General features: G+C 70.8%; 832 protein-coding genes, 6 tRNA genes, 14 pseudogenes and 2 riboswitches (2 of these 854 cut by a window edge). Of the genes and pseudogenes, 402 read left to right on the top strand and 450 right to left on the bottom strand.

Annotation, left to right across the window (positions count from 1 at the left end; translation table 11 throughout):
* Together MNOD_RS09445 and MNOD_RS09440 are read right to left on the bottom strand one after the other, a co-directional pair.
* Positions 1–1,019 carry the 5' portion of a sensor histidine kinase gene (locus MNOD_RS09445; protein WP_015928631.1) on the bottom strand. The gene continues 130 nt to the left of window position 1, outside the view, so the window shows 1,019 of its 1,149 coding nt (coding positions 1–1,019); its start codon is at positions 1,017–1,019; its stop codon lies beyond the left edge, outside the window.
* A gap of 119 nt (positions 1,020–1,138) precedes the next feature.
* Positions 1,139–1,444 (bottom strand): hypothetical protein, encoded by a 306-nt coding sequence (locus MNOD_RS09440; RefSeq protein WP_015928630.1) that lies wholly within the window; start codon positions 1,442–1,444, stop codon positions 1,139–1,141.
* Between the two features lie 243 nt (positions 1,445–1,687).
* Between MNOD_RS09440 and MNOD_RS09435 the strand changes: the two genes are divergently transcribed.
* On the top strand, positions 1,688–2,563 hold the full coding sequence (locus MNOD_RS09435) for a dienelactone hydrolase family protein (protein WP_015928629.1): 876 nt from the start codon (positions 1,688–1,690) through the stop codon (positions 2,561–2,563).
* A gap of 63 nt (positions 2,564–2,626) precedes the next feature.
* Here MNOD_RS09435 and MNOD_RS09430 read toward each other — a convergent pair whose 3' ends face one another.
* Positions 2,627–3,013, bottom strand: coding sequence for a MerR family transcriptional regulator (locus tag MNOD_RS09430; protein ID WP_015928628.1), 387 nt, complete (start codon positions 3,011–3,013; stop codon positions 2,627–2,629).
* Positions 3,014–3,293: 280 nt separating this feature from the next.
* On the opposite strand from MNOD_RS09430, the gene MNOD_RS09425 reads away from it, so the two are divergent.
* Entirely contained in the window at positions 3,294–3,557 is a 264-nt protein-coding gene (locus MNOD_RS09425) for a hypothetical protein (protein WP_015928627.1), read from the top strand.
* A gap of 176 nt (positions 3,558–3,733) precedes the next feature.
* Here the strand turns inward: MNOD_RS09425 and MNOD_RS09420 are convergent.
* Positions 3,734–3,808: transfer RNA gene (locus MNOD_RS09420), tRNA-Val, on the bottom strand.
* Positions 3,809–4,041: 233 nt separating this feature from the next.
* Here MNOD_RS09420 and MNOD_RS09415 point away from each other — a divergent pair.
* The 5 genes from MNOD_RS09415 to MNOD_RS09395 all read left to right on the top strand — a co-directional run bounded on the left by MNOD_RS09415 (position 4,042) and on the right by MNOD_RS09395 (position 17,289).
* Complete coding sequence (locus MNOD_RS09415) at positions 4,042–6,207, top strand: glycosyltransferase family 2 protein (RefSeq protein ID WP_015928626.1); 2,166 nt, start codon at positions 4,042–4,044, stop codon at positions 6,205–6,207.
* Positions 6,208–6,316: 109 nt separating this feature from the next.
* Entirely contained in the window at positions 6,317–7,708 is a 1,392-nt protein-coding gene (locus tag MNOD_RS09410) for a UDP-glucose dehydrogenase family protein (RefSeq protein ID WP_015928625.1), read from the top strand.
* Positions 7,709–7,732: 24 nt separating this feature from the next.
* Positions 7,733–7,969: an Lrp/AsnC ligand binding domain-containing protein gene (locus tag MNOD_RS09405; protein WP_015928624.1), complete on the top strand. Its 237-nt coding sequence runs from the start codon at positions 7,733–7,735 to the stop codon at positions 7,967–7,969.
* 399 nt (positions 7,970–8,368) lie between these two features.
* Complete coding sequence (locus MNOD_RS09400; RefSeq protein WP_015928623.1) at positions 8,369–15,823, top strand: type I polyketide synthase; 7,455 nt, start codon at positions 8,369–8,371, stop codon at positions 15,821–15,823.
* A 98-nt stretch (positions 15,824–15,921) separates the two neighbouring features.
* Complete coding sequence (locus MNOD_RS09395) at positions 15,922–17,289, top strand: aminotransferase class I/II-fold pyridoxal phosphate-dependent enzyme (RefSeq protein WP_015928622.1); 1,368 nt, start codon at positions 15,922–15,924, stop codon at positions 17,287–17,289.
* 116 nt (positions 17,290–17,405) lie between these two features.
* Here MNOD_RS09395 and MNOD_RS09390 read toward each other — a convergent pair whose 3' ends face one another.
* Positions 17,406–18,254, bottom strand: coding sequence for a formyltransferase family protein (locus tag MNOD_RS09390; RefSeq protein WP_015928621.1), 849 nt, complete (start codon positions 18,252–18,254; stop codon positions 17,406–17,408).
* A 30-nt stretch (positions 18,255–18,284) separates the two neighbouring features.
* The gene (locus MNOD_RS09385; protein WP_015928620.1) at positions 18,285–19,052 is read right to left on the bottom strand and encodes an SDR family NAD(P)-dependent oxidoreductase; all 768 of its coding nucleotides are present in this window, start codon (positions 19,050–19,052) and stop codon (positions 18,285–18,287) included.
* 299 nt (positions 19,053–19,351) lie between these two features.
* On the opposite strand from MNOD_RS09385, the gene MNOD_RS09380 reads away from it, so the two are divergent.
* Positions 19,352–21,220: a capsular polysaccharide biosynthesis protein gene (locus MNOD_RS09380; RefSeq protein WP_244424690.1), complete on the top strand. Its 1,869-nt coding sequence runs from the start codon at positions 19,352–19,354 to the stop codon at positions 21,218–21,220.
* Between the two features lie 517 nt (positions 21,221–21,737).
* Here MNOD_RS09380 and MNOD_RS09375 read toward each other — a convergent pair.
* Both MNOD_RS09375 and MNOD_RS09370 read right to left on the bottom strand, forming a co-directional pair.
* Positions 21,738–22,805, bottom strand: a complete 1,068-nt coding sequence (locus MNOD_RS09375; protein WP_015928618.1) for a phytanoyl-CoA dioxygenase family protein — start codon at positions 22,803–22,805, stop codon at positions 21,738–21,740.
* 424 nt (positions 22,806–23,229) lie between these two features.
* On the bottom strand, positions 23,230–24,597 hold the full coding sequence (locus tag MNOD_RS09370; protein ID WP_015928617.1) for a capsule biosynthesis protein: 1,368 nt from the start codon (positions 24,595–24,597) through the stop codon (positions 23,230–23,232).
* Positions 24,598–25,251: 654 nt separating this feature from the next.
* Between MNOD_RS09370 and MNOD_RS09365 the strand changes: the two genes are divergently transcribed.
* Positions 25,252–26,484: a polysaccharide biosynthesis/export family protein gene (locus MNOD_RS09365; RefSeq protein WP_015928616.1), complete on the top strand. Its 1,233-nt coding sequence runs from the start codon at positions 25,252–25,254 to the stop codon at positions 26,482–26,484.
* Here the strand turns inward: MNOD_RS09365 and MNOD_RS09360 are convergent.
* Positions 26,474–27,457 carry a D-2-hydroxyacid dehydrogenase family protein gene (locus MNOD_RS09360; RefSeq protein ID WP_015928615.1) on the bottom strand — a complete coding sequence of 328 codons (984 nt, stop codon included), beginning with the start codon at positions 27,455–27,457 and terminating at the stop codon, positions 26,474–26,476. The two genes, MNOD_RS09365 and MNOD_RS09360, sit on opposite strands and share 11 nt — an antisense overlap.
* Positions 27,458–27,611: 154 nt before the next feature.
* Positions 27,612–30,662, bottom strand: coding sequence for an esterase-like activity of phytase family protein (locus MNOD_RS09355; protein ID WP_015928614.1), 3,051 nt, complete (start codon positions 30,660–30,662; stop codon positions 27,612–27,614).
* A gap of 219 nt (positions 30,663–30,881) precedes the next feature.
* Between MNOD_RS09355 and MNOD_RS09350 the strand changes: the two genes are divergently transcribed.
* The gene (locus MNOD_RS09350; RefSeq protein WP_043748392.1) at positions 30,882–31,985 is read left to right on the top strand and encodes a branched-chain amino acid ABC transporter substrate-binding protein; all 1,104 of its coding nucleotides are present in this window, start codon (positions 30,882–30,884) and stop codon (positions 31,983–31,985) included.
* 317 nt (positions 31,986–32,302) lie between these two features.
* Here MNOD_RS09350 and MNOD_RS09345 read toward each other — a convergent pair whose 3' ends face one another.
* The 43 genes from MNOD_RS09345 to tuf (MNOD_RS09135) all read right to left on the bottom strand — a co-directional run bounded on the left by MNOD_RS09345 (position 32,303) and on the right by tuf (MNOD_RS09135) (position 69,904).
* A complete protein-coding gene (locus MNOD_RS09345) occupies positions 32,303–33,586 on the bottom strand; it encodes an aspartate aminotransferase type Ic (RefSeq protein WP_015928612.1) in 1,284 nt (427 codons plus the stop codon).
* A 146-nt stretch (positions 33,587–33,732) separates the two neighbouring features.
* The gene (gene rplQ / locus MNOD_RS09340; RefSeq protein WP_015928611.1) at positions 33,733–34,155 is read right to left on the bottom strand and encodes a 50S ribosomal protein L17; all 423 of its coding nucleotides are present in this window, start codon (positions 34,153–34,155) and stop codon (positions 33,733–33,735) included.
* A 117-nt stretch (positions 34,156–34,272) separates the two neighbouring features.
* Positions 34,273–35,292 carry a DNA-directed RNA polymerase subunit alpha gene (locus MNOD_RS09335; RefSeq protein WP_015928610.1) on the bottom strand — a complete coding sequence of 340 codons (1,020 nt, stop codon included), beginning with the start codon at positions 35,290–35,292 and terminating at the stop codon, positions 34,273–34,275.
* A gap of 356 nt (positions 35,293–35,648) precedes the next feature.
* Positions 35,649–36,038, bottom strand: coding sequence for a 30S ribosomal protein S11 (gene rpsK, locus MNOD_RS09330; RefSeq protein ID WP_015928609.1), 390 nt, complete (start codon positions 36,036–36,038; stop codon positions 35,649–35,651).
* A gap of 124 nt (positions 36,039–36,162) precedes the next feature.
* Complete coding sequence (gene rpsM, locus MNOD_RS09325) at positions 36,163–36,531, bottom strand: 30S ribosomal protein S13 (protein WP_015928608.1); 369 nt, start codon at positions 36,529–36,531, stop codon at positions 36,163–36,165.
* A gap of 218 nt (positions 36,532–36,749) precedes the next feature.
* The gene (locus MNOD_RS09320; RefSeq protein WP_015928607.1) at positions 36,750–37,349 is read right to left on the bottom strand and encodes an adenylate kinase; all 600 of its coding nucleotides are present in this window, start codon (positions 37,347–37,349) and stop codon (positions 36,750–36,752) included.
* A gap of 187 nt (positions 37,350–37,536) precedes the next feature.
* Entirely contained in the window at positions 37,537–38,874 is a 1,338-nt protein-coding gene (secY, locus tag MNOD_RS09315; RefSeq protein WP_015928606.1) for a preprotein translocase subunit SecY, read from the bottom strand.
* A gap of 109 nt (positions 38,875–38,983) precedes the next feature.
* The gene (rplO, locus tag MNOD_RS09310; protein ID WP_015928605.1) at positions 38,984–39,472 is read right to left on the bottom strand and encodes a 50S ribosomal protein L15; all 489 of its coding nucleotides are present in this window, start codon (positions 39,470–39,472) and stop codon (positions 38,984–38,986) included.
* A 10-nt stretch (positions 39,473–39,482) separates the two neighbouring features.
* On the bottom strand, positions 39,483–39,674 hold the full coding sequence (gene rpmD, locus MNOD_RS09305) for a 50S ribosomal protein L30 (RefSeq protein ID WP_015928604.1): 192 nt from the start codon (positions 39,672–39,674) through the stop codon (positions 39,483–39,485).
* Positions 39,675–39,685: 11 nt separating this feature from the next.
* The gene (gene rpsE, locus MNOD_RS09300) at positions 39,686–40,261 is read right to left on the bottom strand and encodes a 30S ribosomal protein S5 (protein WP_015928603.1); all 576 of its coding nucleotides are present in this window, start codon (positions 40,259–40,261) and stop codon (positions 39,686–39,688) included.
* A gap of 243 nt (positions 40,262–40,504) precedes the next feature.
* Positions 40,505–40,867: a 50S ribosomal protein L18 gene (gene rplR / locus MNOD_RS09295; protein ID WP_015928602.1), complete on the bottom strand. Its 363-nt coding sequence runs from the start codon at positions 40,865–40,867 to the stop codon at positions 40,505–40,507.
* 12 nt (positions 40,868–40,879) lie between these two features.
* Entirely contained in the window at positions 40,880–41,413 is a 534-nt protein-coding gene (gene rplF / locus MNOD_RS09290; protein WP_015928601.1) for a 50S ribosomal protein L6, read from the bottom strand.
* A gap of 30 nt (positions 41,414–41,443) precedes the next feature.
* Positions 41,444–41,839, bottom strand: a complete 396-nt coding sequence (gene rpsH / locus MNOD_RS09285) for a 30S ribosomal protein S8 (RefSeq protein WP_015928600.1) — start codon at positions 41,837–41,839, stop codon at positions 41,444–41,446.
* A 16-nt stretch (positions 41,840–41,855) separates the two neighbouring features.
* A complete protein-coding gene (rpsN, locus tag MNOD_RS09280; RefSeq protein ID WP_015928599.1) occupies positions 41,856–42,161 on the bottom strand; it encodes a 30S ribosomal protein S14 in 306 nt (101 codons plus the stop codon).
* A 43-nt stretch (positions 42,162–42,204) separates the two neighbouring features.
* Positions 42,205–42,771 carry a 50S ribosomal protein L5 gene (gene rplE / locus MNOD_RS09275; RefSeq protein ID WP_015928598.1) on the bottom strand — a complete coding sequence of 189 codons (567 nt, stop codon included), beginning with the start codon at positions 42,769–42,771 and terminating at the stop codon, positions 42,205–42,207.
* Positions 42,764–43,081, bottom strand: a complete 318-nt coding sequence (gene rplX / locus MNOD_RS09270) for a 50S ribosomal protein L24 (protein ID WP_015928597.1) — start codon at positions 43,079–43,081, stop codon at positions 42,764–42,766. The genes rplE and rplX overlap by 8 nt, the downstream gene beginning before the upstream one ends.
* Positions 43,081–43,449, bottom strand: coding sequence for a 50S ribosomal protein L14 (gene rplN, locus MNOD_RS09265; RefSeq protein ID WP_012330332.1), 369 nt, complete (start codon positions 43,447–43,449; stop codon positions 43,081–43,083). The genes rplX and rplN overlap by 1 nt, the downstream gene beginning before the upstream one ends.
* 297 nt (positions 43,450–43,746) lie before the next feature.
* The gene (gene rpsQ, locus MNOD_RS09260; RefSeq protein WP_015928595.1) at positions 43,747–44,004 is read right to left on the bottom strand and encodes a 30S ribosomal protein S17; all 258 of its coding nucleotides are present in this window, start codon (positions 44,002–44,004) and stop codon (positions 43,747–43,749) included.
* A gap of 12 nt (positions 44,005–44,016) precedes the next feature.
* Positions 44,017–44,232: a 50S ribosomal protein L29 gene (gene rpmC, locus MNOD_RS09255; RefSeq protein ID WP_015928594.1), complete on the bottom strand. Its 216-nt coding sequence runs from the start codon at positions 44,230–44,232 to the stop codon at positions 44,017–44,019.
* 13 nt (positions 44,233–44,245) lie between these two features.
* Positions 44,246–44,659: a 50S ribosomal protein L16 gene (rplP, locus tag MNOD_RS09250; RefSeq protein WP_015928593.1), complete on the bottom strand. Its 414-nt coding sequence runs from the start codon at positions 44,657–44,659 to the stop codon at positions 44,246–44,248.
* Positions 44,660–44,690: 31 nt separating this feature from the next.
* Complete coding sequence (gene rpsC / locus MNOD_RS09245) at positions 44,691–45,446, bottom strand: 30S ribosomal protein S3 (protein WP_015928592.1); 756 nt, start codon at positions 45,444–45,446, stop codon at positions 44,691–44,693.
* Positions 45,447–45,456: 10 nt separating this feature from the next.
* Positions 45,457–45,840: a 50S ribosomal protein L22 gene (gene rplV, locus MNOD_RS09240; protein ID WP_015928591.1), complete on the bottom strand. Its 384-nt coding sequence runs from the start codon at positions 45,838–45,840 to the stop codon at positions 45,457–45,459.
* Between the two features lies 1 nt (position 45,841).
* Positions 45,842–46,120 carry a 30S ribosomal protein S19 gene (rpsS, locus tag MNOD_RS09235; protein WP_015928590.1) on the bottom strand — a complete coding sequence of 93 codons (279 nt, stop codon included), beginning with the start codon at positions 46,118–46,120 and terminating at the stop codon, positions 45,842–45,844.
* Between the two features lie 19 nt (positions 46,121–46,139).
* On the bottom strand, positions 46,140–46,976 hold the full coding sequence (rplB, locus tag MNOD_RS09230; protein ID WP_015928589.1) for a 50S ribosomal protein L2: 837 nt from the start codon (positions 46,974–46,976) through the stop codon (positions 46,140–46,142).
* A 26-nt stretch (positions 46,977–47,002) separates the two neighbouring features.
* Positions 47,003–47,299, bottom strand: a complete 297-nt coding sequence (locus tag MNOD_RS09225) for a 50S ribosomal protein L23 (RefSeq protein ID WP_015928588.1) — start codon at positions 47,297–47,299, stop codon at positions 47,003–47,005.
* Positions 47,296–47,916 carry a 50S ribosomal protein L4 gene (rplD, locus tag MNOD_RS09220; protein WP_015928587.1) on the bottom strand — a complete coding sequence of 207 codons (621 nt, stop codon included), beginning with the start codon at positions 47,914–47,916 and terminating at the stop codon, positions 47,296–47,298. The genes MNOD_RS09225 and rplD overlap by 4 nt, the downstream gene beginning before the upstream one ends.
* On the bottom strand, positions 47,916–48,671 hold the full coding sequence (gene rplC, locus MNOD_RS09215; protein ID WP_015928586.1) for a 50S ribosomal protein L3: 756 nt from the start codon (positions 48,669–48,671) through the stop codon (positions 47,916–47,918). The genes rplD and rplC overlap by 1 nt, the downstream gene beginning before the upstream one ends.
* Before the next feature lie 53 nt (positions 48,672–48,724).
* On the bottom strand, positions 48,725–49,033 hold the full coding sequence (gene rpsJ, locus MNOD_RS09210) for a 30S ribosomal protein S10 (RefSeq protein ID WP_012330343.1): 309 nt from the start codon (positions 49,031–49,033) through the stop codon (positions 48,725–48,727).
* An 86-nt stretch (positions 49,034–49,119) separates the two neighbouring features.
* Positions 49,120–50,310, bottom strand: a complete 1,191-nt coding sequence (gene tuf / locus MNOD_RS09205; protein WP_015928572.1) for an elongation factor Tu — start codon at positions 50,308–50,310, stop codon at positions 49,120–49,122.
* A gap of 116 nt (positions 50,311–50,426) precedes the next feature.
* Positions 50,427–52,502, bottom strand: coding sequence for an elongation factor G (gene fusA, locus MNOD_RS09200; RefSeq protein WP_015928585.1), 2,076 nt, complete (start codon positions 52,500–52,502; stop codon positions 50,427–50,429).
* 33 nt (positions 52,503–52,535) lie between these two features.
* Positions 52,536–53,006, bottom strand: coding sequence for a 30S ribosomal protein S7 (rpsG, locus tag MNOD_RS09195; protein ID WP_015928584.1), 471 nt, complete (start codon positions 53,004–53,006; stop codon positions 52,536–52,538).
* 117 nt (positions 53,007–53,123) lie between these two features.
* The gene (rpsL, locus tag MNOD_RS09190; RefSeq protein WP_015928583.1) at positions 53,124–53,495 is read right to left on the bottom strand and encodes a 30S ribosomal protein S12; all 372 of its coding nucleotides are present in this window, start codon (positions 53,493–53,495) and stop codon (positions 53,124–53,126) included.
* A 424-nt stretch (positions 53,496–53,919) separates the two neighbouring features.
* Entirely contained in the window at positions 53,920–58,122 is a 4,203-nt protein-coding gene (rpoC, locus tag MNOD_RS09185; RefSeq protein WP_015928582.1) for a DNA-directed RNA polymerase subunit beta', read from the bottom strand.
* Positions 58,123–58,299: 177 nt separating this feature from the next.
* Positions 58,300–62,424: a DNA-directed RNA polymerase subunit beta gene (gene rpoB, locus MNOD_RS09180; RefSeq protein WP_015928581.1), complete on the bottom strand. Its 4,125-nt coding sequence runs from the start codon at positions 62,422–62,424 to the stop codon at positions 58,300–58,302.
* 300 nt (positions 62,425–62,724) lie between these two features.
* Positions 62,725–63,105 (bottom strand): 50S ribosomal protein L7/L12, encoded by a 381-nt coding sequence (gene rplL, locus MNOD_RS09175; protein WP_015928579.1) that lies wholly within the window; start codon positions 63,103–63,105, stop codon positions 62,725–62,727.
* 55 nt (positions 63,106–63,160) lie between these two features.
* Entirely contained in the window at positions 63,161–63,688 is a 528-nt protein-coding gene (gene rplJ, locus MNOD_RS09170; RefSeq protein ID WP_015928578.1) for a 50S ribosomal protein L10, read from the bottom strand.
* Positions 63,689–64,221: 533 nt separating this feature from the next.
* Entirely contained in the window at positions 64,222–65,850 is a 1,629-nt protein-coding gene (locus MNOD_RS09165) for a B12-binding domain-containing radical SAM protein (protein ID WP_015928577.1), read from the bottom strand.
* Positions 65,851–66,003: 153 nt separating this feature from the next.
* On the bottom strand, positions 66,004–66,711 hold the full coding sequence (rplA, locus tag MNOD_RS09160; RefSeq protein ID WP_015928576.1) for a 50S ribosomal protein L1: 708 nt from the start codon (positions 66,709–66,711) through the stop codon (positions 66,004–66,006).
* A gap of 10 nt (positions 66,712–66,721) precedes the next feature.
* Complete coding sequence (gene rplK, locus MNOD_RS09155; RefSeq protein WP_015928575.1) at positions 66,722–67,171, bottom strand: 50S ribosomal protein L11; 450 nt, start codon at positions 67,169–67,171, stop codon at positions 66,722–66,724.
* A 192-nt stretch (positions 67,172–67,363) separates the two neighbouring features.
* Positions 67,364–67,897, bottom strand: coding sequence for a transcription termination/antitermination protein NusG (gene nusG / locus MNOD_RS09150; RefSeq protein ID WP_015928574.1), 534 nt, complete (start codon positions 67,895–67,897; stop codon positions 67,364–67,366).
* A gap of 13 nt (positions 67,898–67,910) precedes the next feature.
* Positions 67,911–68,222: a preprotein translocase subunit SecE gene (gene secE / locus MNOD_RS09145; RefSeq protein WP_015928573.1), complete on the bottom strand. Its 312-nt coding sequence runs from the start codon at positions 68,220–68,222 to the stop codon at positions 67,911–67,913.
* Positions 68,223–68,437: 215 nt separating this feature from the next.
* A tRNA-Trp gene (locus tag MNOD_RS09140) sits at positions 68,438–68,514 on the bottom strand.
* A 199-nt stretch (positions 68,515–68,713) separates the two neighbouring features.
* A complete protein-coding gene (gene tuf, locus MNOD_RS09135) occupies positions 68,714–69,904 on the bottom strand; it encodes an elongation factor Tu (protein WP_015928572.1) in 1,191 nt (396 codons plus the stop codon).
* 190 nt (positions 69,905–70,094) lie between these two features.
* On the opposite strand from tuf (MNOD_RS09135), the gene MNOD_RS09130 reads away from it, so the two are divergent.
* Genes MNOD_RS09130 through MNOD_RS09120 form a run of 3 tightly spaced genes read left to right on the top strand, consistent with a single transcriptional unit; the run spans position 70,095 to position 71,338 of the window.
* Complete coding sequence (locus tag MNOD_RS09130; RefSeq protein ID WP_015928571.1) at positions 70,095–70,373, top strand: acylphosphatase; 279 nt, start codon at positions 70,095–70,097, stop codon at positions 70,371–70,373.
* Positions 70,374–70,386: 13 nt separating this feature from the next.
* Positions 70,387–71,088, top strand: coding sequence for a DUF599 domain-containing protein (locus tag MNOD_RS09125; protein ID WP_015928570.1), 702 nt, complete (start codon positions 70,387–70,389; stop codon positions 71,086–71,088).
* Positions 71,066–71,338 carry a DUF3253 domain-containing protein gene (locus tag MNOD_RS09120; protein ID WP_015928569.1) on the top strand — a complete coding sequence of 91 codons (273 nt, stop codon included), beginning with the start codon at positions 71,066–71,068 and terminating at the stop codon, positions 71,336–71,338. The genes MNOD_RS09125 and MNOD_RS09120 overlap by 23 nt, the downstream gene beginning before the upstream one ends.
* Positions 71,339–71,478: 140 nt before the next feature.
* Here MNOD_RS09120 and MNOD_RS09115 read toward each other — a convergent pair whose 3' ends face one another.
* The 4 genes from MNOD_RS09115 to epmA form a co-directional block, all read right to left on the bottom strand.
* Complete coding sequence (locus MNOD_RS09115) at positions 71,479–72,180, bottom strand: ribonuclease activity regulator RraA (protein WP_015928568.1); 702 nt, start codon at positions 72,178–72,180, stop codon at positions 71,479–71,481.
* Positions 72,181–72,323: 143 nt separating this feature from the next.
* Positions 72,324–72,944 carry a glutathione S-transferase family protein gene (locus tag MNOD_RS09110; RefSeq protein ID WP_015928567.1) on the bottom strand — a complete coding sequence of 207 codons (621 nt, stop codon included), beginning with the start codon at positions 72,942–72,944 and terminating at the stop codon, positions 72,324–72,326.
* On the bottom strand, positions 72,920–73,990 hold the full coding sequence (locus MNOD_RS09105; protein ID WP_015928566.1) for a lysine-2,3-aminomutase-like protein: 1,071 nt from the start codon (positions 73,988–73,990) through the stop codon (positions 72,920–72,922). The genes MNOD_RS09110 and MNOD_RS09105 overlap by 25 nt, the downstream gene beginning before the upstream one ends.
* Positions 73,987–75,039 (bottom strand): EF-P lysine aminoacylase EpmA, encoded by a 1,053-nt coding sequence (epmA, locus tag MNOD_RS09100; RefSeq protein WP_015928565.1) that lies wholly within the window; start codon positions 75,037–75,039, stop codon positions 73,987–73,989. Before epmA ends, MNOD_RS09105 begins: the two co-directional genes overlap by 4 nt.
* A gap of 129 nt (positions 75,040–75,168) precedes the next feature.
* Here epmA and efp point away from each other — a divergent pair, with 129 nt between their 5' ends.
* Entirely contained in the window at positions 75,169–75,735 is a 567-nt protein-coding gene (gene efp, locus MNOD_RS09095) for an elongation factor P (protein ID WP_015928564.1), read from the top strand.
* Positions 75,736–75,748: 13 nt separating this feature from the next.
* Here the strand turns inward: efp and MNOD_RS09090 are convergent, their stop codons facing one another.
* On the bottom strand, positions 75,749–76,753 hold the full coding sequence (locus MNOD_RS09090; RefSeq protein WP_015928563.1) for an acetyltransferase domain-containing protein: 1,005 nt from the start codon (positions 76,751–76,753) through the stop codon (positions 75,749–75,751).
* 298 nt (positions 76,754–77,051) lie between these two features.
* On the opposite strand from MNOD_RS09090, the gene MNOD_RS09085 reads away from it, so the two are divergent.
* The 3 genes and pseudogenes from MNOD_RS09085 to MNOD_RS09075 all read left to right on the top strand — a co-directional run bounded on the left by MNOD_RS09085 (position 77,052) and on the right by MNOD_RS09075 (position 79,330).
* On the top strand, positions 77,052–77,669 hold the full coding sequence (locus MNOD_RS09085; protein ID WP_043748370.1) for a cold-shock protein: 618 nt from the start codon (positions 77,052–77,054) through the stop codon (positions 77,667–77,669).
* 10 nt (positions 77,670–77,679) lie between these two features.
* The gene (locus MNOD_RS09080; RefSeq protein ID WP_043748367.1) at positions 77,680–78,156 is read left to right on the top strand and encodes a DUF192 domain-containing protein; all 477 of its coding nucleotides are present in this window, start codon (positions 77,680–77,682) and stop codon (positions 78,154–78,156) included.
* Positions 78,157–78,618: 462 nt separating this feature from the next.
* Positions 78,619–79,330: pseudogene (locus tag MNOD_RS09075) on the top strand (DNA helicase).
* A gap of 246 nt (positions 79,331–79,576) precedes the next feature.
* Here the strand turns inward: MNOD_RS09075 and MNOD_RS09070 are convergent.
* From MNOD_RS09070 to MNOD_RS09055, 4 genes are all read right to left on the bottom strand, one after another.
* On the bottom strand, positions 79,577–79,999 hold the full coding sequence (locus tag MNOD_RS09070) for a gamma-glutamylcyclotransferase family protein (RefSeq protein ID WP_015928560.1): 423 nt from the start codon (positions 79,997–79,999) through the stop codon (positions 79,577–79,579).
* Between the two features lie 13 nt (positions 80,000–80,012).
* Entirely contained in the window at positions 80,013–82,034 is a 2,022-nt protein-coding gene (locus MNOD_RS09065; RefSeq protein WP_015928559.1) for an acetyl-CoA carboxylase biotin carboxylase subunit, read from the bottom strand.
* A gap of 175 nt (positions 82,035–82,209) precedes the next feature.
* The gene (locus tag MNOD_RS09060; RefSeq protein ID WP_015928558.1) at positions 82,210–82,650 is read right to left on the bottom strand and encodes a hypothetical protein; all 441 of its coding nucleotides are present in this window, start codon (positions 82,648–82,650) and stop codon (positions 82,210–82,212) included.
* 268 nt (positions 82,651–82,918) lie between these two features.
* A complete protein-coding gene (locus tag MNOD_RS09055) occupies positions 82,919–83,497 on the bottom strand; it encodes a L,D-transpeptidase (protein WP_015928557.1) in 579 nt (192 codons plus the stop codon).
* A gap of 197 nt (positions 83,498–83,694) precedes the next feature.
* Between MNOD_RS09055 and MNOD_RS09050 the strand changes: the two genes are divergently transcribed.
* Positions 83,695–84,624 (top strand): histone deacetylase family protein, encoded by a 930-nt coding sequence (locus MNOD_RS09050; RefSeq protein ID WP_015928556.1) that lies wholly within the window; start codon positions 83,695–83,697, stop codon positions 84,622–84,624.
* 355 nt (positions 84,625–84,979) lie between these two features.
* Here MNOD_RS09050 and ribB read toward each other — a convergent pair whose 3' ends face one another.
* The 4 genes from ribB to MNOD_RS09030 all read right to left on the bottom strand — a co-directional run bounded on the left by ribB (position 84,980) and on the right by MNOD_RS09030 (position 89,241).
* Positions 84,980–86,278 carry a 3,4-dihydroxy-2-butanone-4-phosphate synthase gene (gene ribB / locus MNOD_RS09045; protein WP_015928555.1) on the bottom strand — a complete coding sequence of 433 codons (1,299 nt, stop codon included), beginning with the start codon at positions 86,276–86,278 and terminating at the stop codon, positions 84,980–84,982.
* Between the two features lie 54 nt (positions 86,279–86,332).
* A complete protein-coding gene (aroC, locus tag MNOD_RS09040) occupies positions 86,333–87,448 on the bottom strand; it encodes a chorismate synthase (RefSeq protein WP_015928554.1) in 1,116 nt (371 codons plus the stop codon).
* 63 nt (positions 87,449–87,511) lie between these two features.
* Positions 87,512–88,117: a DUF3578 domain-containing protein gene (locus MNOD_RS09035; protein WP_015928553.1), complete on the bottom strand. Its 606-nt coding sequence runs from the start codon at positions 88,115–88,117 to the stop codon at positions 87,512–87,514.
* Positions 88,114–89,241, bottom strand: coding sequence for an anhydro-N-acetylmuramic acid kinase (locus tag MNOD_RS09030; protein ID WP_043750738.1), 1,128 nt, complete (start codon positions 89,239–89,241; stop codon positions 88,114–88,116). The genes MNOD_RS09035 and MNOD_RS09030 overlap by 4 nt, the downstream gene beginning before the upstream one ends.
* A gap of 110 nt (positions 89,242–89,351) precedes the next feature.
* On the opposite strand from MNOD_RS09030, the gene tyrS reads away from it, so the two are divergent.
* Positions 89,352–90,626, top strand: a complete 1,275-nt coding sequence (gene tyrS / locus MNOD_RS09025) for a tyrosine--tRNA ligase (protein WP_015928551.1) — start codon at positions 89,352–89,354, stop codon at positions 90,624–90,626.
* Between the two features lie 372 nt (positions 90,627–90,998).
* Here tyrS and MNOD_RS09020 read toward each other — a convergent pair whose 3' ends face one another.
* Entirely contained in the window at positions 90,999–92,090 is a 1,092-nt protein-coding gene (locus tag MNOD_RS09020; protein ID WP_015928550.1) for an AI-2E family transporter, read from the bottom strand.
* Between the two features lie 284 nt (positions 92,091–92,374).
* Between MNOD_RS09020 and MNOD_RS09015 the strand changes: the two genes are divergently transcribed.
* The 14 genes from MNOD_RS09015 (at position 92,375) to MNOD_RS08950 (ending at position 105,306) form a co-directional block, all read left to right on the top strand.
* Positions 92,375–92,662: an acyl carrier protein gene (locus MNOD_RS09015; protein ID WP_015928549.1), complete on the top strand. Its 288-nt coding sequence runs from the start codon at positions 92,375–92,377 to the stop codon at positions 92,660–92,662.
* A gap of 23 nt (positions 92,663–92,685) precedes the next feature.
* The gene (locus MNOD_RS09010; RefSeq protein ID WP_015928548.1) at positions 92,686–93,165 is read left to right on the top strand and encodes a 3-hydroxyacyl-ACP dehydratase FabZ family protein; all 480 of its coding nucleotides are present in this window, start codon (positions 92,686–92,688) and stop codon (positions 93,163–93,165) included.
* Positions 93,162–94,304: a beta-ketoacyl-ACP synthase gene (locus MNOD_RS09005; protein ID WP_015928547.1), complete on the top strand. Its 1,143-nt coding sequence runs from the start codon at positions 93,162–93,164 to the stop codon at positions 94,302–94,304. The genes MNOD_RS09010 and MNOD_RS09005 overlap by 4 nt, the downstream gene beginning before the upstream one ends.
* Positions 94,304–95,575 carry a beta-ketoacyl-ACP synthase gene (locus MNOD_RS09000; protein WP_043750736.1) on the top strand — a complete coding sequence of 424 codons (1,272 nt, stop codon included), beginning with the start codon at positions 94,304–94,306 and terminating at the stop codon, positions 95,573–95,575. Before MNOD_RS09005 ends, MNOD_RS09000 begins: the two co-directional genes overlap by 1 nt.
* Positions 95,572–96,342, top strand: a complete 771-nt coding sequence (locus MNOD_RS08995; protein WP_015928545.1) for an SDR family oxidoreductase — start codon at positions 95,572–95,574, stop codon at positions 96,340–96,342. Before MNOD_RS09000 ends, MNOD_RS08995 begins: the two co-directional genes overlap by 4 nt.
* 85 nt (positions 96,343–96,427) lie before the next feature.
* Entirely contained in the window at positions 96,428–96,709 is a 282-nt protein-coding gene (locus MNOD_RS08990; protein ID WP_015928544.1) for an SH3 domain-containing protein, read from the top strand.
* Positions 96,710–96,957: 248 nt separating this feature from the next.
* A complete protein-coding gene (locus tag MNOD_RS08985; RefSeq protein ID WP_015928543.1) occupies positions 96,958–97,980 on the top strand; it encodes a zinc-binding dehydrogenase in 1,023 nt (340 codons plus the stop codon).
* A 264-nt stretch (positions 97,981–98,244) separates the two neighbouring features.
* Positions 98,245–99,261, top strand: a complete 1,017-nt coding sequence (locus tag MNOD_RS08980) for a lipid A biosynthesis lauroyl acyltransferase (RefSeq protein ID WP_043750734.1) — start codon at positions 98,245–98,247, stop codon at positions 99,259–99,261.
* A gap of 7 nt (positions 99,262–99,268) precedes the next feature.
* Positions 99,269–100,003, top strand: a complete 735-nt coding sequence (locus MNOD_RS08975) for a DUF1223 domain-containing protein (protein WP_015928541.1) — start codon at positions 99,269–99,271, stop codon at positions 100,001–100,003.
* 182 nt (positions 100,004–100,185) lie between these two features.
* Positions 100,186–100,659, top strand: a complete 474-nt coding sequence (locus MNOD_RS08970; protein ID WP_015928540.1) for a MarR family winged helix-turn-helix transcriptional regulator — start codon at positions 100,186–100,188, stop codon at positions 100,657–100,659.
* The gene (locus MNOD_RS08965) at positions 100,656–102,698 is read left to right on the top strand and encodes an FUSC family protein (protein WP_015928539.1); all 2,043 of its coding nucleotides are present in this window, start codon (positions 100,656–100,658) and stop codon (positions 102,696–102,698) included. Before MNOD_RS08970 ends, MNOD_RS08965 begins: the two co-directional genes overlap by 4 nt.
* Positions 102,698–102,901 carry a DUF1656 domain-containing protein gene (locus MNOD_RS08960; protein ID WP_015928538.1) on the top strand — a complete coding sequence of 68 codons (204 nt, stop codon included), beginning with the start codon at positions 102,698–102,700 and terminating at the stop codon, positions 102,899–102,901. The genes MNOD_RS08965 and MNOD_RS08960 overlap by 1 nt, the downstream gene beginning before the upstream one ends.
* 9 nt (positions 102,902–102,910) lie before the next feature.
* The gene (locus MNOD_RS08955; protein ID WP_015928537.1) at positions 102,911–103,861 is read left to right on the top strand and encodes an efflux RND transporter periplasmic adaptor subunit; all 951 of its coding nucleotides are present in this window, start codon (positions 102,911–102,913) and stop codon (positions 103,859–103,861) included.
* 119 nt (positions 103,862–103,980) lie between these two features.
* Positions 103,981–105,306, top strand: coding sequence for an MFS transporter (locus MNOD_RS08950; RefSeq protein ID WP_015928536.1), 1,326 nt, complete (start codon positions 103,981–103,983; stop codon positions 105,304–105,306).
* A gap of 361 nt (positions 105,307–105,667) precedes the next feature.
* On the opposite strand, the gene cbiB is transcribed toward MNOD_RS08950, so the two are convergent.
* The gene (gene cbiB, locus MNOD_RS08945) at positions 105,668–106,657 is read right to left on the bottom strand and encodes an adenosylcobinamide-phosphate synthase CbiB (RefSeq protein ID WP_015928535.1); all 990 of its coding nucleotides are present in this window, start codon (positions 106,655–106,657) and stop codon (positions 105,668–105,670) included.
* Between cbiB and cobD the strand changes: the two genes are divergently transcribed.
* The 4 genes from cobD to glgX all read left to right on the top strand — a co-directional run bounded on the left by cobD (position 106,656) and on the right by glgX (position 111,862).
* A complete protein-coding gene (gene cobD, locus MNOD_RS08940; RefSeq protein WP_015928534.1) occupies positions 106,656–107,645 on the top strand; it encodes a threonine-phosphate decarboxylase CobD in 990 nt (329 codons plus the stop codon). The two genes, cbiB and cobD, sit on opposite strands and share 2 nt — an antisense overlap.
* A 231-nt stretch (positions 107,646–107,876) precedes the next feature.
* Positions 107,877–109,178, top strand: a complete 1,302-nt coding sequence (locus tag MNOD_RS08935) for a KpsE/RkpR family capsule polysaccharide export protein (RefSeq protein ID WP_015928533.1) — start codon at positions 107,877–107,879, stop codon at positions 109,176–109,178.
* 10 nt (positions 109,179–109,188) lie between these two features.
* On the top strand, positions 109,189–109,458 hold the full coding sequence (locus MNOD_RS08930) for a hypothetical protein (protein WP_015928532.1): 270 nt from the start codon (positions 109,189–109,191) through the stop codon (positions 109,456–109,458).
* A gap of 130 nt (positions 109,459–109,588) precedes the next feature.
* Positions 109,589–111,862, top strand: a complete 2,274-nt coding sequence (gene glgX, locus MNOD_RS08925; RefSeq protein ID WP_043748358.1) for a glycogen debranching protein GlgX — start codon at positions 109,589–109,591, stop codon at positions 111,860–111,862.
* A gap of 48 nt (positions 111,863–111,910) precedes the next feature.
* On the opposite strand, the gene MNOD_RS08920 is transcribed toward glgX, so the two are convergent.
* The gene (locus MNOD_RS08920) at positions 111,911–112,588 is read right to left on the bottom strand and encodes a DJ-1/PfpI family protein (RefSeq protein WP_015928530.1); all 678 of its coding nucleotides are present in this window, start codon (positions 112,586–112,588) and stop codon (positions 111,911–111,913) included.
* Positions 112,589–112,663: 75 nt separating this feature from the next.
* On the opposite strand from MNOD_RS08920, the gene MNOD_RS08915 reads away from it, so the two are divergent.
* Positions 112,664–113,632 carry a GlxA family transcriptional regulator gene (locus MNOD_RS08915; protein WP_083786348.1) on the top strand — a complete coding sequence of 323 codons (969 nt, stop codon included), beginning with the start codon at positions 112,664–112,666 and terminating at the stop codon, positions 113,630–113,632.
* Here the strand turns inward: MNOD_RS08915 and gluQRS are convergent.
* Entirely contained in the window at positions 113,599–114,483 is an 885-nt protein-coding gene (gluQRS, locus tag MNOD_RS08910) for a tRNA glutamyl-Q(34) synthetase GluQRS (protein WP_015928528.1), read from the bottom strand. The genes MNOD_RS08915 and gluQRS overlap by 34 nt on opposite strands.
* Before the next feature lie 34 nt (positions 114,484–114,517).
* On the opposite strand from gluQRS, the gene MNOD_RS08905 reads away from it, so the two are divergent.
* Both MNOD_RS08905 and MNOD_RS08900 read left to right on the top strand, forming a co-directional pair.
* The gene (locus MNOD_RS08905; protein WP_015928527.1) at positions 114,518–115,207 is read left to right on the top strand and encodes a DNA-3-methyladenine glycosylase family protein; all 690 of its coding nucleotides are present in this window, start codon (positions 114,518–114,520) and stop codon (positions 115,205–115,207) included.
* A gap of 30 nt (positions 115,208–115,237) precedes the next feature.
* Positions 115,238–115,912 (top strand): alpha/beta hydrolase, encoded by a 675-nt coding sequence (locus MNOD_RS08900; protein WP_015928526.1) that lies wholly within the window; start codon positions 115,238–115,240, stop codon positions 115,910–115,912.
* A 33-nt stretch (positions 115,913–115,945) separates the two neighbouring features.
* On the opposite strand, the gene MNOD_RS08895 is transcribed toward MNOD_RS08900, so the two are convergent.
* Complete coding sequence (locus MNOD_RS08895; protein ID WP_015928525.1) at positions 115,946–116,731, bottom strand: HpcH/HpaI aldolase family protein; 786 nt, start codon at positions 116,729–116,731, stop codon at positions 115,946–115,948.
* Between the two features lie 438 nt (positions 116,732–117,169).
* Here MNOD_RS08895 and purC point away from each other — a divergent pair, with 438 nt between their 5' ends.
* Positions 117,170–117,964, top strand: a complete 795-nt coding sequence (purC, locus tag MNOD_RS08890) for a phosphoribosylaminoimidazolesuccinocarboxamide synthase (RefSeq protein WP_015928524.1) — start codon at positions 117,170–117,172, stop codon at positions 117,962–117,964.
* Positions 117,965–118,030: 66 nt separating this feature from the next.
* Here the strand turns inward: purC and MNOD_RS08885 are convergent, their stop codons facing one another.
* From MNOD_RS08885 to MNOD_RS08870, 4 genes are read right to left on the bottom strand one after another with little or no spacing between them, the layout of a single operon-like run.
* A complete protein-coding gene (locus tag MNOD_RS08885; protein ID WP_015928523.1) occupies positions 118,031–119,626 on the bottom strand; it encodes a glycosyltransferase family 2 protein in 1,596 nt (531 codons plus the stop codon).
* Complete coding sequence (locus tag MNOD_RS08880) at positions 119,623–121,581, bottom strand: glycosyltransferase family 2 protein (protein ID WP_015928522.1); 1,959 nt, start codon at positions 121,579–121,581, stop codon at positions 119,623–119,625. The genes MNOD_RS08885 and MNOD_RS08880 overlap by 4 nt, the downstream gene beginning before the upstream one ends.
* Before the next feature lie 17 nt (positions 121,582–121,598).
* The gene (locus MNOD_RS08875) at positions 121,599–122,201 is read right to left on the bottom strand and encodes a hypothetical protein (protein ID WP_015928521.1); all 603 of its coding nucleotides are present in this window, start codon (positions 122,199–122,201) and stop codon (positions 121,599–121,601) included.
* A 15-nt stretch (positions 122,202–122,216) separates the two neighbouring features.
* Positions 122,217–122,717, bottom strand: coding sequence for an invasion associated locus B family protein (locus tag MNOD_RS08870; RefSeq protein WP_015928520.1), 501 nt, complete (start codon positions 122,715–122,717; stop codon positions 122,217–122,219).
* Between the two features lie 212 nt (positions 122,718–122,929).
* Here MNOD_RS08870 and MNOD_RS08865 point away from each other — a divergent pair, with 212 nt between their 5' ends.
* Entirely contained in the window at positions 122,930–123,301 is a 372-nt protein-coding gene (locus MNOD_RS08865; protein ID WP_015928519.1) for a hypothetical protein, read from the top strand.
* Between the two features lie 324 nt (positions 123,302–123,625).
* On the opposite strand, the gene MNOD_RS08860 is transcribed toward MNOD_RS08865, so the two are convergent.
* Together MNOD_RS08860 and MNOD_RS08855 are read right to left on the bottom strand one after the other, a co-directional pair.
* The gene (locus tag MNOD_RS08860) at positions 123,626–124,369 is read right to left on the bottom strand and encodes a M48 family metallopeptidase (protein WP_015928518.1); all 744 of its coding nucleotides are present in this window, start codon (positions 124,367–124,369) and stop codon (positions 123,626–123,628) included.
* Positions 124,370–124,430: 61 nt separating this feature from the next.
* A complete protein-coding gene (locus MNOD_RS08855) occupies positions 124,431–125,699 on the bottom strand; it encodes a polyhydroxyalkanoate depolymerase (protein WP_015928517.1) in 1,269 nt (422 codons plus the stop codon).
* A gap of 255 nt (positions 125,700–125,954) precedes the next feature.
* Between MNOD_RS08855 and MNOD_RS08850 the strand changes: the two genes are divergently transcribed.
* Both MNOD_RS08850 and MNOD_RS08845 read left to right on the top strand, forming a co-directional pair.
* Positions 125,955–127,334, top strand: coding sequence for an ActS/PrrB/RegB family redox-sensitive histidine kinase (locus MNOD_RS08850; RefSeq protein WP_015928516.1), 1,380 nt, complete (start codon positions 125,955–125,957; stop codon positions 127,332–127,334).
* Positions 127,335–127,375: 41 nt separating this feature from the next.
* Positions 127,376–127,975: an ActR/PrrA/RegA family redox response regulator transcription factor gene (locus MNOD_RS08845; protein WP_015928515.1), complete on the top strand. Its 600-nt coding sequence runs from the start codon at positions 127,376–127,378 to the stop codon at positions 127,973–127,975.
* 292 nt (positions 127,976–128,267) lie between these two features.
* Here the strand turns inward: MNOD_RS08845 and MNOD_RS08840 are convergent, their stop codons facing one another.
* Entirely contained in the window at positions 128,268–129,248 is a 981-nt protein-coding gene (locus MNOD_RS08840; protein WP_015927424.1) for an IS110-like element ISMno29 family transposase, read from the bottom strand.
* A gap of 226 nt (positions 129,249–129,474) precedes the next feature.
* Positions 129,475–131,073 (bottom strand): gamma-glutamyltransferase family protein, encoded by a 1,599-nt coding sequence (locus MNOD_RS08835; protein ID WP_043750722.1) that lies wholly within the window; start codon positions 131,071–131,073, stop codon positions 129,475–129,477.
* 191 nt (positions 131,074–131,264) lie between these two features.
* On the opposite strand from MNOD_RS08835, the gene MNOD_RS08830 reads away from it, so the two are divergent.
* Positions 131,265–131,453 carry a hypothetical protein gene (locus tag MNOD_RS08830; protein WP_425277506.1) on the top strand — a complete coding sequence of 63 codons (189 nt, stop codon included), beginning with the start codon at positions 131,265–131,267 and terminating at the stop codon, positions 131,451–131,453.
* 8 nt (positions 131,454–131,461) lie between these two features.
* Positions 131,462–133,021 (top strand): OpgD/OpgG family glucan biosynthesis protein, encoded by a 1,560-nt coding sequence (locus MNOD_RS08825; RefSeq protein ID WP_015928512.1) that lies wholly within the window; start codon positions 131,462–131,464, stop codon positions 133,019–133,021.
* 207 nt (positions 133,022–133,228) lie between these two features.
* Here MNOD_RS08825 and ilvD read toward each other — a convergent pair whose 3' ends face one another.
* Both ilvD and MNOD_RS08815 read right to left on the bottom strand, forming a co-directional pair.
* Entirely contained in the window at positions 133,229–135,058 is a 1,830-nt protein-coding gene (gene ilvD, locus MNOD_RS08820; RefSeq protein WP_015928511.1) for a dihydroxy-acid dehydratase, read from the bottom strand.
* A gap of 200 nt (positions 135,059–135,258) precedes the next feature.
* The gene (locus MNOD_RS08815) at positions 135,259–135,612 is read right to left on the bottom strand and encodes a hypothetical protein (RefSeq protein ID WP_015928510.1); all 354 of its coding nucleotides are present in this window, start codon (positions 135,610–135,612) and stop codon (positions 135,259–135,261) included.
* Between the two features lie 240 nt (positions 135,613–135,852).
* Between MNOD_RS08815 and MNOD_RS08810 the strand changes: the two genes are divergently transcribed.
* Entirely contained in the window at positions 135,853–136,437 is a 585-nt protein-coding gene (locus MNOD_RS08810; protein WP_043748347.1) for a cation efflux transmembrane domain-containing protein, read from the top strand.
* Between the two features lie 4 nt (positions 136,438–136,441).
* On the opposite strand, the gene glmS is transcribed toward MNOD_RS08810, so the two are convergent.
* Together glmS and glmU are read right to left on the bottom strand one after the other, a co-directional pair.
* A complete protein-coding gene (glmS, locus tag MNOD_RS08805; RefSeq protein WP_015928508.1) occupies positions 136,442–138,268 on the bottom strand; it encodes a glutamine--fructose-6-phosphate transaminase (isomerizing) in 1,827 nt (608 codons plus the stop codon).
* A gap of 224 nt (positions 138,269–138,492) precedes the next feature.
* Entirely contained in the window at positions 138,493–139,842 is a 1,350-nt protein-coding gene (gene glmU / locus MNOD_RS08800) for a bifunctional UDP-N-acetylglucosamine diphosphorylase/glucosamine-1-phosphate N-acetyltransferase GlmU (protein ID WP_015928507.1), read from the bottom strand.
* A gap of 179 nt (positions 139,843–140,021) precedes the next feature.
* Between glmU and MNOD_RS08795 the strand changes: the two genes are divergently transcribed.
* From MNOD_RS08795 to MNOD_RS46245, 3 genes are all read left to right on the top strand, one after another.
* Positions 140,022–141,665 (top strand): OpgD/OpgG family glucan biosynthesis protein, encoded by a 1,644-nt coding sequence (locus MNOD_RS08795; protein ID WP_015928506.1) that lies wholly within the window; start codon positions 140,022–140,024, stop codon positions 141,663–141,665.
* Positions 141,641–143,776 carry a glucans biosynthesis glucosyltransferase MdoH gene (gene mdoH, locus MNOD_RS08790; RefSeq protein ID WP_043748342.1) on the top strand — a complete coding sequence of 712 codons (2,136 nt, stop codon included), beginning with the start codon at positions 141,641–141,643 and terminating at the stop codon, positions 143,774–143,776. The genes MNOD_RS08795 and mdoH overlap by 25 nt, the downstream gene beginning before the upstream one ends.
* Positions 143,777–144,360: 584 nt before the next feature.
* On the top strand, positions 144,361–144,516 hold the full coding sequence (locus MNOD_RS46245; protein ID WP_015928503.1) for a hypothetical protein: 156 nt from the start codon (positions 144,361–144,363) through the stop codon (positions 144,514–144,516).
* Here the strand turns inward: MNOD_RS46245 and MNOD_RS08785 are convergent.
* Positions 144,472–145,755: an FAD-dependent monooxygenase gene (locus MNOD_RS08785; protein ID WP_015928502.1), complete on the bottom strand. Its 1,284-nt coding sequence runs from the start codon at positions 145,753–145,755 to the stop codon at positions 144,472–144,474. The genes MNOD_RS46245 and MNOD_RS08785 overlap by 45 nt on opposite strands.
* A 138-nt stretch (positions 145,756–145,893) precedes the next feature.
* On the opposite strand from MNOD_RS08785, the gene tesB reads away from it, so the two are divergent.
* From tesB to MNOD_RS08765, 4 genes are all read left to right on the top strand, one after another.
* Positions 145,894–146,775: an acyl-CoA thioesterase II gene (tesB, locus tag MNOD_RS08780; protein ID WP_015928501.1), complete on the top strand. Its 882-nt coding sequence runs from the start codon at positions 145,894–145,896 to the stop codon at positions 146,773–146,775.
* Positions 146,776–147,048: 273 nt separating this feature from the next.
* Complete coding sequence (locus tag MNOD_RS08775; RefSeq protein WP_015928500.1) at positions 147,049–147,387, top strand: P-II family nitrogen regulator; 339 nt, start codon at positions 147,049–147,051, stop codon at positions 147,385–147,387.
* A 73-nt stretch (positions 147,388–147,460) separates the two neighbouring features.
* Positions 147,461–148,963, top strand: coding sequence for an ammonium transporter (locus tag MNOD_RS08770; protein ID WP_015928499.1), 1,503 nt, complete (start codon positions 147,461–147,463; stop codon positions 148,961–148,963).
* 250 nt (positions 148,964–149,213) lie between these two features.
* Entirely contained in the window at positions 149,214–151,772 is a 2,559-nt protein-coding gene (locus MNOD_RS08765) for an FtsK/SpoIIIE family DNA translocase (protein WP_015928498.1), read from the top strand.
* Positions 151,773–151,855: 83 nt separating this feature from the next.
* Here MNOD_RS08765 and MNOD_RS08760 read toward each other — a convergent pair whose 3' ends face one another.
* On the bottom strand, positions 151,856–152,428 hold the full coding sequence (locus MNOD_RS08760) for a type 1 glutamine amidotransferase domain-containing protein (RefSeq protein ID WP_015928497.1): 573 nt from the start codon (positions 152,426–152,428) through the stop codon (positions 151,856–151,858).
* 154 nt (positions 152,429–152,582) lie between these two features.
* On the opposite strand from MNOD_RS08760, the gene MNOD_RS08755 reads away from it, so the two are divergent.
* Positions 152,583–152,789 (top strand): hypothetical protein, encoded by a 207-nt coding sequence (locus tag MNOD_RS08755; protein WP_015928496.1) that lies wholly within the window; start codon positions 152,583–152,585, stop codon positions 152,787–152,789.
* 7 nt (positions 152,790–152,796) lie between these two features.
* Here MNOD_RS08755 and MNOD_RS08750 read toward each other — a convergent pair whose 3' ends face one another.
* A complete protein-coding gene (locus tag MNOD_RS08750) occupies positions 152,797–153,186 on the bottom strand; it encodes a hypothetical protein (RefSeq protein ID WP_015928495.1) in 390 nt (129 codons plus the stop codon).
* A 144-nt stretch (positions 153,187–153,330) separates the two neighbouring features.
* On the opposite strand from MNOD_RS08750, the gene MNOD_RS08745 reads away from it, so the two are divergent.
* The 5 genes from MNOD_RS08745 (at position 153,331) to MNOD_RS08720 (ending at position 155,886) form a co-directional block, all read left to right on the top strand.
* Complete coding sequence (locus tag MNOD_RS08745; RefSeq protein WP_015928494.1) at positions 153,331–153,651, top strand: DUF6496 domain-containing protein; 321 nt, start codon at positions 153,331–153,333, stop codon at positions 153,649–153,651.
* A gap of 127 nt (positions 153,652–153,778) precedes the next feature.
* Complete coding sequence (locus tag MNOD_RS08740) at positions 153,779–153,985, top strand: hypothetical protein (RefSeq protein ID WP_015928493.1); 207 nt, start codon at positions 153,779–153,781, stop codon at positions 153,983–153,985.
* A 194-nt stretch (positions 153,986–154,179) separates the two neighbouring features.
* Positions 154,180–154,389, top strand: a complete 210-nt coding sequence (locus MNOD_RS08735) for a cold-shock protein (RefSeq protein ID WP_015928492.1) — start codon at positions 154,180–154,182, stop codon at positions 154,387–154,389.
* 140 nt (positions 154,390–154,529) lie between these two features.
* Positions 154,530–154,757, top strand: coding sequence for a hypothetical protein (locus tag MNOD_RS08730; protein ID WP_015928491.1), 228 nt, complete (start codon positions 154,530–154,532; stop codon positions 154,755–154,757).
* Between the two features lie 646 nt (positions 154,758–155,403).
* Entirely contained in the window at positions 155,404–155,886 is a 483-nt protein-coding gene (locus tag MNOD_RS08720; protein WP_015928490.1) for a Ros/MucR family transcriptional regulator, read from the top strand.
* Between the two features lie 166 nt (positions 155,887–156,052).
* Here the strand turns inward: MNOD_RS08720 and MNOD_RS08715 are convergent, their stop codons facing one another.
* Complete coding sequence (locus tag MNOD_RS08715; protein ID WP_015928489.1) at positions 156,053–156,973, bottom strand: alpha/beta hydrolase; 921 nt, start codon at positions 156,971–156,973, stop codon at positions 156,053–156,055.
* A gap of 268 nt (positions 156,974–157,241) precedes the next feature.
* Here MNOD_RS08715 and MNOD_RS08710 point away from each other — a divergent pair, with 268 nt between their 5' ends.
* Together MNOD_RS08710 and MNOD_RS08705 are read left to right on the top strand one after the other, a co-directional pair.
* Complete coding sequence (locus MNOD_RS08710) at positions 157,242–157,694, top strand: cupin domain-containing protein (protein ID WP_015928488.1); 453 nt, start codon at positions 157,242–157,244, stop codon at positions 157,692–157,694.
* A gap of 94 nt (positions 157,695–157,788) precedes the next feature.
* Positions 157,789–158,646, top strand: a complete 858-nt coding sequence (locus MNOD_RS08705; RefSeq protein ID WP_015928487.1) for a branched-chain amino acid aminotransferase — start codon at positions 157,789–157,791, stop codon at positions 158,644–158,646.
* Positions 158,647–158,871: 225 nt separating this feature from the next.
* On the opposite strand, the gene MNOD_RS08700 is transcribed toward MNOD_RS08705, so the two are convergent.
* The 3 genes from MNOD_RS08700 to MNOD_RS08690 form a co-directional block, all read right to left on the bottom strand.
* Complete coding sequence (locus MNOD_RS08700; protein WP_015928486.1) at positions 158,872–160,680, bottom strand: NADPH-dependent assimilatory sulfite reductase hemoprotein subunit; 1,809 nt, start codon at positions 160,678–160,680, stop codon at positions 158,872–158,874.
* A gap of 205 nt (positions 160,681–160,885) precedes the next feature.
* A complete protein-coding gene (locus MNOD_RS08695) occupies positions 160,886–162,667 on the bottom strand; it encodes a diflavin oxidoreductase (protein WP_015928485.1) in 1,782 nt (593 codons plus the stop codon).
* A 109-nt stretch (positions 162,668–162,776) separates the two neighbouring features.
* Positions 162,777–163,277: an Lrp/AsnC family transcriptional regulator gene (locus tag MNOD_RS08690; protein ID WP_015928484.1), complete on the bottom strand. Its 501-nt coding sequence runs from the start codon at positions 163,275–163,277 to the stop codon at positions 162,777–162,779.
* A gap of 223 nt (positions 163,278–163,500) precedes the next feature.
* On the opposite strand from MNOD_RS08690, the gene MNOD_RS08685 reads away from it, so the two are divergent.
* The 7 genes and pseudogenes from MNOD_RS08685 to MNOD_RS08660 all read left to right on the top strand — a co-directional run bounded on the left by MNOD_RS08685 (position 163,501) and on the right by MNOD_RS08660 (position 170,531).
* Positions 163,501–164,295, top strand: a complete 795-nt coding sequence (locus MNOD_RS08685; RefSeq protein ID WP_015928483.1) for a phosphoadenylyl-sulfate reductase — start codon at positions 163,501–163,503, stop codon at positions 164,293–164,295.
* On the top strand, positions 164,292–165,230 hold the full coding sequence (gene cysD, locus MNOD_RS08680) for a sulfate adenylyltransferase subunit CysD (RefSeq protein ID WP_015928482.1): 939 nt from the start codon (positions 164,292–164,294) through the stop codon (positions 165,228–165,230). The genes MNOD_RS08685 and cysD overlap by 4 nt, the downstream gene beginning before the upstream one ends.
* Positions 165,230–166,642: pseudogene (gene cysN, locus MNOD_RS48865) on the top strand (sulfate adenylyltransferase subunit CysN); the annotation flags it as partial. The gene cysD and the pseudogene cysN, both read left to right, overlap by 1 nt.
* Complete coding sequence (locus tag MNOD_RS48860; protein WP_425277505.1) at positions 166,625–167,653, top strand: sulfate ABC transporter substrate-binding protein; 1,029 nt, start codon at positions 166,625–166,627, stop codon at positions 167,651–167,653. The pseudogene cysN and the gene MNOD_RS48860, both read left to right, overlap by 18 nt.
* Positions 167,650–168,528, top strand: coding sequence for a sulfate ABC transporter permease subunit CysT (cysT, locus tag MNOD_RS08670; protein ID WP_015928480.1), 879 nt, complete (start codon positions 167,650–167,652; stop codon positions 168,526–168,528). Before MNOD_RS48860 ends, cysT begins: the two co-directional genes overlap by 4 nt.
* Before the next feature lie 7 nt (positions 168,529–168,535).
* Positions 168,536–169,399 carry a sulfate ABC transporter permease subunit CysW gene (gene cysW / locus MNOD_RS08665; protein ID WP_083786665.1) on the top strand — a complete coding sequence of 288 codons (864 nt, stop codon included), beginning with the start codon at positions 168,536–168,538 and terminating at the stop codon, positions 169,397–169,399.
* A 1-nt stretch (position 169,400) separates the two neighbouring features.
* Positions 169,401–170,531 (top strand): sulfate/molybdate ABC transporter ATP-binding protein, encoded by a 1,131-nt coding sequence (locus MNOD_RS08660; protein WP_015928478.1) that lies wholly within the window; start codon positions 169,401–169,403, stop codon positions 170,529–170,531.
* A 63-nt stretch (positions 170,532–170,594) separates the two neighbouring features.
* Here the strand turns inward: MNOD_RS08660 and MNOD_RS50555 are convergent, their stop codons facing one another.
* The 14 genes from MNOD_RS50555 to MNOD_RS08590 all read right to left on the bottom strand — a co-directional run bounded on the left by MNOD_RS50555 (position 170,595) and on the right by MNOD_RS08590 (position 184,607).
* Positions 170,595–171,167, bottom strand: coding sequence for a PulJ/GspJ family protein (locus MNOD_RS50555; protein ID WP_083786346.1), 573 nt, complete (start codon positions 171,165–171,167; stop codon positions 170,595–170,597).
* Positions 171,142–171,582, bottom strand: coding sequence for a type II secretion system major pseudopilin GspG (gspG, locus tag MNOD_RS08650; protein ID WP_043750713.1), 441 nt, complete (start codon positions 171,580–171,582; stop codon positions 171,142–171,144). Before gspG ends, MNOD_RS50555 begins: the two co-directional genes overlap by 26 nt.
* Before the next feature lie 94 nt (positions 171,583–171,676).
* Entirely contained in the window at positions 171,677–172,894 is a 1,218-nt protein-coding gene (locus MNOD_RS08645; RefSeq protein WP_015928475.1) for a type II secretion system F family protein, read from the bottom strand.
* Complete coding sequence (locus MNOD_RS08640; RefSeq protein ID WP_015928474.1) at positions 172,891–173,469, bottom strand: prepilin peptidase; 579 nt, start codon at positions 173,467–173,469, stop codon at positions 172,891–172,893. Before MNOD_RS08640 ends, MNOD_RS08645 begins: the two co-directional genes overlap by 4 nt.
* A 210-nt stretch (positions 173,470–173,679) precedes the next feature.
* Positions 173,680–176,034, bottom strand: coding sequence for a type II secretion system secretin GspD (gene gspD, locus MNOD_RS08635; protein WP_015928473.1), 2,355 nt, complete (start codon positions 176,032–176,034; stop codon positions 173,680–173,682).
* A 223-nt stretch (positions 176,035–176,257) separates the two neighbouring features.
* Positions 176,258–176,926, bottom strand: coding sequence for a hypothetical protein (locus tag MNOD_RS08630; RefSeq protein ID WP_015928472.1), 669 nt, complete (start codon positions 176,924–176,926; stop codon positions 176,258–176,260).
* Positions 176,923–177,486 carry a type II secretion system protein GspM gene (gene gspM / locus MNOD_RS08625; protein ID WP_015928471.1) on the bottom strand — a complete coding sequence of 188 codons (564 nt, stop codon included), beginning with the start codon at positions 177,484–177,486 and terminating at the stop codon, positions 176,923–176,925. Before gspM ends, MNOD_RS08630 begins: the two co-directional genes overlap by 4 nt.
* Entirely contained in the window at positions 177,483–178,550 is a 1,068-nt protein-coding gene (locus MNOD_RS08620; RefSeq protein WP_015928470.1) for a PilN domain-containing protein, read from the bottom strand. The genes gspM and MNOD_RS08620 overlap by 4 nt, the downstream gene beginning before the upstream one ends.
* A gap of 9 nt (positions 178,551–178,559) precedes the next feature.
* Positions 178,560–180,194: a GspE/PulE family protein gene (locus tag MNOD_RS08615; protein ID WP_015928469.1), complete on the bottom strand. Its 1,635-nt coding sequence runs from the start codon at positions 180,192–180,194 to the stop codon at positions 178,560–178,562.
* Positions 180,195–180,377: 183 nt separating this feature from the next.
* The gene (locus MNOD_RS08610) at positions 180,378–181,241 is read right to left on the bottom strand and encodes a type II secretion system minor pseudopilin (RefSeq protein ID WP_015928468.1); all 864 of its coding nucleotides are present in this window, start codon (positions 181,239–181,241) and stop codon (positions 180,378–180,380) included.
* Positions 181,238–181,984, bottom strand: a complete 747-nt coding sequence (locus MNOD_RS08605; protein ID WP_015928467.1) for a PulJ/GspJ family protein — start codon at positions 181,982–181,984, stop codon at positions 181,238–181,240. Before MNOD_RS08605 ends, MNOD_RS08610 begins: the two co-directional genes overlap by 4 nt.
* Complete coding sequence (locus MNOD_RS08600; protein WP_157091407.1) at positions 181,974–182,453, bottom strand: general secretion pathway protein GspH; 480 nt, start codon at positions 182,451–182,453, stop codon at positions 181,974–181,976. Before MNOD_RS08600 ends, MNOD_RS08605 begins: the two co-directional genes overlap by 11 nt.
* Before the next feature lie 131 nt (positions 182,454–182,584).
* Positions 182,585–183,358: a heme-binding protein gene (locus MNOD_RS08595; RefSeq protein WP_244424689.1), complete on the bottom strand. Its 774-nt coding sequence runs from the start codon at positions 183,356–183,358 to the stop codon at positions 182,585–182,587.
* A gap of 667 nt (positions 183,359–184,025) precedes the next feature.
* Positions 184,026–184,607, bottom strand: a complete 582-nt coding sequence (locus MNOD_RS08590; protein WP_015928464.1) for a glutathione peroxidase — start codon at positions 184,605–184,607, stop codon at positions 184,026–184,028.
* A gap of 204 nt (positions 184,608–184,811) precedes the next feature.
* Here MNOD_RS08590 and MNOD_RS08585 point away from each other — a divergent pair, with 204 nt between their 5' ends.
* Both MNOD_RS08585 and MNOD_RS08580 read left to right on the top strand, forming a co-directional pair.
* Entirely contained in the window at positions 184,812–185,009 is a 198-nt protein-coding gene (locus MNOD_RS08585; protein ID WP_015928463.1) for a hypothetical protein, read from the top strand.
* 103 nt (positions 185,010–185,112) lie between these two features.
* Entirely contained in the window at positions 185,113–185,715 is a 603-nt protein-coding gene (locus MNOD_RS08580) for a TetR/AcrR family transcriptional regulator (RefSeq protein WP_015928462.1), read from the top strand.
* Positions 185,716–185,984: 269 nt separating this feature from the next.
* Here MNOD_RS08580 and MNOD_RS08575 read toward each other — a convergent pair whose 3' ends face one another.
* From MNOD_RS08575 to MNOD_RS08565, 3 genes are all read right to left on the bottom strand, one after another.
* Positions 185,985–186,809 carry a Bax inhibitor-1/YccA family protein gene (locus MNOD_RS08575; RefSeq protein WP_015928461.1) on the bottom strand — a complete coding sequence of 275 codons (825 nt, stop codon included), beginning with the start codon at positions 186,807–186,809 and terminating at the stop codon, positions 185,985–185,987.
* 200 nt (positions 186,810–187,009) lie between these two features.
* Positions 187,010–189,601, bottom strand: a complete 2,592-nt coding sequence (locus MNOD_RS08570) for an ABC transporter permease (protein WP_015928460.1) — start codon at positions 189,599–189,601, stop codon at positions 187,010–187,012.
* A gap of 13 nt (positions 189,602–189,614) precedes the next feature.
* Complete coding sequence (locus MNOD_RS08565) at positions 189,615–190,310, bottom strand: ABC transporter ATP-binding protein (RefSeq protein WP_015928459.1); 696 nt, start codon at positions 190,308–190,310, stop codon at positions 189,615–189,617.
* A 176-nt stretch (positions 190,311–190,486) separates the two neighbouring features.
* Here MNOD_RS08565 and MNOD_RS08560 point away from each other — a divergent pair, with 176 nt between their 5' ends.
* Positions 190,487–191,083 (top strand): arylesterase, encoded by a 597-nt coding sequence (locus MNOD_RS08560; protein ID WP_050783497.1) that lies wholly within the window; start codon positions 190,487–190,489, stop codon positions 191,081–191,083.
* 12 nt (positions 191,084–191,095) lie between these two features.
* Complete coding sequence (gene thpR, locus MNOD_RS08555; protein WP_015928457.1) at positions 191,096–191,635, top strand: RNA 2',3'-cyclic phosphodiesterase; 540 nt, start codon at positions 191,096–191,098, stop codon at positions 191,633–191,635.
* A gap of 23 nt (positions 191,636–191,658) precedes the next feature.
* On the opposite strand, the gene MNOD_RS08550 is transcribed toward thpR, so the two are convergent.
* Positions 191,659–192,867, bottom strand: a complete 1,209-nt coding sequence (locus tag MNOD_RS08550) for a PQQ-dependent sugar dehydrogenase (RefSeq protein WP_015928456.1) — start codon at positions 192,865–192,867, stop codon at positions 191,659–191,661.
* Between the two features lie 74 nt (positions 192,868–192,941).
* On the opposite strand from MNOD_RS08550, the gene MNOD_RS08545 reads away from it, so the two are divergent.
* From MNOD_RS08545 to MNOD_RS08495, 11 genes are all read left to right on the top strand, one after another.
* The gene (locus MNOD_RS08545; RefSeq protein WP_015928455.1) at positions 192,942–193,661 is read left to right on the top strand and encodes an alpha/beta hydrolase; all 720 of its coding nucleotides are present in this window, start codon (positions 192,942–192,944) and stop codon (positions 193,659–193,661) included.
* 152 nt (positions 193,662–193,813) lie between these two features.
* Complete coding sequence (locus MNOD_RS08540) at positions 193,814–194,047, top strand: hypothetical protein (RefSeq protein WP_015928454.1); 234 nt, start codon at positions 193,814–193,816, stop codon at positions 194,045–194,047.
* 3 nt (positions 194,048–194,050) lie between these two features.
* Complete coding sequence (locus MNOD_RS08535; RefSeq protein ID WP_015928453.1) at positions 194,051–194,299, top strand: hypothetical protein; 249 nt, start codon at positions 194,051–194,053, stop codon at positions 194,297–194,299.
* Positions 194,300–194,415: 116 nt separating this feature from the next.
* Entirely contained in the window at positions 194,416–196,752 is a 2,337-nt protein-coding gene (locus MNOD_RS08530) for a sensor histidine kinase (protein ID WP_015928452.1), read from the top strand.
* Positions 196,753–196,784: 32 nt separating this feature from the next.
* Positions 196,785–198,554, top strand: a complete 1,770-nt coding sequence (locus MNOD_RS08525) for an ABC transporter substrate-binding protein (RefSeq protein WP_015928451.1) — start codon at positions 196,785–196,787, stop codon at positions 198,552–198,554.
* A gap of 316 nt (positions 198,555–198,870) precedes the next feature.
* Positions 198,871–199,158: a co-chaperone GroES gene (gene groES, locus MNOD_RS08520; protein WP_015928450.1), complete on the top strand. Its 288-nt coding sequence runs from the start codon at positions 198,871–198,873 to the stop codon at positions 199,156–199,158.
* 91 nt (positions 199,159–199,249) lie between these two features.
* Positions 199,250–200,896, top strand: coding sequence for a chaperonin GroEL (gene groL, locus MNOD_RS08515; RefSeq protein WP_015928449.1), 1,647 nt, complete (start codon positions 199,250–199,252; stop codon positions 200,894–200,896).
* A 375-nt stretch (positions 200,897–201,271) separates the two neighbouring features.
* Complete coding sequence (locus tag MNOD_RS08510; protein ID WP_015928448.1) at positions 201,272–202,006, top strand: helix-turn-helix transcriptional regulator; 735 nt, start codon at positions 201,272–201,274, stop codon at positions 202,004–202,006.
* Positions 202,007–202,084: 78 nt separating this feature from the next.
* Entirely contained in the window at positions 202,085–202,690 is a 606-nt protein-coding gene (locus MNOD_RS08505) for an acyl-homoserine-lactone synthase (protein ID WP_015928447.1), read from the top strand.
* Positions 202,691–202,730: 40 nt separating this feature from the next.
* The gene (locus MNOD_RS08500) at positions 202,731–202,943 is read left to right on the top strand and encodes a hypothetical protein (protein WP_015928446.1); all 213 of its coding nucleotides are present in this window, start codon (positions 202,731–202,733) and stop codon (positions 202,941–202,943) included.
* A gap of 174 nt (positions 202,944–203,117) precedes the next feature.
* Positions 203,118–204,287 carry a Bcr/CflA family efflux MFS transporter gene (locus tag MNOD_RS08495; RefSeq protein WP_043748327.1) on the top strand — a complete coding sequence of 390 codons (1,170 nt, stop codon included), beginning with the start codon at positions 203,118–203,120 and terminating at the stop codon, positions 204,285–204,287.
* 15 nt (positions 204,288–204,302) lie between these two features.
* Here MNOD_RS08495 and MNOD_RS08490 read toward each other — a convergent pair whose 3' ends face one another.
* From MNOD_RS08490 to bcsS, 3 genes are all read right to left on the bottom strand, one after another.
* Positions 204,303–205,643 carry a carbohydrate porin gene (locus MNOD_RS08490; protein WP_015928444.1) on the bottom strand — a complete coding sequence of 447 codons (1,341 nt, stop codon included), beginning with the start codon at positions 205,641–205,643 and terminating at the stop codon, positions 204,303–204,305.
* Positions 205,644–205,954: 311 nt separating this feature from the next.
* Positions 205,955–206,821, bottom strand: a complete 867-nt coding sequence (locus MNOD_RS08485; RefSeq protein WP_015928443.1) for a methionyl-tRNA formyltransferase — start codon at positions 206,819–206,821, stop codon at positions 205,955–205,957.
* Positions 206,822–207,008: 187 nt separating this feature from the next.
* A complete protein-coding gene (gene bcsS, locus MNOD_RS08480) occupies positions 207,009–207,722 on the bottom strand; it encodes a cellulose biosynthesis protein BcsS (protein ID WP_015928442.1) in 714 nt (237 codons plus the stop codon).
* A gap of 373 nt (positions 207,723–208,095) precedes the next feature.
* Here bcsS and MNOD_RS08475 point away from each other — a divergent pair, with 373 nt between their 5' ends.
* Together MNOD_RS08475 and MNOD_RS08470 are read left to right on the top strand one after the other, a co-directional pair.
* Positions 208,096–208,365 (top strand): usg protein, encoded by a 270-nt coding sequence (locus MNOD_RS08475; RefSeq protein ID WP_015928441.1) that lies wholly within the window; start codon positions 208,096–208,098, stop codon positions 208,363–208,365.
* A gap of 293 nt (positions 208,366–208,658) precedes the next feature.
* The gene (locus tag MNOD_RS08470; RefSeq protein ID WP_043748325.1) at positions 208,659–209,234 is read left to right on the top strand and encodes an exopolysaccharide biosynthesis protein; all 576 of its coding nucleotides are present in this window, start codon (positions 208,659–208,661) and stop codon (positions 209,232–209,234) included.
* 25 nt (positions 209,235–209,259) lie between these two features.
* On the opposite strand, the gene MNOD_RS08465 is transcribed toward MNOD_RS08470, so the two are convergent.
* The 10 genes from MNOD_RS08465 to MNOD_RS08420 form a co-directional block, all read right to left on the bottom strand.
* The gene (locus tag MNOD_RS08465; protein ID WP_015928439.1) at positions 209,260–209,859 is read right to left on the bottom strand and encodes a nucleotidyltransferase family protein; all 600 of its coding nucleotides are present in this window, start codon (positions 209,857–209,859) and stop codon (positions 209,260–209,262) included.
* Positions 209,856–210,881 carry a molybdopterin-binding protein gene (locus MNOD_RS08460; RefSeq protein ID WP_015928438.1) on the bottom strand — a complete coding sequence of 342 codons (1,026 nt, stop codon included), beginning with the start codon at positions 210,879–210,881 and terminating at the stop codon, positions 209,856–209,858. The genes MNOD_RS08465 and MNOD_RS08460 overlap by 4 nt, the downstream gene beginning before the upstream one ends.
* Positions 210,882–210,891: 10 nt before the next feature.
* Positions 210,892–211,620: an XdhC family protein gene (locus MNOD_RS08455; protein ID WP_015928437.1), complete on the bottom strand. Its 729-nt coding sequence runs from the start codon at positions 211,618–211,620 to the stop codon at positions 210,892–210,894.
* Between the two features lie 15 nt (positions 211,621–211,635).
* A complete protein-coding gene (locus MNOD_RS08450; protein ID WP_015928436.1) occupies positions 211,636–211,959 on the bottom strand; it encodes an XdhC family protein in 324 nt (107 codons plus the stop codon).
* A 48-nt stretch (positions 211,960–212,007) separates the two neighbouring features.
* On the bottom strand, positions 212,008–213,195 hold the full coding sequence (locus MNOD_RS08445; RefSeq protein WP_015928435.1) for a vWA domain-containing protein: 1,188 nt from the start codon (positions 213,193–213,195) through the stop codon (positions 212,008–212,010).
* Positions 213,192–214,094, bottom strand: a complete 903-nt coding sequence (locus tag MNOD_RS08440; protein ID WP_015928434.1) for an AAA family ATPase — start codon at positions 214,092–214,094, stop codon at positions 213,192–213,194. Before MNOD_RS08440 ends, MNOD_RS08445 begins: the two co-directional genes overlap by 4 nt.
* Before the next feature lie 118 nt (positions 214,095–214,212).
* Positions 214,213–215,016, bottom strand: coding sequence for an FAD binding domain-containing protein (locus MNOD_RS08435; RefSeq protein ID WP_015928433.1), 804 nt, complete (start codon positions 215,014–215,016; stop codon positions 214,213–214,215).
* Between the two features lie 16 nt (positions 215,017–215,032).
* Positions 215,033–217,402 (bottom strand): xanthine dehydrogenase family protein molybdopterin-binding subunit, encoded by a 2,370-nt coding sequence (locus tag MNOD_RS08430; RefSeq protein ID WP_015928432.1) that lies wholly within the window; start codon positions 217,400–217,402, stop codon positions 215,033–215,035.
* A 77-nt stretch (positions 217,403–217,479) separates the two neighbouring features.
* The gene (locus tag MNOD_RS08425) at positions 217,480–217,980 is read right to left on the bottom strand and encodes a (2Fe-2S)-binding protein (RefSeq protein ID WP_015928431.1); all 501 of its coding nucleotides are present in this window, start codon (positions 217,978–217,980) and stop codon (positions 217,480–217,482) included.
* A gap of 348 nt (positions 217,981–218,328) precedes the next feature.
* Positions 218,329–218,793, bottom strand: coding sequence for an SRPBCC family protein (locus tag MNOD_RS08420; RefSeq protein ID WP_015928430.1), 465 nt, complete (start codon positions 218,791–218,793; stop codon positions 218,329–218,331).
* Between the two features lie 229 nt (positions 218,794–219,022).
* Between MNOD_RS08420 and MNOD_RS08415 the strand changes: the two genes are divergently transcribed.
* The 10 genes from MNOD_RS08415 to MNOD_RS08370 all read left to right on the top strand — a co-directional run bounded on the left by MNOD_RS08415 (position 219,023) and on the right by MNOD_RS08370 (position 227,477).
* The gene (locus tag MNOD_RS08415) at positions 219,023–219,943 is read left to right on the top strand and encodes a branched-chain amino acid ABC transporter permease (protein ID WP_015928429.1); all 921 of its coding nucleotides are present in this window, start codon (positions 219,023–219,025) and stop codon (positions 219,941–219,943) included.
* Positions 219,943–221,367 (top strand): high-affinity branched-chain amino acid ABC transporter permease LivM, encoded by a 1,425-nt coding sequence (gene livM, locus MNOD_RS08410; protein ID WP_015928428.1) that lies wholly within the window; start codon positions 219,943–219,945, stop codon positions 221,365–221,367. Before MNOD_RS08415 ends, livM begins: the two co-directional genes overlap by 1 nt.
* Entirely contained in the window at positions 221,367–222,224 is an 858-nt protein-coding gene (locus tag MNOD_RS08405) for an ABC transporter ATP-binding protein (RefSeq protein ID WP_015928427.1), read from the top strand. Before livM ends, MNOD_RS08405 begins: the two co-directional genes overlap by 1 nt.
* Entirely contained in the window at positions 222,221–222,835 is a 615-nt protein-coding gene (locus tag MNOD_RS08400) for a LysE family translocator (RefSeq protein WP_015928426.1), read from the top strand. The genes MNOD_RS08405 and MNOD_RS08400 overlap by 4 nt, the downstream gene beginning before the upstream one ends.
* Positions 222,832–223,608: an ABC transporter ATP-binding protein gene (locus MNOD_RS08395; RefSeq protein ID WP_015928425.1), complete on the top strand. Its 777-nt coding sequence runs from the start codon at positions 222,832–222,834 to the stop codon at positions 223,606–223,608. The genes MNOD_RS08400 and MNOD_RS08395 overlap by 4 nt, the downstream gene beginning before the upstream one ends.
* On the top strand, positions 223,608–223,982 hold the full coding sequence (locus MNOD_RS08390) for a DUF6867 family protein (RefSeq protein ID WP_015928424.1): 375 nt from the start codon (positions 223,608–223,610) through the stop codon (positions 223,980–223,982). Before MNOD_RS08395 ends, MNOD_RS08390 begins: the two co-directional genes overlap by 1 nt.
* Positions 223,983–224,110: 128 nt before the next feature.
* Positions 224,111–225,238, top strand: a complete 1,128-nt coding sequence (locus tag MNOD_RS08385; RefSeq protein WP_015928423.1) for a branched-chain amino acid ABC transporter substrate-binding protein — start codon at positions 224,111–224,113, stop codon at positions 225,236–225,238.
* 255 nt (positions 225,239–225,493) lie between these two features.
* Positions 225,494–225,772 (top strand): translation initiation factor IF-1, encoded by a 279-nt coding sequence (gene infA, locus MNOD_RS08380; RefSeq protein ID WP_012335131.1) that lies wholly within the window; start codon positions 225,494–225,496, stop codon positions 225,770–225,772.
* A 79-nt stretch (positions 225,773–225,851) separates the two neighbouring features.
* Positions 225,852–226,535: a ribulose-phosphate 3-epimerase gene (rpe, locus tag MNOD_RS08375; protein ID WP_015928422.1), complete on the top strand. Its 684-nt coding sequence runs from the start codon at positions 225,852–225,854 to the stop codon at positions 226,533–226,535.
* A 114-nt stretch (positions 226,536–226,649) separates the two neighbouring features.
* Positions 226,650–227,477, top strand: coding sequence for an alpha/beta hydrolase (locus tag MNOD_RS08370; protein ID WP_015928421.1), 828 nt, complete (start codon positions 226,650–226,652; stop codon positions 227,475–227,477).
* A gap of 62 nt (positions 227,478–227,539) precedes the next feature.
* Here MNOD_RS08370 and MNOD_RS08365 read toward each other — a convergent pair whose 3' ends face one another.
* Positions 227,540–228,940, bottom strand: coding sequence for a serine protease (locus tag MNOD_RS08365; protein WP_015928420.1), 1,401 nt, complete (start codon positions 228,938–228,940; stop codon positions 227,540–227,542).
* A 264-nt stretch (positions 228,941–229,204) separates the two neighbouring features.
* Here MNOD_RS08365 and MNOD_RS08360 point away from each other — a divergent pair, with 264 nt between their 5' ends.
* Complete coding sequence (locus MNOD_RS08360; RefSeq protein ID WP_015928419.1) at positions 229,205–234,481, top strand: alpha-2-macroglobulin; 5,277 nt, start codon at positions 229,205–229,207, stop codon at positions 234,479–234,481.
* Positions 234,482–234,487: 6 nt separating this feature from the next.
* Here MNOD_RS08360 and MNOD_RS08355 read toward each other — a convergent pair whose 3' ends face one another.
* Positions 234,488–235,384 carry a LysR family transcriptional regulator gene (locus MNOD_RS08355; protein ID WP_015928418.1) on the bottom strand — a complete coding sequence of 299 codons (897 nt, stop codon included), beginning with the start codon at positions 235,382–235,384 and terminating at the stop codon, positions 234,488–234,490.
* Positions 235,385–235,624: 240 nt separating this feature from the next.
* Here MNOD_RS08355 and MNOD_RS08350 point away from each other — a divergent pair, with 240 nt between their 5' ends.
* Both MNOD_RS08350 and pbpC read left to right on the top strand, forming a co-directional pair.
* A complete protein-coding gene (locus tag MNOD_RS08350) occupies positions 235,625–236,611 on the top strand; it encodes an aldo/keto reductase (protein ID WP_015928417.1) in 987 nt (328 codons plus the stop codon).
* A gap of 337 nt (positions 236,612–236,948) precedes the next feature.
* Positions 236,949–239,066, top strand: a complete 2,118-nt coding sequence (gene pbpC, locus MNOD_RS08345) for a penicillin-binding protein 1C (RefSeq protein WP_015928416.1) — start codon at positions 236,949–236,951, stop codon at positions 239,064–239,066.
* A gap of 23 nt (positions 239,067–239,089) precedes the next feature.
* Here the strand turns inward: pbpC and hemC are convergent, their stop codons facing one another.
* The 3 genes from hemC to MNOD_RS08330 all read right to left on the bottom strand — a co-directional run bounded on the left by hemC (position 239,090) and on the right by MNOD_RS08330 (position 240,624).
* Positions 239,090–240,025, bottom strand: a complete 936-nt coding sequence (hemC, locus tag MNOD_RS08340; protein ID WP_043748316.1) for a hydroxymethylbilane synthase — start codon at positions 240,023–240,025, stop codon at positions 239,090–239,092.
* A gap of 72 nt (positions 240,026–240,097) precedes the next feature.
* Entirely contained in the window at positions 240,098–240,283 is a 186-nt protein-coding gene (locus tag MNOD_RS08335; RefSeq protein ID WP_015928414.1) for a hypothetical protein, read from the bottom strand.
* 41 nt (positions 240,284–240,324) lie between these two features.
* Entirely contained in the window at positions 240,325–240,624 is a 300-nt protein-coding gene (locus MNOD_RS08330; protein ID WP_015928413.1) for an antibiotic biosynthesis monooxygenase family protein, read from the bottom strand.
* A gap of 205 nt (positions 240,625–240,829) precedes the next feature.
* Between MNOD_RS08330 and MNOD_RS08325 the strand changes: the two genes are divergently transcribed.
* Positions 240,830–241,255 (top strand): hypothetical protein, encoded by a 426-nt coding sequence (locus tag MNOD_RS08325; protein WP_015928412.1) that lies wholly within the window; start codon positions 240,830–240,832, stop codon positions 241,253–241,255.
* Between the two features lie 493 nt (positions 241,256–241,748).
* On the opposite strand, the gene MNOD_RS08320 is transcribed toward MNOD_RS08325, so the two are convergent.
* Positions 241,749–242,216: an Hsp20 family protein gene (locus MNOD_RS08320; protein ID WP_015928411.1), complete on the bottom strand. Its 468-nt coding sequence runs from the start codon at positions 242,214–242,216 to the stop codon at positions 241,749–241,751.
* Positions 242,217–242,439: 223 nt separating this feature from the next.
* Between MNOD_RS08320 and MNOD_RS08315 the strand changes: the two genes are divergently transcribed.
* Complete coding sequence (locus MNOD_RS08315; protein ID WP_015928410.1) at positions 242,440–243,441, top strand: alpha/beta hydrolase; 1,002 nt, start codon at positions 242,440–242,442, stop codon at positions 243,439–243,441.
* A 180-nt stretch (positions 243,442–243,621) separates the two neighbouring features.
* Here MNOD_RS08315 and hisN read toward each other — a convergent pair whose 3' ends face one another.
* The 4 genes from hisN to MNOD_RS08295 all read right to left on the bottom strand — a co-directional run bounded on the left by hisN (position 243,622) and on the right by MNOD_RS08295 (position 248,657).
* On the bottom strand, positions 243,622–244,410 hold the full coding sequence (hisN, locus tag MNOD_RS08310) for a histidinol-phosphatase (RefSeq protein ID WP_015928409.1): 789 nt from the start codon (positions 244,408–244,410) through the stop codon (positions 243,622–243,624).
* A gap of 75 nt (positions 244,411–244,485) precedes the next feature.
* Complete coding sequence (locus MNOD_RS08305; RefSeq protein WP_015928408.1) at positions 244,486–246,528, bottom strand: AI-2E family transporter; 2,043 nt, start codon at positions 246,526–246,528, stop codon at positions 244,486–244,488.
* Between the two features lie 231 nt (positions 246,529–246,759).
* On the bottom strand, positions 246,760–248,052 hold the full coding sequence (pncB, locus tag MNOD_RS08300) for a nicotinate phosphoribosyltransferase (RefSeq protein ID WP_015928407.1): 1,293 nt from the start codon (positions 248,050–248,052) through the stop codon (positions 246,760–246,762).
* Between the two features lie 95 nt (positions 248,053–248,147).
* Positions 248,148–248,657, bottom strand: a complete 510-nt coding sequence (locus MNOD_RS08295) for a pyridoxamine 5'-phosphate oxidase family protein (RefSeq protein ID WP_015928406.1) — start codon at positions 248,655–248,657, stop codon at positions 248,148–248,150.
* A gap of 189 nt (positions 248,658–248,846) precedes the next feature.
* Between MNOD_RS08295 and MNOD_RS08290 the strand changes: the two genes are divergently transcribed.
* The 6 genes from MNOD_RS08290 (at position 248,847) to MNOD_RS08265 (ending at position 255,606) form a co-directional block, all read left to right on the top strand.
* Positions 248,847–249,194, top strand: a complete 348-nt coding sequence (locus MNOD_RS08290) for a hypothetical protein (RefSeq protein WP_015928405.1) — start codon at positions 248,847–248,849, stop codon at positions 249,192–249,194.
* 164 nt (positions 249,195–249,358) lie between these two features.
* Positions 249,359–252,739: a helicase-related protein gene (locus MNOD_RS08285; RefSeq protein WP_043748313.1), complete on the top strand. Its 3,381-nt coding sequence runs from the start codon at positions 249,359–249,361 to the stop codon at positions 252,737–252,739.
* Between the two features lie 7 nt (positions 252,740–252,746).
* On the top strand, positions 252,747–253,028 hold the full coding sequence (locus MNOD_RS08280) for an RNA-binding S4 domain-containing protein (RefSeq protein WP_015928403.1): 282 nt from the start codon (positions 252,747–252,749) through the stop codon (positions 253,026–253,028).
* Between the two features lie 134 nt (positions 253,029–253,162).
* Complete coding sequence (gene fdxA, locus MNOD_RS08275; protein WP_015928402.1) at positions 253,163–253,501, top strand: ferredoxin FdxA; 339 nt, start codon at positions 253,163–253,165, stop codon at positions 253,499–253,501.
* Positions 253,502–253,910: 409 nt separating this feature from the next.
* Positions 253,911–254,504 (top strand): CarD family transcriptional regulator, encoded by a 594-nt coding sequence (locus MNOD_RS08270; protein WP_015928401.1) that lies wholly within the window; start codon positions 253,911–253,913, stop codon positions 254,502–254,504.
* 220 nt (positions 254,505–254,724) lie between these two features.
* Positions 254,725–255,606, top strand: coding sequence for an RNA polymerase factor sigma-32 (locus MNOD_RS08265; RefSeq protein ID WP_015928400.1), 882 nt, complete (start codon positions 254,725–254,727; stop codon positions 255,604–255,606).
* Positions 255,607–255,610: 4 nt separating this feature from the next.
* Here the strand turns inward: MNOD_RS08265 and MNOD_RS08260 are convergent, their stop codons facing one another.
* A complete protein-coding gene (locus MNOD_RS08260; protein ID WP_015928399.1) occupies positions 255,611–256,342 on the bottom strand; it encodes a 4'-phosphopantetheinyl transferase family protein in 732 nt (243 codons plus the stop codon).
* Positions 256,343–256,538: 196 nt separating this feature from the next.
* Entirely contained in the window at positions 256,539–257,504 is a 966-nt protein-coding gene (locus MNOD_RS08255) for a LysR family transcriptional regulator (RefSeq protein ID WP_015928398.1), read from the bottom strand.
* A gap of 257 nt (positions 257,505–257,761) precedes the next feature.
* On the opposite strand from MNOD_RS08255, the gene argJ reads away from it, so the two are divergent.
* The 3 genes from argJ to MNOD_RS08240 all read left to right on the top strand — a co-directional run bounded on the left by argJ (position 257,762) and on the right by MNOD_RS08240 (position 260,222).
* Entirely contained in the window at positions 257,762–259,012 is a 1,251-nt protein-coding gene (argJ, locus tag MNOD_RS08250; protein ID WP_015928397.1) for a bifunctional glutamate N-acetyltransferase/amino-acid acetyltransferase ArgJ, read from the top strand.
* Positions 259,009–259,731 (top strand): SIMPL domain-containing protein, encoded by a 723-nt coding sequence (locus tag MNOD_RS08245; protein WP_015928396.1) that lies wholly within the window; start codon positions 259,009–259,011, stop codon positions 259,729–259,731. The genes argJ and MNOD_RS08245 overlap by 4 nt, the downstream gene beginning before the upstream one ends.
* A 74-nt stretch (positions 259,732–259,805) precedes the next feature.
* The gene (locus MNOD_RS08240) at positions 259,806–260,222 is read left to right on the top strand and encodes a (deoxy)nucleoside triphosphate pyrophosphohydrolase (RefSeq protein WP_015928395.1); all 417 of its coding nucleotides are present in this window, start codon (positions 259,806–259,808) and stop codon (positions 260,220–260,222) included.
* 35 nt (positions 260,223–260,257) lie between these two features.
* On the opposite strand, the gene MNOD_RS08235 is transcribed toward MNOD_RS08240, so the two are convergent.
* Genes MNOD_RS08235 through MNOD_RS08225 form a run of 3 tightly spaced genes read right to left on the bottom strand, consistent with a single transcriptional unit; the run spans position 260,258 to position 262,182 of the window.
* Entirely contained in the window at positions 260,258–260,623 is a 366-nt protein-coding gene (locus MNOD_RS08235) for a DUF427 domain-containing protein (RefSeq protein WP_015928394.1), read from the bottom strand.
* Positions 260,624–260,625: 2 nt separating this feature from the next.
* Entirely contained in the window at positions 260,626–261,504 is an 879-nt protein-coding gene (locus tag MNOD_RS08230) for a methyltransferase domain-containing protein (protein WP_043750681.1), read from the bottom strand.
* 48 nt (positions 261,505–261,552) lie between these two features.
* Positions 261,553–262,182 carry a class I SAM-dependent methyltransferase gene (locus tag MNOD_RS08225; protein ID WP_015928392.1) on the bottom strand — a complete coding sequence of 210 codons (630 nt, stop codon included), beginning with the start codon at positions 262,180–262,182 and terminating at the stop codon, positions 261,553–261,555.
* Positions 262,183–262,395: 213 nt separating this feature from the next.
* Between MNOD_RS08225 and MNOD_RS08220 the strand changes: the two genes are divergently transcribed.
* On the top strand, positions 262,396–263,190 hold the full coding sequence (locus MNOD_RS08220) for a ComF family protein (RefSeq protein ID WP_015928391.1): 795 nt from the start codon (positions 262,396–262,398) through the stop codon (positions 263,188–263,190).
* On the opposite strand, the gene cynS is transcribed toward MNOD_RS08220, so the two are convergent.
* Both cynS and MNOD_RS08210 read right to left on the bottom strand, forming a co-directional pair.
* Positions 263,177–263,665, bottom strand: a complete 489-nt coding sequence (gene cynS / locus MNOD_RS08215; RefSeq protein ID WP_015928390.1) for a cyanase — start codon at positions 263,663–263,665, stop codon at positions 263,177–263,179. The genes MNOD_RS08220 and cynS overlap by 14 nt on opposite strands.
* A 128-nt stretch (positions 263,666–263,793) precedes the next feature.
* Entirely contained in the window at positions 263,794–264,921 is a 1,128-nt protein-coding gene (locus MNOD_RS08210) for an acyl-CoA dehydrogenase family protein (RefSeq protein ID WP_015928389.1), read from the bottom strand.
* A 194-nt stretch (positions 264,922–265,115) separates the two neighbouring features.
* Here MNOD_RS08210 and MNOD_RS08205 point away from each other — a divergent pair, with 194 nt between their 5' ends.
* Both MNOD_RS08205 and zwf read left to right on the top strand, forming a co-directional pair.
* The gene (locus MNOD_RS08205) at positions 265,116–265,952 is read left to right on the top strand and encodes an SDR family NAD(P)-dependent oxidoreductase (protein WP_015928388.1); all 837 of its coding nucleotides are present in this window, start codon (positions 265,116–265,118) and stop codon (positions 265,950–265,952) included.
* A gap of 113 nt (positions 265,953–266,065) precedes the next feature.
* A complete protein-coding gene (gene zwf / locus MNOD_RS08200) occupies positions 266,066–267,547 on the top strand; it encodes a glucose-6-phosphate dehydrogenase (RefSeq protein ID WP_043750675.1) in 1,482 nt (493 codons plus the stop codon).
* Here zwf and MNOD_RS08195 read toward each other — a convergent pair.
* Both MNOD_RS08195 and MNOD_RS08190 read right to left on the bottom strand, forming a co-directional pair.
* Complete coding sequence (locus MNOD_RS08195) at positions 267,541–268,011, bottom strand: DUF992 domain-containing protein (protein ID WP_015928386.1); 471 nt, start codon at positions 268,009–268,011, stop codon at positions 267,541–267,543. The two genes, zwf and MNOD_RS08195, sit on opposite strands and share 7 nt — an antisense overlap.
* A gap of 116 nt (positions 268,012–268,127) precedes the next feature.
* Positions 268,128–268,967: an FkbM family methyltransferase gene (locus tag MNOD_RS08190; protein ID WP_050783297.1), complete on the bottom strand. Its 840-nt coding sequence runs from the start codon at positions 268,965–268,967 to the stop codon at positions 268,128–268,130.
* A 272-nt stretch (positions 268,968–269,239) separates the two neighbouring features.
* Here MNOD_RS08190 and MNOD_RS08185 point away from each other — a divergent pair, with 272 nt between their 5' ends.
* Positions 269,240–269,878, top strand: a complete 639-nt coding sequence (locus MNOD_RS08185; RefSeq protein WP_015928384.1) for an invasion associated locus B family protein — start codon at positions 269,240–269,242, stop codon at positions 269,876–269,878.
* Positions 269,879–270,159: 281 nt separating this feature from the next.
* Positions 270,160–271,425, top strand: a complete 1,266-nt coding sequence (locus MNOD_RS08180; RefSeq protein WP_015928383.1) for an MFS transporter — start codon at positions 270,160–270,162, stop codon at positions 271,423–271,425.
* Between the two features lie 74 nt (positions 271,426–271,499).
* Here MNOD_RS08180 and MNOD_RS08175 read toward each other — a convergent pair whose 3' ends face one another.
* Entirely contained in the window at positions 271,500–272,135 is a 636-nt protein-coding gene (locus MNOD_RS08175; protein ID WP_015928382.1) for a glutathione S-transferase family protein, read from the bottom strand.
* Between the two features lie 223 nt (positions 272,136–272,358).
* Here MNOD_RS08175 and MNOD_RS08170 point away from each other — a divergent pair, with 223 nt between their 5' ends.
* Both MNOD_RS08170 and tsf read left to right on the top strand, forming a co-directional pair.
* A complete protein-coding gene (locus tag MNOD_RS08170) occupies positions 272,359–273,408 on the top strand; it encodes a 30S ribosomal protein S2 (protein WP_015928381.1) in 1,050 nt (349 codons plus the stop codon).
* Positions 273,409–273,529: 121 nt separating this feature from the next.
* A complete protein-coding gene (tsf, locus tag MNOD_RS08165) occupies positions 273,530–274,453 on the top strand; it encodes a translation elongation factor Ts (RefSeq protein ID WP_015928380.1) in 924 nt (307 codons plus the stop codon).
* A gap of 95 nt (positions 274,454–274,548) precedes the next feature.
* Here tsf and MNOD_RS08160 read toward each other — a convergent pair whose 3' ends face one another.
* From MNOD_RS08160 to chpT, 7 genes are all read right to left on the bottom strand, one after another.
* Complete coding sequence (locus MNOD_RS08160) at positions 274,549–274,776, bottom strand: hypothetical protein (protein ID WP_015928379.1); 228 nt, start codon at positions 274,774–274,776, stop codon at positions 274,549–274,551.
* Between the two features lie 412 nt (positions 274,777–275,188).
* A complete protein-coding gene (locus MNOD_RS08155) occupies positions 275,189–276,058 on the bottom strand; it encodes a CheR family methyltransferase (protein ID WP_015928378.1) in 870 nt (289 codons plus the stop codon).
* A 40-nt stretch (positions 276,059–276,098) separates the two neighbouring features.
* A complete protein-coding gene (locus tag MNOD_RS08150) occupies positions 276,099–277,268 on the bottom strand; it encodes a protein-glutamate methylesterase/protein-glutamine glutaminase (protein WP_015928377.1) in 1,170 nt (389 codons plus the stop codon).
* A gap of 100 nt (positions 277,269–277,368) precedes the next feature.
* Entirely contained in the window at positions 277,369–277,734 is a 366-nt protein-coding gene (locus MNOD_RS08145) for a response regulator (protein ID WP_015928376.1), read from the bottom strand.
* Positions 277,735–277,748: 14 nt separating this feature from the next.
* The gene (locus MNOD_RS08140) at positions 277,749–278,258 is read right to left on the bottom strand and encodes a chemotaxis protein CheW (RefSeq protein ID WP_015928375.1); all 510 of its coding nucleotides are present in this window, start codon (positions 278,256–278,258) and stop codon (positions 277,749–277,751) included.
* Between the two features lie 52 nt (positions 278,259–278,310).
* Complete coding sequence (locus tag MNOD_RS08135; RefSeq protein ID WP_015928374.1) at positions 278,311–280,947, bottom strand: hybrid sensor histidine kinase/response regulator; 2,637 nt, start codon at positions 280,945–280,947, stop codon at positions 278,311–278,313.
* Between the two features lie 248 nt (positions 280,948–281,195).
* A complete protein-coding gene (gene chpT, locus MNOD_RS08130; protein WP_015928373.1) occupies positions 281,196–281,843 on the bottom strand; it encodes a histidine phosphotransferase ChpT in 648 nt (215 codons plus the stop codon).
* 196 nt (positions 281,844–282,039) lie between these two features.
* Between chpT and MNOD_RS08125 the strand changes: the two genes are divergently transcribed.
* Complete coding sequence (locus MNOD_RS08125; RefSeq protein WP_015928372.1) at positions 282,040–282,876, top strand: 3'(2'),5'-bisphosphate nucleotidase CysQ family protein; 837 nt, start codon at positions 282,040–282,042, stop codon at positions 282,874–282,876.
* Between the two features lie 46 nt (positions 282,877–282,922).
* Here the strand turns inward: MNOD_RS08125 and MNOD_RS08120 are convergent, their stop codons facing one another.
* Complete coding sequence (locus MNOD_RS08120) at positions 282,923–283,405, bottom strand: YHS domain-containing (seleno)protein (protein WP_015928371.1); 483 nt, start codon at positions 283,403–283,405, stop codon at positions 282,923–282,925.
* A 134-nt stretch (positions 283,406–283,539) separates the two neighbouring features.
* On the opposite strand from MNOD_RS08120, the gene MNOD_RS08115 reads away from it, so the two are divergent.
* The 3 genes from MNOD_RS08115 (at position 283,540) to MNOD_RS08105 (ending at position 285,556) form a co-directional block, all read left to right on the top strand.
* Positions 283,540–284,142 carry a DUF1134 domain-containing protein gene (locus tag MNOD_RS08115; protein WP_015928370.1) on the top strand — a complete coding sequence of 201 codons (603 nt, stop codon included), beginning with the start codon at positions 283,540–283,542 and terminating at the stop codon, positions 284,140–284,142.
* A gap of 43 nt (positions 284,143–284,185) precedes the next feature.
* Complete coding sequence (locus MNOD_RS08110) at positions 284,186–285,196, top strand: coiled-coil domain-containing protein (protein ID WP_244424687.1); 1,011 nt, start codon at positions 284,186–284,188, stop codon at positions 285,194–285,196.
* A gap of 96 nt (positions 285,197–285,292) precedes the next feature.
* On the top strand, positions 285,293–285,556 hold the full coding sequence (locus MNOD_RS08105) for a 3',5'-cyclic-nucleotide phosphodiesterase (protein WP_015928368.1): 264 nt from the start codon (positions 285,293–285,295) through the stop codon (positions 285,554–285,556).
* 372 nt (positions 285,557–285,928) lie between these two features.
* Here the strand turns inward: MNOD_RS08105 and MNOD_RS08100 are convergent, their stop codons facing one another.
* Positions 285,929–288,034 (bottom strand): ATP-binding protein, encoded by a 2,106-nt coding sequence (locus tag MNOD_RS08100; protein ID WP_015928367.1) that lies wholly within the window; start codon positions 288,032–288,034, stop codon positions 285,929–285,931.
* A gap of 501 nt (positions 288,035–288,535) precedes the next feature.
* Between MNOD_RS08100 and MNOD_RS08095 the strand changes: the two genes are divergently transcribed.
* From MNOD_RS08095 to MNOD_RS08080, 5 genes are all read left to right on the top strand, one after another.
* Positions 288,536–288,823: a hypothetical protein gene (locus MNOD_RS08095; protein ID WP_043748306.1), complete on the top strand. Its 288-nt coding sequence runs from the start codon at positions 288,536–288,538 to the stop codon at positions 288,821–288,823.
* Positions 288,824–289,127: 304 nt separating this feature from the next.
* A complete protein-coding gene (gene lysA, locus MNOD_RS08090; protein ID WP_015928365.1) occupies positions 289,128–290,420 on the top strand; it encodes a diaminopimelate decarboxylase in 1,293 nt (430 codons plus the stop codon).
* Between the two features lie 110 nt (positions 290,421–290,530).
* Positions 290,531–290,707 (top strand): hypothetical protein, encoded by a 177-nt coding sequence (locus tag MNOD_RS41290; RefSeq protein ID WP_157091405.1) that lies wholly within the window; start codon positions 290,531–290,533, stop codon positions 290,705–290,707.
* A gap of 88 nt (positions 290,708–290,795) precedes the next feature.
* Positions 290,796–293,417 carry a TIGR02302 family protein gene (locus tag MNOD_RS08085; protein WP_015928363.1) on the top strand — a complete coding sequence of 874 codons (2,622 nt, stop codon included), beginning with the start codon at positions 290,796–290,798 and terminating at the stop codon, positions 293,415–293,417.
* Between the two features lie 158 nt (positions 293,418–293,575).
* Complete coding sequence (locus MNOD_RS08080; protein WP_015928362.1) at positions 293,576–293,761, top strand: twin transmembrane helix small protein; 186 nt, start codon at positions 293,576–293,578, stop codon at positions 293,759–293,761.
* Between the two features lie 52 nt (positions 293,762–293,813).
* Here MNOD_RS08080 and MNOD_RS08075 read toward each other — a convergent pair whose 3' ends face one another.
* From MNOD_RS08075 to MNOD_RS08065, 3 genes are all read right to left on the bottom strand, one after another.
* Positions 293,814–294,860 carry a sensor histidine kinase gene (locus MNOD_RS08075; protein ID WP_015928361.1) on the bottom strand — a complete coding sequence of 349 codons (1,047 nt, stop codon included), beginning with the start codon at positions 294,858–294,860 and terminating at the stop codon, positions 293,814–293,816.
* Positions 294,861–295,388: 528 nt separating this feature from the next.
* Positions 295,389–296,567 carry a pyridoxal phosphate-dependent aminotransferase gene (locus MNOD_RS08070; protein ID WP_015928360.1) on the bottom strand — a complete coding sequence of 393 codons (1,179 nt, stop codon included), beginning with the start codon at positions 296,565–296,567 and terminating at the stop codon, positions 295,389–295,391.
* A 16-nt stretch (positions 296,568–296,583) separates the two neighbouring features.
* Entirely contained in the window at positions 296,584–296,790 is a 207-nt protein-coding gene (locus tag MNOD_RS08065; RefSeq protein WP_015928359.1) for a hypothetical protein, read from the bottom strand.
* A gap of 284 nt (positions 296,791–297,074) precedes the next feature.
* On the opposite strand from MNOD_RS08065, the gene MNOD_RS08060 reads away from it, so the two are divergent.
* Positions 297,075–298,886: an IlvD/Edd family dehydratase gene (locus MNOD_RS08060; protein ID WP_015928358.1), complete on the top strand. Its 1,812-nt coding sequence runs from the start codon at positions 297,075–297,077 to the stop codon at positions 298,884–298,886.
* Positions 298,887–299,311: 425 nt separating this feature from the next.
* Here the strand turns inward: MNOD_RS08060 and purQ are convergent, their stop codons facing one another.
* Together purQ and purS are read right to left on the bottom strand one after the other, a co-directional pair.
* Entirely contained in the window at positions 299,312–299,998 is a 687-nt protein-coding gene (gene purQ, locus MNOD_RS08055; RefSeq protein WP_015928357.1) for a phosphoribosylformylglycinamidine synthase subunit PurQ, read from the bottom strand.
* Positions 299,995–300,237, bottom strand: a complete 243-nt coding sequence (gene purS, locus MNOD_RS08050) for a phosphoribosylformylglycinamidine synthase subunit PurS (protein WP_015928356.1) — start codon at positions 300,235–300,237, stop codon at positions 299,995–299,997. Before purS ends, purQ begins: the two co-directional genes overlap by 4 nt.
* 148 nt (positions 300,238–300,385) lie before the next feature.
* Between purS and MNOD_RS08045 the strand changes: the two genes are divergently transcribed.
* Positions 300,386–300,946 (top strand): sugar O-acetyltransferase, encoded by a 561-nt coding sequence (locus MNOD_RS08045; protein WP_015928355.1) that lies wholly within the window; start codon positions 300,386–300,388, stop codon positions 300,944–300,946.
* A gap of 24 nt (positions 300,947–300,970) precedes the next feature.
* Here the strand turns inward: MNOD_RS08045 and MNOD_RS08040 are convergent, their stop codons facing one another.
* Complete coding sequence (locus tag MNOD_RS08040) at positions 300,971–301,807, bottom strand: DUF1206 domain-containing protein (protein ID WP_015928354.1); 837 nt, start codon at positions 301,805–301,807, stop codon at positions 300,971–300,973.
* A gap of 10 nt (positions 301,808–301,817) precedes the next feature.
* On the bottom strand, positions 301,818–302,363 hold the full coding sequence (locus MNOD_RS08035) for a tellurite resistance TerB family protein (protein ID WP_015928353.1): 546 nt from the start codon (positions 302,361–302,363) through the stop codon (positions 301,818–301,820).
* 136 nt (positions 302,364–302,499) lie between these two features.
* Here MNOD_RS08035 and MNOD_RS08030 point away from each other — a divergent pair, with 136 nt between their 5' ends.
* Positions 302,500–303,294: a DUF3750 domain-containing protein gene (locus MNOD_RS08030; RefSeq protein ID WP_015928352.1), complete on the top strand. Its 795-nt coding sequence runs from the start codon at positions 302,500–302,502 to the stop codon at positions 303,292–303,294.
* Between the two features lie 210 nt (positions 303,295–303,504).
* On the opposite strand, the gene MNOD_RS42775 is transcribed toward MNOD_RS08030, so the two are convergent.
* From MNOD_RS42775 to MNOD_RS08010, 4 genes are all read right to left on the bottom strand, one after another.
* Positions 303,505–303,678, bottom strand: a complete 174-nt coding sequence (locus MNOD_RS42775) for a CsbD family protein (RefSeq protein ID WP_015928351.1) — start codon at positions 303,676–303,678, stop codon at positions 303,505–303,507.
* Positions 303,679–303,878: 200 nt separating this feature from the next.
* Positions 303,879–306,992 carry an efflux RND transporter permease subunit gene (locus tag MNOD_RS08020; RefSeq protein WP_015928350.1) on the bottom strand — a complete coding sequence of 1,038 codons (3,114 nt, stop codon included), beginning with the start codon at positions 306,990–306,992 and terminating at the stop codon, positions 303,879–303,881.
* Positions 306,993–307,033: 41 nt separating this feature from the next.
* Positions 307,034–308,224 (bottom strand): efflux RND transporter periplasmic adaptor subunit, encoded by a 1,191-nt coding sequence (locus MNOD_RS08015; RefSeq protein WP_015928349.1) that lies wholly within the window; start codon positions 308,222–308,224, stop codon positions 307,034–307,036.
* A complete protein-coding gene (locus MNOD_RS08010; protein ID WP_015928348.1) occupies positions 308,224–308,895 on the bottom strand; it encodes a TetR/AcrR family transcriptional regulator in 672 nt (223 codons plus the stop codon). Before MNOD_RS08010 ends, MNOD_RS08015 begins: the two co-directional genes overlap by 1 nt.
* A gap of 104 nt (positions 308,896–308,999) precedes the next feature.
* Between MNOD_RS08010 and MNOD_RS08005 the strand changes: the two genes are divergently transcribed.
* Positions 309,000–309,179, top strand: a complete 180-nt coding sequence (locus tag MNOD_RS08005) for a hypothetical protein (RefSeq protein ID WP_015928347.1) — start codon at positions 309,000–309,002, stop codon at positions 309,177–309,179.
* 303 nt (positions 309,180–309,482) lie between these two features.
* Here MNOD_RS08005 and MNOD_RS08000 read toward each other — a convergent pair whose 3' ends face one another.
* From MNOD_RS08000 to efeU, 4 genes are all read right to left on the bottom strand, one after another.
* On the bottom strand, positions 309,483–310,463 hold the full coding sequence (locus tag MNOD_RS08000; protein WP_015927424.1) for an IS110-like element ISMno29 family transposase: 981 nt from the start codon (positions 310,461–310,463) through the stop codon (positions 309,483–309,485).
* Between the two features lie 245 nt (positions 310,464–310,708).
* On the bottom strand, positions 310,709–311,950 hold the full coding sequence (efeB, locus tag MNOD_RS07995; protein ID WP_015928346.1) for an iron uptake transporter deferrochelatase/peroxidase subunit: 1,242 nt from the start codon (positions 311,948–311,950) through the stop codon (positions 310,709–310,711).
* Positions 311,951–311,959: 9 nt separating this feature from the next.
* The gene (efeO, locus tag MNOD_RS07990) at positions 311,960–313,075 is read right to left on the bottom strand and encodes an iron uptake system protein EfeO (RefSeq protein ID WP_043750672.1); all 1,116 of its coding nucleotides are present in this window, start codon (positions 313,073–313,075) and stop codon (positions 311,960–311,962) included.
* 36 nt (positions 313,076–313,111) lie between these two features.
* Positions 313,112–313,948 carry an iron uptake transporter permease EfeU gene (gene efeU / locus MNOD_RS07985; RefSeq protein WP_015928344.1) on the bottom strand — a complete coding sequence of 279 codons (837 nt, stop codon included), beginning with the start codon at positions 313,946–313,948 and terminating at the stop codon, positions 313,112–313,114.
* Between the two features lie 236 nt (positions 313,949–314,184).
* On the opposite strand from efeU, the gene MNOD_RS07980 reads away from it, so the two are divergent.
* The 4 genes from MNOD_RS07980 to MNOD_RS07965 all read left to right on the top strand — a co-directional run bounded on the left by MNOD_RS07980 (position 314,185) and on the right by MNOD_RS07965 (position 318,064).
* A complete protein-coding gene (locus tag MNOD_RS07980) occupies positions 314,185–314,838 on the top strand; it encodes an ABC transporter ATP-binding protein (protein ID WP_015928343.1) in 654 nt (217 codons plus the stop codon).
* A gap of 58 nt (positions 314,839–314,896) precedes the next feature.
* Entirely contained in the window at positions 314,897–316,138 is a 1,242-nt protein-coding gene (locus MNOD_RS07975; RefSeq protein WP_015928342.1) for a KpsE/RkpR family capsule polysaccharide export protein, read from the top strand.
* Positions 316,139–316,154: 16 nt separating this feature from the next.
* Positions 316,155–316,835, top strand: coding sequence for an SHOCT domain-containing protein (locus MNOD_RS07970; RefSeq protein WP_015928341.1), 681 nt, complete (start codon positions 316,155–316,157; stop codon positions 316,833–316,835).
* A 167-nt stretch (positions 316,836–317,002) separates the two neighbouring features.
* Entirely contained in the window at positions 317,003–318,064 is a 1,062-nt protein-coding gene (locus tag MNOD_RS07965) for a spore photoproduct lyase family protein (protein ID WP_015928340.1), read from the top strand.
* Positions 318,065–318,071: 7 nt separating this feature from the next.
* Here the strand turns inward: MNOD_RS07965 and MNOD_RS07960 are convergent, their stop codons facing one another.
* Both MNOD_RS07960 and MNOD_RS07955 read right to left on the bottom strand, forming a co-directional pair.
* Entirely contained in the window at positions 318,072–318,380 is a 309-nt protein-coding gene (locus MNOD_RS07960; RefSeq protein ID WP_015928339.1) for an ETC complex I subunit, read from the bottom strand.
* A 26-nt stretch (positions 318,381–318,406) separates the two neighbouring features.
* Positions 318,407–318,483, bottom strand: a tRNA-Pro gene (locus tag MNOD_RS07955).
* 319 nt (positions 318,484–318,802) lie between these two features.
* On the opposite strand from MNOD_RS07955, the gene MNOD_RS07950 reads away from it, so the two are divergent.
* The 3 genes from MNOD_RS07950 (at position 318,803) to MNOD_RS07940 (ending at position 320,852) form a co-directional block, all read left to right on the top strand.
* Positions 318,803–319,600, top strand: coding sequence for an ABC transporter permease (locus MNOD_RS07950; RefSeq protein WP_015928338.1), 798 nt, complete (start codon positions 318,803–318,805; stop codon positions 319,598–319,600).
* Between the two features lie 275 nt (positions 319,601–319,875).
* Complete coding sequence (locus MNOD_RS07945; protein WP_015928337.1) at positions 319,876–320,577, top strand: glutathione binding-like protein; 702 nt, start codon at positions 319,876–319,878, stop codon at positions 320,575–320,577.
* Positions 320,578–320,603: 26 nt separating this feature from the next.
* The gene (locus MNOD_RS07940) at positions 320,604–320,852 is read left to right on the top strand and encodes a hypothetical protein (protein ID WP_015928336.1); all 249 of its coding nucleotides are present in this window, start codon (positions 320,604–320,606) and stop codon (positions 320,850–320,852) included.
* Between the two features lie 29 nt (positions 320,853–320,881).
* On the opposite strand, the gene MNOD_RS07935 is transcribed toward MNOD_RS07940, so the two are convergent.
* A complete protein-coding gene (locus MNOD_RS07935) occupies positions 320,882–321,361 on the bottom strand; it encodes a GNAT family N-acetyltransferase (RefSeq protein ID WP_015928335.1) in 480 nt (159 codons plus the stop codon).
* Positions 321,358–322,980, bottom strand: coding sequence for a glucan biosynthesis protein G (locus tag MNOD_RS07930; RefSeq protein ID WP_043748293.1), 1,623 nt, complete (start codon positions 322,978–322,980; stop codon positions 321,358–321,360). The genes MNOD_RS07935 and MNOD_RS07930 overlap by 4 nt, the downstream gene beginning before the upstream one ends.
* Before the next feature lie 660 nt (positions 322,981–323,640).
* Between MNOD_RS07930 and MNOD_RS07925 the strand changes: the two genes are divergently transcribed.
* Positions 323,641–324,807: a type III PLP-dependent enzyme gene (locus MNOD_RS07925; RefSeq protein ID WP_015928333.1), complete on the top strand. Its 1,167-nt coding sequence runs from the start codon at positions 323,641–323,643 to the stop codon at positions 324,805–324,807.
* A gap of 183 nt (positions 324,808–324,990) precedes the next feature.
* On the top strand, positions 324,991–325,554 hold the full coding sequence (locus MNOD_RS07920) for a GNAT family N-acetyltransferase (RefSeq protein WP_015928332.1): 564 nt from the start codon (positions 324,991–324,993) through the stop codon (positions 325,552–325,554).
* Between the two features lie 75 nt (positions 325,555–325,629).
* Here the strand turns inward: MNOD_RS07920 and MNOD_RS07915 are convergent, their stop codons facing one another.
* Positions 325,630–325,842, bottom strand: a complete 213-nt coding sequence (locus MNOD_RS07915) for a hypothetical protein (protein ID WP_015928331.1) — start codon at positions 325,840–325,842, stop codon at positions 325,630–325,632.
* A gap of 273 nt (positions 325,843–326,115) precedes the next feature.
* On the opposite strand from MNOD_RS07915, the gene MNOD_RS07910 reads away from it, so the two are divergent.
* From MNOD_RS07910 to MNOD_RS07890, 5 genes are all read left to right on the top strand, one after another.
* Entirely contained in the window at positions 326,116–327,546 is a 1,431-nt protein-coding gene (locus MNOD_RS07910) for a homospermidine synthase (protein WP_015928330.1), read from the top strand.
* A 120-nt stretch (positions 327,547–327,666) separates the two neighbouring features.
* Positions 327,667–328,233, top strand: a complete 567-nt coding sequence (locus MNOD_RS07905; RefSeq protein ID WP_015928329.1) for a Uma2 family endonuclease — start codon at positions 327,667–327,669, stop codon at positions 328,231–328,233.
* Positions 328,234–328,248: 15 nt separating this feature from the next.
* A complete protein-coding gene (locus tag MNOD_RS07900; protein ID WP_015928328.1) occupies positions 328,249–328,587 on the top strand; it encodes a hypothetical protein in 339 nt (112 codons plus the stop codon).
* A gap of 242 nt (positions 328,588–328,829) precedes the next feature.
* Complete coding sequence (locus MNOD_RS07895) at positions 328,830–330,221, top strand: amidase (protein ID WP_015928327.1); 1,392 nt, start codon at positions 328,830–328,832, stop codon at positions 330,219–330,221.
* A gap of 40 nt (positions 330,222–330,261) precedes the next feature.
* Positions 330,262–332,250 carry an SDR family NAD(P)-dependent oxidoreductase gene (locus MNOD_RS07890; protein WP_015928326.1) on the top strand — a complete coding sequence of 663 codons (1,989 nt, stop codon included), beginning with the start codon at positions 330,262–330,264 and terminating at the stop codon, positions 332,248–332,250.
* A 462-nt stretch (positions 332,251–332,712) separates the two neighbouring features.
* Here MNOD_RS07890 and MNOD_RS07885 read toward each other — a convergent pair whose 3' ends face one another.
* Positions 332,713–333,747 carry a DUF2865 domain-containing protein gene (locus tag MNOD_RS07885; protein WP_015928325.1) on the bottom strand — a complete coding sequence of 345 codons (1,035 nt, stop codon included), beginning with the start codon at positions 333,745–333,747 and terminating at the stop codon, positions 332,713–332,715.
* A 160-nt stretch (positions 333,748–333,907) separates the two neighbouring features.
* Between MNOD_RS07885 and MNOD_RS07880 the strand changes: the two genes are divergently transcribed.
* Complete coding sequence (locus MNOD_RS07880) at positions 333,908–334,429, top strand: CreA family protein (protein WP_015928324.1); 522 nt, start codon at positions 333,908–333,910, stop codon at positions 334,427–334,429.
* Between the two features lie 25 nt (positions 334,430–334,454).
* Here MNOD_RS07880 and MNOD_RS07875 read toward each other — a convergent pair whose 3' ends face one another.
* On the bottom strand, positions 334,455–334,790 hold the full coding sequence (locus tag MNOD_RS07875) for a hypothetical protein (protein WP_015928323.1): 336 nt from the start codon (positions 334,788–334,790) through the stop codon (positions 334,455–334,457).
* A gap of 344 nt (positions 334,791–335,134) precedes the next feature.
* Here MNOD_RS07875 and cysS point away from each other — a divergent pair, with 344 nt between their 5' ends.
* Positions 335,135–336,517 carry a cysteine--tRNA ligase gene (gene cysS, locus MNOD_RS07870; protein WP_015928322.1) on the top strand — a complete coding sequence of 461 codons (1,383 nt, stop codon included), beginning with the start codon at positions 335,135–335,137 and terminating at the stop codon, positions 336,515–336,517.
* 30 nt (positions 336,518–336,547) lie between these two features.
* Here cysS and MNOD_RS07865 read toward each other — a convergent pair whose 3' ends face one another.
* Positions 336,548–337,141: an LOG family protein gene (locus MNOD_RS07865; RefSeq protein WP_015928321.1), complete on the bottom strand. Its 594-nt coding sequence runs from the start codon at positions 337,139–337,141 to the stop codon at positions 336,548–336,550.
* Positions 337,142–337,358: 217 nt separating this feature from the next.
* On the opposite strand from MNOD_RS07865, the gene MNOD_RS07860 reads away from it, so the two are divergent.
* Positions 337,359–338,714 carry a LysM peptidoglycan-binding domain-containing protein gene (locus tag MNOD_RS07860; RefSeq protein WP_015928320.1) on the top strand — a complete coding sequence of 452 codons (1,356 nt, stop codon included), beginning with the start codon at positions 337,359–337,361 and terminating at the stop codon, positions 338,712–338,714.
* A 291-nt stretch (positions 338,715–339,005) separates the two neighbouring features.
* Here MNOD_RS07860 and MNOD_RS07855 read toward each other — a convergent pair whose 3' ends face one another.
* From MNOD_RS07855 to MNOD_RS07815, 8 genes are all read right to left on the bottom strand, one after another.
* Positions 339,006–339,539: a gamma carbonic anhydrase family protein gene (locus MNOD_RS07855; RefSeq protein WP_015928319.1), complete on the bottom strand. Its 534-nt coding sequence runs from the start codon at positions 339,537–339,539 to the stop codon at positions 339,006–339,008.
* 128 nt (positions 339,540–339,667) lie between these two features.
* Complete coding sequence (locus MNOD_RS07850; protein WP_015928318.1) at positions 339,668–339,940, bottom strand: acyl carrier protein; 273 nt, start codon at positions 339,938–339,940, stop codon at positions 339,668–339,670.
* A 30-nt stretch (positions 339,941–339,970) separates the two neighbouring features.
* Positions 339,971–341,140 (bottom strand): FAD-dependent monooxygenase, encoded by a 1,170-nt coding sequence (locus MNOD_RS07845; RefSeq protein ID WP_244424685.1) that lies wholly within the window; start codon positions 341,138–341,140, stop codon positions 339,971–339,973.
* Between the two features lie 274 nt (positions 341,141–341,414).
* Positions 341,415–342,308 (bottom strand): IclR family transcriptional regulator, encoded by an 894-nt coding sequence (locus MNOD_RS07840; protein WP_015928316.1) that lies wholly within the window; start codon positions 342,306–342,308, stop codon positions 341,415–341,417.
* A 145-nt stretch (positions 342,309–342,453) separates the two neighbouring features.
* Positions 342,454–343,155: a di-trans,poly-cis-decaprenylcistransferase gene (locus MNOD_RS07835; protein ID WP_015928315.1), complete on the bottom strand. Its 702-nt coding sequence runs from the start codon at positions 343,153–343,155 to the stop codon at positions 342,454–342,456.
* 62 nt (positions 343,156–343,217) lie between these two features.
* Complete coding sequence (locus MNOD_RS07830) at positions 343,218–343,580, bottom strand: winged helix-turn-helix domain-containing protein (RefSeq protein ID WP_015928314.1); 363 nt, start codon at positions 343,578–343,580, stop codon at positions 343,218–343,220.
* Positions 343,573–344,190 carry a hypothetical protein gene (locus tag MNOD_RS07825; protein WP_015928313.1) on the bottom strand — a complete coding sequence of 206 codons (618 nt, stop codon included), beginning with the start codon at positions 344,188–344,190 and terminating at the stop codon, positions 343,573–343,575. The genes MNOD_RS07830 and MNOD_RS07825 overlap by 8 nt, the downstream gene beginning before the upstream one ends.
* 436 nt (positions 344,191–344,626) lie before the next feature.
* A complete protein-coding gene (locus MNOD_RS07815) occupies positions 344,627–346,243 on the bottom strand; it encodes an ATP-binding protein (RefSeq protein WP_015928311.1) in 1,617 nt (538 codons plus the stop codon).
* A gap of 392 nt (positions 346,244–346,635) precedes the next feature.
* On the opposite strand from MNOD_RS07815, the gene trxA reads away from it, so the two are divergent.
* A complete protein-coding gene (gene trxA / locus MNOD_RS07810) occupies positions 346,636–346,959 on the top strand; it encodes a thioredoxin (protein ID WP_015928309.1) in 324 nt (107 codons plus the stop codon).
* 262 nt (positions 346,960–347,221) lie between these two features.
* Here trxA and MNOD_RS07805 read toward each other — a convergent pair whose 3' ends face one another.
* The 6 genes from MNOD_RS07805 to MNOD_RS07780 form a co-directional block, all read right to left on the bottom strand.
* Positions 347,222–348,079, bottom strand: a complete 858-nt coding sequence (locus tag MNOD_RS07805; protein ID WP_015928308.1) for an outer membrane protein — start codon at positions 348,077–348,079, stop codon at positions 347,222–347,224.
* 210 nt (positions 348,080–348,289) lie between these two features.
* Positions 348,290–349,615: a bifunctional folylpolyglutamate synthase/dihydrofolate synthase gene (locus tag MNOD_RS07800; RefSeq protein WP_015928307.1), complete on the bottom strand. Its 1,326-nt coding sequence runs from the start codon at positions 349,613–349,615 to the stop codon at positions 348,290–348,292.
* 385 nt (positions 349,616–350,000) lie between these two features.
* Entirely contained in the window at positions 350,001–350,906 is a 906-nt protein-coding gene (gene accD / locus MNOD_RS07795) for an acetyl-CoA carboxylase, carboxyltransferase subunit beta (protein WP_015928306.1), read from the bottom strand.
* 13 nt (positions 350,907–350,919) lie between these two features.
* Positions 350,920–351,756, bottom strand: coding sequence for a tryptophan synthase subunit alpha (gene trpA, locus MNOD_RS07790; protein ID WP_015928305.1), 837 nt, complete (start codon positions 351,754–351,756; stop codon positions 350,920–350,922).
* Positions 351,757–351,840: 84 nt separating this feature from the next.
* Complete coding sequence (locus MNOD_RS07785) at positions 351,841–352,794, bottom strand: ABC transporter ATP-binding protein (protein WP_015928304.1); 954 nt, start codon at positions 352,792–352,794, stop codon at positions 351,841–351,843.
* 10 nt (positions 352,795–352,804) lie between these two features.
* On the bottom strand, positions 352,805–353,080 hold the full coding sequence (locus MNOD_RS07780) for a hypothetical protein (protein WP_015928303.1): 276 nt from the start codon (positions 353,078–353,080) through the stop codon (positions 352,805–352,807).
* 339 nt (positions 353,081–353,419) lie between these two features.
* Between MNOD_RS07780 and MNOD_RS07775 the strand changes: the two genes are divergently transcribed.
* Positions 353,420–354,400, top strand: a complete 981-nt coding sequence (locus tag MNOD_RS07775; protein WP_012631021.1) for an IS110-like element ISMno29 family transposase — start codon at positions 353,420–353,422, stop codon at positions 354,398–354,400.
* A gap of 148 nt (positions 354,401–354,548) precedes the next feature.
* Here the strand turns inward: MNOD_RS07775 and MNOD_RS07770 are convergent, their stop codons facing one another.
* A complete protein-coding gene (locus tag MNOD_RS07770; RefSeq protein ID WP_015928302.1) occupies positions 354,549–355,445 on the bottom strand; it encodes a LysR family transcriptional regulator in 897 nt (298 codons plus the stop codon).
* Between the two features lie 104 nt (positions 355,446–355,549).
* Here MNOD_RS07770 and MNOD_RS07765 point away from each other — a divergent pair, with 104 nt between their 5' ends.
* The 3 genes from MNOD_RS07765 to MNOD_RS07755 all read left to right on the top strand — a co-directional run bounded on the left by MNOD_RS07765 (position 355,550) and on the right by MNOD_RS07755 (position 359,246).
* Positions 355,550–356,170, top strand: a complete 621-nt coding sequence (locus MNOD_RS07765; protein WP_015928301.1) for a cysteine hydrolase family protein — start codon at positions 355,550–355,552, stop codon at positions 356,168–356,170.
* Between the two features lie 470 nt (positions 356,171–356,640).
* Positions 356,641–356,985, top strand: a complete 345-nt coding sequence (locus tag MNOD_RS07760) for a DUF2293 domain-containing protein (RefSeq protein WP_015928300.1) — start codon at positions 356,641–356,643, stop codon at positions 356,983–356,985.
* Positions 356,986–357,053: 68 nt separating this feature from the next.
* The gene (locus tag MNOD_RS07755) at positions 357,054–359,246 is read left to right on the top strand and encodes a primosomal protein N' (RefSeq protein WP_043748278.1); all 2,193 of its coding nucleotides are present in this window, start codon (positions 357,054–357,056) and stop codon (positions 359,244–359,246) included.
* A gap of 25 nt (positions 359,247–359,271) precedes the next feature.
* Here MNOD_RS07755 and MNOD_RS07750 read toward each other — a convergent pair whose 3' ends face one another.
* Positions 359,272–359,472 (bottom strand): Trm112 family protein, encoded by a 201-nt coding sequence (locus MNOD_RS07750; protein WP_015928298.1) that lies wholly within the window; start codon positions 359,470–359,472, stop codon positions 359,272–359,274.
* A gap of 192 nt (positions 359,473–359,664) precedes the next feature.
* Here MNOD_RS07750 and MNOD_RS07745 point away from each other — a divergent pair, with 192 nt between their 5' ends.
* A complete protein-coding gene (locus MNOD_RS07745) occupies positions 359,665–359,967 on the top strand; it encodes a hypothetical protein (protein WP_244424684.1) in 303 nt (100 codons plus the stop codon).
* Positions 359,964–360,104: a hypothetical protein gene (locus MNOD_RS46240; RefSeq protein ID WP_015928296.1), complete on the top strand. Its 141-nt coding sequence runs from the start codon at positions 359,964–359,966 to the stop codon at positions 360,102–360,104. The genes MNOD_RS07745 and MNOD_RS46240 overlap by 4 nt, the downstream gene beginning before the upstream one ends.
* 24 nt (positions 360,105–360,128) lie before the next feature.
* On the opposite strand, the gene addA is transcribed toward MNOD_RS46240, so the two are convergent.
* The 7 genes from addA to ahcY form a co-directional block, all read right to left on the bottom strand.
* Positions 360,129–363,602, bottom strand: a complete 3,474-nt coding sequence (gene addA / locus MNOD_RS07740) for a double-strand break repair helicase AddA (RefSeq protein ID WP_015928295.1) — start codon at positions 363,600–363,602, stop codon at positions 360,129–360,131.
* A gap of 356 nt (positions 363,603–363,958) precedes the next feature.
* Positions 363,959–365,017 (bottom strand): hypothetical protein, encoded by a 1,059-nt coding sequence (locus MNOD_RS07735; protein ID WP_210161792.1) that lies wholly within the window; start codon positions 365,015–365,017, stop codon positions 363,959–363,961.
* A 415-nt stretch (positions 365,018–365,432) separates the two neighbouring features.
* Positions 365,433–368,546 (bottom strand): double-strand break repair protein AddB, encoded by a 3,114-nt coding sequence (gene addB, locus MNOD_RS07730; RefSeq protein WP_015928293.1) that lies wholly within the window; start codon positions 368,544–368,546, stop codon positions 365,433–365,435.
* A gap of 406 nt (positions 368,547–368,952) precedes the next feature.
* Positions 368,953–369,699: a nucleotidyltransferase family protein gene (locus tag MNOD_RS07725; protein WP_015928292.1), complete on the bottom strand. Its 747-nt coding sequence runs from the start codon at positions 369,697–369,699 to the stop codon at positions 368,953–368,955.
* A 33-nt stretch (positions 369,700–369,732) separates the two neighbouring features.
* Positions 369,733–371,262 (bottom strand): tRNA (adenosine(37)-N6)-threonylcarbamoyltransferase complex ATPase subunit type 1 TsaE, encoded by a 1,530-nt coding sequence (gene tsaE / locus MNOD_RS07720; protein WP_244424683.1) that lies wholly within the window; start codon positions 371,260–371,262, stop codon positions 369,733–369,735.
* A 455-nt stretch (positions 371,263–371,717) separates the two neighbouring features.
* Entirely contained in the window at positions 371,718–374,210 is a 2,493-nt protein-coding gene (locus MNOD_RS07715; RefSeq protein ID WP_015928290.1) for a sensor histidine kinase, read from the bottom strand.
* Between the two features lie 412 nt (positions 374,211–374,622).
* On the bottom strand, positions 374,623–376,029 hold the full coding sequence (gene ahcY / locus MNOD_RS07710; RefSeq protein ID WP_015928289.1) for an adenosylhomocysteinase: 1,407 nt from the start codon (positions 376,027–376,029) through the stop codon (positions 374,623–374,625).
* A gap of 474 nt (positions 376,030–376,503) precedes the next feature.
* Here ahcY and MNOD_RS07705 point away from each other — a divergent pair, with 474 nt between their 5' ends.
* From MNOD_RS07705 to nagA, 4 genes are all read left to right on the top strand, one after another.
* Positions 376,504–378,123 carry an ABC transporter substrate-binding protein gene (locus MNOD_RS07705; RefSeq protein ID WP_015928288.1) on the top strand — a complete coding sequence of 540 codons (1,620 nt, stop codon included), beginning with the start codon at positions 376,504–376,506 and terminating at the stop codon, positions 378,121–378,123.
* 229 nt (positions 378,124–378,352) lie between these two features.
* Positions 378,353–379,264: an N-acetylmuramic acid 6-phosphate etherase gene (locus MNOD_RS07700; protein WP_015928287.1), complete on the top strand. Its 912-nt coding sequence runs from the start codon at positions 378,353–378,355 to the stop codon at positions 379,262–379,264.
* Complete coding sequence (locus MNOD_RS07695) at positions 379,261–380,298, top strand: SIS domain-containing protein (protein WP_015928286.1); 1,038 nt, start codon at positions 379,261–379,263, stop codon at positions 380,296–380,298. Before MNOD_RS07700 ends, MNOD_RS07695 begins: the two co-directional genes overlap by 4 nt.
* Positions 380,295–381,467 carry an N-acetylglucosamine-6-phosphate deacetylase gene (gene nagA / locus MNOD_RS07690; protein WP_015928285.1) on the top strand — a complete coding sequence of 391 codons (1,173 nt, stop codon included), beginning with the start codon at positions 380,295–380,297 and terminating at the stop codon, positions 381,465–381,467. The genes MNOD_RS07695 and nagA overlap by 4 nt, the downstream gene beginning before the upstream one ends.
* A 96-nt stretch (positions 381,468–381,563) precedes the next feature.
* Here nagA and MNOD_RS07685 read toward each other — a convergent pair whose 3' ends face one another.
* Positions 381,564–384,839, bottom strand: a complete 3,276-nt coding sequence (locus MNOD_RS07685; protein ID WP_015928284.1) for a TRCF domain-containing protein — start codon at positions 384,837–384,839, stop codon at positions 381,564–381,566.
* Between the two features lie 252 nt (positions 384,840–385,091).
* Here MNOD_RS07685 and MNOD_RS07680 point away from each other — a divergent pair, with 252 nt between their 5' ends.
* The 3 genes from MNOD_RS07680 (at position 385,092) to MNOD_RS07670 (ending at position 390,137) form a co-directional block, all read left to right on the top strand.
* Complete coding sequence (locus MNOD_RS07680) at positions 385,092–386,873, top strand: SLC13 family permease (RefSeq protein ID WP_015928283.1); 1,782 nt, start codon at positions 385,092–385,094, stop codon at positions 386,871–386,873.
* Positions 386,874–387,115: 242 nt separating this feature from the next.
* Positions 387,116–387,976 carry an SIR2 family NAD-dependent protein deacylase gene (locus MNOD_RS07675; protein WP_015928282.1) on the top strand — a complete coding sequence of 287 codons (861 nt, stop codon included), beginning with the start codon at positions 387,116–387,118 and terminating at the stop codon, positions 387,974–387,976.
* 247 nt (positions 387,977–388,223) lie between these two features.
* Entirely contained in the window at positions 388,224–390,137 is a 1,914-nt protein-coding gene (locus MNOD_RS07670; protein WP_015928281.1) for a potassium transporter Kup, read from the top strand.
* 162 nt (positions 390,138–390,299) lie between these two features.
* Here MNOD_RS07670 and MNOD_RS07665 read toward each other — a convergent pair whose 3' ends face one another.
* Positions 390,300–391,241, bottom strand: coding sequence for a LysR family transcriptional regulator (locus MNOD_RS07665; protein ID WP_015928280.1), 942 nt, complete (start codon positions 391,239–391,241; stop codon positions 390,300–390,302).
* A gap of 98 nt (positions 391,242–391,339) precedes the next feature.
* Between MNOD_RS07665 and MNOD_RS07660 the strand changes: the two genes are divergently transcribed.
* Positions 391,340–391,696 carry a hypothetical protein gene (locus tag MNOD_RS07660; RefSeq protein ID WP_015928279.1) on the top strand — a complete coding sequence of 119 codons (357 nt, stop codon included), beginning with the start codon at positions 391,340–391,342 and terminating at the stop codon, positions 391,694–391,696.
* Positions 391,697–391,987: 291 nt separating this feature from the next.
* Here MNOD_RS07660 and MNOD_RS07655 read toward each other — a convergent pair whose 3' ends face one another.
* Positions 391,988–393,151, bottom strand: coding sequence for a demethylmenaquinone methyltransferase (locus MNOD_RS07655; RefSeq protein WP_015928278.1), 1,164 nt, complete (start codon positions 393,149–393,151; stop codon positions 391,988–391,990).
* 1,663 nt (positions 393,152–394,814) lie between these two features.
* Between MNOD_RS07655 and MNOD_RS07645 the strand changes: the two genes are divergently transcribed.
* The 13 genes from MNOD_RS07645 (at position 394,815) to MNOD_RS07595 (ending at position 404,727) form a co-directional block, all read left to right on the top strand.
* The gene (locus tag MNOD_RS07645) at positions 394,815–395,669 is read left to right on the top strand and encodes a DUF1206 domain-containing protein (RefSeq protein WP_015928276.1); all 855 of its coding nucleotides are present in this window, start codon (positions 394,815–394,817) and stop codon (positions 395,667–395,669) included.
* A gap of 547 nt (positions 395,670–396,216) precedes the next feature.
* Entirely contained in the window at positions 396,217–397,056 is an 840-nt protein-coding gene (locus MNOD_RS07640) for a class I SAM-dependent methyltransferase (protein WP_015928275.1), read from the top strand.
* 272 nt (positions 397,057–397,328) lie between these two features.
* On the top strand, positions 397,329–397,814 hold the full coding sequence (locus MNOD_RS07635; RefSeq protein ID WP_015928274.1) for a DMT family transporter: 486 nt from the start codon (positions 397,329–397,331) through the stop codon (positions 397,812–397,814).
* Positions 397,815–397,871: 57 nt separating this feature from the next.
* Entirely contained in the window at positions 397,872–398,849 is a 978-nt protein-coding gene (locus tag MNOD_RS07630) for an AraC family transcriptional regulator (RefSeq protein ID WP_015928273.1), read from the top strand.
* 304 nt (positions 398,850–399,153) lie between these two features.
* A complete protein-coding gene (locus MNOD_RS46235; RefSeq protein ID WP_015928272.1) occupies positions 399,154–399,315 on the top strand; it encodes a hypothetical protein in 162 nt (53 codons plus the stop codon).
* Positions 399,316–399,453: 138 nt separating this feature from the next.
* The gene (locus MNOD_RS07625; protein WP_015928271.1) at positions 399,454–399,804 is read left to right on the top strand and encodes a DUF4396 domain-containing protein; all 351 of its coding nucleotides are present in this window, start codon (positions 399,454–399,456) and stop codon (positions 399,802–399,804) included.
* A gap of 63 nt (positions 399,805–399,867) precedes the next feature.
* The gene (gene adh, locus MNOD_RS07620; protein ID WP_015928270.1) at positions 399,868–401,388 is read left to right on the top strand and encodes an aldehyde dehydrogenase; all 1,521 of its coding nucleotides are present in this window, start codon (positions 399,868–399,870) and stop codon (positions 401,386–401,388) included.
* A 189-nt stretch (positions 401,389–401,577) separates the two neighbouring features.
* On the top strand, positions 401,578–402,042 hold the full coding sequence (locus tag MNOD_RS48850) for a hypothetical protein (RefSeq protein ID WP_244424682.1): 465 nt from the start codon (positions 401,578–401,580) through the stop codon (positions 402,040–402,042).
* Complete coding sequence (locus MNOD_RS48845; RefSeq protein WP_244424681.1) at positions 402,021–402,443, top strand: tyrosine-type recombinase/integrase; 423 nt, start codon at positions 402,021–402,023, stop codon at positions 402,441–402,443. The genes MNOD_RS48850 and MNOD_RS48845 overlap by 22 nt, the downstream gene beginning before the upstream one ends.
* A 15-nt stretch (positions 402,444–402,458) precedes the next feature.
* On the top strand, positions 402,459–403,133 hold the full coding sequence (locus MNOD_RS07610) for a DsbA family oxidoreductase (protein ID WP_244424680.1): 675 nt from the start codon (positions 402,459–402,461) through the stop codon (positions 403,131–403,133).
* Between the two features lie 398 nt (positions 403,134–403,531).
* Positions 403,532–403,861 (top strand): hypothetical protein, encoded by a 330-nt coding sequence (locus MNOD_RS47950; protein WP_015928267.1) that lies wholly within the window; start codon positions 403,532–403,534, stop codon positions 403,859–403,861.
* Complete coding sequence (locus MNOD_RS07600) at positions 403,842–404,549, top strand: DUF7986 domain-containing protein (RefSeq protein ID WP_015928266.1); 708 nt, start codon at positions 403,842–403,844, stop codon at positions 404,547–404,549. Before MNOD_RS47950 ends, MNOD_RS07600 begins: the two co-directional genes overlap by 20 nt.
* Before the next feature lie 101 nt (positions 404,550–404,650).
* A tRNA-Arg gene (locus tag MNOD_RS07595) sits at positions 404,651–404,727 on the top strand.
* An 83-nt stretch (positions 404,728–404,810) separates the two neighbouring features.
* Here MNOD_RS07595 and MNOD_RS07590 read toward each other — a convergent pair.
* Positions 404,811–405,011 (bottom strand): phage terminase, encoded by a 201-nt coding sequence (locus MNOD_RS07590; RefSeq protein ID WP_015928265.1) that lies wholly within the window; start codon positions 405,009–405,011, stop codon positions 404,811–404,813.
* A 70-nt stretch (positions 405,012–405,081) separates the two neighbouring features.
* Between MNOD_RS07590 and MNOD_RS48840 the strand changes: the two are divergent.
* From MNOD_RS48840 to MNOD_RS47945, 5 genes and pseudogenes are all read left to right on the top strand, one after another.
* Positions 405,082–405,276 (top strand): annotated as a pseudogene (locus MNOD_RS48840) (transposase); the annotation flags it as partial.
* Between the two features lie 206 nt (positions 405,277–405,482).
* Positions 405,483–405,995, top strand: a complete 513-nt coding sequence (locus tag MNOD_RS07585) for a hypothetical protein (RefSeq protein WP_015928264.1) — start codon at positions 405,483–405,485, stop codon at positions 405,993–405,995.
* 965 nt (positions 405,996–406,960) lie between these two features.
* Positions 406,961–407,179, top strand: a complete 219-nt coding sequence (locus MNOD_RS07580) for a DUF6894 family protein (protein WP_015928262.1) — start codon at positions 406,961–406,963, stop codon at positions 407,177–407,179.
* Between the two features lie 788 nt (positions 407,180–407,967).
* Entirely contained in the window at positions 407,968–408,456 is a 489-nt protein-coding gene (locus MNOD_RS07575) for a hypothetical protein (protein WP_015928260.1), read from the top strand.
* 358 nt (positions 408,457–408,814) lie between these two features.
* Positions 408,815–408,970, top strand: coding sequence for a hypothetical protein (locus tag MNOD_RS47945; RefSeq protein WP_015928259.1), 156 nt, complete (start codon positions 408,815–408,817; stop codon positions 408,968–408,970).
* Positions 408,971–409,335: 365 nt separating this feature from the next.
* Here MNOD_RS47945 and MNOD_RS07570 read toward each other — a convergent pair whose 3' ends face one another.
* The 3 genes from MNOD_RS07570 to MNOD_RS07560 all read right to left on the bottom strand — a co-directional run bounded on the left by MNOD_RS07570 (position 409,336) and on the right by MNOD_RS07560 (position 412,126).
* On the bottom strand, positions 409,336–409,764 hold the full coding sequence (locus MNOD_RS07570) for a PsiF family protein (RefSeq protein WP_244424679.1): 429 nt from the start codon (positions 409,762–409,764) through the stop codon (positions 409,336–409,338).
* A 747-nt stretch (positions 409,765–410,511) separates the two neighbouring features.
* On the bottom strand, positions 410,512–411,537 hold the full coding sequence (locus MNOD_RS41285; protein ID WP_015928256.1) for a calcium-binding protein: 1,026 nt from the start codon (positions 411,535–411,537) through the stop codon (positions 410,512–410,514).
* A 328-nt stretch (positions 411,538–411,865) separates the two neighbouring features.
* The gene (locus MNOD_RS07560; protein WP_015928255.1) at positions 411,866–412,126 is read right to left on the bottom strand and encodes a PsiF family protein; all 261 of its coding nucleotides are present in this window, start codon (positions 412,124–412,126) and stop codon (positions 411,866–411,868) included.
* Between the two features lie 166 nt (positions 412,127–412,292).
* On the opposite strand from MNOD_RS07560, the gene MNOD_RS41280 reads away from it, so the two are divergent.
* Positions 412,293–412,661: a hypothetical protein gene (locus tag MNOD_RS41280; RefSeq protein WP_015928254.1), complete on the top strand. Its 369-nt coding sequence runs from the start codon at positions 412,293–412,295 to the stop codon at positions 412,659–412,661.
* A gap of 335 nt (positions 412,662–412,996) precedes the next feature.
* On the opposite strand, the gene MNOD_RS07550 is transcribed toward MNOD_RS41280, so the two are convergent.
* The 6 genes from MNOD_RS07550 to MNOD_RS07525 all read right to left on the bottom strand — a co-directional run bounded on the left by MNOD_RS07550 (position 412,997) and on the right by MNOD_RS07525 (position 417,537).
* Positions 412,997–413,251 carry a hypothetical protein gene (locus tag MNOD_RS07550; protein WP_015928253.1) on the bottom strand — a complete coding sequence of 85 codons (255 nt, stop codon included), beginning with the start codon at positions 413,249–413,251 and terminating at the stop codon, positions 412,997–412,999.
* Positions 413,252–413,644: 393 nt separating this feature from the next.
* Positions 413,645–414,091 (bottom strand): hypothetical protein, encoded by a 447-nt coding sequence (locus tag MNOD_RS07545; RefSeq protein WP_015928252.1) that lies wholly within the window; start codon positions 414,089–414,091, stop codon positions 413,645–413,647.
* 43 nt (positions 414,092–414,134) lie between these two features.
* Positions 414,135–414,365, bottom strand: a complete 231-nt coding sequence (locus MNOD_RS07540) for a hypothetical protein (RefSeq protein WP_015928251.1) — start codon at positions 414,363–414,365, stop codon at positions 414,135–414,137.
* A gap of 220 nt (positions 414,366–414,585) precedes the next feature.
* Positions 414,586–415,200, bottom strand: coding sequence for a GDSL-type esterase/lipase family protein (locus tag MNOD_RS07535; protein ID WP_015928250.1), 615 nt, complete (start codon positions 415,198–415,200; stop codon positions 414,586–414,588).
* Positions 415,197–416,177 (bottom strand): hypothetical protein, encoded by a 981-nt coding sequence (locus tag MNOD_RS07530; protein WP_015928249.1) that lies wholly within the window; start codon positions 416,175–416,177, stop codon positions 415,197–415,199. Before MNOD_RS07530 ends, MNOD_RS07535 begins: the two co-directional genes overlap by 4 nt.
* A complete protein-coding gene (locus tag MNOD_RS07525) occupies positions 416,164–417,537 on the bottom strand; it encodes an MBOAT family O-acyltransferase (protein ID WP_015928248.1) in 1,374 nt (457 codons plus the stop codon). The genes MNOD_RS07530 and MNOD_RS07525 overlap by 14 nt, the downstream gene beginning before the upstream one ends.
* A gap of 256 nt (positions 417,538–417,793) precedes the next feature.
* On the opposite strand from MNOD_RS07525, the gene MNOD_RS07520 reads away from it, so the two are divergent.
* On the top strand, positions 417,794–418,345 hold the full coding sequence (locus tag MNOD_RS07520; RefSeq protein WP_015928247.1) for a PaaI family thioesterase: 552 nt from the start codon (positions 417,794–417,796) through the stop codon (positions 418,343–418,345).
* Positions 418,346–418,366: 21 nt separating this feature from the next.
* Here the strand turns inward: MNOD_RS07520 and MNOD_RS07515 are convergent, their stop codons facing one another.
* Positions 418,367–418,861, bottom strand: coding sequence for a Ros/MucR family transcriptional regulator (locus MNOD_RS07515; protein ID WP_015928246.1), 495 nt, complete (start codon positions 418,859–418,861; stop codon positions 418,367–418,369).
* A 417-nt stretch (positions 418,862–419,278) separates the two neighbouring features.
* On the opposite strand from MNOD_RS07515, the gene MNOD_RS07510 reads away from it, so the two are divergent.
* The 4 genes from MNOD_RS07510 (at position 419,279) to MNOD_RS07495 (ending at position 422,422) form a co-directional block, all read left to right on the top strand.
* Positions 419,279–419,833 carry a metallophosphoesterase gene (locus MNOD_RS07510; RefSeq protein ID WP_015928245.1) on the top strand — a complete coding sequence of 185 codons (555 nt, stop codon included), beginning with the start codon at positions 419,279–419,281 and terminating at the stop codon, positions 419,831–419,833.
* 100 nt (positions 419,834–419,933) lie between these two features.
* Positions 419,934–420,206, top strand: coding sequence for a helix-turn-helix domain-containing protein (locus MNOD_RS07505; RefSeq protein WP_015928244.1), 273 nt, complete (start codon positions 419,934–419,936; stop codon positions 420,204–420,206).
* 135 nt (positions 420,207–420,341) lie between these two features.
* A complete protein-coding gene (locus MNOD_RS07500) occupies positions 420,342–422,048 on the top strand; it encodes a SulP family inorganic anion transporter (RefSeq protein WP_015928243.1) in 1,707 nt (568 codons plus the stop codon).
* A gap of 107 nt (positions 422,049–422,155) precedes the next feature.
* Positions 422,156–422,422 (top strand): hypothetical protein, encoded by a 267-nt coding sequence (locus MNOD_RS07495; RefSeq protein ID WP_015928242.1) that lies wholly within the window; start codon positions 422,156–422,158, stop codon positions 422,420–422,422.
* A gap of 49 nt (positions 422,423–422,471) precedes the next feature.
* Here MNOD_RS07495 and MNOD_RS07490 read toward each other — a convergent pair whose 3' ends face one another.
* Positions 422,472–423,140: a sigma-70 family RNA polymerase sigma factor gene (locus tag MNOD_RS07490; protein ID WP_043750634.1), complete on the bottom strand. Its 669-nt coding sequence runs from the start codon at positions 423,138–423,140 to the stop codon at positions 422,472–422,474.
* A 389-nt stretch (positions 423,141–423,529) separates the two neighbouring features.
* Between MNOD_RS07490 and MNOD_RS07485 the strand changes: the two genes are divergently transcribed.
* Positions 423,530–423,787, top strand: coding sequence for a hypothetical protein (locus MNOD_RS07485; RefSeq protein WP_015928240.1), 258 nt, complete (start codon positions 423,530–423,532; stop codon positions 423,785–423,787).
* Between the two features lie 146 nt (positions 423,788–423,933).
* Positions 423,934–424,380 carry a VrrB protein gene (locus tag MNOD_RS07480; RefSeq protein WP_015928239.1) on the top strand — a complete coding sequence of 149 codons (447 nt, stop codon included), beginning with the start codon at positions 423,934–423,936 and terminating at the stop codon, positions 424,378–424,380.
* A 99-nt stretch (positions 424,381–424,479) separates the two neighbouring features.
* Here the strand turns inward: MNOD_RS07480 and MNOD_RS07475 are convergent, their stop codons facing one another.
* Positions 424,480–424,728, bottom strand: a complete 249-nt coding sequence (locus MNOD_RS07475; protein ID WP_015928238.1) for a hypothetical protein — start codon at positions 424,726–424,728, stop codon at positions 424,480–424,482.
* 258 nt (positions 424,729–424,986) lie between these two features.
* Here MNOD_RS07475 and MNOD_RS07470 point away from each other — a divergent pair, with 258 nt between their 5' ends.
* The 7 genes from MNOD_RS07470 (at position 424,987) to MNOD_RS07440 (ending at position 431,493) form a co-directional block, all read left to right on the top strand.
* The gene (locus MNOD_RS07470) at positions 424,987–425,616 is read left to right on the top strand and encodes a TetR/AcrR family transcriptional regulator (RefSeq protein WP_015928237.1); all 630 of its coding nucleotides are present in this window, start codon (positions 424,987–424,989) and stop codon (positions 425,614–425,616) included.
* A gap of 29 nt (positions 425,617–425,645) precedes the next feature.
* Complete coding sequence (locus MNOD_RS07465) at positions 425,646–426,887, top strand: metal-dependent hydrolase family protein (RefSeq protein ID WP_015928236.1); 1,242 nt, start codon at positions 425,646–425,648, stop codon at positions 426,885–426,887.
* A gap of 49 nt (positions 426,888–426,936) precedes the next feature.
* On the top strand, positions 426,937–428,154 hold the full coding sequence (locus MNOD_RS07460; RefSeq protein WP_015928235.1) for an ABC transporter substrate-binding protein: 1,218 nt from the start codon (positions 426,937–426,939) through the stop codon (positions 428,152–428,154).
* Positions 428,155–428,277: 123 nt separating this feature from the next.
* Positions 428,278–429,141, top strand: coding sequence for a branched-chain amino acid ABC transporter permease (locus MNOD_RS07455; protein ID WP_015928234.1), 864 nt, complete (start codon positions 428,278–428,280; stop codon positions 429,139–429,141).
* Entirely contained in the window at positions 429,141–430,025 is an 885-nt protein-coding gene (locus MNOD_RS07450) for a branched-chain amino acid ABC transporter permease (protein ID WP_015928233.1), read from the top strand. The genes MNOD_RS07455 and MNOD_RS07450 overlap by 1 nt, the downstream gene beginning before the upstream one ends.
* On the top strand, positions 430,022–430,780 hold the full coding sequence (locus tag MNOD_RS07445) for an ABC transporter ATP-binding protein (protein WP_015928232.1): 759 nt from the start codon (positions 430,022–430,024) through the stop codon (positions 430,778–430,780). The genes MNOD_RS07450 and MNOD_RS07445 overlap by 4 nt, the downstream gene beginning before the upstream one ends.
* Positions 430,777–431,493: an ABC transporter ATP-binding protein gene (locus tag MNOD_RS07440; RefSeq protein ID WP_015928231.1), complete on the top strand. Its 717-nt coding sequence runs from the start codon at positions 430,777–430,779 to the stop codon at positions 431,491–431,493. The genes MNOD_RS07445 and MNOD_RS07440 overlap by 4 nt, the downstream gene beginning before the upstream one ends.
* Before the next feature lie 4 nt (positions 431,494–431,497).
* Here the strand turns inward: MNOD_RS07440 and MNOD_RS07435 are convergent, their stop codons facing one another.
* From MNOD_RS07435 to MNOD_RS07420, 4 genes are all read right to left on the bottom strand, one after another.
* Positions 431,498–432,163, bottom strand: a complete 666-nt coding sequence (locus MNOD_RS07435) for a response regulator (RefSeq protein WP_015928230.1) — start codon at positions 432,161–432,163, stop codon at positions 431,498–431,500.
* Positions 432,164–432,308: 145 nt separating this feature from the next.
* Complete coding sequence (locus tag MNOD_RS07430) at positions 432,309–432,809, bottom strand: secondary thiamine-phosphate synthase enzyme YjbQ (RefSeq protein ID WP_015928229.1); 501 nt, start codon at positions 432,807–432,809, stop codon at positions 432,309–432,311.
* Positions 432,806–434,518 (bottom strand): cisplatin damage response ATP-dependent DNA ligase, encoded by a 1,713-nt coding sequence (locus tag MNOD_RS07425; protein ID WP_015928228.1) that lies wholly within the window; start codon positions 434,516–434,518, stop codon positions 432,806–432,808. Before MNOD_RS07425 ends, MNOD_RS07430 begins: the two co-directional genes overlap by 4 nt.
* Positions 434,515–435,552, bottom strand: a complete 1,038-nt coding sequence (locus tag MNOD_RS07420; protein ID WP_015928227.1) for a ligase-associated DNA damage response exonuclease — start codon at positions 435,550–435,552, stop codon at positions 434,515–434,517. Before MNOD_RS07420 ends, MNOD_RS07425 begins: the two co-directional genes overlap by 4 nt.
* A gap of 77 nt (positions 435,553–435,629) precedes the next feature.
* Between MNOD_RS07420 and MNOD_RS07415 the strand changes: the two genes are divergently transcribed.
* From MNOD_RS07415 to MNOD_RS07395, 5 genes are all read left to right on the top strand, one after another.
* Entirely contained in the window at positions 435,630–436,568 is a 939-nt protein-coding gene (locus MNOD_RS07415; RefSeq protein ID WP_015928226.1) for a class I SAM-dependent DNA methyltransferase, read from the top strand.
* 151 nt (positions 436,569–436,719) lie between these two features.
* On the top strand, positions 436,720–437,442 hold the full coding sequence (gene pyrH / locus MNOD_RS07410; RefSeq protein ID WP_015928225.1) for a UMP kinase: 723 nt from the start codon (positions 436,720–436,722) through the stop codon (positions 437,440–437,442).
* Between the two features lie 121 nt (positions 437,443–437,563).
* Positions 437,564–438,127, top strand: a complete 564-nt coding sequence (frr, locus tag MNOD_RS07405) for a ribosome recycling factor (protein ID WP_015928224.1) — start codon at positions 437,564–437,566, stop codon at positions 438,125–438,127.
* Between the two features lie 71 nt (positions 438,128–438,198).
* The gene (locus MNOD_RS07400; protein WP_015928223.1) at positions 438,199–438,972 is read left to right on the top strand and encodes an isoprenyl transferase; all 774 of its coding nucleotides are present in this window, start codon (positions 438,199–438,201) and stop codon (positions 438,970–438,972) included.
* Entirely contained in the window at positions 438,972–439,856 is an 885-nt protein-coding gene (locus MNOD_RS07395) for a phosphatidate cytidylyltransferase (RefSeq protein WP_015928222.1), read from the top strand. The genes MNOD_RS07400 and MNOD_RS07395 overlap by 1 nt, the downstream gene beginning before the upstream one ends.
* A gap of 33 nt (positions 439,857–439,889) precedes the next feature.
* Here the strand turns inward: MNOD_RS07395 and MNOD_RS07390 are convergent, their stop codons facing one another.
* The gene (locus MNOD_RS07390) at positions 439,890–440,753 is read right to left on the bottom strand and encodes an MCP four helix bundle domain-containing protein (RefSeq protein WP_015928221.1); all 864 of its coding nucleotides are present in this window, start codon (positions 440,751–440,753) and stop codon (positions 439,890–439,892) included.
* 293 nt (positions 440,754–441,046) lie between these two features.
* Between MNOD_RS07390 and dxr the strand changes: the two genes are divergently transcribed.
* From dxr to lpxB, 8 genes are all read left to right on the top strand, one after another.
* Positions 441,047–442,210 (top strand): 1-deoxy-D-xylulose-5-phosphate reductoisomerase, encoded by a 1,164-nt coding sequence (dxr, locus tag MNOD_RS07385; protein ID WP_015928220.1) that lies wholly within the window; start codon positions 441,047–441,049, stop codon positions 442,208–442,210.
* Between the two features lie 166 nt (positions 442,211–442,376).
* The gene (gene rseP, locus MNOD_RS07380) at positions 442,377–443,537 is read left to right on the top strand and encodes an RIP metalloprotease RseP (RefSeq protein WP_015928219.1); all 1,161 of its coding nucleotides are present in this window, start codon (positions 442,377–442,379) and stop codon (positions 443,535–443,537) included.
* A 352-nt stretch (positions 443,538–443,889) separates the two neighbouring features.
* A complete protein-coding gene (gene bamA / locus MNOD_RS07375) occupies positions 443,890–446,424 on the top strand; it encodes an outer membrane protein assembly factor BamA (protein WP_043748258.1) in 2,535 nt (844 codons plus the stop codon).
* A gap of 141 nt (positions 446,425–446,565) precedes the next feature.
* The gene (gene lpxD, locus MNOD_RS07370; protein ID WP_015928217.1) at positions 446,566–447,624 is read left to right on the top strand and encodes a UDP-3-O-(3-hydroxymyristoyl)glucosamine N-acyltransferase; all 1,059 of its coding nucleotides are present in this window, start codon (positions 446,566–446,568) and stop codon (positions 447,622–447,624) included.
* Between the two features lie 132 nt (positions 447,625–447,756).
* Positions 447,757–448,221: a 3-hydroxyacyl-ACP dehydratase FabZ gene (fabZ, locus tag MNOD_RS07365; RefSeq protein WP_244424678.1), complete on the top strand. Its 465-nt coding sequence runs from the start codon at positions 447,757–447,759 to the stop codon at positions 448,219–448,221.
* A gap of 2 nt (positions 448,222–448,223) precedes the next feature.
* Complete coding sequence (gene lpxA, locus MNOD_RS07360; protein WP_015928215.1) at positions 448,224–449,048, top strand: acyl-ACP--UDP-N-acetylglucosamine O-acyltransferase; 825 nt, start codon at positions 448,224–448,226, stop codon at positions 449,046–449,048.
* Between the two features lie 9 nt (positions 449,049–449,057).
* Entirely contained in the window at positions 449,058–449,903 is an 846-nt protein-coding gene (locus tag MNOD_RS07355) for an LpxI family protein (RefSeq protein ID WP_015928214.1), read from the top strand.
* Positions 449,900–451,099: a lipid-A-disaccharide synthase gene (gene lpxB / locus MNOD_RS07350; RefSeq protein WP_015928213.1), complete on the top strand. Its 1,200-nt coding sequence runs from the start codon at positions 449,900–449,902 to the stop codon at positions 451,097–451,099. Before MNOD_RS07355 ends, lpxB begins: the two co-directional genes overlap by 4 nt.
* Before the next feature lie 146 nt (positions 451,100–451,245).
* Here lpxB and MNOD_RS07345 read toward each other — a convergent pair whose 3' ends face one another.
* The 3 genes from MNOD_RS07345 to gltX form a co-directional block, all read right to left on the bottom strand.
* Entirely contained in the window at positions 451,246–452,406 is a 1,161-nt protein-coding gene (locus MNOD_RS07345; protein WP_043750061.1) for an IS481 family transposase, read from the bottom strand.
* A 150-nt stretch (positions 452,407–452,556) separates the two neighbouring features.
* A complete protein-coding gene (gltA, locus tag MNOD_RS07340; RefSeq protein WP_015928212.1) occupies positions 452,557–453,849 on the bottom strand; it encodes a citrate synthase in 1,293 nt (430 codons plus the stop codon).
* 282 nt (positions 453,850–454,131) lie between these two features.
* Complete coding sequence (gene gltX, locus MNOD_RS07335; protein WP_198157629.1) at positions 454,132–455,559, bottom strand: glutamate--tRNA ligase; 1,428 nt, start codon at positions 455,557–455,559, stop codon at positions 454,132–454,134.
* 131 nt (positions 455,560–455,690) lie between these two features.
* On the opposite strand from gltX, the gene MNOD_RS07330 reads away from it, so the two are divergent.
* The 7 genes from MNOD_RS07330 (at position 455,691) to MNOD_RS07300 (ending at position 462,811) form a co-directional block, all read left to right on the top strand.
* The gene (locus MNOD_RS07330; RefSeq protein ID WP_015928210.1) at positions 455,691–457,901 is read left to right on the top strand and encodes a ComEC/Rec2 family competence protein; all 2,211 of its coding nucleotides are present in this window, start codon (positions 455,691–455,693) and stop codon (positions 457,899–457,901) included.
* A gap of 300 nt (positions 457,902–458,201) precedes the next feature.
* Complete coding sequence (locus MNOD_RS07325; RefSeq protein WP_015928209.1) at positions 458,202–458,498, top strand: hypothetical protein; 297 nt, start codon at positions 458,202–458,204, stop codon at positions 458,496–458,498.
* 47 nt (positions 458,499–458,545) lie between these two features.
* A complete protein-coding gene (locus MNOD_RS07320; RefSeq protein WP_015928208.1) occupies positions 458,546–458,959 on the top strand; it encodes a hypothetical protein in 414 nt (137 codons plus the stop codon).
* A 407-nt stretch (positions 458,960–459,366) separates the two neighbouring features.
* On the top strand, positions 459,367–459,624 hold the full coding sequence (locus MNOD_RS07315; RefSeq protein WP_015928207.1) for a (2Fe-2S)-binding protein: 258 nt from the start codon (positions 459,367–459,369) through the stop codon (positions 459,622–459,624).
* A gap of 89 nt (positions 459,625–459,713) precedes the next feature.
* Positions 459,714–460,922: an MFS transporter gene (locus MNOD_RS07310; RefSeq protein ID WP_015928206.1), complete on the top strand. Its 1,209-nt coding sequence runs from the start codon at positions 459,714–459,716 to the stop codon at positions 460,920–460,922.
* Positions 460,923–461,088: 166 nt separating this feature from the next.
* Positions 461,089–461,568, top strand: a complete 480-nt coding sequence (locus tag MNOD_RS07305) for a response regulator (protein ID WP_015928205.1) — start codon at positions 461,089–461,091, stop codon at positions 461,566–461,568.
* Positions 461,569–461,680: 112 nt separating this feature from the next.
* Positions 461,681–462,811, top strand: coding sequence for a Ppx/GppA phosphatase family protein (locus tag MNOD_RS07300; protein ID WP_015928204.1), 1,131 nt, complete (start codon positions 461,681–461,683; stop codon positions 462,809–462,811).
* Between the two features lie 89 nt (positions 462,812–462,900).
* On the opposite strand, the gene MNOD_RS07295 is transcribed toward MNOD_RS07300, so the two are convergent.
* Complete coding sequence (locus MNOD_RS07295; protein WP_015928203.1) at positions 462,901–463,086, bottom strand: hypothetical protein; 186 nt, start codon at positions 463,084–463,086, stop codon at positions 462,901–462,903.
* 193 nt (positions 463,087–463,279) lie between these two features.
* Between MNOD_RS07295 and MNOD_RS07290 the strand changes: the two genes are divergently transcribed.
* Positions 463,280–464,047, top strand: coding sequence for an RlmE family RNA methyltransferase (locus tag MNOD_RS07290; RefSeq protein WP_015928202.1), 768 nt, complete (start codon positions 463,280–463,282; stop codon positions 464,045–464,047).
* Positions 464,022–464,345 carry a hypothetical protein gene (locus tag MNOD_RS07285; RefSeq protein ID WP_015928201.1) on the top strand — a complete coding sequence of 108 codons (324 nt, stop codon included), beginning with the start codon at positions 464,022–464,024 and terminating at the stop codon, positions 464,343–464,345. Before MNOD_RS07290 ends, MNOD_RS07285 begins: the two co-directional genes overlap by 26 nt.
* On the opposite strand, the gene MNOD_RS07280 is transcribed toward MNOD_RS07285, so the two are convergent.
* The 7 genes from MNOD_RS07280 to MNOD_RS07250 form a co-directional block, all read right to left on the bottom strand.
* The gene (locus MNOD_RS07280; RefSeq protein ID WP_015928200.1) at positions 464,333–464,566 is read right to left on the bottom strand and encodes a hypothetical protein; all 234 of its coding nucleotides are present in this window, start codon (positions 464,564–464,566) and stop codon (positions 464,333–464,335) included. The two genes, MNOD_RS07285 and MNOD_RS07280, sit on opposite strands and share 13 nt — an antisense overlap.
* A 798-nt stretch (positions 464,567–465,364) precedes the next feature.
* Positions 465,365–466,312 carry a 2-hydroxyacid dehydrogenase gene (locus MNOD_RS07275; RefSeq protein ID WP_015928199.1) on the bottom strand — a complete coding sequence of 316 codons (948 nt, stop codon included), beginning with the start codon at positions 466,310–466,312 and terminating at the stop codon, positions 465,365–465,367.
* On the bottom strand, positions 466,309–467,913 hold the full coding sequence (locus MNOD_RS07270) for an ABC transporter ATP-binding protein (protein ID WP_015928198.1): 1,605 nt from the start codon (positions 467,911–467,913) through the stop codon (positions 466,309–466,311). Before MNOD_RS07270 ends, MNOD_RS07275 begins: the two co-directional genes overlap by 4 nt.
* Positions 467,910–468,752 (bottom strand): ABC transporter permease, encoded by an 843-nt coding sequence (locus tag MNOD_RS07265; protein WP_015928197.1) that lies wholly within the window; start codon positions 468,750–468,752, stop codon positions 467,910–467,912. The genes MNOD_RS07270 and MNOD_RS07265 overlap by 4 nt, the downstream gene beginning before the upstream one ends.
* Entirely contained in the window at positions 468,749–469,720 is a 972-nt protein-coding gene (locus MNOD_RS07260; protein ID WP_015928196.1) for an ABC transporter permease, read from the bottom strand. The genes MNOD_RS07265 and MNOD_RS07260 overlap by 4 nt, the downstream gene beginning before the upstream one ends.
* Before the next feature lie 3 nt (positions 469,721–469,723).
* Positions 469,724–471,274, bottom strand: coding sequence for an ABC transporter substrate-binding protein (locus tag MNOD_RS07255; RefSeq protein ID WP_015928195.1), 1,551 nt, complete (start codon positions 471,272–471,274; stop codon positions 469,724–469,726).
* Positions 471,275–471,384: 110 nt separating this feature from the next.
* A complete protein-coding gene (locus MNOD_RS07250; protein WP_015928194.1) occupies positions 471,385–472,143 on the bottom strand; it encodes a class II aldolase/adducin family protein in 759 nt (252 codons plus the stop codon).
* A gap of 118 nt (positions 472,144–472,261) precedes the next feature.
* Here MNOD_RS07250 and MNOD_RS07245 point away from each other — a divergent pair, with 118 nt between their 5' ends.
* Together MNOD_RS07245 and MNOD_RS07240 are read left to right on the top strand one after the other, a co-directional pair.
* Entirely contained in the window at positions 472,262–472,993 is a 732-nt protein-coding gene (locus MNOD_RS07245) for a GntR family transcriptional regulator (RefSeq protein ID WP_015928193.1), read from the top strand.
* Between the two features lie 63 nt (positions 472,994–473,056).
* Positions 473,057–474,082 carry a histone deacetylase family protein gene (locus MNOD_RS07240; RefSeq protein WP_015928192.1) on the top strand — a complete coding sequence of 342 codons (1,026 nt, stop codon included), beginning with the start codon at positions 473,057–473,059 and terminating at the stop codon, positions 474,080–474,082.
* A 33-nt stretch (positions 474,083–474,115) separates the two neighbouring features.
* On the opposite strand, the gene MNOD_RS07235 is transcribed toward MNOD_RS07240, so the two are convergent.
* Complete coding sequence (locus tag MNOD_RS07235; protein WP_015928191.1) at positions 474,116–474,508, bottom strand: response regulator; 393 nt, start codon at positions 474,506–474,508, stop codon at positions 474,116–474,118.
* 313 nt (positions 474,509–474,821) lie between these two features.
* Here MNOD_RS07235 and MNOD_RS07230 point away from each other — a divergent pair, with 313 nt between their 5' ends.
* Entirely contained in the window at positions 474,822–475,613 is a 792-nt protein-coding gene (locus MNOD_RS07230) for a class II glutamine amidotransferase (RefSeq protein ID WP_015928190.1), read from the top strand.
* A 115-nt stretch (positions 475,614–475,728) separates the two neighbouring features.
* Here MNOD_RS07230 and polA read toward each other — a convergent pair whose 3' ends face one another.
* A complete protein-coding gene (polA, locus tag MNOD_RS07225; RefSeq protein ID WP_043748249.1) occupies positions 475,729–478,779 on the bottom strand; it encodes a DNA polymerase I in 3,051 nt (1,016 codons plus the stop codon).
* Positions 478,780–479,062: 283 nt separating this feature from the next.
* On the opposite strand from polA, the gene MNOD_RS07220 reads away from it, so the two are divergent.
* The 3 genes from MNOD_RS07220 to MNOD_RS07210 all read left to right on the top strand — a co-directional run bounded on the left by MNOD_RS07220 (position 479,063) and on the right by MNOD_RS07210 (position 480,814).
* Positions 479,063–479,533, top strand: coding sequence for a hypothetical protein (locus MNOD_RS07220; RefSeq protein WP_015928188.1), 471 nt, complete (start codon positions 479,063–479,065; stop codon positions 479,531–479,533).
* Entirely contained in the window at positions 479,530–480,180 is a 651-nt protein-coding gene (locus tag MNOD_RS07215; RefSeq protein WP_015928187.1) for a ribonuclease T2 family protein, read from the top strand. Before MNOD_RS07220 ends, MNOD_RS07215 begins: the two co-directional genes overlap by 4 nt.
* An 88-nt stretch (positions 480,181–480,268) precedes the next feature.
* Positions 480,269–480,814: a hypothetical protein gene (locus MNOD_RS07210; protein WP_015928186.1), complete on the top strand. Its 546-nt coding sequence runs from the start codon at positions 480,269–480,271 to the stop codon at positions 480,812–480,814.
* An 84-nt stretch (positions 480,815–480,898) separates the two neighbouring features.
* Here the strand turns inward: MNOD_RS07210 and MNOD_RS07205 are convergent, their stop codons facing one another.
* The 9 genes from MNOD_RS07205 to MNOD_RS07165 form a co-directional block, all read right to left on the bottom strand.
* On the bottom strand, positions 480,899–482,017 hold the full coding sequence (locus tag MNOD_RS07205; RefSeq protein WP_015928185.1) for a site-2 protease family protein: 1,119 nt from the start codon (positions 482,015–482,017) through the stop codon (positions 480,899–480,901).
* A gap of 74 nt (positions 482,018–482,091) precedes the next feature.
* Positions 482,092–482,925: a CDP-diacylglycerol--serine O-phosphatidyltransferase gene (pssA, locus tag MNOD_RS07200; RefSeq protein ID WP_015928184.1), complete on the bottom strand. Its 834-nt coding sequence runs from the start codon at positions 482,923–482,925 to the stop codon at positions 482,092–482,094.
* A gap of 212 nt (positions 482,926–483,137) precedes the next feature.
* A complete protein-coding gene (locus MNOD_RS07195; protein ID WP_015928183.1) occupies positions 483,138–483,851 on the bottom strand; it encodes a phosphatidylserine decarboxylase in 714 nt (237 codons plus the stop codon).
* A gap of 289 nt (positions 483,852–484,140) precedes the next feature.
* On the bottom strand, positions 484,141–486,084 hold the full coding sequence (locus tag MNOD_RS07190) for an ABCB family ABC transporter ATP-binding protein/permease (protein ID WP_015928182.1): 1,944 nt from the start codon (positions 486,082–486,084) through the stop codon (positions 484,141–484,143).
* Between the two features lie 111 nt (positions 486,085–486,195).
* A complete protein-coding gene (locus MNOD_RS07185; protein ID WP_015928181.1) occupies positions 486,196–486,705 on the bottom strand; it encodes a ferritin-like domain-containing protein in 510 nt (169 codons plus the stop codon).
* 190 nt (positions 486,706–486,895) lie between these two features.
* On the bottom strand, positions 486,896–487,315 hold the full coding sequence (locus MNOD_RS07180) for a flagellar biosynthesis repressor FlbT (protein ID WP_015928180.1): 420 nt from the start codon (positions 487,313–487,315) through the stop codon (positions 486,896–486,898).
* A 112-nt stretch (positions 487,316–487,427) separates the two neighbouring features.
* Entirely contained in the window at positions 487,428–487,736 is a 309-nt protein-coding gene (locus MNOD_RS07175; RefSeq protein ID WP_015928179.1) for a cupin domain-containing protein, read from the bottom strand.
* Between the two features lie 112 nt (positions 487,737–487,848).
* Complete coding sequence (gene rpsU / locus MNOD_RS07170; protein WP_015928178.1) at positions 487,849–488,139, bottom strand: 30S ribosomal protein S21; 291 nt, start codon at positions 488,137–488,139, stop codon at positions 487,849–487,851.
* Between the two features lie 297 nt (positions 488,140–488,436).
* A complete protein-coding gene (locus MNOD_RS07165; protein ID WP_015928177.1) occupies positions 488,437–489,651 on the bottom strand; it encodes a polyhydroxyalkanoate depolymerase in 1,215 nt (404 codons plus the stop codon).
* Between the two features lie 316 nt (positions 489,652–489,967).
* Between MNOD_RS07165 and MNOD_RS07160 the strand changes: the two genes are divergently transcribed.
* Positions 489,968–490,624, top strand: a complete 657-nt coding sequence (locus MNOD_RS07160; RefSeq protein WP_015928176.1) for a glutathione S-transferase — start codon at positions 489,968–489,970, stop codon at positions 490,622–490,624.
* Positions 490,625–490,683: 59 nt separating this feature from the next.
* Here MNOD_RS07160 and MNOD_RS07155 read toward each other — a convergent pair whose 3' ends face one another.
* From MNOD_RS07155 to dapA, 4 genes are all read right to left on the bottom strand, one after another.
* The gene (locus tag MNOD_RS07155) at positions 490,684–491,427 is read right to left on the bottom strand and encodes a carbonic anhydrase (RefSeq protein WP_015928175.1); all 744 of its coding nucleotides are present in this window, start codon (positions 491,425–491,427) and stop codon (positions 490,684–490,686) included.
* An 88-nt stretch (positions 491,428–491,515) separates the two neighbouring features.
* Positions 491,516–493,516, bottom strand: a complete 2,001-nt coding sequence (locus tag MNOD_RS07150; RefSeq protein ID WP_015928174.1) for an OmpA family protein — start codon at positions 493,514–493,516, stop codon at positions 491,516–491,518.
* 383 nt (positions 493,517–493,899) lie between these two features.
* A complete protein-coding gene (smpB, locus tag MNOD_RS07145; protein WP_015928173.1) occupies positions 493,900–494,373 on the bottom strand; it encodes an SsrA-binding protein SmpB in 474 nt (157 codons plus the stop codon).
* A gap of 28 nt (positions 494,374–494,401) precedes the next feature.
* Positions 494,402–495,304: a 4-hydroxy-tetrahydrodipicolinate synthase gene (gene dapA, locus MNOD_RS07140; RefSeq protein ID WP_015928172.1), complete on the bottom strand. Its 903-nt coding sequence runs from the start codon at positions 495,302–495,304 to the stop codon at positions 494,402–494,404.
* A gap of 163 nt (positions 495,305–495,467) precedes the next feature.
* Between dapA and MNOD_RS07135 the strand changes: the two genes are divergently transcribed.
* The gene (locus MNOD_RS07135) at positions 495,468–497,750 is read left to right on the top strand and encodes a lytic transglycosylase domain-containing protein (RefSeq protein WP_015928171.1); all 2,283 of its coding nucleotides are present in this window, start codon (positions 495,468–495,470) and stop codon (positions 497,748–497,750) included.
* Between the two features lie 541 nt (positions 497,751–498,291).
* Here the strand turns inward: MNOD_RS07135 and MNOD_RS07130 are convergent.
* From MNOD_RS07130 to MNOD_RS07100, 7 genes are all read right to left on the bottom strand, one after another.
* A complete protein-coding gene (locus MNOD_RS07130; protein WP_015928169.1) occupies positions 498,292–498,597 on the bottom strand; it encodes a hypothetical protein in 306 nt (101 codons plus the stop codon).
* 8 nt (positions 498,598–498,605) lie between these two features.
* Positions 498,606–500,444: an OmpA family protein gene (locus tag MNOD_RS07125; protein ID WP_015928168.1), complete on the bottom strand. Its 1,839-nt coding sequence runs from the start codon at positions 500,442–500,444 to the stop codon at positions 498,606–498,608.
* Between the two features lie 167 nt (positions 500,445–500,611).
* Positions 500,612–502,195 carry a porin gene (locus tag MNOD_RS07120; protein ID WP_015928167.1) on the bottom strand — a complete coding sequence of 528 codons (1,584 nt, stop codon included), beginning with the start codon at positions 502,193–502,195 and terminating at the stop codon, positions 500,612–500,614.
* A gap of 504 nt (positions 502,196–502,699) precedes the next feature.
* Positions 502,700–504,523 (bottom strand): ABC-F family ATP-binding cassette domain-containing protein, encoded by a 1,824-nt coding sequence (locus tag MNOD_RS07115; RefSeq protein ID WP_015928166.1) that lies wholly within the window; start codon positions 504,521–504,523, stop codon positions 502,700–502,702.
* A 204-nt stretch (positions 504,524–504,727) separates the two neighbouring features.
* The gene (locus tag MNOD_RS42755; RefSeq protein WP_015928165.1) at positions 504,728–504,928 is read right to left on the bottom strand and encodes a hypothetical protein; all 201 of its coding nucleotides are present in this window, start codon (positions 504,926–504,928) and stop codon (positions 504,728–504,730) included.
* Positions 504,929–504,985: 57 nt separating this feature from the next.
* Positions 504,986–505,300 carry a polyhydroxyalkanoic acid system family protein gene (locus MNOD_RS07105; RefSeq protein ID WP_015928164.1) on the bottom strand — a complete coding sequence of 105 codons (315 nt, stop codon included), beginning with the start codon at positions 505,298–505,300 and terminating at the stop codon, positions 504,986–504,988.
* 157 nt (positions 505,301–505,457) lie between these two features.
* Positions 505,458–505,832 (bottom strand): septal ring lytic transglycosylase RlpA family protein, encoded by a 375-nt coding sequence (locus tag MNOD_RS07100; protein ID WP_015928163.1) that lies wholly within the window; start codon positions 505,830–505,832, stop codon positions 505,458–505,460.
* A gap of 351 nt (positions 505,833–506,183) precedes the next feature.
* Here MNOD_RS07100 and MNOD_RS07095 point away from each other — a divergent pair, with 351 nt between their 5' ends.
* On the top strand, positions 506,184–507,374 hold the full coding sequence (locus tag MNOD_RS07095) for a site-specific DNA-methyltransferase (protein ID WP_280113451.1): 1,191 nt from the start codon (positions 506,184–506,186) through the stop codon (positions 507,372–507,374).
* 213 nt (positions 507,375–507,587) lie between these two features.
* On the opposite strand, the gene MNOD_RS07090 is transcribed toward MNOD_RS07095, so the two are convergent.
* From MNOD_RS07090 to MNOD_RS07075, 4 genes are all read right to left on the bottom strand, one after another.
* Positions 507,588–507,821 carry a DUF2171 domain-containing protein gene (locus tag MNOD_RS07090; RefSeq protein ID WP_015928161.1) on the bottom strand — a complete coding sequence of 78 codons (234 nt, stop codon included), beginning with the start codon at positions 507,819–507,821 and terminating at the stop codon, positions 507,588–507,590.
* A gap of 147 nt (positions 507,822–507,968) precedes the next feature.
* Positions 507,969–508,217, bottom strand: a complete 249-nt coding sequence (locus tag MNOD_RS07085) for a hypothetical protein (RefSeq protein ID WP_015928160.1) — start codon at positions 508,215–508,217, stop codon at positions 507,969–507,971.
* A 142-nt stretch (positions 508,218–508,359) separates the two neighbouring features.
* Positions 508,360–508,563, bottom strand: a complete 204-nt coding sequence (locus MNOD_RS07080) for a hypothetical protein (RefSeq protein ID WP_015928159.1) — start codon at positions 508,561–508,563, stop codon at positions 508,360–508,362.
* A 248-nt stretch (positions 508,564–508,811) separates the two neighbouring features.
* The gene (locus MNOD_RS07075) at positions 508,812–509,384 is read right to left on the bottom strand and encodes a PepSY domain-containing protein (RefSeq protein WP_015928158.1); all 573 of its coding nucleotides are present in this window, start codon (positions 509,382–509,384) and stop codon (positions 508,812–508,814) included.
* 252 nt (positions 509,385–509,636) lie between these two features.
* On the opposite strand from MNOD_RS07075, the gene MNOD_RS07070 reads away from it, so the two are divergent.
* The 8 genes from MNOD_RS07070 to MNOD_RS07035 all read left to right on the top strand — a co-directional run bounded on the left by MNOD_RS07070 (position 509,637) and on the right by MNOD_RS07035 (position 518,967).
* Entirely contained in the window at positions 509,637–510,377 is a 741-nt protein-coding gene (locus tag MNOD_RS07070) for a FadR/GntR family transcriptional regulator (protein WP_050783295.1), read from the top strand.
* Positions 510,378–510,529: 152 nt separating this feature from the next.
* Positions 510,530–511,993, top strand: a complete 1,464-nt coding sequence (locus MNOD_RS07065; protein WP_015928156.1) for an FAD-binding oxidoreductase — start codon at positions 510,530–510,532, stop codon at positions 511,991–511,993.
* A gap of 29 nt (positions 511,994–512,022) precedes the next feature.
* The gene (locus MNOD_RS07060) at positions 512,023–513,354 is read left to right on the top strand and encodes an MFS transporter (RefSeq protein ID WP_015928155.1); all 1,332 of its coding nucleotides are present in this window, start codon (positions 512,023–512,025) and stop codon (positions 513,352–513,354) included.
* A gap of 9 nt (positions 513,355–513,363) precedes the next feature.
* Positions 513,364–514,464, top strand: a complete 1,101-nt coding sequence (locus MNOD_RS07055) for a four-carbon acid sugar kinase family protein (protein ID WP_015928154.1) — start codon at positions 513,364–513,366, stop codon at positions 514,462–514,464.
* Complete coding sequence (pdxA, locus tag MNOD_RS07050; RefSeq protein WP_015928153.1) at positions 514,461–515,498, top strand: 4-hydroxythreonine-4-phosphate dehydrogenase PdxA; 1,038 nt, start codon at positions 514,461–514,463, stop codon at positions 515,496–515,498. Before MNOD_RS07055 ends, pdxA begins: the two co-directional genes overlap by 4 nt.
* Positions 515,495–516,622, top strand: a complete 1,128-nt coding sequence (locus MNOD_RS07045) for an iron-containing alcohol dehydrogenase (protein WP_015928152.1) — start codon at positions 515,495–515,497, stop codon at positions 516,620–516,622. The genes pdxA and MNOD_RS07045 overlap by 4 nt, the downstream gene beginning before the upstream one ends.
* A 13-nt stretch (positions 516,623–516,635) precedes the next feature.
* Complete coding sequence (locus MNOD_RS07040; RefSeq protein WP_015928151.1) at positions 516,636–517,556, top strand: dihydrodipicolinate synthase family protein; 921 nt, start codon at positions 516,636–516,638, stop codon at positions 517,554–517,556.
* A gap of 205 nt (positions 517,557–517,761) precedes the next feature.
* Positions 517,762–518,967, top strand: a complete 1,206-nt coding sequence (locus MNOD_RS07035) for an acyltransferase family protein (RefSeq protein WP_015928150.1) — start codon at positions 517,762–517,764, stop codon at positions 518,965–518,967.
* A gap of 425 nt (positions 518,968–519,392) precedes the next feature.
* Here the strand turns inward: MNOD_RS07035 and MNOD_RS07030 are convergent, their stop codons facing one another.
* A complete protein-coding gene (locus MNOD_RS07030) occupies positions 519,393–520,199 on the bottom strand; it encodes a GntR family transcriptional regulator (RefSeq protein ID WP_015928149.1) in 807 nt (268 codons plus the stop codon).
* Between the two features lie 124 nt (positions 520,200–520,323).
* On the bottom strand, positions 520,324–521,625 hold the full coding sequence (locus MNOD_RS07025; protein ID WP_015928148.1) for an MFS transporter: 1,302 nt from the start codon (positions 521,623–521,625) through the stop codon (positions 520,324–520,326).
* Positions 521,626–521,772: 147 nt separating this feature from the next.
* Here MNOD_RS07025 and MNOD_RS07020 point away from each other — a divergent pair, with 147 nt between their 5' ends.
* From MNOD_RS07020 to MNOD_RS07005, 4 genes are all read left to right on the top strand, one after another.
* Entirely contained in the window at positions 521,773–522,609 is an 837-nt protein-coding gene (locus MNOD_RS07020; RefSeq protein WP_015928147.1) for an isocitrate lyase/PEP mutase family protein, read from the top strand.
* Positions 522,610–522,717: 108 nt separating this feature from the next.
* Complete coding sequence (locus MNOD_RS07015) at positions 522,718–524,154, top strand: FAD-binding oxidoreductase (RefSeq protein WP_015928146.1); 1,437 nt, start codon at positions 522,718–522,720, stop codon at positions 524,152–524,154.
* Positions 524,151–524,918 carry an SDR family NAD(P)-dependent oxidoreductase gene (locus MNOD_RS07010; protein ID WP_015928145.1) on the top strand — a complete coding sequence of 256 codons (768 nt, stop codon included), beginning with the start codon at positions 524,151–524,153 and terminating at the stop codon, positions 524,916–524,918. Before MNOD_RS07015 ends, MNOD_RS07010 begins: the two co-directional genes overlap by 4 nt.
* A 43-nt stretch (positions 524,919–524,961) precedes the next feature.
* Positions 524,962–526,302 (top strand): MFS transporter, encoded by a 1,341-nt coding sequence (locus MNOD_RS07005; protein ID WP_015928144.1) that lies wholly within the window; start codon positions 524,962–524,964, stop codon positions 526,300–526,302.
* 182 nt (positions 526,303–526,484) lie between these two features.
* On the opposite strand, the gene MNOD_RS07000 is transcribed toward MNOD_RS07005, so the two are convergent.
* Entirely contained in the window at positions 526,485–527,105 is a 621-nt protein-coding gene (locus tag MNOD_RS07000) for a CGNR zinc finger domain-containing protein (protein ID WP_015928143.1), read from the bottom strand.
* A gap of 260 nt (positions 527,106–527,365) precedes the next feature.
* Here MNOD_RS07000 and MNOD_RS06995 point away from each other — a divergent pair, with 260 nt between their 5' ends.
* The 3 genes from MNOD_RS06995 to MNOD_RS06985 all read left to right on the top strand — a co-directional run bounded on the left by MNOD_RS06995 (position 527,366) and on the right by MNOD_RS06985 (position 530,023).
* Positions 527,366–528,217 (top strand): alpha/beta fold hydrolase, encoded by an 852-nt coding sequence (locus tag MNOD_RS06995; protein WP_015928142.1) that lies wholly within the window; start codon positions 527,366–527,368, stop codon positions 528,215–528,217.
* Positions 528,218–528,303: 86 nt separating this feature from the next.
* Positions 528,304–529,275 (top strand): zinc-binding alcohol dehydrogenase family protein, encoded by a 972-nt coding sequence (locus MNOD_RS06990; protein WP_015928141.1) that lies wholly within the window; start codon positions 528,304–528,306, stop codon positions 529,273–529,275.
* A 70-nt stretch (positions 529,276–529,345) separates the two neighbouring features.
* On the top strand, positions 529,346–530,023 hold the full coding sequence (locus MNOD_RS06985; RefSeq protein ID WP_015928140.1) for a haloacid dehalogenase type II: 678 nt from the start codon (positions 529,346–529,348) through the stop codon (positions 530,021–530,023).
* Positions 530,024–530,080: 57 nt separating this feature from the next.
* Here the strand turns inward: MNOD_RS06985 and MNOD_RS06980 are convergent.
* Positions 530,081–531,349 (bottom strand): annotated as a pseudogene (locus tag MNOD_RS06980) (dihydroxy-acid dehydratase); the annotation flags it as partial.
* Positions 531,350–531,351: 2 nt separating this feature from the next.
* On the opposite strand from MNOD_RS06980, the gene MNOD_RS06975 reads away from it, so the two are divergent.
* From MNOD_RS06975 to MNOD_RS06965, 3 genes and pseudogenes are all read left to right on the top strand, one after another.
* The gene (locus tag MNOD_RS06975) at positions 531,352–532,218 is read left to right on the top strand and encodes a cation:dicarboxylate symporter family transporter (RefSeq protein WP_083786343.1); all 867 of its coding nucleotides are present in this window, start codon (positions 531,352–531,354) and stop codon (positions 532,216–532,218) included.
* Positions 532,219–532,374: 156 nt separating this feature from the next.
* A pseudogene (locus MNOD_RS42335) lies at positions 532,375–532,743 on the top strand (VOC family protein); the annotation flags it as partial.
* Between the two features lie 330 nt (positions 532,744–533,073).
* Entirely contained in the window at positions 533,074–534,063 is a 990-nt protein-coding gene (locus MNOD_RS06965) for a ketopantoate reductase family protein (protein ID WP_015928138.1), read from the top strand.
* A gap of 29 nt (positions 534,064–534,092) precedes the next feature.
* On the opposite strand, the pseudogene eno reads toward MNOD_RS06965, so the two are convergent.
* From eno to MNOD_RS06950, 4 genes and pseudogenes are all read right to left on the bottom strand, one after another.
* Positions 534,093–534,239: pseudogene (eno, locus tag MNOD_RS48835) on the bottom strand (phosphopyruvate hydratase); the annotation flags it as partial.
* 26 nt (positions 534,240–534,265) lie between these two features.
* Positions 534,266–535,678, bottom strand: coding sequence for a pyruvate kinase (gene pyk, locus MNOD_RS06960; RefSeq protein ID WP_015928137.1), 1,413 nt, complete (start codon positions 535,676–535,678; stop codon positions 534,266–534,268).
* 309 nt (positions 535,679–535,987) lie between these two features.
* A complete protein-coding gene (locus MNOD_RS06955) occupies positions 535,988–537,064 on the bottom strand; it encodes a tartrate dehydrogenase (RefSeq protein ID WP_015928136.1) in 1,077 nt (358 codons plus the stop codon).
* A gap of 35 nt (positions 537,065–537,099) precedes the next feature.
* Positions 537,100–538,398 (bottom strand): MFS transporter, encoded by a 1,299-nt coding sequence (locus MNOD_RS06950; RefSeq protein ID WP_015928135.1) that lies wholly within the window; start codon positions 538,396–538,398, stop codon positions 537,100–537,102.
* 164 nt (positions 538,399–538,562) lie between these two features.
* On the opposite strand from MNOD_RS06950, the gene MNOD_RS06945 reads away from it, so the two are divergent.
* Complete coding sequence (locus tag MNOD_RS06945; RefSeq protein WP_015928134.1) at positions 538,563–539,267, top strand: GntR family transcriptional regulator; 705 nt, start codon at positions 538,563–538,565, stop codon at positions 539,265–539,267.
* A gap of 109 nt (positions 539,268–539,376) precedes the next feature.
* Here the strand turns inward: MNOD_RS06945 and MNOD_RS06940 are convergent, their stop codons facing one another.
* On the bottom strand, positions 539,377–539,772 hold the full coding sequence (locus MNOD_RS06940) for an Lrp/AsnC ligand binding domain-containing protein (RefSeq protein ID WP_244424769.1): 396 nt from the start codon (positions 539,770–539,772) through the stop codon (positions 539,377–539,379).
* A gap of 204 nt (positions 539,773–539,976) precedes the next feature.
* On the opposite strand from MNOD_RS06940, the gene putA reads away from it, so the two are divergent.
* The 4 genes from putA (at position 539,977) to MNOD_RS06920 (ending at position 546,161) form a co-directional block, all read left to right on the top strand.
* Positions 539,977–543,672 carry a trifunctional transcriptional regulator/proline dehydrogenase/L-glutamate gamma-semialdehyde dehydrogenase gene (putA, locus tag MNOD_RS06935; RefSeq protein ID WP_015928132.1) on the top strand — a complete coding sequence of 1,232 codons (3,696 nt, stop codon included), beginning with the start codon at positions 539,977–539,979 and terminating at the stop codon, positions 543,670–543,672.
* A 763-nt stretch (positions 543,673–544,435) separates the two neighbouring features.
* Positions 544,436–544,867, top strand: a complete 432-nt coding sequence (locus MNOD_RS06925) for an anthrone oxygenase family protein (protein WP_015928130.1) — start codon at positions 544,436–544,438, stop codon at positions 544,865–544,867.
* A gap of 303 nt (positions 544,868–545,170) precedes the next feature.
* Entirely contained in the window at positions 545,171–545,332 is a 162-nt protein-coding gene (locus MNOD_RS46225) for a transposase (RefSeq protein ID WP_157091670.1), read from the top strand.
* A gap of 316 nt (positions 545,333–545,648) precedes the next feature.
* Entirely contained in the window at positions 545,649–546,161 is a 513-nt protein-coding gene (locus MNOD_RS06920) for a hypothetical protein (RefSeq protein ID WP_015928129.1), read from the top strand.
* A 331-nt stretch (positions 546,162–546,492) separates the two neighbouring features.
* On the opposite strand, the pseudogene MNOD_RS46220 reads toward MNOD_RS06920, so the two are convergent.
* The 3 genes and pseudogenes from MNOD_RS46220 to MNOD_RS06910 form a co-directional block, all read right to left on the bottom strand.
* Positions 546,493–546,653: pseudogene (locus tag MNOD_RS46220) on the bottom strand (IS3-like element ISMtsp5 family transposase); the annotation flags it as partial.
* A 214-nt stretch (positions 546,654–546,867) separates the two neighbouring features.
* Complete coding sequence (locus tag MNOD_RS06915; RefSeq protein ID WP_015928128.1) at positions 546,868–547,074, bottom strand: hypothetical protein; 207 nt, start codon at positions 547,072–547,074, stop codon at positions 546,868–546,870.
* Between the two features lie 34 nt (positions 547,075–547,108).
* Complete coding sequence (locus MNOD_RS06910) at positions 547,109–547,426, bottom strand: hypothetical protein (RefSeq protein ID WP_043748237.1); 318 nt, start codon at positions 547,424–547,426, stop codon at positions 547,109–547,111.
* Positions 547,427–547,520: 94 nt separating this feature from the next.
* On the opposite strand from MNOD_RS06910, the gene MNOD_RS06905 reads away from it, so the two are divergent.
* Together MNOD_RS06905 and MNOD_RS06900 are read left to right on the top strand one after the other, a co-directional pair.
* Positions 547,521–548,009, top strand: coding sequence for a hypothetical protein (locus MNOD_RS06905; protein WP_015928127.1), 489 nt, complete (start codon positions 547,521–547,523; stop codon positions 548,007–548,009).
* Positions 548,010–548,798: 789 nt separating this feature from the next.
* Positions 548,799–549,176, top strand: a complete 378-nt coding sequence (locus tag MNOD_RS06900) for a hypothetical protein (protein WP_244424675.1) — start codon at positions 548,799–548,801, stop codon at positions 549,174–549,176.
* 174 nt (positions 549,177–549,350) lie between these two features.
* Here MNOD_RS06900 and MNOD_RS06895 read toward each other — a convergent pair whose 3' ends face one another.
* From MNOD_RS06895 to MNOD_RS06885, 3 genes are all read right to left on the bottom strand, one after another.
* Positions 549,351–549,767, bottom strand: a complete 417-nt coding sequence (locus tag MNOD_RS06895; RefSeq protein ID WP_015928125.1) for a response regulator — start codon at positions 549,765–549,767, stop codon at positions 549,351–549,353.
* 604 nt (positions 549,768–550,371) lie between these two features.
* Positions 550,372–550,947: a hypothetical protein gene (locus MNOD_RS46215; protein WP_015928124.1), complete on the bottom strand. Its 576-nt coding sequence runs from the start codon at positions 550,945–550,947 to the stop codon at positions 550,372–550,374.
* A gap of 409 nt (positions 550,948–551,356) precedes the next feature.
* Complete coding sequence (locus tag MNOD_RS06885) at positions 551,357–551,953, bottom strand: phasin family protein (RefSeq protein ID WP_015928122.1); 597 nt, start codon at positions 551,951–551,953, stop codon at positions 551,357–551,359.
* A gap of 1,009 nt (positions 551,954–552,962) precedes the next feature.
* On the opposite strand from MNOD_RS06885, the gene MNOD_RS42735 reads away from it, so the two are divergent.
* From MNOD_RS42735 to MNOD_RS06865, 4 genes are all read left to right on the top strand, one after another.
* On the top strand, positions 552,963–553,766 hold the full coding sequence (locus MNOD_RS42735; protein WP_015928120.1) for a Crp/Fnr family transcriptional regulator: 804 nt from the start codon (positions 552,963–552,965) through the stop codon (positions 553,764–553,766).
* A gap of 43 nt (positions 553,767–553,809) precedes the next feature.
* On the top strand, positions 553,810–554,157 hold the full coding sequence (locus MNOD_RS06880; RefSeq protein ID WP_015928119.1) for a DUF6894 family protein: 348 nt from the start codon (positions 553,810–553,812) through the stop codon (positions 554,155–554,157).
* 390 nt (positions 554,158–554,547) lie between these two features.
* Positions 554,548–554,793, top strand: a complete 246-nt coding sequence (locus tag MNOD_RS06875; RefSeq protein ID WP_015928118.1) for a hypothetical protein — start codon at positions 554,548–554,550, stop codon at positions 554,791–554,793.
* A 2,786-nt stretch (positions 554,794–557,579) separates the two neighbouring features.
* Positions 557,580–558,008 (top strand): hypothetical protein, encoded by a 429-nt coding sequence (locus MNOD_RS06865; protein WP_015928115.1) that lies wholly within the window; start codon positions 557,580–557,582, stop codon positions 558,006–558,008.
* A 74-nt stretch (positions 558,009–558,082) separates the two neighbouring features.
* Here the strand turns inward: MNOD_RS06865 and MNOD_RS42725 are convergent.
* A pseudogene (locus MNOD_RS42725) lies at positions 558,083–558,443 on the bottom strand (transposase); the annotation flags it as partial.
* Between the two features lie 16 nt (positions 558,444–558,459).
* Positions 558,460–558,621 (bottom strand): annotated as a pseudogene (locus MNOD_RS50550) (IS5 family transposase); the annotation flags it as partial.
* 252 nt (positions 558,622–558,873) lie between these two features.
* Here MNOD_RS50550 and MNOD_RS06850 point away from each other — a divergent pair.
* Both MNOD_RS06850 and MNOD_RS06845 read left to right on the top strand, forming a co-directional pair.
* Positions 558,874–560,043, top strand: a complete 1,170-nt coding sequence (locus MNOD_RS06850) for a hypothetical protein (protein ID WP_015928113.1) — start codon at positions 558,874–558,876, stop codon at positions 560,041–560,043.
* Positions 560,043–560,474, top strand: a complete 432-nt coding sequence (locus tag MNOD_RS06845) for a hypothetical protein (protein ID WP_015928112.1) — start codon at positions 560,043–560,045, stop codon at positions 560,472–560,474. The genes MNOD_RS06850 and MNOD_RS06845 overlap by 1 nt, the downstream gene beginning before the upstream one ends.
* 99 nt (positions 560,475–560,573) lie before the next feature.
* Here the strand turns inward: MNOD_RS06845 and MNOD_RS46205 are convergent, their stop codons facing one another.
* The 7 genes from MNOD_RS46205 to MNOD_RS06810 all read right to left on the bottom strand — a co-directional run bounded on the left by MNOD_RS46205 (position 560,574) and on the right by MNOD_RS06810 (position 567,463).
* On the bottom strand, positions 560,574–561,137 hold the full coding sequence (locus MNOD_RS46205; RefSeq protein ID WP_157091400.1) for a site-specific integrase: 564 nt from the start codon (positions 561,135–561,137) through the stop codon (positions 560,574–560,576).
* A gap of 109 nt (positions 561,138–561,246) precedes the next feature.
* A tRNA-Leu gene (locus MNOD_RS06835) sits at positions 561,247–561,331 on the bottom strand.
* Positions 561,332–561,419: 88 nt separating this feature from the next.
* Positions 561,420–562,832 carry a 3-isopropylmalate dehydratase large subunit gene (leuC, locus tag MNOD_RS06830; protein WP_015928111.1) on the bottom strand — a complete coding sequence of 471 codons (1,413 nt, stop codon included), beginning with the start codon at positions 562,830–562,832 and terminating at the stop codon, positions 561,420–561,422.
* A gap of 139 nt (positions 562,833–562,971) precedes the next feature.
* Positions 562,972–563,850 (bottom strand): carbohydrate ABC transporter permease, encoded by an 879-nt coding sequence (locus tag MNOD_RS06825; RefSeq protein ID WP_015928110.1) that lies wholly within the window; start codon positions 563,848–563,850, stop codon positions 562,972–562,974.
* A gap of 12 nt (positions 563,851–563,862) precedes the next feature.
* The gene (locus MNOD_RS06820; RefSeq protein ID WP_015928109.1) at positions 563,863–564,807 is read right to left on the bottom strand and encodes a carbohydrate ABC transporter permease; all 945 of its coding nucleotides are present in this window, start codon (positions 564,805–564,807) and stop codon (positions 563,863–563,865) included.
* 91 nt (positions 564,808–564,898) lie between these two features.
* Complete coding sequence (locus MNOD_RS06815) at positions 564,899–566,209, bottom strand: ABC transporter substrate-binding protein (RefSeq protein WP_015928108.1); 1,311 nt, start codon at positions 566,207–566,209, stop codon at positions 564,899–564,901.
* Positions 566,210–566,368: 159 nt separating this feature from the next.
* Positions 566,369–567,463 carry an ABC transporter ATP-binding protein gene (locus MNOD_RS06810; protein ID WP_015928107.1) on the bottom strand — a complete coding sequence of 365 codons (1,095 nt, stop codon included), beginning with the start codon at positions 567,461–567,463 and terminating at the stop codon, positions 566,369–566,371.
* 261 nt (positions 567,464–567,724) lie between these two features.
* On the opposite strand from MNOD_RS06810, the gene MNOD_RS06805 reads away from it, so the two are divergent.
* The 3 genes from MNOD_RS06805 (at position 567,725) to MNOD_RS06795 (ending at position 570,688) form a co-directional block, all read left to right on the top strand.
* Complete coding sequence (locus tag MNOD_RS06805) at positions 567,725–568,684, top strand: 2-hydroxyacid dehydrogenase (RefSeq protein ID WP_015928106.1); 960 nt, start codon at positions 567,725–567,727, stop codon at positions 568,682–568,684.
* Positions 568,681–569,445, top strand: coding sequence for an AprI/Inh family metalloprotease inhibitor (locus tag MNOD_RS06800; protein WP_015928105.1), 765 nt, complete (start codon positions 568,681–568,683; stop codon positions 569,443–569,445). Before MNOD_RS06805 ends, MNOD_RS06800 begins: the two co-directional genes overlap by 4 nt.
* Before the next feature lie 61 nt (positions 569,446–569,506).
* Positions 569,507–570,688 carry an iron-containing alcohol dehydrogenase gene (locus tag MNOD_RS06795; RefSeq protein ID WP_015928104.1) on the top strand — a complete coding sequence of 394 codons (1,182 nt, stop codon included), beginning with the start codon at positions 569,507–569,509 and terminating at the stop codon, positions 570,686–570,688.
* Here MNOD_RS06795 and MNOD_RS46200 read toward each other — a convergent pair.
* Positions 570,657–570,821 carry a hypothetical protein gene (locus MNOD_RS46200; RefSeq protein ID WP_015928103.1) on the bottom strand — a complete coding sequence of 55 codons (165 nt, stop codon included), beginning with the start codon at positions 570,819–570,821 and terminating at the stop codon, positions 570,657–570,659. The genes MNOD_RS06795 and MNOD_RS46200 overlap by 32 nt on opposite strands.
* Positions 570,822–571,052: 231 nt before the next feature.
* A riboswitch (cobalamin riboswitch) is annotated at positions 571,053–571,245 on the top strand.
* A gap of 259 nt (positions 571,246–571,504) precedes the next feature.
* On the opposite strand from MNOD_RS46200, the gene MNOD_RS06790 reads away from it, so the two are divergent.
* A complete protein-coding gene (locus MNOD_RS06790; protein ID WP_015928102.1) occupies positions 571,505–573,622 on the top strand; it encodes a TonB-dependent receptor in 2,118 nt (705 codons plus the stop codon).
* A 21-nt stretch (positions 573,623–573,643) separates the two neighbouring features.
* Positions 573,644–575,041 (top strand): PepSY domain-containing protein, encoded by a 1,398-nt coding sequence (locus MNOD_RS06785; RefSeq protein WP_244424674.1) that lies wholly within the window; start codon positions 573,644–573,646, stop codon positions 575,039–575,041.
* A gap of 19 nt (positions 575,042–575,060) precedes the next feature.
* On the opposite strand, the gene MNOD_RS06780 is transcribed toward MNOD_RS06785, so the two are convergent.
* From MNOD_RS06780 to MNOD_RS06760, 5 genes are all read right to left on the bottom strand, one after another.
* Positions 575,061–575,831, bottom strand: coding sequence for an SDR family NAD(P)-dependent oxidoreductase (locus tag MNOD_RS06780; RefSeq protein ID WP_015928100.1), 771 nt, complete (start codon positions 575,829–575,831; stop codon positions 575,061–575,063).
* 109 nt (positions 575,832–575,940) lie between these two features.
* Positions 575,941–576,861, bottom strand: coding sequence for a bestrophin family protein (locus MNOD_RS06775; protein ID WP_015928099.1), 921 nt, complete (start codon positions 576,859–576,861; stop codon positions 575,941–575,943).
* Positions 576,862–577,013: 152 nt separating this feature from the next.
* A complete protein-coding gene (locus tag MNOD_RS06770) occupies positions 577,014–577,655 on the bottom strand; it encodes an OmpA family protein (protein WP_015928098.1) in 642 nt (213 codons plus the stop codon).
* Between the two features lie 404 nt (positions 577,656–578,059).
* The gene (locus tag MNOD_RS06765) at positions 578,060–578,536 is read right to left on the bottom strand and encodes a lysozyme inhibitor LprI family protein (RefSeq protein ID WP_244424672.1); all 477 of its coding nucleotides are present in this window, start codon (positions 578,534–578,536) and stop codon (positions 578,060–578,062) included.
* 107 nt (positions 578,537–578,643) lie between these two features.
* On the bottom strand, positions 578,644–579,663 hold the full coding sequence (locus MNOD_RS06760) for a substrate-binding domain-containing protein (protein WP_015928095.1): 1,020 nt from the start codon (positions 579,661–579,663) through the stop codon (positions 578,644–578,646).
* 206 nt (positions 579,664–579,869) lie between these two features.
* Between MNOD_RS06760 and MNOD_RS06755 the strand changes: the two genes are divergently transcribed.
* Positions 579,870–580,550 (top strand): hypothetical protein, encoded by a 681-nt coding sequence (locus tag MNOD_RS06755; RefSeq protein ID WP_015928094.1) that lies wholly within the window; start codon positions 579,870–579,872, stop codon positions 580,548–580,550.
* A gap of 25 nt (positions 580,551–580,575) precedes the next feature.
* Positions 580,576–580,800, top strand: coding sequence for a hypothetical protein (locus MNOD_RS06750; protein ID WP_015928093.1), 225 nt, complete (start codon positions 580,576–580,578; stop codon positions 580,798–580,800).
* A gap of 325 nt (positions 580,801–581,125) precedes the next feature.
* Here MNOD_RS06750 and MNOD_RS06745 read toward each other — a convergent pair whose 3' ends face one another.
* The 7 genes from MNOD_RS06745 to MNOD_RS06715 form a co-directional block, all read right to left on the bottom strand.
* Positions 581,126–582,133, bottom strand: a complete 1,008-nt coding sequence (locus MNOD_RS06745) for a TonB family protein (RefSeq protein WP_015928092.1) — start codon at positions 582,131–582,133, stop codon at positions 581,126–581,128.
* 5 nt (positions 582,134–582,138) lie between these two features.
* Positions 582,139–582,609 carry a protein TolR gene (gene tolR, locus MNOD_RS06740; RefSeq protein ID WP_015928091.1) on the bottom strand — a complete coding sequence of 157 codons (471 nt, stop codon included), beginning with the start codon at positions 582,607–582,609 and terminating at the stop codon, positions 582,139–582,141.
* Between the two features lie 18 nt (positions 582,610–582,627).
* Positions 582,628–583,314, bottom strand: a complete 687-nt coding sequence (locus tag MNOD_RS06735) for a MotA/TolQ/ExbB proton channel family protein (RefSeq protein WP_015928090.1) — start codon at positions 583,312–583,314, stop codon at positions 582,628–582,630.
* 46 nt (positions 583,315–583,360) lie between these two features.
* On the bottom strand, positions 583,361–583,831 hold the full coding sequence (locus MNOD_RS06730; protein WP_015928089.1) for a hypothetical protein: 471 nt from the start codon (positions 583,829–583,831) through the stop codon (positions 583,361–583,363).
* A 256-nt stretch (positions 583,832–584,087) separates the two neighbouring features.
* Positions 584,088–585,173: a glucokinase gene (locus MNOD_RS06725; RefSeq protein ID WP_015928088.1), complete on the bottom strand. Its 1,086-nt coding sequence runs from the start codon at positions 585,171–585,173 to the stop codon at positions 584,088–584,090.
* A gap of 712 nt (positions 585,174–585,885) precedes the next feature.
* Positions 585,886–586,248: a hypothetical protein gene (locus MNOD_RS06720; protein ID WP_015928087.1), complete on the bottom strand. Its 363-nt coding sequence runs from the start codon at positions 586,246–586,248 to the stop codon at positions 585,886–585,888.
* Between the two features lie 24 nt (positions 586,249–586,272).
* Positions 586,273–586,680, bottom strand: a complete 408-nt coding sequence (locus tag MNOD_RS06715) for a response regulator (protein ID WP_015928086.1) — start codon at positions 586,678–586,680, stop codon at positions 586,273–586,275.
* A 262-nt stretch (positions 586,681–586,942) separates the two neighbouring features.
* Here MNOD_RS06715 and MNOD_RS06710 point away from each other — a divergent pair, with 262 nt between their 5' ends.
* The 3 genes from MNOD_RS06710 to MNOD_RS06700 all read left to right on the top strand — a co-directional run bounded on the left by MNOD_RS06710 (position 586,943) and on the right by MNOD_RS06700 (position 589,879).
* The gene (locus tag MNOD_RS06710) at positions 586,943–587,956 is read left to right on the top strand and encodes a WD40 repeat domain-containing protein (RefSeq protein WP_015928085.1); all 1,014 of its coding nucleotides are present in this window, start codon (positions 586,943–586,945) and stop codon (positions 587,954–587,956) included.
* 6 nt (positions 587,957–587,962) lie between these two features.
* Complete coding sequence (locus MNOD_RS06705) at positions 587,963–588,232, top strand: hypothetical protein (protein WP_015928084.1); 270 nt, start codon at positions 587,963–587,965, stop codon at positions 588,230–588,232.
* 420 nt (positions 588,233–588,652) lie between these two features.
* A complete protein-coding gene (locus MNOD_RS06700; RefSeq protein ID WP_015928083.1) occupies positions 588,653–589,879 on the top strand; it encodes a hypothetical protein in 1,227 nt (408 codons plus the stop codon).
* A 72-nt stretch (positions 589,880–589,951) separates the two neighbouring features.
* Here the strand turns inward: MNOD_RS06700 and MNOD_RS06695 are convergent, their stop codons facing one another.
* The 5 genes from MNOD_RS06695 to MNOD_RS06675 form a co-directional block, all read right to left on the bottom strand.
* Positions 589,952–590,374 carry a metallopeptidase family protein gene (locus MNOD_RS06695; protein WP_015928082.1) on the bottom strand — a complete coding sequence of 141 codons (423 nt, stop codon included), beginning with the start codon at positions 590,372–590,374 and terminating at the stop codon, positions 589,952–589,954.
* 112 nt (positions 590,375–590,486) lie between these two features.
* Positions 590,487–591,218 carry a pyrimidine 5'-nucleotidase gene (locus MNOD_RS06690; RefSeq protein ID WP_015928080.1) on the bottom strand — a complete coding sequence of 244 codons (732 nt, stop codon included), beginning with the start codon at positions 591,216–591,218 and terminating at the stop codon, positions 590,487–590,489.
* A 102-nt stretch (positions 591,219–591,320) separates the two neighbouring features.
* Entirely contained in the window at positions 591,321–592,235 is a 915-nt protein-coding gene (gene argB / locus MNOD_RS06685; RefSeq protein ID WP_015928079.1) for an acetylglutamate kinase, read from the bottom strand.
* Between the two features lie 259 nt (positions 592,236–592,494).
* Positions 592,495–593,265, bottom strand: coding sequence for an ethanolamine ammonia-lyase subunit EutC (gene eutC, locus MNOD_RS06680; protein WP_015928078.1), 771 nt, complete (start codon positions 593,263–593,265; stop codon positions 592,495–592,497).
* On the bottom strand, positions 593,262–594,641 hold the full coding sequence (locus tag MNOD_RS06675; RefSeq protein ID WP_015928077.1) for an ethanolamine ammonia-lyase subunit EutB: 1,380 nt from the start codon (positions 594,639–594,641) through the stop codon (positions 593,262–593,264). The genes eutC and MNOD_RS06675 overlap by 4 nt, the downstream gene beginning before the upstream one ends.
* 239 nt (positions 594,642–594,880) lie before the next feature.
* On the opposite strand from MNOD_RS06675, the gene MNOD_RS06670 reads away from it, so the two are divergent.
* Positions 594,881–595,138, top strand: a complete 258-nt coding sequence (locus MNOD_RS06670) for a DUF6894 family protein (RefSeq protein WP_015928076.1) — start codon at positions 594,881–594,883, stop codon at positions 595,136–595,138.
* Between the two features lie 85 nt (positions 595,139–595,223).
* On the opposite strand, the gene MNOD_RS06665 is transcribed toward MNOD_RS06670, so the two are convergent.
* From MNOD_RS06665 to MNOD_RS06655, 3 genes are all read right to left on the bottom strand, one after another.
* Positions 595,224–595,766, bottom strand: a complete 543-nt coding sequence (locus MNOD_RS06665; RefSeq protein WP_015928075.1) for a hypothetical protein — start codon at positions 595,764–595,766, stop codon at positions 595,224–595,226.
* Positions 595,767–596,212: 446 nt separating this feature from the next.
* Positions 596,213–597,073 (bottom strand): SDR family oxidoreductase, encoded by an 861-nt coding sequence (locus MNOD_RS06660; RefSeq protein ID WP_015928074.1) that lies wholly within the window; start codon positions 597,071–597,073, stop codon positions 596,213–596,215.
* A gap of 93 nt (positions 597,074–597,166) precedes the next feature.
* Positions 597,167–597,442 carry a hypothetical protein gene (locus MNOD_RS06655; protein ID WP_015928073.1) on the bottom strand — a complete coding sequence of 92 codons (276 nt, stop codon included), beginning with the start codon at positions 597,440–597,442 and terminating at the stop codon, positions 597,167–597,169.
* 350 nt (positions 597,443–597,792) lie between these two features.
* Between MNOD_RS06655 and MNOD_RS06650 the strand changes: the two genes are divergently transcribed.
* A complete protein-coding gene (locus MNOD_RS06650; protein WP_015928072.1) occupies positions 597,793–598,470 on the top strand; it encodes a GntR family transcriptional regulator in 678 nt (225 codons plus the stop codon).
* Positions 598,471–598,503: 33 nt separating this feature from the next.
* Here MNOD_RS06650 and MNOD_RS06645 read toward each other — a convergent pair whose 3' ends face one another.
* Together MNOD_RS06645 and MNOD_RS06640 are read right to left on the bottom strand one after the other, a co-directional pair.
* Positions 598,504–599,007: a type III secretion system chaperone family protein gene (locus tag MNOD_RS06645; RefSeq protein ID WP_015928071.1), complete on the bottom strand. Its 504-nt coding sequence runs from the start codon at positions 599,005–599,007 to the stop codon at positions 598,504–598,506.
* A 264-nt stretch (positions 599,008–599,271) separates the two neighbouring features.
* Positions 599,272–599,562 carry an accessory factor UbiK family protein gene (locus tag MNOD_RS06640; protein ID WP_015928070.1) on the bottom strand — a complete coding sequence of 97 codons (291 nt, stop codon included), beginning with the start codon at positions 599,560–599,562 and terminating at the stop codon, positions 599,272–599,274.
* Positions 599,563–599,711: 149 nt separating this feature from the next.
* On the opposite strand from MNOD_RS06640, the gene MNOD_RS06635 reads away from it, so the two are divergent.
* Both MNOD_RS06635 and MNOD_RS06630 read left to right on the top strand, forming a co-directional pair.
* A complete protein-coding gene (locus MNOD_RS06635) occupies positions 599,712–600,467 on the top strand; it encodes a response regulator (protein WP_015928069.1) in 756 nt (251 codons plus the stop codon).
* The gene (locus tag MNOD_RS06630) at positions 600,464–601,828 is read left to right on the top strand and encodes an ATP-binding protein (protein WP_015928068.1); all 1,365 of its coding nucleotides are present in this window, start codon (positions 600,464–600,466) and stop codon (positions 601,826–601,828) included. Before MNOD_RS06635 ends, MNOD_RS06630 begins: the two co-directional genes overlap by 4 nt.
* A 331-nt stretch (positions 601,829–602,159) precedes the next feature.
* On the opposite strand, the gene ruvA is transcribed toward MNOD_RS06630, so the two are convergent.
* Complete coding sequence (gene ruvA / locus MNOD_RS06625; RefSeq protein ID WP_015928067.1) at positions 602,160–602,777, bottom strand: Holliday junction branch migration protein RuvA; 618 nt, start codon at positions 602,775–602,777, stop codon at positions 602,160–602,162.
* Between the two features lie 100 nt (positions 602,778–602,877).
* Between ruvA and MNOD_RS06620 the strand changes: the two genes are divergently transcribed.
* The 5 genes from MNOD_RS06620 to MNOD_RS06600 all read left to right on the top strand — a co-directional run bounded on the left by MNOD_RS06620 (position 602,878) and on the right by MNOD_RS06600 (position 609,835).
* Positions 602,878–603,516, top strand: coding sequence for a YceI family protein (locus MNOD_RS06620; protein WP_015928066.1), 639 nt, complete (start codon positions 602,878–602,880; stop codon positions 603,514–603,516).
* 148 nt (positions 603,517–603,664) lie between these two features.
* The gene (locus MNOD_RS06615) at positions 603,665–605,206 is read left to right on the top strand and encodes a class I adenylate-forming enzyme family protein (RefSeq protein WP_015928065.1); all 1,542 of its coding nucleotides are present in this window, start codon (positions 603,665–603,667) and stop codon (positions 605,204–605,206) included.
* An 89-nt stretch (positions 605,207–605,295) separates the two neighbouring features.
* The gene (locus tag MNOD_RS06610; protein ID WP_015928064.1) at positions 605,296–606,759 is read left to right on the top strand and encodes a M81 family metallopeptidase; all 1,464 of its coding nucleotides are present in this window, start codon (positions 605,296–605,298) and stop codon (positions 606,757–606,759) included.
* A complete protein-coding gene (locus MNOD_RS06605) occupies positions 606,756–607,886 on the top strand; it encodes a M20/M25/M40 family metallo-hydrolase (RefSeq protein ID WP_015928063.1) in 1,131 nt (376 codons plus the stop codon). Before MNOD_RS06610 ends, MNOD_RS06605 begins: the two co-directional genes overlap by 4 nt.
* 125 nt (positions 607,887–608,011) lie before the next feature.
* Positions 608,012–609,835 carry an MBL fold metallo-hydrolase gene (locus tag MNOD_RS06600; RefSeq protein WP_015928062.1) on the top strand — a complete coding sequence of 608 codons (1,824 nt, stop codon included), beginning with the start codon at positions 608,012–608,014 and terminating at the stop codon, positions 609,833–609,835.
* A 407-nt stretch (positions 609,836–610,242) separates the two neighbouring features.
* Here the strand turns inward: MNOD_RS06600 and MNOD_RS46195 are convergent, their stop codons facing one another.
* Complete coding sequence (locus MNOD_RS46195) at positions 610,243–610,386, bottom strand: hypothetical protein (protein ID WP_157091399.1); 144 nt, start codon at positions 610,384–610,386, stop codon at positions 610,243–610,245.
* 407 nt (positions 610,387–610,793) lie between these two features.
* On the opposite strand from MNOD_RS46195, the gene oxlT (MNOD_RS06595) reads away from it, so the two are divergent.
* The 7 genes from oxlT (MNOD_RS06595) (at position 610,794) to MNOD_RS06565 (ending at position 618,507) form a co-directional block, all read left to right on the top strand.
* Positions 610,794–612,080, top strand: coding sequence for an oxalate/formate MFS antiporter (gene oxlT, locus MNOD_RS06595; RefSeq protein ID WP_015928061.1), 1,287 nt, complete (start codon positions 610,794–610,796; stop codon positions 612,078–612,080).
* A 280-nt stretch (positions 612,081–612,360) separates the two neighbouring features.
* Positions 612,361–613,263: an alpha/beta fold hydrolase gene (locus MNOD_RS06590; RefSeq protein ID WP_015928060.1), complete on the top strand. Its 903-nt coding sequence runs from the start codon at positions 612,361–612,363 to the stop codon at positions 613,261–613,263.
* Positions 613,264–613,366: 103 nt separating this feature from the next.
* A complete protein-coding gene (locus MNOD_RS06585; RefSeq protein WP_015928059.1) occupies positions 613,367–613,738 on the top strand; it encodes a YciI family protein in 372 nt (123 codons plus the stop codon).
* A 14-nt stretch (positions 613,739–613,752) separates the two neighbouring features.
* The gene (locus MNOD_RS06580) at positions 613,753–614,985 is read left to right on the top strand and encodes an RNA polymerase sigma factor (RefSeq protein ID WP_425277504.1); all 1,233 of its coding nucleotides are present in this window, start codon (positions 613,753–613,755) and stop codon (positions 614,983–614,985) included.
* A 222-nt stretch (positions 614,986–615,207) separates the two neighbouring features.
* On the top strand, positions 615,208–616,026 hold the full coding sequence (proC, locus tag MNOD_RS06575) for a pyrroline-5-carboxylate reductase (RefSeq protein ID WP_015928057.1): 819 nt from the start codon (positions 615,208–615,210) through the stop codon (positions 616,024–616,026).
* Positions 616,027–616,233: 207 nt separating this feature from the next.
* Entirely contained in the window at positions 616,234–616,977 is a 744-nt protein-coding gene (locus MNOD_RS06570; protein ID WP_015928056.1) for a TetR family transcriptional regulator, read from the top strand.
* 78 nt (positions 616,978–617,055) lie between these two features.
* A complete protein-coding gene (locus MNOD_RS06565; protein WP_015928055.1) occupies positions 617,056–618,507 on the top strand; it encodes an MmgE/PrpD family protein in 1,452 nt (483 codons plus the stop codon).
* Between the two features lie 98 nt (positions 618,508–618,605).
* On the opposite strand, the gene MNOD_RS06560 is transcribed toward MNOD_RS06565, so the two are convergent.
* The gene (locus tag MNOD_RS06560; protein WP_015928054.1) at positions 618,606–618,953 is read right to left on the bottom strand and encodes a DUF3088 domain-containing protein; all 348 of its coding nucleotides are present in this window, start codon (positions 618,951–618,953) and stop codon (positions 618,606–618,608) included.
* Positions 618,954–619,147: 194 nt separating this feature from the next.
* On the opposite strand from MNOD_RS06560, the gene MNOD_RS06555 reads away from it, so the two are divergent.
* Positions 619,148–620,617: an MDR family MFS transporter gene (locus tag MNOD_RS06555; RefSeq protein WP_015928053.1), complete on the top strand. Its 1,470-nt coding sequence runs from the start codon at positions 619,148–619,150 to the stop codon at positions 620,615–620,617.
* A 41-nt stretch (positions 620,618–620,658) separates the two neighbouring features.
* Here MNOD_RS06555 and MNOD_RS06550 read toward each other — a convergent pair whose 3' ends face one another.
* Complete coding sequence (locus MNOD_RS06550) at positions 620,659–622,074, bottom strand: amidohydrolase (protein WP_015928052.1); 1,416 nt, start codon at positions 622,072–622,074, stop codon at positions 620,659–620,661.
* Positions 622,075–622,317: 243 nt separating this feature from the next.
* On the opposite strand from MNOD_RS06550, the gene MNOD_RS06545 reads away from it, so the two are divergent.
* From MNOD_RS06545 to MNOD_RS06525, 5 genes are all read left to right on the top strand, one after another.
* The gene (locus MNOD_RS06545) at positions 622,318–624,108 is read left to right on the top strand and encodes a peptide ABC transporter substrate-binding protein (RefSeq protein ID WP_015928051.1); all 1,791 of its coding nucleotides are present in this window, start codon (positions 622,318–622,320) and stop codon (positions 624,106–624,108) included.
* Between the two features lie 27 nt (positions 624,109–624,135).
* Complete coding sequence (locus MNOD_RS06540; protein WP_015928050.1) at positions 624,136–625,095, top strand: ABC transporter permease; 960 nt, start codon at positions 624,136–624,138, stop codon at positions 625,093–625,095.
* The gene (locus MNOD_RS06535; protein ID WP_015928049.1) at positions 625,061–625,984 is read left to right on the top strand and encodes an ABC transporter permease; all 924 of its coding nucleotides are present in this window, start codon (positions 625,061–625,063) and stop codon (positions 625,982–625,984) included. Before MNOD_RS06540 ends, MNOD_RS06535 begins: the two co-directional genes overlap by 35 nt.
* A 386-nt stretch (positions 625,985–626,370) precedes the next feature.
* Positions 626,371–628,212 (top strand): ABC transporter ATP-binding protein, encoded by a 1,842-nt coding sequence (locus MNOD_RS06530; RefSeq protein WP_015928048.1) that lies wholly within the window; start codon positions 626,371–626,373, stop codon positions 628,210–628,212.
* 239 nt (positions 628,213–628,451) lie between these two features.
* Positions 628,452–630,269 (top strand): patatin-like phospholipase family protein, encoded by a 1,818-nt coding sequence (locus MNOD_RS06525; RefSeq protein ID WP_015928046.1) that lies wholly within the window; start codon positions 628,452–628,454, stop codon positions 630,267–630,269.
* A 22-nt stretch (positions 630,270–630,291) separates the two neighbouring features.
* Here the strand turns inward: MNOD_RS06525 and MNOD_RS06520 are convergent, their stop codons facing one another.
* Both MNOD_RS06520 and flaF read right to left on the bottom strand, forming a co-directional pair.
* Complete coding sequence (locus MNOD_RS06520) at positions 630,292–630,648, bottom strand: hypothetical protein (protein ID WP_015928045.1); 357 nt, start codon at positions 630,646–630,648, stop codon at positions 630,292–630,294.
* 69 nt (positions 630,649–630,717) lie between these two features.
* On the bottom strand, positions 630,718–631,083 hold the full coding sequence (gene flaF, locus MNOD_RS06515; protein ID WP_015928044.1) for a flagellar biosynthesis regulator FlaF: 366 nt from the start codon (positions 631,081–631,083) through the stop codon (positions 630,718–630,720).
* 150 nt (positions 631,084–631,233) lie between these two features.
* Between flaF and MNOD_RS06510 the strand changes: the two genes are divergently transcribed.
* Positions 631,234–631,512, top strand: a complete 279-nt coding sequence (locus tag MNOD_RS06510; protein ID WP_425277497.1) for a hypothetical protein — start codon at positions 631,234–631,236, stop codon at positions 631,510–631,512.
* A gap of 238 nt (positions 631,513–631,750) precedes the next feature.
* Here MNOD_RS06510 and MNOD_RS47940 read toward each other — a convergent pair whose 3' ends face one another.
* From MNOD_RS47940 to MNOD_RS06495, 4 genes are all read right to left on the bottom strand, one after another.
* A complete protein-coding gene (locus tag MNOD_RS47940) occupies positions 631,751–631,897 on the bottom strand; it encodes a hypothetical protein (RefSeq protein WP_015928042.1) in 147 nt (48 codons plus the stop codon).
* 83 nt (positions 631,898–631,980) lie between these two features.
* Positions 631,981–632,307, bottom strand: coding sequence for a hypothetical protein (locus MNOD_RS06505; protein WP_015928041.1), 327 nt, complete (start codon positions 632,305–632,307; stop codon positions 631,981–631,983).
* Positions 632,308–632,445: 138 nt separating this feature from the next.
* The gene (locus MNOD_RS06500) at positions 632,446–632,967 is read right to left on the bottom strand and encodes a metallophosphoesterase (RefSeq protein WP_015928040.1); all 522 of its coding nucleotides are present in this window, start codon (positions 632,965–632,967) and stop codon (positions 632,446–632,448) included.
* A gap of 49 nt (positions 632,968–633,016) precedes the next feature.
* Positions 633,017–633,778, bottom strand: a complete 762-nt coding sequence (locus MNOD_RS06495) for an SDR family NAD(P)-dependent oxidoreductase (RefSeq protein ID WP_015928039.1) — start codon at positions 633,776–633,778, stop codon at positions 633,017–633,019.
* 218 nt (positions 633,779–633,996) lie between these two features.
* Here MNOD_RS06495 and MNOD_RS06490 point away from each other — a divergent pair, with 218 nt between their 5' ends.
* On the top strand, positions 633,997–634,779 hold the full coding sequence (locus MNOD_RS06490) for an endonuclease/exonuclease/phosphatase family protein (protein ID WP_043748209.1): 783 nt from the start codon (positions 633,997–633,999) through the stop codon (positions 634,777–634,779).
* Positions 634,779–635,795, top strand: coding sequence for a lysylphosphatidylglycerol synthase transmembrane domain-containing protein (locus MNOD_RS06485; protein WP_015928037.1), 1,017 nt, complete (start codon positions 634,779–634,781; stop codon positions 635,793–635,795). The genes MNOD_RS06490 and MNOD_RS06485 overlap by 1 nt, the downstream gene beginning before the upstream one ends.
* Here the strand turns inward: MNOD_RS06485 and MNOD_RS06480 are convergent.
* Positions 635,737–637,167: a phospholipase D-like domain-containing protein gene (locus MNOD_RS06480; RefSeq protein WP_157091398.1), complete on the bottom strand. Its 1,431-nt coding sequence runs from the start codon at positions 637,165–637,167 to the stop codon at positions 635,737–635,739. The genes MNOD_RS06485 and MNOD_RS06480 overlap by 59 nt on opposite strands.
* A gap of 327 nt (positions 637,168–637,494) precedes the next feature.
* On the opposite strand from MNOD_RS06480, the gene MNOD_RS06475 reads away from it, so the two are divergent.
* From MNOD_RS06475 to MNOD_RS06465, 3 genes and pseudogenes are all read left to right on the top strand, one after another.
* A complete protein-coding gene (locus tag MNOD_RS06475; protein WP_015928035.1) occupies positions 637,495–637,776 on the top strand; it encodes a hypothetical protein in 282 nt (93 codons plus the stop codon).
* Positions 637,777–638,024: 248 nt separating this feature from the next.
* A complete protein-coding gene (locus MNOD_RS06470; RefSeq protein ID WP_043748207.1) occupies positions 638,025–638,273 on the top strand; it encodes a hypothetical protein in 249 nt (82 codons plus the stop codon).
* A pseudogene (locus MNOD_RS06465) lies at positions 638,258–638,566 on the top strand (helicase-related protein); the annotation flags it as partial. The gene MNOD_RS06470 and the pseudogene MNOD_RS06465, both read left to right, overlap by 16 nt.
* An 18-nt stretch (positions 638,567–638,584) precedes the next feature.
* Here the strand turns inward: MNOD_RS06465 and MNOD_RS06460 are convergent.
* The 5 genes from MNOD_RS06460 to MNOD_RS06440 all read right to left on the bottom strand — a co-directional run bounded on the left by MNOD_RS06460 (position 638,585) and on the right by MNOD_RS06440 (position 646,180).
* Positions 638,585–641,719, bottom strand: coding sequence for an efflux RND transporter permease subunit (locus tag MNOD_RS06460; RefSeq protein WP_015928034.1), 3,135 nt, complete (start codon positions 641,717–641,719; stop codon positions 638,585–638,587).
* Between the two features lie 152 nt (positions 641,720–641,871).
* A complete protein-coding gene (locus MNOD_RS06455; RefSeq protein WP_015928033.1) occupies positions 641,872–642,753 on the bottom strand; it encodes an efflux RND transporter periplasmic adaptor subunit in 882 nt (293 codons plus the stop codon).
* 105 nt (positions 642,754–642,858) lie between these two features.
* Positions 642,859–643,527: an OmpA family protein gene (locus tag MNOD_RS06450; protein WP_015928032.1), complete on the bottom strand. Its 669-nt coding sequence runs from the start codon at positions 643,525–643,527 to the stop codon at positions 642,859–642,861.
* Between the two features lie 142 nt (positions 643,528–643,669).
* Entirely contained in the window at positions 643,670–645,238 is a 1,569-nt protein-coding gene (locus tag MNOD_RS06445; RefSeq protein ID WP_015928031.1) for a caspase family protein, read from the bottom strand.
* Positions 645,239–645,643: 405 nt separating this feature from the next.
* A complete protein-coding gene (locus tag MNOD_RS06440; protein WP_015928030.1) occupies positions 645,644–646,180 on the bottom strand; it encodes an OmpA family protein in 537 nt (178 codons plus the stop codon).
* A gap of 382 nt (positions 646,181–646,562) precedes the next feature.
* Here MNOD_RS06440 and MNOD_RS06435 point away from each other — a divergent pair, with 382 nt between their 5' ends.
* A complete protein-coding gene (locus MNOD_RS06435; RefSeq protein ID WP_043748193.1) occupies positions 646,563–647,360 on the top strand; it encodes a PP2C family protein-serine/threonine phosphatase in 798 nt (265 codons plus the stop codon).
* Positions 647,357–649,186: a serine/threonine-protein kinase gene (locus MNOD_RS06430; protein ID WP_015928028.1), complete on the top strand. Its 1,830-nt coding sequence runs from the start codon at positions 647,357–647,359 to the stop codon at positions 649,184–649,186. The genes MNOD_RS06435 and MNOD_RS06430 overlap by 4 nt, the downstream gene beginning before the upstream one ends.
* 6 nt (positions 649,187–649,192) lie before the next feature.
* Here MNOD_RS06430 and MNOD_RS06425 read toward each other — a convergent pair whose 3' ends face one another.
* The 5 genes from MNOD_RS06425 to MNOD_RS06405 all read right to left on the bottom strand — a co-directional run bounded on the left by MNOD_RS06425 (position 649,193) and on the right by MNOD_RS06405 (position 658,183).
* Complete coding sequence (locus MNOD_RS06425; RefSeq protein WP_015928027.1) at positions 649,193–649,462, bottom strand: hypothetical protein; 270 nt, start codon at positions 649,460–649,462, stop codon at positions 649,193–649,195.
* A 339-nt stretch (positions 649,463–649,801) separates the two neighbouring features.
* Entirely contained in the window at positions 649,802–653,170 is a 3,369-nt protein-coding gene (locus MNOD_RS06420) for an autotransporter outer membrane beta-barrel domain-containing protein (RefSeq protein WP_015928026.1), read from the bottom strand.
* 559 nt (positions 653,171–653,729) lie between these two features.
* A complete protein-coding gene (locus MNOD_RS06415; RefSeq protein WP_015928025.1) occupies positions 653,730–654,779 on the bottom strand; it encodes an HD-GYP domain-containing protein in 1,050 nt (349 codons plus the stop codon).
* Between the two features lie 507 nt (positions 654,780–655,286).
* Positions 655,287–656,180, bottom strand: coding sequence for an efflux RND transporter periplasmic adaptor subunit (locus MNOD_RS06410; RefSeq protein ID WP_015928024.1), 894 nt, complete (start codon positions 656,178–656,180; stop codon positions 655,287–655,289).
* 203 nt (positions 656,181–656,383) lie between these two features.
* The gene (locus MNOD_RS06405; protein ID WP_015928023.1) at positions 656,384–658,183 is read right to left on the bottom strand and encodes an AsmA family protein; all 1,800 of its coding nucleotides are present in this window, start codon (positions 658,181–658,183) and stop codon (positions 656,384–656,386) included.
* 352 nt (positions 658,184–658,535) lie between these two features.
* Here MNOD_RS06405 and MNOD_RS06400 point away from each other — a divergent pair, with 352 nt between their 5' ends.
* Positions 658,536–660,722, top strand: coding sequence for a caspase family protein (locus MNOD_RS06400; RefSeq protein ID WP_015928022.1), 2,187 nt, complete (start codon positions 658,536–658,538; stop codon positions 660,720–660,722).
* Positions 660,723–660,884: 162 nt separating this feature from the next.
* Here MNOD_RS06400 and MNOD_RS06395 read toward each other — a convergent pair whose 3' ends face one another.
* The 10 genes and pseudogenes from MNOD_RS06395 to MNOD_RS06350 all read right to left on the bottom strand — a co-directional run bounded on the left by MNOD_RS06395 (position 660,885) and on the right by MNOD_RS06350 (position 671,108).
* Positions 660,885–661,637 (bottom strand): ABC transporter ATP-binding protein, encoded by a 753-nt coding sequence (locus tag MNOD_RS06395; RefSeq protein WP_015928020.1) that lies wholly within the window; start codon positions 661,635–661,637, stop codon positions 660,885–660,887.
* Positions 661,634–662,614 (bottom strand): FecCD family ABC transporter permease, encoded by a 981-nt coding sequence (locus tag MNOD_RS06390; protein ID WP_015928019.1) that lies wholly within the window; start codon positions 662,612–662,614, stop codon positions 661,634–661,636. The genes MNOD_RS06395 and MNOD_RS06390 overlap by 4 nt, the downstream gene beginning before the upstream one ends.
* Complete coding sequence (locus tag MNOD_RS06385; RefSeq protein ID WP_015928018.1) at positions 662,611–663,504, bottom strand: ABC transporter substrate-binding protein; 894 nt, start codon at positions 663,502–663,504, stop codon at positions 662,611–662,613. The genes MNOD_RS06390 and MNOD_RS06385 overlap by 4 nt, the downstream gene beginning before the upstream one ends.
* A 1-nt stretch (position 663,505) precedes the next feature.
* On the bottom strand, positions 663,506–665,680 hold the full coding sequence (locus MNOD_RS06380; protein WP_015928017.1) for a TonB-dependent receptor: 2,175 nt from the start codon (positions 665,678–665,680) through the stop codon (positions 663,506–663,508).
* Positions 665,680–666,471, bottom strand: coding sequence for a class I SAM-dependent methyltransferase (locus MNOD_RS06375; RefSeq protein ID WP_015928016.1), 792 nt, complete (start codon positions 666,469–666,471; stop codon positions 665,680–665,682). Before MNOD_RS06375 ends, MNOD_RS06380 begins: the two co-directional genes overlap by 1 nt.
* A 105-nt stretch (positions 666,472–666,576) precedes the next feature.
* Positions 666,577–666,789, bottom strand: a riboswitch (cobalamin riboswitch).
* 144 nt (positions 666,790–666,933) lie between these two features.
* Positions 666,934–667,575: a DUF1826 domain-containing protein gene (locus MNOD_RS06370; protein WP_050783293.1), complete on the bottom strand. Its 642-nt coding sequence runs from the start codon at positions 667,573–667,575 to the stop codon at positions 666,934–666,936.
* Positions 667,576–667,861: 286 nt separating this feature from the next.
* Positions 667,862–668,089: pseudogene (locus tag MNOD_RS06365) on the bottom strand (GTP-binding protein); the annotation flags it as partial.
* Between the two features lie 446 nt (positions 668,090–668,535).
* Complete coding sequence (locus MNOD_RS06360) at positions 668,536–669,468, bottom strand: hypothetical protein (RefSeq protein ID WP_015928013.1); 933 nt, start codon at positions 669,466–669,468, stop codon at positions 668,536–668,538.
* A 5-nt stretch (positions 669,469–669,473) separates the two neighbouring features.
* Positions 669,474–669,911 (bottom strand): PRC-barrel domain-containing protein, encoded by a 438-nt coding sequence (locus tag MNOD_RS06355; RefSeq protein WP_015928012.1) that lies wholly within the window; start codon positions 669,909–669,911, stop codon positions 669,474–669,476.
* 72 nt (positions 669,912–669,983) lie between these two features.
* Positions 669,984–671,108 (bottom strand): MFS transporter, encoded by a 1,125-nt coding sequence (locus MNOD_RS06350; protein WP_015928011.1) that lies wholly within the window; start codon positions 671,106–671,108, stop codon positions 669,984–669,986.
* A gap of 312 nt (positions 671,109–671,420) precedes the next feature.
* On the opposite strand from MNOD_RS06350, the gene MNOD_RS06345 reads away from it, so the two are divergent.
* Together MNOD_RS06345 and MNOD_RS06340 are read left to right on the top strand one after the other, a co-directional pair.
* On the top strand, positions 671,421–672,434 hold the full coding sequence (locus MNOD_RS06345; RefSeq protein ID WP_015928009.1) for an aldo/keto reductase: 1,014 nt from the start codon (positions 671,421–671,423) through the stop codon (positions 672,432–672,434).
* Between the two features lie 166 nt (positions 672,435–672,600).
* Positions 672,601–672,933 (top strand): SWIB/MDM2 domain-containing protein, encoded by a 333-nt coding sequence (locus MNOD_RS06340; protein WP_015928008.1) that lies wholly within the window; start codon positions 672,601–672,603, stop codon positions 672,931–672,933.
* 184 nt (positions 672,934–673,117) lie between these two features.
* Here the strand turns inward: MNOD_RS06340 and MNOD_RS46190 are convergent, their stop codons facing one another.
* From MNOD_RS46190 to MNOD_RS06320, 5 genes are all read right to left on the bottom strand, one after another.
* A complete protein-coding gene (locus MNOD_RS46190; protein WP_157091395.1) occupies positions 673,118–673,519 on the bottom strand; it encodes a hypothetical protein in 402 nt (133 codons plus the stop codon).
* Positions 673,520–674,036: 517 nt separating this feature from the next.
* Complete coding sequence (locus MNOD_RS06335; RefSeq protein ID WP_015928007.1) at positions 674,037–675,698, bottom strand: porin; 1,662 nt, start codon at positions 675,696–675,698, stop codon at positions 674,037–674,039.
* Between the two features lie 1,216 nt (positions 675,699–676,914).
* Positions 676,915–677,712, bottom strand: coding sequence for an SDR family NAD(P)-dependent oxidoreductase (locus MNOD_RS06330; protein WP_015928006.1), 798 nt, complete (start codon positions 677,710–677,712; stop codon positions 676,915–676,917).
* A 107-nt stretch (positions 677,713–677,819) separates the two neighbouring features.
* Positions 677,820–679,187, bottom strand: a complete 1,368-nt coding sequence (locus MNOD_RS06325; RefSeq protein ID WP_015928005.1) for an MFS transporter — start codon at positions 679,185–679,187, stop codon at positions 677,820–677,822.
* Positions 679,188–679,218: 31 nt separating this feature from the next.
* Positions 679,219–680,355 carry a D-alanine--D-alanine ligase family protein gene (locus MNOD_RS06320; RefSeq protein WP_015928004.1) on the bottom strand — a complete coding sequence of 379 codons (1,137 nt, stop codon included), beginning with the start codon at positions 680,353–680,355 and terminating at the stop codon, positions 679,219–679,221.
* A gap of 220 nt (positions 680,356–680,575) precedes the next feature.
* On the opposite strand from MNOD_RS06320, the gene MNOD_RS06315 reads away from it, so the two are divergent.
* The 6 genes from MNOD_RS06315 (at position 680,576) to MNOD_RS06290 (ending at position 687,837) form a co-directional block, all read left to right on the top strand.
* Positions 680,576–681,538, top strand: a complete 963-nt coding sequence (locus tag MNOD_RS06315) for an adenylate/guanylate cyclase domain-containing protein (protein ID WP_015928003.1) — start codon at positions 680,576–680,578, stop codon at positions 681,536–681,538.
* Positions 681,539–681,722: 184 nt separating this feature from the next.
* Positions 681,723–683,693, top strand: coding sequence for an ATP-binding protein (locus tag MNOD_RS06310; protein WP_244424671.1), 1,971 nt, complete (start codon positions 681,723–681,725; stop codon positions 683,691–683,693).
* Positions 683,694–683,877: 184 nt separating this feature from the next.
* Positions 683,878–684,741: a universal stress protein gene (locus MNOD_RS06305; RefSeq protein WP_015928001.1), complete on the top strand. Its 864-nt coding sequence runs from the start codon at positions 683,878–683,880 to the stop codon at positions 684,739–684,741.
* A 149-nt stretch (positions 684,742–684,890) separates the two neighbouring features.
* Positions 684,891–685,229 carry a c-type cytochrome gene (locus tag MNOD_RS06300; protein WP_015928000.1) on the top strand — a complete coding sequence of 113 codons (339 nt, stop codon included), beginning with the start codon at positions 684,891–684,893 and terminating at the stop codon, positions 685,227–685,229.
* Between the two features lie 90 nt (positions 685,230–685,319).
* Positions 685,320–685,688 carry a hypothetical protein gene (locus tag MNOD_RS06295; RefSeq protein WP_015927999.1) on the top strand — a complete coding sequence of 123 codons (369 nt, stop codon included), beginning with the start codon at positions 685,320–685,322 and terminating at the stop codon, positions 685,686–685,688.
* A 40-nt stretch (positions 685,689–685,728) separates the two neighbouring features.
* The gene (locus MNOD_RS06290) at positions 685,729–687,837 is read left to right on the top strand and encodes a TonB-dependent receptor family protein (protein ID WP_015927998.1); all 2,109 of its coding nucleotides are present in this window, start codon (positions 685,729–685,731) and stop codon (positions 687,835–687,837) included.
* Positions 687,838–687,921: 84 nt separating this feature from the next.
* Here the strand turns inward: MNOD_RS06290 and MNOD_RS06285 are convergent, their stop codons facing one another.
* Complete coding sequence (locus tag MNOD_RS06285; RefSeq protein WP_015927997.1) at positions 687,922–688,140, bottom strand: hypothetical protein; 219 nt, start codon at positions 688,138–688,140, stop codon at positions 687,922–687,924.
* 151 nt (positions 688,141–688,291) lie between these two features.
* On the opposite strand from MNOD_RS06285, the gene MNOD_RS06280 reads away from it, so the two are divergent.
* Positions 688,292–689,275: an extensin-like domain-containing protein gene (locus tag MNOD_RS06280; protein WP_015927996.1), complete on the top strand. Its 984-nt coding sequence runs from the start codon at positions 688,292–688,294 to the stop codon at positions 689,273–689,275.
* On the opposite strand, the gene MNOD_RS06275 is transcribed toward MNOD_RS06280, so the two are convergent.
* The 3 genes from MNOD_RS06275 to MNOD_RS06265 all read right to left on the bottom strand — a co-directional run bounded on the left by MNOD_RS06275 (position 689,238) and on the right by MNOD_RS06265 (position 691,138).
* Positions 689,238–689,696, bottom strand: a complete 459-nt coding sequence (locus MNOD_RS06275) for a hypothetical protein (protein WP_015927995.1) — start codon at positions 689,694–689,696, stop codon at positions 689,238–689,240. The two genes, MNOD_RS06280 and MNOD_RS06275, sit on opposite strands and share 38 nt — an antisense overlap.
* A gap of 129 nt (positions 689,697–689,825) precedes the next feature.
* On the bottom strand, positions 689,826–690,164 hold the full coding sequence (locus MNOD_RS06270; protein ID WP_015927994.1) for a GCG_CRPN prefix-to-repeats domain-containing protein: 339 nt from the start codon (positions 690,162–690,164) through the stop codon (positions 689,826–689,828).
* A 224-nt stretch (positions 690,165–690,388) separates the two neighbouring features.
* Positions 690,389–691,138: a lysophospholipid acyltransferase family protein gene (locus MNOD_RS06265; protein ID WP_015927993.1), complete on the bottom strand. Its 750-nt coding sequence runs from the start codon at positions 691,136–691,138 to the stop codon at positions 690,389–690,391.
* A 300-nt stretch (positions 691,139–691,438) separates the two neighbouring features.
* Here MNOD_RS06265 and gph point away from each other — a divergent pair, with 300 nt between their 5' ends.
* Positions 691,439–692,140 (top strand): phosphoglycolate phosphatase, encoded by a 702-nt coding sequence (gene gph, locus MNOD_RS06260; RefSeq protein ID WP_015927992.1) that lies wholly within the window; start codon positions 691,439–691,441, stop codon positions 692,138–692,140.
* Positions 692,141–692,171: 31 nt separating this feature from the next.
* Here gph and MNOD_RS06255 read toward each other — a convergent pair.
* Both MNOD_RS06255 and guaA read right to left on the bottom strand, forming a co-directional pair.
* Positions 692,172–692,246, bottom strand: a tRNA-Val gene (locus tag MNOD_RS06255).
* Between the two features lie 625 nt (positions 692,247–692,871).
* On the bottom strand, positions 692,872–694,428 hold the full coding sequence (guaA, locus tag MNOD_RS06250; protein ID WP_015927991.1) for a glutamine-hydrolyzing GMP synthase: 1,557 nt from the start codon (positions 694,426–694,428) through the stop codon (positions 692,872–692,874).
* A 152-nt stretch (positions 694,429–694,580) separates the two neighbouring features.
* On the opposite strand from guaA, the gene MNOD_RS06245 reads away from it, so the two are divergent.
* Positions 694,581–694,820, top strand: coding sequence for a hypothetical protein (locus MNOD_RS06245; RefSeq protein WP_015927990.1), 240 nt, complete (start codon positions 694,581–694,583; stop codon positions 694,818–694,820).
* 140 nt (positions 694,821–694,960) lie between these two features.
* Here MNOD_RS06245 and MNOD_RS06240 read toward each other — a convergent pair whose 3' ends face one another.
* A complete protein-coding gene (locus MNOD_RS06240) occupies positions 694,961–696,022 on the bottom strand; it encodes an alpha/beta hydrolase (protein WP_015927989.1) in 1,062 nt (353 codons plus the stop codon).
* A 131-nt stretch (positions 696,023–696,153) separates the two neighbouring features.
* Positions 696,154–697,437 carry an RsmB/NOP family class I SAM-dependent RNA methyltransferase gene (locus MNOD_RS06235; protein WP_015927988.1) on the bottom strand — a complete coding sequence of 428 codons (1,284 nt, stop codon included), beginning with the start codon at positions 697,435–697,437 and terminating at the stop codon, positions 696,154–696,156.
* A 111-nt stretch (positions 697,438–697,548) separates the two neighbouring features.
* Here MNOD_RS06235 and MNOD_RS47935 point away from each other — a divergent pair, with 111 nt between their 5' ends.
* Positions 697,549–697,716 carry a hypothetical protein gene (locus tag MNOD_RS47935; RefSeq protein ID WP_015927987.1) on the top strand — a complete coding sequence of 56 codons (168 nt, stop codon included), beginning with the start codon at positions 697,549–697,551 and terminating at the stop codon, positions 697,714–697,716.
* 275 nt (positions 697,717–697,991) lie between these two features.
* On the opposite strand, the gene guaB is transcribed toward MNOD_RS47935, so the two are convergent.
* Positions 697,992–699,485 (bottom strand): IMP dehydrogenase, encoded by a 1,494-nt coding sequence (gene guaB / locus MNOD_RS06230; RefSeq protein ID WP_015927986.1) that lies wholly within the window; start codon positions 699,483–699,485, stop codon positions 697,992–697,994.
* Positions 699,486–699,790: 305 nt separating this feature from the next.
* A complete protein-coding gene (locus MNOD_RS06225; RefSeq protein ID WP_015927985.1) occupies positions 699,791–699,994 on the bottom strand; it encodes a hypothetical protein in 204 nt (67 codons plus the stop codon).
* Positions 699,995–700,110: 116 nt separating this feature from the next.
* Between MNOD_RS06225 and chrA the strand changes: the two genes are divergently transcribed.
* Both chrA and MNOD_RS06215 read left to right on the top strand, forming a co-directional pair.
* Positions 700,111–701,346 carry a chromate efflux transporter gene (chrA, locus tag MNOD_RS06220; protein WP_015927984.1) on the top strand — a complete coding sequence of 412 codons (1,236 nt, stop codon included), beginning with the start codon at positions 700,111–700,113 and terminating at the stop codon, positions 701,344–701,346.
* Positions 701,347–701,534: 188 nt separating this feature from the next.
* On the top strand, positions 701,535–701,900 hold the full coding sequence (locus MNOD_RS06215) for an Hpt domain-containing protein (RefSeq protein ID WP_015927983.1): 366 nt from the start codon (positions 701,535–701,537) through the stop codon (positions 701,898–701,900).
* Between the two features lie 148 nt (positions 701,901–702,048).
* Here MNOD_RS06215 and MNOD_RS06210 read toward each other — a convergent pair whose 3' ends face one another.
* On the bottom strand, positions 702,049–703,185 hold the full coding sequence (locus tag MNOD_RS06210; protein ID WP_015927982.1) for an alpha/beta hydrolase fold domain-containing protein: 1,137 nt from the start codon (positions 703,183–703,185) through the stop codon (positions 702,049–702,051).
* A 112-nt stretch (positions 703,186–703,297) separates the two neighbouring features.
* Positions 703,298–703,981 (bottom strand): HAD family hydrolase, encoded by a 684-nt coding sequence (locus tag MNOD_RS06205; RefSeq protein WP_015927981.1) that lies wholly within the window; start codon positions 703,979–703,981, stop codon positions 703,298–703,300.
* Positions 703,982–704,142: 161 nt separating this feature from the next.
* Between MNOD_RS06205 and MNOD_RS06200 the strand changes: the two genes are divergently transcribed.
* Positions 704,143–704,544 carry a hypothetical protein gene (locus MNOD_RS06200; RefSeq protein ID WP_015927980.1) on the top strand — a complete coding sequence of 134 codons (402 nt, stop codon included), beginning with the start codon at positions 704,143–704,145 and terminating at the stop codon, positions 704,542–704,544.
* A 558-nt stretch (positions 704,545–705,102) separates the two neighbouring features.
* On the opposite strand, the gene MNOD_RS06195 is transcribed toward MNOD_RS06200, so the two are convergent.
* Positions 705,103–705,549, bottom strand: coding sequence for a Ros/MucR family transcriptional regulator (locus tag MNOD_RS06195; protein WP_015927979.1), 447 nt, complete (start codon positions 705,547–705,549; stop codon positions 705,103–705,105).
* A gap of 442 nt (positions 705,550–705,991) precedes the next feature.
* On the opposite strand from MNOD_RS06195, the gene MNOD_RS06190 reads away from it, so the two are divergent.
* Entirely contained in the window at positions 705,992–707,302 is a 1,311-nt protein-coding gene (locus MNOD_RS06190) for an MFS transporter (protein ID WP_015927978.1), read from the top strand.
* Positions 707,295–708,164, top strand: a complete 870-nt coding sequence (locus tag MNOD_RS06185; RefSeq protein ID WP_043750541.1) for an amidohydrolase family protein — start codon at positions 707,295–707,297, stop codon at positions 708,162–708,164. Before MNOD_RS06190 ends, MNOD_RS06185 begins: the two co-directional genes overlap by 8 nt.
* 1 nt (position 708,165) lies before the next feature.
* Here MNOD_RS06185 and MNOD_RS49905 read toward each other — a convergent pair whose 3' ends face one another.
* From MNOD_RS49905 to MNOD_RS06150, 8 genes are all read right to left on the bottom strand, one after another.
* Positions 708,166–708,294 (bottom strand): hypothetical protein, encoded by a 129-nt coding sequence (locus MNOD_RS49905; protein WP_015927976.1) that lies wholly within the window; start codon positions 708,292–708,294, stop codon positions 708,166–708,168.
* Positions 708,295–708,375: 81 nt separating this feature from the next.
* Positions 708,376–709,092, bottom strand: a complete 717-nt coding sequence (gene dnaQ, locus MNOD_RS06180; RefSeq protein WP_015927975.1) for a DNA polymerase III subunit epsilon — start codon at positions 709,090–709,092, stop codon at positions 708,376–708,378.
* Positions 709,093–709,142: 50 nt separating this feature from the next.
* Positions 709,143–709,355, bottom strand: a complete 213-nt coding sequence (locus MNOD_RS50545; RefSeq protein WP_425277503.1) for a type II toxin-antitoxin system HicB family antitoxin — start codon at positions 709,353–709,355, stop codon at positions 709,143–709,145.
* A gap of 128 nt (positions 709,356–709,483) precedes the next feature.
* Positions 709,484–710,107, bottom strand: a complete 624-nt coding sequence (gene coaE, locus MNOD_RS06170) for a dephospho-CoA kinase (RefSeq protein WP_015927973.1) — start codon at positions 710,105–710,107, stop codon at positions 709,484–709,486.
* Positions 710,104–710,976, bottom strand: coding sequence for a shikimate dehydrogenase (locus tag MNOD_RS06165; protein WP_015927972.1), 873 nt, complete (start codon positions 710,974–710,976; stop codon positions 710,104–710,106). The genes coaE and MNOD_RS06165 overlap by 4 nt, the downstream gene beginning before the upstream one ends.
* A gap of 7 nt (positions 710,977–710,983) precedes the next feature.
* The gene (locus MNOD_RS06160; RefSeq protein WP_015927971.1) at positions 710,984–711,598 is read right to left on the bottom strand and encodes a Maf family protein; all 615 of its coding nucleotides are present in this window, start codon (positions 711,596–711,598) and stop codon (positions 710,984–710,986) included.
* 75 nt (positions 711,599–711,673) lie between these two features.
* The gene (locus tag MNOD_RS06155) at positions 711,674–711,949 is read right to left on the bottom strand and encodes a hypothetical protein (RefSeq protein ID WP_015927970.1); all 276 of its coding nucleotides are present in this window, start codon (positions 711,947–711,949) and stop codon (positions 711,674–711,676) included.
* 83 nt (positions 711,950–712,032) lie between these two features.
* Positions 712,033–712,863, bottom strand: a complete 831-nt coding sequence (locus MNOD_RS06150) for a pyruvate, water dikinase regulatory protein (RefSeq protein ID WP_015927969.1) — start codon at positions 712,861–712,863, stop codon at positions 712,033–712,035.
* Between the two features lie 497 nt (positions 712,864–713,360).
* On the opposite strand from MNOD_RS06150, the gene hemE reads away from it, so the two are divergent.
* From hemE to MNOD_RS06135, 3 genes are read left to right on the top strand one after another with little or no spacing between them, the layout of a single operon-like run.
* Positions 713,361–714,443 carry a uroporphyrinogen decarboxylase gene (gene hemE, locus MNOD_RS06145; protein WP_015927968.1) on the top strand — a complete coding sequence of 361 codons (1,083 nt, stop codon included), beginning with the start codon at positions 713,361–713,363 and terminating at the stop codon, positions 714,441–714,443.
* Positions 714,444–714,465: 22 nt separating this feature from the next.
* On the top strand, positions 714,466–714,891 hold the full coding sequence (gene hemJ, locus MNOD_RS06140) for a protoporphyrinogen oxidase HemJ (RefSeq protein ID WP_015927967.1): 426 nt from the start codon (positions 714,466–714,468) through the stop codon (positions 714,889–714,891).
* Between the two features lie 12 nt (positions 714,892–714,903).
* Positions 714,904–715,761: an alpha/beta fold hydrolase gene (locus MNOD_RS06135; RefSeq protein ID WP_015927966.1), complete on the top strand. Its 858-nt coding sequence runs from the start codon at positions 714,904–714,906 to the stop codon at positions 715,759–715,761.
* A 185-nt stretch (positions 715,762–715,946) separates the two neighbouring features.
* On the opposite strand, the gene MNOD_RS06130 is transcribed toward MNOD_RS06135, so the two are convergent.
* From MNOD_RS06130 to MNOD_RS06085, 10 genes are all read right to left on the bottom strand, one after another.
* Positions 715,947–717,188 (bottom strand): acyl-CoA dehydrogenase, encoded by a 1,242-nt coding sequence (locus MNOD_RS06130; RefSeq protein ID WP_015927965.1) that lies wholly within the window; start codon positions 717,186–717,188, stop codon positions 715,947–715,949.
* A gap of 122 nt (positions 717,189–717,310) precedes the next feature.
* Complete coding sequence (locus MNOD_RS06125) at positions 717,311–717,946, bottom strand: PRC-barrel domain-containing protein (RefSeq protein ID WP_015927964.1); 636 nt, start codon at positions 717,944–717,946, stop codon at positions 717,311–717,313.
* Positions 717,947–717,998: 52 nt separating this feature from the next.
* Positions 717,999–718,883: a sn-glycerol-3-phosphate ABC transporter permease UgpA gene (ugpA, locus tag MNOD_RS06120; RefSeq protein ID WP_015927963.1), complete on the bottom strand. Its 885-nt coding sequence runs from the start codon at positions 718,881–718,883 to the stop codon at positions 717,999–718,001.
* A gap of 4 nt (positions 718,884–718,887) precedes the next feature.
* A complete protein-coding gene (gene ugpB / locus MNOD_RS06115) occupies positions 718,888–720,228 on the bottom strand; it encodes a sn-glycerol-3-phosphate ABC transporter substrate-binding protein UgpB (protein WP_015927962.1) in 1,341 nt (446 codons plus the stop codon).
* A 502-nt stretch (positions 720,229–720,730) separates the two neighbouring features.
* Positions 720,731–722,410, bottom strand: coding sequence for a thiamine pyrophosphate-binding protein (locus MNOD_RS06110; RefSeq protein ID WP_043748183.1), 1,680 nt, complete (start codon positions 722,408–722,410; stop codon positions 720,731–720,733).
* 28 nt (positions 722,411–722,438) lie between these two features.
* The gene (locus MNOD_RS06105) at positions 722,439–723,611 is read right to left on the bottom strand and encodes a CaiB/BaiF CoA transferase family protein (RefSeq protein ID WP_015927960.1); all 1,173 of its coding nucleotides are present in this window, start codon (positions 723,609–723,611) and stop codon (positions 722,439–722,441) included.
* Between the two features lie 128 nt (positions 723,612–723,739).
* Complete coding sequence (locus MNOD_RS06100) at positions 723,740–724,813, bottom strand: ABC transporter ATP-binding protein (protein WP_015927959.1); 1,074 nt, start codon at positions 724,811–724,813, stop codon at positions 723,740–723,742.
* A gap of 18 nt (positions 724,814–724,831) precedes the next feature.
* Entirely contained in the window at positions 724,832–725,674 is an 843-nt protein-coding gene (gene ugpE / locus MNOD_RS06095) for a sn-glycerol-3-phosphate ABC transporter permease UgpE (protein ID WP_015927958.1), read from the bottom strand.
* A gap of 16 nt (positions 725,675–725,690) precedes the next feature.
* Positions 725,691–726,686, bottom strand: a complete 996-nt coding sequence (locus MNOD_RS06090) for an adenosine kinase (protein ID WP_015927957.1) — start codon at positions 726,684–726,686, stop codon at positions 725,691–725,693.
* A gap of 141 nt (positions 726,687–726,827) precedes the next feature.
* On the bottom strand, positions 726,828–727,151 hold the full coding sequence (locus MNOD_RS06085; protein WP_015927956.1) for a hypothetical protein: 324 nt from the start codon (positions 727,149–727,151) through the stop codon (positions 726,828–726,830).
* 141 nt (positions 727,152–727,292) lie between these two features.
* On the opposite strand from MNOD_RS06085, the gene MNOD_RS06080 reads away from it, so the two are divergent.
* A complete protein-coding gene (locus MNOD_RS06080) occupies positions 727,293–728,174 on the top strand; it encodes a protein-methionine-sulfoxide reductase heme-binding subunit MsrQ (protein ID WP_015927955.1) in 882 nt (293 codons plus the stop codon).
* Between the two features lie 40 nt (positions 728,175–728,214).
* Here the strand turns inward: MNOD_RS06080 and MNOD_RS06075 are convergent, their stop codons facing one another.
* The gene (locus MNOD_RS06075) at positions 728,215–728,628 is read right to left on the bottom strand and encodes a hypothetical protein (RefSeq protein ID WP_015927954.1); all 414 of its coding nucleotides are present in this window, start codon (positions 728,626–728,628) and stop codon (positions 728,215–728,217) included.
* A 534-nt stretch (positions 728,629–729,162) separates the two neighbouring features.
* Here MNOD_RS06075 and MNOD_RS06070 point away from each other — a divergent pair.
* Positions 729,163–730,545 (top strand): class II 3-deoxy-7-phosphoheptulonate synthase, encoded by a 1,383-nt coding sequence (locus tag MNOD_RS06070; protein ID WP_015927953.1) that lies wholly within the window; start codon positions 729,163–729,165, stop codon positions 730,543–730,545.
* Between the two features lie 268 nt (positions 730,546–730,813).
* On the opposite strand, the gene MNOD_RS06065 is transcribed toward MNOD_RS06070, so the two are convergent.
* Together MNOD_RS06065 and MNOD_RS06060 are read right to left on the bottom strand one after the other, a co-directional pair.
* Positions 730,814–731,479, bottom strand: coding sequence for a winged helix-turn-helix domain-containing protein (locus tag MNOD_RS06065; protein WP_050783291.1), 666 nt, complete (start codon positions 731,477–731,479; stop codon positions 730,814–730,816).
* A 334-nt stretch (positions 731,480–731,813) separates the two neighbouring features.
* A complete protein-coding gene (locus MNOD_RS06060; protein WP_015927951.1) occupies positions 731,814–732,086 on the bottom strand; it encodes a hypothetical protein in 273 nt (90 codons plus the stop codon).
* A gap of 297 nt (positions 732,087–732,383) precedes the next feature.
* On the opposite strand from MNOD_RS06060, the gene MNOD_RS06055 reads away from it, so the two are divergent.
* The 3 genes from MNOD_RS06055 (at position 732,384) to MNOD_RS06045 (ending at position 735,636) form a co-directional block, all read left to right on the top strand.
* Complete coding sequence (locus MNOD_RS06055; protein ID WP_015927950.1) at positions 732,384–734,138, top strand: ATP-binding response regulator; 1,755 nt, start codon at positions 732,384–732,386, stop codon at positions 734,136–734,138.
* Between the two features lie 121 nt (positions 734,139–734,259).
* Positions 734,260–735,276: a KpsF/GutQ family sugar-phosphate isomerase gene (locus MNOD_RS06050; RefSeq protein ID WP_015927949.1), complete on the top strand. Its 1,017-nt coding sequence runs from the start codon at positions 734,260–734,262 to the stop codon at positions 735,274–735,276.
* 126 nt (positions 735,277–735,402) lie between these two features.
* A complete protein-coding gene (locus MNOD_RS06045; protein WP_015927948.1) occupies positions 735,403–735,636 on the top strand; it encodes a hypothetical protein in 234 nt (77 codons plus the stop codon).
* A gap of 303 nt (positions 735,637–735,939) precedes the next feature.
* On the opposite strand, the gene MNOD_RS06040 is transcribed toward MNOD_RS06045, so the two are convergent.
* The 11 genes and pseudogenes from MNOD_RS06040 to MNOD_RS05990 all read right to left on the bottom strand — a co-directional run bounded on the left by MNOD_RS06040 (position 735,940) and on the right by MNOD_RS05990 (position 751,170).
* Positions 735,940–736,803 (bottom strand): UPF0280 family protein, encoded by an 864-nt coding sequence (locus tag MNOD_RS06040; RefSeq protein ID WP_015927947.1) that lies wholly within the window; start codon positions 736,801–736,803, stop codon positions 735,940–735,942.
* 5 nt (positions 736,804–736,808) lie between these two features.
* Positions 736,809–737,276 (bottom strand): MarR family winged helix-turn-helix transcriptional regulator, encoded by a 468-nt coding sequence (locus MNOD_RS06035; RefSeq protein WP_015927946.1) that lies wholly within the window; start codon positions 737,274–737,276, stop codon positions 736,809–736,811.
* Entirely contained in the window at positions 737,273–738,781 is a 1,509-nt protein-coding gene (locus MNOD_RS06030; protein WP_015927945.1) for a hypothetical protein, read from the bottom strand. Before MNOD_RS06030 ends, MNOD_RS06035 begins: the two co-directional genes overlap by 4 nt.
* The gene (locus tag MNOD_RS06025; RefSeq protein ID WP_015927944.1) at positions 738,778–741,522 is read right to left on the bottom strand and encodes a molybdopterin-dependent oxidoreductase; all 2,745 of its coding nucleotides are present in this window, start codon (positions 741,520–741,522) and stop codon (positions 738,778–738,780) included. Before MNOD_RS06025 ends, MNOD_RS06030 begins: the two co-directional genes overlap by 4 nt.
* Entirely contained in the window at positions 741,522–742,370 is an 849-nt protein-coding gene (locus MNOD_RS06020) for an FAD binding domain-containing protein (RefSeq protein ID WP_083786661.1), read from the bottom strand. The genes MNOD_RS06025 and MNOD_RS06020 overlap by 1 nt, the downstream gene beginning before the upstream one ends.
* Positions 742,370–744,059: pseudogene (locus MNOD_RS06015) on the bottom strand (hydantoinase B/oxoprolinase family protein). The gene MNOD_RS06020 and the pseudogene MNOD_RS06015 overlap by 1 nt, the downstream one beginning before the upstream one ends.
* Complete coding sequence (locus MNOD_RS06010; protein ID WP_015927942.1) at positions 744,056–746,095, bottom strand: hydantoinase/oxoprolinase family protein; 2,040 nt, start codon at positions 746,093–746,095, stop codon at positions 744,056–744,058. The pseudogene MNOD_RS06015 and the gene MNOD_RS06010 overlap by 4 nt, the downstream one beginning before the upstream one ends.
* A 325-nt stretch (positions 746,096–746,420) precedes the next feature.
* Positions 746,421–747,131, bottom strand: coding sequence for an ABC transporter ATP-binding protein (locus tag MNOD_RS06005; RefSeq protein WP_015927941.1), 711 nt, complete (start codon positions 747,129–747,131; stop codon positions 746,421–746,423).
* Positions 747,131–747,913, bottom strand: a complete 783-nt coding sequence (locus MNOD_RS06000; RefSeq protein WP_015927940.1) for an ABC transporter ATP-binding protein — start codon at positions 747,911–747,913, stop codon at positions 747,131–747,133. The genes MNOD_RS06005 and MNOD_RS06000 overlap by 1 nt, the downstream gene beginning before the upstream one ends.
* The gene (locus MNOD_RS05995) at positions 747,910–749,796 is read right to left on the bottom strand and encodes an ABC transporter permease (RefSeq protein ID WP_015927939.1); all 1,887 of its coding nucleotides are present in this window, start codon (positions 749,794–749,796) and stop codon (positions 747,910–747,912) included. The genes MNOD_RS06000 and MNOD_RS05995 overlap by 4 nt, the downstream gene beginning before the upstream one ends.
* Positions 749,797–749,949: 153 nt before the next feature.
* Positions 749,950–751,170 carry an ABC transporter substrate-binding protein gene (locus tag MNOD_RS05990; RefSeq protein WP_015927938.1) on the bottom strand — a complete coding sequence of 407 codons (1,221 nt, stop codon included), beginning with the start codon at positions 751,168–751,170 and terminating at the stop codon, positions 749,950–749,952.
* A gap of 361 nt (positions 751,171–751,531) precedes the next feature.
* Here MNOD_RS05990 and glpD point away from each other — a divergent pair, with 361 nt between their 5' ends.
* Positions 751,532–753,079 (top strand): glycerol-3-phosphate dehydrogenase, encoded by a 1,548-nt coding sequence (glpD, locus tag MNOD_RS05985; RefSeq protein WP_015927937.1) that lies wholly within the window; start codon positions 751,532–751,534, stop codon positions 753,077–753,079.
* A 100-nt stretch (positions 753,080–753,179) separates the two neighbouring features.
* Positions 753,180–754,688 (top strand): glycerol kinase GlpK, encoded by a 1,509-nt coding sequence (gene glpK, locus MNOD_RS05980; RefSeq protein ID WP_015927936.1) that lies wholly within the window; start codon positions 753,180–753,182, stop codon positions 754,686–754,688.
* Between the two features lie 47 nt (positions 754,689–754,735).
* Here the strand turns inward: glpK and MNOD_RS05975 are convergent, their stop codons facing one another.
* The gene (locus MNOD_RS05975) at positions 754,736–756,196 is read right to left on the bottom strand and encodes a pyridoxal phosphate-dependent decarboxylase family protein (RefSeq protein ID WP_015927935.1); all 1,461 of its coding nucleotides are present in this window, start codon (positions 756,194–756,196) and stop codon (positions 754,736–754,738) included.
* 69 nt (positions 756,197–756,265) lie between these two features.
* Positions 756,266–756,820 carry a L,D-transpeptidase gene (locus MNOD_RS05970; RefSeq protein WP_015927934.1) on the bottom strand — a complete coding sequence of 185 codons (555 nt, stop codon included), beginning with the start codon at positions 756,818–756,820 and terminating at the stop codon, positions 756,266–756,268.
* A 504-nt stretch (positions 756,821–757,324) separates the two neighbouring features.
* Between MNOD_RS05970 and oxlT (MNOD_RS05965) the strand changes: the two genes are divergently transcribed.
* From oxlT (MNOD_RS05965) to MNOD_RS05955, 4 genes are all read left to right on the top strand, one after another.
* Entirely contained in the window at positions 757,325–758,599 is a 1,275-nt protein-coding gene (gene oxlT, locus MNOD_RS05965) for an oxalate/formate MFS antiporter (protein WP_015927933.1), read from the top strand.
* Between the two features lie 235 nt (positions 758,600–758,834).
* Complete coding sequence (locus MNOD_RS05960) at positions 758,835–759,122, top strand: hypothetical protein (protein WP_015927932.1); 288 nt, start codon at positions 758,835–758,837, stop codon at positions 759,120–759,122.
* Positions 759,123–759,298: 176 nt separating this feature from the next.
* Positions 759,299–759,454, top strand: coding sequence for a hypothetical protein (locus MNOD_RS47930; RefSeq protein WP_015927931.1), 156 nt, complete (start codon positions 759,299–759,301; stop codon positions 759,452–759,454).
* A 296-nt stretch (positions 759,455–759,750) separates the two neighbouring features.
* On the top strand, positions 759,751–760,443 hold the full coding sequence (locus tag MNOD_RS05955; protein WP_015927930.1) for a GntR family transcriptional regulator: 693 nt from the start codon (positions 759,751–759,753) through the stop codon (positions 760,441–760,443).
* Between the two features lie 155 nt (positions 760,444–760,598).
* Here the strand turns inward: MNOD_RS05955 and MNOD_RS05950 are convergent, their stop codons facing one another.
* On the bottom strand, positions 760,599–761,339 hold the full coding sequence (locus MNOD_RS05950) for an SDR family NAD(P)-dependent oxidoreductase (RefSeq protein ID WP_015927929.1): 741 nt from the start codon (positions 761,337–761,339) through the stop codon (positions 760,599–760,601).
* Between the two features lie 133 nt (positions 761,340–761,472).
* Between MNOD_RS05950 and MNOD_RS05945 the strand changes: the two genes are divergently transcribed.
* The 3 genes from MNOD_RS05945 to MNOD_RS05935 are packed head-to-tail and all read left to right on the top strand — an operon-like array spanning position 761,473 to position 764,580.
* Positions 761,473–762,381 carry an aldo/keto reductase gene (locus MNOD_RS05945; RefSeq protein ID WP_015927928.1) on the top strand — a complete coding sequence of 303 codons (909 nt, stop codon included), beginning with the start codon at positions 761,473–761,475 and terminating at the stop codon, positions 762,379–762,381.
* Complete coding sequence (locus MNOD_RS05940; protein ID WP_015927927.1) at positions 762,371–763,231, top strand: NADPH-dependent F420 reductase; 861 nt, start codon at positions 762,371–762,373, stop codon at positions 763,229–763,231. Before MNOD_RS05945 ends, MNOD_RS05940 begins: the two co-directional genes overlap by 11 nt.
* Complete coding sequence (locus MNOD_RS05935) at positions 763,228–764,580, top strand: NTP/NDP exchange transporter (protein ID WP_015927926.1); 1,353 nt, start codon at positions 763,228–763,230, stop codon at positions 764,578–764,580. The genes MNOD_RS05940 and MNOD_RS05935 overlap by 4 nt, the downstream gene beginning before the upstream one ends.
* Positions 764,581–764,594: 14 nt before the next feature.
* On the opposite strand, the gene MNOD_RS46185 is transcribed toward MNOD_RS05935, so the two are convergent.
* Positions 764,595–764,783 carry a hypothetical protein gene (locus MNOD_RS46185; RefSeq protein WP_157091394.1) on the bottom strand — a complete coding sequence of 63 codons (189 nt, stop codon included), beginning with the start codon at positions 764,781–764,783 and terminating at the stop codon, positions 764,595–764,597.
* A gap of 44 nt (positions 764,784–764,827) precedes the next feature.
* Between MNOD_RS46185 and MNOD_RS50540 the strand changes: the two are divergent.
* Together MNOD_RS50540 and MNOD_RS48830 are read left to right on the top strand one after the other, a co-directional pair.
* Positions 764,828–764,896, top strand: a pseudogene (locus tag MNOD_RS50540) (hypothetical protein); the annotation flags it as partial.
* An 81-nt stretch (positions 764,897–764,977) separates the two neighbouring features.
* Positions 764,978–765,172, top strand: a complete 195-nt coding sequence (locus tag MNOD_RS48830) for a hypothetical protein (protein WP_043748167.1) — start codon at positions 764,978–764,980, stop codon at positions 765,170–765,172.
* 79 nt (positions 765,173–765,251) lie between these two features.
* On the opposite strand, the gene MNOD_RS05925 is transcribed toward MNOD_RS48830, so the two are convergent.
* On the bottom strand, positions 765,252–766,202 hold the full coding sequence (locus tag MNOD_RS05925) for an acetamidase/formamidase family protein (RefSeq protein ID WP_015927925.1): 951 nt from the start codon (positions 766,200–766,202) through the stop codon (positions 765,252–765,254).
* 346 nt (positions 766,203–766,548) lie between these two features.
* On the opposite strand from MNOD_RS05925, the gene mtoX reads away from it, so the two are divergent.
* The 3 genes from mtoX to MNOD_RS05910 are packed head-to-tail and all read left to right on the top strand — an operon-like array spanning position 766,549 to position 769,369.
* Entirely contained in the window at positions 766,549–767,871 is a 1,323-nt protein-coding gene (gene mtoX / locus MNOD_RS05920) for a methanethiol oxidase (protein ID WP_015927924.1), read from the top strand.
* Positions 767,872–767,916: 45 nt separating this feature from the next.
* Entirely contained in the window at positions 767,917–768,654 is a 738-nt protein-coding gene (locus MNOD_RS05915) for an SCO family protein (protein ID WP_015927923.1), read from the top strand.
* 34 nt (positions 768,655–768,688) lie between these two features.
* On the top strand, positions 768,689–769,369 hold the full coding sequence (locus MNOD_RS05910; RefSeq protein WP_015927922.1) for an RraA family protein: 681 nt from the start codon (positions 768,689–768,691) through the stop codon (positions 769,367–769,369).
* Between the two features lie 18 nt (positions 769,370–769,387).
* Here MNOD_RS05910 and MNOD_RS05905 read toward each other — a convergent pair whose 3' ends face one another.
* From MNOD_RS05905 to MNOD_RS42710, 5 genes are all read right to left on the bottom strand, one after another.
* Entirely contained in the window at positions 769,388–770,020 is a 633-nt protein-coding gene (locus MNOD_RS05905; RefSeq protein WP_015927921.1) for a TPM domain-containing protein, read from the bottom strand.
* Complete coding sequence (locus tag MNOD_RS05900) at positions 770,010–770,771, bottom strand: TPM domain-containing protein (RefSeq protein WP_015927920.1); 762 nt, start codon at positions 770,769–770,771, stop codon at positions 770,010–770,012. Before MNOD_RS05900 ends, MNOD_RS05905 begins: the two co-directional genes overlap by 11 nt.
* 99 nt (positions 770,772–770,870) lie before the next feature.
* Positions 770,871–771,506: a LemA family protein gene (locus tag MNOD_RS05895; protein ID WP_015927919.1), complete on the bottom strand. Its 636-nt coding sequence runs from the start codon at positions 771,504–771,506 to the stop codon at positions 770,871–770,873.
* A 181-nt stretch (positions 771,507–771,687) separates the two neighbouring features.
* Positions 771,688–772,449, bottom strand: coding sequence for a Crp/Fnr family transcriptional regulator (locus MNOD_RS05890; RefSeq protein ID WP_050783290.1), 762 nt, complete (start codon positions 772,447–772,449; stop codon positions 771,688–771,690).
* The gene (locus tag MNOD_RS42710; protein WP_043750517.1) at positions 772,446–772,829 is read right to left on the bottom strand and encodes a response regulator; all 384 of its coding nucleotides are present in this window, start codon (positions 772,827–772,829) and stop codon (positions 772,446–772,448) included. The genes MNOD_RS05890 and MNOD_RS42710 overlap by 4 nt, the downstream gene beginning before the upstream one ends.
* Before the next feature lie 220 nt (positions 772,830–773,049).
* On the opposite strand from MNOD_RS42710, the pseudogene MNOD_RS48825 reads away from it, so the two are divergent.
* Together MNOD_RS48825 and MNOD_RS05880 are read left to right on the top strand one after the other, a co-directional pair.
* Positions 773,050–773,217, top strand: a pseudogene (locus MNOD_RS48825) (Crp/Fnr family transcriptional regulator); the annotation flags it as partial.
* A gap of 156 nt (positions 773,218–773,373) precedes the next feature.
* Positions 773,374–774,114 (top strand): sigma-70 family RNA polymerase sigma factor, encoded by a 741-nt coding sequence (locus MNOD_RS05880; RefSeq protein ID WP_015927918.1) that lies wholly within the window; start codon positions 773,374–773,376, stop codon positions 774,112–774,114.
* Positions 774,115–774,430: 316 nt separating this feature from the next.
* On the opposite strand, the gene MNOD_RS05875 is transcribed toward MNOD_RS05880, so the two are convergent.
* On the bottom strand, positions 774,431–775,483 hold the full coding sequence (locus MNOD_RS05875; protein WP_015927917.1) for an ornithine cyclodeaminase: 1,053 nt from the start codon (positions 775,481–775,483) through the stop codon (positions 774,431–774,433).
* Between the two features lie 2 nt (positions 775,484–775,485).
* Positions 775,486–776,415, bottom strand: a complete 930-nt coding sequence (rocF, locus tag MNOD_RS05870; RefSeq protein WP_015927916.1) for an arginase — start codon at positions 776,413–776,415, stop codon at positions 775,486–775,488.
* A gap of 124 nt (positions 776,416–776,539) precedes the next feature.
* Between rocF and MNOD_RS05865 the strand changes: the two genes are divergently transcribed.
* On the top strand, positions 776,540–776,977 hold the full coding sequence (locus MNOD_RS05865; protein ID WP_015927915.1) for an Lrp/AsnC family transcriptional regulator: 438 nt from the start codon (positions 776,540–776,542) through the stop codon (positions 776,975–776,977).
* A 146-nt stretch (positions 776,978–777,123) separates the two neighbouring features.
* Here the strand turns inward: MNOD_RS05865 and MNOD_RS05860 are convergent, their stop codons facing one another.
* Positions 777,124–777,684, bottom strand: coding sequence for a MarR family winged helix-turn-helix transcriptional regulator (locus MNOD_RS05860; RefSeq protein ID WP_015927914.1), 561 nt, complete (start codon positions 777,682–777,684; stop codon positions 777,124–777,126).
* A gap of 567 nt (positions 777,685–778,251) precedes the next feature.
* Between MNOD_RS05860 and MNOD_RS05855 the strand changes: the two genes are divergently transcribed.
* From MNOD_RS05855 to MNOD_RS05810, 10 genes are all read left to right on the top strand, one after another.
* Positions 778,252–779,448, top strand: coding sequence for an ABC transporter substrate-binding protein (locus MNOD_RS05855; protein WP_015927913.1), 1,197 nt, complete (start codon positions 778,252–778,254; stop codon positions 779,446–779,448).
* 34 nt (positions 779,449–779,482) lie between these two features.
* Positions 779,483–780,403: a branched-chain amino acid ABC transporter permease gene (locus MNOD_RS05850; RefSeq protein WP_015927912.1), complete on the top strand. Its 921-nt coding sequence runs from the start codon at positions 779,483–779,485 to the stop codon at positions 780,401–780,403.
* The gene (locus tag MNOD_RS05845) at positions 780,400–781,404 is read left to right on the top strand and encodes a branched-chain amino acid ABC transporter permease (RefSeq protein ID WP_015927911.1); all 1,005 of its coding nucleotides are present in this window, start codon (positions 780,400–780,402) and stop codon (positions 781,402–781,404) included. Before MNOD_RS05850 ends, MNOD_RS05845 begins: the two co-directional genes overlap by 4 nt.
* Positions 781,401–782,153 carry an ABC transporter ATP-binding protein gene (locus MNOD_RS05840; RefSeq protein WP_015927910.1) on the top strand — a complete coding sequence of 251 codons (753 nt, stop codon included), beginning with the start codon at positions 781,401–781,403 and terminating at the stop codon, positions 782,151–782,153. Before MNOD_RS05845 ends, MNOD_RS05840 begins: the two co-directional genes overlap by 4 nt.
* Positions 782,153–782,854, top strand: coding sequence for an ABC transporter ATP-binding protein (locus MNOD_RS05835; protein WP_015927909.1), 702 nt, complete (start codon positions 782,153–782,155; stop codon positions 782,852–782,854). Before MNOD_RS05840 ends, MNOD_RS05835 begins: the two co-directional genes overlap by 1 nt.
* Positions 782,855–782,905: 51 nt before the next feature.
* Positions 782,906–783,364, top strand: a complete 459-nt coding sequence (locus MNOD_RS05830; RefSeq protein ID WP_015927908.1) for a cupin domain-containing protein — start codon at positions 782,906–782,908, stop codon at positions 783,362–783,364.
* Between the two features lie 4 nt (positions 783,365–783,368).
* Positions 783,369–784,622 (top strand): flavin-dependent oxidoreductase, encoded by a 1,254-nt coding sequence (locus MNOD_RS05825; protein ID WP_015927907.1) that lies wholly within the window; start codon positions 783,369–783,371, stop codon positions 784,620–784,622.
* 88 nt (positions 784,623–784,710) lie between these two features.
* The gene (locus MNOD_RS05820) at positions 784,711–785,472 is read left to right on the top strand and encodes an SDR family NAD(P)-dependent oxidoreductase (RefSeq protein WP_043750509.1); all 762 of its coding nucleotides are present in this window, start codon (positions 784,711–784,713) and stop codon (positions 785,470–785,472) included.
* A gap of 67 nt (positions 785,473–785,539) precedes the next feature.
* A complete protein-coding gene (locus MNOD_RS05815) occupies positions 785,540–786,373 on the top strand; it encodes an enoyl-CoA hydratase family protein (RefSeq protein ID WP_015927905.1) in 834 nt (277 codons plus the stop codon).
* Position 786,374: 1 nt separating this feature from the next.
* Positions 786,375–787,520 carry an acyl-CoA dehydrogenase family protein gene (locus MNOD_RS05810; protein ID WP_015927904.1) on the top strand — a complete coding sequence of 382 codons (1,146 nt, stop codon included), beginning with the start codon at positions 786,375–786,377 and terminating at the stop codon, positions 787,518–787,520.
* 559 nt (positions 787,521–788,079) lie between these two features.
* On the opposite strand, the gene MNOD_RS05805 is transcribed toward MNOD_RS05810, so the two are convergent.
* Positions 788,080–790,422: a bifunctional salicylyl-CoA 5-hydroxylase/oxidoreductase gene (locus tag MNOD_RS05805; protein WP_015927903.1), complete on the bottom strand. Its 2,343-nt coding sequence runs from the start codon at positions 790,420–790,422 to the stop codon at positions 788,080–788,082.
* A gap of 271 nt (positions 790,423–790,693) precedes the next feature.
* Between MNOD_RS05805 and MNOD_RS05800 the strand changes: the two genes are divergently transcribed.
* The 3 genes from MNOD_RS05800 (at position 790,694) to MNOD_RS05790 (ending at position 793,719) form a co-directional block, all read left to right on the top strand.
* Entirely contained in the window at positions 790,694–792,334 is a 1,641-nt protein-coding gene (locus MNOD_RS05800) for an AMP-binding protein (protein WP_015927902.1), read from the top strand.
* A gap of 106 nt (positions 792,335–792,440) precedes the next feature.
* Positions 792,441–792,860, top strand: coding sequence for a RidA family protein (locus MNOD_RS05795; protein ID WP_050783288.1), 420 nt, complete (start codon positions 792,441–792,443; stop codon positions 792,858–792,860).
* Between the two features lie 16 nt (positions 792,861–792,876).
* Positions 792,877–793,719, top strand: a complete 843-nt coding sequence (locus MNOD_RS05790; protein ID WP_015927900.1) for an alpha/beta hydrolase — start codon at positions 792,877–792,879, stop codon at positions 793,717–793,719.
* Positions 793,720–793,835: 116 nt separating this feature from the next.
* Here MNOD_RS05790 and MNOD_RS05785 read toward each other — a convergent pair whose 3' ends face one another.
* Complete coding sequence (locus tag MNOD_RS05785; RefSeq protein WP_015927899.1) at positions 793,836–794,288, bottom strand: MarR family winged helix-turn-helix transcriptional regulator; 453 nt, start codon at positions 794,286–794,288, stop codon at positions 793,836–793,838.
* 154 nt (positions 794,289–794,442) lie between these two features.
* Here MNOD_RS05785 and MNOD_RS05780 point away from each other — a divergent pair, with 154 nt between their 5' ends.
* From MNOD_RS05780 to MNOD_RS05740, 9 genes are all read left to right on the top strand, one after another.
* Positions 794,443–795,396: an MBL fold metallo-hydrolase gene (locus tag MNOD_RS05780; protein WP_015927898.1), complete on the top strand. Its 954-nt coding sequence runs from the start codon at positions 794,443–794,445 to the stop codon at positions 795,394–795,396.
* Positions 795,397–795,455: 59 nt separating this feature from the next.
* Positions 795,456–797,120 carry an FAD-dependent oxidoreductase gene (locus tag MNOD_RS05775; RefSeq protein ID WP_015927897.1) on the top strand — a complete coding sequence of 555 codons (1,665 nt, stop codon included), beginning with the start codon at positions 795,456–795,458 and terminating at the stop codon, positions 797,118–797,120.
* An 8-nt stretch (positions 797,121–797,128) separates the two neighbouring features.
* Positions 797,129–797,350 (top strand): DUF2783 domain-containing protein, encoded by a 222-nt coding sequence (locus MNOD_RS05770; protein ID WP_085984970.1) that lies wholly within the window; start codon positions 797,129–797,131, stop codon positions 797,348–797,350.
* Positions 797,351–797,433: 83 nt separating this feature from the next.
* A complete protein-coding gene (locus MNOD_RS05765; RefSeq protein ID WP_015927895.1) occupies positions 797,434–798,651 on the top strand; it encodes an ABC transporter substrate-binding protein in 1,218 nt (405 codons plus the stop codon).
* Positions 798,652–798,683: 32 nt separating this feature from the next.
* Entirely contained in the window at positions 798,684–800,045 is a 1,362-nt protein-coding gene (gene hmgA, locus MNOD_RS05760) for a homogentisate 1,2-dioxygenase (protein WP_015927894.1), read from the top strand.
* Positions 800,045–801,352: a fumarylacetoacetase gene (fahA, locus tag MNOD_RS05755; RefSeq protein ID WP_015927893.1), complete on the top strand. Its 1,308-nt coding sequence runs from the start codon at positions 800,045–800,047 to the stop codon at positions 801,350–801,352. Before hmgA ends, fahA begins: the two co-directional genes overlap by 1 nt.
* Positions 801,349–801,984, top strand: a complete 636-nt coding sequence (maiA, locus tag MNOD_RS05750; protein ID WP_015927892.1) for a maleylacetoacetate isomerase — start codon at positions 801,349–801,351, stop codon at positions 801,982–801,984. Before fahA ends, maiA begins: the two co-directional genes overlap by 4 nt.
* A gap of 125 nt (positions 801,985–802,109) precedes the next feature.
* Positions 802,110–803,315 (top strand): ABC transporter substrate-binding protein, encoded by a 1,206-nt coding sequence (locus tag MNOD_RS05745; RefSeq protein ID WP_015927891.1) that lies wholly within the window; start codon positions 802,110–802,112, stop codon positions 803,313–803,315.
* Positions 803,316–803,320: 5 nt separating this feature from the next.
* A complete protein-coding gene (locus MNOD_RS05740; protein ID WP_015927890.1) occupies positions 803,321–804,535 on the top strand; it encodes a cytochrome P450 in 1,215 nt (404 codons plus the stop codon).
* A gap of 3 nt (positions 804,536–804,538) precedes the next feature.
* Here MNOD_RS05740 and MNOD_RS05735 read toward each other — a convergent pair whose 3' ends face one another.
* On the bottom strand, positions 804,539–804,910 hold the full coding sequence (locus tag MNOD_RS05735) for a hypothetical protein (protein WP_015927889.1): 372 nt from the start codon (positions 804,908–804,910) through the stop codon (positions 804,539–804,541).
* Positions 804,911–805,184: 274 nt separating this feature from the next.
* On the opposite strand from MNOD_RS05735, the gene MNOD_RS05730 reads away from it, so the two are divergent.
* Positions 805,185–805,382: a hypothetical protein gene (locus MNOD_RS05730; RefSeq protein WP_043748151.1), complete on the top strand. Its 198-nt coding sequence runs from the start codon at positions 805,185–805,187 to the stop codon at positions 805,380–805,382.
* A gap of 15 nt (positions 805,383–805,397) precedes the next feature.
* Positions 805,398–806,621 (top strand): DUF305 domain-containing protein, encoded by a 1,224-nt coding sequence (locus tag MNOD_RS05725; protein ID WP_015927888.1) that lies wholly within the window; start codon positions 805,398–805,400, stop codon positions 806,619–806,621.
* 131 nt (positions 806,622–806,752) lie between these two features.
* Here the strand turns inward: MNOD_RS05725 and MNOD_RS05720 are convergent, their stop codons facing one another.
* A complete protein-coding gene (locus tag MNOD_RS05720) occupies positions 806,753–808,189 on the bottom strand; it encodes a mannose-1-phosphate guanylyltransferase/mannose-6-phosphate isomerase (protein WP_015927602.1) in 1,437 nt (478 codons plus the stop codon).
* A 114-nt stretch (positions 808,190–808,303) separates the two neighbouring features.
* On the bottom strand, positions 808,304–809,806 hold the full coding sequence (locus MNOD_RS05715; protein ID WP_015927887.1) for a phosphomannomutase/phosphoglucomutase: 1,503 nt from the start codon (positions 809,804–809,806) through the stop codon (positions 808,304–808,306).
* Between the two features lie 325 nt (positions 809,807–810,131).
* Between MNOD_RS05715 and MNOD_RS47920 the strand changes: the two genes are divergently transcribed.
* The 3 genes from MNOD_RS47920 to MNOD_RS05705 all read left to right on the top strand — a co-directional run bounded on the left by MNOD_RS47920 (position 810,132) and on the right by MNOD_RS05705 (position 811,379).
* Positions 810,132–810,293: a hypothetical protein gene (locus MNOD_RS47920; protein WP_015927886.1), complete on the top strand. Its 162-nt coding sequence runs from the start codon at positions 810,132–810,134 to the stop codon at positions 810,291–810,293.
* Between the two features lie 2 nt (positions 810,294–810,295).
* Entirely contained in the window at positions 810,296–810,535 is a 240-nt protein-coding gene (locus tag MNOD_RS05710; protein WP_015927885.1) for a hypothetical protein, read from the top strand.
* A 229-nt stretch (positions 810,536–810,764) separates the two neighbouring features.
* Positions 810,765–811,379: a TetR family transcriptional regulator gene (locus MNOD_RS05705; protein ID WP_015927884.1), complete on the top strand. Its 615-nt coding sequence runs from the start codon at positions 810,765–810,767 to the stop codon at positions 811,377–811,379.
* 323 nt (positions 811,380–811,702) lie between these two features.
* Here MNOD_RS05705 and MNOD_RS05700 read toward each other — a convergent pair whose 3' ends face one another.
* Complete coding sequence (locus tag MNOD_RS05700; protein ID WP_015927883.1) at positions 811,703–813,820, bottom strand: TonB-dependent receptor; 2,118 nt, start codon at positions 813,818–813,820, stop codon at positions 811,703–811,705.
* Between the two features lie 394 nt (positions 813,821–814,214).
* On the opposite strand from MNOD_RS05700, the gene MNOD_RS05695 reads away from it, so the two are divergent.
* The gene (locus tag MNOD_RS05695; protein ID WP_012631098.1) at positions 814,215–815,162 is read left to right on the top strand and encodes an IS110-like element ISMno7 family transposase; all 948 of its coding nucleotides are present in this window, start codon (positions 814,215–814,217) and stop codon (positions 815,160–815,162) included.
* A 468-nt stretch (positions 815,163–815,630) separates the two neighbouring features.
* On the opposite strand, the gene MNOD_RS05690 is transcribed toward MNOD_RS05695, so the two are convergent.
* From MNOD_RS05690 to MNOD_RS05680, 3 genes are all read right to left on the bottom strand, one after another.
* Complete coding sequence (locus tag MNOD_RS05690) at positions 815,631–816,419, bottom strand: SDR family NAD(P)-dependent oxidoreductase (RefSeq protein WP_015927882.1); 789 nt, start codon at positions 816,417–816,419, stop codon at positions 815,631–815,633.
* Positions 816,416–816,874, bottom strand: a complete 459-nt coding sequence (locus tag MNOD_RS05685) for a cupin domain-containing protein (RefSeq protein WP_015927881.1) — start codon at positions 816,872–816,874, stop codon at positions 816,416–816,418. Before MNOD_RS05685 ends, MNOD_RS05690 begins: the two co-directional genes overlap by 4 nt.
* A 327-nt stretch (positions 816,875–817,201) precedes the next feature.
* Positions 817,202–818,068 (bottom strand): UTP--glucose-1-phosphate uridylyltransferase, encoded by an 867-nt coding sequence (locus MNOD_RS05680; RefSeq protein ID WP_015927880.1) that lies wholly within the window; start codon positions 818,066–818,068, stop codon positions 817,202–817,204.
* Positions 818,069–818,209: 141 nt separating this feature from the next.
* On the opposite strand from MNOD_RS05680, the gene galE reads away from it, so the two are divergent.
* The 3 genes from galE (at position 818,210) to MNOD_RS05665 (ending at position 821,925) form a co-directional block, all read left to right on the top strand.
* Positions 818,210–819,202 carry a UDP-glucose 4-epimerase GalE gene (gene galE / locus MNOD_RS05675; protein ID WP_015927879.1) on the top strand — a complete coding sequence of 331 codons (993 nt, stop codon included), beginning with the start codon at positions 818,210–818,212 and terminating at the stop codon, positions 819,200–819,202.
* Between the two features lie 4 nt (positions 819,203–819,206).
* A complete protein-coding gene (locus MNOD_RS05670; RefSeq protein WP_015927878.1) occupies positions 819,207–820,385 on the top strand; it encodes a lytic murein transglycosylase in 1,179 nt (392 codons plus the stop codon).
* Positions 820,386–820,467: 82 nt separating this feature from the next.
* On the top strand, positions 820,468–821,925 hold the full coding sequence (locus tag MNOD_RS05665) for an SGNH/GDSL hydrolase family protein (protein WP_015927877.1): 1,458 nt from the start codon (positions 820,468–820,470) through the stop codon (positions 821,923–821,925).
* 16 nt (positions 821,926–821,941) lie between these two features.
* On the opposite strand, the gene MNOD_RS05660 is transcribed toward MNOD_RS05665, so the two are convergent.
* The 3 genes from MNOD_RS05660 to gltB form a co-directional block, all read right to left on the bottom strand.
* Positions 821,942–823,375 (bottom strand): glutamate synthase subunit beta, encoded by a 1,434-nt coding sequence (locus MNOD_RS05660; protein WP_015927876.1) that lies wholly within the window; start codon positions 823,373–823,375, stop codon positions 821,942–821,944.
* A gap of 48 nt (positions 823,376–823,423) precedes the next feature.
* Entirely contained in the window at positions 823,424–824,038 is a 615-nt protein-coding gene (locus MNOD_RS05655) for a glutathione S-transferase family protein (protein WP_015927875.1), read from the bottom strand.
* 239 nt (positions 824,039–824,277) lie between these two features.
* Complete coding sequence (gene gltB, locus MNOD_RS05650) at positions 824,278–828,969, bottom strand: glutamate synthase large subunit (RefSeq protein ID WP_015927874.1); 4,692 nt, start codon at positions 828,967–828,969, stop codon at positions 824,278–824,280.
* 611 nt (positions 828,970–829,580) lie between these two features.
* On the opposite strand from gltB, the gene MNOD_RS05645 reads away from it, so the two are divergent.
* Positions 829,581–830,642, top strand: a complete 1,062-nt coding sequence (locus MNOD_RS05645) for a threonine aldolase family protein (protein ID WP_015927873.1) — start codon at positions 829,581–829,583, stop codon at positions 830,640–830,642.
* 9 nt (positions 830,643–830,651) lie between these two features.
* On the opposite strand, the gene MNOD_RS05640 is transcribed toward MNOD_RS05645, so the two are convergent.
* Positions 830,652–831,362 (bottom strand): carboxymuconolactone decarboxylase family protein, encoded by a 711-nt coding sequence (locus MNOD_RS05640; RefSeq protein ID WP_015927872.1) that lies wholly within the window; start codon positions 831,360–831,362, stop codon positions 830,652–830,654.
* Between the two features lie 191 nt (positions 831,363–831,553).
* On the opposite strand from MNOD_RS05640, the gene MNOD_RS05635 reads away from it, so the two are divergent.
* Positions 831,554–832,447, top strand: coding sequence for a hypothetical protein (locus MNOD_RS05635; RefSeq protein WP_244424669.1), 894 nt, complete (start codon positions 831,554–831,556; stop codon positions 832,445–832,447).
* Between the two features lie 53 nt (positions 832,448–832,500).
* Here MNOD_RS05635 and MNOD_RS48610 read toward each other — a convergent pair whose 3' ends face one another.
* Entirely contained in the window at positions 832,501–832,665 is a 165-nt protein-coding gene (locus tag MNOD_RS48610) for a hypothetical protein (protein ID WP_210161791.1), read from the bottom strand.
* A gap of 131 nt (positions 832,666–832,796) precedes the next feature.
* Between MNOD_RS48610 and MNOD_RS46170 the strand changes: the two genes are divergently transcribed.
* Positions 832,797–833,003, top strand: coding sequence for a hypothetical protein (locus tag MNOD_RS46170; protein ID WP_198157583.1), 207 nt, complete (start codon positions 832,797–832,799; stop codon positions 833,001–833,003).
* A gap of 37 nt (positions 833,004–833,040) precedes the next feature.
* Here the strand turns inward: MNOD_RS46170 and MNOD_RS05630 are convergent, their stop codons facing one another.
* A complete protein-coding gene (locus MNOD_RS05630) occupies positions 833,041–833,493 on the bottom strand; it encodes an OsmC family protein (protein WP_015927869.1) in 453 nt (150 codons plus the stop codon).
* Between the two features lie 266 nt (positions 833,494–833,759).
* Between MNOD_RS05630 and MNOD_RS05625 the strand changes: the two genes are divergently transcribed.
* From MNOD_RS05625 to MNOD_RS05595, 7 genes are all read left to right on the top strand, one after another.
* On the top strand, positions 833,760–834,974 hold the full coding sequence (locus MNOD_RS05625) for an ABC transporter substrate-binding protein (RefSeq protein WP_015927868.1): 1,215 nt from the start codon (positions 833,760–833,762) through the stop codon (positions 834,972–834,974).
* Positions 834,975–835,056: 82 nt separating this feature from the next.
* Complete coding sequence (locus MNOD_RS05620) at positions 835,057–835,929, top strand: branched-chain amino acid ABC transporter permease (protein WP_015927867.1); 873 nt, start codon at positions 835,057–835,059, stop codon at positions 835,927–835,929.
* Between the two features lie 51 nt (positions 835,930–835,980).
* The gene (locus tag MNOD_RS05615) at positions 835,981–838,017 is read left to right on the top strand and encodes a branched-chain amino acid ABC transporter ATP-binding protein/permease (protein ID WP_015927866.1); all 2,037 of its coding nucleotides are present in this window, start codon (positions 835,981–835,983) and stop codon (positions 838,015–838,017) included.
* 4 nt (positions 838,018–838,021) lie between these two features.
* On the top strand, positions 838,022–838,744 hold the full coding sequence (locus tag MNOD_RS05610; RefSeq protein ID WP_015927865.1) for an ABC transporter ATP-binding protein: 723 nt from the start codon (positions 838,022–838,024) through the stop codon (positions 838,742–838,744).
* A gap of 177 nt (positions 838,745–838,921) precedes the next feature.
* Positions 838,922–839,716, top strand: a complete 795-nt coding sequence (locus tag MNOD_RS05605; protein ID WP_015927864.1) for an enoyl-CoA hydratase/isomerase family protein — start codon at positions 838,922–838,924, stop codon at positions 839,714–839,716.
* Positions 839,717–839,830: 114 nt separating this feature from the next.
* The gene (locus MNOD_RS05600; protein WP_015927863.1) at positions 839,831–840,430 is read left to right on the top strand and encodes a nitroreductase family protein; all 600 of its coding nucleotides are present in this window, start codon (positions 839,831–839,833) and stop codon (positions 840,428–840,430) included.
* Between the two features lie 79 nt (positions 840,431–840,509).
* Positions 840,510–842,144, top strand: coding sequence for an AMP-binding protein (locus MNOD_RS05595; RefSeq protein ID WP_015927862.1), 1,635 nt, complete (start codon positions 840,510–840,512; stop codon positions 842,142–842,144).
* Between the two features lie 19 nt (positions 842,145–842,163).
* Here the strand turns inward: MNOD_RS05595 and MNOD_RS05590 are convergent, their stop codons facing one another.
* The 3 genes from MNOD_RS05590 to MNOD_RS05580 form a co-directional block, all read right to left on the bottom strand.
* Positions 842,164–842,547 carry a response regulator gene (locus MNOD_RS05590; protein WP_015927861.1) on the bottom strand — a complete coding sequence of 128 codons (384 nt, stop codon included), beginning with the start codon at positions 842,545–842,547 and terminating at the stop codon, positions 842,164–842,166.
* A 75-nt stretch (positions 842,548–842,622) separates the two neighbouring features.
* Positions 842,623–843,210 carry a hypoxanthine phosphoribosyltransferase gene (hpt, locus tag MNOD_RS05585; protein ID WP_015927860.1) on the bottom strand — a complete coding sequence of 196 codons (588 nt, stop codon included), beginning with the start codon at positions 843,208–843,210 and terminating at the stop codon, positions 842,623–842,625.
* On the bottom strand, positions 843,207–843,920 hold the full coding sequence (locus tag MNOD_RS05580; protein ID WP_015927859.1) for a DUF3426 domain-containing protein: 714 nt from the start codon (positions 843,918–843,920) through the stop codon (positions 843,207–843,209). Before MNOD_RS05580 ends, hpt begins: the two co-directional genes overlap by 4 nt.
* Positions 843,921–844,061: 141 nt before the next feature.
* Here MNOD_RS05580 and ftsE point away from each other — a divergent pair, with 141 nt between their 5' ends.
* The 3 genes from ftsE (at position 844,062) to MNOD_RS05565 (ending at position 846,695) form a co-directional block, all read left to right on the top strand.
* Positions 844,062–844,781: a cell division ATP-binding protein FtsE gene (gene ftsE / locus MNOD_RS05575; protein ID WP_043748147.1), complete on the top strand. Its 720-nt coding sequence runs from the start codon at positions 844,062–844,064 to the stop codon at positions 844,779–844,781.
* Between the two features lie 79 nt (positions 844,782–844,860).
* Positions 844,861–845,814, top strand: a complete 954-nt coding sequence (locus MNOD_RS05570) for a cell division protein FtsX (RefSeq protein WP_015927857.1) — start codon at positions 844,861–844,863, stop codon at positions 845,812–845,814.
* Between the two features lie 143 nt (positions 845,815–845,957).
* Positions 845,958–846,695 (top strand): YdcF family protein, encoded by a 738-nt coding sequence (locus tag MNOD_RS05565; RefSeq protein WP_015927856.1) that lies wholly within the window; start codon positions 845,958–845,960, stop codon positions 846,693–846,695.
* Between the two features lie 41 nt (positions 846,696–846,736).
* Here the strand turns inward: MNOD_RS05565 and MNOD_RS05560 are convergent, their stop codons facing one another.
* From MNOD_RS05560 to MNOD_RS05545, 4 genes are all read right to left on the bottom strand, one after another.
* Complete coding sequence (locus tag MNOD_RS05560) at positions 846,737–847,054, bottom strand: hypothetical protein (protein WP_015927855.1); 318 nt, start codon at positions 847,052–847,054, stop codon at positions 846,737–846,739.
* A 10-nt stretch (positions 847,055–847,064) separates the two neighbouring features.
* Positions 847,065–847,532: a PTS IIA-like nitrogen regulatory protein PtsN gene (gene ptsN / locus MNOD_RS05555; RefSeq protein ID WP_015927854.1), complete on the bottom strand. Its 468-nt coding sequence runs from the start codon at positions 847,530–847,532 to the stop codon at positions 847,065–847,067.
* Positions 847,533–847,616: 84 nt separating this feature from the next.
* Positions 847,617–848,204, bottom strand: a complete 588-nt coding sequence (gene hpf / locus MNOD_RS05550; RefSeq protein ID WP_015927853.1) for a ribosome hibernation-promoting factor, HPF/YfiA family — start codon at positions 848,202–848,204, stop codon at positions 847,617–847,619.
* Positions 848,205–848,346: 142 nt separating this feature from the next.
* Positions 848,347–848,856 carry an OsmC family protein gene (locus MNOD_RS05545; protein WP_015927852.1) on the bottom strand — a complete coding sequence of 170 codons (510 nt, stop codon included), beginning with the start codon at positions 848,854–848,856 and terminating at the stop codon, positions 848,347–848,349.
* A 426-nt stretch (positions 848,857–849,282) separates the two neighbouring features.
* Here MNOD_RS05545 and MNOD_RS05540 point away from each other — a divergent pair, with 426 nt between their 5' ends.
* The 4 genes from MNOD_RS05540 (at position 849,283) to rpoN (ending at position 855,552) form a co-directional block, all read left to right on the top strand.
* Positions 849,283–852,078, top strand: coding sequence for a [protein-PII] uridylyltransferase (locus tag MNOD_RS05540; protein ID WP_043748143.1), 2,796 nt, complete (start codon positions 849,283–849,285; stop codon positions 852,076–852,078).
* A gap of 57 nt (positions 852,079–852,135) precedes the next feature.
* A complete protein-coding gene (grpE, locus tag MNOD_RS05535) occupies positions 852,136–852,816 on the top strand; it encodes a nucleotide exchange factor GrpE (RefSeq protein WP_015927850.1) in 681 nt (226 codons plus the stop codon).
* A gap of 136 nt (positions 852,817–852,952) precedes the next feature.
* Positions 852,953–853,801, top strand: a complete 849-nt coding sequence (gene lptB / locus MNOD_RS05530) for an LPS export ABC transporter ATP-binding protein (RefSeq protein WP_015927849.1) — start codon at positions 852,953–852,955, stop codon at positions 853,799–853,801.
* A gap of 212 nt (positions 853,802–854,013) precedes the next feature.
* A complete protein-coding gene (gene rpoN / locus MNOD_RS05525; RefSeq protein WP_015927848.1) occupies positions 854,014–855,552 on the top strand; it encodes an RNA polymerase factor sigma-54 in 1,539 nt (512 codons plus the stop codon).
* A 24-nt stretch (positions 855,553–855,576) separates the two neighbouring features.
* Here the strand turns inward: rpoN and msuE are convergent, their stop codons facing one another.
* Positions 855,577–856,158 carry an FMN reductase gene (gene msuE / locus MNOD_RS05520; RefSeq protein WP_015927847.1) on the bottom strand — a complete coding sequence of 194 codons (582 nt, stop codon included), beginning with the start codon at positions 856,156–856,158 and terminating at the stop codon, positions 855,577–855,579.
* 267 nt (positions 856,159–856,425) lie between these two features.
* Positions 856,426–857,109, bottom strand: coding sequence for an HAD family hydrolase (locus MNOD_RS05515; RefSeq protein ID WP_043748138.1), 684 nt, complete (start codon positions 857,107–857,109; stop codon positions 856,426–856,428).
* Between the two features lie 144 nt (positions 857,110–857,253).
* Here MNOD_RS05515 and MNOD_RS05510 point away from each other — a divergent pair, with 144 nt between their 5' ends.
* Both MNOD_RS05510 and msrA read left to right on the top strand, forming a co-directional pair.
* A complete protein-coding gene (locus MNOD_RS05510) occupies positions 857,254–857,574 on the top strand; it encodes a hypothetical protein (protein ID WP_015927845.1) in 321 nt (106 codons plus the stop codon).
* 145 nt (positions 857,575–857,719) lie between these two features.
* The gene (msrA, locus tag MNOD_RS05505) at positions 857,720–858,385 is read left to right on the top strand and encodes a peptide-methionine (S)-S-oxide reductase MsrA (RefSeq protein ID WP_015927844.1); all 666 of its coding nucleotides are present in this window, start codon (positions 857,720–857,722) and stop codon (positions 858,383–858,385) included.
* A gap of 3 nt (positions 858,386–858,388) precedes the next feature.
* Here msrA and mepA read toward each other — a convergent pair whose 3' ends face one another.
* Complete coding sequence (mepA, locus tag MNOD_RS05500) at positions 858,389–859,312, bottom strand: penicillin-insensitive murein endopeptidase (protein ID WP_015927843.1); 924 nt, start codon at positions 859,310–859,312, stop codon at positions 858,389–858,391.
* Between the two features lie 217 nt (positions 859,313–859,529).
* Here mepA and MNOD_RS05495 point away from each other — a divergent pair, with 217 nt between their 5' ends.
* Complete coding sequence (locus MNOD_RS05495) at positions 859,530–859,904, top strand: PRC-barrel domain-containing protein (RefSeq protein WP_043750489.1); 375 nt, start codon at positions 859,530–859,532, stop codon at positions 859,902–859,904.
* 112 nt (positions 859,905–860,016) lie between these two features.
* Here the strand turns inward: MNOD_RS05495 and MNOD_RS05490 are convergent, their stop codons facing one another.
* Genes MNOD_RS05490 through MNOD_RS05475 form a run of 5 tightly spaced genes read right to left on the bottom strand, consistent with a single transcriptional unit; the run spans position 860,017 to position 862,085 of the window.
* Positions 860,017–860,379, bottom strand: coding sequence for a hypothetical protein (locus MNOD_RS05490; protein WP_015927841.1), 363 nt, complete (start codon positions 860,377–860,379; stop codon positions 860,017–860,019).
* Positions 860,376–860,789: an EVE domain-containing protein gene (locus tag MNOD_RS05485; protein ID WP_015927840.1), complete on the bottom strand. Its 414-nt coding sequence runs from the start codon at positions 860,787–860,789 to the stop codon at positions 860,376–860,378. The genes MNOD_RS05490 and MNOD_RS05485 overlap by 4 nt, the downstream gene beginning before the upstream one ends.
* A 41-nt stretch (positions 860,790–860,830) precedes the next feature.
* Entirely contained in the window at positions 860,831–861,004 is a 174-nt protein-coding gene (locus MNOD_RS46165; protein ID WP_015927839.1) for a hypothetical protein, read from the bottom strand.
* A 5-nt stretch (positions 861,005–861,009) separates the two neighbouring features.
* Positions 861,010–861,936: a site-specific tyrosine recombinase XerD gene (locus MNOD_RS05480; RefSeq protein WP_015927838.1), complete on the bottom strand. Its 927-nt coding sequence runs from the start codon at positions 861,934–861,936 to the stop codon at positions 861,010–861,012.
* On the bottom strand, positions 861,933–862,085 hold the full coding sequence (locus MNOD_RS05475) for a hypothetical protein (RefSeq protein WP_015927837.1): 153 nt from the start codon (positions 862,083–862,085) through the stop codon (positions 861,933–861,935). Before MNOD_RS05475 ends, MNOD_RS05480 begins: the two co-directional genes overlap by 4 nt.
* 208 nt (positions 862,086–862,293) lie before the next feature.
* On the opposite strand from MNOD_RS05475, the gene MNOD_RS05470 reads away from it, so the two are divergent.
* Both MNOD_RS05470 and aroB read left to right on the top strand, forming a co-directional pair.
* Positions 862,294–862,896 carry a shikimate kinase gene (locus MNOD_RS05470; protein WP_015927836.1) on the top strand — a complete coding sequence of 201 codons (603 nt, stop codon included), beginning with the start codon at positions 862,294–862,296 and terminating at the stop codon, positions 862,894–862,896.
* Complete coding sequence (gene aroB, locus MNOD_RS05465) at positions 862,893–864,005, top strand: 3-dehydroquinate synthase (protein ID WP_015927835.1); 1,113 nt, start codon at positions 862,893–862,895, stop codon at positions 864,003–864,005. The genes MNOD_RS05470 and aroB overlap by 4 nt, the downstream gene beginning before the upstream one ends.
* A gap of 104 nt (positions 864,006–864,109) precedes the next feature.
* Here aroB and lpdA read toward each other — a convergent pair whose 3' ends face one another.
* The 10 genes from lpdA to zapE all read right to left on the bottom strand — a co-directional run bounded on the left by lpdA (position 864,110) and on the right by zapE (position 876,693).
* Positions 864,110–865,510 (bottom strand): dihydrolipoyl dehydrogenase, encoded by a 1,401-nt coding sequence (gene lpdA, locus MNOD_RS05460; protein ID WP_015927834.1) that lies wholly within the window; start codon positions 865,508–865,510, stop codon positions 864,110–864,112.
* Between the two features lie 72 nt (positions 865,511–865,582).
* Entirely contained in the window at positions 865,583–866,326 is a 744-nt protein-coding gene (locus tag MNOD_RS05455) for an SDR family oxidoreductase (protein ID WP_015927833.1), read from the bottom strand.
* A gap of 115 nt (positions 866,327–866,441) precedes the next feature.
* On the bottom strand, positions 866,442–867,704 hold the full coding sequence (gene odhB, locus MNOD_RS05450) for a 2-oxoglutarate dehydrogenase complex dihydrolipoyllysine-residue succinyltransferase (protein ID WP_015927832.1): 1,263 nt from the start codon (positions 867,702–867,704) through the stop codon (positions 866,442–866,444).
* 31 nt (positions 867,705–867,735) lie between these two features.
* On the bottom strand, positions 867,736–868,065 hold the full coding sequence (locus MNOD_RS05445; protein ID WP_015927831.1) for a YciI family protein: 330 nt from the start codon (positions 868,063–868,065) through the stop codon (positions 867,736–867,738).
* 11 nt (positions 868,066–868,076) lie between these two features.
* Positions 868,077–871,034, bottom strand: a complete 2,958-nt coding sequence (locus tag MNOD_RS05440) for a 2-oxoglutarate dehydrogenase E1 component (protein WP_015927830.1) — start codon at positions 871,032–871,034, stop codon at positions 868,077–868,079.
* A gap of 139 nt (positions 871,035–871,173) precedes the next feature.
* Positions 871,174–872,058: a succinate--CoA ligase subunit alpha gene (sucD, locus tag MNOD_RS05435; RefSeq protein ID WP_015927829.1), complete on the bottom strand. Its 885-nt coding sequence runs from the start codon at positions 872,056–872,058 to the stop codon at positions 871,174–871,176.
* 39 nt (positions 872,059–872,097) lie between these two features.
* Entirely contained in the window at positions 872,098–873,294 is a 1,197-nt protein-coding gene (gene sucC, locus MNOD_RS05430; RefSeq protein ID WP_015927828.1) for an ADP-forming succinate--CoA ligase subunit beta, read from the bottom strand.
* 122 nt (positions 873,295–873,416) lie between these two features.
* The gene (gene mdh, locus MNOD_RS05425) at positions 873,417–874,379 is read right to left on the bottom strand and encodes a malate dehydrogenase (RefSeq protein WP_015927827.1); all 963 of its coding nucleotides are present in this window, start codon (positions 874,377–874,379) and stop codon (positions 873,417–873,419) included.
* 248 nt (positions 874,380–874,627) lie between these two features.
* On the bottom strand, positions 874,628–875,356 hold the full coding sequence (locus MNOD_RS05420) for a TetR/AcrR family transcriptional regulator (protein WP_015927826.1): 729 nt from the start codon (positions 875,354–875,356) through the stop codon (positions 874,628–874,630).
* Positions 875,357–875,499: 143 nt separating this feature from the next.
* Positions 875,500–876,693: a cell division protein ZapE gene (zapE, locus tag MNOD_RS05415; RefSeq protein ID WP_043750486.1), complete on the bottom strand. Its 1,194-nt coding sequence runs from the start codon at positions 876,691–876,693 to the stop codon at positions 875,500–875,502.
* A 206-nt stretch (positions 876,694–876,899) separates the two neighbouring features.
* Between zapE and MNOD_RS05410 the strand changes: the two genes are divergently transcribed.
* Both MNOD_RS05410 and MNOD_RS05405 read left to right on the top strand, forming a co-directional pair.
* Positions 876,900–877,469: a GNAT family N-acetyltransferase gene (locus MNOD_RS05410; protein ID WP_015927824.1), complete on the top strand. Its 570-nt coding sequence runs from the start codon at positions 876,900–876,902 to the stop codon at positions 877,467–877,469.
* A gap of 42 nt (positions 877,470–877,511) precedes the next feature.
* Complete coding sequence (locus MNOD_RS05405) at positions 877,512–878,198, top strand: SDR family NAD(P)-dependent oxidoreductase (RefSeq protein WP_015927823.1); 687 nt, start codon at positions 877,512–877,514, stop codon at positions 878,196–878,198.
* A 45-nt stretch (positions 878,199–878,243) separates the two neighbouring features.
* Here the strand turns inward: MNOD_RS05405 and MNOD_RS05400 are convergent, their stop codons facing one another.
* The 3 genes from MNOD_RS05400 to MNOD_RS05390 are packed head-to-tail and all read right to left on the bottom strand — an operon-like array spanning position 878,244 to position 880,192.
* Positions 878,244–878,564 carry an AzlD family protein gene (locus tag MNOD_RS05400; RefSeq protein ID WP_015927822.1) on the bottom strand — a complete coding sequence of 107 codons (321 nt, stop codon included), beginning with the start codon at positions 878,562–878,564 and terminating at the stop codon, positions 878,244–878,246.
* The gene (locus MNOD_RS05395; RefSeq protein WP_015927821.1) at positions 878,561–879,268 is read right to left on the bottom strand and encodes an AzlC family ABC transporter permease; all 708 of its coding nucleotides are present in this window, start codon (positions 879,266–879,268) and stop codon (positions 878,561–878,563) included. The genes MNOD_RS05400 and MNOD_RS05395 overlap by 4 nt, the downstream gene beginning before the upstream one ends.
* Positions 879,269–879,307: 39 nt before the next feature.
* Positions 879,308–880,192 (bottom strand): C40 family peptidase, encoded by an 885-nt coding sequence (locus MNOD_RS05390; protein WP_015927820.1) that lies wholly within the window; start codon positions 880,190–880,192, stop codon positions 879,308–879,310.
* A gap of 264 nt (positions 880,193–880,456) precedes the next feature.
* Between MNOD_RS05390 and MNOD_RS05385 the strand changes: the two genes are divergently transcribed.
* The 4 genes from MNOD_RS05385 to MNOD_RS05375 all read left to right on the top strand — a co-directional run bounded on the left by MNOD_RS05385 (position 880,457) and on the right by MNOD_RS05375 (position 882,804).
* The gene (locus MNOD_RS05385; RefSeq protein WP_043748133.1) at positions 880,457–880,804 is read left to right on the top strand and encodes a hypothetical protein; all 348 of its coding nucleotides are present in this window, start codon (positions 880,457–880,459) and stop codon (positions 880,802–880,804) included.
* 205 nt (positions 880,805–881,009) lie between these two features.
* The gene (locus MNOD_RS48820) at positions 881,010–881,135 is read left to right on the top strand and encodes a hypothetical protein (protein ID WP_244424668.1); all 126 of its coding nucleotides are present in this window, start codon (positions 881,010–881,012) and stop codon (positions 881,133–881,135) included.
* Between the two features lie 487 nt (positions 881,136–881,622).
* Complete coding sequence (locus tag MNOD_RS05380; RefSeq protein WP_043748129.1) at positions 881,623–882,084, top strand: MarR family winged helix-turn-helix transcriptional regulator; 462 nt, start codon at positions 881,623–881,625, stop codon at positions 882,082–882,084.
* 234 nt (positions 882,085–882,318) lie between these two features.
* Entirely contained in the window at positions 882,319–882,804 is a 486-nt protein-coding gene (locus MNOD_RS05375) for an NUDIX hydrolase (RefSeq protein WP_050783490.1), read from the top strand.
* Between the two features lie 147 nt (positions 882,805–882,951).
* Here MNOD_RS05375 and MNOD_RS05370 read toward each other — a convergent pair whose 3' ends face one another.
* Positions 882,952–884,328 carry an 8-oxoguanine deaminase gene (locus MNOD_RS05370; protein ID WP_015927816.1) on the bottom strand — a complete coding sequence of 459 codons (1,377 nt, stop codon included), beginning with the start codon at positions 884,326–884,328 and terminating at the stop codon, positions 882,952–882,954.
* 269 nt (positions 884,329–884,597) lie between these two features.
* Here MNOD_RS05370 and MNOD_RS05365 point away from each other — a divergent pair, with 269 nt between their 5' ends.
* The 3 genes from MNOD_RS05365 (at position 884,598) to MNOD_RS05355 (ending at position 887,728) form a co-directional block, all read left to right on the top strand.
* The gene (locus tag MNOD_RS05365) at positions 884,598–885,278 is read left to right on the top strand and encodes a LuxR C-terminal-related transcriptional regulator (protein WP_043750472.1); all 681 of its coding nucleotides are present in this window, start codon (positions 884,598–884,600) and stop codon (positions 885,276–885,278) included.
* Positions 885,279–885,602: 324 nt separating this feature from the next.
* The gene (locus MNOD_RS05360; RefSeq protein ID WP_015927814.1) at positions 885,603–886,730 is read left to right on the top strand and encodes a PAS domain-containing protein; all 1,128 of its coding nucleotides are present in this window, start codon (positions 885,603–885,605) and stop codon (positions 886,728–886,730) included.
* A 47-nt stretch (positions 886,731–886,777) separates the two neighbouring features.
* Positions 886,778–887,728, top strand: coding sequence for an alginate O-acetyltransferase AlgX-related protein (locus tag MNOD_RS05355; protein ID WP_015927813.1), 951 nt, complete (start codon positions 886,778–886,780; stop codon positions 887,726–887,728).
* Positions 887,729–888,042: 314 nt separating this feature from the next.
* On the opposite strand, the gene MNOD_RS05350 is transcribed toward MNOD_RS05355, so the two are convergent.
* From MNOD_RS05350 to MNOD_RS05300, 11 genes are all read right to left on the bottom strand, one after another.
* Positions 888,043–888,549 (bottom strand): DoxX family protein, encoded by a 507-nt coding sequence (locus MNOD_RS05350; RefSeq protein WP_015927812.1) that lies wholly within the window; start codon positions 888,547–888,549, stop codon positions 888,043–888,045.
* A 66-nt stretch (positions 888,550–888,615) separates the two neighbouring features.
* Positions 888,616–889,953 carry a multidrug effflux MFS transporter gene (locus MNOD_RS05345; protein WP_015927811.1) on the bottom strand — a complete coding sequence of 446 codons (1,338 nt, stop codon included), beginning with the start codon at positions 889,951–889,953 and terminating at the stop codon, positions 888,616–888,618.
* A gap of 169 nt (positions 889,954–890,122) precedes the next feature.
* Positions 890,123–891,142 carry a 5-oxoprolinase subunit C family protein gene (locus MNOD_RS05340; RefSeq protein ID WP_015927810.1) on the bottom strand — a complete coding sequence of 340 codons (1,020 nt, stop codon included), beginning with the start codon at positions 891,140–891,142 and terminating at the stop codon, positions 890,123–890,125.
* Positions 891,139–891,873, bottom strand: a complete 735-nt coding sequence (locus MNOD_RS05335) for a 5-oxoprolinase subunit B family protein (RefSeq protein ID WP_015927809.1) — start codon at positions 891,871–891,873, stop codon at positions 891,139–891,141. The genes MNOD_RS05340 and MNOD_RS05335 overlap by 4 nt, the downstream gene beginning before the upstream one ends.
* On the bottom strand, positions 891,870–892,637 hold the full coding sequence (locus tag MNOD_RS05330) for a LamB/YcsF family protein (RefSeq protein ID WP_015927808.1): 768 nt from the start codon (positions 892,635–892,637) through the stop codon (positions 891,870–891,872). Before MNOD_RS05330 ends, MNOD_RS05335 begins: the two co-directional genes overlap by 4 nt.
* Positions 892,638–892,715: 78 nt before the next feature.
* Positions 892,716–893,420: an ABC transporter ATP-binding protein gene (locus tag MNOD_RS05325; RefSeq protein WP_043750464.1), complete on the bottom strand. Its 705-nt coding sequence runs from the start codon at positions 893,418–893,420 to the stop codon at positions 892,716–892,718.
* Positions 893,413–894,150 carry an ABC transporter ATP-binding protein gene (locus tag MNOD_RS05320; protein ID WP_043750461.1) on the bottom strand — a complete coding sequence of 246 codons (738 nt, stop codon included), beginning with the start codon at positions 894,148–894,150 and terminating at the stop codon, positions 893,413–893,415. The genes MNOD_RS05325 and MNOD_RS05320 overlap by 8 nt, the downstream gene beginning before the upstream one ends.
* Positions 894,151–894,176: 26 nt before the next feature.
* The gene (locus MNOD_RS05315) at positions 894,177–895,208 is read right to left on the bottom strand and encodes a branched-chain amino acid ABC transporter permease (RefSeq protein WP_015927805.1); all 1,032 of its coding nucleotides are present in this window, start codon (positions 895,206–895,208) and stop codon (positions 894,177–894,179) included.
* On the bottom strand, positions 895,208–896,086 hold the full coding sequence (locus MNOD_RS05310) for a branched-chain amino acid ABC transporter permease (protein ID WP_015927804.1): 879 nt from the start codon (positions 896,084–896,086) through the stop codon (positions 895,208–895,210). The genes MNOD_RS05315 and MNOD_RS05310 overlap by 1 nt, the downstream gene beginning before the upstream one ends.
* Before the next feature lie 101 nt (positions 896,087–896,187).
* Complete coding sequence (locus MNOD_RS05305; protein ID WP_015927803.1) at positions 896,188–897,438, bottom strand: ABC transporter substrate-binding protein; 1,251 nt, start codon at positions 897,436–897,438, stop codon at positions 896,188–896,190.
* Between the two features lie 33 nt (positions 897,439–897,471).
* Positions 897,472–898,132, bottom strand: the 3' portion of a protein-coding gene (locus MNOD_RS05300) for a putative hydro-lyase (protein WP_015927802.1). Its footprint extends 155 nt past the window's final position; only the last 661 of its 816 coding nucleotides appear in the window; its start codon lies beyond the right edge, outside the window — the gene reads right to left on this strand; it ends in the stop codon at positions 897,472–897,474.

The following is an 898,132-nucleotide window of genomic DNA, read 5'->3' as shown; positions in this document are numbered from 1 at the left end:
GCGAGGTCGAAACCCGCGGGCAGGCCGACTCCGTCATCCGCCACGGTGAGGGACAGGCGTCCATCGGTCAGCCGCTCGCTCTCGACCCGGATCTCGCCGCCTTCGGGATAGGCGTGCTTGAGGGCATTGGTGACGAGTTCGTTGACGAAGAGCCCGAGCGGGATCGCGAGGTCGGCGGGCATCGTCAGGTGGTCGATCCGGCACCGAATGGCGTGGTTGGGCGCGCTGTCGGCGAGGCGCTCGCACAGGGTTTCGAGGAAGGGCGCGATATCGACCGCGGCGAGGTCCGGCTGGCGCCAGAGCTGGTCGTGCACCTGCGCCACGGCCTCGACCCGGGACTGCGCGTCCGCGAGGGCGCGCCGCACGTCCTCGTTGTCCGCCGCCCGGCCCTGGAGGGTGAGCAGGCTCGCCACGATGGCGAGGCTGTTCTTCACCCGGTGGCTCATCTCGCGCGAGAGCAGTTCCTGCCGTTCCAGCGCCGCCTGCAGCTGAGCCTCCGAGCGCTGGCGCTCGATGGCGCCCCCGAGCAGGTTGGCGAAGCCCTGCATGAAGGCGATGTCCGCCGCTGCGAACTGCCCTCCGCGCGTGTCGTCGACTTCCAGCACCCCGAAATCCCCGGCCCGATTGCGGATGAGGACGTTCACCGCCCGTCGGATGCCGTGGTCGGCCATGATCTTGGGCGTGCGGAAGCGCTGCTCGTTCTCCAGGTGATTGGAGATCACCGGCCGGCCGGTCTTGAGGGCGAAGCCGGCGGGCGAGGCGAGGTCGGCGCCGATCACCGCCTTGCCCACCACCTCGGGTCCCCAGCCGACCCCCGCAACGACGAGGAAGATGTCGGCGTCACGCTTGTACTCGAGCGCCTTGCAGAACTGGGCGCCCATTCCCTCGGCGCACATCTCGGTCGCCCGCTGCAGCAGCCGGCCGAAATCGTCCTCACGCAGTGCCTCCACCCCGAAATCCGAGAGGAGCGTCTGCTGATGCAGGCGAAAGTCAAGCTCCGAGCGCGTGAGATCGGCCATTCCGCAGAGATTCCGTCAGTCCCGGGATCGTTACCCAATAAACGGTTCTGCCGTCCATTCAAACCGGGCAAGGACAGGACCGGGGCATCCGGGGAGCGGCCTCCAGCGGAACCCGCCTCTCACGTCCTCGCGCGCGCGTGATGCCGTCCGTGCCGGGAAGGCGGCGCGGCGCGCGACACACAGCGCTGCCACCCCCAATGCTCGAACGGCGTGGTGGGTGCGGCCTCGCACCAGCCCGTGCGGCGCAGGCGATCCGCGTAACGCTGCCGGTCCTGGCATGCCTGCTCGGTCATCGCCGAGGCCGGGAGCGCGCAGGCCGAATCGGCCCGCTCCCACTTCGCGACGAGATCCTCCCCGGCGGCGGCCATGCCGGCCGAGAGAACGAATCCGATCACCAATCCTGGGCAGATGAGGTCACGGACCATGGCTCGGATTCCACCTCGCGCCTGCGGCGATTGCAGGGTCGGGACTGCCGCATATCATGGCCGCGCCGTTCGGCAAGACGGCCGGATCCTCGAGCCCGGCAGGCTCCCGGGCGCTTCTTCAAGTGCTCGGGAGCCTGCCCCGGATTTCGACATGGCGCGGCGGCTTCACCGCGCCGGGGCGGCTCCTAGGTTCGGGCCTGAGGGATGATCCTGTCCCTCCGCACACCTTTGGGGAAGTCCCTCATGAGTGCCTTCGATGCCGACCTGCGGAGCCTTGCGGGCCAAGCCGCGCTGTCACGCCGCACGGTCGTGGTGACGAGCCTCGCGACCGGTTTCGCGATGGCGGTCCAGCCGATCGCGGCCCAGACGGCGATCACCACGGATGCGAACGGCCTTGAGGCCGGGGAGGTTCGGATCGCGACGCAGGACGGCGAGATCCCCGCCTACCGGGCGATGCCGGCGACAGGCGGCCCCTTCCCGACCGTGCTCGTGGTGCAGGAGATCTTCGGCGTGCACGAGCACATCAAGGATGTGTGCCGCCGCCTCGCCAAGCTCGGCTACTTCGCCGTCGCGCCGGAGCTCTATGCCCGCCAGGGCAATGTCGCGACGATGCCGGACGTCCAGCAGATCGTCCGCGAGGTCGTGTCCAAGGTCCCGGACGCGCAGGTGATGGCCGATCTCGACGCCGCCGTGGCCTTCGCCAAGGCATCGGGCAAGGCCGACACGGCGCGGCTCGGGATCACCGGCTTCTGCTGGGGCGGGCGCATCGTCTGGCTCTACGCCGCGCATAATCCCGGCCTGCGGGCCGCGGTCGCGTGGTACGGCCGGCTCGCGGGCGAGACCACTCCGCTGATGCCGAAGAATCCCGTCGACCTCGCCCCGGCTCTGAAGGCGCCGGTTCTGGGGCTGTATGGCGGAGCGGATCAGGGCATTCCGGTGAGCACGATCGAGCAGATGAAGACGCGCTGCCAGGCGGCCGGGAAGACCTGCGAGTTCGTGGTCTATCCGGATGCGCCGCACGCATTCCATGCCGATTATCGCCCGAGCTACCGCTCCGAGCCGGCTCACGACGGGTGGCGCCGGCTCCAGGCCTGGTTCAGGCAGCACGGCGTCGCCTGACCGCCGGAGGTCGTGTGCCTGGCGCGGCCCGTCCGGCCGCGCTCAACCCGGCGGGCGCGCCGGTCAGGGCACTCTTTGGGCCAATGCGGTGAATGCGAGCGTCGCCCGCTCGGCCTGCTGCTGCCACCAGTCCCGGGACCGCCGCAGTTCCTCGACCATATCCTTGAGGCCAGAGATCTGCGTCTCCGCAGCCGTGAGCCGCAGGCGCAGTTCGACGAGCTCGGCCCCTGCGTGGCGGTCCGCCGGTCCCTGCTCCGGACGGGCGGCCCTCGCGCCGCCGGCTCCCTCGCCGTCGAGCGGGAAGACCCGGTGCAGTTCCGCAAGCGCGATGCTGATGCCGCCCTCCGGATCGCGCTGGGCCCTGAGGCGTCCCGCACTGATCGCCCGCCAGATCGCGGATTTGCCGACGCCGGCCCGCCTGGCCGCTTCCTGAAGACTGAGCCCCGCCATGATCATGGTTCCGATTCGTCGGGAGACGGCTGGCCTCCCGGGATCGGGTGACCAGATCAGCCGCAGCTGCGAAAGAGAAGAGCCCGCGAGGCCGGCCGATCGTCCGGGCCGCTCGCCGGGGCGCGACGGCCTGACGCGGCCGCGCTTCGGGTCCTCGCGCCGTCACGGCGGGACCGGCCGGGCTCCGGCAGCTGCGGTAGGAAGCGGGAGTGACTGAAAGGCCCCGGCCGTGCTTCCTCTGCACTGGCCCGGCTGCCCCGGTCATGTCACGACGGGCCGCATGATCCGCCTCCTGAAGCATGTGCTCATCGAGTACGGCCCCGACCGTGACGCGCATATCGAAGCCGCGGCAGCCGCGATCCTGGAGACTTTCCCCGAGGCCGAGATCGAGGTGGCGCAGGGCCTGCTCGACGACGATCTTCTGCTCGAGGTCAGGATCCCGATCAGCCGGATGGGGGAATGGCCCGCGGTGAGCCGCAGGGCGCACGCCTTTTCGCCGGCGGGGATGGCGGTGTCGCTGCACGCCCGGAGCGCGCCTGCATAATCGCGCGGGCGCGCCCGCAATCCAGTCGAGGACGGTCGGAGAGCGGCCGGCAGATCGGGATCAGGCGAATCTCGCCGCCCCGCCTCGAACTGCGCCTCACAGGCCCATTGAGCCTGCGCTCATACCGCGAGCCGGATCTGTCTGGGATCGATCCTGAGCAATCTCAGGAGGCTGGATGGTGGGCGCGACAGGGATCGAACCTGTGACCCCTACGATGTCAACGTAGTGCTCTCCCGCTGAGCTACGCGCCCGCCGGAGCCGCCATGCGGGAAGCGGCTCCGATGTGAGGCGCCGTATAGAGGGTGCAGGCCCCGGTTGGCAAGCCGGTTTCGAGACGGCTTTGCGGAAAAGATCCGGCTCTTTATCGTCTAGGGGTACCTGGGATAGGAGGCCGCCCATCAGCAGCAGGACGGGGGCGAGCGTGACGAGCGAGCGCGCAGGTCGGGTCCGCGCGGGCGCGGCCCGCCCGGTGGAATTGCAGGCGATGATCGTGCCGCTCCGGGGATCCGGCACGACGCGCGCGTTTGCCGCCGATCCGCATGATGCCGCCGCGCTCCTCCTCGACCTGCGCGGTGCCGGTCTCGGCGGACGCTGGGTGGAGATCAGTTTTCGCGATGAGGGCCGCGGCTCGTTCAGCCGGGTCGAACTCGCCGCGGTCGCCGAGGGCCTGAGCGAGCACGAGACCACCAGCCTCGCCGAGCGCGCCTTCGGCAACGGCCGCTTCACCTGGATCGGGCGGCTGCCCGCGGGCCTCGTCGCCCTCCGGCTCACGCCGATGCTCGGCGAGACCGAGGTGACGCTGACCGATCTCACCATCCGGGTACGCAGCCGCCTCGCCCTCCTGGGCCGGGGCGCCCTGCGCCGGCCGGACCTCGCCGCGCAGGCGGTGCTCTGGCGCAGCCTCGGCAAGCGGGTGCGCGCGCGCAACCGGCTGACGCGGGCGATCACCCCGCCGGGCCTCACGGGCTACGACACCTGGGTGCGCTGCTTCGACACCCTGTCGGATGATGATCGCGCACGGATCCGGGCCGAGGTCGCGGCGATGACCGATCCACCGCGGATCTCGGTGGTGATGCCGGTCTACAATCCGGCGCCGAAGGTGCTGGAGGAGGCGCTCCGCTCGGTCCGTGCGCAGCTCTATCCGCATTGGGAGCTGTGCATCGCCGACGATGCATCGACGGATCCGGCGGTGCCACGCCTCCTCGCCCGAATCGCCAAGGAGGAGCCGCGCGTGAGGCTGGTGCGCCGCCCGGAGAACGGGCATATCGCGCGGGCCACCAACACGGCGCTGGAGCTCGCGACGGGCGCCTTCGTCGCCTTCATGGATCACGACGACGTGCTGCCGGAGCACGCCCTGTTCGAGGTCGCGAAGGCCATCCTGCGCGAGCCGCAGCTCGATCTCGTCTACACCGACGAGGACAAGATCGACGTCAAGGGCCGGCGCTTCGAGCCGCATTTCAAGTGCGACTGGAATCCCGAACTCCTCTACGCCCAGAACTACATCAACCACCTGACCGTGGTGCGGACCAGCCTGGTGCGCGAGGTCGGCGGCCTGAAAGTCGGCTTCGAGGGCAGCCAGGATCACGACCTGCTCCTGCGCCTCAGCGACCGCCTGTCCCGGGACCGCATCCGGCACCTGCCGCAGGTGCTCTATCATTGGCGCGCGGCGATCGGCTCCGGCACCTTCTCGGACACGGCGCTCGAACGCGCCGAGGCCGCCCGGCTCCAGGCCCTGCGCGACCTGATCGCCCGGCGCGGCTGGCCGCACCGCGCCGAGCGCGGGCCGCTCGGGTTCAACCGCCTGGTCCGCGCCCTCCCCGCCCCCGCCCCGCGCGTCTCGGTGGTGATCCCGACCCGCGACCGGGCGGAACTTTTACGCGTCGCCCTGAGGGGGCTGCTGCACGAGACCGCCTATCCGGACATCGAGGTGATCATCCTCGACAACGACAGCCGTGAACCCGAGACCGCGGCGCTCCTGGCCGAGGCCGCCACCGATCCGCGGGTCCGCGTCCTCACGAGCCCCGGCGCCTTCAACTTCTCGGCCCTGTCGAATCAGGGGGCGGCGGCGGCGACCGGGCCGCTCATCCTCTTCCTCAACAACGACGTGGAGGTGACGCAGCCGGGCTGGCTCACCGAGATGGCCTCCATCGCCGTCGAGCCGACCGTCGGCGCCGTGGGCGCGAAGCTGTCCTATCCGGACGGCACGCTCCAGCACGGGGGCGTGGTGCTGGGGGCGGGCGGCGTCGCCGGCCACAGCCATCCCGGCATCGGGCCGGACGATCCGGGCTATTTCGGCCGCATGGTCATGGCGCAGGAGGTCTCCGCCGTCACCGGCGCCTGCCTGATGATGCGCCGCAGCGTCTTCACGCAGGTGGGCGGCTTCGACGCGGAGCGCCTCACCGTGGCATTCAACGACGTCGACCTCTGCCTGCGCATCCGGCAGGCGGGTTATCTGATCATCTGGACGCCGCATGCCAGCCTGATCCACCACGAATCGAAGAGCCGTGGCCTGGAGGACACGCCGGCCAAGCGCGCCCGCTTCGAGGCCGAGGTGATGACGATGCTGGACCGCTGGGGCCCGCAGCTGCGCAACGATCCCTACTACAACCCGAACTTCGCGCGCGCGAAGGCGCAGTTCCGGCTATGGTGAGCGCGGGCCGGCCTCGGTTGCCGGCCGCAGATTGCCCCGCTAGAGGATTGCTCCGGATCGGAACCCAGGCGGCGTGCCGGGCCGGCCGAAGCGCAGGACGGGGGTCGAGATGCGCGTGGCAATGGTGGGATCCGGCTATGTCGGTCTGGTTTCGGGGGCCTGCTTTGCCGATTTCGGCCACAATGTGGTGTGCGTCGACAAGGACCCGGCCAAGATCGAGGCGCTCACGGCCGGCCGCATGCCGATCTTCGAGCCCGGCCTCGACACCCTGGTGGCTGACAACGTCCGCCAGGGCCGGCTCTCCTTCACCACCGACCTCGCCGCCGGCGTGGCGGATGCCGATGCGGTCTTCATCGCGGTGGGCACCCCCTCCCGCCGCGGCGACGGCTTTGCCGATCTCAGCTTCGTGTTCCAGGCCGCCCGCGACATCGCCCAGGCGCTCACCCGCTTCACCGTGGTGGTCACCAAGTCCACCGTCCCGGTCGGCACCGGCGACGAGGTCGAGCGCATCATCCGCGAGAGCCGCCCCGCGGCCGAGGTCGCCGTGGTCTCCAACCCCGAATTCCTGCGCGAGGGCGCGGCCATCGCCGACTTCAAGCGGCCCGACCGCATCGTCATCGGCGCCGAGGAGGCCCGCGCCGCCGAGGTGATCAGCGAGCTCTACCGCCCGCTCTACCTCAACCAGGCGCCGATCCTGGTGACCAGCCGGCGCACCGCCGAGCTGACCAAGTACGCGGCCAATGCGTTCCTGGCCACCAAGATCACCTTCATCAACGAGATGGCCGATCTGTGCGAGCAGGTCGGCGCCGACGTGCAGCAGGTGGCCCGCGGCATCGGCCTCGACAACCGGATCGGGCCGAAATTCCTGCATGCGGGCCCGGGCTATGGCGGCTCCTGCTTTCCCAAGGACACGCTGGCGCTGGTCAAGACGGCGCAGGATGCCGGCAGCCCGGTGCGGCTGGTGGAGACCGTGGTGGCGGTCAACGACAGCCGCAAGCGGGCGATGGCCCGCAAGGTGATCCTGGCCTGCGGGGGCAGCGTGCGGGGCAAGCGGATCGCGGTGCTGGGGCTGACCTTCAAGCCGAACACCGACGACATGCGCGACGCTCCCTCCCTGGCGATCATCGCCGGGCTCCAGGATGCGGGAGCGCGGGTGGTGGCCTACGACCCCGAGGGGATGGAGCAGGCCCGTCCGCTTCTGAGCGGGGTGGAGTATGCGGAGGATCCCTATTCCTGTGCGGAGAAAGCGGACGCGCTGGTGATCGTGACCGAGTGGAACGCGTTCCGGGCCCTCGACCTCGCTCGGCTGCGGGCCGTGATGGCGGCCCCGGTCCTCGTCGACCTGCGCAATGTCTACCGGCCCGAGGATGCCCGCCGGTACGGCTTCGCCTATACCAGCGTCGGACGCGCCCCTGAGCGCGGCGCGGTGATGTCCGCCGAAGAGGTCCCGCACCGCGACGGCGCGTCTGCCGGGGGCGGGACGGGCCTTCCGCCCGGTTGAGTCGATTGCGGAGCCTGAAAGCCGATGCAGACCTTCTTCGTCGAGATCAAATGCCGGCTCGGGCGCACCTACTCGGTCGCCAGCGCCCTCGCCGACCGGGAGATCGCGTCCGAGATCTATTCCACGGCCGGGCATTACGACGTGCTGGCGAAGTTCCACGTCGACGACGACGTGGATATCGGCCATTTCGTGGCCGCGCAGGTGCAGACGATTCCCGACATCCAGGACACCCGCACCATCATCACCTTCAAGGCCTTCTGAATCCGGCCTGTCCGGTGGTCGCGCCCCAGGCCCGCCCGCGCCGCAAGGCGGTCCATTTCGCCCTGCCCGACCCGCGGCTGCCGCAATACGACCCGAATTTCACGTTTATTGTTCACCCGGGCGAGCACAGGGCGGAGCGGCGTTAACTTAACCGTACCCCTGCCCCGTGCCAACTTGAGAAACTTGTCGATGTGCTGCGGATGAGGGCAAGCTGCCACTCTTTGCGACACAAGTTTGACTGATGAAGATGTGCAACACTGTTCGCGTATTGGTACGGATGGTGGGATTACGGCGGCCTCCGGGGGTTGGCCTCGGCTCAGGTTGCATACTATGGCTTAGGAAGGTCCGCGTCGGCACGAAACCGCCGGCTTCCCCAATGAGCGAGCGTGCGTACCGAACGTGAGACATCGTCCTGACATCGCGATCATCGGCCGAGCCTGCCGGCTCCCGGGTGCAACCGGTATCGACGGCCTCTGGCAGCTTCTCGTGGAGGGTCGCTGCGCCGTCTCGCGGATTCCGGAGGACCGCTGGTCGCTGGAGCGTCTCGGCCATCCGCGGGCGCAGGAGCGTGGCAAGAGCTACACCTGGGCCGCCGGCGTGCTCGACGACATCTGGTCCTTCGACCCGACCGTCTTCGGCATCTCGCCGCGCGAGGCGGAGCAGATGGACCCGCAGCAGCGTCTGCTGCTGGAGCTGACCTGGGAGGCGCTCGAGGATGCGGGCCTGCGCCCCTCCGCCATCGCGGGCAGCGAGGTGGGCGTGTTCGTGGGCGCCTCGTCGCTGGATTACGGCAACCTGCGGGTGCTCGACGTGGCCTCCGGCGACGCCTATGCGGCGACCGGCAACACGCTGTCGATCCTCTCGAACCGCATCTCCTACATCTTCGACCTGAAGGGGCCGAGCTTCACCCTCGACACGGCCTGCTCCTCGTCGCTCGTCGCCCTCGACGCCGCCGTGGCGGCGATCGCCTCCGGCCGCATCGACACGGCGGTGGTCGCGGGCGTCAACGTGCTCGCGAGCCCGTTCAACTTCGTCTCCTTCTCGAATGCCTCGATGCTGTCGCGCACCGGGCTGTGCCGCGCCTTCTCGTCGAAGGCGGACGGCTATGTCCGGGCGGAGGGCGGCGTGGTCCTGGTGCTGCAATCGGCAAAGGCCGCCGCGCGCGCCGGCGCCAGCGTGCGCAGCGTCATCGCGGCCTCCAAGGTCAACTCGGACGGGCGCACCACCGGCATCTCGCTTCCCTCCGGCTACGCCCAGGGCGTGCTCCTCGAAGAGATCTACCGCGAGGCCGGGATCGACCTCGATGCGGTCTCCTTCGTGGAGGCGCACGGCACCGGCACGCCGGTTGGCGACCCGATCGAGGCCGGCGCCATCGGCGCCAAGCTCGGCCGCGCCCGCTCGGCCCCGCTGCCGATCGGCTCGATCAAGACCAATATCGGCCATACCGAGCCGGTCTCGGGGCTGGCCGGGCTGCTCAAGGCGAGCCTCGCCCTCGAGCACGACCTGCTGCCGCCCTCGCTGCATTGCGACGAGCTCAATCCCGGCATCCGCTTCGACGAGCTGAACCTTTCGGTCAACACGGCCCTGCGGCCCCTGCCCCGGACCGGGCCTGAGCGCTTCGCGGGCGTGAACTCCTTCGGCTTCGGCGGGACGAACGCCCACGTCATCCTGACCGACCCCAAGGTGACCGACACCAAGGGCGCGGCGAAGCCCGTCCGGCCGGCCGGGGCGACGCCGGCTCCCGCTCCCGAGGTGCTGCTGGTCTCGGCGCAGACGAGGGCCGCCCTCAACGACCTCGCGGAGGCCTATGCCGACCGGCTGGAGGGAGCCGAGCCGGCGGAACTCGCCCGGATCGCCGCCGCCGCCGCCCACCGCCGCGAGCGCCTGCCCGCGCGCCTCGCCGTTCCGCTGACCGATCCCGCCGCAATCGCCGAGACCCTGCGGGCCGTCGCCGCTGCGGAAGAGCCGCAGGGCGCCGCCCTCGGCACCGCGGTCGAGCGCGCCGGGCCGGTCGCCTTCGTGTATTCGGGCAATGGCAGCCAGTGGGCCGGCATGGGCCGGGACGCCTACGCGACGAGCGCCGTCTTCGCCGCGTGCTTCGACGCGGTCGATGCCCTGTTCGGGCCGCTCTCGGGCTGGTCGCTCAAGGAGGCGCTGTTCGCCGAGGATCTCGACCAGCGCCTTGCGCTCACCAGCGTATCGCAGCCGCTGATCTTCGCGATCCAGAGCGCCTCGACCGCTTCCCTGCGCGCCCTCGGCCTCAAGCCCGGCATCATCCTCGGCCACTCGGTCGGCGAGATCGCAGCCGCGGAAGCGGCCGGCATCCTCAGCCTCGACCAGGCCGTGCGGGTGATCTTCAACCGCTCGAAGCACCAGGAGAGCACGCGCGGCCTTGGCACCATGGCGGTGCTGCTCGCGCCCGTCGAGGAGGTGGAGAGCTTCCTCGTCGATTTTCCGGACCTCGACATCGCGGCGTTCAACAGCCCGAAGGCCGTGACGGTGGCCGGCCCCGTCGATTCGATCGAGGCCGCCATGAAGGCGATCGCTCGCAAGCGCCGCCGCGGGCGCAAGCTCGACCTCGACTACGCCTTCCATGGGCGCCTGATGGATCCGATCGAGGGGCCGCTCCTGCGCGACCTCAAGGGCCTGACGCCTGCGGCCGGCACGGTCCCGCTCGCCTCGACGGTGACGGGCGATGTGCTGCCGGGCGAGCGCTTCGATGCCGGCTACTGGTGGCGCAACATCCGCGAGCCGGTGCGGTTCAGCGAGGCGGTGCAGGCGGCTGCGAAGGCCGGGGCGCGGGTGTTCGTGGAGGTCGGGCCGCGTCCGACCCTGCTGCCGCATATCGGCGACTGCCTGGAGCCGCTCGGCATCGATGGCGCCACGGTCGGCGTGCTGCAGAAGAAGCCGACCGACCGCGATCCCTTCCTGCAGGCGCTGGCGAGTGCCCTGGTGCAGGGCGCGGCTTTGGACGAGGACGTCGCCTTCGGGGCCGATCCGGCCGGCGCGGTGGCGCTGCCCACCTATCCGTGGCAGCGCAAGACCTTCCGGCTCGCCGAGACCACGGAGGTGCTGAGCCCCGCGAGCCCGCGGCCCTACCACCCGCTGATCGGCTCGCGCCTGTTCGCGGGCGGGCTGGAATGGCAGGCGCATCTCGACCTCGCCACCAACCCGGACCTCGACGATCACCGCATCGACGGACAGGCGATCCTCCCGGGCGCCGCCTTCGTCGAGATGGCCCTGGCGGTCGCCCGCGAGCATCTGGGCTCGGACGCCGTCACGCTGGCGGATGTCGAGATCCAGCAGCCGATGATCTTCTCCGAGGAGGCCCTGCGCGAGGTGCAGGCGCGGTTCGCGCCCGGCATCAACCAGGTGCAGATCCTCTCCCGGCCGCGGCTCGCCCAGGCGGCGTGGCAGCTCCACGCCGTGGCGAAGATCGTGGAAGGCGAGCGGCCGGCTCCGCCTCCGGTGACGGTGGCGCTTCCCGACGAGCAGGTCGTCGAGGGCCACGAACTCTACCAGCGGGCGCTGCGCTCAGGGCTCGGCTTCGGCCCGAGCTTCCGGCAGGTGGCCCGCAGCGCCCGGATCGACGAGACGACGATCGTGTCGGAACTCGTGCCGGCGGAGGCGAATCCCCGCTTCGGCCTGGTGCCGTCGCGCCTCGATTCCTGCTTCCACGGCCTGATCCTGCTCTTCGCGGATCTCCTCGGCGAGAGCGCCACCAAGGCCTATGTGCCGGTGCGCTTCGGCGAGGTGCGGCTGCTGCGGCCCGGCACCGTGATCGCCCGCGCGGTGATCCGCACCCTGCGCTGCAACGAGCGCAGCATCCTGGCGGACTTCACCCTCCTCGATGCCGAGGGCGCGGTGATCGCCACCCTGCGCGAAGGCCGCTTCCAGGCCCTGCGCGGCAAGGCCGGCGGCGACCTCGACGCCTACCTGATCCGGCAGTCGACGGAGCTCGCCACCGAGCCGACCGCGATTCCGCTCGAGCCACAGCCCTCGGTCGCGACGATCGTCCGGCGGCAGGCGCCGAGCGTGATCGCTGAGGGCGAGGCCGTGCTCGCGCCCGGCCACATGCTGCTCGAAGGCTGGGCGACGGCGCTCGCCTACCGGCTCGCCCGGGGCCTGTCCCGCGGGGGCATGATCGACCTCGCCGCCACCCCCCAGGTGCCGGCGGCGCTGCGGGCGTGGTTCGTCAATCAGCTCATCGCCCTCGAAGGCAGCGGCCTCGCAGAGAGCACGGAGAACGGCCGCTGGCGGCTGCGCACCGACGTGACGCTGCCCGATCCCGACGAGATCATGCGCTGGATCGCGGCGGACCATCCCGACCTCTCGGCGGAGCTGCTGCTCTGCGCGGATCTCGGCGCGGTGGTGGGCCGTCTCCTCGACGGGGCCCTGACGCAGCCGCCGGTCCTGCCGCAGGCGGCCCTGGACGGCTTCGCGCTGCGCGGCGCCACGGTGCGCGCCTCGGCGGCGACGCTGATGCGGCTCCTCGAGCGCAGCCAGTCGGCGCTGCCGCGCGACCGGGCGTTGCGCCTCCTCCAGATCGGCTACGGCCCGCTCTCCGCGCAGGTCGCGGCCTTCGCGGCCGCCTGCGAGGCGAAGCTCACCGTGTTCGAGGCGGATCATCGCCTCGCCGAGCGGGCCCGGCTCGCCCTCCCGGCCGGCGTCAGCGTGATCGAGGATGCGGCGGAACTCGCCCCGGCCAGCGTCGATGCGGTGCTGGCGAGCGACGTGCTCCACCGCAGCGACCGGGATCTCCTCGGGCGGCTCGCCGCGAGCCTCGCGACCGGCGGCCTCTTCGCCGCCGTGGAGCCCGCCGCCTCCCTGTTCCGCGATCTCGTCTTCGGGCTCAGCCCCGGCTGGTTCGAGGGCGAGGCCACCCTGCCGGTCGGACGCCTCGACGATGTCGCGGGCTGGCAGCGGACGCTCTCCGCCGCCGGTCTCGTGAAGGTCGCGGCCGACCGGGCCGCCACGGAGGCCGGCAACGATCTCCTGCTGCTCGCCGAGGCGCCGCCGCGTCCCAAGCCGGCGCCGGGCCAGACCTTCGCCTTCATCATCGGCTCGAACGACGAATTCGCGGCCGAGACCGCGTCCTCGCTGGCGACGCTGCTCGTCGCGAGCGGCGTGCATGTCTCGATCATCCTCGATTCCGAGGTGTCGCTGCGGGAGCTGGCGCGGGAGACCCCCGATACGGTGGTGTATCTCGCGGGAGCCTTCGCGCGCGGCGGCGATCCGGCCGAGCACCTGCGCGACCGCTGCCTCAGCCTGAAGCGCTGCGTCGAGCATCTCGGCACCCGTCCCACGCGGCTCTGGGTCGTCTGCCCCGGCGCCACCCGCGACCACGGCGGCCAGATCTGCAGCGTCGAGACGGGCGTCTGGGCCTTCACCCGAACCCTCGCCAACGAGGTGGCGAGCCTTGATGTGCGCCGGATCGACCTGTCGTCGGCCCTCTCCTCCAAGCGCTCGGCCGAGCGCCTGCGCGACCTCATCCTCTCGGGCACCCCCGAGACGGAGATCGTGCTGGACGAGGACCGCACCCGGGTGGTCCGCTTCTCGCCGGGATCGGGTGGCCTGCGCTTAGGTCCCGACGCGGCCGCGGCACCCGCGGCGCGCCTGGAGCGCAGCGCCGTCGGCGGGCTCAACGAGATGCGCTGGGGACCGGCCGAGCGCGTCGCGCCCGGGCCGGGCCAGGTGGAGATCGCCGTCGAGGCAACCGGCCTGAATTTTCGCGATGTGCTCTGGGCGCTCTCGATGCTGCCCGAGGAGATCCTGGAGGACGGCTTCGCCGGCCCCCGGCTCGGCCTCGAATGTGCGGGCCGCGTCGCCGCGGTGGGCCCGGGCGTCACCGCCGTCGCCCCGGGCGACGCGGTGGTGGCCTTCGCCCAGTCCGGCTTCGCCACCCATGTGGTGGTGCCGGAGATGGTGGTGGCCCGGGCGCCCAAGGGCATCAGCCTTCAGGCCGCCGCCACGACGCCGGTCGCCTTCCTCACGGCCTATTACGGCCTCGTCACCCTCGCCCATCTCAAGGCGGGCGAGTGGGTGCTGGTCCATGGCGGGGCGGGCGGCGTCGGCCTCGCGGCCCTGCAGATCGCCTCGTTGCGCGGGGCCCGGGTGATCGCGACGGCCGGCTCGACCGAGAAGCGCGCCCTCGTGAAGGCGCTCGGGGCCGAGCGCGTGCTCGATTCCCGCTCGCTCGCCTTCGTGGACGAGATCCGCCGCATCACCGGCGACGGCGTCGACGTGGTGCTCAACAGCCTCTCGGGCGAGGCGATGGAGCGCAGCCTCAACGTCCTCAAGCCCTTCGGCCGCTTCGTGGAGCTGGGCAAGCGGGACTACGTGGCCAACACCCATATCGGCCTGCGCCCCTTCCGCCGCAACCTGTCCTATTTCGGAGTCGATCTCGACCAGCTGCTGCAGTTCCAGCCCGAGGAAGGCCAGCGGCTGTTCCGCGAGGTGATGGCCCTGTTCGCGGACGGGGCGCTCAAGCCCCTGCCCTACCAGCCCTTCGCGGCCGAGGAAGTGTCGGACGCCTTCCGGCTGATGCAGCAGTCGGGCCATGTGGGCAAGATCGTGATCGCGCCGCCGAAGCCCGGCACGATCCCGGCCGAGACCCGCCGCCCCTTCGTGGTGGCGCCCGACCGCAGTCACCTCGTCACCGGCGGTCTCGGCGGCTTCGGCATCGAGGCGGCGCGCTGGCTCGCCGATCGCGGCGCCCGGCACATCGTGCTCGTGGGCCGCAAGGCTCCGACGGGCGAGGCGGCGCTCTCGGCCATCGCCGAGCTGAGGGGAAGCGGCGTGAACCTGCGCGTCGCCTCCTGCGACACCACGGACCGGGAGGCGGTGGCTCGCCTTCTCGACGAGGTCGAGGCGGAGGGCCCGCCGCTTGCCGGCATCATCCACGGCGCGATGGTGCTTCAGGACGGGCTCATCGCCAATCTCGACCCGGCGGCGCTGGAGGCGGTGCTGGCGCCGAAGGTGACGGGGGCGAGCCACCTCGACGCCCTGACCCGCTCGCGCGATCTCGACTACTTCGTGCTGTTCTCCTCGGCCACGACCTTCATCGGCAATCCCGGCCAGGGCGCCTATGTGGCGGCGAACGGCTTCATGGAGGGCCTCGCCCGTCAGCGCCGCCGCCTCGGCCTGCCGGCGCTGGCGGTGGCCTGGGGGGCGATCGGCGATGTGGGCGTGCTCGCCCGCAACCGGGCCGTGATGGAGACCCTCTCCGAGCGCGTCGGCGTGACGCCGGTCGAGGCGCGCAAGTCCCTCGACCTGATGGCCGAGGCCCTCGGGCTCCAGGGGCCCGCCCCGGACGATGCGGTGGTGGCGATCGCCGCGATGCATTGGGGCAAGGCCCGCGAGCGCCTCGCGACGCTCAAGGCGCCGAGCTATGCGGCGCTTGGCTCCGAGCAGCAGGCGGAGGCCGGCGGCGTCACCGCGATCAGCATCCCGTCCCTGCTGCGCAGCCTCGACATCGACGAGGTGCGCAAGGTGGTGGCGGATGCCATCGTGGAGGATGTCGCGCGCATCCTGCGCCTGCCGAAGGACGATCTCAGCCGCGTGCGGCAGCTCTCGGAGATCGGCCTCGACTCGCTGATGGGGGTCGAGCTCGGCGCCAGCCTGCAGGAGCGCTTCGGCCTCGAGGCACCGCCGGCGGGCGTGTCGAGCGGCCAGACCATCGTCGAGCTGGCCGACACCCTGATCCAGTCGGTGGCGGCGCCGATCGACGAGGGGGCCGCCGCGGTGCTCAGCCTCGCGCAGCGCCACGCGGGCGAGAGCCTGGACGCGAGCCAGCTCGATCCGCTTCAGGCCCTCGTCGAAGAGAAGAGCCGCGAGATCAAGGTGATCCTGTGAGCACGCCGGCGCGGCGCAAGCCGCGCCGGTTCCGGATCATCCCGATATCGCCGCACTCGTCTTGTAGGTGACGAGCCTGTTCACGGATTGATGCTGAGATGACCGGATCCACCAAACCCTCCGGCGGACGCGAGGCCCTGGCCGGCTTCGTGGCGGCCCGCCTCGGCAAGGCCCCGGCGCGCCCCACCGCCGCGCGCCCCGCTTCGACGCCCGCCCTCGTGCCGGCGCAGGATTTCGAGAGCCTGCCCGGCTACAAGGAGCTGAAGCTCCAGCGCTCCGCCGCCGAGCTCATCGGCCTCGGCAATCCGTTCTTCCGCGTCCACGACGCGAAGGCGGGGGCGACGACCCGCATCGACGGCGAGACGCTGATCAACTTCTCGTCCTATGACTATCTCGGGCTCAACGGGCACCCGGAGGTGACGGCGGCGGCCCAGGAGGCCCTCATGGCCTTCGGCACCTCGGCCTCGGCGAGCCGCGTGGTGGCGGGCGAGCGGCCGGGCCATCTCGCCCTCGAGCGCGCGCTCGCCGCGCATTACGGCACCGAAGCCTGCGTGGCGATGGTGAGCGGGCACGCCACCAATGTCGCGACGATCGCCGCCCTGATGGAGCCGGGCGACGTGATCTATCACGACGCCCTGATCCACAACAGCGTGGTGACGGGTGCGCAGCTCTCCGGCGCGCAGCGCCGCAGCTTCCAGCACAATGATCTGTCGGCGCTCGAAGCCCTCCTGCACGCGACCCGCCACGAGCACCGCCGCGCCCTCATCGTCATCGAGGGCCTGTACAGCATGGACGGGGACGCCCCCGACCTCGCGGGCTTCGTCGCCCTCAAGGAGCGCTACGGCGCCTGGCTGATGGTGGACGACGCCCACGGCCTCGGCGTGCTGGGGCGGAACGGCCACGGGCTGCACGAGCATTGCGACGTCGACCCGCGCTCCGTCGACATCTGGATGGGCACGCTCTCGAAGACGCTCTCGTCCTGCGGCGGCTACATCGCCGGCTGCGCGCCGCTCGTCGAGTACCTCAAATGCACCGCAGGGGGCTTCGTCTACTCGGTCGGCCTGTCGCCGCCGCTGGCTGCGGCGGCCACCGCGTCGCTCGCGGTGATGCGGCGCGAGCCCGAGCGGGTGGAGCGCCTGCGCCGCAACGGCAGCCTCTTCCTGGCGGAGGCCCGCAGCCGCGGCCTCGATACCGGCACGAGCCTCGGCCTCGCGGTGGTTCCGGTGATCATCGGCGACTCGCTCAAGGCCGTGACCCTGTCCGACCGGCTGTTCAAGCGCGGCATCAACGTCCAGCCGATCATCCACCCGGCCGTGCCGGAGCGCTCCTCGCGCCTGCGCTTCTTCATGACCTCGGAGCACACGCCCGAACAGATCCGCACCTCGATCGCGGCGCTCGCCGACGAGGTGGAGGAACTGAACCGCGGCGGCTCGCTGGTCGAGCGGTTGATCGCGCGGCGCTCGTAGGATCATCGGGCGGGTGATCCGGTTTTCCGGTTGATCCGTTCGGAGACAGGAGGGCGCGGGAACCGCGGGAACCCCTCTCCCGTGCGGGAGAGGGGTTCCGTGGTGCTCCCCGATCCTCACCGCCGCACGGACAGGCTCAGCGCCTCGCCGAGATCGCGCGCATCGACCAGGCGCCGCCCCCGCCGCTTCAGGTCGCGCAGCTGCGCGCGCGTGGGAAAGCCGCAATAGGGCAGCAGCGGCAGGGCTCGCCCGGCCGGGATCCGGCCGTCCCGCCGCACCTCCGCCAGCACCCTGTCGAGGAGGGGCCGGCCGGCCTCGTGCAGCTGCATGGCCGCGCGCGAGGCGGTGACGTCGCCGGGCAGCGTCACGGCCTCCTGCGCCAGGATCCCGCCGGCATCGATCGCCGGCGCGAGGCGGTGCACGGTCACGCCGAAGGTCGGCGTCTCGTCGAGCAGCGCGTGAAAGGTCGGCACCGGCCCGCGGAAGCGCGGCAGCAGCGAGGGATGGAGGTTGATCCCGCCGAGGGGCACTGCCGCCAGGGTGGCGGCAGCGAAGATCTGGTCGAAGTGGAACGAGACGATCAGGTCGGCCCGATGCTCGGCCAGGAGCGCGGCCGTCCCGGGCGCGTTCACGTCCTCGATCACCGCATGCGGCAGCCCGAGGCGGTTGCAGAGGCTGTGCAGGGGCGTCGCCTCCGGCACGTCGAGGGAGCCGCCGAGCCGCTGAGTTGCCGGCGCGAGGCCCCGCAGCAGGTCCGGCAGGCCGAAATTCACCGCCAGATAGGGCAGGAATCCCGGCCCCGACCGGAGAAGATGGCGCCGCACCTGACCGGTGAGGCCCCCGACGCCCGGCCGTTCCGGATCCGACAGCCCGACGACGGCGATCTCGCCCGCGTGATCCGCCACGAAGCGGCGCACCGCCCGGGCATTGGCGAGGGCTTCGAGGGTGAACAATGCGATCCGCAACGCGGGACTCCCGGTTCGCGGCGAGCGGCCTCAGCCGCCCGCGCGGATCCTGAAGGTGAAGCCGCTCATGCCGAGGCGGCGCAGGCGCTCGGGCAGCAGCGAGGCCCCCCGCGCCGCCGCCGCCAGCGCCGCCGGGAAGGCGATCACCGCCTCGTCGCGGTCGAGCCCCCTGGCGATCCGGCGGGCCGCCGCCTCCGCGGTCATCTCCAGAGGCCGCCAGCCCTGGTAGTTGCCGCCCATCGCGGTCTTCACGTAGCCGGGGCAGACGACGTTGATCCGCACGCCCAGCGGGGCGACCTTCTGGCGCAGGGCAAGACCATGGGCGAGCAGGGCCGCCTTGGTGCCGCTATAGGCCGGGGCGTCCGGCAGCGGCGCGATGGCGGCGAGCGACGAGATCAGGGCCACCTGCCCCCGCCCCGCCGCCTGCATGCGGGTGATGGCGGGCAGCGCCACGTTGAGCGCCCCGAACAGGTTGACCTCCACCACCGTGAAGGCGGTGTCCTCGGTCTCGACGCTGCCCTCCGGGTGACCGCCATTCACCCCCGCATTGGCGATCGCCAGGTCGAGCCCGCGGCGGGTGGCGACGTCGCCGATCCAGGCGCGCACGGCGCCGCGGTCGCGCACGTCGAGGGCGCGGGTCTCGACCTCCGCACCGGCCTGGCGGCAGGTCTCCGCCACCGCCTCCAGGCGATCCGCGCCCCGCGCGTTGAGGACGAGCGTGGTCCCGGGCGCCGCGTAGTGCTGAGCGAGGGCGGCGCCGATCCCGCTCGACGCGCCGGTGATCAGGATGACGGGCATGCGGCCGGCTCCTCTCTCGGAGCGGGCGCATGCCCGCCCGGCGGCCCGGCTATAGCCGCCCGGCGGGCACACCGGAAGCACCGCAGGGCGATTGCCCCGGGATGGAGTGCCGCCACGCTTGACGCCGCCATGCCGATATGGAACGGGCGCATACCCGCGGCGAGCGCAGACCCGCCCGAGGCGAGCAACGGATGGATCACGGCAAGCTCAAGCGGTTCTGGCCCCGGACTCCGTCCGACAGCGAGGCTCCGACACCGGGCCGATCGCGGCGGTTGGGCAGCGATCCGACCTCGCGGCGCGTGCGCTTGACGGACCGCTGGGACGAGGGCTTCCTGCGCCTTCCCGAGCCCAAGGGCGTGCGGGATCTCAGTTCCATCGTCGATGGGCTCGGCATCTACTACGACGCCACCGCCCCGAGCGAGCTCGAGATCATGCTCGAAGAAGGGGGCTGGGAAACGCCCGAGATCCTGGCCCGGGCCGGCGCCTGCATCGCACGCCTGCGCACTGAGCGGCTGAGCCTCGACAACGACCCCCGCCGACGCGCACTCTCCGACCTCATCGGCGCGCCGGCGCCCGGGATCCGGCGCGTCGCCATCATCGATCAGGCCCGCACCGATCCGACGATCGGCTTCGGGCTCGCCGGCGCGACCTGCTTCAGCGCCATGCTGGCAGCGGCAGCGGCCGAGCATCCCGGCGCCGAGCGCGTCGTGGTGATGGATCCGTCCGCGCCCTTCGGCGCTGCGGGCCATATCGGCGCCGAGGACGCGCAGCGGCACGGGGCCCGCCTCGTGACCGAGCCCGTCTCGGCCTGGTCGCTGGCGGATGCCTGCGACCGCCTGTTCGTCGTCACAAGCCATGTTGGCTTCGAGGCGTCGCTGGCGGGCCGGTCCGTCACCTGTTTCGGGCTGCCGTTCTACGCTGGATGGGGCTTCACGGACGACCGGCTCCACCTCGCCCGCCGCTCGCGCCGGCGCCGGCCCGAGGAGGTCTTCGCCGCCGCCTACATCGTCTGCTCGCGCTACTTCGACCCCTATGGCGACGAGGCCTGCCGGCTGGAGGACGCCCTCGACGTCCTGTCCCTGGTGGTCGCCCGGCAGCGCGAGAACGCGGCCCGCACGCTCTGCCTCGGCTTCTCCGCCTGGAAGCGGCGCTCCGTCTCCGAGACCTTCGCGTCGCCCGGCAACCGGCCGGTGATCGCGCGCCCCATGGAGCGCGTCTCGGCCGCGGATCTCCAGGGCTTCGAGCGGGTCATCGCCTGGGCCAGCCGGATGCCGGACGGCACCGAGGCGACCTGCCGCGAGGCCGGTCTGCCACTGCTGCGGATGGAGGACGGCTTCCTGCGCTCGATCGGGCTCGGCGTCGCCCTGCGCCCCGGCGCCTCGCATGTGCTCGACCGGAGCGGGGTCTATTACGACGCCACGCGTCCGAGCGACCTGGAGGAGATGCTTCAGACCGCACGGTTCGACGAGGCGATGCTCGCCCGGGCCGCGCGGCTGCGCGAGGCGATCGTCGCGGCCCGGGTCAGCAAGTACAATGTCGGAGGGGCACCGATGCCCCAGCCCCCGCGGCCGGGCCCCGTGGTGCTGGTGGCCGGTCAGGTCGAGAATGACGCCTCGATCCGCCTCGGCACGCTCGACCTGCGCACCAACGCCGCCCTGCTGCGCAAGGCCCGGGAGCGCCACCCGGAGGCGATCATCGCCTTCAAGCCGCATCCGGATGTCGAGGCGGGGCTGCGCCCCGGCTCGGTGCCGCCGGAGGAACTGGCGGCCCATGCCGACATGGTGCTGCGCGACGTCTCGGCAGCGGACGCGATCGATGCGGCCGACCATGTCGAGACGCTGACCTCGCTGATCGGCTTCGAGGCGCTGCTGCGGGGCAAGACCGTGACCACCCACGGCTTGCCCTTCTATGCCGGCTGGGGCCTCAGCGAGAGCCCGCCCTGCCCGCGCCGCACCCGCCGGCTCACCCTCGACGAGCTGGTGGCGGGCGCATTGATCGCCTATCCGCACTACATTGATCCCCGCACCGGCCTGCCCTGCTCGCCGGAGGTACTGGTGCGCCGGCTTGCCGAGGGCGATCCCGCCCTCACGCGGCGCACGCTCACGCCCGAGGCGGTGATGAAGCAGGTCTGGTCCCTGCTCTGGCGCCACGTCCTGCACCGCGGGTGATCCGGTTCCGGACGGTTCGTTCGGGGAGTGGATCACAGGTTCTCCGCCCCTTCCGGATTCTCCGCCTCTGTCCCGCTCCCTCTTTCCGGGCCCGTTCGGGCCTGCACGACTGCAGCGCCAGCGGAAGGAGATCCGGGACCCAGCATGAGGACCTGCCGCGAAGCGACCGCTCTCCGCAACGGTGCTGAAAGGCGGAGCCGCTGCGCGGCAAGGTCTCGTGCTGGATCCCGGGTCGCATTCCGCTGACGCTGCATGCGCCCGGGACAGGGAGAGCAGGCGAGGGGAAGCCGGGCGAGACGATCCTCGATCGTCTCCGGACACGTCAGGCGAACGTCGTCGCGCGGGCTGACGCGAACCTGAGGTGCGGGAAGCCGCCGCGCTCCTCAGCATGAGGGCCGTCGGGGCCTCCACGACCGTCTTCTCAGGATGCGCCCCACGTCATGCCTCACCCGAAGAGGGTGAGTTCTCGATCGAGGCCCGGCCGCAGGGGTCGGGCCTGCCACCCGGCGGGCCGCGCTTACACCTGCGCGGGAGCGTCGACCGGCACCGGACCGACCGGCCTCCAGGGGGCGCCGCGCCCGGTGAGCCGCCGCTTCAGATCCTGGAAGCCCAGGTAGAGCGACAATTCGCGACCGCGCAGGCCCGGCAGCGCCTTGGGATCCAGCCCGGTCCAGGGGAGGAACGGGTTGCGCCGGATATAGGTGTGCACGGTCACGCGGGTGCTCGCCCGCAGGCTCGGGGCGCGGGCATGGAAGCCGAAGGTGTCGGCGATCACCAGCGTGTTGGCCGGCACCGCCACCCGGACCGGCTTTCCGTAGCCGAGCGCGCCGAGCTCCTCCTCGCGGATGCGGAAGGACCCGGCGGCATGATGGCTGTTGGCGGCGCTCCGCGCCGCGATGCTCTGCTCCCGTTCCCAGGCGAGCCGCTCCGGGGTCGCGCGGTGCGACCCCGGCACGTACACGAAGGGGCCGTCCTCCTCCGCCACGTCATGCAGGAAGAACCAGCCCTTGGTGGTGGCGTGGAAGGTGTCGGCGTGCAGCGCGGTCTGGGGATCGTTCGGGCCGTCGGGCTCCGCCACCACGGTCTGCAGGTAATAGACCGGCTCGCCGGCCCGGGAGGCGGCGTAATAGGTCAGGCCGCGCAGGGTCGGGTTCCGGGTGAGCGCAGCGAGCTGCGGCAGCCCCGGAAGATTGTCCCGCCCGAGCGGCACCATCCGCTGGACGGCCTGGCCCTGGCGCAGCTCCCGCGCCGGGAAGGAGCGCCCGAAGACCTCCTCCTTGAGCGCCCGGAAGGCTTCGGGATCCAGGAAATCTCGCTTGATGACGATGCCGTCGCGATCGAAGGCGGCGCGATCCGCCGGATCGATCAGGGCGCCCAGGCGGGCGCGGCGGCGCTCTGCCATGCGGCCCGCCAGTTGCACGCGCGCCACGTGGAGGCCGAGGCGGTTGAGCGTCGGATTGCCGAGGATCGGGTTCTTCGAGAACGACTTGTCGGCCCCGGCGACGCCCGCGAGCCAGATCGGCACGCGGGCGACCGATGCGAGGGCTCCGGCCGCGCGGGCGGCTGTATGGGTCAATGCGGCCATGCTTCGTTCGGCTCCTTGCCTCCCGTCCGGCCATCGCGGGTGGACGGTCGACCGGTTCCCGCCGCGACGGCGAACCCTGCGCTGCTCGCGAATCTTCGCGACCGAACTGTGGCCTGTTCCCTCGTCCGCCACGACCTAACGGTAAAATCGGCAGGATGTGACCAAACTGCCAAAGCAAGACTGATCTTCCCCGGCAGAACGAGCGCCAGTCGACCAACATATGGCAGCCCCAGCCGGCATCGGGGCGGCTTGCAGGTCCGGTGCGACGGACGCGCTGCCGGAACGCCCTGTTCAAGGAGGCGGGTGCAGCCACCGGCCGGACCAGGGGCTCCGGGCATCCCTGAATGCGACGAAGCCGGCCCGTCGTGGATAGGCCGGCTTCGTCGCTCGCTGCACGCTGCTGGACACCGATCCGGCGAGGGAATCAGACGTTCTGGATCGCCTCGATGGCGCCGAGCTCCGGCTGCCGGGAGGGCGCTTCGCGCTGGCGGCGGGCGGCCCGGCTGCGGACTTCGAGCCAGGTGCCCTGCGCGAGGTCGAGACGGGCGGCGCCGGCCTCGACCGCGGCGTCGAGCCCCTCGCGCCGGTAATACACGCCGCGTATCTGGATATTGGCCACGATCGCCTTGATGAAGGCGTCCCACAGGTCCCGCCGCGGCGGCTGCGCCTCGGTCCAGAACCGGTCGAGCGAGCCCTGATAGGTCAGCCCCTCGATGTCGTAGACGGCCGCCCCCAGCGTCATGGTGGGCTTGCCGGCGCGCATCGCCCACATCCCGACCGTGCTGTTGACCGTGACGACGCCGCTTGCCCCCTCCAGCATCGCCGCGAGCTGGCCGCCATCGATGTAGTCGACCCGGTCGGCGACGTTCCACTTCACCGCCGAGCGACGCACGATGCGCCGCCAGTTGCGGATGTTCGGATCGAGCGGGTGGATCTTGATCAGGAGCCGCGACCCGGCCGGCGCATGGGCCGCGAAGGAGCGGATCACCATGTGGATCGGCGTCTTGAGGTCGAAGAAGGGCGAGTAGGCCCGCAGCTGGAAATCGTTCTCCATCTGCAGGGGCATCACGTAATAGGGCGTGCCGGCCGCCCGCAGGGACTCGACCAGCCGGTCCCCCTTCGGCCCCGTGCGCTTGGCGCGCAGAATATGGAGCGCGGTGGACAGGTAGACGAGCGCCGGGTGATGCACCTGGTGCGAGCGGTAGCCGGGATAGAGCCACCAGAGCCAGTTGCTCATCAGGTGGTAGGCCATGTCCCAGATGATCTGGGTGACGAAGCTGTCCCGGTAGCGCGGCGCGAGATCGGGCTCCGGCACGTCGCGGGCGAGTTCCATCACCGCCTCGGGATCGCGCGGGAAGCAGCTGTCGCCGGACATGCCGTCGCGCTCGAAGGTGATCCAGTCCGGCCGCAGATAGCCGAAATCCGTCACCGTCACCTTGAGATCGCGCGCCTTCGCGACCGCGATCGCGACCTTGTGGTAGAAGCGCTGCTCGCCGAGCAGGACGAGATCCGTCACGCCCTCGCGGTCGATCAGGTCGGCCACGAAGGCCGGCCACTTCTCCCGCGAGCCGCGGAAATCGATGCCGCCCGGGCGGCGCCAGAACAGCCAATCCCCGAAGCAGAGATTGACGCGCAGGCAGCGGTGGCCGCGCGCCTCGAGCGCGTCGGCCATCTCCGCGAAGAACGGCGAGATCGGGCCCTGCAGGAACAGGAAGACCTGGCGCTTGGTCCGGTCCAGCTTGGACCGGCCCGCCTGTCCGGCTCCACCGTGTCTCGCAGCATCAGCTCTCACGCGGGCACCTCGGGGCTGTTTGCAGGACGGCGGGGCGGCAACGCCGCGTCACAACTTAAGGGTACGGACCACCCCCGGTAGGGCAATGGCATTCCCGCAACACTCCCCGAAATTCAAAGGGGGCGGGCGCAGCGGGAACGGCCGTTGTCCGGCCGGAGACGGGCGGGGAGCGGCGGCGCGCTTCCGGAGCGGCAGGAACTCCGCAATCGCGGCAGGAACAAGGAAACACGATGATCTGCCGATGGTTTTCCCCGCTGTGCCATGGGCCGGCCGGCGCCGCCATAGGAGCGTCGCATTCCTGCTCGACCAAGCGCGGCCGTCGGCCCGCATCGCCGCCCCGCCTCGCGGCGGCCTGTGGACTCGGTGCAACACAGGTCCTGGCTCCCACGCCCGGAGGCCCCCAGACCGGTCTGTTCAATCGATTGTGGCAAGGCTCCCTGCTAGGTTGCCCGCCGCCGGAGCCGCTGCGGTGCCGCGATGCTCCGGCTGGTGATCCGCGGCCGCGGGACCGTCCGGACCCGGACAGGTTCCGCTCTGGAAGATGAGTTCGGGCGCGGATGTCGTCCCGCGGTGCTGCCGCGGACCTTTAGCGCCTTTAAGGACGATGAACGTCCGCGCGGCTCCGGCCGGCGGCGTTCGGTGTGGAGGACCTGTATGGTGCGCGTCGGACCGCTCGCAGTCCTGGGAGCTCTCCTGCTCTCCGGCTGCAGCAATTTCCTGCCCGCGGCCGGCCCCACGGCCAGTGCCGTGACCGAGGGTGCGGACGTCGCCACCGACCAGGGCCTGCTGGCCCGCTACGAGATCATCGACGTCAACCCCGCCGTGGTCGAGGCCCTGCGCGGCCGCCCTCTCGACAGCCTGCTCGCCTCCTTCGGCGACCGCCGCCCCTCGATCGCACCGGTGATCGGCATCGGCGACGCGATCACGGTGACGATCTGGGAGGCCGGCACCGGCGGCCTGTTCTCCGGCCCGGTGATCGCCGACCGCTTCTCGGCCGGCTCGAAATCCTCGACCATCCCGGAGCAGATCGTCGGCCGCGACGGGGCGATCACGGTGCCCTATGCGGGCCGGATCCCGGTCGCCGGCAAGCGCGTGCAGGAGGTGCAGGCGCAGATCGAGCAGGAACTCGCCGGCAAGGCGATCCAGCCGCAGGTGCTGGTCACCGTGACCTCGCCGCTCAGCTCGAGCGTGACGGTGCTGGGCGAGGCGGCGAGCGCCGGCGGCGGCGCCCGCCTCTCGGCGGCGGCTTTGCGCGGGCCGGTCTCCTCGATCGGCGGCGGCCGGGTGCCGCTCACCGAGCGGGGCGACCGTCTCCTCGACGTGATCGCGTCGGCCGGCGGCGTATCGGCCCCCGTGAACGAGACCTTCGTGCGCCTCTCCCGCGGCCGGACCACTGCCACCGTGCCGCTGCTCACCGTCGTGTCGAACCCGCGCGAGAACATCTATCTGCGCCCGGGCGACACCGTCACGCTGGTGCGCGACCCGCAGACCTTCCTGGCGATCGGTGCGCTCGGCGCCCAGGCCGAGATCCCGTTCAGCGCCGACGGCATCACGCTGGCGCAGGCGCTGACCAAGGCGCGCGGCCTGTCGGACTTCCAGGCCGATCCGGCGGGCGTGTTCCTGTTCCGGTTCGAGCCGGCCTCCGTGGTGCGCCGCCTGCGCCCCAACAGCCCGCTTCTCGGCGCGCCCCAGGTTCCGGTGGTCTACCGCGTCAACATGCGCGACCCGAACAGCCTGTTCGTCAACCAGGCCTTCCGGATGCGCAACCGCGATCTCGTCTACGTCTCGAACGCGCCCTTCACCGAAGTCCAGAAGGTGCTCAGCGTCTTCTCGACCGTGACGGCGCCGCTCGCGGCCGGCGCCTCGATCTACAGCGTCACGCGCTGACGACGGGCGCCACCACCCGGATCGGGGCGCCCCGCCGCCATGCGGCGATCGCCTCGACCGTGTCCTCGTAGAACATCCGGTAGGTGGCGCCCGTCACGTAGCCGAGATGGGGCGTCAGCACCGCGTTCGGCAGGCCGCGCAGGGGATGGTCCGGCGGCAACGGCTCCTGGTCGAAGACATCGAGGCCGGCGGCCCGCAGCCGCCTCTCGCGCAGGGCCGCGATCAGGGCCTGCTCGTCGATCAGCGGGCCCCTCGCGGTGTTGATGAGGATCGCGTCCGGCCGCATGAGGCCGATCTCCGTCGCGCCGACGATGCCGCGGGTCGATGGTCCGAGGACGAGGTGCAGGCTCACCACGTCGGAGTCGCGGAACAGGGTCTCGCGTGACACCAGGGCCGCACCACCCGCTGCCGCGCGCTCGGGCGTGAGATTCGGGCTCCAGGCCACCGGCACCATGCCGAAGGCCGCACCGATCCGCGCCATGCGGCTGCCGATGCGTCCAAGCCCGACGAGCCCGAGGGTGCGCCCGTCGAGCACCGTGCCGATGCTCTCCTGCCACCGCCCTTCCCGCATGCGGGCGAATTCTGCCGGGAGATGCCGCGCGCAGGCGAGGATGAGCGCGAAGGCGAGTTCGGCGGTGGCGACGCCCCCTTCGCCGGTGCGGGTGTGGCAGACCGTGACCCCGGCGGCGGCGAGCGCCGCGACATCGAGGGAGTGCGTGCGCCCGCCCGTGAACACCACGAGCCGCAGATTGGGGAGCGCGGAGACCAGCTCCGCCTCGAGCGGCATGCGCTCGCGCATCAGGCAGAGCACCGCGTAGGGCGCGAGCCGCGCCGCCGCCTCCGCGCGCGGCACGGGGCGATCGAAGACGTCGACGGCGACCTCCGGACCGAGGCTCGCCCAGTCGGCGAGGCCCATGGCGGCCCTCTGATAATCGTCCAGGACCGCGACCCGGATCGGAGCGCCTTCCGTCATCCCGTTCTCCCTCGGCCTACGCCGCGAGGGCGCCCCGGAAGGCGCCGTCGCGGAGCGATGCCGGGGATCCTGGCGCATCGCGGAGCCTCGCGAAAGGCGTGCAGCCGCGGGGCGCCGCAACCCGGCGCCCCGCCGACGGGATCGGCCCGAGCTGTCAGACGAAGCGCAGATTGGCCTCCGTCAGGCTCGCGACGGTGGTGTTCAGGATGGTGACCGAGGTCTCCGCACCGAGGGTGATCACCACCGCGGAGCCGGCCTGCGCGCTCGCGGCCCACACCTGGTCGACGCGCGTGAACACGCCGCCGTTGAAGGACAGGATGTCGGCCTCCGGCCCGCCCGCGACGAAATCCTGCACCACGTCGCGGCCGTCGCCGCGCCCGAAGGCGAAGATGTCGCGCCCGGCACCGCCGACCAGCGCGTCGTTCCCGGCATTCCCGAACAGCACGTCGTCGCCGTCCTCACCGTTGAGGCCGTCGTCTCCGGCCCCGCCCGACAGCATGTCGCTGCCGGCCCCGCCCCCGAGGAAGTCGTTGCCCTCGTTGCCGAGCAGGAGGTCGTTCCCGATGCCGCCGAAGACCTTGTCGTTCCCCTGCTCGCCCGACACCGTGTCGTTCCCCGCATCGCCCGTGAGGAAATCGTTGCCGGTGCCGCCATAGACGCGGTCGTTGCCCGCCTCGCCGTAGACGCCGTCATCGTCGTCGTCGCCGAACAGCAGGTCGTTGCCGTCCTCGCCATGGACCTCGTCCCGGCCGAAGCCGCCCGAGGCGAAATCGTCCCCGGCGCCCGCCCCGATGAAATCCCGCCCGTTCTCCCCGAAGAGCAGGTCGTTGCCGAGCGCTCCGAACACCACGTCGTCGCCCCAGCCGCCCCGCAGGGTGTCGGCAGCGTCCGTCCCCGTGAGGCGCTCCGCGGCCGCGGGCGGGATCGGGTCGTCGACCTCGACCGCGAAGGCGAGCACCTGCGTCACCTGGGACGCGGCGAAGTTGTTGTCCGAGACCATGATCAGGCTCTGGCGGCTATCCGCGAGGCGCGGCCCGAAGGTCAGCCCCTCGACGTTGTCGAGGGTGATGCCGAGGGTGTCGAGATCGAGCAGCAGCTCCTTGCGCACCGGCGTGACGCCGTCGACCTGGATCGCCCCGTTGACCGCGCGGGCCGGCAGGGCGGCGATGCCAGACACATCCGTCGCCCCGGCGAGATCGATCTTGTAGAGCTTGATCCCGTTGCCGATGCCGGTCGAGAAGGAGCGTTCGAGGGCGAGCAGGTGGGTGCCGTTGTCGACCGCGAGCAGGTCGACGAGCCCGTTGGTGCTGAAGCCGCTCGCCGGGTTGGCCGCCCGGGCCACCGGGTCCGTGAGGTACACGAACTCGCCGGTGGCGCGGCCCGAAGCGAGATCATAGCGCAGGATGCGCGAGGCGGTGCCGTTGGCGGGGGTGGCGGCCGGCCCGTCCTGGGCGAGCGCGTTCTCGGTCGCCGTATAGAGCGTTCCCTGGTCCGGCGTGACCGTCAGGCTCTCGAAGGCGAGATTGTTGCGCACCCCGGTCGCGCCGGTCGGGCTCGGGCGGTACTTCGCATCCACCGGCAGCGCGGCGGTCTCGCGCCCGTCGAGGCCGAACAGGCGCACGAAGGGGTCGGTGAAGCGCCCGGAGGCCGCATCCGCCTCGCCCTCGGAGGAGACGAAGAGACCGCGGCCGGTGACCGCGATCCCCTCCGGATCGAGGGACAGGGCCGGGAAGGTGGCGCCATCCGCCTGCCGCAGGGCCGTCTGGCCGCGCAAGGTGACGTCGCCCTGGTCCAGACGCCCATCCGACAGGTCAATGCCGAGCCGGTAGAAGCGCGCCGGACCGAACTGGCTGCGGTCATCCGAGACGGCGAAGTACTGATCGGTGGTGCGATCGTAGCTGAGACCTGAGAGACCGCCGAGCTCCGTTCCGTCCGCCCGGAAGCCGGTCGGGAAGGTGGCCTGGCCGAGGAAGCTCACGCGGCCGAGGCGGCGCTCGGTATCATCGGTGACCGCCAGATCCATCGCGACGAGCCGGTGGTCGGAGCTCGGGAAGCCGCCGGGCAGGCTCGGCGTGTAGGTCCCGACCAGGGGGAAGGTCGGGTCGCTGCTGCGCGGCCAGAACACGCGGCCGGCGACCGGATCGAGACCGTTGAGAGAGGGAAGGACGTAGTCCACCCGCAGGTTGCCCGGCGCCGTATCGGCGAAATCGGCGGTGTCGAAGCGGGGATCGCCGGCCTGCCGGCTGTTGGCGCCGCCCTGCAGGGCCGCCTGCTCGGGACCGCCGAGGCTCGCGGGCGTGACGCTCGCGTCGACGAGCGGCGCGTCGAGGAGCTGGCGCGCCGCCTGGCCGACGCTGTCGCCGTCGAACGGATCGGCGTTCATGTCGCCGACGATCACGAAGCGCTCGCCGGCCTTAAGCCCGCCGCGGCGGCCCCGGTCGTCCACGATGTAGTCGCCGCGCCCGGGCTGGACGTAATCCGCCAGGAAGCGGATCTCGTCGGCGTTGCGCAGGCCGTTCCGGTCCTCGGGCCCGTCGAAAGTCGGGGGCGTCGGATGGGCGGCGAGGATGTGGATGGTCTTGCCATCGACAGTGACCGGCACGTCCCAGTGGCTCTTCGAGGACAGCCGGAAGACGGCGAGTTCCTCAGGCGAGTAGAAATCCTGCGGCGCCGGCGTCGCGGCATCGTCGGGCAGGCGGGCGCCCGGCATGTCCTTCCAGAGGAAATTCTGGAACGTGCGCGCGGAGGCGGCGTCGATCGGATAGCGCGAGAACAGCGCCATGCCGTACTGGCCCGGGAACTCGCCGAAGCCGAACGAATCGTCACCGTAGCCCCGGCCGCCCGGGGTCGAGACCGTGCGGCCGTCGTTGTTGAGGTCGAATCCCGAGGCGAGGCCGGTGTTGGACGGCGCGACGAAGACGTAGGGGTAGTCGATCCCCACCTGTCCGTTCTGGCCGACGGACAGGTAGTTGCGGCGGAAGAGGTCGGCCGCCAGGGACGAGCCGTTGGGACCCCTGTTGTCGTAGTCGAACTCGTTGATCAGGACGATGTCCGGCGCGCTGCGCTGGATGATCTCCGCGACCGTGCGGGCCTGCGGGTTGTCGGGCGTGCCGAGGTCGGTGATCAGCCGCCCCTCGGCCGCGCGGTTGAGCGATGCATTGAAGGTGGCAACACGGAGCCTGTCGGGAGCGGCGGAGGCGGCCATTGTCGAATTCCCCGGTCGGCCACGTCCGGGGCCGCGCCCCTGCGCGCCCCTCGTCGTGGCATGCGCGTTCTGAAGCCTGCCCCTTACGTCAATGTGACAGATCGCTTGCGGGGGGCAGCGGCCCCAAGGGCGCGGCGGACAGGAGGCCGCCGGCCGTGCTATGGCGCGGTTCACATGAGGTGCGGAGGATATGACGTGGAGCAGAGGGGCGCGGTCAGGATGACGCGGAGCAGGGCCGTGGCCCTGTGGCTCGTGATCGCCGGGCTGTTCTGCGCCGCCCCCGCCTGCGCCGAGGTGGTGGTCGGCGTCGCCGTGCCCCGCTCCGGGGCGGTGGCGGGAATCGGCGAGCAGGTGCTTCAGGGCGTGCAGGCCGCGGTGAAGGACGCCAACGGCCGCGGCGGCCTCGCGGGCGAGCCGATCGTGCTCGACATAGAGGACGATGCCTGCGAGCCCGGGCAGGCCGTCGAAGTGGCGGAGCGATTCGTCCGGACGGGGGTTCGCCTCGTCGTCGGCCATGTCTGCTCCAGCGCCTCGCTCGCGGCCTCCGACGTCTATGCGGCGAACGGCGTGGTGATGATCAGCCCGGCCTCCAATGCCGCGCGGCTGACCGACCGCGGGCTGTCGACCATCTTCCGGGTCTCCGGGCGCGAGGACGACCAGGGGCGGCTCTCGGCCACGATCCTGGCGGAGCGGTTCCGCGACAAGAAGATCGCGATCCTGTACGACGACACGCCGCTCTCGCGCAGCCTCGCGGATTCGACGAAGGCCAATCTCAACAAGATCGGCCAGAACGAGGCCCTGTTCGCCGCCATCGTGCCGGGCCAGACGGACGATGCTGCGCTGATCAAGCGCCTGCAGGCTTCCGGCATCGAGGTGGTCTATTACGGCGGCCACTACCAGGAGATGGGCAAGCTGGTGCGGACCGCCGCCGAACAGGGCTACCGGCCGCAATGGTTCGGCACCTCCGGCATCGCCACCAAGGAGTTCGGCACCCTCGCCGGCCCGGCCAGCAACGGGGTCCTCATGACCTTCAATCCGGACCTGCGCCGCAAGCCGGAGGCCGCCGCCGCCGTGAAGGCGCTCCAGGCCGACGGGATCGATCCCGGCGGCTTCGTGCTCTATGGCTATGCGGCCATGCAGGCGCTGGTCGAGGCCGGCAACTTCGCCAAGTCCACCGATCCGAAGGCCATCGCGGCCACGCTCCATGCGGAGCGGTTCAACCTCGTGCTCGGCAATGTCGGCTTCGACCAGAAGGGCGACGTCACGGCGCCCGGCTACGTGCTCTACGTCTGGCGCGACGGAGCCTTCACCTACGCGAATTGACGGCGCGCGATCATGAGCGAGCAGCCGGACGACTGATACGGCTTCCGGTTGATCCGTTTGGAGACAAGAGGGCGCGGGAACCGCGGGATCCCCTCTCCCGAGCGGGAGAGGGGTAGGGGTGAGGGTCCCGGACCGTGCCGCCAGAATCACTGAGCGTGGTGCTGGCAGCGGCCCGGTTCAGGGTCTCAGCGGACCCACCTGGACCCTCACCCCTGCCCCTCTCCCGCACGGGAGAGGGGTTCCCCGCGCGGACTCGTCTCGGAAGAAATCAACCGAAAACCGAATGATACCGGCCGGGAGGAAACCCCGCGGCCGCCCTACCGGGCCTGCCTGATCCGCGCCTCGGTCGCGGCGAGCAGCGTGCAGAGAGCGATAACCTCCGCGGCCGCCTCTACCTCGGCGAGGCTCGGATAGGAGGGGGCGAGCCGCAGCGTGCGGTCCTGCGGATCGCGGCCATACGGATGGGTGGCGCCCGCCGGCGTCATCGCGAGGCCGCAGCCGGCCGCAAGCTCCACCACCCGGCTGGCGCAGCCCTCCGGCACCTCCAGCAGGATGAAGTAGCCGCCCTGCGGGATCGTCCAGCGGGCCGCCCCCGTGCCGGCGAGATGGCGCTCCAGCGTGTCGGTGACGGCCTTGAACTTCGGCGCGAGCAGCCGGCGGTGGCTCTCCATCAGCCGGTCGAGCGCGCCCTCCTGGGCGAGGAAGCGGGCATGGCGCAGCTGGTTGAGCTTGTCCGGCCCGATGCTGCGCTTGCCCACATTGGCGAGGTACCAGCGCAGGTTCGCCGGAGAGGCGGCGAAGAAGGCGAGGCCGGCGCCCGCGAGCGTCACCTTGGAGGTCGAGGCGAAGACGAAGGGCCGCTCCGGCTGGCCAGCGGCTGCGGCCGCCTCCAGCACGTTGCGCAGGACGGGCCGGTGCTCCGTGAGGTGGTGGAGCGCGTAGGCATTGTCCCAGAACAGCCGGAAGTCCGGCGCGCCGGTCCGCATGCCGGCGAGGCGCTCGACGGTGTCGTCCGCGTAGGTTTCGCCGCCCGGGTTGGAATATTGCGGGACGCACCACATCCCCTTCACGCGCGGGTCCCGGACGCGGTCTTCGACCGCGCCCATGTCGGGGCCGTCCGGCGTCATCGGGACCCTCTCCATGATGATCCCGTAGGTCTCGCACAGGGCGAAGTGGCGGTCGTAGCCGGGGACCGGGCAGAGGAAACGGATCTCGCCCTCGCGCGACCACGGACCGGCGCCGCCCGGCACCCCCTTCAGCAGGGCGTAGACGAGGCAGTCGTGCATGAGCGCCAGGCTCGAATTGTTGCCGACCGCGATCTGCTCGGGCGGAGCGCCGAGCACGCCCGAGAAGAGGCGCCGCACCTCGGCCAGCCCCTGGATGCCGCCGTAGTTGCGGGCGTCCTCCCCCGCCTCGGTGAAGTGGTCGCGGTTGCCCGGAAGCGCGAGGAGCCCTTCGGAGAGGTCGAGTTGCTCGGGCGCCGGCTTGCCGCGCGTCATGTCGAGCTTGAGGCCCCGCCCCTTCAGCACCGCGTAGCGCTCCTGCAGGACGGCGAGGGAGGCGCGGAGGGTTTCGGGCGACTGATCGGACAATGGGCGCATGGGCTCGCTCGAATCGGCAGCCCCACCCTCTCCCACCGCGCTCGACGGGTCCAGAGGCTTGACGCCATGGCATCACCGCATGGCGCGCGCACGAAAAAAGGCGGCCCGCAGGGCCGCCTTTCGCGGTCGCCGAAAACGGATGTGCCTTACGCGGCCTCGGTCTGGGAGGCGGCCGCCTGGGTCGGGCCGGAATCCTGGCCGCGGGCGTTGACGTCGCGGTCCACGAACTCGATCACCGCCATCGGGGCGTTGTCGCCGTAGCGGAAGCCGGCCTTCATGATGCGGCAATAGCCGCCCGGACGGGTCTGGTAGCGCGGACCCAGCACCTCGAACAGCTTCTTGACCATGGCCTCGTCGCGGATCTGCGCGATGGCCTGGCGGCGGGCATGCAGGTCGCCCCGCTTGCCGAGCGTGATCAGCTTCTCGACCACCGGACGCAGGTCCTTGGCCTTCGGCAGGGTGGTGATGATCTGCTCGTGCTTGATCAGCGCGGCCGACATGTTGGCGAACATCGCCTTGCGATGCTCGACCGTGCGGTTGAACCGGCGGCCCCGGAAGCCGTGACGCATGGCTGTCTCCTTTGATTCTCGGCCGCCGTGCCACGGGCCGGCCGGTGTTGATTGATGGGGATGACGGGCGGGGAGGACGCGCCTCCCCGGGGGAGGGCTGCCCTCCCCGCGCCCGCCTCAGTAGTGCTCCTCGAACCGCTTGGCGAGGTCCTCGATGTTCTCCGGCGGCCAGCCGGGAACGTCCATGCCGAGGTGCAGGCCCATGGCGGCGAGCACCTCCTTGATCTCGTTGAGCGACTTGCGGCCGAAATTCGGCGTGCGCAGCATCTCGGCTTCCGTCTTCTGGATGAGGTCGCCGATATAGACGATGTTGTCGTTCTTCAGGCAGTTCGCCGAGCGGACCGACAGTTCGAGTTCGTCCACCTTCTTGAGCAGCGCCGGGTTGAAGGGGAGCTGCGGCGCAAGCGGTGCGGCCTCCTCCTTGCGGGGCTCCTCGAAGTTCACGAAGATCTGGAGCTGATCCTGGATGATGCGGGCCGCGTAGGCGAGCGCATCCTCCGGCGAGACCGCGCCGTTGGTCTCGACCGTCATGGTCAGCTTGTCCTTGTCGAGATCCTGGCCCTCGCGGGTGTTCTCGATGCGGTAGGACACCTTGGTGACGGGCGAGAACAGGGCGTCGACCGGGATGAGGCCGATCGGCGCGTCCTCGGGCCGGTTGCGGTCGGCCGGGACGTAGCCCTTGCCGGTGGCGACCGTGAACTCCATGCGGATCTCCGCCCCTTCGTCGAGCGTGCAGAGCACGAGATCGGGGTTGAGGATCTGGATGTCGCCGATCGTGCTGATGTCGCCCGCCGTGACGAGGCCCGGCCCGGTCTTGCGCAGCGTCATGCGCTTGGGCGTGTCGCTGCTCGACCGGATCGCGATGGTCTTGATGTTGAGGACGATGTCGGTGACGTCCTCGCGCACGCCGGGGATCGACGAGAATTCGTGCAGCACGCCGTCGATATGGACCGAGGTCACGGCCGCGCCCTGGAGCGAGGACAGCAGCACGCGGCGCAGCGCGTTGCCGAGGGTCGTGCCGAAGCCGCGCTCAAGCGGCTCGGCCACCACGGTCGCGATGCGCTTGGGGTCGTGCCCCGGGGCGACTTCGAGCTTGTTCGGCTTGATCAGCTCTTGCCAGTTCTTCTGAATCACCACGATCACACCTCTCGTCGACCTGTCGGACCCGCCCGCGCCCGGCCAGCCCGCGAATCGTCCTGACAGTCCCAATCCCAAAGGGAAGCGGATGCGGTCAGGACGCCGCGCTCAGACGCTTCCGCGCTCTCATCCCAACGGCCCGGGCTGCTGACGCAGCGGGCCGTTGACCCATCTCGCATTGTCGACATCAAGCCAAAGGCTTGGCGGCTATGCGAGAGCGGAACCAACGGTCACAAGAAAATGCCCGTTGGTATCAACAGAGAAGCCCAGCGTCCTCGCGGAGGACGCCGGGCGAACCGTTCCTGCTCCTGATCCCGACCGACGCCGCCATGGCGCGTGGGATGCGGCGCGCCGGATCAGACGCGGCGGCGCTTGCGCGGCCGGCAGCCATTGTGCGGGATCGGCGTCACGTCGCGGATCGACGTCACCGTGAAGCCCGCAGCCTGCAGCGCGCGGAGAGCCGATTCGCGGCCCGAGCCGGGGCCGGAAACCTCAACCTCCAGGGTGCGCATGCCGTGCTCGGCCGCCTTGCGGCCCGCATCTTCCGCCGCGACCTGGGCGGCATAGGGGGTCGACTTGCGCGAACCCTTGAAGCCCATCGCGCCCGCGGACGACCAGGAGATCGTGTTCCCCTGCGCATCCGTGATGGTGATCATCGTGTTGTTGAACGAGGCGTTCACATGCGCGACGCCGGAGACGATGTTCTTGCGTTCGCGACGGCGGACGCGGGTAGCTTCCTTGGCCATATTCTCTTTCGATCCTTCAGGCGCGCCCGTGGTGCCAGGCGCTCGGGACGGTATCGGACAAGCGGCGGTAAGGCGCCGCCGAACATGCGGGAGCGGAACCTCAGGGCCCCTCCCCCGCGGCGGATCACTTCTTCTTGCCGGCGATCGGCTTCGCCTTGCCCTTGCGGGTGCGGGCGTTGGTGTGCGTGCGCTGGCCGCGCACCGGCAGGTTGCGGCGGTGGCGCAGGCCACGGTAGCAGCCGAGATCCATCAGGCGCTTGATGTTCATCGCGACCTCGCGGCGCAGGTCGCCTTCCACGATGTAGTCGCGGTCGATGGCCTCGCGGATCTGCAGCACCTCGGCGTCCGTGAGCTGGTTCACGCGGCGCTCGGCCGGGATCCCCACCTTCTCGGTGATCTCCTCGGCCTTCTTGGGGCCGATGCCGTGGATGTACTGGAGCGCGATGACGACGCGCTTGTTGGTCGGGATGTTGACGCCTGCGATACGGGCCACGGGTAAGCTCTCCATTGCGTCCGGGGCGGACAGCCCTCACGGACGATCTCGTTTGGTTGTCGCGCGCGTCCGGTGGAGCCCGGCCCCTGCGCGCCGTCCCGACGGCAAATCGGCCCGCGCGGCCTCCCAGGAGGCACGCCGGGCCGTCCATGTCTGAACGAAGGAGGGCGGCCTAGCGCGGACGCACCGGCTTGTCAACCGGTCCGCCCGCCGCCCCGTCATGCCGAAACCGGCTGCAGGCCGCGCAGCAGCACCTCGACCGCACGGCTGACGTCGTCGATCGGGGCCATGCCGTCGATCGGCCGCAGGAGACCGGTCTGCGCGTAGTAGTCCGAGACCGGCGCGGTCTGGCTGCGATAGGCGTCGAGCCGGGTCTTGAACACCTCCGGCGTATCATCCTTGCGCACCGCCTCGCCGCGGGCGAGGGTCTCGGCGGCCCGCTTGGCAATGCGCCCGAGGAGGGCCTCCTCGTCCACCCTGAACTCGATCACGGCGTCGAGGCTGAGGCCCTTGGCCGCAAGCATCGCATCGAGGGCCTTCGCCTGCGCGACGGTGCGCGGAAAGCCGTCGAGGATGAAGCCCTTGCGGGCATCCGCCTCGTCGATGCGGTCCGCCACGATGCCGACCACCACCTCGTCCGGAACCAGCCCGCCGCTCTCCATGATGCTCTTGGCCTGGAGGCCGACGGGCGTGCGCGCCGCGACGGCGGCCCGCAGCATGTCGCCGGTCGAGAGCTGGGGGATCCCGAACTGCTCGACGATCCGTGCCGACTGCGTGCCCTTCCCGGCGCCCGGCGGGCCGAGGAGAATGATCCGCATAACCTGTTTCTCCCTTGCGCCCCGCGGGCGCTGGCGCCGCCCCGGGGCCGTTGTTCTAGAACGCCGCGGCGGGCCGAACCATCCGACCATGCTCCAAGCCGCGCAAGCACACCATGGCGAGTCGCATCCCGGACAATGATGATCAAGAGGGCCGGATCAGGAAAGCCACCCGGCCCTCGACGATGGACTAACGACGCCGGGCCCCGCGGAGCTTCGCCTTCTTCACCAGGCCCTCGTACTGGTGCGCCAGAAGATGGCCGTGAACTTGAGCAACCGTATCCATCGTGACCGAGACCACGATCAGGAGCGAGGTTCCGCCGAAGTAGAAGGGCAGCGAGGCGTAGGAGACCAGGATCTCCGGGATCAGACAGATCAGGGTGAGGTAGGCGGCGCCGATCACGGTGATGCGGCTCAGCACCTTGTCGATGTATTCCGCGGTGCGCTCGCCGGGCCGGATCCCCGGGATGAAGCCGCCATGCTTCTTGAGGTTCTCGGCCGTCTCCTGCGGGTTGAACACCACCGCCGTGTAGAAGAAGGCGAAGAAGATGATCAGCGCCGCATACAGGATCATGTAGAGCGGCCGGCCATGGCCCAGATAGGTCGCCAGCGTGGCGACGATGCCGGTGCCGTTCGGATCGGTCTGGAAGCTCGCCGCCGTGGCGGGCAGCAGCAGCAGCGAGGAGGCGAAGATCGGCGGGATCACGCCCGGCGTGTTGAGCTTGAGCGGCATGAACGAGGTCTGGCCCTCATACATGCGGTTGCCGACCTGGCGCTTCGGGTAGTTGATCAGGAGACGGCGCTGCGCGCGTTCCATGAACACGATGAAGTAGACCACCGCCGCGGCCATGACGGCGACGCCGAGGATCACGGCGGTCGAGAGCGCGCCCTGACGGCCGAGTTCGAGCGTGCCCGCAATGGCGGAGGGCAGATGCGCAACGATGCCCGCGAAGATGATCAGCGAGGAACCGTTGCCGATGCCCCGCGAGGTGATCTGCTCGCCGATCCACATCAGGAACAGGGTGCCGCCCGTGAGCGTGATCACCGTGGAGATGGCGAAGAACGGCCCGGGCTCCTGAACGATGCCGCCGGAACTCTGCAGGCCGACCGCGATGCCCCAGGCCTGGAAGACGGCGAGCACAACCGTGAGGTAGCGGGTGTACTGGTTGAGCACCTTGCGGCCCGACTCGCCCTCCTTCTTCAGCGCCTCGAGGGAGGGCAGCACCGAGGTCAGGAGTTGCACGATGATCGAGGCCGAGATGTAGGGCATGATGTTGAGCGCGAAGATCGCCATGCGCTCGACCGCCCCGCCCGAGAACATGTTGAACAGCCCGAGCACGCCGCCCTGCGCATTGGCGAAGCTCTGCCGGAGCGCGTCGGGGTCGATGCCCGGCAGCGGGATGTAGGTCCCGAGCCGGTAGACGATGAGGGCGCCGAGGGTGAACCAGATGCGCTTCTTGAGCTCCTCCGCCTTGGCGATGGCGCCGAAGTTCAGGTTGGCGGCGAGCTGCTCGGCTGCAGAGGCCATGACAGGGTCCTTGAGGGAACGGCAGCGATGAATCGCGCTCAGAAACAGGACGGCGGCCTCGCGCTGGTCGCACGGGCCGCCGCCGATCTCGATCGACTTAAGGTCTGCCTTACGCCGACGCAACCGCGCCGTCGGTCGCGGCGAGCGACTGGGTCACCGACCCGCCGGCCTTCTCGATCGCGGCGACCGCGGACTTCGACGCGCGGGCGACCTGGAAGGTCAGCTTCGCGCTGAGCTCGCCGACGCCCAGGATCTTCACGCCGTCGCGCACCCGCGAGACGATGCCCGCGGCGAGCAGCGCCTCGACCGTCACCGGAGCAGAGGGATCGAGCTTGCCGGCATCGACCGCCTGCTGGATGCGGCCGATATTGACCTCGTTGAGGTCGGTCGCCCCCGGATTGGTGAAGCCGCGCTTCGGCAGGCGCCGGTGGAGCGGCATCTGACCGCCCTCGAAGCCCTTGATCGCCACGCCGGTGCGGGCCTTCTGGCCCTTCACGCCGCGGCCCGCGGTCTTGCCCTTGCCCGAGCCGATGCCGCGCCCGACGCGCATCCGGTTCTTGGTCGCGCCTTCGTTGTCGCGAATTTCGTTCAGCTTCATGACGCCCTCCTCACGCCGCGTCGTCGAGGACGCGCACGAGGTGATGCACCTTCGCGATCATGCCGCGCACGGACGGGGTGTCCGGGAGTTCGGCGATGCGGTGGAGCTTGTTCAGCTTGAGGCCGATCAGCGTCTGGCGCTGGCTGGCCTCGCGGCGGATCGGCGAACCGATCTGCTGAACCCGCAGGGTCTTCTCTGCCATCAGACGCCTCCTTACGCCGCGTCGGCCGCGTCGGCGCCCGGCTCCGCATCGCGGCGGCGGGCCTGGAGGGTCGAGACCTTGAGGCCGCGGCGCGCCGCGACCGCCCGCGGCGAGTCCTCGCGCTTGAGGGCGTCGAAGGTGGCGCGGATCAGGTTGTAGGGGTTCGACGAGCCGAGCGACTTCGCCACCACGTCCTGCATGCCGAGAGACTCGAACACGGCGCGCATCGGGCCGCCCGCGATGATGCCGGTGCCCTGGGGCGCGGCGCGCAGGATGACCTTGCCGGCGCCGTGACGGCCGGCGACGTCGTGGTGGAGCGTGCGGCCCTCGCGGAGCGCCACGCGGACGAGGCCGCGCTTGGCCGCCTCGGTGGCCTTGCGGATCGCCTCGGGCACCTCGCGGGCCTTGCCGTGGCCGAAACCGACGCGGCCCTTCTGGTCACCCACGACCACGAGCGCCGCGAAGCCGAAGCGCCGGCCGCCCTTCACCACCTTGGCGACGCGGTTGATGTGGACCAGCCGGTCCACGAACTCGCTGTCGCGCTCCTCGCGGTCGTCGCGGCGACGACCTTCACGTTCACGTGCCATCAGATCACTTCCGGTTCACTGGCGCGGGCGGCGGTCCCGCTCGCATCGTTCGTTGTCCGCCGTGGCGCGGGGCACTAAGGGGCGCCCCGGTCCGGATCATCATTCCCATCAGCCCCAGGCTGCTAACGTAAGCCAAGTGCTGACGCAGCGGGCTGCTGACCATCTGGGATTTTCGATGCCGAGCCTTTGGCTCGACGAAAATCCGAGAACGGAACCAAGGGGCCTTGACAGGCCCCCTTGGTGTCAGAAATCCAGGCCGCCCTCGCGGGCCGCATCGGCGAGCGCCTTCACGCGGCCATGGTAGAGGTAGCCGGAGCGGTCGAAGATCACCTTGGTGACCCCGGCCGCCTTGGCGCGCTCGGCCACGAGCTTGCCGACCTCCGCCGCCGCCGCCTTGTCGGCACCGGTCTTGAGGCGGGCGCGCAGGTCCTTGTCCAGGCTCGACGCGGCCGCCAGCGTGCGGCCGTTCGCGTCGTCGATGACCTGAACGTAGATCTGCTTCGAGGAGCGGAACACCGAGAGGCGCGGGCGCCCGTTCGCCGCCGCGCGGATCGCCCGGCGGACGCGCGCGCGGCGCCGGTCGAGCAGGTCGATTTTGCGTGACATCGTCGGCCGCCCTTACTTCTTCTTGCCTTCCTTGCGGAAGATGAACTCGTCGGCGTACTTCACGCCCTTGCCCTTGTAGGGCTCGGGACTGCGATACTCGCGGATCTCCGCGGCGATCTGGCCGACGCGCTGCTTGTCGATGCCGGCCACGATGATCTCGACCGGACGCGGGGTCGTGATCGTGATCCCGGCCGGGATCTCGTACTCGATGTCGTGGCTGTAGCCGAGGGACAGCTTCAGCACCTTGCCGGCGACCGCGGCGCGGTAGCCGACGCCATTGATCTCCAGCTTCTTCTCGAAGCCCTTGGTCACACCCTCGACGAGGTTGGCGACCTGGGCGCGCGAGAGGCCCCACAGCGCGCGGGCCTCCTTGGTCTGCGAGCGGGGCTGGACCGAGATTGCGCCGTTCTCGTGCGTGACCGCCACCTGGTCGGGCACGCGGAACTGCAGCTCGCCCTTCGAACCCTTGACCTTCACGGTCTGGCCATCGACGGTGGCGGTGACGCCGGCCGGGACGGGTACGGGCTTCTTGCCTACGCGGGACATGTTCGTCTCTCCTGGTCGGGTACGCGCAGGTCAGAAGACCTTGCAGAGCACCTCGCCGCCGACGTTGCGCTCGCGCGCCTCGTGGTCGGCCATGACGCCCAGCGGAGTGGACACGATGGTGATGCCTAAGCCGTCAGCGACGCGCGGCAGGGTATCGACCGACGAATAGACCCGGCGGCCGGGCTTCGAGACGCGCTCGATGGAGCGGATCACGGGCGCGCCGTCGTGGTACTTCAGCTCGATCGCGAACTCGGTGCGCCCGTTGCCGTAATCGGTCGTGGCGTAGTCGCGGATGTAGCCCTCGGCCTTGAGCACGTCGAGGATGCGGGCGCGGAGCTTGGAGCCCGGCGTCTGCACGACGTTGCGGCGGCGCTGCTGGCCGTTGCGGATGCGGGTGAGCATATCGCCCACGGGATCGGTGATCATCGGTGGCGCCCTCCCCTCACCAGCTGGACTTCACGAGGCCCGGGATCATCCCGCGCGAACCGAGCTCGCGCAGCGCGACACGCGAAATGCCGAGCTTGCGGTAGAAGGCGCGGGGACGGCCCGTCATCTCGCAGCGGTTGCGGATGCGGGTGGGATTGGCGTTGCGGGGCAGCTCCGCCAGCTTGAGGCGCGCCTCGAAGCGCTCCTCCATCGGCAGCGACTCGTCGTTCGCCGTGGCGAGCAGCGCTTCGCGCTTGGGCGCGTAGCGCTTCACCAGCTCCCGCCGCTGCTTGTTTCTCTCGATCTTGCTCTTCTTTGCCATCTCTAAAGCTCTCCGGTTGCCGCGTCTGAGAAGCGGGCGCTCCTCACTGCCGGAACGGGAAGTTGAAGTGCTTCAGCAGGGCGCGGGCCTCGGCATCGGTCTTCGCCGTCGTGGTGACGACGATGTCCATGCCCCAGGCATTCTGCGCCTTGTCGTAGTTGATCTCCGGGAACACGAGGTGCTCGCGCAGGCCCAGCGCGTAGTTGCCGCGCCCGTCGAACGACTTCGGATTCAGGCCCCGGAAGTCGCGCACGCGCGGCAGCGCGATGGTGATCAGCCGGTCCATGAACTCGTACATGCGCTGCCTGCGCAGCGTGACCTTGCAGCCGATCGGCATGTTCTCGCGGACCTTGAAGGTCGCGATGGCCTTGCGGGCCCGGGTGATCACCGGCTTCTGGCCGGCGATCAGGCCGAGATCCTCGGCGGCGATCGAGGCCTTCTTGGAATCCTGGGTCGACTCGCCCACGCCCATGTTGATCGTGATCTTCTCGATCGTGGGCACCTGCATGGGGTTCGTGTAGCCGAACTCCTGGATCATCTTCGCACGCACGACCTCGTCGTAGTGCTTCTTGAGCCGCGGCGTGTAGCCGTCCTTGCGCGCCTCAGCCATCGATCAGATCTCCCGAGCGCTTCGCGAAGCGCACCTTGCGCCCGTCCTCCAGGATGCGGAACCCGACCCGGGTGGGCTTGCCGTCCTTCGGGTCGGCGACCGCGAGGTTCGACAGGTCGATCGCAGCTTCCTTCGAGATGATGCCGCCCTCCTGCGCCTGGGTCTGACGCTGGTGGCGCTTGACGAGGTTCACGCCGCGGACGAGCGCGCGGTTCTCCTTCGGCATCACCTGGATCACTTCGCCGGAGCGGCCCTTGTCGCGCCCGGTCAGGACGACCACCGTGTCGCCCTTCTTCACCTTCGCGGCCATCACAGCACCTCCGGGGCGAGCGAGATGATCTTCATGTGGTTGCGGGCGCGCAGCTCGCGCGGCACCGGCCCGAAGATGCGGGTCCCGATCGGCTCCTTCTGATTGTTGATCAGCACCGCGGCGTTGCGGTCGAAGCGGATCACCGACCCGTCCGGACGGCGCACGTCCTTGGCGGTGCGCACGACGACCGCCTTCATGACGTCGCCCTTCTTCACGCGGCCCCGCGGAATCGCCTCCTTCACCGACACCACGATGATGTCGCCGACGCCGGCGTACTTGCGCTTGGATCCGCCGAGCACCTTGATGCACATTACGCGACGCGCGCCGGAATTGTCGGCGACGTCCAGATTCGTCTGCATCTGGATCACGGCCCAACACCCTTTCCTTGTTTCAGGCAGGTCTCCGCGGCGCGGGATCGCGGCGCGGACGGCAGCCTGATGGGGATCTGACGTCCCCGCCATTGACGAGACCGCGCTGCGGCCGATCGGCCGGCGCGGTCAACGAACGCGACGATGGGCGCGAGCACCCGTTCGGTCTGTCGTGGAGGCCGGTCGGTTACACCGGATCGGCCCGCAATTCAAGCGGCAAATCGAGATGCCGCCCGATTCATGGGTGGCGCTGAACCCCTCTCCCGTGCCGGAGAGGGGATCCTGCCTCCGACCCGGTTACGCCTCGCTGGCGACCGCCTCGGCCCCGCCCTCGACCAGCTTCCAGGTCTTGAGCTTGGAATAGGGCCGCGACTCCTCGATGAACACCGTCTGGCCGACCTTGGCCACGTTGTTCTCGTCGTGGGCGTGGTAGTTCTTCGACCGGCGCACGGTCTTCTTCATCACCGGGTGGGTGAAGCGGCGCTCCACCTTGACCACCACGGTCTTGTCCTGCTTGTCGCTGATGACGACGCCCTGCAGCACGCGCTTCGGCATGGGCCCCTCTCCTTAGCCTTGCGCCGCCTGCAGCGTCTTCTGGCGCTGCAGGGTCCGGACGCGGGCGATGTCCCGGCGCACCTCGCGGATGCGCGCGACGTTCTCAAGCTGGCCCGTCGCCCGCTGGAAGCGCAGGTTGAACTGCTCCTTCTTCAGGTTGACGAGCTCCTCGCCGAGCTGATCGGGCGACATCGCGCTCAGATCAGACAGCCGCTGAGTCGACTTCATGGTGATGCCTCCCTCAGTCCACGATGCGCTGAATGAAGCGCGTGCGGACCGGCAGCTTGGCGGCGCCGAGCCGCAGCGCCTCGCGGGCGATGTCCTCGGCGACGCCGTCGATCTCGAACATGACCCGGCCCGGGTGGACACGGGCCGCCCAGTATTCGGGCGAGCCCTTTCCGGAGCCCATCCGGACCTCGGTCGGCTTCTGGGTCACGGGGACGTCCGGGAAGATCCGGATCCACACGCGGCCCTGGCGCTTCATCTCGCGGGTGATCGCGCGGCGGGCCGCCTCGATCTGGCGCGCGGTGACACGCTCGGGCTCCAGGGCCTTGAGGCCGTAGGAGCCGAAGTTCAGATCCGTCCCGCCCTTCGCGGCGCCGTGGATGCGGCCCTTGAACTGCTTGCGGAACTTCGTCTTCTTGGGTTGCAGCATCGCAGCCTCTCAAATCTCGGGGCGTGGCGGATCAGGCCGCGTGGTCGCGCCCGCCGCGATCGCCGCGGTCGCCACGTTCCGACCCGCGCTCACGCTCGCGACGCCCGCCCGAACGGCCGCCCTCCTCGTGGGCGCGCTTGTCCTGCGCCATCGGGTCGTGTTCGAGGATCTCGCCCTTGAACACCCAGACCTTGATCCCGCAGGTGCCGTAGGTGGTGAACGCGGTGGCCGTGCCGTAATCGACGTCGGCGCGCAGCGTGTGCAGCGGCACCCGGCCCTCGCGGTACCATTCGAGGCGCGCGATCTCGGCCCCGCCGAGGCGGCCCGAGCAGTTGATGCGGATGCCCTCGGCGCCGAGACGCATCGCCGACTGCACGGCGCGCTTCATGGCGCGCCGGAAGGCGACGCGGCGCTCGAGCTGCTGGGCGATCGAGTCGGCGACGAGCGTCGCGTCGATCTCGGGCTTGCGCACCTCGACGATGTTGATCGTCACGTCGGCCTTGGTCATCGTGCCGACGAGCTTGCGCAGCTTCTCGATATCCGCGCCCTTCTTGCCGATCACCACGCCGGGACGGCCCGAGTGGATGGTGACGCGGCACTTCCGGTGCGGGCGCTCGATCACGATCTTGGAGACCGCCGCCTGCTTGAGCTGCTTCATCAGCGCCTGGCGGATCGCGACGTCCTCATGCATGAGGCGGGCATACTCGCCCTTGTTCGCGTACCAGCGCGAGTCCCAGGTCCGGTTGATGCCGAGCCGGAGACCGATCGGATTGACCTTCTGTCCCATCAGTTCCTCCTCACGCGGCCTCGGCCCGGACCTCACGCACCACGATGGTGAGGTTCGAGAACGGCTTCAGGATGCGGGCACCCCGGCCGCGGGCGCGGGCATGGAAGCGCTTCAGCACGAGCGCCTTGCCCACATAGGCCTCCTTGACCACGAGGTCGTCGACATCGAGGTCGTGGTTGTTCTCGGCGTTGGCGATCGCGCTCTCGAGGCACTTCTTGACCTCGACGGCGATGCGCTTCTGCGAGAACTGCAGGTCGGCGAGCGCGGTCGCGACCTTCTTGCCCCGGATCAGCTGCGCGACGAGGTTGAGCTTCTGCGGGCTGACGCGCAGCATGCGCGCGACAGCCTTCGCCTCGTTCTCGGGGAGCGCGCGGGGTGCTGCTGCCTTGCCCATCTTAGCGCCTCTTCGCCTTCTTGTCGGCCGCGTGACCGTGGAAGGTCCGGGTGGGCGAGAACTCGCCGAACTTGTGCCCGACCATCTCCTCGGAGACGTAGACCGGAATGTGCTTCTGCCCGTTGTAGACCCCGAAGGTCAGGCCAACGAACTGCGGGAGGATCGTGGAGCGGCGGCTCCAGATCTTGATCACTTCGCTGCGGGTGGAGCCGCGGGCGGCCTCCGCCTTCTTGAGGAGGTAGCCGTCGACGAACGGCCCCTTCCAGACTGAACGTGCCATGGGTCGAAGCTCCTTCGCCCTACTTCTTGCGGTTGTGGCGGCTCGACACGATGAAGGTGTCGGTCCGCTTGTTCGAGCGGGTCTTCTTGCCCTTGGTCGGGAAGCCCCACGGGGTGACCGGGTGACGGCCGCCCGAGGTGCGGCCCTCGCCGCCGCCATGCGGGTGATCGATCGGGTTCATGGCTACGCCGCGGTTGTGCGGACGCCGGCCGAGCCAGCGCTTGCGGCCCGCCTTGCCGAGCGAGATGTTCATGTGGTCGGGGTTCGAGACCGCGCCCACAGTGGCGTAGCACTGGCCGTGCACGAGGCGCTGCTCGCCCGAGTTGAGGCGCAGCGTCACGTAGCCCTGGTCGCGGCCGACGATCTGGGCGTAGTTGCCCGCCGAGCGGGCGATCGCCCCGCCCTTGCCGATCTTCAGCTCGACATTGTGCACGATCGTGCCCACCGGCATGTTGCCGATCGGCATGGCGTTGCCCGGCTTGATGTCGACCGAGTCGCCCGACACGACCTTGTCGCCGGCCTTCACCCGCTGCGGCGCCAGGATGTAGCTCTGGGCGCCGCCCTCATAGGTCACGAGCGCGATGAAGGCGGTGCGGTTCGGATCGTACTCGATCCGCTCCACGGTCCCGACCTTGCCCGCATGCTCCCGCCGCTTGAAGTCGACGTTGCGCAGCGTGCGCTTGTGGCCGCCGCCGCGGAAGCGGACGGTCACCCGGCCGAGGTTGTTGCGCCCGCCCGAGGAGATCTTGCCCTCGGTGAGCGCCTTCACCGGCTTGCCCTTGTAGAGCTCGGACCGGTCCACGATCACGAGCTGGCGAAGGCTCGGCGTGACCGGCTTGAATGTCTTCAAAGCCATCGTCTTGATCCCTTAACGCCGTTCCATCACAGCCCGGTCGTGACGTCGATGGTCTGCCCCTCCTCGAGGGTGACGATCGCCTTCTTCACGTCCGAACGCTGGCCGCGCTGACCGCGGAACATCTTGGTCTTGCCCTTGGTGACGAGCGTGTTGACGCTCTTCACCTTGACCTCGAACAGCTTCTCGACCGCTTCCTTGATCTGCGGCTTGGTGGCCTTCGGGGCGACCCGGAAGACGACCTTGTTCAGCTCCGAGAGGTTGGTGGCCTTCTCGGTGATCACGGGAGCGACGATCACGTCGTAGTGGCGCGGATCCGCACTCATTTGAAACGCGCCTCCAGCGCATCGACGGCCGCGCGCGTCAGGACGAGCTTGTCGCGCCGCAGGATGTCGTAGACGTTGATGCCCTGCACCGGCAGGACGTCGATGGACGGCAGGTTGCGCGCCGCGCGGCCGAAGTTCTCGTCCACCTCGGTGCCGCCGATGATGAGGGCGTTCGACAGGCCGAGCTTGCCGAAGCACTCCTTGAGCGCCTTGGTCTTGCCGTCCTCGAGCCGCACGTCGTCGACGACGATCAGCGACGCGTCCTTGGCCTTGGCCGACAGCGCGTGCCGCAGCGCCAGCGCCCGCACCTTCTTGGGCAGGTCATGGGCATGGGAGCGCACCACCGGCCCGAAGGCGCGGGCGCCGCCGCGGAACTGCGGCGCCGAGGCCGCGCCGTGACGGGCGTTGCCGGTGCCCTTCTGCTTGTACATCTTCTTCGTGGTCCGGCTGATCTCGGACCGCGTCTTCACCTTGTGGGTGCCGGCCTGGCGCTTGGCGAGCTGCCAGCGCACGCAGCGCTGCAGCAGGTCGGCGCGGGGCTCCAGCCCGAAGATGGCCTCGTCGAGCTCGACCGAACCGGCGTCAGCGCCGTCGAGCGTCGTGATCTCGAATTTCATCACGCGTTCTCCTCAGCGGCCGGGGCCTCGGGGGCGGCTTGCGCCGCCTGCACGGCTCCGGCGGGGGCCGCGCCGTCGGCGAGTTCTCGGAACTTGCCCGGCATCGGCGCCTCGGCCGGCAGCTTGCGCTTGACCGCGTCGCGGACATGGATCCAGCCGCCGGCGACGCCCGGCACCGCACCCTCGACCAGGATCAGGCCGCGCTCCGGATCCGTGCGCACGACGCGCAGGTTCTGGGTCGTGACCCGCTCGACGCCGAGATGGCCCGGCATCTTCTTGTTCTTGAAGGTCTTGCCCGGGTCCTGACGGCCGCCGGTCGAACCGATCGAGCGGTGCGAGATCGAGACGCCGTGCGACGCCCGCAGACCGCCGAAGTTCCAGCGCTTCATGCCGCCGGCGAAGCCCTTACCCGTGGTGATGCCCGTCACGTCGACGAACTGGCCCGGGATGAAGTGGTCCGCAGTGATCTCGGCGCCGACCGGAATCAGCGCGTCCTCGCTGACGCGGAACTCGGCGAGCTTGCGCTTCGGCTCGACCTTGGCGATCGCGAAGCGACCGCGCTCGGCCTTGGACACGTTCTTGACCTTGGCCTTGCCGACGCCGACCTGCAGCGCGACGTAGCCGTTCTTCTCGACCGTGCGGTGGGCCACCACCTGGCACTGATCGACCTTGAGCACGGTGACCGGAACATGCTCGCCGGCGTCCGTGAAGACGCGGGTCATGCCGACCTTCTGTGCGATGACTCCTGAGCGCATGGTTCTCCCCCGCGCAGTTCTGCCCGAAAGCTCCAAGGATCCGCCAGGATCCCCTAGAGCTTGATCTCCACGTCCACGCCCGCGGCGAGGTCGAGCTTCATCAGCGCGTCCACGGTCTGCGGGGTGGGGTCGACGATGTCGAGCACGCGCTTGTGGGTGCGCATCTCGAACTGCTCGCGCGACTTCTTGTCGATGTGCGGCGAGCGGTTGACGGTGAAGCGCTCGATCCGGGTCGGCAGCGGGATGGGCCCGCGGACCTGCGCACCGGTCCGCTTCGCCGTCGAGACGATCTCGCGGGTCGACGAATCCAGGATGCGATGATCGAACGCCTTGAGGCGAATGCGGATGTTCTGGCCGTTCATGGGTCTTTAAGTCCTCGCGACGGGGAAGGGGCGGGCTCGAGGGCCCGCCCCCTCACCTGTCCCGTTGGCGTTGAGCGGCGGAGCGCTTAATCGGCGATGGAAGCGACGACGCCGGCGCCGACGGTGCGGCCGCCCTCGCGGATGGCGAAGCGCAGCTTCTCCTCCATCGCCACCGGCACGATCAGCGTCACGTCCATGGTCACGTTGTCGCCCGGCATCACCATCTCGGTGCCTTCCGGCAGCTGCACCACCCCGGTCACGTCCGTGGTGCGGAAGTAGAACTGCGGCCGGTAGTTGGTGAAGAACGGCGTGTGCCGGCCGCCCTCCTCCTTGGTCAGGATGTAGGCCTCCGCCTTGAACTTGGTGTGCGGCTTCACCGATCCCGGCTTGCACACCACCTGCCCGCGCTCCACGTCCTCGCGCTTGGTGCCGCGCAACAGCACGCCCACGTTGTCGCCGGCCTGGCCCTGGTCCAGCAGCTTGCGGAACATCTCGACGCCGGTCACCGTCGTCTTGGTGGTCGGACGGATGCCGACGATCTCGACCTCCTCGCCCACCTTGATCACCCCGCGCTCCACCCGGCCCGTCACCACCGTGCCGCGGCCCGAGATCGAGAACACGTCCTCGATCGGCATCAGGAACGGCAGGTCGATCGGCCGCTCCGGCTGCGGGATGTAGCTGTCGACGTGGCTCATCAGCTCCAGGATCGCGTCGTGCCCGATCTTCGGCTCCCGGTTCTCCAGCGCGCACAACGCCGAGCCCTTCACGATCGGGATGTCGTCGCCCGGGAAGTCGTACTTCGACAAAAGCTCGCGCACCTCAAGCTCGACCAGATCCAAAAGCTCCGGATCGTCCACCATGTCGACCTTGTTCATGAACACCACCAGCGCCGGCACGCCCACCTGGCGGGCCAGCAGGATGTGCTCGCGCGTCTGCGGCATCGGCCCGTCCGCGGCCGACACCACCAGGATCGCCCCGTCCATCTGCGCCGCGCCCGTGATCATGTTCTTCACGTAGTCGGCGTGCCCGGGGCAGTCCACGTGCGCGTAGTGCCGGTTCTGCGTCTCGTACTCCACGTGCGCCGTCGAGATCGTGATCCCGCGCGCCTTCTCCTCCGGCGCCTTGTCGATCTGGTCGTAGGCCGTGAAGGTGGCGCCGCCCGTCTCCGCCAGCACCTTCGTGATCGCCGCCGTCAGAGACGTCTTGCCGTGGTCAACGTGCCCGATCGTCCCGATGTTGCAGTGCGGCTTCGTCCGCGAAAACTTTTCCTTGGCCATGGCCAGTCTCCGTAACGGTCTGATGTGAGGGGTCGGGCTGCGCTAAAGAAGCGCGTCAGGCCCTGTCATCGTCCGGACGCCCGGCCGCTTGAGCGGCCGGGGCCCTCGGTTCGTCGTCAGGCGTACTTCGCCACCACCTTCTCGGCCTCGCCGCGCGGGACCTCCTCGTAGTGGTCGAACTGCATCGTGAAGTTTGCACGCCCCTGGGTGAAGGAGCGGAGCTGGTTCACGTAGCCGAACATGTTGGCGAGCGGCACCATCGCGTTGATGACGGTGGCGTTGCCGCGCATGTCCTGGCCCTGGATCTGGCCGCGCCGGGAGTTCAGGTCGCCGATGACCGAGCCGGTGTAATCCTCGGGGGTCACGACCTCGACCTTCATCACCGGCTCGAGCAGGACCGAGCCGCCCTTCTGCAGCGCCTCGCGGAGCGCGGCCCGCGAAGCGATCTCGAAGGCGAGCGCCGAGGAGTCGACCTCGTGGTAGGCGCCGTCGATCAGCTCCACCTTGATGTCGACCACCGGGAAGCCCGCCAGGATGCCGGCGGTCATCACGCTCTGGAGGCCCTTCTCGACGCCCGGGATGTACTCCTTGGGCACCGCGCCGCCGACGATCTTCGACTCGAACGAGTAACCGGCGCCCGGCTCGTTCGGCTCGACCACCAGCTTCACCCGCGCGAACTGACCGGTGCCGCCGGTCTGCTTCTTGTGGGTGTAGTCCACCTCGGTGCGGCGGGTCAGCTTCTCCCGGTACGCCACCTGCGGCTGGCCGATATTGGCCTCGACCTTGTAGGTGCGCTTCAGGATGTCGACCTTGATGTCGAGGTGGAGCTCGCCCATCCCCTTGAGGATGGTCTGGCCGGATTCCGGATCGGTCGAGACGCGGAAGGACGGATCCTCGGCGGCGAGCTTCGAGAGCGCGATGCCGAGCTTCTCCTGGTCCGCCTTGGACTTCGGCTCGACCGCGATCTCGATGACCGGCTCGGGGAACTCCATCTTCTCCAGGATCACGGCCTTGTTCGGATCGCAGAGGGTATCGCCCGTGCGGGTGTCCTTCAGGCCGGCGAGCGCGACAATGTCGCCCGCATAGGCCTCCTTGATGTCCTCGCGGTTGTTGGCGTGCATCAGCAGCATGCGGCCGACGCGCTCGCGCTTGTCGCGGGTCGAGTTCAGGAGGTTCGCACCCGACTCCACCTTGCCCGAGTAGATGCGGCAGAAGGTGATCGTGCCGACATGCGGGTCGTCCATGATCTTGAAGGCGAGCATGGAGAACGGATCGCTGTCGGAGGGCTTCCGGACGACCTCTTCCTCGGTCTTGTAGTCGATGCCCTTGATCTCGCCGCGATCAGCGGGCGAGGGGAGGTAGTCGACGACGGCGTCGAGGAGGGGCTGCACGCCCTTGTTCTTGAAGGCCGAGCCGCAGAGCACCGGGTGGAAGGCGCGCCGCTGCACCGCAACGCGCACGAGCTTGCGCAGCGTGGCCTCGTCCGGCTCGACGCCGTCGAGATAGGCGGCCATGGCGTCGTCATCCAGCTCGACGCAGGCTTCGATGAGCTTGGTGCGGTACTCCGCTGCCTGCTCGGCGAGGTCGGCCGGGATCTCCTCCTCGGAGAAGCTCGCGCCGAGCGCCTCGCCCGACCAGATGATCGCCTTCATCTTGATCAGGTCGACCACGCCGCGGAAGCTGCTCTCCGCGCCGACGGGCAGTTGCAGGCAGACCGGCTTGCCGGCCACGCGGTCGATGATGTCGGCGACGCACTTGAAGAAGTCGGCGCCGATCTTGTCCATCTTGTTGACGAAGACGACGCGCGGCACGTCGTACTTGTCGGCCTGGCGCCAGACGGTCTCGGTCTGGGGCTCGACACCCTGGTTGCCGTCGAGCACGCAGACGGCGCCGTCGAGCACGCGAAGCGAGCGCTCCACCTCGATGGTGAAGTCGACGTGGCCGGGGGTGTCGATGATGTTCAGGCGCTTGTCGCGCCAGAAGCAGGTGGTCGCAGCCGAGGTGATCGTGATGCCACGCTCCTGCTCCTGCTCCATCCAGTCCATGGTGGCGGCGCCCTCATGGACCTCGCCGATCTTGTGGGACTTGCCGGTGTAGTAGAGGATCCGCTCGGTCGTCGTGGTCTTGCCGGCATCAATGTGCGCCATGATGCCGAAGTTGCGGTAGTCCTCGATCGCATGCGTGCGGGGCATCGGGGGGCTCCTGAAAGCGAGAGACCGCGGGTCTTACCAGCGGTAATGCGAGAAGGCGCGGTTGGCCTCGGCCATCCGGTGTGTGTCTTCCCGCTTCTTGACGGCGGCGCCGCGGTTGTTGGCGGCATCGAGGAGTTCGGCGGAGAGGCGCTCGACCATGGTGCGGTCGTTGCGCGAGCGCGCGGCCTGGATCAGCCAGCGGATGGCCAGGGCTTGGCGGCGCTCGTGACGGACCTCCACCGGCACTTGGTAGGTGGCGCCGCCGACGCGCCGCGAACGCACCTCGATCGCCGGGGCGACGTTGTCGAGGGCGGCGCGGAACACCTCGATCGGGTTCACGCGGGCGCGGCTCTCGATGATGTCGAAGGCGCCGTAGACGATGCTCTCGGCGACCGACTTCTTGCCCTCATACATGACCGAGTTCATGAACTTGGTCAGCACGACGTCGCCATACTTGGCGTCCGGGATGATCTGGCGCTTCTCGGCAGAGTGGCGGCGGGACATCGCACGCTTCCTTCAGGTCTCAAATACGATCTGGTACGCCCCGCGCAGGCCGCCTTGAGCTTGTTCAAGGCCGGCGGCATCCTTGCGGGGCAGGCGATAAGGAACTCGAGGCGACGCTTACTTCGGACGCTTCGCGCCGTACTTCGAGCGGCGCTGCTTGCGGTTCTTGACGCCCTGGGTGTCCAGCACGCCGCGCAGGATGTGGTAGCGCACGCCGGGCAAGTCCTTCACGCGGCCGCCGCGGATCATGACCACCGAGTGCTCCTGGAGGTTATGGCCCTCGCCCGGGATGTAGCCGATCACCTCGAAGCCGTTGGTCAGGCGGACCTTGGCCACCTTGCGCAGCGCCGAGTTCGGCTTCTTCGGGGTGGTGGTGTAGACGCGGGTGCAGACGCCGCGCTTTTGCGGGCAAGCCTCGAGGGCCGGCACCTTGTTGCGGCTCTTCTGGATCTTCCGCGGATTGGCGATCAGCTGGTTGATCGTCGGCATGCCATTCCTCTCACAACGCATCGCCGTCCGGGGCGACCGTCAAATTCAATCTCGTCCGGGCGGACCGGCGCTGGACATACAGCAACGCAAATCGCGCCCCAGGCTGCTGTCCAGCCTTTGGCGCGCCATGCGAGCAGAGGACCACCGGAGCGAAGCCCCCGCGGTCATGCCGGTCTGACACGTGTCAGTCGGTTTGAAGTTCGGTCGCGTTTAGGCGGCGTGGATCGAGGCTCTTGGGGCACGTCGATCAGCTGCCGCCTACGGCCAGCCGTTCAGTGGGGTGCGTCCTAGTCCGTGGGAGGCGCGGTGTCAAGCCTTTATGGCCGGCCTCCGCGCCGTCGCCGGCCACCCGCCCCGAACAGGAAGGGGCCGGCGCCGCCTCTCGGCGGCGCCGGCCCCGTCTCTCGTGCCGAACTGCCCTCGCCTATTCGGCGGCGGGCAGTTCCGGCAGGGCCGCCCCGCTCTCGGCGGCCTTCTGGGCCATGATCAGGTCGTCGCGGCGGCGCGCGATCGACTTGATATCGGCGATCATCGCACCCGTGCCGGCCGGGATCAGCGAGCCGACGATCACGTTCTCCTTCAGGCCCTCCAGCGTGTCGACCTTGCCGTTGACCGCCGCCTCGGTGAGGACGCGGGTGGTCTCCTGGAACGAGGCCGCCGAGATGAAGGAGCGGGTCTGCAGCGAGGCCTTGGTGATGCCGAGCAGGACGGGAACGCCCTGCACCGGCTTCTTGCCCTCGGCGATCAGCTGCTCGTTGATCTCCTGCAGCTCCGTCCGGTCGATCTGATCGCCGGTGAGGATCTCCGAATCGCCGCTATCGGTGATCTCCACTTTCTGCAGCATCTGACGGACGATCACCTCGATGTGCTTGTCGTTGATCGACACGCCCTGCAGCCGGTAGACCTCCTGGATCTCGTTGACGAGGTAGGCGGCGAGCTCCTCCACGCCCTTGATCGCCAGGATGTCGTGCGGCGCCGGGTTCCCGTCGACGATGAAGTCGCCGATCTCGACCACGTCCCCATCCTGCAGGTGGATGTGCTTGCCCTTGGGGATCAGGTACTCGACCGGCTCCGACCCGTCATGCGGGGTGAGCGTCAGGCGGCGCTTGTTCTTGTAGTCGCGCCCGAACGAGATCGTGCCCGACTTCTCGGCGATGATGGCGGCGTCCTTCGGGCGCCGCGCCTCGAACAGCTCCGCCACCCGCGGCAGACCGCCGGTGATGTCGCGGGTCTTGGCGCTCTCGGTCGAGACGCGGGCCAGGATGTCGCCGGCCTTGACCCGGGCGCCCGGATCCACGCCGATGATCGCGTCCACAGGCAGCAGGGCGCGGGCGTCGGAGCCGCGGGGCAGCTTCTGCACCTTGCCGGTCTGGTCGTGGATGGCGATCGCCGGACGCAGGTCGGCGGTGCGCGCCGAGCCCCGCCAGTCGATGACGACGCGCTTGGCGATGCCGGTCGACTCGTCGGTGGTCTCGGTGATCGACTGGCCGTCGATCAGGTCCTCGTAGGCGACGATGCCGTCCACCTCGGTCAGGATCGGCCGGGTGTAGGGGTCCCACTCGGCGATGCGCTGGCCGCGCTTGATCTGGTCGCCCTCGTCGACCCGCACGCGGGCACCGTATTGCAGGCGGTGGACCGCCCGCTCGGTGCCGTCCGGCCCGACGATCACCACGGCCACGTTGCGGCCGATGGCGACGAGGTCGCCGTCCGAGTTGCGGGCGAGGCCGCGGTTGCGGATCCTCACCGTGCCCTCGAAGCTCGACTCGATGAAGGACGAATCCGCGATCTGAGCCGCGCCGCCGATGTGGAAGGTCCGCATCGTGAGCTGCGTGCCCGGCTCGCCGATCGACTGCGCCGCGATGACGCCGACGGCCTCGCCCTGGTTGACGGGCGTGCCGCGGGCGAGGTCGCGCCCGTAGCAGGTGGCGCAGACGCCGTTCTTCGTGGCGCAGACCAGCACCGAGCGGATCTTCACCTCCTGGATGCCGGCCTTGCTGATGGCCTCCAGGTGGCGCTCCTCGATCATCTGGCCCTTCGGCACGATGATTGTGCCGTCCGGCGCGACCAGATCCTCGGCCGTGGCGCGGCCGAGAATGCGGGTCGCGAGGGTGGCCACGACCTGACCCGCATCGATGATTGCCCGCATGCGGATGCCGTTCTCGGTGCCGCAATCCACCTCGCGGATGACGGCGTCCTGCGCCACGTCGACGAGGCGGCGGGTCAGGTAGCCCGAGTTCGCGGTCTTCAGGGCGGTGTCGGCGAGGCCCTTGCGGGCGCCGTGCGTCGAGTTGAAGTACTCGAGCACGTCCAGACCTTCCTTGAAGTTCGAGATGATCGGGCTCTCGATGATCTCGCCCGAGGGCTTGGCCATCAGGCCGCGCATCGCCGCGAGCTGCTTCATCTGCGCCGGCGAGCCACGGGCGCCGGAGTGGCTCATCATGTAGATCGAGTTGACCTGCTTGTCGGCGCCGTTCTCGTCCTTCTGCACCGACGAGATCCGGTTCATCATCTCGCTGGCGAGCCGGTCCGAGCACTTCGCCCAGGCGTCCACGACCTTGTTGTACTTCTCACCCTGGGTGATCAGGCCGTCCTGGTACTGCTGCTCGTAATCCTTCACGAGCGCGCGGGTCTCGTCGACGATCGACCACTTGTTCTCCGGCACCACCATGTCGTCCTTGCCGAACGAGATGCCGGCCTTGAAGGCGTGGCTGAAGCCGAGGCCCATGATGCGGTCGCAGAAGATCACCGACTCCTTCTGACCGCAATGGCGGTAGACGATGTCGATCATCGCCGAGATCTCCTTCTTGGTCATCAGCTTGTTGACGACGTCGAAGGGGACCTTGGGGTGGCGCGGCAGCACGCTGGAGAGGATGACGCGGCCCGGCGTGGTGTCGTAGGTGCGCGAGATCTCCTCGCCGTCCGGGCCGAGGCCCTTCCAGCGCCACTTGATCCTGGAATGCAGCGTGACCGCCCGCGAGGCCAGCGCGTGCTCCAGCTCGCCGAAATCGCCGTAGACGCCCTGCATCGGGTTCTGCGGGTTGTTCGGCTTGTACTCGCCCGGCGCGCCGTCGGCGACGATGGACAGGTAGTAGAGCCCGAGCACGATGTCCTGCGAGGGCACGATGATCGGCGCGCCGTTCGCCGGGTGCAGGATGTTGTTCGTCGACATCATCAGCACGCGCGCTTCCAGCTGCGCTTCGAGCGACAGCGGGACGTGCACGGCCATCTGGTCGCCGTCGAAATCCGCATTGAAGGCGGCGCAGACCAGCGGGTGGAGCTGGATCGCCTTGCCCTCGATCAGCTTCGGCTCGAAGGCCTGGATGCCGAGGCGGTGGAGCGTCGGCGCGCGGTTCAGCATCACCGGGTGCTCGCGGATCACCTCGTCGAGGATGTCCCAGACCTCCGGCTTCTCCTTCTCCACCAGCTTCTTGGCCTGCTTCACCGTGGCGGAGAAGCCCTTGGCGTCGAGGCGCGCGTAGATGAAGGGCTTGAACAGTTCGAGCGCCATCTTCTTGGGCAGCCCGCACTGATGCAGCTTGAGCTCGGGACCGACCACGATGACCGAGCGGCCCGAATAGTCGACGCGCTTGCCGAGCAGGTTCTGGCGGAACCGGCCCTGCTTGCCCTTCAGCATGTCGGCGAGCGACTTCAGCGGGCGCTTGTTGGCGCCCGTGATGACGCGGCCGCGGCGGCCGTTGTCGAACAGGGCGTCGACGGCCTCCTGCAGCATCCGCTTCTCGTTGCGGATGATGATGTCCGGCGCGCGCAGCTCGATCAGCCGCTTCAGGCGGTTGTTGCGGTTGATGACGCGGCGGTAGAGATCGTTGAGGTCCGAGGTCGCGAAGCGGCCGCCGTCGAGGGGCACGAGCGGGCGCAGATCCGGCGGGATCACCGGCACGACCGTCAGGATCATCCATTCCGGCCGGTTGCCCGACATCTGGAACGCCTCGATGATCTTGAGGCGCTTCAGGAGCTTCTTGGGCTTCAGGTCGGAGGTGGTAGTGGCGATCTCCTGGCGCAGGTCCGCCGCGATCTTCTCCAGGTTGAGGTCCTGGAGGATGCGCCGGATCGCTTCCGCACCGATCATCGCGGTGAAGCTGTCCTCGCCGTACTCCTCCTGCGCGCGCAGGTACTCCTCCTCCGAGAGGAGCTGACGCTCCTTCAGCGGCGTGAGACCCGGCTCGATGACGACGTAGGACTCGAAGTAGAGGATGCGCTCCAGGTCCTTGAGCGCCATGTCGAGCAGCAGGCCGATGCGGCTCGGCAGCGACTTCAGGAACCAGATATGCGCGACCGGCGCGGCGAGCTCGATATGGCCCATGCGGTCGCGCCGCACCCGCGCCAGCGTCACCTCGACGCCGCACTTCTCGCAGATCACGCCCTTGTACTTCATGCGCTTGTACTTGCCGCACAAGCACTCGTAATCCTTGATCGGCCCGAAGATCCGCGCGCAGAACAGACCGTCCCGCTCGGGCTTGAAGGTGCGGTAGTTGATCGTCTCCGGCTTCTTGATCTCGCCGTAGGACCAGGACAGGATCTTCTCAGGCGACGAGATCGAGATCTTGATCTGGTCGAAGCTCTGAGGCTGAGCCTGCTGGTTGAAAAGATTCATGACCTCTTGGTTCATGATCATCTCCTTGAAGCGGACGGAACGCCCCTTTGGGCCGGTGGGGCGAGCGTCGCGCTTGAAATCCGTGAAGGCGTCGGGCGTCCGGACGAAGCGGCGGGCCTCGTCCGGAAGCGGGAAGCGGGCGCGCCGACGCGGGAGCGATCCCGCGGCGCGCCCGCATCATCGGGGCGGTCCTTACTCGGCAGCCTCCGGCGGCGCTTCGAGCTGGTCGTTGGCCGCGCGCTTGGAGGAGATCAGCTCGACGTTGAGCCCGAGCGAGCGCATCTCCTTCACCAGCACGTTGAAGCTCTCGGGGATACCCGCCTCGAAGGTGTCGTCCCCGCGCACGATGGCTTCGTAGACCTTGGTGCGGCCGGCGACGTCGTCCGACTTGACGGTGAGCATCTCCTGCAGGGTGTAGGCCGCCCCGTAGGCTTCGAGCGCCCACACCTCCATCTCGCCGAAGCGCTGGCCGCCGAACTGCGCCTTGCCGCCCAGCGGCTGCTGGGTGACGAGGGAGTAGGGACCGATGGAGCGCGCGTGGATCTTGTCGTCCACGAGATGGTGCAGCTTCAGCATGTAGATGTAGCCCACCGTGACCTTGCGGTCGAAGGGCTCGCCGGTGCGCCCGTCATAGAGCGTCGACTGCCCCGAGCGGTCGAGCCCGGCCATCTCCAGCATCGCCTCGATGTCGGCCTCCTTGGCGCCGTTGAAGACCGGCGTCGCCATCGGCACGCCGCGGCGCAGGTTGTTGCCGATCTCGGCGAGGTCCTGGTCGGACAGGCCGTCGAGCTCCGCCTCGCTGTAGATCCTGCGCATCTGCTCGCGCAGCGGCGTGGCGTCATGGCTGCGCAGATACGCATCCACCGCCTGCGCCACCTGGCGCCCGAGACCCGCGGCCGCCCAGCCGAGATGCGTCTCGAGGATCTGGCCGACATTCATGCGGCTCGGCACGCCGAGCGGGTTGAGCACGATGTCCGCATGCGTGCCGTCCTCCAGGAACGGCATGTCCTCGATCGGCACGATCCGGGACACCACGCCCTTGTTGCCGTGGCGGCCCGCCATCTTGTCGCCGGGCTGGATCTTGCGCTTCACCGCCACGAAGACCTTGACCATCTTCATGACGCCGGGGGGCAATTCGTCGCCGCGCTGCAGCTTCTCGACCTTGTCGAGGAAGCGCTGCTCCAGCCGCTTCTTCGACTCGTCGTACTGCTTCTGCATCGCCTCGATCTCGGTCATCAGACGATCGTCGACGACCGCGAACTGCCACCATTGCGAGCGGGGATAGTCGGCCAGGCCCTCGCGGGTGAGAACCGTGTCCTTCTTGAACCCCTTCGGGCCGGCGACCGGGGCCTGCCCCACCAGCACGTCGGCGAGACGCGCATAGGTGTTGCGGTCGAGGATCGCCTGTTCGTCGTCCCGGTCCTTGGCGAGACGCTCGATCTCCTCGCGCTCGATGGCCTGGGCGCGCTCGTCCTTGTCGACCCCGTGCCGGTTGAACACCCGCACCTCGACGATGGTGCCGGTGACGCCCGGGGGCACCCGCAGCGAGGTGTCGCGGACGTCCGACGCCTTCTCGCCGAAGATGGCGCGGAGCAGCTTCTCCTCCGGCGTCATCGGGCTCTCGCCCTTCGGCGTGATCTTGCCGACCAGGATGTCGCCCGCGTGGACCTCGGCCCCGATATAGACGATGCCGGCCTCGTCGAGGTTCTTGAGCGCCTCCTCCGAGACGTTCGGGATGTCGCGGGTGATCTCCTCCGGCCCGAGCTTGGTGTCGCGGGCCATCACCTCGAACTCCTCGATATGGATCGAGGTGAACACGTCATCCTTCACGATCCGCTCGGAGAGCAGGATCGAATCCTCGAAGTTGTAGCCGTTCCACGGCATGAACGCGACGAGCACGTTGCGGCCGAGCGCCAGCTCGCCGAACTCGGTCGAGGGACCGTCGGCGATGATGTCGCCCTTGCCCACCTGCTCGCCCACCCGCACCAGCGGCTTCTGCGTGATGCAGGTCGACTGGTTCGAGCGCTGGAACTTCTGCAGCCGGTAGATGTCGACGCCCGGCTTGGTCGGGTCGGTCTCCTCGGTGGCGCGGATGACGATGCGGGTGGCGTCCACCTGATCGACGATGCCGCTGCGCCGCGCCGCGATGGCCGCGCCCGAATCGCGGGCGACCACCGACTCCATGCCGGTGCCGACGAAGGGCGCGTCGGCCCGCACCAGCGGCACCGCTTGGCGCTGCATGTTCGAGCCCATGAGGGCGCGGTTGGCGTCGTCGTTCTCCAGGAACGGGATCAGCGCCGCGGCGACCGACACGAGCTGCTTGGGCGACACGTCCATCAGGTCGACCCGGTCGGGGGCGACCACGATGACCTCGCCGGCGCGGCGGCAGACCACGAGATCCTCCGTCAGGCGGCGGTTCTCGTCCATCGCGGCGCTCGCCTGCGCCACGTAGTAGCGCGCCTCCTCCATGGCCGAGAGGTAGACCACCTCGTCGGTCACGACGCCGTTCTTCACGCGGCGGAACGGGGTCTCGATGAAGCCGTACTTGTTCACCCGCGCGAAGGTGGCGAGCGAGTTGATGAGGCCGATATTCGGGCCTTCCGGCGTCTCGATCGGGCAGATGCGGCCGTAATGGGTCGGATGCACGTCGCGCACCTCGAAGCCGGCGCGCTCGCGGGTCAGACCGCCCGGGCCGAGAGCCGACAGGCGGCGCTTATGCGTCACCTCGGAGAGCGGGTTGGTCTGGTCCATGAACTGCGAGAGCTGCGACGAGCCGAAGAACTCGCGCACCGCCGCCGCCGCGGGCTTCGCGTTGATGAGGTCCTGCGGCATCACGGTGTCGATGTCGACGGACGACATGCGCTCCTTGATGGCACGCTCCATGCGCAGGAGGCCCAGACGGTACTGGTTCTCCATGAGCTCGCCGACCGAGCGCACGCGGCGGTTGCCCAGATGGTCGATGTCGTCGATCTCGCCCTTGCCGTCGCGCAGATCCACCAGCGCCTTGACGACCGCGAGCATGTCGTCGCGGCGCAGCGTCCGCATCGTGTCGGGCGCGTCGAGGTCGAGGCGCATGTTCATCTTCACGCGGCCGACGGCCGAGAGGTCGTAGCGCTCGGCGTCGAAGAACAGCGAGTGGAACATCGCCTCGGCGGTGTCGAGCGTCGGCGGCTCGCCCGGGCGCATCACCCGGTAGATGTCGAACAGCGCGCCCTCGCGGTTCGAGTTCTTGTCCACCGCGAGCGTGTTGCGGATGTAGGGGCCGACATTGACGTGGTCGATGTCGAGCACCGGGATCTCCTCGATCCCGACATCGGCGAGCCCCTTCAGCAGCTTCTCGCTGATCTCGTCGCCCGCCTCCGCGTAGATCTCGCCGGTCTTGTAGTTGACCATGTCCTCGGCGATGTACTGGCCGATCAGGTCCTCGTCGGTGGCGCGCAGGGCGGTGACGCCCTTCTCGGCGATCTGCCGGGCGGACCGGGCGGTCAGCTTCTTGCCGGCCTCCAGCACCACCTCGCCCGAATCGGCGTCGATGAGGTCCGTCGAGGCCTTGAAGCCCTTCAGGCGCTCGGCGTCGTAGGGCACGCGCCAATCCGCGCCGTCGCGGGTGTAGCTGATGCGGTTGTAGAAGGTGGACAGGATCTCCTCGCCGTCGAGGCCGAGGGCGAACAGCAGCGAGGTGACCGGGATCTTCCGCTTCCGGTCGATGCGCGCATAGACGATGTCCTTGGCGTCGAACTCCACGTCGAGCCAGGAGCCCCGGTAGGGGATGATGCGCGCAGCGAACAGGAGCTTGCCCGAGGAATGGGTCTTGCCCTTGTCGTGGTCGAAGAAGACGCCCGGCGAGCGGTGCATCTGCGAGACGATCACGCGCTCGGTGCCGTTGACGATGAAGGTGCCGTTCTCCGTCATCAGGGGCATGTCGCCCATGTAGACGTCCTGCTCCTTGATGTCCTTGACCGACTTGGCGCCGGTATCCGGATCGACATCGAACACGATGAGGCGCAGCGTCACCTTCAGCGGGGCGGCGAAGGTGATGCCCCGCTGCCGGCACTCGTCGACATCGTATTTCGGCGCCTCGAAGGTGTACTTCACGAACTCGAGCAGCGCGGTCGAGGAGAAGTCGGAGATCGGGAAGACGGACTTGAAGACCGATTGCAATCCTTCGTCAGGACGGCCGCCCTCGGGCTCGTCCACCATCAGGAACTGGTCGTAGGACGCCTTCTGGACCTCGATGAGGTTCGGCATCTCGGCGACTTCCCGGATCTTGCCGAAGAACTTGCGAATGCGCTTGCGACCGACCAGCGTGTTGGCCATAGGTGACCTCGCTCCTCATCCACCGCGTCACGGGCCCGGAGGGACGCGGGGGACCCCTCCCGTGGGACCCTTGCCGCATCGACCTCGCCCGGCCGGACCGCCCGCGGCGATCCTCACCCGAACGGAAACATATGGGGATCCATGCCCAGGATCCCGAGGGGGCGCCGAAGCGGCAGGCACTTCGCCGGAAAACGCTCTAGCCCGCGGGCGCGGGCCCGCGGGCTGGAGGGGCGGCCGCGGCGCACCGACGTGAGCCGGCGGCCGCGACGCGGGTTGCGGGCCTCTAAGGCCCGCATCGCCTTACTTGAGCTCGACCTTGGCGCCGGCCTTCTCGAGCTGGGCCTTGATCTTCTCGGCCTCGTCCTTGGCCACGGACTCCTTGACCGGCTTCGGAGCGCCCTCGACGAGGTCCTTGGCCTCCTTGAGGCCGAGGCCGGTGATCGCGCGGACCTCCTTGATGACCTCGATCTTCTTGTCGCCGGCGCCAGCCAGGACGACGGTGAACTCGGTCTTCTCCTCGACGGCCGGAGCGGCAGCGCCACCCGCGGCCGGGCCGGCGGCCACGGCGACGGCGGCGGCGGCCGAGACGCCCCACTTCTCCTCGAGCATCTTCGCGAGCTCGGCGGCCTCGAGGACGGTCAGGGACGACAGGTCGTCGACGAGCTTGGCAAGATCAGCCATTTCCAGTTCCTGCGTGTTGTCGGTTTGAACGTTTGAGTGTGAAAGCGAAGAGCCGTCAGGCGGCCTCATCCGTCTTGGCACTGTCGGCATAGGCCCCGAACACGCGGGCGAGCTTGGCCGCCGGCGCGTTGACGACCTGAGCGATCTTGGTCGCGGGAGCCTGCACGAGGCCCACGATCTTGGCGCGCAGTTCGTCCAGGGACGGCAGCGTGGCCAGGGCCTTCACGCCGTCCGGGTTCAGGGCCGTCGCGCCCATGGCGCCGCCGAGGATCACGAGCTTGTCGTTGGCCTTGGCGAAATCCACCGCCACCTTCGCGGCCGCGACCGGATCGCTCGAATAGGCGAGCAGGGTCGGACCCTTCAGGAGGGGCTTGATGGAGGCGACGTCCGTGCCATCGAGAGCGATGTTCGCGAGGCGATTCTTCGCGACCTTCACGGTGGCGCCGGCCTGCTTCATCTGCGAGCGCAGCTTCTGCATGTCGGCGACCGTGAGGCCCTTGTAGTGGGCCACGACGACCAGCGAGGTGGTGGAAAACACCCCGTTGAGCGTCGCGACGAGATCAGCCTTTGCTGCTCTGTCCACCGGGCTCTCTCCGGTTGGCGGAACCGGGATCGGTCCCGCCGGTTGCGTTTGCCGCCCACGCGTGAGCCTTGGGTAGAAGACCGCGGCGGCGCGAGCGACGCTTCACGGCCCTGTCCCCGGTCCGGCGGCGGATGCCGACGCCCCGGGCGAGATGGTTCAAACCGACGTCCTGCCCGCCCACGAGGGTGGCCGGGACGGTGAAACTCGGTCTTCCCCGTCTGTGCAGGCTTGGCGATTAAGCCGGCGAGCCGGCGCCTGCAGTCTCGGACAGGACATGGCCGGACGGGGCGCGAGGGGAGACCCCCTTGAGCCCGCCGGCCATTCGTCACCCGGTCTCCCGGGGACGTCTCGTCAGGCCACGACCAATCGGCCGAGTCCCTTCAATGGTGTGAAAACGTGGAGCGCGGTCTATAGCGGCGTGCAAGCGCCCTGCCAAGTGTCCGGATGAGGATATTCGGTCGCAGGGGACACCTCCCCTCGCCCCGGGGCGAGGGGGGATCGCACGCCGTCCGCGGCCGGCCCGGCGGCAAACCTCAAGCCGCCTTGCGCTCCGGACGTCGCCGCCACCAGCCGCCGCTGCGGCCACCGCTCTGCTCCACGGCCTTCGTCGCATAGAAGGAGGCGTTCTGCTCGCCGCGCAGGGCCTCCCGGGTGAAGCGGATCAGGTGATGGGCGACGAAGCCCATGTTGAACACCGCCTCGATCTGGCCGCGCCGCAGCGCATAGCCCGCCGCCCGCCAGAACGCCCGCCGGTAGTCGGACAAGAGCCCCACCCGCAGCGCGATGTTGAAGCCGAGGACGAGCCCGCGGCGCAGATTGGCGCGGGTGAGCCGGGTCTTGGCCGGGGTCTCGATCCGGCGGCTATAGGTGTGGTCGATCTGGTGGCGGAAGCGGTCGAAGAGCCGCTCGGGCGCATAGGCGTGGGCAATGGCCCGGCGCCAGCTCGCCACCACCTCGTCGTGCGGCCGCAGGAAGCGGACGTTCGATTCGAGGCGCGGGTCGTCCACGAGGCGCCCCTCCCTGGCGAGCCGGTCCCACAGGGGCGTGCGCGGCAGCGCCTGGAGCAGGTTCATGGTGAGGACCGGCACCCTCGAGCGGTCGATGAAGGCGATCAGCCGCTCCTCGGATTCCGCCGTGTCGGTGTCGAGCCCGAGGATGATGCCCGAGGTCACCTCCAGCCCGTAGGAGTTCAGGGTCGCGATGCCCTCCAGCATCGGCACGGCGGCATTGTGCTGCTTGTCGATGCTCTTGAGCGCGTCGAGCTCCGGCGTCTCGATACCGACGAACACCGTGATGAAGTTGGCCTGCCGCATCAGCTCGAGGATCTCGGGCTGCTTGGCCATGTTGAGCGTGGCCTCGCAGGCGAACTGGAGCGGGTAGCCGTTCCGCTTCTGCCACTCCACGAGATGCGGCAGCATCTCCCGGGTGGCCTTGCGGTTGCCGATGAAGTTGTCGTCGACGAAGTATACCACCGCCGGGTGCCCGGGCTGGGCCACGATGGCGTCGAGTTCGGACAGGAGTTGCTCGGGCGTTTTCAGCCGCGGCTGGCGGCCGTAGAGGGCCGGGATGTCGCAGAACTCGCAGCGATAGGGGCAGCCCGAGGAGAATTGCAGCGAGCCGATCAGGTAGCGCTTGAGCGGCACCTGGTCATAGGCCGGGGCCGGGAAGTCGGCGAGGCCGAGCCGCTCCTTCGTCTCCAGCCGCACCTGGGCGGGCGGGCGGCCCGCATCGGCGTCGAGCCGGCGGATCAATTCGTCGGTGGCGTCGCCGATCTCGCCGATATGGAGGTAGTCGAAGCCCGGATACTGCTCGGGCGAGCCCGACACCGAGGGACCGCCCAGCACCGCGACCCGGCCCGCCGCATGGGCGCGCTCGGCGATGTCGCGGATCTGCGCGGCCTGGACGTGCATGCCGGAGACGAACACCGCATCCGCCCAGGCGAGATCCGCCGGGGTGGCCCGCCCGATGTTCTCGTCGATGAAGCGGACCTGCCAGGTCTCCGGCAGGTAGGCGGCGATCAGGAGGAGTCCCTGCGGCGGCATGAACGCCTTGACCCCGCCCATCAGCGGATAGGCGTGAGAGAAGGTGCCGAAGGACGGCGTGTAGGCGGGGAAGACGCAGAGAACGCGTCGCGTGGAGGAGACCGGGACGGTGCTACGCATGGCCTCCTATTTAGCACAGCGCTGCCGGAAGGCGCCCCCGGGATGCGGGATTTCCGCTCACGATCAGCCGAGCGGCGGGGGTGTTGGCGACAGCGAAAAGGCCCGCCCCGTTGCCGGAGCGGGCCTTTCGGACCGTCAGATTGGCGCCGGCGCTCAGGCCGTCGCGGCGGCGAGCACGCTCGCCGGGTCGACCTTGATGCCCGGGCCCATCGTCGAGGAGACGGCGATGCGCTGGATATAGGTGCCCTTGGCGCCCGAGGGCTTGGCCCTGGCCACCGCATCCGCGAAGGCGCGGGCGTTCTCGACGATCTTCTGATCGTCGAACGACACCTTGCCGATGCCGGCATGGACGATGCCGGCCTTCTCGACGCGGAACTCGACCGCGCCGCCCTTGGCGGCGCCGACCGCGCCCTTCACGTCCATGGTAACGGTGCCGACCTTCGGGTTCGGCATCAGGCCGCGCGGGCCCAGCACCTTACCGAGACGCCCGACGAGAGGCATCATGTCCGGGGTCGCGATGCAGCGGTCGAAGTTGATGGTGCCGCCCTGGATCGTCTCCAGGAGGTCCTCGGCGCCCACGATATCCGCGCCCGCCGCCTTGGCCTCGTCGGCCTTGGCGCCGCGGGCGAAGACCGCGACCCGCACCGTGCGGCCCGAACCGTTCGGCAGGTTGCAGACGCCGCGGACCATCTGGTCGGCGTGGCGCGGATCGACGCCGAGATTCATCGAGATCTCGAAGGTCTCGTCGAACTTGGCCTTCGCGCGCTCCTTGATGAGCTTCACCGCATCGGCGAGCGAGTAGACCTTGGTCGGGTCGATGCCCTCACGGGCGGCGCGGATGCGCTTGCCTTCACGTGCCATGACACCCTCCTCAGCCGGTGATCTCGAGACCCATGGCCCGGGCGGAGCCGCGGATCATGGCGACGGCGGCATCGACCGAATCGCAGTTCAGGTCGGGCATCTTCTTCTCGGCGATCTCGCGGATCTGCGCCTCGGTGACCTTGCCGGCGGGCGCGCCCTTGCCGGGGGTCTTCGAGCCGGAGGCCGGCTTCTTGCCGATCTTCAGCCCGGCCGCCTTCTTGAGGAAGAACGACACCGGCGGCTGCTTCATCTCGAAGGTGAAGGAGCGGTCCTGATACGCGGTGATGATCACCGGGATCGGGGTGCCCTTCTCGATCTGCGCGGTCTTCGCATTGAAGGCCTTGCAGAATTCCATGATGTTGAGGCCGCGCTGACCGAGCGCGGGGCCGATCGGCGGCGACGGATTGGCGGCGCCGGCCGGCACCTGAAGCTTCACGTAGCCCGTGATCTTCTTCGCCATGGGACTGCTCCCGTTGGTTGCCTGCCCTCCGGGCCGACGGCCGGCGGAGCGTGCGAGGCGGTTGCAGGTCGCGGTGCGGCCCGTCGGCCCCGGCGGCGAACCGGGCGGGCCTCCCGCGGGTGGAGACGAGCGGCGAAGGGCGGAGGGGCCTTAAAGCTCAAGGCCCCTCCGCCCTTCGCCGCCGCCAAACGTTCAGACCTTCTCGACCTGACCGTATTCGAGTTCGACCGGGGTCGCCCGGCCGAAGATGGAGACCGCCACCTTGAGGCGGGAGCGGCTCTCGTCGACCTCCTCCACGACGCCGTTGAACGACGCGAAGGGGCCGTCGGAGACGCGCACGGACTCGCCGACCTCGAAGGAGATCGACGCCTTCGGGCGCTCGGTGCCCTCGGCGACCTGGCCCTTGATGCGCTCGGCCTCGGCGTCCGGGATCGGCACCGGCTTCGACTTGTCGGCCCCAAGGAAGCCCGTGACCTTCGGGGTGTTCTTGATGAGGTGGTAGACCTCATCCGTGAGGTCGCACTTCACCAGCACGTAGCCCGGGAAGAACTTGCGCTCGGCATCGACCTTGCGGCCGCGGCGGACCTCCACGACCTTCTCGGTCGGGACCATCACCTCGTCGAACTTGTCGAGCAGGCCGCGCTGCGCGGCCTGGTCCTTGATCGACTGCGCGACCTTGTTCTCGAAGTTCGAGTAGGCGTGGACGATGTACCAACGCTTCGACACGACGTCTCTCTCCTCAGGCCCCGATCCCCAGGACCAGGGTCACGAGGTAGCGCAGCACCTGATCGACGACCACGAAGAACAGGCTCGCCAGCACCACCATGACGAAGACCATCAGGGTGGTGATCAGGGTCTCCTTCCGGGTCGGCCACGTGACCTTGCGGCCCTCGTCGCGCACCTGCTGCAGGAACTCGAACGGCCCGACGCGCTTCTGCGTGGGCCGGGCGGGCGGTGTCGGCGCCCCGCCTCCGCTGCCGCGGGGCGCAGGCGTGCCGCGGGCCGCATTGCGCCCGAGGTCCACTTTCTTGGTCGCTTCGTTCGATGCCATGGTCCGACAAACCGTCGCCGCTCGAAACCAACAGAGGCGCGGAGCCTGGACAACCCCCAAGCCCGCGCCGCCGCCCTGTTCGATCTGGGATGGCGATGCCTCTAGCGCAGTTGCGCGGGCTTGTCGATGGCCCTGCATGGCGGGGATGCGGCGGCCCGGCGACGGCGATGAGGGATATAGCATGCGGAGCGGCGATAAGTCAGTCCCGCGGTCCCTGGCAGGAGTGGAGGGACTCGAACCCCCAACCCCCGGTTTTGGAGACCGGTGCTCTGACCAGTTGAGCTACACTCCTGCGGCGCCGCAGCGCGACCGCTCCTTGCCGCATTGCCGGCCCGGATGCAAGAGGGATCATCACCCGCAAGGCCGGATCGGATGTCCGGGCCGCGGAACTCGGCCGGAGCCGGAGCCGGAACGCAAGCGGGGCGGACGCCTGCGGCGCCCGCCCCGCCCGAAAGGCCCGGATCCGAGATCCGGGCCCGCTGAGGTTCCGCTTAATCGGCGATGGAAGCGACGACGCCGGCGCCGACGGTGCGGCCGCCCTCGCGGATGGCGAAGCGCAGCTTCTCCTCCATCGCCACCGGCACGATCAGCGTCACGTCCATGGTCACGTTGTCGCCCGGCATCACCATCTCGGTGCCTTCCGGCAGCTGCACCACCCCGGTCACGTCCGTGGTGCGGAAGTAGAACTGCGGCCGGTAGTTGGTGAAGAACGGCGTGTGCCGGCCGCCCTCCTCCTTGGTCAGGATGTAGGCCTCCGCCTTGAACTTGGTGTGCGGCTTCACCGATCCCGGCTTGCACACCACCTGCCCGCGCTCCACGTCCTCGCGCTTGGTGCCGCGCAACAGCACGCCCACGTTGTCGCCGGCCTGGCCCTGGTCCAGCAGCTTGCGGAACATCTCGACGCCGGTCACCGTCGTCTTGGTGGTCGGACGGATGCCGACGATCTCGACCTCCTCGCCCACCTTGATCACCCCGCGCTCCACCCGGCCCGTCACCACCGTGCCGCGGCCCGAGATCGAGAACACGTCCTCGATCGGCATCAGGAACGGCAGGTCGATCGGCCGCTCCGGCTGCGGGATGTAGCTGTCGACGTGGCTCATCAGCTCCAGGATCGCGTCGTGCCCGATCTTCGGCTCCCGGTTCTCCAGCGCGCACAACGCCGAGCCCTTCACGATCGGGATGTCGTCGCCCGGGAAGTCGTACTTCGACAAAAGCTCGCGCACCTCAAGCTCGACCAGATCCAAAAGCTCCGGATCGTCCACCATGTCGACCTTGTTCATGAACACCACCAGCGCCGGCACGCCCACCTGGCGGGCCAGCAGGATGTGCTCGCGCGTCTGCGGCATCGGCCCGTCCGCGGCCGACACCACCAGGATCGCCCCGTCCATCTGCGCCGCGCCCGTGATCATGTTCTTCACGTAGTCGGCGTGCCCGGGGCAGTCCACGTGCGCGTAGTGCCGGTTCTGCGTCTCGTACTCCACGTGCGCCGTCGAGATCGTGATCCCGCGCGCCTTCTCCTCCGGCGCCTTGTCGATCTGGTCGTAGGCCGTGAAGGTGGCGCCGCCCGTCTCCGCCAGCACCTTCGTGATCGCCGCCGTCAGAGACGTCTTGCCGTGGTCAACGTGCCCGATCGTCCCGATGTTGCAGTGCGGCTTCGTCCGCGAAAACTTTTCCTTGGCCATATCCCTCACCTGCGGCAAGCCCGCCCACGACGTCACGAGCCGGGCGGAAGGCGCGGCCCGCTTAGAGGGTTAGCGTCGCGCGATCAAGCCCGCCCGTCCTCTCCCCCGCGCCTCGGGCCCACATTCTCACCCGCATTCCGCCATGCTACCTGAGCGGGACGAGCGGGATGGGAGGCGGGCCTCAGCCGTGATGGGGAATAGAACCGTCAAGGTCGTGATCAGCGGCCGCGTGCAGGGCGTGGGCTTCCGGGCCTGGACGCGCGGGGAGGCAGCGCGGCGCGGTCTGTCGGGGCATGTGCGCAACCGACCGGATGGGACCGTGGAGGCGCTCCTCGCCGGGCCGTCCGACGCGGTGGAGCAGATGATCGCGGCGCTCCGCGGCGGTCCCGTGGGCGCCCGCGTCACCGCCGTCGCGGTCGAGGCGGCGTCCGAGGCCCCGCCCGCCGGCTTCATCATCCTGCGCGGGTGAGGCCGGCGCGGGCGTGGGCGACTTCTCCTCTCTCGATCTCGCCGCAGTGGTGACCTTCCTCGTCGCCTGGATCGGCTACAGCGCCGCGGTCGAGAAGCGGCCCAGGAGCCGGGAGAGCCTCAACCAGATAATGAACCGGTATAGGCACGCCTGGACCGATCAGCTCGCTATGCGCGAGAACCGGGTGGTCGACACCACCATCAACGCCTCGCTGCAGAACGGCACCGCCTTCTTCGCCTCGACCTCGCTGATCGCGCTCGGCAGCGTGCTGACGCTGACGCGCTCGGCCGACGACGTGCTCACCCTGTTCGCCACCCTGCCCTTCGGCATGCAGACCACCCGCACCACCTGGGAGATCAAGGTGGCGGGGCTGGCGCTGATCTTCGTCTATGCGTTTTTCAAGTTCGCCTGGGCCTACCGGCTGTTCAACTACGGCGCCATCCTGATCGGCGCGGTGCCGCCGCGCGGCAGCGACCCGGAGGAAATCGGCCGCGCCGCAGGCCGCGCCGCGCGCATGAACGTGGTCGCGGGCGGCCACTTCAACCACGGCCAGCGGGCCTTCTTCTTCGCGCTCGCCTATCTGGGCTGGTTCGTCAGCCCCTACGTGCTGTTCGCCACCACGGCCGCCGTGGTCTATGTGATGGGGCGTCGCCAGTTCACCTCCGATGCGCTCCGCGCCCTGCAGGACACCGATGAGCCCGGACCGCCCCGATGACGCCGCCATCGCCGAGACCCTGCTCCGGCTCGTGGAGGAGCGGGGGCCCGGCCGGAGCGTCTGCCCCTCGGAGGTCGCCCGCGCGCTCGGCGGGCCGCATCCGGAGGGCTGGAGCCCGCTGATGCAGCCGGTCCGCCGGGAGGCGGTGCGTCTGATGAAGCAGGGCCGGATCGCGATTCTGCGCAAGGGGCGCGTGGTTCCCGATCCGGACGATTTTCGCGGCGTCTACCGCCTCGCGCTGCCGCGCTGATACCAACGGTCATTTTCAATGACCGTTGGTTCCGTTCTCGAATTTTCGCTAAGCCTCTTCAATAAAATCTCTGGCTTGGCACCGGAAATTCGAGATGGGTCAATGGCCCGATGCGTCAGCATCTTGGGCCATTGGTATGACTACTGGCCCGTCTCGGCCTCGTAGCGCGCCCTGGTCTCGGCATTCGGCGGATAGAGGCCGGGCAGCGGCACGCCCTTCTCCACCTCGCGCATGATCCAGAGTTCGAGCCGCTCCTGCTCGACGGCGGCGAGCGCCACATCCTGGGCGATGGCGGCCGGGATCACCACGGCGCCGTCCCCATCCGCCACGATGATGTCGTCCGGGAACACCGCGACGCCGCCGCAGCCGATCGGCTGGTTCCAGCCCACGAAGGTCAGGCCGGCGACGGAGGCCGGCGCCGCGACGCCCGCGCACCAGACCGGCAGGCCGGTGCCCGCGACGCCCTCGCCGTCGCGCATCACCCCGTCCGTGACCAGGGCGGCGACGCCCCGCTTCCGCATCCGCGCCGCCAGGATGTCGCCGAAGATGCCGGCCTCGGTGATGCCCATCGCGTCCACGACCGCGATACAGCCTTCGGGCATCGCCTCGATGGCGCCGCGGGTCGAGGTCGGGCTCGACCAGGATTCCGGCGTGGCGAGGTCCTCGCGCGCGGGCACGAAGCGCAGGGTGAAGGCCGGCCCGACCACGCGGGTGCCCGCCGCGAAGCGCGGCTGCGGCCCCTTCATCCAGCAGCGCCGGATGCCCTTCTTGAGCATCACCGTGGTGAGGGTCGCGGTGGTGACGGCCTGCAGCGCGTCGATCAGCGTCTTGTCGAGGGGCATGGCGGGGGTCCTATGGGCGGGGGCCCTGGGGAGGAAAGGCCTTCAGCGTAGGCCCATAGACGATGAACCTGCCGCGCAGAAGGCCCGCGGCCCCCGCCCTCCCGCGCAGGATCGACGGCGGCCGGGACCCGGAGCGCGGGCCGTCAGGTGATCGGCGTCGTCAGGACCGTGGCCGCCGCCGGGCGGGCGGCGACCCGTGCATACCAGGCCAGCAGATGCGGGCGGGGCTGCCGGTCGACGGCGAGATGCAGCCAGCGATGTGCCGCGCAGCCGAGCGCGATGTCGGCAGCCGTGAAGGCGTCGCCCACCGCGAAGCTGCGCCCCGCGAAATGCGCGTCGAGAATGGAGGCGGCCTCCTCGGTCGCGGCGACGGAGCGGGCGATGAGCCCGGCATCGCGCTCACCGGCGGGCACGCGGACCGTCTGCCAGAAGGCATCACGCATCGCGGGCGTGAAGGTGGTGGCCTGCCAGTCGAGCCACTGGTCGACATGGCCCCGCACCCGCAGGTCCTCCGGCCAGAGCGTGCCGCGCCCATGCCCGCTGGCGACGTAGCGCAGGATGGCGTTCGACTCCCACAGGACGTAGCCGTCCTCCTCGAGGACCGGCACGAGGCCGTTCGGGTTGAGGGCGAGATAAGCCGGCTCGCGCACCCGCCCGAAGGCGCCGCCCGCCTCCACCCGCTCGTAAGCGAGGCTCAGCTCCTCCAGCGCCCAGACCGCTTTCTGCACGTTGACGGAGCTCAAGCGTCCCCAGAGTCTGCGCATTGGCCCTCCTCCTCCGGCGGATAGGCGTGCTCGCGCCCGTCCGGATCGGTGACGGTCCAGCCCGCGCCCCGTGGCGCAAGGTAGCCCGGCCCCACCGGCACCTTGCCGTGTCCGCCCGGAATGTCGAGGACGTAAGTGGGCTGGCAGAGGCCCGAGACGCGTCCGCGCAGAATCCGCATCAGCGCCTGCCCCTCGGCGAGTCCGGTGCGGAAATGCCCCGTGCCGGGCGCGAGGTCGCCGTGGTGCAGGTAGTAGGGCTTCACCCGGTTCTCGACGAAGGCGCGCATCAAGAGGCCGAGCGTCTCGGCATCGTCGTTGACGCCCCGCAGCAGCACCGATTGCGACACCAGCGGGATCCCGGCATCGACGAGCCGCGCCAGGGCGGCGCGGGAAGCGGGCGTGAATTCCCGCGGGTGGTTGGCATGGAGCGCCACGAACACCGCCCGGCCGAAGGCCTTCAGGGCGGCGACGAGCGCCGCATCGACCCGGGCCGGATCGACCACCGGCACGCGGGTGTGGAGGCGCAGCACCCGGACATGCTCCATGCCCCCGAGCGCCGCGGCGATGCGCTCCAGGCGCCGGGGCGCGAGCAGGAAGGGGTCGCCCCCGGTCACCACCACTTCCCAGATCTCCGGCCGCGCCGCGATATAGGCGAGGGCCGCATCGAGCTCCGCCTCGCCGAGCGAGCCCACCCCTTTCGGCCCCACCACCTCGCGCCGGAAGCAGAACCGGCAATAGACCGGGCAGACATGGAGCGGCTTGAGCAGCACCCGGTCCGGGTAGCGGTGCACGATGCCCGGCAGCGGCGCATGCGCGTTGTCGCCGATCGGGTCCGCCCGCTCGCCGGGCGCTGTGTCCAGCTCCTCGGCGCTCGGCAGGAACTGGCGGCCGATCCCGTCCTCCGGCGCCTCGATCAGCTCGGCCATGTCGGGCGTGACCGCAACGGCGTAGCGCGCGGCCACCCGCTCCAGCTCGGGGAGCCGGGCGGCCGGCACCAGCCCCGCCGCGGCGAGGGCAGCGGGATCGCGCAGGGTCCGGCGGCTCACCGCGGCGCCTCCGCGACGGGGGTCCAGATCACCTCCTCGATCCGGCGGGCGCCCGTCGCCAGCATGACGAGCCGGTCGAAGCCGAGGGCGATGCCGCTCGCCTCGGGCATCCGGGCCAGCGCCGCCAGGAAATCCTCGTCGAGCGGGTAGCGCTCCCCGTAGATGCGCTCCTTCTCGTCCATCTCGGCCATGAAGCGGCGGCGCTGCTCGTCCGCATCCGTGAGTTCGCCGAAGGCGTTGGCGAGCTCGACCCCGCAACAATAGAGCTCGAACCGCTCGGCCACCCGCGGGTCGTGCGGGCTCGGGCGGGCGAGGGCCGCCTCGGGAATCGGGTACTCGCACAGGATCGTCGCCCGGCCCTGCCCGAGCTCCGGCTCGATGCGCTCGACGAGGACGCGGCTGAACAGGTCGGCCCAGGTATCGTCGGGAGCGGTGCGGATGCCGGCGCCCGCGACCGCCGCCTGGAAAGCCGCCCGGTCGGTGGTGCCGTCCGCCGCCACGGTGGCGAGGAGGTCGATGCCGGAAAAGCGCCAGAAGGCCTCCGCGACGGTGAGCCGCTCGGGCTCGGCGAGGGCGTCGGCCTCGCGGTCCCGAAACCGGAACCTGTCCGTGCCGGCCGTCTCGGCCGCGAGCGCGAGGAGCGCTGCGCAGTCGCGCATCAGCACGCCGTAGGGTTCGCCCACCCGGTACCATTCGAGGAGCGTGAATTCCGGATGGTGCAGCGGGCCGCGCTCCCGGTTGCGGTAGACGGGCGCGAAGCTCACGAGCCGCCGCTCGCCCGCGGCGAGAAGCTTCTTGCAGGCGAATTCGGGCGAGGTGTGGAGATAGAGCGGCATGCCCCGCCCGTCCGGCCCGATCGCCCGGGTGGCGAAGGCGGAAAGATGCGCCTCGTTGCCGGGCGAGACCTGGAGGGCGGCGGTGTCGACCTCGACGAAGCCGCGATCGGAAAACCAGGACCGCAGGGCCGCCTTGATGCGGTTGCGGGCAAGAAGGCGGGGGCGACGGTCAGCGTGGACATGGGGAGTCCACCAGGGGGAGACGGAGGTCATCGGTCGAACCGGTCGCGACTGGCGGTCGCGCGTCAGATGCGATAGGGCGGGCGCTCGGGCACCCGCAGCCGGCAGCGGCTTGCGGGACGCCGACCGATTCTGTCAACGCTCGCTCTTAGGACCCGACCCGTGAAGGTGATCGCCAGCTCGCTTCGCAAAGGCAACGTCGTCGAGAAGGACGGCCGCCTCTACGTGATCCTCTCCGCCGAGAACATCCATCCCGGCAAGGGCACCCCGGTGACCCAGCTCGACATGCGTCGCATCACCGATGGCGTGAAGGTCTCCGAGCGCTACCGCACCACCGAGCAGGTCGAGCGCGCCTTCGTGGAGGACCGGGAGCACACCTTCCTGTACTCGGACGGCGAGGGCTTCCACTTCATGAACCCCGAATCCTACGAGCAGGTGGCGGTGCCCGAGGACGTGATCGGCGACCAGGCCGCCTACCTGCAGGAGGGCATGGCGGTGATGCTCTCGCTCCACAACGGCGTGCCGCTCGCCATCGAGCTCCCCCAGCGGGTGACCCTCGAGGTCACCGAGACCGAGCCGGTCACCAAGGGCCAGACCGCCTCCTCCTCCTACAAGCCCGCCACGCTCTCGAACGGCGTGCGCACCCAGGTGCCGCCCCACATCACGGCGGGCACCCGCGTCGTCATCATGACGGCGGACGGCTCCTACGTGGAGCGCGCGAAGGACTGACGGTCCCTCCCCCTCATTCGGCCTGTTCCATGAAGCAGGCCTGAGAGAGCGCCACGGCCCGGGCGCGCTGCTCCTCCGTGAGCGCGCCCTGCTCGGCCGCCTGCCACAGCCCTTCCTCGCGCAGGCGCCCGAGCAGGCAGCGCGCTGCCACCCGGCAGCTTTCCGGGCTGCCTCCGGCCGTGGCGCAGTTGTCCCGGTAATCCCGCAGGAAGCTCGCCTCGCCCGCCCGGGGATGCGGCCCGGTCATCACCACCACGCCGGACAGGAGCCCGAGCAGCACCGGCTGGTGGACGAGGTAGAAAGCGAGGCTGTGCCGGCCGGCCCCCGCGAGGATCCGGCCGCCGCGGGATGAGGGCCTCCAGGCTCCCAGCCGGGACCGGGCGAGGCGCGGCAGGCCGATCCGCGCGAGGCAGATCCCCGCAAGAACGCAGCCGAACCAGGGAAACAGCGGCACGTAGTCGTTCGTGGACGGAACCGCGCGGCCGAGTCCGAGGAACAGCAGGGCCGGCGCGTCGAGCAGGGCCGGGGCCGCATCGCTCCGGGCGAGGATCGCAGGCGCCGCGAGCACGGCGAGCGCCGCCCCGGCGACGAGCCACGGGGGCAGCCGCAGGGCCGGCAGGGCGAGCAGGCTCGACAGGGCGATGCAGTGCAGGATCCCGAAGAAGATCCAGCTTTCCGGGAAGGCGATCCAGGTCGCGAGCGAGATCACCGCCGCGGCCGTCCCGATGCGCGCGATCCGGGCGAGGAAGGGCCGTGGCCGGAAGGTCTTGCCCTGCCCCAGGACGAGGCTCACGCCGACCAGGACCAGGAAGCTGCCGGCGATGCCGTGCGCGGCGGCCCGCCCGGCCGGCGTCAGCGCGGCATTCTCGGGGGTCAGCCGCAGGAAGCCGAGATCCCAGGTCAGGTGGTAGAGCGCCATGGCGACGAGCGCCGTGCCGCGGGCCGCGTCGACAATCGCGAACCGGCCGGCCGCCGGGGCGGCGAGGAGGCGGCGACCCAGCGCCGCGAGAACGGACATCACGGCAGCACCGGCTCCGCTTGGCCCGCCGCTCCTAGACGACGCGCCCAATCCGGTCGACCCCTGCGACACAACCGCGCGGCACCGGGAATCGCGGGAATCCAGCGTGCGGCGCCTGCACGCCGCCGTGGCGACCTGCCCGACCGGGATGCAGATCCGGCCGAGAATCGTCCCTGTTCCGCTGTCCGCGGTGCCGACCCGGCCAGGGATAAGGCAATGATTCGGGCTTTCCCGAAGTCATGACTTTGTTAAGCTCCGGGGTGAATCGCCACCCGCGATTCGGTGTGGGTTGCTTACGATGTCGGACGAATTCGGTTCAGGCCCGCTCGGCCCGAGGCCGGGGAGCATGTTCGAGACCAGCGCTCGACGCGCCGGCACGGACACCGAGACGGATGCGCCGCTCGACCTCGTGGAGATCAGCGGCCGCATCAAGTGGTTCGACGTCGCCAAGGGGTTCGGCTTCATCGTGCCGGACAACGGCGCTCCGGACGTGCTGCTGCATGTGACCTGCCTGCGGCGCGACGGCCATCAGAGCGCGAGCGAGGGCGCGCGCGTCGTCGTGGAGGCGGTGCAGCGGGCGCGCGGCTGGCAGGCTTTCCGGGTGATCTCCCTCGACCAGTCGACCGCGACGCATCCGGCGGAGCTGCCGATGCCGCGCACCCATGTCACGGTGGTGCCGACGAGCGGGCTCGAGACCGCGGTCGTGAAGTGGTTCAACCGGCTGCGCGGCTTCGGCTTCCTGAGCCGCGGCGACGGCACGCCGGACATCTTCGTCCACATGGAGACCCTGCGGCGCTACGGCATCGCCGAGCTGAAGCCCGGCGAAAAGGTCATGGTGCGCTATGGCGACGGCTCCAAGGGCCTGATGGCCGCCGAGGTGCGCCTGGCGGATGGCGCCCTGCCCGCCTCGCACTAGCGGTCAGCCCATGTCGATCCGGTTCGTGCGGCCCAGCGCCGCGGCGGCGCTCGCCGTCCTCGTCCTCGTCCTGGCGCTCGCGCCGTGGCCTCTGCGGGCCGAAGGTCCGACCGAGCCCCTCACCATCGTGTCCCGCAGCGGGCGCCACGCCTTCCAGGTGGAGGTGATGCGCGACGATGCCGGCCGCGCCCAGGGTCTGATGTTCCGCCGCAGCATGGCGCCGGATCACGGGATGCTGTTCGATTTCGCCCAGGTGGCGCCCGTCACCATGTGGATGAAGAACACCTACCTGCCCCTCGACATGCTGTTCATCCGGGCCGATGGCACCGTCGCCCGCATCGCCGCCGACACCGAGCCGCTCTCGACGCGGACGATCTCGTCCGGCGGACCGGTCCTGGCCGTGCTCGAACTCAATGCCGGCACGGCCGCGAAGCTCGGCCTGCGGCCCGGCGACAAGGTGGAGCACCCGCTGTTCAAGGGGCGGTAGACCGCCGCGGCCAAGGCACGTCTGGCTGACCTGCGCTAGCGGACGCCGCGCTCCCGAACATCTTCTGCATCATCAGTGGCAGCTTCGTTGACGTCTCAGCATTGGTGCGATTGGCAGCGCCAGCCGATATGCGTCCCACTTGACGACAGATGGCGTCGGCTTTCGACACAATGCGGACCTCTTGCCAGTTCGCGAGAGTGCCATCATCAGCGTCGCAAAAGTTGGATGCGAAACTGTCGTTTTAATCGGGAATTTTGCGACATGCACATGAGCATGGTCGGCTACCCTGCCCTTGTTAAGACCTCCGTTCTCAAGCTATAAATCAGCGAACAGGCTTGGCCCGCGCCTCCTCCCTCCCATTGGGGAAGTATCGTTCATACGGGGTATTGAGATCATCGAACCATCTGTTCGAGCGCCGCATAAGGAGGGATTGCGTTTCCTGCTCGGAATGGAGGTTCTTTGATGAAGCTGTCCGCTCCAATCTACCAACTGAAACGTCGAGCCAAGTTGATGGCTCGTGATGAAAAGATTCCGCTGCACACGGCGTTAGATCGCATAGCGCGCGAAAGGTTTTGCAGGGTGGAGCCTGCTTTCCGCCCGAGTTGCAAAGGGCGCGACGGCGAATGAAATGCTGTCCCGGCTTTCCGATGGCGATCTGCTCCTGCTGGGAGCACGGCCCGGACACGGAAAGACCCTGCTGGGGCTTCAGCTCTTGCTCGATGCCGTCCGCGACGGCAGGAAAGGTGTATTCTTCACGCTCGAATACACCGAGCAAGAGACCCGAGAGCGCATTCAGTCACTGGCGGGCGAAACGTCGAGTCTTGGTGATATTCTGGAAATCGTGACCTCTGACGATATTTGCGCAGACTATATCATCCGCCATCTTGCCGATGCCTCCCGTGGGACAGTCGCCGTTATCGACTATCTGCAAATTCTCGATCAACGGCGAAACAAGCCTGAGCTTTCCGAACAAATAGATGCCCTGCAAAGATTCGCGCGAAAGACCGGAATCGTTCTCGCCTTCATCACCCAGATTGACCGTTCATATGACCCAGAGACAAAGCCTCTGCCGGATATGCAAGACATACGCTTGCCCAACAAAGTAGATGTGGGCCTTTTCTCGAAAGCATGCTTCTTGCACGAAGGTAAGGTTCAGTTTCAAGCGATAGCCTGATATGCTGATCTGCCGGGGCGCTTACTTCGCGCTCCGGCAGGTTACGCCTTGTCACGAAAATCCTGATTTTCGCGGCTAAATCGACCGTACTGGGAACTCACGGGAAATTCTGTCGCAAAACACGCTCGCAAAAGTGGTTCACGAAAAGCTGATTTTTGCGACAGGCCAAAGGCGGCTCTCCACCCGTTTCAGACTCTGCGGGGACGGGGACGCCCTCAACGTGGTGAGGTTCAAGGCTCCGTGCTCTTACGGCGCCCGCAGCAACGCCCCCAGACTCCGCAGATACGCCTCCGGCAGCCCGGCCTCCCGGGCCGCCGCGATCACGCCCTGGAGATAGCCCGGCCGCGGCACGCCGCCCTGGCTCCGGCCGAGATAGACGAGCGCCCGGCGCACGCCCCCGTCCGTGACGACCGGCTGCTGCGCCTTGAGGTAGAGGCCGCTCGCCACACCCTCGTAGCGGTCGAGGGACGGCACATCGGCGAGCGCGAGGTCCCAGACGAGGCCCCAGACCGTCGCGCCGGGATCCCGCACCACCGAGGCGTAGCCCTCCCGCATGATCACGAAGCGGTGGCGGTGCAGGCGAGCGATGCCCCGCACCGTCGAGGCGGGGCAGCGCCGGGCCATGGCGGCCCGGTCCATGTTGGAGCCGTACGCGAAGTAGAGCGGCACGGCCCAGCCGCCCTCAGGCGAATTCGAGGATCACCGCATCGACCGCGAGGCTGTCGCCCTCCTTGGCCTGGATGGTCTGCACCGTGCCGTCGCGCTCGGCGCGCAGCACGTTCTCCATCTTCATGGCCTCGACGATGGCGAGCGGTTCGCCCGCCTTCACCTCCTGGCCGGGCGTAACCATGATGCTCTTCACGAGGCCGGGCATCGGGCAGAGCAGCTGCTTGCCCGAGCCGCCGACCTCCTTGATCGGCATCAGCGCCGCGAGCTCCGCCTCGCGCCGCGTGTAGACCCGCGCCTCGGCGGCCGCGCCCGCATGCTGCAGGAAGACGCCGTTGAGGAGGGGGCGCACCTGGATCGCCGCCCGGGCGCCGCCGATCGTGCCCGTCCAGACCGGCTCGCCCGGCCGCCACCCGCTCTCGACCGTCCAGGTCGTGCCGTCCGCGAAGGCGACCGCGATCCCGTTCGCCGGCCCTCGGCCGGCCTCGATCGTCTCCACCGTCGCCTCGAAGCGCTGGTCGCCGAGCCACACCACCCGGTCGCGCTCGAAGCGCAGGTGCTTGGGGTCGCGCATCTGGCCCGAGATGCCGCGCTTGCGCTCGTTGAGCACGTGGTCGATGACCGCCGCCGCCGCCACCATCCGCAGGGCTACCTCGCCCGCCGGCACCGGCGCCTCGAAGCCGTTCGGGAATTCCTCCGCGATGAAGCCGGTGGAGAGCCGGCCCTCCTGCCAGCGCGGATGCTGCATGAGCGCGGCGAGGAACGGGATGTTGTGGCGGATGCCGTCGATGGCGAAGGCGTCGAGGGCCTCTCCTTGCGCGCTGATCGCCTCGTCGCGGGTCGGCGCCCAGGTGACGAGCTTGGCGATCATCGGATCGTAGTGGATCGCGATCTCGCTCCCCTCCTCGACTCCGGTGTCCTTGCGGATGATGGCGCTGCCATGCGCGCCCTCCGCCGGCGGGCGGTAGGTGGTGAGCCGGCCGATCGAGGGCAGGAAGTTGCGGGTCGGGTCCTCGGCGTAGACGCGGCTCTCGACCGCCCAGCCGTCGAGTCTCACGTCGTCCTGGGTCAGCGGCAGCATCTCGCCGGCCGCCACCCGGATCATCAGCTCGACGAGATCGAGGCCGGTGATCATCTCGGTCACCGGGTGCTCCACCTGGAGCCGGGTGTTCATCTCCAGGAAGTAGAAGGACTTGTCCTGGCCGGCGACGAACTCGACGGTGCCGGCGGAATCGTAGTGCACCGCACGCGCCAGCGCGACCGCCTGCTCGCCCATCCTGCGGCGGGTCTCCTCGTCGAGGAGGGGCGACGGCGCCTCCTCGATGACCTTCTGGTTGCGGCGCTGGATCGAGCACTCGCGCTCGCCGAGATAGATCACGTTGCCGTGCTTGTCGCCGATGACCTGGATCTCGATGTGGCGCGGGTCGGTGATGAACTTCTCGATGAAGACCCGGTCGTCGCCGAAGGACGAGGCCGCCTCCGAGCGGGCGCGGGCGAAGCCCTCCGCCACCTCGGCCGCCGAATGCGCGATGCGCATGCCCTTGCCGCCGCCACCCGCCGAGGCCTTGATCATCACCGGATAGCCGATCTCGTCGGCGATCTGGACCGCATGCTCGGGGCTCTCGATCACGCCGAGGAAGCCCGGCACGGTCGAGACGCGTGCCGCGGAGGCCGCCTTCTTCGACTCGATCTTGTCGCCCATCGCGGCAATCGCGCCCGGGTTCGGGCCGATGAACACGATGCCGGCCTCGGCCAGCGCCTTCGGGAAGGCCTCGCGCTCGGAGAGGAAGCCGTAGCCCGGATGCACCGCCTGCGCGCCGGTCCTCTTGCAGGCCTCGATGATCTTCTCGATCACGAGGTAGGACTGGGCGGCGGGCGCGGGGCCGATATGGACGGCCTCGTCGGCGAGCGACACGTGCACCGCGTCCCGGTCGGCGTCGGAATAGACCGCGACCGTCTTGATCCCCATCCGCCGCGCCGTCTTGATGATGCGGCAGGCGATCTCGCCCCGGTTTGCGATCAGGATCTTGTCGAACATCGAAGCGCGCACTCGAGCCGTGAGAAGGACCAAGCCGGGCCGAAAATGCCCAAGCTCATTCCCGTTAATGCATCGGGGCGCGCCGCGAAAGCAGCGAAAAGGCGAGTCGGGCCGAAGGACCTGGCCCCGATTGGTCGAAGGTCGGGCGAGACACCGGCCGCTGCGGCGGCCGGCGTCAGGCCGCGAGCGCGACCGGGACGTCCGGCTCCTCCGCGCCGGCGCGCCGGCCGTTGAGGCGCAGCGCGAAGGCGACGAAGTCCGGGTCGGTCGTCTGGGCCTCCCGCACCACCTCGACGGCGATCCGGGCGCCCGTCCGGGTGGGACCGGTGCCGCAGGAGAGCGAGGCGGCGAGCCACCGGGCGGTGTCGGCGTCGATCCGGCCGGTCGGGCGCGTACCCCAGACCGCGAAATCGACCACGCAGGCGACCAGGAAATCGGAAAAATCCGGATCCGCCTCCGGCACCGCCCGATCGAGGCCGAGCAGCATATCGGCCTCCTCGCGGCACATCAGCCCATCCGGCAGCACCGTGCGGGCCAGTTCGCGCACGTCGTCATGCGAGATCGCGCCCTTGGCGACCATACGGTTGCAGAAGTCTTGCAGAGAAATCTGGATCATCTGTCGTGCCTCCCCGGCTTTTTTGATGCCGGTGTTTGTCCCTGTGTGAGAAGGACTATGCGCGACGGTGATCGCTTGAGCGGTTAACGCCGGAATCTGAATCCGTGTTCAGGTTAAGCCAAGGCAAGCAGGCAGCGTTGCGAAACGGTTTCGGCCCTGCCCGGCTTTAGAGCAGGATCCGTTCACGGTGGAACGGATCCTGCTCTTAGGTTTTTGATTTTGCCGCATTTTCTGCGACGAACCGGGATCCACCTCGTCGGAAAATGCTCTAGCGCACGATGACCCTCGCATCGAGGCCGACGCGGTTGTAGAGATCGACGACGTCGATGTTGCGCATCCGGATGCAGCCCGAGGAGGCCGCCTGCCCGATCCGCTCCGGCTCGTTGGTGCCGTGGATGCGGTAGAGCGTGTCGCGATTGCCGTCCGCGAGGTAGAGGGCGCGGGCGCCGAGCGGGTTCTCCGGCCCGCCCTTCATCGGGTGGACATGCGGCCAGCGCTTGACCATCTCGGCGGGCGGGTTCCAGTCCGGCCAGGCGGCCTTGCGGAACACCCGGGCGGTGCCAGTCCAGCCATAGGCCTCGTCGCCCACCGTCACGCCGTAGCGCACGGCCTTGCGGTCGGGGAGCACGTAGTAGAGCTGCCGCTCCTTCGTCTCGACCACAATGGTGCCGGGCGGCTCGCCGGTCGGATCGTCGGTGAGATAGCGGGCGAAGCGCGGATCGGCCTCGGCCTCCGGCACCATCGCCATCCAGGCGGCGTCCTGCGCGGACAGCGCCGGATCCGGAATGCTCTTGTAGCTGCAGCCGGAGAGCGCCAGGGCGGCGAGGACGAGGGCGTGACGGCGCATCGAAACAGGATCCCGCTCCCGGTCAGCCAGAGGACGTCATGGTTGACCGATGGTTACTCCTAAGGCTCGGCCGTTCGGCTGCGAAGTCGCAGCAAGCTCGCTCCAGCACGAATGCACGCATGTGTTGCGTCGCGGTCAGCCTCCTGCCACGTTGTATGCCACACTCACGGGAGGGGGCCCTCGGGCCAGGACAAGGCATGACGACGCTGTATCTCAGCCACCCGGCATCCCTCGACCACACCACGCCCCTCGGCCATCCCGAACGCCCCGATCGCATCCGGGTCATCGAGCAGGCGCTGGAGGATGAGCGGTTCTCCGCCCTGGTGCGCGAGCAGGCGCCGCGGGCGGAGCTCGCGGTCGCGACGCTCGCCCATCCGGAGGCCTATGTGGAGGCCATCGCCGAGGCCGCGCCCCAGGCCGGCCTGGTGGCGATCGATTCCGACACCGTGATGTCGCCCGGCACGCTCGAAGCGGTGCTGCGGTCGCTCGGGGCCGCCCGGCAGGCCGTCGACGAGGTGATGGCCGGCAAGGTCGCCAACGCCTTCGCGGCCATGCGTCCGCCCGGCCACCACGCCGAGCGGAGGCGGGCCATGGGCTTCTGCGTCTTCAACCAGGCGGCGGTCGCCGTCCGGCATGCCCAGAAGAGCTTCGGCGCGGAGCGCGTCGCCCTCGTGGATTGGGACGTCCATCACGGCAACGGCTCGCAGGACATCTTCTGGAGCGACCGTTCGGTGCTGTACTGCTCGACGCACCAGATGCCGCTCTACCCGGGCACGGGCGCCGCCTCCGAGCGGGGCGACCACGACACGATCGTGAACGTGCCCCTGCGCCCGGGCGACGACGGCGACCGCTTCCGCGAGGCATTCGAGCAGGGGATCCTGCCGCGGGTCGATGCCTTCCACCCGGACCTGATCGTGATCTCGGCGGGCTTCGATGCCCATTGGCGCGATCCGCTGGCCAATCTCCAGCTCACGGAGGCGGATTTCGCCTGGGCGACCCGCCGCCTCATGGCGATCGCCGACCGGCGCGCGGGCGGTCGGGTCGTGTCGGTCCTGGAGGGCGGTTACGACCTCGACGGATTGTCGAAGTCGGTCGCGGCCCATGTCGAGGCGCTGATGGGACACTGAATAGAAACGGACGTGAGTGGCAGCCGCCCCGCTCCTCATGATGCTGAGGTGCTGGCGATCGCAGATCGCGCAGGCTGCCTCGAAGCACGCCGGACCGGTGCTCCCATCCGCCAGAGCCTCGGACCAGCGCTCAGGCGTGCTTCGAGGCAGCCTGCGCGATCTGCGATCGCCAGCACCTCAGCGTGAGGACCCGTGGGGCTGCCATCGGGGGGCCTTGCGGCCAGTTTCGTCCGTCAGGGTCGGCAAAGGCCGGTGGAGAACTCATACCAACGGCCCAGGATGCTGCCGCGCATGCTCGCGCATCGGGCCGTTGACCCATCGCCGCCGAACCGGAGGACCGCCCGGAGGAGGTCGCTCAGCCGTCCAGCGGCTCGTCGCCCAGGAGTTCGATCCCGAAGCCCGACAGGCCGACATAGGAGCGCGAGGCGGTGGCGAGATTGCGGATCGAGACCACGCCGAGGTCGCGCAGGATCTGGGCCCCGAGCCCGACCTCGCGCCACTGGCGGACCCGGGCGGCCTCTGCGCCGTCGCCATGCTCCTCGCGGAAGCTCGTGAGCGGGACGCCCGCGGTGCCGTCGCGCAGATAGACCAGGACGCCGCGCCCCTCGTCGGCGAAGCGGCGCATGACGCACTCGATCACCCGGCCGCCCTCGATCACGTCGGCCACCACGTTCGAGCGGTGCAGGCGCACCAGCATGTCGCGCCCGTCGCCGATCCGCCCATGCACGAAGGCGAATTGCTGCATCGACTCGAAGGGCGTGGTGTAGGCATAGCCGGTCAGGCTTCCCCATTCGGTCTTCACCGGGAAGCTGCCGATCCGCTCGACGAGCTTCTCGCGGGCCTGCCGGTAGGCGATGAGCTCCGCCACCGAGATCTGGCGCAGGCCGTGCCTCTCGGCGAAGGCCTCGATCTGCGGCCCCTTCATCACCGTGCCGTCGTCGTTGGCGAGTTCGCAGATCACGCCGACCGGCGGCAGCTTCGCCAGCCGGCAGAGGTCGACCGCCGCCTCCGTGTGGCCGGAGCGCATCAGCACGCCGCCGTCCCGGGCGATGAGCGGGAAGATATGGCCCGGCCGCACGAAGTCCGCGGCGCCCATGTTGCCGTTGGCAAGCGCCCGCACGGTGTTGCAGCGCTGCTCGGCCGAGATGCCGGTGGTGAGCCCGTGCTTGACGTCGACCGTGACCGTGAAGGCGGTGCCGAGCGGCGCGTCGTTCGAGGCTACCATCGGCTCCAGGCGCAGGCGCTTGGCCTCCGCGCCCGTGATCGGCGCACAGACGATCCCGCAGGTGTTGCGGATGATGAAGGCCATCTTCTCCGGCGTGCAGAGGGAGGCCGCGACGACGAGATCGCCCTCGTTCTCGCGGTCGTCGTCATCGGTGACGATGACGATCTCGCCGCGGGCGAAGGCCTCGATGGTCTCGACGACGGAAGCGTGGGGCACGGGCATCTCCTGCCGTGGGGCGTTCAGGCCCAGGAAGTCGTTCGGCGTCACGGCGCCGCCAGTCTCGCGGGCGACGAGCGCCGCGGTCTCGCGCGACAGCCACGCAGCGGGATTGTTGCACAGGCCCGTCACCGCCGCGGGGGAGAGCCCGCAGCGCCGTGCGAAGTCGATGCGGGACACGCCCTGATGCCGAAGCCAGTCGCCGAGTTTCACGGGGCGATCATAGCCAGCGGCGGATTTCAGCGAAACTGAAATCGTCGCCGCACTTCAACCCTCTCGAAACGGCGCCCGCTCGCCCACCTGCCCACGGTGGCGCAGGTAATGATCGGCGAGCACGCAGGCCATCATCGCCTCGCCGACCGGCACGGCGCGGATGCCGACGCAGGGGTCGTGGCGCCCTTTCGTCACCACCTCGGCCGGCCGGTTGTCGCGGGTCACGCTGGCGCGGGGCGTCAGGATCGACGAGGTCGGCTTCACGGCGAAGCGGCAGACGATGGGCTGCCCGGACGAGATGCCGCCGAGGATCCCACCCGCATGGTTGGCGAGAAAAGCCGGCGCGCCGCCATTGCCGGGCCTCATCTCGTCGGCATTCTCCTCGCCCCGCAGGGTCGCTGCCGCGAAACCGTCGCCGATCTCAACGCCCTTGACCGCATTGATCGACATCATGGCGGCGGCGAGATCCGCATCGAGCTTGCCGTAGACCGGGGCGCCGAGGCCCGGCGGTACGCCCTCGGCCACCACCTCGATCACGGCGCCGATCGACGAGCCGTCCTTGCGGATCTCGTCCAGGATCTCCGCCCATTGCACAGCCGCCACTGCGTCCGGGCAGAAGAAGGGATTGTTGCCGACCTCGTTCCAATCGAAACGCGCCCGGTCGATGGCATGGGGCCCGAGCTGGACCAGAGCGCCCCGGATGGTGACGCCCGGCAGCACCTTGCGGGCGATGGCGCCCGCCGCGACCCGCGCCGCTGTCTCCCGGGCGGAGGAGCGCCCGCCCCCGCGATAGTCGCGGATGCCGTACTTGGCCTCGTAGGTGTAATCGGCATGGCCCGGCCGGTAGGTGTCGCGGATCTCGGAATAATCCTTCGAGCGCTGATCGACGTTCTCGATCATCAGCGCGATCGGCGTGCCGGTGGTGAGCTGGCGCCCGCCCGTGCGGTCGTCGGCAAAGACCCCCGACAGGATCCGAACCGTGTCGGGCTCGCGGCGCTGCGTCGTGAAGCGCGACTGGCCCGGCCGGCGCCGGTCGAGTTCCGCCTGGATCTCGGCGGCCTCCAGCGGGATGAGCGGCGGGCAGCCGTCCACCACGCAGCCGAGGGCCGGCCCGTGGCTCTCGCCGAAGGTCGTGACACGGAAGAGGTGGCCGAAGCTGTTGTGCGACATGATGGCGGTCTAGCGCGGGATGCGGGCGGGGACAAACGCCGCGATCACCCGGTCGTCATTCGGTCATGGCGGATGCAGGCCCGCAAGCCCGCCCCGCGCCTTCAGCGCCCGGTAGGCATCGAGCCCCGTCGCAAGGTCCCGGCGCAGCCGCCGCTCGTCATCGAGCGCGGCGAGGGCGTAGGTGACGCCCAGGATATGCGCCGCCTCGTAGCCCCGCGGCAGCTCGCCCGCAGCCCCGAGCCCGATCGCCGTCGCCGGCAGCCGCTCCGCGAAATCGGAGAGACGCGCCCGCAGGCGGGGGCCATCGGCGCGCAGGGCCGCCTCGGCCCGCATCCCATGCGCGCGGATCGCCGCCACCGTGCCCTGCGCCAGCGAGAGATGCACCGCCTCGCGGTCGGCCGGGAACAGGTAGACGAGGTAGAAGCCCTGCGTGGCGCTCGTGGTCACGGCCGGATCGAACACGGCGATCCAGGGCACCGCCGCCCAGTGCAGGCCCCGTCCGGGGCTGCCCTTGACGAGGAGCCCGGGCGCTCCGGCGGGAAGGGCGGCCCGCACCTCGTCGGGCGCTCCCCGGCGGATCACGTGGGCGAGGGGATGGCCGGGCAGCGGGTCGAGGCGCGCGAGCGGATATTCGCGGATGATCCGGCGCAGCGCGTGGCCGAGGCTCACGGCCGCGCCGTCACGCCCCCGGTCATCGGCGCGCTCACCCCGGTCGTCGACGGGAAGGTGATCGGCAGGCCGTTCCAGGCGCGCACCGCGAGATGCGCGAAAGCTTGCGCCTCCAGGAAGGCGGAGGACCAGCCGATCTCGTCGGCGGGCGTCACCTCGGCCCGCAGGTGATGGCGGAGCAGGCGCAGCATCTCGTCGTTGCGCGCCCCGCCCCCGGCCACGATCCAGCGCCGCGGGGGTTCGGACGCGAAATCGAGGGCGCGGGCGACGGCGCGAACCGTGAAGGCCGTGAGGGTCGCGGCACCGTCCTCGGTCGAGAGAGGGCCCACGAGCCTGTGCGAAAAAGAGTTCCGGTCGAGGGATTTGGGCGGGCGGCGGGTGAAATAGGGATGCACGAGAAGCCAGGCCAGCAGCGCCTCGTCGGGCCGGCCCGCGGCGGCGGTGCTCCCCCGCGCGTCGAAGGGCCGTGAGGCACGCTCGCTCATCCAGTCGTCGATCAGCGCGTTGCCCGGTCCGGTGTCGAAGGCGAGGAGATCGCCGTTGCCCGCGATCAGCGTGACATTGGCGACGCCGCCGATATTGAGGATCGCGAGGCTGCCCTCGAAGCCCGAGGCCCGGGCCAGGGCGCGGTGGAAGATCGGCACCAGCGGCGCCCCCTGCCCGCCCGCCGCGACGTCGGCCTGCCGGAAATCCGAGACGACCGGGATCCCGAGATGGCGGCTGAGCCGCGCGCCGTCGCCGATCTGCACGGTCAGCCCCTGGCCGGGCCGGTGGATCACGGTCTGGCCGTGGAAACCGATCAGGTCGATGTCGGCGGGCGTGAGGCCATTCTCGGTCAGGAAATTCTCGACGGCCTCGGCGTGGAGACGCGTCACGCGCTCCTCCGCCTCGCGCAGGCAGCCCGGCCGGTCGGTGCGCACAGCGATCGCCTCGGCCTCCGCCAGGGCCCGGCGCAGCAAGGCCCGGTCCTCGTCCGAATAGGCCCGGTAGCCGGTGGGGCCGAGCGGCCCGATGCGGCCGTTATGCCCGCGCCGCACCCGCACCGTCTCGCCGTCGCTCTCGATGAGCGCGACGTCGATGCCGTCGAGGGAGGTGCCGCTCATCAGGCCGATCGCCCGCATCATCATCCGCCCCCGTGCCTTTCGGGCCGCACGCTGCTATGAGCGCCGCGCATCCGATCGAGCTAGCACGGCGGCACGGGGTTGTCCTGCCGCCTCACGAGACCTTGACGCCCATGGCTGCGCCCATCGACTTCGCGCCCCGCTCCGACTTCCTGAAGGTCCTGTTCGAGCGCGGCTACGTCCACCAGTGCTCCGATTTCGCGGGCGTGGACGCGGCCGCCCGCGAGGGGCGGCTCACGGCCTATGTGGGCTATGACTGCACGGCCCCCTCGCTGCATATCGGGCACCTGCTCTCGATCATGATGCTGCATTGGCTGCAGGCGACGGGCGGCAAGCCCCTGGCGCTGATGGGCGGCGGCACGACGCGGGTCGGCGACCCCTCCGGCCGCGACGAGAGCCGCAAGATCCTGACGCTCGAGCAGATCGACGCCAACAAGGCCGAGATCCGCAAGACCTTCACGCGCTTCCTGCGCTTCGGCAAGGACCTGCGCGACGCGATCATGGCCGACAACGCCGAGTGGCTGACGCAGCTCAACTACATCGAGATGCTGCGCGACATCGGCCGCCACTTCTCTGTGAACCGCATGCTGTCGATGGACAGCGTGCGCCTACGGCTGGAGCGCGACCAGGAGCTGTCCTTCCTGGAATTCAACTACATGATCCTGCAGGCCTACGACTTCGTGGAGCTGAACCGCCGCTACGGCGTGACGCTGCAGATGGGCGGCTCGGACCAGTGGGGCAACATCATAACGGGCATCGATCTCGGACGGCGCCTCGGCACGCCGCAGCTCCACGCGCTCACCTGCCCGCTGATGACCACGGCCTCGGGCGCCAAGATGGGCAAGACGGCCTCGGGCGCGGTCTGGCTCAATCCCGACATGCTCTCGCCCTGGGATTACTGGCAGTTCTGGCGCAACACCGAGGACGCCGATGTCGGCCGCTTCCTGCGGCTGTTCACGCTGCTGCCGCTCGACGAGATCGACCGGCTCGCCGCGCTCGGCGGCGCCGAGATCAACGAGGCCAAGAAGGTGCTGGCGACCGAGGCGACGGCCCTGCTGCATGGCCGCGAGGCAGCCGAGGCCGCCGCCGAGACGGCGCGCCGCACCTTCGAGGAGGGCGCCGCGCCCGAGACCCTGCCGACCGTCGAGGTGCCGCGTGCCCTCCTCGCCGGGGGCCTCGGGGTGCTCACGGCCTTCGGGCCCGACCATGCCAAGCTCCTGCCCTCGACGAGCGAGGCGCGTCGCCAGGTGCGCAGCGGCGGCCTCAAGGTGAACGACGCCGCGGTCACGGATGAACGGGCGGTGCTCGGCGAGGCCGACCTCACCGCGGACGGCGTGATCAAGCTGTCCTTCGGCCGCAAGAAGCACGTGCTGCTGCGGCCGGTCTGATCCCTGCGGCCCAGGCTGCCGATGCAGCGGGTGCTGACGCATCAGGCCGTTAAATTGAAGCGGCCCTGCGTGGCGGCCGCCCCCTCTCCTCATGCTGAGGTGCTGCGTAGCAGCCTCGAAGCACTCCGGACCGGTGCTCCCATCCACCAGAGCCTCGGACCAGCGGTCAGGCGTGCGTGCCGGCTGATGCCGGCCAGAGGCTCCGTGCGATCTGCGATCGCCAGTGCGATGTGCGATCGCCAGCACCTCAGCATGAGGAGCGGGGTTGACTGCCATGAGCGGGAGCGCTCAGTCAGCCGGCTTCATCCCTCAGGGTCGGCCCGGCCGGTGGTGGACTGATACGGTCACCGAACTGATCGTCCGGAGACCGGATCACACCGCCGTCTCGCCTTCCCCAGCCGTAAAATCCCGCCAGAGCAGCACCAGGGCCGCCATCACGGCCGGCCCCAGGAACAGCCCGAGCAGCCCGAAATTCTCGACCCCGCCCAGGATGCCGAGCAGCACCCAGAGGAAGGGCAGCCGCGTCGCGCCGCCGATCAGGGCCGGGCGCACGAAATGGTCGGCCACGAAGGTCACGACCATCCCCGCGATCACCACCACCGCCGCCGCGGCGACGCTGCCATTCACGGCCGCCAGCACCGCCGCAAGCCCGAACACCACGACCACCGCGAAGGGGATCATGGCCGCGAGCGCGGTGGCGGCGCCGAGCAGCACCGGATGCGGCACGCCGGCGAAATGGTACACGAGGCCGAGCAGGAAGCCCTCGCCGAGGCCGACGAGGACGAGGCCGTCCACGGTGCCGTGAACCGACGCCGCCATCTGGCGGGCGACCCGCTCGCCCCGCGATCCGAACAGGCGGCGGCAGGCGACGAGGCCCTGCTCGGCCACCGCCGGCCCGTCGCGGAAGAGGAAGAACAGGGTCAGGAGCGTGAAGCCGAACAGCACCACCCGGTGGGCGATCTGCTTTCCGAAGCTGCCGCCGAGGCCGATCAGCGACGAGCGCTCGATCCGGTGCAGCAGGTCCGAGGTGCCCGCCGGATGACCGAGATTCTCCTGCCACCACGCGGAGACCTGCGCGGCGCCGAAAGGCAGGTGCGCGACCGCCTCCGGCACCGGCCAGCCCTGCTCCTCGATCTGACGCCAGAACTGGAGGACGTCGTGGGCCTCCCGGGCGGCCTGGACGGCCACGAAGGCGAGCGGCACCAGGATGACAAGGGCGAGCGCCAGGGTGAACAGGCTCGGCCACAGCAGGTTGTGGCGGCCGCCGGGAAACCGCCGGGTGAGGCGCGCATAGAGCGGCCACAGCGCGATGGTGAGGATGACGGCCCAGACCAGGGCCGGCAGGAAGCCGTGCAGGGTCCAAAGGCCGATGGAAGCGAGGCCGAGCACCATCGCGGCCCGCGCCACGGCATGCGACCGCTCGGTCTCCCGGCGCGCGCTCGGCAGCGACGTGACGTGTTCCATTCCGGTTCCTCCGCTAGGGGCAGGATCGCCCGCCCGGTGCATCAACGCCGGACGTGGTCGTCCGCCGCGCTGTTGCCCGTCGCTCCCCCCTCGTGTATGCGGACCCCTCGACCGGGGCGGCGGTGCGCGAGTGCAGCTGGCCCGATCCGGCTCGCCGGCTCCGGCGGAGTGAAACCTGACAGCTCGAGGCCGCCTGAAAGAGCGGTTCGTGACCGGGGGCTCGGGCGGAGGTCCATTGGTCGCGTGGTCGAGCCAGACCTGATCACGAAAGCGGCTGCACGCCCATGTCCGACACCTTCGACCGCGTTGCCGACATCATCGCCGAGACGGCCGACATCCCGCGCGACTCGATCACGCCGGAGAGCCACGCGATCGACGATCTCGGCATCGACAGCCTCGCCTTCCTCGACATCGCCTTCGCGATCGACAAGGCCTTCGGCATCAAGCTGCCCCTCGAACAATGGACCCAGGAGGTCAACGAGGGCAAGGTGCCGGCCGAGCAGTACTTCGTGCTGAAGAATCTCTGCGCCCGCATCGACAGCCTGGTGGCCGAGAAGGCCGCCAAGGTCTGAAGCGCGCTCGGGCGGGCCGGCGCATGCGCCTCGAATATTTCGAGATGATCGACCACGTCGTGTCCATCGACCGGGAGGCCGGGCGGATCGACGCGCGCGCCACCGTGCCGATGGCAAGCCCGGTCTTCGAGGGGCACTTCCCTGGCCATCCCCTCGTGCCGGGGGTGCTCCTCACCGAGACCATGGCGCAGGCCTCCGGCTACCTGCTCCTCGCCCGTTCGGGATTCAGCCACATGCCGTTCCTCATGGGCGTCGACAAGGCGCGCTTCCGCTCCTTCGTGGGGCCGGGCGCGGAACTCGCGGTGGAAGCGAGCCTGGAGCATGACGGCTCGGGCTACGCCGTCACCAAGGCGGCCATCCGCGCAGAGGGCAAGCCGCTCTGCAATGCGGAGCTGCGCTTCAGGACCATGCCGTTCCCGGCGGGCCTCGACGGGCCGATGCGGGAGCGCGCGCGGGCCATCGGGCTCCTCGACGGGGCCGCCGCGGACGGGGCCGCCGCGTGAGCGCCCGGGAGGTCGTGATCACCGGGCTCGGGCTGGTATCCGGGGCAGGCGAGGGCGTCGCGGCCCATCAGGCGGCGCTTGCTGCGGGCCGGCCGCCGCGCAAAGATGCCGAGACCTTCGCGCCCTGGCCGGTCCATCCGGTGGCGCCACTCGCCCTCGACAGTCAGATCCCCAAGAAGGCCGACCAGCGGCAGATGGAGCCCTGGCAGCGCCTCGGCGTCTACGCCGCCGGCCTCGCCCTCGATGCGGCCGGCCTCAAGGGGGATGCGGCGCGAAAGGGCGCCATGCATCTCATCGTGGCGGCGGGCGGCGGCGAGCGCGACTACGCGGTCGACGGGCAGATCCTCACCGGGCTTCGCGCCGCCGCCGATCCGGGCGCCTTCCTGAACGAGCGGCTGCAGAACGACCTACGTCCGACCCTCTTCCTCGCCCAGCTCTCGAACTTGCTCGCCGGCAACATCGCCATCGTGCACGGCGTGACGGGCGCCTCGCGCACCTTCATGGGCGAGGAATCGAGCGGCGTCGACGCCCTGCGCATCGCCCAGGCCCGCATCGCCGCCGGACAGGTCGACAGCATGCTGGTCGGCGGCTCCTACAATGCCGAGCGGGCGGACGTGCTGCTCGTCCACGAGATGGGCGGCTTCCTCTACCGGCCGGATTACGCGCCCGTTTTTCGCCGCGAGGGCACGGGCGGGTTCATCTTAGGAAGCGGCGCCGCCTTCCTGGTGCTGGAATCCGCCGACCACGCCGCCGCCCGCAGGGCCGCTCCGCTCGCCCGCCTCGCCGCCGTGGCGAGCGACCGCTCGCGGCGGGCGCCGGGCAGCGTCGGCGCGAGCCTGACCGCGCTCTGGCGGCAGGCCGGCCTCGCCGATCCGGATGCCGTCATCTCGGGCGCCACCGGCTGCGCCGGGATCACCGGCGAGGAGGCAGCCACGCTCGCCACGCTCGCACCCGGCGCCCGGGTGAGCGCGCTCGGCGACCTCACCGGCCACACCCTCGAAGTCACGGCCCCCTTCGGGGCCGCCCTCGCGGCCGCCCTGGTGGCTTCGGGCGCGGCCCGCGAGGTCGCCGTCACGGCGGTCGGGCACCGCCGCGGCGAGGGTGTCCTCCGCATCCTGCCCGCCGGGAGCTCCGCATGATGCGCGCCTATCGGGACGCCAAGGGCCGGCCCCTCGTCGCCGTCACGGGGATGGGCGTCGTCACCTCCCTCGGGCAGGGCGTGGCGGAGAACTGGTCGGCGCTGACGGCGGGGCGCTCGGGCATCCACGCCATCACCCGCTTCCCGACCGAGGGTCTGCGCACCCGCATCGCCGGCACGGTCGATTTCCTCAAGGCCGAGCCGATGGTGGCGCCTTTGCTCTCCGAGCGCCTCGCCGCCGCCGCCGCCGAGGAGGCAGTCGCCGAGGCCCGGATCCCGGGCGACTTCCCCGGCGCGCTGTTCATCGCCGTCCCGCCCGTCGAGATGGAATGGCCGCAGCGCCAGGCTCTTGCCGAGGCGGCGGGGGTGTCCGGCGACATCACCTACGCGGACCTGCTGCGGGCCGCCTCCACCCGCCGCTTCGACGACTGGCACGACCTGTTCATCTTCGGCACGGTGGCCGACCGCATCGCCGACCGCTTCGGCACCAAGGGGTCGCCGATCTCGCTCTCGACCGCCTGCTCGTCGGGCGCCACCGCGATCCAGCTCGGCGTCGAGGCGATCCGCCGCGGCGAGATGACGGCCGCCCTCTGCATCGGCACCGACGGCTCGGTGAATCCCGAATCGCTGATCCGCTTCTCGCTCCTTTCGGCCCTGTCGACCCAGAACGACCCGCCGGAGGCGGCCTCCAAGCCTTTCGCCAGGAACCGCGACGGCTTCGTGATGGGCGAGGGCGCCGCCGCCCTGGTGCTGGAGGATGCCGCAGCGGCTTCCGCCCGCGGCGCCCGGATCCTCGGCTACGTGCTCGGCTGCGGCGAGAAGGGCGACGGCTTCCATCGCACCCGCTCGAGCCCGGACGGCGCGCCGATCATCGCGGCGATCCAGGACGCTCTCGACGATGCCGGGCTCGCGCCGGATGAGATCGACACCGTGAACGCCCACGGCACCGGCACGCCGGAGAACGACAAGATGGAGGCGCTCGGCTGCCTCGCAGTCCTGGGCGAGCGCATGCGCAGCGTCCCGATCTCCTCCAACAAGTCGATGATCGGCCATACGCTGACCGCGGCCGGGGCGATCGAGGCGGCCTTCTCGCTCCTCACCATCGCGACCGGACGCGTGCCGCCGACGCTCAACTACGCGGTGCCGGATCCCGCAATCCCCCTCGACGTGGTGACGGCGGCCCGCGACCTGCCGGTCCGGACCGTGCTGTCGAACTCCTTCGGCTTCGGCGGGCAGAACACCTGCCTCGTCCTCGCGGCGGAGCCGGCGTGAACGGGCCCGCATCCGCGGCCGGCCGGATCCTCGTCACCGGCGGCGCCCGGGGCCTCGGGGCCGCGATCGTGCGGGCGCTCGTGGCCGCGGGCCACGACGTGGACTTCACCGTCCGGCAATCGGGCGAGGCCGCCGGGGCCCTGGCGGCGGAGCTCGCGGCCACCCATCCGGGCCGCAGGCTGCGTGCCTTGCCCGTCGATCTCGCCGACCGGACCGCCCTCGACGCCTTCTGCGAGCAGGCGGCGGAGGAGGGCTATGGCGGGTTCGTGCACAATGCCGGCCAGTCTTACGACGCGCTCGCGGCGATCCTCGACCAGGACCGGGCCGAGGCGGCCATGCAGGTCAATTTCTGGTCGCTGACGCGCCTCGCCAAGGCGCTGGTGCGGCCGATGACCCGGGCCAAGGCGGGGCGGATCGTGGCGATCGGCTCGGTCGCGGCGCTGCGGGGCAATCCGGGCAACGCCGCCTACGCGGCCTCGAAGGGCGCGCTGATCGCCTATTGCCGCACGCTCGCGCTCGAATGCGCGCGGCGGGGCGTCACTGTGAACGTGGTGGCGCCGGGCTTCATCGACACCGCCATGATGGCGCCCTACGCGGCCCACCGCGCCGCCATGGAGAAGCAGATCCCGGCCGGGCGCTTCGCCGCACCGGAGGAGGTCGCGGCCCTCGTCGCCTTCCTGATGGGGCCGGGCGCAGCCTACATCACCGGGGCGGTGCTGCCGGTCGATGGCGGGCTCACCGCGATGATGGGCGTCCACCGCGGCTGAGCGCCCGATCCTTGATTCCGCCGCATTCGCTGCGCCGAAGCGGGCTCGCGCCGCAGGTCGGCGCGTGATGAAGAGGCCTTGCGCGATGCGTCGCGTCCGACTGGCGGCCTCCCTCCTCGTGCTGACGGGGGGAGCGGCCTTCGCCCAATCCGAAACCTTCCGGGTCGACGACGTGGCCCCGGGCGATTCCTTAAGCATCCGCGAGGCTCCGGACGCCGCGGCGCCCACGGTCGGGCGGGTGCCCTGGGACGGGCGGCTGCGCGGCTTCGGCTGCACCACCGACACACCGAGCGGGCGCACGTGGTGCCGGGTGAAGTACGGCCGCATCGTCGGCTGGGCTCGCCGCAAGTTCCTGGCGCCGGAGTGATGCGGCTTCCGGTTGATCTTTTCGAGACGAGTAAGCGCGGGGAACCCCTCTCCCGCGCCCTCTTGTCTCGGAACAGATCAACCAGAAGCCGTATCAGTCGTCCGCTGGAAGCTGTTCACGCTGCCCGACAGGGTTGTCGGACGAGCGATCGGATCCATGGCGGAGCCGGATCGCGCGGCACTCGCGACCCGTCTCGGCCACATTCTCCTGTCACCGGACCCGTCGTCCTCCCAAGCCCGAGTTTGACCATGCAAGCCCTGCAGATCTTCGGCGATCGCGACCTGCGCCTGTCGCAGGTCGAGGCGCCGCCCCCGCCCGGCCCGGGTGAGGTCGAGGTGCGGATCCGGGCGGTCGGGCTCAACTTCATCGACGTGTGGGGCTTCCGCGGCATGGCCTTCGCCAAGCGGAAGCTGCCGCTCACCGTCGGGGCCGAGGCGGCCGGCGAGATCTCAGGCCTCGGCGAGGGCGTCGAGGGGCTTAAGGTCGGCGATCCGGTGGCGCTTTACGGCGCGCTCACCTGCGGGCGCTGCCGGGCCTGCCGCGAGGGCCGCGACAATCTCTGCGAGGAGGTGGGCGGCGTGATGGGATTCCACATCGACGGCTTCGCCCGCGAGCGGGTCGTCATGCCGGCCCGCCTCGTGGTGCCGGTGCCGGCCGGGGTGAGCGCCGTCGAGGCCGCCTGCGCGCCCATCGCCTTCGGCACGGTCCAGCACATGCTCTTCGACAATGCCCGCCTGGAGCCGGGCGAGTCGATCCTGGTGCATGCGGGCGGCTCCGGCATCGGCACCGCCGCGATCAAGATGGCCAAGGCGATCGGCTGCACCGTCTTCACCACCGTCGGCGACGACGCCAAGGGCGAGAAGGCCCGCGCGCTCGGCGCCGACCACGTCATCAACTACCGCACCGAGCGCTTCGAGGGCGAGGTGCGGCGGCTGACCAAGCGCAAGGGCGTCGACGTGGTCTTCGAGCATGTGGGCGCCGATACCTGGAACGGCTCGCTCCTGTGCCTCAAGCGCGGCGGGCGGCTGGTGACCTGCGGCTCGACCTCCGGTGTCTCCGCCACCATGAACCTGATGCAGCTGTTCCAGCAGCAATACCGCATCACGGGCTCGTTCGGCTGCCGGATCGACAACATCCGGCAATCCCTGGCCAAGATGGCCGAGGGGCTCACCCCGGTGATCGACACGGTGCTGCCGCTCGCCTCCTTCGAGGAGGGGCTGGCGCGGCTCGAATCGCGGCAGGTCTTCGGGAAGATCATCGCCACGCTCTGATGCCAACGGCCCGGGCTGCTGACGCAAGCCAAGTGCTGCCGCGCATGCTCACGCAGCGGGCCGTTGACCATCTCGGATTTTCGATTCCAGGCCAAAGGCTTGGCGAAAATTCGAGAACCGAACCAACGGTCACATGGAAACGACCGTTGGCATGAGGGCCGCGCGGACCATCTTCCGCGTCACCCCTTGCAACTCTATGAGGGACCGACGACCTGCCGGCTCGGCGCCTCCGCCTGCGCCGTCGCCACCCCTCGTGAGATGTCCGTGCTGCGCCTGAAGCTGAGGCTGTACCGTTTCGTTTCCCGCCTCGCCGGGCTGCCGATGATCTGGCTCGTGCGCCTGCTGTTCGGTATCGCGAGCCTGCTCGGGCCGCAGCGGGCCGGGGGGTTCGGGGCCTGGCTCGGCCGCACGCTCGGACCCCGCCTGCCCGCGCACCGCACCGCCCTCGACAACCTGCGCCACGCCTATCCGGACCGCAGCCCTGAGGAGATCGCCGCGATCGCCCGCGGTGCCTGGGAGAATCTCGGCCGCACCGGCGCCGAATACGCGCATCTGGCCGAGATCTTCGACTACGACCCGCAGGCGGCGACGCCCGGCCGCATCGAGGTCGCGGGCATCGAGCACTTCTTCGCGCTGCGCGACGACGGCAAGCCGGGCCTGATCTTCTCGGCCCACCTCGCCAACTGGGAGCTGCCGGCGATCTGCGCGGCCCGCTTCGGCCTGGAGGCGAGCGCGGTGTTCCGGCCGCCGAACAACCCGGCCGCGAAGGAACTCGTGCAGGAGGTGCGGCGCTCCACGATGGGCGGCCTCACGGCGGCCGGGCCCGGCGCCGCCTTCGCCATGCAGGGCGTCATCGACCGCGGCGGCCATCTCGGCATGCTCGTCGACCAGCATTTCACCCGCGGCGTGGTGGTGGAGTTCTTCGGGCGTCCGGCCCTGGTCAACCCGCTGCTCGCCAAGCTCGCCCGGCACTACGAGTGTCCGGTGCACGGCGTCCGGGTGATCCGGCTGCCGGGCGGCCGGTTCCGGCTCGAACTGACCCCTCCCCTCGACCTGCCGCGCGACGCCTCCGGCGCAGTCGACGTTCAGGCCACCATGCAGGCGATGACGCGGGTGATCGAGGGCTGGGTGCGGGAGCATCCGGAACAGTGGATGTGGATGCACCGGCGCTGGCGCCCCGCCATGCTGCCGCGGGCGGCGCAGCCCGTCGCGGGGCAGCCCGTCACCGGCCTGGCGGCTCAAGCTAACGTGACTTCCGTCAGTCCGGCCGCCGGGGCTTGATGAGGCCATGACCTGCGCGGCATCCCATTGGCTCCTGCTGGTTCTGCTCCTCGGCGGTTCCTTCCCGGCTGCGGCCGGGGATGCCCCCCGGGCGGTGGTCGAGCTCTTCACGAGCCAGGGCTGCTCGGCCTGCCCGCCGGCCGACCGCATCATCGGCGACCTGTCCCGGGACCCGAGCGTCATCGCGCTGAGCCTGCCCGTCACCTATTGGGACTATCTCGGCTGGAAGGATACGCTGGCCCGTGCGGCCTTCACCGAGCGCCAGCGCGCCTATGCGGGCGTGCGGGGCGACCGGCAGGTCTACACGCCGCAGGCGGTGATCAATGGCGCCTTGGCGGTGGTGGGCTCCGACCGCAACGCGCTCGAACACACGATCCGTGATCCCGGCACCGCCGTGAGCCTGCCGGTTCCGATCCGCAGCGAGCTGGAGGGCGACCGTATCCGGATCGACATCGGCGCCGCGCCCGATGCGGGCCGCAAGGCCGAGCTCTGGCTGCTGCCGGTGGCGCGCGCGCGCGAGGTCGCCATCGCGCGCGGCGAGAACCGCGGCAAGACCGTGACCTACCGCAATGTCGTGCGCGGCATGCATCACGTCGGGAGCTGGTCGGGCGCGCCGGCCCATTACGAGGTGCCCCGGACCATCCTCCAGTCGGGGGATGCCGATACCTACGTGCTGGTGCTGCAGGCGGAGTATGGCGGGCCGGGCCGGATCCTGGGCGCCGCGAAGGGGCCGGGCCTGTAGCCCGTCCGGAGGGGGCTTAAGCCCGCCTACCGGCCCGAGGGGCCGCGCATCCCGGCCGCTATCCCGAGCCCGGCGACGCCCTCCCCCGACGGAGGCGCATGGCTCAGAGGGTGCCAAGCAATCGATAGTATCCTATCTATCAGCCCTTGCAACGGCCCCGCTCACCGTCGCGTTCTCCTGCCATGCGCCATACCCTTCTCCAGAGTCTCACGCTCGGCCTCGTGCGCGCCGGCCGCACTTGGCGGCGGGCGGCGGACGCGGTGGTGACCGCCTACGGTCTCACCGAGGCCACCGCCCTGCCGCTGCTGCTCATTGGCCGGCTCGGCGGCGACCCGCGCCAGACCGCCCTCGCCGAGGCCCTGGGCATCGAGGGGCCGACCCTGGTGCGGCTCCTCGATCAGGTCGAGGAAGCCGGTCTCGTCACCCGGCAGGAGGATCCCACCGACCGCCGTGCCAAGGTGCTGCGCCTCACCGAAGAGGGCCGGGCGCGGGTCGGCGCCATCGAGGCGGAATTCGACCGGCTGCGCACGCGCATCTTCGCGGAGGTGCCCGACGAAGACCTGCTCGCGGCCCTGCGCGTGCTGCGGGCGCTTCGCGACGGCACCGGCGACCGCTCCGGCCCCGAACTCCTGCCGCCCGCGAGGGCCGCGTCATGACCCTGCCCGGCTGGCGCGCCTGGCTCTTCGCGGGCAAGACTGCGGGGGCGGCGATCCTCGCCCTCTGGATCGCCCTGTGGATCGACCTGCCCCGCCCCTACTGGGCGATGGCGACGGTGTTCATCACCGCGCAGGCGCTCTCGGGCGCGACCCGCTCCAAGGCCGCCTACCGGGTCGGCGGGACGCTGATCGGCGTCGTGGCCGCCGTGGCGATGGTGCCGAACCTCGTCAACGCGCCGGAACTGCTCACCCTGGCGCTCGCGCTCTGGACGGCCGGCTGCCTCTATCTCTCGCTCCTCGACCGCACGCCGCGCAGCTACCTGTTCATGCTCGCCGGCTACACGGCGGCCCTGATCGGCTTCCCGGCCGTGAGCGAGCCCGGCGCGATCTTCGACACGGCGATCGCGCGGGCGGAGGAGATCACCCTCGGCATCCTCTGCGCCGCCCTGGTGTCGAGCCTCGTCCTGCCCCAATCCGTCGCGCCGGTAGTGGCCCAGCGCATCGCCGCCTGGCTCGCCGAGGCCGGCCGCTGGACCGGCGAGGTGCTGGCGGGCGAGGCGGAGGAGCCGGCGGTGCGCGCCCGGCGCCTGCGGCTCGCCGCCGATGCGGGCGAGATCGACGTGCTCGCCGCGCATCTCGCCTACGACACCTCCGAGCAGGCCGCCGCCGCGCCCTGGGTGCGTCTGCTGCGAGGGCGCATGCTCCTGCTGCTGCCGGTGCTCTCCTCCTTAGGCGACCGGATCGCGGCCCTGCGCGGCCTCCGGGCCCTCACCTTCGACCTGCGCGAGCTGCTGCAGGCCCTCGACAGCTGGGCGAAGGCCGGCGCTCCGGTGCAGGGCGTGGCGGAGCTGACGGCGCGGATCGAGGCCGCCGAGCGGGGGCTTGCCGCCGATCCGGGCTGGGCGGCGCTCATGCGCGCGAGCCTCCTCGACCGCCTGCGCGACCTCGTCGCCCTGTCGCGGGACTGCCGCACCCTGGAGGAGCACATCGCTCGCGGCGGCGGGCGCCTGCGGGCGCCCCTCGCCTATGGGGGCGAGTTCGCCGCCTGCCCGCCGCGGCACCGCGATCACGGCATGGCGCTGCGCTCCGCCCTCGGCGTCCTGATCTCGGCGGCGGTGTGCGTCGGCCTCTGGATCGCCACCGCCTGGCCGGACGGCGCCACGGCCGCCATGATGGGCCTCGTGCTCTGCTGTCTCTTCGCCGCGCAGGACGACCCCACCCCCTCGATCCTCGGCTTCGCGCGATGGTCGGCCGCCGCCGCCGTCGCGGCCGGCCTGCTGCTCTTCGGGGTGCTGCCGCGGGTCCACGATTTCACGATGCTGACCCTCGCCGTCCTGCCGCCGCTGATGCTCTGCGGCCTGCTGATGAGCCACCCGCGCACGGCCGCGGCCGGGATCGCACTCGGCGTCAACGGCAATGCGCTGCTCGCCCTCCAGGACCGCTACAATGCCGAGTTCTCGGCCTTCGTGAATTCCAGCATGGCGCTGCTCGCCGGCATCTGGATCGCGGCGCTCGTCACGAGCCTCATCCGCTCGATCGGCGCCGAGCAGGGCGCGTGGCGGCTGCTGCGCGCGAGCCGGCGGGATCTCGCCCGCGCGGCGGCCCGGCGCGGACGCGGCGACCGGGTCGCCTTCGCGGCCCTGATGATGGACCGCCTCGGCCTCCTCGTGCCGCGCATCGCCGCCGCGCCGCCCGACAGCGCGCTGCGCCGGGTCGACACGCTGGCGGAGCTGCGGGTCGGCATGGTGCTGGTCTTCCTGCGTCGCGCCCGCCACGGGCTGCCCGCCGATCAGGTGGCGGCCCTCGATCGGGTGCTGGACGACCTGGCCCGCCACTACCGCCGCGAGACGGAGACGGCGGACCCGCTGATGCTGGAGCGCATCGACGCGGCGCTCCGCCTAATCGGGGCGCATCCCGGGCCCGAGGAGCGGCGTGACGCCCTCCTCGGCCTTGCCGGCCTGCGCCGCGCCCTTTTCCCCGAGGCCGCTCCCTACGACCCGGCACGGCCTCGCGCGGACGCGATCCGGGAGGCTGCCTGATGCCCGACATCGACATCTACGGAGTCTTCCTGCCGGCCCTCCTCGTCTACGCGGTGCTCGCCTTCGGGGTGAGCCTCGTGCTGCGCCGCCTGATCGCCTGGGCCGGGCTCTACCGCTTCGTCTGGCACCGGCCGCTCTTCGACCTCGCCCTGACCATCACCTGCCTCGGCGGCATCGTCGCCCTGGCCCCGCGCCTCACCTGAGCCTTCGTCATGACCCGCTTCCTCGCGTTCGTCGGCCGCTTCGCCGTCACGGGATTGCTGCTGCTCGCCGCCCTGGTGGTCGGGGCCGCCCTCTGGGACTACTACCTGGAGGCCCCCTGGACCCGGGACGGGCGGGTGCGCGCCGAGGTGGTCGGCGTCGCGCCCGACGTGTCGGGGCTCGTCCGCGCGGTCGAGGTGCGGGACAATCAGGAGGTGAAGCGCGGCGACGTCCTGTTCCGCATCGATCCGGAGCGCTTCGCGCTGGCGCTGCGGCAGGCGGAGGCGGTGGTGGCCGGCCGCAAGGCGACCCTGACGCAGGCGGAGGCCGACCTCGCCCGCTACCAGCAGCTCAGCGACAACGTCGTGTCGCAGCAGCGCCTCGAAGCGGCCCTGGCGACCGAGCAGGGCGCCCGTGCGGCCTACGACCAGGCGGTGGCGGACCGCGACCTCGCCAAGCTCAACCTCGCCCGCTCCGAGGTGCGCGCCTCCGTGAACGGCCGCATCTCGAACCTGGAGCTGCGGCCCGGCACCTATGTGGCGACCGGCAAGGCCGTGATGGCCCTGGTCGACAGCGACACGCTCCATGTCGAGGGCTATTTCGAGGAGACCAAGCTCGACCGCATCCGCATCGGCGACCCCGTCACCGTGCACCTGATGGGCGACAGCCACGACTTCACCGGCCGGGTCGAGAGCGTGGCGGCCGGCATCGAGGACCGGGAGCGCAGCGCCGGCGCGAACCTCCTCGCCAACGTCAACCCAACCTTCGCCTGGGTGCGGCTCGCCCAGCGGGTGCCGGTCCGGGTCGCGCTCGATCCCACGCCGGAGGCCGCCCGGCTCACCGCCGGGCGCACGGCGACCGTGGTGGTGCATCCCGGGGGCACGGCGGAGCCGCGCCCCCTCGACGGGCTCTGGCGGCGCTGGGAGGCGCTCAAGGGCAATCTCGCGGCGCATAAGGGCTGAACGCCCTGGAGGGCCGATCGCGCGCCCGCTTCCCGCGAGACCGGCGGACCCTATTTGCCGATCCCAAACCGGCCTCGACGAGCCGGCTCCGGGAAGGATCGGTCCGGGAGGGACGCACCATGGCAGACCACGCGCCGGACGCGCTCGGCACGCGCACGCTCGACCGCATCACCTGGCGGCTGATGCCGCTCCTCGGCCTGATGTACCTCATCGCCTACATCGACCGGCAGAACGTCTCCTACGCCAAGCTCCAGATGGTCGGCGATCTCGGTCTCAGCGAGGCGGCCTATGGGCTCGGGGCGTCGCTGTTCTTCGTCGCCTATTTCCTGTTCGAGGTGCCGGCGAACGTGATCCTCGAACGGGTGGGCGCGCGGCTCTGGTTCACCCGCATCATGGCGAGCTGGGGCCTCGTCACCGTGCTGCTCGGATTCACGCAGGGCACGGCGATGTTCTACATCCTGCGCTTCCTCCTCGGCGCCGCGGAGGCCGGGTTCTTCCCCGGCGTCCTGTTCGCGCTCACCCTGTGGTTCCCGCAGAGCCACCGCGGGCGGATGGTGGGCTGGTTCATGATCGCGAGCGCGGTGGCGAACGCCATCGGGGCGGCGATCGGCGGGGCGCTCCTCGACCTCGACGGGCTACTCGGCCTGCGCGGCTGGCAATGGGTCTTCCTCGCCACCGGGCTCCCCGCCCTGCTGCTGGCCGTGGTGGTGTTCTTCATCCTGCCGGAAGGACCGGAGCGGGCGCGCTGGCTGCCGGCGGAGGAGAAGAAGTGGCTCGCCGACACGCTCGCCCGCGAGGCGGCCGCGACGGCCCACACGGAGCACCCCAACCCGTTCCGGGTCCTCCTCGATCGCCGGGTGATGATCCTCGCCCTGCTCTACGTCGCCTTCCCGCTCGCGGCCTATGGCCTGAGCTACTGGCTGCCGACGGTCGTGAAGGGCTTCGGGGTCTCGAACACCGTCAACGGCTTCCTGAACGTGATTCCCTGGGTGGCGGTCGCCCTTGCGCTCTGGTGGGTGCCGCGCCACGCGGCCAGGACCGGCGAGACGACCTGGCACATCGCGGGGCCCGCCCTCATCGGCGCCGCGGCCCTGACGCTCAGCGTGATCGTGCCGGGCTCGGCGCTCAAATTCGCCTGCCTGTGCGTGGCGGCGGCCGGCATCTTCTCCGGTCAGCCCGTCTTCTGGTCCCTGCCCCCGACCTTCCTGCGCGGCGCCACGGCGGCGGCCGGCATCGCAGCGATCAACTCGGTCGGCAATCTCGGCGGATTCATCGCCCAGAATGCGGTGCCGTGGATCCGCGATCGCACCGGCAGCGACCTCACCCCGATGCTGTTCCTCGCCGCCTGCCTGCTCGGCGGCGTGGTGATGGTCTTCGTGGCGAAGGCGGTCCTGCGCCGCCCCACCCCCCCGGCGGAGGCGGACATGAGGCTCGCGCGGCGGTGAGGCCGGCGCGTCCTGCCGCAGCGGAAGCGTGATACGGTTTCCGGACGCCCGGGTCGGAGATCCGTGTCACCGAGCCCACGCGGCAACCTTTCGTCTGACGCGTCCGGAGACGATCGGCTCACCCGGCCTCCCGTCGCCCGCTCCCTCTTTCCCGGGTCGCATTCCGCTGCCGCTACAGTCGTCCGGGAAAGAGGAAGCGGGACGGGGCGGAGAATCCGGGAAGGGGCGGAGACCCTGTGATCCGGTCTGCGAAAGATCCCGGATCATCGAGCCCGCGCGGCGCCGGGCAGAGCTCTGCGTCCCCTAAAGCAAAGCCGGCATCCGCATGACCAAGCAATTGGATGTTGGGGGACCCGGCCGGTCAGGCGGCCAGGGCGAGGCCCGCCAGCGCCGCCACGAGCCCCCACATCGCGCCGACCGCGGTCCGGTAGAGCGCAAGCGCCCGGTCGATATCCGCCGCCGTCGCCTCGGTGCGGCCGTCGCCCATCCAATGGTCCTCGACCCGGATCGTGCCGTAGACCCGCGGCCCCGCGAGCCTTAAGCCCAGCGCGCCGGCCATGGCGGCCTCGGGCCAGCCGGCATTGGGCGACCGGTGCCGGCCCGCATCCCGCAGGACGGCCCGCACGGCGCCGGCCGCCGAGCAATCCGCCCGCAGGGCGGCCGCCGCGACGAGGAGCGCCGCGGTCAGGCGCGAGGCCGGCAGGTTCACGAGATCGTCGAGGCGCGCGGCCGCCCAGCCGAAGGCGGCGTGGCGCGGGGTGCGGTGGCCGATCATGCTGTCGGCGGTGTTGACCGCCTTGTAGAGCGCCCCCCCGGGAAGCCCCGCGGCGGCGGTCCAGAATGCGGGCGCCACCACGCCGTCGGAAAAGTTCTCGGCGAGGCTCTCGATCGCGGCCCGGCACAGGGCCGCCTCGTCGAGCGTCTCCGGGTTGCGGCCGACGATCATCGAGACCGCGCGGCGGCCGCCCGGCAGGCCCTCGCGGCGCAGATCGGCCGCGACCCGGGCCACGTGCTCGTGCAGGCTGCGCTGCGCCGGCAGGCTCGCCGCGAGGAGGCCGCCGAGCAGAAGGGGAAGCCCGCAGGCCTGCGCGGCCGCGGCGAGGAGAAGCGCCGTCCCCCCGGCAGCCAGGAGCACGAGGGCGAGCCCGAGGATCCCGGCCGCGCGCCGCAGGGCCGGGGGATCGCCCTCGCGGTTGAGCCCGCGATCGAGGACGGCGATCAGCCGGCCGATCCAGGTGACAGGATGGCCGAGCGCCCTGTACAGGCGGTCGGGGTAGCCGATTGCCGCCTCCGCCGCGAGGGCGATGGCGAGCAGGATCAGGCTGTCGGGCGGGTGAAGCGAGGCGGGCATGGTGGCTCGAGAGACGATCCGGCACGGAGGCGATCTCGGCGAGGCGCAGCGGCTGTTCCCGGATGCCCCGACGCCCTGGATCGACCTCTCGACCGGCATCAACCCGGTCCCCTATCCGTGCCCGGCGCTGGAGGCCAGCCTCCTGAGCCGCCTGCCCGCCGCCGAGGATCTGCGCGCGCTCGAAGCCGCAGCGGCGGCGGCCTATGGCGCCGACCCCGCCCATATCGTCGCGGCCCCGGGCACGCAGGCGCTGATCGGCTGGCTGCCGGCCTTGCGGCCGGCGAGCCGCGTCGCCGTGGTGGGGCCGACCTATGCGGAGCACGCGGCCGCGTGGCGCGGGGGCGGCCATGCCGTCGAGACCGTGCCGGATCTCGACGCGGCGCTCCGAGCCGAGGTCGCGGTGGTGGTCAATCCCAACAATCCGGACGGCCGGGTGACGGGACGCCGCACGCTCGACGCAGCCGCGGCGGAGCTCGCGGCCCGCGGCGGGCTCCTCGTCGTCGACGAGGCCTTCGCCGATCTCGAGCCGGTGGAGAGCCTGTGCGGCGCGGTTCCGCCCGGCGCGGTGGTGCTGCGCTCCTTCGGCAAGACCTATGGGCTCGCGGGGCTGCGCCTCGGCTTCGCCGTCGCACGCCCGCCCCTCGCTGACCGGCTGCGGCGGGCGCTCGGGCCCTGGGCGGTGTCGGGGCCGGCGATCGCGATCGGTCGGGCGGCGCTCGCCGACCGGGCCTGGCGGGAGGCCGCTTCCGCCGCACGGGGGCGGGACGCTGCCCGCCTCGATGGCCTCCTCGCGCGGGCGGGCGGGCGCCTCGTCGGCGGCACCCGCCTGTTCCGCACCGCCGCCTTCGCCGAGGCGCCCGCCCTGTTCGCGCGGCTCGGCCGGGCCGGCCTGTTCGTGCGCCGCTTCGACGAGGCGCCCACCCGCCTGCGCTTCGGCCTGCCGGGTTGCGAGGTGGGCTGGGCGCGGCTCGAACGCGCCCTGGTGTGAAACCTCCGCGATACGCCCGCGCCATCAAAAAGGCCGAAAAAACCGGGATCTCCAGGGCAGCCGGCAGGGCCGGTCTCGCCTCGCGTCCGGTCCCGGGCGCGCCTCGTTGACCCCCGCCAGGGTTGGGCCGCATAAGCCAGCTTGGCCGCTTCGGCGGACCGGACGATCCGGCGCGGCGGGACGCGGGATGTCGGGAATCGGCCGGGCGAGCGGAAGCGGGAACGAGACGGCATGAGCGTGGACGAGGTCAAACGGCGCGACAAGCTCGGCAGCGTCATCGCCTTCGCGCGGCGCTCCCTGCCCGAGCTGCGCCGGGACGCCGAGACGATCGAGCCCGTCGACGCGCCGCGTCCGCGGCGCATGTTGCAGCTCCTCAAGCCGCTCCGCTGGACCCGCCTCATCCGCACGGAGGAGGATGTCCATCCCCGGCGCGCGGGGGCGGGCCTCATCCGCGGCTTCGGAATCTTCGTCCTGCTGCCGACGGCTTTGGCCGGCTTCTACCTGTTCGTCCTCGCGTCGGACCAGTACGTGGTCGAGGCCCGGTTCGCCGTGCGCGGCGAGGTGCTGCCCCTCGGCGAGGTCAAGGTCGGCGAGTTCGCGAGCGTCATCCAGAAGAACAACAGCCAGGACACCTACATCGTCGCGGAGTACATCCGCAGCAAGCCGATGCTGGAGAGCGCCCAGCAGACCCTCGACGTCAAGACGATGTTCATGCGCCACGAGGCCGATTTCTGGGCGCGGTATTCCGGCAAGGCACCGATCGAGGAGCTGCTGAAGTACTGGCGCAAGCAGGTGCAGGCCTCGATCGACCTGATCTCGGGCATCATCACCCTCAAGGTGACGGCCTTCACGCCGCAGGACGCGCTCGCGATCGCCAACCACATCGTGGCCCGCTCCGAGAACCTGATCAACGGCATCTCGGAGCGCGCCCAGGAAGACATGCTGCGGCACAGCCGCGAGGAGGTCCAGAAGGCCGGCGAGCGGCTCACCCGGGCGCATCTCGCCCTCAAGGAGTTCCGCAACCGCTGGGGCATCATCGACCCGGCGAAATCGGCCGAGGCCACCTACATGACCCTGATCGATCTGCGCAAGGAGAAGATCAAGCTCGAGAACGACCTTCAGGTGCTGCGCTCGTCCTCGCTCGACGAAAAATCCCGCTCGATCCAGGCCCTCGTCGCCAACGTCGCGGCGATCGACCAGCAGATGAAGCACCTGCAGCAGACGCTCACGAACGACGCGATGGCCGTCGACACACCCAACGCGGCCCAGGCCCTGCTCGAATACGAGCGCCTCGTGATCGAACGCACCGTCGCCGAACGCCTGAACGAATCGGCAGTGGGCATGTACGAACGCGCCCGCATCGCCGCGAGCAAGCAGTCGATCTACCTCGCGACCTTCGTGCCCCCGGCCGCCCCCCAATACGCGGCGCTGCCGCAGCGGCCCGAGAGCCTGTTCGTGATCTTCTTCTGCCTCCTCGTGACCTGGGGCAGCGCCACCCTCCTCGTCGAGGGCGTGAAGGACCACAATATCTGAGGCCGCCCCGATGCCGGACTCGGACTTCACCGATCTGATCGCCCGCGCGATCTCCCCCACCATGTCGCGCGAGGAGCGCGAGACGGTCTACCAGGTCGTGCGCCAGGCGGTCCTCCGGCTCCAGGAGCGCGATGGGGTGAGCCGGGACGACCCGCGCGCCGAGCTGCAGGCCCACCTCATCGAGGAGACGATCGGCGAGGTCGAGGGCATGGTCAGCCGCTACATCGCCCGGCGGACGATCGACACCGCGGCCAGCGAGCAGGCGCCGCCGAGGACGTGATGCCGGCGGCCGGGAGCGCCGCCGAGGATGGGCTGGGGAAAACGCGCCGCGCAGGGGACCCCGGATGGCGGGCAGCGCGTTCAGTCTCCCGTCTGGCTTTCGCCCCTGCCACAGATCATCCGGCCCGATCATGACCAAGCCTCCCTCCCCGACCCCGTCTCCTGCGGAACCGGCGGTGATCCGCCGCCCGCGCATCCGGGAAGGGCAGCCCTTCCCCCTCGGGGCCACCTGGGACGGGCTCGGCGTCAACTTCGCGCTGTTCTCCGCCCATGCGACGCGGGTGGAGCTCTGCCTGTTCGACGATGACGGCGAGACGGAGATCGCGCGCATCGACCTGCCCGAATACACGGACGAGGTCTGGCACGGCTACCTGCCGGATGCCCGCCCGGGCACCATCTACGCCTACCGGGTCCACGGCCCCTACGAGCCGGAGGCCGGCCACCGCTTCAACCCGAACAAGCTCCTGCTCGATCCCTACGCCAAGGCCCTGGTCGGCTCGGTGCGCTGGGACCCGGCCCTGTTCGGCTACGTGATGGAGAGCGGCGACGACCTCACCTTCGACGAGCGCGACAGCGCCCCCTTCATGCGCAAGAGCCGGGTGATCGACCCGGCCTTCACCTGGGGCCGCGACCAGAAGCCGGACGTGCCCTGGGACCGCACAATCATCTACGAGGCCCATGTCAGGGGCTTCACCAAGCTCCACCCCGCCGTTCCCGAGCGCCTGCGCGGCACCTATGCGGGCCTCGGCACCAAGCCGGTGCTCGACTACATCCGCAGCCTCGGCGTGACCGCAGTCGAGCTTCTGCCGGTGCATTCCTTCGTCAACGACAGCTACCTGCTCGACAAGGACCTGGTGAATTACTGGGGCTACAATACGTTGTCATTCTTCGCGCCGGCGCGGCGCTACGCGGCGGTGCCCGACTTCGCCTTCTCCGAGTTCAAGGAGATGGTGGCGCGCCTGCACGGCGCCGGGCTCGAGGTCATCCTCGACGTCGTCTACAACCACACCGCCGAGGGCAACGAGCGCGGGCCGACCCTCTCCTTCAAGGGCATCGACAACGCCTCCTACTACCGCCTGCTGCCCGACCAGAAGCGCTACTACATCAACGACACCGGCACCGGGAACACCGTGAACCTGTCGCACCCGCGGGTGCTGCAGATGGTGACGGATTCCCTGCGCTACTGGGCGACGGAGATGCGGGTCGACGGTTTCCGCTTCGACCTCGCCACCATCCTCGGCCGGGAGCCCTACGGCTTCGACGAGGGCGGCGGCTTCCTCGATTCCTGCCGCCAGGACCCCGTCCTCTCCTCCGTGAAGCTGATCGCCGAGCCGTGGGATTGCGGCCCGGGCGGCTATCAGGTCGGCGGCTTTCCGCCGGGCTGGGCGGAGTGGAACGACCGCTTCCGCGACGACATGCGCGCCTATTGGCGCGGCGACGAGGGCATGCTGCCAGATCTCGCCTCGCGGCTCACCGGCTCGGCCGACAAGTTCAACAAGCGCGGCCGCAAGCCCTGGGCCTCGGTGAACTTCCTCACCGCGCATGACGGCTTCACGCTGCACGACACGGTGTCCTATAACGACAAGCACAACGAGGCGAACGGCGAGGACAACCGCGACGGCCACTCGCATAATCTCTCGTTCAACTACGGCGTCGAGGGGCCGACGGACGATCCCGAGATCCGCGCCTTGCGCTTCCGCCAGATGCGCAACATGCTGGCGACGCTGTTTCTCTCAAGCGGGACGCCGATGCTGCCGGCCGGCGACGAGTTCGCCCGCTCGCAGCAGGGCAACAACAACGCCTATTGCCAGGACAACGAGATCTCCTGGATCGACTGGCAGGGAATCGGGCCGGAGGAGAGGGATCTGGCGGATTTCGCCCGCCGCCTCCTGACCCTGCGCAAGGCGCTTCCGATGCTGGGCCGCGGACGCTTCCTCACGGGCGCCTTCGACGAGGAGCTCGGGGTCAGGGACGTCACCTGGCTCACCCCGGCCGGTCATGAGATGACCCCCGAGAACTGGAACGAGAGCGGCGCGCGGGCGCTCGCCGTGCTGCTCGATGGGCGCGCCCCGACGAGCGGGCTGCGCCGCCGGGGCTCGGAGGCGACGCTGCTGCTCTTCCTCAACGCCCATCACGATCTCGTACCCTTCACGCTGCCGGAGGTGGTGGGCGGGCATTCCTGGGTGCGCCTCGTCGACACCAACCTCCCGGATGAAGACGAACTCGCCCGCTTCGCCATCGGCGATACCTACGATGTCACCGGGCGCTCGCTCATGCTCTTCGTCCTGCGGCCCGACGAGGCGGATCACGCGAGCGAGACGTGGCGTTCCTTTCAGCACGTCATCCAGGCCTTCGAGCGGGCCCATTCGGAAGCGGTCGTCTTCGCGGTGCCGGAGGAGGGCTGACCCTTTCGCCGCTTCGGGTGACCCCGACCGGCGTGGCCTGAGCGCGCCTCAGGCCGGGTGCTTCAGGCGGGCCAGGATCGCCTCGCGTGCGGCCCGGGAGCCGGCGAGCCGCTCGCGTGCCTGCGCCAGGATGGCGGGCGGCGCCTGCCCGGGCGTGCCGGCCGCGAAGGGCGGCGCGGGAGCGTATTCGAGGCAGAGCTGGACCGTCTGCGCCTCCGCCTCACCCAGCAGCGCCGCCACCACGGCGAGCCCGAAATCGATCCCCGAGGTGACTCCGCCCGCCGTGATGAGGGATCCGTCCCGCACGATGCGGTCCTCGACGGCGGTCGCGCCGAACGCGGCGAGGAAGTCGAGGGCGTTCCAGTGCGTCGTGGCGCGCCGTCCCGCGAGCAGCCCGGCCGCGCCGAGAACCAGCGACCCGGTGCAGACCGAGGTGACGAAACGGGCCGCCGCCGCCCGTTCGCGCAGGAAGCGCAGGGTCGCCTCGTCCTCCAGGAGCGCGTTGATCCCGCTGCCGCCCGGCACGCAGAGCACATCGAGGGGCGGGCAGGTCTCGAAAGTAGCCGTGGGGTTGAGCGTCAGGCCGGTGGCGGAGACGACCGGCGCGAGATCCTTCCAGACGAGGTGGACCTCGGCGCCCGCGGCGGAGGCGAAGACCTCGTAGGGTCCCGTCAGGTCGAGCTGCTGGACGGCCGGAAAGACGAGGATCCCGAAGCGCAGGGACATGACGGCGGCTCCCGATTGACGGCCCGGATGCTACCGGCGCAGGCTTTGGCGGAGACGCCAAACATCCCTCGCTTCATGCCAAACGCACGCCGCATCGAGATCCTGGCCTTTCCCGATGTCCAGCTGCTCGACGTGGCCGGGCCGCTCCAGGTCTTCTCCACCGCCAACGACATCGCGGCCGCAGGAGGCGCGCCGCTCCCCTATGCCCCCACCGTGGTCGCGGCCGAGGCCTCGGTGACGAGCACGGCCGGCCTCGCGCTCGCCACCGAGCCCCTGCCCCCGGCCGACGCGCCCCTGCACACGCTGATGGTGGCGGGCGGGCGCGGGGTCGATGCGGTGAGCGAGGATCCGGCGCTGCTCGCCTGGGTCCGGCGCCGAGCCGATGCGGCGATCCGCACGGCCTCCGTCTGCAGCGGTGCCTTCGTGCTCGCCGGGGCGGGGCTCCTCGACGGCCGGCGCGCGGTCACCCATTGGGGTCGCTGCGCCCAGTTCGCCGCGCGCTTTCCCGCCGTGCGGCTCGATCCCGATCCGATCTTCGTCCGGGACGGCAGCGTCTGGACCTCCGCGGGGGTCACGGCGGGCATCGACCTCGCCCTCGCCCTGGTGGAGGACGATCTCGGCCGCGCCACTGCCCTGGCGGTGGCCCGCCAGCTCGTCATCTTCCTCAAGCGCCCCGGCGGGCAGGCGCAGTTCAGCACGCTCCTCGCCCTCCAGGAGGCGGGACGCTTCGACCGGCTCCATGCCTGGATCGCCGAGAACCTGAGGGCCGACCTCTCGCTCGCGGCCCTGGCGGACCGGGCCGCCATGAGCGCCCGCAGCTTCTCGCGCCATTACCGGCAGGCGACCGGGCGCACGCCCGCGCGGGCGGTCGAGGAGATCCGGGTCGAGGCGGCCCGCCGGCTGCTGGAGCAGGGCGCGCCCGTGGCGCGGGCGGCGGCCCAGTGCGGGTTCGGATCGGAGGAGACCATGCGGCGCGGCTTCCTGCGGGTGATCGGCACCGGGCCGCGGGCCTATCGCGAGCGCTTCTCGGGGCGCTCCGCGTGAGCCTCGGCGGCAAAGCCCCATTGCGCGCGCAGCTCCGCGGCGGTGACGCCCCGGGCGCGCAGGGCCGCAAGCGGCTCGGAGCCGCGCGATTTCGCGAGCTTCCCGCCCTCCGCATCAACCAGGAGGGCATGGTGATGGTAGCGGGGCGCCGGCAGGCCGAGCAGGGCCTGGAGCAGGCGGTGCAGGTCGGTGGCGGCATCGAGATCCCGGCCCCGCACCACATGGGTGACGCCCTGCAGCGCGTCGTCATGGACCACGGCGAGATGATAGCTCGTCGGCGCGTCCTTGCGGGCGAGCACCGCGTCGCCCCAGCGCTCCGGTGCGGCGAGGCGCTGCGTGACCGCGCCCGCCTCATCGAAGCTCTCGATCACGAGCGGCCCCGGGCACGCGGCGCGGGCCTGCCCCATGTCGAGGCGCCATGCATGCGGCTCTCCCGCCGCGATTCGGGCTTCAGCCTCCGCCGCGGCGAGGCTCCGGCAGGTGCCCGGGTAGAGCGGCGCCCCGTCCGGGTCGCGGGCATGGCTCGCCGCCGCGATCTCCCGGCGCGAGCAGAAGCACGGATAGACGAGGCCGCGCGCCCGCAGCCGGTCGAGGGCCGCCGCGTATTCCGCGAAATGCGCGGATTGGCGCCGCACCGGCTCCTCGAAGGGCAGGCCGAGCCAGCGCAGGTCGTCGAGCATCGCCGCAATCAGCTCCGGCCGGCAGCGCGTGATGTCGATATCCTCCAGGCGCAGGATGAGGCGGCCCTGCATTCTGTCGGCGAAGGCCGCGTTGAGCAGGGCCGAATAGGCATGGCCGAGATGGAGGCGCCCGTTGGGGCTCGGGGCGAAGCGGAAGACCGGAGGAGACACGGCGGCGATGGGACGAAGAGCGGCTGAGCCACAGATGGGGATTGCTGCCGGCGCCGTCGATGCCGCGGGCCCGCCCGCGCGGCTCCTCGATTCGGAGGCGGTGCTGCATGAAGGCGTCGAGGCCCTCACCGCCTGCGACCCGGTGATGGCCCGCATCGTCGCCGCAGGCGCGGTGCCACCCCTGCGCAAGCGCCCGCCGGGCTACGAGGGCTTGGCCGGCATCATCGTCGCCCAGCAGCTCTCGACCGCGAGCGCGGGCGCGATCTGGGGCCGCCTCAAGCGCCTGCTGCCGGACCTGACCCCTGAGACCTTCGCGGCCGCGGCGGACCCGGATCTCAAGGCGGCCGGCCTCTCCGGGCCGAAGATCCGCACCCTGCGAGCGGTGGCGGAGGCGGTGGGGACGGGCCGGCTTCCGCTCGACGCGCTCCACATCCTCGGTGCCGACGAGGCCCACCGCCTGATGGTCGCGGTGCACGGCATCGGCCCCTGGACGGCTGATGTCTACCTGCTGTTCTGCCTCGGCCATCCGGACGCCTTTCCGGCGGGCGACCTCGCGCTCCAGGAGGCAGCCCGCCTCGCGGACGGCCTCGATGCCCGGCCGGGCGCCGCGGCGCTCAAAGAACGCGCCGAGCTCTGGCGCCCCTGGCGCGGGGTCGCCGCCAAGGTGCTGTGGGCGTATTACCGCGTGGCCAAGGCGCGCGACGCGGCGCCTCTTCCCTCCTGAATTCCGCCCTCCTGATCCCGAGGTCTCGCGATGACGACGCTCACCGGCCCGCGCCTCCCGCCCCGTTCGGGCCGCCCGCGCCAGCTCGTGGTGCTGCTGCACGGCTTCGGGGCCGACGGCAACGACCTGATCGATCTCGCCCACGCCTGGCAGCCGCTCCTGCCCGATGCCGCCTTCGTGTCGCCGCACGCGCCCGAGCCCTGCCTCCAGGGCTTCGGCCGGCAATGGTTCCCCCTCACCTTCCGGGACCCGCACGAACGCTGGCGCGGCGTGAACCGGGCCGCGCCCACGCTGGATGCCTTCCTGGACGCGGAGCTCGCCGAGACCGGGCTCGACGAGAGCCGCCTCGCCCTGGTGGGGTTCAGCCAGGGCTGCATGATGGCGCTCCACGTCGCCCTGCGGCGCAAGCGGCGCCTCGCGGCCCTGGTCGGCTTGTCCGGGATGCTGGTGATCGAGGAGGGCAAGGGGCCCGAGAGCCTCAAGCCCGCGATCCGCTCCGTGCCGCCGGTCCTCCTCGTCCATGGCGATCAGGACGACGTCATCCCGGTCGAGGCGCTCTTCCTCTCGGCCGACCTGCTCTCGGGCGCTGAGGTGCCGGTGGAATGGCATCTCTCGGCCGGCATGGGCCACGGCATCGACGAGGGGGCGCTGCACCATGCGGGGCTGTTTCTGGCGCAACGGCTCGGTGAGAGCCTCCCCCGGTGAAAGCAGGGATCGATCCGGGGATCCGGCCTGCCTCTATCCCCGCACTTCCTTCAGCGCCGCCTGGGCGCCGAGCCGCAGCAGCCCGGCATCGCCCATGAGCGCGATCAGGTCGAAGCCCTCCTGAACGTTCTCGCGGGCGCGGGCCGCCGAATGGGCATAGACGCCGATCCGCTTGCCCGCCGCGCGGGCCCGGGCCCGGGCGTGGTCGAGGGCGGCGCGCACCACGGATCCGCCCGGGTCGAGGCCGGCCCCGCCCGAGAGCGCGATCGACAGGTCGGAGGGCCCGATGAAGATGCCGTCGATCCCCTCGACCGCCAGGATCGCATCGACGGCGTCGAGCGCCTCGCGGGTCTCCACCATGGCGAGCGACAGGCAGAACCCGTTCGCCTCCCTGAGGTAGGAATCGGCCGGGAGCCCCGAGAGCGCGAGGGCCGGCAGCGGCCCCCAGCTGCGCGCGCCAAGCGGCGGATACTTGGCGAAGGCGGCGAATTGCCGGGCATCCTCGGCGCTGTTGACCATCGGGGCGATCACCGCCGACACACCCGCATCGAAGAGCCGCGAGACGGTGCTGAAGGCGCCCACCGGCACCCGCGCGATGGTCGGCTTGCCGCGGGCCGCCACCAGCGGGACGGTCCGTGCGATACTGTCGAAGTCGTGGGCGCCGTGCTGCATGTCGAGCGTGACGGTATCGAAGCCGGGCTCGGCCGCGAGCAGTCCCGCCACGGCCGGCTCGGCGATCCCGCACCAGGCGGAGACGAGAGGCGTGCCCTCCCGAAACCGCGCCGCCAGGGCGGCGACCGCCCCACCCCGTTCCGCCATGCCGTTTCTCCCTGTCCGCTCCGGCGCTCCGGCCGGTCCCGCCCGAGCTTAAGCATCCTTCGCCGACGTGTCCCGCGGCTCGGCGATCAGAATGATGCGGAAGCAAAGAAATCCAAGCAGCGGGGCGCAGCCGCGCCGGCTTGAGCGGCGGACCGGGCCGCGTCGAGGCGGCTTGATCCGCGCCGAAAATCGGCGATTCTTGACATGCGGACTGCCCGGAACCACATGCCGGGCATTGCAGCGCACGACAGGGAGGGCGGCCCCGATCCGCCCGGAGAGCTTGGGACGAGCCGCCCGCCGCGGCCCGGCCGATGCGTTGTGCTGCCTTCCCGCTTCGGGTAGTTTGCAACCGGCTGCCGGGACGATCACGTCCCCGGCCCGACCTGGTTTCGGGTCGCCGCGCCGCGGGCCTCACATCTTATTTGGAGCCACGGCCCCATGGATTTCCTCAAACCACGGTACACGCCTATGAACCGCCGCCGTCGCATCTACGAGGGCAAGGCGAAGGTCCTCTACGAGGGGCCGGAGCCGGGCACGCTCATCCAGCACTTCAAGGATGATGCGACCGCCTTCAACGCCAAGAAGCACGAGGTGATCGACGGCAAAGGCGTGCTGAACAACCGGATCTCCGAGTTCATTTTTCAGCATCTCAACGACATCGGCGTGCCGACTCATTTCATCCGCCGCCTCAACATGCGCGAGCAGCTGATCCGCGAAGTCGAGATCATCCCGCTTGAGGTCGTGGTGCGCAACGTGGCGGCCGGATCCCTGGCAACCCGGCTCGGTCTTGAAGAGGGCACGCAGCTCCCGCGCTCGATCATCGAGTTCTATTACAAGAACGACCAGCTCAACGACCCGATGGTGTCGGAGGAGCACATCACCGCGTTCGGCTGGGCGACGCCCCAGGAAATCGACGACATCATGGCCCTGGCCATCCGGGTCAACGACTTCCTGTCCGGTCTCTTCCTCGGCGTCGGCATCCGCCTCGTCGACTTCAAGATGGAGACGGGCCGGCTCTGGGAAGGCGACCTGATGCGCATCGTCGTCGCCGACGAGATCTCTCCCGATTCCTGCCGTCTCTGGGACATCAAGAGCCAGGACAAGCTCGACAAGGACCGCTTCCGCAAGGATCTGGGCGGCCTGATCGAGGCCTATTCGGAGGTGGCGCGCCGCCTCGGGATCCTCGGTGAGAACGAGAAGGTTCAGAGCGGCGGCCCGCGGCTCGTCCAGTAGCCTCGGGGCCGGCCTCAGCGGCGTTCATGGAACGGGGCTGCCGATCGGCGGCCCCGTTTCGTTTGCCTAGCGCAAGGGTGAGGCGTCGGGCGGCGGCCCGAGGCGCGTATAGGTCGGGGCCTGCGGGTCGAAGCCCGGGTGATACCAGGGATCGGCGGCGAGCGCCGCGTCCCAGCGGGCCCGCAGGGCGGCGACCTCGGCCGCGTGGCGCACCCGCGCCTCCGGCGTCCAGCGGCGGCTCGCCGCCTCGCGGTGATGCAGCACCGCGCCCGGCACCATCAGGGTACGGTAGCCCGCGCGATCGAGGCGCAGGCAGAGGTCGACGTCATTGAAATCGACCGCGAAGGCGGCCTCGTCGAAGCCGCCGACCTGCGCGAATTTCCGCGCCTCCACCACGAGGCAGGCCGCCGTGACGGCCGAGACCCGGTGCGTCGCGGCAAGCCGGTGGAGGTAGCCCGGCGCATCGCCCGGGAAGTGGCGGTGGGCATGGGTGACGAGCCCGCCCGTGCCCAGCACGATGCCGCCATGCTGGATGCGTCCGGCCCCGTCGAGGAGCTTCGCCCCCACGGCACCGACCTCCGGCCGCAGCGCCTCCTCGGCCATCCGCCGCAGCCAGTCCGACTGAGCCGCCTCGACGTCGTTGTTGACGAAGCCGAGGAGTTGGCCGCGGGCGATCGAAGCCGCCCGGTTGTTCATGGCCGCGAAGTTGAACGGACCCGGGCAGGCGAGCACCCGGGCGGCTCCCGCCGCTTCGAGTTCCCGGAAACAGGCGAGCGTCTCGGGCTCGCGGCTGTCGTTGTCGCAAACGATGATCTCGAGGGCGGGCCAGTCGGTGCAGGCCCGCAGGCTGTCGAGGCAGGTGCGCAGGAGATCGACCCGATCGCGGGTCGGCACGATCAGGCTCGCCAGCGGCAGCGGGTCTGGCAGCGGGCGGCGGATCGCCAGCACCCCGTCCGGCCCGGTCTCGACGACGGCGCCCGGAACGCGGGCCTGTGCGAGGGCGCGGCGCGCCTCGCGGACGGCCTTGCTCGGCCCAGGCGGCTCCGCCGCGAAAGGCCGCCACAGCGAGAGCATCCGCGGCAGATGCCGCACGGCCCGTGGGCCGTGCCGGTCGTGGAGCGCCAAGAGCAGCGCCGGCCCCTCCGCAGGACCGGCCTCCTCCAGGGCGGAGCGCCGGACCGCCACGACCGGTCCCACCGCATCGACCGCGAGCAGGAAGTCGGGGTCGAAGGCCGGGCGCAGCAGCGGCAGCAGCGGCGCCCCGTCGGCCCCGAGAACCAGCGCGTCGCCGTAGAGCGCCTGCAGCGACGGCTCCGCGCGGAAGGCGTCTTCGATGAGGGCGACGGCCCCCGCCGCGAGGCTGTGGCCGGGCGGGCAGAGGATGACCGGAAAGGTGGCGGGCGCGGCCTCTGGCCCTGCCTCCGGGACGGGATGCGGATGCAGCCGGTGCGCGGCGCCGAGGAGCGCCGTCGCGAGATTGCGAGCCCGCACGCGCTTGCCGCCGAGCCACGCCCGCGCGATGGCGAGCGCCTCCCGCGGATGCCGGACGAGCAGTCTCAGCGCCGCAAGCCGGCGCCAGGGCGAGGGCCGCAGCGGCTCGGCGAAGCGCAGCGCGTCGAAGGCGGCGTGCGGGGGGAAGCGCAGCGGACCCGGCGCCCTCACTCCAGATCCTCCCCGAAGGTCGTGACCGAGAAGGCCGGATGATAGTAGGGGTCGTCGCGGATCACGCCGCGCCAGCGGGCGGCGAACCGCTCCGCCTCCGCCTCGAAGCGTACCCGCGCGGCGCCGACGGAGGGGCCGCGGCTCACGGATTCGTGGTGATCGAGCACCGCGTGCGGCGTCCAGAGGTTGCGCAGACCCGCCTCGCGCAGGCGCAGGCAGAAGTCGATGTCGTTGAAGTCGACCGCGAAGTCCTCCGCATCGAAGCCGCCGACCCGGTCGAAGGCCGCGCGCGTCACGGCGAGGCAGGCGGCGGTGACGCCCGCGACCTCATGCGTGACCCGCAGGCGGCCGAGATGGCCCGGCGTATCCGCCGGACGGTTGCGGAGGATATGGCCCGCCCGGCCGCCGAGCCCCACGACCACGCCGGCATGCTGCAGGCGCCCATTCCCATACAGGAGCTTCGCCCCCACCGCACCGATGCCGGGGCGCACCGCAAGCCGCACCATCTCGGCGAGCCAGCGCGGCTCGCGCACGGCGACGTCGTTGTTGAGGAGCACCACCACGGCCCCGCGCGATGCCGCCACGCCCGCATTGACGAGCGCAGAGAAGTTGAACGGCCCGGGCCGGTCGAGACGGCGCACCCGCGCATCGGTGGCGAGGCCCGCATAGAAGGCCGCGACCTCGGGATCGACCGAGCCGTTGTCGACGAGGACCAGTTCGAGCGCCGGGTAGTCGGTCTCTTCCAGCACGCCCCGCACCGCGACGCGGATCAGGTCGGGACGGTCGCGGGTCGGGATCACCACCGAGACGAGAGGCGGCGGCGCGGGCAGCGGCCAGAGGAGATCGGCGCCCTCCCGCCGCAGCGTCGCGGTCGAGCCTGCCCGCTGCAGGGCCGCCGCGAGGTCCGCAACCGGCTCCTCCGGCGCATCGGGGCGGCGGCAGAGCAGGCGGGCGACGTGGCGGACGCGCTCCGGGGCAACGGCCAGGAAGGCGGCGGGGGCTAAGGCCCGGAGCCCCTGCGCCGGATCCCAGCCGCAGGATTCGAGGAGGGGCCGCGCGATCAGCAGCGGCCGGCCGGGATAGCCCGTCGCAAGGGCGAGATCGGGGCTCCAGGCGGGCTTGAGGCGCGGACGCAATCCGGCGCCGGTCTCGACCTCCTCGTCCGCATAGACGAGATCGGCCTCATCCAGCGCATCCGCCAGCTGGGCGAGGGCGTCGGGCGCCAGCACATCGCCCGGATGCAGGACGCCCACCGCCTCCGCCTCGGGGAAGCCGGGGCCGGACAGGATCCGGGAATCCTGCGGCAGACTGCCCTGGCCGGGCGGCGCCCCGCGCCACGCCAGGGCGAGACGCCAGTCGCGGTGGCTCTGGGCGAGCAGCGCCGACAGGCTGCGCCGCACGGCGGCAAGCTCGGTGGCCTCGGCTTCGAGCCGAAGGCCGATGCGCCGGGAGGACGGCGCGCGCCGGTCGAGGGCGGGCTCGAAGGCGCGGGCGCGCTCGGCCCGCCAGGCGGCGTAGCCGTCGAGCGGGGTCACGGCGGCGGCGATGCGCAGCATGGTGTGGAAGCGCCGCAGGTCGCGCCGCCCCGCATGGAACAGGGCGGCGGCGAGCATGGCGGGCCGGCGCCTTGAAGCCCGGGCGAGCACGGAAGTCAGGCCGAGGAGCCGCGCCGCCTCGATCCGGACCTCCCCGGCCGGCGCGGCGAGCAGGATGGCGGTGGTGCCGCGTGGGACCGGCCCGAGCCAGGAGGCCCGCCCGAGCACGGGGCCGGGCAGCAGAACATCCGCATGCCCCTCCGCGCGCAGAAAGCGCAGCATCGGGCGGCTCGGCCGCGCGAAGCGGTTCGCCGCGAGGGTCAGCGACAGCCAGCGCCCGCCCGGGTCGCGCGGCAGGACGAGGCGGCGGGTGAAGTCCGGGTCGTCATGGGGGGCGAGGCGGAGCGGCGGCGCGGACACGGGGCCTGGGCCGGGGCTCAGCCGGCAGGCGCCGCCGCGGCGGGCTTGCGGCTGCGGCGGGCGGGCTTGGAGGCGCCGCCACCGAGGCCCACCTCGATCTCGAAATCCGCCGCGGCGGTCGCCGGCACCGTGATGCCGTCCTCCACGAAGGCGAAGGTCGCGCTCGCCGCGCCAGTCGGGATCGTGACGGCGGCGCGCCGGCTGCGGCGGGCGAGAATCGTGCTGCCGTGCTTGACGGTCACGGTGACGGGCGCCTCGAAACGCCCCGGCGATCCGCCGGGCCCGAGCAGCGCCCGCCCCTGGACGCCCACCTTGACGAGGACCGAGCCGCCCGGACCGGGCGCACATTCGCGGCTCACCTGTGCCAGGGCGATCTGGTGGCGCACCGTCCCGCCCGCGAGCGATTGCAGGGAGGCACCGCCCTCCGGGATGTCGATGATCGGGCAGTAGGTGTCGTCGGGATTCGGCGGCGCCTCCGGCGGCTTGGTGGTGCCGCCGTACCGGAGGATGTTCAGGAACGGGTTGCTGCCGTCGTCCTCCTGGGCCCGGGCCGGGCTCCCGGCGAGCGCCGCCCCGCAGAGAAGAACCGCGCACCCCTTCAGAAATCCGCCTGCCGTCACGATGCTGTCCTCAGGCTATTGCAGCTTGTCGAACCCGGTCGCGAAGCCCTTGAGCGAAAGCGGGATGCCCACGCCCTCCTCGGGGGTCTGGAACACGATGAAGGTCGCCTGCTGGCCGGACTTGAGCTGCTTGATCAGGTTCTCGTCCATCACGACCTCAGCGACGCAGCCGGTGGAGAGACAGCGCACGAACAGCGTGCGGCCGATATCCGCCTGATCGATCTTGAGCCCTAGCCCTGAGGGCAGCAGGATGCCGAGCGGCGCCACCACCCGCAGCAGCGTGCCGCGGTTGTCGGCGGTCTTCAGCACGATCACCGCCAGGGTGAGGTTCGGGCGGTCCTCGGCCGCGACGTACTGGACGAGGGCGCATTGCTCGGCCTTGGCGCCGGCCGGCGTCTCGCACCGCAGCTGCCAGTCGTCGAAGGTCTGCTTCACCGCCCCCTGGGCCGCGGCCGATCCGGCGGCGAGCCCCGCCGCGAGCAGCAGGGCCGCCAGGATCCCGGCCCATCGCACCATGTCTCGCACGCCTCTCCCGCTCCGTTCTGCGCCGTCGGGCGCCGCATCCCGGGCGGCTTCCGACCACGGGGACCCGTGACTGTCAAGCGAAGGAGCGTCACGGCAGCAAAGACACAGACGCCGCCCAAGCGCCGGACTGCCTGCGCCGCAGCTTTCTCCGGCACCGAGGCCGCCCTAGATTGAGCTCACACTTGTCCGACCGGATGCCGCCGATGCGCCCGCCCCTGAGAGCCGTCTCCTTCGCCCTGCTGCTGGCCGCACCGGCCCTTGCCCATGCCGATCCGCTGCCGGTGGAGGACACGACCTACATCGAGCGCTCGCTCAACCGTTACGCGCCGCTCACCATCGAGCACCCTCCCGTCCCGCGCAATCCGCGGGGACGGCGGGCGGCCCGCTCGGCGGAGATCGCGGGCTTCTGCCGCGACGGCGGCCTGATCCGCCGCCGGGACGAGATCGGCGTGGTGATCATCCGCCAGCGCGAGATCTGCGACGCGATCGCGCCGCGCACGCTCGCTCCGGGCCAGATCGATCCCCGGCCGACCTGGCCCTCGGTGACCTCGGTCGTGGTGCGCACGAAGGGCTGAGCCGGCGCCTCCCCGCCGTTCCCGGGCGTCTGAAGCGGCCGCGGACAGGAGACAAGGATCCGGCACAAGCCTTCCGACGCGCGTGGATCCTCCGACGCTCGTGGCAGCCGCCCCGCTCCTCATGCTGAGGTGGCCGGCGGAGCCGGCCCTCGAAGCACGCCTGACCGCTGGTCCAAGGCTCTGGTGGCTGGGAGCACCGGTCCGGGGTGCTTCGAGGCAGCCTGCGCGATCTTCGATCGCCTGCACCTCAGCACGAGGAGCGGGGCGGCTGCCGCGCAGGTCAGGTTCGCTTGAGACGAACCGACACAGCCAAGGCCGACCACCCTAGCCGTAGCGGTGCAGCTCCGTGCCGTGGCGCTTGAGCCAGCGCTCGGCCTCATCGACCCGCGGATAGAGGCGCTCGAGCAGGCTCCAGAACCGGTCGGAATGGTTCATCTCGGCGAGATGGGCGACCTCATGGGCGGCGAGGTAGTCGAGCACGAAGGACGGCGCGAGGATCAGCCGCCAGGAGAAGTTGAGGTGGCCCTGGGCCGAGCAGGAGCCCCAACGGCTGCGCGTGTCGCGCACTGTCAGGCGCCTCGGCGCGCGGCCGAGCGCCCGCGCGTGACGGGTGACCGCCTCGCGCAGGTCCAGGCGGGCTTCGGCTTCGAGAAAGTCCCGCACGCGGCGCCCGACATGGGGCGGCTGGCACGCGACGGCGATGATGGGGGCATCGGTCCCATCGCGGGTCGCGACGGTCGCGCCCGAGGTCACGGACCAGTGCAGGATGCGGTGCGGCACGCCCCGCAGCGGGACCATCGCCCCCGGTTCGAGGGCGACCCGGGCCGGCACCTTGGCGACGCGTGCGGCAATCCAGCCGGCATGCGCGTCGGCGAAAAGCTGCGCGGTCGAGACGGCGGTGCGCTCGGGCAGCGTGAGGACCACCTCGCCGGTCGCGCTCGAGACCCGGAGCGTGATCCGGCGGGCGCTGGCGCGTCGCCGCATCGCGACGCGAAAGCTGGTGCCTTCATGCACGACCGTGAGGTGGGTGGGATCGGGCGCCGACCGGCGCAGCAACGCGACTCGCATAGGGGCATTCTAGGCGGTCGGCAGGGCTCCTGTCAGCTTGCCGGTTGCGGGTCGGCGCGCCTCAGCTTGCCTGGAGCAGCACCGGAACCGCGGTGCCCTGCATCTCGTGCATGAAGGCCGAGATGCGCGGCAGGATGTGGGTGCGGAAGCGCGAGCCGTTGAACACGCCGTAATGCCCCACGCCCTGCTGCAGGTGGTAGAGCTTGCGGTGCTCCGGCAGGTTCACGGCGAGTTCGAGCGCGGCCCTGGTCTGGCCGACGCCGGAGATGTCGTCCTTCTCGCCTTCCACCGCCATGATGGCGCAATGGCGGATCGCCGCCGGATCGACGATCGCGCCGCGGTGGCGCATCTCGCCCTTCGGCAGGGCATGCTCCACGAACACGGTCTCGACGGTCTGGAGGTAGAACTCCGCCGTGAGATCCATCACGGACAGGTACTCGTCGTAGAACTCGCGGTGCTTCTCGGCCGAGTCGCCGTCGTTGCGCACGAGGTGCTTGAACATGTCCCAGTGCGCCGTCAGGTGCCGGTCGAGGTTCATGCCCATGAAGCCGGAGAGCTGGAAGAACCCCGGATAGACCTCGCGCCAGGAGCCCGGATAGCCCGGCGGCACCACCGTGATGCAGTTGCGCTTGAACCAGCTCATGCCGCGCTCGGCGGCGAGGCAGTTCACCGCGGTGGGCGAGCGGCGGGTGTCGATCGGCCCGCCCATCAGCGTCATGGAGGTGGGCACGCCCGGAAGCCCCTCCGCCTCCATCCGCGCCACCGCGGCGAAGACCGGCACGGCCGGCTGGCAGACCGCCATCACGTGCAGGTCGGGGCCGAGATGCTGGAACAGCTCGATCAGGTAGTCGATGTAGGTGTCGAGGTCGAAGCGGCCCTCGTCGAGCGGCACCATGCGGGCGTCGACCCAGTCGGTGATGTAGACCTCGTGAGCCGGCAGCAGCGCCTCGACGGTGCCGCGCAGGAGCGTCGCGTAGTGACCCGACATCGGAGCGACGACGAGCACCTTGGGCTGGGCCCGCAGGGTCGGGCGCTTCAGCGCCCGATCGAAGGCGATCAGGCGACAGAACGGCTTCTCCCAGACCAGCCGCTCCGTCACCTCGACGGTCAAGCCCTCCACCTCCGTCGTCGGCAGGCCGAAGGCCGGCTTGCCGTATCGGCGCGTGGTGCGCTCGAACATCTCGCAGGCTGCCGAGACCGTGCGGCCGTAGGGCGTGTAGGAGATCGGGTTGACCGGGTTCTGGAACACGAGCTGGGTCGCATCGGCTGCGGCGCGTGCCGGCGTCAGCATCCAGTGGGCTGCTTCGTACCAGAAATAAGAGAGATCCATGCCGCCACCGCCCGTTCTCGGAACCAGCAGCGCCGGGACGCCGCCAAAGAGCCCGGTCCCAACTGCTGATTCTAAGTTATGGTTCCACTGAGCGGACGCAAGGGCAAGAGACTCGACCAAAGTGCAATATCATACCAAAGAGACAGCGCTGTGCCATTTTCGTCGCAGGCATGCCCGCGAGATCGGCATTATCCTGCCGCGCCTTCGGCGGCGGCAGCCTCTGGCCGGCAGCCTTTCCCGCGCTATCGTGGTGGCATGACAGAGGCCACGCCGATCGATCTCGTGCACGATGCGCGCCACCTGCGCCTCGACACCCTCGTGCGCCTGCGCTGGCTCGCCATCACGGGGCAGAGCGCGGCCGTGGCGGGCGCGCATTTCGGCCTCGGCCTGCCCCTGCCCTTCGGCTGGTGCTTCCTCGTCATCGCCGCCTCGTCGTGGCTCAACCTGCTGCTGCGGGTCCGGTTTCCTGCGAGTTACCGATTGAGCGACACCGCCGCCGCCCTGCTGCTGGCCTTCGACATCGTGCAGCTCGCCGCTCTCCTGTTCCTGACGGGCGGATTGCAGAATCCGTTCTCCCTGCTCTTCCTCGCCCCGGTCCTCATCTCGGCGACGGCGCTGCCGCCGGTCCACACGCTCGCCCTCGGGCTGTTCGCGGTGGGTCTCTCGACGCTCCTCGCCCTCGTTCACCGCCCGCTGCCCTGGTTCTCGGCGGAGAAGATGGAGTTCCCCTTCCTGTATGTGTCGGGGGTCTGGACGGCGATCCTGCTCGGCATCGCCTTCACGGGCGTCTATGCGTGGCGGGTCGCCGAGGAAGCGCGCCAGCTCGCCCAGGCCCTCGCCGCGACCGAACTCGTCCTCGCCCGCGAGCAGCACCTCTCGCAGCTCGACGGGCTCGCGGCAGCGGCGGCGCACGAGCTCGGCACGCCGCTCGCCACCATCACGGTCGTCGTCAACGAGCTCGACCGGGCGCTCGGCCCCACCGCCACGCCCGCCGTCGCCGAGGACCTGAAGCTCCTGCGCGAGCAGGTGGAGCGCTGCCGCGGCATCCTCTCGAAGCTGACCTCCCTCGACGACGACCAGTCGGGCTTCCTCGAGACGATCACCCTCAGCCACCTCGTGGAGGAGCTGGTGGCCCCCCAGCGGGCGCTCGGCATCGTGCTCGACATCTCGGCCCGCGGGGACGGGCCGGAGCCGACCTGCCGGCGCAATCCGGGCGTGCTCTACGGCCTATCGAACATCGTCGACAACGCCGTCGACTTCGCGGAGAGCCGGGTGATCATCGAGGCGCGCTGGAATGCCGACCGGGTCTGGCTGGAGATCCGGGACGACGGCCCGGGCTTCGCTCCCGACGTGCTGCTGCGGGTGGGCGAGCCCTATGTCACCACGCGCGGCGCATCCCGGACGGACAGCCAGGAGGGCGGGTCGGGCCTTGGCCTCGGCCTGTTCATCGCCAAGACCCTGATCGAGCGCTCGGGCGCCCAGATCATGCTCGCCAACGCCGCCGCCCCCTCGACCGGCGCCGTGGTGCGGATCGCGTGGCCCCGTCACGTTTTCGAGAGGGAGGTGACTGTGCGACGATTCGGGGGGACGAACGGACCCCTCCCCCTGACGCAGGCCCGCGATGTTCCTATATAAGGTGCTGAAGAAACAGAACGAATGGTGAGGAGCGTCGCTTGATGACGCAGCACGGAACCTTGAGCACGCCGGCGAGTTCCGGCACCGTCCCGGAGGGCGATCCGCTCGCCGCTCATGCGGATCGCAGCCTGCTGATCGTGGACGACGACAAGCCGTTCTCGACCCGGCTCGCCCGCGCCATGGAGGCGCGCGGCTATCAGGTGCAGGTGGCCGAGAGCGTGGCCGAGGGCGTGTCGCTGGTGGATGCCCATCCGCCGGCCTTCGCGGTCATCGACATGCGGCTTGCGGACGGCAACGGCCTCGACGTGATCGCCCGCCTGAAGGAGCGCCGCCCGGAGGCCCGGGGCGTGATCCTGACGGGCTACGGCAACATCGCGACCGCCGTGACGGCAGTGAAGCTCGGCGCGTTCGACTACCTCGCGAAGCCCGCCGATGCGGACGAGATCCACGGCACGCTGATGGCCCAGCCGGGCGAGCGGGCCGACCCGCCGGAGAACCCGATGTCCGCCGACCGGGTGCGCTGGGAGCACATCCAGCGCGTCTACGAGCTGTGCAACCGCAACGTCTCGGAGACGGCCCGCCGGCTCAACATGCACCGCCGCACCCTGCAGCGGATCCTGGCCAAGCGCGCGCCGCGCTAAGCAGGTTTCGGAACAGTGCCTTGCGGTTTTCCGTCAAAACCTGCGACCCAGCAAAAGCCTAAGCGGACGAAGGGGTGGCACGCCCCGCCAAGTCTGCTTAGGGCCGCCCGAGATGCCCGGGGGCACCACAACCCCTCGCCCGTCACCGGGAGAGGGGTTTTTCGTATGATACCCGCATGATCGCTTCGTCCTGCTGAGACCTGACGATCCGACCCGCGGCAGAGCTTCCCTCCCTGTCCCGGCGCATGCAGCGTCAGCGGAAGGAGATCCGGGAAAGCATCTGTGTTTGGCGTCAAGCCTGTTGGGGCTGATTTGGCGTCCAGAGGCGGTCCTGAGCGATGAGGCTGTTGGCCAGCACGGCGAGCTTGCGGGCCACGGCGATGATGGCGCACTTTGGCTTCTTGCCGTTGGCGATCAGGCGTTCGTGGAAGGCTTTCAGGCCGGCGTTGTGGCGGGCGGCCGAGAGCGCCGCGAGGTAGAGGACGCGGCGCACGGGCGGGCGGCCGCCCCAGATGACCCGCACGCCCTGGCGCGCGCCGGAATCGTCGGCGACCGGCGCCAGGCCCGCCAGCAGGCCGATCTGCCGGCTGCTGCAGGTGCCCAGCTCGGCCAGGCTGGCCACCAGGGTGGCCGCGATCGTGTCCCCGATCGAGGGGATCGAGACCAGGATGGCATGCCGCCGGGCCAGTCCGGGATCGGCCGCGATGAGCCGGCGGATCTCGCCGGCAAGGGCCTCGATGTCCGCGGCGATCCTGGCCAGACGGTCCTGGAGCTGGCGGATCAGGAACGGGCTTGCGGCCGCGGCCAGCTGGTTCTTGAGGGCGGTTTGTTCGGCCACGGCGCTGTCGCGGGCCGCGACCAGTTCCTGGAGCGCTTCGAGCGCGTCCGAGGCCGGCGGGCGCTGCGGGGGGGCCATCACCGCGGCAAACTGCGCCAGCACGCGGGCATCGAGCCGATCGGTCTTGGCCCAGATGCCTTGCGCCTTGGCGAACATGCGCACCCGAAACGGATCGACGACGGCGACCGGCAGGCCCGAGGCATGCAGGCTGCGGCGGGTCTGGCGGTGCCACTTGCCGGTGGCCTCGACCACGACCAGCCCCAGAGCAAAGCGCCCAAGCCAGCGCTTGAGCTGCCGGATGCCGACCTCGGTATTGGCGAACCGCTGGGCTTGGCCGGAGGGGAGGACGTGGACGTCGAGCCAGCTCTTGCTGACGTCGATCCCCACGCTAGACTTGCCCGCGGTCTCTTGTTTGGACACTTCCTTGCCTTGCATACGGGACTTGCTCCCCAGCATCTGTTCAGGACAAGAGCCAGAGGGCGGCCGGATCCTGCTTTCCCACGGTGCCAATCCTAGAGGGAGATCGATCCCGGCCGCCCGCGTCGCGGCCGGTGGCCACCGGCCGCGACGCACCTCACAGCTTGGTGCGCTGGTCGGCCCGTCAAACATGCAAGAGGGAGCGGGAAGAGCGGAGCGCGCCTGCCGCGAACCGGATCGCGGGTCAGATCCCGGCCGCCCCGCCATCCGAGCGCGGATCGTGCGTCGCCTCGACCCGCCCGTTGCCGGGATGGCGCACCAGCAGTCCCGCATGGCCGAGCGAGTCGACGTAGGAGCCGCCGAGCTCCTCGATCTCGTGGCCGAAGCGGCGCAAAGCGGCGATGCAGGAGGGATCGAAGCGGTCCTCCACCTTCACGGTCATCGATTCGGCGCCCCAGGTGCGCCCGAAGAGGAGGCGCGGCGCGTCGACCGCATCGGCGACGCCCATCCCGTACAGGGCGTAGCGGGTGAAGACCTGCGCCTGGAATTGCGGCTGCCCGTCCCCGCCCATGCTGCCATAGGAGACTACCCGGCCGTCATCGAGGACGGCGAGCGCCGGGTTGAGCGTGTGGAAGGGCTTGCGGCCGGGCTCCAGCGGGTTGGTGGCCTTGGGATCGAGCGAGAAGGAGGTGCCGCGGTTCTGCCACACGATGCCGGTCGCCGGCAGGACGAGGCCGGACCCGAATTCCCAGTAGACCGACTGGATGTAGGAGACGGAAAGGCCGCTGCCGTCGATCGCGCCCATCCACACCGTGTCGCCATCGCCGGACGCACGCAGCGGGTAGGCCGCGGCACGGTCCATCGCGATGGCGGCGGCCTCCCGGGCGAGGCGCTCGGGGGTGAGGAAGGCGGCGGGGTCGTGCCGCAGCCGGTCGAAATCCGTCACCACCGCGTCGCGCACCCGGAAGGCGCGCTTCGTCGCCTCGATCAGCGCGTGGCACCAGGCCGGCGTCTCGGGCGGGATCGATCCCAGCTTCTCGACGATCCCGAGGATCATCAGGGCGGCGAGGCCCTGGCTCGGCGGCTGGCAGTTATAGACCGTGGCCTTGGCGAGCCGCACCGCGAGCGGCGCGCGGGCCAGCGCCCGGTAGCCGTCGAGATCGGCGCGTGTCACCGGGCTTCCGGCCCGCTCCAGGTCGGCCGCGATCTCGCGCCCCACATCCCCCCGGTAGAAGTCGTCGAGCCCCGCATGGGCGAGCTGCTCCAGGGTCGCGGCGAGCGCCGGCAGTGCGCGGATCGCGCCGGCCTGCGGCGGCTTGCCGTCGATCAGGAAGGTCGCGGCGAAGCCCGGCTGGTCGTAGAGCGTATCGAGCTCCTTCGGAGCATAGCGGGCCTCGGACGCCGAGACCGCGACGCCCTCCCGGGCGTGCCGGATCGCCTCGCCGAGCAGGAGGGACAGCGGCAGCCGCCCGCCGAGGGACCCGGCGAGTTCCCGCGCTAGGGCCCAGCCGCCGACCGCGCCCGCCACCGTGACGGCGGCGTCCGGGCCGCGGTCGGGGATCGAATCGTAGCCCTTGTCGCGGTAGCGCCGGATCGTCGCGAGGGCGCCGGCCGGGCCGCAGGCCTCGATGGTGTGGACACGCCCGCCCGGCTCGCGCACCAGCCAGAAGCCGTCGCCGCCGATGCCGTTCATGTGCGGGTAGACCACCGCGATGGTGGCCGCCATGGCGAGCATCGCCTCGACGGCGTTGCCGCCCTCGGCCAGGACGGCGCGGCCGCTCTCGGCAGCCAAATGGTGGGGGGCCGCACAGGCTGCACGGGCGAAGACGGGCGTCTCGGGCATGTCGCTCTTCGAGGGCGTGACGATGGCGCGGGTTGCGCCGGAGGGGGGCTTCACGCTACTGCCGCGCGGCGCCGAACGGAATACGATCCGGCCCGATCCGCGGCTGTGCCGCTCCCCGCCAGAAGGTGTCGCCCGTGTCCGCCCCCTCCGGATCCATCAGCACCCGCAACCTCGTCACTCTCATCAGCATCATGGTGCTGGTGGGCACGGAGGTGTTCGGCGTGGCGGTTGCGGCGGGCTGGGCCATCGCCGGTCTGTTCGAGCTCGGCGACCTCGTCGGCCATATCCTGATGGGCGCCTTCAGCCTCATCGCCCTCTACATCATGGTGCAGCTCTGGCGCCGTGCCTCCAGCATCGAGCCGATCCGCATCCGGCGCTGACGCCCCCCATGCTCAACCGCCGCACGTTCCTCTCCGGAGCCGCGCTTCTCGTCGGCTCCGGCCTCCCCGCCGCAGCCTCCGGCCTGCCGCTCGGCGCCCCGGCCCCGTTCAGCTTCGAGAGCCTGAAGGACCGGGCCCGCGCCCTCGCCGCCGCCCCCTATGCGGCGCCCGCGATCCCCGACCGCGAGGTGCTCCAGGCGATCGACTACGATGCCCACGGCAAGCTCCGGTTCAAGCCGGACCACGCCCTGTGGGCGGACGGCCCGAGCGCCTTCCCGGTGACCTTCTTCCATCTCGGCCGCTACTTCCAGAAGCCGGTGCGGATGCACGCGGTCGAGGGCGGGCAGGCCCGTGAGATCATCTACGACCCGAACGCCTTCGAGATGCCGGCGGATTCGCCCGCCCGGCGCCTGCCGCCGAATCCGGGCTTTGCGGGCTTCCGCTTCCAGGAGCGGCGCGGCGGCGCCCTCGACTGGCGGCGGAACGACTGGGTCGCCTTCCTCGGCGCCTCCTACTTCCGGGCCATCGGCGAACTCTACCAGTACGGCCTGTCCGCGCGGGGGCTGGCCCTCGACACGGTGATGCCGGACCGGCCCGAGGAATTCCCGGACTTCACTCATGTCTGGTTCGAGACGCCGGCACCGGATTCCGACACCGTGACGGTGATGGCGCTCCTCGACGGCCCGTCAGTCGCGGGCGCCTACCGGTTCCGCATGCGGCGTACCAAGTCGGTGGTGATGGAGATCGAGGCGCAGTTGCATCTGCGCCGGGATGTGGGGCGTTTCGGCCTCGCTCCCCTCACCTCCATGTACTGGTTCTCGGAGACGGCCAAGCCCAACGCCGTCGACTGGCGGCCGGAGGTGCACGATTCGGACGGGCTCGCCCTCTGGACCGGCACCGGCGAGCGCATCTGGCGGCCGCTGCGCAACCCGCCCCGCACCATGGTCTCGGCCTTCTCGGACGAGCGCCCCCGCGGCTTCGGCCTGATGCAGCGCGACCGCGTCTTCGACCACTACCAGGACGGGGTCTATTACGACCGCCGGCCCTCGCTCTGGGTCGAGCCGCTGGGCGATTGGGGTCGCGGCAGCGTGCAGCTCGTCGAGAATCCGACCGACGACGAGATCCACGACAACGTCGTGGCGATGTGGGTGCCGGCCGAGCCGGCCCGCGCCGGCAGCGTGCACGACCTCGCCTATCGGCTGCATTGGGTAGCGGACGAGCCCTACCCCTCGGCCTTCGCGCGCTGCGTGGCGACCCGCGAGGGCAATGGAGGACAAGCGGGGACGGAGCGCCCGAAGGGCGTGCGCAAGTTCGTGGTGGAGTTCCTCGGCGAGCCGCTGGCGCGCCTTCCCGCGGGGGTGAAGCCCGAGCCCGTCCTCACCGCCTCGCGCGGCGCCTTCCCGCTCGCCCGCACCGAGGCGGTGCCCGACGACGTGCCGGGCCATTGGCGCACCGAGTTCGACCTCGCGGTGACGGGGCCCGAGCCGGTGGAGCTGCGCCTGTTCCTGCGCCGGGGCACCGAGACCCTGAGCGAGACCTGGACCTACCAGTACATCCCGCCAGGCTAGCGTCTTTCATTCGACATCCGGTCGATGGCTTCGCCATACGGGATGGCCTCGCCATGCGGATCTCGGCTTCGCTTGGGTGCGGGCGGAGTTCTGCCTCCGCCCCTTCCCACTCCCTCCTTCCCGGATCTCCTTCCGCTGTCGCTGCATGCGCCCGGGACAGGGGGGAGCGGACGAGAGGAGGCCGGCGAGAGGGGCGCGCCACTGCCCTCAGAGCTTCCGCACCGCCCCCTGCGCGGCACTGGTGGTGAGCATGGCGTAGGCGCGCAAAGCCGCCGACACCTTGCGCTTGCGCGGCACGGCCGGCTGCCAGCCGCGGGCCTCCTGGGCGGCCCGCCGCCGCTCCAGTTCGGCCTCGTCCACCGCGAGGTGGATGCGCCGGTTGGGGATGTCGATCTCGATCCGGTCGCCCTGCTCGACGAGGCCGATCAGGCCGCCCTCGGCCGCCTCCGGCGAGACGTGGCCGATCGACAGGCCCGAGGAGCCGCCCGAGAAGCGTCCGTCCGTGACGAGGGCGCAGGCCTTCCCCAGGCCCTTCGACTTCAGGTAGCTCGTCGGATAGAGCATCTCCTGCATGCCGGGCCCCCCGCGCGGCCCCTCGTAGCGGATCAGCACCACCTCGCCGGCCTTCACCCGCCCGGAGAGGATCCCGTCCACCGCCGCGTCCTGGCTCTCGAAGACATGGGCTGGCCCGGCGAAGGCGAGGATGCTCGCATCGACGCCGGCGGTCTTCACGATGCAGCCGTCCGTCGCGAGGTTGCCGTAGAGCACGGCGAGGCCGCCGTCGCGCGCATAGGCGTGCTCGGCATCGCGCACGACGCCCCCCGCGCGGTCGAGGTCGAGCGCATCGAATCGCGCCTCCTGCGAGAAGGCCGTCTGGGTCGGCACCCCGCCGGGGGCGGCGCGGTAGAAGGCGTGCACGGTCGGGCTGTCGCTGCGCCGGACATCCCAGCGCTCGAGGGCGGCGGCGAGGCTCTCCGCATGCACGCTGCCGACCGATGTGTCGAGGAGACCGGCCCGGTCGAGCTCGCCCAGGATCCCCATGATGCCGCCGGCCCGGTGCACGTCCTCCATGTGCACGTCGGGCACCGCCGGGGCGACCTTGCACAGCACCGGCACCCGCCGGGAGAGGCGGTCGATATCGGTCATGCTGAAGGGCACGCCAGCCTCGTGGGCCGCGGCCAGCAGGTGCAGCACCGTGTTGGTCGAGCCGCCCATGGCGATGTCGAGGGTCATCGCGTTCTCGAAGGCAGCGAAGCTCGCGATCGCGCGCGGCAGGACGCTGTCGTCGTCCTGCTCGTAGTAGCGCCGCGCCAGATCCACGATGAGGTGGCCGGCCTCGACGAAGAGCCGGCGCCGGTCCGCATGGGTGGCGAGCACCGAGCCGTTCCCCGGCAGCGACAGGCCGAGCGCCTCGGTGAGGCAGTTCATCGAGTTCGCCGTGAACATGCCCGAGCAGGAGCCGCAGGTCGGGCAGGCCGAGCGCTCGATCACCTGCAGGTCCGCGTCGCCGACCCGGTCGTCGGCGGCCGCCACCATGGCGTCGACGAGGTCGAGCTTCTTGCGCGCCCCGCCGAGCACCACCTTGCCGGCCTCCATCGGCCCGCCGGAGACGAACACCGCCGGGATGTTGAGGCGCAGAGCCGCCATCAGCATGCCGGGGGTGATCTTGTCGCAGTTCGAGATGCACACCATCGCGTCGGCGCAATGCGCGTTGACCATGTACTCGACGGAATCCGCGATCAGCTCGCGCGAGGGCAGCGAGTAGAGCATGCCGTCGTGGCCCATCGCGATGCCGTCATCGACCGCGATGGTGTTGAACTCCTTGGCGACGCCGCCGGCCTGCTCGATCTCGCGGGCCACCAGCTGTCCCAGATCCTTCAGGTGCACGTGGCCGGGCACGAACTGCGTGAAGGAATTGACCACCGCGATGATCGGCTTGCCGAAATCGGCATCCTTCATGCCGGTGGCGCGCCAGAGGCCGCGGGCGCCGGCCATGTTGCGGCCATGGGTGGTCGTACGGGAGCGGTAGGTGGGCATCGATCGGTTCCAGACTGCTGGCGCCTTCTGCGCGCGACGGCGCCCGCATTCAAGGCCGCAATGGTCGCGCTTCCCCGTCCCCCAGGGCGGCGCCCCTTGGAGCGCTCCCCGCCGAAGTGGAGGCCGGTTCGGCGTCAGGAAGCACGTCACATCAAGAGCTTGAGAGCCGCAGACCTGATGCAATCAGGTCGGGAACGGCTCTAGTAATCCTGTGCGAGGGGCTCGCCGCTCTCCAGCCGGAAGTCCCGGGCATAGCCCCAGAGCACGAGGCCCGCCTGATCGGGATCCGCCAGCTGGACGTTCCAGATCAGTCCGCTCGCCGTCGTGGTGGTCTTAGGGAGGCGCCGAACCGTGACGCCGCCCGTGGCGCGAAGGCAGCCGTTCTCGGCCAGCCAGCGGGAATCCTGCGCCGCCCTGGCCGCTACCGGGAGGCTGTAGGGCGAGACGCACAGGAGCGCGCCCTCACGCACCAGGAAGCGCTGCCCGGATGGCCCCTGCCCGAGGGCCGCGAGCGGAAGGCCGGCGGCGGCCAGAGCGATCACACCTCGCCGCATGGGTCCTCTCTGCCTCCGGCGGCACGCGCGGGCCGGCCTCGGGGCGGACCATGCCACAGAGGGGCCCGCATCGTGAACCGGATGGCAGGTGCGGGGAACGCCATGCGGCATGAGGCCCTTGGCGGCGCGAGGCCCTTGATCCCCTCTCCCGTTTCGCCGATCCGCGGGACGGCAACCGCTCCGGCAACAGGGGCCGCGCAGCCTCCGAACGGGAGACGAGTATCGATGATGCGGCCCGCAATGGGTGAGGCCGGCCTGCGGCGCGCGGTGGCGCTCGTGGCGGCACTCAACCTCAGCTATTTCGGCGTCGAATTCGCCGTGGCGGTGGCGATCGGATCGGTGTCGCTGTTCGCCGACAGCATCGACTTCCTGGAGGATGCCTCGATCAACCTGCTGATCCTGGCGGCGCTGGGCTGGCGCGCCCGCAACCGCGCCCGGGTCGGCATGATGCTGGCGGCGATCCTGCTGGTGCCGGGTCTGGCGACGCTCTGGACGGCCTGGGAGAAGTTCAACGCGCCGGTTCCGCCGCAGGCCCTGGCGCTGTCGCTGACAGGTCTCGGCGCGCTCGCGGTCAACCTCGCCTGCGCGGTCGTGCTCGCCGCCTACCGGAGGCAGAGCGGCAGCCTGACCCGCGCCGCCTTCCTGTCGGCCCGCAACGACGCCGTCGCCAACGTGGCGATTGTCACTGCTGGCCTCGTCACGGCCTTCCTGTGGCGCTCGGCCTGGCCCGACCTGCTGGTCGGGCTCGGGATCGCGGCCATGAATGCCGATGCGGCGCGCGAGGTCTGGGAGGCCGCGCGGGAGGAGCACCGCGCGGAGGCGTGAGCCGTCACTCCACGGTGACGGACTTGGCGAGGTTGCGCGGCTGGTCGACGTCTTTGCCGAGCACCACGGCGGTGTGGTAAGCCAGCAGCTGGATCGGCACCGCGTAGACGATCGGCGCCACCACCGGGTCGAGATCCGGCATCATCAGCGTCGCCAGCGTGTCGAGGCCGGCCGCAGCCGCCCCCCGCGCATCGCCGATCAGCACGATCCGCCCGCCGCGCGCCGCCACCTCCTGCATGTTCGACACGGTCTTCTCGAAGATCGCGTCGTGCGGCGCGATCACGATCACCGGGACGCTGTCGTCGATCAGCGCGATCGGGCCGTGCTTCAGCTCGCCCGCCGCATAGCCCTCCGCATGGATGTAGGAGATCTCCTTGAGCTTGAGCGCCCCTTCGAGCGCCATCGGGTAGGCGGTGCCGCGGCCGAGATAGAGCACGTCGCGCGCCTTGGCGATCTCGCGCGCCAGCCCCTCGATCTCCGCCTCGCGCTTGACCGCCTCCGCCATCAGGCCCGGCACCGTGATGAGCGCGTCGATCAGCCGGCGCTCCGCGGCCGCATCCAGGCTGCCCCGCGCCCGGCCCGCCGCGATGGCGAGACACAGCAGCACCGTGAGCTGGCACGAGAAGGCCTTGGTCGAGGCCACCCCGATCTCGGGGCCGGCCAGCGTCGGCACCACGGCGGAGGCCTCGCGCGCGATGGTCGAGGTCGGCACGTTGACCACCGCCAGCACGGGCTGGCCCTGGCCCTTGGCATAGCGCAGCGAGGCCAGCGTGTCGGCCGTCTCGCCCGATTGCGAGATCACCAGCGTCAGCCCGTCCGTCGCGAGGGGCGGCTCGCGGTAGCGGCTCTCCGAGGCGACGTCGATCTCGACCGGCAGCCGCGCCAGCTGCTCGAACCAGTACTTGGCGACCAAGCCCGCATAATAGGCGGTGCCGCAGGCGGTGATCGACAGGCGCGAGAGCCTGGCGAAGTCGAAGGGTAGCGCCGCGGGCAGGGCGATGCGGCCGCTCGCGAGGTCGACGTAATGGGCCAGCGTGCGCCCGACCACCTCCGGCTGCTCGTGGATCTCCTTGGCCATGAAGTGGCGGAAATTGCCCTTGTCGATCAGGAAGGCCTGGGTCGCGATCTTCTGCCGGGGCCGGGCGACGATGGTCCCCGCCTGGTCGCGGATCTCGGCGCCCGCGCGGGTGAGGATCGCCCAGTCGCCCTCGTCCAGATAGGTGATCTCGTCCGTGAAGGGGGCGAGCGCCAGCGCGTCGGAGCCCAGATAGGTCTCGCCGTCGCCAAAGCCGATGGCGAGCGGGGCGCCGTGGCGGGCGCCGATCAGAAAGTCCTCCTCGCCCGCGAACAGGAAGGCGAGCGCGAAGGCACCGCGCAGGCGCGGCAGGGTGGCGGCCACGGCCGCCTGCGGCGTCATCTGCTGGTCGAGCTGGCGGCTGACGAGCTGGGCGACCACCTCGGTGTCGGTCTCGGTCTCGAAGACGCAGCCCTGCGCCTCGAGCTCGGCCTTGAGCTCGCGAAAATTCTCGATGATGCCGTTATGCACCACCGCGAGGCGCGCGGTGGCGTGCGGATGGGCGTTGGTCTCGTTGGGCCGGCCATGGGTGGCCCAGCGGGTGTGGCCGATGCCGATGGCGCCCGAGAGCGGGTTCTGCAGCAGCTTCAACTGCAGGTTGGTGAGCTTGCCCTCGGCGCGCCGCCGCTCCAGGCGGCCGCCCTCCAGGGTGGCGATCCCGGCCGAGTCGTAGCCGCGGTATTCGAGCCGCCGCAGCGCATCGATCACCTGTCCCGCCACGGCCTCACGGCCGACGATTCCCACGATGCCGCACATGCTGACCGCCTCGATTCTGGACGGCGGCATCCCGATCCGGGGCAGCCGCGCGCCTGCCTGCCTGGCCCGGCGCAAGCTCCGGACCGCCCCGTGCGGGGCCTCGACCGCAGCAATGTAGCCGGTCCGCCCCCGGTCCCGCCAGTCGGCGCGGAGGGGAGCCGCGCGGTGCGGGCGCGCGGCTAAGCCCGAGTCGTTTCCGAACGAGGCGCGCGGCGCCTCCGGCCTCACGCCTTCCCCTTGCCCTTTGCCCAGCCCGGCTTGACGACCTGACGGCCGCGGCCGAGGGCCAGCGCCTCGGCGGGGACGTCGTCGGTCACCACCGAGCCCGAGCCCACATAGGCCCGCGCCCCGATCGTCACCGGCGCGACGAGGGCCGAGTTCGAGCCGACGAAGGCCCCCGCCCCGATCACCGTCCGGTGCTTGTTCACGCCGTCGTAGTTGCAGGTGATGGTGCCGGCCCCGAGATTGGCGCCCGCCCCGACCTCGGCGTCGCCGACATAGGAGAGGTGGTTGACCTTGGCCCCGGCCCCGATCGCGGCGTTCTTCACCTCGACGAAGTTGCCGATGCGCGCCCCGCGGGCGAGATGCGCGCCGGGCCGCAGCCGGGCATAGGGGCCGATCTGCACGCCCGGCTCCAGGACGGTCTTCTCCAGATGCGAGAACGCATGGATGGTGCAGCCGTCGCCCACGACGACCCCCGGCCCGAACACCACGTGCGGTTCCACCACCACGTCGCGCCCGAGCCGGGTGTCGTGGCTGAGGAAGACGGTCTCGGGCGCGATCAGCGTCGCGCCGGCGAGCATCGCCTCCCGCCGCAGGCGCGCCTGGATGACGGCTTCCGCCGCGGCGAGCTGGACCCGGTCGTTGACGCCCTGCGCCTCCGCCTCCTCGACCGGGACGACCGCGACCCGCTCGCCGTCGGCGACCGCGAGGGCGACCGCATCGGGCAGGTAGTACTCGCCGGCGGCATTCGCATTGCCGATGCGCCCGAGGAGATCGAGGGCGAGCCTTCCTGAGAGCGCCATCAGGCCCGCATTGCTCAAGCTGACCCGGCGCTCCTCCGGGCCCGCATCCTTCTCCTCGCAAATCGCGACGACGCGGTCGCCGTCGGTCAGCACCCGCCCGTAGCCGGTCGGATCCGCGGCCTCGAAGGCCAGGACGGCGACGCCTGCGCCCTCGGCGAGGGGCGCGCGCAGGCGGGCGAGGGTCTCGGGCCGGATCAGGGGCGTGTCGCCGAAGGCGATCACCACGTCGTCGCAGCCCGCCTCCAGGGCCGGACGGGCGGCGAGCACCGCATGGGCGGTGCCGAGGCGCTCGGCCTGCGGGAAGACCTGCGCGCCGGGGGCGGCGACCTCGACGGCGGCGGCGACATCCGCCCGGCCGGGCTCGATCACCACGGCGACCGCGTCCGCCCCTGCCGCGCGCACGGCGGCGAGCACGTGGCCGAGCATCGGCCGGCCGGCCAGGGGATGGAGCACCTTCGGCAGGTCGGAGCGCATCCGCGTGCCCTTGCCGGCGGCGAGCACGACACAGAGGAGCGAGCGGGCGCCGGGGGCGGTCGGGGTCGAGGTCATCGGGCTCTTGGTCCGGCTGCGGGGGCCCCGGTCTAGCCGAATCGCGCGCGCGGGCAAACGCGGGCCGCCGACCGCAGGCCGCGCCGCCGGCCCGCGATCTTAACCCCCAATTCATCTTCCGGCGTGGTAAACGGCCCGTGAGCCCTGCCCTGTCCGATCCTCACGCCTGACGAGATCGCATGACGCGACACCGCCCCGCCTCCCCCCGGACGACCGACGACAGAAGCGGGCTCGACCGTCGCGCGGTGCTGGCGCTCGCCGGCGCCGGTCTCGCCGTCGCGGGCGGCGCCCGGGCCGAGGACCCGCCGGCTGCGACCTTGAATGACGGCGACCACTTCGATCCCGGGACCGTCGTGGCGCTCGCCCGCGCCCTTGCCGCCAAGGCCTACGCCGCCCCGCCGAACGACCTGCCGGATGCCTTCGGCAAGCTCTCCTACGAGCAGTACGTGGCCATCCGGCCCAAGCCCGAGCTGCTCGTCTGGCGCGACGAGGGCCGCGGCTTCGTGGTCGAGCCCCTGCACCGGGGCTACCTGTTCACCAACCCGGTCGCCCTCCACACGGTGGAGGACGGGATCGTGCGGCGCATCGCCTACGACCGCAGCCGCTTCGAGTTCCGCAAGGCCAGCCCGCCCGAGGAGGGCCGCGACCTCGGCTTCTCGGGCTTCCGGCTCTATGCGAGCTTCGGCGGCGGGCCGCCCACCGATTGCGCCATCTTCCAGGGCGCCTCGTTCTTCCGGGCGCTGGCGGCGGGCCAGAGCTACGGCGTCACCGCCCGCGCCCTCACCCTGCGCCCGGCCGAGGCGCGGGGCGAGGAATTCCCGATGTTCCGGGCCTTCTGGCTGGAGCGCCCGACGCCCGCGAGCGGGCAGATCGTGATGCATGCGCTGCTCGATTCCGAATCGGCGGCGGCGGCCCTGCACATGACCCTGCGCCCGGGCGACGCCACCATCGTCGACATCGAGGCGACGCTCTTCCCGCGCAAGACCCTCGACCATGTCGGCATCGGCGGCATGACCGGCGCCTTCCTGTTCGGCCCGACCGACCACCGCAACGTCGACGATGCCCGCACCGCGGCCCACGAGGTCGGCGGCCTGCAGATCCGCAACGGCTGGGGCGAGGCGATCTGGCGGCCGGTGCAGAACCCCGAGACCCTGCAGATCTCCTCCTTCCTCGACCAGGATCCGAAGGGTTTCGGGCTGGTGCAGCGCGACCGCGACTACGCGGCCTTCCAGGACGACGTGCAGCGCTGGGAACGCCGGCCGAGCCTGTGGGTCGAGCCCTACAACACCTGGGGGCCGGACCGGGAGCAGCGCCCCTGGGGGGCGGGCGCGGTGCAGCTCATCGAGATCCCGAGCGAGTCCGAGGTCAACGAGAACATCCTGGCCTACTGGCGCCCGAAGGAGCCGGTCACCACGGAGACCGCGTTCAGCTACCGGCAGTTCTGGTGCTGGGACGTGCCCGGGGCGCCGCCGCTCGCGCGCTGCACCGGCACGCGGGTCGGCAAGGGCAGCGGGGGCAAGCGCCGGCTCTTCCTGGTGGACTTCACCGGGGAGGCGCTCTTCGCGCCGGGCACGGCACCCGAGGCCCTGAAGCTGTCGGTCACCGCGTCGCCGGGCGCCATCGTGCAGCCGAAACCCGACGCGCCACCGGTGAAGCGGGATCCCCAGTTCCGGCCCCTGCTCTACCTCTATCCCGAGCGCAAGACGGTGCGCGCCGTCTTCGAGCTCGATCCCGGCGGCGAGACCGCCTGCGAGATGCGTCTCGTCGTCAAGAACGGCGACCAACCCGTCAGTGAGACATGGCTGTATCGTTGGACCCCGTGACGCCGGTGGCGTCCCTCGCCCCCGCTGTGCCGCCCGAGGCCCCGCTCGCCATGCCGGTGCAGGACCTGCGCCGCTGGTCGCCGGAGGACGGGCACCGGGAGGGGCCGCACCCGACGCCGTGGCCGGCACGGCTCTTCGTGTTCGGGGCGGCGGCGCTGCTCACCGCCTACGGTGCCTACGAGATGTACCAGGTGGTCTCGGTGGCGGGCAGCGCGACCTGGCTGCAGTTGCTGCTGCTGCTGCTGTTCACGCTGAATTTTTCCTGGATCGCGCTCGCCTTCACCTCGGGGCTCCTCGGCTTCGTGGCGCTCCTGCGCCAGCGCCGCCCCGCCCCGCCGCCCGGCCCCCTGACGAGCCGCACTGCGGTGGTGATGCCCGTCTACAACGAGGCCACGGCCCGCACCTTCGCGGCGATCGAGGCGATCCGCGAATCGATCGAGGCCACCGGCCAGGGCGCCCGTTTCGACTACTGGGTCCTGTCGGATTCGACGCAGAGCGATGCCTGGATCGCCGAGGAGCGGGCCTACCTCACCCTGCGCGAGAAGCTCGGGCCGGGGGCGCGCCTCTATTACCGCCACCGGCCCAAGAACCACCACCGCAAGGCGGGCAACATCGCCGACTTCGTCAGCCGCTGGGGCGGTCACTACGACCACATGCTGGTGCTCGACGCCGACAGCCTGATGAGCGGCGAGTGCGTCCTGCGCCTCGCCGCCGCCATGGAGGCGGATCCGGATGCGGGCATCATCCAGTCGCTGCCGCTCATCATCAACCGCAACACGCTCTTCGCCCGCGTGCAGCAATTCGCGGCGCGGATCTACGGGCCGGTCATCGCCACCGGCCTCGCGCTGTGGTCGGGCCGGGACGGCAATTACTGGGGCCATAACGCGATCATCCGGACCCGGGCCTTCGCGGCCCATTGCGGCCTGCCGGACCTGCCCGGCAAGCCGCCCTTCGGCGGCCACGTGCTCAGCCATGACTTCGTCGAGGCGGCGCTGATCCGGCGCGCGGGCTGGGGCGTCTACATGCTCCCCGACCTCGCCGGATCCTACGAGGAGAGCCCGCCCTCCCTCATCGACATCGCCATCCGCGACCGGCGCTGGGCGCAGGGGAACCTGCAGCACGCCCGCGTCATCGGCACCGCGGGCCTTCGGCTCCCCTCGCGCCAGCACTTCGCCACCGGCATCGCGAGCTACGTCGCCTCGCCGCTCTGGGCGGCGCAGCTCGTGGTCGGCGTCGCCCTCGTCCTCCAGACCGCCTATATCCGTCCGGAATACTTCCCGAGCGAGTTCCGGCTCTACCCGATCTGGCCGCGCTTCGATCCGGTGCGCGCGCTCCAGCTCTTCGGGCTCACCATGGGGATCCTGCTCGCCCCGAAGCTGTTCGGCCTGATCCTCGGGCTCCTCGACGGCGCGGTGCGGCGCGCGAGCGGGGGCGCCATGCGCCTCGTCCTCTCGGCCCTGATCGAGACGCTGCTCTCGGCGCTGATCGCCCCGATCGCCATGCTGATCCAGTCGGGCTCGGTGCTGCAGATCCTGCTCGGGCGCGACACCGGCTGGAACCCGCAGCGGCGCGACGACGGCTCGATCCCGTTCCGCGACATCGTGCGCCGCCACCGCTGGCACGCGATCCTGGGCCTCGTTACCGGGGCGGCGGCTTTCGCGATCGCGACCTCGCTGTTCCTCTGGATGTCGCCGACCATCCTCGGCCTCGTGCTCGCCATCCCGATCTCCTGGGCGAGCGGTCAGCTCGCCTGGGGCCTCGCCCTCAAGCGCCTCGGCCTGCTGATGACGCCCGAGGAGCGGGTGCCGCCGCCGATCGCGCTGCGCGCCAAGGCCCTCGAGGCCGAGAATGCCGCGCGGGGCTTCGACGACGCGGACGCGATCGGCGCGCTCCATGCCGATCCCGCCCTGCGCGAAGGCCATCTCGCCATGCTGCCGCCGCCCTCGGCCCGGCCGCGGGGTCGGATCGACCCGGACCGGACGCTGGCCGAGGCGAAGCTCGCGGAGGCCGTGAGCGCCGCGGAAGCCGCCGCGTGGCTGACCCCGAAGGAGCGGATGGCCGCGCTGCACGATCCGCGCCTCGTGGAGACGCTGGCGGGGCTGCCGGAATAGGGGGCGGATGCCGCATCGGTCTCGCGGGCCGGGGCGCCGCCCTCCCCTGAACCAGGCATCTGCAGCCTCCGGCTCCATCCCGCCCGCGGCCTTATCCTGAGCTGCTCCGAAGGAGCCTCGAAGGACGGCTCCAGGAATCACAGCGCTCTCTGGAGCCCTCCTACGAGGCCGTGCGATCTCTGATCGCCAACATCTCAGCCTGAGGGGCGTGGCCGCTTCCACGCATGTCAGGTTCGATTGAGACCGCGTCAGCCCAGGCGGCCCACGCGAGGACGTCCGCTCCTCCCTGTCCCGGGCGCATGCAGCGGCAGCGGAAGGAGATCCGGCAAAGAGGGAGCGGGACAGAGGCGGAGACCGGATCATCGCGCCCATCTGAGCAAAACCATGCTGTCCGAGCGTTCCCGCCTGGGGCAGCCAACCCCGGCCCTCAATCTCATGATTGCTCAGGATGAGGCTGCGGGTGGGATAGATGTCGTCGACCCGGTTCCGCCGGGGAATCCGATCGAGAAACCGTGACCCGGGACAGGCTTCACGCCCGCGCCGGATTGGCGTCTCATCGGCCGGCACCGAATCGGGAGAAGCGAATGAGCGTCAGCGCCCATTTCGAACAGCCGATCCACCCTGACCGCATCGCCGTCTCGCTCACCGGCTATCTCGCCGCCGCCATCCTCTGCGCCGACATCAAGGCCCAGGCCTCAAAGCGCCTCGCCACGCATCAGCCGCGGCTGCACGCCGCGTAGGCCCGCCGCCTCCTGAATGAAGAAGCGTTTGAGCGCCGGCATCCGGTCCACCAGACCGAGGCCGAAATCGCGCATGAGGCGGATCGGCAGGGCGTCGTTGGAAAAGAGGCGGTTGAGCCCGTCGGTGGCGGCCCCCATCGCCAGCGTGTCGGCAAGCCGGCTGCGCTCGTAGGCCCGGAGCGCGTCCGGGCCGCCCGGGTCAAGGCCGAGCCGCATCGCGTCGGTCAGCACCTCGGCCAAAGCCGCGGCGCTCTTGAGGGCGAGATTGAGGCCCTGGCCGGCGATCGGGTGGATGACATGCGCCGCGTCGCCGAGCAGCGCGAGGCGCGGGGCGGAGAAGCGCCGGGCGATGCCGAAGGAGAGCGGATAGGCGGCGAGTTCGGTCTCGAGCGCGAGCGGGCCGAGCGTCAGGCCGAAGCGGCGCTCGACCTCGCGCAGCGCCTCCTCCGGACCGCCGCCGAGCAGCGTCGGCACCTCTGTCTGGCGCTCGGTCCAGACGATCGAGGAGCGATGGCCGAGGGAGCCGCCGGGCGAGAGCGGCAGCACCGCGAAGGGGCCGGAGGGCAGGAAATGCTCGATCGCCCGCCCCTCGTGGTCGCGCTCGTGCGATACCGTCGCGACGATGCCCGATTGCGGATAGGACCAGCCGATCCAGCTGATCCCCGCCGCCTCGCGCAGGCGCGAGCGCGCGCCGTCCGCCGCGACGACGAGGCTCGCGTGCAAGCTCCGCCCGTCGGCAAGACGCGCCGTGATGGCGCCGCCTTCGGGGTGTGCCGCCTTCACCGGCACGGGATCGAGGATCGCGCCGGAGGCGGCTGCCGCCTCCCGCAGGGCCGCGAGCAGGCCGCCGCCCTCGACCATATGCGCGAAGGGCTCGCCCTCCGCCACCTCGCCCGCGAAGGTGAGGAAGACCGGCCGCACCGGATCGGAGAGCCGGCTGTCGGTGATGACCATCTCGCGGATCGGCTGCGCGCCCGCCGCCACGGCCGGCCAGACCCCGAGCCGCTCCAGCATCCGCCGCCCGCCCGCCGCCACCGCGTAGGCGCGCAGGTCCGGCCGGCCGGCCGGGCCTGAGGCCCGCCCGGAGGCCTGCCCGGAGGCCTGTGCGAAGGCCGGGTCGCAGACCGTGACCCGGACCATGTCGCCGAGCGAGCGGCGCAGCGCCAGGGCCAGCGAGAGGCCGGGCAGCCCGCCCCCCGCCACGATGATCTCCCGATGAGGCCGAGCCTGTGCCGCCATACCGCCGCCCTCCCTGCCGACATTCCGCCATAGCACGAAGCGTAAGGAGCCGCCGCTTGACGGCACGGGCGCCCCCGCGCCAGATCGACCCGCTTGCCGCCCGGCCGGGCGGATCCAGGCTCCGGAGCGGAACAGCCGATGACGCGCGCGGTCGACGAACTCCTCGACATCCTCGATCTGGAGCAGCTGGAGCAGAACCTCTTCCGCGGGCGCTCGCCGAAGGACCGCTGGCAGCGCGTCTTTGGCGGCCAGGTGATCGGGCAGGCCCTCGTCGCCGCGACACGGACCGTGCCGGCCGAGCGCCGGCCCCACTCGCTCCACGCCTATTTCCTGCTCGGCGGCGACCCGCGCGTGCCGATCATCTACGAGGTCGACCGCATCCGCGACGGGCGCAGCTTCACCACGCGCCGCGTCAACGCGATCCAGCACGGGCGGCCGATCTTCTCCATGTCGGCCTCCTTCCACCTGGAGGAGCCGGGCTTCGACCACCAGCTGCCGATGCCCGACGTGCCGATGCCGGAGGCGCTCGCCGACGACAGCCGCCTCAGGGACTCGATCATGCCCCGCATGCCCGAACCCGTGCGGGCCTATTTCGAGCGCGAGCGCCCGATCGAGCTGCGCCCCGTGGAATTCGAGCGCTACGCTTACCCAGAGCCCCGCGCGCCGCGCTTCCACGTCTGGATCCGCGCCACCGCAGCGCTGCCGGACGACCCGGCGGTGCACCAGAGCGTGCTCGCCTATGCCTCCGACATGACGCTCCTCGACACCGCCCTGGTGGCGCATGGGCGGACCGTCTTCGAGCGCACGATCCAGCCTGCCAGCCTCGACCACGCCCTCTGGTTCCACCGGCCGTTCCGGGCGGACGAGTGGCTGCTCTATGCCCAGGACAGCCCGAGCGCATCGGGCGCCTGCGGCTTCTCCCGCGGATTGATCTTCACCCGCGACGGCACCCTCGTGGCCTCCGTGGCCCAGGAGGGCATGATCCGCCCGGTGCGGGAGGAGGCGCCGGGCCCCGGCTGATCCTGGCCCGTCGGCGCCGGATTTGATGACTTTATTGTCAAATGCCCAATTTTTAATCCGATCTGCCGGCCGAGGCGGCTTCAATCTCCGCAATCGGCCCAAGAACCGGGCAGCTACCGGGCAGCTTGTCCGTAAGCCCCGCCGAAGATGCTGGCACGTTCCTTGATATGCCGGGCGCGACCGGGGGCACGCTGAGGGTGTGGTCCCACGGCAGCTGCCGGCCGGGCCTGAAGGCGCGGGCACCGGGTGCCAATCGGAAAGGGGGCACGACCCATGAAGATCGTCATGGCCATCATCAAGCCGTTCAAGCTGGAGGAAGTGCGCGACGCACTCACCAGCATCGGCGTGCACGGCCTGACCGTGACCGAAGTCAAAGGTTACGGACGGCAGAAGGGCCATACGGAGATCTACCGCGGAGCCGAGTACGCGGTGAGCTTCCTCCCCAAGCTGAAGATCGAGGTGGCGGTGGCGGTCGATCTGGTCGGCAACGTCATCGACACGATCGCGGCGGCGGCCCGCACCGGCCAGATCGGCGACGGCAAGATCTTCGTCCTGCCGCTCGAGAAGGCGGTCCGGATCCGCACCGGCGAGACCGACGTCGACGCGCTGTGACCCGCCCCGTCCGGCGCGGCGGCCTTCGTAACCTGACCCGTTTCATGACGATGTCGATCGGGAGTTCCGTTTCATGAAGCTTCGCAACCTCCTGGCTCTCGGCCTGGGAGGCGCCGCCCTGGCGCTCCTCCTGGTGGAGCCGTCGCTGGCGCAGACGCCGACCCCCGAGGCCGCGCCGGCCGCGGCCGCGGCGCCGGTGCCCAACAAGGGCGATACCGCCTGGATGCTGATCTCCACCGCCCTGGTGCTGCTGATGTCGGTGCCGGGCCTGGCGCTCTTCTACGGCGGCCTCGTGCGCACCAAGAACATGCTGTCGCTGCTGACCCAGGTCTTCGCGATCGTCAGCCTCGTCGGCATCCTCTGGGTCTTCTACGGCTACAGCCTCGCCTTCACCAATGGCGGCGGCCTCAACGACGTCGTGGGTGGCTTCTCGAAGGCCTTCCTGAAGGGCGTCGATCCCAGCTCCACGGCGGCCACCTTCTCGAACGGCGTCGTCATCCCCGAATACGTCTACATCTGCTTCCAGATGACCTTCGCGATGATCACGCCCGCGCTGATCGTCGGCGCCTTCGCGGAGCGGATGAAGTTCTCGGCCCTGATGCTGTTCATCGCGCTGTGGGTCACCTTCATCTACTTCCCGATGGCGCACATGGTCTGGTACTGGAGCGGCCCGGACGCGGTCGGCAACGCCGCCAAGGCGCTCGCTGCGGCCACCGACGAGGCCACCAAGAAGACCGCCCAGGACGCGCTCGACGCCGTCAACGCCGATGCGGGCATGCTCTTCAAGTGGGGCGCCCTCGACTTCGCGGGCGGCACCGTGGTGCACATCAATGCCGGCATCGCGGGCCTCGTCGGTTGCCTGCTGATCGGCAAGCGCATCGGCTACGGCCGCGACCTCCTCGCCCCGCACTCGCTGACCATGACCCTGATCGGCGCTTCGCTCCTGTGGGTGGGCTGGTTCGGCTTCAACGCCGGCTCGAATCTCGAGGCGAACGGCAACGCCGCGCTCGCGATGATCAACACCTTCGTGGCGACCTGCGCGGCGGGCCTGTCCTGGCTCTTCGTGGAATGGGCCGCCAAGGGCAAGCCCTCGCTCCTCGGCATGCTGTCGGGCGCCGTCGCCGGTCTCGTCGCCGTGACCCCGGCCTGCGGCTTCGCCGGCCCGATGGGCTCGATCGTGCTCGGCCTCGTCGCGGGCGCCGTCTGCTTCGTCATGTGCTCGGCGGTGAAGAACGCCATCGGCTACGACGACTCGCTCGACGTCTTCGGCGTGCACTGCATCGGCGGGATCATCGGCGCGCTCGCGACCGGCATCCTGGTCAACCCGGCCCTCGGCGGCACCGGCGCGCCCGACTACGCCACCAAGCCCGGCGAGCTGGTCGCGGCCGCCTACGAGTTCGGCCCTGCCTTCCTGGCGCAGGCCAAGGCGGTCGGCTTCACCATTCTGTGGTCGGGCATCGGCTCGGCGATCCTCTACAAGGTCGTCGACCTCCTGGTCGGCCTGCGTGTCACGCAGGAGGAGGAGCGCGAGGGTCTGGACCTCGCGGATCACGGCGAGCGCGCCTACAATTACTGATCCGAGCGGCCGCCCTCGGGGCGGCCGTTCCTCGATCGCTGCGAACGAGCCCCGGCCCGCAAGGGCCGGGGCTCGCCTCTGTCAGGCTTCGGACCGGCCGCGCCGGATCGGGCCTCCCGCGTTGCAGGACCGCCCGCGAACGCGCCAAATCCTTGATTCTCAAAGCGTCTCGCCGACGTTAGTCTTAAACGGGCATTAACCTCGCCAGCCTTAGGTTGTGGAAGGTTCCGCGTACCCGGTTCGCTTCCGCATGCGTTCGCTTCGCCGCTCGGCATCGCCCTACGATGCACTCGTCGACACGCTCCGCTCGTTCCTGAAGCGGCGCATGACCGAGCTGGCAGGGCTCGCCCTCCTGCTCGGGTCGGTGGCCTTCACCCTCGCCCTGGCGACCTGGTCGATCGAGGATCCGAGCCTCAACCACGCGACCAGCCGGCCCGCCCGCAACCTGCTGGGCTCGGGCGGGGCCATCGTCTCGGATCTCGGCATGCAGCTCATTGGCTTCGGGGCGCTGGCGTTCGCGCTGCCGCTCGCCGTCTGGGGCGTCCAGATCCTGCGCACGCACCGGCTCGGCCGCCTGCGGGCCCGGATCGGCCTGTGGCTCGTCGGCGCGGCGGCGGCGAGCGCGGTGGCGAGCGCCCTGCCGCCGACCGCCCGCTGGCCCCTGCCGACCGGGCTCGGCGGCGTCGCGGGCGATGCGCTGCTCGGCGCCGCGAAGGCGGTTCTGGGACCGGTGGGCGCCATCGCGGGCTTCGCCTATGCGGCTGCCGCCGTGATCTGCCTCACCGCGGCCTGCAGCCTCGCCGATGCCGACGACGAGGAGGACGACGAGGCCGAGCTCTATCTCTCGGCACCGACCCGGACGCCGACGCGCAGCCGCCGCCCGGCTGACCGCGCCCCGGACGACGACGGCCCGGGCCTCGGGATCGCGAGCCTCGACACCCTGGCCCATCTGGCGCTGAGCGCGCGCGACCACGTGGCGCAGCGGATCGTGTCATGGCGCGAGTCGCGGCTCGGACCCGCCCCCGCGGTCACCGATGACGCCTCCCCGGCCCTCGCGGCCCGGCGCGCCTTCGCGGAGAGCGACGATGCCCTCTGGGACGACGCGCCCGCGGAGACCGGCCGCCGCGAGCCGGTCTTCGACGATGTGAGGCTTAAGGCCCGCAAGGCGCCGCCCGCCGCTCCGATGGAGGCCGAGACCGTGCCCGCGCCCATCAGCCGGGTCGCGCCCCCGCCGCCGCCGCTCGCCTCGCGCCGGGCCCCGCCGGCCGCCGCGCCCGCGGATGCCTACGAGATGCCCGCGCTCGCGCTCCTCGCCGAGCCGCGCGGCCCCTCCCCCAGCGCCGCCGTCTCGACCGATGCGCTGGAGCAGAACGCGACGCTGCTCGAATCGACCCTCGAGGATTTCGGGGTGCGGGGGGAGATCCTGGCCGTGCGGCCCGGACCCGTCGTCACCCTGTACGAACTCGAACCGGCCCCGGGCACCAAGTCCTCGCGCGTGATCTCGCTCGCCGACGACATCGCCCGCTCGATGTCCGCCGTCTCCGCCCGCGTCGCCGTGGTCCAGGGCCGCAACGCCATCGGCATCGAACTGCCCAACATCAAGCGCGAGACCGTCTTCCTGCGCGAACTCCTCGCCTCGCCGGCCTTCGCCGAAACCAAGCAGAAGCTCGCCCTCTGCCTGGGCAAGAACATCGGCGGCGAGGCCATCATCGCCGACCTCGCCCGCATGCCCCACCTGCTCGTCGCCGGCACCACCGGCTCGGGCAAGTCGGTGGCCATCAACACCATGATCCTCTCGCTGCTCTACCGCATGAAACCCGAGGAGTGCCGCCTGATCATGGTCGATCCCAAGATGCTGGAGCTGTCCGTCTACGACGGCATCCCGCACCTGCTCTCGCCGGTGGTCACCGACCCCAAGAAGGCGGTGATCGCCCTGAAATGGGCCGTGCGCGAGATGGAGGAACGCTACAAGAAGATGTCGAAGCTCGGCGTGCGCAACATCGACGGGTTCAACGCCCGGGTGGCGGAGGCGCGCGAGCGGGGCGAGGTGATCACCCGCACCGTGCAGACGGGCTTCGACCGGGAGACCGGCGAGGCGGTGTACGAGGACGAGGTGATGGACCTCGGGGCGCTGCCTTACATCGTGGTGATCGTCGACGAGATGGCCGACCTGATGATGGTGGCCGGCAAGGACATCGAGGGGGCGATCCAGCGCCTGGCGCAGATGGCCCGCGCCGCGGGCATCCACCTGATCATGGCGACGCAACGTCCGTCGGTGGACGTGATCACCGGGACGATCAAGGCGAATTTCCCGACCCGGATCTCGTTCCAGGTGACCAGCAAGATCGACTCGCGCACCATCCTGGGGGAGATGGGGGCCGAGCAGCTGCTGGGGCAGGGCGACATGCTGTTCATGGCCGGCGGCGGGCGCACCACCCGGGTGCATGGCCCGTTCGTGTCGGACGACGAGGTCGAGGCGGTGGTGGCCCATCTCAAGCGCCAAGGCCGGCCCGCCTATCTCGACGCGATCACCGCGGAGGAGGGCGAGGAGGGTGCCGCCGAGCCGGACAGCGCCGTGTTCGACCAGGGCTCCTTCGGCGAGCCGGGCGGCGACCTCTACGACCAGGCGGTGGCGGTGGTGCTGCGGGACAAGAAGGCGTCGACGAGCTACATCCAGCGGCGGCTGCAGATCGGCTACAACCGGGCGGCCTCGCTGATGGAGCGGATGGAGCGCGAGGGCATCGTCGGTCCCGCCAACCATGCCGGCAAGCGCGAGATCCTGGTCGAGCCCGAGGGACAGGATGCCTGATCCGGGGCTTACGCCCCGCGCGGGGGCTCAAGTGCCCGCGCACCCCGCGCCAGAGGGCCGAAAGGCCCTCTGGGCTCCCGCTGTCAGGCTGCGGCGCGGCCGTGGCGGCCTTCCTGGACCTCTTCGATGATCTTGGCCGAGAAGGCGTCGAGGTCGCCGGGATTGCGGCTCGTGATGATGCCCTGATCGGTGACGACGGCCTCGTCGCGCCAATCGGCGCCCGCGTTGATGACGTCCGTCTTGATCGAGGCGTAGGAGGTCATCCGGCGCCCCTTGGCGGCGCCGACCTCGACCAGCAGCCAGGGCGCGTGGCAGATCGCGGCGACGACCTTCCCGCTGGCGAGGAAGCCGCGCAGGATCTCCAGCGCCTTCGGCTCCAGCCGCAGCTTGTCCGGATTGATCTGACCGCCGGGCAGCACCAGGGCGTCGTAGGCGGACGGATCCACGCTCTCGATGTCGGCATCGACCTTCACCGGGCGCCCCCAATCCGTCTTGTCCCAGCCGCGGATGGAATCGCCGCTCCGGCGGGACTTCGGAGCCGCCACCGTGACCGTGGCGCCGGCTTCGCTCAGCTTCGCCTTCGGCACTTCGAGTTCCGACTGCTCGAAACCGTCGGTCGCCATGATGAGGATCTTCGCCTGCCGAATATCGGGCATCGGATGTCTCCAAGGTAAGGGAACTCGACCGGGCAACAGAGCCCGCCTGCCGCAGTTCCCGCCTGCGACCGTTTCCCGCCCGCAGCGGTTCCCCACCGGAACTCCTCTGCGGCCCTTCGGTTGTCTCCCGAACGCCAACAGAGGAGGCACGACCATGGCCAACCCTGGCCTGCCCGATCCCGGCGGCACCCCTCCCACCGACCTGCCGCCCAAACCGCCGGACGAGTTGCCGGATACCGGACCGACCGGCCCGCGCAGCCCCTACCCCGTCAACGATCCCGGCGTGACCGACCCCAAGGGCCCCGGCTCCGAACCCGACTACCTGCCGGGCGGCCCCACCGATCCCGGTACCCGGCGCTGATCCGGGCTCAATGGCCGCCGTGCGACGTGCGCACGTCGCGCGGCGCGCTGAGGATCTGATTGAGGCTCGTCGCCACGTGACGGGCCTCCTCGTCCGTGAGGCGAAGCTGGAAAGGCGGCAGGGCGCCAGCCTGGAGGGCAACGACCGCCTGGCCGCTCTCGTCGGTCCCGACCTCGATCACCGAGGAGGTGACGTCGAGCATGGCGACCTCCTCCTCGTTCATCTCGTCCGCCTGATCCGTCTCCTCGCCTTCGTCGATGGCCGTGAGGAGCTGACCGACCGCGCGCACCAGTGCCCGCGCCGCCCGCGCGTCCATGATCACCGCAGTGGCCTGATCATCCTTCTGGAACGAGAGCTGGATGTTGGAGCCTTCGAGAGAAACCGAGATACCCGCCATGAATGATCCGACCGTCTGCAATCGTCTTCTATATGGGGAGTGCGGCGCAGATGCGACAGGTACGGTTGCGGGTGGCCGGCGAACGGCCGGCGCATTGCGGCGTTGAGGGTGCAGACCCGCCAATCGGACAGTCGGAGTCATGCCATGGCCCGCACTACCCCCGCGCAGAAGCACACCATCGAACGCGTGATGCACGAGTTCAAGGAGGGCGAACTCGAGCAGCGCAGCGGCCGCCGCGTCACCAACCCCAAACAGGCGATCGCCATTGCGCTGCGCGAGGCCGGCGCCTCGAACCAGGAGACGCCCGAGCAGAACCGCAGCACCTTCCGTCGCACCCGCCACAAGGAACGGGAGACGCGCGCGCAGGCGAGCCGCGCCGACCTCTACGAGGAGGCGAAGCGCCGCAACATCAAGGGCCGCTCGCGCATGAGCCGGAGCGAACTGGAGCAGGCCCTCAACCGTTGAGCGGTGTCGCCCATCGTGCGCATCCGGTCACGATGGGTCGCACGCCGCTCTCAATCGTCGATGCGAAGGCATGTCTCCGACGACCGGCACCCGCGTCACCGAAGAATGCTCCAGGCAAGGCACGCTCATGAGTTCGAAGCAGCCGAAAACCAAAACCCCGACCGACGCCGACCTCAAGGGCAATCCCGGCATCGGAACCAGCAAGGGCATGACCCAGGCCGGCGCCGACCCGGAAGAGCTCGAAGGCGCCAATACCTACGAGGGCGACGTCTCCAACGACACCACCCCCGAGGGCGGTGTCGACCCGAACCAGCGCGGGCGCACCAATCCCTGACGCCCGCCTCCCGGCCTTGTTCCGGCCTCATACGCCCCCTACATAGGGATCAGCGAATCGGGCGGACGGCTTGCGCCCGGCGCAAGCCGGGCCGATCACCCTCATCGCTTTCCCCCTCCGCAGATGCTGTCGCGCCGACCGGCCCGTCAGGCCGCTCCGGTCGGGGAATCCTGCACGAGACGAGGACGACCTTCGTGAATACTGGTACTGTCAAGTGGTTCAACGACCAGAAGGGCTACGGCTTCATTCAGCCGGATGATGGGGGCAAGGACGTCTTCGTCCACATCTCCGCGGTGGAGCGGGCCGGACTGCGCGGCCTCGTCGAGGGCCAGAAGATCTCCTACGAGCTGCAGACCGACAAGCGCAGCGGGAAGGTCTCGGCCGGCAACCTGCAGGCGGCCTGAGGGATCAGCCCTGGCGGGCCGTCGGGCCCGCCCTCGGCGGCGTTCCGTCCGCCCCGGCACCGGATCATCCGGCTGCCGCGCAAGACCTCACAGGCGCTCCCTCCGGGAGCGCCGCAACGAGAAAAGAAAAGACAACACAAATGATGTTCGAGTACACCCGGCGCTCCGGCGCCCCGACCGTCTTCAACGACGGCATCACGTTCCATGTCGATCAGATCAGCCGGCACGGCGAGGGCAGTGGCCCGATCGACATCAGCCATCTCATCGACAGAAGCTACGGCTATCACTCCTCCCGCGAGCTGCGCTGGCATCTGGCCGAGCGCTTCGGCCTGAGGCCGAACGCGGTGGCGCTGCGCGAGGTGCATTAGAGGATTTTCCGACGAGGTGGATGCCGGTTCGTCGCAGAAAATGCGGCAAACTCGAAAGAGCGAGAGCGGCATCCGGTCCACCGTGAACGGATCCTGCTCTGAAGGATCCACGGCCGGCTTCATGCATGAGGCGGGCGGCGCGCGAGCGCCGACCCGCCTTTTTCATGCCCCCATTCCTGCCCCTGCCAAGTCCTGCCCCTGCCAGGTCCTGCCCCTGCCAAGCGACTACGCGGCGGCGTTGCCGGCTGCGGCGCCGCTCGCGCGCAGCGCGAACGGGATGATGTTGTCGGGTTGCCTCGCCGACGCCGCGTCCTCACGCGCCTCCGACAGACGTTGCGCACCATCGCGAGCGACGAAGGCGATCCAACGGACGACCTTCCCGCCGGGACTACGCTCATGAAGCCGTTGCATGCGCCGCCGGGCCCAGGACGGTACAGGACCGAACTCGCTCAAAGCTGCCTCCATTCACCAAACGGCAGCAGAAGCGATTGACTTACCCCCGTCATCACCCATTTGGGTGACTGGCCTGGGATTAGGTCATCGGGCATCGGCCCGACCACCCTTCGACCTTTGGCCCAGGTCTTGAGGCATTCTCGGGCACCGGGTGACCCCGGCACCGCAGATATTTGAGAAGGGGACCAGCCATATGACGGCGGAAACGAATCTGGATGCTGCCGACTACATCGCGCTCGCGAGCGATATCGTCTCGGCCTACGTCACCCGGAATGCAGTGCCGGCCTCGTCCTTGCCGGAGCTGCTGACGTCGGTGCATGCGGCCCTGCGCGATCTTCAGAAGGCGGCTGCCCCCGAGCCCGAGAAGCTGGTTCCGCCCGTCTCCATCCGCAAGTCGGTCACGCCGGACTACATCATCAGCCTGGAGGATGGGCGGCAATATAAGTCGCTCAAGCGGCACCTCGCCACCCGCGGCCTCACGCCCGAGGAATACCGCCGCAAGTGGAACCTGCCGCCGGACTATCCGATGGTGGCCGCGAACTACGCCGCGCAGCGCTCGGAACTCGCCAAGAGCATCGGCCTCGGCCAGAAGCGCCGGCCGGCCGCCGCCAAGGCTGCGGCCCCCGATGCGGTCGTGCGCGCTCCGGCCCCACGTCGCCGCAAATCGGCCTCGTAGTCCCGGCCTGCCTCGTCCGCCTTCCGCGACGTCGGCTCTCCCTGCCCTTCACGGAGCGGCCCGGCCGCCGAGCGGAAGATCCGCGTGAATCGCTCGGGGGCGCCCGCGCCCCGGCACGTGCCCTTGCCGGACGGCTCTCGGAAGGATGCCCCTGCGTCCGGAGCCGTCACCCGCCCGCCAGCACCGCGCTGAGCTCGGCGCCGATCCCGTCGAGCGCCTGCGCCGCGTCCGGAACGAGGCCGCCCATTCCGTAGAAATGGTGGATCATCCCCGGATGGCAGGTATGGCGGACCGGCACGCCGGCCTGCGCCAGGCGGGCCGCATAGGCCGCGCCGTCATCGCGCACCATGTCGTACTCCGCCGTGTGGATCAGCGCCGGGGGCAGGCCCGCGAGCGAGGGCGCCCGCAGCGGCGAGAGGCGCGGATCGGCCGGATCCGCGCCCGCCGCGTAGGAGGCGATGTCGAGGGCGAGCGTCGCCCGATCGAGACCGTGGCCCTCCCCGTAGAGACGGTAGGATTCCCCGTCCCCGGCCGCATCGAGGACGGGGCACAGGAGGAGCTGGACGGCGATTGCCGGCCCGCCCGCATCCCGGGCCGCCTGGCACAGCCCGGCCGCGAGATTGGCGCCGGCCGAGTCCCCGCCGACCGCGAGCCGGGCCGGATCGAAGCCCAGAGCCCGGCCGCGCGCGGCGAGGCCCGACAGGGATGCCGCCGCATCCTCGCAGGCGGCCGGGAACGGGTGCTCGGGCGCGAGACGATAGGTGGCCGCGAGCAGCGCGCAGCCGCTCGCCGCCGCGAGCCGCCGATAGATCCCGTCATGGGCGGTCAGGCTGCCGCCCACGAAGCCGCCGCCGTGGAAATAGAGGAGAACCGCCCCGGTCTCGTCCCGCGGCCTGTAGAGCCGCGCGGCCATGGGACCGGCCGGCCCGTCCAGGATGAGATCCTCGACCGCGGCCACGGGCACCGGCGCGCCGGCGAGCCGGCCGAGTCCTTCGAGGCCGGTGCGGCGGGCCTCGATCGTCGTCAGCCGCCCCCCCGCAAAGGCAATGACGTCCAGATAGCGGCGGAGCCGGGGATCGAGCGGCATCGGCGATGAAACTCCGTTCGGACAAACGACCCGGCACCGATCCTTACGGAAGATCCGCCCGAGATCATCCGGCAGGACAATCCTTGCGAAACTCTGAGGGGATCGCGTGGTTTTCGCGGATCGGATTCAGCTCGGCTCAATGGCAGGATGCTACTCGCGGTCTTGCGGGAGACCCGGTCGGCCGGCGCGTCAGTTCCTCGCCCCCGAGGATGGCGGCACCACAGTCACGACAGGGCGCGTTCCCGCGCCGTTCAGAGGAGGCCCCACCGTGTCGCTGCCGCCGATTGTCTACTGCCCAACCGACGTGCCGCTCAAGCCCGCCCCGATCAACCCGCACTGGGTCCGCGTGGGAACGCCGGAGGCCCGCAACGCGCTGCTGTCGCGCAGTTCGGACGGGACCGCGAGCACGATCCTGTGGGATTGCACGGCGGGCGAGTTCGTCTGGCATTACGATATCGACGAGACGATCTACTTCCTCGAAGGCTCGGCGATCATCGGCGATGCGACCACGACGCCGCGGCGGTTCGTCGCCGGAGACGTGCTGTTCCTGCCCAAGGGCGCGGTCGCGAACTGGCACGTCGAATCCTACGTCAAGAAGGTGGCCTTCTGCCTGCGTCCGCAGCCCAAGCTGTTCGGGCTCGCCATCCGGGGCGCCGCCTTCGCCAAGCGCATGCTCGGCGGCCGTGCCGCGCCGGCGCCCACGCTCTCTCTCGGCGCATGAGCGGTGGGGCGGCGCTTAAAGCCGTCCGCCTGGACCGGGCGCGCCTTTCGCGATCTGATCACCGGATGAATCGCACAGCGGCAGAGGAACGCGCATGGCCGAGACGACCTGGACCTTCTTCGAGGATGCGTGGCACCCCGGCAATGTCCGGATGATGGGTCCGCGCACCCACGGCGCGTGGCTCGGCTCGACCGTGTTCGACGGCGCGCGGGCCTTCGAAGGCGTGACGCCCGACCTCGACCTCCACCTCGCTCGGGTGAACCGGTCGGCGACGGCTCTGGGCCTCAAGCCGGTCGTCGCCGTCGAGGCCTGGCGCGACCTCGTGCAGGAGGGCCTGCGCCGCTTCGATCCGAGCACGCCCCTCTACATCCGCCCGATGTACTGGGCCGAGGACGGCTTTGCGGGCGGCGTGCGCTTCGACCCCGATTCCACCGCCTGGTGCCTGTGCCTCTACGAGGCGCCGATGCCGGTGCCCGGACGGCTCTCCGTCACGCTGTCGCCCTTCCGGCGCCCCACCGCCGAATCGGCCCCCGTCGAGGCGAAGGCCGGTTGCCTCTACCCGAACGGCGCGCGGGCGCTGTCCGAGGCGCAGTCGCGCGGCTTCGGCAACTGCCTCGTGCGCGACGCCCTCGGCAATATCGCGGAATTCGCCAATGCCAACGCCTTCATGGCGCGCGACGGGGTGGTCTACACGCCGGCCCCGAACGGCACCTTTCTGGCCGGCATCACCCGCAACCGGGTCATCGCCCTGCTGCGCGAAGCCGGCGTGAGCGTGGTCGAGGCCACGCTGACCTACGGCGATTTCGCGCAGGCCGACGAGATCTTCTCGACGGGCAACTTCGCGAAGGTGATGCCGGTGACGGCGATCGACGGGCGGGAGCTGGAGCCGGGACCGTTCTACCGGCAGGCGCGGGACCTCTACTGGAGCTTCGCGCACACGACTTCCGGTTGATCTGTTCCGAGACGAGTCCGTGCGGGATCCCCTCTCCCGAGTGGGAGAGGGGTATGGGGATCGAAGATCCCACGTGAGGGTGGAGACGGTGCAGCAAGAAGTCTGAACCGTGCCGCTGCCAGCGCGACGCTCAGTGCCTTGTTCTGAAACGTAGCACCCTCACGCGCGATCTTCGATCGCCAGCCCCTCTCCCACTCGGGAGAGGGGTTCCCCGGCGCGGCGGCCTCACGCCACCGCCTTGAGCGCTCCCGTGCGGTCGTGGAAGTCCGGCCCGTTGATGGTCTTGGCGACAAAGCCGGCCCGGATCACGAAATCGCCGAACCGCTCGCCAGGCTGGCGATCGCGCGCATAGGCGGCGAAGAGCGGATCGAGCGTGGCGCGGATGTCCTTGGCGGCCACATCCTCGGCGTAGAGCTTCGAGAGCCGCGAGCCGTCGAAGGCCGCGCCGAGATAGAGGTTGTACCGCTCAGGGCCGCGGCCGACGAAGCCGATCTCGGCGATGTAGGGCCGGGCGCAGCCATTCGGGCAGCCGGTCATCCGGATGGTGATGTCCTCGTCCTGCAACCCGTGCGCGGCGAGGCTCTCCTCCAGCTCGGTGAGGAGGCCCGGCATGAAGCGCTCGCTCTCCGCGAGGGCGAGGCCGCAGGTCGGCAGCGCCACGCAGGCGAGGCTGTTGCGGCGCAGCGCCGTCACCCCAAGGTTAAGCCCGTATTCCGCCACCAGCGCGTCGATCTCGGACTTCCTGTCCGCCGGCACATTCGCCACGATGACGTTCTGGTTGCCGGTGAGGCGGAAGTCGCCCTGGTGGACCTCGGCGATGCGGCGCAGGCCCGAGAGGTACCGGGGCCCGCCCTCGACATCCTTGATGCGGCCCGACGGCAGGTAGAGCGTCAGGTGGTGGCGCCCGTCCTCGCCCTCGACCCAGCCGTAGCGGTCGCCGTTGCTCTCGAACCGGAAGGGCTTCGGATCCTGGAGCTTGCGCCCGACCCGGCGCTCCACCTCGGCCCGGAAGGCGGCGAGCCCGTAGCGCTCGATCGTGTATTTGAGGCGGGCGTTCTTGCGCGACTTGCGGTTGCCCCAGTCGCGCTGGACGGTCATGACCGCCTCCGCGACCTTGAGGGCATCCTCGGGCTCGCAGAAGGCCATCACGTCGGCGGTGCGCGGGAAGGTATCGGTCTCCCCATGGGTCATGCCCATGCCGCCGCCGACCGTGACGTTCCAGCCCTTGAGCTTGTTCTTCTTGTCCAAGATGGCGATGAAGCCGAGATCATGCGCGAAGATGTCGACCTCGTTCGAGGGCGGCACCGCCACCACGATCTTGAACTTCCGCGGCAGGTAGGTCTTGCCGTAGATCGGCTCCACCGCCTCGTCCTCGCCGCCAACCACGCGCTCGCCGTCGAGCCAGATCTCGCGCCAGGCATTGGTCTTCGGCAGCAGCGTGTCGGAGATGGTCTTGGCGAGCTGATAGGCGGCCTTGTGGGCGCCCGTCTGGGCCGGGTTCGTCGCCGCCATTACGTTACGGTTGACGTCGCCGCAGGCCGCGATGGTGTCGAGCAGCACCGCGTCGATCGCCTGCATGGTGCGCTTGAGGTTCGACTTGATCACGCCGTGGTACTGGAAGGTCTGGCGCGTCGTCGCCCGGAGCGTGCCGTTGGCGTAGGTGCGGGCGATCTCGTCGAGGGCGAGCCACTGCTTCGGGCTCACGACCCCGCCCGCGATGCGCAGGCGGATCATGAAGGAATAGGCCTTCTCCAGCTTCTTCTTCGTCCGCTCGGCCCGCAGGTCGCGGTCGTCCTGCAGGTACATCCCGTGGAACTTCACGAGCTGGCCGTCATCGTCGGAGATCGCGCCGGTGGCGTGCTTCAGGAGCCCGTCCGCCAGCGTCCCGCGCAGGTACCCGCTCGCGATCTTGATGTGCTCGTTGGCCGAGAGCGCCGCCGCCCGCGCCGCCTCGGCATCGGTGATCGGCCGCTCGGCCGGAGGCGTCTCGTAGCTGCGCTCGCGGGGGGGAGAGGCTGTCTTGTGGTCGTCCATCGCGGGAATCCGTGCCAGACGCGGGATCCCCTCTCCCGGGTGGGAGAGGGGCAGGGGTGAGGGTGCTACGGTTCAGGATTGATCACTGACCGTGGTGTTGGCAGCGGCACGGCTCAGAATCCTTGCTGCACCGTCTCCACCCTCACCCCTACCCCTCTCCCACTCGGGAGAGGGGATCCCGCGATTCGATCGAGAGATCGGGTCTTTAGTAAACGTCCTGCTGGTAGCGCTTGGCGCGCTCCAGCGCGGCGACCGCCGCCTCGGCGGCCTCCGGCGAGAGCGCCTTCACGTCGGCATAGGCCCGCACCAGAGCGGCCCGCACGTCCTTGGCCATCGCCTTAGCGTCGCCGCAGACATAGAAATGCGCGCCGTTCTCAAGCCACTCCACCACCTCGCGCCGCCGCGCGTAGAGGCGGTCCTGCACGTAGATCTTCTCGGGCTGATCCCGCGAGAAGGCAACGTCGATGCTGTGGAGCGAGCCGTCCTCCAGAGCGTCCTGCCATTCGAGCTGATACAGGAAGTCGTGGGTGAAGCGGCGGTCGCCGAAGAACAGCCAGTTGCGGCCCGGCGCCTCGGTGGCGCGGCGCTCCTGCACGAAGGCCCGGAAGGGCGCCACACCGGTGCCGGGCCCGACCATGATGATGTCGGTCGCAGGGTCGCTCGGCAGGCGGAAATGCTTGTTGGGCTTCACCCGCACCTTGACCTTGGCGCCGTTGCGGATGCGGTCGGCCACGTGGACCGAGGCGACGCCGGTGCGGGCGCGGCCATGGCTGGTGTAGCGCACCGCCGCGATGGTCAGATGCGCCTCGTCCCCCACCTCCTTGCGCGAGGAGGCGATGGAATAGGCCCGCGGCGGTAGCGGTCGCGTGATCTCCGACAGCTGCGCGGCCGAGAGCGCCGCCGGATAGGTCTCGAGCAGGTCGATGAGGTGGCGCCCCTCGATCCAGGCCTTCACCTCGCCGCTCTCGAGCAGGCGGCGGGCCTCCGCGTGGCCGGTCGCCTTGACGAAGCGCTCCACCGTCGCGGCTGAGAGCGTGGTGATGTCGCGCTCGGCGAGCAGCGCCTGCCGCAGGGCCGCATCGCCCGCAAGGCCCGCCGCCTTCAGGATCTCATCGACGAGGGCCGGGTCGTTCTCGGGGTAGAGTTCGAGGGAATCGCCGGGCTCGTAAGCCGGCGCCCCATCCTCGAAGGCGAGCGCGAGGTGGATCGTCTCCTTGTCGGAGCGCGACGAATTCAGGTTGACGTGCTCGATCACCTCGGCGGCGACGGGCTCGCGGCTGACCTCGACCTCCTCCGCCTCGCCCGGCGCTGCGCGGGCGAAATCGACCGCCACGACGTTGCCGGCAGGCTCGGCCGGCGTCAGTGCCTTGAGGGCGTCCTTGATCCAGGCGGCGGCAGGCTTGTCGAAGTCGAGGTCGCAATCGACCCGGTCGAGCACGCGCGTGGCGCCCAGCGCCTCGAAGCGCGCGTCGAGCCGTTTCCCGATCGCGCAGAACTCCGCGTAGGAGGTGTCACCGAGCGCCAGCACCCCGAACTCGACGCCGTCGAGGCGCGGGGCGCCCTGCCCCATCAGCTCGTTGTAGGCCCGCACGGCCCGCGCCGGGGGCTCGCCCTCGCCCCAGGTCGCCGCAACCACGATGACGCGCTTCTCCTTGGCGAGCGTCGCCACGTCGAGATCGGCGAAATCGACCACCTTGGGCTTGAAGCCGCTCTTGCGGGCAAGCTTGGCGACGTCGCCCGCGAGCTTCTCCGAATTGCCCGACTCGCTCGCGAACAGCACCGTCAGCGGCTCGGCCGCACGCGGGGGCGCGGCGGCCTGAGGCTGCTCGGCGGCGGCAGGGGCGATCGCGGCGGCGTCGAGGCCGGCGAGGAAGCCCGCGAGCCAGGCGCGCTGAATCGGCGTCGCCGCCCCGAGGGCGGCATCGAGATGGGCCCGCTCGGCGTCGCCGAAGGGGGCCGTGCGGGGGAGCAGGGCGGATCGTGACATGTGTGCACCATGTGCGACCCCGAGGGCCGCAAGTCAACGGGAATGTTCTTTTTGAAGAACAGGCGATTTGGAGATCAACGCCACTGCCGTGACGCAGCGCGGGAGAAAATTATTTTCCCCCGAGTCCGGCAGCCACGACGGCCGGCGCGAACGGCGCCGCCGGCAGGGGCAAAGCCGTGGTGCTCTTCACCTTCTCCATGGCGAAGCGGGAGGTCACGTTCTTCAGCGGGAGCGAGCCGATCAGCCGCTTGTAGAAGGCGTCGTAGGCCTGCATGTCGGAGACGACGACCCGCAGCATGTAGTCCACGTCGCCGGCCATCCGGTAGAATTCGAGCACCTCCGGCATGGCGGCGACCGCCGCGGCGAAGCGGTCGAGCCACTCGCGCGAATGGTCGCTCGTCTCCACGGAGACGAAGACGGTGAGGCCGAGCCCGAGCTTCACCGGGTCCAGCACCGCCACGCGCCGGTCGATCACGCCCTCGGCCTCGAGTCGCTGGATCCGCTTCCAGCAGGGCGTCTGCGACAAGCCGACGCGCTCGCCAATCTGGGCGATCGAGAGGGTCGCGTCCTGCTGCAGCAGGGCCAGGATCTTCAAATCGATGGCATCCACGACGGGTGCTCCCGGTTCTGGAGAAGAATCTTGAGCCGCAGGGTGGCCCGGAGAGAAGAACATTCTAATTCTTCGGCCGTCCAGCCCGATCGGGGCCGGCCTGCCCCTGCGTCGGATCGCGCTGCGGCGCGGAAAACGCTGCGCATGTAAGGCAGTCATGCCTTGACACCGTTCGGTATAGCGAACACTTAGCGGATCCGACAAGGCGTTCCCGACGGATCCCATGACAGTGGCTCTCGACCGTGCGGCGCAGGAATTGGCCTCTGCGCTCGCCCCCCTCGACATCGCCGCCCGCCTCGCGCTGATCGACCGGAGCGTGGAGGGCCGGCTGGTCTTCACCACGAGCTTCGGGCTCGAGGATCAGGCGCTCACGCATTTCCTGCGCATGGCGAAATCGCGGGCCGAGATCGTCACCCTCGATACCGGCCGCCTCTTCCCCGAGACCTACGACGTCTGGGCGGAGACCGAGGCGGCCTATGGTTTCCGCATCCGCGCCTACGTGCCCGACCGCGAGGCCGAGGAGCTCTTCGTGGCGGAATCCGGCATCAACGGCTTCCGGCACTCGGTCGAGGCGCGGCAGGCCTGCTGCGGCTTCCGCAAGGTGGTGCCGCTCGCCCGTGCGCTCGAAGGCGCCGCGGCCTGGATCACGGGGCTTCGCGCCGGCCAGTCGGCGAACCGCGCCGCCACCCCGCTCGCGGAGGCCGATGCCGCCCGCGGCCTCATCAAGATCAACCCGCTCGCGGACTGGTCCCGGGAGGACGTGGCCGGCGCGGTGCACGAAAACTTCGTTCCCTACAACGTCCTGCACGACCGGGGCTTCCCGTCGATCGGCTGCGCGCCCTGCACGCGGGCGGTGAAGGTCGGCGAGCCCGAGCGGGCCGGACGCTGGTGGTGGGAACAGGAATCCAAGAAGGAATGCGGCCTGCACGTCGCAGGCGCCCCCGGCAGCCATGCCACCACGGCGGCGCAATCGACCGGCACGGTCCCGCATTCGTCCAAACCGGAGTTGGCCGCATGAGCGCCGCGCTCAAGCCCCTCGCGCAGCTCGACACGCCGCGCCTGACCCATCTTCAGCGCCTGGAGGCGGAGAGCATCCATATCATGCGGGAGACGGTCGCCGAGACCGAGAACCCGGTGATGCTCTACTCGATCGGCAAGGACTCCTCCGTCCTCCTGCACCTCGCGCTCAAGGCCTTCGCGCCGGGCCGCCTGCCCTTCCCGCTCCTCCATGTCGACACGACCTGGAAGTTCAGGGAGATGATCGCCTTCCGCGACGCGCGCGCGAAGGAGCTCGGGCTCGACCTCCTCGTCTACACGAACCCGGACGGGCTCGCCCGCGGCATCGGGCCGGTGAGCCACGGCTCCGAGGTCCATACCGACGTGATGAAGACGCAGGCCCTGCGGCAGGCCCTCGACAAGTACAAGTTCGACGCCGCGTTCGGCGGCGCGCGGCGCGACGAGGAAGCCTCGCGCGCCAAGGAGCGCATCGTCTCCTTGCGCACGGCGCAGCACCGCTGGGACCCGAAGCGCCAGCGCGCCGAGCCCTGGCACCTCTACAACCTCAAGAAGAAGCGCGGCGAATCCTTGCGCGTCTTCCCCCTCTCGAACTGGACCGAGCTCGATATCTGGCTCTACATCGAGCAGGAGAGGATTCCGATCGTGCCGCTCTACTTCTCGGCCGAGCGGCCGGTGGTGCGGCGTGACGGCCAGCTCATCATGGTCGACGACGAGCGGCTGCCGCTCGAGCCGGGCGAGACGCCCGAGCTGCGTAAGGTGCGGTTCCGCACCCTCGGCTGCTATCCGCTCACCGGGGCGGTGGAGAGCGACGCCGCGACCCTGCCGGAGATCATCGGCGAGACGCTGGCCGCCCGCACCTCCGAACGCCAGGGCCGGGTGATCGACAAGGACGGGGCGGGCGCCATGGAGCGCAAGAAGCAGGAAGGCTACTTCTGATGACGGTGCATCAGTCCACGCGCGCCTTCGGCTACGAGGCGTTCCTGGCAGTCCATCAGCGCAAGGAAGTGCTGCGCTTCATCGCCTGCGGCTCCGTCGACGACGGCAAGTCGACCCTGATCGGGCGCCTGCTGCACGACACCAAGCAGATCTTCGACGATCAGGTGAGCGCGCTGGAGCGCGATTCCCGCCGCCATGGCACGCGCGGGGCGGAGCTCGACCTCGCCCTCCTGGTCGACGGCCTGCAGGCCGAGCGCGAGCAGGGCATCACCATCGATGTCGCCTACCGGTTCTTCTCCACCGAGCGGCGCTCCTTCATCGTTGCCGACACGCCCGGCCACGAGCAGTACACCCGCAACATGGCGACGGGCGCCTCCACGGCCGAGGTCGCCGTGCTGCTCGTCGACGCCCGTAAGGGCCTCAGCCGCCAGACCCGGCGCCACGCGCTCCTCGTCTCCATGCTCGGCATCCGGCGCGTGGTGCTGGCCGTCAACAAGATGGACCTGATCGGCTGGTCCGAAAGCCGGTTCGAGGCGATCGCGGCCGAGTTCCAGGATTTCGCTCAGGCCCTCGGCTTCGCCGACGTGACGGCGATCCCGCTCTCGGCGGCGAACGGCGACAACGTCGTGCTGCCGGGCGCGGCGGCGCCCTGGTATGCGGGCCCGCCGCTGCTGCAATACCTCGAGGAGGTGCCGGCCCATCTGGAGGAGGAGGTCGCGCCCTTCCGCATGGCGGTGCAGTGGGTGAACCGGCCGAATTCCGATTTCCGCGGCTTCTCGGGCCTGATCGCCTCCGGGCGGGTGGCGCCCGGCGACGCCGTGACGGTGCTGCCCTCGGGCCGCTCCTCGACCATCGCCCGCATCGTCACGGCGGATGGCGACCTGCCGGTGGCGATCGCCGGGCAATCGGTGACGCTGGTGCTGGCCGACGAGCTCGACGCCTCGCGCGGCAGCGTGATCGCGGCGGCGGACGCCCCGCCGCGCGTCTCCGAGCGGCTCGACGTGCGCCTGTTCTGGGCGCGCGAGACGGAGCTCACCCCCGGCGCGACGCTCATCGCCAAGGTCGGCACCGTGACGGCGAATGCGGTGGTCGAGCGCATCGTCTCGCGCATCGACCCGGAGACGGGCCTGTCGCAGGCGGCGGAAAGCCTCGCGGTCAACGACATCGGCGACGTGACCTTGAGCCTCGACCGCGCGGTGGCGGTGGATGCGTACCGGGACAACCGCGACACCGGCAGCCTGATTCTGATCGACCGCGAGACCACCGACACGGCGGCGCTCGGCCTCGTCCAGGCTCCGGCCAAGGCTGCAGCGGAGACTGCAGCCGAGACTACAGCAGCGACGCCGGCCGCGTCCGGGGAGACGGCGCCGCGGCGCGGCGGGCTGCTCGCCGGCCTGCGCCGCCTGTTCGGCGCGAAGAGCCTCGCGCTCCTCGCGGGCGCAGCCCTCCTCGGCGGCCTCGCGGCGCCCGAGCGGGCCGATGCCCAGGTGCTGCTGAACGTCTCCTACGACCCGACCCGGGAACTCTACCGGGCGATCGACGCCGCCTTCGCGGCCGAGTGGAAGCAGAAGACCGGCGAGAGCGTAACGGTGCGCGCCTCCCATGGCGGCTCGGGCGCGCAGGCCCGCGCCGTCATCGACGGGCTGCCCGCCGACGTGGTGACGCTCGCGCTCGCGAGCGACATCGACGCGATCGCGGCGCGCTCGAAGAAGATCCCGGCCGACTGGCAGAAGCGGCTGCCGCACAACTCGACGCCCTACACCTCGACCATCGTGTTCCTGGTGCGCAAGGGCAACCCGAAGGGCATCAAGGACTGGGACGACCTCGTGAAGCCGGGCGTCCAGGTGATCACGCCGAACCCGAAGACCTCGGGCGGCGCGCGCTGGAACTATCTCGCCGCCTATGCGTACGGGCTTGCCCGGAACGGCAATGGTGACGAGAAGGCGAAGGAGTTCATCTCCGCCCTGTTCAAGAACGTGCCGGTGCTGGACACAGGGGCGCGGGGCGCGACCACGACCTTCGTGCAGCGCGGCCTCGGCGACGTGCTGATCGCCTGGGAGAACGAGGCCTTCCTGGCCGACGAGGAGTTCGGCAAGGGCAAGTTCGACATCGTCGTGCCCTCGCTGTCGATCCTGGCGGAGCCGCCGGTGGCGCTCGTCGACGGCAACGTCGACCAGAAGGGCACCCGCCGCCAGGCCGAGGCCTACCTGCAGTTCCTCTACACGCCGAAGGCGCAGGCCATCATCGCCAAGAACTTCTACCGGCCGCGCGACGAATCCGCCGTCGCCAAGGAGGACCTCGCCCGCTTCCCGAAGCTGAAGCTCGTCACCATCGACGATGCGTTCGGCGGCTGGGCCAAGGCGCAGAAGACGCATTTCGACGATGGCGGCGTCCTCGATTCCATCCTGAAGGCCCGACAGTGACCACGGCCCCGGCCCTTCCGCTTCCGGGCGGGGTCGCGGCGCGGCGGCGGTTCCGGCGGCCGAGCGCGCTGCCGGGCTTCCGGCTGACCTTCGGCTTCGCGATCGTCTACCTGAGCCTCATGGTGCTGATCCCGCTCGCGGTGCTGCTGCTGCGCGCCTCGGCGATCGGCCCGGTGGGCCTCTGGGAACTCCTCGCCGACGCACGCAACCTCGCGGCCCTGCGCACCTCCTTCGGGATCTCGCTCGCCGCGGCGGCGATCGATGCCGTCTTCGGCCTGCTGATCGCCTGGGTGCTGACCCGCTACCGGTTTCCCGGCCGCCAGGTGATCGATGCCCTCGTCGACCTGCCCTTCGCGCTGCCGACTGCGGTGGCCGGCATCTGCCTCGCCACGCTCTATTCGAGCAACGGCTGGCTTGGCGCGCCGCTCGAGGCCCTCGGCCTCAAGGTCGCCTACACGCCGCTCGGCATCCTGGTGGCGCTGGTCTTCGTCGGCCTGCCCTTCAGCGTGCGCACGGTGCAGCCGCTCGTCGCCGAGATCGACAAGTCGAGCGAGGAGGCGGCCGCGATCCTGGGCGCCTCGCGCTTCCGGGCCGTCGTCACGGTGATCCTGCCGCCGCTGATCCCGGCGGTGCTCACCGGCTTCGCTCTCGCCTTCGCGCGGGCGGTCGGCGAGTACGGTTCGGTGATCTTCGTGGCCGGCAACCTGCCCTACGTCTCCGAGATCGCGCCGCTCCTGATCGTGATCAAGCTCGAAGAGTTCAACTATACGGGCGCGACCGCGATCGCCGCCGTGATGCTGCTGATGTCCTTCGGGGCGCTGCTCTCCATCAACCTGATCCAGGATTACAGCCGCCGCAGGTTCGGCCATGTCTGACTCGGCCATGTCTGAGACCGCAACCTCCTCCCGGCCCTCGCCGCTCACCGAGCCCCGGGGCGTGCGCATCGCCCTCACCGGAGTGGCGGTGACGTTCCTCGCCCTGTTCCTGCTGCTGCCGCTGGTCGTGGTCTTCACGGAAGCGCTGAGCCGTGGGCTCGGGACCTACTTCGCCACCTTCGCGGAGCCGGACGCGCAGGCGGCGATCCGGCTCACGCTCCTCGTCGCCTTCATCGCCGTGCCGCTCAACGTGGTGTTCGGCATCGCGGCCTCCTGGGCGATCGCGAAGTTCGAGTTCCGCGGCCGCAACCTCCTCATCACCCTGATCGACCTGCCCTTCTCCGTCTCGCCGGTGGTCGCGGGGCTGATCTACGTCCTGATCTTCGGGTCCCAGGGCCTGTTCGGGCCGTTCCTGCAGCGCCACGGCGTCGAGATCATCTTCGCGGTGCCCGGCATCGTGATGGCGACGGTGTTCGTCACCTTCCCGTTCGTCGCGCGCGAGTTGATCCCCCTGATGCAGGACCAGGGCACCACGGACGAGGAAGCCGCGTTGACTCTCGGTGCGAGTCCGTGGCGGGTCTTCCGCACGGTGACGCTGCCCAACATCCGCTGGGCGCTGCTCTACGGCGTGCTTCTCTGTAACGCCCGGGCGATGGGTGAGTTCGGCGCCGTCTCGGTGGTGTCGGGACGGATCAGGGGTCTTACCAACACCATGCCGCTTCACGTCGAGATTCTGTACAATGAATACAACTACGTCGCGGCTTTCGGGATCGCCTCTCTCCTGGCTCTCCTGGCCCTCGTCACCCTCGCGGGGAAGACCTTCCTCGAATGGCGCCATGCCGACGCCCTCGGCGGCCGGGGAGCGCACTGAGATGGTGGCGGGCTATGCCGACGCGCTGACCGCCCCGCGCGCCCGCGCGCGCAGTGAGGAGAGCGCCGCCGCACGCACGCTCAGCAGCGCGGGCACCGAGGTGCGCGTCGAGGGCATCGTGAAGAACTTCAGCGGCGGCGGTCCGGCTGCCCTGGAGGGCGTGAGCCTCGTGATCGCGCCGGGCGAGCTCCTGGCGCTGCTCGGCCCCTCGGGCTCCGGCAAGACCACGCTCCTGCGGGTGATCGCGGGCCTCGAGATCCCGGATGCCGGCCGCGTGTTCTTCGGCGCCCAGGATACGACGGACGTGCCGGTGCAGCGCCGCGGCGTCGGCTTCGTGTTCCAGCACTATGCCCTGTTCCGGCACCTCACGGTGTTCGAGAACATCGCCTACGGCCTGCGCTCGCGCGAGCGCCGCCGCCGCCCGCCCGAGGCGGAGATCCGGCGGCGGGTCGGCCATCTCCTCGATCTCGTGCAGCTGCCCACCCTCGCCTCGCGCTATCCGGGCCAGCTCTCGGGCGGGCAGCGCCAGCGCGTCGCGCTTGCCCGGGCGCTCGCGGTCGAGCCCTCGGTGCTCCTCCTCGACGAGCCCTTCGGCGCCCTCGACGCGCAGGTGCGCAAGGACCTGCGCCGCTGGCTGCGCGAGATCCACCGGGAGACCGGCCAGACCACGATCTTCGTCACGCACGACCAGGACGAGGCGCTCGAACTCGCCGACCGCATCGCGATCCTCAACCGGGGCCGCATCGAGCAGGTCGGCGCGCCGCACGAGGTGCAGGACGATCCGGCCTCGCGCTTCGTGATGTCCTTCGTGGGCGAGACGGCGCGGCTCGCGGCCGAGGTGATGGGCGGGCGCGTCGTCGTGGACGGGCGCCCGACGCTCCGTGCCGAGCCCGGCTGGCCGGAAGGGCCGGTCGATCTCTGCCTGCGGCCCTGGCACCTCTCGGTCCGCCAGGATCCGGCCGCCCTCTACGGCACGGTGCGCGAGTGGCGCCGCACCGCCCGCGGCACCGTGGCCGAGATCCAGCTCGACGGCGCGGACAGCGCGGTCGAGGTGACGGTGACGGAGGTCTACCGGAAGGGCGACCGGGTGGCGCTTCTGGCGAGCGAGGCCCGGGTGTTCCCGCGCGGCTGACGGCCGGCGGCGCGCGCCGGCCGCCGTGATCCGGATTGCCGGACCATCCGGCCGGAAACCGGATCACTCGAACGGGCAGAGCCGGATCGTCTCGAGGGAGAGGCTGCCGCGGGCGGTGGCGACCTCGATGCGCAGGCGGAGCGGAACCCAGCGGATCGGCGGCGCCGGCGCGGGAGCCTGCGCGCCGGGCCGGGCGGCGGGTTCGGGCTCCGGCAGCGGCAGGTTCACGGGGGACAGGCGCACCGCGAAGCGGCGGCCGTCCGCCGTCCCGGTCCAGCCGCCCTCGCGGGCCTGCGTGAGGCTGACCGGCTGGGCGAGCAGCGAGCGGGCGACGCGCTCGGCCGCGATCCGATCGTCGATCCACAGCCAGCCCAGGCGCGACTGCACCAGCCCGCGCTGAATCGCGAGGCCGAGCATCGCCACGATGGCGAAGGCGGCGAGCGCCTCGACCAGCGTGAAGCCGTCGCGGCTGCGCGGGCCGCGCTCTTCCGAAATCCGATTGATTGCTTCGCCATGCGGATTTCGGCTTCGCTCAAGGGGGCGCGGAGCAGAGCTCCGCGCCGCGCGGGCTTGGTGAGACGGTTTCCGAACGGATCGTCCGGAAACCGTCTCACTCGCGCCCGATCGCGCCGCCACTGCCGCGCTGCCCGTCCGGCCCCAGAGAGATGATCGCGTAGGGACCGCTCTTGCCCGGCGCCCGGTACTCGTAGGGGTGTCCCCAGGGATCGGCCGGCACGGTCCCCTGCTTCAGGTAGGGACCGCCCCAGCTGTCGGCGGCGGCCGGGCGCTGCACCAGGGCCTGCAGCCCCTCGCTGGTGGAGGGATAGCGCCCGTTGTCGAGGAAGAACAGATCGAGCGCCGAGGCGAAGGACTCGATCTGGAGCTTCGCCGTGCGCTCGCGCGAGCTCGACAGGTAGCCGAGCACCCGGGGGCCGGCGAGCCCCATGACCAGGCCGAGGATCACCAGCACGACGAGCAGCTCGACGAGCGTGAAGCCCCCGCGCGCATCGCGGGCCGGGGCCGGGGCGGAGCGGGAGCGATCGACGATCATGCGCCGGAACCCGAGGATCATCATGGCTGCGGACCTCCCTTGCAGGACGAAGACGGCGGGATGTGGATGCGGGTCGGCCTCATCGCGGATGAGATCAGGTGAGCAGGTCGTTGATGCTCATCAGCGCCGTCATGACGGAGATGATCAGCCAGGCGATGAGGAGGCTCACCAGCACCATCACGGCCGGACCGACGATGGCGATCAGGCGGCCGAGCGCCGCGTCGAGCTTGGTCTCGTAGAATTCCGCGACCCGCCCGGCGCTGTCGGGCAGCTCGCCCGCCTCCTCGCCGACCCGGAGCATCTGGACCACGTGGCGGGGAAAGAGCCGGCGCTGGCCCAGGGCCTCCGAGAGGCGCTGGCCCTGGCGCACATCGGCGATGACCCGGTCGATCTCCGCGCCGGCACCCGGGAGGCGCACGACGCCGCGGATCAGCCGCAGCGCCGTCGAGATGTCGACGCCACCGCCGACCAGGATCGCCAGCGTCCGGCAGAAGGTCACGGTGAGTTCGTGCGCGAGCAGCGTGCCGGTGACCGGCAGCCGAGCGAGCAGGCCGATCCACAAGCCGCGCTCGCGGCCGATGCGCGCGAGCACCATCCCGCCGCCGAGGAGGCCGGCGAGCCCGAGCACGATCAGGTCGAGATGGCCGTTCACCACGGCCGACAGGTTGAAGACGAAGAGCGCGGACGGATCGATGCGGTCGCGGAATCCCTGCAGGGCGACCTCGAATTTCGGGATCAGGTAGATCAGCACGAAGGCCAGCACCGCGAGGGCGGCGGCGACCAGGAAGAGCGGATAGGCGATGGCCGAGACGAAGCGGCGGCGCAGCCGCTCGCTGCGCTGCCGCTCCGCCGCAAGGCTGGTGAGCGCCTGTTCGAGCCGCCCGGCCGCCTCGGCCACCTCCACCATCTTGCGGTAGATCGGCGGGAACAGGCGGGGATGGCGGGCCACCGCCTGGGACAGGCTCCGGCCCTGGCTCAGCGAGAGGTGGAGGTCGCGCAGCACCCGCACCAGCCAGCGCCGGGTGTCGAGCTGCGCCAGGATCATCAGGGCGTCGGTCAGCGCGACGCCGCCCCGCAGCAGCATCGCGAGGTCGAGCGTCATCGCGGTGATGTCGTTCGGCCGCGGCTCCGGCGTGAGGAGGTCGCGCCAGCGGCGCGCCTCGCCCGCCGGCCCCCGCGCCTCGGCGGCAAGCGGAGTGAAGCCCGCCTGATCGAGCTGCGCCATCACGGCGGCGCGGCTCTCCGCCTCGATCGTGCCGGTCAGCATCCGGCCCGCCGCGTCGAGGGCGCGGTACTCGAAGGTCGTGCTCACGGCGGAGGCCCCCAGGCGAAGACCGCCAGCAGCGCCGGACCCAAGAAGGCGCCGAAGGGCAGGCGATCGGCCGTCCCGAGGGGGCGCGGGCGCAGGCGGCTCGCCCCGACGAGGGCGAGCCCGGCGAGGCTCGCGAGCAGGACGGCCCAGGCGAAGCCGTCGAGGCCCGCGACGAGGCCGCCGGCAGCGGCGAGCTTCACATCCCCCATGCCGATGCCATCATGGCCGCGGCGCCGATAATGGACCTCCCGGATCAGCCAGAAGCTGCCCCCGCACACGAGAGCGTCGACCGCGAGCGGCAGCGCCGCCGCGGCAGGCTCCTGCGCGGTCACGCGCGCGACGATGCCGACGAGTCCGACCGCGACCACCGTCCCGTCGGCGATCGTCAGGGTCGCGATGTCCTGCCAGACGATCTGCGCGACGGCGACCGCGAGGGCGAGGCCGAGCATCAGGGAGAGCGGAGCCTCCGAGCCGAGCCAGAGCGCGGGCGCGAGCGCGGCGGCCACCAGGGGCAGGACCCAACGGCCCACCCTCTCGGCGGGCCCGACGGCGATGGCGGAGGGGGATGGCGTCATCGGCTCACGGGGATCTCAAGACGGTCTCCCGGAGCGCGGCCTGCGCGAGGGTTGCGGCAGATGGCCCGCCTCGACATCGAAACCGTTCGCCATGAGGCCGGCGTTGACCGGGCCGCCCGACGACGTCCGAGGAAGCCCCCACGACCGTTTTCAGGGGCAGGGATGGGCGCCGCGCGATCTCCCGATCCCGTCTGCGGCCGCGCCGCGCCATCATGGCTTGTGGACCGGCGCCGCGGCGCGGGCGCCGCGGCGCACACCCGCATCGAGGAGCTGGCCGCGGTAATCCTCTGCGACGCGCTGCGCGTCACGGCCGTTGCGCACCACCACCGGCCGGATGAACACCACGAGTTCCGTCCGCTCGGCGCCGTTATCCGTCGAGCTGAACAGCTGGCCGATCTGCGGCAGGCGGTTGAGGAACGGGATCCCGTCGCGCTCCCGCTGGTGCTTGTCGCTGATCAGGCCCGCGAGCAGCACCGTCTGGCCGTTCGCCACCGAGATCGTGCTGGCGACCCGGCGCTTGGAGATGGTCGGCGTCAGGGTGTCGGAGCCGCCCACCACCGCCGAGATCTCCTGCTCGATCTGCATCGTGACCGCATCGTTCTGGCCGATGCGCGGAATCACATTGAGGATAATGCCGGTATCGCGGAACTCGACCTGGTTGATGAGCGGCGCGTTGGCGTAGTCGATGCTCTGCGCCTGGCGGGTGGTGATCGGCACCGAATCGCCCACCTGCAGCGTCGCTGGCTGGTTCTCCAGCACGACGAGCGAGGGCGAGGACAGCACCTTCACGTCCGTGAAGCCGTCGAGGGCGGAGATCACCACGTCCGGCCCCGAATAGCCGCCGACCAGGAAGTTGAACCCGGCCCCGGGCTTCAGCACGTTCGTGGCGCCGGTCGCTGCCGCGCTGACGAGCCCGAAGGAGCCCTTGTTCTTGCCGAGCCCGATGCGGCTGCTGTCGAGGAAGTACTGCACGCCGTATTTCAGCTGATCGTTCAGCCGCACCTCGGCGATGGTGACGTTGACGGCGACCTGGGCGGGGGTGGCGTCGAGGCGCCGCAGAGCGGCGTAGACCTTCTTGTAGGTGTCGCCGTCCGCGTAGGTGATGACCGAGTTGTTGGCCGGATCGGCGCTGATGGCGACACCGCGGCCGCGCGCGCCGGGCTGCGTCGTCAGGTCGATCATCGCGCTGTTGGTGCCCGCGCCCGGCGCATCGGCCGGAGCGGCCGGCACCGCATCCCCGAAGGCCGAGGCGAAGCGTGCCCGCAGGAGGTCGGTGCCGTTGCCGCCGGGCTGCTGTCCGGGCGCGCCGAGGCTGGACCCGCCCGGAGCGGACAGGCCGCCCCCGCCGAAGCCCGACCCGCCGAGCCCGCCGCCCGACAGGCCGTGGCCGCCGAGCCCGCCGCCGGCCCCGCTCCCCGCGCCGGCGCGGTTCTGCGCGAAACCGGTCCCGGCCGGGCCCGCCGGCCCGACGCCACCCTGGCCGTTGCCGAACAGGCCATTGACCACGCGGGCGAGTTCGCGCGCGTCGCGGTAGCGCGCCTTGTAGACGAAGACGTTCTCCTCCGCGGCCTCGCTCATGGTGTCGAGCTTGCGGATGAAGGTCTCAGCCCGGCGGATCAGGGTCGGGTTCTTCGACAGGACGAGCACGGCGCGCATCCGCGACACCGGCTTGAACTGGATGAGGCCGGAGCCGGCGCCGTTCTCGCCGGTGTCGAAGAGCTGGGCGAGTTCGGCCACCACGGCCTCGGGCCGCACGCGGCGCAGCTCGAACAGGCTGACCGACTGACCCCGCATCCAATCCGCATCGAGCGAGAGGATGGCGCTCACCGCCTCCTGCCGCTTCGGGCCCGGCCCCTTGAGCACGATGGTGTTGCGGGAGATGTCGAAGCGCACCCCGTCCGCCTCCGTCACGAAGCCCGAGACGAGGCGCGACATCACGGCGGCCGAGACGTAGCGGAGGGGGACGACGGAGACGCCGTAGCCGGCCTGCGCGCCGGCACCGAAATTCACCGAGCCCGCCCCGAGGGCCGTCGGGGCGATCAGGTAGCCCGCGCCGTTGCGGGTGAGCGCGAGGCCCTGGCTCGCGAGCACGCTCTCGATGGCGCCCAGCATCTCGGCCCGGGTCAGGGGGCGCGGCGACGAGATGGTGATCTGGCCCGAGATGTCCGCGCCCAGGCTGTAGCTGAGGCCGAGCGTCTCGGTGAGCACCGTGCGCAGGACGTCCTTGATGTCGGCCCGTTCGAAATTCAGGCGGTAGCTTCCCTCCCCGCCCGGCCCGTTGCCCACCTCCAGCGGCTCGTTGAGGTCGATGGGGAGGCCGGCGGTCGTCTCCACCGGCTCAGGAGGAAAGTGGTAGCTGCGCCCAAGCTTGCCGTCGCGAGGCACGAGGCCGCCCTCGCGCCCCGCCTTCGCACCCGCCGGCCGGGTCGGCCGCGCGCTCAGGTCCAGGCTCATCTCCGGACCGGCCAGCGTCGCACGCGACAGATCCTCCGACCGCGCCGGACCGAACACGCCCAGAAGCCCCGCAATCAACAGCGCTCCGGAGCCAATGCGCGCGACCTGCATGAGAACTCATTCCGAAGTGCGTCGGCCCGACCGTAGGCAGGGCCTGCCAGGGTGTCAAATTGGTTTCACGTTATTAGGACTTGTGACGAACCGTCTGTGCCTGATTTGTCACGCCATCTAGAAATAGATCCATAACCACGACAAGATCATGGCAATGGCATCTGTATTGCTCGACCAGAATCCTGGCCGGAGATGCGCGGTGGACCGCATCCGCCGGGCCGGATCAGCGCAGGATGCGGCCCGATCCGGTGATCATCGGCAGCCCCGCCGGTGCGGCGCCGAGCGTCGCGGCAGCGGGGCCCTTGGCTGCTCCCTCCCTGGCGAAGAGCCGATAATCCTGCTCGCGCGAGCCATCCCGCAGCAGGACGCGGCCCGCCTCGATGCTGGCGACCTCCCAGTCCTCGACCCGGTCACCGACCCGCACGGTCAGCGCCCTGTCCCCGGGCGCGCGGCGCAGGAGCGCGAGCGGCCGGTCGAGCCCCTCCACGACGCCGACCAAGTGCAGCTGAGGCGCCGGTTTCGGCGGAGGTGGAGGCGGAGGCGGGACGGCCGGCTGGACCGGCATCGGCGCAGCGACGCGCAGAGCGGGCGGGCGGCGCGTCGCCGAGAACAGGGGCCGCGTGCGCGCGGGCCGGCCCTCCTCCGCCGGCGCCGGCCCGGAAGCGGGGAGCGCCCGCGCGGCAGCGGTCGGAGAATCACCCGAAGGGGCGAGGACGGGAGGCGCCGGTCCGGCGGCCGGAGGCGCAACGGGCGCGGCGGGCGGCGGCGCGGCGGGCGACGGCGTGATCGAACCGGGAAACAGCATTGCGCCGATGGACCCGGCCTGCGCGGCGGCTGCGGCGGTTCCGGCGAGGAGCAGGGCCAGGCCCGGCAGGGCAGCAGAGGACCTCACGGCCGCTCCTCCGGCCGGTAGCCGCGCACCGCGAGGGCGATGCGCAGCACCGGATCCTCCTCGGAAGCGGCGCTTCGCCCCTGCGCCGGGCGGATCGTCAGCCCTTCGACGGTGAGGAGGGGCCGGCCGGCCTCCAGGGCCGCCAGGAGATCGACGAGGCCGGGATTGCGGGCCTCCAGGGTGAGGCGGGCGAGCAGGCTCAGCGGGTCGGCAGCCTGCATCTCATCCTCGATCTGCATCTCGACGAGGCGCCCGCCCGCGCGCTCGACGAGGCCGGCGAGACGGGTCTGGAGTTCCGCGCGGGCGAGACTCGGGCTCGCAGCCGAGAGGAACAGGGCCGCATCGTCGGCCGGGGCGGAGGCCGGCGCGGCGGCGAGGCTGCGGACCCGGCTCTCCAGCCGCGCGAGCTGGGCGCCGCGCTCGGCCGCCGCCTCCGCCGCCTGAAGCCACCGCACCGCGCTCCCGGCCGTCAGGGCGAGGAGCAGGCAGGGCCCGCCCAGGAACAGCGCGAGGGAAGCCGGACCGAGCCAGCGCCGCGACGGGGAAGCGGTCTCGGTCACGGGGATCCTCCCGGAGCCGCGGGGGCTGCCCGGGCGGCGGCGAGGTCGAAGAGGTCGCGTCCCTCGCCGTCGCGCACGACCGGAGCGGAGAAGCGCACGCTCGACAGGCCCGCCTGCCCTTCGAGACGGCCGACGAGCGCCGGGGCATCGGCCGAGCGCCCGACGAGCCGGACCTTCTGCGGGCCGATCTCGAGTTCCCGCAGCACGGTCTGGTCCGGCAGGGCCGCACTCAGCCGGTCGAGGAGCGCGCCGAGGCCGGCCTCCGGGCGATGGGCGGCGAGGAGCACCTGGGCGCGGCTCGCCCGCGGTGCGGCGCGGGCCTTCACGCGCGCCTGCAGGGCGGCGAGACGCTCCTCGATCCCCTGCAGCTCGGCCTCGGCCGAGGCGGCGAGCCAGCCCGTGGCCGCACAGGCGAGGATCAGCCCGGCGAAGACCGCCCCGAGGACGCGGCCGAGACGCCGCCGCAGGCGGGGATCGCCGGCTCCCGCGCGGTCGCCGTAGAGATCGATGGCGAGAGGCGCCGTCAGGGGCTCCTCGGCGCTGCCGAGCGCCGTCGGGTGCAGGCCCGCCGCCTCGAGCCGGGCGAGGTGCGGCGCGATGCGGTCGCTCGCCGTGACGAGGAGGTCGACCGTCAGCTCGCCCTCGCCGCCTGCCGGCGGCGCGGCCTTGAAGCCGTACAGCACCCGGTCCGGCTGCCAGGGAGTGAGGCGTTCGAGGCGGTGCTCGATGATCGGCCGCAGATAGGCCCGACCGGCTTCCGGCACGGCGAGGGAGCGGCGCAGGAACGAGCCGGGCGGGAGCCGCACTTCGAGCGGGCCGCCGCGCAGGCCCTCCGGCGCCCTTTCCCCGGGCCCGAGGCGCGCGAGCAATGTCACCGCCCCGCCGCGCGCGACACCATAGAGGAGGAGCGCATCAGCCTCGACCACCACCACCCGCCGCGCGCCGCGACCGCGCCCGAGGATGGGCGCGAGCCGGGCCGCCGCCGCGTCGAGCATCGCCGCGAGGATCTCGCCCGCCGGGCCGGAGGCCCCGGCCATCCGGGTCCAGGGCAGAACCAGTCCCATCGGCCTCCCCTACCCGGTCAAGCGCATCACCTCGTCGAGCGAGGTGAGGCCGCTTGCCGCCTTCGCGAGGCCGTCCTCCAGCATCGTGGTCATGCCGGCGGTGCGGGCGGCCCGCAGCAGCGCCAGGGGATCCGGCTCCTTGCGGATCAGGCCGGTGAGGCCGTCATCCACGGGCATGATCTCGAAAACGCCGATCCGGCCGCGGAACCCGCTGCCACCGCAATGCGGGCAGCCGACCGGCGCGTGGAGCGCTCCGCCCTCGGGCCGGGCGAGGCCGCGGCGCAGGCAGATCCCGTCGAGCGCCTCCTCGCCGGCGGGGTCGGGCATCCGGCAGCGCTCGCACAGGCGCCGCACCAGCCGCTGGCCGACCACGCCCCGCAGGGACGAGGCGATCAGGTAGGGCTCGACGCCCATATCCGCGAGGCGGATGACCGCATCGGGCGCGCTGTTGGTGTGGAGCGTGGTCAGGACGAGGTGGCCGGTCAGCGCCGCCTGGATGCCGATCGCGGCCGTCTCCCGGTCGCGCATCTCGCCGACCATGATCACGTCGGGATCGTGGCGCAGGAAGGAGCGCAGCGCGCTCGCGAAGGTGAGCCCGATCGCCGGCTTGATCTGGGTCTGGTGGATGCCGGGGATCTGGTACTCGATCGGATCCTCGACCGTGACGATCTTGCGGGCGGGATCGTTGAGGAGTGAGATCGCCGTGGCGAGCGTGGTCGTCTTGCCGCTGCCGGTCGGTCCGGTGACGATGATGAGCCCGTGCGGCTCGGCCAGGATCCGCTCGAGGGCCGCCTGGTCCCGGGGCATGAGGCCGACCCGGGCGAAGTCGAGGAGGCGCGTGTCCTTGAGCAGGATGCGCAGGACCGCGGTCTCTCCGTAGAGGGTCGGCATCACGGCGATGCGCAGATCCGCCTCGCCGCCGCGCACCTTCACGGTGGTGCGGCCATCCTGCGGCAGGCGCCGCTCGGCGATGTCGAGGCCGGCCAGGATCTTGACCCGCGAGATGATCGCCGGGGCCATGTCCCGCGGCAGCGTCTGCTGCAGGCGCAGGCGGCCGTCGATGCGGAAGCGGACCCGCAGATCCTCCCGGCCGGTCTCCAGATGGATGTCGGTGGCCCCCGTCTCGACTGCCCGCTCCAGGAGCGCATCGATCGCCCGCACGATCGGGGCGCCGCGGGCGAGATCCTGCAGCGCTTCTACGTCGTCGGAGAGGCCGAGATCCGTCCGGGCGGGCCGCGCGCCCGCCTCCGGCTCCGCCTCCGCAGGCGTCCCGCGGGCGAGGAGGTCCGCGATCTCCTCGAAGGAGAGCACGCCGAGGCGGGGCTCTGCCCCCAGCGCCAGCCCCACGGCCTGGATGGCCTCTTCGTTGCCGGGATCGGCAGCGAGGAGGACCGGCCCATCCGGGGCGGCGACCGGATACAGGAAGGCGTCGCGCAGGAACCGGCGGGACAGCCCCGCCGTCAGGTCCGGCAGCGCCGCGACGGCATCGCGATCGAAGCGCGGCAATCCGTAATGGGCGGCGACGGCGTCGGCGAGTTCGCCCGCGGCCATCCGGCCCTCGCGCCAGACCGCCTCCGCGCCGTCGAGCCCGACCTCGGCCAGCGGGACCGCCTCGCGCGTGGCGGATCGTTCCAGCGCCCCCACGGATCACTCCCCGGACCGGCCCGTTCGGCCGCTCTCATCGACTCGTCGCCCACCGCACACCGGAAGTCCACCGCGGAGATCCGGCCTTCAGCGCAGAAGGATCCGCTCGGCAATACAAATTCAACGCCTGTGTCATGGGCATCACAGGGCGCGAAGTGGCCTCGTCGCGCCAGCCGATCCGGCTTAGTCGCGCCACTCCGTCAGGAAATACGGTGCCTCATCCGGAGGCGACCCGATCAGGACGACGGTCACCGCCCGCATCGAGGCCGGGCCGCGGCGCGCCTCGACCCGCAGGCGGAACGCCCCGCCGGGCTTTGCCGTGACGAAGGACGATGACCCGCTGAAGATCCGCGCGACCTGATCGGCGGCCTGTGCGGGCGGCAGCCGGCGGAGCGCCGCAGCCTCCTCGACCATCCGCGGGGTGGCGCCGGGCAGCGCGAGGAGCACCGCGTCGGGCGCGGCGAGCACGTTTACCCTGCCGGACGGGTTGTGCACGGTGAGGAGGTCGGAGAGGCCCGCAATCTCATCCGCCGACAGGCCGGGGAGCCAGCGCAGGTCGTCGACCGTGCGGAATCCCTCGCGCTTCGGAGCCGCGGCCGGGCCGTCCCCCACGCGCGCGGGTGGCCCGGCGCCGGATGGTGGCTCGTTGCGCGTCCGCCACGCCACCGCCGCGGCGGCGAAAGCCGCCGGCGGAAGGCTGCGCAGACCGGCCGCCCGGGCGGCGGCGGCAAGCAGGGCCGGATCGGACCAGTTGAGGTCGATCCGGCCGGTCTCGTCGCTCGCCGCGATCCGGACCGTGCCGTCGTCGAGGCGGATCTCGCCCGCGATGCGGTCGGGCGGCAGGCGGAGGCCGAGGAGCTGATAGGCGGCGAGATCAATCCCGGCCCGGACCAGGGCGTCGAGCCGCAGGACCTCCGAAGCGGTCCGCACCCCGTCGTGAGCCCCGCGGGTCAGCAGGGCGGCGCCTCCGGCGAGGCTCGCGAGCAGGGCGAGCACGCCCAGAGTGGCGATCAGGATGAAGCCGTCCCGGCCGCGCACCCGCCTCATCGCCGCACCTGATAGGGCAGGCTCCCGACGATCGCGGCGATGGAGGAGGCCTCCTCGTCCGAGGCCGGGGCCTTGCGCTCGTCGAAGCGGCTGCAGAGGGCCTTGCGGGGGGACAGGCAGCCGGGCTCGGCGCCGACGAGGAGCGGAACCCGCAGGGTGGAGCGGATCTCGCCCGAGCGCCGGTCGATCAGCGCGAGGCGCACGGCATCCGGCAGGGCATCGCTCGCCGGCCAGTCATCCGTGAGGATCTCGGGCGTCCGGGGGGTGCCCGGGGTCACGTAGGCGAAGCGCAGGGTCGCATCCCCGATCGGGAGGCTGCGCGCCGCCCCGAAGCTCACCTGGGCGACATCGGTGAGGCCCGGGTCGAAGGACCCCTCGCGCCATTCGAATGCCCCGCCCTCGGCACCGGCGACGCTCCGGATCTCGATCACCTGCGTGCGGATGCCGGCCGCATCCCGCCGGTCGAGGGCGAAGAGGAGCGTCTCGCTGGTTCCGGCGAAGACGAAGCGGGGGGGCGTTCCCGCCCAGCGCAGGCGCTCCGCCCGCGCGACCGCCTGGGCGAGCATGCCCAGGTTCTGCCCGACCACCTCGCGCATCTGCGCCCCCACGGCCACGCGGTCGGCCTGCCGCGTCAGGAGGGAGACGAAGGAGGCGAGCGCGGCTAGGATCGCGGCGCCGACCGCCAGCGTCGCCAGCACCTCGACGAGGGAGAAGCCGGCGATCGCATCGCGCTCACGGCGCATGGCGCTCTCCCCGCGTCACGGTCACGGCGCCGGTCAGGTCGTCGACCGCGACGGCCACGATGCCGCCTTTCTGCTGGCCGGCCAGGAAGATGGCGCCTCCCGAGGCGCTGCCATCGGGCGAGAAGCGGATCACGGGTGCCACCACCCGCAGCGCGAAGGCGGACGGCACCGCCACCTCCCCGTTGGCGGCGCCCGAGCGCACCGTGCGGCTCAGGAGGTCGACCTCGGTGCTCACGCTGCGCTGCGCGCGCCGGGCCGCGTCGCGGTCGCGCCGCAGCAGCACGGCGATCTCGTGCGCCTTGATCCCCAGCCGCGCGGGCCCGTCGAAGGGCCGGGCCCAGGGCAGCGCGAGCGCGGCGATGAGGGACAGGATCGTGAGGGCGAGAACCAGTTCGAGGAGGACGAAGCCGCCGGACGGATCCCGCGCGGGAGGTCGCTGCGGATACCACCTGCAAGGACCTGAGAGCATCGGTTCCGCCTTGGCCTTCCCTCGAAGGACGCCCGCATCTCGAAGCGGATACGCCGGACCGGGGCCCGGGTCGAGCGCGGGAAGCGGCACGCGCCGCCTCCCGCGCCGGTTTTAGCGCCGGACGGCCAGGATCAGGAGTTCGGCGGGAAGATCGCGCCCTGCGTGCCCGCATCGTTCGGGCAGCGCGGATGCCCGCCGGACTGCGGCGAGGCGTTGTTGACGAAGGGCAGCTTGTCCGTTCCGGGGCCCTCCGCGCCGAGGATGAAGCGGGCCCGCCAGGCGACGGAATGGTCCGCACAGGCGGTATCGCCCGACACGCCGATGGCCCCGACCTTGAGGTTGCCCTGGTAGAGGGCGAGGCCGCCGCCGAAGGTGATCGTGCCGCCGACGCGCTGCGTCACCAGCGGATCGTTCGGCGTGCCGAAGGTGGCGTAGTCGCCCGCATAGACGAGGCTGCTCTCCACGTTGCCGCCTTCGAGCCCGAAGAGCGGGTTGCCGCCGCTCGGCGACGGCTGGGCGAAGCCGTAGAGCTGCGCCGTCGAGAGCGGGCCCTTCGGCAGGTTGAGGCTGAACGCGTTCGCCGTATAGGCCTTGGCGGCGGCGATCTGCCGGCTGCCGAGCCATTGCGACTCGCGGAACGGCCCCGAATGCGCGACGGCGCAGACCTGCCCCGCCACGTTCACGATGACCGCCCAGAAGTCGTTGTCGAAGCCGGTCGAATCCTCCTGCGCCGCCCGGCGGATCACATATTCGAGGGTGGGCTGGTCGAAGGGGCATGACGCCTGAAGCGGGCTGGGTGCCGGAGCCGGCTGCGCCGCCGCCTCCTGACCGCACGCGAGGGCGCCGAGAAACACCCCTCCGACAGCCGTCGCCATCGCACGGCGCGAATTCGTGATCGTCTTCATCAGTTGCATCCCCACTGGCTGCCTCCCCGCCGAACCGCACCGCTCGAATCGATGCCGTTCAAGCTTGGCAATGGGTATGCTGTCCCGATCCTGGACATTAAATCTACGGAGTTCTGCGCCGTTCGACTTGTTTTCCCGGGGCCCGGAGAGTGCGTGTCGCGCTGAAAAAAGGTGAATGGCGCAAATGAGATAATGAGCTTCGCCGGCTTCCTTGTCGAGACTTCCGCAACACGGATTCATGCACGATTGGCGAGCAAAGTTGCAATTTAGCAACATAAACCCACAAGGATTCAAGCCAGCCTTCTAGGCAAATGTTAGTTTGTTCAAGTACACAGCATCCCCCTTTGCTAATCGCACCAATGCACGCGGGCGAAAATTCCAGTCACGTATTTCGAGCCTCCGATCCCATGGCGCAGATCATCTCTTCCACGATCTTCCGCAGCGCAACAGAAGAGAATCATCCCGCCAGCGGCCAATCAACGGCGGCAAGCGCCCAGAAATTCCGACCCGAATCCGGAAAGAATAGGTGGATTCACATGGATATCGGACCGTCAGGACCGGCCTGATCAGGCAATGGAGGACACTCGACTGCGCGATCAGCGAGATTCCAACTCTGCCCGGCGAGGAGCCGAGCAGATGGGACGAGGGGGCGGTGCCGGTGGTCCGCTCAGCCGGCCTGGGGATCGAGCTCGCGGGCGATCGCCGTGATGATCCGCGGATCGGTGGGCTCGACCGGCGTCGCGAAGGCGCCGGACAGGTGGCCGTCGCGGCCGACCAGGTATTTGTGGAAGTTCCAGCGCGGCGTCTCGCCCGGCCTCTCGCCGGCGGCCCAGCGATAGAAGGGATGGGCATTCGGCCCGATCACCGACGTCTTGGCGACGACCGGGAATGTCACGCCGTGGTTGTTCCGTGCGGCCTCCACGATGGCCTGCCCGTCGAGGGGCTCCTGATGCCCGAAATCGCCCGACGGCACCGCGATCACGGTCAGCCCGCGCGACCCGAAGCGGGTCCAGAGCTGCTGCAGACCGGCGAATTGCGGCGCGTATCCGCAGGCGGTGGCCGTATTGACCACCAGGATCGGCTTGCCGGCGAGATCCGCCAGGGCGAGGCGGGTGCCGTCGGCCCTGTCGAAGCCGAAGGCGGCGGCGGTGACCGCATTCTGGGAGACGGCCCCGGCGGCCTCAGCCGCCAGGGGGCTCGCCAGCAAGCCACCGAACAGGATGAGCGCATCGCGGCGGGCGATCGGCATCGGAGGTCTCCGAAGAAGGACGCGCGCCCATAAGATCGGCCGCCGGACCGGCACCGGCAAGCCGGCCGAGCGCCCTCACGAGAACCTTTTTCCGCGGACTCAAGGATTGGCCAAGCTCGCGCGCGGTGCAGCGGCACCCGCGTCCCGCCGTGAACTTTCCAGCAACGGCCACGTTGTCGGGCAAGAGCCGCACCGGAGATGAACATGGGCCGACACGAGATCCTCGATTACTTCGAGCATCGTCGCGATGGGGCATGGGTCTGCACCAAGCCCTTCACGCTGACCACCCGCCGGGAGAGCATCCCGATCCGGCCCGGCATGCGCTTCGCCTATGGCATGCGAGTCGGCGGGCTCGATCTTGCCGAATACCTGGAACAACTCGGCTCGCAATTCGGGTCGTGACCAATCACGCGGTGGCGCATTCGCGCGACAGGCACTCGAAACCGTCACCGCGGCACCTCGCGCACTTCCGAACCTCTCCGAAGTGGCCCTATAGGCTCGCCCAATGACCCTCGCCGAGCCGCCGGACGACACCGCCCTCTCCACCCGCTGCCGCATCCTCTCGACGGCGGCGCGCTTCTTCCAGGAAATCGGCTACCAGAAGACCACGGTGGCCGACATCGCCAAGACGCTCGGGATGAGCCCGGCCAATGTCTACCGCTTCTTCGACTCGAAGAAGGCGATCAACGAGGCGGTGGTCGAGCGGCTGACCGGCGAGGTCGAGGCCATGATCGCCGCCGTGGCCGACCGGCCCGGACCGGCGGCGGACCGCCTGCGGGCGATCATCCACGCCCTGCATCGCGACAGCGCCGAGCGCATCACCGCCAATCCGCGCATGCACGAGATGGTGGAGGCGGCGATGACGGAGAGCTGGGGGGTCTGCCATCACCACGTCGACCGCATCACCGCGGTGATGGAGCGGGTGATCGCCGAGGGCGTCCGGGCGGGCGAGTTCCGGGTCGCCGATCCGGCGCAGGCCGCCCGCTACGTGCAAACCGCGATCCTGCGCTACTGCCACCCGGTCCTGATCGTGCGCTGCCCGGGCGACATCGCCCCGCCCCTGGACGGGATGATCGATTTCCTGCTCGCGGGCCTGCGGGGCGGCTAAATAGAACCTGACCTTCGTGGCAGCCGCTCCGCTCCTCATGCTGAGGTGGCCGGCGGAAGCCGGCCCTCGAAGCACACCTGAACGGTGGTCCGAGGCTCTGGTGGATGGGAGCACCGGTCCGGGGTACTTCGAGGCTGAGCGATCTGCGATCGCCTGCACCTCAGCATGAGGAGCGGGGCGGCCTCCACACACCTCAGGTTCGATTGAGTCCAAAAAAAGCCCCGGCCGCGGAGCGGCCGGGGCGGGATGGGGCACCGTGGCGGCGCCCGTTACTCGTTCCGGTTGCCGATCAGCGACAGCAGGAACTGGAACATGTTGATGAAGTCCAGGTACAGCGTCAGCGCGCCGAACACGGACACCTTCGCGGCCGCTTCCTGATCGAAGTTGCCGTAGAGATACATCTCCTTCAGCTTCTGCGTGTCGTAGGCGGTGAGGCCCGCGAAGATCACGACGCCGATCACCGAGATGGCGAATTGCAGCGCGCTCGACGCGAGGAAGATGTTCACCAGGCTCGCGATCAGCAGGCCGATCAGGCCCATGACCAGGAACGAGCCGATCCCCGACAGGCTGCGCGAAGTGGAGTAGCCGTAGAGGCTGAGGCCACCGAACGCGGCCGCGGTGATGAAGAAGACCTGCACCACGCTCGCGCCGGTATAGCGCAGCAGCAGCGTGGAGAGCGAGGCGCCCATCACCGCCGCGAAGGCCAGGAAGGTCGTGCGGGCGCTCGCCGCCGACATCCGGTCCATGCGGAAGGAGAAGAGAAAGATGAAGGCGAGCGGCGCGAGCGCCACCACCCACATCAGGGGCGTCGTGTAGAGGGTGAGGCCGAACTGGGTCAGGTACTGGCCGCCGATGCGGACCATCTGCCCGGCCCCGTTGCGGGCCGCCTCCGCCGGGACGGCGGTCGTGGCAAGCTTGTTGACGCCGAGCGCGACCAGCGCCGAGACGGCGAGGCCGAGCACCATGTTGTTGTAGACGCCGAGCATGAACGCGCGCAGGCCCTGGTCGACCTCGACTTGGCCGCGGGCGTAGCCCATCGGGGCTCCGTACCCGCTCGCGCCGCCCTGCCGGAACGGGCTGTTCTCGAATGCCATGGGAGATTCCTTCGGAAGCTCTCTAGCGTGGGAGTTCCTAAATCGAGGCTCACGCGATCCTCGGACGCCGCAGCACGGCGTCATGCGCGAAATATGAGAGGCTGGGACGGCCCGCACAAGGCCCGAGGCCGGCAAAGCTCGCCGCACTCCCCCCAGGACGCTACGTCCATCGGCCGCAGCGTCGAGCCGGGATTAAACCGTCACAGATTTCGTAAGTAAGGGGCCGGCTTGTGGCCGAGGATCCGCCAGGTCCCGGCGAGCCCCAGGCCGACCGCCACCGCCACCGCGAGGGCGGCCGCGACGAGCGCCCCCGAGAGGTCGAGCAGGAAGTCGATCCGCATCACCTGCGTGACGATCACCCAGGCGGCCAGCGTGCCGGCGATCAGGCCGAACACCGCGGTGGCGAGCCCCAGCGCCCCGTATTCCAGCGCGTAGGCGGCGAGCAGCCTCGCCCGCGTCGCGCCGAGCGTCTTGAGCACGACGGCGTCGTAGAGCCTCGCGCGGTGCCCCGCCGCCAGCGCCCCCGCGAGCACGAACAGGCTCGCGACGAGCGCGACGCCGCTCGCCCCCCGGATGGCGAAGACGAGCTTGCCGACGATGTCGTTCACCGCCTCAAGGGCGTCCTTCACCCGCACGCTCGTCACGGAGGGGAAACTGAGGGCGGCTTGGCGCAGGATGCGCGCCTCCAGCGCCGGGTCCGGCCCCTCCGGCAGCGTCAGGGTCGCGAGGTCGGCATGCGGCGCCCCCCGGAAGGTGCCGGGCGAGAACACCATCACGAAGTTGATGCCGAGGTTGCGCCACTCGACATGGCGCAGATTCGCGATCGGCACCGTGAGGTTGCGGCCGAGCACATTGACCGTGACGGTGTCGCCGACCTTGAGGCCGAGCGCCCGCCCGAGCTGGTCGTCGAAGGAGACGAGCGGGGTCTTCGCCTGATCGGGGGTCCACCATGCCCCCGCGGTCACGCGCGAGCCGTCCGGCAGATCCTCCGCGTAGGTGATGCCGCGGTCGCCGTCGAGCACCCAGGCGGCGTCCTCCGGCGCCTTGATCTCGCTCGCGGGCCGGCCGTTGAGGGCGGTGATGCGCCCGCGCATCATCGGCACGCGCTCGATCTTGCCGCGGGGCGCCGCGGCACCGAGGAGCTGGTCGAAGGACGCGGCGTCCCGGCTCGGGATGTCGAGGAAGAACAGGTTCGGCGCCCGCTCGGGCAGCGAGCGGGTGAGCGTGCGGGTGATGCTCGCGTCGATGAGGCTCAAGGTCACGAGAAGCGTGATACCGAGCCCGAGGGAGAGCACGATCGAGGGCGTCAGCGCGCCGGGCCGGTGCAGGTTGGCGAGCGCGAGCCGCGGGGCGGCGCGGGCCGGGCGCGGCAGGCGGCGCGCGAGCGCCATCAGGCCGAGCGCCACGCCACGCAAGAGCGCGAAGGCGAGCCCCGCCGCGACGATGAAGATCAGCGCGACCTTCCGGTCGAAGGCCGTGACAAGCGCCAGCGCCACCAGGGCGGCGAGCGCGAGGCCGAGGATCGCGAGGTAGCGCGGGCGCGGCCAGCGCCGCTCCGGATCGACCGTGTCGCGGAACAGGCCCGAGACTGCGACGTCGTGCGCGCGGCCGAGCGGACCGATCGCGAAGGCGAGCGCGGTCAGGAACCCGTAGAGCGCCGCAACGAGGAGCTGGCCCGGCGCCACGGTGGGGCTCAGCGGCACCGGCAGCAGATCCGCGAAGGCGGCCTCGATCGCGAAGGGCAGCGCCGTCCCGACCGACAGGCCGATGGCGATGCCGAGGGCGGCGATCAGCATCACCTGCGTCAGATAGAGGCCGACCACCCGGCCGCCCGGGGCGCCCAGGCTCTTCAGCGTCGCGATCGACGTGCGCTTGCGCTCGACGAAGCCGCGCACGGCATTCGCGACGCCGACGCCGCCGACCATCAGGGCGGTGAGGCCGACCAGGGTCAGGAACTGGGTGAAGCGCTCGACGCTGCGGGAGAAGCGCGGATCGGCATTGAGCCGCGAGCGGATCTCCCACCCGGCCTCCGGCAGCGCCGCCTTCGCCTCGGCGATCACCTGCTCGACCCGCGCATCCGACGGATCGGCGAGTTGGACCCGGTAGACCCAGCGGTTGAGGCTGCCGGGCTGGATCAGGCCGGAGGCGCGCAGGGCCGCCTCGCTGGTGAGGAGCCGCGGGCCGAAGCCGAGGCCGTTCGCGATCTTGTCCGGCTCGCTCTGGAGCACGGCGCGCAGCACGATCGGCACGGTCCCGACCGTGACGCGATCGCCGAGCTTGAGATCGAGGCGGGCGAGGAGGGCCGGATCGACCGCCGCCCCGAAGGCGCCGTCGCGCTCGGCGAAGAGGTCGGCGCGAGCGAGGCCCGGCTCGGTGACGAGATCCCCCGCCGCCGGATAGTCCGGACCCACGGCCTTCAGCTCGACCAAGGCCGCGCCCTTCTCGCCCGCCACCGCCATGGCGCGGGTGAAGGCGACCACCGAGACGCGGCCGCGCGCCTCCAGGAAGGCCCGCTCGGCCGGGCTCGCCTCCCGGTGGATGAGGCTGAAGGCGACGTCGCCGCCGAGGATGATCCGCCCCTGCCGGGCGAGCCCGTCGGTGAGGGAGCGCGAGACGGAGGATACGCCGGCGATCGCCGCGACGCCGATCGCCAGGCAGGCGAGGAACACCGCAAAACCCCGCAGGCCCCCGCGCAGCTCCCGCAGGGCGAGGCGAAGCGTGAGGGGAAGACGCGGGCGGTTCGCCGGGCGTCGCGGACCCGGAGCACTCAGGGGGGGCAGGCTGCCGTGCATGGGATGTCCGTCATCAGGCCGTGGCCGCCTGCTCGATGAGCCCGGAGCGCAGCCGCACCGTGCGGTCGCAGAGCCGTGCGAGGCCGGGATCGTGGGTGACGAGGACCAGCGTCGCGCCGCGGTCGCGCTTGAGCGAGAACAGGAGATCGACGATCGAGGCCCCCGTCGCCTCGTCGAGATTGCCGGTGGGCTCGTCCGCCACGAGGATCGCCGGATCGGGCGCCACGGCGCGCGCGATGGCGACGCGCTGCTGCTCGCCGCCCGAGAGCTGGGCCGGGTAATGGTGGAGGCGACGCTCAAGGCCGACGGCGGCGAGTTCCTGCTCGGCCCGCGCATGGGCGTCGGGCAGGTCGGCGAGTTCGAGGGGCAGCGCCACGTTCTCCAGCGCCGTCATGGTCGGCACGAGGTGGAAGGACTGGAACACGATCCCGATGCGCCGGCCGCGGAAGCGCGCGAGCGCGTCCTCATCGAGGCGGGAGAGGTCCGTGCCCTCGACGACGACCCGTCCCGAATCCGGCCGCTCCAGCCCCGCCATGGTCATGAGCAGGGTGGATTTGCCGGAGCCCGAGGGGCCGACGAGGCCCACCGCCTCGCCCGCCGCCACGGAGAGCGAGATGCCCCTGAGGATGTGCACCCGCGCCGCGCCCCGCCCGAGGCTGAGGTCGATGCCATCGAGGGCGATGGCCGGTGCGGTGGCCTTGTCGGTCATGTATCGGTGGCCGATCTGAGGAGCGTCGGAACGACGCGCCGGAGGGAATGGTGAGCCGCAGTGACGATCGCATGACCGCCCGCCCGCCCGATATGGTCGGTCGCTCCCGGCTCCGCCACCTCTTGAGGTGCCACCGTGGCGGTCTCGCGACGCTCCTGTTTCTGTGTGTTGCCGCCATGACGATGCTCGCCGGCCCCGCCGTCGCGGCCCCGCTGCGCCTCGTCGCCCTCGGCGACAGCCTCACCGCCGGCCACGGGCTCCCGGCCGAGGCCGCCTTCCCGGCCGTGCTGGAGCGGGCGCTCAAGGAGAAGGGCCTCGACGTGACGGTGGCCAATGCGGGCGTCTCGGGGGATACCGCGACCGGCGGCCTCGACCGGGTCGACTGGTCGGTGCCGGACGGGACGGATGGCGTCATCCTCGAACTCGGGGCCAACGACATGCTGCGCGGCACCGATCCCGCCGTGACCGAGAAGGCCCTCGACGCGATCATCGCGCGCCTGAAGGAGCGCGGCATCCCCGTGATGCTCGCCGGGATGAAGGCGGCGCGCAATCTCGGCCCCGACTACGTCGCCCGCTTCGACGCGCTCTATCCGCGCCTCGCCGAGCGGCACGGGCTCATGCTCTACCCGTTCTTCCTCGACGGCGTCGCCACCGACCGCAGCCTCACCCTGCCGGACGGGCTGCACCCGACCGCCAAGGGTGTGGAGCGGATCGTCGCGGGCATCCTGCCCAGTGTCGAGAGCTTCGCGACCCGCCTGCGCAAGGCGCCCTGACGGGAGGCCCCCATGCCGCGCCTGTTCACCGGGATCGAGATCCCGCCCGAAATCGGCGAGGCCCTGGCCCGGCATCGCGGCGGCCTGCCGGGCGCCCGCTGGGTCGAGCCGGCCGATTATCACGTCACCCTGCGCTTCATCGGCGACGTCGATGGGGGGCTTGCCGAGGAGATCGCCGTGGCGCTCGGCGAGACGCGGCCGCGCGGCGCCCTGCCCCTCACCCTCGACGGCCTCGCGAGCTTCGGGGGCGACCGGCCGCACGCGCTCTACGCCCGCATCGTCCCCTCCCCGGCGCTCGACGAGTTGCAGGCCGAGCAGGAGCGCCTGATGCGGCGCCTCGGCCTGAAGCCCGACTCGCGCCGCTTCACCCCGCACGTCACCCTGGCCCGGCTGCGGCGCGAGGCGACGCCCGGGGCGGTGGCGCATTACCTCGCCCTCCAGGGCGGCTTCGCGCCCCTCGCCTTCACGGCGGCGCGCTTCGCCCTCTACTCGGCGCGGGACTCGGTCGGCGGCGGCCCCTACGTGGTCGAGGCGGCCTATCCGCTCGCCTGAGCCCGAATGCCGCACCGTGACGCTCACCTGCCCGGCGAGAGCCGCAGGATCCGGCCGTCCGTGCGCGAATCCGTCGCCACATAGACCGCACCGTCGGGGCCGACCGTCACGTCGCGGATGCGGGCATCGAGCGGGATGCGCTCCTCCGTCGCCACGCGGTCGCCGTCGAGCCGCAGCACCACGAGGCCCTCGGACACGAGCCCGCCGACCAGCAGCGCGTCGCGCCAGGCCGGGAAGAGCCTGCCGTCGTAGCGCGCCATGCCGGAGGGACCGATGACCGGGTCCCAGTAATAGACCGGCTGCTCGGTGCCCTCGCGCCGGGTGATGCCCCTGCCGACCCTCGCCCCGCTGTATTCGATGCCGTAGGTCACCTCCGGCCAGCCGTAATTGCGCCCCGCCTGCGGGCGGTTGAGCTCGTCGCCGCCCCGCGGCCCGTGCTCGACCGTCCAGAGCCGGCCCTGACCGTCCAGCGCCGCGGCCTGGACGTTGCGGTGGCCGTAGGACCAGATCGTCGGCAGGGCGTCGCGGCGGCCCGCGAAGGGGTTGTCGTCCGGTGCCGATCCGTCGGTGCGGATGCGGAACACCTTGCCGAGCCCGCTCGCCAGATCCTGTGCCTGGCCGCGGACCCGCGCATCGGAGCGCTCGCCCACCGTCACGAACAGCGTGCCGTCCCCCGAGAAGACGAGGCGGGAGCCGTAATGCTTGTCCCCGTCATAGGTCGGCATCTGGCGGAAGATCACCTGAAGCCCGTCGAGACGGGCCCGGCCGCCCTCCTCGGCGAGGCGGGCGCGGGCGACGCTGGTGCCGTTGCCGCCGGGACGCGGCTCGCTGAAGCTCATGAAGATCAGGCGGTCGCTCGCGAAGGCCGGGCTGAGTGCCAGGCCGAGGAGGCCGCCCTGACCGCGCGCATCGACCTTCGGGGCGCCCTCGACGGGAGCCGTCCTGCCGTCCGGGGAGATCAGCCGCAGCCGGCCCTCCTTCTCGGTGGCGAGAAGCCGCCCGTCCGGCAGGAAGGCCATGGACCAGGGGCCACGCAGCCCCCGCGCCACCGTGGCGACCGCGACCCGGGTGGCCTCGCCCGGCTGCGGCGCGCGGGTCTGGCCCGGGAAGGCCGGCTTCTGGTCGGGGGCGTTCGGCGGCTGGGTCTCGGCGGGCGGGCGCGGGGGCGCCTCGGCACGGACGGGTCCGGCGAGCGCGGCAGCGGCGGTGAGGATCAGGGCGGCTCGGCGCATGGTCGGGTCTCCCGGGTAGGCCCTCGCGACATAGGGCGCCGGATCCTCCCGGCCGGGCGGTCCGTTGTCGTCGCATGGCACAGGATTCCCCCGAATCACCCGCCGATGCCAGTCTCGGGCGCCTCGCGGCCCGGCCGGGCGCGGCCCCCGCGGATCGCCTGCCGCCGGGACCGCACCGCCTCGGCCTCGGCAACCGGCGCGACGGCCTCCTGGTCCTGCCGCAGAACCACGACGGGAGCGCGGCGCTGCCGCTCGCCGTGATGCTGCACGGTGCGGTCGGCTTCGCGGATGGGGCGGCGCGCCTCGTCCAGGAGGCGGCCGACCGGCACGGCGTCGCGCTGCTCGCCCCCGATTCGCGCGATCCGCGCTCCTGGGACCTGATCCGCGCCCGCTACGGCCCGGACGTCGCCTTCCTCGACGAGGCTCTCGCTCAGACCTTTGCCCGCCTGCCCGTCCGGCCCGACCGGATCGCCATCGCGGGCTTCTCGGATGGCGGCTCCTACGCCCTGTCGCTGGGCCTCGCGAATGGTGACCTGTTCTCGGCCATCCTTGCCTTCTCGCCGGGCTTCGCGGCGCCCGCCACGACCGTCGGCGCGCCGTGGATCTTCATCAGCCACGGCCGCGACGACGCGGTGCTGCCGGTCGCGACCTGCGGCCGGCGCATCGCCGCGCATCTCGCTCAGGCCGGATACAGCACCGCCTACCATGAATTCGCGGGAGGCCACGCGGTCCCGCCCGACCTCGCCGATGCCGCCTTCGCGTCCTTCGTGGCAGGCCGCGCGGGCGGAGGTTAAGGAAATGTTGCGTCGCGCCGGCCCGACGCAACAGAGCGGCTCAGTCCTCCGGCCCGACGCAAAACCCCGGACATCCGCAGCCCCTATACGCAGAGCCACGCAAAGGGGGCCCGGCCAAGGGGCCCCGGCATAGGGGCGGCACGGAGGCGGTCATGATGGGCGTGGCGAGGCTGGTCCTGGTGGGTGCGATGCTGGTGGCCGGCATCGTGGTGATGGCGACCGGGCCCGGCCCGAAGGTCCCGGCAGTGAGTGCGGCGCCGGCCCCGGCCGATCCTTGCGCGGGCGCCGCATGGCCCTATCGCCCGGCGGGTTGCGTCGAGGGGGTCGGGCGTCCGGCCGTTCGGGTGATCGGCGCCTCCACGCGGATTCAGGTCGCCGAGCGCTGACGGATGCCCCATTTCAGCGCCGACATCCTGGACGCGGATCCGGACGGGGCGGCGCTCCTGCGCGAGATCCTCGGACCCGGCGAGCCAAAAAGGTGCCGCGCCTGCACGCCGCTGCCGCTCTTCGCCGCGCCGCCTCCGCCGCCGGCGAGCGCGCGGCCCTCCCTTGGCAGCGCCCGCGCCGAGGCCCGCAGCCGGCCCCCGCGCCGTCATGCCCGCCGCCACCGTCGAAGCGCGGCTTGCCCGCGCTCCTGAGTGGGCTCTACTCTGCCGCGCGCGCCCCGTTCCGCCCCACCCCGAGGCGCTGTGCGGCGACCGGCGAGGCGCGGCCGGCCCGGGATCTCCCGGTCCGCGGGGGGCACGGGGCGAGGATGCGGGTCGGCCACAAGATCCTCCTGGTCGGCGGTCTCCCGATCGCGATCGCCGCGCTCATCGCGCTCGCGGGCTGGCTGCTGCTGGCGGAGGCCGAGCGGGCCCGCGCCGGCGCCGTCATGGCGGGCACGATCTACCGCACCCTCAGCGCCGCCACGACCGTGCGCGACGAGTATCTCGCCGCGCCGCCCGAGGCCCGGACCGACCATGCGGAGCGCTTCGCCCGCCTCACCGCCGAGGCGATGACGGCGCTCGACGACCTGCGCCGCCTCGCCCGCACGCCCGACCAGCTGGCCCGGATCGACGCCGCCCAGGGCGCGCTGATCGATTCCATCGAGCGCATGCAGGCGCTGGTGCGCATCACCCGCGAGAATGACGGCCTGATCGCCGAGATGACGGCCCGCGCCGACACGCTCATGCGCCTCGCCGATCAGGCCCGCGACCGCCAGCGCGCGGCGAATGCCGACCTCGTGGCCTCGCTCACGGACAAGGCGAAGCGGATGCGCCAGGTCCGCGACGTGGTTTCGGCGGTCAATGCGCTGCGGAATGTCGTCGCCGCGCAGGAGACCGAGGTGCTGCGCGGCGCTCCTCCCTTGCGGATCGCCGCCGCCTTCACGCAGATCCGCAACGCGGCCCGCGACCTCGCCGAGGCCCTGCGGGCGGACGGGCGGGAGCGCGAGGCGGAGGAGAGCCTGATCCTCGCCGCCGCCTACGAGGCCTCGCGGACGGGCCGCGAGCCCGAGGAACTCGCCGCCATGGGCGTTCCCGCGGCGGCGGTCTCGCCGGCCGGCGTGCTCGGCGAGTGGTGCGACCGGGTGCTCAAGATCGACGGCTCGGCCCAGCGCTCCCTCCACGACGAGGTCACGCAGCTCCTCGCCTATGCGGTGCAGGCCAACGAGACCGAACAGGCGACGCAGAACATTGCGCTCGCGACGCTCAAGCTCGGCCAGCGCACCGCCGAGGCCCTGCGCCGCCGGGACGCGGCGAGCGCCGCCGTGGCCCTCGACGAGGGGGCCGCCCTCTCGGAGACCGCCGCCTCCCTGCCGATCTCGCCGCTGATCCAGGGGGAGATGGTGGACGCGATCGACGGCTGGCGGGCGCGGCTCGGCACCACCATCGAGGGCCTGCGCCGGCAGAACGAGGGCATCGCCGAGATGGACCGGCTGGCCGCCGGCATGGGCGAGAGCGCGCGCCGGCTCAACCAGATCTTCATCGACGATGCCGACCGGTTCGGCAGCTCGATCCGCCGCCTCCTGCTCGTCGGCGCGACGGCTGGCCTGGTGATCGGCTCGGGGCTGGCGCTCGCAGTCGCGCGCTCGATCACCGCGCCCCTGCGGCGCCTGCAGCGCAGCATGCTGGCGCTCGCCGCCGACCCGTCCCGTCGCGACGTCGGCGATACGGGCCGGCGGGACGAGCTCGGCGACATGGCCCGGGCGACCAGCATCTTCGTCACCGAGATCCGCCGGCGCGAGCGGGCCCTGCGGCGGGCCAAGGAGGAGGCCGACCGCACCCTCGCCGAGCTGCGCCAGACCCAGTCCGACCTGATCCAGGCGGAGAAGCTCGCCTCCTTGGGCCAACTCGTCGCGGGCGTCGCCCACGAGATCAACACGCCGCTCGGCATCGCGCTCACCACCGCGACCCTGGTGCGCGACGAGGCGCGGGAGTTCCGCGAGGTCGCCGGCGGCCAGCTCTCCCGCTCGCGGCTGACGAGCTTCATCGACCGGGTGCAGGAAGGCTCCCATCTCCTCACCGCCAACCTCGCCCGCGCCGCCGATCTCGTGCACAGCTTCAAGCAGGTGGCGGTGGATCGCGTCAGCGACGAGCGCCGCCGCATCGCCATGCGCGACTGGCTCGACGAGCTTTTGCGCAGCCTCGGCCCCCTCCTGCGCAAGGGCGGGCATCGGATCGAGCTGCCGGCAGGCGAGGAATTCGAGATCGAGACCTATCCGGGCGCGCTCGCGCAGGTCGTCACCAATCTCGTGAAGAACGCGGTGGTGCACGGCTTCGCGGAGGGAACGCCCGGGCGCATCACCGTGACGGTGGAGCGTGAGGGGACCTGGATCCGCCTCGAAGTCGCCGATGACGGCCGCGGCATCGCGGCGGCGCACCGGGAGCGGATCTTCGACCCGTTCTTCACCACGGCCCGCCACCGGGGCAGCTCGGGCCTCGGCATGCACATCGTCTACAACCTCGTCACCGGCCGTCTGCAGGGCCGCATCGCGATCGACAGCCGGGAAGGCCAGGGCACGCGGGTGCGCGTGGAGTTCCCGGCGGAGCTGGCCGCGGAGGCGCCGCCCGCACGGGCTGCGGCAGGCATCTCCGCTGCGTCGGCGTGAGGGTCGAGCACGGGCAGGGAGGGACAGGCAGCATGGCGACCCGGAAGCGGTGCGCGCGTCACATTACACCAACGGCCCAGGCTGCTGGCGCAGCAGGTGCTGACGCAGCGGGCCGTTGGCCCAACTCGAATTTTCGACACCAAGCCAAAGGCTTGGCGAAAATTCGAGAGTGGAACCAACGGTCCTTTTCAAGGCCCGTTGGTATCATCCGCCGGCTTGCCGGCGCCCTCCTGTTCTGTGTCCTCCCGGCCCTCGGCCCCGCCGCGGCCAGGACCCTGGTGTTCTGCTCGGAGGGCAATCCCGAATCGCTCAACCCGCAGCTCGTCACCACGACGACCGGCATGGACGCCACCTGGCCGATCTACAACACGCTGGTCGAGTTCGCCCCGGGCACCACGACCATCCGCCCGGCGCTCGCCGAATCCTGGACGATCTCCGAGGACGGACGCACCTACACCTTCCGCCTGCGCGCGAATGTGCGCTTCCACGACAGCGCCCGCTTCCGCCCGACCCGCCCCCTCTCCGCGGAGGACGTGGTCTTCTCCTTCGAGCGTCAGTGGAAGCCCGACCACCCGTTCCACCCGGTCTCGGGCGGCGCTTACGCGTATTTCCGCGATCTCGGCCTGCCGGAGCTCCTGGAGGCCGTCGAGGCGGTCGATCCCCTGACCGTGCGGATCCGCCTCAGGGAGCCGGACGCGACCTTCCTGCCCGACATCGCCATGGCGCTCGGCGGCATCCTCTCGGCAGAATATGCCGCGCAGGCCAAGGCGGCGGGCGACCCCGAGCGGATCGACCGCGAGCCGATCGGCACCGGCCCGTTCCGCTTCGCCAGCTTCCAGCCCGACGTGGCGCTGCGCTACCGCGCCTTCGCGGAGCACTGGGACGGGCGCCCGGCGATCGACAGCCTCGTCTTCTCGATCACGCCCAACGCCGCCGTGCGGCTCGCCAAGGTCCGGGCGGGGGAATGCCACGTGACGGCCTTCCCGAACCCGGACGACCTCGACGCCATCGCGGCCGATCCAGCGCTGGTGCTGATGCGCCAGGAAGAGCTCAATATCGGCTACCTTGCCCTCAACACCCGCAAAGCCCCCTTCGACGACCGGCGCGTGCGGCGAGCCATCGGCATGGCGATCGACAAGGAGGCCATCGTCCAGGGCGTCTACGGGGCGGGCGGCACCGCGGCCCGCACGCCGATCCCGCCGAACCTCTGGGCCTACGACCCGGCGATCCGCGACGACCCCTTCGATCGCGACGAGGCGCTGCGGCTCCTCGCGGAAGCCGGCTGGCCGGACGGCTTCGAGGCGGAGCTGTGGTACCCGCCCGTGAGCCGCCCCTACAACCCGAACGGCCGGCGCGTCGCCGACCTGATCCAGGCCGATCTCGCGCGCATCAACGTCCGCGTCCGGCCGATGACCGAGGAATGGAGCGCCTATCGGGGCCGGATGCTCGCCGGCGAGACGGCGCTCGCGCTGTTCGGCTGGACCGCCGACAACGGCGACCCGGACAACTTCCTCGGCGTGCTCCTCGGCTGCACGGCGACCCGGCCCGGCGGCAGCAACATCGCCCGCTGGTGCGATCCGGCCTTCGACGCCCTCGTGACCGCGGCGCGCCGCACCGCCGACCAGACCCGGCGGGCCGCCCTCTACGCAGAGGCCCTGCGCATCTTCAAGCGCGAGGCCCCCTGGGTGCCGATCGCCCATTCGGCCGTGTTCGTGGCCGCCCGCCGCGAGGTGAAGGGCTACGTGATGGACCCGCTCGGGCGGCACCTCTTCCGCAGCGTGACGCTCTCCGGCACGCCCTGATACGGTTTCCGGACGATCAGTTCGGAAATCGCATCACCAAGCCCGCGCGGCGCGGAGCAGAGCTCCGCGCCGGCGTGAGCGAAGCCGAAATCCGCATTGCCGCGCGATTGCGGCAGCAATCGCCGAGCAATCAATCGGATTTCGGATGACGCGCCCGCTTGGCACGCGCCGTTTGGCACTCGCCATCCCGGAGTGCCAGAATTTTTTCGCCGACCCCTTGAATGGCGAAATCCGCGCTCCCAGCTTGGCGGCGCCGGGCGGCTCAGACGAGAGCCCGGGCCCATCGACATGGTTTGAGAAGCGCTGGAGACACTCGATGACGTTCCAACCGCTCCATGATCGCGTTGTCGTCCGCCGCATCGAGGCGGAGGAGAAGACCAAGGGCGGCATCATCATCCCGGACACCGCCAAGGAGAAGCCGCAGGAGGGCGAGATCGTCGCCGTCGGCCCGGGCGCCCGCGACGAAACCGGCAAGCTCGTCCCCCTCGACGTCAAGACCGGCGACCGCGTGCTGTTCGGCAAGTGGTCCGGCACCGAGGTCCGCATCGACGGTCAGGACCTGCTGATCATGAAAGAATCCGACATCATGGGCGTCCTCGCCTGAGGCGGCCTCCCACGGACTCGTGAACTTCGCCCTTTGAGGCTGCCCATCTGGGGCGCCTTGGGGCTGCAATCTAACAAAAAGGATCTATCCGATGGCTGCCAAGGACGTTCGTTTCTCTTCGGACGCGCGCGAGAGGATGCTGCGCGGCGTCGACATCCTGGCCAACGCCGTGAAGGTGACGCTCGGCCCGAAGGGCCGCAACGTGGTGCTCGAGAAGAGCTTCGGGGCACCCCGCATCACCAAGGACGGCGTGACGGTCGCCAAAGAGATCGAGCTCGCCGACAAGTTCGAGAACATGGGCGCCCAGATGGTGCGCGAGGTGGCCTCGAAGACCAGCGACGTCGCCGGTGACGGCACCACCACGGCGACCGTGCTGGCCCAGGCCATCGTCAAGGAAGGCGCCAAGTACGTCGCCGCCGGCATGAACCCGATGGACCTCAAGCGCGGCATCGACCTCGCCGTCGCCGCCGTCGTCGAGGACCTGAAGCAGAATTCCCGCAAGATCACCAAGAACGACGAGATCGCCCAGATCGGCACGATCTCGGCCAATGGCGACGCGGAGATCGGCCGCATGCTCGCCGAGGCGATGCAGAAGGTCGGCAACGAGGGCGTGATCACGGTCGAGGAGGCCAAGACGGCCGAGACCGAGCTCGACGTGGTCGAGGGCATGCAGTTCGACCGCGGCTACCTGTCTCCGTACTTCATCACCAATGCGGAGAAGATGATCGCCGAGCTCGAGGATCCCTACATCCTGATCCACGAGAAGAAGCTGTCCTCGCTCCAGGCCATGCTGCCGGTGCTGGAGGCGGTGGTGCAGACCGGCAAGCCGCTGCTGATCGTGGCCGAGGACATCGAGGGCGAGGCGCTGGCCACGCTGGTGGTCAACAAGCTGCGCGGCGGGCTGAAGGTGGCGGCCGTGAAGGCGCCGGGCTTTGGCGACCGCCGCAAGGCGATGCTGGAGGACATCGCCATCCTGACCGCCGGGCAGATGATCGCGGAGGATCTCGGCATCAAGCTGGAGAACGTGACGCTGCCGATGCTCGGCCGGGCCAAGCGGGTGCGGATCGAGAAGGAGACCACCACGATCATCGATGGGGCCGGCGAGAAGGCGGACATCGAGGCGCGGGTGGCGCAGATCAAGGCGCAGATCGAGGAGACCACCTCGGACTACGACCGGGAGAAGCTGCAGGAGCGACTGGCGAAGCTCGCCGGCGGCGTGGCGGTGATCCGGGTCGGCGGCGCCACCGAGATCGAGGTCAAGGAGAGGAAGGACCGCGTCGACGACGCCATGCACGCGACGCGTGCGGCGGTGGAGGAGGGCATCGTTCCGGGTGGCGGCGTGGCGCTGCTCCGGGCCAAGGCTGCGGCCCACGGCGTCACCAGCGACAACACCGACGTCCAGGCGGGCATCAACATCGTGGTGAGAGCCCTTGAGGCCCCGATCCGCCAGATCGCCGAGAATGCCGGGGTCGAGGGCTCGGTGGTGGTCGGCAAGCTGATCGAGAACTCCTCGCGCAGCTTCGGCTTCGATGCTCAGACCGAGACCTTTGTCGACCTGATCCAGGCCGGCATCGTCGATCCGGCCAAGGTGGTGCGCACGGCGCTGCAGGATGCCGCTTCGGTCGCCGGCCTGCTGGTGACGACCGAGGCGATGGTCGCCGAAGCCCCCAAGAAGGAAGCCCCGCCGGCCATGCCGGGCGGTGGCGGCATGGGCGGCATGGGCGGCATGGACTTCTGAGGTCCGGCCTCCTCGCTCGTACTTGGGAAGGGCCGCCGCGAGGCGGCCCTTCTTCGTATCCGCTCCCGGACGGCGGACATCCTGCGTCCCGCGCCACCCGCCGGCAGCACCGTCCCGCGGTCGTTTCTCCGAACAAGGAAATCACTTTTCCGCCATCCGCGCGCATCATGTCCCCAGCCGGCCAAGATTTCGGGCCTACCCGCGGGGCCTGACTTGAGGCAGGATCAGGCCACCGAGCTGCGCTGCTCGGTCTTTGTCACGGCTCTTGCGTCGAGATCTTGCGGCACGCCGAGGGTGTGGCGGGATGGCCGGCGGGACATCCTCCCCGACCGGCGAGCGGGCCGCCGCGTGACCTCGCGCCGGGAAGGGGGCGTCATGTCCAGCAAGTCGCTCGATCTCTCCCGCGAGTTGCTTCAGTCGATCCACCGCACGGCCACGCCGGAGAACGTGCGCGACCAGCTCCTGAAGAAGCTCGCGGGCGTGGGCGTCGAGCACGTGTTGCTGGCGACCCTGCGGATCTGCGATGCGGTGCCGTGCGACCGGCGCCCGACGGTGTTCATCGGCACCTACCCGGACGAATGGGCGCGCCGCTACTACGCGCGCAACTACATTCTCCACGATCCCGTGGTCCGCGGCGTTGCCGAGCGGGCGAGCGGGTTTGCCTGGACGGATCCCGACCTCATCGCCTCCGACGACCGCGAGGCCCGGCGCGTCCTCGACGAGGCCGGCGAATTCGGCCTGCACGAAGGCTTCACCCTGCCCCTCCTGACGCTCGAAGGCGATACAGCGGGCGTGAGCTTCGTGGGCGAGCGCCTCGACCTCAGCCCCGCCGTGCGCGGAATGCTGACCCTGGTCGGCACCTACGCGCTCGGACAGGTGCTCCTCCTCGCGAACGGACAGGCCGAGGCGCTGAGCGAGCCGCTCTCGCCCCGCGAGCGCGAGAGCCTGCAATGGGCGGCGGACGGCAAGTCGGATTGGGAGATCGGCGAGGCGATGGGCATCTCCGAGCACGGCGCTATCCGGCACCTGCGCGCCGTGCGCCGCAAGCTCGGCACGACGAGCCGCGCCCATGCAGTTGCATTGGGCCTGCGGCTCGGTATTATCAGTTGAATTCCGAGGTACAAGATCTTGGACTAGGACTGTCTTGATCCGTGAGTAGAAGGAATTCCGTATCAGCGGAGTTCCCTCATGATTCACCTCGTCGACGCCACCAACATCCACCGCCATGCGGCCGAGATGGAGCAGGTGTATCGGCTCCGTCATGACATCTTCGTCAAGGACAAGGGCTGGAGCGATCTCGCCAAGCCGGATCAGCGCGAGATCGACCAGTTCGATGATGAGCACGCCGTGCATCTGCTGGCGATGCGCGAGGATGAGCTTGTCGGATACTCTCGTCTTCTTCCAACGACACGACCCTACCTGCTCTCGACCGTGCTGCCCGAGCTGTGCGACGGGCCGGCGCCGTCTGCGCCGCATATCTGGGAATGGGGCCGGATCTGCGTCTCGGACCGGGCCCGGATCTCGGGCCGGCGCCTCAATCCGGTCGCCCTCGCGCTCACTACGGCCGTCGTGGAATGGGGCCTGCCGCGGGGCGTCAACCGGTTCATCTCGCAGAACCCCACCTCCTGGCTCCTGCGGCTGATCCAGCTGCACTTCCGGGCCTATCCACTCGGCCTCCCGCGCCTGATCGAGGGCGAGGAGATCATCGCCGTCGAGGCGCGATTCGACCAGCGCACCCTGCGCCAGCTGCGCGCCGTGCGCGGCGAGGACCGCCCGGTCCTGGCGGTGGCCTGACTTCCCCCCAAACCTCAACCCTCCTTCCGAGGAATCCCCGATGATCCACGAAGACCACGATTCCCTGCGCCTGTCGGACGTTCACACGGAACTCTGCGTCCTGCGCGCCGCCGCTGCCGCCCTCGATCTGCAGCACCTGTCCGGCTCTCCAATGAACGACCTGCCGTCGGTTCAGGCGCTGATCCAGGCCGCCTGGGCGGTCTTCCGCGAGTTCGGGCGCGACGACGCGCAATCCGAGCCGCGCCTCAATTGACGGTGCGGCGGCGGAACCCTGCCATGCCTCCCCGGCATGGCGGTTTCTCTCCGGGCCGGACATAGGATCGAATTCTTGGCACGGGCGCGCCGCGCCGGCGCGCCCGTGCGCATGGCTGCCATGGCGGCCCGTGGGGCGGAGCCTCCGCGGGATCGAAGGGGACCGGACCCGATCGTGCTGAAGAACGCGCCCGTCCGGGCCCCTCTGCCGCTGCTCGTTGCCGTGACGATGACCGGGACCGTGGCGCTCCACATCTTCGTGCCGGTCCTGCCGGCGGCGGCGGCGGATCTCGGCACCTCGCCGGTGGCGGCGCAGCTCACCATCACACTCTACCTCGTCGGGCTCGCCTGCGGGCAGCTCGTCTACGGGCCCCTCTCCGACCGCTACGGGCGCCGCCCGGTGCTGATCGCCGGCCTCTCGCTCTATCTCGCGGGGCTCCTCCTCGCGATCCCCGCCCGCAGCATCGGCGTGCTGGTGGCCGCCCGCGTGCTGCAGTCCCTCGGCGCCTGTGGCTCCCTCGTCCTCGGCCGCGCAATGGTGCGCGACGTCTCGACCGCTGCCGACGCCACGCGCAAGCTAGCGATCCTGACCATGGCGATGACGCTGACCCCGGCACTGGCCCCGGCGATCGGCGGGGTGGTGGGAGGGGCCTTCGGCTGGCGGGCGGTGTTCGTGCTGCTCGCCGCCGTCGTCGCCGCGCTGGGGCTCCTCGTCGTCGCGACGCTGCCCGAGACCAACCGCCGGCCCGTGGCCCTGCCCGGCCTCTCCGCCGTGGGTGCGGCCTATCTCCGGCTCCTCGGCGCCCCGGTCTACCGGGCCTATGTGGTGGCGGGAGCCTGCGCGGGCACGAGCCTCTATGCCTTCCTGGCCGTCGCGCCCTTCCTGCTCGGCGAGCGCCTCGGCCGCTCGCCGCAGGAGGTCGGGCTCGACTGCCTGCTCGTCGTCGCCGGCATGGTGGCCGGCGCCTGGATCGCCGGGAGGCTGGCCGGGCGGGTGCCGACCCGGCGGGCGGCCCGCCAGGGCAACGCGCTCTGCTTCGCCGGGGCGCTGGCGCTGCTCGCCATCGACCGCAGCGGGTCGCTTTCGGTTTCGACCCTGATCCTGCCCCTCGTGCTCTACGCGGTCGGCATCGGGATCCTCGGTCCCAATGCGGTGGCGGGGCTGATGAACGTCGATCCCCACGCGGCGGGCGCCGCTTCGAGCCTCTACGGCTTCCTGCAGATGGCCTTCGGCGCTCTGTTCACGCTCTCGGTCGCGGCGTGGCACGACGGCAGCGCGACGCCGGTGGCGGTGACGCTGCTCTCTGCGGCGAGCGCGGCGGCGCTGGCGCTGCGGCGGGCGTGAGGCCCGGATCCGGTATCAGTACCGGATCGTCGCCCGCAGGCCGAACACGGCGGCGTTCTTCACCCGCCCGAATTCCGGATAGCGCGGATTGAGCACGCCACCACTCGGCTTGAACACATACTGGAAGTCGGGCTGGAGCGTCACGCCGGGGCCGAGCACGGCCTGGTAGGTGGCCTCCAGCACTGCCTCGGCGCTCCGCCGCGGCTGCGCGACGCCCGCGAGCGCGATCGCAGCGAGATCCGCCCGTCGGGCCGCAGGAGAGAAGCGCGAGAGCGCGAAGCCTACGCCCAGCGTGTCGTCGGAGCGGCCCGGGAACAGGCCTTTGTAGGCGATGCCGGCATCCACGTAGACGTCGAGCAGGTTGCGATCGCCCGGGGAGCCCGAGAGGCGCAGGAACATACTGGCACCGTCGTTCGGGTCGTCCGGCTCCCGGTAGATGGTCTGGTCGATGATTCCGTAGAGGCCGTTGTTGCCCCGGAAGCGGCGACCGTTCCCCGTCGCCTCGGGATCCGCCAGCGCGCGTCCGGCAGTGTCGAGGCTGAGCGAGTTGAAGCGGCCGACATGATACCAGCCGCCGAGCGTTACGGTGCCGGGCTCGCCGGAGGCGCCCTTCTCGATGTTGTAGGCGTAGGACATCTCGGCGATGACCAGCGGCGGATCGGTCAACCGAAAGCTCGTGCCGGTGTGGTTGCGCCGTTGCGGGTCGGGCACCAGGCCGAGGCGGTCAGGCCCGGCCGGGTCGCCGTTGTAGATGCCGGCCTGAAATGAAAGGTTCCTGCTGGGCACGTACTTGATGCGGGCACCTGGCGTCGCGAGCGGGTAGATCGGCCCGCCGCTCGGCAGGATCGCCGCCATGATGTTCGGCCAGCCGAAGGTCGAGTTGATGAACAGGGTGCCGGTCTGGCTGACCGCGAACTCGGTGTCGGCGGCGAGCTGGCCGATGCGCAGGGCGAGCTGATCGTCGAACAGCTTCTGCTCGAACCATGCTTCGTAGAGCCGCGAGGACGGCAGCGCCTCGATGGCGCTCACCGTGATGAGGTTGCCGGCGTAGGAGCGCGACAGCCCGGTGCCGTGGATCTGGTAGGCATTGGCGTGGAGGCTGGCGCCCCTCCAGCCGGCGAGCCTGTCCAGGTCGATGTCCAGCTGCAGGTCGAGCCGGCCCTCGACGATGGCGCCGCGGCGCGCCCCGCCTGTGGCATTGCCGAGCACCTCGCCAATATAGGTGAGGCTGTACTCGATGCCCTTGGATTTCAGGAAGGCGCGGTACCCGCCCGGATCGCCCGCAGGCCCGAGCTGGTCGGCGATGGAGGTGTTGAGGTTGGCCGAGGGCTTGGCGGAAGTGTCCGGCTGCGCCACGGAGGTCTGCGGATCGCCACACCGGCCCCGAAGGGCGAGCCGATCGCCGCGGGTTCCCCCGTGATCCGGGCCACCTCCTCCGGCGAGAGCTGCGCCCGGGCCGACGACGTCGCGAGAAGGGCGAGGCCGATCGCGATCCCGCATGCTTTCCGCACGCTTCCTCCTGCCGATCGCTCACCCGGGCCCTCGACCCTGACGTAAGGGCCGGCTAGCACGTCGCCATGTCGATTGGGAGACGGGCCCGCCTCGTGCCCTCACGGAGCGCAGAGCGACTGCGGCCGGTCGCTCCTGCGGTGCAGCGGCGGCATCGGTCAGCGGCCGGTATGGCCCGCTTCCGAGAGCGGCAGCGTGCTCCAGCGCGTGATCTGGACGTAGCCGTCGCGGGCCGCCACCAGCACGTGGCGGCGATGCCGGTGGACGATCGTCCCCGGGGCGTGGCGGTGCGGCTCGGTCCAGCCGTCGGCGGAGGCCACGAAGACGCGGGTGTCGTTGAGCCGCGCCACCGTCTCGATAGCGCCGAAGGCGCGCACCTTGCGCAGCACCGCGGCCACCGGCTGGCGGAAATCGAGGGTCCGGTCCGCATCCGTCACCCGCGGCCAGTAGGCGCCGTCGCCCTGCGGCTCGGCGGCGCGCCAGCGGGCGGGCAGTTCGCGGGCGATCGGCCCGGCCGCAAGGCGCATCGCCGCCATCTGGCAGCGGGCGAGCAGCGTCTCGTGCGTCTCCAGCGGCGAGAGCGGGAAGACCTCCTGGGCCAGGATGTCGCCGGTGTCGAAGCCCTCTTCCGCTAGGACATGGGCGGTCACGCCCCAGGTCTCGTAGGCATCAAGGATGGCCTTGAACAACGGGTAGGGGCCGCGGCCGTCCGGCAGCGGCGAGGGATGAAAGTTGAGGGCGTAGCGCACCCGGCCCGGCCAGCCGGTGACGAGCCAGGGATATCCCGCGACGACGAGGGCCCAGTCGCGGCCGTGCTCGGCGGTGAGCGCATCGATGTCCGAGGCCCGCAGGCGCGAGAGCTGCATCGGCACCCGGTGCCGCCGGGCCTGCGCCACCACGACGTCGTTGAAGTCGTAGATGCCGTCGCAGGGGCGCGTGAACAGCTTGATCGGCTGCCAGCCGGCACCCGTCAGGGCCTCGAAGACGCCGCCGAGAAAGTCGATTCCCGCGAAGGCGAACTTCATGCCCCGTGACCTCCCGGATGCGCCGGCCTGCGCCGATACCGTCATACCTAAGCACCATTCACCGCACTGTCCCACGGTCGGGCGGCAAAATGATGCGGCGGCGCCTGCGGAAAGGGGTGCGGCCCGGGGCCACGCCACCCGGCTCGGCGCCTGCTTCACGTGCGCCGTCGCGGAAGCCGGCCGAGCCTCACAGAGGCATCCAGAGGCTGGCCGAGAGATAGAGGCCGGGACGCTGGATCCGCTCCTCGTAGAGCCAGCCCGCCGAGATGCGGCCGCTCACCTGCGCCAGGGTGAAGTCGGTGAGGTGGAGGCCGAGGCTCCACTTCCGGTAGCCGGTGCGGTCGGCATAGAGCGCCGCCTCGGGCCCGAGATAGGACGACCACGCCCGCCAGCCCCAGGAGATGCGGCTCCAGGCGTCGCCGCGGGCAGTGCCGGCGATCGCCGTGACGGTCAGGAGCGTCGCCTCGCTCGGGCGGGCCCAGATTTCGGCGTGGAGGCGAAGACCGAGCCGGGGCGCCGGCAGCCGCGCGAGGCCGCTGCCGCCCAGTACCTCGAACGACAGTTCGGGGCCGGCGAAGACCGCGGCCACGCCCCAGTCCCGCTGCCACTGCCACCCGCCGAGCGCGCTGCCGAGCACCGTGTGGCGCAGGACGCGCGGCGGCCGGATCCCCGCCCGCGCCTCCGGATCATCCCGGTCCCGCTCGGAACGCAGGCCGTAGCCGAGGCTCCCGAGCAGGACGAAGCCGTCGCCGGCAAGGCCGCCCGGCGCGAACTTGGCGCCGCCGTTGACGAAGGTGGAAGCTCCGGCATCGAGGCTGCCGAACAGGACCGCGCGAGCCTCGGCCCGCTGATCGGCCCGAGCCGGCCCCGCCCAGGCCGCGGCGACGCCGCCGGGAAGCACGGCGAGGACATGGCGGATGCGGGTCAGCCTTCGCGTCGGCAGAGGGAGGCACCGGGATCAGGACGAGGCACAAGTGGAAAACTCCTTTCCATTTACAGCCAAGTCAAGGATCTACCGCAAGGGAATTACAGGTCTCGCGGTCGTTCCACCCGCACGGGCACGATCGGGCTTGCCAGGAGGCGCTTCCGCCGGCATGAGGGCGACGCCTGCCCGCAGGCTTTGCTAGCAGTCTTCAATAAATGCTGCCAAAGCCTTGTTTTTGAACGCGAAAGCTGATTTTTGATCTTGAGCTTGGCGGCCCCTTCACTCCATCATCTGATCGTTCGTCAGCGTGGTGCGCGGCAGCAGTGCCGCGGCCGAGGAGGGAGGTCCGATGGTATCCAGGGAGTTCCTGCGTCAGCTTGAGGGATATGGCCTGACCACCGCGCAGATCCTCTACCGCCTTCCCGATCACCCGGACGTGCTGCAGACTTATGTCTGGCAGGATTACGACCTCGCCCCGAAATTCCCCGTGCTGCACGACTTCCTGGCGTTCTGGGAGCGCGAACTCGACGGCCCGCTGCACTCGGTGCGTGTGTCCCACTCGCAACTGATCAAGCCGGCGGAGTTCCGGGCGGTGAATGGGGTGCTCACGATTCACTGATCGACCGGCCTTTGCCTCACGAAAGCCCCTTTGCTCGTCTCAGAGGTCCGCGGTGCCTCCTCGCGGGGCGCGAGGATGGCTTTCGAATGACGAGCACGCGTGCGGGAATGGCAGCAGCGCCACGGGAGACCGTCGGGCTGCTGGAGCCGGCCGCCGATTGCGACCCATCGCCCGCCCGACGCGTGGTCGGGTTGGCCGAAGGGAAAGAACAGGTTAGAGCGGGCGCCGCGACCGAGGCAGCGGACAGCCCGAACCCCTTGACCCAACCGACACGAACCTCCGACGTCCTCACTGTGCTCGCCGCGCAGGAAACGGACAGACTGACCGTGGGGGACATCGTCACGGTGCTGCGCGACAGGGCCTTCGCGCTCCTCGTGGTGCTGCTCGGCCTGCCGAACTGCCTGCCGATGCCGCCGCCCATCCCGCTGATCTGCGGGCTGTTGCTGGCCCTGGTGGCGGCGCAGATCGCCGCCGGCATGTCGGCGCCGTGGCTGCCGCGCTCCCTCCTCGGCCGCTCCATCGCGCGGTCGGACCTGCAGCGGGCGGTCGCCCGGGCGGTGCCCCTGCTGCGCCGTCTGGAGCGCTGGTCGCGCCCGCGCATGCGCGTGTTCGAGAACGAGGTCGGCATGCGGGCCATGGGCCTGCTGCTTCTGGCGCTGGCGCTGGTGCTGATCGTCGCCGCACCGATCGTCGGGCAGATCCCGCTCGGTCTCGCCGTGTCGCTGATGGGCCTCGGCCTCGTGGAGCGCGACGGGATCGTCGTCATGGCCGGGCTCAGTGTCGGGATTCTCGGGGTCCTGCTGAATCTCGGCTTCGTCTACGCGGTGTTCAGCGCCGTGGTGGGCCTGTTCAGCCTCGGGATCGCCTGATCCTCGGGGCGCCCCCGGGGATTCGCTATGGACGGCCGGCCGCGGCGAGGGCCTCGGGCGTATCGACGTCGAGGAGCACCCCGGCATCCACAGCCTCCCATTCCAGAACATCGGGCCGCCCGGCGAGGAGCGGCCCCGCGCCGCGGTCGCCGCTGAGGCCGGCGAAACCCGCCGCGAGAACGCGGCGATTGAGCAGCACCGGGTTGCCGCGCCGCCCGCCCCGGGCCGGAACGACGGCCGCAGGCTGCTCGCCCGCCTCGCGGAAGGCCGCCGCGAGGCCGCGCAGAAGGGACGGCGCCACGCGCGGCATGTCGCCGAGCAGGATGATCGCCCCGACGACCTCCTCCGGCAGCGCCGCCAGCCCCGCAAGCAGCGAGGTCGACAGGCCCTCGGCGTAGCGGGCGTTCGAGACGAGGCATAGGTCGAGACCCGCCAGCGCCGCGCGCAGCTCGGCCTCCGCATGCCCCAGCACGGCGACGACCGGCCCGAGCCCGGCCGCGACGGCGGCCTCGGCGGCGTGACGCACGAGCGGCTTGCCGTCGAGGCATGCCAGGAGCTTCGGGGACGGCCCGAATCGCGTGCCGATTCCCGCCGCGAGCAGCACGATGCCGACGGGCGCCCTCACCCCTCGCTCTCCAGATCCTCCGGTGCACCGCCCGCGCGGGGCTGGGGCCGGGAGACGATCTCCATGAGCAAGCCCCCGACGCCGAGAGCGACGAGGTCGGCCCGGCCGACCGGGAGGCCGGCGAGCAGGCGGTGGAGCACCCAGTCGAAGCCGTTCTCCTTCGGCGACCGGGCGCAGCCCGGCGCGCCGATCACCGGCACGTCGCCGAGGCGTCCGAGCAGCAGGAGGTTGCCGGGATCGACCGGCATGCCGAGATGGTCGACCCGCCCGCCCGCCGCCTCGATGCCGGACGGAATCACGTCGCGCCGGTCGGCGATGGCCGAGGCGCCGAACACCACGACGAGCTCGCTCGCTCCGGCAGCCTGCCGCAGCGCGGCCGTCACCGCCTCGGCCGTATGGGCGATGCGCGCATCGGACACGAGCTCCGCCCCGGCGGGCGCAAGGCGGCCGGCGAGCACCCGCAGGGTCTTGTCGACGACGCTGTCCTTCAGGCCGGGCAGCAGCGTCGAGATCGCGGCGACCCGCCGGCGCCGGTAGGGCGCCACCGCGAGGGCCGGGCGCGCCACGGATCCGAGCGCCTCCTGCAGGACGCCGCCCGCCACCGCGTAGGGGATGATCTTGACCGTTCCCACCATCTCGCCCGGGACCACGGGCTTGAACGGCGCGAGCGTCGCGAGCGTCACCGCCTCGTCCACCGTGTTGACGGCCTCGATCGCCCGCGAGTCGAGGACGAGCACGCCGGCGGTCCGCGCATGCAGGTTCGCCCGGCCGGTGAAGGCCGGCGCGATCTCGATCCCCTCCCCGGCCACCGCCTCGGCGATGGCGCGCGCCGCCTCGTCCTCCGGAACGTCGCCCGGCTCCAGGGCCACGGCGACGATCTCGGTGAGCCCCGCCTCGGCGAGAAGGCGCGCCGCCTCGGGCCCGATGCGGCTGCCCTTGCGCAGCACCGCGCCGCCGGCGCGCACCGAATGGGCCGAGATGAGCCCGACGGACTGAGCGACCGGGACGGGACCGAATCTCATCGACCGAACCTCATGGACCTGCCCTCGTCGGTCCGTTCTCGCGGGTCCGTTCCCAGGGACCCGACCGGCGTAAGGCCGCGATCACCTCGGCGAGCACCGACACGGCGATCTCCGGCGGGCTCACCGCGCCGATCTCAAGCCCGATCGGCGCGCGCAGGCGTCCGATCAGCTCCTGCGACAGGCCGGACGCCGCCAGCCGCTCGACGCGCCGCGCATGCGTCTTCCGCGAGCCGAGCGCCCCGACATAGAAGCAGCCGGCCTTGAGCGCCGCTTCCAGGGCGGGATCGTCGATCTTCGGATCGTGGGTCAGCGCGGCGACCGCCGTGTAGGGATCGAGGGGCGGGAGGCGGACAAGCGCCTCCTCCGGCCACAAAGCCACCAGGGCGACGCCCGGGAAACGCTCGGGCGTGGCGAAGGCGGTGCGCGGGTCGATGATCGTGACGTCGAGATCGACCATCGCGGCCATCGGCGCCAGCGCCTGGCTGATATGCACGGCGCCGATGATCACGAGGCGCGGCGGCGGCACCTGCACGGTCAGGAACCAGGAGCGCCCCGCCACCTCGACGACGCCGCTCTTCCCCGCGTCGAGCCGCCGCAGGAGTTCGTCCGCCAGCGGATCGGCGGCCGCCTCGGCCTCGCGCACAAGGCGCTGCTCGGACCCGTCGAGGGAAGTGACCAGGATGGTGGCCCGGCGGGCGGCGCGTTCGGCGTTGAGCTGTTTAAGGAGATCGAGCCGCATGGCGGGGCCTCGGCCTCAATCGACCCGCTCGACCAGCACCCGGATCCGCCCGCCGCAGGACAGGCCGACCCGCCACGCGGTCTCGTCGGCGACGCCGAATTCCAGGATGCGGGGACGGCCGTCCTCGATCACCTCGACCGCTTCGGTGATCACCGCGCCCTCGACGCAGCCCCCCGAAACCGAGCCGAGAAAGTTGCCCTCCTGGTCGATCGCCAGATGGCTGCCGACGGGCCGCGGGGCCGAGCCCCAGGTCTCGATCACGGTGGCGAGGGCCACGCCCCGCCCGGCCTCGCGCCAGCCCTGCGCGGCGGAGAGGATGTCGGTGTCGGTGGAGAGCATCGGGGGTCTCCCACGCCAAGACGAGGCGCGCTGCCGACAAGGTAGGCATCAGCCGGCCCGGCGCAACCAAGTCCGCGGGTCCTCCGCGCGGGTCGGCCCTGCGCGAAGCGCTTGGCAGAGATCCTCCATCGCCGCGAGGCTGTGGATCGGCCGGAAGTCGTGGACATGGGGCAGCATCGCCCGGATGCCCCCGGCGCGGGCCTCGAACCGGTCGAAGCGCAGGAGCGGGTTCAGCCAGACGAGGCGGCGACAGGAGCGCTTGAGCCGATCCATCTCGAAGGTGAGCTCCGGCGTCACCTCCCGCTCCAGACCATCGGTGAAGAGCAGCACCACCGCCCCGCCGCCGAGCACCCGGCGCGACCATAGCCGGTTGAAGACGTGCAGTGCCTCCGCGATGCGGGTGCCGCCCTCCCAGTCGCGGGCGCGGGCGCTCGCCCGGGCGAGGGCCTCGTCCGGGTCGCGGCGGGCGAGTTCGCGGGTGATGTTGGTGAGCCGCGTCGCGAAGACGAAGCTGTGCACCCGCCGCCTCTCGCTCAGCGCGTGCAGGAAGTGGAGGAAGAGGCGCGAATATTCCGCCATCGACCCCGAGATGTCGGCGAGCGCCACGATCGGCGGCGGCCGCATCCGCGGCGCCCGGAAGGCGAGGTCGATGGCCCCATAGGCGCGGATCGTGCGCTGGAAGCTGCGGCGCGGATCGATGCGGCCGCGCGCCTGCGGGGCGAAGCGGCGGGTGCGGGTGGCGTCGTCGGGGAGCGTGAGCGCCGCGATCAGCCGGCGCGCCTGCGCCACCTCCTCGGCGGACATCTGCGCGAAGTCCTTCGCCTTCAGCACCTCGCGCTCCGAGACGGTGAGGGTGGCGCGCAACGCCGTCTCGTCCTGCTTGCGGGCCGGCTTCGGCGCGGCGGCGGGGGTCAGGGCCTCGCGCACACGCAACGCCCCGGCCTTGGGCGGCTCCCGTCCGCGGTCGGGGGCGACCGGCGCCATCTGGGCGATCAGCTTCTCGATGAGGTCGCGCCGCCGCCAGAACAGCCGGAACGCCTCCTCGAACAGCACCGAATGCTCATGCTTGCGCACCAGCACGGCGTGGAGCGTCCAGTAGAAATCCTCACGGGTGCCGATCCCGGCGGCCTGCACGGCCTCGACGGCATCGATCACGTCGCCGGGCCCGACCGGCAGGCCGGCCTTGCGCAGGGCGCGGGCGAAATACGCGATGTTGTCCGGCAGGCGCCCGGTCATCGCACCGCCGACCGCACCTCGTCGAGGAGCGCCTTGGCCCGCCCGGCCTGCATCGCCTGGATGTCGTCCTGGTACTTGAGCAGCACGCCGAGCGTGTCCGAGACGAGGGCGGGATCGAGGGCGACGGCATCGAGCTCGACGAGGGCGGTCGCCCAGTCGAGGGTCTCGGCGACGCCTGGGGCCTTGAACAGATCCTCCTTGCGGATCGCCTGCACGAAGGCGACGACGTCGCGGGCGAGCGCCGCCGGAGCCTGCGGCACCCGGCGCTTGAGGATGGCGAGCTCCCGCTCGGCGTCCGGATAATCGACCCAGTGATAGAGGCAGCGGCGCTTGAGGGCGTCGTGGATCTCGCGGGTGCGGTTCGAGGTGAGCACGGCAATGGGCGGCTCGGGCGCTCGGATGGTGCCGAGTTCCGGGATCGTCACCTGGAAGTCGGAGAGGACTTCGAGCAGGAAGGCCTCGAAGGCCTCGTCGGTGCGGTCGAGCTCGTCGACGAGGAGGATGGGGGCGCCCCCCTCCCCGGGCTCCAGGGCGCGCAGGAGCGGGCGCCGGATCAGGTAGCGCTCGGAGAACAGCTCCGATTCGAGCCGCTCCCGGTCGATGCCGCCGCCGGCCTCCGCGAGGCGGATCGCCATCATCTGCCCGGCATAGTTCCACTCGTAGACGGCTGAGGCGACGTCGAGGCCCTCGTAGCATTGAAGCCGGATCAGCGGCCGGCCGAGAGCGGCGGCCAGCACCTTGGCGATCTCGGTCTTGCCGACGCCCGCCTCCCCCTCGAGGAAGAGCGGGCGCTTCAGCCTCAGCGAGAGGAACACCACGGTGGCGAGCGCCCGGTCGGCGACGTAGCCGGCGGAGGCGAGAAGCGAGAGGGTCGCGTCGATCGAAGCGGGCAGAGTCATGCGGGATCCCGGTTCCTCGCGCTCAGGGACAGCGGTTCCCTGCGACATACCAGGATCCCGAAGGACGGGAAGTCCTTCGGCGGGGGTCCCGGGGGCGGCGCCCCCGGGAGCTCAGCGCCTACCTTTCCGTCGCCGCCTGCACGGCCCGCCGCGCCATGACGCCGATCAGGTGCGCGCGGTACTCGGCATCGGCGTGGAGGTCGCTGATCAGGTCGTCGGGCGACGCCTTCAGCCCATCCAGGGACTTGGCGGAGAAGCGCTTGGCGAGCGCCGCCTCGGCCTCCGGCCAGCGGAAGACGCCGTTCGAGCCCGCCCCGGTCACGGCGACCCGGATGTCGCTCGGGCGCTTGGCCACGAACACGCCGACGAGGGCGTAACGGGAGGCCGGGTTGCGGAACTTCTCGTAGGCCGCCTTGTGCGGGATCGGGAAGGAGACCGCGGTCACGATCTCCCCCTCCTCCAGCGCGGTCTCGAACAGGCCGAGGAAATACTCCTCCGCAGCGATGCGCCGCTTATTGGTGATGATGGTGGCGCCGAGCGCGAGGCAGGCGGCCGGATAATCGGCCGAGGGGTCGTTGTTGGCGACCGAGCCGCCGATCGTGCCGCGGTGGCGCACCGCCGGGTCGCCGATGAGGCCGGCGAGTTCCGACAAGGCGGGGATCGCCTCCGTGACCGCGGCGGCTTCGGCCACGGCGCTGTGGGTGGTCATGGCGCCGATCGTGACCGCGCGGGGCGTGCGCTCGATTCCGACAAGGTCGGGAATGCGGCCGAGATCGACGAGGTGGCCGGGCGAAGCGAGGCGCTGCTTCATGGTCGGGATCAGGGTGTGGCCCCCGGCCACGATCTTGGCGTCCTCCTGGCGGGCGAGGAGGCCGACCGCCTCCTTGAGCGTCGCGGGACGGTGATACTCGAAGGCGTACATCGAACGGGCTCCCGGTTCACTCGGCGGCGAGGGGCTGGGGCTGGCGGGCTCCTTGAGCGGCCCGCCAGACCGCGAGCGGGGTTGCCGGCATGGCGATGTTCTCGTGCCCGAGGGCGTCGGTCAGGGCGTTCATCACGGCGGCCGGCGCCGCGATGGCGCCCGCCTCGCCGCAGCCCTTGATCCCGAGCGGGTTCGACGGGCAGGGCGTCACCGTCATGCCGACCGCGAAGGAGGGCAGGTCGGCGGCGCGGGGCATGCGGTAATCCATGAAGCTCGCGGTGACGAGCTGGCCGTCCTCGTCGTAGACCGCGCCCTCGAACAGGGCTTGGCCCACGCCCTGCGCGATGCCGCCATGGACCTGCCCCTCGACGATCATCGGATTGATGACGTTGCCGAAATCGTCGACCGCCGTGAAGCGCTCGATGGTGACATGGCCGGTCTCGGGATCGACCTCGAGCTCGCAGACATGCACGCCCGCCGGGAAGGTGAAGTTGGTGGGATCGTAGAACGCCCCCTCCTTCAGCCCCGGCTCCAGGTCGGCGCCGGTGAACTTGTGGGCGATGTAGGCCTGCAGCGCCACCTCGCCGAAGCTCAAGGAGCGGTCGGTGCCGGCGACCGTGAAGCGGCCGTCCCTGAACTCGATGTCGTCCTCGCCGGCCTCCAGCGCGAAGGCCGCCACCTTGCGGCCCTTGGCGACGACCTTGTCGAGGGCCTTGGCGATGGCCGACATGCCGACCGCACCGGAGCGCGAGCCGTAGGTGCCCATGCCGAACTGCACCTTATCGGTGTCGCCGTGCACGATGGTCACGCTCTCGATCGGCACGCCGAGCCGGTCGGAGACGAGCTGCGCGAAGGTGGTCTCGTGGCCCTGGCCATGGCTGTGCGAGCCGGTCAGCACCTCGATCGAGCCGGTCGGGTTCACCCGCACCTCGGCGGATTCCCACAGGCCCACGCCCGCGCCGAGGGCGCCGACCGCCTGCGAGGGGGCGATGCCGCAGGCCTCGATGTAGGAGGAGAAGCCGATGCCGCGCAGCTTGCCGCGGCGCGCGCTCTCGCGGCGGCGCCGGGGGAAGTGCTTGTAGTCGGCGGCCTCCAGCGCCTTGTCCAGGGAGGCGACGTAATCCCCCACGTCGTAGGTCATGATGACCGGCGTCTGGTGGGGGAAGTTCCTGATGTAGTTGCGGCGCCGGAAGCGGGCGGGATCCTGCCCGATCTGGCGGGCCGCCACCTCGACGAGGCGCTCGATGACGAAGGTCGCCTCGGGCCGCCCGGCGCCCCGGTAGGCGTCGACCGGCGCGGTGTTGGTGTAGACGCCGTCCACCTCGCAGTAGATGGCCGGGATGTTGTACTGGCCCGACAGGAGCGGCGCGTAGAGGTAGGTCGGCACCGACGACGCGAAGGTCGACAGGTAGGCGCCGAGATTCGCGATCGTGTGGACCCGCAGGCCCAGGATGCGGCCGTTGTCGTCGAGCGCCATCTCGGCGTGGGTGACGTGGTCGCGCCCATGCGCGTCGCACAGGAAGGCCTCGGTGCGGTCGCTCGTCCACTTCACCGGGCGCCCGACCTTCCTGGCCGCCCAGACGCAGACCGTCTCCTCGGCGTAGATGAAGATCTTCGAGCCGAAGCCGCCGCCGACATCGGGCGCCACCACGCGCAGCTTGTTCTCGGGCGCGATGCCGATGAAGGCCGAGAGCACGAGGCGGGCGACGTGCGGGTTCTGGCTCGTGGTGTAGAGGGTGAACTGCTCCTCGGCCTCGTCGTACTCGCCGATCGCCGCGCGCGGCTCGATCGGGTTCGGCACCAGGCGGTTGTTGACGAGGTCGAGCTTCGTCACGTGCCTGGCCCGCGCGAAGGCGGCCTCCACATCGGCCTTGTTGCCGAGGTGCCAGTTGAACACGACATTGTCGGGCGCAACGTCGTGGACGACGACCGCCGCGCCCTGCGCCCTGGCGGTCTCCACCACCGCCGGCAACAGGTCGTAATCGACCTCGATCGCCTCGGCGGCGTCCCGGGCCTGGGCCAGGGTCTCGGCCACCACCACGGCGACATGGTCGCCGACATAGCGCACCTTGCCCTGGGCCAGGGCCGGGTGCGGCCCCGTCTTCATGGGGCTGCCGTCCTTGGAGTGGATCATCCAGCCGCAGATGAGGCCACCCACCTTGTCGGCCGCGAGATCCTCGCCCGTGAACACCCCGATCACGCCCGGCATCGCCCTGGCGGCCGCGGCGTCGATGCCGCGGATCGCCGCGTGGGCGTGCGGCGAGCGCAGGAAATAGGCGTAGGCCTGCCCCGGCCGGTTGAAGTCATCGACGTAGCGGCCCTTGCCGGTGATGAAGCGCTGATCCTCCTTGCGGCGCACGGGGGCGCCGATGCCGCTTGCGGTCATGTCCCTCTCCCGTCTCCCTCGCCCGAGCTGTTGGCGTTGCTCTCCGGCCTCTGGCGGGCCGGTGGATTCGCAAGGAGCTACTGCGCAGCCTGGCGCAGGGGCGGTTCCCCTCCCATGGCGGCGGCGCCGGCGGCGATCGCCTTGACGATATTGTGATAGCCCGTGCAGCGGCAGAGATTGCCCTCGAGCTCGTGCCGGATGGTGGCCTCGTCGAGGGCATGGCCCTTGCGGCGCACGAGATCGACGGCGGTCATGATCATGCCGGGCGTGCAATAGCCGCATTGCAGGCCGTGATGCTCGCGGAAGGCCGCCTGCATCGGATGGAGCGCCCCGCCGGGCCCCGCCAGCCCCTCGATCGTCGTCACCTCCCGGCCGTCCGCCTGGACGGCGAGCACCGTGCACGATTTCACCGCCTGTCCGTCCAGATGCACCACGCAGGCGCCGCACTGGCTAGTGTCGCAGCCGACATGGGTGCCGGTGAGGCGTAAGCCGTCCCGCAGGAGCTGGACGAGAAGCGTGCGCGGCTCGATGTCGGCGGTCACGGCCCTGCCGTTCACCGTCAGGCTGACGGAGCTCATGGTGTTTTCCTCCTCATCGGCCGATGCCCGCCGGACCCTTGTCTCGGGTCCTTCGCGAAGGTGCCCGGGCCGGCCACCCGCCCGTTGAGAATCGCTCGAAAACGAGTGTCAACCGGCCGCGTCGGGCGGTCAAGAAGGGTCGTGGCGGACTTTCGGCGGTCAAAAACCGGTGTTCCGCGCGCCCTCCGCGGCCGATGGCCCGCCTGGGTTGGCCAGCCTGGAGAGGCTTCATACGGCCCCCGGTCGCAAACTCTCGCCGCGAGGTGGGCGGTGCCAGGGCCGGGCCGCCCGACGCGCGCGGCAGCCGCCCCGCCGCTCGTGCCGAGGGGCGGGCGTTCCGCGAAGCGTTTACGCGGAAGGCTGCCCGCCCTGGACCTCCTTGGCGAAGGTGTCGAAGAACCCGTCCGCGTATTTCTTGGCCACGCCGTTGATCAGGCGGCCGCCGAGCTGGGCCAGCTTGCCGCCGACGCTCGCATCCACGTCATAGGTCATCTTGGTCTGGCCGCCCTCGACCGGCTCGAGCCTCACCGCCGCGCCGCCCTTGGCGAAGCCTGCGACGCCGCCCTGCCCCTCGCCCGAGATGCGGTAGCCGTTCGGCGGATCGATGTCGGAGAGCATGACCTTGCCCTTGAAGGTCGCCTTCACGGGACCGACCGCGACCTTGGCGGAGGCCTGCAGCTCGTTCTCGCCGACCTTCTCGAGGCTCTCGCAGCCCGGGATGCAGCGCTTGAGCACCTCCGGATCGTTCAGCTTCTCCCACACCGTCTGCTGATCGGCGGGCAGCACCACCTCGCCGCTCATCGTCATCGCCATCGCGCGTTCCCCCGACCTCCCGGTTTGCGGAACGATAGCGAAGCCGCGACGGCCAAGCCAGCCGCCACAACCCCACCGGGCCACAACCCGCCCGATTGTCGAGTGGTGCGGCCCTTGCTAAGGATTTTCACAGGCACAGTCCGCCACCCGAATACGGGGATCGGGCTCGCGGGAGGCAGGATCGCGCTTGCGAGAGCAGCCGCGATCCGGGTTGGGAGAACGTGTCCGCATGGAGGTGTTCGCGCAGCAGCTCATCAACGGGCTGACGCTCGGGTCGATCTACGGCCTCATCGCCATCGGCTATACGATGGTCTTCGGCATCATCGGCATGATCAACTTCGCGCATGGCGACGTGTTCATGCTCTCGGCCTTCATCGCGCTGATCGTCTTCCTGATCCTGACCACGGTGCTCGGCATCGGCTCGGTGGTGCTGGCGCTGATCCTGGTGATGATCGTCGCCATGGCGCTCACCGCCCTGTGGGGCTGGTCGATCGAGCGGATCGCCTACCGCCCCCTGCGCGGCTCCTTCCGCCTCGCGCCGCTGATCTCGGCCATCGGGGTCTCGATCTTCCTGTCGAACTTCGTGCAGGTGGTGCAGGGCGCGCGCAACAAGCCCACCCCGCCGATGATGCGCGACGTCATCGTGCTCTGGACGGGCGAGAACGGCTACGCGGTCGCCCTCTCCTACAAGCAGATCATCATCATGCTGGTCACGGGCGTGATGCTCTTGGGCTTCTGGTACCTCGTGCAGCACACCTCCCTCGGCCGCGCGCAGCGCGCCTGCGAGCAGGACCGCAAGATGGCGGCGCTGCTCGGCATCGACGTCGACCGCACCATCTCGCTCACCTTCGTGCTCGGGGCCGCTCTCGCGGCGGTCGCCGGCACCATGTACCTGCTCTACTACGGGGTCGTGTCCTTCTCGGACGGCTTCGTGCCCGGCGTGAAGGCCTTCACGGCCGCGGTGCTCGGGGGCATCGGCAGCCTGCCGGGGGCGGTGCTCGGCGGGCTCATCATCGGCCTGATCGAGACCTTCTGGTCGGCCTACTTCTCCATCGAATACAAGGACGTGGCGGCTTTCTCGATCCTCGCCATCGTGCTCATCTTCATGCCCTCCGGCATCCTCGGCCGGCCCGAGGTCGAGAAGGTCTGATGAGCGTCCCCGCCCCCGCCCCCGCCCTCACAGCGGCTCCCGCCGCCCGCCCCGCCCTCGACCTTCCGGCCATCGTCAAGGATGCGGCGCTCTTCGCGCTCGTGACCTTCGGCCTCTGCGTGCCGATCGTCAGCTACCGCACCGATCTCGGCGGGGAAGGCGGCGCGCTCAGCCTCACGCCCCGCTGGGGCCTGGTGGCGATCCTGTGCGGCCTCGTCTTCGCGGCCCGCCTCGCGCAGCGCATCGTGCTGGCGAACCGCGACGTCCGCCGCGCGCTCACCCCCTCGCCCCGGCAGGCCACCGAGGCCGTCGATGCGACGCCGAATGCGGCCCAGAAGATCTCCGGCCTCGCGCTTCCGGTCTTCCTGGGCGTGGCGCTGGCCTTCCCGCTTCTCGTCGTGCTCGGCACCGGCGGCCTGTCGGAGTCGCGCTACTGGGTCGACCTCGGCATCCTGATCCTGACCTACGTGATGCTGGGCTGGGGGCTCAACATCGTGGTGGGCCTCGCGGGCCTCCTCGATCTCGGCTACGTCGCCTTCTATGCGGTCGGCGCCTATACCTACGCCCTGCTCTCGACCACCTTCGACCTCTCCTTCTGGATCTGCCTGCCGCTGGCCGGCCTGTTCGCCGCCTGCTGGGGCATGATCCTGGGCTTCCCGGTCCTGCGGCTTCGCGGCGACTACCTCGCCATCGTGACGCTGGCCTTCGGGGAGATCATCCGCCTCGTCCTCATCAACTGGTCGGATCTGTCGGGCGGCGCCGCCGGCGTCTCGTCGATCCCGCGGGTGACCTTCTTCGGCGTGCCCTTCACCGCGGACGAGGACGGCTTCGCGGCGCGGTTCGGGATCACGTTCGACCCGATGCACCGGGTGGTGTTCCTCTACTACCTGATCCTCACGCTCGCGCTCGTCACCAACCTCGTGACCCTGCGCCTGCGGCGCCTGCCCCTCGGACGGGCCTGGGAGGCCCTGCGCGAGGACGAGATCGCCTGCCGCTCGCTCGGCATCAACACCACCAACACCAAGCTCACGGCCTTCGCGCTCGGCGCGATGTTCGGCGGCATCGCGGGCTCCTTCTTCGCGGTCCGGCAGGGCTTCGTGAGCCCCGAGAGCTTCAACTTCCTGGAGAGCGCGATCATTCTCGCCATCGTGGTGCTCGGCGGCATGGGCTCGCAGATCGGCGTGGCCATCGCCGCCGTCGCGATGGTCGGCGGGCCGGAACTGCTGCGCAACCTCGGCTTCCTCAGGGCCGTGTTCGGCGAGGGCTTCGACCCGAGCGAGTACCGCCTGCTGCTCTTCGGCCTCGCCATGGTGCTGATGATGATCTGGCGTCCCCGCGGCCTGATCTCCGAGCGCGCGCCCTCCGTGGTGCTCAAGGAGCGCAAGGCCATCGCGGGCTCCCTCGTGAAGGAGGGGCACGGCTGATGGGCGCCCTCGCCTCCCCCCGCCTCGCCGACCCGGTGCTGAGGGTCGAGCACCTGACCATGCGCTTCGGCGGCCTCGTCGCCGTGAACGACCTCTCTTTCCTGGTCGGGCGCGGCGACATCACCGGGCTGATCGGCCCCAACGGCGCCGGCAAGACCACGGTCTTCAACTGCATCACCGGCTTCTACAAGCCGACCGAAGGCATGATGACGCTGCGCCACCGGGACGGGCCGCAGTATCTGCTGGAGCGCCTGCCCGGCTACGCGGTGAACCGGCGCGCCCACGTCGCCCGCACCTTCCAGAACATCCGCCTGTTCACCGGCATGACGGTGCTGGAGAACCTGCTCGTCGCTCAGCACAACCCGCTGATGCACGCCTCCGGGTTCACGCTCGCGGGCCTGCTCGGGCTGCCGGGCTACCGCAAGGCGCAAGGGGCGGCGGTCGAGAAGGCGGTGGGGTGGCTCTCCCGCATCAATCTCCTGCACCGGGCCGACGATCCGGCGGGCGACCTGCCCTATGGCGACCAGCGCCGGCTGGAGATCGCCCGGGCCATGTGCACCGATCCGGTGCTGCTCTGCCTCGACGAGCCGGCGGCGGGCCTCAACCCGCGCGAATCCCGCGAGCTCAACGCCCTGCTGCGGGCGATCCGGGACGATTTCGACACCTCGGTGCTGCTCATCGAGCACGACATGTCGGTGGTGATGGAGATCTCCGACCACGTCGTGGTGCTCGATTACGGCACCAAGATCGCGGACGGCACGCCCGCCGAGGTGCAGACCGACCAGAGCGTCATCGCTGCCTATCTGGGCGTCGAGGACGAGGAGGTCGAGGCGGTCGAGGCGGAGGTAGGGGTATGACATTCGCGATCTGGGCCGCCTTCGCGGGCGCCTCCGCGATCCTGCTGGTGATCCCGGGCCCGACGATCCTGCTCGTCGTGTCCTATGCCCTCGGCGGCGGCCTGCGCGCCGCCCTGCCCGCGGCGACCGGGGTCGCGCTCGGCGACCTCACGGCCATGACCCTGTCGATGCTGGGGCTCGGCGCGCTGCTCGCCGCCTCCGCCACGCTGTTCACGGCGCTCAAATGGCTCGGCGCCGCCTACCTGGTCTGGCTCGGCGTGAAGCTGTGGCGGGCCGGCGGGCGGCTCGAAGCCCCGCCCCGCTCCGGCGCCCCGGCGCTGCGGATGGCGGCCCATGCCTGGCTCGTTACGGCGCTCAACCCCAAGAGCCTGACCTTCTTCATCGCCTTCCTGCCCCAGTTTCTCGATCCGCAAGGGGACCTCCTGATTCAGATGGCGATCTTCGAGGCGACCTTCGTCACCCTCGCCTTCCTCAATGCGCTCGGCTACGCGCTCCTCGCCGCGCGGGCGCGGGGCCTGTTCGCCCGGGCGGAAAGCCTGCGCCTGTTCAACCGGATCGGCGGCAGCCTGCTCGTCGGGGCCAGCCTCGCGACCGCGAGGAGCGCCCCATGAGCGCGGAGGCCCTTCGGACCGACACCCCGCGCGCCCGGACCGCCGGCGCCCGCGCGCCGCTCCTCAGCGTGCGCGGGGTGAAGACCTATTACGGCAACATCATCGCGCTCAAAGGCGTCGACCTCGACGTGAACGAGGGCGAGATCGTCACCCTGATCGGCGCGAACGGGGCGGGCAAGTCCACCCTGATGATGACGATCTTCGGCAACCCGCGGGCGCGGGAGGGCAGCATCACCTATGCGGGCCAGGACATCACCCGGATGCCCACCCACGAGATCGCCCGCCTCAACCTCGCCCAGTCGCCGGAGGGGCGGCGCATCTTCCCGCGCATGACCGTCTACGAGAACCTGCAGATGGGCGCGGCGGTCAATGGCGGCGCGCATTTCGCGCAGGATCTGGAGCGGGTCTGCACCCTGTTCCCGCGCCTCAAGGAGCGCCTGCACCAGCGCGGCGGCACCATGTCGGGGGGCGAGCAGCAGATGCTCGCCATCGCCCGCGCGCTGATGAGCCGGCCGCGGCTCCTCCTGCTCGACGAGCCCTCGCTCGGCCTCGCGCCGCTCATCGTCAAGCAGATCTTCTCCGTCATCAAGGACCTCAACGAGCGCGACGGGATGACGGTCTTCCTGGTGGAGCAGAACGCCTACCACGCGCTCAAGCTCGCCCATCGCGGCTACGTCATGGTGACCGGGACCATAACCATGAGCGGCAGCGGCCAGGAACTCCTCGACGACCCGTCCGTGAAGGCGGCCTATCTCGAAGGGGGCCGGCACTGATGCAGGGCATCCTCTACGAGGAGAGCACGGTGTGGCTCTTCCTCCTCGTCACGGTGGTGATGGGTGGCTGGGCCGCCTGGATGACGGCGCGCGGCATCGCGCTCGGCTGGCGCCCCTACTGGCAGGTGGTGCTGGCCTTGGGCTTGCTCGGGCTGGCGGTGCGCTTCATCCACTTCGCCCTGTTCGAGGGCACGATGCTGTCGCCGCACTACTACCTGGTCGACACGCTGGTGCTGCTCCTCATCGGCTCGGTCGGGTACCGCGCCACCCGCGCCCGCCAGATGACCACGCAGTATCGCTGGCTCTACGAGCGCACCGGCCCGCTGACTTGGCGCGAGAAACCCTGGCGCGAGAAACCGTCCGCGGGCGCGTGAATCGTCGATCCACGCCGTGACATGCCTGCGGGCGCGCGCCACACTCGTCGAGTTCCGGGGGGATCCCCTCCGGTTCACCGGCCGAAAGGGCCCAACAAGCGGTCACGTCTGATCCAGAGGAGTCCACGATGAAACGCATGCTGTTGCCCGGCCTCGTCCTGGCGGCCGGGCTTGCCTGGGCGGGTTCGGCTCAGGCGCAGATCAAGCTCGCGGTCGCGGGCCCGATCACCGGCCCCAACGCCGCCTTCGGCGCCCAGCTCAAGAACGGCGCCACCCAGGCCGTGGAGGACATCAACAAGGCAGGCGGCATCCTGGGCAAGAAGATCGAGATCGTCATCTACGACGACGCCTCCGACCCGAAGCAGGGCGTCTCGGTCGCCAGCAAGGCCGGCAGCGAGAAGGTCGTCGCCGTGGTCGGCCACTTCAACTCGGGCGTGTCGATCCCGGCCTCGGAGGTCTACGCGGAATCCGGCATCGTCGAGATCACGCCCGCCTCGACCAACCCGAAATTCACCGACCGCAAGCTCTGGAACACGTTCCGCACCTGCGGCCGCGACGACCAGCAGGGCGCGGTGGCGGGCGCCTATCTCGCCCAGCATTTCAAGGGCAAGAACATCGCCATCGTGCATGACAAGACCCCCTACGGCCGCGGCCTCGCGGACGAGACGCTCAAGGCCCTCAAGGCCAAGGGCGGCAAGGAGGTGCTGTTCGAGGGCATCAACCCGGGCGAGAAGGACTATTCGGCCCTCGTCTCCAAGCTCAAGCAGGCCAAGGCGGACGTCGTCTATTACGGCGGCCTGCACACCGAGGCCGGCCTGATCGTGCGCCAGATGCACGACCAGGGCCTCAACGCGCCCCTGATGAGCGGCGACGGCATCACCGACAAGGAATTCGCCCAGATCGCCGGCCCCGGCGCCGACGGCACCCTGATGACCTTCTCGCCCGACGCCCGCAAGAACCCGAACGCCAAGGACGTGGTGGCGGCCTTCAAGGCCAAGAACATCGATCCGGAGGCCTACACCCTCTACTCCTATGCCGCCGTTCAGATTCTGAAGACCGCCATGGAGGACGCGAAGTCGACCGACGGCAAGAAGGTCGCCGAGGTGATGCGCTCGGGCAAGACCTTCAAGACTGTGATCGGCGACATCTCCTACGACAAGAAGGGCGACATCACCCGGCCCGACTACGTGATGTACATGTGGAAGAAGGGCCCTGACGGCCGTATCGACTACACGGGCAACGAGCTCACCCAGTAAGGCCACGGGAGCAGTCCTGGCACATCAGCGCCCGGCGCCGCAGCAGCGCCGGGCATTGGGTGTTGACGATCCACGAACTTCGTCACCGGCACGGCTTGCGCGCCTTGCCGGGCGACCTTACATGCACGGTTGCGTTCGACGGCCTCCAGCCCCCGGGCCCTCCCGCCGTGCTCCTCGCCTCGACCGCTCGCGCTGGATTCGATTGACCAAGCTCCCGGGATGCCGCCCGCGACGGCACTCGGGCGGAGAGTGTGGATGGCGAAGGAAGAGTTGATGCAGTTCGAGGGTCTCGTGCTGGAGATCCTGCCGGACGCGCGCTACCGCGTGCAGCTCGACCAGGGTCACGAGATCGTGGCCTACACGGCCGGCAAGATGAAGAAGAACCGCATCAAGACTCTGGCCGGCGACCGCGTCACCGTCGAGATGTCGCCCTACGACCTGGAGAAGGGGCGTCTGGTGTTCCGGCACAAGGACGAGCGTTCGTCCGGTCCGCGCCCTCCGTTCCGCGGCGGCAGCCAGTTCCGCCGGCGCTGACGCGCTTCCCCTCTTGCATCGCGTCCGGCCGAGCCGGGGTTGTCCGACCCTGGCCTTTCGGCGTTGGTGAGGCCCTGCCATGACCCGTCCCATCGTCATCGCTCCGTCGATCCTCTCGGCCGATTTCGCGCGGCTCGGCGAGGAGGTCCGCGCCGTCGTCGCGGCCGGCGCGGACTGGATCCATGTCGACGTGATGGACGGGCATTTCGTGCCCAACATCACCATCGGGCCGGACGTCGTGAAGGCCCTGCGCCCGCACACGGACGCGCATTTCGACGTCCACCTGATGATCGCGCCGGCCGACCCGTACCTGGAGGCCTTCGCCAAGGCGGGCGCCGACACCATCACGGTCCATGCCGAGGCCGGTCCCCACCTCCACCGCACGCTCCAGACCATCCGGGCGCTCGGCAAGCGCGCGGGCGTGGCGATCAATCCCGGCACGCCGGCCGCTTCGGTCGAGCCCGTGCTCGATCTGGCCGATCTCGTGCTCTGCATGACGGTGAATCCCGGCTTCGGCGGCCAGAGCTTCATTCCGTCGGTCTGCGAGACGGTCTCCCGCGTGCGCGCGATGGTGGGCGGACGCGACATCGACATCGAGGTCGATGGCGGCATCACCGCCGAGACGGCGCCGGCCGTGGTCCGGGCCGGCGCCAACGCTCTGGTTGCGGGCTCCGCCACCTTCCGGGGCGGGCGCGACGCCTATGCGCCCAACATCGCGGCGATCCGTCAGGCGGCGGAGGACGCGCGCGGCGCCTGGGTCTGAGGGCCGGTCTCCCTTCGGCCGGCGAGCAGCTGCTCGACGCGCTTCAGTCCCGCTCCGACGTGCTGTTCCGGCAGGGCCGGGATATCCTCGGCCGGGATCTCGGGACGGATGACGATGCCTGACGACTGGCGGCAGATGGACCGCGCCACCTTGAGCGCGGCTTACGACAATGCGGGAGCGGTGGCGGGGAGCGCGCAGAAAGTGGCCGGCTGGCGAGAGCGCAGCGCCGCCTTCCGGCAGGCGCATCCGGACGAGCTCGACCTCGCCTACGGGACGCAGGAGCGCCAGACGCTCGACCTCTTCCGTTGCGGTGGCGCCGATGCGCCGCTGCTGGCCTTCCTGCACGGGGGCTATTGGCAGAGGAATGCCAAGGAGGGGTTTGCCTGCATGGCCGAGGGCCCGCTCGCCCGCGGGCTCGACGTGGCACTGATCGGCTACACGCTCGCACCCCAGGCGACGATGACGCGCATCGCCGACGAGGTCGGCGCGGCCCTTGCCTTCCTGCGCCGCCATGATGGGACGCGCGGGACGGCGCGGCGCCTCGTGGTCTCGGGCTGGTCGGCGGGAGGCCATCTTGCGGCGCTCGCCCTGTCGCGCGGGCAGGCCGATGCGGGCCTCGCCATCAGCGGCATCTTCGACCTCGCGCCGATCCGCGGCACGATTCTCAACGACGCCCTGAGCCTCACGGCGGAGGAGATCGACGCGCTCTCGCCGATCCGCCACCTCCCCGCCGCATCCGGCCCGCTCGTGGTCGCCTACGGGGCGGAGGAGTTGCCGGAGCTTCGCCGCCAATCGGCGGAGTACCACGCGGCCTGGAGCGCGGCGGGCCTCAGGGGTTCGCTCCTGCGGCTCGCCAGCCATGACCATTTCTCGGTGCTGGGGGAACTCATGCGGCCGGACGGAGCGCTCACCGAGGCGACGGTGGCGCTCGCGCGAGGCTGAAAGCGGGCGCGGAATCCCCTCCCCCGGAACGGGAGCGGGGTTCCGCTGAGGATCCGCCCGCGTCACGAGCGGCACTGCACGGGAACGATCGCCCCCGCGAGCGGCGCCGCGATGGCCCCGGTGCTCTTGACCCCCGCCTCCGACGACGCTTCGAGCGTGACGCCCTCCGCATTCAGAAACCCGCGCAAGGCCGCGATCCCGATCAGCGGATGCATCATCGGGGGCATCACGCCCGCGATCAGGCGGGGCTGCGCCGGCAGCATCGCCACGAGGCCGACGAGGCGCCCGGCCCGGTCGAGCGCCGGCCCGCCCGCCGCGCCGGGCTGGAGCGGGGCGATCACGCCGCCGGACGGGCCCATGGCTCCCGGCGCCACGCTCGGGCCACCCTCGCGGCTCGCCCCCAGCACCACGAGATCGTCTCCGGGCGCGGGCGCGGCGGGCGCGGCCGGCGGGAGGGCCCCGCCCCGCAGCGGCCGATCCACCTCGACGAGCGCGAGGCCCGCCTCCTGGCGCACCACGCGGGCCGGAGCCCCGCCGATGAGCGGCGTCGGACACCGGGCGACGATGGAGGCGGCCGTGACGAGGCGCTGCGGCCCCACCGCGAGTCCCGTCCCGACGGGCGCGGCCGGTGAAGCGGCCGCAGGTTCGGGCGCGGGCGGCCGGGGTGCGGCCGCGGGGAGCCGGGGCGCGGCCGCCACCGCGGCCTCGGCCGGGAACGGGGAGAAGCTGTTCGCCACCGCGATGACGAGGCGGTCGACCTCGCGCGCGATAGCCTTGTCGTAGGCGAGCGTGAAGCCGCGGATGCCGGCCGGCGCTGCCGCGTAGCGGATGTAGAACTTCCCCGTCGCAGTCTCGCCCGTGACGACCACGAAGTCGGGCTTCTTGAGCTTGTAGGTGACCTTCCGCTCCGGCGTCGCCGCCGTGCTCTTCTCGAACAGGGCATCGAGATCGGTCTCGCCGGGCGCGAATCCCTTGGTGTCGAGGGTCACGCGCCCGTCGGCGCTCTGCCAGCGGCTGCCGTTCGGGATGCGCGCGCGCTTCGCCAGGAGCCGCTCCGGCACGCCGAGCGTGATTCCCGTCGCTGCGTCGGTCTGGAGGGTGAACCGGGCCGCCTGCCGCGCCGCCTGCCCGGCTGCCAGGAGCCGGGCGCGGGCGCGGTCGTCGAGGATGCCGGTCGGGTCGATCCCGCTCTGCGCCTGCCAGGCGCTCAGCGCCTCGAAGGTGCGCCGACCGAAGGTGCCGCTCGTCACGCTGTTGTAGTCGCTCACCCAGACGAGGGCGTCCTGCACCGCCTTGCGCTCGTCCTCGGGCCGCGCCTCGAAGGCGGCGCGCGCCGCCTCGAAGGCCGGGTCGGCGGGCTTGGCGACGGGCGGGGCCGGGCGCGGAGGCGGCGCTTGGGCGGAACCGGGAGAGACCGTGAGAATCAGGCCCGCGGCGAGGAGCAGGGAGACGCAGCGCGGCATGGGCGAGAACCTCTGGGCGAGAACCTCCGAAGGGCGTCGCAACCTTGGCAGAACCGAGCCCTGCCATCCAGTGAGGGCCTAAGCAGGCTTTTGGTCTGTCGCAGGTTTCTGCCGGAAAACCGCAGGGCACTTTTCCAAAACCTGCTTGGGACGAGGCATCCGGCGAAGCGGCACGCGGCCCCACGGCGCGGGCTGCCGAGCGTTGCGGCCGGCCGCCCAAATGATAGGCTCCGTCGTCGGGAAGGACCGCCGCGCGAGGCCGACATGTCGACAGCAATCCGGACGGGGCGACTCGCGGGCGCCCTCGCTTTGGCGCTGACCCTGATCGTCCCGGCTGCCGCGCAGGCGCCCCAGTCGCCCCGCCCCGCCGCCCTGGTTCCGGCGCAGAAGAGCTTCGTGCGGCCGAGCCTCGCGAGCGAGGCCGTGCGGCTGGAGGCCGAGATCAGGAGCGAGTCGGCGCCCAACGCCCAGAAGCCCGCCGCCCAATGGCGGCGCGAGGCGGAGAAGCTGTTCAAGGACGACGACAACGACGGGGCGCTCGCGGCCTATGCGGGTGCCGCCGCGGCCGAGCCGAACGACTGGAGGAACTGGTACGCCCTCGCCGAGACGGCGAACGGCGTCGAGAACGACGATTACGACGAGAACCAGAAGCTGCGCCGCCGCGCCCGCGCAGCCGCCTACATGGCCTACCAGCGCGCCCTCGCCAAGCCAGACGAGGCCAAGGCCCTGGCGCTCCTCGGCCAGATCATGGCCGAGCAGGAGAACTGGCGCACGGCGCTCGACGCCTACAAGGCGAGCCTCGCGCTCGCCGACGACGCGCAGACCCGCAGCACCTACGAGGACCTGCGCGAGAAGCACGGCTTCCGCATCACCGATTACAAGGTCGATTCGGACGCCGCCGCGCCGCGCGCCTGCTTCACCTTCTCGGAGGAGCTCTCGACCAAGACCGATCTCTCGCCCTTCGTCGCGGTCTCGGGCGCCGCGAACGCCGCCGTGACGGCGGAAGGTCAGCAGGTCTGCGTCGACGGCCTCAGGCACGGCGAGCGCTACGCCATGGTGCTGCGCCAGGGCCTGCCCTCCGCGATCCCCGGCGAGAGCCTGCTGAAATCGGCCGATTACGAGATCTACGTCCGCGACCGGTCCCCCCAGGTGCGCTTCACCGGCCGCAACTACGTGCTGCCCCGCACGGGCCAGGCCGGCGTGCCCCTCGTCTCGGTCAATGCGCCCAAGCTCGATGTCGAGGTGCTGCGCATCGGGGACCGGGGCCTGCTGCCGGCCCTGCGCTCGGAGGAATTCCTGTCGCAGCTCTCCGGCGCGACCGCCCGCACCATCGCCCGCGAGAAGGGCGTGCAGGTCTGGAAGGGCACTCTCGACACCGCCGGGGCCGAGCCGAACCAGGAGGCCGTCACGGCCTTCCCGGTCCTCCAGGCGGTCGGCCGGATCGAGCCCGGCCTCTACGTGATGCTGGCCCAGCCGAGCGGCACCGCGTCGGCCGCCGACGCGGAATCCGGCGGCTACGACGCGCAGGCGACGCAGTGGTTCGTGGTCTCGGATCTTGGCCTCACCGCCTTCAAGGGGCGCGACGGCATCCATGTCTTCGCGCGCTCGCTCGCCTCCGCGGCAACCGTGCCGGGGGCGGAGATCCGCCTCGTCGCCCGCAACAACGAGGTGCTGGGCACCAGGACCACCGACGCGCAGGGGCACGTCGCCTTCGATCCGGGCCTGTCGCGCGGCGAGGGCGGCATCGCGCCGAGCCTCGTCGTGGCCCGGCTCGGGGAGGATTACGGCTTCCTCGACCTCTCGCTCAGCGCCTTCGACCTCGCCGACCGCGGCGTGAAGGGCAGGCCGGCGCCGGGTGCCGCGGAGGCGTATCTTTTCCCGGAGCGCGGCGTCTACCGCTCGGGCGAGACGGTTCAGATCACGGCGCTCCTGCGCGACGCCAAGGGCGCGGCGATCACCGGCCTGCCGCTCACCCTGGTCGCCAAGCGCCCGGACGGGGTCGAGTACCGCCGGGCCGCCGTGCCGGACGGGGGCCTGGGCGGGCGCGCCTTCTCACTGCCGCTCCTCCCGGGCGCGCAGGCCGGCACCTGGCGGGTGACTGCCTATACCGACCCGAAGGCGACGCCGGTCGGCGAGACGAGCTTCCTGCTGGAGGATTACGTCCCCGAGCGCCTGGAGGTGACGCTGGCCCCGAAGGCCCTGTCCCTCGCGCCGGGTGAGCCCGCGGTGATCGACGTTACGGCCCGCTACCTCTACGGGGCGCCCGGCGCCAATCTCCAGGTCGGCGGCAGCGTCGCCGTGCAGGCCGCCGCCGGCAGCGGCATCAAGGGCCTCGACGGATTCTCGGTCGGCCTCGACGACGAGAGCGTGGTGCCCACCAGTGCGGAGATCGACGAGCGCGCGACCACCGACGCGCAAGGAAAGGCGAGCATGCGCGCCACGATCCCTGCGCTCAGCGCGCCGCGCCCCCTCGAGGCGCGCATCTCGCTCCATGTCGGCGAGCCCGGCGGACGGACCGTGCAGCGCAGCGTGACGCTGCCGATCCTGCCCGCCGGCCCGGTCGTCGCGATCCGCAAGACCTTCGGCGAGCTGCGCGAGGGCGCAACCGCCACCTTCGAGGTCGTGGCCGCGGAGCCCGACGGCACCCGCGTTGCGCGCAGCGGCGCCACCTGGACCCTCAAGAAGGTCGAGCGGAACTACCAATGGTATCGGGCCGACGGCCGCTGGTCCTACGAGGCGGTGAAGACCACCCGCAAGATCGCGAACGGCACGCTCGACCTGACCCCCGGCGCCCCGTCCCACATCGCCACGCCCGTCGATCTCGGCAGCTACCGCCTGGAGGTGCAGGCCCCGAATGCGCAGGGGGCCAGCGTGAGCTTCAGCGTCGGCTGGGGCGGCACCGAGAGCGCCGACGCGCCCGACCTTCTCGACCTCACCCTCGACAAGGGGGCTTACGCCTCCGGCGAGTCCCTGAAGGCGCGCCTCGCGCCGCGCTTTGCCGGCACCGCCACGGTCGCGGTGGTGAGCGACAGGGTGCACGAGATCCGCACCCTCGACCTGCCGGCGGGCGGCGCCTCGGTGGAGATCCCGGTGAAGCCGGAATGGGGCGCGGGCGCCTATCTGGTCGCCACCGCGTACCGGCCCCTCGATCAGGCGGCCAAGCGCCTGCCCGGCCGGGCGCTCGGCCTGTCGTGGTTCTCGGTCGACCGCGCGGCGCGCGGCCTCGACGTCGCCGTCGAAGCGCCCGCCAAGGTGCGCCCGCGCGGCGACCTGCGCCTGCCGATCCGGCTCGCCGGCCTGAAACCCGGCGAGGAGGCGCGGGTCACGGTGGCGGCGGTCGATGTCGGCATCCTCAACCTCACCCGCTACGCCGCGCCCGACCCGTTCGGCTTCTTCTTCGGCCAGAAGGCGCTCTCGACGGAGATCCGCGACCTCTACGGCTACCTGATCGACGGCATGCAGGGCACGCTCGGCGCCATCCGCTCGGGCGGCGATGGCGGCGCGCCGGAACTGGCCGACGCGCCCCCGACCCAGGAGCCGCTGGTGCGCTACTCGGGGGTCGTCACGGTCGGCCCGGACGGGCGGGCCGAGGTCAGCTTCCCGCTCCCGGCCTTCAACGGCACGGCCCGGGTGATGGTGACGGCCTGGACCGCCGGGCGCGTGGGCTCGGCCTCCGCCGACGTGCTGATCCGCGACGCGGTGGTGCTCACCGGCACCCTGCCGCGCTTCCTCAATGTCGGCGACCGCTCGCGCCTGCACGTCGCCCTCGACAACGTGGAGGGGCCGGCGGGCGATTATGCGGTGGACCTCGACCTCTCCGGCGCGGTGGTGGTGCCGGCCGAGGCGCTGAGCCGCACCATCCGCCTGGAGCCCGGCCAGAAGGGCGCCCTGGAGATCCCCGTGACGGCGGCCGGCCCCGGCCTCGCGCGGCTCGACCTGCGGCTCACCGGCCCGGGCCTCGACGGTCCGGCGGGCCAGAGCTTCTCGCTCGCGGTCCAGCCCGGCACCGGGGCGCTGTTGCGCCGCACCGTGCGGAGCCTCGATCCGGGGGCCAGCGTGACCCTGTCGAGCGACCTCTTCGCCGAGATGCTGCCGGGCACGGGGACGCTCTCGCTCTCGGCCTCGCCGCTCTCCGGCCTCGACGTGCCGGCCCTGCTCCAGGCTTTGGACCGCTTCCCCTACGGCTGCACCGAGCAGACGGTGAGCCGGGCGATGCCGCTCCTCTACGTGAACCGGCTCGCCTCCCTCGACCGGCTCGCCCTCGACGACAAGCTCGACGAGCGGATACGGGGCGCCATCGAGCGGGTGCTGGCGCGCCAGGATTCGAGCGGCAATTTCGGCCTGTGGTCGGCGAATGGCGCGGAGGACATCTGGCTCAACGCCTATGTGACGGACTTCCTGACCCGCGCCCGCGAGCGGGGCTTCTCCGTCCCCCAGACCGCCTTCGGCCTCGCCCTCGACCGCTTGCGCAACGCGGTCGCCAACACCAACGAGGTGAGCGGCGGGGGCATGGACCTCGCCTATGCGGCCTATGTGCTCGCCCGCAACGGCCGCCCGGTGATGGGCGACCTGCGCTACCTCGCCGACACCAAGCTCTCGGACTTCGCGACCCCGCTGGCGCGCGGCCAGATCGCGGCGGCGCTCTCGCTGCTCGGCGATCGCGGCCGGGCGCAGAGGGCCTTCGCCTCCGCGGTCGCGGCCCTGGGGGCTGAGAAGGACAAGGCGGAGTACCGGGCCGATTACGGCTCGCGCCTGCGCGACGGGGCCGGGCTGATCGCGCTCGCGGCCGAGACCGGCATCGCCCGCGACAGTCTCGCGCCGCTCGGTGCCATCATCGGCGAGGAGCGGGGCGCGAACCGCATCACCAGCACGCAGGAGAATGCCTGGATGGTGCTCGCGGCGGCGGGGCTGAGCAAGGAGGCAGAGACCATGGCCTTCGCGGTCGACGGCGAGACGAAGACGGGTCCGCTCTACCGCACGCTCAAGCCGGCGCAGCTCGACGCCAAACCGGTTACGGTGACGAATCGCGGCACCACGACGGCGCAGCTCGTGCTCGGCGTCTCCGGCAGCCCGATCGCGCCCGAGCCCGCCGAGGCCAAGGGCTACACGGTGGAGCGCAGCTACCACCGGCTCGACGGATCGGCCGTCGATCTTGCGCAGCCGCTGCGCCAGAACGACCGGCTCGTCGTCGTGCTGAAGGTCACGGAGGACAAGGCGCGCGCCGCCCGCCTCCTCCTCGTCGACCGCCTGCCCGCCGGGCTGGAGATCGACAACCCGAAGCTCCTCGACGCGGACACGGTCTCGGGCCTGTCCTGGGTGAAGTCCGACGTGCAGCCGACCCATACCGAGTTCCGCGACGACCGCTTCGTCGCGGCCTACGAGCGCGACCCCTCGCAATCGGCCTTCTTCACCGTCGCCTATACGGTGCGGGCGGTGACGCCGGGCCGCTACGTCCATCCGGCCGCGACCATCGAGGACATGTACCGGCCGGAGCGCTACGGGCGCACTGTCTTCGGATCGATGGAGGTGGGGGTGCGGTGAGCGGCCTCACGGCCCTCCCTGCCGCAGCAGCGCCAGGAAGGCGCGCAGCGGCGCCGGGGGCTGCCGCCGGCTCGGGTGATAGAGGACGAAGCCCGGGAAGGAGGGGCACCACGGCTCCAGCAGGCGGACGAGCCGGCCGTCCGCCAGGGCGGAGGCTGCGTAGCCCTCGAACACGAAGGCAAGGCCGACCCCGTCGATCGCAGCCTGCAGCAGCAGCTCCTGCTCGTTCAGGGTGAGGGGACCGTCGACATCGATCGCACAGCAGGCCCGGCCCTCCCGCTCGAACTCCCAGCGCATCACGGCGCCGCCGGGAAAGCGCTGCCGCAGGCAGGCATGCCCGGCGAGATCCTCCGGCGTGTCGGGCGCGCCGCGCGCCGCCAGATAGGCCGGTGCCGCGACCACGGCGAAGCGCTGCGGACCACCGAGCGGCACGGCGATCATGTCCCGCGGGACCCGCTCGCCGAAGCGCACCCCGGCATCGAAGCCCTGCCCGACGATGTCCGCGAGCGCATCGTCGCAGGCGATCTCTACCCGAACGCCCGGGTGAAGGGCAAGAAAACGCGCGACGAGCGGCGCCAGCACGAGGCGGCAGGCCGAGCGCGGCGCATTGAGGCGCAGCGTGCCGGTCAGGCGTCCCCCGGAGGCCGCGACGTCCGACACGGCCCGGTCGATCTCGCCGAGCGCCGGGGCGAGCCGCGCCAGGAGAGCCGCCCCTGCCTCGGTGGGCGCCACGCTGCGGGTCGTCCGGTTGAGCAGCCGCACGCCGATCCGGGCTTCGAGATCCCGCACGCTATGGCTCAGCGCCGAGGGCGACACGCCGAGTTCCGCCGCCGCGCGCCGGAAGCTCCGGTGCCGCGCCACGCTGGCGAAGGCCACGAGGTCGGGAAGATCGCTGCGCAGCATTGATGAGCGGGGCTCAGGAGGTCATGCGGAATGGCGCAGCTTATCGGCGCGTGGCCCCGATGCCAGATCCAGGCGCGATCGCATACCAACGGTCATTTCAAATGACCGTTGGTTCCGGTCTCGAATTGTCGCCAAGCCGCAGGCTTGGTGTCGACAATTCGAGATGGCTCAACGGCCCGCTGCGTCAGCACTTGGCTTACGTCAGCAGCCCGGGCCGTTGGTAACAGAAGGAGAAATTCCATGCAGCAGCGCCCCCTCGGCCGTTCCGGCCTCACCGTCTCGGTTCCCGGCCTCGGTTGCATGGGCATGTCCGAATTCTACGGGCCGGCCGACGATGCGCAGTCGCGGGCAACGCTCGAAGCGGCCTTCGCCCTCGGCTACGACTTCCTCGACACGGCCGATACGTACGGGCACGGCCACAACGAGGCGCTGATCGGCTCCGTCCTCGCCGGACGGCGGGACCGGGTGGTGGTGGCGACCAAGTTCGGCATCGTGCGCGAGCCCGGCGCCTATTCTCGCCGCATCGACAACTCGCCCGCCTTCGTCGCGCGCGCCTGCGAGGCGTCGCTCCGGCGGCTCGGCATCGAGACGATCGATCTCTACTATTGCCACCGCCGCGACCCAGCCGTGCCGATCGCGGAGGTGGTCGGCGCCATGGCCCGGCTCGTCGAGGCCGGGAAGGTCCGCGCTCTCGGCCTGTCCGAAGTCTCGCCCGCGACGCTCCGGGCGGCCCACGCCGTGCATCCGATCGCCGCCGTGCAGAGCGAGTACTCGCTCTGGAGCCGCGAGCCGGAACGGGGCCTGCTCGCGACCTGCCGCGACCTCGGCACCGCCTTCGTCGCCTATTCCCCTCTCGGGCGCGGCTTCCTGACCGGCACCCTGGATGTCGCGGCCCTCGCCGAGGGCGATTTCCGCCGCGGCAATCCGCGCTTCCAGGGCGAGGCGCTGGCCAGCAACCGCCGCCTCGCCGCGGCGCTCGACGCTTTCGCCCGGGAGCGCGGCGCCACCGCCGCCCAGATCGCCCTGGCCTGGCTCGTCGCCCGGGAGCCGCACGTCATCCCGATCCCGGGGGCAAGACGCTCCTCCCGGCTGGCCGAGAACGCCGCGGCGGTCGACATCGTGCTCGATCCGGCGGAGATTCGCCGGCTCGATACCCTGTTCGCCCCGGATGCGGTGGCAGGCGCGCGCTACCCGGAGGCCGGCATGGTCGGGATCGAACCCGCCTGAATAGAACCTGACCTGCGTGGCAGCCGCCCCGCTCCTCATGCTGAGGTGCTCCTGGCGATCGAAGATCGCACGGAGCCTCGAAGCACCCCTGAACGCTCATCCAAGCTCCAGGTGGCCGGGATCACCGGTCCGGGGTGCTTCGAGGGCCGGCTGGCGCCGGCCGCCTCAGCATGAGGGCCGGTGGGGCTGCCATCGGGGGCCTTGTAGCCGGGTTCATCCGTGTCAGGGCCGGCCCGGCATCGCCTCCGGCCGCGAAATGCGCCATGGTCCGTGGGGCATGGCAACGGCCCGAGGCGGGAATGTCTCGGGCCGTCGGGATCAGCCGGGCAGGAGCCGGATGACGACCAGGGAGCCGCCACGGGGCGCGGATCGGAGATGGGTGCGGCGGAGCATCCGCCTCGCGCTCCTGTTCCTCGCTGTCCTGGGGCTCGCCGGTGGGACCGGCCTGTGGTGGCGGTTCGCCCGCGGCGGCGACCTCGACCTCTCCGCCGCCGAGGCCCGCTCCCCCATCGTCCTTGACCGGCACGGCACGCTGCTGCGCCCCTTCGCGACCGCGGATGGGCGCTGGCGCCTGCCGCTCGCCCCGACGGCCGTCGATCCGCGCTACCTCGCCATGCTCATGGCCTACGAGGACCGGCGCTTCGCGCATCATCCCGGGATCGACCCGGCCGCCCTGCTGCGCGCCGCCGGCCAATGGCTGCGGGCGGGCCGGATCGTGTCGGGGGGCTCGACGCTCTCGATGCAGGTCGCGCGCCTCGTCGAGCCCCGGGCCGAGCGCTCGCTCGGCGCGAAGCTGCGCCAGATGCGGCGCGCGATCGAGCTGGAGCGGCGGCTGGGCAAGGAGGGGGTGCTGCGGCTCTACCTCGCCCTCGCCCCCTATGGCGGACCGGTCGAGGGCGCGCGGGCGGCGAGCCTCGCCTATTTCGGCCACGAGCCGGGGCGGCTGTCGCTGGCGGAGGCGGCGCTCCTCGTCGCCCTGCCCCAGGCCCCCGAGACCCGCCGGCCCGACCGCTTTCCCGAGGCCGCCAAGCGCGCCCGCGACCGCGTCCTCGATCGCGCGGCAGCGCGCGGCGTGGTGCGGCGGGACGAGGCCGAGGCGGCCAAGGCCGAGCCGGTGCCGCGGCAGCGCCGCCCCTTCCCGATGCTGGCCGCCCATGCGGCAGAGGCCGCCCTGGCGCAGGCGCCCGCCCGTCCGGTCCATCGCCTCACCATCGAGGCGCGGCTTCAGGCGAGCCTGGAGGCGCTCGCCGCGGAGCGGATCGCCGCCCTCGGCCCGGGCCTCTCGACGGCGATCCTGGTGATCGACAACCCCACCGGCGAGGTGCGGGCTCATGTCGGCAGCGCCGGCTATCTCGATGCCTCCCGGTCGGGGGCGATCGACATGGCGGGCGCGCTGCGCTCGCCGGGCTCGGCGCTCAAGCCCTTCGTCTACGCGCTCGCCTTCGAGAGCGGGCTCGCCCATCCCGAAACGCTGATCGAGGACCGGCCCTCGCGCTTCGGCGCCTCCTACGCGCCCGAGAATTTCGACCAGACGTTCCAGGGCACGGTGACGGCCCGGCGCGCCCTGCAGATGTCCCTCAACGTGCCGGCCGTCGAGCTTCTGGACCTGGTCGGCCCCGCGCGCTTCATCGCCCGGCTGCGGGCCGGCGGGGCGGCGATCGCGCTCCCCCGGGACGCGGCGCCCGGCCTGCCGGTGGCGCTCGGCGGCCTCGGGATCACGCTTGCCGACCTCGCGCGCCTCTATGCGGGGCTGGCCCGCGGCGGGCTCGTGCCGGATCTCGTGCGGCGGCGCGACGCCGACCCGCCGCCCCCGCGCGACCTGCCCCGCATCGCCGAGGGCGTGGCCGCCTGGTACGTGGCGGATACCTTGCGCGGCACGCCGCCGCCGGAGAACGCGCTGCCGAACCGCATCGCCTACAAGACCGGCACCTCCTACGGCTACCGCGACGCCTGGGCGGTGGGATTCGACCGGCGCATCACCGTCGCGGTCTGGGTCGGGCGGCCGGACGGGGCGAGCGTGCCGGGCCTCGTCGGGCGTCTCGCCGCAGCGCCGATCCTGTTCGATGCCTTCGCCCGCTACGGCGGCGAGCCGGAGCCGGTCGCCGCTCCCCGCGACGCGCTCGTCACCACTACGGCGGGCCTGCCGCCGCCCCTGCGCCACATCCGCCGCGACGCCCCGAAGGTGGCCGGCGAGGCGCCCGGCGCCCCGTTGCGCATCGCCTATCCGCCGGACGGCGCCCGGGTCGATGTCGGCCTCGGCGAAGGCGCGCCCGCTGGGCTCGCCCTCAAGGCGCTCGGCGGCACGCTGCCGCTCACCTGGATGGTCAACAGCCTGCCGCTGCCCGAAGCGTCGCGCCGCCAGGCCGAATGGCAGCCGGACGGGGCCGGCTTCGCGCGCATCTCCGTCATGGACGCGACGGGCGCGAGCGACAGTGTGGTGGTGCGATTGGAGTGAGATCTCCGGACGAGCCGGGCGGCCTATTGCAGGTGCTTGCGATAGGTCTCGCCCGCCTGCGCCTTCAGGTCCGCCCCGGCCTCCTTGCCGATGGCGGCGGCCTCGGCGGCCGGGCCGCTGCGCGTCGTCGCCCAATGCGCGCTGCCATCGGGCAGGAACAGAAGGCCGTTAAGGGTGAGCCGGTCGCCCTCGATCTCGGCCAGCGCCGCGATCGGCGTGCGGCAGGAACCGTCGAGCTCGGCGAGGAGCCCGCGCTCGGCGGCGAGCGCCGTGGTGGTGCGGGGACAGGCCACCGCCTGGAGGAGGTCGATGAGCTCCTGATCGGCCGCGCGGCACTCGATGCCGAGCGCGCCCTGCGCCACCGCGGGCAGCATCGTGTCGGTGCCCATCACCTCCTGCGCCAGATGGGCGAGGCCGAGCCGCTCCAGCCCCGCAATGGCGAGCAGCGTCGCATCGCAGGCCCCCTCCTCCAGCCTGCGGATGCGGGTGTTGGCGTTGCCGCGCAGCGGCACGATCTGCAGGTCCGGCCGGCGCATCAGCACCTGCGCGCCCCGCCGCAGGGACGAGGTGCCGACGCGGCTGCCGGCCGGCAGCTCGGCGAGGCTCCGCGCCTTGAGCGACAGGAAGGCATCGCGCGGGTCGTCCCGCTCAAGGATGCTGGCGATGACGAGCCCGTCCGGCAGCCAGGTCTCGACGTCCTTCATCGAGTGGACGGCGAGGTCGATCTCGCCGGCGAACAGCGCCTGTTCGAGTTCCTTGGTGAACAGCCCCTTGCCGCCGATGGCCGAGAGCGGCCGGTCGAGGACCTTGTCCGCCACCGTGTTGACCACGACGAGTTCCATCGCGCCGGGTTCGGCGAGGTGAGGATGCGCGGCGGCGATGCGGTCGCGGACCATGCCGGTCTGGGCGAGCGCCATCGGGCTGCCGCGGGTGCCGATGCGCAGGGGGCGGTGGACCATGTCTTGCCGTCGGAGAACCATCACGAGTCCTCGCGAGTAGCCGCAAGCCCCGGCCCTGTCACCTGCGGCGGACTAGTCCTTCGGGATCTGCTCATCCGCGATCCGCTCGCCCTGCGGCGTACCGGCCGGGTGGTCCGGCTCGCTCCGCTCGGCGCCCTCGGGGCGTCCGGCGGGCCGGCGGCTTGTGGAGAGGCTGTCGTCGGCGAGCCCCTCGCGGCGGGGCTCGCTCCGTTCCGGTGCATCGCGGTCTGTGCTCATGTGCGCCTCCGGCGAGACCAACGGCCGAGGGCGCGCTCCGTTCAGAAGCCCGCGGCGGTGACGGTCGTGTGCTCGACGGCGGGCGGCGCCGCGAAATGCTCGGAGACGAGGGCGCGCCAGGCCTGGAAGTCGGCGGAGCCGCGGAAATCCACCGTGTGGTTCTCCAGGGTCTCCCACTCGACCATCAGCCGGTAGCGTGTCGGGTGCTCGATCGAGCGGTGGAGCTTCATCCCGCGGCAGCCCTTCGCGCGCTGGAACAGGGCGGTCGCCTCGGCGACGCCGTCCTCGAAGGCGGCCTCGTGGCCGGGCTTCACCTCGAACTGCGCGATTTCCAGAACCATCGTGTTCCTCCCGTGAACGCCCCCGCATGCGCGATCCTGCGGCCCAAGTCTACGCGAGAGGTCTACGCGAGAGCAGTGGATGACGGGCGCATGCGGTTGCATCCGGGGAAGGCGGCGCGCACAAACCGTGAATGCGCCCCGGTCCCGCCAGAAACCGCGCGCAAGCGGAACCGTTGCTCCGATCAGCAGATCCGAGGGTTCACCGATGACGACGCTGAAGGAATTCGAGGAAGCCCTGCGCGAGCACGGGATGCTCATGGCGCTCGCCATCCTGGAGCGGCTGCGCGAGCGCGACCGGGCGAACCGGACGGTGAAGCCGGGCCGGCGCATCGTGGGCAAGAAGATGACCCCGGAACTCGCCCGGATGATCCTGGAGCTTCACGGCTCCACGGACATGACCCAGCAGGAGATCGCCTTCAAGCTCGGGGTCAACCAGGGCCGGGTGAACGAGGTGATCAAGCGCGGCAAGTGGCTCTCGGGCGACCAGCATGCTCCGGAGGCGGTCGCCCGTGACAAGGGCAAGGCGCGGATCCGCGGGACCGACGTGAAACGCGCGCGCAAGCCGAAGGAGAAGGCCGCGGCCGCCCGCAAGCCGAAGGCGCAGGCCCAGCTCGCCTTCGGGGATCTCTAAATAGAACTTGACCTGCGTGGCAGCAGCCCCGGCCCTCATGCTGAGGTGCTGGGCGATCGCAGATCGCGCAGCCTCGAAGCACCCCGGACCGGTGCTCCCAGCCACCCGAGCCTCGGACCAGCGGTCAGGCGTGCTTCGAGGCAGCCTGCGGCTGCACCTCAGCATGAGGGCCGTTGAGGGTGCCATCGGAGGGGCGCTCAGTCAGCCGCGGTTTCATCCCCCAGGGTCGGCGTAGCCGGTAGCGAACTGATACGGTCTCCGGTTGATCCGTTCGGAGACAAGAGGGCACGGGAGAGGGGTTCCCTGCGCTGACTCGTCTCGCAACAGATCAACCGAAAGCCGAGTCCAACGGCTTGCTGCGAACTGGGTGACGAGATGCCGTCCCCTCGGCCCGGTTGAGGCGGCGCCTGCCCCCCGGGCCGATCGGCCCCCCGCCTGCGAAAACGCCCCGGCTCTCGCCGGGGCGCTCCGCTCTGGGATCAGGTCTTGTCGCTTACGCGGCCTGTTGGACCGTGCCCTCGATCGACCGCGGGGCGCTGCCCGTGGCGATCTGGATCTGGCGCGGCTTCTTGGCCTCCGGGATCTCGCGCACGAGATCGACGTGGAGCAGGCCGTTCTCCAGGGCCGCGCCCGTCACCTGGACATAGTCCGCGAGCTGGAAGCGGCGCTCGAAGCTGCGCGCTGCGATGCCCTGATGCAGGAACTCGCTCTTGCGGGCCTCGGCGGCCTTGCGCTCGCCCTTGATCGTCAGCGCGTTCTCGCGGACTTCGATCGACAGATCCTGGTCCGTGAAGCCGGCAACCGCGACCGTGATGCGGTAGGCGTTCTCGCCGGTGCGCTCGATGTTGTAGGGCGGGTAGGTCGGGGCGGCCTCCGCGCTCACGAACTGGTCGAGAGCCGAGAACAGCCGGTCGAAGCCGACGGTCGAGCGATAGAGGGGAGCAAGGTCGAACTGACGCATGACATATTCTCCGTCCGAAGCAATATGTGGTCTCGGGTCCGCCTGAGAGGCCGGACTGCCTGGGTGCTTGCGCCGCCTGATGGCCGGCGCCCCGCTGATATCGGAGGCGGTCCTGGCCCGTTCAAGGCCCGGAATCGTGGGACGAGGCGCGCAGGCGCTTGATTTCGCCGGGCGGACGGGGTGGTCTCGAACCGTTGCCGTTCACTCGCCCGAGGGTGCGTCCGTGACCGTCCCGCTCATTGCCACCCCGGACAATCCGATCCCGCCGGGCGCCCGCACGCTGGCCGTGCCGACCAGGGACGGCCTGACGCTGCGCGCCGCGACCTGGGCGCCGACCACCCGCACCGCCAAGGGCACCGTCTGCCTCATCCAGGGCCGGGCGGAGTTCATCGAGAAGTACTACGAGACCATCGGCGACCTGCGGGCCCGCGGCTTCGCCGTCGCGGCCTTCGACTGGCGGGGCCAGGGCGGTTCGGACCGCACCGTCGAGGATGCGCACAAGGGCCATGTCGGTGATTTCGAGGAGTACCGGCTCGACCTCGACGCCATCGCCGACCATGTGCTGGAGCCGCTCATGCCGCAGCCCGTGTTCGGGCTCGCGCATTCGATGGGCGGAGCGGTGTGCCTGATCGCGGCACGGGAGGAAGGGCTGCCCTTCTCGCGCCTGGTGACGGTCGCGCCGATGCTCGGCATCGCGATGGTGCGCCGTCCCCGCGCGGCGATGCGGGCGGCGGCGCTCCTCAATGGGCTCGGCCTCGGCCGGCGCTACGTGCCGGGCGGGAGCCCGGTCTCCATCGCGACGAAGCCGTTTCCGGGCAACCGCCTCACGACCGATCCGGTGCGCTACGCCCGCAACGCCGCGGCGGCGCTGGCGGTGGGCGCCGGGGCCGTGGGCGATCCCACCGTCGCCTGGCTCGCCGCCGCCTTCCGGGCCATGCGCTGCCTGGAGGATCCGCGCTGTCCCGTCGGCATCCGGCTGCCGGTGCTCGTCATCGCGGCCGGGGAGGACCCGGTCTGCAGCACCCCGGCGATCCAGCGCTTCGCCGCCCGCCTCAAGGCCGGGCACACGATCACGCTGCGCGGCGCCCGCCACGAGATCCTGATGGAGCAGGACGCGATCCGCGAGCAGTTCTGGGCGGCCTTCGACGCCTTCGTGCCGGGCACGCCCGTGCCGGCGGCGCGGGAGGCGGATCTGGTCGCCCTTGAACGGATGCCGTCGGAGTAGCGGGGCGCCCCGCCTCATCCCAACGGCCCCGGCTGCTGCCGCAGCGGGTGCTGACGCGCATGCTCGCGCATCGGGCCGTCGACCCATCTCGCATTGTCGGCACCAAGCCAGAGCTTCATGGAGAGGCTTGGCGAAAATTCGAGAGCAGAACCAACGGTCACATGAAAATGACCGTTGGTATCAGCCGTTGAGGAGCTTCAGCGCCGCCTCGTGCAGGCGCTTGCTGCCCGCCGCCACGATGTTGCCGCCGCCCGAGGCCGGGCCGCCGTCCCAGGTCGTGACGACGCCGCCCGCGCCCTCCACGATCGGGATCAGCGCCACGATGTCGTAGGGCTTCAGCCCCGCCTCGATCACGAGGTCGATCTGGCCCGCCGCCAGCATGCAATAGGCGTAGCAATCCGTCCCGAACCGCGTGAGGCGGGTCGCCGCCTCGACGCGCCCATAGGCCTCGCGCTCCCTCCCCTCGCCGAAGAGGCGCGGGTCGGTCGTGGCGGCGATCGCCTCGGACAGGGAGGAGCGGCGGCGCGTGAGCAGCCGGCGCGTTCCGTGCGGGCCGCGATACTGGGCGGTCTGGCCGTCGCCCGAGAAGCGCTCGCCCAGGAAGGGCTGGTGCATCAGCCCGTAGCAGGGCGTGCCGCCGCGGGTGAGGCCGATGAGCGTGCCCCAGAGCGGCAGGCCGGCGATGAAGCCGCGGGTGCCGTCGATCGGGTCGAGCACCCAGACATACTCGGCCCCCTCCCCCTCGGTGCCGAACTCCTCGCCCAGGATGCCGTGGCTCGGGAAGGTGCGGGAGATGAGCTGGCGCATCACCGCCTCGCCCGCCCGGTCGGCCTCCGTCACGGGGTCGAACGGCTTTGCGCCCACCGCCTTGTCCTCGGTGATGAAGGCGGCGCGGAAGAAGGGCAGAATCGCCTGCCCCGACTGGGTGGCGAGTTCGTCCACGAACCGCGCGAAATCGACGACGCTCATCACCTGATACCCCCGAGACGCGCGCTCTGCGGTCCGACCGGATCGAAAGAACGCCGGGACCCGGGCGTCAAGCCCTCAGGCCGGTGCACCGGCCGGGAGGACGTCGGAGCGCGGCGACTCGGCCACGGCATCGAGGCGCGGGCTCGCCGGCGCCCGATCGGCCTGCGCCGCCTTCAGGCAGGCCTCGACGCCCTCGCGCAGGGAGGTGACGTAGTCGTCCGCGCCGAGCGAGGCGCGGGCCTCCGGGTCGGCCAGCACCGCGTCGTCGGCGGGCCAGAGGCCGACGAGCACCCGCGCCTGCGGCAGGCGCCGCCGCACACGCTGGACGAGGTAGCGCAGATGGGCCGGCGCGCCGCTGATCTCCAGGTAGGAGATGCACACCATGCGCGCTTCGCCCGCATCGAGCGCGGCGATCTGAGCGCGCGACACCGCGCCGAAGGGCACGACCCGCGTGCCGATCCCGTTCTTCTCCAGGAGCTGCGACAGCATCGTCGAGGCCGCCTCGTCGAGGGGCCCGCGCCCGGCGACGCAGAGCACGGCGCCCTTCTGCCGCCAGGGGGCGGGCAGCGTCTCGGGGTCGGGCGCGTCCGCCACGGCGGGCTTGGCGTCGCAGGGAGGCACCTCGGCGTCGCGCCGGGCGAGAAGGCGCCCGGCGAGGCTCTGCTGGCTGGCCGGCGCCGCATCCTCCCGGTCGGCGAGTTCGGCGACGAGCTCGTCGATGGCGGTGCGGATCCGCTCGAGCTGCTCCCCGGTCAGCACGCCGCGCCGCGCATCGGAGGCGGCGAGCTGCAGGCCCTTGAGCACGACGTCGTCGTAGTAGGAGGAGAGCGAGCATTCGGCGAGGATCGCCTCGGCGAGTTCCTGCGCCTCGTCGGGATCGTCCGCGAGGATGCGCTGGTAGAAATTCTCGACGGGGGTGAGGGCCGGCCGGTCGCCGAACAGCACGTCGAGGAATTCGAGCTGGTCGACGTGGCGGCCGAGCACCACGAGGCAGACGGTGAGCGGCGTCGAGAGCAGCAGCCCGACCGGTCCCCACAGCCAGGTCCAGAACAGGGCCGAGACCAGCACCGCGAAGGGCGAGAGCCCGGTCGAGTGCCCGTACAGCAGGGGCTCGATGACGTGCCCCACCAGGGGTTCGAGGACCAGGAACAGGGCGGCGGTGGCGAGCACCATGTTCCAGCCCGGATCGACCGCCGCGGCGAGCGCCAGCGGCAGCAGGGCCGACAGGAAGGCGCCGATATAGGGCACGAAGCGCATCAGCGCCGAGAAGATGCCCCACAGGATCGGGCTCGGCACGCCGATGAGCCAGAGGCCGATCCCGATCGCCACGCCGAAGCTGGCATTGAGCCCGAGCTGGACCAGGAAGAAGCGGCTGAGGCGGCGCGCCGCGTCGTCCATCGCCACCGTGGTGCGGTGGAGGTCGCTCGATCCGGCGAGCCGGATCAGGCGGTCGCGCAGATCCTCCCGCTGGGCCAGGATGAACATCAGCACCACGAAGACGATGCCGGTGGTGGCGAGCGGCGCGAGGACGGGTGAGAGCAGGCGCTCGGCGAGTTCGACGGGCGCGAGATCGCGCTCGCGCACCTCCACCAGCACCGGCTTGTCGGGATTCTGCACCCGGGGCTCGGACGTGGCGCCGCGCGGCACCGGCGGCTTGTCCTTGTCCTCGGGCATGCTGCCGGCCTGCTGCAGGTGGCGGCCGATGCTGCGCATGTAGCCCGCGATGGAGCCGACCGGGCCCTCCTTCAGGTTCTCGAGCTTGCGCTCGATGGTGCGCTGGTAGCGCGGCAGGCCGGTGCCGAGATCGGCGACCTGCATGCCGATGACGCCGGCGAGCAGCCCCACGATGCCGATGCAGGTGACGACCGCGAGCCCGATCGCGGCGGTGCGCCCGATCGGCAGGCGGCGCAGCAGGCCGACGAGCGGCCAGAGCACGAAGCTCAGGAGCACCGCGATGGCGATGGGGATCAGGATCTCGCGGCCGAAATAGAGGGCCGCCACGATGATGGCGGCGACGAGGAGCGGGAGGGCGAAGCCCCGGTCGGGCGTCTCGGCCGCCTGGATCCGCGTCGGCAGAGCCGGAATGAGGGAAGACCGCACACCACTGCCGCGCGCCATTCGCCCGCTTCTCCTTGGGCATCCGGCCTCGAAGCCGGGCCGTTTCACTTCCCTCAGCAACGACCGAGGGTCGCGATTGGATCCCGGCCGGGACCCCGGCCGGAGGCCGAAAAGCGAGTGCCGCAGCGGGAGATGGACGCGCCGAGAGGCCGGTTCTTTCCTCCACCCCTTCCGGCGCCCGTGTCCGATTGATCTGTTCCGAGACGAGGAAGGAAGCAGCCGGAAGCCGTTTCACACCACCAGCGGCTGGGCCACCTGCGCGCCGACCGCGAACACGCGCTTGTAGCGCTCCACCTCCTCCTCCGGCCCGAGCGCCTTGGTCGGATTGTCGGAGAGCTTCACGGTCGGGCGGCCATTGGCCGAGATCACCTTGCAGACGATGGAGATCGGGTCGAGGCGCCCGTCCGGCGCCAGTCCCCGGAAGTCGTTCGTCAGCAGCGTGCCCCAGCCGTAGCCGATGCGCAGGCGCCCGTGGAAACGGTGGTGGATGGTCTCGATCGTGCCGATGTCGAGGCCGTCGGAGAAGATGGCGAGCTTCTCGCGGGGGTTGCGCCCCTGCTCGCGCCACCACGCGATCGCCTCCTCGCCGCCGATGATCGGATCCTTCGAGTCGATGCGGATGCCGGTCCAGTCGGCCATCCAGGCCGGGCCGTTCGCGAGGAAGCCCGTCGTCCCGTAGGTGTCGGGCAGGAGGACCAGGAGGTTGCCCCCATAATCCTGCTGCCAGTCGGCGAGCACGGCGTAGGGCGCGGCGGCCAGCGCCTCGTCGTCCTCTGCGAGCGCCGCGTAGACCATCGGCAGCTCGTGCGCGTTGGTGCCCACCGCCTCGATGTCGTGGCGCAGGGCGATCAGGCAGTTCGAGGTGCCCAGGAAGGCAGGGCCGAGGCCCTCGATCATCGCCTCCACGCACCAGTCCTGCCACAGGAAGCCGTGGCGCCGCCGCGTGCCGAAATCCGCGATCGAGAGGCCAGGCAGCACCTTCAGCCGCTCGATCTTCTCCCAGATCCGCGTCATCGCCCGGGCGTAGAGGATCTGGAGATCGAACTTGCCCATGCCCTTGAGCACGCCGCGGGAGCGCAGCTCGTTGAGGATGGCGAGGGCGGGCACCTCCCACATCGTGGTCTCGATCCAGGGACCGTGGAAGGTGAGGACGTACTGGCCGTCCTGCTTCTCCAGCAGGTATTCGGGGAAGCGGAAGTTCTCCAGCCAGTCCATGAAGTCCGGCGAGAACATCTGCCGCTTGCCGTAGAAGGTGTTGCCCCGCAGCCAGGTGGACTCGCCGCGGCTGAGCCGGAGGGAGCGGCAGTGATCGAGCTGCTCGCGCAGCTCGCCCTCGTCGACGAGTTCGGCGAGGCGGACGCGGCTGGTGCGGTTCTGGATGCCGAAGGTGACGGCCACGTCCCGATGGCGGCGGAAGATCGTCTGCGCCATCAGGAGCTTGTAGAAATCGGTGTCGAGCACCGAACGGATGATCGGGTCGATCTTCCAGGTGTGGTTGTAGACCCTGGTGGCGAGGTCGAGCATCACCCGTGCCTGAGTGACCCGGTGCGAAGGCCCGGGCGGGGTTGATCACCCCGCACGGTTCAGCCGTGGAAGTCAAGCATGTGGCGGGAGGCGCCTCACCGGGCGCCGAGGTCGACCGCCTTCTTCTCGGTCTTGGGCGGCTCGCCCGTGACCGCCGCCTTCACGTAGCCGTAGAGATGCAGCATGGTGGCGTTCGGGCTGTCCCAGTACTCGCCCTTCTCCGGATGAACCCGGATCAGCGCCACGGCAGGATCATCCTTGCCCTTGGGGAACCAGGTCTTCAGGCTCTCGTTCCACTTGGCGTCGATGATTGCCTTGTCGCGCACGATCTCCGCCCTGCCCGAAACCGAGACATAGGTCTGGCTGGAGGGATCCGCATAGGCGAGATTGATCTGCGAATCGCGGCCGATCTCGCCGGTGACCGGCGCATCGAGCTTGGAAAAGAACCAGAGGTCGCCCTTGTCGTCGGCCTCCTGGCTCCACATCGGCCGGCTGCGCAGCTGCCCGTCGGAATCCACGGTCGTCATCATGGCGACCTTGACGTCCTTGATCAGGCTGAAGAGTTTCTGCGCGCCCTCATGATCGCGATGGCTGCCCTGATGCATGGATCTTCCTCGTCGTCGGTTGGCCGTCGCGCGCCGTCCGCGCGGGGTCGGACGGGGCGGCGGCGGATCGCGAAACTGCGGGACAACCGGCGAGGCCGGGCTTGGTTTCGGAAGGGAAGCGGCGCTCCCTGGGGGTCCGGTCCCGTCCCATGTCGTGGCCGGCGGGCCGCACGAGCCGGGAGACACGCGATGAGCATCAGCACCCGCAACCGTCTGCCGGGCCCTGTCGCGGCCCTCGCTCTCCTGGCGCTCCCCCTCCCCGCCCTCGCCAACGGCACCGGTTGCGGCGGGGACGCCGTCTCGTCCGCGCAGGTGACGGAGGGCCGCCCCGCCCGCGCCGGCCCGCTCACCGCCGTGCCCGACACGCTCTGCGCCGACCTCTCGGGCACCAAGCGCTCGCGTCTGCGCATCGACGTCTACGCGCCCGCCCCGGGCGGGAGCGATGGAACCCCGGATGGCGTGACGAGCAGCGGCACCCCATATGACGAGGGACCGTCGCGCGGCGCCCCGCGCCGCCGCGGCGACCGGAGCCGCTGAGCAGACCTGCGCTGGCACGCCACCGCTTCGCCTGCCGGGTTTCCGATGTGCCGCAGGTTCTGCCGGGACACCGCGGCGCACCTGCCCTGAAACCGGCTTAAGCCGGTGCGCCCGGCTCCGCCCGCGAGGCCGGGCGAATGCCCCGAGGATCCGCCACGACCTTGATGACCCGCCGCTCCCTTCCCCCGCAGGCCCGTGCGCGCGGCGTCACGGCGGTGCTCGGCCCGACCAACACCGGCAAGACCCACCTCGCCATCGAGCGGATGCTCGCCCACCCGACCGGAATGATCGGCCTGCCGCTCCGGCTCCTCGCGCGCGAGGTCTATCATCGGGTCGTCGACCGGGTCGGCTCCGAGCGCGTGGCCCTCGTCACCGGCGAGGAGAAGATCAAGCCGGACCGCCCGAGCTACTGGATCTGCACCGCCGAGGCGATGCCGCGCGACCGCAGCGTCGATTTCGTGGCGGTGGACGAGGTCCAGCTCGGAGCCGACATGGACCGGGGCCACACCTTCACGGACCGCCTGCTGCATCAGCGCGGGCGCGAGGAGACGCTGCTCATCGGCTCGGCCACCATAGCGCCGCTGGTGCAGGCGCTCATTCCGGGCGTCCACATCACCACCCGGCCGCGCCTCTCCAGGCTCAGCTTCGCGGGCGAGAAGCGGATCTCGCGCCTGCCCCACCGCACCGCCGTCGTGGCCTTCTCGGCCGAGGAGGTCTACGCCATCGCCGAGCTGCTGCGCCGCCAGCGCGGCGGGGCCGCGGTGGTGCTCGGCGCCCTCTCGCCCCGCACCCGCAACGCGCAGGTCGAGCTCTACCAGTCGGGCGACGTCGACTACCTCGTGGCCACGGATGCGGTGGGCATGGGGCTCAATCTCGACGTCGACCACGTCGCCTTCGCGTCGAACCGCAAGTTCGACGGGACGCGCTTCCGCGGCCTCACCCCGGCCGAGATGGCCCAGATCGCCGGCCGCGCCGGGCGCCACCTGCGCGACGGCACCTTCGGCTCGACCGGGCGCTGCCCGCCCTTCGAGCCCGAGATGGTGGAGGCGCTGGAGAGCCACAGCTTCGAGCCGACGCGGTTGCTGCAATGGCGCAACCCCGACCTCGACTTCTCCTCGGTGGCGGCGCTCCAGGCGAGCCTCGCCGAGCATCCGAGCGAGCGCGGCCTCGTGCGCGCGCCGCGCGGCGACGACGAGGCCGCCCTCGATCTCCTGGCCCGCGAGGACGACATCCGCGACGTGGCCGCCGGACGCGGCGGCGCGGTGGAGCGGCTCTGGGCCGTGTGCGGCGTGCCCGACTACCGCAAGACCCCGATCCAGACCCATGCGGATCTGATCGCCCAGCTCTACCGCTTCCTGATGCGGGGCATGGCCGGGCGCATCCCGGCCGACTGGTTCGCCAAGCACGTGGCGATGGTCGACCGCATCGATGGCGACATCGATACCCTGTCGCAGCGCATCGCCCAGGTGCGGACCTGGACCTTCGTGGCCAATCGCCCCGACTGGCTTCAGGACCCGGAGCATTGGCAGGGCGAGACGCGTCGGGTAGAGGACAGGCTGTCCGATGCGCTCCACGAGCGGCTGGCGAGCCGGTTCGTGGACCGGCGCACCAGCGTCCTGATGCGGCGCCTGAGAGAGAACACCATGTTGGAAGCTGAGATCACCGCAGGCGGCGACGTGACGGTCGAAGGCCAGCATGTCGGCCACCTGCACGGGTTCCAGTTCGTGCCGGACCCTGGCGCGGAGGGCCAGGAAGCCAAGACCCTCCGGAGCGCCGCCGAGAAGGCGCTGGCGAGCGAGATCGAGGCCCGGGCCGACCGGTTCGCCGCGGCCGCGGATGCCGCCCTGGTCCTGTCGAACGACGGCACGATCCGCTGGACCGGCGACCCCGTCGCCAAGCTTTTGCCGGGCGACAAGCTCTATGCACCGGCCTTCCGCATCCTCGCGGACGAGCAGCTCACCGGCCCGGCCCGCGACAAGGTCGAGGGGCGCCTCTCCGCGTGGCTGAAGGCGCATATCGTGCGCCTGCTCGGCCCCGCCCTCGAACTCGAGACCGCCGAGGACCTCACCGGGCTTGCCCGCGGCATCGGCTTCCAGGTCTCGGAGGCGCTCGGCGTGCTCGAACGCGCCCGCGTCCTCAACGAGATGCGCAGCCTCGACCAGGAGGGCCGCGCGGCCCTGCGCAAGCGGGGCGTGCGCTTCGGCGCCTACCACATCTACATGCCGGCGCTCCTCAAGCCCGCGCCCCGCACCCTCGCGGCGCAGCTCTGGGCGCTGCAGAACGGCGGCCTCGACCAGCGCGGCCTCGACGAGATCGCACATCTCGCCGGCTCCGGCCGCACCTCCATGCCGGTCGATGCCGAGATCGCCAAGGGTCTCTACCGGGCAGCGGGCTTCCGGGTCTGCGGCGGGCGCGCCGTGCGCGTCGACATCCTGGAGCGGCTCGCCGACCTGATCCGTCCGGCCATCGCCTACGTGCCGGGGACGACGCCGGGCGAGCCCCCGCCCGGCACGGCCGACCGCGACGGCTTCGTGGCCACGGTCGGCATGACCTCGCTCGTCGGCTGCTCGGGCGAGGATTTCGCCTCGATCCTGAAGTCGCTCGGCTACGTGATGGACCGCCGCGCCGGCCCCGCCATCACGGTGCCGCTGCGGCCAGCCGCCCCGACCGTGCCGGTCCAGCCGGCCGCTTCCGCCCCCGACGCGGCGGCTGCAGCCGAGGCGGCGCCCGCCGAGGCCGAACACGCCCCCGAGCCGCCCACCGATGGCGAGGCGCTCCCCGCCGCCGAGGCGGCACACGAGGCCGCGGCCGCCCCCCAGGAATCCGCCCCCCAGGAATCCGCCCCCGAGGACTCCGCCGCTCCGGAAGCCCCGGCCGCCGAGGCCGCGCCGGAGCCGGTCACGGCCGAGGCGCCCGTCGAGCCGGAGCACGGCGAGCCGGAACCCGTCGCGACCGCGGAGCCGGACACCGTCGAGGCGGCCCCGGATGCGGCCCACGAGGCCCACGAGGCTGCGGAGGCACAGGCGAGCACCGCCGAGCCCGCGGCGGAGCCGGCCGCGGAGGCGCCCGCCGCTCCCGCCGAGCCGATCCTCATCGAGGTCTGGCGGATGCACCGCCATCCGCGCGGCCATGCCGCCCGTCACCAGGGGCGCGGCCGCCCGCAGGCCGGGGCGCAGGCCCGTCACGCGGAGGGACGTCCCCCGCGCCGCGATGACCAGGGCCAGCAGGGTGGCGATCGCCAGCAGGGCCGTGATCGCCATCCGGGCGGCGATCATCCGCGGCCGCAGGGACGGCCCGGCCAGCGCTGGGGCGAGCGCCAGGACGGCGCCCGCGCCGAGGGCCGCCCGCCGCGCGGACCGCAGAACGGCCGCGGGCCGGAGGGCGAGCGCGGCGGACGCCCGCCGCAGGAGCGCCGCGACAGCTATCGTGGCCAGCAGGACAACCGCCCGCCCCGCCGCGAGCGGGCTCCCGACCCGGATTCGCCCTTCGCCAAGCTGCTCGCCCTGAAGGCGCAGATGGAGGCGCGGGACGGGGACAAGCGCTGAGCCGGCGATGCGGGCGGATCGCCAGCGCCTCGACAAGTGGCTGTGGTTCGCCCGCTTCGCCAAGACGCGCAGCCTCGCGGCGCGCCTCATCGCGGACGGCCATGTGCGGGTGAACGGCCAGCGGGCAGAGGCCGCCTCCAAGGCGGTGGCGGTCGGTGACGTGATCACCGTCGCGGCGGCCCACGCGACCATGGCGGTGCGGGTGCTGGCCCTCGGCGAGCGCCGCGGCCCGGCGCCGGAGGCGCGCCTGCTCTACGCCGACGTCGCGGAAGGCGTGACGCCCGGGTGACGCGGCGCGACAAGACATCCTTGCGGCCTTGCGGGCGCTTGCCAGCATCCCGGGCAGGGTCTAGAGCCCGGCGGAAACACGCGAGGGCCCTGGCTCAAGGCCCCGTCCAGCGCCCCTCAAGGACCGACCGGCTCATGACCTACGTCGTCACCGAGAATTGCATCAAGTGCAAGTACATGGACTGCGTGGAGGTGTGCCCGGTCGACTGCTTCTACGAGGGTGAGAACATGCTCGTCATCCACCCCGACGAGTGCATCGATTGCGGCGTCTGCGAGCCCGAATGCCCTGCCGAGGCGATCAAGCCCGACACCGAGCCGGGCCTGGAGAAGTGGCTCAAGCTCAACGCCGACCTCGCCAAGAGCTGGCCCAACATCACCCAGAAGAAGCCCGCCCCGGCCGATGCCAAGGAGTGGGACGGGGTCGCGGGCAAGTACGAGGCGCATTTCTCGCCCAATCCCGGCTCCGGGGACTAAAGCGGGCAGCGGTCTTCCGCCCCCGACGCGCGGCCGTGGAAGCGGCGTCCACAACCTGAAGCGATACGGTGCACGGTGCGCTGCCATGCGCGCCGCGCGCCTGAATTTTTTTGATTTTCGGGGCTCTCCGTGCTAGGGTCCTGATCGCCGTCGCTTACGTTCGACATGCGGCACGCGCCCGCTGAGCGGGGCTGTTACTCGAAGGGGTCCTGCCGCATGAGGTCAGCCGTGGAGGGCTTTTCCCGGTCCGCGGTCTGTTCGAACGTTCCTTAGCTATCGGTTGACAGGGACTGGCGGGCGTCTTCGGGGCGTCCGACTGGCATGTATTTTCAGCCGGGCTCCCTGACCCGGACGAATGACCCGCCCGCGGCGAGAAGACCGTGGACGGCGACCTGGAGGCCACCCCCGCATGACGACCGCCAAGAAGACGACAGCTGCCCGGCAGGGCTTCAAGACCGGCGAAGCGATCGTGTACCCCGCCCACGGCGTCGGCCGCATCACGGCCATCGAGGAGCAGGAGATTGCCGGCTACAAGCTCGAGCTGTTCGTGGTGTCGTTCGAGAAGGACAAAATGGTTCTTCGGGTCCCGACCGCCAAGGCGAACGCGGTCGGCATGCGCAAGCTCGCCGAGCCGGAGCTGGTCAAGAAGGCGCTGGACGTGCTGACCGGTCGCGCCCGCGTGAAGCGCACCATGTGGTCGCGCCGCGCCCAGGAATACGAGGCGAAGATCAACTCGGGCGACCTCATCGCGGTGACCGAGGTGGTGCGCGACCTCTACCGGTCCGAGGCCCAGCCCGAGCAGTCCTATTCCGAGCGCCAGCTCTACGAGGCGGCCCTCGACCGGGTGGTGCGCGAGATTGCCGCGGTCAACAAGATCACGGACACGGAGTCGCTCAAGCTCATCGAGCAGAGCCTCGCCAAGTCGCCGCGGCGGGCAAAGAGCGCCGAGGTCGAGGGCGAACCCGACGCCGAGGACATCCAGGACGAGGCCGAAGCGGCCTGATCCGCCCCGTTCCCGCCTCTTGCAAAGCCCGGCCTCGCGCCGGGCTTTTTCGTTGCATCAAAGCCACACCTGCCCCGGGTTCTCCCGTCTTCGCCTTTGCGGTGCGGAACCAATGCCACGCATGGGCCGTTGTCGCAGGCCCGTGAGGACGTCGATCGGATGCGCGCGCCATCGTGCGACCCCGTCATGGGCGGTCATGGGCGTGCTGGCGGAGGCGGGGATGGCGGAAATCGCGGGGATACGTCGGCAGTTCGTGCGCATGGCGATGGACGCGCCCTTCCTGGAGCGGGAAGAGGAGCGCGGCCTTGCGGTCCGCTGGAAGGATGAACGCGACGAACAGGCCCTGCACCGCCTGATCTCGGCCCATATGCGCCTCGTCATCGCCCTGGCGGGCCGCTTCCGGCATTACGGCCTGCCCATGGCCGACCTCGTGCAGGAGGGACATGTCGGCCTGATGGAGGCCGCCGCCCGCTTCGAGCCGGAGCGGGACGTCCGGTTCTCCACCTATGCCACTTGGTGGATTCGCGCTTCGATCCAGGATTACATCCTGCGCAACTGGTCGATCGTCCGGGGCGGCACCTCCTCGGCCCAGAAGGCCCTGTTCTTCAACCTGCGCCGCCTGCGCGCCCGGCTGATGCAGTCGACCGACGAGCGCGTCGGCGACGAGATCCACAGCCGCATCGCCACGGCCATCGGCGTCTCCCGCGAGGACGTGGCGCTGATGGATGCCCGGCTCTCGGGCCCCGACATGTCGCTGAACGCCCCCATCACGGATGAGGGCGACGCATCGGCCGAGCGGGTCGACTTCCTGGTCGACACGTCGCCGCTGCCCGACGAGGCCGTCTCGGACGCCGTCGACGGCGAGCGGCGGCTGACCTGGCTGCGGCAGGCCCTCACGGTGCTCTCCGAGCGCGAGCTGCGCATCCTGCACGAGCGGCGCCTGGCCGAGGATCAGGCGACCCTCGAAGCCCTGGGGCACCGGCTCGGCATCTCCAAGGAGCGGGTGCGCCAGATCGAGAACCGTGCCCTCGAGAAGCTCCGCCGGGCCCTGGCCGAGCGCTTCCCGCAGCAGCATTCGGGCGGCATGAGCGCCTTCGTCTGAGCCCTCAGGCGCTGGCCCGCACGACCCGGAAGCGCAGGCCCGCCTCGCCCGCCCAGGCGAAGCGGGCGCCGTCATCGAGGAGGCGCGACCACGCCCGCAGCCGCAGGCCGCGATGCGCGAGCGACCACGCCTCCTCCTCGGGGGCGAGGCGCACCGTCTGGGGCGCGGCCGACAGCCCCTCCCCGCTCGCCTTCAGGCACGCCTCCTTCACGGCCCAGAGTTCGAGCGCGCGCGCAGGCCGCGCGGCGGATGGCAGCGCCCGGAAGGCCGCGAGTTCCGCCGGATGCAGGAACAGCCGCGCCACGGCGTCCCACTCCACGGGCCGGCTCGCCCCCTCGACATCGACGCCGACCCGCCCGCCGCACCCCAGCCCGACGGCGACCCAGCCGGCCCCGTGGCTGAGATTCAGGTCGAGGCCCGGCGCCTCCGCAAGAGACGGCCGGCCGAAGCGGTCGCGCGTGAGCACGATGCCGCCCGGCGCCCGGCCGAGATGCGCGCCGAGGAGGTGGCGAAGGAGGCCGTGCGCGGCCATGCGCTCGCGCCGATCCTGCGGCTGGAGGAACCGTGCGATCCGGGCGGTCTCGTCCGGCGGCAGGGATCTTCGCTCGGGCGGAAGCCCGGCGATCACCGCCTCCGCCCGCGCCACCACGGCGAGCGCCTCGCCCGGGCCGAGACAGGGGAAGAGCCCGGCGAGCGAGACAGCCGGGCGATCGAATTCCGCACTCTCGTCCGCCATCCCGTCCGCTCCCCGTCACGGGAGCTAGCAGAGGCGCGGCGGCGGCAGAAGTCTCATCCGACATCCGATGGATGGCGTCGCCATACAGGATGGCTTGGCCATGCAGGTGGCGGCTCCGCTCAAGCCCGCGCGGAACTCTGCTCCGCGCTGCGAGGCCTCGGTGATCGGTCTCCGAACCGAGCCTCCCGAAACCGGATCAGGCCTGCCACGCGTAGAGCGGCGAGAGGTCCGCCGCCTCCTCGCCCTCGGCGCCGTCGGACCCGCGCAGCGACAGCAGCGCCGCCAGATGGCGACCGCCGACATCGATGAAGGCGCGCGCCCTGGCCGGGATCAGGCGCGAGGTCGTGACGATCGCGACCGGGACGGGCGGCCCGCTCCAGTCCGGCAGCACCCGCTGCAGGGCCGGCATCTCCGCGGCCGCATCGATCTCGGGCAGCAGCACGAGGCCGTGCCCCGCCGCCGCGAAGCGCTGGGCGAGCGGAAGGCTGTTGCAGGACACGGCACCGCCGGCTGTCACCGTGACGCTTTCGCCGGCCCGCGCCAGCACGAGCGGGGTCGAACCGCTCGCCGCCACGAGAAGCGTGTGCTGCTGATGCGCGAGGTCGTCCGGGTGCCGCGGCGCGCCGGCCCGGGCGAGGTAGGACGGCGCAGCGAACAGACCGGTGCTGAGCTGCCCGATCGGCCGCGCGATCACCGCGGTCTCCCGCGGCTCCTCCATCACGATGGCGAGGTCGCATCCCTCCGACATGAGGTCGGATCCCGGCATCCGCAGGTCCACATGGATGCGCACGTGCTCATGTGTCCGCAGGAAGGCCGCGATCACATCCGGCAGGTGCCGCAGAGCCCAGGCTTCCGGCGGCGCACTGATCCGCAGCAGGCCGCTCGGGCCGCGCGCCTGCGCCACCAGATCGTCGAAGCAGCGCTGTGCCTCCTCGACGAGCCGAATCGCCTGCTCGTAATAAGCCTCGCCGTAAGGCGTCAGCACCAGCTTCCGGGTGGTGCGGTCCAGAAGGCGCAGGCCGATCGAGGCCTCGAACTGGGTAATCCGGCGCGACAGCGAGGAGATCGGCACGTCCAGCGCGGCGGCGGCCTGGCTGAAGCTCTTGCGCTTCGCCACCTCGACGAACAGAGCCATGTCTCGCAGCACTTGCGGGTGGGCCAAGCGGACCTCCGGGAGGAATCGGACGCAACGTCACGCGGACCAAAGATTGCCTCTCTAGGTGAGTTTTTTCAACTCTAGATGAGAATTTTCCGGTCACGAGACTATCGTCATCTCAGTGATGGGAATCACCTTTCCAGTGTCGGCCCCTGTTCCGGCGAGGCCTGCCTCTGACCAGCCGCAGCCGGTTGACGAAGCAGCGCCCGCCGGGGCAACACCGCCACGCCGGCCCAGGGGTCGGCGGAATGCCGGAGTTCCGCATGTCCCATCCCGTCTCGCCGCTCGCCCCGGCCCAGCTTCCCGATCTGCCGCCGATCGCCGGCGTGCGCCTCGCCACCGCCCAGGCGGGGATCCGCTACAGGGACCGCACCGACGTCCTCTTCGTGCTGCTCGATCCCGGCACGCGAGCCGCGGGCGTGTTCACCCGCTCGAAATGCCCCTCGGCGGCGGTGGATTGGTGCCGCGCGCAGCTCGGCGCCCGCGAGGGCGCCCGCGAGGCCCGAGCCGTGGTGGTGAATTCCGGCAACGCCAACGCCTTCACGGGGATGAAGGGCCGGCAGGCGGTCGCGCTCACGGCGGAGATCGCCGCGGCGGCGGCGGGCTGCACCCCCGACCAGGTCTTCATCGCCTCGACCGGCGTGATCGGCGAGCCGCTCGACGCGACGAAGTTCGGGGGCGTGCTCGCGGATTGCGCGGGCCGCGCCGGCCCCGAACCAGACCGCTGGGCCGAGGCCGCCCGGGCCATCATGACCACCGACACCTTCCCGAAGCTCGCCACCCGCCGCCTGCGCCTCGGCGAGACCGAGGTGACGATCAACGGCATGGCCAAGGGGGCCGGCATGATCGCCCCCGACATGGCCACGATGCTCTCCTTCGTGTTCACGGATGCGGCGATCGAGGCACCGGTGCTGCAGCAGCTCCTCCGCGCCGGTGCGGAGCGCAGCTTCAACTGCGTGACCGTCGACGGCGACACCTCGACCTCCGACACGCTGCTCATATTCGCGACGGGCCAGGCCGGGAACCCGCCCGTGACCGCGGCGGACGATCCGCGCCTGCCCGCCTTCGCGGCAGCCCTCGACGACCTCCTGATCGAGCTCGCCCAGCTCGTTGCCCGCGACGGCGAGGGCGCGCGCAAATTCGTGACCGTGCAGGTCGAAGGGGCGGCAGACGACGCCTCCGCGCGCCGCATCGCCTTCTCGATCGCCAATTCGCCGCTCGTGAAGACCGCGGTGGCGGGCGAGGACGCGAATTGGGGCCGCGTGGTGATGGCGGTCGGAAAGGCCGGCGAGCCCGCCGAGCGCGACCGCCTCGCCATCTGGTTCGGCGACGTGCGGGTCGCCGTCGAGGGTGCGCGCGACCCGGCCTACGACGAGGCGGCCGCGAGCGCCGTGATGCGCGAGCAGGAGGTGACGATCCGCGTCGATCTCGGCCTCGGCGCCGGCACGGCCCGGGTCTGGACCTGCGACCTCACCAAGGCCTATGTCGAGATCAACGGGGATTATCGCTCGTGAGGCGGGGCTTCGCCGCACGGCTCCCCGCCGCATGGCTTCTCGCTGCGGCGGGGCTCGCCCTGCTGCTCGCCGGCCCGGCGGCGGCCGAGGATCCCGGGCGGATCAGCGTGATCGGCCGCGCCAGCGCCGAGGTGCCGCCGGACCACGCCTCCGTCGAGATCGCCGTGGAGCGGCGGGCCCCGAGCGCGGCCGCCGCCCTCGACCAGAATTCCGAGGCCGCCCGCAAGCTCATCGCCTTCGCCAAGGAGTTCGGCGCGGAGGTCTCGACCTCCGCGGTGACGCTGCGGCCGGTGACGCGCCCGGTGCGCGACCCGAACGGGCCGGTCCGGGAGGTTCCGGACGGGTATCAGGCCACCAATGCGGTGCAGATCCGCCTGACCGATCTCGGCCGCCTCGGCGAGCTGATGCGCCGCACGCTCGACGGCGGGGCCGACCGGATCGGCGGTGTGACCTTCGGGCTGCGTGACGCCGCCAAGGCCGAGAGCGAGGTGCGCAAAGCCGCCGTGAAGGATGCGATCCGGCAGGCGGAGACCCTGGCGGAGGCGGCGGGCTTACGCCTCGGCCGCATCGAGACCATCGTGTCGCCCGCCCGCAGCGAGCCTCCGGTCTATGCCGGCCGGGCCTTCGCGGCGAAGGCGCGGGGGCCGAGCGTGCCGGTGGAGGCCGGAACGGTCGAGGTGAGCGCCACCGTCGAGGTCACCTGGGTGATCGCGCCGTGACCGCGGTCGCCCGCCCCGCCGGACGGGCGACCCGCACCCTTTCCAAACCCGCGCCGCCGCGCTAACCGCGGCCCATGCCCGATCCGCTCAAGCTCCTCCTCGTCGTCGCCGTCGCGCTCGTGGATGCCGACGGGCGTGTGCTGCTGGCGCAGCGTCCGCCCGGCAAGGCGCTGGCGGGCCTGTGGGAATTCCCGGGCGGCAAGATCGAGCCGGGCGAGCGGCCCGAGGAGACGCTGATCCGCGAACTCGCGGAGGAACTCGGCATCGCCGTGAAGGAGCCCTGCCTCGCCCCCCTCACCTTCGCGAGCCACGCCTACGAGAGCTTCCACCTCTTGATGCCGCTCTACATCTGCCGCCGCTGGGAGGGGCTGGTGCAGGCGCGCGAGGGGCAGGCGCTGAAATGGGTGCGCCCGCGCGACCTCGCGACCTATCCGATGCCCCCAGCCGACCTGCCGCTGCTGCCGGCGCTCGTGGACCTGCTCGGGCCCTGAGCAGGCTCGCCCTGGCGGGCCCCTGCCAAGTCTGCTCAGTCCTTGAACTCCTCGATCGCATCGACCTTGTTCGGGTAGAAGGCGAGATAATCCTTGATAGCGGCCACCGCCGGGAACGGCGTCTCGTAGCTCCACGCCGCGTTCGTCTGCTCCACGCCGCCTGCGGTGAGCGAGTAGTAGCTCGCATCGCCCTTATAGGGGCAGTGGGTGGTGTGGTTCGTCTTCTCGAACAGGTCCCATTCCGCGTCCTCGCGCGGAATGTACTGCACGGGCGACAGGCCGGCCTCCTTGAGCGTCAGCGCACGGGTGGTCTCGGCGACGATGACGCCGCCCAGCACCACGCGGATGCGGTGGGGATTCGGCGTGATGGCGATCGGGTGGTCGGGGCCGGGCTCCTTCATGCTCAACTCCTGTGCTCGGTGGTGCCCAGCGCATCGGCGAGGCGCATCTTTGCGCTGCCGGGCCTGAGGGGCTTCTGCTGGCTCTCGTGCGGCACCCAGCCCGAGAGCCAGATCAGCTCGAAGGTGGCGCGCACCCGCCCGTCCGCATCGGCGAAGCGCTCGGCATAGAGCGCGGCGGCCCGCATCAGGGTGGCGCGGCGCAAGCTGCCGCGGCGCTCCCGCAGGGCGTTGGTGAGGCCCATCGCCCGCAGGTCGCGCATCAGCCCGAAGGGCGTGGCGTAGCGCACCGGCACCGTCTCGACATCCGTCACCGGCAGGGCGAAGCCCGCGCGCTGGAGCAGGCCGCCGAGGTCGCGCACCTCCGCGAAGGGCGCCACGCGGGGGCTGACCCCGCCCTCCATCTCGCTCTCGGCCTCCGCCAGCACCTGCCGCAACTCGGCGAGGGAGCGCCCGCCCATCAGGCAGCCGACGAACAGCCCGTCGGGCTTGAGCGCCCGGCGGATCTGGATCAGGGCGCCCGGCAGGTCGTTGGCGTGCTGGAGCGCGAGCAGCGAGAGGGCGAGGTCGAAGCGGCCCTCGCCGAAGGGCAGCGCTTCGGCATCGCCCACGGCGAGCGCGATGCCGGGCTGCGCCGGCTCGGGCAGCGGCGCAAGGCGGACGAGGTCGCCCGCGCGGCCGCTCTCCCGCAGCCACGCGGCGGCCTGCGGCGTCGGCGTGCCGCAATCGAGCGCCTGCTCGAAGGTGCGCAGCACCGTGCCGAGCCGCTCGCCCAGATCCTCGCAGGCGCGGGCGACCAGGAAGTCTGCGAATCCGGCCGCTTTCGCGCGGGCGAGGCGCTTGCGGATCAGGGTGGCGTCGAAGAGAGGCGGCGGTGTCGACATGCCGCCCATAAATGGCGCGCCGAGAGACGGCACGCCAGGGCCCGGCCCTCAGGCCGGACGCTGAATCGCGATGTCGTAGAGGGCGTTGGGATCGTAGGACATGAACCGGACCGGCCATTGGTGCCGGACCAGGAACTCGGTCGCGGCCCGATGCACCCCGTAGACGCCGAGGAACGGGTCGGCATGGGCGAAGTCGTTGAAGACGAGGTGGCCGCCGACCTTGACCTTGGTGCGGGCCGCCTCGGCGTCGGCCCGCACGCCCTCGTAGGAATGGTCGGCGTCGATGTAGATCCAGTCGAAGGTGTCGTCCTCGAAGGAGGACAGGATCTCCGCCGAGAACCCGGTGTGCACGCACACCCGGCCGTCCTCCAGGACCGACCGGTCCGTGTGACTGAAGTCGAGATCGACGACGTGGAGGCGCTCCGGCCGGACCTCGTCCAGGAGGAAGCGGGCGAAGGTGCCGTGCTGGGTCCCGATCTCCGCGATGCGGCCGCCCCCGAGCGAGCGGGCGAGATCCTTGCGCGAGGGGAGGAGCCGGCAATCCGCCAGCAGATGGGCGGGGATCTGCGGCGAGGTCGCGCCCCTGACCGCCAGCATCTTCAGGATCTTGAAGGCAGGCCGGATGGGCGCGGGGATCCGCTGCCGCGCGATCATCATCTGGCGCCTGAGAAAGCTCATCGCCCTGCCTCTCCCGTTCCTGACCGCCCGCGACGATGGCGCGTCTGCGCCGGAAGCGGCCGCCGGCGGGCTTAGAGGCTGTGGGGCGCCGATGGAAGCGCTCGGGCGCCTCCGGTCCTTGCTTCTTCCGTGTGCGGCGCACCCTTGCCGGCCGGGGTGCCGCTGGGGAAGGATGGCGGTCGCGGCGGGAGGCCGCCCGGAGCGCCAGAGGCCATGCCGTCCTTCCACCGCCCCGTCCTGTCGGCTCTCGAGGCCCTTGTCGGGCTGATCTACCCGCCGAGCTGCATTGCCTGCGGGGCGGCAACGGGCACGCCGCATGCCCTCTGCCCGGCCTGCTGGCGCGGGATGCGCTTCATCGAGCCGCCCTATTGCGAGCGGCTCGGCACCCCCTTCGCGGTCGATCTCGGCGTGCCGGGGCTGCTCTCGCCCGCAGCAATGGCCGATCCGCCGGTCTTCGCCCGGGCGCGGGCGGCCGTGCGCTACGACGACGCGGCGCGGCGCCTCGTGCATCGCCTCAAATACGAGGACCGGCTGGACCTCGCCGCCGCGCTGGGCGGGATGATGGCGCGGGCGGGAAGCGGCCTCCTCAAGGAGGCCGACGTGGTCGTGCCGGTGCCGCTCTGGCGCTGGCGCCTGTGGTGGCGCCGCTTCAACCAGGCGGCGCTGCTCGCCCGCCATGCGGCGCGGGAAAGCGGGGTGCCGGTCGAGCCGGGCCTTCTCGCGCGCGTGAAGCGCACACGCCCGCAGGTCGGCCTCACCCGCGCCGGGCGGGCCGAGAACCTGCAGGGCGCCTTCCGGGTGCCGCCCGCGGCGAAGCCCCGGCTCCAGGGCCGGCGCGTCCTCCTCGTCGATGACGTGATGACCACGGGCGCCACCGCGAACGCCGCCGCCCGGGCGCTCCTGCGCGGCGGGGCGGCGGCGGTCGACGTCCTGACCTTCGCCTGCGTGGTCCATGACGGGCTTCCCCTCGTCGGGGAGGCCGGCCCGGAGAGTCTCAGGCTTCCTTGAAGCCGTAATCCGGCACGCCCTCCTCATTGCCGTAGTACTTGTAGGGCAGGAACTTGCCCGACATCGACAGCTTCACCCGGTCGCCCTTGTTGTTGGGCTCGCGCTCCATCTCCATGTTGAAGTCGATCGCCGACATGATGCCGTCGCCGAACTCCTCCTGGATCAGCTCCTTCCAGGTGGTGCCGTAGACCATGACGAGCTCGTAGAAGCGGTAGATCAGCGGATCGGTCGGCGGCATCGATGGGATCGAGCCGCGATAGGGCACCTCGTTGAGGAGCCGCTCCTCCGCCTCCGACAGGCCGAACAGGGCGGCGGCCTTCCGGGCCTGGGCCTTCGGCAGCTTCATCTGGCCGAGGCAGGCGGCAGTGATGAGGATCGGCGACAGGCCGCCGATCTGCTCCTGGATGTACTTCCAGGTCCAGCCCTTCTCGCGCTTGATGTCGAGCAGTTTTTCGGTGAGGTCTTGACGCTTCATCGGAGTCTCCCTTGCGGACAGGAGGTCGGGCGCCGTGCGGCCGCGATGGCCCGGGCGTCGGACGGGGGTCGGGCGCACCGCGCACGGACGGCGCCGACCGGATCCGGCATGGACTGCCATGCGTCGGATCAATGCTGCAATTCGGCCAGCATCCGCTTGAGGTGCTTGATGGCCGGGGTGAGGAGGGCGACGAAGGCGGCCTCGCGCAGGCGGCGCTGGGCCTCGGCGCCGGCCACGAAGCCCTGGCCGCCGCTGTGCAGCAGGGCGTTCTGGGCGGCGCAGAGGGCAAGCTCGCTCGCGGTGAGCCGCGCTTCGAGGACGCGACGCCAATGGGCCGGATCGGTCTCGAACGGCGCGGCGCCGAGCAGATCGACCTCCTCCTCCAGCGCGTCGAGCCGATCGGAGACGTCGCGGGGCTGCACGTCGAGGTGACGGTTCGCGGCGGCGAGCGGGCGGGCGACCTCGCGCATCACGCGCAGGCAGGCGCGCACGAGGCCGATCGCCATGCCGGTCTGCAACAGCACGATGCCCGCGCGGATGCGCTTGAAATAGCCCTCGATCGGATCGGCCAGGAGATCCTCGTCGGGAACGAAGACGTCGCGGAATTCGACGCCGAAGCTGCGCGTGCCGTCGAGCGCGAGGAAGCGGCCGGGCCCGGTCAGCCGCAGGCCCTCGGCCCCGCAACGCATGACCGCCATGGCGTAGCGCCCCTCCGGCCGGCCGAAAGCGGCGGCGAAGACGTGATCGGGCCCGAGATTGGCCACCCAGGGCAGGGTTCCGCTGACCCGGTAGCCGCCGGCCGTGCGCAGGCCCTCGAGCCGGATGCGCTCCAGGCCCATATAGGTCTTCATCGGGTTCGCGAGGCCCGCACCGCCGAGCACGGCGCCGGAGGCCACCTGCGGCCCGAGCCCGGCGCGGAGCGTGGCGTTGTCCGAGCAGGCGATGATCCAGGCCAGCGTCGCTTGGCATCCCATGCAGAAGGCGGTGGAGAGGCAATGCTCGGCCGCCTCCGCGGCGGCCTGGATGGCGCCGCCCAGATCCGCGGCCCCGTGCGGCCCGCCGGCCGGGAGATGCGCCGCGTAGGCACCGGCTGCCCCGAAGGCACGCAGGGCCGCCTCGGGATAAAGCCCCTCCTCGTCGATGCGCCGGACGAGGGGCACGAGCTCGCGCTCGGCCGCGAGCCGCAGATCGGCCAGCATGGTCTCGGTCGCAGTGGGCCTGTCCGGCCCGACCTGCATGGTCGTTACCCGCAGCATGGTCGTCTCCCCGGCGGACCTCGGGTTCGGATGCCCGGTGCGCCTGCAGCGCGCGAAGGACCGGCCGCCCCCGGTATCTCCAAGAACCATGCCACCCTGGCGGGCATGGGCGCCGGAGCAGCCGCCCTTTGTCCGGCCGATCCGGCCGCCCTACCTCGCGGGCGAAGCCACATTCTCAGGCAGGAGGTGAACGCATGACCGATCATCCCGCCCTGGCGCCGGGCCGGGTCGCCGTCATCACCGGATCCGCGAGCGGCATCGGCCTTGCCGCCGCCCGCTACTGCGCCGGCCGCCGCATGAGCGTGGTGCTGGCCGACCTTCCGGGCGAGGCGCTCGACGCCGCGGCCCGGGAGGTGGCCGCCGCGGGCGCCGGGGTGCGGGCGGTGCCGACGGACGTGGCGCGCCGGGAGGCCGTGGAGTCACTGCGCGCGGCCGCCGCCGCCCTCGGCCCGGTGTCGTTCGTGATGGCGAATGCGGGGATCGAGGCGGGCGGGCGCTTCTTCTCCGACGACGCCACCTGGCACCGCATCCTCGACACGAATCTCTGGGGCGTCATCAACACGCTGCAGGTCTTCGTGCCGGGCCTGATCGAGGCCGGCGCGCCGGCCGCCATCGTGGTGACGGGCTCCAAGCAGGGCATCACCACGCCGCCGGGCAACACGCCCTACAATGTCAGCAAGGCGGGCGTGAAGGTCGTGACCGAGGCGCTCGCCCACGAGCTGCGGGAGCGCGGCGTGCCCGTCACCGCCCATCTTCTGATCCCGGGCTTCGTCTATACGGGGCTGACGCGTGCCCGCGGCGTGACCGAGAAGCCGGCGGGCGCCTGGACTCCCGACCAGACGGTGGCGAAGATGGCCGAGGGAATCGCCGCAGGCGACTTCTACATCCTGTGCCCCGACAACGAGACGACCCGGGCGCAGGACGAGAAGCGCATGCGCTGGGCGGTCGAGGACATCATCCGCAACCGTCCCGCCCTGTCGCGCTGGCACCCGGACCACAAGGACGCCTTCGCGGCCTACATGAAGGATTGAGGGGATTCCGAAGGGGCTTCAGGCCCTTCGGCGGGGGTTGCAGGGGGCGGCGCCCCCTGCGTTGGCGGTGCGCTTGCATGGCGCCCGATCGGAACGTGGAGATGTCAGGCCGCATGCCCAAGATCATTCCCGTCGCGTCCTTCGACGGCGTCGTGTTCGGCGCGACCGGCGACCTGACCATGCGCAAGCTCCTGCCGGCGCTCTACTACCGCTTCCGCGACCGGCAGATCCCGGAGACGAGCCGCATCATCGCGGCGGCGCGCAGCCACCACCCCGATTCGGAGTACCGGGAGATGGCGCAGGCGGCGCTCAGGCGGCACGTGCCGGCAGCCGACCTCGACCCGGCGACCATGGAGGGCTTCCTCGCCCACATCACCTATGTCGCCGTCGACGGGCTCGGGGACGAGGGCTGGCCGGACCTCGCCCGCCTCCTCGACGAGCGGCCCGACCAGGTGCGCTCCTATTATCTCGCCACCTCGCCGAACCTCTACGGCCCGATCTGCCGCAACCTCAGCGCGCATGGCCTCATCGGCCCGAAGTCGCGGGTGGTGCTGGAGAAGCCGATCGGCCACGACCTCGCCTCCGCGAAGGCCATCAACGACCAGGTCGGGCAGGTCTTCCCCGAGAACCAGATCTTCCGCATCGACCACTATCTCGGCAAGGAGACGGTCCAGAACCTGCTGGCGCTACGCTTCGCCAACACGATCTTCGAGCGGCTGTGGAACGCCGACGTGATCGACCACGTGCAGATCACGGTGGCGGAGACGGTGGGGGTCGAGGGACGGGGCGGCTATTACGACGGCTCGGGCGCGCTGCGCGACATGCTGCAGAACCACATGCTGCAGCTCCTCTGCCTGCTCGCCATGGAGAGCCCCCTCTCCCTCGACCCGGACGCGGTGCGCGACGAAAAGCTGAAGGTGCTGCGGGCGCTGAAGCCCATCCCGGCCCACGACGTCCCGTCCCTGACCGTGCGCGGCCAATACGTGGCGGGCGCGATCGACGGCAAGCCGGTGCCCGGCTACCTCGCGGATCTCGGCGGGGAGACGCGCAGCCTCACCGAGACCTTCGTGGCGCTGAAGCTCGACCTGATGATGCCGCGCTGGGCCGGGGTGCCGTTCTACCTGCGCACGGGCAAGCGGCTGCCGCAGAAGATGTCCGAGATCGTGGTGCAGTTCCGCTCCTCGCCCTTCAGCATCTTCCCGCCCGAATCATTCGCCCGCGAGCCGAACCGGCTGGTGATCCGGCTCCAGCCCGAGGAGGGCATCAAGCTCGAGATCATGACCAAGGAACCGGGCCCGGGCGGCATGCGCCTGCGGGCGACGGGCCTCGACATCAGCTTCGAGCAGACCTTCAACCAGCGCTATCCTGACGCCTACGAGCGCCTGCTGATGGATGTGGTGCGGGGCAACGCCACGCTGTTCATGCGCCGCGACGAGGTCGAGGCGGCCTGGGCTTGGGCGGACGGCGTTCTCCAGGCCTGGGCGGACCGGCCCGAGCCGCCGCGCCCCTACCCGGCCGGCACCTGGGGACCGACGGCGGCCATCGCGCTGATCGAGCGCGACGGCCGCACCTGGCACGAGGATATCGATCAGTAGGAGGCCCGTACGGCGCCGAGGAGGAGGCGCGGCGTCCCCTCGGCGAAGTTGAGGCCGGCATCGGCTGCGGGGCGGATCGGCTCCAGACGGATCGCCCGGCGCTCGGCCCGGAAGGCCGGCAGGGTGGCGGCGGGATCGCCGGAGAACAGCCCTTCCAGCTCCCCGGGCCGCAGGGCGCCGTCGGCTGTGTGGATGCGCCACGCCAGCGTCTCGCTGCGGGTTACGTCCCTGTCGCGCCCGGCGCGGGGAAAGAGCGCGCCATAATCCTGCGGCCTTCCATCCGCCTCGCCGACGACCGTGCAGGTTGCCGCGCGGGTGGTGCCGAAGACGAGGCCGACATGCGGGTTGGTGGTGCAGGTGAGCGTGCCGGCGGGCCGCATCCGCTCCGCGCCGGTGCGGGCGAAGGCGAGCGTCGCCGCGGAAGCGAGGGCGGCGAGCGAGAGGGCGATGACGATCGACCGCATGACGAATCTCCGACGCTGAGGGGCGTTCCGGTCGCCCTCGAAGTCTGGCGTTAACCATGCCGGGGAAGCGTTGCCGCCGTATTCCGTCGAAGATTGCGTGCCCGTTGCGCGGCGGATCAGCCCCGCCTCGCCGGCAGGCCGAGGAGCACCTCGCGCTCGCCGAAGTCGCGCCGGTCCAGGGGCACGATCGCCCCATCCGGCCCGATGCGATGCAGGCGGTAGCCGCACAGGACCTCCGCGAGTTCCCCGGGGGCGATGCCCGGCTCCGCGCGGGAGAGCTCGATGAGCAGCCAGGGTGCGAAGCGTCGCAGCGCCGCCGCAGCACCCCGCAGGGCCGGCAGCCCGGCCCCTTCCAGGTCGAGGCGGATGCCGTCGAGGCGCTCCAGGCGGTAATGGCCGACCACCGCGTCGATCGTGGTGAGCTGCACCTGGGCGGTCAGGCGCCCGGCGCCGCCGCGCCCCTCCGCGAGGGTGCCGCCGATGTAGCGGCCCGCGCGCGCATCGACCATCCGGGTGCCGGGCACCGCATCGACGCCGCAGGGGATGCGCCGGACCTGCTCCAGGCGGTTCGCCGCGACGTTGGCGGCGAGCTTGCGATGCGTGGTCTCCAGCGCCTCGAAGGCGTAGACGGCTCCGGACCGGCCCACGCGCTTGGCCGCCACCAGGGTGATCTCGCCGAAGCGGGCGCCGATGTCGAACAGCACCTGTCCGGGCTGCAGCAGCCGGTCGAGGCAGCGCACGACCGCCCGGCTGTGATAGCCGAACCAGAAGATCTCGCTGGCGGTCTGCTCGCGCAGGTCGAGCGCCATCCGCAGATCGCCGTCGAAGTCGACGACCTCCTGCACCCCGAGTCCCGTGCTGCGGCGTCGGATCGCCTCGACCACCGGGTGGGCACCCTGCACGCGCCCGAGCTGCAGCGTCAGTTTTCGCGCCAGGCGGACCGGAACCACGCGCATACCTCATGCGGCTCAACCCTGACGGGAGGTGTGACGCACCGGATCCGTCTGCGCCGTCCGTGAAGATTGCGGATTCACGATGATGGGGCGGATGAAAGGCCGCACTCGAACGTCAGCGGCCGGACGGGGTTCGAGCCTTGAATGAGTCCATAGAATAACTCCAAGTCATATCAGTAACATACAGGCTCGGTCCGAGGCTTCCCTTATGGCGCCGGCCGCACTAGAGGGAGCCCGTCACGGCCCTCCGCCGCAGGGCCGCCCGAGGAATCCGCATGCCGTCTCGCCGTTCGACCCGCCTTGCCCTGACGCTCGCCCTTGCGCTCGCCGGGGCGCCCGTGCTCGGCCAGGAGGGGGAGGCGCCGGAGCCGGCTCCCGCGCCCGCGCCCGCAAAGCCGGCCCGCCGGCCCGCGCCGGCCCCGCGCAAGCCGGCGCCGGCGAGCGCGCCCGCGGCGGCCCCGTCCGGCTGGCCGCCGGGGGCGAGCGCGGTGAGCGAAGTCTATGGCGACTGGACGATCAACTGCACCCGCGAGAGCGCGGCCCGGCGCTGCGCGCTGTCGCAGGCCCAGGGCGAGGCGCAGACCGGCCGGCGCCGCTTCAGCATCGAACTGCGCCCGCCCGAGAACGGCCGCAGCGAGGGGGTGATCCTGATGCCGCTCGGGCTCGCGCTCGAGCCCGGCGTCACCTTCAAGCTCGACGACGCGACGCTCGGCAAGGGCGCGCCCTTCAGCACCTGCGTGGCGGCGGGGTGCGTGGTGCCGATCAGCTTCCCGACCATCGCCACCGATGCCATGAAGACCGCCGTGGCCCTGCGGATCACCGGCACCAAGCCGAACGGCGAGGCCGAGACCATCACGGTGCCGCTCGCGGGCTTCGCCGCGGCGCTCGCGCGCGTGGCGCTGCTCGCGGGCTGAGCAGCCGCGCATCTGCCTCACTGTTGAGCAGAGACCTGCCCGCTCAGTGCGCTCTCAAGCGCCGCGCGGGGCAGCGCGCTCGCGGGAACGGACTGGCATGTTTCCTGCCAGAAGGCCGTACAGGCTGGCCGGTCACGGCCGGGGCAAAGATGCCCGAGCCTTGGACAGGGTTGTCCGATCGACAGGGTGACGGGGCGGCATCGTAAGGCCGGTCTCCCGCACCCTCATTCCTGAAGCGCGACACCACCCCCCGCGGGGGCTTCTTGCGTGAGGCTCAACCCATGGCCAGTTTCAAGACCGTGATGAAATCGGGGCATCCCCCGACGCTGTTTGCCGCCTTCCTGTATTTCGACTTCTGCTTCGCGATCTGGGTGCTGAACGGCGCCATGGGCCCGTTCATCACCGAGACCTATCGGCTCACCCCGGCCCAGACCGGGTTCATGATCTCCCTGCCGATCCTCGCCGGCGCCATCATGCGGTTTCCGCTGGGCGTGCTCGCCCAGTATATCGGCCGCAAGAACGCCGCCATCACCGAGATGGCCCTCATCATCCTGGCGATGGCCTACGGCTTCTTCGTCGTCAGCAGCTATGGCGACGTGCTCGCCATGGGCGTCCTGCTCGGCATCGCCGGCGCCTCCTTCGGCGTCGCCCTCTCGCTCGGCTCCGGCTGGTTTCCCGCGCAGCACAAGGGGCTGGCCATGGGCATCGCGGGCGCGGGCAATTCCGGCACGGTGCTCGCCGTGCTGTTCGCTCCGCCGCTCGCCCAGGCCTATGGCTGGCAGGCGGTCTACGGCTTTGCCGGCGTCGTCATGATCCTGCCGCTGCTGGTCATGATCATCTTCGCCAAGGAGCCGCCGGACCGCGAGCACCAGAGCTTCCGGGAGCACATCTCCTGCCTGTTCGAGAAGGACGGCTGGGCCTTCAACCTGATCTACGTGATCACCTTCGGCGGCTTCATCGGCCTGTCGAACTTCCTGCCGACCTTCTTCTACGAGCAGTTCGCCGTGACCAAGGTCGAGGCGGGGCGGCTGACCATGCTGGCGGCGCTGATGGGCTCAGGAATCCGGGTGGTGGGCGGCTACTTCGCCGACCGGCTCGGCGGAATCCTGGTTCTCACCGTGGTGCTGCTGGCGGCCGTGGGCTCGTTCCTGCTGCTGACCGCCACGCCGCCGCTGCTGCTGACCACGATCCTGTTCATGGTCTGCTTCGCGGCTTTGGGTGCAGGCAACGGGGCGCTGTTCCAGCTGGTACCGCTGCGCTGGCCGAGCAACACGGCGGTGGCGGGCTCGATGATCGGGGAGATCGGGGCGCTCGGCGGGGCGATCCTGCCGAACGCGATGGGCCTGTCCAAGCAGTTCACCGGCGGCTTCGCGGCGGGTTTCGTGGGCTACGCCGTCTTCACCGCCGTGGTCCTCGGCTGCCTGACCCTGTGGTCGCGCCAGTGGGTCGGCCGCTGGGTCGGCCCCCGCGGCAAGGTGCTCGCCGCCGGGACCGCCTCCGCGCAGGCGGAGGGCGACCTCCTGCCGGCGGCAGCACAGCGCGCCTGACGGGGGCGACGCCCCAGGAGGCATTCCCCCCTCTCCTGTTCAGGAGAGGGGACCGCATCCCGACCGTCGGCCGCTCAGGCGGCCGCGCTCTGACCGGCCGCGAGCGCCGCGTCCCGCTCGCGCACCCGCGCCACCGCCGGACGCTCCGTGTGGCGGGCGATATAGGCGGCGATCTCGGGCGTCTCGGGCACCAGCTTGAACATGGTGGTCCAGGCGAGGGCCATGCCCCACAGCACGTCGGCGGCGCTGAAGCGCTCGCCCAGCAGATACGGCCCGCGGCGGAGCTGGTCGTTCACGACGCCCATCACCGCCTCGAAGCTGCCATAGGGCGACATGGCCTGCGGCCCGGCATCGAGCTCGCGCGCCTTGTCCACCACCGCGGGCTCGAAGCAGCTGCCGTAATAGACCATCCAGCGCAGGTAGGGGCCGCGCAGCGGGTCGCCGAGCGGCGGGGCGAGGCCGGCCTCGGGGAAGAGGTCGGCGAGATAGATGAAGATGGCGGGCTGCTCGGTGACCAGGGCCTCGCCGTGGCGGATCGCCGGCACCTTGCCCATCGGGTTCACCGCCAGATAGGCGGGCTGCCGGTTCTCGCCCGCCCTCATGTCGAGCACGTGGAGATCGTAGGGCGCGCCGAGCTCCTCCAGGAGCAGGAGCGCGCTCGACGAGCGGGTGTTCGGCGAATGGTAGAGCGTCACGCGGTCCGTGGTCATGCGGTCGGTCTCCGGCCGCCCCCGATTCGGAGGCGCTGCCACGCTCAAGCGGCCCGCCCGGCGGATCAAGGGGGTTCGCCTTGCCTTTCGGGGTGCAATCCGATAAAGCGCCCGCCATCCCACACGCGGAGCCGGCCTCATGCCTGAATGAGGCGTTTCCGGTGGCTGGCCGCGCGGCCGGTCGCTTCCTCCGCGGCGGATAGAACCGGAGAGAACTTAAGACATGGCCCTTCCCGATTTCTCGATGCGTCAGCTCCTCGAGGCCGGCGCGCATTTCGGTCACCAGGCGCACCGCTGGAACCCGAAGATGCAGTCCTACATCTTCGGCACCCGCAACAACATCCACATCATCGACCTCGCCCAGACCGTGCCGGCGCTGTACCAGGCGCTGCAGGCGGTGAGCGACACCGTCGCCAAGGGCGGCCGCGTGCTGTTCGTCGGCACCAAGCGGCAGGCCGCGGACGTGGTGGCGGAATCGGCCCGGCGCTCGGCCCAGTACTTCGTGAACTCCCGCTGGCTCGGCGGCACGCTCACCAACTGGAAGACCATCTCGGGCTCGATCCAGCGCCTGCGCAAGGTCGACGAGATCCTCGCCGGCGGCGGCCAGGGCCTCACCAAGAAGGAGCGCCTGATGCTGTCCCGCGAGAAGGACAAGCTCGAAAAGGCGCTCGGCGGCATCAAGGACATGGGCGGCGTGCCCGACCTGCTGTTCGTGATCGACACCAACAAGGAGCAGCTGGCGATCAAGGAGGCCAAGCGCCTCGGGATCCCGGTGGCGGCCATCGTCGACACCAATTCCGACCCGGACGGCATCACCTACGTGGTCCCGGCCAACGACGATGCGGGCCGCGCCATCGCGCTCTATTGCGACCTCATCGCCCGGGCGGCGATCGACGGCATCTCCCGCGGCCAGGGTGCGCTCGGCATGGATCTCGGCGCCTCGGAGGAACCGCTGGCCGAGGAACTGCCCGCCAACCTCAACGAGCCCGAGGTGGCCCATCTCGACATCGCGGAGCCCTATGTGGGCGAGCCCTTCGAGCTGCTCGCCGCCCCGCGCGGCGCGCCCGACGACCTGACCAAGCTCACGGGCGTCGGCCCGCAGCTCGTCCAGAAGCTGAACGACGCCGGCATCTACCATTACTGGCAGATTGCCGCGATGGCGCCGGAGGACGTGGCGAAGGTCGATTCCGAGCTGAAGCTCAACGGCCGCATCGAGCGCGACGGCTGGATCAACCAGGCGCGCGCCTTCGTCGAGGCCGCCGCGGCGGCGTAAGCCGCCGGCGCAGCGTGAGGCCGGGCGCCCCGGGGCGCCCCCGACAGCGTAACGACAAGTTCAGCCCGGCGCTGGTGCAGCGCCGGGCTCCCTTTATCCGGTTGAGTGGAAAGGACGTCCCATGGCCAACATCACGGCTGCGATGGTCAAGGACCTGCGCGAGAAGACCGGCGCGGGCATGATGGACTGCAAGTCCGCCCTGAACGAGACGGCGGGCGACATCGAGGCCGCCGTGGACTGGCTGCGCAAGAAGGGCCTCGCCAAGGCCGCCAAGAAGGCCGGCCGCGTCGCCGCCGAGGGCCTCGTCGCCGTCGAATCCGCCGGCCGTCACGCGGCGGTGGTCGAGGTGAATTCCGAGACCGACTTCGTCGCCCGCAACGACAGCTTCCAGGCCTTCGTGCGCGAGGCCGCCAAGGTCGCGCTCAACGCCGAGGGCGGCGTCGAGGCGCTGGAGGCCGCGCATTTCCCGGGCTCGCAGACGACCGTGAAGGACCGCCTGCAGGAACTCATCGCCACGATCGGCGAGAACATGACCCTGCGCCGCACGGCGAAGCTCACGGTCGAGAAGGGCGTGATCGCCACCTACGTGCACAGCCAGGTGAGCGAGGGCCTCGGCAAGATCGGCGTGCTCGTGGCGCTTGAGTCGGACGGCGATGTCGGCTTCCTGAGCACGCTCGGCCGCCAGATCGCCATGCATGTGGCGGCGACGAACCCGCTCGCCCTCGACGCCACGGGCATCGACCAGGCCACGATCGAGCGCGAGAGCAACATCCTGCGCGAGAAGAATGCCGGCAAGCCGGACCACGTGCTTGCCAAGATCGTCGAGAGCGGCCTGAAGAGCTACTACAAGGAGGTCACCCTCCTGGAGCAGCCCTTCGTGCACGACACCTCGAAGACGGTGTCCCAGGTGCTCAAGGAGGCCGAGGGCAAGGCCGGCGGCCCGGTGAAGCTCGCGGGCTTCGTGCGCTACGCCCTCGGCGAGGGCATCGAGAAGGAAGAGGGTCCGGACTTCGCCAGCGAGGTCGCGGCGGCGGCCAAGGGCTGAGCGCGTCCCCTCCCCTCGCGCGATCATCTCAGGCCGGAGACGGGTCAGCCCGTCTCCGGCCTTTGTCGTTCACGCGCCGCCAGGGAGCAGGCCGCCTATCGCGCGCCGCCCACATTCTCCGACATCAGCTGCTGCAGACCCCGCTGGTCCGGGCTGGCGGGCTTCTTGCGCGCGACGATCGCGCCCGTGGTCGCCGGATCGCGCATCGCGGAGGCCAAGGCGGGGGTCTTCGATGCCTCGGGCCGGGCGGCCCATTGGGCCGCGACCGCGAGCGCCGCGATCGACAGGATCGCCTTGATGCCGCCGGTCAAGAGGCGCCACATGGCCGGACACTCGCCTGGGGAATTCGACCCGCCGACCCTAGGCCGCACCCGTTAACAAGGGTGCCATACAGGATCCGGCAGATTGCTTCGCAAAGGCGGATGCCGGCGTCTCCCGATCGCCGCGCCGGCTCATGCGGGTGAATCCTGGTGGGCCATGCGCCAGGGTCGCGGTTCCTGTTCCCCGAACCACTGACGCTCCTGCGACTACTCGGCCCACTGAGCCTCACAGGAATGGGTTGCAGAGAACTGGTCCGCCCCATCCCGTCATCGCCGGCCCTTCCACCGCGCAGCCCAGACGGGTTCCGGAAGCCTCCGGGCGCGCTGGCGGTCAGGACTGCCCGTGTAGCAGACCACGCCGGCGGGGCAACAGGAATGGTCGCGCTCGGCTGCGTCGAAACGCGGCGGGGCTACTTCAGCGCATGGCCAGGCGCGGCATGCTCTGCAGCGCGGGCGGCGCCAAAGCGGCCTTGCCGGCGCCGTGGCGATAGAGGCCGCGATGCTTGGGATCGGGGCTGAGCGCGTCCGTGATGCCGATCACCGTCTCGGCGGCGCCGAGCAGCACCGCCCCGTCCGGGGCGAGCTGGGCGGCGATCCGCCCGAGCACGTCCGCCTTCGTCGGCGCGTCGAAATAGATCAGCACGTTGCGGCAATACACGATGTCGAAGGTGCCGAGCTGATCGAACCGGTCGAGCAGGTTGAGCGGCCGGAAATCCACCATCTGCCGCAGGGCGGCGCTGATCCGCCACTGCTCGCCCACCTGCTCGAAGTGCTTGAGCATGAGTTGGACCGGAAGGCCGCGCTGGACCTCGAACTGGTTGTAGAGGCCGAGCCGCGCCTTCTCCAGCACCTCGGTCGAGAGATCGGTGCCGATGAGGTCGATGCGCCATCCCGCGAGCCGGGCGGCGGCCTCGCTCAGGAGCATCGCCAGCGAGTAGGGTTCCTGACCGGTGGAGGCCGCCGCACACCAGATGCGCAGGCGCCGCGTCGCGGCGCGGGCGGCGAGCGCCTGCGGCAGCAGCACGTCCCGGAACAGGTCGAAGGGCGCCCGGTCGCGGAAGAAGAAGGTCTCGTTGGTGGTCATCGCCTCGACCACCGCCGTCCCGATCGCGCTCTCGCGCGCGAGGCGGAGGGTGCCCACGAGCTCGGTGAGCGTGGCGATGCCGAAGCGCCGGCAGACCGGCGTGAGGCGGCTCTCGATCAGGTAACGCTTCTCGGGGGTCAGGGCGAGGCCGGAGCGCTGCTTGAGATAGAAGCGCAGGAACTCGAACTCGGTCTCGGTCATCGCTCTCCGCCCTTCCCGGCACCGCCACGCAAGGAGGGCATCAGGCCTGTCCGCCGGTGATCTGGGCCCGGAGGGCGGGTCCGATCGCGGGCAGGGCCAGGATCTCGTGGGCATAGCCGGCCTTGGCGATGCTGCCGGGCATGCCCCAGACCGTCGAGGACGCCTCGTCCTGCACCAGCATGGTGCCGCCGGCCTCGATCAGCGCCTTGGCGCCGTGCGTCCCGTCCGACCCCATCCCGGTGAGCACCACCGACAGGGTCGCCGCCCCGAACAGCGCCGCGGCATCGCGGAACAGCACGTCCACGGCGGGCCGGCAGAAATTCACCGGCGGCCCGTCGTCGAGGCGGATCGCGATGTCGGAGCCGTGGCCCGACAGGCCCATGTGGCGCCCGCCCGGGGCGACGGTGATGGTGCCGGGGCGAAGCCCCTCCCCGTGCCTGCCCTCGGCCGCCGGAAGCCCCGTGCGGGTGCCGAGATGCTCGGCGAAAACGCCGGTGAAGACCGGGGGCATGTGCTGGACGATGAGGATCGGCAGCCGCCGCAGGGCCGTGGCGCCGATCCCTTCGAGCACCTCGCCCACCGCCCGCGGCCCGCCCGTCGAGGCCCCGACGAGGAGGATTCGCGGCGCCGCGCGGGCGATCCGGGGGCGCAGCGTCACCGGGGCCGCCGGGCGCGCCGCCGGCGCCGGGACCGCCCGCTCCGCGAGGCCGGGCCGCTCGGGCAGGCTGCGCCGCAGGGGCCCGGCGCCGGTGGCGCAACCCGCCCGCAGGGCGGCACCGAGCATGCGGATCTTCTGGATCAGGTCCTCGCGGAAGCTCGCCGTCGTGGTGACGCCGCGATTGCCTTCGGGCTTGGGCAGGTAGTCGATGGCGCCGAGCGCGAGGCAGCGCAGGGAGATCTCGGCATTGCGCTGCGTCAGGGTCGACATCATGACGACCTGGAGGCCCGGCCGCTTGGCAAGCATCCGCGGCAGCGCCTGGGTGCCGTCGAGTTCCGGCATCTCGATGTCGAGCAGAACGATGTCCGGGCTGACGCGATCGAGGGTCTCGACGGCGATCCGGCCGTTCGAGGCCGTCGCCACCACCTCGCAGCCCGCCTCCTCCAGCCAGCGCGAGACGAGGCCGCGCACCACCGCGGAATCGTCCGCCACCAGTACCTTGATGCGCGATGCAGCGGGCGGGGTGTGGGACGGCGCAGCGGCAGCGACCATGGTGATAAGGGCCTCGGGGCGTCTCGGGAGCGTTTCTTCGAGGACGGACAGGCCGCCCGTCCCGGTCCGGCGGGCGCATGCCGCAGGCGCCGGGGGCCGGTCAGGCCAGGCCGACCTCCTGGAGCTTGGCGGTCATGATGTCCTTGTCGAAGGGCTTCATGATGTACTCGTCGGCGCCCGCATGCAGGGCACGGGCGATGGAGGCGACGTCGTTCTCGGTGGTGCAGAACACCACCTTGGGCCGGCTTCCGTCGGGCAGGCGCCGAAGCTCGCGCAGGAACTCGTAGCCGTCCATCTGGGGCATGCGCCAATCGAGCAGGATCGCGTCGGGCATCGCCTCGCGGCACAGGTCCAGCGCGTCAGTGCCGTCCTCCGCCTCCGCGACGCGGAACCCGATCCCTTCCAGGATGCGCCGGGCCACCTTCCGGATGACGGCGGAATCGTCGACGATCAGGCAGGTTCTCATCGCGTCTCCTCCCCTCAGGCCGCCGAGGCGGTCGTCCGCTCGTCGCCGAAGGCCAGCACGGCATCGACGTCGAGGACGATCAGGAGCCGCCCGTCGAGGCGGTGCACGCCGCGTGAGACGTTGCGCCAGCGCGCATCCATGTGCACCGGGTTCGGGCCGTAGGTGTCGGCCGAGAGCTTCATCACCTCGCCGACCTGATCGACGAGGAGCCCGTAGGCCTCGCCGCCGAGTTCGAGGCCCACCGCCATGTTGCGGCCCTCCGAGTCGCGGTCGGGCAGGCCGAGGCGCCGGCGCAGGCAGATCGCCGTCACGACCCGGCCGCGCAGGTTCAAGAGGCCCTTGATCTCCGGCGGCGCGAGGGGGACGTCGGTGAGGTTCGTGGCGATGAAGACGTCGTGCACCCGGTCGATGGGCAGCCCGAACGTCTCGTCGCCGAGGCTGACGGTGACGTAGTCGATGGTCTCCCCGACCGGGGCGGCGGCGGTCTCGCCCGGACGGGCGACATTGCTGTTGGCGGCCATCATGGGCGTCGCTCGGATCCTTGGGGCAAGTCCTCGGGGCAAGCCTGGGCGGAGGTCAGGCCGCCGCATCGAGGGAGGGAGCGGAGATCTCGTTGAGCGCGGCCACCAGGCCGCTGCGGTCGAACTTGGCCACGAAATCGGCGACGCCGAGCGCCCGGGCGCGCTCGATCACCTCGGGGGCGACGCTCGCCGCCAGCGCGATCACCGGCAGCGCCGCGATGCGCGGCGAGGCCACGCGCATGGCCTCGACGAGGTCGAAGCCGGAGCGGCCCGGCATGTCGAGGTCGCTCACCACGATGTCGATGCGGGTCTCGCCCGAGAGGATCGCCAGCGCCTCCTCGGCGCTCGCGGCGGTCGTCACCCTGTAGCCCGCCGCCTTGAGCACGGGCGTGAGCATCTCGCGGAAGAAGTCCGAATCGTCGACGAGCAGCAGCCGCGGGACCTGAGGCTCCCTGCGCCGCGGCGCGCGCGCCCAATCGTCATGGGCGAGCGGCAGGTAATGGGCGATGTTGACGATCTCGGTCGCCCGCCCACGCACCACCGCCGACCCGATCAGATCGGAGCGCTCCGCCGCGAGTTCCACGTCGAGCACCTCGTCGACGATGTCGACGATCTCGTCGACCGCGAGGCCCATCGAGCGCTCGCCGTCCGAGAACACCACCAGTGCCTGCGACCCCTCGCGCCGCAGCACCTGATCGGGATCGACCGGCACGAGGGGCATCAGCCGCCCGCGATACTGGATCAGCGGACGCCCGCCCACCCATTCGACCTTGGCGGCATCGACCTCTTCGAGGCGCGTGACCAGCGAGAGCGGCACCGCCTTGAGGGCGTCGCCGCCGCCCTTGAAGACGAGCAGCGTCACGGTCTGGTCGGCGGCCGCCACCTCCTCGACCTCCGCATCCGCCTCGCCGGGCTGGCCGCTGGCGGCGCCGAGCATGCGGGCGACGCCGTTGGGGTCGATGATGAGGACGACGGCGCCGTCGCCCAGGATCGTGTTGCCCGAGTAGAGCGGGATGTGCCGCAGCTTCGTCGACATCGGCTTCACGACGATCTCTTCCGTGTGGAAGACACCGTCGACCAGGATGCCGAAACGCTGCCGCCCGACCTGGCTCACCACCACGAAGCCCTCGTCGGAGGAGACGGCCGCCGCGTCCGTGTCGAGGCCGAGCAGCCCCGCGATGGGCACGATCGGCAAAAGCCGGTCGCGCAGGCGCAGCACCGGCGAGCCGTTGATGCGCTCGACCGTGTGGTCGCTGCCCGGCTGCACCCGCACGAGTTCGAGCACCGAGACCTGAGGGATCGCGAAGCGGTGGTTGCGCGCCGACACGATCAGGGCCGCCACGATGGCGAGCGTCAGCGGGATCTTGATCGTGAAGGTGGTGCCCTGGCCGAACTGGGTGCGGATGTCGACGGTGCCGCCGATCAGCTCGATATTCGTCTTGACGACATCCATGCCGACGCCGCGGCCCGAGACCGAGGTGATGGCCTTGGCGGTCGAGAAGCCGGGGTGGAAGATGAACTTCGCGACCTGCGCGTCGTTCATGCGCTCGACTTCCGCCTCGGTGGCGATGCCGCGCTCCACCGCCTTGCGGCGGATCGCGGCGAGATCGAGCCCCTTGCCGTCGTCGGCGATCTCGATGGTGATGGTGCCGCCCTCATGGAAGGCGCTGAGGCGGATCGTGCCCTTCTCGGGCTTGCCCGCGGCCTTGCGCTCGGCCGCCGACTCGATGCCGTGGTCGGCGGAATTGCGCACCATGTGGGTGAGCGGATCCTTGATGACCTCCAGCACCTGACGGTCGAGCTCCGTCTCGGCGCCCTGCATCACGAGGTCGATCTTCCTGCCGAGTTCGGATGAGAGGTCGCGCACGACCCGCGGCAGCTTCTGCCACGCCGAGCCGATCGGCTGCATGCGGGTCTTCATGACCCCTTCCTGCAGCTCGGCCGTAACGTTGGAGAGCCGCTGCAGCGGCACCTTGTAGCTGTTGTCCTCGTGGTGGCGGGCGATCTCGAGGAGCTGGTTGCGGGTCAGCACCAGCTCCGAGACCATCGTCATCAGATGCTCGAGGGTGTCGACGTTCACGCGGATCGTCTGCACCTTGCTGATCGCGGCGCCCTCGCCCTCGGGCTGCGGCTCGGCCTTGGCGGCGGGCTTGGCGGGCTCGGGCCTCAGTTCCGGAGCAGGACCGGGCGCCTCGCGAAAAGCCCGCTCCAGATCATCGAGCGAGACCTCGCCGGGCTTCAAGGCCCGCTCCAGCGTCTGCGGCACCAGCGTGCCGGTGGTCACCGCAGGCGAGGAGGGCTCGGCCGGTGCGGGAATCTCGCCCTCGGACATGCGCTCAAGCGCGCCGATCAGATCCTCGTCGGCTCCCGCCGGCTCGGCCGCCGTGCGCTCCAGCTCCGCCACGATCACCTTGATGCGATCGAGCGTCTGCAGGATGAGGGTCACCGCCTCTCTCGTCACGGTCATGCCGTCACGGAACTTGCCCATCAGGGTCTCGGCGGCATGCGCCAGCGCCTCGAGGCGCGGCAGGCCGAGGAACCCGCAGGTTCCCTTGATGGTGTGAACGAGCCGGAAAATATTGCGCAGGATCGTCTGGTTGTTCGGATCCTGTTCGAAGCGGACGAGCTCCAGATCGACCGTATCCAGGTGTTCACCCGTCTCGGTCAGAAACTCACGCAGCAAATCGTCCATTTCGGCAACTCGTCGGTGTCGCAGGACCTCTGCGCCGAGCGAGACTGACATCGGAGCGTTGATGATCCGTTGCCGCGGCCTGCCGCACTTGCGGAATCGGGCCGAGGCGCAGGAGAATCCGCTCCGCTACAGGCGGCAATCCCGCCGAGGCCGCGACGCCGTGGCGCCGAGAGGGCGCCGCCTCAAGGCCCCCCGATGGCACCCTCAGCATGAGGAGCGGAGCGGCTTCCACCCACCTCAGTTTCTATTCAGACCGCCGCGGGCTCGGCGCGGATCGTCACGGTGTCGCCGTCGATGGCGAAGCCGACCTGCATGCCGGCGGCCCGCGCCACGAGCCCGGCATAGTAGGGCTGGACACCATGGGCATCGACGGTGCCGCTCTCGGGCGTGCCGGCCATCAGCGCCTCGACATGGGCCGGAATGCGGGCATGGCTGCCCTTGCAGGTGAGCACGAAGACCGGCGCCTCGGCCTCGCCCGTCACCGCGACATCGATGACACCGCCCCGCGGGATGGCGGTCACGGCGATGATCACGAGGTTGAGGAGAAGCTTGACCTTGTTCTTCGGGAAGAGGGCGCGCGGTGCGCTCCAGGTGAGCTTGGTCTTCTCGTCCCCGAACAGGCCGCGGGCGACGCCCTCCGCATCCGCAAGGTCGATGGTCGCCCCGACCGAGCCCGCCGCCCCGAAGGCGATCCGGGCGAATTGCAGCCGCGCGGAGGCCTGCCTGGCGCTCTTGCGGATGAGGTCGATGGCGAAGTCGCGCATCCCTGCGTCGTTCTCGTCCTCCAGCACCTCCAGGCCGTTCACGATGGCGCCCACCGGGCTGATCACGTCGTGGCAGACCCGGGAACAGAGCAGCGCGGAGAGGTCGAGAGCATCGAGGGTGACGGTGATCATCAGGGGACTCCGGGGCCCGGTCCGGGAGACATCCGACGCGTGAATCGCCGGCTCTGGAGCGGCACGGATAGCGGCACCGCGGTGGTTTGGAAAGCGCGGGGACCGGGGGATCAGGACCGGCCGCCGCGACTGGTCGGTCACCACCCGCATGCGGGCCTCCATCGACAATCGGGCGGGCCCGGGGCATGAGGGATGCATGCCCGTGATGCTCTCCCAAGACCGCGTTCCGGATGCCGCCGAGCGCGACGCGATCGCCGCCATCCTGGCCGAGATTGCCTGCGCCGCCGGGGTGATCCTGCGCCGCTACGAGACCGGCCCCTGCCCACACCGCTTCAAGGAGGACGGGTCGCCGACCACGGACGCGGATCTCGCCGCGGAAGCCAGCATCCTCGCGGCTTTGCGCGCGCGCTGGCCCGAGATCCCGGTCGTCGCCGAGGAGACCGCCGGCACCTGTGGCGGCGCCTCCCTGTTCTTCCTGGTCGATCCCCTCGACGGAACCCGCGACTTCCTGCGGGGCACCGGCGAGTACAGCGTCAACATCGCGCTGATCGCCTCGGGCCGCCCGGTCGCGGCGGCGCTGGCGGCGCCCGCGCTCGGCCGCGTCTGGCGCGCGGGCGTCGGCGCCTTCGAGGCTCCGATCGCGGACGGCCGGCCCGGACCGGCCGTCGCGATCGCCGTGCGCCCGACGCCGCGCGAGGGCATGACCGCCCTGGTGAGCCGCCTGCACGGCAATCCGGCCGACGAGGCCTGCCTCGCGCGGCTGCCGATCGGGCAGCGGCGACCGGTCTCCTCGGCGTTGAAGTTCGGGCTGATCGCGGCGGGGGACGCCGATCTCTACCTGCGCAGCGGCCCCACGATGGAATGGGACACCGCGGCGGGCGACCATATCCTCACGCAGGCCGGCGGCTGCCTCGTCGACTTTGCCGGGCGCCCCTTCCTGTACGGCCGCAGGGCGCAGGGCTACCGCAACGGGCCCTTCGCGGCGCTGGGCGACCCGGCCTACGCGCATCGCGTGGCCCTGCCCTCGGCCTGAGGCGGCCGACGAGGACCCGCCGGCGCCGGCGGGTCCTGCCCCCCGCTCAGCTCTCGAGCCGGCGCTGGAGGGCCGGCCACCGCGCCTCCGCGGCAGCGATCACGACGGCATCGGCCGCCGCGCGGCGCGCCTCGTTGCGGAACAGGTAGAGGCGGCCGCTCCGATGCAGCGCCACGAGCGGATCGGCATCCACGAATCGGCCCTCGGCGATCCCGACCGGGTCGTAGCCGCCGAGGCGAGGCGCATAGATCTCCGGGTCGCGGGCGAAGGCCGCCCGGTTGGCAGGGCCGGCGAAGCGCCACGCGAGGCCGGCCCAGGCCAGCTCGTAGGCGGCGCGACCCGGCACCGGCCACTCGCCGAGCGCGTAGGAGACCGGGTCGTAGCCGCGGAGCGCCAGGCCCGACAGGGGATCGACGGCGAAGAGGGGCGGGAGCGGCGAGTGCGGGCCCGCCCCCTCGGGACCCACCGCGAGCGGACCGGCGACGGCCAGCGACAGCAGGCCGCGCCGCGTTAACCCGATATTGACCATATTCCGTTCATCCTGGCCCCTCCCGGAGGAGTCTCGCGGCCCACCGCGACCGAGCCGGGGAGCGTTGGTTTTTCGTATCGCTCGCGTCCGTGAAACCGGTCGCGGGACGATGCTTAGCGCCGGGATGCTAACAGATGCTCTTCGCCTCATCCGGACCGGATCCCGTGCGTCGCCCGACCCGCCGCGCGCTCCTCTGTGCGGCGGCATCCCTGGTCTGCGGCCTCGGCCCGGCGGCGGCCCAGAATGCGAACCCGGAGACCTTCGATTCCCGGGAGATCCTCGATTCCGGCCATCGTTTCTTCGGCGCGACCTCGCGCGGGCTGGCGCTGGCCGTCCAGGAGGCGGCCCGGCGCTGGGGCGAGCCGAACGGCTACATCCTCGGGCAGGAGGCCTCGGGCGCCGTGATCGGCGGGGTGCGCTACGGCGAGGGCACGCTCTACACCCGCAATGCCGGCCAGCGCCGCGTCTTCTGGCAGGGCCCGTCGCTCGGCTTCGACGTCGGCGGCGACGGCGCCCGCACCATGATGCTCGTCTACAACCTGCCCTCGGTGCGCGGCCTCTTCCGCCGCTTCGTCGGGATGGACGGCTCGGCCTACGTGGTCGGCGGCGTCAGCATGGCGGCGGCGGCGGCCGACAACATCGTGGTGGTGCCGATCCGCACCGGGGTCGGCGCCCGGCTGGGAATCAATGTCGGCTACCTGAAGTTCACGGACGAGCCGACCTGGAACCCATTCTGACCTCGGCGCTTGCTTAAGGTCGAGTCCAGCCGCGGATCGGGCCTTGGCCCCGGCACCGGTCCCGTGGCAGGGTCCGGTCGATCCGGCCCCGATCCCCAAGCGCCCCGATGAGAGTGTTGCCCGCGTGATCGAATCCGTAATGATCTTCGCGCTGGGTGTCCTCAGCGCGGGCCTGTGCGCGCTGGTCGTCCTGCCCTCCCTCAACGCCCGGGCCGAGCGGCTGGCGCGGCGGCGGCTCGAGGCCCAGTTCCCCATGTCCATCGCCGAGCTCACCGCCGAGAAGGATCATCTGCGGGCCGAGTTCGCCGTGCTCCAGCGTCAGCTCGAGCGCAAGGTCGAGGAGGCGCGGGCCGAACGGCGGGAGGAGATGGAGGAGTTCGGCCGGCGCGCGGTGCGGATCGGGACGCTCGCCACCGAACTGGAGCAGCGCGACGCCCGCCTCGCCGTGCTGGAGCGGGACCTCGCGGGAACCCGGGCCCGGCTCGCCTCCGTCGAGGCGGAGCGCGACGAGCTGCGCGTCGCCCGGGCGGCGGCCGAGGAGGCGCTGCGCGCCCTCGAAGGCCCGCACCAGCGGGCGCTCGCCGACCTCGAGGCCACCCGCACCGCCCTCGAGGAGGCGCGCCGGGCGCTCACCGAGGCCGAGACCGCCTGCGGCTTGGCCGAGGAGCAGGCGCGCGAGGCCCGCGAGAACCTGGTGAGCGTCAGCGAGAGCGTGGCGGCTGGTGCCCACGCCCAGATCCAGGCGCTCGAAGATGCGCTGGCCGACCTGACCGCCCGCCACGTCGCCGTCGAGCAGGAACTCGCCGAGTTGCGGCCTGCCCATGCGGCCACCCTCGAAGGGCTCGCGGGTGCACGCCGGGCCTTGGCGGAGGCCGAGGCGCGCCATCCGCCGAGCGAGCGCCTGCAGGCCGAGAACGCCGCCCTCGAACGGCGGATCGTCGAGGTGGCGGAGGCGCTCATGGCCCAGGCGCGGCCCGCGGGCAGCCGGCCCGAGCCGCGCCTTCCCCCGGCCACCCCGCTGCCCTCGCCGGCCGCGGCGCGCTCGACCGGGTAGGGCTGCGTCGCCCTTGCCCGTCGCCTTGCTCTTGTCAGACCGGCCGTTTCAGGCCATCTCCGCGCCATTCCCTCACAAGCTGCGAGGCTCTTCACCATGACGGTCAAGCTGACGTCGTTTGCCCTTCTGCTCGCCGGCGCCGCGTTGACCGCCGGCCCGGCCACGGCGCAGCGCGACGACCCCATCCTCAAGAAGTACTGCACGGGCGACTATCTGACCTATTGCGGCAATCTTCCTCCCGAAAGCCCGGAAGTCGATCGCTGCTTCGAAAAGAACATGAAGAAGATCTCGGTCAACTGCAAACGGGCGATCGACGCATACGAAGACAGCCAGAAGCAGAGCAAGACCATCCGGAACTGATACCAACGGTCATTGGAAATGACCGTTGGAATGACCTGCGTGGAATCCGCCCCGCTCCTCATGCTGAGGCGCGGGCGATCGCAGATCGCGCAGGCTGCCTCGAAGCACGCCTGAGCGGTGATCCCATCCCCCCGAGCCTCGGACCAGCGGTCCGGCGTGCGTGCCGGCTGATGCCGGCCAGAGGCTCCGTGCGATCTTCGATCGCCAGCACCTCAGCATGAGGGCAGTTGAGGGTGCCATCGGAGGGGCGCTCAGTCAGCCGCGGTTCCATCCGCCAGGGTCGGCCCGGCCGGTGGCAACTGATCCCAACGGTCATTTTCGATGACCGTTGGGATGATCGGTGCGGAGCCGGGCCAGCAGAGCGCCGGTCCTTCAGGCGGAGGCTTCCTCGCGGGACACGGCCTGCAGCGCCGCCGCCAGATCCTCGATCGTGAACGGCTTGCGCAGGACCGTTTCGCCGGGCCCCGGCAGCGGCCCGTTCCGCCCCTCGTCCCGGCCGTGGCCAGTGGCGAACACCACCTTCAGCCCGGGACGCCGCCGCCGGGCCTCGGCCGCGAGGGTCGGCCCGTCGAGGCCGGGCATCACCACGTCGGTGAACAGCACGGCGACGTCCCGGTTCGTCTCCAGGCAGGCGAGCGCGGCCTGGCCGTCCGCCGCCGTCAGGGTCTGGTAGCCGAGTTCGCCGATCGTCTCGGCGCTGGCGCGGCGAACCATCGCATCGTCCTCGACCACCAGTACCGTGCGGGCCTTGCCCTCGGGCGCCGGCCCGGCGAGGCGCCCGCGCCCGGTCCCCTCCACGGGCGCCTCGCCGTCATAGACGGGCAGCACCAGCACGATCGCGGTGCCGAGCCCGGGCGCGCTGTCGATCCGCACCCGCCCCCCGGACTGCGTCACGAAGCCGTAGACCTGGCTGAGGCCGAGCCCGGTGCCGCGGCCCTGCGGCTTCGTGGTGAAGAACGGCTCGAAGGCGCGGGCCGCCACCTCGGGCGACATGCCCGTGCCGGTGTCGCGCACCGTGATGGCGACGGCGGGCCGGCCGTCCTCGGTCGTGTCGCGGGCGGTCTCCAGCGTCAGGCGTCCGCCGCCCGGCATCGCGTCGCGGGCATTGACCGCGAGGTTGAGGATCGCGTTCTCGAGCTGGTTCTGGTCGACGAAGATGGGCGGCGCCCCGGCGGCGAGGCGCGTCTCGACCGTGACCGTCTCGCCGAGCGTGCGCCGCAGCAGATCGACCATGCCGGTGATGAGCCCGTTCGGGTCGGTGGGGCGGGGCTCCAGGGGCTGCTGGCGGGCGAAAGCGAGGAGCCGGTGCGTCAGCTTCGCCGCTCGGTCGGCTCCGTCCAGGGCCCCGTCGATGAAGCGGCCCACATCGGTGTCGCCCCGGGCGAGGCGCCGCTGCAGCACCTCCAGCGAACCCGTGATGACGGCGAGCAGGTTGTTGAAGTCGTGGGCGATGCCGCCGGTGAGCTGGCCCACCGCTTCCATCTTCTGGCTCTGGCGCAGCTGCTCCTCGGCCGCGGCGCGCTGGGCGGTCTCGCGGGTGAGGCGCGCCAGCGCCTCCTCCTCCGCGCGGGCACGCCACAGGGCGAGCCATGCCATCAGCACGAGCGTCAGCGCCGAGACCGCGGCGACCGCGCCGTAGAGCTGCAGATTCTCGTGCCAGCGCTCCTCGGCCACCCGGGTCTGGAGCGAATAGGCGACCTGCACGGGATAGTCGCCGACCCGGCGCCAGGCCGTGCGCTCCTCGGGCAGGCCGGGCGGCGCCACGGTGGCGAAGCCGCCCTGGGGCCGCGCGTGGATCGCGCGCATCAGCGGATCGGCGGCGGGGAGACGCGGCTCGGCGCCGGCGCTCTCGGGCTCGCGCACCAGCACCGCCCCATCGGCGCGCAGCAGCAGCGCCTCGTGGGCGGTGGGCGCCGCGACCTCCGCGTAGAAGCGGCCGAAATAGCCGGTGCCGAGGGCGATCACGATGACGCCGTCGAAGCGCCCGTCCTCGGTCGAGCGGCGCCGGCTCACCGCGAAGGTCTGCTGGTCGCCCTCGCGGACGGAAGGGCTCACATAGATGCCGATGTCCCGCGGGCGATGGACGGCAAAGATGTCGCGGCCCGACAGGCTGGTGCCGAGGTCGCCCTCACGGCTGCTCGCCCGCACCACGCCCTGCGGATCCACCACCCAGACGGCGACCGCCTGGGCGAGCGGCGCCTTGAGGGTGGACAGGAAGGCGCTCGTCGCCGGGGCGCCGATCTGCGTCCAGGGCCGGTCGAAGACGTAATCGTCCACCCGGTCCATCGCCAGCTCGGCCGTGTCGAACACCTTCGAGGCGTGTTCGTGCATCACCGCGGCCGTGCGCTGGATCGCGTTGTCGGCCTCCCGCAGCACCTCGGCCCGGTTCCACCACGCGGCCCCGAGGAGGACCGCGCACGGAACCAGGAAGGCCGCAGCGACGAGGAGCTGGTGCAGGCGCACCGTCGAGAGGCTCACGGGTCTCCCTCTCAGCGCGGTGGCGGGCCGCCACGAGAACGGCACAAAGCTTAACCGTTCAGCAACACGATGGCGAGTGACGTTTGCGGCGCGGGTCCCCCGCTCCGCCGCTTCGTTGCCCCTTTTCTGTCCAGCAGGCTCGGTCCTCCCGTCGCGTCTCGGACCCGCCCCCGCTTCCTCGACCATCGCTCGCCGAGCATCTCCATCGACTCTCGCGATAGGCAGGCACGACGTGCAAATAAACCCGGAAACGGAATCTTTCAAATTGAGATGATTTTCGTCATTTATATGAAGCACGTCCCGTCATGATTCTATCGAGATCGACACGGGATCGCATGCGCCCGACGCGGAGGCATGCGGATGGGCCGGGCGGGCAGCGCGGCGCGGGATCGCCGGCTCCGCCCCGCGAGACGCGCCGGGAATGCGCCGCTCCGGCACAAACCAGGCTCGCATCGCTGCCGGTCCGCCGCTATGGTGCCGCGGCCACGCTTCGGATCCCGGATGCCCCTGTTCCGTCTCCTCCTCGTCCTCGGCTTGATCGCGCTCTGCGGAGCCTGCGGCCGGCGCGGCCCGCTCGAAGCCCCCCAGGCGGCAGCCCCGGCCGCGAGCCGTCCCGCCCTGCCCGGCACGGTCGGCGCCGGCGAGGGAGCCGCCGAGGAGGAGGATCCGGCCCTGCCGCCGACGCTCGACACGCCCGGCATCGCTCAGCCCTCCAAGCAATCCTCGCGCAACACCCGCAAGCGCTACACCGTCCCGCAGGGTCCCTTCCCGCTCGACCCGCTGCTGTGACCGAGGCCGGCGGGGCGATCGGAACCGGCCCCGATCGGCCCGGGGACGCGACGGGCCGCCGATTCGTGCTGGAGCAGAATCCGTTCACGGTGGAACGCCTTCTGCTCCAGGCCTTTGAGTTGACCGCATTTTCTGCGACGAACCGGCATCCGCTTCGTCGGAAAATGCTCTAGAGCCGTGCCCGTTTCGGTTGAACCGGGCACGGCTCTTCAGTCTTTGATTTTTCGCGCTCCCTGACGCCGAACCGGCATCCACTTCGGCGGGGAGCGCTCTAGGCGGGGCGACCAAACCGGTCGAGACCACGATGCACCACTTCACCTACCGGAACGGCACGCTCCACGCGGAGGAGGTCGATCTCGCGCAGCTCGCCGGAGAGATCGGCACGCCCTTCTACTGCTACGCCTCGGCCACCCTGGAGCGGCACTACCGCGTCTTCGCCGAGGCCTTCGCGGGCGACGATCCCCTGGTCTGCTACGCCGTGAAGGCGAATTCGAATCAGGCGGTGCTCGCCACGCTGGCGCGGCTCGGCGCGGGCATGGACATCGTGTCGGAGGGCGAGTTGCGCCGGGCCCTCGCGGCCGGCGTGCCCGCCGAGCGCATCGTCTTCTCGGGCGTCGCCAAGACGAAGGCCGAGATGGAAGCGGCGCTCCAGGCCGGCATCCTCTGCTTCAACGTTGAAAGCGAGCCGGAGCTCGCCGCCCTGTCGGAGGTGGCGCAGGGGCTCGGGCGCGATGCGCCGGTCTCGATCCGGGTCAATCCCGACGTCGACGCACGCACCCACGCCAAGATCTCGACGGGCAAGTCCGAGAACAAGTTCGGCATCCCGATCTCCCGGGCCCGGGAGGTCTATGCCCGCGCGGCCACCCTGCCGGGCCTGCGGCTGGCGGGCGTCGACATGCATATCGGCAGCCAGATCACCGATCTGGCGCCGTTCGACAACGCGGCGGCGCTGCTCGCCGAGCTCGCCCGCGACCTGATGGCGGCGGGGCACCGGCTCCACCACATCGATTTCGGCGGCGGGCTCGGCATCCCGTACCGGGACGACAACGCCCCCCCGCCCGACCCGAGCGCCTTCGCGGCGGTGCTGCGCCCGCATTTCCGCCCCTTGGGCTTGCGTCCGGTCTTCGAGATCGGCCGGATGATCGCCGGCAATGCGGGCATCCTCGTCACCCGGGTGGTCTACGTGAAGCAGGGCGAGGGCCGGACCTTCGTGATCGTCGATGCGGCGATGAACGACCTCATCCGCCCGACGCTCTACGAGGCCTATCATGCCATCCGTCCGGTGGCGCAGCCGGATCCGCACGCGCCGCGCCTTACCGCGGACGTGGTCGGCCCGGTCTGCGAGAGTGGGGATTATCTCGCCCTCGGCCGCGAGATGCCGGCCGTCGCGCCGGGCGATCTCATCGCCGTGATGACGGCAGGCGCCTACGGCGCGGTCCAGGCGGGCACCTACAACACCCGCCGCCTCGTGCCCGAGGTGCTGGTGCGGGGCGCCGACCATGCCGTCGTGCGCCCGCGCCAGACCTACGAGGAGCTGATCGGCCTCGACCGGGTGCCGGACTGGCTCGAGCCCGCACGGGGCGCTCCGGCGTCCTGAAGCGGGTGCGGGCCGGTCCCCGGGCCCGATCGCTCAAATGCGACGGATCCGCGAAACGCAGGCGCGAGGAGCCTGCCGCCATGGTCTCCGGGTCGTCGCCGAGGCCCGCCATGTCCGCTCCCCCCATCTCCGATCACCGCTCCCTCGCCGCCCGCGCCGAGGCCGCCGTCGCGCAGGCGCGCCGCCTCGCGGCGGAACACCACGCCCTCCTCGCCGCCGTGCGGCAGACCCTGCGGGACGGGCCGGTCTCCTCCCCGCCCGCGGGCCGGCCGCCTGAGCGGATTTGACCCGCTGGTCCCCGGCCGCCCGCGTGCTAGCCTTGACCCCTCGCCTGGCGCGGGAGGTTCGGCGGGTGCGAGCGAGCGGGAGCAGCGGATGAGCGTGGCCGAGCCGGAGACCGCCAGGACCCCGACCGACCGGACCCCGATCGACCAGCGTGACCTGAGCAGGGGCCTCGACCGGCTCGTGGTCCGGGCCGGCCGCGTCACCGCCTGGGAGCAGGCCTGGCCGATCCTGTGGCGCGGGCTCGCCGTTCTGCTGGTCTTCCTCGCCGCCTCCTGGCTGGGGCTCTGGCTCGATGCGCCGCCGTCCTGGCGCATGGCCGGAATCGGCCTCTTCGCCGTCGCGCTCCTCGCCGCCCTGCTCCCGCTCCTGCGCCTGCGGCCGCTCACCCGCCCGCAGGCGCTCGCCCGCATCGACCGGGATGCGGGGCTGCGCCACGGGCCGGCCCGCGCCCTGGAGGACACGCTCGCCCTCGGCACGCAGGATCCCGCGACGCGGGCGCTGTGGGAGCTGCACCGCCGCCGGGCCGCCCAGGCGCTCGACCGCCTCAAGGTCTCGGCACCGCGGCCCGGCATGGTCCGGCGCGACCCCTACGCCCTGCGCGCGGGTGCGCTCATCGCCGCGGTCGCGGGCGCCTTCGTGGCCGGCCCGGAGGCGGGAGAGCGCCTCGCGGCCGCCTTCGACTGGCGCGGGCCGCCCGCGCCGGGCCCGGCCTTCCGCATCGACGGCTGGATCGATCCGCCGCTCTACACCCGCCTGCCGCCGCTGATCGTCACCATCGCGGAGGCGGACCAGCACCTGCGGGCGCCGGTGAACTCCACCCTGGTGATCCGCGTCGCGGGCGCCGCGGATGCCAGCGTGACGCCCGGCAGCGGCCTCAAGCCCATCGCGCCCGCAAGCGCCCCCCGGCCTGAGCTGCGCGAGGAGCGCTTCACCCTCACGGGCGGGCCGGCCGATCTCACGGTGCAGACCGGGCTCTCCCGCGGCCACCGCCTCACCGTCGAGACCATCCCCGACAGGCCGCCGGAGATCGCCTTCGCGGGACCGCCCGAGGCGAATGGGCGCGGCACCTTCACGATCGCCTATCGGGCGAAGGACGATTACGGCATCGCCTCGGCCGAAGGCCTGGTGGAGCCGCTGACCCGCAGCCGCACGCTGGTGCCGCCGCCGCGCCTCGCGCTCAGCCTGCCCGCCGAGCCGCAGGGCGGCAACGACACCCGCACGCTCATCGACCTCACCGACAACCCTTGGGCGGGCGCCCGGGTGACCATGACCCTCGTCGCCAAGGACGAGGCGGGTCAGGAGGGGCGCAGCGCGCCCCTCGTCGTCACGCTTCCCGGCCGGGTGTTCACGCAGCCCCTCGCCCGGTCACTGGCGGAGGAGCGCCGCCGCCTCGTCCTCGATCCGGACGGGGGGCGGGCCCGCGTGCAGACCTCGCTCGACGCGCTCCTCATCGCGCCCGAGCGCTTCACGCCGCAATGGGGCGTCTTCCTCGGCCTCAGGGAAGCGGCCGGGCGCCTCAGGGCCGCGAAGTCCGACGAGGCGCTCGTCGAGGTGGCCGACTTCCTCTGGGCCATGGCCCTGCAGATCGAGGAGGGTGATCTCTCGGACGCCGAGAAGGCCCTGCGCGCCGCCCAGGACCGGCTGAAGGAGGCCCTCGACCGCGGCGCCTCCGAGGAGGAGATCAAGAAGCTCACGGACGACCTCCGCCAAGCGATGGACCGGTTCCTGAAGGAGTTCGCCCAGCGCCAGCAGCAGAACCCGCAATCCGGCGATTCCCGCCAGCAGCAGGCCGACCGGACCGTGACGCCCGACGACCTCGACCGCATGCTCCAGCAGATGCAGGAGGCGATGAAGCGGGGCGACGTGGCCGAGGCGCAGCGCCTCCTCGACCAGCTCCGGGGCATTCTGGAGAACCTGCAGATGGCCCAGCCGGGCTCGCGGATGTCCGACCCGGCCATGCGCGAGATGAACCGCTCGATGCAGGAGCTGGAGAACATGGCCCGCGAGCAGCAGGGCCTGCGCGACGAGACCTTCCGGCAGGGGCAGGAGCGGCGCTTCGGCCGCAACGGCCAGCAATCCCAGCCGGGTCAGCCGGGCGACCGTCAGCAGCAGGGCCAGCGGGGCCGTCAGGGGCAGCCGCGCCCGGGGCAGCAGCCCGGCGAGGGCGAGCAGGGGCAGAAGGGGCAGCAGCCGGGCCAGGGCGGCCTCGGCGAGCGCCAGCAGGCCCTGCGGGAGCGCCTGGAGGAGCTGCAGCGCCGGATGAAGGAGCTCGGGATGCAGGGCGAGCAGGGCCTCGCCGATGCCGAGCAGGCCATGCGCGAGGCCGAGCAGGCCCTCGGCCAGGGCCAGGAGGGCAGCGCGGTCGACGCGCAGGGCCGGGCCCTCGAAGGGCTCCAGCGCGGCACGCAGGGCATGGCCCAGCAGATGCAGCAGATGGGCCAGGAGGGTCAGAACGAGCAGCCCGGCGAGGGCCAGCAGAGCAACGGCCAGCCCGGCCAGCAGGGCCGCCAGGGCGCCCGCGACAACGACCCCCTCGGCCGCCCCACCCGCAGCCGCGACTATTCCGATGGCCGCGTGCGGGTGCCGACCGCTGAGGAATCCGGCATGGAACGCGCGCGGCGCATCCTGGAGGAGCTGCGCCGCAAGCTCGGCGACCCGAACCGCGCCCGCGAGGAGCTGGACTATTTCGAGCGGCTGCTGCGGCGGAATTGAGGGGATGCGACAGGTCGCTCGCCCGGCCCTCGATCCCCATGTAAGAGGCGCCGGCCCCTCGTCCGCGCGGGAGCGGGCTCGCGCCTCTTCGTTCCAGCACGACACGCCGCCGCCGCGACCGGCGCGCCGTCGCTCCTCGCTTCCGGACCTAGCCCCCGATGTCTGCCGATACCGTCGTCCTCATCGCCTGCATCGCCGTCGCCGTCGTGCTGCTCTTCGGCCTCGTCAACATGCTGCGGGGTGGCAGCGCCAATCTCTCGCAGCGCCTGATGCGCCTGCGCGTGCTGCTGCAATTCATCGCCATCGTGGTGATCATGGGCGTGATCTGGTGGCGCGGCGCCTGAGGCGGCGAAGGCTGGTTTTCGGAGACCGGCAGCACACCCGCCCGTTACCGGCTCAGACGGGGAATTCCAGCCGCGCGACCGTCCCGCCCTTCGACTCGTAGCGGACCTGCCCGCCAAGCTGCGCCGCGAGGTTCTGGATGATGCGGAAGCCCAGGCGGTCCCGGACCTGCTGGTCGAAATCGGCCGGCAACCCGCGTCCGTCATCCGTGATGGTCAGGAGGAGACGTCCGGCCGCAAGGGGCTCCAGGCGGATCGTGATCGTGCCCCGCGCGCCGTCCGGGAAGGCGTGCTTGATCGCATTGGTGACGACCTCGACCACGAGAAGCGACAGGGTCGTCAGGCGGCTTAGGTCCAGGCGGACCGGCGGCATCTCGACGCGGCAGATCACGGTCCGCGCGCCCGTCGCATCGAGCAGATCCGAACAGATCTCCTGCAGATACGCCCCGATCGGACGCTCGAGGCTCGCGGGATCGTAGAGCCGCCGGTGAATGCGCGCCATCAACTCGACCCGCAGGCGCGCCTCGTCGAGGGCGTTGAGGGCCGCCTGCGGATCATGCGCGGCCTGCCGCTTCTGCAGCGCAAGCAGAGCGGCCACGAACTGCATCGAGTTGGCCACGCGGTGCTGGAGTTCCTGGAACAGGACCCGCTGCTGCTCGATGAGGCGGTTCGAGAGCCGCTGCTGCTGCCGCAGCCGCTCGGAGGCGCGCTGCATGGACGCGATCAGGACGATATCGACCGCGACGATGAAGGCGTAGAGGACGAGGGCGAGCGCGCTCTCGCCGGTGAGCACCAGCGAATAGCGCGGCGCCATGAAGAAGTACCACGCGGCCAGCCCCGACAGCACCGCGCAGATGGTGCCGGGACGCGGACCGCACGCGAAGGTCGTGATGATGACGGCCGGAAAGAAGGTCAGGTAGGGGAAGCCGGAGGACAGGATCCCGTCGAGCGCGAAGCGAAGCGCCAGCGCCCCGGCGAAGGCCACGACCCCGCAGGCATCGGCGAGCCATGGATGGCGGCGCAGGCGCTTCGTGGCCTGCATCCAGCGCTCGAACCAGATCAGCGCCGGCGCGAGCGCCGCAGCCTGCCTCGACCCCGTCATCGGTCACTGATCCCCCTGCGCCCGCCCCTGTCGCACCGGCCCCACCAATGCTGATGCCCGCGGCGCCCCCGTCAGACCTGCCGACACGCGCCGCAGCCAGAGCGGATGGGATCGCCGCGCCGGCCTGCTGCGGCCCCGCGAGGAAGGATCCGGCAATCGAGTCTCCGAACCCACCGCCCGAACTCTCGGCAAGCGATCATAATCCACCGACCGGCAGGCTGACTATGTGGCGCGGAAGACCTAGGTCATTCAGTCTAGGTCCTCAGACGAAATCCGATTGATTGCTCGGCGATTGCTGCCGCAATCGCGCGGCAATGCGGATTTCGGCTTCGCTCAAGGGGGCGCGGAGCTTTGCTCCGCACCGCGCGAGTCTCGGCATGTGATCCGGTTTCCGGACGATCGGTTCGGAAACCGGATCACATGCCGAGACCCGCGCCCGGATCAACATGAAAGAACGGCACGGAAAGGCAGGACATTCCGGCGGGATTGCGAGATTGCTTGGCCCGGGGGGCCGGCCGCCTTGCGATCTCAGCGCGGGTTGCGCGCCAGGAACTCGCCCATCCGCTCCAGCGCCCGCAGGATGTTCTCGGCCGAGTTGGCATAGGAGAGCCGCAGATAGCCCTCGCCGTGCACGCCGAAATCCGGACCGCCGATGGTGGCGACGCCGGCCTCCTCCAGCAGCGCGGAGGCGAGCGCCTTGGCCTTCCAGCCCGTGCGGGCAATGTTCGGGAAGGCGTAGAAGGCGCCCTTCGGGGTGATGCAGGAGATGCCCGGCAGCCGGTTCAGGCCCTCGACCACGATGAGCCGGCGGCGGTCGAACTCGGCCATCATGGCAGCGACCGCATCCTGCGGGCCGTCGAGGGCCGCGATCCCGGCCCATTGCGTCGCCGCGTTGACGCATGAGAAGGAGTTCACCGCGAGCTTGCGCGCCGCCTCGTAGAAGGGGGCCGGCCAGACCGACCAGCCGAGACGCCAGCCGGTCATCGCGTAGGTCTTCGAGGCCCCGTCGAGGTAGATCAGCCGATCGCGGATCTCCGGATAGGCGAGCAGCGAGTGGTGCCGCTCGCCGTCATAGGTCATGGTGCCGTAGATCTCGTCGGACAGCAAAGCCACGTTGGGATGCGCGGCGAGCCCGGCAACGAGCCGGTCGATCTCGGCCTTCGGCGTCACGCCGCCGGTGGGGTTCGCGGGCGAGTTGAGGATCACGAGCCGCGTGCGGGGCGTGATCAGCGCCAGCGTCTCCTCGGCCGAGAACGCGAAGCCATTCGCCTCGCGGATCGGGATCGGCACCGGCGTCGCGCCCGTGAACTCGATCATCGAGCGGTAGATCGGGAAGCCCGGATCCGGATAGAGGATCTCCGCCCCCGGCTCGCCGAACATCAGGATCGCGGCGAACATCGTGACCTTGCCGCCCGGCACGATCATGACGCTGTCGGGGGAGACCTCGACGTCGAGGCGGCGGCGGATGTCGCGGGCAACCGCCTCGCGCAGGGGCAGGATGCCGGTGGCGGGCGTGTAGCCGTGATGGCCGTCGCGCAAAGCCTTGACCGCCGCCTCCACCACGTGGGGCGGGGTCGGCATGTCGGGCTGGCCGATGCCGAGGTTGATCACGTCCCGCCCGGCCTGAGCGAGCGCCGTGGCGCGCGCCAGCACCGCGAAGGCGTTCTCTTCCCCGATGCGCCCGAAGGCGGGAACGAGGGTCGGCATCGCCGCGCGCTGACGCTTACTGGCCGCTCTTGGCCGCGAGGCGGCTCGCGCCGAAGGAGAGCGCGCCGCCGATGACGATGAGCAGGATCCCGACTCTGACGGCGGCCCACAGGAGCGAGCGCTCGATGCCCTCGTCGACCAGCATCAGGACGAGGCAGGCGATCACCGGCAGCAACACCACGATGCCGATCGGGATCAACGGGTTGGTGGTCTTCTCGCTCATGAATCCGGCCTTGACGGGAGAAAATGCGCCGGCGTCATAGCACCCCGTCGCGCGGGAGGGGACACCCCTTGGTGGGAATCTTTCGTCCTGCGACGACGCGTGCGCCGGGCCAGTCTGGAACGGCTCGCCTCTGTTGCCTTCCCGCACCGCCCGGGTCCAAAGTCCGGCCCGTCGCTGGGAGACGGCCCGACCCGGCCGGGCCGTCTCAAGTCTCGATGTCACGCGCTCCCTGCCGAACCGGTATCCACTCCGGCGGGGAGCGCTTCCCAAGGAGGAACGCCCGCATGGCCCCGACGCCCCGTCCCCGGATCGACCCGAGCCGCCTGCGGTCGCGACTGTGGTTCGACAACCCCGACAATCCGGGCATGACTGCGCTCTACCTGGAGCGCTACCTGAATTACGGCCTCACCCAGGCCGAGCTGCAGGCGGGCAAGCCACTGATCGGCATCGCGCAGACCGGCTCCGACCTCTCGCCCTGCAACCGCCACCACATGGAACTCGCCAAGCGCGTGCGCGACGGCATCACGGCGGCGGGCGGCGTCGCCTTCGAGTTCCCCTGCCATCCGATCCAGGAGACGGGCAAGCGCCCGACCGCCGCCCTCGACCGCAATCTCGCCTATCTGTCGCTGGTGGAGGTGCTGTACGGCTATCCCCTCGACGGGGTGGTGCTGCTCACCGGCTGCGACAAGACCATGCCGGCCTGCCTGATGGCGGCCGCGACCGTGAACATTCCGGCGATCTCGCTCAATGTCGGGCCGATGCTGAACGGCTGGAGCCGCGGCGAGCGCACGGGCTCGGGCACCGTGGTCTGGAAGGCGCGCGAGCGCCACGCGGCGGGCGACATCGACTACCAGCAATTCCTCGACATCGTGGCCTCCTCGGCCCCCTCCACGGGCCATTGCAACACGATGGGCACCGCCTCGACCATGAATGCGCTCGCCGAGGCGCTCGGCATGGCGCTGCCGGGCTCGGCGGCGATCCCCGCCCCCTATCGCGAGCGGGGACAGGCGGCCTATGCCACCGGCCAGCGCATCGTCGAGATGGTGTGGGAGGATCTGAAGCCTTCCGACATCCTGACCCGCGAGGCCTTCGAGAACGCCATCGTCGCCAACACCGCCATCGGCGGCTCGACCAACGCGCCGATCCACATCAACGCCATCGCCAAGCTGATCGGCGTGCCCCTGACCTGCGACGACTGGGAGCGCGTCGGCTACGACATCCCGCTCCTGGTCAACATGCAGCCGGCCGGCGCCTATCTGGGCGAGGAATATTTCCGGGCGGGGGGCCTGCCGGCGGTCATCGCCGAGCTGATCGAGGCGGGCAAGATCCACGCGGACGCGCTCACCTGCAACGGCCGCACCATCGGCGAGAACTGCCGCGAGGCCAGGACCTGGGACCGCGAGGTCATCAAGCCCTATTCGGAACCCCTGCGGGAGCGGGCGGGCTTCCTCAATCTCAAGGGCACGCTGTTCGATTCCGCGATCATGAAGACGAGCGTGATCAGCCGCGAGTTCTACGACCGCTACCTGTCGAACCCGAACGACCCCTATGCCTTCGAGGGGCGGGTCGTGGTGTTCGACGGGCCGGAGGACTATCACCACCGGATCGACGACCCCGCCCTCGACATCGACGAGAACACCATCCTGATCATGCGCGGGGCGGGCCCGATCGGCTATCCGGGCGCCGCCGAGGTGGTGAACATGCAACCGCCGGGCGCGCTGATCCGCCGGGGCGTGCTCTCCCTGCCCTGCATCGGCGACGGGCGGCAATCGGGCACCTCGGGCACGCCCTCGATCCTCAACGCCTCGCCGGAGGCGGCGGCGGGCGGCGGGCTCGCGCTCCTGCAGAACGGCGACCGTATCCGCATCGACCTGAACAAGCGGCAGGCGGACATCCTGCTCTCGGACGAGGAGCTGGCGCGGCGGCGCGAGGACCTCGCCGCCCGGGGCGGCTATCCCTACCCGGCAAGCCAGACGCCCTGGCAGGCGATCCAGCGGGCGATGGTGGAGCAGCTCTCCGAGGGCATGATCCTGCGGGGCTCCGACGCCTTCCAGAAGGTCGCCCAGACCATGGGGCCGCCGCGCGACAACCACTGAGGGCGTTTCTTCTGCACCGCGACCGGCCTGCCGGGGCCGGTCGCGGCCGGCTTGGTGCCGGCCCCTGCACCTGAAACTCGGCGCGTTCCGGAACCGGGCTTCCGCACGAGAGAGGATGCTTCTTCGATCGGCCGCCTCTTGGGCCGTTGGCAAAGACAATAAAATCGCCAAGCGCCCGCTTGTCAGCGCCGTTGCTGAAATGCCGAGCCGCTTCGCGGCAGGTCCCTTGCTGGATTCCGGATCTCCTTCCGCTGACGCTGCAGTCGTCCGGAAGAGGGGCCGTCCGGAAGCTACAAGACGCCTCGTCCCATTCTTGACCTCATCCTGAAGTCGGGGGTGCGGTCAACCGAACCGGACTGATCGCAGGTCAGGGTCCGTCTTGACTCAAACGGAGGATCGGCGGTTCCCGCATCTCCCCCGACGCGTCAGGCGGCCTTGGCGAGGCTCTCGAACAACCCGCGCCCATCCGTGCCGCCGACCAGATCCTCGACGAAGTTCTCCGGGTGCGGCATCAGGCCGAGCACGTTGCGGTTCTCGGAATAGATCCCCGCGATGGAGTTCAGCGAGCCGTTGCGGTTGGCCGTCTCGGTCAGGTTGCCCGCCGCGTCGCAGTAGCGGAAGGCGACCCGGCCCTCGCCCTCGATGCGGGCGATCATCTCGGGATCGGCGAAGTAGTTGCCTTCGCCATGCGCCACGCAGACGTCGATGACCTGCTTCTCCGCATAGGCGCGCGTGAAGGCCGTGTCGGTGCGCTCCACCCGCAGGGTCTGCCGGTGGCAGATGAAGCGGCGGTTGACGTTGCGCATCAGCACGCCGGGCAGGAGTCCCGACTCGCACAGGATCTGGAAGCCGTTGCAGATGCCGAGCACGAGGCCGCCCCGGGCCGCGTGGGCGCGCACCGCGTCCATGGCGTGGGCGCGCCCCGCGATGGCGCCGCAGCGCAGATAGTCGCCGTAGGAGAAGCCGCCGGGCAGGACCGCGAGATCGGTGCCCGCCGGCAGCGCCGTGTCGGCGTGCCAGACCTTGGTCACCTCGGCGCCCGCGAGCCGGAGGGCCCGGGCCACGTCCGCCTCGCGGTTCGAGCCCGGGAAGACGACGACGGCGGCCTTCATCGCGCGATCTCGACCCGGTAGTTCTCGACCACCGTGTTGGCGAGGAGCTTGTCGCAGGCGGCCTTGACCGTCGCCTCGGCGGCGGCCGGATCGGTGCCCTCCACCTCGACCTCGAAGAACTTGCCCTGGCGCACGCTGGCGATGCCGGCGATGCCGAGCGAGCGCAGCGCCCCCTCGATGGCCTTGCCCTGCGGGTCGAGGACGCCGGTCTTCAGGGTGACGGTGACGCGCGCTTTCATCGGCAGACCTTCGGCTGCGGGGCTCCGGGCCCTCCGATAGTGCGGATCGGCCAGGGAGGCAACGGCGGGCCGGGACCGCGCCCTGCGGCATGGCCTTCCCGCCCAGGGCATGCGAAGCCGGATTCCCGTGCCCCCCGGAGGAGACGCAATGGCGCGCACCGAGAAGGAGAAGATGCTCGCGGGTGACCTCTACCGCGCCGACGACCCGGAGCTGACGGCAGAGATCGCCCGCACGGGCGCGTGGCTCGCCCGGTACAACGCGCCCGCCGCGCTGCCTCCGGAGGAGCGGCTGCGGATGCTGCGCGCGCATCTGGGCAGCGTGGCGGACGGGGTGGTGATCCGCCCGCCCTTCTACTGCGACCTCGGCTACAACATCCGCATCGGCCGCAACACCTTCCTCAACTTCAACTGCGTCATCCTCGACATCGCGCCGGTCGAGATCGGCGAGCTGACGCAGATCGGGCCGGGGGTGCAGATCCTGGCCGCCGACCATCCCCGCGACCCAGGCCTGCGCCGCGCGCTTCTCGAAGGCGGCCGGCCGGTGCGGATCGGCCGCAATTGCTGGATCGGCGCGGGCGCGCTGATCCTGCCCGGGGTCACGGTCGGCGACGATGCGATCGTCGGCGCGGGCAGCGTCGTCACCCGGGACGTGCCGGCGGGCGCCACCGTGGCGGGGAATCCGGCAAGGCCGGTGCGGCGCTCGGCGTGAGCCCCGAGCCGGTCGGGCACGGCCTCAGGGACGTCGCCCGCGGCGCCCCGGCGCGAGATCGTCGATATCGGGCGGGTCGATGCGGCGGAAACGGGCCTGGACGAGGCCGAAGGCGCCGAAGGCGGCGAGGCCCGCCGCCGTGAGGCCGAGAAGCACGCCGCGGTAGGGTTGATCGCGCAGGACGCTCAGGGCGCCCCCGAGCCCTGTCACGGCGCCCGACCGGCTCTCGATCGCGGCGGCGACGAGGACGCCGCCGATCAGCCAGAAGACGATGCCGCGCGCCGCATAGCCGAGCCGGCCCGCGACCGTCGCCCAGCTGCGGGCATCGACCGGCAGGGCGAGATGGCGCGTGACATCCCCGCGCCAGCCTTTGAGCAGGAAGGCGCAGCCGGTCCCGATCACCGCGAGCCCCGCGGCCCCGACAACGGCGGCGCCGAAGGGCTCGCGCAGCAGCCATGCGGTCCAATCCCGGGCCGCCTCATCCTCCGAGCCGCCGCCCTGGCCGAGGGCCGTGCGGAGGACCGAGAGGGCGAGCGATGCGTAGAGGATGCCGCTGACGACGTGTCCGGCCCGCACCGCCAATCCCTTGGCCGACCGGCCGCACCGGTCGGCATCGGTCGCCGCCTCGACCCAGCGCCAGAGGGCGAAACCCGCGAGCCCGACGGCCACGGCGCCGAGCAGCAGGCGGCCGAAGGGCCGGTCGATGAGCACCATCAGGGCGCTGCGGCTGCCGCCGGTTCGCCCTCCCTCCCCGAAAGCCGCAAGCAGTGCGAGGCCGCCCACGAGGCAGTAGGTCAGGCCGCGGGCGCCGTAGCCGGCCCGCGCCAGGATCTCGAGGAGGGAGGGGCGGGGCTCGTGCATCGGCTGCGCGTCACGGTCTCATGCCCGCCTCGACGCGGGCGACCGCATCGGCATCGACGTCGAGCGCCTCGGCGAGCCGGGCCAGGAAGGTCCGCTCCTGCACCGTGTCGGGATCGATGGCAAGGCGCGCGGCCGCGTAGACTCGTGCGGCCTTCTCCGGATCCGAGACCCGGTCGGCGATCTCGTCGATGTCGGGCGGGTCCCGCAACAGGTCCTCGAACCGGCGGCGGCTCGCCTCGTCGAGACCGGCCTCGGCGAGGGCTGCGTCGAGCCGGGAACGCTCCTGGGCATCGATCATGCCGTCCGCCAGGGTCGCCGCCACCATCGCGCGGAGAAACAGGGTCGCATCGTCGTCGCTGACCTCGCCCGCCGCGAAGGGCCGCCCGGCCGCCTCGCCCGGCGCGGCTTGCTCCGGCGCGGCTTGGCGGTTCAACGCACGATAGCCGAGCCCGACGACGAGGGCGAGGCCGCCGAGGGCTGCACCGGCGACCAGGCCACCAGGACCGCCCCGGCGGGACCGCACCAGGGCGTCGACCAGACTTCTCGCATCGGCCATGCCGGACCTCCATCGCAGGACACCTTCGCGCCCGACAACGGCCAAGACCCGGTGCAGTTCGACCGGAAGCGATTCGAATTGCGGCCGGTTGCCGCCTTCGGTTGCGCCGCCACGCTCCTTCATCCATGTCATAGCCATGCTGGTCCTGCTGGCGTGCCTGCGCCTTGTTTTCCTCGCCCTCATCCTCCTGTTCCTCGCCCCTCTCGCCGCCCATGCCGTCTGGTGGTGGTCGCGCGACGACCGCGCGCCCGACTGGGCGACGGCGGACTGGTCGAGCGCGCGGCTGCTTCCGCCGGCCGCGGCGACGCCGGGCGCGGTGGTGCGGATCTATGCCGCCCGGGTCGGACGCTGGCGGGGCATCTTCGCCCATCACACCTGGATCGTGGTGAAGGAGGCGGGCGCCGCCCGCTACACGCGCTACGACGTGGTCGGCTGGGGCCAGCCGGTGCGCAAAGATGCCTATCCGGCGGATGGGCGCTGGTTCGGCAACCCGCCCCAAGTTGTGCTCGCCCTCGACGGCGAGGCCGCCGCCCGCGCGGTGCCCAAGATCCGCACCGCCGTCGCCGCCTATCCGTACCGGGCGGCGGGCAGCTACAGCGCGTGGCCGGGCCCGAACTCGAACACCTTCGTGGCCCACGTGCTGCGGGCGGTGCCGGAGGTGCAGGCGGCGCTCCCGCCGACCGCGCTGGGCAAGGATTTCTCGGAGCGGCTCCTCTCCCCGACGCCGAGCCGCACGGGCATCCAGCTCTCCTTTCGGGGCTATGCCGGACTGACCCTCGGTCTCGTCGAGGGAATCGAGGTCAACCTGCTCGGTGCCGTGGCCGGCCTCGATCTGCGCCGCCCGGCCCTGAAGCTCCCCGGCTGGGGCCGCATCGGCATGGATCCGGCCGGCGCAATCGAGACGCTCATCGCGCCGACGCCGAGCACCTGAGCGGGCCGGCATCGCGCCCGGGCCCGCGGACCATCGGATTCGTCATCCCGGAGGCGCTCGGAGCGGCGCTCCCGCTCGATGGCACGGGATGCGCGACAGGGGGACGATCATCGCCGATGCCCGCCCTGGGCCGGAGCCCAGGGCGGAGCCGTCAGAACGAAACCCGACGGCCGGAGCGTCATCGCTCACCAGGCCGTCATGGGCTGCTCCTCAATGTCCCTTGAGCGCGTCCTTGACCGCTCCGACCGTGTTCTGGACCTTGCCCTTGATCTGATCAGCAAGACCTTCGCTACGGAGTTTCTCGTCGCCGGTGATTTTTCCAGCACCTTCCTTGATCTTCCCACCCATATTGGTGGCGGCGCCTTCAATCCGATCCTTATCCATCGTTCCTCCGATATCCGGTGGATTTGAGAACTAAGGAACGACAGAGGAGCAAAACAGTTCCGCCGCGACGTCAGATGGGACGTGCGACCGGCGGATCCGGGGCCGGCCACGGACCTCCCCGCCTCGGCGCCCGCCCGGGTGCCGCGGGACGCGCCGCGGGCGCGGCCTCCACGGCACGCCCGCAGCCGGAGAATGGGGCGCTACTCCGCCGCGATCCGGCGCGGCGCGGCGTAGGGCTGCGACGCCTGCGGCTCCGGCTCGTCGACGGCGCCCACGAGGCGCCCGAAGAGACGCCCGAACAGCCGCGAGAGATCGTCCATCAGCACGAAGATCGCCGGCACGAACAGCAGCGACAGCAGCGTCGAGACGATCAGCCCCGAGATCACCGCGATCGCCATCGGCGAGCGGAACTCGCCGCCGATGCCGAGCGCCATCGCGGAGGGCACCATGCCGGCCGCCATGGCGATGGTGGTCATCACGATCGGCCGCGCCCGCTTGCGGCCGGCATCCACGATGGCCGTGATGCGGTCGACGCCGCGGGCCATCTCCTCGACCGCGAAGTCGACCAGCATGATGGCGTTCTTCGTCACCACACCCATCAGCATCAGGATGCCGATGACGACCGGCATCGAGATCGGCCGGTTGAAGATGAGCAGGCCGAGGATCGCGCCGCCGATCGAGAGCGGCAGCGAGAACAGGATGGTGAGCGGCTGCAGGAAGGAGCCGAACAGCAGGATGAGGACGCCGAGCACCATCATCAGGCCGGCGCCCATCGCCATGGCGAAGCCCTCGAAGACCTCGCCCATGATCTCGGCGTCGCCCGTCTGGCGGATGGTGACGCCCGGCGGCAGGTTGCGGGCGGTCGGCGTGGCGAGCGCCTGGGCGATCGCCTCGGCGAGCGCATCCGAGCCCTGGAGATTGGCCTCGAGCGCGACGCGCACCGCCCGGTCGTAGCGGTCGATGGCGGTTGGGCCACGGCCGAGGCTGATGTCGGCAACCGCGGTGAGCGGCACCGCGGCGCCGCTCTTCGTCGGCACCTTCAGGCTCTCCAGCGTCTCGACCTGGCCGCGAGTCTCGACGGGGAGCTGGACGCGGATCGGGATCTGGCGGTCGGTGGCGTTGAACTTCGCGAGATTCGCGCCGATGTCGCCGATCGTGCCGACGCGCACCGTCTCGGCGATGGTGTCGGTCGAGACGCCGAGATCGGCGGCGACCGCCGGCTTCGGCCGGATCCGGACCTCGGTGCGGTCGAGGGGCGCCGTCGACATCACGTTGACGAGGTTCGGGATCGCCGCGACCTCGCGCTGCATCCGCTCGGCCACGTCCGTCACCACGGCGGTGTCGGGCCCGGCGACGATGAGGGCGAAGTCACGCTGGCCGCCCTCGCGCAGGGACCAGTAGCGCAGGTCCGGCTCGTCGCGCAGCAGTTCCATGATCGCTGCCTCCACGTCGGCCTGCTTGCGCGTGCGCGCAGACTTCGGCGTGAGGTTGATGGTGAGCGTCGCGAGCCGGATCTCCTTCTTGCCGGGCAACTGGCGCCCGCCATCGACGAAGACGGAGCTCACCTCGGGCAGGGAGCGGATCGCCCGGGCGATCCGGTCCGAGACCGCGATCGTGTCGTCGAGCCGCGCCCCCGGCGGCAGTTCCAGCACGAGGAGCGTGCGGGCCGCGTCCTCCTTCGGCAGGAAGCCGGCCGGCAGGAGGCGGGTGGAGAGAATGGAGCCCGTAAAGAGCGCGAGGCCGACCACCAGCGTCACGTATTTGTGCCGCACCGACCAGGCGACGACGCGGGTATAGGTGCGCATCACCGGGCCGGGCGTCTCCTCGTGGTGGCCGTGGTCGCGCATGAAATAGGCCGCCATCATCGGGGTGATGAGGCGCGCCACCAGGAGCGACATGAACACCGCGGCCGCGATGGTGAGGCCGAACTGCTTGAAGTACTGGCCGGCGATGCCGCCCATGAAGGAGACCGGCGCGAAGATCGCGACGAGCGTCGCCGTGATGGCGATGACCGCAAGCCCGATCTCGTCCGCGCCCTCGAGCGCGGCCCGGTAGGGCGACTTGCCGAGTCGGATGTGCCGGACGATGTTCTCGATCTCGACGATGGCGTCGTCGACCAGGATGCCGGTGACGAGCGTGATGGCGAGCAGGCTCACGGCATTGAGCGAGAAGCCCATCGCGCTCATCGCCCAGAAGGTCGGGAAGACAGAGAGTGGCAGCGCGACCGCGGCGATGAGCGTCGCGCGCCAGTCGCGCAGGAACAGGAACACGACCAGCACCGCGAGGCCCGCGCCCTCCATCAGGCCGTGCATCGCCGAGTGATAGTTGCCGATCGTGTTGGTGACCGAGGTGTCGATCAGGTCGAAGCGCACGTTCGGATAGGCGGTGCGCAGCTCGTCGATCTTCTTGGCCACGATCTCGGCCACCGAGGCGTCGCTGGCGCCGCTGGCGCGGGAGATGGCGAAGGCCACGACCGGCTCGCCGTTGAGGCGCGCGAAGGTGCGCGGCTCCTCGGCGCCGTCCGAGAGGGTCGCGAGCTCGTCGAGGCGCACCTTGCGCCCGCCCGGCAGCACGATCGAGGTCGCGGCGAGCGTGTCGAGGCTCGCCGAGGCCGCGAGCGTCCGGATCGACTGCTCCTGGCCGCCGAGCTCCGCCCGCCCGCCCGCCATGTCGGCGCTGGTGAGGCGCAGCTGCCGGTTGACGTCCGCGGCCGTGATGCCGAGCGCCAGCAGCCGGTCTGGCTTCAGCGTGACGCGCACCTCGCGGGCGACGCCCCCGAGCCGCTCGACGCCGCCGACGCCGCGCAGGCCCTGGATCTGGCGCGCCACCACGTCATCCACGAACCAGGACAGGTCCTCGGGCGTCATCGCGGGTGCCGAGGCGCCGTAGACCATGATCGGCAGGCCCGCGATCTCGACGCGGTTGATGATCGGCTCCTCGATCGTCCGCGGCAGGTTCATGCGGATCTTGGCGATCGCGTCCTTGACGTCGTTCACCGCCCGGTCGGTGTTGACCTCCAGGCGGAATTCGATGGTGGTGGCGGAATTGCCCTCGGTGATCGCCGAGGTGATGTGCTTGACGCCCTTCACGCCCGCCACCGCATCCTCGACCCACTTGGTCACCTGGGTCTGGAGTTCGGAGGGCGCCGCGCCCGGCTGGTTGATCGACACCGAGACGATCGGCACGTCGATGTTGGGGAAGCGGGTGATCGGCAGGCTGCGGAAGCTGACGAGCCCGAGGAGCCCCAGCACCAGGAACAGCACGATCGAGGGGATCGGCTTGCGGATCGCCCAGGCGGAGACGTTGAGGCGCATGGGGTGGTCCTTGGCGGGATCGCCGTCAGCGAATCGGGGCGTCAGGGGCGCGGGAGGGCGTCGGCGCTGGCCTGCTGGGCGGGAAAGACCGGCCGGACCCGGTCCCCGTCGCGCAGGAAGCTGCCCGCCCGGGCGACCACGGCATCGCCCGCCTTCACCCCGTCGCGGATCTCGATGAAGCCCGCGGCCGAGAGGCCGGTGCGGACCGCCCTCACCTCGACCCGTTCGCCCGCCACCACCAGCACGGTGGCGCCGCCATTGCCGTAGACCACCGAGGCGACCGGCACGGCGACGCCGGTGCGGCGCGCCACCTCGACGCTGCCGCGGGCGAAGGCGCCGATGCGCAGGCGCGGATCGGGCTGCAGGCGGATGCGGACCTTGCCGAGGCGCGTTGCGCGGTCGATCTCCGGATAGACCGCGCGCACGCGGCCCGGCACCACGACCGGCCCGTCCGCCGTGTCGAGGTCGAGCTGGGCCGGGGCCTCGGCCTTGAGCCGCGGGATGCCGGTCTCGGTCACCTCGCCTTCGAGCTCGATCTCGCCGCGGGCGATCAGACGGAACAGCGGCTCGCCGGAGGCGCTCGCCGTCGCCCCGACACGCGCCACGCGGCGGCTGACGATGCCGCCCTCCGGCGCGCGGATCTCGGTGCGGGCGAGCTTGAGGTCGAGTTCCTTGCGCTGGGCCTTGGCCTGGAGCAGCTCGGCCTCCGCGATCGACAGGCCGTTGCGGGCCGCCGCCAGCCGCCCCTCCGCCGAGCGGGCGGCCGAGACGCGCTGCTCGAGCAGCGCCTCGGTGGCGTTGCCGGACTTCATCAGGGTGCGGGTGCGCTCGAGCGCGAGGGCGGCCTCCACCTGCGCGGCCTCGGCCTGCACGATGGTGCTGCGCGCCTGATCGACCGCGGCCTCCGCCCGGGCGATCGCGGCAGCGTTCTGGGCGAGTTGGGTGTCCAGCATCTCGCGCGACAGCCGTGCCAGCACGGCGCCCCGGGCGACCCGGTCGCCCTCCTCCACCAGGAGTTCGGTGATGCGGCAGCCCTCGATCTCGGGCGAGACCATGATCTCGTCGCGCGGCACCAGGGTGCCGGTGACGACGGTGCGCTCCACGATCTCGCGCTCGGCCGCGACCACGACCGTCACGGCAGGCACCGGCACCTCGGTCTGGCTCGCCCGGGCGGCGGGCGGCAGCAGGATCAGCGCGGCGAGCGGCCCGGCGAGCAGGCGGAGGCGGGACATCACGGAGTATCCTGGTTGGCAGTCGCGGGCGTCTGAGCCCCGGTCGGGTCGAATCGCTCCGCCAGCGCAGCTTCAATAAGGCGCGACATGGCGTCGAGAATGGGGCCGGGATCGAAATCGCGAAGGAGCGCCCGGCGCGTGATGATGCCGTCGGCCATCACGAGCACGATCTGCGTCAGCGCCTCGGCGTCGATGCCCGGGCCGCCGGCCTGGCGGAAGATGCCGGCGATCATCCCGCGCATCTCGCGCTCGAACTCCCGGCAGATCGCCGCTACGGCGGGATTGCGGGTCGCCTCCGCCCAGATCTCCAGGCAGAGGATCGCCTTCTCGACCGGCTCGTCGGCGAGGTGGCGCCGCGCCAACCCGAAGAAGGCGCCGACCAGATCCGCCCCCGCGGGCAGCGCCGCGAAATCCAGGGCCACGGCGCCACGGTCGCGCTCGGCGAGGCCGGCGACGATCGCGTCCTTCGAGGGGAAGTAGCGGTAGAGGTTGCCGGGGCTCATCCCGACCTCCGCCGCCACGTCCTGCATGGTCGTGCGGTGGAATCCCGAGCGCACGAAGCAGCGTTCGGCGGCATCGAGGATGCGGCCACGCCGTTCCTCGGAAGGGTCGGGTCGGTCGGGCAGCGGGTCGGCCGGCACGGCGCACCAGGAGCGAGAATGAACGTTCATTCTCTACCTCAGGCCGGCGGCGGACGCAAGGTCCGCTGCCGGCAACCAACAATAAGGCTCGGCGTTATCGGAATCATGAACGCCAACACCCGAGGAAACCCAGCGTGACCATCTTTCAGATCAGGCAGGCGACCACCGGCGCGGTGCTGTGGACCGGCGGTGCGGAGAACGAGCAGCAGGCCCTCGACGCCATGGCGCGCGAGGCGGGCTACGCCGATTTCGCCTCCATCCCGGAGAGCGTGCGCGGCACGGACACGCGGGTGGACCGGCTCAACCTCGGGTGACGGCCGCGGGCCAGTCGCCGAGCGCCGACCGGGCTGAATTGAAATTGACCTGCATGGCAGCCGCCCGGCATCTCGGGGTCGATTGAGACCTCCTCAGCCCACGTGACCACGTCCGCCCCCTCCTTCCCGGGCGCATGCAGCGGCAGCGGAACGCGACCCGAGACCCAGCACAAGACGTCGCGCAGCGACCGCTTGTCAGCCCCGCTGGACAACCGGAGCCGCTTCGCGGCACGTCCTCGTGCTGGTTCCCGGATCTCCTTCCGCTGGCGCTGCAGTCGTCCGGGAAAGCATCTGTGTTTGGCGTCAAGCCTGTTGGGGCTGATTTGGCGTCCAGAGGCGGTCCTGAGCGATGAGGCTGTTGGCCAGCACGGCGAGCTTGCGGGCCACGGCGATGATGGCGCACTTTGGCTTCTTGCCGTTGGCGATCAGGCGTTCGTGGAAGGCTTTCAGGCCGGCGTTGTGGCGGGCGGCCGAGAGCGCCGCGAGGTAGAGGACGCGGCGCACGGGCGGGCGGCCGCCCCAGATGACCCGCACGCCCTGGCGCGCGCCGGAATCGTCGGCGACCGGCGCCAGGCCCGCCAGCAGGCCGATCTGCCGGCTGCTGCAGGTGCCCAGCTCGGCCAGGCTGGCCACCAGGGTGGCCGCGATCGTGTCCCCGATCGAGGGGATCGAGACCAGGATGGCATGCCGCCGGGCCAGTCCGGGATCGGCCGCGATGAGCCGGCGGATCTCGCCGGCAAGGGCCTCGATGTCCGCGGCGATCCTGGCCAGACGGTCCTGGAGCTGGCGGATCAGGAACGGGCTTGCGGCCGCGGCCAGCTGGTTCTTGAGGGCGGTTTGTTCGGCCACGGCGCTGTCGCGGGCCGCGACCAGTTCCTGGAGCGCTTCGAGCGCGTCCGAGGCCGGCGGGCGCTGCGGGGGGGCCATCACCGCGGCAAACTGCGCCAGCACGCGGGCATCGAGCCGATCGGTCTTGGCCCAGATGCCTTGCGCCTTGGCGAACATGCGCACCCGAAACGGATCGACGACGGCGACCGGCAGGCCCGAGGCATGCAGGCTGCGGCGGGTCTGGCGGTGCCACTTGCCGGTGGCCTCGACCACGACCAGCCCCAGAGCAAAGCGCCCAAGCCAGCGCTTGAGCTGCCGGATGCCGACCTCGGTATTGGCGAACCGCTGGGCTTGGCCGGAGGGGAGGACGTGGACGTCGAGCCAGCTCTTGCTGACGTCGATCCCCACGCTAGACTTGCCCGCGGTCTCTTGTTTGGACACTTCCTTGCCTTGCATACGGGACTTGCTCCCCAGCATCTGTTCAGGACAAGAGCCAGAGGGCGGCCGGATCCTGCTTTCCCACGGTGCCAATCCTAGAGGGAGATCGATCCCGGCCGCCCGCGTCGCGGCCGGTGGCCACCGGCCGCGACGCACCTCACAGCTTGGTGCGCTGGTCGGCCCGTCAAACATGCAAGAGGTCAGGGTCGGCACAGCCGGTGGTGAACCGATACGGTCTCCGAACGAAGCGTCCGGAAACCGGATCACGCGTCGACGAGGAGGCTCTGGCCCAGGAAGCCATCCGGCGCCGTGACGCCCGGCAGGGCGAAGAAGTAGCCTCCGCCGACCGGCCGGATGTATTCCTCCAGCGGCTCGCCATCGAGCCGCTTCTGCACCGCCACGAAGCCCGCATCGAGATCGCGCTGGAACGAGACGAAGATCAGGCCCATGTCGAGTTGGCCGGAGGCGGAGATCCCGGCGGAGTAGTTGTAGCCGCGGCGCAGGATCAGGCTGCTCGCAGTCTCCGGCGTGCGCGGATTGGCGAGCCGGATATGCGCGTCGAGCGGCGTGCGCTCGCCCGTCGGATCGGAGGCGTAGTCGGGAATCGCGTGCTCGCGCGTCTCCCCGAGGGGCGCTCCCGTGTCCTTGTGGCGGCCGATGATCCGCTCCTGCTCGCGCAACGGCGTGCGGTCCCAGCGCTCGACGAGGTTCCGCACGAGGCGGACCACCTGATAGGAGCCGTTCGCCGCCCAGGCCGGCTCGCCGTCATGCGGCGCCACCCAGACCTGGCGGTCCATCAGCTCCGCGTCGCGGGTGTCGAGATTGGCGGTGCCGTCCTTGAAGCCCAGCATGTTGCGGACGGTGTCCTGGCCTGCCCGCTTGACCACGTGCGGCGGCAGGAAGCCCTCGCGCTTCCAGCGCAGGGCCAGGAGGCCGGGCGTGGTGCGGATGACGTCGCGCAACGCGTGGATGGCGGTGTCGGCGGTGTTGGCGCAGAGCTGGATCAGCAGGTCGCCGTGGCAGAGCCGGGCATCGAGCGAATCGTTCGGGAACCGGTCCATCGGCCGTAAGCCGCGCGGCTTCACCGGGCCGAGGCCGTAGCGATCGTCGAACAGGCTCGCGCCGACCGCGACCGTCGCGGTCAGGTTGTCGGGCCGGACCTCGGGGCCGAGGATCCCGGAATCGGCCGGCGGCAGGCGCGGGTCGAGGGAGGGCACTCGACCGCCCTCCGTCAGGTAGGCGAAGCGCTCGGTGAGGATCCGGAACAGGCGGGCCAGTTCGCCGCGGTCTTCCGCCAGCACGTCGAAGGCGACGAACAGAGCGGAAGCGGGCTGCGGCGTGAGGATGCCGGCCTGATGGATCCCGCGGAAGGGCTGGCGGTCATAGGTGCCGTCCGCCTCCTCGAGCGCCGCCGCGTGGCCGGCGGCGGGCTTAAGCGCAGCGGCGCCGGTTCCGGCGGCGAGCCCGCGCAACAGGGCGCGGCGAGAGGGTGAGCCGAGGGTCATGGCGTGTCTTTAGTCGAGTCCGAGCTTGCCGCGCAGGGTCGAGAGATCCTCGGCCAGCACCGTGATGGGGCCCTTGAGCGCCTGCCGGTCGCGGTCGCTGAGCCTGTCGTAGGGCGCGAAGCTGCCGTCCTCGGACCGGTACTTGGTCAGCAGGGCCTCGACCCGGGCGAAGTTCCTGTCGGTGCGGGCGACGAAATCGGGATCCTGCCGCTCGACCAGGGGGCGCAGCAGGTCGTAGATCTTGCGCGACCCCTCGACATTGGCGTGGAAGTCCGACAGGTCGGTGCGGCTGTAGCGGTCCTCCTCGCCGGAGATCTTGGTGGCGGCGACCTCCTCGATCAGGCCCGCGGCCCCGCCCACCATCTTGGCCGGCGGGATCGTGAGATCGGTGATGCGGCGCTTCAGCTCCTCGGCATCCGCCATGAGCCGGTCGGCATGCGGCCCGAGCCCCTCGGTGCTGTGGTCGGCCCAGAGCCCCTTCTCGATGCGGTGGAAGCCGATGAAGCCCGGATCGGCCTCCTTCTGCTCGAAATCGTCCGCCCGCACGTCCATGCTCTTGTCGAGGTCGTTGAACAGGGAGGCGACGGGCTCGATACGCTCGTAGGGCTGGCGGGCGGTGGCGTAGAGGGCCTTGGCCTCAGCGATCCGGCCGGCCTTCACCGCCTCCGTGAAGGCGCGCGTGCGCTCGACGAAGAGGCCGACCTGGCCCGCGACGTAGTGCTTGTAGGCCGCGAGCGGCCCGACCAGGGCCATCGGGTCCGGGGGGCCGCCCGCCGCCTCGGTCCCGGCCGCGGCGAGCACCGTCAGGGTGCCCTTTGGATTGCTGAGAAGGCCGCAGGTCATCGCATAGGTGCCGGGCTGGAGCGTCGCGGTCAGCGTCTGGACGAAGCCCGGGATGATGTTCTCGCGCTCCTCGACGATCAGGGTGCCCTGCAGGATCTCCCATTCCAGCACCCGGCGGCTCTGGTTGCGGATGCGGAAGACCGACTTGCCGGCCGGCACGGTGAGGCTCGCCGGCTCGCAGCCCTTGTCGGTGACCGTCACGGCGACGGGGTCGGGAGCCTCCGCGAGAGCGCTCCCCGACAGGGCGAGGAGCGCGGCGAGGGGCGCGAGGCGGGCGGTCATGGGGGCGGTCATTGGGGGGCGGGATCCATCGGGGCTTCAGGCGTGGAGGGATTCGGGGCGGCGCGCCGCCGCGACGGCCGGGCGCGCCGTCGCGAGGAAGAGCCAGAGACTAGGGATCAGGAAGGTGAGATAGGCCAGCACCTCGCCCCAGGCCGGGGCTTCCTGGTAGCCGAAGATGCCCGTGAGCAGCGTGCCGAGGACCGTGTCGGCCGGGATCACGCCGCTGAGGTCGAAGGCCGTCGCCTGCAGATGGTTCCAGAGGCCGGCCTCGTGCAGGGCCCGCAGCGCGCTCGCGACGAGGCCCGCCGCCACGAACAGGATGAACACGCCGGTCCAGCGGAAGAAGCGCCGCAGATCGAGGCGCACCGCGCCGCGGGCGATGCCCCAGCCGACCAGCACCGAGACGGCGATGCCGAGGGCCGCCCCCGCGGGAACGCCCCAGCCCACATCCTGCTGCAGCGTGGCGAGGAGGAAGAACACCGATTCGAGCCCCTCGCGGCCGACCGCCAGGAAGGCCATGGCGACAAGGCCGAGACCGCCCCGGTTCAGGGCCGCGTCGACGGCACCCTGCAGATCCGCCTTCACCGAACGGGCGGCCTTGCGCATCCAGAACACCATCCCGGTCAGCATGCCGGCCGCCAGGAGGGCGATCACGCCCTCGGCGATTTCCTGCTGCTTCTGGGGGAACTCGGCGCCGATCGTGTCGAGGGCGAGCCCGAGCGCGAGGCACAGACCCGCCGCCAGAACCACGCCCGCCCAGACCGCCGGCATCCAGGACCGCCGGCCAGTCTGGGCAAGATAACCCGCGATGATGCCGACGATCAGCGCCGCCTCGATCCCCTCGCGCAGCATGATCAGAAAAGCGATGAGCACGATCGGAAACCCGCTGGCGTTACGATAGGCGCGGGCTTCTAATCCATCGGGCTGCGGCCGAGAAGCCGACATTTGGAAGCAAAGCTTCTTTATAACAAGTCGAAATTGGTACCGCCCGCGGGTCCGGCGGGCGGCGGCGCCCTTCTCAGATTCGCCGCTTTCACCGCGTAAGCGGGACCGTTGGTGCATGCCGCCGCAGCGGCGGCTCCTCATCGGTTTCACTTTTCCGTCGAGCCATGATCCGCTTCGAGAACGTCACCAAGGTCTACAAGACGAGCGGCCACCGCCGCACCGTCCTCGACCGGGCGTCATTCACCATGCGCTCGGGCGTCAGCTACGGGATCCTGGGCATCAACGGCGCGGGAAAGTCCACGATGATCCGGATGATGGCCGGATCCGAGGGCCTGACCAAGGGCCGGATCATCCGCACCTCGCGGGTGTCCTGGCCGCTCGGCTTTGCGGGCGGCTTCCACCCGATGATGACCGGCAAGGAGAACGCGATCTTCGTGGCCCGGGTCTACGGCGAGGATCCCCGCAAGGTGCTCGACTTCGTCTCCGATTTCGCGGAGATCGGCGATTACATCAACGTCCCGATCCGCACCTATTCCTCGGGCATGTCGTCCCGCTTCAACTTCGGCATGAGTATGGCGATCCCGTTCGACACCTATCTCATCGACGAGATCACCTCGGTGGGCGACGCCCGCTTCCAGGCGCGCTGCGAGGAAGTGTGGAGCAAGCGGCGGGCGAATGCCGACATCATCATGTGCTCGCACAACATGGATGTGCTGCGCCAGTACAGCACGGAAGGGATCGTGCTGGCGAACGGGCGGGCGGTGATCTATTCGGACATCAACGATGCCATCGAGGTCTACCAGCGCCTGAACCAGTAGGCCGGCCCAAGCCCAACCCGCCGTCCCGCTCTTCGAGCCTGAACCGGAATCCTCCCGCATGACGGTCGACGCCCGCAATCCGACAGGCCAGCCGCTCGACCCGGCCGAGCGCTCGCGCCTGATCTCGGAGTCGCTGCGCCAGATGGCGCGCGTGTCGCGCTACAACGACCCGCGCCAGCAGCTCCGCGAGGCACGGGCGCTGCGGCGCCGCGACTTCATCACGCCGATCCTGTTCGTGGCCCTGGTCGTGCTGCCCTGCCTCATCGGGCTCGCCGTGTTCGGGTTCTACCTGTCGGACCGCTATCTCACGGAGACCCACTTCGCGATCCGTCCGGCCATCGGCGGCGCCGAGAATGCCGCCAAGGACAATGTCGGCACCTCGACCGGCATCCCCAAGGAGATGATCATCCAGGACACGCTCCTGGTCTCGGAATACATCGTGAGCCGCCCGATGGTGGAGGCGATCGAGCGCCAGCTGCCCCTGCGCGAGATGTTCTCCCGCGATTCCATCGACTGGTTCTCGCGCTTCGATCCCGACCTGCCGATCGAGAAGCTCGTCCGCTACTGGAAGAACCGGGTCGAGGTGAAGCTCGAGGGGACGTCCGGCGTCCTCTCGGTGACCGTGAACGCCTTCGATCCGCAGGAATCCGTGGCGATCAGCAAGGCGATCCTCGCCGAGAGCGAGCGCATGGTGAACGAGCTGACGACCCGGGCCCGGCAGGACGCGCTCGCCAAGAGCGAGCACGAGCTGAAACGCGCGGAGGCGCGCCTGACGGAGCTCCAGACCGCCGTGCGCAACCTGCGCAACCGCGACGGCGTGCTCGACGCTCAGAAGACCAACGAAGCCAACGTCAAGATGACCGCGCAGGTGCGCGAGCAGCGCATCAACCTCGCGGTGAAGCTGGCGCTGCTGCAGCGCGACCTGAAGGACGACGCGCGCAGCATCCAGGACCTGAAGGCGCAGATCGCCCAGCTCGACGCCACCATCGCCCGCCTCGAACGCGAGGCGACGACCCAGGACCCGAACCAGCGGCGGGTGCTGGCGGATGCCCTGACCCGCTTCGAGCAGCTCAACGTCGACCGCAAGAACGCCCAGACCTTCTACGGGCTCGTCATCGCCGCGCGGGAGCGGGCCCGGATGATTGCCGACCGGCAGATCGAGTTCTTCAGCGTCGTGGTGGAGCCGAGACTGCCCCAGTCGGCGCAGCGTCCCCTGCGCGGCCTGTGGATCGGCTGCGTCGTGGCCGGCTCCGCCCTGGCCTTCGGGCTCGCGGTGCTGCTGCGCAAGTCCATCGCCTGACCGGAACGGGGATCCGATGTCCGACCTCGCCGCCATCGCCTCCCGTCACGGCGTGACCGTGGAGGCCGCCCGCCATCTCCTCGATGCGCTCGCCCAGGGCGGCGGGACGGCGGCCCAGTTCAACCATCCCGAATTGGGCGGGATGGGCCAATGGTCGGCCGGCGGCATGATCATGATCGGCGACATGTTCAACGCCGGGCTCAAGGCCCGGGTGGCGGCACTCTGCGCGGATCTCGCGCCGCTCGCCGGCACGGCCGGCCCGGGCTCGGGCGCCTGGTGGCCGGCGGAGCTCGGACGTCCGTCCTCGACCGGCGCCCAGAACGCCATGCGCTACGCCGTCTTCCCCGAGACCCGCCGCCTCGCCGTCGAGAGGGCCGGGCAGCTCACCGTCTACGATACGGGCGACCACCGGATCGGCGGCGTGTCGCAGCAGCAGGGCCCCGGCCACACGCTGCTGTTCACGAGCCAGCACGGCCCCGTCCCGCTGGAGAGCCTGCCGGTGGTCGCCGGTTCGGCTCACGCGGCCCCGTCCGCGCCACCAGCCCCGGCCGCTCCGCCGGCGGCTGTGCCGCCGGGCGCCGCATCGGGCGGGGACATTCTCGCCACCCTGGAGCGGCTCGCCGAGCTGCACCGCAAAGGCGTGCTGACCGACGCGGAGTTCACGGCCAAGAAGAGCGAGCTCCTGGCGCGGCTCTAGAGCCTTGTCCGACGAAGTGGATTCCGGTTCGTCGCGGAGGATGCGAACCATCAAGAACCGAGAGCCGCCGCTTTCCGCGGTGGAACGGCCACCGCTGGCGCGGCTCGGCCGCGTCCCCATATCGGAGCGCAGCGGCGCCGAGAGCGCCCGACCGCGAGCCCGCCGCCCTGTCCCGCTCCCCCCTTGCCATCGACACGATCTATCTCGAACCCGCCGCCGAGGCCTCTCCGCGCGGGCAGGAGATCCTCGCGCGCTTCCCGCAGGCGCGGCGCATCGCGGTTCCGTCCCACTGGAACATCCCGGACCTGCACGGCAATGCCGGATCGGCCGAGGACTGGCTGCGGATCAAGCGCTCCACCCTCGTCCTCGGCGTCAAGAAGGGCCTGGGCCTGCGGCCCAACGGGCGCAGCGCCCATTTCATCGCCCCGTCGAGTTCCAACGGCTGCGCCATGGCCTGCGCCTATTGCTACGTGCCGCGCCGGAAGGGCTACGCCAACCCGATCACGCTCTTTGCCAATACCGATGAGATCGGCCACGCCATCGCGCGGCACGCGCACCGGCAGGGCCCCCTTCCCGCTCCCGACCAGATCGACGAGCGCTCCTGGGTCTACGACATCGGCGAGAACGGCGACCTCTCGGTGGATGCCCTCGCCTGCGACAGCGTCCGCGACCTCGTGGCGCTCTTCCGCGGCCTGCCCAACGCCAAGGGATCCTTCGCCACGAAGTTCGTGAATCCCGACCTCCTCGCCTATGCGCCCGAAGGTCGGACGCGGATCCGCTTCTCGTTGATGCCGGAGCGGGTGGCGAAGGTCGTGGACGTGCGCACCTCGCCGATCCTTACGCGCATCGCCGCCATCGACGACTTCGTGCGCGCCGGCTACGAGGTGCATGTCAACTTCTCGCCCGTGATCCTCTACGAAGGCTGGGAGGCGGATTGGCGAGACCTGTTCCGTGTGCTCGATGCGGGGATCGGCGCCGCGGCCCGCGCGCAGCTCGGGGCGGAGATCATCTTCCTCACCCACAACGCAGCCCTTCACGCGGTGAATCTGCGCTGGCACCCGCGGGCGGAGGACTGGCTGTGGCGTCCTGACATCCAGGAGACCAAGCGCTCGGAAGGGGGCCAGGAGAACCTGCGCTACCGCAGCGGCTGGAAGGGCCGCTGGCTCGACCGGTTCCGTCGACTCCTGGCGGCGGAGCTTCCCTATTGCCGGGTGCGCTACGCCTTCTGACCGCGCGTCAGTGGGTCCAGGGCGCGGAGCGATTGTACTTGAAGTTGTCCGCGTAGGAGATGCCCTTGCGCAGGGCGGGCTTCGGCTCTTCGACCCGGTAGGCGATTCCCGCGCGGGTCGCGTAGGCCACCGCCTCCTCCCTGGTGTCGAATTCGAGCCGCACCTGCTGGAGCATGTCGGAGGAGGAGGTCCACCCCATCAGCGGGTCGGTCTCGCGGGGGGCGGTCTGGTCGAATTCCAGCACCCATTGCTTGGTCCGGGCCATCCCGGACTGCGAGGGATCCTTCGCGGGCTTGTAGATGCGGGCGCTGGCCATGCCGTGTCGGTCCAAATGGGAGCCGCTGGTCGGGGCGGCCGGATTCGAACCAGCGACCCTCTGGTCCCAAACCAGATGCGCTACCAGACTGCGCTACGCCCCGACACCGGCTACAGGCCTGGTCCTGTATCGGTTTCGGGCACGGGCCGCAAGCGGCGCCGGGGACACAGCCGGGAAGACAGATGCCCTGTCGGGACTAAACGCGCCGATGAACGCGGCCGTCGCGCCCTCCCGCGCGGACTCATTCGGCAGGCTTCGCCCGCGGCCGCGGACGAAATCCAGCCTCGGCATCGCCGCAGCCGTCCTGGCAACCCGCTCTGCGCTCGCGGTGCCGGCGCCGCATCAGCGGCCTTCCGCCTCGCAGTCGCCGCAATGCCCTCGCAGATCCCCCCGGCGCGGTCATCGCGACGGGAGCTTCGACTTTGACTCTCTCCGCCGAACATACGGTTGCGCTGCGCAGGCAGTCCGCACTCCAGGTTCAGTTCCAGGTCTTGCACGCGCTCATTCTGCGCGACATCCGGACCCGCTTCGGGCGCACGATGTGGGGCTACGGGATCGTCGTTCTGTGGCCCTGCGCGCACCTTCTCGTCCTGATTACGATCTTCTATGTCCGCCACATGCCGCCCGCCATCGGCAACAGTCTTGCGCTATTCATTTTCAGCGGCATGACCCCGATGATTGTTTTTATCTATATGTCACGCAAAATGATGGAAGGAGTCAGCACGAACAAACCACTTCTTTCGTTCCCCGACGTCAAGCTTCTCGATGTCTGCCTGTCACGCGGCGTCGTCGAGATCCTGAACGCCTGCATGAGCACCGCCATCGTGATGGCGATCCTCCTAGCCTTCGGTGTCGATCCATTTCCCAACGACAGCTTTCTGGCACTCACGGCGTTCCTGGCTTCCGTCGTATTTGCCTTCGGCGTCGGCGTCATATCGTGCAATATCGTGGTCATTTTTCCTCCATTCATGATCGGCTTCTCGCTTTTTATCATTCTGTTTTATGGCCTCAGCGGAGTTTTTTTCATACCGGAAGGCATGCCATCCGAAGTATACCACGCCATGCTGTGGAATCCGGTCACGAATTCGATCATGCTGTTCAGAGCAGCCTATTATCCCGAGTATACCCCGGAGGCATCTGCGCTTTACGTTTTTCTCGTAGGCGGATGCCTGATCCTGATCGGATTGGCGTGGGAGCGGTTTGTCACACGTTACATCTGAGGTTCTCCACTGCCCTGATCCTTTAGGATCTCTCGCCGCGTCCCGGCCCCAGCAAGGCCGGGAGGGCTCTCCCGGCCCTCCGCCACCCTGGGCAGCCGGGCATCGCCACGGTCTCGATTGCCGCCGGCCGGGCCATGGGCGCGATCGACGCCCCCTGCGGTGGTGCCTGCCGGATCGATGCGGTCGCGGCAGCCGGGACCGGCCTTGCTTGACCACGGCCGCGGCGCACACCACTTCCGCCGCGTTCCGTCCCGGAACCTGCCGCGGAGCCAAGGATGATCGACCTCTACTACTGGACGACGCCGAACGGTCACAAGGTGACGATGTTCCTGGAGGAAACGGGCCTACCCTACACGATCAAGCCGGTGAACATCAGCAAGGGCGAGCAGTTCCAGCCGGACTTCCTGAAGATCGCCCCCAACAACCGCATCCCGGCCATCGTCGATCACGCGCCCGCGGGCGGCGGCGCGCCGGTGTCGCTGTTCGAATCCGGGGCGATCCTGCTCTACCTCGCCGAGAAGACCGGGCGCTTCATCCCCTCCGACCTGCGCGGCCGGGCCGAGGTGCTGCAGTGGCTGTTCTGGCAGATGGGCGGCCTCGGGCCGATGGCGGGCCAGAACCATCATTTCGTGCAGTACGCGCCGGAGCCGATCCCCTACGCGATCGACCGCTACGTCAACGAGACCAACCGGCTCTACGGCGTCCTCGACCGCCGCCTCGCCGACCGCCCCTTCGTGGCCGGGGAGGCGTACAGCATCGCCGACATGGCCGCCTATCCGTGGATCGTGCCCCATGAGCGCCAGCGCCAGAACCTCGACGAGCATCCGAACCTGAAGCGCTGGTTCCACGCCATCGCCGAGCGCCCCGCCACCCAGGCGGCCTATGCCAGGGCGGCCGAGATCAACCAGCAGCCGACGATGTCGGAGGACGCCAAGACGATTCTGTTCGGCCAGACCGCGGCCAATACCAGGCGCTGACGATCACGCGCAGGCCCGAGCCGTCGATGACGTGGCGCACGCCGCTTCGCCTCGTTCTGACCGTCGGGCCGCCGCTCGCGGGCATCCTTCTGATCGGCCAAGCCGCCGTGGCTTCGATCGGCGGCGAGATCCACCGTTGGGAGTTCGCCCTGGGTGCCCTGTGCATGGCCCTGAGCTTCGCCGCGCGGCTCGTTGCCGAAGGAGTGAGCAGCGGGCCTCGGGCGACCCGCGGCGACGGGTCTGCGGGGCATGCGCGAAGGCCCCGATGCCGCTGAGGCGATGGTGCGATCGACGAGCGCCCGGCCTATGCGCCGAGCACCTTCTCGTAGCGCCACGCCGTCGTGCCGTCCTCGTAATAGTCCGGGACCGTCGCGAAACGCTCGTAGCCGGCCCGCTCGTAGAGGCGGATCCCGGGGCCGTTATCCTCGCGCACTTCGAGGCGCAGGCGCTCGCAGCCGTGGCGGCGGGCCTCCGCCTCGGCAGCGGCGAGGAGGACGCGGCCGAGCCCGGTGCCGGCCCGGCCCGGCGCGACCGCGATGGAGCTCAGCCGCGCGCGGCGGCTGTTGCGCCGCCGCTCGATCGTCGCGGCGCCGATCAGCACGGCCCCGTCGAGCGCCACGAGGACCGAGATCGTCGGCGAGGCGATGGCGTGACGGATCGCCCGGCGCTCCGCCCGGTCGCTCGCGAAGGCCGCCGCCTCCAGGGCGACGAGCGCGTCGAGATCGGCGGGGTGCGCCGGGCGGATCGTCACCAGCCCGGCGGCCTCCGTCGGATCCGCGCTCACGCGGCCGTCCACGGAAAGGTCCAGGTCTCCGAGAGGGTGCGCCCGCCGGCGCGCAGGAAGGCCCGCAGGTCCGTCGACTGGCCCGGCTGGTCGAGCACCACGTCGAGGGCGGCTCGGAACCCCTTCACGTGCAGGTTCGGCACGAGCGAGGTCGCGACGATGCGCCCCTGCGTGGTCGAGGGCACGATCTCGACCGCCTTCGGGTCCGCCAGCCAATAGGCGAGGTCGCCGCCGGAGAAATCGATGAGGAAGCGCCGGTTCAGCGGGTCCGACGCCTCCGCCGATCCGCCGCTCGCGACCGGCCGGGCCACGTAGGTGTTCACCACCCGCGCCCCCGGATGCAGGTTCTCGCGCTCGCCGATCGCCCGCAACTTGTAGGAGAGTTCGACTGGCTGGCCGGCCGCGTAGGGCGAGCGCGGCTGCCAATAGGCGACGATGTTGTCATGCGTCTCGTTGCCGGTGGGCAATTCGACGAGGCGCACGGCGCCCTCGCCCCAGGCGCCCTGCGGCTCCACCCAGTAGCTCGGGCGGCGGTGATAGAAGGCTTCGAGGTCCTGGTAGTTCTCGAACACCCGGTCACGCTGCATCAGCCCGAAGCCCTTCGGGTCGTGGTCCTGGAACGACGAGATCCAGCGTTCCTTCGGGTTGCGCAAGGGGCGCCAGATCCACTCCCCGCCTCCCGACTGCATCAGCAGGCCGTCCGAATCGTGCAGCTCGGGGCGGTAATCGTCGGAGTGATGCCGGTCGTTCTCGCCGATGAAGAACATCGAGGTCAGCGGCGCGAGCCCGATCCCCGCCACCTCCCGCCTCGGATGCAACGAGACGCGGACATCCACCACCGTCTCGTCCCCGGGATAGACCAGGAACTGGAAGGCGCCCGTGCAGGCGGCGCTGTCGAGGAGCCCGTAGATCACCGCCCGGTCGGCATGCTTGGGCGGCATTTCGATCCAGAACTCGCGGAAGAACGGGAATTCCTCCGGTCCGCCCGCGGCCTCGACATTGACCGCGAGGCCTCGTGCCGAGAGCCCGTAGAGCTGGTCGCGGCCGAGGAAGCGGAAGTAGCTGGTGCCCAGGAAGGCGATCAGCTCGTCGAACACGCTCGGCTTGTTGAGGGGATAGTGGAGGCGGAAGCCCGCGAAGCCGAGATTGAGCGGCAGCGGCCCGCCAAGCTTGGTGCGGCCGAAATCGAACAGGCTGGTCTGATAGGGGACCGGCGTCGGCACGCCGTCGCGCACCACGTTCACGGTCACGGGCCGCTTGAACAGGAAGCCCAGATGGAAGAGCTGCAGGCGGAACGGCCCGCCCAGGTCGCCGAGCAGGGCCTTGTCGGGCCGGAAGCGGATGTCGCGCCAGCCGTCATAGTCGAGCCCGGCCAGGGCCTGCGGCAGCGTCGGGGCTCCGGCCTCGAACGGGGCGCCGGCGAGGTCGCGGGCGCGGCGGACCACATCGTCGAACCGGAACGGCGTCGGACCGGCGGGCGGCGGGGCCGGAAGCGCGCTCGGGCCCGGCTGGGTCGGCCCGACCTGGGCTCGTGCGGGCGCCGCGGGCCCGCTCACGGGCAGCGCCGTGCCCGCGAGCAGGCCCGCCAGCAGCATGCGGCGCGATGGGTCGATCGGCATGGGCAGAAGGTCCTCATCCAGGGGACCCGGTGAATGAACGCTTCCCGGCAGCTTGAGAAGAGGGCTTGAGCGGACCTGCGGGCAGCCCGCGTGGCCAATCCGCCACCCGGCCCGAATTCTGCGAAAATCCGCGATTCCGGGGTTGCGATCCGGGCGACGCGACCGTATTTACCGCCTTGCCCAATTTCGCACGTGCCTGTGGCCGCGTGCCGGTTGGTGGGCATCCGGACAAGAGGCCGGACAGCCGCCAGGGATCTTAAAGGAGCGGTGGTCGACAGGGGTGGAACCCTCCGGCCGTCCTCCAGGTCTTCACGGACCGGACCCCGACAACAACCGGCAGCCGGAGGCGAAACCGGCGAACCCCGCTCTCCACGGGGGACGCAGCTTAAAGCAACGACGAACGGGCTTTTTTGGTCTCGTCGGCCCTCCAAAGGTCGACACCGAAGAGGCTTGTTTCTCCTTGCCCCATGTGCGGTTCGGGTCATCCCGTTCCAATCCAAGGCAGCTTCCGGGTGCTCTGCGCCCGTGCCGCATGGCGTGTCTCCACAGCTCGCCCGCAGCGCGTCGCATCGCCCCCTGACGCCGGACGGCCCCGCGCCGTCTGAACTTCGATATCGGGTTCCCGCGCGGGACCCCCTCGGACCTTTGGTGGGGATGATCATGACCGATCGCATCCGCGATTTCCTGCGCGCTCGCCGTGACCTGGGCCGTGACGAGGGTCCGGTCATGGTCCTCGACCTCGAGGTCGTGCGCGACAACTACGCGGCCTTCGCGCGTGCCCTGCCCGATACCCGCGTGTTCTACGCCGTGAAGGCGAACCCGGCGCCGGAGGTGCTGGGCCTACTCGCCTCGCTCGGCTCCTGCTTCGACACCGCCTCGGTGGTCGAGATCCAGCTCGCGCTCGCCGCGGGCGCCACCGCCGACCGCATCTCCTTCGGCAACACCATCAAGAAGGAGCGCTGCATCGTCCGCGCCCTCGAGCTCGGCGTGCGCCTCTTCGCGGTGGACTGCCAGGCGGAGGTCGAGAAGATCGCCCGCGCGGCCGAGACGGCCGGCGTCGCGCCGGAGGACGTGCAGGTCTTCTGCCGCATCCTCTGCGACGGCGCCGGCGCCGAGTGGCCGCTCTCGCGCAAGTTCGGCTGCGTGCCCGAAATGGCCGTGGACGTGCTGGAGCACGCCCACCGGCAGGGTCTGCGTGCCTACGGCGTGTCCTTCCACGTCGGCTCGCAGCAGGGCAACACCGAGGCCTGGGACGGGGCGCTCGCCGCCTCGGCCATGATCTTCCGCGAATGCGCCGAGCGCGGCATCGCGCTGTCGATGGTCAATCTCGGCGGCGGCTTCCCGACCAAGTACCTCAAGGAGGTGCCGGGCGTGGAATCGTACGGGAACGCGATCTTCCGGGCGCTGACCAAGCATTTCGGCAACCACATGCCGGAGACGATCATCGAGCCGGGCCGCGGCATGGTCGGCAATGCGGGCATCATCGAGGCCGAGGTCGTTCTCGTCTCGAAGAAGTCCGATGCCGCCGACGAGGTGCGCTGGGTCTATCTCGACATCGGCAAGTTCGGCGGCCTCGCCGAGACGATGGACGAGTCGATCCGGTACGCCATCCGCACCGACCACGACGAGGACCGCAAGGTCCCCTGCGTGCTCGCCGGACCGACCTGCGACTCGGCGGACGTGCTCTACGAGAAGACCCCGTATCCGCTGCCCGTGTCGCTCTCCATCGGCGACAAGGTGCTGATCGAGGGGGCCGGCGCCTACACCACCACCTACGCGGCGGTGGCGTTCAACGGCTTCCCGCCCCTGCAATCCTACGTGATCTGACGATCGCGTCGGCGGCGCCCCGGCGCCGCCCTCCTCGCATCGGCTCCCGCGCCTCTCCGGGGCGGCGGGCCGTGCGTCCTGCCCTGAAACCTCATCCATCGGTCCCGGACGGCCCGTCGGCGCCTCGCGCGCGCCCCGGGTGCGAGGGCTGTTTCTTCCCTTAACGTCCGGGAGGGTACGGCCATGATCCAGATCCGCGACGAGCGCCTCGCCGACATCGCTGCCCGCGAGCGGCTGCTCGACACCTGCTTCGGCGAGGCGCGCTTCGCCAAGACCTGCGAACGCCTGCGCGAAGGCCGCCTGCCGGCCGAGGGGCTGGCGCTCTCCGCCGAGAGGAACGGGCGGCTCGTCGGCAGCGTGCGCCTGTGGAACGTCGCCGCCGGCCCGAACCGCCCGGCCCTGATGCTCGGGCCGATCGCGGTCGAGCCGGACCTGCAGGGACATGGCGTCGGGGGCAGGCTGATGCGCGAGGCGCTTGCGCGCGCGGCCGCCCTCGGCCACCGCGCCGTCATCCTGGTGGGTGACGCGCCCTATTATGCCCGCTTCGGCTTCGCTGCGGAGACGACCGGCGATCTGTGGCTGCCGGGCCCCTATGCCCGGGAGCGCTTCCTCGGGCTCGAACTCGTGCCGGATGCCCTCGCGGGCGCCGCCGGCCTCGTCCAGGCGACCGGCCGGCGGGCGCCGATGCCCGACCTCGCGGCGCTCGTCGCCACAGAGGCGGCGCGTCCGCTCGCCCTGGCGGCCTGACGCCGGCTCCTCAAAGCGAAGGCCCGCCCTCCCCGTGCGGGAGGGCGGGCCTTTGTCACCCGGCTGGGCTGCCGCTCAGCAGAAGAAGGAGCCGATCTGGCGCTCCAGGTCGTCGGTGATGCGGGCGCCGTGGGCCTCGATGAAGGCTCCGATCTGCTCGTCGCGGCGGCGCATCCGCTCGGCATGCACGGCCTGCACGATGCGGCTCACGAGCGAGAGGAAGCCGGGCTCGGATTCGGTGGCGGCGGGGGTGGTCGAGAACAGGGTATGGCTGAGTACCGCGAGCATGGGGAACTCCTGTGAGAGCTTACGCGCGCGGGCGTTTCCGTCGGTGTTGTTGCATCGCAATATGGGATGCGACGCAGCGCAAACAAAGCGCGGCCGCCGCAGCGGAGCCATGCGGACGCGGCATGCCAGCGGCAAGGTTCCGTTCACCCATGCCCGCCGGTTGACCCTGCGGGGCGGAGCCGCCAATCAGCCCCGTCGCCAACCCGTCACCCTCATCGGCTAACGACCGCCTTTCCCCACACGCCTAATTCCCCGCAAAAGGAGGCATCTCTCATGACCGACTGGCCCGTCCACGGCCACATCAGCGGCCCCATCGTGATGATCGGCTTCGGGTCGATCGGCCGGGGCACCCTTCCCCTGATCGAGCGCCACTTCACCTACGACAAGAAGCGGTTCACGGTCGTCGAGCCCTCCGACGAGCACCGGGCGCTGGCCGAGAAGCACGGCCTGCGCTTCGAGCAGGTGGCGCTCACCCGCGACAATTACCGCGAGGTGCTCACCCCCCTCCTCACCGAGGGCGGCGGCCAGGGCTTCTGCGTCAACCTGTCGGTCGACACCTCCTCGCGGGACATCATGGAGCTCTGCCGCGAGATCGGCGCGCTCTACATCGACACCGTCGCGGAGCCCTGGCCGGGCTTCTACTTCGACAAGAGCGCCGGGCCGGGCGACCGCACCAACTACGCCCTGCGCGAGCAGATCCTGGAGGCGCGCCGCCGCAAGCCCGGCGGCACCACCGCCGTGTCCTGCTGCGGCGCCAATCCCGGCATGGTGTCGTGGTTCGTCAAGCAGGCCCTGCTCAACGTGGCGGGCGACCTCGGCCTGCGGGTCGCCGAGCCCAAGAGCCGCGAGGACTGGGCCGCGCTGATGCGGCAGGCCGGCGTCAAGGGCATCCACATCGCCGAGCGCGACACCCAGCGCGCCAAGTCCGAGAAGCCGATGGGCGTGTTCGTCAACACCTGGTCGGTCGAGGGCTTCGTGTCGGAGGGCAACCAGCCGGCCGAGCTCGGCTGGGGCACGCACGAGACCTGGATGCCGGAGAACGGCCGCACGCTCGGCGCGGACGCCCTGGCGATCTACCTGCTCCAGCCGGGCGCCGACACCCGGGTGCGCTCCTGGACGCCGACCGCCCAGGCGCAGTTCGGCTTCCTCGTCACCCACAACGAGTCGATCTCGATCGCGGACTATTTCACCGTCCGCGAGGGCGGTAAGCCGGTCTACCGCCCGACCTGCCACTATGCCTACCATCCCTGCAACGAGGCGGTGCTCTCCCTGCACGAGATGTTCGGCCAGGCGGCCCGCGTGCAGGAGAAGCAGCACATCCTCGACGAGAACGAGATCGTCGACGGCATCGACGAACTCGGCGTGCTCCTCTACGGCCACGGCAAGAACGCCTACTGGTACGGCTCGCAGCTCTCCATCGAGGAGACGCGCCGCATCGCCCCCTACCAGAACGCCACCGGCCTGCAGGTGACCTCGGCCGTGCTCGCCGGCATGGTCTGGGCGCTGGAGAACCCGGAGGCCGGCATCGTCGAGGCCGACGAGATCGATTTCCGCCGCTGCCTGGAGGTCCAGCTGCCGTATCTCGGCCCCGTGGTGGGGGTCTACACGGACTGGACGCCCCTCGCCAACCGTCCCGGGCTGTTCCCGGAGGACATCGACGAGAGCGATCCCTGGCAGTTCCGCAACGTCCTGGTGCACAGCTGACTGGCCGGCGCGGCGCTCGCCTGAGCGCCGCGCCCAAACTTCGCGCAGCGCCGCAGGGCCGCCGCAGGCTGTCGCGCTTGCCCGCCCGGTGCTACCATCGGGACACGGACAGGAGCTTCGATGTCCCTTGCGCTGCGCCGCGAACCGCGCATGCGGTTCGCTGATTTCCTCGCCATGATCCGGGGGCGCCCCGACGAGGAGCGCTGGGAGCTTCTCGACGGCGAGCCCGTCCTGATGGCGCCGCCGAGCGAGCGCCACCAGCAGATCGTCATGAATCTCGGCCGGCAGCTCGGCCCTCTCGCCGATCGGCTCGGCTGCCGCGCCCTGCCGGGCCTCGGGCTGCGCAACGAGTTCGTGGACGATTTCGCGCCGATCCCGGACCTCGTCGTGCGCGGCGGGCCGCTCCTCGCCGACGGCTATGCCCGCGACCCGATCCTGGTGGCGGAGGTGCTGTCACCCTCCACCATGCACAACGACCGCGGGCGCAAGGCCGCCTTCTATCAATCGCTCCAGACGCTGCGCAGCTTCCTGATCGTCTACCAGGACGAGCCGCGCGTGGAACTCTGGCTGCTCGGCAATGGGCCGGACTGGACGCTCCGCGCCCTCGGCCTCGACGACACGATCGACCTGCCGGACCTCGCCGGCAGCGTGCCGGTCGCGTCCCTGTATGCCGGCATCCTCACCTGACCGCGGGTCCGCGCCTTGCCCCATTTCGACGAATTCTATGCCAACAAGCTGCGCGGCACGCTCGGGGTCACGGATGCCGAATCCGTCCTCGACCTGCGCGGCACGCCCCGCCCGAAGGCCGAGGCCTCGCTCAACGACATGCTGGAGCGCAGCCGCTTCGCCAAGGGCAAGACCGTGGCGGTACGCCTCGATGCGCCAACCCCGGGCGGCGGCGAGACGCTGTTCCAGCCCATCGGCCGCCTCCTGCTCGACGCGAAGCGCCGGGGCTGGATCGACCGGCTCCAGACCCTGCCGGCGCAGGACGGTCTCGGCTTCTACGTCGCCCTGGCTGGCAAGCCGGCCCGGGAGGGATGATGATCAAACTCGTCTGCCGGGCTGGCGCGGACAGCGCGGGATCCCCTCTCCCGTGCGGGAGAGGGGTAGGGGTGAGGGTCCAGGTGGTTCAGCAAGCATCCTGAACCGTCCCGCTGCCAGCGCTGCCGTCAGTGCCTTATGGCGGCACCGTCCGGGACCCCCACCCCTGCCCCTCTCCCGCACGGGAGAGGGGATCCCGCGCTGCCCGCGCCAGGGCCGCAACCATCCGTGTGTGAGGCGCGATGACCGAGACCCTGGCCGATCTCTCCGCCACCGACCTCCTGGCCCGCTACGCCGCGCGGGACCTCTCGCCCGTGGAGGTGATGGAAGCGGTGATCGCCCGGGTGGAGGCGGCGGAGCCATCGCTCCGGGCCCTGTACGCCTTCGTCCCCGACGAGGCCCGTGCCGCAGCCCGCGCCGCCGAGGCGCGCTGGCGCCGCGGCGAGGCGCTTCCCCTCGACGGGGTGCCAGCGACCATCAAGGAGAACATCGCCACAAGGGGCATGCCCATGCCGCTCGGGACGGCGGCCCGCCGCGACGCCGCGCCCGCCGCCGAGGACGCACCCGCCGCCGCCCGTCTGCGGGAGGCCGGCGCCATCCTGTTCGCGCGCACCACCATGCCGGATTACGGTATGCTCTCGTCGGGCCTGTCGAGCTTCCACCCGCTCGCGCGCAATCCCTGGGACAGGACGAAGACTCCAGGCGGCTCCTCGGCCGGCGCGGGCGCGGCGGCGGCCGCCGGCTACGGGCCGCTCCATCTCGGCACCGATATCGGCGGCTCGATCCGGCTGCCGGCGGGCTGGTGCGGCATCGTCGGCTTCAAGCCCAGCAACGGCCGGGTGCCCATCGACCCGCCCTATTACGGCCGCTGCGCCGGCCCGATGACCCGCACTATCGCCGACGCGGCGCTCGCCATGCGCGAACTCAGCCGCCCGGATGCGCGCGACGGCACGGCGCTCCTGCCCGCGGCGATCGACTGGCTCGCCCTCGACGGCCTCAACCCGAAGGGACTGCGCCTCGGCCTCGTGCTCGATGCGGGCGTCGGCCTGCCGCTCGCCCCGGCGGTGCGGGCGGTGGTGGAAGAGGCGGGCAAGCGCCTCGCCGCTTCCGGTGCCGTCGTCGAGCCCGTCGCCCCCTTCCTCACCCGCACGATGCTCGACGGCCTCGACACCTTCTGGCGCCAGCGCGCCTGGAGCGACATCGGCGCCCTGGACCCGGACCGCCGCGCAGCGGTGCTGCCCTTCATCCGGGCCTGGGCCGAGACCGCCCGGTCCTTCAGCGGCGCGGCGGTTTTTTCTGGCATGAGCCAGATGGCGGCGATGCGCGACGCGGCGCTCGCGGCGATCCGCCCCTTCGACTTCCTGATCACCCCGGTCGCGCCGGTGCCGGCCTTCCCGGCCGAGCTGCCCTGCCCGACCGACGACCCGCAGCGTCCCTTCGAGCATATCGGCTTCACGGTCGCCTTCAACATGTCGGAGCAGCCGGCCCTGTCGGTGCCGGCGGGAATCACCCCGGAGGGCCTGCCGGTGGGCCTGCAGATCGTCGGCCACCGCTTCGACGATCTCGGCGTGCTGCGGCTCGGGCGGCTCTTCGAGGGCCTTCGCCCGCCGCTGCCGCCCTATCCGGCGCGTTGACACCGGGGGGAGCCCGGCCGATACCCGCGCCGGCTTCCCGATGCGCAGACCGATCCTCAAGAGCGCGGTGATCGTCGCCCACGACCTCGTGGCGACGGTGCTCGCCGTCCTCCTCACCTTCCTGATCCGCTTCGACGGTGCCCTGCTGGCCGAGCGCCTGGCGCATCTGCCGCAGCTGCTGCCGCCCTTCGTGGTCTTCGCGGGGCTCGTCTACCGGCAGTTCGGCCTCTACCGCGCGAAGTGGCGCTTCGCCTCCCTGCCCGACCTCGCCAACATCGTGCGGGCGGTCGCGCTGCTGACGCTGGCGCTCCTGCTTCTCGACTACGTGCTGGTTTCGCCGGTCCTGTTCGGGATCTACTTCTTCGGCAAGATCGCGATCGGCCTCTACTTCGTCCTGCAGCTGTTCCTGCTCGGCGGCCCGCGGCTCGCCTTCCGCTACCTGAAATACAGCCGCTCGCGCCAGAACCTCGCGCGCGCAGCCGCGACCCCGGCGCTGCTGCTCGGCCGCGGGCACGACATCGAGGTGGTTTTGCGCGCCATCGAGGCCGGCACGGTGAAGAAGCTCGCGCCGCAGGGCATCCTCTCGCCCCGGGCCGAGGATCGGGGCCAGATGCTGCGCGGGGTGCCGGTGCTCGGCAGCCTGCGCGAGCTGGAGCCGGTGGTGGCGGATCTGGCGGCCCGCGGTGTGCCGGTGCGCCGCCTCGTCGCGACCCCGAGCGCGCTCGCGCCGGAGGCCGAGGCCGAGGCCCTCCTGGCCCAGGCCCGCCGCCTCGGCCTGCCGCTCGCCCGCGTCGCCACCCTCGGCGAGGGCCTGCGCGACGCGGAGCTGGCTCCGCTCGAGATCGAGGACCTGCTGCTGCGCCCGACAGTGCCGATCGATCGCCCGCGGCTGGAGCGGTTCCTTTCCGGCCAGCGCATCGTGGTCACGGGCGGCGGCGGCTCGATCGGCTCGGAGATCTGCGCCCGCGCGGTGGCCTTCGGGGCCTCCGCCCTCCTCGTGGTGGAGAATTCCGAACCGGCGCTGCACGGCGTGCTGACGCGGCCCGCGCTCACCGAGAGCGACGCGGAGGTGACCGGCGTGATCGCCGACATCCGCGACCGCGAGCGGCTCTTCGCGGTGCTGCGCCACTTCCGGCCGGACGCGGTCTTCCACGCGGCGGCCCTCAAGCAGGTCCCCTATCTCGAGCGCGACTGGACGGAGGGGATCAAGACCAACGTCTTCGGCTCCGTGAACGTCGCCGATGCGGCGCTCGCCGCGGGCGCCCGGGCGCTCGTCATGATCTCGACCGACAAGGCGATCGAGCCGGTCTCGCAGCTCGGCGTCACCAAGCGCTTCGCCGAGATGTACGCCCAGGCCCTCGACGCTGCCGGCGGGCCGGCACGGCTCGTCGCCGTGCGCTTCGGCAACGTGCTGGGCTCGGTCGGGTCGGTGGTGCCGGTGTTCAAGGCGCAGATTGCCCGCGGCGGCCCCGTCACGGTCACGCATCCCGACATGGTGCGCTACTTCATGACCGTGCGGGAGGCGGCCGATCTCGTGCTCACCGCCGCCTCGCATGCCGACCGCGAGGCCCGCGACCCGCAAGGAGGCGACCAGCGCGCCGCCGTCTACGTGCTCAAGATGGGGCAGCCGGTGCGCATCCGCGATCTGGCGGAGCGGATGATCCGGCTCGCCGGCTTCGAGCCGGGTGTCGATATCGAGATCGCCGTCACGGGCGCGCGGCCGGGCGAGCGCCTGAACGAAATCCTGTTCGCCCGCGACGAGCCGATGGTCAATCTCGACGGGATCGAGGGCGTGATGGCGGCGAAGCCCATCTTCGCCGACCGGGCGCAGCTCGAAAGCTGGCTCGCCCGCCTGCAGGCAGCCGTGGCGGAGAGCGACCGCGCCGCGGCGGAAGCGGTGTTCGGCGAGGCGGTGCCGGACTTCCTGAGGCGCCCGGGGGCGCCGGTGCACCAGAGGCCGGCCCTGCCCGAGCCGGTGGCCTCCCGCGCCCATGTGGGCGGGCGGCAGGCGATCGAGGATCGCGCGTGACGGCTCATCCGCCATCCGCGTGATCGCTTCGCCCGGCGGAGGTCGGATCACGGGGCCCGGCAGGACGCCTAGATAGAAACTGATACGGCTTCCGGTTGATCCGTTCGGAGACAAGAGGGCGCGGGAACCGCGGGATCCCCTCTCCCGTGCGGGAGAGGGGCAGGGGTGAGGGCCCAGGTGGTTCAGCAAGAAGCCTGAACCGGGCCGCTGCCAGCACCACGCTCAGTGATTCTGGCGGAACGGTCCGGGACCCTCACCCCTACCCCTCTCCCGCACGGGAGAGGGGATCCCGCGGTTCCCGCGCCCTCTTGTCTCCGAACGGATCAACCGGAAACCGTATGAAGTGCGTGGCAGCCGCCTCAGGGTTCGTCCCGTCAGGCTCGGCGCAACCGGTGGCGAACCCGACTGGACGAAAACCGTCATGAGCCGGCGCGGAGCGGAGCCGTCGAAAGCCCTTCGGAGTCAGGGCGTCGCCAGCGGCGCCGCACCGGGCGCCGGGGTGACGGGCGCGGCGGCCTGCGGGCCCTCGGAGCGCACTGGCACCGGGACCGGAATGATGGTCGGCGCGATGATCCGCACAGGCGGCTTCTCGTCGGGCCCGGCCGGACGTGCAGGCGCCACCGGGGCTTCGGTGCCGGGCGGCTCCTCCAGGCCGTTGCGGGCCGCGGCGGTGGCCGCGAGGGTAGCGGCCGAGCGGTCGGCCCGGCCGACCAGGGTGAGGCGGACCTTCGGCCGCGACAGCGCCTCGGCCTGGGCCGGAGTGACGAAGATGTCGCCCTTGTGGCGCACCAGCATGCTCTCGGCCTTCACCAGCGCCTCGGCCCAGCTCTGGCCCTGGCCCCGGCAGGAGCAGTTCGGCACGAAGGCCTTCTGGAACTTGAAGGCGTTCGGCAGCGCCGCATAGGCGCGCCTGGTCTGGATGGCGGCGGCCTGCTGGAGCCCGTTGTCGGTCGCGGGCATCGAGTAGGCGGCGGCCTCCGTGCCGGGGCAGAGGGCCTTGCACATCTCGTTGGCGCCCTCGCGGCCGTCCGGCAGGTTCGGCATCGGGAAATAGGCGCCGTCGCACATCCGCACGCAGATCACCTGACCGCCGCCGCGGGCGTAGCCCTCCGCGGCCTTCGGCGTCGCCGGCAGGCCCGTGCAAGCGTCCTTCACGGCGGCCACGAGCTGCGCGCGCCGGGCATCCGCCACCTGGGTGTTGCCGGCGCCGTAGCCGCTGTTGAGGGCGCGGATCCGCTGCTCGACCTGGGCGCATTGCGGCGGGCGCATGTCGAAGAACAGGAACCGCCCCCCCTCGCAGCCGATGGAGTTGCGGTAGGCGACGAGGCGCTGGATCTCCTCGACCTGCCCCCGGTTCGCCTCCCGCTGCAGGTTGGCGAGTTCGGCACGGTAGCGCTGGCACGCGGCGGGGTTCGGCTCCGCCCGTGCGCCCTGGGCGAGGGCGGCCGCGGCGACGAGTCCGGCAAGGCACCGGGCGAGCAGGCGGGACAGCGTCATGGCGTTCCGGCGATGGACTGACTGGGGGGCGGACCCGGCCGTGGGGGCGGCGGGCCGGCGTCCCGCATCGGCGCCGCGGGACTTGGCTGTTCTAGCCGCCCTCGCCGTTCCGCGACAGCCTCCCTACATACGTTAACGAATTTCTCACGGGGATCGCGGAATGGTGTGGCGGCGGAGTCTCAGGCTGGCAGGGCTCGCGGCTGGGCTGAGCGCATGTCTCGGCGCGGCGGCCGTCGCGGAGGAGCCCGACCGCATCTTCGACAAATCGACGGTCTGGCGCCCGCTCACCCCGAACGACAAGCTCGTCGTCTATGGAATCGATGATCCGGACGTGGCCGGCGTTGCCTGCCACTACACCTTGCCGGAGAAGGGCGGCATCAAGGGCTCGCTGGGATTGGCCGAACAGGTCTCGGACATCTCGTTGTCCTGCCGTCAGATCGGGCCCGTGCAGTTCAAGCGCAAGCTCACCCAGGGTGAGGTGGTGTTCAGCGAGCGCCGCTCGCTGATCTTCAAGAGCATGCAGATCGTCCGGGGCTGCGACGTCAAGCGCAACACCCTCGTCTACATGGTGTATTCCGACAAGGTGATCGAGGGCTCGCCGAAGAACTCGACCTCGACCGTGCCGCTGATGCCCTGGGGGACGGAACTGCCGCCGAAATGCGGCGAGTTCCTCAAGGGCTGAGCGCCGCGAGCGGGGTCCGTTCCGGTCAATCCCGGCAGGTGATGCGGATCGGCCGGTCGGCCGGGCGCGTGACGGGCACGGGCGGATTGTCGATGGCGCCCGTGTACTCGTCCTGCGCGGCGACGCCGAAGGAGGCCGCCTTGGCGAAGCCCTGCGACTCGCACCACGCATCGGCGACCACCTGGCCGCACTCGCCGGTGCCGGTGCTCAGGCATTCGGCCACGCCGTAGCCGTCGCTCGATGGGATCAGGAAGGTCTTCTCCACGCCGGGCAGGGCGGCTCCGCTCGGTTCGCCCGCCAGCGCGGGAGCAGCATTCGCGAGGAGGCCGATGATGCCGAAAACGGCGAGGGAGCGTCGCATGGGAATGCCTTCTGGATCGGAACGCTTTGGGACAAAGACTGGGTTGGGTCGGTAAACAAAACCTCAACGGAGGCGGCGCACGGTCCCGAAACGGACCCGAAGGGACGGGCTTGCCCGGAGATCCGGCCCGCCTCCCGGCTTCTCGAAAACCGCGCGGAATTGGGCTAACCCGGATCCGCCGCCCGCGGCGTCTCGCGGTTGCAACACCGGGCCGAAACGGTCATCTGCGTCCCGCGGCCTTCCGGAGCCGGGAGGCTAAGGGGATCCGCGGCGGCTCAATGCGTTAGAAGCGTGGCGGGACAGCGCGGCAGCGCCGCCGCGCCGCCAGAGCGAAAGGGTGTTTCATGGCCCCGTTGTTGCGCCTCTACAACACGCTCACCCGGGCCAAGGAGCCGTTTGCCCCGATCGATGCGGGCAATGTGCGGATGTATGCCTGCGGGCCGACCGTCTACGACGCGGCCCATATCGGCAACGGGCGGCCGATCATCGTCTTCGACCTGCTCTTCCGCCTGCTGCGCCACCTCTACGGCGAGGGCGCCGTCACCTATGTCCGCAACGTCACGGACGTGGATGACAAGATCAACGCGCGCGCGGCCGAGCGCGGGATCTCGATCCGCGCGCTCACCGACGAGACGCTGGCGGCCTTCCACGCGGATCTGCGCCGGCTCGGCGTGCTGATGCCGGAGGACGTGAACCGGGCCGGCCAGCGCCCGGTCTTCATCGAGCCGCGCGCCACCGAGCACATCCGCGAGATGGCCATGATGATCGAGCGGCTGGTCGCCGCCGGCCACGCCTACGTGGCCGAGGAGCACGTGCTCTTCGACGTGCCCTCGATGCCCGATTACGGCGCTCTCTCGAAGCGGCCCCTCGACGAGATGGAGGCGGGCGCCCGGGTCGATGTCGCGCCCTACAAGCGCTCGCCCCTCGACTTCGTGCTCTGGAAGCCCTCGAAGCCGAACGAGCCCGCCTGGCCCTCGCCCTGCGGGATCGCGGCGCCGGGCCGGCCGGGCTGGCATATCGAGTGCTCGGCCATGTCGTGGAAACACCTCGGCGAGACCTTCGACATCCATGCCGGCGGCATCGACCTCGTCTTTCCTCACCACGAGAACGAGGTGGCGCAGTCGCGCTGCTGCTTCGGCACGCCCGTGATGGCCAATGTCTGGCTCCACAACGGCTTCCTGCAGGTCGAGGGCGACAAGATGTCGAAGTCGCTCGGCAACTTCGTGACCTTGAGGGAGGTGCTGGCGGATTGGCCGGGCGAGGTCGTGCGGCTGGCGATGCTGCGCACCCACTACCGCCAGCCGATCGACTGGACGCTGCGGGCCCTGGAGGAGGCGAGCCGCACGATCGACCGGTGGTACGAGACGGTCGGCGATACCGGCCCGGCCGCCGAGGTCCCGGCGGCCTTGCGCGACGCGCTCCTCGACGACCTCAACACGCCATCCGCCCTCGGCGAGTTGCACCGGCTCGACGATCCGGCCGCCCTCAAGGCCGGCGCCATGCTGATGGGGTTCCTCGGCTCCACCCGCTCGGCGCGCGCGCAGGCGGCAGTGGCGGCCTCAGGCGTCGACGTCGCCACCGTGGAACGGCTGATCGCGGAGCGCAAGGCGGCCCGGGCGGCCCGGAACTGGGCCGAGTCCGACCGCCTGCGCGACGCGCTCGCAGCGATGGGCGTCACCCTGAAGGACAACAAGGACGGCACGACGACCTGGACGGTCGAAGGCTGAGGGGGCCGCTCGGCCCCCCTCGCCGCCTGGTCAGAACCGCTCCTCGATCAGCGCGTCCGCCTCCGGGCGGGCCGGTAGGCGGCGCACGGCGTCGGCGAGCATGGGCACAACCTGCTCCGGCCGCTGCGCCACGAGGTAGTTGGGATCGAGGCCGTCGCGGATGAAGCCGGTGTCCCGCATGTGGTCGAGGAGCGCCAGGAACGGCGCCCAGAAGCTCGCCACGGACAGGAGCAGGATCGGCTTGGTGTGCCGGCCGAGCTGGGCCCAGGTCATCTGCTCGACCAGTTCCTCCAGGGTGCCGATGCCGCCCGGCAGGGCAACGAAGGCGTCCGAGCGCTCGAACATCAGCCGCTTGCGGGTATGCATGTCGTGCACGACGATCGTCTCCTGCACGTCGTCGAGCATCCGCTCGCGCGACTTCAGGAAGTCCGGGATGATCCCCGTGACATGGCCGCCGCCGTCGAGCACGGCCCGCGCCACCGTGCCCATCAGCCCGACATTGCCGCCACCATAGACGAGGCCGATGCCGGCCTCGGCGAGGGAGTGGCCGAGGGCCTTCGCGGCCTCCCGGAACACCGGATCGGTGCCGAAGCCCGAGCCGCAATACACGCAAACCGTCCGCATCAATGCTCCGCGCCGTTCCGCTGCGTCCCCTGTCCCCGGCCCGTCCGGAGCGGGACGTCCGCACGGCGCAAGATCCGGTCCAAGGACAAGAGGCACCGCAGCTTGGTGTCTACTGGACATGCCTGATAATATGGCGGGGATCGACCAAGGTTGTCGACCAGGAGGCGAATGGCCGCGCGCCGGCTCGGGAAGCCGGCGCGACCAGGAGTGAAGCGCCATGACGGCGGAGTTGCGGCGGGGCATCCTTCTCGCAGGCGTCGGGCTCGTAAGCGGCATCGTGCTCATCGGCGTGGTGACGAGCGGCACGCGTCTCCTATCCCGGGGGCCGCCCCCCGCGCCGTCCCAGACCGTCGCGCCAAAGCCCACCGCGCCTGAGCCCGCCCCCGCGGTTCCGCAGGTGGCGGCGCTGCCCCCCAATCCCGCAATGCCGGCCGAAGGGACCCGCGCACCGAGCTTCGACGTGATCCGGGTCGAGCCGGGGGGCGACAGCGTCGTGGCCGGCCGCGCCGCGCCGGGAACCGAGGTCGAGCTCCTGCGCAACGGCGAGGTCTTCGCCCGCACCAAGACGGACGCGTCGGGCCAGTTCGTCCTGCTGCCCCCTCCCCTGCCGCCCGGCAGCCAGGAGATCAGCCTGCGCAGCGTCGCTCCGGACGGCACCCGCATGGCGGGCCCCGAGAGCGCTGTGGTGGCGGTGTCGGCCGAGCGCACGGGCAGGCCCCTGGTCGCCGTGACCGCGCCAGGCAGGCCGACGGCGGTGCTCTCGCAGCCCGACGCCGTGGAGCCATCCACTGCCCCGCGGAGTCCGAAGGCTGCGCCCGCCGTCGCGGCCCAAACCCCGGCGCCCCCCGGCACGACGCCGATCCGCATCGCGAGCGTCGATGCGGAGGCCGGCGGCAAGCTCTTCGTGAGCGCCCAGGGCGCACCGCAGGCCAGCGTGCGGCTCTATCTCAACGACACGCTGATCGCGCCGGGCCAGGCGGGGCCCGACGGCCGCATCGCCTTCGCGATCGGGCGCGGCGTGCGCCCCGGCGACTACCGGGTGAGGATCGATCAGGTGGATCCGGCCACCGGCGCGGTGAAGACCCGTTCGGAGGTCAAGTTCGCGGTGCCGGCGACTCTCGATGCCCCGTCGGCGACGGCAGCCGTGCGGCCGGCCCCGGGCGAAGCGCAGAAGCCTCCGCGGCCCACAGCCTCCGCCAAGACGCCAGCCGAGCCGCCCGTGCTGCGTGAGGCATCGGCGGCTCCCGCGGCACCTCCCTCGACACCGACCGTCGACGGAACCATCGCCCCCTCGGCAACGAAGCCGGTCCCGCCCGCCGTCGCGGCGCGGACGCCCGATCCGGCGCAGGACCCCGGCACGGTGTTCGTGTCGGCCGTGAGCACAGCCACAGTGGTGCGCGGGGACAACCTCTGGAGCATCAGCCGCAGGGCCTATGGGCGGGGCGTGCGCTACACGGTGATCTTCGGCGCCAACCAGACCCAGATCCGCAACCCGAACCGGATCTATCCGGGCCAAGTCTTCGTGCTGCCGGGCGAGACGCCGCCGGCCCCGGGGACGCATAAGCGCGGGTGAGAGCGGCGCCGGATCGGCTCCGATGCGCCGCCCACAGCGTCACGGCAATCGAGTCGTAGACGGGGATCCCGCGCATCCTCGTCTCGGAACAGATCAACCTGAACCCGTATCGTACCAGCGGGCCTTGAAAATGACCGCTGGTTCCGTTCTTGGATTTCCGCCAAGCCTCCACAAAGCCTCTGGCTTGGCACCGAACATTCGGGATGAACTCCACGGCCCGATGCGTGAGCATGCGCGGCAGCAGGCGCTCGTAGCCCGGATCGCGCACCGGATTGACGCTGCGGGTCGATCCTACGGGTCGACCCGCTTGAGCCCCGCGGCGAAGCGGCGGGCATTGGCGACGTAGCGCTGCGCCGCGATCCGCAAGCCCTCCACGGCCTTGTCGTCGAGGCTGCGCACCGCCTTGGCGGGGGCGCCGACGATCAGGCTGTTATCGGGAAATTCCTTGCCCTCCGTCACGAGCGCGTTCGCGCCGACGAGGCAGTTGCGGCCGATCCTGGCACCGTTGAGCAGGGTCGCCCCCATCCCGACGAGCGAGTTCGCCCCGACCGTGCAGCCATGCACGATGGCGTGGTGGCCGATGGTCACGTCCTCCCCGAGATCGAGCGGGAAGCCCGGATCCGTGTGGAGCATCGCCCCGTCCTGGATGTTGGTGCGCGCGCCGAGCCGGATCGGCTCGTTGTCGCCCCGCAGCACGGCCGTGAACCAGATGTTGACGTCGAGCCCGATCTCGACCTGCCCGATCACATGGGCGTCGGGGGCGATCCAGAACCGGGCGGGGTCGGCCAGACGGGGACGGTGGTCGTCGAGGGCATAGAGCGGCATGGTCAACTCACGTGAGGGACGTCCGGCCTCCTCCATAGCGCGGTTCTCCTGCGTGGCCGACTCGGGATCTGCCGACGCCCGGGGCTCTCCCCGAGCGCTTGCGCTCTGAACGCGGTGGAGCGTCGCCGCTATGACGGGCGCGGCGACACGATCTCGGCGGACGCCGTTGCGCGCCGAATGAAGTCGATGACGTCCCCGACCGTTCGGGCACGCTCCAGCTCCTCGTCCGGAAGCGCCAGACCGAGCGCATCCTCCGCCGCAACGGCGACGTCGACCAGCGAAAGCGAATCGACGCCCAACTCCTCTCGGAGGCGCCTGTCCCGAGAGATCGCCGCCCGGTCGACCCCGGCAACCTCCTCGAGGATCCGGATCAGGGTCGCCTCAATGGCGTTCTGCTGCATGTCTCCATCCTCCCGCATCGGTCCCTAGCTTCACGCGGCCGGCCGAGAAATGGGCGCGGACCCGGTTACGGAGCCCAGCGCATCGAAGGCGTGGATCCAGCCGAAATCCTCGGGGAACCTGGATACGCGCCGGTCGCGATCGGCCAGCGCGGGGCCGTCCTGCAGGTGCAGCAGGTCGTTCGTCACCCGCGAGCTGCGCTGGATCTTGCGGGTGCGCGCCCGTCGCATCGCCTGGTAGCGGCCGAGCGAGGTTTCGAGCCGGCCGGGGCTGGCGGTGGCGAGCAGCTCGGCCAGGGTGATCGCATCCTCGATCGTCGTATTCGCCCCCTGGCCGTGATGCGGCAGCATCGCATGGGCGGCATCGCCCAAAAGAACCGCGCGGCCTCGGAACCAGTGAAGCAACGGGCGCACCGTGAACAGGCCCCACCGCACCGTGTGCTCGACGGCGCCGATCATCTCGGTCACGGCGGGGTGCCAGCCCTTGAAGGCGGCGAGCGCTTCGCCGTGCCCGACCGGGGCCTGCCAGCCCGTGTGCGACCACGCCTTCGGGCCTTCGACGACCGCGAAGAAGTTGACGTCCTGCCCCCCTCCCCCGATCGCGTAGTGCAGGAGGTGGGCGTCCGGCCCCATCCAGAACTGGATGGCCTGAGGGTCGGGCAGCGAGGGCAACCGGCTTAACGGAACGATGCCCCGAAAGGCGCTGGTGCCGGAATAGACCGCGTCTTCGCCGCCCGTGACGTATCGGCGGACCACGGAGCGGACCCCGTCCGCCCCGATCACCAGATCCGCCTGCGCCGACTGGCCGTTGGCGAATTCGAGCCGGATGCCGTCGCCGCTTTCGGCGAGGTCGACCAGCCGATGCCCGAGCTGCAGCCCCGAGCCGCCGAGTGCGCCCGCGAGGACATGCTGAAGGTCGGCGCGGTGAATGCCGCAATAGGGCGCGCCGAATCGAGTCTGATAGGCGAGGCCGTCATGCACGGGGAAAGCCGCGATCGATCGGCCGTCCTGCCAGCTGCGGTAGATCAGGGCGCTGGGTTCCGTCGAGGCAGCGGTGACGCCGTCGAGGACGCCAAGCCGCCGCAGCTCGCGGGTCGCGTTGGCGGAGAGGGCCACTGCGGCGCCGATCTCGGTCAGTTCGGGGGCCTGCTCGTAGACCGCCGCCGTCATGCCGCGCTGCCGCAGCGCGAGCGCGAGCGTCAAACCTCCGATCCCAGCCCCGATGATGGCGATCCGCAATCCGTGGATGCCCATGCCTGCCGTCATGCGATCCTCCGATTTCCTCGTTGCATAATGAGGAATTGATTGCCCATTTAGCAACGAGAAACCTGTTCGTCAATATGCAACGCATTGCACCTTGAGGAACGATGCCGATGCGCGCACGCGACACCGGACCGCCGGCATCAGCGCTCCGAGATACGGCTTCCGGTTGATTCCTTCCGAGACGAGCCGCGCAATGGGCGCCCGACCTCCAAGCCTATGGTCGAGGCTGCGCCTGCGGCGTCCGACCTTCGCTGCCGGCAGAGACTGCGCCGGGCCAGCGGCCACCGATCGCTTCAGTCACGTCGCGGCAGGCGGCGTGAAGCGCGGCGACAGCCGCGGCGTCGCCCGTCGGATCGAATGCGGATGAGGCCATCGCGGTCGCCACGACGGCCAGCCGGCCCTGCAGGTCGAAGACCGGCGCCGCAGCGGCGCGCAGGCCCGGAATGAGCGTGTTGTCGACCTGCGCACCACCCGCCGCGCGCACCTCCCGCCGGATCGCCTCGAGGTCGATAGGGGCATCGGCCCGGTCGGCCTCCCGGGCCCGTCGCGCTTCGGCATCCATGGCCTCACGGTCGCCGAAGGCGAGAAAGACCCGTCCGGTGGCCGAACGCAGCAGGGGCATGACGGACCCGATTGCGAGCGAGGTGATGACCGGCGGGGTCCCCGGATACCAGCGCACCACCGTGGCGCCTGCATCACCCCAGACGGCGAGGAGGCAGGTCCGGCCCGTCGCCCGCGCGAAGTCCATGAAGGTGACGTCCGCGCGGGCGAAGACGTCGATCCGCGCCAGGGCCGCGAGGCCGAGGCGGATGGCCCCCGCATCGAGGTCGTAGAATCCGGTACCGGGATCCTGTTTCGCCATGCCGGCGGCCATGAGGCTGCTGAGGTACCGGTGCGCTTGGCTCGGCGATACACCGGCGCGCTGCGCCACGGCCGAGAGCGGCACCGGTCCACCGCAGGCCGCCAGGGAGGCGAGCAGGTGCAGCCCGGTCTCCATCGACTGGATGCCCCGGCGTTGCGCGTCCGCACGCTCCCCGGCCCGCGCCGGGCTGCCGTGGGGGCGCGATCGCTTGGCTTTCGGCTGTGTCGTAGCGCCGATGTCGTCCATGTCCGTTGGCAGTCCAGGCGGGAGTGGCTCCGCACAGGATACCCGAACGCTCCGCTGCTGTGAGGAAGGCAGGCCGACTGTCGAAGCCGGTTCGGATTCCCTTGGCGACGGAACGGCGCTTCGTCCCCGGCGCCGGACCCGCCGCTCACGCCGCCGCCGGCACCGACCCCAATCCCCCGAAGCGCCGCTCGCGCCCGGCAAAGTCGCGGAGCGCCCCCGCGAGGTCGTCCGGGCCGAAATCCGGCCACATCCTGTCGCTGAAGTGGAGTTCGGCGTAGGCGCATTCCCAGAGCAGGAAGTCGGAGAGCCGCTTCTCCCCGCCGGAGCGGATCAGCAGGTCCACGTCCGGCACCCCGCCGGACAGAAGCCGGCCGAAAGCCTCGCGGCTCTCGGGGATCCCCGCCGCCGCTGCCGCCAGGATGGCGTCGCGGGCCGAATAGTCGACCGCGATGCGCAGGTGCAGCCGCTCGCCCCCTTCCGTCTCCGCCTCGGCCCGCGCCAGCGCATCGGGAAGCCCCGCGGGCAGCCGGTCGCGGCGGCCGATCACCGTGAGGCGGGTGCCCGTGCGGGCGAGCCGCCCGGTCTCGTGGCGCAGGTAGCGGCGCAGCAGGCTCATCAACCCGGCCACCTCCGCGGGCGGACGGCGCCAGTTGTCGGACGAGAAGGCGAAGAGGGTCAGCGTGCCGATGCCGAGGTCGGGCGCCGCCTCCGCCACCCGGCGGATCGCCTCGACGCCCGCCCGGTGCCCGGCCGTGCGGGGCAGGCCCCGGGCCGTGGCCCAGCGCCCGTTCCCGTCCATGATCGCGGCGACGTGCAGGCCGCTTCGGTGATCGCAAGAACTTTGCATGACAAAGTCTCCGGGCGGATTGCCCTCCGGTCGAGGGTCACGCCAAAGGGTGAGCGATGGCTTTACGGCCGCAGGGAGCCGTAGGCTGCCGGCGCCTCGTCCACGGCCTGGGCGGCGTCGCGCACCACCTGTTCGAGGACCGTGAGATAGTCGAGGAAGCGGCGGCGGCCGTTCGGGGTCAGGCGGCAGACCGTCTGCGGGCGGTTCTGGGTGAAGCCCTTCCGGACCTCGACGAAGCCCGCCTCCTGCAGCACCTGCAGGTGCCGGCTGAGATTGCCGTCGGTCAGGCCGCAGAGCTGCTTCAGATCGCCGAACAGGAGGCCGTCCGGGTGGGTGACGAGCGAGGTGAGCACGCTCAGGCGCGCCCGCTCGTGGATCACCCGGTCGAGGCCCTCGTAGGAGAAGCGTCCGCTCGGCTCAGACATCGGTGTCCCGGCAGGAAAGATGGAGGATGAGGGCGAGCAGCACCTGCCCGATGCCGAAGGGCAGGCCCATCGCCCAGGGCGACAGGGTCCGGGTTTCGGCCGCGAGCGCAATCTCGGCCAGGCCCGCGAGCAGGTACCATGCCCCCGCGAGCTGCACGGCACGGGGCAGCGTGCGCGTCGCCGCGAACAGCCCGAGGCTCACGAAGACCTGCCAGAGGCCCGGGAGCAGCCAGAGGCTGTCGGGCGTCACGCGGGCGAGCACCAGGGCCACGAGGGCGCCGGCCGCGAGCGAGGGCAGGAACTGCTCCACCGCCGAGACGATCATCGCGTCGGCGAGCCCCGAATGCAGCCGCCGCGAGCGCGTCACCGCCTCGACGCCGATCAGCGCCACCGCGAGCGCCGCCACGGCAATCCAGAACACGAAATAGTCCAGCGCCGTGCCCTGCGCGAACCAGACCGCCTGGAGGGCAGCGGCCGCGAGGGCGAGCCCGCCGGTCGCCGCGATCGTCGCCGGGCCGAGCCCGCGGAAATGGGTGTCGCGGGCGATCTGGCTGCGAATCGCCACGATATCGGCGAGCGCCCGGTCAAGGTCCCGGTCGTGGAGCGGCATCGCGCGGTGGAGCCCCCGTCGGGTTCGTCGAGGACGCGACGAACTTTACGATGCAAAGTAAGCAGGGAATCGCGGCCGGCGCAAGGGGGAAGGACTGCATAGGTGACGCCGCGCCGCAGCCGATTCCCGAGCCGAGGCGGCGCGCCCTGAAGCAAGTCCAGGAGACGCGGACGATGTTTCTCCGGCACCGGCTCTCCGCCGGCCAGAAAAAGCCCCGCCGGCGGGGGCGCGGCGGGGCTGGTCAGAGTTTCGCTTTTGAAGCGGACCCAATGCTACTCAGCCAGACAATCTTGTCCAGCCTCGTCCGGCTGCGCTCGAACGGATGATCCGCGCTCGCGCGGCGGGAACAGGGCTCCGCGCCCCGCTTGGGAGAAGCTGGAATCCGCATTGCGAGGCTGTCCCGCGGACGCCGCAGGACGAGCCGGGGCGCCGCGCGTCAGGCCGGGGAAGACAGGACGTCCCGGGCGGGCCGCCGCGGCCGGTCGCCCTCGATCAGGGTCCAGTGGGCGATCACGGCCGCGAGATCGGCCCGTTTGAAGGGCTTGGCGATCACGTCGTCCATGCCCGCCTCACGGCAGGCCTCCAGGTGATGGGGCAGGATGTTGCCGGTCATGGCGACGATCGGGATGCGCCCGGAGGGCCCTCCCATCTCCCGGATCCTGCGGGTCGCGGTCAGGCCGTCCATCGTCGGCATCTGCACGTCCATCAGGACGAGGCGGTAGGGCGCCGAACGGATCATCGCCACGGCCTCGACGCCGTTCGAGGCGGTATCGACGGCGTAACCCTCCTCCTCCAGGAGCAGGCGCACGAGCTCCTGGTTCGCCGGAATGTCCTCCACGAGGAGGATGCGGGGGGCCGGGAGGATCTCGTCCGGCTCCGGGCGAGGCGGCGGCAGCTCGGGCGGCGCGGCGACCGGATCGAGGTCGAGGCGGATCCAGAAGGTCGAGCCGTAGCCCTCGTGGCTCTCGAAGCCGATCTCGCCCCCCATGAGCGCGACGAGCTTGCGGCAGATCACCAGGCCCAGGCCCGACCCGCCGATCCGGGGGACATGCGCATCCTCGCCTGGGTCGGCGCCCCGGAACAGCGTCGCCTGCCGGTCGGGCGGGATGCCGGCGCCCGTGTCCTTGACCGCGACGGTGATGCGAGCCCGGCCGCTCACCACCTCTTCGCGGCGCAGCGTCAGCGAGACCGATCCCGCCGCGGTGAACTTGATCGCGTTGGTGAGCAGGTTGAGGAGGATCTGCCGGATCCGGTCCTCGTCGCCGCGCAGGTGGCGCGGCAGGTCGGGCGCGATCTCGACGGAGAGAAGCAGCCCCTTGCTCTCGGCGGCAGGCCGGACCATGGCGAGCGTGGTGTCGACGAGGTCGTGCAGGCCGAAGGGCTCGGAGCGCAGGGCGGCCTCGCCCGCGGTGATTCGCGAGAAGTCGACGATGTCGTCCACGACCGCGAGAAGCGAGGATCCGGAGACCTGGATGATGGTGAGCTTGCGGCGTTCCTCGGCGGTGCGATTCGCCTCGCCGAGAAGCAGGTCCGTGTAGCCGAGGATGCTGTTGAGCGGGCTGCGGATCTCGTGGCTGACCCGGGCGAGGAACGCGCTCTTGGCGGCGCTCGCCCTCTCGGCCGCGTCGCGCTCGCGGATGCGGGCGCCCAGCTCCCGCCTGACCTGCTGCAGAGCGCCCGGCGAGGGCAGCGCGAGCGCCGCGGGCAGGCCCCGCCAGAGCGCCACGGCGGCGGCGACCGCGGCGAGCGCGGTCGCCAGCCTGACATCCGCCTCAAGCCCGTCCCGGGACGCCCACAGGGCCCAGCCGGCCAGCCCATGCGTCGCCCCGCATCCCAGGATGAAGGCGGCGAAGGCCCAGAGAATGCCGCGGAACGGCAGATCCCGGCGCCGCACCAGGACGATTGCGATCGCGACACCCATCGCGGCGCAGGACAATCCGATGACCGCGTCGGCGGCCCCCTGCGTCCAGATCAGCTCCAGACGCGGGAGAAGGCCAGTCCCGCCCGGAGACGAGCTGCCGGCGTCGGACAGCTCCCCGAGAATGCCCACCATTGCGGTCTCTCCGGCGACCATGCCGGACGGGGCAGGTCGCGACCGGCATGCTCTGTTCGGACGACACGGGCAGCGGCCGCAGCCCGAACCTCGACGAATCCTCGCAGGAAATCAACCAGAGCGTGTTGGTTGCAGGTCTTACCGTCAATTCATTCCATGATTGATGGCCCGGCCCGTTCCGGCGACGGCGCCAAGACATCCCCGCCCTGCGGGCCTCTCGCGACTGCAGCGGCGGAACGCGTGGCGGGCCCTGACATGCCGTGTGTGGCGGCGCACTGCCCCCTTGCGCAAGCGCGGCCGTGCGCGCTTGATCGGGCTCTCGCGGCTTCCTACGTTGCGCTCACGCGGGATGAGGCCGGGTCTGCCGCGTCCCGGAGAGAAAGGGTTTTGCGATGGCAACCGTGAAGGTGACCGACGCGAGCTTCAAGCAGGACGTCCTGGAGGCTTCCGAGCCCGTCGTCGTCGATTTCTGGGCCGAGTGGTGCGGCCCCTGTCGGGCGATCGGCCCGGCGCTGGAAGAGATCTCGAGCGAGATGCAGGGCCGCGTGAAGATCGCCAAGGTCAACGTGGACGAGAATCCCGGCATCGCCTCGGAGTACGGGATCCGCTCGATTCCGACCCTGATGATCTTCAAGGACGGCAAGCTCGCCAGCCAGAAGGTCGGGGCCGCGCCGAAGGGCGACCTTTCGCGCTGGATCCAGTCCACGAGCGCCTGACCGCGGTGCCGTGATGCTCCGCTGAAGCCCGGCCTAGTGCCGGGCTTTTTTATGAGTTCGCCACCGGCTTTTGCCGACCCTGACGGATGAACCCGGCCGCAAGGCCCCCCGATGGCAGCCCCACCGGCCCTCATCTGAGAGCGGGGCGGCTTCCATGTAGGTCAGTTTCTATTTAGGCGGCTTTTAGGGAACGCGGCCGTCGAAAAGCAGAAAAGCCCGGCCTTGCGGCCGGGCTTTCCCGTTTCTGGCAGTCGCCAGGATCCTACCAAGTGCCGAACTTGTAGTTCAGGCCGGCGCGGACCACCGCGAACTCGGTGTCGCGGCGGAACTGACCGGCGTTCACCACGACCACGCCCGGGCTCGCCGTCGTGATGATGGCGCCGGCGTTGTTCACCGCGAAGGCGCCGTTGAAGCGCCGGCCACGGTCCAGGTTCACGTACAGACCTTCGACCTTCACCGTCACCGCGTTCGACCGGAAGAAGTTCAGGAACGAGTCGGTGGGCAGGGCGTACTCGACGCCACCACCGGCGGTCCAGCCGGTCTGGAAGTCGTCGTCGTTGGGCAGGCCGAAGTCGCGGCCGCCACCGCCGCCATAGGCGAAACCGCCGGTGCCGTAGAACAGCACGCGATCAACGGCGTAGCCGAGCCGGCCGCGCACCGTGCCGAACCAGTCGAGACCGGCGATGCCGGCCGGGTTGAACACCGTCTGGGCGGCGATCGGGCCGGTGGCGATGAAGCGGTTGCGGTTGCGTCCGAAATCAGCGAACTGGGCGTCCGCCTCAAGACCGATCACGAAGCCTGCGCCCGGCGTGAACTGGTAGTTGTAGCCGACCTGACCGCCGCCGACGAAGCCGTCGAGGTTGTTCTGGTTCCGGAAGGCGATCACCGTCGGGGCAAAGACGAGGCCGGTGGCCGGGCCGACGCCGAGCACCGTTGGGCCGTTGTTGCTGCTCACGTCGAAGCCGTAGCCGGCGTTGAAACCGGCGTAGAACCCGGTCCAGGTGAAGACCGGCACCGGCGCGATCACCGGCGGCGGAGCGACGCGGCGCGGCAGGTCGGCAGCCGAAGCAGCAGCCGTCAGAGCAGTAAAGGCAGCAAACGCACTCAGAAGCTTTTTCATGATGGTCCCCAGCAGGTTCCCCGATCGACGCCAAGCTAGACCATTTCGGCGGGGCCCGATGTAGCACATGCGCCACAGCATCTCCCGAAAGCCACAACCTCGAGGATCGGCGGGCGACGAACCACACTTGCGCGCGCCCAGGGGGCACCACAAAGCCTTTCCGCATCAAATGGTTAGTTTTCTAGACCCTGGGTTGCGCGGGCCCGTTTCTCACACTGGCGGCGTGCCATTGGCGGTCAGGACCGCCCCCGCGAGGTAGAGCGAGCCGCAGATCAGCACCCGGGGCGGGCGCTCCCAGACCCGGTCCTGAAGGGCGACGAGGGCGGCTTCCACGCTGGGCGCCGTCTCGGCGGGCAGGCCGACCGCGGCGGCGATGGCCGCGACCTCGTCGGCCGGGCGGGCCGCGAGTTGGCCGCTGATCGGCACTGCCACGACCGAGCGCGCGAGGCCGACGAAGTTGCGCAGGAAACCCTCGGCGTCCTTGGTCCCGAGAAGGCCGGTCACGAGGACGAGGGGCGCATCGCCCCGCTCCTGCAGGTCCGCCATGGCGGCGGCCAGGATTCGCCCGCCATCCACGTTGTGGCCGCCGTCGAGCCAGAGTTCGCTGCCCACGGGCATCAGCCCGGGCAGGCGCCCCCGGCTGAGGCGCTGCAGGCGACCCGGCCAGTCGACCTGGGTCAGCCCGACCTCGAAGGCGGTCGTGCCGAGATCGGCGAATCCGGCCGCCCGCAGGGCCGCGATGGCGGTGCCCGCATTGACGATCTGGTGGCGCCCGGCGAGTCGCGGCCGCGGCAGGTCGAGGAGCCCTTCCTCGTCCTGGTAGACGAGCCGGCCGCGCTCCTCGTGCACGGAGAAATCCTGGTTGCCGACCAGAATCGGCGCCGCCCGCACCGCCTCGGCGCGGGCGCAGAGCACCCGGTCGGCCTCCGGGTAGTCCTGGGGCGCGATCACCGCCGGGCAGCCGCGCTTGAAGATCCCGGCCTTCTCGATCGCCACCGCCTCGAGGGTGTCGCCGAGATACTCGGCGTGGTCGCGGCCGATCGGCGTCACCACGGCGGCGGCCGGCTGGTCGATCACGTTCGTCGCGTCGACCCGCCCGCCGAGCCCCACCTCCAGCAGCAGCACGTCCGCAGGGCTCTCGGCGAAGAGCAGGAGCGCGGCGGCGGTGGTGATCTCGAACACCGTGATGGGTTCGCCGGCATTGGCCGCCTCGCAGCGCGCGAAGGCATCGGCGAGGCGATCCTCGCCGACGAAGCGCCCGCCCCCGACCCGGCCGAGCCGGATGCGCTCGTGGAAGCGCACGAGGTGGGGCGAGGTGTAGACATGGGCCGAGAGGCCGCCCGCCTCCAGGATCGCCCGCATGGTGGCGATGGTCGATCCCTTGCCGTTCGTGCCCGCCACGTGGATGACCGGCGGCAGCCGCCGCTCGGGATGGCCGAGCGCCGCGAGCAGGCGCTCGATGCGCCCGAGCGACAGGTCGATCGTGCGCGGATGCAGGGCCAGGAAGCGCGCCATCAGCGCGTCGGAGGACTCCATCGGACGGTCTCGTGCTTGGGGGTCGGGTCCTGAATGGCGGGCTGCTCGGCACGGGCCCCCTCCCCCCTTCCGGGACGAGGATTCCTCGTGCGCAAGGCCAGATCGTCCCGGCCCGCCACGACCGGTTCGACGGCGAGGTTCCCGATCAAGGTCTGCGCGGCGATCACGCTGTTGAAGGGACCAGACTTGCGGAGTTCCAGCAAGCCCGACTTGAGGTCACGCGGAACGCCGAGGAGCAGGCGCGATCCGGTGCCGCGAGCGCCGGCGCGACGACGCCCTCCGGACAGGCGACGACAGCCGCCCCGGTGGGCTGTCCCGGCTCGACGACCGAGGATGCAGGGCGACACCTGCTTCTGGCGGGCATGCCGTCGGCCGCGTCGCAGGCTCACGCCGGCAGCGGTTCGGCCTCCTCTTCCGCCGGCTCGGCCGCCGGCGCCTGCATCAGCAGGCCGCAGAGCCGCGCGATCGTCGCCTTCAGGTCCCGGCGATGCACGACCTGGTCGATCATGCCGTGCTCGCGCAGATACTCGGAGCGCTGGAAGCCGTCCGGCAGCTTCTCGCGGATGGTCTGCTCGATGACGCGAGGGCCCGCGAAGCCGATCAGCGCCCCGGGCTCGGCGAGATGGATGTCGCCCAGCATCGCGTAGGAGGCGGTCACGCCCCCGGTCGTCGGGTTCGTCATCACCACGAGGTAGGGCAGGCGCGCTTGGTTGAGCCGGCGCACCGCCACGGTGGTGCGGGGCATCTGCATCAGCGAGAGGATGCCCTCCTGCATCCGCGCGCCGCCCGAAGCCGCGAACAGCACGTAGGGGGTGCGCTTGTCGAGGGCGGTCTCGGCACCGCGCACGAAGGCCTCGCCCGCCGCCATGCCGAGCGAGCCGCCCATGAAGCCGAAATCCTGCACGGCCAGCGTCATCGGCAGGCCGCCGACGCGGCCGAACCCGACCTTGAAGGCGTCCATCATGCCGGTCTTCGCCCGGGCGTCCTTGAGGCGGTCGACGTAGCGCTTCTCGTCGCGGAACTTCAGCGGATCGACCGGCACCTCGGGGAGCGGCACGTCGAGCCAGGTGCCCTGGTCGAACATCATCTTCAGCCGCTGCTGGGCGGTCATCCGCAGGTGGTGCTCGGAGCCCGGTATCACGTAATCGTTGGCTTCCACCTCCTTGTGGAAGACCATCTGGCCGGTCTCGGGGCACTTCACCCAGAGGTTCTCGGGCGTCTCGCGCTTGAACAGCGTCTTGATGCGGGGTCGGACGACCTCCGAGATCCAGTTCATCGTCTCGACCTTCATGGCGAACCTCCGCTCAAGCCGCCCCGCCCGCGGCGGAACGGACGCCCGCCGCGAGGTCGCGCACCAGCGCCAAGACCGCCGCGACGCTGCCCGAGGTGGCGCGGCCTTCGAGATCGAGGGAGCGGGCGAGCGTGTCCACCAAGGCCGAGCCCACCACGACGCCATCCGCGTTCCGGGCGATCGCGGCAGCATGCTCGCCCGTCTTCACGCCGAAGCCGACCACCACGGGCAGCGCCGTCTGCGCCCGGATGCGGGCGACCGCGCTCGCGACCGCACCGAAATCGGGCGTCGCCGCCCCGGTGATGCCGGTGATCGACACATAATAGACGAAACCGGAGGTGTTCGCGAGGACGGCCGGCAGGCGCCGCTCGTCCGTCGTCGGCGTGGCGAGCCGGATGAAGGCGAGGCCCGCTTGCCGAGCCGGCAGGCAGAGCTCGTCGTCCTCCTCGGGCGGCAGGTCGACCACGATCAGGCCGTCGACTCCCGCCGCCACGGCGTCGGCGAGGAAGCGCGGCACGCCATACGTGTAGATGGGGTTGTAGTAGCCCATCAGGATGACCGGGGTGCGCGGATCCTCGGCCCGGAAGCGGCGCACCAGATCGAGGGTCCTGGCCACGCTCTGGCCGGCCTTGAGCGCCCGCAGGCCGGCCGCCTGGATCGCCGGGCCGTCCGCCATCGGATCGGTGAAGGGCAGCCCGAACTCCACGATGTCGGCACCGGCCGCCGGCAGGGCGCGCAGCACCGCGAACGAAGTCTCGGGATCGGGGTCGCCGGCCATCACGTAGGTGACGAGGGCGGCGCGTCCCTCCGCGCGGCAGCGGGCGAAGGTGTCGTCGAGGCGGGTCGTCATGGCGGTCTCTCTGGCCTCCGGGAGCGGCGGGCAGCGACTCCGTCGCGCTCGGGCGCAGCGCGGGGGTGCCGCCGCGCTACACCATCAGGGAGCGCAGGTGAAGCCACCGGCCGAATCGGCCGCAGCCGCCGCCCGCAGCGAGGCCAGCGTCACCACGCCCTCGTCCGTCAGGGCGACCCGCTCGGCGCCGGCCGCGAGGAGAAGGCCGAGCGCATCCTTGAGGGAGGCACCGGCGGGCAGGCGCGGCGCCTCCGGGGCCGCGCCGACCTCGCGCGCCGCAGCGGCCGGGATCAGGGCGAGCCGCCGCAGCCAGCGATCGGAGCCGACGAACGCCTCCGCGAAGGCGTCGGCGGGCCGGGCGAGCAGGCGCTCGGGCGCGTCGACCTGGACCAGGCGGCCCTCCCGCATCAGCGCGATCCGGTCGCCCATGCGCAGGGCCTCGTCGATGTCGTGGGTGACGAGCAGCACCGTCTTGCCGAGACGCCGGAGGATGGCGCGGATCTCGCCCTGGAGGCGTCCCCGCTCCAGCGGATCGACCGCCCCGAAGGGCTCGTCCATCAGCAGCACCGGCGGGTCGGCGGCGAGAGCCCGGGCGACGCCGACCCGCTGCCGCTGGCCGCCCGAGAGGGAATCCGGCCGCCGCGCCCGAAAGCTGTCCGGATCGAGCCCGACGAGGTCGAGCATGGCATCGACGCGCTCGGCGATGCGGCGGCGCGGCCAGCCGAGGAGCCCCGGGACCGTGGCGACGTTCTGCCCGACGCTGTGGTGGGGAAAGAGCCCGATGCCCTGCAGCACATAGCCGGTGCGCCGGCGCAGGGCGATCGGGTCGAGCCCGGCCACATCCTCGCCGCCGACGCGCACGCGGCCCGACGTCGGAGTCACGAGGCGGTTGACCATCCGCAGGGTGGTCGACTTGCCGCAGCCCGACGGGCCGATGAGGACGCAGGTGGTGCCTTCCTCAACCGCGAGGTCGACGCCGTCCACGACCGGCCGTGCCTGACCCGGATAGATCTTGCACGCGCTCTCGAAGCGGATCATCCGCGAAGGGTCAGCAGCCCGTGCAGATCGACCCGAGGGTCCGCTTCATCCGGGCGTCCCAGGCCTTGTCCCGCGCCGCCGCCTTGCGGGCGGCCTCGTCGGGGTTCGGCAGCTTCTGCCCCGCCGCGCCCTGCCCCACCGTGTCGGGCCGCGGCTGCCGCCGCCCCACGGCTGCGGGGGCCGGCTGGGCGAGGCCGGGCGGGCTCGTCGGCGTCGGCTGCTGGGCGCGGGCGAGGTCCGGCAGGAGCGCGAGGCCGAGGGACGCCGTGGCGATGAGAATGCGCATGGGTGATGTCTTCGAGGGTGAGCCTGCGGCGGGATCGTACAGGCGGACCATCCTAGCGGCATGACCGGTGCCCGGCCAGTCATCCGACATCCGGTGATGGCTTGGCCATGCAGATGTCGGCTTGCCCAGGCGGATGGTTCTCCGCCCCTTCGCGCTCCCTCTTGCATGTTTGACGGGCCGACCAGCGCACCAAGCTGTGAGGTGCGTCGCGGCCGGTGGCCACCGGCCGCGACGCGGGCGGCCGGGATCGATCTCCCTCTAGGATTGGCACCGTGGGAAAGCAGGATCCGGCCGCCCTCTGGCTCTTGTCCTGAACAGATGCTGGGGAGCAAGTCCCGTATGCAAGGCAAGGAAGTGTCCAAACAAGAGACCGCGGGCAAGTCTAGCGTGGGGATCGACGTCAGCAAGAGCTGGCTCGACGTCCACGTCCTCCCCTCCGGCCAAGCCCAGCGGTTCGCCAATACCGAGGTCGGCATCCGGCAGCTCAAGCGCTGGCTTGGGCGCTTTGCTCTGGGGCTGGTCGTGGTCGAGGCCACCGGCAAGTGGCACCGCCAGACCCGCCGCAGCCTGCATGCCTCGGGCCTGCCGGTCGCCGTCGTCGATCCGTTTCGGGTGCGCATGTTCGCCAAGGCGCAAGGCATCTGGGCCAAGACCGATCGGCTCGATGCCCGCGTGCTGGCGCAGTTTGCCGCGGTGATGGCCCCCCCGCAGCGCCCGCCGGCCTCGGACGCGCTCGAAGCGCTCCAGGAACTGGTCGCGGCCCGCGACAGCGCCGTGGCCGAACAAACCGCCCTCAAGAACCAGCTGGCCGCGGCCGCAAGCCCGTTCCTGATCCGCCAGTTCCAGGACCGTCTGGCCAGGATCGCCGCGGACATCGAGGCCCTTGCCGGCGAGATCCGCCGGCTCATCGCGGCCGATCCCGGACTGGCCCGGCGGCATGCCATCCTGGTCTCGATCCCCTCGATCGGGGACACGATCGCGGCCACCCTGGTGGCCAGCCTGGCCGAGCTGGGCACCTGCAGCAGCCGGCAGATCGGCCTGCTGGCGGGCCTGGCGCCGGTCGCCGACGATTCCGGCGCGCGCCAGGGCGTGCGGGTCATCTGGGGCGGCCGCCCGCCCGTGCGCCGCGTCCTCTACCTCGCGGCGCTCTCGGCCGCCCGCCACAACGCCGGCCTGAAAGCCTTCCACGAACGCCTGATCGCCAACGGCAAGAAGCCAAAGTGCGCCATCATCGCCGTGGCCCGCAAGCTCGCCGTGCTGGCCAACAGCCTCATCGCTCAGGACCGCCTCTGGACGCCAAATCAGCCCCAACAGGCTTGACGCCAAACACAGATGCTTTCCCGGACGACTGCAGCGCCAGCGGAATGCGCCCGGGAAAGGGAGAGCGGGCAACAGGAGGCCGGGCGAGCCAATCGATGATCGCCTCCAGACGCGTCAGGCGGACATCCTCGCGTGAGCTGACGCGGCCTCATACCCGATCCGATGGATTGCTTCGCCGGTCGGGTGCAGGGTCCGGCGGCATCCGGGCGAACAGCGCCTCGATCCAGCCTGCCACGGCGCGCACGGGCGGCGCCGCCTCATCCTCCGGGTGGCCGATCAGGAAGACCGGGCGGATCACCACGGGCTCGGCCCCGAGGCGGACCAGGGCCGGATCGCCCGCGGCCATGATCTCGGGCAGCACGGCGCGCACCCCGCCGGCCCGCGTCAGGCGCAGGAGGGTCTCGAGCCGCGCGGCCCGGTGGCGCAGGCCGGCGCGGCCGGCCGCCCGCTCGGCGTAGCGCACCTCCGGCAGGTGACCGAGCGCCCCGTCGAGGGCGGCCCAGGGCAGCCGGTCCGGTGCCGCCGTCCCGGCGGCCGCATAGACCCCGTAGGCGAGCCGGCCGATCTCGCGCGCGCTGGCGCGGCCGGCCACGGGTGGGCCGAGCCGCAGGGCGAGGTCGGCCTCGCGCCGGGTGAGGCTGAGGTTGCGGTCCTCCGCGATCAGGTCGAGCCCGAGGGCGGGCCGACCGGCGAGGAGCGCCGGGACGGCAGGCGCCAGCAGGTGGTCGCAGAGGAAAGCGACCGCGGTGACCCGGACCGTGCGCCAGGCGGGCCGCCCCGCCTCGCCGGACCCGGCGAGGCCGGTGCCGACGCCGCGCAGCGCCCGCTCGGCCGCCTCGAGCCGCGGCATCAGATCGAGGCAGGCCCGGGTCGGGACGAGCCCGCCGCCGGCGCGGACGAGGAGCGGCCGGCCGAGATCCGCCTCCAGCCGCCGCACCCGCCGCCCGGCAGTGGTCGGGTCGATGCCGAGCTGGTCCGCAGCCGCCGCAAGCCGCCCCGTCCGCGCCACCGCGAGCAGCGTCTGCCACGCGTCCCAGCTCTCCATCGCGTCCTCCGCGGGCTGCATTGATGCAGCTTTCAGCCCGAGTTTTGCCGCTAGTCCGGCGCGAGTGCACGTGCGATCCCGCAGCCCTCCCCCGGAGGATGGCGATGAGCGAACCCAGAACTGCCGAACCCAAAACTCTCCTGCAGCTGGCGGGAGCGCCACTGACGCCTGCCCGGATGGCCGAGTCCGTCCTCGTCGTCATCGACGCGCAGGCCGAGTATGCCCGGGGCGGCGGCCTGCCGCTCGACGGGTTCGACGCGGCGCTCGCCCGCCTGCGCGATCTCCTGGCGGCGGTCCGGGAGGCGGGCGCGCCGGTGATCCACGTCGCGCATCGCGGCCGGCCCGGCGGCCTGTTCGATCGCAACGCCCCCGGCGGCGCCATCCTGCCCGAGGCGGCGCCCGCCGCCGGAGAACCGATCGTGGAGAAGACGCTCCCGAACGCCTTCGCGGGCACCGACCTCGCAGCCCGCCTCGCGGCGCTGGCGCGCCCTCACCTGCTGCTCGCCGGCTTCATGACCCACAATTGCGTGAGCGCGACCGCCCGGGCCGGGCTCGATCTCGGCCAGCGCGTCACGGTGGCGGGCGATGCCACGGCGACCCGCGCCCTGCCCGACCCGATGGGAGGGGCGCCCATCGCCGCCGCGGCGATCCAGCGCGCCGCGCTCGCCGGCCTCGCGGACCGCTCGGCCGTCGTCGCGCCGACAGCCGCCATCCTGCGGGACTAAATATAGAACCTGACCTGCGTGGAAGCCGCCCCGCTCCTCATGCTGAGGTGGCCGGCGAAAGCCAGCCCTCTGGCCGGCATCAGCCGGCACGCACCCCGGACCGGTGCTCCCATCCACCAAAGCTCCGGACCAGCGTTCGGGCGTGCTTCGAGTAGCCTGCGCGATCTTCGATCGCCTGTGCGATCTTCGATCGCCTGCACCTCAGAGCATGAGGGCCGGCGTTAGCTGCCACGGAAGGAAGTGTCGGTCAGCCGGCTTCATCCGTCAGGGTCAGCGCAGCCGGTGGAGAACTGATCCCAACGGTCATTTCCAGTGACCGTTGGTTCCGTTCTCGAATTTTCGCCAAGCCTTTGCACAGAGCCTCTGGCTTGGCACCGAACATTCGAGACGGGTCAACGACCCGATGCGTCAGCATCTTGGGCCGTTGGTATGATGTGGTACGGTGGGGCCCACACACAGGGGAGCCCCGCATGACCGCACGCCGCAGCGGCCCCGCGCCGCACCGGGGGCTCACCCGCCGCGAGATGGTCGAAGAGGCGCTGGGCCGCCTGGCGCCGCGCGTGCCGGAATTCGAGGCGGAGGCCATCGTCGACCGGGCGCTCGCGAGCCCGGGATTGCGGGGCGCGGCACCCGAGACAGCGGCATGGCTCGGCATGGTCGCGTATGCCCGCCACGTCTTCACGGAATACGATGCGCTGCTCGACGAGGGCTACGACCAGGACAGCGCCCGCCACTTCGTCCTCGACGACCTCAATGCCGTGCTCGGCGAGTGGGGCGTGAAGCGCCGCATCGGGGAGGAGGCCGAGGAAGCTTGACCCCGGCGCGAATCGGCGCCGCCTCGCCTATATTCCGGTTCCGTTCTCCGAAAGCCCTGCCCCGCGCGATGAATGCCGCGATCGCCGACGTCCTGATCCCGCTCGCCCTCGACACGGCCTACAGCTACGCCGTGCCGGCCGGGCTCGACCTCGCCGAGGGCGACGTGGTGCAGATCCCGCTCGGCCCCCGCGAGACCGTGGGCGTGGTCTGGTCCCTGCGCGAGGGAGCCTCGGGCGGCAATCTGCGGCGGGTCACCGCCAAGATCGCCGACGAGGGCATGCCGCCCCCGCTGCGGCGCCTCGTGGACTGGATCGCCCGCTACACCTTGGCCCCGAAGGGCTCGGCGCTCGCCATGGCCCTGCGGCTGCCCGAGGAGGGGTCCCGTACGGAGGTCGCCCGCATCGGGGTCCGCGCGACCGGGATGCCGCCGAGCCGGATGACGCCGGCCCGCGCCAAGGTGCTGGCGGTGGCCGCGGACGGGGCGGTGCGGGGCAAGCGGGCGCTCGGCCTGGAGGCCGGCGTCAGCGCGAGCGTGGTGGACGGGCTGATCGACGATGGCGTCCTGGAGACGGTGGCGCTCGCCCCCGAGCGCGTCGCCGAGCCGCCGGATCCCGACCACCCGCACGCGACGCTCTCGGAGCCGCAGGCGGACGCCGCCCGCGCACTCGTGGCGACGCTCACCGTGCCGCCGCGAGACGGGGGCCCGGCCGGGGATGGCGGCGTGACGCTCCTCGAAGGCGTCACCGGCTCGGGCAAGACCGAGGTCTATTTCGAGGCCGTCGCCGAGGCTGTGCGCCGGGGCGTGCAATCCCTCGTGCTGATGCCCGAGATCGCGCTCACCGCCCAATTCCTCGACCGCTTCGCCGCCCGCTTCGGCGCGCGGCCCGCCGCTTGGCATTCGGGTATCGGCGGGCGGCGGCGCGAGCGGATCCGCGCGGGCGTGGCGGCGGGCGAGATCCCGGTGGTGGTCGGCGCCCGCTCGGCCCTGTTCCTGCCCTTCCGGCGGCTCGGCCTCATCGTCGTCGACGAGGAGCACGAGGCCGCCTACAAGCAGGAGGACGGCGTCTGCTACCATGCCCGCGACATGGCGGTGGTCCGCGCGAAGCTGGAGAACGCCGCGGCCGTGCTGGCCTCGGCCACGCCCTCGATCGAGACACGGGTCAACGCCGCCCGGGGCCGCTACCGCCGGGTGGTGCTGCCCGAGCGCTTCGGCGGGCGGCGCCTGCCCGAGATCCAGCCCATCGACATGCGCCGCGAGGCGATTCCCCGGGGCCGCTATCTCTCGCCGACGCTGAGTGCCGCCATCGCGGAGACCAATGCGCGGGGCGAACAGGCGCTCCTGTTCCTCAACCGGCGGGGCTACGCGCCCCTCACCCTCTGCCGGGCCTGCGGCCACCGCTACCAATGCCCGAACTGCTCGACCTGGCTCGTGGAGCACCGCTTCCGCCGGGCGCTCGTCTGCCATCATTGCGGGCATGCCGAGCGGCGCCCGGAGGCTTGCGCGGCCTGCGGCACCTTCGACAATCTCACGGCCTGCGGGCCGGGCGTCGAGCGCATCGCCGAGGAGGTGGCGGCGACCTTCCCGGACCGGCGCGTGATCGTGCTCTCCAGCGACTTCCCGGGCGGGGCCGAGCGTCTGCGGGCCGAGCTCCAGACCGTGGCGGAGGGCGGCTGCGACATCGTCGTGGGCACGCAGCTCGTGGCCAAGGGCCACAACTTCCCGCATCTGACGCTGGTGGGCGTCCTCGACGCCGATATCGGGCTCGCCTCGGGCGACCCGCGGGCGGCGGAGCGCACCTTCCAGCTCCTGCAGCAGGTCACGGGCCGGGCCGGCCGCGGCGAGAAGCCCGGCCGCGCCCTCGTCCAGACCTACCAGCCCGAGCACCCGGTGATCGCGGCCCTGATCTCGGGCGACGCCGAGCGCTTCTACGAGGAGGAGATTGCGGCCCGGGAGCTGGCGGGGCTGCCGCCCTTCGGGCGGCTCGCGGCGCTGATCGTCTCGGCCGCCGAGCGGGAGGCGGCAGAGACGCATGGCCGGGCGCTGGCGCAGGTCGCCAACCCGCCGCCGGGCGTGATGGTGCTCGGCCCCGCCGAGGCACCGCTCGCCCTCGTGCGCGGGCGCCACCGTTTCCGGCTGCTCGTCAAGGCCGAGCGCGAGGTCGATGTCCAGAGCTACCTGCGCGACTGGCTCGCCCGCGGCCCGAAGCCCCGCGGCAGCGTACGGGTCGGCATCGACGTCGACCCGCAGAGCTTCCTGTGAGCCCGCGCGGCGTGTCAGCGCGCCGTCAGTCGGCGAGCGGGCGGGCCTCCTCCGGCAGCATGATCGGGATGCCGTCGCGAATCGGGTAGGCGAGCTTGGCGGAGCGGCTGATCAGCTCCTGGCGGGCCGAATCGTATTCGAGCCGGCCCTTGGTCAGCGGGCAGACGAGGAGTTCGAGGAGCTTGGGGTCGATGCGGGTGGGTTCGACGGAGGGCATGTCGGCCATGGGGTGATCCTCGTGGGGTCGTCGGCTCTCATAACCGGACTCCCGCGGCCCGTGCCAGGACCAGGCACCTCCGCCCCTTTTAAGAATTAGGAATGACCCTCATCCACAATGAGCGGACCGATAATGGCAGCCAGTCCTCAGCCGAAAGGTGGTCATGGCCCCAAGAGGCCGGAGGAATCGTTGTGGGAGGCCATGTTCCCCGCTGCGGCAGACCCAGATGATGCCCCCTCCCGCGATCCCCCGCCATCGTCCGGAAGCTCGCCGCCACCGCCATCCGACCGCGACAAGCTGATCCACAACGAGCAGACGAAGCTCACTGCGACGCTGATCAATGGGGTGGCGCTCGCCTTTCTCGTTGGCGGCGGGGTCGCCACGATGCTCGGGCTCGGCAATCAGGCGACGGAAGCGGAACAGCTCGTCCGGGCGCTTGTTTGGATTCTGACCGGCTTTATCCTACATGGGATAGCGCGACTGTTCCTGAGGTATCTCCTATGAGCCTTCAGACCATCGCGACCTTAGGGCTCCCCCTCATCGCCATCGGAGCCGCCCTGGTCGCGCTCCAGTTCACCAAGCACCGGGCCGAGGAGATCAAGGCCCGGGAGGAAGCTGCCCGCCGCGCCGCGACACGGTAGCGTGCTGCCACACTGGCGAGGCCATCAGCCCGGCACGATTGCGTCCAGCGCCGCCGCGCATTCCGCCTCGCTCAACCGCCGGATGATCGGCCCTGCGGTCCAGACGAGAAGGGGGATCACCGCCCGGTCCGGATGGATGCGCGCGAGGAGAGCCGCATAGAGCGCGACCTGCGCGGCCATCCCGGCGGGCACCGGGGCATCCTCACTCGGTGGTCGCCCGGTCTTGAAGTCGCAGAGCCAGACCGCCTCGTCCGTCACTGCAAGCCGGTCGACCCGGCCATGCACCGGCCATTCGGCGCCGCGCAGCGGGATCCGTCCGGCGAGCGTCACCTCGGCTCGGGCGGCGGGGCCGAACAGCACGGCGAGGTCCGGATCGGCAAGAAGGCGCATCACCGCCGCCACGATAGCGGCGCGATCCGGCGGGGCGAGGCCCGGCGCCCGCGCCGCCACGAAGGCCGTCGCGGCCGTCTCGCGCCGCTCCGGCGCCACGGCCGGCAGATGCTCCAGCAGGGCGTGGATCAGCACGCCGCGGCGGCGCGCCGCCGGGTCGCTGGAGCGGGCATCCGAGCGGCGCGGCTCGTCGGCGGCGCCGAGACCCGAGGGGCGCAGCGGCGGCAGCGGCTCGGCCTCGGGGGCGACCGGCCGAAAAAGCCAGTCGGGCAGGGCCTCGGCGGCGGGGGCGGAAACGGGCGGGGCGGGCGGCATCGGCACCGCCGCCCCCTCGCGCCAGGTCTCGGCCGGGCCGTAGGGCATCTCGGTCCGCTCGACGCCGCCGAAGGCTTCGACGAGGCCGCGGCGCACCATCTCGCACCACGCCTCCGGGGTCTCCTTGTCGCTGCCCCGGTAAGGGGCGATGACGAGGCGGTCCTTCGCCCGGGTCATCGCGACGTAGAGCAGGCGGTTGTGCTCCTGGCGGGCGCGGTCGTGCAGGGCGTCCCGGGCCGCCGCGATGGCCGGACAATCGTGCCCCTTCGACGGCGACCAGACCGGCACCGTGCCGCCGTGGACGGCTGTGCCGTCACCGATCTCCATCGGCAGCAGAGGCGGATCGTTGCGGCCGAGCGGCTCGCAGCCGTCGATCAGCACGACGAGGCCCGCCTCCAGGCCCTTGGCGCCGTGCACGGTCATCACGCGAACCTCGTCGCGCACCGATTCGAGGTCGCGCTTGACCGTGTGGCCGCCCGCATCCCGCCCGCCGCTCGGCGCATAGCGGGCCAGAAAGCCGGTGAGCGAGGGCGCATCCGTGCCCTGCTCGGCCTGCACGGCGGCGGTGAGGAAGACGTCGATGGCATCGCCCGCCTCGCCGCCGAGGCGCGCCACGAGCCGGGTCCGGCCGCCCCGCGGCCCGAGCAGTTCCGCGTAGAAGCCGAAGGGACCCGTCTCGCGGGCGAGCGCCTGCCATTCCGCGAGCGCGGCGGCGCCCCGCTGCGCCGCCGGATCGCCGGCCTCGGCATGCCGGGCGAGCGCTCTGGCCAGCGATTCGGACGCCTCGCGCCGGGCGGCAATGCGCACGAGGTCGTCGTCGGAGAGCCCGACGAGCGGCGTCTTGAGGGCGGTGGCGAGGGTGAGGTCGTCCTCGGGCAGCAGCGCGGCGCGCCCGGCCGCCACCAGATCCATCACGGCGATATGGGCGGCGATGTCGAGCCGGTCCTGGCCCGCCACCGGCACGCCCTCCGCCTTGAGGGCCCGGATCACGCCCTCGAAGGCCGCCGAGCGCTTGCGCACCAGGATCAGGATCTCGCCCGGCCGCCAGATCCGGCCGGCCTCGTCGCCGGTCGTGGTCCAGCACCGCACCGCCCGGGCGACCCGCCGCGCTACGACGAGCGCGGGCGCGCCGGCCTCGACGGCATCGACCGGCTGCACCCAGGCATCCGGCTCCGGCTCCGGCGAGGGCGTCTCCGCCGGCCACAGCTCGACCTGCCCCGGCGCGCCGATCCGCACGGTCTCGTGCACGGTGCCGACCGCCTCATCCCCGAAGGAGAGACCGCGAAAGTGCTCCGCCAGCGCGAAGGTGGCGTCGACGCCCCGCAGCACGCCCCTGGCGGAGCGGAACGAGAGGGTGAGCCCGACATCCTCGAAGGTGAGCCCGGCCCCGAGCGCCGCCTTGCGCCAGGCCTGCCGCGTGGTCTCGAATTCCTCCGGCGCCGCGCCCTGGAAGCTGTAGATCGACTGCTTGGGGTCGCCCACCGCGAAGCGGGTGCGGGGCATCTCGCCGCTGCGGGCCCCCGCGCCGGCGCAGAAATCCTCGGTGATCCGGCGCAGGATCTCCCATTGCTCCGGATTGGTGTCCTGCGCCTCGTCGATCAGGACATGGTCGATGCCGCGGTCGAGCTTGTAGAGCACCCAGGCCGAATCGACCCGCGTCAGCAGGTCGAGGGTCTTGTGGATCAGATCGTCGAAGTCGAGGGCGCCGAGACGCGCCTTCTGCAACTCGACCCGCCGGTGGATCTCGGCCGCGAGGGTGAACAGGGCGCAGGTGCGCGCATGGGCCCGGGCCGCCTTGAGCCGCTCGCGCAGCGTCGACAGCCGCGCCTGCTCGTCGAGGAGCGCCTGCTTGACCGCCTCCGGCACCGCCTTGGTGCCGAGCGTCGCCGCCGCGTAGGGATCCCCCTCCCCCTCGTCCTTGAAGAAGACCGCGAGGTAGAGCGGCAGGCGCTGGGGGCCTTCCGCGACGGCGGCGAGCGCCAGCGCCTCGGCCCGCTTCTCGTCGGTGGCCTTGCCGGTACGCAGCCGCGCCGCGAGGCCGGCCCAGTCGCCCGGACCCTCCTCCAGCATCCGCGCCTCGATCGCCGCGGCGGTCTCGCCCGGCGCGAGCCCGAGCGCATCCCGCAAATGCTCCAGCCGCGCCTGCGGCCCGTCCGGATGGCCAAGCAGCGACCGCGCCCGCACCGCCTCGCCGATCGCCCGGCGCAGGGTCTCGCCCGCGGCCTCGGGCGCGACGAGGCCGAGCGCCCCGGCGAGATCCGGATGGGTGCCGTCCACCGCATCCGCCAGCACGTTGTCGATGGTGCGGTCCACCGCCTCGCGGGTCTGCGCCTCATCGAGCACGACGAAGCGGGCCGGCACATTCGCCTCGAAGGGCACGAGATGGAGGAGCCGCTCGCACAGGGCGTGCAGGGTCTCGATCTTGAGGCCGCCCGGCGTCTCGACGGCGCGCGCGAAGAGGCGGCGCGCCCGGCGCAAGGTGGCGGCATCCGGCCGCTCGCCCTCGAGCTCGGTCAGCTCGGCCCGCAGCGCCTCGGCGTCGAGGGTCACCCAGCGCCCGAGCCGCTCGAAGACGCGGATCGCCATGTTCGCGGCCGCCGCCTTGGTGAAGGTGAGGCAGAGGATCTTCGACGGCGCCGCCCCGTGCAGCAGAAGCCGCACCACCCGGTCGGTAAGCACCTTGGTCTTGCCCGCGCCCGCATTGGCCGAGACCCAGGCCGAGGCACATGGATCCGCGGCGCGCCGCTGCGCGGTGCGCGTGACCGCATCGACCACGAAACCCTCGATCCCCATCCGGCCCCACCTCCGCGCCCGGCACGATGGATCACTGTGCCTGCCGGAGGCTTGCGCCGGATTAAGGCGCAGCAGCGTTGGCCACGCTTATGCACAGGGAAAGCGGGCCGGCGACCGGCGCGGGCCGATCAACCACTGGCACGAGCTTGCAGCCATGCGGTGATCGCGGTGGCCGGGCTGCACGCGACGGCGGGGCTGTTCCACCACTACCTGCGCCTGCATGTTGCATCGCGCCAGTATTGGACCTTGGCATGGACGCGGAAACACAACGTTCACGACTACGCGTGCAGCGCTCCGATCCAAAGCTTCGCTCCGACGTCACGCGGAAGTTCGTAGCTATGGAGGCCGCGCAGATGTCATGCGAGGCTGCTGAGCTGAGATAGGTACGCGACCGACGTCGCGTGTGAGTTGCGTACCGAGTCCTCCTCAGTCTTCCATTCAGTTACGGCCTTCAACGCGCCAAGGGTGGGGAGCAAAGCTGACGTCAAGAGGACGTAACCTGATCCAGTGATGTAGGAGGCGGCCAGGGCTGCAGCGGTTCCCCCTGCTGTGGTGGGTGATCGCGCCACGTCGATGAGCTTGGGCCATAGCCTCGCACGGGCACCCTGCAGTTCCGCGCCATAACGACGGGCGCGATTCATGAGATCTTGCGTGATCCGGTTCACGACCTTTTCGGCTTGTACCGGGTGCGCAGGATCGCTTTCGGCAGAAACTGTGCGTCTGACGTCCGCCAGGAAGTCTCGCCGTACGGATTGTGTCGCCCGCCGGAAATGAAGGATGTCCTCAAGTGAGAGCGCATCTAGGCTGGGCGGAGGTAAGATCGCCTCCAACACTTTGAAGACGGTCCTTGTCGCGACTGCATCCGCCACCTGATCCACACGGGCTGGGGTCATGTCTGAGCTAACCCCGCGCTGCAGCTTCCGCAGCATGAGATGATGGTGCAGCCGGCTGTCGGTCACTGGGGCGAGAGACAGTTCCTCAGCTGCTGCCAAGTGTACGTTGATGCCGATCGACGAGCCGGCGGCGTAAGAAAGCTGCCAAGCGTACTCATCGCCACCTTCGGCCAAAAGATGATGGCACAATTTAGGGTCTTCGTAGAGGGCCTTAACGACCCCATTCGGGAGCTTGGGACGGAAGACATTCCACGAAGGCTGACCATCGAACCACTGTGTCAGCAAAGCATAAGACAACGGGTTCGCCTCATTAACCCAACTCGGGTCCGACAAATCGCTCAGTGTGGCCGCCACCGTGATCTCATGCTCCCGCGATCGGAGTTCCTCAGGGGAGCGGACCTTGATCACCCCTTCACGCCGCAACCAAGGCATTGCGTCCGCTAGGTCTCTGTAAGCGGCGTACTTTGCGTCCTGATGCTCGACTCCCTCGAACAGCTTTCCGCGCCAATCATCGTCGTCCACAGGATCCAAGAATGTAATGCTGTCAAACAACAGCAGGTATTGCTTCAGGACCCTATTGCCTATGCACCGGGAGAATGGATAATAGAGCGCATCACAACTTCCCATCTCGGCACCCAATAATATTCAACCTAATATAGCAGCGGACCGCGTCATGGTCAAGCTTAGTGGGGGAGTAGCTCGGGCGTTCCCAAAGCGCTGGAAATGGCAGTCTCGGAGAGGCTGGACAGCGAGACTGGGCTGTCGGAAACGTCGGGCTGTACCGTGCGATCAGCGGTGATCGACAGTGTCTATATTGAGCCGCTTCGCGGCAAGTCCTCGTGCTGGTTCCCGGATCTCCTTCCGCTGGCGCTCCAGTCGTCCGGGAAAGGGGGGGTGAGCGTAGGGGAAGGCACGAGTCGCAAAAGGCCGCGCGCGCTTACGCCCCCTCCCCCTCCACCAGCGACCATTCCTTCACCCGCGCCAGATGGTCGTAGGCCGAATACGCCCTGGCGTATTTCGGGTAGGGCCGGGACAGGAAGGCGGCCTCACCCTGAAGGAAGCGGGCGATCAGGGCCTGGAAGCGGCGCGCATGCTCGTCAACGAGATCGGCGACGGAACGCTCCTCGCCCCGCGGCGGCTTCAGGGGAACAGGGTCGAGCGGCACCTTGCCGCCGCCCGCCCGTACGTAGAGGAGGTCCGGCACCGCCGCCGCGGCGCCGAGGTCCCGGAAGCCGCCCGCCCGCAGCATCGCGGCTTCCAGCGTCAGCTGCGGCGCGAACCCGGCGAAGACCTCTTTGGCGCTCGGCGGCTGGCCGGTCTTGAAGTCGACGATCACATGGCCGCCGCCGCGCGTCACCTCGATCCGGTCGGCGCGGGCGCGTAAGGTGAAGTCCTCGGCCGGACCGATCGGGATCCGCCAGCGCCCGAAGGTCTCGGCATGAACCCGCGCGAGGCCGGGGCGGCGCTCCGCCTCCCAGGCGAGAAAGGCGCCCGCCATCCGCTCGAAGCGCGGCCACCACTCGGCATAGAGTTCCGGATAGGCATCCGCGATCGGCGCGAAGGCGTTGACCGCGAGGTCGAGGAGCGGGGTGAGCGGATCCGCCGGCAGGGCCTCGGGGAAACGCTGCGCGAAGCCGCCGAGCACATCGTGCACGATCGTGCCCCGGTCGCTCGCGCTCGGCTGCACCGCCACCGGCTCCAGCGGATCGAGGCCGAGCACGTGGCGGGCGAAGATCGCGTAGGGGTCGCGCACCAGCGTCTCGACCTCGGTGACGCTGAGGCTGCGCGGAAAAAGCGCCGGGTCGGGCTTTGGGGCCGGGCGCGCGAGGCGCGGCGGCAGCGGCTCCGTGCCGCGGTCGAGGGCCGCCGCAAGCGCGCGGAAGCGCTCGCCCGCCCGCACCCGCGCGCTCCAGGCCTCCTCACCCATGAAGGCGCGCAGCCGCTGCAGGAAGCGCGACGGCACCATGGGCGAGCCCTCGCGCTTGTGCGCGCGGGTGATCACCGCATCCGGGCAGCCGAGCGCCTGCACGAAATCGTGGGCGGTCTGGCCGAGGCGCCGCTCGGGCGGAGACAAGCCGACCGCCCCGCGCATCGGCCGGTTGAGGAAGGCATCCGTCTCGGCCTTCGGCGGCCAGACGCCCTCGTCGAGCCCCGCCACCACCACGCGGTCGACCGACAACAGGCGCGCTTCGAGGAGGCCGAGGATGCGCAGCCGCGGATGCGGCAAAGCCCGGCGCTCCGCCACCACCCGCTCGCGGGCGAGCGCCGTGAAGAAGGCCGGATAATCCGAGAACCGGCCGGCGAGCAGGCCGGTCTCGGCGAGCGCGAGATCGTCGAACAGGCCGTCGAGGACGGCCACCGAGGCCTCGTCCTCCACGGCGTCGGGGCCGTCGAGCAGGAGATCGCAGGTGGTGCGGTGGGCCCGCGCCAGCCCGACGAGATCGCGCACCGCATCGTCCTCGTCAGCGAAAAAGTCCCGGAAGGCGACCGAAAGCCGGTCGACCAGATCCGCCGCCGCGTCCCAATCCGCCTCCGTCAGGCGGCGGCGAGCTCGAGGATCGTGCGGGCGCTCCTCCGTGCGGGCGACGCGCAGGGCCTCGGCAAGGCCCGCGAAGCCCTTGCCCGGCGCAGGGCCGCGCAGGACCCCGATCTCGAGGGCGGAGGCGGCCCGCACCACCTCCGCCCGGCTGCAGCCCAGGCGCGCCAGCGGATGGGCGAGGAGCGCCAGCACCCGGTCGGGCTTGGCAACGAGGGCGGCCACGTCCGCGGCGAGCCGCGCGAGCCGGCCGGCGGGGGAGAGCGCCAGCGGCTGCCCGGCCGTGTCGTCCGCCACGATGTTCCAGCGCTTGAGCTCCGCCGCCACCCGGCGGGCCAGGGTCCGGTCGGGCGTGATCAGCGCCGCGGTGCGGCCCGGGCGCTCCAGGGTCTCGCGCAGGGCCGCCGCCACGGCGAGCGCCTCCTCGCGCTCGTCCGCCGCCTCCACGATGCCGAGCCCCGCCCCGCCCGCGCGGGCGAGGGAGACGCGATGGCCCGGATCGAGGTCCGCCCAGGCATCCGTCGTCTCGGCCGGCCGCAGGGCCTGCGACAGCAGCGCCGCCCGCGCCTCCGCCTCCGGGCTCGGCCGGCCGAGGGGCCGCACCGCGGCGCGGCCGCAATCGAGGGCGCCGGGGCCGAGGAGCCGGTGCATCACCGCCTGCGGATGCCCATGGGCGATGGCCTCGCCGGTGTCGATGGCGGCCCAGCCCGCCTCGTCGAGGGCGAGGTCGAGGCCCGGCAGCACCACGGCGCCGCGCGGCATCGCCGCGATGGCGGCGATCAGGGCCGCCGTCGCCGGCACCGAGCCGGTCGAGCCCGCCACGACGATCGGGTCGGCCGGGCGCTCCCGGCGCAGGCGCGCGGCCTCGGCGAGCACCAGGGCGCGGCCCCGCGCCACCGGATCGCTCACTCCCCGCTCGGCCAGGATCGCGGGCCAGTGCTCGGCGGCGATCCGCACGAAGTCGAGGGTGAGGGAGAAGTAGCGCGAATACTCGGCCTCCACCGCCTGGCCGATCTGGTCCCAGGGCAGGCCCTCGACGGTGAGCGCGTCCATCAGCCCTTCGAGGTCGGCCGCGAGCCCGACCGCGTCGGCGGGCGAGGAGGGCACGCGGAACGGCACCTCCGCATCCATCGGCAGGAGCTGGCGGTCGATGCTGGCTGCCCAGGCCTGGACGAGACGGGCGAGGATCAGCCGCCGTTCGAGCGGCGGGATCGGCGGATGCAGCACCGCCTCCTGCCGCTCGCCGAACGGGGCCGCCGCGAGGTCGAGCTCCGCCTCGTCGGCCTCCCCGAGGGGCACCATGCGCGGCAGGAGCGCGGCCGGGCCGCAGCGCTCGGCCAGGATCGCCGCAAGCGCCCGGGTGGCCCGCCGCGTCGGCAGGTAGAGCGTGACCGTCGCAAGCCCGAGCGGATCGCGCCCGACATCCCCGGCGAGCGTCCCGTCGAGGAGCGCCTCCGCCAGCGTGGCGAGGAAAGGCACGCCGGGCGGGATGGTGAAGATCCGGTCCTCGCTCATCCGGCGCCTCCCGGGACATGGTCGCGCATGCGTTCACCACCGGCCGAGCCGCACCTGACGGATGAAACCGGCCGACCGAGCGCTCCCTCCCGTGGCAACCAGCCCCGGCCCTCATGCTGAGGTGCAGCCGCAGGCTGCCTCGAAGCACCCCAGACCGGTGATCCAGGCCACCCGGATCTTGGATGAGCGTTCAGGCGTGCTTCGAGGCTGCGGCTGCGCCGCAGCACCTCAGCATGAGGAGCGGGACGGCTTCCAGGCACGGGGTCCGGGACGGGGACGGACCGCTGTTTTCGATTGCGACAGCGGACCGCCTCGGCACGGCCGCGGAGGGTCGCGTGGGCGCAGTCGAGGATGCCAGCGCGCTCGGCGGATCCGATCGGAACGATCCGGGTCCCGGCTCCCGCGCTCACGGCTGCGTCGCGCTGGTGCGGACCCGCTCCTCGGCGTCCTGCAGCGCCTCGGGCGTGCCGACATGCAGCCACTGCCCATCGAGGCGCAGCCCGTGCAGGCGGCCCCGCGCGGCGGCGCGGTCGAACAGCAGGTTGAGGGAGAAGGGCCCGTCCGGCGTGCCGGCGAAGAAGGCCGGCGCGACGATCGCCACGCCCGCATACACGAAGGGGGCGACCTCCCGCTCGGCCCGGCGCCTGAGCCGGCCGTCCTTCTCCATCTGGAAGTCGCCGAGCCCGTCATAGCCGAGGCTGGTGGCCGCCGAGGCGACGAGGAGCAGCATGTCCATGGCCTCGGGATCCCAGGCCGCCACGAGGCGCCCGAGATTGGGGCGGGGGCCCTCCAGCCAGAAGGAATCCGAGTTGAGGATGAGGAACGGCCCCTCGCCGAGCAGCGGCAGGGCCTTGCGCACGCCCCCGCCCGTCTCCAGCAGGCTGTCGCGCTCGTCCGAGATCGTGATCCGCGGCGGCCCCTGTCGGCGCGCGAGATGCGCCTCCATGAGGTCGGCGAGGTAGTGGACGTTGACCACCGCCTCGGTGATGCCGGCCTCGGCGATGCGGTCGAGGGCGTGATCCACGAGGGCGCGGCCGGCCACCTCCACCAGGGGCTTGGGCACCGTGGCGGTGATCGGGCGCATGCGCTTGCCGAGCCCGGCGGCGAGCACGAAGGCGCGGGAGACGGCGGGGACGATGGGGGCGTCGCTCATCTGGCTAAGGATTTCAGGCGGCGGGCAAGGATTTCAGGCAGCAGGAACGAGGCGCGGCAGGCAGGTCTCGTACCAGGCCCGCACGCCGGCGAGCGCCGGGTGGGCGAGGTTGCGGTTGAGGTAGCCCTCGATCCGCGGCAGGTGGGCGAGGTAGCCGGGCTTGCCGTCGCGGCGGTCGAGACGGGCGAAGATGCCCAGGATCTTGGTCGCCCGCTGGGCGGCCAGCACCGCGTAGGCCCGCGCGAAGCCCTGCATGTCGAAATCGGGCTCGCGCAGCTTGCGCTCGCGGGCGTAGAGGCCGAGCAGCCGCAGCTCGAACTCCGCCGAGGCATCGACCCGGGCATCCTGAAGGAGCGAGGCCACGTCGTAGGCCGGATGGCCCAGCACCGCGTCCTGGAAGTCGATGAGGCCGATCCGCTCCAGCCCGTCCCGCTCGGGCAGCCAGATCAGGTTCGGCGAGTGGAAGTCGCGCAGCACCCAGGTGGGGCGCTCGGGGGTGATGCCGTCGAGCACCTCGGTCCAGGCCGCCGTGAAGGCGCTGCGCTGCGCCTCCGACAGGGGCGTGCCGGCGATGTGCGGCGCGTACCAGTCCACGAGGAGCTCGGCCTCGAACAGCAGGGCCTCGAGGTCGTAGGGCGGCAGCGCGTAGTCCCGGCCCTCGGCCACGGGCAGCACGGCGGGCAGCGCCGTGCCGTGCAGCCGCGCCAGCACCTTGACGGCCTCCGCGTAGCGCTCCGGCCGCGGCCCGTTCGCGTCGACGACCGGCTCGGAGCCGAGATCCTCCAGGATCAGGAGCCCCGCCTCCAGATCCTCGCCGAGGATCTTCGGCGCGCTCAGGCCGAGCGCCCGCAAGGCCCGGTCCATGGCCACGAAGGCATGCACGCTCTCGGCGAGCTTGACGATCGCGCTGTAGGGCTTGCCATCGCGCACCGGCGGCCCGTCCGGCCGGGCGGGCGCGATCATCAGGATCGCGGTCGACCCGTCGGCCTGCGTCAGGCGCTCGTAGGCGCGGCTCGACGCATCGCCCTGCATCGGCGTGCGCACAGCCTCGCCCCATCCGCTGCGGTCGAGGAGCGCGCGCAGCGCCCGTGCCCGGTGCAGCCGCTCGCCCATGCCGCCCCCGCCGATCAGCCGGGCGAGGCGGGCCGTGTCGCCGAATTCGGGCTTGAGGGCGAGGTCGATGGCGAGCGTCGGGCCGCTGCGCGGCGGCAGCCGGTCGGGCCACTCCACGAGCGTGATCGCCCGCTCGGTCAATTCGTCGAAGCCGAGTTCCACGAGTTCGTCGGGCCCGCGCAGGCGATAGAGGTCGGCATGGACCAGGGCGAGGCCGTCCCGCCCCTCGTAGGGCTGGATGAGCGTGAAGGTCGGGCTCGGCACCTCGAGCTCGGGATCGCCCGTCAGCTCGCGGATCAGGGCGCGGGCGAGCGTGGTCTTGCCGCCGCCGAGCCCGCCCGAGAGCGCCACGAGATCGCCGGGCCGCAGCAATTCGGCGAGGAAGCGCCCGAGATCCTCGGTCGCGCTCTCGTCCGGCAGCATGATCTCCCAGGGTGTGCGCGCGTCCATCGCCTCCCGGTCCACTCCGGCATCCTCGTTGCCCGCCCTCGCGGGGCCCGGATCCGTCATAAACGAGGAACCTTAATCGAACCACGTATCCGTGGGCCCGGTGATCCCGCGAAAAACGCCCGGATGGGCGAGGCGCCCCTCAGAATAGAAGCAGAGCCCTATCCCCTTCTCCGACACCGTGCATGGAAGCCGCCCTACTCCTCATGCTGAGGTGCTCCTGGCGATCGAAGATCGCACGGAGCCTCGAAGCACGCCGGACCGGTGATCCCCGGCCACCCGGAGCTTGGGACGAGCGTTCCGGGGTGCTTCGAAGCAGCCTACGGCTGCACCTCAGCATGAGGGCCGGTGGGGATGCCACAGGAGGGAGCGCTCATTCAGCCGGTCTCATCCACCAGGGGTCGGCCCGGCCGGTGGTGAACCGATACGGTCACCGAAGCGATCATCCGGAAACCAGATCACTCCGCCGCCGCCAGGGAGGGTTCGCTGCCGCTGATCGGGAAGGTGCAGGTGACCTTCGTCCCCTGCCCGGGGGCCGAGGCGATGTCGATGCGGCCGCCATGCAGCTCCACGAAGGAGCGCACGATCGACAGGCCGAGACCGACGCCCCGGTGGCGGGTGCCGAGGGTGTGGCTCTCGAAACGGTCGAAGACCCGGGCCACCACCTCGGGCGGCATGCCACGGCCCTGATCGATGACCGCGAAGGCGATCTCGCGGTCGGTCTTGCGGGCCTGGACCACCACGGTCTGGCCGGGCGCCGAGAAGCCGATGGCGTTCGACAGAAGGTTGAACAGGATCTGGCGGATGCGCTTGCCGTCCGCGACGAAGCCGCCGATATCGGCCGGCACGTCACGATCGAGGGTGATCGCCGCCTCGGCGAGGCGGTCCTCGACGCCCCGCACCGCCGCCGCGATCGTCGCCTGCACGTCCACGACCTCCCGCGTCAGCTCCATGGAGCCCGCATCGATCGAGGCGAGGTCGAGGATGTCGTTGATGATGACGAGCAGCGCCGCCGAGGAGCGCATGATGTGGTCGGCATATTCGCGCTGGCGGGTGTTGAGCGCGCCCACGGTCTCGTCGCCGAGCAGCTCCGTGAAGCCGATGATGTTGGTGAGCGGCGAGCGCAGCTCGTAGGAGACGTGGTGCACGAACTCGTCCCGCAGTCGCGCGGTGCGCTCCAGCGCCTCGTTCTTCTCGGTCAGCGCCCGCTCGACATTGACGCTCGCCGTCACGTCGATGTGGGTGAGCAGCGTCGCCCCGTCCGGCAGGGGCTGGGCCGCGCAGTCGAGCACCGTCCCGTCCTTGAGCGCGAGCCGGCAGGCCAGCGCGTGGCGCGCATCCATCAGGCCGGTCACGGCGCCGCGGATCTCGGTCCAGGGCTCCTCGGCGGGGCTCAAGGGGCGGCAGAGGGCGATGACCTCGTCGATATGGGGCTGGGTCCCCAGGAGCTCAGGTCCGATGCGCCAGATGGCCGTGAAGGCGCGGTTGGCGAGCTTGAGGCGCCCGTCCGAGCCGAACACCGCGACGGGCTCCCTCAGCGTGTCGAGGGTCTCGCTCTGCACCCGCATCAGCGCGTTGTAGCGGGATTCGAGGTGCACGCGCTCGGAGACGTCGTCGAACAGGTAGGTGAGTCCCCCCTGGGGATTCGGGTCGGCGACGACGCGCAGCGTGCGCCCGTCCGGCAGGTGCCACCAGTTCTCCTGCGCCTCCGCGGCCCGGTAGGCCGAGAGCACGCCGGTCTTCCACGAGCGGAAATCCGCCTGCTCGGGCAGCTTGCGGGCGTTGCGCAGGGCGTCGAGGATCTCGCCGTCGAGCGGGTTCCCGTCGAGGAAACCGGGATCGAGGTCCCAGAGCTGGCGGTAGGCGGCGTTGTGGAAGATCAGGCGCTGGCGCGCGTCGAAGATGGCGACCGCGGTCGGCAGCTGGTCGAGGGTCCGGGCATTCGCCTCCATCTGCCGCTGCAGGTCGGCGCGCACGCTCTCGAGCTCCGACACGTCGACCGCGATGCCGACGCTGCCGCTCTCGACCGCGACCTCGGTCACGTCGAGGGTGCGCCGGGCGCCCGCCATCACGGCGGAGACCCGCAGCGCGCCGCCCTGCCCGCTGGAGCGGCGGCGCCCCGCCTCCTCGCGGGCCACCCGGTCGAGAAGCTCGGTGCCCTCCGCCAGCGCCCGCTCGCGGTCGCCCGCCTCGACGGCGGCCACGTAGGCCGCGTTGGCCCACAGGAGCCGCCCATCCCGGCCGCGGCGCCAGACCGGCTGCGGGATTGCGTCGAGGAGCGCGGCGAGCACCGAGAGGCTGCCGCGGGCCTCCTGCAGCATCGCCCGCAGCTCGACGAGTTCCTGGCGCTCGCCCGTGAGCTCGCGCAGGCGCAGGAGCGCCCGGCCGCTCACCGCCTGGCCCTGCGCCTCGATGGTGCGGCCTCCGAGGGTTCGCACGGTGAGGCGGAAGCGCTCGCCGCGGCTGCGCAGGGTGTCGACCGCCGCATCGAGGGCGGCGGCGTCGGCCGCCGAGAGCCATGTGCCGAAGGCCAGCACCCGGCGCGGCGAGGCCGAGCGGGTGCCGTCCATGGCGAGGCTGGCGTCACCCTCGATCTGCGGCTCGTCGCGCCCGCACCAGGTGATGATGATCTGGCGCTCGGAGCCGAGCAGCAGCGCGGCCCGGTCGTGCGCCCCGCGCAGGTCGGCGAGCTCCGCCACGAGGTCGTGCTCGCGCCGCGCCCAGCGCCCGCGCTCGCGGATGTGCAGCAGCGACAGGATGGTGGAGAAGACGATCAGGCCGATCAGCAGGGCGAGCGCCATGGCGTTGTGCGCGAGCGCGCCGGTCGCCGGAAGCAGGGGCTGCGCCTGCGCAGCCCCCCCGGGCACCACCGTGAGCGCGGCCGCAGCCGCCCATGCGCCCGCAACCGCGCCGGCGCGTGGCCGGCAGCGCAGCGTCCGTCCTACCCCCATAACCCGTCCCGTTCCCACAGGGATACGCCGCGCCGCCCGGCGCCCCGCCTCCCCGACCCCTCGCCGCGACTCGGGGTCCCTGTCCAGAATCACCACGACTGTAGCGCGCTCCCGAATCCGGCCGGAAGCGAAATCGCGGCAGCATTTCGGCCAACCGTCGCGTCTCCCGCGGCTGAGCACAGAAATGCCACACCTGCGGCAGAACAGAGGTGGAACGGTGGCGCCCGAAACGCGACGAGCCCGGCCTTGCGGCCGGGCTCGCTGCATTTATACCGACGGCTTGAGGCTGCTGACGCAGCGGGCCGTTGACCCATCTCGAATTTTCGACACCAAGCCAGAGGCTTGGCGACAATGCGAGAGCGGAACCAACGGTCCTTTTCAAGGCCCGTCGGTATTAGTCGGGTAAAAACGCTCAGTAGCGGTAATGATCGGGCTTGAACGGCCCGTTCTCGCTCACGCCGATATAGGCGGCCTGATCGGGGCGCAGCTTCGTCAGCTTCACGCCGATCTTCTCCAGATGCAGGGCCGCGACCTTCTCGTCGAGGGCCTTGGGCAGCGTGTAGACTTGGCGGTCGTACTTGCCCTGGTTGGTCCAGAGCTCGATCTGGGCGAGGGTCTGGTTGGTGAACGAGGCCGACATCACGAAGGACGGATGCCCCATCGCGTTGCCGAGATTGACCAGGCGGCCCTCCGACAACAGGATGATGCGGTGGCCGTCGGCGAACTCGATCTCGTCCACCTGCGGCTTGATGTTCGTCCACTTCAGGTTGCGGAGGCCCGCGACCTGGATCTCGTTGTCGAAGTGGCCGATGTTGCAGACGATGGCCCGGTCCTTCATCGCCCGCATGTGGTCGAGGGTGATGACGTCCTTGTTGCCGGTGGCGGTCACGAAGATGTCGGCGCGCGGGGCGGCGTCCTCCATGGTGGTGACCTCGTAGCCCTCCATGGCGGCCTGGAGCGCGCAGATCGGATCGACCTCCGACACCAGCACGCGGCAGCCCGCGTTGCGCAAGGAGGCGGCCGAGCCCTTGCCGACGTCGCCGAAGCCCGCGACCATGGCGACCTTGCCGGCCATCATCACGTCGGTGCCGCGGCGGATGCCGTCGACGAGCGATTCCCGGCAGCCGTAGAGGTTGTCGAACTTCGACTTCGTGACCGAGTCGTTCACGTTGATCGCCGGGAAGAGCAGCTTGCCCTCCCGCGCCAGCAGGTAGAGGCGATGCACGCCCGTGGTCGTCTCCTCGGAGACGCCCTTGATCGACTCGGCGAGGCCGGCGAACCAGCCCTGCGGCTTCTCCTTCAGCATGCGCTTGATGAGCGCGAAGAAGATCTCCTCCTCCTCGGAGCCGGGCTTGTCGAGGAAGACGGCGTCGCCGCGCTCGGCGCGCAGGCCGGCATGCACGAACATCGTGGCGTCGCCGCCGTCGTCGAGGATCATGTTCGGCATGCCGCCGTCATGCCACTCGAACAGCTTGGCGGTGTAGTCCCAATACTCGGTGAGCGTCTCGCCCTTCACGGCGAAGACCGGGATGCCGGCAGCGGCGATCGCGGCGGCGGCGTGGTCCTGGGTCGAGTAGATGTTGCAGGACACCCAGCGGATGTCGGCGCCGAGCGCCTTCAGGGTCTCGATCAGCACCGCGGTCTGGATCGTCATGTGCAGCGAGCCGGCGATCTTGGCGCCCTTCAAGGGCTGGCTCGCGGCGTATTCCCGACGCACCGCCATCAGGCCGGGCATCTCGGTCTCGGCGATCGCGATCTCCTTGCGGCCGAAATCGGCCAGGCCGATGTCCCTGACGATGTAGTCCTGCGCGCTCGGCATCCTGGTGCTCCCTGTCGGCTGCTGGCCGGCCTATAGCGCGCCGCCCGGGAAGCGATCAAGACATAAAGATGTCTTTATGCGATCCGCCCATGGCGCCGGAAGAAGCCAAGGCCGCCCGTCCCTGTTCCGGAAAACGGTCGTGGAGGCCAGAACGGCCCTCATGCTGAGGTGCTGGCGATCGCAGATCGCACTGGCGATCGAAGATCGCACCGGAGCGAGCCTCTGGCCGGCATCACCGGACCGGTGCTCCCAGCCACCAAAGCCCCGGACCGGCGTTCAGGGGTGCTTCGAGGCTGCTACGCAGCACCCCAGCATGCGGGCCGGTGGGGGTGCCAGAGCAGGGACACCCCCGCCATACGGCCGCCAGCGTCGCGGCGCCGCGCCGCAGGCCGCCTGCTGGCATGTTGCATACAATTTGCAGACGGCCGCTCGATCACGGCGGCCGCGAAGGCCGCGCCACTCGGGGGGTCTTCGATGAGCCAGTTCTCCCTCTCCCGCCGCCAGTTCGTGGCCGGCGCCGCGGCGCTCACGGCGATGGGGCCGACCGGGTCCGCGCTCGCCGCAGGGCCACCGTCCGGCAGCCTGACCTACGGCATTTCGATGTTCGACCTGCCCCTTACCACCGGGCAGCCGGACCGGGGGGCGGGTGGCTACCAGTTCACCGGGCTCACCCTCTACGACCCACTGGTGGCCTGGGAACTCGATGTCGCCGACCGGCCCGGCAGACTGATCCCGGGCCTTGCCACCTCCTGGGAGAGCGATCCCGCCGACCGGAAGAACTGGACCTTCCGCCTGCGCGAGGGCGTGACGTTCCACGACGGCTCCGTCTTCGACGCGGATGCGGTGATCTGGAATTTCGAGAAGGTGCTGAACGACAAGGCCCCGCATTACGACCAGCGGCAGGCCTCGCAGGTGCGCCCGCGCCTGCCCTCGGTCGCCTCCTACAGGAAGCTCGACGCCATGACAGTGCAGGTCACCACCAAGGCGGTCGACGCGCTGTTCCCCTACCAGATGCTGTGGTTCCTGGTCTCCTCGCCAGCGCAGTACGAGGCGGTGGGCCGCGACTGGACCAAGTTCGCCTTCCAGCCTTCCGGCACCGGCCCCTACCGCATGGGCCAGCTCGTGCCGCGGGTGCGGCTCGAACTCGTCCCGAACGAGACCTACTGGAACCCCAGGCGGATGCCGAAGCTCGCCAGGCTCACGCTGACCTGCATCCCCGACAATCTCGCGCGGGTCAACGCGCTCCTCAGCGGCGACGTCGACCTCGTGGAGCTGCCCGCGCCCGATGCGGTGCCGCACCTCAAGGCGGCGGGCATGCGGGTGACCGGCAACGACACGCCGCATGTCTGGAACTACCATCTGTCGATGCTGGAGGGCAGCCCGTGGCGCGACCTGCGCCTGCGCAAGGCGGCCAACCTCGCCATCGACCGCGAGGGCGTGGTCGCGCTGATGGGTGGCCTCGCCACCCCGGCAGTGGGCCAGGTGCAGCCGTCGAGCCCCTGGTTCGGCAAGCCCTCCTTCAAGATCGGCTACGACATCGACACCGCCCGCAAGCTGATGCGGGAGGCGGGCTACTCCCCCCAGAATCCGTTGCGCACCAGGTTCATCATCCCGACCGGCGGCTCGGGCCAGATGCTGTCGCTGCCGATCAACGAGTTCGTGCAGAGTAGTTGGGCCGAGATCGGCATCGCGCTGGAGTTCCAGCCGGTGGAGCTGGAGGTGGCCTACACGGCGTGGCGCCAGGGCGCAGCCGACCCGTCGCTCAGGGGCGTGACCGGCGGCAACATCGCGTATGTCACCTCCGACCCGCTCTACGCGATCCTGCGCTTCTACAGCTCGAAGCAGATCGCGCCGACCGGCGTGAACTGGAGCCACTACCGGAACCCGGAGGTGGATGCCCTCTGCGAGTCGATCCAGGCGAGCTTCGACCCCGCCGAGCAGGATCGGATGCTCGCCCGCATCCACGAGATCGTGGTGGACGACGCGGTGCAGGTCTGGGTGGTGCACGACACCAACCCGCACGCCCTCGCGGCCAAGGTGAAGGGCTACACCCAGGCCCAGCACTGGTTCCAGGACCTCACCACCTTGGCCTGACGGCCCGCGCCGGCCTTTACGGCAGCCCGCGGGATGACTGCGGCAGCCCGCAGGATGACGATCCTCCGGGGCTGCGGGACTATCCATCCGCTCCGTCACGGCCGCGCCCGGAAGTCCGTGCGCCGGATTCGCGCCCCGCAGGGATCCTTGCACGGCGGGGTCCGTTAGAGACAGGGAAGCAGAGCCGCAGGCCCGATCCCGGGTGCGGCGTCTCAGGGACCGGGACCGGATGAGCACCGAGGGAGCCAGCGCCCGCTACATCGACCTCGACGCCTGGGACAGCCTCGACATCCTCAAGGCGCTGTGGGAGGGGCAGCTCGCCGCGGTGGCGGCGGTCGGCCCGGCCCTTTCCGCGCTCGCCGCCGCCGCGGAGGCGGCGGAGGCGGGCCTGCGCCGCGAGGGACGCCTCGTCTATGTCGGCGCGGGCACCTCCGGGCGGATCGGGGTGCAGGACGGGGCCGAGCTGCCGCCGACCTTCGACTGGCCCGAGGACAGGCTGGGCTTCGCCGTCGCGGGCGGGCACGGCGCCCTGCTCCAGGCGGTGGAGGATGCCGAGGATTCGACCGCCGACGGGGCGGCCTGGATCGCCGGGGCCGGAATCGGGCCGCAGGACGTGGTGGTCGGCCTCTCGGCGAGCGGCACGACCCCGTTCACGGTCTCGGCGCTTCGGTGCGCCCGGGCACGAGGCGCCGTCACGATCGGCATCGCCAACAATCCGGGCACGCCGGTGCTCCAGCAATGCGACCACCCGGTGCTGGTGCCGACCGGCGAGGAGGCGGTGGCCGGCTCGACACGGCTCAAGGCCGGCACGGCCCAGAAGGTCGTCCTCAACCTGCTCTCGACGCTGATCATGATCCGGCTCGGCCGGGTCTACCGGGGCCGCATGGTGGCGATGCGCGCCACGAACCGGAAATTGCGGGCCCGCGGCGTCGCCATGGTGGCCGAACTCGCCGCCTGCGATCCCGAGGCGGCGGCCCGCGCCCTGGCGGAGGCGGAGGGCGACATCAAGCTCGCCGTGCTGATCGGCACCGGCGCCACCCGCGAGAGGGCCGAGCGCCTGCTGGCGCGCCACGAGGGCAGCTTACGTCGCGCGCTCGGCGCGGACCGCGAGGATCTCCGCCCGGCGGAGCCCGCCCGATGAGCGGCCCCGAGAGCCTCATGGCGCGCGAGATCGCCGAGGTGCCCGCCGTCGCGGCGCCCCTCTGCGCGCCGGGCGGCGAGGCCGCGCGAATCGGCACCGCCCTGGCGCGGCGCCGCTTCCCCTTCGTGGTTGTGTGCGGGCGGGGCAGTTCCGGGCATGCGGGCGTCCATCTGCGCTACCTCATCGAGACGCGGCTCGGGCTCGTGGTCTCGGCCGCGGCGCCCTCCGTGGTGACGGGCTATGGCCGCCCGCCGCAGGTCGAGGGGGCGCTGTTCGTGGTGATCTCGCAATCCGGCCGCTCCCCCGACCTCGTCGCCGCGACCCAGGCCGCCCGGGAGGGCGGCGCGCTCACCCTTGCGATCGTCAACGATGCCGCCTCGCCCGCGGCCGGGGCGGCCGACCTCGTGCTGCCGCTCGAAGCGGGGCCGGAGCGCGCCGTCGCGGCGACCAAGACGGTGGTGAATTCCCTCGTGGCCGGCGCCGCCCTGGTGGCGGCCTGGGCGGAGGACCGCGCCCTCGCGCAAGGTCTCGCCGCCCTCCCCGACCGGCTCGGATCGGCCCTGTCGCTCGACTGGTCCGCCTGGAGCGCGGACCTCGCGCGCGCGAATCTCGCGCGGCAAGCCACCGCCGCCTTCGTCACCGGACGCGGTCACGGGCTCGGGCCGGTGCGTGAGATCGCCCTGAAACTCTCCGAGACCCTGCGCCTGCCTGCCCTCGGCTACAGCGCGGCGGAGTTGCGGCATGGTCCGCGCGCCGCGCTGTCGCGCCACACGCCGGTCCTGGCGCTGCGGCAGGCCGATGCCCTGGCGCCGGGCGTCGACGACCTGGTGCAGGAGTTGCGCAGCGACGGCGTGCCGGTGCAGGCTTGCGGCGGCCCGGCCGGTTCCCTGCCCTGGCTCGGCGACGGGCATCCCGCCTGCGACCCGATCCTGATGCTGGTGCCGGCCTACCGGGCGATCGAGGCGGAGGCCCGCCGCCGCGGTTTCGACCCGGATGCTCCTCCGGGCCTCACCAAGGTCACGGAAACGCTGTGAGCGACACCCCAGGCCCCGATCGCGTCATCGCCGCGGAACGCGTCTTCGACGGCGAGGTCTTCCTCGGCGCCCGCGCCGTCGTGGTGCGCGGCGGGCAAATCGCCGACCTCACCGCGCAGCCGCCTCCCGGCCTCCCGCTGGTGCGCCTGCCGCCGGGCACGATCCTGGCGCCGGGCTTCGTCGACCTCCAGGTCAATGGCGGCGGCGGCGTGCTCCTCAACGACGACCCGACGCCAGCCGCCATCGCCCGGATCGCGGCGGCGCATCGAAGCGGCGGCACGACCGCTCTCCTGCCGACCCTGATCAGCGACCATCGCCCGGTCATCCGCGCGGCGATCGCGGCCGTGGCGGAGGCGATCGCGGCCGGGATGCCGGGCATCCTCGGCATCCATCTCGAAGGTCCGTTCCTCAGTCCCCGGCGACCCGGCATCCACGATCCCGCGCGGCTCGCCGCCTTCGAGCCGGGCGACGTCGAGCTCCTGACGGGCCTGGGCAGCCGGGGCATCACCCTGATCACGCTGGCGCCCGAGATCGCCCCGCCCGGCACCGTTTCGGCCCTGGTGGCCCGCGGCGCCCGCGTCAGCGCCGGCCATACGGCCGATGACGGCACGGCCTTCCGGGCCGCCCTCGACGAGGGGCTCAGCGGCGCCACGCATCTGTTCAACGCCATGTCGCAGCTCGGGCCCCGCGAGGCGGGCGCGGTCGGGATCGCGCTCACCGATCCGCGCGTCTTCGCCGGGATCATCGCGGACGGCCACCATGTCGGCGACACGGCGCTCGCCATCGCCCGGCGTCTCAAGGGGCCGGAGCGGCTGATGCTGGTCACGGACGCGATGTCGCCGGTGGGCGACCCGCGCGGCGGCACGCGCTTCACGCTGTTCGGGCGCACCATCACGCGCGAGGGCGACCGGCTCACGGGCCCGGACGGGACGCTCGCGGGCTCGGCGCTCACCATGGCGGGGGCGGTGCGCCACATGGCCTCGCGCGGCGGCGCCAGCCTGGAGGAGGCCATGACCATGGCCTCGCTGACGCCCGCCCGCTGGCTCGGCCTCGATCACCGGATCGGGCGCATCGCCCCCGGCTGCGCCGCCGACCTCGTCGTGCTCGATGCGGACCTCGCGGTGCGGGGCACCTGCCTGCGGGGGGATCTGGAGCTTCAGGCCGCGTGAGCCAAGCGGCGTGAGCGGGGGACGGCGCAACAGAAACCTTCCGCCCCCTTGCATGATTGAGGGGTAAGCAACGGGCCATGACCGCAAGGCGTCGCCTCACGCCGGCGCGGCCTCCAGCGCCCGCAGGAACCGGGCCGCCAGGCGCCCGCATTCGGCCGGATCGGCGCAGGGGCGGTGCAGAATCAGGCGGTCGCCGCGCCGGACCACGCCATCCACCGCCCGCGCGACGGCCTCCACCCGGCCGGGCTCGAAGTCGGCGGCAAGGCCCTGCGGTCCGGCGCTGAGGCGCGCGATGCCGAGGTCCCGGCAGGCCGCGCGCAGCCGGGCCAGCGTCAGCAGAGTGTCGACCTCGGGCGGCAGCGGGCCGAAGCGATCCTCGATCTCGTCCCGCAGGGCCTCGGCTTCGTCGGCAGTCCGCAGCCGCGCGAGACGCGCACAGAGGCTCAGGCGCAGTTCCGGCTCGGGCACGTATTCCTGCGGGATGCGCCCCGCGAGGCCGAGCCTGATTTCGGCCGGCGCCGCCTCGTCGGGCTCGCCGCGGGCGGCCCGCACCGCCCGCTCCAGGAGATCGCGGTAGAGGTCGAGCCCGATCAGCTTGACGTGCCCGGCCTGATCCTCGCCGAAGAGGTCGCCCGCGCCGCGCAGATCGAGGTCGCGGGCGCTCAGCGCGAAGCCGGCGCCGAGCCGGTCGAGGGCCGCGAGGGTGCGCAGGCGCTTCTCGCTCGCCGCCGGGAGCCGCGCCTGCGGATCGGTGAGCAGGTAGGCCGCCGCCCGCCGCTGCCCGCGGCCCACGCGCCCGCGCAGCTGATGCAGCTGCGCGAGGCCGAACCGCTCCGGATGCCAGACCAGCATCGTGTTGGCGCGCGGCACGTCGAGGCCGCTCTCGATGATGTTGGTGGCGAGCAGCACGTCGCCCTCCCCGGCCGCGAAGCGGACCATCGCCTCGTCCATCGTGTCGGGGGGAAGCTCGCCATGCGCGAGCGCGATCGTCAGCTCCGGCACGATGCTGCGCAGCTGCGCCTCCATCGGCGCGAGATCGGCGATGCGCGGGCAGACGACGAAGCTCTGGCCGCCGCGGCGGTGCTCGCGCATCAGCGCCGCCCGCACCGTGTCGGGTGCGAAGGGCGCGATGACGGTCCGGATCGGCTGGCGGACCACCGGGGGCGTGGCGATCACGCTCAGGTCCTGCAGGCCCACCAGCGCCGTCTGGAGCGTGCGGGGGATCGGGGTGGCGGTGAGGGTCAGGACATGCGCGCCCCGGGCGGCGCGGCGCAGCCGCTCCTTCTGGGCGGTGCCGAAGCGCTGCTCCTCGTCGATGATCACGAGCCCGAGATCCGGCATCCGCACGCCGCGGCCGGCGAGCGCGTGGGTGCCGATCACGAGCCGCACGCTGCCCTCGGCAAGGCCCGCCTTCACGCGCTTGGCCTCCGCGGGAGGCGTCAGGCGCGAGAGCTGCGCCGGCACGATGCCGAAGCGCGCGAAGCGGCGCCGGAAGGTCTCGGTATGCTGGCGAACGAGGACCGTGGTCGGCGCCGCGAGGGCAACCTGCCGGCCCGCGAACAGCGCCGCCGCCGCGGCCCGCAGGGCCACCTCCGTCTTGCCGAAGCCGACATCGCCGCAGACGAGGCGGTCCATCGGACGGCCCGCGGCGAGATCCTCCAGCACCGCGTCGATCGCGGCCGCCTGATCGGGCGTGAGGGAAAAGCCGAATCCGGCACAGAAGCGCTCCATCTGCCGGTCGGGCGGGATCAGGGGCTCCGCCCGGGCGCGGCGGCGGGTCTCGGCGAGATCGAGCATCCGCCGCGCCGTCGCGGCGACGGCCGCCGCGACGGTCGCCCGCCGCTTCTCCCAGGTGCCGCCATCGAGCCGGTCCAGGGAGACGGCCTCGGCCGCCGACCCGTAGCGCCAGATCCGGTCGGCCTGGCTCAGGGGCGCGAGCAGGACGGCATCGTCGGCGAAGCGCAGGCGTGCCGCCTCCTCGGCCTCGCCGTCGGGGCCGCCGACGGGCTCCAGCCCCTCGAAGACGCACAGGCCGTGATCCTCATGGATGGCGACGTCGCCCCGGTGCAGGTCGATCTCGCCGAAGGGCAGCGCCGCGGCCGCATCGCCCTGCGCCGGCGCCGCCCGCAAGCCCAGCAGGTCGGCGGCGGCCACCACCGTGACCTCTGCCTCCGGCACCCGGAACCCGGCCCCGATCGGCGCCTCCAGCACCGCCACCTGTCCGGGTTCCGCCGCCAGCACGCAGGCCCAGCTGCGCGCCCGCAGGAGCTTGTGCCCGAGTTGGTCGACGGCCTCGCGGGCAAGCCGGCGCAGGGGCCCGGGCGGGCCGGTCAGCAGGACGCGGTCCCCCGCCCTCAGGCGCTCGGTGAGGAACCGGCCGAAGGCGGCGGCCGGGCGCCGCTCCCGGACGAAGGCCGGCACCGCCACGTCCCCGATCGCATCGGCCGAGGCGAAACGGTGCCGGTCGAGCACATCGGACCATTCCGGCGGCGTGAGGTAGAGCCGCGCATCCGCCGGATGCGCCTCCCCGGCCGCGCTCCCCTCCGTGACCTGCTCGAAGAAGGCCGCAGCGCGCGCCTCGGCGCCGGCCTCGACCACCAGCCTCGCCCCCGGCAGCGCGTCGAGGACGGTCGCGAGGCGGGGGTAGAAGCGGGGCAGGCGGTGCTCCTGGCCGGTGAAGGGCGCGAGCGGCTCGGGCGCATCCGGACCGAGAATGAGCTCGGTGGCCGGATCGATGACGAGCTCCGCCGCGTCGGCGACCGAGCGCTGGGTCACCGGATCGTAGGAGCGGATCGCGGTGATGCGCCCGTCCTCGTGCTCGATGCGGCAGGGGCGCGGCGCGGCCGCCGGGAAGACCTCGAGGGTTCGCCCGCGCACCGCGATCTCGCCGGGCTCGTCGACGCGCTCGTCGAGGATGTAGCCGAGGCGGGTGAGCGCGGCGGTGAGGGAAGCGGCCTCGAAGCCGTCGCCGACCCGCAGCGCGACGCGGGCCTCGGCCCAGATCTCGGGCGGCGGCACCCGCTGGATCAGGGCCGGCGCCGTGCTGAGGAGCAGATCCGGACGGTGCGCCGTGTCCGCCAGCCAGCGCAGCACGCCTGCGCGCGCGCCCATGGTGCCGCGGGACGGCGAGGTGCGGTCGCCCGGCAGGCAGTCCCATTCCGGATAGACCGCCACTTGGCGCGCGGGCGCGAGGCTGCGGAGGATCGCGGCGATCTCGTCGAGCCGCCGCCCGTCGCGGGCGAGGAACACCAGGGGCGCGGCCGTCTCCGCGAGCCCGATGAGGGCGACCGCGAGCGCCCCCGAGGGGATGGCCGGTGCGATGATCTCCGCGGCGCTCTCACCGACCGCGACGCGACGCCTGTGCTTCACCATGCCCCCACCGCCCCCACCCTACCGGGCGCGGACAACGCCCTGCGGCCCCTCACGGTTCGCGGCGGTGGTCCCGTCAAAACAGCCCAGGAACACCGGACGGCCGCGGCGGGTTCTCTGAGCCTCGCCGCCGGCCGGATGGAAGACCATGCTGTTTCGACCGGAGGCCCGCGCCGCCGCGGGATCCACCCGCCCCGCGCCGGGCCGGAACGCGCATCCAGGATCGCACGCCCCGCGCGGCTGCGCGGTGACGCCATGACCGTCGACCAGACCCTCGCCGTCTCCCTCATGGGCGCCACCATGGCGCTCTTCCTGTGGGGGCGGATGCGCTACGACATCGTGGCGGGGCTCGCGCTCGTCACCGGCATCGCCGTCGGGCTCGTGCCGGCCAAGCAGGCCTTCAGCGGCTTCTCGGACGACATCGTGATCATCGTCGCGAGTGCGCTCGTCGTCAGCGCCGCCGTCGCCCGCTCGGGGGCGATCGAGGCCGTCCTGCGGCCCGTCGCGCCCCGCCTGCGCAGCGCGCAGGCGCAGGTCACCGTGCTGGTCGCCGCCGTCGCCGTGCTCTCCGCCTTCATCAAGAACATCGGCGCGCTCGCCATGATGCTGCCGATCGCCTACCAGCTCGCCCGCAAGGGCAACCGCTCACCCTCGCTCTTCCTGATGCCGATGGCCTTCGGGGCCCTGCTCGGCGGGCTCGTGACCGAGATCGGCACCTCGCCGAACATCATCGTGGCGCGGCTGCGCGGCGAGCTGACGGGCGTGCCGTTCGGGATGTTCGACTTCGCGCCCGTGGGGATCGGTCTCGCGGTGGCGGGCGTGGCCTTCCTGAGCGTCGGCTACCGGCTGCTGCCCCGGGGCCGGCAGGGCACGACCGGCCTCGACGAGGCGGTGGCGATCACGGACTATGCCACCGAGGCGCGCATCCCCGCGGATTCGCCGCTCGCGGGCCGCACGGTCGCCGATCTGACGGCGGGCCCCGATCGCGGCGTGGCCGTGACGGGGCTCGTGCGGGAGAAGACCCGCCTGACCGCGCCGCTGCCGGATGCCGTGCTGCGGCCCCACGACCGGGTGATCCTGCGCGGCGATTCCGCCGCCCTCGCCCGCTTCGTCGGCGAGGCGGGCCTTCTGCTCGACGGCCAGGACCGCAGGCTGCAGGCCGAGGACGGCGCCGATGACGAGATCGGCACCGTGGAGGCCGTGCTCGGACCGACCTCGATCCTGGTCGGTCAGACGGCCGGCCGGCTCGCCCTGCACGACCGCTTCGACGTCACCCTGCTGGCGGTGAGCCGGGCGGGGAAACGATTCACCGAGCGCCTGCGCGACATCACGCTTCGCACCGGCGATGTCATCGTGCTGCAGGGCCGCGAGGCCGGCCTGCCGGCGCGGCTGCGCGACCTCGGCGCCCTGCCGCTCGCCTCCCGCTCCCTCTCCCTCGGCAGCACCCGCCGCGGCTGGATCACCCTGGCGATCCTCGCGGCCACGATCACCGCCGTGGGCTTGAGCCTCGTGCCGGTCGCGGTGGCGTTCTTCGCCGCCGCCCTGGGCATGATGCTGTTCCGGACCCTGCCGGCCCGGGAGGCCTACGAGGCGGTGGAGTGGCCGATCCTGGTGATGCTGGCGGCCCTGATCCCGGTGAGCGACGCCCTGCGCAGCACGGGCACCACGGACCTCCTGGCCGGGTGGCTGTCGCAGGTCGGGGTCCTGCTGCCCGGCTGGGGCGCCCTGGCCCTGATCATGATCGCCGCGATGCTGGTGACGCCCTTCCTGAACAACGCCGCGACGGTGCTGGTGATGGCGCCGCTGGCCGCGAGCTTCGCCAGGACGCTCGGCTACCGGCCCGACGCCTTCCTGATGGCGGTGGCGATCGGCGCCGCCTGCGACTTCCTCACCCCGATCGGCCACCAGTGCAACACGCTGGTCATGGGGCCCGGCGGCTACCGCTTCGGCGACTATGCGCGCCTCGGCGCCCCTCTCTCGCTGCTCGTCCTCGTCGCCGGAGTGCCGCTGATCCTCCTCGTCTGGCCGCTCGCCTAGAGCCGTGGCCGTTTCGATTGAAACGGCCACGGCTCTTCAGTCTTTGATTTTTCGCGCTCCCTTGCGCCGGACCGGCCTCCACTTCGGCGGGGAGCGCTCTGGAGCGCTTTCCCTCTCCAATAATATTGACCCTCGTTAATTCGGAACCACAAGTCGCCGAATCGGCACGAAGGAACACCATAGCTCTATCGTTGTTGACGATGCCGGATAATTTAGCTCCGAATCCGGAAAGTTAAGCTTGCATGCCCTTCTCATCAACCTTGACGAGCCAGCTCGCGACGGCGATCCATGAGCGCCGCGCGATCCTGTTCGCGGGCGCCGGCCTTTCGATCTCCGTGGGCCTGCCGTCCTGGCGGGACCTGATCGCCCACATGGCGGAAGAGCTCGGGTTGGGACAGGACAGCATTCCGCGGCACAGCATCAGCTATCACACCCTGGCCGAGTACTACCGCATCTCCAAGGGCAGCATTGGCCCCCTGCGCAGCTGGATGGACCGAAACTGGAAGATATCCGAGCACGACATCGGAGATTCCCGGCTGCACAAGCTCATCATCGATCTCGATTTTCCGATCATCTACACGACCAATTACGATCGCAATATCGAATCTGCCTACGAGGCCCGCGGTATCAAATACGTCAAAGTTGCGAACGCGCGCGACATCGCCCGCATCAACGATAGCTCCACGCAGATCATCAAATTTCACGGCGATTTCGAGGACGACCAATCCCTCGTGATTACCGAGACAGACTACTTCAACCGCCTCGAATTCGACTCGCCGCTGGACATCAAATTCAGGTCGGATGCGCTCGGCAAGACTGTCCTGTTCATCGGATACAGCATGACCGACATGAACATCCGCCTGCTGCTTCACAAGCTGTGGCGGACCTGGCGCGTATCGGGCTACGAGCGCAACCGTCCGAACTCGTTCGTCTTCATGTCCCGGGCCGATCCGATCCAGGAGGCCGTCCTCGCCCAGTGGGGCCTGACCGCCGTGACGGGGGACTCGGACGATCCGGAGGCGGCCTTGGCGGACTTTCTCACCGAACTGCACATGCGCGTGTCGCAGCTGAGGCATCCGGAGGGCCGAAGCGAGCCGGCCTGAGAAGCGGCCGCGCGGGGCCGAACCGTGGCGCCCATGATGCCCCGGGATCCCGCCGCGCCGGGTCTCGGCCGAGGTTGCAGGCTGCCCTGGACCGTCTCCCGACTCAGGGCCTGTCAACGTCATCGTCACCGGGGCGCGAGCCTGATCTTCACAAGCCAAAACACTGGAACGGTGAAGCGATCGCGATCAAAGTGACGGCGCAGTGCAAGGCGCTCTTGAGACGCCAATCGCGGTCAGGGAGGCTGAAGTGGAAGCAGCAGCGCGGGCCGAGGCGGGTCGGCGACACGCCCCGAATCTGTCGGTACCACTGGCTCTCGGCGCATTGGGCGTCGTCTACGGCGATATCGGCACCAGTCCTCTCTATGCGCTCAAGGAGACCATCAAGGCCGCCACCGGGGGGAGCGCGCCACGAGAGGAGGCTGTGCTCGGCTCCGTCTCGCTCGTCCTGTGGTCCCTCGTGCTCATCGTGGCGCTCAAATACGCCGTTCTCATCCTGCGCGCCGACAACAAGGGCGAAGGCGGGATCGTCGCCATGCTGGCCCTGCTGGGCGCTCGCCACGCGCCACCGCGCTCCTGGCGCGCCATGCTGCTCCTGGTCGGCTTGATCGGAGCAGCTTTGCTCTACGGTGACGGCGCGATCACGCCCGCCATATCGGTGCTCAGCGCCGTCGAAGGCCTGAAGGTCGATGCCCCCGGCCTGACCCCCTTCGTGGTGCCGATCACGCTCGCGATTCTGATCGGCCTGTTCTTCGTCCAGCGTCACGGCACCGGCTTGATCGGCCGCGTCTTCGGCCCGGTGATGCTGCTGTGGTTCCTGGTGATCGCCGGAATCGGGATCGGTAGCCTTCTCCAGGCACCGCGAGCCTTGATGGCGCTGAATCCCTATCATGCCCTGCATCATCTGCTCGCGGCCGGTCCGCACGTCAGCTTTGCCATGCTCGGAGCCGCCTTCCTGGCCGTCACGGGCGGTGAGGCGATGTATGCCGATCTGGGCCACTTCGGATGTGGCCCTATCCGACTGGCGTGGTTTTCGATCGTGCTGCCGGCGCTGGCACTGAACTACCTCGGCCAGGGCGCGCTGCTGCTGCAGGACCCGTCCGCAGCCGACAACCCGTTCTTCCAGCTCGCTCCGGATTGGGCGCATTACCCTCTGGTCGGCTTCGCCACGCTCGCGACGGTGATCGCCTCGCAGGCCATCATTTCAGGCGCGTTCTCGCTCACCCAGCAGGCAATCCAGCTCGGGTTCTTCCCGCGGATGCGCATCGTTCACACCTCGACGCACGAGGCAGGCCAGATCTATGTGCCGATCGTGAACTGGTTCCTCGCATTCGGCACCCTGGGCGCCGTCCTGGCCTTCGGATCGTCCGACGCGCTGGCGGGTGCCTACGGCATCGCGGTGTCGCTGCTGATGGTGATCACGACGGTGCTGGCGGCGCTGATCGCCCGCCAATGGGGCTTCAATCCGATCCTCGTTCTGATGGTCAACGGGATGTTCCTGTTGGTGGACCTGACCTTCTTCGGCGCCAACAGCGTGAAACTGTTCGAGGGCGGCTGGTTCCCGCTCGTGCTGGCGGCCGGCGTGGCGTTCCTGATGCTCACGTGGCGGCGTGGGGTGATGCTGATGGAGGACGCGCGCAGGCACGTCCGCATCCCCGAACAGGAGTTTCTGGCCCGCGTGGAAGCCAAGCACCTTCCCCGCATTCCCGGGACGGCGGCGTTCCTGACCTGGGCGACCGAAGGCATGCCGCTGCCGCTTATGAACTTCGTTCACCATCTGCGCGTGCTGCACGAGCGCGTGCTGCTGGTGACGGTTCAGAGCTTGGATCTGCCGCGGGCGCCCGATGCCGACAGGCTCCAGGTGGTGCCGATCACGAAGGATGTGAGCCGGGTGATTCTCCGCTTCGGCTTCACGGAAGAGGAGAATGTCCCGGCCGCCCTGCAGCTGGCTGCGGAGTCGGGCCAGCTGCCCGAGCTCGACGTCGAGAAGCTGACCTATTTCATCAGTCATGAAACGGTCATTCCGTCGGAGAGAAAGCCTGGCATGTCGGTCTGGAGAGAGGAGATTTTCGCGCTGATGCAGCGCAATGCCGAAGAGACTGCAAGCTACTTCTGCGTCCCGGCCCGCAAAGTGATGGAGGTCGGCACCGAGGTGGAAGTTTGAGCAGCTTGCAGACGCTGCGATGTGCAGGAGCGAGCGCCGGCCCGCGTCTTCGCGTGCGTCGAGGTCGTTGGCGGGTTGGAGGATGTCCGGGAGAAGTGGACACCTTGTCTCCGCCCGGACATCCGATCGATCAATGATCGAGAGGACCGGAGCACGGCGTGATCAATCGCCGGCGCGTCCGCTCGCCGGGTCGCTCGCGAGCCGGCGCAGCAGGGTCCGCAGCCAGCGATGGGCCGGATCATCGTCGTAGGAGGCGTGCCAGAGCATCGACATGGCGACGTCCTCCAGCGGAACCGGCGCGGGGCTCACGGTCAGGCCGAGCGCATCCGCGAAGAAATGCGCGAGGCGGGCGTGCATGGTCGTCAGCACGGGCGCCTTTCGCACCAGGAAGGGCACGGCGAGGAAGCGGGGCGAGGTGACCGCGAGGGTGCGGCTGCGGCCGATCTTCGCGAGCGCGTCGTCCACCACCCCGTGCGCGGTTTCCCTGAGGCTCGTCAGCACGTGGGGAAAGCGCAGGTAATCCTCGAGCGAGATGGGCGGCGTCAGTCCCACCAGCGCGGCGTTGAACAGGCAGACGTAGCTGTCCCGATAGAGGAGGCTCTGCTTGTGGTGCAGCTGCCCGCGGAACGACAGGTCGATGGCGAGATCGACCCGGTCGGCATCGATCTCCTGCAGGATGTGGGCGCGGTCGATGGTGCGCAGGAGCAGGCTGATCCCGGGCGCCTCGGCGCGCAGATAGGCGAGCAGTGTCGGCCCGAGCAGCACCTCGGTGCTGTCGGGCAGGCTGATGGTGAAGGTGCGCTCCACAATCCTCGGGTCGAACGCCTCGTCGCGCCGCACCAGGAACTGGACCTGCCGCAGCATCGAGCGCACCGGCTCGGCGAGCGCAAGCGCCCGCGGCGTCGGCCGCATCCCTTCGGGCGCGCGCGTCAGCAGCTCGTCGCCGAACAGGGCGCGCAGCCGCGCGAGACTGCTGCTCATCGCCGATTGCCCGACCCCGGTGCGCGCCGCCGCCCGCGTGACGCTGCGCTCGGACAGGAGCGCATCGAGGGCCACCAGCAGGTTGAGATCGATCCGGGCAAGATCGATATGATCAATAGTCATTATCGATGCAATCTGTTTGATCCATGCTGCGGCGCAGCGCATATAGGGCGCAGACGCGGGGCCGGAACCGGCTCCGACCAGCCAGAAAGACCAGGATCATGACTTTCCGCACGACGCTCCTCGCGGCCGCGGCCGCCTCGTCTCTGATCGGCTCGGCCTATGCCGACGCCGCCAAGCCCTCTCGGGCCACCAGCATCGATCTCGGCCCGCTGGCCGGGGTTGCCTACTACACGGTCGAACCCAAGGGGTACCACGTGGTCGTGACGCTCGCGCCGCGGGCCGCGGCGCCCTCCCTGCGGTTCGAAGCGGTGCTGGCCTCAGGCCAGAGCGTGATCGTCTCGACGCCGCGGCAGGCGGGCGCCGCGGCCCGGTCGATCGAGATCAGCCGCAACAACGACGCGGTCTCGGTCACCCCCGCGCCAGCCGAGGTCAACGAGACGGCCTCCCTCGACTGAGGACCGCCTCGGCGGTGCTCCCGTCAGACGGCAGCCGAGCGGCCCGCCGCCTGATACCAACGGTCATTTCCATGTGACCGTTGGTTCCTCTCTCGAATTGTCGCCAAGCCTCGTCACGAAGCCTTCGGCTTGGCATCGAAAATTCGGGATGGGTCAACGGTCCGATGCGTCAGCATCCTGGGCCGTTGGTATGACGGGAGCCGGGGGCTCGCTGCGCCTCCGGCTCTCTGGCACGACGCTGTCCGGTGGGTGGCGCCCGACCCGGAGGCGCCCCCGGATCCGGGCTTCGCGTCAGCCCTTCCAGTTGCGAAGGGCCGCGAAAGGGCTGTCGTCGGCGCGGGGCGGCGGGGGGTTCAGCACCGGCTCGATCTGCTGGACCGCATCCGCGAGCGAGAAGGCCGAGCCGCTCGGCAGCCTGCCGCCTGCGGCGTCGTGGTGCCCGCCGCCACGGAACAGCCGTGCCCCACTCAGCGCGGTGCCGTCGTTCGAGCGAAACGACAGCGTGCCGGTGCGCTGCACGTTGATCAGGCGGGACGCCCGGCCCCCCGACATGACCAGGTCCGACACCCGCTGGAACGTGCCCGGATCGAGGGCGAACGACAGCAAGGTGCCGTCGGAGAGCGCGTGGAACAGGTCGTCGGAGCGGGCGAGAGCCCGGGCCAGGCGCGTGCGCGCCGTCAGGCTCGGATCGTCGTCGGGCGCATCGCGCATCAACTCGTCGACGATACCCTCCCGCAGGGCCGGGACCGCCCGTTCGAGCGCGGCGGGCGTCGCACCCTGGCGGATCAGCCTGCTCGCATCGAGCAGAAGGCGCGATACGAACGGGTCATGGGCCGGGTGCCCGACCGGCACGAAACTCGCCACGTTGTCCCAGAACACCTCGTCGAGGGCGAGGCCGCTCGCGAAGCTCGGCCGGTCCTTCAGCCACAGATCGAGGGCGTCCACGGCCTCGATGAGCGTGCCGAGATCGGCGACGCGGTCGGGATCCGCCTCGCGGGTCGCGAACAAGGCCCGGTGCTCGGAGGCCATCCTGGTCGCACTGCGGCCCTCGTCGACCAGCACGGTGATGTGCGGGTCGCCGAGGTCGAACCGCATCGGGCGAGCGCGATCCGGGCTGTCCGCAGGCTCCAGGCGCTGGCGGCGAAGCTGCTCGACCGACGAGGCGTGGTGATCGAGCACGATCAGCCGATGGAACTCGGCAGGTTCGCGGCGCCGGTTCATGGCGGCGAACCGGCGCAGGAACGCGATCGTCGGCTCTTCGAGACCGAGATCCGTCAGGAGCAGCATTTCGGGCTTCCGCGTCCGGCCGAGGCGCTTCAGCTCGTCGTCGACGATCGGGCCGACATCGCCGTATCGCGGCACGTGCACGATGCGGCCCGGGTCGGCATAGGCCGCGACGACGGTCGCGGCACCATAGCCGTCGAGGTCATGGTGGGTGATCTGGGTCAGTTGCACGTGTCGATCTCGGCCGGTGTCAGGTCCGGCGAGCATAGACGAGCGGGTGGTGGGTGCGAACCGCATGCGGGGCAGCGCTGCGATTCTTAAGCCGGATGCAACGAGGCGCCCGCCGCGGCCGTGACTGCTCCCCTCCGGCTCGAGCGGAGCACGGGTCCCACGGCAGGACTTGTTGACCGTTGATAGGATACGCTTCCCTCGCCGCACGAACATGCTCAAGCTGACGATCGCGTCCGGGGATCGCTGTTCGGAGTTAGGCCAATGCTCAAGCGATGGCTGATGTTCGCGATCACACCCGCTTGTCTCGGCCCATCGCCGGTCCTGGCCGATGTGCAGATCCTTGCAGCCAAGATCACGGCCGGTGAATTGTGGGTGCTTGGCTCGGCCGACGAGCCGGACGAGGAGATTGTGCTGGACGGGCGCTTCCGAACCAGGACGGATGGAAGGGGCAGGTTCGAGTTCCGCGTCATCTATCACCCGGCCACATGCATCGTCACGCTGCAGACGAAGCGTCAGGATCGGCGCGCCGTCGTTGGCGAGTGTGGGCAGCAGGGGCCCGCAGGGATTCCCGGCGCGCAAGGCCCGCCCGGCCCGCAGGGAGAGGCCGGAGCAGCGGTGCAGACAGAGATCGCCGGCCCGGCGGGACCTCCCGGCCCCGCAGGTCCGCCTGGGCCCGCCGGCCCTGCCGGCCCCCCTGGATCTCGGGGCGATATCGGCCCTGCGGGCCCGCCCGGGCCCCAGGGTGACACCGGCCCTGCAGGTCCGCCCGGTCCTCAGGGTGACGCTGGCCCTGCGGGCCCGCCCGGGCCTCGCGGAGACATCGGCCCCGCAGGCCCATCCGGACCGGCGGGTCCGCCCGGAGAGGCCGGCGCGACGGGAGCCGCCGGCCCGGCAGGTCCAATCGGCACGGCTGGCCCCCCTGGGGTCGTGGGCCCGCCAGGTCCCATGGGACCGAAAGGCGACCCGGGAGCGCCAGGCCCACAAGGCCCCCGCGGTCTTCCGGGCGAGCCTGGACCGGCAGGTCCTCCTGGCGAGAGGGGACCGATGGGACCTCATGGAAAGGTCGGGCCGCGCGGCCCGGCGGGACCGCCCGGTCCCAGAGGGCCGGCAGGCCCGTCAGGCAGGCCACCGAGCGCTCCGCGCTCTCCCTCGCGACCTGCCGGCGAGCGTGAGCCGTTGCAGATCCAGCCTGCCCCCGCCCCCGAGACACAGTCCCCTTACTAGAGTATGTCCCGGAGAAGAGGACACCGGTTCTCCGGCACCTTTTCTCCGTCCGGACATCCGACGCATCACAGACCGAGAGTCTGTCAGGCGCTTCTCGAAGGGCCCGACAGGCTCCAGTCCGATCCCGCTCCGCGGCTGCTCCCGCTCCGCGGCTGCGGGAATGGCCGCATCGCGACCTGAGCGGGACTGCTGCGGGCCGGTGCGTGCACGGGACAGCGGCGGGTCTGACGGAAGGATCGCGGGGATTCACTTCGGCGGCTGCAGTTCTGCCCGATGCAGGCTGGATGTCCGAGCAATCCGCCATCCGACGGCGACGTTGAAGCAAGACGCTCTGCTGCGAAGCGAGGAGCACTGTGCTGCCGCCACCTGCATGAGGCCGGAACACCATCGGCGCTTCACCGTTCTCTGTGCCTCCCCGCCGCCGGGATGGAGATCGGTGATGCGCCGGCTGGAAACCCGCACGCTCGAGCTGCTCGCCCGCTTCGGCTACGCAGCTCGCGGTGTTGTCTACTGTCTCGTTGGTGGTCTCGCAGTTCTGGCTGCAATCGGCTCCGGCGGGCAAGCGGGGGGAAGCCGCAGCGCCCTCGCCACGCTGCTCGGCCAGCCGTTCGGCCGTGTCTGGCTCGGCTTGATTGCAGCGGGTCTCATCGGCTTTGCGGTCTGGCGCGTCGTCGAGGCGGCGACGGACGCCGATCATCTCGGCAGGTCCTACAAGGCTCTCGCGACCCGGACCGGGCACATGATCAGCGGCGTCATCTACGGCGGGTTGGCCGTGTCGGCTGCCCAGCTCGCTCTTGGCCGGCGCCGCGGCGGCGGAGATGATCAGGCGGCGCAAGACTGGACCGCATGGGTGCTCGAGAAGCCTCTCGGGCAATGGGCGATCGGACTGGTCGGTTTGGTGGTGATCGGGGTCGGCTTTGCCTTCCTGCTCAAGGGCTGGAAGGGTGACGTGCTGCAGCGGCTCGCGCCTCCTGCCGAGGTTCGGCGGTGGGCGGTTCCGATGGGCCGGCTCGGCTTCGCGGCGCGCGGTGTCGTGTTCGTGCTGGTCGGAGTGTTCCTGGTCCTTGCTGCCATTCAGAGCAGTTCGCGAGAGGCCAAAGGGCTCGGCGGAGCCTTGCACGTCTTGCAACAACAGCCTTACGGCTGGGCGATTCTGGCTGTCACGGCTCTCGGTCTCGCAGCTTTCGGGCTGTTTGGGCTCGTCCAGGCCCGATACCGCCATATCGACCCGCCGGACGCCTCCGACGCAAAGGCTGCGATCGAGAAGGCTGTCTCGGGAGCAGCCAGCCCTTGATCGGGCGCGCGCCGTCGCATCGGCGAAGGATGAGGGGCAATTCGGCGGGGGCTCGGTCGAGGCACGCAGGGCCGGCCGGGAACGGCACGCTCCCTGGATCTCGGGCTACCATCCGCATCCGGGGCGCGATGCCCGCCCCTTCGCTGCTCACCCTCCTCTGCCTGATGCCTCCGGCGTGGATGTGTGATCTCGCCGTCGCCGAGGCTCCGTGGCGTGTGCAGCAACAACATCCTTTTCGGTCCGCGTCACCCGCGCCATCCTCTCAGCGTGCAGCGACCGGACATCCGACCTGTCCCGCTGCACGCAGCCCGGTCTCGGCCACCACCAGCAGACGGGGCAGCGCAGGTGCTGCAGGCACGCCGTCGCGAATGCGCGCCTCTCCCGCTGCACTGACCTGAACACGACCAGAGCGGGTTTGGACGCCCGAGCACGAAGTCTGGCAGCCCAGCCATTCGCCTGGCCGGTCGGCGGCAGTAGTGGTGATCCCCGCAAGCCCGACGCATCGGCGGACGGCCGGAGCGAACACACAAGAAGACGAGGGGATACCATGAGCACCGTCATCGACTGCCGCCCGGCCGTGGCCACGCCGGACCTCAAGGCCATCAAGGCCAGGCAGCAGCTGGCCTGGTCGTCGGGCGACTACGCCGTCGTCGGCACGACGCTGCAGATCGTCGGCGAGCAACTCGCGGAGGCGATGGAGCTGCGCGCGGGGCAGAGCGTTCTGGACGTCGCCGCCGGCAACGGCAACTTCACGCTCGCCGCCGCCCGCCGCTGGTGCGACGTGACGTCCACGGACTATGTCGAGACCCTCCTGGATCGCGGGCGGCGGCGGGCCGAGGCCGAGGGCGTGGCCGTCACGTTCCGCAAGGCCGACGCCGAGGACCTTCCGTTCGCGGACCGGTCCTTCGACGCGGTCGCGTCCACCTTCGGCGCGATGTTCAGTCCCGACCAGGGCCGCACCGCGGGCGAGATGCTGCGGGTGTGTCGGTCCGGGGGCCGCATCGGCCTGGTCAACTGGACGCCCGATGGCTTCATCGGCCAGATGTTCAAGACGATCGGCAAACATCTTCCCCCGCCGCCCGGCCTCAAGTCGCCGGCCCTCTGGGGAACCCCGGAGTGGATCGAGAAGGCCTTTGGTGCCGACGCGTCCTCGCTCGTCGCCCAGTCCCGGCACTTCGTCTTCCGCTACCGCTCGGCACAGCACTTCCTCGACATCTTCCGCACGTATTACGGCCCGATGCTGAAGGCCTTCGAGGCGCTCGACGCCACCGGCAGGAAAACGCTGGCGCAGGACCTCACCGACCTGATCGGGCGCTTCAACAAGTCCGGCGACGCGACCATGGTCGTGCCGAGCGAATACCTGGAAGTCGTCGTGACACGACGGTGAGGACGGGACAGGCCACAGCAGCCGGCGGCACCAGCCACCGTTTGCCGGAAGCCTGAATGCCTTCGCCGCGTCGCCCCGATGAGGGGCGGCGCGGCACGTCTCCCGACCATCTCGCATCCCGACCGCTCCGGGGCCGGCTGCCCGGTCGCGTGCGGATGGCCGCGTCCGTTGCACGGGCCCCTCGGGTTATCCCGCCATGGCCAAGCTGGCGCCCCACGCCCGGCCCGAGGATGCGGCGGTCGTAGTCCTCGGCAAGGGCGCGGAGCGCCGCCATGCCATCGCCGGCGAAGGCGGAGCCGTGCATCAGCGCGAGGTTCAGCCGCGCCACCTTGGTGCGCCACGGCCCGATCTTCGTCACCGCGGTCGCCATGGCGTTCGCGGTCGCCGCCCTGTCCCCGATCGTCGCGGTCCAGCAGGGCAGCCTCGCCCTCCCGGCATTCAGCTCCAATGGCTGGATCGCGGTGCTGTTCCTCGGCACCATCGCGGGCGCCGTGCAGTTCCCGCTCTTCATGTGGGCCCTGCGCTGGCTCGCGCCGACCACGACGGTCCTGTATCTCACGCTCAATCCGATGACCGCGATGGTGCTCGGGATCGTGGTTCTCGGAGAGTCGCTGACCACCGAACTGGTCGCCGGCAGGGCGCTCGCCATCTCGGGGATCGTCGTGGGCAGCGGCGCCTGGGCGCGCCGCGGATGTGCGGTGACCCGGCAGCCCGGCCGATGGCAGGCGTGTGAACACCCGCGCCGCGTTTTACTTTGAGTCCGGCGATCGGCCCGGCCGAGGTTCGATTCGCGCGGGGATCTGAGGCTCCTGGCCATGACGGCGGATGTGCTTTCGGATGTGCTCTCGGCGGTCCGGCTGACCGGCTCGGTGTTCTTCGATATCACCGCCGCTGCGCCATGGGTCGCGGAGGCGCCGCCATCGGCGCAGATCGCGGGCGCCGTTCTGCCCGGCGCCCAGCACGCGATCGAATACCACGTGCTCACGCGCGGCTCGTGCTGGATCTCCATCGTCGACGGTGCGCCGTTCGAGCCCGTCCAGCTGCAGGAGGGCGACATCGCCATCATCCCGCATGGCGAGCCGCACGCCGTCTCCAGCGCGCCGGGAATGCGCGCCAAGCCCGATCTCGACGTCCATCGCCGGCCGTACGAGGTCGGCGGCCTGCCGATACGGCTACGGGCCGGCACAGGCGGCGCGGGCGACGCCCACGTGATCTGCGGATTCTTCAGCTGCGACGTGCGCCCGTTCAATCCGCTGCTGGAGGCGTTGCCGCGCTTCGTGCGCGTCGGACGCGGCGCGTCGCCGGCGACGGACGGGTTGCTGAACCAGTTCGTCCTCCTGCTCTCGCACGAGACGAGGCACCGGCGCCCGGGCGCCCAGAGCGTCCTCAACCGGCTGTCGGAACTGATGCTCATCGAGGCGGTCCGGACCTACATGGACCGGCTCGACCCCGGGCGCACCGGCTGGCTGTCCGGGCTGCGCGATCCGCTGGTGGGCCGTGCCCTCGCGCTGTTGCACGCCGAGCCGGCCCGGGCCTGGACGCTCGAGGACCTCGCCGCCGCGTGCGGCGCGTCGCGCTCCGCGCTCGCCGGCAGGTTCACCCAGCTGACCGGCCATCCTCCCATCCAGTATCTCACCCGATGGCGCATGCAGCTTGCGGCCAGGCGCCTGAGCGAGGGGGGCGCCAAGGTCGTCGCCGTGGCCCAGGAAGTCGGTTACGACTCCGAGGCGGCGTTCAGCCGGGCGTTCAAGAAGTTCTCCGGCCGGTCACCGAGCGAATGGCGGTCCGGCTGAGGCGTTCCCGCGATGTCGGTCGCATTCCGCGGCAGGATCCCCCTTACGGGGCAGAACACGAACTTGCTCCGAGTGTCCGGTTCGCGCGAACGGACGGGCAACTCATACCGGCGCACCCTTGGCTTGACTCGTGCTTTGCGGCGGGCACGCCGGTATTGAGTCTTGATTTCGCGCGCGGCCGCCTGACGACAAGGGCCACTCCCCGAGCGCTTACGGCAGAGGAGCTTGAACCTCCGCCGCTCCTTGCGGGCCGAGGCCGCGCGGTGACGATCTCGTCGTAGGAGAACTACTGGATCCCCCTGCGGTGGAGCTGCGGGCGCTCGCGGTAGCGCTCGGCGAATTCCTTGGCGTCGTAGCGCATGTGGCGATCCTCGGCCGGCGGGGCACCTGGCCGATCCTGCGGCGCGTGAGAGAGGCGCGCGACCCACGGCCGGCGGTGATCGAGGTCTGGATCCAGGTCTCGTAGCCCGTGCGCTGGCCGGCGAGCAGCAGGATGATCACGCGCAGGATCGCCACGCTGATGAGATACTCCCAGGATCCCATCAACGGCCTGCTGGCGGGCTTCGTTAGGTAGCTTCAGCCCTGGCAGGCGTAGCGGGTTCTCGTGACGCTCGCGGGCCATGAGGGTCGGCAGCGCCAGCCGACCGAGAAGCGGTGCGTAGCCTGGTTCGGCCGGCAGTGGCTGTTCGCCGAGAAGATGTATGCGGTCTGGCTCCTCGATTTCGTATTCGCCTTCGGACTCGGCATCGTCTTCCAGTATTTTGCCGTCGTGCTGACGCGCGACCTATCGCCGAGCGAGGGCCTAATCGCGGCGCTCAAGGCCGATACCGCCTCGCTAAAGCGGACCGACATCATCTTGGCCGCAGAGGCGATCCAAACGTGCGCTGAATTTGCTCTAAATCAATGCGGTCCGCGGTGGGGCATCCATACAGGGGGAAAGCAGCTATCGCCTTAGCAAACTTGACAGCGGCCTGGAATTCTACAGTTCCGTTGTCGGAGATAGCTGGGGAGGGATACGATGAACAAGCCCGAATTCCTGCACGGCACGACGGCCTCGCCGTTCTCCGCGCGCTACGACAACTTCATCGGCGGCCAGTGGGTGGCGCCGGCCGGCGGCCGCTACTTCGAGAACACGTCGCCGCTCACCGGCCGGGTGATCTGCGAGGTGGCCCGCTCCGACGCGCAGGACATCGAGCGGGCGCTCGATGCCGCGCACGCCGCCAAGGAGGCCTGGGGCCACACCGCGCCGGCCGAGCGCGCCCGCATCCTCAACAGGATGGCCGACCGCATGGAGGAGAACCTCGAACTCCTCGCGCTCGCCGAGACCTGGGACAACGGCAAGCCGATCCGCGAGACCACCCACGCCGACATCCCGCTCGCCATCGACCATTTCCGCTACTTCGCGGGCTGCATCCGCGCGCAGGAGGGCTCGCTCTCCGAGATCGACCAGGACACGGTCGCCTACCACTTCCACGAGCCGCTCGGCGTGGTCGGCCAGATCATCCCGTGGAACTTCCCCCTGCTGATGGCGGTGTGGAAGCTCGCCCCCGCGCTGGCGGCCGGCAACTGCGTGGTGCTCAAGCCGGCCGAGCAGACCCCGGCCTCGGTGCTGGTGCTGGCCGAGATCGTCGGCGACCTGCTGCCGGCCGGGGTGCTCAACATCGTCAACGGCTTCGGGCTGGAGGCCGGCAAGCCGCTCGCCTCCTCGCCGCGGATCGCCAAGATCGCCTTCACGGGCGAGACCTCGACCGGCCGGCTGATCATGCAGTATGCCAGCCAGAACCTGATCCCGGTCACGCTGGAGCTGGGCGGCAAGTCGCCGAACATCTTCTTCAAGGACGTGCTGGCCGAGGACGACGCCTTCCTGGACAAGGCGCTGGAGGGCTTCACGATGTTCGCCCTCAACCAGGGCGAGGTCTGCACCTGCCCCAGCCGGGCGCTGGTGCACGAAGCGATCTACGACCGCTTCATCGAGAAGGCGGTCGCCCGCGTGAACGCCATCAAGCAGGGCTCGCCGCTCGATCCCGCCACGATGATCGGCGCCCAGGCCTCGGGCGAGCAGCTCCAGAAGATCCTGTCCTACATCGACATCGGCAAGCAGGAGGGCGCGCAGCTTCTCACCGGCGGCGAGCGCAACCGGCTGGAGGGCGAGTTCGCGCAAGGCTTCTATGTGAAGCCGACGGTGTTCAAGGGCCACAACCGGATGCGGATCTTCCAGGAGGAGATTTTTGGGCCGGTGCTGTCGGTGACGACCTTCAAGGACGACGAGGAGGCGCTGGCGATCGCCAACGACACGCTCTACGGGCTCGGGGCCGGCGTGTGGACCCGCGACATCACCCGGGCCTACCGCTTCGGCCGGGCGATCCAGGCCGGCCGCGTCTGGACGAACTGCTACCACGCCTATCCGGCTCACGCGGCCTTCGGCGGCTACAAGCAGTCCGGCATCGGCCGTGAGAACCACAGGATGATGCTCGACCACTATCAGCAGACCAAGAACATGCTGGTCAGCTACTCGCCCAAGGCGCTCGGGTTCTTCTGAGCATCCCGGTACGGCCCCGCCGGCCGTTTGGCCGGCGGGACCCGCAATATGAGGCCTGTAGACCGTCGTTGAGCTGGATGCTCGACAGGCGCTGGATGATCACTTCACAATTCAAAACGGTCAGCTCTGTTTGGGAGGGGTGCGAATCGCGCTCACCACATCTCGCACACGAACCTTGGCAGCGCGTCCTTGGCGGCCCGCAACCTCGAAGCCGAGCTCGACCGCTGCGGCGCTCTCCCCGACACCCGTCCGGCCGGGAGCAGGACACTCGCCGAGGTCCTCACGCGCTACCGCGACGAGGTCTCGCCCAAGAAGCGCAGCTCTGTCTCGGAGATGGCACGCATCAACGCCATCCTGCGGCGGCCGATCTGTCATCGGACCCTGGCCCTGCTCTCGACCGCGGACCTCGCCACCTACCGCGACGAGCGCCTGAAGACCGTCGCGCCCGCGACTGTCATCCGCGAGCTGAACACGATCAGTCACGCGATCGACACGGCGCACCGCGAGTGGGGCATCTACCTCGCCCAGAACCCGTGCAAGCTGGTCAGGCGCCCTGCCGTTCCACGAGGCCGCACGCTCGTCCAGAAGGCAACGAGGAGCAGATCCTCCCCGCTGCTGCCGATGCCGGACGGGTGCGCTATCTCCGACCGCTGATCGTGCTCGCCATCGAGACCGGCATGCGCCGCGGCAAGCTGCTGTCGCTCCGCTGGGAGCACGTCGACCTCGATCAGCGCATCGCGCACCTACCCCTGACGAAGAACGGCAGCAGCCGCGATGTCCCACTCTCGACCCGATGCATTCGGATGAGGAGGTCATCCGTTGGGTTCCTTCTGGTGTGGTTTCGAGAGCGCGGCGCCGCGACTTGCTCTTTATGGCGGTCGGCCCTTGGCGTTTCGCCTAAGAAACGCATTTTCTTGATCTGCCGGGGCCAAACCGCTGGGGAGGCCGCTGGCGGGCATGCACACGATCAGCTATCCACCCCCTGGCCCTCGACCCTGCCAAGCTGCTCAGCGACGCTCCCAGCCCATCCTACAGGTGCTCCGGATCCTGGGTGAGCAGGACGAGCGTTCGTGACCACCATCAGCCACGTCGAGCAGGAGCAGGAGCCCGCCATGCCGCTGACGATCGCCGTCTTCTCCGACGTCATCTGTCCCTGGTGCTACCTCGGCAAGCGCCGGCTCGAACGCGCCCTTGACCAGCTGGGCCTGCGCGAGACCGCCGCGGTCGAGTGGCTGCCTTTCGAGCTCAACCCCGACATGCCGGCCGAGGGCATGGAGCGCGCCCTCTACCGCGCCCGGAAGTTCGGGGCCGAGCGAAGCGCCCAGCTCGACGCGCAGATGGCCGAGCTCGGGCGACAGGACGGCATCAGCTTCGCCTTCGAGAGGATGACCCGGACGCCAAACACGCGACGCGCCCACATGCTGATCGCAGCCGGGATGCATGTGGGACGCGCCGACCCGGTCGTAGGCGCGCTCTTTCGCGCCTACTTCGAGGAGGGTCGGGACATCGGCGATTCCGACGTGCTGCTCGATATCGGCGTAGCGGCAGGCCTCGATCGTGACCTCGTCGTCGAGGCGCTCTGCAGCGAGAAGCTAACGCAGCTCGTCGAGAACATTGAACAGCAAGCCGCACAGATGCAGGTCACGGGCGTGCCGTTCTTCATCGTCGACCGCAAGTGGGCCGTCTCGGGCGCGCAGCCGACCGAGCAGTGGGTGGAGATGATCCAGAACAGGCAGAACGATTGACGGAAAGCATCTGCGACACGACATGCGCGAACCCACGGACGCTCACAGCTTCTTCGCGTTCTTCCTCTCCCGAAGTTGCCCTGTCACGCCACCGCACTCCGATTCAGCTCGTCGATCACCTCGAACAGCCGAACTGTCTTGGCGTCGTCGAAGACCTGCTCCGGTCCCCCGGGGCGCGAGATCCGTGAGCCGAACGACAGATTGTAAGCGCCTGGGTGAGGTGCCGAAGGAGCGGGAGCTGCCAGAAGATGGTGCGTCTCACATTCAGGGCAGCCGCCCGTGAGCGTAGCCGGGGCGATAAGTATCATCGGCTTCGACTCGGCTTGGACCGACACCCCCCGCGCGCCGGGCGCGATCTGCACGATCCGCCTCGATCATGCGCCGGAGGCCGCACACTCGTGCCGCCAACGTCATTTGACGCAGCCCTCGCAGCGATCGAAGCAGAGGGCGCCGCCTGCAGTCTGCGCCTCGTCGCCCTCGACCAGCCGACGCTGGTGCCGAACGCGACCGGCATGCGACCGGTCGACAGGGTTGCCGCGTCGCTCATCTCCTGGCTCGGAGGCGGGGTGCAGCCGGCGAACCGCGCGAAGATCGGCATGTTTGATGACGCGGCTCCGCACTGGCGCTTCAAGGAGCGGCTCGGTGCGACGGAAGATCCGGAAGCGTCGCGGGGCGCCTCGAACGGCCTCCGCGAAGCAACTCAACCTCATGGATCAGGCGCAGCTTGAGGACGAAACGGTCTTGAACATGCTCTTCGACATCGCGCTGTTCGAGCTCAACCAGCGCGGAAGACGCGTGTTCGACAGCTTTCTGCGCGACCGCCTCGCCGCTCTGGCTCCGCCGGAGCAGGACCTCGCTCCACGGCTTGCAGGTGCGTTCTTCTCGACCTTCCGAGTGGCCGAGTGGCATGAGCACGCGGGCGTGTGGCTCGAGGATCTGCTCGCTGCGGGACGGCGGCTCTGGCTACTCGACGAGAGCCTCGAAGCCTCCGCGCCGGAGAACCTCGTGATCGGGATGAGACTGTTCGATGCCGGCCCGTTTCACGCGGGCTTCGGCATCATCGTCCAGCCCGAGGAGGGCATGGTCGCGGTCTGCACGGCGGCGGTCGCGAACGGGGCTCGGCTGCCCGTGCGCTCCTCACTGGCAGCAGCGCTGTATGCGGACCACATCCTGGCACGGCGTGTGCGTGATACCGATGTCCCAGATATTCTCGCTGCCTTCGTCGAGGCGTCGATGCTCCGCACCGGTCCGGGTTCAGGAGCATCGTGCTCCTCGGCCATACGGACCCGCAGGCGGCGCACGAGCGGCACATGCCTTCGACCGCAGCGCACTCCGTCCGCATCCGGGGCGCATTGCCGGCCCGCGGCAGCTCCATCCTTCGCTGCCTGGCGCACCCGCCACGATTCGACCGTGTGACCTTTGCCTGAGGAGGGCTCGCCGGATCCCCTTGAGCGGATTCAATCTCTCCTTCGCCGTTGCACCCTGCCGCCTCTTGCGCTACTGAGGGGCCGCGGTCAGCACCCGTAGCTCAGCTGGATAGAGCGTTGCCCTCCGAAGGCAAAGGTCACACGTTCGAATCGTGTCGGGTGCGCCAACAACCTCAATGACTTAGCGTGTTGTGTCACCTTCGTCAGACACCCGGGTGTCACTGTGGTGTCAGCGCCTTTTAGGCGCTTCTCAAAGCGCGACGCACCACATCGGATCGAAGTCGGCCTCGTCGAAGGCCGAGCGCCCGCCCTCGCCTGATTCGGCCCGGCCCGTTGCCATTGCGGCAGCCACCAGCACATCGATCGCCTGCGTGCTCTTCCGTTTCGAGATGTAGGGAAGCCCGGTGTCGCCGTAGACCGGCACCGCGTTGTGCACGCACCAGCGCAGCACCGGATGCCTGATCCCCCCACAGGAATGGTCCGCTCTTTGGCATGGATTGTGAGCCTGAAGGACGGACGAGATGGCCAAGCGACCCAAGCCCGAGGAGATTGTCGCCAAGCCGCGGCAGGCGGACCTGTTGATCTCTCAGGGTCGGACTGTGGCGGCAGCAATCCGCGCCATCAGTGTGACCGAGGTGACGTATTATCGATGGCGCAAAGAGTACGGAGGCTTGAAGTCGAGCCAAGTCCGTCGAATGAAGGGCTTGGAGACAGAGCAGCATGTGCCGACGCAAAGCGCGATGATCGCCTCTTTCTCTGGCATCGGAACCGTGGAGCGGGCCTCCTTCGGGCCCATGGGGAGCATCGGCCGTCGTGCAGCCGACGGTCTGCGACACTCCTGCACGAGCGTTGGCCCTGCTCGGCGCGAGCGACTGTGCCATCATGGCTCTCCTGCCAAGCTTCCTTGTCTCCCGGAGCGGCCATGCCTCGAACACGCTCGCTGCCAATGCGCGCCCTGCTCGGCCTCGCCGACATCGCGGTCGCGGCGTTCGTCATCGGCGCGGAGCTGGCGCGTCCGCTCTACCGCCCCCTCTACGACGCGCTGTCCCGGCTTGCTCTCGTGCGCCGCCTGGAGGCCGGTGTCGCTCGCCTGCCGCGATACGCGATTCTCGCGCTCCTCGCCGTTCCCTTTCTCGGGGTCGAGCCTCTGAAGGTGCTCGGCGTGATCTGGATGGCAGAGGGACATCTCTGGGGCGGGCTCGCGCTCCTCGCCAGCGCCTATCTCATCAGTTTCGTGCTGGTCGAGCGCATCTACCACGCAGGGCGCGCCAAGCTCCTCACGATCAGCTGGCTCGCCGTCGCGATCGGATTCGTCGTTCAGGTGCGCGAGGCGCTGCTCGCCTCCGTCCGGGCTACCCGGGCTTGGCAAGTGGCTGTCGCTGCTGCGAGGCGCGCCCGGGCCTTCGCGCGTCGGCTGATCGCTCGGACTGCCTGACTCTCGGTCCGAACCGGCTGCGCGGCCTCGTCCGCCGGCCAGAGGCAGCCTGCGCGATCCGCGATCGCCGCACCTTGTAATAGCGCGCTCAGCAGGGGCCGGTGAGGCTGCCATGGGGGCGCCCTTGCGGCCGGTTTCATCCGTCAGGGTCGGCGCAGCTGGTGGCGAACTGATCCCAACCGGCCTTGAAAATGACCGTTGGTTCCGGTCTCGGATTGTCGACGGCCCGATGCGTCAGCAGCTCGGGCCCGGCGCGGCCGAGAGCCCGTCTGCCTCTGGCGGGTGCTTCGCCGGCAGCGCGCCGCGCGCAATCGCACCACCTCTGCACGCGACACGGCTCATGCCGACCGCAGCGCCGAACTGCTCCACGGCGGTTTCGTCTGCTCATGCGAAGAATTCTATACGCCCCATCCCGGTGCACACCCGGCAGATTCGCCGTCCTTGAAGCCCTGAAGATAATTACGCTGTCTCGAACGACATTGCGAGCAAGGCGAACTCCTCATGGTCTCAGACAAAGAAATCAAAGCATGACTATTAATTCATGGAAAATCCTATATCTGTGCCTTTGTTTCGTTTTTAATAGCGGCAATTTTCCTGATCAGATCCTTGATATGAGTGCGAATATTTGTTCCGTTTGAGGAAATGCCTTCGCTTTTGTGCTCCGGCTCGATCTCTGACAGCATGAGATTCATTTCTGTCTCCAAAACTGGGGGTGAGTATACTTACCCGGACAGCCTTCAGACTCATACCATCGAGCTAGAGCGGCGCTTCTTTAGGCGCATCAGCCTACCTATTTCTAGCATACCGCCAACCCAAAATAGTAACAAGTAAGTGAAGCTTATCATTACATGTCTGATTGCACACAAAGAAAGCAGGCCACATTTTGTTTTGGTCAGGGGTAACTGTGGTTGACTGCGTGGGACGGCAATCAGGGTTGATCGCAATCCGCACCGGGAGGGAGCCACGTGGCGCAGTGCTTCCACTTCGACCTCACCGATGGGCGCACCACCATCCCCGACAACGAGGGCGTGGAGGCGGACGACCTCGCAGATGCGCTGAAGCAAGCCGAAGCCGCGATACAAGAGATGCGCTTGGATGGAGAGCTGGCCAGCCTCGGAAGGGGCTGGAAATTCATCATACGTGCGGGAGCGGACACGATCCTTGTCACCATCCCGATCTCTTGATGCCGGCGGAGGCCGCGGATAGCGGCCTCCAAGCGACACGATCGACCGTCGTCTTTCCCTCGGACGTGTGGAGCGCCCTCATCACACCAAGGGCCCACGATGCCGGCGCATCTGGCGCCAAGGGCTGTGAAGCGGCGCTTTCCTGCTCATCGGCATAGCCTCGTCGGACGCTCCGGCTCGACCTCGCGGGTCAAGAACTCGCGGGCCAAGAGGACGTCCATGATCCGCGGCCGGGAACGCCGCGACGCAGGCGACGCCCTCGATGAGCAACGCGGGTCAGTAACGCCACCGCCGCATTCGGCAGATCGCGCCCCTCAATTCCGATTGTGCAATATCGATGCGGTCGCCAATCGTCAGAACGCGCGGTCCATTGCTGTAATCCATGTAATAAGCATCCACCACATGCATGATCTCGCCTTCGTGTAACCGCCCAGCTGGCAATGAAAGCGCTACCATTCTTGTTTTTCTGCAAAAAGAACCTTTCAGCGAGAACGCTGCCGTGGCATAATAGAACCTGCTTCAAGCTTCGCCACATACGATATTGCAGCCCGAACCAGCAGCCAAGCTCCTTGCAGTGTCGTATGCGTAACCTTGAGTGAGAGGCCACATACCGGCGACCGCCGAGTCCGCTGACGGTGATCACCGTAAGCGGTTCCGCACGCCGACCATGATCGACGGCTGACGTCATGAGTTCAGCCGAATCGTTCATGCTGTCGCAACTTATGCTTAGGGCTTTGAGAGTCTAAGCGCTTTCGTGGTGTGCAGCAGCTCCACAGAAGGAGCTTACCATGCAGAAGCCCATCGCTCATCAGCATGCCGACGGATCGGCTCACTACTCCTATTGTCATCCTGAAGACATTCTGGGAATGCCGCGCTTCGAATGGACGGCGTCGCGCCGCGCCAAGCGGCTCGGACAACGTTCGAGAACCGCTCTGAGACTGTTCGGATCGGCCTTTGCACTTGCAACAGCAGCATTCTGGGCAACGATGCTGGTGTCGCCACCCACTTCCGAAGCAACGGCTGTCACTGAGCCTGCGGCGCACTGCGCCCAGATCGAGCAGGCGGTTCGGCCGTGGTTCGACCGCGAGGTCGGACGTCGTGCTCGCCTGCATGTCTCTGCCGGCCTGACGGACTTCAATACCATGTTGCTGTGGTATCGGTCCGCCCACACGCAGTGCATGTCGGGGAAGGTGCGCGACGCTGAAAACAACCTCAGGCGCCTGGAAACGATGATCACCGCGCTGGCTGACCGGTACGCTCCGCAGGACGAATACTGAGTGCCCGGCCCAGACCGGGCGTACCGGTTTGGCGGGGCGGAATCGAGAGCCCCATCGGCAGGATAGGGGCAGCCGAATACCATGCGCGCCAAGCCGCTTCCGCGAAACGGCAGCGCGATCCCTTTTGCGCATCGCTGCGGCGGGAACCCGACCACCTCCGGCGTCAGCCTGCCTGCAAGGCCGAGGCCCATGTCCCAGGGCCATCACCCGAAACGGGTGCGGAGCTGAAGCGCGTGAACTGAGGCGCGTGAAGAGGCATGCCGAGGCCGCATGGCTTCCATCTAGTATGTGGTATACCAATCAGCATTGTGCGGTGCCATATTTGGTGCGTCGCACAACGCCACTCGGAACCTCTCAGATGATCGCTCTCGCCTTCCTCGGCCTCGTCGCTGCCGCCGCCGTGAACGCTTCGCTGGTGCTGGTGGCCGCCGATCGCCTGACCCCCAAGACTCCTGTCCTGCCGCTGGTCGCAGGCAACGAGAACGAGATTCTGGCCGCGAAGCTCGCCGCCTAATCGGCTCCGGCTCAGCCCATCAACCTCGCCCGGCACGGCCGTGAGCGGGGTTTTGTTTTGCCTGTGATCCTCGGCCGCCCGCCACGATGCCCCGCCCTGCTGGACGGGGACGAAGCAGGGCCTTGCGACGGCGCGACGAGACAGACGCCGTCATGGAACGTCACGTCTTCGCCGATCGCGATGGCCCGTGCTGCGCGGGCACGAACCGGCCGGCTCTGATCTCGCAAGAGACGGCATCCCGACATTCCGCCGGCAGGTGATGGCTGGGGCGCCATGGCCCCTCGGCTCTCGCTGCGGCGCAGCGGTCGCCACTCATGAAACCGTCCGGAGGAGCGGCCCGCCCGCGATCCATGGCGCCCGGTGAGCTACCCCTTCAGACAGGTGCTCATGAATGCCTGCCGGTCCTTGCCTTTCAGGCTCTTCGAGGTCGCCTCGGCGTTGCAGGTCTTCATCTTCTCCTGCTGCGGCGTGAGTGCCTTGGCAGGGCCCGTCGCGCTCTTCCCGGCGAGGCAGTCGGCCATGAAGCTCTTGCGAGCATCTCCCGTCAGTTTCTGCGCGCCCGCATCGGCGTTGCAGCTCTTCATCCGCTCGCGCCGCGCCGTCTGAGCCGCAGAGGGAGCAGGCGCCTGCGCCAGGCCAGGCGCGGAGAGAAGGACGATCAAGGGCAGGGCGAAACCGAGAGAGCGCATGTCCGAGCCTCCAGCCGGAACGTTCAGCATATCAGGACAGCCAATCTGGATGAACGGGCACCGACGAACCGCGCACAGGCGAATGTCGCAACGACGAATGCGCATGCCTGACCGCCCGTATCCGGCAACGATACTCGGGAAACATGCTGTCGATCTTCGTGCTGCAACCAACCTGACTTGATCGCTGCCTCTATCGCCCTCACGACTTGAGGGAGAGCAAGATGACTCGGACCTGGAAGGCGAGTGCGGCGGCTGCCGCTCTCATCATGGGTGGGCTCATATTCGGCGGCGAGGCGAATGCGACGCCACTTGGGCCGATGCTGCCTGGAGCCTCACAGGGCCGGAGCACCATCACCGATGTGCGGTGGGTCTGCGGTCCCTGGGGCTGCCACTGGCGCCCCGGCTGGTACGGCCCGCGTCCCTACTGGGGGCGGCGCTGCTGGTGGCATCCCACTCCGTGGGGACCGCGGCGCGTCTGTCGCGTCTGGTAGGCGAGGCGTCGGCCACAGAGCGCCCGGCGGTCGTCCCTTGCGGCCGGACGCTCTCTGCTTCGGGTCGTGCCGACGGCCCGAAACGCCGACGCGTCGGGCCGTTCGTCGATGCGTCTCGAATTGTCGACGTCATGCCACAGGCTTGATGAGATGATCCGAGAACGGAACCGACGGTCATGCTCAAGGCCGTTGGGATCGAGCGAGGCTTGCGGGTCACCGGCTCCCACGCCGCGTCCACCGCGCGATCCGCCGCGGCGGCCGGATCCTAAGCAGGGTGGCGGGGCGGAGCCGCACCACCCTGCTTGGATGTCTTTGCTTCCGCATCCTTCGCCGAACTGCGGGACACTTCGGCGAATGATGCTTAGCTGAAGGTGAAGTTGGCCGCCGTCAGGCTCGACGCCTGGACGTTCTGTAGCCGGATCGTGTCGCCCGCGCCGTAAGAGATCACCGCGTCGGCGCCGACCTGCTGGGTCGCCGCCTGGACGGCGGCGAAGGACGTGAAGACGCCGCCGTTGAAGGCGATCACGTCCCGCTCAGGCCCGCCCGTCACGAAATCGCGGATGAGATCCTGGCCGTCGCCGCGGCCGAACCCGAAGGTGTCGGAGCCGGTGCCGCCCACGAGCTCGTCGTTGCCGGCATTGCCAAACAGCAGGTCGTTGCCCGCCTCGCCGTAGAGCGCGTCGTTGCCGGCGCCGCCCGATAGATCATCGTTGCCGGCCCCCGCGCCGATGAAGTCGTTGCCGTCCTCGCCGCGGAGGAAGTCGTTCCCGAACTCCCCGAACAGGACGTCGTCACCGAGCCCGCCGAGCGCTTGATCGTCGTCCAATCCCGCGAGGATGCGGTCGTTGCCCGCATCGCCATAGAGCACATCCCGTCCGGCACCACCGTCGAGGAAGTCGTTGCCGAGATCGCCCTCGACGAGATCGTCGCCAGTGCCGCCGAGCACGGTGTCGTCGTCGTCGCCCCCCTTGACGAAATCGTTGCCGTTGTCGCCGCTCACATAGTCGAAGCCTGCCTCGCCAACGAAGAAGTCGTTGCCGTCTCCCCCGTACAGGATGTCGTTGCCGGGATTGCCGGCAGCGTAGTCGTCACCCTCGTTGCCGTAGATTGTGTCGTTGTCGGCTTCGCCGATCAGCTGATCATTTCCGCCCCGGCCGTAGATGATGTCGTTGCCCGGGCCGCCGGCGGCGTAGTCCGTATCGTCACCCGTATCAATAATGTCATCACCAGCCTGACCATCAATACGATCGAAGCCAGACCCACCGTTGATCTGGTCATTGCCGAGCAGACCGAGCAGGATGTCATCCCCGGCGAGACCATCGATAACATCTGAATCGTTCGTTCCGATGATCTGATCAGGTCCCGCGGTACCGATGAGAATAGCCATGGGCGTCCCCCCCTTTGGGTACCGCGACCAACCAGGCACAAACGCGATTGTTCCTGGGCACCGAGGCGATTTCTGCTACGCGCTCCACACGCAAATCTGCACATCATGCCGCACGAACCGACATATGTTGGATATTCATTCATATCTATGCTGCAGCGCAGCAACGATTATTGAATGGAGCGGGAGAATTGCTTGGTGGACATGCGGTCGCGCGGCGTGCGGCCGGCGCTCGGCAGCGGGGACCGGCACGGAAGGGTGGTCTGGCAATACCAGTCCGACGCCCCGCGCCGTGTCCGACCGGAGGCCCGGGCGCCGCCCTCCCCGCTCCTTAATCCTCGGGCTCGATGCAGGACTTCATGAACGTGCTGCGCGCCTCGCCCTTCAGCCGCTTGTCATCCGCCTCGGCCCGGCACTGAGCGAGCACGGCGGGATCGACTCCCGGCACAGCCTCGTCGGCAGGGCCAGGCGCCTCCGGTTTCGGGGCGGGCTTGGCGGCACCCGCCCGCGCCGGCGGGTCCTTCGCGCCGACGGGGAGCGACAGGCCCGCCAGGAGCGCGGCGGCGGACAGTGCCAGGAGAGCGTGTTTCATCGGCCTTGCTCCAAGCTGCATGCCACGGGAGTCGTCGGCGCACTTCGTGGCGAAGGTTCGGCGCATGTGTTTCAGGGCACCGCGGAGCCGCACCCGGTGCGGGACACTCGCTGCCATCGACGTCGGGGGCGCAGCGGTCCCGGGCGAATCGCGATCAGGCAGCACGATGACGAAGACGTTTCTCCTCGGCCTCGCCGCCACCCTCGCTCTGGCCGCCGCGCCGGATGCCCGCGCGGGCCTGAGCCTCGCCAGCAACGAGCCGCCAGCGGTCTCCGACCCGGCGGCTCCGGTCGAACCCCCGCCGCCCGACGCCGCGCCGCCGCCCCCCTCACCCGCTCCCCGCCGTGCCGACCGGCCGCTTCGCCCCGCGCCTGCGGCGGAGCCGGACGGCTACCGGACCGCACGCTATCCCGGCGGACGGGGCGCGACCTGGAGGATGGGCGCGAACGCCTACGGCTTCTCGGGCTCCTTCGGCGGCTGCCGCGTGTCCGGCTTTGCCGGACCGCACGGCTTCCAGCTCCACCGCAGCTGCTGACCCATGCCCTCCCGCACCGGCCAGGGCGGGCCCGGATTCATCACGCCGGATCTCCGGCCCCGATCATTCGGGAGCCACTGCGATCCGGTGCTCTGCGGGGTGGCCGAAGGTCTGGCCGAGCGGCTCCCGCCCGTCCACACGCCGCAACAGGCCGGGATCCGGGAGGCGCCTTCGGCCCGGCAGAGCAGGCGTGGTCGGGAGCCGGCGCGCGGCTGAGAGCGCCATGCGGCTCGGCCGGAGGCGCCCCGCCACAGACTCTCGAGTCTTTGCTTTGCCGTATGTCCGGGCAGAGAAAAGCGGCCGGAGAACCGGTGCCCGCTTCTCCCGGACATCCTCTAGGGCTTGGCCGTCCAGGCCATCTCGGCCCCTGCCATCATGCCGACCGGAACATGCGCCTTCGGGCGGCCATCGCCGCTCCCCTTGGGTGCCGGAGGCGCGACCGCGAGCAGCAGCACGCAGAACAGGCCGACCGCGGTGACGCCGAGCACGCCGCCGACGAGGTCGGCCCATCTCTCCAGCTTCGTGATGACGAACAGGCCAGCCGTAAAGCCAGCGGTGACGATCAGCGGAAGCAGCGGCGACGGGGACACCTGTCGAGACCTCCGAAAGGGTCGAAGAGGCGTGGGAACGCCCGTGACGGCCCCAGGATCCCGGCAGGCGACAATCCGGCCTTACTCCGCCGCGACGAACGGCACGCGCCCGCGGCTGCACACCGCTCCGCCAGCCGGCTGTTCCGCCGAGCGAACCGCGTTGTTCGTCACGTAAGCCGATACGATGCCGGACGTCAGACCGATCGGAGTTCCGCCGCCGGACAATGTCGATGTCCCCGCGCGCCTGTGCATGTCAGCCCCGTTTCTTCGGGGAGATATTTGATGCCTGCAAATCCCTGCGTCGATGTTCCAGATATGAAAAGACGCTATTCAGGCCCTGTCCGAGGATTTCACCCGATCGATCCAGTTCTCATCTCCTTCCATGAGACCCGCTCATGCGCCGGACGGACCCGGGCCGGGCTGGTTGTCGCCCGCATCGGCGATCCGGATCTCCTCCTCGGTGGCATCGGCCTTGTCCGTGGTGACCTGCGGGCAGCGCAGGCAGGCTTCGGCGCCCTGCTCAAGGTACCAGCGGCAGGTGGAGCGGATCTGGCAGGGCGGCAGCGCGCTCACGACGGGCGGGAGGAAATCCACCACCCGCTGCGCGAGGCTGCAGGTGCCGTTGAAGTGCCTGCAGGCCGACTTGGCGCAGGGAGCGGCGATCCGGAACACCTGGGTCGGCTTCGCGTCGCCCGACTTCGCCAGCAGGTCGGGCGTCGCCTCGACCGTGCTCGTCAGGTAGCCGACCCGCCTGCGCGAGACGGGCCCGGTCATGACACCGAAGACGCGGCTCGTCCGGGAGCCGGGTTGTGCACTCGGACAATCGATGCGGGTGGTCATGGTCCGGACCCTCCTTCGTGCCGGCCGCCGGCGGCTCTCGGGCTCAGCCTTGGCTGAGCAGGGTGTTGGCCTGGAGGATCGAACGCAGGGGCGAGTACGGGCCCACGATCAGCCCGGTCGTGGTCGTCCCGCCCTTCACGATCTGCGAGAGACCGCCGGCCGCCAGCAATCCGCCCACCGCGGCATCGAGCTCCTCCGGCGTCAGAACGACCGGCTCGGCCAGAGGCAGGCTCTCATCCTTGGCAGAGACATGCGGCTGTGCTGCTTCTTTCATGACAAGATGCTCCATCGGTCCCATCGGACAGGAGCAATCTATCGATCACCATGCGGAAACCCTGTGCGAATCAGCACGGGACCGCCTCTGATCTTCGGATCAGCATTGCCCGTGCCGCTTGCGGCGGTCTCGTCCCGGTGCTCGGTCCGCTCGCGCTCTCCGCGCCCGGACCACCAGGGCGGAGGAGGAAGCTGCGGGAGGCGGCGCAGGCCGAGCGGCCTCATCCCTCGGGCGATCCTGCCGCGAGCAGCCGGGCGAGCGCGGCGCCGAGCCGGGCGTAGCCCTCCGCCGTGACATGCAGGCGATCCGCCGCCAGATGGCGCGCGGCCTGCGCCTCCCCGCCGAGCGCGGCCTCCGCATCCAGGAGGGCCGCGCCACGGGCGCGCGCCAGCGCGGCGATCCCGCGGTTGAGGGCCGGCCGGTCGCCTGCCGGACGGGCGGCCACCGGCGCCCGCCAGGGCAGGGTGATCAGGACGATCCCGGCGCCGCGCCACAGCCCGCGCAGCTCGCCCGCCAGAGCATCGAGGCCCGCGAGGATCTCCGCCACCGGGTCCCCGTCGCCGAAATTGTTGGTGCCGACCCAGAGGATCGCGGCCCGCGGGCAGAGGGCGCGCAGATCGACCGCGCGCAGGCGCCAGCGCGTGGTCTGGATGCGGTCGCCCGGCAGGCCGAAGTTGAAGCTCCCGGCGGGCAGCTGCGCGGCGGGCCAGCCGGCCGCGAGGGAATCGCCGAGGAGGACGAGCTCCGCGGCCAGCGGCACGCGCGCGGCGAGCCGCGCGTGCCGCTTCAGCCCCGAGGGCTTGGCCGGCGGGGCGAGGCCGCGGGGGTCGGTCACGGCCTCTCCGGCCGGCGCAGGCCGAGCGCCTCCAGCACGAGGCGGCCGATCAGCGGCGTGTAGTGCAGGTTGTCGAGCCAGGCCGGCGTGGATCCGGCCGCGGGATCGAAGGGGAAGCGGGCGCCGAGGTCCGAGAGGTCGCGGATCGTCACCCCGTGCCGGGCGCCGACCCGCAGGGTCTCCGCCCGCCAGCGGTCGAAATCGTCCAGGAGCCCGAGGTCGGAAAGGACACGGCGCTGGGCCTCGCTCACCGGCGACAGGTAGGCGTCGACCCGCAAGCCCGCGAGGCGGTCGAGGACGAGGTCGAGGCTCTCCAGGGTCTCGGGGCGGAACGGGGCGGTGCTGCGCCGGCGCGCCGCATCGTTCTCGCGCGTGAGGGCGGGCGGCAGCGGCGGCGTCACCCGGAATCCGTCATAGGTCCAGTGGCCCGGATCCTCGGCGCCCGCAACGGCACCGAGGCGGCTGTCCTCGATGGCGTAGCGGCCGAGCACGGAGCCCATCCGCACGGTCAGCCGGCCCGTCGCGGTGGCGAGCGCGGCATCGAGATGCACCGGCACCTCCGGGCGCGAGAACATGTAGTAGTCGAGCCCGAGCACCACCCGCGTGACGCCGCCCCGCGCCGCCACCACGCTCGCGACGAGCGGCAATTCATCGGCGATGATCGCCGAGGTGCCCGCGTTGAAGACCGGGCCGGGCGCAGCCTCGACGTCGCGCGGGTCGAGCCCGTGATAGACGGTCGAGCTGCCCATCAGTGCCGTGCCGTAGGTGCGGGTCAGTGCCTGCAGCACCTTGGCGCGCCGGGTCTGCCGGTCGAGGAGGCGGTTCGCCCCCGCCGTCGCCGCGCGCCAGGGCGGGTCGGCGCGGAAGATCCAGTAGGCGTCGAACCACACGACCCGCGCGGCCACGAGCGCGAGCAGACCCGCCAGGATCAGGGCCGTGAGGGCGAGAAAGCGCCGGGCCGGCTCAGAACTGCGCATAGATGAAGGCCTGGTTGGCGTCGTTGCCGACCTGAAGCAGGAGCGCGGCGAGGACAAGGGCGGTCGCCGCGGCGACCCGGCCGGAGAGGGGCAGCCGCGCCGTCAGGTCCCGGGCGGTGGGCCCCGCGACGGCGAGCACGAACGCGACCGCGGCGAGCGGCCAGGCATCCGGCGCCGCTCCGGCGGCTGCGCCGCCGTCGAGGCCGAGGAGCCCGCGATAGACCGCGAGCGCCGTCGCGAAGTCGGGCGCCCGGAACGGCACCCAGGCGAGAACCACGAAGGCGAAGGTCGCGGCCCAGCCGGCCAGGGGCGGCAGGGCGAGGCCGGCGCGCCGCCACAGGAGATGGAGGCCGAGGGCGAGGCCGTGCGCCGCCCCCCAGGCCACGAAGGTCAGCCCCGCGCCGTGCCACAGGCCGCCGAGCGTCATCGTCCCGAGGAGCGCCCCGAACTGGCGCGGCAGGCCGTGCCGGCTGCCGCCGAAGGGAATGTAGAGATAGTCGCGCAGGAAGTGCGACAGGGTGATGTGCCAGCGCCGCCAGAAATCCTGGATCGAGGTCGCCCGGTACGGCGCCCGGAAATTCTCCGGCAGCCGGATTCCGACCATCAGGGCGAGGCCGAGCGCCATGTCGGTATAGCCGGAGAAGTCGAAATAGAGCTGCAGCGCGTAGCCGAGCACCGCCTGCAGGGCCGCCGCCGGGGCGAGCGGCGTGCCGGCGGCCGCCGCGGCCCAGAGCGGATCGATGGCGGCGGCAAGCCCGTCGCCGAGCACGACCTTCTTGGCGAGGCCGGCGGCGAGCAGCAGGAGCCCGCGTGCGGCGGCCAAGTCCCAGGCGGGCGCGGCGTTCCATTGCGGCTGGATCTCGGCCGGGCGCACCAGCGGCCCAGCGATCACCCGCGGGAAGAAGGCGATGTAGAGCGCGTATTCGGTGAGCGTCATCCGCGCCGCCGTCCCTCGCCGGAGATCGACCAGATAGGCGACGTGCTGGAAGGTGAAGAACGAGATGCCGAGCGGCAGCACCAGGGCCGGCGCGGAGAACCCGGCCCCCGTGACGGCGTCGATCAGCCCGGCGAGGAAGCCGAGATACTTGAACAGCCCGAGGAGCGCGAGATCGAGGCCGAGCGCGAGCGTGAGCACCGCGGCGCGTCCGGTGCGCCCGTAGACCTCGCCCGCGAGCCAGTTCAGCCCGATCGAGGCCGCGAGCAGCGGCAGGCCGCGCCAATCCCACCAGGCGTAATAGGCCAGCGACAGGCCGGCGAGGAGCGGCACCCTCGAGCCCGGGCGCCACGCCGCGCAGAGCGCATGGAGCCCGAGCGCGAGCGGCAGGAAGGCCAGCAGGAAGACGAGGGAGTTGAAGGGCATCGCGGGCCGTCCGGGCTGCGCCGCGCATCTGGCGTCCGGCGGGCGGGCGGGTCAATGACGCGGGACGCCGGGTCCCGGCTTCATTGTCCGGTGACGACCGCTCCTCTAGTCTCGCGGCGTGCCGTGCAGGCGCTCGGCCTCCTGTTCCGTCTCTCCCGCCGCGACGGCGGGAGCCAGGGCGCGGCGACCGGGCGCTCCCGCGTCCCCAAGGCATCTGCTGCGAGGCCGGACCCCGGCCCGTCGAGAGGACCGATCGATGACGAGCGAGACCCGCCCGACCGAGGAGCCCGCAGCGCGGCGCCGGATGGTCGAATGGAGCGATCCGCGGCTCACGGCGCGGGCCGGCCGGGGCCGCTCGGGCCTCGAGTTCCTGCGGGCGCTGATGACCGACGAGGTGCCCAGGCCCCCGATCGTCAGCCTGCTCGGGATGGAGATGGTCTCGGCCGAAGCCGGCCAGGTGATCATGCGGATGGGCGCGGGCGAGCACCTCTACAATCCGATCGGGACCGTGCATGGCGGGGCGCTCGCCACACTCCTCGACAGCGTCATGGGCTGCGCCGTGCACTCGGTGCTGCCGGAGGGCCGCGGCTACACGACCCTCGAGATCAAGGTGAATTATCTGCGGCCCGTCACGGAGGCGTCGGGCGTCGTCACGGCGGTGGGCGAGGTCGTGCATGCCGGGCGCCAGCAGGCGGTGGCCGAGGGCCGCGTGACCGATGCGGAGGGCCGGCTCTGCGCCACCGCCAGCACCACCTGCCTGCTGTTCGACCTGCCCGAGGCCCCGCTTCTCGTCACGCCCCCGGACTGACCACCGCCTACGCGGCGCCGTTTACGCGGCCGGATCCTTGCGCGGGCGGCCCCGGCGGCCCGGCCCCTTCACCACCGCATCCGCGGCGGCCCGCTTCTGCGCCGCGCGCTCGCGCCGCAACTGGCCGAGACCGAGGCTCTTGGCGAGTTCGGAGCGCTGGGCCGCATAATTCGCCGCGACCATCGGGTAGTCCGGCGGCAGGCCCCATTTCTGGCGGTATTCGTCGGGCGTGAGGCCGCGCCCCGAGAGATGCCGCTTGAGCGACTTGTAGGGCTTGCCGTCCTCCAGGCTGATGATGGCGTCCGGCGTCACTGTCTTCCTGATCGGGATCGGCGGTACAGGCTTTTCCGGCGCCGGGGCGGGCGGCGACAGCAACGCGTTCAGCGTCTCGTAAACAGTCCGCAGCACGGCGGGCAGTTCCGCGCTCGAGACGCGATTGTTGGACACGTAGGCGGCGACGATATCGCTCGTCAGTTCTGTCAGACCGGTTGGGGTCTCTTCGGTAGCTGCACTCATGGAAACATCCTATTGCGTGGCCTGATAACGTTTCTATCGGCCACGCTGTCCCGTCAATCGATCAAAGGTGCGTAATTCGAAATAATCACACCGGCCGCGGATCGTCGATTGTCATACGGTGACTTACGGTTGCCGTATTGTTTCGCGACCCGCCGCCTGCGTGCAATGGCGCGGTTTTTCCGGTCCCCCTACGGAAGAGGCGCCCCGGCCGGAGGCGGAGCCGGCCGGCGCGCAATCGATGCCGAACTTGCATCGATCGATACAGAACAGAAGTTGCAACCGCATGAGCCTCGGCCCTGCTCTGCGCATCGGCAGTGCGCCCCGCCCGAGCCACGCCATCTGTCCACGCGGCTCGGCCACGAGGATCTCGCCGCCCCTCCCCTATCTCCGCAGGATCCGCCCTCGCTCCGGATCCGCATGGCTACGTTCTTCACCGCCGATACGCATTTCGGCGACACGCATATCCTGCGCCAGCGCACGCGCTTCGCCTCCCTCGACGAGCACGACGAGACGCTGATCCGCCTCTGGAACGAGGTGGTCTCGCCTGCCGACGAGGTCTGGCATCTCGGCGATTTCGCCGCCGGCGCGAGCCGCGCCCGCTGCCGCGAGATCTTCGCCCGGCTCAACGGCGCCAAGCGGCTGATCCGCGGCAACCACGACACCAACCGGGTGCTCACCCTGCCCTGGGCCGATCCCCCTGCCGAGAGCGCCCGCATCCGTATCCCGGACGGGGCGGGGTCGGAATGCCGGTTCTTCCTCGCGCATTACGCCCACCGGGCCTGGCCGGGCCTGTGGCGGGGCACGCGCCACCTCTATGGCCACAGCCACGGGACGATCCCCGACACGCGCCGCTCCTGCGATGTCGGCGTCGACGCCTGGGACGACCGGCCGGTCGGCGTCGCGGCCCTGATCGCCCGCCAGAAGGCTGCCACGCTCCTGCCCGACGAGCTGCAGCGCGACGCCGCGCGCTGACCCGCACGGAACCCAAAGGCTCATCGTATAGCCATCATCGCTAATGTTCTGTACATCATGATTCCTCTATGGTACGGATATTGCCCGCGGAGGAACCGGCATGATCACCGCCGCACAGATGCGCGCCGCACGGGCGCTGCTCGGGATCGACCAGCGTCAGCTGGCCGAGCTGTCGGGCGTGTCGCTGCCGACGATCCAGCGGATGGAGGCGAGCGAGGGCAACGTGCGCGGCATCGTCGACACCCTCACCAAGGTCGTCGATGCGCTCAACCGGGCCGGGGTCGAGCTCATCGGCGACAACGCGACCAGCCGGGAGGGCGGCCGCGGCGTGCGGCTCGCCCGCCCGGGCCCGCCGATCGGGCCGTCGCGCTAGAGCATTTTCCGACGAAGTGGATCCCGGTTCGCCGCAGAAAATGCGGCACAATCAAAAACCCGGAGCAGGATCCGTTCATGGTGGAACGGACCCTGCTTTAACGGCCGCGCCGTCCAACCTGAAGAGCAGCCCGCCATGATCGCAGAGCGGCACGCGCCCAGCTTCGCAGACCTCTACACACCGAAGCTCGTGACCATCCTGCGCGAGCGCTACGGGCTCGCCGACCTCAAGGCCGACGTCGTGGCGGGCCTCACGGTCGCCATCGTGGCGCTGCCGCTCTCCATGGCGATCGCCATCGCGTCGGGGGTCACGCCCGACCGGGGCCTCTATGCGGCCATCGTCGGCGGCTTCACCGTGTCGGCCCTCGGCGGCAGCCGGTTCCAGATCGGCGGCCCGGCCGGGGCCTTCATCGTGCTCGTCGCCGCCACCGTCGACCAGCACGGCGTCGACGGGCTGCTTCTCGCCACGATCCTGTCGGGGATCATCCTCCTCGGCATCGGCTTCCTGCGGCTCGGCACCTTCATCAAGTACATCCCCTACCCGGTCACGGTCGGGTTCACGGCCGGCATCGCCGTCATCATCTTCGCGAGCCAGATCAAGGACCTCCTGGGGCTGACGCTCCCCGCCAAGGAGCCCGGGCCCTTGATCCCGAAGCTGGAGGCCCTGGTCCTGGCCCTGCCGACGCTCAACGGGGCCGCGCTTGCCGTCGCAGCGCTCGCGATCGGGCTCATCCTGGTCCTGCGCCGGTTCCGGCCGCACTGGCCCGGCTTCCTGATCGCGGTCGCGGCGGCCTCGGCGCTCGCTTGGGCGGCGGGCCTGCCGGTGGAGACCATTGGCAGCCGCTTCGGCGGCATTCCACAGAATCTCCCGGCGCCGCAGCTTCCCGCCCTGTCGCCGGCCAAGGTGATGGAGGTGCTGCCGGCCGCCCTCTCCTTCGCGCTCCTCGGCGGCATCGAGAGCCTGCTCTCGGCGGTGGTGGCCGATTCGATGACCGGGCGCCGGCATCGCTCCAACTGCGAGCTGGTGGCGCAGGGGGCCGCCAACATCGCCTCGGCGCTGTTCGGGGGCATCTGCGTGACCGGTACCATCGCGCGGACTGCCACCAACGTGCGCTCGGGGGCGCGCGGCCCGGTCTCGGGCATGCTGCACGCGGCCTTCCTTTTGGTGTTCATGCTCGTCGCGGCACCGCTCGCGAGCTTCATCCCCCTGCCGGCGCTCGCGGCGGTGCTGGCCGTCGTCGCCTGGAACATGGCCGAGAAGCACGAATTCGCCACGCTGCTGCGCGCCTCGCGGGGCGACGCCCTGGTGCTGCTCGCAACCTTCCTCCTCGTGGTGTTCCGCGACCTGACGGAGGGCATCCTGGTCGGGTTCGGGCTCGGGGCGCTGCTCTTCCTGCACCGCATGGCACAGGCGGTCGACGTGGAGCGCCGCCAGCCGCTCGTCGCGGAGGATGCCGCCGATGCGGCGGCGGCCGATCGCACGCCCTACGATGCCCGCCTCGCCAGCGACCCGAACGTGATCGTCTACCGGATCTCGGGCGCCTTCTTCTTCGGAGCCGCCGCGACCGTGGGTGCCGCCCTCGACCGCCTCGGCGAGCGCCCGAAGGCTTACGTCATCGATCTTTCGGAGGTGCCGCTGCTCGACTCGACGGCGGCCGCGACGATCGAGGGCTTCGCCCGCAAGGCCGGCCGGCAGGGCGCGACGGTCACCGTCGCGGGCGCGCGTCCGCCGATCCGGCGGGTGCTGCTGACCCACGGCGTTCGGCCGCCGCAGGTGCGGTTCCGGTCGAGCGTCGCGGAGGCCGTCCGGGAGGCCGGCGGTCGCGCGACCGTGGAGACGTGACGCGAACGGCGGCGTGCGCCGTTCACGGAACGGTTCAGCGGGACGATCCGTTAGGAGGGTCCTGCCCGCTTCCGGGCGCACCCCCGCCACCTGAAGGGAGACCTTTCATGAAGCGCGTGCTTTCCGTCGCGACGGCCCTGGCGCTCCTCGGGACCGCCGCCGTGGCCCAGACCCGCACGACGAACCCGCACAACGAGCCGCCCGGCCAGAAGATGCACGAATCGGGGAGCGCCAAGGGCACCACGGGCGCCTCCGGCTACACGCCCGGCCACGAGATGCAGAGCACCGGCAGCGTGAAGGGCACGTCCGGCGCCTCCGGCTACGCGCCGGGCCATGATCCGGCCTCGTCGAAGAACTCCGGCACCCGCCGCTGAGCGCGCGGCGCCGCAACCGGACGGGCGGGGCGAATCCCGCCCGGACGGGTCACCTCTCGAAACAGGCTCCGGCGCCGCCGAGGGCTTCCACCAGCGCCGTGCGGGCGCGGCTGACCCGGCTCTTCACCGTGCCGACTTGGCAGTTCATCAGCCGGGCGGCGGCCTCGTAGGTCAGCCCCTGCACCGCGACGAGAAGCAGGGCCTCCCGCTGGAGCGGCGGCAGGCGCGCCACCTGGTCCCAGACCTCGCGCAGCGCGATCCCGTCCTCCTGGTCCGGCAGGGCGACCATCCGGCCCGCCGCCGCGTCGTCGACATCCTCCACCTCCCGGCGGCGCTTGCGCGCAACCGTGTAGAACTGATTGCGCAGGATCGTGAACAGCCAGGCCTTGAGGTTCGTGCCGGCCTCGAAGCGGTGCTGGTTCTGCCAGGCCCGCAGCAGCGTCTCCTGTACCAGATCGTCGGCCTGGGAGAGGGTGGTGGTCAGCGACAGGGCGAAAGCCCGCAGCGACGGCAGGGTCGCCAGGAGTTCGTCGCGGAAGGAGAAGGCCGGGCGGACGACCGCCAGCGCGGCCTCAAGGCGGCCGACGAGTTCGATGAGCAGCGCCGGCTGCGGCTCGGCCAGCAGCGCGGCGTAACAGGCCCGCAGATGCGTGCCCAGATGGTCGCGCAGGAATGGCGGCAGGTCCGGACGCCCGTCCAGGGCAGCGTTCACCGCCATGTGGACGGCGACGGCCTGGACCGCGCCGGGGGGCCCGTCATCGGGGATCGGGCCGCGGATATCGGATCGCAAGTGGCTCTGCTCCGGGTCAAGGTCGGCCAAGCTGATGGCCAGGAATGCCGTTCAGCAGGAACCGTTCCCTGCCCGATTGCTAATTCTTCCCCTCGGGCGCGCCATATGCAGTCCAACCCCGTTACAGACGCCCATAACCGCCGGAACCGACGCCAAACCCATCGATCGGAACGGTCAAGCCGGGGTCAGGAGTGTCGATGGATTTCTATGTTTTCTGAAAATTCGTGTGCGACAAGATTGCCTGATATGCATTTTGTCCGGCCGGAACTGGTCATGGGGGTTGGCGTTGAGGAGCCGGTTCTGAACAAGGAGCTGGAATGATGCGTCATACGCTGATCGCCCTCGCCGCCCTCGCCACCGTCGCGGGGGTGTCGACTGCGTCCCGGGCCGAGGACACCACCGTCATCCATCGCGATGGCCCGGCCGGCACGGTGGTCGACCGCAGCACCACCGGCACCGTCGAGAAGAAGACCGTGACCCACTCCTCGGACGGCGTGGGCTGCGGCTCCAAGACCGTGCACAAGGAGAACGACCTCGGCGAGTCCAAGACCGTGCACAAGGAGAGCTGCGACTGAGTGGGGCCCTTCGCAACGGCACCGACCCCTGCGGCCGGTGCCGTCGCGACGACGCCGGCGCTCCTTCGTCCTGAGCAGGCGGGCGCCGCTGCGGAACCAACCGCGCCGCACTTCGTTCCTGCCCCCTCACTCGGAAGGAGGTCTGGATGCGTCTTGGACGATTACTCCTCGTACTGATGCTCGTCTGCGGCTTCGGCTCCGCCCTGCGGGCCGAGCCGGCGGCGACCGGGCGGGCGACCGCGCCCACGGCCTGGACGGGCTGGCACGGCGGACACGGGTGGCATGGCGGACATGGATGGCACGGCCGCGGCCGCCATCTCGGCTGGTACCGGCACGGCTATGGCCGGCCCTTCGGCTACCGCACCGTGCACTACGGCTATCGCCCCGTCGCCTATTATCCGGTGCGTTACGGCTACCGGCGGCACCATTGGCGACATTATGGCTGGCACCACCGCCCCTACTGGCACCATTACGGCTGGAGGCATCGCCACTATGGCTGGCGGCACCATCACTGGCGCCACTACGGTTGGCACCATGGCCGTCATTACGGCTGGCGCCATCACGGCTACCGCCACGTCCGCTTCGGCTACTGACTAAAGACACCGGCCGGACCTCGCGGTCCGGCCGGTGTCGGTCTCCATGAACGATCGTTCCGGCGGAGCCTCCTGAGGTTCCCGCCCGCTATCGATCAATCACTCGTCGTCATCGTCCCAGTCGTGGTGGCGCCAGCCGCGATGGGTCCGGCGCTCATAGACCCGAACCGCCGGCCGCTCCTCGTAGGTCCGGTAGTGCCGAACCGGCCGATAATCCTCGTCGTGCAGGGCGCGCACGCAGCCATAGCCGACGCAGCTGCCGCCACCCCATTCATAAGCTTCCGCAGAGTTCACCAGAGCCGGACCAAGGGCCGCCATGGCCACGGTGATCAGCGCGATCTTCATCATTGCTTCACCTCCATTGCGGGAATGGGCCCTCAACGGCAGTCGCACGCCGATCGTTCCGAACGAATAATGTGCATGACTGACCAATGACGGTGCAATCCGCGCCACGGCGCCCGCTGAACGTCCCCAGCGCAGCGTAGCATCCGGCGGCTGCCGCCCGCAGCGTCCTCCCGCTGCCGCCCGCGGCGCGGGCAGGTTGGCGTAGATTTCCACAACATTCATACTTGCCTGTTTGTTTGTTGCAGCCTAGCGTCGCGCGCCATGTCGAGAGCCGCCGTCAAGCCGCGCCGGACCCAGGAGCAACGGACCGCCGAGACGCGGGCCCGGCTGATCGCGGCGACGCTCGACCTGCTGATGGAGCGCGGCTATGCACGCACGACGACGGCCGAGATCGCCGAGCGCGCGGGCGTGACCCGCGGCGCGCTCAACCACCATTTCACCGGCAAGGACGACCTCGTGGTCCACTCGGTCGAGCACCAGCTCCGGACCTCGACCGGCGAGATCCGCGCGCTCGCCGAACTCGTCCGGAACGGATCGCTGGCGCTGCCGGGCTTCATCGACCGGCTCTGGGAGATGTTCTCCGGGCGCCTGTTCCTGATCACGCTCGAACACGTCACCGAGGCGCGCCACAACGCGGCCCTGCGCGAGGCGCTGGTGCCGGTGGTGCGCGAGTTCCACGCCGCCCTCGACGCCACGTGGCGCGATCTCTTCCGGGGCAACGACGCCCCGGACCGGGAGGTCGAGACCGCCCTCAACGCCACGCTCTGCCTGCTGCGCGGCATGGGCGTGCAGAGCATCCTGCGCCATGATCCGGTCTATTACCGGCGGCTGGCCGATTACTGGACCGCCATGCTGAGCGGCCGGCCCGGCATCGCGCCCGCCGGCCCCTGACCCAAAAGGCCCCCGACAAGAGGTTCCCCATGTCCGAGTCGATCATCTTCGCGAATGCCCGCCTGCTCGACGGCCGTGAGCCCGAAGGCGAGCATGACCGCTTCGTGCGCGTCGAGGGCGGCGTGATCCGGGAGGTCTCGGACCGGCCGATCCGGGATGCGGGCGCGCGGGTCGTCGACCTGAAGGGCCGGACCCTGATGCCCGGCCTCATCGACTGCCACGTCCACGTCATCGCCGCGATGGTGGATCTCGGCCGCAACGCGCTGCTGCCGGACGCCCTCGTGGCCTATCACGCCGCGCGGATCATGCGCGGCATGCTGGACCGGGGCTTCACCACGGTACGGGACGTGGGCGGCGCCACCCATGCCCTCGTGGAGGCGCTGGAGCAGGGCCTGATCACCGGGCCGCGCCTCGTGATCTGCGGCAAGGCCCTGTCGCAGACGGGCGGCCACGCGGATTTCCGCGGGCGCTACGACCACCGCGACGCCGGCTACCAGACGCTGCGCCTCGGGGCGATGGGGCGCGTCTGCGACGGGGTCGAGGCCTGCCGGGCGGCGGCCCGCGACGAGATCCGCCAGGGCGCGCAGTTCATCAAGGTGATGGCGAATGGCGGCGTCGCCTCTCCGACCGACCCGATCGCCTTCCTGGGCTTCTCCACCGACGAGCTCACGGCGATCGTCGAGGAGGCGCGCAACGCCCAGACCTACGTCGCCGCCCATCTCTACACCGACGAGGCGATCGCCCGCGCGGTCACGGCCGGGGTGCGCTCGGTGGAGCACGCGAACCTGATCGAGGCCAAGACCGCTGCCCTGATGAAGGAGCGCGGCGCCATCGCCTGCCCGACCCTGGTGACCTACGAGGCGCTGAAGAGCGAGGGCGCCTCGCTCGGCTTCCCCCAGACCTCCGTCGACAAGATCGACGACGTGCGCCTGCGCGGCCTCGAATCCCTCGAGATCCTGCGGGCGGCGGGGGTGACGATGGCGTTCGGCACCGACCTCCTCGGCGAGATGCACCGGCACCAGTCGGAGGAATTCGTCATCCGCGGCCGGGTGCTGCCGGCGATCGAGGTGATCCGCGCCGCCACCGTGAACGCGGCCGAGCTCATCGGCCTCTCCGGCCGCATCGGCACGATCGCGCCGGGGGCGGAAGCCGACCTGATCGTGGTGGACGGCGACCCGCTCGCCGACCTGTCGCTGCTCACGGGCCAGGGCCGGCACCTGCCGCTCATCCTGGCCCGCGGCCGGCTGCACAAGAACGAACTGAACGCCTGAGGGCACCGATCAACGACGAGGCGGCACCCGCCTGGAGGGGACACACGCGATGACAACCCGTCGGCAGTTCATCAGGTCGGCCGGCGCCGCTTCGGCGCTCGTGGCGGCCCCCGCCATCCTGCGGGCGCAGGGCGAGGCGCGCTTCCGCCTCGCGGCGCTCTGCCCGGTGACGGGATCGGGCAGCCCCTTCGGCTCGGGCATGCAGAAGATGATCATCGCCGCCGCCGAGGCGGTGAATGCGGCGGGCGGCGCGGCCGGGCGCCGGCTGGAGGTGATCGCCGAGGACACGCAGACGAACCCGCAGGCGGGCGTGCTCGCCGCCAAGAAGCTCATCGACGTCAACAAGGTGCAGGCGATCCTGGGCACGTGGTCGTCGGGCGTCTCGCTCGCGGTGATCCCGCTCACCAACGAGGCGAACATCCCGCTCCTGCACTGCTCGGGCGCGCCCGCCCTGTCGGTGCCGCCCGCCAATGCCAAGCACCTCGGCTTCCGCTTCCAGGCGACGAACGACCGCTTCGGCCGCGCCTTCGCGGAGATCTGCGTCAAGGAAGGGTTCAAGCGCCCGGCCACCATGGCCTTCAACAACGCCTCGGGCATCGGCAACACGGAAGGCTTCCGCAAGGCCTGGGAGGCCAAGGGAGGCAAGGTGGTCGAGGCGGTCGTCTACGAGCCGAACCAGCCGACCTATGCCTCGGAGCTGCAGAAGGTGCTCGCCGCCAAGCCGGACGTGATCGTCACGGGCTCCTATCTCGCCGACACCACCATCCTGATGCGAGAGTGGTTCCAGACCGGCCAGGACGTGAAGTGGATCATGCCCGGCTGGGCGGGGAGCCCGGAACTCGTCAAGGCGACGGGGCCGGAGGTGGTCGAGGGCGTGATCTCGGTCGATTCGATCTCGAACGAGACCGCCCCCGCCTTCCAGGCCTACGACGCGGCCTACCGCAAGGCGATGGGCGTGCCGGGTCAGTCGAACGTCTATGCGGCGATGACCTGGGACATGGTGACCTGCCTCGCGCTCGCCATCGAGGCGGCCGGCGCCACCGACACGGCGTCGATCGTCGCCAAACTGCGCGAGGTCTCGAACCCGCCGGGCGCGGCCGTCTCCAGCTTCGCCGAGGGCAAGGCCGGTCTGAAGGCGGGCAAGATCAATTACGAGGGCGCCTCCTCGGTGCTGGATTTCGACCAATACGGCGACGTCACGCCGGATTTCGGCGTGTCCTTGATCCAGAACGGCGTGCTGAACCGGAAATACGTGGTGAAGATCTGACGCCCTCACGAGAGGGCATGGGGAACCCCTCTCCCGTGCGGGAGAGGGGTTCCCGCGCTCCATCCCAAACCCCTTGCCCAAACCCCTTGTTCTCATTGAACGATCGACAGATCCCGGCCCCGCATGGCGACCGCGCAACTCCTCCTCAACGGCCTCGTGCAGGGACTCGTGATCGGGCTCTCGGCGCTTGCGATCACGCTCGTCTTCGGCATCGCCCGCTTCCCGAACGCGGCGACCGGGGACACGATGACCCTCGGCGCCTACGCGGCCCTGATGGTGCACCGCGCCACCGGCTCGCTCGCGGCGGCCGGCGTCACGGCGCTCGTCGCGGGCGCGGCCGCCTCGCTCCTCGCCTACGCCCTGGTGTTCCGGCGCCTCGCGGACCGCTCGGTGGTGGCGCTCCTCGTCGCCTCGATCGGCGTCGGCTTCGTCATCCGGGCCGGGCTCGGGGTCGCGTTCGGGCACGGCCAGCAGGTCTTCCGGGTGCCGCTCGCCCGGCCCTACCTGGTCGGGGGCCTGCGCATCGCGCCGATCGACCTGCAGCTCGGCGCGGTGGCGCTCGCCGCGCTCGCGGTCACTTTCGGGCTCCTCTACCTCACGCCGATCGGGCGGGCCATGCGGGCGGTGGCCGACAACCGGGATCTCGCCCGCGTCTCCGGCATCCGGCCGGGCCGGGTGATGGTGGCCCTGTGGCTGCTCGCCGGCGCGGTCGCGGGCACGGCCGGGATGATGCTCGGCATCAAGACCGTGGTCGCCCCCGAGAGCGGCTGGGAGATCCTGCTGCCGGCCTTCACGGCGGCGATCTTCGGCGGCATCGGCTCGCCGGCGGGCGCCGTGCTCGCCGGGCTCCTGCTCGGCATGGCCCAGGAGGTCTCGACCCCGATCGTCGGCTTCACCTACAAGATCGCCGTCGCCTTCGCGATCATGCTCGCCGTCCTGCTGGTGCGCCCGCGGGGCCTGTTCGGCCGCGTCGAGGGGGCCCGCTGATGGAAGCCTATCTGGCGGCGATCGCCATCATCGCGCTGATCTACATGCTGCTCAGCCTCGGGCTGACGCTGCAATACGGGCTCACCGGCCTGATCAATTTCGGCCATGTCGGCTTCTTCGCCATCGGCGCCTATGCGAGCGCGCTGCTCGCTCTGAAGGGCGTGCCGGTGCCGCTCGGCTTCGCCGCCGCCGCCCTGCTCGCGGGCCTCGCCGCCTGGCCCCTCGGCCTCGTCGCCTTACGCCTGCGGGACGATTACTTCGCCATCGTCACGCTCGGCTTCTCGGAGGTGGTGCGCATCGTCGTCACGAGCGAGCGCTGGCTGACGAACGGCGTCCAGGGCCTGCCCGGCATCCCGCGCCTCTATCCGGGCCTCACCGGCCCGGCCGCGCAGGGAGCGACCCTCGCGACCGTGCTCGCCGTCACCCTGGCGGCGGTCTGGATGATCCGGCGGATCGCCGCCTCGCCCTTCGGCCGGCTGATCGAGGCGATCCGCGACGCGGAGGAGGCCGTCACGGCGCTCGGCAAGGACCCGGCCCGCCTCAAGGTGCAGGTGCTGGTGGTGGGAGCGGGGCTCGCCGGCATCGCGGGCGCCTTCTACGCCCACTACATCACCTACATCGTGCCCGAGCAGTTCGTGCCCCTCGTCACCTTCTACGTCTGGATGGCGATGATCATGGGCGGGGTGGGGCGCGTCTCGGGCGCGGTCGTCGGCACCGCCATCCTGATGGCCTTCCTCGAAGGCTCGCGCTTCCTGCGCGACCTCGTGCCGGGCATCTCGGAGGTCGACATGGCCTCGGTGCGGATCGGCGTCGTCGGGCTCCTCCTCATCCTGTTCGTGATGTTCCGGCCCCAGGGCCTGATGGGGGACTACACCAAGCGATGACCCTCGAGATCCGGGACATCAGCAAGGCCTATGGGGGCTTCCGGGCCCTCGACGGCGTGCGGCTCAGCATGGAGGCGGGCGGGCTGTTCGGCCTGATCGGGCCGAACGGCGCGGGCAAGTCGACCCTGTTCTCCGTCGTCTCCGGCTTCCTGCGGGCCGATGCCGGCGAGGTGCGGCTCGACGGCCGGCGCATCGACGCGCTGCCCGCCGCCGCCCGGGCGCGGGCCGGCATGGTGCGCACCTTCCAGGTGCCGCGGGAGTTCCGCCACCTCACCGTGCGCGAGAACCTGATGGCCGCGGCCCCCAACCAGACCGGCGAGGGCCTCCTCGGCCTGTTCCTGCGGCCCTCCCGGGTGCGGGCCGAGGAGGCGGCGATCGCCGCGCAGGTCGAGGAGACGATCCGCTTCCTCAAGCTCGCCCGGGTGGCCGACACGCCGTCCGGCCGGCTCTCGGGCGGCCAGAAGAAGCTCCTCGAACTCGGCCGCGCGCTGATGGTCGAGCCGCGGCTGATCCTCCTCGACGAGCCCTTCGCGGGGGTGAACCCGGTGCTGATCGAGGAGCTGATGGAGCGCATCCTGGAGCTCAACGCCCGGGGCATCGGCTTCCTGGTGATCGAGCACGACCTCGATGCCCTCACCCGTCTGGTGCCGCGGCTCGCGGTCATGGACCGCGGGCGCGTGATCGCCGCGGGCCCGCCCGAGGCGGTGCTCGCCGACCGGACCGTGCGGGAAGCCTATCTGGGAGGTGCGGCGTGAGCCTGCTCGTCATCGAGGACGTCCGCGGGGGCTACGGCGAGGTCGACATCCTCAACGGGATCTCGCTCACCCTCGAGCCGAACCGGATCGTGACCGTCGCGGGCACCAACGGGGCCGGGAAGTCGACCCTCGCCAAGGCGATCCTCGGGCTGCTGCCGCGGGTCGCCGGCCGCATCCTGTTCGAGGGGGAGGACATCGTCCGGCTCCCCACCGAGGCGCGCATCGCCCGCGGCATCGGCTACGTGCCGCAGGTCGGCAACGTGTTCGGGGCGCTCAGCGTGCGCGAGAACCTCCAGGTCGTGGCCGGCGTCCCCGACCGGGCGCGGCGGATCGAGGAATTGTTCGACGCCTTCCCGCTCCTGCGCGAGCGCCGCCGCGCCCGGGCCGGCAGCCTCTCGGGGGGCGAGCGCCAGCAGCTCGCCTTCGCCCGCGCGCTGATGCCCCGTCCGCGGCTCGTCGTCCTCGACGAGCCGACCGCGGCGCTCGCCCCCGCCCGGGTGGCGGATGCCTTCGCGCTGATCCGGCGCCTGCCGGATCTCGGCGTCACCGTGTTCGTGGTGGAGCAACGCGCCCGCCAGTCGCTCGCGATCTCGCATCACGGCTACATCCTCGACGGCGGGCGCGTCGCCATCGAGGGCCCGGCCGACGGCCTTCTGGCCGACGAGCGGGCGGCGGATCTCTATCTCGGCCGGGCGGGCCGCTCGGCCGCCTGAAGGCTCACGCCACCCCGGCCGGGGGCTTCAGCGTCGCGCCGATGCGCGAGGAGGCGATCACCGCCTGGGTGCGGCTCTCGACGCCGAGCTTCTGGAGGATCGCCGAGACATGCGCCTTCACAGTCGCCTCGGAGACGGAGAGCTCGTAGGCGATCTGCTTGTTGAGGAGCCCCTCGGACAGCATCATCAGCACCCGCACCTGCTGGGGCGTGAGCGTGGCGAGCCGGCGCATCAGGTCGGCGGTCTCCTTGTCCTCGGAGGCCGAGAGGGCGATGTCCGGCGGCGCCCAGGTCCCGCCCGCCAGAACCTGCCGGATCGCCTCGCCGATCTCGTCGATGTCGAGGGATTTCGGAATGAAGCCCGCGGCGCCGAAATCGAGCGCCCGGCGGATCACCACCGGATCCTCGTTGGCCGAGACGATCACCACGGGGATCGCCGGATGCTGCGCCCGCAGGTAGATGAGCCCGGAGAAGCCCTGCACGCCCGGCATGGTGAGGTCAAGGAGGATGAGGTCGACCTCGTCCTCGCGGTCGAGCAGGGCGGTCAGTGCGTCGAGCCCGCTCGCCTCGACGATCCGGGCCTCCGGCAGCATCGCGCCGACCGCGCCCCGCAGGGCGCCCCGGAAGAGCGGATGATCGTCGGCGACGACGATGGTGGTCTCGGAACTCAAGCGGCGCCTCCCGCCCACGCGAAGGAGCCTCGGACCCGGCGACCGGGCGGCTCTCTTGGCACGGAATTCTTGGCACCGAACTTAAGCCTTTGTGGCCCCGCCGACAATTTCGGCGCGCTGCGTAAATCCGCGCTGTCCCGCCCGATCACGCGCCGGCAAGGTGCAGGATCACCTCCCGGCGATGCGGCTGGTCCCGGTGCTCGATCAGGTAGATGCCCTGCCATGTGCCGAGCGCGAGGCGGCTTTCGATCACCGGAATCGCGAGGCCTGAGTCGGTCAGCATCGTGCGGATGTGGCCCGGCATGTCGTCGGGACCCTCGTCCCGATGCAGGTAGAACATCCGTCCCTGCAATCGGTCCGGCAGCTCGGCGTCGTGGAGGTAGGCGCCCTGGCGCGGGGCGAGCCGGTCGAGGGCGGTGAGGAGGTCGGTGCGCACGTCCGGGTCGGCATTCTCCTGGATCGTCAGCGAGGCCGAGGTGTGGCGGCAGAAGACCGTGAGGAGAGCCTGCGTCAGGCCGCTCTCGCGCACGAAGCCCGCGATGTCGGCGGTGATCTCGGTGAAGCCCTGCCCCTGCGTCGCGACGGTGAGCCGGCCCGTGACCTGCCGCGTCACCTCCCCCTCGGCGATCCTCTCAATGCGCCTCATGGCACCATCTCCCGTCCCGGCATCACCTCGCGCTCGCCGCGCTCCAGGATCTCGTGCAGCCTCTCGAGCCGGTCGGCCTCGGCGGGCGGCTTGTCCCAGCGGACCCGGCTCACGCGGGGAAAGCGCATCGCCACGCCCGACTTGTGCCGGGTCGAGCGCTGCAGCCCCTCGAAGGCAATCTCCAGGACCAGCCCCTTGGCAAGCCCGTACTCGACCTCGCGGACCGGGCCGAAGCGCTTGACCGTGTGGTTGCGGACGTAGCGGTCGAGCTTGGCCAGTTCCTCGTCGGTGAAGCCGTGATAGGCCTTGCCGACCGGGACCAGCTCCTCGCCGCCTTCCGGGGAATCGCGCCAGACCCCGAACGTGTAGTCGGAAAAGAAGGAGGAGCGCTTCCCGTGGCCGCGCTGGGCGTACATCATCACCGCATCGACCCGGTAGGGCTCGCGCTTCCACTTCCACCACGGCCCCTTCGGCCGGCCCGGCACATAGGCGCTGGTGCGGCGCTTGAGCATCACGCCCTCGATCGCCTCGGCATCCTCGCCCGCCCCGACGCTCGCCGGATCGGCGCGGGCGGCGGCCAGTTCCTCCCAGTCGCCGAAGGGCACGAGGGGCGAGAGGTCGATCCGGGCATGGTCGAGGCCGCGCACGAAGGCTTCCAGCCGCGCGCGGCGCTCCGCGAAGGGCAGCGCGCGCAGATCCTCCCCGTCGAGGGCGAGGAGATCGTAGGCGCGGACATGCGCGGGAAAGTCCTGCAGCAGCTTCGGCGTCACGGCCTTCCGGTTGAGGCGCTGCTGGAGAACGTTGAAGCTCTGCACCCGGCCCTCGCGCAGGATCAGAAGCTCGCCGTCGAGCGCCCCCGTGAAGCCGATCGCCGCAGCGAGGTCCGGGAAGGCGCCCGAGATGTCCTCGCCGGTGCGCGAGTAGATGCGCGCGACCTGATCGCCGGCCCGGTCGCGCCCGCCGACGAGCTGCACCCGGATGCCGTCCCACTTCCACTCGGCGCAGAAGGCTGCGGGGTCGAGCTTGCCGAAGTCGGTCTCCTCGTCGACCGGATGCGAGAGCATCGGCGGCCGGAACGGGGCGGGGTTGAGGGTCTCGGGCCGCTCGGCCCTTCCCTCCACCCAGGCGAAGAGCGCCCGATAGGGGGCCTTCAGCCCGTGCCAGACCTCCTCGACGGCGTCGGCCTCGAAGCCGCCGAGGCTCGCGACCGCGGTCTTGGCGAGGCGGGCCGAGACGCCGACCCGCAATTCGCCGGTGATGAGCTTGATGAGCGCCCACCGCCCGGTCTCGTCGAGCCTGTCGAGCCACCCGGCGAGGCGGGAAGGCAACTCGCCCTTGCCGATGGTCGCCAGCGCCTCGACGACCTCGCCGAGGCTCGGCACGTGAGGCGGCGGGTTGTTGTGGCCGCTTCCCGCGGCATCGGGGGCGGCGGCCTCCGGCGCCGGCCAGATCAGGGCGGTCGTCTCGGCGAGGTCGCCGACATAATGGTAGGACATCCGGAACAGGACCGGATCGACCCTTTCCTCCACGAGGCCGCGGATCAGGCCGGGCTTCGCCTCGCGGAAGCTTAAGGAGCCGGTCATGGCGGCGAGCGCGAAGCCGCGGTCCGGGTCCGGCGTATGCGCGAAGAAGTCCTGCAGGAGCCGCAGCTTGGCGCTGCGGCGCGGCTCGTAGGCGAGGCGGTCGAGGAGGTGGGCGAAGTCGTTCACGCGGCGCTCTCCACGGCCGGCTCCGCCTCGCCCTCGTCGCCGTAGCCCAGCATGTGGAGGGGTCGCGCCGCGATGCCTTGCGTCGCGCACCAATGCACCAGGGCGTCCTCCTGGCCGTGCGTGACCCAGACCTCGCCGGCCCCCGTCTCCCGGATGGTGCGGCAGAGGTCGTCCCAGTCCGAATGATCGGAGATGACGAGGGGCAGTTCCACGCCCTTCTGGCGGGCCCGGGCGCGCACCCGCATCCAGCCCGAGGCGAAGGCCGTGACGGGGTCGGGGAACTTGCGCGACCACAGGTCCTGGATCGCCGAGGGCGGGCACAGCACGATGGCGCCGCCGAGCTTCGGCCGGTCGGCGGCGGCCACCTTCGGGGTCTCCCCGAGCGGGACGCCCTCGCGCTTGTAGAGCGCGGTGAGCTTGTCCAGCGCGCCGTGCAGGTGGATCGGGGCGTCGTAGCCGGCCTCGCGCAGGAGCGCCATCACGCGCTGGGCCTTGCCGAGGCTGTAGGCGCCGACGATGTGGGTGCGCTCGGGGAAGAGCCGCACGGAATCGAGCAGGCGGCGGACCTCGTCCCGCGCATCGGGATGGCGGAAGACGGGCAGGCCGAAGGTCGCCTCGGTGATGAAGACGTCGCAGGGCACCACCTCGAAGGGCCGGCAGGTCGGGTCGGGCGCCCGCTTGTAGTCGCCCGAGACGACGATGCGGCGGGAGCCGGCTTCGATCGCGATCTGCGCCGAGCCGAGGACGTGGCCGGCGGGCGCGAAGCGCACCGTGACCTCGCCGAGGCGGATCGCCTCGCCGAGCCGCGCCTCCTGGCGGGCGCCGCAGAAATCCTCGCCGTAGCGCACCGCCATGATGCGCAGGGTCTCGAGGGTGGCGAGCACCCGGCCGTGGCCGGCGCGGGCATGGTCGGCGTGGCCGTGGGTGATCAGCGCCCGCGGCACCGGGCGGACCGGATCGACGTGGAAGTCGCCGAGGGGACAGTAGAGGCCCTCGCGGGTGAGGCAGAGGATGTCGGCGTCTTTGCGTGCCATGCTGGTCCGGGACCTGCGCGAGACCGTATATAGGCGCGCCTCGACCGATTCCCGTTCGCCGCATTCATCATTCGTCCATGGCCGTGCCGCTCCGCTCCTCCGGCGACCTCCTCGCCGACCGCCGCTACGTCTGGGCCGAGGCCGCGCTGGCGGAGGGCGATGCCGCCGCCGCCGCCGATCTCGCCGAGCAGGTGCTGGAGCGGGTGCCCGCCTATGTGCCGGCATGGCTGCTGCTCGGCCGCGCGCGCGAGGCCCTGGCGGCGGAGGATCCGGCCGCCCGCGAGCGCGCCCGGCGCGCCTTCGCGGCGGCCCTCGACCTCGATCCGGACGACGCGCTCGGTGCGCGGCTGCGCCTCGCGCAGCTCGGCGAGCAGGCGGGCGAGGCCGCCCTGTCGCCCGCCTATGTGCGGGCCCTGTTCGACGGCTATGCGGACCGCTTCGAGCGGCATCTCGTCGAGGGCCTGGGCTACCGCGCCCCGGCGATGATCCGCGAGGCGCTGCTCGCGGCGGCGCGGGACCGCCCCCTCCCCTTCCGGCGCGCCCTCGACCTCGGCTGCGGCACCGGGCTCGCGGCGCGCGCGCTCGACGATCTCGTCGACCGGATCGAGGGCGTCGATCTGTCGCCCGGCATGCTCGCCGAGGCGCGGCGGCTCGGGCGCTACGCGGCCCTGCACGAGGCCGAGATCGGGACCTTCCTGGCCGGTCACCCCCCGCAGGGGGTCGACCTCGTCGTGGCGGCGGACGTGTTCGTGTATCTGCGCGACCTCGGGCCGGTCTTCGCGGGCGTCGCCCGCGCCCTGGTGCCGGGCGGGCTGTTCGCCTTCACGCTGCAGGCCCATGACGGGGCGGGGGCGGTGCTGGGCCCGGACGGGCGCTACGCCCATGGCGAGGCCCTGGTGCGCCGAGAGGCCGCAGCCGCCGGGCTCGCCATCGTGACCCTCGCGGCGGCCTCCACCCGGCGGGAGCGCGCAGAGGACGTGCCGGGCTGGCTCGCGGTGCTGGCCCAACCCGCCTGAGCCCCCCTCCCCGGCGCGTCCCGCGTCCGGGATGCAAAGGGGGCGGCCCGGGCCGCCTCAATCCCCGCTTCCCACTGGCACGATCCCGCCTCGACGGGTCCGGGAGCGCGGGGTAGAACCCGCCCGCATTCGATTCCAGCCAGGAGGCCCCATGTCGGAGACGACGCCGTTTCGTCGCGTGCTCGTGAAGCTCTCCGGCGAGGCTCTGGCCGCCCCGGACGGCTATTGGCTGCATCCGCCGACCCTCGCGGCGCTCGCCGAGGACATCGCCCGCACGGTCGCGGCCGGCATCCAGGTCGCGCTCGTGGTCGGGGGCGGCAACGTGATCCGGGGGGCGCGGGTCTCCGCCGCAGGCTGGATCGACCGGGCGACCGGCGACTCCCTCGGGATGATCGCCACCGTCATGAACTCGCTGGCGCTGGAGACGGCCCTCAACGCCGCGGGCGTCACCGCCCGCACCATGTCGGCGGTGTCGATGCCGACGATCTGCGAAACCTATGCCCGCCAGCCGGCGCTCCACCACCTCGACAAGGGGCAGGTCGTGGTGCTGGCCGGCGGCACCGGCAACCCCTTCTTCACCACCGACACCGCGGCGGTGCTGCGGGCCGCCGAGCTGAGATGCGACGCCGTGCTCAAGGCGACGCAGGTCGACGGCGTCTACTCGGCCGACCCCAAATACGACCCGCAGGCCGTGCGCTACGACCGGCTCACCCATGACGAGGCCATCGCCCGCGACCTCAAGGTGATGGACACGGCCGCCTTCGCGCTCGCGCGCGAGAGCCGGCTCTCGCTGGTGGTCGGCTCGGTCCATCCGCCGAGCTCCGTGACGGCGATCCTGACCGGGGAAGCGCCCGCGACCCGCGTGGTGCCGTGAAGCAATCGTCCGCGGAGCCATTTGCGGCAGGTCGGGTTTTGGTCCATTGAAGCCGGAACGGGAGGCGGGCGCGTGAGACGCCCGCCCCCCCGACGCACGGTCCGTCTCGGGAAGAGCAGGAATGGCCACCCCCACCTTCGATCTCGCCGACCTCAAGCGCCGCATGCAGGGTGCGGTGAATGCGCTCAAGCACGATCTCGGCTCGCTGCGGACCGGTCGGGCGAGCCCCACCCTGCTCGATCCGATCCAGATCGAGGCTTACGGCGCCGTGATGCCGATGGCCCAGGTCGCGACGATCAGCGTGCCCGAGCCCCGGCTGCTCAGCGTCGCCGTGTGGGACCGCGGCATGGTGAGCGCCGTCGAGAAGGCGATCCGCGAATCCGACCTCGGCCTCAACCCGATGACCGAGGGCCAGACCATCCGGCTGCGCATCCCCGAGATGAGCGAGCAGCGCCGCAAGGAGATGGTCAAGGTGGCGCACAAATATGCCGAGGAGGCGCGTGTCGCCGTCCGCCACGTGCGCCGCGACGGGCTCGACCTGCTCAAGAAGCTGGAGAAGGATGGCGCCATCAGCCAGGACGACGAGAAGCGTCAGGCCGATCAGGTGCAGAAGATCACGGACCAGCACATCGCCGAGGTCGACCAGACCCTGGCGGCGAAGGAGAAGGAGATCATGCAGGTCTGATCCGGACCGGCATGGATCGTCAGGAAGGGACGCGCGGGTCGGGGCCCGGTCCGCGCGCAGGTTAGGCCGGGATGGCGGGCGACAGCAAGACGGCACTCCTCGCGGGCACGGCCGAGACCGCCGGGCTTAAGCGCGGCGTTCCCGCGCATGTCGCCATCATCATGGACGGCAACGGGCGCTGGGCGGCCCGCCGCGGCCTGCCGCGGGCGGAGGGCCACCGCCGGGGGGTCGAGGCGGTGCGCCGGGCGGTGCGCGCGGCGATCGACCTCGGCATCCAGTATCTCACCGTCTACAGCTTCTCGTCGGAGAACTGGCGCCGGCCCGCTTCCGAGGTGGCCGACCTGATGGGGCTGCTCAAGCTGTTCGTGCGCCGCGACCTCGCCGACCTGCACGCGAACGGCGTGCGGGTGCGGATCATCGGCGAGCGGCGGGGCTTGGCCGACGACATCGCCGCCCTGCTGCGCGAGGCCGAGGAGCGCACCGCCCAGAACACGCGGCTTACCCTTGTGGTCGCGTTCAATTACGGCGGGCGCCAGGAGATCGTCCGCGCCGTCCAGGCGATGGCCCGGGCCGTGCAGGAGGGGCGCCTGAGCCCGGAGGCGATCGACCTCGGCACGGTGGCGGCCGCCCTCGACACGCAGGGCATCCCGGACCCCGACCTCGTGATCCGCACCTCGGGCGAGCAGCGGGTGTCGAACTTCCTCACCTGGCAGACGGCCTATTCGGAATTCGTGTTCATCCAGGACCTGTGGCCGGACTTCGACCACGCCGCCTTTGCGGCGGCGGTCGGCGAGTACCAGAGCCGCGAGCGCCGCTTCGGCGGCCTGACCGCACAGGCCGGCTGATGGCCCAGCGCGGGGACGCCCCCGCCTCCACGGGGGGCTCCGCCCCGCCCCCGGGCCCGGCCCCGGACAGACCTCGGCCCTGGCCGGCGAGCGAACTCGGGGTGCGGGCCGTGTCCGGCGTGGTGCTGGGCCTGCTCGTTCTGGCGGCGACCCTGAGCGGCGGCTGGTTCTTCGCGCTGATCTGGCTCGCGGCCGGGCTCGCCATCGTGGGCGAGTGGCTCGCCATCACCCGCACGGGGCCGCACCGGCCTCTCCTCGCCCTGGCCGGGCTGGTGCTGGCGGGCCTCGTCGTCGGGGCGCGGCTCGCCCTGCCGCCGCTGCCGCTCCTGGGCCTCGGGATCGGCGGCGGTGCCGTCCTGGCGCTCGTCGCCCGGCCCCGGCCGGGCCGGCTCTGGGCCCCGCTGAGCCTCGCCTGCGCTGCCATCGTCGCCCTGGTGCCGGTGCTGCTGCGGGACGATCCCCGCATCGGGCTCGCCGGCCCGCTCTGGCTGTTCGGCGTCGTCTGGACCACCGACATCGCCGCCTACTTCACCGGGCGCACCCTCGGCGGCCCCAGGCTGTGGCCGGCGGTCAGCCCGAAGAAGACCTGGTCGGGCTTCTGCGGGGGGCTGCTCGGCGCGACCCTCGTCGGCGGCGCGGTGGCGGCGGGCGCGACCCATCTCGGCGCGCAGACGAGCCTGCCGCTCGGCCCCGCCCTCCTCCTCTCCGCCCTCGGCTCGGTGCTGAGCCAGGGCGGCGACCTCGCCGAATCCGCTCTCAAGCGGGCCTACGGCGCGAAGGATTCGGGCCGCCTGATCCCCGGCCACGGCGGCGTGATGGACCGTCTCGACGGGTTCTTCGCCGTGGCTCTGCTCGCCGGCATCCTTCTCGCCGCCGGACTCTAAGCAGGTTTCGGAACAGTGCCCCGCGGTTTTCCGTCAAAAACCTGCGACAGACCAGCGGATATCGACTTCACTTAAGGGGGCGCGATGGTCCGGTCTCCAAACAGAGCCTTCGCAGACCGGATCACAAGGTCTTCGCCCTTTTCCGGATTCTCCGCCCCTTCCCGCTTCCTCTTTCCCGGATGACTGGAGCGCTAGAAGGAGGGCCAGGCTGCCCTCCACCGCCTTGATCGAACCGGTGAATTGTCCCTCGGGATCGCGGCCACGCAGGCTCTTCAGGGCCGCCTCGGCTTTGCCGGCATTCATCGCGAAGGTCGCCGGCCCCTTGGGATCGAGGGTGGCGAGGAAGCGCCAGTTCGCGACCCGCACCAGGAGCACGGCAGCCTCGACGAGCGCGCCCTGGGCGACCTGCGCCGCATCGCCGCGCGCGCGGATCTCGGCCAGGAGCCTGTCGGTCGCCCGCGTGAGCTCGTCGCCGCCCGTGAACAGCTTGGCCTTCTCGGACGCGATCGCGGACCCGGCCGCCGCCAGCCGCTGCAGCTCGCCCTTGAGCGCCTGCGCCTCGTCCCGCATCCGCGTGTAGATCTGCCGCCGCTCCTCCGACAAGGCGCCCCCGGCCATCGTCGCGCTGATCGTCTCGGTGGCGTGGCGGGCCTCCTCCATCTGGGGGACCCTCTCGGCGCTCCAGGTGCTGCGATAGATCTCCGACAATCCGGCGAGCCGGGTCGCCTGCGCTTCGGCATCGAACACGGTGCGGGCGCGCTGGTCGTACCGGGCACGCTGCTCGAACTGCCCGACGATGGAACTCTGCTGATAGAGCGAGAATCCTCCGAGCCCGGCCGTGATGAGAACCAGACTGCCAAATCCAGCATAGAGACGGGAGCGGATTCCGATTCTCATCAATGCAATCCCACCAAGACTACAATGACCGAGAGAGCCGTAGATTGCCTAATACATTCTTACCAGAAAAATACTTTCCGGATCTAGACATTTCGCACGACGATCAGCAGCGACACAGCCGCCGATGCAGCGCCGCGGCAGCTGCGTCAGGAGAGCCATTCCGGCCCGCAACGCTACGCCACCCGGAACCTCAGGGGCGCCCGGGGACGCGAGCCCGGCATCTCGGCCGGACGGATTGCCCTTCGCCCCCCAGCTTGGATATGGCTGGGCGCGGACAACGAGGATCCTCGACCTTGACGTGCACCGTCACCGTGCTCGGAGCGACCGGCTCCATCGGACGCTCCACCGCCGATCTCCTCGACCAGCACCGCGACCGCTTCCGGGTCGCGGCCGTCGCGGGAGGCAAGGATGCGGCGGCGCTGGCGCGCGTCGCGCGCGAACTCGGCGCCGGCTTCGCGGCCCTCTCCGACCCGGACGGGGGCCCTGCGCTCCGGGACGCGCTCGCGGGCAGCGGCATCGCCTGCGGGGCGGGGCCGGAGGCGGTGATCGAGGCGGCGAGCCGGGATGCGGACCTCGTCGTCGCCGCCGTGAGCGGGGCGGCAGGTCTCACGCCCACCCACGCAGCCATCCGCCTCGGGCGCACGGTGGCGCTCGCCAACAAGGAGAGCCTCGTCTGCGCGGGCGACGCCTTCATGCGCGACGCCAAGCGCTACGGCGCCCGCATCCTGCCGATGGATTCCGAGCACAATGCGCTCGCCCAGGCCATCGGCGAGGGCCGCATCGACGACATCACCCGCATGACCATCACGGCCTCGGGGGGGCCGTTCCGCACGGCGCCGCGCGAGCGGATCGCGGCGGCGAGCGCCGCGGAGGCCGCCGCGCACCCGACCTGGTCGATGGGGATGAAGATCAACATCGATTCCGCCACCCTGATGAACAAGGGCCTCGAACTCGTCGAGGCGCACCACCTCTTCTCCATCGACGCCGCGCGGCTCGACGTCGTCGTGCACCCGCAATCGATCGTCCACGGCCTCGTGACCTGGCGCGACGGAGCGGTGACGGCCGGGCTCGCCATGCCGGACATGCGGGTTCCGATCGCCCATTGCCTCGGCATCGGCGATCGGCTGTCCATCGCGCGGGGCCGCCCGGTCGACCTCGCGGCGACCGGCAGCCTCACCTTCGAGCGCCCGGACGAGGAGCGCTTCCCGTGCCTGCGCATCGCCAGGGCGGCGCTCGCGGCGGGCGGCGCGCAGCCCACCGTGATGAACGCGGCCAACGAGATCGCGGTCGCCGCCTTCATCGCCGGGCGGATCGGCTTCTACGACATCGCCGCCCTGGTCGAGCGGGCCTGCGAGGATTTCGCTGCGCGCTTCCCCGCGGCGCCCGCCGACGTGGCCGAGGCGCTGGCCATCGACGACGAGGTGCGGCGCTGGAGCACACGGGCGCTCGCGGCCTAGAGCCGCGCCCATCCCGGTTAACCGGAACTGAATCCGGGACGGGACGGCCTCGCATCCGCACTCTGTCATCGGGCGCCCGCCCGCGGTATGACACGCCGATGGCGCCCCGTGGACCGGCCGGTCCGCGGACGCCCGAGAGGAACCGGCGCCGCCGGGCTGGCCAAGCATGACCTTTCTCAGCACCCTGACCGAGACGACCGGCAGCTTGCTCTACATCGTGCCGTCGTTCCTGTTCGTGCTGACCGTGGTGGTGTTCATCCACGAACTCGGCCATTTCCTGGTCGGCCGCTGGTGCGGCGTCGGGGTGACGAGCTTCTCGATCGGCTTCGGCCCCGAGATCCTCGGCTTCACCGACCGCAAGGGCACCCGCTGGAAGCTCTCGGCGATTCCCCTCGGCGGCTACGTCAAGTTCGTGGGCGACCAGAACGGCGCCAGCGTGCCCGATGCCGGCAGCCTCGCGCGGATGAGCGCGGCCGAGCGTGCCGTGAGCTTCCACACCCAGAATGTCTGGAAGCGCATCGCCATCGTGGCGGCCGGGCCGGCCGCCAACTTCCTCCTCGCCATCGCGGTCTTCGCGGGCTCGATCTACGCGATCGGGCGCTACGAGGTGGCCCCGCGCGTCTCCGGCGTGCAGGCCGGGAGCGCCGCCGAGCGGGCCGGCTTCCAGGCCGGCGACGTGGTGCAGGCGATCAACGGCAGGCCGGTGACGAACTTCGCCGACATGCAGCGCATCGTCTCGGGAGCCGGCGGCGAGCGGCTCGTCGTCACGGTCGACCGCGGCGGCGTGCCCACGTCCATCGAGGCGGTGCCCGACACGGTGCAGGAGAAGACGCCGTTCGGCACCCACCGCCTCGGCCGGCTCGGCATCCAGGGGCCCCGCGACACCGCGGACGTGAAGCTCGTCCGCTACGGCGCCGTCGATTCCCTCCGGATCGGCGTCTCCGAGACCTACTACGTCGTCGAGCGCACCTTCGACTATATCGGCAAGCTCATCACCGGCCGCGAATCGGCCGACCAGCTCTCCGGGCCGATGGGCATCGCCCGCGTCTCCGGGCAGGCGGCCAGGGCCGGGGGCCTCGGTGCCGTGGTCGGCCTCATCGCGGTCCTGTCGGTCTCGATCGGGCTGATCAACCTCTTCCCGGTCCCGCTCCTCGACGGCGGGCACCTGCTGTTCTACACGATCGAGATCCTGCGCGGGCGCCCCTTGAGCGAGCGCGCCCAGGAGATCGGCTTCCGCATCGGGCTCGCCCTCGTGCTGATGCTGATGCTGTTCGCGACCTGGAACGATATTGTGCAGATCGGCACCTCCTGGACCCGCGGGACTTGAATCCCGCCCGCCGATCGCAGTCAATTCGAGCGATCGGGTTCAGCCTTCCCGAACGGGTCCGGACATAAAACCGTCAGGATCGTCTCTCTTCTATTGCGCGAATCCCGAACTGGGCCTTCGCGCAACGGCGGTCCTTCAGGGCTTGCTCACCTTGCCTGGTGAAAAGCCTGGGCCGAGCCCGTGACAGGAAGGCCACGTCCCCCCAAAATCCGGACCCGCTGCGAGCTTGGCGTTTGCTTCGCGGGGGATTCTCAGTAGAAGCGGGCGAGGACCAGACGGTCCCCGCCCTCTCGCGAGGGTCGGAGACCCGCGGGTGCGAACCCGGACCGATAATAATGAGACGGGCCATTTGATGATGTCGATGACGGGGAAGCGCGCGCGCGTGTCGGCCACTGGCGCCATCGTGATGGTCGCCGGACTGGCTGCGGGTGGCGCTCAGGCGCAGCAGGTCGTCGTGCAGGGCAACAGCCGCGTCGACGCCGACACGGTGCGGTCCTACGTGACGGGCGTGTCGCCCGAGGAGGCCCGGCGCAACCTGATCGCGAGCGGGATGTTCTCGGACGTGCGGGTGTCGCAGAGCGGCGGCCGCACGATCGTCACGGTGCGCGAGAACAACACGATCAACCGCGTCGTCTTCGAGGGCAACAAGAAGGTCGAGAAGAGCACCCTCGAGAGCATCGTCGAGGCGAAGTCCCGGGCGGGCTTCAACCCCGCCGTCGTGCAGGCCGACGTCGAGCGCATCCGCGAGGTCTATCGCCGCTCGGGCCGCGGCCTCGCCAAGGTGACCTATCGGACGGTCGACCTGCCCAACGGCAGCATCGACGTCATCTACACCATCGACGAGGGCGACAAGACCGGCATCAAGGAGATCCACTTCGTCGGCAACCAGGCCTATTCCGAGGGGCGCCTCAAGGACCTGATGACCTCGACGGAGATGAATCTCCTCAGCTTCATCAAGACCTCGGATGTCTACGATCCGGACCGGATCGCCAATGACCTTGATCTGGTGCGCCGCTACTACCTGAAGAACGGCTATGCCGATTTCCGGGTGGTGTCGGCGGATGCGCGCTTCGACGAGGGCGCGGGCGGCTGGATCATCACCATCACGGTCGAGGAAGGCCGCCAGTACCGCGTCGGCGCGGTGGCGATCGACTCGCGACTCGGCGGCGTCGACGGCGCGACCCTGCGCGACGAGGTCCGCACCGAGGTCGGCGACATCTACAATGCCGAGGACGTGGAGAAGACGCTCACCGGCGTCACCACCGAGGTCGCCCGCCGCGGCCATCCCTTCGCGCAGGTGCGCCCGACCGGCGAGCGCGACCGCGCCTCGGGCACCGTCTCGCTGGGCTTCATCGTCGAGGACGGCCCGCGCGTCTATGTCGAGCGCATCAACGTCCGCGGCAACACCCGCACCCGCGACTACGTGGTGCGGCGCGAGCTCGATTTCGCCGAGGGCGACGCCTACAACCGCGTGCTCGTCGACCGGGCGGAGCGCCGCCTGAACGGCCTCGGCTTCTTCAAGAAGGTCCGCTTCTCGAACGAGCCCGGCTCCGCCCCCGACCGCGTCGTGGTCAACATCGACGTCGAGGATCAACCCACCGGCTCCTTCTCGGTGGCGGGCGGCTACTCGACGGCGGACGGCGTCATCGGCGAGGTCTCGGTCTCCGAGTCGAACTTCCTCGGCCGCGGCCAGTATGTCCGTCTCGGCGTCTCGGCCGGCCAGTACACCCGCGGCGTCGACTTCTCGTTCACCGAGCCGTACTTCCTCGGCTATCGCCTGGCCGCCGGCTTCGACGTCTTCAGCAAGTACAGCGACCTGACCCGCTACTCGCGCTACGTCACCGACGTGACCGGCGGCCAGCTCCGCCTCGGCCTGCCGGTCACCGAGGAATTCGGCGTCACGTTGCGCTACTCGATCTACAACACCGACCTGAAGATCCCGAACACCCTCAAGCGGCCCTACAACGACTGCTCGGTGCCGATCCCGGGATACACCCAGACCTGGCCTGCAGGCACGGTCATCAACGGGCAGAACGTGAGCGGCCTCGCGCAGTATCCGAACTGCGCCTTTGACGGCGAGGCGTCGATCGCGCTCAAGTCGTCCGTCGGCTCGACGCTCACCTCGCTCGCGGGCGTCACCCTCGCCTACTCGACCCTCGACAACCTGCAGCTGCCCCGCAACGGCTTCTATGGCGAGCTGAAGCCGGAATTCGCCGGCCTCGGCGGCGACTCGAAGTTCTTCCGCATCACCGGCGAGGCCCGCTACTACAAGGAGCTGTGGGAGGACGTCATCGGATTCGTGAAGCTCCAGGGCGGCCACATCCTGCCGACCGAGGGCAACAACCTGCGCATCACCGACCAGTTCTTCCTCGGCCCGTCGCTGGTGCGCGGCTTCGCCCCGAACGGCATCGGCCCGCGCGACATCGGGACGACGGATGCCCGCTCGAACGCGCTCGGCGGCACGACCTATGTGGGCGGCACGCTCGAGGTGCAGTTCCCGATCTGGGGCCTGCCGCGGGACATCGGCCTGAAGGGTGCCGTCTTCGCGGATGCCGGCACGCTGTTCGGCTACAAGGCCCGGCGGGGCTTCGACGTGAACGGCGACGCCATCATCAACGGGTTCGGCCCGAATGGCTGCAACTTCAACACCTTCTCGATCGGCGTCGAGCCCGAATGCGTGAACGTGCGCGACAAGCCCACGCTGCGCTCCTCGATCGGTGCCTCGATCCTGTGGAACTCGCCGCTCGGCCCGATCCGCTTCGACTACGCCTATGCGCTCACCCGCGATGAGGGCCAGAAGGTCTTTGCGCAGGACGGCACCTTCCTCGGCCGTGTCGGCAAGGACCAGATCCAGGCCTTCCGCTTCTCGGGCGGCTCGCGCTTCTGACGGCGCGCTCCCGTCACCATCCCGGCCGGCTCCGCGAGGAGCCGGCTTTTTCGTTTGTCCCCGCCCCCGCGAGCGGGTAGGTCGGGCGCCCGTCGAACCGGCGGCGCGGCCTTACGCCCGCCGCACTCCCTGCGAGCGCGCATGTCCGACCCGGTCTTCTTCTCCTCCGTCGGCCCGATTCTCCTGGCGGAGGTGGCGGCGCTTGCCGGGGCCGCCCTGCCCGAGGGGCTCGACCGCGAGCTCGCGATCCGTGGCGCCGCCCCGCTCGAGAGCGCGGGCCCGGACGACCTCGCCTATATGGACAACGCGAAATACGCAGAGGCGCTGGGCCTCACCCGCGCGCGGGCCTGCCTCGTCTCGCCGCGCTTCGCGGCCCGGGTGCCGGAGGGCACCATCGCACTCGTCACGCCCCAGCCCTACCGGGGCTTCGCCAAGGTGCTGGCCCGCCTGTTTCCGAGCGCCGCGCGCCCGACCTCCCTGTTCGGCGCGACGGGCGTCTCCCCGGGCTCCTTCGTGCATCCGGCGGCCCGCCTCGAACCGGGCGTGGTGGTCGATCCCGGCGTGGTGATCGGGCCGGGCGCCGAGATCGGCGCCGAGACCGTGCTCGCGGCCGGCGCGGTGATCGGCCCCGGCACCCGGATCGGCCGCGGCTGCGCCGTCGGCCCCGGCGCCTCGGTGCTGCACGCGCTGATCGGCAACCGCGTCATCATCCATGGCGGCGCCCGCATCGGCCAGGACGGCTTCGGCTTCGCCATGGGCGCGGGCGGGCACCTCAAGGTACCTCAGGTTGGCCGCGTCATCATCCAGGACGATGTCGAGATCGGCGCCAACACGACGATCGACCGGGGCGCCAGCCGCGACACCATCATCGGCGAGGGCACCAAGATCGACAACCTCGTGCAGATCGCCCACAACGTCGTCATCGGGCGCCACTGCGTGATCGTCGCGCAGGTCGGCATCTCCGGCTCGACGACGCTGGAGGACTACGTCGTGCTCGGCGGGCAGGTCGGCGTCGTCGGCCACCTGCGGATCGGCATGGGCGCGCAGATCGCAGGCTCCAGCAACATCAACAAGGACGTGCCCCCGGGCGCCCGCTGGGGCGGCACGCCGGCCAAGCCCGTACGCGAGTGGTTCCGCGAGATGACCACCCTCAAGCGAATCGCCGCGCGCGAGCGCCTCGCCGAGGACACGGCCGAATAGCGGCTGCCGCCGTGCTGCCGCAAATCCCTTGCATCGGCCCCTCTTCTCTCGCCAAAGACGAGATCACGACCGGTCGCCGCGGCGGCCGACGAGACCCTCTGCCCCTCGAGGCCTCGCATGGAGCCTGACGCGATGACCGAGACGCCCACCGAACTGGGCACGGCCGACATCATGCGGGTGATGGAGCTTCTGCCCCACCGCTACCCGTTCCTGCTGGTCGACCGCATCACCGCGATCAACGGCGACGACAGCTGCATCGGCATCAAGAACGTCACCATCAACGAGCCGCAATTCACGGGCCACTTCCCGGCGATGCCCGTCTTCCCCGGCGTCCTGCTCGTCGAGGGCATGGCCCAGACCGCGGGCGCCATCTGCTGCGCCCACAAGCTCCAGAACAACACCAAGCCGAGCCGGGTCTACCTGATGACCATCGACAAGGTGAAGTTCCGCAAGCCGGTCGTCCCCGGCGACACCGTCGAGTACCACATGAAGAAGGTGAGCAACCGCCGCTTCATGTGGTGGTTCCGCGGGGAGGCCAAGGTGAACGGGGTGCTGGTGGCGGAAGCCGAGATCGGCGCCATGCTGGTGACGGAATGACCATGCAGGCCACCGCCCCGGCCGAGACCCGGATCCATCCGAGCGCGGTCATCGAGGACGGCGCGGTGCTGGGCGAGGGCGTCCGCATCGGCCCGTTCTGCCATGTCGGGCCGGAGGTGCACCTTGGGGACGGGATCGAGCTCGTGAGCCACGTCGTGGTGGCGGGCCGCACGACCATCGGCGCAGGCACGCGGATCTTTCCCTTCGCGTCGATCGGCCATCCGCCGCAGGACCTGAAGTATCGCGGCGAACCCTCGACCCTCACGATCGGGGCCGATTGCCTGATCCGCGAGGGCGTGACCATGAATCCGGGCACCGCCGGCGGCGGCCTGAAGACGGTCGTCGGCGACCGCTGCGCCTTCCTGGCCAACAGCCATGTCGGGCACGATTGCCGGATCGGGGACAACGTCGTGTTCTCGAACAACGTCATGCTGGCGGGCCATTGCAGCGTCGGCGACTACGCGATCCTGGGGGGCGGCGCGGCCGTGATCCAGTTCGCGCGGGTCGGCCCGCACGCCTTCGTGGGCGGCCTCTCGGGACTGGAGAACGACCTCATCCCGTACGGCATGGCGCTCGGCAACCGGGCCCACCTGTCGGGGCTCAACATCATCGGCCTGCAGCGCCGCGGCTTCTCGCGCGAGGACATCCATGCGCTGCGCCGCGCCTACCGGCTGCTCTTCGCGCAGGAAGGCACGCTGATGGAGCGCGTCGAGGACGTGGCGGCGGAGTTCGAGACCCACGCCATCGTCCAGGAGATCCTCGCCTTCATCCGCGAGGGCGGCAAGCGCTCGGTCTGCATGCCGCGCGAGGCGCCGGGACCGGCCTGAGCGCGCGCGATGGCCGGCGGCACCGTGGCGATCGTGGCCGGGGCGGGGCGGCTCCCGCTCCTCGTCGCGGCGGCCCTCGAAGCGGCGGGGCGCCCCTTCCGCATCCTGGCGATCCGCGGCTTCGCGGATCCGGCCACGCGGCGGCGCGCGCATGCGACGGTCGATCTCCTCGACGTGCGCGGCGCGCTCGCGCGGCTCGATGCCTGGGCGCCCTCCGGGGTGACGCTCGCGGGCGCCGTGGCGCGGCCGAGCCCGGCGGCCCTCCTCAACACGCTGGCCGTGCTGCGCAACCGCGACGAGCTGCGCTCGCTCGCCCAGGGCGGCGACGACCACCTGCTGCGCGGCGTGCTGGCGCTCCTGGAGGAGCACGGCCACCGCATCCTCGGCGTGCACGAACTCGCCCCCGATCTGATGGCCAAGCCCGGCCCCCTCGGCGCAGGCCGCCCGGACGCGGCGGCCGAGACCTCGGTCGCGACCGGGCGGGCGCTCCTCGCCAGCCTCTCGGCCCATGATGTCGGGCAGGCCGCCGTGGTGGCGAATCGGCGCGTGCTGGCGATCGAGGGGCCGGAGGGCACCGACCGCATGCTGGCCCGCGCCCGCTCCCTCGCCCGGCGCCCCTTCGGCCTCGGGCGCCCGCCCACGGGGCTCGTCCTGGTGAAGCTCGCCAAAAGCGGCCAGGACCTGCGGGTCGACCTGCCGGCGATCGGCCCGCGCACCGTGCGGGCCGCCGCGGCCGCGGGCTGCAGCGGGATCGCGGTCGGGGCCGGCGACACGCTGATCCTCGACCGCGCCGAGACAGCCGCCCTCGCGGACCGGCTCGGCCTGTTCCTGCTCGGCCTGGAGGCGTCGGCGTGACCGGGGAGAAGCCGCTCTCGATCTGGCTCGTTGCCGGCGAGGAATCCGGCGACCAGCTTGGCGCCAAGCTGATCCGCGCGCTGAAGGCGACGGCCTCAGGCCCGGTCGCCGTCTCGGGCGTCGGCGGCGACGCCATGGCGGCGGCAGGCATGCCCTCCCTGTTCCCCCTCGAGGACGTGGCGGTCATGGGCTATCTCGCCGTGGCGGCGCGCCTGCGCCTGCTGATGCGGCGCATCCGCGAGACGGTGCGGGCCTGCGTCGCGGCCCGGCCCGACGTGCTGGTGATCATCGACAGCCCGGGCTTCACCCACGCCGTGGCGAGCCGGGTGCGCAAGCAGCTGCCGGACCTGGCCGTGGTGGATTACGTCAGCCCGAGCGTCTGGGCGTGGCGGCCCTGGCGGGCGAAGACCATGCGGTCCTATATCGACCACGTGCTTGCACTCCTGCCCTTCGAGCCGGAGGCGCATCGCCGACTCGGCGGTCCCGCCTGCACCTATGTGGGCCATCCGCTGGTCGAGCGTCTCGCCGAGCTGCGCCCGGATGCCGAGGAGGCGCGGACGCGCGAGGCGGAGGTGCCGGTGCTCGCGGTGCTGCCGGGCTCGCGCCGCTCGGAGATCGAGCGGCTGATGCCGATCTTCGGCGCGACGCTCGGGCGGCTGCGGGCGGAGGGCGCGCGGTTCTCCGTGGAGCTGCCGGCCGTGGCGCGCCACCGGGGCCTGATCGGGCAGCTCGCCGCCGCCTGGCCGGTCCCGCCGCGCCTCGTCGACGGGGAGGCGGACAAGCTCGCCACTTTCCGCCGGGCGCGGGCGGCGCTCGCGGCCTCCGGCACCGTGACGCTCGAACTGGCGCTCGCGGGCGTGCCGATGGTCGTGGCCTATCAGGTGCCGAAGATCGAGGAGGTGATCGTGCGCCGCCTGATTCAGGTGCCGACCATCGTCCTGCCGAACCTGATCCTGGGCGAGAACGCGATCCCCGAACTGATCCAGTCCGACTGCCGGCCGGAGCGCCTCGCCGCGGCCCTGGCGCCGCTCCTCGCCGGGGGCGCGGCGCGCACCGCGCAGGACAGGGCGCTGCAGCGGCTCGACGCCGCCATGCGGCTGCCGGACGGGGACGATCCCAGCCGCAGCGCCGCCCGCATCGTGCTGGCAGCCGCTCAAAAAAGCGAAAAACCCCTCTCCCGAGTGAGAGAGGGGTAGGGGTGAGGGTGGAGACGGTGCAGCAAGAAGCCTGAACCGTGCTGCTCCAACGGCACCGTTTCAGCTTCAGTCGCAAGCCGCGCCACCCTCACGTGGGATCTTCGATCCCCATACCCCTCTCCCGCTGTACGGACCGGAGACAAGGGTTACAGGTGTTCGGAGACATGGGTGACAGGTTGCACCCTGAGTGTTGGCTGTGTCAGGTCGATCTGCCCCACCCTGTGGGTGATGAACACAAGGTCGACCCGACCATCGGTCTGAGTGGGCCGCAGGGCCAGCGGCTGGCCGACGAACGCCTTGGGCACTCGCACGAGCTGGCCGCGCACGCTGATCCAGCCGTCCCGCTGCACGCGCCGCACCTGATCGGTCGGATCGTACTCGATCGCCGGCAGCTCGGCCGGATAAGCGCGCCGGCTGATCTGGTAGCGGCTGGCCGGCACCGCCAAGCCTAAGGCCTCGTGCGGGCGCTCGCTGTTGTAGATCAGCCGGAAGCGATCGAACGCCCGCTGGCAGGCCGCCAGGCTGGCGTAGAACGCGCCATGCAGCACGTCGCGCTTGAGGGTGCGATGGAAGCGCTCGTCCTTGCCGTTGGTCTGCGGATGGTAGGGCCGGCTGTGGCTGATGTGGATGCCCAGCCGCAGCAGCCACACGGTGAGAGGCGTGTAGCGCTGGCCCGGTCCGTTGCCCCAGGGGCTGCCGTTGTCCAGGTTGATCCGCTCGGGCAGGCCGTAGCGCCGGAACGTGGCACTCAGCTGCCCCTGCACGGTCGCGGTGACCTCGTCGGCACAGGCCGCCAGGCAGAGCGCGTAGCGGCTGTGGTCGTCCAGCACGGTGAGAGGGTGGCAGCGGCCGCCGGCATGGGCGAAGTGGCCCTTGAAGTCCATCTGCCAGAGAGCGTTGGGCCGGGGGTGCTCGAAGCGGGTGAACGGGATGCTGGGGGCATCGGGTTGGCCCAGCCGGGCGTGGCGCGCCAGCACGGCGGTGATCGTCGAGGCGGCCGGGACCACCTCCTGGCCCTGATCCTGCAGCCGTCGGCGCAGCTTGCGCCCACCCCAACTCGGATGAGCCGTGCGCAGTTCCAGCACCGCCTCCTCCATCTCGGGGGACGTGCGGGCCGGGCTGGCGTGCGGGCGCCGCGAGCGGTCGTCCAAGCCCGCGCCACTCCGCGCCCGGCCCAGCCACTTGTAGCCAGTCTTGCGGCTGATCCCGAAGCGGCGGCACAGCGCCGCCACGTTCGCCGCCTCCTGCTGGGCCAGACCCACGAACTCGGCGCGGTTGTCTATGACTGACACCTCTTGCCAAGGCACGACACGCTCCCGCATCGATTGCTCTTGGCCATTGTGTCACCCATGTCTCCGAACACCTGTAACCCTTGTCTCCGGTCTATACACCCGCACGGGAGAGGGGTTCCCCGCGCCCGTTCAGTCAGGCGCGGGGCGACGTCAGGCGATGTGTCCTCAGCCCCGCTGGGAGATCGACACGTATTCGCGCTTGGGCGCGCCGGTATAGAGCTGGCGCGGGCGGCCGATCTTCTGCGAGGGGTCCTCGATCATCTCGGCCCACTGCGCGATCCAGCCGACCGTGCGGGCCAGCGCGAACAGCACCGTGAACATCGAGGTCGGGAAGCCCATCGCCTTGAGGGTGATGCCCGAATAGAAGTCGATGTTCGGATAGAGCTTCTTCTCGATGAAGTACTCGTCCTTGAGGGCGATCTGCTCCAGCTCGACCGCCACGTCGAGCAGCGGGTCGTCCTTGATGCCGAGTTCGGCCAGCACCTCATGGGTGGTCTTGGCCATGATGCGGGCGCGCGGATCGTAGTGCTTGTAGACCCGGTGGCCGAAGCCCATGAGGCGGAACGGGTCGTTCTTGTCCTTGGCCTTGGCGATGTATTCGGGGATGCGCTCGGGCCGGCCGATCTCCTCCAGCATCTTCAGCGCCGCTTCGTTGGCGCCGCCATGGGCCGGGCCCCACAGGCAAGCGATGCCGGCCGCGATGCAGGCGAAGGGGTTGGCGCCCGACGAGCCGGCCAGCCGCACCGTCGAGGTCGAGGCGTTCTGCTCGTGGTCGGCGTGCAGGATGAAGATGCGGTCGAGGGCGCGCGCCAGCACCGGGTTGGCCTGGTACTCCTCGCACGGCACCGCGAAACACATCCGCAGGAAGTTCGACGTGTAGTCGAGGTCGTTCTTCGGATACACGAAGGGCTGACCGATGGAGTACTTGTACGCCATGGCCGCCAGGGTCGGCATCTTGGCGATCATGCGCATGGAGGCGATCATGCGCTGCTTCTCGTCCGAGATGTCGGTCGAGTCGTGATAGAAGGCCGAGAGCGCGCCGACGCAGGCCACCATGATGGCCATCGGGTGGGCGTCGCGGCGGAAGCCCTGGAAGAACCGGTTCATCTGGTCGTGCACCATGGTGTGGCGCGTGACCCGGTAGTCGAAATCGGCCTTCTGGGCCGCGGTCGGCAATTCGCCGAACAGCAGGAGATAGCAGGTCTCCAGGAAGTCGCCGTGCTCGGCGAGCTGCTCGATCGGGTAGCCGCGGTAGAGGAGGATGCCCTCGTCGCCGTCGATATAGGTGATCTTCGATTCGCAGGCGGCGGTCGAGGTGAAGCCGGGGTCGTAGGTGAACATCCCGGTCTGCGCATAGAGCTTGCCGATGTCGACGACGCTCGGTCCGATCGTGCCGTCTTTCTGCGGCAGGTCCACCTGGCGGCCGTTCACCGTGAGGGTGCTGTGGGGGAAGCTCATGGGGTTTTGGACCCTTTCATCAACGGAATGAGCGTCGAGGCATGGGCCGGGAGCCCGGCGCGGTTCACGGGCGCGGGGCGCTGCGGCGGGAATTTGCTGCAGGTGCTCACTCGCCGACCGGGTTAGCGGATCGACGCACCGTCTTCAACTGGACCGCCGAAACCGGGTTACAAAATTCACGTCCTGTTCATAGTCCCTTCAGCCCGCCCGCGATGCGCGGTGGATCCGGGCGGGCCGGCCGGCGCGGGGCCGCGCCGGCCGGCCCGCCCGATCAAGCATAAATCAGGCCGCGCGCGCCTGGTCGCGCAGGCGCCCGAGGCTCTCCTCGCGGCCGAGCACCGCCATCACGTCGAAGAGGCCGGGCGAGGTGGCGCGGCCGGTCAGCGCCGCCCGGAGCGGCTGCGCCACCTGCCCGAGCTTCACGCTCGCCGCCTCGGCGAAGTCGCGCACGGCCTGCTCGGTCGAGGCGGCGCTCCAGTCGGAGAGGGCTTCGAGGCGCGGCAGCACGCCCGCGAGCCGCTCGCGCCCGCCATTGCCGAGCAGGCCCACGGCCCGGTCGTCGAGGGCCAGGGGGCGCGGGGCATAGAGGTAGTAGGCGCTGTCGAGCAGCTCGACCAGGGTCTTCGCCCGCTCCTTCAGCCCCGGCATGGCGGCGAGGAAGCGCTGGCGCAGCGCCGGATCGAGCCGGGTGGGCAGCCCGCGCGGGGGGCCCTGCGTCGGCAGGATCGCCTCGATGGCCGCCACCAGCTCCTCGTCCGGCGTGCTGCGGATGTAGTGACCGTTCAGGTTCTCGAGCTTGGCGAAGTCGAAGCGGGCGGGCGAGCGGCCGATCTGCTTCAGGTCGAAGGCCCGGATCATCTCCTCGGTGGAGAAGATCTCCTGGTCGCCGTGGCTCCAGCCGAGGCGCACGAGGTAGTTGCGCAGGGCGCCCGGCAGGTAGCCGAGATCCCGGTAGGCATCGACGCCGAGCGCCCCGTGGCGCTTGGAGAGCTTCGCGCCGTCCGGCCCGTGGATGAGCGGGACATGCGCCATGCTGGGCACCGCCCAGCCCAGCGCCTCGTAGATCTGGGTCTGGCGCGCCGCATTGGTGAGGTGATCGTCACCGCGGATCACGTGCGTGACGCCCATGTCGTGGTCGTCCACCACGACGGCGAGCATGTAGGTCGGCGTGCCGTCCGAGCGCAGCAGCACGAGGTCGTCGAGATCCTTGTTCTGCCAGACCACCCGGCCCTGGACCTCGTCCTCCACCACCGTCTCGCCCTCGGTGGGCGCGCGCAGACGGATCACCGGCTTGGCCCCGGGAGGCGCCTCGGAGGGGTCGCGGTCGCGCCAGCGCCCGTCGTAGCGCAGGGGCCGGCCCTCGCGCCGGGCGGCCTCCCGCATCTCGGCGAGTTCCTCCGGCGTGGCGTAGCAGCGATAGGCCCGGCCCGAGGCCAGGAGGCTCTCGGCCACCTCCCAGTGCCGGGCGGCGCGGGCGAACTGGTAGACGACCTCCCCGTCCCAATCGAGGCCGAGCCAGGACAGGCCGTCGAGGATCGCGTCGATGGCGGCCTGCGTCGAGCGTTCGCGGTCCGTGTCCTCGATGCGCAGCAGCATCCGGCCGCCAGTCTTGCGGGCGTAGAGCCAGTTGAACAGCGCCGTGCGGCCTCCGCCGATGTGGAGGAAGCCCGTGGGCGACGGGGCGAAGCGCGTGACGACAGAGGACATCAGCAACGAGAACCGGTCAGGAGGAAGCGGGGGACGGGTGCCGGGCAGCCTAGATCGTTCCGGTCGACCCGCCGACGAGGCGTCCTGTAGCATGCGCGCGACCGGGCGTTAAGGAATCCACGGAAAACCCCGCCATGGCACGCGGAGAGGCTAGCACGGGGCTCGTGGTGCGGGGGGCTGGCCTTGCGGCCCTCCTCGCCCCGCGGCACCTTGCTCTCGGTCTCGGGACCTGGATGACGGCCCGCCTCGCCGAGGAGGCCGCTCAGCGCCGGCTCTTCCCCTGGCTCGCCGTCGCCTTCGGGGCCGGCATCCTGGTGTTCTTCGCGGGCGCCGACGGCCTGCCCTCGCCCGTAAGCCCGCTTCTCGCCGCCTGCCTCTGCGGCGCCGCGGCGGCCGGCTTCCGCGCCCGCCCGGTCGCCCTCGCGGTGGCGCTCGGGCTCGCTGCCCTGTTCCTCGGCTTCGCGGCCGCCACCCTCCGGGTCGCCAGCGTCGCGGCGCCGGTGCTCGCGCGCACCACCATCGCGCCGCTCGCGGGCTTCGTGGAGGCGCTCGAGGAGCGCGAGGAGGGCGCGCGGCTGGTGCTGCTGGTGCGCAGCCTCGGCGATCTCGCCCCCGCGCAGCGCCCCATGCGGGTGCGCGTCTCCTACCGCGGGTCGGCGCCCCTGCGGCCCGGCGACTCCATCACCGCGAAGGCGCGGCTGCTGCCGCCCCCCGAGGCCGCCCGGCCCGGAGGCTACGACTTCGCCCGCGACGCCTATTTTCGCGGGATCGGCGCGGTGGGCTCGCTCCTCGGCCCCGTCACGGTGCTGCGCGACGCGCCCGAGCCGCCGCCCCTGCGCCTGCGGATCGCCGCCGCGATCGACGACGCCCGCAACGGCCTCACCCGCCGCATCACCGACGCCAATGGCGGGCAGGCGGGCGCCGTCGCGGCGGCGCTCGTGACGGGCAAGCGCGGGCTCATCGACGCCACCACCAACGATACCTTACGGGCGGCGGGCATCTACCACGTGGTGTCGATCTCCGGGCTGCACATGGTGCTGGCGGCGGGCGTGGTGTTCTGGATCGCCCGGGCGCTCCTCGCCCTCGGCCCCGGTCTCGCCGTGTCCTGGCCGATCAAGAAGATCGCGGCGGCTCTCGCCATGGTCGGGGTGACCGCCTATTGCGTCTTTTCCGGCTGGGACATCGCGGCCGAGCGCGCGCTCGTGATGACGCTGATCATGCTGGGCGCGATCCTGGTCGACCGGCCGGCGCTCAGCCTGCGCAATCTTGCGCTCGCGGCGCTCATCGCGCTTGCCCGCGAGCCCGAGGGGCTGCTGGGACCGAGCTTCCAGATGTCCTTCGCGGCGGTGGCCGGGCTCATCGCCTGCGCGCGCCTCCTCGACGGAAGGCTCCTGCGGGCCGAGGGGGCAGGCCCGCTCGGCCGGGCGCTGGCCTGGGGGGCCGCCGCCCTCGCCGGGACCCTGGCCACGACCCTGGTGGCGCAGGCCGCGACCGCGCCCTTCGCCACCTACCACTTCCAGACCCTGCAGCCCTTCGGGGTCGTCGGCAACGCGCTGACCCTGCCCCTCGTGTCGGCCGTGGTCATGCCGGCCGCGGTGCTCGGCATCCTGGCCTATCCGTTCGCCCTCGACCGGCCGGTCTGGTGGGCGATGGGCCTCGCGGTGCGCGGCATGCTCGACATCGCCGCCTGGATCCGCGGCTTCGACCATGCGACCCTGGTGCTGCCGGCCTTCGGCGCCGGCGCGCTGACGCTCCTCACCCTCGGCCTGCTCCTCCTGACGCTTCCGGCCTCGCGCCTGCGCTGGCTCGGCCTCGTTCCGGCTCTCGCCGGGCTTGCGGCCGCGGCGCGGCCGGAGCGCCCCGACCTCTATGTCGACCGCGACGGGGCGGGCGCGGCCGTGCGGGTTGCGGACGGGCGCCTCGCGACGCTCGGCCGTCCGCCGGCCTTCGGGCTGGAGCAATGGCTGAAGGCCGACGGCCGCTCCCGCGACGATCCGGGCCTCGCCCGGGCCGAGCGCTGCGACGCCGTCGGCTGCGTCGCGACCGCGCGCAACGGCTGGCGCGTGGCCCTCGCCAGGGACAAGCGCGCCTTCGAGGCGGATTGCGCCCGCGCCGACATCGTCATCGCCCGCACGACGGCGCCGGCCGCTTGCGCGGCGCGGCTCGTCATCGACCGCGCCTTCCTCGCCGCCCACGGCGCCACCACGGTGCGGTTTGCGCCCGAAGGCCCCGTGGTGACGACCGCGCGCCGCCCCGGCGAGCACGCGCCCTGGCGCCTCCCGCCGCCGCCCGCCCCGCCGCCGGCGGCCTCGCCCGAGCCCGACCCGACGGAATGGGCCCCCTGAACCCGCCGGATCGGCCAAGCTGGGTTGCCCCTCACGCTCAAGCTGCTAAGCTGGCGTTCACCGAACCGTGAGCCCGTCACCAGGGCGCGACGGGGCGGCCGTTTTGGCCGCCCACGCGGGTTCGGCTTGTCCGCACCGCGGATTGTGGTGCCCGCGTCCCCGCGCCTCGATCGGGCGTGGGTGGCCCTTCTCCATCCTGTGCGCCGATATCGGGCTCAAGGCTGCCCCCGGCGCTGGTCAGACCGGATCCCCCACGGGCGCCCGCGCCCGCACGATCCCCTTTGCGCGAGAGGACACGCGATGATCGATCACGAACGCCGCCTGCTCAGCAAGGCCGCCCAAACCGCCGAGGGCCGCATCTCGGTGAAGCGCGACCCGGACCGCTCCTGGCCGGGCGACCACAGCCGGCTCTGCGCCCTGGAGAACGACGGCCATCTGCGCTTCGTCGGCGAGCAGGCCGGCCCGCATATCGGCGGGACCTTCGCGATCTGGCAGATCACCGAGCGCGGGCGCGCCGCCCTGCAGGTGAAGGAGGCCCAGATGCGCACCCCCACCCGCGACGCAGTGCCGTTTGGGGCTGGGGCGCCGCAGCGGTAACATACCGGGTGCCGCCCTCCGGGGCGGTTTCCGACCCGGGAGGAGCGATGGAATTCGTCTGCGATGCCGAGGGCGGCAAGACCTGGTTTCGCATCGAGACCGAAGCGGAGGCGATCCGCGAATCGGCCCTGATGGGCCACGCCGTTGAGAAGCATTTCCGGCAGGCCGAGGCGCGCGCCCGGGCCTCCTACGTGCCGCCGCCCGGCCCCTTCATCGAGCAGGAGATCGGCCTCAAGGGCCATATCGAGCGCACGATGCCCCGCTTCTACACCCTGCGGGACGCGGAGGGCGCTGGCCTCGCCACCGCCATGGTGCCGCAGCGCGGCGATGCCTGCCCGATCATCGTCGGCGTCGGCAACCGCGACCCCTACGTCGAGCACGCGGCGGCAATCCGCGCGCTCGCTGCCCGTCTCGGCCGCGACCTCGACCGGACGCGGTGCTACCCCTACGGCCGAGGCTAGAGCTTTTCGGCCGTCCGGATGCCGCTCCGCCGCGGATGCCTGCGGCCTCGTCGGGAGGCTGCAGCCGCTCCGCCCCGCGGGGCCGGGCGCCATGCGCCCATCGTGCCGCGCTCTGCCGGCGCGGATGCAGCGCCTGGGCCAGGGCCGTGTCCCCGCGCACCGCTCCGGTCAGGCGAGGCCCGGATGATCTCTCACAGCCCCATCACCCGCGATCCGGCGCCGAGGCGAGGACGGCCGGCCCCGACAAGGTCGTCGGCGTGATTCCGTCGCAGGCCGGCCGCCGCGCTTGCGGAATCCTGACAGTCCCACTAACGTGTTGAAAGTGCTGCAGTTTTCAAGAATTCTAATCTAGGAGGGTCCGGTGCAGCAGCCGGATGCTCTGCGAACCGGGTGCCTCGATCCTCAGCATGATCGTCTGTTCCTGCAACGTCTTCTCCGACGGCCAAGTGCGCGCGTGCCTTCATCCCGGCCCGGGCTGCCCCCGTACACCGGCCCAGGTCTATGCCTGCCTGGGCTGCAGCCCGAAATGCGGGCGCTGCGCGCGCACGATTCGCGGCATCCTCTCGCGGGCGCTCGCCGAGGTTCACGCGACCTGCGCGACGGCCTGCAGCGCCGCCTGCCCGCTCAGCGCCGAGCCCCGGGCCGCTCCCGCCGAAGCCGCCTGACCGGGCCGCCGCGGTTGACCGGCTCCTCCGCTTGAGCCACGCCCCGCCGCGGACCGATCGGGTCCGGGATGGCGGGAGGCGGAGCGCCCATGCAGGACAGCATCGAGGTCGGAACGCCCGCCTTCCGGCGCACCGCCTGGGCGCTCGCGGCGGCCGGGTTCTCCACCTTCGCGGTGCTCTACGCGGTCCAGCCGCTGCTGCCGGTCTTCGCCGAGGCGTTCGGCGTGGGCCCGGCGGCGAGCAGCCTGTCGCTGTCGCTCTCCACCGGCCTCCTCGCCGTCGCGCTCCTGGTGGTCAGCCCCCTGTCCGAGGTCTGGGGGCGCAAGCCCGTGATGGTGGTCTCGCTCTTCGCCTCGGCGCTCCTCACCCTCGTCGCTGCCGCGATGCCGACCTGGCACGGCTTCCTGGTGGTGCGGGCGCTCGCCGGCCTCGCCATGAGCGGGGTGCCGGCCGTGGCGATGGCCTATCTCAGCGAGGAGATGCACGGGCGGGCCATCGGGCTCGCCATGGGGCTCCTGATCAGCGGCAATTCCCTCGGCGGCATGACCGGGCGGCTCCTCAGCGGGGCGCTCACCGACCTCGTCGGCTGGCGCGCCGCCCTCGCGGCGATCGGGCTCCTCGCCCTCGCGGCGGCCGTGGCCTTCCAGCGCAGCCTGCCGGCCTCGACCCGGTTCACGCCCCACCCGCTGCCCTGGCGCGCGGTGCCGGGCAGCTTCCTGCACCATTTCCGCGATGCGGGCCTGCCCTGGCTGTTCGCCGAGGCCTTCCTGCTCATGGGCGGCTTCGTCACGCTCTACAACTATATCGGCTTCCGCCTGCTCGACCCGCCCTATTCCCTCAGCCAGACCGCCATCGCGGCGATCTTCGTCGTCTACCTCGCGGGCACCGCCTCCTCGACCATGGTCGGCCATGCGGCGAGCCTGTTCGGGCGGCGGCGGGTGCTGTGGCTCGCCATCCTGACGGCGCTCGCCGGGATCGCGCTGACCCTCGCCGAGTCCCTCGCCCTCATCATCCTGGGGATCGTCGTGGCGACGGTCGGGTTCTTCGGCGCGCATTCGGTGGCGAGCAGCTGGGTCGGGCGCCGGGCCCTCACCGACCGGGCGCAGGCCTCCTCCCTCTATCTCTTCCTCTACTATCTCGGCTCCTCGGTGCTCGGCACCGCGGGCGGCTGGTTCTTCGCCCATGCGGGCTGGGCGGGCGTGGCGGGCTTCGTGGGCGCCCTCTACCTCGTGGCGCTCGCCGCGGCGCTGCGGCTGTCGGTGCTGCCGCCCCTGCCGGAGGCGCCGCCATCCCCATGATCCGGTTTCCGGACGATCGGTTCGGAACCCGGATCACCAAGCCCGCGCGGCGCGGAGTTCTGCTCCGCGCCGGCTTGAGCGAAGCCGAAATCCGCCTTGCGTCGATCGCGTTAGGGGAACCGTAGGGAGGCGCCCCTACGGTCGGGGGGTTGCGAGCCCGCCAGTCATGATCGCCACCCCGATCTTCCCGGACCTCTCCGCCCTGGTGGTCGACGAGAGCCTCTATATCCGCCGCATCGTGCGCGACATGCTGATGCGGGTCGGGATCAAGCGGGTGCTCGAAGCCCCGGACGGGGCCGAGGCGCTGGGCGTGCTCGCCGAGAGCAAACCCGACCTCGTGGTGCTGGACTGGGACCTCGCCATCCTCTCGGGCGAGGAGTTCATCCGCCTCGCGCGCACGCCCGCGACCTCGCCCGCACCCACCGTGCCGATCATCCTCATGCTCGCCCAGCCCCGGCGCAACATCGTCGACCGGGCGGTCAATCTCGGGGTCAACGAGATCATCGCCAAGCCCTTCTCGCCCAAGACGCTGTGGTCGCGGCTCGACGAGGTCATCAACCGCCCGCGCCCCTTCTCGCAGGTCAAGAGCCTGCTGCGCCCCCTGCCGCGCGTCGCTCTCTCCCTGAATCCGAAGGTGGTCGCCTGACGCCGGGGGTCCGTTGCAACGACGCATTGCGTTCCCACGACAGGGACGTAAGCTTGGGCCCTGAAAGCACTGCCCATGCCATGCTGCCTGGGCTGGAAGGATTGTTGGCGTCGTGAGGGACGAGACTGCCGCCCCCGTGCCGGCGCGCGCCGCGGAGAGGGTGGAGCCTGCGCGCCAGACCGTGCTGTTGCGCGAGACGCGAGCGGCCGGCTACGCCTCGCCCCGCCCCGCCCCTCCCCCGCCGCCCGCCCGGCGCAGGTCCTATGCGGCCCTCGATCTCGGCACGAACAATTGCCGGCTCCTGATCGCCGAGCCCGCCCCTTACGGCTTCCGCGTCGTCGACGCCTTCTCGCGCATCGTGCGCCTCGGGGAGGGTCTGGGCAGCACCGACTACCTGAGCCAGGAGGCGATCGAGCGCACCGTCGAGGCACTCAGCGTCTGCCGCACCAAGATGGAGGCGCGCGGCGTCGTCCGGTCGAAGACCATCGCCACGGAGGCGTGCCGGCTCGCCGTCAACGGTCCGGACTTCGTGGCGCGGGTGCGCCGCGAGATCGGGCTCGACCTCGAGATCGTGGACCGGCGCACGGAGGCCTATCTGGCGGTCACCGGCTGCGCGGCGCTCGCCGACCGGCAGGCGGAATCGGTCGTGATCTTCGACATCGGCGGAGGCTCGACGGAGATCGTCTGGCTGAACGGCAGCGCGGCGCTGGCGCGCAGCGCGGATCCGACCCTGCGCATCCGCGCCTGGGATTCCCTGCCGGTGGGGGTGGTGACCCTGGCGGAGCGCTATGGCGGGACCGACGTCACCCCGGCGATCTTCGAGGGCATGGTCGAGGACGTTTCGAGCAAGCTCACCAAGTTCGCCCTGATGGCGGGCGCCGCGGTCCATGCACCGCATTTCCACCTGCTCGGCACGTCCGGCACCGTGACGACGCTTGCCGCCATGCATCTGCGCCTGCCCCGCTACGACCGGCGGCGCATCGACGGGCTCTGGATGAGGGACCAGGAGGTCTCGACGGCGATCGGCGACCTCCTCGACACGCGCCTCGCCGAGCGGGCGCGCAATCCCTGCATCGGCCGCGACCGGGCCGACCTCGTGCTCGCGGGCTGCGCCATTCTGGAGGCGATCCGCCGGGCTTTCCCGTCCGAGCGCCTGCGCATCGCCGACCGCGGCCTGCGCGAGGGACTGCTCATGAACATGATGCGCGAGGACGGCGTCTGGCGGCGGGGCGGGCGGGGCTGACCGGCCGGGGGCCGGGAGCGGATCGGGACGGCCGGTCCGGCACCTGCGCGGCGAACCGGCCGTCCCTCGGATGCAACGAGCCTTCAGCGCTAGAAGCCGAAGCGGTGGAACTTCCACCCGTGGTGATAGCCGCCGAAATGCCCGTAGCCGCCATGGAACCCGTGGTGGTAGCCGCCGCCGTGGTAGCCGCCGAAGCCGCGCGCCTCGGCCGAACCCGCGAAGCTCACTGCGGCAATGCCCGAGATGACGGCCGCGCCCAGGATGGTCTTGATCATGTGGTCTCTCCTCTCGTCTCGAAAAGAACCACTCCCTTCGAGATGAGACGACGATGCCGGATGGGAGACGCGGCCTCCGTGATCCGGATCACACGCGCTCGGACGGCGCCGGCGCGGTCGCATCACGGGACGGGAACCCTTGCGGCGCCGGCCGTTCGGCGTCATCTGCACGGGCAGGTGCGGGAGTAAGACGATGAGCGATCGGCGAGGCGGCGGGCCGCGGGGCGACCTGAAGCAGCGGGTGCGGACGGCGCGCGGCCGCACGGTCTCATCCAAGCGCTGGCTGGAGCGGCAGCTCAACGACCCCTACGTGGCCCGCGCCAAGCGCGAGGGCTACCGCTCGCGCGCCGCCTACAAGCTCCTGGAGATCGACGAGCGCTTCCACCTCCTGAAGCCCGGCTATCGGGTGGTCGATCTCGGGGCGGCGCCTGGGGGCTGGTCGCAGGTGGCGGCCGCGAAGGTCGGCAGCCATCCCGGCGCGCCCAAGCCGCGCGGGCGGGTCGTCGGCATCGACCTCCTGGAGATCGAGCCCCTGCCGGGAGTCGACTTCATCACCCTCGACTTCCTGGACGCGACGGCGCCGGCGCGCCTGATCGAGCTTCTCGGCGGCCCGGCCGACCTCGTGATGTCCGACATGGCGGCGAACGCCACCGGCCACAAGAAGACCGACCACCTGCGCATCATGGGGCTCGCCGAGACGGCCGCCGCCTTCGCCCGCGAGGTGCTGGCGCCGGGTGGCGCCTACCTCGCCAAGGTGCTGCAGGGCGGAACCGAAGGCACCCTGCTCGCCGACCTCAAGCGGGACTTCTCCGCGGTGCGCCACGTGAAGCCGGCGGCGAGCCGGGCGGATTCGAGCGAGCTCTACGTGCTCGCCACCGGCTTCCGGGGCGAGCCCGGGACGGAGGCGGCGCCGGAGGACGAGGAGCCCGGCGAGGATGCGGCGCCGGCTTGGCGGCCCTGACCGCCTGACGCCGCGGGCGGCGCGGGCGCTCGCGCGGGATCTCCTCCTGGCGGCGGGGTTCGAGCCGGTGGCCGAGGGCGCGCGCAGCGGCAGCCTCTACCTGCGGGCGCCGGGCCTCCCGCATCAGGTCCGGATCGCCGATCATGCCCGCACGCCGAAGCGGCGGCAGCAATACAAGCAGGTGGTGGCGAGCCTCGTCATCGCGGACCCGCTCTCGGAGGCCGCCGTGCGGGAGCGCGTCGCCTCGGCGCTGCGCGCCGTCGCGGCGGCGGAGCGCGCGGCCGCTCAGCCGGTATAGACGGAGACCGCGACGGGCGCCGCCGGCACGCGGCCCGCATGCGTGGTGCTCCAGATCGCCCAGGCGGCGAGCCCCGAGCAGGAGAGCAGCACCAGGCCGCGGAGGTAGCGGCCCCGGTGGATGTCGCGCACCGCATAGACCGGCAGCAGCACCGCCTTGGCCAGGTTCCGGAGGGCCAGAACCGTCAGGATCATCAGGAAGGCGGACACCGTGCCGAGCATGAGCATCGCTCCTTGGCTTTTGATTCGCCGGACTTGAGCGTGGACCCGGAACACGGCGAAACGACGTCACGTCCCGGGGCCGGAAGGCGGCGGAGGGTCCGGGCGCCTTGCCGCTCGCCGGCCGAATCTGCGGCCGGATGGTTAACGAAAGGCTTCGGGCTGCCGCCGAGGTCGTCACGCGCTGCCCTCCCGTCCCGCACGACCGTGCGTCATGGGATGGAGGCCTGCGAGTCCCGCTTCACGAACATCGAGCGACCGGCGCAGAATCCGCGTATCTATTCAGAGAACTCCTCGACATATGCTTGAACATGGCGCTTCCAAAGCCGATGCTGTACTTTCTGACACAACCTTGGCGAATGTGGAAACCGCCAGGGTCGGCCCCGAGCAGAGTTCCGCGCCGCGCGGGCGCGATGATCGTGTCTCGGAGCGAGCGTTCGCAGACAGGATCGCAGGTTTTCCGCCTCTTGCCGGATTCTCCGCGCTTTCCCGGACGACTGGAGCGCCAGCGGAAGGAGATCCGGGATCCAGACAATGAAGTCGCGCAGCGACCGCTTTCAGCGACAGTGCTGACATACGGAGCCGCTTCGCGGCGAGTTCTCGTGCTGGATCCCGGGTCGCATTCCGCTGACGCTGCATGCTCCCGGGACAGAGGGAGCGGACATTGTCGCGTGGGCTGACGCGGTCTCAATCGAACCTGAGAGGTGCGGAAGCCGCTACGCTCCTCAGCATGAGAGGAGTGTCGCGAGGCCCATCAGCCGAAGGACTGCGCAGTCGGTCGGGCGCCGTGACACCATCGGCTCAGTAGCCGCGCCGCCGGTCGACCGCATGCGGGATCGGCGCCCCCATCCGCAGCGCCTCGGCCGTCGCCCGCAGCATCGCGGCGACCGCCTGCGGGCTCGCATCGCAGGCTTCGTGCGGCGTGATCACGATTCTCGGGTGGCGCCAGAACGGGTGCGCCGCCGGCAGCGGCTCCACCGCGAAGACGTCGAGAGCCGCCGCACCGAGCGTCCCCTCGTCGAGGGCGGCGAGGAGGTCGGCTTCCACGAGGTGGTCGCCGCGCCCGACCTGCACGAGGGTCGCGCCCGGCTTCAGCCGCCGGAACAGCGCCGCGTTCAGGATCCCCCGGGTCTCGGGCGTGAGCGGCAGCAGGTTCACCAGGACGTCGGTGCGCGGCAGGAGGGCGGCGAGACCATCCGCGCCGTGGAGATGCGCGACCCCGGCCTCCGGCGGACGCTCGCTGCGGCTCCAGGCCAGCACCTTGAAGCCGAGCGCCGCGAGATCGGCCGCGACCTGCGCGCCCATCCGGCCGTAGCCGAGGAGCCCGACCGTGATCTCGCCCGCCGCCTGCTGGCCGAGCGGCATCCAGACGGCCCTCGCCTGGTTCTCCGCATAGGTGCGAAAGCGCCGCTGGTGCCCGATCACGTGCCAGAGCACGAAGCAGGACATGGCGCGGGCCTGCTCGGGATCGACCACCCGCACGATGGGCAGGTCCGGCGGCAGGCCCGGGCAGGCGAGCAGGCTGTCGACGCCCGCGGCGATCGAGCAGACGGCCTCGAGGTTCGGGTAGCGCGAGAAGGCATCGGCCGGCGGGAACCACGCCAGCGCCAGCCGCACTGCCTCCGCCCCCTCCCGCACCGGGTGGGTCACCACCTCGACCGCATCGGCGATCTCCGAGAGCACCGGGCCGAACAGCCGGGCGAGGTCGAGCGTCTCGCTGAGAAGAACGCAGCGCAGGGGCGTGGTCATGCGGCGCTCCGCGTCCGGCCCGGCACGGCGTCGAGGAGGGCGCGCGTGTAGGGATGCTCGGGATGGGCGAACAGGGCGGCGGCGGGTCTGAGCTCCACGATCTCGCCGTGCCGCATCACGGCGATGCGGTCGCAGATCTGGGCGGCCACCCGCAGGTCGTGGGTGATGAACAGCATCGAGAGGCCGAGGCGCCGCTTCAGGTCTTCGAGCAGTGCCAGCACCTGCGCCTGCACCGAGACGTCGAGGGCCGAGACGGCCTCGTCCGCCACCAGGATCTCCGGATCGAGGGCGAGCGCCCGGGCGATGCCGATGCGCTGGCGCTGGCCCCCCGAGAATTCGTGCGGGAAGCGCTCGAAGGCGGACGGATCGAGCCCGACGAGGCTCAGAAGCTCGCGGGCGCGCGCCGTCGCCTGCGCCTCCGTCACGCCGTGGGCGCGGGGCCCGTCCGCGATGATGCGCCCGACCGAGCGGCGGGGATTGAGCGACGCGAAGGGGTCCTGGAACACCATCTGGATCCGGCGGCGGGCGCGGCGCAGCCCCTCGCCCGAGAGCCGCGTCAGGTCGGTGTCGCCGAGCCGCACCGTGCCGGAATCGGGCTCGACGAGGCGCATCACCAGCTTGGCGACGGAGGATTTGCCGGAGCCCGATTCGCCGACGAGGCCGAGCGTCTCGCCCTTGTGGAGCGCGAAGGCGACCGCGCGGGCGGCCTCGACCCGACGGGGCGGGCGCCACCAGCCGCCGCCCGTGACGTAGGTCTTGGTGAGGCCCGCCACCTCGACGGCCTTGGGGCCGCCCGGCGGCGTGCGGGCCGGGGGGTCCATGGAGGGCACGGCGGCGAGCAGCGTGCGGGTATAGGAATCCTGGGGGCGCCCGAGCACGGCGGCGGCCGGGCCCTCCTCGACGACGCGGCCGTGGCGCAGCACCAGCACCCGGTCGGCGATCTCCGCCACCACGCCGAAATCATGGGTGATGAACAGCACCGCCATGTGGTGGCGGCGCTGCAGGTCGCGGATGAGGGCGAGGATCTGCGCCTGGGTGGTGACGTCGAGCGCCGTGGTCGGCTCGTCGGCGACGAGCACCGCCGGTTCGAGGGCGAGCGCCATGGCGATCATCGCCCGCTGGCGCTGCCCGCCCGAGAGCTGGTGCGGATAGGCGCGCACGATGCGCTCCGGCTCCGGCAGACCGACCTCGCGGGCGAGCGCCACCGCGCGGGCGCGGCGCTCGCGGGGGGTGAGCAGCCCGTGCGCCTCGAACATCTCGGCCATCTGGTCGCCGATGCGCATCAGCGGGTTGAGCGCCGTCATCGGCTCCTGGAAGATCATGCCGATGCGCCGGCCGCGGGTGTCGCGCCAGCCCGCCTCGTCCTGGGCGAGGAGGTCGCTGCCGCGAAAGTCGATCGCACCACCCGCCGGCCGCACCGCCTTCGGCAGGAGGCCCATGAGGGCGTGGGCGCACATCGACTTGCCCGAGCCCGATTCGCCCACGAGGCAGAGGATCTCGCCGGGATTGAGGTCGAAGGACACGCCGTCGACCGCGAAGGGCCGGTCGGCCCCCGCCGGCAGGGCAAGGCGCAAGTTCCGGACGGAGACGACGGCGCTCATCGTCCCTCCCGGGACAGGCGCGGGTTGAGGGCGTCGTTGAGCCCCTCCCCGATCAGATTGAGGGCGAGCACGGTGAGCAGGATGACGAAGCCCGGGAAGGCGGTGATCCACCAGGCCTGCCGGATCACCGTGCGGCCGGCGCCCACCATGAAGCCCCAGGACATCCGGTTGGGATCGCCGAGCCCCAGGAAGGAGAGCGAGGATTCGAGCAGGATCGCGGTCGCCACCATCAGGGAGGCCAGCACCACGATGGGCGACAGGGTGTTGGGCAGGATCTCGCGCCGCAGGATCGTGAAGGTGGTCTGGCCGGTGACGATCGCCGCCTGCACGTAGTCGCGCGAGCGCAGCGACAGCACCTCGCCGCGCACGAGCCGCGTCACCGGCGGCCAGCTCACCAGCGCGATGGCGAGGATCAGCGAGGAGAGCGCGGGCTGGAGGATCGCCACCAGCACGATGGCGAGCGCGAAGCTCGGGATGGTCTGGAACAGCTCGGTGAAGCGCATCAGCAGATCGTCGACCCGGCCGCCGAAATAGCCGGCGAGCGCGCCGATCGGCACGCCGATGACGAGGGCGGCGAGGGTCGAGACGAGGCCGACCATCAGCGAGACGCCCGCCCCGTGCATCAGGCCGGCGGCGATGTCGCGCCCGAGCGCATCGGTGCCGAGCGGTACGCGCTCGAGGGTGAAGGGCGGCACGAAGGGCCGCTGCACCATCCGCCAGGGCGAGGTCGGGTAGAGGACGGGGGCGAGCAGAGCCGCCGCCACGACGAGGCAGAGGATGACGATCCCGAACACCGCGCCCGGATGGCGCAGGAAGGTGGCAAGGGGGCCGCGCCTCATGGGGTGGCCTCGATGCGCGGGTCGACCACCCGGTAGATCACGTCGGTGACGAGGTTGAAGACGAGCACCATCGCGGAGGAGACGACGAAGACGCCGAGCAGGAGGTTGTAGTCGCGCTGGAGCAGCGCCTCGTACATCAGCCGGCCGATGCCCGGCCACGCGAACACCGTCTCGGTGAGGATCGCGCCGCCGACCAGGGTGCCGGCCTGGAGGCCCGCCAGCGTGACGACCGGCAGGAGCGCATTGCGCAGCACGTGCCGGCGCTGGATCACCCCCTCGGCCAAGCCCTTGGCCCGGGCGGTCTTCACGAAGTCCTGGCCGGCCACCTCCAGCATCGCGGCGCGGGTCATGCGGACATAGACCGCCATGAAGAACAGCCCGAGGGTCATGGACGGGAGCACGAGGTGGCGGGCGATATCGGCCGCGCGGGCAAGCCCCGCATGGCCCCCGCCCACCGTCTCGAAGCCGAAGGCGGGCAGCCAGTCGAGCCGCACCGAGAAGACAATGATCGCCATCAGCGACACCCAGAACAGGGGCGTGGCGTAGAACAGGAGCGCCAGGCCCGTGATGACGGTGTCCGACCACCGCCCCGCCCGCCGCGCGGCGAGCGCGCCGAAGAGCACGCCGAGCGTCAGCGAGATCAGGAAGGCGGTGCCGGTGAGGAGGAGCGTCGCGGGCAGCCGGTCGAGGATCAGCTGGCCGACCGGCATCTGCTGGCGCACCGAGTAGCCGAGGTCGAGGGTGAGGATGCTGCCGAGATAGAGCCCGAGCTGCGTCGGCAGCGGCTTGTCGAGCCCGAACTTCTCCTTGAGCTGCGCCACGTAGACCTCGTCGCCGGCGCCGGCCTCGCCGGCCATCACCAGGGCGGGGTCACCCGGCGCGAGGCGGATGAGGAAGAAGTTCAGGACCACGATGGCGAGGAGCACCAGGAGCCCCTTGCCCAGCCGCCGTGCGAGGAAGAGGGCCACGCGTCAGCGCTCGATCCAGGCGTCGCGGAACCCGTCGTTCACGCCGATGCCCGTGGTGACGAGGTCGTGCACCTTGCAGCGGGTGATGGTCGGGAACTGGAGTTCGAGCAGCCACGCCACGGGCGCGTCCTCGATCAGGGTCTTCTGGACGCTGTCGTACAGCGCCTGCCGGTCGGCCGGGCTCACCGCCACCGCGGCCTCCGCGAAGCCCTTGTCGACGGCGGGGTTGGAATAGCCCTCGACGTTGTTGAAGGGCGAGCCCTTGGCGATCTGCGAGGAGATGTAGTTGCGCGCGACCCCGAGCGCCGGATCGCCATACTGGTAGAGGTAGGTGAAGGCGATGTCGTAGTCCCAGTCCGAGGTCTTCTGGTTCCAGCCGGCGACGTCGGTGGCGACGATCTCCGTCTTGATGCCGACATCCTCCAGGTTCTGCTTCAGCGCTTCGGCCCAGCGCTGCCACGTCTCGCCATAGGGCACGGGCAGGATGCGCACCGTCTCGCCCTTGTAGCCCGATTGCTTGAGGAGGGCCTTTGCCTTGGCTGGATCGTAGGAATACTTGGCGAGGCTCGGGTTGAAGAAGCGCGTCGAGGAGGAGATCGGGCCGATCGCCGGCTTGCCGAGCCCGTTCCAGATCACGTCCTTCGCGAAGTCGCGATCGACCGCATAGGACACCGCCTGCCGGAAGGCCTTGTTGGCGGTGGGGCCCTGGCGGTTGTTGAGCCAGAGCCAGGAATGGGGGCCGAAGAACTCCCAGCCCTTGCCGGTCACGCAGGCGCCCTTCATCTGCGACAGGCGCGGCACGTCGAAATTCTCGACCGACCCGCCCGGCAGGATGTCGACCTTGCCGGTCTCGAAGGCGACCGCGCGCGAGGCGGCATCCGGGATCACGTGCCAGTAGATCTCGTCGAGATAGGGCCTGCCGGCGACGTGGTAGTTCGGGTTCTTCACGAGCCGGATGTAGGAGCCCTTCTTCCACTCCTTGAACATGAAGGGACCGGTGCCGATCGGCGTGTTGTTCGCCGGGTTGGTCTTGTAGTCGGTGCCCTCGTAGAGGTGCCTCGGGATCATCGGCAGCGAGCCGACCTCGAACACGCCGAGGAAGGGGCCGAAGGGCTCGGAGAGCGTGAACACCACGGTGAAGGGGTCGGGCGCCGTGACGCTTGCGACCTTGGCCATGTTGCTCCGCGCGCGCGGGAGGGTCTGCTTCACGAACTCGACCGAGAACAGCACGTCGTCGGCCGTGAAGGGCTTGCCGTCGTGCCAGGTGGCGTTCTTCACGAGCTTGAAGGTGTAGGTCTTGCCGTCCGGGCTCACCGTCCAGCTCTCGGCGAGGCCGGGCTTCGGCTCCAGGGTCTCGCTGTAGCGCAGCAGGCCCTCGTAGATGTTGCCCGCCACCATCTGGGTCGGGCCGTTCTGGAGCAGGCCCAGCATCAGCCCCGGCGGCTCGGGCTGGATCACCGCGTTGGCGATGCCGCCAGGCTTCGGCGCCTGCGCGAAGGCCGCGCCCGCCAGGGTGAGAAGCAATGCCGTCCCCACCACGAACTGCCTGATCATCTGCGCCCTCTCCGCTCGGTCGATCGCGTCACACCCGCCACGTCCTTTCGGGCGCGGGATGCGCGGGATCCCCTCTCCCGCACGGGAGGAGGGGATCCCTCCTGAACTGGTCAGCCCTTGTAGTCCGGGTCGCTGCGCTCCAGCATGCGCTTGAAGGCCTCCCACTCGGTATCGGCCAGCGCGCCCGACGCGACCTTCTCGCCGAAGGTGGCGTATTGGCCCGCGGTCTTGCGGGCGATGGCGGCCGAGGGCCGGACCAGGGGCGCGCCCGCGGCCTGGATCGCGAGCTGCGCCCGGCAGGACCGCTCCATGTTGTGCATCAGCTTGAACGCCTCGCCGACCGTGCGCCCGCAGGTGAGCAGGCCGTGGTTGCGCAGGATCATCACGAACTTGTCGCCGAGATCCGCCACCAGCCGCTCGCGCTCGTCGAGGTCGAGGGCGATGCCCTCGTAGGCATGGTAGGCGATGCGGTCCGTGAACTGCATGGACCATTGGTTGAGCGGCAGCAGCCCATCCTCCTGGCAGGAGACGGCGACGCCCGCCACCGTGTGGGTGTGGAGGACGCACATCGCGTCCTCGCGCGCCGCGTGGATGGCGCTGTGGATGGTGAAGCCCGCCGGGTTGATGCCGCTCCCGAACGGATCGTCGATCACCTGCCCGTCGAGGTCGACGGTGACGAGGTTGCCGGCCGTCACCTCCTCGAAGCGCAAGCCGTAGGGATTGATGAGGAAGCGGTGCTCCGGTCCCGGCAGGCGGGCCGAGATGTGGGTGTAGATACTGTCGTCGAGGCCGAGCCGGTGGATGAGCCGGTAGGCGGCCGCGAGGTCGATGCGGATGGCGGCCTCTTCGGGCTTAAGGGGTGACGGCATGGTCGAACCCTCCTTCGACGATCGGTGACGGCAGACTGGCGCGGCGGCCGGAGGGGATCAAGCCGAAAGTGTCGACAATCGACGCTTACCCGGTGCACACTCTGCCGCCGGAGGTGCCATGCGCCCGTTGTCCCCCCCTGTCGGCCTGCCCGTCCTGTCGGACAGCGACCTCGTGCGGCAGGTCGCCCGCCGGCTCACCGACGCGATCACGAGCGGGCAGCTCGCCCCGGGCGCCAAGGTGGCCGAGGCGGCGGTGGCGCGCGAACTCGGCATCAGCCGGGCGCCGGTGCGCGAGGCGGCACGGCTCCTCGAGAGCCAGGGGCTCCTGCGCGCCTGCCCGCGGCGCGGCTTCTTCGTGCGCGAGATCTCGCCCGACGACCTGGACGAGGTCTACGACCTGCGCCTGTGCATCGAGCGCCACGCTGCCGTGGAGGCATCCCGCCGCCTCACGCCCGCCTCCCGCGCGGCCCTGCGCGAACAGCTCGACGCCCTCTACGCCGCCGCCCACCGCGACGATGCGGCCCGCATCGTCGAGGCCGATTACCGCTTCCACCGGCTGATCTGCGAGATCGCCGGCAACGGACGGCTGCTGCGGGTCTTCGACGGGCTCGCCTCGGAGCTGAAGGTGGTGATCGGCCTGATCGGCCGGCTCTACGACGACCCCCAGGAAATCGCCCGCACCCACGAGCCGGTGCTCGCCGCCATCGAGGCGGGGCATCCCGAGCGCATCGTCGCGCATGTCGACCACCACATCGGGGTGGCGTGGCGCGAGGTCGGCCGGCTCGCACGCACCCTCTCCCCCGCCGAGGGACATCTTGCGGAGGACCGCAAGATGTCCCTCGGCTCCTGATCTCGCCGCATTCTCTTCGACGAACCGGAATCCACTTCGTCGGAAAATGCTTTGGGAGGCCCCATGAAAGCCGTCTACACCGAGGATCACCGCAGCCACGACCCGCAGTTCTTCCTGGTGCGGGGCCGCGTCACGCGCACGACCGAGCAGCCCGAGCGGGCCGACCGCCTGCTCGCGGGCCTGCGCGCGGGCGGCCACAGCCTGGTCGAGCCCCAGACATTCGGGCACGAGGCCCGCGCGCGGGTCCACGGCCCCGACTACCTCGCCTTCCTGGCGGAGGCCTGGGACGCCTGGGCGGCCCTCGGGGATGCGGCGCCCGAGATGGTCGCCAACATCCACCCGATGCGCGACGACGCGACCTATCCGGAGCACATCGTCGGCCGGCTCGGCTGGCACACGGTGGACACCGCCTGCCCGATCGGCCCCGGCACCTATGCGGCGGCCTGCGCGGCGACCGACGTGGCGGCGAGCACCGCGCAGCTCGTCATGGACGGGGAGGATGCGGCCTATGCCCTCTGCCGTCCGCCGGGCCACCACGCCTATCGCGACCGGGCGGGCGGGTTCTGCTTCTTCAACAACAGCGCGGTGGCGGCCGCGCTCCTGCGCACGCGGCACGCCCGCGTCGCGATCCTCGACGTCGACGTCCACCACGGCAACGGCACGCAGGGCATCTTCTACGCCGACCCGACGGTCCTGACGGTGTCGATCCACGCCGACCCGGCGCGGTTCTATCCCTTCGTCTGGGGCTATGCGCACGAGCGCGGCGAGGGCGCGGGGCTCGGCGCCAACCGCAACCTGCCGCTGCCCCTCGGCACCGGGGACGAGGGCTATCTGGCGACCCTCGACGAGGCGGCGCGGATCATCCGGGCCTTCGGGGCGAGCGCCCTCGTGGTGGCGCTCGGCCTCGACGCCTCGGTCTACGACCCGCTCGCGGGCCTCGCCGTCACGACGGAGGGTTTTTCCCGGATCGGGGCGGCGCTCGCGCGGCTCGGGCTGCCGACCGTCCTGGTGCAGGAGGGCGGTTATCTGTCCGAACATCTCGGCCCCAACCTCGCGGCGGTGCTGCAGGGGTTCGAGGCGGCGCGCTAGAGCGCTCCCCGCCGACCGGGAAGCGGCCCGCCCTCAGGCCGCCCGGCCCGTCGATTCCACGGTCGCCCGCTCGGCCTGCACCAGCACGTCGAGGGGGCGCCAGGGCTTGCGCATATAGACCGCGTGATCGGGCAGCGGCTGCGTGCGGCCCTCCGCCGAGGTGACGACCACCCGCACCTCCGGCCATTCCTGCTCCACCGTGCGGGCGAGCGTCGCCCCGTCCATTGCGCCCCCGAGCCGGACCTCCGTGAACACCAGCGCGACCTCGTCCGCATGCGCGCGGATCACGTCCAGCGCATCCTCGGCGGTCTCGCAGGCGATCACGTCGAGGTCGGTCTCTTCGAGGATCGCCGCCGCGAAGTCGCGCACGGATGCGTCGTCCTCCACCACCACGGCGATCGGACCGGCGGACGCAGTTCTGCCCATGATGCCTCCTGTCGCATTATGAAGATGTCGACCGTCGCCGACGGCTGGGCGAAGGTCTGGATCAGGGAAGGGGCCGTCGCGGCGGGCTGCCTGTCGGAACTCCGACCGGGATCAACGGCCGATCCGGTGGTTCGATCCTGGCCGCGGTGATCGTGCGATCAGACCCGCCCGGATGTTGCCGCTTTCCGCGCCATGCTGCGGCGCATTAACGGGCTGTTCACCTCGACAGTCGGAATGTTACGGTTCGATGAAAGCGTCGGGCGGCGCGGCGAGGGGCAGGCGCGCGGCGCCTCAACCCACGGGTGCTCGGGCGATGTGCCGCTTCCTCGCCTATCACGGCGAACCAGTCTATCTCGACGACCTCGTCTGCACGCCGACCCACTCCCTCATCCACCAGTCGCTCCACGCCGCCGAGGCGAAGACCGAGACGAACGGCGACGGTTTCGGCATCGGCTGGTACGGCGAGCGCCCCGAGCCCGGGCTCTTCCGCGACGTGCGGCCGGCCTGGTCCGATGAGAATCTGCGCAGCCTCGCCCGGCAGATCCGGGCCCGCACCTTCCTGGCGCATGTGCGCGCTTCGACGGGCACCGCGACGGCGCGCGCCAACTGCCATCCCTTCGCGTATGGCCGGCTGCTCTTCATGCATAACGGCCAGATCGGCGGCTATGGCCGCATCAAGCGGCGCCTGGAGGCGCTGATCCCGGACCACCTCTACGAGGCCCGGGCCGGCTCGACGGATTCCGAGGCGCTGTTCCTGCTCGCGCTCGCGAACGGCCTCGAGACGGATCCGGTGGCCGCCATGGCCGAGTCGGTGGCGGCGGTGCGCGGCCTGATGCGGGCGGCCGGCATTGAGGAGCCCCTGCGGCTCACCGCCGTGCTGAGCGACGGCGAGAGCCTGACCGCCTTCCGCTGGGCCTGCGACGGGCGCCCGCCGAGCCTCTACTGGCGCGAGACCGGAAGCGGGATCGTGGTTGTCTCCGAGCCGATCGACGGCTGCCGCGAGGGCTGGAGCGTGGTGCCGAAGGGCGCGACGCTGATCGCCCGGGCCGGCGAGCCGACTCGGGTCATTGCGCCCGAGGCCCCGGAGGGCCGCATCGCGGCCTGAGACGGTCCCCTGTCGCCCGCTCCCTCTGTCCCGGGCGCATGCAGCGGCAGCGGAAGGAGATCCGGGAAGGAGGACCGGGTTGAGAAAGGGGGAAGCGCGGCGACAGGCCCCCCGCTCAATGCGCCTCCTGCCAGTTCGTGGCGGCCTTGGCCTCGACGGCAAGCGGCACCCGGAGCTGCACCGCCGGGTGCGGCGCCTCCTCCATCACCCGGGCGATGATCGGCAGCGCCCGCTCCACCTCGTCGTCGGGCGCCTCGAAGACGAGCTCGTCATGCACCTGCAGCAGCATGCGCGTGGTGAGGCCCGCCGCCGCCAGCGCCCCCTCCATCCGCACCATCGCGCGCCGGATGATGTCGGCGGCCGAGCCCTGGATCGGCGCGTTGATCGCCTGCCGCTCCACCGAGGCCCGTTCCTGCGGGTTGTTCGAGCGGATCTGCGGATAGTGGCAGACGCGCCCGAACAGCGTCGTCACGTAGCCCTTGTCCCGGCAGGTCTTCTTGATGTCGTCGATATAGGCGCGGATGCCGGGGAACCGCTCGAAATACTGCTTGATGAAGGCCGCGGCCTCGCCCTGCGGGATGCCGAGCCGGTCGGCGAGGCCGAAGGCCGAGATGCCGTAGATGATGCCGAAATTGATGGTCTTGGCCCGCCGCCGCAGGTCGGGCGTCATCTGGTCGAGGGGCACGCCGAACATCGCCGAGGCGGTGGCCGCATGGATGTCGATGCCCGCCGCGAAGGCTTCGCGCAGCTGCGGGATGTCGGCGATGTGGGCGAGCAGCCTGAGCTCGATCTGGCTGTAATCGGCCGAGATCAGCTTGTGGCCCTCATCCGCCACGAAGGCCTGCCGGATGCGCCGCCCCTCCTCGGTGCGGATCGGGATGTTCTGCAGGTTCGGGTCCGAGGAGGAGAGCCGCCCGGTCGTGGTGGCGGCGAGCGCGAAGGAGGTGTGGACGCGGTTCGTCTCCCGGTCGGCATGCTCCTGGAGGGTGTCCGTGTAGGTGGATTTCAGCTTCGAGAGCTGGCGCCATTCCAGGATCTTCTTCGGCAGCGCATGGCCCTGGCCGGCAAGCTCCTCCAGCAGGGTGGCGGGCGTCGCCCATTGGCCCGACGGCGTCTTCTTGGCGCCGGGAAGCCCGAACTTGCCGAACAGGATGTCGCCGATCTGCTTCGGGGAGGAGACGGAGAAACTCTCGCCCGCCATCTCCTGGATCTCGGCCTCCAGCCGCGCCAGGGATTGCGAGAAATCGCCCGAGAGCCGGCTCAGCATGCCCCGGTCGACCCGAATGCCGCAGCTTTCCATGCGGGCGAGCACCGGTACCAGGGGGCGCTCCAGGGTCTCGTAGACGGTGGCGCGCCGCTCGGCGGCGAGCCGCGGCTTCATCAGGCGCCACAGGCGCAAGGTGACGTCCGCATCCTCCGCCGCATAGGCGGTGGCCTTGTCGAGGGGAACGCGGTCGAAGGTGACCTTGGTGCGGCCCGTGCCGGTGACATCCGCGAAGGTGATCGGCTGGTGCCCGAGATGGCGGCGCGCGAGCTCGTCCATGCCGTGCGAGCCCTTGCCGGCGTCGAGCACGTAGGAGATCAGCATGGTGTCGTCGTAGGGCCGCACCTCGATGCCGTGGCGGGCCAGCACCAGCCAGTCGTATTTCAGGTTCTGCCCGACCTTGAGCACGGCCGGGTCTTCGAGGAGCGGCTTGAGGCGCGCCCGCACGGCCTCCCAGGGGAGCTGGTTCGGCAGCAGCCCCTCGCCGAACAGGTCCTCGCTGCCGCGATGGGAGAGCGGGATATAGGCGGCGCGCCCCGGCGCGGTGGCGAGCGAGACGCCGACCAGATCCGCCCTGTGCGCGTCGAGGGCGTTGGTCTCGGTGTCGACCGCGAGCACGCCGGCCTCGGCGGCCTCCGCGACCCAGGCATCGAGCCGGTCGAGGGAGGTGATGGTCTCGTAGGCGTCGGTGTCGAAGGGCTTCACCGCCTCGGCGGCGCGGGCAGCGACCAGGCTGCCCGGCGTCGCCTCGACGGGCCCGCGGGGCTTGAGGGGCGCGTCCGGCAGGCCGAGATCGGCGAAGGGGTCGACCTCGGCGGCGGGCTGATCCCTGGCCTCGTCGCCGAAGAACGGGGTGACGTCGCTGCCGCCCTTCTCGTTGGCGTAGGACGCCGCGCCGCCCGGCAGCAGGGCCGGGTCGGGCTTCACCGCCTCCGGGTCGACATGCAGCAGCGAGGCGATGCGCCGCGTCAGCGTGTTGAACTCCATCGCCTTGAGGAAGCCGACGAGCCGATCCGGGTCGGGCTTGCGCAGGCGCAACGCCTCGAGCGGCACAGGCACCGGCACCGCCTCGTCGAGGGTCACGAGCCGTCGCGACAGGCGGGCCTGCTCGATATTGGCGAGCAGCGTCTCGCGGCGCTTGGGCTGCTTGATCTCTGCGGCCCGCTCCAGCAGGGCCTCCAGGCTGCCGAACTCCTTGATCAGCACGGCCGCGGTCTTGAGCCCGATGCCCGGCACGCCCGGCACGTTGTCGGAGGTGTCGCCGATCAGCGCCAGCGCATCGCCGATCTGCGCCGGGCTCAGGCCCTCCCAGCGCTCGACGATCGCCGCCGCGTCGAGGTTGCGCTCGGGCCGGTAGCCGGGCTTGCCCTGTTGGCCCGACTCGAAGTCGTAGAACCGCACGAGGTCGCCGACGAGCTGCATCAGGTCCTTGTCGGAGGACACGATGATGACGCCCGCGCCCCGCGCCTCCGCCTGCCGCGCATAGGTGGCGATGAGGTCGTCCGCTTCGTAGCGTTCGAGCTCGATCGGTTCGAGGCCGAAGGCCCGCACCGCCTCGCGCATCAGCGGCATCTGCCGCTTGAGGTCCTCGGGCGCGTCCGGCCGGTGGCCCTTGTAGTCGGGAAAAATCTCCTTGCGGAACGAGCCCTCCGACTTGTCGAAGACGATGCCGAGATGGCTCGGCTTCACCCCGGCCGCCCCCTCCTGCACGAACTGGGCGATCTTGGCGCAGAACAGCCGCACGGCGCCGGTGGGCAGCCCGTCCGAGGGCCGGAAGTTGTAGCGCTCCGGCTGGTTGATGGACTGGAAATAGGCCCGGAAGATGAAGGAGGATCCGTCGACCAGGAGCACCTGATCGCCGGGGCCGACGGGCTTCGTCTCGGGGGCGGAATCGGCGGTCATGCGGGGCGGCTCGGTTCCTGACACGGCCGCCCCTCCATAGAGCAGGTCCGCCCCCGACTGAAGCGAGGACCACCGGTCCGCCGCGGGCTCCTGCCGCGGCCCGTGTGGTGCCGGCACACCAGGTCGCCGGAAAGCGCGAGGGCCGCCGCCGCCGAGCCTTGACTTGACCGTGGCCTACAGGCTCGTCTCAGTCTCCAGCGACGCCCTTATCCCGGAGCGCGCGCCAGGCCGTCCCTCGCGGGGCGCCGCTTTCGCGCGCCCGCCCGAACCTCAAGGTCCGGCCATGCGCATGCCCCGTCTCGTCTTGCTCCTCGCCGGCCTTGCCGTCGCGGCCTCCCTGTCGCCGGCGCTCGCCCGCTCGGCCCGCCAGGAGGTCACCCCCGCCGAGGAGCGGGAATTCCCGTTCGACGCCGACATCCCCGGCTGCCAGGATCCGGGCGTGCTGGAGAAGGTCTCGACGCAGTTCGCCGAGAAGGAGTCCAAGTTCTGGAACTCCTCGCTGACGATCCTCAGCTTCGAGCGGATCGAGCGGACCGCGTGGCGGCCCTGGGGCCTCGACTTCTATCCCCGGCGCTTCTGCACGGCGGTCGCCACCACCTCGGACGGCGTGCGCCGCCGGGTGGACTACTCGGTGCGCGAGAGCCTCGGCATCATCGGCGCCACCTGGGGCGTCGAATTCTGCGTGCACGGCCTCGACCGCAACCTCGCCTACGCCTACGCCTCGGCGACCTCCTGCCGCGAGGCCCGGCCCTGATCCGGCGGGCGGCCCTCGCCGTCGCCCTGGCGCTGACGGCGTTCGGCGCGGCCGCGCAGGAGCGCGGCGGCGTTCCCGGCCGTTTCGACTTCTACGTCCTCGCCCTGTCCTGGTCGCCGACCTTCTGCGCGCTGACCGGCGAGCGGCGGGGCGATGCGCAATGCGATGCGGGGCGGCGCCTCGGCTTCGTGGTGCATGGCCTGTGGCCGCAATACGACCGGGGCTATCCTGGCGAATGCGGCGCCTTCCCGCGCTCACCCTCCCGCCAAGCCCTCGCCGAGGCCGAGGGGGTGTTTCCGACCGAGGGGCTCGCCCGCTACGAGTGGCGCAAGCACGGGACCTGCTCGGGCGAGGATCCGGCGCGCTACTTCCGGCTCACGCGCCGCGCCCGTGACGCCGTGACCATCCCGGAGCGCTTCGCCAGGCCCGCGGGCGACCAGCGGGTCGCCCCGATCGACGTCGCCCGGCTCTTCGTCGCGAGCAATCCGGGGCTTCGCCCCGACATGATGGCGGTGACCTGCCGCGCCGGCCGCCTCGAAGAGGTGCGGATCTGCTTCACCCGCGATCTGCGCGGCTTCACCGCGTGCCCCGAACTGGCCCGGCAGAACTGCCGGGCGGGCGAGGTCACGGTCGAGGCCGGGCGCTGAGCCGGGGCGCGCCGGAACACCCGCGCGCTCAGCGCTTTGGTCCGTCCCGAGGCCATCCCGGCCCGGGGCGGAGCCAAGGAGGGCGCGCATGCCGAACAACCAGAGCGACCGAGAGCCACCGGTGCCCGGCGGCGGGGTCTCGCCCACGACCGGAGCGGCGGGTGCCGCCCGCCGCGCGGTCCTCACGCCCGAGGAGCAGCGCGAACTCGACCGGCGCCTCGCCCGCCCCGAGGGGCCGCGCGCCGATGCGGGCCGTGCGCCCGATCCGGGCGATCTCCCGGGCGAGGCCGACGATGAGCGCGCGGCCTTCGGCACCCCCGGCAGCCCGGCGCAGAGTGGGGAGCATTCCTTCGGCGGGATGGGCGGCGACGGGACCACGCATTCGGGGACGCTGAGCGAGCCGGGCGGCACCGAGGCGAAGGCCGTGCGGATCGACGACGTGCCCCCCTCCGAGCGCGGCAATCCCGACGAGCTCGCCGGCCGCGACGACGACCGCTCCCGCAACCCGCGCCGGCGCGAGGATACGGGCCCGGGCGGCCACACGGTGTTCTCGAACGCCGCCCGCGAGGGCCGGGAATCGCCGCGGGATCCGCTGGCCTCGCCGGATGACCGCGCGGGCGCGAAGCGGGGCTGAGGCCCCGTCATCCCATCGTCCGGGTCAGGTGCAGAGAATCCCTTCCAGGCGGGAGGGGGACCCGCGCACCTCCCCCTGGGCGGATCAGCTCTCCGGCCACGCCGCCGAGTTGCGGCGCAAGCCCGTCCGCCCCCCCGGCCGTGCGGCCAGGATCATCATCATCTCGCCGATATTCTCCGGCGTGACCAAGCCGACGAGCCGCCCGAACCCGTCCGTCACGCCGACCGCCGGCAGGCGGCCCTCCTGCATCAGCCGCAGAGCGTCCTCCAGGGGCTGGCGGTCGCGCACGGTCGGGATGTCCGCGCGCATCACCTCCAGGACCGGCGCGTCCGGGCCGCGGTCGCGCAGGGCCCGGATCATGTCGTCGCGGGTCAGCACGCCCCGCAGGCGGCCCGCGCCGTCGACCACCGGGAATTCGTGCTGGGTGGTGGCGATGAGGCCCTGCACCGCGTCCTCCACCCGGCTGTTCGGGCCCAGGCTCTCGAAGCGGGTGATCATGGCGTCGCCGGCGAGAAGGCCGCGGGAGACCTGCCGCATCTGCACCGCATGCGCCTCCGAGGCCGCGCCCAGATAGACGAACAGGGCGATGAAGATGAGGAGCGGGTTGCCGCCGACGAGGCCGAGAAGGCCGAGCGCGAAGGCGACCGCCTGGCCGACCCCCGAGGCGATCTGGGTGCCGCGCGCATAGCCGAGCCGCGCGGCGAGGATCGCCCGCAGCACCCGCCCGCCATCCATCGGGAAGGCCGGGATCAGGTTGAAGCCGACGAGGAAGAGATTGACCCAGAGCAGGCGCTCGAACAGCGAGACGCCCGGATTCTCCACCTCCGCGCTCGGCGCGGCGGCTCCCAGCGCCAGGAACAGCAGGGCCGCGATGACGACGTTCACGGCCGGGCCGGCCAGCGCGATGACGAGCTCCTGGCGCGGATCCTCGGGGATGCGTTCGAGCCGCGCGACGCCCCCGATCGGCAGGAGCGTGATGTCGGGCGTCTGCACCCCGTAGCGCCGCGCCGCGTAGACATGGCCGAACTCGTGCAGGAGCACGCAGAGGAACAGGAGCACGATGTAGACGACGCTCTGCAGCGCCGCCCCCTGTCCACCCTTCGCGAAGGCCGCCGCCCCGATCCAGAGGAGGAACAGCAGGAAGGTGACGTGGACCCGGATCACGGTGCCCATCACCACGCCGAGCGGCAACGACCAGCTCATTCCAATCCCTCCCCGCGCCCATTCGAGCGCCGCTCGTGTGACAGCCGTGTGTCGCCCGCCTCGGGTCGCCAGCCTCAGGCGACCGGATTCTCCCGCGGCAGCGCCGCCGCCGCGGCCTCGGCCTTGAGGCGGCGGCGGTACTGGTTGGCGCCGATGGGGATCGCGCACAGATACGCGATGCTGACGACCGCAAGCGTCTCGAACGGGAAGCTGATGAACAGGCCGAAGCCCGCCACCGTGACGACGAAGATCGGCAGCACGTATTCCCGCGGCACCCGCTTGCCGATGGTCTTGCCCGCATAGGTCGGCACGGTGGAGATCACCAGGATCGCCAGCACCAGGATATAGGCGAGGGCGGCCGGGGCCAGCCCCGGCCCGAAGGTGAGGCCGAGGAAGTGGAGGTAGAGCGGCAGCAGCGCGGTCAGCGCGCCGGCCGGGGCCGGCATGCCGACGAAGTAATCCTTCTTCCACTCAGGCCGGTCGGGGTCGTCCAGCATCACGTTGAAGCGGGCGAGCCGCAGCGCCATGGCGATGGCGAAGATCAGGGCCACGATCCAGCCGAGCGACTTCAGGTGGTGGAGCGTGAAGCTGTACAGGATGAGCGCCGGGGCGCAGCCGAAATTCACGAAGTCGGCGAGCGAATCGAGTTCCGCCCCGAAGCGCGAGGTGCCCTTGAGCAGGCGCGCCACGCGCCCGTCGATGCCGTCGAGGACCGCCGCCACCACGATGGCGATGACGGCGGGCTCGAAACGCCCCTCGAAGGCGAGCCGCACCGCCGTGAGCCCGAGGCAGACCGCCATCAGGGTGATCATGTTGGGGATGATCATCCGCACCGGGATCGGCTTGAAGCGCCGCGGGCGGGGCTCGTTCGTCTCGGGCGCGAAGGGCGGGAAGAGATGGTCGTCCATGTCGCCTCCCTTAGAGCAGGATCCGTTCCACCGTGAACGGATCCTGCTCTCGGTTTTTGATTGTGCCGCATTTTCTGCGACGAACCGGTATCCACTTCGTCGGAAAATGCTCTAGGGCGCATCATGCCGCGCAAGGCTTTTCGCGGCCGGCCATGATGCAAGATCAGGAATGTAGGTGCGCCGCCGCGGCTGGCGCCAGGGCGGCGCGCCGCTCACACCCGGCGGAACTGGCGCACCGGGCCGCCGGGGCGAAGGTCGGCGAGCACCGTCTCGCCCGCGACCGCCTTCTGGCCGAGGCCCACCAGCACCCGCGATCCCGCCGGCAGGTAGACATCGACCCGCGAGCCGAAGCGGATCAGCCCGAAACGGTCCCCGACCACCAGCGCGTCGCCGGGCTTGACCCAGTCGACGATGCGGCGCGCCACGAGACCGGCGATCTGCACCACGCCGATCCGCACCGCCTCGCCCCCGCTCACGGTCTCGATCACGAGCCCGTTGCGCTCGTTGTCCTCGCTCGCCTTGTCGAGTTCGGCATTGAGGAAGAGGCCGGGCGTGTAGTTGATCTGGTCGATGCGGCCGGTGACCGGCACGCGGTTCACGTGGCAGTCGAACACGTTCATGAACACCGAGATGCGCAGCATCGGCTCGGAGGGCAGGTCGAGTTCGGAGGGCGGCACCACCGTGCTGATCAGGTTCACGCGCCCGTCCGCGGGCGAGACCACGAGGCCATCGCCCACCGGCACCACGCGCTCGGGATCGCGGAAGAAGTAGCAGACCCAGAGCGTCAGCAGGAAGAAGATCCAGCCCAGCGCCTGCACGTAGGCGCCCGTGAGCACCGTCAGCACGATGCCGATCGCGATGAAAAGGTAGCCCTCCTTGTGGATCGGCACGAGGACGCGGCGGATCGTCTCGAAGAGGTCGGTCATCAGCCTTCAGGCACTCCGGCAGGCGCGAGGTCGCGACGCGGATGGCAGGCGGCGCCCGTCCCGTCAATCGCCCGCGGCCCGGCGGGTGGCCATCCGCGCTCATCCTGAGCCGGTCTCCGCATGGCCGCGGCGATGGTCACGAAGTGATCCGGCCGTCAGCCGTCTCAATAGAAGCTGAGATGCGTGGAAGCCGCCCCGCGCCTCAGCATGAGGGGGCGGAGTGGCTGCCACGGAGGGAGCGCTCAGTCAGCCGGTTTCAACCGCCAGGGGCGGCAGCGCCGGTGGCAACTCATACCACCGAGGCCGGCTCCGGCGCCTTGGCGGGGGGCTGCTCCGGCAGGTCGCCGGGGTCGAGGTGCCGGCGCAGGCTCTCGCCCTCGCTCGATTCGGCCCGCTTGAGCGCCTCGCGGGCCGCGTCCGCCTCGCGCTGGCGGTTCCACATCGCCGCATAGACGCCGCCCCTGGCGAGCAGCGCCGCGTGGTCGCCGCGCTCCACGATCACGCCGCGGTCGAGGACGATGATCTCGTCGGCCCCCACCACGGTCGAGAGCCGGTGGGCGATGACCAGGGTCGTGCGGCCCCGGCTCACGCGGTCGAGGGCGTCCTGGATTTCGCGCTCGGTGAAGGAATCGAGCGCCGAGGTCGCCTCGTCGAGGACGAGGATCGGCGGGCCCTTGAGGATGGTGCGGGCGATCGCCACGCGCTGCTTCTCGCCGCCCGAGAGCTTCAGGCCGCGCTCGCCGACCGGCGTGTCGTAGCCCTCGGGGAGCCCCGCGATGAAGCGGTCGATCTGGGCGAGGCGGGCGGCCTCCCGCACCTCCGCCTCGCTGGCCTCCCAGCGGCCGTAGCGGATGTTGTAGCCGATCGTGTCGTTGAACAGCACCGTATCCTGCGGGACCATGCCGATCGCGGCCCGCAAGGAATCCTGCTGCACGCCCGCGATGTCCTGGCCGTCGATGAGGATGCGGCCCGATTGCGGCTCGTAGAAGCGGAACAGCAGCCGCGAGATCGTCGACTTGCCCGCCCCCGAGGGGCCGACCACCGCGACGGTGCGCCCGGCCGGCACCTCGAAGCTCACGCCCTTCAGGATCGGGCGGTCCGGGTTGTAGGCGAAGCGCACCTCCTCGAAGCGCACCACCCCTGAGCCGACCGCGAGCGGGGCCGCCCCCGGCCGGTCCGCGATCTCCGGGTTGCGGTGCAGGATGCGGAACATGTCGTCGATGTCGATCAGCGCCTGCTTGATCTCCCGGTAGATCATGCCCATGAAGTTCAGGGGCATCGAGAGCTGCACCAGCATCGTGTTGACGAGCACGAAGCCGCCGATCGTGGTCTTCCCCGCCATGATGTCGCGCGCGGACAGCCACATCACCACGGTCATGCCGGCCGTGAAGATCACCGCCTGGCCGGCGTTGAGAACGGCGAGCGAGACATAGGTCTGCGTCGAGGATTTTTCGTATTTCGCCATCGAGGCGTCGTAGCGGGCCGACTCGCGGCGCTCCGCCCCGAAATACTTCACCGTCTCGTAGTTCAGGAGCGAGTCGACCGCCTTGGTGTTGGCATCCGTGTCGGAGTCGTTCATCCGCTTGCGGATGGCGATGCGCCACTCCGTGGCCTTGTAGGTGAAGGCCAGATAGGCCGCGACCATGACGAGCACGACCAGCGAATAGACGAGGTCGAACTCGTAGGCGAGGATTCCGAGCACCAGGAGGAACTCGACGATGGTGGGCACCAGCGTCAGCACCATCAGGCGCGACAGTTCCTCGATGCCGTTGCGCCCGCGCTCCAGCACCCGCGTGAGGCCGCCGGTCTTGCGCTCCAGGTGAAAGCGTAAGGACAGGCGGTGCATATGCGTGAAGGTCTGGAGCGCGAGGCGCCGCACCGCGTGCATCGCCACCTTGGCGAAGAGCCCGTCGCGCATCTGGGTGAGCAGCGCCATCGCCACCCGCGACAGGCCGTAGAGCCCGATGAGCAGCATCGGTGCGGCCCAGAGGCCGGTCGGCACCGCGCCGTCCTTCGCCCCGGTCGCGGCGACGAGCGCATCCGTCGCCCATTTGAAGGTGAAGGGCGTCACCATGGTGACGCCCTTGGCCACGAGCAGCAGGCCGAACGCCGCGAAGACGCGGCGCTGCAGGTCCGGGCGACCGTGCGGCCAGAGATAGGGCCAGAGGCGGCGATAGGTCTCGACGAGGCCGGGCCGCTCCGAGGCCCCGCCCGCCGGAGGAGTGTCTTTCATCACGACCGGGTCTCGGGAGGAGAAGAGCCCCGCATATAGGCCCGATCGGTCGGCGGCGCACCCGCGCGCGCTGCAAGCCCGGCGGGTGGCTCCGTCAAGGCTCGGCCTTGCTCAGCGGTCGGCCTTGGCGCCCGCGGTGGTGAGCTCGAGGTAGCGCCGCGTCGTCGGCTTGACGAGGTCGGCGACAGTCTGGGCCATCGCCAGTTCCTCCTTCAGCGATTGCTGGAAGCCGGAGAGCGCGCCCGTCTGGCCGGCGGCTTCCGCGATGGTGATGAGCGAATCGTAGGCCGCCGCCTCGTAGTTCTCGAAGGCGCGGTTGGCGAAGGCGTTCTTCAGGATCTCGTCCTGGGCCGGCGTGTGGGCGAGCGCCGCGAGGTTGCCCATCAGGCCGAGCACGCCCTCCTTCAGCGCCGAGGGTTTCTCGCCGAGAGCCGCGAGCGCCTGCTCCAGCCGGTCGCGCTGGCCATGCGTCTCGGTGATGTGGCGGCGCAGGGCCGCCTCCATCTCGGGGTAGCGCTCCAGGCGCTCGACCTGCCGCTCCATGATCTGCAGGGCCTGGAGTTCGAGCGCGTGGGTGTTCTTGAGCGCGGTCACATAGAGCGACCGGAGATCTTCGGCCATCGGTCATCCTCTCGAGGGCGGGGCGAAACGGTGGCCCAACGCGCGGGACGGGAGAGGGTTCTCGAAAACACACGGACCAAGGATGAGCATCAGCCGGGGCACTCGGCCGTCCCGCGGCACCACCCCGATGTCGCCGGCATGCTCCTTCGGCGCCGTGCGCCGGGGCAAGTCCCGTGAGGCCGCGGAGGTTTCAGGCCATCGAGCCGGGGGCGGCGATGCGGTCGCGCGGGCCACCGCACAGGAGGGTGCGCTCATGCGCGACGAGGTCCCGTCCGCATTTCAGGGCGCGGTGGTAGCGGCGGGCCGCGACCTCGTCCTGGATGGCGAGCAGGTAGGGGGCCGCGCTCGGCATGGCGCGCAGGATCTCGGTCGATTGGCGCACCAGCAGGTCCTCCACCTCGGCGGGGTTGTCGGCGAGGTAGATGACCTGGAGCGTCACGCAGAGGCGCTTGGCCGCCGTGTCGGCCTCGCTCTCGCGGATGATCTCGCTCTCGCGCAGGAAGCGGCACTGCGTCTCGATCAGCAGATCGGCGGCCCGGTCGCCGTTGCGGATCGCCGCGCCGTTGATGATCAGGCGCTCGTGCGGCTTGAGGGTGATGCGAAGCGGCATGGCGGCGTCCTTCCGCGAATCGCCGGCATCCTCGTCGCGAAGCGTTAACGGTCTCGGAAAAGCACGGAGTTCGCGGGATCGGGGCGCCCCGGCGACCGCGTCGTCAGCGCGCTCAGAGGGCGCCGGGCCGCTTCAGCTCGATCTCCACGAAGGCGATCGGATGGTCGGAGCCGTTCATCACGTCGTGGCGGATGCCGGCAGGGCGGCGATAGGCCTGCCCCTGCGCGAGCGTGGTCTCGGTGACGGCCGTGCCGTCGTAGACCCGCAGGATCCCGGGCGTGACCATCACGATCACGTAGGGCCAGCCGTGCTCGTGCCAGCCGGTGACGGCGCCCGGGGGGAAGTCCCAGCGGGTGATCCGCACCGCCTCGTCGTCCTGCTGGACGGTCGGCACCGCCGGGATGGTGCAGGCGAAGGCCATCGGGCCTCTCCTTCGCAAGTCGGGCGCACGCGCACGACAAGGCCCGCACGCTCACGCGGCGGACCTCGTCGCGAGGACCGTGAGATGTCCCGCCGAAGCGGGGGGCGCAGGCTTACGCGGCGCCGACCGGGCTCGACGCGGGGGCCGGAGCGGCCGGGCGGCGCGGCGAGACGGGACGGGCCTTGGGCTTCGGCGCGGCGATCAGGCCCTCGCGGATCGCGGTCTTGCGGGCCTGCTTGCGGGCGCGACGGACGGCCTCCGCCTTCTCGCGGGCCTTGCGCACGGACGGCTTCTCGTACGCCTTGCGCTGCTTCATCTCGCGGAAAATGCCTTCGCGCTGCATCTTCTTCTTGAGCACGCGAAGCGCCTGATCGACGTTGTTGTCCCGAACGAGTACCTGCAAGGGTGTGTCCTCTAGAATTCGATCATCCTGGTGGCCGGCCGTCGGCCGTCCTGCGAGACGCCCGCGAACCGGAATGCGCCCCGGGCCCGGCCGTTCCGGGCCGGGAGGGGCGCAGGTCGCGATTGCCGCAAAGGCCGGCGCACACGCTGCGCCTGGCTGGGCCCATACACCAGTTTCGGCCGATTTCCAACTGGTGCCGCGGCCAGGCTTTCGAATTTCGCCGCGCCGGCGGCGGTTCGGTCCCGATCGGGCCGCCTTCCTGGGTCGGAGCGCCGGCCTGGGTCGGGCCGCCGGATGTCAGGCATTCGCCTGGATGAAGTTGCGCACCAGCGGATAGGTCTGGTTCTCCCATTTGCGGCCCGAGAAGACGCCGTAATGACCGACGCCGGCCTGCAGGTGATGGCGCTTGCGGAACGGCCGCAGGCTGCTGCAGAGGTCGTGCGCCGCCATGGTCTGGCCGACGGAGCAGATGTCGTCGCGCTCGCCCTCCACCGTCATCAGTGCCGTCCTGCGGATGGCGCGCATGTCGATCGGCGCACCGCCATAGGTGAGTGAGTTCCGGGCGAGCGTCGCGTCCTGGAACACGGTCTTCACGGTCTCCAGGTAGAACTCGGCGGCCAGGTCGAGCACGGCGAAGTACTCGTCGTAGAAGCTCTCGATCTGCGCCGCCTTGGCCTCCTCGCCATGCGCGAGGTGCCAGAACAGGTCGACATGGCCGTGCATGTGGCGGGCCGCGTTCATCGACATGAAGGCGAAGAGCTGCATGAAGCCCGGATAGACCCGGCGGCCGGCCCCGGCATGGCGGCGCGGCACGGTGGCGATCAGGTTGCGCTCGAACCAGTCGATGGACCGGGAGGTGGCGAGTTCGTTGACCTTGGTCGGATTGATGCGGGTGTCCACCGGCCCGGCCATCAGCGTCATGCTGGCCGGATGGGCGGCGTTGCGCGATTCGGCCATCACGGCCGCCGCGGAGAGCGCCTGGACGCAGGGCTGGCAGACCGCGACGAGATGCGCCCCCTCCCCGATCGTCTCCAGGAACCGGACCAGGTGGCCGACATAGTCGTCGAAGCCGAAGCGGCCGGCCGAGAGCGGCACGTCGCGGGCATTGTGCCAATCGGTGATGTAGACGTCGTGATCCGCGAGCAGGGTGCGCACGGTGCTGCGCAGGAGCGTCGCGAAATGGCCCGAGAGCGGCGCCACCACGAGCACGCGCGGTTGCTCGGAGGCGATGTCCTTGCGAAAGCGCAGCAGCGTGCCGAAGGGCGTGCGCAGCACCGGCTCCTCGGTCACCGGGACCTCGCCGTTGCCCGCCCGTACGCTGGCGATGCCGTAGGCGGGTCGCAGATGGGTGAGGCCCGCGCGCATCATCATGCGGGCGGCGGCGGCCACCCAGCTCGCCGGCTCCACGGAGCCGGCCTGCAGCCATGGCGCGACGCCGCCGTGCAGGAGGCGCCCCCACGAGCGGGTGCCGGCTGCGAGACCGGACTGAAACTCGAAGAGATCGTAGAGCATCAGCCCGAGGGCTCCCCCGCTTACGCTGGGCCCGGCACGTCCGCCCACGCTGAGACCGTAAGGCAACGCTCGACAGCCCGCGATTTGACTTTTGTTGAGTGGGATGCCGGGCCCGGGCGCCCAGCGACCCCGCCCGTGACTTTCGGGCATGCGACAGTCGTGCCAAAGAGACCGGATGCCGGCCGGATGGCGCCGGCCGCAGGCCGCCCTATGCTCCTTGCGGGAGGCCCGACCGGCACGAGTCTTGGATCTGCCGACTCCTGGATCTGCCGACGCGGTTAAGCGGGCCTGGCCGGGTTCGCGGGGGAGGATGCGCATGGCCGAGGCCACGCTCACGGTATCGAGCCGGAACTATTCGTCGTGGTCGCTGCGCGGCTGGCTGCTGTGCCGCATGGCGGAGCTCGACATCGCGGTCGAGGTGCTGGGCGGCGGCGACGCGGCGAGCCGCGCCGAGCTGCTGCATCTCTCGCCCTCGTTCCTGGTGCCGCGCCTGACCCACGGCCCGGTGCGCGTCTGGGACGTGCTGGCGATCGCCCAGTACCTCATCGAGTGGCGGCCCGAGGCGGGCCTCGTTCCCTCCGACATCGTCAAGCGCGCGTGGTGCCGCTCGATCGCCGGCGAGATGCATGGCGGCTTCATGAATCTGCGCTCGGCGCTGCCGATGAACCTGCGGGCGCGCTACACGGATTTCAGGCTCTGGGGCGGCGCCCAGTCGGACATCGCGCGCATCCTGGAGATCTGGGAGGAGGCGCTCGCCGCGAGCGGCGGGCCGTTCCTGTTCGGCCCGACCCCGACCATCGCGGACGCCATGTACGCGCCCGTCTGCACCCGCTTCGTGACCTACAATGTCGACCTGCCGCGCCGCTGCGCCGCCTACCGCGACCACATCATGGCCTGGCCGCTGATGCAGGAATGGATCGCCGAGGCCGAAGCCGAGCCCGACGAGATCGAGGAGCTCGACATGGAGTTCTGAGCGCTGGGGTGCACAAGACCGCGCGCCGCCCTGCGGTCAACCGGTCGATCCCGCCGCCCTCAGATGTCCTCGAACCACTCCACGTTCCCGTCGGCGAGGCTGTAGCGCGCCGCCACGATCCGGAGCCTGCCCTCGCGGAGCCCATCCTGAACGACCGTGCTCTGCGTCTTGAGCCGCGCCGCGACGCGGCGGGCATTCGAGCGCACCGACGCGTCCAGGAGGTCGCCCGGCTGGCCCCGGGCCGCGAGGACTGCCGGGATGATCGGCTGGACCATCTCGCCGATGACGCCCGGGAAGGTGGCGTTGCGCTCCACCACCTCGACGGCGGCCGCCACCGCCCCGCAGGATTCGTGTCCGAGCACGACCACCAGTGGGCAGCCCAGCACCCCGACACCGTACTCGATGCTGCCGAGCGCGGCGGTATCGACCGTGTTGCCCGCGTTGCGGACGATGAACAGCTCGCCCAGGCCGCGCCCGAACAGCAGCTCGGGCGGAACCCGGCTGTCCGAGCAGCCGACGAGGACGCAGAAGGGCGCCTGACCGCGCGCGAGCTCGACGCGCCGCTCGCGGCCCTGCTGGGCCCGGTAGGGGGCATCGGTGCGGAAGTCCTCGTTGCCCGTCTTGAGGAGCTGGAGCGCCTGATCGGAGGTCAGCGTGGTCTTGGGAACCGGGCTGCCCGCGCCGACCGCCTGCAGCGGCCAGAGGGCGCCCGCAGCCGCAGCGGCGGCGCCAGCCAGAAAGGCGCGCCGGCCCGGATGGGACGGGCTCGCGCCGCCGCAGCACCTGCACGAGATCCTCAGCATCGGGCGCTCCTCCTTGGCTCGGGCCGGATTCTGCGTCCCGCCCTGCCGTCAACGCGCGGAGCCGCGCGGCGCTCCGCGGCCAAGCCCCCTATGGCCGGCGCGCCTGCTGCTGGATCAGCGGAGTGATGCGGCGGACCGTGACGCGGCGGTTCTCGCGGGATGCTTCCTGCGTGTTCACCTTCAGGTACTGCTCGCCGTAGCCCTGCGTCGTCAGGTTTTCCGGCGGAACCCGGAAGTCGCGGGTGAGCACCGTCGCCACCTCCTGCGCCCGGCGGTCGGAGAGCGAGAGGTTGTCGACATCATTGCCCACCGCGTCGGTATAGCCCTCGATCAGGAACACCTCCTGCGGGTTGCGCTGCACGGCGCGGCCGATCGCTTCCGCGATCACCGCGAGGCGCCGGGCCTGGTCCGGCGCGATCTGCCAGGAGCCGCTGTCGAAGGTGATGGTGTCGATGTCGACGCTGCGCATGCGGGCGCGCAGGGTCGGGCTGTAGCGCACCTCGTCGAGGGTGTAGCGGCGCTCGACGGGGGCGACGGGCGGCGCGGTCAGGGCCTCGTAGATCAGGCCCTCGTCGGCCCGGTCCGCCTCCACGACGTAGCGCTCGCGCGGGATGCGGATCTCGGGGGGCGGCAGCACCACGATGTCGCGCTCGACCGGACGCGGGCGGCCCTCGAAAGTATTGTCGATCAGCACGACCTCGCGCCCGTCGCGGGCCCGGCGGGTGCGGCGCAGGAGGCGGCCCTCCTCGTCCACCACGGTGACGATCTGATCGCCCCCAGGCCGGTCGATGATGGTGACGACCTCGGATCCCCGCCGCTCGATGCGGGCGTCGCGGTCGAGCTCGCGGAACCGCTCGGTCTCGTCGTGGCGGATGAAGTAGCGCTCGTTGTCGCGCACGATCACGCGGCCGGGCTCGCGGATATAGAGACGGCCGCCCTCGTTGTATTCGCGGCGGGCCCGGCGCACCTCGTCGTAGCTGCGCACGTCCATGTCGCTGCGCCGGAATCCGCCCGGCACGAAGTCCGGATCGTCGCGGCGCTCGCCGCCCGGGATCCGGTCGCGCCGGTCGAGGTCGCGGCCCTCGCGCCCCGGCCCGGGCGGAACCGCGCCGGGGCCGCCGGCCGGCGGCAGGGCTTGGCCGGGGGAGACTTGGCCGGGGGAGACTTGGCCGGGGGGGACTTGGCCGGGTGATACCTGGCCGGGCGGTGCGGCGGGAGCCGGCTGGCCCGGCTGCGGACGGTTCTGCGTGCCGGACGGCGGCACGGGCGTGCCGGGAGACACCGCGGGAGCACCGGCCGGCGGTGCTTGGTTCGGCGCGGCCTGCCCGGGCAGCGGCTGGCCGCTCGGCGGGTGGCCGGCCGCTCCGGGCGGCGCGGTGGGCGTGCCGGGCTGGCCCGGCCGGGCCGGCGGCGCCTGCGGCTCGGCGGGAGGCGCCGGGGAACGGGCGGGCTCGTTCGGCGCAGGCGGGGTCGGACGCGCCTGGTTCGGCCGCTCGGGGCCGGCCGGCGGGCGCGGCGCCTCGGGCTGGCGCGCAGCCGGCGGCTCGGGCGATCGCGGCCGCTCCTCGCGGGGAGCCGGCGCCTCGGGCGTGCGCGGCGGCGTGGGCCGTTCGGGCTGGCGGGCGGCGGGCGGCTCGGTCCGGGGACGCGCCGGCTCGGGGCGCTCGGCGGGTTCCCGCTCGGGCCGCGGGGCCGGGCGCTCGGCCGGAGGAGCCGCCCGCTCGCGGGGTTCAGGAGCACGCTCGCGCGGCTCGTGACGCTCACGCGGCTCCGGACGCTCGGCAGGGCGCTCGCGGGTATCGGGACGCGAGGCTGGCCGCTCCCCGCGCTCGGCGGGCGGGGCGGCGCGTTCGCGCGGCTCGGGCCGCTCGCGCGGCTCCGGACGCTCGGCCGGCGGCCCGTGCTCGGGCCGCGCTCCGCCCCCGGGCCGCTCGCCGCGCTCCGGAGGGGCCCCGCGTTCCGGCGGCCCCCCAGCCTGCGCGACCCGGACGGTGTCCCGGAGGCCCGGTTCGGCCCGGCCCGGCATGGGCTGCAGCATAAGGGCGGGCAGGATCGTCCCGGTCAGGAGCAGCGCGCGGACAGCCCGCATCATCTCACCTCAGGTCAAGTTTCGGTCCAGACGAACTGCCAACCTCGCGTTTGGTTCCAGGGCCGCCGGCACGGCTCCCGCCCAAAATAGAAACTGAGGTGCGTGGAAGCCGCCCCGCTCCTCATGCTGAGGCGCGGGCGATCGCAGATCGCACTGGCGATCGAAGACCGCGCAGGCTGCCTCGAAGCACGCCTGACCGCTCATCCCATCCACCGGAGCCTCGGACCATCGTTCAGGGGTGCTTCGAGGGCCGGCTCCGCCGGCCACCTCAGCATGAGGGCCGGGGTTGGCTGCCACGGAAGGAAGTACTCGTTCAGCCGGTTTCGTCCGCCAGGGTCGGCGCAGCCAGTGGCGAACTCACACGCACACCCCGGCGAGGAGGCTCACCCCTTGTCGCGCAGGAGCCGCGCGCGGTCGCGCTGCCAGTCGCGCTCCTTGGCGGTCTCGCGCTTGTCGTGCAGCTTCTTGCCCCGCCCGAGGCCGAGTTCGACCTTCGCCCGGCCACGCTCGTTGAAATAGATCTTGAGCGGAATGACCGTGTAGCCCTCGCGCTGGGTGGCGCCCAGGAACTTGTTGATCTGGCGCCGGTGCAGCAGCAGGCGGCGGGGTCGCTTGGTCTCGTGATTGAAGCGGTTGGCCTCGAGGTATTCGGGGATGTAGGCGTTGAACAGGAAGAACTCGTCGCCCGAGGGGCCCGCATAGGCCTCCCCGATCGTCGCCTTGCCGCCGCGCAGCGACTTCACCTCGGTGCCGGTGAGCGCGATGCCCGCCTCCACCGTGTCGGTGATCTCGTAGTTGAAGCGGGCCTTGCGATTGTCCGCAACGATGCGGCGGCCGGGATCCGGTTTGCGGGCCATTGACGGGCTCTTCTCTGGCGCCGGCGGTTCAGGCGTCGACGAGGCCGGCGTGGCGCAGGGCGGCGTCGACGGCGCGGCGGGTCCCCTCCCCCACCGGGACGAGCGGCAGACGCACCTCCTCGCCCATCAGGCCGAGGCGCGCGAGCGCGTACTTCGCGGGCGACGGATTCGTCTCCGCGAACAGGTTGGTGTGCAGCGGCATCAGCCGGTCCTGGATCTGCAGCGCCGTCCGGTACTCGCCCGACAGGCAGGCCTCCTGGAAGTCGGCGCAGAGGCGCGGCGCCACGTTCGAGGTCACCGAGATGCAGCCGTGGCCGCCATGCGCCATGAACCCGAGCGCCGTCGCATCTTCGCCAGAAAGTTGGATGAAGCTTTCGCCCATCGCTTGGCGCTGAAGGCTGACGCGGGCCACGTTGGCGGTGGCATCCTTCACCCCGGCGATATTGGGCAACTCATAAAGCCGCTTCATGGTGTCGACGCTCATGTCGATCACCGACCGGCTGGGAATGTTGTAGATCAGGATGGGAATGCCGATCGCGTCGTTCACCGCCTTGAAGTGCTGGTACAGCCCTTCCTGGGTCGGCTTGTTGTAGTAGGGCGTGACGATGAGGACCGCGTCCGCCCCGGCCTTCTCCGCATGACGCGCGCGCTCGACCGCCTCTGCGGTGGAATTCGAGCCGGCGCCGGCGATGACCGGCACCTTGCCACCGGCCTCGTCGATGCAAGCCTCGACGACCCGGTCGTGCTCGGCATGGCTGAGCGTCGGGCTCTCGCCGGTGGTGCCGGTGGGCACGAGGCCGTGAGTGCCGTTCTCGATCTGCCACGCCACGAAGGCCCGGAAGGCGGCCTCGTCGAAGGTGCCGTCCCGGAACGGCGTGACGAGGGCGGTGAACGAGCCTCTCAGGCGCTGCGAAATCGACGTCGACGTCATGCGGATGGTCCTCGCCCGGTCGGGGCTTCTGCGGCTGTCCCGTATCGCCCGACACATAGGCTGTCGCCCGGCCGGGCGCAAACCGCAAAACCTACGGTTAATGCCTTCTTAAGGCGGCGCTTCCACGATGGCGTGTCCGCTCTCGCCTAGGAGACCGACGACCATGCAGCTCCCGGCCCGACGGCGCCGCCTCGCGGTCCTCACGCTCCTCGCCTCCGGAACCGCGCTGGCCGCCCTCTGCGGTCCCGCCGTGCGGGCGGCGGATCCCGAAGGCGAGGGCGCCGGCGCCGCCCGGGTCCAACCGGCCGCCGCGGAGGGCGCGGATCTCGCCGGCACCTTACGCAGCACGGCCGGCCCCGAGGAGCCCGCCTCCCGTCCGGCCGGGTCTTCCCCGGACCAGCCCCTGCCCGCCGCGGCCTCGGCCTATGCCTCGGCGGATCCGGAGATGCGGATCCCGTTCCCGGCCCCCGACGCGGCCGTGACCCCGCCGGCCCCGCCGGCCCCGAACGTGCCGGATCCGGGCCGCCCGACTCCGGCGGTGGACATCGACGCCCCGGCCCTGCGCAGCGCCATCGATGCCTATCGGCGCGGGCAGGTGGAGGAGGGCGACCGCCAGCGGGACGCCTTCGCGGATCCGGCCGTGCGCATGCTGCTGGACTGGGTGGCGATCCGGGCCGGCGCCGGGATCGGCTTCGAGCGGGTCATCGGCTTCATCCGCGACAACCCGGACTGGCCGGTCGGCAGCGTGATCCGGCGGCGGGTCGAGGAGGCGCTGCTGAGCCAGCGCAAGGCCCCGAGCGTCGTGCGGGCCTATTTCGCCACGCGCCGCCCCGCGAGCCCGCCCGGAAAATTCGCCCTGGCGCTGGCCCTGAAGGCCGACGGCCTGACCGAGGATGCCGCCGCCCTCGCGCGCGACCTGTGGCGGCAGGACAGTTTCGGCCGCACCCTCGAACTCAAGGTCCTGGACGCCTTCCCGGGCGTCCTCACCGAGATCGACCACCGCGCCCGCATGGAGCGGGCGCTGATGAAGGAGGACTGGGAGGCGGCCGGCCGCGCCGCCACCTATGCGGGCAAGAGCTACGGCACGCTGGTGCGGGCGCGGCGCGCCGTCGAGGCCAAGGCCTCGAACGCCCAGAGCATCCTCGATGCGGTCCCGCCGAGCCTGCGCGGGGATTCCTCCTATCTCTTCTCCCGCGCGCAGTTCCTGCGCCGGATCGACAAGCCCGCCGAGGCGGCGGCGGTGCTGCTGAGCGCGCCCCGCAACCCGGAGGTGCTGGTCGATCCCGACGAATGGTGGATCGAGCGCCGCATCGTCGCGCGCAAGCTCCTCGACCTCGGCGACGCGAAGACGGCCTACGCGGTGGTGGCCGGGCACAGCGCGCGGGCGGTGGAGAAGCGCATCGAGGCGGAGTTCCACGCAGGGTGGATCGCGCTGCGCTTCCTCAACGACGCAGCCCTCGGCGCGAAGCACTTCGCGGCTGCCGCCGAGGCGGCCGAGACGCCGATCTCGATCGCGCGGGCCACCTACTGGCAGGGCCGGGCCGCCGAGGCGATGGGCCAGGCGGCGGAGGCCCGGACCTTCTACGAGCGGGCCGCCGCCCAGCCGATCGCCTATTACGGCCAGCTCGCCCGGGCCAAGCTCGGCCAGGGCACCCTCGCCCTGCGCATGGCCGGCACGCTCGAAGGCGCGGCCCGCACGGCCTTCGAGGAGCGGCCGGTGATCCGGGCCCTGCGCATCCTCGCGGCGGCCGGGATGCGGGAGCAGGCGCTGCCCCTCTACATCGACCTCGCGCAGCGGCTGAGCGACCCGGCGGAGCTGAACGCCCTTGGCGACGTCGCGGTGGCGGACAACGACCCGCGGGCCCTGGTGGCGCTCGGCAAGGTCGCGGTGCAGCGGGGTCTCCCCCTCGACCGCCACGCCTATCCGGTGAACGGCATCCCGGCCTACGAGGCCTTCTCGGCGGTGCCGCAGGTGGAGAAGGCCATGGTCTTCGCCATCGCCCGCCAGGAGAGCCAGTTCGATCCGCGGGCGCAGTCGAGCGTCGGCGCGCGGGGATTGATGCAGATGATGCCGGCGACGGCCCAGCGCACCGCGCGCCGGGTGAGCGCCGCCTTCGATGCCGCGCGCCTGCTCAGCGACCCGGCCTACAATGCCCGCCTCGGCCAGGCCCATCTCGGCGAGCTGATGGAGGATTGGCGCGGTTCCTACATCCTGGCCTTCGCCTCCTACAATGCGGGCGGCGGCAACGTGAAGAAGTGGATCGACGCCTACGGCGACCCCCGCGACCCGAAGGTCGACCCAATCGACTGGGTGGAGCGCATCCCCTTCACGGAGACCCGCAACTACGTGCAGCGGGTGACCGAGAACCTGCAGGTCTACCGCAACCGGCTGGACGGCAAGAGCGCGCTCCTGATCCAGGACGACCTGCGCCGCGGCACGCGCTGAACGCGCGCGGATCCCGACGAAGTCGCCGGGTCCACGAACCGTGGTGCCGAGGGTTCGGTGGTCCTGCCGAACCGCCCGATCCCGTGCGCGATCTCAATCGCAAACGCACCCTCCTCGGGGGCGGCATTCCGCATGGCGTCTCCTGAGGCTTCATCCGTCAGGATCGGCGCAGCTGGTGGCGAACTCAATCGAAATCCACGGTCGTGGAGGCCCCGACGGCCCTCAATCGAAACACCCGACGGCCCTCAATCGAAACAGAGGAGCGTGGAAGCCCCACGCTCCTCTGAGACGATCATCAGTCGTCACGCCCGGCCATCGCCCGCTCTCCCTGTCCCGGGCGCATGCGGCGGCAGCGGAATGCGACCCGGGATCCAGCACAAGACGTCGCGCAGCGACCGCTCGTCAGCCACGCTGGAGGCAACCGGAGCCGCTTCGCGGCGAGTCCTCATGCTGGTTCCCGGATCTCCTTCCGCTGTCGCTCCAGTCGTCCGGGAAAGGGCGGGGAACTTGTGATCCGGTCTTCGATCCTCCGGAAACCGGATCAGCTCCCCCGCCCCTCTCCCGCTCCGGAGAGGGAGGCGGGAGGGCGCGGCCGCGCCGCACCAAGCAGGCAGCCAGCCACGTAGGGGATGAGCAGCAGGGCCGCGGTCTCGACCCAGAGCCCGGCCCGGCCGGGGACGAGCTCCGCGGCGGCGACGGCCGCGACCACAGCGGCGAGCGCCAGAACCGCGAGGGCGGCGAGGCGCGCCGCACGCCCGCTCGGCCGATGCATCAACCATCCGGTTGCGATCCCGAGGGCGAGCGCCGCCAGGCAGGCGGGCCAGAGGGCGGCGAGCAGGACCGACATCGCGGCGCTCAGGAGCGGAGCGCGAAGGCGACGGCCCGGCGCTGGGCGTCGCCCGAAACGGCCGCCACGCGATCGGCCGGAACCCCGGCCTTCAACAGGTAGTCGACGATCGCGGCAGCGCGGCGCTGCGGGAGGGTCACGTCGGGCATCTCCGGCTCGGGGACCGGCTCGGCCTTGGCTTTGCCCTTCGCGGATTTGGCGGGCTTGGGTGCGGACGGCTTGGGCGCGGGCGGCTTGGCAGGCGGGACGGTGCCGGGCGGATCGTCGTGGCCCGCGACCTCGATCCTGGCGCCGGGGCAGGTCCGGGCGAGCGTCGCGAGATCATCGAGCGTCGGGTAGAAATCCGCCTGCAGGTCGGCGCTGCCGGGGGCGAATCGGACGGTGCGCGGCTCGATCCGCTCGGCGAAGGCGGTGCGGCAGGTCGCGGCATCGAAGGCGGGAGCCTCGTCCTTCGCCCGCACGCTGACCTCGGCGCGCCAGCCGGCGGGCACCAGGCGCTCGCCGCTGGCGGTGAGGCGGCGGGCGCTCTCCGCATAGAGACTCTCGCCGGTGAGCCGCAGCACCTGATCGGTCACCGTGACCTCAACGCGGGCGAGCTGGCCGAGCGGCACGGAAGCGGCCCGGAGGACCGCCAGCAGCCCCGCCGGCGCCCCGTCCGACAGGCGGGTGCGGTCGACGATGCGCTCGCCGAAGAACTGGGGGCGCAGAGCGGCGAGGAGGGCCGCGCGGGTTTCGGCGTCGGGCAGGTGACCGGTGAGCGTCACGGCCTCGGCATCCCGCCGGATTCCGACCCTGTAGGGCTGGACCGGGCTCGCCGTCAGGTCGACGCGGCCCGGCGAGAGGCCCTCGGGCAGGCTGCCGGTGGTGAGGGCGTCGGCCTCCCGGACCGCCTGGGCGTCGATGGCCGCGCCGCGGACCGAGAGCGTCGCGCCGTCGAGCGCGACGGCCCCGTCGCGCACCAGCGCCAGAGCGGCGAAGGCCCGCTCGATCAGGGCGCGCGACTCGATGCCCGCCGGCAAGCCGCGGGCGGTCCGCATCGCGTCCTCCACCGGGGCTCCGTTGGAGAGCCTGCGGGCTGCGGCGAGGATCGCGGCCCGGTCGGCCTCCGAGACCGTGTAGCCGTCGAGCCGGATGCTCCCGTCCGGACGGCGCGTCGCCGACCACGCGAAGGGCTGGACCACGGCCGGGGCGAGCGAGACCGCGCCGAGATCGAAGCCCGCGGGGAGTGACGCGAGAGCGGCGCGCACCGCCTCGTAATCCTCGACCGTGGCGGCCTCGCCCTCGAGCGTCAGCGTATGATCCTGCAGCCCGGCCGTCGCGCCGGGTGCAAGGCGGGCCACCTGACTCATCAGGAACGCCGCCGCCTCCGCGAAGCCGGACGGCGCGCCGCGGGCGGCCCGGGCCGCATCGTGAAGCGCAACCGTGTCGGGCAGGAGCGGCGCGAGGCGGCCGGAGAGGTCGGCCCGCTTCACCTCGGCCGGACGATAGCCGCGCAGGTCGATGCGCTCCTCCGAGCGGCGGTGGGCGGTCCAGACGAAGGGCGTCTGCTCGGCGACGATGTCGAGGCGGTCGACGATGCGGCGGGCCCCGGGAATCTCGCGCAGGCGGTCGAGGGCGGCCTCGCGTTCGGCTGCGCTCGGCGCGTCGCCCTGGGCCACGAAGTCTCGCCCGCGCCGTTCGACGCGCAGCCACGGCTCGCCCGCCTCGCCGGAGGTGGCGGCGGCGAGGGCCTCGGCCGGCGCCGTGAGCGCCGCGTCGAGGCCGACCTCCGCATGATGCATCGCCCCCACCCAGAGGGCGGCCAGACAGGGAAGGCCGGCGAGCCAGCCGATCGCACGAACCGACACGCATGCACCTCTCAGGCGCGCGAGACCGGGCGCGCCGGAGAGAGGTCTGCACCCCGTTTGGGGCTCAAGCAAGGCACGCCCCGAATGCCGGGCAGGGCGGCCCTCGAACGCGAAGAGCCCCGGCGAGATGCCGGGGCTCCGCGTGTGGCTTGCTTCGCGCGTGCGACTTAGAAGTCGCGCTGCACGCGCATGCGGACCTGGAACGTGTCCTGGCTGTTCAGCTTCGGCGCGGCGGCGATCTGGGCCGGAGTGGCGGTGGCCAGGTTGACGGCCACACCCTTGTTCGGGTCGATGATACGCCCGTTGTTCAGAGCCTGGCGCACGTAGAGACCCTCGACGCCGATATCGAGGTCCTTCACCGGCGACCAGATCAGGCTGCCGCCCGCGACGATCTGGTTGGAGTCGCGAAGGACCGGGCTGAACGCGAGGGCCGCGAGTCCGCCCGGTGCCGTGACCGGGTTCGGGAGGCCACCGACGTTGAGCAGCGCGCTGTTGAAGCGAGCCCGCTGGCTGTAGCTGATCTCACCATAGCTGCCGAAGAAGGCCGACCGCCACTCGGGAGTCCAGTAGTGCAGGTACGATGCCACGACCGTCCAGCTGTTGGACAGGTTGAGCCTGCCCGTCACCGGATCGACGACGGCATCAGCGTAGTACTGGTTGAATATACCGGCGGTCGCACTGCCGGTCAGGGTATAGGTGCCGTTATAGGCGGGGATGCCGGTGTAGACCGTTGTGCCCTCGCCGTAGGCGCCCTGGAGGTAGAGGGCATCACCCGCGGCGATGAAGGGCAGGTTGACCTTCAGGCCGCCCTGAACCGCCCAGCCGTACTCGCTCGGCGTACGGGCGCGCACCACGGCGTTGCCGTTGAGGGGGCCCGTGGTGACGAAGTTGCCGGTGTTGACCTCGTGAACGGCCGCCGAGATCTGCGCCGAGCCCCAAGCAGCGTCGTAGCGCAGGGCGCCGACGAAGTCGGGCATCCGCGACCGCTGGATCACGTCGAGGTTGGCGAAGCCCAGGCCCTGACCGGGGGTGAGGATCGGAGCGAGGTTCGAGACGACTGGCAAGGCAGCAGCGGTCGTGCTCGTGAGGGCGGCAGAGATGTTCCCGAAGATCGGGTTCTTGCGGAAGTTCGGGTCTTCCATCGAGATCGTCGCCGAGAAGCCCTCGCCGAAGGTCGCCGTGTAGGCGAGGAGGTTCGTCGAGGAGACGTCAGAGCCCAGCGAGACGGCGTTGATTTCGAAGTCGTGGGCGTAGAAGTCGAAGAACGAGGCCGCGCGCCCGGCGGTGAGGCCGGCGAACTGGATGAAGGCCTTGTCGACGTTCACGTATTGCTGGACGCGCGCCGACGTGTCGACGCCGGTGGCCGCGAAGGCGTTGGCGATGCGCTCCTGGGTGCCCGACTTCAAGAAGCCGCCGGTGCGGCTGGCGAGTTCGAAGCGGACGAAGGCGCGCAGGGTGCCGTAGCCGGTTTGGGTGCGGGCGTCGAGGTTCAGACGGCCGAGGCCGCGATAGCCCGTGGTGTCACCGCGAATGAGGGGCTGGACGTAGGTGGCCTCGAAGCGGGCGCGGCCGCCGACGCGCAGGCAGGTATCGGTGCCGGGGATGTAGAAGAAGCCGGCGCCGTAGGCCGAGCAGATCCGCACGTACTCAACCGGCGCCGCCTTCTTGACCGGCAGATCCGCCGCCTGCGCCCCCGCCACGACCGTCAGACCAGCAGCAGACCCGAGCAGTAAGCTCTTAACGAGCCTCATCGAGACCTCCAAAGTTTCGAGACCCTTGGGGTGAACGACTGTGCTACCCGGATCCGGAAGGATCCGATCCACGCCACTCTTATCCCCGCCGACTCAGCCCTCCCGCACGGGGCAGCGGCCGAACCGCTCCGGACGTTGTGTCCGGCGCAAGGGCACCATGCGGGAGGCTCCCGAACCGATCAACACTGTTCCGCTTGCCGCGCCGGAGCGTGGCCGGCTTTCCGCCGCATTGTTGCAGGCAGGCAACGAAAACTTGCGCGAGCTTGGGAGACCGTGCCGAGCCGCCCGCGCATCAGGGCATTTCGGCCGATTGCTTGTATTCAATGGATTGCCGGACGGACCACTATCAGTCCAGCGGCGCGCCCGGCGGAGCATCCGCCGGCCGCCTCCGGGAGCGCATGATTCGCGGATGCTCCTCGCCGCCCTCCCGCGCGGAGACTCGCCACGCCGCTTCCGCAAGTCCCGACCGGCAGGCGAGGTTCTGATGGTTGAGTCGAGGGCCGGTCAGCCTTCCAGCTCCTCCCGGCGCATCTCGAGGGTCAGCCAGCGCTCCTCGGCCGCCGCGAGGTCGGCCTCGGCGGTGGCGAGCCCGCGGGAGATGGTCTCGAACCGCGCGGGGTCGCGGGCGTAGAGGGTCGGGTCGGCCAGGGCGGTGCTCAGCTTCTGCACGGCGGCTTCGAGGGCCGCGATGCGTCCGGGCAGGGTCTTGAGCTCGTGCTGCTCGTTGAAGCCGAGGCGGCGGCGCGGGGCGGGCTCCGCCCGCGGCGCCTTCGGGGTGGCCCGGGGGGCGGGCTCCCGGGGGGCGGGCTTGGCCTCGCTGCGGCGCGCCTCGACCCCGGCGCCGCGCTGGGCGACCATGTCGGAATAGCCCCCCGCATAGGCCGTCCAGCGCCCCTCCCCTTCCGAGACCAGCACCGTGTCCACGACCCGATCGAGGAAGTCGCGGTCGTGGCTCACCAGGATCAGCGTGCCGGGGAAATCCGACAGCATCTCCTGCAAAAGATCCAGGGTTTCGAGGTCGAGGTCGTTCGTCGGCTCGTCGAAGACCAGGAGGTTCGCGGGCGTCGCGAGCGCCCGGGCGATCAGCAGGCGGTTGCGCTCGCCGCCCGAGAGGACGCCGACGGGCGTGCGCGCCTGCTCGGGGGCGAACAGGAAGTCCTTCATGTAGCCGACGACGTGGCGGCTCTGGCCGCCGACCGTCACGCTGTCGCTGCCGCCCCCGGTGAGCATCTCGGCGACGCTCCGCTGCGGATCGAGGGCGGCGCGGCGCTGGTCGAGGAGGTTGAGGGTCACGTTCGCCCCGAGCCGCACCGTGCCGGCATCCGGCGCGAGCCGGCCGGTGAGGAGGTTGACGAGGGTCGTCTTGCCCGCGCCGTTGGGGCCGACGATGCCGAGCCGGTCGCCCCGGTGGATGCGTAAGGAAAGGTCGCGCACGATCGGCCGCCCGTCATAGGACTTGGTCGCCCGCACGGCCTCCGCCACCAGCGTCCCGGAGGCCTCCGCCTCGCTCGCCGTCATGCTGATGCTGCCGACCGGCCCGCGGTGCTCGCGGCGCCGGCGGCGCAGCTCGTGCAGGCCCGCGAGGCGCTTGACGTTGCGCTTGCGCCGGGCGGTGACGCCGTAGCGCAGCCAATCCTCCTCGGCCGCGATCCTGCGCTCGAGCTTGTGGCGCTCGCGCTCCTCCTCCTCGAAGAAGGCGTCGCGCCACGCCTCGAAGGCGCCGAATCCCTGCTCGATCCGCCGCGTCACGCCGCGGTCGAGCCAGATCGTCGAGGTCGACAGGGCTTCGAGGAAGCGCCGGTCGTGGCTGATCAGCACGAGGGCCGAGCGCGTTCCCTTCAGCTCCGCCTCCAGCCACTCGATCGCCGGCAGGTCGAGGTGGTTCGTCGGCTCGTCGAGGAGGAGGATGTCGGGCTCGGGCGCGAGCGCCTGCGCGAGGGCGGCACGGCGGGTCTCGCCCCCCGAGAGGCGGGCCGGATCCTCCTCACCGGTGAGGCCGAGGCTCTCCAGGAGGTAGCGGGCGCGGTAGGGCTCGTCGCCGGGGCCGAGCCCCGCCTCCACGAAGGCGAGCGTGGTCGGGAAGCCCGAGAAGTCGGGCTCCTGCGCGAGATAGCGCACCGTCGCGCCGGGCTGGAGGAAGCGCAGGCCGCGATCCGGCTCGATCAGGCCCGCGGCGATGCGCAGGAGCGTCGACTTGCCCGAGCCGTTGCGGCCGACGAGGCAGGCGCGCTCGCCGGGCGCGATGGCGAGGTCCGCCTGCACGATGAGCGGCGTGCCGCCGAAGGTCAGGGCGACGTCCTGGAGGGTGAGGAGCGGGGGAGCGGCCATGGGCGGGGTTTATGGCAGCGCGCGGCCTCCGGCAAAAGCCGCCAGCGTCCGGACGATCCGCCGGAGACCCTGCGGCATGAATCCCGTCTCGCCCGGACCCTTCGCCACCCGCCGGGAGATCGACGGCACCGTCGGGGTCGCCGCCTCGACGCGCGGGATCGCGAGGGTGTCCGGGGCGCCGGCTTGGCTTCGCGCGGATCCCCCTCACATCCTCGGATTGGCCGGGCCGGTCGGCGCCGGGTCCGGCGTGACCGCGGGCGAGTTGCCGGGGTCGCTGACCGGGATCTCCAGCGGCTGGTCGCCCGGCGCCTCGGGCGGCACCGTGGTCGGGGTATCGGGGCCGGGGCCGGGGCTCGGCGGCACGGGATCGTAGGGCTGGTCCGGCGGGGATCCGGGATTGGCCATCGGGGCGCTCCAGTTCGGATGTCCCGACCCAACCGGGTCCTGCCGCAGGAGTTCCGGCTACTTCTTCGTCAGAAGCTTCGTCCCGTTGTGGCCGATGACCTGCTGCACCTTGCTCGCGAAGAGCGAGAGGATCCGCGGCAGGTTCACCTCGACGCGCACGGTATCCTCGGCCACGTCGATATGGCCGTCCACCTTCTGGTTCAGGGCGCCGACCACGAAGGACAGGCGCTCGCCCTCCCAGGAGGCATCGGCCATGCTGAGGCCCGCCTTCTGCAGCAGCGCCTTGGCTTCGCCGATCCCACCATCGAGGCGCCGGTGCGCCTCGGCCAGTCCGAGTTGGTGTGGGATCACCACGACCAGGGGTTTCGCCATCGCGTCAGCTCCTTCGCGTCCTCCGCCCGCGAACGGTCATCCGGACGGCACGGACCGCCGGACGGATCATCCATAACCAGCGCGACGGTTCCGAGAAAGCTGAACGTGCGACAGCGGGCGCAGGGTCCGCGGAACGCGGGCCGACCCGGGCGTTTCGTCAATCGATCCGTTCGAGGGCGACGTGGGTGACGCCACCCATGCCGATGGCGCGCGCGGAGGCGCGGCTGAGATCGATGATGCGCCCGCGCGCGAAGGGGCCGCGGTCGTTGATCCGGACCACCACCGAGCGGCCGTTGGCGGTGTTGGTGACCCGCACGCGGCTGCCGAAGGGCAGGCTGCGATGGGCCGCGGTCAGGTCGTTGGGATTGAAGCGCTCGCCGTTCGCCGTGCGCTGACCGGAGGCATACCACGAGGCGCCGCCGGTCTGGGCCGCGGCCGTGCCGACCGCTCCCATCCCCATCAGGCCGGCCAGGGCGAGGGCGCCCCCGAGACACGCCGCAACCGGTCGACGCTCAGCACCTACGATGTTCATCCCGCATTCCGTGATTGTTGATCTGCGGCGGACAATCGAATCAGAACCCGACGAAACTATGACGGGCCTCGCGCGTTATGATCGACCGCCCGTGTGCAGATCTCCCACGAGCCATCTCGGGCATCAGCTTGCCCGTTGCTCGCAGGCGGGGCGCCCTCATCGGAGACTTGACTGGTCCGGGTGAATTCCTGCGGTTTTCAGTCTTCGCAAGTCACGGCGGGCCGGGGCGCCGCAGGCGCCCGGCAAAAACTGCAGCCCCAATTCGAGACGCCGAATGTTTCTGCGGGCAACGCAGCCTTTACCCTGAGCGGGCCATGGTCGCGCCTGTCAGTCGCGTAACCGGTGTCCGCCATGGCTTCCCCGCGTACCGCGGTCGCCGGCGCCGCCGCCCGGAATCAGGTCTCGCGTACCGGGCGTGCCGCGCCGGCGCCGCGGATGGGTCTCGTCCCGTCCGTCCCGCGCCTTCCCCTCGACGAAGTGATCCACGGCGATTGCATCGCCGCCCTGGATGCGCTGCCGCCGTCGAGCGTGGATCTCGTCTTCGCGGATCCGCCCTACAACCTCCAGCTCGGGCCTGCGTCGCTGCTGCGGCCGGACCAGAGCGCCGTCGACGCCGTCGACGACGACTGGGACCAGTTCGCGAGCTTCGAGGCCTACGATGCCTTCACCCGCCAGTGGCTCCAGGCTTGCCGCCGGGTGATGAAACCCAACGCCACCCTCTGGGTGATCGGGTCCTACCACAACATCTTCCGGGTCGGGAGCGCGCTGCAGGATCTTGGTTTCTGGATCCTCAACGACATCGTGTGGCGCAAGGCCAACCCGATGCCGAACTTCCGCGGCAAGCGCTTCACCAACGCGCACGAGACCCTGATCTGGGCATCGCGCAGCGCGCAGAAGGGCTACACGTTCCACTACGAGGCGCTGAAGGGCGGCAACGACGACCTGCAGATGCGCTCGGACTGGTTCCTGCCGCTCTGCACGGGCGAGGAGCGCCTGAAGGGCGCGGATGGCCGCAAGCTGCACCCGACGCAGAAGCCCGAGGCGCTCGTCGCCCGCACGATCCTGTCGGCCTCGAATCCCGGCGATGTGGTGCTCGATCCCTTCTTCGGCACCGGCACGACCGGGGCGGCGGCCAAGCGCCTCGGGCGCCGCTTCATCGGCATCGAGCGCGAGCCCGCCTACGTGCAGGCCGCCCGGGAGCGGATCGCCGCGGTCGAGCCGCTCTCGACGGCGGCGCTGCTGACGGCGCCGACGAAGCGCGCCGAGCCGCGGGTGCCCTTCCTCAGCCTGCTGGAGGCCGGCCTGATCCGGGCGGGCAGCCAGCTCACCGACGAGCGCCGCCGCTTCAAGGCGCTGGTGCGCCCCGACGGCACGATCAGCGCAGGCCCGGCCTGCGGCTCGATCCACAAGATCGGCGCGCTCGTCCAGGGACTGCCGGCCTGCAACGGCTGGACCTTCTGGCATGCCGAGCGCGGGGGCCGGCTGGTGCCGATCGACGCGTTCCGCGCCGAGATCCGGGCGGGCCTGGGCTCGGCGGCCTGACCGACGCGCCCCGTCAGGCCGGAATCCCCTTGCTGCCGATCGTCCGACTGCCCCCGGTCGGCCGCTGATCGCCGATCCCGGGATCGTCCCGCATTCCGCCCTCCGGCCTTGTCCGCGTCGGAGCCGACCGGTCGCGGGCACCGCCGAGGTCGCATCCCGGCCGGTCCTGCCCGCCGCCCGCCGGGCTCTCCGCCGGGCTCCTGGCGGAGCGCGCTATGCGGTGGCCCACTCGTCCTTGGCTTGCGCGGTCGTGCGGTTCAGGCGGACCTGCCCGCCCTCGATGCTGGCGATCGAGTCGATGTGGATGAAGTGATGGTGCCCGCCGGCATCCGGGTCGCTCGCGGTCAGCTTGATGCGCTGGCCGTCGAGGTGGTCCACCGTGCCGACATGGCCGCCATCCGAACCCACCACGGGCATGTGTTCCTTGATGCGGCTGGTATCGACCATGATGTTCGCTCCGAGATTGCCGCGACCAACGGCAGTCCGGAGAGCGGGTTCCTGGCGGTTGCCGCACCAGGCGCAAAGCCGGCCGGCGGCCCATCAGGGCCTCCGCACCCGTCCGATCGTCGGCCCCGCCGCGAACCCCCGCCACGATCATCGCGGCCGGGCGCGCTCCTCGCACCAGACCGTCCAGGTGAAATCGAGATGCGGCGTGTAGACCTCACGCACGATCTTGCAGACGACTCCGTCCAACCACTTGCCCTCGCCGATCCGGGGCACCTCAGATTTCGTGATGATCCCACCATCGTAGAGCGTTCTGGTCCCGTCGCGCCGTGTGATCACATACTGGACGCGATTTGTCCGCCGGTGCTCGGCATGGACCCCTTCGTCAAATCCGGGCATGTCACGGTCCTTTCCGAAGCAAGAAGTGCTCGATCGGCCGCTTGAGCAGGGTGGCGCTGCTCTGCCCCGCCATCCTGCCTGGATTTCCTTGATTCCGCATCATTCCTGTCGCCGAACCGTGAGACACTTCGGCGAAGGATGCTCAGCTCCCCAGATGCCCGATGGCCGCCTCGATCTTGTCGACTGCGACCCGGATCTGAGCGGCCTGCTCCTTCAACGCCTCCACGGTGGACCGCCCCGGATTCTCCTCGGTCCACCAACAACCGTCATCGATGACTTGAAGCAGGCGGCCCATCCGGGCGTGCTCATGCTTGAGGGATTCGATAAACTCTCTGTTGGTACTCATAGCAGCACTCCGTTCTTCAACCGAGAGTACTGCGCCGGGAGACGGATCACCAGAATCCGCCGCGATGGCGGATACCCGCGCTGTCCCGGCCCGGGATCCGACGGCCCAGGGCCGTCAGGCAGCCCCCGACGCGCCGTGACGAAGATCGTCTTGGATCTTTCGAGATCGATCGGATCCGGACGAACGCGGGGGCCGGTCGGTCGGCCCGCCCCCGCGATCGCCACAGGTACGATCGGAGCGCCGAACGGTCAGTCCGCGACGACCTTGCCGTCCGGGCCGACCTTGATCTCCTGCGATCGATCGGCCAGCGCCACGGAAATCTCGTAGACGACGGATTGGCCGTCACGCTCGACCTCGGCCTCGTAGGCCTTGCCGCCGCCCGCCTTCTGCTCGGCGATCGCGAGCGCATCCTTCAGCGAAACCGTCGCTTTCTGGAAGTCGTCGACCTTCAGGCGGGTGAAATAGCGCTCGATCGGCTGGTTCTCACTCTTGTAGAGCTTGCCCGTCTCGGCATCGATCCCATGCTCGACGAGCTTGCCATCCGGATAGACGACCTTGATGCTCCAGTGCATTGGGTTCTTGCCATCGGCCTTTTCGAAATCGGCATCGATGGCCCGCCCCTTGTCGCCGTGGCTCTCGGCCGTCGCGATCGCCTCGGCGAGGCTTACCTTGGCCGCCCTGGCCGCCTCGAACTCCTTCATGTCGCGGCTGGAGGCGGGTGCCGGGGCGGTGGCCGGCGCCGTGGGGGCGGGTGCCTGGGCCAAGGCCAGGCCGGTGGTCAGCGCCAGCAGGCCGGCAGCGGTCGTGAAACGGTTCAACATGGCAGGACCTCCTTGTTCCGAAGCGGTTTCGGATCCCGGCAACGCTTCGGGACCGGCTTGGTTGCTCAAGCAGGCCGCGGTTTCGGGCGCCCGCCCGACCTCGCGGCCCTGAACGGCGCCACCCGGCCGACCGGAGTGTCCTTACAACCTTTGACAAGCTTGCGTGCAATGCGGCAGAACCGGCATACTTGTTGACAGGTGGCCCGACCGCAGGTCCGGCCGGGGTATCGAGAGGGCCGGATGGAAGCGGCAATGCAGGGTGGATCGGAGCATGAACCGCGGCCGGGCGGCACGTCGAAGCCGTCGGGCCTGGCGGACGCCGTCTATCACGGCCTCCTCACCGAGATCGCCAACGGAACCTACGCGGAGAACCAGAAGCTGCCGAGCGAAAACGAGCTGGCCGCCCGTTTCCAGGTCTCGCGTCCGGTCGTTCGCGCGGCGCTCGAACGGCTGAGGCGCGAGAATGTCATCGTCTCGCGCCAGGGGGCCGGCAGCTTCGTGCTTGCCCGCGGGAAAGCGCCGGCCCTGGGCTTCGCTCCGGTCGAGAGCATCGCCGACATCCAGCGCTGCTACGAGTTCCGCCTGACCATCGAACCCGATGCGGCCTTCTACGCGGCCTTGCGGCGCAACGAGGCCGCGATCGGCCGGATCGCGAGCGCCCTCGACCTCTTGAACGCGGCGACGCGCCAGCAGCAGCACCGGGACGACGCCGATTTCGCCTTCCACCTCGCCATCGCGGAGGCGTCCAACAATCACTATTACGCCGCCTCCATGCAGGCCCTGCAGGCGCACATCGCCGTCGGCATGAAGATCCATGGCCTCGCGCTGCTCGGGCCGCATTCCGGCCTGCAGGGGGTTCTGGAAGAGCACCGCGCCATCTTCTCGGCCATCCGCGACGGCGACCCGAACGCGGCCCGCGCGCAGATGCACCGTCACATCTGCTCGTCGCGCGACCGCTTGTTCGAGGGCCGTCTCCTCGACCTGTCGCTGTAGCCCGCTGCTCGCGTTCCGCGGCCATCGACGGCTCGCCGGCGCCGGCGGGCCCGCTCGCGCCGCTTGACAGCCTCCAGGCCCTCACGTACTCCCATAACAAGTTTACAACAAATTCGAAGCCAGCAAGACGGCTCCGGACGGGAGGATCGGTCATGGGCCAAGTCGTCATGGGCCAAGCCGAGGCGTTCTCGGACAAGCTGATCGCCCTGGTCGGACGCCAGAACGTCCTGCTGCCTGGCGATGATCAGGAGCCCTACCTCGTCGACTGGCGCGGCCGCTACCGCGGGGAGGCCGCCGCCGTGGTCCGGCCGGGCTCGACCGAGGAGGTCTCCCGGGTTGTCAGGTTGTCATACGAGGCCGGCGTCGCGATCGTTCCCCAGGGCGGCAATACCGGCCTGTGCGGTGCGGCAATCCCCAGTGGCGACCGGCCCAGCATCGTCGTCCGCCTCGACCGGATGCGCCGCATCCGGGCGGTGAGCCCGCTCGCCAACACCATCACGGTCGAGGCCGGCTGCGTGCTGGCCGACATCCAGGCCGCCGCGGAGGCGGCGGACCGCTATTTCCCCTTGAGCCTCGGCGCCGAGGGCAGCTGCCAGATCGGCGGCAATATCGGGACGAATGCCGGCGGCACCGCAGTCCTGCGCTACGGGCCGACCCGCGAGCTGGTGCTCGGCCTTGAGGCCGTGCTGCCGGACGGGCGGATCTTCAACGGCCTGCGGGCTCTGCGCAAGGACAATACCGGCTACGACCTCAAGCAGCTCTTCATCGGCGCGGAGGGGACGCTCGGCATCGTCACGGCGGCCGTCCTCAAGCTGTTCGCGAGGCCCCGCGCCTCGGCCCTGGCCCTCGTCATGCTGGAGGGGGTCGCGCCGGCCCTCGACCTGATGGGCCTCCTGCGCGGGGAGGTCGGGGACCGGATCGGCAGCCTGGAGATCATGTCGCGCGGCCAGATCCAGGCCATCGCCGAGACGGTTCCGGACACGGCCATCCCCTTCCCGCTCGACGCCCCCTGGTACCTGATCGTCGAGCTGACCGACACGCTCGCGGGGGTCGACCTGCGCTTAGGCCTCGAAGCGGCGCTCGGCACGGCCCTGGAGCGGGGCCTCGTCACCGACGCCCTGATCGCGTCGAGCGAGGCGCAGGCGAAGGCCATCTGGAAGGTCCGCCACAGCGTCTCGGAGGGCAACAAGCGCAGCGGCTTCGTCGTCTCGCACGACAGCGCCGTGCCCCTCGACCGGCAGGCCGCCTTCGTGGAGGGGGTCGAGCGGCGCATCCTGGCGGCGGTGCCGCATGCCCGGGTGGTGATGCACGGGCATATCGGCGACGGCAACATCCACGTCATCGCGCTGATCGATCCCGCCCGCGCCGCCGATCCGGCCGAGGCGGCCCGGATGGTGCGCCTCATCAACGAGGCCGTCGACGACGAGACGAAGGCCCAGACCGGGGCGATCAGCGCCGAGCACGGCATCGGCCAGTCCAACCGCGCCCGGCTCGCCCGCGTCACCGATCCCCTGGAGCTCGACCTGATGCGGGCGATCAAGGGCGTGCTCGATCCCGCCGGCCTGATGAACCCGGGCAAGGTTTTCGAGCCGGCAGCCCCCGCTCCGCGGCAGTAATCACGACAAAGATCAGGGAATAACGCGCCATGACCGCACCGACGCCGATCCCGCTGCCGCGCCAACGCTGGCTCATCGTGCTGATGTGCTTCCTCGCGGTCGCCATCAACTATATCGACCGGGCCAATCTCGGCGTCGCCGTGCCGATGATCCAGAAGGAATACGGCATCGACCCGGCCCTGATGGGCCTGATCCTGTCCGCCTTCTTCTGGAGCTACGTCCTGATGCAGCTGCCGGGCGGCTGGCTCATCGACCGCTTCGGCTCGCGCGCCACCTACACGGTCGCGACCCTGATCATGTCGGTGGCGACCCTGGCCACCGCCTTCGCGGGCGGCGTCTATTCCCTGATCGCCTGCCGGCTCGTCCTCGGCATCGGCGAGGCCTTCTGCTATCCGGTCAACGCCAAGGTCACGGCCCTGTGGTTCCGCCGCTCCGAGCGCGGGCTCGCCACCGGCATCTGGGCGAGCGGCTCGCGGGTCGGCTCGGCCATGACGCTGCCGCTCGTGGCCTTCCTGATCGCCAATTTCGGCTGGCGCGAGGCCTTCCTGGTGACGGGGGCAATCGGCCTCGTCTGGATGGTGGTCTGGTTCCTGGTCTACCGCGACCCCGCCCGGCATCCGGCGGTCAGCCCCGAGCAGCGAGCCGTGCTGGAGGCCGACTACGCCGTGACGGCGGGCCAGCGCCGCATCGGCTATGCCGAGCTGTTCAGGCACCGCACGATCTGGGGCATGATGATCGGCTTCTTCTGCCTGAACTTCGTGATCTATTTCTACACCACGTGGTTCCCGTCCTATCTGACCGAGTCCCGGGGCTTCTCGCTCGCCAAGCTCGGCACCCTCGGCCTGCTGCCCGGCCTCGTCGCGATCCCGGCGGGCTGGCTCGGCGGCTACCTCTCGGACCGGCTCTACAAGCAGGGCTGGAGCCTCACCGCGGCGCGCAAGACCTGCCTGGTCGGCGGCCTGCTCGCCTCCTCTGTCGTCGCCATCGCCCCGCTGGTCCCCGGCGACGCCGCCGCCCTGATCCTGCTGGCGGTCTCCTATTCGGGCCTCGCCTTCGCGGGCGCCAATATCTGGACCCTGCCGGGCGACGTCGCCCCCACCCCGGCCCACGTCGCCTCGATCAGCGGCATCCAGAACTTCGCCTCGAACCTCGCCGGGATCGCCCTCACCACCTTCACGGGCGTGATGGTCAGCCTCACCAAGGGCTCCTTCGTGATCCCGCTCGCGGTGGCGGGCTGCCTCAGCCTCGTGGGGGCGGCCGCCTACCTGTTCATCGTCGGCGAGATCGCGCCCCTGAAGCACGACGACGAGGCGACCGGCCTTCCCGCCGGCTCCCCGGCGACGTCGCCCGAACGGGCTTGAGCTTGAGCGATGCCGAGCCTGCGCCTCATCGCCGACGACCTGACCGGCGCCCTCGACACCGCGGCCGGCTTCACCGGGCTGGTCGGCGCCGTCGAGGTCGCCTGGGTCGGGGCGCCGATGGGCCCATGCGGGGGCAACCTCGCCCTCGATACGGGGACACGGGAGACGGTCGCCGAGGACGCGGCTCGGATCGCCGGCGCAGCCGCGCCCCGCCTGCAGGGGGCCGAGATTGCCTTCAAGAAGGTCGACAGCCTCTTGCGCGGGCCCTGGGCGGCGGAACTCGCGGCGTGCTTCGGCACCGGCGCCTGGCGCCACGTGGTCGTCGCGCCGGCCTTCCCTTATCAAGGGCGCCGGACCGTAGAGGGGCGCCAGTTCGCCCGGGCCGGCACGGGCTGGCAGGCGGTCTCGGGCGACATCGCCGCGGCGCTCCGGGAAGCGGGTCTGCCGGCCCGCCGCGCTAAGGTCGAGGACGGCCCGATCGCCGGCATCGCCGTCTACGACGCGGCGAGCGACGACGATCTCGACCGGATCGCTGCCCTCGCGGCCGGGGCCCCGGTCCTATGGTGCGGCAGCGGCGGGCTCGCCGGAGCCTTGGCAGGACGCTCGCCCGCGTCCTGCGACACGCGTCTTGTCGGCCCCGTGCTCGGCCTGTTCGGCTCGGACCGGCCCGAGACCGCGGCGCAGCTCGCCCATTGCCCGGAGCACCAGCTGATCCTGCCCGCCGAGGGCGACCATGCCGGCCGGGTTGCGGCACGGCTGCGGGAGCGCGGCGCCGCGCTGGTCAGCCTCGGCCTGCCCGAGGGCACGGGCCGGCAGGAGGCCGCCGCGCGCATCGCCGCTTCCTTCGGCCTCCTCGCCCGCGCCCTTCCCCCGCCCGGCACCCTGCTCGTTGCCGGCGGCGAGACCCTCAAGGCCCTCTGCCTCGCCCTTCGGACCGAGGCCCTCGCGGTGACCGGCCAGGTCGTGCCGGGCCTGCCGCGCTCGCGGATGCGCGGCGGGCTCTGGGATGGCGTCGCGATCGTGTCGAAGTCCGGGGCGTTCGGCTCCCCCGCCGTCTGGCGCGACCTGCTGCGCCGCAACGGCCTCATCCACGAAAGGACCTGCGCGTGACCCGCCACCTCGCCATCACCATGGGCGATCCCGCCGGCATCGGCCCCGAGATCCTCGTCAAGGCCGCGCGCCGGCTGAAGCACCGGATCGCCGCCGGGGACCTCAAGCTCCTGGTCATCGGCAGCGTCCCGGCCCTGCGCCGGGCGGAAGGAGCCCTCGGTGCCGCCCCCATCCCCGAGATCGCGCAGGAGAGCGACTGGCCGAACCTCGCCTGCCTCCAGGCCGATGCCGAGGGCGCGCCGATCGAGCCGGGTCAGCTCAGCGCGGATGGCGGGCGCTTCGCCTTCAAGGCGATCGAGCGTGCGGTGCGGCTCGCCCTCGATCAGCGCATCGGCGGCATCGTCACCGCGCCCCTCAACAAGGAGGCGCTGAACCTCGCCGGCTACCACTACGCCGGCCATACCGAGATGCTCGCCGACCTCACGGGCGTGCGCGGCTCGGTGATGATGCTCGCCCATGGCGGCATGCGGGTGAGCCACGTCACCACCCATGTGGCGCTCGAGGACGTGCCGAAGCGCCTCACCCCCGAGCGGCTGCGCCGCGTCATCGATCTGACCCACAAGGCGCTCAAGGGCCTCGGCCTCGCGCAGCCCCGCATCGCGGTTGCGGCGCTCAACCCCCATGCGGGCGAGGGCGGCCTGTTCGGGCGCCAGGACATCGACGTCAGCGCGCCGGTGATCGCCACGGCCGTGGCGGACGGGCTCGACGTGGTCGGCCCCGTGCCGGGCGACACGGTGTTCGTGAAGCTGCGGGCCGGCCAGTACGACGCGGTCGTGGCGATGTACCACGACCAGGGGCACATCCCGGTCAAGCTCTTGGGCTTCGAGGTCGACCCGACCACCGGCCAGTGGATGGAATTGTCGGGCGTCAACATCACGCTCGGCCTGCCGATCATCCGCACCTCGGTCGATCACGGCACCGCCTTCGACATCGCCGGGCGCGGCATCGCCAACGAACGCAGCCTGATCGAGGCGATCGAATATGCCGAGCGGCTGGCCGCGAGCGCCGCCGCCACCCAGAGGAGCGCCGCATGACCGATCTCACCGCCCCCATCGCGATCGTCCGGCCCGAGATCGCGTTCGGGTCGGGCACGGCCCGCACGGTCGGGCAGCGCGCCCGCGCCAGGGCTGCGCGCCGCATCCTGGTCGTGGCCGACGCCTTCAACGCCGCGCGGGTCGATCTCCTCGCCCTGCCGGGCGAGGTGCGGGTGTTCGGCGAGGTCAGGCCGGAGCCCGACATCCCGAACCTGGAGCGGGCGCTCGCCCTGGCGGAAGACTTTTCCCCCGACCTCGTGGTCGGCTTCGGCGGCGGCAGCGCCATGGACCTCGCCAAGCTGGTGGCGGTGCTGCCCGGCAGCGGGCAGACGATCCACGACGTGATCGGCCCCGAGCGGGTGGCCGGGCGCCGCGCCGGCCTGATCCAGGTGCCGACCACCGCCGGCACCGGCAGCGAGGGCGGCACCCGCGCCCTCGTCACCGACCCCGCCACGCAGACCAAGCTCGCGGTGCAGAGCCGGCACATGCTGGCCGATGCGGCCGTGATCGACCCCGACCTGACGCTCACGGTGCCGCCCGCCGTCACGGCGGCGACCGGCGTCGATGCGCTCGCCCATTGCGTCGAGGCTTTCACCAGCCGCAAGGCGCACCCCTTGATTGACCTCTACGCGCTCGAAGGCGCGCGGCTCGTCGGCCGCTTCCTGCCCCGGGCCGTGCGGGACGGGAGCGACGTCGAGGCGCGGGCGGGGCTGGCGCTCGCCTCGCTCTACGGCGGCTTCTGCCTCGGCCCGGTGAACACCACGGCCGGCCATGCCGTCGCCTACCCGCTCGGCAGCCGCCATCACGTCGCCCACGGCCTCGCCTGCGCGGTGATCTTCCCGCACACGCTGGCCTTCAACGCGCCCGCCGTGCCCGAGAAGACCCGGCAGGTGATGGCCGCCCTCGGCCTGCCCGAGACGGCCGAGGAGGGCGCGGTGGCGGAGGCCGCGACGCGCTGGTGCGCCGATCTCGGCCTCGCGATGCGCCTCTCGGCGCTCGGCGTGCCGGAGGGCGACCTGCCCGCGATGGCGACCGAGGCGCACGCGATCCGGCGCCTGCTCGACAACAACCCGCGCGAGATCAGCCGGGACCGGATCCTGGCGCTCTACCGCGCCGCCGCCTGAGCGGAGCCTCCCCATGAGCGAGACCGTTTTCCCGCGCGGCGTCTTCTGCGCCGCCCTCACCCCGCTCGATGCGGACCTCAACCCGAACCACGCGGCCTTCGCGGCCCATTGCCGCCATCTCCTCGCCGAGGGCTGCACGGGCATCGCGCTGCTCGGCACCACCGGCGAGGCCAATTCCTTCTCGGGCGACGAGCGCAGGGCGCTGCTCGAAGCCGCGCTCCAGGCCGGGATATCTCCGGACCAGCTCCTGCCCGGCACCGGGGTGGCGGCGCTGACCGAGACGGTGGCGCTCACCCGCCACGCCCTCTCGCTGGGCGTCACCACCGTGGTGATGCTGCCGCCCTTCTACTACAAGGGCGTGAGCGAGGACGGGATCGTCGCGGCCTATGCGGAGATCGTCGAGCGGATCGGCGACGAGCGCCTGCGGGTCGTGCTCTACCACATCCCGCAGGTCGCGGGCGTGCCGCTCCCGCACGGCGCCATCGCTCGCCTGCGCGAGCGCTATCCGGGGACCTTCGTCGGGATCAAGGATTCGGCGGGCGACCTCGCCCACATGACGGCGCTGGTCGAGCGCTTCCCCGGTTTCGCGGTGCTGGCGGGCGCCGACCCGCTGATGCTGCCGTTGCTGAAAGCGGGCGGCGCCGGGGCGATCACCGCGACCACGAACCTCGTCGCGCGGGATCTGCGCTTCGTCTTCGACCACTGGGCCGACCCAGCCCAAGCCGCGGCGGTGGAGGCCGCGCAGGCGCGCGTGGTGGCGGCGCGCGAGCGGGCCTCGCGCTTTGCCCAGATGGCCTCGCTCAAGGCGCTGGTGGCCGAGCGCACCGGTGATCCAGGCTGGCGCCGGATGCGCCCGCCGCTGGTGCCGCTCTCGGAAACCGAGCGCGCCGCCCTCCTCACCCCGGCGCCGGACGAGGCCCGGCGCGCCTCCTGATCCGTCGCCTCCTGCCGGATGTCGGGCCTCGGCGGGCGCTGCTCAGGGGAGACCTCAGAAAAGACAGGAAGCTGAGCGTTCAAGGAGGCGCTGCTCGAGCGAGCAATCGGCGCCGCCGGTCATCGGCGCCCGGCCCTCGATCGAGCCGGGACCGTGCGAGCCTGCCCGGCACGCCGGGCCGACGAGGATCGCGCGGGGGACCTGCATGTCGAACTATCCGGTTGCGGCGATCATGGCCGGCGCAACCGCGGCCTGTCTCGCCGCAACCCTGCTCGCCTCGTGGATAGGCCGGACGAAGTTTCCCCTGCCATCCGCCGACACCCGCATCGGGTGCATCGATGGACTGCGCGGATACCTGGCTCTGTCCGTGCTCATCCATCATTTCGTGGTTTGGATGCAGGCGACCAGCCTTGGCGGCGCCTGGGCCGTGCCGTCGGTCAACCTGTTCGCGCAGCTCGGCGCGGGCGGCGTGGCGCTCTTCTTCATGGTGACGGGGCTCGTCTTCTACCCGCGCATTCTGGCGGGGTTTCGGGCCACGGCGTGGCCTGCGGTCTACACGATGCGCGTCTTCCGCATCGTCCCGCTCGTGGCCGTATCGGTCGCGATCATCACCCTCCTGATCGCGGCCCGCACCGGTCGCGGCCTTGATGCCCAGTTTCCGGCAGCCGCGGCGCAGTGGATCACGACCTGGGGCGAGCCGCCCCTGCTCGGCTTTGCTGATAGCGGACGCATCAATGCCTACGTGCTGTGGTCGCTCCGGTACGAGTGGCTGTTCTACCTCGCGGTACTCCCGGCCTGCGCCCTGGCGATGGATCTGGTCCGCGGGCGGCTGCCGAGCTGGACGGTGCCGGTCGCGCTGCTGGCGATCGGCCTTCTCGGGCGGGAGGCCGGCCTGCCGACCGCGCTCCTGCGCTTCCTGCCACTCTTCGCGATCGGGATGCTCGCCTACGAGGTCCGGAGCCGCGAGGCGATCGCCCGTCACTTGCGCACACGTCCCGCCGCCGCCGTCGCGGTGCTTGCGCTCGCCCTCGGCATGGTGACGGCGAGGACCCCCTACGGGTCCGCCCTGCCGCTCTTCGCCCTGTTCTTCGTCTGCGTGGCCTGCGGCAACGCCCTGTTCGGGGTGCTGCGCACGCGCGGCGCGCTCGTGCTCGGGGAGTGCTCGTTCGGCATCTACCTGCTGCACGGCGTGGTGCTGAGTGTGGCCTTCGTGGATGCGGGCGCCGAAAGGCTCGCTCCGGAGATCGTCCCCGCGCTCCTCCCGCTGGCCGCGGTTGCGGTCACCATGGTGACCCCCCTCACGTTCCTGATCGTGGAGCGCCCCGCCCTGCGGCTCGGTGCCCTTCTGGCGCGGCGGATGAGCGCCGGCGCCGCAGCGCGCCTGCGCCTCGATGCGGCACCGAGCGCCTGACGGCGGGGCCCCGCGCAGGCAAGTCGCGATCCCGCCACCCTCGACGTGATGCCAACGGTCGTTTCCAATGACCGTTGGCATCAGTCCACCACCGGTCTTTGCCGACCCTGGAGGATGAAACCGGCCGCAAGGGCACCCTCTCCGATGACAGCTCCACCGGCCCTCATGCTGAGAGCATGTGAATCTTTTGGATTTTCGACCTTCTAGCGTCCGCTAAGTGATTGATCTTATTAGGATCAGAAAAGTCCAAAACCGAAAGGTTCACAGCCTCTGAGGTGCGGGGCGGCTTCCACCCACGTCATACGGTTTCCGGACGCTCTATTCAGAGACAAGAGGGCGCAGGAACCCCTCTCCCGCACGGGAGAGGGGTTCCCCGCGCGTACTGGTCTCGGAAGGAAGAGACCGGAAACCGTATCAGTTTCTATTTAGACCGCCGAACGCCGCGGCGGAGCGTCCCGTGGAGCGCTTGCCTGCTCCTCCACGGCCTGGACCGACCGTCCGAAAGTGCCATTGGCATGGCCGAGCTTGCGGCGGATGCGTGCGACACGGTTCAGCTCACCGACCTGGAGGCGGCCGCGAAGGGCGCTGAGATAATTCTCGCGGGTGCGCAAGATATGCTGCTCCAGCAAATCCGCCAGCTGCTCCGGCTCGTTGGCGCTGATCAGCGCGATGATCCTTTCGTGGTCGGCGTAAGACCGCTCGGGTTCGTTGACGGCCACGAAGGCCAGGTGCGTGCGCAGGGCCGACACACGCCCGAGATTCCGCTCATAGGCATCGCGCAGATAACGGTTGCCGCAATGATGAAAGAAGCTCAGGTGGAACGCCGTGTCGGCGCGTCCGTAGAGCTCCATATCCTCCGTCGCGCGGGCCCGCGTCATATCGGCGAAGGCCAGACGCAATTCCGCCAGGGCTGCCTCGCGCCCCCGCTGCAGCGTGCGCTTGACGGCCTCCACCTCGAGCGTGACGCGATGCTCGCACAATTCCGCGACATCGTCCTCGCTCGGCGTGAAAATGTAGGTGCCCGACTTGGGCACGATGGTCACGAGACCTTCCGCCTGCAGGATCGTCAGGGCCTCTCGGATGGGGGTCCGGCTCACCCCGAAGGCCGCCGCAAGCCCCTCCTCCGACAGGGCCTCCCCGAAATCGAACTGCGCCGAGACGATCGCCTTGCGGAGTTCGTCCGCCACGTGCTGGGCCAGCGATGTCGTCCGTTCCGCCCTGGCCTTGGTCATCCTGATCCGCTTCGCTCGCTGCCGTCGTGCCGGATGGTGCCCGGTTGAGCCGGCATCCGGGCCGGCCCCCAGCGCCGGAGAGCATCGTTCATTCGACGCTCCGGCGCCAGGGTACCGGGGGAGATCAGTCGCGCCGCGCCTTGAGCGAGGCGCACAGGACGGCTCCGAGCATCGGGAAGATGCCGAGCGTGACCAGGGCGAGCGTGTAGCTGCCGCTCGCCTCGCGGATCCAGCCGACCAGGAAGGGGCCCGTGAAGCCACCGATCTGAGCGAAGCCGTTGATGGCGGCGAGCCCGCCGGCCGCAGCGGCGCCGCTCAGGAACTGCGTCGGCAGCGTCCAGAACACGCCGAGCGTGGCCCAGAGCGTGAAGGCCGCGCAGCACAGCAGCAGGAACCCGGGCACCGGCGCTCCGACGAGCGCGCTCAGGCACAGGAATGCCCCACCCGCGAACCCGGCGGCCGCCGTGTGGAACTTGCGCTCCCCGGTCCGGTCGGAGTTGCGCGCGATGACGATGAGCCCGATCGCGGCGAAGACGAACGGAATGGCGGAGACGAACCCCGTCTGGACCGTGCTGAGGCCGCCGATCGTCTTCACGATCTGAGGCAGCCACAGCACGACGCCATAGATGGCGATGCCGTTGAACATGTAGACGAGCGTGAGCAGCCAGACACGCGCATCGCGGAAGATCGACCGGAAATCGTGCGTCGCCCGTGAAGCGCCCTCCTGCTCTTCCCGCGCGAGTTCGGCCACCAGCCAGTTCCGCTCATCGGAGGTGAGCCAACGGTCCGTCTCGGGTCGATCGACCAGATAGAAGAACGTCACGACCCCGAAGATCACCGCCGGGATGCCCTCGATCAGGAACATCCATTGCCAGCCGGAGAGGCCGAAGGCGCCGTCGGTGCTGCCGATCAGCCAACCCGAGAGCGGCGCACCGATCACCGACGAGAGCACGGTTGCGGTCATGAACCCGGCGACCGCGCGGCCCCGCTCCCGGCGCGGGAACCAGTAGGTCAGATACAGCAGTACGCCGGGCGCGAAACCGGCCTCCGCGACCCCGAGGAGGAAGCGCAGGATGTAGAAGCTCCACGGCCCCTGGATGAAGGCCATGGCGCAGGAAACGATCCCCCAGCTCACCATGATGCGGGCGATCCAGACCCGCGGCCCGACCCGGTGCAGGATCATGTTGCTGGGGATCTCGAAGGCCATGTAGCCGAGGAAGAAGATGCCGGCCCCGAAGCCGAAGATCTTCGGCGTCAGGCCGAGCTCCTGGTTCATCTGGAGCGCGGCGAACCCGACATTCACCCGATCCAGATAATTGATGATGAACAGAAAGAAGCAATAAAGCACGATGCGGCTGAAGAGCTTGCGCATCACTTGCTTGCGGATGTCCGGAACCGGCGCGCCCAGCGCGATGGCTGCAGTCACATCATCCTCCCTCGTCTGCCACGTTTCAGCTGTGGTCACGCGGATGGGGATCGCACCGCCCCGTCGGGATCGATCCCGGGCGACGCCCCTTGAAACTTGGGTACCAGTCTTGTATCCCAGATTCAAGACCGAACGGGAGGGGCCTTCATGAGGGCGACGACACGTCTGGCGCAGCGGCTGCGGCAGCCCGGCATCCTGGTGGCGCCCGGGTGCCACGATGCCCTCGGGGCCAGGATCATCGAGCAGGCCGGGTTCGAAGCCGTCTACATGACCGGGAACGGCCTCTCCGCCAGCCTGATCGGAGCGCCGGATGTCGGGCTCCTGACGATGACCGAGATGGTCGCCCGTGGCCGCTCCCTCGCCGCAGCCGTGTCGGTGCCCGTGGTGGCCGATGCGGATACGGGCTACGGCAACCTCAACAACGTCGTGCGCACGATCCGCGAATACGAGGCGGCCGGCGTCGCGGCCGTCCACCTGGAGGACCAGGTCACGCCGAAGAAATGCGGGGCCATGAAGGGCCTCGCGCTGGTGTCGGCCGAGGAGCATGCGGACAAGATCCGCGCCGCCGTCGCGGCCCGCACCGATCCGGATTTCCTGATCATCGGCCGCTCCGACGCCCGCATTCCGAACGGCTTCCCGGACGCGCTGAGGCGCGGGCAGATCTACGCGGAGGCCGGCGCCGACCTCGTCCTGCTCGAGATGCTGCAGAGTATCGAGGAGATGCGCGAGGCCGTCGCGAGCATCTCGAAGCCGCTCGTCTTCAACTACGTCGAAGGGAAAGTGCCGGACCTGAAGGTCTCGGACTTCGCAGAGCTCGGTTTCAAGCTTCTGAACTATCCCGTCTCGTCGACCCTGGCCTATGCCCGCATGATGCGGGACTTCGCGGCGTCGCTGGCGCGGGACGGCACCACGCTCGCATCCGGCCCGCCGCTGCTGTCGCTCCACGATTACGAGCAGATCCTCGGTCTCGGCGCGTATCACTGACCGCGGGGCGCCGATCGCGATCGGCGCTCCGCCGGCTCCTCGCAGGCTTCATCGAGCAAGCCGGCAGGTCGCAAAGCGGCCTGACCGTGCCTTGGGAGAACGCACACCATGGAAGGCAGTCTCGCAGGCCGGGGAGCCCGGTCCGCCCTCCCGCGCGCGGCGCTCGAGGAGCTGTCGACCCTGCTCGGAGACCGGCTGGCCCTCGGCCTTGCCGAACGCGAGCACCACGGACGCGGCGAATCCTACCATCCGACCGTGCCGCCGGATGCGGTCTGCTACGCGCTCGGCACCGAGGAGGTGTCGCGCATCGTCAGGATCTGCGCCGCGCACCGGCTCGCCGTGATTCCCTTCGGCGGCGGAACCTCCCTCGAAGGGCATGTCTCGGCGCTCGACGGCGGCGTCTGCATCGATCTGAGCCGGATGACCGGGATCGTCGCGGTCCGGCCGCAGGATCTCGACGCGACCGTGCAGGCCGGGGTGACGCGCCACCAGCTCAACGACCACCTGCGCGACACCGGCCTGTTCTTCCCGGTCGATCCCGGCGGCGAGAGCACGCTGGGCGGCATGGCGGCGACGCGGGCCTCCGGCACCAACGCGGTCCGCTACGGCACGATGAAGGACAACGTCGTCTCGCTGACCGCCGTGATGGCCGATGGCAGCGTGATCAGGACGTCGAGCCGGGCGCGCAAGAGCTCGGCGGGCTACGACCTGACGCGGCTCCTCGTCGGGTCGGAGGGGACGCTCGGCATCATCACCGAACTGACGGTCCGGCTCTACGGCATCCCGGAATCGGTCACCGCCTCCGTCTGCGCCTTCCCGAGCGTGGAGGCGGCCGTCGCCACGGTCGTCGAGATCGTGCAGTGCGGGATCCCGATCGCCCGGGTCGAGCTCCTCGATCCGCGCACCGTCCGGGCGGTGAACCGCTACTCGGGGACGACGCTTGCCGAGCAGCCGACCTTGTTCATGGAGTTCCACGGCTCCCCGGCGGCCACCGCGGAGCAGATGCGCCTGGTGCAGGACCTGGCCGAGGCCAACGGCGTCCTCGCCGTCGAGTCCGCCGCGGACGCGGACAGGCGCAACCGGCTCTGGCGCGCCCGCCACGATGTCCACTACGCGATCCAGGCGATGCGGCCGAACGCGAAGGTCTGGAGCACGGATGTCTGCGTGCCGATCTCGAACCTGCCCCGCTGCATTGCCGAAACCCAGGCGGATATCGAGGCGGCGAGCTTCTTCATCTCGACCGTCGGGCATGTCGGGGACGGCAATTTCCATCTCGGCCTGATCGTCGATCCGACGAGCGCCGCGGAACTGGCGGAGGCGGAGGCGTTGAACGACCGCCTGGTGCGCCGCGCCCTCGCCCTCGACGGCACCTGCACCGGCGAGCACGGGGTCGGCTCGGGCAAGATCAAGTTCATGACGCTCGAACATGGTCCCGCGATCGGCGTGATGCAGGCCATCAAACGCGCCCTCGATCCGGAGGGCATCCTCAATCCCGGAAAAGTCCTGCCCGGAAAAGTCCTGCCCGCCCTGGAGGTCGACCCATGATCGTCGCGCATGATGAGATCCCTGCATCGCCCGGCCTGACGCAGGCCGTGATCCTGGTCACCGGGGGCGCGTCCGGCATCGGCCGCGCCATCGTCGAGGCGGCGCTCGCCTCCGGAGCCCGTGCGGTCGCCTGGGACGTGGACGCGGCCGGCCTTGCGGCTTGCGCCGAGGCTTGCGGCGACCGGCTCCGGACCGCGCGGGTCGACGTCTCGGATGAGTCCGCCGTGGCCGGCGCCATGGCCGAGCTGGCCGGCTCGGCTTGGGCACCCACCCACCTCGTCAACAATGCCGGCATCATCGGCCGCCGGATGGCCCTGGCTGAGATGGACCCGGCCGAGATCGACCGCGTGCTCGCAGTCAACCTGAAGAGCGTCCTTTACTGCACGCGCGCCTTCCTGAGCGGGCGGGCTCCCCATCCGGCCGCCGCGATCCTCAACCTTTCGTCGATCGCAGCCCGCACCGGCGGCATGCCCGGCAATGCGCTCTACGCCACCACCAAGGGTGCGATCGCCTCGCTGACCGTCGCGGCCGCCAAGGAGCTTGCCCCTGCCATCCGGGTCAACGCCCTGGCGCCGGGGGTGATCGATACGCCCATTCAGGGCGACGTGTTCGGGGATCGCGGCAAGGTGGCGGAGATCGCCAGTTCCATCCCGTTGCGGCGGCCCGGCACGGCCGCGGAGGTGGCCGCAGCGGCGCTGTGGCTCCTCTCGCCCGCCGCCGCCTACGTCACCGGCACGATCGTGGACGTGGCCGGCGGGCGCTGACCGGCCGAACGACGAACGCATGAAGAATCCGAGGAGGAACCCCATGGAGCCCATAGCCGAGATCGATCAGGCGGTCAGCCGCGCGAGGCGGCGCCTCGTGCCGTTCCTGGTCCTGATGTACCTGCTGGCCTATCTCGACCGCGCCAACGTCGCTTACGCCAAGCAGGCGCTTCAGGCCTCGATCGGGATCTCGGAAGCGGCCTTCGCATTCGCAGCCGGTATCTTCTTCGTCGGCTATGCCGTCTTCGAACTGCCGAGCAACCTCCTGCTGCACCGGATCGGCGCGCGCGTATGGCTCGCCCGGATCATGGTGACCTGGGGCCTGCTGGCGGCCGCCATGGCCTTCGTGCAGGGCGACACATCCTTCTGGGTCCTGCGCGTCCTGCTCGGGCTCGCCGAGGCGGGCTTCTTCCCCGGGGTCCTGCTCTACCTCACCTACTGGTTCCCGGCCCGGGAACGCGGCCAGATCCTCGGCCTGTTCTATCTCAGCCAGCCGCTCTGCTTCATCCTGGGCGGGCCGGTCTCGGGCCTGCTGCTCGACCTCGATGGAGCCTTCGGCCTGCACGGCTGGCAGCTGATGTTCCTGGTCGAGGGATTGGCGGCCTCGCTGGTCGGCCTCTGGGCCTATTTCTACCTGACCGACCGTCCGGCCAAAGCGGCCTGGATGCCGCCTCGCGAGCAGGCTGCCCTGGGGCAGGTTCTCGCCCGGGAGGAGGCCGCCAAGCGCGAGCGCGGCACCGTGAAGCTCGGGGCGATCTTCCGCAACCCGCTGCTGCTGCATTTCGCGCTCTGCTACTTCTGCCTCGCGATCTGCGGCTACGGGATCGCCTTCTACCTTCCGGCTCAGGTGAGCGCGCTGCTCGGCACCAAGGTCGGGCTCTATGTCACGCTGGTGACCAGCATCCCGTGGCTATGCGCCTTCGGGGTGAGCCTGTTCTGGCCGGGCCTCGCCCTGCGGACCGGGCGCCGGCGGCTGTTTGCGGTCGTCTCGCTTCTGGGGGCCGGTCTCGGGATGATCGCGTCCGGCTATGTCAGCCCGCTCCTCGCCGTGATCGCGCTCTGCGTCTCGGTGGCTGGCCTGATCAGCGCTCAGCCGATCTTCTGGACCTTTCCGATGGGTTATTTCGGTGGGTTCGCGGCAGCGGGCGGCATCGCGATCATCAATGCGCTCGGCAATCTCGGCGGGTTCGTGGCGCCCAACCTGAAGGTCGCGGCCGAGACCTGGCTCGGCACCAGCCAAGCGGGCCTGTGGGTGATCGGGGGCGGCGCACTTCTGGCCGCCGCTCTTCTGGCCCTGATCCCGAGCCGGGCGGACATCGCCGCGTCGGCCCCCGACAGCGCGGCAGGCGACAAGCCCGCTTCCTCCGAGGTGGCCTTGGCCTGAATTGCGCCGCCCGACCCTGCGCACCGGCTCGCTCTGCCGGGGCGAGTGTCTTCGATCCTGACCACAGGCCCTCGCGCCCCTTCCGAGCGCGAGGGCCTCCTTGCATCCTTTGGACCACCCCTGGTCTTCCGGAGGCTCCGGCTCCCGGGAGGCGGGAGCCATGATGCGCAGATCTTCGGACCTCAGGCTCGCCGACGGTTCCTGTGGGCCGCCTGCTTGGCCCTGTTCCCGCAGACGGCCATGCTGCACCACCGGCGGGCGCGGCCGCGCGTGCGGTCGACGAACATCAGCGTGCAGGCGTGCCCCTCGCACGCTTTGATGTGCGTGAAGTCCTCCTCGCAGACGAGCCGCGCGAGGGCCGTGCCGATCGGCTGAAGCAGCGACTCCGGGGTGCGCCAGTGGCGCGAGGTCTGAAGCTCCAGATGCACCGCACCGTCGTGATCTCGGGCGACGATCTGGCTGAAGCTCTCATCCCTCTCGAGTAGCCGGTTGAGGGGCTTCAGTTCGAGCAGGTCCTCGGGTGTGAGCGGTCGCCCCTTGCGCGCGTCGACGAAGCCTCGAAACCATTCCCGCAATTGTCGGGCCCGAGCCGCGACGGCGTCGAGTTCTCCTGGCGTGACACGCTCCCGCACGGCGGCGGCGGCCGCAGTGGGCAGGAGGCCGGCCTGCTCCAGCCAGTCCAGCAACCCCTCGCCGTCGCTGATCCAGTCGACGGGCACATCGACCGGGGTGGCGATCGAATTGAGGAAATCCAGGCCCGGCGCGTCGGCGATGAACATCGCGGGCGTGTGGTGGTGGTCCATCTGCTTGTCTCGCAACCTGGCTGCGTCTCCGACCCATATGGAGGCTAACCTAGCTAAATGCACCTATCAGGTTAGCATACCCCAGCGCGAACCGGCGCAACCCGGTCACCTCGATCCAGGTGGGGAGCAGGTGCAGGCAGCCGGCCGCATGGGACTATCCCAGCCCGTCCGTAACCGTCATGAACGCTGTTGACAGGTTACAAAATCTGCGAAATAACCCCTTTATACCGCGCGAGGCGGTTACAAGAGGATGGCATCCGATGCCCCACATCCGCTATCGCTCCGTAGACGTTGCCGGCCTGAGGATCGCCTACCGCGAGGCCGGTTCTCCCGGCGCCCCGAAGCTTCTGCTTCTGCATGGCTTCCCGAGCGCGGGGCACATGTTCCGCGACCTCATCCCGCGCTTGGCCGACCGTTTTCACCTCGTGGCTCCCGACCTTCCGGGTTTTGGCCGCTCGGAGATGCCGGCGCGGGACAGGTTCACCTACAGCTTCGACAACCTCGCCTCCGTGATCGACCAATTCACCGAGGTGATCGGCTTCGACAGGTTCGCGATCTACGTCTTCGACTACGGAGCGCCGACCGGCTTCCGTCTTGCCGTCAGCCATCCGGACCGGATCACCGCCATCATCTCGCAGAACGGCAACGCCTACGAGGAGGGGCTGAGTGAGGGCTGGAACCCGATCAGGGCCTACTGGCAAGATCCGTCGCAGGCCAACCGAGATGCTCTGCGCGACTTCCTGAAGCCGGAAACCACCATCTGGCAGTACACCCACGGCGTCCCGGATCCGACGTCCGTCTCGCCGGACGGCTACTCGCTCGACAATTTCTACCTCGCGCGCCCGGGAGCCGACGAGATCCAGCTTGATCTATTCGGCGACTACGCGAGCAACGTCGCACTCTATCCGGTTTTCCAGGATTATTTCCGGACGCACAGGCCGCGCTTTCTCGCCGTCTGGGGCCGCAACGACCCGTTCTTTCTCCCGCCCGGCGCCGAGGCGTTCAAGCGCGACATCCCGGACGCGCAGGTGACCTTCTTCGACACCGGTCACTTCGCGCTCGAGACCCACGCGGCTGAGATCGCCGCAGCGATCCGGACCTTCCTCGGCTGAGCCCTGTCCCAAGGCCGTCACCCCTCGCTGCGTCCCGACCTCTCGGTCACGCGCTCGAGCAGCGCCCGCAACTCAGGGAGTTCGTCATGCGTGCCATCGTTCTGGACGGCTTCGGCGGTCTCGACGTCCTCGTCTACAAGGATATTCCCGAGCCCGAGCCGCTCGCAGGCCACGTCGTCATCGAGATCAAGGCTTTCGGCATCAACCACGCCGAGATGCACATGCGGCGGGGTGAATGGGCCGAGGCGGCGCCGGTTTCCGGCATCGAATGCGTGGGCATCGTCAAGTCGTGCCCCGGCGGCGAGTTTCCGGTCGGAGCCAAGGTGGCCGCACTGATGGGCGGGCTCGGCCGCACCATCAACGGGAGCTACGCGCAGTTCACCCGCGCCCCGGTCAGCAACGTCGCGCTGATCGACGCGGACCTCCCCTGGGCCGAACTCGCGGCTATCCCGGAGACATACGCGACCGCCTGGACGTGCCTGTTCCGCAACCTCGACCTCCAGAAGGATCAGCTTCTGCTGATCCGCGGAGCGACGTCGTCGTTCGGGCAGGCCGCGCTCAAGCTGGCGGTGAACGCCGGGGCCCGCGTCATCGCCACCACGCGCAATCCTGAGCGTTTCGCGATGCTCGAGGCGCTCGGTGCCGCGCGCTGCGAGGTCGAGCGGCCGGATCTGTCGCAGCACATCCCCGAGGCGAAGCGGATCGACGCGATCCTGGACCTGGTCGGCAACAGCGTGGTCCTCGACTCGCTCGCCATGCTCCGCCGCGGGGGCCGCTCCTGCCTCGCCGGCTGGCTGGGCGGCCTTGCCCCGATCCCGGATTTCAACCCGCTGCTGCAGATGGCGAGCGGCGTCTACCTGACCTTCTTCGGCAGCTTCGTGTTCGGCACGCCGGGCTTCCCTCTCTCCGACGTCTCGCTGCGGCAGATCGCCGAGGACGCGGCCGCAGGTCGGCTCGACGTGAAGCCGGCGCGCGTCTTCCGCTTCGATGAGGTCCGCGAGGCGCACCGCCTGATGGAGGCGAACGCAGCCGGCGGAAAGATGGTCGTCGTGCATTGATCTCCGTCGAACGAAGGAGCCGGATGGCGGCAGATCCAATTTCTCCGATCTTCTCGTATGCGAGGCCCTGATGCCCTTGCTCCCTCCTCTTGACGGCGCCCGCGCCGTGGTCTTCGACGCCTATGGCACCCTCCTCGACGTGCACTCTGCCGTGCAACGTCACGCCGCCGCGGTCGGGCCCGACGCCCGGTCCCTGTCGGACACCTGGCGCCAGAAACAGCTTGAATACTCCTGGGTGCTCTCGCTGTGCGGCCGGTACGCCCCGTTCTGGGCGTTGACCGAGCGTGCGCTCGACTACGCGCTCGCCCGCCATCCCGGCGTCGACCGGGGAGTGCGATCGGCGCTCCTGGAGGCGTACCGGGTGCTGGACGCCTACGCGGAGGTGCCCCGCACCCTCGCGGCGCTGCGCGCGGCCGGCCTTAGGACCGCGATCCTATCCAACGGCGACGCCGCAATGCTCGACGCCGCGCTACGGGCCGCTGCGCTCCAGGATCACCTGGACGCGGTGCTGTCGGTCGACCCGGCTGGCGTCTTCAAGACCAGCCCCCGCGCCTACGACCTCGTGCCAGAGCGGCTGGGTGTCGGCGTGTCCGAGACCGCGTTCGTGTCCTCGAACCGCTGGGACGTCGCCGGGGCAGCCGCCTACGGCTTCGCGCCGGTCTGGGTCAATCGCGCCGGCCTGCCAGACGAGTACCCGGACCTCGCTCCGGTCCGGGTGATAGATCGCCTCGATGCGCTCCTCGGCTGATGCCTCGAAGTTCATGGCAAGAACATGGGCAGACAACGACCGGAAAACCGGAGCGTGTTATGAAGCTTGTGTGGGCACCGATTTCGCCTCCGACAGGAAGTCGAAGTCGCAGCCGTCCGGCGCCTGCATGACGCTGCGCCGATACAGCACCTTGTAGCCGCGGGCCGGAGCCGGCGGCGGACGGAAACCCGCCAGGCGCCGGGCGATCTCGGCCGCATCGACCAGGAGATCGATCCGCTTCTCGCGGATCGAGAGACGGATGCGGTCGCCATTGCGCAAAGCCGCGAGCGGGCCGCCGATTGCGGCCTCCGGCGCGACGTGCAGCACGATGGACCCGAAGGCCGTGCCCGACATGCGCGCGTCCGAGATGCGCACCATATCCTTGACGCCGGCCCGCGCGAGCTTCTTGGGGATCGGCAGGTAGCCCGCTTCCGGCATGCCGGCGGCGTGCGGCCCGGCATTCTGCAGGACGAGGATGTCGCCCGGCGCGACGTCGAGATCGGGATCGTCGATGCGCGCGCTCAGGTCCTCCAGACCAGTGAATACGACCGCGCGCCCCTCCGACTCGAACAGCTCCGGGCTGGCGGCAGCACGCTTGAAGATGGCGCCGTCCGGCGCGAGGCTGCCTTTCAGCGCCACGAGACCACCCACCGGGGAGACGGGCTCCGCGACGGGCCGGATCACGGCCCGGTCGACCCAGTCGATCGGTTCGGCCAGCCGCTCAGCCAGCCTGCGGCCCTCGACGTCGATCGTCTCGAGGTGGAGGAGAGGCTTCAGCTCGCGCAGCAGCGCGCCCATACCGCCGGCGGCGTGGAAGTCCTCCATGTAGCCCTCGCCGACCGGCTTCAGATCGACGAGGACCGGCGTCTGGTCCGAGAGCTGGTTGAAGCGGTCGAGCGAGATCCGGATGCCGAGCCGGCCAGCGATCGCAGTGAGGTGCACGATGGCGTTGGTCGAACCGCCGACCGCCATCAGCACGCGGATCGCGTTCTCGACCGACTTCTCGGTGATGACTTGGCGCGGGGTGATCCCGGTCTCGATCAGGCGCACCGCGGCCCTGCCGGATTCCTCGGCCGCCACGAGCCGGTCGGAATGGACCGCGGGGATCGCCGCAGTGCCCGGCAGCGACATGCCGAGCGCCTCCGCGATGCAGGCCATGGTCGAGGCGGTGCCCATCACCGCACAGGTGCCCTGCGTGACGGAGAGGCGGCCCTCGACCGTCTCGATCTCGTCCGAATCGATGGCGTTCGCCCGGTACCTGGCCCAGAAACCGCGGCAATCCGTGCAGGCGCCCAGCCGCTGGCCCTTGTGGCGCCCGGTGGACAACGATTGTCGGTGCCTTCGCCGAGGGCGACATCCTGCAGGTCCTGTTCATCTCGATTCTCGTCGCCGTCGCGCTCGTCCAGCTCGGGCCGCGCGTCCAGCCGCTGGTGGACGGGATCGACATGGCCGCGAAGGCCCTCTTTGGTGTCGTCAACATCATCATGAACGCCATGGCGCCGATCGGCGCGTTCGGCGCCATGGCGTTCACCATCGGCAAGTACGGCATCGTCACCCTGCTGCCGCTGATGAAGATGGTCCTGATCTTCTACGTCACCTGCGCGACCTTCGTGCTCGTCGTGCTCGGCGCGGTGGCCTGGATGGCCGGCTTCAGCATCCTCAAGTTCATCCGCTACATCCGGGAGGAGCTGCTGATCGTGCTCGGCACGTCCTCGTCCGAGGCGGCGCTGCCGCGGCTGATGGAGAAGCTCAAGCGGGCCGGCTGCGGCGAATCCACGGTCGGGATCGTCGTCCCGTCGGGCTATTCGTTCAACCTGGATGGGACCTGCATCAACCTGACGAGGATGGCGATCTTTCTCGCCCAGGCCACCAACACCCCGCTCGGCTTCGAGGCCCAGCTCGCGCTCATCGGCGTGCTGCTCCTCACCTCGAAGGGCGCGGCGAGCGTCACGGGCGGCTCCTTCGTGGTCCTGGCGGCGACGCTGGCCTCGCTGCACTCGATCCCGGTCGCCAGCCTCGCCATCATCCTCGGCGTCTACCGGTTCATCTCCGAGGGCGGGGCGCTGGTGAACGCCATCGGCAACGGCGTCGCCGCCATCGTGATCGCGCGCTGGGACGGCGATCTCGATGCCGACCGCCTCCGCGCGACGCTCGACGGCGCGGGGCAGGATTCGCCGGTCTCCGCCGGTCACTGACGAGGGGCCCGCGCAGGCCTTTGACCAGGGCAGGGATCAACGATGCCGAATCGTGACCATCTCTGCGATCGTCGGTTCGTTCTCGCAGGCACGACGGCGTTCGGCCTGCAGGGAAGGCCCGCGGCGACCGAGGCCGCAGAAGGAAACGGGATTGCCATGCATGTCGACCGCTTCGATCACATCGTCCTGACCGTCGCCGACATCGACAGGACGTGCGATTTCTACCAGCGGGCCTGCGGCATGGAGATCGTCACCTTCGGCAATGGTCGCAAGGCCCTGCAGTTCGGCCGACAGAAGATCAACCTGCACCAGGCTGGCAAGGAGATCGATCCCAAGGCCGCGCGCCCGACGGCCGGCTCCGGCGACTTCTGCCTGATCACCAGCGTGCCGATCGAGGCGGTGAAGCGGCACCTCGAAGCCTCGGGCTTCGTGATCGAGGAGGGCATCGTCGACCGCACCGGCGCGGTCGGCCCGATCCGGTCGATCTATCTGCGTGACCCGGATATGAACCTCGTCGAGATCAGTTGCTCGACCTCCTCAGGCGACTCGGGCTCGACCAGCTCTGATCCAGCCATCATCGACGAGGCTCACGTGACTGCCACCACTCCTTCCCTCGACATCGCGGTGCTCCCCGGGGACGGCATCGGGCGGGCCGGCGCTTCGGCTCACCCGCCATGACGCCGGCGCGCAGTATATCGGGAGAGCGGTGACGCCCTGCCCGCCGCGACCCTCGCGGCCTGCCGTGCGGCCGATCCGTTGGTTTCCCGGATTGCGGAAGGTCCTGGGCGACGAACGCGCGCGGAACATCGACTTAAGAAAGCTCGGATCCTTCGGAGACGGCGCAAGGAGGCGAAGATGTCAAAGGTCGCGATCGTCGGATGCGGCGCGATGGGCTCGGTCTACGCCGCGCTCATGGCGTCCGCCGGCCACGAGGTGCATGCCGTCACGCTCTGGTCCGATCACGCCGAGGTGATGAGAACCAAGGGTCTGCGCGTCGAGGGTGCAAGCGGTGACCGCACCGTGCAGCTCGCCAGCGCAGGCACGACCACGGACGGGATCGGTGTCTGCGATCTCGTCATCATCGCCACCAAGGCCTTCGACGTCGAAGCGGCGGCACGCGCCTGCGAGCCGCTGATCGGGCCGGAGACAGTGGTCCAAACGATCCAGAATGGCCTCGGCTCGCCCGAAGTCGCGGCATCGGTCCTCGATCGAGACAAGATCGCCGTGGGCGTGGTCGGTGGCTTCGGCGCCTCGATGCGCGGAGCCGGCCATGCTCACCACAATGGCTTGGAGATGATCCGCTTCGGTGCGTTCGCGGGCCTGCCGAAGCAGCGTCTACAGGCCTCCGCCAGAATCTGGGAGTCCTCCGGGTTCAAGGTCAGCCTCTTCGACGATGTCGGTCGCATGGTCTGGGAGAAGCTGATCATGAACGTAACCTTCTCGGGGACCGCCGCCACCACGGGCCTCACCATCGGCGAAATCATGGCCGATCCGCACGCCTGGAAGGTGGCATTGGGCTGCGCGCGGGAGGCAATTGCGGTGGCCGAGGCGATGGGCATCGCGCTCGACGTCGGTGATCCGATCGAGCACATCCGAAAGCTCGGCGGCAAGATCCCCAATGCTCGGCCCTCGATGCTGCTTGACTACAACGCGGGCCGCCGCGGCGAAGTCGACGCGATCAACGGTTCGATCCCGCGCCTCGGTCAGCAATACGGCATCCCGACGCCGATCAACGAAACCGTCGTAGCCATCATCAAGGCGCGCGAGGCCAGCTTTCAGGCCCGAGCATACTCCACATCTCGGCAAGAACTCACCAGGCCAGCGCAGTCACCGACCACGCTCTGAACACCAACTGCCACTCGTGTCGGTTTGGGGATCGCCTGCCCACCGTAGCGAACTCTGGTGCCCGGCCCTTCCTGGATGCGGATGAGCTGGTTGTATTTGGCGAATCGGTCCGAGCGGGCGAGCGAGCCGGTCTTGATCTGCCCGCAACTCGATGCGAGCAGCCGCACAATTGTGGACAGCACGCGATCTGCCCGGCTGACCATCAGATCTGGATCACACGGATGTTGTTGGTGTTGCCGGCGGTGTGGAAGGGAATGCCGGCCGTGGTGATGACGAGGTCGTTGGCCTGGGCGAACCCTTCCTGCTGCGCCGCGTGCGCGGCCTTGCTCGTCATCTCCTCGTAGGAATCGACGTCGTCCGTGTGGACACTGTGCGCCCCCCACATCAGGCACAGCCGCCGCGCCGTCGCCAGGCTCGGGGTCAGCGCCAGGATCGGCACCGCCGGCCGCTTGCGCGCAACCCGCGCCGTGGTCGTGCCGCTGGTCGTGTAGGTCACGATCGCGCTGGCCTGCACCGCCTCGGCCAGCGTCGCCGTGGCCGTCGCCACCGCATGCGGCGGGGTTTCTTCCACGACGGGCTCGGAGGCCGCGACGATCGAGCGGTACAGCTTGTGCCCCTCCACGCTGCGGATGATCCGGTCCATCATCGCCACCGCCTCGACCGGATAGCGCCCGGTGGCCGACTCCGCCGAGAGCATCACCGCATCCGCCCCGTCGTAGATCGCGGTGGCCACGTCCGAGGCCTCGGCCCGGGTCGGGGCCGGCGCCGCCACCATCGAGTCGAGCATCTGGGTTGCCACCACCACCGGTTTGACCGCCAGCCGGCAGGCCCGGATCAGCTCCTTCTGGCGGCCCGGCACCTCCTCGTGCGGGATCTCCACGCCGAGATCGCCGCGCGCCACCATCACGGCATCGGACAGCCGGATGATGTCCTCGAGCCGCTCCAGCGCCTGCGGCTTCTCGATCTTGGCCATGATGCCGGCGCGCTCCCCGATCAGCGCGCGCGCCTCCACCAGGTCGGAGGGCTTCTGCACGAAGGAGAGCGCGACCCAGTCGACGCCCAGCTCCAGCCCGAAGGCGAGATCCGCCCGATCCTTGGGCGTCAGCGGCGAGAGGTCGAGCAGGGTGCCCGGCAGGTTGACGCCCTTGCGGTTGGAGATCGGCCCGCCGGTGATCACCTCCGCGGTGAGCGCGTCGGCTTCGAGACCAACCACCCGCACCCGCACCCGGCCGTCGTCGATCAGCAGATCTTGGCCCGGCGCGGCGGCCGCGAAGATCTCCGGGTGGCGCAGCGGGATGGCCTGCTGGTCGCCCTCGCTGCCCGCGAGCACGAAGCGCACGGTCTCGCCCGCCGCAAGCTCGAGCCGGCCGTCCTTGACGGTGCCGATCCGGATCTTGGGCCCCTGCAGGTCCTGCAGGATGCCGATCGGGCGGCCGACCTCCTGTTCCAGCGCCCGGATGGCGGCATGGACCCGGGCATGGTCCTCCTGCAGGCCATGGCTGAAGTTCAGGCGGAAGGTGTCGACGCCCGCGAGGAACAGGGCCCGCAGCCGGTCGGGCGCCGCACTCGCGGGGCCCACGGTGGCGACGATCTTGGCACGGCGGTGACGGCGCATGGTGGGTTCGGCCTTGTCAGGCCGCCTCTGCTGGACCGGGTCGGACGCCCAGGACGGCATCGTTGCGGTTGGTTTGAGTCGGGCCTGTGACGACGGGGTCGCCCAACGCCGCCCCGTGCCCGGCGCTCGAGGCTCTCGGCGAAGGACAGCCCCAGCGCCGCCGCTCGGGACCCGGTGTCCGGGGCGATGATAGCTCCGGCGATCTCCGCCCGGCCATCACCCGGCCGACCTCGCGGGCCAGGGCAGGTGCCGGGCGACACTGACGGCCGGATCGGCCGCCGCAGAAGACCACCGGGCTCAGTCACGACCTCACGCGTTGTCGCCCTGGATGGCGGCGATCACCGCGTCCGTGACCTGGCGGGTGGTCGCCTGGCCGCCGAGATCCGGGGTGTGGAGGTTCGGATTGGCCGTGACCCGCTCCACCGCCCGCATCAGGCGGTCGGCGGCCGGGGCCTCGCCGAGATGCTCCAGCATCTGCACCGCGGTCCAGAAGGTGCCGATCGGGTTGGCGATCCCCTTGCCCGTGATGTCGAAGGCCGAGCCGTGGATCGGCTCGAACATCGACGGGAACTTGCGCTCCGGGTTGATGTTGGCGGTCGGCGCGATGCCGAGCGAGCCGGCGAGCGCGGCGGCGAGATCCGACAGGATGTCGGCGTGCAGGTTGGTGGCCACGATGGTGTCGAGCGAGCCCGGCTTCATCACCATGCGCATCGTCATGGCATCGACCAGCATCTTGTCCCAGGTCACGTCCGGAAACTCCTTGGCGACCTCGGCGGCGATCTCGTCCCACATCACCATGGCGTGGCGCTGCGCGTTCGACTTCGTCACTACGGTGAGCAGCTTGCGCGGACGCGACTGCGCCAGCTTGAAGGCGAAGCGGATGATCCGCTCGACGCCCGCGCGGGTCATCATCGAGACGTCGGTGGCGACTTCTTCCGGCAGCCCGCGGTGGACCCGGCCGCCCACGCCCGCGTACTCGCCCTCGGAGTTCTCGCGCACGATCACCCAGTCGAGTTCCGGGCCGTTCACGTGGCGCAGCGGGCTGGTGATGCCTGGCAGGATGCGGGTCGGGCGAACATTGGCGTACTGGTCGAAGGGCTGGCAGATCGCGAGCCGCAGGCCCCACAGGGTGATGTGGTCGGGCACATCCGGCGCGCCGACCGCCCCGAAATAGATCGCGTCGTGGTCCTTGATCTGCTCGCGCCCATCCTCGGGCATCATCACGCCGTGCTGCTTGTAGTAGTCGGACCCCCAGTCGAAGTGATCGAAGCTGAACCTGAACTGCCCGCTGCGCTCGGCCAGGGCGTTCAGCACCTCGATGCCGGCGGCGATGACTTCCTTGCCGATGCCGTCGCCCGGGATAGCGGCGATGCGATACTGCTTCATGGTGACGTTCCTTTCACGTGTTCGAAGTGGGGGAGTTACCGCGTGGCAAGCACTGGGGTAGCGGACTGGGAGGCGCGCCGGAGGGAGAGCGTGAAGGCCGCCGAGAGGGCGAGCGTCGCGGCCGACATCATCAGGCCGAGGGTGAAGCTGCCTGAGGCCTCGCGCGCCCAGCCGATCAGCGAGGGGCCGACGAAGCCGCCGAGGTTGCCGATCGAGTTGATCGCCGCGATGCCGGCCGCTGCCTTGGTGCCCGTCAGGAACTCGGTCGGCAGCTGCCAGAAGGGCGGCCGCGCCGCCATCACCCCGGCGATGGCGAGGGACAGGAAGATCACGGTCGCCACCACGAGATCGTGGAAGATCCCGGCCATGACGAGACCGCCGCAACCGACCGCGCAGGCGATGGCGACGTGGCCGAAGCGCTCGCCCGTCCGGTCCGAATGCCGGGCCCAGAAGCCCATGGTGGCGATGGCCAGCAGATAGGGGATCGCGCTGATGAAGCCGACCTCGATGTTCGAATGGCCGAAGCTCTTCACGATCTGCGGCAGCCACAGCTCGATGCCGTACAGGCCGGTGGTCAGGCCGAAATAGACCAGGGCGAGGCGCAGCACCGGCCAGCTGAGCAGGGTAGCGCCGACCTCACGCAGGGAGTGATGCTGCGGCGCGCCCTGCTCGGCGCGCATCTCGGTCACGAGCCAGTCGCGCTGCTCGGCCGTCAGCCACCGCGCCTGCTCGGGACGGTCCGTCAGATAGACCAGGCAGACGAAGCCGAGGACCACGGCCGGGGCCGCCTCGAGGATGAACATCCACTGCCAGCTGTGGAAGCCGAGCACGCCGTCGAGCGCCAGGAGGTAGCCCGAGATCGGGGCCGCGATGGCGCTGGCGATCGGGATCGCCACCACGAAGCCCGCCGTCACCCGGCCGCGCCAGCGCTTCGGGAACCAGTAGGTCAGGTAGAGGATCACGCCCGGGAAGAAGCCGGCCTCGGCGATGCCGAGCAGGAAGCGCAGGACGTAGAATTGGTTGGGCCCGCTGATGAAGGCGAAGCCCATCGAGATCAGGCCCCAGGTGATCATCACCCGGGCGATCCAGCGCCGCGCGCCGACCCTGTCGAGGATCAGGTTCGAGGGCACCTCGAACAGGAAGTACGAGATGAAGAACAGGCCGGCACCGAAGCCGAACATGGCCGGCGTCAGGCCGAGATCGCGGCTCATGGTGAGCGCGGCGAAGCCGACGTTGATCCGGTCAACGAAGGCGATGACGTAAAGAACACATAAGAAGGGCACCAGGCGCCATGCGACGCGGCGCATGGTGGCCTGCTCGAGCGAGCCGTCCATCGTTTCCTCCGTGAGGGCGCCTGCAACCCGTGCCGGCTATCGATGCCAACTTCCATGCAAGCTGGTATGGCGTATGACATCGCAGCCCACCGGCGTCAACCCTTCCGTTGCAACTTGCATGGAAGCTGCTAACTCGTGGAGGGACGGCTGGGTTGGAGGAACGGATGCCGCGGGCGAGACCGGCAGGAGACGAGGACGGCGAGAAGCGGCCTTCGCTGGTCGACGACGCCTATGCGGCCATGAAGCAGGCGATCCGGAACTCGGAGTTCCCGCCCGGCTACCAGGCCTCGGAGCAGGAGATCGCGCTCAGACTCGGCATGAGCCGCACGCCCGTGCACGAGGCGGCGATTCGGCTGCAGGAGGACGGTCTCGTGCGGGTGCTGCCGCGGCGCGGCATCCTGATCTGCGCCGTCGCGCCCGCGGACATGCGCGAGATCTACGACGTGATCATCGCGCTCGAAGGACAGGCGGCCGAGCGGGTGGCCGGGCTGCCCGAGGCCGACCGGACGCGCATCAGCGCCGAGCTTGCGGCGCAGACGGCCGCCATGGCCGACGCCCAGGCCCGCGGCGATCTCCCGGCCTGGGGCGCCGCGGACGAGTGCTTCCACCGGACGCTGATCGAGCGGGCCGGCAATGGCCGCATGATCCGGATCATGCAGACCATCAACGACCAGTCGCATCGCGCCCGCATGCTAACGCTCAGGCTGCGGCAGGAGCTCGACGCGTCCGTCGCCGAGCATTACCGCATCATCGAGGCGATCCGCGATGCGGATCCGGCTGGCGCCCATCGGCATGCCCGCCAGCACCGCATCCGCGCGCGCGACGAGCTCCTTCCGCTGCTGGAGAATTATGGCCTCAGGCACCTTTAATACCGCCGCGCGTTCGTGCCGACGCGTTCTCCGCGCCACCCACATCTCGGCGCAACATGGTTCCGCGGATCTTCGTCCGGGTGATCGGCAGGTGGCGTTTCCGGTCACGTCAGACCGGCAGCGCAGCATCCGCCTTGACCTCCTCCATCACCGGATAGGTGCGCGTCTCGGCGACGCCCGGCAAAGTCAGGAGGATGTCGCCGAGGAAGCGCCGGTAGGCCGTCATGTCGAGGACCCTCGCCTTGACGAGGTAGTCGAACCCTCCCGCCACCATGTGGCATTCGAGGATGTCGGGGACGCGCCGGACTGCCTCGGCGAAATGGTCGAAGACGTCCGGTGTTGTCTTGTCGAGCGATACCTCGACGAAGATCAAGAGGCCGCGCTCCAGCTTGTGCGGGTCGACCCGGGCACCAAAGCCCGTGATGTAGCCCTCGCGCAAGAGCCGCTTGAATCGCTCTCCGGTGGCCGTGGGTGAAAGCCCGCAGCGTTCCGCCAGTTCGATCATCGAGATGCGGCCGTCAGCCTGCAGCAGGCGGAGAATATGACGATCTTTGCCATCGAGCACCGGAAATCTCCTCAAACGGGGCTTATGGCCGTGTTTCTCACTACCAAGCTGGTATTTTTCAATCTTTTTCCGCGCCCGATTGCCTCATACCGTAGGGAGTGGAAGGCCGCTCCGCCGACCGGGGCGGCCCGAGGATCACGAACAATGACTGTCGCCCGAGAGGTTGCCGTGGATAGCCCCGATGCGTTCGGGCGCTTCATTGCCGGGACGCGTCACCAGACAGGCTTACGTGCGGCCGTGACCGCGGCTTACCGCCGTCCCGAAGGCGAATGCGTGCAGGCCCTTCTGCCGCTGGCCGCCCTGCCGGAGGCGCAGGCGCGTGCGGTCGCCGGCACGGCCGAGCGGCTCGTGCGGGCGCTGCGGGAGAAGAAGCGCTCCGGCGGCGTGGAGGGCCTGATCCACGAATACGCGCTCTCAAGCCAGGAGGGCGTGGCCCTCATGTGCCTGGCCGAGGCGCTGCTGCGCATTCCCGACGATGCCACACGCGATGCCCTGATCCGGGACAAGATCGCAACCGGCGACTGGAAGAGCCATGTCGGGCACTCGCCCTCGCTCTTCGTCAATGCGGCAACCTGGGGCCTGGTCGTCACCGGCAAGCTCACCGCCACCACGAGCGAGTCGAGCTTGTCGGCGTCCCTCACCCGCCTCATCGCCAAGGGCGGCGAGCCCCTGATCCGCCGCGGCACCGACCTAGCCATGCGGCTGATGGGCGAGCAGTTCGTGACCGGCCAGACCATCGCCGAGGCGCTGGCGAACAGCCGGCGGATGGAGGCCAAGGGGTTCCGCTACTCCTACGACATGCTGGGCGAGGCGGCGACGACAGCCGCGGACGCGGCGCGCTACCTCGCCGACTACGAGGGGGCGATCCACGCCATCGGCAGGGCCGCGCAGGGGCGCGGCATCTACGAGGGGCCGGGGATCTCCATCAAATTGTCCGCCCTGCACCCGCGCTACAGCCGCGCCAAGATCGAGCGCGTGATGGGCGAGCTGCTGCCGCGGGTGAAGGGCCTGGCGCTGCTCGCGAAAGGCTACGACATCGGCCTCAACATCGACGCGGAGGAAGCCGACCGGCTGGAGATCTCGCTCGACCTCCTGGAGGCCCTGGCGCTCGATCCGGACCTGTCGGGCTGGAACGGCATCGGCTTCGTGATCCAGGCCTACGGCAAGCGCTGCCCGTTCGTGGTCGACTGGATCGTCGACCTCGCGCGCCGGGCCAACCGGCGGATCATGGTGCGGCTGGTCAAAGGCGCCTACTGGGACAGCGAGATCAAGCGGGCCCAGACCGACGGCCTGGAGGATTTTCCGGTCTTCACCCGGAAAGTCCACACGGACGTGTCCTATCTCGCCTGCGCACGCAAGCTCCTTGCGGCGCCCGATGCGGTTTTCCCGCAGTTTGCGACCCACAACGCGCAGACGCTCGCCGCGATCATGACGATGGCGGGCCCGAACTTCTATCGCGGCCAGTACGAGTTCCAGTGCCTGCACGGCATGGGCGAGCCGCTCTACGAGGAGGTCGTCGGTCCGGATAAGCTGAACCGGCCCTGCCGGATCTATGCGCCGGTCGGCACCCACGAGACACTGCTCGCCTACCTGGTGCGCAGGCTGCTGGAGAACGGGGCCAACTCCTCGTTCGTCAACCGCATCGCCGATGAGAAGGTGCCGATCGCGGACCTGATCGCCGATCCCGTCACGGTCGTCCAGGCGACGAACCCCGCGGGCGAGCCTCATGAGCGGATCACATTGCCCCGTCATCTCTTCGGCCCGGACCGGGAGAACTCGGCCGGCCTCGACCTGTCGAACGAGGAGCGGCTCGCGGCCCTCGCCGAAGACCTCAAACGAAGCGTGGCGCAGGATTGGCAGGCCCTTCCGTCGAAGGCCAAGGCGCCGGCGCCGCTGACGGACGTCCGCAACCCCGCCGATCGCCGCGATGTCGTCGGCCGCTGGCGGGAAGCGACCGCAGCGGAAATGACCGAGGCCCTCGATGCCGCGGTGCAGGCCGCACCCGGGTGGGCGGCAACGCCGGCCGGCGACCGTGCGGCCGCACTCCGCCGCGCGGCGGACCTCATGGAGGCGCGCATGGGTATCCTGATCGGCCTCATCGTGCGGGAGGCCGGCAAGTCGTTCCCGAACGCGGTGGCGGAGGTCCGCGAGGCGGTCGACTTCCTGCGCTATTATGCGGCCGAGGTCGTGCGGACGCTGGGATCCGACCGGCTCCCGGCGCTCGGGCCGGTCGTCTGCATCTCGCCCTGGAACTTCCCTCTGGCGATTTTCACCGGGCAGGTCGCCGCGGCACTGGCGGCCGGAAACGTGGTTCTCGCGAAGCCCGCGGAGGAAACTCCGCTGATCGCCGCAGAGGCCGTGCGCCTCCTGCACGAGGCTGGCATTCCGATCGATGGTCTCCAGCTCGTGCCCGGCGCGGGTGCTGTCGGCGCAGCCCTCGTCGCAGACCCCCGCGTGATGGGCGTGATGTTCACAGGTTCGACCGCGGTCGCGCGGCTCATTCAGCGCCAGCTCGCCGATCGTCTGACCGCATCGGATCAGCCGATCCCCTTCATCGCCGAGACTGGCGGGCAGAACGCACTCGTCGTGGACTCGTCTGCGCTGGCCGAGCAGGTGGTGGGGGATGTGATTGCGTCCGCCTTCGACAGCGCCGGCCAGCGCTGCTCGGCGCTGCGCATCCTCTGCCTGCAGGAGGAGGTGGCCGACCGGATCCTGGAGATGCTGCGCGGCGCGATGGACGAGCTCGCAGTCGGCAATCCCGGTGACCTGTCCGTTGATGTGGGGCCTGTCATCACGGCCGAAGCCAGGGACGGCATCGAGCGCCATGTCACCACCATGGAGGCCCGGGGCCACCGGGTCATCCGGCTGCCGCTCGGACCGGAGACCTCCCACGGGACCTTCGTCGCACCGACCATCATCGAGATCGGGCGGATCGCTGATGTCGAGCAGGAAGTGTTCGGCCCTGTCCTCCACGTCCTGCGCTACCGGCGCGCTGACCTCGACCGGCTGATCGACGACATCAACGAGACCGGCTACGGGCTGACGTTCGGGCTCCATACACGGATCGACGAAACCATCTCCCGTGTCGTCAACCGGGTGGGTGCCGGCAACGTCTATGTCAACCGCAACATCATCGGCGCGGTGGTTGGTGTACAGCCGTTCGGGGGCTCGGGGCTTTCAGGCACGGGCCCGAAGGCCGGCGGACCGCTCTATCTTGGCCGCCTGATGGGGACCCCGCCGCAAACGGCCCTGCGCGGTCTTGATGCGGCACCGACAACCCTGTCCGTCGCTCGGATCTATGCCGACTGGCTTCGTGCGCAGGGCTTCGGCGAGCAGGCCGAACGGGTTGTGGGACATGTCTCGCGCTCGTCGTTGGGAGCCCGTGTCGAACTGCCCGGGCCCGTGGGTGAGCGGAACGTCTACGCGCTCCGGCCGCGGGGGCGCGTGGCCGCTCTGGCCAAGACAGCTGAAGGTCTGCTGGTTCAGGTTGGTGCGATCCTCGCGACCGGGAACGTGGCTGTCCTTGACGCAGGCAGCCCGGTGCGCGCTGTGCTCGATCATCTGCCGAAGGAGGTCCGTCCGAGCATCGAGATTGTGCCCGACTGGCGGGCGACACCCGAGCTTCGGGGCGTCCTGTTCGAGGGTGACCGTGACGACCTGCTCCAGCTCAACCGCGCGGTTGCCGCGCGAGAGGGCAGCATCGTGCCTGTGCAAGCCACGACGGCGGCTGCCCTCAAGAACGGTGACGACTACGACCTGAACAGGTTGCTGGAGGAGTGCTCGATCTCGACGAACACGGCAGCTGCAGGTGGGAACGCCAGCCTGATGTCCATCGGGTAATCCAGGTGAGCAGACCGTGAGGGCGGGCGATGCGCAGCTTCAGCATCGCCTGCCATGCACCTGCCGCCGCATGTGGCCGGGGCATGCCCTGGCCCGCTCGACATGGCCGGGCTGGCAGGGACCTGTTCGGTGATCGACCACCCGGAGCGAACAGGCCACGACATGACCGCCGCCGGGCGGCTCTCTGTTCGTCAGCAGCAGGGTTTCCACTCGGCCAAACCTGACAGATTTCGGTGTTGGATTTCCGATCGTTCCCCTTCGATCTGGAGCGGGGCTGAGCCCCGGTCCCATACGCCGGCCTGATGCGATCGGGAGAAAGGTCAGCAGGTGTGATCCGACGGCTTTCGAGAGGTCCGCTGGAGGCGCAAGAGCGGACCATCCAGTGGACTGAGAGCACACTGTCCGGCAGTGCCGTCCGTATCCGATAGGATCCGAAACGTCAGGGTGTGCGCCGTGCCAAAATGCCGGACCATGCGTTCGGAACGAGTTCGATCACTTGGTGGACCGTTCTGCACGGGCAGGCCCAATTGGGACGCAGCGCCGTGCTCCATTGACTGGGCGGCGTGAGGCCGAATGCCGACGGCCTTGTTGATCTGGATCAGCGTGGGCTGGTACTGCTTGGTCGACACTGCCCTCGCCTCGCCGAGGTTGCGGACGCCCATGCGGCAGCGATACCGCCTCGCTCCGGCGTTCGCTCTACACTGCCAGACCCGCGAGTGGCGTTGGCGGGAGGCTTCAGGTTGAGCAGGACCCGGAGGCTGACATGCTCATGGGCCAGCTTGCACTCCTCGCCGCTGCCGTGTTCACCGGCGCAGCCCTCTACATCAATGTTGTGGAGCAGCCCGCGCGCCTGGAACTGGACGACCGCTATCAGCTGATCGAATGGAAGCCTGCCTACGAGCGCGGCTTTGCCATGGAATCCTCCTTGGCTTTCGCGGGCTTCTCGCTCGGGCTTGCCGTGTGGTGGGAAGTCCGCCACGCTGGATGGCTCGTCGGCGCGCTGCTCATGATCGCGAACTGGCCCTTCACGCTCCTCGTGATCAAGCCCCTGAACAAGAAGCTCATGGCGCTGGAACCTGCCGGGGCAGACCGCGAGAGCCGAGCGATGATCGAGCGGTGGGGCTCGCTTCACGCAGTGCGAACCGCGCTTGGTTTTGCGGCGTCCCTCGCCTTTCTCTGGGCATCAGTTTCCTGAGCAGGCTCCTGAATGGAAACCTCGGCCGGAAGCAGACCTGCATACGGACTGCTGATGAGATTGGTGCTTAAGCGTCGATCAGCCGGGTAGCGACGTCGAAGAACACGGACTTGACCGCGAGCGGGTCGATGACGCCGCCGGACTGGCGGATGGTCAGGCGGGAGGCAGGACAGTCGGAGTGGGTCGGGAGCTCCGACAGATGTCGATGTCAGGTCGTATGGCGATGTCGGAGCCGGTGCGGCGCTGGAACTCTTCACCGGGGCGGGCCGGCGGCGAACCTGATCGGAGGCGCAGAAGGCGGCCATCGTCGCGGAGAGCAACGCGCCCGATGTCTCGATCCGCGCCGTGGCGCGTCGGCATGGTCAGAGCGCCTCCCAACTCGTCACTTGGCGGCGTCTGGCCCGTGGCGCTCCCCTCGCCCCCCGACCCGCACCTGCCCGGGAGCCGACTCATGGCGGAGCTTGAGCAGCATCCGACCGTCGGGCACCTGCGAACGCAGCCCGTTGCTGATGCCAGTACCATGACGATCTCCGCGGACGAGTTGCGGGCACTCGCCCCGACCTGAGGCGCCGACTCCGGGCCGGGCGCACCTCGCGTGTTTGATGGGTCAATTGAAAGACGAGTTAACCGCACGAAGGTCTGAGTTCGCCTGTTGGCAGCTGCTTCGACAGGCGCCGATGGGAACGGAAAGCGCCTGGCGGGGCTTATCGGCTTGGATGGTCCGCATTGACGACGCGCGGCGGTGCCCAAGGTTGTTTAGGGGGCGACATGGAGACATGCCATGGCGCAGTTCGATTACATCCTGAATTGGACCCTCAAGGCCGGATCACACCCGTTTCCAGGACCGGATGGCGGCACCTGCATCAACGAGGCCGCGATCGTCGCGGCCGGGTTCGCCTATCAGCCGGTCTGGCGCGTCGACGACATGCCGCGCTGCTTCTCCCGACCCGTCTGCCGCCTTGCGATGCTGCTCAACGACCAAGCGGACGACGTGCAACGTCAGAAACTGCTGCCGTTCGTGACCCGGCTCGCCTGCGCAGACACGCCTGAGGTGGAGCGCCTGCGCCAAGCGTACATCGACGCCCGAGCGTTCAGGGGCTCGCTGAGTTTCGAGGAAGGGCTGACGGTGCTCGAAGGGGCCCTGGCCATAGGTCGTCAAGCCAACCTCCTGAGCCAGGAAGAGGCAGGCGACAGATTGGCTCGGGCCAAGCGTGTGCCTGAACAGAGGATTTCGGATCACGGCGTCATGGCCAAGATCAAGGAATGGCTCGGGGTTGAAGCTGAAGTCGCCTGATCGAGCGCAGCGGCGCCGTGCCAGTGGTCACGGCTTCATGTAGGAGGCCGTATCATGGCTTTCTTCCGGAGTCGGCCCGATAGGGTCAGCAGCACGCCGTCGCCTATCTCGCTCAGCCTCGTACTGCTAACCCCTGCCGTCACGCTCGTCAGTTGTATCGCTCGCTTCAGAGAGATCTGACCAACAGCTGGAAGGCGCGCCGAACTGTCGGGCAGGCGAGGAGCCGGCCTTCGACCGTGGCTACAGCCAGAGCCATTACGGCTACTACGGCCTACCCTATGGCGCGGTCTGAGCATCGCCGGGCAGGGCATGGCAGAACGCAGCGGCCTGCGCCCGACAGCGTCGCGGCCATCACGCCGAGGCTGCGCGAGACTGTCTCCAGGTTCTCGCCGCGCAGCAGCCGCAGCCCTGCATCGCGCTTGCGCTGCCGGGACATCCGCCCCCTCGGCCGGGACCGGCCGCGCCTGCATCCGCCCTCGTGTGTGTCGTCATCGTCCTCACCCCTGTCGCGGAGACCCTCCGCTTCCGGGGTGCCTCACGCAACCGAGGGGCGGAGGAGTGGTCACGGCGGCGCCGGGTATATTGCTACGCCATCGAAGCCCGGCCTCGGTCTCCAGCGGTCGCGGCTGGCGCACCATGTTCAAAGCCGGGCCGCTACACCGAACGAGCGCCTCTGCCTCGTCGTCCTGGCGTGGCGCCAAGCGCTTCAGAGCAGGTGCTCGCGAACCACCCGCTCGGCTTCAGCCGCGTCCGCGATACCGGAGATGCGGCAGGCTTCCTCGGCACTCGCCGCGACCTCATGAGTGTCGAAGTTCGGCGGCACGAGACGATCCCGATGGATCCAGCCGCCGTGGTCGGACGAGTAGTGCCATCCCAAGATCCTGGCGGCGGCCTCGAAGTCGGTCTTGGACATAGGTTTTCTCCGTGTTTGCCCGAGCGATTGCAGCCTAGCCCTGGCGACCTTGGCGGAACGGCAGCGGCACGAGGCCCGTGACGATGCCGCCGCCAAGCCCGTGTCGGGCAATGCTGACAAGCTGCACCACCGGCGGGCGTTTGGATCTCTCTCCCGTCGCGCCGATCTCGCGAAGAGTTCCGGCATAATGGTCAATCCAGTGCTGTTGCGAGAGGGCTGCGAGACTCATCTCGGCGAGCAGCTCGCGCTTCGTCTTGCCCCTGGCAGGAGGAAGCGACGCATCGCAGGGCCAGAGGTCCTCGCGCCGCAGGTTCAGGAACTCGCAGGTCGCCTGGAGGTGATCCTCGGCCAAGCCTATCTTACCCCATTCCAGTGGCAATCCCGGTCGAGCAACTTGGGTTCATGGTCGCCCGACCCGAAGCAACCTTGACCATAGGGGTTTCGGAATGGAACACCGTCATGTCGAAGAACTCAGCCGTATCGCGGATGTGCCGGTTGAAACGGAGCTCGCGATCGCGCGTCCGGTGCTGGCGACCCACAAAGAACGCATGGAGTACTGGGCTGGTGTTCTGAGAAACGATCCAGAGAGGCCCCTGAACTCACTCCCCGACATCGAGTTCGTGCCATGCCGCGCCCGGCCAAGCCTGAGAATGGATGGTTCGGCGATCGAGGTCGCGTTCCACAATCCGGTCCTTCGCGCCAACGGGCTCAGGTCCGACACATTCGGGGCGGCTCGCGAGTTCTTCGGCCTGTCGGAGTATCAACTCCACCAGCTTGTGTGCTCGTGCGCGAACGGCCCCGTCAGCCCCTCCTCGCGGATTGCCATCAAGGTGCTGCGCGAGGTCGAGTTCACATTCGTTCGGCGCTCGGCGGCATTCTTTTGGTGCGGTCTCCTCGGAGTCGTGCTCTTGGAGGGCCTTTTCTTCCTGCCTTGAGCTCGTCTTTGGCCATTCAGGCAGCGTGTGATCAGCGATAGCGCAGGCCCTTGCGGTTGTTCGCCTCGGTGAAGATACCTTGGCCTCCTCCGGTGTCTGGTAATCACTATCGTGGATGATTGTCCGAGCCATGCCGCTGAAAACGGACTCAATCACGTTGAAAAACTGAGCGCCCGAGGGCAGCGGGGCTGGATCTTCGACCAGCTCGGCTGGCGATGTGGATCAGGAGGCCAAAGGCAAGCAGCTGATCCACTGTCGCGGAGACCGTCCGCTTGCAGGGTGTCTCAATCAACTGTGGAGCGGAGGAAGCTGCGCCGCCCTCACGCCTCCGTCACCCGATCTCCCGCATAGCTCTTTCGGAACACGGGCAGGCATGGGCCGTTGCCTGGCATTGGCAGGAGCGCCCGATGAAGAACCCTTGGCTCAGCATGTGGATGAGTGCTGCCAACAGTGCCGCCGGGGCCGCGCGCGGCTTCTGGACCGCAGAGATGCACCGTCAGCGGAAAGCCATGATGAAGGAGGTAGCTCGCTCGTCTACCCAGGGTCGAGCCCAGCCTGCACCGAAGAAACGTTCGACTGCAAAGCGGAGGAAGGCCGGTCGATAGGTCCCGCAATTCGGGTCTCGTCATAGCGAGTGGCGAAGGCGTTCTTCGGACGAAAGAGGCCAATGCTCCGGGCATTCCGACCGTCCGGTCCCCCGCGTGGTCACCGCATAACTGCCCGAATGAGGGCTCGGTCGCCTCGAACTCCGCTGCGGAATTACCCACGCCTGTGACGGCGGCGGCGCTGATGGCGCCGCCCTTCGTGCCGCAACTCCTTGGCACGATGCTCCCATTTCCCGACCCAAGCCATGCTATTCTGACTGCGGCGATCTCATCCCGGCGGGAGGCGACCATGAGTGGTGAACCCGAAACTGTTGCGACGCGCCTGTGGCGCGACCGGGTACAGGCTCGGGAGCAAGAGCGGAACGAGGCGCTGGCGCGCGCCCGGATCGCCGAGGAAAAGGTGGCGCTGCTCAATGCCGAGAACGAGCGCCTGGCTGGCGAGGTCGCCCGCCTGCGGGCCCTCCTGGCGCCGGATGAGAGCCGGGCTCGCGCCGAGACAGAGGAGCAGATGGAAGCCCTCCGGCTGGCGCTGGTGCCGATGCTGAACCGCTCGGGTGCCTGAACGGATCGCCGGTCTCGCTCCGCCTTCTCTGTCACCCTCTGTCCTGGCCAAGAGCCGGGGCCTCGCGAGCCTGTCGCCGGGCTAGCCGACGCCGCTCTTGGATTGGCCCGGCTTCAATCGAGGGCTGTCGCCAGCGCGCCGCTTCTCCAATCAGTCAGCAGAAGAAACCGGATCTTAGGCCGCGTCACGCTTCAACTGGGGCACTGACGAGTTCCGTAACCCGTTGATCACAGCAGCAAGCTGATGCCCGTTATAGGGCGTGCGCAGGCACGGGGCGCCATCCACGCGCTTTGCAGCCGGGATCGCGTGCGGGAACCGCGCCGTATAGATCACGTTCGTCCTCGGATTGAAGAGCCGTGCCACTCTCCCGAGCGACAGCCCGTCTATGTCGTCGCGGACGTCGGTGTCCGTCACGAGGACATCGATCTTGCGTCCCGTCTGCTGCTCGCGAAGCAGCTTTTCGGCCTCGCTCGCCCGGTGCGCAGTGATCACTGTGAAGCCGAAGGTCTCCAAGCAGCTCGCTGTCATGCGCCGCGTGAGTTCGTCAGCGGCGAGCAGGAGAACGACGGGTGAGCGCGACGAAGCTGGCATGGTGATGATCCTCGCGAAAGACCGCGTTCGGCACAGCCGGTCCGCAGCAGATAAGTATTCGTTACATCAACAAAATGGTTAACAAAGCGTTAAGACGGACGAGATTTGCTTAAAACCGCACTTTCGCAAGTTTATGGCAGAACCCGACACCGTGGAGTGCCAAGCGATTGAAACATCAAATAGGTCAAGTTGACTTAAGGCTTCGCGCGGGCGCTTCGGCCGAGCAGCCTGCACCGGCGAAGCAGCCATCGGAAGAGGCTGCCGAGGCTTTCCATGCAGGACCGCGCCGAGGATCGAGCAGCCATCGCCGCAGCGGAACAGGTGGAGGGTGTGCGGTGCGCAGGATCTCTTGCACCAGAGGAGCGTGGGTCGGCATCGGCTCCAGTGCTCCGAGCAGGCACTGCACCCGGTCGAGGCAATCTCGGCCCCCTCGAACTCGATAGGTCGTGTTCTCCAGGTCTGGAGGGCGGCACCGGCCGTGAGGTTCGGGAATGGGTTCCCCGCGGCGGTCGCGTCAGCTTCGGCAGCTAGGCTGGGAGCCTCGGAGACTCAGCGGCCGCTAACGGCTCTCCTGGGCGGCTTCTCAATAACTCGAGACCAAGAATCAGGACGGCCAGTCGATCTGGTCCGCTTCCTCGGCCAAGCTGAGACGCTGCTGAAAGCTGACATGTGTGAGCGGCTGGATAACGGCGAAGTCCTGACCTTCGAGTGGAGCCGCCCGCGGCTCCCCCGTCAGCCACAGGGGGACGAATGCGATCCCAGTTCCGATTGCGCGGTGAAAGATCTCCCCGAACTCACGCGCGCCGGCCTCATCCGTCCAGATCTTCACAACCAAGATGGGCCAAGCCTGTCCTGTGGCTCTGAAATTGCTTGTAAACACAATTCCGAGCGAATCTGCCGGCACTCGATCGCTACCTAGTGGAACATCCGCTGTGTCGAATTCGATGGACGCGCGTATGTGTTCTACCCGTGAGCCGGACGGTCCACCGATTGCTCCAGTGTACCGGGTTCTGGCATCTGGATGCCGAGATCCAGAGCGAAGCTCCCGCTGCTTACGGATCTCTTGGACCAGAATGAGCGTGTGGAAGCGATTTGGCTGCGGGAACACCTCCTCCCACAGATCGGCCGTCCACGTCTCCGGAGCCGGCGGTAGCTCCGGGCCCTTGATGAACCATTTCATGGCGCCACCTCGCTCAGGCAGCATGGTAATCAGCCTTCACGTCGAGGAGTTCTCGAAGGCGGCCGCCGGCGTGCCCGTCGCGCGTGCGAGAGCGGCCCATTCGCGTGACGGCCGGTATGGCAAACTGCCATTTCTTCTCAGCTGCCACAAACTTGCTGAGGTCCACACAACGCGGACTCATGCCGGCACGCGTTGGCATTGACCCCCTGCCTCAAACCTTTGCGTGATGCGAGGCATCGGCAAGCCGGAATGTGTCAGCGCGAACGCACGACGGTGTTACAAAGTGTATTCGCCTTCTGTCATCCCCGAGTGCTCTGGGATTGGGTGCCCCGCGGAGACGGGCTGTAAAAGTGGCAATCCATCTCCGCGAGAGTAGTATACGGCTAAGCCAAACGCTTGCCTCAGCAGCCTAACGCACCATTGTGAGCGGCTTCACGCTGGAGACGATCTTGCTGGCTTCCTCGATCGCCCGCAGCGACGACTCCGCGATAGCACGCGTGTCCTGAACAAAGTTTTGTAGACTCTCAAGGGCCACTTCGCTCTGGAGCACGGCGAGTTCCTGCACCGACTTGGCCCGAGTCAGCTTGTTCAAGCCCTCGAGGTTGCGCTGCCACCGCTTCTGACCCAGCTCGAAGCTGTTCCGGAAGGCGTCCTGCACCGCCCGAGTCAGAACCGTGCCGCAGCGGGCGATGGCTTCCGTGTTCTGCCGGGATTGGCCTGCCAGGCGCTCACTGTCCTCGCCGTCGAAACCAAATGATCGCGCGACCTGATCGTTGATTGCACGAGTGTTTCTTGCGATCATCTCAACGCTCATCTGCATGATCTGCTGTGCACTGTCAGCCACTTGGTTGCCCAGATCGGACGCTCTATTCAAATTTTCCTCAGCAAGCCTGACAGGGTCGGAACCTTGATCGGCTGATCTGTCGATAGCTTCTTGGGCTGAGGCAGAAAACTTGCGAACCTGCTCGTTTCTTTTGCTCTGCTCATGCTGCCGAGTGACAGCCATTTAGATGCTCCTCGTACGTTGTCCTATCTGGCTTTCCCCGCCTTCAGCATGCCCTAGTGAGTTACATGCCTACCATTGTGGTACATTCGAGTGTGCCTACTGCGGGTGTTTTAGGTTCCGGCACGTGAGGGAGGCTAAGGGCCTATGGCCAGAAATCAACCTGGGATAATGCGGAATTTTGCTTTATCAAATGTTGTACTTAGATTAACGGATGTTGTACTTAGCTCATAAGCGATTGATCCTGTTGAGCAGGACCCGATTCCGGGACGGGAATGCGCCGTCAAGGCAGCCATCGTACGTCGGCCCTCATAGCAGAGCGTTTGGTGTTCCGGTCGTCCGTTCGGATAAGGGCAAGGCATCAGCACGCCCGACCAATCGGCGCGGATTCCGCCTCCGTGAAGATAGACCCCGGGGAGGATGACGGCGTCCCAGTCAACCATCTGATCAGCATCACGTTTCCTCATACTCCGGGATAGAGGATCAGCAGGTTGTCTCTAAATTTTGTCAGAGACAGACGACGCGATCCGACCCAGAGGGAGCATCAGGCAGATGGCAATCATCGCGACAGTCCTAGGAGGACCAAATCCATGCTCGCGCAGCTGGCGATAGAGTCTCATTTTTCGTCCGATGACGTTGTTTGCCAAAAGCAGCGGCTGAGAGACATCGGCTCAGGTGCCGCGAGCCGTTCAACGGAGGCTGATGCGGTCCTCAAACCCCCAGGGAGACAAACACCCGGCAGCTCAGGTCCGGCATGTCTCACAATAGTCGGCCTGACTGGTCGCCCTCGCATTCCACGTTATGCGCTTGTGCCAGAGTAAGCCGAGCACACCTATCATGCAGGAGTAGAGAGGTGAGAGCAGATAGGCCATATGTACGCCTAGTACCAACCGCAGCAATGCGGCAGATAAGCTATGCAGGTCGGACCTGATCGCAGGATAGTTTTCTCATTCGGAAGGATGGTCTATAATCTTACGAGGCAAAGCTTGCCGACACCAGGAGCCTGAGCAGGATGAACATGACAGACGACCACCCCCTCGGCTTGCTGGTGCGCAAGCTGGAGAGCATGGGGCCGGTCACAGGCGACGAGCGGCGGGCGATATTGGACCTACCGGCAAGCGTCCGGGTGTTCCCGCCGCGCTATGACATTTTCCATGAAGGTGATCGACTTTCACAGTGCTGCGTCGTGCTGAATGGCTGGTTGTGGTGCCATCGCTCGCTGAGCAGTGGAAAGCGGCAGATCATCTCCCTGCACATGGCGGGTGATCTGCCAGATTTACAGGGCCTGGAACTGCCAGCCATCGACTACAGCCTTGGCACAATAACGGAAAGCACAGTCTCCTTCACGCCTTGCGAGCGTCTTCTAGAGACTGCCGCCACTCATCCGCGGATTGCTAAGGCACTATGGCAGTTCTTAGTAGGAGATGCCGTCGTGATTCGCGAGTGGATGCTGAGTCTCGGTCGACGCTCTGCCCTTGAACACCTTGCGCATCTGCTATGCGAAATTTGTGTTCGGCAGCATTCACTTAAAATGGTACACGATTGCCGCTGTGAACTGCCATTCAGTCAGCAAGATACTGCCGATATACTTGGATTAACAAATGTGCATGTCAACAGAATGGCTCGAATTTTAAAGCAGAGAGGCCTGATAACACTTGACGACAAGATGCTGTTTATTCATAATTGGCAAAATTTAGTGCGACTCTGTGAGTTTGACGCGAGCTACCTCGAACCGAAGCTCAAATTCGCTTCAATGTTGAGGTGCACCCAAGAGAACGGGCCATTGCATCTCGATCGTCAGGTTCAGAGTTGCTGACGGGGGCAGAGGCGCCAACATAGGCCCACGAAGGGAGGTCTGAATGCCAGTCTTCCACTTTCATCTCAGGACGGCAGAGGGCCTGGAGCGGGACGAGGAAGGCATCGAGTTCCAGGACCTGGAAGCGGCCTACCTGGATATGTGCGACGGCTTGCCGCGAATGGTATCTGACCTTGTTGAGGAGGGGCATGATCCTGGTCGCTGCACCTTCGAGATTACGGACGCTTTCGGCCGGATGCTGATGGAGGTGCCTCTGACCGAGAGGTGCACCCGTGGACGAAGCTCGCAGCAGCATGTGGCCGAGCCGGAACTGCAGGTGCGGGTAGAGCATTGCGATCGGCCTGTCCCGCCTCTCATTCGCCCTGACGCTCACGCCTTTGTCGAGCGGTAGATGACTGAGCATCCGTGAGGGCTGAGGACGACCTTCATTTCTATGTCTCAGATGCTGGGGCAAGAGCCGCAACACTCAATATCGACATCATGCGGCCCGCCGCTGGGTATCTGCGGCGGGATGTTTGCAATTGGCACTGCTCAGAGGGGTTGCGCCAGGTCGCGTAGCGTTCGTCCCAGCCGAATGTCTCCCTCAGCAGCCCGATCGCGCATCGGCACCGCTCACCACGCCAGAGGCTGCACTCCCGCTCTGTGTCCGCTCTGAATCACAGATGTGCACGAGATGGCACCCCAACCGTGTCGGAACGCCAGCTGAATGAACCCTTCAGGCCCGGTCCACGTTTCTGGCTCCACCGTCGGGTGGGTGAACACGAGTTGTCAGGAGCGTTTCATGCGTAAACTCGTCCTCAGTATGGCCGCGGCCGCAACCCTCCTTGCCTTCCCGGGAGCCGGCTACGCACAGGGGGTCTACTTCGGGCCCGGCGGCGTGCGCATCGATGACGGTCGGGGATACGACCGCGACGAACGTCGACACTGGCGCATGTGTCGTCATCTTCGTGACGCCTGCATGCACAAGGAGGAGTACGGCGAGGAGGGAATGGGTAACTGCCGCCGCTACCGGCGCATGTGCGGCTAAGCCGTCTGGCCGAAAGCTGAGTTGGCCTGCTTATGCGGGCCACCAATCAGGCTCAACTCCTCCGGCCATCGTGGCGCGGATTGGCACGCAATGTATGAAGAGATGCCGGCGCGGAGGCAAGCTCCGGCCGGCAGTATGGGCTTCAAGGCTGGGTCTCCGAAGAGAACCGTCTGCAGATGCCACCCCGAATAGGGAATAATTGTGGCCGCCTCTCACACCAAATTGAGCGGCAAAACCTTTTGGTTAACGCCTCAATCGCTCGCCAATCCAGAAAATAATATGCCCCTTACTGCCATTCATGCCGGCGGCAGATAATACGCTGCGCCTGCTGATGGCCACCATCTCATCACGAGCTGCACATGCCAGCCCGCAGGCGGCCTCTGATGAGCATTCCTTCACACGATCACTGGGAACCGTCCATCTCAGACCTTGATCACACCGAGCTTCGACCATTAGGACCCATCCGACGCAGGTTGGGCGTGCTCAAGGGACGGTTCGTACCCGCACCACTCGCAGCGGGACGTGTGCGATGCGGCCGGTGAATTCCACTGCGAACAGTGAGGGCAAATCTTCAGGTGGATCTCGTCGCCATGAAGCTCAGCGCAGCCCCGCCCTAGAAAAGTGATCACCCGCGTCTGAGCCTTCTCCGACATCATTGCCTCCTCGCGCGCCGGCACACCTACGCAGTAAGTCTTGACCACGGGCGTGGTTCAATCGCGGCCATCCTCGCCGGGGTCGCCAGCGCAAGCAGCGCATCGGCGGCGTCTCTCGCCGCGATCTGGACCGGCCGATCACCGACCTGCGCGGTCTCATCCGCAAGCGCGGAAATCAGCACGGCGAAAGACTCGATGAACCCGGGCAAGTCTCGCCAGAGGGCCAGGAGCTTCCCGGCCTTGACGCTGTCCGAGATGAGGCGGTGGGGTCCTCCGCGAGTTCACGCGCGGTGCGCTGCCCGATCGAGACCGGTTGGCCCTGGGCGTGGCGGTGCGAAACGGCCGCGGTACCGTCTCAGGCATTGGTCCGCTCAGTCTACCGCCTCACGGGTCAGCCCGGCTCGTATCTTGCCCTCTCCGCACACCCTCAACGCGCCTCAGCGAAGCGGCCACAGCAAAACAGCTTGGGGTAGAGCAGCGGACTAAGCCTGAAGTCTTAGGCTGCCTTGATTCAGCCTCAAACGCTCGATCCCCTCTCGCTCAACCATTCTCGGAATGCTCGGGAGTTGTGTCGATGAGCAGGATGCGGAGGAGCCGTGGACGGGCCGTCCCAGGGCATTTGTCCATCAGGACACAGTGGGCACACCATGTCCGCGGGCGCCGCGCGCTGGCACCAGGCCCTCTGAGATCCTGTGCAGAACTACATGGCCCCCGCTGGCGTCTTCACACCCTTGTCGCTGCCGGCACGGCTCTGACCATTGCAGTAACCGGGACGGTTCTCCTGATCCACGACTGGAGTTCGACTGCGCCCATGGCGGCCGCAGATGGGACGATGCGGCCGTCGATGGATGTCGCTTCGAATTCCCTGCCGGCTCAGCCGGGGGAGCCACCGTCTGCTGAGCCGCAGTCCCGGCCCGACGAAACATCCGCGCGAATTGCGCGGAATGACCCGGCAGCGAGTACGGCCAAGGAAGTCCCCGTGTCCGAGCCCCCACTCCGGGCGAGCTTGGACGAAACCAGCGCCGCCCCATCCACGATGATCCCGGAAACCGTGACATCGATCGGCGCGCTTCGGCTGAACGGAGGGACTGCCTCCAGCACCGGGGCAGCCGACACCCAAGCTCCTGCGGCCGAGCAGCCTGACTCAGCCGCCGAAGCAAGCAGGGCAACCGACCTGCCGACCCTGCGTTCCACCGCAGCTCCGGAAGAGCTGACGACCGCCACAACTCACGGGAGGGCGGAAACGGCTCAAACGGGAGCCCGAGACGCATGGAACAGCCTGGACACCCCGGCCGTGGGTGGGTCGACGACGAAGGTGCATCGGGCTGAACGGCGCAGCGCGCCCGCAGAGAGGCCGGCCGACGCGTCAGGCTTCACTTTGCCATCGGCTCTGCAGGACGTCTCATCACCGGCAGCAAGCAGTGGTGAGACGTCCGTCACCTTCTCGCTCGGCGCCGGGTTCGTGCGCGGCACCTCATCAGCCCTTGCCGCTGTCAGCAAGCCGTTGGAAGCCAGCCCCGGTCGGAACCGCGTGGTGGCGGCTTGCCGGCAAGCCGTTGAGAGTGAGGCATTCCGTAGTGGCGCGCGTCAGGTCGAGGTTGTGTCTGCCGGACAGGACCGACGAGCCCGAAGTGGGCGGCTCTCAGCGCCGGTTCACGTTCGCATCACCTATGACCGCTTTCTCGGCTCAGAAGTTCGCGAAGCGACCATGATCTGCGTTCTCGACCGTACCGGCAGGGTCGTCGAGGCCCGTCTTTGATGTGGCCCGCTGCTGGCGAGGGCGAGATTGGGTGGTCTGCAGGAGCGACACGGTCCCGAGGCTGCCGTGGGCGCCGGTGACATAGCCCGGCAGCAACACACAAACCGATTAGGGCGGTGTAGATGACAAGGCCAGGCGCGGTCCTGGGCGTGGGGAAAGTCCAGTTCGGTCAGCCCTGGCCAACCAGCACATGGCGCCTGACGAAGAAAGCAGCGACACAGCCTGCGAAGGCGCCGAGCAGCTGCCCGAACCGCCGCGAACCGCGCGCCACGCGTTGCGGCCGGGAACCCTCTGGCACCCTCCAGCGTAAGCTTGAGCGTAGAACGTTGCGCAGGCGTCGAACGGCGTGAGCTCGCGCTCTGCAGGGGACCGAAATGAAGCCCATCGCCTCCATGCTCGCGGCCGCGCTCGCCCTCAGCGCAGGACTGGCATCCAGCACTGCGCCGGCCAGCGCCGACGAACCGGCCGGCTCCGGCTACAGGATCTACCGCGCCCGGCCGGTGCTGCGTTATCGCGCAACCTATCGCCCCCGCCGCCTCGTGCGTGAGGTCATCGTCGAGCGGCCCGTCTACCGGACGCGTCGGATCGTTCGCGAGGTGGTGATCGAGCGACCCGTGATCTACCGTCCGCCGCCCGTGGTGCGCGAGGTGGTCGTTGAGCCGTTCGACGATGATCCGCCGCCCTACGCCTATGGGCCGCCCTTCCGCCGGCACTTTGTCGATGGCCCGAACGTCTACCCGCCATTTCGTCCGGTCGGCTTCGGGTTTGGCCCGCGCCTCGGATACGGGCCGTACTTCTGGTAGTTGCTCCTCGTTCGGTCACACTGCCGTCGAATGGCCCGCGAGGAGTTGGCCGCCACGGCCTCTACGGTCTGCCGTCACTTGAGGCAGTCGATCGTGGCGGCGAGGCAAAGCACGCCGAGGAAGCTTGAGGCGGTCTTGTCGGAGCGGGCGGCCACGGCTCGCCATTCCTTGAGCCGAGCCCAGAGCAGCTCGTCGTGGCTGGGATTGGTGTCGATCCAAGCGGGGCAGGCGACCGGCGCCTCATGACGCTGCGACAGGATAGCCACACGTGCCCCCCGCCTCCAGCGGTGCAGGCGAAAGCGATTGCTGGTACCCGCGGTCGGCCATCACCCAGAGCGGCACACCCGGCATCTGGTCCAGGAGCGGAATGGCGTGAGGCCGTGCATGCGCCTGACCCGGCGCGATCCGGAAGGCGATTGCGCGGCCGGCCGAATCGGGCCGCGCGCCATCAGGGACCGAGATCCTCCGGAATGGTGCGCCGTTTGGCGCCATTCTCATGCCGCCAGAGGGTGGCCGAGATGGTCCGGCGTAGATCTTCGGGCGGGGTTTTGCTCTTGGGCCGGCCCTCTTCGATCGGCGGCTCCAGCAGCGCCCATTGCGTGCCGCTCAGCATCGCTCGCCCTCGCGCGAAAGGCGGAAAACGCAAGCCTGCACAGAGGGTTCAAGCGACAGCAGACCGTAGCCCTAACCCTCCTGATGCAGCCGGTAGACCCGCATGCGCGAGCCGCCGAGCGGCCTACCTCAAAAGTGTTGGTCAACAGCAATCGCGTCCCGCTATCGACACGGGCGATTCCGCCATCGATGAAGGTTGATCAAGGCCCATTTCTGGTGCCGATGAGCCTACGCTGTTGAGGTCGCCTGTCCGATGCCGGTGAAGACGAACACGCCACGCGCCGGCTTGCTTCAGCTTGCCAAACTCGTCGCTGGCGATCTCCGTCGCGGACAGGTGAGCTCGGGCCTGCAAGCAGTTGGCGCTGCCCTGTCTGAGAGTGCCGGCGCGGTCCTGATCCTCCTCGATCTGCTCATAGCTGAATCAGCGAAGAAGTGCCCGAACGACAGCCTGTGTGACGCCTTCCTCTTCATGATCGGGCAGGCGCTCGCGGAGGCTCGCATGGCGCTGGAGGCCGATGCCCATGGCCCCGCCGCGGAGCTCATCGCCGAGGTGAAGCGCGCCCTCATCGAGGCGGCGGAGGCCGGTCAGCTATCGCCGGAGCTGCTGATGGCGCTGGCTCAGCAGTTTGCCACCGCCAAGCTCGACCTTGGGAATGATCTGCGCAGCCTCACGGCAGCCCTTTCGGAGCAAGCGGCCGCGCACAGCACGCCCCTTAACCCTGAGGACATCGCCGCGCATTACACGGCCCTGGCCGAGGCCCTCGGTCACGATCCATTCCTCATTCAAGCGCAGCTGTCCGAGCAGCTGGCCGCCTTCCCGGACGAGCAGCGGGGCGTAATCGTCGGCTCGCTCATCACCTCGGATGTGCCCGCGATGCGTGAGGCGGCCCTCGGTTGGCTGCTGGACCCGAGCCCGACCGTAAGCCAGCAAACCGCAAAGGCCCTCGCCGCCGCTGCTGCACGCGGGCTCGTCTCTGCAGAGAGCACCGAGCGCATGGTGCTGATGCGGCCATGGCTGCCGGAGCTCGTGCAGGCGAGCCTCGACGTTGCCGTGCGAGCCTGCCGCCAGCGTGGCGCTTTGCCCGCCACCAAGGCGACAGCGCAGATCAATGCGGTGATCGCCTCAAGCTGCGACGGTGCCGGCGCGCAGAGCTTCTTTGTCCCGCTGAAGCGTGGCCGCAAACTCGCGCTCGCCTCACTTCTGGTGAAGCACGGCTTCGGCGTGCGTAACGCCTGGGTGCAGGAGAATCTCAGCCGGCGAGAGGCCGATCAGCTCCTGGCCGAGATCGGGCACGTGCTCGATCCCTTCGACGCCTCGCCCGAGATCCTCCAAATCGCCGTGTCGCATGGCCTCGCCGTGGGGCTGGACCGACGCGAGCCGCCCCCTTCGGCCTTGTGCAGTTTCTTGAAGCCGTCGGCCTGATGCAGGTCCGGCCCGAGCGCCTGGATGCCGAGACGCTCGTGGCGCAACTCCTCGACGTGGTGCCCGCCGAGCGTCAGTCCGCGAAGGCGGTCACGGCAGCGCTCACTGCCTCGAAGCGTTGGCCGAAGGCCTATACCTTCCTGCAATCCTGGTTCGAACAGGACCAGGCCGCCCATGCTGCGGTGAGTTCGGGACGCAGCAAAACCCAGCAGCAGGAGGCGGTGCTGCACCAGGTTCTTCCCGCACGGCGTGCACGTTGGGCCGAGTTGCTCGCCTGGACGGCGAAGACAGCGCAGGATCAGGTCGAGGGTGAGGCGTGGATCGGCTTTGCCCTCGTTGCCCGCGAACTGCTTGGCGAACGTCCCCTGGCTGAGATCCCGGTTGCGGTCTGGATTGCGAAGAACACCGCCTCGGCATTGAGCGGGCGCTGAACGGCCGCGTCGATGATGCCCTCCCCTGTCGGGTGCTGGCGCCTTCGGGAGCATCCTCAGAACCGTCGGTGCCTAACTCCGCCGTCACGGGCGTCGGGATTACGAACCTGAAGGCGAGGCAGAGTCCACGCGCCGCTCGTAGCTACTGTACCCCAGCCATTCGCTTGAGATGCGGGACATTCCGGCGTGAGTCGAACCTGGCTCGCAGCCCCGATGCACGGATAGCTGACACGCGGCGAGCAAATCCGGGATCTTCTCGATCTCACGCTTCAGAGCCGTGAGCGGGAATTCGCCGTAGCTGCCTGCCACCGTGCGTCGGGCGTGCCCGACGATGGCATCCACCATGTCGGTCCCCAGTTCGTGGTGTCGTGCGAGGGTTTTGAATCGATGCCGCCACGCGTGGTTGGGCTGAATCCGACTGTCCGTGATGCCGAGCTTCCTCACCCAGGGGCCGTGGATTTTTGTGCCGTTGCCACCCCGGCGGCCAAACTTGTCGGGCCGCAGTTCCGGGAACAGGGGGCCCGTCCCGACCCCGCGCACAAACTCCAGGAAGCCGACTTTGAGCAGGGTGGAATGGAGTGGGACGGTCCGTTCGGCGCTCGCGCTTTTGAGCGATCCTGCCTCGGGATCGAATAGTAGGTGCCGGTCTCGAGGTGCTTCCAAGGACGGGGCATTCGGAGGGCCATTTGCACCACCCGTGTGTACCACCCGGATAGCCCTAACTGCCTGATCCTGCTGAGAGCTTTTCCGGCTCAACACCTTAGATCGGTGTTGGTGCCCAGGAGAGGACTCGAACCTCCACGGCTTGCACCACTGGTACCTGAAACCAGCGCGTCTACCAATTCCGCCACCTGGGCCCGAGGCGCCGGAGCGCCGCGGTGGGGATCGTTTAGTGGGCGGCAGGCTCAGCGTCAACGGTGAAACGCGGCCCGCCGCCGAATTCGCTCACGCGGAGCGCGGCCACTCGCGGATGTCGACGAAATGGCCGGCCACTGCCGCGGCAGCCGCCATCGCCGGGGAGACGAGATGCGTGCGGCCCTTGTGACCCTGGCGGCCCTCGAAGTTGCGGTTCGAGGTCGAGGCGCAGCGCTCCTGCGGCTTCAGGCGGTCGGCGTTCATGCCAAGGCACATCGAGCAGCCCGGCTCGCGCCAGTCGAAACCCGCCTCGATCAGCACCTTGGCGATGCCCTCGGCTTCAGCCTGCTGCTTCACCAGCCCCGACCCTGGCACCACCATGGCGCTCACGTTCGGGTGGACCTTCCGGCCCTCCACCATCTTGGCGACGACGCGCAGATCCTCGATGCGGCCGTTGGTGCAGGAGCCGATGAACACCCGGTCGAGGCCGATCTCGGTGATCTTCTGCCCCGGCGCGAGGCCCATATAGGCGAGCGCCTGCTCCTTCGAGCGGCGGACGTTCTCGTCGGCGATCGCCGCCGGATCCGGCACCCGGCCCTGCACCGAGATCACGTCCTCGGGGCTCGTGCCCCAGGTCACGATCGGGGGCAGATTCGCCGCGTCGAGCCGCACCTCGCGGTCGAAATGGGCGCCCTCGTCGGTGGCGAGGCTCTCCCAATAGGCGCGGGCGCGGTCGAAGGCCGCGCCCTTCGGCGCCTTCGGGCGGTCCTTCACGTAGGCGAAGGTGGTCTCGTCGGGAGCCACCAGCCCGGCGCGGGCGCCGCCCTCGATCGACATGTTGCAGATCGTCATCCGGCCCTCCATCGAAAGGCTCCGGATCGCCTCGCCGGCATATTCCAGCACGTGGCCGGTGCCGCCCGCGGTGCCGATCTCACCGATGATCGCCAGGATGATGTCCTTGGCGGTGACGCCGGGCGGCAGCCTGCCGTCCACCGTCACCCGCATGTTCTTGGCCTTCTTCTGAATCAGCGTCTGGGTGGCGAGCACGTGCTCCACCTCCGAGGTGCCGATACCGTGCGCCAGCGCCCCGAAGGCGCCGTGCGTCGAGGTGTGGGAATCGCCGCACACGATCGTCTGGCCGGGCAGGGTGAAGCCCTGCTCGGGGCCGATGATGTGGACGATGCCCTGCCGCCGGTCGAGGGCGTCGTAATACTCGATGCCGAACTCGCGCACATTCGCGGCCAGCGTCTCGATCTGCGTGCGGCTCTCCGGATCCTCGATGCCGAAGCTGCGGTCCGAGGTCTGGACGTTGTGGTCCACCACCGCGAGCGTCTTCTCCGGATGGCGCACCCGGCGCCCGGCGAGCCGAAGCCCCTCGAAGGCCTGGGGGGAGGTCACCTCGTGCACGAGGTGACGGTCGATGTAGAGGAGGCAGGTGCCGTCCGGCTGACGATCGACGACGTGGTCGTCCCAGATCTTGTCGTAGAGGGTGCGCGGAGCCATGGCGGATAAGGGCCTTGTCACGTTTTCTTTGCAGGCCCGCCCCGGAGGCAGGGCCAGCCCGCCATGTAATACGGTGACCAGACGGGCGAAAGGGCGCTTGGCGCCGCAACGGATTGCGCCCTCCGCATGAGGCGCCCGCCTATTCCTTCACCGCCCCGGTCATCGCCGAGACGTAGTGCTCGACGAAGAACGAGTACAGGATGACGAGGGGCAGCGAGCCGACCAGCGCGCCCGCCATCAGCGAGCCCCAGCGATAGATGTCGCCGTCCACGAACTCGCTCACCACCGCCACCGGCACCGTCTTGTTCGGGGTCGAGGAGAGGAAGGTGAGCGCGTAGATGAACTCGTTCCAGCACAGGGTCAGCGAGAAGATGCCCGCCGAGATCAGGCCCGGCACCGCCAGCGGCAGGATGATCCGGGTCAGGATCTGCCAGCGCCCGGCCCCGTCGATGAGGGCGCATTCCTCCAGCTCGTACGGAATGGTCTTGAAGTAGCCCATCAGGAGCCAGGTCGAGAACGGGATCAGGATGGTCGGGTAGACCAGGATCAGGGCGAGCGGCGAGTCGAACAGCCCGTAGGCCTGGATGATGGTGGCGAGCGGGATGAACAGGATCGAGGGCGGAACCAGATAGGCGAGGAAGATCGCGCCGCCCACGGCCGCCGCGCCGCGGTAGCGGATGCGCACGATGGCGTAGGCGGCCAGCACGCTCGCGAACAGCGACAGCACGGTCGCGGCCACCGAGACCAGCATCGTGTTCCACAGCCACAGCGGGTACTGCGTCTCGAACAGCAGCTTCGTGATGTGCTTGAGCGTCGGCGACACCACGAAGAACGGGTTGTAGGTCTCCATGTCGATGAGCTGATCGTCCGGTTTGATGGAGGTCAGCGCCATCCAGTAGAACGGGAAGAGCAGCACCACGAGGATGATCGTGAGGGGCAGGTAGACCGTCACGAGCCGGCGCGGCAGCGTCTCGAGATAGGCCATCCCCTCGGAATGATCGGCGGTCGCCTGAGCCATGGCGGATCTCCCTCAGCCCGATTGCCACTTGCGGTTCTGCAGGCCGAACCACGAGATCGCGATCGCCAGCATCAGGAAGGGCACCATGGCGGTGGCGATCGCCGCCCCCTCGCCGAGGCTGCCCGAGAGAATGCCACGCTGGTAGGACAGCGTCGCCATCAGGTGCGTGGCGTTCACCGGCCCGCCGCGGGTCATGGCCCAGATCAGCTGGAAGTCGGTGAAGGTGAACAGCACCGAGAAGGTCATCACGACAGCGATGATCGGGGTGAGCAGCGGGAAGGTGATGTGGCGGAAGTTCTGCCAGGGCGTCGCCCCGTCGATCGTTGCCGCCTCGTAGAGGGAGGGCGACACGGTCTGCAGCCCGGCGAGCAGCGTGATCGCGATGAAGGGCACGCCGCGCCAGATATTGGCGAAGATCACGCAGGCGCGCGCCCAGTTCGGGTCGCCCAGGAAGTCGATGTTGTGGTCGAGGAGCCCGAGATGGCGCAGCGACCACGAGATGATCGAGAACTGGCTGTCGAAGATCCACCAGAAGGCGAGTGCCGAGAGCACGGTCGGCACCACGAAGGGGATCAGCACGATCGAGCGGATCAGTGCCTTGAAGGGCAGGCGCTTGTTGAGGAGGAGGGCGAGGTAGAGGCCGATCCCGAACTTCGCCACGGAGGCGATGACGGTGTAGAGCAGCGTGTTGAACACCGAGAGCCAGAAGACGCTGTCGTCCCACAGCCATTCGTAGTTCTCGACCCCGACATACGCCCCGCCCCGGCCGATCCGCGTGTCGGTGAAGGACAGCCAGATGCCCTTCACCAGCGGGTAGGCGAGAAAGAGGATCAGGATCAGCGCCGCCGGCAGCATGAACCAGAAGCCGAGCCAGCCGCGGCTGGCGCGCAACCGGCTCCAGGCGGAGGTTCCCTCCTGGCTCGGAGCGACCGGACGGTCGAGGGCGAGGTCGGCCATGCGCGCCTCCAGAAAAAATGACGTCCAACGATCGGTCGCGGGGCGGCCCCTTTCCCGGGCGGGAGAGGAGCCTCCCCGCGGCCTCTGCTTGTCAGGCCGAGCGGAAGATGCGCTGGGCCTGCCGCTCCGCCGTGCGGATGGCGCCCTTCACGTCCTCGCGGCCGGTGCAGTAGGCGGCGAACATGTCGACGACGACGAAGTCGGCGAGGACGGCCGCCACCTTCTCGCTCACCGGGGCGAGGCCGCCCGCCGCGAGCGTGCGGACCGAGGCCTCGCGAAACACCTTGTTCTTCGGGTCGGCGGTCCAGATCGGGTTGTTGGCGTAGGCGTTCAGCGGGTGGCAGAGGTAGCCCTGCGCCGCTTCCAGCCACGGATTGTAGTTCTGCGCCTCCAGCGCGAAGGCCATGAAGGCTTTGCAGGCGTTCGGCGCCTTCGTGTAGGTGTAGGCCAGGATCGGGAAGGCGAGCTGGAACTCGGTCGGCTTGCCGGACTTGCCGACCGGGTAGACCGCGTGGTCCATGTCCTCGGCGATGTCCTTCCGCTCGGTCTTCGCCGCGGCATAGATCGAGATGCCGTTGTTCGTCAGGTAGAGCTCACCGGACAGGAACGCCTTGTTGTTCGAGGAATCGTTCCACGAGACGGTGCCGGGAATGAACGTCTGATAGAGGTTCTTGACGTATTCGAGCGCCTTGGCGGTTTCCGGCGAGTTGATGATGATCTTCTCGTTGGCATCGACCAAGTAGGCGTCGTGCGACCAGAGTGCCCAATGCGCCCAGGAATTGCCGTCACCCGTGGCGTGGCCGAGCGCGAATCCGGCCGGCGTGTTGTTCTTCTTCAGGGCCCGGCAGAGTTCGAGGAAGCCGTCGAGATCCTCCGGCACCTTGCTGAACCCGGCCTTCTGCACGGCCGAGATGCGGTAGTTGATGTAGCCGCCGTTGAAGGCCATCGGGATCGCGATCCACTTGCCCTTCACCTTGCCGTAGGCTTCGGCCGCCGGCACCCAGCCGCCGTATTTCTTGCCGAGATAGTCCGCGACGTCGCCGACCTCGAGGCACTTCGACGGGAACAGGGCCGGGAAGGAGTAGAGGCCCCAGACCATGTCGGGACCCTGGCCCGTATTGGCCGCGACTGAGGCCTTGGGCTGGATGTCGTCGAAGGACTCGCTGGTGACGCTCACCGGCACGCCCGTCGCCTTGGTGAAGGCGTCGACGAGGCGCATGAAAGCCTCGTCCTCCGACGGGATGAAGCGCTTCCAGCGCAAGAGCTTGAGCGAGGCGCCGGGCTCCGGCTTCCACTGGTTCTCCTGCGCCCAGGCGCGCGCGAACCCGTCGAGGCCGGAGGCCGCGGCGAAGCCGAGGGCGGCCCCTCCCTTGAGGATCGAGCGTCGATCGAAGGACGTCATGATGGCGTTTCTCCCGATATGTCGATGACGGGGGCTTCCCGCCCCTCTGGAGGGGCTATCGCCCCTCTTGACCCCAACCCGGTCCGGCTGAACCGGGTTGGGCTGCAACTCTTCCTGACCTTACCGCATCGTCCGCCGGGCCGCGCGCGGCCCGGGCGGTCAGTTCAGGCGACGGCCGCTCTCGGTGTCGAACAGGTGGACGAGGTTCGGATCGGCCGTGATGGAGATCCGCTCGCCGGGGCGGGCGGCGATGCGCTCGCGGAAGACGCAGGCCATGTCGCGGCCGAGATCCTTGACGACGTCGGTGCCCGCGCTCTCGCCGGGCGGGCGCACCAGCACCAGGGTCTCCGAGCCGGTCGGCTCCACCACCGCCACCTCGACCGGCACGCCGCCCTCGCCGAGGCGCACATGCTCGGGCCGCAGGCCGTAGATGGCACGCTGGCCATCCGCCGGCCGCGCGCCGCGCGTCGGCAGCGGCAGGGTGAGGCCGCCATCCGTGCGGAAGCCCGATCCGGTCACGGTTCCCTTCAGGAAGTTCATCGCCGGCGAGCCGATGAAGCCCGCCACGAACAGGTTGTCGGGCCGGTCGTAGAGGTCGAGGGGGGCGCCGATCTGCTCCACCACGCCGTCATGCATCACCACGATCTTGTCGGCCATGGTCATGGCCTCGATCTGGTCGTGGGTGACGTAGACCGTGGTGGTGCGCAGGCGCTGGTGCAGCTCCTTGATCTCGGCCCGCATGGCGACGCGCAGCTTGGCGTCGAGGTTCGAGAGCGGCTCGTCGAAGAGAAACACCTGCGGGTCGCGCACGATCGCCCGCCCCATGGCGACGCGCTGGCGCTGGCCGCCCGAGAGCTGGCGCGGGTAGCGGTCGAGGAGCTTCTCCAGCCCCAGGATCGCGGCGGCGCGGTTGACCCGCGTGGCGATCTCGTCCTTGGGCGCCTTCCTGAGCTTCAGCGAGAAGGCCATGTTGTCCCGCACGGTCATGTGCGGGTAGAGCGCGTAGTTCTGGAACACCATCGCGATGTCCCGCTCCTTCGGCGGCACCGCGTTGACGACGCGCGACCCGATCCGGATCTCGCCCGCCGTGATGTTCTCAAGCCCCGCGATCATCCGCAGGAGCGTGGACTTCCCGCAGCCCGAGGGGCCGACGAGGATCACGAATTCCCCATCCTGGATGTCGATGGAGACGCCGTGCAGGATCGGCGTGGTGCCGAAGGATTTCTGGACGTTTCTGATCTCGAGTCCGGCCATCGCCTCTTCCTCCCGTCGGTCAGGCCCCGGCCCGGAGTGGCCTGCGGGGGTGAATGACGGAGCGGCAGCGCTGCCACAAGCAGGCGACGGATTCGTGACGACGCGGCGCGTCGGGCTTCATCGCGCTTCCTTCCCTAAGGGTGGGCGGCTTGCCGCCTCTCATCGTTCGGGGCCATCATCGGTTGCCACGGGCGCGAGATCAAGCGCCCGCCACCTGCATCCATCGTCGGATGCAGAGAGGCCGATGAGAGGGAGACGCGCTTGAAGTCCACCGACCTGCTGATGCTGCGGCCGATGATGCCGCTCGTCACCGAGAGCCTGGAGCGCCTGTTCACCCTGCACAGGCCCGAGCCGGGGACGGATCCGGAGCGGCTGCTCGCCGAGGTGGGTCCGCGGGTGAAGGGGCTGGCGGTGAGCGGCGTTCGGGTGGACGGGGTGCTCCTCGACCGGCTGCCGGCGCTGGAGATCGTCGCCAATTTCGGCGTCGGCTACGACACGATCGACGCCGTGGAGGCGAATCGGCGGGGCGTCGTCGTCACCAACACGCCGGACGTGCTCACCGACGAGGTGGCGGACCTCGCGGTCGGGCTGCTGCTCGCCACCGTGCGGCAGATCCCGCAGGTCGACCGCTACCTGCGCGCCGGCAAGTGGCTGGAGAAGCCCTATCCGCTCACCGGCACCCTGCGGGGGCGGCGCGTCGGCATCCTGGGGCTCGGGCGGATCGGGCGGGCCATCGCCCACCGGCTGGAGGCGTTCGGCGTCGCGATCGCCTATCACGGGCGGCGGCCGCAGGCGGATGTGGCTTACGCCTATCACCCCTCGCTCATCGACCTCGCGCGGGCGGTGGACGTGCTGATGGTGGTGGCGCCGGGCGGGCCGGAGACGAAGGGCATCGTCAACCGGGAGGTGCTGGAGGCTCTCGGCCCCGAGGGCATCCTGATCAACGTCGCGCGCGGCAGCCTCGTCGACGAGGAGGCGCTGATCGCGGCGCTCCAGGACGGCACGATCCAGAGCGCGGGCCTCGACGTCTTCGCCGACGAGCCGCGGGTGCCCGCGGGGCTGATCGCGCAGGAGCACACGGTGCTGCTGCCCCATGTGGGCTCGGCCTCGGTCCACACGCGCTCCGCGATGGGTCAGCTCGTGGTGGACAACCTCGTATCGTGGTTCTCCGGCAAGGGGCCGCTCACGCCCGTCGCCGAGACGCCCTGGCCGCGGCCGTGACCGCCCGCCTCCTTGTCGCCCTCGCGGTCCTCACCCTCGCGGCCGCCTCGCCGCGGGCGGCCGGGGCGGATCCCGCCCGGCCGCGCACCGACGCGGAGGCGCTGGGCACCTGGACCCTCGCCCTCGACGGCAGCTACCGGCGCTGCGTCGTGACGCTGACCAGCGAGGCCGCTTCGGGCGGCCACGCGCTGCGCTTCCCGGCCGGCTGCCGGCGGGCGCTGCCGATCCTCAACGGGCTTTCGGCCTGGCGGCTGGAGGACGGGGCGCTGCGCTTCCTCGACCCGGAGGCCAAGCCGGTGCTCGACTTCGCCCTCGCCGAGACGCCGGGCGCTCTCAAGGCGGCGGGCTCGGGCGAGACCTACGCCCTGGCACCGGAGGGGCCGCGGGCCGCTCCCCCTCTCCCGCCGGTCACGCCGGTCGCGCTGCCCCAGTCCGCGCCGGCCGCGAAGCCGCCGCCGGACCTCTGGCCGACACCGCCCGCCGCGCCCGAGGGGGTCGCGGGCGTCTACGCGCTCGACCGCTACGCCGAGACGGAGACCTGCCGGCTCGCCCTCGATCCCGGGGCGCTCCGGGTGCTGGAGGGCTGCCGCGACCTCGGCCTCACGGTGTTCGACCCGGTCTCCTGGCGCTACGAATCCGGCCGGCTCACCCTGATTGCCCGGCGGGGCCACGTGGTGACGCTGCTCCCGGTGGGCGAGGGCCGCTGGCGTCGCGAGCCGCAGGTCGGCATGGCCTTCGTGCTGCGGCGGGTCGCGCCGTGACCCGCACCGGTCTCGACAAGGATCCGTCCGCCCGCGTCGCCATGCCTTTCGAGGTCGCCCCATGACCCCCTTCACCTTCCAGACCTGCCCCAACATCCTGTTCGAGCCCGGCGCCACGGCGAAGCTGCCGGAGATCATCGGGCCGCTCGGGGCGCGGCGCATCCTGCTCGTCACCGACCGGGGCGTGCGGGGAGCGGGGCTGACCGCGCCGGCCGAGGCCGCGCTCCAGGCGGCCGGGCTGAGCGTCGGCATCTATGATGCGGTGGTGGCCGACCCGCCTGCGGCGGTCATCGAGGCCGCCGCGGCAAGGGCACGAGCGGAGGGGACGGACCTCGTGCTCGCGATCGGCGGCGGCTCGGCCCTCGATACGGCGAAGCTCGTCGCCTATCTGGCGCGCAGCGACGAGCCCCTCGACGCGCTCTACGGCGTCGGGCTCGCCAAAGGGCAGCGCCTCCCGCTCGTCCTCGTGCCGACCACGGCCGGGACCGGCTCCGAGGTGACGCCGATCGCGATCGTGACGACGCCGACGACCGAGAAGAAGGGCGTGGTCTCGGCCGCCCTCCTGCCCGACTGGGCGGTGCTCGATCCGGACCTCACCCTCGGCCTCCCCGCCTCCGTGACGGCGGCGACGGGCATCGATGCGATGGTGCACGCCATCGAGGCCTATACGAGCCGCCACAAGAAGAACCCGATGTCGGACCAGTTCGCCCGGCAGGCGCTGACGCTCCTGGCGGGGAACATCCGCACCGCCTGCCGGGAGGGCTCGGACCGTGCGGCACGGGGAGCCATGCTGCTCGGCTCGATGCTCGCCGGCATGGCCTTCGCGAACGCGCCGGTCGCCGCGGTCCACGCGCTCGCCTACCCGATCGGCGCCCTCTTCCACGTGCCGCACGGGCTCTCGAACGCCCTCGTGCTGATGGGCGTGATGCGCTTCAACCTGCCCGCCGCGCAGGCACTCTATGCCGAGCTCGCTCCGATCCTCGACCCCGCGGCAGCCGGGCTTCCTCCGGCGGAGGCCGCCTCCCGCTTCGTCGAGAGCCTCGGGGCGATCTGCCGCGATTGCGGCGTGCCGGATTCGCTCGCCGCGATCGGCATCGGCGAGGCGGATCTGCCGCGGCTCGCCACCGACGCCATGAAGCAGACCCGCCTCCTCGTGAACAACCCGCGGGAGGTCACCTACGCGGATGCCATCGCGATCTATTCGGAGGCGCTCACAGGACGAGCCAGACCAGAACCTCGGTGACCAGCGTGGCGGCGATCGCGAGCCCGAGCGCGGTCAAGGTGGGAAGATCGCCCGCGGCAGTGCCAGTCGCCAAGCGGACCTGCGGGGCGGGCACGGTCTGGGCAGCAGTCGAAGTCAGAACCTGAGCGCTCATCGGGAGATCCTTGCACGGAGAGACGGCTGGAACGGCGTCGTCCGGATTCGTCTTGGCCGGGCGGGCCGCGCCCTGCCTTGATCCGGATCAAGCCCGCCGCCCGGGGGACCCGGTGAGCCGCGACGGTCGCCGCGGATGGCAGGCGAGGCTCGCGGGCTCCGGCGGAGCGCGGCCCGGCGTCAGCGCCCTTGGCCGCGGTCCGGCAGCGATTGACCGCGGGGCATCCGTACGGCTACGCATGCGGCGACGGTTCCCCTTGGGGATCAAAAGGGAACGCGGTGAGGGCTGGCGCCCGAGGCCGCGGCTGCCCCCGCAACTGTAAGCGGCGAGCCCTCCATCACCACGTCACTGGGGTCTGCCCTGGGAAGACGATGGGGGGCGGCGACCCGCGAGCCAGGAGACCTGCCGTCAGCCGTGGTCACACGCGAGCACGCCGGGCGGGGTGTCCTGGTGGAAGCCGGAGCGGGCGCGCGGCGGCCGTCGGCTTGAGCTCGCGGTGACGTGCCACATGCGTCGCCTGTCCCGCCTTGCCTGCCGCTGCCCGCCGACATGCGCCCCGCTCCGCTGCCGCAAGGCACCGCAGAGACTGGGATCGTCGCCGCCGGACCATACGTAACGTTATAACGTTACATTCTGCGCCGCTTCGGCTAAGGACGGGTCCGACGCCCCGCTTCGGATCCCGCATGACCGCGCTCCGCTCCTCCCGCTTCTCCCTCTTCGCCCTCCTTCTCGCCGTGCCGGCCGGCGCCGAGGAGATCCCCCTCGACATGATCGAGGTGGCCGGCCGCCTGCGCGAGGGGCCGCCGCCCGGCCTCGCCCTCTCCGCGCCGGCCCGCTCCGGCAGCCGCCTCGGGCTGACCCCGCTGCAGACCCCGGCGAGCCTCGACGTGATCTCGGGCGAGACCATCCGCGCGCGCGGCCAGACCACCATCGCGGATGCGGTGACGCAGAACGCCACCGGCATCACCAGCATCGCGCATCCCGGCAACGGCAATCTCTCCTTCACCAGCCGGGGCTTCGCCGGGCCGGGCTCGGTGCAGCAGCTCTACGACGGCACGAGGCTCTATGTCGGGGCCGGCACCGTCACCTTCCCGTTCGACCCCTGGTCGGCGGAGCGGATCGAGGTGCTGCGCGGGCCCGCCTCCGTGCTCTACGGCGAGGGCGCCATCGGCGGCGTGATCAACGTGGTGCCGAAGAAGCCGGTCTTCACGCCCGTGAACGAGGCACAGGCCGCCCTCGGCTCGGACGGAACGGCGCGGCTCGCCCTCGATTCGGGCGGGCCCATCGGCGAGGCGATGGCCTATCGGCTGAACATCAGCGGCAACCGCGCCGACGGCTGGGTCCGGCCGGACGGCGACTTCCGCAACCTCGCGCTCTCCGGCGCGGTCACCTGGCGGGCCGCGCCCGATCTCAGCCTCACCCTGTCGCACGACCTCGGCTACAACGAGCCCACCCGCTACTGGGGCTCGCCGCTGATCGGCTCCCGCGTGCCGGAGCGCATCCGCTTCACCAACTACAACGTCGCCGATGCGCGCATGGCCTGGCTCGACAACTGGACGCAGCTGCGCACGGAGTGGAGCCCGAGCCCGGACGTCACCATCCGCAACACCGCCTACCGGCTCTCCGCCGAGCGGCACTGGCGCGACGTCGAGCAGTACACCTTCCAGCCGGCGACGGGGCTGATCCGCCGCAGCGACTACATCGAGATCCTCCACCATCAGGAGCAGATCGGGAACCGCTTCGACGCGACTGTCCGCGGGAGCCTGTTCGGCCTGCCCAACACCGTGGTGGCCGGCTTCGATGTGAACCGCATCGCCTTCGACCGCGACAGCAACGCGCCCTTCGAGGGCGTGAGCTTCGTCAACCCCTTTCTCCCCGTGCCGGGCTCCTTCCTCAACCTCGCCGGGACGCGCCGGGACATCATCTCGCGGGTGAACCAAGCCTCGGTCTTCGCCGAGGACCGGCTGGAGCTGACGCCGCAGCTCGCGCTGATCACGGGCGTGCGCTTCGACGCGCCCACCGTCTCCGTCGCCCGGCCGCTCGCCGGCACCGCCTTCACCAAGACCTTCGAGTCCCTGAGCTACCGGGTCGGCGCCGTCTACAACCCCGTTCCCGACCTCGCGCTCTATGCGCAATACGCGACCGCGGCCGATCCGCTCGGCAGCCTCATCACCACCACCGTCTCGCAGGCGCAGTTCGACCTCGCCACGGGCCGGCAGGTCGAGGTCGGCGCGAAGGGCATCTTCGCGGGAGGCCGAGGCGAGTGGACGCTGGCCGCCTACCACATCGCCAAGGACAACCTGCTGGTCCCCGATCCCGACCGGCCGGGTGAGTCGCGGCAGGTCGGCCGGCAATCCGCGCGGGGCGTCGAGGCGGCCCTGTCCTTCGCCCTCGACGATCACTGGCGCATCGAGGCCAACACCGCCCTGCTCCAGGCGCGCTACGACGCCTTCTCCGAGCGGGTGAAAGGGCAGGTGGTATCCTACGCCGGCAATGTTCCGAAGGACGTGCCCCAGCGCGTCACCAATGTCTGGATCGCCTACGCCTTCGCGCCGGGCTGGGTGGCGCGGCTCGGCCTCAACAATGTCGGCCCGGTCTTCAGCGACTTCGCCAACACCGCGCGCCGGCCCGGCTACACGCTCGTCAATGCCAGCCTCGACTGGCAGGTGACGCCGGATTCGCGCCTGTCGCTGCGCGGCTACAACCTCACCGACCGGATCTACGCGGTCTCGGGCAACACCAATTCCTGGCTGCTTGGGCCCCCGCGCTCGGTCGAGCTTGCCTATCAGGTGACGTTCTGACGGATGCGGTGGTCCAAGCCCATGAAACGGTGGCTGCATCTCGGCCATCGCTGGCTCGGCATCGCGGCCGGGCTGTTCTTCGCCGTCTGGTTCGTCTCCGGGCTGGTGATGCTGTTCGTCGGCTTCCCCGCCCTGACGGAGGCCGAGCGCCGGGCGGCGCTGCCGCCGCTTGCCCTCGATGCGGTGCGGCTCGGGCCGCAGGAGGCGCTGGCGGGGCTCCCCGGTTTTCCGGCCGCCTTCACCCTCTCCATGCGGGACGACGAGCCGGTCTACCGCCTCACGGGGCCGGATGGCCGCCGGCTTGTGCTCTCCGCGGTCACGGGCGCGCCGCTGCCGCCGCTGAGTGCGGAAGCGGCGCTCGCCCTCGCCCGCCGACACCCGGCGGCGCGGAACGTCGAGGATCGCGGCGTGGTGGAACGCGACCAGTGGACCGTCACGGCACGCTACGATGCCTCGCGCCCGTTCCGGGTCGTGGCGCTCGGCGACCCGGCCGGGACGGAACTTTATTTTTCGGAAGGCACGGGAGAACTCGCCCTCGACACGACCCGGGCCGAGCGGGTGTGGAACTGGCTCGGGGCCGTGCCGCACTGGATCTATCTCACGCCCCTGCGGGCCGAGGCCGCGCTCTGGCGGGAGGTGGTGCTGTGGCTCTCCGGCATGGCGCTCGCGGCGGCGGTGAGCGGCTTCGGCCTCGGCCTGCTGCGCCTGCGGCGAAAAAGGCTCACCCCCTATCGCGGCTGGCGCGCGTGGCACCACCTTGCGGGCGTGGCGGGAGGCCTTGCGGTTGTCACCTTCGTGTTCAGCGGCTGGCTGTCGATGAACCCGAACCACTGGTTCGGCCCGCGCATGCCCGATGCCGCGGCGCTCGCCCGCTATGCCGGGCAGGCTGCCCCGGCCTTCCCGCCGGGCCGCGAGACCCTCGCCCTTGCGCCGCCGGGCAGCGTCGAACTCCGCTTCGCCTGGATCGGCGGCCATCCGCTGGTGCTGGCCGCCGGGCCCGACGGCGTCCGGCCCTGCTGCGGCACGGAAGTGACGCAGGACCGCATCCTGGCGGCGGCGAGCGGCCTCCTGCCGGAGGCCCCGCTCGCGACGGCCCTGCGGCTCGACGCGCCCGATGCCTACTGGTCGGACCGGCACGGGGCGCCGCGCCTGCCGGTGCTGCGCCTCGTCTTCGCCGATCCCGCCGCCACATGGTTCCACGTCGATCCGGGCACCGGCGAGATCCTCGGGCGGATCGACCGCAGCAGGCGGGCGAACCGCTGGCTGTTCGACGCCCTGCACACCCTCGATGTCGGGCCGCTCCTGCGCCACCCGCCCGCCCGGCAGGCGGTGATCGGCCTGTTGAGCGCCCTCGGGCTGATCGTCTCGGTGAGCGGCGTCGTGCTCGGCTGGCGGCGGCTGCGCCGCCGTCTCGCCTGAGGCGCGCGCCAAGGCGCGCTCAGCCCCGCTTCACCGCGAAGGGCGAGAAGGCCTGCATCACCGGCATCATCTGCATGCGGTTGATGTTGAGGTGGCGCGGCAGGATGCAGGACCAGAAGATCGTCTCGGCAATGTCCTCGGCCGACATCGCGGTCAGGCCCTCGTAGGTCTTCGCGGCCTGGTCGGCATCGCCCTCGAAGCGCACCAGCGAGAACTCCGTCTCGGCCATGCCGGGCTCGATATTCGTCACGCGCACGTTCCGGCCGAGGAGATCGGCCCGGAGGTTGAGGGCGAACTGCTTCACGAAGGCCTTGGTCGCCCCGTAGACGTTGCCGCCCGGATAGGGGTAGTCGCCCGCCACCGAGCCGAGGAGCACGATATGCCCCTCGTCGCGCGCCACCATGCCCGGCAGGAGCGCCCGCACCGTGTAGGCGAGGCCGTTGACGTTGGTGGCGATCATCCGGTCCCAGTCGTCGATCTCGGCCTCGTGGGCGGGCGAGAGGCCGAGCGCCAGCCCCGCATTGGCGATGCAGACATTGGGGGCGTCGAAGCCGGCCGGCAGGGCCTGCACCGCGGCGAAGACCGCATCGCGATCCGTCACGTCGAGCTGCATCACGTGGCAGCGCTCGCCGAGCTCGGCCTTGAGGGCGTCGAGCCGATCGGGGCGGCGGCCGGTGCCGATCACCCGCGCCCCGGCCTCGGCGAAACGGCGGCAGAGCGCGGCCCCGAAGCCGGCAGTCGCGCCGGTGACGAACACGGTGAGGGTCGCAGGGTCCAGCATGGGGATCATCGTCGAGGCGCTCCGGCTCTGTCGGCCCGACCATGGGCCGGTCCCAGGGCGAAATGGAGCCGGGCCGCGCAACGGCGATCCGCAGCCGCGCACCTTTTTCGCGCGGGTGTCAGTGCAGCACGCACCCTTCCGGCGCAAGGAGCGGCGGCATGGGCTCGCCCAGAGCGTCGCAGACGATGCGCTCGATCATGCGCAGCATCGCGTCGAGGGGCAGGTCGTTCGGCTCGGTGCCGAAGGGCTCCTCCAGCTCGTCCCCGAGCACGTCGAGCCCGAAGAAGGTGTAGGCCACGAGGGCGGCGACGACCGGGGTCGCCCAGCCCAGGGAGGCGGCGAGCCCGAAGGGCAGCAGCAGGCAGTAGAGCCAGGCCGTGCGGTAGAGCAGCAGCGAGTAGGCGAAGGGCAGCGGGGTCGACTGGATGCGCTCGCAGGACGTGTGGATCTGCGACAGGGCCGCGATCCGGGCCTGGGCCTGCGCGAACAGGATATCGCCGAGGGCGCCGCGCCGCATGGCAGCGGCGAGGTCGGCGGAGAGCGCGGTCAGGACCGCGTCCGCGGAGCTCGCGCGCGAGGCCAGGCCCGCCCCCTCCCCGTCCGGCAGCCAGGGCCGGGCCGCCGCGGCCTCGTCGAGGCCGCGCAGGCGCGCATGGAGGGCATGCGCGAAGCCCGCGAGCCGCCGCAGGCTCGCGGTCCGGGTGGCCGCCTCGTCGGGGCCGGGCAGGAGCACGCCGATCAGCCGCGCGAGTTCGCGCGTCTCGGCGATGAGCGACCCCCAGAGCTTTCGCGCCTCCCACCAGCGGTCGTAGCAGGTGTTGTTGCGGAAGCTGAGGAAGATCGAGAGCGCGAGCCCGACGAGCGTGAAGGGCCCGATTCCCTCGGTGCCCGGGAAGGGCTGCGGCCAGTGGCGCTCGACCGCGACTACCAGGCAGGCGATGGCCGTGATGCTGGCCACCTGCCGCACGATCTTCGGCAGGATCGAGCCCTGGAGCGTGAAAAAAACCTCAACCAGGCCGGGACGGGACCGGACGACCATCATGCACCTCGCGCGAGCGCGGCCCGCCTTCCGGGGCGGGCGGCTCCCGTGCGTGGTCACGAGCGCGTGGCGGCCTTAAGGCGGCCCCGCGCGGCGGATTGTGTTACTCCTCCGCCATCCGCTCGGCGAGACGCGATCGGGCGCCTGCCGGATCACTCCCGGGCGGCCGACTTCACGGCCGACATGTTCACCGCAGTGACGCGGCGATTGGCCGGCGCGAGGGGATTGGCCGGGTCCTTGAGACGGCTCTTGCCGTAGCCGACGGCGACGAGGTTGCCCGCCGGCACCCCGTAATTCTGCACGATGTACTGCTTGACCGCCTCCGCCCGGCGCTCCGACAGGAGCTGGTTGACGCGGTCGGAGCCCTTGGCATCGGTGTGGCCGACGATCAGGATGATGCTGCTCGCGAGCTGCGGGCGCGCCAGGGTGGCGCCGAGCATCTTGACCACCGGCAGCGCCGTCCGGCCGATCGTCGCGGAATTGTACGCGAAGGGGACGTCGAGATCGATGCTCGGCCGCTCGGCCGCCGCGGCGGCGAGCTGCTCGCGCTCCGCCTGCGAGAACGAGGTGCGGTTGCGCAGCGTGTCGAGGAAGGCGCGGCCCTCGCTGCCGGCATCGCTGCGCACCGTCAGGGAGAGGCTGCGGCTCAGGGGCCGCGGTGCGAGCGCTTCGAAGATCTCCTCCTCGGTCACGGCCTGCGCCTGCGCCCCGACGGCTGAGCCCAGCAGCGCCAGGCCGGCGAGGAACGCGGCACGACGCAGGCCGCGGGAAGCATGTTCGGCGGATCCGGTCATGGATGGCTCCTCTCGAAGGACCTCCGGCCGCGCACGACCGGAGACCGGGTCGGGGCGGAACCGCCGGGCGATGATCGCTTCGCGCCGCCCACCAAATCGTGAGACTGCCACACCAGGATGGTACTGCGGTGCGCTGCCGCACCGGGCGGTGCCCGGATGATCAGCAGCCGCCCTTGCACTGCACGCCCGCCTGGGCGGGGGACGGTGCGGCGACGAAGGTCGCGCCGACGCCGAGACCGAGGAAGGACGCAATCGCGAGCAGGGTGAACAGGCGCATGGCAAGCCTCACGGCGAGGGGACCGGCCCATCGGCCCGGTCCGGACGGCAACGCGAGACAGGTTACGCGGGAACGGAACGGCAGCCGGTGCGGTCCCGCACCGCGGCTCCCGGCCCTTCCGGGGCGGTCAGCTGCGCAGCTCGTTGATCCGCGCCACGAGGTGCCGGATCTTGCAGGCGGAGGCGATCTGGCCGGCCGCGGAGCCGCCATGCAGGTCGAAATCGTAGAGGCTGTCGCAGTGGAGCCGGTCGTATTCCTCGAAGGCCGCCTGCGCGGCCAGGAAGGCCTTGCGCCATGCCTCCGCATCCGCCGGGCCGGCCAGGCTGCCGGGGCTCGGCGGCCGGCGGGCCACCGCGTCGATCGCCGCGAGCTTGCGGTCGACCTCCGCCTTCATCTGCACGCGCAGCGCCTTGGCCGCGTCATCCAGGCAGGCCCCCTTCTGGTACTCGGGCAGCTTGCTCCCGGTGCATTTGCGGAAGATCGGCGCCACCGAGAGCGCGTCGGCCGGCGCGTAAGGATCCTCGGCGGCTTCGGCCGCCGCACCGAGCGCCAGTGAGAAGACCAGGATCGTCGCGCCGCGCATGAAGGCCCCCGCCGTTGTCACAGCCGAGCTTCCCGAAAATCGCGGTCGCCGCAACTGCCGACGCGGCGGGCCGCGAGAGGATCCGGCCGTATCGAGGCGGGGGAGCGCGGCCTCGGCGTCGAGGCCGGTCAGTCCGGCGGCCGATAGCCGGGCGTCGCGGCGGCGCGGGCGGCGGCCTGCGCGGCGAGCCGGTCGAGCGGCCCGGCCTGCAGGGAGGCGCTCGCGGCGAGGTAGTAGAGTTCCCAGCCCATCGACAGGAAAGCGAGGCCGAAGCGCTCGGCCGCCGCCCGGGCGCCCAGGCCCGCATCGGCCGCGCCCGAGGCGATCACCGCGGCCACGGCCTGATGCGTGAACTCCTCTATCCCGTAGCCGCGCAGGCTTGTGGCCGGGATGCCGTGCTCGGCGAGGAGCCGGTCGAACCAGCGCCGCGTGCCCGAGCCCTTCTGCCGGTTGACGATGCGCACGCCCCGGGCCGCGAGGTCGGTGACGGTGCGGATGCCGAGCGGGTTGCCGGCCGCCAGGAGCAGCCCCTGCTCGCGGGCGAAGAGCGGCCGCAGGGCGATGCCCGGATCCGCCGCGAGATCGGCGAAGGGTGGGCCGGCCTCGGCCGGCGCGAGCGGGCCGCAATGGAAGCCCGCCGCATCCACGCGCCCGTCGGCGAGTTGGGCCACCGCCTCCTCGCTGCCCATGATCGCCACCTCGCCGGCCTGCATCTCCTGCACGAGTTCCATCAGCAGCGGGTCGTGGCTCGCCGCGATCCGTAAAGGGCGGGCCGCCGCCCCGACGAGGTCGCGCAGCCGCGCCTCGAGCGCGCGGGCCTCCCGCGCCAGGGCCGGCTCCAGCCCGGCCGCAGCGGCGCCGAGCGCCGCCCGCAGGGCGAGGCCGGCCGGGGTAAGCGCGGAGCCGTGCCCGCGGGTCTTCTGCACCAGCGGGCGGCCGAAGGCGGCCTCGAGCAGCCGCAGCCGGTCCCAGGCGGCCCGGTAGGAGAGGCCAAGCGCAGCGGCGAGCCCCTGCACCGAGCCGCTCCGCGCGATGGCATCGAGCAGCGCCGCCGCATCGGCCACCGCCATCAGGCGGTCTCCGAGCCGGATCGTGCCGCCGAGGGCGAGGGCGACCTCAATGGCGGTCTCATCGGCAGCATCGTTCATATTGAGCGCCGCACAACGCTGGAATACTGCCGATATTCGCTTGCCATGACGAGCCGTACCGCGTGCCGTGATGCTGATGCCAACCGAGAAACCTCCCTCTCCCGTCTCCCGGGCGGCCGCTCCCGGGGATCGGGGCGCTCCTTCATCCTTCGCAGCATCGCGGCGCGGTGGCCAGAGGCCGCCCCGCCCGCGCGGATAGGCCGGCCATGCTCGCCCCCGCCGGCCTGCTCGTGGCCCCCGGACCGACCGGCCTGATGCCCAGGAGCCCGGGGCGCGAGCCCGCATGGTCGCGGCTGCCCTGCCAGTGGGTGCTCGACGGGGGCTTGCGCCTGTTCCGGGGCGACGCGGCGCGCGTCGGCCGCTCGACGGCCGCGCTCAAGCTGCTCCTCGCCCTGGCGGTGACCGCCGGGGAGGACGGATCGGCCGTTCTGTCCTGCACCCAGCTCGCCGCGCTGGCGGGCCTGTCGCAGTCGCTGATCGTCGCCGGGAAGAAGCGGCTCTGTGCCTATGATCTCGTGCGGGTGGCGCCAGAGGGCCAGCGCACGCGCTTCGCCCTCACCCGCTTCGATCCCGGGGCACGCAGCGCCCGGATCCCGCACGACCCCGCCTACCGGGCGAATCCGCACGCGGAGATCCGCGGCCTGCGCGCCTTGTCCTGCCGGAAGACTGGCAACCTTGACGCGCTGAAGCTCTACCTCCTGCTCTGCGCCTGGGCCGGCGAGCGGGACGGGGAGGTGCGGGTTCCGCTCGGGACGGCGGCGGAGCTCCTGAACGTCACGGCTTTGCGCGTCGGCGCGGCCCTGGCGCTCCTCGCCGCGCACGACCTCGCCAGTGTTTCGGCGCCAGCGGGCGGCGAGGTCTGGGCGCGCCCGCTGCCGCTGCCATGAGAGGCCAGGCGACGGGAGCCCGGCCGTGATCGCGGCCGAGCGGCGTCTCCTCCGCCATCTCGCGCAGGCGGATGGCTGGGTCGCGCTGGCGGCGCTGAAGCGGCGCCGGCTCCACGACGACGGGACCGGTCTCCTCGTCCCGCACCTGATGGCGCGGGGCCTCATCGACTACCGGGCCGACCGGCAGGAGCTGCGCATCACCGCGGCGGGCCGGGCCGCAATGGAGCGGTCCGCCCATCCGACGACATGATCCGGGCTGCGAGCGATCAGTTCGGAGACTGTCTCGCCCGGCCTCCTCTCGCCCGCTCCCCCCTGTCCCGGGCGCATGCAGCGGCAGCGGAATGCGACCCGGGACCCAGCACGAAAAGTCGCGCAGCGACTACTTGTCAGCCACGGTGGAGGCAAACGGAGCCGCTGCGCGGCAACTCACTGTGCTGGGTCCCGGATCTCCTTCCGCTGGCGCTCCAGTCGTGCAGGCCCGAACGGGCCCGGAAAGAGGGAGCCGGATGGGGCGGAGCCATCGACCGGATGCCGGATGACGACGGTCATGCGGGGATGCGCCGGCCCTGGCCGCCTCACCGGAAGGCGAGCGGGACCGAAAAGCTCTGCTGCGCCACGGTCACGTCCGCGGGAGCGGGCGGGAGCGAGCTGCCAGGGGCGGCGGCGGCGAGCGCGGCCGCGTCGAGGCTGCTGTTGCCGCTGCTGCTGATGAGCGAGGCGCTCATCACGCGGCCCGAGCGGGCCACCGTGAAGCGGATCGTCACCGTTCCGCCGCCAGCGCCCGGGCTGCGCACCCGCGCCCGGATCGCGCCGGAGATCTGCTGGCCCCATGCCCGCAGGGCGTTCGGATTGGCGGAGGGCGCCGCCGCGCTGCCGCCCGCATTCGCACGCGAGGCGGTGGCCGCCGCCCGGCGCTGCCGCGCGGGCTCGGTCGAGCGCTCCGCCGCCCGCGGCTTCACCGCCTCGCGGGTCGCCTCGCGGACCGGCTTCGGCGGCGGGGGCTTGCGCACCTGCTCGACGGGCTTGGGCTTCGGCTTCTCGACCGGCTTCAGCACCGGCTTCGGCTCGGGCTTGGGCTCCTCCACCGGGCGGGCCACGACGGCCGGCGGCGGGGGCGCCAGCGGCGCCGCCTCGTTCGTCGAGGTGATGACCTGATCCTCGGGCGGCAGCTCGACGGCCTGCACCGCCTCCGCCGGCTTCGGCTCCACGGCCTCCGGCGGCACGGCCTCGGTCATCGGCTGGGGCGTCTCGACCGGACTCTCCTGCGGCTTGACCTCCGGCAGGTCGGGCGGCGTGTCGGCCATCCGGGTCTCGGCCGGCGGCTCCGCCGTCTTCTGTTCGGCCGGAAGCTCCGCGGGCGGCGGCGTCGAGATGGTGTCGTTCGCGTCGTTCGGAACCTCGATCGCCTCCAGGCTCGGGGCGAGGTCGATGGTGATCTCGTTCTCGCCGGAGGTCGGCGGGGCACTGCGCCAGAGCGTGATCGCCCCGATGGCGCCCACGTGCAGGGCGAAGGCCACCAGGAAGGCCAGGGCGAGGCCGGGGCCCGGCTGATCGGGTCCCTGCAGGGTCGCGCGCGGGGTCATCGGCTCTACCGGGGCGCGGCCGGCGCCGTCGTGGCGGGAGCGCCGTTCGGGGCGTTCGCGATGAGCGAGACCTTGGCGAACCCGGCCTGGCCCACGAGGCCCATCACCTCCATGACCTTGCCGTAGGGCACGTCCTTGTCGCCGCGCACCAGCACGGTCTGGGTCGGATCCTCCGCGGCGGCGGCCTTGAGGCGGGCGAGCGCGCCGTCGACGGGCAGGGGCTCCTTGGCCAGGAAGGCGTTGCCGTCCTTGTCCACCGAGACCACGACCGGCTTCTTGGGCTCGGAGGTCTTGGCGGCGGCGGTCTTGGGCAGCTGCACGGGCACGCCCACCGTCATCAGGGGGGCCGCCACCATGAAGATGATGAGCAGCACCAGCATCACGTCGACCATCGGCGTGACGTTGATCTCGGAGAGCGGGGCGGCCTCGAACCCGTCCTCGTCCGCGGTGCTCGTCTGGAGCGGACCCATGCCCATCGGGCGCTCTCCTGCTGTCTATTCTGCGGCGCTGCGGGCGTGGTGGCTGCGGTCGCGCGCCAGCCGGTTGCCCAGCGTGCCGATCGCCGCCGCGAAGGCGGACTGCACCTTGCCGAGGTCGCCCGAGAGCTTGTTGTAGGCGACGACGGCGGGAATCGCGACCACGAGGCCGATGGCGGTGGCGAACAGCGCCTCCGCGATGCCGGGCGCCACCACCGCGAGGCTGGTGTCCTGGCTCTTCGCGATCGACGAGAAGGAATTCATGATGCCCCAGACGGTGCCGAACAGCCCGACGAAGGGCGCGGCCGAGCCGGAGGTGGCGAGCAGCGGCAGCCCCAGCTGCAGGCGTTTGAGATCGAGCGTCAGGGCCGCCCGCATGGCGCGCTCGATGCGCTCGCGCCGCTCGGCCCGGGTCTCGGTCGGGTCCTGGTCGCGCCACGCCTCCTGGGCGGCGGCGACGATCCGGGCCGCGATGCCGCCGCGCCCCTCCTCCAGCCCGCCGCCGGTCGCGACCATCCGGGCAAAAACCTTCGCCTGACGGCGCGCGGAGGCGAGCCGGATCGTCTTCTCGATGATGACCGTCCAGCAGGCGACCGAGGCCAGGATGAGGAGGATCATCACGCCTTTCACGATCGGATCGGCCTGCAGGAACAGGCCGAGGAAACTCATGTCGTGGGCGGCCGGCGCGGCGGCTGTCGGATCCATCGCGGATCTCCTCGATCGGCTGTCTCGGGGGATTGAGGCGCGGGCCTCAGCGGATGAACGGAGCGGCGCCCTTGGCGGAGGCCGGCGCGATGCGCTCCAGGCAGGATTCGCGGGTGAGCTCGGCGCCCTCGCAGGCGATAACGTCGTTCAGCAGAAGCCGGCCGACCTGGGCGCAGGGCGCCGAGGCGATGTCGAACTGGCGCAGCACCGTCTTGCGGGCGGCGAGCGGCCCCAGCTCCACCAGCACCCGCTTCTGCGCCACGCCGTCCGTGTCGAAGGCGTAGAGGTCGAGCTTGAGCGACTTGATCGGGGCGCCCTTGCCATTGTCGACGAGCAGGGTCGCCCGGCAGGCCTCGCCCACCGTGTCGAGCTTGTTGAGTTCGACCCGCATCGGCATCTCGGGCGTCTGCGCCAGCGCGGAGCTCAGCATCACGAGCGAGATCGCGAGGCAGAACAGCAGGTCGAGGGCGAGGTGCCCGACCCGGGCGCGAAACCACGGCATGCCTTGCGTGAACACGGATTCATCCCCTCCGGCACTGTTTCGACGATCCCGGCGGCGGGCGCGATCGAGGGCGCCCCGCGTCACGCCCCGCACGGGGCCGCAGGTCCGCCCGCCGGACGCCTCCGGCCGGTCTTGGTTCCGCTCTCGTTCTGGCCGGCCGCCTCGTGCCGCGGGGGCCGGCGGGGATGCACTAGCCGAGATGACGACGCGGGATCAAGACTCGCGGCGAAACTCAGAGCAATTCCAGACTGTTATTCGGACCAATGGGCGATCAACTCTGGGCGATCGCATCCTCCCGGCTGCTGAAGCGGGCATTGCCGAGGCCGGTTCCGATGGTGAGCACGCCCCAGCGGGCGAGATCGCGCAGGAAGGGCACCTCGCTCAGGCCCTGCACCACCGCGTCGTTGTGCATCACCACCATGGTCGGGTGTCCGCCGATCGTCGGCAGGGCCTCCCGCAGGGCACGCGGCAGGTTGAAGCGGCTGCTCTCCCAGTTGCCGGGCAGGTTCTGACCGCCCCGGCTGATGCGGCCGTCCGGCTCGATCACGCCTGGACAGCCGACCCCGATGAAGGGGGCGAGCGCGAGCTCGGCCTTCTCCGCCCGGGCGACGAGGCTCTCCAGCATGGCGATGATCCGGGCGACGGCCGCGTCGCGGGTCGGGGGCGGCTCCTCGTCGCGGTGGCGCCAGAACTCGGCCCGCCAGACGGCGGCGCGGGACAGGTCGGGAGCCCTGCGCAGGTTCGTCGCCACGATGCCGGCCCGGATGTTGGTGCCGCCGATGTCGATGGCGAGAAGGCTGTCGTAGCCGGAGAAGATCCATGCGGGAGCGAGGTGGACGGCGCCGATCAGGCCGCCCTCGTCGTGGTGGTGGCGGATCGGCACGAGGGAGAGGTCGGTCCCGGCCGCCCTGAGCAGGACGCTCGCCCGCCCGATGGCGAGGCGCCCGACATAGGAATCGCTCAGGCCCCCGCCGACCACGATGCGCTGCGTGTCGCGCCAGCCCTTCTGGCGCAGGAAGCGGCGGACGATCGTGGCGAGTTCCTGGGAGAAATCCTCGACGGCACCCTGCACCACGCCCGCCGCCTCGGGCGGGCCCTCGCGCAGAAGGCGATCGAGCTGCTTCTTGGCGAGGTCGTGGCTCGGCGTCTCGCCGAGGGGATCATCCCCGAGCTTGCGCAGGCGCTCGCGCCACTCCTCGATGAGGTCGCGGAATGCACCCTTGGTGACGCGGTCGCCGAGGAAGCCTTCCTCGTCGGGCTGGCGCAGTTCGACGTTGTAGCTGTCGATCCTGACCGCCGGGAGCATGGCGGCGGCATGCGGGATGTCGGAGACGCTCGGAGCCAGGCTCGTCGCCATGCAGAGGACCCTTCGGGGCACGAGGGACCGCGCGACCGCGCGGGCCTCGACACAACGGCGGTGACGGGGCGACGGTTCAGCTTCTTCGACCGGATTCCGTCACGCCGCCGCGTCCCCTGACCCGGGCGGCCGGGACGGCAGGTTCGGAGAGCGCCTTCGACGCCCGAACCCTCGTCGATGCTCGACCTCCGCATGAGTTCGCCACCGGCCGCACAGACCCTGACGGATGAAACCCGAGGCGGCCGCGGGGGCGCTCCCTCCTCTGGCACCCCCGACCGCCCTCATGTTGAGCAACCATGAGATTGAGGGCCGGGGTTGGCTGCCGCAGGCGGGAGCGCTCGGACAACATGGCTTGGCTCAGACAGGACGGTTCTCCGCCCTTTCCGCGCCCGTTAGGGCCTGCACGACTGGAGCGCCAGCGGAAGGAGATCCGGGAAAGGGAGGGCGGGCGACACGAGGCCGGGCGAGCCGATCCTCGATCGCCTCCGGACACGTCAGGCGGACATCCTCGCCTGGGCTGACGCGGTCTCAAGCGAACCTGAGGTGCTGGGGGGGGGTGCCGCGGGCGAACTTCGTCGCCGGCTGCACCTCAGCATGAGGAGCGGGGCGGCTGCCAGCACGGCAGGTTCGATCGCGGTCGAGCATCGGATCACCCGGGCTGACCGCCGCTCATGCCGATCAATCGTGCAGGCCGACAGGGCCTGCGCGACCGCTATCTCCTGCCGGCGGGCGCCTTCGGGGTGCGGGCCTCCTCCACGGCCCCGGCCTTCTCCTCGTCGGTGTCCCCGCCCTGGCCGATGGTCTTGCGCGGATTGGCGAGAAGCTCGCGCAGGATCACGCTCAGGCGCTCGCATTCGGGGCCATACGCGTAGGCGTCGAGCACGATTGCGGCGTCGCGCAGGGTGCGAAGGTCGCGCACCGTCTGCTCGTTCGCCGGCTCGAGCAGCCGCGGCGTGCGGGCGATCTCCTCCTCCAGGCGCAGGGAGAGCGCCGGGCAGCCGGCCGGCGTCTCGGCCGCAGCGGCCGCGCCGGAGGTCAGAAGGCCGGCGGCAAGAAGGATCACGCGGGTCACCATCACGGAGGGCTCCGGAACCTTGGGTCAGGAATGCCCGAGGATCCGGTTGGCCAGGGCCACGACATCGCTCGGGTAATAGGGCTTGGGCACGAACACCGAGTCGGACACGGCCTCGCCCTCCGCCAGCCTATGCCGCCCTCCTGACGTATAGACAACCGCGAGATCCGGGCGGCGATGCCGCGCCGCGCGGGCGAGCGCGACGCCGTCCGTGTTGCGGGCGAGGTCGATGTCGGTGAAGAGCATGTCGACCCGCTCCCGCTGCAGGATGCGGCCGGCCTCCTCGGCATCCGCGGCGGTGAGCACCCGGTAGCCCTCGTCCGCGAAGGCCGCCGCGGTCATCTCGCAGATCAGCGCCTCGTCCTCGACCACCAGGACCGTCTCCGGCGGAAGCAGGCTCGGCGGGTGAAGGGCGGCGCAGGCAAGCTGGATCATGACGCAACTCCGATTCCAGACGGCGACGACCGCCTCGACCGTCGCCGTATGAGAACGGCATCGGACTTGGCCGCGTTCGCGGCGGATCCGGCGAATTGCGCAGGTTTGGTGAGCGAAGACTTAACCATGGCCCCCCGGTGGTGAATCGGCGGGGGGCGCCCTCTCCCGCGAAGCCCTCCGCACCCCAGGGGCTCGCACTTGCAAGAGACGGACCCATGTGAGAGGCCACCGACATCTGTCCGCCGCGCAGGGTTCTTCGAGCATGAGTGCCACCGCCGCCCCGTCCCTGACCCAGGCCGTCACCGGGATCACGGCCGGCGCCCACGTGACCGGCATCCACTGGCTCGGCGGGCGGGCGGCCCTGGCGCTCGGCGACGGGGTGGTGCTGCTGGCCGCGCCCGACGGGACGGTCGAGCGGGTGGCGGCCCATCCGGAGGGCGGCATCCTGGTGGCGGCGGGCGACGGGCGGCGCCTCGTGACGGGCGGCGACGACGGGCGCGTCGCCGTGACGGCCCCGGACGGCACCACCGAGACCCTGGCCACCGCCCGGGGCGGGGCCTGGATCGACGCGCTGGCGCTGCATCAGGACGGGGCCGTGGCCTTCGCGGCGGGCAAGCGCGTGATCGCGCGGGATGCCAAGGGCCGCGAGCGCACCACCGAGGCGCCCTCGACCGTGCGCGGGCTCGCCTTCGCGCCCAAGGGCTACCGGCTCGCCCTGGCGCATTACAACGGCGCCACCCTCTGGTACCCGAACCTCGACGCCACACCCGAGGCGCTCGCCTGGAAGGGCTCGCATATCGACGTCACCTGGTCGCCGGACGGCCGCTTCGTGGTGACGACCATGCAGGAGAACGCGCTGCACGGCTGGCGCCTCCAGCCCGACCGCGGCCATATGCGCATGACCGGCTACCCGGCCAAGGTGCGCTCGATCTCGTGGTCCGCCGATGGCAACTGGCTCGCGACGGGCGGCGCCGAGGCCGCGATCGTCTGGCCCTTCGACACCAAGGAGGGGCCGACCGGCAAGCAGCCGCGCGAATGCGGCGTGCGGACCGCGCGGGTGTCGCGGGTGGCCTTCCACCCGAAGGCGCCGGTGCTCGCCACCGCCTACGAGGACGGCTGTATCCTGCTGATCCGCTTCACGGACGGCTCGGAGCTGCTGGTGCGGCCGGCCGTGAAGGGCAGCAGCGTCACGGCGCTGGCCTGGGACCGGCCGGGCGAGCACCTCGCCTTCGGGGCCACGGATGGCGAGGCCGGCATCCTCACCCTGCCGCGCTGACGCCGCATGGGCCTGTTCTCGGCCTTCCGCCGGCCGCGGCCGGATGCCGCGGCGCGCGAGCGGGTCGCCGCCTTCGCGCGCCAGGCCGGCGGCTTCGGGCCGGAGGTCGCGCTCACGGTCAGCGAGATCGTCTGCCCGGACCCGGCCTGCCCGGGCACCGAGACCGTGATCCTGATCCTGGCACCGGGGGCCCGCAGCCGGGCCGTCAAGGTCGGCAGGCCCGTCGAGGCGGTGACGGAGGCGGATGTGGCGGCGGTGCTGCAGCAGGGCGCCTGAGGGATCGCGGCGCTGCCCTGAAGGAGCAGGAGACCCGGTCGCGGATCCTCCGGGAGGCCGTCCGGGCGAGGTGGAGACCGGTTCTCCGTCCGGAGACGGGGCCGGATTCCGCGCTGCGGAATCCCGCGGCGACGCCGGAGGCGCCCCGACCCGCCCTCGACCGGCCCGAGGATCCTTCGTCGCACCTCCCGCGCCGGAGCGGGAGTCCACCGGTTGCTCGGGACAGTGTCTGATGGACTCCAAGCCCTTGATTTGTTGAATCTCCGGACGGAGAAGCGGGGTCCGTTTCTGCCGGACCTGTCCGAGGCTGTGCCCTCCCGGCCCGCAGTGTTGCATCGCATCTACAGCCCTGCGCCTCCCGGCTCACTACGAGGGACGGAACGCGCGCCCGGTGCGCGCCCGCCCGAAGGCTCGTCGCACATGCCCCGCGCGGCTTCCTCCTCCACCGATCCGGCCGCCGATGCGGCGGCGCTGCTGCGCCGCATCGGCTTCTTCGGCCTGCTGGTGGCGCTGCCCCTCGCCACCCTCGTGTCGCGCCGCGCCATCGTCATCCTGGTGCCGATCGCCGTCGTGATCCTGTGCCTCGCCACGCTCCTCGACGGGGCCGCGCGGCCGCTCGGGGCGGGCCTGCGCCGCTTCGTGCGGGCGCGGGCGGTGGCGGCCGGCGCCCTCCTGGTCGGCTGGGCGGCGCTCTCGATCGTCTGGACGCCCTTCCCGGGCTCGGCCGCCGAGCGGCTCCTCAACATCGCCGTCACGCTCCTGCTGACCCTCGCGGGCTACCTGGCCCTGCCGGACCGGATGCGCGCGGCGAACGCCTACCTGCTGCCCATTGGCGTCGGCCTAGCGGCCGTGGTCGCGGTGGCGCTCGGGCTGTTCAGCGGGGCGGCCCTGCGCATCGGCCTGGACGACGATTCCACCCTGGAGCGCGGCGCGATGCTGCTCGCGCTGCTGGTCTGGCCCGCGGTCGCGTGGCTGCGCTCGCGGCGCCGCGACGTCGAGGCGCTGGGCGTCGCCGTGGCGGTGGCGCTCGCCCTGGTGCTCGCGCCGAGCCCGATCCCGCTCCTCGCGCTCGCCGCGGGCGCCGCCGCCTTCGCCCTCGCGGCCTGGCGGCCGGGGCCCGGCGTGCGGATCACGGCCGGGGTCGCCGCCGGCCTGCTGGCGCTGGCACCGCTGTTGCCCTTCCTGCTGCGGCCCCTGGTGACGCCGCTCCTCGGCACGCTCCATCCGCTCGCCATGTCGCTGAAGACGTGGCAGCGCGTCGTGACGAGCGAGCCCCTGCGCCTCCTCACCGGCCACGGCTTCGAGACGGCCCTGCGCGGGCGGGCCGTCGGGCTGCTGCCGCCGAGCGCGCCGACCTCGCTCCTGTTCGAGATCTGGTACGAGCTCGGCGTCGTCGGCGCCTTCGCGGCAGCCTTCGTGCTGTGGTCGGCGATACTGCAATCGGGCCGCGACCATCCGACGCTCGCGCCCGGCGCCATGGCGACCGCCATGACCGCCTTCGCCTCGGCCTGCCTCGGCATCGGCACCACGGTGATCTGGTGGCTGACCAGCGTCGCCGTCGCGGTGCTGGCCTTCATCGCCATCGAGCGCGGCCAGTTCCGCACCAGCCGGCCGAAGGCGAGCGCCCTGCCGCCCCGGGGCGGCTGAGCGGCGGCTCTCAAGCTTTGATGTGACGCGCTCCCCGACGCCGAACCGGCCTCCACTTCGGCGGGGAGCGCTCTAGCCGGCCTCCGCCTCGATCCGGGCCATATCCGCATCCGAGAGGCCGAAATGGTGGCCGATCTCGTGCACCAGCACGTGGGTGACGAGGTGGCCGAGCGTCTCGTCGTGCTCGGCCCAGTAGTCGAGCAGGGGGCGGCGGTAGAGCCAGACCATGTTGGGGAACTGGCCCGTCACGAGGCTCGCCGCGCCCCCACCCTGGGCGAGGCCGATGCCGCGGAACAGCCCGAGCAGGTCGAACTCGCTCTCGCAGCCCAACTCGTCGAGGGTCTCCTCGTCCGGAAAATCCTCGACCCGGATCACCACCCCCTGGCAGAGCCGCCGGAAGGCGTCGGGCAGCCGCGCGAAGGCCGCTTCCGCCAGCGCCTCGATGGCGGCGAGATCGGGCGCCCGCGCGGTTCTCCAGTCGGGGGCGTCCGTCATCACCACAGCCTTAACCGCACGCCGAGCCACCACGCCGTCGTCACCATGGCCGCAAGACCGAGGCCCCGGCCGATGCGCCGGCCCCAGACCTCCATCGGGTCGCTCTCGGGGCTCACCGGGGCAGCGTCGGCGCGACCCGCTCGGTGAGGAATCCGGCGAGGTCGTTGGTGATGTGGTCGATATGGGGCGCCCTCACGGCCTCCTGCTCGATGGGATCCCGGAAGGGATCGACCGTGCGGGGCACCACCAGCACCGTCGCCATGCCGAGGTCGTGGGGCACGACGAGGTTCTTGGCGATGTCCTCGAACAGGGCCGAGCGGGTCGGATCGACCCCGTGGCGGTCGAGGAACTTCTCGTAGGCCGACCGCTCGGGCTTGGGCACGAAATCGGAGGCCGCGATGTCGAACACATCCTCGAAATGGTCGAGGATGCCGAGCTTCCTCGCGACATTCTCGGCGTGACGGCGCGAGCCGTTGGTGAGGATGAGCTTGCGCCCCGGCAGCCCCTCGATCGCCTGGCCGAGCGCTGGGTCGAGGGCGATTCCCGAATGATCGATGTCGTGGGCGAAGTCGAGGAAGTCGTAAGGGTCGATCGTCCACTCGTCCATCAGCGCACGCAGGGTCGTGCCGTAGCGGTGATAGAAATATTTCTGCAGGGCGCGGGCCGAGAGCCCGTCGAGCCCGAACAGATGCATCACGTAGAGGGTGATGCGCTCGTCGACCTGAGGCCAGACGCGGGCATCGTGCGGGTAGAGCGTGTTGTCGAGGTCGAAGACCCAGGTGTCGACGTCGGTGAACCCGCGGCCGTTCGGAGCAGTGACGTGGCTCTCGCTGGGCAGGAACAAGGATCTGACCCGTATCGACGAGAAGGGGGCCCCGCGGCCCCCGGACGTCCAAGATAAGCGTCCCGCTCCAGAAGGGAAGCGGGATCGTGGCTCAGGCCGTGGTCAGGCGCCGCTGCGCCGGATCAGCGTGCCCGCGCCGTAATCGGTGAAGAGCTCCAGCAGCACCGCGTGCGGCACCTTGCCGTCGAGGATGACCACCGCCTCGACGCCCTGCTCGATGGCATAGATGCAGGTCTCGATCTTCGGGATCATGCCCCCCGTGATGGTGCCGTCCGCGATCAGGCGGCGGCAATCCTCGATGGAGAGCTCCGGGATCAGCTTCTTGTCCTTGTCGAGGACGCCGGGCACGTCGGTCAGGAGGAGGAGGCGCTTGGCGCGCAGCGCCCCCGCGATCGCGCCCGCGAAGGTGTCGGCGTTGACGTTGTAGGTCTGGCCGTCGCTGCCCACCGCCACCGGGGCCAGCACCGGGATCAGCTCGGCCTTCAGCACGGCGTCGAGCACCGCGCGGTTGACCCGCTCCGGCTCGCCGACGAGGCCGAGATCGACGTGGCGCTCGATGTTCGAATCGGGATCGACCACCGTGCGGGTGGCGCGGCGGGCCTGGACCATGTTGCCGTCCTTGCCGCACAGGCCGATGGCCTTGCCGCCCTCCGCCGAGATCCAGCCGACGATCTGCTTGTTGATCGAGCCGGCGAGCACCATCTCGACCACCTCGACGGTGGCCTCGTCGGTGACGCGCAGGCCCTCGCGGAACTCGGACTTGATGCCGAGCCGGTCGAGCATGCGGCCGATCTGCGGCCCGCCGCCATGCACGATCACCGGCTTGAGACCCGACTGCTCGAGCAGCACGATGTCCTCGGCGAAGTCCTCGGCCGCCGCGCGGTCGCCCATGGCGTGGCCGCCATACTTGATGACGACGATCTCCTCGTCGTAGCGCTGCATGTGTGGCAGGGCCTGCACCAGCACCTCGGCCCGCACATGGACGTTGGGCAGCGCGTCCGCGTCGGATTGGCTCATCGTGACGACGTCCTCTCGGTCGGGCCCCGTCGCCCGGGGCGGCGGGTTCTAGCGCAGGATTCCGGGCGCCGGAAGCATGGATGGTGGCTTGAGAGCCGTGCCCGCTCCATTTGGAGCGGGCACGGCTCTCAAGCTCTTGCTGTGTCGCGCTCTCTTGCGCCGAACCGGCATCCACTTCGGCGGAGAGTGCTCTAGGGGAGCCCGTGCGACGGGATGATGACGACGGCGCCGCCTAGTCCGGGCGAGAGGGGCCCGGGGCTCAACCCGGAAGCGGCGTCGCCGCCTCAGCCCCGAGCAGCCGGTCGCTCTCGTCCTTCAGAGCCACGCCCGTGAGCCCCCGCTGGAACGCCTGGCCGATGAGCCAGTGCAGCTTGAAGGCCGCAAGCTCCGGCTTGAGCCCGGCCGCACGCACGTTCGAGAGGCAGTTGCGCTCCGCATCCGTGCGGCCGGGGCGCGGATCGAAGGTGAGATAGATCCCGAGGCTGTCGGGCGAGGACAGGCCGGGCCGCTCGCCGATCAGCACCGCCACGGCGCGGGCCTTCAGCGCCGCGCCGACCGCGTCGCCGAGGGCCACCCGGGCCTGCTCGGCCACCACGACCGGCGCCAGCGACCAGCCCGATCCGGCGATCGCGGGTGCGAGCACGCTGAGCAGCGGCACCGCCCCCTCGTGGATCGCCCGGGCCGAGAGCCCGTCCGCGACCACGATCGCGAGATCGACGGGAGCGGCCGCCGCGGCGGCGAGGCGCTCGGCGCTTAGCCCCTCGAGCCGGCGCCCGAGATCGGGCCGGCGCAGATAGGTGGCGCGGTCGGGCGCCGCGGAAGCGACCGCCACATTCCGCAGCCCCAGCGCCTCGATGCCCGCCCGCAAAGCCGCCACGTCGAGCGGCGTGTGGACCGCGTCGCGGGCCTGGGCATGCGCGAGGGCGAAGCCCAGCACCGCGCGGGTCGGAAGCCCCGACCCGGCCCGGCCGAGGCCGATCCGGGCGGGGGTGAGGGCGGAGAGCCGGCGCCACGCCTCCTCGGGGCTCATGCGGCGAGCCCCGGCGCGGCGGCAAGCAGCGGGGTGCCGCCGCCGGGAATGAGCGCCCCGGCCGCATCCGTGAGACCGATCCGCTCGAGCCAGGCGGCGAATTCCGGCACCCGCTTCAGGCCCAGGACCTCGCGCAGGTAGAGCTGGTCGTGGAAGGAGGTCGACTGGTAGTTCAGCATCACGTCGTCGGCCCCCGGCACGCCCATGATGTAGGTCACGCCCGCCGCGCCGAGCAGCGTCAGCAGCGTGTCCATGTCGTCCTGGTCGGCCTCGGCGTGGTTGGTGTAGCAGACGTCGCAGCCGAGCGGCACGCCCATCAGCTTGCCGCAGAAATGGTCCTCCAGCCCCGCCCGGATGATCTCCTTGCCGTCGTAGAGATATTCGGGGCCGATGAAGCCCACCACCGTGTTGACGAGAAGCGGCCGGAAGGCTCGGGCGACCGCGTAGGCCCGCGCCTCCAGCGTCTGCTGGTCGATGCCGTGATGCGCCTCCGCCGAGAGGGCCGAGCCCTGGCCGGTCTCGAAATACATCACGTTGTCGCCAAGCGTCCCGCGCCGCAGCGACAGGGCCGCCTCCTGGGCTTGCCTCAGGAGCGGCAGCGTGACGCCGAAGGCGGCATTGGCTCCTTGCGTGCCCGCGATCGACTGGAAGACGAGGTCCACCGGCACGCCCCTGCCGATCGCCTCCAGGGTCGTCGTGACGTGGGCGAGCACGCAGCCCTGGGTCGGAATCGCGAAGCGGGCGATGAGGTCGTCGAGGAGGTGGAGGAGCCGCGTCAGCGCCTGCACCGAATCCGAGGCCGGATTGATGCCGATCACCGCATCGCCGCAGCCATAGGACAGCCCGTCGAGGATCGCCGCCGTGATCCCGGCGGGATCGTCGCTCGGATGGTTGGGCTGGAGCCGCACCGCCATCGTGCCGGGCAGGCCGATCGTGTTGCGGAACCGCGTGACCACCCGGCACTTGCGGGCGACCAGGATCAGGTCCTGGTTGCGCATGATCTTCGACACCGCCGCGGCGATCTCGGGCGTGATGCCGGGCGCCAGCGCGGCGAGCGCCGCGGTGTCGGCCGTCAGCAGGAACTCCCGGAAGCCGCCCACCGTGACATGGGCGATCGGCGCGAAGGCCCCGGCATCGTGCGTGTCGAGGATGAGCCGCGTGACGTCGTCCTCCTCGTAGGGAATCAGGGGCCGGTTGACGAGGTCGGCGAGCGGCACCTCCGCGAGGCACCAGCGGGCCGCCACGCTCTCCTCCGCGCTGCCGGCCGCGATGCCGGCGAGGCGGTCGCCCGAGCGGATCGGGCTCGCCTTCGCCATCAGCTCGGCGAGGTCGGAAAACACCCAGCTGCGGGGTCCGACGACATGCCGGTAGGCCATGCGGATCTCCTCTCCCGGTCGCACTCTACCGCAACCGGCCGCGGGCGCGAGGCAGCGGGGAGCCGCCCGCGGGATGGAAAATAATCCTGCGGGCTCCCCTGGCCTGCGACAGCGGCGGAACTACCTACGCAAATGCCGCGCCGCCGGAATGGTTTATGCATTGCTGCACGGGCTCGCCCACGTAAGATGCGGCGCCGCCGTCCGGGCTTCGAGCAAAAAGATCAATGTGGAGGAAGGCCGTGCACCGCTACTTCTTCGACCTCGAAGCGGAAGGCTTCGATGCCCGGGATGATGTCGGCGTGGTTCTGGCCGACGCGCGCGCGGCGCGCGCCGAGGCGGTGCATGCCCTGCGCTCCTGCGCGATGGCGCCGCTGCCCTGCGGGCAGGCCGCCGGCCTCGCCATGAAGGTCCGCGACGAGACCGGACGGACCGTCCTGCGCGTGGCGCTCGGGGGCATCGTCCGGGGCGACGTCGCGGCACAGTGCCTCTCGGCCTGACGACCGCGCCTGCGCGGCGCATCCCGCCGCAACGCCAACGGCGCCGCAGGCCTGCGGCGCCGCACGGGGTCCCGGTGAGCCCCGCTCACTTCGCGTCGGCAGTCTTCTCCCGAATCGTGTAGGCACCGGTCTTCTCGCCCACGGTCTGCACGACGCCTTCGGCCAGGGGCGTGATGCGGTTTGCCTGGATGTCGAAGCTCCCGGACAGCCCGGTGAACTTGCCCGTTCCGCCGATCCACTCGCCGGTCCCCTTGATCCGGGGGGACATGGGCTGCGGGGCGAAGCTGTACTTCTCATAGACGTGGTCGCCGTCGGTATCGACGTAATCGCAATAGCCCTGGTTCTCGAAGCTCTTCGTGTCGTTGTCGAAGGTCGTGCTGGCGGTGCAGCGTCCCGCCATGTTGTTGAGGAGCTTTCCGCCCGTCTGGTTGACCGCCGCCATGATGCTCACGCCGACGGTATGCGTCCGGGTCGGACTGATCTGGACCGGCTTGCCCGGCGCCGGGTTGGTGGAGGTGTAGGTGATGCGGAAATCCGCGTGCTTCGGCATATCCTCCGCACCCGCAGGCGCCGGGAGGGCCGGGATGGCGATGAGGAGTGCGAGGCTGGCGACACGGCTTGGGTGCATGGGTTGTCTCCTCCGGTTGCCGATCCCGAACGGCATGGCGCGCGTCGCGGCCTTCGTGACGCGAGCGGCCGCGCAGGCCGGTGTCATGGCAGGTCAGCGCCTGCTTGGTCTGGGCTTGTCGGATCTCGACAGGGAAAAACGATATCGACCGGCAATCACGCGACGGTGAAAAAGGGGTCCTGTGCAAGAAATTGCAATGTAATAAATAGATTACACCAGATCACGCCACCGTCTTCATCCCCAATATGGGGTATGTCGCGGCGTCAGACCAAATGGAAATTAAGGCGTATGCCCGCACATGATTGCGGCCCGGACCGACGCGTCGGTCCGGGCCGGCAGGGATCGCCGCCCGGATGTTCGGCCCGGACGCCTCCGTCCCGCGGGGTACAGGGCGCCAGGGCGGATGCGACGGCCGACCCCGGCGGCCATCGCGGTCCGGGGCCGGCTCAGATCAGGGGCTTGCCGCCCGTGACGGCCACGGTGGCGCCCGAGACGTAGCTCGCCTCCTCGGCCGCCAGCATCACGTAGACCGGCGCCAGCTCGCAGGGCTGCGCGGGCCGCTTCATCGGCACCTGCATGCCGAACTGCTCGAACTTCTCCTTCGGCATCGTCGAGGGAATCAGCGGCGTCCAGACCGGGCCCGGCGCGACGCAGTTCACGCGGATGCCCTTCTCGGCGAGGAGCTGCGCCAAGCCGCCGGTGAAGTTCTGGATCGCCCCCTTGGTGGTCGCGTAGGCGAGGAGCTGCGGGCTCGGCGTGTCGGCGTTGATCGAGGTGGTGTTCACGATCGCGCTGCCCGGCCGCATGTGGGGAACGGCCGCCTTGGTCAGGTAGAACATCGCGTGGATGTTGGTCCGGAAGGTGACGTCCCACTCCTCGTCGCTGATGTCCTCCACCGATTGCACGGTCGCCTGATGGGCGGCGTTGTTGACGAGCACATCCACGCGCCCGAAGGCCGCGACCGCCTTCTCGACGATCGCCCGGCAATGAGCCGGGTCCTTGATGTCGCCCGGCACCAGCACGGCCTTGCGGCCGGCCTCCTCGACGAGGCGGGCGGTCTCCCGCGCATCGTCATGCTCGTTGTAGTAGCTGATCAGCACGTCCGCGCCCTCGCGGGCGAAGGCGAGCGCCACGGCCTTGCCGATGCCGCTGTCGGCCCCGGTGACGATCGCCTTGCGGTCGGCGAGGCGTCCCGAGCCGCGATAGCTGCTTTCGCCGTAATCGGGCCTCGGATCCATCTCCGCATCGTGGCCCGGCATCGGGATCGGTTTCTGGCGGCTGAAGGGCGGCTTCGGGAAATCCGGCATCGCGACGCGACTCCTGACGATGGCATGTCCTGACGAGGGGAAGGCCGCGGGAGCCCCGCGGCCGGTGAACCGGGGGATTGCGCGCGGGGCGCCTCAGCGGCGTCCGCCGCTGTTCGGCCGGCAGCGGCCGTCCGCGATCTTGAAGTTCGGCGGGTCGCAGGGGACGAGATCCGCCTCGCACCATTTCTGGCACAGGCCCGGGCCGAAGCCGCCGGGACGGCCATAGGGCTCGTAGCCGGGCGGCGCGCCGCGCAGGCTGCCGGTCACCTCCGGGCCGTCATCGGCGAAGACGGGACCGCCCTGCGCGATGACGGGACCGGCCGCGAGCAGGAGCGGGGCGAGCACAAGGCCGACGGCGCAGGTGCGCATCGAAGCATCTCCTCGATCTCGGATCGCCGCCGCCACCCGGACGACGGCGGGGCGACGCCGGACCAACGGGTTGACGCGGCGGCTGTTCCTCGCCCGGGCGCGCCGAGGCGCCCGACGTCATGCCACCGGCCCAGGCTGCCGACGCAGCGGGAGCTGACGCAGCGGGCCGTCGACCCGTCTCGAATTTTCGATGCCAAGCCTCTGGCTTGGCGACAATTCGAGACCGGAACCAACGGTCATCTCCAAGGCCCGTTGGTCTCACCCGCGTCCTCGCGGGCGGGCGCACGCATCTCGACAGGATGTCGCGAGGTGATTACCCCTACGGTAGGAAAGTCATTTTCGGCGGGTGCATGAACAGAATCGAGACCGGCCTCGGCATCACACGGCGCTATCTCCACGATGAGGTGGCCGAGCGCCTGCGCACGCTGATCCAGAACGGCGAACTCGAACCCCGCGCACGTCTCAACGAGATGGAGCTCGCCTGCCGCTTCGGCATCTCGCGCACGCCCTTACGGGAGGCGATCAAGATCCTGGCGACGGAGGGCCTGCTCGAATTGCTGCCCAACCGCGGCGCGCGGGTGGCGAGCCTCAGCGAGGCCGAGATCGACGAGGTGCTGGAGGTCGTGGCCGGGCTCGAGGCGACGGCGGCGGAACTCGCCTGCCGGGCGATCGGCGAGGCCGAGCTGGCGGAGATCGAGGCTGCTCACCGGGCGATGGTCGAGGCGGCGCGGCGGGGCGACCACGCCGCCTCCGCGCTCTTCAACCGCCGCATCCACGAGATGATCGTGGCGGCGAGCCGCAACGCCACCCTGGTCAGCCTCTACGAAAGCCTGTCCGGCCGCATCCAGACGGCGCGCTACGTCGCCCACGCCACGCCCGAGCAGCGCCAGAGCGCGCTTGCCGACCACGAGCGCATGCTCGTCCTGCTGCGCGCCCGCGACGGCGAGGCGCTGAGCCGCCTGCTGCGCAGCCATGTCCGCGGCAAGAAGGCGGTCGTCATGGCAGCCTACGCGGCAGGGGCCAGCTGATCCGGTCTGCGGACGATCCGTGCGGAGACCGGATCAGGCCTCGCCCTCGGTCTCGAACAGCACGGCGTCCAGGGCCTCCCGGCCCGACTTGCCGGCCCAGACCACGAACTGGAAGGCCTGGAAGTAGCGCTCGCAGGCGTCGATGGCCGATTTCAGCATCATCTCGCATTGCCGGTGGGTCGGCTCGGCGCCCCCCGTCAGCAGCAGCGCGTGGCGGAACATCACCACGTCCTCGCCGCTCCAGAGATCGAAATGCCCGACCCAGAGCTGCTCGTTCACCAGGGAGACGAGCTGCAGCACCTCCGTGCGGCGGCGGGGCGGCACCTTGAGGTCGAAGGCGCAGGCGACATGCAGCGCCTCCACGTCCTCGATCCACGTATAGGCGACGTGATACTCGGCCCACCGGCCGGCGACCGCCACCGACATCTCGTCGGTCTCGGCCCGATCGAAGATCCAATCGCGCAGGGAGGCGAGACGTTCGACGACATCGAGCGGGTGCTCGGCGCGCTCAAGGTCGACGATGTTCACTTGGGTCATGGCGATCCGGTTCTTGGCTCGTCCGAGCGGGAAGAGGCGTCATGGGACGCGGACAGCGACGTCGATGTAAAAGCAGATCGCATCCCCGGCACGTATTGGCCCGCAGGCGATGAGCTTAACGGCCGACTTGTCTCCCCTTGGCGACGGCGAATCAGGGCTAGGGCCACTATAGCCCGGTCGAGTCGCGGGGCTCAAAGCGAAAACTCCGGCGGAGACGGGCTGCAAGGCCGCCATCCACCGAAGCTTCCTGTGAATAAGCGGCGATCAGGCGGCGGGGGGCTTTGACGTCTTGGCGCCGGGTGTCCGGGACGCCTGAAGAGCAGCTTCGAGCGCCGCGACCCGGGCGGTCAGCGCGTCGTTCTGCGTGCGCAGGGTGGCCACGAGGTCGCGCAGCACCTCGAGCTCCTCGCGCGAGGCCACGTCCATGTCGCGCAGCAGGCGCTCGAACTGCGCGCGCATGATGGTCTCGGCCTCGCGGCGCATGCCCTGGGCGGCGCCGGCGGCATCCGTCATCAGGCGGGCGAAATCGTCGAGCAAGCGGTTCTGGGTCTGCACCGTGGTCTCCTGGTCTCGAAAGCTCTCGCCCGCAGATGGGACGATCCGGGCGGGCCCGCAATCCGACACGGCCGAATCGCCTCGCACGCGACCCGAAGATTGCGGTCCTTTTCCGGCGACGGAGACAGAAACATTCCGATGCACATCGGATGCTTCAAGCGGGCGCAGGCCTCGGGCATAAGGTTGGGGTGACCAGCACGCCGCACATCCTGCTCGTGGAGGACGACCGCGAGATCAGCCAGCTCGTCGCCCGTTACCTGCGCGGCAACGAGCTGAGAGTCTCGGTCGCGGGCGACAGCCGCGAGATGGACCGTCTCCTGGCCGATTCGCGCGTCGACCTCATCGTCCTCGACCTGATGCTGCCCGGCGAGGACGGGCTGAGCATCTGCCGGCGCCTGCGCGCGCAATCGACGATGCCGATCCTGATGCTCACGGCCAAGAGCGAGGAGATCGACCGCATCGTCGGGCTCGAACTCGGGGCGGACGACTACCTCGCCAAGCCCTTCAACCCGCGTGAGCTGCTCGCCCGCATCCGGGCGGTACTGCGCCGGGGCAGCGGGGGATCCGCGCGGGACGAGGACGGGGTGCGGCGGCTCGGATTCGCCGGCTTCGTGCTCGATGCGGGCCTGCGCCAGCTCCTCAACCCGGACGGCGCCCAGGTGGCGCTGACGGCGGCGGAGTTCGACCTGCTGCACGCCATGTGCCTGCGCCCGGGCCGGGTGCTCTCCCGCGACCAGCTCCTCGACTTGACGCAGGGCCGCGCGCCGGGCCCCTTCGAGCGCAGCATCGACGTGCTGGTGAGCCGCATCCGGCAGAAGATCGAGCGCGACTCGCGCAATCCGGAGATGATCAAGACCATCCGCTCCGGCGGCTACGTCTTCACGCCGGAGGTGAGCCGGGCATGAGCGAGCCGGTCCGCCTCACCCGGCGCATCGCCGGGCAGATCGCGATCCTGGTCGTCGCCGCCATCGTGGTGACGCATGTCGTGCTCACGGCGACGCTCCTGCTGATGCGGCCGGACCTGCGGCGCCTGGAGGAGCATCCGGGTGCGCTCGCCAACCGCCTCGCCCTGGTGGTGCGGATGCTGGCGGCGGCGAGCCCCGGCGACCGCCCGGCCATCGCGACCGCCGCCGGCCGCGGGCCCACGGGCTTCCGCCTCACCCTGCTGCCGGAGGGCACGCCGATGCCCGCCGCGGCCCGGGGCAGCAGCGAGGCCAAGGAGCTGCGCCAGGCCCTCGGCGAGGGCTGGCAGGTGGAGGGCTCCGGGCGCCTCGCGGCGGGGGACGACCGCCCGCGTCGGCTCGTCATCCGCGGCCAGGGGCTTCTCGTCTCGGCCGATCTGCCACCCCGCCCGGAGCGGCGCACGCCCCTCACCGGCGCGATCCTGACGACCCTGTTCTTCCTTGCCTTAAGCCTGACCCTGCTCTCTGTCTGGGCGGCCCGGGCGCTGACAGCGCCGCTCGGGCGGCTCGCAGGCGCCGCCGAGGCCTTCGGCACGGACATGGACCTGACGCCCCTGCCGCAGGCCGGGCCCGAGGAGGTGCTGGCCGTCTCGCGCGCCCTCGACCGCATGCGCGCCCGGGTCAAGCGGCTGATCGACGACCGCACCCACATGCTCGCGGCGATCAGCCACGACCTGCGCACACCGATCACCCGCCTGCGCCTGCGGGCGGAATTCCTGGAGGACGAGGCCCTGCGCGCCCAGTTCCTGCGCGACCTCGACCAGATGAACGCCCTCGTGGAGGCGGCCCTGTCCTTCGTGCGCGACGGGCGCACCCGCGAGGGGCTCGCCCTCGTCGACCTCGCCTCGGTGGTGCAGACGGTCTGCGACGGCTTCTCGGATATCGGCGAGGAGGTGCGGGTGGAGGGCCTGCGGCCGAGCCTCGTCAAGGCCGCTCCCGAGGAGCTGCAGCGGGCGCTGACGAACCTCGTGGAGAACGCCGTGAAATATGGCGGCGGCGCCACCGTGCGCCTCGTCCAGGCGGGGCCGCAGACGGTCGCGGTCGAGGTGCTGGACGAGGGGCCGGGCATCCCGGAATCCGAGCAGGCGGCGATGCTGGAGCCCTTCGTGCGCGGCGACCGGGCGCGCACCCTCAACGAGGCCGGCGGCTTCGGCCTCGGCCTGTCGATCGCGACCGCGATCGCTCAGGCCCATGGCGGGCGCCTGACGCTCGCCAACCGCAAGCCCCGGGGCCTCGCGGTGCGCCTCGAACTGCCCCGGGCCGCAGCCGCCCTCCCCCGCCACGCCCCGGCCGAAGCGGCCTAAATAGAAACTGAGGTGCGCGAAATTGAAGTGCGTGGAAGCCGCTCCGCTTCTCATGCTGAGGTGCTGGCGATCGCAGATCGCACCGCAGCGAGCCTCTGGCCGGCATCAGCCGGCACGCACCCCAGACCGGTGATCCCGGCATGAGGGCCGGGATTGGCTGCCACAGGAGGGAGCGCTCAGTCAGCCGTGGTTTCATCCGTCGGGGTCGGCGCAGCCGGTGGCGAACTGATACGGCTTCCGCAGCAATTTCGTTTCGCGGTGTTGCCGGGCCCCGGCCCGCAACGGCCGGCACCCCGATCGCCGGGGCGCTCGGAGTCCGTTCCGGAGAAGGCTACCGCGCGAGTTCCCGCAGGCCGAGCCGGATCAGCGTCTTGGCCTCCGCCCCCTCCCCGGCGCCCTGGAGCGCCGCAGCGACCGCGGCGGAGGCCTGGATCTGCGGATAGCCGAGATTGACGAGGGCCGAGATCGCATCGGCCACCGGCTGGGGCGCCGTGCGCTCCTCGACCGCGCCCGCGAGGCGGATCAGGGCTGGATCGACCGGCGCGAAGGCCGGCGCCTTGTCCTTCAGCTCCGCGACGAGGCGGGCGGCGAGCCGCGGCCCGACGCCGGGCGCGCGCGCGATCGCTCCCTTGTCGCCCGTGGCGATGGCGGTGGCGAGGTCGGCCGGCTCCAGCACCGAGAGCACGCCGAGGGCCACGCGGGTGCCGACCCCCTGCACGGTCTGGAGCAGACGGAACCACTCCCGCTCCGCATCCGAGCGGAAGCCGTAGAGCCGGATCATGTCCTCGCGCACATGCGTCTCGATGGCGAGGTCGGCCGCCTCGCCCACCGGCGGCAGCCGCTGCAGCGTGCGGGCCGAGCAATGCACCACATAGCCGACCCCATGCACGTCGAGGATGACAAAGTCCTCGCCGTAGGAATCAACCACACCCTTCAGCTTGCCGATCATGGGGGTCCGTGCGGCGCGCCCGTCCTTGAGCGGCGCCTGTGTTCGTGGGATGGGATCGCCGCCATATCGGCGACCCCGATCCAACCCACAAGGTGACCGCATGAAGCGTGCGACCGTGCTGGCCTGCCTCCTCCTCGCGGCCGCTCTCCCGGCGGGAGCTCAGGAAGCCCCCGCAGCGCGGGCTGAGGACGCCCCCGCGCCGACCACCGATCCGACCCAGGTGCGGGCGGGCCGCTACGCGCTCGATCCCGCCCACGGCAAGATCACGTGGTCGCTGAACCATCTCGGCTACTCGACCTATTACGGGCAGATCACCGACGTCGCCGGCGAGCTCGACCTCGACCCGAAGGCGCCGGCCCAGAGCCGGCTCAGCGTCCGGATCGGCACCGCGAGCGTCAACGCTCTCCACGACGCCCTGAACCGGCACCTGCGCGGCCCCGACTTCTTCGACGTCGAGCAGTTCCCGACCGCCACCTTCGTCAGCCGGTCCGTGGAGCCGACCGGCCCCACCACCGCGCGGGTCACCGGCGATCTCAGCCTCAGGGGCGTGACGAAGCCTCTCGTCCTCGACGTCACCTTCAACCAGGCCGGGATCCACCCGGTCGACAAGACCTACACGGTGGGCTTCGACGGCCGCGCGGTGATCCGGCGCTCCGAGTTCGGCATCTCGGCCTTCCTGCCGGCCCTCGGCGACGAGGTCTTCCTGCGGCTCGAAGGGGAGTTCAAGGCGGCGCCGTAGCCGCGTGGCGCGGGTCCCGAGCCCCATGTCCGGGCCATGTCCGGGCCGGGCGAGGAGCGTGCCGGTGACGGTGCCGTCGAGGGCGAGACATGACGGCGGTTGCAAGGATGCGTAAGACGATGCCCCGTCCCGCGGCCCGGAGTCCCTCGTGACCGTCCCATCCGACGCCAGCCCGCCCCCCGCCCGGTTCAACGGCGCCCGCTACTGCCTGGAGGCGAATGCGCGCCGCCATCCCGACAAGCCGGCCCTGATCCTGGTCGGGGATGGCGACGCCGCGCAGGTGCTGACCTACGGGGAGGTGGACCGGGCGGTGCGCGGCGTCGCGGCGGGCCTGCTCGCCCTCGGCCTCGCCCCGGGAAGCCGGGTGATGATCCGCATGGGCAACGATGCGGATTACGCCATCGTCTACTTCGCGGCCTTGGCCGCGGGGCTGGTGGCGCAGCCCTCCTCGCCGCAGCTCACCCCGGCCGAGGCCGCCTTCCTGATGGCCGATTCGGGCGCCGCGGCGGTGGTGGCGGCCGAGGATTGCCCCCTCGACCCGGAATCCTGCCGCGGGCGTGCGGTGCTGCGCCCGGCCGACGTGGCGCATCTGCGGGCGGGGCCGCCCCTGCCGGCCTACGCGGATACCGCCGCGGACGACCCGGCCTATCTCGTCTACACCTCCGGCACGACGAGCCGGCCGAAAGGGGTGCTGCACGCCCACCGCACCCTCTGGGGCCGGCGGCCGATGCACGACCACTGGCTGGGGCTGCGGGAGACCGACGTGGTGCTGCATGCCGGCACCATGAACTGGACCTACACGCTCGGGGTCGGCATCCAGGACCCCTGGGCGCGGGGCGCCACCACGGTGCTCTATACCGGCCGGCGCGATCCCGGGATCTGGCCCGCCCTGATCGCCCGCTACCGCGCCACGCTCTTCGCCGCGGTGCCGAGCCTCTACCGGCAGATCGTCAAATACGCCGACCTCGCCGGCCACGACCTGTCGAGCCTGCGCCACGGCATCACGGCGGGCGAGGCTCTGCCGGCCCATCTCCTCGCCGAGTGGACCCGCGCGACGGGCAAGCCGCTCTACGAGGCGCTCGGGATGAGCGAGATCTCGACCTACATCTCCACGGGCCCGACCGTGCCGGTGCGGCCGGGCTCGCCCGGCCGGCCCCAGCCGGGGCGGCGCATCGCCATCCTGCCTCCCGAGGGCCCGCCCGAGCCGCTGCCGGCGGGCGAAACCGGGCTGCTCGCCGTCCACCGCTCCGATCCGGGCCTGATGCTCGGCTACTGGAACCGCCCCGACGAGGAGGCGGCGGTGTTCCGGGGCGAGTGGTTCACGGGCGGCGACCTCGCCCGGCTCGATGCGGACGGCTACGTTTGGTTCGAGGGCCGGCACGACGACGTGATGAACGCCTTCGGCTACCGGGTCTCGCCTAGCGAGGTCGAGGCGGTGCTGATCGGCCATCCCGACGTGCAGGAGGTCGCGGTGGCCGAGCGCGCCGTGCGGGAGGATGTGCGCGTCATCGCCGCCTACGTGGTGCCGAAGCCCGGCCATGCACCGGACCGCGAGGCGCTGATCGCCTGGTGCCAGGAGCGGCTCGCCGGCTACAAATGCCCGCGGGAGGTCGTGTTCCTCGAGGCCCTGCCCCGCACGCCGAACGGCAAGGTCCAGCGCAAGCGGCTCGCCGAGACGGCGGGGGCTTGAACGGCCCGGCTTTTGCGGTTCTGCTCCCTGCAGAACGGCTGGCGCCGATCCGGATGCCAGGACCGAATCCCAGCGGAGACCCGCCCCGCGTGAAGCTCTTCATCGCCTCCCTCGCGACCGAGACCAATACCTTCGCGCCGCTGCCGACCGGACGGGCCGCCTTCCTCGCCGACTATGCCCGCCGCGATGGCAGCCTGAACCCGCCCCGCCTCAGCAATATCGGGCTCATCGAATGGCGGCGCCTCGCGCAGGCCGACGGCCATGCCTTGGTCGAGAGCCTCTCGACCTTCGCCCAGCCCGGCGGGATCACCCTGCGCGGCGTCTACGAGGAGCTGCGCGACACGCTCCTCGGTGATCTCCGGGCGGCGGGGCCGGTCGATGCCGTGCTGCTCTACATGCACGGCGCCATGGTGGCGGAGGGCTACGACGATTGCGAGGGCGACACCCTCGCCCGGGTGCGGACGATCGTCGGCCCGGGCGTTCCGATCGGGGTCGAACTCGACCTGCACTGCCATCTCACCGAGGCGATGCGCGAGGCCGCCGACGTCATCGTCATCTACAAGGAATACCCCCATACCGACATCGCCGCCCGCGCCCGCGACCTCTACGCGCTGGTGATCGGCACGGCGGAGGGGCGGATCCGCCCGGTCATGGCCTATCACGACTGCCGGATGGTCGGCCTCTGGCGCACCTCGGACCCGCCCGTGCGCGCCTTCGTCGACCGCATGATCGCGCATGAGGGCCGGGACGGCATCCTGTCGGTCTCCTTCGGCCACGGCTTCCCCTGGGCCGACGTGGCGGATGTGGGCGCCAAGATGCTCGTCGTCGCGGATGGCGATGCGGGACGGGCCGCCTCCCTCGCCCGCGACCTCGCGCAGGCGGTCTTCGCCATGCGCGAGGAGGCGGCCACACGCTACGACACGATCGACGCGGCAATCGACCGGGCCCTCGCCTCGACCGATCCGCGCCCCATGCTGCTCGCCGACGTCGCCGACAATGCCGGGGCGGGCGCCCCCTCCGACAACACGGCGATCCTGAGCCGCCTCGTCGCGCGCGGCGTGCGGGGCGTGGCGAGCGGGCTCTACTGGGATCCGGGGGCGGTCGGCATCTGCCACGAGGCGGGGCTGGGCGCCTCCTTCGCGCTGCGCATCGGCGGCAAGTGCGGCGTCACCTCGGGCGATCCGGTGGACCTGCGCATCACCGTGCGGGGCCTGTCGGAGGCGCACAGCCAAGGGGGCTTGAGCGGCGGGCGGGCCCTGCTCGGACCGAGCGCCTGGGTGGAGGCGGACGGCATCCACCTCGTGCTGACGGCCCGGCGCCAGCAGCCCTTCGACCCGGACGCCTTCACGGGGCTGGGTCTGACCCTGCACGACAAGCGAATCGTGGTCGTGAAGTCGATGCAGCACTTCCACGCGGCCTTCGCGCCGATCGCGAGCGCCGTGCGCTACGTGGCGGCACCCGGCGCCGTGCCGCCGGACTTCGCCTCCCTGCCCCTCACCCGGAAAGCGGGGCCCTGGTGGCCCCGCGACCCCAACCCCTTCGAGCCCGCATGAACCCCACCGACCTTCCCCTCGACCGCGAGGCGATGCTGGCCTCCTTACGCCCCTGGATCGAGTGCGAGAGCCCGACCTTCGATCCGCTCGCGGTCAACCGCATGATGGCGCTCGCCGCGCGCGACCTCGCGGTGGCGGGGGCGAGCGTGGAGGTGATCCCCGGCCGGATGGGGCTCGGCGATTGCGTGCGCGCCCGCTTCCCGCATCCGCGGCGCGACGAGCCCGGCATCCTGGTGCTCGGCCACATGGACACGGTCCATCCTTTGGGCACGCTGCGGCTGCTGCCCTGGCGGCGCGAGGGGGGCCGCGTCTACGGCCCCGGCATCCTCGACATGAAGGGTGGCAACCTGCTGGCCCTGGAGGCGATCCGGGCGCTCGGACGGGCCGGCATCCGCACCCCCCTGCCCGTGACGGTGCTGTTCACGAGCGACGAGGAGATCGGCAGCCCCGCGACCCGCGACCTGATCGAGGCGGAGGCCGCGCGCCACCGCTTCGTGCTGGTGCCGGAGCCCGGCCAGGAGGACAACGGCGTGGTGACGGGCCGCTACGCCATCGCGCGCTTCAACCTGGAGGCGGTGGGACGGCCGAGCCATGCCGGAGCGCGGCTCGGCGACGGGCGCTCGGCGGTGCGCGCCTTCGCCCGCAAGGTCCTGGCGATCGAGGCGATGACCGGGGAGGATTGCACCTTCAGCGTCGGCGTCGTGCATGGCGGCCAATGGGTGAACTGCGTGCCGACCGTCTGCCGGGGCGAGGCGCTCAGCATGGCCAAGCGCCAGACCGACCTCGACCGCGGCGTCGCCCGGATGCTGGCCCTCTCCGGCATGGAGGACGACGTGACCTTCACGGTGACGCGCGGCGTCACGCGCCCGGTCTGGGAGCCGGATGCGGGCACGCTCGCCCTCTACGAGACCGCCCGTGGGCTCGCCGGGACCATGGGCCTGCCGCTGCCCCATTGCAGCGCGGGGGGCGGCTCGGACGGGAACTTCACGGGGGCGCTCGGCCTGCCCACCCTCGACGGCCTCGGCGCGATTGGGCGCGGCTACCACACGCTGGAGGAGCATCTCGACGAAGAGAGCCTCGTCAGCCGGGGGCGGCTCTTCGCGGGCCTCCTGGCGACGCTGAGATGACAGGTGGCCGTCCTCACGGGCCGAGCCGCGCCGCCGAGACCTCTTGAAGCGCGGCCTGTTCTCGCGAAAAGTTCCGGCTCCGCTCGGGCGCGCAGGCGGCGCGGACGGCCGCGGGAGGAAGGGCCATGCAGGTTCGGTTCTTCGGGACGCGGGGCTCCCTGCCGGTCCCCGGGCCGCGCACGATCCGCTATGGCGGCAACACCTCCTGCGTGGCTCTGCGCACGGCGCGCGGCACGCTCGTGATCCTCGACATGGGCACCGGCGCCTACGCCCTCGGCCGGGAACTCGCCGCCGAGGGCCGTCCGCTGCGCGGCCATGTGCTCATCACCCACACGCATTGGGACCACATCCAGGGCGTGCCCTTCTTCGCGCCCTTCTTCACGCCCGGCAACGAGTGGGACATCTACGCGCCGCGCGGCCTCGGGGCCTCCCTGCGCGAGACCTTGTCGGGCCAGATGCAGTACAGCTACTTCCCGGTCGCGCTCGACCAGCTCGGCGCCACGATCCGCTACCACGAACTCGTCGAGGGCGAGCTGGCGCTCGGCGAGGACGACGACGTCGCGGTCGAGACCCATTACCTCAACCATCCGGCCCTCACCCTCGGCTATCGCCTCACGGCGGACGGGGCGACCCTCGTCTACGCCCTCGACCACGAACCCTTCTGCACCGCGAGCGCCGACGGGGAAAAGGCGCCGGAGGGGCAGGACCGCCGGCATGCCGACTTCCTGCAGGGCGCCGATCTGGTGATCCACGACGCCCAGTACACGGCCGCCGAGTACCCGGCGAAGATCGGCTGGGGCCACAGCACCGTCGAGTATGCCCGCCGCGTCGCCCTGGAAGCGGGCGCGGCGCGGCTCGCCCTGATGCACCACGACCCCGACCGCGACGACGACAGCCTGGACGCCCTGGTCGCCCGCTACCGCGTCCCCGACCTCGACCTCTTCGCCGCCGCCGAGGGCCAGGTGATCGACCTCTCGGCCGCGCGCATCGCCGCGCCCGCCGGCGCCCGGGCGCGCTCGGCCCGGGAGGCGGTGGGCTCGGCGCTCGCGGCGCAATCGGTGGTGATCGCCGCCGCCGATCCGGCCGCGGCGGCGGGCATCACCGCGATCCTGCGTGGGGATGGCGTCGGCGTGCACGCAGCCGCGCTGACGCCCGATGCGGTGGCGCAGGCCGTCCTGCGCCACCGGCCCGCCCTCGCGGTGATCGCGAACGGGCCGGAGCCGGCCGGGCGCCTGGCGGAGATCTGCGCGGCCGTGCGGGCGCTCGGGGCGCAGGGGCAGGACCTGCCGATCGTGCTGGTGAGCCGCTCGGGCGACCGGCGCGGCGACGAGGAGATCGGGATCAGCGACCGGCTCGTCACCCCCTTCACGCCGAGCTACGCCCGCACCCGCCTGCGCGCATGGCTGATGCGCACGGCCTGCCGCTGGGCCCGCGCCGCCAAGCCCCCCGGCGAGGCGGAGCGGCTCGCCGCGCTGCGGCGTCTCGACCTCCTCGACACGCCGCCCGAGGAGCGGTTCGACCGGATCGTGGCGCTGGCGGCCCGCAGCTTCGCGGTGCCCTTCGCGGCGCTGAGCCTCGTCGACAGCGACCGGCAATGGTTCAAGGCCAGCCACGGGCTGACCTTCCGGGAAGTCCCGCGCGACGCCTCGCTCTGCGCCCACGCGGTCGCGGCCTCCGACGGGGGCGGCTGCCGTGACCCGCTCGTGGTGCCCGACACCCTGCTCGACGCGCGCTTCGCCGACAGCCCGGCCGTGGTCGGGCCGCCCCATCTGCGCTTCTACGCCGGCCAGCCCCTGATCCTGGCGGACGGCCACTGCATCGGGACCCTCTGCATCGCCGACACGCGCCCGCGCGTCCTCGATCCGGAGGAGGAGAGGCGCCTGCGCTGGCTCGCCGAGCTCGCGCTGAACGAGATCGCGCCGAGGCCCGCCGCCGTGACGGGCGGATGAAACGCCGCGTCATACCAACGGCCCAAGATGCCGACGCATTGGGCCATTGACCCATCTCGAATTGTCGAGGCCAAGCCGAAGGCTTCGTGAAGAGGCTTGGCGAAAATTCGAGACCGGAACCAACGGTCACATGGAAATGACCGTTGGTATCAGTTCACCACCAGCCGCGCTGACCCTGACGGATGAAACCGCGGCTGACTGAGCGCTCCCGCCTGTGGCAGCCAACCTCGGCCCTCATGCTCTGAGGTGCTGGCGATCGAAGATCGCACCGCAGCGAGCCTCGAAGCACCCCGGACCGGTTTTCCCGGCCACCCGAATCTTGGACGAGCGGTCTGGGGTGCTTCGAGGCTCCTTCGGAGCACCTCAGCATGAGGAGCGGGGCGGCTTCCACGCACCTCAGTTTCTATTCAGCTTGCGGCGAGGAACCGGGTGACGCTGCCCTTCAGCCCGTCCGAGTGCCCGGCGAGGGTGGCGGCCACGCTCCGGACCATCTCGGCGACTTGTCCGGTCTCGTTCGCCGCCACCGACACCGCCGCGATGTGGCTCGACACCTCTTGCGTCGAGGCTTCAATTCGGATTTGCAGTCCACGAATACTCAATCTCCGGTCGCATCTTCTATCCCGAGTCTTCGGGCAGCCGAGAACGGCTTGGGCCGAAGCCTGCCCCGGGCCAGATCGCTGCGGAAGCGGCAGGTGCCGTCATTGGCCGCCTGTCGTGCGGCCCGGAGCGGCGCATCGATCTGATCGGCGCCGCGCCGGGCAACCTCCCTGGATCCTTGCGACGTGGAGCCCCGGGTGAGGCGCCCCGGGTGCCCGGGACCAATCGACGCCTCCCGGCAGCCACGACCGGCATGATAGCTCACCTGGGCCGCAAATCTGCGTTTGGTATGTTGCATACCAGGAGATTTAATGCATTCTCAGCCGCCGGGCGCTGCGCCCGACGAAAGGGAAAAACAGGGATGGAATGTCAGGACTCCCCGTCCGCGAAGTGGTGGCAGCTCGCGTTCGGCATCGTCTGCATGGCTATGATCGCCAACCTTCAGTACGGCTGGACGCTGTTCGTCGACCCGATCGACGAGAAGTTCCACTGGGGGCGGACCGCGATCCAGTTCGCCTTCACGATCTTCGTCGCCACCGAGACCTGGCTGGTGCCGGTCGAGGCGTGGTTCGTCGACCGCTACGGGCCGCAGATCGTGGTGTGCTTCGGCGGCGTGATGATCGCGCTCGCATGGCTCCTGGACGCCTATGCCGAATCGCTGCCGCTCCTCTATCTGGGCGCCGTCGTCGGCGGCATCGGGGCGGGGGCGGTGTACGGCACCTGCGTCGGGAACGCGCTGAAATGGTTCCCGGACCGGCGGGGTCTCGCCGCGGGCGCGACGGCGGCCGGCTTCGGGGCGGGCGCGGCGCTGACCGTGGTCCCCATCGCCAAGATGATCGCCGCCAGCGGCTACCAGAACGCCTTCTTCACCTTCGGCCTGATCCAGGGCGGGGTCGTGGTCGCGCTGTCGTTCCTCCTGCGCAAGCCGAGCGTCGCCGTGCCGGTCAAGCGCAAGAGCCTGCACCTGCCGCAGGCCCAGGTGGACCGCACGCCGAGCGAGGCCGTGCGCACGCCGGTCTTCTGGGTGATGTACGCCATGTTCGTCATGGTCGCGTCGGGCGGCCTGATGACGGCCGCGCAGATCGCCCCGATCGCCCACGACTTCAAGGTGGCGGACGTCCCCGTCAGCATGCTCGGCCTGCAGATGGCGGCCCTGACCTTCGCGATCTCCCTCGACCGCATCTTCGATGGCTTCGGGCGCCCGTTCTTCGGCTGGGTCTCCGACACGATCGGCCGCGAGAACACCATGTTCATCGCCTTCGGCACGGCGGCGGCGGCCGTGATCGCCCTGCTGCTGTTCGGCCGCAACCCCATCATCTTCGTCATCGCCACGGCCGTCTATTTCGGCGTGTTCGGGGAGATCTACAGCCTGTTCCCGGCGACCTGCGGCGACACCTTCGGCTCGAAATTCGCGGCGAGCAATGCCGGGCTCCTCTACACGGCCAAGGGATCGGCCGCATTCCTGGTGCCGTTCGCCAGCATGGTCTCGGCCGCCTATGGCTGGTCGGCGGTGTTCGGGTTGATCATCGGGCTCAACCTCGCGGCGGCGGTGCTCGCCCTGTTCGTCCTGAAGCCCCTGCGCCTGCGCTACCTCTCGGCGGCCGAGGCGCCGAGCACGGCACAGGCCCAGGCCGTCCAGCTCGCCTGAGGCGCATTCCGCGGCGCACTTCGCGGCGCGCTTCGCGCATGGGGGCCGGGGCCGGTGGATCCGGCCCCGGCCCCCGCTCGCCATCCCTTGCCGCCCGCGCATGTCGCCCCGCCCCCGTGCGGGCTTCGCCCGTCCCCGCCGCCACGCTAGAGCAGGATCCGTTCACGGTGGAACGGATCCTGCTCTCGGTTTTTGATTGTGCCGCATCGTCTGCGACGAACCGGCATCCGCTTCGTCGGAAAATGCTCTAGCCTCCGGCTGGAATCGGAAAGGAACCGTGATGCCGGCCGAGGCCCTCACGCTGGGCGCAGCCCCCCTCGCGCGCGAGACGCTCGACATCGGCGATCCCGCGGGCGGGCGCATCGCGGCCCTGGCCTTCGGGCCGCGCGAGCGGCCGCTCGACGCCCTGGTGCTGCACGCGAACGGCTTCACCGCGCGCACCTACCGCACCCTGCTCGAACCGCTCGCCGGCGAGGCCCGCATCCTCGCCTGCGACCAGCGCGGCCACGGCAGCACGACGCTGCGCGCCGATCCGCGGCACCGGCGGAGCTGGAACGACCTCGCGGCGGATCTCGTCGCGCTGCTCGACCGGCTCGATGGACCACCCCTCACCCTGGTCGGCCACTCGATGGGCGGCACCGCCTCCCTGCTCGCCGCCGCGCGCCGGCCGGAGCGGGTGCGCAACCTCGTGCTCCTCGATCCGGTGATCCTGCGGCGTCGCGATGCGCTCGCCGCGCGGATGCCCTTCGTCGCGCCGCGGCTGTTCCGGCGCCATTCGCCCCTGGCGGAGCAGGCGATCCGGCGCCGCGCGGTGTTTCCCTCCCGGGCGGCGGCGCTCGCGGCCTATCGGGGGCGCGGCGCCTTCCGCACCTGGCCCGACGCCGCGCTCGCCGACTACGTGGCGGACGGGTTTCGCGAGCGCCCGGACGGAGCCGTGGAACTCGCCTGCTCGCCCGCCTGGGAGGCCGCGAACTTCCTCGCGCAGGGCCACGACAGCTGGGGGGCGCTGCGCCGCCTCGCCCGCCCGGCGCTGATCCTGCGGGCGGCCTCCGGCAGCACCTGCGCCCTGACGCATGACCGCCCGCCGCACGTCACCGTCGAGACGGTGCCCGGCACGACGCATTTCCTGCCCTTCGAGGCGCCCGAGCGCGTGCGGGCGGCGATCCGGGCGGCGATCGGCTGAACCGCCCCACTCTCCCCACACCCGCGGGCCACAGGAGAACAGCTCCGCAAGCCTGTCGGCTGCGGGCGGGGCCGGACGTCGTGTCCGGACGAGGAGGTGCGCCATGCTCTACGCCATCCTGTGCTACCATTCCGAAGAGGTCGTCGGCGCCTGGAGCCGCGAAGAGGACGCGGCCGTCATGGAGAAGCTCGCGGTCGTCCAGGAGCGGCTCGCCCGCGAGGGGCGGCTCGGGCCGGTGGCCCGCCTGCTGCCCACCACCGCGGCCACCACCCTGCGCAAGGACCGCGAGCCCGGCCTCGTCCTCGACGGACCCTTCGCCGAGACCAAGGAGCAGCTCCTCGGCTTCTACGTGGTCGATTGCGAGAATCTCGACCACGCCCTCGACACCGCGCGGGAACTCGGGCGCGCCAATCCGGGCGGCGCCTACGAGATCCGGCCGATCGCCCATTTCCGGCCCGGCGGCGGGACGCCGTGACCGACCTCGACTGGATGCACGGCGCGCTCGCCGCCGCCCGGCCGCGGGCGATGGGGGCGCTGCTGCGCTACTTCCGCGACCTCGACACCGCCGAGGAGGCCTTCCAGGAGGCCTGCCTGAAGGCGCTCGGCCACTGGCCGCGGCAGGGCCCGCCGCGGGACCCGGCCGCATGGCTGATCCTGGTCGGGCGCAACGCTGCCCTCGATGCCGGGCGGCGCAGCCGCCGCGAGGCGCCCCTGCCGGAGGAGGCCGAGCTCTCCGACCTCGACGACGCGGAAGCGGCGCTGGCCGAGCGGCTCGACGACGCGCATTACCGCGACGATATCCTGCGGCTCCTCTTCATCTGCTGCCATCCGGACCTGCCGGCGACGCAGCAGATCGCGCTCGCGCTGCGCGTCGTCTCGGGGCTCAGCGTCCGGCAGATCGCCCGCGCCTTCCTCGTCGGCGAGAGCGCCATGGAGCAGCGCATCACCCGGGCGAAGGCGCGGGTGGCGCAGAACCGGGTGCCCTTCGAGGCGCCGGGGCCGGCCGAGCGGGCCGAGCGCCTCGCCGCCGTCGCCGCCATGCTCTACCTCGTCTTCAACGAGGGCTACTCGGCCGACCGGGCGACGAGCCCGGCCCGGGCGCCGCTCTGCGACGAGGCGATCCGCCTCGGGCGCCTGCTGCTCCGGTTATTTCCGGCCGAGCCCGAGATCATGGGCCTCGTCGCCCTGATGCTGCTCCAGCACGCCCGCGCGGCGGCACGCTTCTCCGCCGCGGGCGAGATCGTGCTCCTCGACGACCAGGACCGCAGCCTGTGGGATTCCCGGATGATCGCGGAGGGCGTCGCCCTCCTCGACAAGGCGATGCGGCACGCGAGCCCCGGCCCCTACCAGGTGCAGGCGGCCATCGCCGCCCTGCATGCCCGCAGCCGGAATGCGGCGGAGACCGACTGGGCGCAGATCGACCGGCTCTATGCGACCCTCGAGATCATGCTCGCCTCGCCGGTCGTCACCCTCAACCGGGCCGTGGCGGTGGCGAAGCTCCGCGGGCCGGAGGCGGCGCTCGCGCTGATCGAGCCCCTGGCGCCGCGGCTGTCCGGCTATTTCCACTTCTTCGGCGTGAGGGGCGCGCTGCTCCTGCGGCTCGGCCGCCGCGACGAGGCGCGGGCCGCCTTCGACCGGGCGATTGCGCTCGCCCACTCCCCTGCGGAGGCCGCGCATATCCGCCAGCACCTCGACCGGCTGGAGGCGCAGGCGGGGGGATGATACCGACGGTCATTTCCAATGACCGTCGGTATCTCCGCTCTCGAATTTTCGCCAAGCCAAAGGCTTGGCATCGACAATGCGAGACAGGTCAACGGCCCGACGCGTGAGCATGCGCGTCAGCATCTTGGGCCGTCGGGATGAGGCCCGCGAAATCCCGCTGGCGGGAGCGGGCCGGTTCGGGATAGGCAGGCCCGCAAGGTTCCTCTCAAGCCCGGCCGCCGCATGACCGCCTCCGATCTCCCCGCCTCCCTCGTCCTCGTCGGCGCCGGCAAGATGGGCGGCGCCATGCTGGAGGGCTGGCTCGCGGGCGGCCTCGACGGGTCCCGCATCGCGGTGGTCGATCCCGGGGCCTCGCCCGATCTCACCGCCCTTTGCGGGCGCCACGGCATCGCCCTCAACCCGGAGGGCCTGACGCCGCCCGAGGCGCTCGTGCTGGCTATCAAGCCGCAGGGGCTGGAGGCGGCCTCCTCCGCGGTGGCGCCACTCGTAGGCCCCGACACCCTCGTCGTCTCGGTGCTGGCGGGCAAGACGGTGGCGAACCTCAAGGCCCGCCTGCCCCAGGCCCGGGCCGTGGTGCGGGCGATGCCGAACCTGCCGGCCAGCATCGGCCGGGGCGCCACCGGGGCGGCGGCGAGCCCCGAGACGAGCGAGCGCCAGCGCCGCATGGCCGACGCGCTCCTCTCAGGGATAGGCCTCGTGGAATGGCTCGCCGACGAGAGCCTGATCGACGCCGTGACGGCCGTCTCCGGCTCCGGCCCGGCCTATGTGTTCCTGCTCGCCGAGGCGCTGGCCGAGGCCGGCGCCGCCGCCGGCCTGCCGCCGGATGTCGCCGCCCGCCTCGCCCGCCAGACCGTGGCGGGCGCGGGCGCGCTCCTCGCCGAGAGCCCCCTCGAACCGGGGATCCTGCGCCAGAACGTGACCTCGCCGGGCGGCACCACCGCGGCGGCGCTCGGCGTGCTGATGGCGGCGGGCGGCCTCCCCGACCTGCTGCGCGCGGCCGTGGCGGCGGCCAAGAGCCGCTCGGCCGAATTGTCGGGGTGAGCGGTCCTCGCTGCTGGAACGCACATCCCGTCCTCCATCGAACCTGACCTGCGTGGACGCCGCCCCGCATCTTAGCATGAGGAGCGGGGCGGGTGCCGGGATGGGCAATCTCCCGCATCGCTACGACAGCCCGCCGCAGCGCCCACACCCTGCCGAATCGCCGCCAGCTCCCTACATCGGGAAGGGAAAATCGCACCGGAGCCGCGCATGGCCAGCAAGCCCACAACCGCCGCAGCGCCCGCCGCCGTGAATCCGCGGGAGGCGATCGTCGAGGCCCTGATGCGGCTCGCCGCCGAGCAGCCCTGGACCGACATCGAGATCACCGACATCGCCCGCGAGGCGGGGGTGAGCCTCGCCGAGTTCCGGGACCTGTTCCCGTCCAAGGGTGCGGTGCTCGGCGGCTTCTCCCGCATGATCGACAAGAAGGTTCTGGAGGGCACGACCGACGACCTCGTGGAGGAGCCCGCCCGCGAGCGGCTGTTCGACGTGCTGATGCGCCGCCTCGACGCGATGGCGCCCTACAGGACGGCTCTGCGCCGCATCGTCTTCGCGCTGCGCACCGACCCGCTCTCCCTCGTCGCCCTCAACGGCGTCGCCCTCAACTCGCAGCGCTTCATGCTGGCGGCGGCCGGGATCGACACCGAAGGGCCGCTCGGGCGCCTCAAGCTCCAGGGCGCGGTGATCGCCTTCGCGCGCACCCTGGAGACCTGGCTCGAGGACGACGACCCGTCGCTCGCCCGCACCATGGCCCGCCTCGACCGCGAGATCCGCAACGGCGAGCGCCTGATGGAGCGCGCCGAGGACCTGCGCCGCCTGACCGCGCCGCTCAGGGCGCTCGGCCGCTCGCTCATCACGCGCGGCAGCCGCCGGGCCCGCCGCCCCGCCCGCGACGTGGCCGACGACGACCGGCTCGACGGGGACCAGCTCGACGGGGATCGGGTGGCGATCTGAGGATCGCCCGGGGCCTCCCATGGCGCCCAGCTGGTGTTATGTCTACCAGCACAAGATAACGCCATCCGGGAGGACCCCATGCCCAGCATCGACCGCCGCGCGCTCATCGGGGCCGCGAGCCTCGCGCTCGCGGGGAGCGCCGCCCGGGCCGCACCGGAGCCGTCCGCCCCGCCGGCAGGGCCCGCCGCCGCCCGCGACGTCACCCGCACGCTCGCCCGCTACGTGGTCGATGCCCGCTTCGAGGACCTGCCCGAGCCGGTCCGGCGCGAGGGCACCCGCACCTTCCTCAACTGGGTCGGCGTCGCCATCGGCGGCTCGCATCACGAGACCCTCGACGTCGCCGTCGCGGCACTCCAGCCCTTCTCCGGCCCGCCCCAGGCCGGGCTGTTCGGGCGCTCCGAGCGCTTCGACATCATGAACGCCGCCTTCCTCAACGGCGTGTCGAGCCACATCTTCGACTACGACGACACCCACCTGAAGACTGTGATCCACCCGGCCGGCCCGGTCGCCTCGGCGATCCTGGCGCTGGCCGAGATGCGGCCGGTCTCCGGCCGCGACTTCCTCAACGCGCTGGTGCTCGGCGTCGAGACCGAGTGCCGGATCGGCAATGCGGTCTATCCCAACCACTACGATGTCGGCTGGCACATCACCGGCACGGCGGGCGTGTTCGGGGCCGCCGCCGCGGCCGGCAGGCTGATGGGGCTCACCGAGCAGCAGATGGTCTGGGCGCTGGGGCTCGCCGCCTCGCAGCCGGTCGGCCTGCGCGAGTCCTTCGGCTCGATGAACAAGAGCTTCAACCCGGGCCGGGCCGCCACCAACGGCCTCTTCGCGGCGATCCTGGCCTCGAAGAACTACACGAGCTCGGACGGGATGATCGAGGCCAAGCGCGGCTGGGCCAACACCATCTCGACCAAGCAGGACTACCGCGAGATCACCGAGGGGCTGGGCAGCCGCTACGAGGCGGCGCTCAACACCTACAAGCCGTTCGCCTGCGGCATCGTCATGCATCCGGCCATCGACGCCGCCGTGCAGTTGCGCAACGAGAACCGGCTCACCCCCGATCAGATCCGGCGCGTCGACCTCAAGGTGCATCCGCTGGTGCTCGAACTCACCGGCAAGACCGCGCCGCGCTCGGGGCTGGAGGGCAAGTTCAGCATCTATCACGCGGTGGCGGTGGCGCTCGTCGAGGGCGCAGGCGGCGAGAAGCAGTTCAGCGACCGGGCGGTGCGCGACCCCGTCATCGCGGCGCTGCGCGGGAAGGTGGTGCCGACCGTCACGCCCGGGGTGAAGCCCGAGCAGGTCGAGATGACGATCACGCTCGCGGACGGCCGCACGCTCTCGCGGCAGATCGAGCACGCGGTGGGCAGCGTCGAGAACCCGATGACCGATGCGGATCTGGAGCGGAAATTCGTGGATCTGGCCGAGGGCATCCTGCCCGACGCGCAGATCCGCCGGGTGATGGCCCTGTGCTGGGACATCGCCAATCTCAAGGATGCGGGCGACGTGGCGCGCGCGGGCGTGCAGGTCTGAGGGAGCCGCGGAGACCGGGGCGGTGGGCGGCGCCCCCGGTCCGCGGCGCGCGCCGTGAGGTCTTCGGGAAGGCCGCTCTGCCCTGTCGGGCCCGGCGCTCAGGGGTGAGGATCCGGAAAACCGTGACGCTCGCTCAGGGCCGCCAGGATCGCGTCCTTATCCGCGATGAAGCGGCGGCCCTGATGCGTGCCGGTCCGGAAACGGGAATCTGCGCCCTGCGCGAGGACGAGCAGCGGCAGCGACTGGTTGGCCTCGCCCACGAGCGCGATGACCGTCTCGCGCGGGCGAGGCCAGGCCACCCTCACGACGTCGAGCCGCCGCGCCAGATCCGGACAGGAGGCCAGCACGCCCTCCAGGAGGGCGCAGTGCCAGCAGTAGAAGGTCCGCCCCGGATAGACAGGGTCGATGAATCCCGGGGCGATCAGGAACAGACGATCTCTTTCCATGTTCACGGATTCCAAGACGATCCCGCGCGGGCGGGCGGTCCATCACCGCATGCGGTGAGCGCAGCCCTGCCCTGCCGGGAACCGGCGAGAGCATCGACAGACCTTGCAGACCGAGTCCACCAGTTTAGCTGATCGCTGCAGGGAGCTGGCGGCAGCCCCGGTGCCGGCCCCACCCTTTCCCGACTGGACGGATCATGTCCGCACTCCCGACCACCCGCCGCCCCTTCGTGATCGCGGCGGTGATGGCCTCCATGTTCATGGTCGCCATCGAGGCCACCATCGTGTCGACCGCGATGCCGCAGATCGTCGGGCAGCTCGGGGACCTGTCCCTCTACAGCTGGGTGTTCTCGTCCTTCCTGCTCACCCAGACCGCCGCCACGGTGGTGTTCGGCAAGCTCTCCGACGTCTACGGGCGCAAGCCCGTGATGCTCGCAGGGATCGGCGTGTTCCTGGCGGCCTCCCTGCTGTGCGGCTTCGCCCGCTCGATGCCCGCGATGATCGTCTTCCGCCTGCTCCAGGGAATCGGCGCGGGGGCGATCCAGCCGATCTCCCTCACCATCGTGGGCGATCTCTACAGCGCCGAGGAGCGCGGGCGCATCCAGGGCTTCCTGGCGAGCGTCTGGGCGGTCTCGGCGGTGATCGGGCCGCTCGCGGGCGGCTTCATCATCGAGCACGCCTCCTGGTCCTGGATCTTCTGGCTCAACCTGCCGGTCGGGCTTCTCGCCGCCGCGGGCTTCACCGTCTTCCTGCACGAGGGCGTCGCGCGGGAGCGCCGCCGCATCGATGCGGCGGGCGCCGCCCTGTTCACGGTGACGATCGGCGCCCTGATGGTCGCGCTGACGGAGGCCGGCGCCTCCGACGGCCGGGGCGCCGTGATGGCGGCTTGCGTGGCCGCCATCGGCGCGGTGCTGTTCGTCGTGCAGGAGCGGCTGGCGCCGGAGCCGGTGATCGCCTTCTCGGTCTGGAGCCGCCGGCCGATCGCGGCCTCGAACGGCTGCTCGCTGCTCGCCGGCATGGCGCTGATCGGGCTCACCACCTTCCTGCCGATGTACGTGCAGGGCGTGCTCGGGCAGACGCCCCTGGTGGCCGGTCTCGCCCTCACCGTCATGGTCCTCGGCTGGCCGATCGGCGCGACGCTCGCCGCCCGCAGCCTGAAGCGATTCGGCCTGCGCCCGATCCTGCTCACCGGGAGCCTGCTCCTGCCGCTCGGCGCGAGCCTCCTGCTGACGCTGGGCCCCGGTTCAGCCTCGCTGGTGGCCGGGCTCGCCTCGCTGGTGATGGGCTTCGGCATGGGGCTTCTCAGCACCGCCGCCCTGGTGCTGATCCAGGAGATCGTGCCCTGGTCGCAGCGCGGCAGCGCCACCGCCTCGAACGTCTTCGCGCGCAATCTCGGCAGCACGCTCGGCGCGACGGTCTTCGGTGCGGTGCTCAATCACGGCCTCGGCCATGCCGGCGCGGGCGTGAGCACCGACCAGCTCCAGCGGCTGCTCGCCAGCGGCGAGGCCGCCGCCGCGGGCTTCGCGGAGATCCGCACCGCCCTGCAGCAGGCGCTGCACCTCACCTTCTGGGCGATGTTCGCCATCGCGGTGGCGGGCGTCGTCCTGGCGAGCCTCGTCCCGCACGTGCCCCTCGGCCGGGCGCGGGGAACGACGCCGGCGGAGTAGACCGGCGGGATGCGCCCCGGAGGGGCCTAGCCCCTGGGGCCCTACTCCACCGACATCCGCAGCGGGGGCGCCACCTCCGGCGGCAGCGGCGAGACGTAGCCGCTCCCCGTGCGTGCCCTGAAGTCCGTCTTGGCGGCCTCCATCAGGTCCGGATCTGCGAGCATGGCGGCACCCGTCGCCGCCATGGCCTTGGCCACCTGCACCATCGCCTTGTGGGCGGCCGGGCTCTTGCCCTGGGCCACCACCTGCCAGGTGTGGAAGGGGGTGCCGATCGCCACGGTGGGCGCATGGGCCTGCACGGTCGGCACCACCCAGCTTACGTCGCCCACATCCGTCGAGCCGATCGCCGGGTTGCGCCTAGCGTCGGCGGGCACGAGGAAATCGGCGAGCGGCGCGTCGGTCGGCGCCATGCCGATGGTCCGGTAGACCGCCGCGATGTCGCTGCCCGAGAGCGTCGCCCGGATGGCGCGGGCGAAGGCGCGGTCCTCCTCATCGAAATGCGGGGGCCCGAGCTCCGCCATGACCCGCTGCAGGGTCTCTTCCAACGGCGTGTTGCCGACGAGGTCCGAGACCGCGCTGACGACCCGCATCTCCATCATGGTCTCGGTCATGAGGGCCGCGCCCTCGGCGATCTTGCGCACCCGCTCGACGAGTTCGAGCATGCCCGGCAGGTCGCGGGCGCGGATCGAGTAGCGCACCCGGGCATGGGCCTGGACGACGTTCGGGGCGATGCCGCCGGTATCGAGGAGCGCGTAATGCACCCGCGCGTCGCTCGGCATGTGCTCGCGCATGTAATTGACGCCGACATTCATCAGCTCGACGGCGTCCAGCGCGCTGCGCCCCAGATGGGGGGCCGCGGCCGCGTGGCTCGCCCGGCCGGTGAACACGAAATCGGCCCGGGTGTTGGCGAGCGCCAGGGGCGGCGCGACCTCCCAGAAGCTCGACGGATGCCAGGTGATGGCGACATCCGCATCCGCGAAGGCGCCGGCCCGCACCATGAAGGCCTTGGCGGCCCCGCCCTCCTCGGCCGGGCAGCCGTAATAGCGCACCCGTCCCGGCCGGCCCGTCTCGGCGAGCCAGTCCTTGAGGGCGGTGGCGGCGAGCAAGGCCGCCGCGCCGAGCAGGTTGTGCCCGCAGCCATGGCCGTGCCCGCCCGCCTCGATCGGCCGGTGCTCCGCCACGCCCGCCTCCTGGCTCAGGCCCGGCAGCGCATCGTACTCGCCGAGGAAGGCGATCACCGGCCCGCCCTCCCCCGCCTCGCCGACGAGGGCGGTGGGGATCCCGGCGACGCCCTCCGTGACCCGGAAGCCCTGGTGGCGCAGCTCGGCCGCATGGGCGGCGGCCGAGCGCGCTTCCGTGTAGCAGACCTCGGGCGTGCCCCAGACCTGGTCGCTCAGGGCGATCAGCCGGTCCTTGTGGGCGTCGACCTGCCGCCACAGGGCGTTGCGGTTGTCCATCGGATCCCTCCGGTTCGGGCCTGGGCGCCCCCGGGGCGCCTCCCAGATATGCAGGCCGGGGGCCCGTCTGCGGAGGCGGGCCGCCGCAGGGCTCCCGGGCGCCAAGCAGGCCCCCCGGGCCGGGATGTTGGCGCGAGACTTGTAAAGGGCTGGTCCGTAAAGCGCTGGCCCGCGCAGCGGGCCGCTTGCGGACGCCCGCGACTGGTGCATGCTGCCGGTGGTCGACACGAAAGGGCAAGGCCGATGAACGAGCAGGACCTGCGGAACCTGATCGGCGAGGTGAAGGACGGCCGGCTCTCGCGCCGCGGCTTCGTGCAGCGGATGGTGGCGCTCGGCCTCACCGCCCCGATGGCTGGCATGATGCTCGCACAGGAGGGCCTCGCCCAGGCGGCCGATCTGCGCGCCGCCTACAAGCCCGACAAGGCAGGCGGCGGCGGCCCGCTCAAGCTCCTGTTCTGGCAGGCCGCGACCCTCATCAACCCCCATTTCGCGGTCGGCACCAAGGACCAGGAGGGCTCGCGCATCTTCTACGAGCCGCTCGCGGCCTGGGACCCGGACGGCAACCTGTTCCCGATCCTGGCGGCCGAGATCCCGAGCCGCGAGAATGGCGGCGTCACGGCGGACGGCCGCTCCGTGACCTGGAAGCTCAAGCCCGGGGTGAAATGGCACGACGGCCGCCCCTTCACCGCCGACGACGTCGTCTTCAACTGGCAATATGCCGCCAACCCCGCCACCGCCGCGGTGACGTCGGGCAGCTACAAGGATATCAAGGTCGAGAAGATCGACGACCTCACGGTCAGGATCCTGTTCGACAGGCCGACGCCGTTCTGGGCCGACGCCTTCGTGTCCACCGCCGGGATGATCATCCCGAAGCACCATTTCGAGGCCTATATCGGCGAGAAGTCCCGCGACGCGCCCGCCAACCTCGCTCCGGTCGGCACGGGTCCCTACAAGTTCGTGGAGTTCCGCCCCGGCGACATCCTGCGGGGCGTGCGCAACCCCGACTACCACGTGCCCAACCGGCCCTTCTTCGACTCGATCGAGATGAAGGGCGGGGGCGACGCGGTCTCGGCCGCCCGCGCCGTGCTGCAGACGGCCGAGTACGACTACGCCTGGAACATGCAGGTCGAGGACGAACTCCTCAAGCGCCTCGAAGCCGAGGGCAAGGGGCGCGTCGAGATGTACTATGGCGGCAACGTCGAGTTCATCCTGCTCAACGCCACCGATCCCTGGACGGAGGTCGACGGCGAGCGCGCCTCGCTCAAGACGCAGCACCCCGCCTTCTCGGACCCGGCCGTGAGCAAGGCGATGCACCTCGTCGTCAACCGGACGGCGGTGCAGCAATTCATCTACGGCCGCACCGGCCGGGCGACCGCCAACATCCTCAATGGCCCGGAGATGTTCCGCTCGAAGAACACCTCCTTCGCATTCGACACCGACAAGGCGGCGCAGATCCTGGAGGAGGCCGGCTGGAAGAAGGGCGGCGACGGCATCCGCGCCAAGGACGGCAAACGGCTCAAATTCGTCTTCCAGACCTCGATCAACGCTCCCCGCCAGAAGACCCAGGCCATCATCAAGCAGTCCGCCCAGAAGGCCGGCATCGACATGGAGCTGAAATCGATCCCGGGCTCGGTGTTCTTCTCATCCGACGTGGCGAACCCGGACACCTATCCGCATTTCTACGCCGACATGCAGATGTACACCTGGAACATGACGCAGGCCGACCCGGCCGTGTTCATGCTGCAATACGTGTCCTGGGAGGCGGCCACCAAGGAGAACAAGTGGCAGGGCCGCAATGTCTGCCGCTGGCGCAACGCCGAGGCGGATGCCTGCTACCGCGCCGCTCAGGAAGAGCTCGACCTCGTGAAGCGCGCCGCCCTCTTCATCCGGATGAACGACATCGCGGTCTCGGAGAACGTGGTGCCGCTCCTCCACCGCGCCCAGGTCTCGGCCGTCAACGGCAAGCTCCGGTCGCCCCAGACCGGCTGGGACAGCTCGCTGGCCTACCTCGCCGAATGGTGGAAGGAGGCGTGAGCGCGACGCGAGCCTGGAGCGCCGCACATGGGCGCCTATCTCCTCCGCCGCCTCCTGATCGCGATCCCGAGCCTGATCGGGATCAGCCTGATCCTGTTCACCGTCCTGGCGCTCGCGCCGGGGGACCCATTCGGGGAACTCGCCACCAACCCCAACGTGCCGCCCGAGGTACGGGCGGCCTTGCGCACCAAGTTCGGCCTCGATGACCCGATCCTGGTGCGCTACCTGCACTGGCTCGCGGCGATGCTGCGGGGGGATTGGGGCTTCTCCTTCGCGAGCCGCATCGACGTCGACGTCCTGATCCTGCAGCGGCTGCCGACCACCCTGTTCGTCGTCGGCTCCTCGCAGGTGCTGGCGCTCCTGATCGCGCTGCCGGTGGGCATCCTGGCGGCGCTCAGGCCCTACTCGCTGCTCGATCAGGTGGCGAACACGCTCGCCTTCGTGGGCTTCTCGCTGCCGACCTTCTTCACCGGGCTGCTGTTCATCCTGCTGTTCAGCCTCAAGCTCGACTGGCTGCCCTTCGTCTACAACGCGGACATCGCGGCGACCGGCTGGCGCTGGTATTGGGAGCACGTCCGGCAGGCGATCATGCCGATCGCGGTGCTCGGCCTGTTCCAGGCCGCCTCCTACACCCGCTACGTGCGCGCTTCCGTCCTCGACGTGGCGCGCCTCGACTACGTCACCACGGCCCGCGCCAAGGGCCTGAGCGAGCGCGTGGTCACGCTGCGCCACATCGCCCGCAACGCGCTGATCCCGGTGGTGACCCTGGTGGCGCTGCAGATCCCGGCGGTGTTCGGCGGGGCCATCGTCACCGAGCAGATCTTCCGGGTGCCGGGCATCGGCTCGCTGCTCATCAACGCCATGCTCGCCAACGACACGCCGGTGGTGATGGCGGTGACCTTCGTGTTCGCCTGCCTCGTCGTGCTGTTCAACCTCGTCGCGGACCTCCTGTATGGCTGGCTCGACCCTCGCATCTCCTTCCGCTGAGGCGGCGGCCGCACCGGCCGCCTCGGGCCGGGACACCTGGCGGCGCTTCCGCCGCCACCCTCTGGCGGTGGGAAGCTGCGTGGTCCTCGCCGCGCTGGTGCTGGGGGTGGTGCTCGGCGGGCTCCTCTGGCCGGTCGCCATCGACGAGATCGACTTCTCGGCGATGCTCCAGGGCCCCTCGGCCCAGCACCCCTTCGGCACCGACGATCTCGGGCAGGATCTCCTCGCCCGCATGATCTATGGCGGCCGGATCTCGCTCGCGGTCGGCTTCGCGGCCATGCTGGTGGCGACGCTCGTCGGCGTGCTGGTGGGGGCGGTGGCCGGCATGTCGCGCCGCTTCCTCGACCCGGCGCTGATGTGGATGACCGACCTGTTCCTGTCCCTGCCGCAGCTGCCCCTGCTCCTCCTCGTCATCTATCTGTTCCGCGACCGGCTGAAGGAGGTGTTCGGGATCGAGGGCGGCGTGTTCGTGATGATCGTCGCGGTGATCGGGGGCCTGCGCTGGATGCCGGTCGCGCGGCTGGTGCGGGCGCAGTTCCTGTCCCTGCGCGAGAAGGAATTCGTGGAGGCGGCCCGCGCGCAGGGCGCGGGGCCCTGGCATCAGGTGACGCGCCACATCCTGCCGAACGCGCTCGGGCCGGTGATCGTGGCGGCGACGATCGAGGTCTCGGCGGCGATCATCGCCGAATCGACCCTCTCGTTCCTCGGCCTCGGCTTCCCGCCCGACATCCCGACCTGGGGCCGGCTCCTGTTCGACGCCAAGGACCATCTCGACGTGGCGCCCCACTGGGCGCTGTTTCCCGGCGCGGCGATCTTCCTGACCGTGCTGTCGATCAACTTCATCGGCGACGGCCTGCGCGACGCGCTCGACCCGCGGCGGGTGCTGTGAGGGCCTGTGTCCACGATCCGATCCCGGCGGGCGCTTCGGCATGAGGCCGATCTGGCCTCCACGCATGTCATACGGTTTCCGGTTGATTCCTTCCGAGACGAGTCTGCGCGGGGAACCCCTCTCCCGTGCGGGAGAGGGGCAGGCGATCGAAGATCGCGCGTGAGGGTCCAGGTGGTTCAGCAAGAAGATGGAACCGGCCCGCTGCCAGCACTGCCGTCAGAGCTTTACTGCGGCAGGGTCCGGGACCCTCACCCCTACCCCTCTCCCGCACGGGAGAGGGGATCCCGCGCCCTCTTGTCTCCGAACGGATCAACCGGAAGCCGTCTCAGTTTCGATTTAGGGACGAAGCGGCCTCCAGCACCGCCAATGACCTGTCCGGAGCCCCCATGACCCCGATCCTCTCCGTCCGGAACCTCGCCACCGCCTTCCGGGTGGAGGGGGCATGGCGCCCGGTGGTGCACGGAGTCTCCTTCGACATCGGCCCGAAGGAGACCGTGGCGCTCGTCGGCGAATCCGGCTCGGGAAAGAGCGTCACGGCGCTCTCGCTCATGCGGCTGACGCCGCGCGATGCGAGCCGCATCACCGGCGAGGTGCGGCTCCAGGGCCGCGACCTCCTCGGGCTGCCCGAGGCCGAGATGCGCAAGATCCGGGGCGGCGACATCGCGATGATCTTCCAGGAGCCGATGACGAGCCTCAACCCGGTGCTCACCGTCGGCTTCCAGATCGCCGAGGCGCTCATGGCCCATCACGGCCTGTCGCGGACGCAAGCCGAGGCCGAGACCGTGCGGCTCTTCGACAAGGTCCGCATCCCGGCCGCCGCCTCGCGAGTCCACGATCACCCGCACCGCTTCTCGGGCGGCATGCGCCAGCGGGTAATGATCGCCATGGCGCTCGCCTGCCGGCCGAAGCTCCTCATCGCGGACGAGCCGACGACTGCCCTCGACGTCACCATCCAGGCCCAGATCCTCGACCTCATCAAGCTCCTCCAGGACGAGGAGGGGATGTCGGTCCTGTTCATCACCCACGACATGGGCGTGGTGGCGGAGATCGCCGACCGCACCGTGGTGATGCTGGACGGGCGGGCGGTGGAGAGCGGACCGACCGAGGAGATCTTCCGCCGCCCGACCCATCCCTACAGCCGGGCGCTGCTCGCCGCCGTGCCGGCGCTCGGCGCCATGGGGGACCGCGCCCAGCCGGCCCGCTTTCCGGTGGTCGACCGCGTCACCGGCGAAGCTTTGGCGCCGGCGGAGAGCGCCGACACGGTGGTGGCCGGGCGGCCGGTGCTGGAGGTGAAGGGCCTCACCACCCGCTTCGAGATCCGCGGCGGGCTCTTCGGGCGCCTGCGCGGGCGCGTCCACGCGGTCGAGAACGTATCGTTCGACTTGCAAGCCGGCGAGACCCTGGCCCTGGTCGGCGAGTCGGGCTGCGGCAAGTCCACCACCGGCCGCTCGGTGCTGCGCCTGATCGAGCCGCAATCCGGCTCGGTGCTGCTCGACGGGGAGGACATCCTGGCGCTCGGGCCCGGCTCCTTACGCGAGCGGCGCCGCCGCATGCAGATGATCTTCCAGGATCCCTTCGCGAGCCTCGACCCGCGCATGAGCGTCGGCGCGGCCATCGCCGAGCCGCTCCTCATCAACCGCCTCGCCTCGCGCCGGGAGGCGCAGGCCCGCGCCGCGGACCTCCTGACCCGCGTCGGGCTCAAGCCCGAGATGGCCGGCCGCTTCCCGCACGAATTCTCCGGCGGCCAGCGTCAGCGCATCTGCATCGCCCGGGCGCTGGCGCTGGAGCCGCGCCTGATCGTGGCCGACGAATCCGTCTCGGCCCTCGACGTCTCGGTGAAGGCGCAGGTAGTCAATCTGCTCCTCGACCTGCAGGCGAGCCTCCGGCTCGCCTACCTGTTCATCTCGCACGACATGGCGGTGGTGGAGCGGGTGAGCCATCGGGTCGCCGTGATGTATCTCGGCGAGATCGTGGAGATCGGCCCTCGCGCCGCGATCTTCGGCGCGCCCCGGCATCCCTACACGAGGAAGCTCCTCGCCGCCGTGCCGGTGCCGGATCCCGCCCGGCGCCGCAGCCGCCACGGCGTGCGCGCCGACGAGATCCGCAGCCCGATCCGACCGGTGGATTATGAGCCGCCCGAGCGCCGCTACCGGGAGGTCTCTCCCGGCCATGTGGTTCAGGAATGGGGCCCGGAATGGGAGGAGACCGGGGTTCCGGCGGCGGCGTAGCCGCCCGGCGGGATCCCCTCTCCCGAGTGGGAGAGGGGATCCCGCGCGTCCTCGTCTCGGAACAGATCAATCGAAAATCGTATGACAAGCATGCGTGCCACTCCGCAGTCTGAATGCAGCCTTCAGCATTCGGTCCGACACATGACGGTGTATTGATACCGAAATAAACGATTACCGGCACTTCAGGATATATGTATATTGTGATCCACCAAATTGATTCGAGATTTGGGAGGATCGCGATGGATGACGGGTTCGAGATCGGCTTCGTCATGGCCGGTGCGATCTCGGCGGGGGCCTATTCGGCCGGGGTGATGGATTTCATCACCGAGGCGCTCGACGCCTACGAGGAGGCGTGCATGACGGGATTCGTCACGAACGGGTCCCGGCAGGAGGCCTGGGACGGCCCCACGCATCGCGTCCGGGTTCCGGTGATCGCCGGCGCATCGGCGGGCGGCATGACGGCCGCGATCACCAGCCTGTGCTGGTTCACCGACCTCACGCATGTCGGTCCGGGGGAGCCGCCCGGGCCTGAGGCGAACCGGCTCTATGCAAGCTGGGTCCGGGAGATCGACATCGCGCCGCTGCTCGATCCGGGGGGTCTCGACGACGGCGTGCTCTCCGTCCTGAACTGCGCCATCCTCGACCGGATCGTCGAGAACACGCTGCGGGCCGAGCGTCGGCGCAGGAGCCGATCCTGGCTCGGGCGCGGCGCCACCCGCGACGTGGCCCTGATCATGACGGCCTCGAACCTCCGAGGTGTCCCGTACGCCTTCAAGCTCTTCGGAGAGGACAAGGACGAATTCTACGGCATGCTGAACCACGGCGACGCCATGCGGTTCATGGTCGGAAGCCGGCCGATGGACGCCCCCCCGGACAGGGTGGCGGGCTTCTTCTCCCTGAACACCGACGAATTGCCGCTGCGCGGCGCTCTCGACCCGTCGAGCCGCTGGTTCCTGCTCAAGCAGGCGGCGCTGGCGACCGGCGCCTTTCCGATCGGCCTGCAGGCCCGGCTGCTGAAGAGGCAGTTCAGCGATTACCAAGTCAACTCGCCGGTCGAATACCAGGACGAGAAGGGGCAACGCCACACCATCCTGCCTCACGTCGAGACGCCCCCGGCCGAGTACGACTTCATCGCCGTGGATGGCGGCGTGATCGACAACGAGCCCTTCGAGATCGCGCGGCGCTATCTGGCCGCGGGCGCCGGCCAGAACAACCGCAACGCTGCCCAAGCCAGCAAGGCGATGATCCTGGTCGATCCGTTCCCGAACCATGCGAGTCTGCCGCAGGGGCCGGGCCGCGAGGATCTGCGCCTGACCAGCGTGGTCCCGCATTTCCTCGGCACCCTGGTCGATCAGGCGCGCTTCAAGCCGGAAGAGCTGGCCCTCGCGCAGAACGACCGCGTGTTCTCGCGCTTCGCCATCGTGCCGAGCCGCCCGACCCGGAACGACCCCACGCCGAAGCACCCGATCGCCTGCGGCATCCTCGGCGGGTTCGGCGGGTTCCTGCACGAATCCTTCCGGCGGCACGACTACCTGCTGGGCCGCCGCAATGCCCAGGCCTTCCTGCGCTGGAACTTCATGCTGGGCGAGAGCAACCCGCTCTTCGCCGATTTCGTGCGCCAGCGCGGAGACCAAGCGAGGAAGTGGTACGTCAAGCAGGCCCCGGACGGGGTGCGCAGCATCGCTCCCGGCGAGGATGCGGGAGCGGCGGATGCCCTGGTGTTCAGATCCGTCGAGGGGCAGGAGCAGGAGAGGGCCTTCCCGATCATCCCGCTGACCCCGCGCATGCAGACGCCGATCGAGATCCCGGCTCCAGACCTGCCCGATCCGGATGCCGTCGACCTCGCTGCCCTCGGCCAGCGGCTGCGGGCCCGCCTCTCTGCGGTGACGGGCGCCCTGCTCCGGCACGACCTGCCGGACATCATCGATCTCGGCCTCATCGGGCTGGCATCGAGCTATCCCGCCCAGCACTACATCGCCATGCTGGGAAAAGAACTCGCCCTGAAGACGATCCGGCAGGGGCTGGGCGATCTTCGCGCCGCCTTCCCCCGCGGCTGAGCGCGGCCCGGAGGCCGCACCCTCACGAGGCCCGGGGCCAGGGCTCCGCCGCAGCCGGGCGGCGGCGCCACGGCCTGCTCAGCAGGACGAAGGCTAAGAGGACGCCTGCCGCGTACCAGCCGTGCAGGCTCTCGTAGCCGGCTTCCGGCGACCAGGCGAAGCCGCCGAGGAAGACGTAGCCGACCACTGTCCCGAGGCTGCGGAAGGTCAGGATCCAGGGATGCTGCAGGATGGGGTCCTGCGCGTACCAGGCCGTCGCCACGCCGCCGAGGGCGTAGAGGACGCCGCCGAGGGGCAGGCCCAGGAACAGGGACAGCACCGCGCGCAGGAACAGGGTGGGCCAGTCGCGGCGGGTCAGGGACGCGGATGCCTCGCTCATGCGCAGGACTTCTCCCATTCGCCGCGGCGGGACAAGGGGGGCGCTGTCCGGCCCGAGGCGGCCGGGCGGTCAGGGATTGCCGCGCAGCCCGCTCGCGATCTCGCGGTTGATGCGGATGAGCGCCGTCAGCTTCTCGGCCGCCGGCTCGACCATGGCGTCGAAGGTGCGGGTGAACACGAAGGCGCCGAGCCGGGCCATCGACTGCTTGAGCTCCGGCGGGAGCGGGGCGTCGGGCTCCGTGGCCGCGGTCGAGAGCAGCGTCCAGACCTTCTGGTTGAAGGTGAGCGCCTCGTTGAGCCCCGCCTGCTGCTCGGCCCAATTGTCCTGGACCGCCTGAAGGCGCGCCGCCGCCTTGATGAGGACCGCCGCCTCCGCCTCGCGGGGCGTCAGCGCCACCTGAGAGACCTTAGCGTAGGCGTGGGCTCCATAGCTCATCGGGTGCGGTTCCTCGGGACCGGATCGAAGCGGTCGCGAATCGATCGCACGAGAGCGTTAAGCTTGAGTTGTGGAGGCGTCGGCCAGCATGGGGCCGAGCAGGCGCAAAGGATCCTGCCTTGAAAAGGATCCTGCCCTGAAACCGCTACGATGTCGGATCATGCACCGGCCACCATGCTGAACTTCGTGCTCGGCGCCGTTGCGGGCGCCCTGATGGCTGTCGTCGCGACGATTGCGGCGGTGCGCAATCCGGATGTCCAGGTCCGGATGGGCCTGGTGCGGCCCGAGCCGCCCGTGGTTCAGCTGCGCCGCTCGGAGCCCGTCTGCCCGCCGGCACCCGCGGCATCGACCATGGCCGGCATGGCGCCCGTGGGGCAGCCCGAGATGCTCTTCGCCCGGCGGCGTTTCTGGTCGGTGGCGCCGCGCTGACCCGCTTGCGGTCCGGGCAATCCCGATCCGGCATCCGGATGGAGGCAGGGCCGGCCTCATATCAACGGGCCTTGAAAAGGGCCGTTGGGAATCAGTTCACCACCGGCCGGGCTGACCCTGACGGATGAAACCGCGGCTGAATGAGCGCTCCCGTCCATGGCACCCAACTCCGCTCCTCATGCTGCGGCTGCACCGCAGCATGAGGAGCGGGGCGGCTTCCACGCAGGTCAGGTTCGATTCAGAGGGTGCTGAGCAGGACCATCACGACGGTCGCCGCCGCCGTCGAGCCGAGGAAACCGCACAGGGCTGCCGCAAAGGAGTGCGCGCCCGGCACGGCGGCATCGACGCGGGGAGCGGATTCGGTGCGGAACGGATCGGCGTTCATGGATCTCTCCTGCGGGAGGGGCTGTCGTTGAGGGAAGGAATGCTGCCGCGACGGCTTGGCCGTCCGTGCGATGGCACACGCGGTCAGTCGCAGCGGAAGGCGCGTTTCTCCAGGCGCACGGAGCGGAGCGCACCGCGCAGGTCGATGGCCGCGAGGCCGGCCCCGCACTCCTCGAACCGGTCCCGGGCATCCTCGTAGCGGTCCTCGACATCGCCGAGCGTGTCGCAGACCCTGTCGCGGTCGCCGATCCGGGCCTCCTGGCGAGCCTGGAAGCGCAGGGCCGCGGCCTCCTCCATCTTGCGGTGGGCGGGCCCGCAGGTGGCCGGCTGGGCCAGGACGGGGCTCGCGGCGAGGGCGAACAGCAGCGCGGCTGCAAGCGGGGAGAAGGCAGGGCGAAGCAGGGTCGTCATCGCGGAACTCGATCGGGAATGGGAGCCGCCACCGCGGCAATCAGCCCCCGGCGAGGAGGCTTGCTGCGCGGCCCGGAGAGGCAAGCGGGAAACGGTGACGCCCGGCGACGGTTCCGCCTTTTCCTGCCGCGATGACGGTCAGCCCCGCGGCGGGCCCGAGCGCCTGCGGCGGGAGGCGAGGAGCGTCTCGAGGGTGACGGGCCGGTAGTCCCAGGCATCGACGCCGACATCGAACTGCCGGGTCATGGCTTTAAGCTTGCCGTGCGAATGGCCGTGCAGGTCGATGACCCCGCGGCCCATGCGGTTCCAGGTCCGGAAGGCGTAGTGGCACAGCACGAGATGATGCCCGCCCTCGTCGATCTCGGCGTAATGCGCCACCGAGGCCCAGCCCGGCGCCCGCAGCGTGGCGGGGCCGTCGTTGTTGCCGACGATGAGGTGCTTGATCCCGTGGAGCGCCGCCAGCAGTGCCGCAATGCGCTCGGGCGGCGGCCCGAGGGCGAAGTCGCCGAGATGCCAGACCGTGTCGCCCGGCCCCACCGTCTCGTTCCAGCGGGCGACGAGGGCCGCGTCGTGCTCGGGAAGGCCCGGGAAGGGGCGCCGGTCGATGCGCAGCACCCGCGGATCACCGAAATGGGTGTCGCTGGTGAAGAACACGCTCATGCGTCCCCGCTCCTCCGGCGGCCTCCGCGCGAAGGCGGCGGGACGTCCCTCACCGCGCCTGCATGCGCAGCGCGCCGTCGAGCCGGATGACCTCGCCGTTCAGCATCGGGTTGTCGATGATCGCCATGACGAGCCGGGCATATTCCTCCGGCCGCCCGAGGCGCGGCGGGAAGGGCACCGCGGCGCCGAGCGAATCCTGCACCTCCTGCGGCAGCCCCTTCATCATCGGCGTCTCGAACAGGCCCGGGGCGATGGCGCAGACCCGGATGCCCGCGGGCGCGAATTCGCGCGCGGCCGGCAGGGTCAGGCCGACGATGCCCGCCTTCGAGGAGGCGTAGGCCGCCTGCCCGATCTGGCCCTCGTAGGCCGCGACCGAGGCCGTCGAGACGATGACGCCGCGCTCACCGCCCTCCAGCGGATCGAGGGCGAGGGCTCCCGCCGCCACGAGCCGCATCAGGTTGAAGGTGCCGATCAGGTTGATCTCGATCACGCGGGCATAAGCCGAGAGGTCGAGGGGGCCGTTGCGTCCGACGATGCGTCCGGCGGTCGCCACGCCCGCGCAGTTGACGAGGATCCGGGCCGGGCCGTGCGCCTGTGCGGCGCGGGCGACCGCCGCTTCGGCGCTCGCGGCATCCGAGACGTCGCAGACGAGCGCGAGCCCGCCGATCTCGCCTGCGACCGCGGCAGCGGCCTGCTCGTTGAGGTCGAGGAGCGCGACCCTGGCGCCCGCCGCTGCGAGCGCGCGGCCCGTCGCCGCCCCCAAGCCCGATCCGCCCCCCGTCACGATGGCCGCGATGCCCTGGACCTTCACGCGCTCCTCCCAGGCTGTCCTGCATGCCGGCTTAGAATCCGTCAGGCGCTTCTGGAAGCCCCTGACGGATTCTAAGTTATTGATCGATCGGATGTCCGGACGGAGAAAAGGTGCCGGGGAACCGGTATCCGCCTCGCCTGGACATCCTCTCGAGCCGAGCCGTGAACCGCAGCGGCGGCTTCGCCGTTGAACAGGCTTCAGTTCCAGGGTTCCGACGGGTGCTTCGCCTCATCACCTACAACGTGCGCCGCTGCCTCGGCATCGACGGACGGCTCTCGCCGGTGCGCATCGCCGAGGTGCTCGCCTCCTGCCGGCCGGACGTGGTGGCGCTGCAGGAGCTCGATGTCGGTCGGATGCGCTCCGGCATGGTCGACCAAGCCCACGCCATCGCGCAGCATCTCGGCATGAGGGCCCATTTCCATGCGGCCCTGCGCGTGATGGAGGAGGAGTACGGCAACGCCATCCTGACGGCACTGCCCTCGCGCCTCGTGCGGGCGGAGGCGCTGCCGGGGCTGCCGGACCGGCCCCATCTCGAACCGCGCGGGGCGCTCTGGGCCGCGATCACCGCGCATGACACGGAGATCCAGGTCATCGCCACGCATCTCGGCCTGCGCCGCCGCGAGCGCGCCCGGCAGGCGGAGGCCCTGCTCGGCTCCCGCTTCCTCTCCGACCCGGCCTGCCGCCCCCCGGTCGTGCTGGTGGGCGACCTCAATGCCGTGCCGCATTCCTTCGCCTACAGGCGCCTCGCCGGGCGCCTGTCCGACGCCCAGAGGGCCCCCGGGATGCCGCGCCGGCAGCGGACCTATCCGTCCGCCTGCCCGCTGCTGCGGCTCGACCACGTCTTCGTGAGCGAGGGCGTCACGGTGCGCCGGGTGGAGGTGGTGCGCGGGCCCCTCGCCCGCATCGCCTCCGATCATCTCCCGCTTCTCGTCGACCTGGAGGTCGCAGGCCCGCGGCCGGGAGCCGTCGCCCACCTCGGCGAACGGGCAGGGGCGGCCTGATGGGGGCGAGCGCATCGGCGCGGATTCAGGAGCGGGACCGGCGCCGCCGCCTCTGGACCCACGGCACCACCATCGCCGGCATCGCGCTCGGCGCCTTCCTCCTCTATCGCGTCCTCAGCGGCCACAGCTTCGCCGACCTCACCGCCGCCGTGCAGGCAATTCCGGCGAGCCGCCTCCTGGCGGCGGGCGCCTTCGCCGCTGGCAGCTATCTCTGCCTTACGGTCGGGGACTGGCTCGCCCTGCGGGCGATCGGCCGTCCCCTGCCCTACCGCTATGTGCTGGTCGCCGCCTTCGTGGCGCTCGGGGTGGGCCACAGCATCGGCCTGTCGGGCTTGAGCAGCGGCGCGATCCGCTACCGCTTCTACGCCCGCCGCGGCCTGACGCTGATCGAGAGCGCCAAGATGGTGCTGTTCTGCGGCCTCACGGTGGGGCTCGGGCTGATGGCGCTCGGGGCCGGGGCCCTCCTGCTCCAGCCCCGCCTCGCGCAGGACATCACCGGCCTCGGGCGGGGCGCGGTCGGGGCGGTGGCGCTCGCCTGCCTCAGCGGCGTCGGGCTCTATCTCGCGGCTTCCGTCTTCCTGCGCCGGCCGCTGCGCTTCCGGCGCTGGTCGATCGAGGTGCCGCCCTGGCCCCTCGCCCTCGCGCAGGTGGCGGTGGGCTCCGTGAACTTCGCCCTTGTCTCGGCCTGCCTGCACCAGATGCTCGGGGCGGTCTCGGACGTGGCGTATCTCGGCGTCGCCTCGGTCTTCGTGATCGCGAACGCGGCCGTGCTCGTCACCAACGTGCCGGGCGGGGTCGGGGTGATCGAGAGCGTGGTGGTGCACCTTCTCCCGAAGAGCGACGTGATCGGCCCGCTGCTGGCGTTCCGCTTCGTCTATTTCCTGGTGCCGCTGGGGCTCGGGCTCCTGGTCTTCGCCGGGGCCGAGATGGTGTTCCGCCGCCGCGAGGCGACCCGCGTCAGGTCCCGAACGGCCGCTCCGGGTCGAGCAGATCCGCGCCCAGCAGCGGGTCGATGAGGCCGTCCTCCGCGGGCACGTCGAAGACGCGCAGGCCCCGCTTGCCGCCGTTGAGCGAAGCGATCGCCCGCACGAGCGAGCCCTCGGCCCGGATCGCCGCCGTCACGGCCTCCGGCGCGACGCCGAGATGCTCGGCGAGGAGCCGGTCGCGCAAGGCGGCGATGGTGCGGCGCGTTGCCGGGTCGCGGCCCTCGATGGCGAGATCGCACTCGGTGTCGAGGGCCACCGAGCGGTTGTTGAGGTTCGACGAGCCGACGCGTAGCGCGACGTCGTCCACGATGACGAGCTTCGAATGGACGAGCACCTGGCAGTCGCCGTCCGGCCCCGGCACCACCGGATAGGCGACGAAGAGGCGGCCGAAGCGGTCGGCCGCCTGCAGGCGCCGGATGATCTGGTCGCGCGGCGCACCCATGGCGAGGCGCTCCGCCAGGCCGTGGGAGCGTCGGGTGAGCACCACGACGATGTCCGGCCCGTCCGGCCGGTCGAGCTGTGCGGCGAGCACCTCCTCGACGAACCGGGCCGTGAGGTACTGCGCCTCGATGGAGATGTGGTGGCGGGCGCGTCCCAGCATGTCGGCGGTGAGGGCCGCCGCCTCCTCCACGGAGGGCTGGCCTTCGAGGGCGGGCATGGTGCGGGCGATCGCGACCGGCACCTCGGTGAAGTCGGGATCGAGCCCCCGGGGCCAGATCGGACCGGCCTCGGCGGGCGCCCACGCCTCGCCGGTCGCCGCCTGCCAGCGCGCCCGCACGAGATCGCCGACGGCCCGGGCCGCCTCCCCGTCCACCGCCATGTGGGTGTCGTGCACCGGCCCGTAGGGTTCGCCGTCGGGGTCGATCCGGCGCGGATCCTCGGCCGGGTGAGCGGGCGTGTCCCAGCGCTGGATCGTGAGGTCGATGCCGCCCACGAAGGCGACGGAATCGTCGATGCAGACGATCTTCTGGTGGTGGGCCGCATAGAGGGGGTGGCACGTGTCGAGCTTCACCCGGATGCGGGGGTGGCGCTGCCACTCCGCCCCGAACAGGAGCGGCAGCGCCGCGCCCGGCCCGTGCAGCGTGCCGACGCTCCAGACCAGGATGCGCAGCTCCAGATCGGGCCGGGCCTCCACGAGGTCGCGCAGGAAGGGGCCGAGCGGAGGCGCGGCGGCGTCATCCTCCCGCAGGCGGATGCGCCCGTCGAAATCCCATCCGACGATGGTGATGGTGCGCGTCGCCTGCCGCAGCGCGTCGTCGAGCGCGGCGAAATAGGCCGCAGCATCGACGAGCAGGGCGGCGCGGCGCGCCCGTGCGACCTGCCAGCAGTTGCGGCCGGGTTCGAACAGGGTCGGTGGCAGGCCGACCGGCGCGGCCTCCGCGAGCGCATGATCCATCCTCATCGCAACGACTGACGATCTCCTATCGGCAGGCGGCAGGGCGGGTCTCCGGCCCCGCATGGAGCCGCGTCGCCGCGGCTCCCCATCGAGAACCCCCGAGCGGCCGGAGCGTTGCAGGCAGCCTTTGCCCCCGCACCGCGACCGTGGCCGCAGCCGGGGCGGCCGCATGCCGCACCGCAAAACCTCGATCCGCGCAGATGAACCCACTGCAACGGCAGCCCTTGTTCAAGAACAAGCCGAAGAAGCGCCGGAGGAAAAAATCGGCCCCTCTCGAACCTTGCCGCTCCCTCGACGTTGGACGGACCCGACGTGACTTGAAAGGACGGTCCCATGCAGACGAAGCGGATGGCGCTTGCGGGCGCGATGATCGTTGCCATCGGCGGCGCGGCGCTGGCGCAGGGCACCACGGCTCCCGGCAGCGCCGAGCGCAACCTGAACAATCCGGGCAGCGTCAAGAGCAACGCCGAGAAGGGCATGCCCGAGCGCGACGCCACCGGTGTCGCGCCCGGAACGGGCCCGGCCGCGACCGGCACCGTGACGGGGACCGGCACCATGCCGGGTGGCGACTCGCGCGTGGCGCCGAAGCCGAGCGAGCCGACCCCCGGCCGCTGATCGGGCGGGTTCGAGAAGGACCGTGCGGCCGGGGCATCGCCCCGGCCGTTGTCATGACGGCGCGCGGGATCCAGGCCTGGACGCTGAGGCAGACGATTCCCAAGCCGGGTGACGCAGCCGCGCCTCCCGGCTTGGATTAATTTGATTCCGCATCATTCCGATCGCCGAACCGTGGGACACTTCGGCGAAGGATGCTTAGGGTTCGTCGCTCTGTCGCAACTCGCGTTGCTGCGTGACCGGACGGATTCGTGCACTACACCGAAGCCGACATCCTCGCCGCCTGTGGCCAGAATGCCCTCCGGAACGGACGGGACTACCTCCAGAGAGGCCGCGTCCTCTCCGTCGAGATCGACGGCTCCGTCATCGAGGGCGAGGTCAAGGGCAGCCAGCGCGCCCCCTACCTGCAGGTGATCTCGCTGAAGCGCCGCGCCGGCCGTCTGGAGACCGGGCCGAGGTGGTGCGCCGTTTCGAGGCGGGCGAGGCCGGCGTGTTCCTGATCAGCCTGAAGGCGGGTGGCACCGGGCTCAACCTCGTCGCGGCCGATACGGTGATCCTCTACGACCCGTGGTGGAACCCCGCCGTCGAGGACCAGGCGATCGACCGCACCCACCACATCGGCCAGGACAAGCCGGTCTTCGTCCACAAGCTCGTCGCAGTCCGCACCATCGAGGAGAAGATGGAGGTGTTGAAGGAGAAGAAGAGCGCCCTCGCCGGCTCGCTCTTCGACCACGACGGCGCGCCCACGACCGCGATGACCGCGGAGGATTTGGATCTGCTGCTCGGGGAGTGACCGGCAACGGGACGTCGGTCACTCCCCCGGCGCGGCAGGGGTCGCCATGTGGCCGTGTGGCGAGGGCTGCGCCGCACCGGCCGGCGCTTCCCTTGTGCGGTGGCCGCGGTCGCGCAGGCGCGCCGCCACCGCCTGGGGGACGTTCGAGATCACGCAGACGAGGCAGAACACCGCCGGCACGAAGATCAGCGACAGCACGGTCGAGAAGAGCAGGCCGCCGATCACCGCGATCGCCATCGGCGCCCGGAACTCGCCGCCGGCCCCGATCGCGAGCGCGCTCGGCACCATGCCGGCCACCATGGCGATCGTCGTCATGATGATCGGACGGGCGCGCTTGCGGCCCGCATCGATGATCGCCTCATTGCGGGACAGGCCGTGGCGCATCGACTCGATGGCGAATTCCACCAGCATGATGGCGTTCTTCGTCACGATGCCCATCAGCATCAGGATGCCGATCCAGACCGGGGTCGTGAGCTGCTTGCCGGTGACGAGGAGGGCCATCACGGCCCCGCCCAGCGACAGGGGCAGCGAGAACAGGATGGTGATCGGGTGCAGGAACGACCCGAACAGCATCACGAGCACGGCGTAGACCATGAGCAGGCCCGCCCGCATCACCTCGGCGAAGCCGTCCGAGAGCTCCGCCAGGTTCTCCGCATCGCCCGACTGGTTGACCCGCACGCCCTTCGGCAGATTCTTCATCACCGGAAGCTGGTTGATCGCCTGCAGCACGTCGCCGAGCGCCGCATCGCCGACGAGGTCCGCCGCGACCGTCGCCTGCCGCTCGCGGTCGTAGCGGGCGATGTTGGCGGGGCCGTCCTGGAAGCCGAGATCGGCCACCGCCGAGAGCGGGACGCCGCCCTTGGCCGCCGGGGTCGGGATGCGCAGCTGCTCGACGATCTGCCAGTTGAGGCGGGCGCTGTCGTCGAGCTGCACGCGGACCGGCACGAGCCGGTCGCCCGCATCGAACTTGGCGAGCGCGGGGCCCACATCGCCGATCGTGGCGACCCGGATCGTCTCCGACAGGGTGTCGGCCGTGATGCCGAGCCGCGCCGCGAGGTCCATGCGCGGGCGGATGCGCAGCTCCGGCCGGTTGAGGGTCGCCCCCGAGATCACGTTGGCCACCGTCGGCAGGCGGCGCATCTGGTTGGCAAGCTCGTTGGCGACGCTCGCCACCGTGTTGCTGTCCTGGCCGTTGACCACGAGCGAGATCGCCCGCAGGCCGTTCTCGTCCACGAACCAGTAGCGGATGTCCGGGATCTGCTGCAGCCGCGCCTCGACCTGCTGCTCCAGCTGGCGCTGGGTGATCGAGCGGCTGGTCTTGGGGGTGTAGTTCAGGATCAGGGAGGCGCGCCGCACCTCGATGGTGCCGCCCGCGCGGCCGCCATCCACGAAGATGCTCTTCACCTCCGGGATCTGGCGCAGGTTCTTGACGATGACGTCGGTGACCCGCTGGGTGTCGGAGGCCTGGGAGCCCGGAGGCAGCTCGATCGAGAGCAGCGAGCGGGCGGTGTCCTGGGCCGGCAGGAAGCCCTGCGACAGGAGCTTCATGCTGGCGATCGAGGCCGCGAAGATGCCGATGCCGAGCACCACCGTGAGCAGGTAGTGGCGCACCGAGAGCGACACCAGCCAGAGATAGGCGCGCTCGATGCGGCCCGGCGGCTTCTCCGCATGGACATGCGGCTTCATGATGTAGGCCGCGAGCATCGGCGTGACGAAGCGGGCGGCGAGCAGCGAGAACAGCACCTGCACCGCGATGGTGATGCCGAACTGCTTGAAGAACTGGCCGGCGATGCCGCCCATGAAGCTCGCCGGCGCGAAGATCGCCACGATGGTGAGGCTGATCGCGATGACGGCGAGCCCGATCTCCTCGGCCGCGTCGATCGCCGCCTGGAAGGGCGACTTCCCCATCCGGATGTGGCGGACGATGTTCTCGATCTCGACGATCGAGTCGTCGACCAGGATGCCGGTCGAGAGCGTGACGGCGAGGAAGCTCACGAGGTTGAGCGAGAACCCGAGCAGGTCCATCGCCCAGAAGGCCGGGAAGATCGACAGCGGCAGCGACACCGCCACGATCACGGTGGTGCGCAGATCCCGCAGGAACAGGAACACCACGATGACCGCGAGCGCCGCGCCCTCGAACAGGGTCTTGATCGCCGCCTCGTAGTTGCCGAGCGTGTAGTCCACCGAGGTGTCGATCAGCGACAGCTTCACGTCCGGGTATTCGGCGTGGATCTGATCGATCTTGGCCTGGACGGCCTTGGCCACGACCACGTCGCTCGCGCCCTTGGCGCGCTTGATGCCGATGGCGACGACGGGCTTGGCGTCGAGGCTCGCGAAGGTGCGCCGGTCGGCGACCGTGTCGGTGACGACGCCGAGATCCTGCAGCCGGATCTGCCCGCCGGAGGCGAGCGGGATCATCGTGCCCTTCAGCTCGTCGAGGGTGCGCGCGCCTGCGAGCGCCCGGATGGCGAAGTCGCGCCCGCCGAGCTGGGTGCGCCCGCCCGCCACGTCGACGTTGATGCCGCGCAGGCGGCGGCTGACATCCACGGCGGTGAGCCCGAAGGCCTGGAGCCGGTCGGGATCGAGGGAGACCAGGATCTCGCGCTCCGAGCCGCCGATCGTCTCGACCTGGGCGACGCCGCGGATGCTCTGGAGCCGGCGCTTGACGATGGTGTCGACGAAGTAGGAGAGCTGCTCGGGGGTCTTGTCGGGCGCGATCGCCGCGTAGGTGACGATGGGAAGCCCCACCACGTCGACGCGCTGGATCAGCGGCGCCTCGGCGGAGCGCGGCAGGTCCGCCTGGATGCGGGTGATCGCGTCCTTGACGTCGTTGAGCGCCCGGTCGGTGTTGGTTTCGAGCCGGAACTGGACCGTCGTCACCGAGACGCCGTCGGTGACGAGGGACGAGATGTGCCGCACGCCCTCGACACCCGAGACGCCGTCCTCGACGGTCTTGGTGACCTGCGCCTCCAGCTCCGCCGGCGCCGCCCCGAACTGCGCCACGGCGACCGAGATGATCGGGATGTCCGCCGAGGGCAGGCGGGTGATCGGCAGCTTGCCGAAGCTGAGCCAGCCGAGAACGAGCAGGATGAGGGAGATCAGGATCGACGGCAGCGGCCGGCGGATCGCCCACGAGGAGACATTCAGGGACAAAAGCGCGCTCGCGTCGGTTCGGGTTGCATCGGGGCCTGTCACCCTCTGGAGCATTTTCCGACGAAGTGGATCCCGGTTCGTCGCAGAAAATGCGGCAAAATCAAAGAGCGAGAGCAGGATCCGTTCCCGTTGGAACGGATCCTGCTCTCGCCTCAGAAGGCCGTGCCGGCCTTGGCCACCACGGTCTCGCCCTCGCTAAGGCCGCTGCGGATCTCGACATCGTCCTCGGAGGAGGAGCCGACGACGACGCGCCGGATCTCGATCCTGCCCCCGCGCACCACCTGGACGCTGGTGGTGTCGCTGCGGCGCAGGATGGCGGAGCGGGGCACGGCGACGCCGCAGCTGCGCGCCGTGTCGATGAGCGCGCGCGCGAACAGGCCGGGGCGCAGGTCGGGATGGGCGCTGACCGACAGGAAGGCGCGGCCGAACTGCGTCGCCGGATCGACGTCGGTGGCCGGCACCCGCACCTCCCCCCTCAGCTCGAGCTCGCTGCCGACGAGGATGCGGCTCTCGGCCCCGGCCCGGATCTTCGAGACGTAGAGGCTTGGCACCTGCACCATCAGGTCGAGCTCGCGGTCGAGGCTGATCTGGAACAGCGGCTCCATCTGGGCGCTGGTGAGCCCGCCGACCCGGGCGGTGCTGCGCACGACGGTGCCGGCGGCGGAGGCCTTCAGCGTGAGGGTGGCGGGCAGGCGGGTCGGCGGCGCCATCGCCTGGGCCACGGGATCGTCGGCTCCGATGCGGTTGAGCCGCACCAGCTCCTGGCCGGCGGCGACGCTGTCCCCCTCGTGCACGAGGACGTCCGAGACCCGGTAGCCGTCGAGGTTCAGGCTGACATAGGACTGCCGGCGGGGCATCACGTAGCCCGTCACCCGCACGTTGTCGGAGAAGCAGGCCGGGCGCGCCCGGATGGTGTCGGTCGGGGCGTCCTCGGCCGCCAGGACGGGCGCGACGACGGGCGCGGCGAGGCAGAGGGCGACGAGAAGGGCGCCGGTCCGGCGCCGATGGAGGGCCGTTTCGCGGTCAGGACGCATACATCAGGGCTCGCCGAACGGTCCGCGGAGGGACGGGCGCGAGACCCCCGGCCCGGGCGGGCCGGGGGTCTCGCGCATGAGGAGCGGAGCGAGGCCGGACCGCGCTCAGTAGCGCGAGGCCGACTTCACGCCGGACATGTTGACGGCAGTGACGCGGCGGTTGACCGCCGAGAGCGGGTTGGCCGTGTCCTTGAGCTGCGACTTGCCGTAGCCGACGCTGACGAGGTTCGAGGCGGGCACACCGTAATTCTGGACGATGTACTGCTTGACCGCCTCGGCCCGGCGCTCGGAGAGCGTCTGGTTGATCTGGTCCTTGCCCTTGCCGTCGGTATGGCCGACGATCAGGAAGGTGTTGCCCTTCAGTTCGGGCCGGGCCAGGGCGGCGCCGAGGCTCTTGACCACCGGCAGCGCCTTCGGGCCGATCTTCGAGGAATTGTAGTCGAAGGGGATCTCGAGGTCGATGCTCGGCTTGTCGGCCGAGGCGGCGGCGAGCTTGCTGCGCTCGCTCGGGGTCAGCGAGGTGCGGTTGCGCAGGGAATCGAGGAAGCCGCGGTCGTCGCCGGCGACGCTGCCGGCCTCGCCCCGCACCGTCGTGGAGAGGCTGCGGGTCAGGCCGGTGGCCGGGGCCGCCGGGGCGGGGGTCAGCGCCTTGACGATGTCGGCCTCGCTCGGGGCCTGCGCATAGGCGCCCGCTCCCGAGCCCAGGACCAGCAGGCCGGCCAGCAGGGCCGCCCGCCTCATGCGATGCGAGAAAGTGTCGACACATCCAGTCATCGTTGTGCTCCTCAGACGATCTCGGTCCATCGCCAGACGTTCATCATTCATTTTTCGGCGGCGGCCAAGTCCGAAACCTGCTTTCGGCTCTGGCCTCCCCCTTTATAGTCGCGTCGAGCCGGTCCCGCGGAATGCGGTCGTCTCAACGGATCCCGTATTGAGCGAACTCCTTCTCGAGGCCCGGATCCATCCGGAGCGCATCGTTGATGTCGCTCTTGCCTTCCTCCGTCTCACCCGTCCGCACCCGCGCCATCCCGCGTCCATACAGAGACGACGCCTGCTTTCCATTGCCCTTCAGGGCAGCATCGTAATCGCGGATGGCGAGACCGGGAAGCCCGATCTTGAGGTTGACCAGTCCACGACTGTCGAGCGCGTCGGGGAAATTGGGTCTCAGCTTCAGAGCCTCGTTGCAATCACGCAGGGCCCGGTCGAGCTCGTCGATCATCGCACGCACCCAGCAGCGGTTGTTGAGCGCCTCGACATCCTGCGGGTTGAGACGGATGACCTCGTCGAAATCCGCGAGCGCCAGCGTGTACTCGCGGTGGATCGCGTAGAGCTGCCCGCGCCGGTAGAGGGCGGCCCCATCGGCCGGGTTGCGCTCCAGCGCCTTGTTCAGCTCGGCCTTCAGCCGCTCCTCCTCGCGATTGTAGGGGAGCGGCGGCTGCGGGACCTTCGGCGCCGGGGCGGGCTTGGCGTGCTCGTCCAGCCGGGCGATCTCCGCCCGGGCGCGCTCGGCCCAGGCGCCGTCCGGGAACCTGCCCAGGAAGCGCTCGAACGCCTCCTTCGTCCCGGCGCGCCGGGCCGTGCTGAACTCGCCGGCCGGATCGGGCGACGGCTCCGGCCGGCCGGCCGGGGTCGGTCCCGGGCCCGGCCCCGGGATCTCGATGATCCGCGCCTCCTTCTCGGGGGTCTTCTTCGCCGGCCCGGGATCGACCCAAGCCGTGGGGCTGTCCTTCGGGGCCGGGCTGTCCTTCAGGGTCGAGAACAGCCACGGGAGCTGCGCGCCCTGCGTCGCCGTCGAGACGGCCGAGCGGGCCCTGTCGAAGACGGTCCGGGTCAGCGCATCGGTGCTGCCGATCTGCCGCACCAGCTCCTCCGCGAAGGCGCTCTTCGCGGTCGAGACCTGCCGCAGCATCTGCCCGGGCTGGGTCGAGTAGAAGACCAGCGTGTTCGGCGGCGCCTCGGCGACCGGCGCGAGACCGTTCGCGAAGCTGCGGAAGCGCCGCTCGAACGGGTTGCGGTTGGCCGCATCGAGAATCACGACCTTGAGATCCGCCCCGCGCTTCTGGATTTCGCCGATGATCGTCTCGACGTTGAAGCCGTCGCGACGCAGATCCGGCTCGGTCCAGATCTGGGCATCGACCGGAATCAGGTAATTCTGCTTGTTCGATTGAATTCCATAGCCGCTGAAGTAGAACAGAACGGTCGATCCGGACTTGATCTTGTCGTAGAGGCGCGCAAGGGCAGCCTGCATGGCCAGCTTGGCCATGTTCTCGTTGACGTCGACGGTGTAGCCCTTCTGCTGCAGGGCCGTCGCGAGGGCCCGTGCATCGGGCACCGGCGTGGTCAGCGCCGTATCACTGTCCGGATATTGCGCGTTGCCGATCACCAGAGCGATTCGGTCGCCCGCTTTGCTTTGGGCGAAGACAGGTTGAATCGCCAGGCACGCGCTGAACGCGAGCACGATGCCGACAATCCACAACGCACGCATGCCGTCCTCGAAGAATTGCGCAGCAGTCACGACGCAGCGGCGGAAGCTTATGGCGTCCGGTGCGCGCTGACAAGTTTAACGACCGTGTCCGGCCGCTGCCCGCGCCCGAAAGCGCCCCCCGATCCACAGCTCGACTACTGTCAGAAACAGAGAAAGCTCAGTCTTTGCCGACTCACCTCACCCAAGGTCAATAAACCGCCCGAGATGTCCCGCTCTCCGTGCGAGCGGTTGCGCCAGTTTCCGGGTACAACCGAGCCGCCCGAAGCTTCGGAACGGTTCAGGCTCTACATGGCAGCTCTGCGGGAGGCGGTGCGACGGCACACCGGGCCCGACGCAGGAACGCCGACGGGCGCCCCGATCCCCGTCGGGGCGCCCGTCGCGATGCGGCCGAGCGCGGGGGCGCGCCTACTGGATGGCGAGACGGGTCTCGACGCGGCGGTTGGCCGGATCGAGCGGATCGTCGGTGAGCGGGCGGGACTTGCCGAAGCCGCGGGCGGTGAGCTGGCCCTGCGGGACGCCGCGGCCGGACAGGTATTTCACCACCGCATCCGCCCGCCGGGTGGACAGGCCGAGGTTGAACTCCTCGCCGCCACGCGCGTCGGTGTGGCCCTCGACCACGAAGCTCGCCGACCTGAGGCGAGCATCCTGCAGCGCCTTGGCGAACTCGTCGAGGTTCTGCTTGGCGGCCGGCGTCAGCGCGTCGGAATTGTACTCGAAGTTCACCACCAGATCGAAGGCGCCGGCCGCCTTCGACCGGCTGTCGACGTTGGTGTTGCATTCGCTGTGGGTGCCGACACAGAGACCCCGGGTCTTGCCCAGCGGGTCGGCCGGAGCGAATTTCCTGACGATGTCCTCGGCCGTATAAGCCGGCCCGGCGATCGCTGCCGTCCCGACGCAGACCGCCGCCAGCGCGAGAACAGAAACCGTGATCTTGCCGCGCATCGTCGCTTTCCCCCTGCAACACTGGAGTTATGGCGCAGCTTGAGCATAGGGTCAACGCCTGCGGCTCGCGACGACATGGAACGACTGGTGAGCGTCTGAACATCGACTGTCGCCACAAGACGAGAGGAAACGCCACGCTCCCGCTCTCTTGCCCTCGATCCCTTGCCCTCGACAGGATCAGCCGCGATCGAACGGGAGGCTGCGCGGGCGACCGCGCCCGGATTGCCCTGGACAGCCCGGTCGGAGCCCTTGCCGAACGGATTCGCCTCGGTCAGGGTGACGGGGGCCCGACGGTCGCGGCGGGGCCTGCCGGGGGCGTAATCCCCGGCTGCCATCCCGATCCGGCCGGGTCCGCAATGCGCCGCGCATGATCGGTCGGACCATGAAGACAGACGCCATCGAGCCGACCCCGCGGCGCCCCCGGGCGGCGCTCGATCTCGGCTCCGCCTGCCATGTCGGGCGCGTGCGCGAACTCAACGAGGACCGGTTCCTGCTGGCGCCCGAGAGCGGCATCTTCGCGGTGGCGGACGGGATGGGAGGGCACGCCGCCGGCGAGGTGGCGAGCGCCGCGGTGGTCGAATCCCTGGCGGGCGTCGCGCCGGCGGCCTCGGCGGGCGACCTGCTCGCCGAGCTCAAGGCCCGGCTCACCGCCGCCAATGCCGACATCCGGGCGGTCGGCCGGGCGCGCGGCGCCGTGGTCGGCACCACGGTGGCGATCCTCCTGATCTACGAGCCCCACTTCGCCTGCCTGTGGTCGGGCGACAGCCGGATCTACCGAGTGCGGGCGGGCGCGCTCGTGCAGATCTCCCGCGACCACACCGAGATCCAGTCCCTGATGGAGCGCGGCATCATCACCCCGGAGGAGGCCCAGACCTGGCCCCGGCGCAACGTGATCACCCGGGCCATCGGGGTGCAGGCGCGGCCGGAACTCGACCTCGACCACGGCCTCCTGGAGCCGGGCGACCTGTTCATCCTGTGCTCGGACGGGCTCACGAGCCATGTCGAGGACGGCGAGATCCTGGCCGCCGCGGCGGGACCGGGCGCGGCGGCCGACGCCCAGGCGCTCTGCGACGCGCTGCTCGCCCTCACCCTGGACCGAGGGGCGGCCGACAACGTCACGGTCGTGGCGGTGCGCTATCTCGGCCCCGCGCCCAGGCCCCCGGAAGGGTCGCACCCATGAGCGAGGAGACGGTTTTCCTCCCGCCCCCGTCCCGGTGCTTCATCGCGCCCGGCACCCGCCTCAACGACATCTACGTGATTCGCAGCCTGATCGCGGCCGGCGGCATGGGCGAGGTCTACCGGGGCGAGGCGCTGGCGACCGGCGACGCGGTGGCGATCAAGGTCATCAAGCCGGAGCTGGCCCGCAACGCCTCGGCGCTCGCCCTCTTCCGGCGCGAGGCCTCGGCCCTGCACAACCTCTACCACGAGGCGATCGTCCGCTACTTCGTGTTCTCGATCGATCCGAAGCTCGAACTCCCCTATCTCGCCATGGAGTTCGTGGACGGCGTCTCGCTCTCCGACCGGCTGAAGGAGGGCCCCCTCGACGGGCCGACCCTGCGGCTGCTGCTGCGCCGCCTCGCCGCCGGGCTGCAGGCCGCGCACGAGCTCGGGATCATCCACCGGGACGTCTCGCCCGACAACGTCATCCTGCCGGGGGGCAACGTCGCGCGGGCCAAGCTCATCGATTTCGGCATCGCGCGGGCGCCGAACGCCGACGGCACCGTCATCGGCGCGGGCTTCGCGGGCAAGTACGCCTATGTCTCGCCCGAGCAGCTCGGCCTCTACGGGGGCGAGGTCACGCCGCAATCCGACATCTACAGCCTGGGCCTGCTGATGGCCCATGCGGCCCGCGGCAGCCCGCTCGACATGGGCAGCAACCATGTCGACGTGGTGGAGAAGCGCCGGCGCGTCCCCGACCTCGCGGGCGTGGAGGAGCCGATCCGGACGGTGCTGCAGGCGATGCTGCAGCCGAACCCGAAGGACCGGCCCGCTGACATGGCGGCGGTGGCGGCGCTCGCCGCTGTGGAGCCAGCCGTGCGCCGGTTCCCCGCCGCGGTGCTTGCGGCTGCGGGCGGGGGCGTCGCCGCCACCGTGGCGCTCGCGGCCCTCGCCTATCTGGCCCTTCCGGCCCGCCACGGCGAGGCTCCGCTGCCGACGCCGACGCCGCAGGTGGTCGGCCCGGCCGAGCCGGTGGTGACGCCGAGCGCCCCCCTGCCGCGGCCCGAGCCGCCCCGCAGCGAGACCCAGAAGCCCGCCGCGCCGGGAGCCAATCCGAAACCGCCCCCGATCATCGCCCTGCCCGATCCGGGCGAGGATCCCGATCTGTCCCCGGCCCGCCCGCGGGAGCCGCGGCGCGAGCCGCCCTCCCCTGCTCCGGCGAGCATGCCGACGGCCGAGGAGGTCGAGAGCTTCATCCGCAAATACGACGGTGGCGACTGCTTCTTCATCACGCCGGTCTCGACCCAGCCGCCCGACGTGATGGTCGATGCCTTCGGGCGCACGACGCAGCCCTTCCTCGATTTCGACAAGGCGTTCCAGAACACGCTGGGCGTCGAGCCGCAGATCAGCCTGCGTCAGGTGAGCGAGGCGCAATGTCCGGTCGTCGCCTTCCTGGCGCGCCATTATCCGCAACGCGACGCGCGCGCGGCGAGCATCACGATCACCGCGGACCTGCTGCATAGCGGGCAGGATCTGGTGGGCACGGTGGAGACGCGCGGCGACCGCAGCATCGACCTGCTCCTCGTCTCGGACGACGGGCGCGTGACCAATCTCGGCCGCTACGCCAAGCGCACGGGCGAGGCGGTGCGGTTCTCGATGCGGGTGGACGGCAGCGGCTCGCCGCGGCCGCAGCTCGTGCTGGTGGTGACGAGCCAGAAGCCGCTGACGAGCCTGCGCTCCGGGATCAACGCCCGGGCCGAGCAGCTCTTCCGGCAGATCGGCGACGAACTCGACCGCGACCCCCGTCCGGCGGGGATCGCGGTGGCGTATTTCAAGCTCGGGGCCTGACCCGGATCAGGGCATCCGGGTCATCAGGCGGATGCCCTCGATGTCGAAGCGGGTGAAGGGACGCGCCTCGGCCGGGACCCAGCGGCGCCACGCGTAAGGGGCATAGACCTCGTCCGCGAAGGCGAGCTGCGTCCGGCGCGTCTCGCGCAGCAGGCTCACCCGGGCGCATCCCTCGGGCGAGAGGCCGCGGCAGGGAGAGGCCTGCGCCGGTGCGGCTGCAGCGAGCGGAGCCGCCAAGGCGAGGGCGGACAGGATCGTGGCAACACGCACGGTCATCAAGGATCTCCGTTCGAGGCTGGGTACGGCGAGGACGACCAAGTATCCCGCTAATAGATGGACGCTCGAACCCGCCGATGCAAGGTCCGGTCTTCGCGCTCGTAGGCGAACGGCCAGGCTAGGACTGTGCGCCTGCACACCTGAGCAGGGGCTGAACAGCGGCTCGTCTGATCGGGTTCGGCGGACCCCGTCGGGACTTCGGATGCGGCGGCGCCGGCGCCTCGCCCAGGCCGAACCCGCTTCGCGAGGCGCGGCCCAAGAAAGCAAGAAAGCAAGAAAGCAAGAAAAAAGGCCCGGCACAGGGCCGGGCCTTGGTCGTGCAGCGCGTCGCGCCGGGCGTCAGAAGGTCGAGAACTGGTAGCGGATGCCGGCGCGGCCGCCGCCGGCCACCAGATCCCCGCCCACCCGGTAGTCGCCCCGGATGAAGCCCGACAGGCCGGTCTTCAGGTTGAAGAAGTTGATCGACGCCTGGACCTCGCCGCGCACCTTGCCCTCCTCGCGCAGGCCGGTCACGCTCGTGATCCCCCCGGTGAAGGCTCCCAGCGTGCCGGACTCGGTCAGCACGCTGTAGACGTAGCCCGTGATGCTCGGCTCGATGCGGATGTCGTCCTGCACGAACTCGGTGCCGACCCTGGCGCCGATCCGGCCGCGCAGCGCGTCGCCGTCGCGCAGCGGCACGAGGTTCGCCCCCAGCGCCGGCGTCCGGTCGAACACCGTCGAGACGTATTCGAGGCCCGCCGTCGGCTCGACATAGATGTTGTGCTCGAGCGGGATGCGGTAGCCGACATTCGTGGAGACGTAATAGTTCTGCAGGCCGGTGCGCTGGCGCAGGCCGGGCGCGGTGATGTCGAGGCCGAGCAGGTCGACCTTGAACTGCGCATCCCAGAACCAGGGCCCGTTGAGATAGGTGCCGTAGACGCCGACCGTGCCGCCCTCGTAGTCCTGCCGGCCCGCATTGCGGTTGAGGTCGACGCCGGCCAGCGTGTAGCCGCCCATCACGCCCAGGATCAGGCCGTCATCGGGCTTGGTGAGCCCGCTGATGACCACGTCCGAGCCGGCGAGGAACCCGCCCGAGGTCTGGCTGTAGCCGAGATCGCGGACGAAGTTCTGCCCGGCGAAGGAGAAGCTGCTGAAGCCCGAGCGGCTCTCGAAGTCGCCATAGGCGCGCGCCCAGACGGCGGGCCGGGTCGTGGTCTGGGGCGCCGGCTCGGCGAGCTTGGGAGCGATCGGGTCCTTGGTGACGAGCGCCGAGTATTGGGAGAGACCGTTGTACTGGAGGGCCTGCGGCATAGAGGGCTGGCCGCTGTCGACTTGCCGCTTCTCGTCACGCAGCTGAGTGACGCGGTCGAGCACGGCAGTGCCGCCCTGGAAGGCGATGGTCCGGGCGGCGATGACGGCGGTCGGGGCCGAGAGGCCGATTGCGGTCGGCACGGCGCCGATGCCGATCGAGGTGCCGCCGGCCGTGTTCGCGGAGGACACCAGCACCGCCTCGAGGGTGCCGAAGTTCTGCGCGCCCGCCAGCGTGAAGGCATTGGCGGCCGCCGTCCCGGTCACGGTGACGAAGGGCGCCCCGGTGGTGAAGGGGACGGCCTGGGTCAGGTTGGTGACGACGACGCCCGTCGAGCCGGAGGCGTTCCCGTTGATGACGAGCCGGTCGCTGGCGCTGGTCTGGGTGGCGAACTCCACCGCAAGCAGGCCGTTGCGGCCGGTGTAGTTGCCGTTGATGGTGAGCGTGTCGCCGGCGTGCCCGTTCACGAGGCTGATCGTGCCGGCATTGATCACGCTCGCCGGCTGGGTCTGGCTGCCGATGCTGCTGTCGCCGGTGGCGATCAGCAGGCCGCCGCTCTGGTTGGTGAAGCTCGACAGGCCGGTCAGGCTGGTCGAGGCCAGGGAGATGCCGCCCGCGTTGCTGAGCGTGCCGCCGCCGAAGCTGCTGGGGCCGGTGATGTTGACGCGGCCGGTCTCGGTATTGGTGAAGCTCGACCCATTGGACAGGGCGATGGAGCCGGTGAGCGTGCCGGCATTCGTCACCTGCGAGGCGACGGCGCTGCTCGCGGTCGTGATGGCCGCGCCCGTGGCGGTGATCGTGCCGAGATTGGTGATGTTGAGGGAACCGAGGGAAGCCGCGGCGGGCAATCCCGGCGCGCTGGTCAGGACCGCAGCGTCGATGCCGGTCTCGGCCGTGATCGTGCCGGAGGGACCGTTGAGGATGCTGATCGCCGCGCCGCCCCGGGCGAAGATGCCGTAGCTGCCCGAGCCCGGCACGCTCGCGGCGATGCTGGCGGGCAGGCCGGTGGCCGGCGCGGCCGAGGGCGTGCCGGTCTGGGTGAGCGCGCCCGTATTGGTCAGGGTGAGCGGACCGCTCACGTTGCCGCCCAGGATGCCGAACCGGCCGAACCCGATCGTGCCGCTGTTGTCGATGGCGACGGTGCCGCTGAAGGCGCCGCCGACGAGGCCCGCGTAGGACGCGGTGATCGTGCCGGTGTTGGACAGGCTGGTCAGCGTCCGGGAGGCGCCCGAGATGCCGATCGGCGCCGTGATCGTCCCGGCATTGCCCAGCGTGACGGCGCCCGTGTTGGTGTCGCCCAGGATGCCGACCGTGGCGGCGGTGATCGTGCCCGCGCTCTTGACGATGCCGGCTCCCGAGCCGGCGTGGCTGTCGATCTCGATGCCGGCGCCGCCGGGCGCGTTGATGGTCGCGCTCGCGTTGACGTTGACCGTCACGCTGCCGGCGGGATTGCCGCCCTCGGAGAGCGTGGTCGGCATCACCAGGACGGCGCTGCCCGAACCGCCCGTGATGGTGGTGTTATCGAGAACGTTCAGAGTGAAATTGTTGAGCGGCGTGTAGAAGATGCCGCCCGTGTAGGACCGGTTCGGGCCGCAATTGGCCGTCGTCGTGGTCGAGGCGTTGTCGCCCGCCTGGCAGACATTGGCGAAGAGCACGACGCCGTTGCGGACCGGGAACAGGAACTGCCCGGGCACGCCATTGTTCGAACTCGTCGCGAGGGCGTTCGGCCCGCCGTCCAGGAAGGCGCCGTTCACCAGCGAGCCGGGGATCTCGTAGTAGGTGCCGCTGGCGCCCGTCCCGGCCGAGTAGCCCGCCGCGGCCGAGGTGCCGCCGAGCCCGTTCGTGCCGCCGCTGGCGTCGCCGGTCTCGAACTGGATGCGCGCGTAGTTGAAGTAGATGTCGAAGTTGCCGCTGCCCGTATCCGGCCGGCTCGCCATGATGAGCTGGAAGGTGTTCGTCTTGTCGGCATGGGAGTCGAAGTAGCCCACCCCCGGCCAGGTCACGCCGAAGGCGGCCCGCCCCGCATAGGTGCCGGTGCCGTAGGAGGTGACGCCGCTCGCCGGGTTGCGCGTATCGACGTCCGAGAAGAAGGGGGCGATGATCGGGGCGCCGCGATAGCCCGCCCCCAGCCCCGTCGGCGTGAACTGGCTGAGCGGGCTTCCGAACGTGACGTTCCCGTTGTTGTTGACGTACAGTTCGGAATAGGTCGCGCCGAAGAAGTTGGCCGCGAAGGGCAGCGACACCGCACCGGTCGAGCCGTCGTCGTTGCGGGCGAGCTGGTTGGCGTCGAAGCCCGGCACCACCGCCTGCGCCAGGGCCGACGTCGCCAGGACCGGCAGCCCCGCGAAGGACACGCCCAGCAGCAGCAGGCGCCTCATCCGGTCGAGGCCGTGCGCACGGCCCGATTCGCACCCAAGCATCACCATCCCGCTCCCCCACCCAAACTCCGGGAGTCTCGCGACGGGCCGCGCTAAGGCCCCACCCGCTCGACTGCGCAACCCCTCGCGCGTCCCTGCCACCCGCTGCGCCGCCTGCCCGCCCGGGGCCGTGCCGCGCGTCTCTCTCGCCCCCGGAAGCGACCGCTCCGGGACACCCGACTGTCTCGCGCGACCGGTCCGCTGCGGACCAAGTCCCGACGAGACCAAATCACCAGGTCCCTTGGCGGGTACGATAACTGCTACGCTGCAGCGCCGTCCATTGTCGCGCCGCAGGACCTGCAACGCAGAACAAGTCCGTTGCTGCAAAGCCACAGGCTTCGTCCCGGCAAAGAATCCGTCACAAGACGAATCGCAGATCAGCGTAAACCGAGTCTTGACAGGCCGCCTCGCACCATTGGCCGAGATCTCGGCGCGAGTAATCGATGCGCTCGCGACACGACGATCCGCCGAGCCGTTGCTGTCCGACAGCTCGCCCGGCGAGCGCGCGCCCGGCGCGCCGGGCTTGGCCGGCGGCGGCGCGCACGACGGACCCTGCGGAAGGTCAGGCGGCGATGGCGCGGCCGAATGCCTGGACCAGCCCGGCCTCGAGCTTCCCGTCCATCCCCTTCAGGACGGTCATGGCATCGGCCATCCGCATCGGCGTCCTGTAGGCCCGGCGCTCGGTGAGGGCCGCGTAGATGTCGCAGATGGTCAGGAGGCGGACCGCGTCGCTGACGGCCTCGCCCGACAGGCCGTCGGGATAGCCCGAGCCGTCGAGCATCTCATGGTGGTGGCGCACCGCGTCGAGGGTGAAGGCGTCGCACTCGCCCCCGGCCTTCAGGATCTCGTAGCCGAGGGCCGCATGGGTGCGCATCACCGCGGTCTCGTCGGGATCGAGCCGGCCCGGCTTGTTGAGGATCGGCAGCGGGATTCGGGCCTTGCCGACATCGTGGACCAGGGCGGCGCGGACGAAACGCTGCTGGTCGTCGCGCCGGAAGCGCAGGTGCAGGGCGAACTGCGCCGCGAGCCCGGCCACCAGCAGGCAGTGCCGGTAGGTGGCGTCGTCATGCGACCAGACCGTGTCGAGCCAGCGCGCGAGGCCCCCCTCCTGCACGGCGGTCAGGATCGGGGCTAGGCCCACCTCCACGGTCTCCATGCGGATCCGGCTGCCGGAGCGCGCCTCGGCGAGCAGGGAGGTGAGCGCCTCGCCGGCCCGGGCGACGCCGTGCACCACCGCCCTCTCGCCCGCCGGCGCGGAATTCTCGATCTGGATCGTGAGGGCGGCCGCCACCGTCTCCGGGGGCAGGTAGGCCGGCAGGCACACGGTGGCGCCGAGCGTCTTGGCGTGGCGCAGAGCCTCGATGGTCGCCCGCCGCAGGAGCCCGATGACCGGCAGCGCCTGACCCTTGTAGCGCCGCCCCAGCCCGCGCAGGCAGCGGGCGGCCTCGGGATGCGTCAGGGCGAGGTCCGAGACCACGCCGAGCAGGAAGCCGCCGCTCGCCCAGCTCTCGTCGGGGCCCACCACCTCGCACAGGCCGACCGTCCGCAGGGCCGCGGCGAGCGCCGCGCTGCGGTCCGGCCGGTCGGTGACGAGCACGATGGTCCCCTCCATCGGAGGTGCTCCTGACGGAATGGCGATGGCCTGTCCGTCGGATAGACGGCGAGTCCCGAAGGAATCGCTTACGCGACCCGCGAAGATTCGCCCGAGTCGTGAGTGGCGGCCCGCCGCCGGGAGGCCGGCCTCGGCCAGTGGAGCGAACCGGAACTCCTCCGGCTGACGCTGCGGCGGCCCGCCCCTCTTGAGGCGAGGCCTTGCGGGAAGCTGAGGCCGGCGCGTCCTTCCGCGGCGAGGCCCGCCGGAGGAAGCGCCCGGACGGCATCGGAACTGGGTCGGATCTCGGTTCGAGGCCGTCCCTCTTGCGGATCGGCATCCGTTCCGCCGACGGCCGCCCTGCGTCCCGCGCGGTCATACCGACGGTCATTGGAAATGACCGTTGGTTCGGCTCTCGAATTTTCGCCAAGCCTCTCCACAAAGCCTTTGGCTTGGCATCGAAAATTCGAGATGGGCAATGGCCCGATGCGCCAGCACCTGCTGCGTCAGCAGCCTGGGCCGTTGGGATCAGTCGGAGGCGCGGGCGTCGCCGGCGAGGATCGGGCGCACGAGGTCGCCCTCGCGCACGAAGGGTGCGGCGCGCACCACCACGAGGTCGTTCACCGACAGGCCGGTGCGGATCTCGACCTCGTCCTCCGAGAAGAGCCCGATCGTGACCGGCCGCGCCTCGATGTGGTTGTTGGTGGCGACGTAGACCGTAGTGCCGTCGGTCCCGCTCACCAGGGAGGAGAACGGCACCGCGATGCCGCAGCTCTCGCCGACGGACACCGTTCCGCGGGCGTACATGCCGAGCCGGGCCTCTCCGACCGTGCTCAGGAGGATGCGCACCTGCCCGAGCTGGCTTGCCGCATCCGTCATCGGCGAGACCATCCGCACCCGGCCCGGCAGGGGCCCGAGGCCGAGGGGCTTGACCGTCACGGTCTGGCCGGGCGCGATCTTGCCGAGCGCCGCGATCGGGGCGTCGGCGGCGAGTTCGACCTCGCCCTGGGCGATGATGAGGAAGAGCGGGTCGGAGCGGGTCGGGGCCGGCCCGCCGACGGTGGCGGTGCTGCGGCCGACCACGCCCGCGACGGGCGAGCGGATCGCGATCGGGGTGGGGTTGGGCGAGCCGTCGTCGGGGACGAGCTGCGCCAGGATCTGGTTCTGGCGCACCTCGTCGAGGGGCCTGGCGAGAACCTGCTGCACCCGCAGACCTTCCCGCTCGGGGCGGATCTGCACCTCCTGGCGGGGGGCGAGCACGCCGGTGACGTCGACCCGGTCGTCGAAGCAGCGCCGCTTGGCGGGGGCGACGCTCACCGCGAGCCCCGCGCTCGGAGCGGCCTCGGCCGCACCGGGCACCGCGAGGACGGCGATGAGGGCGGCCGCGGCGGCCGGGAGGGAGCGGACGGGATAGCGCGACACGGACAGGCTCCGGGGGATCGAGCCGCATCCGCTCCAGCCTGAACGGACGGTGCTCTCGGTACACGACTGGTCCGCATCCTTGGCGACGAACCGGGATCCGCCGCGTCGGACGCTGCTGCCGAATGCCGGGGGCGGACGCCCCCGCCCCGGCGGGAGATCACGATAGATCATGCTCGGGCCGGGCGTCACGGCCGCGCAACCGGTCAGGGCCGGGGGCCGGGGCCGGGTCCAGAGCCGGGACGCGGCCCCGGCCGGCCCGGCGGCCCGCCGGGCAGGCGCCCGCGCGCGCCGCCCGGGAAGAGCGAATCGAGCATGCCGCCGAGCGGGTTGCCCTGGCCGCCCTCGAGGAGCCCGGAGCCGAGGGCACCGAGATTCGAGAGGTTCTGGCCGTTCAGGACCGCGCCGAGATCGACGCTGACCTGCGGGGCATCCCAGGACCCGTTGATGAGGACCGGCAGGCTCACGTCGAAGAGCTTGGGCAGCGCGCGGGCGGCGTTCCGCGTCAGGCGCGGCTCGATGCGGAAGGCGAGGGTGCGGCCGGAAAGATCGAGGGATCCGGTCCCCCTGGCGGTGACGAGCGGGCCGGCCAGCGCGAGATCCTGCGTCGTCGCCCGCCCGTCGGCGATGCGGAAGCGGGCCGCGATGCGGTCGAACACGGTGGCGTCCGAGGCGCGCAGGCGCGGATCGGGCGAGAGCTGCTGGGCGACCGCCTGGACCACGCCCGGGATGTCGATGCCGATGAGGCGCCCGTTCTCGATCTGGATCGCGGCGTCGCCCGACAGGGAGCGGGCGAGTTCGGCCTGCGTGGTGCCGGCGGCCTTCAGGTCGATGGTGGCGCCCGCGGTCCCGTCGAGGAGTCCGAAGCCCGACAGGGCGGAGAGAAGTGCGAGGCTGCGCGCCTGCGCGAGTTCGAGGTGGAGGGCGTGGCGCGGCGGCGCGCTCCCGCGCGCCTCGGCGGCGAAGTCGGAGGTCAGGCTGGCCCGCACCCGCCCGCCCGCGATGCCAGCCTGCGTCAGCGCCACCTCGACGGCGCCGGCGGTGAGCTTGGCATCCAGGGAGGCATCGGTGAGCGTGAGGCCGCCCGCGCGCAGCGCGCCGATGCGGGCCTTGGCGCGGCCGTCGAAGCTGCGCAGGAGGCCGAGGTCGAGATCCTCCGCGCCGGGCGGCGCGCCCGCCGGCAGGGTCAGCGCCTCGCTGGCGAGATCGATCCGCACGAAGGGCTTGGCGGCGAGATCGACCACCACCGCGCCGCTGAAGGGAGCGGCCCCCAGGGAGCCCGAGAGGCGCGAGAGGGTGAGGGCCGCGCCGTGGACGGCCGCATCGGCGCTGCCGGCCAGCGGCTCGGGACCGAGGCGGGGCAGCCGGCAGGTGAAGCGGAGCGGCACGCTCTCCCCTTTGCCGGCTTCGCCGGGGCTGGCTTCGCCGGGCGGGGCCGCGGCGACCTCGCAGGTGCCGCCGCCGGTGCGTCCCGTCGCCTGGACCTCGAACCCGCCGGGGCGGGCCACCGCCTCGGCGGCGATGCCCTCCAGGGAGGCCACCGTCGCCTCGCCGTTCACGAGCAGGAGCGCGCCCTCCCGCACCCGGATCCGTTCCGGACGCGGACCGGGCTGCGCCGGGCCTGAGCCTGAGCCCGGTGCCGGGCCGGCGCGCCACCACTCGGCCGGCCAGCGCAGGACCGGGCGCTCCACCTCCAGCTCGCGCAGCAGGCCGCGCCCCGCGATGAGGTCGAGCGGCGCCCCGGTCACCTTGAGGCTCGCGATGTCGAGGCTCGCCGTGCCCACGCCCGGATAGTCGGTGCGGGTGCCGACATCGCGCACCACCACCGCGACCGTCGGCCAGAGGCTCAAGGTGGCGCCGCCCCTCACGGTCCAGGGACGGCCAGTCTCGGCCTCGAGCCGCTCCTCCACGGTCCGCGCGATCCTGGCGGTGCCCGACGAGACCGCGACACCCGCCGCGACGCAAGCCCCGGCGGCAAGAAGAAGGAAGAGGTTGCGCAGCTTCATCCTGTCCTCGCAACCCGCGGCCTGCGCGGGAAAGCAGAGCGCAAAGTCCGCGCGAAATCAATCGGCCGGAACGTCCATCCGTGGACTGGAGCAGAGCGTCGGCCGGCCGGCTCCCGGGGCGGCCAGGCGGGTTTCCGCGGCGCCGAAACGGACCGGCCCCGCTCGTGTCCTCCGAAATCATTAGCAAGATGGAGCGATTTCTCGACTAATCGCGTGCTGGCGGCCCTTCCCGCCTCATCTCGCGCGGGGACCCGGGCCGGGGCGTCAAACCTGAACAGACCATGTCGAGACCGGTCCCGATGTGTGCCGTAGCACTTGCCCGGCCCGGCTCCCGGCGTGTAGATTCCGGGTCATGAAACGGTCTCTTTCAGGATTGCTGACCCTTCTGCTCACCCTGTGGGCGGGCATGGCCGTTTCGGCCCCGGCGGACAAGCGTGTCGCCCTCGTCATCGGCAATGCCGCCTATGACAGCTTCGGCAGGCTGACCAATCCCGGCAACGACGCCGAGGATCTCGCCTCCGTGCTGCGGAAGGTGGGCTTCGAGGTTCTCGACGGCCGCGACCTGTCCCGCCGCGAGATGGACCGCAAGCTCGCCCAGTTCTCCCGCCTCGCCACCGATGCGGACACGGCTCTCGTCTACTATGCGGGGCACGGGCTGCAGTATCAGAGCCAGAACTATCTGGTTCCGGTCGACGCGCAGCTGCGGGACGGGTTCGACGTGCCGTTCGAGACGATCTCGGTCGAGTTCGTCATCTCGGCGCTCGACAACGCCAAGGGCGCCCGGATCCTGATCCTCGACGCCTGCCGCGACCTGCCGCTCAAGGACGTCGGCAACAGCGCGGGCAGCCACGGCCTTGCCCGGGCGGTCGGCCGCAAGGGCCTGATCATGGCCTACGCCACGCAGGCCGACAACGTCGCCTTCGACGGCACCGGCCGCAACAGCTTCTTCGCCGGGGCGCTGCTCAAGGCGATGCAGGAGCCGGGCCTCGAGATCGGCCAAGTGTTCCAGCAGGTGGCCGCGACGGTGTCGGGCGCGACCAACGGGCGCCAGCTCCCGGAGGTCACCCGCTCCTATCCGGGCGAGGTGTTCCTGAACCGCGACGAGACCGACCTGCAGGCCTGGACCCGCCTGCGCCGCAGCAACCAGCTCGCGGATCTGCGCCGCTTCGTCGAGAAGTATCCGCACAGCATGCTGGTCGACGACGCCCTGACCCGCATCCAGCTGCTCGAGAGCCAGGCCAAGGCGCCAGCCCCGGCGGACCGGAACGAGCAGCAGGGCGGCACGCCGGGCGCCAGCTGGGCGCGGCTGGAGGACGAGAATCGCCAGCGCGAGCAGGCGCTGGCCGGCCCCGAGAAGGCCCGGCGCGAAGAGGAGAACCGCCTCGCCGAGCTCGCCCGCAAGGCACGGGAGGACGAGGCCAGGCGGCAGGAGCAGGCGCGGCTGGAGGCGGCGGCCCGGCTAGAGGCGGCCCGGCTAGAGGCAATCCGGCAAGAGGCGGCCCGCCGGGAGCAGGCCGTCCGTCAGGAACAGGCGGCCCGCCTCGCCGCCGAGGCCGCCAAGCGCGCCGAGGAGACTCAGCGCGCCGAGGAGGCCGCCAAGGCTCAGCAGACCGCCAAGCTCGACGCGCAGACGAGCGAGCCGGCCAAGGTCGGGCCGGCCAAGGCGCCCGAGGGCCAGACCGTCGTCGCCATGCTGCCGACGCCGGAGGCCGCCAAGCCGGCAGCGGCGCAGCCGACCTACGCGAGCCTGCCGCCGAAGGACGAGGCCGCGGAGGAGATCAAGACCGCGGCGCTCGCCGCCCCGCCGGTCAACCAGGACACGGTGGTGCGCGCCGTGCAGCAGCGCCTGACGGAGCTCGGCTGCTACAGCGACAAGCCCGGGGCGAACAAGCTCGACCCGTCCAAGCTCGAGCCGTCCTGGGGCAAGCAATCCTCGGACGCCCTCGAGAAGTTCTACCGCTTCTCGCAGGCGGGCGACCCGTCCAAGACCCGCGCGGTCAAGATCGTGTCGCACATGCCCGACCAGGCGACGCTGGATGCGCTGAACGGCTATAGCGGCCGCATCTGCCCGATCTCCTGCCCGACGGGCACCGAGCCGAAGGGCGATGTCTGCATCAAGATCACCTGCCCGACCGGCATGGATCTCGACGGCGACGAGTGCCGTCCGCGCCACAAGCCGATCCAGGCCCATCTCCCGGCCGAGACGATCAAGAAGGCCCCGGCTCGTGAGAAGGAGATCAAGGCGAAGACCGCCGTGCGGCCCGAGGTGCGGCCCGAGCCCGCGCCCGTCCACAAGGCCGTGAAGGCACCCGTCAGGGAGACGCCGCGGCCGGTGCGGGCGGCCTCCCGCCCGGTGGAGGTGGAGCGGCCGGTGAAGCCGAAGGTGAAGGTGGTGGAGCCGATCCGCGTCCGCGCGCCGGTGCCGGCCCTGGCTCGCTCGCCGCGCAGCTATGCGCCGGCCCCCGCGGCGGCCTCGGCGGCTCCGAGCTACACCCCGGCCGAGATCGGCGCGTCGCGGTTGATGAGCCGGATGCCCTGAGCGGGCTCGCGTTGGCGAGCCTGCTTAGTCACCCGTCCCCTCCCGTCCATCATACGGCTTCCGGTTGATCTGTTCGGAGGAGTGCGCGCGGGGAACCCCTCTCCCGTGCGGGAGAGGAGTTCCCCGCCCTCTTGTCTCCGAACGGATCAACCGGAAGCCGGATCACACGCCGCGCTCAACCATCAGAACGGCATCCGTTTCCGGATCCAGGTGGCGGCGCCCGAAACGGACCCCGAAAACCCGATCAAGATCCGGCGAGCACGCAACAGATGCGGCTGCTCCATCACGGACGATGCGACCGCGCTTCAGGAGGATCAGGCGATCGCAGTCGCGGACCGCCCGCTCGATGTCGTGCAGGACCACCACCACGATATGGTCCGCGGCATAGGCATGCAGCCGACGCATCAGGTCGATGCGGTGGCCGATATCGAGGCTCGCGCCTGGCTCGTCCGCCAGCAGCACGGTGGGTTCGGCGACCAGGGTCGCTCCGAGCAAGGCACGGGCACGCTCGCCCCCCGAGATGCGCGACCAGGGTCGATCGGCAAGCTCCGCAAGCTCGTGATCACGCAGCAAGCCAGGAAGTCGCGCGAATGCCCCCGCCGTCCGGCTCGCGCCCAGTTCGACGATCTCGCGCACCGTGTAGTCCCAGGCCGGTTGGAATGTCTGCGGCAGGTAGCCGATGCGGCGGCCACGTTCACGGGGTGGCAGAGCCGCCAACGCCGTCCCGCCGAGATCGACCGATCCGGAGCTTGGAGATTGCAGACCCGCGAGGCAGCGCAGGAGGGTCGACTTGCCTGCCCCGTTCGGACCGATCAGCCCGACAAGGGCGCCGGGCTCCAGGTCGAGCGAGATGCCGTCGAGGAGCTGGCGTCCCTCGACCTTCACGGTGACGCTCTTGGCAACGAGGCGGCTCATGCGCGCATCCGTCTGCGCAGGAGGAGAAGGAAGAACGGGCCGCCGGCCGCCGCCGTGACGAGGCCCAGCGGGATCTCGGCCGGTGGCAGCATCGCACGGGCAACCCCATCGCAGACCATCACGACCATTGCTCCGGTGGCTGCCGAAACCGGCATGAGCGTCCGGTGGCGCGGCCCCACGGACCAGCGCGCGACATGCGGTGCGACCAAGCCGACGAAGGCGACGAGACCGCCATGGGCCACGGCCAGGGCGACCACGACAGCGCCGACGAGGACCGCCCAGCGGACGAAACTTTCCGCGTCCAGGCCGAAGGCGCGCGCCTGATCCTCGCCGAGGCCGAGAAGATCGAGCCCGCGCGCGAGCGTCAGGCCGAGGCCGAGGGCGAGGGCCGAAAGGCCCGCGAGAAGCGCGAGGCCGCCCCAGCTCGGGGTCTGGATACCGCCGAGCGTCCAGCTCAGCACCACCTGCAGGCTGACGCTCTCGTCGGAGAGGGCGAGCATCAGGAAGGAGCGGACGGCCCCCAGCATCGCCGCGACCGCGACACCCGCGAGCAGCAGGCCGGCCGTGTCCGCCACCCCCGATCCTCTGGCCACCGCGAGGACCAGGACGGTCGCGCCCCACGCCCCGGCGAAGGACAGGCTCCCGAGCGCGAAGGCCGAGGGCACCCCGAGCGGAACGAGCAGCGCGATGGTCGCCCCGATCGCCGCTCCCCCGGCGGAGCCCAGCAGGTAGGGCTCCGCCAGGGGGTTGCGGAACACGCCCTGGAAGATCGCGCCGCCGAGGCCGAGCATGGCACCGACCAGGGCTGCGGCCAGCACACGGGGCAGGCGCCATTCGACGAGCAGCCGGGAGCGCAGATCGTCGGCACCGCCGAGGATGTGGACAAGCTCCGCAGGGCCGGCCCAGTCATGCCCGGCACTGATGCCGAAGACGAGGGATAGCCCGAGAAGCACGAGGAGGCGGAGAGCGGTGCTCACGGCTCGGTCTTCCGCGGCGGATGCAGGAGGTTGGCGAGACGCTCGATTCCATCCACGGTGCGCGGTCCCGGAATCAGGAACTCGGCGCGCGCCACCCCATGGGCATGGCCCTCCCGAACGGCGCGCATCTCCCGGAAGCCCGGACGCCTTGTCAATTCCCGCAACTCCTCGTCCCGGCCGGCCAGGAGCAGCACCTCCGGATCGGCCGCGAGCACCGCCTCCGGCGAGACCTGGGCGAGGCCGCCGCGGCCGGAGAGGGCATGGCAGCCGCCGGCCCGGACCAGGGCGTCTCCGGTATAGGTGCCTTCGCGGGCCGCGAGCAGGAGGCCGTTGCCGAGCTGCCCCGTGATGAGCACGAGCCGCCGGCAGGGCCTGCCCGCGATGCGTCCGGCGACGGCAGCGAGCCGGGCGGCGAGGGCCTCCGCGACAGCGCGGCCGCGCTGCGGCTCGCCCGTCGCCCGGCCGACGAGCCGGAGGTTGTCGAGGACCTCGCCGATGCTGCGGCTCATCAGCACGAGCGTCGGCACGCCGAGCCGCTCCATCGGCGCGAGCAACTGGTGGGCCGCCTGGCGCGCGGGCGTCACCAGCACGAGGTCGGGCGCCTTGGCCACCACCGCATCCACTGAGACACCCAGGCGGCCGCCCACGACGGGCTTGGCGGCCGCCTCCGGCGGGTAGCGCGTGAAGGCGTCGATGCCGACGATCCGGTCGGCCAGGCCGAGCGCCGCGACCAGCTCGGTGTTCGAGGAGAAGATCGTCACGATGCGCCGGGGCGGCGCAGGCAGCACCACGTCACGTCCGAGAGCGTCCTTCAGGCTGATCGGTTCGGCATGGGCGGGGCTCGCCGCGACCGCCAGGATGGCGAGCCCTCCGATCGCAGCGGCGCGCATCTCAGAACCGCGCCTGCAGGCCGATCTGGACGTCCCGGCCCGGCGCGGAGGTGCCCCCGCTGCCGTTGTAGAAGCGCAGGTCGGCGAGCGTGGGTTGCTGGCCGGCGATGGCGATGAAGAGCGGGTGGTAGTTCACGTCGAACAGGTTGCGCACCTGCGCGAACAGCTTCACGCCGGGCATCAGGTCGACCTCGCCGCGCAGGTGGACGAGGAAGAAGGGATCCTTGCGCCAGATGTACTCCCGGTAGGGCTCCGCGGCCGGTACGCGCAGGTTCTCCTCCGTGTTGTACCAGACCGGGCCGTTGAGCTCGCCCTGGATCTGGAGCGTCCACGGATAGGCCACATCCCCCTGACCGAACCGCGTGCCGAGCGCGAGCTGGTACAGGTAGACGCGCTCGACCCGGTGCGTGTTGGCGGTGGCCACCGTCACTGCGCCCTTGTCCTTCATGTCGAAGTTGTAGTTGCCGTTGACATAGGCCCGCCAGCGCCAGACGCCCGGCTCCCAGCCGAATGTCCGCACCATGTCGGTCTCGTACTGGACCTCCATTCCGCGGATCACGACGTCACCGGGATTGTTGACGTAGTCCGAGGTGTTGGAATTGCGGCCACGGGCGCGCGTGATGATGCGGTCGGAGATGACGTTCTGGAAGAGCGCCACGTCGAGGCGCGAGACGCCGCTCGTCAGCGTCGTGCCGATCTCGACCTGCTCGCTCGTCTCGGGGCGGATGTTCGGATTGCCAAAGATGCGCCCGCCGCCGAGGGTGTTGAAATCCGCCGCGAGCTCCGAGGCCGTGGGGGCCCGGAAACCGGAGGATGCACCGATCCGGAAGGCCGCCCAATCGGTCGCCTTGAAGGCCGCGCCGACGGAATAGGTCGTCGCCTCATAGGGGCGGGTGCCGTTCACCTGCGCCGTGAGGTAGGGCGTCGGGTCGAAGCTCGTCGTGCCGTAGGTCCGGCGCACGCCCGCCCTCAGGGTCACGCGGTCGTCGAACAGGCGCTGGGTGTCCTCGATGTAGAGGGCATGGAACTGATCGGTCTGGTTGTTGTCCTGCGGCGAGACCTGCGCGAGCGGGTTGCCAGGCACGCCGGCGCGGAAGCGGTCGGAGCGCAGCCGGCTCGTTTCCCAGTCCCAGCCCAGCAGCAGGTCGTTGCCCGTGAACAGGTTGAATCGCGGCTGGAAGCGCGTGCCGAGGATATCGAGATAACGCGTGTTGAAGTCCGCACTCGTGCCCGGCACCGGCAGCCCGGTACCGCCGCGCTGAATGGGCGAGGCCCACTTGAAACGGTCTTCGTCATTCACGCTGTAGAGCTGAGCGAACAGGCTCATCCGTCCGTCGTCGCTGCGGCCGGTGTAGCTTGCGTCGAACGAGCCGTTGATGCGGTCGTCCTTGCTGTAGATGTTGCCGCCCGAGCCACGGAAGCCGACGCCGTAGATGCCATCGGTGCGCAGGGTGAAGTCAAGCCGGTTGTTCGGATCGATCTGCAGACCGAGGCCGCCCGTGATGCCCATGCGGTTCCACTGGGTGTTGGCCATGCGGCCTCCGCCCGTTCCGGCGAAGTAGTCGTCACGCTTCGCCCCCGAGAGACCGAGGTAGTAGTCGAACGGGCCCACCACGCCGCCGGTCTGCGCACGCCCCTGGGCGAGCCCCCAGACGCCGCCGATGCCCTCGACCAGGGTGCCGGGTGCGGTGCGCCCGGTCTTCAGGATGATGTTGATGACGCCGCCGATGTTCTGGCTGCCGTAGATAACCGACGACGGCCCGCGCACGATCTCGATCCGCTCGATGTCGGCGATCGACAGCTTGGAGAGATTGGCGGTGCCGGCGCGCCGCCCGTTCATCAGGACGAGGACCTGGCTCTTGAAGTCCTTGCCCTGTCCATCGGTGGCGCCGCCGCGGATGTTGATCGAGGTCTGGCCCGGAGTCCATTCCGAGAAGAAGCCGACCGCGTTCTCGGCCAGGAGGTCGGTGACCGACTTCGCGGTCGAGGTCTCGATCATCGTCCGGTCGATGACCTGGACCGTTCCGGCGATCTCAGAACGCGGTTCCGGACGGCCGGTGGCGGTCACGACGATCTGGTCGAGGGCGATCTCAGCGCGCTCCTGGCCCGCCGCAACGGTCGACAGAGCACTCCCGCCAAGGAGCGCGAGCGCGAGGGGCCGCAGGCGACGGGGCATCACGAGTCTTTTCTCCAGACGAGGATGGCCGAGGTACGGGGAACGGAGAGGCGATGGCCGCCGGGGACAGCGATGGCCTGGGCCTTGAGGTGCCGGCGGAGCGCAGGGCGCCGGGGATCGCCAGGGGCCCAGCCGAGACGTTCGGCGAGGTAGGCTGCCATCGGCGCAAAGTCGGGAACGATCGCGCTGAAGGTCCAGTCGACGCGCGTTGCGATGGCAGGCCGCTCGCCGGGCGGCAGGCGTCGGAGCACGATGTCGACGCCCGGCGTTTCGTCCTCGCCGTGCCATTCGCGCGGCAGGCAGCCGGCAAGGCAGAGGCCGCGGGGACCCTGCTGGGCGGGAACCAGCCAGACGATGGTGCGCCGGGCCCATCGCCGGCACCGGATGAGGAATGCCGCCGCATCGGTCAGGGGCGCGGGCATGTTGGCGGCCAGCACCGTGTCGGCACAGCCATCCGGCAGGTCGGCCTCCCGCCAGCCGAGCGGATGGAGCTGTGGCGGCGGAGCCAGCGCCCGCAACCGGCGCTGCATGGCAGGCGCCGGCTCGATCACCGTCCAGGCTGCCGCCCGGTCGCGGAGGGCGTGTCCGAGCTGGCCGCCGCCAGCGCCGACATCGAGGAGATCGCCAACCTGCGGCACCGCTGCCCGCAGAAGCGGAATGATCCGCGCGACATAATCCGAGCTGTCGATCCCGCCCGCGTAGAGTTCGAGCGGATCGATCCCGGGCGGATCCGTGCGTTGCGGGATGTCGGCGACCTCGTTGGGTGCCGTTGACGATCGAGACTGTTCCATCGGTCCTTCCCCGAACCTCAGGGGAGACCGATCGCGGACGCAGGCAGCTGCCGCAGCGCTCAGGCTGCTCGCGCGCATGCGACCCGTCAGGACTCCCCGCCCACGAGACATGTCACGGTCAAGGCAGGTCTCCTGGCTCGCGGGTCGCTGCCATCCCTCTGGTCTTCCCGGTGACACCTCACCAGTGACGCGGAGCGAGGGATGACTCGTCGCTTACAGTTGCGGGGACAGCTCCGGCCTTGACGCAGGGGCGCCGCACCGGATTCCCTCTTCGCTCTCCGTCATGGGACGGAGAGAACCTTGACCATGGCTCAAGAACCGATCGGCACAAGGGTTGTCAACTGCCGGAAACACGCCCCACGCTGACTTAACGCTTCGAAGCGATCGCGCCGGCTTCGGCCTCGTCACGTGGAACGGCCGCCGCCTTGATCTCACAGCCCGCAGGGGCTGGTTGCAGCCCGTTCAGGATGGAGCCGGATCGATCGCGAGGAACAGCCTGACGTCATCGCCGATGCGGCGAGGCGGCGACCTGTGCACCAGAGGGCCGGCGGACGATGCGACCGTCCGTGCCCCCTTGAAGACCGCGACCACGCCGGTGTCCACCTCGCGAATGGCGGCGTCCGGAACCGATGCGCTTCTCCCGAAGCAGGCGGCATCATCCTGGGAGAGCCATTGCGTGCCGCGGCCCCGATAGGTGGTCGCGAGGCGCAGAGCGATGGTGTCGGTGTGGAAGAACCGGCAGGCGTCTCCCTCGACGACCTCCAGACGAATCGCGACGCGGGCAGCGCCACAGAGATTGGCCAAGGTCGCGGCGAGGCCGGTGATGTCGGCGACGAGCCACTTCGCGGTGTCCGCATCGACCACGGCGAGCCGATCCATGCAGCCAGCGAGATCGGCGGCAACGCGGCTGGGACGCGTCACGAGCCGCAGCTGCGGCAGCGCATCCGTCGGGTGCGTGACGAGGCGTCTCTCGACGGCTTCGGGGAGCCGGCGCTGCCACAGCACGAGGTTGATGCCCGGCCTTCGGATGGTCCGCAGGACCTTCGGGCCGTCACTTGCGCGGACATGGCCTGGCAGCCCGGCCACAGCCGCCTGCCGTTCCACGTCCCCGACCTGCCTGTCGCCTGTGTCGCCGTCGCATCCGGCCGCCCGTTGCGGGCGCGCTCCGTGATCGGACCTCTGAGCGGCAAGGGAGGTCTGGAAGGCCACCGGATTACACCCCCCAGACCGGGAACAGGTCGTCGAGCCGCTTCTGCGCCTTCGTCGGCCCAGTCGTGACACTGTCGGCGAGACTGGCGTCCAACCCCACCCGGATCGCGGCCTCGCCCCTATCGGGGCCGCCGATGAACACGAGTTCCTGCCGCCGGTCGCCCCAGCGCCGGCTCCAGGGGATGCAGCCGTTGGTCATCTCGATGAGCATTTCATCGGTGCGCGAGAGGTTCGCGCCGCCATCGCGCACGAGATCGGCGTCGATGTTCACCTCGTTCATGTCGTTGGCGATGACCGCGCCGCGCCGGCCTTCACGGTCGTTCAGCACCTGGTTGAGGAGCGTCGTCTTGCCCGCGCCGAGGACGCCGGACAGGAGGCTGACGGGGAGGAGAGGTGAGGTGGGCGGCATCGATATATGAAACGTTATAGTATTACATGAGCGAGGCATAAAGCCGTAGCCACGCTGGCCTGTCAATGGTGCGCAGGAGACCCGGGGGCATTCGGGGTGGGGATGGTGGACTCCTCCGGCCCGCGCCGCCGACAGACGCTCGTCGCCGGCGGGCCGTCGCGATCCAGCCGAGACGCGCTCCGGCAGCCACACCGGTCCTCATGCCGAGCAACCATTCGATCGAGGGCTATCGGGGCTGCCACAGAAGGAAGCGCCCGGTCAGCCGGGTTCATCCGTCAGGCTCGGCGCAGCCGGTGGTGAACCCATCCCAACAGTCGTTGACCATGACTGTTGGTTCCGGTCTCGAGCTTTCGATAAGCCTCCGGCTTGGCACCAGACAGTCGAGACGGGTCGACGGCCCGCTGCGTCAGCTCCCGCTGCCTCAGCAGCCTGGGCCGTTGGCATGATCATTCCGCCATGCTCTCCTCGGCCTGCTCCGCCGCCTCCTGCCCGCTCCGCCGGGCCCGCGTCGCCCGGGCGCGCTCGGTCTCGCGCAGGCGCCGGCGGCGGGTCTCCAGCCCCTCGCGGGTCGGCGGCCACCAGCCGCGGCGGACGTCGTCCGGCCGCGCCGCGGGGGTCACCTCCGCAAGTTCCCGGAAGCTCGGCATCCGCCACCAGCCCCAGACGACGGCGCGGCCCGGAGGCAGCGGCGCGACGGCGTGCGGCACCTCGCCCGGCCCGACCGGCTCGGTGTCGAGCGCCTCGAATACCACGACGCCGAAGGCGGCGGTCTCGACCGGCACCCCGAGCGGCGGCAGGTCGTCGGCCGGCACCGGGAAGCGACGGCGGCGGCGCTCGCTCTCGGCCTCCCGGTCCCGGATCGCCTCGCGGCGGGCCCGCTTCGCCTCCGGCTCGTTGCGGGCGGCCGCCGCCTCGATCGCCGGCCAGACCGCCTTGAGCGCCTCGTAGGCCCGCCAGGGCACGCGCCAGGCCCGGATCGCCGGATCCCAATGGGCCGAGGGCAGGCCCCGCAGGGTCTCGACCACGGTCCGCGAATAGGGCGTGCGGACGATCAGGCTCTCGGGCGCGGGGTCGAGATACCGGCTGGTCAGCGGCTCGAAGGCATAGGCATCGCGGCCCTTGTCGTCGCCATGAGCATCGAAGGCCGAGAGCTCCCGGCCGATCCAGGCATCGACCCGCCGCCCGGCCGTGGTGCCCGGCACGAACCAGCGCCGCAGCGACCGCCGGAACTTCGCGGTCGGAAAGGTCTCGCGGAAGCGCGCGATCAGCCCGCGGTCGAAGGGCATGGCCACCAGCACGCCGGGCCGCTTGGCTCCGCCCGGCGCGATGGAGAACCCCGCCCCGCGGGACTCCTCGCCCTCGGGCCCTCCCGCCTCCACGGCGGTCAGGCCGCCTCGGACCGGCGGGCGCCCCAATGCGCGTCGACCCGCCCGCCGAAGGCCGGATCCGCGAAGGGATCCTCGTCCGGTCCCTGCCGCGGCGCGTCCGCGAGCCTGTCCGCATCGATATCGATCACGTAGCCGCCGAGATCGACGTCGTAGGTGAGCGCCCGCCAGGGCACTGGATGGTAGCTCTCCCCGAGGCCCAGGAAGCCCCCGAAGGACAGGACCGCATAGGCGACCTGACCCGAGACCTTATCGACCATGAAGTTGTAGATCGTACCGAGGCTCTCGCCCTTTCGGTTGTAGACGGCCGTGCCCTCGACCTTGTTGGAGGCGATGAGCCGGCGCGTCTCGTCGAGGGCGACGCCCTCGGCAGTCGGGTCGAGTTCCATCGAACCCGGGGCGCGGATGGTGCGTTCGTTCGGCAGTTCGGTCGGCATGGCGGTCTCCCATCTTCCGGGGGAACCGGACCCCCGTGGGCCGGGTTCCGGTCCGCCCCCGAGCCGCCCGGGTCAAGACCCGTCCGGCGTCGCCGGCAGGCTCCGGGCGAGCGGCACCGCGGCGGCCGCGAGGACCGCCATCGCCCAGAAGGCAGACGGGCCCGCCCAGCCGTAGAGCGGGCCGGCGGCGAGCGTCGTCAGGGTGGTCGCAAGCCCCAGCCCGAGCGTGCCGTAGAGGGTCTGGGCGGTCGCCGCGAGGGCCGGCGGCACCGTGGCGAGGATCACCCGCATGCAGGCGAGGTGGAGGAGCGCGAAGGTGAGCCCGTGCAGGGCCTGGATCGCCACGAGCGCCGGCAGCGCCGCCGTCCCGGCCGCCACGGCCCAGCGCAGGGAGGCGGCGCTGCCGGCGAGCATCAGCGCCCGGGAGGGGCCGAGCCGGTTGAGGAGCGGAGGTCCGGCGAGGGTGAAGACCAGCACCTCGGCGGCCACGGATTCCGCCCAGAGCAGGCTGATGGTGCCGGGGCTGATCCCGGCCGCCTGCCAGCGGATCACCGCGAAGGCGTCGTGCATCGCGTGGCTGCCGATCACCAGGGCGGCGACGAGGACGAGGCGCCGGAAGGCGGGAGAGCGCAGGAGCAGCCCCGGCCGGGCGGGCTCCGGCCGCGCGGCCTTTCCCGGGAGGAGCAGGGCGCCCGCCGCCATCAGCCCGAAGAAGGCCGCGCCGCAGACGAGGAGCGCCGGCCGCCCGAAGCCGGCGATCACCGCGCCCGCGAGCAGCGTGCCGCCGATGAAGGCCGCCGAGCCGGCCCCGCGCACGACGCCGTAGCGGAAGCGGCCGGCGGCGGAGGCCGGGAGCGCCAGGGCGTCGGTGAGCGGCGCGAGCGGCGCCGTGGCCGCCGCATGCGCCACCCCGACGAGGAGGAGCGCCGCGAAGCCGTGCCCGGCGAGGTAGGCGAGCGCCGTGAGGGCGGAGACGAGGGCGCAGGCCGCCAGCACGCCGCGCGCGGCGTCGAGCCGGTCGGCGAGGCGCCCCGCGAGCGGCCCGGCCGCCAGGCGGATGCCCTGCCCGGCGGCGAGCACGAGGCCGATCTGGTCCGGCCCGAGCGAGCGCTCGGCCAGGATCGAGGGCAGGAACGGCGACGTGACGCCGTACCCCGCATAGAGCGCCGCCGCGACGAGGAGGAACCGCGTCAGCATCGCGGCGCCGGAGCCGGGGGGCGGCGCCCTCCGGGCGCCGACGGATCAGAGAAGGCCCGGCGCGTGCGGGCCCTCCCCGGGGGCTTCGGACGAGACCGCGGCCCGCAGGCCGAGGACGAGGGCGCCGGCGGCGCCGAAGGCGAGGGTGATGGCGGCGAGGAACATGGGGGAATCTGTGCGGCCGCGTGCTTAACGGGGGATTGCCGAACAGGGTGAATGAGAGGAAAACCCCGGCTTCCACAGTGCGGCGGCCTGCCCGCGCCGCGGCGCCCGCCGGCCATGGATCCGCCATCATCGGAGGACAGCGACGCGATGGAGTACCGCACGCTCGGTCGGTCCGGTCTCAAGGTCTCTCCCCTCTGTCTCGGCACCATGATGTTCGGCGGCCAGACCGAGGAGGCGGAAGCCGCCCGCATCATCGCGGATGCCCGCGAGAAGGGCCTCAATTTCATCGACACGGCCGACGTCTACAACGACGGGCGCTCCGAGGAGGTGGTGGGCCGCGCCATCGCCCGCGAGCGCGACGCCTGGGTTCTCGCCACCAAGGTGGCCAATCCCATGGGGCCGGGACCCAACGACCGCGGCCTCTCGCGCGCCCACCTGATCCGCGCCTGCGAGGCGAGCCTGCGGCGCCTGGGCACCGACCGCATCGACCTCTACTACCTCCACAAGGAGGACCACGACACGCCCCTTGAGGAGACCGTGCGGGCGATGGGCGACCTGATCCGGGCCGGCAAGATCCGCTATTTCGCGGTTTCGAACCACCGGGCGTGGCGGGTCGCCGAGATCTGCCGGATCTGCGACGGGCTCGGCCTCGACCGGCCGGCGGCGAGCCAGCCCTACTACAACGCGCTCAACCGCATGCCCGAGGTCGAGCACCTGCCGGCCTGCACCCATTTCGGCCTCGGCGTCGTGCCCTACTCGCCCCTCGCCCGCGGCGTGCTCACCGCGAAGTACGATCCGGGCGCCCCGCCTCCGGCGGGCACCCGGGCGGGCCGCGGCGACACCCGCATGATGCAGACCGAGTGGCGGCCCGAGAGCCTCGCCATCGCCCGCGAGATCAAGGCCCACGCGCAAGGCCGCGGCGCCTCTCCGGTCGATTTCGCGGTCGCCTGGGTGCTCAACAACCGCGCGGTCACATCGGTGATCGCGGGGCCCCGCACCGTCGCGCAGTGGGAATCCTACGCGGGCGCGCTCGCCTATCGGTTCACGCCCGAGGACGAGGCCCTGGTGGACCGTCTCGTCCCGGCCGGGCATCCTTCCACGCCCGGCTACACCGATCCGGCCTACCCTCTCGAGGGGCGCGTCAGCTGGACCGGGGCGTGACGGGCGCGATCTTGAGCTTTCGTTTACGCCTTCGGTGTGGATGATCCGGTCGTGCAGGCGATTTTCCACTTGGAACGTCGTGAGCACGGCTTAGTTGTTGACGCTATGCGCCCGTCAGGGCCGAATGTCCGGCTTCGTGGGCCCTAAGGGAGACCGGAGGAGACCGATGGCGACCAAGACGACGAAGAAAGAGGCGACCGAGGCCGAGAAGCCCGCCGCCAAGGGCAAGAAGGTGGCCGCCCCCAAGAGTGGCGACAAGCCGAATGCTCTGCAGAAGCCCCTCCAGCCCTCCCCCGAGCTCGGCGCGATCGTCGGCACCAAGCCGATCCCGCGCGGCGAGGTGGTGAGCAAGGTGTGGGAGTACATCCGCAAGAACTCGCTCCAGAACCCGGAGAACAAGCGCGAGATCCTCGCCGACGACAAGCTGAAGAAGGTCTTCGGCAAGGACAAGGCGACGATGTTCGAGATGAACAAGTACCTCGCCCAGCACCTGAAGTAGGGCCGTCGGGAGCGCGCAGCGGCGCTCCCCCGGGCCGGCCGCGCTTTCCGTTCAGAGGACGTGGCCGATGGCGCTGATGCGCCTGAGCAGACTTGGCGGGGCGTGCCACCGCTTCGCCCGCTTAGGCTTTTGCTGTGTCGCAGGTTTTTGACGGAAAACCGCAACGCACTGTTCCGAAACCTGCTTAGAGCCGTTCCCGACCTGACTGCACCAGGCCGGCGGCTCTCACCACTTGTTTTGACGCGCTTTCTTGCGCCGAATCGGGGTCCACTTCGGCGCGGAGCGCTCTCGTTGCCGCGGCATTGCGGCTGGCGCTGCTCGGCTCGCGCAGGTTCGGGCCGCCTTGCCACGGCGATCCGGCCAGCGTCGCGATTGCGGCGCTCTCCGATCGGCTGATGTGCCGTTCGGGGCTCAATCGAGAGAGCGAGCTTCCCGGCGATCGGGATGATGTTTCGTCATCAATCCTTTCGATCATGAATGCGATATTCGGTTGCTTGCGCTCCCTGGCCAATGCGGGCCTGCTCCGGCGAGCCTTGCCTGACGGCGCAGCGGGTGCGGGTTTTGCTGCGGCGGTCGAGACCGTCATCGACCTGCCACGCGGTTTGCTCTCGACGGGAAGTCACCGATCCGGGCGCTGAGACGCGCGCATTCCCGAGCGCCATCGAGGCGACGGTCCGGCCGGAAGCGGGTTCAGGTCATCCTCGACACGGGCCATACGCACCCGCAGCTGCGTCCAGGCCGCGCCGAGTCTCCAACGTCACGCCCGACCTCTGCCGCCGGGCAGATCACGGGGAGGGTTTCGTCCCGCCTCCGAGGTGCCATGGGCTGAGGCCGGGCAGCGGCTGCGGGATCGTCATCTTCGGGCCGCGCCCCACCGCGGTGTGAGCGAAGCCGAGGATGGGCCGAAACCTGCCCTCGCGGCGAGAGCATGGTCCGACGAAGCGGAGCCCGGCTCGTCGCAGAAAACGCGTCAGGGCCGAAAGCTGAGAGGGGCATCCGTTCACGGTGGAACGGATGCCCCTCTCAGCCGGATATCGCCCTCCACCGGACGTCAAAGGGCCCCGGCAGCGCCGGGGCCCCTGGTCACGATCGTCCGATCCCGGTCAGAAATCGCGCTGCACGCGCATGCGGACCTGGAACGTGTCCTGGCTGACGACGGTCGGGGTCGCCAGCACCGCCGCCAGGCTCGGCCCGCCGGCCGCCCCCGCACTCGCCAGCGTGGCGCTGCTCGCCTTGTTCGGGTTGATCACCCGGCCGCTGCTCACGGCCGAGCGGGCATAGAGGCCCTCGACACCGATATCGAGGTCCTTGACCGGCGACCAGATCAGGCTCGCACCGGCCACGATCTGGTTGGTGTCGCGCAGCACCGGGCTGATCGCCAGAGCCGCCACGCCCGCCGCCGTGGTCGGCGACGGCAGGCCGTTCACACCGAACAGGGCGCTGTTGAAGCGCGCCGCCTTGTTGTAGCTCATCTCGCCGTAGCTGCCGTAGAAGGCCGAGCGCCACTGCGGCGTCCAGTAATGCAGGTACGACGCCACCACCGTCCAGCTGGTGGACAGGCTGAGCTGGCCGGTGACCGGGTCGACCACCGCATCGGCATAGTAGGTGTTGAACAGGCCGGGGGCCGGGCTGCCGGTCAGCGTGTAGCTGCCGTTATGGGCGGAGTAGCCGGTGTAGGTCTGCGCGCCTTCACCGTAGGCACCCTGGAGGTAGAGGGCGTCGCCCGCCGCGATGAAGGGCAGGTTGAGCTTCAGGCCGCCCTGCACCGCCCAGCCATAGGCGTTCGCCGGGCGAGCCGCGGGGTTCGCGGTCGCCGGCAGGAGCGCCGTCTGAGCGGCCGTCAGCCCCACCAGCGTGGAGGTGTTGCCGGCGTTGATCTCGTGGACCGCCGCCGAGAGCTGCGCCGAGCCCCAGGCCGCGTCGTAGCGCAGCGCACCGACGAAGTCGGGCATGCGCGAGCGCTGGATCACGTCGGCCGCGGTCACCGACACCGGCACCCCGGCCGCGTTGGTCACGAGGACGGGCGCGAAGTTGGCGCTCACCGCCTGACTGCCCGTGAAGCCCGTCGAGCCACCCCCGAAGACCGGCGTCCGGCGGAGGTTCGGGTCTTCCATCGAGATCGTCGCCGAGAAGCCCTCCCCGAAGGTCGCCGTGTAGGCGAGGAGGTTCGTCGAGTAGGTGTCGGAGCCCAGCGAGACGCCGATGATTTCGAAGTCGTGGGCGTAGAAGTCGAAGAACGAGGCCGCGCGCCCGGCGGTGAGGCCGGCGAACTGGATGAAGGCCTTGTCGACGTTCACGTATTGCTGGACGCGCGCCGCCGTGTCGACGCCGGTGGCCGCGAAGGCGTTGGCGATGCGCTCCTGGGTGCCCGACTTCAAGAAGCCGCCGGTGCGGCTGGCGAGTTCGAAGCGGACGAAGGCGCGCAGGGTGCCGTAGCCGGTTTGGGTGCGGGCGTCGAGGTTCAGACGGCCGAGGCCGCGATAGCCCGTGGTGTCACCGCGAATGAGGGGCTGGACGTAGGTGGCCTCGAAGCGGGCGCGGCCGCCGACGCGCAGGCAGGTATCGGTGCCGGGGATGTAGAAGAAGCCGGCGCCGTAGGCCGAGCAGACCCGCACGTACTCGACCGGCGCCGCCTTCTTGACCGGCAGATCCGCCGCCTGCGCCCCCGCCACGACCGTCAGACCGGCCACAGACCCGAGGAGCAGACGCTTCACGGCCCCGCTCTCGCGCAGCGAGGCCGAAGTGTTTTGGGAGACCCTGTCCACTTTGTTTCACTCCTTCACTTTAAGGAAGTCGACGAAATATGACTCACGACTTCCATCTCGTTACCTAGCGTAATCAGCTATGCCATATTCCCCCCAAAGTATAGATGCCACGGCGTGAGTGGACGCCGCGAGCCAAGCCGTGTGGCATTCCTACAATATGCCATTCGACATAGCTCGTTTGGCAGCGGTAATCGCTGCGTAAGCGGCATGGATGATGCGCTTGGACGGCCGCCGAATGCCGCCTCCCTCTGCGGAACGATGTCGGCGACGACATGTATCCTTGATTGCAGCCAGGGCAGCGGGGCGCGTCCGGGTACGCAATCCCGTCTTTCTCGGGTGCTGGCGCCTTCGCCACCCTCCTCAAGACGAGTGAGGCTGCAAGCCGTCATCGCCGGCTTGATGATTGCGCAAAGAGCGCCTTACGCATGAAGTATGCCTGATATGACCGCAGAACTGGCAATGATGCTCTTTATAAAATGGAGCCAAAAAAAATCCGCCCGGGTGGGCGGATCCAAGTCACTTTTGAGTGACGTAGAGTTAGCATGGAGTCCGGATCAGACATATCATCCTTACGGCCTAAGCCTGATTGCATATGTGGGTTCGAGGATGCGCGCACCCGCCTCCAAGATCGCAAGGGACTCTCTTCCGGGCCTTTCCGGGCAACGGCTTCGACCATGTCTCGGAGTTGAGCGCCGATCTTCGCCTGAAGCGAGGGCGACCGGCGGCGCCTGCTTTGATTGAGACATCCGCAGGAATAATCTCCGGAACTGCAGAGGATCTGCCCGGGCGAGAAAAGAGAGAGTACGATCACGAACAGCCGGGACAGAATGGATCTGATGCCGACGAATGACGCGATCCCGATTGGTCGCTGCGATTGTGGCGTTGCGTGGGGCGAACGGCGGGCAGCCGAGAAGTACCGTCATCAGCAGCAAACGGCTCGGCAAGGGCGGTGCCTTCACAGGCCGAGCGTGATGCCAGCCGTCCAAGCGACCCGGACTATCCCGGAGGATGTCCGGCGCGAATGCTCCGTCGAGCGCCCTCGCGCCGCGGCAAAGTCATCCCGGGTGCTCCGTCGCGTGCTGGGCTCCCGGAGCCATCTCAACCGAAATCCGATTGATTGCTTGGCGGTTGCTGTCGCAATCGCGCGGCAATGCGGATGTCGGCTTCGCTGCGGGCTTGGTGATCCGGTTTCCGAACGAATCGTTCGGAAACCGGATCACACGATCGCCCTGACCACCCCGCCATCGACCCGGACCGCGGCGCCGCTCGTGGCGCTGGCCGCCGGGGTGCACAGATAGGCGACGAGGTTCGCGACCTCCTCGGGCGAGGCGAGCCGCCCGATGAGCGACGTCGGCCTGTGTTCCTTGATGAAGGCGCGCCCCATCGCGTCGAGGTCCGGATCCGCGACGCCCGCCGCCATCTGCTGCATGAAGGCGGCCACGCCCTCCGAGAGGGTCGGGCCCGGGAGCACCGAATTCACCGTGACACCCGTGCCCGCGACGGTCTCGGCGAGGCCCCGCGCCACCGCGAGCTGCGCGGTCTTGGTCATGCCGTAATGGACCATCTCCACGGGGATCTGCAGGGCGGATTCGCTGGAGATGAACACCACCCGGCCCCAGCCGCGGGCGACCATGCCGGGCGCGTAGGCCCGCGACAGCCGCACGCCGCTGAGCACGTTGACCTCGAAGAAGCGCTGCCAATCCTCGTCCGGGATCTCGAAGAAGGGCTTGGGCTCGAAGATCCCGGTGTTGTTGACGAGGATGTCCACCTCCGGCAGCGCGGCCCGGAGCGCGGCCGCCCCCTCGGCCGTCGCGACGTCGCCGGGCGCAGGCACGAAGCGTCCCTTCGGCGCCGCATGGGAGAGCGCCGTGACGGCCGCCTCCACCCGCTCCGCCGTGCGCCCGTTCACCGCCACGGTCGCCCCGAGATCGCCGAGCGCCTTGGCGATGGCGTAGCCGATGCCCGCGGTCGAGCCCGTGACGAGGGCGCGCCGCCCCGAGAGATCAATGTCCATGCTGGCCTCCGTCGAAGCGTTCGGCGAAAAGAGATGTGATCGGGACCGCCGACGTCCAGGGCCGCCCGGCCGGAGCCGTGCCCGGTCCACCGTGATCGGGCGCCGCTCTAGCGCCGCAGCGCGCTCGTCACCGCCCCGGTCAGCGAGAGCCCGGCCGCGAGCCACAGCACCGTCACGATGCCCCCGGTCTGCAGGAGGCCGAAGATCACCGCCACCATCGCGGCCCCCAGCGACTGGCCGACGAGCCGCGCCGTCGACTGCATGCCGCTCGCCCCGCCGCTGCGCTCCCGCGGGGCGCTCGTGATGATCACCCGGTTGTTGGGCGACTGGAACAGCCCGAAGCCGAGCCCGCACAGGGTGAGCCGCCAGACGATGTCCGCCGTGCCGGGATGCGGCGGCAGGCTCGCCACCAGCGCGAGGCCGAGCGCGAGCCCCACCAGCCCGAGCCCGCCGAGGCGCCCCGGCGCGAACCGGTCCGAGAGCCGGCCAGCCACCGGCGCGATCACCGCGATGGCGATCGGCCAGGGCGTCATCAGGAGGCCGGTCTCGCTGCTCGTGCGGTGCATCACGTCCTGGAAGTAGAAGGGCAGGGCCACGTAGGCCATCATCTGGGCCGAGAAGGCGCAGACCGAGCTCGCCATCGACAGCGCGAAGACCGGGATGCGCAGGAGGTCGACCGGCAGGAGCGGCGCGGGCAGCTTCACCTGGTACCAGACGAAGGCCGCGCCGATCACCAGCGCCCCCGCGAGCAGGAGGAGCGCCCGGCCGCTCCCCCCGGGATCGCCGAGCCCGTCGACGCCCGTGATCAGGAGGCCGAAGAAGAGCGCGTTGAGGACCGCGCTCAGGGTGTCGAAATGCCCGCCGCTGCGGGGCGTGACCGGCAGCGTCCGCAAGGCCACGGCGAGCGCGAGGAGCCCGAGCGGGATGTTGACGAGGAAGAGCCAGGGCCAGCGTGCCACCGACAGGACCGCCCCCGCCACCGTCGGCCCCGCCGCCGACGCGATGGCGACGATGAGCGCCACGGTGCCGACGCCCCGCCCGATCAGCTTCGCCGGGTAGATGAAGCGCACGAGCGCGATGTTGACGCTCATGATCCCGGCCGCGCCGAGGCCCTGGACGATCCGCGCCGCGATGAGGACCGGGAGCGTTGGGGCGAGCGCGCAGGCGAGCGAGGCCGCCGTGAACAGGGCGAGCCCGAAGGCGTAGACCCGCTTGTAGCCGAGGATGTCGCCGAGCGAGGCGAGCGGCAGCAGCGCCGCCGTGACGGCGAGCTGGTAGCCGTTCGTCACGAAGATCGCAGCGCCGGGGCTCACCTGCAGGTCGCGCGCCATCACGGGCAGCGCCACGTTCACGATGGCCCCGTCCAGCACCGCCATGGTCATGGCGATGCCGATCACCGCCATGGCCCAGAGCCGCTCGGCCACCGGCAGGCCATCCAACGCCTCCGCCGGCACCGGCCCGGCCGCTCCCGTCATCCGCTCCGCTCCCGATACTCCGCGGGAGCCCCTACCGCATCGGCGCGCCGGCCGCATCCGGTCCCGGACGCGGGGCTGCCCGGCCCGTGGCGACCGCGCGCGCATGGCGGGCGAGCGCGTGGGCGATCAGCGCATCCATCAGCGCGGGCGGCGCGAGGCCGGCTGCATCCCACAGCTTCGGGTACATGCTGATCGCCGTGAAGCCCGGCAAGGTATTGACCTCGTTCACGAAGATCCCCGCGGGATCGGCCGGGTCGAGAAAGAGGTCGACCCGGGCGAGCCCCGCGCAGGCGAGGGCCGCGAAGGCGCGGGCCGCCAGCTCCCGCATCCGGTCCGCCCGGGCGGCGTCGAGGGCGGCCGGGATCAGCAGGGCCGCCCCGTCCGGATCCAGGTACTTGGCGTCGTAGCCGTAGAAGCCGTGCGCGGCGGCGGGCGCGATCTCGCCCGGGGGCGAGACGCGCAGCTCGCCCTCCGGCGTCTCCAGCACGGCGCACTCGATCTCGCGGGCCTGGGGCACGGCGCGCTCGATGAGGATCTTCTCGTCGTACCCGAAGGCATGCGCCGCGGCCCGATCGAACTGCGCCGGATCCGTCACCCGCGAGACGCCGACCGACGAGCCCATATTGGCGGGTTTCACGAACAGGGTTCGGCTCTCCAGCGCCGCCGCCGCATCCGCATAGGAGACGGGCCGCCGCGCCGTCGCGGCGAGAAAGGGGACGATCATCGGCAGGCCGGCATCGCGCATCAGGCGCTTGGCGACGTCCTTGTCCATGGCGGCGGCCGAGCCGACCACGCCCGAGCCGACATAGGGCACGCCCGCGAGGTCGAGGGCGCCCTGTACCGTGCCGTCCTCGCCGTTCGGGCCGTGCAGCACCGGCACCACCACGTCGAAGGGCTCCGAGAGGGCGGCCGCGTCCGACAGGATGGCGAGGCGGCCGCCACCGCCCGGCAGGAAGGCGACGAGCGGCCCGTCCTGGCCCATCGCCGGGGCTTCGCCCGCCGCCAGGGCGGGGCAGAGGCGCCACGCCCCGGTCTCCTTGTCGATGGCGATCGGCGTTACCGCGTAACGGTCCGGATCGAGGGCCCGGGCGACGTTGCCGGCCGAGAGGATGGACACCTCATGCTCCGCCGAACGCCCCCCGAACAGCAGCGCCACCTTCCTCCGCATCGCCCTCGTCCTCCGCTCCGGTCCCGACTCAAAGCATAGGGAAGCTGCCGCGCCCCACCAACCGGGACGGCGCCCGTTTCCATCCCGCACCCTGCCCGTGTGCTGGCGCACCCGAGGCGGGGATTGGATCGTTTTTGGGCTTTCAGCCTGCGTGAAGCTTGCATACACGAGATCACTGGCGCCATTCTGCCGCGCGGCGCGTCGAGGATCGCTCCTCCAGATGAGCACGAACGAACCCTGCTCGATCGGCGTCCTGTTCTGCGATGTCGCAGGAAGCACGCGGCTCTACCGCGACCTGGGCGACGACGCGGCCCTGCGCATCGTGGAGCACTGCCTTGGCATCGCCGCCGAGGTCGTCCAGGCGAATGGCGGGCGGATCGTCAAGACGATCGGCGACGAGTTCATGGCCGTGTTCGAGGATGTCTGCGCCATGTGCGACGCCGCCGTGGCCGTGCAGCGGCGCTTCGAGGACGACCAGGGCGGCGGGATCGAGGGACAGCGGCTCCAGCTGCGGATCGGCTTCCACTTCGGGCCGGCCGTGCATGCCAACGACGATTATTTCGGCACCACCGTCAACATGGCCGCCCGGATGGTGGCGATCGCCAAGGGCGGGCAGATCATCACCACCGGAGCCCTGGCGGACAGCCTGCCTCCCCTGAGGCGGGCAGCAACCCGCGCCCTCGTCGGCGTCTACGTGAAGGGCGCGGGCGACGACGTGCGGGTGGCGGAGGTGCTCTGGCATCTCGCTGAGAATCAGACGACGGTGTTCTCCTTCCTGCCCGCCGCGGAGCAGCGCCCGGCCGCAGGGAACGACCTGCGCATCACCTATCGGGGCCGGCGCTGGCTCTTCGACGAGCGCCATGCCAGCGTGTCGCTCGGGCGGGAGCCCGCCAACGACATCGTGGTCGACAACGACTACGCCTCGCGGCGCCACGCGACGATCGAGCGGCGGGGCGACAAGTGGGTGCTGGTCGATCACAGCACCAACGGGACCTACGTGACCCTGTTCGGTGCCGAGGAATTCTGCATGCGCCGCGAGGAGCTGGTGCTGCGCGATGTCGGCACCCTGGGCATCGGCCGCTCCGTCGGCCTCGACCGGGCGAATGGCCTCGACTTCGCGCTGACCGTGGGCGGGGCGGAGGAGGCGCCCGCCGGTCGGGTCCACCAGGGCCGGGATGCCTGATCCCGCCTGATCGCCGCGGATTGCGCCCCTGGATGCGGGGCGAACCGGCATTCTGGCCCGCCGATGCCGCGCGGGCGGTGCCGGGCTCCTGACCCGCCATCCGCCGCCTTTGACAAGCATCGCCCGGCCCGGGACAACAGGGCCGGAGAGGCGGCCCGAGACCATGCGCATGGAGCGGCGAGGCTTGCAGCGTTTCGTCCGGGCGTGGCCCATCCGCTGGCGCATCCTGGCGATCGCCGGGCTCAACTCCGCGCTCGCCCTCGTCCTCATCCTGCTGATCTGGGACGGCGCCAACGTGCTCTCGCGGGCCTGGGCGGACCTGCGCCAGGTGCGCCAGTCGGAACGGTTCCTCGACCAGCTCGACCGGGACACCGAGCGGCTCCAGAGCCTCATCCACCGCTACATCAGCCAGGCGGATGCGGATGTGCTGGCGCGCATCGGCGACCTCCGCGACACGCTGATCGGACGCCTGCGGGTGCAGGCGCGGCTCGATCCGCTGATCGCGGCCCCCTGCGAGACGCTCCGGGAGGTGACGGAGCGCTTCATCGCGGGCTTCTCGGCCCTGCGCGACACCCGCGCCGACATCCTCCAGATCTACGAGGCCAGCATCGCCGGGCCCGCGCGCGAAATGGCGGGGCTCTACGCCCTCATCGAGGGCGACGCCGCCCCGCCGTCGCCGATCTCGCCGCTTTTGGCGGCATCGCGAAAATCCTTTCACGCCATGGTGCTGGCGGCGAACGCCGTCTCGCTTGCCGCCTCCTCCGCCTCAGCGGGCGAGGTGCGCCGCCACGCCGCCGTGATCCGCCGCACGGTTCCGGCCATGCTCGCCCTTGCCACCGAGGAGGTGCAGCGCCGGGCGCTCGGCGAGCTGGAGGCGCGGGCCGCCGCCGTCGAGCGGGGCGTCGATGCTCTCTCGGCCGAGTTCGCCACCCAGTCGCGTCTGCTGAAGGAGGAGATCGACGGCAATGCCGACGCGATGTCGGCCTCGATCGAAGCCATGGCGGCCCATATCCGCGGGATCGAGCAGGCCGCGCAGGCCCGCTTCGACCGCACGCTCGAGAGCGCCGCGCTCAAGCTCGGCGGAGTGGCGCTCGCCTTCGTGGCGCTGGTGGGGGTGGTCGGCACGCTGGTGGCGAAGAGCATCAGCGATCCCCTGCGCGGCCTGAGCGGCTCGATGCTGGCGATCGCGGCGGGCGACTACGAGCGGACCGTGCCGGGTGCGGAGGCGCGCGACGAGATCGGCGACATGGCGGCGGCCGTCGCGGTCTTCCGCGAGAACGCCATCGCGCGGCTGCGCGCCGAGGAGGACCTGCGCCGCGCCAAGGAGCAGGCCGAGGCGGCCTTGTCCGAGCTGCGCGAGACCCAGGCGAGCCTGATCGAGGCCGAGAAGCTCGCCGCCCTGGGCAGCCTCGTCGCCGGGGTGGCGCACGAGGTCAACAACCCGGTCGGCATCAGCCTGACGGTCGCCTCGACCCTGAACCAGCGCTGCAGCGCCATCAGCGCCGACCTCGACGGCGGGCAGCTGCGCCGCTCGCAGCTCCTCGCCTTCATCGAGGGGGTGCGCGAGGCGGGCAAGCAGCTCGTCGCCAACCTGATGCGGGCGGGCGATCTCGTCGAATCCTTCAAGCAGGTCGCCGTCGACCGCAGCCAGGACAACCGCCGCCGCTTCGACCTCGGCCAGACCTGCGAGCAGATCATCGCCAGCCTGAGGCCGGAGCTGCGCTCGGCCCGCATCGCCCTCACCCTCGACCTGCCCTCCGGCATCGTCATGGACAGCTTCCCGGGGCCGCTCGGCCAGGTGCTGACCAACCTCTTCCTCAACGCCGTCCGGCACGCCTTCGCGGACCGGGCCGAGGGCACGATCCACCTCGCGGCCGAACTCGTCGGCCCCGACCGCGTCGCCATCACCTTCAGCGACGACGGAGCCGGGATGACCGAGGAGGTGGCGCGGCGCGCCTTCGAGCCCTTCTTCACCACGCGGCGCGACAGCGGCGGGACGGGCCTCGGCCTCCACCTCGCCTTCAACATCGTCACGCATCAGCTCGGCGGCCGCATCGCCCTCACCTCGGCGCCGGGAGCGGGCAGCCGCTTCGTCCTGACCCTGCCCCTCGTCGCCCCCGTGCAGGAGCCCGGGCCGCAAACGCGCGCCGCGTAGATCTGTCCAGATGACGCGCTGGATGACGGGACCTCGGTGTTCGGGGCAGACGCGCGCCGCCGAGCGTTCTCACGGCGGCGACCTGGCAGGCCTGCGCCCGCCTGCCCGGTCCCTTGATCCAGATCACGGCGGCAGGCCATGATCCATGGTGGTGTGGCGGCAGCTCTGCGGGAGGACGAACGCGATGCCGATGCGCTGCCTGCTGGTTCCGACCGGTCCCGACACCGATCCGCGCCCGCGTCTCGACCTCGCCCTGAGGCTCAGCGACCGGCTCAAGGCCCATATCGCGCTCACCATCCTGTGCCCCTCCGCGGAGGACGTGCTGGCCTCGATCCCTGAGGTCGCCATCGCGGCCGGCGTGACGCGCGAGCGCCTGGAGCAGGAGACCCGGGAGGCGATCGAGGCGGCGCGCATCGCCTTCGACGCCTGGTGCGCGGGCGCCGACGTGGTCAACCGCCCGGCGGACGACATCTGCCCCGGCCTCGAGGACGCCTCCTTCACGGTGCGGCTCGGCCCGATCGACGCGTCGCTGGCCCGGGCGGGACGGCTGAGCGACCTCATCCTCGTCGACCGGCCCGACTGGTCGGATCCCTTCGCGGCGGTGGCCTTCGACACGGCCGTGTTCGCGACGGGACGGCCGACGCTGGTGGTGCCGCCCGCCCCTCCGCCAGCCGACCCGCTGCGCAAGGTGCTGATCGCCTGGAACGACAGCCTGGAGGGCGCCCGCGCGGTCGCCCAGGCGATGCCGCTCCTGCAGGCCGCCGGCGCGGTGGCGATCTTCTGTGCCCCGCGCCGCGACGAGACCCGCAGCGCGGCGTCCGACCTCGCGGCCTACCTCGCCCGCCACGGCATCGCGGCCGAGGTGCTGGCCGCCCCCGATCCGTCCCGGGCCGTCGGCGCGGCGCTGCTGGAGACCGCGAGCGCGGTCGGGGCGAACCTGATCGTCATGGGCGCCTACACCCACAGCCGGGTGCGCCAGTTCTTTCTCGGCGGCGTCACCCGCCACGTCCTCGACCATGCGGATGTGCCCGTGCTGATGGCGCATTGAGGGATGCGATGCAGGCCGGCGCCCGGACGACGGCCCGAGCGGCATCGCCACCGACGCGCAGGCTGCGACCATTCTCGGCCAAGCTTGCGCTGGATCAATGCGGCGCGGCGCGGCGCGTGCGAAGCTTGGGTGTCCCCCTGGAGATGCCGATGCCGCCGTTCCGACTCCTCCTCCGCCCTCTCGGCGCGGCCGTCCTGGCCGGGCTCCTCGCGGCCCTGCCGGCCGCCGCCGAGGACAGCCACGTGCGCCGCGGGCGGATCTTCGTGCAGGTCCACTGCGCCGGCTGCCACGCGATCGGGCGCACGGGCGAGAGCCCGCTCGCCGAGGCTCCGCCCTTCCGCGACCTCCATACCCGCTATCCGGTCACCGACCTCGCCGAGTCCCTTGCGGAGGGCATCAGGACGGGTCACCCGAGCATGCCGGAGTTCCGGCTCGACCCCGACCAGATTGAGGACGTGATCCGCTACCTCGCGAGCCTGGAGCGGTGAGGCTGCGGGCGCGCCACAGGACTTGAGAATCGCGCAGGACTGGACGGCCGCGCATTGACGCTGCGGCGATCGGCACCCTACGCCATGTCGATGCGCGCGCCGCCGCACCGCTGGCCGATCCTGCGTGCGGTCATCGCCGTGGCCGCGCTCTATGCGCTTGCCCTCCAGGCGGTGGCCGGCGGCTTCCTCGCGGCCGAGATCGCCTCGCCCGCACATATCCTCTGCGCGCCGGGCCCGGAGGCTCCCGAGGGACCCAAGCCCGATCCCGTGCACGGCCACATGGCCTGCTGCACGGCCGCGCAGGATCTCGCCGGGGCGACCCCGCCGCTTCCCGCCTCCACCGCCATCGTCTGGCCGCGGCGCCCCGCGCTCGCCGTCGCGTGGCGGCCCGAGACCGTCGCCCATCCCCGCGCGCCCCCGCGGACCGGCACCAGCGCCCGCGCCCCGCCCGTCGTCTGACCGATCGCCACCTCCGATCCCGTCAGACCCGGACCCCATCATGGACCGCTTTCCCCGGACCGCGCGCCGGGCCGCGCTCGTGCCTCTGCTGCTCGCCGGCCCCGCCCTCGCCCAGACCGATTCCGGCACCATCGCGCTCTCCGAGATCACCGTCGCCGGCAACGGGCCGCCCGCCGGCTCCCTCACGGTGCCGAGCGTCGCCCAGCAGCGCGAGGCCGTGAATGCCACCGTCGGATCGGTGGCCTTCATCGATGCCAAGGACTTCCAGGACCGCTACGCCAACACCCTGCGGGACGTCCTCAAGGACACGCCCGGCGTCTACGTGCAGGAGCGCTACGGGCAGGAGCTGCGCCTCTCGGTGCGCGGCTCAGGGGTCGCCCGCGGCTTCCACCTGCGCGGGATCGAACTCCTGCAGGACGGGATCCCGGTCAACCTCGCGGATGGCAGCGGCGACTTCTACCAGATCAATCCGCTCTCCTTACGCTCCCTCGAGGTCTACAAGGGCGGCAATGCGCTCGCCTTCGGCGCCACGACCCTCGGCGGCGCGGTCAACGCCGTGACGCCGACCGCCCACACCGCCTTCGCGCCCAACATCCTGCGCATCGACGGCGGCAGCTTCAACACCATCCGGGAGAACTTTCAGTTCTCCCGCGTCTCCGGCCCGGCGGACTTCCTGATCAACGGCACGATCACGAACGCGGACGGCTACCGCCAGCACGAGACGCAACGCACGCAGAACTTCAACGCCAATCTCGGCTATCAGCTCGCACCGGGCGTCGAGACCCGGTTCTATATCGGGGCTTACCTCACCGACCAGAAGCTGCCGGGCTCGCTGACGCTCTTCAACGCCCTCAACAACCCGCGCATGGCGAACCCGACCGCGATCAGCGGCAACCAGTCCCGGCAGGTGGAGACGGAGCGGATCGCCAACCGCACCTCCTTCGTGCTCGATATCGGCAAGCTCGACATCGACACTTGGGCGATCCACAAGTCGCTCTACCACCCGATCTTCCAGATCATCGACCAGGACGGCTGGACCTACGGCATCTCACCGCACTGGGCGGGCACCTTCGATGTGGGCGGATTCCGCAACGACCTGCTGCTCGGCCTGCGTGCCTTCGCAGGCCAGAATGCCGCCTTGCAGTTCATCAACATCGCCGGCCGGCGTGGTGCCCAGACGCTGAACTCCCTCCAGAGCGCCTCCAACTACGAGGCCTATGGCGAGAACCGCTTCTGGCTCCTGCCCGAGCTGGCGCTGATGACGGGCGCCAAGCTGTTCTCGTCGAACCGCACCTACAGCAACAAGGGCGGCTTCACGGGCGCGAACCGGTTCCCGTCCTTCGCCAACGAGACCTACGAGGGGATCAACCCGAAGATCGGACTTCTCTGGCAGCCGCTGCCCGACATCCAGGTCTTCGGCGACGTCACCCGCTCGCGCGACGTGCCGGACTTCACCGACCTCGTGCAGTCGAGCAACACCACCACCGGGGTGTTCGTCCCGCTCCGGGCGCAGCGCGCCTGGACCTACGAGGCGGGCACCCGCGGCCGCATCGACCGGCTGTCATGGGACGTGACCCTCTACCGCTCCGAGATCCACGACGAGCTGATCAACTTCTCGGTCAATCCCGGGCTCGGCATCCCGGCCGCGACCTTCAACGCGCCGCGCACGCACCACCAGGGCGTGGAGGCGGCCGTCTCGCGCGATATCGTGCGTGACCTGACCGGGGTCGGGGACACGCTGAGCATCACGCAGATCTGGACGCACAACGACTTCCGCTTCGTGCGCGACCCGGTCTTCGGCAACAACCGCATCGCCGGCATCCCGGACGACGTCCTGCGCACGGTGCTGCGTTACGACCATCCCGGCGGGTTCTACGTCGCGCCCTCGCTGGACTGGGTGCCCCGCGGCGCCTTCGCGGACCAGGCCAACACGCTGCGGGTGCCGGGCTACGCGTTGATCAACCTGCAGGCGGGGATCGACCTCAGGAACGGCGTGTCGGTGTTCCTGGACGCCCGCAACCTGACCGATGCGCGCTCCATCTCGGACATCGCGGTCGTCACGGATGCCCGCACCATTCCGGGCGGGCCGGCGGCCTTCTATCCGGGAACCGGCCGCAGCGTGTTCGCCGGGATGCGGGCGGCGTTCTGACGCGAGGCCCGCGACGGGCTCGCCTCGACGCTTTCGCCGGCCAAGCCCTCGGCCCGATCCTCGCCCTGTCCTCCGCTCACGGCGCTATCGTCCGTCGTTCTTGAGGCTGCCGGTCGGCTCGCCGCCGGTCTGGCCGCCCCCCGTGCCGAGGGAGCCGGTGCTGCGGCCGGGACCGCCGGCCGGCCGCGTGCCTCCGGGCTGGAGCGGCGAGGCGAGGCCGTTCGGCGCCTTCGGCGGGTTCGCCGAGGAGAAGCCTTTGTTGGGGCTCTGGGTGTCGGAAGGCTTGGTCGCGCGGTCGTCCATCGGCATCTCCGGGCGGGATGCGGACAACCGCCGGACGCGCCCCGAGGTTTCAGCCGGACTGTTCACCGCCTCATCCCCGCCCCAGGATGGGGCAGGCCGGCGTCGCCAAGCTTGACCGCCCGTTAACGCCACCACGCGCATTCTCCCGGCCATGCGTCGTGGCCTCGTTGCGTTTTCAGCCTTCACGCTCTTCAGCCTGGGGCTCACCGGATGCGCGCTCAGACCCTTCGAGCAGCGCGAACCCTGGCGTATGCAGGCCGAGGAGGCCTGCCTCGCCCGCGGCCTCGTCAAGACAAGCGAGGACGTGACACCGATCAAGGAGATCGACGGTCCGGGCGTCTGCGGGATGGTCCATCCCTTCCGCATCACCCGGCTCGCCGGCGGGACGGTGGCGCTCAAGCAGCGCATGACGCTCGCCTGTCCGATCATCCCGGAGGTCGAGGCGTGGCTCGCCGGGACGGTGCAGCCCGCCGCCCAGCTCTATTTCGGCCAGCCGGTGGTGGAGATCAATTCCGGCTCCTATGCCTGCCGCGGCCGCAACAACCACGTGGGCGCCAAGCTCTCGGAACACTCCTTCGGCAATGCGGTCGATGTGATGTCCTTCCGCTTCGCCGACGGCACTATCGTCACCGTGAAGGGCGGCTGGCGGGGCACGGAAGCCGAGCAGGGCTTCCTGCGCGAGGTCTTCCTCGGCGCCTGCAATCACTTCACGACCGTGCTGGCGCCGGGGTCGGACATCTACCACTACGACCACCTGCACCTCGATCTCGCCCGCCACGACCCGCGGGGCTTGCGCCGGATCTGCAAACCGCTGATCAAGTTCCAGCCGCAACTGCCGCCGCCGGGCGCGCCGCTCTCGCCGATCCGCAAGAAGCCGCCCGCTTGGCAGCCCGCGCCCGACCCGGCGCCGACCGACGTCGAGGAGGATGATCCCTACGGGGCGACGCCGATGAGCCGGCGCGAGCCCGCGAGCCCGAACCGGGTGGCCCGCAGCCCGGCCTCCGCCGCTTCCCCGGCTCAGGCCTACGCTCCGCGCCCGGCCCCGCCGCGCGGCCCGGCGACGGCGGAGCTGCCACAGGAGCCCGCGCCGCTGCCGCTCACGGCTCCCGCTTGGTCGTCCGGACCGATCTACTGACCGGCGCGCCGCCGAGATCCTCCACCACGGCGCGGCGCTCGGCCTCGCTCTCGGCGAGCCGGTGCACATGCATCTCGGTCGCGCCGCGGGTGCGCATGCGGGTCACGAAGCCGCGCAGCCGCTCGCGCGGGCTGTCGCCGGTCGTCGCCACATCGAGGAGTTCCGCGATGCCGCCGCCGTCCCGCCGCACCGCCAGCACCACGGCCTCGCCGATCTCGGCCGGATCCGCATCGAGCCCGTGGATGCCCACCACGTAGCGCCGGCCCGAGCGCCCGCGCCACGCGCTGAGCGCCAGGGCCGGGGTGCCGCGCAGATTCATCGCCGATCTCAAGCGTTCCTCGCGCACGTCCGACCTCCTCGACCGATCCGTTTCGATGTCCCGCATCGCCGCCGACCAGGACAGGGCTCGTCTGTTCGCCATTTGTTCTATCCTAGCCATGCGACGCGACGCGGGTCAAGCGTCGCTTCATGCGAAACGAGATGGGGATCGGACGCGGGCGCCGCAACGCAGGACGTCAGCCCGGGACGGATCGCGCCCCGGGCCTCACGTTCACCAATGCCGGTACCAGCCGTGGCGGTGCCAGCCGCCATACCACCCGGCCCGGTGCCAGCCGCCGTGCCAGCCGCCCCAGGGCCGATGATACCAGCCGACGCGGTGCCAATAGGGGCGGTGCCAGCGCGGGCCGTAATAGACCACGGGACGGTAGAACCGGGGGCCGTAGTAGAAGGCCGGCCCGTAGAAGCGCGGCCCGTAGAAATTCGGGCGGCAGAAGCCGTAGAAGTTCCGGTGCCAGCCCGGGCCGCAGCCGTCGCGAGCCTCCGCGACGGATCCTGTGCCGACGAGCGTTCCCAGGGCGAGGAAAGCCGCACCTGCCAGTTTCCAGCGCATCGTCACCTCCTGTTGCGACGATCCGGCGATGTGTCCGGGGACGAATGCGTCACCGCCGGATACAATTCGGAAACAAAAGCTGTCAGATCGACCCGGTCATCCGGGTCAGCGCGTGAGAAATGCTGTCGTATGGCGCAGCGTTCCGACATTACCGAATATTCATGGGGGCGGTCGCCGGAGGCAGATGCGGACGGCGCCGCCGGGCGCGCGTCTCCCGCGGCGGCTCAGCCGGCCATCCGATCCGCCGGCTCCGCGCGGCCCGCAGCCGCCCCGGGCGGCAGGAGCGCGGCCGAGGCGCTCTCGATCCGCTCCTGGAGCAGGCCGAAGAAGGCGTCGCGGTCGAGGCCCGGCGGAATCGGCGGCAGGAAGGCGATGATCGCCGTGCCGGGATGACAACGGAGGCTTTTGCGGGGCCAGAACAGGCCGGTGTTGAGGGCGACCGGCTGGCAGGGCACGCCGAGCCGGCCGTAGAGATGCGCGACCCCGTACTTGTAGGCGGGCGGCGCCCCCGGCGGGCGGCGCGTGCCCTCGGGAAAGATGATGAGCTGGCGCCCCTGCGCCATGGCGGCGGCGGCCTCCTCGTTCATGAACGCGAGCGCGCGCGACCCCTTCGAGCGGTCGATCGCCACCATCTCGCTGCGGGCGAGATACCAGCCGAACAGCGGCAGCCACATCAGCTCGCGCTTGAGGATGTAGGTGAAGTCGGGGAGGACGGTGGTGAGCGCGATCGTCTCCAGCGCCGATTGGTGCTTGGCCGCCACCACGATCCCGCCCGGCGGGATGTGCTCCAGGCCGCGGAACTCCACGCGGATGCCGACGATCCAGTGCAGCAGTCGCAGGGTCACCCGGGCCCAGGTCTGGGCGAGGCGCAGGACGCCCCGGCGCGAGACGAGGCAGAACAGCCCACCGATCATCATCACGGCGGTCACGACGTAGAAGGCGACGTTGAACGCCAGGGAGCGGAGAAGGGGCATGATCGACCTTGGGTGCCGCCGCGGCCACGGGGGCTTCCCCTTATCGCGGACGCCGGGCCGCGGCCACTCCCGCCGGGCGGATGCGAGGCCTGATGCGAGGCTTCATGCGAGGCTTGGCGGCAACAGGGGCCGAGGATCCGCGCGGCGGATTTGGGGCAGGGCCCTGCGCGGCCGCGCCCCGGGTTCCCGGTCCCGCACCATTCCTTTACCCCGACATGCATCACACTTCGCGTCGGCCCGTCCTGATCCGACGTCGGACGCCCGCGACCGGCACGATCCTGCTCAAGCCCGCGAGACCGCATGTCCCCTCCCCTCTCCCTCGCGCCGATCGTGGTCTTCGACCTCGACGGGACCCTCGCCGAGACGGCGGGCGATCTCATCGCCACGCTCAATGTGGTGCTCGACCGCGAGGGGCTGCCGCCGATGGACGTGGCGCGGGCGCGGGACTTCATCGGCGCGGGCGCGCGGGCCTTGATCGCGCGCGGCTTCGCGGCGGCCGGCCGCGACCTCGCCCCCGACCGGCTCGACGCCCTGTTCCGGGTCTTCCTTGCTCATTATGGGCAGCATCTCTGCGTGACCTCGCACCTGTTTCCGGGCGCCGGCCCCGCCCTCGACCGGCTCGCCGCCGCGGGCTACCGGCTCGCGGTCTGCACCAACAAGGTGGAGGATCACTCCGTCCGCCTGCTGCAGCTCCTCGGCGTGGCCGACCGCTTCGCGGCGATCTGCGGGCGGGACACCTTTCCCTGGTCCAAGCCCGACCCGCGCCACCTGACGGAGACGATCGCGCGCGCGGGCGGCGATCCGGCCCGGGCAATCATGGTCGGGGATTCGCGGACCGACATCGCGACGGCGCGAGCCGCCGGCATCCCGGCGGTGGCGGTGCCCTTCGGCTACACGGATGTGCCGGTGCGGGATCTCGGCCCCGACGTGATCATCGATCACTTCGACGCGCTGTTCGACGCCGTGCAGCACCTGAACGGCCTCGCCCGGTCGGCGGCCTGAGGGTCGATGGTTCTGGTGAGGACCGGAGGAATGGTGGGCGCGACAGGGATTGAACCTGTGACCCTTCGCGTGTGAAGCGAATGCTCTCCCGCTGAGCTACGCGCCCGGTCCGGCGGCTTCTAGGCGGGTCGGGGGCGGGCGTCAAGCCGTTCCTGAGCGGGAATGCTCCGGTTCGGCGGCTCACCGGCACCGAGCGTGGATCATGCCCGCGAGGATCGCGCGGCAGCCTCCCGGCCCGCTTCCACGCGCACGGCGCGGCTTCCAGGGTGCGGGCGGCGGCGCGCGAACCGCTCTCGCCTTCGCGACGTCGTCAAGCTGGCCGACATGATCGACGTCGCCCCGTCGGGCGGGGGCGGGCCCAAGGTGGCGGGCCATGGTGTTGAACGGCATGCCGTGCCAGCCCGAACCGGGACGCGGATGGCCACGCGGTCGGATGCGGCGGGATCGCCGTAGAGCCTACAGGCCAGTCTCGTTCCGTCGCGGGCAGAAAACGTCGTCAGTTCAGGCAGGCCGGAATGGTCGGCTGTGATGGCTGCCGCGAAGTCGATCCCGCCGCTGCTCGCGGAGGATTCCCGCGGCCGATCCGTTGCCACACAGACCGTCGTGCAAACCGCCAGAGCCCATCGCCCGGAAGCGATGGGCTCTGGCGAATGCAGAACTAAAATATCCTGTAAATCAGGGAGTGATGCCAGGATGGCGGTAGCCCGCGATACTTCGCGAGCTCGATCGGTTCACTCCCACTCGATCGTGCCCGGAGGCTTCGAGGTGATGTCGTAGGTGACCCGGTTGATGCCCTTGACCTCGTTGATGATCCGGGTGGCGACGCGGCCCAGGAACGTCATGTCGAAAGGATAGAAGTCCGCCGTCATGCCGTCGACCGAGGTGACGGCGCGCAGCGCGCAGACATGGTCGTAGGTGCGCCCGTCGCCCATCACGCCCACCGTCTTCACCGGCAGGATCACCGCGAAGGCCTGCCAGATCGCGTCGTAGAGATCGGCCTTGCGGATCTCCTCCAGGTAGATCGCGTCGGCCTTGCGGAGCGCATCGAGCTTCTCGGCCGTGATCTCGCCCGGGCAGCGGATGGCGAGGCCCGGCCCCGGGAAGGGATGCCGGCCCACGAAGGCGTCGGGCAGGCCGAGCTCGCGGCCGAGCACCCGCACCTCGTCCTTGAACAGCTCGCGCAGGGGCTCCACGAGCTTCATGTTCATGCGCTCGGGCAGCCCGCCGACATTGTGGTGGCTCTTGATCGTCACCGAGGGGCCGCCCGTGAAGGACACGCTCTCGATCACATCCGGGTAGAGGGTGCCCTGCGCCAGGAACGCCGCGCCGCCGATCTTCTTCGCCTCGGCCTCGAACACGTCGATGAACAGGCGCCCGATCGTCTTGCGCTTCACCTCCGGGTCGGTGACGCCGGCGAGCGCGCCGAGGAAGAGATCCTGCGCCTGCACGTGGACGAGGGGGATGTTGTAGTGGTCGCGGAACAGCCGCACCACCTCCTCGGCCTCGCCGAGGCGCAGCAGGCCGTGATCCACGAACACGCAGGTGAGCTGCTCGCCGATCGCCTCGTGGATCAGCACCGCCGCCACCGCCGAGTCGACGCCGCCCGAGAGGCCGCACAGCACCTTCCCGGTCCCGACCTGCGCGCGGATGCGCTCGATCGCCTCCTCCCGGAAGGCGCGCATCGACCAGTCGCCCGAGCAGCCGGCGATGTCGCGCACGAAGTTGCGCAGGAGCAGCGCCCCGTGGGGCGTGTGGGCGACCTCGGGATGGAACTGCACCGCATAGAAGCGGCGCGCCTCGTCGGCCACCGCCGCGAAGGGGGCGTTGGGCGAGATCGCGATGGTGGAGAAGCCCTCCGGCAGCTTCGTCACCCGGTCGCCGTGGCTCATCCAGACCGGGTATTTCTCCCCGACGTGCCAGATGCCCTTGAACAGGGCCGAATCGGCGATGACCTCGATCTCGGCCCGGCCGAACTCGGCATGGTGGCCGCCCTCGACCTCGCCGCCGAGCTGGGCCGCCATGGTCTGCTCGCCGTAGCAGATGCCGAGCACCGGCACGCCCGCCTCAAACACGCCTTGCGGCGCGCGGGGCGAGGTCTCGATCGTCACCGATTCAGGCCCGCCCGACAGGATCACGGCCTTCGGCTTGAGCGCTGCGAAAGCGGCTTCCGCCGCCTGATAGGGCACGATCTCGGAATAGACCCCCTCCTCCCGCACCCGGCGGGCGATGAGCTGGGTCACCTGGCTCCCGAAATCGATGATCAGGATCTTGTCGTGCTCGGCGGTCATGGAGGTGAGTTAGACGAGCATCGGCCTGGGCGCAACGCGGCGCGGGCGCAGCGTCACGGATCTGCGAGCAGCCGGCCGCATTAAGCGCGCGTTCACCGCTTGGCCGCGAGAGCTGTCACCCCCGAAAAGCCTCAAGACAGGAGTCTCTTCCTATGAGAACCATCGTCCTCGGCCTCGCCACCCTGCTCGGTGCCGCCACGCTCGCCTCCGCCCCGGCCGCGGCCCTTCCGGTCGCCGGGCCCGGCCTCGTCGCCCCGGAGGCGGGGATCGCCCAGGCGCAGTACGTCGAGCGCCGCATCGTGCGCCGGGGCCCGCGCTGCACCGTCGTGGTGAACAAGCGCCGGGGTCCCTACGGCCGGGTCGTCGTCACCCGCACGCGCCGCTGCTTCTGACGGTTCCGACACGGGAATGGTCCCGCAGGACCATTCCCCCGAGTCCGTCGGACGCTTCCAGAAGCGTCCGACGGACTCTCCGCTTTTGACGTGTCGGATGTCCGGACGGAGAACCGGTCTCCACTTCTCCTGGACATCCTCTATCCGCGGATGAACCCCCGCCGCCGCGCCCAGGCGAGGAACAGGCCGGGCCAAGCCGCCGCGGGCGTGCCCGGGACGCCGAGGGCGAAACCGTGGCCGCCGCGCTCGAACAGGTGCATCTCGGTCGGCACGTCGGCGGCGCGAAGCGCCCCGTACATCAGCAGGCAATTGTCCACCACCGCGACCGGATCGTCGGCCGCCTGGGCAAGAAAGGTCGGGGGCGATTGGGCGCGCACGTGCAGTTCCACCGAATAGGCATTGGTGGCGAACCGCGTCGGGGCCTCGCCGACCAGCACCCGCCGGCTCGAGGTGCGGTCGAAGGGCGGGCGCAGGGTGATGACCGGATAGATCAGCGCCGCGGCGTCGGGCCGCGCGGAGAGCGCATCGTCCTCGTCCACCGGCTCGTAGAGCCGCGCCGCGAAGCGCACGGCAGCCGAGCCCATCAGGTGGCCGCCGGCCGAGAAGCCGACCACGCCGATCCGGCCCGGTTCGTAGCCGTCGCGCTTGGCCCGCGCCCGCACGAGGCGCACGGCCCGCTGCACGTCCTGGAGCGGGGCATCCGCCCCGGCGGCCCATCCCTCGCCGGGCAGGCGGTAGACGAACACGAAGGCGGTGATGCCCTGCGCGGCCAGCCACTGCGCGGTCGGAAGGGCCTCGTGCCCGATATCGATGCGCCGGTAGCCGCCGCCCGCCGCGATCAGGATGGCGGTTCCGTTCGGGCGGGCCGGCCGCACCGCCATCAGGCAGGGCCGCGCCACGCTTTGGATGACGCCCTCGCGGCTCTCGTCGAAGGCCGGACCGTCGAGATCCGGTCCGCCCCCGCCGGGCGGCAGCCCGGGCCAGAGGGGGAGCATCTCCAGATCAGCGCCGGGCCGGGGCGGAGGTGTGGCCGGTGAAGCGGGAGCCGCCTCCCGGGGCGCTGGGGCCGGAGCCGGAGCCGGAGCCGCCGGCTGGGCGGCCTCCGGGGCAGCGGCTTCCGCCGCCCGGACGGTCCCGGTCGCCGAGCGCGCGAACGGGAGCGCGGCCGCTCCCGTGAGCAACGTCCTGCGATGGAGCGGCATGTCCGGTCGATCCGAGATCTCTCCTGCCCCTCAACCATCGTGACGGCAGCTTGTCCAGTCGCCGATGGGGATCGGGCCCGCGAAGACCGCCGATCCTCGGTATTCCGCCGCGGGGGCGGCCTGTCCCCGCCTCATTGACCCAACGTCACCGTGCTGACGTAGAATCCATCCGTTCCGGTGCGGGCCGGCGTCAGCTGCACGCCGTGCGCGGTGCGGCGCAGGGCTGCCTCGAGCGTCGGCGCGAGGGTGGGCGGGCGGATCGTCAGACCCGGTTGCCGGGTCAGAATCCCGCCCACGGCCTCGTCGTTCTCCTCCGGCAGGAGCGAGCAGGTGACGTAGACGAGGCGGCCGCCGGGCTTCAGGAGCCGCGCGGCGCGGTCGAGGACCGCCGCCTGGTCGGAGCGCCGCGTCGCGAGGCTCCCCGGCCGCAGCCGCCACTTGGCGTCGGGGTTGCGGCGCCACGTGCCCGAGCCCGTGCAGGGGGCATCGACGAGGACGAGGTCGGCCTGTCCCTGGAGATCCGCCAGGACCTCCGGGGCCGCCCGGCTGCCGCGGGGCGTGCGCACCTCGGCGGCCGCGCCGGCCCGGCGCAGGCGTTCGTGGATGGGTGCGAGGCGGCGGGGATCGCCGTCGGTCGCGACGAGCCGTCCCCGGTTCTCCATCATGGCCGCGAGCGCCAGGGTCTTGCCGCCGCCGCCCGCGCAGAGATCGATCACCATCTCACCGGGCCTGGCGCCCGACAGGAGCGCGGCGAGCTGCGAGCCCTCGTCCTGGATCTCGAACAGGCCCTCCAGGAATTCGGGCTCGACATGCAGGGCCGGGCCACGGCCGTCATCCGGCACCGGCACGCGCAGGCCATGGGGCGCGTGCGGGGTCGGGGCGGGATCGAGATGGGCGAGACCTTCGCGCACCCGCTCGCGGTCGGCCTTCAGGGTGTTGACCCGGATGTCGAGAGGCGCGCGGCGCGCGAGCGCCTTCAGCTCCGGCAAAAGGTCGTCGCCGAGGATCCGCACGAGCGAGGGCAGCACCCATTCGGGCACGTCGCCGGCGATGTGGGGCGGCGCATCGGCGAGGGTCGCGGTGTCGAGGCGCGTCCGCTCGGCCTGCGTCAGGGGAGCGGGCGCGAAGCGCTCGCCCGTGAACAGGCCCGCGATGGTCTGCCCGGCAAGGCCCCGCTGGAGGCGCAGAGTCCCGATCAGCACCGCGCGGGGCGTGTCCTCGCCCATGATCCAGGCGGCCGAGGCGCGGCGGCGCAGGGCGTCGTAGACGAGGCTGGCGATCGCGGCCCGGTCGCCCGAGCCGGCGAAGCGGTGGGCGAGGCCCCAATCCTTGAGCGCGTCGGCCACCGGGCGGCGGCGTGCGGCGATGTCGGCCAGCACCTCGATGGCGGCCGCGAGACGGGCTGAGGGCGTCATCGCGAAACGGTCACGCCCGCGCCGGCGAATCGGCCCGCGACGGCCAAGCTTTCGGCCTCTTCCCCGGGGACATCACCGGGGTGCCTCGCGCCGATCCGGAGCCTTGAACCCATGTCGCCGCTCACCTCTCTCACCCTGGCCGGTCTCCTCGCGCTGACGCTCGCCGCCTGCGCCACGGCGCCGGCCGCGACGCCCGACCTCACGCCCCCGCCACCACCGCCCTACGACGCCAAGACGCAGCTCGAATATGGCGGTGCGCCGCGCCCGCCGCGTTACTGACGCCGCCGGATCCTCCTCGGGCGACCGGCGCGAGGAGGATCCGAATCCCCCAGACCCCCACCGCCATCGGCGCCGGCGCCCCGGCGAGGGCGGGCGCCGGCCGGTTGGCTCGCTCATGGCGATGGGCCCGACCGTCACGGTCCCGCCCGCGCGACCGCACAGCGCGTCCGCCCGGTCCAGATCGGAAGCCGGACGAGCAGGCCGACCTGGACGGGACCGGAGCGAGGACCGGGGCGAGGATCGCCCGCAGGCCCAGAGGATCCGCTGCCGGTCGCTCAGGTCCGGCTCGGGTAGTTCGGGCTCTCGCGGGTGATGGTCACGTCGTGGACGTGGCTCTCGCGCAGGCCCGCATTGGTGATGCGGATGAACTGCGCCCGCTCGCGGAAGGCCGCGAGATCCTCGGCGCCCACATAGCCCATCGCGGCGCGAAGCCCGCCCGCGAGCTGGTGCAGCACCGCCGCGACCGGGCCCTTGTAGGGCACCTGCCCCTCGATGCCCTCCGGCACCAGCTTGTGGGTGTCGCTCACCTCGGCCTGGAAGTAGCGGTCGGCCGAGCCGCGCGCCATGGCGCCCACCGAGCCCATGCCGCGGTAGCTCTTGTAGGAGCGGCCCTGGTAGAGGAAGACCTCGCCCGGCGCCTCATCGGTGCCGGCGAGCAGCGAGCCCAGCATCGCCACCGAGGCGCCGGCTGCCAGCGCCTTGGCGAGGTCGCCCGAATACTTGATGCCGCCATCCGCGATCACCGGCACGTCGGCATCGGCCGCGGCCTCGACCGCCTCCATCAGGGCGGTGAGCTGGGGCACGCCGACGCCCGCGACGATGCGGGTGGTGCAGATCGAGCCCGGGCCGATGCCGACCTTGATCGCATCGGCGCCCGCGTCGATCAGGGCCTGCGCCCCCTCGCGGGTCGCCACGTTGCCGGCGATGACCTGCACGGCGTTCGAGAGCGTCTTCACCCGGCGCACGCTGTCGAGCACCTTGGCGGAATGGCCGTGGGCGGTGTCGACCACGATCACGTCGCAGCCCGCATCGATCAGGCGCTCGGCCCGCTCGAAGCCGCTCTCGCCCGTGGTCGTGGCGGCGGCGACCCGCAGGCGGCCCTGCTCGTCCTTGACCGCGTTCGGATAGGCGACCTGCTTCTCGATGTCCTTGACGGTGATGAGGCCGATGCAGCGGTAGTGGTCGTCGACCACGAGCAGCTTCTCGATCCGGAACTGGTGCAGCAGGCGCTTGGCCTCGTCCTGGGTCACGCCCTCGCGTACGGTGATCAGCCGGTCGCGGGTCATCAGCTCGGCGATCGGCTGGTTCGGGTCGGTGGCGAAGCGCGTGTCGCGGTTCGTCAGGATGCCGACGAGCTTGCCCTTGGAGCCGTTCGGGCCGCGCTCCACCACCGGGATGCCCGAGATGCCGTTCTGGCGCATCAGCAGGTGGGCATCGGCGAGCGTCTCGTCCGGGTGAATGGTGATGGGGTTGAGCACCATCCCGGATTCGTACTTCTTGACCTGCCGCACCTGCTCGGCCTGCTCCTGCGGCTCGAGGTTGCGGTGAATCACGCCGAGGCCGCCGTTCTGCGCCATGGCGATTGCCATGCGGGCCTCGGTGACGGTGTCCATCGCCGAGGCGATGATCGGCAGGTTCAGCTTGATCGAGCGGGTGAGCCGGGTGTGGATCGCAACCTCGGCGGGCATCACCGACGAGGCAGCGGGCCGCAGCAGAACGTCATCGAAGGTCAGGCCCTCGATGATGCTGTCGGCAACGATGCGGGCCATGAACCAACTCCTGATGCGGAAAGGGGCCGGGCGCGGCAGCAGCCCAGCCTTCAACGAGTTGGCACCGGCCGATAGCATGCGGGCGCGACCGTGGCAAAGCCGTGATCGCCGCATCATGCATCGCCGGCATCCCGCTCCCGAGCGGAGCGCAGGGGAACTCTCGTCCGGGTCGGCCCGGTCCCCGGCTTTCCGGGGGCGGGCGGCTAGAGCAGAAGCCGTTCGCAGTGGACCGGCTTCTGCTCTCGGCCTTCGCGTTTGCCGCATCGTCTGCGACGAACCGGCATCCCGCGTCGTCGGACAATGCTCTATTTCTGGCCCTGGCTCGCCTTGTTGGCATTGTGGCGCCCGATGACGCAGCCGGCCGCCGCGCCGGCCTTGCCGTGGCCGGCCGCGGCCCCGGCCGCGCCGCCGACCACCGCACCCTTGAGGCAGCCCTTGGCCTCGGCTCCGCCGGTCCCGAGGAGCGAGGCCGTGACCAGGGTGGCGGCGAGCAGAATCGTGGATCGCATGGCGGATCTCCGTGTGGGCGTGCCGCCTCCAACGGCCGGAGCCTCCCTGGCGTTCCGGCTTGACGCTCCGGCAGAGCCGGGAGACAGGGGGATGTCCCGCCGCAATCCGCCTGCCGATGACGACCCCGCCCCCGTCCTCCCCGCTCCGGCACGACGGCGCGCAGCCGGCCGCCCCGCGCTCCCTCGCGGAGGTCTTCTCCGCCTTCCTCACCCTCGGCCTGACCTCCTTCGGCGGCCCGATCGCGCATCTCGGCTATTTCCGGGACGAGTTCGTCGTCCGGCGCCGCTGGATCGACGAGGCGGCCTATGCGGATCTCGTGGCGCTCTGCCAGTTCCTGCCGGGCCCCGCCTCGAGCCAGGTCGGGTTCTCCCTCGGAGTGCTGCGCGGCGGCGGCCTTAGCGGCGGGCTCGCGGCCTGGGCGGGGTTCACGCTCCCGTCCGCCCTCCTCCTCGTCGCGGTGGCCTCCGGGGCGAGCGCCGCGCCGGGGCCGCTCGTCGCGGGCCTGCTCCACGGGCTGAAGCTCGTCGCGGTCGCGGTCGTGGCCCAGGCGGTCTGGGGCATGGCGCGCAGCCTCGCCCCCGACCGGCCGCGCGCGGGCCTCGCCCTCGCGGCCCTCTGGCTCGTCGTCCTGGCCCCCGGCGCCGCCGGGCAGCTCGGCGCCATCGCGCTCGGCGCCGCCGGCGGCCTTGCGCTCTGCCGCGCGTCCGGCGGACCGGCGGGCCGGTCCGCCGCCTTTCCGGTCTCGCGCCGGACCGCCGTGGCCGCGCTCGCGATTTTCCTTGCGCTCCTTGTCCTGCCTCCCGGGCTGGCCGGGCTCACGGGATCCCGGGCGCTCGCGGTCTTCGATGCCTTCTACCGGTCGGGCGCCCTGGTCTTCGGGGGCGGGCACGTGGTGCTGCCGCTCCTTCAGGCCACCCTGGTCGCCCCGGGCTTCGTGACGGGCGACTCCTTCCTGGCCGGCTACGGCGCCGCGCAGGCCGTGCCGGGGCCGCTCTTCACGGTCGCGGCCTTCCTCGGGACGGTGCTCCAGGGACCGCCGAGCGGGGTCGCGGGCGCGGCGCTCGCGCTCGTGGCGATCTTCCTGCCGGGGCTGCTCCTCGTCCTCGGCGCCCTGCCGTTCTGGGACGCGCTGCGGGCGCGGCCCCTGGCGCAGGCGGCCATGCGGGGCACCAACGCCGCCGTGGTCGGGATCCTGGCGGCGGCCCTCTACGATCCGGTCTGGACGAGCGCCGTCGGCGCGCCCCGCGACATGGCGGTCGCGGCGACGGCCTTCGGGCTGCTCACGGTCGGCCGGCTGCCGCCCTGGCTCGTCGTCCTGCTGACGGCAGCCGGCGGAGCCGCGCTTGCCTGATGCCGGCCGCCAGGCGGCCCGCACGGTGGCGAGGAAACCGAGGAACCGGCCCGGCGGAGACGCGGCGGCCGAAGGGCGCCGCGGTTCGACCATCCCGCCGGATCCGCTCGAGACCATGGCCGTGCCCGACCGGCCGGGCTATCGTCGCGTCCCGATTCAGGTCCCAGCACGGGAACAAGCTCCTGACAATGGCAGACGACCCCACCGCCCTGCGCGACGAGGATGCTCGCATCACCGCTCTCCCGATCCACGACGAGCGCAAATATGCGGACACGCTCGACCTCGTGGGCGAAGCCACCGCCAAGCGCCTGCTCGGCCGGCTGATCGACCAGTTGCAGGCCGCGTTCCAGGGCGACGAGGACCGGGCGGTGATCGCCCGGGAGGCTCACGCGCTGATCTCGACCTCCGGCCTCCTCGGCTGCGACCGCCTGTCGGAGCTCTGCCGCGACCTGGAGGAAGCCGCCAAGGCCGGCCTCGACCTGCGGGGACGGCTCTGCACGGCGCGCCGCACCCGCGACCTCACCGCCGCCGCCCTTCTGGCCCTGCGGGATTAGAGCCGGGATTAGAGCATTGTCCGACGGCGCGGATGCCGGTTCGTCGCGGACGATGCGGCAAACATGATGACCGAGAGCGGGATTCGTTCCACCGTGAACGGATCCTGCTCTGCCGCTCCGCGTGATCGTCCGCGGGGGATGTCGGCCGTCACCGACCGCGCGGCTCGGTTCCCAGCGTCCGATCGAAGAATGCCGCGATCTCCCCGAAGACCTCACGCGTCTCCGGGGCCTCCGGGTCGGACAGGGACTGGGCGTGGCTCAAGCCCTCGAAGACCTGCAGGGAGGCGTCGACGCCGGCTTGGCGCAGCTTGCGGTGGGTGCGGACCGTGTTCGAGAGGAACGGGTCGCGGGTGCCGGCGGTGAGGATGGCCGGCGGCAGGCCGCGGAAGTCGCCGGAGATCGGGGAGAGCTGCGGGTCCCTCGGGTCGTGGCCGGCCGCATAGAGGCGGGCGGCAGGCGTGAGACATCCCTCGGAGGAGACCAGCACGCCGTCGAGCCATCCGGTGGCCCTGTCGCCGTCGCCGGTCTCGGTGAGGTCGGACCAGGGGGTGCCCGGTGCGATCGCGGCCGGAAGCTTCACGCCCTCCTGCTTGGCGCGCAGCATCAGGGCGAGCGTCATGGCGCCGCCGGTCGAAGTGCCGAACACCGCCATGTTCTCCGGGCGCTGCAGGGTGAGCGCGGCCTTCCACATCGCCATCGCGTCGTCCATCGCGGCCGGCAAGGGGGCATCCGGGGGCATGCGGTCGCCGAAGGAGATCACCGTGAAGCCGCCGAAGGCCGCCATCAGCACCGCTTCGAGCGTGCCGGCCTCGCCCGGATCGGTGCCGGAGCTGCCGTGGAGATGGACGAGCAGGCGGTTGCGGTTGCGCTCGGGCACCTCCTTGGGGGCGATGATCCAGGCCTTGACGCCGCCGATCGGCTCCGGCGTCGAGACCACGCCGAGCCGCTCGCGCAGCGCCGGCAGGGGAGCCGCCGTCTGCGCCGCGGGCCGTCCGATCTGGGTCTTCCACTCGGCAGCACCGTCCGGGTTCGCGTCCAGAGCGGGTGCCCGGTCGGGCGCGGCGGTCGTCGCCTGGACCTCGGGACCGACCGGGCCGGGCACCGGGATGCGCCGTCCGGGCACCGTGCGGGGACCGGGCTTGCCGGTGGCGGCGCTCTGCTCGGCTTCGAGCCGCGCGAAATCGGGTGCGCTCGCCGCGGCCGCCGGGGCCGATTGACCGCGGGCGGCGGGCGTCAGGGCCGGAAGACCCAGGAGCAGCAGCAGGACGGCGGTCCGGCGGATCATGACGGAGCCTTTCCGGGGAGCATCGGCAGCGGCGCGAACCGCCGCGCCAGGCACGGACCGGGCACGCACGGACTGGGCACGAATGCATGGGCCGGGCCAACCCGGCAAGACGTCAGGCGCCGCGCGCCGCCCGGAGCCGCAAGGGCGACCGGTCGTACCCGTCGAGGAGGTCCTGCGGGTCGCGGTAGATCGCGATGCAGCCGGCCGCTGCGAGATCCGCCTCCGGAAATCCGCCGCACAGGAGACCGATGGTCGGGAGGCCGGCCCGCCCGGCGGATTCGGCATCGTAGGGCGAATCGCCGATCATCACGGCCCTGCCGGATGCGGGACGGCCGAGCTTGGCGAGCGCGGCCTCGATGATGTCGGGCGCAGGCTTCGAGCGCTCCGCCTCGTCCGAGTTGGTCGCGGTGTCGACGAGGTCGGCGATGCCGGCAATCTCCTCGTAGCGCGCCACCTCATCGGCCTTGCCCGAGGAAGCGAGGGCGAGGCGGTGGCCCTCGGCGCGCAGGCGCTCGAACAGGGCCCGCACGCCCGGGAACGGCCTGATCCGCGGCAGGTATTCCCGCCGGTAGAGGTCTGCCCGGTAACAATCGATGGCTTCGCCGTCGCGCGCGAGCCGCTCGGGCGCCAGGAAGACCGGAAGCAGCTGATCGCCGCCCTTGCCGATCTGGCCACGGATCTCCCGTTCCGGGACCGTGATCCCGAAGGCCGCGAAGCTGCGCGCCCAGGCCTGCGCATGCGCGTCGACGCTGTCGAGGAGCGTCCCGTCGATATCGAAGATCACCGCGCGGATCATCGGCCCCGACCGCGTGTCGCCACGACCACGAACACCGGCCGTCGTCGGGAGTTCCAGGGAGTGGACTGGTCTTTGCCACATCCCACCGCTAGACGGAGCGGATCAGGGGCCGGCCGGGCCGGACGGCGCGGCGGTCCCCGCCAGACCATCCGGGGAGACCGATGTTCGTCCTCACCAGAGCCCGGCTCGCCCGAGCCAGCCTCGCCGTCGCCGCCGCGGCGCTGCTCGGCGGCTGCATCAACAATCCGCTCGGCCAGACCGGCGGCGTGCTTCCGGCAAACGACATCGGCCCGCCTCCCTCCATGCGGGGGGAGCTGCGCGCCGCGGCCCGCAGCGCCGCGCCGGCCGACGCCGATCCGGATCAGGTCGTGGCGACGGCGCCGACGCGCCGCCTCGACGTGCCCACCACCACCCGCGCGGGCCGTGGGGCGGGCGGCGATGTCCAGCCCCGGCGCATCCGCCGAGAGGACCTGGAGGATTACAGCCCGTCGAGCGGCGGCAGCGGCGGCCTGACGCCCGCGATCGGCTCCGGCGGCTCGGTGGGCGTCGGCGGCCGGTTCTAGAGCTAGAGCGCTCCCTGCCGAAGTGGACACCGGTCCGGCGCAAGGGAGCGCGTCACCTCAAGAGCTGATACGGTTTCCGGTTGATTCCTTCCGAGGCGAGGAGGCGCGGGATCCCCTCTCCCGAGTGGGAGAGGGGCATGGGGATCGAAGATCCCACGTGAGGGTGGCACGGGTTCAGAATGAAGCACTGAGCGTCGCGCTGGCCGCGGCACGGCTCAGTCTTCTTGCTGAACCATCTGGTCCCTCACCCCTGCCCCTCTCCCGCACGGGAGAGGGGTTCCCCGCGCGGACTCGCCTCGGAACAGATCAACCGGAAGCCGTATGAGTTCACCATCGGCCAGGCCGACCCTGACGGATGAAACTGGCTGAACGAGCACTTCCTTCCATGGCAGCCAACCCCAGCACCTCAGCATGAGGAGCGGGGCGGCTTCCACGCAGGTCAGGTTCTATTTTGAGCCGTGATCCGACCCAACGGGGGCGAGCACCGCCTCCGGTCCACCGGGAACGGAGGGCGCTCTCAGGCCGATTGGACGATTCCGTCCCGCCGGGATCGCGGGTTCAGCCCTCCCCGTCCGGCGCGGCCGCGTCGGTCCGGCGCCGCCGGCGCTGCTGGCCGAGACCCAGCGTCCGGGCGAGTTGTGAGCGCTGCTCCGAATAGCTCGCCGAGGTCATCGGGTAGTCGAGCGGCAACCCCCATTTCCGCCGGTAGCTCTCGGGTGTCAGGCCGCGCATCGTCAGGTGGCGGCGCAAGGTCTTGTAGGGCTTCCCGTCCTCGAAGCTGATCAGGACATCGCGGCCGATCGACCGGCGGATCTCCGCGGGCGTCGGCTTGCGCGCCGGATCGGGCGCCTTCTGTCCCCGCCCGATGGCGGTGATGGCCGCGTGAACCTCGGTGATCAGCCTCACGAGGTCGTCCGCCTGCACGTGGTTGTTCGACACGTAAGCCGAAATGACGTCGGCCGTCAGCGCAACGGCCGATTCGGGTTTTTGATTTTTCGCGTCCATGAGCCTTGAGCCCTGAGGCAAACGGAGATGAGCATGGGCTCTCTCCTTAGGTAGCCGGAATTTCTAAGACAAGATAATGCTCGAATTTTTCTCTTCCGTGCACCGCACCTTCGTATACAGGGGGAGGGCATATCGATCCTCCGCCGAGGAGCCGTGGCGCCGGGCGTTCCGGTCAGGGTGAGACGGCGGCCCAGGTGTTCGATCCTGACATCACAACAGGGCCTGTCACGTTGGTTGCGTGGCAATATCTGGGCAATCACATCACTGGCGATCGCAGACATCCGGATTGGGCGGCGGGTGGCCGGAGGATCGCTCCGGAAGAATTGCGGATGCGTGATCGCGGGCCCGGCGCGGGCTTCGCTCCAGACGGGATTGCCTGCGCTGCGAGATTCGGAATAGCTCGGGGCATGGAGGCCCGGCGAAGGCCCGAGGAGGAACGCCCATGAGCTCGACGCCCACCACCCCTGCAGGAGACCCCAACGCCCTGCGGGTTCCGGTGGAGGATGCCAGCCTCACCGCCTTCTACCGCGACATGACGCTGCCGGAGCGGCGCACCTTCTGGGCCTGCGCGGCAGGTTGGGCGCTCGACGGCATGGACTTCATGATCTATCCGCTGGTGATCGGCACGATCATCCGCCTGTGGAACGTCGATGCCGGCACGGCCGGGCTCGCCGCCACCGTGACGCTGCTCGCCTCGGCGCTGGGAGGCTGGCTCGCGGGCTACCTCGCCGACCGGATCGGCCGGGTGCTGACGCTGCAGCTCACCATCCTGTGGTTCTCGTTCTTCTCGCTGGTCTGCGCCTTCGCGCAGGATTTCTCGCAGCTTCTCATCGCCCGCGCGCTGCTCGGGCTCGGCTTCGGCGGCGAATGGGCGGCGGGCGCCGTGCTGATGGGCGAGACGATCCGGGCGCAATACCGGGGCCGCGCGGTCGGCTCGGTGCAGTCCGGCTGGGCGGTGGGCTGGGGCCTCGCGGTGCTCGCCCAGGCGATCCTGTTCTCCCTGCTGCCGCCCGAGACCGCGTGGCGCTGGATGTTCGTGATCGGCTCGGTCCCGGCGCTCCTCGTCTTCTATCTCCGCCGCTACGTCGAGGAGCCGCAGGTCGCCGCCGAGACCCGGGCGAAGGCCGCTGCCGCCGGCGACCGCCCCGCCATCTGGGAGATTTTTTCCGGGCCGATCTTGCGCACCACGATCCTCGCCTCGCTGATGGCCGCGGGCTGCCAGGGCGGCTATTACGCCATCACCACCTGGCTGCCGCGCTTTCTCACCACCGAGCGCAATCTCTCCATCGTCACCTCGACCGGCTATCTCGCGGCGCTGATCATCGGTTCCTTCGCGGGCTATCTCGTCGGCGCGTGGCTCGCCGACCGGCTCGGGCGCCGGCCGCTCTTCCTCATCTTCTCGCTGGGCGCCATCGCGGTGATCCTGGCCTACACGCAGCTGCCGCTCTCGAACGCGGTGCTGTGGGTGCTGGGCTTTCCGCTCGGCTTCTTCGCCTCGGGCTATTTTTCCGGCATGGGCGCCTTTCTGACCGAGCTCTACCCCACCCGCCTGCGCGGTTCCGGCCAGGGCTTCTGCTACAATTTCGGCCGCGGCATCGGCGCCCTGTTCCCGGCACTCGTCGGCTACCTGTCGGCCGGGATGACGCTCGCCTCCGCCATCGCGATCTTCGCGGTGGTGGCGTACGGGGTGTTCTTCCTCGCAGCCTTCGCCCTGCCCGAGACCCGCGGAAAGGTGCTGCATGCCGATGCCTGAGATCCGCGACTGCCCCGGCCCGGACCCGCATCCGCGCGGGCCTCGGGCCTTCGCCGTGCCGGAGGGCGCGGTGGACACCCACGCCCATGTGATCGGGCTGCCGCCCGCCTATCCGTTCGTAGAGGCGCGCAGCTACACGCCGCCTGCCGCGGCGCCCGATTCCTATCTGGCGATGCTCGACGCGACCGGCATGACCTACGGGGTGCTGGTCCAGGTCAGCGTGCACGGCACCGACAACCGGCTGATGATCGAGACCCTGCGCGCCCATCCGCGGCGGCTGCGGGGCATTGCGGTCATCCCGCTCGGCTTGAGCGAACGGGACCTCGCGGCGCTGAAGGACGCCGGTATCGTCGGGCTTCGCCTCAACGTGCTCTATGGCGGCGGCATCGGCTTCGATCAGGTCGAGGCCTATGGGGCGCTCGCCCGCGAGATGGGCTGGCATCTGCAATTCCTGATCGACGCCCGGCAATTGCCGCCCCTTGCCTCCCGCCTCGCCCGGCTGCCGGTGCCCTTCGTGGTCGATCACATGGGCCACATGCCGACACGCTGCGGAGTCGAAGACGAGGGTTTTCGCACCCTCGTGTCGCTGGTGCGGGACGGGGCCTGGGTGAAGCTGTCGGGCGCCTACCGCATGACGGCCGAGCCCCTGCCCTATCGCGACACGGTGCCATTCGCGCGGGCGCTGCTGGAGGCGGCGCCGGAGCGCTGCGTCTGGGGTTCGGACTGGCCCCATGTGGCGCAATGGGCGCCGATGCCGAATGTCGGCGACCTCCTCGACCTCCTGGCCGAGTGGGTGCCGGACGAGGCGGCCCGCCACCGCGTCCTGGTGGAGAATCCCGGGCGGCTCTATGGCTTCCCGTAGGTCAGCCGCGGGGATTGAAGCCCACGGCGTAGATCACGAGCGCGACGGCGATCACCAGGAGAACGATGCCGAGCAGCGCCGGGCGGACCCTGTTCTTCACTCTCTCGGGCTTGTAGCTGGGAGGGGCCATCGGACGGCTCTCCTGGACCGGGGTTTCCCGCCCAACGTGTCCCGGCGCCCGGCGGTTCGAGCGTCGCCGCAAGACCCGGGTTTATCCGGCGGTCTCCTCGCCGATGTAGTCGCGCCAGACCGCGTTGGCGCCGAGGCTCGCCGTGAAGGCGGCATGCGCCGTACGCTCGGCATCCGTCAGGCGGCTCCGCACGCTGCGCGGCCCGTGCGCGACCGGGCCGGCTTCCTGCGTCACCCGCACGATGCTCGCCGCTTCGAGGGTCAGCCCGAGGCTCGTCTGCTTGCCGCCGAGGAGCTCGATATAGACCTCGGCCAGGATCTGCGCGTCGAGGAGCGCCCCGTGCTTGGTGCGGCGCGAATTATCGATGCCGTAGCGGGCGCAGAGCGCGTCGAGGTTGTTGGCGGCATTCGGATGCTTGCGCCGGGCGAGCGCCAGGGTGTCGACCACGGCCGACAGCTCGATGGGGGGCGGCGCCGTCTCGCCGAGCCGCGCATATTCCGCGTTGAGGAAGCCGACGTCGAAGGCGGCGTTGTGGATCACGAAGGTGGCATCGCCGCAGAAATCGAGGAAGTCCGGCAGGATCTCGGCGAAGAGCGGCTTGTCGGCCAGGAACGCGTCCGAGAGGCCGTGCACCGCGAAGGCACCCTGGGAGACGGCGCGCTGCGGGTTGATGTAGCGGTGGAACTCGCGCCCGGTCGGGATGTGGTTGAGGAGCTCGATGCCGCCGATCTCGATCAGCCGGTCGGTCTTCGCATCGGTTCCGGTGGTCTCGGTGTCGAGGACGATCTCGCGCAGCACGCGGGCCCAGCTCCCTCTATGGTCCAGCACCCCGACTGGATACCGGCCGATCAGTTAACCGGCCTTGCGCAGGATTTCGAGCCTCGGGGAGGGTGAGGGAACCGGATGTCCCATGTCTTCTGCCGCTTCGATCCAGGCGCGGATCGCATCCTGCACGTGTGGACGGCCTCCTCCGGCGTCTCACCGTCGGAGAAACACCCGGGCAGATCCGGTACCGAGGCGGCGAAACCCCCGCCATCCTCGGCGGAGAGGGGTGTGACCACGATCGGGTCAATGAGGAAATTCAAAGGCTTTGCCTGATCTGATCGATGAAGCGAACCAGGGCCCGGATGGAGACAGGCTTGATCGGGCGGTGGCCGGGTATGGTGAGTTTAGCGGACGCCGCCATCCGTCAGGATCGTCGTGCGCGCCGGTCCACCTCCCCGGCCCGCACCGCCGCGATGAGCGCATCCACCTGCGCCTGCGCGTGCGGGAAGCCCTGGCCGGTCTCGATCAAAAAATCCGCCCGGCGCCGCTTCTCGTCATCCGGCATCTGCTTGGCGAGGATCGCCGCAAAGGTCTCGGGCGTCATGCCGGGACGGGCCAGTACGCGCTCGCGCTGGATCGCCGGTGGCGCGGTCACCACCGCGACCGCATCGCAGCGGGCCTCGCCACCGGTCTCGAACAGGAGCGGCACGTCGAGCACGACGAGATCCGCCCCCGCATGCTCGGCCAGGAAGGCTTCCTCCGCCTCGCGCACCAGCGGATGCACGAGGCGTTCGAGCGCGGCCAGCCGGTCGGGCCGGTCGAGCACCGCTTCCCGCAGGCGCGCGCGGTCGACGGAGCCGTCCGCTGCCCGCGTGCCCGGAAAGGCCTCGGCGATGCGCGCCGCCGCCGCGCCGCCCGGCCCGTAGAGGGCGTGCACGCAGGCATCGGCGTCGTGGACCGGGACGCCGCGGGCGCGGAACATCGCCGCGGTCGCGCTCTTGCCCATGCCGATCGAGCCGGTGAGGCCGAGTATGACCGGCCGGCTCACCGCCGGCCCTCGATGTCCGCGACGACGAGGGCCCGCAAGTCCGGCGTGACCTGCGGCGTCACCCCGAACCAGCGCGCGAAGCCCGGCACCGCCTGATGCAGCAGCATGCCGAGCCCGTCGACGGTGCGGAGGGATCGCGCCCGCGCCGCGGCGAGGAGCGGCGTCTCCAGGGGCACGTAGACGATATCGGCCACCGCCGCCCCGTCCGGCAGGCCCGCGAGGTCGAGGTCGAGCGCCTCGGCCCCGGCCATGCCGAGGGAGGTGGTGTTGACGAGGAGACCCGCCTCGCCGAGGAGGCCGGGCACGTGGTCCCAGGCCACCGCTTCGACGCGAGCGGAATCGAGGCCACGCAGGGCCTCGGCGCGCGCCGCCGTGCGGTTCGCGATGCGGATATGCGGCAATCCCCGCTCCAGGAGCCCGACCGCGATGGCGCGGGCCGCGCCGCCGGCCCCGAGCAGCAGGGCCGTCCGCCCCGCCCCGATTCCGGTCGTCTCCGGCCAGTCTGCGCCGAGCGTCGCATCCAGATGGGCGAGGAAGCCCGGTGCATCGGTGTTGTCGCCATGCAGGCGCCCGGCCGCGTCGAGGCTGAGCGTGTTCACGGCGCCGATCCGCTCGGCCCGCGGCGTCATCGTGGCGACGAGGCGGAAGGCCGCCTCCTTGTGCGGGATCGTCACGTTGCCGCCGACGAAGCCTGAGGCCGGAAAGCCGCTCAGGAAATCCGCGAAGGCCTCGGGCGCCACGTCGAGGCGCTCGTAGGACCCGGCCAGCCCATGCGCCGAGAGCCAGTGGCCGTGGATCAGGGGCGAGCGGGAATGCGCGATGGGATGGCCGACCACGAAGGCCTTCGGCGCGGGTGCAGGAGCGGTCATGGGCGGGTCAGAACGTCAGCAGGCCCCGCGCGCGCAAGCACGCGAGGAGAGGCAGGAGCGGCAGGCCGAGAATGGTGGAGTGGTCACCCTCGACATCCGCGAACAGGTGGATGCCGAGCCCTTCGAGCTGGTAGGCGCCGACGCTCGTGGCGACGGCCGGTCCGGCCGCAGCCAGATAGGCGGTGATCCCCGCTTCGTCGAGCGGACGCATGGTGAGCCGCGCGGTCGCGACGAAGCGATCGACCACGCTGCCGCCGACCGCCACCGCCACCGCGGAATGGAGGGCATGGGTGCGGCCCTGCAGCCATGCGAGATGGGCGTGGGCGGCCGCCGGATCGGCCGGCTTGTGGAGGACGCTGCCGTCGAGGTCGAGCACCTGATCGGCCCCGACCACCACGCGCTCGGGCGCCGCGCGCGCCACGGATGCGCATTTCGCCACGGCGAGGGCCTGGGCGAGGTCCGCGGGGGCCAGCCGCGTGCCTTCAGCCTCCAGCGCGCGCTCGTCGATGCCGGCGGCCCGCGTCTCGACGGGCAGGCCGGCGGATTCGATGAGGGCACGCCGGGTCGCGCTCGCGGAGGCGAGAAGGAGCGGCGCCCGACCGCGCCAGGGCGAGCCCGTCATGGGGCGGAACCGAAGAGGACCATCCGGCACTCTCTGCCGGTTCCGCCGAATTTCGCAAGGGCAGCGGGATGGTCTTTAGGCCGCGAGATGCACCCGATCCGCCGCCTCGCGCCGGAAGGCCTCGGCGAGGGCGGCCCGTGCCGCCTCGATGTCGGCCGCGGCCTTCGTCGCCTGCGCGAGGGTGAGCCGGTTGTAGACATCGAGCCAGTGGACGCCGGAGCGCACCACCGGCAGGCGCTCGCGCTCGACGAACCGGCGCGCCTCCTCGACGGTGCGCAGATCCCGCGAAGGCCCGGCCTCGTCGGCGGTGAAGAGAGCGGTCGGGAAGGGAGTGGCGGTGAGGGAGGTCATGGCGCGACGGTCCCACAGGGTGATGCGACGCCAGTAACCGCCCGGAAAATGGCCACGCGAAGGCACCGTGGCCGTACGAAGCTCTAGTCGGCGATGAACTTGAGGCGGTGCTCGCGGTGCAGTTCCACGATGGCCGCCGCCGTCTCCTCGATGGAGCGGCGCGTCACGTCGATCACCGGCCAGCGGTGCCGGGCGAAGAGCCGGCGCGAGGCCGCGACCTCGTTGGCGACCGCCTCCCGGTCGACATAGGCGGTGGAATCGTCCGCCTTCAGGGTGAGGAGACGGTTCTGGCGGATCTGCACGATCCGCTCCGGCGAGGCGATGAGGCCGACCACCAGGGGCTTGCGCACCTGCTCCAGGCTCGGGGGCAGCGGCATGCCCGGCACGAGCGGGATGTTGGCGGTCTTGAGGCCCCGGTTGGCGAGATAGATGGAGGTCGGCGTCTTCGACGAGCGGCTGACGCCGAGCAGGATCACGTCCGCCTCGTCGAGATCGACCGGCAGGTTGCCGTCGTCATGGGCGAGCGTGAAGTTCATCGCGTCGATGCGCTTGAAGTACTCGGCGTTCAGCATGTGCTGGGCGCCCGGCCGGGCCGTCGAATGCGCGCCCAGATAGGATTGCAGCAGGCTGTGCACCGGCTGGAGGACCGAGAGGTAGGGCGAGCCGGTGGCCCGGCAGGCCTCCTCCAGGCGCGCGGTGAGGTCCTGGCCGACCAGCGTGTAGAGGACGATGCCGGGCGCCTGCTCGATCTCGTTGATCACCCGCTCGAGCTGGGACGCGGAGCGCACCAGCGGATAGACATGCTCGATCGCCGAGACGCCCTCGTACTGCGCCGCGGCGGCGCGCCCGACATTGATCAGCGTCTCGCCCGTCGAGTCCGAGACGAGGTGGAGGTGGAAATAGCTGCGGACCACGGTCGCTCCCCGAACCGGCCGACGCCCCGCCGCGGGTTCTCCACCGCTGGCCGTCCGGGAGTCGATGGATGTGGATAATGCGGCCGTCGGGCGAGGTCCAGGCAAGGGCCGCCCGCGGATTGTCGACTCCGCCGTCAACAGGCGGAGAGCCGGCTCATCGACGCATGGCGGCCATGGGAGAATCCGGGACGCGACTCCCGATTCCCGGCCGCCATCGCGGGCAAGCGCCTCGCGACTCTCGCGATCCCCCGAAACTAGACGCAATCCGTTAAAGCCCTCTTAACGCCGTGGCCGTGGGGACGGTCTGTGGACGCCCCGGGTCGCGCGGGATTCGGGGGCCCAGAAGAAGAATCAGACTCTCAAGAATCTTTCTTTCCTTCTTTTCAGAGGCATTGGGGAGGATCGCCCGGACCGGCGACGAAGGGTCGGGCTGGCATCCGCGAGGCTCTCCCGTCATACGGGGGCGGAATGCGGGTGACCGAGGAGACGCGAGCGTGATGGGCGAAAGCGAGACCGGCACACAGGCGGCGCGGCCCGTCCTGCGGGTGCTGGGCGGCGAGGCGCTGTCGCCCCCGCCCGCCTGGATGATGCGGCAGGCCGGCCGCTACCTTCCCGAGTACCGGGAGCTGCGGGCCAAGGCCGGCTCCTTCCTCGACCTCTGCTACACGCCGGACTTCGCCACCGAGGTCACGCTGCAGCCGATCCGGCGCTTCGGCTTCGAAGCGGCGATCCTGTTCTCCGACATCCTGGTCGTGCCCCATGCCCTCGGGCAGGAGGTGCGCTTCGTCGAGGGCGAAGGGCCGCGCCTCGACGCGCTGGCGGACCGGGCGGCCTTCGCAGGGCTGCGGGAGGCCGGGGATCCCCGCATCATGGCGCATCTCGCGCCGGTCTTCGAGACGGTGAGCCGCCTGCGGGCGGCGCTGCCGCGCGAGACCACGCTGTTGGGCTTCTGCGGCGCGCCCTGGACGGTGGCGAGCTACATGATCGGCGGGCGCGGCACGCCCGACCTCGCGCCGGCGCGGGATCTCGCCGGGCGCGACCCGGCCCTCCTCGCCGCCCTGATCGACCGCCTCGTGGCCGTCTCGACGGATTATCTTGTGCGCCAGTTCGAGGCGGGGGCCGACGCGGTGCAGATCTTCGAGAGCCACGGCGGCACCCTGCCGGCCGTGCCCGCGGGCGAGGCGGGCGATGCGCTGGCGCGCTGGAGCCTCGAGCCGATTGCCCGCATCGTCTCGGGCGTGCGCGCCCGGGTGCCGGGCGCCCGGATCATCGTCTTCCCGCGGGGCACCGGCCTCGACGGGCACGCCCGGGCGCTCGCCGAGACGGGCGCCGATGCGGTCGGCGTCGACTGGGAGGTCGATCTCGCCGCCCTGAGGGGGCGGCTGCCGGGGCGCGCCGTCACGCAGGGCAACCTGCATCCTCAGACCCTGATCGCCGGCGGGGCGGCGCTCGATGCGGCGGTGGACGCGATCCTAGCCGCGACGGCGGGCCTGCCTCACATCTTCAACCTCGGCCACGGCATCACGCCGGAGACGCCGATCCCTCACGTCGAGCGGATGCTGGCGCGCCTGCGCGGCTGACGCTCACACGCCCAAGGCCCCGATGCTCTATCTCTGGATCAAGGCCGGCCACGTCATCGCGCTCATCGCCTGGATGGCCGCGATGCTCTACCTGCCGCGGCTCTTCGTCTATCACGCCGGCTTGCCGGCCGGGTCGCCGCAGGGCGAGACCTTCAAGGTGATGGAGCGGCGCCTCGCCAAGGCGATCATGACGCCCGCCATGATCGCCACCTGGCTGCTCGGCCTGACGCTCGCGTGGATGAGCGGCGCCTACATGCAGGGCTGGCTGCACGCCAAGTTCGCGCTGGTCCTCGGCATGAGCGGCCTGCATGGCTGGTTCTCGCGCATGGTCAAGGACTTCGCGGCCGACCGGAACACCCGTCCGCCCGGCTTCTACCGGGTGATCAACGAGGTGCCGACGCTCCTGATGATCGGCATCGTGATCCTGGCGATCGTGAAGCCCTTCTAAAGGAGCCCCCGGATGGAGACGCGCCGCCTCACCCTCGCGCTGCCCACAGGCCCCGTCGGAATCGGCTGCGACATCGTCGGATCGGGCCCCGATGCGCTCCTCCTCCCGGCCCTGTCCTCGATCGCCACCCGGGAGGAGATGCGGCCCCTCGCCGAGCGCCTCGCCTCCCGCTTCCGCTGCCTGATCCCGGACTGGCCGGGCTTCGGCGCCGAGAAGCGGGCGCGGCTGCCGCTCTCGCCCGCCTCCCTCCACGGCGTTCTCGATGCGCTCCTGGCGGCGCTGCCCGGCCCCTACGCAGTCGGGATCGCGGCGGGCCACGCGGCGCCCTATCTCGTCGCCGCGGCGCGGCGCCAACCCGGCGCCTTCGCGCGGCTCGTGCTCGTCGCGCCGACCTGGCAGGGCCCGCTGCCCACCGCCATGGGGCCGCAGCGCCGCCCGCTCTACGCGCGCCTGCGCCGGGCGGTCGAGATGCCCGGCCTCGGCCATCTCCTCTACCGGGTGAACCTGAGCACTCCCGTCGTCGCCCGGATGATGCGCGCCCATGTCTATGCCGATCCGGCCCGCGTCACCCCCACCGTGCTCGCCGCCAAGCGGCGGGTGACGCACCAGCCCGGCGCCCGGTTCGGGACCGCAGCCTTCGTCACGGGCGGCCTCGACCCGGTGGAGACCCGCGACGCGTTCCTGGCCTTGTTCGGTCCGGGCCTGCCGCCCGTGCGGGTGCTGCGCCCGGCCCGGGCCCCGCGGCGCTCCGGCGCCGAGATGGACGCGCTCATCGGCACGGGTCTCGTCACCGCGCAGGAGATCCCCGGGGCGCTCGCGCCGCACGAGGAGCATCCGGAAGCCGTCGCTGCGGCAATCCTGGCGGAGTGATACGGCTTCCGATCGATTCCTTCCGAGACGAGGACGCGCGGGGAACAGATCGACCGAAAACCGTATGATCCACCGCTCCTTGAAGCCGCTACGCTCCTCATGCGGAGGCGCTGGCGATTGGAGATCGCGCAGGCTGCCTCGAAGCATGAGGACTTGCTGCAGCGGTCGCGGCCGATCGCTTGCTGTCAGAAGAACGCCTGCAGCCCCGTCTGCGCGCGGCCCAGGATCAGGGCGTGCACGTCGTGGGTGCCCTCGTAGGTGTTGACAGTCTCGAGGTTCTGGGCGTGGCGCATCACGTGGTACTCGCCCATGATGCCGTTGCCGCCGTGCATGTCGCGGGCCTCGCGGGCGATGGCCAGCGCCTTGCCGCAATTGTTGCGCTTGACGATGGAGATCATCTCGGGCGCGACGCGGCCCTCATCGAACAGCCGGCCGACCCGCAGCGACGCCTGCAGGCCGAGCGCGATCTCGGTCTGCATGTCGGCGAGCTTGCGCTGCACGAGCTGCGTCTGGGCGAGCGGCCGGCCGAACTGGGTGCGGTCGAGCGTGTACTGGCGGGCGCGGTGCCAGCAATCCTCCGCCGCGCCCATGGCGCCCCAGGAGATGCCGTAGCGCGCCCGGTTGAGGCAGCCGAACGGCCCTTTGAGGCCCGACACGTTCGGCAGGAGCGCGCTCTCCGGCACCTCAACGCCATCCATGACGATCTCGCCGGTCACCGAGGCGCGCAAGGACAGCTTGCCCTTGATCTTGGGCGCCGAGAGCCCCTTCATGCCCTTTTCGAGGATGAAGCCCCGGATCTGGTTGTCGTGGGCCGCGGATTTCGCCCACACCACGAAGACATCAGCGATCGGCGCGTTCGAGATCCAGGTCTTGACGCCCGACAGGAGATAGCCGCCGTCGATCTTCTTCGCGCGGGTTTTCATGCCGCCCGGATCCGAGCCGGCATCGGGCTCGGTGAGCCCGAAGCAGCCGACCAGCTCGCCGGAGGCGAGCCCCGGCAGGTAGGTCTTGCGCTGCGTCTCGTCCCCGTAGGCGTAGATCGGGTACATGACCAGGGAGGACTGCACGCTCATCATCGAGCGGTAGCCGGAATCGACCCGCTCCACCTCGCGGGCGACGAGGCCATAGGCGACGTAGGATGCGCCCGCGCAGCCATATTCCTCCGGTAGCGTCACGCCGAGCAGCCCGAGTTCGCCCATGGCGTTGAACAGGTTGCGGTCGGTCTTCTCCTCCGCGTAGGCCTCGACGATGCCGGGCAGCAGGCGCTCGACCGCGAAGCTGCGGGCGGTGTCGCGGATCAGCCGCTCCTCGTCGGTGAGCTGATCCTCCAGCAGGAAGGGATCGTCCCACCGGAAGGCGCCGCGGCTCCCCTCCTGCGGCCTGGCCGCGCTCGGGCTGGTCTGGGGGGCGGCGGACGCAGCAGTCATGCGCGGGCTCCTCGCGTGGCAGCGGATCAGTGGCCGGTGGTGTAGCGCGATCCCGGGCGAACCGCCAGGACGCGAAATCCCGTTTCGCAAGCCGGCGATCGCGTCCGATGAGATCCGCCGGATCACTTCCGCGTATCGGCCTCGTACGTGAAGGCCGGCGCCGCCTCGAGCTCGGCCTTGGTCATGCGCAGCTCGGCCTCGATCGGGCCGCCGCTCTTGCCGACGACGAGCACCGTCGCCCGGCCGCGGGGCTGCGCGGAAGCCTCGACCGATCCGGTCGTGTCGGTGGCCGCGCCGCCGCTCTGCTTCTCCTGCACGGTCGCCAGCACCTCATCGCTGTTCTGCGCTCCGGGCATGGTCTGCGGACCGGCGGTCTTCGCCTCGGCCTCGCTCGGCGCCCGGTCCGGGGTCGTGTAGGAGGGCGGTCCCTCGTGCGTCACCGCGCCGGTGTTCCAGGCCAGCCGGTCGAAGGGCACCGCGACCTTCTTCTCGCCGATGCCGAGAAAGCCGCCGACGCCGATCACCACCGCCCGCACGCGCCCGTCGGCATCCACCAGCAGGTCCTCGATCTCGCCGACCCGCACATGATCCTGGCCGACGACGCCGACCCCTGTGATTTTGGTGACGCGCATCGCGCCTTCCGGCGCCTCTCTCAGGACGAGAGTATTCGCGTCCTGCGCCGCCACGGGGCCGGTGGCGAGCAGCGCGGCGGCCAGCGCCAGGGTGCGGATTCGTATCGTGCAGATCAGTATCGTCATGGCGTCCTCCGGGATCGACGGCTCAACGGCGGCGCCGACCCGGAGTTCATGATCAATACGCGACCTTGCGCTCCACGTAGCGGAACTGGATGGCGGTGAGCCCGATCACGATCGCCATCAGCACCACGGATTGGGCCGCGGACCCGCCGAGATCCGCCCCGGTGCGGCCGTCCTGGTAGACCTTGTAGACGAGGGTCTGGGTCGCGCGGCCGGGGCCGCCATGAGTGAGCACGTCGATCGTCCCGAAGGTCTCGCAGAAGGCATAGACCACGTTGACGACGAGGAGGAAGAAGGTGGTGGGCGAGAGCAGCGGGAACACGATGGTCCAGAACCGCCGCACCGGCCCGGCCCCGTCGATCGCCGCCGCCTCGATCACGCTGCGGGGGATCGCCTGGAGCCCGGCGAGGAAGAACAGGAAATTGTAGGAGATCTGCTTCCAGGCGGCGGCGAGCACCACCAGCACCAGGGCGTCGTTGCCGTCGAGGAGCGGGTTCCAGGCGATGCCGAGGTCGCGCAGGCCCCGGGCGACGATCCCCAGCGAGGGCTGGAACAGGAAGCCGAACAGCACGCCCGCCACGGCGGGCGCCACCGCGTAGGGCCAGATCAGCAGCGTTCGGTAGAGACCCGCGCCGCGGACCTCCCGGTCGGCCATGGCGGCGAGCAGCAGCGCGAGGCCGAGCGAGAGCCCCGCCACCGCGGCCGAGAACACGGCCGTGACCCCAAGCGCCTGATAATAGGCCGGATCGGCGAACAGGCCGCGGTAGTTCTCGAACCCCACGAACTCCGTCGAGAGCCCGAACGCATCCTGGGCCAGGAAGGACTGGCCGACCGCCTGCGCGGCCGGCCAGTAGAAGAACACCGCGACGGTGGCGAGCTGCGGCGCGAGCAGCAGCAGCGGCAGCAGCCAGCCCCGGAAGGTGACGCGATCCGACCCCACGGCCCTAGCGGTTCGCCTGCTTCTCGAACTGGCGCAGCATCGCGTTGCCGCGGGCGGCGGCCTCGTCGAGGGCCTGCTTGGCGGGCTTCTTGCCGGCGAGCGCCGCCTCGATCTCCTCGGCCCAGACGTCGCGCATCTGCGGCATGTTGCCGAGCCTCAAGCCCCGGGAATTCTCGGTGGGCGCCTTGTTGGTGAGTTCCCTGATCGGCACTTCGAGCGCCGGGTTCTTGTCGTAGAAGCCGTCCGCCTTCGACTTCTCGTAGGCCGCCTTGGTGATCGGCAGATAGCCGGTGGTCTGGTGGATCCGCGCCTGGCGGTCGGTGTCCGACAGGAAGGCGAAGAACTTGGCGACGCCCTTGTACTCCTCGGCCGACTTGCCGCCCATCACCCAGAGCGAGGCGCCCCCGATGATGCTGTTCTGGGGCGCGCCCGGCACGTCCGGATAGTAGGGCATCGCTGCTGCCGCCCAGTCGAACTTGGCGTTGCCGCGCACGTTGCCGTAGGAGCCCGACGAGCCGAGGAAGAGCGGGCACTCGCCCGAAGTGAAGCGCCCGAAGCCGTTGTCGTAGCGGCCGGAATAATCGTAGAGCTTCTCCTTCTGCATCTCCGCCAGCGTCGCCAGATGCCGGACCTGCAGCGGATTGTTGATCTCGAGGCTGGTGTCGAAACCGTCGAGACCGTTCGCCTTGGTGGCGAGCGGCACGTTGTGCCAGGCCGAGAACTGCTCCAGATGCGCCCAGGTCACCCAGGTGTTCGAGACGCCGCAGGTCGAGTAGCCGGCGGCCTTGAGGGCCTTGGCGGCCTCGAACACGGCCGGCCAGGTCTTCGGCGGCGCGTTGGGGTCGAGCCCGGCCTTGCGCAGGGCGTCGCGGTTGACCCACATCACCATGGACGAGGAGTTGAACGGGAAGGAGAGCATCTCCCCCTTGGCGGTCGAGTAGTAGCCGGTGACCGCCGGCAGGTAGGCGTTCGGGTCGAAGGGCTCGCCCGCCTCCTTCATCAGCTGGTAGACCGGCTTCACCGCGCCCTTGGCCGCCATCATGGTGGCGGTGCCGACCTCGAAGACCTGGATGATGTGGGGCGCCGTGCCGGCCCGGAAGGCCGCGATGCCCGCATTCAGCGTCTCCGGATAGGTGCCCTTGTAGGCCGGCACCACCCGGTACTCGCTCTGCGCGGCGTTGAACTCCTCGGCGAGCCGTATGATGGTGTCGTTGTTGGCGCCCACCATGGCGTGCCACCATTGCAGCTCGGTGACCGCGGAGGCAGGGCTTGCCGCGGCGATCCCCGCCAGGGAGGCGATCCCGCAGGCCGCGAGTCCCTTGCGAACGATGGTGGTCCAGTCCATGGCGCCTCGTCTCCTCCTTGGCCGCCGGCCCTGATGGGACGGTTCTGTTTCAGACCGATGACGGACGCATCCCGCGCGGCGCTCGGGACCGCAAGAGCACGGCGGGGAGCGGAGGGCAAGCGTGTCGGGACAATTGCTGGTCACGGTGTCGCGGCGATACTGATGGATGTGGCGTGTGAACCCCTCTCTCGGATGAACAAGGGGATCGCATGTGGAGATTGGCGATCCTCGACCAATCCTCATGCTGAGCAAGCATGAGATTGAGGGCTGGGGTTGGCTGCCCAGGCGGGAGCGCTCGGACAGCGGTCACTTCGCGACTTCTTGTGCTGGGTCCCGGGTCGCATTCCGCTGACGCTGTATGCGCCCGGGACAGGGGGAGCGGAGGAGGCCGGGCGAGATGATCTTCGATCGTCGCTGGACGCGTCGGACGGTAAAGGCGATCTCCAATCACCCTGCCCTCGCCCGGAAGAGGAGCGCCCGCGAGCTATCCGGGAATCCGGCGTCAGGCCGGGCGCCTCCGCTCCCGCAGGGCCGTCAGCGTCGTCGTCGGGGTGATCGCCTCGGGATCGATCGGGCAATGCAGGATCGCCGGCAGGCCCGAGGCGCGGGCGCGGGCGAAGGCGGCCGGGAAGTCCTCGGTCCGCGTCACGCGTTCGCCATAGCCGCCGAAGGCCGTCGCGTAGGCGGCGAAATCCGGGTTGCGCAGGCTCGTGCCCGAGACGCGGCCCGGATATTCCCGCTCCTGGTGCATCCGGATCGTGCCGTACATGCCGTTGTCGACGAGGATCACCAGGATCGGCAGGCTGTACTGCACGGCGGTGGCAAAGTCCTGCCCGTTCATCAGGAAGTCGCCGTCGCCCGACACCGCCACGACAATCCGCTCCGGCAGCAGGCGCTTGGCCGCGACCGCAGCCGGGATACCGTAGCCCATCGAGCCCGAGGTCGGCGCCAGCTGCCCGTCGAAGGCCCGGAAGGGCCAGAAGCGGTGGACCCAGGTCGCGAAGTTGCCCGCCCCGTTGCACAGGATCGCGTCGGCCGGGAGCACCTCCCGCAGATGGGCCATCACGCCGCCCATCTGGAGGTCGCCCGGGGTAACGATGCGGGCGGGATCGCTCCAGGCGCGATACGCCGCATGGGCCTCCCGCGTCGCCGCCGCCCAGGGCAGGCTGGCCGGCGGCTGCACGGTCTCGATCGCCGCCGCGAAGGCGGTGGGCGCCGCATTGATCGCGAGATGCGGGCGGTAGACCCGGCCGAGCTCCTCCGGGTCCGGATGGATATGGACGAGGCGCTGCCGCGGCTCCGGAATCGCAAGCAGCGTGTAGCCCTGGGAGGGAATCTCCGAGAGGCGGCCGCCGACCAGGAGGAGGAGGTCGGATTCCTGGATGCGGGCGAGGAGCTTCGGGTTGACCCCGAGCCCGAGATCGCCCGCATAGGAGGGGTGATCGGCCGGAAACAGGCCCTGGCGGCGGAACGAGCAGGCGACCGGCAGCGCGAAGAGATCGGCGAAACGCGCGAAGCGCCGCACTGCGCCCTCGCTCCAGCGGCTGCCGCCCAGGATCGCGAAGGGCCGCTCGGCTTCGGCCAGGAGCTTCTGCAGCGCTACCATCTGGACGAGGGCCGGATGGGTCTCGACGGGCGCGAAGGGCTCGGCATCGGCGACCGAGGCGGTCGCGGTCAGCACGTCCTCGGGCAGGGCCACCACCACGGGGCCGGGCCGGCCCGCGGTGGCGACGTGGAAGGCGCGCGAGACGAGTTCGGGCAGGCGCGCGGGATCCTCGACCTCGGTCACCCACTTGGCCACCGAACCGAACACCGCCCGGTAATCGAGTTCCTGGAACGCCTCGCGCTCGCGGGCGCCCCGCTCCACCTGGCCCACGAACAGGATCAATGGCGTTGAATCCTGGCGCGCCACGTGGAGGCCGGGTGCAGCGTTCATGGCGCCGGGGCCGCGGGTGACGAAGCAGATCCCCGGCCGCCCGGTGAGCTTGCCCGCCGCCTCCGCCATCATGGCGGCGCCGCCCTCCTGGCGGCAGATTGTGAGGCGGATCTCGGCGTCGTGCAGCGCGTCGAGCACTGCGAGGTAGCTCTCGCCGGGCACGCAGAAGACGTCGCGGGCGCCATGCGCCATCAGCTGGTCGACGAGGATCTGTCCGCCGGTGCGGGCTGTCGGGTGGTCCATCATCGTCCTCCTGTGCTGCCTTCCGACGGGCTCAGCCGCCCCAGGCCGGGTCGCTCAGCACGCTCTCGGTGTGATCCCCCACCTGCGGGGAGGCGCGCTCGGCCACCATCCGCACCCCGTCGATGACGATGGGCGAGGACACGCTCGGCACGCTGCCGCCCCTGGCGCGGGGCTCCGGGAGATCGACCCGCAGGCCGCGGTGGAGCACCTGCGGATCGGAAAACACCTCCGCGAGGTCGTTGATCGGCCCGACCGGCACGTTCACGGCGGTCAGCTTCGCGAGGAGCTCGGCCTTGGGGTGGCGCTGCGTCTCGGCGGCAATGAGGGGGATGAGCACGGCCCGGTTCGTCACCCGGGCGGGGTTCGTGGCATAGGCCGGATCCCGGTGCCACGCCGTGCCGAGCACGCCGCAGAATTTTTCGAACTGCCCGTCATTGCCGCAGGCGACGATCACGTGGCCGTCCGCCGCCGGAAAAACCTGATAGGGCACGATGCTGGTGTGCTCGTTGCCCATCCGGGGCGGCAGGAGCCCCGAAACCAGGTAGACGAGGGCTTGGTTGCCGAGCACCGAGACCTGTGTGTCGAGGAGCGCCATGTCGATGTGGCACCCTTCCCCGGTGGCGTGCCGGCCCTGGAGGGCAGCGAGGATCGCCACCGTGCCGTAGACGCCCGTGAACACGTCCGCGAAGGCGACCGCGGTCTTGACCGGCTCGCCGTCGGGCTCGCCGGTGAGCGACATGATCCCGCCGAGCCCCTGGATCATGAAGTCGTAGCCGGCGCGGGGCGCGTAGGGGCCGTCCTGGCCGAAGCCCGTCACCGAGCAGGTGACGAGGCGCGGGTTGAGCGCCCGCAGGCTCTCGTGGTCGAGCCCGTATTTCTTCAGGCCGCCGACCTTGAAGTTCTCGATCATCACGTCGGCGTGGGCCGCGAGCCGGCGCACCACGGCGCGGCCCTCCTCGGTCTCGAAATCCGCCGCGACCGAGCGCTTGCCGCGATTGGTCGAATGGAAATAGGAGGCCGAGAGGGTGCCGCCCTCGGCCGCCTCCACGAAGGGCGGCCCCCAGGAGCGGGTGTCGTCCCCGATGCCGGGCCGCTCGATCTTGACGACGTCGGCTCCCAGATCCGCCAGGAGCTGGCCGATCCAGGGGCCGGCGAGGATGCGGGCGAGTTCGAGCACCTTGATGCCCGCGAGCGGCTTGTGCACGGGTGAGCCTCGTACGCGACGGGAACCGGAGTGCGTTCTAACAGCCTCGCCGCGGCGCCGACATCCCGGAAGGCGCCCTCGCGCGGAAACCCTCCCCCGCGCGGGGCCGGGATTGGCGCGGGTTCCGGTCAGGATAAGGTGGCCGGCTCCCCGCCGATCCGCCGCCCCGTCTCCCGGTCGAACAGGTGAATCTCCGCAGGGTCGAAGGCGAGGAAGACGGTCGCGCCCTCGGCGGGCTGCGGGCCGGCCGGGACCTGCACCACCAGCTCGGTGCCGGCAAGCGATCCGTGCAGCAGCCGCGTGGCGCCGAGCTCCTCCGCGAAGGCGACCGTGAAGGGCAGGCCCGCGGGGGCGAGCCGCAGCGCCTCGGGCCGCAGGCCCAGCTCGACCGCGGTGCCGGGCGCGAGGCCGGGGAGCGCCGCCGGATAGGTCTGCCCGGCGAGCCGCACGCCATCGGCCACCACCTCCGCCGGCAGGATGTTCATGGGCGGGGCGCCGATGAAGGTCGCGACGTAGCGGGATGCCGGGCGGCGGTAGATCTCGATCGGCGTGCCGACCTGCTCGATGAGGCCCCCGTTCATCACCACGAGCCGGTCGGCCATGGTCATGGCCTCGACCTGGTCGTGGGTGACGTAGACCGTCGTCACGCCGAGCTGGCGCTGGAGGCGGCGGATCTCCACGCGCATCTGCACGCGCAGCTTGGCGTCGAGGTTCGAGAGCGGCTCGTCGAACAGAAACACCTGGGGCTTGCGCACGATCGCCCGCCCCATGGCGACGCGCTGGCGCTGGCCGCCCGAGAGCTGGCGCGGGTAGCGGTCGAGGAAGGTGTCGAGGCCGAGCATGCGGGCGGCCTCGCGCACCCGCATCTCGATCTCGGCCTTCGGCGTGCCGCGGTTGCGCAACCCGTAGGCGAGATTGTCGTAGACGCGCATATGCGGATAGAGCGCGTAGTTCTGGAACACCATGGCGATGTCGCGCTCGGCCGGCTCGACCGCGTTGACCACCCGCTCGCCGATCGCGATGGCGCCCGAGGTGATGGTTTCGAGCCCCGCGATCATCCGCAGCACCGTGGACTTGCCGCAGCCCGAGGGGCCGACGAGGACGCAGAAGGCGCCGTCCGGCACTTCCAGGGACACGCCGCGCACGGCCGCGATGCCGCCCGCATAGGTCTTGCCCACCTGATCGAGGACGAGGCGCGCCATCGGGATTCCTGCTGGTGCCTATTTCTCGGTCTCGACGAGACCGCGCACGAAGAGCCTCTGCATCGCCACCACCACGAAGACCGGCGGCAGCATGGCGAGCATCGCGGTCGCCATCACCACCTGCCATTCGGTGAGCTGATCGGTGATCGTCGTCATCTTGCGAAGCCCGATCACCACGGTCTGCATGTCGTCCCGGGTCGTGACCAAGATGGGCCAGAGGTACTGGTTCCAGCCGTAAATGAACAGGATGACGAACAGGGCCGCGGTGGTGGTGCGCGAGAGGGGCAAGAGGGTGTCGAAGAAGAACCGCACCGGCCCCGCCCCGTCGATGCGCGAGGCCTCGACGAGCTCGTTCGGCACCGTGAGGAAGAACTGGCGGTAGAGGAGCGTCGCGGTGGCCGATGCGATCAGCGGCAGGGCGAGGCCCGCATAGGAATCGAGGAGGTGCAGGTCCGCCGCGACCTTGTAGGTCGGGTAGATGCGGACCTCGACGGGCAGCATCAGGGTGACGAAGATGACCCAGAAGGCCGCCTGCCGGAGCGGGAAGCGGAAATAGATCAGCGCATAGGCCGAGAGGAGCGAGATCGCGATCTTGCCGGCCGCGATGGCCAGCGCGGTGATCAGGCTGTTGAGGAGCATGGTCGCGACCGGCGCGCCCGCGAGCCCGGATTCGGTCAGCGCGCGGCGGTAATTCTCGAGCGCGTGCATGCCCGGCCAGAGCGGCATCTGGCCATTCGCCACGGTGGCGCCGTCATGGGTCGAGGCGATGAGGGCGAGATAGACCGGGAAGGCCACGACCCCGACCCCGATCCAGAGGACGAGGTGGGGGATCAGGTTGCCGAAGCGGCGGTTCTCGACCATCGCCCCGGCCCCCGCTCTAAAGACCGCTCTGGGCGGCGAGCGCGTTCAGGTCGGTCTGCGGCCGGGCCCCGATATGCTGGATCACTTCGGCGGCCGCGATGGCGCCGAGCCGCGCGCAATCCCCATGGTCGAGGTTGCGCGCGAGGCCCGCGAGGAAGCCCGCGGCGAAAAGGTCGCCGGCGCCGGTCGTGTCCACCAATTCGCGGATGGGCGAGGCCGGCACGGCGCGGGTCTCGGCCCGCGTGACCACCAGCGCCCCTTCGGCCGAGCAGGTGACGACGCCGAGCAGCCCCTCCTCGGCGCGCAGCGCTTCGAGCGCCGTCGCGGCATCCGCGGTCTGGTAGAGGCTCTTCAACTCGTGGATGTTGGCGAACAGGATGTCGAGGCTGCCGTCGCGGATCAGCCCCAGGAACTCGTCGCGGTAGCGGTCGACGCAAAACGGATCCGACAGGGTGAGCGCGACCTGGTTGCCGGCCTGGTGAGCGAGCCGCGCCGCCTTGCGGAAGGCGTCCTTGGCGGCCGGCGGGTCCCACAGATAGCCTTCGAGATAGACGAAGCGGGCGCTGGCCGCGGTCGCCTCGTCCACATCCGCGGCCGTGAGGCCCTGGCAGGCGCCCAGATAGGTGTTCATGGTGCGCTCGCCGTCCGGCGTCACCAGGATGAAGCAGCGGGCCGTGGCCGGTCCCTCGGTGGCGGGCGCGACCCCGAACTGCACGCCCGTCGCGGTGAGATCGTGACGGAAGAGCCGGCCGAGCTCGTCGTCCCGCACCTTGCCGATGAAGCCCGTCTTCGCCCCGAGCTGCGCCGCGCCGACCGCCGTGTTCGCCCCCGAGCCGCCCGACACGATGGTGGCCGGGCCCATCACGGCGAACAGGTGCTCGGCCCGCGCCTCGTCGATCAGTTGCATCGCGCCCTTGTGGACGGCCTCGCGGACCAGGAAGGCCTCGTCGGTGCGCGCGAGGATGTCCACGATCGCGTTGCCGAGGACGAGCAGGTCGAGAGGAGCGGTCATGCGGCGATCCGGGCGAGAGTTTCGGCCCGCGCCTCTCGCATCCGGGGCGGGCAGGGTCAAGCAGCAGCGGCAGCGGACGGCGCCGGGCCAGGATCCCGCCGGCCGTCCCTAGCGGGGGCCGCCCTCCTCGACATAGCCGCCCTATTGCAGGGACTTCATCTCGCAATTGGCGTAGGCGACGCTTGCATCCACGTAGGCTTTGAGCTTGCCCGCATAGGCCTCCGCGCCCGCCCGGTAGGCCGGAAGCTTGGCGTTGTAGGCCTTCACCGCGTCGTTGAACGTGTAGGCCTCGAAGCCGGGGCAGCCGCCCTTGGCGTCGAGGCAGGCGGGTTTCTCAGGCAGCGCCGGCTTCACGGGCTTCTCGCTCACCGGAGGCGGCGTCGGGACCGTGCAGGCGGCGCGGGCCGGGCCGGCCGCGGCAAGCGCGACCAGGAGGACGAATCGCCGGGCATCGAACAGGCGCAAGGGGCATCTCCTCGCAAGGCGGGCCGGGGCGGCTTCACGCCATCGTGTGGATTCGGGTCGCGGCACGACCGTAACCCGGCCCCTATCTGCGACGAAGCAGCTCCCGTCATCCCTCGCGAAGACCCGTGGTTCCGCTCCGATATGCTCGCCCTCCCCTGGCTCGACCGCGCCGGCCGCCTGTCCTGGCTCAAGCTCGCCACCTTCCTGGCGGCGCTTGGCCCCGGTCTCGTCTATGCAGGCGCCTACGGGCTCGACCGGCTCGGCGCCAAGCCGCTGACCGCCTTCCTGCATGCGATGGGCGACTGGACGATCTACTTCCTGATCGCCTCGCTCGCCGTCACGCCGATGCGGCGCATCGCCGACTGGCCGAGGCTGATCCTGGTGCGGCGGATGCTCGGCCTCACGGCCCTCGCCTATGCGGTGATCCACCTCGTCCTCTACGCCGCCGACCTGAAGTTCGATCTCATACGCGTCGCCACCGAGATCGCGGTCAGGGTCTACCTGACGATCGGCTTTACTGCCCTCGTCGGGCTTTCGGTGCTCGGGGCCACCTCGACGGACCGCATGATCCGCCGCCTGGGGCCGACCTGGACCCGGCTGCACCGCCTCGTCTACGGCATCGCCGGGCTCACCCTGCTTCACTATTTCCTGCAGTCGAAGATCGACGTCTCGAAGCCGGTGTTCTGGAGCGGATTGTTCCTCGCCCTGATGGGCTGGCGCCTGATGCACCACCTGAAGGTCGCGACGAACCCGCTCTCGCTCGCGGGCCTCGCGGCGGCGTCGGGCCTCGCCACCGCGGCGCTGGAGGCGGCATGGTACGCGCTCGCGACCGGTATCCCGGCGCGTGCCGTGCTGGCGGCGAATCTCGACTTCTCCTACGACCTGCGCCCCGCCTGGTGGGTGTTCGGCATGGTCGCCCTGACGGTTCCGCTCAACCTGCTGCGCGCTCGCCGCACGAACCTGCCTGCCGCGCGCCGGCCCGCCGGCCCGGGGTCGCTGCGGCCCTCGGCCGTGTCCGAGTGAGAGCGGCGGCCCGATGCGTCGGCATCGTGGGCGTCGATATTCAGGCGCTCGTCCGCGGCCGGTCGCTGCGGCGCAGGAAACCGGGGACGAACCCGCAATGATCCCCGATCGTCGCAGGGGTGTCGCGCTCGATCACCTCGATGGCGTAAGTCCAGAGCCGCCAGGGCGCGGCCAGCGGCAGGAATTCGGCCTCGTCGAACGTCCAGGCCGGCATGCCGCTCTGTTCGATCAGCAGACGGAAAGGTACTGTGCCCGCCGGGCCGAACAATACGACGGACAGGATGTTACGTCCGAGATGCAGCCAATGTGTTACGTCGAAAGTAAATCCATCTTCACTGAACGGAAATTCCACAAGAGCAGGCTGTGTAACGGCGTAAGTGTTGAGGCTGACGACTGCGCGATTGCCTGCACCGGACAGGGTCAGATGCAGCGTGTCTCCGGTGCGCAGCCGCATGTGGTCCTCGATCAGCCGGTCAAAGCATAGCTCTCATCTGCAATGCTTGCTGCTTCGCGGGTCCGTTGCAAGATGAACAATGTGTGAACATGACGTTTACGAATGTTTTGCAATTTTTGGTTGTCGATTCTTCAAATCCATTCAGCAATTGGCGAAGCTTATTATTTCTAATGCAATCGCATTTGGCGCGATCCGACAGATTCGGTTGAGTTCACGCGGGTGCGACGAGGCTATATCGCAGGGCCCGCGGACATCCCGATGGTGCCGTTTTGCCTGGGACGGGGGTGCCCGGTGCGATCCGATTCGCGAGCGCGGCGGCGGATGACAGCGCCGGCCCAGGCGGGACGGGTCCTACCGTTGCGTCGGCCCTCCGGCTCGTCGCCGGCCGGGGCCGGCCCGGGCGGACCGGGTCGGCCGGCGCTGCAATCGCCCAAAGCGCGGCTCGATTCTTGCCCGCAACCGCCCTATAAGCGCGGCTCCATCACCCCAGGGCCCCACCCGAGAGCCTTCAGGAGAGGTGTGCAGGAGAGACCAATGAGCGAGCGCTGGACCCCTTCGAGCTGGCGGCGGCTGCCGATCCAGCAGGTGCCCGAATATCCGGATGCGGTGGCGCTGGAGGCGGTCGAACGTCAGCTCGAGAGCTTTCCGCCCCTCGTTTTTGCCGGTGAGGCCCGCAAGCTGAAGAAGAGCCTCGCCAAGGTGGCGGCGGGCGAGGCCTTCCTGCTCCAGGGCGGCGACTGCGCCGAGAGCTTCGACGAGCATTCGGCCGACAACATCCGCGACTTCTTCCGCGTCTTCCTGCAGATGGCGCTGGTGCTCACCTTCGCGGGCGGCTCGCCCGTGGTGAAGGTCGGGCGCATCGCGGGCCAGTTCGCCAAGCCCCGCTCCTCGCCGACCGAGACCGTGAACGGCGTCGCCCTGCCGAGCTACCGGGGTGACATCGTCAACGGCATCGGCTTCTCGGCGGAGGACCGGATCCCGGATCCGAAGCGGCAGCTCGAGGCCTACCGGCAATCGGCCGCGACGCTGAACCTGCTGCGCGCCTTCGCGAGCGGCGGCTATGCCAACCTGGAGAACGCCCATCGGTGGATGCTGGGCTTCGTCAAGGACTCGCCCCAATCCTCGGCCTACGAGGATCTGGCCCAGCGCATGACCGAGACCCTCGACTTCATGCGGGCGATCGGCATCAACCCGGAGACGCACCAGGAGGTGCGCCAGACCGATTTCTACACGAGCCACGAGGCGCTGCTGCTCGGCTACGAGCAGGCGCTCACCCGGGTCGATTCGACGAGCGGCGACTGGTACGCCACCTCGGGCCACATGCTGTGGATCGGCGACCGCACGCGGCAGGCGGACCACGCCCATATCGAATACGCGCGGGGCATCCGGAACCCGATCGGCCTCAAATGCGGGCCGTCGCTGCAGCCGGACGACCTGATCCGGCTGATCGGGCTCCTCAACCCGGAGAACGAGCCGGGGCGCCTCACCCTCATCTGCCGCTTCGGCGCCGACAAGGTGGGCGACCACCTGCCGGGGCTGATCCGGGCGGTGGAGCGCGAGGGCCGCAAGGTGGTGTGGTCGTGCGACCCGATGCACGGCAACACCATCACGGCGAGCGGCTACAAGACCCGGCCCTTCGAGCGGGTGATGAAGGAGATCCAGGGCTTCTTCGACGTCCACCGGGCGGAGGGCACCTATGCGGGCGGCATCCACCTGGAGATGACGGGCAAGAACGTCACGGAATGCACGGGCGGCGCGCGGGCGCTGACCGCCGAGGATCTGCAGGACCGCTATCACACCTACTGCGATCCGCGCCTCAACGCCGAGCAGGCGCTGGAGGTGGCTTTCCTGACCGCCGATCTCGTCAAGCGCGAGTGCAGGGAGCGGGAGCGGCCGCGGATCGAGGCCGCCGAATAGGCGATCTCGCCGGGGCGCGCTTCATCGGGCCGGGACCTTGCTCCCGGCCCTTTTTCATGCCCCGGTCGCCGCCCGGATCCTCAGTGCAGATAGCCGAGGAAAAACAGAATCAGGATGATCGGCAGCGGAATTCCGATCAGCCACAGGAGCCCACCTTTCAGCATCTTCGTCTTCTCCGTTCCAGGGTCGAGATTGCGGGAGGAACGGCGAGCGGAGACTGGAGTTCCACAGGCAGTGCGGGGCCCTCGGCGGGCGAGGCCCGGTGCGCTCAATCCCCCTCGGGGCGGAAGACGTAGCCGAGGCCGCGCACGGTCTTGATGAAGCGCGGATTGGCCGGATCGGGCTCGATCTTCTTGCGGATCCGGTTGATCCGCACGTCGATCGCCCGGTCGAAGGCGTCCGGATCGCGGGCATCCGCGAGGTCGAGGAGCCGCTCGCGGCTCATCACCCGCTTCGGGTTGTCGAGGAAGGCCTTGAGCAGGGCGAATTCCGAGCGGGTCAGGATCTGCTCGGCGCCGCTCTCGTCGCGCAGGCGCAGCGTCTCGATGTCCACGATCATGCGGCCGAACCGCACCCCGCCGGTCTCGCGGCGCTCGGGCGGCTCCGGCGGGCGCGCCTGCGCGGCGCGGCGCAGCACGGAGCGCACCCGCGCCACGAGTTCCCGCAGCTCGCAGGGCTTGGGCAGGTAGTCGTCGGCGCCGAGTTCGAGCCCGACAACCCGGTCGATGGGGCTCGCGGTGGCCGTGAGCATGATGATCGGCACGCTGCTGCGCGCCTTGAGGTCCCGCACGATCGAGAGGCCGTCCTCGTCCGGCATGTTGAGGTCGAGCACGATGAGATCGGGCATGCGCAGGGCGAGCAGGCGCCTCAGGGAGGCGCCGCCGTCGCACAGCTCCACCTCGAAGCCGTGCATGCGCAGATAGTCGCCCACCATGGCGCGGGCATCCGGCTCGTCGTCGACGACGAAGATACGCTGCGTTCCCGCAGCGCTGCGTGCCGAGGCACTCACGGCCAGGACCCCGGCGGGATGCGACGCGACTGGGCGAGGGAAGCGGTTCGGATCGGCACCGACGGACACGTACAGACATGGAGGACAGCGCGCCACAATGGCGCCGAACCGGGCCCGCGTCCATGCCGGCGCCGCGCCCGACCGGAGCGGCGCACCGGATTCGCCCGGATCGGCTTGGCCGACGGGCGGCGCGCCGCTTCGGCAGCGATGGGTCGCAGGGGCCGGCCGGACAAAAGCGGCGCCCGTACCCGAAGCCGGCTCAGGCCAGGCGCCGCCGCAGCGTCGCGGCAAGCCGTTCGGCGATCCGCTCGCGGGCGCGCCGCGGCAGCGCCCCGGGCGCCTCGTCCTCGATCAGCGCGGCGATCTCACCGCGGGTCGGTTCCACGGGCCGCGAATCCTGCAACAGGCTGCGCAGCGCCTCCAGATCCTCGCGCCACGGTTCCGGGCGCCGGAATTCCTCGCGCAGCGGTGAGGCGTCGTCCTGAGCCGGGGTGCGCCGTGCGTCGAGACCTGACTGGGTCGTGCAGAGCATGGCCGATCTCCCCTGATTCGCCCGCCGCGCCGCGGCTGAGGGGCCGCGTTCTAGGGCGGGACTGTTGCGCGCGGATTGCGTCCCGGATCGCCCGGCTCTGCTGTGCTGTGCCACACATCCCGCGCCGGCCCGTGCGGATGCGCCGCAGCACCTCCACGATACGACTTTGCAGGACGGATCAGGCCGCACATCCCCGGGGCATCATCCGTGCCGGACGCCCGGAAAAGCTTGTTCCCCGCCGCCCGCCCGGTCAGGATGCCGGCCGCGCGACTTGAGAATGATGCGAACAGGCGGTCGATGAGCGACGACGACATCTTGATCCTGGCGCCGGACGACGAGGCGGCGTCGGGCGAGGCCGCGTCCGTCACCTGGCCGGTGGTGGTGGTGGACGACGATCCCGCGGTGCACGAGGGCACCCGCTTCGCGCTCGCGGGCTACGCCCTCGACGGGGCGAGGCTCGACATCCTCTCGGCCCACTCGGCCGCGGAGGCGCGCGCGCTCCTCTCCGCGCGCCCGGGCGAGGTGGCGGTGATCCTGCTCGACGTGGTGATGGAAACCGAGGATGCGGGCCTGCGGCTCGTCGACTTCATCCGCCGCGAGCTGCGCGACGAGACCGTCCGCATCATCCTGCGCACGGGGCAACCGGGCCAGGCGCCGGAGCGCCGGGTCATCGTCGACTACGACATCAACGACTACAAGGCGAAGACCGAACTCACCGCCGACAAGCTCTTCACCAGCCTGACGGCGGCCCTGCGGGCCTACCAGCAGCTCAAGCGCCTGGAGGAAACCCGGCGGGGCCTGGAGATCATCATCGACGCCGCGCCGATGCTCCTCGACTACAAGTCGATGCAGCGGCTGGCCGAGGGCGTGCTGACCCAGGTGGCCTCGCTGCTCAACGTCGCCTGCGAGGGCATCCTGGTCCTGCGGGAGAAGACCGGGCCGGACGAGAGCCTCTGCGTCCTGGCGGGGTCCGGCTGCTACCAGCACCTCGTCGCGCCCGGCGCCGCCCTGCCCCTCGACGGGGACGTGCAGGCCATCGTGGCCCGCGCCTTCGCGGAGCGGCGCCACACCTTCGGCGACCACTGGTCCACCCTCTATGTGCACACGGCGAGCGGCAGCGAGATCGTTGCGCTGCTCAAGGCCGACCGCTCGCTCTCGGAGACCGACCGGGCGCTGATCGCGCTCTTCACCTCGCGGCTGTCGATCGCCTTCGACAACGTGATCCTCTACGAGCAGTTGCAGCGGGCCAATGTCAGCCTGGAGCAGCGGGTGGTGGAGCGCACCGCCGAGCTGATGCGGGCGAACCGCCGCCTCGCCATGCAGCGCTCGGACCTGCGCCGGGCCAACCAGCTCAAGACCGAGATCCTCGGCACGGTTGCCCACGATCTCAAGAACCCGCTCGCCGTCATCCTCGGCCGGGCCGAGATGCTCGGCGACCTCATCGGCACCCTGCCTCAGCCCGTCGAGGCGATGCGCGCGCAGGTCGGCCATATCCGCGATTCGGCCCGCCGCCTCACCGGCATGATCGAGAGCCTGATCGCGGACGCGATGAACGACGCCCTCGACATCACCCTGCGGCGCGAGCCGGTGGATTTCGCCGCCCTCGCCCGCGAGGTGTCCCAGGCCAACGCGCCGCTCGCCGAGACCAAGGACCAGCGGCTGCGCTCGGCGATCCCCGAGAGCCTCTTCATCTGCGGCGACGGCGAGCGCCTGCGCGAGGCGATGGACAACCTGATCTCGAACGCGATCAAGTACAGCCCGGTCGGAGCCGAGATCGTGGTCACGGTCGGGCGCGAGGGTGAGGATATCGTCTACGCGGTGCGCGATTTCGGGCCCGGCCTGTCGCCCGAGGATACGGCCCGGCTCTTCGGCCGCTTCCAGCGGCTCTCGGCCAAGCCCACCGGCGGCGAGGGTTCGACCGGCCTCGGGCTGTCGATCGTCAAGCGCATCGCCGAGCTGCATGGCGGCCGCGCGACCGCCGAGAGCAACGCGCCCGAGCCCGGCTCCACCTTCGCGATCCGTCTGCCCGGCATCGCCGTGGAGGTGACCTGACGGCGTGCGAGCCGCATGCCGTGCGGCCCGCACGCAATCTGGCCGCAAATGCCAGGCTAAGTTCCTCGCTTCAGCAAAGCCGGCCGAATCGGGGCCGGCGCGTCGGGGTCGAGGAAGCAGGATGGAGCGTATGCAAACGGCCGAGACCGCGGAGAGCGGCCTCGCTCAGATCGTCGAGGCGGCGCATTTCTCGGCGATCCGCACCGTCCGCACGGAGGCGGACGCGCTCCACAGCCTCGCCCGCGCCCTGGACGGCGAGCTGAGGGCGGGCTTTGCCGCCGCGGTCGCGGCCATCCACAACATCCCGGGCCGCGTCGTCGTCTCCGGCATCGGCAAGAGCGGCCACATCGCCCGCAAGATCGCCGCGACGCTCGCCTCGACCGGCACGCCGGCCGCCTTCATCCACCCCGCCGAGGCGAGCCACGGCGATCTCGGCATGATCACGCCGCAGGACATCGTCATCGCCCTGTCGTGGTCGGGCGAGACGGCCGAACTCGGCGACATCGTGAGCTTCGCCAAGCGCTTCGCCGTGACGCTGATCGCCCTCACGGCCAATCCGCAGAGCACGCTGGGGCTCGCCGCCGACATCCTGCTGCCGCTGCCCCTCGTCAAGGAAGCCTGCCCGCACAACCTCGCTCCGACCTCGTCGAGCGTGATGCAGCTCGCGCTCGGCGACGCGCTCGCCATCGCGCTCCTTGAGCGCCGCGGCTTCTCGGCGAACGACTTCAAGGTCTTCCATCCCGGCGGCAAGCTCGCGGCGCGGCTCAAGACCGTGGGCCAGCTCATGCATGTCGGGGACGAGATGCCCCTCGTGCCGCGCGGCATCCCGATGTCCGAGGCCCTGCTCGCCATCATGGGCAAGCGCTTCGGCTGCGCGGGCGTGGTCGATGCGGAGGGCCGGCTCGTCGGCATGATCACCAACGGCGACCTGCGCCGTCACATGGGCAGCGACCTCCTGCACCGCCCGGTCGACGCCATCATGACCACCTCGCCGATCACCGTCCCGCCGGGCGGCTTCGCGAGCGCCGCCCTCGAACTGATGAACCGGCGCGAGATCACCGCCATGTTCGTCGTCGAGGAGGACAGGCCGATCGGGATCCTGCACATTCACGACCTGCTCCAGGTCGGCGTCGCCTGAGATTTCTCACGCGAGCTGCCCCCGGTCGCGCTCGCCTCCGGACATCCTCGGTCTCCCGGGACCCTCCGGAACAGGGCCGACCCGCCGGCGTTGGGCCGCGAACAGGACCCGCGACGGAGAAGGCCCATGGCCGGAGAGAAGCCGCACGGCGACAAGACTCATGCCCAGCAACAGCGGATCATCGAGCACCGGGACGGCCCGAACGTGCCGGCCGGCGGCGGCGCCCGCATCCGCACCGATGCCGACCCGACCCGTCCTCCCAGCGCCCACCAGGAGAGCCGGGACCACAACAAGCACAACAACCCGGGCCAGGAAGGCCACCGGCCGCAGAAGCATGGGCCGGCCGAGGAGAAGCACTAGAGCGGACTCCGTTCAGGTTGGACCGTATGACGCATTGTCTGCGACGACCTGGGAGCTTCCTCGGAACACGCTCGAGGGTCCGCCAAGCGCTTCTCAAAGTGCCTGACGGACTTGGGCCCAGCCAGTGTGAGCCGATGGCGGAGGGTGGCGCATACCAAAGGCACGGCGCGCAACCTAAGCAGGTTTCGGAACAGTGCGTTGCGGTTTTCCGTCAAAAACCTGCGACACATCGAAAGCCTCTGCGGACGAAGCGGTGGCACGCCCCGCAAAGTCTGCTTAGAGGCCCTGCGGTAGCCGCACCGGTCAGGGGCCAGCCCCGATCCGCTGCGCGATCCCGCCGAGCAGCACCGCCCGTCCCTGGAGCATCAGGGCGGCATCGCGGATCAGGCCCGCCGCCCGCATCGCCGCCGCCCGGGCGCGGCCGGCCTCGAGGGCCGCCGCCACGGCCTCGGGCGGCAGCGGATCGACCGCGACCGTGACCGGGCGGGAGCCCAGATCGGAATCGGGATCGAGGCTGTCGGCCGGCGCGCGCCGGATGCCCGGATGGCCGGGCAGGTCGACCGCGTTGGCGATCAGCGTCGCGGCGGCGTCGGCGGCGGCCGCGTCGCGGGCGAGCACGGTGACCGAATCGGCGATGCCGAGAGAGAAGGAGCGGCCCTGCCATCCGGAGGTGGCGATCCCGCCGATCCCGTCCTCGTGGCCGATGATCACCTGCCCGTTCAGGGCCGGCATGGCACCGCGGGAGAAATCCCCCGCCACGCCCACCGCGATCGTCTCGCCCGCGGTGAGGTGAAGGGCGATGTCGCCGCCATCGTTGACGAAGGCCCGGTCGAGGGGAGCGTCCTCCAGCATCGCGGCCAGGAGTTCATCCGCGACCGCGCCCGCCACCGCCGCCATCGGCGTGAGGAAGTCCCGGTGCGGGCGGCAGGCCGCCAGCATCCGGCGGGCCACCGCGCCCTCGGCCTGCGGCCGCGCGCTCATGGGCTTGCGCAGCTCGGGCAGCTCCGCGACGAGTTCGCCGAGCACCGTCCGGAAGCGCGCGGTCACGGCCCGATAGGCTTCCGCCACTGCGGCCTCGGCCCCGTAGGCCCGCAGCACCACGTCGATCGGCCCATGCTGCAGGTGGAGCCGCCCGCCGGGCAGCGCCTGGACGATGGGCCCCTCCATGGCGGTCAGCCGAGCTTGGCGATGAGGCGGTTGAGTTCGGCCGCCTCCGCCGGGGTGAGGGGATCGAGGGTGCGGGCCGTGACCTCGGCGCCGCGGCTCTTCATGCCCTCGACCACCACCCTTCCCTCCTCGGTGAGCGCCAGGAGCACGAGGCGGGCATCGTCCGGGTCGGGGGTCGGGCGCACGAGGCCGCGGGCGGCGAGCCGGCGGGCCACCCCGTACATGGTGGCCGGGTCGATGCCGACCTGGCGCCCGAGCAGGTTCTGCGAGGTGGGCCCGAGATCGTGGAGCTTGGCCAGAACCGCGAACTGCACCGGCGTCACGGCGAAGTCGCGCATCACGGCCTCGAAGATCGCCGAGGCGCGCTGGTGCGCCCGGCGGATCAGGTAGCCGATCTGCTCCTCCAGCCGGTAGACCCGCACGGCCTCCGGGTCGATGCGGGGAGCCGCGACCCGGCGGCGGCGCTCGCTCACGGCGAGCCTCGCAGCGGCCACGGATTGCCGGGCCGCCAGGATTCGTGGCGGGCCTCGGGGCCGAGGTCGCGCAGGATGTCGGTCATCGCCACCACGTCGCCCATGTGGCCGCCGAGATCGGCGTAGAGGGCGCGCGGCAGGGTGAACTCGATCGGCGCCACGATCGCGGGCGTCGGGACCGAGCCGAAGGCGTTGCCGGGCAGGCGCGTGACATCCGCCATCACGGTGATGCCGCCGCCCGGCCAGACCGTGACGGGGGCGCCCCCCATGGTGACGCGGGTCTCGCCGGCCGCCACCGAGCGGGTGAGCCGCACCGGGTTCTCGGTCACGCCCGCCCGCAAGGACCCGCCCGCCCCCGCCATGAACAGCACGGTGCACAGCGACGGCTCGCAATTCTCGCCGATGCGCTCGACCACGGCCCGCACGGCGGGCGGCATCTCGGCCGGGACGGGGGTGAGGCTGTCGTCGAGGACGAGCCACAGGGCGTGCTCGCCTGTGGTCGAGGTCATCAGCAGGCGCAGCCCCGGCCAGGCTGTCTTGGGATCGATGGCCTGGATGATCGAGAGCGGGTCGGCGATGTCGGTGCCGCCCCAGCCGATGCCGGGATTGGCCACCTGGAAGTAGCGGCCCGGGGTCGAGCGGCGGCCCCGCACCCGGATGCCGGAGGGGCGCATGCCGAGCACGCGTCCGGCCTGGTGCTCAGTGAGGACCCCGGTGATGTGGTCGTCGACCACGATCACCTCGTCCGCGTGGCCGAGCCACTGGCGGGCGAAGATGCCGACCGTCGCCGAGCCGCAGCCGACGCGCATGCGCTGCTCGGGGATCCCGTCCACGATCGGCGCGCGGCCGGCCTGGACCACGACCTCGTGGCCGTCCTCGACGGCGAGCGTCACGGGCTCTCCGGAGCAGAGCGCGAGCAGCGTCTCGCAGGTGACGCTGCCCTCCTTCTTGGAGCCGCCCGTCAGGTGGCGCACGCCCCCGATCGACAGCATCTGCGAGCCGTATTCGGCCGTGGTGACGTGGCCGACCTCCTCGGCCCCGACGCGGATCGCGGCGCGCTCGGGCCCGAGATGGCGGTCGGTGTCGATCTTCACCTTGACGCCGCAATAGCTGAAGATGCCCTCGGTCACGACCGTGACCGTCTCCACTCCGGCATGCTCGCTCGCGACGATGAAGGGCGCGGGCTTGTAGTCCGGGTAGGTGGTGCCCGAGCCGATGCCGGTGACGAAGGTCCGCGCCGGATCGAGCGCACGCCCGTCCCAGGCGGCGGCCGTGAAGGGGACGAGCCTGCCCCCGGCATCGACCGTGTCGTGCAGGAGCACGACCGGATCGGTGCGCACGAGATGCCCGTCGCGGTTGGCGTAGCGCGCGCAGGCGCCCGAGCGCCCGGGCCGGATGCGGCAGAGCACCGGGCAGGCGTCGCAGCGCACGATTCCCTCGGCTTCCGCCGCGCCGAATTTCCCGGAGCGCGCTTCGGGGGAGAGAGGGGACGTGTCCTTCGTCATTCCGCCGCCTCCGTCCCGTGCAGCGCCGCGTGCAGCCGGTGGGGCAGAACCGGCACGCGGGTCAGCCGCGCCCCCGTGGCGTGGCGGATGCCGGACAGGATCGCCGGGGCGGTGGCGACCAGGGCGGGCTCGCCGACGCCCTTGGCGCCGTAGGGGCCCTCCGGGTCCGGATCCTCGATGATGCGCACGTCGATCTCCGGCACGTCGCCGGCCGTGGGGATCAGGTAGTCGTGCAGGTTCTCGGTGCGGCCGGGGATGAATTCCTCCATCAGCGCCAGCCCCAGTCCCTGCGCGATGCCGCCGTGGATCTGGCCCTCGACGAGGGTCGGGTTCACCGCCCGCCCGACATCGTGCGCGGCGACGATGCGCGTCACCCGCACGGTGGCCAGCACCGTATCGACCTCCACGGCCGCGACCTGGGCGGCGAAGCCGTAGGTGGCGTAGGGGATGCCCTGGCCGTCCGCGTCGAGGGCGGTGGTCGGCGGGTCGTACCAGCCCTCTCCGCTGAACACCGCGCCGGTCTCGTCCGGGGGCAGGCTCGACAGGTCGATGGTGCGGCTCGCCGGCCCGTCCGCAATGGTGAGGCGCGCGCCTTCGAGGGTCAGGCGCGCCTGCGGCCCGGCATTGGCGAGGGAGAGGATCCTGCGCCGCAGATCCTCCCCGGCCAGCCGCGCCGCATTGCCCGACACGAAGGTCTGGCGCGAGGCGGAGGTCTTTCCGGCGTCGCAGGTCAGGTCGGTGTCGCCGATCACCGAGCGGAACCGGTCGGGTCCCAGGCCCAGCGCGTCGGCGGCGATCTGCAGCAGCACCGTCGAGGAGCCCTGGCCGATATCGACCGCGCCGTTGAGGAAGGTGAGGGTGCCGTCGGGGCCGAGCACGATGCGCATCCGCGACGGGTTCGACATTGAGGTGTTGCCGCAGCCGTACCACATGCAGGCGAGGCCGACCCCGCGCCGGATCCGGGGGCTGCCGGCGTTGAACGCCTCCGCCTCCGCCGCCATCCGGAAGAAGTCGTCCCGCAGGGCGTCGAGGCATTCGGGCAGGCCCGCCGAGGCGTGCAGCACCTGCCCCGAGGCGGTGGTGTCCCCGGCTTCGAGCGCGTTGCGGCGCCGGATGGTCCAGCGGTCGATCCCGAGCATCCCGGCGAGGTCGTCGATCAGCGTCTCGGCCGCGATGGTGGCCTGGGGCACGCCGAAGCCCCGGAAGGCGCCGGCCGGCGTGTCGTTGGTGTAGACCGCCCGGGTGCGGTTGCGGACATGCGGCACCCGGTAGGGGCCGGGCGCGTGGACCGGCACGCGGTTGGCGACCGTCGGCCCCCAGGAGGCGTAGGCGCCGGTGTTGAAGTCGCCGTCGAGCTCGAAGGCGGTGAAGCGGCCCTGGCCGTCCGCCGATAGCCGCGCGCGGATCCGGGCCGGGTGACGCTTCGTCGTCGCGGCCATGCTCTCGGTGCGGGTGAAGATCATCCGCACCGGCCGGCGGGTGAGCCAGGCCGCCACCGCCAGGATCGGCTGGAGCGAGACGTCGAGCTTGCCGCCGAAGCCGCCGCCGCAGGCGGTGGGCACGATCCGCACCGCCGCGAGCGGCAGCCCGAGGACGCGGGCGACGTCCTCCTGGTCCATCACCGGCGCCTGGGTGCAGGCCGTGACCTCGATCCGGTCGCCGACGCGGCGGGCGAAGCCTGCTTCGGGCTCGACATAGGCGTGCTCCACGAAGGCGGTCTCGAAGGCGCCGGAGGCCGTGGCGGCCCCGGCCGCGTGGCCCGCCGCCACGTCGCCGCGCGTCAGCCGGCCCCGGGTCAGCACGTTGTCGGGCACGCCCGCATGGATCGGCGGCGCGCCCGGCGCGAGCGCCGCCTCGAGTCCCGAGAGGGCGGGCAGCACCTCGTAGATGAGCGGCAAGTCGGCATCGGGAAAACCCTCCACGGCCGCGCGGGTCCCCACCAGCGCCGCGACGGGATCGCCCCGCATCCGCACCAGCCCGTCGGCCAGCACCGGCTGATCCTTGATGTGGGGGAAGACGCCGAAGGAATTCGCGCCCGGGATGTCGCGGGCGGTGAGAATGCGCGTGAGCCCCGGGTGGCGGGCGAGCACGGGGCCGAGATCGCCGATCGTGAAGCGGGCCGCGGCATGCGGCGAGCGCACGAGGCGCAGCCAGAGGGCATCCTCCGGCTGGTGGTCGGCGCCGAAGCGGTCGCGTCCCTCGACCTTCGCCCGGCCGTCGATGCGGGCCATGCGGGTGCCGACCGCGGCGCCGGGCTCCGGCACCGGCAGGACTGCGTCGGCGCCGCGCGCCACGTCCATGATCGCGTCCACGATCTTCACGTAGCCGGTGCAGCGGCAGAGCACGCCGCCGACCGCGTCCTCGACGGCGCGGCGGTCGGCTTGCGGGTTGCGCCGCAGGCCGTCGGCGGCAGCGAGGATCATGGCGGGCGTGCAGATGCCGCACTGCGCCGCCCCATGGGCCAGGAAGGCCTCGCGCAGGCGGTCGATCAAGCCGGAGGGATCGGCGCCCTCGATGGTGGTGACGGCGCGCCCCTCCGCCTGCCCGGTCGGCACCAGGCAGGCGCAGACCTGCTCGCCATCGAGGAGCACCGTGCAGGCGCCGCAATCGCCCGCCTCGCAGCCGACCTTGGTGCCGGTGAGGTGCAGGCGCTCGCGCAGCGTGTCGGCGAGGCTCGCGAAGGGCGGCGCCTCGACCCGGTGGGCGACGCCGTTGACGAGGAGCGTGACGTCCCGGGTCATCAGGCGGCCCTCCGGTCGGATGTCCGGCTCAGGGCCGCGAGCCCGTCCGCCACCAGCGCGCGGGCCGCCGCCATCCGGTAGGCGGCGCTCGCCCGCACGTCGTCGATGGGCGCGAGTCCCGCGAGGTGATGCGCGGCCACGAGGCCGGGCGCCTCGGCGAGGGGTTGCCCGGCAAGCTCCGCTTCGAGGGCGGCGAGGCGCCGCGCCACGGCCGCACAGGCCCCGACCGCGATGCGGGCGTCGCGGATCCGCCCGGCCGGATCGGTCTCGACCGCGAAGGCCACCATGGCGATCGAGATCACGAGGTAGCGCCGCGCCCCGAGTTTTTCGAAATGGCCGCGGCCGGGACGCTTCGGGATCCGGATCGCCGTGACGAGGTCGTGGGGTCCGGCGGCGGTGGCGCGGTAGCCGGTGAAGAAATCCGCGGCGGCGATCGCGCGGCCCGAGACCTCGAAGGCGGCGTCGAGGGCGAGCAGGTTCGGGATGCCGTCGCCGGCCGGCGAGGCCGTGCAGGCATTGCCGACGAGGGTGCCGCGGTTCTGGATCTGCACCCCGCCGACGGCGCGCCCGGCCGCCTTCAGCCCGTCGAGGAGCGGCGGCAGGTCGGCCCGGATCAGGTCGGTCCAGGTCGCGAGCGCGCCGATGCGCCAGTGATCACCCTCGTCCGCGATGCCGCGCAGCTCCGCGATGCCGGAGATGTCGAGGATGTCGGCCTGGGCCGGATCGCCCCAGGCCCGGCGGGCCGAAGCGGCCGGATAGAGGTCGGTGCCGCCGGCGAGCACCGTGACGGCGTGCTCGCGACGGATCGCGAGGGCGTCCGCGAGGGTGGTGGGACGGAAGTAGCGCATCACCCGCGCCTCCCCCACAGCGCTGCGGCTTCCTCGGCCGTGTAGTAGCCCCGCGCCACGTCCCGCTCGACGAGCGCCGGGTCGCGCTCCGCCGGGTCGCCGTAGCCGCCGCCGCCCGGGGTCATGATCTCGACCCGGTCGCCGGCCCGGATGGCGATGTTCTGGTCCTTCGACAGATGCGGCGGGGTGAACACCGCCCCGCCGCGGTGGATGCGCACCACGTTCGGGGCCCCGTCGCGGCCGCCGCGCACGCCGGGCGGGCCGAAACGGCCGTGATCCATCACGAAGGAGGCGCGGGCCTCGCCCCGCAGCAGCTCGACCTCGTAATGGACCCCGAAGCCGCCCCGGTGGGGCGCCCGCGCCCCCGGAGCCCTCCCGCAGGGCGAAGCGGCGGAACAGCACCGGATAATACTGCTCCATCACCTCGACGGGGGCGGTCTTCGAGATGCCGATGGTCGAGCAGCCGTTCGACAGCCCGTCGTGATCGGCGTTGCCGCCATAGCCCCCGCCGGTGATCTGGTACATGACGTAGGCGGCGTTCTTCTCCGGGTCGAAGCCGCCCAGCGCGAAATTGCCGGAGGTGCCGGCGGGCGCGGCCGTGACCCGGTCGGGGATCGCCTGGACGAGGGCGAGGAACACGGCCTCGGCGATGCGCTGGCTCACCTCCGCGGCGCAGCCCGAGACCGGCCGCGGGTAGCGGGCGTCGAGGAAGGTGCCCTCGGGCCGCCGGATCACCAGCGGCTCGAAGGTGCCGGCATTGATCGGCACGTCCGGGAAGACGTGCTTCACCGCCAGATAGACGGACGAGCAGGTGGTGGCGACGACCGAGTTCATCGGCCCGCGGCAGGGGGGCGAGGAGCCCGCGAAGTCGAAGGTGAGGGTGTCGCCCGCCTTGGTGACGGTGAGCGCGATGCGCAGGGGCTCGTCCACCACGCCGTCCGAATCGACGAAGGCCTCGCTGCGATAGGTGCCGTCCGGGATCTGGCGGATCTCGGCCCGCATCCGCTCGGCCGAGCGGGCGCGGATCTCCGCAATGGCCTCGTCGAGGGTGGCGCGGCCGAACTTGGCGAGGAGTTCCATGAGCCGGCTCTCGCCGACTGCGAGCGCCGCGCCCTGCGCCTTGATGTCCCCGATGCGCTGATCCGCGACCCGGATGTTCGAGCAGATGATGGAAAAGATCTCCTGGTCCATCGCGCCGCGCTTGAACAGCTTGACCGGCGGCAGGCGCAGGCCCTCCTGTTCCACCTCTGTCGCATGGGCCGAGAAGCCGCCCGGCACCGCGCCGCCGATATCGGGCCAGTGGCCGGTGTTCTGGAGCCAGCAGAACAGCTCGCCCTCGACGAAGACGGGGCGCACGAAGCGCACGTCCATCAGGTGCGTGCCGCCGAGATACGGATCGTTGACGATGTAGACGTCGCCGGGTTCGGGCGCCCCCACCCGCCCTTCCCGGATCAGCCGGATCAGCTCGCCCGTCGAGTGCTGCATCGTGCCGACGAAGACCGGCAGCCCGTACTCGCCCTGGGCGATGAGCGCCCCGGTGTCGCGGTCGTAGATGCCGTCCGAGCGGTCGTCGGCCTCGGCGATCACCGGCGAGAAGGCCGAGCGCGAGAAGGCGACGTCCATCTCGTTGCAGACCTGCTGCAGCCCGGCCTGGATCACCGCGAGGGTGAGGGGATCGATGGCGCTCATACGCGGATCCTCAGGTTGCCGATCGGATCGATGGTGGCGACGGCGCCCGGCTCGATCACCGTGGTGGCGTCGACCTGCTGGATCACGGCCGGGCCGGTGATGCGGGCGCCCTCGGGCAGCCGCTCGCGCGCATAGATTGCGGCCTCGTGCCAGCGCCCCTCGGCGTGGAGGGGGCGGCTGCCGAGCCGCGCGCCCGCGAGATCGGTGCGGGCGGCGGGGTCGAGCAGGGCGCCGAGCGGGAAGGCGCGGCGGCGGCCGATCACCGATGTGACGAGGTTGACCACGACGGCGCGGATCTCCGGCAGCCGCACCTGGAAGCGCCGGAAATAGGCGGCCTCGAACAGGTCCTGCAGGCCGGCGCGGCTCATCTCAGCGGCCGGCAGGGTGACGCGGATCAGGTGCGTCTGCCCGCGGAACTGCATGTCGGCGCCGTAGGTCACCGTGACGGCGTCGATCTCGGCCCGCTCCGCCTCGATGACCGCGCGCGCCTCCGCTTCCTGCGCCTCCAGGACGGCGCGCAGCTCCGCCATGTCGAGCCCGTCGAGGGGCCGGTTCAGCGTCCTGACCCGGTCCTGGCGCAGATCCGCCACGAGGCAGCCGAGCGCGTTGGTGAGGCCCGGCCGCGCCGGCACCAGCACCTCCGGGATGCCGAGTTCGCGCGCCAGCGCCACCGCGTGGAGCGGCCCCGCGCCCCCGAAGGCGAAGAGCACGAAGTCGCGCGGGTCGTAGCCCCGCGAGAGCGAGACCATGCGGATCGCGCCCGACATGTGCACGGTGCCGAGGCGGATCACCGCCGCGGCGGCCTCCTCGACGGTGAGGCCGAGCGGCCCGGCGAGGTCGCGGTCGAAGGCGGCGCGGATCGCCGCGAGGGAGACGCGCTCGCGCACGGCGGTGAGCCGCTCGGGGTCGAGGCGCCCGAGGACGAGGTTGGCGTCCGTGACGGTGGGACGGGTGCCGCCGCGGCCATAGCCGATCGGGCCGGGCTCGGAGCCGGCGCTCTCGGGGCCGACCTGCAGCATCCCGGCCCGGTTGACCGAGGCGATCGAGCCGCCGCCGGCCCCGACCGTGTGCACGTCCACCATCGGCAGATGGATCGGCAGCCCGTAGGCGAGGGTCAGCTCCGCCGAGACCTCCGGCACGCCGCCCGCGATCAGCGCCACGTCCGTGGAGGTGCCGCCCATGTCGTACGTGATGGCGTTGGACAGGCCCGTCTGCGCGAGCGTCGCGGCGGCCGCCATGACGCCCGAGGCCGGCCCCGACATCACGGTCTTGGCCGCGGCCTCGACCACGCGGCCCGCGGGCACCGTGCCGCCATTGCCGTTCATGACGAGGAGGTCGCGCGCGAAGCCCGCCGCCGCGAGATCGTCCTGCAGCCGGCGCAGGTAGCGGTCGAGGATCGGCTGGACGGCGGCGTTGACCGAAGCGGTGGTGCCCCGCTCGTATTCGCGGAACTCCGAGAGGAGCGCGTGGCCGAGCGTCACGTAGGAATTGGGCCAGATCTCGCGGGCGATCTCGCCCGCCCGCAGCTCGTGGGCCGGGTTCGCGTAGGCGTGCAGGAAGTGGATGACCAGGGCCTCGCAGCCCTCCGCCAGGAGCGCCCGCACGGCTTCGCGCACCCCCTCCTCGTCGAGGGGCGTGTGCACCCGCCCGTCCGCCATCACGCGCTCGCTCACCTCGCGGCGCAGGTCGCGGGGGATCAGCGGCTCGAAGCTGCCGAACAGCCCGTAGGGCCTGGGCCGCGTGCGCCGCCCGAGTTCGAGCACATCGCGGAACCCCCGCGTGGTGACGAGGCCGACCCGGGCGGTCTTGCGCTCCAGCACGGCGTTGGTGGTGGCGGTGGTGCCGTGGATGACGAGGTCGAGCCCGGCGGGCGCGATGCCCGCGGCCTCGATCGCCGCGAGCACGCCCCCGGCCTGGTTGCGCGTGGTGGTCGGCACCTTGGCGAGGCGCACCCGGAGGGGGCCGCCGGGCTCGGCCTCGGTGAGGAGGAGGTCCGTGAAGGTGCCCCCGACGTCGATGCCCGCCACGCGTCTCATCGGGCGGCTCCCGACGACAGAACCCGGCACCGCGAATGGCGCGGGATCCCCTCTCCCGTGCGGGAGAGGGGTAGGCGATCGAAGATCGCGCGTGAGGGTCCCGGACTGTGCCGCCATATGGCTGAGACGGCGGTGCTGGTAGCGGCACGGTTCAGGATACTTGCTGAAGCCTGAGGTCCCTCACCCCTGCCCCTCTCCCGCACGGGAGAGGGGTTCTGCATCGTGCGTCCTGCGCGTCCTGCGCTCGTCCTGTGAGCCGCCATCCCGCACCCCGATCGTTCGTCTACGAACGGATCGGCGGCGCGCCGATCCGCGGCCCTGCCCCTCACACCGTGAGATACGCCTCCCGCACCGCCTCGTTCGCCTCCAGCTCCGCCATCGTGCCCTCGAAGCGGATGGCCCCCTTCTCGATGATGGTGGCCCGGTCGCAGACGGCCGCCGCGAAGCCGAGATTCTGCTCGGAGAGGAGCACCGCGATGCCCTCCTGCTTCATGCGCAGCACCGCCTCCGCCATCTGCTCGACGATGACGGGGGCGAGCCCCTCGGACGGTTCGTCGAGGAGCACCGCGTGCGGGTTGCCCATCAGCGTGCGGGCGATGGTGAGCATCTGCTGCTCGCCGCCCGACATCGCCGAAGCGCGCCGCCCGCGCATCTCGGCGAGGTTGGGGAAGATCGAGAACAGGCGGTCGTAGCTCCAGGGCGCGCGCCCGTCGGTCGGGCTCTTGCGGCCGACCTCCAGGTTCTCGAAGACCGTGAGGTCGGTGAAGATGCGCCGCTCCTCCGGCACGTAGCCGAGGCCTGCCCTGGCGATGCGGAAGGGCTCCCAGCCGGTCACGGTCCGGCCCTCGAAGGCGACACTGCCGCCGGTGGGCACCAGCATCCCCATGATGGCCTTGAGGGTGGTCGACTTGCCGGCGCCGTTGCGGCCCATCAGCGCCGCTACCTCGCCGCGCTTCAGGGTCAGGCTCACGCCGAACAGCACCTCGGCCTGCCCGTAGGCGGCGCGCAAGGACGCGACGTCGAGGAGCGCGCCCATCAGGCCACCGCCTTCCGGCGCGCGCGCAGGGCCGCCGCCGCGCCCGCCTCGCCAAGATAGACCTGGCGGACCTGCGCATCCGCCCGCACCGCTTCGGGAGGACCGGACGCGATGATCTCGCCACGCACCAGCACCAGCACCCGGTCGGCATGGCCGAACACCGCGTCCATGTCGTGCTCGGTGTACAGAACCCCGATGCCCTGGCTGCGGGCGACCCGGGCGGTGAGCGCCATCAGCCCGCCGCGTTCGCGCGGCGCCATGCCGGCGGTGGGCTCGTCCATCAGCAGGAGCTTCGGGCGCGAGGCGAGCGCCACCGCGAGCTCGACCCGCTTGACGTCGCCGTAGGCGAGTTCGGCCACGGGCCGGTCGGCCTCGGCGCGCAGGCCCACCTCCCCGAGGAGTTCCAGCGCCTCGTCGCGGTAGAGGCGGCGCGTGTCGGTAAACAGCGAGCGGCTGCGGCCATGCCGGGAGACGAGCGCCATCTGGACGTTCTCGGCGACGCTCATCGACACGAAGGCCTGGGCGACCTGGAAGGTGCGCCCGACCCCGGCCCGCCAGATCGCCCGGGCGGGCAGGCCGGTGATTGGCCGGCCCGCCAGGGTCACGCTGCCGGAATCGGGCTTCAGCTGCCCGCCCACCATGTTGAAGGTGGTGGACTTGCCGGCCCCGTTCGGGCCGATGATGGCCAGCATCTCGCCGGCCGCGAGCGTGAAGGACACGTCCCTGGCGGCGGCGACGCCGCCGAAGCGCTTGGTCAGACGGTCGACGACGAGGAGCGTCATGCGGAGGCCCCCGCGGGTTCGGGGACGCGCCTGCGGCTGCGCAGGGCTTCGGCCGCGCCCGCAAGCCCGCGCGGGAAGATCAGCACCGTCGCAATGATGGCAAGCCCGAGCAGCAGCCGCCAATAGGCGGTGAGCGGCATCACCGCGTCCTTGAGGGCGTGGAAGAAGCCCGCGCCGACGAGCGGCCCCATCACGGTCCGGATGCCGCCGACGAGCACCATGACCAGGAAGTCGATCGAGAGCGGGATCGCCGCCAGCGTCGGGTCGATCGAGCCCTTCTGGAAGGCGTAGAGCCCGCCGGCCAGGCCCGCCGCCGCCCCCGCCAGCGTGAAGCCGAGCCAGCGATGGGTGCGCACGTCGAGGCCGATCGCCTCGGCCCGGGTGGCGGAATCGCGCGCGGCCCGCAGGGTGTAGCCGAAGGGCGCCATGATGACGTGGCGCAGGAGCGCGATGGCCGACAGCGTCAGCGCCGCCACGAGATAGAAATAGACGGTCCGGTCGGCCGCCCAGGCCGAGGGCCAGACCCCGACGATGCCGTTGTCGCCCCCCGTGACCTCCACCCACTGGAAGCCGATCGCGTACACGATCTGCGCGAAGGCGAGAGTCAGCATCGCCAGGTAGATTCCGGAGAGCCGCACGATGAAGAAGCCGAACAGCGCCGCGCCGGCGGCGCCGGCGAGCGGGGCGGCCAGCAGCGCCGGTTCCATCGGCAGCCTGAGCGGCCCGGTGACGAGGAGGCCGGCCGCGTAGGCACCGAGGCCGAAATAGGCGGCGTGCCCGAAGGAGACGAGGCCGCCGACGCCGATGAGGAATTGCAGCGAGAAGGCCGCGAGCGCGAAGACCAGGATCTCGGTCGCGACCTTCACCAGATAGGCGTCGCCGAGGAGCGGGACGCAGAGCACCAGTGCCGCCGCGAGGGCGACCAGGGCCGCCTCGGCGGGCCGGAAGCGGCGCAGCCGCAGAATCCCCTCAGGAGGCCGCACCGCGCCCGAGGCGGCATCCGGCCGTCCGAGCAGCCCCCAGGGCTTGACCACCAGCACCACCGCCATGAGGGCGAAGACGAGGACCAGGGTCGCCTTGGGCAGGACCAGGATCCCGAAGGCTTGCAGCTCGCCGATCAGCAGGGCGGCCAGGAAGGCGCCGGGCACCGAGCCCATGCCGCCGATCACCGTGACCACGAAGGCGTCCGTGATGACGCTGAGGTCCATGTGCGGATTGGCCGGCACGCGGGGGATCTGCAGCGCGCCGCCGAGCCCGGCGAGGCAGGCGCCGAGGAACAGCGTCAGGGTGAAGAGCCGCGCCTGGTTCACGCCGAGCGCGCCGACCATCTCGCGATCCTGCGTCGCCGCGCGGATCAGGATGCCGAAGCGGGTCCTGCGCATCAGGAGCCAGAGCAGGACGAGCACCGCCGGGCCGATGCCGATCAGCACGAGGTCGTAGGCGGGAAAGCGCTGGCCCAGGATCTCGACGCCGTGACGCAGCGAGGGCGCGCGCGGCCCCGCGAGATCGACCGGTCCCCAGATCGCCAGCACCAGATCCTCGACGATCAGGACGACGCCGAAGGTGGCGAGCAGCTGGAACAGCTCGGGCACCCGATAGAGGCGCCGCAGCAGCAGCATCTCGACGGCGACGCCGATCAGCCCGACGAGGAGCGCCGAGAGCCCGACGCCGAGGAAGAAGGCCCAGGGGGAGTAGCTGAGGTCGAGAAGGCGCGGGACGAGCGACACCGCCAGGTAGGCCCCGAGCATGTAGAAGGAGCCATGGGCGAAGTTCACGATGCGGGTGACGCCGAACACGATGGTGAGCCCCGACGCGATCACGAACAGCGACGCGGCGCTGGCGAGGCCGGACAGGGCTTGCAGGACGAGGAAGGAGGGGTCCATGCGGTCTCGTCTCGGTGCCTTCAGCGGGGTCCGGGCAGGCTTCGGACGGTGGGCCCGGCACTCTTCAAACGTGATCCGGCGGCTGATTGGTCCCCAGCATGAGGGCCGCGGCGTCTTCCAGCAGCCGGCACCTCCATCGTCGGAGGCTCCGGCTCACGCCTTGCGGGCGGCCTTCACCTCCGCTTCCGGGAACATGTAGTCGGCGCCGTCCGCGTAGCGGGCGTTGCGCATCGTGCCCCTGCGGCCGTCGAGGGCCGTCTCGCCGATCCAGGCGCCGAGCGTCGACTGATGGTCGAGGGCGCGCATGGTGACCTTGCCGGCGATGGTCTCGGAGGTGAGCCCTTCGAGGGCGGCGATCATCGCCTCGGTCTCGGTGGACTTCGCCGTCTCGAGCAGGTCGCGGATCATGTGCACCACCACGTAGCCGAGAAGCGAGCCGAGCCGCGGCGTGTCGTTGAAGCGGGCCCGGTAGGCCGCCACGAAGGCCTTGTGGCCGGGCGTGTCGATGCTCTCCCACGGATAACCGGTGGTGATCCAGCCCTCGGGCGTCTCGTCGCCCAGCGGGATCATGTATTCCGGCTCGCCGGTGAGCAGGCTCGCGACAATCCGCTTCTCGAACAGGCCGCGGGTGTTGCCCTCGCGCACGAAGGCCGTGAGGTCGGCGGCGAACAGCACGTTGAACAGCCCGTCCGCCTTGGCCTGCGCCAGGGCGCCGACGGTGGCGCCCGCATCGATCTTGCCGAGGGCCGGGAACTGCTCGGCCACCACCTCGAAACCCGGCACCGCGGCCGCCATCAGCCGCTTGAAATTCGCCGCCGCCGACTGGCCGTATTCGTAGTTCGGCGCGACGATCGCCCAGCGCTTGATGCCGCGACCCTTCACGGCCTCGACCAGCATCTTCGTCTGCATGTAGGTGTTGGGCCGCACCCGGAAGGTGTAGCGGTTGCCGCTGCCCATGGTGAGCGCGTCGGTGAGCGGCTCGGTCGCCAGGAACAGCACCTTGCGCTGGTTGGCGAGATCCGCCACCGCGAGGCCCACGTTCGACAGGAAGGTGCCGCACAGGAAGGCGACATTCTCGCGGGTGAGCAGCTCCTCGGCCACCCGCACCGCGTCGCCCGGCGTCGAGCCGTCGTCGCGGAAGACGAGCTCGATCGGGCGCCCGCCGAGCGCCTTGATGCCGCCGGCCTTGTTGATGCTGTCCTCAGCGAGCTGCATGGCGTTGCGGTAGGGACCCGCGAAGGCCGCCATGCGCCCGTAGGAGTTCAGTTCGCCGATCCGCACCGGCCCGTCCGCCGCTCGCGCGGCCCGCACGACGAAGGGGGCCGCGGCAAGCCCGCCGACCACGGCACGGCGGGAGAGCGGGGGGTGGCTCATGACACGAATCTCCAGCGTCCACAGGCGCGGGGCCGAGTATCGGGCGTTTTTCCGAGTCCCGGCAAGTCATTCGTATACGAACGATAACCGGGACGGGGATGAGCGCAAGAGGAGCCGGTGCTGAAAAGGCGGGCGGGGGTGTCGCGCGATTGGGCAGGACGGCGCCGGAGCATCGCCTTGCCGGATGGGCGAGGAGCCTGCATCGCTCGGGGAGAGCGCCGCGTCCCGGAACCGAAAGCCCCCGCGTTTCGGTTCTCCCGCATTGCCTTCGTTTCGATGCTCACCTAATTTCGCTTTGCGCGTGAAACGAAAGGGCCCGGGAGCCCGCGGAGGATCCGGGAGCCCGCGAAGGAGGCGCTCCGTGAGCCTGCGGCGCGAGCAGCCCGGCCTCTACGACCTCGCCATCATCGGCGGCGGCATCAATGGCTGCGGCATCGCCCGCGACGCGGCCGGCCGGGGCGCCTCGGTGGTGCTGTTCGAGCAGAACGACCTCGCCAGCGGCACCTCGTCCGCCTCCACCAAGCTGATCCATGGCGGCCTGCGCTATCTGGAGCGTGCCGAGTTCCGACTCGTGCGCGAGGCGCTGAGGGAACGCGAGGTGCTGTGGGCGAACGCGCCCCACATCGTCTGGCCGCTGCGCTTCGTGCTGCCCCACGGGCCAGGCCTGAGCCCGGCGTCGGGCCTGCGCCCGGCCTGGCTCCTGCGCCTCGGGCTCTTGCTCTACGATCATCTCGGCGGTCGCAAGCGCCTGCCCGGCACGTACAGCCTCGACCTCGCGCGCGACGAGGCCGGCGCCCCGCTCAAGCCCGGCTTCCGCCGGGCCTTCGAGTATTCGGATTGCTGGGTGGAGGATTCGCGCCTCGTCGTGCTGAACGCGCGCGATGCCGCCGCGCGCGGGGCGGCGATCCGGACCCGCACCCGAGTGGTGGCGGCGAACCGCCTTGCCGATCGCTGGGAGCTGACCGTCGAGGCGGCGGGACGGCGCGAGACCGTGCAGGCGCGCGCGCTCGTCAACGCGGCCGGCCCCTGGGTGGCGCAGGTGCTCACGGGCGTGGTGCGGGCGAAGGCGGCGGCGGGCGTGCGCCTCGTCCAGGGCAGCCACATCGTGGTGCGCCGGATCTTCCGGCACGACCGGGCCTACATCTTCCAGAACGCAGACGGCCGGATCGTCTTCGCGATCCCCTACGAGCGCGACTTCACGCTGATCGGCACCACCGACCGCGACTACCACGGCGACCCGGCCGAGGTGGCGGCGAGCGAGGAGGAGATCGCCTATCTGTGCGCCGCCGCGAGCGCGTATTTTCGCGAGGCCGTCCGGCGCGAGGACGTGGTCTGGACCTATTCGGGCGTGCGCCCCCTCTACGACGACGGCGCGACGAAGGCCCAGGAGGCGACCCGCGACTACGTGCTCGCCCTCGATGCCGGCCCCGGGCGCGCGGCCCTGCTCTCGGTGTTCGGCGGCAAGATCACCACCTACCGGCGGCTGGCCGAATCCGCCCTGGAGCACCTGCGCGACCACGTGGCCGCCGCCCGCGCGCCGGCCTGGACGGGGCAAGCCCGGCTGCCGGGGGGCGACTTCCCGGCGACGGGCTTCGAGCCCCTGGTGGCGGCGATCCGGCGCGAATACCCCTTCGTCGAGGCCGGGCTCGCCGCCCGGCTGGTGCGGGCCTACGGCACCGATGCGCGGGAGATCCTGGCGGGCGCCCGCAGCCCGGCGGATCTCGGCCGGGTGTTCGGGGCCGATCTCACCGAGCGCGAGGTGCGCTACCTGATGCGGCGGGAATGGGCGATGCGGGCCGAGGACGTGCTGTGGCGCCGCTCGAAGCTCGGCCTGCGGCTCGAGGCGGCGCAGGCCGCCGCGCTCGACGCGTTCATGCGCGAGGATGCCGTGGCGTCCTCGGCCGCCTGAGACGGGGAGGCGGGTCTCGCGCGGGCGCCTATCTTCGGGCGGGCGACCGGCGGGATCCGCGCCATCCTCCCCGCCGGTTGAGCATCCAGGGAGCTGGCCCGTGACGCGCCTCATCCTCGCCATCGACCAGGGCACCACCTCCACCCGCGCCCTGCTGTTTCGCCCCGACACCCGGATCGCGGCGCTCGCGCAGGCCGAGTTCCCGCAGCATTTCCCCGCCTCGGGCTGGGTCGAGCACGAGCCGGAGGATCTCTGGCGCAGCACCCTCGACACCTGCCGGGCGGCCCTGAGACAGGCCGGCGCCGGGGCCCGCGAGGTCGCGGCCATCGGCATCACCAACCAGCGCGAGACGACGTTGATCTGGGACCGCCGCACCGGCGAGGCGGTGCACCGCGCCATCGTCTGGCAGGACCGGCGCACCGCCGGCCTCTGCGCCCGCCTGAAGGAGCAGGGCCACGAGCCGCTGGTGAGCGAGCGGACCGGGCTCCTCCTCGACCCCTACTTCGCCGGCACCAAGATCGCCTGGATCCTCGACCAGGTGCCGGGCGCACGGGCCCGCGCGGACGCGGGCGAACTCGCCTTCGGCACGGTCGACAGCTACCTTCTGTGGCGCCTCACCGGCGGGCGGGTCCACGTCACCGACGCCACCAACGCCTCGCGCACCCTCCTGTTCGACATCCACCGCGGCGCCTGGGACGACGACCTCCTGCGCCTCTTCGACATCCCCCGCAGCCTCCTGCCGGAGGTGCGCGATTCCTCGGGAGATTTCGGCACCACGGATCCCGACCTGTTCGGAGCCCCGATCCCGATCCGCGGCGTGGCCGGCGACCAGCAGGCGGCCACGGTGGGCCAGGCCTGCTTCCGGCCCGGCATGGTCAAGTCGACCTACGGCACCGGCTGCTTCGCGCTGCTCAATACCGGCCCGCAGCCCGTCGCCTCGCGGAACAAGCTCCTCACCACCATCGCCTACCAGCTCGGCGGCGAACGCACCTACGCCCTCGAAGGCTCGATCTTCGTGGCCGGAGCCGCGGTGCAGTGGCTGCGCGACGGCCTCGGCGTGGTGGCCTCCGCGGCCGAGACCGGCGACCTCGCCGAGCGGGCCGACCCCGCCCAGGAGGTCTACCTCGTCCCGGCCTTCGTGGGCCTCGGGGCGCCCTATTGGGAGCCTGATGTGCGCGGCGCGCTCTACGGGCTCACCCGCGGGACCCGGCCGGCGGAACTCGCCCGCGCCGCCCTGGAAAGCGTCTGCTACCAGACCGCGGATCTCCTCGCCGCCATGCGGGCCGACTGGCCGGACGGCGACGGAAGCGGGACGGTACTGCGGGTCGATGGCGGCATGGTCGCGTCGGACTGGACCATGCAGCGCCTCGCCGATCTCCTCGCCGCCCCGGTCGACCGGCCGGAGGTGAAGGAGACGACGGCGCTCGGCGCCGCCTACTTGGCGGGGCTGGCCTGCGGCCTCTATCCGGAGCCCGAGCGCTTCGCCGATCACTGGCGCCTGGAGCGCCGGTTCACGCCCGCCATGGATGGGCCGGTGCGCGAGCGCAAGCTCGCCGGCTGGCGCAAGGCGGTGGGCTGCCTACTGGGCCGGCCAGTGCCGTTGCCCTGACGGGAGCTGCGCCGCAGCCTGTCAGGACGGCCGCGACGAGGGCAGTCTCACGCGGGATCTCGGCGTCCCGCCCCGTCCTCCGACCCCGCGCGGGTCGGCGCCAGCGACGCCGCGACCTCCTGCACCGCCTCCCAGGCGATCTCGACGTCCCGCCAGGTCGTCGTGGTCTGGCCGATCTGGAAGCGGATGACGAAGCGGCCGTCGTGACGGGTCTGGGTGAGGTAGGTGCGCCCGTCGTCGTTGATCCGCGCGACGAGGCGCTCGTTGAGGGCATCAAGGTCGCCCGCCCCGGCCGGCGCGTACCGGAAGGTGAAGAGCGACAGGATCGGCCCGGTCACGAGCTCGAAGTCGGGATGCGCCGCGACCCGCTCCGCCAGCGCCCGCGCCCAGGCCACGTGCCGGCGGATCATGTCCCGCAGCCCCTCGACCCCGTAGGAGCGGATCACGAACCACAGCTTCAGGGCGCGGAAGCGCCGGCCGAGGGGGATCGACCACTCATTGTAGTCGACCACGCCCTCGCGCTCGAGGGTGCGCAGGAAGGGCGGGCGCAGGCCGAGCGTGTCGGTCAGCGCCCGCGGATCCTTCACGAAATGGGCCGAGCAATCGAAATGCGTGAACAGCCACTTGTGCGGGTTGAACACGAGGCTGTCGGCCTGCTCCGCCCCCCGCATCAGGTCGCGGAACTCGGGGCAGATCATGGCGCTGCCCGCCCAGGCGGCGTCGACATGGAGATAGACCCCGTGGCGCGCGGCGACCGCCGCGACGGCCTCGAGCGGATCGCAGGCGCCGATGCTGGTTCCGCCCAGGCACGCCACCACGGCGGCGGGCAGGAGGCCGGCCGCCTGGTCGGCGCGGATCGCCGCGTCGAGCGCCGCCGGGTCCATGCCGAAGAGCGGGCCGGTAACCGGGATGCGCACGAGGTTCGCGTCGCCGATGCCGGCGATCCGCACCGCCTTGTCGATCGAGGAATGGACCTGCGCCGAGGCGTAGACCCGCACGGGTCGCTGCCCCGCCAAGCCTTCCCGGTTGCCCGCGAAGGCCAGCGCCCGCTCGCGGGCGGTGAGGAGGGCGGCGAGCGTCGCCCCCGATGCGGAATCCTGGATCACGCCGGCGAAGTCCGGCCCGAGCCCGATCATGTCCCGCAGCCAGTCGGTGACGCGGCTCTCGAGCTCGGTCGCGGCCGGCGAGGTCTGCCAGAGCATGCATTGCGCCGCGAGCGCCGCGGTGACGAACTCCGCCACCACCGAGGGCGGGCTGGCATTGGCCGGGAAATAGGCGAAGAAGCGCGGGTGCTGCCAATGCGTCATGCCCGGCAGGATGAGACGGTCGAGATCGGCGAAGATCGCCTCCATCGGCTCGCCCGCGGCCGGCGGCGCGGCCGGGATCTGCCGGAAGACCTCGCCGGGGCCGACCTGCGCCCGCACCGGGCGCTCGGCGACGCCCGCGAGATAGTCGACCGACCAGTCGGCCGCCCGGTGCGCCCAGGCGCGGAAGCTGTCCTCGTCCATGCCGCCCTCCCTGTCCGGGGCCGGCTTGTAGCAGGGATCGGCGCGGGACGGGCGCCCACCCGGGACGCCTCAGGGCGTGCGCAGGCGTACAGCGGGCTCGCCCGCGATGATGCCCATGGTCAGGGGGTTGAAGCTCGTGAGGCGCCGGTAGTCGAGGGGCGCGCCCGGCGCCCCCTCCCCGGCGGAGGCGATCGCCTCGGTGCCCGCCACCTCGATCCGCGTGCGGGCGAGCCCCTCGGCCTGGACGAGCTGGAAGAGGGTGCGGGCATTGGCCGGGGCGAGCCGGATGCAGCCATGCGAGGCTGGTGTGCCGAGCCGGCCGACCGCCCGGCTGCCGTGGATCGCGTGCCCGGCATCGGTGAAGAAGATCGAGAAGGGCATGGGCGCGTCGTCCCATTCCCGGGAAAAGTGCTCGCGCACCAGCCGGGAGGGGGTGAACGTGCCGGCGGGCGTCGCGTAGCCGGAAGCCCCGGTCGAGACCGGCCACGCGTAGCGCTCCTTGCCGTCGACGGACACCGTCATGCGCTGCGCGGCCTTGTCGACGGAGACGAGCACGTCGGCCGCTGCACGGCCGGGCCCCGCCAGCATCAGGAGCGCGACGGCCAGGGACACTTTGCCTCTCATCGTCCGATTCCCTCCCTCGCGCTGCCTGCGCGGCATCCCCGTCATGATGACGGCTGGACACGGCCAAGGTTCCCGCGCGGGGCAGGCCGATCGAAGGCCGGGCCCCCCGGCGCCGCCTCCGACCATCGTCCGGCTTTGTCGCCTCCCGGCCCCTGTGCTGTGACTCGCCCGTCCCGCCAGACGAGTATCGCAATGGCGGACAGGAGGCGAGTTGCAGTGCAGCAAAGCGCGAACCTTCGTTCGATCGAAGCCGCCGCATGACTTCTATGCAGGGCACCCGGCTGCCCCGTGATCGCTGCGGCGTAGCCCCCGGTCTTGATGCGACCGATTGACAGGGACGGGTTCTTCGGCCCACACTCATTCTGGTATACCGTCGACCTGTGACGGTGATGCGAGGGGCGGCCCGGATTCGGCGTCCCCGCACGGGTCGCGTCGCTCAAGCGGACGGAGAGCCGCAGCGCCGCGGTGTCACGACTTCAACAAGAACGACCAGGAGAGACGCCCATGTCAGGGACAGTTGATGCGGTAAGGGGGAGCCGCTGGCTCCAGCTCACCTTCGGGGTGATCTGCATGTGCATGATCGCCAACATGCAGTATGGCTGGACCTTCTTCGTTAATCCGATGCAGGAGCGGCACGGCTGGGAGCGCGCGGCGATCCAGGTCGCCTTCACGCTGTTCGTCGTGACCGAGACGTGGCTGGTGCCGATCGAGGGCTGGTTCGTGGACAAGTACGGTCCGCGGATCGTCACGCTGGTGGGCGGCGCCCTCTGCGCGCTCGCCTGGGTGATCAACTCCTACGCGACCTCGCTCACGGTCCTGTACATCGCCGCCGCGATCGGCGGCACCGGGGCGGGCGCCGTGTACGGCACCTGCGTGGGCAACTCGCTCAAGTGGTTCCCCGACCGCCGCGGGCTTGCCGCCGGCATCACCGCCATGGGCTTCGGCGCCGGCTCGGCCCTCACGGTCGTGCCGATCCAGTGGATGATCAAGACCCACGGCTACGAGTCGGCCTTCTTCTCCTTCGGCATCGGGCAGGGCCTGATCGTCTGCCTGCTCGCCCTCTTCCTCGTCGCTCCCCACAAGGGCGAGGTGCCGGAGGTGGCCCGCGTCAGCCTGAGCCGTCGCGACTACACGCCCGGCGAGATGGTGCGCACCCCGATCTTCTGGGTGATGTACGCGATGTTCGTGATGATGGCGGCGGGCGGCCTGATGGCAACGGCGCAGCTCGGCCCCATCGCCAAGGACTTCAAGATCGCCGAGGTGCCGGTCAGCCTGCTCGGCGTCACCCTGCCGGCGCTCACCTTCGCGGCGACCCTCGACCGGGTGCTCAACGGCGTGACGCGGCCGTTCTTCGGCTGGGTCTCCGACCATATCGGGCGCGAGAACACGATGTTCCTGTCCTTCGCGATCGAGGGGCTGGGCATCTACGCGCTCAGCGTGTTCGGCAGTGATCCCTTCGCCTTCGTGATGCTGACCGGTCTCGTGTTCTTCGCCTGGGGCGAGATCTACTCGCTGTTCCCCGCCACCTGCGGCGACACCTTCGGCACCAAGTACGCGGCGACCAATGCGGGCCTGCTCTACACCGCGAAGGGCACCGCGGCCCTGATCGTGCCCTATACGAGCCTGCTCACCACCTGGACCGGGAGCTGGCACGCGGTCTTCATCGCGGCGGCGGCGCTCAACATCCTGGCGGCGCTGATGGCCCTGTTCGTCCTCAAGCCGATGCGCGCGGCCTACACCAAGCCCGCCGCCGTGCTGACCCCCGCCCCGGCCGCCTGAGGCCCGTCGGGTTCGCGACGACTGCGAGGGCGGCGCCGGTCCTGACCGGCGCCGCCCATTTTTTGCGTTGCACCCATGAAGCGACACGCTCTATCAGTCGAATTCAGAAAAACATCCGCAGGACTTCTGAGATCGACAGAATTATTATCGGTGCGGTGCGGGATTGGCCTGCTATCATGCTCCTGCACAACAGGCCATGACCTCGGCAAGAGGCCGGCCGTTCCGGGAGGAACGCATGATGGAAAAATACCTCTCCGTTCTTAACTGTCCGGTTGCCGGGGAGGGCGAGGACGAGGTGTCGACCTCAAGCCGCACGCTCTGCCCGTCGCTCGGCATCACGCCCGGGCTGCTCACCCGCCACCTGCGCGTGCGCGACGGCAACCTCCTGTGCGTCTGCATCTGGGACAGCCACGATGCCTGCGACGCCTTCTTCGATGCGGACTGGCACGCCCGGGCAGCCGCCCTCTGGGACGAGAGCTATGATCTGCGGATCACCGGCTGCGACGAGGCGAGCGCCGCTTAGTCCCTCGCACCGGAACGGATCGGAGCGCGCCGCCTTCGGGCGGCGCGCTTTTTTCATGCCCAGCTGGTCGGCTGAGCCATGCGCCAGCGGAATGTCTCGGTTGTGGTGTCTGGTATACCAAGTTGCGCCGCAACACGGCATATCTCGCATCGCACCATCACTGCTGGAGCCTTCCGATGATCGTCTCTGCCACCGCCTTCCTCGCCGCCCTCGTCGGCATCCAGGCGATCCTCGTCGTCAAGCTCGCCGACCGGCTGAGCGGCGCGCCCGGCCGGGTCGGCGGGCAGCGTCCCGCCGCCGCGGCGAACGGCCGCTACGTCGGTATCGCCTAACCATCTGCCTCTCTGGCCGCGGGCCGGGCGCGATCCGGCCCGCAGCGGAGATTCGGACAAAAGTCCAAGTTGCCGCGCATTCGTCGCAAGATCTGCCCGAACGGCACCGGCCTCCGATACTGTCGCACGCGCCCAATCGCTGTGAACAGCCGCGCTGCCCGCAGGGACAGGGCACGGTTTCGCTGGCATACCATCCCCGCCTGTTTTATGAGAGGCTATGACGTCCTGACCGAGGGTCCGGGCGCGAGGGGCCGGTGGCATGGGGAGCCGGCCGCGGGAAGCGTCAGGTGCAGCCGATGGCAAGCGACAAAAGTTTCGCCGTGAGACCGATCGTGACGAATTCGAGCCTGCGCACTCTGGCGTACGAGGCTCTGAAATCGGCCATCACGAACATGGACATCTACAGCAGCGACGAGGAGATCCGCCTCGACGAGCGCAAGCTCTCGCAGGATCTCGGCGTCAGCCGCACGCCCGTCCGCGAGGCGCTGACCGTGCTGGAGCAGGAGGGCTTCGTCCGCTCCGAGCCGCGGCGCGGCGTCTTCATCGTCAAGAAGACGAAGAAGGAAATCATCGGGATGATCCATGCCTGGGCCGGGCTGGAGAGCATGGCGGCGCGCCTTGCCTGCAGCCGCGCCTCGGACGCGGATCTGCGCGCGCTGCGCACGACCTTCCCGGAGTTCTTCCTCGACGCTCCGGCCGAGCACATGACCGAGTATTCGGACGCCAACATCCGCTTCCACCAGACCATCATCTCGCTCGGGCGCTGCGAGGTGATCGAGGGGCTGGCGAGCAACCTCCTCATCCACGTGCGCGGCATCCGCAACATCGCGCTGACGCAGGGCGACCGGGCCAAGACCTCGATCCAGGAGCATGTCCGCATCATCGCGGCGCTCGAGGATCGCGACGCGCCGCTCGCCGAGCGCCTCGTGCGCGACCATGCTCTCGGCCTCGCCGAGCATGTGGACCGCTACGGCGATTTCCTGGCCTGAGCGGTTTTTCGGCCTGAGCCTCGAGGCCGGCAGCGGGGAATCTCTCGATCGGGACCGCTCAGCAGGGTGGGGCGGAGCCGCCCCACCGAGCTTGGATTCCTTTGATTCCGCATCATTTTTATCGCCGAACCATGGGACACTTCGGCGAATGATGCTTAGAACGTCTCCTTGAACGGCCGCAGGTCGGTCTCGTGAGTCCAGGCCGAGCGGGGCTGGCGGTGGATCTGCCAGTAGGTCTCGGCGATGGCGTCGATGGCGAGCAGCCCGTCCTCGCCCCGATCGCGCGCGAGGTCGGGGAGACGCGACAGCAGCCGCTCCCCCGCGATGCCGCCGTCGATCACCACATGGGCCACGTGCAGGCCCGCGGGCCCGAACTCGCGGGCCATGCTCTGCGCCACCATGCGCAAGCCCGCCTTGGCGGCGGCGAAATGTGCGAAGCCCGGCTTGCCGCGCAGGCTCGCCGAGGCTCCGGTGAACAGGATCGTGCCGCGCCCGAGCGGAGCCATGAGGCGGGCCGCCTCCCGGCCGACGAGGAAGCCCGCCAGGCAGCCGACGCGCCAGAACTCTTCGATCAGCGCGGCTTCGAGCTCCAGGAACGGGACGTGGCGGTTGTTGCCCGCGTTGAACACCACGAGATCGACGGGCGCGATCCCCTCCCCCGGCGCCGCGGCTCGCGCGAAGAGGCGCGCCACGTCCTCCTCCCGGGTCGCGTCCGCGACCACGGCCTCGGCGCTGCCGCCCGCCGCCGCGATGCCGGCCACGACCGTCTCGAGACGGGCCGGCGTGCGGCCCGCCACCAGCACGTGATGGCCTGCGCGGGCGAAGCGGCGACACAGCGCGGCCCCGAGCCCCTGCTCGGCGCCCACGCCCACCACGATGGCGCTCGGCTTGTTCATGCTCCCTCCCCGATCGGTTCGGAGAGCAGGATAGCGCCTCTCCGGAATGTGTTCGCCGGGTCCCGGTACGCCGACGGCGCCCGTGCTCTAGATCGACGGCTCGACCCTGCCGTGTCGAACCGGGAGTGCCCGCATGATGCTGAACCGCCGCGCAGTTCTCGCCGGAGCGGCGGCCGCGACCCTGATCCCCGGGCAGGGCCGCGCCGAGACCGCGCCGCTGCGCGAGCGGCCGATCCCCTCTTCGGGCGAGCGCGTGCCGGTGATCGGCATCGGCACCTCGCGGCGCTACAACGTCGATCCGACCTCCGAGGCGGTGGCCCCCTTGCGCGAGGCGGTCAGGCGCTTCGTGGACCTCGGCGGCCGGGTGATCGACACCGCACCCGATTACGGCCGGGCCGAGGAGGTGCTCGGCCTGATCCTGGCCGAGGATGACCTCCGGACGAAGGTCTTCCTGTGCAGCAAGGTGGCGGCGCAGGGGCGCGAGGCGGGCGAGGCGCAGATCGCCCAGTCCTTCCGCCGCATGCGCACGGACCGGATCGACCTCGTCGCGGTCCACAACCTCATCGACACGGACACGCAGCTGGCAGGGCTGAAGGCGCTCAAGGAGGCCGGGCGCATCCGCTATGTCGGCGCCACGACCTGGGTCGAGCGCCAGTACGACGACCTCGAAGCCCTGATGCGGCGCGAGCGCCTCGACGTGATCCAGGTGAACTACGCGGTCGACGCCCGGCAGGCGGCCGAGCGCATCCTGCCGCTCGCCCGCGACCGCGGCATCGCCGTGATGATCAACGTGCCGTTCGGGCGCGAGCGGCTGTTCAACCTGGTGCGCGGGCGGGATCTCCCGGCCTGGGCCGCCGAGTTCGACTGCGCCTCCTGGCCGCAATTCTTCCTGAAATACGTCCTCTCGCACGAGGCCGTGACCTGCCCGGTGCCCGGCATGGCGCAGGCCCGCTACGTCGAGGACAATCTCGGCGCTGCCCGCGGCCGCCTGCCCGACGCCGCGACCCGCCGCAAGATGGAGGAGTTCATCGATGATCTCTGATATCAACGGCCCAGGCTACTGGCGCAGCGGGCCGTTGACCCATCTCGAATTTTCGACACCAAGCCAAAGGCTTGGCGAAAATCCGAGAACGGAACCAACAGTCATTGGAAATGACCGTTGGTATGCTCCGAGCCGCCGCGCGCTCCTGCGGCTCGCGGCGGCGGGCGCGCTTGCGGGCGCGCTCCCGGCCCGCGCCCAGGATCACCCCGATCGGGCGCAGAAGAGCCCGATCGGGGTGATCGGGGCCGGCAATATCGGCAGCACCATCGGGGGCCTCTGGGTCAAGGCCGGGCATCCGGTGCTGTTCGCCTCCCGCCATCCGGAGGATCTCGCCGGCCTCGTCAGGGAGATGGGGCCGCTCGCGCGCGCCGGCACCGTCGCGGAGGCGCTCGCCTTCGGCGAGGCGGTGCTGCTGGCCGTGCCCTACCGGGCCTATCCGGATCTCGGGCGCGACTATGCGGCGGCGCTGTCGGGCAAGATCGTTCTCGATGCCGGCAACGCCACCAGGGCCCGCGACGGGGATCTGGCGGCGGAGGCCGAGGCGCAGGGCATCGGCGCGACCTCCGCCAAGTACCTGCCGGGTGCCCGGATCGTGCGGGTGTTCAATGCCGCGAACTACCAGGTCTTCCAGCGCAACGCCCACCGCTCCGGCGGCCTGATGGCGGTGCCGCTCGCGGGCGACGACCCGAAGGCGGTCGCCGTCGCGGAGGGCCTCGTGCGCGATGCGGGCTTCGATCCGGTGGTGGTCGGGCCTCTCGATGCGGCGCGCCGCTTCGCGATGGGAAGCCCCGGCTTCGGCCTCGACGTCACGGCGCCCGAGGCCCGCAGGGTCTTCGGGCTCCAGCCGTGAGCGCGGAGGCGGGCAGCGGCCTGCGGCGGATCGGCGCCCGGGTGCCGGCGTGGCTGCGGCGCCTGATCGACGTGCGGCCCGAGGAGGTGCCGGCCCTCGGCTGGTCCTGGCTCTACATCTTCGCGATCCTGTCGTCCTACTACGTGATGCGGCCGATCCGTGACCAGATGGGGCTCGCGGGCGGACTCGAGAACCTGCCCTGGCTGTTCACCGCGACGCTCGTCGGCATGCTGGCGCTCAACCTGCCCTTCGGCTGGCTCGTGCGCACCCTCCCGCGGGCCCGCTTCGTCCCCCTCACCTACCGCTTCTTCGCCCTCAACATCCTGGTCTTCGCCGCCGCGATCGCGGTCTCGGAGGGCGAGCGGGCGGTGTGGATCGGCCGCGTCTTCTTCGTCTGGCTGTCGATCTTCAACCTCTTCGTCGTCTCGATCTTCTGGGCGACGATCGTTGACGTGTTCGACACCGAGCAGGGCAAGCGCCTGTTCGGCTTCATCGCGGCGGGGGCGACGCTCGGCGCCATCACGGGCTCGGCCTTCACGGCGGTGCTCGCGCGCGACGTGGCGACCTCAGTGCTGCTCCTCGGTGCGGCCATCCTGCTCGAAGTCGCCGTCCTCAGCATGCGGGGGCTCGCCCGCCTGTCGGACGCGCTCCGGCGCGAGCCCGGGGCGGGCACGGAGGCGATCGGCGGCAGCATCGTGGCGGGCATCACCCGCACCCTCGCCTCCCCCTACCTCCTGAACATCAGCCTGTTCCTGCTGCTGTTCTCGGTCACCTCGACCTTCCTGTATTTCGAGCAGGCGGCGATCGCCAAGCGCAGCTTTCCGGACCGGGGGGCGCAGACCGCCTTCTTCGCCAGCGTCGACCTCGCCGTGAACCTGCTGACGCTCGGCGTGCAGCTCTTCCTCACGGGGCGCATCGTGCGCCGCCTCGGCGTCGGGCTGACGCTCGCGCTCCTGCCCCTCGTGAGCATGCTCGGCTTCGGGCTCCTGGCGCTCGCCCCCACCATCGCCGCCGTGGTGGTGTTCGGGGTGCTGCGCCGGGCCGGCAACTTCGCGGTCGCCCGCCCGGTGCGCGAGGTGCTGTTCACCGTCCTGCCGCGGGAGGACCGCTACAAGGCCAAGAGCTTCATCGACACCGTGGTCTACCGGCTCGGCGATCAGGTCGGCGCCTGGTCCTACGCGCTGGCGGGGGCGCTCGGCCTCGGCCCCACCGCGCTGCCGGTCCTCGCCGTGCCGCTCTCCGCCCTCTGGCTCCTCAACGGCCTCTGGCTCGGGCGCCGGCAGGAGGCGCTCGCGAAGGCGCGCGAGGCCCGGGAGGCGCCGGAGGCAGACATTCGGCCCCCCTCATAAAGCTCTGTTTACGATCATGGCCCGTAATCCGGCGTGCCGGAGGAACGGGCATGGGCGATATTCTTTCGGGATGGACGGAAGATACGGCCGCGGATTTCGGAACACGGGTCCTCTAGCTGCGTCACCGGCTGCATCGGTCGCCGCTCTTCGATGATGCGGCGCTGGCGCGCCTGATCGAGGCCACGCCCCGCGGCCTCGCCCATGTCAACACCATGGAGCGCGGCTCGCAGGCGCCTACCGGTCGCTCCTGGGCTGTTACGATCCGGCCTATGCGGGCTTCTCTCCCGGCCATGCCCTGACGGGGGCGCTGCTCCCGCATCTCGCGACGGCGGGGTTCACCCTCTACGACTTCCTGCCCCCGCCCGATCCCTACAAGGCCGCCTGGGCGACCGGCCGCGTGCCGGTCTCCGGCCGGATGCTCGTGCTGACGGCACGCGGCCGCGCGGCGGCCTTCGTCCTGATCGGCATGCGCGCGACCGCCAAGCGGCTCTATCGCGCGCTGCCGCGGGGCCCGCGGAGCCGCCTCACGACGGGCTTGCGGGGTCGCCGCGCTGCCGCTGCCCTCACCCGGCCGGCCGCTCCGCCAGATTGAGGATTTTCCCGACGAGCACGCGGGTCGCCGCGTCGGCATCCGCACGGCGCCGGTCCGCGGGTCGGCGGAGCCACGCCGCCTACCCGGCCTTCGGCAGCGCACTCTTGGGCATCAGCATGTGCACGCCCTTGTTGCCGTCCACCGTCTGGGTGATGCGCAGGTTCCCGGCGAGCGAGCAGAGCATGTAGGCGTGGTTGCGCGTCAGGCCGGTTCGCTCGCAGACATGCCTGACCATCTCGCGCACCGCCTGACGCATCGCCTCGTCCAGGCTCTCGTGCAGGCCGATCGACACCAGGTCGGTGGGCGTCTCGGCGAAGGGCCACGTGTAGCCGAGATCCCTGCGCAGGGTGAGCCGGAAGGTGCCGGTGAGGCCGGTCTCCAGGGCCGTGACGCAGACCTCGCCGTCGCCCTGCACCGCGTGCCCGTCGCCCGCGTAGAAGCCCGCGCCCGCGGTAAAGACCGGCAGATAGAGCGTGGTGCCGACCTTTAATTCCTTGTTGTCCATGTTGCCGCCGAAGGCCCGCGGCACCGGCGAGCCGACCCGGCCCCAGGCCCGGGGCGGCGCGGTGGCGATGATGCCGAAGAACGGATCGAGCGGCAGTTCCGTGCCCCAGGGCAGCGTGGCCACGCCGCGCTCCGCGTCGATGTCGGGATAGATGGTCTCGTAGTCGGTGAACTCGTCCGGGAGCGTGCCGAGCAGCGGCCGGATGGCGACGAAGCCCCAATCCTGGCGCAGCTTCAGGGCGAGGATGTCGACCTGCAGCACGTCGGCCGGGAGCGCACCCCGCACATGCACCGGGCCGGTGACGAAGTGCGGGCCGTGGCCCGGCGACAGGGCGTCGAGGGCGGCGAGGTAATCGGCCGGGTGGCGGGCGGGGTCGGGGTGGAGGGAGTCCCGGCCGCCCGCCGGGAAGGAATGCAGGGTCACCGTGTCGCCGGACTCCACCGTGAGCACGGGCGGGCGGGCGGCGTCGAAACAGCCCAGCACCATGGCGTCGGGCGTGGCCGGGATCTCGTGATGGGTCGGCATCCTCATCCTCCTCGTTCGGACCGCGATGTGACGGGAGACGGGGGCGTGGCTCAACGCCTCAGCAGGTTTCGGAAAAGTGCCCCGCGGTTTCCCGGCAAAAACCTGCGGCATACCAAGAGCCTCAGCAGGCGACTTATTGGCCTGCCAACACGTCGCCTGCTGAGCGGCGGCCGGACGACGTCCGGCCGGTCGCGCCCCGTCGCCGGCGCGTTCCCGCCCGTTGACAGGCCTGCCGAATGGGCGAAGCATTGCCGCGTCGGCCGCGCGACCTCGCCCTGCGGGGGCTCGCCGGCGTGAAGACCGCCGTGGCCGGATCCGTCTTCCGCAGGCAGCGAGGAGACACCCGATGGCACTGCACCGCCTTCGTCCGACCCGGGCTGCCGCGTTGCGCTGCGGCGGGGCTGCCCTCGCCCTCGCCCTCGCGGGGCCGGCCCTTGCCGACGAGACCTGCCAGTCGCCCTACATGGCGAAGATCACGGGCGAAGAGGACTTCGTCTATGTCTGGACGCTCGGAGTCGAGGGGCTGGGCGACGGCTCCGACAAGCTCGTCACCGTCGACGTCCGCAAGGATTCGCCGACTTTCGGCAAGCCGATCCATGCCGCTCCGGTCGGCGGCCGGCACGAGGCGCATCACGGCGGCTTCACCGACGACCGGCGGCAATTCTGGGCCGCGGGCCTGTCGGACAGCCGGATCTTCATCTTCGACGTCGCGACCGATCCGGCCAGGCCCAGGCTGGTCAGGACCATCGACGATTTCGTCGCGAAGAGCGGCGGCGTGGCCGGCCCGCACGGCGCCTATGCGCTGCCCGGCCGGATGCTGATCCCGGGCCTCTCGAACAAGGATGGCACCGGACGGACGGCCCTGGTCGAGTATTCCAACGAGGGCGATTACATCACCACCCATTGGCTGCCCACGGACGCGGCCCCCGGCGGCGCCCGGGTCGAGGCCGTGGCGGACGGCTACGGCTACGATGCCCGGGTGCTGCCGCGCCGGAACGTGATGCTCACCTCCTCCTTCACGGGCATCGAGAACTACATGCGGCCGCTCGGCGAGGTCGTGCGCAACCCCGAGGCGATGAAGCGGTTCGGCCAGACCATGGTGCTGTGGGATTTCCACGCCCGCCAGCCCCGGACGGTGCTCCATGTGCCGGGCGCGCCCCTGGAGATCCGCTGGGCCTGGGGCCCGTACCATTCCTACGCCTTCACCTCGACCGCGCTCACCTCGAAGATCTGGCTCGTGCGCGAGGACGAGGGCGGCGCCTGGAAGGCGGAGGCGGTCGCCGATATCGGGGATCCCGCCACGCTGCCGGTTCCGGTCGACATCAGTCTCTCGGCCGATGACACGACCCTGTTCGTCGACACCTTCACGGACGGCACCACCCGGGTCTTCGACGTCTCCGACCCGCGCAAGCCCAGGCAGATCTACGAGAAGAAGATCGGCGCGCAGCTCAACATGGTCTCGCAGAGCTGGGACGGGAAGCGGATCTACTACACGAGTTCGCTGCTGGCGAATTGGGACAAGACGGGTCCCGACAACGAGCAGTTCCTGAAAGCCTATACGTGGGACCGCAAGGAGCTGACGCCGCGCTTTTCGATCGACTTCACCGCCGAGAAGCTCGGGCGGCCGCACATGATGGCGTTCGGTGCGGCGGCGCTCTACACGAACTGACCGGCGCGGGGGCCCTGCCGCCGAGCGGGCCCGGGAGGAACGGGGATGAGGATCCGCAGGCTCCGGCCCTGTGCCGCCGCGCCGCTGGCCCTGGGGGCCCTCGTGGCCGTGTCCCTCGCGCATGAGGGGAGGCATGACACCGGCGGATCGGGGCCCGGGCGGGAGGCCGCCTACGCGTTCCCGCTGGCGGCGCCCGGCACCTACCGCCTGCCGCCGATCAAGCGGGCCGCCGGCGGCGCCGTTCTCGACGAGGCGGGCCGCCCGCACGACCTGCTGCGGGATGTTCTGCAGGGGCGCACGACCGTGCTCGCGCTGATCTACACCCGCTGCGGCGATGCCTGTCCGCTGGCGACGGCGGACATGGCCCGGCTGCAGGACCTCGCGGCGCAGGACCGGCCCCTGTCGCGCCGGATGCAGCTCGTCACCCTGAGCTTCGACCCCGAGCACGACACGCCCGCGGTGATGCACGCCTTCGCGCAGGCGTGGCGGTCGCCCGATCGGGACGCGCCCGCATGGCGCTTCCTCACGGCACCCGACCGGGCGGCCCTCGCTCCCGTCCTCGCCGCCTACGGCCAGCGCGTCGATCGGAAGCCCGAGGGGACGGCGTCCGGCGGACCCCTGAACCACCTCTTCCGCGCCTTCCTCATCGATGCGGACGGGCAGATCCGCAACATCTACAGCCTCGACTTCTTCGACCCGGGACTCGTCCTCAACGATGTGCGAAGCCTGCTCCTCGACGCGGAGAGCCGCGCTGGAGGCGCACCGGCGGAGGCTCGCCGCTGACGCGACACCGCCTTCATCGAGAGGACTTGATCCCATGCCCGTCACCATAGAGGCCGCCCCGGCCGACACGCTCACGGCGGAGGAGATCGCACGCTGGCGTGCCGTGCCGGTGGCCGTCGTGGTCGATCTCGGGCAGAATCTCGGCCAGATCGACCCGGCCATCCGCCCGCTCCTGCCGGCCGGCCGGCAGCCCCGCCTGTTCGGGCGGGCCGTCACGGCCCTGTGCGAGCCGCCGGATTTCGGGGCGGTGCTCCACGCGCTGGACCTGATCGGGCTGGGCGACGTGCTGGTGATCGCGGCGGGCGGCCATGCCGAGACCGCGATGATCGGCGAGATCGTCGGCGGCCAGCTGCGGCGGCGCGGCGGCGCCGGCCTCGTCTGCGACGGCGCGGTGCGGGATGTCGGGACCCTGGCGGGCTGGTCCGACCTGCCCGTCTTCACCCGCTTCGTCACGCCGCGCGGCCCGGCCTCGGCCGAGCGGGGCGCCGTCAACGCCCCCGTCGTGATCGGCGGGGCGCTGGTGACGCCGGGCGACCTCGTGATCGGCGACGATGACGGGCTCGTCGCGCTCTCGCCCGCCATGATCCGGGCGCGGATCGGCGACGCGGAGGCGAAGCTCGCCCGCGAGGCCGAGTGGGAGGCGAGCCTCGCCGCCGGGCGCTCGATGCGCGAGACCTTCGGCCTGCCCGCGCCCCGGCGCACCGGCGAGGGGTGAGCCGCCTCGGGCGCCCCGTCACGCGTCGAGGATCACCCGGTTCGGCAGCTCGTCGGCATCGCCCGGCCCCGCCGGGAGCGCGGTTGCCAGCCGCTCGCCCAGGCGCGCCACGGCGGCGACGAGGCCCGCCTCGACCTCGCCGCGGCGCAGGGCGGCGGCGAGGTCGGTGAGCAGGTCGGCCCAGATCTGCGCGTCGATGCGCGCCAGGATGCCCTCGTCCGCGACGATCTCGGCATGCCGCTCCGCGAGGGCGAGGAACAGGAGGAGTCCCGTGCGCCCGCGGGTGCGGGTGAGGCCCCGCGACCGGAACGCGAACTGCGCCGCCTCGCGCACCCGTGCCCGCCGCACGCTCCGCGGGACGAAAGCGAGGCGCAGCGGCTCGGAGAGGCTCGCCCCCAGGATCAGCGCCACGACGGCCGCCTGCGCGACGAGGACGAGGCCGGTGCTCCAGCCTGTGAGGAGGAGGAGCGGCCAGGGCGCGAGGAGCCCGCCGACGAGGGCAACGGCCAGCACCGGGGAGCGATAGAGGCCGGCCCGCGCGCTCACCATCACGACGATCTCGCCCGCCGTGCCCGCCTCGGCCCGCGCCACCGCCGCGGCGATCCGCTCGCAGGCATCGCGCGTCAGGAGATCGGCCGCCCTACCAGTCACCGGAAGCCCCTCCCCCGCCCGACGAGCCGCCGCCGCCCGAGAACCCGCCTCCGAAGCCGCCCGACGATCCGCCCGAATAGCCGCCGCTCCAGCCGCCCGAGCCGGGGCCGGGCAGGATGACGATGCCGCCGCCCCGGCGCCCGCCGCGGTTCATGCGCCAGAGCACGAAGAGCACCAGGAAGAACAGGATGACGAGGAGGAGGACCTGCTCGGGAGCCACCTCGTCGGAGCGGACCTGCGGCTTGCGCTGCCATTCCTGCGCATCGCCCGCCAGAATGGAGAGGATTCCGTCCACCCCGGCATTGATCCCGCCGGCAAAGTCGCCGGCCTTGAAGCGCGGCGCGATGGTGCCGGCAATCAGGACCTTGGACAGCGCATCCGTGAGCGCGCCTTCGAGCCCGTAGCCGACCTCGATGCGCACCTTGCGCTCGGCCGGCGCCACCAGGAGGAGCACCCCGTTGTTCGTCTTCTCCTGGCCGAGCTTCCAGGCGCGGAAGAGGCGGTTGGCATAATCCTCGACGCTGGTGCCCTGCAGACTCGGCACCGTCGCCACGACCACCTGGTCCGAGGTCTTGTCCTCGTAGCCCTTGAGCTTGGTCTCGAGCTCGGTCCGCTGTTGCGGCGTGAGCAGCCCGGCCGCGTCGACCACCCGGCCGGTCAGGGCGGGGAAGGACAGATCGGCCGCGAGCGAAGCCGCCGCCAGGGCGACGAGCGCCAGGACGGGAAGGCAGAGCCGGAGGGCGGCCCGCATCAGCGGGACCTCAGCGGGCTTGCGTTGCCAAGCCTGCTGAGGCCTTTGGTCTGCCGCAGGTTTTTGCCGGAAAACCGCGGACACTTGTCCGAAACCTGCTCAGAACTTCACGTTCGGCGGCCGCGAGGATTCGGGCGTCGCCGTGAAGGTCTCCATCGGCTTGGCGTCGGGATAGAGCCACGCCGCGATCCAGCGGCCGGGGATCGTGCGCACCTCGGTGTTGTAGGACTGCACGGCGGCGATGTAGTCGCGCCGCGCCACCGCAATCCGGTTCTCGGTGCCTTCGAGCTGGGATTGCAGGGCGAGGAAGTTCTGGTTCGACTTGAGGTCGGGATAGCGCTCGACCGTGACGAGGAGCCGCCCGAGGGCGCCCGAGAGCTGGTTCTGGGCGTCCTGGTATTCCTTGAACTTCTGCGGGTCGCTGACCGTCGAGGCGTCGACCTTGACGCTGGAGGCCTTGGCGCGCGCCTCCGTGACGCCGATCAGCACGTCCTTCTCCTGCTGGGCGTAGCCCTTCACGGTCTCGACGAGGTTGGGGATGAGGTCGGCGCGGCGCTGGTACTGGTTCTGCACCTCGCTCCAGGCGGATTTCGCCCGCTCCTCCAGGAGCGGCACCTGGTTGACGGCGCCGCAGCCGGAGAGGCCGCCCGCCACCCCGATCAGGGCCAGCGCCCCGGCGACCCGCGACAGCCAGGGGCGGGCGCCTCCGACGTCGTGCACGCGCTTCGACCGCATTCCACTTCCTCCCGGCGGCCCCCGATCCGGCCGCGGCTGGACGGATAAGCGCCGCCGGGCGGCGGCGTTCCGGCCCGGGCCGTCGGGACGCGGACCTCCGGCGGATTGCCCGCGCCCAAGCTGGGCGTCAAGGTGCCTGGAGGCGGCCTGCCCAGGGGCGGGCAGCGCCGGGCGGCTCCGGTCAGGAGGCGAGGACGGGGCGCAGGTAGCTCGGGTCGAACTCGGCGATGGACGCGAGCCGCGCCCGGTCGAGGATGTGCAGGGTCCGTCCGCGCAGGTCGGCCGCCGCCTGGCGGCGCAGCTCGTGCAGGGTGCGGTTCATGTGGACCGTCGACATGCCCAGCGTGATCGAGAGGTCGATCTGCGTCATCGGCAGGTCGTAGCCGGCCTCGCCGGCGAGCCCGACGGCGCGCAGCCGCTCCAGCAATTCGCAGAACAGATGCGCGGTGCGCTCCAGGGCCGACCGGCAGCCGAGATTGGCGAGCCACATGCGCAGGATCGCCTCCTCGGCGAGCTTGGCGGCGCGCAGGCCCCGGGCGATGCCGTCATGCATCGCGGTGAGCTCCCGCAGGAGCGGGCGCGGGATGAAGGCCACCGTGCTGGGCACCAGGGTGGCGGCGGAGAAGTCCGCCCGCTGCACCGTGGCCCCGTCCGCGTCGCAGATGTCGCCCGGGAGCAGATAGGACACGATGTGCCGGGTCCCCATCGGGCGCAGCTTGTAGCGGCAGGCGGCGCCCGACAGGATCACGTGGGCGCCCCCCGGATCGTCGCCCTCGCGCACGAGGTCGCTGCGCGGGCCGATCAACCGCGTGGCCGTGCTCAGCCGGTTCAGGAGCCCGGTCTCGGCGTCCGACAGGTCGGCATGGCGCGCGAGCCGGCGCACGAGCGCGTTGGGCCCCTGTCGCCTGGTCTCGTGGCTCGGACAGGCCCCGCCTGCGGTCATGATGCGCTCCCGCATTCGCGCGCGAGGTCGTCCAGGGCTGCGATGAGGTCGCGGAAGGCGGCCGGCTTGGCGAACCAGGGGGCATCCAGGAACGCGGCCGCGAGCGGATCGTCGCGCCGGCAACCCGTATGCACCAGGTAGGGAATCCGGCGCTGGCGCAGTTCGGGGGCGAGGGCCGCGCAGGAACCGTCCTTGAGCCTCACATCGACCACGGCCGCGGCCGGCATCGCCTCCCGGAGAGCCGCCAGGGCGTCGGAGATCTGCGTGACCGGGCCGATCACCCGATAACCTGCCGCCGCCAGCGTTTCGGAGAGATCCATGCCAACCAGCACATCGTCCTCGATCAGCAGAACTGTCGGGGAGCCATCAGTATTTCTCACGGTCCCGCCCCGCGACAATCCAAATAGTTCTGCGCCCAGGTGGGGAGGTCAGTGCAGGGCCGTCAATATCCGGTGAGAAACAGTCCGTCTTCGGTGTGATACCCGACATTGCCGGAAATGTCGGGTATCATGCAGAACAGATACGGGAAATTGCCTTTGCGGGCTGTACTGGCAATAAGCCGGGCACTGCCTCCGAGAGGGTTGGGCCCGAGGCACCGGGAGACGGTCCGCGCTCACCCTCGCGCTCCAGGCCCTGGAAGGCCGCCAGCTGATCCGGGCGCGGCGCGGGCGCATCACCATCCTGGACCGTCCGGCGCTGCTCGCGGTGGCGGATGACGGCTACGGCGTCCCGGAGGCCGAGCACGTCCGGCTGATCGAGGAGGCGTGAGACCGGCCCGGCCGTCGACTTTGCGGACCTTCACGTCCGAGCCGAACGCGATCCTGCACCCCGGGGGCGGAACCGAGCGCAGGCCCGTCTTGACGCGGGATGCGGCCGCCATAGCTGCCCGGGCATAGATACCCCATGCTAGTATGAGGAGGCCCGGTGCTCCTGTCCCCTGACGCCTTGGCGGTCCCCGAATCGGCCGACAGCGCCGTCCTGCCCGAGCCGGTGCGCGATCATCTCGGGCAGGCGCTGCGGGATCTCTACGCGGCTCATCAGGCCCGCGACCTGTCGCCCTCGCTCGAAGCGCTCCTCGACCGGCTCACCCGTGCCCTGGAGGCGCAGTCGGACGCGGATCTCCGCGCCTTCCATGCCGGCCTTCTGAAGGCGCTTCCCTCGCTGCGCGCCTTCGCGATCAGCATGGCCGGACGCGGCGCAGAGGCGGACGACCTCGTGCAGGAGACGGTGCTGCGCGCGTGGCAGAACCGCGACCGGTTCACGCCCGGCACCAATCTCGACGCGTGGCTGTTCACGATCATGCGCAACCACTTCTACTCGCTGCGCCGCAAGCGCTCGCGCGAGGTGGAGGACGACGAGGGGCAATACGCGGCGCTGCTCGCCGTGGCGCCGCGCCAGGATCACGGCGTGAGCCTCGTCGAGGTCCAGCAGGCGCTCGCCCGCCTTCCGCCGGACATGCGCGAGACCCTCGTGCTGGTGGGGGTGCAGGAACTCACCTACGAGCAGGTCGCGACGATGCTGGGCGTGGCGGTCGGCACCATCAAGAGCCGGGTGAACCGCGCCCGCGCGCGGCTCGCTACGCTGCTCGGCTACACGGGCTGCGAACTCCAGGCCGATGCCCTGATCCAGTCCGCCCTGTCGAACCGTGTCGCGCCGCGCAGCTGAGCCCCGCCCATCCGGGTGCCGGTCGGCGGCGCATGCCGTGCGAGCATGGCTGTTCCACGCCCGCGTCGGATTGTGTTGTGCAGTGCAGCGTGGGATAGAAAAGACCTCGCCGCCGCGATGGCGTCGCGGCGGCGATTGCCCTCTTTGGGCGTTTCCTCCCTAGACTTCGGGCCGCTCCGCGAGGGCGGCTTTTTTTTGCCTTGGGCCCCAGGGTCCTAGCCGGAGCCCGGAGGCCCCACAAGCACAATTGTGCGCCATCGGCGCGCCGCTGGCATTTTTGTGCGCAATTCGGCCGGCGGTCAGGCCGCGCCGGCGGTCAAGCCGCCGCCCGGGCCTGCGCCCGCAGGAGCATGCCGAACAGGTCGCGCGGCTCGTCGGGATCCGCGAGCAGGTCGAGCTCGGTGAAGAACGGATAGGTCCCGAGCCTCTCGCGCAGGTAGCGCAGGGCGGAGAAATCCTCGACCGCGAAGCCGACCGAGTCGAACAGCGTGACCTGGCGGGCGTCCCGCCGGCCCGGCGCCCGCCCGGCGATGACCTGCCAGAGCTCGGTCACCGGATGATCGAAGGGCAGCTGCTGGATCTCGCCTTCGATCCGGGTCTGGGGCGCGTACTCGACCACGATCTCGCAGCGCCGCAGCACGTCCGGGTGCAGCTCGGTCTTGCCGGGGCAGTCGCCGCCGACGCCATTGATGTGGATCCCGGCGCCGACGAGGTTGTCGGTCAGGATGGTGGCGTTCTGTTTGTCCGCCGTGACGGTGGTGACGATCTCGGCGCCCTCGACCGCGGCGGCGATGCTGGCACAGGGCTGAAGCGTGAAGCCGAGCCCGGCGAGGTTGCGCAGGCACTTCGCCGTCGCCGCGGGATCGATGTCGTAGAGCCGCAGCCGGTCGATGCCGAGGAGCGCCTTGAAGGCCAGCGCCTGGAACTCGGCCTGGGCGCCGTTGCCGATGAGCGCCATGGTGCGCGCGCGCGGCGGCGCGAGATACTGCGCCGCCAGCGCCGAGGTCGCCGCCGTGCGCAGGGCCGTCAGGATCGTCATCTCGGTGAGCAGCACCGGATAGCCGTGGCCGACATCCGCCAGCACCCCGAAGGCCGCCACCGTCTGGCGGCCCGAGCGGATGTTCTTCGGATGGCCGTTGACGTACTTGAAGCCGTAGGTGGTGCCGTCGCTCGTCGGCATCAGCTCGATCACGCCATCGACGCTGTGGGCGGCGAGGCGGGGCGTCTTGTCGAAGCTCTCCCAGCGCCGGAAATCCGCCGCGATGAAGTCGGCGAGCTCGGTGAGGAAGCGCTCGACGCCGATCGCGAGCACGAGCCGCATCATGTGCTCGACGCTGACGAAGGGCACGGTGTTGAGGGCGGGTGCCATGGTCAGAAGCTCCGCGTCGGCCGATCGAGGACGCGCCGCCCGAGCAGGCTCGCGGCGAGGTCCACCATCAGGAGCGCGGTGCGCCCGCGCTCGTCCAGGAACGGGTTGAGCTCGACGAGGTCGAGGCCCCGCACGAGCCCGCTGTCGTGCAGCATCTCCATGACGAGATGCGCTTCGCGGAAGCTCGTGCCCCCCGGCACCGTCGTGCCGACCCCCGGCGCGATGCCGGGATCGAGGAAATCGACATCGAGGCTGACATGCAGCAGGCCCTCCGCCGCCGCGACCTCGTCGAGGAAGGCGGCGAGCGGGCGCGCGATGCCCTCCTCGTCGATCAAACGCATGTCGTGGACCCTCACGCCCGCCTCGCGCAGGGCCGCGCGCTCCGCCGGATCGACGCTGCGCAGCCCGAACATGCAGACCCGGCGGGGATCGACGGGAGCGTCGAGCGGCGGGAAATAGCCGGCAAAGCCCGACCGTCCGGTCGCGTAGGCCATCGGCACGCCGTGCAGGTTGCCGCTCGTCGTCGTGTCGAGGGTGTGGAAGTCCGGGTGCGAGTCGAGCCAGAGCACGAAGAGCGGGCGCCCCTCCGCGCGGGCGCGCCGGCTCATCCCCGCGATGGTGCCGGCCGAGAGGCTGTGGTCGCCGCCGAGGAAGAGCGGCAGGCTGTCGGCGGCGAGCCGCTCGGCGGTCTCGGCGAGCGTCGCGGTCCAGCCGGCCACCTCCGGGAGGTTGCGGATGGCGCCGTTCGGATGGGCCGGCGCCGGCCAGGGCGCGGCCTCGAGGTTGCCCGCATCGATCACCGCGAAGCCGAGGTCGCTCACCGCCTCCGCGATTCCGGCGGCCCGATAGGCGCTCGGCCCCATGTCGCAGCCCCGCCGGCCGGCTCCCGCCTGCACCGGCGCCCCCACCAGAACGCATCGCAATCCGCGCATCCCCGACCTCCTGCCACCCCTGAAATCTAGGCGGGCGGCGTGGCGGTTTGAACGCACCGGATCGGCACAGTGGCAGGCCCTATCTACCGAATTGGCATGAAGATATGACCGAAAGGGAGGAGCCGTGGACGACCTCGACCGAAGGCTGATCACCATCCTGCGCCACGACAGCCGGCGCAGCATCTCCGACCTCGCCCAGGCCCTCGGCGTCTCGCGCGCGACGGTGCGGGCCCGGATCGCACGCCTGGAGCAGGCCGGCGAGATCGTCGGCTACACGGTGGTGCTGCGGGCGGACGCGACCTCGCCGGCCGTGCGCGGCCTCACGCTCATCGAGGTCGAGGGCCGCCGGGCGGACGAGGTCATCGACGCGCTCACGGGATTTCCCGAGGTCGGCGCGGTTCACACCACCAATGGGCGCTGGGACATCATCGTGGAGATCCTGGCCCGGAGCCTGGCCGACCTCGACGCGGTGCTGCGCCGGATCCGGCTGATCCCGGGCGTCACCGCCTCCGAGACCCACCTCCTGCTCGCGACACCGCGCAGCACCCGGGCCCGGCTGTGAGGCGACGGCGCGGGGAGACCGGAGCCGGGCGGGCAGGTGAGCCCGGTCTCGCCCTCATCCTGAGGCGCTTGCGCTCGCACCTCAGGGTGGGATCAACCGGCTGATCGCAGCAGCCTGCGCTCGTTGGGCGGTCCGTGGCTGTCGGGCTAGCCGGCCACGCTTCCGGAGGGCGGCTCGGGCTCCCGCCGCCCGCGGCCGGGCGGCGGGAGCCCGCCGAGATGGCCCTGGGCCGAGCGCTTCAGGCGCGCCAGCCCATCCATCAGCCCGGCGACCTCCTCCGGCGAGAGGTCGGCGAACAGCTCCTCGACCCAGGTCCGGTGCGCCTCCGCCATGGTTCGGAAGGCGGCCCGGCCGGCATGCGTCATCCGGATCACCTGGGCCCGGCGGTCGTGCGGCGAGGGCTGGCGGGTGATGTAGCCGCTGGCCAGGAGCTTCTCGACCACCGCCGTGACGTTGCCCGCCGACACCATCAGCAGCTTCGAGGCCTCGCTGAGCACGAGGCCGTCCTCGGCCTTGTCGAGCTGCGCCAGGAGATCGAAGCGCGGCAGCGTGAAGTCGAACTGCGTGCGCAGCCGGCTGCGGATGTCGTTCTCGATCATCGTGGTGCAGGTGAGGAGGCGCAGCCACGCGCGCAGCGTGAGGGTCTGATCGGAGGCCCCCCGCTCGGCGGTCGGCTCGCGCCCGGGTCGTGCGGCGGGCGAGCTCATCGGCCGTGCTCCCGGCGCGGCGTCCGGAGGGGGCGGACAGGGCACGGGAGATGGGCGATTGGCAGGTCCAGCACGCGCGTTCGGTCTCCGTCCGGGCCCGGTCGGCCGGCTGGGCCGGAGATTACTTCAATCTGCGAGCATGATCCACGCGCCCGGCCCGATCGGCGCTCGCCGACGCCCTGCCGGGCAGGCTCCTTCCTGGACCGAGGCTGTGCGGTGGCGGAGGCGCGCAGGATGCTTCATTCATGAAGCATCTTGGGTTCCAAAGGGGATCGGGCCGCGGCTCCGCGGCCGGCAATGCGCCTCATGCCCGCCGAGATCGACACAGCCTGAGGGCGCGCTGATGCCAGCAATTCGCTCACCGAAACAACAGCTTGTTATGACTTCGGGCAGACCGGCCCGGCCGGACGGAATCCTCCGCACGGACGGTTGCCAGGCGATATTTCACGCGTAAAGTATTTGTCCGAAACATGGGGGTACGCGGCCGGCGCCCCGTCCCGCGACTCGACTTCCGGGCTGGGGCGCCGGACAGTGGCGGCCACGCTCTCGTCACCAAGGGGACACGGAATGAAGCCGATCCGGACCGATGCCATCTGCCGCCTCGGCGCGCTGCTCCTCGGCGCCACGGCGCTGGCCGGCCCGGCGGCCGCGCAGCAGCCGGGCGAGGACGGCAAGCTCCGGGTCGGCCTGATGTTCACCCTGAGCGGCCCCTCGGCCGTGCTGGGCGAGCAGGGGCGCGACGGCTTCCTCCTCGCGCTGGAGACGCTGGGCAGGAAGCTCGGCGGCCTCGACGCCGAGGTCGTGGTGGTCGACGACGAGCTGAAGCCCGATGTCGCCGCCAACAAGGCCCGGGAGCTGGTGAAGCGCGACCGCGTGGATGTCGTGGTCGGGCCGACCTACTCCAACGTGCTGCGGGCGATCGTGCGGCCGGTGACGGAATCGGGCGCCTTCCTGATCAGCCCCAATGCCGGTACCTCGAACTACGCCGGGGCGGAGTGCAACCCGAACCTGTTCGTTTCCTCCTACCAGAACGATCAGGTGCACGAGGTCCTGGGCAAATATGCGCAGAACAAGGGCTACAAGCGTCTCGTCCTGCTGGCGCCGAACTACCAGGCGGGCAAGGACTCGCTTGCCGGCTTCAAGCGCTCCTACAAGGGCGAGGTGGTGAACGAGATGTTCACCCCGCTCGGCCAGCTCGACTTCTCGGCGGAGCTGGCGCAGATCGCCGCCGCCCAGCCCGACGCGGTCTTCGCCTTCATGCCGGGCGGCATGGGCGTCAACCTCGTGCGGCAATACCGGCAGGCGGGCCTCGCCGGCATCCCGTTCCTCTCCGCCTTCACGGTGGACGAGACCACGCTGCCGGCCCAGAAGGACGCGGCGGTCGGCTTCTTCGGCGGCGCCAACTGGGCGCCCAACCTCGACAATCCGCAATCGAAGGCCTTCGTGGCCGCCTACGAGAAGAAATACGGCAGCGTGCCGGGCACCTACGCCATGCAGGCCTACGACGCCGCCCTGATGATCGACAGCGCCGTCAAGGCCGCCAAGGGCAACCTGAAGGACAGGGACGCGATCCGGGCCGGCCTCAAGGCCGCCGACTTCACCTCCCTGCGCGGCTCCTTCAAGATCGGCAACAACCACTTCCCAATCCAGGACTTCTATCTCGTCAAGGCCGCCAAGCGCCCGGACGGCAAGTACGAGACCCAGATCGCGGAGAAGATTTTTTCGAACTATCAGGATTCCTACGCCGCCCAGTGCAGGATGTGACGGCGGGAGGCGTGCGGGGCGCGGGGCCGCGGCAATGCTCAACCTGTTCCTGATCCAGGCGCTGAACGGCGTCCAGCTCGGCATCCTGCTGTTCCTGGTGGCGGCCGGGCTGACGCTGATCTTCGGCGTGATGGACCTCATCAACCTCGCCCACGGCGCCCTCTACATGGTCGGCGCCTATCTGGCCGCGACCCTGACCGGCCTCACCGACAGCTTCCTCCTCGGCCTCGTCCTGGCGCTGCCGGCGACGCTCCTCGTCGGCCTCGTGCTGGAGGTGCTGGTGATCCGCCACCTCTACGACCGCGATCACCTCGACCAGGTGCTGGCGACCTTCGGGCTGATCCTGATCCTGAACGAGGGCGTGCGGATCCTCTGGGGCGCGGCGCCCATGAGCGTGCCGGTGCCCGAGGCCCTGTCCGGCTCGGTGCATCTCGTCGGCACCCTGCACTACCCGCTCTACCGCCTCGCCATCATCGCGGCGGGGCTCGCCGCGGCGCTCGGGCTGCACCTCCTCGTCAACCGCACCCGCCTCGGCATGCGACTGCGGGCGGGCGCCACGCACGGCGCCATGGTGGCGGCCCTCGGCGTCGATATCCGGCGCCTGTTCATGGTGGTGTTCGGCCTCGGCGCCATGCTGGCGGGCTTCGCGGGGGCCATGGTGGCGCCGATCCTGTCGGTCGATCCGGGCATGGGCGATTCCGTGCTGATCCTCACCTTCGTGGTGATCGTGATCGGCGGCGTCGGCTCGGTGCGCGGCGCCTTCGTGGCGAGCCTGATCGTCGGGCTCGCCGACCAGCTCGGGCGCACCTTCGGGCCGATCCTGCTGCGCAGCCTGATGGACGCCTCCGCGGCCTCCCAGACCGGCCGGACGCTCGCCCCGATGCTGATCTACATCCTGATGGCGGCGGTGCTGTTCTTCCGGCCGGCCGGCCTGTTCCCGGCGCGCGGCCGATGAGCGGCGGCACCTCGCTCGCGGGCTCCGCAGCGCCCGCCCGGCCGCGCCGCGCCCGCGGGCTCTCGCGGCCGGGCGCCGCCATGCTCCTCGTCCTCCTCGCCTTCGCGCTGCTGCCCCTGGCGGCGCAGGCGCTCGGCCTGCCCTTCCTGGTCGTCACCGCGACCCGGATGATGATCTTCGGGCTCGCCGCCCTGTCCCTCGACCTCGTGCTCGGCTACGGCGCCCTGGTGTCGTTCGGGCACGCGGCCTTCGTCGGCATCGGGGCCTACGCGGTCGGCATCCTCGATGCGCACGGCATCCGCGACCTCGCCGTGCAGGTCCCGGCGGCGCTCGGCGCCTGCGCGCTCTTCGCCCTCGTGACCGGGGCGATCTCGCTGCGCACCCGCGGCGTCTACTTCATCATGATCACGCTCGCCTTCGGGCAGATGGCGTATTTCTTCATGGTCTCGCTCGCTTCCTACGGGGGCGACGACGGGATGGCGCTCTCGCGGCGCTCGACCCTGTTCGGGCAGCCGCTCTTGGAGGGCGACCTGCCGCTGTACTACGCCGTGCTGGCTCTGCTCGCGGCCGCGCTCGTCTGCTTGAGGCGGGTGGTGGGCTCGCGCTTCGGCCGGGTGCTGCGCGGCACGCGCGACAACGCCCTGCGCATGGAGGCGATCGGGTTCGACGCCCTGCCCTACCGGCTCACCGCCTACGCCATCGCGGGCGCGCTTGCGGGGCTTGCCGGAATCCTCCTCGCCAACCAGGCCGAGTTCGTCTCGCCCGCCTACATGAGCTGGCAGCGCTCGGGCGAGCTCATCGTCATGGTGGTGCTGGGCGGCATGGGCACGCTCGTGGGGCCGGTCGTCGGCGCGGCCGCGCTGATCGCTGTCGAGGAGGGGCTGGCGCATTATTCCGAGCATTGGCGGCTCGGCCTCGGCCTCATCCTCGTGCTGACGGTGCTGCTCACCCGCGGCGGGCTCGCGGGGCTCGCCGCCCGCCTGACGGGAGGCCGGCCGTGACCGCGCTCCTGTCCGTCCGCCACCTGCGCAAGGCCTACGGCGCCCTGCGGGTGACCGACGACATCAGCCTCGACGTGGCGCAGGGCGAACTCCACGCCATCATCGGGCCGAACGGCGCCGGCAAGACCACCCTGATCCACCAGCTCTCCGGCCGCCTGCCGAGCGATGCGGGCCAGGTGATCTTCGCGGGCGAGGACGTCACCCGCCGCACCATGGTGGAGCGGGTGCGCCGGGGGCTCGCGCGCTCGTTCCAGATCACCTCGATCCTCGACGGCTTCAGCGTGCTCGAGAACGCGGCGCTGGCCGTGCAGGCGCGGGCGGGATCGAGCTTCCGCTTCTTCGGCGACGCCTCGCGCGAGGCTTCCCTCAACGAGGCGGCCCTGGCGGCGCTCGCCCGGGTCGGGCTCGCCGACCGGGCCGGCCGGCGGGCGGGCAGCCTCTCGCACGGCGAGAAGCGCCAGCTCGAGATCGCGGTGGCGCTCGCCACCGGCGCCCGGATGCTCCTCCTCGACGAGCCCCTCGCCGGGACGGGCCCGGAGGAATCCGCCGTGCTGGTCGGCCTCCTGCGCGAGCTGAAGGCCACCCACACCCTGGTGCTGATCGAGCACGACATGGATGCGGTCTTCGCGCTGGCCGACCGGATCAGCGTGCTGGTCTATGGCCGCGTGGTGGCGAGCGGCGATCCCGCCGCCGTGCGGGCCGACCCGGAGGTGCGCGCCGCCTATCTGGGCGAGGAGGAGGCGGCCTGATGCTGCGGGTCGAGGGCCTGGAGAGCGCCTATGGCGAATCCCGCGTGCTGTTCGGGATCGACCTCGCGGTCGGGCGCGGCGAGGTGGTGACGCTCATCGGCCGCAACGGCATGGGCAAGACCACCACGGTCCGGTCGATCTTCGGGCTCCTCAGGCCGAAGGCTGGGCGCATCATCATCGAGGGCGAGGACGTGACCGGGCGGCCCCCCCACGTCATCGCGCGGCGCGGCCTCGGCCTCGTGCCGGAGGGGCGGCAGATCTTCCCCACGCTCTCCGTCGAGGAGAACCTGCTCGCCACGCAGCGCGCGCCCCCGAAGGGGCCGGCGAAATGGACGCTGGAAGCCGTCTACCGGCTCTTTCCGCGGCTGAACGAGCGGCGGCGCAACGGCGGCAACGAACTCTCGGGCGGCGAGCAGCAGATGCTGGCGATCGGCCGCGCCCTGATGACGAGCCCGCGCCTGGTGGTGCTCGACGAGGCGACCGAGGGGCTCGCCCCCCTGATCCGCGAGGAGATCTGGGCCTGCCTGCGGGCGATCAAGGACGAGGGCGAGGCGATCCTGGTGATCGACAAGAACGTCGATGCGCTCGCCCGCTTCGCCGACCGCCACGTGGTGATCGAGAAGGGCCGCGTGGCCTGGACCGGCACCAGCGACGACCTGCGGCGGAGCCCGGAGGTGAAGGACAGGTTTTTGCACGTATAGCCGTCCCCTCTCCCACTCGGGAGAGAGGAGACGAGACAGGAGGAGAGGTCCATGACGAGCATGACCGCAGGCGTGACCCGGGCCGGCGAGGGCATCGAGGGCATCCGCTGGAGCATCCTGGGCCAGACCTACGTGCCCAAGCAGCATTGCGAGGCCTCGCTCTCCTGGCACGCGACGCTCCCGCCCGGCACCTTCGTGCCGCCGCACATCCACCCGACCCAGGACGAGTTCATCTACATGCTCCAGGGCCGCCTGAGCCTGGAGCTGAACGGCGAGGCGAGCATTGCCGAGCCCGGCGACACCATCCGGCTGCCCCGCGGCATCCCGCACGGCCTCTTCAACCGCGGCGACGCGGAGGTAAAATGCCTGTTCTGGGTCGCGCCGGCGCGGCGCCTCTACGACCTGTTCTGGGCGCTGCACAATCTCGGGCCGAATGCCGACCCGGCCGATCTCGTGGCGATCTCCGCCAAGCACGAGGTCGACTTCCTGCCCCCGCCGGATGCGGAGTGAGGCCATGCGCGTCGTCATCGTCGGAGCCGGGATCGGCGGCCTCGCCACCGCCCTGATGCTGCATCGGCGCGGCATCCGGGCCGTGATCTGCGAGCAATCCGCGGAGGTCCGCGAGGTCGGGGTCGGGATCAACACCCTGCCGCACGCGATCCGCGAACTCGCCGATCTCGGGCTGCTCGCCGCCCTCGATGAGGTCGCCATCCGCACCCGGGAGCTGCGCTACTACAACCGCCAGGGCCAGGAGGTCTGGCGGGAGCTGCGCGGCATGGATGCGGGCCATCCGGTGCCGCAATTCTCGATCCACCGCGGGCGCCTGCAGGCGGTGCTCTACGCAGCGGTGCGCGAGCGCCTCGGGGCGGACGCGGTGCAGACCGGGCTCGCGCTTGCCGGCTTCCTGGAGGACGAGGGCGGGATCACCGCCCACTTCACCGATTCCGTCCGGGGCGATGCCGGCCGCACCCTGCGCGCCGACGTGCTGATCTGCGCGGACGGCATCCATTCGGTCGCCCGCCGCCGCTTCTACCCCGACGAGGGGGCGCCCTGCTGGGACGGCGTGCTGATGTGGCGGGGCGCCACCGAGTGGACCCCCTGGGGCGACGGGCGCACCATGGCGATCGGCGGCGGCATGGGCGCCAAATGCGTGCTCTACCCGATCGCCGAGGCCGGGAACGGCCGGCAGCTCATGAACTGGGTCGTGCTCGCCAAGGTGGCGGATGGCCGGGTCTCGCCGCCCCCCAAGGAGAGCTGGTCGCGGCCCGCCCACCGCGCCACGGTGCTGCCCTACGCGCGCCGCTTCACGATTCCCGATTTCGATTTCCCGGCCCTGGTCGAGGCGACGCCGCAGGCCTTCGAATACCCGATGTGCGACCGCAACCCCCTGCCCCGCTGGACCCACGGGCGGGTGACGCTGCTCGGCGACGCGGCCCACCCGATGTATCCGGTCGGCTCGAACGGTGCCTCGCAGGCGATCCTCGATGCGCGCGCGCTCGCGGACGCCCTCGCGCGCGCCGAGCACCCGGCCCAGGCGCTCCTCGCCTACGAGGCGGAGCGCCGGCCGAAGACCGCCGAGATCGTGCTTCTCAACCGCAAGGGCGGCCCCGAGCGGGTGATCGACGAGGTCGAGAAGCGCGCGCCCGCCGGCTTCGCGTCGGTCGATGATGTGCTGAGCCAGGCCGAGCGGCAGGCGATCGTCAGTGGCTATGCGGGCAAGGCGGGCTTCGCGGCGGCCGAGCCCGGGCTGCGCGTCGCGGCGGAATAGCCGACCCAGCGCGGGACCGGTGCGCCCTATGGGCAGCCGTGCCGAAATAGTTTAAGCTTGAAGCATGTCCGTCGAACGGGTTGCCGCGATGAGCCAGACCCCGTCCCGCCACGTCCTCGTGACCGGCGCCACGCGCGGGATCGGCCGCGCCATCGCGGCCGCCTTCGCGGCGGCGGGGGATCGGGTCACCGTGCTCGGGCGCAGCCCCGAGGCGGCCGAGCGGACCCGCAGCGCGATCGGGGCGGCCCATGCGGTGGCGGCCGACGTCACCGATGCCGAGGCCCTGGCGGCGGCGCTCGCCGCGGCCGCCGCGGCGGGCGGCGCGATCGAGGTGCTCATCAACAATGCCGGGGGCGCCGAGACGGCGCCGCTCGCGCGCTGCGACCTCGCCCAGCTGCGCCGCATGATGGCACTCAACCTTGAGCCCGTCCTAACGGCGGCGCGGGCGGTGGTGCCCGCCATGCGGGCGCGCGGCACGGGCCGCATCGTCACCGTGGCGTCGACGGCGGGGCTCAAGGGCTACGCCTATGTGGGTGCCTATTGCGCGGCCAAGCACGCGGTGGTGGGGCTGACCCGGGCGCTCGCCCTCGAACTCGCCCCCACCGGAATCACCGTGAACGCGGTCTGCCCCGGCTACACGGATACCGACCTCGTGGCGGGCGCCCTCGACGGCCTTCAGGCCCGGACCGGCCGCGGCCGGGACGAGCTGATGGCGGAGTTCACCCGCCACAACCCCCTCGGCCGGCTGATCCGGCCGGAGGAGGTGGCAGCCAGCGTCCTCTGGCTCGCCTCGCCGGGCGCCTCCGGCCTCACCGGTCAGGCGATCGCCGTCGCCGGGGGCGAGCTGTGAGCCGCACCGGCTCCCCATCGACGCAAGCAGGCGGCCGGCCCGACCGGCGCCCCACCCGGGAGGATTCATGATCTGCCAGAACGCCATCGCGGCCCCGCTCGGGGATTTCCGGCCGGCGCATTTCGGCTTCGCCCTCGCGGAGGGCATCGCCACCCTCACCCTCGACCGGCCCGAGCGGAAGAACCCGCTCACCTTCGAGAGCTACGCGGAGCTGCGCGACACCTTCCGGGCGCTGCGCTACGAGGAAGCCGTCAAGTCGGTGGTCGTCACCGGGGCCGGCGGCAATTTCTCGAGCGGCGGCGACGTGTTCGAGATCATCGAGCCCCTCACCCGCATGAGCGCGACCGACCTCCACGCCTTCACGGCGATGACGGGCGACCTCGTCAAGGAGATGCGGGCCTGCCCGCAGCCGGTCGTCGCCGCGGTCGAGGGCATCTGCGCCGGGGCCGGCGCCATCATCGCCATGGCCTCGGACTTGCGGGTCGCCGGGGCCGGCGCCAGGGTGGCGTTCCTGTTCAACCGGGTGGGTCTGGCCGGCTGCGACATGGGGGCCTGCGCGATCCTGCCCCGGCTGATCGGTCAGGGGCGGGCCTCCGAACTCCTCTATACCGGCCGCTTCATGGGCGCCGAGGAGGGCGAGCGCTGGGGCTTCTTCAATCGCCTCGCTCCGGCGGGCGGCGCCCTGGAGGAGGCGCGCGCCCTGGCGCGGACGCTCGCGGCCGGACCGACCTACGCGAACGGGCTCACCAAGCGGATGCTGCACATGGAATGGGCCATGGGGGTCGACGCTGCCATCGACGCCGAGGCGGTGGCCCAGGCGCTCTGCATGAAGACGCAGGATTTCCGCCGCGCCTTCGAGGCCTTCGCCGAGAAGCGCAGGCCGGTCTTCGCGGGCGACTGAGATGCCCGACCGCAGCTTCCTCGACTGGCCCTTCTTCGAGCCTCGCCACCGCGACCTCGCGGCGGCGGCCGAGGACTGGGCCGCCCGCAGCGTGCCGGGCCTCGTCGATCACCACGATGTCGACGGCTCCTGCCGCCGGCTCGTCGCGTCCCTCGGCGAGGCCGGCTTCCTCGGCTTTGCGGCGCCGGAGGACGGGTGCTTCGACCTGCGGGCGCTCTGCCTCCTGCGCGAGACCTTTGCGCGCCACGACGGGCTCGCCGACTTCGCCTTCGCCATGCAGGGGCTCGGCACCGGGGCGCTGACTTTGTTCGGCACGCCGGCCCAGCGCGCGCAGGTGCTGCCGGGCGTGCGGGCGGGCCGCAGCCTCGCGGCCTTCGCCCTCACCGAGCCGGAGGCCGGCTCGGATGTGGCCCAGATCGCCCTGACGGCGGCGCCGGACGCAGCCGGCTTCGTGCGGCTCGATGGCGAGAAGACCTGGATCTCGAACGGCGGCATCGCCGACCACTACGTCGTCTTCGCCCGCAGCGGCGAGGCGCCGGGCGCGCGCGGCCTCTCGGCCTTCCTGGTGCCGGCGGCGACGCCAGGCCTCGCGGTGGCCGAGCGCCTGGAGACGATCGCCCCCCACCCGCTCGCGCGGCTGCGCTTCGCGGGCTGCCGCGTCCCCGAGGCGAACCGCATCGGCGAGGCCGGCACCGGCTTCAAGGTCGCGATGGCGACCCTCGACGTGTTCCGCGCCACGGTCGGGGCGGCAGCCCTCGGCTTCGCCCGGCGCGCCCTCGACGCGACGCTCGCGCGGGTGCGCACGCGGCAGCTCTTCGGGGCGCCGCTCGCCGCGCTGCAGCTCACCCAGACGAGCCTCGCCGAGATGGCGACCGCCATCGATACCGCGGCGCTCCAGGTCTACCGCGCGGCCTGGACCCGGGACGCGGGCGCGCCGCGCATCACCCGCGAGGCGGCGATGGCCAAGATGGTCGCGACCGAGGCGGCCCAGGAGGTCGTCGACCGCGCCGTGCAGCTCCATGGCGGCGAGGGCGTGCGCGCCGGCTCCGTGCCCGAGACCCTCTACCGCGAGATCCGGGCCCTGCGGATCTACGAGGGCGCCACCGAGGTCCAGAAGCTCGTCATCGCCCGCCAGATCCTGGGCTGAGCCGGCGGCATCGACGATGCCCGGCAGAGTCGGTCCGAGACGATCGAGCGTCGTCTCGGAGCAGGGTTTTCTCTCCCGCAGCCCCTTTTCGGGCCTGCACGACTGCAGCGCCAGCGGAAGGAGATCCGGAATCCAGCAGGAGAACCTGCCGCGAAGCGGCTCTGCAATAGAAACTGACGTGAGTGGAAGCTGCCACGCTCCTCATGCTGAGGTGCTTGCGCAGCAAGCCTCGAAGCACGCCTGACCGGTGCTCCCAGCCACCCGGAGATTGGACGAGCGGTCTGGGGTGCTTCGAGGCTTGCTGCGCAAGCACCTCAGCATGAGGGCCGGGGTTGGTTGCCATCGGAGGGAGGGCGCTCAGTCAGCCGTGGTTTCATCCGCCAAGGGCGGCCCGGCCGGTGGTGAACTGAAACGGCGCCGGCAAGCGGTCGCTGCGCAGCTTTTCGTGCTGGATCCCGGGTCGCATTCCGCTGACGCTGCAGTCGTCCGGGACAGGGGGTGAGCCAAAGGGGGCTGCGAGGGCGGGCAGTACCCCCGACACCGCCTTGCGGATACCGCCTCAGGCCGGTTCCGCGCGCGCCTGCCGCAGCTCCGCACGGGTCTTCGGCCTGCCGCGGCGCTTCAGCTCCTCGAGATCGGCCCGGTCGCGGACCGCGTTGCGGACGATCTGGTCCTGGCCCGGCGCGTATTGCGGCGGGCAGGGGAAGCCCTCCGCCCCGTACCAGGCCGCCGCCCGCATCGTGAAGAACGGGTCGGTGAGATGCGGGCGGCCGAGGGCGACGATGTCGGCCCGCCCGGCGGCCAGGATGGTGTTGATCTGATCCGCCGTCGTGATGTTGCCCACGCACATGGTGGCGGTCTTCGCCTCGTTGCGGATCCGCTCGGCGAAGGGCGTCTGGAACATGCGGCCGTAGAGGGGCCGCGCGTCCGTCACGGTCTGGCCCGTCGACACGTCGATCAGGTCGACCCCCGCTTGCCGGAAGGCGAGCGCGATGGCGACCGAGTCCTCCGGCGTGAGCCCACCCTCCGCCCAGTCGGTGGCCGAGAGGCGCACCGACATCGGCTTGTGCGCCGGCCAGGCGTCGCGCATCGCCCCGAACACCTCCAGCGGAAAGCGCAGCCGGTTCTCGACGCTCCCGCCATAGGCGTCCGCGCGCCGGTTCGTCAGCGGCGAGAGGAAGCTCGCCAGCAGGTAGCCGTGGGCGCAGTGGAGCTCCAGCATGTCGAAGCCGGCCCGCTCGGCGCGGCGCGTGGCGGCGACGAAATCCGCGAGGATCCGGTCCATGTCGGCCCGCGTCACCTCGCGCGGCAGCGGGCTGTCGGGGAAGTACGGGATCGGCGAGGCCGAGAGCACGTCCCAGCCGCCCTGCTCCAGGGGCCGGTCGATCCCCTCCCACATCAGCCTGGTCGCCCCTTTCCGGCCCGCATGGCCGAGCTGGAGGCAGATCCGGGTCGCCGAATGGGCGTGCACGAAGGCGACGATGCGGGCCCAGGCCGCCTCCTGCTCGTCCGTCCAGAGGCCGGCGCAGCCCGGCGTGATCCGGGCCTCCCGGGAGACGCAGGTCATCTCCGTGAACATCAGCCCCGGGCCGCCGACCGCCCGCGATCCGTAATGCACGAAGTGCCACTCGCCCGGGACGCCCTCGCGGGCCGAGTACATGCACATCGGCGACATCGCCACGCGGTTCCCGATCACCATCTCGCGCAGGCGGAAGGGCTGGAACATCGGCGCGGCGGGCGCCTCCACGGACACGTCGAAGCCCTCGCGCCGCACGCCCTCCGCGAAGGCGCGGTCCACCTTGGCGACGAAGTCGGGCGCGCGCAGGCGCAGGTTGTCGTAGGTGATCGCCTTGGCCCGGGTCATCGCCCCGAAGGCGAACTGGACCGGCTCGAAGCCGAGATAGCGCCCGACATGCTCGAACCAGACGAGGGACACGTCCGCCGCGTGCTGCGTCTTCTCGACCTCCTCGCGCCGGCCGCGCTCGAACCGCGCCAGAGCGGCCTCGACCTCGGGCTCGGCGGCGAGCGCCTCGTAGAGGGCGATGGCGTCCTCCATGGCGAGCTTGGTGCCTGAGCCGATCGAGAAATGCGCCGTCGCCTTGGCGTCGCCGATGAGGACATGGCGGCCCCGGACCCAGCGCGCATTGCGGATCATCGGGAATCGGCGCCAGATCGAGCGGTTGGTGAGGATGCGGTGGCCGTCGAGGAAGTCGCCGAAGATGCGCTCCATCAGGGCGGCCGAGTCCGGCTCGCTCATCCGGTCGAGGCCGGCGCGCCGGAAGCTGTCGGGGTCGGTCTCGAACACCCAGGTCGAGCGGTCGCGCTCGTACTGGTAGGCATGGGCGATGAAGGGACCCCAGGCGGTCTCGCGGAACAGGAACGTGAAGGCGTCGAGGGGCTTCGTCGAGCCCATCCAGGCGAAGCGGTTGGGGCGCAGGTCGATGGAGGTGCCGAAATGCGCCGCATGGCGCTGCCGGTAGGCGCTGTTGATGCCCTCGGCGACGACGACGAGGTCGGCCTCGAGCGTCTCCGCGTCGACCTCGGCCTGGAAGCGCAGCGCGACGCCGAGCGACGCGGCCCGCTCCTGCAGGATCGCCAGCAGCGTGCGCCGCGCGCAGCCGCAGAAGCCGTTGCCGCCGATGCGGTGGACCTCGCCCTTCACGTGGATGGCGATGTCGTCCCAGTAGGCGAATTCCTCGATGATGCGCGCGTAGCTCGGAGGGTCGTAGCGCTCGAAGATGTCGAGCGTCGCATCGGAGAAGACGACCCCGAAGCCGAACGTGTCGTCGGCGCGGTTGCGCTCGTAGACCGTGATCTCGCTGTCGGGGAACCGCTGCTTGACGAGGAGCGCGAGGTAGAGCCCGGCCGGTCCGCCGCCGACCACCGCCATCGACTTCGGCATCGCTGCTGCTCCGTGCCTGCCGGTGCCTGTCCGAGGATCTGCTTCAGGCTTAAAGCACCTTGCCGCCGCGGGCAAGATGCTTTAAGCTTAAATGATCTCGTTCGGGCTGCCCGCCCCGCCTTGGGAACCGGCGCAGTCCCCGCGTCAGGATGAGGAGAGGCGGCCTCCGCCTCTTCCGGGAGAATGCAAACGATCAGCCAGTGACAATCCGCCAGAAGCTTGCCCAGGGCGTCTGACGGCCGCCGACGCGTCGAGCACAAGGTGTCCTCCCGTGACCGAAACCGCTCATCTCGATACGTTCGCCCGCGACAACCTTCCGCCCCGCGAGCACTGGCCCGACCTGATCTTCGCGCTGCCGGAGCTGCGCTACCCGGCGCGCCTGAACTGCGTGTCGCAGTTCCTCGACCGCTGGATCGCCGAGGGGCACGGGCACGCCCTCTGCCTCGTCGGCGAGCACGAATCGCTGACCTACCGGCAGTTCTTCGAGCGCGTGAACCGCATCGCCAACGTCCTGGTGAACCGGCTGGGGCTGAGGCCCGGGAACCGCGTCCTGCTCCGGTCCGGGAACACACCGGCCCTGGTCGCGGCCTATCTGGCGGTGATCAAGGCGGGCGGCATCGTCGTCGCGACGATGCCGATGCTGCGGGCGCGCGAACTCGCCTATCCGCTGAACAAGGCGCGGATCGCGCTCGCCCTGTGCGACCACCGGCTCGCCGACGAGATGGAGCGCGCCCGTCCCCTGGCGCCCGGCCTGGAGCGGGTCGTCTACTGGGGGTCGGGAGCAGCCGATTCCCTCGAAGCCCTGGCCGCGCGGGAGAGCCCCGCCTTCACGGCCGTCGACACCGCGGCGGACGACATCTGCCTGATCGCCTTCACGTCCGGCACCACGGGCGAGCCGAAGGGAGCGATGCATTTCCACCGCGACATGCTGGCGATCTGCGACACCTATGCCCGCCACGTGGTGCGGGCGGTGCCGGAGGACCGCTTCATCGGCTCGGCGCCGCTCGCCTTCACGTTCGGGCTCGCGATCGTCCTCTTCCCGATGCGGATCGGGGCGACCGGCATCGTCCTCGAACTGGCGGGACCGGATGCGCTCGCCGCCGCGATCGCCCGGGAGCGGGCGACGATCTGCTTCACGGCGCCCACCGCCTATCGGGCCATCCTGCGCAGGATCGGGCAGTGCGATCTCTCCTCCCTGCGCCGCTGCATCTCGGCGGGCGAGGCCCTTCCGCGCCCCACCTTCGAGGCCTGGGAGGCCGCCACCGGGCTGAAGCTCCTCGACGGGATCGGCGGCACCGAGATGCTGCACATCTATCTCAGCGCGTCCGAGGATCAGGTCCGGCCCGGCGCGACGGGCCGCCCGGTCCCCGGCTTCGAGGCCCGCGTCGTCGACGACGAGGGCCGGGAACTGCCTCCGGGCACGGTCGGGCGCCTCGCCGTGCGCGGGCCGATCGGGTGCCGCTACCTCGCCGATGCCCGCCAGACGGCCTATGTCGCCGACGGCTGGAACTACCCCGGCGACAGCTACCTCATGGATGAGGACGGCTACTTCTGGTACCAGGCCCGCACCGACGACATGATCGTGTCGTCCGGCTACAACATCGCGGGACCGGAGGTCGAGGCGGCCCTGCTCGGCCATCCGGGCGTGGCCGAATGCGCCGTGGTCGGCGCTCCCGATCCGGAGCGCGGCACCATCGTGAAGGCCTATGTGGTGCCCGCGCCCGCGGCGCTGCCCGGGCCGGACCTCGCGCAGGCCCTGCAGGATTTCGTCAAGACGGAGATCGCGCCCTACAAGTATCCGCGGGCGATCGAGTTCGTGGAGGCCCTGCCGAAGACCGCCTCCGGCAAGGTCCAGCGCTTCGCGCTGCGCCGGCTGGCAGCCGCGGCCGCCGCCGTCACGGTGCCCGCGTGACCCTCCGCACGCGCTCCGGTCGCACGGCCCGTCGGCGCGCCGCGGCGGCCGAGGCGCCCCTGTTCCTGCCGAGAATCGTGTCTGGAGAGAGGATCCGGTGAGAGTCATGGAACCCGGCATCGGGGCGCAGGACGGCCCGACGCGCCTGCAACCGGCCGGCTGGCCGGCGCCGCGGGGCTACGCCAACGGCATGGCGGCGAGCGGCCGCCTCGTGGTCACGGGCGGCATGGTCGGCTGGGACGCGCAGGAGCGCTTCCCCGCGGGCCTCGTGGCGCAGGTCCGCCAAGCGCTGGAGAACATCCGGGCGATCCTGGCCGAGGCGGGGGCGGAGCCGCGCCATCTCGTGCGCCTGACCTGGTACGTCGTCGACATGGACGAGTATCTCGGGGCGCGGCGCGATCTCGGCGGCGTCTACCGGGAGGTGTTCGGCGACCATTACCCGGCCATGGCGCTGGTGCAGGTCGTGCGTCTGGTCGAGCCGTCCGCGCGAGTCGAGATCGAGGCGACCGCCGTGGTGCCGGCCTGAGGCGGAGACCGTGTCGATGACTCGGGAAGAGCGCGAGAGGCTGGATCGGGAATACAATGCGCGGGCGGGCGTGCCGAGCTTCGAGGCGGAATATGCGCGCTACCTGGCGGCGAGCGCGCGAGCCAGGGCCGGACTCGCCCGCATTCCCGACCTCGCCTACGACCCGGTCTCCGGCGAGGTGCTCGATCTCTACCCGGCCGGGCCGGGCAGCCCCCTGTTCCTGTGGATCCACGGCGGCTACTGGCGGGCGCTCTCCAAGGACGACAACGCCTTCGCGGCGCTCGGGCTCGTGCCGAAGGGGATCTCGGTCGCCGTACTGAATTACGGGCTCGCGCCCGCCGTCAGCCTCGACGAGATCGTGCGGCAGACGCGGACAGCCGCCGCATGGCTGCACGGGAATGCCGGCCGGTTCGGCCTCGACGGGCGCCGCCTGCATGTCGGCGGGTCATCGGCTGGCGGCCATCTCGGCGGCATGCTGCTCGCGGAGGGCTGGCCGGCGGCCTTCGGCCTGCCGCGGGACGTGGTGGCCTCGGCCCTGCTGCTCTCCGGCCTCATGGATCTGGAGCCGCTGATCCACACCCACATCAATGCCTGGATGAAGCTCGACCTCGCGACGGCCCGGCGCAACAGCCCGCTCCGGCTCATCCCGGCGCAGTCGGACGCCCTGCTGCTCGCCTCGGTCGGGGGCCTCGAGAGCGCGGCCTTCAAGGAGCAGACGGCCGCCTTCGCGGATGCCTGGGAGGCCGCCGGCCACCCCACCCGCCGGATCGCGATGCCGGGCCATCATCATTTCGACATCGCCCTCAGCCTGAGCGAGCCCGACGGCGTGCTCGCCCGCGCGGTCGCCGCCGCGCTCTGAGCGATCCCCGACTGGCTAGAGCAGGATCCGTTCATGGTGGAACGGACCCTGCTCCAGGTTTTTGATTGTGCCGCATTGTCTGCGACGAACCGGCATCCACTTCGTCGGAAAATGCTCTAATCCGCCGCGCAGCGCATCAGGTCGAGCGAGCGTTCGAGCGCCAGGAGCAGGCGCTCCAGGCTCTCCCGCTCCTCCGTGCTCAGGCCGGAGAGGAGCTGCTCCTCACGGGCGAGCAGCAGCGGCACGAGTTCCTCGTAGACTGCGCGGCCCTTCGGGCTCAGCTGGAGCATGATCTCCCGCCGGTTCTCGTCCGTCTCCTGGCGCTCGACGAGGCCGAGCTCCACGAGGTGGCTCACCGCGCGGCTGATGCGGGTCTTGTGGGTGCGCGTGCAGCGCACGACGTAGCTCGCGCTGCGCGGCGTCTCGTGCATGCCGAGCGTCGCCAGAACCCGCCATTCCGGGATGTCGATGTCGAACCGCGCATAGTCGGCGGCGAGCGCGTTGCTGAACTCCGCCGCGAGCCGGTTGATCCGAAAGGGAACGAAGCGCAGCAGGTTCAGCCGGGTCATAAAGGCTCGCTCTCGGGGCCGCGCTGTCGACGGAATCCCCTTGACGGTTGCGATCGCAACAGACTATGAACTGTTGCAGTCACAACAATCACGGTCCGGCCGCGGTTGCAATCCCCGGGAGGCGATCGTGCCGGGACATCAGGAGGAGCGCCGCATGAGCAGGGGATTCGCGAGCCAGGGCGACCTCGCCGAGAAGCGCGAGACCTTCACGGAACTGGCCCCCGGCGTCTACGCGCTGACGGCGGAAGGCGACCCGAATTCGGGCGTGGTGGTCGGTGACGACTCGGCGCTCGTCATCGACGCGCGCGCGACGCCGCGCATGGCCGGCGACCTCGTCGCCCGGGTCCGGGAGGTCACCGACAAGCCGATCCGCCACGTGCTGCTCACCCACTACCACGCGGTGCGCGTGCTGGGGGTGGCCGGGTATCCGGACCGGGTCAACGTCATCGCCAGCGACGCGACCCGCGGCATGATCGTGGAGCGCGGCCAGCAGGACATGGAATCCGAGATCCAGCGCTTCCCGCGGCTGTTCCGCGGCAAGGAGGAGATCCCGGGCCTGACCTGGCCGACGCTCACCTTCCACGGCGAGATGACGCTGTGGCTCGGCTCCCGCGAGGTGCGCATCCTCCATGCGGGGCGCGGCCACACGCGGGGCGACACGATCGCGTGGCTGCCGCAGGAGCGGGTGCTGTTTTCCGGCGACCTCGTGGAATACGGCGCCACGCCCTATTGCGGGGATGCCCATTTCCAGGACTGGCCCGCCACCCTCGACCGGCTGGAGGCCCTGGATGCGGCGGCGCTGGTGCCGGGCCGGGGCGAGGCCCTGACCACCCCGGAGCAGATCCGCGAGGGCCTCGCGGGCACGCGGTCGTTCCTGCGCGACCTGTTCGGGATCGCCCGCGAGGGCGTCGTGGCGGGCCACGACCTCAAGGCGGTCTACGACCGGGCCATGGCCGAGATGCGGCCCAAATACGGGCACTGGGTCATCTTCGAGCATTGCATGCCCTTCGACGTCAGCCGCGCCTACGACGAGGCCAAGGGCATCGACAATCCCCGCATCTGGACTGCGGAGCGCGATATGGAGATGTGGCGCGCCCTCGAAGGCTGACGCCTCCGCCACCGCTTGACGCCCGGATCAACCGGGCGCGGCTGCCAGGGAGAAACGCCATGATCCCGAGCCCTCGCTTCGCCTACACGCCGCCCCCCGACCTCGCCGGCGGGCCGGGCCGCCAGCCGGTCGTGGTGATCGGCGCCGGGCCGGTCGGGCTCACCTGCGCCCTCGACCTCGCGAGCCGGGGCGTGCCGGTGGTGGTGCTCGACGACGACGATACGGTCGCCACCGGCAGCCGGGCGATCTGCTGGGCCAAGCGCACCCTCGAGATCTGGGACCGTCTCGGGGTCGGCGAGCGCATGGTCGAGAAGGGTGTGACCTGGAGCGTCGGCCGCGTCTTCCACGGCGACCGCGAGCTCTACCGCTTCGATCTCCTGCCCGAGAGCGGCCATCGCCGCCCGGCCTTCATCAATCTCCAGCAATACTACGTCGAGCAGTTCCTGATCGAGCGGGCGGCGGACTTCCCCGGCCTGATCGAGCTGCGCTGGAAGAACGAGGTCACGGGCCTGACGCAGACGGGCGACGGGGTGCGCCTGGAGGTGATGACCCCGGACGGCCCCTACGCGCTCGAGGCCGACTGGGTCATCGCCGCGGACGGGGCGCGCTCGCCCACCCGCACCCGGATGGGGCTGCCCTTCCCGGGCCAGCGCTTCGAGGAGCGCTTCCTCATCGCCGACGTGCGGATGAAGGCGGACTTCCCGACCGAGCGCCTGTTCTGGTTCGAGCCGACCTTCCATGCGGGCCAGAGCGCGCTCCTGCACCGCCAGCCGGACGACGTGTTCCGGATCGACTTCCAGCTCGGGCCGGATGCGGATCCCGAGCGGGAGCGGCAGCCCGAACGCGTGATGCCCCGGGTGCGGGCGATCGTCGGCGAGGACACGCCCGTCACGCTCGAATGGTGCTCGGTCTACACCTTCCGCTGCGCGCGGCTGGAGCGGTTCGTGCACGGCCGGGTGGTGTTCGTCGGCGACAGCGCCCACGTGGTCAGCCCCTTCGGGGCGCGGGGCGGCAACGGCGGCATCCAGGACGCCGATAATCTCTGCTGGAAGCTCGCCCTCGTGCTCGCGGACCAAGCGCCCGAGGGGCTGATCGCCACCTACGACGAGGAGCGCGGACGCGGCGCGGACGAGAACATCCTGAATTCGAGCCGCACGACCAATTTCATGACGCCGAAGACGAAGGCCGAGCGGCACTTCCGCGACGGGGTGCTGGCGCTCGCCGCCGAGGCGCCCTTCGCCCGCAACCTCCTCAATGCCGGGCGGCTGTCGCGGCCCTGCAGCCTCGCCGACCTCTCGCTCCAGACCCCGGATGCGGTCCCGCAGGCGGGAGGCCTTCCTCCCGGCAGCCCCTGCCTCGACGCTCCCGTGCAGGACGCGGCGGGCCGGCCCGGCTGGCTGCTCGACCGCCTCGGCGGGAGCTTCACGCTCCTGAGCTTCGCAAGGAGCGAGGCACCCGACCTCGGCGGCCTTGCCGGGCTGGAGCCCGGGCTGCGCTGCGTCGTCGTGAGCGACCGCCCGCTCGCCGTGCCCGGCGCGGAGGTGCTGCGGGATGCCGAGGGCCTTGCCGCCCTGCGCTACGGCGCCGAACCCGGCACCACCTACCTCGTGCGGCCGGACGCCCATGTGGCGGCCCGCTTCGCCGGGTGCGACGGGGACGCCATCGCCCGGGCCCTGGCGCGGGCCACCGGCCGGGCCGGGCTCACCGTGCGGGAGGCTGCGTGATGGGCGGGATGCTGCGACAGGACGATGGATTCGCCGGTCAGGCCGACCGTGCCTACGAGGCGCTGATCCGGGCGCATCAGGGGCTCGGCGACGAGGAGAGCGCGGCGCTGAACGCGCGCCTCGTCCTGATCCTCGCCCACGAGGTCGGCGACCTCGCCCGGCTCTCGGAGGCGATCGCTCTCGCGCGCCGCAGCCTGCATCTGCACGAGCCGGAAAGCGGCTGCGCCTGAGGCGACGGAGGGCCCGGGCGGCCACGGGACCGGAATGGGGCGGACCGCCCGCCAGAGGCGGCGCCGGAACGGAGGAAACTGCCTTGCTGTCGAGACCATCCCACGCGCTGCTGGCCGTTCTGGCGGGGCTCGGCCTCCTGCTCCCGGCCGCCCGCGCCTCCGCCCAGATCTCCGACGAGGCCGTCACGATCGGCGTGCTGACCGATATGTCGGGACCCTTCAGCGACATCGGCGGCAAGGGCTCGGTCGCCGCCGCCGAAATGGCCGCGCAGGATTTCGGCGGCAGCGTCAAGGGCCGGCCGATCCGGATCCTCGCCGCGGACCACCAGAACAAGCCGGATGTCGGCTCGGCCATCGCGCGGGCCTGGTTCGACCGCGACGGGGTCGACGCCGTGGCCGACCTGCCGGTGACCTCGGTCGCCCTCGCCGTCCTGGAGATCGCCCGCGACAAGAAGCGGACCGTGCTCATCGCCGGCGCGGCCGCCTCGGACCTCACCGGCCGCGCCTGCTCGCCCTATTCGACCCATTGGGCCGATGACAGCTTCGCGCTCGCCAACGGGACCGCCACCGCGGTGACGAAGGCCGGCGACCGCTCCTGGTTCTTCGTGACGGCGGACTACGCCTTCGGCCATGCCATGGAGCGCGACGCGACCGCCGCCGTGAAGGCCGCAGGCGGCACGGTGAAGGGCAGCATCCGCCACCCGCTCGCGGCGCCCGACTTCTCGTCCTACCTCCTCCAGGCGCAAGGCTCGGGCGCCAAGGTGATCGGGCTTGCCAGCGCCGGCGGCGACACCATCAACGCCATCAAGCAGGCCGCCGAGTTCGGCATCGCGGGCAGCGGCCAGCGGGTCGCGGGCTTCCTCGTCTTCCTCAGCGACGTGCACAGCCTCGGCCTCGCCGTCGCCCAGGGGCTGCTCGTCTCGACGGGCTTCTACTGGGACCAGAACGACGCCGCCCGTGCCTTCGGCAAGCGCTTCTTCGCCAAGACCGGCCGGATGCCGACCAAGCAGCAGGCCTCCGTCTACGCCTCGGTGACCCAGTACCTGAAGGCCGTGGACGAAGCCGGCACGGACGAGGCCGGCGCGGTCAACCGGGTGATGCGCCGGCTGCCGGTCGATTACTTCGGGCATCCGGCCTCGATCCGGCCGGACGGACGCGTGCTCTACGACCTGACCCTCTACGAGGTGAAGGCTCCCGCCGAGAGCAAGGCTCCGTACGACTATTACAAGCCGATCGCGACGATCCCGGCCGCGGAGGCGTTCCGTTCCGAGCGGGATGGCGGCTGCGTCATCGCCCCCTGAGACAGCCCGTTCCCGAGCCGAGGAGACCAGCCATGACCCACCATCCCTCGCTGGAGGCTGCGGCGAAAAACTCGTCGGCGGCCCTCCATTCCGGCTACATGTCGGGCTTCGGCAACGGCTTCGAGACCGAGGCGCTGCCCGGCGCGCTGCCGATCGGCCGCAACTCGCCCCAGAAATGCCCCTATGGGCTCTACGCCGAGCAGCTCTCGGGCTCGCCCTTCACGGCGCCGCGCACCACCAACGAGCGCTCCTGGCTCTACCGCATCCGCCCGACCGTGATGCATTGGGGCGCCTTCGCCAAGGCCGAGATCGGGCTGTGGCGCACCGCGCCGGCTGAGGTGGTCGAGCTGCCGATCGCGCCCCTGCGCTGGGACCCGATCCCGATCCCCTCCGAGCCGCTCTCCTTCGTCGAGGGCATCCGCACCATGACTACGGCCGGGGACGCCGGGTCCCAGGCCGGCATGGGCGCGCATCTCTACTTCGCCACCCGCTCGATGCGGGACGAGTACTTCTACAACGCCGACGGAGAGATGCTGGTCGTGCCCCAGCAGGGGGCCTTGCGCTTCTGCACCGAGTTCGGGGTGATCGACATCGAGCCCGGCGAGATCGCGGTGATCCCGCGCGGGGTGAAGATCCGGGTCGAGCTCCCCGGCGGGCCGGCCCGCGGCTATCTCTGCGAGAATTACGGCGGCGCCTTCACGCTGCCCGAGCGCGGCCCGATCGGCGCCAATTGCCTCGCCAACCAGCGCGACTTCCTCACCCCGGTCGCGGCCTACGAGGACCGCGACGGCCCCGCCACCATGCTGGTGAAGTGGGGCGGGAGCCTGTGGGCGGCGACGATCGACCACTCGCCCCTCGACGTGGTCGCCTGGCACGGCAACTACGCGCCCTACAAGTACGACCTGCGCAAGTACTCGCCGGTCGGGCCGATCCTGTTCGACCATGCCGACCCGTCGATCTTCACGGTGCTGACCTCGCCCTCGGAGACGCCCGGCACCGCCAACATCGATTTCGTGCTGTTCTCCGACCGCTGGCTGGTGGCCGAGAACACGTTCCGGCCGCCCTGGTATCACCTGAACGTGATGAGCGAGTTCATGGGGCTGGTCTACGGGGTCTACGACGCCAAGACCGGCGGCGGCTTCCAGCCCGGCGGGGTCTCGCTGCACAACACCCTGCTGCCGCACGGGCCGGACGTGGACGCCTTCGAGCGCGCCTCGAACGCCGAGCTCAAGCCGCACAAGCTCGAGGGCACGCTCGCCTTCATGTTCGAGACCCGCTTCCCCCAGAAGGTCAGCCGCTTCGCGGCCGAGCATCCGGCCCTGCAGAAGGACTACGCAGGCTACGGGCGCAAGCTCGCCAAGCATTTCGATCCGCGCCGGCCAGAGGCTCGCTGATGGCAAACCTCGATCACACCCACGATCCGGCCCTGCGCTGCTTCGTGCCTGGGGCCGACGGGCATGCGGACTTCCCGATCCAGAACCTGCCGCTCGGGATGTTCTCGCCGCGGGACGGCGCGCCCCGGGCCGGGGTGGCGATCGGCGACCACATCCTCGACCTGCCGGCTCTGCTCGCGGCGGGCCTCGTGTCCGGCGAGGCGGCGCGGGCCGTCGAGGCCGCGGGGCCGGGCCTGAACGGCCTCCTGGCGCTCGGCGCCGGGCCGCGGCGGGCCCTGCGGCTGCGGCTGTCGGAGCTTCTCCGCGAGGGCAGCCCGGAGCGCGGGCGCGTCGAGCCGCTCCTGCACGCGGCTGCTGCCTGCGACCTCCACCTGCCGGCCCGGATCGGCGACTACACCGACTTCTACGTCGGCATCCACCACGCGGAGAACATCGGCCGGCTGTTCCGGCCCGACACCCCGCTGCTGCCGAACTACAAGCACGTGCCGATCGGCTATCATGGCCGCGCCTCCTCGATCCGGCCCTCCGGCATGCCGGTGCGCCGTCCGAGTGGCCAGACGAAGCCGGCGGAGGCCGCGGCGCCGGTCTTCGGTCCCTCGCGCCGGCTCGACTACGAGCTGGAGCTCGGGATCTGGATCGGGCCGGGCAACGACCTCGGCGAGCCAGTCTCGATCGGCGCGGCCTCCTCCCACATCGCGGGCTTCTGCCTGCTCAACGACTGGTCGGCCCGCGACATCCAGGCCTGGGAGTACCAGCCGCTCGGGCCCTTCCTGGCCAAGAACTTCGCCACGACCATCTCGCCCTGGATCATCACGCCGGAGGCGCTGGCGCCGTTCCGGATCGCGCAGCCGCCCCGGCCCGACGGCGACCCGGCCCCCCTGCCCTATCTCGCCGACGAGGCCGACCAGCGCGAGGGCGCCTTCGACCTCGCCCTGGAGGTTCTGCTCGCGACGCCGGGTCTGCGCGCGGCCGGCCGGCCGCCCTTTCCCGTCGCGCGCTCGAACACCCGGCACATGTACTGGACCGTGGCGCAGCTCGTCGCCCACCACACCTGCGGGGGCTGCAACCTGCAGCCGGGCGACCTCCTCGGCTCCGGCACCATCTCGGGCCCGGACCTCGAATCCTGCGGCAGCCTCGTCGAGGCGACCCGCGGCGGCCGGCAGCCGATCCGGCTGCCTTCCGGCGAGGAGCGCCTGTTCCTGGAGGACGGCGACGAGGTGATCCTGCGGGCGTGGGGCCGGCGCGCGGGCTTTGCGGCGATCGGCTTCGGCGAGTGCCGGGCCAGAGTGGTGGGAGGCGGGCCGTGAAGCTCTACGGCTACTGGCGCTCGACCTCGTCCTATCGGCTCAGGATCGCGCTCGCTCTCAAGGGGCTCGCCGTCGAGACGGTCCCGGTCCACCTCCTGCGCGACGGCGGCGAGCAGCGCCGGGCCGCCTACCGGGCGATCAACCCGCAGGGGCGGGTGCCGAGCCTCGTCCTCAATGGCGGGCAGGTGCTGATCCAGTCGCCGGCCATCATCGAGTATCTGGAGGAGACCGTGCCCGCCCCGCCCCTGCTGCCGGCCGATCCCGTCGCGCGGGCCCGGGTGCGGGCCGTGGCCGCCCTGATCGGCTGCGACATCCACCCGCTGCACAATATCGGCCCGCTCAGCCTGCTGCGGCAGGATTTCGGGCGCTCGGAGGCGGAGGTCGCGGCCTGGATCGCGCGCTGGATCGGCGACGGTTTCGCGGCGGTCGAGGCGCTGATCGACGGCGAGACCTACTGCTTCGGCGCCGAGCCCGGCCTTGCGGACGTCTATCTCGTCCCGCAGGTCTACGCGGCTCGCCGGTTCGGCGTGCCCCTGGAGCCCTATCCGAAGATCCGGCGGGTCGCCGTGCGGGCCGAGGCGCATCCCGCCTTCCGGGCGGCCCATCCGGATGCGCAGCCCGATGCGGCGTGACCCCAAGAGGTGACACCGGGAGGCTGCCGGCTTGCCAGACGGCGCCGGATCGGCTGGAGGATGAGCGGGAGGCCGCAGCACCCCGCCGGGGACGAGCGGGGGCGGGCCCCGGGAGGACATGCCCGATGAATCGATACGCCGCCGGCCTCTGCGGGGCCGTCCTCGCGCTTCTCGCCGGAGGGCCCGCCCGGGCCCAGACCTCCGACGACGTGGTGCGGATCGGGGTCCTGACCGACCTCTCGGGCCCCTACGCGGATAGCGGCGGGCGCGGCTCGGTGGTGGCGGCCGAGATGGCGGCCGGGGATTTCGGCGGCCGCGCGCGGGGCAAGCCGGTCGAGATCGTCTCGGCCGACCATCAGAACAAGCCCGACGTGGCCTCCAGCATCGCCCGGCGCTGGTACGACGTCGAGAAGGTCGACGCCATCGTGGACCTGCCGGTGACCGCGATCGCGCTCGCCGTTCAGGCCGTGTCCAAGGAGAAGAACCGCACCGTGATGATCACGGCGGCGGCGACCTCGGACCTCACCGCCAAGACCTGCTCGGCCGTCAGCTCCCACTGGACCGACGACACCCATGCGCTCACCGCCGGCACCGCCCGGGCGGTGTTCGAGCGCGGCGGCAGGTCCTGGTACTTCATCACCGTCGACCACGCCTTCGGCCACGCGCTCCAGAAGGCGGCGACGGAGGTGGTCGAGGCCCTCGGCGGCCGGGTCGTCGGCACCTCGCGCCACCCGATCAACACCGCCGACTACTCGTCCTTCCTGCTCCAGGCGCAGAGCTCGGGGGCGGACGTGGTCGCCTTTGCCAGCGTCGGCGACGACTTCACCAAGGCAATCAAGCAGGCCAATGAGTTCGGCCTGACCCAGGGGGCGCAGACGCTCACCGGCTTCCTCGTCTACATCACCGATATCAAGGGCCTCGGCCTGCCTGTCGCCCGCGGCCTGACCTTCTCGTCCGCCTTCTACTGGGACCAGAGCGAATCCGCTCGGGCCTTCGCGAAGCGCTTCCAGGAGAAGACCGGCGCGATGCCGACCAAGAACCAGGCGCTGATCTACGCCGCCGTGACGCATTACCTGAAGGCGATCGATCGCGCCGGGACCGACGAGGCGGTGGCGGTCAACCGGGCCATGCGGGCGATGCCGGTCGCCTTCTTCGACCGACCCGCCTCGCTGCGGGCGGATGGCCGGCTCCTCTACGACCCCGTGCTCTACCGGGTGAAGGACCCGAGCGCCAGCAAGGGGCCCTGGGACCTCTACGAGGCGGTGCGCACCATCCCGCAGGGCGAGGCCTTCCTGCCGATGAACCCGGCCTGCGCCGAGCGGAACGGGTGAGCCCGATGACGGATGCGGCGCTCGCCCGCAGCTTCGACCTGCGGCGCCTGCCGGACGGGTTCTGCGACGATCCCTACCCGGTCTATGCCGCCTTGCGGCAGCACGCCCCGGTCCATGTCTTCGCGGAGGGCCACCTGCTGCTCTCCCGCTACGCGGACCTGGAGCGGGTCTACAAGGACGCCGCGACCTTCAGCTCCGACAAGACGGTGGAGTTCGGGGCCAAGTACGGCCCCTCGCCCCTCTACGACCACCACACGACGAGCCTCGTCTTCAACGATCCGCCGCGCCACACGCGGGTCCGGCGCATCATCGCGGGCGCCCTCACCCCGCGGGCCATCGCCTCGATGGAGGCCGGCATCGTCGCGCTGGTGGACGGCCTTCTCGACGCGGCCGCGGCGCGGGGGCGCATCGACCTGATCGAGGATTTCGCCGCCGCGATCCCGGTCGAGGTGATCGGCAACCTGCTCGGCGTGCCGCGGGCCGAGCGGGGGCCGCTGCGGGCGTGGTCGCTCGCGATCCTGGGCGCCCTGGAGCCGGTCCTCGATCCCGAGGCGGAGGCGGCCGGCAACCGGGCCGTGACCGAGTTCCTGGCCTATCTCGACGGTCTCGTCGCCGAGCGGCGGCGCCGTCCGGGCGATCCGGACAAGGATATCCTGACCCGGCTGATCCGGGGCGAGCCGGGGGGCGAGCGGCTCGCGCCCGAGGAGCTTTTGCAGAACTGCATCTTCATCCTCAATGCCGGCCACGAGACCACCACCAACCTGATCGGCAACGGCCTGCACCTGCTGACGCTCTGGCCGCAGGCGCGCGAGCGGCTCCGCGCCGAGCCGGACCTGATCCGCAAGGCGGTCGAGGAAATGCTGCGCTTCGAGAGCTCGAACCAGCTCGGCAACCGCATCGCCGCCAAGCCCTTCACGATGGGCGGCCGCGCCTTTCCGGCGGGCACCCGGATCACGCTCTGCATCGGGGCGGCGAACCGCGATCCCGAGCAGTTCCCGGACCCCGACCGATTCGACATCGCCCGCGACCCGAACCGCCACCTCGCCTTCGCGAGCGGCATCCACCAATGCGTCGGCATGAACGTGGCGCGCCTGGAGGGGCGGATCGCCATCGGGCGCTTCCTCGCCCGCTTTCCCGCCTACGCCCTCGACGGTCCCCCGCTGCGCTCGCAACGGGTGCGCTTCCGCGGCTTCCTGCGGATGCCCGCGCGGCTCGCCTGAGAACTACTTGAACCACAGCACCGAGGCGAAGATCAGGGCCACCAGCACGATGAAGGCGAGGAAGTACGGCAGGGCCTTGTTCTGCCGGTGATGGGCATAGGAGGCCTTCTCGGCCCCGGTCGCCGTCCAGCGCGCGTCGCCCTCGCTCCTGCGCGCCTGGGCCACCTGCTCGGGCGAGGGTGGGTGGCCGGCGGCCTCATCGTCGGTGCCGAGCGGCGCGAGGCCGGGATCGAACACCTCCGTCTTGTCGCCCGTGCGGCCGCTGTCGATGTCGGCCTTGAGCTGGGCCGAGGTGGAATCGGCACCGGGGGCGGGCGGCGGGTCGATCGGCTTGATCGTGTGGGTCGGGGGAAGGTCCGTACGGGGTTCGGCCATGCTCCGCCTCGCGCCGCATGAGGTCGCACCGCCGGACGGACCGGCGCCGGCTCGCCCGGGTGCGCTCGGTCAACCGCGGGGCCGGCCGGGTCGTTCCGGCCGCATCGCGCCATCGGGTTGCGGCGGATCTCCGGTGCCAGGAACCCGGCCGCCGCCCGTGTTGAGCCCGCGAAGGCTGACCCTTCATCGGACCCTCCTGCAAGCCCCTTCACGCCCCTCGGCCCGGCCGGCGGGGCGTTTCTTTGTGGAGGTGCAGGAGCCCAGCGGCAAGGTCATGGGCACCGAGCGGAACGGAACCCCAGTGACGCCCGGGCGCTATAGCGAGGGCCCGTCCATCGACGGACGCGGGCAGTTCCACGTCAAGGCGTTCGAGCCCCTCGGCGACGAGCCGGTGCTCGGACCGGCCCGTCCCGATTCGGGGGCCCAGAGGGAGCAGATGGCCGAGCCGCCGGTCACCAACAGCAAGGTGTGACGGAATGCGGGGAGCATGAACCTGCGCGCGCATGAGATGGGGCACGGGGCGGGCGCGCCGCCCGGCCTCCGGCAGGTTCATGCGCGCCGGGTCTCGCCCGCCGGCCTCGACTGGCGGGCGGCGGCGCTGCTCGGGCTGATCAGCAGCAGCGTTTCGACGCTGGCGAGCCAGTTCGCCGCGGCCCGGATCGGCCGCGACGCCATGGTCGACTGGACGGTGGTCGCGGCGATCCCGCTCCGGGACGGGGCCCTCCAGGTGGAGCCGGGCTGGCCGGTCATCCTTGCCGGCATCCTGTTCCACCAATGGGCCGATTTCTCCTGGGCCGTGGTGTTCTTCGGCCTGCTCGGGCGCTGGACGGCGGATCTTCGCCCGGGGGTCATCCTGTTCCTCGCAGCGCCCTGGGCGCTCCTGACCTCCTCGGCGGAGTGGCTGTTCCTGGTGCCGGTATTCCCCTTCTGGCAGCCGGTCTTCACGCTGGAGCAGCCCTACTGGATCGGCTTCCTGGTCCACCTGACCTCCGCCCTGGCCTATCCGCTCTTCCCCTGGCTGCGGGATCGGCTCGCCGACCGCCCCTCCCCGCATGCGCGGGCCGCCGCTCTCGGGGCCGGTCTCGGCGCCGCCGGCCTCCTCGGCCTCGGCTGTCTCGCGTTCCTCGGCTGGCAGGGCCGCGAACTGCCCTGGGCGGGAGCCGACCTCGCCTACGACCAGGGCTTCATCCGCCGCATGAGCGGCCACCACGCGCAGGGCGTGGCGCTCGCGCGGCTCGGCGCCGAGCGGGCGCAGGATTCGCGGCTGCGCGCGCTGGCCCGGCTGATGGCGGCGGCGCAGGCCGGCGAGATCGCCGTCTTCGATCAGTGGTGGCGCAGCTGGTTCCGAACGCCGCCCGAAATCTGCTCGCCCGCCGAGCGGGCCGCGATGCCCGGAATGCTGGACCCGTCGGAGCTCGACGGCTTGGCGCGTGCGGCGCCGGATGCGTTCGACGGTGCGTTCGTGCGCCTGATGACGACCCATCACCGCGGCGCCATCGCGATGGCCGACGAGGCGATGCGCCGGGCGGGCGACCCGCGCCTGCGCCTCATGGCCCAGGCCATCCGCCACGGGCAGCGCGGCGAGATCGACCTGATGCACGGGGCCGCGGGCCTGGCGGCGAGCCGGGCCGCGGTGGCGAATTTCCTGCTCCCGCTCGGTCAGGCGCCGGCCGATCGAGATCGCCACCGGCCGAGCCGACCTGACGGATGAACCCTGAGGCGGCGGCATGAGCGCCCCCGATGGCAGCCCCCACCGCCCTCATGCTGAGGGCTCCACGCACGTCATCCGGGATCGGCCAGGTCCACCGCCCGGCTCTCCCGGTGCCCTCCCGGCCGCGGCCCCTACCCGCCGCGGCCGTAGACGTCCTCGATGCGGACGATATCGTCCTCGCCGGTGTAGCTGCCGACCTGGACCTCGATCAGCTCCAGCGGGATCTTGCCGGGATTGACCAGGCGGTGCACGCAGCCGATCGGCAGGTAGATCGCCTCGTTCTCGTGCACCAGCGTCACCCGCTCGTCCACCGTCACCTCCGCCGTGCCGCGCACCACCACCCAGTGCTCCGCCCGGTGATAGTGCTTCTGCAGCGACAGCCGCCCGCCCGGCTTGACGGTGATCCGCTTCACCTGGAAGCGCTGGCCGAGGTCGATGCGCTGGTAGGAGCCCCAGGGCCGGTACATCAGCCGGTGCGCGTCCGCTTCCGGCTCGCCGCGGGCGCGCAGGTCTTCCACCAGCGCCTTCACCGCCCCGCCCCCGTCCCGCGTCGTCACCAGCACGGCATCCGGCGTCGTCACCACCACCACGTCCTCGAGCCCGACCACCGCCGTCAGGACGTCGCCGGCGCTGTGCACGAGGCTGTTGCGGGTCTCCCGCACCGCCACCCGGCCGCGCAGGGCGTTCCCGGCCGCGTCCCGGGCCGACACCTCCCACAGCGCCCCCCAGGTGCCGATGTCCGACCACGGGAAGCGCACCGGCAGCACGCCCGAGCGGCGGGTCTGCTCCATCACCGCGTAGTCGATCGAGATCTGCGGCGCGCGCGCGAAGGCGGCCGGATCGAGGCGCACGAAGTCGAGATCGCGGCTGGCTTGGTCGAGGGCGTGCTCCGCGGCCTCCAGCACGGCCGGGGCGTGGGCGCGCAGCTCGTCGAGCATCACGTCGGCCCGGAACAGGAAGTAGCCGCTGTTCCACAGCGCGCCCTCGGCGATCAGGCCGGCCGCGCGGGCGGCGTCCGGCTTCTCCAGGAAGCGCGCGACGGCGTAGGCCCCCTCCGCCCCGGCCCGGCCCGGCAGCGGATCCCCGGGCTGGATGTAGCCGTAGGCGGTGGCGGGGCCGGTCGGCGTGATGCCGAGCGTCATGATGTGGCCGTCGCGGGCCGCGACCGCGGCGGTGCGGGCCGCCGCCACGAAGGCCTCCGTGTCGCCCACCACGTGGTCGGCCGCCAGGATCAGCACCAGAGCCTCGCGGTCGGACCGCGCGGCGTAGAGCGCCGCCACCGCGACGGCGGCGGCCGAGTCGCGGCGCTGCGGCTCGAGCAGGATGTCCGCCCTGACGCCCACCGCCGCGAGCTGCTCGCCCACGATGAAGCGCGCGTCCTGCGCCGTGATGACGGTCGGGCGCGCGAAGACGCCCGCATCCGCCAAGCGCAGGGCGGTGGCCTGGAAGGACGACCGGTCCGTCTCCGCGAGCGGGATGAACTGCTTGGGGTGACACTCGCGCGAGGCGGGCCACAGCCGGGTGCCCGATCCACCGCACAGGATCACGGGATGGATGAGATCGCCCATGGTGTCTCCATCGTCTCGGGTTGGTGGATCGGCCGGCTTCCCCGAGAAAGGAGCGGTCCAGCCGGATCGGGAGCGCGTCCCTGCGTGGCCCGCTCGGCGCGGGCCCGCCCTGGCTCAGATGGTCTGATTGTAGGCGCCGACCTCGGGATTCTCGCGCAGCACGGCGTCGAGCCCGGCGAACATCGCCCGGAGCCGCGCCTCCGAGACCGGGCTCTCGACCACCACCACGAGTTCCGGCTTGTTCGAGGAGGCCCGCACCAGGCCCCAGGTCCCGTCTTCCGTCGCGATGCGCACGCCGTTGACCGTCACCAGATCCACGATCCGTCCCCCGCCGATCGGCTCGCCCCGCTCCTGCATCGCACGCACCCGTGCGGTCACCGTCTCCACCACCCCGTACTTCACCTCGTCGGCGCAGTGCGGCGACATGGTGGGCGAGCCCCAGGTCTTGGGCAGCGCCCGATAGAGGTCGGCGAGCGTGCGGCCCGGGTTGCGGTCGAGCATCTCGATCACCGCGATCGCGGTCATCAGCCCGTCGTCGTAGCCGCGCCCGATCGGCGCGTTGAAGAAGAAATGGCCCGACTTCTCGAACCCGGCCAGCGCGCCGAGCTCGTTCACCCGCCGCTTGATGTAGGAGTGGCCGGTCTTCCAGTAATCCGCCTTGACGCCGCGCTCCGTCAGCTCGGGATCCGAAGCGAACAGGCCGGTCGACTTCACGTCCACCACGAAGGTCGCGCCCGGATGCAGGCGCGAGAGGTCGCGGGCGAGCAGCACCCCGACCTTGTCGGCGAAGATCTCGTGGCCCTCGTTGTCCACCACCCCGCAGCGGTCGCCGTCGCCGTCGAAGCCGAGCCCGACATCGGCCTCGGTTGTCCGCACGGTCTCGGCGATGGCGTGCAGCATCGCCATGTCCTCGGGGTTGGGATTGTAGCGCGGGAAGCTGGGATCGGCCTCGGTGTCGAGGGGCACGACCTCGCAGCCGAGCGCCTCCAGCACGGCGGGGGCGAAGGCGCCGGCCGTGCCGTTGCCGCAGGCGGCCACGACCTTGAGCCTGCGGCTGACGGGCTTGGCGCGCGCGAGGAGATCGGCCTGGTAGCGGGCGGCGAAGTCCGGGACGAATTCATAGGCGCCGCCCGCGCGAGTCCGGAAGGCGCCCGAGAGCACGATCTCCTTGAGCCGGCCCATCTCGGCGGGGCCGAAGGTCATGGGGCGCTCGGCGCCCATCTTCACGCCGGTCCAGCCGTTGTCGTTGTGGGAGGCCGTTACCATGGCGACGCAGGGGCAGTCGAGGGCGAACTGGCCGAAATAGGCCATCGGCGAAAGGGCGAGCCCGATATCCTTCACCCGAAGCCCCGCGGCCATCATGCCGGCGACGAGGGCGAGCTTGATGGAAGCGGAGTAGGAGCGGAAGTCGTGGCCGGTGACGATGTCGGGACGCACGCCGAGCTCGTGGACCAGGGTGCCGAGCCCGAGGCCGAGCGCCTGCACGCCCATGAGGTTGAGGTCTTTCGGAAACAGCCAGCGCGCGTCGTATTCGCGAAAGCCGGTCGGTGCGACGAGCGGCAGCGATTCGAACGCAAAGCTGTTGGGCGCCAGCGTTCCGTGCGGCTTGGGAAACATGAGCGGCCTCACCTCCATCTCGACGCCGGATCGCGGCGCATCGCCCCGCCGGTGGGGCAGCTTCCTGGCACCGGCCCCGTTCGGACGGGGCCGGTGCACCGCATAGTAGCGCGCTTCGGTCGCGGTGCGAGGTCCGGGGCCGCCGCAGCTCTCCTCAAGGGCCTCCGGGCCGGGAGGGCGCAGCCCGCCTCTAGCCCATAAGGGCGCAGCCCGTCCCCCTTAAGGCCGCCGCGGCCCGAGGCCGGCGCGCCGGCCGGGGCCTCCTCCGCGAACCGGCCGCCCCGCCGGGCGTTGGGCCGCAGCGATACTCTCCCGGAGGATCCCGATGGCCAAGACCTCGACGACGACCGAGAAGCCCGCAGCGGAGGATCTCTCCATCGACCGGCCGCGGCTGACGCCGCAGGGCCGGACCGCGCGGGAGGGCGAGGATTCGACCGATCCGCGCGGCGGTGCCAAGCAGGGCCAGGGCGACAAGGCCGAGGGATAGCCATGCGGATCCTGCCGCTCCTCGTCGTGGCGGCCCTGTTCGCCGGCGCTCCCCTCGCGCGGGCCGAGGAGGCCCGGCCGGCGCCCTCCGGCGACGACCGCCAGGCCCTGCCGCCGGGCCAGAGCCCCGTCGGCCAGAGCGAGCGATCGCACGAGGGGCCGGGGCCCGAGCGGGCGCCAGGACGCCCGACCGTGGACCGGACCGGCAAGCCGGAGCCGACCGAGCCGAAAGTTCCCCGCTGAGCCGTCTCAGAGCCTTGCCGGCCGAGGGCGTGCGGCCGTCCCCGGCCCGGCGGGCCGCCAGGGCGGGAGCGCCGTCCCGTCGACCGGGATCCGGCGTGGTCCGGGCCCGGCCGGTCGTAGAGCGGCAACCAAACCGGATGATCCCGCGCCCGCAACGATTGTCTCGGACTCCGCCCTGTGCCTTGTTGCTCGGGACGCTTCTCCTCGTTCGTGCGTTCTCCTGACAGGCATGGCCATCACCCACACCGCCGATACCCGTCCGAAGCGCCGCCGACGGCCGCCCGAGGAGGCGCGCCGCCTCGTCCTCGAAGCGGCACGCGCGCTGCTCCTGGAGAAGGGCCCGCAGGCCCTCACCCTCCAGGGCGTCGCTGCGGCGGTGGGCATGACGCACGGCAACGTCACCCATCACTTCGGGACCAGCGCCGCCCTGCACGCGGCCCTGGTCGCCGACATGGCCGAGGCCATGGCGCGCGAGGCGGAGACCAGCGTTCAGCGCCTGCGCGCCGGCCAGATCGGCCCCGAGGCGGTGGTGGCGCAGATCTTCGAGGCGCTGAGTCGCGGCGGCTACGGGCGGCTCGTCGCGTGGCTCGCGGCCTCCGGGGAGGTCGCCACCCTGGAGCCGTTTTTCATCGCAGTGGAGCACGCGGTGACGCTGCTGCGGGCGGCGGAGCCGCCGGGCACCGACCCGCATGTGCGGGGCACCGGGCCCATCACCTTCATGCTGCTCTCGGGCGCCCTCGGGGCGACCCTGCTCGGCCCGGAGCTGGTGCGGGCGACCGGACTGACGGAGGAGGCGGTGGCACGGCTCTTCGTCACCCAGATGCAGTCCATGCGGGCGACTTGAGCGGGCGGATCCTCCGAGCTGGTGTCTCGGCCTCTTATACGGCTTCGGGTTGATCCGTTCGGAGACAAGAGGGCACGGGAACCCCTCTCCCGTGCGGGAGAGGGGCAGGGGTGAGGGCCCAGGTGGTTCAGCAAGAAGACTGAGCCGTGCCGCTGCCAGCGCGACGCTCAGTGCTTCATTCGAACCCATGCCACCCTCACCCCTACCCCTCTCCCACTCGGGAGAGGGGATCCCGTGCCCTCTTGTCTCCGAACGGATCAACCCGAAGCCGTATCACGCGCCCCCTCGCGCCGAACCGGTGTCCGCTTCGGCTAAGGAGCGCTCTAGAAGCGCGCGGTCATGAACAGCCGCACGCTGCGCCCGGGCAGCGCCACCTCGTCCTTCTTGAACGAGGCCGAGTTGCGGATCACCGCGTCCAGAAGGTTGCTGCCTGACAGGCCGAAGGTGATCTCGCTCGCCCCGTAGACCGCCGGATCGAGGGGCTTGGTGTAGCTCACCTCCGCCCGCAGGTTGTCGTAGCCGGGCGTGACCGTTTCGAACGGCGCCGTCTCCGTATGGGCGAAGGCATGCAGGAGGTTGATGCGCGCGAACCAGCCGTCCGCCCGCAGGAAGAGGCCGCCGCCGACCCGATGAGGCGGGATGCGGGGCACGAAGGTGCCGTCGTCGAAGGTCGCCCGCACGTAGTCGTACTGCGCGTCGAGCCCGATGAACCCGTTGCCGATCGGGATCAGGTCGAGCTGCGCGGCGATCTCGGCCCCGTGGAAGGCGGCGTTCTGCTGGGTGTAGACGACCTGAGCGAGTTCGTCCCCGCTGCCGCAGCTCGCGAAATCGTCGTCGCACCGCGCGCCGGTCAGGCGCTTGTAGATGAAGCCGGTGTAGCGGGTGTGATAGCCGGTGGCCTCGAAGCGGAACGGTCCGACGTTCCGGCGCAGGCTGACCTCGATCGTGCGCGCGCGCTCCTTCTTGAGGTTGGGGTCTCCGATCTCGAAGGTCTCGGTCGCATCGTGCGGACCGCGGGAATAGAGTTCAAAGGCCGAGGGCGCCCGCTCGACATAGGAGCCGGTCACGCTCGCCACGAGGTCGTAGGGCAGATCCTGCAGGATGCCGAAGCTCGCGCTCTTGGGCGCGAAGCGGCGGCGGCGGCCGAACGAGACCGGCTCCTCGCCCTCGACGGGCAAAAAATCGCCCGGGAATTGCGTCGCGGTGCCGGTCGCGCGTGCGCCCTCGATCCGCCCCGCCGCCTGGAAGCGCAGGCCGTTGCCCACCGCCAGCTCCTCGAAGAGGTAGAGGGCGTTGCTGCGTGAATCGGTCGGCGCCAGCAGGGTATTGGCCTCGCCCCCGGTGCCGAGGGTGCGCCGGTCGGCCTGGATCCCGAGGGCGCCCGTGAGGGTGCCGAAGGGCAGCAGCACGGGCACGTGCTGGAGTTCGAGCCGCGCCTCCACCTCCCGGTTCTTGAAGGTCGAGCGGATGCCGTCCTGGCCGTCCTCGCCGATCCCGATCTCGTTGTGCTTGTAGATCGAGCCGCCGAGCCAGAACCGGATCGCCTCCAGCGGGCCGTCGAGGGGGCGGTACTCCCCCTGCGCCTGGAGCTTGTCCTGGGTCGGGTCGAGGCGGGTGCGTCTCTCGGCGGCCTCGCCGCCCGGGATCTGGTAGAGCGCGTCGTAGTGGCTGAAGGCCAAGCCGACGAAGCCGCGGTCGAAGACGTAGGACAGGCCGACCGCGCCGCCCTGCGATTCGGCTGCGGAGTTGCGCTGGATGCCGAGCGGCGTGCGGTAGCTGTCCTGGGCGGTGCGGAAGCCGTCGGCATGGATCACCACGTTCTCGCCGCCCGCCTCGACGCTCGCCGCGCCGTTGCGGCCGTTGTCGACGGAGGAATAGCCGCCGAGCACTTGCCCTGAGAGGCCGCCGGCCGGCACGAAGCGAGGGATGCGGCGGTTCTCGGCGCTGACGACGCCGCCGATCGCCTGGCTGCCGTAGCGCAGGGTGGCGGGGCCGCGGATCACCTCGATGCGGTCGCTGACGAGCGGGTTGATCGGCACGGCGTGGTCCTCGCCGAGGTCCGACACGTCCTGCACGCCGATTCCGTTCTCCTGGATGCGGACCCGGGAGGTGTCGAGGCCGCGGATGATCGGCCGGTTCGCCCCCGGCGCGTAGGTGGTGGCCGAGAGGCCCGGCCGGTCGAACAGGGCGTCGCCGAGCGTGCGCGGCTGCTCGCGGACGATGTCGCTGCGGCCGATCACCGTGACGGGCGAGAAGGTGTCGGTGACGACGGGCAGGACGCCCGGCCCGAGGCCGCCGCCGGCGGGCGCCGCCGCGCGGCCCACGATCGGGCTCGGCGAGGACACGGTGATCTCGTCGAGCCGGATGTCCTCGGCCTGCGCCGCCCCCGCCGTGAGAACCCCCAGAGCCACCAGCCGCGCTCGCCCCGCCGCCTTCGCCACGTCCTGCTCCTTGCGAAATGTTATAGTATTTCATTGGAGCGGTGCAGCGGAGCAGCGCAAGGGCGGATCCGCCCGATGAGCGCGATGGCTGGGCTGCGTTACGTTATTACAACACGCGGCGAGGCTCGGGCCGTCCGCCTCCGCGCCGTGATGCCATGGATCCGAATCCGCCAGGGTCGGCCCGGAGCAGAGCTTCTCCGCCCCTTTCCGGATTCTCCGCCTTGTATCTCTGAGTTGCCCGCTGGAGCGATGCCAGCGAGGCTACAAGGTGAGGGTCAGCCCGCGTTCGCCTTGGGCTTGCAAGCCCGCGACAGAGCATGGTGCGGCCCTCACCTTCACAGTCCCGAACCCGGACAGCCGCTCGGGCCCGAGCCCGCATTTGCAAGGTAGGGTCATGGACGAACACCGCACCATCTTCGTCGGCATCGACGTATCCAAGGACCGCCTCGACGTTCATCTGAGACCCTCGGACGAGGCGTTGCATGTCCCACGGGACGCGAAAGGGCTGGATACCCTCGCTCGCCGTCTTGGCCGCCTCCCTGTCGCTCTCGTCGTCCTTGAAGCCACAGGCGGCTTCGAGGCGAGCGTGGCTGCAGCGTTGGCAGCGGTCGGGCTGCCGCTCTGCATCGTCAACCCACGCCAGATCCGCGATTTCGCCAGAGCCATGGGTCGTCTGGCGAAGACCGACACGCTCGACGCTGAGGTCATTGCCCTCTTCGCTGAACGCATCAGACCACCGGCCAGGCCCCTGCCGGAGCCGGAGAGAAGCCATTTTGCCGAGCTTGTGAGCCGGCGGCGGCAGATCATCGGGATGATCGGTATGGAGACGAACCGTCGCGATCAAGCCGTGGACAAGCAACTGATCCGGCGAGTCGACCGGCACATCGCCTTCTTGGAGCGGGAGCTCGTGGAGCTCGACCGCGACATCGACCGAGCCATCAAGGCCTCTCCGGTCTGGTGCGAGACCGAGGCGTTGCTCAAGTCCGTCCCCGGGATCGGTGACGTCACCGCGCGCACGCTTCTGGCTCAGTTGCCTGAGCTCGGCACCATTGGCCGCCACCAGCTTGCAGCACTCGTCGGCATCGCTCCGATCAACCGCGACTCGGGCCTGATGCGAGGCCGCCGGTCCATCGCGGGCGGGCGAACGTCAGTGCGGGGCGTGCTGTACATGGCCGCTCTGACCGCGATCCGGCGAGGCTCTCCCTTCCGGCCCTTTTATGAGCGGCTCACTCAGCGCGGTCGGCCGAGGAAGGTCGCCCTCGTGGCCGTAATGCGAAAGCTCCTGGTGACGCTCAACGCCATCGTCCGCGAACGCACGCCCTGGCGGCCACTCGCCGCTTGACCTTCAACACAGCCGCTCTGTCCCGCTCCCTCTTTCCGGGCCCGTTCGGGCCTGCACGACTGCAGCGTCAGCGGAAGGAGATCCGGGACCCAGCACGAGGATTTGCCGCGCAGCGGCGCCGGTTGCCTCCAGCGTGGCCGACAAGCGGTCGCTGCGCGACTTCTCGGCTCAAGTCCCGGGTCGCATTCCGCTGCCGCTGCATGCGCCCGGGACAGGGGGGCGGACGACGGAGGCCGGGCGCCGATCCCCGATCGTCGCTGGGCGTGTCAGGCGGACAGCGTCGCGGGGGCTGACGCGGTCTAAAATCCGCTCCTGAGGGGCGTGGAAGCGGCCCCGCTCCTCAGCATGAGGGGGCGGAGTGGCTGCCGGAGCCGGCCCGCCGTCTCGCAGGACACGCGATACACACTCCGCCGTCGCGTGAGAGCGGGCCGCTGCGCTTCGACCGGGCGCAACGGCCTGCGCCGGCGATCAGTCCCCCCGCTCCGCCATGCGCCGCAGGGTCGGCAGCCCGATCCCGGCAGCCTCGAAGCCGCCATCGACCGCCAGAACCTGCCCGGTGACGTAGGCGGCCCGTGGGCCGGCCAGGAAGACGATCGCCTCGGCAATCTCCTCCTCCAGCCCGTAGCGGTTGAGCGGCACCGCGTCGTGGTAGTCGGCGCGGATGGCCGGGCTGTGCACGGCCTTGGCCATGGCCGTGTCCACCGGGCCCGGGGCCACCGCGTTGACCCGGATGCCGAGCCCGGCGAGTTCGACGGCCTGCTGCTTGGTGAGATGGGCGAGCCCCGCCTTGCTGGTGCCGTAGGCGACGCGCAGGGTCGAGGCGCGAAGGCCCGAGATCGACGTGATGTTGACGATGGCCCCGCCGCCCGTGCGGGCCATGACCGGCGCGGCGGCCCGCGTGGACAGGAACGGCCCGGTGAGGTTCACCGCGAGCACCCGCGCCCATTCGGCCGGCGTGGTCTCGAGGAGCGGCTTGAACACTGCGATTCCCGCATTGTTGACGAGGGCGTCGAGGCGCCCGAAGCGGTCGGCGGTCGCCGCCACGGCGTCCGTCACGCCGGCCTCGTCGGAGACGTCGCAGGGCAGCGCGAGGGTGCGCTCCGGCTGGTCGAGCGCCGCCACCGCGCCCGCAAGCCCCTCCCGGTCGATGTCGAGGAGGGCGACGCGCCAGCCGTCGCGCAGGAAGAGCCGGGCGGTGGCAAGCCCAATGCCCCGGGCGGCACCGGTGACGAGGGCGGTACGGGGGGCGTCGCTCATGCGGAGTCTCCGGGTGGGGGGTGCGGCGCGTTGCGCGCCATGAAGGTCTCGGGCGTGCCGTCCGCCGGATCGACGAAGACGACGTCGTCGGGCCGCCGGCGCGGCGTGTCGATCGACAGGAAGACCAGCGGCTCCGACAGGATCGTCGGCAGGGCGTGCACCGTGCCGCGCTCGAAGAACAGCAGGTGGCCGGGGCCGAACTCGGCCTCGGTGGCGGGGTCGCCGATCCAGAACGTGCCCCGTCCCGACACCACGTAGAGGTATTCGTCGCAGCCCCGGTGGAAATGCGGCGGGGTCGGCCGATAGACGCGGAACACCCGCGCGCTCGCCGCCTCCCGGTCCGTCAGATAGGTATCGGCCAGCATCGTCTCGGCGGTGGCCGGGAGCGCGAGCGCCTCCGCGATGATGTCGAACCGGCCTGTGGCGCGCGTCCGCGCAGGATCGCTGTCGGCCATCGTCCCCCTCCCGGCCCTTCGCGTCGTCGTCTGCCAGGACGGCGAACTGGTCCACGTCGCCCGGCCGGACCCTGGCGGGCCGGCGGCCAGAGTGGACGCTGCGTCGTGCCGACACAACCGGACCGCTCGACATGCCTGTGAGCCGGCTATACGCAGGGCAAAAAAAAGGCCGTCCTCGCGGATCGGCCCGAAGTCTAGGGAGGAAACGCCCAAGGAGGGCAGCGAGACCGCGACGCCATCGCGATCTCGCAACGCAACATTTAAGGCGCAGCGCACAAACCGCAAGTGAAATCTAATGCCGCGCTCCGCGGTGAGCGCATGGCCGCCTCACGCTCCGCGCAACAGCTCGGCCATTTCGCGCTTGAGGTCCTCGCGCAGATCCTCGCGCTCCAGCGCATAGGCGAGATTGGCGACGAGGAAGCCGAGCTTGGAGCCGGTGTCGTAGGTCTTGCCCCGGTAGCGCATCCCGTAGAAGGACTGCGTCTCGGACAGGCGCTTCATCGCATCGGTGAGCTGGATCTCGCCGCCCGCGCCCTTCTCGCCCTTCGACAGGATCCCGAAGATCTCCGGCTGCAGGATGTAGCGGCCCGAGATGATGAAGTTCGAGGGCGCGGTGCCCTTCGGCGGCTTCTCGACCATGCCGGTGATCTCGAAGGTGTCGCCGAATTCCTGGCCCACGCTGACGATGCCGTACTGGTGGGTCTGGTCGGGGGCGACCTCCTCGACGGCGATCACGTTGCCGCCGTGGCGCTCGTAGGCGGCCAGCATCTGCGTCATGCAGCCGCGGCTCAGCATGTCGGGCAGGATCACCGCGAAGGGCTCGTCGCCGACGATCTCGCGGGCGCACCAGACCGCATGGCCGAGGCCGAGCGGCTCCTGCTGGCGGGTGAAGCTGGTCTGGCCGGCCTGCGGCAGGTCGCGCTTGAGCTCCTCGTAGGCTGCCTGCTTGCCGCGCTCCTGCAGGGTGCGGTCGAGCTCGTAGGCGATGTCGAAATGGTCCTCGATCACCCCCTTGCCGCGGCCCGTGACGAAGATGAAGTGCTCGATCCCCGCTTCCTTGGCCTCGTCGACGACGTGCTGCACCACGGGCCGGTCCACGACCGTCAGCATCTCCTTCGGCACGGCCTTGGTGGCCGGCAGGAAGCGGGTGCCCAGACCCGCGACGGGCAGGACAGCTTTGCGAATGGGCTTCATCGTGCGTGATCCGGTGAAACAGGGAGCCCCGGGCGCTGCCGGGGCCGGTGAGGCTGACCGTGCGGAACGGCCGCCGCACGGTTCATTGACGCTGAAGCATAGCGGGGTAGTGATCAACCCGCGACCTGCGAGGAGAGCGGCATGGCGGTACTTGTCACGGGAGGGGCCGGCTACATCGGCAGCCACATGGTCTTGGCCCTGCTCGATGCGGGGCACGGCGAGGTCGTGGTGATCGACGATCTCTCGACCGGCTTCGCCTGGGCTCTGCCGCCGGACGTGACCCTGGTGCGGGGCGATATGGGCGACCAGGCTCTCGTCACCGAGACGATCCGCCGCCACGGGATCGATGCCATCGCGCATTTCGCGGCCAAGATCGTGGTGCCGGATTCCGTCTCCGACCCGCTCGGCTACTATCTCAACAACACGGTGAAGTCGCGGGCGCTGATCGAGGCCGCGGTGCGCGAGGGCGTGCGCCACGTGATCTTCTCCTCCACGGCGGCGGTCTACGGCGAGCCCGCCCAGGTGCCGGTGCCGGAGGATCTGCCGACGAACCCGATCAACCCCTACGGCCGCTCGAAGCTGATGACCGAGTGGATGCTCGCCGACGCGGCCAAGGCCCACGGCCTCACCTACGTGGCCCTGCGCTACTTCAACGTCGCGGGGGCCGACCCGCGCGGGCGCTCCGGCCAGTCGACGCCGAACGCCACCCACCTGATCAAGGTCGCGACGCAGGCCGCGCTCGGCACGCGCAGCCATCTGGAGGTGTTCGGCACCGACTACCCGACGCCCGACGGCTCCTGCCTGCGCGACTACATTCAGGTCTCGGACCTCGCCGACGCGCATCTCGTCGCCCTCAACCACCTGCGGGGCGGGGGCGAGAGCCTGACGCTCAATTGCGGCTACGGGCGCGGCTACTCGGTGCTGGAGGTGATCCAAGTGGTCAAGGAGGTGTCGGGGCGCGACTTCGAGGTGCGCCTGTCGCCGCGGCGGCCGGGCGACCCCTCGCAGATCATCGCGCAAGCCGACCGCATCCGGGAGCGCCTCGGCTGGCGGCCGAAGCACGACGACCTGCGCGGGATCGTCTCGCAGGCGCTGGCCTGGGAGGACGCCCTCGCCAGGCGCAACCAGATCTAGCGCGATGCGGCGCAGTCTCCTGGCGGCGCTCGGTCTCGCGCTGGCGCTCACCGGCGCCGCGGCGCAGGACGGCTTCCGGACCTGGATCGAGGGCCTGTGGCCGCTCGCCCAGGCGCGCGGGGTTTCGCGCGCCACCTTCGACGCGGCCTTTCGGGAGGTGACGGCGCCCGATCCGGCGGTGCTCGCCCGCATCCGGCGCCAGGGCGAGTTCGGCCGCCCGATCTGGGACTACCTGGCGGGCGCGGTCTCGCCGGGCCGCGTCGCCCGCGGGAAGGCCGAGGCGGCAAGGCGCGCCGACGTGCTGGCGGCGATCGAGGCGCGCTCTAGCGTCCCCGCCCCGGTGCTCCTCGCGGTCTGGGGCATGGAATCGGATTTCGGCACCGGGACCGGCACGGTCTCGACGGTGCGGGCGCTGGCGACCCTGGCGCAGGCCGGGCATCGCAGCGACCTCTTCCGCGACGAACTCCTCGCCGCCCTGGAGATCCTGGAGCATCACGACGTGGGGCCGGAGGGTCTCCGGGGCTCCTGGGCCGGGGCCATGGGCCAGACGCAGTTCCTACCCTCGGTCTATCTGCGGACGGCGGTCGATTTCGACGGCGACGGCCGGCGCGACATCTGGACCTCGGCGCCCGACGCGCTCGCCTCGATCGCGAGCTTCCTGCGACAGGCGGGCTGGCAGCCCGGCCTGCCCTGGGGCGTCGCGGTGCGGCTGCCGGACGGGTTCGATCTCGCCCGCTACCGCGGATCCTTCGCGGAGTTCTCCGCCCGCGGGGTCCGGCGGGCGGACGGGACGGCCCTGCCGGCACAGGGGGAGGCAAGCCTGTTCCTGCCGGGCGGGCGCAGCGGGCCGGCCTTTCTCATCACCGACAATTTCGAGGCGTTTCGCGCCTACAACACCTCGGATGCCTATGCGCTCGCGGTCGGCCACCTCGCCGACCGGATCGCCGGCGGGGCGCCCCTCTCGGCCCCCTGGCCGGTCGCCGCGCCGCGCCTCGACCAGGCGGGTCTCAGGGCCCTCCAGCAGGGGCTCGCGGCGCGCAGCCTCTATGCGGGCCCCCTCGACGGCCGGGCCGGGCCGAAGCTGCGCGAGGCCGTGCGCCGCTACCAGATCGCCGCCGGCCTGCCGGCGGATGGCTACGCGACGCCGGCGCTGCTGGAGCATCTGCGGCACGCCTCGCCCTGACCCGTCGGGTGCGATCTGCGCCGTAGCACGTTATCATCGGATCTTCGGGATCGGCGGGTGCGATGCGGGAGGATGCCGGCGCATGAGGTGGCGGAGGATCGTGGGGCTCGGGCTGCGCAGCCTCGTCGGCGGCGGATTGCTCGCGACCGCGCTGCCCGCCCACGCGCAATGGTGGGGCGGCGGCGACGGCGGGTATCAGGCGCCGCGGCAGGATCCCTACGGCTACCGGCCGCGCGGCTACGACGACGGCTATGGCGGGCGGCAGGGCTACCGGCGCGCCCCGGCTCCGGCGCCGGCGCCGGCCCCGCAGCGCGGGTTTCGCTGGCCCTGGGAGGACGATGCGCCGCAGCAGGCCGCACCCGCGCCCCAGCCCCAGCCCCAGCAGGGCGGCTATTACGGCGGCTACCGGACGCCCCGGCCCCGCCTGCGCGAGGGCCCGCGCGAGGCGGCGCCGCGCGAGGCGCTCCGGGAAGTCCATCGCAGCCGCGAGGGGCGCTCGGTCCAGCGGCCGAAGCCGCGGCCCGCTCCGGCCGTCGCGGCCGCGCCCGCGCCGAAGCCGAAGACGAATCCGACGACGCAGATCGCGGTGTTCGGCGATTCGCTCGCCGATCTGCTCGGCAAGGGGCTGGAGGCCGCCTACGAGTCCAATCCCGACGTGCTGATCATCCGCCGCGCCCGGGGCGACAGCGGTCTCGTGCGCCGGGACGTGGTCGATTGGCCCAAGGCCGCCGAGGAGTACGTGAAGTCCAACCCGAAGGTGACCTACGCGATCGTGATGGTGGGGGCGAACGACCGCCAGTCCCTGCGCGACGGCGACCAGACCGTCGAGGCGCTCAGCGACCGCTGGAAGGCGGTCTACCGCGACCGGGTCGACGCCCTGCTGAAGGTCTTTGCCGATGCCAAGGTGCCGGTGATCTGGGTCGGCGAGCCGCCGATGAAGAACGAGGGCCTCTCGGCCGATCTCATCTCGATCAACGAGATCAATCGGGACCGCGTCCAGCGGGCGGGCGGCGTCTACGTCGATATCTGGCCGGCCTTCGTGGATGAGCAGAACCGCTACGTGGCGACCGGGCCCGACGTCGAGGGTCAGTCCGCGCGCCTGCGCACCTCCGACGGCGTGCATTTCACCCAGGCGGGCGCCCGCAAGGCGGCGCATTTCGCGGATGTCGAGATCAAGCGTCTGATGGAGCAGCGCGGCGGCGCCCCGAGCGTCCCCGACGCGGTGGCGACCGCCCCGGCGCCCGCGGAGCCGGGCCAGGCGCCGCGCCTGGACGACGATGCGGCCATCGACCGGCTCATCACCGCCATGCTGCCGAGCCTGCCGGAGCCACCCGGCATTCCGGCCCTGCCGGTGAAGCCGACCGCCGGCCCGGTCGTGCCGCTGACCCGCAACGAGGTCTCGCCCGGCGGCCAGCTCATCAGCGGTCGGCCGCGGATCGAGGGCGATGGGGGCTATACGGTGGAGCGCAGCCTCACCCGCGGCGCCCCGCCGAGCCCGCAGCCCGGCCGGGCGGACGATTTCCGCTGGCCGCGGAGCTGATCAACCGGAAGCTGAGTCAGAGTGGCAGCGTGGTCGAGCCCATCAGCGCCTCGTCGATGGCGCGCGCGGCCTGCCGGCCCTCGCGGATCGCCCAGACGACGAGGGACTGGCCGCGCCGCATGTCGCCCGCCGCCCAGATCTTCTCGTTCGAGGTGCGGTAGCTGGTCTCGTCGGCCTTCACGTTGCCGCGGCGGTCGCGCTCGACGCCGGATTCCTCCAGGAGCCCCTTCGCCACCGGGCCGGCGAAGCCGATCGCCATGAAGACGAGGTCGGCCGGCAGCATGAACTCGGTGCCGGGAAGCGGCTGGCGCTTCTCGTCGACGCGGGCGCAGACCACGCCCTTCACCCGGCCCTTCTTGTTGCCCTCGATGCGCAGGGTCGCGGCCTGGAACTCGCGCTCGGCGCCCTCCGCCTGGCTCGACGAGACGCGCATCTTCGTCGCCCAATAGGGCCACACGGCGAGCTTGTCCTCGCGCTCCGGCGGGCGCGGGCGGATGTCGAGCTGGGTCACCGAGAGGGCGCCCTGCCGGAAGGCGGTGCCGATGCAGTCCGAGGCCGTGTCGCCGCCGCCGATCACCACCACGTTCTTGCCCGCGGCGAGGATCGGCGTCTCGGCGGCGAGCACGTCCTCCTCCGCGCCGACCCGGCGGTTCGACTGCACGAGATAGGGCATCGCGTAATGCACGCCCTCCAGGTCCTGGCCGGGGATCTGCGGGTTGCGCGGCTCCTCGGCGCCGCCGGCGAACAGTACGGCGTCGAACTCGTTGTGCAGGCTCGCGAAGGAGCGGGTGACGCCGACATTGACGCCATAGTGGAACTGCACGCCCTCGGCCTCCATCTGCCGCACCCGGCGGTCGATGTGGCGCTTCTCCATCTTGAAGTCGGGGATGCCGTAGCGCAGCAGGCCGCCGGCCTTCGGCTCGCGCTCGAAGACGTGGACGTCGTGGCCCACCCGGGCGAGCTGCTGGGCCGCCGCAAGGCCGGCCGGCCCCGAGCCGATGATCGCGATCCTCTTGCCGGTCCTGGCCTTCGGCGGCTCGGGCACGATCCAGCCCATGCTCCAGGCCTTGTCGGCGATGGCCTGCTCGATGGTCTTGATCGCGACCGGCTGGTTCTCGAGGTTGAGGGTGCAGGCCTCCTCGCACGGGGCCGGGCAGATGCGCCCGGTAAATTCCGGGAAGTTGTTCGTGGAGTGGAGGTTGCGCGACGCCTCCTCCCAGTCCGCGTTGTAGACGAGGTCGTTCCAGTCCGGGATCTGGTTGTGGACCGGGCAGCCGGTCGGGCCGTGGCAGAACGGGATGCCGCAATCCATGCAGCGGGCCGCCTGCTTCTTCAGGTCATGCTCGTCGAGCGGCAGGGTGAATTCGAGGAAGTGCCGCACGCGGTCGCCGGCGAGCTGGTACTTCTGCTCCTGGCGGTCGTATTCGAGGAAGCCTGTGACCTTGCCCATCGGAAAAACTCGGAATGTGGAACGGGGAACGGATCGGCGCCGGGGCTCTCAGGAGAGTGCGGCGGGAGGTGTCGGTTCGTCACGCGGCAGGCCGAGAGCCTGCATGCAACGCTTGAGCCAAGCGCGCACGGCCGGCCGCGCGGCGAGGCTGAATCCGCCCTCGTCGGCGAATTGCGTATAGGCGAAGAGGGCGATGTCCGCGATGGTGAAGGTCTCGCCCGCGAACCAATCCGCGGCGACCAAGCGTCGCTCCATCAGGTCGAGGGCCGCCTCGCCGCCGGCCACCTTCCGGGGGTCGCGCATCGCGGCGGGCTCGCCCCTGTAGCGCATCTGGAAGCGGCAGACGGCGATGGTGGGCTCGTGGCTGTACTGCTCCCAGAACAGCCACTCGTCGATCTTGGCCTGGATCCAGGGATCCTCCGGCAAGAGCGCGCTGCTGCGGGCGAGGTACCGGATGATGGCGTTCGACTGCGCGAGGCAGCGCCCGTCCGGAAAGACGATTCCGGGCACCTGCCCGGCGGGAAAGCGGGCGAGGTATTCGGGCGTGCGGCTCTCGCCCTTCATGATGTCGACGGGCACCCAAGTATAGGGCAGGCCGAGATGATCGGCGACGTATCTCACCTTGAGGCAATTGCCCGACACTAGGTCGCCGAAGATCTGCACTGCGATGCCTCCGAGGATCAGCATCCCCTGGCCGATGAGGCGCGGGGAACCCCTCTCCCGAGTGGGAGAGGGGCAGGGGTGAGGGTGGCACGGGTTCAGTTTTGGGCGCGGAGCGGCGAGTTGGCAGCGGCACGGTTCAGTTACCTTGCGGAACCGTAGCACCCTCACGTGGGATCTTCGATCCCCATGCCCCTCTCCCGCTCGGGAGAGGGGGTTCCCCGCGCCTGGCTTGCGAGCGGCTACTCCGCCGCCACCGGCAGCCGGGCCCGCTCCATCTCGCGCAGGGCCCGCCGGTACTCGACCGGCATCACCTTCACGAACTTGGTGCGGTAGGTGTCCCAGTTGTCGATGATCGCCTTGGCGCGCACCGAGCCGGTGTACTTGAGGTGGTTGTTGATCAGCCCGACGAGACGCTCCTCGTCATGGCCCGACATGTTGGCCAGGATGTCGATGCGCCCCTTGGTCTCCAGGTCGCCGTCCTGGTGGAAGCGGCGCATGAACTCGTCCTCCTCCTCGACCGGCTCGAGATCGACCATGGACAGGTTGCAGCGCTTGGCGAACGTGCCGTCCTCGTCGAGGACATAGGCGATGCCGCCCGACATGCCGGCCGCGAAGTTGCGGCCGGTCTCGCCGATCGACACCACGACGCCGCCCGTCATGTACTCGCAGCCATGGTCGCCCATGCCCTCGACCACCGCGATGGCGCCGGAATTGCGCACCGCGAAGCGCTCGCCGGCCGCGCCCCGGATATAGGCCTCGCCCGCGATCGCCCCGTACAGCACGGTGTTGCCCACCATGATGGTGCGCTCGGCCGGCGCCTTGAGGCCGTCGGAGGGGCGCAGGATCAGCTTGCCGCCCGACAGGCCCTTGCCGACATAGTCGTTCCCGTGCCCGGTGAGGATCAGGGTGACGCCCGCGGCGAGCCACGCGCCGAAGCTCTGCCCGGCGGTGCCGGTGAGCTTCACGGTGAGGGTGTCGTCGGGAAGCCCCTCGTGCCCGTGCGCCTTGGCGACGAGGCCCGACAGCATCGCGCCCGCCGCCCGGTCCGAGTTGCGGATCACGTCCTCGACGGTGGCGGGCTCGCCCGTCTCGATGGCCGAGCCCAAAGCCGCGATCAGCCGGCGGTCGAGCACGTGGTCGATCGGGTGCTTCTGCGCCTCGACATGCCGGATCGCGACATGCCCGGGCACTTCCGGCTTGTGGAACAGCCGGGTGAAGTCGAGGCCCTTGGCCTTCCAGTGCGAGATCGCCGCGAGCTTGTCGAGGTGGTCCGAGCGCCCGATCAGGTCGTCGAGCTTCGTCACGCCGAGACCCGCCATCAGCTCGCGCACCTCTTCGGCGACGAAGAAGAAGTAGTTGATGACGTGCTCAGGGGTGCCCTTGAAGCGCTTGCGCAGCACCGGATCCTGGGTCGCGACGCCCACCGGGCAGGTGTTGAGGTGGCACTTGCGCATCATGATGCAGCCGGCCGCGATGAGCGGCGCGGTCGAGAAGCCGAACTGGTCGGCGCCGAGCAGCGCCGCGATCAGCACGTCGCGGCCCGTGCGGATGCCGCCATCCGCCTGCAGGGCCACGCGGCCGCGCAGGTGGTTGAGGACGAGGGTCTGCTGGGTCTCGGCGAGGCCGATCTCCCAGGGGCCGCCCGCATGCTTGATCGAGGTGAGCGGGGCCGCGCCCGTGCCGCCGTCGAAGCCTGAGATGGTGATGTGGTCGGCGCGCGCCTTGGCGACGCCCGCCGCCACGGTCCCGACCCCGACCTCGGAGACGAGCTTCACCGAGACCTCGGCCGCGGGGTTCACGTTCTTGAGGTCGAAGATCAGCTGGGCGAGATCCTCGATCGAGTAGATGTCGTGGTGCGGCGGCGGCGAGATCAGGCCGACGCCCGGCGTCGAGTGCCGGACCTTGGCGATCTTGGCGTCGACCTTGTGGCCGGGGAGCTGGCCGCCCTCGCCGGGCTTGGCTCCCTGAGCCACCTTGATCTGCATCATGTCGGAATTGACGAGGTACTCGGTCGTCACCCCGAAGCGGCCGGAGGCCACCTGCTTGATCGCCGAGCGGCGCGAGCGGCCGTCCGGCAGCGGCCGGTAGCGCTCGCGCTCCTCGCCGCCCTCGCCCGAATTCGAGCGCCCGCCGAAGGAGTTCAGCGCGATCGCCAGGGTCTCGTGCGCCTCCTTGGAGATGGAGCCATACGACATGGCCCCGGTCGCGAAGCGCTTGACGATCTCGGCGGCCGGCTCGACGGCGTCGATGTCCACCGGGCTGCTGCCGATCTCGGCCGCGCTCTTGATGCGGAACAGGCCCCGGATGGTCTTGAGGTGGTTCTCCTGCTCGTTCACGAGCCGGGCGAATTCCCGGTAGCGCTCGGGCAGCCGCAGGCGCACGGCGTGCTGGAGCGTCGCCACCGTGTCGGGCGTCCAGGTATGGGCCTCGCCGCGCAGGCGGTAGGCGTATTCGCCGCCGACATCGAGCGCGTTGCGGTAGACCGGCGCGTCGCCGAAGGCGTCACGGTGGCGCCGCAGCGTCTCCTCGGCCACCTCGGCCATGCCGATGCCCTCGATCGTCGTCGCCGTGCCGAAGAAGTCCCGCTCGACGAAGGACGAGTTCAGGCCGACCGCGTCGAAGATCTGCGCGCCGCAATAGGACTGATAGGTGGAGATGCCCATCTTGGACATCACCTTGAGCAGCCCCTTATCGATCGACTTGATGTAGCGGTAGATGATCTCGTCGTCAGAGAGTTCGGGCGGCAGCTCGTCCTTCATGGCGAGCAGGGTCTCGAAGGCGAGATAGGGGTTGATCGCCTCGGCGCCGTAGCCGGCCAGACACGCGAAATGATGCACCTCGCGCGGCTCGCCGGACTCGACCACGAGGCCGACCGAGGTGCGAAGCCCCTTGCGGATCAGGTAGTTGTGCACGGCCGCGGTGGCGAGCAGCGCGGGGATCGGGATCCGGTCCGGCCCGACCGCCCGGTCGGACAGCACGATGATGTTGTAGCCGCCGCGCACCGCCGCCTCGGCGCGGTCGCAGAGCCGGTCGACGGCCCCGTCCATCCCTTGAGCGCCGAGCTCGGCCGGGTAGGTGATGTCGAGGGTCTTGGTGTCGAAGCGGTCCTCGAAATGGCCGATGCAGCGGATCTTCTCCAGATCCGCGTTGGTCAGGATCGGCTGGCGCACCTCAAGCCGCTTCTTGCGCGAGGTGCCTTCGAGGTCGAGGATGTTCGGCCGCGGCCCGATGAACGAGACGAGGCTCATCACGGCCTCCTCGCGGATCGGGTCGATCGGCGGGTTGGTGACCTGCGCGAAGTTCTGCTTGAAGTAGGTGTAGAGCAGCTTGGGCTTGTCGGAGAGCGCCGAGAGCGGCGTGTCCGACCCCATGGAGCCCACCGCCTCCTGGCCGGTCACGGCCATGGGCTGCATCAGGAGCTTCAGGTCCTCCTGGGTGTAGCCGAAGGCCTGCTGGCGGTCGAGGAGCGAGACGTCGGTGCGCGACTCGCGCGGCTGCACCGGGCGCAGGTCCTCCAGCACGATCTGGGTGCGCTTCAGCCAGTCCTTGTAGGGGTTGGCGGCGGCGAGCTCGCGCTTGATCTCCTCGTCCGAGACGATGCGGCCCTTGTCCAGGTCGATGAGCAGCATCCGACCCGGCTGCAGGCGCCAGGATTCGACGATCGTCTCGTCCGGGATCGGCAGCACGCCCATCTCGGAGGCGAGCACGACGAGGCCGTCCTCGGTCACCACGTAGCGGGCCGGGCGCAGGCCATTGCGGTCGAGGGTGGCGCCGATCTGGCGGCCATCCGTGAAGCACACGGCGGCCGGCCCGTCCCACGGCTCCATGAGCGCGGCATGGTACTCGTAGAAGGCGCGCCGCTCCTCGCTCATCAGCGGGTTGCCGGCCCAGGCCTCGGGGATGAGCATCATCATCGCGTGGGCGAGCGGGTAGCCGCCCTGCACGAGGAATTCGAGCGCGTTGTCGAAGCAGGCGGTGTCGGACTGGCCCTCGTAGGAGATCGGCCACAGCTTCGAGATGTCGTTCCCGAACAGCTCGGAATCCACGCTCGCCTGGCGCGCCGCCATCCAATTGACGTTGCCGCGCAGCGTGTTGATCTCGCCGTTATGCGCCACCATCCGGTAGGGGTGGGACAGGCGCCAGGTCGGGAAGGTGTTGGTGGCGAAACGCTGGTGCACCAGGGCGAGCGCCGAGGCGAAACGCTCGTCCTTGAGGTCGAGGTAGTACTGCCCGAGCTGGTGCACGAGCACCATGCCCTTGTACACGATGGTGCGCGAGGACAGGGAGACCGGGTAGAACTCCTTGAGCTTCTCGTCCTTGAGGTCGTAGACCGCGTTCGAGATGACCTTGCGGCAGAGATAGAGCCGGCGCTCGAAGGCGTCCTGGTCGGGGCTCGAAGCGGGCCGGCCGATGAAGACCTGCCGGTGGCGCGGCTCGCTGGCCTTCACGCTCTCGCCGAGGTCGCTCGCGTCGACCGGCACGTCGCGCCAGCCGAGCAGCGTCAGGCCCTCGTCGGCGATCACCTTCTCGATGATGCCGACCACATTGCGAAAACCCTCCTCGTCGCGGGGCATGTAGAGCTGGCCGACGCCGTAATGCCCGGCCTCCGGCAGGGCGATGCCGAGCCGGCTCGCCTCTGCGGCGAAGAAGTCGTGCGGGATCTGCACGAGGATGCCGCAGCCGTCGCCCATCTTCGGGTCGGCGCCGACCGCGCCTCGGTGGTCGAGGTTCTGCAGGATCTGCAGGCCCTGCTGCACGATGGCGTGGCTGCGCCGGTTGTGCAGGTCGGCGATGAAGCCGACGCCGCAGGAATCCTTCTCGCGCTTGGGATCGTAGAGGCCCTGCTCCGCCGGCAGCGCCGGATCGCGCACGACGAGGGCCGGTGCTGCCGGCCCGCGGGTGGTGTGCTGGGAGGGGTCCAGGCCGCTCATCGTCTCGTCTCCCGTCGGCGCCCGCCTTCGGGGGCGCGCCTGCTGCCACGCGGCCGGCATGAGGCCGGCGCATCATCGTCCGGAGGCCCCTCCCGCCGGCGCGATCCGGCGGACGGACTTCGCGCTCGGCGGGACCTAGCATGGGCCACCGCTTCATTCTCTTGGAGGTTCGGCCGCGTCTCGCGTCAGGGAGCGCCCGCACCTCGCGGACGCCCGGCGGCCTCGTCAGCCGGCGCGCGTCCGCACCGCCCGCGGGGCGGTGCCTTTCTTATCTCGTTTGGCCAAAGTGCAAGCCATCAACCAGCGAGCCACCAGCCAGCGCCCTTCGGATTCCGGACCGCGCGGCCCGGGAAAATGGGACAGTCCTGCTGTCCTAATTTTGGACGTTGCCAGATTTCAACGGCTCCAGCAAGGGCCGTGCCTGCGGGAGCGTGTGATTTTCTTGCGTCGTGCGGCGGCGCGCCGCAACGAACGTTCAAATCGCGTCGGGGCGGCGCAGTTTTTCCAAGCCCCTTTTCCAGGCCCCGCGCATGCCCGCCATGATCCTGCCCCGGTCGCGGTGCCGCGCCGGCGCCGGCATGATGGCGCCTGATTCGGCGGGAGCGGACCTGATGAACTTCGCGAGCGACAACGTGACCGGCGCGAGCGCCCCGATCCTCGACGCGGTGGTGCGCGCGAATGCGGGTGCGATGCCGGCCTACGGGGCGGATCCGCTCACCGCCGCGCTCCAGGCGCGCTTCCGCGCCCTCTTCCAGCATCCCGACCTCGTCGTGTTCCCGGTCGCGACCGGCACGGCGGCGAACGCCATCGCGCTCGCCGCGATGGTGCCGCCCTTCGGCCTCTGCCTCTGCCACGAGGAGGCGCATGTGATGGGCGACGAGTGCGGCGCGCCGGAATTCTACACCCACGGCGCCAAGCTCGCGGGACTTCCCGGCACCGGGGCCAAGATCGATCCGGCGGCCTTCGACGCGACGCTCTCGGCGATGCCCCGCCACGTGAAACAGATGCCGGCCCGGGCCCTCACCCTGTCGCAGGCCACCGAGGGCGGCCTCGTCTACCGCCCGGACGAGGTGGCGCGCCTCGCGGAAGGCGCCCACCGGCACGGCCTCGCCGTGCACATGGACGGCGCGCGCTTCGCCAACGCCGTCGCGGCGCTCGGCTGCCCGCCCGCCGACGTGACCTGGCGGGCGGGCGTCGACATCCTGTCCTTCGGGGCGAGCAAGAACGGGGCGCTTGCCGCCGAGGCGATCGTGGTGTTCCGCCCGGATCTCGCCGAGACGATCGAGTACCGCCGCAAGCGGGCGGGCCATCTCCTCTCGAAGGGCCGGCTGCTCGCCGCCCAGCTCCACGCCTATCTGGACGACGACCACTGGCTCGCCAATGCCGCGACCGCGAACCGCATGGCGGCGCGGCTCGGCCGCGGACTCGCGGAGATCCCGGGCGTTCGCCTCGCCTGGCCGGTCGAGGCGAACGAGGTCTTCCCGATCCTGCCGGCGCATCTGGAGCGCAGTCTCAAGGAGGGCGGCGCCACCTTCTACGGCTGGCACTCCACCAGCCTGCCCCCCGGCGAGGCCGTGCGCGAGGGCGAGGTCTTCGCGCGCCTGATCACCGCCTTCTCGACGACGCAGGCCGAGGTCGACGCCTTCCTCGACCTCGCGCGGGCTTGCGCCTGAGCGGGGCCGTCACTCCGGCAGGCGCGGCAGCGGCGTCCCGTCCTTCGGGATGCCGTAGCGGGCTGCGTTCAGCTGCATCGCCAGGAAGGTGTAGTAGCCGCTGATCGCCGTCAGATCGACCACGCCCGGCTTGCCGAAACGCTGCTCGGCCCGCGCGAAGGTCGCGTCCGAGACGCGCCGGTTCTGCTGCAGCTCGGTGGTGAAGTCGTAGACGATCTCCTCGTCCTCGCTGAGGCCCGTCGGCCGGCGCCCGTCCCGGATCGCCGCGATGACCTCCGGAGCGATGCCGACCTTCGCGGCGATCGGGGCGTGGACGTACCATTCGTAATCCTGCGTCCACAGCCGCGCGTTGATCAGGATGACGAGCTCGGAGAGCCTGGTGCCGATCTTCGGCTTGTAGCGCAGGTAGTCGCCCATCGCGCGGGTGAGGGTCATCACCTCCGGCGAGTGCATCAGCGGCTCGAAGGGACCGAAGACCTTGACCTTGCGGGCCGCCTCGAACTCCTCGGCGGCCTTCTTCTGCTCGGGCGTGTACTGGTCGGGCGGGATGGTGGGCAGGCGGTCCTGGGCGAGGGCCACGGTCGAGAGCAGGCAGAGCGCTAAGCAGGCTTGCGTTGGCGTGCCGCCACTTCGCCTGCTGAGGTCCTTGGCCCGTCGCAGGTTTTTGCCGGAAAACCGCAGGCTCCGAAACCTGCTTAGGGCGGGCGCGAGGCGCGACATGGGGAAGATCCGGGGCGTGCGGGGCGGCGAATTCTGATCCGCCATCGCCGGAAAGGCGAGGACGAGGTGTGCAGGCACACCGCGTTATCCCCGCATTCCCGCCCCAATCGGCAGATCTAACGGGCTCGTCCAAGCACAAGGGGAAGCGGGGAGCCAACTCCGACGGCCCCGAAACCAAGGGAATGCGGGACATGATCGCTCGGCGGTCGACTCGGAGCGCGGCCCACGCGGCCGCGCTCTCCTTCGCGGGCCTTCTGACGGCGCTCGGGATCGGAGCGCCGGCGCCGGCCTCCGCGCAGGTCTATTACGAGGTCGAGGAGGCGGACGCGGTGCTCGCGCCCCGCGCCGTGCTGGTCCGGCTCGGCCGCGAGGGCTACCGGGCCTTCACGCATCCGCGCTTCGATGGCGATGCCTACGTGCTCGAGGCCGACTCGCCCTGGGGCAACCGGGTGCGGCTCACCGTCAATGCCCGCACGGGCCGGGTGCTCGACCGCGACCGAATCGAGGCGCCGCTCTACCCGCCGGGCACGATCCCGGGCGGGCGCCGCCCAGGCTATGGCTGGACCGAGGCCGAGACCCGCATCCTGCCGCCCCGCGACCTCGCCCGCGAGCCGCTCCCGCGCGCACCCTCCGCCGGCGCCCCGGCCTATGGCCGCACCGAGCCCCTGCCCGACGAGCGCCGCACCGCGGCCCGGGTGCTGCCGCCGGTCGAGCGCGTCGCACCCGCCTCACCCGCTCCCCGCCCGCTGCCCGGCGCGGCGCAGGACGGGAACCCGCTCGGCCTGAACCCGGACAGCCCCGCCGCCCGCCGGTCCGAGGCGCCCCGCAAGGCCGCCAGGGCGGCCCCGAAGCCGATCGAGAGCCCGGCCGCCCTGACCGAGCCGAAGCCCGCCCCCAAGCTCGTCGCCCCCAAGCCCGCCGCGCCGGAGACGAAGCCGATGGCGGCCGCGAGTCCGCCGCCCGCGCCGAAGGCGGCCGATTCCGGCTGGAAGACCCCGCCGGAGGCCGGCAGCCGCCCGGTGCGCGTGATCGGCGGCATCACCCCGGTTCCGGCCAAGGACGAGCCGGCGACCGCGAAGGAATAGGCGGGCGGAGCAGTGGCGGCTGCCCTTCTCAAGAGCAGTGCGTGACGCTTTGCCTAAAGCTCGGCAATGATGGAGCCGAGCCGATCGACCGCTGCGGTGATTTCGTGCGGCTGCCAGGAGGCGAATCCGAGCAGGATCCCGTTCATCCGGCCGGGGGCCATGCAGAGCCGCGAGACCGCGACAACATCGAGCCCCGCTGTCTCTGCGCGGCGGGCCACCGTTGGAGCGGTTCTGACCGGGCTCGCCCTTGCGATTCATGGGCTGCCGCGCATGGCCTGGACCATGCGCGTGACGGCGTTGCTCGCCTTGTGGGCTCGTCGGCACGGCGCTCGCCTACTGGGCGATGTCCTTGGTCAACCGCTCTCTGCCGGCATTGACCACTGCGCTCGGTGTCACGGCCACTCCACTGGTCGGGATTGGCATGTCGTCGCTTGCCCTTGGCGAGCGGATCGACGCGACCCTCGGCATCGCCGCCATCCTCATGGTTGCCGGCATCGGAATCACGGCGATCACGCAGAGCGGAGCGCCTGCTGCGGCAACCTCCGCAAAGGCGTAGCGCGGCCCCCTCCCCGACCGGCTCGGGCTTTGAGCCCTCAGGCCACCACCACCTCGGTTCTCACCGAGTTGGCGATGAAGCACCCCTCATGCGCCGCGTGGTGGAGCTGCGCGAGGCTTTCGGCATCCGGCGCGGGGCCGGACCACTCGATCCGCGGATGAAGCGTCACCCTCGTCACCGCCTGCCGGCCCGGGGCGATCTCCCCCATCACGCCCTCCGCATGGTCCCGGTAGGCCATGGCGCGGAAGCCCGCCTGCCGCGCGAGGTGCAGGAAGGTCAGCATGTGGCAGCTGGAGAGGGCCGCCGTCAGCATCTCCTCCGGATCCACCGCCTCCTTCACCGCCCATCGTCCGACGACGTGCGGCGAGGCCGAGCCCGGCAGCGTCATGCCGGCGTCGAAGCTCAGCGTGTGGCCGCGGCTGTAGCGGCCGCTCGCGAAATCCTCGCCCTCCTTCAGGGTCCATGTCACATCGGCGGTGTAGGTCGACATGCCTGCCTCCGTCTTGCGGGCGGGCGGGCGGGCTTCCGCGCGACCGTCGGCGGGGCCTGCGCGTGCTCCCCGGGCCATGCTCGCGCATTCCGGCGGCGATGCGCAAGCGAGCGGATCCTCTTTGAGGTGCGAAGCAGCCTTCGATGCCTCCCGCCTAGATCTAAAGGCGCGCTCGACAAGCGCTGCCAATTTGGGTTCCATCGTTGCCTCAAGGTCCGGTCTCAACGGGCCGGCATGCCCAAGAAACGATCTCGGAGGAGACCTCGATGCGATTGCCCTTCACCGCCCTCGCGGCGGCGCTCGTCTGCGCGACCGCGCTTGCCGGCCCGGCGCGCGCTGCGGATCCGATCAAGATCGGCGTATCGGGCCCCTTCACGGGCGGCTCCTCCTCCATGGGCGTCTCGATGCGCGACGGCGTGCGGCTCGCCGTCCAGGAGATCAACCAGAAGGGCGGCGTGCTCGGGCGCCAGCTCCAGATCGTCGAGCGCGACGACGAGGCCAAGAACGAGGTCGGCGCCCAGGTCGCGCAGGAGCTGATCAACAAGGAGAAGGTCGTCGCCACGCTCGGCTTCATCAATACCGGCGTGGCGCTCGCCGCCCAGCGCTTCTACCAGGAGGCCGAGATCCCGGTGATCAACAACGTCGCCACCGGCACGGTCATCACCAATCAGTTCAACCCGCCGGATTACGACGACAATTACGTGTTCCGGACCTCGGCCTATGACGTGCTGCAGGCCGGCATGATGGCCGACGAGGCGATCGCCCGCGGCTTCAAGAAGATCGCGATCCTGGCCGATTCCACCAATTACGGCCAGCTCGGGCGCGAGGATCTGGAGAAGTACCTCAAGGCCAAGGGCGTGACCCCGGTCGTGGTGGAGAAGTTCAACATCAAGGACGTCGACATGACGCCCCAGCTGCTGAAGGCGCAGGCGGCGGGCGCGGACGTGATCCTGGCCTACGGCATCGGGCCCGAACTCGGGCAGGTCGCCAACGGCATGGCGAAGCTCGGCTGGAAGGTGCCGATGATCACCTCCTGGCCGTCCTCGATGCAGAGCTTCATCGATATCGCCGGGCCGAACGGCAACGGCGTGACCATGCCCCAGACCTTCATCGAGGATAAGACCCTGCCGCGGCGCAAGGCGTTCCTCGAAAGCTACTATGCCACCTACAAGGTCTCGAAGATCCCGACCCCGGTCGCGGGCGCGCAAGGCTACGATTCTGTCTTCCTCCTCGCCGCCGCGATCAAGCAGGCCGGCAGCACCGAGGGGCCGAAGATCCGCGCGGCGCTCGAAGATCTGAAGGAGAAGGTCGAGGGCGTGGTGACGACCTACGACAAGCCCTTCACCAAGACCGACCACAACGCCATCACCCGCAACATGGTGGTGTTCGGCAAGGTGCAGGACGGCCGGATCGTCTACGCCAAGGAGGAGGACGCCAAGAACGCGGGCGTCGTCCGCCTGAAGGAGAAGGCGTCGAACTGAACACCCACGGTCGTCGTCCTGCCGATCGGCCCGCGCGGAATCCCGCGCGGGCTCAACCCCACGGCCTCCCCCGGGGTCCCCGATGCAAATCTTCCTGCAGCTCGTCGCGAGCGGCGTCGCGGTCGGCATGATCTATGCCGCCATCGCGTTCGGCTACCAGCTCACCTTCGCCACCTCGAAGACGCTCAATTTCGGCCAGGGCGAGGCGCTGATGCTCGGCGCCCTGTTCGGCCTCACCCTGGTGCCCTTCACGGGCTACTGGCTGATGCTGCCCCTCGTCCTCGTCTTCGGCTTCGCGCTCGGCGCCGTGGTCGAGCGGCTCGGCGTGCGCCCGGCCGTGAAGATCAAGTCCGAATACGGGTGGATCATGGCCACCATCGCGCTCGGCATCATCTTCAAGAACGTGGCCGAGAACATCTGGGGGCGCGACGACCTCAAGTTCCCCTCGCCGCTGCCGGAGACGGCGCTGACCTTCGGCGGCGTCCGCGTGCTGCCGATGGAGCTCCTGATCGTCGCCGGCGCGCTCCTGATGATGCTGGCCGTCGAAGTGTTCAACCGCCGCTCGATCTGGGGCAAGGCGGTGGTCGCCACCTCCAACGACATCGACGCAGCCGGCCTGATGGGCATCAACACCCGCAAGGTCATCACGCTGTCCTATTCGATCAGCGCCATGACGGCGGCTTTCGCGGGCGTGCTCGTCGCTCCCGTAACCCTCACGGGCGCCACGATGGGCTCGGTGCTGGCGCTCAAGGCCTTCGCGGTGGCGATCATCGGCGGCCTCGAATCCGGCCTCGGCGTCATCGTCGGCGGGCTGATCCTCGGCATCGCCGAGACGCTCACGGGCTTCTACATCTCGACGGGCTACAAGGACGTGCCCGGCCTGATCCTGCTCCTCCTCGTCCTCGCGGTCAGGCCGGTCGGCCTGTTCGGCAAGGCCGTGATCAAGAAGGTCTGACGAGGGCTAGAGGGCCCTCGTCGCGTTCCCCCGCGCACGGAATCCTTGAATATGGCGCAGCCCGCATCCGCCCTCGCCCGAGAGGCCGCCCCGCCCGCCCCCGCGGCGGGACTCGGCCGCTTCGCGGGCCTGATCGGCGCCGGCCTCCTCGTGCTGTTCCTGGCGGCCTTCCCGCATGTCGTCACCAGCCAGTACTACATCCACCTCCTCACCGTGATCGCCATCTACGCGATCCTGATTCTCGGCCTCGACATCGTGGTCGGCTATACGGGCCAGGTCTCGCTTGGCCATGCCGGCCTGTTCGGGGTCGGTGCCTATGCGGCGGCGGTGCTCTTCCTCAAGTTCAAGCTCGGCATCTGGGTCGGGCTTCTCGCCGGCATCGGCGTCACGGCGGCCTTCGGGCTCCTGCTGGCGATCCCGGCCCTGCGGGTGAGCGGCCCCTATCTCGCCATGGTGACGCTCGCCTTCGGCACCATCGTGCAGATCTTCATCAACGAGATGACCGATCTGACCAACGGGCCGCTCGGCATCACCCTGCCGCCGGCCCGGGTCCTCGACTTCTCCCTGCTCGGGCTTCAGGCCCCGTGGGGCGCGGCGGGGCGCAAGCTCGAATTCTACTACCTCGTCTGCGCGAGCCTGCTCGCGACCATCCTGGTGGTGAACCGGGTGGTGCGCTCGCCCTTCGGCCGCGCCTTCGAGGCCCTGCGCGACTCGCCCATCGCCTGCGACTGCATGGGCGTCAGCGTCTACCGCTACAAGGTCTACGCTTTCGTGATCTCGGCGGCGCTGGCGGGGCTCGCGGGCGCGCTCTTCGCATGGTCGGAGCGCTACGTCGCCCCGAACACCTACGGCTTCGAGCTCACCGTGCTGTTCCTGCTCGCCGTCACCATGGGCGGGCGTAAGTCGCGCTCCGGCCCGCTGATCGGCGCGGCCATCATCGTGATGATGCCGAACATCCTCGCCGACATCGCGCTGGTGCGGATCATGGCGGGAGGCATCGCGGCGCTCGCCCTCGGCATCCTCTGCGTCGCCTTCCTGCGCCGTCAGGAGAACCGCGTCTCGATCCTGGTGCCGGCGCTCCTCTGCATCGCCTTCTTCCCGGCGACCATCGCCCTGGAATCGGTGACGGATTACCGGCTCACCGTCTTCGGGCTGATGATCCTATTCGTGGTCTACTACCTGCCGGAGGGCATCGTCGGGTATTTTCGCGAGAAGCTGCCCGCCTTACGCCCGGCCCATACGGGCGAGGGCAGGCTGCTGACCGCCGCCGGCGAAGCGCTGATCCGGCAAGGCGGCCGCTCGGGTGCCGATCCGCTCCTCCGGGTCGAGGGCGCCGTGATGCAGTTCGGCGGCCTCAAGGCGCTGGCCGGCGTCGACCTCAGCGTTCGCCCCGGCACGATCCACGGCCTGATCGGGCCGAACGGCTCGGGCAAGAGCACGATGATGAACGTGCTCACCGGCATCTACCGGCCGACCGAGGGCGCGGTGGTGCTCGCCGGCAGCAACCGCCTCGACGGGCGCACGCCCTCCGAGATCGCGCTCGCGGGCGTGGCGCGCACCTTCCAGAACGTCCAGCTCTTCCGGGAGATGACGGCGCTGGAGAACGTGCTGGTCGGGCTCCACCACGCCTTCCGGGGCACGCTCTTCGACGCGATCCTCGGCACGCCCCGGCGGCGGCGCGAGGAGCGGGAGGCGCGCGCCCGCGCCATGGCGATCCTCGACTTCGTGGGCTTAAGCAACCTCGCGCAGGTCGAGGCGCGCAACCTGCCCTACGGCAAGCAGCGCCTGCTCGAGATCGGCCGGGCGCTCGCCCTCGATCCGGTGCTGCTCCTCCTCGACGAGCCGGCCGCGGGCCTGACCGCGCCCGACATTGCGGAGCTCACCGCCATCATCCGCAAGATCCGGGATGCCGGCATCACCGTGATCCTGATCGAGCACCACATGGACGTGGTGATGGGGCTCTGCGACCGCGTCAGCGTCCTCGATTTCGGCCACAAGATCGCGGAGGGCGGCGCCCGCGAGATCCAGGCCGACCCGAAGGTCATCGAAGCCTATCTCGGCAGCCCGGTTGCCGACGCCGCGGAGTAGAGCGATGCTCGACGTGACGGGACTGGCCGCCGGCTACGGCCAGGTCGAGGTGCTGCACGGCCTCACCTTCGCGGTGCCGAAGGGGCAGGTCGTGACCCTGATCGGCTCGAACGGGGCCGGCAAGACCACGACCATGCGGGCGCTCTCCGGCATGATCAAGCCGAAGGCCGGCTCGATCCGCCTCAACGGCCGCGAGATCGGCGGGCTCGACAGCCACGAGGTCGCCCGGGCCGGGCTCGCCCACTCGCCCGAGGGGCGCCGGGTCTTCCCGACGCTCACCGTCGAGGACAACCTGACGCTCGGGGCCTTCCCGCGCCTCACCGGCTCGCGGCCGAAGGGCGACGTCGCCGCCGACCGCGACCGGGTCTACGCCCTTTTTCCGCGCCTCAAGGAGCGCCGGTCGCAGCTCGCCGGCACCCTGTCGGGCGGCGAGCAGCAGATGCTCGCCATGGGCCGCGCCCTGATGCTGCGCCCGGAGATCCTCCTCCTCGACGAGCCCTCGATGGGGCTCGCCCCGAAGCTGGTGGAGGAGGTGTTTCGCACCATCCGGCGCCTGAAGGAGGAGCAGGTGACCATGCTCCTCGTCGAGCAGTTCGCCATGGCGGCCCTCGGGGTCGCCGACCATGCCTACGTGCTGGAGAACGGCCGCATCCGCTTCCAGGGCCCGGCCGAGCAGCTCCGCTCCGACCCGGCGGTGCGCGCGGCGTATCTCGGCGGCGGGCACTGACGGGGCCGGCCGCCCTCCGCTCGGCCTTCGGGACTGCTTGGCCTTCCGGGAGCGGGCGGCTCCCTTCTGGGTCGGCGGCATGTCACCCGGTTGACGGCCCCGGCCGGCGCGCAGGCTTGCCAAGTGCCGTCCGGCCCCGCCAAATGCGGCCCTCCCGCCGCCTGCTCTGGACCAGCCATGACCGAGACGGACGAACTGCTCTGCGCCGTCGATGACGAGGGCATTGCCCGCATCACCCTGAACCGGCCGCAGGCCCGCAACGCGCTGACCTTCGCGATGTACGAGCGGCTGTACGAGCTCAGCCGCGCCCTCGACGAGGACCGCGCGGTCAAGGCGGTGATCCTCAGCGGGGCGGGCGACAAGGCCTTCGCGGCCGGCACCGACATCGCGCAGTTCCGCGGCTTTGGCACGGCCGAGGATGCGCTCGGCTACGAGCGCTTCATGGACCGGGTGCTCGGCAGCCTGGAGCGCTGCCGCAAGCCCACCATCGCGGCGGTCGCGGGCGCCTGCACGGGCGGCGGGGCGGCGATCGCGGCGGCCTGCGACCTGCGGCTCGCCACCGGCGATGCGCGCTTCGGCTTCCCGATCGCCCGCACGCTCGGCAACTGCCTGTCGCTCGGCAACCTGCGGCGGCTCTCGGCGCTGGTGGGGGCGGCGCGCGTGAAGGAGATGCTGTTCACCGCCCGGCTGGTCGGGGCCGAGGAGGCGCAGCGCATCGGCCTGGTCAGCGAGGTGGTGGCGGATGCCGCCGCGCTTGCCGAGCGGGCGACCGCGCTGGCGCGGCTGGTGGCCGCGCATGCGCCGCTGACGCTGGCGGCCACCAAGGAGGGTCTGCGCCGGCTCGCCGGCGAGCCCGAGGCGGGCGGGCCGGCCGGCGATGACCTGATCCTGATGTGCTACACCAGCCGTGATTTTCGCGAGGGCATGGAGGCCTTCCTGGCCAAGCGCCCGCCCAACTGGTCCGGGACCTGAGATCCTCTGGGCCCGGCACCCGCTGAAGGGCAGCCATTCGCGTGCAGGAGCGCGCGCGACCGTGACAATGGCTCGGCGGGCTGGCAGGAAGGCCCGTCCGTTCCGGAGGCCCCCGTGACGTCCGCCAATTCCCGCACCGCCGATCACCCGATCGATCCGCTGTTCCTGGAGCGCTGTTCGCCGCGCGCCTTCACGGGCGAGGCGGTGAGCGAGGCCGATCTCCTGACGATGATCGAGGCCGCGCGCTGGGCGCCCTCCTCCTTCAACTCGCAGCCCTGGCGCTTCATCTATGCCCTGCGCGACACGCCCCAGTGGGGCCCCCTGTTCGATCTCCTCGTGCCCTCCAACCAGAACTGGGTGAAGGATGCGGGCGCCCTGCTGTTCCTCGTCTCGAACCAGATGATGAACACCAAGAGCGGGCTGAAGCCGTCCTGGAGCGCCTCCTTCGATACCGGCACCGCCTCGGCGATGTTCCAGCTCCAGGCGAACAAGCTCGGCTGGCACGCTCACGGCATGGTCGGCTTCGACAAGGAGCGGGCGCCCGGGGTGCTCAACGTGCCGGCGAACCACCGGGTCGAGGCCGCCTTCGCGGTCGGCCGCCGGGCCGATCCGGCGACACTGCCGGAGGAGCTGCGCGCCCGCGAGACGCCGAACGGCCGGCATCCGATCACCGACTTCGCCTTCGAGGGCATCTTTCCGGTGCGCGAGGCGTGACTAAGCAGGCTTGCGGTGGCAGGCCACCGCAAGCCTGCTTAGGTTCTTGGTCTGTCGCAGGTTTTTGACGGAAAACCGCATGGCACTTTTCCGAAACCTGCTTAGGCCGGCCACCTACGAGGACTTCGTCTCCGGGTTCCGCTGGCGGATCCCGGAGCGCTACAACATCGCGGTCGATGTCTGCGACCGCTGGGCGGCGGCCGATCCGCAGCGCCCGGCGCTCCTCGACGTCGCGGCGGATGGCCGGGTCGAGACCTGGAGCTTCGCGGCCCTGCGCGAAGCCTCGAACCGCTTCGCCAACGCGCTTCGCGCGCAGGGCATCGCCCGCGGCGACCGGGTGGCGGTGCTGCTGCCGCAATCCCCCGCCGTCCTGATCGCGCATCTCGCCATCTACAAGCTCGGGGCGGTGGCGCTGCCGCTCGCCGTCGTGTTCGGGCCGGACGCCCTGCTGCATCGCCTCGGCAACGCGGGCGCGCGGGCCGTCGTGACCCATGCGGGCGGGCTCGCCAAGCTGGCCCCGCTCCGGGATGCGCTGCCCGACCTCGCCCTCCTCGTCTCGACGGAGGGGCCGGGCGACGGGGCGCTCGGCTTCGCGGAACTCCTCGCCGCGAGCGCGCCGGATTTCACGCCCGTCGACACGGCGGCGGATGATCCCGCGCTGATGATCTACACCTCCGGCACGACCGGCCTGCCCAAGGGCGCGCTGCACGGGCACCGGGTGCTGCTCGGCCACCTGCCGGGCTTCGCCATGATGCACGAGTTCATGCCGCAACCCGGCGACCGGATGTGGACGCCCGCCGACTGGGCCTGGGCCGGCGGCCTCCTCAACGCGCTGCTGCCGAGCCTGCACCACGGGGTCGCGGTGGTGGCGCGCAAGGCGGAGAAATTCGAGCCCGAGGAGGTATTTCGGCTGATGGCAGACCTCGCCGTCGCCAACGCCTTCGTGCCGCCGACGGCGCTGCGGATGCTGCGCACGGTCGAGCGCCCGCGCGCGCGCTTCGACCTGTCGCGGCTGCGCACGCTGGCCTCGGCGGGCGAGATGCTGGGGCCAGAGACCTTCGGGTGGGCTCAAGCCGAGCTTCGGCTCACGGTCAACGAGGCCTATGGTCAGACCGAGTGCAACCTCGTGCTCGCCTCCTGCGCAGGCCTCGGGCTCGCCCGCGCGGGCTCGACCGGCAAGCCGGTTCCCGGCCATCGGGTGGCGGTGATCCGCCCGGACGGGACGCCGGCCGCCGCGGGCGAGATCGGCCAGATCGCGGTGGCGCGCCCGGACCCGGTGATGTTCCTCGGCTATTGGCGCGACCCTGCGGCGACCGAGGCCAAGTTCCTCGGCGACTGCATGACCACCGGCGACCAGGGCCGGGTCGACGCGGACGGCTACGTCCATTTCGTCGGGCGGGACGACGACGTCATCACCTCGTCGGGCTACCGGATCGGGCCGGGCGAGATCGAGGATTGCCTGCTGCGCCACCCGGCCGTGGCGCTCGCCGCCGCTGTCGGCAAGCCCGATCCGGTGCGCACGGAGATCGTCAAGGCCGTCGTGGTGCTGCGCCCGGGCTACCAGGCCTCCGACGCGCTCGCGGCCGAGATCCAGGATTTCGTGCGCCGGCGCCTCTCGGCGCACGAATACCCGCGCGAGATCGCCTTCCGGCCGAGCCTGCCGCTCACCACCACGGGCAAGATCATCCGGCGGGTGCTGCGGGACGAGGGGTGATCCGCGAGGACCGGCTCCGTCACCCCGCGCAGCGGGCCTCTGCCGCCAGCACGCGGCGCACGCTCACGCGCATATCCGCGAGGGTGAACGGTTTCGTCAGGACGTCGGACACGATGGCGTCGAGCCCGCGGGCCCGTTCGCGCTGGTCGGCGAAGCCCGTCATCAGCATGATGGTGAGGCCCGGATAATCCCGCTTGGCGGCGAGCGCCAGCGCGATGCCATCCATCAGCGGCATGCGGATGTCGGTCAGCATCAGGTCGAAGGCACCGTCCGCTTCGATGAGCCGGTCGAGCCCGTCGCTGCCGTCGACGGCCGTGACCACCACGTGCCCGTCCATCTCGAGGCCCCGCTTGAGGAAACCCCGGATCGACTCCTCGTCGTCGACAAGCAGGATGTTCGCCATGTCCTTCATCTCTCGGCCGCGGAGCGGCGAATCATAAGGAATGATGAGTCAAGCCCGGCACGCAGCCAAGGTTCCTCACAGGGCGGGCGGCCCATCACGGTCGAACAGGTCCGGCTCGTCCGCACCGTAATCGACGAGACCGACGAAGGGCAACTGACGGAAAGCATGCGCGATGTCCATGCCGTAGCCGACCACGAAGACATCCGGGCAGACGAAGCCGACATAATCCGCGTCGATCGACACCGCGCGCTTGCCGGGCTTCTCCAGGAGGACTGTGGTCAGCACGCGCCGGGCGCCGCGGGCCATCAGCAGGTCCTTGGCGTAGACGAGGGTGCGGCCGGATTCGAGGATGTCGTCGATCAGGAGCACGTCGCGCCCGCGCACCTCGCTCTCCACGTCGCGCAGGATCGCCACCTGCCCGGAGGAGACCGTGGCGGACCGGTAGCTCGACAGGTGGATGAACTCGACCTGGGGCGCGAGCCCGGCCCGGTGCAGGGCGCGGATCAGGTCGGCCGCGAACATGAAGCTGCCCTTGAGGACGGCCACCACCAGCAGGTCCTTCAGCGGCTGGTTCGCGATGGCGCGCGCCATCTCCTCGTTGCGCTGCGCGATGGCCGCCTCCTCGAACAGGACGCGGACGCGGGGGATGGCGGGGGAACTCATCGGGCCTCATTCTGCGGGGAGGGGGTGCTCCCTACGCTGACCGGAGATTTCTCGGTGTCAACCGCGGCGAATCGGACCAGGACGCGGCGCCCGCGCGCCGGCGGAGCGGCGAGCTCGGCCCGGAACCGCGCGGCATCCTTCGGTTCGAGCCGCGCGCGGGGCGCCTCCGCGGTCCAGCTGTAGACGAGCTGATCGGCCTCGTCCCGCACTTCGAGAGCGAGCGGCGGCACCGGCCGGGGCTCGGCGGCGGCGCTCACCAAGTCGCCCTCGACGACGAGCCGTCCCTCGCTGCCGGCCCCGGCCGGCACCTGGAAGGCGACCACGTCGCGGAAGTCGAGGCCGCGCAGGTTCACGGGAAGACCGATCGCGGCGTAGAGCCGCGCGGTCTGGGGCAGCGCCCGCACCACGCGCTCGCGGGCGAGCAGGGCCGCGCCGGCGAGCGCGAGGCCGAGGCAGACCGCGAGGGCGGCGAGGCTCGGGCGCGCGGTGCGGGCGGCAGGCGCCTTCGGGCGGGCGGGAACGGGCACCGGGGCGTCGACGGCCGTGAACACCGCCTCGCCGGGCGGCGACAGGGTATCCTGCTCCTGTCCGGGCGCGGCCACGAACCAAGCTTCGCGGCAGGACGCGCACCGCACCATGCGCCCCTCGGGCCCGATCCGCTCCGGGTCGAGCCGGTACTCGGCGGCGCAGGACGGGCAGACGATCTGCATGGCGAATCACGGCTGGCGCCCGGAGGGCCGGATCCCATCGGTTCTCTCGCGATAGCGTTAAGGCATGGTAAAGCGGCCGGCGGGCGTAATGCCCGCGCAAGATCCGGCGGGCTAAGGACACCACGAGAGCATGGGGAGCGCATGGCAGCCGGACCATACAGGGTGATGGGCGAGAGCCTCCTGTCGGGCATGGAGGAACCCGTCGTCCGGTTCGAGAACGTGGGCATGCGCTACGGCCTCGGGCCGGAGGTGCTGAGCGACATCAGCTTCACGATCGCCCCGCATTCCTTCCAGTTCCTCACCGGACCCTCGGGCGCCGGCAAGACGACGCTGCTGCGCCTGATCCTGCTCTCGGCCAAGCCCAGCCGCGGGCTGGTCTCGGTGTTCGGCGAGGAAGTGAGCGGCATCTCCAGCCACGCGCTCACGGGCCTGCGGCGGCGGATGGGCGTGGTGTTCCAGGATTTCCGCCTGCTCGACCATCTCACGACCTACGAGAATGTCGCGCTGCCGCTGCGCGTCCAGGGCCGGGCCGAGACGAGCTACCGGGCGGAGGTGGTGGAGCTGCTGCGCTGGGTGGGGCTCGGCGAGCGCATGCATGTGCTGCCCCCGCTCCTCTCGGGCGGCGAGAAGCAGCGCGCCGCCATCGCCCGCGCACTCATCGCCCGCCCCGAGCTGCTCCTCGCCGACGAGCCCACCGGCAATGTCGACCCGCAGCTCGGCCGGCGGCTCCTGCGCCTGTTCATCGAACTCAACCGCCTCGGGACCTCCGTGCTGATCGCGACCCACGACTTCGCCCTCATGGACCTCGTCGACGCGCGCCGGCTGATCCTCGGCGACCGCCACCTGCGGATCGAGGAGTGAGGCGGATGCTTCGTTCGCATCTCGGTCAAAGCAAGCGTCCGGATCCGGTCCGGTGCTCAGTATCGGACGGAGGCGCGCCATGACTGAAGGCGCCGCCGTCGAGCGGACCCAGCCGGCCGATACCCTGCCGCCGAGCCTGCGCCGCAACGCACCCCTCGTCCCCACCGACAGCAGCGCGAGCCGGGCGCTCGCGGCGGTCATCGCCATCCTGACCTTCCTGGCGGCGCTTTGCGCCGGGGCGGCCGAGATCGTCGCGTCGAGCGCGGCGCAATGGCAGGGCGCCGTCGCCAACGAGGTGACGATCCAGATCCGGCCGAGCCCCGGCCGCGACACGGAGGCCGATGTCGCCAAGGCAACCGAACTCGCCCGCGACGCGCCCGGGATCGCCGGCACGCGGGCCCTGTCGAAGACGGAATCCGAGCGCCTGCTCGAACCCTGGCTCGGCAGCGGGCTCGACCTCGGCGACCTGCCGGTGCCGCGCCTGATCACCGTGCGGCTGGCGGGCGGCGACCCGCCCGCGGACCTGCCCGCCCTGCGCCAGCGCCTCGTCCAGGCCCTGCCGGGCGTGGCGAGCCTCGACGACCACGCGCTCTGGATCTCGCGCCTCTCGACCATGGCCAACACCTTCGTGGGGGTGGGCGTCGGCATCGTCGCGCTGGTGCTGCTCGCGACCGGGCTCGCCGTGACCTTCGCGACCCGCGGGGCCATGGCGGGCAACCGGGAGGTGGTGGAGGTGCTGCATTTCGTCGGCGCCGACGCCGATTTCATCGCCCGCGAGTTCCAGCGCCGCTTCTTCCGTCTCGGTCTGCGCGGCGGGGTGATCGGGGCGGCGGCGGCGCTCGGCGCCCTGGCGCTCGGCGGCGCGCTCGCCCGGCTCTGGCGCGCGAGCCCTGCGGGCGACGAGATCGAGGCCCTGTTCGGCGGCTTCGAGATCGGCTGGCGGGGCTATGCGAGCGTGGTGCTGATCGGCGTGATCGCCTCGATCGTCACCGGCATCGTCTCGCGGGTGGCCGTGCGGCGCTTCCTCGATTGATGCGGACGGCGGCCCCCCGGGGCCGCCCTCCGGCGGCCCCCCAGGACCCCGTGAACGAATCGCCCGATGACCCGTTGCCTCCGGCCCGCCGTAATCGGCACTATGCTCGACCAGCTGGGATGACCTCGCGGATGAAGCGCGGAATGACGACGCGAAGCGCCGATGCGGTCGGACAGGATTGGGTCGGTCCGGATCCGGCGATCCGCGCGCGCCCCTGGCGGCGCCTCGTCCTCACGCTGGCTGCGCTCGTCGGGGCCTCGGGGCTCGCCTTCGGGGTCGGCTTCCTGGCCTTCGTCGGCTGCCTTGCCCGCACCGAACGGCAGCCCCATGCCCCTGCGGACGGCATCGTGGCGCTCACCGGCGGGGCGCAGCGCATCGGGGACGCGATCGACCTTCTGGCCGCGGGCTACGGCCGCCGCCTCCTCATCACGGGCGTCAACGAGCGCACCAGCCGCGAGGAGATCGCCCGGCTCAACCCCGGCCAGCAGCATCTCATCGCCTGCTGCGTCGATCTCGACTACCGGGCGCGCAACACGATCGGCAACGCCATCGAGACCCGGCGCTGGATGCGCGAGAACGGCTTCCGCACCGTCGCGGTGGTGACCTCGAACTACCACATGCCGCGGACGCTGCTCGAACTCGGCCACGCGCTCGCGGACGGCAACCGCGTCGTGCCCCACCCGGTCGTCCATGACGGCTTCGATCCGGATGCGTGGTGGCATCACCCGGCCTCGGCCCGGCTCCTGGTCTCCGAATACGTCAAGTTCCTGGTCGCCTGGATCCGCACCCGCTTCGAGACGGATCCGGAGGATTCCCGCGCCGCCGTGCTGATGAGCCGCGGCCGGCCGGTGAAGGTCGTGGCCGAGCCGCTGATGCGGTGATACGGTTTCCGGTTGATCTGTTCGGAAACCGTATGAGGAGGCTACTTGCCGCGGCAGCGGGTGCGCAGCAATTCGCCGAACTCGCGCTCCGAGCCCTGCACCTGGGCGAGGCGCTCCGCGCGCTCCTGGCCCGTGAGGCAGCGTCCATAGACCGTGGCGGCCCGGCGCATCGTGTCGACGTGCTGGCGCCAGCCGCGGCAGCGGTCGGCCTCGTTGTCGCCGAGCGCTTCGAGGCGGTCGATGGCGACGCGCTGCGAGGATTGGGCGACGAGGAGGTCCCGCGCGCAGGTGCCCTCCGCCGCGGGGGCCGCGGAGGGGAGCGCGAGCAGCAGGGCCGCGAGGCTTCGGCGGTACCGCATGGCCAGGGGGTCAGGCCGCCCGCGGGGCCGGCGAGTGAGTGAGGAGCGCGTAGAGCGCGTCCCGGTCCCGGGCCGTCCGGATACGGTCGATGATGCCCGGCTCGCGCAGCACCCGCGCCACCCGCGCCAGCGCCTTCAGGTGATCGGCGCCCGCACCCTCGGGGGCGAGCAGCAGGAAGGCGATGTCCACCGGCTGGCCGTCGAGGGCCTCGAAATCGACCGGGCGCTCCAGCCGCGCAACGAGGCCGAAGAGGTGGTCGAGCCCCGGCAGCTTGCCGTGCGGGATCGCCACCCCCTCGCCGATGCCGGTCGAGCCGAGGCGCTCGCGCTGCAGCAGGGTCTCGAAGATCTCGCGTTCGTCGAGACCGGGCAGATGCTTGGCCGCCTGCGCGGCCAGCTCCTGCAGCACCTGCTTCTTGCCGGGCGCGCGCAGCGCCGGGAGGACTGCCTCCGGCTTGAGAAATTCCAGCAATGGCATCGAAACCGCTGCCTCATCGACGGGACGTTGTGGTCCCGCTCGTTCCCCAGGACCGGAGGCAAGCCGTGGGCCGGTTCTGCCGGCTCACGGAGTGCCGCGTTCCGGCGGATCGATCCATCCGATCGCGCCGTCGGACCGACGATATACGACGTTGACCCGATCCGTTCCAGCATGAACGAAAACCAGCACGGGGGCGCCGGTGAGGTCGAGTTCCACCACCGCCTCGCTCAGCGAGCGGCGGTGCAGCGCGCGGGTGCTCTCGGCGATCACCGGCGGGTGCTCGCCCGTATCCTCCTCCGGCGCCTCGAAGACCGAGTAGGCCGCCTCCAGCACGGGCTCGGCCAGCTCGCCCCGCCGGCTGCCGTTCGGCCCGGTCGCGTGGGTCTTCAGCCGGTGCTTGTAGCGGCGCAGGCGCCGCTCGATGCGGTCCGCCGTCTGGTCGAAGCTCGCATGCGGGTCGTGGGCGCTGGCGGAGGCTTCGAGGGTGATCCCGGACGTGAGGTGCAGCACGCAATCGGTGCGGTAGGTGCCCCCGTCGCGGCCGATGGCGACGTGGCCCGAATAGGTGCCGTCGAAGTACTTGGCCAGGGTTGCGGCCATCCGCTCCTCAACGCGGGACCGAAGGGCCTCCCCCAGGTCCATGCCGCGACCCGACACGCGCAAAGCCGCCATCGATTCCCTCCGGTTTGTTCGCCCGTCGGCCCTTGTGACGCGCGGGGCGCGCCCGGGCCGATCGTTGAAGAGCTAAGAATCGCCGCAGATGAAGTCAACGCAGGGCGGCCGCAGCGTCAACTGGGCCGCAGCCACCCGCGGCTCAGCCCCGGGTCAGCGTGACGTCGAGGGCCGGGCGGTGACTGAGGGTCTGGAACACCACGCAGTAGCGCTCGGTGAGCTTGAGCAGCTGGTCGATCTTCTCCTGCGGGGCGTCGCTCTCGACCTCGAAGGCGAGGCGGATCGCCCGGAAGCCCACCGGCGCGCCCTTGTCGACGCCGAGGGTGCCGCGGAAGTCGAGGTCGCCCTCGGCCTTCACGACGCCCTTGCGCAGGTCGATCTCGAGCGCCGTCGCGACGGCCTTCAGGGTCACGCCCGCGCAGGCCACGAGGGCTTCGAGCAGCATGTCCCCCGAGCAGAGTTCGGCGCCCGAGCCGCCGCTCGCCGGGTGCAGCCCCGCCACCGCGAGCGCCCGGCCGGTCTCGACCTTGCAGGCGATGGCGGTGTCGTCGAGGGAGCCCTGCGCCTTCAGCGTGATGATCGCGGCGTCGGGGTCGGTGCGGTAGCGGTCCTTGATCGGGGCCTGCAGGGCGCGAAGCGCGGCGGCGTCCATGGCGTTTCCTCGATGGCTGTTGTGCGTGAATGGATTAGCACCCGGGCGGTGCGGTGGGCCAGCGCTCGCCACGAGCGGGCGGCCTCCGCCCGCTCGGCACCGGGCGTGGGCGAGCGGCCGGGGCTCGCCAGGATGGTGCGCACCGCCCCGCGTCCCGGCGCGGTGGGCTCGGGGGCGGCCTTGGGCGGACTGGGCCGCGGCCGGGTTCTGCATAGAGAACAGGCCGGAGAGGCCGAACGCGGCGCCGAGCAGGGCGCGGCGGCGGATGCGCATCGTCTCTCTCCCCCGGTGACGGAGGCCCCGGTCCGACAGGCCGGATGGAACGGCCCCGGCCTGTGGATTGCACGCGCGCCAGGGGCTACACAGCGGAGCGGCGGGATCCTCCGTGTCCATCGCCCCTCGTCCACCCTCCGCCTCCGGGGCCTCATGCCCGACACCGCCACCGCCCTCGCCCAGCTCCTCGCCGGAATCGACCAGACCGTCAGCGACCCGACCCGCCTGCGCGAGAGGCTGCTGCCCGGCCTGCGGCAGATCATCGAGGAGGGGCGCGCGCAGGCCGAGCGGAACCTGACGGTCCACCGCGACGGGCTCGCCTGCGCCCGCGAGATCTGCAGCCTGATGGATGCGGTGGTGCAGGCGATCTATGCGGCGGTGGTCAAGCGGCTCTACCGGGCCGACAACCCGACGGCGGGCGAGCACATCGCCGTGGTGGCGACGGGCGGCTACGGCCGCGGCACACTGGCGCCGGGCTCCGACATCGACCTCCTGTTCCTGCTGCCCTACAAGCAGACCGCCTGGGGCGAGAGCGTCGTCGAGGCGATGCTCTACATCCTGTGGGACCTCAAGCTGAAGGTCGGCCACGCCACCCGCTCGGTCGCCGATTGCCTGCGGGAGGGCCGCGCGGACATGACGATCCGCACCGCGCTCCTCGAAGCCCGCTTCCTGTTCGGCGAGCGGGCGCTGTTCGACGAACTCGTCGAGCGCTTCGACCGCGAGGTGGTGCAGGGCACGGCGGCCGAGTTCGTCGAGGCCAAGCTCAAGGAGCGCGACACGCGGGTCGCGAAGGGCGGGGCGTCCCGCTACCTCGTCGAGCCGAACGTCAAGGACGGCAAGGGGGGCCTGCGCGACCTCAACACCCTGTTCTGGATCGCCAAGTACACGTTCCGGGTGAAGGGGACGGAGGAGCTCGTCGAGGCCGGGCTGTTCACGGCGGACGAGGTGCGGCTGTTCGACCGTTGCGAGGAGTTCCTGTGGCGGGTGCGCTGCCACATGCATTTCGCCACCGGCCGCGCCGAGGAGCGGCTCTCCTTCGGGCTGCAGCCGCGCATCGCCGAGCGGCTCGGCTATGGCCCGCGCGGCGGGTTGACCGCCGTCGAGCGCTTCATGAAGTCCTACTTCCTGATCGCCAAGGACGTGGGCGACCTCACCGCCATCGTCTGCGCCGAGATGGAGGCGCGCCACACCAAGCGCCCGCCGGTGCTCAACCGCTGGTTCGGCCGCTTCAAGCAGCGCTTCCGCTCGCCCGACCTCGAGGCGGTGGATTTCCGCATCGACAACGGCCGGCTCAACCTCCGCGACGACGGCGCCTTCGAGCGCGACCCCGTCAACCTGATCCGCCTGTTCTGGCTCTCGGACCGGCACGACCTCGCGATCCATCCGGATGCGAGCCGGCTCGCTACCCGCTCGCTCAGCCTGATCGGCCCGATGGTGCGGGTCGACCCGGAGGCGAACCGCCTCTTCGTCGAGCTTTTGACCTCGCGGAATGCCCCCGAGACGGTGCTGCGGCACATGAACGAGACCGGCGTGCTCGGGCGCTTCGTGCCGGATTTCGGCCGCATCGTCGCGATGATGCAGTTCAACATGTACCACCACTTCACGGTGGACGAGCACCTGATCCGCTCGCTCGGCATGCTGGCCGCCATCGAGAGCGGTGAGGCGAAGGCCGAGCATCCGGTCGCCCACCGGATCATCGGCACGATCCGGAACCGCCGGGCGCTCTACGTCGCGACCTTCCTGCACGACATCGCCAAGGGGCGCAAAGACGACCACTCGATCGCGGGCGCTGCGGTCGCCCGCAAGCTCGGGCCGCGCTTCGGCCTGGAGCCGGCCGAGATCGACACCGTGGCGTGGCTCGTCGAGCACCATCTCCTGATGTCGATCACCGCCCAGAGCCGCGACCTTTCGGACCCGAAGACGATCGAGACCTTCGCGGGCGTGGTGCAGAGCCTGGAGCGCCTGAAGCTCCTGTTCGTGCTCACCATCGCGGACATCAAGGCGGTGGGGCCCGGCGTCTGGACCGCCTGGAAGGCGACGCTCCTGCGCACCCTGTTCTACGAGACCGAGGTGGTGCTGTCGGGTGGCCATTCGGAGGTCGCCCGGACGGACCGCGTCCGCCTGCTGCAGATGCGCCTGCGCGAGCAACTCGCCGACTGGACGCCCGAGGAGTTCGACGCCTACGCGGCGCGCCTCTACGCCCCCTACTGGCTCAAGGTCGATGCCGCGCGCCAGCTCAAGGATGCCCGCTTCATCCGCCAGACCCTCGCGGAGGGACGCACGGTCGCCACGCATTTCGAGACCGACGCGTCGCGGGGCATCACGGAACTCTCCGTCTACTCGCCCGATCACCCCCGGCTGCTCGCCATCCTGACGGGCGCCTGCGCGGCGGCGGGCGGCAACATCGTGGACGCGCAGATCTTCACGACCGCCGACGGCTTCGTCCTCGACACGATCGTGCTCTCGCGCGCCTTCGACCAGGACGAGGACGAGCTGCGCCGGGCCGGCCGCATCGCCACCGCGATCGAGCGGGCGCTCAAGGGCGAGATCCGCATCGCCGACCTCGTGGCCGACCGCCATCCGCGCAAGGACCGGGCGCGCACCTTCCAGGTCGCGCCGGACCTCTCGATCGACAACGCGCTCTCCTCCCGCGAGACGGTGCTGGAGATCTCCGGCCTCGACCGGCCGGGCCTGCTCTACGAGCTCACCACGGCGCTGAGCCGGCTCAACCTCAACATCACCTCGGCGCATGTGGCGACCTTCGGCGAGCGGGTGGTGGACGTGTTCTACGTGACCGACCTCACCGGCACGAAGATCACCCAGCCCGACCGGCAGGCTACGATCCGCCGGGCGGTGATGGGCGTGTTCGAAGGGGAGGGCATCCTCGGACGGCCCGCGCCGAAGCGCGGCGGGGTGCGCCCGAAGGCTCCGGCCGGCGGCGAAGCTTGATTTCGGGCCTCCGGCACCTGATATCAGCGCCTTCCCGATCCTCGTTGTGGAACGATGATGACGCCGAACGACACGGAGAATGCCGCGCGCCCGCTGCCCGAGGGGGCCGTGGACCCGGCCCAGGATGCGGCCGGCGCGCCCGACACCCTCGCTCCCGCCGCGCAAGCGGACGCGGTGGCGGCGCTCGAAGCCGAGAAGCTCGACCTGAAGAACAAGCTCCTGCGGGCTCTCGCCGACATGGAGAATCTGCGCCGGCGCACCGAGCGCGAGGTGGCGGATGCCCGCACCTATGCGGTGACGAACTTCGCCCGCGACATGCTCAACGTGGCCGACAACGTACGGCGCGCCCTCGACAGCGTGCCGGTGGAGGACCGCGCCGCGGCGGACGGTGCGCTGAAGGCACTCCTCGACGGCATCGAACTCACCGGCCGCGACCTCGCCAAGACGCTGGAGCGCCATGGCGTGCGTGCGGTCGAGCCGCAGGGCCAGCGCTTCGACCCGAACCTGCATCAGGCGATGTTCGAGGTGCCCAATCCCGACGTGGCGAACGGCACCGTCGTGCAGGTGGTGCAGACCGGCTACGTGATCGGCGACCGGGTGCTGCGCCCGGCCCTGGTCGGCGTCTCGAAGGGCGGCCCGAAGGCGGCCGAGGCATCGAAGCCCGCCGGCGAGGCCCCCAAGCCCGCCGGCGAGGCCCCTAAGCCCGCCGGCGACGGGCAGAAGCCCGCCGAGGCCTGAGCGCCGGACCACCGCACAGGGCCGCGTTGCGGCACCGCATTGCGGCCGGACGCCCGGTCCGCTAACACCCGGTGATCATCGGCGAGGCCGCTTGGGGCGGAGGGGCCGGCACGGTGGAAGCGAGAGAGCGCCCCGTTTGACGTCGTCCTCCGTCCTGCCGCTCCGGGCCCAGGCGGCCCCGGTCTTCTCACGCTTGGCGCGCCTCTTCGGCCGCGCCCGCCCGCATGCGGCGCCTCAGACCGCTGCCGAGGCCCTGGGCGGCCCCGGAATCCTGGCGGTCCATGGCCTGCGCAAGAGCTACGGCGCCCGCACCGTGGTGCATGAGGCGGGGCTCGCCGTCCAGACCGGCGAGGCGGTGGGGCTGCTGGGGCCGAACGGCGCGGGCAAGACCACGATCTTCTACATGATCACCGGCCTCGTCTCGGCGGACCGGGGCGTCATCAGCCTCGACGGGCGCGAGATCACGCGGCTGCCGATGTACCAGCGGGCCCGGCTCGGCATCGGCTACCTGCCGCAGGAGGCCTCGATCTTCCGCGGCCTCAACGTCGAGGACAACATCCGGGCGGTGCTGGAGGTGGTGGAGCCCGACCGCAAGCTCCGCGAGCGTCGCCTCGACGCGCTCCTCGACGAGTTCAACATCACCCGCCTGCGCAAGTCGCCCTCGATCGCCCTGTCGGGCGGCGAGCGCCGCCGCCTGGAGATCGCCCGGGCGCTCGCCTCCTCGCCCTCCTTCGTGCTGCTCGACGAGCCCTTCGCGGGCATCGACCCGATCGCGGTGGGCGACATCCAGGATCTCGTGATGCACCTCAAGGGCCGCGGCATCGGGGTGCTCATCACCGACCACAACGTGCGCGAGACGCTGGGCCTCATCGACCGCGCCTATATCGTCCATTCCGGCCGCATCCTCACCGAGGGCACGCCCGACGAGATCGTCGCCAATGACGACGTGCGCCGGCTGTATCTCGGCGAGGATTTCCGCCTCTAGGGCGAAAATCCACCCCGTCGCCAGAATTGGCTTTCATCCGCTGGCGCGGCCAAGCGGAGAGCGCATACTCCCGTCCGCGGGTTCGGACGTGGATGACGCACGCGGCCTGCTTTGACGGACCCGCAGGATCGGTTTAAACCTGCATACACGAATCAAAGCAAAATTCGTGCCGAACCCGGGCAGCAGCCGGGGCGGAACACCGGGGCAGGCTGATGGGATTGTTGCAACGGCTCGAAATGCGTCAGGGCCAGGCCCTGGTGATGACGCCGCAGCTCCTGCAGGCGATCAAGCTCCTGCAGCTCTCCCATCTCGATCTTGCGGCCTATGTGGATGCGGAGCTGGAGCGAAATCCTCTCCTGGAGCGCGCGGAGGCCGAGGAGGGGCGCGGCGAGCCGGCGGAGGCGGCGCCCGAGAGCTTCGACGGCGAAGGCGGGTTCGACGGCGAGGCGGCCGAGCCCTGGCTCGCCCAGGATCTCAACCCGAGCCGCGGCGAGATCGAGAGCGACCTCGGCACCCGTCTGGACAACGTCTTCCCCGATGACGGCCCGGCCGCCCGCGAGGCGCCGGGCGGCGACAGCCTCTCTCTCACCCCGGCGCCTTGGGGCAATACGGGCGGCAGCTTCGACGGCGAGGCGCCGGATTTCGAGGCGACGCTCACCAGCGAATCCACCCTGCGCGAGCATCTTGCGGCCCAGCTCGACCTCGCGACCCGCGATCCCGTGGAGCGCCTGATCGGCGGCTTCCTGATCGATGCCGTCGACGAGGCCGGCTACCTGCGCGAGGACCTCGCGGAACTCGCCGAGCGGCTCGGCGTCCGCACGGAGGTGGTCGCGCGCGTGCTGAGCCTGGTGCAGGGCTTCGACCCGTCCGGCGTCTGCGCCCGCGATCTCGCCGAGTGCCTCAGCATTCAGCTGAAGGAGCGCGATCGATTCGATCCCGCCATGCAGGCGCTGGTCTCCCGGCTCGACCTCGTGGCGAAGCGCGACCTCGCGGCCCTGCGCCGCCTCTGCGGGGTCGACGACGAGGATCTCGCCGAGATGCTGGCGGAGCTGCGCCAGCTCGATCCCAAGCCCGGCCGGGCCTTCGGCGCCGGTCCGGTCGAGGTGCTGGTGCCCGACGTCTTCGTGCGGCCGGCCCCGGACGGGTCCTGGCTCGTGGAGCTCAACAGCGAGGCGTTGCCGCGCGTCCTCGTCAACCAGAGCTACTATGCGACCGTCTCCCGCGGCGCGAAGAGCGACACCGACAAGGCCTTCCTGTCGGATTGCCTCCAGACCGCCAACTGGCTCACCCGCAGCCTGGAGCAGCGCGCCCGCACCATCCTGAAGGTGGCGAGCGAGATCGTGCGCCAGCAGGACGGGTTCTTCCTCAACGGCGTGGCGCATCTGCGCCCGCTCAACCTGAAGACGGTGGCCGACGCGATCGGCATGCACGAATCGACGGTCTCGCGCGTGACCTCGAACAAGTCGATCGGCACGAGCCGCGGCACCTTCGAGATGAAGTATTTCTTCACCGCGGCGATTCCGGGCGCGGCGGGCGCGGCGGCCCATTCCTCGGAGGCCGTGCGCCACCGCATCAAGCAGCTGATCGATGCGGAGGCGGACGACGTGCTGTCGGACGACGCGCTGGTGCAGCGCCTGCGCGGCGAGGGCGTCGACATCGCCCGCCGCACGGTGGCGAAGTACCGCGAGTCGCTGCGCATCCCCTCCTCGATCGAGCGCCGCCGCGAGCGGGCGGCGATGGCGGTGCGGTGAGGGTTGGCCGCAGCGTGGCAACCTCTACAGCGCCGCCGCCGTCGGGGGCTGCGTGCGGGCGCGCCGGGCCGCCTCGGCGGTGTCGAGGAGATGCGCGAGTTCCGTCGCCGCCGCCACCACGCGGGCGGCGACCCCCGGATCCGTCACCACCCCGTCCTGGATCTCCGCCTCGCCCGCATAGACCGCGGTCGGCGCCACATGGGCGGTGAAGAAGCCGAAGAGCGGGCGCAGCTGATGCTCCACCATCAGCGCGTGGCGGGCGCCGCCGCCCGTCGCGGCGATCGCCACCGGCTTGCCGGCCAGCGCCTCGGGCGCCAGGAAGTCGATGACGTGCTTGAACAGGCCCGAATAGGAGCCCTTGTAGACCGGCGAGCCGACGATCAGCCCGTCCGCCCCCTCGATCGCCTCGATGAGACGGGCGGCCGGGAGCGGCAGCGCGTCGCGGCTCGTCACGCCGAGGCCCGGTCCGGCATCCACGAGGTCGAACACCTTGAGATCGATCCGCCGCTGGCGCGCGAGCTCCGCCGCGATGGCCTCGACCAGCACCCGGGTGCGGGAGGGGCGGCCGGTATTGCCGGAGAAGGCGACGATGCGGGGAGGTCTCACGGCATGGCTCCGTTCGCCGGACGGTCCGGCGCTGTCAGGACGTGGGGCAACACGGCCCGGCCCCTCGGGTTCGGCGGACCGGGTGCCGTGCCCCCCGCTGCGATCGCCCCCCGCATCCCACTTCATCGCGGCCGCGGCTGCCGTCAAGGACGATTGCGGCGGTGATGCCGAGATGTTGACGGGAGCTGGTTAAGTCAATCGGAACACCGATTCCGCGGCCGGGCGGATGGAGAACGGATCCTTGCGGAAGGCGGCCCGATGCGCGCATCAGGCCGCGATCAGCTCCGGCAGGCGCCGGAACTCGTCGAAGACGAGGGCGGCGCCGGCACCGAGGAGATCCGCCGCCGCGGGATCGTGCCGCCAATGCCCGCCGCCCGAGAAGCCGAAGACCCGCATGCCCGCCGCCCGGGCCGCCCGCACCCCCGGTACGCTGTCCTCGATGACGAGGCAGGCGCCGGGATCCGCGCCCATCCGCTCGGCCGCGTAGAGGAACAGGTCCGGGAAGGGCTTGCCGCGCTTCACCATGCTGGCGCTGAAGACGTGCCCGCCGAAGAGCGGCAGGAGCCCGGTCAGGGTGAGGGCGTGGGACAGCCGCGCCGGGTCGCTGCTCGACGCCACGCAGCGCCGGTCCGGCAGGGTGCCGAGCACCTCCGCCACGCCCGCGATCGCGGTGAGCTCCGCCTCGAAGGCCCGCAGGGTGTCGGCCCGGACCTCGTCCGCGAAGCCCGCCGGGGCCGTCACCCCGTAATCGGCCGCGATATGGGCCATGATCGAGGTCATGCTGGTGCCGGTGAAGCGGCGCGCCACCGTGTCGAGATCAATCGGCACGCCGATCCGGTTGAGGTTGTCCGTCAGCCGCACGAGGCTGATCGGCTCGCTGTCGATCAGCACCCCGTCGCAGTCGAAGATCACCAAGTCGGGCCGTGTGCCCGGCCGTCCCGATCCGCCCATGCCCGCTTCCATCGGCCCTCACCTGTCCCTGGCGCGCGCCTCTGGCGCGTGCCCCCTGGCACCCGGGCCCCGCCCCGATCAATCCCGCCTTGCGCCCTGCGGCCCGGCTCTCTAACTCCAGTTCGCGCCAGACGAGAGTCGTGCATGATCCGTTTCCTAGCCCGTGTGCTCGGGCTCCTGTTCCTCGCTGCGGGCTTCGTCGGCTGCGTCTATGACGGGGCGCGGTCGATCGCCAACAACACGCTCCTCGTCACCTCGGTGAGCGATGTGGCGCTCGCCCTCCTGAGGGACCGGGCCGCGAGCCTTCAGGCGGCGGCGGAGGGCAGCCAGCCGGCCCTGTGGAAGCTGCTCGGCCTGCCCCTCACGCTCTCGCCGGCTGCCCCCATCGCCCTCGGGATCGGCCTCCTGCTGCTCTGGCTCGGCCAGCCGCCGCGGCCGGGCATCGGCACGCTGGTGCGGCCCTAGAGCGCTCGCTCTCCGCCGACGTGGCTGCCCGCTCGCCCGGACTGGTGAGAGCGGCCGGCCCCCGGCCCTGGAGCTTCGGGGCGCGCGTAACCATATCCCGCTCGTCACCGAACATGGCGACACGTGTTCGAGACGGAGCGAGCCGATGCTGTTCTTCCGCAAGCGCGCCGAGATGCCGGCGCCCGACCAGATCCTGCCCGGCCGCCCGACGCCGCTCCCGACCGCCGAGCGCCACTTCGTCAACGGGCGCCCGCTCAAGGGACCCTACCCGGAGGGCATCGAGACCGCTCTGTTCGGGCTCGGCTGCTTCTGGGGCGCCGAGCGCAAGTTCTGGCAGCTCGGCGACGGGATCTGGGTGACGGCCGTGGGCTACGCCGCCGGCACGACCCCGAACCCGACCTACGAGGAGGTCTGCACGGGGCTCACCGGCCACAACGAGGTGGTGCTGGTCGCCTACGACCCGGCGGCGATGCCCTTCGAGCGCCTGCTCAAGACCTTCTGGGAGAGCCACGACCCGACGCAGGGCATGCGCCAGGGCAACGATGTCGGCACGCAGTACCGCTCCGGCCTCTACGTGGCCGATGCGGAGCGCCGGGCGCAGGCCGAGGCTTCGCGCGACGCCTATGGCGAGGCCCTGCGGGCGAAGGGCTACGGCCCCATCACCACCGAGATCCGCGATCCCGGTCCCTTCTACTTCGCCGAGGCCTATCACCAGCAGTACCTGGCCAAGAACCCGGCGGGCTATTGCGGACTTGGCGGCACCGGCGTCGCCTGCCCGATCGGCACCGGCGTGCGGAATGCGGCGGAATAGGCCCTACTTCGACTTCAGCACCGCCCGGCAGGCCTCCGGCAGGGCCGCCATCGTCATCGGCGGCTTCGGCTTGCCCGCGGGGCCGGGCTTGGGGTGCAGCACCGCGTCGCTGAACCAGTAGTCGAGTTCGGCCCCGCAGCCGTCGCCGGCGGGCGGCGGCTCCTGGTCCTTGCAGGCATGGTCGCCCGAGGGGCATTCCAGCCGGATATGGAAGTGGTAGTTGTGGCCGTACATCGGCCGCACCTTGGTGAGCCAGCGGCGGTCCGCGCCCGCCTCGCGGCACAGGGCGAGCTTGATCGCCGGGTTGACGAAGATCCGGGCCACCTCCGACTGCTCCGCCACCATCCTGATGAGCCGCCCGTGCTCGGATTGCCAGACCGCCGGGTCGATGTCGCGCCGATCGGGCCGCACCACGTTCGTCGCCGACATCTCCTCGCGCTCGGCGCGGCTCAGGCGGCGATCCGGCATCGGGGTGAGCCAGATATCGGCATCAAGGCCGAGCTGGTGGGAGGCGTGGCCCGTGAGCATCGGCCCGCCCCGCGGCTGCGACATGTCGCCGACGAGGAGCCCCGGCCAGCCCGCCCGGGTCGGCGCCTTGGCGGCGATCCGCTCCAGGAAGGCGACGAGGGCCGGATGGCCCCAGTTCCGGTTGCGCGACAGGCGCATCACCTGCCAGGTCGGGCCGTCGACCGGCAGCGCCTCCGCGCCCGCCACGCAGCCGCGCGCGTAGGAGCCGATGGCCTGCGGCGGCAGGCTCGCCGGTGTCGTGGCGCGGCCGAACAGGGCCTTGGCGGGGGTCGTCGGGTCATCGGGATTGGCGAGCGGCGGCAGCGGCTTGGGATCGAGGGTGCCGCGGTCCTGGGCGCGGGCGGGCAGGCCCGTCAGGGCCAGGGCCGTCAGGGCGAGGGCGATCGGTCGAATCGGCATGGGCGCAAGGCTAGACCGGTGCGGGCGGCAATGAAACCGTCCTGGATGGCAACGAAACCGTCCGCAGGCGGCGGACGCTCCGGCGGTGGCGTAAGCCATCCGGCATGGCGCAGCCACCCGGAACAGCGCGGCGGGCGCGGCGTTGCTCGGGCAATCGACCACACCCAGGAGGATCCCGATGACCACCGTTGCACCGACCGTGGGTGACCGCTCCGACATGGGGAGCACCAGCACCAACGAGACCAGCACGCTGATCGCCAGCGACCGCGTCGAGGGCACCGCCGTGCGCCGCCCCGATGGCGACAGCCTCGGACGCATCGAGCGCCTGATGATCGAGAAGAAGTCCGGCCGCGTGGCCTATGCGGTGATGAGCTTCGGCGGCTTCCTGGGGCTCGGCGAGGGCTATTACACGGTTCCCTGGGGGGCGCTGCGCTTCAACCCGGAGCTGGACGCCTACGAGCTCGACCTCACCGAGGAGCAGCTCCGGAACGCGCCCCAGCGCACGGCCGAGGGGCAGGATCCGTCCTTCGACCGGGCCTGGGAGGAGCATGTGCACCGCTACTACAACGCGCATCCCTACTGGATGGCCTGAGCGCGGAGAGCCGCATCCGTTTCGGCCGGGACGGATGCGGCTCCAGACCTTATTCCTCCGCCGTCACGCGCTCCCTTGCGCCGAACCAGCCTCCACTTCGGCGGGGAGCGCTCTAGTGCGCCTCCGCCCAGCGGCAGACGGCGCTGTCCTTGACCTTCAGGCAGGAATAGGGCGTGCCGCCGATCGTCACGCGGTCGGCCACGCCCTCGATCCGATCGGCGGGCGTCATGGCGCAGCCGAGATGGTCCGCCTTCGGATCGGCGAACAGCGCCGCGATGGCGGCCGGATCGCCCCTGGTGTCCCGCATAAGGAGGCGCAGGTTGGCGAGCGCCCCGCAGCTGAGGACCGGCTCGGCGGTCCTGCGGAGGGCGGGCTTTCCCTTCTCGGCCGCCCGGGCTGAGGCGATGGCGAGCACGGCCGCGGCGAGCAGGCCCGCCCAGCGGAACGCGGCCGAGGAGGACGGGCGCGATCTCACACTCCCCCCATCGCGCGGATCACCGCCCATTCCGCCTCCGTCACCGGCTGCACCGAGAGCCGCGCGTTGTTCACCAGGACCATGTCCTTGAGCCGCGGCTCGGCCTTGATGGCGTCGAGCGTCACCGGGCGCGGCAGGCCCGTCACGGCCTTGATATCGACCATGCCGAAACGGCCGCTCTCGTCCGTGTGGTCCGGATAGTAGGTCCTGATCACCTCGACGATGCCGACGACCGCCTTGCCCTCGTTCGAATGATAGAAGAAGCCCTGCTCGCCGCGTTGCATCGCCTGCAGGTGCTTCTTGGCGAGGTGGTTGCGCACCCCGTTCCAGAACGTGCCGGCCTCGCCCGCCGCCACCTGCTGGTCCCAGGACCAGGTGGACGGCTCGGACTTGAAGAGCCAATGCGCCATCGCGGCCGATCTCCATGAGAATTCGTGAGCTTGGTTGAGCCTTACGCCACCGCCCGTTTGCAGAACGCGACGCTGTCGCGGTCGACCGGGTGGCCGGCCGCCGCGTCGGCCCCGATCACCGGCGCGCCCGGCACCGCCCGGCTCGCCTCCCGCAGCGGGAAGCACCATTGGATGAAGTCGTGCACGGCCTCGATGGGCAGAATCGGTCCCGTCATCGGCGTCAGCCATCCGCCAGGGGATGGAGGTCGCGCACCATGCTCTTCAGGCGCTCGTCGAGCACGTGGGTGTAGATCTGCGTCGTCGAGATGTCGGCGTGGCCGAGCAGCTCCTGCACGACGCGCAGATCCGCGCCGTTCTGCAGGAGGTGGCTCGCGAAGGCGTGCCGCAGCACGTGCGGGCTCACCCGGTCGGCGCGGATCCCGGCTGCTGCCGCCGCGAGCTTGAGGTCGCGCGCGAAGGCTTGGCGGGTGAGGTGCCCGCTCTCGCTGTCGGCCGGAAACAGCCAGGGGCCGGGCGCCGCCAGCATCGTCAGGTGCGCCGCCATGGCGGCCCGGGCGGCCTCGGTGAGCGGCACCAGCCGCTCGCGGCCGCCCTTGCCGCGCACCACCAGGTAGCGCTCCCTGGTGAGGGCCGCCGCCCGCGGCAGGGCCACGAGTTCCGAGACGCGCAGGCCCGTGGCGTAGAGCAGTTCGAGCAGGCAGAGCAGGCGCTGGGCGCGGGCCGCCTCGCTTAGGTTCGGCGCCTGCGCGACGGCCTCCTTGGCGACGGAGAGCAGCCGGTCGACCTCCGCCACGGAGAGCACCTTCGGCAGCGCCCGCCCGCGCTTGGGCCCCGAGACGGGCGCGGTCGGGTCGGTGGGGGCGTAGCCCTCGGCGTAGAGGAAGCGGTGGAAGCCGCGGATGCAGGACAGGCGGCGCGCCGCCGAGGAGGCCTTGAGGCCCCGCGCATCGAGATCCGCCATGTAGGCCCGGATCATCGGGGCCTCCACCGCGGCCGGATCGAGCCCCTCCGCCGCAAGGTGGGCGAGGTAGTCGTCGAGATCGCGCCGGTAGGCCGCCAGGGTATTGGCCGAGGCGCCCCGCTCGGCCGCCAGCATGTCCAGATAGGGCTGCATCAGCCCCGCGCGGGCTTGCGCGCCCCGGCTCATCGGTTGCCGGGCTGGAGCTTCGAGTTCGGGATCGTCACGGTGATCTCCCGGGGCGTCGGCTCGACGAAGGTCGCGAGCGCGAACATCGCCGCGAAGACGAGCCCGGCCAGGATCGCCACAATGGCCAGGAAACGGAAGAGGGTCGGCACGTCGGGCGGGCCTCGCAGGGTCGGGCGGTGGAAGCGCGGATGATACGTCTTTGCGGTTGCAACGCGGCTGGTTCGACCATGCACCCGCCCGCGTGGCAAGGGACGGGGTGGCGCGGTGCGACGGAAACGCGGCGGCTGTTGCGCGGGCGCCCGCGGCCCGCACTATCCCGCGTTTCCCGCCGCACGGAAAACAGGCTAAGAACGCCGGATGATTGACCCTTCTCCCCCGGACGAGACGATCGAGGCTCGCGTGCGGCGCGGACTCGGCCAGCGCTCGATCGTCCTCGTCGGGCTGATGGGCGCGGGCAAGAGCACGGTCGGCCGGCGGCTCGCCGGCCGCCTCGGCATGATCTTCATGGACGCCGACCACGAGATCGAGGCGGCGGCGGGCCTCACCATCGCGGATATCTTCGCGATCTACGGCGAGACCAGTTTTCGCGATGGCGAGGAGCGGGTGATCGCCCGCCTGCTCCGCGACGGCCCGATGGTGCTGGCGACGGGCGGCGGCGCCTTCATGCGCCCGGAGACGCGCCGCCGCATCGCGGAGCGCGGCGTCTCGGTCTGGCTGAAGGCCGAACTCGACGTGCTGATGCGGCGCGTGCGCAAGCGGCCGGGTCGTCCCCTCCTGCAGAACGAGGATCCCGAAGGAACCATGCGCCGTCTCATGGACGTCCGCCACCCGGTCTATGGCAGCGCCGACCTGATGGTGCTGTCCCGGGACGTCTCGCACGACCGGGTGGTGCAGGACGTGCTCGAAGCCCTCGACACCCATTTCGCCGACACGCCGAGCCGGAGCGTCGCCGCCCAATGAGCCCGCCCGAGACCGTCCATGTCCCGCTCGATGGCGGGCGCGCCTACGACATCCTGGTGGGCCGGGGCCTTCTGGCCGAGGTCGGCGCCCGCTGCGCCGCCCTGGGCGCCAGGGCGGTCGCGGTCGTGACCGACACCACGGTCGCGGGCCTCTACGGCGAGGCGGTGCGGGCCTCGCTCGAGGCTGCGGGCCTGCGTGCCGCCCTCGTCGCCGTGCCCCCCGGCGAGGGCTCGAAGAGCTACGCCACCTTCACGGAGGTCTGCGACGCACTCCTCGCCCACCGCATCGAGCGGCGCGACCTCGTGCTGGCGCTCGGCGGCGGCGTGGTCGGGGACCTTGCGGGCTTCGCCGCTTCGGTGCTGCGGCGCGGCGTGCGCTTCGTGCAGGCACCGACGACGCTGCTCGCCCAGGTCGATTCCTCGGTGGGGGGCAAGACCGGCATCAATTCCCCGCACGGCAAGAACCTGATCGGCGCCTTCCACCAGCCGAGCCTCGTCCTGGCCGACACGGCGGCCCTCGACACGCTCTCGGCCCGCGAGATGCGGGCGGGCTATGCGGAGGTGGCGAAGTACGGGCTCATCGACGACCCGGCCTTCTTCGCGTGGTGCGAGGCGAATTTCTCCGAGATCTTCTCCGGCGGCCCTGCGCGGGACCGGGCGGTGGCCTCCTGCTGCCGGGCCAAGGCCGGGGTGGTGGTGCGCGACGAGCGCGAGGACGGCGAGCGGGCGCTCCTCAATCTCGGCCACACCTTCGCGCATGCCCTGGAGCGGCTGACCCGCTACGAATCCGCGCGCCTCGTCCATGGCGAGGCGGTGGCGATCGGCCTTGCCCTCGCCTTCCGCTTCTCGGCCCGGCTCGGCCTGTGTCCCGGCCAGGATGCCGGCCGCGTGGCCAACCACCTCGCGCTCGCCGGCCTGCCGACGACGCTGCGGCAGGTCCCCGGCGGCTGCGGCGATGCCGACCAGCTCCTCGACGCCATGCGCCAGGACAAGAAGGTGCGCGACGGCGCCCTCACCTTCATCCTGGCGCGCGGGATCGGCCGGAGCTTCATCGCGCCCGGGATCGAGCCCGAGGCGGTGCGGGCGTTCCTGGCGGAGGAGCTGGGCTGAGCGCCCGTCATACGGTTTCCGATTGATTCCTTCCGAGACGAGTCCACTCGGGAGAGGGGTTCCCTGCGCGTCCTCGTCTCGGAACAGATCAACCGGAAGCCGTATCACATGTGCAGCGCGCGCTTCTCCACCGCGAGCGCCGCCTCCTTGACCGCCTCGGTCAGGGTCGGATGGGCGTGGCAGGTGCGGGCGATGTCCTCCGAGGACGCGCCGAACTCCATCGCCACCGCCACCTCCATGATCAGGTTGCCGGCATCCGCGCCCACGATGTGGACGCCGAGCACCCGGTCGGTCCCGGCATCCGCCAGCACCTTCACGAAGCCGTCCGTCGTCTGGTTGACCTTGGCGCGCCCGTTCGCCGTGAAGGGGAACTTGCCGGTCTTGTAGGCGATGCCGTCCTTCTTCAGCTCCTCCTCGGTCATGCCCACCGAGGCGACCTCCGGCGCGGTGTAGACCACGTTCGGGATCACGCCATAATTCACGTGGCCCGCCTTGCCAGCGAGGATCTCGGCCACCGCGACACCCTCGTCCTCGGCCTTGTGCGCCAGCATCGGCCCGGCGATGACGTCGCCGATCGCGTAGATGCCGGTGACGTTCGTGGCATAGAGGTTGTCGGTGAGGATGCGGCCCTTGTTGTCGAGCTGGACGCCGACGGTCTCAAGGCCGAGCCCGTTCGTGTAGGGCACCCGGCCGATGGCGACCAGCACCACGTCGGCCTCGAGCGTCTCGGCCGTGCCGCCGGAGGCCGGCTCCACCCTGACCTTGGCGCCCACATTCGTGCGCTCGACGCCCGTGACCTTGGAGGACAGGCGGAACTTGATGCCCTGCTTCTCCAGGATGCGCTGGAACTGCTTGCCGACCTCGCCGTCCATGCCGGGCAGGATGCGGTCGAGATACTCGACCACCATCACTTCCGACCCGAGGCGCCGCCAGACCGAGCCGAGTTCGAGCCCGATCACCCCCGCCCCGATGACCAGGAGCTTCTCGGGTACCTTGGTAAGGTCGAGGGCGCCCGTCGAGGACACCACCACCTCCTCGTCGATCGTCACGCCCGGCAGGTTCGCCACGTCCGAGCCCGTCGCGATGACGATGTTCCTGGTCTCGAGCAGGTGATTGCCGCCGTCCTCCAGGCGCACCTCGACCCGGCCCGCCCCCGCGAGCCGGCCGACGCCCTGAAAGCTCTCGACGCCGTTCTTCTTGAGCAGGAACGCCACGCCTTTGGTGTTGCCGTCGACGCCCTCCTGCTTGAAGGCCATCATCTGGGGCAAGTCGAGCTGCGGCTCGCCGACGCTGATGCCCATGACCGGCAGGTGCTTGGTCGTCTCCTCGAAGGCCTCGGAGGCGTGCAGCAGCGCCTTCGAGGGAATGCAGCCGACATTGAGGCAGGTGCCGCCGTGGGTGGCGCGCTTCTCCACCACGGCGGTCTTCAGGCCGAGCTGGGCGGCCCGGATAGCGCAGACATAGCCGCCCGGACCGGTGCCGATGACGACGAGATCGTAGGACATGGTCGAGAACCCGCGAGTTGGCCGGCGGCGCGGAGCGCCGGGCCGCCGGCAGCATGGAGAAGGGAGGGGAGTTCAGCGGCCGCCCGAGACCGTGACGATGGTGCCGGTCGTGTAGGAGGCCTCGTCCGAGAGGAGCCAGAGGATCGGGGCGGCGACTTCCTCCGCCGTGCCGACCCGCTTCATCGGCACCGACGGCCCGAGGCGGGCGAGCCGGTCCGGCTGCCCGCCGCTGGCATGGATCTCGGTCTCGATCAGCCCCGGCGCCACCGCGTTGACGCGGATGCCTTCGGCCGCGACCTCGAGCGCGAGACCGGTCGTGAAGCTGTCGATGGCGCCTTTCGAGGCCGCGTAGTCGACATACTGGTTCGGCGCGCCGAGCCGCGCGGCGACCGACGACAGATTGACGATTGCGCCCCCCTGCCCACCGTGCCTGGTCGACATCCGCCGCACCGCCTGCCCCGCGCACAGGAAGGAGCCGACGATGTTGGTCGTCATCATGCGGGTGAGGCGGGCCGCCTTCATCTCGTCGACGCGGGCCGCGACGTCGACGACGCCCGCATTGTTGACGAGACCGCCGAGCGGCCCGAGGCGGTCGGCCGCCGCGAACAGGGCGGCGACCTCGGCCTCGACCGCCACGTCGCTCTTCACCGCGAGCGCCTTGCCGCCGCCGGCCTCGATCTCCCGCACGACGGAATCCGCGGCTTCGCGGTTCGCCACGTAGGAGAGGCAGACGATCCAGCCGCGCTTGCCCGCGAGCAGCGACACCGCCCGCCCAATGCCGCGGCTGCCGCCGGTGACGACCAACACCTTGTTCATCACGCGCCGTCCTTCCCTGTCTCTCGCCCTGTCTCTTGCTCAGCTTTTTCGGCAAACCGCGGGATTCCCTCTCCTGTGCGGGAGAGGGGTTCCCCGCGCTGCCTGCTCTCACCGATCAGAGGTCGAGGACGAGGCGCGCCGGGTCCTCCAGGGCCTCCTTGACCCGCACCAGGAAGGTCACGGCCTCCTTCCCGTCCACGATCCGGTGATCGTAGGACAGGGCGAGGTACATCATCGGACGCGCCTCGATCTTGCCATTGCGCACGACCGGCCGCTCCTCGATGCGGTGCATGCCGAGGATGCCCGATTGCGGCGCGTTGAGGATCGGCGTCGACATCAGCGAGCCGTAGATGCCGCCATTGGTGATCGTGAAGGTGCCGCCCTGCATCTCGTCGATGGAGAGCTTGCCCTCGCGGGCCTTGCGGCCGAAATTGGCGATCGTCTTCTCGATGCCGGCGATCGACAGCATGTCGGCATCGCGCACCACCGGCACGACCAGGCCCTTATCGGTGCCGACCGCGATGCCGACGTGGTAGTAGTTCTTGTAGACGATGTCCTGGCCGTCGATCTCGGCGTTGACCGCCGGCACGTCCTTCAGGGCCTGGATCACCGCCTTGGTGAAGAAGCCCATGAAGCCGAGCTTCGTGCCGTGCTTCTTCTCGAAGACGTCCTTGTATTGCTGGCGCAGGGCCATGACCGCGCTCATGTCGACGTCGTTGAACGTCGTCAGCATAGCGGCGATGTTCTGCGCGTCCTTGAGCCGCCGGGCGATGGTCTGGCGCAGCTTGGTCATCCGCACGCGCTCCTCGCGCGCGGCATCGGCCGGCGCCGACGGCGCGCGGGCGATCTGGGGCAGCGGGGCCGGGGCCGGGGCGGGCGCCGGGGCGCCGGATGCGGCCGCCAGTATGTCGCCCTTGGTCACGCGGCCGTCCTTGCCGCTGCCCTGAAGCGTCGCGGGATCGACGCCGGTCTCCTGGGCGAGGCGGGCCACCGCCGGGCCATGGTCCCGGGACGGGCGGGCGCCCGCCGGGGCCGCCTCGCCATGGCTGCCATAGGAGGCCGAGGAGGTCTGGGCCGGCGCGTCGGGGGCGGCGGCGGGCTTCGCCGCGGGCTCGGCCGAGCCGTTCCCGGCCGCGGCGCCGCCCTCGACGATCGAGCCGAGCAGCGCGCCCGGCTCCACCGTCTCGCCGTCCTTGGCGACGATGTCGCCGAGCTTGCCGGCCGCGGGGGCGTTGACTTCGAGCGTCACCTTGTCGGTCTCGAGCTCGACCAGCGGCTCGTCGGCCTTCACGATGTCGCCGGGCTTCTTGAACCAGCGGCCGATCGTGGCCTCGTTCACGGACTCGCCCAGGGTCGGGACGCGGATTTCGGTGGCCATGGCATCGCGCCCCGGCGTGGGGCGCCTCCTCTCAATGAGCGGGAACGGGTTCTAAGGCCGCGGCGCGCCCGAGGCGGAGCTGCGGCATGGGATGGATCTCGTAGCGGAAGCCGAGACCGGCCGTGACGACCGGGTCGGCGTCGGTGAGGCTCCGCGCCTCGGCCTCGTCCGCGACGCAGAGGAGGCCGAGGCCCCAGGCTCCGGCGGGGTCGAGGACCGGCCCGAAGGCGAGCGCCTTCCCTTCCTCGGCAAAGCGCGTCCAGTGCGCCAGATGCGCCTGCATCACCTCCGCTTCCCGGGGCGTGATGTCCCCCGGGAAGCTCGCGCGCGGGGCGATCAGCCGGCAAAAGAAGAAGGCCATCAGGGTGCCCGTCAGACGGCCAGGGCCTCGTTGAGGAAGGCCTGGAGCTGCGCGAGGTGCTTCGACATCAGGCCCACGGCCGTCGAGGCCGAGGCCGGCCGGCCGACATAGCGCGGGCGCTTGGAGGGCGTGCCCGCCTGGTTGAGGACCCATTCGAGATAGGGCTCGACGAAGGTCCAGGCGCCCATGTTCTTGGGCTCCTCCTGGCACCAGATCACCTCCGCGTTGCGGAAGCGTGACACCTCTCCGGCCAGCGACTTCAGCGGGAACGGATAGAGCTGCTCGACGCGCAGGAGGTAGACGTCGTTGATGCCCCGCTTCTCGCGCTCCTCGTAGAGGTCGTAATAGACCTTGCCCGAGCAGAGCACGACGCGGCGGATCTTGTCGTCCTTGACGAGCTTGATGCCGTCTGCCGTCTTCTCGGCGTCGTCCCACAGCACGCGGTGGAAGCTCTCGCCCTCGGTGAGGTCGTCGAGCCGCGAGACCGCCCGCTTGTGGCGCAGGAGCGACTTCGGCGTCATCAGCACGAGCGGCTTGCGGAAGTCGCGCTTCAGCTGCCGGCGCAGGATGTGGAAGTAGTTCGAGGGCGTCGTGCAGTTGGCGACCTGCATGTTGTCCTCGGCGCAGAGCTGCAGGTAGCGCTCCAGGCGGGCGGAGGAATGCTCCGGCCCCTGGCCCTCGTAGCCGTGCGGCAGCAGCATCACGAGGCCGGACATGCGCAGCCACTTGCGCTCGCCGCTCGAGATGAACTGGTCGATGACCACCTGCGCGCCGTTGGCGAAGTCGCCGAACTGCGCCTCCCACAGCACCAGGGCGTTGGGCTCGGCGAGCGAGTAGCCGTACTCGAAGCCGAGCACCGCCTCTTCCGAGAGCATCGAGTTGATGACCTCGTAGCGGGCTTGGCTCCCGCGGATGTGGTTGAGGGGCGTGTAGCGCTCCTCGTTCTCCTGGTCGATCAGCACCGAGTGGCGCTGCGAGAAGGTGCCGCGCTCCACGTCCTGGCCCGAGAGCCGGACCCGGTGGTTCTCCACCAGCAGCGACCCGAAGGCGAGCGCCTCGGCGGTCGCCCAGTCGATTCCCTCGCCGGCCTCGATCGCCCTGGCGCGGTTGTCGAGGAAGCGCTGGATGGTGCGGTGCAGGTGGAAGTTCTGCGGCACCCTGGTGATCTGGCGGGCGATCTCCCGCAGGGTCGCGGCGGGCACGCCGGTGCGGCCGCGGCGCGGGTCGTCCTCGTCCTCGCGCACGGACTTGAGGCCCGACCAGCGGCCGTCGAGCCAGTCGGCCTTGTTGGCCTTGTAGGCGTTGGCGACGTCGAACTCGCTGTCGAGGGTGGTGCGGAACTCGGCCTTGCGCGCCTCCAGCTCCGCCTCCTTCACGGCCCCCGCCTCGATCAGGCGCTTGCCGTAGATCTCCAGCGTCGAGGGATGCTTGCGGATGATCTGGTACATCTTCGGCTGCGTGAAGGCCGGCTCGTCGCCCTCGTTGTGGCCGAAGCGCCGGTAGCAGAGCATGTCGATCACGACCGGCTTGTGGAACTTCTGCCGGTACTCGGTCGCCACCTTGGCGGCGAAGACGACCGCCTCCGGATCGTCGCCGTTGCAGTGGAAGATCGGCGCCTCGACCATCTTCGCCACGTCGGACGGGTAGGGCGAGGAGCGCGAGAAGCGCGGATCGGTGGTGAAGCCGATCTGGTTGTTGATGATGAAGTGGATCGAGCCGCCGGTGCGGTGGCCCTTCAGGCCCGACAGGCCGAGGCACTCCGCCACCACGCCCTGGCCCGCGAAGGCGGCGTCGCCGTGGATGAGCAGCGGCAGCACGGTGGTGCGCTGGTCGGGGGCGTCGTTGTGCTGGTCCTGCTTGGCCCGGACCTTCCCCAGCACCACCGGATCGACGATCTCCAGGTGCGAGGGGTTGGCGGTCAGCGACAGGTGCACGTCATTGCCGTCGAAGCTGCGGTCGCTCGACGCGCCGAGATGGTACTTCACGTCGCCCGAGCCCTCGACCTCCGCCGGCGAGGACGAGCCGCCCTTGAACTCGTGGAAGATCGCCCGGAAGGGCTTGCTCATCACGTTGGCGAGCACGTTCAGCCGGCCGCGATGGGCCATGCCGATCACGATCTCCTTCACGCCGAGCGCGCCGCCGCGCTTGATGATCTGCTCCAGCGCCGGGACCATCGCCTCCGAGCCGTCGAGGCCGAAGCGCTTGGTGCCCGTATACTTGAGATCGAGGAACTTCTCGAAGCCGTCCGCCTCGATGAGCTTGTTGAGGATCGCCCGCCGGCCCTGCTCGGTGAAGGAGATCTCCTTGTCCTTGCCCTCGATGCGCTCCTGGATCCAGGCCTTCTCCTCCGGATCCGAGATGTGCATGAACTCGACGCCGAGCGTCTGGCAATAGGTGCGCTTCAGGATGGCGACGATCTCGCGGATCGTCGCGAATTCGAGCCCGAGCACGTTGTCGAGGAAGATGGGCCGGTCCCAGTCGGCTTCCGAGAAGCCGTAATGCTGCGGGTGCAGTTCCTCGTGGTCGCTGCGGGGCTGGAGGCCCAGGGGGTCGAGCGTGGCGTGCAGGTGGCCGCGCATGCGGTAGGCGCGGATCAGCATGATCGCGCGCACCGAATCCTTGGTCGCCTGCTGCACGTCCGCGGGCGCGACCGGCGCCTTGCCCTCGGCGCGGGCCTTGATCTTCTCGCCGACCGCCTTCTCCAGGGTCGCCCAGTTGCCGTCGAGGGCCGAGACCAGCTCGCCATTGGCCGCCACCGGCCAGTTCGGCTTCGCCCAGGAGGCGCCTTCGGCGTTCTTGACGACGATCGCCTTGTCTTCCTTCAGGCCGGCGAAGAAGCTGCGCCACTCCGGATCGACCGTGTTCGGATCCTTCGTGTAGGCCGCGTAGAGCTCCTCGATATAGGCGGCGTTGCCGCCGTACAGGAACGAGGTGCCGAGAAGGGTTTCGTTCGCGTCCTGGCGTGCCATGGCGTCTGTCTACCCGCGGGTTCGGCTCGGTCGGGCTCCGGGGGGAGCGGGCGAGCAGCGTGTTCGGTCGGGGCCCCGATATGGGGCCGGGATCGGACCCCGCACAGGATTTGAGCCCTGCGCGGGGTGCATCCGGGGCTCAGCCCCGGAGGAGCTCGACGAGCGTCTTGCCGAGGCGGGCCGGCGAGGGCGAGACCCGGATGCCGGCGGCCTCCATGGCGGCGATCTTGTCCTCGGCGCCGCCCTTGCCGCCCGAGATGATCGCGCCCGCATGGCCCATGCGGCGGCCGGGTGGGGCGGTGCGGCCGGCGATGAAGCCGACCATCGGCTTCTTGCGGCCGCGCTTGGCCTCGTCGGCGATGAACTGCGCCGCGTCCTCCTCGGCCGAGCCGCCGATCTCGCCGATCATCACGATCGACTCGGTCTTCTCGTCGGCCAGGAACTTCTCCAGCATGTCGATGAACTCGGTGCCCTTGACCGGGTCGCCGCCGATGCCGACGGCGGTCGTCTGGCCGAGGCCCGCGCTGGTGGTCTGGAACACCGCCTCGTAGGTGAGCGTGCCGGAGCGCGACACGATCCCGACCGAGCCGGGCTTGAAGATGTTGGCCGGCATGATGCCGATCTTCGACTCGCCCGCCGTGACGATGCCGGGGCAGTTCGGGCCGACGAGGCGCGACTTCGACCCGTCGAGGGCGCGCTTCACCTTCACCATGTCGAGCACCGGAATGCCTTCGGTGATGCAGACGATCAGCGGGATTTCGGCCTGGATCGCCTCGCAGATCGCGTCCGCGGCGCCCGGCGGCGGCACGTAGACGACGGAGGCATCGGCGCCGGTGGCCTCGCGGGCTTCCGCCACCGTGTCGAAGACGGGCAGGCCCAGATGGGTCGAGCCGCCTTTGCCGGGGCTGGTGCCGCCGACCATCTTGGTGCCGTAGGCGATCGCCTGCTCGGAGTGGAAGGTGCCGTTCTTGCCGGTGAAGCCCTGGCAGATCACCTTGGTGTTCTTGTCGATCAGGATGGACACGGGAGTGAACTCCGGGTGCGTTCGGTTCGGGAGGACGGCTCAGCGCTGGCGCACGGCCGCGACGATCTTCTGCGCGGCGTCGTCGAGATCGTCCGCCGGGATCACGTTGAGGCCCGACGAGCGGATGATCTCCTTGCCCTTCTCCACGTTCGTGCCTTCGAGGCGCACCACCAGGGGCACCTGCAGGCCGACCGCCCTCACCGCCGCGATCACGCCGTTGGCGATCACGTCGCACTTCATGATCCCGCCGAAGATGTTGACGAGGATGCCCTTCACGTTCGGGTCGGCGGTGATGATCTTGAAGGCTGCCGTCACCTTCTCCTCGGAGGCGCCGCCGCCGACATCGAGGAAGTTCGCCGGCTCCTCGCCGTAGAGCTTGATGATGTCGAGGGTGGCCATGGCCAGGCCCGCCCCGTTCACCATGCAGCCGATGGTGCCCTCGAGCGCGATATAGGCCAGGTCGTACTTCGAGGCCTCGATCTCCTTCTCGTCCTCCTCGGTCGTGTCGCGCAGCTGCACGATCTCGGGATGGCGATAGAGGCTGTTCGAGTCGAAGGAGATCTTGGCGTCCAGGCACTTGAGGTGCCCGTCCTTGGTCACGATGAGCGGGTTGATCTCCAGCATGCTCATGTCCTTGGCGACGAACGCCCGGTAGAGCCTGGCGGTGAGATCCTCCGCCTCCTTGGCGAGCGGGCCGGCGAGCCGGAGCGCCTTGGCGACCGCGCGGCCGTGATGGGGCATGATGCCGGTGGCGGGATCGACCGAGAAGGTCACGATCTTCTCGGGCGTGTCGTGGGCGACCTGCTCGATATCCATGCCGCCCTCGGTCGAGACCACGAAGGCCACCCGCCCGGTCTCGCGGTCGACCAGCATCGAGAGGTAGAACTCCGTCTCGATGTCGGAGCCCTCCTCGATGTAGAGGCGGTTGACCTGCTTGCCGGCCTCGCCGGTCTGCACCGTCACGAGGGTGCGCCCGAGCATCTGCTCGGCGAAGGTCTTCACCTCCTCGACCGACTTGGCGAGGCGCACGCCGCCCTTCTCGCCGGCCTCGGGCTCCTTGAACTTGCCCTTGCCGCGCCCGCCGGCATGGATCTGGGACTTCACCACCCAGAGCGGCCCGCCGAGTTCGCGGGCGGCGGCCTCGGCCTCCGCGGCCTTGAAGATGGCCTTGCCGTTCGAGACGGGCAGACCGAATTCCCTCAGCACCGCCTTGGCTTGGTATTCGTGGATGTTCATGGGCGTTCCCGGATTGGGCGAGTGGCGTGTGGCGAAAATGGCGGATGGGAGCGCCGCGAGGCGGGCGGCCGGGGCTCGGGGCCCCGTCCGCCACTCCCCCGAATGCGCCCGGCGCGCCTTTTTCAGGCGAGCGCCGCGTTGATTCCCTTGCAGGCCTCGACGAGGCCCTTCACCGAATTGACCGACTTGTCGAACATCGCCTTCTCCTCGGCCGAGAACGCGACCTCGACGATGCGCTCGACGCCGTTCTCCCCGATCACGATCGGCACGCCGATGAACAGGCCGTCGACGCCGTACTGGCCGGTGAGGTAGGCCGCGCAGGGCAGCACCCGCTTCTTGTCCTTCAGGTAGCTCTCGGCCATGGCGATGGCGGAGGCCGCCGGCGCGTAGAAGGCCGAGCCGGTCTTGAGCAGGTTGACGATCTCGCCGCCCCCTTTACGGGTGCGCTCGACCATGGCGTCGAGCTTTTCCTGGGTGGTCCAGCCCATCTTGACGAGGTCGGGGAGCGGGATGCCGGCCACCGTCGAGTAGCGCACGAGCGGCACCATGTCGTCGCCGTGGCCGCCGAGCACGAAGGCGGTGACGTCCTCGACCGAGACGCTGAACTCCTCCGCCAGGAAGTGGCGGAAGCGGGCCGAGTCGAGCACGCCGGCCATGCCGACGATCTTCTTCGGGTCGAGACCGGAGAACTTCTGCAGCGCCCAGACCATGGCGTCGAGCGGGTTGGTGATGCAGATCACGAAGGCGTTCGGGGCATGGGTCTTGATGCCGGTGCCGACCGCTTCCATCACCTTCAGGTTGATGCCGATCAGGTCGTCGCGGCTCATCCCGGGCTTGCGCGGCACGCCGGCCGTCACGATCACCACGTCGGCGCCCGCGATGGCGCTGTAGTCGCTGGCGCCGCTGTACTTGGCGTCGAAGCCGTCGACCGGAGCGGATTCGGCGATGTCGAGGCCCTTGCCCTGCGGCACGCCGTCGGCGATGTCGAACAGCACGACGTCGCCGAGTTCCTTGAGACCGGCGAGGTGCGCGAGGGTGCCACCGATCTGTCCGGCGCCGATCAGCGCGATCTTCTTGCGTGCCATGTGAGAACCGATCCTTCGGTGAGGTGGAACCGTCAGGGGCCGGGGTCCGCCTCGCGAGGAGCCCCGCGCCGGCGCGGCTTGTTTGGCCGAAAAGGCAATGGCGGACAACCCGAGCCGGCCATCGGGCGCAGGAATCGGGCCGTCCGGGCGAGGCGCGGGGCGCGCAGGCGTCGCAATTTCGCGTTTTCCGGCAGCGGCTTAGCCGGACGCTCCAGGTTGGTTACATCGCTGCCGGAATGTCATTCCGTTCAGAGCGCGCCCGTGCGCAGGACCCGCAGGATGGCCCGGATGACGGCGCCGAACCGGGCCTCGATCAGGTCGCGCGGCACTTCGGCGTCGAGCTGGATCGAGGCCGGATGGGTGAAGCGGTGGCTGGCATCGAAGATGAAGGCGAGGGCGCGCTCGCGGTCGCGCAGCAGGAAGGCGCCGGCATTGATGCCCTCCTCGACCACGCGTTCGACGAGGAGGCGCAGCCGCCCGCGGTGGCGGCGGGCGATGGGCCGGGACTCGACGGTGGCGTCGCGATGCACGGCGAAGAGGTGCGGATCCTGGACCAGCACCTCGCGCTGCAGGGTCGACAGGGCGAGGAGCAGGCGCTCCAGCTTGTCGTCGGCCGGATCGGGGGCGTCCGCGATGGCGGCGAGCTCCGTCTCGACCTCGCGCAGCCAACGCCCGGCGACCGCGTCGACGAGGGCGGTCTTCGAGGGGAAGTAGCGGTAGACGTTGGCGTGCGTCATCCCGGCTTCGGCCGCGACGCCCACCACCGTCACCTGCCGGTGGCCGAGGCGGCGCAGATGCTCGGTGGCGATGGCAAGGAGCCGCGCATCGGCGGAAGGCGGGGTCGAGCGGGCCCGAACGGCCGGGCCGACGAGGAGCTGGCCGTCGGGCGAGAGGCGCGCGGCGCCGGCCCGGTTGCGTCCGCTGCGCGGGGGATCGGTCTCGTCGCGGGGGTCGGCACCGGGGCGAGTGCGAGGCATGCGGAAGCTGTCGAACTCGGGACGGAGAGGAATTGCGCGACGGCCCGCTCCTTGCCGCACCCGAGGTTAGCCGGGAGACCGCTGGGCGGGAAGCCCTCCGGCAGAGATGCGGGGCCGCGCGGATTCCTGCCGTGCCGGGTGCCTCAGGTCTCCACGAGACCCTCGCTGCTCCCCGACGCCTCCGAATCCGGCCGGCCGTGCGGCAGGGCGAGGTATTCCTCCGAGCGCATCTCGATGAGGCGCGAGACCGTGCGCTCGAACTCGAAAGCCTCCCGACCCGTATCGGCCCGGTAGAGGCCGCAGGCCTCGGCGGCGGCGGAGGCGAGGAGCTTGGTGCGGGTGTCGTAGAGCGCGTCGACCAGGGTGATGAAGCGCTTGGCCTCGTTGCGCTGGGCGAGATCCATGACCGGGATCGCCTCCACGATCAGGGTGTGGAAGCGCTCGGCCAGGGCGAGGTAGTCCGAGGCGCCGAGCGGCCGGGCGCAGAGATCCGCGAAGGTGAAGCGGGCGACGCCGCCCGCGGCCTCGGGGATGAAGACGTCGTGACCCCTCACGGCGATGGTCGCCGGGCTGCCCTCGCTGCGGCCCGTGAGGGCCCGGAAGGCCCGCGTCAGCGCCGCGGCGGCGTCGTCGTCCGCCGGGACGTGGTAGACGGGCGAGCCCCCGAGCTTCTCCAGCCGGAAATCCGTGCGCGAATCGAGCCGCACCACCGCGACCCGCTGCTTGAGCAGCCCGATGAAGGGCAGGAACAGGGCCCGGTTGAGGCCGCCCTCGTAGAGCCGGTCGGGCTCGACGTTCGAGGTCGCCACTACGACGACGCCCTGGCCGAACAGGGCCGTGAACAGGCGCCCGAGGATCATGGCGTCGGCGATGTCGGTGACCGTGAACTCGTCGAAGCAGAGGAGCCGCGCCTCCTCGGCGAGCGCCTCGGCCACCGGGGCGATCGGGTCGTCGCCCTTGGCGCGCCCCGCCTTCACGGCCTGCCGGTGGGCGTGGATGCGGTCGTGCACGTCGGCCATGAAGGCGTGGAAGTGCACGCGGCGCTTCGGCCCGGGCGCCGCCTCGTGGAAGAGGTCCATCAGCATCGTCTTGCCGCGGCCGACGAGCCCCCAGATGTAGAGGCCCCTCGGTCCGGGCGCCGGCTCCGGCCGGCGTCCGAACAGGCGCCCGAGCGGGCCGGGCTTGGCCGGGGTGGGAGCCTGGTCCAGCGCCGAGACCAGGGCGTCGAGATGCCGGACGAGATGCTGCTGGGCGGGATCGCGCTCGATGGCGCCCTCCGCGACGAGCGCATCGTATCGGGCGGCCACGGGGCCGGAGGAAGCGGTGCAGTGCGTCACGCCGCCCCGCTTAGACTGCCCGCCCGGCCGGCGCAATGCGGTGATTTCAAGGCGCAACCATGCGCGGGCGGCAGGGCGGATGCGAAGCCCCGCGGCGGAACGGCGCCGCCGTTGCTGCATTGCACCATGCCGGCCGGGAAGACCTGCGGCCGGGGGAGGATGATGCCCGGGGACGGCGCACCCGCATGATCCTGGAGTTTCGAGACATGACCCATCACGATGCCGGCCCGGTCCGGATCCGCCGCCTCTGGCCGAGCGACCGTGCGGCGGTCGAGGCGCATTTCGCCCGCCTCGACCGGGAGACCCGGTTCAACCGCTTCATGGGGGCGGTGAGCCCCGAGGGCGCGCGGGCCTACGGCGCTGCGGCGCTCGGCCGCGCCGGCCTCGTCTACGGCGCCTTCGTGGGCGGCGAGCTGCGGGGGGTCGGCGAAATCCGCCCGGCCGGGTCCGGGGGACTCGGCCCCGAGGGGGAGGCGGCTCTCACCGTGGAGGCGGCCTACCGGCGGCGGGGCATCGGCACGGCCCTCGCGCGGCGTCTGTGCGCGGCCGCACGGCACGCGAGGGTGGAGCGGCTCCATCTGCGCACGCTAGCGGGCAATCGCGCCCTCTTGGCCCTCGCGCGCCGGCTCGGGGCGGAGCTCGCGGTCGCGGGCCACGAGGCCCACGCGCTCCTCAGGGTCGCACCGCCGACCCCCTTGTCGGCCTGGGCCGAATACCTCGATGGAATCGTCGAGGTGGTGCTCGCCGCCGTCGAGGCCCGGCCGGCCCGCGCCTGAGGCGCGCCACCTTGTCACGACACACGAATGAGGATCTCGGTCATGGCGAAGCGGCACAGATCGGCGCTGATCGTCGGCGCCTCGCGGGGGCTCGGGCTCGGGCTGGTGAAGGCGCTCCTCTCCCGCGGCTGGGACGTCACCGCCACCGCGCGGGGGCCGGCCCCCGACCTCGAAGGGCTCGCCCCGGTGGCACCCCGGGTCGAGCGGGTCGACATCGACGACGACGCGACGGTGATGCGCCTGCGGGAGACGCTGGTGGGGAGAAGCTTCGATGTCGTGTTCATCGTGGCGGGCGTGGCGACCGATGCGCAGGTGCCGGTGCCGGAGATCGACCGCGCGGTGGCGCTCAAGGTCTACGAGACCAACGCGATCAGCCCGATCCGCGCGGCCGAGACCCTCGCGCCCCTGGTGGCGCCGGGCGGCCTCGTGGTGCTGATGAGCTCGATCCTGGGCAGCGTCGCGGCCAATGACAGCGGCGACTGGGAGAGCTACCGGGCCAGCAAGGCGGCCCTCAACACGCTGGCGCGCAGCTTCGAGGCCCGCCATCGGGCCGATCCGTTCGGCGTGGTGCTGATGCATCCCGGCTGGGTGCGCACCGCGATGGGGGGCCCGGAGGCCGATATCGACGTGGCGACGAGCACCGAGGGCATGGCCGAGGTGCTTGAGCGGCAGCTCGGCCGGAAGGGCTGCGTGTACCTGGACTACCGGGGCGAGACCCTGCCCTGGTGAGGGCTCATGCCGATGGCCCGATGCGGCAACCTTGGGCCGTCGGGATCACAGCCCCAGCGCCCGCCCGGCCGCCACCACGGCGAGCCCGGCCGCGATCGCCGCGAGCTCGATGCGGGTCAGCGCCATCACGGCCGCGGCGGTCGCGAGGCCCGCGACGCCCGGCGCACCGGCCGCGAGCCCGGTCGGCAGCGCCGTCGCCATCACGATGGAGCCCGGCAGCGCCCGCAGCGCCCGCTCCACCCGCGGGGTGAGCCGCACGCGGCTCATCATCAGCACGCCCGAGGCGCGGCACAGATAGGTGACGGCCGCAAGCGCCAGGATCGCCAGGGCCGAGCCCGCCGGGCCGGCGAGGAGGTCGCGGATCATCGCGGCGCCCCGTCATCCACGAGAGCGCCGGTGATCAGGCCCGCGAGCGCCCCGGCAGCGATGAAGCCGTAGCCCGGCACGAGGCGCTGCACCGCCAGCGCCACCGCGCCCGAGACCAGCCAGGGCAGGGCCGGGCGGAGGCCGCGCCAGAGCGGCGCCAGCATGGCGGCGAAGAAGACCGGCATGATCATGTCGAGCGCATAGGCGTGCGGCGCCCTCACCAGGGCGCCCGCGAGGTGGCCGGCGGCGGTCGTGGCGACCCAGAGCGGCCACATGCCGAGGCCGGCCCCGACCAGCACCCCGAGGTCGCGCCCGCCCTCCGCCCGGTGGCGCATGCCGATGAGCCAGCCCGCATCCACCAGGACGAACAGGCTGAGCGCCGTGCGCCAGAACGGCGAGCCGCGCATCCAGGGCTGGATCGTGGCGCCCATCAGGATCATGCGGGCGTTGATGAGGGCCGTCACGGTCATGGCGGCGAGGAGGGCCTGCAGCGTCCAGGGCCGGCTCCACACCTCCAGCGTGACCATCTGGGCCGCTCCCGCGAAGACGAGGGCGCTCATGCCGACCGCCTCCCACAGGCTGAGGCCGCGCTGGGCCGCCGCGGCCCCGAAGGCGGCGCCGAACACCGCGATGCTCGGCCAGACCGGCAGGCCGAGGCGCACCCCCGTCAGGAGTCCGGCGCGGGTGAAGGGCGCGGCTTTCATCGGCTTCGCGGGAGTGAGAGGGCGGTGCCGCGCGCCGGGTCAGCCGGCCGCGGGCAGGCGCCGGATCGTCGTGATGGGGCCGCCGCCCGCGGCCCGGATGCGGGCCTCGGCCTCGGCGAGCGGCTCGATCGCGACCGCCATGTGGTGGCCGTTGGCGTGGACGAGACGGGCGGCATCGAGCATCAGGCCCACATGGCCGCGCCAGAACACGAGGTCGCCCCGCCGCAGGCCCGCGAGGTCGGGCGTGACCGGGACCGGCGAGCCCAGCGCCCGCTCCTGCATGTCCGTATCCCGCGGGGCGGCGATCCCGGCAGCCTCGAGGGCGGTCTGCACGAGGCCCGAGCAGTCGAGGCCGAGGCTGGAGCGCCCGCCCCAGAGATAGGGCGTGCCGAGAAAGCGCGCGGCGGTGGCGGCGAAGTCGGGCTCCCGCGCCTCCAGATCGGCCAGATGCGCCGCGAAGACGAAGCCGCCATCGGCGAGCCGCGCATAGAGGCCCTCCGTCCCGGCGACGGCGACGCGGGCGCCGAAGCTCAGATGCGCGAGCGGCGGACGCTTCAAGTCCGGGGCCGGGAAGACGAAGCTGCGCAGGGCGGCCACGCGATGGGTCGGCGCCGGGCCGGGCCCACCGAGGCAGGGGGCCGGCAGGTAGCCGACATACCCGTCCCGGTCGAGCTGGGCGAAGGCCCAGCCCTCCGCCACGTCGTAGACGGTCACGGCCTCGCCGTGCAGCGCTTCCGTGTCCAGGGAGGCATCGTCGCGCGGCGCCCGCCGGAGGGGGGCGAGCGGCGCGGTCACCCGCCGCGCCGTGCCCGCGACGTAGCGGGCGGCCTCCACGAGGCCGCGCAGGCGCTCGTCGGCAAGGTCGGGGCGGGCCGGCGTCAGGCGCGGGTCCCGGATGAAGGGAGGAGAAGCCGAAACGGTCACGGGCGCGACTCTTGGCAGTGCCTTCACGGCCGGACAAGGGCGGCCGGCTGGGGATTTGGCGGAGCATGCAGCCGGACCGTGTGCCTGCGACAGAATGTCCGTGGCCCGGACCGCGCGCCTGCCTGCCTCGTCCGCGAGGCGGATTCGCCTGCTCCCCTTGGCTGATAGCCCCGGGCGGCCATGTCGCGGGGAGCCGTGCGGCAATTCTCCAGGAATCGTCGTGCTGCACTGCAACAATCGGCGCGGATGCGCTATAACCCCTCCATGATGATGGGCCGCCCCGTGAAGAAGCCGACCGACAAGAACCGCCCCCTGCCGCCGATCCGCGTCCGTCGCGAACCGCCGACGGTCGCCGAGGCCGTGGCGGCCGCACAGGATCTCGCCGACGATCTCGAGCAGCAGGTGGAGATCGCCGCCGGCCTGATCGGCCTGCCGCCGGACGAGGTCCGCCCCCATGTCCTGAAGGCCGCCAAGCCGCGACCCGACCGTGCGCCGGAGCGGATCATCAGCACCGGCAGCGGGATGCGCGGTCCCCGCACGGTGATCGTGGAGCGCAAGGTCGGCCGGCCCCTGGTCGAGCGCCGGATCCGTCCCCTCGACGGGCGCCGCTGAGCCGCTTCCGTCCTGTGGCCCCTGGGGCTGACGCCTCCCCGGTGCGCCGGGGCAGCGGCGCGGGCCGCTCCCGGCGCACGCTGTAGCGGTCAGTAGGCCGCGCACTGAACGCGCCTGCGGGTTCTTCGCGGGCTGGTGCTGGCCGGGCCGGAGGGCATGGCCGCGGGGGTGCTCGCGGCCGCCATCGGCGTTTCGGACGCCGGACATGATGGCCCATGCGAGGCGCCGCCTGCTGCGCGAGATCGGCACCACCATCCGCATCCACCTCGCCGACTATGCGGAGGCGATCGGGCCCCGGACCGGGCTCGTGATGGGTGCATCCGGGCAATGACGTGGTCCGGGGCTTCACCGCGGCTCCCGACGCGGCGGCCCTGGCCCGGCTCTGCCGGGAGCGTGACGTGCCCCTCGCCGTCGATCTCGGCAGCGATGCGCTCCATCGATCTCGCGGCCTTCGGCCTGCCGCCGGAGCCGGTCGTGGGTGATGTGCAGTGGCAGGCCGACCTCGTCCCGTTCAGCGGCGGCAAGCTCCTCGGAAGGGGTCCAGTGCGGGATCGTGGCGGGGCGGGCCGATCTCGCGGAGGGCGCGTTCCGCCTCGACCTGCGCACCCTGGATGACGAGGAGGCATTTGAGCGGCAGATCCGACATCTCTTGAATGTGGGGTCAAACGACGGTGGCAGTGATAGATTTCGCGTCGTGAAGGGCTGTCTCGCGGTTCTTTTCCCCTCAACTCCGTGGTATGCGTCTCCTTTGCGTGCGTGAGTTCTTGGCGGCGCGAATGGCTTTCGGCGCCCGCGTACAAAAGGGTATGGTGCGACGAATGACGTCTCTTGAGCCCATCGGGTCGGGCGTGGACACGCTCCGCCTCGACAACCAGCTCTGCTACGCGCTCTACGCCGCCTCGCACCGGATGACGAAGTGCTACCGGCCGCTGCTGGAGCGACTGGGCCTCACCTATCCGCAATACCTCGTGCTGATCGTGCTGTGGGAGACGGACGGGCTCACCGTCTCGGAGATCGGGCGCCGCCTGCGGCTGGATTCCGGCACCCTCACCCCGGTTCTCAAGCGCCTCGAAGGCGCGGGCTTCGTGCGTCGCACCCGCCGGCAGGCGGATGAGCGCGAGGTCGAGATCAGCCTGATGCCCGCGGGGCTCGCGCTGCGGGACGAGGCCGTGGAGGTGCGCCGCACGATCGTTCGCCAGCTCAAGATGTCGGAGGCGGAGATTGCCGATCTGCGCAAGCGGCTCGACGACCTGATCGCCACCCTGAGTGTCGAGGCTTGATGCGGCCGTGCGCCGAGGTCCTGCGCAAGTAGTTTGCCAGTTAAAAATTTGGCTTGAGCACCGTCGCGCTCCTGCTATGTGAGGAGCGCTCTCCCCTCGCGCCTGTTGGCGGCCGCGCTTGGCTCACCCGTGAGACCCGAACCCTGCTCCATCCCGAGCCGGTTGCCGGCCGGCGGAACCCGGCGCCGTCCGGGCGACTGACGCGGGATGAAGAACCCGCGCAACGTGGCGAGCATGTTCGCCGGATGGGGAGATGGCGCCGATCTCCCGCGCCGTCAGGTCGGTGTGCTGCCGCTGCGCAAGGGGCCCGATGGCGGGCTGCAGGTGATGCTGATCACCTCGCGGGAGACGCGGCGCTGGGTGATCCCCAAGGGCTGGCCCATGAGGGGGCTCAAGAACCACGAGGCGGCAGCGCGGGAGGCCTACGAGGAGGCCGGTCTGATCGGGCGCGTCAGCAAGCACGCCGTCGGCAGCTATCTCTACCACAAGCGCCTCAAGAGCCGCGACACGGTGCTCTGCCAGGTGCAGGTCTTCCGCCTCGATGTCCGCAAGCAGCTCAAGAACTGGCCGGAGCAGCAGGAGCGCGAGGGGCGCTGGTTCTCCGCCTCGGAGGCCGCCGAGGCGGTCACCGAGGCGGGGCTGGCGGCGCTGATCCGTGCCATTGCCAGCCGCGAGACGAAGCCCGGCAAGCGGCGGCTCCAGGGCGCGGCGCAGGTCTGACGTCGCGCGCCGCGCCCTGGAGCCGCCGCTCGTCCGACCGGCCTCTCTGCGCAGGGCAGCCGGGTCATCCGATATCCGGCCGATGGCCTCGCCATGCGGATGGGGGCTCGATGATCCGCTCTCCGAACCGATGGTCCGGAAGCCGGATCAAGCCATCCCGAAGAGATCCCGGGCGATGCGCCCATGCGCCTCCCGCAGCGCGCGCAGGTCGATCCCGAGCGGCTGCCCGTCGACGACGCGCCAAGCGCCCGCCACCATGACCCGGTCGGCCCGGCTCGCGCCGCACAGGACGAGCGCGGCCAGGGGATCGTGGCTGCCGGAGAAGCGCAGGTCGTCGAGGGTGAACAGGGCGAGGTCGGCCTCCAGCCCCTCCGCGATGCGGCCGATATCGTCGCGCCCGAGGCAGCGGGCGGAGCCTTCGGTGGCCCAGCGCAGGGCGTCGCGATGCGTCACCGCCTCGGCCCCGTAGGTGAGCCGGTTGAGCATCAGGGCGTGGCGCACCTCCTCGATCAGGTTCGAGGCGTCGTTTGAGGCCGAGCCGTCGACCCCGAGCCCGACCGGGCTTCCGGCCGCTTCGAGCTCGCAGGTGCGGCAGAAGCCCGAGGCGAGCGTCATGTTGGAGGTCGGGCAATGGCACACGCCGACGCCGGCGCGGCCGAGCCGTGCCACCTCGGCATCGTCGAAATGGATGCCGTGGGCCAGCCACGTCCTGGGCGACAGCCAGCCGACCTCCTCCAGATAGTCGAGCGGGCGCTGCCCGAAGGCCGCGAGGCAGTAGTCGGTCTCGTCGCGGGTCTCGGCGAGATGCGTATGCAGGCGGCAATCATGCGCCTCGGCGAGCGCCGCGCTCTCGCGCATCAGGCGCTTCGTCACCACGAAGGGCGAGCAGGGGCTGAGCGCCACCTGCACCATCGCGCCGGGCCTGCGGTCGTGGAAGAGGTTCAGCACCCGCTCGCAATCGGCGAGGATCGCGTCGTGATCCTGCGTCACGCTGTCGGGGGGCAGGCCGCCCTCGGTCTCGGACAGGCTCATCGAGCCGCGGGTGACGCAGGCCCGGATGCCGAGCGCGCGCGCCTCCGCGACCTGGATGTCGACCGCCTCCTCCAGGCCCCTCGGGAACAGGTAGTGATGATCGGCCGCGGTGGTGCAGCCGGAGAGGAGCAGTTCCGTGTAGGCGAGCCGCGTCGCCAGCCGGAACGCCTCCGGAGTCAGCCGGGCCCAGTACGGATAGAGCGCCTTCAGCCAGGGGAAGAGCGGCTTGTCGATCGCCGCCGGATGGGCCCGGGTGAGGGTCTGGAAGACGTGGTGATGGGTGTTGACGAGGCCCGGGAGGATGACGTGGCGCGAGGCATCGAAGATCTCGTGCACCGGGGAGGCGGGGGCGCCGCCGCCGGGCACGCGCTCGACGATGCGGGTCCCCTCCACCACGAGGCCGCCGCCCGCCTCCTCGGCCAGGATGGCGAGCGGATCGCGCAACCACAGCCGCGGGCCCGCCGCTCCCGCCACCGCCTCGTCCTGCTGCATCGTGTCCCCCCGGGCGATCCGCGCGTCGCGCGTCTGTCGGACGAAGATGATGCGCCGGCACGGGATGGCGACGAAGACCTCCCGCGGCCCCAGCCCATATCCGCATCCTGGCGGCGCAGCCGCCAAGCGGAAGCTGCCAAGCGTAGCCACCATGTGCGGCCGCCATGCGGCGTTGCGGCCCTTCCGGCCCGGGTGGAAACCCGGCCGCCACTATGGACGATGCACCCATCCTCCTCATACTACCGGCTGGGGAGATGAAAGATCTGAGCATGGTTCAACAGACGGCGCCTGTCGCCCTGATCGCGGACGACGACGAATTCTTCCGTCTCGCGATGGTCGCGATCCTCAGCCGGAGTCTCGGGTTCGGCGAAGTCGTGGAGACGGGATCGCTTGATGCCGCGCTGGATCAGCTCGCCCAGCGCGCCAGCGGCATCACGCTGGCGCTGTTCGACCTTGCGATGCCGGGCATGGAGGGGCCGGGCAGCCTCAGCGCGGTCCGGGAGTGCTTTCCCTGGGTGAAGGTGGCGGTGGTGTCCGGATCGAGCGAGCGCCACAAGATCCTCGCCGCCCTCGAAGTCGGCGTCCACGGCTATGTCCCGAAGGGGCTGGGTTCCTCGGAGCTGACGCGGGCGGTGGGCATGATCCTGGAGGGCCAGATCTACGTGCCGCCCTCCCTCGCGGTGCTCGACGGGCGCTCCCGGTCCACGGCGCGCCCCGCGTCGGAGGCAGCCGAAGGAGGGCTTCGCGGCGGGCGCTCGGTGGAGCTTACGCCTCGCCAGCGCGACGTCCTTGCCCTTCTGGTCGAGGGCAAGTCGAACAAGGAGATCGCCCGCCAGCTGCAGCTCGGCGAGGGCACCGTGAAGGTGCATATGGCCGCGCTGCTGCGCAGCCTCGGCGTGCAGAACCGCGCCGCGGCGGCGGTCGTCGGGGCGCGGCTCCTCGCCGGCTGACCGCTTCCGGCGGACGGTCCGGCGCCTCTTGTCCGGCGCCTCTTGGAGTCCGTGCAGAGGAAGCGGACACCCTGTTTCCGGCACCGGATTTCCCTCCGGACATCCGATCGGTCGAAGTCGGATTCGCGCCGATGCGCTCCGCCGGGCGGGAGGCGTCGCCCACAACTGTGTGCTCCGTCACATCGCAACTTTGACCTGCATCATTCCGATTGTCCCGCCGGTCGGTGCATGGGACAAAGGAGACAGGCCCGGTCCGCCGCGACCGGGCCGGGCGCCGCGCCCGCCTGGCGGCTCCCTCCACGACGAAAGCACCAGATCCCCGCGATGGAACGGGATGCGATCGGATCCGAGGCCATCCGCGACGCCCTTGCCGAGTTGCTCCAGCAGCCCCCGCTCAGGAAGTCGCCGCAGCTGTCGGCCTTCCTCTCTTACGTGGTCGGGGAGAGCCTCGCGGGTCGCGGCAGCCTGCTGAAATCCTACACGATCGCCACCGACGCGCTGGGCCGCGCGCCGAACTTCGATCCGGCCACCGATGCCATCGTGCGGGTCGAGGCGCGCCGCCTGCGGCAGGTTCTCCAGCAGATCTACGAGGATCCCGCCTGCCCGCTCACCGTGCGCATCGACCTGCCGCTCGGGCGCTACGAACCGACCTTCACGCAGATCGCATCGGCCGCCGCGCATCGTCCCGCCCTCGACCCGGCGGCGAGCCTGCGCGAGAGCGAGCAGCGTTACCGGGCCCTCGTCCAGGCGAGTGCGGCGATCGAGTGGCGGGCGAGCCCGGATGGGCAACTCGTCCAGAGCGCCGGCTGGACTGCCCGCACCGGCAAGCCCGATGCGGCGATCGGCGACGGCGGCTGGCTCGATGCCCTCCATCCCGACGACCGCGAGCGCGCCGCCGCGGCCTGGGCGGAGGCCCGCCGCTCCGGCGAGCCGCTGGAGATCGCCTACCGTGTCCGCCATCGCGGGGGCGGCTACCGCTGGATGCTCGCCCGTGGCCTGCCCCTCGAGAACCTCGACGGGAGCATCCGGGAATGGGTCGGCATCCTGTCGGACATCCACGAGCAGGTGATGGCGCAGGAGGCTCTGCGCTCCCGCGACGAAGCCTTGAGCCTCGCGGTGGCGGCAGCCGGGCTCGCGGTCTTCGAGATCGATCCCGCGACCCGGATCGTGCGCTGGTCGGAGGGCGCCTCCGACCTGATCGGAGCGGTCGACGGGCCGCTCGAAGCCTGGACCCGGCGCATCGATCCGGCGCATGCGCCGCAGGTGATCGACGCGCTGGAGCAGGCGCTGCGGGGCGAGGGCGGCTTCGATCTCGTCTATCGGGTCACCGATGCGGCCGGGCTCCAGTGCTGGATCGCCTGCCGCGGAAACCGCCTGCGCACCGCCCGCGGCGAGGCTCGCGTCTTCGGGGTGGCCATCGACGTCACCGGCCGCTACGTGGGCCCGCCTTGACCGCGAAGCCGGAGCGCGTGAGGGGGAGCCGCGGCGGAGGGTCGGACGTGGAAGCCGGAATGGTGCATGAGGGGCGCGACGGCTGGCTGTTCCTGGTCGGCGGCAACAACGACGTGCTCGCCCAGTACAGGCGGTCGTGGCGGACCTGGGCGCACGACTGGCGCTGGCGGCAGGTCGTCATCGCGCGGGCCGACCGCTGCCGGCGGCTCGGGATCCGCTACCTGCACATCGTCGTGCCGGAGAAGCTGACGATCTACGACAACCTGACCGGCGGGCTTGCCCTGGACGTCGCGGCCTCGCCGGCGCAGCGGCTGCGGCGCTGGCTGCGCGGATCGGCCGCGGCGGGCGCCTATCTCGACCTTGTGGAGCCCATGCGGGCCCGGCGGGATGCGCAGGAGCTCTATTTCCGCACCGACACGCACTGGACGCATGACGGCTGCTTCATCGCCTACGAGGCGATCTGCCGCCGCCTCGGAACGGCGCCGCGGGAGGATCTGCGCAGCGGCCGGGCCCTGCCCCCAGCGCCGGTCTGCGGCGATCTCGGCCAGAAGCTCACGCCGCTGCGCTTCGAAACCTATGTTCCGCAGGCGCTGCAGCGGGACGCGGTGCGCATCTACGCCAACGACCTCGTGCGGGATTTTGAGGCGGAGGACCGCATCGGCGAGCTGCATCTCGGCACCCACGTCGTGTTCCGCAACGACGCGCCCGGGGCCGATCCGCGCCGCCTTGTGGTGTTCGGCGATTCCTGCGCGCATTTCCGCTGGGAGGTCTATAGCGGCCAGCTCACCGGCCTCCTCGCCGAGACCTTCCGGGAGGTGCACTTCCTGTGGACCCCCGGGATCGACTGGGACTACCTGGCCGAGGTCCGCCCCGACGTGGTGATCAGCGAGTTCGCGGAGCGGTTCCTGGCGCGGCTGCCGCCGAAGACATTCCGGCGCGCAGCCCTCGCGCGGCTCGTGCGCGAGCGCAAGGGCATGCCGCAGCCGACCGCCGCCTGACGGCGGCCTGGGCCCGGGCCGCCGAGGCGAACCTCCCCGGATCCTCCGTCATACGGCTTCCGGTTGATCCGTTCGGAGACAAGAGGGCGCGGGAACCGCGGGATCCCCTCTCCCGTGCGGGAGAGGGGTAGGGGTGAGGGTCCCGGACCGTGCAGCAAGCACCCACAACCGTGGTGCTGGCAGCGGGACGGTTCAGGATACTTGCTGAACCACCTGGACCCTCACGCGCGATCTTCGATCGCCTGCCCCTCTCCCGCACGGGAGAGGGGTTCCCCGCGCATACCCGTCTCGGAAGGAATCAACCAGAAGCCGTATCAGGCCGCCGCGCGGGCCGGCTTGGGGGAGCGCGGAGCGCGTGGGGCGGCGCGCTTCTTCGCAGCCGGGGCGGGTGCGGGGCTGCTTCGCGGCCCGTGCCACCAGCCCTGCCAGCTCCAGGCCCCCGGTCCGGCCAGGGCCGCGAGCACCAGGCCGCCTGCCAGGCCCGCCTGGGCCAGGAACAGCTCGCGCTCGACGAGGGCGCTCGCGCCGGCGAAGTCCCAGAAGCGGTGGAGGAGCAGCCCCATCACCAGGGTGTGGATGGCCAGAGCCCAGCCGGTGAGTCGCGGCAGGACGCCAAGCGCGAGGGCGAGCGGCCCGAAGATCGTGACGACGACCGACACGGTCGCCACCGCGTGCGGATAGGGCATGCCCGTGGCGGCCAGCGTCAGCGCGAAGCCCGAGGGGTTGAGCGCCCGCGCGATGCCGGCGGGCAGCAAAGCCGCGGCCAGCAGCAGACGGCCCGCCAGCAGGATCCCGTCGCGGTTGCGCCCCTCGATTGCCATGTCCCCGGTCCTCCGCGGTACCCTGTCGCCCGCCTCAACCCTGCGGGGTCCAGCCTCAAGGGCCGGTTAATGCCGCTCGGCTGAAGAGCTTCGCCCGGCCCGGCCTTCGACCGGGCCGGGGGCCGGGCGGGCCATCGCCCCGGAGCCGAACAGCCGGCCGCGCTCCGTCCAGACCACGACCGCCAGCGCGATCCCGCTCAGGGCGCAGTAGCCGATGCCGAGCGGGATCACCGTGCCGTCGAAGGACTGGCCGACCAGGAGCCCGCAGAAGGCTGCCAGCAAGGTCGTGTAGAAGCCGATGAACGAGGAGGCCGTCCCGGCGATCGCCGCGAGCGGCTCCATGGCGATGGCGTTGAAGTTCGGCATCGCGAAGCTGAGCAGGAACTGGCAGGCGGCGAGCGTCAGGATCAGGAGCGGCAGCGGCGGCCGCCCCGCGAAGGCGAGCATCAGCCCGAGCTGCGCCACGGCCATCAGGCAGAGCCCGATCAGCCCCCCGTGCGACAGGCGCCGCATGCCGAAGCGGCGCACCAGCCGGGCGTTGATGAGGGTCGCCACACCCATCGCGCCCGCGATCAGCCCGAACGCCACCGGGAACAGGCGGCCGAGCTGATAGATGCCGGTGTCGAAGATCGCCTGCGCCGAGCCGACATAGGCCATGATGCAGCCGGTCAGCAGGCCGAGCGCGGTCGCGTAGCCCAGGGAGGCGCGGGTCGCCGCCACCGTGGCGATGCCCCCGGCCACCGCCCGGATGTCGAGGGGCCGCCGATAGGCCGGATGCAGCGTCTCCGGCATCCGCCAGCCGAACCAGGCCAGCGCCACGACGGCGAGCGCCAGCATCGCCCCGAAGATCAGCCGCCAATGGCCGAGCGCCAGGATCAGGCCCCCCATCGCCGGCGCGAGGATCGGCACCATCAGGAAGACCATCATGCAGAAGGACATGACGCGGGCCATGTCGCGCCCCTCGAACCGGTCGCGCACGATGGCGACCGCGAGGATGCGGCCGGCCGCGCCGCCGATGCCCTGCACGGCCCGGGCGAGGAGCAGGAACTCGAAGCTCGGCGCCATCATGGCAAGCACGCTGCCGGCGAGATAGATCGCGGTGCCGCCGATCAGCGCCGGCCGGCGGCCCACCGAATCCGACAGCGGGCCGTAGACGATCTGCGCCAGCCCGAAGCCCAGCATGTAGACGTAGACGAGGAGCTGCGGCCGGTTCGGGTCGGCGATGGCAAAGTCGTGGGCGATCGCCGGGAAGGCCGGCAGGAAGCTGTCGATCGTGACGGCGGTGAGGCCCATCACGAAGGCCGTGAGGGCGACGAACTCGACGAAGCCCGGCCCGGTCCAGGGCTTGGGCGAGAGAATCTTCGTGGCCGGCTGCGTCGTCTGGGTGTGAGCCTCGCGTGTCATGCCGCTCTTAAGCCTTTGAGTTGGCCGCATTTTTCGGCGACGAGCCGGGATCCGCTTCGTCGGAAAATGCTCCAGCCCAGGGCTCGGGCCGGTGGCCGGACCAGTGCCGGAGGCGCATCCCCGCCGCAAGGCGGCGGCGCACATGCCTCCCCTGCGGGCTGCCGCCGGCTCACGCCACCGCGTCCACCACCCCGCCGATGAGGTTGCGGCCGAGCAGGAACTCCGAGGGGAAGTCGGTGCGCACCAGGGGCTCCCGGGGAACGGGTCGGGACAGCGCCTCGGCCTCGGCGCGCCGCGCCGCCACCGCCTGCGCGATGGAGACCGCCTCGAAGCGCAGGCGGATACCGGCCTGCGCCTGGGCGAGGCGTCCGAGATCGGGGCCGATCACCGTCGCGATCTTCGGATAGCCGCCGGTCGATTGCCGGTCGGCCATCAGGATGATGGGCTTCCCCTCCCCCGGCACCTGGACCGCCCCCATGGCGATGCCGTCCGAGACGATGTTGTAGCCGCGGGCGTGCCTGAGCGGCGTCCCGTCGAGGAAGCAGGCCATGCGGTCGCCCCGCGGCGTCACCGTCCAGGGACCGTCGAGGAAGGCCGCGATCTGGTCCTCGGCGAAGAAATCGTCCTGAGGACCTAGCACGACGCGGATCGACTCCGGCTTGCGGTCGAGCCAGGGCGCGAGGAGGGCATGGACCTCCTCGGGGCCCGGCCGGGCATCGCGGATCGGCAGGAGGTCGCCCGCCTGCAGGGCGCGGCCGTTCAGGCCGCCGACGCCCGAGCGCGTGTGGGTCGCGGTCGAGCCGAGCACCGGCGGGACGTCGATCGTGCCGGCGACCGCGAGGTAGCACCATGCGCCCGCCTGTCCGGCCCGGACCGCGAGCGTTGCGCCGGGCCGCAGCGTCAGCAGGGCGGCGGGAGGCACCGGCTCGCCGTCGAGGCGGATACGGAAGGCGCCGCCCGCGAGCGCCACCCCGATCGGCGCTCCCTCCGCCGTCAGCTCGATGCCGGCGAGCGAGATCTCGATCGCGGTGGCGCCGAGCGGCCCGTCGAGGGCGCGGTTGACGGTGGCATGGGCGAGCGGGTCCATCGGCCCGGCCGCCGTGAAGCCGTAGCGCAGGTAGCCGTGCCGCCCGGCATCCTGCAGGGTCGCGCCGGGGCCCGCCGCGAGGATGCGCAAGCCGATGCTCATGCGGCCTCCCGGCGTCCGACGCGCTCGCCCGCCGCCGCCCGCGCGTCGAGATCCGCGAAGGTCGCGGCATCGACCGGCTCGAAGCGCAGGGTGTCGCCGACCGAGACCGGGAAGGGATTCTCCCGATCCGGCGCGTAGAGCCGCTCGGGGGTGCGGCCGATCACGTACCAGCCGGTCGGCATCGGCACGCTGCCGACCGCCGCGAGGCCGCCGCCGATCATCAGGGCGTTCGGGGGGTGCGGCGGGCGCGGCGTCGCCCGGCGCGAGACCGCGAGCGCCTCCGGCAGGCCGCCCAGATACGCGAAGCCCGGCGCGAAGCCGTACATGTAGACCCGGTACTCCGCCCCGGCATGGAGGCGGGCGACCTCCGCCACCGGCCGCCCGATCGCCTCCGCGACGGCGCCGATATCCTCGGCCAGCGCCGGGTCGTAGCAGCAGGGCAGGATCCAGCGGGCGCCCGCATGCCGGGCTTCCCCCGGACCGGGCTCGCCGGCCCGGTCCGCCAGGGCGCGGACCCGCGCGGCGAGCGTCTCCCGGTCGAGGACCAGGGGATCGTAGTGGATCATCAGCGAGCGGTAGGTCGGCACCGTCTCGCGCAGGCCCGCCAGTGGGTCGGCCCGCAGGGCGTCGTCGAGGGCGAGCACGAGGTCGCTGATCGCCGGGTCGACCCGGTCGCCGAATTCCGCGACCAGGGCCGCCTCGCCGGCATCAAGGAGGCGCGGCCCCGTCATGGCGCCGGCCGGAAGGGCGCGAGCGTCAGGCCGGCCGCTTCGAGCCGCGTGCGGACGGCGCGGGCGGTCGCGACGGCGTTCGGCGAATCGCCGTGGACGCAGATGGAGCGGATCGGCGTCGGCAGGCGCCTGCCGCTGGCCGCGATGATCGCACCCTCCTGCACCATGGCGAGGACGCGCCCGGCGGCCTCCTCCGGATCCTCGATCAGGGCGCCCGGCTGGCCGCGTGGGACGAGCTGGCCGGCCTCCGTGTAGCCGCGATCCGCGAAGATCTCCTGGTGGATGTCGAGGCCGAGCGCCTCGCCCGCGCGCACCTGTGCGGTGAGCGCGATGGCCAGGAGCGACAGGCCGGGATCGACCGCCTTCACGGCGCGGGCGATCGCCATGGCGACCTCCTCGTGGGCGGCGGCGTGGTTGCCGAGCGCCCCGTGGGTCTTCACGTAGGTGATGCGGTGGCCCGCATAGGTCGCGAGCGCCTGCGCGGCCCCGATCTGATAGGCGACGATGCGCTCGATCTCGGCCGGGGTGTAGGGCAGCACGCGCCGTCCGAAGCCCCAGAGGTCCGGGAAGCCCGGATGCGCGCCCACGGCAACGCCGCGCTCGCGGGCAATCCCGAAGGTGCGCGCCATGATCTGCGGATCGCCCGCATGCATGCCGCAGGCGACATTGGCCGAGGTGACGATGGCGAGCATCGCCGCGTCGTCGCCGCAGCGATAGTCGCCGAAGCCTTCGCCGAGATCGGAGTTGAGGTCGATGGAGGGCATGGGATCTCCCGTCGTTTCGACAACGGATTGGCACGCCTCCCCTCTCCCGAGTGGGAGAGGAGGGAACAGTGATACGTATCAGATCCCCAGATAGGCCCGCCGCACCTCCGGATCGTCGCGCAGCGTCGCGGCGGGACCGGTGAGAATCAGGCGGCCGGTCTGGAGCACGTAGGCGCGGTCGGCGATGGAGAGCGATTCCGCGAGCCGCTGCTCCACCAGCAGGATCGTCACACCCGCCGCCCGGATCGTCTCGATGGCGGAAAAAATCTCGTCGACGAGCTTGGGCATGATGCCCTGGGAAGGCTCGTCGAGCATCAGGAGGCGCGGGCGGGTCATCAGCGCGCGGCCGATCGCCAGCATCTGCTGCTCGCCGCCCGAGAGCGTGCCGGCCCGCTGCGGCAGCCGCTCCTTGAGGCGGGGGAAGAGCGAGAACACCCGCTCCAGCGGCCCGTCCGCATCGGGCTGCCCCCGGTAGAGATACCGGCCGAGCCGCAGGTTGTCGGCGACCGAGAGGCGCGGGAACAGGCGCTTGTTCTCGGGCACGTAGGCGATGCCGCGGGCCGTGATGAGATGGCCCGGCAGGCCGTCGATGCGGGCGCCGTCGAACACGACCTCGCCCGCGCGGGGGCGCTCCATCCCGGCGATCGACTTCAGCAGCGTCGACTTGCCGGCGCCGTTCGCGCCCGCGACGACCACGATTTCGCCCTTGGCGACCTCCAGCGAGACGTCCTGGATGGCGAGCAGGCCCTGATAGGCCGTGGAGAGGGAGCGGACCTCAAGCAGCACGGTGGCGCTCTCCCAGATAGGCGGTGATGACCGCATCGTTGCGCACGACCTCGGTGGGCGGCCCCTCCGCCAGCACCCGGCCGAGATGCAGCACCACTGCCCGGTCGACCAGGGGCATCACCACCTCCATGACGTGCTCGACCATGATCACGGTCACGCCGCGCTCGGCGACGCGCCGGATCAGCTCGACCCCGGCCTTGGCCTCGCTGGGGGTGAGGCCGGTCAGCACCTCGTCGAGGAGGAGGAGGCGCGGCTCGGTGGCGAGCGCGCGGGCGACTTCGAGCCGGCGCTTCTCGGGCGGCGTGAGTTCGCCCGCGACCGCCTCCGCCCGGTGGGCGAGGCCGACCGCGTCGAGGGTGGCGAGCGCCGCCGTCCGCGCCTCCGCGGCCCGGCGATGGCGCACGAAGCCGCCGACGATGACGTTCTCGACCACGTTCATCGAGTCGAAGGAGCGCGGCACCTGGAAGGTGCGGGCGATGCCCGCCCGGCAGCGCTCGGGCGCCGGAAGGTCGGTGATGTCCCGCCCCTCGAACAGGATGCGCCCGCTCGTCGGCCGGTAGGCGCCGGAGATCAGGTTGAACAGCGTCGACTTGCCGGCGCCGTTCGGGCCGATGAGGCCCAGGATCTCGCCGCGCCTCACCTCAAGGCAGATATCGGCATTGGCGACGAGGCCGCCGAAGCGGAGCGTCACGTGGTCGACGCGCAGAATCGGGTCTTGCTGCGGGATCTCTTGCCGCGGGATCGGGTCGGCACTCACGGCGTGGCCTCCTGGTTGCGGGCGGTGCGGGTGCGGCGGAAGAGGCTCAGCACGCCCTCGGGCCGGGCGAGCGCCACGCCCATGACGAGGAGGCCGTAGAGGATCAGGTCGAGGCCGCTGCCGCTGCCGCCGAGATACGAGCGGCTGATCTCGGTGAGGGGGATGAGGATCGCCGCGCCGACAAGCGCCCCCCACAGCGTCCCGATGCCGCCGAGCACCGCCGGAAGGGCGAAGAGCAGCGAGAAGCGGAAGCTCATCACGCTCTCGGGATCGATGTAGGAGACGTAGGCCGCGTAGAAGCCGCCGCCGATCGCCGTGAAGAAGGCCGAGACCGCCGCCGCCGCCATCTTGGAGCGGAAGACTTCGACGCCGAGGCTCTCGGCGGCCTGGGCGTCGTCCTTCACGGCCCGCCACCAATAGCCCCAGCGGGATTCCTCGATCAGGTAGGTGACGAACCACACCGCCACGAAGAGCCCGAGGGCGAAGTGGAAATACGGGACCTTGTCGCGGGCGAATTGCAGGGTCCACCAGGAATCCGGGTTGAAAGGCCACTGGATGCCCATGGCGCCGCCGACGAAGTCCCAGTTGTGGACGAGCAGCAGCCCGATCTCCGCGATCACGATGGTGGCAATCGAGAAGTAGTGGCCGGCAAGCCGGAAGCACGGATAGCCGAGGAGGAGCGCCACCAGCGCCGAGGCGAGGCCGCCCGCCAGCATCCCGCCCCACGGCAGCACGCCGTAATTCACGAACAGCACCGTGGTGAAGTAGGCGCCGAGCCCGAAATAGAGGGCGTGGCCGAGCGAGATCTGCCCGCAATAGCCGCCCAGGATGTTCCAGCTCTGCGAGAGGGCCGCGTACATCACCGTGAGGATGAGCACGTTCTGCAGGTAGACGTCGCGCACCCCGTAAGGCAGCGCGGCCATGGCGGCGAAGACGAGGAGCCCGACGACGAGGGTGCGGCGGCGCTTGGCGGAATGGGTCGGGACGGGGGCACGCACGGAGGCGGCGGTGAGCGTGGTCGAGGTCATCAGAGCCTCCCGAACAGACCCTGCGGGCGCACGAACACGACCGCGAGGTAGAGGGCGTAGACGCCCACCGACTTGAGGGCGGGCGGCAGGATCACCGCCGTGAAGGCCTCGACGAGGCCGACGATGATCCCGGCGACGAGCGCGCCCGCGACGCTGCCGAAGCCGCCGAGCGCCACCGTGACGTAGGCGATGAGGGCGAAGCTCGCTCCGACCTGAGGGTGGATGTAGTAGAACACGGCGAGCACCGCGCCGGCGAGACCGACGAGGGCCGCGCCGAGGCCCCAGCCCAGCGCGAAGACCCGGTTGCGGTCGATGCCCACCAGGGCGACGGCGCCCTGGTCCTCGCGGGTGGCTTCGAGCGCCCGCCCGAAATCGGTGCGGCTCATCAGGAGGTGCAGCCCGCCGAAGGCGGCGAGCGACACGGCCGCGCCGAAGATCTGCGGCCAGGGCAGGAAGACGCCGCCGAGATCCAGGGTGTGCCCGCCGAGCCACGTGTTCTGCACATTGCGGTAATCGGGGGTGAAGAGGTATTGCGCGGCGCCCTGGAGCAGGATCGCGAGGCCGAAGGTCGCGAAGATCTGCACCATGCCCTGGTTAGCCTTGGCCCGCATGGCGAAGCGCACGATGCCCAGATAGGCGGTGGCGCCGAGCGCGAACAGGAGGGCGGCGACCAGCGGCATCAGCACCACGGGGTCGAGATGCGTCGCCAGCACCAGAAAGAAGGTCGCGTACATGGCGATCATCAGGAACTCGCCATGGGCGAAGTTCACCACGTCCATCAGGCCGAAGATCAGCGAGAGGCCGACCGCGATCAGGGCGTAGATCAGGCCCATGAGCAGGCCGCTCGCCAGCACCTGCGCCAGCGCTTGCGTCGTCATCGGGGGGAACCTCCCGGGCTCGTCGTGGAGAGGGTGCCTGAGATCCGCGGGATCCCCTCTCCCACCCGGGAGAGGGGATCCCGCGTCGTCTCCGGCGAGGCTCACGCCTTCATCGGCCACTGTGCGGGGGCGACCGCCACCGATTCGGGGAAGACCGTGACGAACTTGTCCCCGACCCATTGCAGCAGCACCGGATCGGCATCGGGGTTCTGGCCGTCCGGGCCGAAGGCGACCCGCTTCCAGGGCATGATGGTCTGTGCGCCCGGGATGTCGGTGGCGGCGAGCGCCGCCCGGATCTTCTGGCTGTCGGTGGAGCCGGCGCGGTTCAGCGCATCGGCGAGCACGAGCAGCGCCATGAACTGGCGCGAGGTGTTGTCGTTGAGGTCGCGGTTCGCCCGTGCCTTGTAGAGCGCGTTGACCGTCCCGATCGAGGGGCGCTTGGCCGCGAGGTCGAGGGAGAAGCTGCCGCGCGAGATCAGGCCCTGGAGCTTGTCCCCCACCGTGTCGAAGGTGACCTTCTCGGAGAAGCCCGCGGCTTGAGCGATCATGCTCTTCGGCTGGTAGCCGAGCTCGCCCATGGTCTTGGTCAGCAGGATCGCGTCCGTGGTGTAGCAGGTCGGCAGGAGCACGTCGGCATTGGCGGTCTTGAGCTGCTGCACCTCGGCCGTGAGCGAAGGCGAGTTGGTCTTGTACTTGATGTCGGCGACGATCTTGTAGCCGCGCTCAGTGGCGAGCTTGCGCTGCACGGTGGAGGAATCGATCCCGTAGATCGTGTCCTCGAAGAACAGGGCGACCGAGTCGATCTTCTGCCCCTTGCGCCGCATCGCATCGAGGAAGTCGAACATCGCGGCCGAGAACATCTCGTCATGGGCGGCCGGGCGGAAGAAGTACTTCAGGCCCTTGCGGTGCAGGCTCGGCGAGGAGGAATCCGCGCAGACGAAGGGCATGCCGTAGCGCTCGGCCGTGGCACTGACCGTCGCGGAGACCGCCGACTGGTAGCAGCCGAGGAGCGCCGAGACCTTGTCCTGGGTGATCAGGCGCTCGGCCTCGGCCCGGCCCTTCTGCGGGTCGGCCTGATGGTCGGCGAAGACGAGCCGGATCTTGGCGCCGCCGAGGCCCGGCAGGCCCATGCCCCTGGCAAGCGGCAGGTCGAGGTCGTGGCTCGTATTGACGATGTCGAGCGCGGTCTCGATGGCGTGGCGGGCATCGACCCCCACCTGCGCGCTCGCTCCCGACATGGCGTAGAGGACGCCCACGATCACCTCGTCCGCGGCGCGGACGGGCGCCAAGCCCATCCCGGACATTGCGAGGGCCCCCGCGCCCCCGACCAGAAGATCCCGACGACGAATCATTGAGCGTTCCTCCAGGGTTTCAGTTCGCGGACTTCAGATCACCGCGAACTCGGTGTTGCGGCGGTCGGTGATGAGCATGGCGCCCGGCGCATGCGTGATCGCGAAGGCGGGCTTCGAGGCGGCGATCACCGATTGCGGGGTGACGCCGCAGGCCCAGAAGACCGGGATCTCGTCCGCCCCGATGCGGACCGGATCGCCGTAATCGGGCTTGGCGAGGTCGCGGATGCCGATGGCCTCGGGCAGCCCGAGATGGACCGGCGCCCCGTGCACGGCGGGAAAGCGCGAGGTGATCTGCACCGCCCGGATCGCGTCGGCGGGCTTGAGCGGGCGCATCGAGACCACCATGGGGCCGCCGAAGGGCCCGGCCGGCCGGCAGGGAATGTTGGTGCGGTACATCGGCACGCGCACGCCCATCTCCACGTGGCGCAGCGGCAGCCCGTCCTCGACCATCGCGGCCTCGAACGAGAAGGAGCAGCCGATCGCGAAGGCCACGAGGTCGTCGCGCCAGAGATCGGCGACGTCGCGGCGCTCCTCCACCATCTCGCCGTTCCGCCAGACGCGGTAGCCCGGGATGTCGGTGGCGATGTCGAGATCCTCCCCGAGCTCGGGGATCCGCCGCTCGCCGGGCGCCGAGACGCCGATGATCGGGCAGGGCTTCGGGTTGCGCTGCGCAAAGAGAAGGAAGTCGGTGGCA

The organism is Methylobacterium nodulans ORS 2060, assembly GCF_000022085.1.
GTDB lineage: Bacteria > Pseudomonadota > Alphaproteobacteria > Rhizobiales > Beijerinckiaceae > Methylobacterium > Methylobacterium nodulans.
Note: the sequence above shows the minus strand (reverse complement) of the source record. Positions and strands in the feature narration are given on the sequence as shown.

Excerpts from the sequence above, each read along its gene's own strand:
- MNOD_RS09440 (WP_015928630.1), bottom strand. The coding sequence starts at position 1,444 with ATGGTCCGTGACCTCATCTGCCCAGGATTGGTGATCGGATTCGTTCTC.
- MNOD_RS09435 (WP_015928629.1), top strand. The coding sequence starts at position 1,688 with ATGAGTGCCTTCGATGCCGACCTGCGGAGCCTTGCGGGCCAAGCCGCG.
- MNOD_RS09430 (WP_015928628.1), bottom strand. The coding sequence starts at position 3,013 with ATGGCGGGGCTCAGTCTTCAGGAAGCGGCCAGGCGGGCCGGCGTCGGC.
- MNOD_RS09425 (WP_015928627.1), top strand. The coding sequence starts at position 3,294 with ATGATCCGCCTCCTGAAGCATGTGCTCATCGAGTACGGCCCCGACCGT.
- MNOD_RS09415 (WP_015928626.1), top strand. The coding sequence starts at position 4,042 with ATGATCGTGCCGCTCCGGGGATCCGGCACGACGCGCGCGTTTGCCGCC.
- MNOD_RS09410 (WP_015928625.1), top strand. The coding sequence starts at position 6,317 with ATGCGCGTGGCAATGGTGGGATCCGGCTATGTCGGTCTGGTTTCGGGG.
- MNOD_RS09405 (WP_015928624.1), top strand. The coding sequence starts at position 7,733 with ATGCAGACCTTCTTCGTCGAGATCAAATGCCGGCTCGGGCGCACCTAC.
- MNOD_RS09395 (WP_015928622.1), top strand. The coding sequence starts at position 15,922 with ATGACCGGATCCACCAAACCCTCCGGCGGACGCGAGGCCCTGGCCGGC.
- MNOD_RS09385 (WP_015928620.1), bottom strand. The coding sequence starts at position 19,052 with ATGCCCGTCATCCTGATCACCGGCGCGTCGAGCGGGATCGGCGCCGCC.
- MNOD_RS09375 (WP_015928618.1), bottom strand. The coding sequence starts at position 22,805 with ATGGCCGCATTGACCCATACAGCCGCCCGCGCGGCCGGAGCCCTCGCA.
- MNOD_RS09365 (WP_015928616.1), top strand. The coding sequence starts at position 25,252 with ATGGTGCGCGTCGGACCGCTCGCAGTCCTGGGAGCTCTCCTGCTCTCC.
- MNOD_RS09360 (WP_015928615.1), bottom strand. The coding sequence starts at position 27,457 with ATGACGGAAGGCGCTCCGATCCGGGTCGCGGTCCTGGACGATTATCAG.
- MNOD_RS09355 (WP_015928614.1), bottom strand. The coding sequence starts at position 30,662 with ATGGCCGCCTCCGCCGCTCCCGACAGGCTCCGTGTTGCCACCTTCAAT.
- MNOD_RS09350 (WP_043748392.1), top strand. The coding sequence starts at position 30,882 with ATGACGCGGAGCAGGGCCGTGGCCCTGTGGCTCGTGATCGCCGGGCTG.
- MNOD_RS09345 (WP_015928612.1), bottom strand. The coding sequence starts at position 33,586 with ATGCGCCCATTGTCCGATCAGTCGCCCGAAACCCTCCGCGCCTCCCTC.
- rplQ (WP_015928611.1), bottom strand. The coding sequence starts at position 34,155 with ATGCGTCACGGCTTCCGGGGCCGCCGGTTCAACCGCACGGTCGAGCAT.
- rpsK (WP_015928609.1), bottom strand. The coding sequence starts at position 36,038 with ATGGCCAAGGAAGCTACCCGCGTCCGCCGTCGCGAACGCAAGAACATC.
- MNOD_RS09320 (WP_015928607.1), bottom strand. The coding sequence starts at position 37,349 with ATGCGGATCATTCTCCTCGGCCCGCCGGGCGCCGGGAAGGGCACGCAG.
- secY (WP_015928606.1), bottom strand. The coding sequence starts at position 38,874 with ATGGCCTCTGCAGCCGAGCAGCTCGCCGCCAACCTGAACTTCGGCGCC.
- rplO (WP_015928605.1), bottom strand. The coding sequence starts at position 39,472 with ATGAAGCTGAACGAAATTCGCGACAACGAAGGCGCGACCAAGAACCGG.
- rpmD (WP_015928604.1), bottom strand. The coding sequence starts at position 39,674 with ATGGCAGAGAAGACCCTGCGGGTTCAGCAGATCGGTTCGCCGATCCGC.
- rpsE (WP_015928603.1), bottom strand. The coding sequence starts at position 40,261 with ATGGCACGTGAACGTGAAGGTCGTCGCCGCGACGACCGCGAGGAGCGC.
- rplR (WP_015928602.1), bottom strand. The coding sequence starts at position 40,867 with ATGTCACGCAAAATCGACCTGCTCGACCGGCGCCGCGCGCGCGTCCGC.
- rplF (WP_015928601.1), bottom strand. The coding sequence starts at position 41,413 with ATGTCCCGCGTAGGCAAGAAGCCCGTACCCGTCCCGGCCGGCGTCACC.
- rpsH (WP_015928600.1), bottom strand. The coding sequence starts at position 41,839 with ATGATCACCGATCCCGTGGGCGATATGCTCACCCGCATCCGCAACGGC.
- rpsN (WP_015928599.1), bottom strand. The coding sequence starts at position 42,161 with ATGGCAAAGAAGAGCAAGATCGAGAGAAACAAGCAGCGGCGGGAGCTG.
- rplE (WP_015928598.1), bottom strand. The coding sequence starts at position 42,771 with ATGGCTGAGGCGCGCAAGGACGGCTACACGCCGCGGCTCAAGAAGCAC.
- rplX (WP_015928597.1), bottom strand. The coding sequence starts at position 43,081 with ATGGCCGCGAAGGTGAAGAAGGGCGACACGGTGGTCGTCCTGACCGGG.
- rpsQ (WP_015928595.1), bottom strand. The coding sequence starts at position 44,004 with ATGCCGAAGCGCGTGCTGCAGGGCGTCGTCATCAGCGACAAGCAGGAC.
- rpmC (WP_015928594.1), bottom strand. The coding sequence starts at position 44,232 with ATGAAGTCGACTCAGCGGCTGTCTGATCTGAGCGCGATGTCGCCCGAT.
- rplP (WP_015928593.1), bottom strand. The coding sequence starts at position 44,659 with ATGCTGCAACCCAAGAAGACGAAGTTCCGCAAGCAGTTCAAGGGCCGC.
- rpsC (WP_015928592.1), bottom strand. The coding sequence starts at position 45,446 with ATGGGACAGAAGGTCAATCCGATCGGTCTCCGGCTCGGCATCAACCGG.
- rplV (WP_015928591.1), bottom strand. The coding sequence starts at position 45,840 with ATGGGCAAGGCAGCAGCACCCCGCGCGCTCCCCGAGAACGAGGCGAAG.
- rpsS (WP_015928590.1), bottom strand. The coding sequence starts at position 46,120 with ATGGCACGTTCAGTCTGGAAGGGGCCGTTCGTCGACGGCTACCTCCTC.
- rplB (WP_015928589.1), bottom strand. The coding sequence starts at position 46,976 with ATGGCTTTGAAGACATTCAAGCCGGTCACGCCGAGCCTTCGCCAGCTC.
- MNOD_RS09225 (WP_015928588.1), bottom strand. The coding sequence starts at position 47,299 with ATGAGTGCGGATCCGCGCCACTACGACGTGATCGTCGCTCCCGTGATC.
- rplD (WP_015928587.1), bottom strand. The coding sequence starts at position 47,916 with ATGAAATTCGAGATCACGACGCTCGACGGCGCTGACGCCGGTTCGGTC.
- rplC (WP_015928586.1), bottom strand. The coding sequence starts at position 48,671 with ATGCGCTCAGGAGTCATCGCACAGAAGGTCGGCATGACCCGCGTCTTC.
- rpsJ (WP_012330343.1), bottom strand. The coding sequence starts at position 49,033 with ATGAACGGCCAGAACATCCGCATTCGCCTCAAGGCGTTCGATCATCGC.
- tuf (WP_015928572.1), bottom strand. The coding sequence starts at position 50,310 with ATGGCCAAGGAAAAGTTTTCGCGGACGAAGCCGCACTGCAACATCGGG.
- fusA (WP_015928585.1), bottom strand. The coding sequence starts at position 52,502 with ATGCCCCGCACGCATGCGATCGAGGACTACCGCAACTTCGGCATCATG.
- rpsG (WP_015928584.1), bottom strand. The coding sequence starts at position 53,006 with ATGTCCCGCCGCCACTCTGCCGAGAAGCGCCAGATCATCCCGGACGCC.
- rpsL (WP_015928583.1), bottom strand. The coding sequence starts at position 53,495 with ATGCCGACGATCAACCAGCTGATCGCCAATCCGCGGAAGATCCAGAAG.
- rpoC (WP_015928582.1), bottom strand. The coding sequence starts at position 58,122 with ATGAACCAAGAGGTCATGAATCTTTTCAACCAGCAGGCTCAGCCTCAG.
- rpoB (WP_015928581.1), bottom strand. The coding sequence starts at position 62,424 with ATGGCCAACACGCTGGTCGGTCGCAAGCGCATTCGCAAGTTCTTCGGC.
- rplL (WP_015928579.1), bottom strand. The coding sequence starts at position 63,105 with ATGGCTGATCTTGCCAAGCTCGTCGACGACCTGTCGTCCCTGACCGTC.
- MNOD_RS09165 (WP_015928577.1), bottom strand. The coding sequence starts at position 65,850 with ATGCGTAGCACCGTCCCGGTCTCCTCCACGCGACGCGTTCTCTGCGTC.
- rplA (WP_015928576.1), bottom strand. The coding sequence starts at position 66,711 with ATGGCACGTGAAGGCAAGCGCATCCGCGCCGCCCGTGAGGGCATCGAC.
- rplK (WP_015928575.1), bottom strand. The coding sequence starts at position 67,171 with ATGGCGAAGAAGATCACGGGCTACGTGAAGCTTCAGGTGCCGGCCGGC.
- secE (WP_015928573.1), bottom strand. The coding sequence starts at position 68,222 with ATGGCATCGAACGAAGCGACCAAGAAAGTGGACCTCGGGCGCAATGCG.
- tuf (WP_015928572.1), bottom strand. The coding sequence starts at position 69,904 with ATGGCCAAGGAAAAGTTTTCGCGGACGAAGCCGCACTGCAACATCGGG.
- MNOD_RS09130 (WP_015928571.1), top strand. The coding sequence starts at position 70,095 with ATGGGGAATAGAACCGTCAAGGTCGTGATCAGCGGCCGCGTGCAGGGC.
- MNOD_RS09120 (WP_015928569.1), top strand. The coding sequence starts at position 71,066 with ATGAGCCCGGACCGCCCCGATGACGCCGCCATCGCCGAGACCCTGCTC.
- MNOD_RS09115 (WP_015928568.1), bottom strand. The coding sequence starts at position 72,180 with ATGCCCCTCGACAAGACGCTGATCGACGCGCTGCAGGCCGTCACCACC.
- MNOD_RS09110 (WP_015928567.1), bottom strand. The coding sequence starts at position 72,944 with ATGCGCAGACTCTGGGGACGCTTGAGCTCCGTCAACGTGCAGAAAGCG.
- epmA (WP_015928565.1), bottom strand. The coding sequence starts at position 75,039 with ATGACCTCCGTCTCCCCCTGGTGGACTCCCCATGTCCACGCTGACCGT.
- MNOD_RS09090 (WP_015928563.1), bottom strand. The coding sequence starts at position 76,753 with ATGTCCGTTCTCGCGGCGCTGGGTCGCCGCCTCCTCGCCGCCCCGGCG.
- MNOD_RS09085 (WP_043748370.1), top strand. The coding sequence starts at position 77,052 with ATGTCGGACGAATTCGGTTCAGGCCCGCTCGGCCCGAGGCCGGGGAGC.
- MNOD_RS09080 (WP_043748367.1), top strand. The coding sequence starts at position 77,680 with ATGTCGATCCGGTTCGTGCGGCCCAGCGCCGCGGCGGCGCTCGCCGTC.
- MNOD_RS09065 (WP_015928559.1), bottom strand. The coding sequence starts at position 82,034 with ATGTTCGACAAGATCCTGATCGCAAACCGGGGCGAGATCGCCTGCCGC.
- MNOD_RS09060 (WP_015928558.1), bottom strand. The coding sequence starts at position 82,650 with ATGATCCAGATTTCTCTGCAAGACTTCTGCAACCGTATGGTCGCCAAG.
- MNOD_RS09055 (WP_015928557.1), bottom strand. The coding sequence starts at position 83,497 with ATGCGCCGTCACGCCCTCGTCCTCGCCGCCCTGGCGCTCTCCGGCTGC.
- MNOD_RS09050 (WP_015928556.1), top strand. The coding sequence starts at position 83,695 with ATGACGACGCTGTATCTCAGCCACCCGGCATCCCTCGACCACACCACG.
- aroC (WP_015928554.1), bottom strand. The coding sequence starts at position 87,448 with ATGTCGCACAACAGCTTCGGCCACCTCTTCCGTGTCACGACCTTCGGC.
- MNOD_RS09030 (WP_043750738.1), bottom strand. The coding sequence starts at position 89,241 with ATGATGCGGGCGATCGGCCTGATGAGCGGCACCTCCCTCGACGGCATC.
- tyrS (WP_015928551.1), top strand. The coding sequence starts at position 89,352 with ATGGCTGCGCCCATCGACTTCGCGCCCCGCTCCGACTTCCTGAAGGTC.
- MNOD_RS09020 (WP_015928550.1), bottom strand. The coding sequence starts at position 92,090 with ATGGAACACGTCACGTCGCTGCCGAGCGCGCGCCGGGAGACCGAGCGG.
- MNOD_RS09015 (WP_015928549.1), top strand. The coding sequence starts at position 92,375 with ATGTCCGACACCTTCGACCGCGTTGCCGACATCATCGCCGAGACGGCC.
- MNOD_RS09010 (WP_015928548.1), top strand. The coding sequence starts at position 92,686 with ATGCGCCTCGAATATTTCGAGATGATCGACCACGTCGTGTCCATCGAC.
- MNOD_RS09000 (WP_043750736.1), top strand. The coding sequence starts at position 94,304 with ATGCGCGCCTATCGGGACGCCAAGGGCCGGCCCCTCGTCGCCGTCACG.
- MNOD_RS08990 (WP_015928544.1), top strand. The coding sequence starts at position 96,428 with ATGCGTCGCGTCCGACTGGCGGCCTCCCTCCTCGTGCTGACGGGGGGA.
- MNOD_RS08985 (WP_015928543.1), top strand. The coding sequence starts at position 96,958 with ATGCAAGCCCTGCAGATCTTCGGCGATCGCGACCTGCGCCTGTCGCAG.
- MNOD_RS08975 (WP_015928541.1), top strand. The coding sequence starts at position 99,269 with ATGACCTGCGCGGCATCCCATTGGCTCCTGCTGGTTCTGCTCCTCGGC.
- MNOD_RS08970 (WP_015928540.1), top strand. The coding sequence starts at position 100,186 with ATGCGCCATACCCTTCTCCAGAGTCTCACGCTCGGCCTCGTGCGCGCC.
- MNOD_RS08965 (WP_015928539.1), top strand. The coding sequence starts at position 100,656 with ATGACCCTGCCCGGCTGGCGCGCCTGGCTCTTCGCGGGCAAGACTGCG.
- MNOD_RS08960 (WP_015928538.1), top strand. The coding sequence starts at position 102,698 with ATGCCCGACATCGACATCTACGGAGTCTTCCTGCCGGCCCTCCTCGTC.
- MNOD_RS08955 (WP_015928537.1), top strand. The coding sequence starts at position 102,911 with ATGACCCGCTTCCTCGCGTTCGTCGGCCGCTTCGCCGTCACGGGATTG.
- MNOD_RS08950 (WP_015928536.1), top strand. The coding sequence starts at position 103,981 with ATGGCAGACCACGCGCCGGACGCGCTCGGCACGCGCACGCTCGACCGC.
- cobD (WP_015928534.1), top strand. The coding sequence starts at position 106,656 with ATGGTGGCTCGAGAGACGATCCGGCACGGAGGCGATCTCGGCGAGGCG.
- cbiB (WP_015928535.1), bottom strand. The coding sequence starts at position 106,657 with ATGCCCGCCTCGCTTCACCCGCCCGACAGCCTGATCCTGCTCGCCATC.
- MNOD_RS08935 (WP_015928533.1), top strand. The coding sequence starts at position 107,877 with ATGAGCGTGGACGAGGTCAAACGGCGCGACAAGCTCGGCAGCGTCATC.
- MNOD_RS08930 (WP_015928532.1), top strand. The coding sequence starts at position 109,189 with ATGCCGGACTCGGACTTCACCGATCTGATCGCCCGCGCGATCTCCCCC.
- glgX (WP_043748358.1), top strand. The coding sequence starts at position 109,589 with ATGACCAAGCCTCCCTCCCCGACCCCGTCTCCTGCGGAACCGGCGGTG.
- MNOD_RS08920 (WP_015928530.1), bottom strand. The coding sequence starts at position 112,588 with ATGTCCCTGCGCTTCGGGATCCTCGTCTTTCCGGCCGTCCAGCAGCTC.
- MNOD_RS08915 (WP_083786348.1), top strand. The coding sequence starts at position 112,664 with ATGCCAAACGCACGCCGCATCGAGATCCTGGCCTTTCCCGATGTCCAG.
- MNOD_RS08905 (WP_015928527.1), top strand. The coding sequence starts at position 114,518 with ATGGGGATTGCTGCCGGCGCCGTCGATGCCGCGGGCCCGCCCGCGCGG.
- MNOD_RS08900 (WP_015928526.1), top strand. The coding sequence starts at position 115,238 with ATGACGACGCTCACCGGCCCGCGCCTCCCGCCCCGTTCGGGCCGCCCG.
- MNOD_RS08895 (WP_015928525.1), bottom strand. The coding sequence starts at position 116,731 with ATGGCGGAACGGGGTGGGGCGGTCGCCGCCCTGGCGGCGCGGTTTCGG.
- purC (WP_015928524.1), top strand. The coding sequence starts at position 117,170 with ATGGATTTCCTCAAACCACGGTACACGCCTATGAACCGCCGCCGTCGC.
- MNOD_RS08870 (WP_015928520.1), bottom strand. The coding sequence starts at position 122,717 with ATGGTGCGATGGGCCGGGATCCTGGCGGCCCTGCTGCTCGCGGCGGGG.
- MNOD_RS08865 (WP_015928519.1), top strand. The coding sequence starts at position 122,930 with ATGCGCCCGCCCCTGAGAGCCGTCTCCTTCGCCCTGCTGCTGGCCGCA.
- MNOD_RS08860 (WP_015928518.1), bottom strand. The coding sequence starts at position 124,369 with ATGCGAGTCGCGTTGCTGCGCCGGTCGGCGCCCGATCCCACCCACCTC.
- MNOD_RS08855 (WP_015928517.1), bottom strand. The coding sequence starts at position 125,699 with ATGGATCTCTCTTATTTCTGGTACGAAGCAGCCCACTGGATGCTGACG.
- MNOD_RS08850 (WP_015928516.1), top strand. The coding sequence starts at position 125,955 with ATGACAGAGGCCACGCCGATCGATCTCGTGCACGATGCGCGCCACCTG.
- MNOD_RS08845 (WP_015928515.1), top strand. The coding sequence starts at position 127,376 with ATGACGCAGCACGGAACCTTGAGCACGCCGGCGAGTTCCGGCACCGTC.
- MNOD_RS08840 (WP_015927424.1), bottom strand. The coding sequence starts at position 129,248 with ATGCAAGGCAAGGAAGTGTCCAAACAAGAGACCGCGGGCAAGTCTAGC.
- MNOD_RS08835 (WP_043750722.1), bottom strand. The coding sequence starts at position 131,073 with ATGCCCGAGACGCCCGTCTTCGCCCGTGCAGCCTGTGCGGCCCCCCAC.
- MNOD_RS08830 (WP_425277506.1), top strand. The coding sequence starts at position 131,265 with ATGGTGCTGGTGGGCACGGAGGTGTTCGGCGTGGCGGTTGCGGCGGGC.
- MNOD_RS08825 (WP_015928512.1), top strand. The coding sequence starts at position 131,462 with ATGCTCAACCGCCGCACGTTCCTCTCCGGAGCCGCGCTTCTCGTCGGC.
- ilvD (WP_015928511.1), bottom strand. The coding sequence starts at position 135,058 with ATGCCCACCTACCGCTCCCGTACGACCACCCATGGCCGCAACATGGCC.
- MNOD_RS08815 (WP_015928510.1), bottom strand. The coding sequence starts at position 135,612 with ATGCGGCGAGGTGTGATCGCTCTGGCCGCCGCCGGCCTTCCGCTCGCG.
- MNOD_RS08810 (WP_043748347.1), top strand. The coding sequence starts at position 135,853 with ATGGGTGAGGCCGGCCTGCGGCGCGCGGTGGCGCTCGTGGCGGCACTC.
- glmS (WP_015928508.1), bottom strand. The coding sequence starts at position 138,268 with ATGTGCGGCATCGTGGGAATCGTCGGCCGTGAGGCCGTGGCGGGACAG.
- glmU (WP_015928507.1), bottom strand. The coding sequence starts at position 139,842 with ATGACCTCGACCCCGACCGCCCCCGGCGCCCGCTCGCTCCTCTGTGTC.
- MNOD_RS08795 (WP_015928506.1), top strand. The coding sequence starts at position 140,022 with ATGACGCGACACCGCCCCGCCTCCCCCCGGACGACCGACGACAGAAGC.
- mdoH (WP_043748342.1), top strand. The coding sequence starts at position 141,641 with ATGGCTGTATCGTTGGACCCCGTGACGCCGGTGGCGTCCCTCGCCCCC.
- MNOD_RS46245 (WP_015928503.1), top strand. The coding sequence starts at position 144,361 with ATGAGCGTCAGCGCCCATTTCGAACAGCCGATCCACCCTGACCGCATC.
- MNOD_RS08785 (WP_015928502.1), bottom strand. The coding sequence starts at position 145,755 with ATGGCGGCACAGGCTCGGCCTCATCGGGAGATCATCGTGGCGGGGGGC.
- tesB (WP_015928501.1), top strand. The coding sequence starts at position 145,894 with ATGACGCGCGCGGTCGACGAACTCCTCGACATCCTCGATCTGGAGCAG.
- MNOD_RS08775 (WP_015928500.1), top strand. The coding sequence starts at position 147,049 with ATGAAGATCGTCATGGCCATCATCAAGCCGTTCAAGCTGGAGGAAGTG.
- MNOD_RS08770 (WP_015928499.1), top strand. The coding sequence starts at position 147,461 with ATGAAGCTTCGCAACCTCCTGGCTCTCGGCCTGGGAGGCGCCGCCCTG.
- MNOD_RS08765 (WP_015928498.1), top strand. The coding sequence starts at position 149,214 with ATGCGTTCGCTTCGCCGCTCGGCATCGCCCTACGATGCACTCGTCGAC.
- MNOD_RS08760 (WP_015928497.1), bottom strand. The coding sequence starts at position 152,428 with ATGCCCGATATTCGGCAGGCGAAGATCCTCATCATGGCGACCGACGGT.
- MNOD_RS08755 (WP_015928496.1), top strand. The coding sequence starts at position 152,583 with ATGGCCAACCCTGGCCTGCCCGATCCCGGCGGCACCCCTCCCACCGAC.
- MNOD_RS08750 (WP_015928495.1), bottom strand. The coding sequence starts at position 153,186 with ATGGCGGGTATCTCGGTTTCTCTCGAAGGCTCCAACATCCAGCTCTCG.
- MNOD_RS08745 (WP_015928494.1), top strand. The coding sequence starts at position 153,331 with ATGGCCCGCACTACCCCCGCGCAGAAGCACACCATCGAACGCGTGATG.
- MNOD_RS08740 (WP_015928493.1), top strand. The coding sequence starts at position 153,779 with ATGAGTTCGAAGCAGCCGAAAACCAAAACCCCGACCGACGCCGACCTC.
- MNOD_RS08730 (WP_015928491.1), top strand. The coding sequence starts at position 154,530 with ATGATGTTCGAGTACACCCGGCGCTCCGGCGCCCCGACCGTCTTCAAC.
- MNOD_RS08720 (WP_015928490.1), top strand. The coding sequence starts at position 155,404 with ATGACGGCGGAAACGAATCTGGATGCTGCCGACTACATCGCGCTCGCG.
- MNOD_RS08715 (WP_015928489.1), bottom strand. The coding sequence starts at position 156,973 with ATGCCGCTCGATCCCCGGCTCCGCCGCTATCTGGACGTCATTGCCTTT.
- MNOD_RS08705 (WP_015928487.1), top strand. The coding sequence starts at position 157,789 with ATGGCCGAGACGACCTGGACCTTCTTCGAGGATGCGTGGCACCCCGGC.
- MNOD_RS08700 (WP_015928486.1), bottom strand. The coding sequence starts at position 160,680 with ATGGACGACCACAAGACAGCCTCTCCCCCCCGCGAGCGCAGCTACGAG.
- MNOD_RS08695 (WP_015928485.1), bottom strand. The coding sequence starts at position 162,667 with ATGTCACGATCCGCCCTGCTCCCCCGCACGGCCCCCTTCGGCGACGCC.
- MNOD_RS08685 (WP_015928483.1), top strand. The coding sequence starts at position 163,501 with ATGACAGTGGCTCTCGACCGTGCGGCGCAGGAATTGGCCTCTGCGCTC.
- cysD (WP_015928482.1), top strand. The coding sequence starts at position 164,292 with ATGAGCGCCGCGCTCAAGCCCCTCGCGCAGCTCGACACGCCGCGCCTG.
- cysW (WP_083786665.1), top strand. The coding sequence starts at position 168,536 with ATGTCTGAGACCGCAACCTCCTCCCGGCCCTCGCCGCTCACCGAGCCC.
- MNOD_RS08660 (WP_015928478.1), top strand. The coding sequence starts at position 169,401 with ATGGTGGCGGGCTATGCCGACGCGCTGACCGCCCCGCGCGCCCGCGCG.
- gspG (WP_043750713.1), bottom strand. The coding sequence starts at position 171,582 with ATGATCGTCGATCGCTCCCGCTCCGCCCCGGCCCCGGCCCGCGATGCG.
- MNOD_RS08640 (WP_015928474.1), bottom strand. The coding sequence starts at position 173,469 with ATGACGCCATCCCCCTCCGCCATCGCCGTCGGGCCCGCCGAGAGGGTG.
- gspD (WP_015928473.1), bottom strand. The coding sequence starts at position 176,034 with ATGCAGGTCGCGCGCATTGGCTCCGGAGCGCTGTTGATTGCGGGGCTT.
- MNOD_RS08620 (WP_015928470.1), bottom strand. The coding sequence starts at position 178,550 with ATGGGACTGGTTCTGCCCTGGACCCGGATGGCCGGGGCCTCCGGCCCG.
- MNOD_RS08610 (WP_015928468.1), bottom strand. The coding sequence starts at position 181,241 with ATGAGGCGGGTGCGCGGCCGGGACGGCTTCATCCTGATCGCCACTCTG.
- MNOD_RS08605 (WP_015928467.1), bottom strand. The coding sequence starts at position 181,984 with ATGCGCCGTGAGCGCGATGCGATCGCCGGCTTCTCCCTCGTCGAGGTG.
- MNOD_RS08600 (WP_157091407.1), bottom strand. The coding sequence starts at position 182,453 with ATGCTCTCAGGTCCTTGCAGGTGGTATCCGCAGCGACCTCCCGCGCGG.
- MNOD_RS08595 (WP_244424689.1), bottom strand. The coding sequence starts at position 183,358 with ATGAAGACGATCACGAATTCGCGCCGTGCGATGGCGACGGCTGTCGGA.
- MNOD_RS08590 (WP_015928464.1), bottom strand. The coding sequence starts at position 184,607 with ATGCCGATCGCCCGCCGCGATGCGCTCATCCTGTTCGGTGGCTTGCTG.
- MNOD_RS08585 (WP_015928463.1), top strand. The coding sequence starts at position 184,812 with ATGGGCCGACACGAGATCCTCGATTACTTCGAGCATCGTCGCGATGGG.
- MNOD_RS08580 (WP_015928462.1), top strand. The coding sequence starts at position 185,113 with ATGACCCTCGCCGAGCCGCCGGACGACACCGCCCTCTCCACCCGCTGC.
- MNOD_RS08575 (WP_015928461.1), bottom strand. The coding sequence starts at position 186,809 with ATGGCATTCGAGAACAGCCCGTTCCGGCAGGGCGGCGCGAGCGGGTAC.
- MNOD_RS08570 (WP_015928460.1), bottom strand. The coding sequence starts at position 189,601 with ATGCACGGCAGCCTGCCCCCCCTGAGTGCTCCGGGTCCGCGACGCCCG.
- MNOD_RS08565 (WP_015928459.1), bottom strand. The coding sequence starts at position 190,310 with ATGACCGACAAGGCCACCGCACCGGCCATCGCCCTCGATGGCATCGAC.
- MNOD_RS08560 (WP_050783497.1), top strand. The coding sequence starts at position 190,487 with ATGACGATGCTCGCCGGCCCCGCCGTCGCGGCCCCGCTGCGCCTCGTC.
- thpR (WP_015928457.1), top strand. The coding sequence starts at position 191,096 with ATGCCGCGCCTGTTCACCGGGATCGAGATCCCGCCCGAAATCGGCGAG.
- MNOD_RS08550 (WP_015928456.1), bottom strand. The coding sequence starts at position 192,867 with ATGCGCCGAGCCGCCCTGATCCTCACCGCCGCTGCCGCGCTCGCCGGA.
- MNOD_RS08545 (WP_015928455.1), top strand. The coding sequence starts at position 192,942 with ATGGCACAGGATTCCCCCGAATCACCCGCCGATGCCAGTCTCGGGCGC.
- MNOD_RS08540 (WP_015928454.1), top strand. The coding sequence starts at position 193,814 with ATGATGGGCGTGGCGAGGCTGGTCCTGGTGGGTGCGATGCTGGTGGCC.
- MNOD_RS08535 (WP_015928453.1), top strand. The coding sequence starts at position 194,051 with ATGCCCCATTTCAGCGCCGACATCCTGGACGCGGATCCGGACGGGGCG.
- MNOD_RS08530 (WP_015928452.1), top strand. The coding sequence starts at position 194,416 with ATGCGGGTCGGCCACAAGATCCTCCTGGTCGGCGGTCTCCCGATCGCG.
- MNOD_RS08525 (WP_015928451.1), top strand. The coding sequence starts at position 196,785 with ATGGCGACCCGGAAGCGGTGCGCGCGTCACATTACACCAACGGCCCAG.
- groES (WP_015928450.1), top strand. The coding sequence starts at position 198,871 with ATGACGTTCCAACCGCTCCATGATCGCGTTGTCGTCCGCCGCATCGAG.
- groL (WP_015928449.1), top strand. The coding sequence starts at position 199,250 with ATGGCTGCCAAGGACGTTCGTTTCTCTTCGGACGCGCGCGAGAGGATG.
- MNOD_RS08510 (WP_015928448.1), top strand. The coding sequence starts at position 201,272 with ATGTCCAGCAAGTCGCTCGATCTCTCCCGCGAGTTGCTTCAGTCGATC.
- MNOD_RS08505 (WP_015928447.1), top strand. The coding sequence starts at position 202,085 with ATGATTCACCTCGTCGACGCCACCAACATCCACCGCCATGCGGCCGAG.
- MNOD_RS08500 (WP_015928446.1), top strand. The coding sequence starts at position 202,731 with ATGATCCACGAAGACCACGATTCCCTGCGCCTGTCGGACGTTCACACG.
- MNOD_RS08485 (WP_015928443.1), bottom strand. The coding sequence starts at position 206,821 with ATGAAGTTCGCCTTCGCGGGAATCGACTTTCTCGGCGGCGTCTTCGAG.
- MNOD_RS08475 (WP_015928441.1), top strand. The coding sequence starts at position 208,096 with ATGGTATCCAGGGAGTTCCTGCGTCAGCTTGAGGGATATGGCCTGACC.
- MNOD_RS08460 (WP_015928438.1), bottom strand. The coding sequence starts at position 210,881 with ATGAGATTCGGTCCCGTCCCGGTCGCTCAGTCCGTCGGGCTCATCTCG.
- MNOD_RS08455 (WP_015928437.1), bottom strand. The coding sequence starts at position 211,620 with ATGCGGCTCGATCTCCTTAAACAGCTCAACGCCGAACGCGCCGCCCGC.
- MNOD_RS08450 (WP_015928436.1), bottom strand. The coding sequence starts at position 211,959 with ATGCTCTCCACCGACACCGACATCCTCTCCGCCGCGCAGGGCTGGCGC.
- MNOD_RS08445 (WP_015928435.1), bottom strand. The coding sequence starts at position 213,195 with ATGACCGGGCGCCTGCCGGACAACATCGCGTATTTCGCCCGCGCCCTG.
- MNOD_RS08440 (WP_015928434.1), bottom strand. The coding sequence starts at position 214,094 with ATGACTCTGCCCGCTTCGATCGACGCGACCCTCTCGCTTCTCGCCTCC.
- MNOD_RS08435 (WP_015928433.1), bottom strand. The coding sequence starts at position 215,016 with ATGTACGCCTTCGAGTATCACCGTCCCGCGACGCTCAAGGAGGCGGTC.
- MNOD_RS08430 (WP_015928432.1), bottom strand. The coding sequence starts at position 217,402 with ATGACCGCAAGCGGCATCGGCGCCCCCGTGCGCCGCAAGGAGGATCAG.
- MNOD_RS08425 (WP_015928431.1), bottom strand. The coding sequence starts at position 217,980 with ATGAGCTCCGTCAGCCTGACGGTGAACGGCAGGGCCGTGACCGCCGAC.
- MNOD_RS08420 (WP_015928430.1), bottom strand. The coding sequence starts at position 218,793 with ATGGCGATGACGATGAGCGGCGAGGTGGTGCTGCCCGCCGATCAGCAG.
- MNOD_RS08415 (WP_015928429.1), top strand. The coding sequence starts at position 219,023 with ATGGAGGTGTTCGCGCAGCAGCTCATCAACGGGCTGACGCTCGGGTCG.
- livM (WP_015928428.1), top strand. The coding sequence starts at position 219,943 with ATGAGCGTCCCCGCCCCCGCCCCCGCCCTCACAGCGGCTCCCGCCGCC.
- MNOD_RS08405 (WP_015928427.1), top strand. The coding sequence starts at position 221,367 with ATGGGCGCCCTCGCCTCCCCCCGCCTCGCCGACCCGGTGCTGAGGGTC.
- MNOD_RS08400 (WP_015928426.1), top strand. The coding sequence starts at position 222,221 with ATGACATTCGCGATCTGGGCCGCCTTCGCGGGCGCCTCCGCGATCCTG.
- MNOD_RS08395 (WP_015928425.1), top strand. The coding sequence starts at position 222,832 with ATGAGCGCGGAGGCCCTTCGGACCGACACCCCGCGCGCCCGGACCGCC.
- MNOD_RS08390 (WP_015928424.1), top strand. The coding sequence starts at position 223,608 with ATGCAGGGCATCCTCTACGAGGAGAGCACGGTGTGGCTCTTCCTCCTC.
- MNOD_RS08385 (WP_015928423.1), top strand. The coding sequence starts at position 224,111 with ATGAAACGCATGCTGTTGCCCGGCCTCGTCCTGGCGGCCGGGCTTGCC.
- infA (WP_012335131.1), top strand. The coding sequence starts at position 225,494 with ATGGCGAAGGAAGAGTTGATGCAGTTCGAGGGTCTCGTGCTGGAGATC.
- rpe (WP_015928422.1), top strand. The coding sequence starts at position 225,852 with ATGACCCGTCCCATCGTCATCGCTCCGTCGATCCTCTCGGCCGATTTC.
- MNOD_RS08370 (WP_015928421.1), top strand. The coding sequence starts at position 226,650 with ATGCCTGACGACTGGCGGCAGATGGACCGCGCCACCTTGAGCGCGGCT.
- MNOD_RS08365 (WP_015928420.1), bottom strand. The coding sequence starts at position 228,940 with ATGCCGCGCTGCGTCTCCCTGCTCCTCGCCGCGGGCCTGATTCTCACG.
- MNOD_RS08360 (WP_015928419.1), top strand. The coding sequence starts at position 229,205 with ATGTCGACAGCAATCCGGACGGGGCGACTCGCGGGCGCCCTCGCTTTG.
- MNOD_RS08355 (WP_015928418.1), bottom strand. The coding sequence starts at position 235,384 with ATGCTGCGCAGCGATCTTCCCGACCTCGTGGCCTTCGCCAGCGTGGCG.
- MNOD_RS08350 (WP_015928417.1), top strand. The coding sequence starts at position 235,625 with ATGCAGCAGCGCCCCCTCGGCCGTTCCGGCCTCACCGTCTCGGTTCCC.
- pbpC (WP_015928416.1), top strand. The coding sequence starts at position 236,949 with ATGACGACCAGGGAGCCGCCACGGGGCGCGGATCGGAGATGGGTGCGG.
- hemC (WP_043748316.1), bottom strand. The coding sequence starts at position 240,025 with ATGGTCCACCGCCCCCTGCGCATCGGCACCCGCGGCAGCCCGATGGCG.
- MNOD_RS08335 (WP_015928414.1), bottom strand. The coding sequence starts at position 240,283 with ATGAGCACAGACCGCGATGCACCGGAACGGAGCGAGCCCCGCCGCGAG.
- MNOD_RS08330 (WP_015928413.1), bottom strand. The coding sequence starts at position 240,624 with ATGGTTCTGGAAATCGCGCAGTTCGAGGTGAAGCCCGGCCACGAGGCC.
- MNOD_RS08325 (WP_015928412.1), top strand. The coding sequence starts at position 240,830 with ATGACGACGCTGAAGGAATTCGAGGAAGCCCTGCGCGAGCACGGGATG.
- MNOD_RS08320 (WP_015928411.1), bottom strand. The coding sequence starts at position 242,216 with ATGCGTCAGTTCGACCTTGCTCCCCTCTATCGCTCGACCGTCGGCTTC.
- hisN (WP_015928409.1), bottom strand. The coding sequence starts at position 244,410 with ATGAGCGTCGTCGATTTCGCGCGGTTCGTGGACGAACTCGCCACCCAG.
- MNOD_RS08305 (WP_015928408.1), bottom strand. The coding sequence starts at position 246,528 with ATGGCGCGCGGCAGTGGTGTGCGGTCTTCCCTCATTCCGGCTCTGCCG.
- pncB (WP_015928407.1), bottom strand. The coding sequence starts at position 248,052 with ATGCTCGACCTCGCCACCAGGGTCTACAACCACACCTGGAAGATCGAC.
- MNOD_RS08295 (WP_015928406.1), bottom strand. The coding sequence starts at position 248,657 with ATGCATCAGGGCAGCCATCGCGATCATGAGGGCGCGCAGAAACTCTTC.
- MNOD_RS08290 (WP_015928405.1), top strand. The coding sequence starts at position 248,847 with ATGAGCATCAGCACCCGCAACCGTCTGCCGGGCCCTGTCGCGGCCCTC.
- MNOD_RS08285 (WP_043748313.1), top strand. The coding sequence starts at position 249,359 with ATGACCCGCCGCTCCCTTCCCCCGCAGGCCCGTGCGCGCGGCGTCACG.
- MNOD_RS08280 (WP_015928403.1), top strand. The coding sequence starts at position 252,747 with ATGCGGGCGGATCGCCAGCGCCTCGACAAGTGGCTGTGGTTCGCCCGC.
- fdxA (WP_015928402.1), top strand. The coding sequence starts at position 253,163 with ATGACCTACGTCGTCACCGAGAATTGCATCAAGTGCAAGTACATGGAC.
- MNOD_RS08270 (WP_015928401.1), top strand. The coding sequence starts at position 253,911 with ATGACGACCGCCAAGAAGACGACAGCTGCCCGGCAGGGCTTCAAGACC.
- MNOD_RS08265 (WP_015928400.1), top strand. The coding sequence starts at position 254,725 with ATGGCGGAAATCGCGGGGATACGTCGGCAGTTCGTGCGCATGGCGATG.
- MNOD_RS08260 (WP_015928399.1), bottom strand. The coding sequence starts at position 256,342 with ATGGCGGACGAGAGTGCGGAATTCGATCGCCCGGCTGTCTCGCTCGCC.
- argJ (WP_015928397.1), top strand. The coding sequence starts at position 257,762 with ATGTCCCATCCCGTCTCGCCGCTCGCCCCGGCCCAGCTTCCCGATCTG.
- MNOD_RS08240 (WP_015928395.1), top strand. The coding sequence starts at position 259,806 with ATGCCCGATCCGCTCAAGCTCCTCCTCGTCGTCGCCGTCGCGCTCGTG.
- MNOD_RS08235 (WP_015928394.1), bottom strand. The coding sequence starts at position 260,623 with ATGAAGGAGCCCGGCCCCGACCACCCGATCGCCATCACGCCGAATCCC.
- MNOD_RS08230 (WP_043750681.1), bottom strand. The coding sequence starts at position 261,504 with ATGTCGACACCGCCGCCTCTCTTCGACGCCACCCTGATCCGCAAGCGC.
- MNOD_RS08225 (WP_015928392.1), bottom strand. The coding sequence starts at position 262,182 with ATGAGCTTTCTCAGGCGCCAGATGATGATCGCGCGGCAGCGGATCCCC.
- MNOD_RS08220 (WP_015928391.1), top strand. The coding sequence starts at position 262,396 with ATGCCGTCCTTCCACCGCCCCGTCCTGTCGGCTCTCGAGGCCCTTGTC.
- cynS (WP_015928390.1), bottom strand. The coding sequence starts at position 263,665 with ATGAAGCGTCAAGACCTCACCGAAAAACTGCTCGACATCAAGCGCGAG.
- MNOD_RS08210 (WP_015928389.1), bottom strand. The coding sequence starts at position 264,921 with ATGCTGCGGGTAACGACCATGCAGGTCGGGCCGGACAGGCCCACTGCG.
- MNOD_RS08205 (WP_015928388.1), top strand. The coding sequence starts at position 265,116 with ATGACCGATCATCCCGCCCTGGCGCCGGGCCGGGTCGCCGTCATCACC.
- zwf (WP_043750675.1), top strand. The coding sequence starts at position 266,066 with ATGCCCAAGATCATTCCCGTCGCGTCCTTCGACGGCGTCGTGTTCGGC.
- MNOD_RS08195 (WP_015928386.1), bottom strand. The coding sequence starts at position 268,011 with ATGCGGTCGATCGTCATCGCCCTCTCGCTCGCCGCCCTCGCTTCCGCG.
- MNOD_RS08190 (WP_050783297.1), bottom strand. The coding sequence starts at position 268,967 with ATGCGCGTGGTTCCGGTCCGCCTGGCGCGAAAACTGACGCTGCAGCTC.
- MNOD_RS08185 (WP_015928384.1), top strand. The coding sequence starts at position 269,240 with ATGCCGTCTCGCCGTTCGACCCGCCTTGCCCTGACGCTCGCCCTTGCG.
- MNOD_RS08180 (WP_015928383.1), top strand. The coding sequence starts at position 270,160 with ATGGCCAGTTTCAAGACCGTGATGAAATCGGGGCATCCCCCGACGCTG.
- MNOD_RS08175 (WP_015928382.1), bottom strand. The coding sequence starts at position 272,135 with ATGACCACGGACCGCGTGACGCTCTACCATTCGCCGAACACCCGCTCG.
- MNOD_RS08170 (WP_015928381.1), top strand. The coding sequence starts at position 272,359 with ATGGCCCTTCCCGATTTCTCGATGCGTCAGCTCCTCGAGGCCGGCGCG.
- tsf (WP_015928380.1), top strand. The coding sequence starts at position 273,530 with ATGGCCAACATCACGGCTGCGATGGTCAAGGACCTGCGCGAGAAGACC.
- MNOD_RS08160 (WP_015928379.1), bottom strand. The coding sequence starts at position 274,776 with ATGTGGCGCCTCTTGACCGGCGGCATCAAGGCGATCCTGTCGATCGCG.
- MNOD_RS08155 (WP_015928378.1), bottom strand. The coding sequence starts at position 276,058 with ATGACCGAGACCGAGTTCGAGTTCCTGCGCTTCTATCTCAAGCAGCGC.
- MNOD_RS08150 (WP_015928377.1), bottom strand. The coding sequence starts at position 277,268 with ATGGTCGCTGCCGCTGCGCCGTCCCACACCCCGCCCGCTGCATCGCGC.
- MNOD_RS08145 (WP_015928376.1), bottom strand. The coding sequence starts at position 277,734 with ATGAGAACCTGCCTGATCGTCGACGATTCCGCCGTCATCCGGAAGGTG.
- MNOD_RS08140 (WP_015928375.1), bottom strand. The coding sequence starts at position 278,258 with ATGATGGCCGCCAACAGCAATGTCGCCCGTCCGGGCGAGACCGCCGCC.
- MNOD_RS08135 (WP_015928374.1), bottom strand. The coding sequence starts at position 280,947 with ATGGACGATTTGCTGCGTGAGTTTCTGACCGAGACGGGTGAACACCTG.
- chpT (WP_015928373.1), bottom strand. The coding sequence starts at position 281,843 with ATGATCACCGTCACCCTCGATGCTCTCGACCTCTCCGCGCTGCTCTGT.
- MNOD_RS08125 (WP_015928372.1), top strand. The coding sequence starts at position 282,040 with ATGCCCGTGATGCTCTCCCAAGACCGCGTTCCGGATGCCGCCGAGCGC.
- MNOD_RS08120 (WP_015928371.1), bottom strand. The coding sequence starts at position 283,405 with ATGGTCAATATCGGGTTAACGCGGCGCGGCCTGCTGTCGCTGGCCGTC.
- MNOD_RS08115 (WP_015928370.1), top strand. The coding sequence starts at position 283,540 with ATGCTCTTCGCCTCATCCGGACCGGATCCCGTGCGTCGCCCGACCCGC.
- MNOD_RS08105 (WP_015928368.1), top strand. The coding sequence starts at position 285,293 with ATGACGGTCAAGCTGACGTCGTTTGCCCTTCTGCTCGCCGGCGCCGCG.
- MNOD_RS08095 (WP_043748306.1), top strand. The coding sequence starts at position 288,536 with ATGCCCCTGTTCCGTCTCCTCCTCGTCCTCGGCTTGATCGCGCTCTGC.
- lysA (WP_015928365.1), top strand. The coding sequence starts at position 289,128 with ATGCACCACTTCACCTACCGGAACGGCACGCTCCACGCGGAGGAGGTC.
- MNOD_RS41290 (WP_157091405.1), top strand. The coding sequence starts at position 290,531 with ATGTCCGCTCCCCCCATCTCCGATCACCGCTCCCTCGCCGCCCGCGCC.
- MNOD_RS08085 (WP_015928363.1), top strand. The coding sequence starts at position 290,796 with ATGAGCGTGGCCGAGCCGGAGACCGCCAGGACCCCGACCGACCGGACC.
- MNOD_RS08080 (WP_015928362.1), top strand. The coding sequence starts at position 293,576 with ATGTCTGCCGATACCGTCGTCCTCATCGCCTGCATCGCCGTCGCCGTC.
- MNOD_RS08075 (WP_015928361.1), bottom strand. The coding sequence starts at position 294,860 with ATGACGGGGTCGAGGCAGGCTGCGGCGCTCGCGCCGGCGCTGATCTGG.
- MNOD_RS08070 (WP_015928360.1), bottom strand. The coding sequence starts at position 296,567 with ATGCCGACCCTCGTTCCCGCCTTCGGGCGCATCGGGGAAGAGAACGCC.
- MNOD_RS08065 (WP_015928359.1), bottom strand. The coding sequence starts at position 296,790 with ATGAGCGAGAAGACCACCAACCCGTTGATCCCGATCGGCATCGTGGTG.
- MNOD_RS08060 (WP_015928358.1), top strand. The coding sequence starts at position 297,075 with ATGGCCCCGACGCCCCGTCCCCGGATCGACCCGAGCCGCCTGCGGTCG.
- purQ (WP_015928357.1), bottom strand. The coding sequence starts at position 299,998 with ATGAAGGCCGCCGTCGTCGTCTTCCCGGGCTCGAACCGCGAGGCGGAC.
- purS (WP_015928356.1), bottom strand. The coding sequence starts at position 300,237 with ATGAAAGCGCGCGTCACCGTCACCCTGAAGACCGGCGTCCTCGACCCG.
- MNOD_RS08045 (WP_015928355.1), top strand. The coding sequence starts at position 300,386 with ATGGCGCGCACCGAGAAGGAGAAGATGCTCGCGGGTGACCTCTACCGC.
- MNOD_RS08040 (WP_015928354.1), bottom strand. The coding sequence starts at position 301,807 with ATGCACGAGCCCCGCCCCTCCCTCCTCGAGATCCTGGCGCGGGCCGGC.
- MNOD_RS08035 (WP_015928353.1), bottom strand. The coding sequence starts at position 302,363 with ATGGCCGATGCGAGAAGTCTGGTCGACGCCCTGGTGCGGTCCCGCCGG.
- MNOD_RS08030 (WP_015928352.1), top strand. The coding sequence starts at position 302,500 with ATGCTGGTCCTGCTGGCGTGCCTGCGCCTTGTTTTCCTCGCCCTCATC.
- MNOD_RS42775 (WP_015928351.1), bottom strand. The coding sequence starts at position 303,678 with ATGGATAAGGATCGGATTGAAGGCGCCGCCACCAATATGGGTGGGAAG.
- MNOD_RS08020 (WP_015928350.1), bottom strand. The coding sequence starts at position 306,992 with ATGCGCCTCAACGTCTCCGCCTGGGCGATCCGCAAGCCGATCCCCTCG.
- MNOD_RS08015 (WP_015928349.1), bottom strand. The coding sequence starts at position 308,224 with ATGTCCCGCCTCCGCCTGCTCGCCGGGCCGCTCGCCGCGCTGATCCTG.
- MNOD_RS08010 (WP_015928348.1), bottom strand. The coding sequence starts at position 308,895 with ATGAACGTTCATTCTCGCTCCTGGTGCGCCGTGCCGGCCGACCCGCTG.
- MNOD_RS08000 (WP_015927424.1), bottom strand. The coding sequence starts at position 310,463 with ATGCAAGGCAAGGAAGTGTCCAAACAAGAGACCGCGGGCAAGTCTAGC.
- efeB (WP_015928346.1), bottom strand. The coding sequence starts at position 311,950 with ATGACCCTCGGCTCACCCTCTCGCCGCGCCCTGTTGCGCGGGCTCGCC.
- efeO (WP_043750672.1), bottom strand. The coding sequence starts at position 313,075 with ATGACCGCCCGCCTCGCGCCCCTCGCCGCGCTCCTCGCCCTGTCGGGG.
- MNOD_RS07980 (WP_015928343.1), top strand. The coding sequence starts at position 314,185 with ATGATCCGCTTCGAGAACGTCACCAAGGTCTACAAGACGAGCGGCCAC.
- MNOD_RS07975 (WP_015928342.1), top strand. The coding sequence starts at position 314,897 with ATGACGGTCGACGCCCGCAATCCGACAGGCCAGCCGCTCGACCCGGCC.
- MNOD_RS07970 (WP_015928341.1), top strand. The coding sequence starts at position 316,155 with ATGTCCGACCTCGCCGCCATCGCCTCCCGTCACGGCGTGACCGTGGAG.
- MNOD_RS07960 (WP_015928339.1), bottom strand. The coding sequence starts at position 318,380 with ATGGCCAGCGCCCGCATCTACAAGCCCGCGAAGGATCCCTCGCAGTCC.
- MNOD_RS07945 (WP_015928337.1), top strand. The coding sequence starts at position 319,876 with ATGATCGACCTCTACTACTGGACGACGCCGAACGGTCACAAGGTGACG.
- MNOD_RS07940 (WP_015928336.1), top strand. The coding sequence starts at position 320,604 with ATGACGTGGCGCACGCCGCTTCGCCTCGTTCTGACCGTCGGGCCGCCG.
- MNOD_RS07930 (WP_043748293.1), bottom strand. The coding sequence starts at position 322,980 with ATGCCGATCGACCCATCGCGCCGCATGCTGCTGGCGGGCCTGCTCGCG.
- MNOD_RS07925 (WP_015928333.1), top strand. The coding sequence starts at position 323,641 with ATGACCGATCGCATCCGCGATTTCCTGCGCGCTCGCCGTGACCTGGGC.
- MNOD_RS07920 (WP_015928332.1), top strand. The coding sequence starts at position 324,991 with ATGATCCAGATCCGCGACGAGCGCCTCGCCGACATCGCTGCCCGCGAG.
- MNOD_RS07915 (WP_015928331.1), bottom strand. The coding sequence starts at position 325,842 with ATGCTCGCGGTACTCAGCCATACCCTGTTCTCGACCACCCCCGCCGCC.
- MNOD_RS07910 (WP_015928330.1), top strand. The coding sequence starts at position 326,116 with ATGACCGACTGGCCCGTCCACGGCCACATCAGCGGCCCCATCGTGATG.
- MNOD_RS07905 (WP_015928329.1), top strand. The coding sequence starts at position 327,667 with ATGTCCCTTGCGCTGCGCCGCGAACCGCGCATGCGGTTCGCTGATTTC.
- MNOD_RS07895 (WP_015928327.1), top strand. The coding sequence starts at position 328,830 with ATGACCGAGACCCTGGCCGATCTCTCCGCCACCGACCTCCTGGCCCGC.
- MNOD_RS07890 (WP_015928326.1), top strand. The coding sequence starts at position 330,262 with ATGCGCAGACCGATCCTCAAGAGCGCGGTGATCGTCGCCCACGACCTC.
- MNOD_RS07885 (WP_015928325.1), bottom strand. The coding sequence starts at position 333,747 with ATGACGCTGTCCCGCCTGCTCGCCCGGTGCCTTGCCGGACTCGTCGCC.
- MNOD_RS07880 (WP_015928324.1), top strand. The coding sequence starts at position 333,908 with ATGGTGTGGCGGCGGAGTCTCAGGCTGGCAGGGCTCGCGGCTGGGCTG.
- MNOD_RS07875 (WP_015928323.1), bottom strand. The coding sequence starts at position 334,790 with ATGCGACGCTCCCTCGCCGTTTTCGGCATCATCGGCCTCCTCGCGAAT.
- cysS (WP_015928322.1), top strand. The coding sequence starts at position 335,135 with ATGGCCCCGTTGTTGCGCCTCTACAACACGCTCACCCGGGCCAAGGAG.
- MNOD_RS07865 (WP_015928321.1), bottom strand. The coding sequence starts at position 337,141 with ATGCGGACGGTTTGCGTGTATTGCGGCTCGGGCTTCGGCACCGATCCG.
- MNOD_RS07860 (WP_015928320.1), top strand. The coding sequence starts at position 337,359 with ATGACGGCGGAGTTGCGGCGGGGCATCCTTCTCGCAGGCGTCGGGCTC.
- MNOD_RS07855 (WP_015928319.1), bottom strand. The coding sequence starts at position 339,539 with ATGCCGCTCTATGCCCTCGACGACCACCGTCCCCGTCTGGCCGACCCC.
- MNOD_RS07850 (WP_015928318.1), bottom strand. The coding sequence starts at position 339,940 with ATGCAGCAGAACGCCATTGAGGCGACCCTGATCCGGATCCTCGAGGAG.
- MNOD_RS07840 (WP_015928316.1), bottom strand. The coding sequence starts at position 342,308 with ATGGACGACATCGGCGCTACGACACAGCCGAAAGCCAAGCGATCGCGC.
- MNOD_RS07835 (WP_015928315.1), bottom strand. The coding sequence starts at position 343,155 with ATGCAAAGTTCTTGCGATCACCGAAGCGGCCTGCACGTCGCCGCGATC.
- MNOD_RS07830 (WP_015928314.1), bottom strand. The coding sequence starts at position 343,580 with ATGTCTGAGCCGAGCGGACGCTTCTCCTACGAGGGCCTCGACCGGGTG.
- MNOD_RS07825 (WP_015928313.1), bottom strand. The coding sequence starts at position 344,190 with ATGCCGCTCCACGACCGGGACCTTGACCGGGCGCTCGCCGATATCGTG.
- MNOD_RS07815 (WP_015928311.1), bottom strand. The coding sequence starts at position 346,243 with ATGGTGGGCATTCTCGGGGAGCTGTCCGACGCCGGCAGCTCGTCTCCG.
- trxA (WP_015928309.1), top strand. The coding sequence starts at position 346,636 with ATGGCAACCGTGAAGGTGACCGACGCGAGCTTCAAGCAGGACGTCCTG.
- MNOD_RS07805 (WP_015928308.1), bottom strand. The coding sequence starts at position 348,079 with ATGAAAAAGCTTCTGAGTGCGTTTGCTGCCTTTACTGCTCTGACGGCT.
- MNOD_RS07800 (WP_015928307.1), bottom strand. The coding sequence starts at position 349,615 with ATGGAGTCCTCCGACGCGCTGATGGCGCGCTTCCTGGCCCTGCATCCG.
- accD (WP_015928306.1), bottom strand. The coding sequence starts at position 350,906 with ATGAAGGTCGAGACGATGAACTGGATCTCGGAGGTCGTCCGACCCCGC.
- trpA (WP_015928305.1), bottom strand. The coding sequence starts at position 351,756 with ATGACGACCCGCCTCGACGACACCTTCGCCCGCTGCCGCGCGGAGGGA.
- MNOD_RS07785 (WP_015928304.1), bottom strand. The coding sequence starts at position 352,794 with ATGATCCGCTTCGAGAGCGCGTGCAAGATCTATCCGGGTCAGGCACGG.
- MNOD_RS07780 (WP_015928303.1), bottom strand. The coding sequence starts at position 353,080 with ATGCGCATTCTCATCGCCACGGCGTCCCTCGGCCTCGCGCTCCTGCCG.
- MNOD_RS07775 (WP_012631021.1), top strand. The coding sequence starts at position 353,420 with ATGCAAGGCAAGGAAGTGTCCAAACAAGAGACCGCGGGCAAGTCTAGC.
- MNOD_RS07770 (WP_015928302.1), bottom strand. The coding sequence starts at position 355,445 with ATGGAGAGCTGGGACGCGTGGCAGACGCTGCTCGCGGTGGCGCGGACG.
- MNOD_RS07765 (WP_015928301.1), top strand. The coding sequence starts at position 355,550 with ATGAGCGAACCCAGAACTGCCGAACCCAAAACTCTCCTGCAGCTGGCG.
- MNOD_RS07760 (WP_015928300.1), top strand. The coding sequence starts at position 356,641 with ATGACCGCACGCCGCAGCGGCCCCGCGCCGCACCGGGGGCTCACCCGC.
- MNOD_RS07755 (WP_043748278.1), top strand. The coding sequence starts at position 357,054 with ATGAATGCCGCGATCGCCGACGTCCTGATCCCGCTCGCCCTCGACACG.
- MNOD_RS07750 (WP_015928298.1), bottom strand. The coding sequence starts at position 359,472 with ATGGCCGACATGCCCTCCGTCGAACCCACCCGCATCGACCCCAAGCTC.
- MNOD_RS07745 (WP_244424684.1), top strand. The coding sequence starts at position 359,665 with ATGTTCCCCGCTGCGGCAGACCCAGATGATGCCCCCTCCCGCGATCCC.
- MNOD_RS46240 (WP_015928296.1), top strand. The coding sequence starts at position 359,964 with ATGAGCCTTCAGACCATCGCGACCTTAGGGCTCCCCCTCATCGCCATC.
- addA (WP_015928295.1), bottom strand. The coding sequence starts at position 363,602 with ATGGGGATCGAGGGTTTCGTGGTCGATGCGGTCACGCGCACCGCGCAG.
- addB (WP_015928293.1), bottom strand. The coding sequence starts at position 368,546 with ATGAGCGAGGACCGGATCTTCACCATCCCGCCCGGCGTGCCTTTCCTC.
- MNOD_RS07725 (WP_015928292.1), bottom strand. The coding sequence starts at position 369,699 with ATGAGCGACGCCCCCATCGTCCCCGCCGTCTCCCGCGCCTTCGTGCTC.
- tsaE (WP_244424683.1), bottom strand. The coding sequence starts at position 371,262 with ATGGACGCGCGCACACCCTGGGAGATCATGCTGCCGGACGAGAGCGCG.
- MNOD_RS07715 (WP_015928290.1), bottom strand. The coding sequence starts at position 374,210 with ATGGGGGTAGGACGGACGCTGCGCTGCCGGCCACGCGCCGGCGCGGTT.
- ahcY (WP_015928289.1), bottom strand. The coding sequence starts at position 376,029 with ATGCCGAGCGCGCAGGACTACATCGTCAGGGACATCGGCCTGGCCGAT.
- MNOD_RS07705 (WP_015928288.1), top strand. The coding sequence starts at position 376,504 with ATGAGCCAGTTCTCCCTCTCCCGCCGCCAGTTCGTGGCCGGCGCCGCG.
- MNOD_RS07700 (WP_015928287.1), top strand. The coding sequence starts at position 378,353 with ATGAGCACCGAGGGAGCCAGCGCCCGCTACATCGACCTCGACGCCTGG.
- MNOD_RS07695 (WP_015928286.1), top strand. The coding sequence starts at position 379,261 with ATGAGCGGCCCCGAGAGCCTCATGGCGCGCGAGATCGCCGAGGTGCCC.
- MNOD_RS07685 (WP_015928284.1), bottom strand. The coding sequence starts at position 384,839 with ATGGTGAAGCACAGGCGTCGCGTCGCGGTCGGTGAGAGCGCCGCGGAG.
- MNOD_RS07680 (WP_015928283.1), top strand. The coding sequence starts at position 385,092 with ATGACCGTCGACCAGACCCTCGCCGTCTCCCTCATGGGCGCCACCATG.
- MNOD_RS07675 (WP_015928282.1), top strand. The coding sequence starts at position 387,116 with ATGCCCTTCTCATCAACCTTGACGAGCCAGCTCGCGACGGCGATCCAT.
- MNOD_RS07665 (WP_015928280.1), bottom strand. The coding sequence starts at position 391,241 with ATGACTATTGATCATATCGATCTTGCCCGGATCGATCTCAACCTGCTG.
- MNOD_RS07660 (WP_015928279.1), top strand. The coding sequence starts at position 391,340 with ATGACTTTCCGCACGACGCTCCTCGCGGCCGCGGCCGCCTCGTCTCTG.
- MNOD_RS07645 (WP_015928276.1), top strand. The coding sequence starts at position 394,815 with ATGCGCCGGCTGGAAACCCGCACGCTCGAGCTGCTCGCCCGCTTCGGC.
- MNOD_RS07640 (WP_015928275.1), top strand. The coding sequence starts at position 396,217 with ATGAGCACCGTCATCGACTGCCGCCCGGCCGTGGCCACGCCGGACCTC.
- MNOD_RS07635 (WP_015928274.1), top strand. The coding sequence starts at position 397,329 with ATGCCATCGCCGGCGAAGGCGGAGCCGTGCATCAGCGCGAGGTTCAGC.
- MNOD_RS07630 (WP_015928273.1), top strand. The coding sequence starts at position 397,872 with ATGACGGCGGATGTGCTTTCGGATGTGCTCTCGGCGGTCCGGCTGACC.
- adh (WP_015928270.1), top strand. The coding sequence starts at position 399,868 with ATGAACAAGCCCGAATTCCTGCACGGCACGACGGCCTCGCCGTTCTCC.
- MNOD_RS07600 (WP_015928266.1), top strand. The coding sequence starts at position 403,842 with ATGGATCAGGCGCAGCTTGAGGACGAAACGGTCTTGAACATGCTCTTC.
- MNOD_RS07585 (WP_015928264.1), top strand. The coding sequence starts at position 405,483 with ATGCCTCGAACACGCTCGCTGCCAATGCGCGCCCTGCTCGGCCTCGCC.
- MNOD_RS07575 (WP_015928260.1), top strand. The coding sequence starts at position 407,968 with ATGCAGAAGCCCATCGCTCATCAGCATGCCGACGGATCGGCTCACTAC.
- MNOD_RS47945 (WP_015928259.1), top strand. The coding sequence starts at position 408,815 with ATGATCGCTCTCGCCTTCCTCGGCCTCGTCGCTGCCGCCGCCGTGAAC.
- MNOD_RS07570 (WP_244424679.1), bottom strand. The coding sequence starts at position 409,764 with ATGCGCATTCGTCGTTGCGACATTCGCCTGTGCGCGGTTCGTCGGTGC.
- MNOD_RS41285 (WP_015928256.1), bottom strand. The coding sequence starts at position 411,537 with ATGGCTATTCTCATCGGTACCGCGGGACCTGATCAGATCATCGGAACG.
- MNOD_RS07560 (WP_015928255.1), bottom strand. The coding sequence starts at position 412,126 with ATGAAACACGCTCTCCTGGCACTGTCCGCCGCCGCGCTCCTGGCGGGC.
- MNOD_RS41280 (WP_015928254.1), top strand. The coding sequence starts at position 412,293 with ATGACGAAGACGTTTCTCCTCGGCCTCGCCGCCACCCTCGCTCTGGCC.
- MNOD_RS07545 (WP_015928252.1), bottom strand. The coding sequence starts at position 414,091 with ATGACCACCCGCATCGATTGTCCGAGTGCACAACCCGGCTCCCGGACG.
- MNOD_RS07540 (WP_015928251.1), bottom strand. The coding sequence starts at position 414,365 with ATGAAAGAAGCAGCACAGCCGCATGTCTCTGCCAAGGATGAGAGCCTG.
- MNOD_RS07530 (WP_015928249.1), bottom strand. The coding sequence starts at position 416,177 with ATGCGCAGTTCTGAGCCGGCCCGGCGCTTTCTCGCCCTCACGGCCCTG.
- MNOD_RS07525 (WP_015928248.1), bottom strand. The coding sequence starts at position 417,537 with ATGCCCTTCAACTCCCTCGTCTTCCTGCTGGCCTTCCTGCCGCTCGCG.
- MNOD_RS07520 (WP_015928247.1), top strand. The coding sequence starts at position 417,794 with ATGACGAGCGAGACCCGCCCGACCGAGGAGCCCGCAGCGCGGCGCCGG.
- MNOD_RS07515 (WP_015928246.1), bottom strand. The coding sequence starts at position 418,861 with ATGAGTGCAGCTACCGAAGAGACCCCAACCGGTCTGACAGAACTGACG.
- MNOD_RS07510 (WP_015928245.1), top strand. The coding sequence starts at position 419,279 with ATGGCTACGTTCTTCACCGCCGATACGCATTTCGGCGACACGCATATC.
- MNOD_RS07505 (WP_015928244.1), top strand. The coding sequence starts at position 419,934 with ATGATCACCGCCGCACAGATGCGCGCCGCACGGGCGCTGCTCGGGATC.
- MNOD_RS07500 (WP_015928243.1), top strand. The coding sequence starts at position 420,342 with ATGATCGCAGAGCGGCACGCGCCCAGCTTCGCAGACCTCTACACACCG.
- MNOD_RS07495 (WP_015928242.1), top strand. The coding sequence starts at position 422,156 with ATGAAGCGCGTGCTTTCCGTCGCGACGGCCCTGGCGCTCCTCGGGACC.
- MNOD_RS07490 (WP_043750634.1), bottom strand. The coding sequence starts at position 423,140 with ATGGCGGTGAACGCTGCCCTGGACGGGCGTCCGGACCTGCCGCCATTC.
- MNOD_RS07485 (WP_015928240.1), top strand. The coding sequence starts at position 423,530 with ATGATGCGTCATACGCTGATCGCCCTCGCCGCCCTCGCCACCGTCGCG.
- MNOD_RS07480 (WP_015928239.1), top strand. The coding sequence starts at position 423,934 with ATGCGTCTTGGACGATTACTCCTCGTACTGATGCTCGTCTGCGGCTTC.
- MNOD_RS07475 (WP_015928238.1), bottom strand. The coding sequence starts at position 424,728 with ATGATGAAGATCGCGCTGATCACCGTGGCCATGGCGGCCCTTGGTCCG.
- MNOD_RS07470 (WP_015928237.1), top strand. The coding sequence starts at position 424,987 with ATGTCGAGAGCCGCCGTCAAGCCGCGCCGGACCCAGGAGCAACGGACC.
- MNOD_RS07465 (WP_015928236.1), top strand. The coding sequence starts at position 425,646 with ATGTCCGAGTCGATCATCTTCGCGAATGCCCGCCTGCTCGACGGCCGT.
- MNOD_RS07460 (WP_015928235.1), top strand. The coding sequence starts at position 426,937 with ATGACAACCCGTCGGCAGTTCATCAGGTCGGCCGGCGCCGCTTCGGCG.
- MNOD_RS07455 (WP_015928234.1), top strand. The coding sequence starts at position 428,278 with ATGGCGACCGCGCAACTCCTCCTCAACGGCCTCGTGCAGGGACTCGTG.
- MNOD_RS07450 (WP_015928233.1), top strand. The coding sequence starts at position 429,141 with ATGGAAGCCTATCTGGCGGCGATCGCCATCATCGCGCTGATCTACATG.
- MNOD_RS07445 (WP_015928232.1), top strand. The coding sequence starts at position 430,022 with ATGACCCTCGAGATCCGGGACATCAGCAAGGCCTATGGGGGCTTCCGG.
- MNOD_RS07430 (WP_015928229.1), bottom strand. The coding sequence starts at position 432,809 with ATGAGGCGCATTGAGAGGATCGCCGAGGGGGAGGTGACGCGGCAGGTC.
- MNOD_RS07420 (WP_015928227.1), bottom strand. The coding sequence starts at position 435,552 with ATGGCACGCAAAGACGCCGACATCCTCTGCCTCACCCGCGAGGGCCTC.
- MNOD_RS07415 (WP_015928226.1), top strand. The coding sequence starts at position 435,630 with ATGGCCGTGCCGCTCCGCTCCTCCGGCGACCTCCTCGCCGACCGCCGC.
- pyrH (WP_015928225.1), top strand. The coding sequence starts at position 436,720 with ATGTCGGAGACGACGCCGTTTCGTCGCGTGCTCGTGAAGCTCTCCGGC.
- frr (WP_015928224.1), top strand. The coding sequence starts at position 437,564 with ATGGCCACCCCCACCTTCGATCTCGCCGACCTCAAGCGCCGCATGCAG.
- MNOD_RS07400 (WP_015928223.1), top strand. The coding sequence starts at position 438,199 with ATGGCGGGCGACAGCAAGACGGCACTCCTCGCGGGCACGGCCGAGACC.
- MNOD_RS07395 (WP_015928222.1), top strand. The coding sequence starts at position 438,972 with ATGGCCCAGCGCGGGGACGCCCCCGCCTCCACGGGGGGCTCCGCCCCG.
- MNOD_RS07390 (WP_015928221.1), bottom strand. The coding sequence starts at position 440,753 with ATGAGAATCGGAATCCGCTCCCGTCTCTATGCTGGATTTGGCAGTCTG.
- rseP (WP_015928219.1), top strand. The coding sequence starts at position 442,377 with ATGACCTTTCTCAGCACCCTGACCGAGACGACCGGCAGCTTGCTCTAC.
- bamA (WP_043748258.1), top strand. The coding sequence starts at position 443,890 with ATGATGTCGATGACGGGGAAGCGCGCGCGCGTGTCGGCCACTGGCGCC.
- lpxD (WP_015928217.1), top strand. The coding sequence starts at position 446,566 with ATGTCCGACCCGGTCTTCTTCTCCTCCGTCGGCCCGATTCTCCTGGCG.
- fabZ (WP_244424678.1), top strand. The coding sequence starts at position 447,757 with ATGACCGAGACGCCCACCGAACTGGGCACGGCCGACATCATGCGGGTG.
- lpxA (WP_015928215.1), top strand. The coding sequence starts at position 448,224 with ATGCAGGCCACCGCCCCGGCCGAGACCCGGATCCATCCGAGCGCGGTC.
- MNOD_RS07355 (WP_015928214.1), top strand. The coding sequence starts at position 449,058 with ATGGCCGGCGGCACCGTGGCGATCGTGGCCGGGGCGGGGCGGCTCCCG.
- gltA (WP_015928212.1), bottom strand. The coding sequence starts at position 453,849 with ATGAGCTTCCCCCACAGCACCCTCACGGTGAACGGCCGCCAGGTGGAC.
- MNOD_RS07330 (WP_015928210.1), top strand. The coding sequence starts at position 455,691 with ATGGCACGCGGAGAGGCTAGCACGGGGCTCGTGGTGCGGGGGGCTGGC.
- MNOD_RS07325 (WP_015928209.1), top strand. The coding sequence starts at position 458,202 with ATGATCGATCACGAACGCCGCCTGCTCAGCAAGGCCGCCCAAACCGCC.
- MNOD_RS07320 (WP_015928208.1), top strand. The coding sequence starts at position 458,546 with ATGGAATTCGTCTGCGATGCCGAGGGCGGCAAGACCTGGTTTCGCATC.
- MNOD_RS07315 (WP_015928207.1), top strand. The coding sequence starts at position 459,367 with ATGATCGTCTGTTCCTGCAACGTCTTCTCCGACGGCCAAGTGCGCGCG.
- MNOD_RS07310 (WP_015928206.1), top strand. The coding sequence starts at position 459,714 with ATGCAGGACAGCATCGAGGTCGGAACGCCCGCCTTCCGGCGCACCGCC.
- MNOD_RS07305 (WP_015928205.1), top strand. The coding sequence starts at position 461,089 with ATGATCGCCACCCCGATCTTCCCGGACCTCTCCGCCCTGGTGGTCGAC.
- MNOD_RS07295 (WP_015928203.1), bottom strand. The coding sequence starts at position 463,086 with ATGATCAAGACCATCCTGGGCGCGGCCGTCATCTCGGGCATTGCCGCA.
- MNOD_RS07290 (WP_015928202.1), top strand. The coding sequence starts at position 463,280 with ATGAGCGATCGGCGAGGCGGCGGGCCGCGGGGCGACCTGAAGCAGCGG.
- MNOD_RS07285 (WP_015928201.1), top strand. The coding sequence starts at position 464,022 with ATGCGGCGCCGGCTTGGCGGCCCTGACCGCCTGACGCCGCGGGCGGCG.
- MNOD_RS07280 (WP_015928200.1), bottom strand. The coding sequence starts at position 464,566 with ATGCTCGGCACGGTGTCCGCCTTCCTGATGATCCTGACGGTTCTGGCC.
- MNOD_RS07275 (WP_015928199.1), bottom strand. The coding sequence starts at position 466,312 with ATGACCACGCCCCTGCGCTGCGTTCTTCTCAGCGAGACGCTCGACCTC.
- MNOD_RS07270 (WP_015928198.1), bottom strand. The coding sequence starts at position 467,913 with ATGAGCGCCGTCGTCTCCGTCCGGAACTTGCGCCTTGCCCTGCCGGCG.
- MNOD_RS07265 (WP_015928197.1), bottom strand. The coding sequence starts at position 468,752 with ATGAGGCGCGGCCCCCTTGCCACCTTCCTGCGCCATCCGGGCGCGGTG.
- MNOD_RS07255 (WP_015928195.1), bottom strand. The coding sequence starts at position 471,274 with ATGATCAGGCAGTTCGTGGTGGGGACGGCATTGCTTCTCACCCTGGCG.
- MNOD_RS07250 (WP_015928194.1), bottom strand. The coding sequence starts at position 472,143 with ATGCCGTCACCCCTTAAGCCCGAAGAGGCCGCCATCCGCATCGACCTC.
- MNOD_RS07245 (WP_015928193.1), top strand. The coding sequence starts at position 472,262 with ATGCGCCCGTTGTCCCCCCCTGTCGGCCTGCCCGTCCTGTCGGACAGC.
- MNOD_RS07240 (WP_015928192.1), top strand. The coding sequence starts at position 473,057 with ATGAAAGCCGTCTACACCGAGGATCACCGCAGCCACGACCCGCAGTTC.
- MNOD_RS07235 (WP_015928191.1), bottom strand. The coding sequence starts at position 474,508 with ATGGGCAGAACTGCGTCCGCCGGTCCGATCGCCGTGGTGGTGGAGGAC.
- MNOD_RS07230 (WP_015928190.1), top strand. The coding sequence starts at position 474,822 with ATGTGCCGCTTCCTCGCCTATCACGGCGAACCAGTCTATCTCGACGAC.
- polA (WP_043748249.1), bottom strand. The coding sequence starts at position 478,779 with ATGACCGCCGATTCCGCCCCCGAGACGAAGCCCGTCGGCCCCGGCGAT.
- MNOD_RS07220 (WP_015928188.1), top strand. The coding sequence starts at position 479,063 with ATGCGCATGCCCCGTCTCGTCTTGCTCCTCGCCGGCCTTGCCGTCGCG.
- MNOD_RS07210 (WP_015928186.1), top strand. The coding sequence starts at position 480,269 with ATGCCGAACAACCAGAGCGACCGAGAGCCACCGGTGCCCGGCGGCGGG.
- MNOD_RS07205 (WP_015928185.1), bottom strand. The coding sequence starts at position 482,017 with ATGAGCTGGTCGTTGCCGCTCGGCGTGGTGATGGGCACCGTGATCCGG.
- pssA (WP_015928184.1), bottom strand. The coding sequence starts at position 482,925 with ATGGACGACCATCTCTTCCCGCCCTTCGCGCCCGAGACGAACGAGCCC.
- MNOD_RS07195 (WP_015928183.1), bottom strand. The coding sequence starts at position 483,851 with ATGACCGACCTCTTCGAGACGATCCGCCGCGTCCTCGTGCCGATCCAC.
- MNOD_RS07190 (WP_015928182.1), bottom strand. The coding sequence starts at position 486,084 with ATGAAAGACACTCCTCCGGCGGGCGGGGCCTCGGAGCGGCCCGGCCTC.
- MNOD_RS07185 (WP_015928181.1), bottom strand. The coding sequence starts at position 486,705 with ATGGCCGAAGATCTCCGGTCGCTCTATGTGACCGCGCTCAAGAACACC.
- MNOD_RS07180 (WP_015928180.1), bottom strand. The coding sequence starts at position 487,315 with ATGCCGCTTCGCATCACCCTCAAGCCGCACGAGCGCCTGATCATCAAC.
- MNOD_RS07175 (WP_015928179.1), bottom strand. The coding sequence starts at position 487,736 with ATGGCCTTCGCCTGCACCATCCCGGCGGTGCCGACCGTCCAGCAGGAC.
- MNOD_RS07165 (WP_015928177.1), bottom strand. The coding sequence starts at position 489,651 with ATGCTCTACGATCTCTTCGAGTTTCAGTCCGGTCTCGCAGCCGGCACC.
- MNOD_RS07160 (WP_015928176.1), top strand. The coding sequence starts at position 489,968 with ATGGCCGAGGCCACGCTCACGGTATCGAGCCGGAACTATTCGTCGTGG.
- MNOD_RS07155 (WP_015928175.1), bottom strand. The coding sequence starts at position 491,427 with ATGCTGAGGATCTCGTGCAGGTGCTGCGGCGGCGCGAGCCCGTCCCAT.
- MNOD_RS07150 (WP_015928174.1), bottom strand. The coding sequence starts at position 493,516 with ATGCGGGCTGTCCGCGCGCTGCTCCTGACCGGGACGATCCTGCCCGCC.
- smpB (WP_015928173.1), bottom strand. The coding sequence starts at position 494,373 with ATGGCCCGCAAACCGGATCCCGGCCGCCGCATCGTTGCGGACAATCGC.
- dapA (WP_015928172.1), bottom strand. The coding sequence starts at position 495,304 with ATGACGTCGACGTCGATTTCGCAGCGCCTGAGAGGCTCGTTCACCGCC.
- MNOD_RS07135 (WP_015928171.1), top strand. The coding sequence starts at position 495,468 with ATGCAGCTCCCGGCCCGACGGCGCCGCCTCGCGGTCCTCACGCTCCTC.
- MNOD_RS07130 (WP_015928169.1), bottom strand. The coding sequence starts at position 498,597 with ATGTCGGTCCTGCTCGCCGCCCTCTGGCCCGCCTGCCTGGCGGCGCTC.
- MNOD_RS07120 (WP_015928167.1), bottom strand. The coding sequence starts at position 502,195 with ATGAGGCTCGTTAAGAGCTTACTGCTCGGGTCTGCTGCTGGTCTGACG.
- MNOD_RS07115 (WP_015928166.1), bottom strand. The coding sequence starts at position 504,523 with ATGGCCGCTCCCCCGCTCCTCACCCTCCAGGACGTCGCCCTGACCTTC.
- MNOD_RS42755 (WP_015928165.1), bottom strand. The coding sequence starts at position 504,928 with ATGGCCAATCCCGGATCCCCGCCGGACCAGCCCTACGATCCCGTGCCG.
- MNOD_RS07105 (WP_015928164.1), bottom strand. The coding sequence starts at position 505,300 with ATGGCGAAACCCCTGGTCGTGGTGATCCCACACCAACTCGGACTGGCC.
- MNOD_RS07100 (WP_015928163.1), bottom strand. The coding sequence starts at position 505,832 with ATGAACATCGTAGGTGCTGAGCGTCGACCGGTTGCGGCGTGTCTCGGG.
- MNOD_RS07095 (WP_280113451.1), top strand. The coding sequence starts at position 506,184 with ATGGCTTCCCCGCGTACCGCGGTCGCCGGCGCCGCCGCCCGGAATCAG.
- MNOD_RS07090 (WP_015928161.1), bottom strand. The coding sequence starts at position 507,821 with ATGGTCGATACCAGCCGCATCAAGGAACACATGCCCGTGGTGGGTTCG.
- MNOD_RS07085 (WP_015928160.1), bottom strand. The coding sequence starts at position 508,217 with ATGCCCGGATTTGACGAAGGGGTCCATGCCGAGCACCGGCGGACAAAT.
- MNOD_RS07080 (WP_015928159.1), bottom strand. The coding sequence starts at position 508,563 with ATGAGTACCAACAGAGAGTTTATCGAATCCCTCAAGCATGAGCACGCC.
- MNOD_RS07075 (WP_015928158.1), bottom strand. The coding sequence starts at position 509,384 with ATGTTGAACCGTTTCACGACCGCTGCCGGCCTGCTGGCGCTGACCACC.
- MNOD_RS07070 (WP_050783295.1), top strand. The coding sequence starts at position 509,637 with ATGCAGGGTGGATCGGAGCATGAACCGCGGCCGGGCGGCACGTCGAAG.
- MNOD_RS07065 (WP_015928156.1), top strand. The coding sequence starts at position 510,530 with ATGGGCCAAGTCGTCATGGGCCAAGCCGAGGCGTTCTCGGACAAGCTG.
- MNOD_RS07060 (WP_015928155.1), top strand. The coding sequence starts at position 512,023 with ATGACCGCACCGACGCCGATCCCGCTGCCGCGCCAACGCTGGCTCATC.
- MNOD_RS07055 (WP_015928154.1), top strand. The coding sequence starts at position 513,364 with ATGCCGAGCCTGCGCCTCATCGCCGACGACCTGACCGGCGCCCTCGAC.
- MNOD_RS07045 (WP_015928152.1), top strand. The coding sequence starts at position 515,495 with ATGACCGATCTCACCGCCCCCATCGCGATCGTCCGGCCCGAGATCGCG.
- MNOD_RS07040 (WP_015928151.1), top strand. The coding sequence starts at position 516,636 with ATGAGCGAGACCGTTTTCCCGCGCGGCGTCTTCTGCGCCGCCCTCACC.
- MNOD_RS07035 (WP_015928150.1), top strand. The coding sequence starts at position 517,762 with ATGTCGAACTATCCGGTTGCGGCGATCATGGCCGGCGCAACCGCGGCC.
- MNOD_RS07030 (WP_015928149.1), bottom strand. The coding sequence starts at position 520,199 with ATGACCAAGGCCAGGGCGGAACGGACGACATCGCTGGCCCAGCACGTG.
- MNOD_RS07020 (WP_015928147.1), top strand. The coding sequence starts at position 521,773 with ATGAGGGCGACGACACGTCTGGCGCAGCGGCTGCGGCAGCCCGGCATC.
- MNOD_RS07015 (WP_015928146.1), top strand. The coding sequence starts at position 522,718 with ATGGAAGGCAGTCTCGCAGGCCGGGGAGCCCGGTCCGCCCTCCCGCGC.
- MNOD_RS07010 (WP_015928145.1), top strand. The coding sequence starts at position 524,151 with ATGATCGTCGCGCATGATGAGATCCCTGCATCGCCCGGCCTGACGCAG.
- MNOD_RS07005 (WP_015928144.1), top strand. The coding sequence starts at position 524,962 with ATGGAGCCCATAGCCGAGATCGATCAGGCGGTCAGCCGCGCGAGGCGG.
- MNOD_RS07000 (WP_015928143.1), bottom strand. The coding sequence starts at position 527,105 with ATGGACCACCACCACACGCCCGCGATGTTCATCGCCGACGCGCCGGGC.
- MNOD_RS06995 (WP_015928142.1), top strand. The coding sequence starts at position 527,366 with ATGCCCCACATCCGCTATCGCTCCGTAGACGTTGCCGGCCTGAGGATC.
- MNOD_RS06990 (WP_015928141.1), top strand. The coding sequence starts at position 528,304 with ATGCGTGCCATCGTTCTGGACGGCTTCGGCGGTCTCGACGTCCTCGTC.
- MNOD_RS06985 (WP_015928140.1), top strand. The coding sequence starts at position 529,346 with ATGCCCTTGCTCCCTCCTCTTGACGGCGCCCGCGCCGTGGTCTTCGAC.
- MNOD_RS06965 (WP_015928138.1), top strand. The coding sequence starts at position 533,074 with ATGTCAAAGGTCGCGATCGTCGGATGCGGCGCGATGGGCTCGGTCTAC.
- pyk (WP_015928137.1), bottom strand. The coding sequence starts at position 535,678 with ATGCGCCGTCACCGCCGTGCCAAGATCGTCGCCACCGTGGGCCCCGCG.
- MNOD_RS06955 (WP_015928136.1), bottom strand. The coding sequence starts at position 537,064 with ATGAAGCAGTATCGCATCGCCGCTATCCCGGGCGACGGCATCGGCAAG.
- MNOD_RS06950 (WP_015928135.1), bottom strand. The coding sequence starts at position 538,398 with ATGGACGGCTCGCTCGAGCAGGCCACCATGCGCCGCGTCGCATGGCGC.
- MNOD_RS06945 (WP_015928134.1), top strand. The coding sequence starts at position 538,563 with ATGCCGCGGGCGAGACCGGCAGGAGACGAGGACGGCGAGAAGCGGCCT.
- MNOD_RS06940 (WP_244424769.1), bottom strand. The coding sequence starts at position 539,772 with ATGATCGAACTGGCGGAACGCTGCGGGCTTTCACCCACGGCCACCGGA.
- putA (WP_015928132.1), top strand. The coding sequence starts at position 539,977 with ATGACTGTCGCCCGAGAGGTTGCCGTGGATAGCCCCGATGCGTTCGGG.
- MNOD_RS06925 (WP_015928130.1), top strand. The coding sequence starts at position 544,436 with ATGCTCATGGGCCAGCTTGCACTCCTCGCCGCTGCCGTGTTCACCGGC.
- MNOD_RS06920 (WP_015928129.1), top strand. The coding sequence starts at position 545,649 with ATGGCGCAGTTCGATTACATCCTGAATTGGACCCTCAAGGCCGGATCA.
- MNOD_RS06915 (WP_015928128.1), bottom strand. The coding sequence starts at position 547,074 with ATGTCCAAGACCGACTTCGAGGCCGCCGCCAGGATCTTGGGATGGCAC.
- MNOD_RS06905 (WP_015928127.1), top strand. The coding sequence starts at position 547,521 with ATGGAACACCGTCATGTCGAAGAACTCAGCCGTATCGCGGATGTGCCG.
- MNOD_RS06900 (WP_244424675.1), top strand. The coding sequence starts at position 548,799 with ATGGCGCCGCCCTTCGTGCCGCAACTCCTTGGCACGATGCTCCCATTT.
- MNOD_RS06895 (WP_015928125.1), bottom strand. The coding sequence starts at position 549,767 with ATGCCAGCTTCGTCGCGCTCACCCGTCGTTCTCCTGCTCGCCGCTGAC.
- MNOD_RS46215 (WP_015928124.1), bottom strand. The coding sequence starts at position 550,947 with ATGAAATGGTTCATCAAGGGCCCGGAGCTACCGCCGGCTCCGGAGACG.
- MNOD_RS06885 (WP_015928122.1), bottom strand. The coding sequence starts at position 551,953 with ATGGCTGTCACTCGGCAGCATGAGCAGAGCAAAAGAAACGAGCAGGTT.
- MNOD_RS42735 (WP_015928120.1), top strand. The coding sequence starts at position 552,963 with ATGAACATGACAGACGACCACCCCCTCGGCTTGCTGGTGCGCAAGCTG.
- MNOD_RS06880 (WP_015928119.1), top strand. The coding sequence starts at position 553,810 with ATGCCAGTCTTCCACTTTCATCTCAGGACGGCAGAGGGCCTGGAGCGG.
- MNOD_RS06875 (WP_015928118.1), top strand. The coding sequence starts at position 554,548 with ATGCGTAAACTCGTCCTCAGTATGGCCGCGGCCGCAACCCTCCTTGCC.
- MNOD_RS06865 (WP_015928115.1), top strand. The coding sequence starts at position 557,580 with ATGAAGCCCATCGCCTCCATGCTCGCGGCCGCGCTCGCCCTCAGCGCA.
- MNOD_RS06850 (WP_015928113.1), top strand. The coding sequence starts at position 558,874 with ATGCCGGTGAAGACGAACACGCCACGCGCCGGCTTGCTTCAGCTTGCC.
- MNOD_RS06845 (WP_015928112.1), top strand. The coding sequence starts at position 560,043 with ATGCAGGTCCGGCCCGAGCGCCTGGATGCCGAGACGCTCGTGGCGCAA.
- leuC (WP_015928111.1), bottom strand. The coding sequence starts at position 562,832 with ATGGCTCCGCGCACCCTCTACGACAAGATCTGGGACGACCACGTCGTC.
- MNOD_RS06825 (WP_015928110.1), bottom strand. The coding sequence starts at position 563,850 with ATGGCTCAGGCGACCGCCGATCATTCCGAGGGGATGGCCTATCTCGAG.
- MNOD_RS06820 (WP_015928109.1), bottom strand. The coding sequence starts at position 564,807 with ATGGCCGACCTCGCCCTCGACCGTCCGGTCGCTCCGAGCCAGGAGGGA.
- MNOD_RS06815 (WP_015928108.1), bottom strand. The coding sequence starts at position 566,209 with ATGACGTCCTTCGATCGACGCTCGATCCTCAAGGGAGGGGCCGCCCTC.
- MNOD_RS06810 (WP_015928107.1), bottom strand. The coding sequence starts at position 567,463 with ATGGCCGGACTCGAGATCAGAAACGTCCAGAAATCCTTCGGCACCACG.
- MNOD_RS06795 (WP_015928104.1), top strand. The coding sequence starts at position 569,507 with ATGACCCCCTTCACCTTCCAGACCTGCCCCAACATCCTGTTCGAGCCC.
- MNOD_RS46200 (WP_015928103.1), bottom strand. The coding sequence starts at position 570,821 with ATGAGCGCTCAGGTTCTGACTTCGACTGCTGCCCAGACCGTGCCCGCC.
- MNOD_RS06790 (WP_015928102.1), top strand. The coding sequence starts at position 571,505 with ATGACCGCGCTCCGCTCCTCCCGCTTCTCCCTCTTCGCCCTCCTTCTC.
- MNOD_RS06785 (WP_244424674.1), top strand. The coding sequence starts at position 573,644 with ATGAAACGGTGGCTGCATCTCGGCCATCGCTGGCTCGGCATCGCGGCC.
- MNOD_RS06780 (WP_015928100.1), bottom strand. The coding sequence starts at position 575,831 with ATGATCCCCATGCTGGACCCTGCGACCCTCACCGTGTTCGTCACCGGC.
- MNOD_RS06775 (WP_015928099.1), bottom strand. The coding sequence starts at position 576,861 with ATGGTCGTCCGGTCCCGTCCCGGCCTGGTTGAGGTTTTTTTCACGCTC.
- MNOD_RS06770 (WP_015928098.1), bottom strand. The coding sequence starts at position 577,655 with ATGACCGGATCCGCCGAACATGCTTCCCGCGGCCTGCGTCGTGCCGCG.
- MNOD_RS06760 (WP_015928095.1), bottom strand. The coding sequence starts at position 579,663 with ATGAACGATGCTGCCGATGAGACCGCCATTGAGGTCGCCCTCGCCCTC.
- MNOD_RS06755 (WP_015928094.1), top strand. The coding sequence starts at position 579,870 with ATGCTCGCCCCCGCCGGCCTGCTCGTGGCCCCCGGACCGACCGGCCTG.
- MNOD_RS06745 (WP_015928092.1), bottom strand. The coding sequence starts at position 582,133 with ATGACCCCGCGCGCGACCCTGCAGGGACCCGATCAGCCGGGCCCCGGC.
- tolR (WP_015928091.1), bottom strand. The coding sequence starts at position 582,609 with ATGGGCATGGGTCCGCTCCAGACGAGCACCGCGGACGAGGACGGGTTC.
- MNOD_RS06735 (WP_015928090.1), bottom strand. The coding sequence starts at position 583,314 with ATGGATCCGACAGCCGCCGCGCCGGCCGCCCACGACATGAGTTTCCTC.
- MNOD_RS06725 (WP_015928088.1), bottom strand. The coding sequence starts at position 585,173 with ATGGCGACGAGCCTGGCTCCGAGCGTCTCCGACATCCCGCATGCCGCC.
- MNOD_RS06720 (WP_015928087.1), bottom strand. The coding sequence starts at position 586,248 with ATGGTGACCCGCGTGATCCTTCTTGCCGCCGGCCTTCTGACCTCCGGC.
- MNOD_RS06715 (WP_015928086.1), bottom strand. The coding sequence starts at position 586,680 with ATGATCCAGCTTGCCTGCGCCGCCCTTCACCCGCCGAGCCTGCTTCCG.
- MNOD_RS06710 (WP_015928085.1), top strand. The coding sequence starts at position 586,943 with ATGAGTGCCACCGCCGCCCCGTCCCTGACCCAGGCCGTCACCGGGATC.
- MNOD_RS06705 (WP_015928084.1), top strand. The coding sequence starts at position 587,963 with ATGGGCCTGTTCTCGGCCTTCCGCCGGCCGCGGCCGGATGCCGCGGCG.
- MNOD_RS06700 (WP_015928083.1), top strand. The coding sequence starts at position 588,653 with ATGCCCCGCGCGGCTTCCTCCTCCACCGATCCGGCCGCCGATGCGGCG.
- MNOD_RS06695 (WP_015928082.1), bottom strand. The coding sequence starts at position 590,374 with ATGACGGACGCCCCCGACTGGAGAACCGCGCGGGCGCCCGATCTCGCC.
- argB (WP_015928079.1), bottom strand. The coding sequence starts at position 592,235 with ATGAGCCAATCCGACGCGGACGCGCTGCCCAACGTCCATGTGCGGGCC.
- eutC (WP_015928078.1), bottom strand. The coding sequence starts at position 593,265 with ATGAGCCCCGAGGAGGCGTGGCGCCGGCTCTCCGCCCTCACCCCCGCC.
- MNOD_RS06675 (WP_015928077.1), bottom strand. The coding sequence starts at position 594,641 with ATGGCCTACCGGCATGTCGTCGGACCCCGCAGCTGGGTGTTTTCCGAC.
- MNOD_RS06665 (WP_015928075.1), bottom strand. The coding sequence starts at position 595,766 with ATGCACCCAAGCCGTGTCGCCAGCCTCGCACTCCTCATCGCCATCCCG.
- MNOD_RS06660 (WP_015928074.1), bottom strand. The coding sequence starts at position 597,073 with ATGCCGGATTTCCCGAAGCCGCCCTTCAGCCGCCAGAAACCGATCCCG.
- MNOD_RS06655 (WP_015928073.1), bottom strand. The coding sequence starts at position 597,442 with ATGCGCACCTGCGCCGTCGGCCTTGTGCTCGCCCCGCTCCTGCTCGCG.
- MNOD_RS06650 (WP_015928072.1), top strand. The coding sequence starts at position 597,793 with ATGAACAGAATCGAGACCGGCCTCGGCATCACACGGCGCTATCTCCAC.
- MNOD_RS06645 (WP_015928071.1), bottom strand. The coding sequence starts at position 599,007 with ATGACCCAAGTGAACATCGTCGACCTTGAGCGCGCCGAGCACCCGCTC.
- MNOD_RS06635 (WP_015928069.1), top strand. The coding sequence starts at position 599,712 with ATGCTTCAAGCGGGCGCAGGCCTCGGGCATAAGGTTGGGGTGACCAGC.
- MNOD_RS06630 (WP_015928068.1), top strand. The coding sequence starts at position 600,464 with ATGAGCGAGCCGGTCCGCCTCACCCGGCGCATCGCCGGGCAGATCGCG.
- ruvA (WP_015928067.1), bottom strand. The coding sequence starts at position 602,777 with ATGATCGGCAAGCTGAAGGGTGTGGTTGATTCCTACGGCGAGGACTTT.
- MNOD_RS06620 (WP_015928066.1), top strand. The coding sequence starts at position 602,878 with ATGAAGCGTGCGACCGTGCTGGCCTGCCTCCTCCTCGCGGCCGCTCTC.
- MNOD_RS06605 (WP_015928063.1), top strand. The coding sequence starts at position 606,756 with ATGAACCCCACCGACCTTCCCCTCGACCGCGAGGCGATGCTGGCCTCC.
- MNOD_RS06600 (WP_015928062.1), top strand. The coding sequence starts at position 608,012 with ATGCAGGTTCGGTTCTTCGGGACGCGGGGCTCCCTGCCGGTCCCCGGG.
- oxlT (WP_015928061.1), top strand. The coding sequence starts at position 610,794 with ATGGAATGTCAGGACTCCCCGTCCGCGAAGTGGTGGCAGCTCGCGTTC.
- MNOD_RS06590 (WP_015928060.1), top strand. The coding sequence starts at position 612,361 with ATGCCGGCCGAGGCCCTCACGCTGGGCGCAGCCCCCCTCGCGCGCGAG.
- MNOD_RS06585 (WP_015928059.1), top strand. The coding sequence starts at position 613,367 with ATGCTCTACGCCATCCTGTGCTACCATTCCGAAGAGGTCGTCGGCGCC.
- MNOD_RS06580 (WP_425277504.1), top strand. The coding sequence starts at position 613,753 with ATGCACGGCGCGCTCGCCGCCGCCCGGCCGCGGGCGATGGGGGCGCTG.
- proC (WP_015928057.1), top strand. The coding sequence starts at position 615,208 with ATGACCGCCTCCGATCTCCCCGCCTCCCTCGTCCTCGTCGGCGCCGGC.
- MNOD_RS06570 (WP_015928056.1), top strand. The coding sequence starts at position 616,234 with ATGGCCAGCAAGCCCACAACCGCCGCAGCGCCCGCCGCCGTGAATCCG.
- MNOD_RS06565 (WP_015928055.1), top strand. The coding sequence starts at position 617,056 with ATGCCCAGCATCGACCGCCGCGCGCTCATCGGGGCCGCGAGCCTCGCG.
- MNOD_RS06560 (WP_015928054.1), bottom strand. The coding sequence starts at position 618,953 with ATGGAAAGAGATCGTCTGTTCCTGATCGCCCCGGGATTCATCGACCCT.
- MNOD_RS06555 (WP_015928053.1), top strand. The coding sequence starts at position 619,148 with ATGTCCGCACTCCCGACCACCCGCCGCCCCTTCGTGATCGCGGCGGTG.
- MNOD_RS06550 (WP_015928052.1), bottom strand. The coding sequence starts at position 622,074 with ATGGACAACCGCAACGCCCTGTGGCGGCAGGTCGACGCCCACAAGGAC.
- MNOD_RS06545 (WP_015928051.1), top strand. The coding sequence starts at position 622,318 with ATGAACGAGCAGGACCTGCGGAACCTGATCGGCGAGGTGAAGGACGGC.
- MNOD_RS06540 (WP_015928050.1), top strand. The coding sequence starts at position 624,136 with ATGGGCGCCTATCTCCTCCGCCGCCTCCTGATCGCGATCCCGAGCCTG.
- MNOD_RS06535 (WP_015928049.1), top strand. The coding sequence starts at position 625,061 with ATGGCTGGCTCGACCCTCGCATCTCCTTCCGCTGAGGCGGCGGCCGCA.
- MNOD_RS06530 (WP_015928048.1), top strand. The coding sequence starts at position 626,371 with ATGACCCCGATCCTCTCCGTCCGGAACCTCGCCACCGCCTTCCGGGTG.
- MNOD_RS06525 (WP_015928046.1), top strand. The coding sequence starts at position 628,452 with ATGGATGACGGGTTCGAGATCGGCTTCGTCATGGCCGGTGCGATCTCG.
- MNOD_RS06520 (WP_015928045.1), bottom strand. The coding sequence starts at position 630,648 with ATGAGCGAGGCATCCGCGTCCCTGACCCGCCGCGACTGGCCCACCCTG.
- flaF (WP_015928044.1), bottom strand. The coding sequence starts at position 631,083 with ATGAGCTATGGAGCCCACGCCTACGCTAAGGTCTCTCAGGTGGCGCTG.
- MNOD_RS06510 (WP_425277497.1), top strand. The coding sequence starts at position 631,234 with ATGTCGGATCATGCACCGGCCACCATGCTGAACTTCGTGCTCGGCGCC.
- MNOD_RS47940 (WP_015928042.1), bottom strand. The coding sequence starts at position 631,897 with ATGAACGCCGATCCGTTCCGCACCGAATCCGCTCCCCGCGTCGATGCC.
- MNOD_RS06505 (WP_015928041.1), bottom strand. The coding sequence starts at position 632,307 with ATGACGACCCTGCTTCGCCCTGCCTTCTCCCCGCTTGCAGCCGCGCTG.
- MNOD_RS06500 (WP_015928040.1), bottom strand. The coding sequence starts at position 632,967 with ATGAGCGTGTTCTTCACCAGCGACACCCATTTCGGTGATCCGCGGGTG.
- MNOD_RS06485 (WP_015928037.1), top strand. The coding sequence starts at position 634,779 with ATGGGGGCGAGCGCATCGGCGCGGATTCAGGAGCGGGACCGGCGCCGC.
- MNOD_RS06480 (WP_157091398.1), bottom strand. The coding sequence starts at position 637,167 with ATGAGGATGGATCATGCGCTCGCGGAGGCCGCGCCGGTCGGCCTGCCA.
- MNOD_RS06475 (WP_015928035.1), top strand. The coding sequence starts at position 637,495 with ATGCAGACGAAGCGGATGGCGCTTGCGGGCGCGATGATCGTTGCCATC.
- MNOD_RS06455 (WP_015928033.1), bottom strand. The coding sequence starts at position 642,753 with ATGCGTCCTGACCGCGAAACGGCCCTCCATCGGCGCCGGACCGGCGCC.
- MNOD_RS06450 (WP_015928032.1), bottom strand. The coding sequence starts at position 643,527 with ATGACTGGATGTGTCGACACTTTCTCGCATCGCATGAGGCGGGCGGCC.
- MNOD_RS06445 (WP_015928031.1), bottom strand. The coding sequence starts at position 645,238 with ATGCGTGCGTTGTGGATTGTCGGCATCGTGCTCGCGTTCAGCGCGTGC.
- MNOD_RS06440 (WP_015928030.1), bottom strand. The coding sequence starts at position 646,180 with ATGCGCGGCAAGATCACGGTTTCTGTTCTCGCGCTGGCGGCGGTCTGC.
- MNOD_RS06435 (WP_043748193.1), top strand. The coding sequence starts at position 646,563 with ATGAAGACAGACGCCATCGAGCCGACCCCGCGGCGCCCCCGGGCGGCG.
- MNOD_RS06430 (WP_015928028.1), top strand. The coding sequence starts at position 647,357 with ATGAGCGAGGAGACGGTTTTCCTCCCGCCCCCGTCCCGGTGCTTCATC.
- MNOD_RS06425 (WP_015928027.1), bottom strand. The coding sequence starts at position 649,462 with ATGACCGTGCGTGTTGCCACGATCCTGTCCGCCCTCGCCTTGGCGGCT.
- MNOD_RS06420 (WP_015928026.1), bottom strand. The coding sequence starts at position 653,170 with ATGCTTGGGTGCGAATCGGGCCGTGCGCACGGCCTCGACCGGATGAGG.
- MNOD_RS06415 (WP_015928025.1), bottom strand. The coding sequence starts at position 654,779 with ATGGAGGGGACCATCGTGCTCGTCACCGACCGGCCGGACCGCAGCGCG.
- MNOD_RS06405 (WP_015928023.1), bottom strand. The coding sequence starts at position 658,183 with ATGAAGCTGCGCAACCTCTTCCTTCTTCTTGCCGCCGGGGCTTGCGTC.
- MNOD_RS06400 (WP_015928022.1), top strand. The coding sequence starts at position 658,536 with ATGAAACGGTCTCTTTCAGGATTGCTGACCCTTCTGCTCACCCTGTGG.
- MNOD_RS06395 (WP_015928020.1), bottom strand. The coding sequence starts at position 661,637 with ATGAGCCGCCTCGTTGCCAAGAGCGTCACCGTGAAGGTCGAGGGACGC.
- MNOD_RS06385 (WP_015928018.1), bottom strand. The coding sequence starts at position 663,504 with ATGCGCGCCGCTGCGATCGGAGGGCTCGCCATCCTGGCGGTCGCGGCG.
- MNOD_RS06380 (WP_015928017.1), bottom strand. The coding sequence starts at position 665,680 with ATGCCCCGTCGCCTGCGGCCCCTCGCGCTCGCGCTCCTTGGCGGGAGT.
- MNOD_RS06375 (WP_015928016.1), bottom strand. The coding sequence starts at position 666,471 with ATGGAACAGTCTCGATCGTCAACGGCACCCAACGAGGTCGCCGACATC.
- MNOD_RS06355 (WP_015928012.1), bottom strand. The coding sequence starts at position 669,911 with ATGCCGACCGAACTGCCGAACGAACGCACCATCCGCGCCCCGGGTTCG.
- MNOD_RS06350 (WP_015928011.1), bottom strand. The coding sequence starts at position 671,108 with ATGCTGACGCGGTTCCTCCTCGTCGCGGCGGCGCTCTATGCGGGGTAC.
- MNOD_RS06345 (WP_015928009.1), top strand. The coding sequence starts at position 671,421 with ATGGAGTACCGCACGCTCGGTCGGTCCGGTCTCAAGGTCTCTCCCCTC.
- MNOD_RS06340 (WP_015928008.1), top strand. The coding sequence starts at position 672,601 with ATGGCGACCAAGACGACGAAGAAAGAGGCGACCGAGGCCGAGAAGCCC.
- MNOD_RS46190 (WP_157091395.1), bottom strand. The coding sequence starts at position 673,519 with ATGACGGTCTCGACCGCCGCAGCAAAACCCGCACCCGCTGCGCCGTCA.
- MNOD_RS06330 (WP_015928006.1), bottom strand. The coding sequence starts at position 677,712 with ATGGACATTGATCTCTCGGGGCGGCGCGCCCTCGTCACGGGCTCGACC.
- MNOD_RS06325 (WP_015928005.1), bottom strand. The coding sequence starts at position 679,187 with ATGACGGGAGCGGCCGGGCCGGTGCCGGCGGAGGCGTTGGATGGCCTG.
- MNOD_RS06320 (WP_015928004.1), bottom strand. The coding sequence starts at position 680,355 with ATGCGGAGGAAGGTGGCGCTGCTGTTCGGGGGGCGTTCGGCGGAGCAT.
- MNOD_RS06315 (WP_015928003.1), top strand. The coding sequence starts at position 680,576 with ATGAGCACGAACGAACCCTGCTCGATCGGCGTCCTGTTCTGCGATGTC.
- MNOD_RS06305 (WP_015928001.1), top strand. The coding sequence starts at position 683,878 with ATGCCGATGCGCTGCCTGCTGGTTCCGACCGGTCCCGACACCGATCCG.
- MNOD_RS06300 (WP_015928000.1), top strand. The coding sequence starts at position 684,891 with ATGCCGCCGTTCCGACTCCTCCTCCGCCCTCTCGGCGCGGCCGTCCTG.
- MNOD_RS06295 (WP_015927999.1), top strand. The coding sequence starts at position 685,320 with ATGCGCGCGCCGCCGCACCGCTGGCCGATCCTGCGTGCGGTCATCGCC.
- MNOD_RS06290 (WP_015927998.1), top strand. The coding sequence starts at position 685,729 with ATGGACCGCTTTCCCCGGACCGCGCGCCGGGCCGCGCTCGTGCCTCTG.
- MNOD_RS06285 (WP_015927997.1), bottom strand. The coding sequence starts at position 688,140 with ATGGACGACCGCGCGACCAAGCCTTCCGACACCCAGAGCCCCAACAAA.
- MNOD_RS06280 (WP_015927996.1), top strand. The coding sequence starts at position 688,292 with ATGCGTCGTGGCCTCGTTGCGTTTTCAGCCTTCACGCTCTTCAGCCTG.
- MNOD_RS06275 (WP_015927995.1), bottom strand. The coding sequence starts at position 689,696 with ATGGCGAACAGACGAGCCCTGTCCTGGTCGGCGGCGATGCGGGACATC.
- MNOD_RS06270 (WP_015927994.1), bottom strand. The coding sequence starts at position 690,164 with ATGCGCTGGAAACTGGCAGGTGCGGCTTTCCTCGCCCTGGGAACGCTC.
- MNOD_RS06265 (WP_015927993.1), bottom strand. The coding sequence starts at position 691,138 with ATGCCCCTTCTCCGCTCCCTGGCGTTCAACGTCGCCTTCTACGTCGTG.
- gph (WP_015927992.1), top strand. The coding sequence starts at position 691,439 with ATGTCCCCTCCCCTCTCCCTCGCGCCGATCGTGGTCTTCGACCTCGAC.
- guaA (WP_015927991.1), bottom strand. The coding sequence starts at position 694,428 with ATGACCGCCGAGCACGACAAGATCCTGATCATCGATTTCGGGAGCCAG.
- MNOD_RS06245 (WP_015927990.1), top strand. The coding sequence starts at position 694,581 with ATGAGAACCATCGTCCTCGGCCTCGCCACCCTGCTCGGTGCCGCCACG.
- MNOD_RS06240 (WP_015927989.1), bottom strand. The coding sequence starts at position 696,022 with ATGCCGCTCCATCGCAGGACGTTGCTCACGGGAGCGGCCGCGCTCCCG.
- MNOD_RS06235 (WP_015927988.1), bottom strand. The coding sequence starts at position 697,437 with ATGACGCCCTCAGCCCGTCTCGCGGCCGCCATCGAGGTGCTGGCCGAC.
- MNOD_RS47935 (WP_015927987.1), top strand. The coding sequence starts at position 697,549 with ATGTCGCCGCTCACCTCTCTCACCCTGGCCGGTCTCCTCGCGCTGACG.
- guaB (WP_015927986.1), bottom strand. The coding sequence starts at position 699,485 with ATGGCCCGCATCGTTGCCGACAGCATCATCGAGGGCCTGACCTTCGAT.
- MNOD_RS06225 (WP_015927985.1), bottom strand. The coding sequence starts at position 699,994 with ATGCGATCCACGATTCTGCTCGCCGCCACCCTGGTCACGGCCTCGCTC.
- chrA (WP_015927984.1), top strand. The coding sequence starts at position 700,111 with ATGACGACCCCGCCCCCGTCCTCCCCGCTCCGGCACGACGGCGCGCAG.
- MNOD_RS06215 (WP_015927983.1), top strand. The coding sequence starts at position 701,535 with ATGGCAGACGACCCCACCGCCCTGCGCGACGAGGATGCTCGCATCACC.
- MNOD_RS06210 (WP_015927982.1), bottom strand. The coding sequence starts at position 703,185 with ATGATCCGCCGGACCGCCGTCCTGCTGCTGCTCCTGGGTCTTCCGGCC.
- MNOD_RS06205 (WP_015927981.1), bottom strand. The coding sequence starts at position 703,981 with ATGATCCGCGCGGTGATCTTCGATATCGACGGGACGCTCCTCGACAGC.
- MNOD_RS06200 (WP_015927980.1), top strand. The coding sequence starts at position 704,143 with ATGTTCGTCCTCACCAGAGCCCGGCTCGCCCGAGCCAGCCTCGCCGTC.
- MNOD_RS06195 (WP_015927979.1), bottom strand. The coding sequence starts at position 705,549 with ATGGACGCGAAAAATCAAAAACCCGAATCGGCCGTTGCGCTGACGGCC.
- MNOD_RS06190 (WP_015927978.1), top strand. The coding sequence starts at position 705,992 with ATGAGCTCGACGCCCACCACCCCTGCAGGAGACCCCAACGCCCTGCGG.
- MNOD_RS06185 (WP_043750541.1), top strand. The coding sequence starts at position 707,295 with ATGCCTGAGATCCGCGACTGCCCCGGCCCGGACCCGCATCCGCGCGGG.
- MNOD_RS49905 (WP_015927976.1), bottom strand. The coding sequence starts at position 708,294 with ATGGCCCCTCCCAGCTACAAGCCCGAGAGAGTGAAGAACAGGGTCCGC.
- MNOD_RS06165 (WP_015927972.1), bottom strand. The coding sequence starts at position 710,976 with ATGACCGCTCCTGCACCCGCGCCGAAGGCCTTCGTGGTCGGCCATCCC.
- MNOD_RS06160 (WP_015927971.1), bottom strand. The coding sequence starts at position 711,598 with ATGACGGGCTCGCCCTGGCGCGGTCGGGCGCCGCTCCTTCTCGCCTCC.
- MNOD_RS06155 (WP_015927970.1), bottom strand. The coding sequence starts at position 711,949 with ATGACCTCCCTCACCGCCACTCCCTTCCCGACCGCTCTCTTCACCGCC.
- hemE (WP_015927968.1), top strand. The coding sequence starts at position 713,361 with ATGGGCGAAAGCGAGACCGGCACACAGGCGGCGCGGCCCGTCCTGCGG.
- hemJ (WP_015927967.1), top strand. The coding sequence starts at position 714,466 with ATGCTCTATCTCTGGATCAAGGCCGGCCACGTCATCGCGCTCATCGCC.
- MNOD_RS06135 (WP_015927966.1), top strand. The coding sequence starts at position 714,904 with ATGGAGACGCGCCGCCTCACCCTCGCGCTGCCCACAGGCCCCGTCGGA.
- MNOD_RS06130 (WP_015927965.1), bottom strand. The coding sequence starts at position 717,188 with ATGACTGCTGCGTCCGCCGCCCCCCAGACCAGCCCGAGCGCGGCCAGG.
- MNOD_RS06125 (WP_015927964.1), bottom strand. The coding sequence starts at position 717,946 with ATGACGATACTGATCTGCACGATACGAATCCGCACCCTGGCGCTGGCC.
- ugpB (WP_015927962.1), bottom strand. The coding sequence starts at position 720,228 with ATGGACTGGACCACCATCGTTCGCAAGGGACTCGCGGCCTGCGGGATC.
- MNOD_RS06110 (WP_043748183.1), bottom strand. The coding sequence starts at position 722,410 with ATGATGGACCACCCGACAGCCCGCACCGGCGGACAGATCCTCGTCGAC.
- MNOD_RS06100 (WP_015927959.1), bottom strand. The coding sequence starts at position 724,813 with ATGGCGCGCCTCGTCCTCGATCAGGTGGGCAAGACCTATGCGGGCGGC.
- ugpE (WP_015927958.1), bottom strand. The coding sequence starts at position 725,674 with ATGGTCGAGAACCGCCGCTTCGGCAACCTGATCCCCCACCTCGTCCTC.
- MNOD_RS06090 (WP_015927957.1), bottom strand. The coding sequence starts at position 726,686 with ATGACCGCTCCTCTCGACCTGCTCGTCCTCGGCAACGCGATCGTGGAC.
- MNOD_RS06080 (WP_015927955.1), top strand. The coding sequence starts at position 727,293 with ATGCTCGCCCTCCCCTGGCTCGACCGCGCCGGCCGCCTGTCCTGGCTC.
- MNOD_RS06075 (WP_015927954.1), bottom strand. The coding sequence starts at position 728,628 with ATGCGGCTGCGCACCGGAGACACGCTGCATCTGACCCTGTCCGGTGCA.
- MNOD_RS06070 (WP_015927953.1), top strand. The coding sequence starts at position 729,163 with ATGAGCGAGCGCTGGACCCCTTCGAGCTGGCGGCGGCTGCCGATCCAG.
- MNOD_RS06065 (WP_050783291.1), bottom strand. The coding sequence starts at position 731,479 with ATGGTGGGCGACTATCTGCGCATGCACGGCTTCGAGGTGGAGCTGTGC.
- MNOD_RS06060 (WP_015927951.1), bottom strand. The coding sequence starts at position 732,086 with ATGCTCTGCACGACCCAGTCAGGTCTCGACGCACGGCGCACCCCGGCT.
- MNOD_RS06055 (WP_015927950.1), top strand. The coding sequence starts at position 732,384 with ATGAGCGACGACGACATCTTGATCCTGGCGCCGGACGACGAGGCGGCG.
- MNOD_RS06050 (WP_015927949.1), top strand. The coding sequence starts at position 734,260 with ATGGAGCGTATGCAAACGGCCGAGACCGCGGAGAGCGGCCTCGCTCAG.
- MNOD_RS06045 (WP_015927948.1), top strand. The coding sequence starts at position 735,403 with ATGGCCGGAGAGAAGCCGCACGGCGACAAGACTCATGCCCAGCAACAG.
- MNOD_RS06040 (WP_015927947.1), bottom strand. The coding sequence starts at position 736,803 with ATGGAGGGGCCCATCGTCCAGGCGCTGCCCGGCGGGCGGCTCCACCTG.
- MNOD_RS06030 (WP_015927945.1), bottom strand. The coding sequence starts at position 738,781 with ATGACGAAGGACACGTCCCCTCTCTCCCCCGAAGCGCGCTCCGGGAAA.
- MNOD_RS06025 (WP_015927944.1), bottom strand. The coding sequence starts at position 741,522 with ATGACCCGGGACGTCACGCTCCTCGTCAACGGCGTCGCCCACCGGGTC.
- MNOD_RS06020 (WP_083786661.1), bottom strand. The coding sequence starts at position 742,370 with ATGCGCTACTTCCGTCCCACCACCCTCGCGGACGCCCTCGCGATCCGT.
- MNOD_RS06010 (WP_015927942.1), bottom strand. The coding sequence starts at position 746,095 with ATGAGACGCGTGGCGGGCATCGACGTCGGGGGCACCTTCACGGACCTC.
- MNOD_RS06005 (WP_015927941.1), bottom strand. The coding sequence starts at position 747,131 with ATGGGCGCGCTCCTCGACGTCGCGTCCTTGCGCGCCGCCTACGGGCAG.
- MNOD_RS06000 (WP_015927940.1), bottom strand. The coding sequence starts at position 747,913 with ATGACGCTCCTCGTCGTCGACCGTCTGACCAAGCGCTTCGGCGGCGTC.
- MNOD_RS05995 (WP_015927939.1), bottom strand. The coding sequence starts at position 749,796 with ATGGACCCCTCCTTCCTCGTCCTGCAAGCCCTGTCCGGCCTCGCCAGC.
- MNOD_RS05990 (WP_015927938.1), bottom strand. The coding sequence starts at position 751,170 with ATGAGCCACCCCCCGCTCTCCCGCCGTGCCGTGGTCGGCGGGCTTGCC.
- MNOD_RS05975 (WP_015927935.1), bottom strand. The coding sequence starts at position 756,196 with ATGGACGAGGACAGCTTCCGCGCCTGGGCGCACCGGGCGGCCGACTGG.
- MNOD_RS05970 (WP_015927934.1), bottom strand. The coding sequence starts at position 756,820 with ATGAGAGGCAAAGTGTCCCTGGCCGTCGCGCTCCTGATGCTGGCGGGG.
- oxlT (WP_015927933.1), top strand. The coding sequence starts at position 757,325 with ATGTCAGGGACAGTTGATGCGGTAAGGGGGAGCCGCTGGCTCCAGCTC.
- MNOD_RS05960 (WP_015927932.1), top strand. The coding sequence starts at position 758,835 with ATGATGGAAAAATACCTCTCCGTTCTTAACTGTCCGGTTGCCGGGGAG.
- MNOD_RS47930 (WP_015927931.1), top strand. The coding sequence starts at position 759,299 with ATGATCGTCTCTGCCACCGCCTTCCTCGCCGCCCTCGTCGGCATCCAG.
- MNOD_RS05955 (WP_015927930.1), top strand. The coding sequence starts at position 759,751 with ATGGCAAGCGACAAAAGTTTCGCCGTGAGACCGATCGTGACGAATTCG.
- MNOD_RS05950 (WP_015927929.1), bottom strand. The coding sequence starts at position 761,339 with ATGAACAAGCCGAGCGCCATCGTGGTGGGCGTGGGCGCCGAGCAGGGG.
- MNOD_RS05945 (WP_015927928.1), top strand. The coding sequence starts at position 761,473 with ATGATGCTGAACCGCCGCGCAGTTCTCGCCGGAGCGGCGGCCGCGACC.
- MNOD_RS05940 (WP_015927927.1), top strand. The coding sequence starts at position 762,371 with ATGATCTCTGATATCAACGGCCCAGGCTACTGGCGCAGCGGGCCGTTG.
- MNOD_RS46185 (WP_157091394.1), bottom strand. The coding sequence starts at position 764,783 with ATGGGCGAGGCCGCGGGGCGTGGCCTCGATCAGGCGCGCCAGCGCCGC.
- MNOD_RS05925 (WP_015927925.1), bottom strand. The coding sequence starts at position 766,202 with ATGCCGACCCATCACGAGATCCCGGCCACGCCCGACGCCATGGTGCTG.
- mtoX (WP_015927924.1), top strand. The coding sequence starts at position 766,549 with ATGGCACTGCACCGCCTTCGTCCGACCCGGGCTGCCGCGTTGCGCTGC.
- MNOD_RS05915 (WP_015927923.1), top strand. The coding sequence starts at position 767,917 with ATGAGGATCCGCAGGCTCCGGCCCTGTGCCGCCGCGCCGCTGGCCCTG.
- MNOD_RS05910 (WP_015927922.1), top strand. The coding sequence starts at position 768,689 with ATGCCCGTCACCATAGAGGCCGCCCCGGCCGACACGCTCACGGCGGAG.
- MNOD_RS05900 (WP_015927920.1), bottom strand. The coding sequence starts at position 770,771 with ATGCGGGCCGCCCTCCGGCTCTGCCTTCCCGTCCTGGCGCTCGTCGCC.
- MNOD_RS05895 (WP_015927919.1), bottom strand. The coding sequence starts at position 771,506 with ATGCGGTCGAAGCGCGTGCACGACGTCGGAGGCGCCCGCCCCTGGCTG.
- MNOD_RS05890 (WP_050783290.1), bottom strand. The coding sequence starts at position 772,449 with ATGACCGCAGGCGGGGCCTGTCCGAGCCACGAGACCAGGCGACAGGGG.
- MNOD_RS05875 (WP_015927917.1), bottom strand. The coding sequence starts at position 775,483 with ATGGCACCCGCCCTCAACACCGTGCCCTTCGTCAGCGTCGAGCACATG.
- rocF (WP_015927916.1), bottom strand. The coding sequence starts at position 776,415 with ATGCGCGGATTGCGATGCGTTCTGGTGGGGGCGCCGGTGCAGGCGGGA.
- MNOD_RS05860 (WP_015927914.1), bottom strand. The coding sequence starts at position 777,684 with ATGAGCTCGCCCGCCGCACGACCCGGGCGCGAGCCGACCGCCGAGCGG.
- MNOD_RS05855 (WP_015927913.1), top strand. The coding sequence starts at position 778,252 with ATGAAGCCGATCCGGACCGATGCCATCTGCCGCCTCGGCGCGCTGCTC.
- MNOD_RS05850 (WP_015927912.1), top strand. The coding sequence starts at position 779,483 with ATGCTCAACCTGTTCCTGATCCAGGCGCTGAACGGCGTCCAGCTCGGC.
- MNOD_RS05845 (WP_015927911.1), top strand. The coding sequence starts at position 780,400 with ATGAGCGGCGGCACCTCGCTCGCGGGCTCCGCAGCGCCCGCCCGGCCG.
- MNOD_RS05835 (WP_015927909.1), top strand. The coding sequence starts at position 782,153 with ATGCTGCGGGTCGAGGGCCTGGAGAGCGCCTATGGCGAATCCCGCGTG.
- MNOD_RS05830 (WP_015927908.1), top strand. The coding sequence starts at position 782,906 with ATGACGAGCATGACCGCAGGCGTGACCCGGGCCGGCGAGGGCATCGAG.
- MNOD_RS05825 (WP_015927907.1), top strand. The coding sequence starts at position 783,369 with ATGCGCGTCGTCATCGTCGGAGCCGGGATCGGCGGCCTCGCCACCGCC.
- MNOD_RS05820 (WP_043750509.1), top strand. The coding sequence starts at position 784,711 with ATGAGCCAGACCCCGTCCCGCCACGTCCTCGTGACCGGCGCCACGCGC.
- MNOD_RS05815 (WP_015927905.1), top strand. The coding sequence starts at position 785,540 with ATGATCTGCCAGAACGCCATCGCGGCCCCGCTCGGGGATTTCCGGCCG.
- MNOD_RS05810 (WP_015927904.1), top strand. The coding sequence starts at position 786,375 with ATGCCCGACCGCAGCTTCCTCGACTGGCCCTTCTTCGAGCCTCGCCAC.
- MNOD_RS05805 (WP_015927903.1), bottom strand. The coding sequence starts at position 790,422 with ATGCCGAAGTCGATGGCGGTGGTCGGCGGCGGACCGGCCGGGCTCTAC.
- MNOD_RS05795 (WP_050783288.1), top strand. The coding sequence starts at position 792,441 with ATGGAACCCGGCATCGGGGCGCAGGACGGCCCGACGCGCCTGCAACCG.
- MNOD_RS05790 (WP_015927900.1), top strand. The coding sequence starts at position 792,877 with ATGACTCGGGAAGAGCGCGAGAGGCTGGATCGGGAATACAATGCGCGG.
- MNOD_RS05785 (WP_015927899.1), bottom strand. The coding sequence starts at position 794,288 with ATGACCCGGCTGAACCTGCTGCGCTTCGTTCCCTTTCGGATCAACCGG.
- MNOD_RS05780 (WP_015927898.1), top strand. The coding sequence starts at position 794,443 with ATGAGCAGGGGATTCGCGAGCCAGGGCGACCTCGCCGAGAAGCGCGAG.
- MNOD_RS05775 (WP_015927897.1), top strand. The coding sequence starts at position 795,456 with ATGATCCCGAGCCCTCGCTTCGCCTACACGCCGCCCCCCGACCTCGCC.
- MNOD_RS05770 (WP_085984970.1), top strand. The coding sequence starts at position 797,129 with ATGCTGCGACAGGACGATGGATTCGCCGGTCAGGCCGACCGTGCCTAC.
- hmgA (WP_015927894.1), top strand. The coding sequence starts at position 798,684 with ATGACCCACCATCCCTCGCTGGAGGCTGCGGCGAAAAACTCGTCGGCG.
- fahA (WP_015927893.1), top strand. The coding sequence starts at position 800,045 with ATGGCAAACCTCGATCACACCCACGATCCGGCCCTGCGCTGCTTCGTG.
- MNOD_RS05745 (WP_015927891.1), top strand. The coding sequence starts at position 802,110 with ATGAATCGATACGCCGCCGGCCTCTGCGGGGCCGTCCTCGCGCTTCTC.
- MNOD_RS05740 (WP_015927890.1), top strand. The coding sequence starts at position 803,321 with ATGACGGATGCGGCGCTCGCCCGCAGCTTCGACCTGCGGCGCCTGCCG.
- MNOD_RS05735 (WP_015927889.1), bottom strand. The coding sequence starts at position 804,910 with ATGGCCGAACCCCGTACGGACCTTCCCCCGACCCACACGATCAAGCCG.
- MNOD_RS05730 (WP_043748151.1), top strand. The coding sequence starts at position 805,185 with ATGGGCACCGAGCGGAACGGAACCCCAGTGACGCCCGGGCGCTATAGC.
- MNOD_RS05725 (WP_015927888.1), top strand. The coding sequence starts at position 805,398 with ATGAACCTGCGCGCGCATGAGATGGGGCACGGGGCGGGCGCGCCGCCC.
- MNOD_RS05720 (WP_015927602.1), bottom strand. The coding sequence starts at position 808,189 with ATGGGCGATCTCATCCATCCCGTGATCCTGTGCGGTGGATCGGGCACC.
- MNOD_RS05715 (WP_015927887.1), bottom strand. The coding sequence starts at position 809,806 with ATGTTTCCCAAGCCGCACGGAACGCTGGCGCCCAACAGCTTTGCGTTC.
- MNOD_RS47920 (WP_015927886.1), top strand. The coding sequence starts at position 810,132 with ATGGCCAAGACCTCGACGACGACCGAGAAGCCCGCAGCGGAGGATCTC.
- MNOD_RS05710 (WP_015927885.1), top strand. The coding sequence starts at position 810,296 with ATGCGGATCCTGCCGCTCCTCGTCGTGGCGGCCCTGTTCGCCGGCGCT.
- MNOD_RS05705 (WP_015927884.1), top strand. The coding sequence starts at position 810,765 with ATGGCCATCACCCACACCGCCGATACCCGTCCGAAGCGCCGCCGACGG.
- MNOD_RS05695 (WP_012631098.1), top strand. The coding sequence starts at position 814,215 with ATGGACGAACACCGCACCATCTTCGTCGGCATCGACGTATCCAAGGAC.
- MNOD_RS05690 (WP_015927882.1), bottom strand. The coding sequence starts at position 816,419 with ATGAGCGACGCCCCCCGTACCGCCCTCGTCACCGGTGCCGCCCGGGGC.
- MNOD_RS05685 (WP_015927881.1), bottom strand. The coding sequence starts at position 816,874 with ATGGCCGACAGCGATCCTGCGCGGACGCGCGCCACAGGCCGGTTCGAC.
- MNOD_RS05680 (WP_015927880.1), bottom strand. The coding sequence starts at position 818,068 with ATGAAGCCCATTCGCAAAGCTGTCCTGCCCGTCGCGGGTCTGGGCACC.
- galE (WP_015927879.1), top strand. The coding sequence starts at position 818,210 with ATGGCGGTACTTGTCACGGGAGGGGCCGGCTACATCGGCAGCCACATG.
- MNOD_RS05670 (WP_015927878.1), top strand. The coding sequence starts at position 819,207 with ATGCGGCGCAGTCTCCTGGCGGCGCTCGGTCTCGCGCTGGCGCTCACC.
- MNOD_RS05665 (WP_015927877.1), top strand. The coding sequence starts at position 820,468 with ATGAGGTGGCGGAGGATCGTGGGGCTCGGGCTGCGCAGCCTCGTCGGC.
- MNOD_RS05660 (WP_015927876.1), bottom strand. The coding sequence starts at position 823,375 with ATGGGCAAGGTCACAGGCTTCCTCGAATACGACCGCCAGGAGCAGAAG.
- gltB (WP_015927874.1), bottom strand. The coding sequence starts at position 828,969 with ATGAGCGGCCTGGACCCCTCCCAGCACACCACCCGCGGGCCGGCAGCA.
- MNOD_RS05645 (WP_015927873.1), top strand. The coding sequence starts at position 829,581 with ATGAACTTCGCGAGCGACAACGTGACCGGCGCGAGCGCCCCGATCCTC.
- MNOD_RS05640 (WP_015927872.1), bottom strand. The coding sequence starts at position 831,362 with ATGTCGCGCCTCGCGCCCGCCCTAAGCAGGTTTCGGAGCCTGCGGTTT.
- MNOD_RS05635 (WP_244424669.1), top strand. The coding sequence starts at position 831,554 with ATGATCGCTCGGCGGTCGACTCGGAGCGCGGCCCACGCGGCCGCGCTC.
- MNOD_RS05630 (WP_015927869.1), bottom strand. The coding sequence starts at position 833,493 with ATGTCGACCTACACCGCCGATGTGACATGGACCCTGAAGGAGGGCGAG.
- MNOD_RS05625 (WP_015927868.1), top strand. The coding sequence starts at position 833,760 with ATGCGATTGCCCTTCACCGCCCTCGCGGCGGCGCTCGTCTGCGCGACC.
- MNOD_RS05620 (WP_015927867.1), top strand. The coding sequence starts at position 835,057 with ATGCAAATCTTCCTGCAGCTCGTCGCGAGCGGCGTCGCGGTCGGCATG.
- MNOD_RS05615 (WP_015927866.1), top strand. The coding sequence starts at position 835,981 with ATGGCGCAGCCCGCATCCGCCCTCGCCCGAGAGGCCGCCCCGCCCGCC.
- MNOD_RS05610 (WP_015927865.1), top strand. The coding sequence starts at position 838,022 with ATGCTCGACGTGACGGGACTGGCCGCCGGCTACGGCCAGGTCGAGGTG.
- MNOD_RS05605 (WP_015927864.1), top strand. The coding sequence starts at position 838,922 with ATGACCGAGACGGACGAACTGCTCTGCGCCGTCGATGACGAGGGCATT.
- MNOD_RS05595 (WP_015927862.1), top strand. The coding sequence starts at position 840,510 with ATGGCACTTTTCCGAAACCTGCTTAGGCCGGCCACCTACGAGGACTTC.
- MNOD_RS05590 (WP_015927861.1), bottom strand. The coding sequence starts at position 842,547 with ATGGCGAACATCCTGCTTGTCGACGACGAGGAGTCGATCCGGGGTTTC.
- hpt (WP_015927860.1), bottom strand. The coding sequence starts at position 843,210 with ATGAGTTCCCCCGCCATCCCCCGCGTCCGCGTCCTGTTCGAGGAGGCG.
- MNOD_RS05580 (WP_015927859.1), bottom strand. The coding sequence starts at position 843,920 with ATGCAGATCGTCTGCCCGTCCTGCGCCGCCGAGTACCGGCTCGACCCG.
- ftsE (WP_043748147.1), top strand. The coding sequence starts at position 844,062 with ATGGCAGCCGGACCATACAGGGTGATGGGCGAGAGCCTCCTGTCGGGC.
- MNOD_RS05570 (WP_015927857.1), top strand. The coding sequence starts at position 844,861 with ATGACTGAAGGCGCCGCCGTCGAGCGGACCCAGCCGGCCGATACCCTG.
- MNOD_RS05565 (WP_015927856.1), top strand. The coding sequence starts at position 845,958 with ATGACGACGCGAAGCGCCGATGCGGTCGGACAGGATTGGGTCGGTCCG.
- MNOD_RS05560 (WP_015927855.1), bottom strand. The coding sequence starts at position 847,054 with ATGCGGTACCGCCGAAGCCTCGCGGCCCTGCTGCTCGCGCTCCCCTCC.
- ptsN (WP_015927854.1), bottom strand. The coding sequence starts at position 847,532 with ATGCCATTGCTGGAATTTCTCAAGCCGGAGGCAGTCCTCCCGGCGCTG.
- hpf (WP_015927853.1), bottom strand. The coding sequence starts at position 848,204 with ATGGCGGCTTTGCGCGTGTCGGGTCGCGGCATGGACCTGGGGGAGGCC.
- MNOD_RS05545 (WP_015927852.1), bottom strand. The coding sequence starts at position 848,856 with ATGGACGCCGCCGCGCTTCGCGCCCTGCAGGCCCCGATCAAGGACCGC.
- MNOD_RS05540 (WP_043748143.1), top strand. The coding sequence starts at position 849,283 with ATGCCCGACACCGCCACCGCCCTCGCCCAGCTCCTCGCCGGAATCGAC.
- grpE (WP_015927850.1), top strand. The coding sequence starts at position 852,136 with ATGACGCCGAACGACACGGAGAATGCCGCGCGCCCGCTGCCCGAGGGG.
- rpoN (WP_015927848.1), top strand. The coding sequence starts at position 854,014 with ATGGGATTGTTGCAACGGCTCGAAATGCGTCAGGGCCAGGCCCTGGTG.
- MNOD_RS05515 (WP_043748138.1), bottom strand. The coding sequence starts at position 857,109 with ATGGGCGGATCGGGACGGCCGGGCACACGGCCCGACTTGGTGATCTTC.
- MNOD_RS05510 (WP_015927845.1), top strand. The coding sequence starts at position 857,254 with ATGATCCGTTTCCTAGCCCGTGTGCTCGGGCTCCTGTTCCTCGCTGCG.
- msrA (WP_015927844.1), top strand. The coding sequence starts at position 857,720 with ATGCTGTTCTTCCGCAAGCGCGCCGAGATGCCGGCGCCCGACCAGATC.
- mepA (WP_015927843.1), bottom strand. The coding sequence starts at position 859,312 with ATGCCGATTCGACCGATCGCCCTCGCCCTGACGGCCCTGGCCCTGACG.
- MNOD_RS05495 (WP_043750489.1), top strand. The coding sequence starts at position 859,530 with ATGGGGAGCACCAGCACCAACGAGACCAGCACGCTGATCGCCAGCGAC.
- MNOD_RS05485 (WP_015927840.1), bottom strand. The coding sequence starts at position 860,789 with ATGGCGCATTGGCTCTTCAAGTCCGAGCCGTCCACCTGGTCCTGGGAC.
- MNOD_RS46165 (WP_015927839.1), bottom strand. The coding sequence starts at position 861,004 with ATGACGGGACCGATTCTGCCCATCGAGGCCGTGCACGACTTCATCCAA.
- MNOD_RS05480 (WP_015927838.1), bottom strand. The coding sequence starts at position 861,936 with ATGAGCCGGGGCGCGCAAGCCCGCGCGGGGCTGATGCAGCCCTATCTG.
- MNOD_RS05470 (WP_015927836.1), top strand. The coding sequence starts at position 862,294 with ATGATTGACCCTTCTCCCCCGGACGAGACGATCGAGGCTCGCGTGCGG.
- aroB (WP_015927835.1), top strand. The coding sequence starts at position 862,893 with ATGAGCCCGCCCGAGACCGTCCATGTCCCGCTCGATGGCGGGCGCGCC.
- lpdA (WP_015927834.1), bottom strand. The coding sequence starts at position 865,510 with ATGTCCTACGATCTCGTCGTCATCGGCACCGGTCCGGGCGGCTATGTC.
- MNOD_RS05455 (WP_015927833.1), bottom strand. The coding sequence starts at position 866,326 with ATGAACAAGGTGTTGGTCGTCACCGGCGGCAGCCGCGGCATTGGGCGG.
- odhB (WP_015927832.1), bottom strand. The coding sequence starts at position 867,704 with ATGGCCACCGAAATCCGCGTCCCGACCCTGGGCGAGTCCGTGAACGAG.
- MNOD_RS05445 (WP_015927831.1), bottom strand. The coding sequence starts at position 868,065 with ATGGCCTTCTTCTTTTGCCGGCTGATCGCCCCGCGCGCGAGCTTCCCG.
- MNOD_RS05440 (WP_015927830.1), bottom strand. The coding sequence starts at position 871,034 with ATGGCACGCCAGGACGCGAACGAAACCCTTCTCGGCACCTCGTTCCTG.
- sucC (WP_015927828.1), bottom strand. The coding sequence starts at position 873,294 with ATGAACATCCACGAATACCAAGCCAAGGCGGTGCTGAGGGAATTCGGT.
- mdh (WP_015927827.1), bottom strand. The coding sequence starts at position 874,379 with ATGGCACGCAAGAAGATCGCGCTGATCGGCGCCGGACAGATCGGTGGC.
- MNOD_RS05420 (WP_015927826.1), bottom strand. The coding sequence starts at position 875,356 with ATGCCTCGCACTCGCCCCGGTGCCGACCCCCGCGACGAGACCGATCCC.
- MNOD_RS05410 (WP_015927824.1), top strand. The coding sequence starts at position 876,900 with ATGACCCATCACGATGCCGGCCCGGTCCGGATCCGCCGCCTCTGGCCG.
- MNOD_RS05405 (WP_015927823.1), top strand. The coding sequence starts at position 877,512 with ATGGCGAAGCGGCACAGATCGGCGCTGATCGTCGGCGCCTCGCGGGGG.
- MNOD_RS05400 (WP_015927822.1), bottom strand. The coding sequence starts at position 878,564 with ATGATCCGCGACCTCCTCGCCGGCCCGGCGGGCTCGGCCCTGGCGATC.
- MNOD_RS05395 (WP_015927821.1), bottom strand. The coding sequence starts at position 879,268 with ATGAAAGCCGCGCCCTTCACCCGCGCCGGACTCCTGACGGGGGTGCGC.
- MNOD_RS05385 (WP_043748133.1), top strand. The coding sequence starts at position 880,457 with ATGATGATGGGCCGCCCCGTGAAGAAGCCGACCGACAAGAACCGCCCC.
- MNOD_RS48820 (WP_244424668.1), top strand. The coding sequence starts at position 881,010 with ATGATGGCCCATGCGAGGCGCCGCCTGCTGCGCGAGATCGGCACCACC.
- MNOD_RS05380 (WP_043748129.1), top strand. The coding sequence starts at position 881,623 with ATGACGTCTCTTGAGCCCATCGGGTCGGGCGTGGACACGCTCCGCCTC.
- MNOD_RS05375 (WP_050783490.1), top strand. The coding sequence starts at position 882,319 with ATGTTCGCCGGATGGGGAGATGGCGCCGATCTCCCGCGCCGTCAGGTC.
- MNOD_RS05370 (WP_015927816.1), bottom strand. The coding sequence starts at position 884,328 with ATGCAGCAGGACGAGGCGGTGGCGGGAGCGGCGGGCCCGCGGCTGTGG.
- MNOD_RS05365 (WP_043750472.1), top strand. The coding sequence starts at position 884,598 with ATGGTTCAACAGACGGCGCCTGTCGCCCTGATCGCGGACGACGACGAA.
- MNOD_RS05360 (WP_015927814.1), top strand. The coding sequence starts at position 885,603 with ATGGAACGGGATGCGATCGGATCCGAGGCCATCCGCGACGCCCTTGCC.
- MNOD_RS05350 (WP_015927812.1), bottom strand. The coding sequence starts at position 888,549 with ATGGCAATCGAGGGGCGCAACCGCGACGGGATCCTGCTGGCGGGCCGT.
- MNOD_RS05345 (WP_015927811.1), bottom strand. The coding sequence starts at position 889,953 with ATGACACGCGAGGCTCACACCCAGACGACGCAGCCGGCCACGAAGATT.
- MNOD_RS05340 (WP_015927810.1), bottom strand. The coding sequence starts at position 891,142 with ATGAGCATCGGCTTGCGCATCCTCGCGGCGGGCCCCGGCGCGACCCTG.
- MNOD_RS05335 (WP_015927809.1), bottom strand. The coding sequence starts at position 891,873 with ATGACGGGGCCGCGCCTCCTTGATGCCGGCGAGGCGGCCCTGGTCGCG.
- MNOD_RS05330 (WP_015927808.1), bottom strand. The coding sequence starts at position 892,637 with ATGCCCTCCATCGACCTCAACTCCGATCTCGGCGAAGGCTTCGGCGAC.
- MNOD_RS05315 (WP_015927805.1), bottom strand. The coding sequence starts at position 895,208 with ATGACCTCGACCACGCTCACCGCCGCCTCCGTGCGTGCCCCCGTCCCG.
- MNOD_RS05310 (WP_015927804.1), bottom strand. The coding sequence starts at position 896,086 with ATGACGACGCAAGCGCTGGCGCAGGTGCTGGCGAGCGGCCTGCTCATG.
- MNOD_RS05305 (WP_015927803.1), bottom strand. The coding sequence starts at position 897,438 with ATGATTCGTCGTCGGGATCTTCTGGTCGGGGGCGCGGGGGCCCTCGCA.